We start from the raw sequence: 904286 nt of genomic DNA, 5'->3' as shown, positions 1-904286 counted from the left end.
TACCCTAAAGGCAGTGGAAGAATTTAGGCAAATAGGTTTGCCCACTTCTGCGCAAGCCATTTTACTTATTGAGGTAGATGGCCATCCAGAACAGGTAAAAGAAGAAAGCGAGCTTATTTTAAAGATTTGTCAGAAGCAACAGGGTGAGGTTTTTGTAGCCAGAGATGAAGAAGAAAAAAATAAACTCTGGCAGGCCAGAAGGGATGCCCTGCCTGCTCTGGCCAGGTTGAAACCCACCACTATTTTGGAAGATGCTACCGTTCCCAGAAGTAAGATAACAGAGATGGTTTTAAGCATAGAAAAGATAGCCCAAAAGTATGGACTGGACATTGGCACTTTTGGACATGCTGGTGATGGCAATCTCCATCCCACTATTTTAACGGATAAAAGAGATAAACGAGAGGCCCAAAAAGTGGAGAAGGCCATTGAAGAGATTTTTAACAAGGCCCTGGAACTGGAAGGCACCCTTTCTGGCGAGCATGGTATAGGTTTATCCAAGAAAAGATTTCTGGTGCAAGAAACAGGGCTTGCTACTTTAAATTACTTTCGGAGGATAAAAAAAGCTGCAGACCCTAAAAACATTTTAAATCCAGGCAAGGTGGTAGAATAAGGTGAAAAAGAGCAAACTTATTTTGCTGGCTAAAGAAATAAAGAAAATAGAAGAAGAATTGGTAAAATGCATGCAGTGTGGCCTGTGTCAGGCTGTATGCCCTTTGTTTAAAGAAACCAGGTTAGAAAGTGATGTAGCTAGGGGCAAAATATTTTTGCTTAAGCAGTTGGGAGAAAACCTACTCACTCAACCAGAACTGGTACAAAAATATCTGGATAGATGCTTACTTTGTGGTTCCTGTGGCTTTAACTGCCCCAGTGGGGTTTTGGGCGATAAGATTTTTTTAAGGGCCAGAACAATTTTAAAGGAGTTTTTAGGACTTAGCTTTATAGAAAAAGGGTCTTGGCTACTCTTTTAAGGGCTCCTAAGAATTTGGATTTTGCCTGTTTGTTGTTGAAAAAAAGCACTCCTTTGTGGAGTAGCCAGGAGCAAGACTTTTTAATTCCCAAAATGGGCTTAAAAAGACCTATTTTACCTTTGGCCAAGGAATTTTGGCAACATAAAGTGGGGAAAATAGATGAAACCAGAGGCCAGCTAAAGGTTGCCCTTTACCCTGGCTGTCTGGTGGATAAGGTTTTTCCAGAAGTAGGCTTTAATATGCTCAAGGTGCTTCGCTATCTGGGGGTGGGCATTTTTTACCCAGGAGTTTCTCTTTGTTGTGGCCTGCCTTTACTTACCTGTGGCAATGTAGATGGATTTAAAAAGGTGGTTTTAGAAAATTTAAAGTACTATCAACAGGTGTCTTTTGACTATTTACTGACTCCCTGTGCTTCTTGTACCTATACTCTTTCTTCCTTATGGAAAATTTATGCCCCTGATTTGTCTTTAGAAGATAGAGAAGTACTAACAGAAATAAGTTCCAAAACATTGGATATAGGAGTGTTTTTACATCAACACCTAGACAAAAAGGATTTTAAAAAAGATAGAGAAGAAAATCTATACACCTATCATGACCCCTGTCATTTAAGAAAAAGCCTTAAAGTTTATGTAGAGCCCAGAAGTATTTTAAAAAGCCTGACTAATTTTGTAGAAATGGAAGCAAGTGAGGAGTGCTGTGGATTTGCAGGTAGTTTTAATTTAAAATACTATGAGCTTTCACAAAAAATTGGCTTAAAAAAGGTGCAAAATATTTTGAATACCAAGGCTAAAGCAGTTGCTACCTCCTGTCCTGCCTGTATGTACCAGCTTAAACTCCTTTTAAAGGATAAGCCTGTAGAAGTGGTTCATCTGGTAGATGTAGTGGCCCAGAATATAGGTTAAATTTTACGGCGATTAAGGGCATAACTACAACCAGGTATTTTTTTGGCCAATTTTTTAGTGCCTGCAGCCAGGGTACTTATTTTTTCCAGATTAATATCTGGATAGCCATTTACAATGGCTAGGGATATGCTAGCTAAAGGGAATTCTCTTTCTTTTCCATCTCTTCCTTTGGCCTGGAGAAAACCCTGTTTTTGATGTTCCAGGTTATAAAAAGCTGGAATATGTTTTTGAAAACGCTGGCATAAATTACTTGCAATTTCTTCAGCCAGACTGGGTTTAGTAATTAACACAAAATCATCTCCACCTATATGGCCAATAAAAATATTTTCTGCTTTGTATTTTTGGCTGACTTCCTTTAACAATTTAGCCACCCCTTTAATCATTTCATCGCCCCTGGAAAATCCATAGATATCATTATACACTTTAAAATTGTCTATATCCAGATAGATTATGGATAAATTTTCAGGGTTGGTTTGTATTCTTTTTTCTATTTCTTGGTGAATGTGTTTATTGCCAGGAAGTCCAGTTAAGGGATTGGTGTCTTTGGCTAGTTCTATCTGTAATTTTGCCAGATAATTGGTGAGTTTTTGTACAGAGACAATGCCTTTTAATTTATTGTCTTTTACCACAATTATGTGGTCATATATCTTTGCTTGTTCTCTTTGCATAGCCAGTTTAGCTACTTTTTCCACAGGAGTGTCATGGGAAACAATTAAGGGATTTTTATCCATAAGATAAGAGGCATCCTTTTCATAATAAAGGGCAACTCCGTAATAGGTGCTTAACTCTCTGTCCAGGTGGTGGCTCATAATAAGGCCCAAAGGTCTTTGCTCTTCGTTTACAACCACAATACCACTAAAGGGAGACTGTTTGGTGATTATTTTTTTTATTTCTTTAATTTTCACTTGAGGAAGAATGCTTATGACCGGGCTGGTTATACTTTCAATGGTATTATTGGTTTTAAGTTCATGCTCTTTTTTATTTAATAAATTGGATAAGCTGGGATATTTTTTTTCTTTATTGGGCCTGGCTAAAAAATAACCCTGACCAAAGGGAACATTTAACTGGCAAAGAAAAAAAGTTGTTCTCTGGTTTCTATGCCTTCAACAATAATATTGATGTCCATTTTTTGGGCAAAGGAAAGAAAGGCCTCTAAAAGGGCCTGCTTGGTAGGATGGGTTTCAATGTCCTGGATTAAGTGGCAATCTATCTTGATAAAATCTGGTTGAATGTTGCCCACCAAGAAGAGGCCATTGTGTCCAGCCCCTAAGTCATCAATGGCTATTTTATAACCCTGCTCACGATAGTGTTCCAGGGTTTCAAAAAATAGCCTGAAATCTTTGGTAGAATGTCTTTCAGTAATTTCAAAAACAATTTGTTCTGGAGAAATGTTTAAACGGGTTAAGAGCTTTTTGGTCTCTCCACTGATAAACTTAGGGTCAGCCAGGGTTCTGGGATGGATATTTAAAAAGAGTAATTCTTCTTTTTTAAAAGGGGCAGCCTGTAAAATGGCCCTTTCTCTACAGACCTTTTCCAGGTCAAAAAGTAACCCAACTTCTTCTGCCAGTTTGAAAAGATTTAAAGGGCTTTCCAGAAAAGTGCCAGCAGGGCCTCTGCTCAGGGCTTCAAAACCAAGTACTTGATTGGTAGTTAGATTGACAATTGGTTGAAAAAGGGTGGTAATGTTCTTTTTTTCTAAAATCTCTTCTAAAAGTTTTAAAAAAGGTAGATTTTTTAAAGGTATTTTGTTTTTTAGGTGGAATTTTGCCTTTTGTAGAGATTTAGCTAGTTGTAAAGATATGTTTTCTTCTTGTTCTAATAGGGCATAACTCACTAAAAAGTCTAATTTATAACCGCTTAAGGAGAAGATAAGAGTGTTTATTTTTTCTTCAAAAATGGTTTTTATTTGATAACATAAGGTAGATAGTTCTTCTTCGTCTTTATAAAGAGATAAAAAGAAAAACTTTCCAGGTTCTAGAAAGAAAAAATCTTTTATTTTGCAAAATTTATCTTTTATTTCCTTATGGCAATCCTCTATTTCTTTGCTTATCTGCAAGATAAAATCAGCATCAAAAAGATTTTCTATTAAATAGAAGTTGTCTATTTCCAGGTAAATCAAACTGGAGTAATTGGATTTTGTAAAAGAAAATTCCTCTAATTTACGCAACTTTAATATCTCCTTTATTTTGTTGTTCCAGAAATAACTGAACTTGTTCATCTTTTCCCCTTAAGGACGGGCCAAGAGTAAAAATTTTTTGTGGAGAAAAGGTGACAAATAGGTTAAAGAAAAAAGACAGCATTTAAATGAGGGACTTGCCACTTTGCCGCTTGTCAAAAGGAGGCTAAAACACTAAGGAGGTCTTGGTTTAAATTAAGGAGGAAAAAATGGAGACCAAAATTTTAAAAGACAGATATAAACGAGAGCCAGTGGAAGTTGTTTGTCCTCTTTGTAAAGAGACCAAGATTGTTTACCTGCCTGAGGAAGAAATACCAAATTGCCCTGTATGTAAGGTAGAAATGGTCATCAGGGAAGTTTTGGTAGAAGGAAAATATTAAATTTAAGGAGGGGTGTTGATGAAAAGAATTTTACTTTTGTTCGTGGTGTTGTTCTTTGGTGCAGTTAATCTCTGGGCTGCAGACGCTGAGTTGGCCAAAAAGTCCACTTTGGAAGAGATTTTAAAAAGGGGTGAGCTTAGAGTGGGCTTTGATGCTGGTTATATGCCCTTTGAAATGACTGACAAAAAGGGAATTATGTTGGTTTTGATATTGACTTGGCTAAGGAAATGGCCAAGGCCATGGGAGTTAAATTTGTGCCTGTAAATACTGATTTTGACGGCATTATTCCTGCTCTTATGACTGGAAAGTTTGATATTATTATCAGTGGTATGACTGTGACTCAGCAGAGAAATCTACAGATAAACTTTGCAGATCCTTATATTGTAGTTGGTCAAACCATTCTTTTAAATAAAAAATTGGCAGGTAAAGTTAAGTCCTATAAAGACTTAAATAACCCCAAATATGTTGTAGCCTCCAGGATTGGCACTACAGGAGAAATGGCTGTAAAGAGATACATGCCCAAAGCAACTTATAAGTCCTTTGATAAAGAAGCAGACGGTGCTTTAGAGGTTTTAAATGGGAAGGCTGATGCCTTTGTCTATGATTTTCCCTTTAATGTGGTCTTTGTGGCTCAACACGGAAGTGACAAAGTTGTTCACCTGGATAAGCCTTTTACTTATGAACCTCTGGCCTTTGGCATAAGAAAGGGTGATCCTGACTTTTTGAACTGGTTAAACAACTTTTTACGCCAGATTAAAAACGATGGACGGTATGAGCGTATTTACAATAAATGGATGAGAAATACTGATTGGTTTAAAAAAGTTGCTGAATAATTGTATTTTTCCTTAGGAATAAGGAAGGGTAGTCTTTTAGGGTCTAAAAGACTACCCTAAATTTTTTAGGGAGTGAGCTAGAATGCAGCGTTTAAGTATGGAAAGGCCTCCAGGTTTGGGTTATAATTTGTTCTGGAAAGGAGTTTTTTTAGGCATAATTTTTCTTTTTTCCTATCTGGTTTATTTTGCCTCTCAGTCTGTAGAGTATACCTGGCGCTGGTATAGAGTGCCCCAATATTTTTATTATACAGCTAAAATAGATGTTACTTCTCCTTTAGAAGGAGAGATAAGAAGTATTACAGAGGACAAAGACGGTATAAAAGTTGTTATTAAGGGAGAAGAAGAGGAAACCATCTCTTTACCTGCTAAATCAGAATTGCTTTTGTCTGAAGGGGATTATGTATATCCAGGAGATAAGATAGGTTTTTATAAAAAGGGAAAGCCAGGTCTATTTTTAGTAGGCCTTTACATAACTTTAGAAGTTAGTGTTTTAGCTATTATTCTGGGCATAATTATTGGTTTATTAACTGGTCTTGCCCGTATTTCTAAAAATCCTGCCCTGCGTTATCTGGCTATCACCTATATTGAAATTATTCGAGGCTCACCTTTGTTGGTGCAGATTTTTCTCTGGTATTTTGTGGTGGGCACCCTGGTCAATGCCATCTTGAGTAAATATGGATTTCCTCCCATACCTTCTTTGTGGTATGGAGTAATTTCTCTGGCTATTTTTTCTGGAGCTTATATTGCAGAAATTGTCAGAGCAGGTATTCAATCTGTATCTAAAGGCCAGATGGAAGCTGCCAGATCCCTGGGTTTATCTTATGCCCAGGCCATGCGTAAAGTTATTTTACCTCAAGCTTTTCGCCGCATTTTACCTCCTTTGGCAGGACAATTTATTAGCTTGATCAAAGACTCTTCTTTATTAGGAGTTATTGCCATAAGAGAATTAACAAAAGCCACTAGAGAGATTGTTACTACCAGTTTGCAGCCTTTTGAAATGTGGATTGTGTGTGCTCTTCTTTACTTGGTTTTGACTTTTACTCTGTCCATGTTTGTTCAATACCTGGAAAGAAAGGCTATTTTGTAGGAGTTTAAATATGATAAAAGTTCGTAAAGTAAATAAATATTTTTATGTTCCTCATACTTTACATGCTTTAAAAGATATTAGTTGTGATATTCAAAAAGGAGAGGTCGTAGTTATTATTGGGCCTTCTGGTTCAGGTAAAAGTACTTTTTTACGCTGTTTAAATAGACTGGAATTTCCTGACAGTGGAGAAATAATTATAAATGGTCAGGATATATTAAAAGCTAAAAAGGAGATAAACCAAATTAGAGCAGAAGTGGGAATGGTTTTTCAAAACTTTAATTTATTTCCCCATATGAATGTGCTGGAAAATATTACCATGGCTCAGATGGTGGTAAGAAAGCGTAAAAAAAAGGAAGCAGAAGAAAAGGCTTTGTTTTTATTGAGCAAGGTAGGATTAAAGGACAAAGCCCTGGCTTATCCCGGTCAACTCTCAGGTGGACAGCAGCAAAGAGTGGCCATTGCCAGGTCTCTGGCTATGGATCCCAAAGTAATGCTCTTTGATGAACCCACCTCAGCCTTGGACCCAGAGATGATTGGAGAAGTTTTGGCTGTAATGAAAAATTTGGCCAGAGAAGGTATGACCATGGTGGTGGTTACGCATGAAATGGGCTTTGCCCGAGAAGTAGCAGATAGGGTGATTTTTATGGATGAAGGTAAAATTATTGAACAGGGCATTCCAGAGCAAATTTTTACCAATCCCCAGGAAGAACGGCTAAAACTTTTTCTTAACCAGATTTTGAGTGGAAAATAAAATGGTTTAGTTGTAAGTAGGTTAAGTTTAAAAGGTTAATTTTTAGTGCATACCTGGTTAAGGTTTAAAATTTTTTAGTTGCCTTTATCCCCACCTGCCTTTTTTTGTCCTTTTAACTCTTAAATTAAAATATTTTTCCAGAAATATATAGTGGTTATAATCGTTTTATTTTTTTTCATCTATTTCTTTTGGTTTCTATCCTTTTTAAACTACCTGCTTTAATTCCTTTTATTCCAAAGTTAAAAATTCCCTTAGTTGTTTTAAAAATATTTAACTTCTTGCTAAAAAAACAATTTTAAAATAGGAAAAGTTAATTTTAAATTATAAGGGGAGGGAGCTATGAAAATAATTAGGATGTTGGCAATTAGCTTTTTATTTTGTTTAAGTGGAACGCTAGCTTTTGCTTTTACCCATGAGGACTTATATCCTTTTTTAGAAGTTCAGCTTCCAGGTTATACAGCCGATGAACTGGATGGATTTGAGGCTGGAGGTAGTATTATAGCTGCTAGGGATTATTTTAAGGGAGGAAACGAGGATATTATTTTTGGCGTTTCCATTGTCCTGGGACAAGCGCTTAATGTTTCTCCAGCTTTACTTTCCAACCAAGGCCTTAAGGGGAAGGAGCATCTTTATAAGACCAGCATTCAAGGGTTTAAAGCTGATGTGACCAAGGGCGGGGAAGATTGTACCTTATGTGGAGGAATTTTGGTTCATTTGGAAGGTAAAAATCGTTATTTTGTTTGTAATTATCAAAATATAACGGATAAGGAAGCTATTTCTTTAATAAACAGGTTTGATCTAAAAGCTATCAGTAAAGCAATTAAAAATGTGCAGCTTCCTGAAGGTGGTATGATGAAAATCCCTGGTATGGGTGGTGAGAGTAAAGAAGAAGCAGGAGAGCTTGGTTATTAAAATTTTTTTAGTTTAAGCAGGAAGCTTAAGCTTCCCGCTTAAGGCAAAATTATCTTTTACCTTTCTTTTAACTATCTTTTACCCTCCTGTGTCCAATTTCTTTTTTCTATTGAACTAAACTATAGAGATTTAAATTTTAAATTAAGATCTCTATAGTTTTTATTTATTCTTCATATATAAAATCTATTGATTGTCTTTTTATTATTTAAAAAAGTAATTTGACTTTTTTAAAGAACAAGTCTGTTTATTACTTATCAAAGTGTCTTTTTAGCCAAATTTTAATTTATTTAAGGAGGTAGTTATGGCTAAAGTCGGAGTTTATGTTTGTCATTGTGGGACAAATATAGCTGGAGTAATAGATGTAGAAGAAGTTAGAAAGTTTGCTGAGGGCTTGCCGGATGTGGTTGTAGCTAGAAAAGATCTTTTTATGTGTTCCAATGCAGGGCAAGAGATTGTAAAACAGGACATTCAGGCTGGTTTAGTGGATAGGGTTGTGGTTGCTTCTTGTACTCCCAGGACGCATGAGCCCATCTTTAGAAGCGTATTGGAATCTGCCGGCTTAAATAAATACCTTTTGGAAATGGCCAATATCAGAGATCAGGGTAGCTGGGTTCATCCTCATGATAAAGAAGGAGCTACAGAAAAGGCCAAGCAATTGGTTGCTTCTGCTGTGGCCAAGGCCGTACATCTGGAGGCTTTAGAGGACAAATTTATAGATGTAACCAAGGCTGCCATGGTTATTGGTGGAGGAATTGCAGGCATTTCTGCTGCCTTGGAATTGGCCAAAATGGGTTATAAGACCTATTTGGTGGAAAAAGAGCCTTCTATTGGTGGAGTGATGGCACAGCTGGATAAGACCTTTCCCACCAATGACTGTTCTGCCTGTATTTTAACCCCTAAGATGGTAGAAGTGGCTAATCATCCCAATGTGGAACTGCTTACTTACAGTGAAGTGGTTGGATTAGAAGGTTTTGTGGGCAATTTTAGAGTAAAGGTAAAAAGAAAACAGACTTATGTGGACTGGGATAAGTGTACTGGTTGTGGTGATTGTGCCGAGGTCTGTCCAGCTAAGGTAACTGATACTTATAATGCTGGCCTTAGTACCAGGGGAGCAGCCTATATTATGTTTCCTCAGGCAGTGCCCAAGAAGGCTGTAATAGATATGGATAACTGCCGTAACTGTGATGGCCGCAAGCAAGGAGAAGAGCCCAGGATAAGCAAGAAGACAGGTAAGCCCATTTTAGCTCCCTGTGAGAAGGCCTGTCCTGCTGGAGCCATCGATAGGGGCTTGAAGTTAAATCCTGAGGGAGAGATTTTGGAAGTGGAAGTTGGCTCTATTGTAGTGGCCACTGGTTTTAAGGTAATGGAAAAGGATTGGTTCAAGGAATTTGCACCCAAATCTCCCAATGTAATTACTGCCTTGCAACTGGAAAGGCTTATTTCTGCTACTGGACCTACTGGTGGAAAGCTGCTTCGTCCCTCTGATAATGAAAAGCCTCATACTCTTACTTTTATTTCCTGCGTTGGTTCCAGAGATGAAAAGTATCATACCTATTGCTCTGGAATTTGTTGTATGTATATGCTTAAACAGGCCAGATTACTTAAAGAAAAGTATCCAGATTTAAACATCAATATGCATTTTATTGATGTGCGTACTCCTGGTAAGGATTATGATGAATACTATGTTGGTGCTCGCAAGATGGGTATCAATATTTTTAAAGGCAAGGTAGGAGGTTTGGAGATTTTGCCTGGGGATAGACTGAGAGTACTTGCCTATGATATGGAGCAAAACACACCTATAGAATATGAATCTGATTTGGTGGTTTTGGCCACAGCTGTAGAAACTCCTGAAAGTACTCAAAAGCTGGCCCAGACTCTGGGCTTACAGTTCTGTGGTTCTAAATTCCTTAAAGAACTCCATCCCAAATTAGGTCCGGTGGAAACCTCTGTAGAAGGAATTTTTATTGCTGGTTGTGCCCAGGGACCAAAGGACATTCCTTACTCTGTTGCCCAGGGTAAGGCTGCTGCTGCAGTTGCTGCTGTACCTCTGGCTGAAGGCAAGGTAAAAATAGATCCTATGATTTCTGAGGTAAATACAGAAAAGTGTAGTGGTTGTGGTATTTGTGTTCCTCTTTGTCCTTATGGAGCCATCTCTCTCAAAGAAATGGGAGGTAATTTTAGGGCGAGTATTGAACCCAGTAGTTGTAAGGGCTGCGGGGTTTGTGCTTCTGCCTGTCCTTCCCAAGCTATTCTTTTGCATGGTTTTGATGATGAAGCTATTTTTAGTCAAATAGAGGCATTGTGCACATATTAAATGAAGTTTGTGCTTTGGGATTAGATTTTAAAAAGGGGCTCTAAAGAGCCCCTTTTTTGTTTTAGCAGGTTGAGATTACCTCTTAATTGGGGACGGGTTAAAAAAGTTATAAACTTAGAACAAAAGAGGAAAAGAAGAATAGTCCTTGTCTATTTAAAGAAAAATAGGTAGAAGTAGATTAAAAAACTTTTAAGGAGTAGGCTATGCAGGAAAAAAGGCGTAGACTCAGGATAGAGCTTGCTTTGCCAGCCTGGATATATGTAGAAGGAAAAAGGATTAAGGCTCAGACTGAAAATATCAGTTTAAAAGGGGTATTGCTTAAGTTTGGAGAAGAAAGTTATCCCTTTAAAAAGGGTGAGAAGTACACTTTACTTCTTTCCCCAGGAGGAGGAGTGGAAATAAAGGTGCTTACGAAATTGGTTGCTTTGAATGAAAGAGGAGGAGCCTTTGACTTTTTAAAAATGGACGAAGTTTCCTTTAACCACCTTTATAATATTATTCGCCTTTATGCTCCTGATCCAGATGAAGTAAAGGCAGAGCTTCTCAATCCTGCTTTTAATATTGAAGAACTGGATTAATTATAGCTGTTTTTCTGTTGCTTTTGTAAGAGAAGTAACATTACTTTTTGTAAAAAAGCCTTTAAAGTCTCCAAATCTCTTAATGTATTCGTTTACTAAAAAAGTATAGGCTGAAGGGCAAGAGAAGGTTTGTTTTAATCCTTCTTCTTCAGAACCTACTAAATCGATTAAAAAACTTAATCCGTCTTGTTTTAAATTTTTAAATACTTCTTCTATATTTTCAGTATAAAAAGCCAGGTGATGCACTCTAGGCCCATAATAATGGATAAAACCTTCAGTAGGTCCAATTATTTCTTTGCTTTCCAGCTTTTGAATTCCAGAAGTAAAGACCAAGGCAAAATCCTTTTCTGATAATCTAGTTACAGAGGTGATGGAGTTTAATTGGTTTACATAAATGGCAAAATCAAAGTTATAATTGGTTAGACTCATAAATTCTAAAATAGCTTTATTGCGCCATATGGCTTTTACTCTTGTAGCTGCATGGTCCAGCTTGCCTATGTATTTAAGGTAACTACGCTGTGGTTTGGTAAGGTTTAGCTCCAAGTCTTGGTCTGTATCCAGGCGGTATGATTTTTTATTTTTCCACTCCATAAAGCCAAGAGAATTGTTGGTATAAGCAGAAGGATAGGTTTTAACATATTTGAAGTTATTATTTTTTATCCTTTCTTCAAACTTTATTCCTGCTTCTTCCTGAATAGTGGTGTACTTGTCTAAATCTTCTACTTTAAAAATAAAGGTTTCTAATCTAGTATTAGGTAAGGATTGGGTTTTGGGATATAGGTTTAAATTTTGGTTGGGTCTGGGAGTGTTATAAGCTGTAATTAAAATGTCTGCAGAGCCAGGTAAAGACAGTACAGAGCATTTTCTATGTTGATTGAAAAAACTGTCTTGAATATCATATCCTGTATAGTTTAGAAGCTCTTGTATTGCCTTAAAAAAGTTGTCTGGCTCTACATTTATGATAATGGCTTCCAGGCCTTTTACCAATCCATCTAATCCAAGTTTTTTCCTTTGTTCTTGTATTTTATTAGCCTGAGCTATTAATTCTTTCTCACTACTTTGAAATTCTTCTTGGGCCAGTTCAAAATTGTCCACCATGAATAACTCCTTGAGTTTAATTTTATAATAATTAGTAAATAAAAAATATTTTTTTTGTAAAGAAAAAGTTTGCTAAAAGGGGCAGAGCTTTTTTTTGACATTTGCTACTTAAGGGAATAAACTTTAAGTTTAAACTTTTGCTGGCAAGAGCTAAAGGAGGCTCTTAAAATGTTAAAAAGAATTCTGGGAGTTTGGCTGGTAGCTATTATTTTAAGTTTAGGTGGAGTTAGTATGGCTGCAGAATTAGTGGTTTTACCCAATGGCTTAAAGGTACTTGTTCAGGAAGATAATCGTTTTCCCCTGGTTTCTGTGCGTCTTTTTGTGCGTACGGGATCTGCCTATGAAGATCCTAAACAGGCAGGTATAAGTCATCTTTTAGAGCACATGGTGTTTAAGGGTACGGAAAAGAGAAAAACAGGCGAAATAGCAGAGGCCATTGAAAGTAAAGGTGGATATTTAAATGCTGCCACTAGTTTTGACTATACTGTGTATGTGATGGACATGCCTGCCAAACATTGGGAACTTGCCCTGGAAGTACTGGAGGATATGATTTTTCATTCCCGCTTTGATGAACAAGAACTGGAAAAGGAAAAAAATGTTGTCCTGGCAGAATTGGAGCGAGGTGAAGACAATCCTGGACAAAAATTATTTAAAACCATTCAAGCCAAGCTTTTTCAGGGTTCTCCTTATGCCAGGCCAATTATTGGGTTTGTTGATAGTGTAAAAAGCATTACTGCCAGGGATTTAAAAAACTATATTCAGGAGCATTATCAACCTTTAAACATGCTTCTGGTGGTATGTGGTAAGATTAAAAAGGATGAGGTTGTTAAGGCTGCGCAAAAATACTTTGGGAAGTTAGAAAATAGAAAATCAGAGGTTTTATTTTCTCCTCAACCTCTGGATCAGCCTGTAAAGCCAGTGGTAGAGGTGGTGCAGGGTCCCTGGAAAAAAGTTTATGTGGATATAGGTTTTCCTGCTCCTTCCATGCACAGTAAGGATGCCCTGGCTTTGGAAGTGCTGGCTTATTTGCTGGGAGGAGATAAGACTTCCTATTTTTATCGCCTGTTGAAGTACGAAAAAGGGCTGGTGGACGATGTTTCCAGCTCAAGCTTACTTTTGGACAAAAGAGGAGCTTTTTACTTTAGTGTTAGTTTGGATCCAGATAAGGTGGATAGTTTTTGGAGTACCTTTTTACAACATCTTCAGCATTTAGATTGGAGCCTCATAGATGAAGTAAGGTTAAAGCAGGCTAAATTAAACCTGGAAAACGACTTATTGCAGGCCAAAGAGACCCTGGGAGGCATTGCTTCCAAGCTGGGCTATTTTCAGTTTTTTGAAGGAAGCTTTCTGGCAGAAAACGCTTATCTGCAGGCCTTACAGGGTATTACTCTTGAGGATTTAAAGAAAGTTTATCAAACCTATTTGCAGCCAGAAAGGTTGGTGGCAGCCTTTCTTTTGCCTAAAGAAGTAAATTTAACTGCAGATTATTTTTTGAGTAAAATCAAGGTATCTCCTGCTGTAACTCCAAAAGCTGTTTCTGCCAGAGGCCGCAATCAAAGGGTTCTGGATTTGGGATTGGGGAGAATGCTGGTGGTGGAGCAGGACTCAACCTTGCCCTATACTGCCCTAAATATAAGCTGGAAAGGTGGGGACAGTTTGCTTACTCCAAAAGAAGCTGGATTGGCTGTTTTAACTGCCAAGGCTTTATTAAGAGGCACTTCCAAGCATTCTTTTCTAGAAATACAGGATTTTTTGGCCCTTAGAACCAGCGATTTAGAAGCAGAAGCAGGTCGCAAAAGTTTTTCCTTAAAGGCCAAATTCCCTTCTAAATATAGTGAGGATATTTATGCCCTGCTGGAAGAAATTATTTTGGAACCAAGTTTTCTGGCTGAAGAAGTAGAAAAGTCCAAATTGGAGCAGATTGCTGAAATAAAAGAAAAAAGGATAGTCCTGTAGGATTGTTGTTTAGAGAATTATTTCCTTTTCTCTTTAAATCTGGCCCCTATTCCTTTTATCACTTGGGTCAAGAAGATAGAGTAGCCAGGTTTTCAGTGGAACAGGTTAAAGAGTTTTGGGAAAAACAAAAACAATATCCTTTTATTATTTCTGTATGTGGAGATGTAAGCGAAAAGGAACTGGATAATTTTGTGCAAAAAATACGGGAAAAACTACGTCCTTCCCAAAAGATAGAGGATTCCTTTTTGTGGACCAGGGAAAAAGAACTGGTTTTGAACTTGCCAGAGAGGAATCAAAGTCATTTGCTCCTGGTATTTCCTGTACAGGGCTTAAAGTCTACAGACACTCCTGGCTTAACAGTTTTAAACCGTATGTTAAGCGGGCAGTCAGGTTTGCTTTTTCAAAGGTTAAGAGACGAACAAGGCCTTGGCTATAGCGTGACCTCTTTTCTCTGGCAGTCTTCTAAAACTGGCTTTTTGGCCTTTTATATTGGCACTTATCAGGGTGAAGAAGATAAGGCCCTGGAGGGTTTTAAAGAGGTGATTGCCCAGTTAAAGCAAGGTCAATTCAGAGAAGAAGAAGTTATTCGGGCTAAAAATGTGTATGAAGGAAGTTATTATCGCAACTTACAGTCTTTGGGGAGCAGGGCTAGAGAAAAGGCAGAGCTTTGGTTACAAGACCTTAATTTTGATTTTAGAGAAAAGATGATTCAAGAGGTCAACAAGATAAGCAAAGAGGATATTGTACAAACAGCTTCCACTTACCTGGACTTTAGTAAAGCGTATTTACTGGAAATAAAACCATAAGGGGAGAGATAGAATGCGTCATTTTCTTTCTATTCTGGATTTGAAGGTACAAGAGGCTCAGGATTTAGTAAAAAGAGCTTTAGAAATGAAAACAACAGATTATCGTTCTGATTTGCTGGCTGGCAAGGTCCTGGCTCTTATTTTTGAAAAGTCTTCTACTCGGACCAGAGTTTCTTTTGAGGTTGGAATAAGTCATTTAGGCGGTAAAACTATTTTTATGACACCTAGAGATTGTCAGCTGGGAAGAAGTGAACCTTTGCAGGATACAGCCAGGGTCCTTTCCCGTTATGTTCAAGGCCTGGTAGTACGCACCTTTGAACAGGAAAAGTTGGAACTTTTGGCTTCCTTTAGTTCCATCCCCATAATCAATGCCTTGACTGATCTTTATCATCCCTGCCAGGTCATGAGTGATTTATTGACCATTTATGAAAGAACTCCAGATTTTTCTCAACTGAAAATAGCCTGGATTGGAGATGGCAATAATATGGCTCATTCCTGGATAAATGCTGCCATTTATTTTCCCTTTCAGTTAAATATTGCCACTCCTAAAAAATATGCTCCAGATGGAGATATCCTGGCTAGAGCCTTGAGTATGGGGGCAAAAGTTTATTGTACAGATGATCCTAAAGAAGCAGTTGAAGATGTGGATTATGTTAATACAGATGTTTGGGCTTCTATGGGGCAGGAAGAAGAAGCAGAAATACGCAAAAAAATATTTGCTCCCTATCAGGTAAACAAAGAATTGCTTTCCAGAGCTAAAAAAGAAGTAAAGGTGATGCACTGTTTACCAGCGCATAGGGGAGAGGAAATTACAGAAGATGTACTGGAAAGTGAAATGTCTATAGTTTGGGATCAGGCAGAAAATAGATTACACATGCAAAAGGCTATTTTAGAACTTCTTTTTCTTAAAAAGTGAGGTGAAGAAAGTATGAGTAAAATAGAAAAAGTTGTTTTAGCATATTCTGGAGGTTTAGATACTTCAGTAATTTTAAAGTGGATAAAAAAAACTTATCAGTGTGAAGTAATTACCTTTACTGCTGATCTGGGGCAGGAAGAAGAGCTTAGTGGCCTGGAGGAAAAGGCTTTAAAGACAGGAGCAAGTAAGGTTTATATAGAAGACTTGCGTGAAGAGTTTGTAAAAGAATATGTTTTTCCCATGTTCAGGGCCAAAGCTATTTATGAAGGTCGCTATCTTTTGGGCACTTCCATTGCAAGGCCGCTTATTGCCAAGAAGCTGGTGGAAATAGCCAGAAAGGAAGGTGCCCAGGCCATTGCCCATGGAGCCACTGGCAAGGGTAATGACCAGGTACGTTTTGAACTTACAGCCATGGCCCTGGCCCCAGAGCTTAAAACCATTGCTCCCTGGCGAGAATGGGATTTGAATTCTAGAAAGGCTTTAATAAGTTTTGCCCAGGAAAATGGCATTCCAGTACCTGTGACCAAAGAAAAACCCTATAGTTGTGATCGCAATTTGTTACATATTTCCTTTGAAGGTGGGGAGTTGGAAGACCCCTGGCTGGAGCCTGGAGAAGGCACTTATGTTTTAACCGTACCTCCTGAAAAGGCTCCTGAACAGCCAGAAATTATTACCCTGGAATTTGAAGCAGGCAATCCTGTGGCTTTGAATGGAAAAAAACTATCTCCAGCTAATCTACTAAAAGAACTGAATGTATTGGGAGGAAAGCACGGTATAGGTCGTATTGATATGGTAGAAAATCGTTTTGTAGGGATGAAATCCAGAGGAGTTTATGAAACTCCAGGAGGCACTATTTTGTATGTAGCTCATCAGGATCTGGAGGGTATCTGTCTGGATCGAGAAGTATTACACTTAAGAGATAGCCTGGTGCCTAAATATGCAGAAATGGTGTATAATGGTTTCTGGTTTTCTCCAGAAAGAGAAGCTCTCCAGGCTTTTATGGATAAGACTCAGGAGAAGGTTACAGGAGAGGTGCGCTTAAAACTCTATAAGGGCAATGTTTATCCTTTGGGCAGGCGTTCTCCTTATAGCCTTTATAATCCAGAGTTTGCCACCTTTGAAGCAGACGAGGTTTATAATCAAAAAGATGCAGCAGGTTTTATTAGATTGCAGGGTTTAAGGTTATTAGCAAGAAAATAAGGGTAGAATATGAGTAAACAAACGAAGCTTTGGGGGGAAGATTCAAACAAGAAACCCTTCCTTTGGTGGAAGAATACACCCAGTCTGTAGAGTTTGATAAGGAACTATATTTAGAGGATATTAAGGGTTCAATGGCCCATGCCAAAATGTTGGGTAAGGTGGGCCTGCTTAGTGAAGAGGAAGTGCAAGCCATTTTAAATGGTTTGGAACAGATTAAAGCAGAGATTGAAAGTGGTAAGTTTGCCTGGTCCAAAAAGCTAGAAGATGTGCACATGAATATAGAGCAACGACTAACTGAAATCATTGGAGATGCAGGCAAAAAACTCCATACAGGTAGAAGTAGAAATGACCAGGTGGCTTTGGATTTCAGGCTTTTTGTGGATAAATGCTTAAGTCAGTGGCAGCAGGCTTTAACCTCACTTATTGCTACTTTAAATACCATGGCCAAAGAGCAACAGGAAACACTTTTGCCTGGCTATACCCACCTGCAACCTGCCCAACCTGTTTCTTTGGCTCAGCATCTTTTGGCTTATGCTCACATGTTTAAAAGGGATTACGAGCGTATCGTAGATGTAAAGCAAAGAGTGCGGGTGTCTCCTTTGGGTGCAGCTGCTCTGGCTGGCAGTACCTATTCTTTGAATCCCTTTTTAGTAGCTCAAGAAGTGGGATTTGAACAGGTATTTGCCAATAGTATGGATGCAGTTTCCGATCGAGACTTTGTGGCAGAGAGTTTGTTTGTGGCTACTTTGATTCAGATGCATCTAAGTAGATTGTGTGAAGAAATTATACTCTGGGCAAATCCCTGTTTTGGCTTTGTAAAACTTCCTGATGAATATGCTACAGGATCCTCTATTATGCCTCAAAAAAAGAATCCAGATGTAGCTGAAATAATGCGAGGTAAAACTGGAAGGGTGTATGGCAATTTAATTGCCCTTCTAACTATTTTAAAAGGATTGCCTCTTACTTATAATAGGGATTTACAAGAGGACAAAGAGCCCTTTTTGGATACGCATAAGACCATATATAATTCTTTAATTCTTATGAAAGGGATGCTGGCCAAGATAGAATTTAATGCTCAAAATATGTTTTTAGCCTTAAAGAAAGGCTATTTAAATGCTACAGAACTGGCAGACTATTTAGTTTTAAAGGGAATACCCTTTAGAGATGCTCATCATATTACTGGTAAATTGGTAGGCATAGCCGAAGAAAAGGGAGTGGGGTTGGAAGATCTGGAATTAAAGGAAATGCAGGCAGTGTGCCCTCAAATAGAGAGTGATGTTTTTCAAGTGCTTGATTATAAACAGGCTGTAAAAAGAAGAAATACCCCTGGAGGCACTGGTCCTCTTTCTGTGAGCAAGCAAATTGAAGAAATAGATAAGTGGTTAAAAGAAAATGGCGGAAGCGTATAGGAGTCGAACCTACCGACGACCTTTCGGCCGTCCACTGGATTTGAAGTCCAGGCGCCACACCGGTGACGATACGCTTCCACCGTCAAAACTCCTTTCTAACAAGATGGTTTTTTTTTGGCAAGTTTTAATTTTTTAGTTTTTTTAGTTAGATATGGGAAATTAAAGAAACTCTTTTCCCTTCATGGACAAGGACAAGTAAAGTGTTTATAGGACAATTTTTAATAAATTAATTGGATGGAGGTTAAATGAATAGCTTTTCCAAGAATTTAGTTCTCTGGATAGTTATCTCCTTGGTAATGGTGGTATTATTTAACTTGTTTAATCAACCCCAGGCTGGGCAGTTGAAACTAACCTATTCTGACTTTGTGCAAAAGGTAGAACATGGAGATGTTTTAGCAGTTAAAATCCAGGGTGATAAAATCAATGGTGTTCTTACTGATAATCAGCGTTTTTTTGTTTATAAAACAGACGATCCCGGTCTAATAAAGTTGTTATTAGCCAATAAGGTGCAGGTAGAAGCCCAACCTCAGGAAGAGACTCCCTGGTATGTGTCTGTTTTTGTTTCCTGGTTTCCCATGATCTTGTTAATAGGCGTATGGATCTTTTTTATGCGTCAGATGCAAGGAGGCGGAGGGAAAGCGCTTTCTTTTGGCAGGTCTAGAGCCAAGATGATTACTCAGGAAGAGATTAGGGTTACCTTTGCAGATGTGGCTGGAGTGGAAGAAGCCAAGGAAGAACTACAGGAAGTGGTGGATTTTTTGAGTAACCCTAAAAAATTTACCCGGTTAGGAGGCCGTATTCCCAAAGGTGTACTTTTAGTAGGCCCTCCAGGAACGGGTAAGACCTTGTTGGCCAAGGCTGTAGCTGGAGAAGCTGGAGTTCCTTTCTTTTCCATTTCTGGTTCAGAATTTGTGGAAATGTTTGTGGGTGTGGGTGCTGCTAGAGTAAGAGACCTTTTTATTCAGGCTAAGAAGCATGCCCCCTGTTTGATTTTTATTGATGAAATTGATGCTGTAGGTAGACAAAGAGGAGCAGGTCTGGGTGGTGGACATGATGAGCGAGAACAGACCTTGAACCAGTTGTTAGTAGAAATGGACGGTTTTGAATCCAATGAAGGTGTTATTTTGATTGCAGCTACCAATAGGCCAGATGTTTTAGACCCTGCTCTTTTGCGTCCAGGACGTTTTGATAGACAGGTGGTTGTGCCCAATCCTGACCTTAATGGCAGAAAAAAGATTTTAGAAGTGCATGTGCGACGCACTCCTATAGCTGAAGATGTGGACTTAGAAGTTATAGCCAGGGGAACCCCTGGGTTTTCTGGAGCAGACTTAGAAAATCTGGTCAATGAGGCTGCCTTACATGCAGCTAAGCTGGGTAAAGATAAAGTGGATATGGAAGACTTTGAACAGGCCAAAGATAAGGTGCTCATGGGTAAAGAAAGAAGAAGTGTGATTTTAAGTGAAGAAGAAAGAAAAGTTACAGCTTATCACGAGTCAGGACATACTCTGGTAGCCAAGTTTTCTCCCAAGGCAGACCCTGTGCATAAGGTTTCCATTATTCCTAGAGGAAGGGCTTTGGGCGTTACCATGCAACTACCCATTGATGATAGGCACACCTATTCCAAGACCTACCTGGAAAGCACCCTGGCCGTACTTTTGGGTGGTAGAGTGGCAGAAGAAATTGTTTTTGGAGAACTGACCACTGGAGCGGGAAATGACATTGAAAGGGCCAGCAAAATGGCCAGACGAATGGTTTGCGAATGGGGTATGAGTGAAACTCTAGGCCCACTTGCCTGGGGGGATAATTCCCAGGAGGTGTTTTTAGGTAGAGATTTAGTGCATCACAAGGATTATAGTGAGGAAACAGCCAAGCTAATTGATGCTGAAGTAAAGGCCATTGTGCAAAAGGCTTACCAGAGAGCCAGGACCATTTTGGAAGAAAATTTAGATACCTTGCATGCCCTGGCTAAAGCCCTTTTGGAAAGAGAAACTTTAAGTGGAGAAGAAGTGGATAAGATTTTAAAAGGAGAGTCTTTAGATAAGGTCAGTCTTGAAGATGACCCAAGCGAAGAGAATAAACAGGAACAAGACTCTTCAGGCAAGGAGGATTTTGAAATTTCCTAAAGAGGTAGGGAGAAGTGGAAGGTACAAAAAAGAAAAGTATCTGGAAAACTTTAAGGGGTAGCCTGAAGCCTACCCCTTTTTTAATTGTAGGCATCCTCAATGTAACTCCAGATTCCTTTTATGATGGAGGAAAGTATTTTGACCCTACGCAGGCTTTGGCCAGGGCTGGAGAAATTTTATCTCAAGGGGGAAATATAATAGATGTGGGCGGGGAAAGCACCAGGCCTTTTTCTCCCCGGGTATCCTTGGAAGAAGAGATAAAGCGAGTGATTCCTGTAGTGCAAGCTATTAAAGAGAATTTACCTCAGGCAGTGATTTCTGTGGATACCTATAAAGCTGAAGTAGCTAGAAGGGCTTTAGAAAAGGGTGCTGAAATTATCAACGATGTTTCTGCCTGTACTTTTGACCCTTCTTTATTAGAAGTTGTAGTGGAATATAAGCCTGGTTATGTTTTAATGCATAGCCTGGGACGGCCAGAAACCATGCAAGAAAATCCGCATTATGAAAATGTAGTAGAGGAAATATATGCTTTTTTCGAAGAAAAATTAAATTTATTGGTAAAAAAAGGTCTTCCTGAAGAAAACATCGTCCTGGATCCAGGGATTGGTTTTGGCAAACTCCTGGAGCATAATTTAGCTATTTTGGCCAATATAGAAAAGTTTTTTCCTTGGGCAGACCCCTTTATGTGGGGCTTTCCAATAAATCCATGTGGGAAAAGTTGCTAGGACTTAAAGTAGGAGAAAGACAAATAGCCACCCAGGTAGCTACAGCGCTTTTGGCTCAAAAAGGTGTTTACATTCACCGCGTTCATGAAGTAAAAGAAACCAAAGAAACCCTGACTATAGTTGAAGCTTTGAAAAATGCCAGTAATTGAATTCGGACACTTCACTGTTTCCTGGAGAGATATTGTAGATATTCTTATAGTTGGATATCTCTTTCACCTTATTATTCTCCTAGTTAAAGGTACAAGGGCTGTATCAGTAATTTATGGTTTGTTTGTTGTTATTTTATTTTATTATTTATCTGGAGAATTTGGATTTTATACTTTGCATTGGCTGTTGGGAAACTTCTTGGGTTCTATCTTTTTGGTTGTAATAATTCTATTCCAGAAAGATATACGAAGAGCATTGGCTGTTGTAGGGGCTAAAGGATTGTTTGCAAGGGAAAAATTAGAAGAGGAAGTATTAAATGAATTGGTTTTAGCTGTTGTAAAAATGGCAGATAAGAGAATAGGTGCGCTAATTGTTCTAGAAAAAAATATTCCTTTAGGAGATATTATAGAAAGAGGAGTAGAGATAAAAGCTAAAATAACCAAAGAATTACTTATGAGTATATTTTATCCTGGTTCACCTTTACATGATGGCGCTGTAATTATACGCCAGGGAAGGGTGGAGGCCGCTGGTTGTGTGTTGCCTTTGGCTGTAGGTATAAGTCCCAGAAGTGAACTGGGTACTAGGCATAGGGCTGCTATTGGAATAACTGAGGAAAGTGATGCCATTTCTATTGTGGTTTCAGAGGAACGAGGAGCTATTTCTGTAGCTATTGGGGGTAAACTTACCTCTGCCTTGGATGAAGTAAGGCTTAGAAGAGTAATTCAAAATGCATGGCAACGATAACAATGAAAGATTGGCAATATAGATTACTGGCTCTTATTTTAGCTGTTTTTGTCTGGTACTTGGTAAGTGGTAGAGAAAAGGTAGAATATTGGGTAGAAGTACCTTTGGAAGTAGTTTCTTTACCTTCTGATATGGTTATTATTGGAGGATTACCTTCTAAGATACAGGTAAGAGTTAGAGCAACTCGTACTGTACTAGAGAGATTACAACAGGAAAAATATAGTTATAGATTGAATTTATCTGATTTGTCTATAGGCTCTCAAGTAGTTATTTTAGAAAGTAAATATTTAAAGTTTCCACCTCCTGTTGAAGTAGTATCTATTCTTCCACCGCGTCTAGAATTGGACATAGATAAGATTATGAAGAAAAATGTTTCAGTGGAAGTTGTTTGGAAAACAAATTTTAAAAACTTTGCAGAATATTTTGATTTAAAAGAAATCTCTTATAATCCTCCAAAGGTTTTGATTTCTGGACCTAGCAGAATAATAAAAAATATAGATAAATTAAAAACAAAAGCTATTGAAATAGATCCTTTAAAAAATAAAATATATAGACAAAATGTTCCCTTAGATCTGGATGAACAAATAGAATCTGAAGTGGGTAGTGTAGACGTATATTTAGCAGTAGTTCCTAAAAGAAAGGAATTATGGCTGGTTAGAACCATTCATTTTTTAAATCCTGCTAAGAAGAAATTTAAACTCTTATCCTCAACTAAGAAATGCAAACTAAAGCTAGGCATACCTCTTTACTTATGGAAAAAAATAAGTGGAAAGAGAATTTTCAGGTGTTTGTGGAAATACCCAAAGAAAAAGGAGAATATGAGCTTCCTGTTCAACTAAAGGCTGCGCAAGATATAGTTGTTTTAGAAAAAAAGCCTTCTATGTTAAAGATTAAGGTGGAGTAAGAAAGATGGGAAAACTTTTTGGTACAGATGGAATTCGAGGACAGGCAAATATTTTCCCAATGCTTCCAGAAATTGCTTTAAGGGTTGGTTTGGCTGCAGGTCAGATTTTTAGAAATGGTGCCAGAAGGCATAGAGTGGTAATTGGCAAGGATACCCGTTTGTCTGGGTATGTGTTTGAAAGTGCTCTTACTTCTGGGTTTTGTGCCTCTGGTATGGATGTTTTTTTGGTGGGTCCCATGCCCACTCCAGCCATTGCTTTTCTGACCAGAAATATGCGCGCAGATGTGGGTGTGGTTATTTCTGCTTCCCATAACCCCTATATGGATAATGGGATTAAGTTTTTTGATAGCAGGGGATTTAAGCTTTCTGACGAAGTGGAAGAGGAAATAAGCAGGTTGGTTTTATCTCCAGATGTGGAGTGGGAAACTCCCAACTCAGATCTTTTGGGCAGAGCTTTTAAAATAGAAGACAGTCCAGGACGTTATATTGTGTATTTGAAAAATACCTTTCCCTGTGAACTTAGTTTAGATGGTTTAAAAATAGTTTTGGATTGTGCTCACGGAGCAACCTATAGAGTAGCTCCTTTAATTTTTGAGGAACTGGGGGCCAAGGTAATCAAGCTGGGTGTTGACCCCAATGGTTTAAATATAAATAAAAAATGTGGTTCTCTTTATCCTGAAGTAGCTGCTGAAAATGTTCTGGCTACAGGAGCAGATGTGGGCTTTGCCCTGGATGGAGATGGAGATAGGCTAATTGCCATTGACGAAAGGGGTGAGGTTCTGGATGGGGACCAGATTATGGCCATTTGTGCCAATTATTTGCTGACAAAAGATCTCTTACCCCAAAAAATTCTCGTAGCTACAGTGATGAGTAATGTGGCCCTGGAAATATTTATGCAGAACAAAGGTGGAAAGCTGGTCAGAACTCCGGTTGGAGATCGCTATGTGGTAGAGGAAATGGTAAAAGGAGGCTATGTCCTGGGGGGTGAACAGTCAGGCCACATGGTCTTTTTGGAGCACAGTACCACTGGGGATGGCTTGTTAACTGCTTTGCAGTTGCTTAAGATTATGCTGGAAACAGGGAAATCCCTTTTTGAATTGAAACAGATTTTACAACCCTATCCTCAAGAATTGCGTAATGTTCATGTAAAGGAAAAGGTGGATTACAGTCAAATTCCTGAGTTAAATAAGGCTTTGAAGGCTGCGGAAAAGGATTTAGCAGGAAAGGGAAGAGTGCTTTTGCGCTATTCTGGGACAGAGCCAGTGCTTAGAATAATGGTAGAAGCAGAGAGTCCAGATTTGGTTGAGAAGTGGCTTAACTATCTGGTAGAGGTAAGTGAAAAATATTTGGCTTAACCAAGAGGAGGAAAAATGAATATAACCAAAGTAGTTATCCCAGTAGCAGGGTGGGGAACAAGGTCTTTGCCTGCTACCAAAAATATTCCCAAAGAAATGCTTCCTGTATACAAAAAGCCAGCTGTCCAATATGTAGTGGAAGAGGCCATGCAAGCAGGTCTTACAGATGTAGTGTTTGTAAACAATCAAAATAAAAGGGCCTTGGAAGACCACTTTGATCGCAACCTTTCTCTGGAACTGGTCTTAAAAAGAGCAGGGAAAAAGATTTACTGGAAGAGGTGTTAAGAGTCTCCAATATGGTTAATATTATTTCTGTTCGTCAAAAAGAACAGTTGGGATTGGGACATGCAGTTGCCTGTGCTCAAGAAGTGGTAAAAAAGGAACATTTTGCTGTTTTGGTAGGAGATGATTTGATTTTTAGTGCTGAGCCTGCCATTGCCCAACTGGTAGAAGTGGCCAAGACTGAACAAATGCCAGTGGTAGGAGTAATGGAAGTACCTAAGGAAAAGGTTTCCAATTATGGTATTATTGGCGGAGAGGAAATTTCTCCAGGTCTTTTCGAGTAAAAAAGCTGCACGAAAAACCTAGACCAGAAGAAGCTCCTTCACGTCTGGCTGTGGTGGGAAGATATGTTTTGCCTCCAGATATCTTTAGTTATCTGGAAAAGGTGCAACCTGATTCCCAGGGAGAATATCAGCTAACAGATGCCTTACACTTTTTGGCCAGGGAAAACAGACTCTTGGCTGTAAAGGTAAGTGGCAGACGCTTTGATATTGGAGATTGGGTAGACTATCTTACAGCCAACATTTACTTTGGGCTAAAGGATGAAGAGTTAAAGCAAGAACTGACAAAAAGCCTGAAGGAGCTTTTGGCTTGCTCAAGTTAAAAAGGTTGTTTTTTATCCTGATATGTTTTTTTAGCTTGGTAATTACAGCTAACACTGCCAGGGCTTTTTTGCCTTCTTTAGAAACCATAGAGCAAGCCTGGCAGGAAAACTATTCCAGCCTTGAATCCTTTGCCTGTTTAATAACCTGGGAAAACTATCCAGACTTAACCACCAGAGTTTGGTTTAAAAAGGGAAATACCCTGGTTGAATGGGGAATAAAAAAGGAACAGGAGCAAATTTTTGGAGCAGTTTTATTTCAAAAGGAGCAGCAAGTTCTTTCTAGCTTTGACTTCACCTCTCCTTTACCCTTTGTGGTGTATTTTTTTTATTCCCCTGCCAAGTGGAAGCAACTTGGAGTGGATATTGAGAAAAGCAGATATGTTTTTTGGCAGGATAAACCTGGCTTGGAACTGGGAAAAGGTACACGAAGGGTTTATTACTTAAATGAATATTTTTATCCTTTGGGATTTAGTCTCGATGATGTTACTTTGATCTGGAAAAATTTTGTTTACCTGGGTAATTTCTATCTCCCAACCCAGGGCATTTTTATAACTCCCTGGGCTAAAGAAGAATTTTCTTTACAATGGGGAAGCTTAAATTCTTTGAACAATAATTTTTATTTTGAAACTAGCTATTTTCAAAAGAGATACTCTTCTTTGGGGTCACAAATTCCTGTTAAATATAATCCCTTATTTAAAAATATCCTGATTTTTCCCTTTTAATAGATGAATGTTGTTGATGTCTATATTTTACGAAACCCTTATGGTATTTTTAGGTACCAGGTTCCTGAAGTATTTAATTTTTCTCTGTTTAAAAAGGGTATTAGAGTATTAGTTCCTTTTGGAAAAAATAATACTTTAAGTTTAGGTCTGGTAAAAGATAAGTTAACCCTTGAAAAGAGTGATATTGAATTAAAGAATATTTTTTTTCCTCTAGATTACCATTTCTTTAATGAAGAACAAATTTTCTTAGCTGAAGATATTGCCAAACGCTACTTATGCTCTCCAGGGAAAGTTATTGCTTCCATAATTCCAGGTTCTTTAAAAAGAACTCCCCTTTCTATACAATGCATATTGTCTCGTTGCAATTTAAAATCCTTAACAAAAGATAGCTCCAGATATCTACAACTGGTAAACTTATGGAATTCTGGAAAACTTATAGATCTAGATCATAAGGATTTAATATTTTTAGAAAATAAAGAATATGCACTATCTTCATTTAAAAAGCAAGATAAGGATTTAATAAGTCTACTGCTTGAGGAAGAAAAAACATTAAGTTTTTTATTACAAAAGTTTAGTAAGAAAAAAATTATCTCTTTTTTACAAAATGATTTTGTAAAAATAAAAAAGAATGAAGATAATATTGGTTTTAAATTTGAAAAGTATACTTTGAACTCTACTCAAAATGAAATAGTAAATAAAATTAGCCAGGGTATTGAAAGTAAAAGCTTTAATTCACATTTAATCCATGGTATAACTGGTAGTGGTAAAACCTTTATTTATTTTGATCTTATTCGAAGGACACTGCAGCAAAAAAGAAGTGTTTTATTGCTTTGTCCTGAAATTGCTTTAGGCCTATCCATATTTAAGAGGGTTAAAGATATTGTTTCTTTTCCACATATTTACTTTTATACAGGAATCAAAAAAGATAAGGAAAAGAGAGAGATATTTTTGAAGGTCCTAAATAATATTAGTGTTGTAGTTGGAACTAGATCTAGTGTTTTTTTACCTTTTAAGAATCTTGGTTTAATTATAGTAGATGAAGAACATGTTGAGAGTTACAAGCAAGAACAGGGTGGATTTTTTTATCAAACCAAGGAGATTGTGCATTTTTTAGCCAAGAAAAATAAGGCTACATTGGTCTTAGGGAGTGCAACTCCAGATGTTAAAACCTATTATGCTGCTGAAAATAAAATTTTAGATTTACATATCCTGGATAAAAGATTTGGTAAAAGTGTTTCACCTGTAGTTAAAATATTAGATAAGAATAAAGAAAAAACAGTAGAAGGAATATTTACAATATATTCCTGGAATAAGCTAATTGAGTATATAAACTCTGATGAAAAAATAATAATTTTACATAATAAAAGAGGTTATGCTCATATTCTATATTGTACTCAATGTGGAGAGATAGTTAAATGTAGTAATTGTGATGTTACTCTTACCTATCATAAAAAAGAGGATAAACTTTTATGTCACTATTGTGGAAATGTGTTAAAAATGCCCGCAGTTTGTCCTAAATGCTTGTCTTCTTTTTTTAAATACTATCAAGAGGGTACTGAAAAAGTAGAGGAAATTATTCAAAGGAACTTTCCTCAGCTTGGAGTATTACGTTTGGATAGAGATGTTATAAAAAAGGAAGAGGATTTAAAACAGGTATTAAAAGAGTTTGAGCAAGGCGAGGCCAAAATTTTAGTTGGAACTCAGATGTTGAGTAAAGGGCATGACTTTTCTCAAGTAGGTTTGGGTATAGTACTGGATGGGGATTTTGGGTTATCTTTCCCTGATTATAGGGCCACTGAAAGGATGTTTCAGTTGTTGGTGCAACTTATAGGTCGAGTTGGGCGAAGGGATAAGCAGGGAGAAGTTTTGATTCAGACCAGAGACCCACAACATTTTTTTTGGGATTTAGTAAAAAAAGAGGACTATGAGGGGTTTTATAAACAGGAGATAGAGAAAAGGAAAATCTTTTCTTATCCTCCTTTTGTAAAATTGGGGTTAATTAAAGTTACTTTTCCCAAATCCTGGGCTCAAGAAGAGGAATTTTTAGGAGAACTAAAAAAATATTCTCAGTTGCTTGGTTTACAGTTTTCTGGCAAGGTGTTGGGACCTGTTCCGGCCATAATCGCTTATCTCAAAAAGCGGCAACGATATCATTTGTTATTAAAGGCAGATAACTGGTTGGCAATTAGAAAATTTTATTTTGATTTGGGGCAAAGATTAAACAAATTTCTTAAGCCTGGTAAGGTAAAACTGGACTTGGATTTAGATCCTTTAAGTATTTTGTAGGAGGGTGTTTATGCGCTTGAAGGTAAAAGAAGCCTTAAATGCTTTGGAAGAAAAACAGGGAATTGTCTTAAAAGGTTGGATAAGGACTAGAAGAGACTCCAAGGGATTTTCCTTTTTAGAGATAAATGATGGTTCTTGTTTGAAAAATATTCAGGTGGTTTTAAATTGGGAGAATATAGAAAAAGAATATCTTGCAAAGTTGACCACAGGTGCTTCTGTGGTGGTAGAGGGAGACTTGGTTGAATCTCCGGGCAAGGGACAAAAGTGGGAAGTTAGTGCCAGGACAGTGCTTTTGGTAGGAGAGGCTCCTGCTGATAGTTATCCTTTGCAAAAGAAGCGTCATAGTGACGAGTTCTTAAGGACCATTGCTCATCTTAGGCCCAGGACCAATAAGTATGGAGCTCTTAACCGGGTTAGGTCTGCTTTAGCCTTTGGGGTGCACAAATTTTTTCAAGAGAGAGGATTTTTTTATGTACATGCACCCATTATAACTGGTTCTGATTGTGAAGGGGCAGGGGAAATGTTTACTGTTACTGCCTTGGATTTAAAATCACTAAAAGGTAAGGTGGATTTTAAAGAAGATTTTTTTGGTCAAGAAGCCCATCTTACTGTTTCTGGACAGCTAGAAGCTGAAATTTTGGCCTGTGCCCTGGGAGATGTCTATACCTTTGGGCCTACTTTTAGGGCAGAAAATTCCAATACTCCCAGGCATGCTGCAGAATTCTGGATGATAGAACCAGAAATGGCTTTTGCTGACTTAAAGGATGACATGGACCTGGCTGAAGATATGCTCAAGTGGCTGGTTGGTTATATCCAGGAAGTGTGTAAGGATGAGATAGAGCTTTTTGGGCGTTTTTTAGATAAGGAGTTGTTTGCTCGTTTAGAAAGCGTACTCCAAGAGCCTTTTGCTCGCATCAGCTATACTGAGGCCATAGAATTACTTAAAAAGGCTAAAAAGGATTTTGAATATCCGGTGGAATACGGCCTGGATTTACAGACTGAGCATGAGCGTTATTTGAGCGAGGAGTATTTTAAAAAGCCTGTATTTGTTTTTGACTATCCCAAAGAAATAAAGGCCTTTTATATGCGTTTAAATGATGATGGTAAGACCGTGGCTGCCATGGACTTATTAGTGCCCAGAGTGGGAGAACTGGTGGGTGGTAGCCAAAGAGAAGAACGTCTGGATGTCCTTGTTGCCAGAATGAAGGAACTGGGACTTTCTGAAGAGGATTACTGGTGGTATCTGGACCTACGTCGTTTTGGCACTGTACCTCACGCAGGTTTTGGACTTGGTTTTGAGAGGCTCATTATGTTTATTACAGGAATTAGCAATATCCGAGATGTTATTCCCTTCCCCAGAACTCCTAGAAATCTGGAGTTTTAAAGAAGTTTTTAATTTTTATTTTTTTTTGCTTGACAAAGAGGCGGAAATATATAAAAAGCTTCCTCCTGCCGCGATGGCAAATTGTTCTTTAGACAAAAAAAGATTTAAAAAAAGATGAAAGAAAAAGTTGACAGAGAAGGTTAATCTGATTAAATAGATTCTTCTCTTGAGGCGAATAAGAAAATTCTTTGTTCTTTGTAAATTGAATAGCGAGAGTGATGGTGTGAGGTAAGGTTTAAGGAGTTTAGAATTATAACTGGAGGGTTTGATTCTGGCTCAGAATGAACGCTGGCGGCGTGCCTAACACATGCAAGTCGAGCGAGAAAGCCACCTTCGGGTGGTGAGTAAAGCGGCGCACGGGTGAGTAACGCGTGGGTTATCTACCTCTAGGACAGGGATAACACTGCGAAAGCGGTGCTAATACCTGATAAGCTAGTCAATTATTAAGTGGTTGGCTAGGAAAGGGTGGCCTCTCGGAGAAGCTACCGCCTAGGGATGAGCCTGCGTCCCATTAGCTAGTTGGTGGGGTAATGGCCTACCAAGGCTACGATGGGTAGCCGGCCTGAGAGGGTGACCGGCCACACTGGGACTGGAACACGGCCCAGACTCCTACGGGAGGCAGCAGTGGGGAATATTGGGCAATGGGGGAAACCCTGACCCAGCAACGCCGCGTGAGGGAAGAAGGCCTTCGGGTCGTAAACCTCTGTCAGGAGGGAAGAACCCTTGGTGGTCGAACAGGCTACCAAGCTGACGGTACCTCCAGAGGAAGCACCGGCTAACTCCGTGCCAGCAGCCGCGGTAATACGGAGGGTGCGAGCGTTATTCGGAATTACTGGGCGTAAAGCGCGCGTAGGCGGCATGGCAAGTCAGGTGTGAAAGGCCACGGCTTAACCGTGGGACTGCACTTGAGACTGCTGTGCTAGAGTTCGGTAGAGGGTAGTGGAATTCCCGGTGTAGGGGTGAAATCCGTAGATATCGGGAGGAACACCAGAGGCGAAGGCGACTACCTGGGCCGATACTGACGCTGAGGTGCGAAAGCGTGGGGAGCAAACAGGATTAGATACCCTGGTAGTCCACGCTGTAAACGATGGACACTAGACGTTGGGTGGTTAGATCCGCTCGGTGTCGAAGCAAACGCGATAAGTGTCCCGCCTGGGGAGTACGTCCGCAAGGATGAAACTCAAAGAAATTGACGGGGGCCCGCACAAGCGGTGGAGTATGTGGTTTAATTCGATGCAACGCGAAGAACCTTACCTGGGCTTGACATCCCGCGAACCTGCTGGAAACAGTGGGGTGCCCTTCGGGGAACGCGGAGACAGGTGCTGCATGGCTGTCGTCAGCTCGTGCCGTGAGGTGTTGGGTTAAGTCCCGCAACGAGCGCAACCCTTGCCCTTAGTTGCCATCGGGTAAAGCCGGGCACTCTAGGGGGACTGCCGAGGTTAACTCGGAGGAAGGTGGGGACGACGTCAAGTCATCATGGCCCTTACGCCCAGGGCTACACACGTACTACAATGGTGGGTACAAAGGGTTGCGAAGCCGCGAGGTGGAGCTAATCCCAAAAAACCCATCGTAGTTCGGATTGCAGTCTGCAACTCGACTGCATGAAGGCGGAATCGCTAGTAATCGCGGATCAGCATGCCGCGGTGAATACGTTCCCGGGCCTTGTACACACCGCCCGTCACACCACGAAAGCCGGTTCTACCCGAAGTCAGTGAGCCAACCCATAAGGGAGGCAGCTGCCGACGGTAGGGCTGGTGATTGGGGTGAAGTCGTAACAAGGTATCCGTACCGGAAGGTGCGGATGGATCACCTCCTTTATAGAGAAAGAACTCACCACACTCTCGCTATTTAATTATGAAGAGCAAGGAATAAGTTCTTTGAAAAGGAGTTAAGATAGGGTTTAGATGGGCCTATAGCTCAGTTTCGGTTAGAGCGCACGCCTGATAAGCGTGAGGTCGATGGTTCAAGTCCATCTAGGCCCACCATAAGTGGAGGAGTAGATGGGGGTGTAGCTCAGCTGGGAGAGCGCCTGCCTTGCACGCAGGAGGTCATCGGTTCGACTCCGTTCACCTCCACCAGGAAGAGAAGGGTTTAGAATGGAGTATCTAGGTGTAGACTTAGGTACTTCAGATAAGCCTAGAAAGGGTTCATTGAGAATTAAATAGGGGTAAAAAGGGAAGAGCGGGAAAATAGGTTAAGATATTAAGGGCAATCGGTGGATGCCTAGGCGCCAGGAGGCGATGAAGGACGTGGAAGGCTGCGAAAAGCCTCGGGGAGCCGCCAAACAGGCTTTGATCCGGGGATTTCCGAATGGGGGAACCCACCTGGAGTCATATCCAGGTATCCCGCACCTACTTTACTTGTGACCGTAGGGGTTGAGGTATGTAAGGTTGTCGCAAGTAAAGTAGGTGCGGGAGGCGAACCCGGGGAAGTGAAACATCTCAGTACCCGGAGGAGAAGAAATCAAAAGAGATTCCCTGAGTAGCGGCGAGCGAAAGGGGAGTAGCCCAAACCGTGTGGCTTGCCACGCGGGGTTGTGGGGCTGTCCACAAGCGATCCATGAGTAAGTAGCAGAAGCACCTGGGAAGGTGCCCCATAGAGGGTGAAAGGCCCGTATGCGAAACTGAAAGTGGCGCGGACAGTACCCGAGTACTGCGGGGCACGTGGAACCCTGTGGGAATCTGGGGGGACCATCCTCCAAGGCTAAATACTCCCTGGCGACCGATAGCGGATAGTACCGTGAGGGAAAGGTGAAAAGAACCCCGGGAGGGGAGTGAAATAGAACCTGAAACCGATTGCCTACAAGCAGTCCGAGTCCCGCACTCACTTTAAGTCGAGGTGAGTTGAGATGAACCTGAGAAGGGTTCGCGGCTTAAAGTGAGTGCGGGATGAGGGCGTGCCTTTTGCATAATGGGCCAGCGAGTTAATCTGCAGTGCGAGGTTAAGCCTTTAAGAGGTGGAGCCGTAGCGAAAGCGAGTCTGAAGAGGGCGATAAGTACTGCGGATTAGACCCGAAGCCGAGTGAGCTATCCATGGGCAGGGTGAAGGTAAGGTAACACTTACTGGAGGCCCGAACCGGTGTAGGTTGAAAACTGCTCGGATGACCTGTGGATAGGGGTGAAAGGCCAATCAAACTCGGTGATAGCTGGTTCTCCCCGAAATATATTGAGGTATAGCCTCAGGCGATGACTTGCGGAGGTAGAGCACTGGAAGGGCTAGGGGCCCCACCAGGTTACCAAACCCTACCAAACTCCGAATGCCGTAAGTTTAGCCTGGGAGTCAGACTGTGGGTGAGAAGGTCCATAGTCGAGAGGGAAACAGCCCAGACCGTCGGCTAAGGTCCCTAAATGTACACTAAGTGGGAAAGGAGGTGGAGCTACTGAGACAGCCAGGAGGTTGGCTTAGAAGCAGCCATCCTTTAAAGAAAGCGTAACAGCTCACTGGTCTAGTGGCTCTGCGCCGAAAATGTAACGGGGCTCAAGTGTACTACCGAAGCCACGGCTGAGTACTGTAAGGTACTCGGGGTAGGGGAGCGTTCTCTACGGGAAGAAGGTATACCGTGAGGTGTGCTGGACTGTAGAGAAGTGAATATGTTGGCATGAGTAACGATAAAGAGAGTGAGAAACTCTCTCGCCGTAAGCCCAAGGTTTCCTGGGTAAAGCTAATCTGCCCAGGGTTAGTCGGCCCCTAAGGCGAGGCCGAGAGGCGTAGCTGATGGGAAGCAGGTTAATATTCCTGCACCTGTTGGTTAGTCGTTTGAGCGAAGGGGGGACGCAGAAGGGTAGGTCAGCCGACTGTTGGAATAGTCGGTTCAAGCCTGTAGGCGGGGAGCTTAGGCAAATCCGGGCTCCTGTTAACGCTGAGGGGTGAGTACGAGTCTATAACGGACGAAGTGACTGAGCCCATGCTGCCGAGAAAAGCCTCTAAGCGAGACTAACTGGCAGACCGTACCGCAAACCGACACAGGTGGGCGAGGTGAGTAACCTAAGGCGCTCGAGCGAACTCTGGTTAAGGAACTCGGCAAAATGACCCTGTAACTTCGGGAGAAGGGGTGCTCTTGGTGGTGAAAGTAGAACTACTGGAGCTGCTGGGAGCCGCAGAGAAATGGTGGGGGCGACTGTTTACTAAAAACACAGGTCTCTGCGAAGTCGTAAGACGACGTATAGGGACTGACGCCTGCCCGGTGCCGGAAGGTTAAGGGGAGGAGTTAGGGGTAACCCGAAGCTCTGAACCGAAGCCCCGGTAAACGGCGGCCGTAACTATAACGGTCCTAAGGTAGCGAAATTCCTTGTCGGGTAAGTTCCGACCTGCACGAATGGCGTAACGATCCCCACACTGTCTCAACCAGAGGCTCGGTGAAATTGAACTCCCGGTGAAGATGCCGGGTACCCGCAGCAGGACGGAAAGACCCTGTGCACCTTTACTACAGCTTGACATTGGGTCTTGGATTATCATGTGTAGGATAGGTGGGAGACTGGGAAGCCTGGACGCCAGTTCAGGTGGAGTCGTCCTTGAAATACCACCCTTGGTAATCTAGGGCTCTAACCCAAGGCAGTAATCCTGCTTGGGGACAGTGTCTGGTGGGTAGTTTGACTGGGGCGGTCGCCTCCCAAAAGGTAACGGAGGCGCGCAAAGGTTCCCTCAGGCTGATTGGAAACCAGCCGTTGAGTGCAAAGGCATAAGGGAGCTTGACTGTGAGAGAGACATCTCGAGCAGGGACGAAAGTCGGCCTTAGTGATCCGGTGGTTCCGCATGGAAGGGCCATCGCTCATCGGATAAAAGGTACGCCGGGGATAACAGGCTGATCACGCCCAAGAGTTCACATCGACGGCGTGGTTTGGCACCTCGATGTCGGCTCATCACATCCTGGGGCTGGAGCAGGTCCCAAGGGTACGGCTGTTCGCCGTTTAAAGTGGTACGCGAGCTGGGTTTAGAACGTCGTGAGACAGTTCGGTCCTCATCCGCTGTGGGCGTAGGAGACTTGAGGGGGTCTGTCCCTAGTACGAGAGGACCGGGATGGACGATCCTCTAGTGGACCTGTTGTCGCGCCAGCGGCACAGCAGGGTAGCTATGATCGGACGGGATAACCGCTGAAGGCATCTAAGCGGGAAGCCCTCCCCAAGATAAGGTCTCCCTTCCCGCACCCACTTTAAGTCTTAAAGGAGTCAAGATGTACTATGTATATCTCTTGCAAAGTGAAGATAAAAAAAAGATATATGTTGGTATGACTGAAGACTTAAGAAGAAGGTTTAAGGAGCACAATAGTAAAGCAAATAGAGGATATACTAAAAATAAGAGATGGAGATTGGTATATTATGAAGCTTACTTAAGTAAAAAAGATGCTCTTTTAAGAGAGAAGAGGCTCAAGCAAGATGGTAGAGCCAAGAGAGCTCTTTTAAATAGGATAAAAGAAAGCCTTCTTGAGACTTAAAGTGGGTGCGGGACTAAAGGACCCTGGAAGACTACCAGGTAGATAGGCCGGAAGTGTAAGCGCAGCGATGCGTTCAGCTAACCGGTACTAATAGTCCGTGAGTCTTAACCTTAATTTTCCCAAAAACTCTTCCCTAAACCCCTGTTTAATAAAAATTTCGTCCTGGTGACCATAGCGGAGGGGAAACACCCGATCCCATTCCGAACTCGGAAGTTAAGCCCTCCAGCGCCGATGATACTGCCTTCCTAAAAGGTGGGAAAGTAGGCCGTCGCCAGGACTTTTTTTTTACCCAAACTCCTCTTCTTTAGTAAAACTTCTCCTTCTTAACTCCCCTTAATACCTTATCTCCCTATCCCCACGCCTCTAAAAATCCATCCAATCCCATAAAAAATTAAAGCAAATCTAAATAGACAGAAAAGAAAATAAATATTAAAAAGTCTACATCATTAAACATTATTAAGCTGCTTGCTTGGATAAAATATCTTTTTATAACCTTAAATTGGAGAGGAAAATGGAGTATATAAATACAGAAAAAGCACCAAAGGCAATTGGTCCCTATTCTCAAGCCGTGAAGATCGATAATATGTTGTTTGTATCTGGCCAAATTCCTATAGATCCTATTTCTAATGAAATTGTTAGAGAAAATATAAAAACAGAAGTGGAGCTGGTTTTAAAGAATTTACTAAGTATTGTTCACGAAGCTGGATTTTCTTTAGAAGATATTGCCAAGGTTACGATTTATCTTAAAAATATGAATAACTTTGAAGCAGTAAATGAAATTTATGAGAAATATTTTCATTCCCATAAACCTGCTAGAGCAGTGGTAGAAGTATCAAAATTGCCCAAAGATGTTAGTGTTGAAATAGAAGCAATTTGTATAAAGAAAAAATAGCAAAAGGTAGCTATTAGTTAAATTATATTATGCTTTTGGGAAAGTTTTTCAAAAATATACCTAAGGAAAAAATAAATCAAAATCGTCGCCTTCTTTTAGCCAATGAAAGGACTTTTTTATCCTGGATTAGGACCTCTATTGGAATTATGGCCTTTGGATTTGCTCTGGAAAGGCTAGAACATTTTTATTTTGTTTCTCAAAGCGGAGTAAAGGAAAATTACTTAGTGTATTTTTATGCAGGCCTTTTTTTGGTTTTCTAGGGGCCAGTATTGCTCTTTTATCTGCTTATAGATTCATCAAAGTTCAGATGGACATACTAAATGATAAGTTTACTCAATCTCTGATTTATGATGTACTACTTGCTATTCTTTTAAGTTCTATTGGTTTTTTGTTGGTTATTTATCTTATAAAATAATCTTTTCTTGCCAGGGGATGATTACTTACATCCCCTGGCTTTTTAATTTTAGTGTCAATGGCCAAAAAATTTAATCCATTTTCGGACAACAAAATTGACCCACCTGCCCACTCCCTAGTTTTCCAATTTTTCTCTCAAGCGGTAGCTCTCACCTCCTAGCATGAAAATGTGTGAGTGATGAATCAAGCGATCCACTATTGGGACTGCCACGTTCTCGTCGTGAAAAAATTCTCCCCATGCCGTAAACTCCTTGTTTGTCGTGATCATCACCGAACGATACTCGTATAAGCTATTGATCAGCTGAAACAGGTTGTAAACGCTCCTCTTGCTCATCGGCAGATATCCAAGCTCGTCTATGATCAAAAGATCAAATTTCAAAAGGCTTGCTATCTTCTTTTTCAACTCCCCTTTGAGTTCTGCCAGTTCCAAAGTCTCCACCAGCTCTAGCGCCGTCTGAAAAAGCACCTTGTACCCAGCACCCACTGCCTTTACTCCTATCCCTATGGCCAAATGAGTTTTCCCAACCCCAGGTGGTCCTATGAAGATCACGTTCTCCCGATTCTCGATAAACTCAAACGTGAGAAGCCGGTTCACCTGACGCTTCGTAATGGTCGTCTGGAACCTAAAGTCAAAACCCTCCAAATGTTTCTCCGTGGGGAAACTTGCTTTACGCTGGTTGAGCTCTATTCGCTTCCGGTTGCGCACCTTCTGCTCGTGTTCTACCAACATGTCCGCAAACTCAAGATAAGATACCTCGTTTTCTTCGGCTTGACGGAGAAGTTCTGCCAAAGCCTCGCCAATGCTGTTAAACCTCAAGCTCCGGTATTTATGGGCTACCTCTTCAATGGATCTCATGGCTCAACTCCTTACAGGTGACCCTGGCATACCGCCCAAGAGCTGAGTTCTTCTCTACTTCGGCGGGATTATCCAGCCATTCTTCGCAGAAATATTCCGGACGATGCTCCCAGGCCTCAAGATAGTCTTGGATCTGGCTGGTAGTAAGCCTCCGTCGCTCGCAAAGACACCTTAAAAGCTCCTCTGGCATCTCATAACGCCTAAGAAGCCTCACTAGGCCTGCCAGCTGATCCTTGTAAATCTTGGGAGAGGTCTCTTTAAGAAGCCCACATATCTTCCTACCTCCTTCCTCTCCCAGATGCCCCCTGATCTCGGTCTCGTAACCTGCAATCTGTTTCTCTCTGTCTCGGTAATGGTTGGTGTTCTTGATCACCTCACCTCGTCCACGGCTCAAAACATGCCGCGCCACCTCCTCTCCGGTCTCAAGGTTAGAGATTATCAGCCACTGGCCTTTCTCCTTCACCCCAACTCGCGCCCTTTGATAGGCCATGGGCACTGAATAGCGGTTGGACTTCCAGGCTATAAGCCCCGTCTTGTCCACCTTCCGCACCTCTTGACATGCCTCAGGTAGGTTCAGATACGTGGGCGTAAAGTAGGCACGCATATGAGAACGCTCACACTCCTCGTAGTGCTTACGCACTACCTTCCCCGTGGTGCCGTGCACACGCTTGTTGGCCTTTTCATTAAGCCACTCCAATAGATAAGACTCAAACTCCTGCCAGTTCCTAAAACTCTCTCCGTAAAGGGCGTTGCGCTTCACATACTTGACCCCGGCCTCTACCTTGCCTTTGCTCTCGGGGTCGTAACCCTCACAGGCCCTCACACGAAAACCTGCCGCTGTGGCGTAAGCGTGAAACCTCTCATTTAACCTTAGCTCCCGAAACCGTTCCTCTAGTACCACCAGCTTCGTTTGGTCATATACACACTCCTCAGGACACCCTCCAAAGTAACGAAAGGCCGCATCATGCATCTGTATAAACTTCTCCGTGTCCACAGGCTCCCTGCACACCGCCACATACATGAGTCTCGAATAGGAAAGCACAAACACCACAAAGTACACCCTCGTTTCCTCTCCGCCGATCATCAAACCGCGAAACTCCCCACCATCAACCTGGCACTGTACTCCAGGCTCCATGGCCAGAACTGGCTCGTAGTAACGCTTCTGTTTGAAACTGATAGTCTCCTTCACTCTCCTGACAAATCGCCTGACAGTTCGACTTGATACTGTAAGTTCCGGATGCTTGCGTAAAAGTCTATCCCTAATCTTGACCGCACTAAGCCCTGGATAGCTTTGAAGCAGATGGACGATGTAGTCCCGATGCTGATCAAGTATCTTAGCGCGCTCTCGTTGACTCTTTTGTGCTTGAATGGACTCTTCCGCCATGCCCAGATACTTTCTCACTGTGTTCCGAGATATGCCTAGTTCTCGGGCAATTGCTCGGATTGAAAGCCCGTTGCCATCGTCGTATAATGCCTTGATTTTGTGAATCACGATCCATTCCTTCAAGTTTTGATCCTCCTAATTGTCCTTTATAAGACAATTAGAAGGATATGGCCTTTTGCCATCTGTTGCACTCTAGAAGTGGCTCAAAATTATTGTCCGATTAGGGCTCATTTTAATTGGCCATTAACATTTAGAAAATATTTTTTATCCTCTGCATAGCTTCTTGGACATTTTCATAACTATTAAAGGCGCTTAAACGCACATAGCCCTGCCCACACTTACCAAAACCTACTCCAGGAGTACAAACCACTCCTGCTTTTTGGAGTAAGAGGTCAAAAAATTCCCAGGAGTCTCTTTTACATTCTATCCATATATAGGGAGAGTTTTCTCCTCCTACACAGTGAAGACCTAGGTCACTAATGGTTGTCCTGATCAACTGGGCATTTTTCAGGTAGTAATTGATATTATTTTTGATTTCTTGCTGGCCTTCAGGCGAATAAACAGCTTCTGCTGCCCTTTGAATGGGGTAGGCCACTCCGTTAAATTTGGTAGTTTGTCTGCGCAACCAGAGTTTGTGCAGTTCTATGGGATTTCCTTGTTCTGTATAAATAACACACTCTTTGGGAACTACAGTAAAGGCGCATCTGGTTCCAGTAAAGCCAGCAGTTTTGGAAAAGCTTCTAAACTCCACAGCCACCTTTTTCGCCTGAGGGATTTCAAATATGGAATGGGGTAAGTTTTCATCTTGGATAAAGGCCTCATAAGCAGCATCAAAAAGTATTAAGGCCTTATTTTCTAAAGCATAGTTTACCCACTTGGTAAGCTCTTCTTTCCCTATTGTAGCCCCTGTAGGATTATTGGGAAAACAAAGGTAAATTAAATCTACTTTTTGACTGGGAAGTTCAGGAAGGTAGTTATTTTCTTTGGTTGAAGCCAAATACACCAGGCCTTCATACCTCTCGTCTTTAAGTTCACCTGTTCTCCCTGCCATTACATTGGTATCAACGTAAACAGGATAAACAGGGTCAGGCACGGCTACTTTTATGTCCTGCGCAAAGAGTTCTTGGAAATTACCTGTATCGCATTTAGCACCATCGCTGACAAAGATTTCTTCTGGAGAGATGTCAACTCCTCTTGCTTGATAATCATGTTGGGCAATCTTTTCTCTTAAAAAATCATATCCCTGTTCTGGCCCATATCCTCTAAAGGTAGAAGTTCTGGACATTTCATCCACTGCTTGATGTAAGGCTTTGATACAAGCAGGAGGTAAAGGAAGGGTGACATCTCCAATGCCTAAACGAATAATAGATACATTGGGACTTTTTTCCTGGAAATCCCTTACCCTTCTGGCAATATCCGCAAAAAGGTAGGATGATTTTAGTTTTAAATAATGGGAGTTTACTTTAATCATTAAATATCTCCTTTTTTACTGGTTTTTCTTATTTTGAAAAAATAACCTTTCTCTGTCAAATTACAAATTTAGAAAAAACATAGACAAAAGAGAAAAAACAATGGTATAAGTTATTACAAAAAAGGAGGTGTAAGATGTTTAGGTTTTTTTTAGTTTTGGCTATGTTATTAATAGTAGCCTGTTCTTCTGGACCTAATTTAAAAGAAGGGAAGTGGAAAATAAGCACCAAAGTGGAAACTACAGGGATGCCTTTTAACTTCTCCATTCCTGCTTCTGACTATGTTACTTGTCTTACTGCAGATAATGCCATTCCTGTAGACGAAGAAAGCAAGAATAATGATAATTGTAAGGTGCTCAAGCAATCTATTTCAGGTGATACTGTAAAATGGACTGTTGAATGTATAGATGGCGGAGTAAAAAGCGTTAGTGAAGGAGAAGTTACTTATAAAGGTGAAGAAATGGAAGGAACTATGAAAATGAGTTATCAAGGAATGGTTATGACTACTCACTTAAAAGGAAAACGCATAGGAGAATGTGATTAGTTTTTTAGTAAAATTACTTAATTCTTACTTTTTAAAACTATATATTTTTCTGCCTGGTGTTTTGAATCCAGATCAAAACATATTTGTCTAGAATTTATAATTTTGGCCAGGACTTTACTTTGAGGAGAGGGAGAATTTTCTATAGTTAAGACAATTTCTTCATTGCCCATTTGTTCAATTATCTTTTTTAGTTCAAAAGTGGAAAGAGGAAACGTATTAGCTGGAACAGAAAAGGTTTGCTCCTGGTTAGAGTTGGCGTTTTGTATTTTATAAACCAATTGAGGGGAGAAGAATTTTGAGGCTATTTGGGCGGTTAGTTCATTTATTGCTTCATCTGTGGTTACAATAATAATTCTTCTATATCCTTCTAAAAGCGCATTTTCATATACACTGGCATCTAAAAGATAAGAACAGGTAGGAAGTTGTATATTTTTTTCCAGGTAAGAGCATATCTTAGGGTTGCTATCTAAAAAGGCTACTGGAACATAGGAAGATAATAATTCTCCTAGTTTTAGGCTGAAAGGATTTATTCCTGCAATAATAATTCCAGTACTTTCATAATTTATTAAAATATTACATTTTTGAGCTAAAAATTTTGTTCCCATACTCACCCAAAGAGAAGTTAGGACAATAAGAATAAATATGGTCTGTAAGATTATTTCTTGTTCCTTGTTCTGCACAATTAGTCCTAAATAGGAGACCATGGTCAGGCAGACAATTCCCTTGGGAGCTATAAGACCTATGAATATCTTTTCCTTTAATTTTCCCTTAAATCCCAAAAGGGTAGCCAGGGGGCGGATAAGAAAAATTACACTTAGACTAAATATTAAAATAGGAGCAAAATTTTCCAAGATGTGTTTGAAATCAACCAGGGAAGAGATTAAGACAAACAAAAAAGAGATGGTTAAAGTGCTAATTAAATCCTTAAAGCGATGTACTTGCGGCAGGTAAGAACCTTTTTGTTTGGCCAGAATAAAACCGGTTAAGGCAATACACAAGGGACCGGATTGAGGCATAAAGTGTTCGGTGAGAAAAAAAAGACCTAAAATAAACCCTAAACTGGTTAAAAGTATTACATTATCTTTTTTAAAGTGCTTTAAGAGAAACTGAAGAATAAAGTGGAGCAAGTATCCACTTCCTATTCCTAAAAAGGTACCAAGGGTAATGGGTAAAAGACTGTAAAAATTTTGACTTAGTTGTTGATTCCCAATAAATTGCAGAGAAACGCTGGCCAGTAAAATGCCAATGATATCTATCCAAATGGATTCCCAGTGGAGAAAAAGTTCCACGTCCCTTTTTAAAGGATAGGTTTTTAAAAGAGGGTTGATAACTGTAGGGCCTGTGATTAGGGTTAAAATGGCTAAGAAAGTTGCAAAGGGCCAGGACAAATGGAGCAGGAACTTGGCACTTAACCCAGAGAGAAAAAAAGTGATTAAACTGGTGAACAAAAAGTTGGGGATAAAAAAGGAAGGAGGAGAGGAAAGCCCATAGGAGACAAGGCTTAACCCCCCTTCAAACAGGATTATGGCTAAGCCTCCTTCCAGTAAAAAAGGTAGTACTTCTTTTAAGTGAAGAGGGGAGATAAGATGAAAACCTGCAGGCCCTAGCAAAAGTCCAAAACCCAGGTAAAGCAAGAGAGGAGGCTTTTTAAAAAATTCTCCCAGTAAATACCCTAAAATACCTAAAACAAGGACTAAGATTAAGCTTTCCATAAAAATTAGGTTGTTGTAAGATTATTATATAGGTAGATATGTTTTTAAACTAAAAAAGGAGTAAGTGCAATGGGTATGGAATGTACTTTACCAGATTATAGTCAAATACCTTTAGAAGCCAAAGAAATTGTACAAAATACACAGACAATTGCTTTAGTAGGAGCAAGCCCTAAGCCGGAAAGGACCAGCTATCAAGTGATGAATTATTTACTGCAAGAAGGATTTAAAGTGATTCCTGTCAATCCAGCTCAAAGTTATATTTTGGAACAAAAGTGTTATCCTTCTTTACTAAATATTCCCCAGGAAATAGATATAGATACAGTGATTATATTTCGCCACCCTGATTATGTTTTAGATATAGTTAAAGAAGCTATTTTGAGAAAAGTAAAATACATCTGGCTCCAAGAAAGAATTATACAAGAAGAAGCCCTAAATTTAGCCAAATCTAAAGGAATTAAGGGAGTGATGAATTTTTGTTTTAAAAAGGTTCACTTATTATTAAAAGAAAACACCTTATAGGAAAATAAAATGGTGCCAGTGCTGGAACTTAGAAAAGTAAATTTAAGTTATGAAAAAAAATTTTTCAGGATTTAAACCTAAAAATTTATCCAGGTGATAAAGTCGTTTTTATAGGTTCATCTGGCATAGGCAAGACTTCTCTTTTCAAGATTATTTTAGGATTTATAAATGATTACCAGGGAGAGATACTTTTTTCTGGAGAAAAAGTATCTAAACAAAATATCTGGAAGATAAGAAGTCAAATAGCTTATATAGACCAGGATGTATCCTTTCCAGAAGGAAAGGTTGCAAATTTTTGGGAATATGTCTTTTCTTTAAAAGCCAATCAAAAAATAAAGCCTTCACTTGAAGAAAGAGAAAATATTTTTACCTTTCTGGAGCTTCCTTTTTCAGTGTTGGGGAAAAAAGTGAAGAAGTTTCTGGTGGGGAAAGACAGCGTTTGGCTTTGGCCATTGCTTTGTTGCTGAAGAGAAAAATTTTTTTACTGGATGAAGCCACTTCTTCTCTGGATAGAAAACTTAAAAAAAAGGTTGTGGATTATTTTTTAAATCAAAAGAGTCTGACGGTATTAAGCATATCTCATGATAGTGAATGGCTGGATACTAATAAAGCCAAGGTTTTTAATCTGGAGCAAAATAAATGGCAAATATAACAATAAGTTACTTTAATTTAGCTCATTCTTTTTTACTCTTGCTAATTCCTATAGGCTTAAGTCTTTTTTTTAAACTTTTTTTAGTTAAAGATGTTTTATACTCTGTTGCTAGAATGTCTTTGCAGTTGATTTTGATTGGATTGTTTTTAAAATACTTATTTAAATTGAATAATACCTGGATAAATATATTATGGTTAGCAGTAATGATTGTTACTGCTGTGTTTTCTGCGATAAAAAATTCTCCTTTGAAATGGAAAAAGGTGTTTTTGCCAGTATTTTTTTCTTTTTTTGCTTCTGTTTTTCTAGTTGTAATTTATCTTAATAGTTTTGTTCTTGATTTAGAAAAAATATTTGATGCCAGGTATTTAATTGTTTTAGGAGGAATGATTTTAGGAAACTCGATGCGTGGAAATATTGTAGGCCTTTCTTCTGTTTATGAAAAGATAAGAGATAATCAAAAAAGATATTTTTATTTACTTAGCCTGGGAGCAAATGTAAAAGAAGCTATTTTTCCCTATGTGCAAAGTAGTGTTAAGCTTGCTTTAAAACCCACTTTGGCAGCTATGGCTACCATGGGAATAGTTTCTTTGCCTGGCATGATGACAGGAACCATTCTAGGTGGGGCCAGTCCAGAATTAGCTGTAAAATACCAGATTATGATTATGTTGGGCATTTTATCCAGTACTACTATGAGTGTGGTCTTATCTATTGTTCTTACTTTTCCCTTTTGTTTTGATAGTGGTGGATTGCTTAAAAGAGATATTTTTAAAGAGGAGTAAAGCCTTTGAAAATAGGTTTACTGGGTGGAACCTTTAATCCTGTACACATCGGGCATCTACGCTTGGCTATAGAAGCTTTAGAAGTATATTCTCTGGATAGGGTTTGGCTTGTTCCTGCCTATATCTCTCCTCATAAGAAGCAAGAGAATATTTTACCTTATCCTTATCGTTTGCAGATGTTAAATCTTGCCTTAGAAGGATTGGAAAAGATAGAGATTTCTACAGTAGAAGAAAAACTTGGAGGTATATCTTATACTGTTAAAACTCTTGACTATCTTAATAAAAATTATACTCAGGATGATTTTTATTTTATACTAGGTGATAGTGATTTTTTATCCTTACCTACCTGGTATAAGGGAAATACACTGCTTGATTATACAAGCTTAATTGTAATTAGAAGAAATAATATAGACTTACAAGAACTTTCTCAATTTGCCTTTTCCTTTTTACAGGTAGAGAAAGAAACTACTTGGGGTTGGAAAAAAGGTAAGAATGAGGTTTTGCTTCTAAATTCTTTAGATATAAACATTAGTTCTTCTTCTATTAGAAGAAAATTTTTAAATCATAGAAACCTTTCCTTTTTACTGCCCGCAAAAGTAGAATTTTTTTTAGAAGAAAATAGAAATTTAGTGGAAAAGTTTTGGAGAGAGAAGGAAAAATAAGAATAGTCCTATTTTAAAAAGGGGCAAAAACTTTTAGCTTCTAAAGTATATATATTTTGAGTAGGATGAGCATAGAGAATAAGAGGGGGTAAAACTTTTAGGCCAGGGTTACCGTTTTTGATGGCTTTGACCAGGACGATTTTAGGATAATGATTTACTCTAGGATAGATAAAGAGTAGCTCTTTTACTCTAAATCTATTTACAACCAGTACTTCCATTAAATAATCCAGTTGTTCGCTTAAATAACATAGAAGTAGTTCTTTTTTATTTTTTAGCAGAAATTTTGCTCCCTGTATAAAGTCATTTAGAGTTGTTTTTTGTTCGAACTTAGCCTGGTTTTTATTTTCATAGGGTGAAAGCTTTCCTGTATTTAACAATCTGTAAGGTGGGTTTAAAAGAATTTGGTCGAAAAATTCTCCCTTTTTAAAAATATTAATACAGTTTTTTATATCTCCAATAAAAGGGAAATAGTTTTTTACCTTTGTTTTTTGTAAATTTTGGCGTAAATGGACAAGCATATGTAAATCAATGTCCATTCCCCAGACCTTAAGAGAAAGTTGAATGTTTTTTAAAATCAAGGCCAAACCTATTACCCCGCATCCACAACCTAGGTCTAAAATTTTCCAGTTGTTTTTGGGTTGAGCAAAAGAAGCCAAGAGTAAGGAGTCCAGAGCAAAGCGAAACCCCTTTTTAGGTTGGCTTAAAGACTGGGGAAAAGTACTTAAATCCATGAGTAAAAAACAAGCCCTGAAGGTATTTTAGGATAAAAATAGGTTGATTTTCTGGGCATAAGTTGATTTTGTAAACACATTTCTTGAAAAGTAGTAAGCTCTACCTTTTGTACTAAAAAACCAGCTTGATAGTGACCGGTTAATACTTCAGTTTTTACCTCTTCGGCAAAAGGGGTATATTTTATGTATTTTCCTGTTAGTAGTTTTTCTTCAGAAATGTTAAATATTTTCTTTAAAATATATTCGTCCAGGATATAAGTGCTTATGTGGTGAAAGTTATCTTTTCTTTCTTTTTTGTATTTAAATCCAAGTGTTTTATTTTTACTTAAGAATATAAAATCAAAATCATTTTTTGTATTATCTATATCTAAATTGGTTATAAAAAAATCAGAACTTGCCTTTTCTATTTTATCCAGATGGAAATTTTCTTCCCAGCTTAACAGTCTGTGGTAGGGAAGGATATTTACTCCTGGAGAAGACATGTTGCTTAAATACATAAAAACATAATCCCAGGGTCCAGGTCTATTTTGTATTTTTTGATAATTTAAAGCTGTTTCGTAGCGGTGATGTCCATCTGCTATAAATATTTTTTTATCCTGGAAAAAGTTTATGATTTTTGAGTTAAATTTTTCAGAAATAAGCCAGGCCGAGTGTTTTAAGTTTTCAGTTTCTCTAAAGGTTAACCAGCAGGGTGAAGTGCTTATTTCTTCTGCCAGCCTGGTTAAAAACAGAGTGCTATCTGCATAGAGTCCAAAAATAGGGCTAAACTGGGAAGAGGTGCTTTGCATAAGCTTTAACCTATCTTCTTTTGCTTTGGGATAGGTTTTTTCATGGGGAAACACATATTCTTTGCCTAAAGGACTTAATTTTAAGCCTCCCAAGACTCCCCACCGCGTAAAAGATTTATTTTCAACTTCATATTCAGTTTTAAGCAAAATAAAGGATTCTTGAGAAAGTTTTCTGAGGATTTCTTTTTTTTGCCATTCTAAAATATTTTTTTGAGCTTGTTCATAACTTAAGGGCAAATCAAGGTGAGCAAAATTATAATTACTTTTTTTAAATAGTATTTCTCTATACTTGTTATCGTACACATCATAGGGAGGAGTACATATATTTTGAGGGTTTATGTCTTTTCCCCAGTTGTAAGTGGTAAACAAAAGTGGTTTAAACCTTGGCATTTCTACTCCTTTTTTATTTTTTTCATAATTCCTTTTATAATTAATATAGAAGATTTGCTTTGTAAAAAATAGCTGCTTAAAATATAAAAAAGAGTTAAAATGATTATAGTTAGCAGTAATCCTAAAATATTCAATTTTAGTTTAAAGGCTATTAAGTAAATAATGGCACTTAAGCTTAAACAAATTGTAATCTCTTTTTTATCCCAATTTATTTTGATTTTTTTCTTTAAAAAATAAATTAACAAGATAATATTTAACCAGGAAGAAAAAGATACTGCCAGAGCTAAGCCTGCGTGTTTAAGTGGCTTCATCAATAAAAATCCCAAGGTGAGATTGGTAAATAAACTTAGTATGGAGATAAACACAGGCCTTTTGGTATCTTCAAAGGCATAAAAACTGGACACCAGGGTTTTGGTTAAGGAAAAGGCTGGCAAACCCAGGGAGTAAGCAATAAGGGCATGGGCTGTGAGCTCTACATCGGCTTGGGTGAAAGAACCATGGCCAAAAAGGGTTTGGATAATGGGAGTGGATAGAGCCATAAGCCCTGCTGCAGCAGGTAAAGAAATAAATAGGTTTAGGTTAATGGCAGTGCTTAAGTTGTGCTCCAATTCTTTAATCTTTTTTTGAGCTAAAAGGGAACTAAAGGTAGGGAGAGCTACTGTTCCAATGGCAATGCCAAATACTCCCAGGGGAAACTGGACCAATCTATCAGCATAGTAGAGATAAGAAATAGAACCTACAGGTAAAAAAGAAGCCAACAAAGTGATAAGAAGAATGTTTATTTGATATACTGCAGAGCCTAAAATAGTGGGTAAGGTTAGTAGAAAAATTTTTTTTAGTTCTTGAGAAAAGAGTTCTATTTTTCCTTTAAAAGAAAAGCCTGTTTTTTTCAGAGCTGGAAATTGACTTAGTGCTTGCAAGATACCTGCTGCTAAAACTCCTATTGCCAGGGTTTTGCTTATATTCAGCTTAAAATAATGACCAAATAGGGCAAAGGAAATTAAAGTTAAATTTAAGATACAGGGAGCTAGAGCCGGGAATAAAAAGTGGTCCAGGGAATTTAAAATACCCATATAAAGAGCTACCGATGAGATAAAGATAATGTAAGGTAAGCAGATTTGGGTTAGAGTTACAGTTAATTCAAATAATTGAGGTTTGTCTTTAAAGCCTGGGGCAATAAGAGAAATAAGACTATTAGCTTCTATTATTCCTAAGAAAACAATTAGGGAAAGGAGAAATATTATCCATATCTGTAGAGATCTAGCTACAACAAAGGCCTTTTGAAGACTTTCTTCTTTTGTTTTAGCAAATACAGGAATAAAAGCCATGCTAAGAGAGCCTTCGGCAAATAATCTTCTTAAAAGATTGGGTAAGCGAAAGGCCACAAAAAAGGCATCAGCCTGCGGACCAGCGCCTAAGGTGATGGCTAAGGTCAGGTCTCGCATAAAGCCTAAAATACGACTTAGAAAGGTGGCTGAGGCTACAATAAAGGTATTTTTAGCTAGTTTTAATAAATTGTTGGAAGCAGTAGTACTCACCAAAATTTTTCCAGTGGTTTTAGAGATGAAAAGCCCAAAAGCAAAAGTATCTCTAAGGGATTATTCTATAGAATTCAAGTTTGAAATTAGGGGCTATTTTGGGGAGGACTTAGTTTTTCTTGCAAGCTTTTCTCAAGCATTTTTTGCGTAAAAAAATCTCTAAAGATTAAGGGCTTATCTGGAGCATGAGCAGTGAAAATAGCCACAAGGGGTATACTTTTACTGTTAAGGGAATTTAAAAACTCTTCTCCTGCTGGGTTTTCCTGGCTTAAATCCACTTTTATCAATAATAAATGGTATTTAGTTTTTATTCTGGATAAAAAAGTTTCAGTTAAAACTGTCTTTTCTAAAAATTTACAAGTAGGGCACCAATTGGCTGTAAAATCTACTAGGATATTTTTTTTACCTAATTGGCTCAAAAAATAGTTTGGTTCATAATTTATCCATATTTGGGGTTTGTCAGGTCTTAAATTGGTCCAAAAAAGAGCAAGGATAATTGAAAGTAAAATAAGAATATTAAAAAGTAGTTTTGACCAGGACTTAAGTAAGTCAAGTTCCTTTTTTAGCCAGAATAAAAAGAATACAATACTTAAGGAAATTAAAATTTTTAGATAGAGGTCTTCTGGAAGTAAACTTAAAAGATAAATGCAGGTCCCTAAAAGTAAAAAAGCTACTATTTTTTCCAGGATAAGGTTGGCTTTAGAGGTTTTGGGAAAAAACTGGATAGTTTTGGGGAAAAGGGCCACGAGAAAGTAAGGCAGGCTTAAACCCAGTCCTATACTTATAAACACCAGTAAAATTACGGTGGGAGAGTTTAGTAGACTCCAGGCAAGCACTCCGCCTAAAAAAGGTCCGCTACAGGGCGTAGCTAAAAGAGTAATCAATAGCCCTGTTAGAAAGGAGTCAAGATAAGGGTGTTTGACATTGGCCTTTAGGTTTAAAATAGGCAAGGTAAAGAAGCCAAAAAGAGAAAGGGCCAGGAGAAAAGGAGAAAAAGGGTAGCCAGGATAAATAGGGAATTTTGAAATATAGCCCCCCAGTTTAGTTTGGTATAAGCCAAAAAAATTCCCAGGGCAGAAAAGTAAATCAATACTCCCAGGATAAAGAAGATATTATGTAATCTAAATTCCTTACTTTTTTCTTTTTGTTCTTCTTTGGATAGATTTTGAAAAGACCTTAATTTTAAACCCAGTACAGGTAAGACGCAGGGCATAAAATTGAGTAAAAAACCTGCGATTAATCCTAAAAGCATGGCCTTACCTAAACTGCTTACTTCCAGTCCAGGCAGAGCAGAGTCAGCTTTAAAGTCTGGAGGTAACACTTGAGATTGTTCCCACAGGCTTTTCCAGGCAGGAGCAAGTTTACTGTTTGGATTTTGTAATAAGAAATTAAATTGAGCGTTTACAGGATAACAACTTGTAGGGGAACAGAGTAACATTCTTATTTTGATTTTCAGATTAGAATTAGTTGAGTATGAAGTAGGTAATTTAATAAAAAAAGGAGTTTTTTTAGTATAAACTTGTACTGTGGTAGCAGGATTAAAATAGTCCTTTTTGGCCTGGGTGGGGGGATAAAAGACTGGAAGTGGTTTATTTCCTAGCCAGGCTGTAATTGTGGTGGGCTGACCTATATTCCTTTTTTGCGGTCCGTAAAAATACCAATCTTTATGAGGAGTTATCCAGAGGATAAAAAGTTTATCTTTCTCTATTTGGACAAACCTGGCTTCCAGGTCATAGGGAGGAGCTTGAAGGGCCCGGGCAGTGTTTATTAGAGAAAAGCTTGTTACAGCCAATAAAATTAAAAAAAGTTTAATTTTTTCATTGACAAGGCTTAGCATAGACTATAAATACTCCTTCTCACGGGTTGGGCTACTAGCTCAATTGGTAGAGCAGCGGACTCTTAATCCGTTGGTTCAAGGTTCGAGTCCTTGGTAGCCCACCAATCCAAGAGTTTAAGCCACCTGAAATGTTTCAGGTGGCTTTTTTTATTTCTCTTTAACCTGTTTAATTCCACCATCATTCCCAGAGCTCAATATCAACCTAAACTAACCTACAACTAACAAATGCGCAACTCTTAAAGTTTTTTAATATCTTATGATAAATAAATTAAACTCGCTCCCTGGAAAAGGGCAAGGTAAAGACTTCGGGTATTTTTAACAGGATTAACTTTATTTCAATGCTCTTTTCCTATAGGATTTACTTGACTTTAGGGATTTAGTGCTCATTTATTTATTCTTTGGGAGGAAGAGATATGTTTAGCTATGAACTGGCGGATAGAAAGCTGTCTTTAGTTCAAGGTGATATAACTAAGGCTTTGGTAGAGGCAATTGTAAATGCTGCCAATTCAGGCCTGCGAGGAGGCGGTGGAGTGGATGGCGCAATTCACCGAGCAGCTGGCCCTAAACTTTTGCAAGCTGGACAGGAAATAGTTCGCCAGCAGGGTCCTTTGCCTCCAGGTGAAGCTGTAATTACTCCAGGTTTTGAACTTAAGGCCAAATATGTCATTCACACGGTGGGGCCTATTTGGCGGGGAGGAGGGTTTCAGGAAAAGGAGTTATTGGATAAAAGTTATAAGTCCTGCCTGCTTTTGGCTCAAAAGAATAAAATAAAAAGCATTGCCTTTCCAGCCATTAGTTGTGGAGCCTATGGTTTTCCTCTGGAATTAGCAGCACCTATTGCTTTAAAACGCTTAATCTGGGGAATAAAAGAGGGGTTGGTCCAGGAAATTTATTTTTATCTCTATGCCCAAGAGACTTATACCTTTTTTGTGCAGGAATTTCAGAAATTGTTGGAAAAGGAGAATTAGATGGAGTTAAAGGGTACTACTATTTTGGCTGTAAAGAGAAATGGCCAGGTGGCCATGGGTGGAGATGGTCAAGTGACCATGGGGCAAGCAGTGGTTTTAAAGCACAAGGCCAGAAAAGTAAGAAGACTTTATCAAGATAAGGTTTTGGCTGGGTTTGCTGGAGCTACTGCTGATGCCTTTACTCTTTTTGAAAAATTTGAAGGAAAACTGGAAGAATTTAATGGCAATATTCTAAGGGCCAGTGTGGAATTAGCCAAAGAATGGCGGATGGATAAGTATTTAAGAAGACTGGAAGCTATGCTCATAGTAGCAGATAGAGAGCATATTTTGGTTTTAAGTGGAACAGGAGATGTGATTGAGCCTGATGATGGAGTGGTGGCTATTGGCTCTGGAGGTCCTTATGCCTTGGCTGCTGCTAGGGCTTTACTAAAAAATAGTGAGCTTGAGGCCAAGAAAATTGTCCAGGTGGCCATGGAAATAGCTGCTGATATTTGCGTTTATACCAACAACAATCTAGTTTTGGAAGTGTTAGAGGAGGAATAATTTGATGGAAAGTGTGCTTACTCCCAGAGAGATTGTTTCTGAATTGGATAAGTTTATTATTGGTCAAAAAGAAGCCAAAAAGATGGTAGCTATTGCCTTGCGTAATAGGTGGCGTAGAAGAAAATTGCCACCAGAGTTAAGGGATGAAATAGCGCCTAAAAATATTCTCATGATAGGCCCTACAGGGGTAGGTAAAACCGAGATTGCCAGAAGACTGGCCAAACTGGCTGGTGCACCTTTTTATAAGGTTGAGGCCACCAAGTTTACAGAAGTGGGATATGTGGGCAGAGATGTGGAATCCATGGTCAGGGACTTGATGGAAATAGGTGTAAATCTGGTCAAAGAAGAAGAAAGCAAGAGAGTAAGGGTAAAGGCAGAAAGCAATGCTGAAGAGAGGCTTTTGGACATCTTACTTCCTGCTTCCAAAGGAGAGGAAAATTTAGAAACCAGAGAAAAGTTGCGTGAGCTTTGGAGACAGGGAAAACTGGATGATAGAATGGTGGAAGTGGAAGTAAAGGTGTCTTCTGGTCCGCGTATAGAAGTGATGACCATCCCTGGTATGGAAGATATGGAAATGCAATTCAGGGACATGTTTAGCAAGGTTTTTCCCAAGAGAAAAAAGACCAAGAAGATGAAGGTAAAAGACGCCTTTGAGATGCTGGTGCAAGAAGAAAGCGAGCGTTTGGTGGACATGGACAGGGTAGTGGAACTAGCCAAAGAAAGGGTGGAACAAGGCGGAATTATTTTTATTGATGAGATAGACAAAATTTGTGGAAGTTCTTCTGGAAGCAGGGCTGAAGTCTCTAGAGAAGGAGTCCAAAGGGACCTTTTACCTGTGGTAGAAGGTTGTGTGGTCAATACCAAATATGGAATGATTAAAACGGACCACATTTTATTTATTGCAGCTGGAGCTTTTCACCTTTCTAAACCCTCTGACCTGGTTCCAGAATTGCAGGGGCGTTTTCCTTTACGCGTGGAGCTTCGCTCTTTAACCAAAGAAGATTTTTATCGTATCCTGACCGAGCCCCAGAACGCCCTGACCAAACAATATGAAGCCCTTTTAAAGACAGAAGGCATAGAACTGGAATTTACAGAAGATGCTTTAAAAGAAATTGCCAGCTTTGCGCAAAAGATAAATGAAGAAACAGAAAATATTGGGGCAAGACGACTTTACACTATTATGGAAAAGATTTTAACTGACTTATCCTTTGAAGCTCCGGAAAGAAAGGGCGAAAAGGTGGTTATTGATGCTGGTTATGTTCAAGAAAAATTAGCAGATGTAAAAGCCAATAGAGATTTGTCCAGGTATATACTTTAAGTAAGAAATAAAAATGGGCCGTATTTTTACGGCCCATTTGCTAAGGAAAAGAATTTATAAAAAGTAGATGGTAATCGGGATTAATCCAGCTGCTTTAAGAGAGTTTCTTTAATTTCTTCTATTGTTCCTTCACCATTTAATTCAATGTACTTAAACCCAGCTTTGGGAGCTAATTCTTTGAAGTAGTAAGCAGCAGCCAAAGTGCCAGTTTCAGCATCGTAATAGATATCATGTCTTTTGTTGATAGCAGCTTCGTCCTGGTCGTCAGAGCGAGTTTTTAGCTCTCCACCACATACACGGCATTTGCCATCCACAGGCTTAATAGCATCAATATAGATATTGTTGGGATGGTTGGGATCGTTTACGCAGAGACGTCTGCCCATGATTCTGTTTTTAGCCACTTCTCTGGGTAAAAGGATTTCAATTACATAATCCAGTTTCATCCCGGCTTCTTGCAAGGCTTCCCATAATTTTTTGGCCTGATTGATATTGCGAGGAAAACCATCCAACAGCCAGCCATCCTTGCCTTTTTCCTGCAAGGTCTCCAAAACCATGGGAATAGTAATGTCATCAGGTACCAATTCTCCCCGGTCAATGTACTCTTTGGCTTTTTTGCCCAGGTCAGTACCTTGAGAGATGTGCTCTCTAAAAATAGCTCCAGATTCTATATGGGCTAAGTTGTATTTCTTTTTTACCAAAGAGCCCTGAGTACCTTTACCACTACCATTGGGTCCAAAAATTAAGATATTCAATTTTAACTCCTCCTTTTTAGGAATTTTTTCACAATCCCTAAACCTTTTGCCAGCTCTTGTCAATTCAAGTTTGAACCAGATTTTGAAGAGGAAAAAAATATTTCCTTAAAGTTAGTAGCAAGTATTTATGTGAAAATTATAACTTTTATCTGTTTTGGGGAGTTAATTTCTATTTTACACTAAATTCTATTTCTGCACTGGCAGATTGATTTTTGAGTTGATTGTAGAGGATGGCTTTAAATTTATATTTTCCTGGGGGCAACCCTTCAACATTCATACTGTTTTGAAAAAAGATATCAAAGAGGGGTGATTTACTTATTAAGTGAATATTTAGAGCATCTTTTTTATTAAATATAACATTTCCACTTTCATCTAAAACCTGCATATCTTCTGTAAGCCAGGTTTCATATTGTCCATCATTTTCTTTGGTAAAAAAGTTTTTAGGTTCCATGTAAATAAGAAACTCTCCACTTCCTTGTAATTCAATTTTGTCTATAGGTGTGTAAGAGCCATAGTGAAAAATCCTGGAGCAAGGTATAAATTTCCTAATGCCCAAAGGAGCCTCATTTTGCAGAGAAATAATTTCTCTTTTTAAATTTTCTATTTCTTGATCATAGTCTCTGGCCTGGGAAGGTAGAGAGAAGCTAAGTAAAATTAAGCATAAAAATAAAATTTTTTTTAACATAACTTCCTCCTTGTTTTTAGCTTTTTAGTTGGAGTAAAATAATAGGTTCGAAGAAATATAGCAAGGGTTTTTCGGTTAAAGGGGAAAAGTTAACCAGCTTATAAGGTTGATATGGATTGGTTTTATTCCCTTAAAAAAGAGGGGAAGAAATTCTTGGCAAGGTGGGTAGGATGGGTTAAGAAAAAATGCTTGGAAGAAAATAAGGATAAAAATTGAAAAGGAAGGGTTTTTAAAATGGAAAATAATTTTCCCCATAAGCTGAAAACCAAGTTTATTTTTATTACAGGCGGAGTTTTATCCTCTCTGGGTAAGGGATTGGCAGCTGCTTCTCTGGGTGCTTTACTAAAGGCCAGAGGGCTTAAAGTAACCATTCAAAAGCTGGATCCTTATATCAATGTAGATCCGGGCACCATGAATCCCTTTCAGCATGGAGAGGTTTTTGTGACTGAAGATGGAGCAGAGACTGATTTGGATTTGGGGCACTATGAGCGCTATTTAGATCAACACTTCAGTCAATTAAATAACTTTACTTCAGGCCGGATATATCATTCAGTTATTACCAAAGAAAGAAGAGGCGATTATTTAGGGGGAACAGTACAGGTCATTCCCCATATTACAGATGAAATAAAGCGAGCCATTTTAAGTGTAGCTCAAAAGGATGAAGATGTAGCAATTATTGAAATTGGGGGGACAGTTGGAGATATAGAAGGATTACCTTTTTTAGAGGCCATAAGACAGTTGCGCTCTGATTTAGGTAAAGACAATGTACTTTATATTCATTTGACCTTGGTACCCATTATTCGCGTTTCTGGAGAACTAAAAACCAAACCCACTCAACATAGTGTAAAGGAACTTCGAAGTATTGGTATTCAGCCAGATATTATTTTGTGTAGGTCTGAGGTGGACTTATCCGAAGATATAAAAGCAAAGATAGCTCTTTTTTGTAATGTGGATAGAGATGCGGTTTTTACTGCTAAGGATGTAGAAAATATTTATGAAGTTCCCTTGGCTCTTTATGAAGAAGGTATTGATCAAAAAGTAGCTATTTTGCTTAGATTGCCAGCTAGAAATCCCAATTTAGACAAATGGGAAGAGCTTGTATATAAGTTAAAAAATCCTAAGGGCAAAGTAACCATTGCTATTGTAGGTAAATATGTAGATTTAAAAGAGTCATATAAAAGTTTACACGAGGCCTTAGTCCATGGTGGAGTTGCTAATGAGGTAAAAGTAGAATTAAAATATATAAATTCTGAAGAGCTTACTCCTAAAAACTGCGAAGAAAGGTTGCAGGGCGTGGATGGTATTTTGGTTCCTGGTGGATTTGGCTCTAGAGGAGTAGAAGGCAAGATTTTGGCTATTTCTTATGCCAGAAAAAATAAGATACCCTTTTTTGGAATTTGTTTGGGGATGCAGTGTGCAGTGATTGAATATGCTCGCAATGTATTGAAGTTAGAAATGGCCAATTCTGAAGAATTTGACCCCACTACTCCTCATCCAGTCATTTATTTGATGAGGGAATGGTTTGATTATCGGACTCAAAAAGTACAGAAGCGAGATAAAGATAGTGAAAAGGGCGGCACCATGCGTTTGGGTGCTTATCCCTGCGTGTTAAAAAAAGGGACCAAAGCACACCAGGCTTATGCTCAAGAGGAAATTATGGAAAGGCATAGGCATCGCTATGAGTTTAATAAAAAATATGCAGAAGACTTTGAAAAGCAAGGTTTACTTATTAGCGGCACCTCTCCAGATGGAGAGTTGGTGGAAATTGTGGAATTAAAGGATCATCCCTGGTTTGTGGGATGTCAATTCCATCCAGAATTTAAGTCCAATCCCATGCGTCCCCATCCCTTGTTTAGGGATTTTATTGCCAGTGCCAAGAAATATAACCAAGGGGCTAAATAAAGGTATGTCTGACTTGTTTACCTCTTCAAAGGAAAAGATTTTTTTTATTGCTGGGCCTTGTGTGCTGGAAAGCCTGGAACTGGCGTTAAAAGTGGGAGTGGAACTGGCCCGGATTAGAGAAAAACTGGGTGTTACAATTGTTTTTAAGAGTTCCTTTGATAAGGCAAATCGCACTTCTCTAGACAGTTTTAGAGGCCCTGGGCTGGAAACAGGCCTTAAGTGGTTGGAAAAAATAAAAAAAGAAACAGGTCTTCCCCTTTTAACTGACTACCATACTCCAGAGCAGGCTGAGGTGGTGGCTGAGGTGGTAGATGTTTTACAGGTGCCTGCCTTTCTTTGCCGACAGACAGATTTACTTTTGGCTGGAGCCAGGACTGGCAAAGTTCTAAATATTAAAAAGGGGCAGTTTTTAGCTCCCTGGGATATGCAAAGTGTGGTTCAAAAGGTAGAAGGCTTTAATCAAAAGCTTTGGCTTACCGAGCGGGGTACTTCTTTTGGCTACAATAACTTAGTGGTGGATATGAGGAGTATTCCTATTTTAAGCAGCTTAGGTTATCCAGTGGTTTTTGATGCCACGCATTCTGTTCAGCTTCCTGGTGGACAGGGTCGTTGTTCTGGCGGTCAAAGGGAATTTGTGCCCTATTTGGCCAAATCAGCAGTAGTTTGTGGTGCTTCTGGCGTATTTATGGAAGTACATCCAGAACCAGAAAAGGCCCTTTGCGATGGGCCCAATTCCTGGCCTTTGGAAAAGGTTTTTCCTTTACTTAAGCAATTGTTGGAGTTTTGGAGACTAAACTGTGAATACCAAGAAAGCCATTGAGCTGGCTAAAAATATAAAAATGCTGGTCTTGGATGTGGATGGGGTTTTAACTGATGGAGGCCTTTATTATGACCTCCAGGGGCAGGTGATGAAACGCTTTAATGTCCAGGATGGCCTGGGGATTAAACTGGCCCAACAAGCAGGATTAAAGATTGCAGTGATTTCAGGGCTTAAATCCAAGGCGGTGGAAAAGAGACTGGATGAGTTGGGGATTTTTGATTATTTTACAGGTTATACTCAAAAAATTCCTAAACTTTTGGAACTGGTTGAAAAAAATGGCCTAACCCTGTCAGAAGTGGCTTATCTCGGGGATGATTGGGTAGATGCTGCTCCTATGTTAAAAGTTGGTTTACCTATGGCTGTAGTCAATGCGGTTCCAGAAATAAAAGAAATTGCCCTCTGGATTAGCTCCAGGCCAGGAGGGCAGGGAGCAGTGCGAGAGGCTGTTAGTTTTCTCTTAAAAGCTCAAAATAAACTGGAGAAACTCTGGCAAGAGTGGGTTGAGTAAGTTTGTTAAAAAAAGTATTTCCGTTGTTTTTAATTTTACTTTTGGTACTGGGGCTTGGATACTGGATGCAAAAAAAAGAATCCACCTATTCTCCAAGTCTTAAAAATATAAAAGGTAAGATGGAACTAGAAGATATAGAATATCTGGACGGAGAGGGTGGAAAACTAAACTGGAAGTTAAAGGCTAAACTGGCTACTCAAATAGGTGAGGATATAATTTTACAAAATGTACAATTTGTTTACTTAGATAAACAGGAAACAAAAATATTATCTCCTGAAGGAAAAATAAATAACAAAACATCTGTAATTACCTTATATCCAAAGGTGAAGATAAGCAGAGGAGATATGCTTGTCTTTTGTGATAAGTTAATCTTTGATAAAGAAAAAGATAGGATTGACTTCCTGGAGGGTTTTAAACTTACAAAGGGAAAATACTTGGCTATAGATGGAGAAAGGGCGTATTTGAATTTAAAGGATAACTCCTTTCATGTACTTGGAAAAGTGAGGTCTTTATGGTTTCCGTAATTAGAGTATGTGTCCTGTTGAGTTTGGTTTTATTTAATTTTTCTCCTGCTTGGTCTAGCGAAAAACAGCCTTTGAAGATTAATTCCAACAAACTTAGTTATTTGCAGGAAAATAAACTCATAGTCTTTGAAGGGGAAGTAAAGGCAGATAATGGAGAAATGGAACTTGAGGCCAATAGGTTAGAAGTTTATTTAAAGGATGCTCCTCAAAATGAGGATTTATCTCCAGAAGAACAAAAAATAGAAAAGATTATTGCTATAGGAGATGTGCTAATCACCAAAGAGGGGCGTAAGGCCAAGTGTGGGCGAGCTATTTATTATCCTGCGGAAGATAAGGTGAGGTTAGAGGATAACCCCAGCATTTGGCAGGATAAAAATGTTATTAAGGGAGAGACTATTTTATTTTTCTTAAAGAATAATGCAGTTCAAGTGCTGGGAAATTCCAAGAAAAGAGTAGAAGCTGTTTTTTATCCTAAAAAAGAGGCCAAAATAGGTGAGTAATTTAAAGGGAATAAATTTACGGAAACGTTATGGTCAAAGAGAGGTAGTTCGGGGGATTTCACTTGCAGTACACCAGAGGGAAGTTGTTGGTTTACTTGGTCCCAATGGAGCTGGAAAAACAACCACTTTTTATATGCTGGTAGGTATTATTGAGCCTACTGATGGACAGGTTTTTCTGGATGATAGAGAGATAACTCCCTATTCTTTATCCACAAGGGCCAGGTTAGGTCTTAGCTATCTCCCTCAAGAAAGCTCTATTTTTAAAAAATTAACGGTTTTGGAAAATTTACTCTTAATTTTAGAATATACAGATATTCCTAAGAAAAAGCAAAAACAACGGGCAGAAGAACTACTAGCAGAGCTTGGGATTTTAAAACTAGCTAAACAAAAGGCTGCTTTTCTTTCTGGAGGCGAAAGGCGGCGTCTGGAGATTGCCAGGTCTTTAATTTTAAATCCCAAATTTATCCTTTTAGATGAGCCCTTTGCAGGCATTGACCCCATTGCCATTGACGACATTCAAAAGATAATTCTTACCTTAAAAGAAAAAAATATTGGCGTGCTTATTTCTGATCATAATGTGCGCGAGACTTTGCGTATCTGTGACCGAGCCTATCTGGTTTATGATGGCCAGATTTTTTTGGAAGGCACTCCAGAAGAGATAAGTGCCAATGAAAAGGCAAAAGAGATATACTTGGGAAAAACTTTTTGTCTTTAACTATTTACAGAGGGATTAAAGGTAGTTATATTAAATTTAAACTGGAAAAAATAAACTCAATATGGCCTTACAACTAAAACAGCAACTCAAACTAAGCCAACAACTAGTGATGACTCCCCAGTTGCAACAGGCAATAAAGCTGTTGCAACTCTCGCGCATTGAACTGGTGGAACTGGTACAACAAGAACTTCTGGAAAATCCCTTACTGGAAGAGGGCGAAGGAGAAGTTTCTTCTTTAGAAGAAGAGGTTAAAAAGCCTGAAGATAGTTTTAAAGAGATAGATGTGGAAGAAAAAAATCTAGCTTCCACTGCAGAATGGGAAAATTATCTGGGCAATTTTTCAAGTGTTTCCAAAGACAGTAAAGAGTTTGAATTGCCAGAGGAAATGGTTTCCTGGGAAGCCCGTTATGCTCCTAAACCCAGTTTGGAAGGACACCTGCTCTGGCAACTTCAACTTTCCAATTTTTCTCCCAAGGAAATAGAGATAGGAAAGGAAATTATAGGTAATCTGGATAGTAAGGGATATTTTACTTCCTCTATAGAAAATATTGCTGAGAAATTATCAGTAAATCCTGAGATGGTGGAAGAAGTTTTAACAAGGATTCAATTTTTTGACCCTGTTGGAGTTGGTTCTAGAAATCTAAAAGAATGCCTTAAGGTACAGCTAAAATATTTTGGTTATAAAGATGATGTTTTATTTACTTTAGTAGACGAGCATTTAGAGAACATTGAGAATAGGAAAATAGATGTTGTTTTGAAAAAACTGAATATAGGAAAAGAAGATTTACTCTCTTACATAGAGATTTTAAAGTCTTTAGACCCCTATCCTGGATCTCAATATGCAACTGAAGATATTGTTTATATAAGTCCAGATGTATATGTATTTAAATATGATGATGAATTTGTCATTCTCTTAAATGATGATGGAATTCCCAATCTGCGTTTAAATCCTCTTTTTGAAGAAATAGAGATTAAGCGTGGCCGTAAAAAAAAGGATTTTACCGAGGAAACAGAGTATTTACAAGAAAAAATGCGTTCTGCTATTTGGCTAATTAAAAGTCTACAGCAAAGGCAGCGCACTTTATACAAAGTGGTTGAGAGTATTGTCTATTTTCAAAGAGATTTTTTTGAAAAAGGCGTTGGTTATTTAAAACCTTTGACTTTGAAGGATGTTGCTGAGTATATTGGAATGCACGAGTCCACTGTAAGTAGGGTAACCAGTAACAAGTATGTATCTACTCCTTTTGGACTATTTGAGTTAAAGTTCTTTTTCAATAGCGGGCTTAGTACAGATAGTGGAGAAAATGTAGGAGCGGAAAGTATTCGAGCCAAGATTAAGGAAATTATAGATAAAGAGGATAAAAAGAAGCCCTTAAGTGATGAAGGAATTGCCAAGATTTTATATGAAGAGATGGGAGTAAATATTGCCAGACGTACTGTAGCTAAATATAGAGCAGCTTTAAATATTCCTTCTTCTTCTAGAAGGAAGTGTATTTTTTAACCTTAACCGAGGGAGGTTTCTATGCAGATTAAGTTTAATTTTAAGAATTTTGAGCCTTCTGATCACTTAAGAGAATATGCGCATAGTCGTTTTGAAAAATTGTCTAAATATCTTACTGGTAAAGACAATCCTGAATTACAGGTTAATTTTGAAGTAGAAAAATACAGGCATATCATAGAAGCCATTTTAACTGCAAAAAACCTTCATCTTTCTGCTACTGAAGAAAGTGAGGATATGTATGCTAGTGTGGATATGGTGTTAGATAAATTGGAAGCCCAGGTTAAAAAGATTAGAGAAAAGGCTAAAGATAGATATAAAAATAAGAAATCTGTGCGTATGGATGTCATTAAACTTTCTCAAGAAGAAGGGAAAAGTCCTGTTCCGGTAATTGAAAAGACAGATCATTTTGAACCCAAGCCCATGAGTGTAGAAGAGGCTGCTTTGCAGCTAGATACCTTAAACTATGAGTTTTTGGTATTTTTAAACGCGGAAAATGAGCGGGTAAATGTAATCTACAAGCGTAAAGATGGCAATTTTGGGTTGATTGATCCAGGGATCTAGTTATGCGTTTAGAACATTATTTAAAACCAGAATTAATAATTACCGAACTTTCAGCCAGAACCAAGCCAGAGGTTCTGGCTGAAATTGTAGATAAATTACTCGAGGTCTATCCAGATTTAAATGGGGCAGAAATTCTTAACCTCTTGCTGGAAAGGGAACGCCTGGGCACTACAGGAATTGGGAGTGGTATTGCTATTCCTCATGGTAAGATGGAAGGTTTAAAGGAAGTCTTGCTGGTAGTAGCTAGGAGTACAAAAGGGGTTGATTTTGACTCTCTGGACCACAATCCCGTGCAGATTATCTTTTTACTTTTAGCCCCAGAAGAAAATTTAGGAGAGCATTTAAAAATTCTGGCTCATATCTCCAGAGTTTTGCGGGATCAAGAATTTAGAGAAAGTTTTTTGGCTGCTAAGAGCAAAGAGGATATTTATTCCTTGCTCAAAGGTGTTTAAAAGTGAATATTAACTTTCCTCTTATTTTAGTGGGTGGCCTTTCTGGAGCGGGCAAGAGTACTGCTCTTAGAGTTTTTGAGGATTTGGGTTTTTTTTGTATAGATGGTTTGCCTTTTAGTTTGGTTTCTTCTTTGTTGGAACTTTTTGTCCAAGATAAGCTGAAGCGTTATAGAGGAGTTGCTCTGGGACTGGATTTGAGGCAGCTTGATTTTGGGGTGAGTTGGGATGGCTTGGTCAGGGAGTTAAAGGAAAAAAATATAGTTTTTGAACTAATTTTTTTAGAAGCTCAAAAAGAGATTATTGTTAAAAGATACTCTACCACCAGAAGACCTCACCCTTTAACTGGAAGCTGTCTGGGGTTGGAAGAAGCCATTACCAAGGAGCAAGAGCTTTTCACTCCTTTGCGAGATATGGCTCATCTGGTTATTGACACTTCTTTTTTTCCATTCACGATCTTAGAAGGGTATTGCAGGAAAAGTGGTCTTGGGATACTGCTACCTGGGCTATAAGGGTGCATCTTATTTCCTTTGGGTTCAAATACGGAGTCCCTTTGGAAGCAGATATGGTTTTGGATTTACGTTTTTTGCCCAATCCTTATTTTCAGGAAGATCTTAGGCCTCTTTCTGGCCTGGATGAGGAAGTGCAGAATTTTATCTACCAGCGAGAGGAAGGCTTGAGTTTTAAAAAAAGATTAGAAGAATTTTTGGATTTTTTACTTCCTTTATATGTAAAAGAAGGTCGATATCGTTTGACTATTGGTTTTGGTTGTACTGGAGGAAGGCATCGCTCTGTGGCTACCACAGAATTAATAGCTGATTTTTTGCGTAAAAAAAAATATTTTGTTTCTGTGGAACATAGACATTTAGAATTGGGGTAAAGATGATAGGTTTGCTTGTTGTAACGCATGGAAAGTTTGGGGAAGAACTGATTAAGGCCGCTCAAATGATTCTGGGAGACTTTTCAGGGTGCAAGTGGGTGTGCGTGGACAACCAGAAAAGTATGGATAAAATTTTAGAAGAAATAGAGCAAAAGGCCACAGAAGTAAATGAGGGCAAGGGGGTCTTAATCTTAACAGATATGTTTGGCGGCACGCCGACCAATTTGAGTTTATCCCTTTTGGGTAAAAGAGAAGACATAGAAGTGGTAACTGGAGTTAATCTACCTATGCTTATTAAGGCAGTAAATGAGAGAGAAAAGGAGTTAAGAGAACTGGCCTTGACTTTAAAAAGTACAGCCAAGCAGAGCATTAAGGTAGCAGGAGAAATTTTAAAAAAGCCTTTAAATGGTTGATATGTGGGTTAGAATTGACAATAGACTTGTGCATGGGCAAGTAATTGAAACCTGGATTCCTTATATCAAAGCTAAATTTATTTTAGTGGTCAATGACAGCTTGGCCAACGATATTCTACAGCAGGAAATAATTAAGCTAGCAGTTCCTAGCAATATTGAGATTAAATTTGTCTCTCTGGCTCAAGTGCAAATGGGCCTGAAAGGGCAAAAAAAGGAAACATTGGTGCTATTTGCCAATTGTCAGGATGCAAGAGTAGCTTTTGAACAGGGCTTTAAATTTGAAGTATTAAATGTAGGCAATTTGCACTATTCTCCAGGAAAGGAGCAATTTTGCGACCATATTGCCTTGAGTAAAGAGGATATTTTTTGTTTAAAATATCTGTTAAAAAAAGGAGTAAATTTAGATTTTCGTTGTGTACCCCATAAACCAGTACAGATAGAATTATGAACTACCTAGAACATCCTTATCTCTTTTTTCTTTTAGTCAGTTTTTTTTTGCTCTTTTTCCTGCTTTCGTTTTAAAATCAATATAGGTTTTTTAGAACGTCCTTTAGTAGTTGCTTTTTTGTGGTCACTTTTTAGTGGCCAAAAGGATATCTCTCTTAATTTAGGTATATTTTTTGAACTTCTCTGGCTGGATTTATTTCCTGCTGGCACCTTTATTCCACCTCAAAGTGTTTATGCTGTATTACTTACTTTAAGTATAAGTTATATTTTTGCTTTAAAAAATATTTCTCAGCTTTGGGCTTTAATTATAATAACCAATTTATTCAGCTATATATGTGTTTTTATTGAAAGGCAAAGTAGATTGCAGGATAATTTAAGTTATAACAAACTTTTAAAAAGGATTAAATCTAAAGATGATTTAAAATTGAGCTCTATAATTAGAATGTCTATTTTTAGAAGTATAGTTTATAATTTTATATTTTTTTATTTATCCTTGATAGTTATCTTTAATTTTTACAAAACTATTCTACCTTTTATTCCTGAAATTAAATTTATAAATTGGAATGTACTTTGGATTGTAGCTGCTATTGGTAGTATTCTTAGTTTGCGAATTCAAAAATCCTATGTTTTATTTTTTCTTGGATTTACATTGTTGGGAATTGTCTATTTAGGTGCTGGATTCTAAAAATAAGTATATATAGCCAATACCTATTAGCATTGCTGTTTCTAAGCGTAGAGTAGAGCTGCCTAGAGAAACAGAGGTAAATCCTTTTTGTTTCAGGTAAGTAGACTCTTGTTCGGCAAAGCCACCTTCTGGTCCAATAACTATAAGTATGTTTTTCTCTAGAGAGATTTTTGTCAATAATCTCTTTTCCTCTTTTCCCAGAAAAATAGTTTTTGGTACTCTGAATTGGAATTGGTTAACTCTTCCAGTGAGTTTAGTATTTTGATTTGAGGTAGCCAGGGATTTTGGCACTGTTTTCCTGCATTGATAATTTTTTTTAACCAACTTTCTTTTATTTTTGGAGTAAAGGGAGGAGAGAACTTGGCAGGCCAAAAGAGGATTTCCCAGCATTTTAATTCCACGCACTTTTCCAGGATAAAATCCCTGTTTTTTGCCCTTTGCCAGGCTAGAGCTACTTTAATTTTATTTTCAGGTTCAGGATGTTGGGTTATGGATAAAGGCTCTAACAATACTCTTTTTTTACTTATATCTTGTACTTTAAATAATCCTTCTTTTCCATAGCCATCAAAAACTCTTATTACTTCTCCTTTTTTACCCCTTAATACTTTTATAAAATGTTTACTTTCTTCTTCATCTAGTTGGTAGGGACTTTGCCAATTTTTTTTATTTAAATAAAAAGAGTTTAATCTGGCCATATTTAAAAAATAGATAGACAAATTAGGGTTAATACAATTAATCCTATGCTAATAAAGGGAAGGGAATAGATATACATGTCTTTTAAATTTATCCTGGTACTGGTAGAAGTAACAAAAAGAGCAATACCAAAGGGAGGAGTTAGCATGCCCAGGACCAAGTTGTAAACTATTATTATACCTAGAGACAGAGGGTCTAGATGTAGAGCTAGAGCCAAGGGTAGTAAGGTGGGTACTGTAAGATAAATAGCAGCAACAGTTTCTAAAAAAGAGCCAACAAGAAGTAATATAAAGTTTATAGTGAGCAGGAAATATATTTTAGAAGTATTTATCCAGGATAGGGATAAGAGGTTAAGCAGACTTTGATCTATTGTTAAGAGATAGGAAAAGGCAGATGCTGTTGCAATAATGAAGAGAATCTGGGTTGTATTTATAGCGCTTTTAATCAGAATGTCTGTTATTTTTTTCTTTTTTTTATCTTTTTTGAAAAAGTATAGACCAAGTAGAGAAAAAGAAAAGAACCTTCGGTTACAGTTACAATTCCATATAAGAGAATAAAAATTATGGCAAAAGGAATGAGTAAGTAGGTTATAGTTTCTTGAATGGCTGCTAAGAAGGGTTTTTGAAGAGAAGAAAAGGAAGTCAGATTGTTCTTTTTTTCGTAAAAATGTACATACATTAAAAGACAAAAGGCTGTTAGCACACCTGGTAGCAAAGAGAGTTTAAACAGTTCGGTTATAGATACCTGGGCCACTACACCGTAAATAATTAAAGGAATGCTTGGTGGAATGATAGGTCCTAAAGTAGAGGCAGCAGCGATTAAAGAGGCAGAGAAGTTACGTGAGTATCCCTTTTTGGTGAGGACAGGGAAAAATACACTGGCCAGAGCTCCAGCTTCAGCTGCAGCAGCTCCTGTGAGTCCAGAAAGAAAAAAGGCCATAAGGACAGTAATTCCTCCCAACCTCAATCCTATCTTACTTCCCAGATAGCTGCTAATTTCTGCTAGTTTTTGGGGATAATTGCTATTTACCAAAAGTTCTCCCCCTAAAAGAAAAAGTAAAATTGCAGTTAGAGGATAGGAATAAAGGCTGGTAAACATTCTATACAAAATAAATTCTAGAGGTAAATTATAAACCCAAAGGGCACTACCTAGGGTAGCAAACAAAAGGCTAACTCCAATGGGTATTTCTAACAGGAGTAGGATAAAAAGGATACTTAAGCTAAGAATCATGGTTGGTTAGTGCATAGAAAATAAAGCCTATAGCAGTCCAAAGAAAGGCCAGGTAGCCCAGACCTAAAGGGATTTTAAGTAAAGGGGTTTTTTGCCACCAGTTTTGTATACCTAGTTTGCAGGAGCTAAATAAAAGCAATATCCCGGCTAGAAAAGTTAAAACTTTTAATAACAAGTTGGTATTTAAGTTAAAAATTTGTATTTTTAACAACTCTTGAGAAAAAGAACTAAAGGCAAAGTAAAAGCAACTAATAAGAGGAGGCAAAGTTGAATTATCTCTAAAGTAAAACTAAATTGAGTAAAATTAAATAATCTAACTATTATTTGTAAAAATATACTAAAACAAATAGCCACCAGAAAAAATAGAACTAATTTTCTGGTGGCTATAAGGTAGTATTTTATTAATCTGGACATTAACTTAGTTTTATTCTAGCTGTTCCTTGAGTATAAAAGGGAAGAGTTGTTTTTTGAGCAGTTAATTTCTTTTTCCCATCAGTAATAATAAATTCTTGTTCTTCACTATATTCTACTTTTACGTAAGCTAAAGCTATAGCATAACCTAGAGAGGGAGCAAAGGAGCCACTGGTTACTATTCCTGCTTTTTGGTTATTGCAATAAACCTCATCATTATGTCTGGGACTTCTTTTACTATCTACCTTTAGAGGAATAAGTTTTTCTTTAACCTGTCCTAAATTTTCCTTGCCAATGAAGTTTTTTTCAGAGGTAATAAGAAAGCCATAACCTGCTTCTACTGGAGTGTGCTCTTCATCCAGATCCTGGCCATAGAGGGGAAGACCAACTTCTAAGCGCAAGGTATCTCTGGCTCCCAATCCTCCTGGTTTGACCAGGGGGTGTGTTAGAAGCTCTTCCCAGACTTCCTCTGCCTTTTCCCAGGGCAAATACAACTCACAGCCCAGTTCTCCGGTATAGCCAGTCCTGCTTACTAATATATTGATATCTTTAAAGACTATTTTTTTAAAAGAGAAGTATTTCAAATCATTAAATTCTTGAGCAAAAACATCTTTTAAAACCTCAAAGGATTTAGGACCTTGTAAGTCTAGCTTGGCAGTTTGAAAAGAAATATCTTCTATGGTGCTAGAAGTTAGATGTTTTTTAAGCCAGTTAAAATCAGTTTCTATTCTGGCAGCATTGACCACAAGCATAAACTTATTTTCTTCTAAGCAGTAAACAATAAGGTCATCTATAACTCCACCTTTTTCATTTAACATAAAACCATATTTACATCTATTGGGAGGAAGCTTGGCAAAATCATGCGTCAAAATAGAGGCGAGTTCTTCTCTGGCTTTATCTCCTGTTACTATAAATTCTCCCATGTGACATATATCAAAAAGAGAAGCTTCTTTTCTACAATGTAGGTGCTCTTTAATAATTCCTTCATATTGCACAGGCATTTCCCAGCCACCAAATTCAACCATCTTGGCTCCATTTTTTTTATGCCAAGAATTTAAAGGTGTCTTAAATAGTTCCATATCCTAACTCCCTTGTTTTAGTTTTTTGAATGGCCTTTAGTTCATCTAAGAGACTTACCAGACGGCCATAAATTTTTTTTATTTCTTGTCCATAAGGTGTTAAGTTGTCTTCTTTTTGTTTTATGTATTTTTTTACTAGATAAGAATCACTTAACATCTTATCTAAAATAGCAATAGCTTTAGATATAATATCTTCAAAATAAGTTACTGCTTCAAAACGAAGATCATTTATTATTTTGTAAGTTAATTTAAGCATGGTGAGATAGTCAATTTTTTGATTGTTGTAAATTCTTTCTTTCAAGTCTTCTAGGATTTTTATTTTTCTAGCTTGCTGTATATAACTATACTTTTCCCATACTTCTCTATATAGATTGTTATGTTCATTAAATATGTCAAATAGTTCAGAGTTAAGTAAGTAGTTGTCTAAAACTTTGTTTACATTTGCATAAAATTCATCAGAATATCCGATTATCCTTCTTTGATGTTTTGATAACCAGGAGTATAGAAATTTTAATCTTTTTTCATGAGTATCAGTCCCTTCTACTATTTCTCTTTTATATTTTACTCTTCCTGTAAACTCGCCTTTGACAATATCGTTTAATTTTAAAACCAAGGTGTAAGTATCTTTTATTACGTTGATATGATCCATTTTTTGATAAGTTAAAGGATGGATTATTTCTTGTTTAAATATAGATAAAGCTCTATCTTCTCTTATGTTGTTGGGGTCATATTTGTGTTGTTTATAGGTTACTTTTAAAATTACCACTTTTCTTTTTCATCTAAGTAAAATCCCTTTTGGCTTAAGAAGTTGTGTATTTCTGGTTTGGGGTTATCCACACTAACCAGGGCTATTTTTTCCACGCGAGGATAAAATTTATTTTCGGGGTGAGAATAAAGAGTAGTAATGGTTCTATCGCTTTGCCCTAAAACTCTTATCAAAAAGTTTTCTCCCAGCTTAAAGAGTCTTCTGGAAAAGAGGGCTGCAGAAGTCCTCCTTTCTGAGACAATAGGAAATCCATACAGTTCCATTAAGAATTGATAAACAAAGCTTCTATTTAATTCATAGAGGCAATTGTCATTGGGTTTAAATTTTTTTATACGCAGGCCAAATCTTTTTAATTCTGTGTCCAGGTCAGAAGGAAAAGAGGCATATACCCCTGCCAGGTAAAAGTTGTCTTCTCCGTCCAGGGCTAAAACATGGGCTCTATCCATTTCCAAAATATAGGGAAGAAGGTCTGGATAGGTTGCCAGAGAAGTTAAATCCTGGTCTTTAAATTTTTGTTTAAAGTTATCCTGATAGGCTTTGGGTAATCTGGATAAGAAGGTATTCAGGTTGTTTTCAAAAATTATTTCAGGAAGAGGACAGATGGTATTTTCTTGATAAAATTTTTCTTTGCTGGTGTGTAAGATATCAAACTGAAAAATTTCATGAAAATAATCAATAGGTCTAGCTAAAGCTACCAGGCTAAAGCCAGGGAGGTTTTCATATTCATATAAATCTGCTTCAAAAGAAGGCAGCAGTTCTCTTGCTTCTACCAGAGGGTAATTCTTGTTTTCAAAATAGGGTTTTACCAGACAGAGTTTTATCTGGACTAAATTGAGGAAAAATTTTAGAGCGAATAAGTCGTTTATTTTTTTGGATAAAGAAGGAGTATTTTGATTTAGCCAGGTGACTTCAGGTGTTTCTGTGAAAAGTGTTGTCCAAGAGGTTAAGCTCATTTTTTACTCCTTCTCAAAACCCAATTTTCATAACTCAATTGGAAAAAATATTCAACAGTTAAATAGAGTTGACCTCTTAGATTTGCTTCCTTACACTAAAAATATTTAAAGCCACAGGAGGAGTAAACATGAACAAAAAAGATAAGTGTCCTCGGGCTCAAGTGAATGCAAAGTTTTGTACCTGTACTTATCCTGGATGTCCCAAACATGGCCTTTGTTGTGAATGCTTACACTATCACCGCCAAAGAGGCGAATTGCCAGCCTGTTATTTTACTGAGGAAGAGGAAAAGACCTACAATCGTTCCCTAGAATTTTATTGTCAGAGACATTTGAAGTAATCTATGGCTAAATCTCTTTGTCTGGATAATATCTTGAGTTTAATTTGCTCTGTATTTGATGCCTATTCAGCAGTGCTCTTTTTACGGCAGCAAGAAAATGAATATGTCTTAAGGTCGTTTTTTAGTCTGGGAGATAATATTCTTCCCCGATGTACTCTTAGTCCAGGCAAAGGATTGGTGGGTTGGATTTTAAAAAATGGGCAACCTTTGCGTTTAAGTAGCTTTAATAGGGAAAGTGCTTGTTTAGGCTATTATCAAGGCAATGAAGAGAATAAAATTAAGGCCTTTATGGGCTGGCCCTTATCTCACAATTTAGGTGCCCTATGTGTGGATAGTAAAAGGGCTCATTCCTTTAGTGAAAAAGACCTTAGAATCTTGAGTCAATTTGCCCAGTTAATAGAGCTTTTGGAACAGAATTTTTGTCAAATTGGTCTTGAAAATAAAAAATTAATTTTTTACAATTATCTAAAGCTTATTTGGTCTTTACCTAGGAGTTCCTTGAAGTGGAAGGTTTTTTTAGCCAAGCTCCTGAAATTGATGGAAGAAGCTTCTGGCTTTTCCTATGTTTTGTTCGTAGCCAGAGATGAAGTGGGAAAAGGCTTTTTTATTGAAGGGTGCAATAAAGAGTTATCTGCAGAACAAGAAAAGGTTAAATATCCCATTGATTATGGTTTGTTAGGTTGGATTTTTCGAGAAGGGCAACCTGTATTTAAGGATAAAAGCAAAGGAGAAAAAGAGTTAGATATTTTGGGAGAGGAAGGCTTGTCTTTTAAAAGCTTAGTTTGCTTGCCTTTAGTTATCAATAAAAAGACTCGCTCTATTTTGGTTTTTGCTGATGAAAAAGAATTGGAAATTGAAGAAGAACTAAAGGATTTTTTTTACTTACTAAGAGATTATCTTACTTTGTTTCTAGAAAATTTATATTTTAAGAATAGGGCAAAAATATAAGAGGACTTTATGTTTAAAAAATTATTTGGCTTTTTGGGTAAAAGTTTGGCTATGGATCTGGGTACAGCCAATACCCTGTTGTACACTCCCAAAGATGGTATAGTACTCAATCAACCCTCAGTGGTTGCTCTGGATGCTAGAAGTGAGCGAGTCCTGGCTGTAGGTAGTGAAGCCAAAGAGTTCTTGGGACGTACTCCTGATAAAATTAGGGCTATTCGTCCTTTAAAGGATGGAGTTATTGCTGATTTTGAAGTTACCCGTGCCATGATTACCTATTTTCTAAAGGAAGTCATTGGCGGATATAAACTTTTTAAACCCAAACTGGTTATTGGAGTGCCTTCAGGCATTACTGGAGTAGAAAAACGGGCAGTTATTGAATCTGGTCTTCAATCTGGAGCCAGAGAGGTCCTGTTAATAGAAGAGCCAATGGCTGCAGCTATTGGTGCAGGCCTGCCCATTACTGAGCCCAGGGGTAATATGGTGGTAGATATTGGAGGTGGCACTACAGAGGTGGCAGTTATTTCTTTATCTGCTGTGGCCTATGCTGAATCTGTTCGGGTGGCTGGAGATGAAATGAACGAGGCCATTCAAAGATATATGCAGGAAGAGTTTCAGCTTTTGATTGGAGAAAACATGGCTGAAGAAGTCAAAATAAAAGTAGGTGCTGCCTATCCTTTGGCTGAAAAGCTGGTTTGTAGGGTTTCTGGGAAAAATTTGCTAGATGGTACTCCCAAGTTTGTGGAAGTAAGTGATGGACATATTCGAGAAGCTATTGCTGAACCAGTAAGCATTATTGTCAAATCTGTAAAAAGGGCTTTGGAAAAAACTCCTCCTGAACTGGTTGGAGACATTGTGGACAATGGTTTACTTTTGGCTGGGGGAGGAGCTCTTTTGCGCGGCCTGAATCAACTCATTAGTAAAGAAGTTGGAGTAAAGGTAAATATAGATGATGAACCTCTTACTACAGTAGTAAGGGGAGCTGGTAGGACCTTGATTGAAGAAAAGGTCTTTAGTCAGGTTTTTATCAACTAAAGGGAAAGGTAAGCCAGCTTTTTTTTAAAAAACTTACCACTAAAGGAGTTAAACAACTTAAGTTAGCTGGAGACTTTAAATCCAGAGGAGAAAAACTCCAGAGATGCTTCCAGGAAGAAAGTTCTTTTTTATCCATATTTAAAAAACTTTGATAGACATAAATAAATTCCAGATTGGTATCTAAAGAAGCAGGAAAAGTAGTAAGATAATCAATTCGATTAGGTAATCTTAACCCAGAAGCAAGAATACAGTCCTTTATTTGGCCTAAGCGGCTTCTTTGAGGATATAAATGATTGTAAAAAAAATCAAAATGTCCTGCAAAAGGTTTATCTTTAGTCCTTTTTATTAAGACAATTTCTTTTTCCCTAGTAAATAAGAACAGCACAAAGGAGCGATGAAATAGTCCTTGTAAGTGGACTTCCTTTTCTGGAAGTAAAGCCAGAACTTCATTGTTTTCATCTACTACTTCTAAAAAACTATCTTGAGAAGAGGAAAATTTATTCATGAAATATGAATTTAGAAAACTTTCTCCTGAAAATCTAGAAGAAATTTTATTTCTAGAGCGAACATGCTTTCCCCACCCCTGGAATAAAAAACAACTGCAATTGGCCTTGCAAAATCCTTCTATTTTTATGTTTGGGGTGTTTAAAAATAGTTTAGTAGCTTATGTTTCTTGTTTCTTACTGTTAGAAGAAGCTGAAATTTTAAACCTGGCTGTGCTCCCCTCTTTTAGAAAGCAAGGGTTGGGCAGTTTTTTACTAGAAAACTTACTCCTGTTTTGTAAAGAACAAAAAGTAGAGAAAGTTTTTTTAGAAGTGAGAGAAAGTAATATCATTGCTCAAAAGCTATATTTTAAGTTTGGATTTAAACAGGTTGGTCTTAGAAAAAATTATTATCCTGACAATAAAGAACATGCTTTGCTTATGGTTTTGAATCTAAAAGAGTAACTTAAATATTTTTTGGTTACCCTCATCTATATATTTAAAACCCATTTTTTTAGCTAAGGTATAATATTTTTCCCATTCCTGGTAGGTAATGGTTTGATTTAATTCCTCGTAACTTGATGCCAAATAACAAGGCCTATACTGGTCCATGATATTTAGATACACATCATACATTTTATTTTCAGCCATAAATTGAAGCCACTTTTCCACTTCACCCAGGTTATTAGGCATAAGTAAATGCCTGAGCATAAGGCCTTGATAGGCTATGTTGTCTTTAAATTTTATGCCTCCTACCTGAGCATACATTTCCAGGAGATTTTCTTTAGCTCTTTGAGGGTAGTCCCTGGCTTGGCAGTATTTATGGGCAGAGGAAGAGGAAAAAAATTTTATATCAGCCAGATAAATGTCCACAATTCCTTTTAGCTTTTTTAAGCTGTCCAGACTATCATAACTACTGGTATTATACACTATGGGAATTTGTAATCCCTTATTTAAAGCTATTTCCAGGGAACTTACAATAGGGTATAGTACATGAGAAGGAGTAACCAGGTTGATATTTTCTGCGCCCTGTTTTTGTAATTCTAGCATAATATGGGCAATCTGGTTGGGATAGAGTTCAGGAAAGGTCTTTTCACTATGGCTAAGAGTGTAATTCTGGCAAAAGACACAGCCCAGATTGCACTGGGCAAAAAAAATGGTGCCTGAACCTCCTTTACCTACCAAAGGAGATTCTTCTCCAAAGTGCAGGTCATAGCCTGCTATTTGAGCCAGTAAGCCAGTTTTACACTTTCCTAGCTGGCTTTTTTCCCGGTTTACCTTACAGTTTCTAGGACAAAGGGTACAAGACTTTAGTTGCTCTTTGAACCAGGGAAGGACTTCTTGAACTTTAATTAGTTTGGCTTTTTGCATAAGGAAAAGCGCTCACTTACTTGCCAAGTTGTAAACTTTTTTTTAGTGGGATAGGGAGTTTTTGGCAATAATCTTTTTAAGAGGAGTTTAATGGAAAAGATTACCCTTTTAGATATAGTAGGAGCTAAAGCAAAAAAGAAAATAAGCATGGTTACGGCCTATGATTATCCTTCAGCTGCTTTAGTGGACAAAGCTGGTATAGATTTAATTTTAGTGGGCGATTCCCTGGCCATGGTGGTTTTGGGATATAAGGACACTTTGGCTGTGAGCATGGAAGAGATGCTCCATCATACCAGAGCTGTAAGTAGGGGAGTAAAACGGGCTTTTATTATTGGCGATATGCCCTTTTTATCCTATCAAACAGGGGTCAGGGAGGCTGTTTTTAATGCTGGCAGGTTTTTAAAAGAAGGTGGAGCCCAGGCAGTAAAACTAGAGGGAGGGATGGAAATTTTACCCCAAGTTAAAGCCATAGTAGAGGCAGGTATTCCTGTTCAGGGGCATATTGGGCTTACTCCTCAAAAGTATAATCTTTTGGGTGGTTTTAAAGTGCAGGGGAAAACTTCTGAGGCTGCTTTTAAGTTGTTAGAAACAGCTTTAGCCCTAGAAGAAGCTGGTTGTTTTAGTTTGGTTTTAGAAGCTATACCAGAAGAAGTAGCCAGGATGATTAGTGAGCAAGTTTCTATCCCCACCATTGGCATTGGTGCAGGCAGATATTGTGATGGCCAGGTTTTGGTTTTCCACGACTTGCTTGGGTTGTATTCTCAGTTTACACCTAAGTTTGTGAAAAGGTATATTAATTTGAGTGAATCTATAGAAAAGGCTTTAAAAAATTTTAAAGAAGAAGTAGAGCAGGGAGTGTTCCCTGCAGAAGAGCATGTTTATCATTTAGAACCAGAGGAAAGAGCAAAATTAAAAATAGAGTAAAGGAGTAGTTATGCTTTACTTAAAGGATGTTGAGGTTGCAGGTAAAAGAGTATTGGTAAGAGTTGATTATAATGTTCCTTTAGATGGAGATAGAGTTGTAGATGATACCAGAATAAGAGCTAGCTTGCCCACCCTTAAGTATTTGCGGGAAAAGGGAGCAAAAATTATTTTGTGCTCTCACTTGGGTAAACCTAAAGGAACAGTAAAACCTGAATTTTCTTTAAAACCAGTAGCAAAAAGACTTAGTGAGCTTATAGAACAAGAGGTACAATTTGTAGAGGACTGCATTGGAGATAAGGTCCTTGCCAGAGCCAATGAATTAAAGAAAGGGGAAATTTTACTTCTGGAAAACCTGCGTTTTTATGCAGGAGAGCAGGATAATGATGCTGATTTTGCTAGCAAACTGGCCCAAGTGGCTGAGGTATATGTAAATGATGCCTTTGGAGTAGCTCATCGTAAACATGCTTCTGTAGCTGCTATTTGTCAGTATGTGGCAGTGTGCTGTGCAGGTTTTTTGCTGGAAAAGGAACTTCAATATCTGGGAGAAAATTTAAAGCAGCCTGAACGCCCCTTTGTGGCAGTTTTGGGAGGAGCCAAGGTATCCACCAAGCTGGGGATTCTTAAGGCATTTATCAAGAAAGTTGATAAAATCATAGTGGGTGGAGCTATGGCCAATACTTTTTGGGCTGCGCAGGGGTTTAATATGGGCAATTCTTTAGTGGAGCCAGAGCTTTTTGAGGAAGCAAGAGAGATTTTGAACTTAGCCAGGGAAAAGGGAGTAAAACTTTATTTACCTGTGGATTTTATCACAGGGATTAGCCCTAAAGAAAAGATAGGTAAAGGAGTATGTCCTTATCAGGAAGTCCCAGAGGAAGAGATGGCTCTGGATATAGGTCCTGCTACTTCTACTCTTTACGCTGAAGTATTAAAGGACGCCAAAACAGTTATTTGGAACGGCCCTATGGGAGCTTTTGAAAATCCAGTTTTTGCGCAAGGGTCTTTAAATTTAACTGAAGATATTGCCAGAGTAGACGGATTAACCATTGTGGGCGGTGGCGATACCGATTCCCTTATTCATAAAGCTGGAGGCGTGGATAGGTTTAGTTTTATTTCCACAGGTGGAGGTTCTTTTCTAAAATTTTTAGAGGGTAAACCTCTACCTGCTTTGGTAGCTTTGGAAGAATGTACTGAAAACAAAAAGGGGAGTTAGGCTATGAAGACCTTGATTGCTGCAAATTGGAAGATGTTTAAAACCTGGGAAGAGGGGGTAATTACAGCTAGAGAAATTTTAGTGGGAACTCATAAAGATTTGCCTGAAGATAGAGAAGTCTTGATTATTCCTCCCTTTACTTTGTTAAAAGGAGTGGGAGAGATTTTACTCAGTCAGAAGAATTATTCTTTAGGTGGACAAAATTTTTATCCTGCCAAGGAAGGCGCTTTTACAGGAGAGATTAGTCCTGTACAACTCCTGGATTTAGGGTGTAGCTATGCCCTGGTGGGACATTCAGAGCGTAGGCATATTTTAGGTGAGAAAAGTGATTTTCTGGCCAGTAAGGTAAAGGCGGGGTTGGAAGCAGGTTTAAAGATTATTTTTTGTATAGGAGAGACCTTAGAAGAGCGTAAGGCTGGGAAAATCAAGGAAGTTTTAACTAGTCAGCTGGAAGAGGGGTTAAAAGAAGTGGAGAAAAATTTAGCCCCAGAACTGCTTACCATAGCCTATGAACCAGTGTGGGCCATTGGTACTGGAGAAGTGGCCGGAGAAGAAGATATTTTAGAAGCCCATGCATTGGTCCGTGATTGGTTAAAAAATAGATTCGCCAGTGGAGATAAGATGCGTATTCTTTATGGTGGTAGTGTAAAGCCTGATAATGCGGCTAAAATTCTAAGCCTTGACAATGTCAATGGAGTACTGGTAGGTGGTGCAAGTTTAAAGGCAGAAAGTTTTAATCAAATTATTTTGGCTTAAGGCCCATAAAGGAGGAAGGGGATTGGAAAGCTTAATTATCACCATTCACATAATTGCTTGTATTGCTTTGGTTATTTTAGTTCTCTTGCAGTCTGGAAAAGAAGGAATGGGTGTTATTTTTGGAGGTGGCAGCAGTAGTGTTTTTGGAAGTTCTGGCGCTGGAGGATTACTGGCTAAATTAACTGCTGGAGCTGCTATTATCTTTTTTATAACCTCACTTACTTTTACTTATATGTCTGCTAGAAAACATGTGCAGACCACTTCTTCCATTGTTCTGGACAATCCTGTGGAAGCACCTGTGGCTCCTGCCCAGGAAAAAGCTAAAGAAAATGCTGGACAAAAATAAAAGGAAGGTTTATAGACCTTTTCCTCTTGCTTGATGGTTCTTTGTAAGTTTTTAAATGAGGTAAAAGCCGAAGTGGTGGAACTGGTAAACACGCCATCTTGAGGGGGTGGTGGGCCACGCCCGTGGGGGTTCGAGTCCCCCCTTCGGCACCACAAAGTAAGTAAAGGTCCTTAAGCTTGGCTTAAGGACCTTTTTTTGTTTGAAATTGTCTGCGCTGATTTTAAAATTAGTCTTAAGACCCACCAAGAGAAGATGTCGACTAAAGCCTTTTTTTGTTGATAAAGTGTATTAGGTAAACTTAATATTTTTGACTATCTCTATGTTGTTCCTCATTTTTTCTTATTTCCTAATATTTCCACCTTCTGTTGAGGTATAAATCTCCTTAACTTCCTTTCTTTCTTTTGCTTTAGTTGAACTATCCAACATATCTCCACTTGATTCCTCTTATCATGTTTTCTTTAACGCCTTCAACTAACACCTCTTAATTTAAATCTTGTTTAGAATTAACTAAAAGGTATAAGAGGATATAATATTAAATTAATTTAATTGGAATTGGTTGTTGTTAATTTATGTTTTGATAATTCTAGATATCCAGGACTGTTTGGCAGTAAAATAAACAATTGAAAAATAAGTTGACAAGACTGTTAAAATTTATAAATTTTTTACAGAGGTAAATTTTTTAATAATAAGTTAAAATTAGTAAAGATACATATTAGCTATGGACCTGCAAAAAGCAAGGCACACTCTCAAAAAGTGTGCACTTAGTGATACTCCGTATAGAATAGTCCAAGACTGGAATTTGGGCAATCATAGAACTCCGCCTATCGTATTTGCATGGCTAGATTTATATCTCTTAATAAAAAATAGAGAAAAAATAAAGGGGAACTTATGATTAACACTACTAATGTTGCAATTGCTATTTTCTCCAGCTTGCTTCATTTTTGGTGGGTTTTCGCAATTATGATTATTTTTGGTCTCTTAAAACGATATTTAAATTCTGCAAAAGTTAAGGGTGTACTTGGAGAAACGGGAGCTTATTTAGGAATGCTAGCTAATCTTGATTCTAAGAAATATAAAATTTTTAATAATATTAAAATTGTTGACCAGAGGGGAAAAACTCAAATTGATCATGTCGTTATTTCAAAATACGGAATTTTTGTTATTGAAGTTAAAAATTACCAGGGCTGGATTTTTGGAAATGAAAAAGAAAAATACTGGACCCAAAACATATATGGCAAAAAAACTCGATTCTATAACCCCTTATGGCAAAATTTTAGACACATAAAAGCCCTTAGTGAATACCTTGGACTTGAATCAAAATACTTTTATAATATTGTTTTTTTTATCGGGGAAGCCACACTTAAAACTAAATTACCACCCAATGTAATGACTTACGGACTAACAGGATATATAAAAAAATTTGATAAAGAAGTATTAAGCGAACAGCAGTTAGACATAATAAAAGAAAAATTACACTTAGCCAAAAAGGTAAATTAAAAAACAATGACCAGAGGAAAATATTTTTCTTATAGTTATCCCTTGGATCCCTTTTTTAACCGATCAAAGGATAGTAGGATACGGATCGTAAACTTTTATCTACAAAGGAAACTTGGTAAGCTATTCGGGGTTTTAGAAAAGACAAAGATCACTGTATAACTCTAGAAGAGTTTAAGCAGGAGCAAAAACTGTTATAAAAAACTTTAAAAAACCGAATAACTAAAAAGAAAATAACCAGTAAGGATAAATTTTTATCCTTCCACTTTTCTTTTAATTGTTTCTAAATCCCTTACAATCTCCTTAAATACAACAAAGCCTTACTTAATAATATCTTCATCTGTTTTCTTATCTCCTTTAACTCCATTTTCCTTTTTCTCCTAAACTTTCACTATCAACCCTTATTGTTCGATTGTAACACTTTTAAACTCACTTGGATTTCTATAAATTTCCTATTATGTAGAAACTATTTTTCTCAAAATGCGTGCAAGTTTTTCTCATTTTTTGAGCCTGAGTACACGTGAAGCTGGTCTCTGTGATAGAAAAGAAGGGGGACACAGTCAGGACACAGAGAACAAAAAAGGCGGCCACAGATTGCCTCAAGCAATCTATAACCGCCTTAAATATAATCTCTTTTAATGGTGCGCCCGGCAGGATTCGAACCTGCGACCTACGGATTCGTAGTCCGGCACTCTATCCAGCTGAGCTACGGGCGCAAACGAAATGAGAAGACGACTACTAGCGGTAAACTTTACCTTAGTCAAGTTTTTATTTTTTTCTTCCAACTCTAAATCTAGGTCCAAATCTTCTAAGTCTTCTAAATCTTCAGTTAAAGGCTCTTCCAGATCTTCTTCCAGGGAAGCAGGTTCAAAAGAAAGGTCTAGTTCGGTATCATCTAAATCCAGGAGAGAATCCAGTTCTTCATCCAGGCTTTCTTCTTTTGTTTCAGGAGCAAGAGATATATCTTCTGAAGATGGTGTCTCTTCACCAAGCAGACTATCACTTTCCTGGACTTGTTCTAGAACAGGTTCATCCAAGTTGGCTTCCAGCACTGGTTCTATTTCTGGTTCTGGAGTAGAGGCTGCTTCTATTTCAGGAGTAATTTCTTCTAAATTTTCTGTTGCAGTGGATTCCAAGTTTTCAGAGTCAAAGCTAATTTCAGCTTCTATATCGCCTGAAGGCTCTTCTGTTTCCAGTAAGGAAGCAGAGGGAGATTTAAAGGTAAATTCTTCAGAAGATGGCTCTGTTTGATTATTTTCAAAGGCAAAACCTTCCTCTGACGCAAGTACACTTTCTGATTTTTCTTCGGATATACCTCCTAAAGGAGTATAAGCAAAGTTTAACCAGCCCAACCCCAGGCCGCTTTTTTCTTCCTGCCAATTGCGACCACACTTGGGACAATTGTCAAAGTGATCAAAGGTGGTGTACTTGCACTTGGAGCAATACATACTTTTAACTCCTTTTGGTCTTTTTTTGTTGTTGTTTTTTTATTTCTTCTTCTCTTAAGGCCCTGCGCAAAACCTTACCTACCATGGTTTTGGGGAGATCTTTTCTAAATTCCACTTGCTTAGGCACTTTGTAATTGGCCAGCTTTTGTTTACAAAAAGCGATAATTTCAGCCTTGGTCAGAGTTTCCCCGTCCTTGGGAACAATAAAGGCCTTTACTATTTCACCTCTGGTCTTGCTGGGTATCCCTACAGTAACAGCTTCTTTTACCTTGGGATGCTCGTATAATACTTCATCTATTTCCCTGGGATATATGTTATATCCTCCTGAAATGATTAAATCTTTTTTTCTGTCCACAATAAAAAAGTAACCTTCTTCATCCATATAGGCAATATCACCTGTATAAAGCCAGTTGTTCCGTAGGGTGCTAGCTGTTTCATCTGGACGATTCCAGTAACCTTTCATCACCTGAGGGCCTTTTATAACCAGTTCTCCCAGTTTTCCAGGAGGAAGGGGTATAGTCCCCACTTCCATGTCCACCACGCAGGCATCTGTATCTGGAAAAGGTACGCCTATAGAACCATATTTTTTCTTTCCTCGCAAGGGGTTTAGATGAGTGATAGGAGAAGCTTCTGTGAGTCCATAGCCTTCAATAATTTCTGCTCCAGTAAATTCTTTGAACCTTTCAATAATTTCTACTGGAATGGGAGCTGAACCAGAGATGCAGTATTTTATAGAAGAGAGGTCAAACTTAGAAATATCTTTTTGCTGGAGTAAAGCCATGAAAATAGAAGGAGCAGAGGGGAAAATAGTAGGTTTTGTCTTTTCAATGGTCTTTAATACATCCCTGGGAGAAAATCTGGGCATGGGCACCAGAGTAGCTCCAATGGCTGTGGGAAAGTTAACACAAACAGTAAGTCCATAGATGTGAAAATAGGGAAGAATACCCAGTAAAACCTGCTTTTTTCCTTTAACTCGTAGAGCATGGCAATACACTGCTGGACATTGGCCCCCAGGTTATAATGGGTAAGCATAACGCCCTTGGAAATGCCAGTAGTGCCACCTGTATATTGCAAAGCTGCTAAGTCGTGTTTGGGATTTATGGGCAGTTTGGGGCGATTTTGATTTTTTTTAAGCAGGCTCTTCCAGGGCAAGATTTTTTGTTGCTCAAAGGGTATGCTGGGTGCATTGCCTTCTTTTAATCTTTTTAGGTTATAAAGGAGATTTAAAGGAAATTTTAAACAGTCTGATATCTTGGTGATAAATATTTTTTGTAGAGGTAGCTTGGGCAAAAGAGAAGAAATCTTGGGCCAGAGTAAGTCCAAGGTGATTAAAAATTTGGCCCTGGAGTCGTTGAAATGATGGATGATTTCTTTTTCCATATAAAGGGGGTTGGTCATAACCACTATGCCACCAGCTTTTAATACTCCCCAGTAAGTAAGGATAGTTTGTGGAAGGTTGGGGAGCATAATAGCCACTCTATCACCAGGTTTTATGCCCAGTTGCTTTAGATTGCCTGCTATATAATCAGTGAGTTTTTTCAAGTTTTGATAGTTTATTTTCCAGTTGTTAAAAACAATGGCTGTGCGCCTGGGATACTTTTGGGCTGTGTTATCCAAAAAATCATAGAGAGGAATGCTTTTATAATTTAAAGTAGGGCTTACCACAGGGTCGTAGTTTTTTAGCCAGGGTCTCTGGATTTCATCTGCAAGCATGCTAAACTCCTCTGAAAATAGTGGAATCATTTAGCGCTTAGCTAAAAAGCCTTGTTCTCGCAAGCTTTCTTTGTTTCTTTTAGAAATTACTCAAAACTAGATTGACCCTATAAGATAAAGTGATTAGTTTTTTTATTCATGGTCTTAGAAGAAATTTAGGAGGTAGAGCAGGCAATGAAACAAAAAAGGTTTTTCTTAGGTCTGGTGCTCGTTTTTTCCTGGGTAACTTTGGCCTGGGCTAGTTTACCCGATTTTACCGAGTTGGCAGAAGAAGCAGGTAAGGCTGTAGTGAACATAGGTACAGTAAAAGTAGTTAAGGGACCCAATTTGCGGGGGCTTTTTAAGAATTTTCCCCATAGAGGTACTCCTTTTGAAGACTTTTTTGATCAGTTTGAAAAGTTTTTTGGGCAGGAGCTAAATAAACCTCGTAAACAAAAATCCCTGGGATCTGGATTTATTATCTCTCCAGATGGTTATATTGTCACCAACAATCACGTCATAGAAGGAGCTGATGAAATAACTGTAACTTTTCAGGGAAAGGATGGAGAAAAAAATTATCCTGCCAAGGTGGTGGGAACAGACCCGGAAACTGATTTGGCTTTGCTAAAAATAGATGCTTCTAACCTGCCAGTGCTCAGGTTTGGAAATTCTGATAAATTAAAAGTGGGACAATGGGTTATTGCCATAGGCAATCCCTTTGGCCTGGACCATACTGTGACTGCTGGTATTGTCAGTGCCAAGGGTAGAGTTATTGGTTCTGGTCCTTATGACAACTTTATTCAAACAGATGCCTCCATTAATCCAGGTAATAGTGGGGGACCGCTTTTAAATATGGATGGAGAGGTAATAGGTATTAATACGGCCATTATTGCTTCTGGACAGGGGATAGGTTTTGCCATTCCCAGTAATTTGGCCAGGAAAGTCATTGCCCAGCTAAAGGAACATAAAAAGGTACAACGTGGCTGGCTGGGAGTGACCATTCAAGATATAGACGAAAACATGGCCAAGGCTCTGGGCTTGCCCAAGAGCAAAGGTGCTTTGGTCGCTTCTGTAACTCCTGGTGATCCTGCGGATAAGGCTGGTATCAAAGCTGGAGATGTGATTATTGCTGTGGAAGGAGAAGAAGTTAAGGATGCCAATGACCTTACTCGCAAGATAGGTAGTCTTTTGCCCGGCACAAAGGTGAAGATCTCTGTCTGGAGGAAGGGAAAAATAAGAGAGTTTAGAGTGGTTTTGGGAGAAAGGAACTTAAGTAAGTTAGCCAGAAAAACTCCTCAAGGCGAAGAATATGCCCTGGCTGATTTGGGTTTTTCTTTGCGACCACTTACTGCAAGAGAGGCCAAAGCCCTTGGTTTAGACAGTACCACTGGACTTATTATTACTGCAGTGGAAGACGGCTCCTTGGCTGCCAGAAGCGATCTCTAGACCTGGAGATGTGATTTTAGAAGCCAATGGTCAAGAGGTGAAAAGTGTAAAAGAATTTGAAAAGATATTCCAGGAAGATGCCAAACCCAAAAAAGTACTTATGTTGTTACTCAAAAGAGATGGGGTAAATATCTTTAGAACGATTAGTCTGGAAGAATAGCCAAATGACCTTTACTTTGTATTCTGGTTGCAAGGTTAACTTATTTTTAGAAATTAAAGAGAGGTTAGAAAATGGTTATCATCTTCTAGCCTCTCTTTTTTATCCTTTACCCTATCCCAGAGATACCTTATACATAGAAGAACAAGAACCCCTGGAATTTCAGCTTGAATCCAATAAAAAAGAACTGGAACAAAATAATATTCTGGAAAAAATTTTTAACTGGTTTAAAGAACAAGGTCTTCTGGAAAGAGGATATAAGGTTTTTCTAGAAAAGCAGGTTCCTGTAGGTGCTGGACTGGGGGGTGGAAGTGCCAATGGAGCAGTATTTTTAAACTTTTTAAATTCCAGGATAAGCAGAAAGTTTTCTTTTCAAGAATTACGAGAAAAAATTGCCCCTTTATTTGGAGCAGATCTTCCTTTTTCTTATGGAATCAGGCTGCCTGGGTAGAAGGCATAGGAGAGAAAATTTACCCTTTAAATTTTCAGTTAAGAGATTTGAGGGGAATATTAATTTGTCCTGAGTGTTTTGTTTCCACTGCCTGGGCTTATAAAACTTTTGATAAATTTCAAAATAATGGAAAATCTTGCTTGACATTACTTCCTTACCCAAATAAAAAATCTGTCTCTCAGGGACGCCTTGTTCTTTTTAATAGTTTCGAACCCGTAGTATTTTCCACTTATCCTGAATTGAGAAATTTAAAGGAAGAAATGCTGGCTGTGGGAGCTAGTGGAGGAATAATGAGTGGTTCGGGTTCAGCCATGTTTTTTTTATTTCGGGAAAAACAAAAATGGGAGAAAGCTCTAAGTAGGTTAGAGCAAAAAAATATTCTCCATTATTCCTATATTTTTTAAATAATAATGCTGGGGCGTCGCCAAGTGGTAAGGCAACGGGTTTTGGTCCCGTCATTCGAGGGTTCGAGTCCTTCCGCCCCAGCCATTTTTTTTGGATAAGAAAATGCCCAGACAAGGTGAATTAAAAATCATAACCGGCACTGCCAATCCTAAGTTGGCCGAGGCTATTTGTGAACACTTGGGGATGGAGCTTACTCCTACCCTGGTCACTACTTTTAGTGATGGGGAAATCAGGGTTGAGATTGGTGATAATGTTCGAGGAGATGATGTTTTTGTAGTACAATCCACCTGTGCTCCTGTAAATCACAACTTGATGGAACTCTGTTTGATGCTGGATGCCTTAAAAAGGGCAAGTGTGGGTAGAGTTACTGCTGTTGTTCCCTATTATGGTTATGCCAGGCAGGATAGAAAGGTGGTTCCCAGGGTGCCCATCAGTGCTAAGTTGGTAGCAGATTTTATTACTGTTGCAGGGGTAAACAGAGTTTTAACCGTAGACTTGCATGCCGGTCAGATTCAGGGCTTTTTTAATATTCCTGTAGATAATTTATACGCTGCTGAAGTTTTGCTGGATTATATGCGCACTATTTCTGGAGAGTTGGTGGTTGTTTCTCCTGATGCTGGAGGTACAGAGCGGGCCAGGGCCTATGCCAAACGTTTAGGAGCTGAATTGGCTATTGTAGATAAGCGTAGAGATACGCCAAATAAAGCTCAAGCTATGCGGGTGATCGGGGATGTAAAAGAAAAAGTAGCTATTGTGCTTGACGATATGATAGATACTGCAGGTACCATGGTTGAAGCTGGTAGGGTGTTAAAAGAGAATGGAGCTAAAGAAGTATATGCCTGTGCTACCCATCCTGTCCTTTCTGGGCCTGCAATAGAAAGATTAACTAAATCTTGTTTTAAAGAAATTATTGTTACTGACACTATTCCTTTAAAAGCAGAAGCTCAAAAGTGTGGCAAGTTTAGGGTTATTTCAGTAGCTAGTTTAATAGCCAAGGCAATTCACAACATACATACAGAGTCTTCTGTAAGTGTGTTGTTTTCACGTATAAAGTAAATTTGAAGGAGTCAAAGATGGCTGAGATGATTACTCTTGAGGTAGAAAAAAGAGATGTAAAAGGAAAAGAAAAAAGTCGTAAACTGAGAAATCAAGGATATATCCCTGCTATTTATTATGATTATAAAGGGGAAAATATTTTATTACAGGTTAGAAAAGGGGCTTTTCTGAGAACCTGGCATGAGGCTGGCGCTACTAAAGTGGTGGAATTGAACATTACCAATGGAAAGGGCGAGGAAAAAAAACCAGCTCTTATCTGGATGGTGGAAAAACATCCTGTAAAAGACATGGTATTGCATGTAGATTTTTATGGGGTAGATCTGGAAAAAGAAGTTGATCTGATGGTTCCCATTAAAGTTGTGGGCAAAGCCAAGGGTGTGGAAAAAGGTGGAATTTTAGAGATTTTTAGAGAAGAGCTGGAGATAAAGTGCTTACCTTTGCATATTCCAGAAGTTATTGAAGTAGATGTTAGTGATTTGGATGTAAATGAGAATTTACACATTGAAGAATTAAAAATGCCTGAAGGAGTAAAGGCTGTTTTTGAAGAAAATTTTGCAGTAGTAGGTGTAGTTGAACCTGAAGCTGAAGAAAGTGAAGAAGAAGAGGAAAGTGAAGAAGAGGAATAGTCTTTAATTATTAGTTTGGTTATCTTACAAAAATAAAATAAAAGCCCCTTTCTCCACAGAAAGGGGCTTTTATTTTGAGGTAAAAGTAATGGTAAAATTGATAGTTGGGCTTGGAAATCCCGGGGAAAAATATACAGATACCAGGCATAATATTGGTTTTAAAATAGTAGATGGTTTTTTGTCTTTAAAAGAAGTGGAAATTTTAAAAAAACAAAATAACCTGGGAGAATTATTTCAAGTTGTATTTTTACAAAATAAATACTTTTTTTTAAAGCCCTTTACCTATATGAATAGAAGTGGAATAGCAGTACAAAAAGTAGCCCATTTTTTTTCTATTCCCAGTGAAGAAATTTTAGTTATCCACGATGAGCTAGACCTCCCCTTAGGAAGAATAAAATTTAAACAAGGAGGGGGGACTGCGGGTTATAATGGACTTAAATCCATTTGTGAATTTTTGGGAGCTAATAGTTTTTTGCGTTTAAGAATAGGTATTGGTAGGCCTCAGAGAGGAGAAGATATTGCTGACTATGTGTTATCTTCTTTTTATCCTGAGGAGCAAGAGTTGGTGGCTAAGGTAATAAATACCGGGATAGAAGGATTAAAAGTTTGCTTAGACCAAGGATTTGCTAAGGCTCAAGAAGGTTTTAATTCGCTGTGGCTTGAAGCTTAAAATCAGTTTCTGTCCAATTACTCTTCTAAAAAGCATAGACTTGTTTTTAATTTTAGGATAAAGTATTCTTAATTCGCAAGTAAAAGAGAAGAATTGGAGCTTTTAACAGGAGGCTTGAAAAGGTGTTTGCTGTTGGTGAATTGGTCGTTTACCCTGCTCAAGGAGTGGGAATGGTTGAAAGGATAGAAGAGCAGGAAATTGGGGGAGTTAAAACCCAGTTGTATATTGTTAGGATTTTAAGCAATAATGTTACCTTAATGGTGCCTGTAAGTAATGCTGAAAATGTGGGCTTGCGTCCTGTTTATAACCAAGAGCAAGGAAAGGCTATTTTAGAATTCTTGCAAGATCGTTCTGATTTTACTGGTTATACGGGACAAAACTGGAATAGACGCTATCGAGAATATTCAGAGAAGTTGAAAAGTAGCGATTTAAAAGATGTGGCTTATGTGTTAAAGGAACTCTATCTGATTAGTAAGGATAAAGAGCTCTCCTTTGGAGAAAGAAGACTTTTAGAACAGGCTATGTCTTTGATTTCTATGGAACTTTCTTATGCTTTAAATGTCACTCAAAGTGAAGCCAAAAAAATGATAGAAGGTTTTTTTGCGGATATTTTAAATAAAAAAGAGGATGAAAGCCCTTCTGAGGAAGAAAAAATAGACGAAAAATAGGTTGATTTTTGTTACTAAAGTCTCTAAGTGATTTTTTTGTGATTTTAATGCAAAATCCCTTCAAATAAATAGACCATCCAATTAAATCCAAAGTTATTGTTCTCTTGCAATTAATCTAGAATAAATAAAAAATAAATTTAAAGAGTTTTTAGATAAGAGGAGTGTTTGTATATGAATTTATCTGAGTTGAAGCAAAAGTCTATGGCCGAGTTAATGGATTTGGCTTCTGAGTTTAAAGTGGAAAACCCAAGTGGACTGACTAAGCAAGAACTTATTTTCTCCATTCTAAAGGCTTATGCTTCGCAAAATGGTTCTATTTATGGAGAAGGTGTTTTAGAAATTTTGCCTGATGGATTTGGTTTTTTACGCTCTCCCATGTATAGTTATATGCCTGGTCCTGATGATATTTATGTTTCTCCTTCTCAGATCAGGCGCTTTGGATTGCGCACAGGAGATGTGATTACTGGGCAGATACGTCCACCCAAAGAAGGGGAGAGATATTTTGCCTTATTGCGAATAAATGAAATTTGCTTTGCTCCACCTTCAGAACTAAGGAACATTATTTTATTTGACAATCTTACTCCTATTTATCCTGATGAACGATTCATAATTGAAAATGGAGCTGAAAATTATTCTTCCAGGATTATTGACTTGCTTACACCCATTGGCAAAGGCCAAAGAGGGCTTATTGTGGCTCCGCCCAGAACAGGTAAGACCATGCTTTTACAGACCATTGCCAACTCCATCAATGCCAATCATCCTGAGGTATATTTGATTGTTTTACTTATTGATGAACGACCAGAAGAAGTTACTGATATGGCCCGGACAGTAAAGGCTGAAGTTATCAGTTCCACCTTTGATGAACCACCCCAGAGACATGTGCAAGTAGCTGAAATGGTTATTGAAAAGGCCAAGCGTTTAGTAGAAAGAAAAATGGATGTGGTTATTTTACTGGACAGCATTACCAGGCTGGCTAGGGCTTACAATGCTGTTACTCCTTCTTCTGGTAGAGTACTTTCTGGTGGCCTGGATGCCAATGCCTTACAGCGTCCAAAACGTTTTTTTGGTGCAGCTAGAAATGTAGAAGAGGGTGGAAGTTTAACCATTATTGCCACAGCTTTGATTGATACTGGGTCCAGAATGGATGAAGTTATTTTTGAAGAATTTAAGGGTACTGGCAATATGGACCTTTATCTGGATAGACATTTAGCTGATAAGAGAGTGTTTCCTGCAATTGATATTAATCGTTCTGGCACCAGAAAAGAAGAATTGCTTTTACCGCCTGATGTGCTCAATAGGGTTTGGATTTTACGCAAGGTATTGGCTCCTATGAATCCCCTGGAAAGCATGGAATTTTTGCTGGATAAAATGCGAGGAACTAAGTCCAATAAAGAGTTTTTAGATATGATGAACAAATAAAAAACTAATGCGTCCCCTTAAGCTATTTATTTTTTTCTGGTTTTTTTGCTGGGGATTAATTTATCCCGGCCTTCAGCAGCTATTTTAGGAGAATTTAGTTTAAAAAAAGAAGCTGAATTAGGCCAAAAATTTAAAAAACTCCTTCGTTCTCGTTTGCCTTTGATTGAAGACCCAGAAATTACTTCCTATGTGCGAGGTATGGTAGCCAAACTGGCTAAGGAAGCTCCCTATTATCCTTTTAAAATAGAAGTAGATGTAGTGGAAAATAACTCTCTCAATGCCTTTGCTACCTTAGCTGGGTATATGGTGATCTATTCTGGGCTGATTATGAATGTTCAGAGTGACAGTGAACTGGCTGGAGTCTTGGCCCATGAGTTAGCCCACCTCACGCAAAGACACGTGGCTAAAAACATAGAACAATCTCAACTGGTTAGCCTGGGAAGCCTGGCCACCTTACTGGCTGGGGTATTTTTGGGCAAAGGGGAAATGGGAGAGGCTATGGTCATTGGTTCTGTGGCTGGAGCCCAGTCCCTTATGCTTAAATATACGAGGGAAAATGAGCGCGAAGCAGACCAGGTGGGTTTTAATTATTTAGTTAAGAGCGGTTATAACCCCTGGGGGATGGTTCAGGTATTTGAATTAATTAGAAAAAAAGGTGGTTGAGTGGTAGTAGTATCCCCTCTTATCTTTCTACGCATCCAGAGGTGAATGAGCGTATTGGTTATTTAGAAGATAGGCTAAAAAGGGCTAATATTCCTTTAAACCTGCAAAAAAGTGAACAATTAAAATTGGTACAAACCTTACTTTGGGCCAAATATACAGATCCTAACCTGGCCTTGTCCTTTTTTAAAGGAGAAGATTGTTATTCCTTGTTGGGTAAAGCTATTGCTTTAAGAAGGCTAAATAGGTTTAAAGAAGCTTTGACTTATTTTGAAAAATTAAAAAAATGCCCTAATAATAGTGTGTTTAAAAGAGAAATAGGTTTATTTTACTATCGTTTGGGAAAAATTGACCTGGCTTTGAACAATTTGCAGCAGGCAGTGTTGTTGAACCCCAAAGATACCCTGGCTCTTTTTTATTATGCCAGGGCTCTGGCTGAAAAGGGAGAGAAAACAGCTTTAAAATATTTTCAGGAAGCCCTGGAAAAAATGCCCTATAGTCCGGAAATTAGAGAAGAACTAGGTATCTTTTACGGTAAACAGGGAAATCTTTTTCAGGCCCACTTAAACCTGGCCTATGCCTATCTTTTAAAAAAAGAAGAAAGGAAGTTTAAGTTTCACTATCAAAAGGCCAGAGAGCTAGCCCTTAGTGAGCAAGAAAAAAAGCTCTGGGAACAGTTAAAAAAAGAATATCAGGAGAGAAAACAACTCTAACCTCTTAATTTGCGAGCAAGTTCAATGGCTTTGGCATGCCTTGGGTTTTGCTGAAAACAGAGGGACAGCATCTTTTGGGCCTCGATTACCTTATGGCTTCTATAAAAAATATAGGCTAGATTATAGGCAATATTTTCACCCTTTAAAGGTAGTTCTGGATCAAGATCTAAGGCTTTTTGAGCAAAGTCTAAGGCCTTGTATGGCTTGTTTCCTTCTAAGTAGGCCAGGGCAATGTTGTAGTGTAAATGGCTATCTGCAGGCGCAATTTTTAGAGCTTTTTGATAATACCTGGCTGCTTCTTCCCACTTACCCTGTTTTCTAAGTAAGATTCCCAATTCATTAAACATCCAGAGATCATTGATATTTAATAAATCTGCCTTAAAATTGATGGCTTCTTCTATATACTTAGAGCTTAGATGGGGAACTTTATCTTTGATTTTAAGAGCAATGTCCATAAGGGTACTGGCTAAAATTTCTTGAGAATATTTTTTTATTTGCTTGACCGCTTCATCTAAATATTCTTTACCCTCATCAACCTTATCTAAATCTATGTAAGTTTTTCCAATTTCTATTTTCCTGTTATAATTAAGGGGAGAAAGTTTATCCAGACGTTTTAAATAAGCTAATTTCTTCTCCAGGTCTCCTATTGCTTCATGCAGTTCTACCAGTTTTTTTAGTGGTTCAAGATATAACTTGCTCCTTTTAGATGCTTCTAAATAACATTCTTCTGCTTCTTTTATTTTATTTCTCTTCTTAAATATATCTCCCTTTAAAATATAAGCTATAGAACTATCTGGCTTTATCTTTAAAATTTTATTTACTATGCTTTCTGCTTCTTCAAGGTTATTATTTTCTATAAGTTCTTTACATTTATCAACAAGTTTACTTAGGCCACTTGATTTTACAGTAAAGGCTATTTTTTGGATGAGAGAATTTATGGATACGGGTTTTACAATAACATTATCAGCTCCATATTCAAGTATATGAGCTATCTTATCTCGATCTATCTCATTTGTCAGGCAAATAATTTTGATATTTTTAAAAATATTTTTTAATTCTTTTATTTTTTCTATATTATAATTTCCTTTTAAAAATAATTCTAAAATAACTAGGGGAAAGTTTCCATATTCTATATTTTCTTTTACTTTTAATATAAGCGTGTCTAAAGTGGCTAAAGTGAGACTATCCTCAGTTAAAGCCAGAGTCTTGAGCATGGCTAAAAAGGTCTTTTCAAAAAGGGCATCATCACTTACCAGGATAAAGTGCCCTTTTTTCTTCTGGACAAAGTTAACCACAATGGAGTCATAATTAGTCTGCATAAAAGATTCCCTTTATCGATTCTATCAGTTGTTCAAAATCATAGGGTTTACTTAAGAAAAGCTCTGCTCCAAATTGTTTGGGGTTCTTGGCAATGGGATGATGATGGTATCCAGAACAAACTATAACTCTGGTTTTGGGATGCAAGGTTTTTATCTTTTTTAGTACTTCTTCTCCACTTATTCCTGGTAGTCCTAAGTCAAGAATAACCAGGGAAATTTCCTGGCTGTATTTTTGAAAAACTTCTAAAGCTTCCTGGCCGTTTAAGGCCTTTAGAATGTTTACTTTAAAAGCAGAGGTTAAAAATTCTTCCAGGCCCTCTACAATCATTTCTTCATCATCTACTAAAAGTATGGTGTTTAGTTGGGGAAGTGAGCTTACTTGTTTTTGCTGCTCTGATCCTTTTTCTTCCCTTTCTTCTGTTATAGGCAACAGGACTTTGAAAGCGGTACCTTTAGTAGTTTCTTCCAGGGATATTTCTCCCTTATGCATTTTTACTATTTGATATACCAGGTAAAGCCCCAGGCCTGTACCTTCGCCTATGCCTTTGGTGGTAAAAAAGGGTTCAAACAACTTATCTCTTATTTCTGGAGCTATGCCAGGTCCGTTATCTGAGATGGTGATTTCTAACCAGTTTTGACCTGTTTCTTCTTGAACACTCTCTACTTTGAGAGTTATTTTTCCTGCAGGTTCATTTTTCAAGGCATCTTTAGCATTATTGGTGATATTTAAAATTGCTTGTTCCAGCAACCCTGGATTGCCTTTAATTTTGATTTCTGAAGGAGGAAGAATGGCTTCTATCTTGATATTCTTGGGATAAGAGTTTTTTATAACCTCTACTATATTGCCTATGAAATTTTTAAATTCAAAAACTTCCATTTCTTCTGGAGTTTTGTGACTTATATTAAGTAAGCTTTGCACAAATCCTTTGCCCTTTTTTACCTGTGTTTCTATTTTTTGAATAATTTCTTTGTTTTCTTCTTTGTTTTTGACTTTTTGAATGTAGAAAAGAATGGATTGCAAAAGATTGTTGAAATGATGAGCAATCCCACTAGCCAGGGTGCCAATTGTCTCCAGTTTTTGTACCTTTAAAAGCCTTTTTTCCAGTTCTTTTCTTTTTTGAGACTCTAAAAACACCTCTGTTTGATCCATTCCCACACAAATAACACTTTCTACTTTATTGGTATTTTCTTTAAAAATAGGGATTTTGGTAATGGCTATAAGTCGTTTTTCTCCTGTTTTGTTTTCATACCAACTTTGTTTTTGCCCTATAATTCCCTGGGCAAAAATTTTCTTATTTTCTTCTATATTTTCCTGAACCACTTCTTTTGAGGTTAATAATTTAGATTCAATATCTTGATAAGACAGGTCTTCTGGTTCGTAACCGAAAAAATGGGCCATATTTTTATTGACCAGACCAAAGGTGGTGGGAGATTTTAAATACCATAACCAGAGGGGTAGATTGTTAATCAGAAAACTTAGCTCTGTATTTTTTTGACTTAAAAATTTATTTTTTTTGTCTATTTCTTTTAAGTAATAAATAAGTTTGTTAATTACAACATTTAATTCTTGAAAATAATTTTTATTTTTTATGATCGATAGGTTGCTAATAATAATTTGTTCATCTTCAGGTCTAGAAAGGATGTTACTTAATTCTTTTAAGCGAGAAGCTATATTCTTTTTTACAAAAGTGTTGATAGAAAATATTAAATAAGTATTTAATATGCTTAAAACAATTATGACAAATATTATAAATCCAATAGCAGGAATTATAATTTTTTTAATTTTAGTTAATTGGGCAATAACAAAGTTATTTTCCTTTTTAGCAAAAATTACATAATAGGAACCAAGTATTTTTTCTATTCCAATAAAGGAATTTTTAGTCTTTAGTTGACTGAAAAAATTAAAATGATTTATATTTTCCTGGGTACGTATAAATTCCTCTTGATTGGAAGCAAATACATTTCCAAATCTATCAGTAACTAGAATAGAATCATCGACAGAAAAGTCTACTAATTTTTTTAAGGTATTGTCTAAAATTGCTAAATCCAATTCTACAAGATAGGAAAAATTAGCCGGAGATGTATCCAAAAGAGATATGCTTAGTTGCTTTAAATTTATTGAATAGTAAGGTACAGAATAGTTAATATCCTGTTTTATCCTATCGAATATATGTTCTAGACGAGGCAGTTTGTGATTTTTGGGATAGGATAAGACAAGTTCCTTTTCTTTATTTAAGACAAATATATTTCTGGCAAAAAAAGGTAGAGAAAGTTCGTTTAGAGTATAGCTATATAAGTTGTAATCTAAATAAGTTTCTATTTTTTTTAACTGTTTTTCATTTATATCCAGAAATATTTTAATGTGTTGAGAGATAAATTTACTATGTTCTTTACTTGTTTTTAGCCAGATAAAAAATTGAAAGTATATGGCTGAAAAAATAAGTACTATGACTATTAAAATAGAAGGGACAGTAATCTTTTTTACTGTAAATTTATTGCCTATTTCCAGAATACTTTTAGCGTCCATATTCTACTCGGCTAAAGTCTTCATTTTTTAGGGTATAGATGTGAACAGGTAAATTTAAGTCTCCAAAGCGATTAAAGGTAATTTTATATTGAAGGCCTGGAAAATTTTTTATTTTTAACAGTTCCTTTTTTAAGTCATCTCCTAAGCTTAAGGCCTTAGCCAGGACTTTAAGGCTGTCATAGCCCCGATAGGCAGCAAAATTGGGTAATCTGCCATAGTTATTTAGATATATTTGGTCAAACTGTTTTTCCTTTACTGTTTTTTTTAGATAACTGGTGGAAGCAAAAAAGATTTTTTTCTAAAAAGAATAGGGTAATTGATTTTGATAGTTTGGGTCATGGCCCAACCTGCAGAAAGAATAATCTGGGCAGGAGAAATAAGAAATTCTGCGCCTTTTAGTAAATCCTGGTCATTGGAAATAAAAAGCAGGCCGTCTTTAGGGGTTAGACTGGAAAAGTGGGAAAGAGAGGTACTACTTATATGTTGATAGTTGTCTTTATAACTTAAGTTAAAGGCGATTTTTCCACCCAATTGGGTAAACTCTTGAACAAAGGTTTTTTGATAGGGATAAGTATAGGCCTGGTTTTGGGCGTCCCAGAGGATACCCACTTTATTTAGCTTAAGGAAGTTTCTGGCAAATTGAGCCAGTTGTCTCGCTTCTTCAGTGGAAGGACTTTCCAGGCGAAAAAAATAGTCATCTTTTTCTGCTAAAAGAGGAGTGGAAACAGTGGGGCTTAAAAGGATTACTTGATGTTTATTGGCCAGGGGTACAATCTTTAGAGCAATATTGCTGGTAATGGGGCCAATAATGGCTTTTACTTTTTGTTGGATTAACTTGAGCATTAGCTTTTGGGCTAAAGCAGGATCCTGTTTATTGTCTTCTACCAGGAGTACTATTTTTTTCCCCTTAATCCCTCCTTGCTGGTTTATTTCTTTTATGGCTATTCTCACTCCATTTCTTACATTTACTCCCAATTCTGAGCCTGGGCCAGATAGCTGGACCAAAAGACCTATTTTTATAACCTCTGGTTCTGCTAAAAAGAATTTATAGCCTAAAAAGGTTAGAAGCAAAAGAAGAGTTGCCAGGGATAGGATAAGATATTTTTCATTTTTTAATTAGAGAAAATTTTTCTCAGGTTAAATTCCTTGAAACCCAGTCTAAACTAGCTTAAAGGTAATGGTCAAATTAAATTTTAGGAGGAAATATGTCTGCTTTGTTTACTCCAGAAGAAGCCCTGACTTATCATCAACAGGGGAGGAAGGGTAAACTGGAAGTGGTACCTACCAAGCCCTGTCTTACTCAAAAACACCTGTCCATGGCTTACACTCCAGGTGTTGCCCTGGCCTGTAAAGAAATAGAAAAAGATAAGCACAAAGTTTATGAATATACCAATAAGGGAAATCTAGTGGCAGTGGTTTCCAATGGTACAGCTGTCCTGGGGCTGGGTAATATTGGCCCGGAGGCAGGCAAGCCTGTAATGGAGGGTAAAGGAGTCTTATTTAAAATTTTTGCGGATATTGATGTTTATGACCTTAATTTGCGAGTTTCTGATCCTGATCAGTTAATTGAGATTGTCAAAGCTATGGAGCCCACTTTTGGAGGGATAAATTTAGAAGATATTAAAGCTCCTGAATGTTTTTATATAGAAAAAAGACTGATTGAGGAAATGGATATTCCTGTTTTTCATGATGACCAGCACGGTACAGCCATTATTTCTGGCGCAGGTCTGTTAAATGCCCTGGAGATCGTGGGAAAAGATATAGACAAGGTCAAAATGGTTGTTTCTGGGGCTGGAGCTGCTGCTATTGCCTGTTGTCGTTTTTATGTGAGTTTGGGAGTGAAAAAGGAAAATATCTTTATGTTTGACTCCAGAGGCCTTATTCACAAGGGGCGAGAAAACTTAAACGAGCAAAAACTGGAATTTGCCCAGGACAAAGACTATGGCTCTTTAGCTCAGGTAATGAAGGGAGCAGATGTCTTTGTAGGCCTTTCGGTAAAAGGTATTTTAACCCCAGAAATGGTTAAGTCCATGGCCAATAGCCCCATTATTTTTGCCATGGCCAACCCGGACCCAGAGATAGAATTTGAAGTGGCTAAAGAGGTAAGGCCTGATTGTATTATGGCCACAGGACGCTCTGATTATCCCAATCAAATCAATAATGTTTCTGGTTTTCCTTTTATCTTTAGGGGAGCTCTGGATGTATATGCTCGAAAAATAAATGAAGAGATGAAGCTGGCAGCAGCCAAATCTTTAGCTGCCCTGGCCAAAGAACCAGTACCAGCAGAAGTTCTAAAGGCCTATGGGCTTGAGCACTTGGATTTTGGTCCAGATTATATTATCCCCAAGCCCTTGGATTTGCGTATTTTAGAGTGGGAAGCTCCAGCAGTAGCAGAAGCAGCTCTGCAAACCAAAGTAGCCAGAAAAGAGATTGACCTGGATAAGTATAAGCAAGAGTTAAAATTAAAATTAGAAAAGTCCAGAGAAAGACTAAGTCAATTTGTTGCTACCTATAATTTAAGCTTTTAATTTAAGGAAAATAAAATGCATGAACTTTCTATTGCCCAGTCTCTTCTGGAAATTATTAAAGAGGAAATGGCCAAACATAATGTAAGCAAGTTATTAAAAGTAAAAATTAAATACGGAAGGATTACCAATATTGTTCCTGAAGCTTTGGATACTGCTTTTAAGGTGCTTACTGTGGATACTCCTTTGGCTGAAGCTAAAATTATCACTGAAGAGGTGCCCTTAAGAGCTAGATGCAGGAAATGCAAAAAGGAGTTTTCTCCTGATCCAGATGAAGTGCTTATTGTCTATTGTCCCTATTGTGAGGCAGAGTTTGGCCATGAAATAATTTCTGGAAAAGAGTTAATTATTGAAGAAATAGAGGCAGAATAATTTTAAGGAGAGAAAAATGCAGATTCAAGTCGTAAGAAATATTTTAGAAGCCAATGAAAGAATAGCTCAAGAACTAAAAAAAATGTTTTTGCAGCAAAAAATTTTGGTTTTAAACCTAATGAGTTCTCCTGGAGCAGGCAAGACAACTTTACTGGAGAGAACTCTAAGAGAGCTAAAAGATGAATTTAAAATGGCTGTAATTGAAGGAGACTTACAGACCAACAATGATGCTAGAAGAGTGGCTGCCACTGGTGCTCAAGCCATTCAAATCAATACTGATGGTGGTTGTCATCTGGATAGTAGCATGGTTTTAGAAGCTGTAAATAAGCTGGATTTAAAGGATGTGGATATTTTGTTTGTGGAAAATGTGGGTAATTTGGTTTGTCCAGCTGAATTTTCTGTGGGTGAGGATTATAAGGTAACCATTTTGAGTGTGGCAGAAGGAGATGATAAGCCAGAAAAATATCCCCTTATTTTTGCTGAGTCCAAGGTAATGATTTTAAATAAGGTAGATTTGTTGCCTTATGTGGACTTCAGTTTGGAAAAGGCATCTAATTTTGCCAAGAGCTTAAATGCCGAAATAGAGATTTTTCCCCTTTCAGCTAAAACTGGTGAAGGGGTGGATAAATGGTATGAGTGGCTTAGAAGGGAAGTGAAAGCCAAAAAAAACAAATAGGAGAAGACAATGGAAGAAAACAAAAAAAATATTTTAGAGCAAATAGAAGAAGAAGCTGATGAAACCATACACCCTTTTTTAGAATTTATTGTCAATAACCTTAAAACCATAGGTATTGTTTTAGGAGGAGTTATAATTTTAGTAGGTGCTTATTCTGGTTATAAATATTATAAGTATTCTAGTCTAAATAAGGCTAAAAAAGAATTGGGCATGCTTATTGTTTCTTCTAAAGACAGGGAAAAAGATTTATTAAGTTTTTTAACTAAAGCTCCTTCAGAATTAAAACCCTCTATATATGTGGAACTGGTTTCTTTGTATTTTGAAAATAACAATTTAGACAAAGCTTATGATGTGCTTGAAAATTTAAAAAAACTAGATGATGATATTTTTGCTGTTTGTGTTTTAAGTCAGGTAAATATTTTAATGGATAAGGGAGATTATAAAGAAGCTTATAATCTTGTTTCAACTATTGATTTGGATAAATACAAAAACTATAAGCGGGAAACTTTATTTAAAAAGGCTTTTTTAGCTGAGAAAATGAATGATTTTAAAAATGCTTATGCTTACTATGTGGAATTAAAAAAAGAGTTTAAGCAGGAAGATACTTCTTATTTAGATGCTAAAATAAGTAATCTAAAAGAAAAAATATAGGCTAAAAAAGGTGAGAAGATGAGTTTACTTTTAAAAGATGAGCCAGGGAAGAAGGTTTTACTGTTAGGCAATGAAGCTATTGTTAGAGGGGCGTTAGAAGCAGGAGTAAGTGTGGTTTCCTGTTATCCAGGCACTCCTTCTTCAGAAGCTCCAGATACTTTTTATCGTTTACAAAGAGAGCAAGAAGTTAATTATTATTTTGAATACTCTGTCAATGAAAAGGTAGCCATGGAAGTAGCTGGAGGAGCAGCCTTAGGTGGAGTGCCCAGTTTGGTGACCATGAAGCATGTGGGAGTAAATGTAGCTGCAGATCCACTTTTTACCCTGGCCTATATTGGTACTCCAGGAGGAATGGTTATTTTAAGCGCAGATGATCCCTTTTGTCATTCCAGCCAAAATGAGCAAGATAATCGCTATTATGCCAGGATGGCTGGGCTTCCCTGTTTTGAACCTTCTTCAGCCCAAGAGTGTAAAGACATGACCAGGGAAGCCTTTAGGCTTTCTAAAAAATATGAACAACCCTTTTTATTACGCACCACTACTAGAGTGAATCACTTGCGAGGAGAAGTGGTTTTTGACTCTTTAGCTGAAGTAAAGCAAAAGGGAAGTCTGGAAAAAAATCCTGGGCGTTTTGTACCCATTCCTGTTGTAGCTAGAGAAAGGCATAAAGTCCTACTGGAAAAACTGGAAGCTATAAAAAAGGAAGTCCAAAAATCTCCCTTTAATAAAATATGGGGAGAAGGAAATATAGGAATAGTGGTCTCTGGTATTAGCAGAGCTTATCTTAAGGATGTGCTTACCGACCATCCTCACTTTCAATTTAAGGTTCTGGAATTGGGATTTACCTATCCTTTAAGCGAAGAACTGATTTTGGAATTTTTACAAGGTGTGGACAGGGTTTTGGTCTTGGAAGAATTGGAACCTCTTGTGGAAAAAGAGATTAGAAATATAGTGCAGCAACAGGGACTTAAAGTAGAAGTCTGGGGTAAAAATATAGGGCTTCCTTTGTTTGGAGAATATTCTACTGTGTTAGTGGCACAGGCCTTGTTTAAGCTGACCAATGAAGAATATAAGGCTACAGAGCTTTGTGTTGAAGAAGATCTGGCCAAAAGGCCTCCCAATCTTTGTGCTGGCTGTCCTCATCGTTCAGTATATTATAGAGTGCGCAAAATTTTTGGTGATGATGCCTATTATTCTTCTGATATTGGTTGTTATACCCTGGGAATTTTGCCCCCATTAAAGATGGCAGATTTTCTTTTGTGTATGGGTTCTTCTGTTTCTGCTGGTTCTGGACTGGCTATAAGAAGTGATAAGCCCGTAATTGCCTTTATTGGGGATTTTACCTTTTTCATTCAGGTTTAACTGGTCTGGCCAATGCAGTATATAATCAACATGATATTTTACTTTTTATCTTAGACAATAAAACCACTGCTATGACCGGGCACCAGCCTCATCCTGGAGTAACAGCTAAACCCATGGCCACGCAGGTAACTCCAATAGAAATCGAGCCTGTGGTAAGAGCCCTGGGAGTAAATAAGGTAAAACGGGTTAAAGCCCTAAATCAAAAGGCCCTGGAAGAGGCTATCCTGGAATTTAAAGAGGAAAAAGGGGTCAGGGTTATTATTACTGAAGAGCCCTGTCCTCTTTTTGCTCGCAAGGTGCTGGGAGTAAAGAAAACCAAAAAGGCCTATATAAGTGCAGAATGTGATAATTGTCTTTCTTGTGTACAAGAATTAGCTTGTCCTGCCTTTTATATCCAGGATGGCCAGGTCAAAATAGATGAAGTGTTGTGTGCAGGTTGTATGGTTTGTTTACAGGTTTGTAAATCCATAAAGGCAAGGTAAGGGAGTTATTATGGCTTTAGCTAGGATATTTTTTGCAGGTGTGGGTGGTCAGGGCACTTTGACCGTGACCAATCTGTTGGCTCAACTGGCTTTAGATAAAGGTATAGAAGTAACTGCTGGAGAAATTCATGGTATGGCTCAAAGAGGTGGAGTGGTACATACCTTTGTACTTCTGGGCGGTTATAAAAGTCCTAAGATAGAAAAGGGAGAGGCTGATTTTTTACTGGGTTTTGAACCCCTGGAAACCTTAAGGGCCCTTCCTTACTTAAAGGCCAAAGAGGGAGTGGTTATTTCCAGTAAAAATCCCCTTTATCCCATTGGAGTGGCTTTAGGCAGGGAAAATTATCCTTCTTTGTCTGAGATAGAGGAAAAGTCCTTAGCTTGTGCTAAAAAGTCCTATTTTTTTGATGTATTAGAAGGAGCCAAAAAAATAGGAGTCCCTCAAACTGCCAATACCATTTTGCTGGCAGCTTTTCTGGCTTTGGGTTGCCTGGAGATAGGAATAGAGGACTTGATAGAGGGCATTAAGAAATATCTGAAACCTAAAATAGTAGATGTTAATTTAAAGGCTGTACAAATAGGAGTTGAGCTTAGCCAATGCACTACTTAAGGATTTTACGGGAGGCTATTTTTGACCTTTCGTTTTCCAAGCCGTTAAAAGAAGGTCTGACTCAGCTTTTAGCTGAAGTGCGTCGCAAAATGGGCTATAGGCATATGTCCTTAGCCATTTTTGACCCCATTTCCCAGGTGATAGAATTTGCTATCTATTCTGGTTATTCCAAGGTGCCGCAAAAAAGCTATTCTTTGGGAGAGGGAATTATTGGTAAAGCGGTTAAAGAAAAAAAGCCCATTATTGTCCCTATTATGGAAGAAGAGCCTCTGTTTTTAAATTTAGCCTTTAATAGGGACCAAAGAGAGCTCAGGCAACTGGCCTTTATTGCTGTGCCAGTACAGCTTATCAATAAAGATGGAATTGCGGAAGTCTTTGGAGTACTTACTTGTGATTTAGCCAGAAGAAGTCAGGTGGACCTAGAAGAGCAATGTGAATTTTTGCAACTTTTAGCGGTAGTTATTGCCAGACATACTTCTTACTTACAGGATGAATTGGCCAAGAAACATTTTTTACCAGATATGGGTCCCAATCCAGAAAAAGGTTTTCCCCAGGAAAAATGGTTTTTTATTCCAAGTCCATGTCCCAAATTATGACCCAAATTTCTCAAGTCGCTCCCTCCAAAGCTACGGTTTTACTGAGAGGAGAATCTGGCACAGGTAAGGAATTACTCGCTGAAGCTATTCACAACTTAAGTGAAGTTCGAGATGGGCCTTTGGTTAAGTTGAATTGCGCAGCCTTACCCTCTGAACTCATTGAATCTGAACTCTTTGGACATGAAAAGGGAGCTTTTACTGGAGCCTATCAGAGTAAAAAAGGTAAGTTTGAACTGGCTAATAAGGGTACTTTATTTTTAGATGAAATTGGAGAATTAAGCCTGGAAGCTCAGGCCAAATTACTAAGGGTAATTCAGGAAGGAGAGATTCAAAGGGTTGGAGGGGAAAAAGATATTAAAGTGGATGTGCGCATTATTTGTGCTACCCATCAGCCTTTAGAAGAGTTAATTAAGGAAGGTAAATTTAGAGAGGACTTGTATTTTCGTATCAATGTATTTCCCATTTTTATTCCTCCTCTAAGAGAAAGAAGAGAAGATATTTTACCTTTAGCTGAGAATTTTTTAGAACACTATGCTCGAGAGTATAATAAAAAGATTAAAAGAATATCGACTCCAGCTATAGATTTGTTAGTACAATATCATTGGCCAGGTAATGTTAGGGAGCTGAAAAATTGCATAGAAAGAGCTGTTTTAGTATGTAATGAGGAAGTTATAAGGACATATCATTTACCTCCTACATTGCAGACTGCAGAAAGTTCAGCTACAGACAATCAACTCCCTTTTGCTGAAGCAGTTGCTGAGTTTGAACAGGAAATTATAATTGAAGCTTTGAAAAAGGCTAAAGGAAATATGTTGCAAGCTGCTAGAGATTTAAAAGCCAGTTATAGGGTTATTAATTATAAGGTTAAGAAATACAACATAAATCCTAAAAAGTTTGTCCGTTAATGAATTATAAATTTAAAAATGTTCTTATAGCTATTAAATATGCGGATGAGTTGTCCTTGCGGGTGGCTAAGGAAATTCAGAGCTATTTAGCTACCTTAAGCGTAAAGGCTGAAATTCTCTCAAATCAAGTAAAAGGGACCTCTTTACCCGATAAGATAAAAGACAAAGATCTGATTATAGTGGCTGGTGGAGATGGAACTATTTTGAGTGTAGCCAGAAAGCTGGGCTTTCCTAAGATACCTTTTGTGGGCATCAATCTGGGTAGAGTGGGGTTTATGACTGAGGTTGAACTGGAAGAATGGCAGGAAGGTTTATTGGCGGTTTTAAGGGGAGAGTATGTTTTAAGTACTAGATTGGGCTTTGAATATGAACTGGTGGAAAGAAGGGAAAAGGGATGGGCTTTAAATGATCTGGTTTTACATAGAAGTGGGCTTGCGAGATTATTGGAAATAGAAGTGGGTTTTGCCGGGAATTTTTTTCGAGTCCGCGCTGATGGGGTAATATTTTCCACACCTACTGGAGCTACTGCTTATAATATTTCTGCGGGTGGTCCTGTGCTTCATCCTGATATTTCTGCCTTTAGTCTTACCTGGATTTGTCCTTTTTTAAATAAGGCCTATCCTTTGGTTTTACCTGCGCAAAGTGAACTAGAAGTGAGGATAGTATCTTCAGAAGCCCTGGCCATGCTTACTGTTGATGGGCAAAGGGGGATTGAATTTAGCTCTGAGGATACTTTAAGGGTAAGGAGTAAAGAAGGGTTATTTGGTTTACTTCAGAAGAGTAAAGAGAGCTATCTTGGTAAACTTAAAGAAAAAGGTTTTTATTTATGAAAGAAATTCCAGCTATAAATTCTCTGAAGGATCTCTACTATGGCAAAGATCCTGTCCTGGATGCCTGGATTTTAAATTTTATGACTGAAAATGATATAGATCCTTTAGCTAATCCAGAAGAAAATGCCTCTTATGAGCAACTACGTTTTATGGTGGATTTAGATGAAGACCAGGTTTTTGCTCCCTGTACTGATTGGTTGTTGTTGAATTTGCTTAAAGGCGAGTTAAGTAAAGATTTAAAAAAAGAATATTTAACTACCTGGAAGAGACTGGTTTTGCTTTTAAACTCATTACCCTTAGAAGATTATCTACGGAAAAAATTGGTCAATCTCTGGCGTTATAAATTTAGACATGCCTATAAGAACTTGATTTTAATCCCCTCTAGATTGACCAAGCGCTTGATAACAATTTTACTTTCTCAATGTGTTGTCCACGATCCCTATGAAGTAAGGAAACAATGGTTTAACCAGCAGGTTTATAACTATATTCACTCGACTGAATTTGAAAGCCTGGTCAATGTTTGTCCTCAAAGTAGTTTTCCCTGTACCAGCCTAAAGGACTTACGCTGGCAGCTAGATATGTTTGAGCTTTCTCAACTCTTTTCCCTCTCTCTACAGGAGGAGTTGTGGAATGGAGAAAAGGAGAAAAAACAAAATTTGACTTTTTATCAGCAGGAGTTCTCTAATTTTGAACAGGCTTTACTTCAAAATATGGGGCCAAAGCGAGATCTAAGCCTAAAAATACTCTATTTGCCAGATAGTGCTGGAGCTTTTGTCTTTGACTTATTGGTTGTCAAATTATTACTTAGATTAGGTCATAAAGTTGTTTTGGCTTTAAAAGATGGATTTTATTTTGATTATCCTACTATCTGGGATATAGATTCTGATATGATTTTGCAAAAAATGTTGAAAAGTGCTTATTTTATTACTAATAAAAGAATATCTAAAAAAGAACTTTTGCAAAAAATGAAAGAGCATGACTTGGTAGTTATATCTGATGGAACTAGAGAAAGATTAAATTTGTGTAGAACAAGCGTGACCTTCTCTAGAGCCTGGAAGGAAAGTGATTTAATCATTGCTAAAGGGTATGGTAATTATAGAAGACTATGTCTTACTTCTCATGTTTTTACTAGGGATATAGTTGTCTTTTATAGAGATAAAGTAGGAAATCATCGCTGTATATTTAAAGCCAAAAGTCCAAAAGTGCGTAAAATAACTGAAAGTGAAATTATAGCCAAAGCTGAACAAATTAAAAGTGAGATGAAGAAAGCCAAGGCTCAGGGTAAAAAGGTGATGTTTTACAGTGCTATTGTGGGTAGTATACCTGGCCAGACCAAGACAGCGATTAAAATTTTAAATGCTTTCGTTAATTATTTGCGTAGTAAATTGGATAGTATTTATATCATCAATCCTGCAGAACATTTTATTCCAGGCATGGATGGTGATGATTTGATGTATATGTGGGAGATGGTGCAGCGAAGTGGGCTTATAGATATCTGGCGTTTTCAGACTGTGGAAGACATAGAAAAGAGTTTTGAGCTTTTGGGAGAAAAGGTGCCTCCAGTTTGGGCTGGCAAAGATGCTACCTTTTCCACAGGTTGCACCAAGGAAATGCAGATAGCTTTGGATGTACAGAAGAAAAATCCAGAAATGCAAATAATAGGGCCTGCTCCTGACAAGTTCTTTAGAAGAAAAGAATATGGAGTGGGTAAATATTTTGATGCCAGTTTGGTAAAATTGGTCAATTCCTAATTATGCGTGCTATTTATTATTTGTTGGGAATATTTTTTTTCCTTTTTCCTGTGCTCCTAAGGTAGAACTGGGTTGGCAAAAACTTTCTCCTTCAGAAATAGAAAAATTAGCTACTAAATTACAAAGTGAAAGTTTATCTTTTACTCCAGCTATAAAAGTGGCCTTAGAGCGTCAGGAAGCTTTTTTAAAAAATAAAGACCCAGAAGCAGTAGCTTTAAATTTAGAACAACTAAAAGTTACCTATCAAGACTTACTCAATACTGTTGTTACCTTAAAGGAAAACCTGGAGCTTATTGAAGACAACCCTGAATATTTAGCAAAACTCTTTGATATTTATCTGCTTTCCAGTAATACCTTGCTTACTGGCTATTATGAACCATGGCTTGAAGCGAGTTATGAAAAAAAGGAGAGTATTTCTATCCCATTTATAGGCTTCCTGCTGATTTAAAGGTTTTGGATTTAGAGCAGTTTCATCCTCGTTTTAAAGGAGAAACAATCTATTATCGAATTGAAGGAAATGAGGTATTACCTTATTATTCCAGGAAAGAAATAGACAAGGGGGCCTTGGCAGGAAAAGGATTAGAAATAGCCTGGGTTAAGGATAAGATAAAGTTATTCTTTTTACACATTCAAGGGTCAGGGCGGCTTATTTTCCCCGATGGAAAGGTAAAGCATGTGCTTTATGCAGGCAAAAATGGATTACAATATGTTTCTATTGGCAGGTTGTTAGTGGAAAAAGGTCTATTAAAAAAAGATGAAGTGAGCATGCAAAGTATTTATAGAGTATTAAAGGATAATCCCTTGCTCGTAGATGAAATACTGCAGGCCAATCCCAGCTATGTCTTTTTTAAACTGGCTGAGGAAGGACCTTTTGGCTGTATAAACCAGCCGTTGACTCCCTGGGTGAGTGTAGCTAGTGATAATAGCTTCGTACCCTGGGGTGGTGTCCTTCTGGTAGAAGGAGTTTTGCCTGGATTAGTGGGCGATAAGTTTTTTACGTCTCTTTTGGCTGTGCAGGATACAGGGGGAGCAATTAAGGGAGAGCACTTGGATCTTTTTTGTGGTTCAGGCTGGGAAGCTGAGTTTGTTGCTGGACGACTACAACATAGAGCCAGGGTGTACTTGCTGTTGAGGAAAGGAGAAAATGACTAGAGAAGAATTTAAGGAAATTTTAACTCAAGCCATATCCAGACAAGAAGAATATACTTCTAAATGGCATGAAAAGGATATTGAACTTGATTTAAGCAGAAATGAAGAAGGTTTAGATTTTTTAGAAATAGTTTTAACTGAGCATGCCTGTAATTTTAAATTATGGCATGTGGAAGATAAGGCTAGAAGAAAGGATGTAGATGATAGTGTTATAGCTAATTGTAAACGAGAAATAGACAAATTAAACCAGCTTAGAAATGATTGGATGGAAAAGATTGATTTATGGATTGTCAACAATATTGTTCCCTATTTACCTAAAGTTAAAGAGAAAAAATATAACACAGAGACTATTGGTTCTATAATGGATAGACTATCTATCTTGAGTTTAAAAATATATCATATGCAAGAACAGACCTTAAGAGATGATGTTGGATTAGAACATATAGAAACTTGTAAGCATAAACTTTCTGTATTAAAAGAGCAGCATTTTGACCTTAAAAAATCTTTAATAGAGCTTGTAGAAGATTATTTTTCAGGTTTAAAAGTGCCTAAGGTGTATTTTCAATTTAAAATGTATAATGATCCAAATTTAAATCCAGAGCTTTATAGTGCTAAATAGGGGGAATAAATGGAATTTGAGAGTGTTATTGGTTTAGAAGTACATGCTCAGCTAAAGACCAGGAGCAAAATTTTTTGTTCCTGCTCCACTTCTTTTGGCCAGGAACCCAATAAGAATACCTGTCCTGTATGTACCGGGATGCCTGGGGTATTGCCAGTTTTAAATAAAAAAGTAGTAGAATATGCAGTAAAAATGGGGTTGGCTGTCAACTGTAAGATAAATAAATACTCTATTTTTGCCCGCAAAAATTATTTTTATCCTGATTTGCCCAAGGGATATCAGATTTCTCAATATGAACTACCCATTGCTGAAAAGGGCTATCTTGTGATTCAGACTCAAAAGGGAGAAAAAAGATAGGTATTACTAGAATTCATATGGAAGAGGATGCAGGAAAATCTATCCATGGAAGTGGGGATGGTCTTAGTTTTGTGGATTTAAATAGAACTGGAGTTCCCTTGCTGGAAATAGTTTCTGAGCCTGATTTGCGCTCTCCAGAAGAGGCAGTCGCCTATTTAAAGGCCTTGCGTTCCATTTTGCTTTATTTGGAAATCTGTGATGGCAATATGGAAGAAGGTAGTTTTAGATGCGATGCCAATATTTCCATCAGACCCAGGGGAGAGTCCAGGTTTGGCACCAGAACAGAAATAAAAAACATGAATTCCTTTAGACACGTGCAAAAGGCCTTGGAATACGAAATTGAAAGGCAAATAGATTTAGTCTTAGATGGTAAAGAGGTAGTTCAGGAAACCAGGCTCTATGACCCGCAAAAGAACATTACCAAATCCATGCGCAGTAAGGAAGAAGCCCATGACTACCGCTACTTTCCTGACCCAGATTTGGTTCCTCTGGACCTGGAGGACAGCTGGATAGAAGAAATAAGAGCTTCTCTGCCTGAACTTCCTCATGTGCGTTATAAACGCTTTTTAGCTGAATACGGTTTAAGTGAAGATGAGGCTTTGACCTTGACCAGTGAGAAAGAACTAGCTGATTTTTTTGAACAAAGTATTGCTTTGGGGGTGGAGCCTAAAAAGGCCTGTAATTGGATTTTATCAGAGGTTTTAAGGCTTTTAAATGAGAAAAAGATTGGCCTTTCTCAATCCAGGTTTACTCCAGAGTTGTTTTTTAAGCTGCTGGGATTAATTGAGAAAGGCGTTATTAGTGGTAAGATTGCCAAAAACATTTTTGAGCCAGTGTTTATGGAAGGTCTTGACCCTGAAAAATATGTAAAAGAAAAAGGCCTGATACAAATTTCCAATACTGGTGAACTGGAAGGTATTGTAGAGGCTATCCTGGCTAAATTCCCTCAAGAAGTGGAGCGTTTTCAACAGGGAGAAAAAAGCTTCTGGGCTTTTTTGTAGGCCAGGTAATGCGTGCTACTCAAGGAAAGGCCAATCCACAACTGGTGAATTCTCTTTTATTGAAAAAAATGGGGTAAAAAGATGGAGCATATTTTCTTTAAGCCAGAAGAGCCTGTTTTGCGTTTATTAGATCAGCGCTATTTACCCGAGCGAGAAGAGTGGTTTGAAGCCAGGAACCTGGAAGATGTCATTTATAGTTTACAGGAAATGGTGGTTAGGGGTGCTCCAGCTATAGGGATTACTGCGGCCTATGGCTGCTGCCTTTTGTTAAAGGAAGTAGAGGCTTATGCAGATTGGCAGGAAAAACTACTTAAGGGATTAAATCTATTAAAAGCTGCTAGACCCACAGCTGTAAATTTGACCTGGGCGGTGGATTTTATGTCTAAGAAATGGGAAGAGAAAAAAGAACTTTCTGCTTCAGAGCTTTATGGCCTTTGGGTCCAAGAAGCCCTGGCCCTTCACCGCTTGGATATAGAGATTAACCGAAAAATGGGTTCCTGGGGCGCCAAATTATTGGAAGATGGCGATGTGGTAATGACCCATTGTAATGCTGGAAGCCTGGCTACCGGAGGTTTTGGTACAGCCCTGGGCGTGATTCGAGCTGCCATTGAAGCAGGGAAAAAAATAACCGTAATTGCCAATGAAACCAGACCCTTTTTACAGGGAGCAAGGCTTACTGCCTATGAGCTACAAAAGGACAATATTGAGGTCATTGTGGCCTGTGATAATGCCTGTGGTTTTTTGATGCAGCGGGGAAAGGTAAGTAAAGTCATTGTAGGTGCAGATAGAATTACCAGTAAGGGAGATGTGGCCAATAAAATTGGCACCTATAGCGTGGCTGTTTTGGCTAAAAAACACAACATCCCCTTTTATGTTGCAGCACCCTTGTACACCATAGACCCTTATACGGTAAAAGGAGAAGACATTCCCATAGAGGAACGAAAGCAAGAAGAAGTAACCCATATCCAAGGTAAGAGAATAACTCCTGCAGGAGTAAAGGTCTTTAACTACGCCTTTGACGTTACTCCTGCTGAACTGGTCTCAGGTATAATTACTGAAGAAGGTGTGTTTTCCTATCCTTATGATTTTAGTTTTTTGAAAAATAGATAAAAAGGAGAAGAGGATGAGTTTAGACGAAAAGATTATTTCTGAAGCTATCATTAGTAAATATTTTGAAGATTTTAAGCGTTGCCTTAATCTGGATGTGGCCATTGTGGGTGGTGGTCCTTCTGGGCTTACTGCAGCTTATCATCTGGCCAAAGAGGGCTTTAATGTCGCTCTTTTTGAACGCAAACTCTCCATTGGCGGTGGCATGTGGGGAGGTGGAATGACCTTTAATTATATTGTGGTACAAGAGCAAGGAAAGCAGATTTTAGAAGAAATGGATATTATCTGTGAAGAATATAAGCCTGGTTATTATGTGGTGGATGCTGTACTGGCTACTACTACTTTAGCTTCCAAGGCCTGTAAGGCTGGAGCTAAAATCTTTAATTGTATGAGTGTGGAAGATGTGGTGATTAGAGAAGAGGGTAAGGTAAAAAGGGTGGCTGGCCTGGTGGTAAATTACAGCCCAGTGGAAATAGCCGGTCTACATGTAGATCCCTTGGTTTTGGAAACCAAATTCGTTATAGAAGCCACTGGCCATGATACAGAGGTTTTGAAGACTTTGGTGCGTAAAAATGATATTAAACTTTTTACTCCTTCTGGTGGTATTGAAGGAGAAAAGTCCATGTGGGCTGAAGTGGCTGAAGAAAATACCTTAAAAAATACCAGAGAGGCTTTTCCTGGTATTTATGTCTGTGGAATGGCAGCTAATGCCTGCTTTGGTTCCTATAGAATGGGTCCTATTTTTGGCGGAATGTTGCTTTCAGGAGTTAAGGTAGCTGAGGAAATTAGTACACGTTTAAAAGAGGGAAAATAGGAAAAGTATGCTACCTTTAGTTGTAATTTTAGGGCGTCCCAATGTGGGCAAGTCCACTTTGTTTAATCGGCTTATCAGGGAAAACAAGGCCCTAACTCACGACCGGCCAGGAGTGACCAGAGATAATATCTACGGAGAAGTGAAACATGAGCAGGGTGTGTTTTCCCTGGTAGATACAGGTGGTCTTATTCTGGAAGGAGAAGAAGAACTGGAAAAAGAGGTTCTGGCTCAAGCTGAAGATGCCCTGGCAGAAGCAGATCTGGTGCTTTTTGTGGTGGATGGAAAAGATGGTCTGACCCCAGCAGATAAGGATGTTGCTAATTTGTTAAGGCAAAGTGGCAAAAATACTTTGCTAGTAGTAAATAAGGTGGATGGATTAGAGCAGGAAGATGTATTACTGGCTGACTTTTATGGCCTTGGTTTTCCTTTGATAGCTGTTTCTGCTGCGCATAGGTATAATGTTTCTAATTTATTAGAAGAGATTATCCAAAGGTTACCTTTTTTAGGTGAGAGTGAAGAGAAAAGGAAGAAGAAGGCCTGAAGTTATGCGTTTTGGGGCGTCCTAATGTGGGGAAATCCTCTTTGATTAATTATTTTGTGGGAAGAAAAAAACAAATCGTTAGTTCTATTCCCGGAACTACTAGAGATTGTGTTGACATAAAAATAGAAAAAGATGAGCAGGTGTATATCTTTGTAGATACTCCAGGAGTAAGAAGGCGTACTAGTATAGAGGATAAGCTTGAGCGCTTTAGTGTCTTAAAAGCTCTAAAAACAATTAAAAGAGCAAATGTTGTTTTGCTATTAATAGATGCTTTAGAAGGTGTTTGTCATCAGGACAAAAAGCTTATTTCCTTTTTAGAAAGGGAAAGCATACCCTTTATAGTAGTAGTAAATAAAATAGATCTATTAGAGGAGTATGAGCTTAAGCAAAGAAAAGAAGAGATAGCTTATGAGCTCCGTTTTTGTAACTATGTGCCAGTAATATATACTTCTAATGTTACTAAAGCTGGCTTGGGTGGGCTTTTACCTTTAGTGCATAAACTCTGGTCTAAATGTGGAACCCGTATTCCCACTTCTCACTTAAACAAGTTGTTAAGGGAAGTGCACAGGCATCAGCCGCCTCTGGGAAAAGGAAGAAGGCTTAAATTTTATTATGTAACCCAGACTGGGACTAATCCTCCAGAGTTTGTCTTTTTTGTGAATGAACCTAAGGGGATAAAACCCAGTTATAAAAGGTTTCTGGAAAATAGATTGAGAAAATTATTTAATTTGGAGATGGTGCCCTTAAAGATTTATTTTAGGGCGAGGAGTTAATTTAAATAAATGGAGGCCTTATGATAAGCGCAGAAAAGATCTGGTTTGATGGGAAGTTAATTCCCTTTGCTGATGCCAAGGTGCATGTTTTAACCCATACCTTGCACTATGGAGTTGGGGTATTTGAAGGAATCAGGTGTTATAAGTGCGTGGATGGGAGTTTAGCTGTATTTAGGTTGGAAGAACATGTGGAAAGACTGTTTAATTCTGCTAAAGCTGTGGAGATGAAAATACCCTTTTCTCCTAAGGAGGTAGAAGAGGCTATTATTGAAACCCTAAAAGCCAATAAACTGGAAGAAGGTTATATTCGTCCTTTGGCCTTTATTGGTCAGGGTGGTATGGGAGTGTTTCCTGGGAAAAATCCTGTCCATTTAATCATTGCTGTGTGGCCCTGGGGAGCTTACCTGGGAGAAGAGGCCTTACAAAAGGGAATTAGAGTTAAAACCTCTTCTTTTACCAGGCATCATGTAAATATTATGATGACCAAGGCCAAAGTGTGTGGTAATTATGTCAATTCTGTGTTGGCCAAACAAGAAGCCATAGCTGATGGTTATGATGAGGCTTTAATGCTGGATCCTGAAGGGTATGTGGCTGAAGCTACTGGAGAAAATATTTTTATTGTAAAACACAGTAGGATAAAAACTCCTCCTTTGGATTCTATTTTACCTGGTATTACCAGAGATTCTTTAATTACTCTGGCCAAAGACATGGGGTATGAAGTGGTAGAGCAGCGTTTTACCAGAGATGAGCTGTATGCTGCTGATGAAGCCTTTTTCTGTGGAACTGCGGCAGAAGTTACTCCTATTCGGGAAGTGGATAGGAGGCAGATTGGACAGGGGCAAGCTGGACCTATCTCTTTGTTATTGCAAGCTGAATATTTTAAGATTGTTAAGGGAGACAATTTAAAATACGCTGGTTGGCTGACCAAATTTGAAATCTAATGGCTGAACAACTAACTGCTAAATATCGTCCCCAGTGCTTTGCTGAGGTTGTTGGACAAGACCCTATAAAAAAAGCGCTTTCAAGGGCTGCTCAAGAAGATAGAGTAGCCCCAGTTTATCTTTTTAGTGGCACCAGGGGAGTGGGTAAAACCACCTTGGCCAGAATTTTAGCCAAGGTGGTTAATTGCACCAAGGCACCTACACCTGAACCCTGTAATGAGTGTGCCAGTTGTATGGCCATTACCAAAGGTACTTCTCCTGATGTTTTGGAGATAGATGGAGCTTCTCATACTGGAGTAGACCATGTGCGCAAGTTAAGGGAAGATGTTTTTTTACCGCCCTTAAACTCTCGCTATAAAGTAATTATCATTGATGAAGCTCATATGCTTTCTAATTCTGCCTTTAATGCCTTATTAAAGACCCTGGAAGAGCCACCTAAACACTGTATTTTTATTTTTGCTACTACAGAAGTGGAAAAATTTCCCATCACTATTGTTAGCAGATGCCAGCATTATACCTTTAAGTCTCTTACCCAAAGAGAAATTGAAGAGCATTTAAAAAAAGTTTTAAAAAAAGAACAAATAGAGTTTGAACCAGAAGCTGTAGAACTTATTGCTAAAAAGGGAAATGGTTCTATTCGTGATGCCATGTCTCTTTTGGGGCAGGTGTTGGTTTTTTCTGAAAAGATTCTTCAAGCCAAGGAGGTAAGACTTCTCTTAGGCCTGGCTGGAGAAGAATTTTTTGAGCAGATATTTAAAAGTATTTTTAACAGTGATTTAGAAAGGTTGCATAATATAAGTGAAGAAATTAGAGAAAGTGGCCTGGACCTTTCCTTTTTTTTAAAAGAGTTTATTAATTACTGGCGTAATTTATTTCTTCTTTCTCAGTTAGGTAAAAAAGCTAGTTCTCTTGTTCCATGGAAGGGAGACTCTCTGGAGTTCTGGTTAAAAGTAGCCCAGGCTTTTGGAGAAAGCAGGATACATTTAAGCTGGCAGATGGTTTTAGAGGAGGCAAAAAGTATTTTAAAAGGGACAGATCCCATTCTTGCTTTAGAGCTGGTACTTTTTAATTTGGCTTATTTGCCCAAACTTGTACCTGTTAGGGAAGAAAACTTATCCTTAGAGGTTGAAGCAGAAAAAAAAATGAAATAAATAATAGAACTATAGATAGACAAATAGAGAATAGAGAAAATAATACAGAAAAAAATTTTCGAGAAAAGGTAAAGTCTCATCCCTTGGTCCACAAAATTTTAGAAGAATTTGATGCTAGAATAGTGGAAATAAGAAAATTAAATGGAGGAAGTAAATGAACGATTTAATACGTCAAGCTCAGATGTTACAGAAAAAAATGCTTCAAATGCAGGAAGAACTAAAGAATAAGGTGGTAGAGGCTTCAGCTGGCGGAGGTATGGTCCAGGTAAAGGTAAGTGGAGGGCAGGAAGTTTTAGAAATTAAAATTGATCCTACAGTAGTAGATCCCAATGATGTGCAGATGCTGGAAGATTTAGTCCTGGCAGCGGTTAATGATGGTTTGAAAAAGGCCAAGGAAATGGTTCAGAGTGAAATGTCCCAGCTTACTGGGGGACTGAATATCCCGGGATTGTTTTAGCAATGCTTAAACATTTACCTGCTCCTTTACAAGAGCTTTGGAAGGTCTTTACTGGTTTTCCCGGGATTGGCCCTAAGAGCGCTTTACGGATGGTTATGGAAATCTTAACCTGGCCAGAAGAAAAGGTGCAAAATATTGGCAAAATTATTCTTACTTTTAGAGAAAAATTAAAACCTTGTGTTCATTGTGGATTGTTAAGCGAAGAAGAGGAGTGCTCTATTTGTAGAGATCCCAGTAGAGATGCTAGTTTACTTTGTGTAGTAGCAGATTTAGATTCCTATTTAGTTTTAGAAGAGGCTGGTTTTTATAGGGGAAAGTATTTTATTTTGGGTGGTCTTTATAATCCTTTAGAAGATAAGGAGTTAAAGGGCATAAACCTAGAAGGCTTACGCAAACGGCTTGCTGATCCTGAGTTAAAAGAATTGATTTTGGCTTTGGGCGCCACCGTTGAAGCTGAAAATACAGCCTCTTACATAAAAAATATGGTCAGCAGAGACTTTTCTCATTTAATTTTAAGCAGGTTAGCCCAGGGTATTCCCCTGGGAGCGGAAGTCAAGTATATGGATCAAGAAACCTTGAAACAATCTTTAAATTTTAGGCAGAAAATTTAGGAGTAGAAATGATGTTGGAGATTAGAATTCATGGACGAGGTGGGCAAGGAGGAGTAACTTCAGCTGAGCTTTTGGCCAAGGCTGCCATTGATAAAGGCAAATATGCTCAAGCATTTCCCAGTTTTGGCCCAGAAAGAAGAGGTGCTCCTGTAGAAGCCTTTGTCAGGGTTTCAGATGAGCCCATAAAGATTAGAGAGAAGATTTACGAACCAGATGTGGTTTTGGTGCTGGATCCTACTTTATTGGATGTGGTTAAAGTAGATGCTGGACTTAAGGAAAAGGGGTTGGTGGTAGTTAATACTCCAGAACAAGCTGAAAGCGTGAAGAAAAAATATAGCTATCCCCGTTTAGCCCAAGTGGATGCTCTTAAAATTGCCTTAGAGACTTTGGGGGTACCCATTACTAATACTACCATGTTGGGAGCTTTGCTTAAGGCTACCAACTTACTTTCTCCTGCAGATATGGAAGGAGTTTTAATGGAAAGGTTTGGGGCTAAGTTGGGACCTAAAAATTTTGCTGCTCTGCAAAAAGCTTTTGAGAATACAGTTGTCCTTTAAGCCAGGAAGATCTTCTTCCTGGCTTTCTTTTCTATGTCTGAAGTTTCTCTTTTTCTGGTCCAATAATTTAAATCGTTATAGTATAAATGCTCTTTTAGGAGCACTGGAAACTTTTAAGCTACTTTCCTGGTGTAAGGTTCATTTTTTTAAAAATATAGAAGAGATAGAGTTATCTTTAGAAAAAGAAAAAATAATTTTTTGTTTCTCTTTTTCCTCTTTTAATCTTTTGACCGTAAAAAGTACAATAGATTATTTAAAGAAAAAGTTTCCCACTGCACTTTTTCTTGCTGGTGGACCTCATCCCACAGGAGATTATAAAGGTACTTTAGATTTAGGGTTTGATTATGTTTTTTTGGGTGAGGGAGAAAAAAGTTTTCCTCTTTTTATTAAAAATTTTATAGAAGATAAAGAGCTAAAAGATATTCCTGGTATAGCCTTTAAACAAAAGGGAAGATTGGTAAAAAACAAAAAGGAACTGATAGATTTTAATTCTTATTTACCCTTTAGTAAACAATTAAAACGCTTTGGTCCTCTGGAAATTACCAGGGGTTGTCCTTTTGCCTGTAAGTACTGTCAAACTTCTTATATTTTTGGTCCAAAGGTAAGACACAGGTCTTTAGAAGTCCTTTTGGAGTGGGTAAGGTTTTTTAAACAAAAAAAATTATTGGATTTTAGATTTATTACTCCCAATGCTTTAGCTTATGGCTCTAAGGACGGAAAGGAAGTTAATCTGGAAGCAATTGAAGAATTACTGGCTAAAGTAAAAGAAATAGCTCCTCAGGGTAGAATTTTTTTTGGTTCCTTTCCTTCTGAAGTCAGGCCTGAGCAGGTTAGTGTCAAGAGTTTAAAGGTGCTTTCCAGATGGGTGGACAATCAAAATCTGGTGATTGGGGCTCAATCTGGAAGTGATAAAATCCTGGAATTAAGTGGTAGAAAGCACACGGCTGGAGATGTGTTAGAGGCAGTTAAGCTGGCTAGAAAATTTAACTTTTTACCAGTGGTGGATTTTATTTTTGGCCTACCTCAAGAGTCCTGGGAAGATGAACAAAAAAGCATTTTGTTGATGCGTCAAATTGTGGAACTGGGAGGTAAGGTGCATGCCCATACCTTTATTCCTTTGCCAGGCACACCCTGGGCCCGCAAACCCGCAGGCAAAGTAAGTGCTCAGATGAGAAGGGAGATGACCAGTCTTATTGCCAAAGGTTTGGGCTTTGGTAATTGGGAAGCCCAGGAAAAGGAAGCCAGTAGGTTGGCTAAATATTTTCAAACCAGGAAGTTAGAATAAAATAAGGTTAAAAGGTAAATTTGGTCCAGAGGAGAAACTTGCTCTTCTAATGGTTTTAAGCTAACTTCTCTTCTCCATGCTAGACCTAATTTTAGCTTTCTTTTTGGCTGTCTTTGTTTCTGCTCTCTGCTCTGTGGCTGAAGCTGCCCTTTATTCCATTTCTTGGGGAGCTGTGGAGAAATTAAAGGATAGAAGCAAGAGAGCAGGCAGGATTTTAGAAGACCTTCGAGCTAATATAGAAGAGCCTATTAGTGCCATTTTGACTCTAAATACCATTGCCCATACTGCGGGTGCTGCTATTGCAGGTGCTGCTGCTGTAGAAGTATTTGGAGAAGGGAGTATTTTTTTATTTTCCCTGGTTTTTACCTTTGTAATTTTAGTCTTCTCTGAAATTATTCCCAAAACAGTAGGTGTAGTATATAATGATAAGATTATTCCTTATATAGTATATCCTCTTTATGGTCTTATTGTTGTGTTTAAACCTATCATTAAATTGTTCAATATTTTTGTATATTTTATTGAAAAGAATAAAGATAAATGTAAAGCTACAGAGGATGATTTAATCGCAATTTTAAACTTAGGTAGAAGGTCTGGAATTATAAAACCTTATGAAGAAACTTCTATTCAAAATATTTTAAACTTAGATAAAAAAAGAGTGAGTGATATTATGACTCCGCGTACAGTTATGTTTACTTTACCCGTAAATATAACTGTGCAGGAAGCTTTTGAAAAGAAAAAAATTATTCCACATAGTAGAATACCTGTGTATGATAAGGATCCTGAAGATATTGTTGGTATTGTTTTAAGAAGGGATCTTCTTTCTTCTTTGGCTAGTGATAAACATAATTTGACCCTGGATAAAATTATGAAACCTGTGCAGTTCATACCTGAAAGTGTAACTTTGGATAGGCTGCTGGTGAAACTTTTGGAAACCAGGACTCATCTTTTTATTGTTTTGGATGAGTATGGCGGAGTGGCCGGCTTAGTTACCCTGGAAGATGTGCTGGAAGAGATTTTGGGTAAAGAAATCATTGACGAAACAGATGAAGTGATAGATATGCGAGAGCTAGCTAGAGAGAGAAGAAAAAAAATTATTGGAACAAGGGAATAAGAATGAAAAAGAATTATATTTTGGCTTTTTTGCTGATTTTAGGTGCAATTATTTATCTGGGAGTAAGTGCTTTAAAAGAAGATAAGGTCTATTTTTTAAAAGTGTCTGAAGCCGTGGCCATGGGATTGGATAAGATTGACCAGGCCAGGCTCTTTGGCCTGGTAGAGGCAAAGGATTTTAAGCAGTCTAAGAGTAAGTTGGAAGTAAACTTTTTACTGGCAGATAAGGAAAATAAGGAAAAAGTTATTCCTGTTTATTATCAAGGGGCCTTACCTGATACCTTTAAGCCAGGAGTGGAAGTGATAGTAGAAGGAAAAATGAATCATCAAAGTAATATTTTTGATGCCACTTTGATTATGACCAAGTGTCCTTCTAAATATAAAAAGAAGAATAATTAAGCTTATAAGTCTGTTTTTGACTATTTCACTTGTTTAATTAAGTAAGGAGATATTTTATGCATTATGTAGCTTTTTTTCTTTACTTCTATCTTTATTGATAGGAATACTTGGAGGAGGTATAAGTATATATTTTTTGCTTGTTAATCAAGGTGAAGAAATAAAGTTAAGTTATCTAGAATTATGTCAAAAACTAATTACAGCTACTGTATTATTATCCTCATTTATTTTATTTTATGCCTTGGCAGTAAAAGACTTTTCTTTTTCTTATGTCCATGATTATACGGATAGCTTTTTACCGCTTTTTTATAGACTCAGTGCTTTTTGGGCTGGGCAAGATGGCTCTTTTTTGTTTTGGTTATTGTGTATTGCTTTACTGGGAGTTTTCTTTATTTTTACTCCCACCTATAGAGAAAATTTAAGGGATCGAGAAAAGATTTTATTCTGGGTATTTTACTTTTTGATTGAAGCTTTTTTTCTTTTGATGTTAACTGGTCCTAGTAATCCTTTTTTAAAATTGGATCCTGCTCCTGTAGAAGGAAGAGGTCTAAATCCACTCTTGCAAAATGTGGGAATAATTTTTCATCCTCCTTTGCTTTTTTTAGGTTATGCAGGGTTTACTTTACCTGCCTGTCTGGCCTTGGTCTTTTGGTTGGAGGGGAGGTATAAAGACTGGTTCAGGCCTATTCGTAATTTAACTGTTTTAGCCTGGGTCTTTTTGACCATTGGTATTTTGCTGGGTGGTTGGTGGTCTTATATGGAGTTGGGCTGGGGAGGGTATTGGGCCTGGGACCCTGTTGAGAATGCTTCTCTTATTCCCTGGCTTTTTGCCACTGCCTATCTACACTTATCTCTTATTAGTAGAAGGAAGAAGACCTTATATAAAACCAGTTATGCCCTGATACATTTAAGTTTTCTTAGCTGTATTTTTGCCACTTTTTTGGTTAGAAGTAATGTAGTGGAATCTTTGCATGCCTTTGGCAGTACAGGAGTGGGCACTCCTTTAGTGGTTTTTATGATGGTTTACTTAGGAATAGTTATTTTAAATCTGTTTGTTAAAGTTTCTTCTAAATCTCTAGATGAAGTGTGGTCCAAGTCTGGACTTTTATTTATTACTTCCTGGATACTTATATTTATAGGAATAATTATTATTATGGGAACTATGTGGCCTGTTATTTCTAAACTTTGGTCCAGTAGCCCCATTGGATTGGATGCAAAATTTTATAATAAGGTTTGTTTGCCTTTATTTGTCTTAATTAGTATCGTCCTTTTCTTTTGCTTTTTAATTAACTGGCAAGGAAGTTTAAAAAGTAAAACTTTATCTTTTGTTGCTATGCTTTTAGCCTTGGGCTCTATTGGTTTATTTTACTTTTTAGGTTATGCTAATCTTCTTTCTTTATTGGCTATAGGAGTTTCTATTGGCTTAATAGGTACAGTTTTGTTTAGCTTATTTAAAGAAAAGCTTTATAAAAATATTTCTTTTTTGGGAGTTTATGGTTTGCATTTAGGACTGGCTATTTTAGTAATAGGTGTAGCTTTATCTGGACCTTTTAAACAGGAGAAAGAATTAATTTTATCTCCCCAAAAAAAGGTGGCATTTAGTAATTATGAACTGCATTATGAGGATTTAGTGCAAAAAGAAGAGCCAGGGATAAAGATTTTTGAGGCCAAATTTAAACTTTATAAACAGAAGAAATATTTAGGAGAATTGCTGCCTCAAAAAAGACTATATGCTCATTTTGAACAGCCTTTTGTAGAAGTGGATACTTATCCTTCTTTAGGTCAGGAAGTGTATATTAGTTTACTGGGTTTTGATGAAGATAAAAATGTAAGTATTAAGGTAAGTCTAAATCCAGCTATTAACTGGGTATGGATTGGAGGAAGTATTTTATCTTTATTTGGGCTTTTGGCTGTATTTAGGAAGCAAAAAATATAAATTATGTTGCTAGAGCTTAACAATATTACGCATTTTTTTGGAGAGCGTTTAATTTTCAAGAATGTTTCTCTAGAGTTGTTTCCAGGTAAGATTTATATGCTAAGAGGTGCTAATGGCAGTGGAAAGTCTACTTTGCTTAAAATTATAGCAGGTATTTTAAAGCCTACAGAAGGGAAGGTAATATCTTCTACTCCCAAATATAAAGTAGGTTATTTGGCCCATCAGCCTTTTTTATATTCCTATTTGACAGCAGAAGAAAATCTGGATTTTTTCGCTACAATTTATGGTCTAAAACTTAGTAAACAAGCTTTATTGACTTATCTGGAGGAAGTTGGACTTAAGTTTTTTGCGCGAGAAAAGGTAAAGAATTTTTCCCGGGGTATGAAGCAACGTTTAAATTTAGCCAGATTGTTTCTATGTAAACCAGAGGTTATTTTGTTGGATGAACCAGAAACAGGTCTAGATAAAGAATTTCAAGCAAAATTGAGAGAAAAAATTACCTTTTTTAAAAAAGAGGGAAAATTGGTGATTTGGATTTCTCATTTAGAGAACTTTTCTGCTTATGATTTTGAGCTCTCTATTGAAAACAAAGAACTCAAAATAAAGGAGCATTGATTTGTCTTTTTGGGCTCTGGTTAAAAAAGATTGCCAGCTTATCTTTGGAAGGAGCAGTGTTTTTGTCCAGGCTATTTTATTGGGATTATTATTGATATTTATTTTTAGCCTAGCCAAACCAATAGGTGAGAGAATAACTCCTAATCAAGCAGCTTCCATCTTCTGGATATCTACTGTTTTTGCTTTGATTTTGATTTTTAATTTTATTTATTTTTTAGAAGAAGAAAGTAAAATGCAAGATGCCTTATTGCTTTCACCTTTAGCTAGCCAAAATATCTGGTTGGCCAAATCCTTAAGTGGTTTAACGGTTACTCTGGTTATTCAACTTATTTTTTCAATAGCCATTTTTGTGTTTTTAGAGCAAAGTGTTGTTCAGTTTTCTTTTTTAGCCCTGGCTATTTTTTTATCTATTGATTTAGGTTTAGTGCTGGTAGGTTCTTTACTGGGAGCTTTGTCTCAAGGACATGAATTAAGAGAGTCCTTTTTATCCATAATTATTTTTCCTTTATTGGTTCCCTTAGTGCTTGCTGGTGTAAAGACAGGTAGCTGGTTTCTGGGAGAAGTAAATATTAGTTTGTCCTCCTGGATGAAAATAGTGTTTTCTTTTGATTTAATTTACCTGGGAAGTGGATATATTTTATTTCCCTTTGTGTTTAGTGGAGAATAAATATGTGGTTATTAGTTGTTATATTCCTATTTTCTTTAATAATAAATCAGTGGATGATTTGGTTTTATGCTCCAGTGGAAGCAACTCTAGGTATAGTACAAAAAATATTTTACTTGCACTTACCCTTTGCCTGGTGGGGAATGTTTAGTTTTTTTCTAGTTTTTTGCTTTTCTTTACTGTTTTTGTTTAAAGCAAAAGAAAAATATAGTTTGCTTAGTGTGGCCAGTGCAGAAATTGGAGTGCTTTTTTCCGGACTGGCTCTGGTAAGTGGCTCTATTTGGGCCAAGGCTAGTTGGGGTGTTTGGTGGACCTGGGACCCCAGGCTTACCACTACTTTAGTAATGTGGTTTCTCTATTCAGCTTATTTGTTACTCCAAACTTTAGATTTACCTCTGGTTAGAAAAAGAAAACTATCTGCTGTGTTAGGTGTAGTTGCTTTTTTAGATGTACCTCTGGTCTTTTTTTCTGCTAGAATCTTTAGAAGTATTCACCCTGCTGTGTTTGCTTCTAGGGAAGGTGGTCTTCCTGAGGAAATGTTTTTTACTTTGCTCTTTAGTCTGTTTACTTTTTTCTTTCTTTGGATTTTTTTGTTTTCTTTTCGTTATAAGCAGTTAAAGTTAAAAAATAAACTAGATGGTCTCTTTTTAGAACTTATAAAGGAGTAAAAGATGAAATATATTTTTTTAGCTAATATTGTGGTTTGGATAGGTATAAGTGGGTATTTACTATTTCTTTTTAGAAAACATAAGAATATAGAAAATAGACTGTTTGAATTAAAAATGATTAAAGAGGAAGAATAATGTTTATAAAAAAGCAAACTTTAATAATTATTTTAGCAAGTTTTATTGTTATTTTTGGAGCTTCTTTAGCTTATAGAATAGCTAATCCTAGCTTGACCGTAAAGACTGTAGATGAAAGTATGCAAAACAGTCCTATGGGTATGGTTGTTGCTCTGATGCAAAAGGTCAGTAAAAATCCTAAGGATATAGAATCCTTAAGAAAACTAGCCCTTGTATTTATGGAACTTAAAAGCTGGGATAGAGCTATAACTTTTTGGACTAAGGTTTTAGAGATAGTTCCAGAGGATAAGATGGCTTTGAGCCAAATTGGTTTTTGTTATTTTCAAAAGAAAGAATATTCTAAAGCGGCTAATTATTATGAGCAAGTAATCAGCTTGGAGCCAACTAATTATATAGTAAACTATAATCTGGGGGTTATTTATAGGAATTTTCTTAATGAACCTGCTAAGGCCAAAGTGTACTTGGAAAATGTTCTTCAGAGTAAAGAGGCAGAAGAGGAGGTTAAGAAGGAAGCAACCAAGCTTTTGGAGGGTATTTCTAATTGACAGGGAAAAAGCTTTAAGGTTAAGAATGTTAGCTATCGTTTTAAAACTCTAATCGGGTAAAACAAGTAGGAGGGGGTATTATGGGTAAACTTTGGAAAGTGTTGTCTTTGGTAAGTGTGACTATTTTTTTAAGCGCATCTATGCTTTGGGCTGCTGAAACCCTTAAATTTGGGGTGGCTGGCGCTCACTCTGGAGACCTGGCTTCCTATGGTCTTCCATCTGTGAATGCAGCTGAATTGGTAGCGCAAAAGTATAATGCCAAAGGTGGTCTTTTGGGTAAAAAGATTGAGATTATTAAGGGCGATGATCAGTGTAAACCTGAGCTGGCTACTAATGTTGCCACCAAGATGGTTTCTGATGGAGCTGTAATTGTTCTGGGACACATTTGTAGTGGAGCTACAAAAGCTGCTTTACCTATTTATAAGGAAGCTAAAATTGTTGTTATGTCTCCTTCTGCCACCAATCCTCCTTTGACTCAAAGTGGCGATTATCCCAATTTTTTCAGGACTATTGCCTCTGATGATGCTCAGGGGAAATTAGCTGCAGAGTTTATTATTAAAAAACTCAAACTAAAAAAAGTAGCTATTATCCATGATAAGGGTGACTATGGAAAGGGTTATGCTACTTATGTAAAACAATTTATTGAACAAATGGGTGGAGCTAAAGTGGTTCTCTTTGAAGGAGTTACTCCTGGTGCTGTGGACTACTCTGCAGTAGTGCAAAAGGTTAGAAGGTCTGGAGCTGATGTGGTTGTTTTTGGTGGTTATCATCCTGAAGCTTCTAAGATTGTAACTACCATGCGTAAGAAAAGAATGAAAATTCCTTTTGTCTCTGATGATGGAGTAAAGGATGATACCTTTATTAAAGTAGCTGGTAAGTATGCTGAAGGTGTATATGCCACTGGTCCTAAGGATGTTTCTGCTAATCCTTTGTACAAACAGGCTGAAGAAGAGCATAGAAAGGCTTATGGCACTGCTCCTGGAGTCTTTTTCTTTAATGCTTATGCTGCAGCTCAATGTATGTTAAATGCCATTGAAAAAGCTGGCTCCACCAAATATGAAGATATTGTAAAAGTCTTGAGAACTGAATATGTAGACACTCCTTTGGGTAAAATTAGATTTGATGAAAAAGGTGATGCTGAAGGTGTGGGCTTTTCTGTTTATCAGGTTCAAAATGGTAAATTTGTAGAATTAGCCAAATAATTCGAGACTGTTATTTGATGCTTTAAAACAAAGGGTAGGTGTATGTGAACGCCTACCCTTTGGATTTTCATAAAATCCTTTTGTAAAGAGGCAGATTACCATGGATTATTTTTTGGAGTTATTTTTTGGCGGCTTAACTCGAGGAAGTATTTATGCTTTGATTGCGCTTGGTTATACCATGGTCTATGGAATTATCGAACTCATTAACTTTGCCCATGGTGAAATTTATATGATAGGAGCTTTTACAGCTCTTATTGTAGCTGGAGTATGTTCTTTGTTGGGGCTTAATCTAATTTCTATTTTAATTCTGGCTATTATCATCTCCATGTTTTATTCAGCAGCGTATGGTTATACAGTGGAAAAGATTGCCTATAAGCCATTACGTAATGCCCCAAGACTTTCTCCTTTGATTAGTGCTATTGGTATGTCCATATTTTTACAAAATTATGTTTTACTAGCACAAACTTCTGATTTTGTTCCTTTTCCCAGTTTGATTCCAGAATTTGAATTTATGGAGCCTGTGGCCCATATTATGGGTTCATCAGAATTGGTAATCATTGTAGTAACTGCTATTGCTATGGTTATTCTAAGCCTTTTTATTAAGTTTACTAAGATTGGAAAAGCCATGCGAGCTACTGCTCAAAATAGAAAAATGGCTCTATTGTGTGGCGTCAATGTGGATAGAGTCATTTCAGTTACCTTTATTATTGGTTCAGCTTTAGCTGCCTTAGGTGGAGTATTAATTGCCTCTCATATAGGGCAAATCAACTTTTATATTGGATTTATTGCTGGCATTAAGGCCTTTACTGCAGCTGTACTGGGGGGAATTGGTTCTATTCCTGGAGCTGTGTTGGGTGGTTTGGTTTTGGGCTGGACAGAAAGTTTTGCTACTGGTTATGTTTCCAGTGATTATGAAGATGTATTTGCCTTTTGTCTGTTGGTTATAATTCTTATTTTTAGGCCTGCAGGTATTTTAGGCAGAACCAATACTCAGAAAGTTTAAGGATAGATAAGCGATGAGAGAGATAATTAAGTCTTTACAGGTTTCCCTTTGGTTTATGTTTTTAACCTTTCCCATTATGGTGATTCGAGTTGATACCGTAGAAAAAACTGTCCAGTGGAGATGGGCAAATCTTTTATATGTAGGGTTAGCTTCTTTTTTCTTTCTTTTATCTGGAGATTTTTAATTAAAAGAAAAGAAGAAGGAAGTAAAAAAGAAGAAAGCAAAGAAGAAGGCTTGACCTTTGTACAAAAAATTATTGCTACTCCTAAGTATAGTAGACCAATTTATGCTTTAGTATTTTTATTTTTATTAATTTTTCCCTGGATAGTTTCCACTTATCAAACTAATATTATGATCTCAGCTCTTATTTACGTAGTGTTGGGGTTAGGGTTAAATATTGTAGTGGGTATAGCTGGTCTTTTGGATTTAGGATATGTAGCCTTTTATGCCGTGGGTGCTTATGCCTATGCCCTTTTAAATTATCACTATCACTTAGGCTTTTGGACCGTATTGCCTTTAGGTGGGCTTTTAGCTGCTATCTTTGGTATTCTTCTGGGTATTCCAGTTTTAAGGCTTAGAGGAGATTATTTGGCTATTGTTACTCTGGGATTTGGTGAGATTATCAGGTTGATTTTGGAAAACTGGAATGAATTTTCCTTTGGACCCAGTGGTATTGCCAATATTCCCCGCCCTGGGTTTTTTGGTATGAAGTTGGGAGTGGAAGAAGCCACCATTTATATTTATTATTTGATGATCTTAATGGCCATTATAACCATTTTTGTGGTAAACAGGTTGCAGAATTCTCGTCTGGGTAGAGCCTGGCTGGCCTTAAGGGAAGATGAAGTGGCCTGTGAAGCCATGGGCATAGATAGAATGAAAACCAAGCTGGCTGCCTTTGCTCTGGGAGCTACCTGGGCTGGTTTTGCAGGAGTAATTTTTGCGGCTAAAACCACTTTTATTAACCCTGCCAGTTTTACTTTTTTAGAGTCTGCCATTATTCTTTCCATAGTGGTTTTAGGAGGTATGGGCTCCATTGTAGGAGTTATTTTGGCTGCCTTTTTAATGATTTTGTTGCCTGAGTATTTACGAGCCTTTTCTGAATATAGAATGCTTCTTTTTGGAGCGGCAATGGTTTTGGTGATGGTGTTTAGACCTCAAGGACTTATTCCCAGTGTTAGGCGTAAGTATGTTTATGATTTAAAGGAGAGGTAGAAAGGAAGTTATGGCTGAAGCAATCTTAGAAGTAAGAGAACTATGTAAGGATTTTGGTGGGTTAAGAGCTTTGGACCATATTGATTTGGAAGTTTATCCAGAGCAAATTGTAGCTTTAATTGGTCCTAATGGTGCGGGTAAAACCACCTTTTTTAATTGCGTTACTGGTATTTATGAACCTACAGAGGGAGATGTTTTTATTTTAGACCGTAAAGGTAGAAAAAAAGAGTTAATGGTTATAAACCCAATAAAGTTACAGAGCTGGGATTGGCCAGGACTTTTCAAAATATAAGACTTTTCCCCAATATGACCGTTTTAGAAAATGTTATGATTGGGAGACACACCAGGACAAAATCCTGGATTTTTGGAGCACTTTTTCGGGACAGGCGAACTAAAGAAGAAGAAAAAGAAACTATAGAAGTTAGTTATGAGATTTTGAAAAAGATGCGTTTGGAAAAGTTTGTTAATGAGTTGGCTTCCAACTTGCCCTATGGTGCACAGCGAAGATTGGAAATTGCCAGAGCTCTGGCCTCAGAACCCAGTTTGTTACTCTTAGACGAACCTGCAGCAGGGATGAATCCTCAGGAGACAAAAGAACTAGAAGGATTGATTGAGCAGATTCGTGACCAAGAAAAGATAGCTATTTTGCTGATTGAACATGATATGAAACTGGTAATGAATATCTCAGATGTGGTTTATGTGATGGAGTACGGTAGGCTTTTGGCAAAGGGAACTCCTCAAGAGATTAAAGAAGATGAAAGAGTGATAAAAGCTTATTTAGGTGAGGATCATGATGCTTGAGCTTAAAGGTGTTTGCACTTTTTACGGAAAAATTCAGGCCTTACACGAGGTGTCTTTATCTGTACAAGAGGGAGAAATTGTAACTTTAATTGGAGCTAATGGAGCAGGTAAAACCACTACTCTTATGTCTATTTGTGGTATTGTTCCTGCTAAAAAGGGAGAAATCTGGTTTCAAGGAGAGCCTATTCACAAGCTGTCTCCAGATCAGATTGTGGCCAAAGGTATTATTCAAGTTCCAGAGGGAAGGCTTATTTTCCCACGCATGACAGTAATGGAAAACTTGGATATGGGAGCTTATTTGCGTAAGGATAAAGCAGAGATAAAAAGAGATTTGGATTATATTTTTGACCTTTTTCCCATTTTGGCAGAGAGAAAAAATCAACTGGGTGGGACTTTAAGTGGTGGAGAGCAGCAAATGCTGGCCATTTCCAGAGCGCTTATGGCAAGACCAAAAGTGCTTCTTTTGGATGAGCCTTCTTTGGGTTTGGCTCCTCTGGTGATTAAGCAAATATTTAAAATTATTGAAAAGATTAACAAGCAGGGAACGACCATTTTCCTGGTAGAGCAAAATGCCCACCAGGCTTTAAAGATTGCTCATAAAGGGTATGTGATGGAAAATGGACGGATTGTAATGGAAGATAGTGCAGCCAATTTATTAACCAATGAAGATGTAAAGAAAGCTTATCTGGGCTTATAATTTTTAGGAGGTAATATGGAAAAAATAGTGGGCACTGGTTTAACTTTTGATGATGTATTGCTTCTGCCTGCTTATTCTGAGGTCTTGCCAGACCAGGTTGATTTGAAGACTAGGCTTACTCCTGAGATAGAGCTTAATATTCCTCTTTTAAGCGCAGCTATGGATACAGTAACTGAGGCCAGGATGGCTATTTCCATGGCTAGAGCTGGAGGAGTGGGAGTTATTCATAAAAATATGACCATTGAGCGTCAGAGACTGGAAGTTGAAAAGGTAAAGAAATCAGAAAGTGGGATGATTTTGGACCCTGTGACTGTTAGTCCTGAAGATAGTGTGGCCTATGTTCTGGAATTAATGTCTGAATACAGAATTTCTGGACTTCCTGTTGTAGAAGGAGATACCTTAAAAGGGATTGTTACCAATAGGGATGTTCGTTTTGTAGAAGACTTGCGCACCAAAGTAAAAGAGGTAATGACTAAAGAAAATTTAATTACTGTTCCAGTGGGAACCACTTTGGAAGATGCTAAAAAGATATTGCAGAAGAAAAAAGTAGAAAAATTATTGGTAGTGGATAAAGAAAATAAGTTAAAAGGTCTTATTACTATAAAAGATATTGAAAAGGTAAGAAAGTATCCCAATGCCTGTAAAGATGTGTTTGGTAGGCTTAGAGTGGGCGCAGCTGTAGGAGTGGGTAAAGATAGAGAAGAAAGGGTAGAGGCTTTACTTAGAGCAGGAGTTGACTTTATTGTGGTGGATTCAGCTCATGGGCATTCCAAAAATGTACTGGATACAGTAAGAAGCATTAGGAGTGCTTTTCCCCATTGCCAGATTGTAGCTGGTAATATTGCCACCTATGAAGGTGCTAAAGCCTTAATTGAAGCTGGAGCTGATGCAGTAAAAGTGGGAATTGGGCCTGGTTCTATTTGTACTACCAGAGTAGTTACAGGGGTGGGGGTACCCCAAATTACAGCTATTATGGAAGCAGTAAAAGCTTGTAGAGAAAAGGATAAATGTCTTATTGCTGACGGTGGAATTAAGTTTTCTGGAGATATTGTTAAAGCCATTGCTGTTGGTGCTGATTCAGTAATGATGGGTAGTATGCTTGCTGGTACAGAAGAAAGCCCTGGAGAAACTGTACTATATCAGGGAAGGACATATAAAATTTATAGAGGTATGGGCTCTATAGATGCTATGAAAGCTGGTAGTTCAGACCGTTATTTTCAGGATAGTTCACATAAACTTGTCCCGGAAGGAATTGTAGGTCGCGTTCCTTTTAAAGGTCCTGTTAGTGAAACTATTTATCAATTGATTGGTGGTCTTCGTTCTGGTATGGGATATCTGGGATGTAAAAATATTAAAGAGTTGCAGACTAAGAGTAGAATGGTACAAATAACAAATTCTGGTTTAAAAGAAAGTCATGTGCACGATGTAATTATTACCAAAGAAGCTCCCAATTATAGAATAGAAAATTATTAGAGGTTTTTTATGTTTACAGGAGATAAAGTCCTTATTTTAGATTTTGGTTCTCAATATACCCAGTTAATTGCCAGAAGGGTACGAGAAGAAGGGGTGTATTCAGAAATACATCCATGTAATATTAGTTTGGAGGAGATAAAAGCCATAAATCCCCAGGCTATTATTTTGTCTGGAGGGCCTGCCAGTGTTGTTCAGGAAAATAGTCCCAAAATAGACCCTGCCATATTTGACTTGGGGTTGCCTATTCTGGGAATTTGCTATGGAATGCAGTTAATAAGCTATCTTTTAGGTGGTAAGGTAGAGCCTGCAAAGGTAAGAGAATATGGTAGGAGTTCTTTAGAACTTTTGACTTCTTCTCCTTTATGGGAGGGTATTTGGCCTGATCATAAAGAATTTACAGTTTGGATGTCCCATGGCGATACTGTTTTAGAAATTCCTCAAGGCTTTGAAGTACTGGCCAAAACCGAGAGCATAGAGTTTGCTGCTATTGGGGCTCGAGAAAAAAATATTTATGCCTTACAGTTTCATCCAGAAGTGGTGCATACGGATTTTGGTAAACAAATTATTGCCAATTTTCTGTTTCAAATTGCCAGGCTTGAACCTTCCTGGTCAATGAGTTCTTTTATTGATAATGTTTTGGAAGAAGTAAAAGTCCAGGTGGGAGAAGATAAAGTAGTTTGTGCTTTAAGTGGAGGAGTTGATTCTACTGTAGTAGCTGTTTTGCTCAACAAAGCTTTGGGTCATAAATTACATTGTATTTTTGTAGATAATGGACTTTTACGTTTGAATGAAGGTGAAGAAGTTGTATCTTATCTTAGAAAGCACTTTGATTTAAATTTACATTATGTTCAAGCACAGGATTTGTTTTTAAATCGTTTAAAAGGTGTTACTGATCCAGAGGAAAAAAGAAAAATTATTGGCCATACTTTTATAGAAGTTTTTGAGCAAGAAGCTAAAAAAATAGAAGGTGTAAAGTGGTTAGCTCAGGGCACCCTTTATCCAGATGTTATAGAAAGTATCTCCTATAAAGGTCCTTCTGCTGTAATTAAAAGCCATCACAATGTGGGTGGACTGCCAGAGAAAATGGACTTAAAGCTCATAGAGCCTTTAAGGGAATTATTTAAAGATGAAGTGAGAAAAGTGGGTATAGAGCTGGGATTACCTGATTTTATCATCTGGCGTCATCCTTTTCCTGGTCCTGGTTTGGCTATAAGGATTGTGGGAGAGATTACTCCAGAACGTTTAGAGATTTTAAGGCAGGCAGATAAAATCGTACAAAATGAACTTTTAGAAGCTGATTGGTACAGAAAGGTATGGCAGGGTTTTGCTGTTTTACTGCCTTTAAAAACCGTGGGTGTCATGGGTGATGAAAGAACTTATGAGCATGTAGTGGCTTTACGGGTTGTAGATAGTATAGATGCCATGACTGCAGATTGGTCTAGACTTCCTTCAGAATTATTGGCACGTATTTCCAATAGGATTATTAATGAAGTTAAGGGCGTAAATAGGGTAGTCTTTGATATTTCTTCTAAACCTCCTAGCACCATTGAATGGGAGTAATAAGGTGGCCTAAATGTTTGGAATAGGTTCAACTGAGCTTTTAGTCATTCTAGTAGTTGCTTTGATTGTTATTGGTCCTTCTAAATTGCCTGAAATTGCCAGGACCTTGGGTAAGGCTATGGCTGAGTTCAAAAAGGTTTCTACAGATGTAAAAAGAACAATTGAACAGGAAATAGAAAAGAAGAAGAAAAAAGGCAGCTGAAGAAGCAAAAAAAGGAACTGGAAAGTAAAACAATACAGGAAGAAAATCCAGAGAAAGAAGAGATTTCCAGTTCTAAGAGCACAAACGAGGAGTCAAAAGCCTAAATGAGTGAAGAATTAAAAAACGAGGGACAAGACGCCCAGGCAGAACAAGAGGTTCCTTCTTCTGAAGGGACAGAAATGACCTTTACTGAACATTTAGAAGAACTAAGGCAAAGGTTAGTTCGTTGTATTATTGCCATTGTGGTGGGATTTTTAGGTAGTTATGCCTTTTCTAAAGAGGTCTTTAATCTTTTAATGCAACCCTTGGTAAGAGTTCTTCCGCCCAATAGTACTTTGATTTTTACTTCTCTCCCAGAAGCCTTTTTTACTTATCTGAAAGTTTCTCTGGTTACAGGAATTTTTGCTGTTTCTCCTTATATTTTTTATCAACTATGGCAATTTATAGCTCCTGGTCTTTATGAAAATGAGCGCAAGTATCTTTTACCTATAGCCTTTTTTTCTGGCATCTTCTTTGTATTAGGGGCTCTTTTTGGCTATTTTATAGTATTTCCCTTTGGATTTCAGTTTTTTATGGGCTTTGCCACTGAACTCATCCGTCCCATGCCTACCTTGCGGGAGTATTTTAGTTTTTGTGTAAAATTGCTTTTTGCCTTTGGTCTTATCTTTGAACTACCTCTTTTTATTTTCTTTTTGGCCAGATTGGGAATGGTCACCAGTAGTGGGCTTAGAAAGAAGAGGAAATATGCCATTTTAATTGCTTTTGTAGTTTCTGCTATCTTGACTCCTCCAGATGTGGTGACCCAAACATTAATGGCAGGACCTTTGATTATTTTATATGAACTGGGAGTATGGATTGCTTATTTTTTTGGTAAAAAAGAAAAGCGAGCCAAAGAAGACTTACCTAGCAAAGCAGGAGAAAACTAATGCGTCAGGCAAGTTTTGAGCGTAATACCAAGGAAACCAGGGTAAAGGTTTTTTTAAACCTTGATGGACAAAGAGAGATAAGAGTTAGTACCGGACTTGGCTATTTGGACCACATGCTGGAACTTCTGGCTTTTTGGGCTTCGTGGGATTTAAAGGTAGAAGCCCAGGGTGATTTAGAAGTGGATGCACATCACACCATAGAAGATATTGGCTTATCTCTGGGAAGTTGTTTGGATAAGGCCTGGCAAGATAGAAAAGGGATACTTAGGGTAGGTCAGGCCAAGGTTCCTATGGACGAAGCTTTGGTAGAGAGTATCGTGGATATTTCTGGAAGACCTTTTTTGGTCTGTAAGGGGTTTTCCCAAGTTCCTGCTCTGGTTTTTGGGGAAGAAAAAGATGTGTTTAGAGAGTTTTTTAAAAGTCTTAGTTTTAGCGCCAGGTTTAATTTACACCTTATTTTTCACTATGGTTCCAATGGACATCATCTTTTAGAGGCTGCTTTTAAATCTTTAGGACTTGCTATGAGAGAAGCCTTAACTTTAGTGTCAAATCAAATTAGCAGTACTAAAGGGAGCTTAGATTGAGAATAAAAAAAATATTTATAATCTTTTTTCTTTTTTTATTAGGATGTACTTCTTCTAAACCTATTTATAAATTTGAAGAAAAAAATTTTTCTTTAGCTATTGCTCCTTTTCATCTGCCCAGTGGGTCCTGGGAAATGCTTGCTGGTTACTACCCAGTGGATAAAGATATTGATTCTAAGGTGTTAAATACTCTTAATAGCAATTTAGAATCCTTATTGGTTCAAAAAAAAGTTAACTTTATTTCTTTTAAACTGGTCTCACCTTGTTTAGAACTTATTAAAAGCAAAAAGACTTTGTCCATGTTTGAGTTCTGGGTGCAGGTGGGTAAATGCGTTCCCTGTGATTATTTGCTCATTCCTTATATTTATAAATATAAAGAGAGAGTGGGGGGAGAATATGGAGTAGAGGAGCCTGCTTCTGTAGAATTTGACCTCTTTTTACTTAATATCAAAGAAAAAAAGATTGTTTATCGCTATCATTTTGATGAGCGCCAGCTCTCTTTGAGTGAAAATTTACTTAATTTAAAAAAGTTTATTACCCGCAAAGGTAAATGGATTAAGGCTGAGGAGTTGGCAAGAGAAGGAATGGAATTGGGATTGGAGGAAATGGGATTATGATTATTTTTCCAGCTATTGATATTAAAGATGGACGCTGTGTTCGCTTGCGTCAGGGCAAAGCCAAGGAAGAAACAGTTTATTTTGATAATCCTGTAGAAGTTGCTTCTTTTTGGGAAAGTCAAGGCGCTCAATATTTACATCTGGTAGATCTGGATGGAGCTTTTGCTGGAGAGCCTAAAAACCTTTCTTTGATTCAAGAGATTGCTAAAAAGGTAAAGATACCTCTTCAATTGGGAGGGGGAATACGCAATATAGAGATTGCCTCTTATTATTTTGAGGCTGGAGTTACAAGGCTTATAATTGGCACCTTAGCTTTAGAAAATCCCGAAGAGTTTGCCCGGCTGACCGCTAAATTCCCTGGTAAAATTGGAGTTTCTTTGGATGCAGAAAAGGGAACTCTTAAGAGTAGAGGATGGGTTAAAGATACAGGGCTTAAAGTGGAACAAGTAATCCCTGAACTCATAGAGCAAGGAGCCTCTTTTTTAGTTTATACTGACATTTTAAGGGATGGGATGCAATCAGGAGCCAATATTTCGGCTTTAAAGAAAGTTTTGCAAATTTCTTCTATACCTGTGCTGGTGGCAGGAGGCATTCACAATTTAGAGGATATAAAGAAACTTTATCCTTTAAGCAAAGAAGGACTGGAAGGAGTAATTACTGGCCGGGCAATCTATGAAAAAACTCTTGACTTAAAAGAAGCTTTGTCTTGGCTGGAGCAACAAAAAATATCTTAGTGTTCTAGAATACAATTTTCTAAGGCCTTATCAATATAAATAGGATATTGTTTCATTTGTCCGTTTTTTATTTCGATACGCAACATTTTCCATTCTTCATAATCAATATAATCAATCTGACCTTTAGCCTGAGGACTTAAGTGTTGGCTGAGAGACTTAAGTAAATCTTCTAAATCAAAATAAAAATTATCCCAAGAGAAAAAGTCTAATCTGTTTTTGTTTATTTCTATTTCTTCAATGGAAAAATTTTCCAGGATTTCTTTTATTTTTTTTAAGTTAGCAGAATTATCTTCTATATAACCGTATTTTTTGTAAAATTTGTCTATAGCCATAGGTAGACCTTATAGCTATTTAATAGTAAAAAAGTGCTGATAAAGGGATTATTTTCTTCTATAATGCACACATTATTTGAAGACTTCCAGACATTAGCATATAGTTTTATATATGAATTTTTTTGTTGAAGAATAGTTAGACTTATTTTTTCTTTAGTTAGTATATTATTATTCTTTAAGTCGTCAAGAGAAATAGAAGTAGATAATTTTTTTTCTTTAATCCCTAAAATAGAAAATATATTTTCAGAGTTAACTGAAGGTGTATATAAATAGTTAGAGTTAAAATTGTTGGTGTTTATCTTGGTTATTTTTTTATTTTCTTTTTTTAGAAAAATAGCTTTTAAATTAAATTTTTTTAAAAAAGATTGCACCAGGTTAATATTGCTTGGTATTTTATCTTCTAAAATAAATATTGCATACAAATTGTCATTTATTTTAACTAACTTATTGGCTTTTATCTCCAAAGAATAATCAGTGTTATTTATAATAAAATTATCCTGGCTTTTCCAGATTTTTATTTGCTTTGGACTTTTCAGGGCAAGTATATCCAGGGCTTGAGAAATTTTAAAAGAAGGAAGCCTGATAATAGTATAGGGAAAATTATTGTTTTGGGATTTGTTTTTTTTGAGGGTTAGAAGGACTTTATCTCCCCAGGGGGTGTTAAGCAAAATGTTTTCTTTTAAATCAATATAAACCCATTCTCCATTTGTTCTGGGAAAATAGGCCTTTAAACCAGGAGTTATAATGAATCCCAGTTCTTTTAATATTAACTCTAGATTCTTTTTATCAGACTTTACAACACTAACTTTTTTTATTTTTGTTTTGGGAGGTTGAAGAGAGACCGGAATTGCACTTTTTGTTTTTAATGTTTTAGCTAAGTTTAGAGGTATGGGTAGATTTATTTTATCTCCTACTTCCAATTTGTTTGGGTCTATATTGGGGTTTATAGTCTTAAATATTGTTAGGTATTCGTTAAATATCAAATTATTAGGAATACCAACTTTGTCTCGTAAAATCTTTACAACATTATCTCCTTTTTTTACAATATAAAAAGACTTTTTATACTTATACTTTTTTAAATATGAATAATTTTTAGATTTTACATATATTTTAGGTATTAGCAAAATGTCATTTTCTTTTAGGTTTGAAAGGTCTTTTATGTGAGGATTTATTTTTTTAATAATTTTTACTACATGTGGTATTTTTCTTTCTGGTATACCTTGTTCTCTTAAAATTTTATATAACCACTCTCCCTTTTTAACCTTATATTTAATTAAGTGTTTTTGAGAAATGACCATTTTTTTGGTAAAGAAAAGTCTGGGCAGTTTTTTACTCTCCACAGGGAAAGAGCAAAAATTTAAGAAGAGTAAGAAGAGAATAAGGGAGAAAAATATCTTTTTTGCTTGCATGCCTCTTTCCTTAATAATTTTTTTCTTTATTTCAAGTAATTGTTTTCATATAATTTCAATTTATTTTAGTAGTAAAGAGTTAAACTCAATTTTGTCTAAAGCTAAAAATTGACAAAAACTAAAACAAACCTTAGTTAATAAGACTTCAATTTTTTCGGAGGTTTTTTATATGTTTAATTTGACTGAAAAGGCAAAGGTTCAGTTGGAGCGTTATTTTGCAGAGCAAGAAAAGGCTCCTATCAGAGTTTATATGGCTGCTGGCTGAGGTGGGCCAAGATTGGCACTTGCTCTGGATGAGCAAAGAGAAAATGATAGGGTGTTTGAGGTAGAAGGTTTTACCTTTTTAGTGGAAGAGAGTTTATTTAATAGCGCAGCTCCAATTACTGTTGATATGAATGAAATGGGTTTTGTGGTTAAATCCGCTTTACCTATGAATTCTTCTGGAGGTTGCAGTTCTTGCACTTCCTGTTAATAATTTTTGAGGAGGTGGAATTTATATGAAATGCACTACTGTTAGACCAGGTTTTGAATGTGCTTTTATGACAGATAAAGGGTGTTCCTATAAAGGTGGACAATGTTATCCTGTTGTAGAGCAATGCGAAGGTTGTGAAAGAATCAAGGAATTTGACGGAAATAAGTATTGTCTGAGTTATCCTGAACCTGCTGTTAAATGGGCCCATAAGGCTTGTAATTTTGCTACTCATGTAAAGGCTGTAGTAGATAATAGCGGGCAAGTAAAAGTTAACCCCTTAAAGGCTTCGAAGCGAGCTGCTAGGGGAAGATAAAAAAATAAAAAGGCCCTCTAGAGGGCCTTTTGTTTTTTACAGGAAAGCTATATGGATAAAGGTATCTTAGAATACAGAAATGAAGTAATTTATCTTCAACAGGAATTGGTGCAAAGAACTGCTTTGGGTCCAGAAAATGGTGGTCAGGGAGAAGAAGAAAAGGCTTATTTTTTAGTTGATTATTTAAAAAAGCTAGGTCTTAATCCCCAAATTTATTGGGCTACTGATACAAGGGTGGCAAGTGGAAAGCGTCCCAATGTTGTAGCCAGGTATGCTGGAAAAAGTTCTAAAACCCTCTGGATTCTTTCTCACCTGGATGTGGTTCCTCCAGGTGATTTATCTTTGTGGAAGAGTAATCCCTATGAGATTGTTGTAGATGGGGACTATATTTATGGAAGAGGAGTAGAAGACAATCATCAGGGGATTGTTTCTTCTCTTTTGGTTTTAAAACGATTGAGAGAACTAGATATAACTCCTGATTATTCTCTCGGCCTTTTATTTGTTGCTGATGAAGAAACAGGTAGTAAATATGGTTTACAATACCTGTTAAATCAGGATATTTTTCAGCCGGATGATTTATTCTTAGTTCCTGATCACGGTACTCCTGAAGGAGATAGTATTGAAATTGCTGAAAAGAGCATGTTTTGGTTGAAAATTATTGTGGAAGGTAAACAGTGCCATGCTTCTGTTCCAGATAAGGGTATCAACTCCTTGGTAGCCAGTGCAGATTTTATTTTGCGCTTAGAAGAGCTAAAAAGTATTTTTCCTCTAAAGAATCCTTTGTTTGATCCTGATTGCTCTACTTTTAGTCCCACCAAAAAAGAAGCCAATGTGGAAAATATAAATACGATTCCTGGTAAGGATATTTTTTATTTAGATTCCAGGGTATTACCTGAATATAAGCTAGACGATGTGTTAGAAGAAATAAGAAAAATTGGTCAAGAGGTGGAAAAAAGAGAAAGGTCAATATTAAGTATGAAATAGTGATGCAAGAGCAAGCTGCTCCCATTACTCCTGAAGAGAGTGAAGTTGTAACTTGTTTAAAAAAGGCTATTTTTTCTGTGTTAAAGAAAAAAGCCAGGTGTATTGGAGTTGGGGGAGGGACTGTAGCTGCCTTTTTGCGAAGAAAGGGCTTTGAGGCAGCTGTTTGGTCTACTTTGCTTGGTTTTGCCCATCAACCCAATGAGCGTTCTTCCATAACTAATACCCTAAATGATGCTAGAGTAATGTTTAAGATGCTTTTTAAGTAATAAAATATGTCTCCTTACAAAGAACCCTTTCCAGAAGTTTTTGACCTTATAGTAGTAGGTGGAGGTCATGCTGGATGTGAAGCAGCTATGGCTGCCAGTAAACTTGGGCTTAAGACCCTTTTGTTGACTTTAAATATTGACCGTATAGGTCATCTTTCCTGTAATCCTGCCATTGGTGGTTTGGCCAAGGGGCATATGGTAAGAGAAATTGATGCCCTGGGCGGCATGATGGGAATATGGGCAGATAAGGCTGCCATTCAGTTTCGTACTTTAAATACCAGGAAAGGACCTGCTGTTCGCTCCACTAGAACCCAAATTGATCGTAAAGTATATTTAAATGTGGTACAAAGGGATATCTTTTCCCAAAAAAATCTCTGGGTAAGAGAAGGGGTAGTGGAAGAGGTTTTGGTTGAAGGAGATGAAGTAAGAGGGGTTAGAACTTTACTGGAAGAAACTATCCTGGCTAGAAATGTTCTTCTTACCACAGGAACCTTTTTACAGGGTCTTATTCATGTTGGACTTAAAAATTATTCAGGTGGACGTTTTGGCGATCCTGCCAGTAAAGGTCTTTCCTTATCTCTGAAAAGGTTGGGAATTGAACTGGGAAGATTAAAAACAGGAACTGTTCCCAGATTATTAAAAGATAGTATTGATTTTGAGCAAATGGAGGTCCAGGAAGGAGATAAGGATATTAGACCCTTTAGCTGTTTTCTAAGGGACCTTATTTACCCCAGCTTCCTTGCTACATTACCTATACCAACTTAAACACGCATGCAGTTATAAAAAAGGGGTTTGAGCGCTCTCCCCTTTTCAGGGAATAATTAAAGGTGTAGGAGCTCGTTATTGCCCCTCTATAGAGGATAAGGTTGCCAGGTTTCCAGATAAAGAAAGGCATCAAATCTTTGTAGAGCCTGAAGGTCTGGATAGTCCTGAAGTTTATCCCAATGGTATTTCCACTAGCCTGCCTTTGGATATCCAGAAGGAGATGTTAAAGACCATTCCTGGACTGGAACAGGCTGTAATTGTGAGACCTGGCTATGGGATAGAATATGATTTTGTCTATCCCACTCAGTTAAAGCCCACTTTAGAAAGCAAAAAGGTTCGAGGACTTTTTTGTGCGGGTCAGATTAATGGAACTTCTGGCTATGAAGAAGCTGCCGTCCAAGGACTTTGGGCTGCCTTAAATGTCTTTTGTAAGTTAGAAAAATTAGAACCTTTTGTTTTAGAGCGCAGTCAGGCCTATATGGCTGTTTTAATAGATGACTTAGTTACCAAAGGTACTGAGGAGCCTTATCGGATGTTTACTTCCAGGGCTGAACATAGACTTCTTTTAAGAGAAGATAATGCAGACCAGCGCTTAACTCCTGTTGGCCGTAAGCTGGGATTGGTGGGAGATGAACAGTGGCAACTATACACAGATAAAATAAGTAAGTTAGAAGAATTAAAGGATGGACTGTTTGCTATAGAAATAAGACCGGATAAGACCACTTGTTTACAGTTAGAAGAGATTGGTGCTTCTTTACCCAAAAAAAAGGTAAGCCTGGCACACATTTTAAGGCAACCTCAGATAGAGATAGAAGATTTAAAAATTTTCTGGCCAAAAATTATGGATTTTGCTAAAGATATTCGCAAGGAAGTGGAAATTTTAGTTAAATACGAAGGCTACCTGCAAAGACAAGAGGAATTGGTGCGTTCTTTTAAAAATTTAGAAAAGATAAAATTGCCAGAAGGTCTAGACTATACCCAGGTTCCAGGACTTTCTAGAGAAGTAATGGAAAAATTAGATAAAATTAGACCTATAAATTTAGGGCAAGCAAGTCGGATCTCGGGGGTGACTCCAGCAGCTTTACAATGTTTGGAAATTTATTTAAAAAAGATATCAAAATAAATGTTTAACAGATTTATTCTTTTTTTAGGTAGAGTATTCTTAAATAAATTTTTTACCTATTTTCACGCCTTAAACATTCTATTTTCTATATTTACTTCTATTTTTAATTTTAAAATTTTTAATAAAGCTATTTTTAGAGTTTTTATCAGACAAATTTACTTTACTGCTGTGCAGAGTATTTTCCCGATGTTTGTTTCTGCTCTTATTCTCGGGGGGATAGTTGTAAATTATATTTTAAAAATACTTATAAATTTAAATAGCTATGATAGGATAGGTGAATTTATAGTAATTTCTGTTTTTTATGAACTTGCTCCTATTGTTGTGTCCTTGATTATCTTAATAAGGTCTTCAACAGCTGTAATATCTGAGATTTCTTTAATGAAACTTAATGGAGAACTGGATTCTTTAGCTATTTTGGGTATACCTATAAAGGAGTATATTTATTTGCCACGAGTCTTAGCTTTTTTAATTAGCTTTCCTTTTTTGAATTTTTTTTTCATATTTGTAAGTTTAATTGGTGGATATTTAATGTTAGGGTTTTTATATGGGATAAATTATGAAAATTATATAAATCTAATAATAGATTATCTCAGCTTAAAAGACTTTATTATTGTTTTTTCTAAATCAATCTTATTGAGCTTTCTATTATCTTTAGTTTCTATACAAAAAGGAGTTACTGTAAAGTCTTCAATTACTGAAGTACCAATAAATTTAATAGATGGGATGATGTCTATTTTGTTAGGAATTGTCATTATAGATATTTTATTTAATTTGATATGATAAATGAATTATACATATTATTAAAAAATAAAAAAAATACTTTAATAGTGTTGCAGGATGAGAAAAAGGAAGATATAGTTAGTAACTTTTTTTCCTTAAGTGGTGGCAATATTGGTATTGTTAGCTCTAAGTTTCCTTTACTTTCTAATCTGGAAACGGTTGAAAATGTTTTTTTACCTCTGATGTATAAGAGAAATCTTTCTTTAAGGCAGTGCTGTGAAAAATTTTATCCTTGGCTTAAGGGACTTGATTTGGAAAAAATAATGTGGTTAAGAAAAGAAAAACTTAGCTCTGAAGAAATTTTTCGGGCTATGTTTTTAAGGGCTCTTTGTGCGGAGTCAGAGATTATTTTTTTTCAATATCCAAAAGTATCAGAAATAGAGTTGGTGGTTAAATTTTTAAAAGAATTTGAAATAAATAGATTTATATGGATTTTGGTTACTGCTGAAAAAGTTTCACAATTTTATAAATTTAACTTTGAACAGGTAGAGTTATAGATGTTTTTCGATAAAAAAATGAAAGAATATGAATATAAAGTTGGCTTTTTTTTGTTTTTGTTTTTAATATTTTTGATTACTTTTCTGGTTTACTTTGGCATTAAAAAAGACATTTTTTCTAAAAGAGTTACTTATTATGTTATTAGTAAATCAGGAGATAGTATAGAAAGAGGAATGCCTGTTAAATTATCTGGGTTTAAAATTGGAGAAGTAGATAAATTATTTCTGGACAATATTGATTATGTTAAAATAAAAATCAAAATTTTAGATCGGTATAAAAAATGGTTTAGAGAGGATACAAAAATTATTTTAGATCAAGAAGGATTAATAGGTAATCCATATTTAAAAATTATTCCTGGAAGTGAAAATAGTCCTATTGTTCCTCCCGGATCTGTGATAAAATTAACAAAAGTTGCTGGATTTAAAGAACTTTTAATAGAAGCTCAACCTGTAGTAGAAGATTTAAAAGTGATTGTAGCTAATATTAGAAAAATAACAGATCAATTTTTAGATAAAAAAGGGAGCATGCAAAGAACTATTACTAATCTAGAACAACTTACAGATAAGATGTTACAAAATAGAGGTTTATTATACTATTTAACAGAAGATAAAAAACCTGTAGAAAAAATTGATAAATTACTTACTCATACTGATGAGCTCACTCTAAATTTAACCAGATTTATAACTAATGCTACTTCTCGTATTGAAGATTTAGAACCTATAGAAAAAGAATTTTTAAATATTACCAAGGATGTTAAGGGATTTGTCAATGATCTCAGGTCCATGAAGAAAGATATAGATCCAATTCTAAAAAATATTCAAGATGTAAGCAAGGAGTTAAAAAAAGCTACCCAGGATGTATATTTATTAAAGATGGAAGCGGAATATACTTTAAAGGTGGGTAATGATCTTTTAGAAAATCTTAAAGACAAATGGCCTTTTAAAGAACCTGAAAAATCTTCAAAAACTTTGGAAGTACCAAATCCATGAGAAAATTTATTATTTTTACTTTAAGTATTTTTTTACTTTCCTGTTCCTTGGGGAGCAAAAAAGACCCTTATCTGATTAAACCGGGAATTGATCTGGGTTATGACTACCAAGCTAAGTTTATTAAACATTTTTTAAAAGGAGAAAAGTGTAAAGCTAAATATTACTTTTATAAATCTAATAATATTTTTGCTAGATTTGATAAACTGGATGAGATTGGAAATAATTATTTTAATTTATACAAGTTAGAAAAATATTTGGGAAAAGAAATTAATTACTTGTATACTAAAGCCGTAGAGTTTAATCCTTTTATTCAAAATAAGTCTGAAAAGGATGCTTTATATTCTAAATTGTTGCATCAGAAAGATACTAGTTCTTTACTCAATTTACTAAAAAAAGAAAAAAATCCTCTTTATCGTTCTGTTTATGCGAGAAAGGCTATTACTGTTGCAGAGAATAAGAAGGTGAAGAAAAATTTTCTCAACCTGGCTTTTGCTGTGGATAAGCAATACGGTTGGGTATTGTTTTTGATCGAAGATTGGAAGTTAGCCAAGCACATACTTGATACTCCTGAAGCTGATTTACATATTAAAGTGCTTACCAGCGCGCTAGAGCATTGTGAGTTTGATGACAATTTATAGTTTATCCAATAATTTTATTTTAAGTCAGCTCAGAAAATCTTTTGCAGCTACTGGTGTTAGTGAAGAACTAATCCAATATATTTACTACTTTTTTTTATTTTTTCTATTCACAATACCTATCTTAATTTTAATTCATTTTACTGTTAATTATTTTCTAAAGAAGAAAGAAAATGATTATGGATCTGTTTATGATAAAGATATTTTAAAGGATGTATTTAATATGGCTCTTTTACAACGGAGCCGTTTTGATGTTCGAGTTGGAAAAACAAAGTCAACTTTTTATTGTACATTAATTGACTTTGATAATGGTTATTTATACTTAGAGTTGCCTAGTTACTTAAAAATAAGTAATATTTGGTTTAAAAGAAAAATAAATTGTTTTTTTAAAATAGGAAAAGATAAGCTTTCTTCTATATATTATAACTTTTCAACTCAAGTAGAAGATTTTTATTTAGATAGAGGAGTTTATATTCTTAAAGTTAAGTTTCCCTTAAAATTATATTTAGGACAGAAAAGAAAATTTTTACGCGTATCTTTGCCTTCTAAGTATATCAAAGAAATTAAAATTTGGACGGCTAAGTTAGATAAGTATTCTGGATTTTCTAAAGATCCTCTTACTTGGTCTAATCCTATTGGGATTTATAATGAAAAAGAAAAGGGGCTCTTGTTGAAAGATATATCTAGTGGTGGAGTTAAACTTGGTATTAGAAAAGATTTGATACATAATACTGTTGATTTTAAGCGAGAAAATGAATACCTTTTTTTTTATTTAAAGATAAATTATCCTAAAGAATTAAAAAAAGATTTTTTTTATTTTATTTGTAGATTGAAAAATTATTATTCAGAAGAAAGTAAAGATTATTACTTTTGGGGATTGCAATTTGTAGCGAGAGGTGATTTAGTTTGGGATAAAGAACAGCAAAATAATTTTTTAAACTGGAAAGATTTAGATAGTAATAGGGGCGATGAAATTTTGGGTAATTGGCTTTTTAAAGTCTATTTAGATATGTATAGAGAAAAAGGATTAGCTTAAAACTATAGGGAGGTTAAAGTGGAAGACTCTGGTGAGATTAAATTTTGGGATTGGATAAAAAATTTTTTCTCATCTAAAGATAATTCTTCTCTGCAAGAACTTTTAAGTGAAGCAAGAGAAAATGGTATTTTAAAGAATGATGAATATCAGATGCTTTTGAATGTATTAAAACTTGCAGAGATTCAAGTAGATGAAATTATGGTTCCTAGAACTGATATGGTTTGCGCAGATGTTGAAAGTGATATAGATGATGTTGTTAAATTAATAATAGAAAAAGGACATTCTAGGATTCCTGTCTTTAAAGATAATAAAGATCAAATTATAGGTATAATTCACGCTAAAGACTTATTAAAATGTTATTATTTAGATGATGAGGATAAAAAATTACAGTCTATAATGCGTAAACCTTACTTTGTTCCTGAAACTAAGAAAGTAAGAGAATTATTATTGGAGCTTAAGTCCAAAAAAATTCATATGGCAATTGTTTTGGATGAATATGGGGGCACTTCTGGTTTGGTTACTATGGAAGATATTTTAGAAGAAATTGTAGGTGAAATAGAAGATGAGTATGATCGTCCTCGTCCAAAAGAGATTGTCACCCTGGAGGATGGTGGTTATCTTCTCTCAGGGCGAGTGTATTTGGAAGAGATTGAGGAAGAGTTGGGGATAAAGTTAGTTTCTGAACAAGTAGATACATTAAGTGGGTATTTATGTGAAAAATTAGGTAGGGTTCCCCAAAAGGGAGAAGAGGTGGTGGAAGAAAATTTTAAAATGATTATTGAAGAAGCAGATTTAAAACATGTTCACTGGGTTAAACTTTATTTTTTACCCGAAAAATAAATTGGACTGGCTATTGCTTTTTAAATTGACAGTCCTTTTTTCTATCCTGTTTTACTTTGCCTATCCTAATAATTATTTTAACTTTCCTCCTTTTATAATTTTATTTTTTTTGTTTTTAAATTATTACGCCTTAAAAAAAAAAATATGTAATAAAGAAATATACTTATCTTTAGCTTTTGCTTATTCTACTTTATTATACTGGATATATTATCCTTGTTATGTTTATGGTAATATCCCTTTTTTAATTTCTTTAATTTTTCCTTTTTTTCTTGGTTTATACTTAGCCTTATATCCTTTCTTTTACTTTTTATTCTTAAAATTTTTTTTTAAAGAAATAAATATTTTGTTTTTAAGTCTAATAGCTCCCTTATTCTGGATGTCTTTAGAAATAATAAGGGAGTTTTTATTTTCTGGGTTTTCTTGGCCAGAATTAGCTTTATGCTTTTCTCCTTATCCTTTTTTTATTCAAATAATAAAATATACAGGAAGTAAAGGCATATCTTTTTTAATTATATTTTTATCTATTTTGTCTTTAAGTGATAAAATATATCATAAATTTATAGCTTGTTTATGTTTTTTAGCTTTTATTTTTGTAAATTTTTACTTGTTTAATTTGCCAAATAATTTTAAAAACACAAAATATATAAAAATGGTCCAAGGAAATATAGAACAAGATAAAAAATGGGATAAAAAATATCAATTAGAAACAATTGATAAATATGTTAAGCTGTCAAGAGATGATGATTTAAGAAAAATTGATTTAATTGTCTGGCCAGAAACAGCTTTACCCTTTTATTTGCAAGAAGTAAATGAGTTATCATCCAGGGTAAAGAGTTTTGTTAAACAAGAAAATGTGTTTTTAGTTGTAGGTGCTCCAGGGTATAGATTTGTAGATCTAAAAAAATACTATTTATATAACAGAGCTTATCTTTTATCCCCTAAGGGAACTATTTTGGATTATTATGAAAAACAAAAGCTTGTACCCTTTGGAGAGTACTTGCCCTTTACTTTTTTATCATCCTGGTTTAGTTTTTTTTATGACGGTGTGGGAGACTTTGCACCAGGAGAAAGAACAGCTCCTCTTGTTTTTCAAAATTCCCAAGTGGGTATTTTAATTTGTTATGAGATTATTTTTTCTTCTCTTGTAGAAGAAAGGATTGGAAAGGGAGCTGAAGTTATTGTTAATATTTCTAATGATGCCTGGTTTGGTAATACTTCTGGACCTTATCAACATCTTTATTTAAGTGTTTTAAGAGCTGTTGAACAAAACAGGGCTGTAGTTAGGTGTACTAATAGTGGCATAAGTGCTTTTATTTCTCCAAAAGGAAAAATAACTAAAAAGATTGGGCTTTTTACCAGTGGAGCTATTTCAGAAAAAGTCCCTTTTATAAAAGAAAAGACTTTTTTTAATAAATATTTTTACTACTTTTATAATTTACCTTTTGTTATTTTAATTGTTTTCTTTTGTTTATTTTTTGGGAGGAGAAGGTTTAATGCTTGATTTAAATGAAATAAAAACAAAATCTGCTGATATTATTGCTAGATTAAATAATTTATGGAGGCGTCTTTGAGTTAGAAAAAAAGAGAAGAACTTGCATCTATAGAAAAAAACTAAGCTCTCCTTCTATTTGGGAGGAGCACGAAACGCTTACTCCTATTTTAAAGCAAAAGAGAAGTTTGGAGAATTTGGTTCATAAGTGCAGGGATATTCAGAATAAAAAAGAAGATGTTTTAGTCTGGATAGAGTTATTTGAAGAAGAAGGGGTTTCAGAAGAAAACTTTAAGGAAATTGAAGAGCAGTTAAATTCGCTAAAAGCAGAATTAGACCTATTAGAAATGGAATTGCTCTTGGCAGAAGAGGAAGATAAGTCTTCTGCCATTTTAGAAATTCATCCAGGAGCAGGAGGAATAGACGCCCAGGATTGGGCAGGTATGCTCCTTAGAATGTATCTTCGGTGGGCAGAAAGACATTCCTTTCAAGTGGAGTACTTAGATTATTTAGGCAGTGATGAAGCTGGAATCAAAAGTGTTACCTTACTAATTAAAGGTCTTTATAGTTATGGTTTTTTAAAGGGAGAAAAAGGTACGCATCGCTTAATCAGAATTTCTCCTTTTGACTCTTCTGGAAGGAGGCATACTTCTTTTGCTTCTGTAGATGTTTATCCGCAAGAAAGTGAGGAGATAGAGATAGACCTTAGAGAAGAGGATTTAGAAATAGAAGCTTTCAGGGCTGGTGGGCCTGGAGGACAACATGTGAATAAAACCAGTTCAGCAATTAGAGTTGTACACAAACCTACAGGTATTGTAGTTCAATGTCAGAATGAAAGGTCTCAATTTAAAAATAAAGAAATTGCTTTAAAAATATTAAAGGCAAAGCTTTTACAGTTGGAGCTGGATAAGAAAAGAGAAAAAAACAAGTAGAGTATAATTCTAAGGGCCAAATATCTTTCGGGAATCAAATTAGAACCTATACTTTACATCCTTATAAACTGGTAAAAGACCATAGGACAGGATATGAACATACAAATGTTGAAGATGTTTTAGATGGTAACTTAGATAATTTTATAAAAGAATATTTAATTCATTTTAATATAAATGCATAAAGAATATTTAGATAAATTATATCAAGAAATTTATTCTCTGGAGAAGAGAATAATAAGAGAAGATAATTTAAACTCAGATAAGTATCTAGTTTATACTTTATTGGATAAAATAGAGGAAGTAGATAGCCTGTTAAAAAATTCCAATTTTAATAAATATAATTGGAAGTACTTGAAGTTAACAAAAAATAAATATAGTTTATCTCTAAGTATTTTTGAATTAATACAATCTTTATCTAAATCTAGAGATACTGATTATCTTACTACTCTTTATAATCGTTTGTTTTTTGAGAAAACTTTGAGTAGAGAATTGGATGATGCAATAAAATTTTCACTTCCTTTATCTTTACTTTTATTTGATATTGATAAATTTAAATTAATTAATGATAATTATGGGCATGATGTAGGAGATATAGCGTTAAAAGAAGTGGCTTTAGCTTTAAAGGAAAGTATAAGGTCAAATGATTATGCTTGTAGAATTGGTGGGGAAGAATTTGCTATTATTTTAAAAGGAAGTGGATATAAGCAAACAAGTATTATAGCTAAAAGAGTTTTAGATAATATTAGAGCTAAAAAAATATGTGTAAATGATAGATATATAAATATAACCTTGTCCTGTGGAGGAGCAGTTTATTTAGGAAGAGGTAAAGTCACTAAAGAAGAATTATTTAAAATTGCAGATAATAATTTATATAAGTCAAAAAGAGAAGGTAAAGATAGATTTTACATTTCTGTTTGGATTAAAAAACAAGAGTTGTCTTCTACTTTAGTTGGGGAAGAAGAAAAAAATTTTCTATATAAGAGCTAGTTATGAGTAAAAATATAGGGATTTCAATATTAAGTGGAAAAGGTGGCGTAGGTAAAACCAATATTGCCTTAAATTTAGGCTATGTTTTGCAAAGTTTGGAGCAAAAGGTAGTGATTTTGGATTGTGACCTGGGATTGGCTAACTTAAATATTCTTTTGGGATTAGAGCCAAGAAAAAATATTCAGGATGTACTGCTGGGAGATTCTAAACCAGAAGAAATTTTAATTCCTGTAGAAGAAAGGTTGGATATCATTGCTTCTACCTCTGGTGTTTTGGATATTTTGGATCTGGAAGAAGATATTCAGTTTATGGTAGAAGAAAAATTGCAACCCTTACTTAGTACCTATGATTTTATTCTCTTAGATTTGGGAGCAGGAATAGGTGCTAGTACTTTGGCTTTTGCTTCTTCTACTCCTTTACGTATAATAGTGATTACGCCTGAGCCCACTTCCCTTACGGATAGTTATGCTGTCATTAAAATCTTGAAAAATAATTATGGACTTAAAAATTTTTTCATCGTGGTAAATTCGGTCAATTCTGAGCAAGAGGCTAAACTATCTTTTCAGCGTTTAAATACTGCTTGTGAAAATTTTTTGGGTGTGTCTTTATTTTATCTTGGGTGTATTCATTATGATGAAAAGGTAAGTAAAGCTATTAGAGAGCAAAAACCTTTTCAAAAGCTTTACCCTGATAGCCAGGCTGCTTTAGATATTTTAAAGATAGGGAAAAAACTCCTGCGTCTAATAGAAAGTAGCAATTCCATAAAAAGAGGTTTAAGCCTGGTAGAAGGTCTAAATAAAAGAAAAGAGACTTGATTTTATTTTCACTTTTAGGTTAGAAAGGGTAATAATTTTCAAAAAGGAGAGAGTGGATGAATAAAAGTGATCTTATTCAAAAGCTGGCAGAGGAAAAAGATCTGTCTCCTGAAGAAGCCAGTGATATCGTTAATATTTTTTTTAACTCTATGAAAGAAGCCCTTAAAGAAGGACGGAGAGTAGAAATTAGGGGGTTTGGTAGTTTTAAAATTAAGGAGTACGAAGGTTATGTAGGAAGAAACCCCAAGACAGGAGAAAAAGTAGAAGTAAAACCTAAAAAACTTCCCTTTTTTAAAGTAGGAAAGGACTTAAAAGACTATTTAAATAGCTAAGATGCTTACCTGCTTTAAAAAGGGGGTTTTTTCCTATTTTTTTTAATTTTATTTTTGGGAGGAGAGAAAAATCTTTTTTCTTCTTCTCTAACTATTTATTATACGGCCAATAGTTATGGAGAAATAAAACCCTGTCCTTCCTGAGGAGGAAGAAGTTTTGGCGGTCTGGCCAGGAGAAAAACCTTTTCAAGCAAATTGCAAAAGAAAATAGCCTTTTTTTGTTTGGTCCTTTTGAATTTATAGATCCTCTAGATTCTTCTAACAGCAATCTTAATCACCTTGTAAATATTTATTCTAAGTTTCAGTATAACTTTGGAGTATTAAGTAAAAAAGAAAAACAGCTGTTTTTAGCTAAAGGAATAAGCATACCTTCTTTTTGGAAAACTGTGGATAATGAGATAGATTTTTATCTTTTAGATAATAAATTGGTAATCTTAGTTTTACCTTTTATTGAAGGTAAAAAAGATTTAGCTTACTTCTCTGAACAAGTAGAACAGGTTGTAAAGAAAATTGTAAATAAATATCCTTTTTTGCCACTAATAGCTATTTCTTCTTGGGGTGAATATTGGGAAGATTATTATTTACAATATTATAAACCTGATATCCCTGTTTTTTTGGGTAGTGGGCCAGGACGAGCTATAGAAGGTAAAGTAGTAAACCAAGGGCGCACCCTGTGGGTTCGTCCTTACTCAAAAGGTAAGGCTGTATTCCAGATTGATATTACTGATTACGAAAAATATAAACAACAAAATAAGTGGCTTTACAAGGAGAATTTTTTTTGGAAAACTCACTGGCTAGGAAATAAAATTTATCCTGATCCTGAAGTAAGCAATTTTATTGAAAAGGAGTTTAGATGATAGAAGAAAATCTTGTCTTTTATAAGATGCACGGAAGTGGCAATGATTTTGTTTTATTTGATTTGCGCCAGGTAAAAGTGGCAGAGCAGGAGATGGAAGCATGGGCTAAAAAACTTTGTGCTCGAGGGTTTGGAATAGGAGCGGATGGTCTTATTTTTTTAGAACCAGAAGAAGACACTGGGGCCAGTTATAAATGGCACTTTTTTAATGCTGATGGCTCCAGAGCAGAGATGTGCGGCAATGGTTCTAGGTGCGCAGCCTGGCTGGCAGTAAAGTTAGGTTTAGCTCCCAAAGAACACACATTTTTAACTGATGCAGGTTTAATTAAAGCCCAGGTAATTGGGGAAGATGAAGTTAAGGTCCAGTTGACTCCGCCTAAAGATTTACAATTAAATATTCTCTTAGATTTAGAAAATAAAGAGTGGAAAGTTCATTTTGTAAATACTGGAGTGCCACACTGTGTAGTTTTTAGAGAAGATGTGCAAACTACTGAAGTAGCTAATTTGGGGCGTACAATTCGTTTTCATTCTCATTTTCAACCTGCAGGTACTAATGTAAACTTTGCCCAGGTAGTGGATAGAAAAAAGATTTTACTTAGAACCTATGAAAGGGGCGTGGAAGTTGAAACTTATGCCTGTGGGACTGGAGCAGCAGCTACAGCGTATGTGGCTTTTAACTTGGGTTTGGTGGATTCTACAGTGGAATTAATCACCAGTGGTCAGGAAAAGTTGATCATTTCTATAGAAAGGGAAAATTTATTTTTACAGGGAAAGGCAGTTTTGGTTTATAAAGGGTATTTAAATAAGCAAATTTTGACTAGCTAAATAAGGAGGAAATAATGAATATTCAAGGAGCAATTACTGCACTGGTTACTCCCTTTAAAAATGGTCAAATAGATGAAGAAGCTTATAGGAAACATATTGAATGGCAAATAGAAGAAGGTATAGATGGAGTAGTTCCCTGCGGTACTACAGGAGAATCTGCTACCCTTAGCCATGAAGAACATAAACGAGTTATTAAAATTTGTGTAGAGCAAGTAAAAGGTAGAGTACCTGTTATTGCTGGAGCTGGATCAAACTCCACTAAAGAGGCTATTGAACTTACTCAATTTGCCAAAAGTGCAGGCGCTGATGCCGTATTACTTATCACACCTTATTACAACAAGCCAACTCCTGATGGTTTAGTTGCTCACTATAAAACCATTGCCAGGGAAGTGTCTATTCCGATAATAGTTTATAATGTACCTTCTAGAACTGGATTAAATGTGACTCCAGAGTTAGCTAAAAGATTATATACAGAAGTCGATGCAGTAATTGGGATTAAAGAAGCCAGTGGTAATTTGAGACAGGTAGCTGAGATTTACGAGCTTTGTGGAAAGGATTTTATTCTTTTGTCAGGAGATGATTTTACCATATTACCTTTACTTTCTGTTGGTGGAAGAGGAGTTATTTCTGTTATTTCCAATATTGTGCCCAAACTGACTCATGAACTTTGTACTGAGTTTTTTAAGGGTAACTTAGAAAAAGCAAAAGAGATTCAGATTAATCTTTTATCTATTGCTAGAGCCATGTTTATGGAAACCAATCCCATACCAGTAAAAACAGCCTTGAGTTTGATGGGACGAATTAATTTAGAATTACGTTTACCTCTAGTGGAAATGCAAACTCCAAATAAAGAAAAGCTTACTCAGATATTAAAAGCAAAAGGGTTGATTTAAGGCCAGAATATAAGGCCTTCTATTAAAGAAGGCCTTTATTAGCGTACAGTTACCCCTTCAGTCCAGGAGATATAAGTTAAAGAAGGAATGCTTAAGAGTTCGTCTATTAGATTTTTGGGTTTTATTTTTTTATGGGATGAGATAAATATTTTATAATTCATTATATTTTTCTCTTTTAAATAAGAATAGTTGATAAATTCTACTTCAAAAGGATAATTTTCTAATATTTCCTTGATAAGCTCAAAGCTTTCGTAACGGCAATTACATTGAATTTTTAATAAGGCAGAATATCTTTTGGGAATAGTGTTTCTAATTTGTCTTAAAAAATATAAGACAAAGAGACTTAAAAGGGTAGTTATGGTTGCTGGTAAGTAAAAACCTGCTCCTATGCTTAGGCCAATGGCAGTTACCAGCCACAACCCTGCAGCAGTGGTTAGGCCTTTAATGATATTTTTTCCTTTAATAATTGCTCCACCACCTAAGAAACCCATACTAGCTATGGTATAAGAAGCAATTCTACCTGGATCCATACGAATTACAGAATTGACATTTAAATGAGAAAAAATAGTAGGTAGTTCTAAAGACAGATTCATTAATAAACAAGAACCAATACAGACTAAAATATTAGTTCTAAAGCCTGCTTGCTCTCCTCTGTACTCTCTTTCAAATCCAATTAAACCTCCATAGATAAAGGAGAGCAATAATTCTATAACCCAATTATAGGTGTTTAACATTGTTTTTCCTCTAAAATTACTAAGTCTTTACCATCTTGTTCTTTAGTTAATACAGATACAGTTTCTTTCAAAGAGGTATTAATGGTTTTTCCTACAAAATCAGCATGAATAGGCAGCTCTCGATGTCCTCGATCAATAAGTACTAGTAATTTTATTTTGTTTGGCCTGCCAAAATCCAGCAAAGCTTCTAAAGCAGATCTTACTGTTCTACCAGTAAAAAGTACATCATCGACTAAGATTACTTCCCGTTGTTCCAAACTTACTGGAATGTTACTGGCATTAACAAAGGGCGCTGCTTCTAGACGAGTCCAGTCATCTCTATAAAGATTTATGTCCAAGGATCCTAAGGGAATAGAAATTTTTGTCTTTTCCTGTAAAATTTCTTTTATTCTTCTGGCAATGTCTACTCCTCTTCTCTGGATGCCAATAATGACTATATTATGAACATTTTCCACTTTTTCCAAAACTTCATAAGCCAAACGTTCTATTATTTTGGTTATTTCTTTGTCTGTTAAGATGATTTTGGGTGTGGACATAATCTTTCCCCTAGATTAAATTTTTATTTAATATATTTTATCTTTTTAAGTTAGTCAAAAAGATGCCTGTTATCACCAGAATTGCTCCTAGATAAGTACTGGAAGATAGAGTTTCATTTAAGAAAATATAGGCTAAAAGAAGGGAAAATACCGGGACCAAGTTGATAAATATGCCGGCTCTAAAAACACCTATTTTCTTTATTCCCTGATAATACCAGACAAAACCCAACCCAGTGCCCAAAACAGCCAGGTAAAGTAGGCTAAAACCTTGTTTTAAAGTAAGAAATTTTATATTTTGGAGCAACTGTTTTTGCCAGGCAAAGGGAAAAAGTAAAATTGTCCCTATCAAAGAAGCATAACTGGTTAAGATAAGTGGCTCATGTTTTTTTAGAGTGTTCTTACCAATCAAGGAGTAAGCTGTCCAACTTAAGACACAGAGCAAAATCAATATTTCTCCTGTACCTATTTTAAAATAAAGCAGCTCTTTTATCTCTCCTTTGCTTAAAACTAAAATTTCCCCTATGAAAGTGATAACTATCCCTAAGATATTTTTAAGGAAAACTTTTTCTTTAAAGAAAAAATAAGAAAAAATGGTAATTAAAGCTGGAGTTAGGCCAATAATCAGGGCAGCTCTTCCTGCTTCAATGTATTTTAAACCGTTAAAAAAGAATATATTATACAAAAATATGCCTGTTAGACCCAAAAAAAATACTTCTAGCCAGGTGGAAAGTGAGAAATGGGGTTTTCTTTTAGGTAAAATTAAAAATAAAAAGGTAGTAGCTAAAAAAAATCTAAAAAAAGCAGATAAATAGGGGTCTAGGTTTTGGCCTAAATATCTGCCAGCAATAAAGGTGCCTCCCCAAAAAAGGGTGGTTAAAATTAATTTTAAATAGGTTCTAAGCATTGCCAGGAGTTAGGTTGATGATAACCACTTCTGCAGGTGAAAACATTTTTAAGGGTGGGCCCCAGGTCCCTAAACCACTGCTTACAATCAAATTAGAGACGTTTTGTTGATAATGGCCATAGATATAAGGATATACCAGCTTTACCAGATGGTAAAAAGGATAAATTTGTCCTTTATGGGTATGTCCTGCCAACTGAAGATCCAGGTTATGTTTAACGCTAAATTCTTTAAAATACCATGGTCTATGAGTAAGTAGAATATTGTATTTTTGAGGATTAACCAGAGGAAGGATTTTTTTTAGATTCCTAAAAAAATCCATTTTTGCTCCTGCACTGTGCCCTGCAGGATCATCTACACCTAACAAATTAATATCCTCTAACTTATAATTGCTATTAAGAAGAACTTTTACCTTATATTTTTTGAGAATTTCCATGCTTTTTTCAAAATCAACATAGTGTTCATGATTTCCCATTATTGCTATAATTGGAGCTTTACAATTGGAGGTAAATTTAGCCAATTTTTTTTCAGCTATACTTAAGTGATCATTAAATATGTCTCCACCTAAAATTACTAAGTCTGGATTAATTTTATTTATGTTTTTATTTATAAATTCAAGTATATTATAAGAAGGAATAATCCCTAAATGGACATCAGAGATAAAGACAAGTTTATAATTTTTTCTTAATTTATTGGAAGTAAAGTTGTATTTAGTATATACTACCTTTTGAGCGTTTAGATAACCTAAAAAAGTAATAGAGAGACTAAAAAATATAACTGTATAGCTTAGATATTTTTTTATTTTATTGTTTTTTAAAATATAAATTGTGAAGAGTAAGATTATCGAAGACAAAAATAAATAAAATATAAATCCCAGCCAGAGATAAGAAAGTAGCCAAAAAAGATGTTTAAGCTGGGGGGGTAATTTATTCTCTATTATTTTGGTGATAAAAGGTAAGGATATTAGCAGGGTTATAATAAATGTAGATATCTTTTTTTCAAAAAAGTTAAATTACGAGATAATATTAAAAATGGTGTTAAGTTTAAAATTGAGTAAATTAAAGTAAAAATAATTATAAATTTTAACATATTAAATATAGTAAAATAAAACTATTAAGGCTAAAATAATTCTATAAATAGCAAAAGGCTTTAGGGTTATTTTGCCTAAAAGGTAAATAAAGGTTTTAATAGCTACAAGGGCAGAGAAAAAAGAGATGATAAAACCCAGGCCAAGAATTGTTAGGTCTTGAGGATTGAAAAGTTGAAAATTTTTTAAAAGGTCATAGCCTGTAGCTGCAAACATAATGGGCACTGCTGCCAGAAAAGAGTATTTAGCTGCTAACTTACGTTCTAAGCCCAGGAGCATTCCGCCAATAATGGTAGCAGCTGAACGAGAAAAACCTGGCCAAAGGGCCAGACATTGAAATAGACCAATGCCCAGAGCTAATTTAGGGTTAATTTGATCTAGTTTAAAATAGGTAGTATTGTTTTGTTTTTTGTTTTCTACCACGAGAATAAAAATGGCTCCAACTAAAAGAGATAAAGAGACAGTAAAGGGAGTAAAAAGGTACTTCTTTATATAAGAGTGGGTTAATAACCCTAAAATACTGGCTGGAAGAGTAGTTAAAAAGAGAAGATATATTCCTCTAATGCCTTTAAACTCTTTTTTGTTGGGAGTGAAGTCAAAAAAAAGATTTAAAAAAAAGTCCTTATATAAAACTACCACAGCTAAAATAGCTCCAAGCTGGATAACTATATCAAAGGTATTGGCCTTTTCTCCTGTAAATTGAAGTAAATGCCCACTTAAAATCAAGTGCCCAGTGGATGAAATGGGTAGAAACTCGGTTAAACCTTCAACTATACCTAAAATAGTAGCTTGCAAATAAGGATTCATCTTTTTAATCCAGTATTTTTTGTAAAAAACTTTTTATTCGAGGATTTTCTAAAGAAGAGGAAAAAAACTCTTTGGACTTGGCTTCCAGTAAAAAACGACCATGTTCCATAAAAATAACTCTATCTGCCATTTCTCTGGCAAACCCCATCTGGTGGGTGACTATAATCATGGTCATGCCTTCTTGGGCTAGTTTTTTTATGGCTTCAAAGACTTCTCCTACCAGTTCTGGATCCAGGGCAGAAGTAGGTTCGTCAAAAAGCATTAATTTGGGTTTCATAGCCAGGGCCCTGGCTATGGCTACTCTTTGCTTTTGACCACCTGAAAGACAGGCTGGATAGACATTTTTTTTATCTAGAAGACCCACTTTTTTAAGCATATCCAAAGCAATGCTTTTTGCTTCCTGTTTGTTTTTTTTCAAAACTGTTCTAGGTCCTTCCATAACATTTTCTATAACTGTCAAATGAGGGAAGAGGTGAAAATGTTGAAAAACCATGCCTATCTCAGAGCGTAGGGCACATATTTTTTTAGGCTTATCTAAAACTCTTTTATTTCTTTTAAAAACATAGCCTACTTCTTTACCTTCAAAGAAAATTTGACCTTCATCTATTTTTTCTAAAAAATTTATGGTTCTCAGTAGAGTTGATTTTCCAGAGCCAGAAGGTCCAATAATTGCTACCTTTTCTCCTTTATGGACCTTTAGATTAACTTTATCTATAGCAACAACTTCTCCAAAACGTTTGGTTATGTTTTTTAACTCTACTAATACCTGATTATCTTTGTTCATAAGCTCCAACTTTGCGCTCTATTTTTTCAAAAGTAAGGGTAAATACAGTTGTTAATAAGAGATAAATGATTCCTGCCAAGATTAATACAGTGACATCAAAGTAAGTATTAAAAAGCTGATCTGCTGAACGCATTAGTTCTACCATGGCAATGGTGGAAACCAAAGCTGTATCTTTAATAAGAGCTATAAATTCATTACCAATAGGTGGCATGATGCGTTTATAGGTTTGAGGAATAATTATTCTCCGCATGGCCTGTCCATAGGTCATCCCCAGGGCTTTTGCTGCTTCCATCTGGCCTGCATCTATACTTTGAATACCTGCTCTAATAATTTCTGCTAGATAGGCAGAATAATTTAGGCCTAAGCCCCAAAAAGCTGCAGTTAGAGGTTTTAAGGTAATACCTAGGGCAGGCAGGCCGTAGTAAATAAAAAAGAGTTGTAAGAGTAAAGGAGTACCCCTGAACATCCAGATAATAAACCAGCAAAAAAGAGAAAGGGGTAAGAAACGGCTTATTCTACCTAGAGCAATAACCAGCCCTCCCAAAGGAGAGACCAACATGGTAAAAAGAACCAGAGTAAGCGTCATAACAGTGCCTTTTAACAAGGCAGGAAGATACTTTTTACCGTTATCTAAAAAGCGTTGAAAAATCTTTTTTCTTCATTTTTTATGGCTTTTAGTAAATTTTGTGCTTCCAGGTTTTGAGGATAGTACTTAAGGATCTGTTCACATTGTTTTTTGGCTAATGTAAATTCGTGTTCATTAAAATAGAGTTTGGCTAAAATAAGTCTGGCCCTTAGAAAATCTAAGTCTTCATCTGTAAGGGGAGGTTTTACCTGGAGAAAGTACTGCTTGGCTTGCTCTAGATTTCCCAAGCTTAGTTCTTGCTCTCCTAATTTTAGATAATTGGTTTCTGCTCTCAGAGAGCTAACCAGACTTAAAAACACTAAGACCAGAAGGAAAATCCTTCTGGTCTTTTTTAAAATTGAAAAACTAATGTTGTTTACCATTTTGCTGGATTAGTGATGTCTTCGCCAAACCATTTTTTGGAAATTTTAGCCATGGTACCATCAGCAACCATTTTATCAATTTCCTTTTGAATTACTTCCAGGAGTTTTTTATCTTCCTTTCTAAATGCAACCCCAAAGGGTTCTTTAGTGATAAACCCAGGTAAAATTCTATATTTACCAGGTCTTACAGAAATATAATAGCGTCCAGAAACATTATCCACTACCATAGCGTCCAGGCGTCCTGCATCTAAATCTAAAAAGGCCTTGGGGTTATTGTCATATTCACGTACTTTTTTGGGCTGAACAGGAAGTTTTTTAACTGCCTCTAAGGCAGAAGAACCCTTTTGAACTCCAATAACTTTTCCTTTGAGGTCATTGAAACTTTTTATATTTTTTTCATTTAAGCGTACAACCACTACCTGCCCGTCCATGATGTAGGGCCTGGTAAAGTTAACTTGTTGAGCCCTTTCCTTGGTGATAGTCATGCCATTCCAGATACAATCGAATTTTTTGGCATAAAGAGAGTGAATAACTCCGTCCCAGGCAGTGGGTTGCCATTTGATTTTTATTCCCAATCTTTTTCCTACTTCTTCTGCTGCTTCAATATCAAAACCAGTGAGTGTACCATCCGCCTGACGAAAACCCATGGGAGGGAAAGCATCATCTAATCCTATTACCAGTTCTCCTTTACTTTTTACTCGCTCCCAAGAGTTATCTTCGGCAAAACAAGTGGAGATAATTGAAAAAAAAGCCATCAGAAATAAAATACTTGCCATTAAACGTTTCACTTACTAACCTCCTTTTTTGGGTTGAATTTTAACGGTATTAACCTTAGTAAAGGCCTATCTTTATTCTAAGCTCAAAAAACTTGCAAGAACAAATAGGAGTAAAAAATGAGTACTATCATGGATCAAAAGAGGGTAGAGCAAGCCATAAGATGGATTGATGGTGAACTACAGGAGAAAAAAGATTTAACTAAACTTTTAGAAGAGGTGGGGATGCGTTTTAATTTGAGTCCCCAAGAAATGGAATTTGTCTTGAGATTTTTTAAGGAAGAAAAGAATAATAAATAATGCGTATTTTAAATCGTTATCTGGCCAGAGAAATTTTTGTTGTTTTTTTTATTTGTCTTTTTTCTTTTCTCATTTTTATTTTAATAGGAAGGTTACTTCATTTTAAAGAGCTATTTTTAGGACAAAATGTACAGATAAAAGATATTGCCCTGGCATTTTTTTATTTATCTCCTTCCTTTTTAATTATTCTTATCCCCATATCCTGCATGCTAAGTATATTTTTAGTTTTTTTAAGGATGACTTCAGATAGAGAGATGATTGCTTTACGTTCTTGCTCTTTGAACTATACAAATTTTACTTACTTTCCTTTTTTATTTTCTGTAATCTGCTTTTTTATATCTTTATATATGGCAATAGTTTTATTGCCTAAAGGTATAGATAATTTTAGAGAAAAATGTATAGAAATTATACAGTCAAAGACAGAATTTTCACTGAGGCCAGGCATATTTTCTTCATCTTTCCCTGGTATAGTTATTTATCCAAAAAGTGTAGATTTAAAAACAAAAATTATGCAAGGAATATTTATTGAAGAAAATAGAAAAGAGCAAAATAGAGTGATTGTGGCTGATAAAGGATATATTTATTATGATAAAGATAATAATCGTATGGTTTTTGAATTGTTAGATGGAAATATTTATATCTTTTCCAATAAGAATAGTAATATCCTCAACTATAAAAGATACGATGTAATTCTGGATCTAAAAAATATTTTGGGTGGGTTTAAATTAGAAGATAAGAAGCCTAAAGAGATGTATTTAAGTGAGTTAAAAAAAGTTATTAATTCTGATTCAGAATTAAGTAGAATTGCCAAAATGGAGCTTAGTAGGAGATTGGCTTTACCGTTTTCCTGTTTGATTTTGTCCTTTTTTGTGCTTCCTCTTTCTTTAAGTCTTTCTGGTATGAAACAACAATATGGAATAATTATTTGTTTACTTTCCTTTTTAATTTATTATTCTCTTTATTCTCTATTTTATTCCCTTGGAGAAACAGGAAAAATGTATCCTTATATTTCTATGTGGATGCCTAACTTGATTTTTTTAGTTCTCGGCGGAATTAACTTTTATTTACTTAGTAAAGAAGTAACTCTTTATGGAGTTATTAAAAATAAGTTGTTAAAAAGATGAGAACATTATCTAAATATTTACTAAGAGAACTTGGATTTATTTTTTTAAATATATCTTTATCTGGGATATTGGTATATTTGTTGTTTGACTTTTTAGATAGAGTAGACGAGTTTATATCTTCTAAAGTTTCTTTAACAAGTATTTTACTCTATTTTACTTTTAAAATACCTATGATTTTATCTCAAATAATGCCAGGTATATTTTTTATTTCTATAATTATATTATTTTCCATTTTGTATAATAGAAATGAGATTATAGCGATATTGTCTGGTGGTATTTATTTTAGAAGATTAATTTTTTTTATATTGTCTATTTCTGTATTTATTTCTTTTTTACACTTTGCAGTTATTCAAGAAGCTGGTAGTTATGGTATGTTTAAATCAGCTGAAATGTGGAAAAAGTATGTGAGAAATAAGGAACTTATTAAAAATGATATTTATAATAAATGGCTTATAGATAAAGATAAGGTTATCCATTTTGAAAGGTTTAACTTATCTACTAATAAAGGAACCTCTATAAAAGTGTATGAGGTTGATTTTTCCAATAATAAGATATTAAGATATATTACTGGAGATAGCTTTGTCTATAATAAAGAAAGGATAATAATTGATAAGGCCTGGATATTTGCTCCCCATTCTTTTCTAAAGAACAGGTGAAGCAAGTAAATTTAAAGGCTCAAATAGACTTTAAATCCTTAGCTACACTTAGTTCGGACTTACCTCAAGAGGCCCTTTCTTTTACTCAGCTTACAAAGATTATAGAGGTATTTAGGAAAAATGGTATTAGTGTGGAAGAATTACTTGCTACCTGGTATGGTAAGTATGCTTATTCTTTTCTATTATTATTTTAAGTATATTGGGAGTAATAATCGTCTACTATTTAAAAAATGTATATAAATCTCTCTTGTTGGGGCTGGGACTTATATTTTCTTATTATACTCTGTTTGTTATTGGAAGTACTTTAGCTAAAAAGGGTGTTCTTTTTCCTTTTTTGGGTGGATGGTTAGCCAATATAATTTTTATGTTTTTAATTTTACCCTATTTATTTAAAATACTCAAAGAATAGCTACTTGGCTTTGTTAACTATAGCCTGCCAGAGTTTGTTTTTACCTTTTCCTGTCTTACTGGAAAACAGGATTATATCTTGGGCAGACTTATTTAACAGGACTTGCCAATTCTTCAGGCTTGCACTAATTTCTTTTTGTTTGCATTTATCTACCTTGGTAAGTACCGGTATTAGAGGTATCTGGTTGTTTTCCAGGAAAGAAATAAGCTCTAGGTCTAAACTTTGAGGTTTAAGCCGGGAATCAAGAAGCACGGCCATTGCCTTTAAATAGGCGTTATTGCTTAAATAAGAATTGATTAGTTGAGCCCATTTTTCTCTTTCTTGCTTGGAGCACTTGGCATAACCGTATCCAGGAAGGTCAACTAAATAAAAGTTGTCTGGTTCAACCAGATAAAAGTTGAGACTTCTAGTTTTACCAGGAGAAGAACTGATTTTAGCTAATTTTTTTTGTCCTGCCAGGCAATTTAATAAAGATGACTTGCCTACATTGGATCTTCCTGCTATGGCTACCTGCGAAATAGGTGGTATTGTAAGCTGTTCTAAGGTGTAAATAGTTTTTTCTAATTTTAATGTTCTTTTCATCATAAAATCTCTAGAAATTTTTTTTTAAAAGTTGTATAAAAACATTTAACAGTTTTAAGGTTTAGATTTAAATCCCAAAAGGAGTTTTTTATGAAGCAAAAATGGTTAATAATTATGGCTGCTTTGTTTTTGGTTGCTTGTGCTCAAAAAAAACAAGTAGTTAAGCCAGTTTTGATTTTTAATCCTCAAAACCAGCTAACTACTGAGGTTAAAACAATTAAGGTGAAAGTCAAGCTTTCTTCTGATGAGTATAAGGAGAAGGGCAAAAGTGCCTTTTGGAATGCTGCTTTAAAGGAAGCCATGCAGCAAATTAATAGGGAAATATTAAAAATGAGTATGATTGTTAGACCTAGTGCTCTAGGGATAAAAAGCGCTCAGTTCTTGGTCAATAAAGGAGAAATCAATCCCAAACAAAATCCTTATACCAAGGATTTGGAACAAGAATTTGAAGTTACTCTAACTTTAACTCCGAGCTATGCTGTGGCTGGTAAGGTAATTAGTTTAAAACAAAACACTTATGCCATTGGCACACATGATTTTTGTTATATTGCTGTTTTTGAAGATTATAATCCTGGTGAAGTGGAAAATAGGTATTTTGCCATTGGTAAATTTTCTAAAGAAGAGGGGATTATTCGTCTTACTGGCATGGGAAAAATTACTCAGGCCTTGACCGAAGATAAGTTTACCAAGGGGTATGGTTTGTTAGCGCAAGGGGAAATTTATGAGGTTAAAGAAGAGGTAGAGGTGGATGATATCATCTTCTTGCCAAAGGTAGAAGTTAAGGCTATAAGCCAGCCTCTTGCAGCTTCGGAAAATAGTTTAAAGCCAGAAGTGGTGGTGGAGCCTCGTTATCTGGAAGAATTAAAAGTACCTGCTGAAGCCAAGTAGTTTTTATGGATATTCTTATTTTAAATGGACCTAACTTAAAGTATATAGGTCAAAGAGAGCCCCATATTTATGGAGAAAAGGGACTGGATGCTCTTCCCTCTTTGGTTGCTCAGGAGGTTAGTCCTCGGTTGAATTTAACCCTTAAGCAGTCCAATTCAGAGGGTGAATTGATTAATTATTTAGAAGAAGCATGGGAGAAAAAGGTCTCTGGCATTGTTATTAATGCAGGAGCGTATACGCATACGAGTATAGCCATAGCTGATTGTCTATCCTGGATAAAAATACCTTATGTGGAAGTACATTTGAGTAATGTCTATGCCAGAGAAGAGTTTAGACATAAAAGTTATTTATCGGCCAAAGCTCTTGGAGTTATTTCTGGATTTGGAATCTATAGTTATGTTTTAGGCGTAAAAGCTCTTTATCATTATCTTTCTCAAGTTGAGAGTTAAAAAATAATTGCTGAAGGAGGTAAAATGCTTTCTACAACTGATTTTAGACGGGGATTAAAAATAGAAATTGAGGGAGTTCCCTATGAAGTATTGGATTTCTTGCATGTGAAACCAGGTAAAGGTGGTGCTTTTGTCCGGACCAAATTAAAAAATTTACTTACAGGTAGTATTGTAGATGAGACCTTTCGCGCTGGAGAAAAATTTGATCGTCCAGATTTGGAAACCAGGTCCTATCAGTATCTTTACAAAGAAGGCGATAGTTATGTGTTTATGGATATGACCACTTACGAACAGATCAATGTGGCTGCAGAGTCCTTTGCTGATAAGGGGCAGTTTTTAAAAGAAGGTGAAGAAGTAAAGGTTTTGGTGTATAGAAATCAGCCTATTGACTTGGATTTGCCTGCTTCTGTAGTTTTGGAAGTGGTGGAAACAGAGCCAGGAGTAAAAGGAGATACTGTTTCTGGCGCTACCAAGCCAGCTACTTTGGAAACTGGCCTGGTAGTTCAGGTGCCTCTGTTTATTAACGAAGGAGATAAAATCAAAATTGACACCAGAACTAAAGAATATATCGGTCGAGAATAAAGGAGTATTTTTTTTGACTGGGGAGGGCAAGTTAAAAAAAGAAATATTGCTATTGTTTTTGTGGGGTTTTCTTTTTTTTTATTTGCTTAGCTTGCTAACTTATTCGCCCTTAGACCCATCTTTTAATTCTTCTGGTATCGCTAGTGGAAAAGTAATTAATAAGGCTGGCTTGGTAGGAGCTTACCTGGCTGGCCTTTTTTTTGATCTTTTTGGTTTGGGCGCTTTTTTGTGGGCTTTAAGTGGATTTTTGGTTTCTCTTTTAATTATTAAAAATATTACTTTTCCCTGGTATAGATGGACTTTTTTCTTTCTACTTTTAATCCTTTTGCATATCTGGATTTCTTTTCCTTATTTTTCTTTTGTTTCTTTTCATAGTATAAGTGGTGGTGGTTTTTTAGGAAATAATTTATATCTTTTATGTATAAAATATTTTAAATTCTGGGGTAGTATAGTAATTTTGTCTATACTAACAATTTGTAGTATACAAATAGTATTTAATATATCATGGTATAGTTTGATTTATAAACTAAAATATGACTTTATAAAGAGAAAAGAAAGGATATCTAAAAATATAAAGAGAAATAATAAAAAAAAGAATGTAGATAAAGATATTAGTCCTGTAAAAGAAGGAAAAAAAGAAGTTAAAGAGTCAGGTGTTAAAAAAGATAGTAAAAATAACATTAATTATGTTCATTCTGGTGATGCTAAGTTTCCTCCTTTAGATATACTAAATGAAGTTGTGAAGAATAAGGTTAAAGTAAGTAAAGAAATATTAGAAGAAATAGGCTTAAAAGTAACAGATTGTTTAGCTAATTTTTCTATAGAAGGAAAGGTAGAAAGGGTAGTGCCAGGCCCAGTGGTGAGCATGGTGGAATTTAAACCAGCTCCTGGCATCAAGATTAGTAAGATCGCCAACTTGAGTGATGATTTGGCTTTAAGTTTAAAATCTTCTCGCGTACGCATTATTGCTCCTCTTCCAGGTAAGGATACTGTGGGCATAGAAATTCCTAATCCAGAAAGGGAAATGGTTTTTTTAAAGGAAGTTTTGGATACTCCTGGTTTTCAAAATAAAAAGCATATTCTCCCCCTGGCCCTGGGTAAAGATATTCAAGGAAATGCTGTAGTGGTAGACCTGGCCAAAATGCCTCATTTATTAGTGGCAGGGGCTACTGGTGCGGGTAAAAGTGTATGTTTAAATAGTTTTCTTTTAAGTTTACTTTTTGCTCATACTCCTGATTCTTTACGGTTATTGCTTATCGATCCCAAGAGAATAGAACTTTCAGTTTACAATGACCTTCCCCATCTGGTCCATCCTGTGGTCACAGAGCCTGGTATGGCCAAGGTAGCCTTAGAGTGGGCAGTAGCAGAAATGGAAAGACGGTATGAGCTTATGGCCCAGTTGGGAGTGCGCAATATTGAGGCCTATAATCAAAAAATAAGTAATTTAAAGAAAAGTGAAGATAATCAAGAAGAGTGGGAATCCCTTTTTTACTTGGTTATAATTATTGATGAAATGGCTGATTTGATGCTTACTGGGGCTAAAGAAGTGGAAACCAGTATTGTTAGATTGGCCCAACTGGCAAGGGCTGCTGGGATACATTTGATTTTAGCTACCCAGAGACCTTCAGTGGATGTGGTTACAGGTATTATTAAAGCCAATTTTCCAGCTAGAATAGCCTTTCAGGTGAGTTCCAAACATGACTCCAGAACTATTTTGGATGCCAATGGAGCAGAATATCTTTTGGGTAAAGGAGATATGTTGTTTAAGGCCAGTGGAGGAAGCTTGAAAAGGGTCCATGGTGCTTTTGTCAGTGAAGAAGAAATTGCTCAAGTCGTGGAGTTTTGGAAAGAGTCTTATCCTGGCTCCTTTGAGCTTGATTTTAAACAATGGAAAGAAGAAAAAGAAGAAAAAACTCAAAGTGAAGTAAATGAAGATATTGTAAATGATCCCAAATATCAAGAAGCTGTAGAATTTGCCATAGAAACAGGTAAGGTTTCCATCTCCTTAATTCAAAGGCGTTTTCGCATTGGTTTTAATAAAGCTGCTTTATTTATAGAGCAAATGGAAAGAGATGGCATTATTGGTCCTCCAGAAGGAAGTAAACCTCGAGAAGTTTTAATTAAAAAGCATTGACCCAGCTAAAGCTTTTTACCTGGCAAAAAACATTTCTCTTTTTCTAAGTGGTTTTATTTTTCCCAGATTTCCTGTCTATAGTCTTTTTATCTTTTTATTTCTTTTCTTTTTCTTTGAACCTAAAAAATACTTTTATGCCTTTTTTTATTGTTTGGGGATAGCTTATTTTTATCTTACTATTCCAGTTAGTTATTATCCCTTTGCTTTAGATTTTTTTAAAAAAAAGATTGAAGTTAAAGGAATAGTTAGTAGTATAGAGTTTTTACCAGAAAATAAAAAGAGAATACTTTTAGATGAGGTTTATTTTAATAATATAAAAATAAAAAATAAATTGATGATTACTTTAGAAGATAATAAAGGAAAAGATAAAGATATTTTGCCTGGAGATAAAATAGAAGAAAAATTAAAGGTAAAACCTGTTGCAGGCTTAAAAGATAAAGGGGTTTTTGGTTATTCCTTTTTTTGGACTAGTAAAAATATTTTTTATCGTTCTTACGCTAAGAGCTTAAGAATTTTAGATTATAAAAAAAGTAATTTGATTTATAAGTTTAAAAGGTATTTATATCAGAAAATATATTTTTTAAAAGCCAATGTTCTTAGTTATTTGAATGAAATAAGCGCTAGAGAAGAAACAAAAGCTGTAATCTTGGCCTTACTTTTAAATGATAAATCTCTTTTTACCTATAAATTTTTAAACTTTTTTAGAGAAACAGGCCTTGGCCATACTTTGGCGCTTTCAGGTTTACATTTAAGCATTGTTTTTGCTTTAGGTTTTTTCCTGGTTTATGGCTTATATTTTATATTCCCCTATGGTGCTCTGATTGTACCCCGTAAAAAGATGTCTATCTTTATTTCTTTTTTCTATCTCTTTTTTATCTGTTGTTAACTAGAGCTCCTTTATCCCTATTACGTTCAGAAATTATGTTTTTAAGCTGGGGAATACTTTACTTGTTGAATAAAGAGAGATTGTTTATAGATGGTTTTTTTATAGCTCTTTTTTTGTTGGTTCTTTTTTTACCTGCAAGTGTTTTTGATATATCTTTTCAATTTTCTTTTTTAGCAGTTTTAGGAGTCTATTTCTCAGTATATCTTTTAAAGAGCTTGAAAGTGAAGAACAAATTTTTTAGTTCTATCTTATTTATTTTTTTCTCAACTCTAATAATAAACCTTATTTTACTACCTTTACAAGTATATTATTTTAATCAAGTTTATACTTTATCTTTTATAAACATTATTTGGATCCCCATTTTATCTTTTATAACCTTGCCTTCTGGATTACTATTTCTTTTGTTTTTGAAATATCAAAGTATAGCTTTATTTTTTCTAAAAATTATGTCTACATCTTTAGATTTTTTATTTTCTATTTTGTCTTCTTTAGAAAGAATACTTACAACTATAACTGTACTTGTTCCTAGGCCAGACGGATGGATTATATTAAGCTTTTATCTGCTATTTCTTTTTGTTATTCTTAAAAATAAAAAGGTAATTTATTTTTTAATTTTTTCTTTGGTTTTATTTTTTATTCAAATTATTTATGAAGATAAAGGCAATATGGTTTCTGTTCTAGATATAGGGCAAGGACAATCTCTTTTTTTGAATATAGATAAAAATAGAATTCTTATTGATGGAGGTGGAAGTTTTAATTTTGATTATGATTTGGGTAAACTGGTTTTAAGTAAAATTTTAACCTATAAAAAATATCCTGGTTTAGATATGATTTTTTTAACTCATCCAGACATAGATCATTTAAGAGGTCTTTATTATATTTTAGATAGATTTAAATTTAAAAGATTTTATTTTAATGGAGACTTTCCTCTGGGTTTAAGAGATAGGTTGATTTTAGAGAAGATATTAAGTAAAAATAGGGATAAAGTAGGAATAGTAAAGAGAGGAGATAGGATTAATTTAAGTAAGGATAGTTATCTGGAAGTGTTACATCCTAAAATTAAGGGCAATAATTCTAATAATGACTCTCTGGTATTAAGGCTGGTAGATAGAGGTGTAAAGAGAGTGCTTATCTGTGGAGACATAGAAAAAGCAGGCTTAAATGATCTGGTGTCTTCTAACTTAGATCTTAGAGCTCAGGTTTTGATTTTACCTCATCACGGCAGTAAAAATAGTTTTAATGAGAAATTTTATACTCAAGTTAATCCCCAGTTAGTAATTGTAAGCTCTGGATTTTTAAATCCTTATAGGTTACCTTCTGGTAAAGTAGTAAATTATTTTCAACAAAGGAATATCCCTTTGTTAAATACAGCCCTGTTAGGAGAGATAGATATTTACTGGAAGGATAAAGAAAAATTTTACCTAACTACTCAGGAAAAGATAGTTAGTAAAAATAAAGGTTTTTGGGTAAAAAATTGAGTATAATAAGGAGGGACAAATGAAAAAAGTTGGTTTTATTGGCCTGGGTATTATGGGTATTCCCATGTCTTTAAATATTTTAAAAAAAGGCTTTGAGCTAACTGTATATAACAGAACTTTTGCCAAAACCATAGGCTTAACTCAAGCAGGGGCAAAAGCAGTAAAGACTCCTCTGGAAGTAGCGCAGGAGAGTGAAGTTATCATAACCATGTTAACTGGCCCAGAAGCCATTGATCAGGTTATCTTTGGCAAAGAGGGATTGTTTTCTGCTTTAACTGACCAGAAATACTTGATTAACATGAGCTCTGTTTCTCCCACTTATACCAAAGAATTAGCCCAAAAATTGGAACCTACAGGCGTTAAATTTATTGATGCTCCTGTTTCTGGTTCAAAAAAGCCTGCTGAAGATGGACAGCTGGTTATTCTGGCTGGAGGAAAAGAAGAAGAAGTAAAAGGTGTAGAAGATGTGTTGCTGGCAATGGGTAAAAAGGTGGTTTACTGCGGTCCTGTGGGACAGGGTTCTATGATGAAAATGGCCATTAATCTGCTTTTGGGTGTGATGATGGCTGGAATGGCAGAAATGATTCACTTTGGCCAGAAAGGTGGTTTAAGCAAAGAAACCATGCTGGAAGTACTCTATTCTGGAGCCTTGAATTGTCTTTTGTTTCAACTGAAAAAGGATTTATTTTTAGAAGAAAATTTTACTCCACAATTTCCTTTAAAACACATGAGTAAAGACTTGCGTTTTGTTTTTCAAACTGCCCAGGAAACAGGAGCGGTTATCCCAGAAGCAACTACAGCCTTGCAGTTTTTCAGGATAGGTGAAGAAAATGGTTGGGGTGATGAAGACTTTGCTGCTGTGTATAAGGTATTGCAAAAAATGATAAGCTAACTAAAAAAAAGGGAGTCCCAATTTATATTTTTTGGGTCTCCCTTTTTTTGGTCCTTTTTAGAACAATATCTTTTTGTTTTTGCTTGTCTTTGAAGGTTTTGGCTACCTTTATTTTCTGGCCAGTAAAGGGATTTTTTTCTGTAAAATACATAAGGGTAGAAAAGGTAGAAGGGGTTGGAGTAAATATTTGAATCTGTCTGGGATTGATTTTTAATTGGTCTAGGGCAAATTTTTTTAATAAATACATATGTTTTTCTGTACAGCCAGGATGGGCAGCAATGAAATAATAGGTCAAAAATTGCTTTTTTCCCTTTTTTTTTACTTAATTCATCAAATTTGCGCTTAAATTCTAACAGGTTTTGATTATCAGGCTTGCCCATGATTTCTAATACTTCTTTTGCCACGTGTTCAGGTGCTATTTTTAGCTGGCCAGAGACGTGCCAGCTTACCAGGTCTTGAAGATAAGTTTCACCAGCCCTTTTATCTGCTAAAATAAGGTCATAGCGCAGTCCACTATTAACAAAGACTTTTTTTACTCCAGGGATTTTTCGAACTTTTCTAAGAAGATTGATTTGAGGAGTGTGGTCTAGAGGTAAGTTGGGGCACGGTTGGGGAAAAAGGCAACGCTTGTTCGAGCAACTGCCTTTTTTTAGTTTTTTGTTACATTCAAATCCATACATATTGGCAGTGGGTCCACCCAGGTCTTGGATAATACCTTTAAAATCTGGATGCTTAATAAGGGATTTTACTTCTGCTAAAATGGATTTTTCACTTCTACTTTGAATTATTTTTCCCTGGTGCATGGAAATAGCACAAAAATGACACTCACCATAACAGCCACGGTGGGTGGTTATGGAGAACTGGATGGTCTCCAGGGCTTTAATTTTTCCTTGTTTTTGATGTAGGGGATGGGCCTTGTTTTCAAAGGAAAGGCTATAAATCTCATCCATCTGTTCCTGGGTGAGGGCAGGGTAAGGAGGGTTGTGCACTAAGTACCGGTCCTGGTGTTTTTGAATTAGCCTTTGTCCTTTAACTGGGTCCTGGTTTTGATAAAAGGTCAAAAACATTTGAGTAAATTTTTCTTTGTCTGCTTTTACTTCCTCATAACTGGGCAGTTCAATTCCAGAGGCTGGTTTTTCTTTGGCAATATAACAAAGTCCTCGAATAGAGGTAACTTCCTGCTTTTGTTCCAGGGCCCTTGTTAGTTCCAGTAAGGAGTATTCAGCCATGCCATAGAGTAAATAATCAGCCTTGGCGTCAAATAAAATAGAGCGTCTCAGGGAATCTGACCAAAAATCATAATGGGCAATGCGGCGTAAACTGGCTTCTATTCCTCCCAGGACAATAGGCTTGGTATTTTTAAAGTATCGACGGATGAGATTGGTATAAACTATAGAAGCCCTATCTGGCCTTTTATTGTTTATACCACCAGGTGTATAGTCATCAGTTTTGCGTTTTTTACCAATGGCAGTATAATTGGCTACCATGGAGTCTACTGACCCGGCAGTAACCCCCCAGAACAACCTGGGTTCTCCTAATCTGGTGATGTCTTTACCTGACTTCCAGTCTGGTTGAGGAATAAGGGCTACTTTATAACCGTGTTTGATAAGAAATTTACCCAAAAGGGCTACTCCAATAAAGGAGGAGTCAATATAAGCATCTCCTGTAACCAGGATTATATCTGGCTGGGGCCAGTTTAACTTTTTGAGTTCTTCTTTGCTAATAGGAATAAACATAACTGGTTTGCTATTTTGTTTAGGTAGTCAATAAGAGGGTTAAGAACGGTTGTAAAGTTTTTAAAAAGATTCTTTGTTTTTTTATTGTGAGAAGAGATAGGCTTTTTTTAGAGAATTAAAAAAGGGGAGCTAAAGCTCCCCTTTAAGGGTCTTAGCCTAAGATTTCTTTTAGATCTTCGTCTGGAGTGGAGATGGGTTTGATATTATAGTTTTCTACCAGGAAGTTTAAGACGTTAGGAGTAATAAAAGCAGGCAAACTAGGACCTATTTTGATGTTTTTAATACCCAAAGCCAGTAAGGTAAGTAAAATAGCCACGGCCTTTTGTTCATACCAGGAAAGCACTAAGGAAAGAGGTAAGTCATTGACATCACAGTTAAAGGCTTTGGCCAGAGCCAGAGCAATCTGGAGAGCAGAGTAGGCATCATTACATTGGCCAATATCCAAAAGTCTGGGAATGCCGTCAATATCTCCCAGTTGTTTGTCAAAGAAACGGAACTTACCACAGGCTAAGGTAAGAACAATACAATCCTGAGGCACTTTTTCCACGAATTCGGTGTAGTAGTTTCTGCCGGGCTTGGCTCCATCACACCCAGCTACCAGGAAGAAGTGTCTGATTTTACCAGCTTTTATCCCTTCAATAACCTTGTCTGCAACAGATAAGACACTATTTCGGGCAAAGCCTACCATAACTTCACCTTTTTCTTCATCTTCAGCAAACCCTGGCAAAGCAAGGGCTTTTTCGATTACTGGAGTAAAGTCCTTATCTTCTCCAATATGTTCCACTCCTGGCCAGCCTACTACTCCAGTGGTAAAAATGTTTTCCTGATAGGTCTTTTGGGGTTTTTGAATACAATTGGTGGTCATTAAGATAGCCCCGGGAAAAGCCGCAAATTCCTTTTGTTGATTTTGCCAGGCAGTTCCGTAGTGGCCATAAAAGTGGGGGTATTTTTTGAGTTCAGGATAGCCATGGGCAGGCAGCATCTCACCGTGAGTATAGATGTAAATCCCTTTATCCTTGGTCTGTTCTAACAAAAGTTTGAGGTCCAAAAGGTCATGCCCAGAGACCAAAATGGCTTTGCCTTTTTTGTGCCCCAGAGGCACCTTTGTAGGCACTGGATGTCCAAAGGTGGAAGTATTGCCAGCATCTAGGAATTCCATGGCCTTTAAGTTTACTTTACCACATTCCAGGACCAGATTTACCCATTCTTCCAGGGTTTTATCTTTAGTGGTTGTGGCTAACAGGGCCTGGTAACAAAAGTCAGCAATACTTGGGTCTTTTTGCCCCAGTAAATAGGCATGATCTGCATAAGCTGCTACGCCCTTAAGGCCATAGGTAAGGGTTTGTTTCAGGGATTCAATGTCTTCATTGGGATCTTTTTCAGCTAAAAGAGAATGCTCTTCTCCTTGTTTTACCAGTTCTTCCAAGCTGGTAGCAGGTTGGAAATTGGCTAATTCAGAAAATTTTACCTTTTCCCTGGCCAGGATTTCCTTTTTTAATTCTTCTCTTAATCTTACTGTTTCCTGAATAAACCTGGAAATATCCTGAGAGTCAAAGTTTACATTGGTGAGAGTGGCAAAAATGGCTTCAAATAGGAATTTGTCGTTTTTGCTGGTGTCTATCCCCAGTTCTTTAGCCTTGAGACTGACTTCACTTAAGCCTTTAAGAGCGTATATTAAAAGGTCTTGCAGAGCTGCGGTATCAGGTTGTTTTCCACATACGCCAATCTTGGTACAACCTTTACCCTGGGCAGTCTGTTCACATTGATAACAAAACATAGTTTCCTCCTTGTTGTTTTTGTTGAGTCTAGGTTTAGTGTTATTCATAATCTATTTCTTTGATTTAAGTCAAAAAAAGGTTATTTTTTGAATTTTTCAGGGTGTGAGAATGATTAATTTTCTAAATAAAAGGATAGTTGCTTTATTTTGCCTCTTTCTTAAGGGCAAGAGAGGGATTTAAGCTGGAAGGACTGCTGGTTGTATTTTATAAGGAGTTCGTAAAAGAGAGCAAATTATCTTGAGCTTTTGGGTAGATTGGCAAGAAAGGATGAGGGCTTAACAGCACTTTGAGGAGGATTGTTTTTTATTTTTAAAATACTTTTGGAGATTTTCTGGTAATTCTGCAAGGGGCAAAGGAACCATTGGTGGTTTGTCTATGTTTAGCATGGCCTTCATGATTGCTTCCAGTAACAGGGGCAGGGGAGCGGCAAAATAAACTCGTCCTTGATAATGCCACTCACGACAGTTAATTGGAATTTTGTTTTGGGTCAGCTCTGCGCATGATTCGCATTCAGATTCTCGAATATCCTGGGCAATATCCTGACCATTTATCCTTATGGTGGGAGAAGAAAGTAAAGCCAGTTTTTTGGCTTGTTCTGGAGTTTGTACCACAATCTCCTGGAGGTTTAGCTGAATTCCGAGTGCTTCTGCCACAGGAGTGAGAAGACGCACAGCTGTTTTTAAGTTTGCGCTGGTTGGGGCGCAGCGCTGACAGGTATTTAAGTCAATAGCCAGAAGTTCTATGTTCAAGGTCTTTTTGTTGCCCAGACTTTCTCTGGCCTTAACTCCCAGCTTAGCAGGCGTGGATAGGGATATGTCTTTAGAAGCTTCAGCACAGGATGAAGTCTGGCAACAACAACTTGTTTGTCCTGACTTAGTCTCAGTAAAGTCTTTTTGAACTTTGCTGGCATTTTGCTCCTTTTGGGGCTTGCTCATTTGATCTTCCCTATAGATTTTTATTAACTTTATCCTCCTAGATCGAGAATAGTAAAAAAGGTTATTAAATATGTTTTAGGAAAATAGCACTAGCTAAAGATTCTACAAACTGAATAGCACTATATGATTATTATATGTAAAGTATAGTTTGTTTAAAACAAGCTATCTTTAAATTTTTAACTAAATATAACTCTAGAAGATTAATAGAAAAAGGCCCAAGATTAACTTGGGCCAGGGAAGCTCATGGTTGTACAACTGTTGCCACCGCAATTCTTGCTGGTCATCGAGGCCTTTTGGCCAGAAGAAGTGGTTACAGAGTAGGAGACTTGACTAAGTACTCTGGTTAGTTCTTCGCCTCCACATTTTTCACATTTTAATTCCACTGTATCGTTTTGATTTTTGAGTAAAAACTCCTGGATGTGTCCACATTTTACACATTGGAATTCAAAAATGGGCATTTTCTTCCTCCTCTTATCTCCTCCGCTGGTGCGGATGACGGGAGTTATTTCTTGATCTGGGCTTAGGCTGGGAATAGTCTTTTAAATCTATTTCTTCCCCGTTTTCTTCCCTAAGCACAGCAACTTTACTTAATCTTATCTTGCCATGGTCATCTATTTCTACAACTTTTACCTTTACCGTATCTCCTACTTTAACAATATCTTCAACCTTGTTCACCTTATGTTCAGCTAGCTGAGAGATGTGTAAAAGTCCATCAACACCAGGTAAAATCTCCACTACTGCGCCAAAATCTAAAATCTTTTTGACTAATCCAGAGTAGTTTTTACCCAATTCTGGTTTCTGATTGAAGTAGAGAATCATTTCTACAGTTTTGTCCAGAGCTTCCTTATTGGGAGCAAAGATAGTGATTTTGCCACTTTCTTCTATATCCACAGTAGAACCAGTACTGGCAGTAATAGCCTTTATGGTTTTACCCATGGGACCGATGATATCTCTAATTCTATCTGGAGCTACTTCTAAAGTGGTTACCTTGGGTGCATAAGGAGACACTTCGGTTCTGGGAGCAGAAAGCACCTGGTTCATCTTTTCCAGGATGTGTAATCTAGCTTCTCTAGCTTGAAAAGAGCTTTTTTCATGACTTCACTGGGGATACCAGTTATTTTTATATCCATTTGAATGGCTGTAATACCGTCTTTGGTACCAGCTACTTTAAAATCCATATCACCCAGATGGTCTTCGTCTCCTAAAATATCAGTTAGAACATAATAATTATCACTCTCTTTTATGAGGCCCATGGCAATGCCAGCCACGTGCTCCTTTATGGGTACTCCAGCATCCATGAGAGCCAAAGAACCACCGCAAACAGTGGCCATGGAAGAGGAACCATTGCTTTCCATTACTTCTGAAACAATACGCAAAGTAAAGGGAAACTCTTCTTCTGAAGGCAAAACAGGTTCTAGAGCCCTTTCTGCTAATGCCCCGTGGCCTATTTCTCTTCTAGAAGGTCCACGCAAAGGTTTTACTTCTCCCACACAGTAGGGTGGAAAATTGTAGTGGAGCATGAAGCGCTTGCTGCTATCTCCAGCCAGGGTTTCCACTCTTTGTTCGTCAGAAGAACTTCCCAGAGTGGCAATACTTAAGACTTTGGTTTCTCCCCGGGCAAAAATAGCAGATCCGTGAGTTCTGGGCAAAAGACCCACCTCAATCTCAATAGGTCTTACTGTTGTTAAGTCTCGTCCGTCTATGCGAATATTTTGTTGAACTATTTTTTGGCGGACTATTTCTTTTTCTAGCTCTTCTAATATTTCTTTTAGCTGAGAAGAGAATTCAGGATTTTCTTTATATTTTTCAGCTAATTGTTCTTGAACCTTTTGGTGTACTTCTTTTTTAGCTGTTTTTCTCTTTAATTTTTCTCCAATACTCAAGGCGTGTTTTAAATCTTCATAAATTAAATTACGAACTTCAGCTTTAAGATCTTCAGGGATTTCTGGGAGAGTAAAAACTAATTTTTCCTGTCCACATTTTTGTCTGAGTTCTTCTTGAGCTTCGATAATAGGCTTAGCCTGTTCCTGTCCCCAGGCTATGGCTTCAGCTAACAAGTCTTCAGGAACAAACCTGGCCCCACCTTCTACCATTACCACGCCTTCTTGAGTGCAGGCTAAAACCAGGTTTAACTCACTTTGGGTGATTTGTTCGGTAGTGGGATTTAAGATAAAATTACCCTCTATATATCCCACTCTTACTCCTGCAATGGGACCTAAAAAGGGAATATTAGAAATGGTAAGAGCTGCAGAAGCTCCAGTCATGGCCAGAATATCAGGGTCGTGGATGGCATCAGCAGAGAGTACAGTGGCAATGACCTGTACTTCGTGATTTAGTCCTTTGGGGAAAAGTGGTCTTATGGGACGATCTATTAATCTGGAGACTAAAGTCTCTCTTTCACTGGGACGTCCTATTTCTCTTCGAAAATAGCCACCAGGGATTCTTCCTGCAGCATAGGACATTTCTTGATAGTTGACCGTAAGAGGCATAAAGTCTGGTTGTATTTCAATGGGTTGGGCTGTAGCAGTAACTAAAACTACAGTTTCTCCCCATTGAGCCCAGATTGCTCCGTTGGCTTGTAAAGCCAATCGGCCATATTCTAAGGTTATTTCTTGCTCCCCGTAAGGTGCACTTGTCTTAACTTGTAACATAAATACTCGTTCCTCTCTTTTGTAAATTGAGAATTAAAAGGGGCTTTTGAAGCCCCTTTTAAACTATTTTCTTAAGTTTAATTTTTCTAAAATTGCTCTGTAGCGTTCAATGTCTTTTTTCTTGAGATAATTTAAAAGACCTCTTCTTCTTCCTACCAGTTTTAATAAGCCCATACGAGAATGAACATCTTTTTTGTGGACTTTAAAATGCTCTGTTAGGTGCTTGATTCTGGCAGTTAAGAGAGCAATTTGAACCTCTGGAGAACCTGTGTCTCCATCATGCCTTTTGAATTCTTCAATGATTTTTGCCTTTTCTTCTGGTGTCATTACCACAGCAATATACCTCCTTTTTATTTTTTAGCTCCAGAGTCCCCTTAAAATTTTCCACCTTGGGTTTAACTCGTCCTGACACTCCAGGAGAGCCAGAGGCTCTTCTTTTTGATTAGAGATGAGAACCTTCAGGCCCTCTTTGGGTTGAAGAGGAAGTTCTAGAGGGCTTAGTATGGCCCCGTTTTTTATTTTTTCCTCTAAATAGGGATTAACTGTAAGATGAGGCCAGTTGGCTAAGGCTTCTTTAAAGCTCAGCACTTTTCCTTCCAGTCCCTCTTCTAAGACTTGCTCCAGGGAGTAAGCTTGCTCCAATTTAAAGGGCGTGCATTCTTCCCTGGTAAGCTCTGTAAGTATAGCTCCGCACCCCAATCGTTTCCCCAGGCTGTGGGCCAGGGAACGGATATAGGTGCCTGCACTACACCGAACCCAAAAGTGGACAAAGGGCAACTCTGTTTTTAATACCTTTACTTCAAAGATCTTTATTTTTTTCCTCTTTACAGGGATATCTTCGCCTTTTCTTACGCGAAAGTAAAGAGGTTTTCCTTTGTGTTTGGCAGCAGAAATGGGTGGCACTTCTTGTTCTTCAAGGTTGAGCCAGTTAAGTACTTCTTTTTTTACTTCTTCTGCGCTTAGATAAGACCAGTCTTTTTTTCTATTACTTCTGAATCTGCATCATAACTGGCACTTGTTTTACCCAGTTCTAAAACTCCCCTGTACACCTTTTCCCTTTGCATCAAAAAGGGAGAAAGCTTAGTAGCTTTACCCAGAAATACCAGCAAAAGTCCAGTAGCCAGAGGATCTAATGTCCCACCATGACCTATTTTTTTTAACTTAAACTTTCTTTTTAGTTTATTCAAACACGCAGTAGAAGTTATTCCTCTGGGTTTATTTAATAACAGCAAACCGTCTATGTTTTTCATATAGTTAAATTCTTTTTTATAGTAGTTAATAAAATTTCTTCTGCCTTTTCTAAAGGCCCAGGCAGAGTGCCACCAGCTGCATTCTTATGCCCCCCACCTTTTAATTCCTGGGCAATTTTTTGGACATTTATATCTCCATAGGAGCGAAGGCTAAATTTTATGGTCTGGTCTTTTTCTTCTCTTAAACTTGCAGCTATTTTTACTCCTTGTAAGTTACGAATATAGTTAATAAATCCTTCACAATCTTCTATAGAGGTGCTGGTTTCAGTAAACATTTTTTGAGTTATTTTAATTAGAGCAATTTGTCCTTTTTCCTTTAACTCAGTGGAGCCCAGTACCCTGGCCATTAATTTTAATTTATTTAAAGTTAGATTTTGATTCAAGAGAGCATTTATTTTACCTACATCCAGACCGTTGGCAATCATTTCTCCTGCCCAGTAGTGAGCCCTGGAAGTAGTGTTGCCATAAGAAAAAGAACCAGTATCACTTAAGATGGCTAAATAAAGAGCTTCTGCTAGCTTGTCTTCAAGTTTTATATTCAAGTCCGCACAGAGTTCAGCTATCATTTCCCCTACAGAAGAAGCTTGAGGATTGACCCAATTTAAAGTTCCAAAAAGAGGATTGCTTAAGTGATGGTCTATGTTTATGCTGGGAATATCTTTTAACCAGGGTTGAAGGTCTTCTCCTATGCGTAAACTATCTCCGCTGTCTAAAATAATTAACCAGTTGGGTTTATTGGAGGGTAATTCCTGAGACCAGGGAGAGGGCAGAGATAACCAGCTAAACTTTTGAGGAAAAGGAGATTGATTGTAAAATACAAAATTTTTATTTAATTTTTGTAGTAAAAAACCCACGGCACACATGGACCCAATTGCATCTCCGTCTGGATTGAGATGGGCAGTGATTAAAAAATTATCTTCTTTGAGCAGAACTTCTTTAATTTTATCCTTCATAAATCATCTGCTCCATAAAACTATCCCATTCAAATATAAGTTCTGGAATATATTTTGTCTTTAGTCTTTTAGCCAGGTTGGTTCTAAAAAATCCCTTGGCTTTATTCAGTGATACCAGAATATTTTCTTTATTCCCTTCTAAATGAGTATATAAAATAATTGCTTTTCTTAGGTCTTTACTTAATTTTACTCCTGTAATAGTTAGAGCTAAAAAAAGTTCATTATTGGATTCTTCTAGTAAGATAAGAGATAAATTCTCTTTTATAGCTTCTGCTAATTTTTCTTTTTTATAAGATTTTTTTTCCATATTTAATATCCAAAAAAGTCTGTATTTATTTCTACTATTTCTTCTGAAGTCATAGCTTCGATAGAGTCTTTTACTTTAGACAATATGCTTTCAGTTTGTCTCATCTCATTGGATAGAGTAGAGACACCTATGGTCAAGAAATCAGTGCTGTCTTGATTTTCTACTTCTGCAATGGCTATGTTATATTTGTTCCTTAATTTTTGTTTTAAACTAGAGGATATTTTTCTTTTTCTTTTAGAGAAAATATCCCATGGAGTCTAAAGGTTACCTTTAAAATACCTACAATCATTTTAACCTAGAGTTGCTTTTTCTTCAACTTCTTCAAAAGCTTCTATTATGTCTCCAACTTTAATATCATTGTAGTTTTCCAACCCAACTCCACATTCATACCCTTTTTGAACTTCTTTTACATCATCTTTAAAACGTTTTAAAGAGCTAAGCTTACCTGTATAGATTACAACTCCTTCTCTAAGTAGTCTTATTTTTGCATTACGCATAAGTTTTCCGTCTATAACCATACATCCAGCAACTCTACCAACTTTTGGAACGTTAAAAGTCTGTAATACTTCTGCTTGCCCGAGGTATTCTTCTTTTACAACAGGAGCAAGCATACCAGACATTGCGTCTTTTATTTCATTAGTTAAGTGATAGATAACATCATAGAAACGAATCTCTACATTTTCTCTTTCAGCAACTTGTTTTACTTTAGCTGTAGGTCTAACATTGAAACCAATAATAATGGCTGAAGAAGCAGCAGCAAGCATTACGTCACTTTCAGTGATAGCTCCTGTTCCACCGTGAATAATTTCTATTTTTACTTCTTCTGTAGACAATTTGCGTAAAGATTCACTTACAGCTTCGAGAGAACCTTGTACATCGGCCTTAACTACCAGGTTAAGGGTTTTGGCTTCCCCTTCTAGCTTGCCCTGGAGGAAGTTTTCCAGGGAAATTTTATTCTTTTTAGCCAGTTCTTTTTCCCTTTGTTTTATCTGTCTGTTTTCAGCTATTTTTCTGGCTACCTTTTCATTTTCTACAACGATGAACTCATCTCCTGCATTGGGTAGGCCGTCGAAACCTTGAATTTCTACAGGCATGGAGGGGCCAGCTTCTTTTATCTTTTTACCCTGGTCATTGAGCATAGCCCTAACTTTACCAGCCTGAAGCCCACATACAAAGGCATCACCTTGTTTTAGAGTACCTTCTTGAATAAGTAGGGTGCCTACAGGTCCTTTACCTTTGTCCAGCTTGGCTTCAATGATATAACCTCTAGCAGGTTTATTGGGATTGGCTTTTAGTTCCAGAACTTCTGCCTGCAATAAGAGCATTTCCAGAAGATCATCCAGGCCGATTTTCTTTTTGGCTGAGACTTCAGTAAAAATAGTATCTCCTCCCCAATCTTCAGGGATAAGGCCATGTTCTGCCAGTTCTCTTTTGACCTTTTCTGGATTGGCCCCTTCTTTATCAATTTTGTTTATAGCCACAATAATAGGTACATTAGCTGCTTTAGCGTGGTTTATAGCTTCTCTGGTCTGGTCCATAACTCCATCATCAGCAGCCACAACCAGGATGACAATATCGGTTACCTGAGCTCCTCTGGCCCGCATAGCAGTAAAAGCTTCGTGACCTGGAGTATCCAGGAAGACTACATCTCCTTTGCTAGTCTTTACATAATAGGCTCCAATGTGCTGGGTAATTCCTCCAGCTTCTTTGGCTGTAATATTAGAGGACCTAATGGCATCAAGCAGAGAGGTTTTTCCATGGTCTACATGTCCCATAATGGTTACCACTGGTGGACGGGGTTTAAGGTCTTCTGGTTTATCTTCCTGAGCTGTTTGGAGATATTCTTCTTCACTAAAGCCAGATTTCTCCACTTCAAACCCAAATTCAGCAGCTACTAAAGAAGCACTTTCTATATCAATAGACTGGTTGATAGTAGCCATAATTCCCAAAGAGAAAAGAAGCTTTATAATTTCCTGGGCCTTTACTCCCATTTTTTGGGCTAAATCTGCGACTCTAATGCCTTCTTCTATTTTTATTTTGCGTTTTGTACTCTTTAAGAGTTGAGTGGGAGTGGTGCTTTTTTTCTCTTCTTTTCCTTTTTCTTCTTACCCTTGGAAGGCTTAGTTTTTTGAGGAGCTTCTTCTATAATTGGCTCCAAGACTTCTTCTTTTTCTTCTTCGTAATAGTCGGAAAAATCTACAACTCTTTTGGTACTTTTTTCTCTAAGCGCTTTTTTCCCTTTTTTCTTTTTTTTGGTTTCAAAAAGTTTTTCTTCTTCCTCTTTTTCTTTCCAAAAGGCCTTTTTCCCTTTTTCTTTTTTCTTCAGCTTTGGATAGCACTTGAGGCTCTGACTGTACTTTAGGCGTTTGTTTTTGAGGGGCAAGAGCAGATTTTTCTTCCTGTTTGCTTTGAGTTTCTTCTTGAGTTTTTACAGGCGGAGTTGTCTTATCTACTTGGGTGGGTTCTGTTTTCTCCTTTTCTTCTGGCTTAGATATGATTTTTACCTGTACCTTTTCTTTTTGAAAGGAGGGTTTTCTTCTTTTTCTTGGCTTTCTTACTGGCTTGGATTCTTTAGGTTTTTCCTCTTTCTGTTTAGGAGATTCTTTTTTCTCTTCTATTTCCTTTTTAATTTGCTCTTTTTCTCTTGTTTCTTCTGTTTCTTTAGCTTTTATTTCTTTATCTGTTTTTTCCTTTGCTTCTGGCTGGCTTACTTTTTCCGGGGAAGGAGTGGATATTATCTTAGCTTTGGGGGTTGGCTTGGTTTCTGGTGTATCTTTTTTCTTCTTTTTGTTCTTTTTCCTTATCTTCTTTTGTTGGTTCTGTGCTTGTTTTTTTGACTCTAGTACGTTTACGTCTTCTAATAATTACACCGTCTTTCGCCTTTCTTTCTTCTACTTCTTTTTTACTTTCCTTTTGAGAAGAAATAATCCTGGTTAGGCTTTCTACCTGTTCTTCTGTCAGTCCAGTCATATGACTTTTTATGTGCAAATCTATTTCTTTTGCTGCTTGGATTACTTCTTTAGTAGTTACTCCTAATTCTTGAGCCAATTCTCGTACACGTTTTTTAGCCATTATTTTTTACCCCCTTACACTTCTTTGGCCAGCCTTTATATTTTGCTAATTTTTGTTTACATTCTTCACTACAAATATAAAATCCGCGACCCGGCTTTATCTGGTTTTCATCTATTACCAATGTATCATTTATTTTTACATAGCGAATAAGTTTAAACTTAGGTGCTTTTTTTTTACATATAATACAAGTTCTTATGGGAATATGACCTTTTTTCATTCCTCTACTTATTACTACTCAAAAGATTTATTGCTGCTTTAATATCAGCTATTTTTTCTTCAGAGACTCCTTCTACCTGTAAGAGTTCTTCTTCACTAGCATTAGACACATCCTCTAGACTTTCAAATCCTGCGTCTAAAAAGTTTTGCATTGGAACTTCTGCTACACTAGCTAATTGTTCTAAGATGCGCTTATCTTCATTTAATTGACTATATCTAGTTTCAGTATAGACATCTATTTTCCATCCCAGGAGCCTGGAAGCAAGTTTTACATTTTGTCCTCTTTGTCCAATAGCAGGTGTGAGTTGATCGTCTGGAACAATGATTTCCAAAATCTTTTCTTCTTCATCTACAAAGATTTTAGATATTCTGGCTGGAGCCAGGGCATTGGCTGCATAGGTGGCAATGTCAGGACTCCAGATAACTATATCGATTTTTTCTCCCTTTAGTTCAGAAACTATGTTGTGAATTCGAGAGCCCTTTACCCCTACGCAAGCTCCTACTGGATCAACATCTGAGTCTTGAGTCATAACTGCTACTTTTGCTCGCTTGCCCGGGTCTCTGGCTACAGCCATAATTTTTACTGTCCCGTCTGCCACTTCTGGTACTTCCCTGAAGAATAATGCCTTTACATAATCAGGATGAGAACGGGAAACAATGATTTGAGGTCCTCTTCCTTCTTTTTTTACTTCTATGATATATGCCTGAATACGATCGTTGCGCTGGTACCGCTCTGTTGGGATCATTTCATTTTTGGGAAGCAAAGCCTCTGTACGACCTAAATTAATAATTAGTCCTTGTTTGTCTCTGCGTTGAATAATACCATTTATAATCTCTCCAACTCTGTCTTTGTATTCTTCATAAATGATTTCTTGCTCGGCATCTCTCATCTTTTGGATGATGATTTGTTTTGCGGATTGAGCTGCTATTCTTCCTAGATCTTCTATTTTCAACTTGAAACCAAGTTCGTCGCCAACTTGAATGTTTCCATCATGAATTTTAGCTTCTTCTAAGGAAATCTCTAACTGAGGATTATTGACCTCTTCTACAACTACTTTAAATTGGTATACTTCTATTTCATTGGTTTCTTCATTAAAACTAACTTCTATGTCTATATCATCACCATATTTTTTATAAGCAGAAACTCTTACAGCTTCTTCTAAAGTATCAATTAGTAAATCTTTATCTATACCTTTGTCTTTAGATATTTGTTCAATTACTTTTTTTAATTCAGTACTCATATTTTTACTCCTATCTCTAGAACTTATATTCTAGATTTATCTTTTCTGTTTCAAAAAAATCTATTTCTATATTTTCTTTACCTGTATCAATTGTAAAAATATTTTCTTTTACTTCCTTTAAGTTGCCTTTGATTACTTTTCTTTTATTTAATGGAGTTTTTAATTTAACTTTTATTTCTTGTCCAAGATATTGAGTTAGTTGTTCTGGTTTAAAAAATTTTCTATTTAATCCTGGAGAAGATACTTCCAAAACATAAGAATTGGGAATCATTTCTTCTATATCCAGGACAACTTCAATGTCTCTGCTTAGTTTAGCCAGTTCATCTATGTTAATACCTTCTTTTTTATCTGCATAAACTCTAATAATACCTTTTTTCCTTTGGGTAGAGATATCTCTAGTCCCCATAATTCAACCTGGTTTATAAGGCATTGTTGTTGAATGATTTCTTTTAATTTTTCTTCAATATTCATTTTTTTGTTCCTTAAAAAAAAGTGGACCCGAAAAGGGGTCCACTCCATCTTTTACCTTTTTTGGGTGGAGTGGAGCGGGTGACGGGATTCGAACCCGCGACTCCAAGCTTGGGAAGCTTGCACTCTACCAACTGAGTTACACCCGCTCGAAGCAACTATTTATAATCAGTATAGTCTGGGTCTTGTCAAGAGAAAACAGCCTATTTTTGTATATTTTTTGGATTTTATTTTTGTTTTTAAGATTAATTTTAAAGGTATTGGTCTATTATTTGCTAGTTGAACCAACAAGGAGGTAAAAAATGCAGAAGGGAATGTATTCTGCCCTTTTTGGAGCCTTAAGCCAGGAATTTCGTTTGAATATAATTGCCAATAATTTGGCCAATGTAAACACAGTAGGTTTTAAAAGGGAAAAAACCGCTTTTGCAGATGTTTTTACCCGTTTTGCCTCTGATTATGTGGACCCCAATACTTCCTTAAAGCCAGTAGTGCCCTGGCCTGAGGCCAATCTCGTGTCAGAAACTCGTCTTACTGGAAATTATGTGGACTTTAATCAAGGAGCTTTAAAGCTTACTGGCAATTCTTTAGATGTAGCTATTGAAGGAGAAGGTTTTTTTAAAGTCCAGACTCCAGGAGGCATAAGGTATACTCGCAATGGTAGTTTTGCCAGAGACCCTGTAAGTGGCAATCTGGTTACTGCTCAAGGATATCCTGTTTTGGGAGAAGGTGGACCTATTGAACTTCCTGAAACCGGTCAAATTGTCATTAATGAAAAGGGACAAATAAGCGTGGATGGAGATATCATAGGTAATTTAGCTGTAGTTACCGTGACAGATTTAAGAAGTTTAAAAAAAGAAGGAGAGAATCTTTTATATATTGAAGGAAACAAAGCTCAAGAAGTCCCTCTGGAAAATGCTTTGGTCAAGCAGGGTTATTTAGAGGATTCCAATGTACAGGTAGTAGAGGAAATGGTGAGCATGATAGATACCTTAAGGACCTTTGAATCTTTACAAAAGGCCATGACTATCTCTCAGGAAGAGGATCAAAAGGCCATAAGAGATGTGGGAACAACAAGATAAGTTTTTATTAAAGAGGAGAAAGTAATATGATGAGATCCCTATGGACAGCAGCCACAGGAATGATTGCCCAGCAGCTAAATATTGATGTTACTGCCAATAACTTAGCCAATGTAAACACCATTGGTTTTAAGAAAAGTAGAGCAGAGTTTGAAGATTTAATGTACCAGAATCTAAAAATTGCTGGAGTGGAAAACCAGGGTTCTAGAATTCCTGTGGGTATGCAGATTGGAATGGGAGTCAGACCTGTGAGTGTGCACAAGCTCTTTTCTCAAGGTGATTATCAAAATACCGGTAATCCCTTGGATTTGGCCATAGAAGGAGATGGTTTTTTTCAGGTAATGGTAAATGGTGAGCCAGCTTATACCCGGGCTGGAGCTTTTAAACTGGATAGTGAAGGTAGAGTGGTTACAGCCAATGGCTATGTATTGCAGCCTGAATTTACTGTGCCTGCAGAGACTCAAAATATAGTGGTTACAGAAACCGGACATATTGCTGCCCTGGATAAAGAAGGCAATGAACTGGCTTCTGCAGATATTCCCCTATATACCTTTATTAACCCCAGTGGATTAAAAAGTATGGGGCGCAATTTGTTTTTACCCACTGAGGCTTCAGGGGAAGCCACAGAAGGTACTCCAGGAGAAAATAATGTGGGCACCATTGCCCAGGGTTTTTTAGAAATGTCCAATGTGGAGCTGGTAGAAGAAATGGTCAACATGATTGTTGGCCAGAGAGCTTTTGAAATAAATTCAAAGGCCATTACTACTTCTGACCAGATGCTCCAGATTGCCAATCAAATGAAGAGATAATGAGAAGGATTTTTTTTACTTTAGTTTTTTGCTTGGGTCTAGTTAGCTATAGTCAGGGAGAGGAATTTTTTAAGGTTAAAGAATATGCAGCTACTCCCAGTGGAGTGTTTTATTTTCAAGATTTGGTGTATAAAAATAATAAACTTGATAGCTTATGGTTAAAATTAAAGGATAAGATTATTTTTAAAGTTAAAGATAATAGGGTTTATTATCTTAATAAAGAGGAAGTAAATAAAGCTTTTGCTTTCCATATAGGCTCTCTTGCTAGTAAGCTTATATATCCTTCTCGTCTTGTTTTGAAAAAAGCAGATAAGGTTCTATCTCCTCAGGATATTTTTCATTTAGTTCAGAAAGAGTTATTGCCCATCTTTGTTGCTAAAGGAGAAAAAGTAAATTTCAGGGATTTCATGTTTTCTTCAGCTATATTTTTAAATAAAAAAGAGCATTTAAAAATAAAAATTGTCGGCCGACCCAAGGTGGGTAGAAATGGAGTGGTAGCAGAAGTAAGAGATGCTTTTAACCAAAAAAGGGGAAGTTATAGTGGCAGTGTTTTTGTTGATGTGTGGAAAAGTGTTCCGGTTTTGGGTGCTCCTTTGAATCGAGGTGAACCTTTGAATCCTGCTGTAATTACTTATAAATTAAAAAACTTGGCTTATATTTCTAAAGATATCTGGAATGGTAAAAATTTTAATTATCGGCTGCGAGTAAGTTTAGGAGTGGGAGAAGTACTTACCCTGGATAAGTTAGAGCCCATTCCAGTTGTAAGTAAAGGAGACAAGGTAACTATTGTTTACCAGGGTAATAGTGTGCTTTTAAAAGGAATAGGCATAGCTTTAGAAGATGGTTTTTTAGGGGAAAAGATTGTGGTGAAAAATATGGATAGTCAACGCAAAATAATAGGCAAGGTCATTAATTCTGGAGAAATCAGGGTATTTTAGGGAGAAGAGACAATGAAAAGATTAGCTCTTATTTTAGTTTTTTGTTTTATCTTGGGAGCTTGTGCTCCCAGTCAAAAAAAGGTTGCTCCTGTTCCTGCCTTATCTCCCTTGCCCCAGGAAGAGGTAGCCCAGCCAGAAGAAAACCCTGGCAGTTTGTTTAAAGAAGGGGAAGTTAATTTGCTTTTTGCTGATAGCAGGGCCAGACAGGTTGGAGATATTGTGGTGGTCAATATTGTGGAAACTGTTTCAGCTAAGAATAAAGCTTCTACCAAAGCAAACAAAGAGTCTACTTTAAACCTGGGAGTAACGAATTTTTTTGGCCAACAAAACATGCGAGCAGTTCCTGTAGGCTCTGTTCTGGGATTTGGTCCCAATCTGGGCCCAAGAGCAGCAGTGGGCTCTACTCCTTTAGTAAAAGCCAGTTCAGCTTCTACCTTTGATGGTTCTGGAGAAACCAAACGCGAATCAGATATTACTGCCAGTATTGCTGCTAGAGTGGTTAAAGTGTTATCCAATGGCCTGTTGCAGATTGAAGGAGCCAGAGAAATCAGGGTGAATGGAGAAACCCAAATTATTGTGGTTCGAGGTTTGGCCAGAACAAAAGATATTGCTGCTGATAATTCCATTTCTTCCAATTATTTGGCTGATGCCAAAATCGAAATATATGGTGAAGGGATTTTGGCAGACAAGCAAAAACCAGGTTGGTTGACCAGATTGTTGGATAATATCTGGCCTTTTTAGGAGTTTCGTATGTGGCAAAGAATATTGGTGTTTGTCTCTGTTTTCCTTTTCTCTTCTAGTTCCTGGGTGCTGGGAGTAAGGATAAAGGATATTGCCCAGGTCTCAGGCGTGCGCACCAACCAGCTTATTGGTTATGGTCTGGTGGTGGGACTTTCTGGTACAGGAGATAAGAGTAATACCCAATTTACCATTCAGTCTCTGGTCAATATGCTGGAAAATATGGGAGTAAGAGTGGATAGAAACTCCCTTAAGGTAAAAAACGTAGCTGCAGTGATGGTTACAGCTCAAATGCCTGTTTCTGCCAGACCTGGTAGTAAACTGGACGTAACAGTTTCTTCCATTGGAGATGCCAGTAGTTTGCTGGGTGGGGTGTTATTGCAAACTCCTTTAAGAGGTATAGATGGTAAAATTTATGCCCTGGCTCAGGGTTCCCTGGCAGTGGGAGGTTTTTCTGCTGGAGGAGAGGCAGCTACTGCTGCCAAAAATATTGCCACTGTGGCTAGAATTCCTGGTGGTGCTATTGTGGAACGAGGTATTCCCTTTGATTTTTCCAAGCAAGAAGAGATTACCTTAAATTTAGCAACCTTTGATTTTTCTACCACCAATCAAATTTTAAACCGAATAAATAGTAGTTTTAATGCTCCCTTGGCTTCTGCTCCCAATATTTCCACTGTAAAAGTAAAGATTCCTGAAAGGTTTAAAAACAACTTAATACCCTTTTTAGCTACCTTAGAAAATTTAGAAATAAATCCAGATACTCCAGCTAAGGTTGTAGTGGATGAAAAAACTGGCACAGTGGTGTTAGGAGAGCATGTAACCATTTCTCCAGTAGCCATTTCCCATGGCAATTTACACATAGTGGTGCAGGAATTGCCTCAGGTTTCTCAGCCAGAAAGTTTTTCTCAGGGAGAAACAACTGTAGTGCCTAGAACTCAACTGGGAGTAAAAGAAGAAAAAAGAATCTTGTTCTCTTAAAGGGAGCTACTATTCAAGAACTGGTAAAAGGTTTAAATGCCATGGGTGCTACACCTAGAGATTTAATCTCTATATTAAGGACCCTGAAAGCTGCAGGAGCTTTACACGCTAAGTTAGAGATAATCTAAAATGAAAACAGATTATTTTCTTAAATTAGGTAAAATAGCCTTAGAAAAGGCTACAGAAAAGAGTGTAAATATTGCTCATAAGCAGCAAAATCAAAGAGAACTAAAAAAATTAAAAGAAGTAGCTCAGGATTTTGAAGCTATTTTTTTGCAAAAAATCTGGGAACAAATGCGCAAAACTGTACCTAAAGAAGGTTATTTACATAGCAAAGAAGAGGATATGTATTTAAGCCTTTTTGATATAGAGTTGAGTAAAATTATGGCCAAAAGTGGAGGAATAGGTTTAAGCGAGCTTATTTTTGAACAACTAAAGGAACGAGTACAGCATTTAAATTCTCCTGCTGAAGTAGTAGACAAAGAAGCCCAAAATATAGATGAGCAAGTGGATAGATTGGCCAGGAAAATAGTTGAGCAAAAGCAAAGCCCTAAGGGAGGCATTGTTGCTTTTCCCCAGAGCCTTGCACCTGATAAAAGACCAGGGGAAAACTTTGTTTGGCCTGTAAAGGGAGAAATAAGCTCTTCCTTTGGATGGCGAATTGATCCGTTTACCGGTCAGAAGGCCTGGCATAGCGGGATAGATATTGCAGTGCCAAAAAATACTGAAGTTAAAGCCTGCTGGTCAGGAAAGGTAATTTTTGCAGGAGAAAAGGCAGGTTATGGCAAAACCGTTATCCTCAAGCATAAAAATGGACTTATTTCTCTTTATGCTCATAACTCCAAATTGTTGGTAGAAGAAGGTCAGTTTGTGCGTTTTGGCCAAAAAATTGCTTTATCTGGAAGTAGTGGCAGATCAACTGGTCCCCATCTACACTTTGAACTTAGAAAAGGTGAACTGGCCTTAGATCCTCTGGCCTGGCAAAACAAGGAAGATAACTCTTTAACTGCTTAAGATAATTAAAAAAGAGGAAAAAGATGTTTAAAGAAATTTTGCAAAGATTAAACAAGGCCATGGAGTTATTGCTAAATTTACTAGAGGAAGAATTTTCCGCTTTAAAGAGTAGAGAAGTGGAGAAAATTTCCTCTCTGGAAGCTTCTATTCAGCTTTTATTGGAACAACTGGAAAAAGAAAAATTTTTTCTTAAGGAAAGGATTCAAAGAGATAATTCTCTTGGTTTAAATGATTTTTTTGCCACTTATCCTCAAGGGGAAGAGGCTTTTTTGTGGAAAAGTCTGGAAGAAAAGCAACATAAAATACATTTGGCAAGCAAGCGCAATAGTGACCTGGCTTTTGCCTTAGCCAGACAAACAGTTGATTTACTTACTTTTTTACAAAAGAAAATTAAAGATAGTAATAGAGATAATGCCATTTATAATGCGGGAGGAAAGGTTCAAGGAATTGACAATGTGAGAAAACTCAGGAGTAGTTTTTAATGCCTGGAATAAATTCTATCCTGGACATTGCAAGGCAGGCCCTTTTTGCCAATCAATCAGCAATAGAAGTAATTGGCAATAACATAGCCAATGCCAATACTCCTGGCTATAGAAGACAAGAAGTACGTCTGGAAGAAGCTCTAGCCATTGACTATGCTCCAGGGCAGTTGGGCACTGGAGTTAGGGCTAAAGAAGTAATCAGGCATTTTGATCAGTTTGTAGAGGATCAATACAATACCAGAGCTTCTCAAAGGGAAATGTATTCCAAGTTATATGAAGCCTTAAAGAATGTGGAAATACTTTTTAAAGAGTCTGAAGATAGTGGTATAAACCAAGTTTTAGCTCAGTTTTTTGCTGATTGGCAGGAATTAAGCCAGCGCCCTGAAGATAGTAGCGTGCGTACTGCTCTTTTGGGTCATACCCAAAATCTTATTAATGCGCTTCACCTTACCTCTACAGATTTAAATAATTTTGAATTGCAGATGGATGACTTTATTGGGCAAGATGTGGATAGGGTTAATGAGATTTTAAAGGAGATAGCTAGCTTAAACACTGAGATTACCATTCACGAAGAGCCAGGAAAAAATAATGCCAATGAATTAAGAGATAAAAGAGATGCTCTGGTCAGAGAATTAGCAGAAAAGATAGATATTAATTATATTGATAATGGCCTGGGGAATGTTATTATAACCACAAAAGGTGGACATACCCTGGTGGATGGAGATTCTTATTTTGAACTTAAATTTGAAACTGCTAAAACTATTACTTCTTTAACCAGTGGTTCAGCCTTTACGGATAGTATTTATTATGAGGGTAGTTCCAATTATGAATATACTATTGTCATAACGACTGGTGGAGCGGCAGATGGTACAGCTCAGTTTAAAGTGTCTATTGATGGAGGAAAAACCTTTCTGAAAGATGAAGACGGCAATGATCTGGTTTTTGCTGCAGATGCCTACAATAATAGAATTACTTTGCCCAATGGAGATTTGAAAATCTGGTTTGGCAGTGCCAGTGATCCTCAAAGTGCTGCTACTACTAATTTGTCTGCAGGAGATAAATTTACCATTATCCCTAAAACAGGCCTATATTGGTATGAAAATGCTTCTAGTTTTATGAATATTACGCCCCAACAGCTTCCTGATGGTTCTTTAAACGAACGTAGACTTATTGGAGGAAGTATTGCTGGTTATTTTTTATTTCGAGATGCTTATGTGGGCAAGTATCAGGAAAAATTAGATGCTCTGGCCAAATCCCTGGCCTGGGAAGTAAATAGAATCCATTCTCAGGGAGCTGGATTGGAAAAATTTACTTATAATCAAGGAAGTTATGAAGTAACCAATACCAGTGTTGCCCTGGGTAGTGCTGCTTCTGGTTTAACCTTTGGCAGCAAATTACAAACAGGTAATTTTTCCCTCTTTATCTATGATAGTAGTGGCAATTTAGTAAATGATGGGCCTTTAGATTTTGACTCAGGCACTGCTGGAATCCAAAATTTTGATCCCAGTTCTCACAGTTTAGAGGATGTGCGGGATGCTATAAACAATACTTTTGGCACTTATGTTACAGCTTCTATTGTGGACAACAAGCTTTTTATTCAGAGAAGAGATAGTTATTCTTTTGCCTTTGGTGAGGATAGTTCTGGCCTTTTAGCTGCCTTAGGGCTTAACTCTTTTTTTGCTGGTGAGGATGCGAATTCCTTAAAAATAAATGATTTTGTTCATAGCAATATTAGCTATATAAATAGTGGACATGTGAATGGAGATGGAGAAGTAAACACAGGAGATAATTATATAGCTTTAAGTATTGCTGAACTTGGAAACAAAGATGTAAAAATATATACAACAATAGATGGAACAACTTCTCAGACCATTCAGGAATATTATAACAATTTGGTTGGGAATGTTGGTGCTGACACTGAAATGACAAATTATAACTATAACTACAATAAAGTATTGGCTGATGATTTAAATAGTAGACAGGAAGAGATATCTGGCGTAAATATGGATGAAGAGATGAGTAATTTGATTAAATTTCAAAACTCTTACACTGCTGCAGCTAAATTGATTCAAGCAGCCAATGAGATGGTACAGGTTTTGCTTAGTATGAAATAATTTTTTATAGAGAGGAAGGTATGCGAGTTTCTCAAAGAGATTTATATACAAACTTTATAAACCAGATGAATTATTCCACTTCAAAATTAATGGAGTTGAATAAAAAGGCTTCTTCTCAGAAAAAAATCAATGTACCTTCAGATGATCCTGTGGGAATGACAAGAGTTTTAAACTATCGAGATTCCATATCGGCTCTGGAGCAATATGCAAAGAATATTGATACTGCCAAGGGATGGTTAAACCTAGCTGATGAAACTTTGATGCAAGTAAATACCATTTTAACAAGACTAAAAGAGATTGCAGAGCAATCTGCCACAGGGACTTTGACTAAAGATCAAAGATTAGCCCTTTCCTATGAAGGAAGACAGCTTTTCAGCCAGCTATTGAATTTGTCCAATACTGAATATGAAGGCAAGACTATTTTTTCCGGGCATAAAACTACGACTAATGCCTTTCAAGAAGTATTATGGATTACTTCCAATCAGGATGATGATGTAGAAAATTATATAAATAATATTAATGGAAGCAATTCACAAACTGTTTTAGTTCAATTTTTAGATAGTGGAGTAGTAGGAACAGATACCTTAAACTATAGATACTCTACTGATGGGGGGGAAACCTGGAATACAGGGACTTTAACTGCAGGTAATACCACCCTTAATGTGGCTGGAGTACAAGTGGATTTTAGTGCTGGTTATACAGTAACAGCTAATTCTGCCACTGATTATAATGATACTTCTGGGACCTGGCTATGGATAAGGCCCAGCGCAGAGTATCTGGGAGATAGTGAAGAAGATATTGAACTGGATTTTTATACCCAAAATACTGCTTTAACTGCCAGTGTATTTGGAGAGTTTTCCAGAGATGTAATGGTTAGAATTGATGACATTAGTGGAAGCACTGTTACTTATTCCTATTCTACAGATGGAGGAGTTTCCTGGGATACTGGGCATACTACAGATAATACCACCTTGCTTTTACCTGAAGGAAGAATTGAAGTAAATGCTACCAGCAATTTAACTGCAGGTGATCAATTGTTAATCAGGCCTGCTCGGGCCAAAATAGAATTGGAAATCTCAGCCAGTGAAAAGGTACAAATCAATAATATAGGCAAGGATATCTTTGGAGGTATTTTTGAAGGCAGTGCTGTGTTTGATGGAGAAGGAAAAAATTTATTTGAAACAGTGGGTAAATTTATTGGTTTCTTAGAAACCAATAACCAGGATGGAATTCAGGAAAGTCTGGAAAATTTAAGTGCAAGTTTAAAACATATTTCTACCCAGCTGGCTTCTGTGGGAGCCAGGGAAAATCGTTTGGAAGTTGCAGACACTATTCTTTCTGGTCTTTCTTTGAATGAAAAAGAGAGGCTTAGTAATATAGAAGATGTGGATGTTGCAGAACTTATGACAGAGCTTAGCAATCAGCAAATAGTATATCAAGCTGTTTTGAAGTCTTCTGCTATGATAATGAGAATGAATCTGCTTAATTATATTTAATTGTTATGTTAATATTATCTAGAAAAAAAGTGAAAGTTTTTTTATTGGAGATAAGATAAAAGTCACTGTTTTAGAGTGTAAGGGTAAAACTGTGAAGTTGGGCATAGATGTGCCAGAAGAGATAACTGTTTTTAGAGAAGAGATATATTTAAAAATTAAAGAAGAAAATAAAAATTCTCTTTTAAATAACAAGGAAGACTTTTATAAGGTTTTAGATTTATGGAAAACAAAATAATTATATCTTCTAGAGTTGGTAAAGTAGCTCTCGAAAAGGATAAAATAATTACTTTTCCCAGAGGACTTATTGGTTTTGAAAACTATCAAGAGTTTGTTTTACTTCAAATAAAAGATGATTCACCTTTTTTCCTTTTGCAGAATATAAAAAATAGCCGTTTGGGATTAATTGTAACAGACCCTTTTTTATTTGATACTAACTTTAGTTTTAGTTTGAATTCTATCGAAGAAAAGATTTTAAAGATAAAGAAAAGGGAAGATATAGTAGTTTTGGTAACAGTTAATATCCCTCCTGGTGAACCAGAAGAAACAACTTTAAACTTTAGTGGTCCTATTATTATAAATAAAAAGGATCGCCTGGGTTTACAGATTGCTTTGGCTGACCCTAAGCTTTGTAGGTATTTAAAATTAAAAGACTTTACTTACAAAAAAACTTCTTTAGCTCCACAGATCTAATTCTTCTTTTACCAGTTTCTCAGCTATCTTTTGCGCATCAGGTTGGTAGGTGTTGTTGACTATCTGTTCTTTTAGGACAGCTATTTTTTCACTGCGTTCTTCTGGGCTTTGGCGAGCTACATTTAGGGCTTTGGCATAGAGTTTTGCTTCTTGGGAAAGGGAGACTTTATCTGCAGTAGAACTGGACTTTTTGGGAGATGAGGATTTTTTTTGTTTTTCTATTTGTTCTTGCTCAAAGGCTTTTACTTTATCTAAAACATTTTTTATTTCCATAACCTCTTCTCCTGGTTTAGAGCATGGTCTTGTTTACTTTATTGATGGTAATTTGCCATAATTTCTGCAAAATTTGTTCCTTCTCTTGAGGAGTTAATTCTTCTAAACCCTTAGCTGTCTTTTTTAAAATGTGCAAGTCATCTCCATTGGGTGGTGGGTATTTAAAAATTAAAGGCATACCCACTTCTTTTTCTAAATCGGCTTTTATTTCTAAAACTATAGGATTTTCGCTTTCTGAAGTTAAAAGATTTTCAATAATTTCTCTGGAGATTTTTTCCACCATTTGTCGACGTTTGGCTTCTGGCGAGATAGATATGGTATCTTCTCCCATTTGCCTGAGAATACGCTTTAGGCGTGCAATCCTCCTGCCCTGATTTAGCTCTTTGATATAAACCTTAATTAGATTTTTATTGTAAGGATTTATGGTCATATTTCTCCTCTTCTACCTTTTTATCGACAACTTTTTTTAAAACTTTAGTTTTTTTTAAAAAAAAATATTTTTGTCAAAAAAAGGTAACAAGGAGGGTGAATAAGCAAAGAAAGTTTTAATTAAACAGGAGGTTATAAAGATGTTTAGAACTTATTTAAAGTGGTGGTTGGTAGTGGCGTTATTTTCTGGAATGGTTTTTTATTCCACTTTAACTATGAGTAATTATCTGGCCCTGTCTGTAGTTTTTTAAAGCTCTTTACTACGCTTAAAACTGGCTAAAATGCCTTCTAAGATGGCAGTGCGCAGGCCTTTTTCCTCCATTTTGTTTAGCCCATAAATAGTAGTCCCTGCTGGAGAAGAAACCATTTCTTTGAGTTCACTTAAGGTAAGAGCTTCTTTTTGGGCTAACTCTACAGCCCCTTCAAAGAGGGCTAAGGCCATTTCTTTACTTTGCCTGGCAGTAAACCCAAGGGTAATTCCTGCCTGGACAAAGCTTTCCAGGATGAGAAAAACAAAGGCTGGGCCAGAACCAATCATAGCTGTAAAGCCATCAAATAACTTTTCTTCCAGCACATAGGTTTTGCCCAGGGAAGAAAAGATAGAGAGAACAGTTTCTTTTTGTTCAGAAGTGAGCTCTGGATGGTCAAAGCAGAGGGCAAAAACTCCTTTGCCTATAAGGGCTGGAGTATTGGGCATAACCCTTACCAGAGGACAGAGGTTTTGACTAAACTGGGCTAGAGATTCTAACTTTATTCCAGCAGCAATGGATATAAGGCATTTTCTACTTCCCAGTTGAGGAAGTATTTGATTTATAACTGAACTGATGTGTTGAGGCTTTACAGCCAGGATAATGTAATCTGAATTTTTACTGAGTTCTTGAACGCTTTCAGCAATAAGAAAATCTGCTTCTTGGCTTAAGTTTTCAATTTTTTGACTATCCAGCTCATAAACATTGAGGATAAATTGTTTTTGGGCAGAGAGCCCTTTAATTAGGGCTCCTCCCATATTTCCAGCACCAATAAAACCTATTTTGGTTTTCATTGTCTAACCTACTATTTCTAACTTATTGAAAAAATAGTTTATTTCTATTTCAGCATTTTCCTTGGAATCAGAGCCGTGCACAGAATTTTTTTCAATATCCAGGGCGAATTTTTTGCGGATAGTGCCTTCTTCTGCCTTGGCAGGGTTGGTTGCTCCCATGAGCTTTCTGTACTTTTCAATGGCGTTTTCACCTTCTAAGACAGAAACAACCACAGGGCCAGAGGTCATAAAATCAGTCAAACTGTCAAAAAAGGGTTTGTCCTTGTGCACTTGATAAAATCCTTCAGCTTGCTCTTTGGTTAATTTGATTTTTTTTAAAGCTACTATTTTGAGACCTGCTTCTTCAATCATTTTGAGAATTTCACCTGTAAGGTTGCGGGCAGTAGCATCAGGTTTGATAATGGATAAAGTCCTTTCAACCATTCTAAGTTAACCTCCCTAAAAATTTTTCTTCTTCTACAGTTTAAACTTTAAATAGGCAAGGATAAAAAAGAGTCTAAAGTAGCTCTTCTACCAGGATTGTTTTAACCTGGGGAGATTTTTCTTGAGACCATTTTTGCAGGGCTTTAAAGGTTTCTTCATAAGGATGGCCAATGGCAATAGCTGTTCCCTTTTTTAAAGCCAGAGCCTCAGCCTTTTTTAACTGGAAAAGAATACTTTTTTCATCCTGAACATTATCCAGAAAAATATCCCTTTTGAGTAGTTTTATTCCCATTTGTTGGGCCAGAAGTGTTGTAACACTTTTAGGCGTGGTAAGGCTATCTAAGAAAAATAGATTTTTCTTTTAAGTATGGAAAATACTTTTTTCATTCCAGGTTTATATTCCGTAAACCTTGATCCCATGTGATTGTTTACTCCTTTCACATAGGGCACTTTTGCTAAATCTTGTAAGCAGGTTTGTTCAATGCCCATTAAGTCCATAAAGGTAAAGAGAGCACCAGGCCCAGGGTTGGCTTTTTGGGGATAGCCTTGGGGCTCCATGGGCAGATGAAGCATCACTCCCTGGTTTTTTAAATGGGTTTTAGTGGCTATTTCTCTACTATGAGGAGCATAAGGTAAAAAAGAAAAGGTAAGTTTAAGAGGTAAAGACAGTAGTTTATTGGCTAAAGGCACACTTCTACCCATATCGTCGATAACAATAACTAATTTACCCTGGGTAACTGTTTTTGGTAGGTATTCTTCTAAATAAATAATATGGGTTAAAATGTTGTTAATTGTAAGATAATAGGTTTGAGGTTCAACTTTTCTTATACTAGCAAAAGGAGTTAGCTTTTTGATGTTTTTTTTAAGATTAGATATAAATTTTGCAGGATTCGAAACATAAAGAGAAAGTTCTTGTAGTTTAAAAGATATATTATCCAGATATCTATCTTTATAATTATGACTGGTTATTTTTACTTTTTGTCCATGATTTGTATACAAACTCTGTATAATAATTAAATCTACTTCTTTTAATTTTAAAATAAAATCATTTTTTACTTCTTCTTCATATTCCAGATGATTATTTTGAGGAGTATTTTTTATGTTAGTGGGAGTAGTATTTATTTTTTGTTTTTGGGAAAAACTATATTTTTTAGGAGGAAGGTCTAGGTATTGATATGCTTTATATAGAGATATAGCTAATACAAATAGAAGGAGAGAGAGTAGAATCAAGCTAAAAGAATGTTTTTTTCTTTGGGTTTTTTTGCGAGTTTTCTTTTTCTTGGCCATGAGGATAAAAAAAGCAGAGGGAATTATCCCTCTGCTTTATTCAGAGAAGCTTATTTTTTTTAGCAAAGGAAGTTTTTTTACCACTTCTAAGGCGATTTTTAGTTGATTGTCTTTGGAGAGCATTTTTTGGGCTTCCCCATTTATTTTCTTTTTTGAATTTTCTTCTGGGTGAGTTGGGTTTTTTAGATGCTGGCTAAGGTCTTTTTCTCTAAGCATTTTTTCTTCTTCTGGACTTAATTCCTGATAGGGTATCTCTAAATCTGGTTCAATACCATCGGCTTGAATGGAGACTCCAGAAGGTGTGTAATACAGGGCAATGGTGAGTTTTATGGCTGAGCCGTCAGAAAGGGGAATAATGGTTTGCACCGAGCCCTTGCCAAAAGTCTTTTCACCAAGGAGTAAAGCCCTTTTTTGGTCTTTAAGAGCGCCAGCTACGATTTCAGAGGCAGAAGCAGAACCAGCATTAACCAGCACTACCAAGGGAGCAGTCACATCTGTAGGGTCTTTATGGGCAAAGAACTCTGTTTTTTGTTCTTTGTGTCTTCCCTGAGTATAAACTATAAGTCCTTTGGATAGGAAGATATCAGAGACTTTAATGGCCTGATCTAAAAGTCCTCCAGGATTGTTGCGCAGGTCTAAAATCATGCCTTTTATATTTTTGTATTTTTTTAAAGAATTTAGAATTTCTTTAGAAGTAGTGGCTTTAAAATCTGTTATCCGTACATAGACATAACCTGGTTCCAGTTCCAGAGTTTTTACAGTATGAATGGGTATGGTATCTCGAACAATGGTAATTTTTTCTGGTTTTTCTGCGTCCTTATGCAAAATAGTAAGAGTAACTGGTTTGCCTTTAGGTCCTCTAATTTTTTTTACCGCATCCATAAGGCTTATGCCTTGAGTGGATTCTCCATCTATTTCCAAAATAATATCTCCAGCTTTTAAACCAGCTTTGTAGGCTGGAGTGTCTTCAATGGGAGCAATAACTACTAGTCTTTTATCTTTCATGCCAATTTGAATACCAATGCCACTAAATTTACCAGAAAAATCCTCTTGCATGGATTTGAGTTCATCTGCTTCAATATAGGAAGAATGGGGGTCTAGCTGTTCTAGCATGCCCTTTATAGCCCCCTTCAGGAGTTCTTGACGGGTTTTAGGCTCTACATAGTTTTGTTCCACCAGATTTAAGACCTGGCTAAACTGTTTTAAGGCCTCATAATCAGAATAAGTTTTTGCTAACAACTGGGATTGAGGAAGAAGAACCCACAAACCTATTATTGCTAGTAAGGAAATAAAACGAGACATGGATATCCTCCTAAAAAATATGCTTAAGCCACTTCAAAGGATTAACTGGTTTTTGTTTAAAACGCAATTCAAAGTAAAGGCCATAATTCTTTATTTGAGGGTAAAAACCGCAAAGTCCAATTATTTCTCCTTGCTCTACTTCCTGTCCCAGTCTAACTAAACTCTGAGATAAAAAGCTGTAAAGAGTATAATATCCTTTACCATGAGAAATAATAATAACCCTACCAAAACCTCTTAAAAGATCGTTATGCACTACTTTACCCCAGAACACTGCACGAACAGGCTCATCCTTTTTTAAAGCTATTCCTATGCCTCGTTGAGGTGGTTTTTTTCTTAGGTTAAAATTTATTTTTATTTTTCCTTGAGCAGGCCAAAGAAGTTTTCCTTTGGCTTTGGCAAAGTCTTTACTGGTGAGCATTAAAAATTTATAGTTCAGCTCTTCTACAATAGACAAAACTTCTTGAATGCGCTCTTCCTGTTTGAGTTTAAATAAGCGCATTTCTTCTATCTTTTTGAGGAATTCCAGTTTTTTAGCCAGAAGGGAGTCTTTTTCCTGGTTAATACGGGCAAGTTGTTTTTCTTTTTTAGAAATTGTATCCTGAATTTCTAGCAGTTTCAGGGTTAACTGTTCACTGTAATAAGAAAAAGTTTTATATTTTTCATTTATTTTACTTAAAATTATTTCTAACCATTTACTTTTTAACTTGTATTCCTCTTCATTTTTATAGTCAAGAATACTACTATCTTTTTGTTTTAAATATATAGGCCAAAAATTATTTAAAATATTTTCCAGTTCTTTTTTAACTTTTTCTTTGTTTTTAGCAACTATTTTATAGTCATTCATTAACTTTTTTTCTTTATTTTTTATTTTTTCAAGTATTTTTTCTTCTTCTTCTACTTTTTTTTCTATTTCTATAATTTGATTATCAATTTTAGTTATTTCTAGTACAGACTTTCTTTCTTCTTTACTAAGTAAATTTAATACTTTTTTTCTTCTCTTATTTTCTTTTTATAATTTTCTATCTTTTGTTTTATTTCACTTATAGAGCCAAAACCAAGAGAAAAGGTTAAGAAGATTGCTAGGGATAAGTATGATAAGATTAGAAGATATTTTTTAAAGGACATTGGTCGCACTTAGGATTTTTTTTATGGCACCATCTTTTTACTGCTCTAACGATAAGAGCATGATATTCGTTGTATAGTTCTACATTTGGCTCAAGATTAGTCATGAATAAGTCCTGTACTTCTTCATAAGAAGTTTCTTCTGGAACCAGTCCGTGTCTATTTAAAAGTCTTTTAGTATACGCATCCACTACAAAGATAGGTTTTTCCAGGGCATAGAGCAGGATACTATCTGCAGTTTCAGGCCCAATACCTTTGATGGATAAAAGTTTTGGTCTTAGTTCGGCAAGGTCTTTTTTCTTTAAAGCCATTAGGTTTAAGTTGGCTTCTTGGTTTAAGAAGTGTAGGAAGTTTTTAATCCTTTTGGTTTTTAGGCGGTAAAACCCAGCTGGTCTAATTAAGTTGGCCAATTTTTCTTCTGAAAGAAGAAAAAGTTTTTTTTCATCTAAAAGATTTTCCTTTTTAAGGTTGAGAATGGCCTTTTCCACATTGTTCCAGTTGGTATTTTGGGTCAGAATGGCCCCAAGAGCGATTTCAAAGGCACTGTTTCCAGGCCACCAATAACTTGGTCCCAGGGCAGAGTAGAGGGTGGAATAGATTTGAAGAAGTTTTTCTTGTTTAGTCATAGGAAAAGAGCAAGGCTACCCATTCCTTAGAATTAAACTCTTTTGTTAGTTTAAGTCCTGATTGTAAGTAAGCTTCTTTTACCTTGGAAGCTTGTTCTTTTAATATTCCAGAAAGAATCAATTTGCCTTGTGCTTGAAGGTGTTTAAGTATTTCTTCTCTCATTTTGATTAGAGGAGTAGCTAGGATATTGGCTAAAATTAAAGAAAATTTTTGAGGAATATTTAATTTTTTTAAGGAGCCCAGCTCTAGAGAAAAGGAATCTTGCACCTGGTTTAATTTTATATTGTGTCTGGCATTGTTAATGGCATGAGGGTCTATATCCAGGCCTATTCCGGTAAGGCCCAATTTAGCACAGGCTATACCCAAAATCCCAGAGCCAGTTCCTACATCTAAAAAGGTGTCTTTGGAAGTTAATAAGTTATTTTGATGTAGTTGAGCTATGACCTTTAGACAAAGATAGGTTGTGGGGTGATGTCCTGTACCAAAGGCCATTTCTGGATATATAAAAAGAGGCAAAAGATTGCTTTTTGATTTTTCCCAGGTAGGTAGAATTTCAAAGGTGTTTTCTATTTGAATGGGAGTAAAAAATTTTTTCCAGTTTTCTAACCAATCCTGTTTGGGAAGTAAAAAGGTTTCAGTTTTTATTTGAGGGAATTTGCTTTTAAGAAAAGAGACTGTTTCTTCCAATTCCTGAGGAGTGGTGAAAAAAATTTGAACTTTTTGCTCTTCCAGAGAAGTGGACTCCAGTTCTTCCCATCCCCATGGAACCAGTAGGTAGAGAAGTCCCTCTAAAGGCTCTAATAGGGACTTGGGAAAGGAGAGGATAAGTCCTAAAAATTTATCTTCCACGGGCCTGGTATCTGGCTAAGTGTTTTTCTAGACGTCTGCTAAAAGAGGTTAGAACATAACAGACAATAAAGTAAAGCACAGCAATGGTTAGAAAAATTTCTGTAGGTGCAATCAGGGTCCTGTTGTTTACCTGGGTTGCAGCCCTGGTTAATTCATTTACCCCAATAATATAAGCCAAAGAGGTGTCTTTGGTAAGGCTTACGAATTGATTGACAAAAGAAGGAATCATATTTCTTAAGGCCTGAGGTAAAATAATATAACGCATGGCCTGAAAATGGTTAAGCCCTGTACCTCTTGCAGCTTCCATTTGTCCTTTGGGTAAAGCCAGGATGCCAGCCCTTACGATTTCTGCAATATAAGCACTGGTAAAAACAATAAAACTGATGAGCGCACTTGTGGCCTCAGGCAAGGTGTGTCCCAGGAGTATGGGCGCTAAGAAGTAAAACCAGAATATAACCATTAAAAGAGGGGTTCCTCTAACTATTTCAATATAAACCATGGCTGGATATTTGAGCCAGGGTTTAGAGGAGATGCGCATTAGTCCAAAGAAAAGTCCCAGCCAAAAAGCACCAAAAATACCACCAATGGCCAGTAAAATTCCCATCGCCAGACCACCCAGAGGTCCTTCTGGGTAGGCTCCTATTAAAAAATAGTCCATGTTATTCCATACAACTTCCCAGTGCACTGTCTACCTCTCTTGAATCTAGTATTTTAAGTTACGTAAAAAGTGTTTGTTATATAAATTGACCAATAGAGAAATAGTTAAAGAAATGGCAATATAAATTACAGTAGCTGCAGTAAAGGCTTCAAATCCATGAAATGTATAAGACTCTATCTGTCTAGCCATGTAAGTAAGTTCCATTACACCAATGGTCATGACTAGAGAAGAGTTTTTAGTCAAATTTAAGAATTGTGAGATTAGGGGAGGAATGATTATTCTAAAGGCTTGAGGTAAAATTACATAAGACATAGCTTGAATAAAACTAAGCCCACAAGCCCTGGAAGCTTCTAATTGATTTTTGGGAATGGAGTTAATTCCAGAACGAATTTCCTCTGCAATAAAGGCAGAGGTATAAACTGTGAGGGCAATTACTCCCGCAGCAAATTCAAAGTCTTGCTGGTATAGCCATTCATTTACCGCTTTGGGTAAAACAGCATCTGAGCCAAAATACCAGAAAAATATTTGGACCAATAAGGGAGTATTTCTGAAAAATTCAGTATAAGCAAGACTAAACCATTCTAAGGGTTTTACTTTGGAGAGTCTAAACACAGCAATGATGGTCCCTACGATTAAGGAAAAGAATATAGATACTGCCGAGATCTTTAAGGTTACAATAAGACCATCTATCAACCACTGGCCATATTCACCTGTTAAAACCAACTTCCAATCAAACTGATAGTTCAAGTTCGCACCTCTTTACAGGATTTTTTAGAAAAAGGAGTTTGGGATTTACCCAAACTCCCTGTATAGTTAGCTTTTAATAAGGCCAAACTTCCATCTTCCAGGTTAGAGGAAGATAGTATTTAGTTTGAGGACCAAACCATTTGTTGTATATTTTTTGGTATTCACCACTGTTCCACATATCAACCAGGGCTCTGTTTACAAAGTCTCTAAAATCAGAGTCATTTTCAGGAAGACCAATGCCATAGGGTTCGGAAGAAATGTAATCGCCTACAATGACATAGTCATCAGGATTGGGAGCACTGTTTTTTAAACCAAGCAAGATAGTGGAATCTGTGGTTACAGCAGCCACTTTGCCCTGTTGAAGGGCCAAGAAAGCCTGAGGATAACCTTCAAAGGAAAGCACAATACACTTGGGCTGAGCTTCCTTGATGTTTTTTTCAGAGGTAGAACCTTTGGCTGTACCTACTTTTTTCCCAGCCAGATCAGCTACAGACTTGATCCCAGAATTTTTCTTTACCAGGATTTTTTGGCCATCCATAAAATAGGTAATGGAAAAATCAATGGTGTCATCTCTGGAGAACTTGTGGGTCATGGTAGCTGCAACTAGATCTACAGAGCCTTGGGTAAGCATGGGAATACGAGTAGCAGAGGTTACAGGCTTTAATTCCAGTTCCACTCCTAACTTATTGGCAATATACCTACAGATATCCACATCAAAACCCACCAGTTGATTGGTGTTTTCATCCACGAAACCAAAGGGTACAACAGCGTCCTTTACGCCAGCAATGAGTTTGCCTCTAGCTTTGATTTCTTCCAGTTTTCCCGCGAAAGCCAGGCTGGACAAAAGCATTACTGTGGCCAAAACAAACATTAGGCCGGTTAAAAATCTCTTCATAAAAAACCTCCTCCTTTTTTATTTATAATATTTCCTTTAAAAAGGCCTTTGTACGTTCATGAGTGGGATTGGTAAAGAAATGTTCTGGAGTACCTCTTTCCAAAATTTCTCCTTGATCCATGAAAATTACCCTGTCAGCCACTTCTCTGGCAAAGCCCATTTCATGGGTAACACAGAGCATGGTCATTCCATCTCTAGCCAGGTCTTTCATAACATTTAAAACTTCATTAATCATTTCTGGATCTAGAGCTGAAGTGGGTTCATCAAAGAGCATTACTTTAGGCTTCATGGCCAAAGCTCTGGCAATGGCTACCCTTTGCTGTTGACCGCCAGAAAGTTCTGCTGGATATTTATGGGCCTGGTCTTTAATACCTACCCTTTCCAGAAGCTCTAAGGCAATGCTTTCAGCCTGGTCTTTAGGCATTTTTCTTACCTTAATGGGAGCCAGGGTAATGTTTTTTAATACTGTTAAATGTGGGTAAAGGTTAAATTGCTGAAAAACTATTCCTATTTCAGCCCGTAAGTTGTTTATATCCACAGAAGGCTCATGAATGCTTTTTCCTTCAAAAAGGATTTCTCCCTTATCAATTTCCTCCAACCTGTTAACACAGCGAATCAAGGTGCTTTTCCCTGAACCACTAGGTCCACAAATAACCAAAACTTCACCTTTTTCCACTGTTTCATTGATGTTTTTGAGAACATGAAAGTTGCCAAACCATTTGTTTACATTACGTATTTCCAGATATGCCATGCTCCTTTCTACCCCTTTTAGTTGAGTTTTTGGTGAAAGTGTGAGACAGACCTTCATAAACCAGGCCCGTGTTTTTGTCAAATAGATGAATTTTTTTCAGCTAAGCTTTGCCTGGGCAAAGAGCTAAAAGATAATTCTTGGCAAATAGGGAGATTCTGGGTATATAAGAAAAATTGTAGCTAAAAATATCTCCTAAGTGGGAATTTATTAAATTTTTATGGTTAAAATTCACTACCTTCCGGCAAAAAACTGTGTCTTTTATCGGCTTGGTTTCTGTATCTACCCAGAAGTCTTAAATCCAGGATACAATCAGTCCTTTCAATGTACTATCTTGTTGAAATGGGAAGAAGAATATGACCAGCTTTTGGATAAGGCTGAAGTTTTTGGCTTGGAGCTAGAAAAGGTCGAAAAGATTTGGACCAAAAAAAGCAATACCCGTTATGAAGAAATCAAAAAATGTCCTCACTTTGTAGAAGGAGAGGAAAATTTTTGTCGTTATTTGTATGGTTATACCTGTTTATATGAATTACCTAAATGTAAGGGAAAGTGTAAGCATTATACCCTGGCTGAAGAAGGCTAGAAGGAGTTGGTATGGATAAGTGGTTGTTTTTTCCTTATTTGCATGAAGAGTATATTGACCCTCAATTAAGGGAAAGGGGGAAGATTTTAAATATTGGTTTTTTAGAACCAAAGACGCAGGTTTTTACTCCCTCTAATCTTTATTTTTCCCCTAAGGAGGCCAGAGCTTATTTGAATTTTTGTTTGGAATTTGGTGCACAGTTTAAAGATATAAAAGATATGAAAGCTTACTTATTACAACAAAACAGCCCCCTGGAGCCTGAAGGAGTGCTAAGTATAAAAAGTGAGCTCCTGGCCAGAGATAAGTCCAAGGAAAATACAAAATCGCTAGAAGAAAATCGTAAGTATCATATGTTGCTAATTTTATATTATGCCTATGAAGAAAGAATAATGGAAATAATAAATCTGGAAAAAAGTTTGGATGAAAAATTAGCATCTATTAGAGATATTATGGGAGTAGAAGAAGAACTTAACTTAAGTAAAAAATTATTTTTTAATGACCTTACTGGTAGATATGAGTTAAAAGCAGAACTAGTTTTTCCAGCTTTTAAGTTTTTTGCTCCACAAGCTGGTTTTATTGTTAGTGATGAGAGTGTATTTGAAGAGCTTAAAAGTAAAGGTGTGGAGTGGAGAAAAGAAAAAGAAGAAAATAACTATTTTGCATATTCTGGAGAATATAAAAACAGTAAATTTGTTTATTACAAAAAGTTAAAAGATAGAGAGGAGGCAGTGTAATGACAAAGGAAAAAATTGGACAGCGTATTAAGAAGTTTAGAGAGATGGAAGATATAACCCTTGCAGAACTCTCAACCAGAACTGGACTGGATGAAGATTTTTTAAGAGCTGTAGAAGAAGAGAATATATATCCTTCTCTAGGTCCTTTACTAAAGATTGCCAGAGCCTTGGGTACCAGATTGGGTACTTTTTTAGATGATACTATAAGTCAGGATCCTTTGATTATAAGGCTGGAAGAAAGAAGTGAAGAGCTTACCATTTTAAAGGGTAAGAATAAACCAACCAGTCTGCGTTTTTACTCTTTGGGTAAGGGAAAAAGCGACAGGCACATGGAACCTTTTTTTGTGGAAATATTGCCTGAATCTTCTACTGAGAAAAGCTTTCTTCCCATGAAGGAGAAGAATTTATTGTAGTTCATTCTGGAGAAATAGAGCTTATTTATGGCCAGGAGACCTATATTTTAAAGGAAGGTGATAGTGTTTATTATAACTCTATAGTTCCTCATTATTTGTCTTGTAAAGGAGATAAGCCAGCATCCATTTATGCAGTTCTTTATTTTCCAGAAAATTAAAGGAGGATTTTTACTAAATGTGGGATAAACCTTTGCGTGAGATTACCATTGGTCAGCTTTTGGATGAGACTACAGAAAAATATCCAGATAATGACTTTGTGGTTTATGTAGATAGAGATTTTAGGCTTACTTATAGGGAGTTTTCTGAACTGGTAGATAATTTAGCCAAGGGATTGATGGCCCTGGGAGTGCAAAAGGGAGAAAAGGTGGCTATTTGGGCTACCAATGTGCCTTATTGGGTGGCTTTACAATTTGCTACAGCTAAGATTGGAGCTATTTTGCTAACTGTAAATACCTATTACAAGAGAGATGAATTAGCCTATTTACTTAGGCAATCTGAAGCAGAAAACATCTTTTTAATTGATGGGTTTAGAGATACAGACTATGTGCAGACTATTTATGATTTGGTCCCAGAACTTAAAACCCAGGAGAGGGGATTTTTAAAGAGCAAGGATTTTCCTCATTTAAAACGCGTCTTCTTTTTAGGCCAGGAAAAGCATCGAGGCATGTACACATTACCCGAAGTGCTGTCCATGGGTAGGCTCATTAGTGAGGCAGATTATAAAGCCAGGCAAAAAAGCCTTTCTCCTCACGATGTGGTAAATATGCAGTATACTTCAGGGACCACAGGTTTTCCCAAGGGAGTTATGCTTACTCACTATAATATTGTGAATAATGGCTACTGGATAGGAGAAAACCAAAGGCTGGGGCCAGAGGACAAGATTTGTTTACCTGTTCCTTTGTTTCACTGTTTTGGTTGTGTTTTGGGAGTACTAGCTGCTTGCTCTCATGGTTCTACTCTGGTTATCCTGGAAACTTTTAATCCTTACCTGGTGATGGCCTCTATTGAAGCAGAAAAATGCACAGCCCTTTATGGCGTTTCCACCATGTTTATTGCTGTTTTGGAGCATAGAAGTTTTTCCAAGTTTGACTTTAGTTCTTTAAGAACCGGGATTATGGCTGGGTCTCCTTGTCCCATTAAAGTAATGCGTCAGGTTATGGAAAAGATGAATATGAAGGAGATTACCATCTGTTATGGTTTAACTGAGGCTTCACCCGTAATGACCCAGACCAGAGTGGATGACCCCATTGAAAAAGAGTGGAAACAGTGGGTAAGGCCATGCCTGAAATAGAGGTGAGAGTGGTGGACCCAGAAACCAATAAGCCAGTGCCTCCTGGAGTTCAGGGAGAAGTATGTTGTCGTGGTTATAATGTGATGAAAGGTTATTACAATATGCCTGAAGCTACCATGGCTGCTATTGATGAAGAAGGGTGGTTGCATTCTGGAGACCTGGGAGTGATGGACGAAGAGGGATACTTGAGTATTACTGGAAGATTAAAGGATATGATTATCAGAGGAGGAGAAAATATTTATCCTAGGGAAATAGAGGAATTTTTATATAATATGGAAGGGATTAAAGATGTTCAGGTGGTAGGAGTACCCAGCAAGAAATATGGAGAAGAAGTGGGAGCTTTTATTATACCCAAGGAAGGATATGAGCTCACTCCTGAAGATGTGCGAGATTTTTGTCGAGGGCGTATTGCCAGATATAAGATACCTAAATATATAGCTTTTGTAAAAGAATATCCTCTGACTGCTAGTGGTAAAATTCAAAAGTACAAATTACGGGAAATGGCAGCACAACTTTTTCCAGAAGCTTAAACAGGGAGGGCTATTTGTTTATTTGTAATCCATTGGCTAAGCTTAATGGAGAAATTAAGGGGATTATTTTTGATTGCGATGGAGTTTTGTTTGACTCTAAAGATGTAAATATAAAATATTATAATTGGGTCAAGGAAATGTTTGGTCTTCCTCCTCTAAGCTTAGAGGAGGAAGAATATGTGCACATGCACTCAGTGCATAATTCCTTTAAAAAAATACTTCCTCCAGAGTTTTGGCCTAGAATAGAAGAGATAAGGGAAAAAATAGATTACAGTAAGCTTTATCCTTATTTAAAAATGGAGCCAGGCCTGGTTGAGCTTTTAAGTGATTTAAGACAATGTGGATTTAAATTGGCCATAAATACCAATAGAACTAATACCATGCTTCCTATTTTAGAGGTCTTTGGGTTGAATCATTATTTTTTCCCGGTAATCACTGCAGACAAGTTGGCCTTTCCCAAACCCTATCCTGAAAGTTTGTTTCTTATTTTAAGTATCTGGAAATTGGAACCAAAAGAAGTGGCCTATATTGGAGATTCCAAGGTTGATGAAGAGTGCGCCAAAAGGGCAGGAGTGCCTTTTTGGAGTTATAAAAATCCTGGTCTGCAAGCTGAAATGTTAATTCCTGATTTTTATTCTCTGCGCCAATTTTTGCTTTTAAAAAGAAAAAAATTTGTTAAAAGGGAGTTAAAGATGTTTATCCTAAGTAATTTACTACAAGCTTTAGCTAGTGTTATTGATACCTTGTTGACCTTATATTTTTGGGTGGTGATTATTTCTGCGCTACTTTCCTGGGTAAATCCAGACCCTTATAACCCCATTGTGCGCATTTTGCATAGCTTGACTGAACCTGTTTTTTACAGGGTAAGAAAGTGGTTGCCCTTTACCTATATTGGAGGGCTAGACCTTTCCCCGGTTGTGGTTTTATTAGTAATTCAGTTTTTAAAGGTATTTCTGGTAAAATCTTTGTTTCAATTATCCATGTCTTTAACTTAGGAGTAGGTTATGTCTAAAAGTAAAGTAGATATACTCCATCATAAATTTAGTAAATCTATCTTTGGGTATAAAAAAGAAGAAGTAGATTTTTTATTACAAGAACTTGCTGAGCAAATAGGGAAATTAACAGAGGAAAATGCTGTATTAAAGTCTAAAATAGATGAATTAGAAAAAAGTGTATCTGATTATAAAGGAAGAGAAAAGATACTGCAAAATACTCTTATTACCACTCAAAAGATGGTAGAGGATGTTAAAGCCAATGCTCATAAACAGGCTAAAAATATTATAGAAGAAGCTCAAAATAAAGCTGAAGAGATATTAAACAAAGCTCATAAAAGATTATCCCAGATTCATGCCGATATTACAGAATTAAAGAGGCAAAAAAATAGATTTGAAGTAGAGCTAAGATCTCTTATTGAAGGGCACTTAAAACTTTTGGATAAACTTGGTGAAGATGATAGTTTTGATACTATAGAGGAAAAAGTAAAGTTTATAGTAAAATGATTCCTGAATTCGTACGCAAAGCTAGTAAGGGTGGCTGGTATTTAAGTGTTTGGGCGCAACCCAAGGCCAAGAAAACAGAAATTAGTGGAGTTGTAGAAGGAAAGTTAAAAATTCGAGTTAATGCTCCTCCTGTAGAGAACAAGGCCAATGAGTGTTTACTAGAATTTTTAAGTAAGTCTTTGGGAGTAAAAAAAAGTGCGTTAAAACTGGTGCAAGGAGAAACCAGTAGGGAAAAATTGATTTGGATAAAAGCAGAAGAAGTTAATTGGCAAAAACTATTAAATTTATTGTAGGAGGTAAACATGGAACAATATGAATTGGAATTAATTGCTAAATATAGTGAAGAAGATCCTGAATTAAAGGCTCTATGGGAAGATCATGTAGAGTATGAAAAAAGCTAGAAAAGTTTGAGAGCAAACCCTACTTGACTCCAGAAGAAGAACTGGAAGTCAAGGAATTGAAAAAGTTAAAGTTGGCAGGAAAAACCAAGTTACTTGCTTTGTTGAATAAGTATAAAGAAATGGAGGAGAAATAAGATGGAGCTCACCGGAGCTCAGATATTACTGGAGTGTTTAAAGAAAGAAGGAGTCTCCCATATTTTTGGTTTTCCAGGGGGGGCAGTTATTGATATTTATCACCATTTACCCAATTATCCTTTTAGGCATATATTGGTTCGCCATGAGCAGGGAGCAGTGCATGCAGCTGATGGCTATGCTCGCTCTACAGGAAAAGTTGGCGTATGCTTAGTTACTTCTGGTCCTGGAGCTACCAATACGGTTACTGGCATTGCCACTGCCTATATGGATTCTGTGCCTCTGGTGGTCTTTACTGGCCAGGTACCTACTGCGCTTATTGGCAATGATGCCTTTCAGGAAGTGGATATCGTAGGTATTACCAGACCCTGTACCAAGCATAATTTTTTGGTCAAGGATGTAAAGGACCTGGCTTTTATAGTAAAAAAGGCTTTTTATATAGCCAGTACAGGTAAACCTGGGCCTGTTGTGGTGGATTTGCCCAAGGATGTGATGCAAGCAAAGACAGCGTTTTCTTATCCAGAAAAAATTTCTTTGCGTAGTTACAATCCTCACTATGAGCCAAATAAAAAACAAATAAAAAAGGCTGCTCGTCTTATAGCCAAAGGTTCTAGGCCACTTATTTATGGTGGCGGTGGGATTATTTCTTCTGGGGCCCATGATATTTTAACTCTTTTGGCTCGCAAGTTTAAAATTCCTGTAACCACCACCTTGATGGGACTGGGTGCCTTTCCTGCTCCTGATGAACTCTGGTTGGGAATGCTGGGAATGCATGGAACCTATGCAGCCAATATGGCGGTCAATAATTCAGATGTGCTTATTTCTGTGGGCGCTCGTTTTGATGACCGGGTTACAGGCAAAGTCTCTACCTTTGCTCCCAGGGCTAAGATTATTCACATTGATATTGACCCCACTTCTATTCGAAAAAATGTCCAGGTGGATATTCCCATTGTAGCTGATTGTAAGCTGGCTTTAGAGGCTCTTCTGCAAGAATTGGAAGAAATGGATATCAATTGGGAACAGGAACATAGAGACTGGTTGGATAAGATTACAGAATGGAAAGAATCCCATCCCTTGCGCTATGAGCAAAGCGAGACAAAGGTAAAACCCCAATTTGTGGTGGAAACCTTGTATGAACTCACGCAGGGAGAAGCCATTATTACCACAGAAGTGGGGCAAAACCAGATGTGGGCAGCGCAATTTTATCACTATAAGTATCCTCGCTCCTTTATTTCTTCAGGGGGCTTAGGAACTATGGGGTATGGCTTTCCAGCAGCCATTGGTGCGCAGTTAGCCCATCCAGAGAGATTGGTAGTGGATATTGCTGGTGATGGCTCCATTCAAATGAATATCCAGGAACTGGCTACAGCTGTAAGTTATGATTTGCCAGTTAAGATTTTGATTTTAAATAATGGTTATTTGGGGATGGTAAGACAGTGGCAAGAGCTTTTTTATGATAAAAACTATTGTGCCACCTGTTTGCATAAGAACCCTGATTTTGTGGCTCTGGCTAAGGCTTATGGGGCAGAAGGTTTTCGTATTATCAAGCCCCAGGAAGTAAGGCCAGTTTTGGAAGAGGCCCTTAAAATAAAGAAACCCACAGTTATTGATGTTTGGGTTGAACCAGAGGAAAATGTTTATCCTATGGTACCAGCAGGAGCATCTTTAACCGAAATGTTATTGGTATAAGAGGAGGGCCTTAAGGTGCGACATGTATTATCTGTACTAGTGGAAAACGAACCAGGAGTACTTTCCAGAGTAGCAGGGCTTTTTAGTGGTAGAGGCTTTAATATTGAGTCTTTAAATGTGGGGCCTACTCTGGAACCAGACATTTCTTTGATGACCATTACCACCAGAGGTGATGAACAGATTGTAGAGCAAATAGTAAAACAGTTACGCAAGTTGATTACTGTTATTAAGGTGGTGGACTTGACCTATGAACAGGCTGTAGAGCGAGAAATGGTTCTGATTAAGGTGAATGCAGAAGATGAAAAAAGAGCGGAAGTTCTAAGGATTGCTGATATTTTTCGGTGTAAGGTGGTAGATGTTAGTCCAAGTGATTTGACATTGGAGATTACTGGAGATCAAAATAAGATTAAAGCCATAATTAATCTTTTACAGCGGTTTGGTATAAAAGAGTTTGCTCGTTCTGGAACAGTAGCCTTGCGCCGTTCCATGCAAATAGATTAAATAAAGAGGGAGATGAGATGAAGATTTATTATGAACAGGATGCAGATTTGAGTCTTTTAGCAGACAAGGTTGTTGCCATTATAGGGTATGGTAGCCAGGGGCATGCCCATGCTCAAAACTTGCGAGATTCTGGAGTCAATGTCATTGTGGGGCAAAGGCCTGGCGGTGCTAACTATCTCAAAGCCAAGGAAGATGGTTTTGAACCTATTAGTGCCAGTGAAGCTGCAGCCAAAGCTGATGTTATTCAAATTCTGGTTCAGGACCAGTATCAACCTTTGGTTTATGAAGAAGAGGTTTTGCCCAATCTAACAGCTGGCAAGGTATTGGTTTTTAGTCATGGTTTTAATATTCATTACAACCAGATTGTTCCTCCCAAAGATGTGGATGTGGTTATGGTTGCCCCCAAAGGTCCTGGGCATCTGGTAAGAAGAGAATATGTTAAGGGAGGAGGAGTTCCTGCTTTGGTCGCTGTACACCAGGACTATAGTGGCTCTGCTCTCAAGTATGCTCTGGCTTATGCCAAGGGCATTGGAGCTACCAGGTCTGGAGTAATTGAGACTACTTTTGCTGAAGAAACTGAGACTGATCTTTTTGGTGAACAAGCTGTGCTCTGTGGAGGAGTAAGTGCTCTTATTCGGGCTGGTTTTGAAACCCTGGTAGAAGCGGGTTATCAGCCTGAGATTGCCTTTTTTGAATGTATGCATGAATTAAAATTAATTGTAGACCTTTTGTACGAAGGTGGGTTTAAAAAGATGCACTACTCCATCTCTGATACTGCTGAGTATGGAGATTATACCAGAGGCCCCAGGGTAATTAACGAGCAGGTAAAAGCAGAAATGAAGAAAATTTTAGCTGAAATTCAAAATGGAGAGTTTGCTAGAGAGTGGATTTTAGAAAATAAAGCTGGTACTCCTGCGTTTATGGCTCTGAGGAGAAAAATGCATGAGCATCAAATTGAACAGGTAGGAGATACCTTAAGAAGTATGATGGCCTGGTTAAAAAATAAATAACTGGGTGAGATAATTGTATGATTTAAAAAGCGGATAGAACATTCTATCCGCTTTTTTCTTTTACAACTAGTTTTTACTGTCAGCAATCTTTTTAGTGTTTTCGTAGATTTTAAAGATGACAATGATGAGTTCGCACCAGATTCTAACTCCTACAGCCCCCAGCACTATGGTAAGCAGGCCCATAAGAAACTTGCCAAAAGTAAATCCACCATATCCGGCAAACATAGAACCTATCCCTCCAATAACAACTATAACCAACAATATCCAGTAGATAATAGTGATGAGTTTGGGTACCAACATTTCTTCAAAAAACAAATAATTTTTCATCTTCTCCTCCTTAAGTTTTGGGTTTGAGTTTTTAAAATATTTGCCCATACTTTTTTATAAACATATTAAATAGCTATAAGTTATAAAAGCTATTTTTTAAAATTATGCTTAGGTAAAAAAAAATAGTTTGTAAACAGGTTATTTTGTTTTTTTAAGAAAAATATTGCGAGAAAGTAAGGTATAAGGGGAAGTGATAAAGCAGAAAGGGCTTAGAATATTTTTAGTTTTCTGTATCTGTTGATTGCGCCCATTACTTCTTGCAGCCTGGGAAGAGCCAGGCTCCCTGGATGCCTGGGAAAATAGGGAGATAGGCTGTCTAATCCCTTTTTTTCTAAGTCTTTAAATATTTCTTCCACTGCTTGCAGAAGTGTCATTTCTTTTTTTACAGAAGAACTTAAGCGTTTTAAGATTAAAGCTATTACTTGAGTTTGTTCTTGACAGGCAAGTTGTTCTAAAAAACTTAGGTCTAATAATTCTCTATCTACTAAAATATGGTACTTGTCTTTTACTTTTATTTTTTTTATTAAAGGAAAAGAAAATTTGTTTATTTTTCTTAACTTCAATTGAGTAAAGTCTTTTATAGTTTCTTTTTCTCGAGTTAAAGGTATTTCTTTAATTATTTTTTTGGCGGGCAAAGTAACATCTAAGGGTTTATAATTTTTCATCATTATTACTGTATCAGCTACCTCTAGATAATCTCCACACCCTCCCAGGACCAGGATAGTGGATACTCCAAAACTAGTGTATAATTCCTTAACCCTATCTATAAAGGGGGTTATGGGTTCATCTTCTTTGTGAATTAGAGTTTGCATGCGTTTATCTCTAATCATAAAATTGGTAGCACAGGTATCTTCGTCTAGGAGCAAAAGCTTACTTTTACTTTCCAGGGCTTCAATAATATTTGCTGCTTGAGAAGTACTGCCACTGGCATTGGGGGTGGAAAATTTTTGGGTATCTAGGTTAAAAGGAAGGTTGGAGATAAAAGGGGAGATATCAGTACTGGCAATGAAGCGCCCATCTTCAGCCCGTATCTTTACCGCACTTTCTAATGTTACTACTCCTTCTCTGCCATCTCCTGGGATATGATTATATATTCCTCTTTCCAGGGCCTTGAGAAGGGTACTTTTACCATGAAATCCTCCACCTGTAATTAAAGTGATGCCCTTTTTTATTCCTAACCCTTTTATTTTGCCCTGGTTGGGAAGCTCAACTTCTATTTCCAAAGAAGGTGGAGCAAGAAAGGGAAGGGCACCTTGGGTTAAAGGCTTTTCACTGACCCCACTTTCTCTGGGTAAAATAGCGCCATTGGCAATAAAAGCGACCAAGCCCAATTTATCTAAATTGTTGCGTAACCACTCTTGATCTTCTATGCATTCAATATGGTGTTGAATTTTTTTGGAATCCAGGTTTTTAAAAATTAGGGTGTTATTTACTAATCTGGGAATAAGTTCAAAAAATATTTCTATAGCTTTAGCTGCAAGTATTGTTCTTCCTTTGGCTGGAAGACCTACATATATTCTGGCTTCTACAAACTTTTCCTCTACTTTTATTACGCTTCTGGGTAAAACTTCCTGACAGCATTTATCTACTAAAATAATACCACTTTTTCCACTTCCACTTTTAGTGGATAATTTTAAACTTGAATTGTAAAGTTTTCGGTGTAGATAGTCTTCTAAGGCAATTTTACGAATTGGATTGGAAAATAAATGATAAGGTAAGCTGGATACTTCTTGATTTACTTTTATTCTTATTTTAGAAGGTGGAGCAAAAGGGTCGCTTTGTGCCTGGTCAATATAAAGATAAAAATTGGAAAATTTATATTCACCTTCTATTTCTTTGTAGGCTTTATAGCCTTTGTTGTTTATTTTTAAGAGTTTGTTTTTTAGATTTTCTGAGTTTAACATTTTAGGGTTTACTCTTGAAAGCAAGCAAGTTAAGTAACTTTTATGGATAATTTAGTGGCAGACAAGATAAAAAAACTTTCTACCGGGCAAAGGATTTATGTTTTTCAAGAGTGTTCGTCAACCATGGAAGTGGGCTGGCATCTTTTAGGCAAAGGCGAGTTAAAAGAACTGGATTCTGTTTTGGCCTTAAGACAATTTGCTGGACGAGGGCAGTGGAGACGGAAGTGGGTTTCCCCTCCAGGCAATCTCTATGTTTCTATTCTCTTTTCTGCACTGAGAAAATGGGAGCAGCTGAGTTCCTTATTTTTGGGTTTTTTAGTCCAGCAAAGTTTGGCTAATATGGGCTTTTTCCTAAGCTTAAAGTGGCCCAATGATTTGATTTATAAAGAGAAAAAGGTTGGTGGAATTTTATTAGAAGAAAGAAAGGATAAGTTATTAGCAGGAATTGGTTTAAATCTTAAGCAGGCTCCCCAACTGGAAGAGAGGATTTTTCCAGCAGGGAGCTTGGAATTGCCAGAGGTGGATGTGCTGGAATTCTGGCTGAAATTAAAACAACATTTGCTTAACTTGGCTTCAACCTATTTTTTTGAAGATTCTCAGGTGTTAATAGATAGGATTAATCAGGTTTTGGCCTTTCAAGGCAGGAAAGTGGTGATTGAGGATGGAGAAACCAGAGCAGAAGGTATTTTGACTGGACTGGGTCCAAAGGGTGAACTCCTAGTGTTAGAAAAGGGAAGAATTAAGACTTTTTTTAATGGTAGTGTTGTGGCTTTTAAAAGTTGATTAGAATTTCTTGAGGTTTTGGTAGCTATTATTTAGAATATTCTTTTATGTTAACAACCACATTAAAGATGAGGATAGGTAAACATGTTAGAAAAAAAGAGCAATTTCATTAAGCAAATCATTGAGAAAGATCTGGCTGATGGTAAGCACAAAACGATTATTACTCGTTTTCCTCCAGAACCCAATGGTTATTTACATATTGGGCATGCCAAGTCCATTTGTCTTAATTTTGGTCTGGCTGAAGAATATCAAGGAAGGTGTCATTTGCGTTTTGATGATACCAATCCTGAAAAAGAAAGTCCTGAGTATGTAGAATCCATTAAAGAAGATGTAAAATGGCTGGGTTTTGATTGGGGAGGGCATCTATATTTTGCTTCAGACTATTTTGAAAAATTTTATAACTATGCTCTGGAATTAATTAAAAAAGGAAAAGCCTATGTTTGCCAGCTTTCTCCAGAGGAAATTAGAGAATATAGAGGTACTTTGACTGAACCAGGAAAAGAAAGCCCCTATCGTAATAGAAGTGTAGAAGAGAACCTTGAGCTTTTTGAAAAAATGAAAAATGGAGAATTTGAAGAGGGTGAATGTGTTTTAAGGGCAAAAATAGATATGTCTTCTCCCAATCTAAATATGCGTGATCCTGTTATTTATAGAATTAAAAAGATTAGACATCATCGAACTGGAGATAAATGGTGTATTTATCCCACTTATGACTTTGCTCATTGCCTTTCTGATGCCATAGAAGGAATCACGCATTCCCTTTGTACTCTGGAATTTGAAGATCATAGACCTCTTTATGATTGGTTTTTAGATGAGTTGAATACTCCCTGTCATCCCCAACAAATTGAATTTGCCAGGCTTAACCTTTCCTATACAGTGATGAGTAAACGCAAGTTAAATCTTCTGGTACAGGAGGGTTATGTTTCTGGCTGGGATGACCCCAGAATGCCTACTATTTCTGGAATGCGCAGAAGGGGTTATACTCCAGAAGCGATTAAGGACTTTTGTGAGCGTATAGGCATTGCCAAGAGTGACAATCTGGTAGATTATTCCCTTTTGGAGCATTGCGTGCGTGAGGATTTAAATAAAAGGGCCTTAAGGTTTATGGGAGTTTTAGAGCCTTTAAAAGTGGTGATTGTCAATTATCCAGAGGAGCAGGAAGAAGAGCTGGAGGCCATCAACAACCCAGAAGATCCCAGTGCAGGTAAGCGCAAAATTCCTTTTAGTAGAGAAATTTATATAGAAAAAAGCGATTTTCGAGAAGATCCTCCCAGAAAGTTTTTCCGTTTAGCTCCTGGTAAGGAAGTGCGGTTGCGTTATGCTTATTATATTACTTGTGAAGAAGTGGTTAAAGATGAGCAGGGGAATATTGTAGAGCTTAGGTGTACTTATGACCCAGAGAGTAGAGGGGGGTATACTCCTGATGGTAGAAAGGTAAAAGGCACTTTACACTGGGTAGATGCCAGAAAGGCCAAAAAGGCAAAAGTAAGGCTTTATGACAGGTTATTTTTAGTAGAAAATCCTGCTTTAGAAGAAAAAAAGGAAAAAGTTTTAAAGAACTTTTAAATCCAGAAAGTTTAAAAGAAGTGGAGGCCTTGGTAGAGCCTGCTCTTTATGGCTTAAAGCCTGGGGATGTTTTTCAGCTTGAGCGTGTGGGTTATTTTTGTGTGGACAGGGACTCTACTTCTGAGTCTCTGGTTTTAAACCGCACAGTTACTTTAAAAGATTCCTGGGCTAAAATAGAAGCTAAATTAAGCGAAAAATAGGAGATGAAAGTTTTGTTGGACAATACCTACAGACCAGAAATCCCGGTGGTGTTAACCATAGCTGGCTCTGACTCGAGCGGAGGAGCAGGGATTCAGGCAGATTTAAAAACCATTACGCTTTTGGGTGGATATGGTGCTTCTGTGATTACTGCACTCACTGCTCAAAATACCTGTGGAGTTTTTGCCATTGAAGCTCCTCCAGCCAGTTTTGTAGCCAAACAATTGGAAGTGGTAAGAGAAGATCTGGAAGTTCAGGCTGTTAAAACAGGGATGCTTTTTAATGCAGAGATTATCCTTAAGCTAGCTCCCCTTTTAAAAAAAATGTCAGTTCCTCTGGTGGTAGATCCTGTTTGTGTGAGTCAAAGTGGACATAAATTGCTTCAAGATAAGGCAATAGAGGTATTGAAAAAAGAAATCTTGCCTTTGGCCACCCTGCTAACGCCCAATATCCCTGAGGCAGAGCTTTTAAGTGGAGTAAAGCTTGAAAGTAGAAAGGATATTCCAGCCTGCTTAAAATCTCTGTTTGCCCTGGGTTGTCAGGCTATTTTGTTAAAGGGTGGGCACTTTTTTCCAGAGGATGGACAGGAAGTGGTGGATATTTTGGCCTTTCCTGAGGGCAAAACCATAGAATTTAAAAGCCCAAAGGTTTTTACTTCTAACAATCATGGTACAGGCTGTACCCTTTCTGCAGCTATAGCTACTTTTTTAGCTAAAGGGATGGATATTCCCCTTAGTGTGGCTAAGGCCAGGGAGTTTTTACTTTTTTCCCTTAAAAATGCCTATGCTCTAGGAAAAGGTGCAGGTCCAGTAAATCATTTGGCTAAAACCTATCAAGAGGTTAACCGCTATAGAGCCTTGGAAGATCTATGGTGGCTAAAGAAAAAGCTTTTGACTGAAAAGCTTGGTTTTCTGGTTCCAGAAGTGAGAATGAACATGGTAAGGCTCATTCCTTATGCCCAGGATAAAGAGGATGTGGCTGGTTTTGAGGGAAGAATCAGTGTAGATAAAGAAGGCAGGTTGCTCTGGGGTGAAGTCTTATTTGGGGTATCTTCTCATATGGCCAGAGTGGTTCTTACTGCTGCCCAATACGATCCCAGGATAGTTTTGGCTGCCAATATTCGCTATTCTCCCAGGATTTTAGAGGCTATTAGAAAAATTGGATATCCTGTTTTTACTTTTAATCGTGAGGATGAGCCCAAAGAAGTAAAGGAAAAAGAAGGCTCTACCCTGGAGTGGGGAGTAGCCAAGGTATTTGCTGAAAATAAGGGGCAAAAAATTGAATTTATTGCTGACCCGGGAGAAAAGGGCAAAGAACCTATGATCAGGGTACTAGCTTATAGTAAAGAAGACTTGCTTGGCAAATTAAAGCAGATTGGTGAGGCTTATTAGTGAAAGTACAGGTTTTTCAACATGTGTCCTTTGAGGACATAGGGCTAATTGAGAAGTGGTTATACATCAAAAAGATAAGCTCTCTTAGTTATACCAGGTTTTACCAGGGAGAAGTGCCTCCTTCAGATTTGGATTTTGATTTCCTTATTCTTATGGGTGGTCCCATGGGAGTATATGATAGCCTGCAATATCCCTGGTTAAGTACAGAAATAGATTTTGTGGCCAGGGCCTTAAAAGAGGGGAGAAAGGTCTTAGGTATTTGTCTGGGCGCCCAAATAATAGCAGCAAGCCTTAAGGCTAAAGTATATCCCAATAAATATAAAGAAATAGGCTGGTGGCCTATAGAAGTCCTTAACTGTCCTTTAACTGTTGATTTTCCTCAAAAGTTAAAAGTATTTCAATGGCATGGAGATACCTTTGATTTACCTAAGGGTTCTTTGAGGCTGGCCAAAAGTGAAGCTTGTCTTAATCAGGCTTTTTTCTTCCCTCCCAATGGACTGGGCCTGCAGTTTCACCTGGAAGTAGGAAGAAAAGAGGTGGAAAATCTAGTTGCTAATTGTGGAGAAGATTTACAGCTAAGTGGAACTTATGTGCAAGATACAGAAAGTATGCTTGCTGAAAGTGAGGAAAATGCTAAAATCTTAGAAAAATATCTTTTTCTTTATTAGATAAGTTTTGGGATTTTAGATAAATTGATTATTTTTTTAATTTTACTAAGTAAATTTTTTTAGTAAAAATAACTCCTCCCACTAAAGCGGTAAAGGGAGCTACCAGCACCAATCCTATGCTTCCCAATATGGTTTTAAAAAACTCTGAACTTACATAAACCAAGTTAAAGATATTTATCCAGGGAGTTTTTTGAGCCATAAAGGTCATAAGTAAGGTAATATATCCTCCAGAATAGGCTAAAAGTAAAGTAGTAGTCATTGTACCTACTACTGATTTACCAACATTTATTCCAGACAAAATAAGCTCCTTACAGGAAAGTAAAGGATTTTTGTTTTTTAACTCCTGTAGGCTGGCTGCAATATCCATGGCCAAATCCATAGCAGCTCCAGAACAGGAAAGAAAAATGGCCCCAATAAAAATCTGGCTTAGATTAAGGTGGGCAAATCCAGAATAAAGAAGAGTTTCTGCAAAGGGAAGGACAGCTCCGTTTAAGTGGGCTTTTTGGGTAAGATAAATGGATAAAAGAGCTGTAATTCCTATTCCAAACATACTACCTAAAAAGGCTGTAAGCCCTTTTTTATTAAAGCCTGCCACAAGAAAAATAATGATTGCGGTAAGAAAACTGGTAATAAAAAAGGTAATTAGAATGGGGTTTACTCCTTTTAAGAGTCCTGGGATAAGTATTTTCCAGATGCAAAGAGCAGAAAATATAAAAGATAAGAGGGCCTTTATCCCTGTAAAACCAGCAAATAAGATAAGTATTAAACTGAAAACAACCAAAAACAAAAGCTCCAGGTCTAATCTATAATAATCTTGAGGATTGGCATAAACTATTTCTCCTGTGGGATTTAAACTAAGCACCAGGAGAACATTGTCGTTTTTCTCAAAAATTTTATCTTTATCTAAATGCCCTAAAAGAATATTATTACTTTTAATAATTTTACCTTTAAATTTTCCATTTAGTATTTTTAAAGTTAATAATTGTTCTCCTGTTTTTATTAAACCAAAATTTTGAATTAAAGAATTATCCACTGCTAGCACCTGAGCTTTACAGCGTAAACTTTGACCGGGAGCAAAGGTAAATGAATTGGGAAGAAAAACTAAAATAAAAGAAAATAGAGTAAGAATAAAAATAAAGATGAGTTCTTTTTTTAGGGAGCCGTTAAGGACACGGCTCCCTAAAAGGAGGGGGATAGGGTTAGTTAGCATAACTAAATATCTGTTTAGTAGAAGGGGTTGCAAAATTTTCCAACCCCATGGCTTGAGCTATTTTTTTAGCAATATGAGTATTGTCATAGCTGCCATTAAAAAGATGGGCAGAAACACCAATAGCTGCTGTAGATACAGGCACTCCTGTATGCTTGTAGGAGGTCCAGCCTATGCCTGCTTTTTGATTTAACAGGTGAGTTATACTTACGGTAAGAGGATCATAGTTTCCGTAGAGAATGTATTCTTTTTTACTTTTAGAAGTTTCAGGATTTAGAGTTTTAAGATAGGCTTGTTTCAAAAAGTTGACTTCTTCTGGTAATAGTACCAGCAAATCCTGTTGGGGATTGCCCTTAAATTTTAGACCAAAATATTCAGTAATAAAAGGTTTTATCTGCTCAAAAGAATAGTTTTTTTCTTTAAATAGAGGCACTATCTGGTCTGAAAATTTTTTAAAAGAGATTTTTTGTCTTCCCAGTAGTTGAAAATAGGTCTCATACTTGGTTCCTGCAAAACCCAGGGTCATTCCTCCGCATTCGTGATCTCCAGTGACTACGATTAGGGTTTCTTGAGGATGTTGTTCATAAAAGGCAAAGGCCTTGCTTATAGCCCGGTCAAAAGCGAGAGTATCTTTTATGGCTGTGGTGGCATCATTGGCATGGCAGGCCCAGTCTATTTTCCCGCCTTCCACCATGATAAAAAATCCTCTGGGATTATCCAGAAGTTCAATAGCCTTTTCTGTAAATTCAGCCAGAGAAATATCCTCCTGAGTGCGATCAATGGCATAGGGAAGGGCTTTGCTATCAGGCAAATTGGGATTTATTGCTAAAATTTTAGGGTTATTTTTGGGTGTTAAAGCTAAAAACTCTTTTTTGCTCTTAACTATTTTATATCCTTGTTTTTGAGCGTAAGTATAAGCATTGCCCACATATCTGGGACCATTCTTCTTTTTATGTTCTGGATCCTTAAATCCTCCGCCCCCAAAAAAATCAAATCCACTCTCTGCCAATTGGAGTTCAATTTCATAATACATGCTTCTTTGAGGTACATGGGCATAAAAACCTGCTGGAGTAGCGTGGTCTATGGATACAGAAGAGATTATTCCTACTTTTTGTCCGCGTTTTTTGGCCAGCTCAGCTAAAGTGGGAACTTTGTTTCCATCAGGTAGGAGACCTATAAACCCAATATTGGTTTTATAGCCGCTAGCTATGGCTGTAGCCGCTGCTGCTGAACCTGTGATAAAGCGATTAGCCGCAGAGGTAGTGGTAATACCCTGGGCTGGAAACCTGTCCACCATCAACTTGCCCTGGGCAAATTCCCTGGCAGCCATTCTCTGAGGAATACCCATTCCATCTCCAATGAACAAAAATACATATTTAGCTGAATTGGCAGCCATAGCCGTTCCTAAGCAAAGAAAAATAAACACAGGTAGGAGAAATAGGTTTACTTTTCGCATCTGTTTTTCACCTCCTTAAAAAAGTTATAAAGGAGTTAAAGGTCAAACATGAAAAATAAGTTACAATTGGTTGAACTTTGGGTATATTTTTTTTAGCAAAGTTTTAATATTGTCAGTTAAAAGTAACAAAAATGTAACATTTCTTTTCTAGTAAAGGCAGAACTTGTTTGAGGAAAAGGGGTTATGGAAAAGGGAAAAATTTTGATTGTGGAAGATGAGCCTGATATTGCCAATCTCATTGGACTTAATTTAGAGATTGAAAATTTTAAGCCACTATATGCCTTAGATGGTCTGGAGGGGTATGAAAAGGCAGAAAGAGAACAGCCTTTGCTTATCATTCTAGACCTTATGCTGCCCAAGATGGGTGGGCTGGAAGTTTGTAAAAAATTAAAGCAGAATTCCAAAACCAAGCATATTCCCATTTTGATGCTTACGGCCAAGGGAGAAGAAGTGGATAAAGTGGTGGGATTTGAACTGGGTGCAGATGATTATGTGGTAAAACCCTTTAGTGTACGAGAGCTTATTTTGCGGATTAAAGCTATTTTGAGAAGATATGCAGATAAACAAGAGATAACAGAGGTATGGACCTATAAGGATATGTCTTTAGATTTAAAGGCCATGACTCTTATTATTCAAAATAAGGAAATAAATTTAACTTCTACTGAATTCAAATTATTAAAGGAGTTCATACAAAATAAAAATACAGTTTTATCCAGAGAATATCTTTTGGATAAAGTGTGGGGATATGAATTTGATGGCTATGCCAGAACTGTAGATACGCATATTAGAAGGCTTAGGGTTAAACTTGGTGCTTATTCCAGCATAATTGAGACCGTAAGAGGTACTGGGTATAGATTAAGGATAAAAGATGAATAGTTTGAAGAGAATTATTTTTTTAGTTTTATTTTTGGTTTCTTTATTATCTTCTTTAATACCATTGGCTTATTTTTCTTATAAAGTAGAATCAAAATTAAAAGAAGAAAGCATAGCTGATATAAAAAAGGAATATTTGATTAGTATAGAGTTTTTAAGATCTAGTAATATTTTAGACATTTCTAGCCTGGATTCAGTTTTGAAAAAACTCAGTAAACTTTTTTCTTCCAGGTTTACCTTTATAGATGAAAAGGGAGTGGTGATAAGTGATTCTTATCTTGATTTAAGTAAAATTAAATATTTAGACAATCATTACAATAGACCGGAGTTAATTGAAGCTAGAAAAAGTAAGTATGGAGTTTCCATACGCTATAGTGATACCATTGATACCTATTTTATTTATATTGCATCCAGGCAATCCATTGGGCCTTTCAAAGGATATTTACGTATGGCCAGGCCTTATTCACAATTACAAAGAGTTGTTCAATCCATTGAACAAGTGGCCTGGTTTTTAATCTGTATTTCTTTCTTGCTTTCCTTAGTTATTTCCATATTATTTTCCAGAAAAATTTCTAAAAGGATTTATTCCCTTTCTTTGGCAGCTAAGGATTTTAGTGAAGGGAAAAGGTCTAAGTTTGTTAGTGATATAAGTGAATTTTCTTATCTGGTGCAAGCTTTAAACAATATGGCTAATAATCTTTCAGAAAAGATTGAATTGATAGAAAGTCAAAAAAGAGAGCTGGAAAATGTTTTAAACAACATTCAGGAAGGAGTTGTAGTTATAGATAAACATATGAATTTAGTAAGGTCCAATAAGTCCTTTAGAGAAATGGTAAAGAGAGAAGAGGTTGAAGGAAAGAGTTTCCTGGAGGTTGTTTTAAATAAGAGTTTACAAAATAAGGTAGAAGATATTCTTTCTAAAGACTGTATAGAGGTGGTATCTTTTCGTACGGAAATGGAAAAGGAGTTTTTTGAGGTCAAGATTATTCCTTTTGAATTTAGAAGAGATAAGTTTTATATTCTTGTTTTTTATAATATAAGTGAAATACTCAAACTGGAAAAGATAAAAAGAGATTTTTTTACCAATGCTTCTCATGAAATGAGAACTCCTTTAACCAGTATTAAAGGTTATATAGAGACATTACTTAATAATGAGGATATCTTAAAAAATAGAGGAAAGGAGATTCTAGAGGTAGTAAAGCGTAATAGTGAGCAAATGAGTAATTTACTAGATGATATTTTACAATTATCTAAGCTGGAAACAGAAAAAGAAATAATAGATATGGAACCTGTAGATGTACATTCTTTGATTGATAGACTATTGCAGGAATTTAAGGTAAGAATTGAAGCTAAAAAAGTTAAGTTTAAAAAAGAAATAGCCCAGAATTTCCCCCTGGTTCTGGCTAATAATAAGGCAATATATCATGTACTTCAAAATCTCATAGATAATGCCTTGAAGTATGGTTTAGAAACAAAAGGGGAATTAAAAATTGTAGCAGAGGAAACTCCTCTGGAATTTAAAATTGGCGTGATTGATGATGGCCCTGGCATTCCTCCAGATGAACAAAAGCGGATATTTGAAAGGTTTTATCGAGGAGAAAAGGTGGAAGTAAAACCCAAAGGCAGTGGTTTGGGGCTGGCTATTTGTAAACATATTATAAATAAATTGGGAGGAAGGATTTGGCTGGAAAGTCCTGTAAAAAATAATAGAGGATGTGCTTTTTGGTTTACTTTACCTAAAAGGAGAGAAGAAGATAAAAATGGAGAAAGTAAAAATTAAGGCTCAGAATTTAAATTTTTATTATGGCGAATTTCAAGCTTTAAAAAATATTTCCCTGGATATGCTGGAAAATAAGGTTACAGCCTTAATAGGCCCTTCAGGTTGTGGGAAAAGTACCTTTTTACGCTGTTTAAATAGAATGAATGATTTAATTGAAGGAAGCAGGGTAGAAGGCAAATTGACCCTGGATGGGGAAGATATTTATGCGCCTGGAGTGGATGTGGTGGAGCTTAGGCGAAGAGTGGGCATGGTTTTTCAAAAACCCAATCCTTTTCCCAAGTCTATTTTTGAAAATGTAGCCTTTGGTTTAAAGGTAAATGGAGTTAAGGACAAAGAATTTATTGCCCATAGAGTAGAAGAAAGTCTTAAAATGGCTGCCTTATGGAACGAGGTAAAGGATAGGTTAAAGGATTCAGCCATGGGTTTATCTGGAGGGCAACAGCAAAGATTGTGTATTGCTAGAGCCATTGCTGTAGAGCCAGAAGTTTTATTGATGGACGAACCTGCTTCAGCCCTGGACCCCATTGCTACCCAAAAGATAGAAGATCTTGTCTTTGAATTAAAAGACAAGTTTACCATTGTCATTGTTACTCACAACATGCAACAGGCAGCAAGAGTTTCTGACTATACAGCCTTTTTTTATATGGGTAAGCTTATAGAAGTAAATACTACGGATAAGATTTTTACTAGGCCGGATAAAAAACAAACCGAGGAATATATCACAGGAAGATTTGGCTAAAAGGAGTAAAAAATGTCTAAGATTTTGGTTAAAGAAATAGAAGAATTGAAATTAAAAATGTTGAATATGTTTTCTCAGGTTATTGAAGCAGTAGATAAAGCTATCTTGGGCTTAAAAAATATGGATGCTGATTTATGTCAGGAAGTTATAGATAATGACATAATTGTAAATAAACAAGAAGTGGAAATTGATGAACTTGCTTTAAAACTTTTGGCCCTGGAGGGGCCTGTAGCCAAGGATTTGCGCTTTATTTTAGGTTGTATGCGCAGTTGCTCGGATTTAGAAAGAGTAGGAGATGAGGCTGTAAATATAGCTCAGTCTGTTATTTTTTTGAGTACCAGGCCGCCTCTTTCTTTTTACGATAATATTTATCAACTGGGAACCAAAGCTAGAGAGATGTTAAAAGAGAGCTATTTGGCTTTTACCAATCTTAATTCAGAGCTTTCTCTTTATATTTGTCGTATGGATAATGAGGTTGATGAATTAAATTCTTATATTTTTAAGACCATTATTAACTTAATGTTAAAAGAGTCTCCAGCTATAGAAAGGTCTGTTGAGTGCATGAACATATCCAGGAGATTTGAAAGGATTGCTGACTTATCTACAAATATAGCAGAGAATGTCGTTTTTATAGAAAAAGGAGTAAATATAAAACACTCCTGTCAATTTGATAATAGAAAGTAAATTCAAGTGTAATTTAGATAAAGCTTATTCTAGTTTTAAGTTTATTGGGTTGGAACCTCCTCTCCTAAAGTGAAGTAGATAGCATTTATTACTGCAGCAGCAGAAGTGGTCTTAGCTTTTTTAAGGATTAAAATGTGTTGTCCTTTGCTTAAATAAAGGGAAGTAAGCTTATGCCATCCCCAGATTTTTTTCTGAGGATTTGAATTTTCAGGAAAAGTACCTATTATTTCTCCATCCATAGAAAGGAGAAGACTTCTGGCCCCATAGGGATGTTTGTGGTCATTTAGATCTTTGAGCCATAGTTTGTAGTTTCCTGGAGAAGGTATGTTCACGAGATAAGCTACCCAATCATTTTTTCTAGAAAGATACCAGTAACCATCTCCTGAATGAGGAAGGTTTTTTAGTTTTCTAGAGCGCCAGGCTTGTTCTTGTGGAGAAGTGGGATGAAAGAGATTTTTGGCAAACTCTTTTTCTGCTTCTATTCTTATGCCTTGAGAGGTGAGGACGTTAAAATTATTTTCTATTTTTTCCTTTGGGTTTCCTATGTTGTCCTGTGGAAGAGTTGTATTTGTCTTTGTAACTTTAAAAGGGGTTCTAGCTTTTATGGTGTATTTGCCTTCAGGTCAGTTTAAATAAGCTCTTACTTCATAATCTCCAGCAGGCAATCCTTTAAAACTTATGGTACCTTGAGTCCTTCCCTGCGTGTATTGCCACTGTAAACTTTGATTGGGTTGGTAATAAGGATAGGCAATACTTATCCAGTCTTGCTTATTCCCTGGAAATCCAGAAAAGTTAACTTTTATGGGTTCTCCAGGAGAGTAGCTTGCTTTATCAGTTTTTAAGAGGATAGAGTTAGAAGGGGTAGGGCTGGTACTTTGAAGAAGCAAGAGGTTTTTGATAACATCTCCCCAAAATATGCTTACCTGAGGACAATAATAAAGAGGAGTTTTTCTTTTTAACAAACTATCTGGATCTGTAGGGTATTTGAGATTGAGAATAATTGGTAAGTTTGGCTGGTAGCTAGATAAGGCAATATAGGCTGGAAGAAGTGCTTTTGGGAGAAAAAGACAAATTGTAGCGCTGGCTAACAAGTCTGCAGGGATAATTGGAAGCGCCTAAAGAAATAGCATAAGCATTTCTGGGATTGGAAGTAGTAAGTGGATTTTGCTGGTATATGTTAAAAAAGTGTCAATGGCCAAAAAATTTAATCCATTTTCGGACAACAAAATTGACCCACCTGCCCACTCCCTAGTTTTCCAATTTTTCTCTCAAGCGGTAGCTCTCACCTCCTAGCATGAAAATGTGTGAGTGATGAATCAAGCGATCCACTATTGGGACTGCCACGTTCTCGTCGTGAAAAAATTCTCCCCATGCCGTAAACTCCTTGTTTGTCGTGATCATCACCGAACGATACTCGTATAAGCTATTGATCAGCTGAAACAGGTTGTAAACGCTCCTCTTGCTCATCGGCAGATATCCAAGCTCGTCTATGATCAAAAGATCAAATTTCAAAAGGCTTGCTATCTTCTTTTTCAACTCCCCTTTGAGTTCTGCCAGTTCCAAAGTCTCCACCAGCTCTAGCGCCGTCTGAAAAAGCACCTTGTACCCAGCACCCACTGCCTTTACTCCTATCCCTATGGCCAAATGAGTTTTCCCAACCCCAGGTGGTCCTATGAAGATCACGTTCTCCCGATTCTCGATAAACTCAAACGTGAGAAGCCGGTTCACCTGACGCTTCGTAATGGTCGTCTGGAACCTAAAGTCAAAACCCTCCAAATGTTTCTCCGTGGGGAAACTTGCTTTACGCTGGTTGAGCTCTATTCGCTTCCGGTTGCGCACCTTCTGCTCGTGTTCTACCAACATGTCCGCAAACTCAAGATAAGATACCTCGTTTTCTTCGGCTTGACGGAGAAGTTCTGCCAAAGCCTCGCCAATGCTGTTAAACCTCAAGCTCCGGTATTTATGGGCTACCTCTTCAATGGATCTCATGGCTCAACTCCTTACAGGTGACCCTGGCATACCGCCCAAGAGCTGAGTTCTTCTCTACTTCGGCGGGATTATCCAGCCATTCTTCGCAGAAATATTCCGGACGATGCTCCCAGGCCTCAAGATAGTCTTGGATCTGGCTGGTAGTAAGCCTCCGTCGCTCGCAAAGACACCTTAAAAGCTCCTCTGGCATCTCATAACGCCTAAGAAGCCTCACTAGGCCTGCCAGCTGATCCTTGTAAATCTTGGGAGAGGTCTCTTTAAGAAGCCCACATATCTTCCTACCTCCTTCCTCTCCCAGATGCCCCCTGATCTCGGTCTCGTAACCTGCAATCTGTTTCTCTCTGTCTCGGTAATGGTTGGTGTTCTTGATCACCTCACCTCGTCCACGGCTCAAAACATGCCGCGCCACCTCCTCTCCGGTCTCAAGGTTAGAGATTATCAGCCACTGGCCTTTCTCCTTCACCCCAACTCGCGCCCTTTGATAGGCCATGGGCACTGAATAGCGGTTGGACTTCCAGGCTATAAGCCCCGTCTTGTCCACCTTCCGCACCTCTTGACATGCCTCAGGTAGGTTCAGATACGTGGGCGTAAAGTAGGCACGCATATGAGAACGCTCACACTCCTCGTAGTGCTTACGCACTACCTTCCCCGTGGTGCCGTGCACACGCTTGTTGGCCTTTTCATTAAGCCACTCCAATAGATAAGACTCAAACTCCTGCCAGTTCCTAAAACTCTCTCCGTAAAGGGCGTTGCGCTTCACATACTTGACCCCGGCCTCTACCTTGCCTTTGCTCTCGGGGTCGTAACCCTCACAGGCCCTCACACGAAAACCTGCCGCTGTGGCGTAAGCGTGAAACCTCTCATTTAACCTTAGCTCCCGAAACCGTTCCTCTAGTACCACCAGCTTCGTTTGGTCATATACACACTCCTCAGGACACCCTCCAAAGTAACGAAAGGCCGCATCATGCATCTGTATAAACTTCTCCGTGTCCACAGGCTCCCTGCACACCGCCACATACATGAGTCTCGAATAGGAAAGCACAAACACCACAAAGTACACCCTCGTTTCCTCTCCGCCGATCATCAAACCGCGAAACTCCCCACCATCAACCTGGCACTGTACTCCAGGCTCCATGGCCAGAACTGGCTCGTAGTAACGCTTCTGTTTGAAACTGATAGTCTCCTTCACTCTCCTGACAAATCGCCTGACAGTTCGACTTGATACTGTAAGTTCCGGATGCTTGCGTAAAAGTCTATCCCTAATCTTGACCGCACTAAGCCCTGGATAGCTTTGAAGCAGATGGACGATGTAGTCCCGATGCTGATCAAGTATCTTAGCGCGCTCTCGTTGACTCTTTTGTGCTTGAATGGACTCTTCCGCCATGCCCAGATACTTTCTCACTGTGTTCCGAGATATGCCTAGTTCTCGGGCAATTGCTCGGATTGAAAGCCCGTTGCCATCGTCGTATAATGCCTTGATTTTGTGAATCACGATCCATTCCTTCAAGTTTTGATCCTCCTAATTGTCCTTTATAAGACAATTAGAAGGATATGGCCTTTTGCCATCTGTTGCACTCTAGAAGTGGCTCAAAATTATTGTCCGATTAGGGCTCATTTTAATTGGCCATTAACAAAAAAGATATTTTTGTGAGGTGGATAATGTAAGTATAGGGTATAAGAAGAATTTTTATCTATCTTAAACTCGATAATGGTTGAATATATTGGTTTGTATTTTGGCATATACCTGTATATAGAATCTTCAGGAACTAACGGAGTAGATGGAGTAGAGATATTAATATTTTTATTTATACTCCCTTTTATAAAATTTACCCTGGCTAGACTATTGGTTGAATAAAAAAATATAACTATTCCTATTAAAATAATTATTTTTTTAGCATTTTAATTTACCTATTTTTTATCGTTTCTTTTTTATTTCACAATTAGGACATTCCACAGTTATACTGGTGGTAGCATAACTTTGATATTTTCCAACAGAAGGTAAGATAGTATATTCTCCTTCTGGTAAAACTTTTCCCACTAAGTCAGAAGTTTTTTTGCTGCAAAGATAAGCAGGCCACTTACCTACAAGCCAGATACAATACTTGCCATTTCCTGTGACTTTAATAATTTTAGCTTCTTTTTTTACAATTAAAGTGTCAGAGCTTACCTTAGCATTGTTTAGAGGTCCTGTTCCTTTTACCTGTTTTCCTGAAAAGGTAACTTTTTTATTCTGGGCCAGGCTTAAAGAAGGAATAATAAGGATTAATACCAGGCATAGAAAAAATGTTTTTTTCATGAATTCCCCCCTTTTTCTTTTTTAGTTTTGCTTAAAAAAAATATATTTTTTTGTCCAGGCAGGATAAGAAAAAAACTTTTAGTTTTGTCAACAAAATGTAACATTTTTTACCTTATTCTGTAAACAGACCTACCTACAAAGGTGAGCAAACGATATTTATAGGAGGTAGGTTTATTTATGAGTAAGGTAAAATTGACTTTTTTAACAATTTGTCTGTTGGTTTTAGGGCTGGTGGGTTTTGCTCAGGCCAGAGATCAAATCCGTATTGTAGGTTCTAGTACGGTTTATCCTTTTGCCAGTTATGTGGCTGAAGAGTTTGGGGCAACCACCAAGTATCCCACTCCAGTTATTGAATCCACTGGTTCTGGAGGCGGACATAAGCTTTTTGGGGCTGGAGTAGGGGAAAACACTCCAGATATTACCAATTCTTCCAGAAGAATTAAGTTAAGTGAATTTAAAAGGGCTCAGGAAAATGGAGTTAAGGAAATTGTAGAAGCTAAGATTGGTTTTGATGGTATTACTCTGGCGCAAAATATCAACAATCCTTCTCTTAAGTTGACTCGTAAGGAAATTTTACTGGCTGTAGCAGCTGAAGTCCCTCAAAAGGGTAAGCTGGTTCCCAATCCCTATAAGTACTGGGATGAAATTAATCCCCAATTGCCTCACCGCAAAATTAAATTTTATGGGCCTCCTACTACTTCTGGTACAAGAGATGCCTTTGAAGAGTTGGCCATGGAAAAGATTGCGAAAAAAATTCCAGAGTATGGCGGGAAGTATTCTAAAATTAGACAGGATGGAGTGTATATTCCTTCTGGAGAAAATGACAATTTAATCGTGCAAAAGCTTACTGAGGATAAAGAAGCCATAGGTATTTTTGGCTATAGCTTTTTGGAAGAAAACAGTGATCGTATTCAGGCAGTTGTGGTAGATGGCGTAAGTCCAACTCCTGATAGTATTTCCAGCGGCAAATATCCTCTTTCCAGGTCTCTTTATTTTTACATTAAAAAGGCCCATGTTGGTAAAATTCCAGGTCTTATGGATTATGTTAAACTCTTTTTAAGTGAAAAAATGATTGGGGATAGAGGGATGTTAAAGAGAATAGGGCTTATTCCTCTACCTAAAAAAGAAAGAGAAGAGGTAAGGAATCGCGTATTTTCCTTAACTCCTCTTACTCTCAAGGATTTACAAAAGAAGTAAGCCCTGTTGGGATTTGAAAAATTAAAGGGTGATGCCTTTATTTTTAAGGCATCACCCTGTTTTTAGGGGGAAAGGGTGAGTGTAAATTTTAAGCTTTTTTTCTGGTTGGTTTTGGGCATTTTTGGTTTTCTGGCCTTTTATTTAGGCAGGAAAAAATTGAGAAAGTTTTGCCTCAAAAGGGACTTTTTTTTGAAGCCAATATTTATGGCTGGTTTACCCTTTTGGTTTATTTGATCCCTGTTTTGCTGGTTAATGTAATAGTAGTGGTGCTTAGTTGGTTTAAGCTTATTCAAGTCCCCTGGAGTTTGCTTTTTAGTTTTATTTTGATTGTGGGTGCAGTTTCTCTTTGGCTTGGCCTTAAATTTATTACACCTGCTCTAAAACCCAGGTATTTTGTTGAAAAGTGTATTGTTGCCCTTTTGATTCTAGCTTCTCTTATTTCTATTTTTACGACTATAGGAATTGTTTTATCCATACTTTTTGAAGCCATTCATTTTTTTAGTAAAGTAAGTCTTTGGGAGTTCTTAACCGGCACGGTGTGGGAGCCAGATACAGCCTTTTTAGGTGCTGCTGGTAGGACCGGAGAACTGGTAGCTAAACCCAAGTTTGGAGCAGTACCTTTATTTACCGGTACTCTGGTTATTACTTCCATTGCCTTAATGGTGGCTTTACCAGTGGGTCTGTTTTCAGCCATTTATCTCGTAGAATATGCCAGACCAAAGGTGAGAAAAATTTTAAAACCAGCCCTGGAGATTCTGGCAGGCATTCCCACAGTAGTATATGGTTTTTTTGCTGCTATTACAGTCAGTCCTTTGGTGGTAGATATTGCTACTAAGCTGGGGCTGGAAGCAGAGTATACCAATGCCTTAAGTCCTGGGCTAGTTATGGGCATAATGATTATTCCTTTAATTTCTTCTTTATCTGATGATGTGATTAATGCCATCCCCCAAAATATGCGCGAAGGTTCTTTAGCTTTGGGAGCTACTCAAAGTGAGACTATCTTAAAGATAATCCTGCCTGCTGCTTTGCCCGGAATTGTTTCTGCTTTTTTACTGGCTGTTTCCAGGGCAGTAGGAGAGACCATGATTGTGGTCATGGCTGCTGGTTTGCAAGCCAATCTCACCCTCAATCCTTTAAAGGGTATGACCACTGTGACTGTAAGAATTGTAGATGCCTTAACCGGGGATCAGGCCTTTGACAGCCTGGAAACTTTATCAGCTTTTGGCCTGGGGCTGGCTTTAACTGTTTTTACTTTAATTTTAAATGTTATTTCTTTGATTGTAATTAAAAAATTTAAACAACAATATGAGGTTTAAGTAATGTTAGAAAAATATATAAGTCCTAACTTACTTACTAAAAGACATAGAAAAGAAAAAATTTTTAAATCTGTGTGTAGATTATCTTTATGTGCAGCTATTTTATTTTTAATTCTTTTTTTTGCTGATTTGATTTATAAAGGACATACTGCCTTTAAACAGGCTTATGTTTTAACTGAGATAAGTTATAGTGAAGAAGCCAGGGAAATACCTTTTCTGGCAGTTAGTGAAGAAATGGAAAACATTGTAAGTAGAGGGGTGTTAAGATTGATACCTCGTCAAATGGAAGAAAACCCTGATCTTATAGGGAAACAAATAAAAGAGTGGGTTCTGGCAGATGCAGAAGTAGATCAGTATCTTAAAGGAAAACCCAACAGGTTGAAACCTAGAGATAAAAAAGTTGTGGATAGGTTAAAAAAGGAAGGAAAAATTAAGTTAAAATTTAACAAAGGCTTTTTTATCTATGGAGATTCCAAATTGCCTGAAATGGCAGGAATCTTTTCTGCTTTTATGGGAACTTTATATGTATTACTCATTACCCTGTCCATAAGTTTTCCCCTGGGAGTTATGGCTGCTGTATATCTGGAAGAGTTTGCGCCAGATAATTATTTTACTCAACTTATAGAAGTAAATATTAATAATTTAGCAGCAATTCCTTCTATTTTATTTGGACTTTTGGGATTGGCTATTTTTATTAACTTTATGCACATTCCCAGGTCTTCTGCCCTGGTGGGAGGAATGACTTTAGCTCTGATGAGTTTGCCTGTTATTATTATTAGCACCAGAGCAGCCCTTAGGTCTATTCCTGATTCCATACGCGAAGCAGCTTACGGTCTGGGGGCTTCCAGATGGCAGATGGTCTGGTATCAGGTTTTACCAGCAGCTTTGCCAGGGATTTTAACAGGGACCATTATCAGCCTGGCTAGAGCTATTGGTGAGACTGCCCCCTTGTTAATAATTGGCATGATAGCTTATATTCCGGATCCACCTAAATCTATTTTTCAGGCAGCTACAGTTTTACCTGCTCAGATTTATACCTGGGCTTCTGCTTCTCTCAGGGCATATGAAGAAAGGACTGCTGCTGCGATTTTGATTTTATTGGCAGCCTTGTTGCTTTTAAATGGCATAGCTATTTATTTTCGAAATAAATATGAGCAGAAATGGTAGAATTAGATTAGCAGACTGTAGCGACAAAATTCTATAGCTGTTTCTTCGTAGGGGATATTTTCCTCTTGCTCAAATAGCTTTTTTCTAAAAAGCCCGTTGATAAAAGCAATGAGCACTAAAGCTGTTTGTAAGACAGGTACTTCCTTGAATTCTTTTTTGTTTATACCTTTGACCAGGCAGGATGTTATATATTCAATAAGAATGTTTTTTTGTTCTTCTACAATATTAGAACAAAGGTGATTATTGTTTTTTAACTTAGCTGGGCAGTGGGCTAAGATCAATCTCCCTTCTAAGGGTCTATTTTCAGCTATATTAAAGTGAAGCTTAATTATATTTTCTATTTTGTCAAACTCATATCTAGTATTTTTAGGAAGCTTGAATATCATTTCTTTATATTCAGAAAAAATTTTTTCCAAAATACAGGTAAAAATTTCTTCTTTGTTTTTAAAATGATAATATAGTAACGGCTCTGTTACTTTTGCTTCAGTAGCAATTTGTAAAGTTGTAGTTTCATCATAACCTTGTAAGGCAAATAGCTTGAGTGCTGTGTCTAAGATTTGAGTTTTTTTATTTCTGGCCATTGGCAAATCCTAAGAGTGCGTTTGCAAAGTCCTGTCCGTTAAAAGGGCGTAAATCTTCCATTTTTTCTCCCAAGCCTACAAAGGTAATGGGTATATTGTATTCACTGGCAATAGCCACCACTACGCCACCTTTGGCAGTGCCATCTAGCTTGGTTAGAACGATTTCGTCAATGGGTACTGCTTTGGAAAAAAGTTCTACTTGGGAGAGGGCGTTTTGTCCTGTGGTAGCATCAAGGACCAGAATGGTTCTATGGGGAGAGCCAGGATGTTTTTTGTTTAAGACTCGTTTAATTTTAGCCAATTCTTCCATGAGGTTGACTTTGGTATGGAGTCGACCAGCAGTATCTACTAAAACCAGGTCGTAGTTATCCCTAAGGGCAATGTCCATGGCTTCAAAGGCTACTGCTGCTGGATCTGCACCGTGCTCTTTAGCGTAAAAGCCCACACCTACTCTTTGAGACCAGATTTTTAACTGCTCAATGGCTGCTGCCCTAAAGGTATCTCCAGCTACCAGGAGCACTTTTTTGCCTTGCATTTGCGCGCGATAGGCTAGTTTGGCAATGGTGGTGGTTTTTCCCACTCCATTGACTCCAATCATCAAGACCACTTCTGGTTTTAGGGCAATTAATTTTTTACTGGGGGCAGGAAAAGGGAGAAGATTTCTTCAGCAAAGATTTTTTTAAACCCTTCCTGGTCCCCTGGACTTAAGTCTTTGGCTTTTTGTTTGAGATTGTCGATGAGTTTTAAGGTGGTGTTAAACCCCACATCAGACATGATTAAAATTTCTTCCAATTCTTCCCAAAAAGCAGAGTCAAAATTTTTGGAAGTACTAAGGAGGTTGTCTAACTGACGAGAAAGTTGGGCCTTGGTTTTGGCCAATCCTTCAGAGAGTTTTAAAAACAAACGGCTGCGTTCATCTTCTTCATCTTCTAAATCTAGAGCTAGAGCAAGGCGATATTGAAGCTCAAACCTAAATTCTTCTAAATATTCATATTCCATGTTATCCAGCCAGTTTTTAAACTTGGCAATAAAATCTTCAGCTTCTTCTTCAGGCACTTCCAGTTTGGCCAATAAAAATTTTAGCCTGGCCCAGAGCTCTTCCCCTTTTTCTCAAGGCCTTGAAGCAAAATGTTTAACCATACACTTAATTTGGGCTCAGCTGAAGCCAAAGCTTTGGAAATCTCTTCAGCTATGGCTTTATCAGTAATAGTGGGTAGAGATTTTTTATCTTTAACAGCTTCCTTTTCCGGAGTGATTTCTGAGGTTTTAAGCGGCTCTGCAGCGGCAGGTTGTTCTTTGTCTTTTTTCCATAACTTTTTGATTTTACTAAAAAATCCCATAGTTACCTCTTTTTTTAATTTATTCTGGCTACGATATATTTAGCTATATCCACCAAAAAATCTTTTTCTTCTCCCTGATAACTTGCCAGGGCTAAAAGCGCCCTGTCTATACTTTTATAGGCTAATTCATAACTTTTTTCCAGCCCAATTAAACTGGGATAGGTACTTTTTCCCTGTTTGAGATCGCTACCTACTGGTTTGCCCAGAGTTTTTTCATCGCCTACAAGATCTAAAATATCGTCTACAATTTGAAAAGCCAGTCCAAAATTTTCTCCATAGGTCTTTGCCCGCTCTAAGGCTTTGGCATCCTCTTTTTTGCTTTGGGCTAAAAGGGCTCCGCTTAAGCAGGATACAGTCAATAAAGCCCCTGTTTTTAAAGTGTGCATTTCTTGAATCTGGTTTAGCTGAATATCCTCTTGATTTTCTAGACTTAAATCCAGGACCTGTCCTCCCACCATACCCTTTGGACCTGCAGCCTTACTTACCTCTAGAGTGGCTGCCAAAACATAAGAAGGAGGTAAGGGAGTGGAGAGCATTAATTCAAAACTCTGGGTGAGCAGGGCATCTCCAGCCAGAATGGCCATTCCTTCGCCATATATTTTGTGATTGGTTGGTTTGCCCCTTCGAAGGTCGTCATTATCCATGGCCGGGAGGTCATCATGAATAAGGGAGTAAGTGTGAATAAATTCTAGACCACAGGCAAAGGGAAGAATTTTTTCTTCTTCCAGGCCTAACATCTTACCCCAGCTTAGACACAATATGGGCCTTATTCTTTTTCCTCCTGCCAGTAAACTATATTGCATACTTTCTTTAAGCTGGGGAGGACAACTGGTAGTACTTATAATTTCTTTTAAAGTCGTATTTATCTTTTCAGCAAGTTGGGTTAACCTGGTTTTAAATTGAGGATTAAAAGTTTTTTTTTGCATACTTAATTTTCGTCTTTGTTGTTATTTTTAGTATTTTCTAAATAAATTTTAACTTCATCCTTGGCTTTATTTAATTGTTCCTTACATTTTTCCAGTATTTCCATTCCCTGTTTAAATAATTGAACACCTTCTTCTAGAGGAAGGTCTTCTTGATTAAGCTTTTCTACTATGTTTTCCAGGTCTTTTAAATTTTGGTCAAAGGATACTTTTTTTCTTCCGCCCATTTTCTCCTCCAGTTTCAGAGGATTTAAGGAAAAAAAGGTTTTTCTCAAGTTTTTTTTAGTGAAACCTAGAGATTACAGGCTTGTGGTATTTTTTTTGCATTTTTCTCCCTGAGGAGGAAAATATGCCAGAGCTAGGATTTGTTTTTGTTGGTAAGCAAAGAAAATTATTTGAAGATATAGATAAGTTATTGCCTGAAAGACCCAGGAGATGGTTTACCCCGGATAGGTTTAGTGGGGAGGAAACTTTTTCTTTTTGGCCTCTTTACTTTATAGATTTGGAATCTGCACCTTTGAATTTTCCTAAAGAACAGGGACAGGTAATTTTTGTTAGTAAAAACAGACAGTTATTTGGTGAGTTGGAAAACCTACCTGAAAATTTCTTAGGTTTCTTATCCTTGCCTGTAGAGAAAAACAACCTCTTTTCTCTTTTCCATAAAGCCCAGGAACTTTTTGCTACTTATTTGGATATATTGAATATGACCAGAGAAATTAGTCTGGAACGAGAGATTTTGGCTCGCAAAAATGCTTTACTTAGTTTTTTAAATAGAATTTTAACCAGATCTACAGAAACCTTAGAACTGGAAAAGATTTTTAAGATTGCCAGAGAAGAGTTAAAACAGGTTCTGGAGGTAAAGGAGATAGGCGGTGTTTTTGGGTGGCAGGAAGATTTAAGCAGTATTCAGTGTTTTATTCCTCAGGGAAATGCAGAAAAGGTATTTTCCTGGCAAGAATATTTACTGGAAGTGGTCAAAAGATTTACTAAAAAAGAAGTTCGGGAGTTTCAATTAAATTGGCTGGCCAGTGAAGAAGAACAAGAAAAATTACAGAGAGAAAATATTATTTTGGTACCTTTAAAACACGCCCAAAAGGTCTATGGGTGTATGGCCATTTTAACTTTAGCTGGAGAAAGCCTGGGTAAAGATCAATTTCAGGTTTTACAAAGTGCCTGTACTCACTTGGGGCTGGCTATTCGCAATGCCCTGCGTTTTGAAGAAGTAAAGTTGCGAGCAGATCACGATGGGCTTACTGGCCTTTATAATCGTCGACATTTTGACCAGGCTTTGCGTCTGGAGTTAAAAAGGCATCAAAGAAGTGGCAGAAATCTGGGATTGCTCCTGCTGGATGTGGACTTTTTTAAATCTATAAATGACACCTATGGGCATTTAGTAGGAGATATGGTCCTGAAAAAGATTGCTCAAATAGTCCAGCAGAGTGTCAGAGAAACTGACCTGGTAGCCAGATATGGGGGAGAAGAGTTTGTTATTTTGCTTCCAGAAACTCCAGAAGAACGAGCCTGGATTTTAGCCCAGAGAATCAGGAAAAAAATTGAAAAGAGTTATTTTAGTTCTGGTAAGAAAAAAATAAGAGTTACAGTGAGCATAGGAGTAACCAGCTTGCGCCCAGAGCCCTTTACTCCAGCTGAAGAGCTTATTGCCAGAGCTGATCAAGCTCTGTACCTGGCCAAGAATAGTGGCAGGAATATGGTCTGTACTTCTTCAGAAATAGAGTGTAGAAAATTGCCCAATTAAAGCTCAGGCAGGAAAAAATGTCAGAAGAACTTATTTGTTATTGCTTTGGTTATTCTCGCAAGGATATAGAGAAAGATTTTAAAAAACATGGGAAATCTTTAATTCTGGAGAGAATAAAGGCAGAAAAGCAAAAGGTAATTGTGATTGTGCGCAGAAAAATCCCAAAGGCAGGTGATGTCTGGGTGATGTTTACCAGGTGGTAAAAGAACTCACCTCTCCAGGTTTTAAACCTCTTTAATCCTTTTAAATTTTTTCTTTTCTTTTCTTCCACTCTTTTTTAAACTCCTACTTAAATATTAATTCTACTTTCAAGACAGGAGTTTTTTTTGCCTTATATTTTTACTGTTTCCGAACTAACCCAGGGACTTAAGGACCTTTTGGAAAGTAATTTCCCCTTTGTGTGGGTAAGGGGTCAAATTTCCAACTATTCTAAGGCCACTTCTGGTCATATTTACTTTACCTTAAAGGATGAACAGGCCTGTTTGCAGGTGGTTTGGTTTAAAGGAAGCCAGGTGGGGAGAGATAGAGAGGGAAGAAAATTAAGTGAATTGCTTGGAGATGGGCAGGAGATTATTGTTGCAGGTAAAATCAATGTTTATCCCCAAAGAGGAGTGTATCAATTAATTGCCGAATTTGTCCAGGAAGTAGGCCTGGGGAGCCTTTTTTTAGCCTTTGAGGCCTTAAAGCAAAAACTGGAAAAAGAAGGACTTTTTGCTCTAGAAAATAAAAAAACAACACCCTTTAATCCTTATAAAGTAGGGGTAATTACTGCACCTAATTCTGCTGCTTTGCAGGATTTTTTAAAGATTGCCAGAGATTATGGTCTGAGCAAAGAGATTATTGTTTATCCCACCAGTGTTCAGGGAAAAGAAAGTGTGGAGCAGTTGGTCAGGGCCATAGAGCTTGCCAACTTAAAAGAAGAAGTTGAAGTTTTAGTATTAATTAGAGGTGGCGGTTCCTTGGAAGATCTGTGGTCCTTTAATACCGAAGAGGTGGCCAGGGCTATTTTTTCCTCCAAATTACCTGTAATTACAGGAATAGGGCATGAGGTGGATTTTACTATTGCAGATTTTGTAGCAGATAAGAGGGCCTCTACTCCCAGTCATGTGCCTCAACTGCTTTGGCCTTTAAAAGAAAACCTGGTGCGACAGGTAGATGAATTGCAAATGGACCTGGAACAGGGCTTTTTTGCTTTTTTAAAACAAAAAGAAGAAAGTTTTTTGCACTTAAAGCAAAAGCTGTTTTATTTAAGTCCCAGAGAAAAGATTAATTCTTTAATAAATAAGTTTAACTACTTAAAACAAGAATTACTTCATTTGTGGCAAGAATTTATCCTTAAGAAAGAAAATATTTTGTCTTCTAAGCAGTCTATATTGTTTGATAAACTAAATAATTTTAAACTTGACGAAAAAGAATATAGACTAAGCCTTATAAGGCAAGAACTTTTAAACTGGATTGAGTTTTTTTTACAAAATAAAGATTATAAACTAGATTTACTTGCCAATAACCTTGAACAAAGTAGCCCTTTAAAACCTCTGGAAAAAGGTTATATTCTGATTAGTAAAAAAAGAAATAATAAGTTGGTAAAAAGGGCAAAAGAACTTAAGTCTCAAGAGGAAGTGGAGTTGAGATTTTATGATGGTAAGAAGGATGCTAAGATTATTTAGTGTAGGAATAATATTTTTTTCCTTTTTTCCACTTCTCTTTATGCTTCTATAAAAGTCTCTTATCCTAGAAAAGTTTATCAGGGAAATTGTTTTTGGTTAGAAGTTAAATATTCGTCAGAAGTAAATGGAATTTTATTAAAATACAACAGTAAAACTATGGTAGTTCCCTTAAATAAACAGAAAAAAAGTAGAGTTATACTTGGAGTTTCTGCTAAAGAAAAAAAGATAGGCTCTTTTGGATTTATTATCAAGAAAAGGGAAAATTTTTTAAAGAAAAGTATAAAATTAAAATTTTGAAAAAAAACTTTTCTAAGCAATATTTAAAATTGCCTAAAAAATTTGTTTATTTTTCTAAAAAAGATTTAAAAAGAATAAAAAAAGAAAAATATATTGTTAACAGAATTTTAAATACAGTTACTCCCTATAGCTTTTTGAGAGAAATACAGCTTCCTGTAAGGAGCAAAGTATTATCCCCTTTTGGTGTAAAGAGAATTTTAAATGGAGAGGAGCGAAGTTATCATCGAGGTGTGGATTTTCGGGCTCCTTTAAACACACCCATACGAGCTTTTGCTAGAGGTAAAGTGGTCCTGGCTAAAAGTCTTTTTTTTGGCGGTAATACTTTGATTTTGGATCATGGCTTGGGGATTTATTCCCTTTATATGCATTTAAACCAATTTAAAACTAGTTTGGGCAAAGTGGTAGAAAAAGGAGAGGTTATAGGTCTGGCTGGAAGTAGTGGGAGAGCCACTGGCCCGCATTTACATTTTGGCCTTTTTGTGTTGGGAGAAGCTGTAAATCCTTTAAGCTTATTTTAAATAAAAACAGGAGAGAACATATGCCTATTGTAATGGGAACAGCAGGGCACATTGACCACGGAAAAACTACCCTGGTAAGAGCGCTTACAGGTATAGACTGCGACCGTCTGGCAGAAGAGAAAAAGAGGGATTACTATAGAACTGGGCTTTGCTTACCTGGATCTGGGAAATACCCGAATTGGAATTGTAGATGTTCCCGGGCATGAAAAGTTTGTCAAGAATATGGTTTCTGGAGCTGTGGGCATAGATTTTGTTTTGCTGGTAATTGCTGCTGATGAAGGAGTAATGCCCCAGACCAAAGAGCACGTGGAAATTTGTTCCCTGTTGGGAATAAGTAAAGGCATAGTTGCCTTGACCAAAGTGGATATGGTGGAAGAAGAATGGCTGGAATTGGTACAAGAAGACATTAAGGAATTTTTGGCTTCTACTTTTTTAAAAGATGCGCCTATTGTTCCTGTTTCCTCTACTACTGGGCAGGGCCTGGAAGAACTAAAAGCAACCATTGAAAAGATGGTGGCAACTATAAAGCAAGAAAAGCCTCTGGATGTATTTCGCTTACCCATAGATAGAGTCTTTACCCTGCATGGTCATGGTACTGTAATTACTGGCACTACCCTTTCTGGAAGGATAAAAGTAGGAGAAGAAGTTCAAATCTATCCAGGGGAGCTTTTGGCTAAGATTAGAAATATTCAGGTGCATTCAGAAAGCAAGGAAGAGGCCCTGGCTGGACAGCGTACTGCCGTTAACCTGCAGGGTGTGGAAAAAGATAAGATTGAACGGGGAGATATCCTGGCCAGGCCTGGAAGCCTTTTTCCTTCTACAACCTGGACAGTGAAAATAGATTACCTTAGTTCTGCTCCCAGGCCTTTAAAACATAGGAGCGAGATTCACTTTCACCACGGCTGTAAAGAAGTCATGGCCAGGGTATATTTACTGGAAAAGGATGAGCTTTCTCCAGGAGAAAGTGCTCTGGCTCAGATTCGCTTTGCTCAACCCATGGTAGCCCTGTTTGGAGATAGGTTTGTTTTGCGTTCTTTTTCTCCCTTACAAACAGTTGGGGGAGGAAGGGTGTTGGATCCACTGGCTACCCACCTGAAGCGAAAATCCAAAGAAATATTGTTTTTTAAAGAAATAGAGCAGTTGAATCCTGAGGAGGTTGTTGCTGGCCAGATAAAAAGAAGTGGATTTAAAGGAATAGATATAAATAAACTTTTAGTTTTAACTAATTTTAGAATTAAAGAGCTGGAAAAGTATTTGCAAAAGCTGTGCTCTGAAAAAGTTGTTTTCTTAGTCTCTAAAGATAAAAAGCTTTATATGCATCTGGAGATTGTAAAAGAAATAAAAAGTAATATATTAAACTATTTAAAAGAATTTCACAAGAGTAATCCATTAGAAGAAGGAGTTAGCAGGAATGAAGTTTATTCTAGTTTGGATATAAAAATTGATGAACATGTTTTTAGTTATATATTGAATAATCTTAAAAAAGATAAACAAATAGAAATTGTAGATAAGTACATTAAAATTTATGGATATGAAGTAAAAGTTCATTCTGATAGTGAAAAAATATACAATATGGTTTTAAACTTGATCTCTAAAGGAAAACTTACTCCTCCCACTTATAAAGAATTAAAAGAAAAGGTATCTTGCTCTCCTAAAGAATTGAACGATATTTTGCGCTTGTTAGAAAAAGAAGGCAAAGTGGTTCGCCTTAATGAAAATATTGTCTATGCTAAACAAGTAGTAGAGGAATTACTGGATAAGTTAACTGCTTACTTTGAGCAACAGCAAGAGCTTACTCCTGCTGATTTTAAGGCCTTGACCGGACTTTCCAGAAAATATTCCATTCCTTTGTTGGAATATTTTGATAAAGAGAAAATCACCATGCGCATTGGGGATAAGCGGGTTCTTAGAAAAAAAGCATAGACACTTTTACCACTTATGGAGAAAACTAGGCGTTAACCTATATTTTTTTTACCACTAATTGACAGATATTGCTCCTTTGTTTTATCCTTCTTCCTAAATTAAGAATTGTTTAACTGGGAGGAGAGATGAGCATTTATTATCTTTTTCATGATCGCTCTAGGTGTATAGGTTGTCTTAGTTGTCAAATTCATTGTAAACAAAACAAAAATCTAACTAATCCTGCTCCAAAACCCTGTCAGATATTTACCTTTGGGCCAAAATTAATTCAAGGAAAAGTAAAAGTAGCCAATATTTTTGTCTCCTGTTTTCAATGCGATAATCCCTGGTGTGTAAAAGCCTGTCCTACTGGAGCTTTATATAAAAGAGAAAAGGACGGCATTGTAGCTATGGATCGTTCTTTGTGTATTGGCTGTAAAAGTTGTATAGTGGCCTGTCCCTTTGGAGCACCTCAGTGGGATCCTTCCTCGCATACTGTAGTAAAATGTGACTTTTGTGTGAATAGATTGGAGCAAGGGTTAAAACCTGCTTGTGTGGAAAATTGTACTACTGGCTGTTTATATTTTGGAACTTTAGATGAAATTAATACTAAATTACAAGAATTAAAAGTAATAGAAGAACCTTTAAGCATGGTGGAAAGGGGATAAATAGAAATGAGTGAGTGTAAATGTAAACAACTAGAAGCTCAAGTGGATTATAACCTTTTGGATAAAATTATTGATGAAGAGTATGGAGGAGATAAAGAAAATTTAATAATGATTTTACAGGCTATCCAGAAGGAGTACAACTATTTACCTAAAGATGCTTTAGTTTATTTGGCAGAAAAGCTCAGTCTTCCTATTTCTCATATATATGAAGTGGTTACCTTTTATGCTTCTTTTAGTTTAAAACCAAGAGGCAAGCATATTATTCAGATTTGTACTGGCACAGCCTGTCATTTAAAAGGTAGTGATAAAGTAGTAAAGGAATTATGTTCAAGACTTAAAGTTGAGCCTGGAGAAACAACAGAGGATGGTCTTTTTACTATTGAGACTGTGAACTGTGTTGGTGCTTGTGCTCTGGCCATGGTTTCAGTAGTAGATGGAAAATATCATCCCAGTACTAATCAAAGTGAAATGAATAAAATAATTGAAGAGTTATCCCAAGGGGAATAATTATGTTAAGTAATTCTAAACTTAAATCTATAGATGATTTTTATAAATACCATAATCAAGTTAAGGAAAAAATAAAAGAAACTGAAAATGTTATTACTGTTTGTTGTGGAACAGGATGTCAGGCTAGTGGGAGTGTAGAAGTTTTAGAAGCTTTAAAAGAAAAGATTAAAACAGAAAATATAGGAGTTAAGGTAAAGCCTATAGTTAAATCTACAGGTTGTCATGGTTTTTGTTCCCGTGGTCCTTTGGTTATTTTGTATCCCGAAGGGATTTATTATCAGCAGGTAAAGTTAAAAGATGTAGAAGAGATTGTGGAAAAAACTGTAAAACAAGGCGAGTTGATTAATAATCTTTTGTATAAGGATCCTTTACAGAAGGAGAAGGTTTCTAAAGCAGAAGAAATTCCCTTTTATGCCAGACAAACTCGTCGGGTTTTGCAGAACATTGGAGAGATTGATCCCTTTGAAATTGATGAAGCTATTGCCCATGGTTCTTATCAGGCCTTGGTCAAGGCTTTAACCTCCATGAGTCCACAGGAAGTTATTGAAGAGGTAAAAAAGTCAGGTTTAAGAGGATTGGGCGGGGCTGGTTTTCCCACAGGACTTAAGTGGCAGTATTGTTCGTCTTATCCTGGTGAAAAATATGTAATTTGTAATGCAGATGAAGGAGACCCCGGTGCCTTTATGGATAGATCCCTTCTGGAAGGGGATCCTCACCGAGTTCTGGAAGGTATGCTTCTGGCTGCTTATGCTATTGGAGCTAAAGAAGGATATATTTATATTCGTTTTGAATATCCTCTGGCTGTAAAAACCTTGCATACAGCCATTGCGCAGGCCAGGAGCTTGGGGCTTTTAGGTGATAATATTCTGGGTACAGATTTTTCTTTTGATATAAAAATTTCCACTGGAGCAGGAGCTTTTGTCTGTGGTGAGTCCACTGCTTTAATGGCTTCTTTAGAAGGAAAGGTGGGGCGTCCTAGAGCAAAGTACATTCGTTCTGTAGAAAAGGGTTTTCGCAATTCTCCTTCCAATTTAAACAATGTGGAAACCTATGCCAATGTACCCAGTATTATTTTAAAAGGCTGGGAGTGGTTTGCAGAACTTGGTACAGAAAAGTCCAAGGGAACTAAAATTTTTGCACTCACAGGCTCAGTAAATAATGTAGGCCTGGTAGAAGTACCTATGGGAACTTCTTTGCGAACAATTATTTATGATATTGGAGGAGGAACACCTAAAAATAGAGAGTTTAAAGCAGTACAAACCGGAGGTCCTTCTGGAGGTTGTATTCCCAAAGAATATCTTGATGAACCTGTTGATTTTGAAAGACTTACTTCTTTGGGCTCTATTATGGGCTCAGGTGGCATGATTGTTATGGATCAGACCAACTGTATGGTAGATGTTGCCCGCTATTTTGTGCATTTTTTAGTAGAAGAATCCTGTGGGCAGTGTACGCCTTGTAGGGAAGGCCTGGTGCAGATGGAAGAAATTTTAAATCGCATAACTCAGGGTGAGGGTAGGTTAGAAGATATTGATAAATTAAAGGACCTGGGAGAAGTTGTGGGAGGATTTTCCTTGTGTGGTCTGGGTAAATCTGCTCCCAATCCTGTCCTTAGTACTCTTAAGTATTTTAAACATGAATATTTAGAGCATATAGAAGAAGGCTTTTGCCGGGCTGGAGTATGTAAAAAACTATTTAACTTTGAGATAGATCCAGATAAGTGTACTGGTTGTGGACTTTGTAAACGCAAATGTCCGGCTGAAGCTATTAGTGGTGAAAAAAAATCTCCTCATAAGATTGATCAAAATTTATGCATAAAATGTGGTGAATGTTATAGAAATTGTAATTTTGATAGTATAAAGCCTGTTCCTATAAAAAAATAAAGCATGAGAGGTTAAGCTGGTATGATAGAGTTTTCTATTGATGGGAAAAAGGTAAGTGGAGAAAAGGGAGAATATATTTTAGATGTAGCTAAAAGAAATGGTATTCATATTCCTACCTTGTGTGCTCATCCTGCAGTAGAGCCAAAGGGTATGTGTAGATTTTGTACTGTGGAAGTAAAGGACCGAGGAAGGAGTAAACTGGTTACTGCTTGTAATTTTCCTATTAAAGAAGGAATAGAAGTAGATACCAATAGTGAAAAGGTTCGCCAGGGAAGACGAGTAATTTTGGAATTACTTTTAACTCGTTGTCCGGATTCTCCTTTGCTCAATAGTTTGGCCAAGGAATATGGAACCAAAAGTAAATATGCTTGCTTATATCCAGATAACTGTATTCGCTGTGGTCTTTGTGCCCGGGTATGTTCCACTCATGTGGTAAGTGCCCTTTGTATGGCTGATAGAAGCCATGAGTTTCATATTACTACTCCTTTTAATGAGCTTTCCTCTGTATGTGTTGGGTGTGGTGCTTGCTTTATGGTTTGTCCCACTGGCTATGTAAAACTGGAGGATAAGGAAGGTAAAAGAAAAATTATATTTGGAAACCAGATAGTTGCGGAGCATAAGTTAGTCATATGTGAACAATGCGGTAGCGTAGTAACTACAGAAAAAAATATTGAATTTAGTAGAAAAAAATTAGGTGAAGATACTTTACTTGTATATCCTAATCTCTGCTTTAAATGCAGAAGAAGTAATGTAGCTAGAGAAGCAGAAGATTTAGCTGAGGATGCTGTGTTTGAGTTTAATATTGACTGGTAATAATTTTTATAAAACTTATTAATAAAAAAGCCTCCCACAAAGGGAGGCTTTTTTTATATACCCAACACATAATATCTAAGATAGATATAAAGCATTGCTAAGGCTACAGTAAGTATGGTTACAGGCACGCCGTATTTTAAGAAACGGACAAAGGTAATGGGATAACCTGCCTTTTCACTCATACCCACTACAATTACGTTGGCAGAGGCTCCAATGGGAGAGCCATTTCCACCCAGACAGGCTCCTAAGGCCAGAGACCACCACACAGGCATCATGGCTCCATGTTGAATGTGTTCCATGGTAGCAGGATCTGTTAGATTATAAACCTTATGCACCATTTCAATTAACAAGGGGTTCATGGTGGCTACAAAGGGAATATTATCCACTATGGCTGAGGCTATAGCAGAAAACCAGACCATAACCATGGATAAAGTGAGCATGTTGTCTGGCTGAGGGTTGGTGATGTCAATCATTTTCACAGACATAAGTTCAATAAGCCCAACTTTTACTGTACCACCTATGATGATAAACAGGCCTATGAAAAAGAAAATAGTTGGCCACTCCACTTCAGCCAGAATTTCATGGGGATGTTCACCAGAAATTAAAAGCAAGGTAGCTGCGCCCATTAAAGCTACTGTGGCTGGCTCATAGTGGAAAATTCCATGTAAAATAAAACCCAGAATGGTCAGACTTAAAACTACCAGAGATTTTTTTAGCAATAAAGGATTGGTGATGAGTTCATTTTCATTCATAGCCATTATTTTGGCCTTATTTTCTTCTGTAACGTGAAGTCTCTTGCCAAAAATAAACTTCCAGATAGCAAGCCAAATAAGAAAAATAACAATAATAGCCGGGGTAAGGTGAACAATAAAATCCATAAAATTTAGGCCAGCTTTAGAAGCAATCATAATGTTGGGTGGGTCACCTATCAAAGTAGCAGTACCGCCTATATTGGAAGCCAGAGCCTCAGTGATTAAGTAGGGCACAGGGTCCACTTCTAACTGCTCAGCAATAAGCAAGGTTACTGGGGCTAAAAGCAATACAGTGGTTACATTGTCCAAAAAGGCTGAACCTATGGCCGTAATTACCGCAAATATGGCCATTATCTTAAAGGGCTCTCCCTTGGCCATCTTGGCGGACTTAATGGCTACATACTGGAAAACTCCGGTCTTGGTCATGACATTAATGATTATCATCATGGAAATGAGCAAAAAGATAACGTTCCAGTCCACTCCCAGCTCTATATCGTGAAAAGCTTCGTGCTGGAGTAAAATCTTGCAAATCAAAACCAGAGCTGCACCAAACATGGCTACCTTGGTCTTGTGTACCTTTTCAGATACAATTACCGCATACGAAATGAGAAATATCAGAGTCGCTGTCCAAAACATCTATCTATCCTCCTTTATTCGTCTTCCTCTAGTAATTTATAAAAACAACTTTGATAATCTTCTTCAGCTCGTATCTCTTCTAAATTTACAATCCCAAATTCTTTCTGGCTACATATATCACATACTCCTGCCATGTACTCAAGAATATCCCTTCTATTTACTTCTCCCAGTAAACGACCATTTTCATCCAGTACTGGCAAGGCATTTATGCCCTTTTCCACAATCAAAGACTCTGCTTCCATAACATGGTCGGTTGGCTTTAGAAAAACAAATTCAGTAATCATAATCTCTCCAGCTTTTTTATCTGCCACTTTGTTGATACATTTACGCAAATAATCATCAATCTCTGGTTCTTGAATGGATTTTAAAAGATTGGAATCCATGTATTTTGGCAGCACTACTTTTAACAGGTCATAACCAGTAATGATTCCCTTTAATTTTAAATCATCTTCCACCACATAGATTTGCCGTGGTGCCAATTTACCCATTTTACACAATAGAGTTTTAAAACCGCATTCTGGAGTCGCCAAGACTAAACGCCTCCTCATCAATCTGGATACTAACATAAATCCTCCCTGATAAGTTTTAGTATTCTAAATTATATTTTTTTAATTTTCTCCACAAAGACACCCTATCTATTCCTATCAGTTTAGCTGCTTTGGTTTTATTGAAATTGCATTGTTCCAAAACCCAATAAATATACTTTTTTTCCACTTCTTCCAGCGATGGAATATCAGAGGAATCTTTGTTGTAAATAATTATGTCCATTCCCTTTAAATAACCGGGTAAATCATCAGGAGCTAAAATTTCATTTTGACTTAAAGCTACCATTCTTTCTATTACATTTTCCAGTTCTCTAATGTTGCCAGGCCAGGTGTAAGTTTTAAGGAACTTTATGGTTTCTGGGTCAAAGCCTTTTATGTTTTTTTGTTGTTCTTGAGTTTTTTCACCAAAAAATAATTCGCCAGGATGGGTATATCCTCTTTGCGCTCTCTTAAGGGTGGAAGAGTTATGGAAATTACATTTAGCCTGAAAAAAGATCTTGTCTGAAGTTGCCTTCTTCTATTTCTTCTTGAAGGTTTCTGTGGGTAGCAGCTATAAAGCGTACATCTATTTTAACAGGTTTAGTAGCTCCAACCCTTAAGAGTTCTTTTTCCTGGATAACCCGAAGTAATTTTACCTGTTGAGATAGAGGCATGTCCCCAATTTCATCCAAAAATAAAGTTCCTTTATTGGCTTCTTCAATTAACCCTTTTTTAAAACTATAGGCTCCAGTAAAAGCTCCCTTTTCATGTCCAAAAAGTTCATTGGCAATTAACTCTTCAGTAAAAGCTCCACAATTAAAGGCAATAAAAGGATAATTTTTTCTTGGGCTTAATTCGTGGATAGCTCTGGCTATAAGTTCTTTACCTGTACCACTTTCGCCAGTAATAAGAATATTGGTATTGGTTGGAGCAACTTGTTCTATAGTTTTTAGAACACTTTTAATTTGTGGGCTTTCTCCCTTTATTTTACTCAAGATATTTTCTTTAGAAAGTTCATTTTTTAATTTTATATTTTCTAAAATTAAATTCCTTTTAGTTATAGCTTCTTTGACTATACTTCTAATTTTATCTATGTTGTAAGGCTTTTCTACATAATTATAAGCACCAATTTTCATTGCTTTTACAGCAGTATCTACAGTAGCATAACCAGTTAAAAGAATTACTTCTGTGTTAGGATATAATTCTTTAACCTTTCTTAAAATTGATATTCCATCTATTTCTGGCATTTTTAAGTCTGTTATAACTATATCAGGTTCTGATTTCTCTAGAAACTGCAAAGCTTTTTTAGGATTATCTATAGCTATAACCTTATAGCTATCTTTATTTAAAATATGCTCTAAATTTTTTAAAGCAATTTTTTCGTCATCTATAATGAGTATAGTATTTGTCATAATCTTAAACAATTATAGCTTTAGGGATAGTAATGGTAAATTTAGTTCCTTTATTTAGTTCACTTTCTACTTCTATTTTACCCCCGTGTTGTTCTATAATCCCTTGTGAAACAGCTAGACCCAGGCCTGAACCTGCTCCTACATCTTTTGTAGTAAAAAAAGGATCAAATATTTTTGAAAGGTTTTCTTTGGGGATTCCTGGGCCAGTATCCTCTATATAAAAGCGTAAATCCTGATCATTGTTTACAGTTTCTGCTCCTATAATGATTTTTCCAGGGTTGTTATCTATGGCCTGAATGGCATTTAAAATGAGATTTAAAAGGACCTGTTGAATTCTCCTGGAGTCAAGTTTGACTATCAGGTTTTCCGGCACTTTTATTTCAATTTGTAAATGAGTTGGAATTTCTCCCTGGATCAACTTTAGAGTTTTTTGAATAAGAGTCTTAAAATTAACCTCCTTAGGATTAAAGGAAGATTCTCTGGAGAATTCTAAGAGACTTTTGACAATGTCTTTGGCTCTGTCTACCTGTCTTAGGGCCTCTTCTAAAAGCTCTTGGTGCAGCTTAATGTCTCCTCCCTCTAATTCTTCCAGGATAATTTGTAGAGAAGTAGAGATGTTGTTTAGCGGGTTATTTATTTCATGAGCTACTCCAGAGGTTAAAGTACCTAGAGCAGCCATTTTTTCCTTTTGTAAAAGTTGTCTGTTTCGCAGGCGCATTTCTTTAAGGAGGTTGTTTATGTTTTCTGCCAGATTTTCAAATTCGTCTCCAGTTTTTATCTTGGGAATAGATTCGTAATCTCCAGATACGATTTTTTGAATGGCTTTTTCTATATTTTTTAAGGGCTTATTTACATTCTTTACTAAAAATAGAAAGGTTATAATAGCCAATAAAACAAAAGAGGATATACTTATTAATAAGAATATTCTTGAGCTTTGTATTATTTTTTTTATTTCACTTCTTTTCTCGTTTATTGCTTTTTCTAGTTCTATAGTGGCAAGTCTTCCTTTTTCTTGTATACTTGTCATGTTTATATTTTCTAGAGAAAGAGAAGAATTATATTTTGTTATAAAATTTTTTATTTCTTTTTCATAATTTTCAATTAAAACTAATTCTTTTTTTAAGAAATCACTATTTTCTTCTTTAAGAAGTTCATTAATCTGAATTTTTCCTTTGTTTAAAAATTCAATTGCAATTTTTAAATTACTTATATCTTTAGTTATAAAAAAATTTTTCTCATATCTTCTTGACTCTAATATATTATTTAGAAGAGATTCTTTTTTTCTAATATATGAATAGTTGTATTTAATCTATTATAGTTTAAAAATCCTAAAATTGATACTAGTATAACTATACTAAATAAAATAAAAAAAGTTATAACAATTTTTTGTCTCAAGCTTAGTTTATACTTCATAGCTTTTTCTAAAGGAATTCAGATCATACAAGACCTGAATTCCTTTTTACTATTTTTTGAGATATTATTGAATACCGTAGAAAAAGTAAAGCATACCTAGCTCTACCACCAAGAAAAGGATGGTCATAATTGTCCCTGCTTTGGCATAATCTACAGTTCTATATCCTCCAGGTCTCATAACCAGCGCATTTACTTGGTGTGTGGGTAAAACAAAGGTATTGGAAGCAGATAAGCCTACCACCAGGGCAGCCATTCTGGGATCACCTCCTGCCATGACTGCCATGTTCATACACAACGGCACCAGGAGTACCGTAGCACCTACATTGGAGATAACTAGAGTGAAAAAGGAAGTCATTAATCCTATTACTGTTAGAAGAATAATGGGAGTGGGTTGACCTATTAAGCTTAATACCTTGTGGGCAATAAAAGAGGCAGTGCCTGTTTTTTCAAAAGCAATACCCAGAGGAATTAAACCTGCTAACAAAAATACTGTCATCCAGTCCACAGAACGATAAGCTTCATCTACAGTAAGCACTCCGGTGATAATCATGCCCAAAGCGCCAGACATTAAGGCTACGGAAAGTTTTACTTTGAAGAAAATAATTTGAGCCAGGGCTAAAGCCAGCCAAAAGGCAGCCCACTTGGCTTTATGGGGTTTTAAAATTTCACCTTCTAAAGGACTGGCAAAGGCAATGGGCCTAGGTTGAGGTCTTCCTTTTAAAATATGAAACTTTTCCCAGGGACCAAATAAAAGTAAAGTATCTCCCAATCCAAGTTTCATTTGAGTTAAGCCAGAATAATATATTCTATTGTTTTTGATTAGAGCAATGGGAGTAACTCCATACATTTCTTTAAACTTAGTTTCATACAAAGTTTTACCAATCAATTCTGATCTTGGAGTGATAATGGCTTCGGCAAGTCCTGCGTTGGTTTTGGCAAGTTCTTCGGAAAATACTTCTAATCCATTTTTTAAAATAAAATTTAATTCCTTGGCCATAATTTCTACATTTTTCTTTTTACCAACTACAGCAATCGTATCGTTTGGTTCTAAGATATCTTCACTTTTGGGAACTAAAATTTTTTCTTTCTTTTTCTCTTTAGCAATAGCTACAATGGTAACCAGATATTTTTCTTTTAGCTGGAGTTGAAGTAAACTCTGGGGAGAAAAATTGGCTGGAACTTGTAATTCAAAAATACTTTCCAGTCCTGTATAAGCCTCTAACAATAAATCTGAAATACCTTTTTCCGATGTACCTTTACCTGCAGGTAAAACATATTTGCCAAAAAAAGCAAAATAAATAATTGCCGAGGCTAAGAGGGCTATACCTATAGGAGTTTGAGTAAAAAGCCCAAAGGGGGTTAATTTTTCTCCATTTAAGACCATTAAATCATTTAAAAGAATAGTGGGGCTTGCACCTACTAAAGTGATTGTGCCACCAATAATGGCACAAAATCCCATGGGCATAAGGATTCTGGAGATGGGAACGCCTGTGCGTTTGGCTATTCTTTCGGCTGCAGGCAAAAACAGGGCAGCCGCACCAATGTTTTGCATCATACTGGAAATAATACCCACTGTTCCAGCAATAAAGGTAATAATTCTTTTTTCACTTTTTCCTGCCAGTTTAATTATTGGTTTGGCTACTTTGTTCATTATGCCAGTTTTATCCAGTCCAGCTCCAATGATAATGACAGCAATAATGGAAACAACAGCATTTGAGCTTAGACCCACAAAGGCTTCTTGGGGTGTTACCAGGCCAATTAGAGGCAAGATTACCATCATCATGATTCCAACAACATCTACTCTTACCCACTCAGAAACAAAAAGAAAAATAACAAATCCTAAAACAATCATAGTAAGCAGCATCTCTGGTGTCATAATCCCTCCCGAATCAATTCATTTATTATAATGCTTATTTTTTGTTTTCTTTTCTAAATAAGAAACAGAGAATAAAGGTTACTACGATAATAAAAATTCCAAAATAGAATTGACTTCCCATACTTTCCTCCTAACAAAGTGAATATACACACAGCCTTTCTTCAGCTTGTTCTGCATTGGTAGTGTATTCTCTATCAATATCAGAGATAACAAATTCAATGGGATTTTCTTGAGATAAAATTTCCAAAGCCTTTTCTTTGGCTAAAAGAAATACTTTGTGTTCTATTTCTATTCCCAATTCTTTGGCCTTTTCTTGAAATCTAGCAAAGGAGCGTTTGCTTTCTTCTAAAAAGGATTTCTCTAAATTTTGTTTTAATTCTTGGTTAAAGGGGGTGTCATTTTTGATAGGTGCAGAATTACAAGCCAGAATTTTATATCCCATTCTTTTAGCCATATCTAAACTGTAGTCCATCATTTTTTCACTAAAGTTGGAACTTTCACTTAAAACCAGAAGTTTTGGAGAGATTGTATTGGAAGAAGATTTTTCTTGCAGAAGTTGACTTGCTCCTTTAATGTCTCCTTCTTCTGCAAAAGTTACTGCTTCCTGATATTTTTCTAATTTTTCTCTCGCTTTTTTGCTAAATAATTTTTTAAAAAACATAAAATCCTCCTATATTATTTTTTTTAATTATTTTACAACTACTAAAGGGGTGTTTATATCCTTTCTTAAAGTGAACACTTGCTTAGAGTTTAGACCAAGAGAATAGACTGGTAATATAGTCATTACTATATTTCTATGCTTTATAATAAATTCTTTTATTTCTTTTACAATATCACCTTGTTTTATGTATATATCTGGTATTTTTGCTTTATCTATGGGTTTATATTTATTTATAATTTCTAACTCTTTTTGGATATTTTTTTTGTATTCATCTAAGGTAAGTGCTTCTGCATAAGTTATACTTACCATGCTATCTTCTAAAAACCATCTAATTTTTTTAAATTTATCTTTAATTTTATCTAAATAATTCTTTTCTGCTGAAAGAGACATTACTTCCAAGATAGAGAATTTACTATTTAGTTCTTCACTTAATTCCCAAGCATACTTTAATGCTTTGGGGTTTAAGTTAAAATTACTACTAGCAAGTAGGATGCAACTCATAAACTTCTCCTAACATCTAGGTCTAGATGTTGGTCTGGAACAAACTTTTTTTCAGGCCTTAAATTGTTTTGTTTTTTAGATTCCTGTAAAAAAAACTTAGCCTCTTTAGGGCAATTGGCTTCAGCAAAACTAATTGCTACCATTAATTTTTCTAATTTTTCTCTGAGTTTCATTTTTCTACCCTCCTTTGTTTAGGGAATGAGCATAAAGCATGCCATAATTAACATTTTGAAATTATTGAATATATTTTTTAGTTCTATTTAGTTGTTGTTACAAAAAGAAATAGTCTTTTAAAGATAAGTAGGATGGTTTTAGATAAAAAATAAAATATTATAAGTAGTTATGATGTAAATATTGTTTTGTTGCAAATGGCAATATCCAGCTGAAGGGCTATTTCTTGCTTTTTTCTTTTTTTTAAGTTATAGCAAAATAGTCATTTGAGGAGGATAGATTATGTTTTTTCGCAAGGATAAAGAAAATCAAGAAAAAGAAGAAGTTAAAACTAGTGAAGAACAATATTCAGGAGAATTAAAAGTTTTAGAAACCAGAATTATAGACTCTTCTTTACCTGAAGAAGTAAAAAAAGTTTTATTAAAAGAACTGGAAAAAATAAAATATATTAGTACTTCTTCTGCAGAGTACACTATAGGATTAAACTACATAAACTATGTTTTAGAATTACCCTGGGATATTATAACACAGGATAATTTAGATTTAAAGCATGCTAAAGAAATATTAGATGAAGATCATTATGGGTTAGATGATGTTAAAGAGAGGATTTTAGAGTTTTTAGCCATAAGACAACTTAGAAGTAGGAAAAAAGTAAAAATTTTAGTCGTAGACGACGAAAAAATAACCTGTTTAAACTTAAAGCATGTCCTGGAAAAAGAAGGTTATGAAGTTGAATATTCCTTGAATGGAGCTGAAGCTATACATAAAATAGATAATAACAAATATGACTTGGTTATTACTGATCTTAAGATGCAAGATGTAGATGGTTTTGAACTTTTAGATTATGTAAAGAAAAAGGATAAAAATATAGAAGTTATTATCATTACTGGTTATGCCACGGTTTCTAGTGCAGTTTCTGCTTTAAAAAAAGGTTCTTATCATTTTTTATCCAAGCCCTTGGAGCTGACAGAAGTTCGCAATACCGTAAAAAATGCCCTCAATAAAAGGATGGTTCGCCTGGATCCTAGAGGACCTATTCTTTGTTTTGTTGGTCCTCCTGGCACAGGTAAAACTTCTTTGGGCCTTTCTATTGCCAGAAGCCTGGGTCGCAAATTTGTCCGCATATCCCTGGCAGGAGTAAAGGATGAGGCTCAGATAAGGGGGCATCGCCGTAGTTATGTGGGAGCTTTACCTGGTCGTATTATTCAGGAGATAAAAAATTGTGGCAGTAAAAATCCTGTTTTTATGTTAGATGAACTGGATAAAGTCAGTCAGGATTTTAAAGGAGATCCTTCAGCTCCTTTACTGGAAGTTTTAGATCCAGAACAAAACAAAGCTTTTGTTGATCATTATCTGGAAATTCCCTTTGACCTTTCCAAGGTGATGTTTATTGCAACAGCTAATACCTTAGAGACCATTCCTGGTCCTTTGCTGGATAGGTTAGAGGTAATTCATCTTTCTGGCTATACTCAGGAAGAGAAATTACAAATTGCCAAAAATTATCTTATTCCCAAAGCCGTTGAAAAATCTGCTTTAGGCGATTTTGAACTGGAGTTCCCTGAACAAGGAATTCGCTATCTTATTGCGCATTATACCAAGGAAGCCGGGCTTAGGGGGTTGCAAAGGCAGATAGATGCTGTTTGTCGGAAACTGGCCAAGGAGTTTTTACTTTCAGATAAAAGACAAGCCAGGGTAGATGAACAAAAGATTGTGGAGTTACTTGGTCCGCCTAAATATATGCCTCTGGTTTTAGATGCCCAGGATAGAGTAGGGGTTAGTACTGCTTTGGCCTGGACTCCTACAGGTGGAGAAATTTTGTTTATAGAAGTGTCTAAGATGAAAGGAAATAATAAACTGATTTTAACAGGCTCCTTAGGAGAAGTGTTAAAGGAATCTGCTCAAGCTGCGGTTAGTTTTTTTAAGAGCAGGGCCAGTGAGTTTGGCATTCCAGACAGTTTTTTTGCTACTCATGACTTACATATCCATGTACCTGCAGGTGCCATTGCCAAGGATGGTCCTTCGGCTGGCTTGGCCATTGCTGTGGCCCTTTATTCGCTTTTGCTGGATGTGCCTTGTAAAAGAAAAATAGCCATGACTGGAGAAATTACCCTCACAGGTAGAGTTTTACCCGTTGGCGGCATAAAAGAAAAACTACTGGCTGCTTCTTTGGCTGGCGTAGAAAAGGTTATTTTACCTGAAAAAAATAAAGGGGATTTGAGTGAAGTCTCAGAAGATATTAAAAAGGATTTAGAGATCACTTTGGTCAGGGATTTACAGGAGGCTTTAAAGTTAGTGGTTTAAATTTAGTTTACTTATTAATTTATCTGTTATTTTTTTAAGCTCTGGTTTAAAAATCCTTTTTATCTGTTTTGCCTGGAGACTTTTTGAGATAAGGTCGTCTATCTAGAAGGATTGGAAACTTTTCCTGGTTTTCTTTAGTCTTTATAAGTCGGATCAATTTTTCAGGCAGTTATTTTTACATTGCTAAGTAGAAACTATTTTGTTATTTTTTTAAAAGAGTTAACTATATTAAATTAAAGGATTTTTTAGAGATGAACCTGTTAAAAAAGGTGTTAGAAAAAGAAGTTTTTTTGGCTTTGGGGTGTACTGAGCCCATTGCTGTGGCCTATGCCTGTAGTATTGCTTCTTTTTATCTCAATTCTCCCTGGGAGAGATTGGAGATTGTTTTGGATTCTGGGGTGTATAAAAATGGTTTTTCTGTGCACATTCCCAATACTAATGGAGAAAAGGGCAATCTTTTAGCTGGAGTTTTAGGTGCACTTATTGCTAAACCTGAGTTAAAAATGGAGATTTTAAAAGAAGTCGAACCTGATAAGTTAAAGAAGGCCAAAGAAATTGTTAATTCTCAAAAAGCTAAGTTAATTTTAGATCATAGCAAAAAAAATTTATACATTGAGGTTAGAATCTTTTCCAGTGCAGAATATGTAAGGGTTGTAGTGCAACATTCTCATACCAATCTGGAATTGGTAAAAAGAATAAAGAAATAATTTTTTCTGCTCACAATAGTAAAGAGACAGAGAAAGAAAAAGATGATTATAAAAAGAAACTTCAAACAAAACATATCTCTGATTTTATAGAATTGGTGGAAGCTATAGATAAGGAAGATTACCAGTATATTTTAAAAGGAGTTTTTACTAATCTAAAAATAGCTGAAGAGGGGCTTAAATTAAAAAAAGTAGGGTATTATTTGCAGAGGCTAGAAGATAAGGGATTTATTAGTAAAAACATTTTCTCTCAGGTAAAAATTTTAACTGCTGCTGCTACTGATGCCAGAATGGCTGGAGTAAACTTGCCGGTGATGGCCAGTGGTGGCAGTGGAAACCAGGGAATTGTTGCCATTTTAGTACCCTATTTGGTGGGTAAGGAATTTGGAATAAAAGAAGAAACCATAGTAAAAAGTATAGGCTTTTCTCATTTATTAAACAGTTATGTTAAAGCTTTTACTGGGAGCCTTTCTTCTCTTTGTGGTTGTGCCATTGCTGCTGGCGTGGGAGCAGCAGCTGCTATAGTTTATCAGCAACAAAAGGATAACCTGAGCAATATTTCTCTGGCTATAAATAATATTATCAGTGATATTGGAGGCATGCTTTGTGATGGAGCAAAGGGTGGATGTGCTTTAAAGGTTGCCACTTCTGCAGATTCAGCTCTAAGATCTGCTTATATGGCTTTAAATGGATATGGAATAGGTTATGAAGATGGTTTTATGGGTAAAAGCGGGGAAGAGACTATTCAAAATTTAAGCAAAATTATTGCCCTGGGCATGCCCAAAGCCAATGATGTGATGCTGGATATTATGAGTTATAAAGTTTAATAGATTACTTTTTGCGCTTGCTTATAGGTTTTTAGTACTGCACCAGCTTGTTCGGCTAAAAAGGGGCCTTGAACTTCTATTCCCTTGTTCTTTAAGTATTCCCAGGATTGAGGGAAAATTGGCCCTTCATCAAAGCCAATTTCTCTGGCCATAGAAGCTGGAGCGCCAAAAACTACTTTATCTATTCCTGCCCAAAGACAAGCTCCTAAACACATGGCACAGGGCTCAGAAGAAGAATATAGCTCTACAGAGGTAATCTTATTTAAATGAAAATGTCCTAGTTTTTTATGAGCCAGTAAAAAGGCAACAATTTCTGCATGTAAGGGAGAACAATTGGTAGAAGTTACCAGGTTTACTCCCAGGGAGATAAGTTGGCCAGTACTGGCATCAAAAATAGCAGCTCCAAAGGGGCCGCCTGTATCCTGTACAAGGTTTTCTCTGGCCAGAGTAATAGCCAGTTCCATTTTTTCTTCTGGTGTGGAAAAGGTAGTATTTGTAAAATACTTATCCAACCAGGAAGGAAGAGTTATTTCTATTGTTAACATGCTAAAAGTTCTTTGATTCTGCAAACTCCGCATATTTCTCCAGAAGTGGGATATCCACACCTGGAGCAAGCATTAAGAGGAGAATTTTTTCTGGAAGCTGCTAATTTAAAGGGTTTTTGTCCTTGCTTTAAAAAAGTTTCGTAAAAATTTAATTTTCTACCAGGTTGTTCCTGTTCGAGACTGGCAATAAGTTTTTTATAAAAAGTAAAACTGGCTCCTTTGCTAAAGGGGCAGGGTTTATAGCTATAATTTATACCCTTTAAAAAGGCGTAGTTGGCTGTTTCAAATTCAGTAAGACGATAGAGAGGCTTTACCTTTTTTACAAAGCCTTGCTCTTCTTTTAAAACTGGTCCCTGGTCGCTTAAATAATCTATATCCCAGCGCAAGGTATTGGCAAAAAGCCTGGCCACTTCATCGTCCAAATTGTGTCCAGTAGCTAGCACTGTAAAACCTTTTTCTTTGGCAAAGAGATTAAAATGGTAGCGTTTTATTTGTCCACAGGCAGAGCAAATGGGACGGGAAAGGCGCTTTTTTACCTCTGGAATGGAAAGTCCTTCTTTTTCATTTCCAAGACATAGAGGGGAATGGAATGCAGGGTGCAAAAATCTTCCACGGTTTTTCTTACTTCAGCAGAAGACTCAGGTATATTTAAGTCAATATGTAAGCCAGAAACATTATAGCCCAGTTCTTTTAATTGCAGAGTAAGGGCCAGGGAATCCTTGCCTCCACTTATGGCCACCAGAATTTTATCTTCAAAGCTAAACATATTTTGGGCTTTGATGGCCTTTTCCACCTGGCGTTTAAAGTATTCTAAATAGCAGCTGGGACAAAAACCAGCATTATGACTGGGTAGAGCTACTACAGCCTTTTGTTTACAACGCGTACATTTCATTTATAGTTTAACCTCTGGAAGTAATTTGACGTACAATAATGGTGTCTTTAGGATAAATTTTTTCATCAGGAGTTAATAATTCTCCATCTCTAATAATCAGGGCTTGGGTTGGGTAAAGATTTAACTTGTTTAATAAGGCCCTGACAGATTTAATTTTAGGTAAAATTATTTCTTTTTCTTCTGGTTGCAGGATGACTTTCATGGTTTTTACCTTATATTCTTTTTTCTTCTACTCCGTGACAGGCCACTTGGGTTTGGTTGTCCAGGGTAATGAGTTCAGGGATTTCCTTTTTACAGCGTTCATTGGCATGGGGACATCTCAGGTGAAATACACAGCCAGAAGGCAGATGAATAGGGGTGGGCACCTCTCCCTTTAGTTTAATGTGCTTTAAGCCAGTTTCCCCTAGTTTGGGAATGGCTGAAAGTAGGGCTTGAGTATAAGGATGTCTGGGAGAATCAAAGAGATTTTCAGTGGGGCCCATTTCACATATTCTGCCTAAATACATAACTGCCACTCTAGAGCTTATGTGTTCTACCACAGAAAGGTCATGAGTAATAAAAAGATAAGAGAGATTTCTTTTTTCCTGGGCTTCCATAAGTAGGTTTAAAATCTGGGCTTGAATGGAAACATCTAAAGCAGAGATAGGTTCATCAGCTACAATAAACTCTGGATCTACCATAAGGGCTCTGGCAATGCTGATACGTTGACGTTGCCCTCCTGAAAATTCGTGAGGATAACGGTCTGCCCAGCCTGGATCCACACCTACTTGGGCCATTATTTCTTCTACTTTTTCTTTGATTTCTTTTTTACTTAAAGAGGGTTGATGAAAGCGAATAGGCTCTTCTAAAGTAGTTCTTACTGTTTTTCTGGGATTAAGAGAAGCATAGGGATCCTGGAAAATCATTTGCATTTTGGTTCTAAAGGGCAACATCTTTTTAGGAGATAAATTATCTATGCGATTTCCTTTAAAGAAAATTTGTCCTTTATTGGGTGGATACAAACCTAAAACAGTCCTGCCCAGGGTGGATTTCCCGCAACCACTTTCTCCTACCACTGAAAAGGTTTCACCTTTATTTATAGTTAAACTTACCCCATTTAAGGCTTTTACTGTTTTCTTTTCCAGATATATTTTGCCCTTATTAAAACGCAATTGATCTAAAATTCCACCTGAAATGTCAAAGTGTTTGACCACATTTTGTACTTCTAAGATTTGCTCCCTTTGCATGATTAATTTGCTCCTAAAATTTTCTCCAAAATTCTAAGCATAAAGATGGCAGGCCACTTCTCCCTTATCTACGCTTTTTAGAGATGGTTCTATTTGACTGCAAATGTCTTTTTTAAAGGTACATCTGGGATGAAAAGGGCAGCCTGAGGGAATTTGATTTAAATTGGGCATTATGCCTGGAATCTGGTAGAGTTTTCCCCTTTTTTGTGGGTTTGAGGTAAGGCCTTGATTAAACCCTGGGTGTAGGGATGTTTGGGGTTAGTGATAATATCCAGAGTTTTTCCCTTTTCCACTATTCGGCCTGCATACATTACAGCTATTTTTTGAGTAGTCTGGGATACTACTCCCAGGTCATGGGTAATCAGAATCAACCCCATTTTTTCTTTAATACAAAGTTCTAAGAGTAGGTCCATTATTTCAGCCTGAATGGTAACATCCAGAGCTGTGGTAGGTTCATCTGCAATAATAAGTTTAGGAGTAGTTAAAAGGGAAATGGCAATGACAATTCTTTGCCGCATTCCCCCTGAAAACTCATGCGGGTATTGTTTGAGTCTGGTTTCTGGAGAAGGAATATAAACCTTTTTGAGACATTCTATAGCAATTTCTGTGGCTTCTTCTTTGGATATCTGTTTGTGGGCTAGCAGGGTTTCTGTCATCTGAGTGCCAATGGTCAATACTGGATTTAAGGTCATCATGGGGTCCTGGAAAATCATGGAAATCTTATTCCCTCTGATAGACCGCATTTGTTCAAAATTGTATTTACTTATATCTTCTCCTTCAAAAATAATTTCTCCTCCAGCAATAAACCCGGGTTTGCTGATAAGATTGATGATGGAAAATCCAGCTACAGACTTTCCAGCACCACTTTCACCCACCAATCCCATGCGTTCGCCAGGAAGAAGAGAAAAGTTTATTCCATTAAGTGCAGTAAGTGTTCCTGTACGCAGAGCGAATTTAACTACCAAATCTTTTACTTCTAACAATTTATCCATTGTTTCTTAACCCTTATATAATTTAGGATTGAGTACGTCTCTTAGCCAATCTCCAAGCAGGTTTATTACCAAAATTAAAATCACCAATAAAATTCCCGGGAAAATAGTAATCCACCAGGAACCACTAAATATATATTCAAAACCTGAATTAATGAGAGAGCCTAAAGAAGGTTTGGTTACAGGCATACCCAATCCCAAAAAGGACAAAGCAGCTTCACTCATAATGGCATTGGCTACCTGGATAGTGGATATGACCAGGATGGGAGAAAGGGTATTGGGTAGAATGTGTTTCCACATAATCCTGCCAGAACCAAAACCAATAACCTTAGCTGCTTCTACATATTCTTTCTTTTTCTGCCAATACAGAAGCCCTAACAGTTCTGGCATATTGAGGCCATTCAGCCAGGCCAATAACTATAATAAGAAAGGGTACAGCCAGTTCTTCGTATTTATTTATCCCAAAAAAGGCCTGAAAAATAGCTGAGATAAAGATAGCTACCATTAAGGTGGAGAAAGATAACTGTACATCAGCAAGACGCATGAGCAGAGAATCCAGTTTACCGCCAAAATATCCTGCTATCAGACCAATAACCACACCTAAAAAAGCTTGTAAAAAAACTGCCCCTAAGCCAATAAGTAAAGACACTCTCATTCCATAGAGCATGGTGGAGAGAATGTCTCTTCCCTGGGCATCTGTGCCTAGAAGAAAGTTAGGATTTCCTCCTTCCATCCAGATGGGTGGAGTTTCTGCATCTAGAACATCAATGGTAGTGGTGTCATAAGGGTCATGGGGTGCTATTATAGGTGCAGAAAAACTGCAGACAACCAGCATTACCAGCACGACGAAACTGACAATGGCCACCTTATCGTGAATAAAACTGTGAAAAAAGTAAGAATTTTTAAATTGTTGCCATTTAGTACTCATTTTTTCCCCGTTATTCTTACCATTGGATTTACTAAACCATAAATAATATCTACCAGCGTATTTATCAGTACAAAAACAAAACCTACAAAAATTAGATAGGAAACCAGAAGAGTGGTATCAGCTCTTTCCACTGCTTCTACAAAGAGAAATCCCAGCCCCTGCCATTGAAAAACACTTTCAGTTAAAATGGTAAAAGCAATCAGAGTTCCAAGCTGTACTCCGCCTACTGTGATTACTGGCAATAAAGTGTTTTTAAAGGCATGCACGAACCAAATTCTTTTGGGTTTAAGTCCTTTAGCCCAGGCAAAGCGAATATACTCTGATTCCAGTACTTCCATCATTTCCGCTCTAATGAGTCTTACGAAAAGAGGAAGCATAATTGAGGTCAGGGCAATAGAGGGCATTACCAAGTGTTTTAATCCATCCCAGGTAAAAAGCCCTGAATACCAATATCCCCCTATATGAACTAGCTCTCCTCGTCCAAAGGAAGGCATTACTCCCAGTTTTACGGAAAATATGTAAATAAGCATTATTGCCGTTAAAAAGACTGGTATGGAAACTCCCACCACACTAGCTCCCATAATCAGTCGAGATAAGAATTTTTTAGGAAAAATAGCGCAATAGATTCCCAGAGGAATCGAAAAGACAATGACTAAAATAGAGGTTACAAAAACCAATTCCAGAGTGGCAGGTGCTTTGGATAAAATAACATCTACAGCTGGTTTCTTATAAAAAAAAGACCTGCCCAGATCACCATGGAGTGCTTTTTTTAAAAATCTTCCATATTGGATGAAAAAGGGATCATTTAGTCCCAGTTTTTCTCTTAAGGCCTCTCTTTCTTTTTTGGATACTGAGATACCTACTAAGTCTCTTACTGGGTCTCCAATTTGATGCTGAATAGAAAAACCAATAAGACTTATCACTAACATAACAAAGACAGCTTGTAAAAATCGACGTACAATAAAAGCAAACATAGTTCTTCTCTTCCACTCTCAATTTTTTTATAAAGAAGAGGGGAGAGTTATCTCCCCTCTTTTAATGGAATTATTATTCCATAATTAGGTTCCCAAAGTAGGGGAAGTTTTGTTTATTTACAATATCCTTGGCATTTTTAAGCTTTTTGGAAGCAGCCCAAGAAAGGTGTTGCCAGTGCAAAGGTACAAAAGCAGCGTCTTCGTAGAGAATACGCTCTACCTTTTGTAAGATAGCTTTTCTCTTTTCTACATTGGTCTCAGTTTGAGCTTGTAAAATAAGTTTATCTACTTCTGGGTTACAGTAGTTTCCACTATTGTATTGGCCATAGCCAGTCTTTTCATCAGGACACATAAGTAAGAACTCAGTATAGTTGGCAGAATCTTCAGTATCAGGATGCCAACCAATCATTTGAATATCAGCAGCCCTAGCATCAAACTGATCCCAGTATTGAGCCTTGGGCATGGTTTTTAAGTTAACTTTGATGTTAATTTTAGAAAGCATACTAGCTACAGCTTCAGCAATTTTTTCGTCATTTACATAACGGTTGTTAGGAGCAATCATAGAGCACTCAAAACCATTGGGATAGCCAGCTTCTTTCATAAGTTGCTTGGCTTTTGCCAGATCATAACGAGGGGTTAACTCTGGTACATGACCTAAGAAACCTTCAGGAGATTGCTGACCTGCTGGAGTAGCTTTGCCTTTCATGATTTTTTCTACAATACCTACATTATTTACAGCATAAACAATAGCCTGACGAACCTTTTTGTTGGCAAATTCAGGACGTCTCTTTTGGTTGAGTTGGAAAGTAATGATTCTCGCTCCAGGCATAGTAATAAGCTGCAAGTTGGGATTTTTTTCAATTCTGGAATAGTCTTGAGGTGGAACAGGCATAATGAAGTCCACGTCTCCAGAAAGCAAAGCGGCAACTCTGGTAGCGTCATTTTTAATGGGTGTCAAAATAATTTCATCTACATTACCAGAGTTTTTGTCCCAGTAGTCCTTAAAAGCCTTTAAAATCCATTTTACTCCCTGTTCTCTGTAAGCTACAACATACTTTCCTGTGCCAGATTCGTGAGAATTGGCAAAAGAAGGACCAGTCTTGACAATAGCATCTTTAGGCTGACCATTCTCGTCTTTGCCAGTATAAAATTTGCTGTCCATGGGGAAAATATAGGTAGCCATGTTTAAGAGCAAAGGATATGGCCCCTTAGTGATGATATCAATGGTATAATCATCTACAATTTTGGGCTCAGCAAAGGGCTCAAAGAGGCCTTTAAAGTCTGGACTTTTTTTCAAACGAGCCATGGTCCAGGCTACATCTTTGGCAGTAAAAGGATTGCCCGAATGAAATTTTACCCCTTTACGCAAATAAAAACGCACAGTTGTGGGATTTAAGCGTTCCCATTTTACTGCCAGACGAGGTTCAAATTTCATATCCTGAGTCCAGCGAACCAAGGGATCAAAGACCAGTTGGGAGTACTGCAACATCCCACCAGAAAGTTGAACATGCGGATCCATGGATACAGGATCTGCGTCCATGGCCAATCTTAAAGTTTTAGCATTGGCCAAACCAAACAAGCACAGACTAAGAAGAATTCCTAGTCCAAGAGAAAAAGTTTGCGCATACAAAACCTCCCAGTTAAAGGGTTTTTTTAAAGGTTTAACAAAAAAACAAAACACCCCCTCCAACCATTATCGCCTCCCCTTTAACTGAAATTTTAAAACTGCGCTAGTATGTTTTTTTAGAGTTTCGCTAAAAAAATGGGAACCATCTCCTTTAGCTACAAAGTATAAATAAGAATGTTTTTTAGGCTGTAAGGCTGCCTTGAGAGAGTCAAGGCCTGGAGAACAAATAGGTCCAGGTGGTAATCCCTTATATACATAGGTATTGTAGGGATTAGTTTTATCTTTAAGATGAGATTTTTTCAAGTTTCCATCAAAATCTAACCCTAGTCCATAGATTACTGTGGGATCACATTGAAGGAGCATGTTTTTTTTCAATCTATTAAGAAAAACTCCAGCAATAAGAGGTTTTTCCTCTGGTAAAGAGGTTTCTTTTTCTATTAAAGAAGCCAAAATTACGGTTTTTTGAATTTGATCTGGAGAGAAGTCTGGAAATAGGTGGGCAGTTTTTTGTTTAAAGGCGTTGAGAAGTAAAAGGACTAATTCTTTAGCAGTGTATTGTTTGGTTTTGGACAGAAAGTAAGTACTGGGAAATAAATATCCTTCCAGAGAGGGGCCTGGAATATGGAATTTGTTTTTTAACTCTGCATCAAAGACGGCCCTTTTAAATTCTTCAAAGGAGACAAACCCCTTTTTTCCAGAATATGGGCTGTTTGCCACCAGGTTAAACCTTCTGGTATGGTTACAGGAAAAAGAACCTCTTTCCCTGAACATAAAAGGTTATAGATTTCTTCTAAGGATAGGTTGGGATTAAATTCATATATTCCTGCTTTTATAGATTTAGAAGGGGAAAAAATTTTTTTAGCTAGTTTAAATAAAAAGATATCTCCAATAATTTTTTTTTGTTTTAATACTTTTAATACTTCATTAGTAGGAGTCTGGGGATTTATTTCTAAAGTTATACTATTAGTATTTAGTCTTTTTTGAGGTTGTTTCCAAAAAATATACAGATAGTAATAACTACCTATAACTAAAAGAAGTAAGGTTATAAAAAAATAGATAAAAACTTTTTTCATGATGTAGTTTGAAAATAGGAGTCTAAAATAATGACAGCTGCGAGTTGGTCTATATTTTTTTTATCTTTTAATTTTTTTTTACTAGCAGAAGATTTTAATATTTTTTCTGCTTCAAAAGAAGTCAGGGCCTCATCTACACTCAAGACAGGTAAGCCTAACTTGGAATTTAAGCGTTTAATAAAATTTTTTACCTGTCTGGTAGTTAAAGATTCCTCTCCATTTAAATACCTGGGTATACCTATTACTATTTTTTTTATGTCTTCTTTTTTTACTATTTCCTTTAGTTCTATAAATAGGCTCTCATTATCTTTTTTTCTAATGTCTTATAAGGAAAAGACATTTTAAACTCTTCATATCCTAAGGCCAAACCTATTCTTTTTAAACCAAAGTCTATTCCCAATACTTTACTCATTATATATCTAGTATAATTTTATTATTTTCTTTTTTGCTTTTTTTGATCTTTTTAATAAAATCATTTTTCCACTTTGGTCCGCCTATGCACATGCTAAGATATTCTACGGTATGCAAAACTGAATATTTGTATTTTAAAATATTCAGAGCTCTTTTAATACCAATCTTACAAGAGGGACAGCCTACAATTATGGGTAGATGAGTAGGGTAGTCTTTTAAATCTTTTTTTAAGTTTTCTAATTTTCTTTCTCTTATTTTATTATATATTTCTGGAGAAGTTAAGGCTCCAAGTCCGCTTTCTCCACAACAACCAGGAGTTATTTGAACTGGGGTTTTGAGATAGCTAGATATGTTTTTAGCGTATACTTCAGGACTTTTTACTGGATTTACTCCTACCCACTCACTATGACAGGCAGGATGATAAATTATTTTATCTTGAGGAATAGAGCAAAGCTCAGGTAGATGGTTTAAAATAAATTGAACTACATCCAGATGCGTAATTGATTGATTATTTATTTTTAAGTTATAATTTTGCGTTGCTTCTCTACAGGTACCACAGGAAGTTAAAAAGAAGTTTAGGTCTTGATTTTCTTTTTGAGAAATAATCTTTTCTATGAGGGTTATATTGGACTCTCTTATTTTGGAGTAAGCATTTTGAGCTCCGGATACCAATAAAGGATAACCGCAGCACAGATGTTTTGGTGGTATTACTACTTTTACTTTGCTTTTTAAGAGTAAGTAGATACTGGCCAGGCCAATACTTCTATAAAATACACTGGCCCCACATCCTGGAAAGTAGAAAACAGTTGTGCTATATTCCTTAGGAGTAAAAATAAAATATTTAGAGGTATCAATTGTTTCATAAAGATTGAGAAACTCAGTTTCTGGACCTTTTTCTTTAAAAAGGGGATTGTTTATTTTTTTACGCCAGACTTCAGGTACAAAAGGAATTATTTTATTTTGTATTCTCTGTCCAATGCTAACAAATTTGGCGCTTTTGGGTATATATTCTTCAGGATTTTGCGATATTAAATTGAGTATTTTGTGTTTGATGGGATGGCCTGAAGACTCTCTACCTTCTAAAAAGTTTCTTAGCATCAAAGCTACTTCTGCATTTTTTATTTTTACAGGACAGACAAAGGTACATTTACCACAAGCTGTACAGTGTTCCATTATTTTTCTTAATCTATGCAGCAATTCCTGGTCAGGCTCTCCTGTTAGCAGCTGGGTATAATAAATTGCTTCTATAAGGGCACCAAGGGTGATATTTTTGTTTCGAGGATGAAAAAGAAGCCCTTTTTCTGGTAGATACATAGGGCAGACTTGTTTGCATTTACCACAACGAGAACATATTTGAATGTTTTTTAAGAGAGTGATTAATTCTTGTTTTTCGCTTTCCTTTAAAGCACTTCCTTTTATATCCTGGATTAAGTGGTTAAAGGAAAAGGTATAGGGTTCTACTGGTAATTCTTTTTGGATCAATTTCTTAGGATTAAAGATGTCATTGGGATCAACTATACTTTTATATTCTCTAAGGGCTTTTATCTTTTCCGTTTCTAAAAAGTTTATTTTAGTTACTCCAATTCCATGTTCACCAGAAATTTGACCTCCCAATTCTAATACCTTGGCAAATATTTTTTCTGTTGCCTCTTCTGCTTGGGCCAGCATTTCTAGGTCATTGGAGTTTACAGGAATATTTACATGGCAATTGCCATCGCCTGCATGCATGTGATTGGCAATTTCAATACGAGTAAGAAAAAGTTCATTTAAAATATTATCCAGATCTACTTTTAAAGCTGAATATCTTGACTTCAAATCTTGAAAGAAAAAGCCTATTTGTACCTGTAACTCCTGTTCAGATAACTGGTCCTTATTTATTTTATTTTTTAAGATTTTTGAAGCTATATCTAGTTCCATGTGAATAAATTCATCTTCTATGTCTATACCAGGAAGATTTTGTACTTTTTGTAAAGCTTTTCTATAGGCTTTAGCTAAATAATATAAATTTAAATTTTCCAAAAAATCAGAAAAGGCAGGTACTGCTTCTAAGGGAATAACCACATCTTCATTTATTTTGAATCCACTGGTTCTTTTAGTAATGGCCGAAAGTTTATGTCTATCTTCCCAGAAAATTTCTGCTTCTTTTTCATCTCTAGCTACAAAAATATCTACTCCTTCATAAGGAGAGGTTAGTTCTACTATTTTGTGTACAGCATCTTCTAAAGCTTCTAGGTCATCTGAATCTAACTGGAGAAGTAATACAGATATGGGTTCACCTTCGTAGCGGGTTGATTTTTTTTGATACTCGATAGCCTGGACATATTTAATTCCAAATTCTTCTAAAGCTGAGATTTTAACCAGATCTCCCTGGGTTCTTATGGTATCTCTTAATTTTACAATATCATTGATGACCAGAGCTGCATTGCGCATGGATTTGCCATAAAATTCTAAACAAAGAGTCCTGGACAGGGCAGGTTTGGGATGGAGTATAAAGCAAATTTCAGTGATAATGCCATCAACACCTTCTTTTTGAATACCAGGAAGTCCTCCTAAATATTTATTGGTTACATCTTTGCCCAGTCCTGCTTTTCTTATTTCTTCTCCTTTTAAGCGAATTACCTCTTTTAATTTTCCTTGCTCGTTATAAATTTCAAAAGTAGCTGTTTCTTGAGGTAATATTTTATGACGAGGGTGATTTTTTCTCTTTACCTCTATTAATTCTCCAGTGGGCAAGATCATTTTGTAGCTTAAGATATTGTCCAGAGTGGTTCCATATTCAAAAGCATAAGGACCACCAGCATTTTCAGCTACATTTCCGCCCAGAGAAGAAGCAGCCTTGGAAGCAGGATCTACGGTCAAAAGTAAGTTATATCTGGCAGCAGCCTTTATGGCATCTAAGGTAATAACTCCGGCCTGGACGCAGAGATAGAGATTATCCGGGTCAATTTTAAGTATTTTTTTTAGCCTGCTTAGACTTAAAATTACAGATCTTCTTCCTGCAGGTACTGCTCCACCAGTAAGGCCAGAGCCACCTCCACGGGGAATAAGGGAAAAGTGAAGTTCGTTGGCTAATTCAATGATTTTTCTAATTTGAGTGGTACTTTCAGGAAAAAGGACCATAAGGGGAAGTTCCATGCGCAGGTCTGTGGCATCAGTAGAACATTCAGCAATGGCATTGGGTTCTAAAGATATTTGCTCTTCTTCCATAAATTGTTTTAGTCTTTTAACTACTTTTTGCTTAAAAGCTTCATCCTGCTCAAATTCTTTCCAGTAATTTTCTAAACAGGTGGAAATTATTTCATAATATTCTTCAGAAAGAGAGGTCCTTTCACCTTTCAGGCGGGAAAAAACACTTTGCCTTACCAACTGGGGCTTGATAAAAGGATTATAACGAATAATAAAAATTTCTGCTGCCAAACTGAGCGCCAGGTTTTGAACACTTTCTGGCCAAGCACGAAACTGGTTGAGATTTAATTTTAAAACGCGCTTGATTAGTCGCTCAGAGGCCAGAGAAATATGAGGTTTTCTTTGACTCATTTTTTGTTCCTATTGCTTAAACTTGTAAAAAGTAAAAGTGAAGTGTAAACTATTTTTATTAGTTTTTATTGTTTTAAAAAGCAAGAGAGAAAATTGTCTGTTATTTTAGGCTATTATAAGGAGAAGAAGGTTTGGAAAAATTAGAAAAAAGTATTTTAGAAAAAATAACCAATCCTCAGCTAGTAAAAGAATTAAGTTTAGAAGAGCTCACTTTTTTGGCTCAAGAGATACGGGATTTGATTATTAAGGTTGTGGCCCGCAATGGAGGACATCTAGCTCCTTCTTTGGGCGTAGTGGAGTTAACTTTGGCTTTATTGCATGTTTTTGATCCCAGAGAAGATAAATTTATCTGGGATGTGGGGCATCAGGCCTATGCCTATAAAATCCTTACTGGCAGAAAAGATAGTTTTCCCACTTTAAGACAGATGGGAGGAATTAGTGGTTTTCCCAAACCAGAAGAAAGTCCTTTTGATCATTTTGCAGTAGGGCACTCCAGTACTTCTATTTCTGCTGGGTTGGGAATGGCAGTGGCCAGAGATTTATTGGGGAAGAAAAATAAAGTACTGGCAATTATTGGTGATGGCTCCATGACTGCTGGGCTGGCTTATGAAGGGTTAAATCAGGCTGGGGGGTTGGATAAGGATCTGGTGGTGATTTTAAATGACAATGAAATGTCCATATCCAAGAATGTAGGAGCCTTGTCTTCTTTTTTAAGTCGTAAACTTTCCTCTCGCTGGATGATAAAATTTAAACGGGATTTTGAAAGTTTCATAAAACAAATTCCCAGGATTGGAGAAGATATTTTAACCTATGCTAAGAGAAGTGAAGAGGCCTTAAAGAGTTTTTTTACTCCTGGGATTTTGTTTGAAGCCTTTAAATTTAATTATATTGGGCCTGTAGATGGGCACAATCTAAAGAAATTAATTACTGTTTTTGAAGAGGTAAAGGAATTAAACATTCCTGTTCTGGTGCATGTCCTGACCAAAAAAGGTAAGGGATATGCACCTGCAGAAAAAAATCCAACCTATTTTCATGGCGTTGGCTGTTTTGAACCAGAAACAGGCAAGGCGAAAAAAATAGCTGCCTGTAGTTTACCCACTTATACCGAAGTTTTTGGCAGGACTTTATGTCAATTGGCCAAAGAAGACTCCAGGATTGTAGCCATAACTGCTGCTATGCCCGAGGGTACAGGGCTTTCTTTTTTTGCTGAACAATTTCCAGAGCGTTTTTTTGATGTGGGAATATGTGAACAACACGCAGTTACTTTTGCTGCTGGTTTGGCCAAAGAAGGGTTTAAGCCAGTGGTAGCCATTTATTCTACTTTTTTACAAAGGGCTTATGACCAGATAGTGCATGATGTTTGTTTGCAAAATCTACCAGTTGTTTTTTGTTTGGATCGGGGTGGCTTGGTAGGAGAAGATGGGCCTACTCATCATGGGGCTTTTGACTTTTCTTATTTGAGGCATATCCCCAACCTGGTAGTTAGTGCTCCCAAGGATGAAGCAGAATTGCAATTGCTTTTGTACACTGCTTTACAAGCTAATAAGCCCTTTGCTTTACGTTATCCCAGAGGAGTGGGAAGTGGAGTTGCTTTGTTAAAAGAATTTAGAACCCTTCCCCTTGGTCAAGGAGAACTCTTACGGGCAGGGCAGGATGCGCTAGTACTGGCTATTGGAAGTAGGGTGTATCCTGCTTTAGAAGCTATAGAAGAAATTAAAGAGTTTTCAATAGGTTTATATAACTTAATTTTTGTAAAACCCTTAAGTAAATCTTTATTAGATATGATTAAAAATTATGATAAAATTATTATAGTTGAAGAAAATACATTGCAAGGTGGATGTGGAAGCGCTATCTTAGAATTTTTAGAGGAAAATGATTGTTTAGATAAGATAAAAGTAAAAAGAATTGGACTTCCAGATATGTTTATTGAACATGGTAATGTTAATAAATTAAGAGAAAAATATGGAATAGATAAATCGTCTATAAAAGAAAAAATTTTAGCTTTTTTAAGGAGATAAAATGGATATTTTGCAAAAAAACACTTTATTAAAAAATATTTTAGAAGAAAATTTAGATTTTTTAGCTCAGACCGAAGATTTAGCTAAGGATTTGATTGTTAAAAAGCTAAGTCAAGGACAGATGGTACTATTAGCCAATCCTAAACATAAAATTAAACCCTTGTTGATTGGTCAACCTAGTAGTATTAAAGTAAATGCCAATATTGGAACTTCTCCGTTTGTCAATGACTTAAAACTTGAATTAGAAAAGGTAGAATATGCTAAGCATTTTGGCGCTCATACTTTGATGGATTTATCCACAGCTGGTAATTTAGATGAAATAAGAAAAGCGATTTTAGAGAAATCTTCTTTGCCAGTTGGTACTGTTCCCATTTATGCTGTAGCCCAAAAATATATAGCCAAAGGCGAGGATCCATCTCAGTTTAGCTGGAGCGAACTTTTGGAAGAGATTGAAAAACAGGCAGAACAAGGTGTTTCCTTTATGACTTTACACTGTGGAGTGAGTGAGCGAGCCGTATTGCTGGCTGAAAAGGAAGATAGAGTCCTGGGGATTGTGAGTAGGGGAGGGTCTATTCTGGCCAGATGGATTTTAAAAAATAAAAAAGAGAATCCCTTATTGGAAAACTATGGTGATATTTTAAAGTTGGCTAAAAAATACAATTTAACTTTAAGTTTAGGAGATGGTATGCGTCCGGGAGCTGGAGATGATGCCGGAGATAGTGCGCAATGGGAAGAGGTAATTACTCTATCTGAGCTTACCCTAGAGGCCTGGAAAGAGGGCGTGCAGGTGATGATTGAAGGACCTGGGCATGTTCCTTTAAACTATATTGCAGAGCAGGTAAAAGTAATGAAGCGCCTTTGTCATCATGCACCTTTATATGTGTTAGGGCCTTTACCCACTGATATTGCTCCTGGTTATGACCATATTGCCGGAGCAATAGGAGGGGCATTGGCTGCCTTAAATGGGGCAGATTTTCTTTGTTATTTGACTCCAGCAGAACACTTAACCTTACCCTCTTTAGATGATGTGCGTGAAGGAATTATAGCTTCTTTGATTGCAGCTAGTAGTGCAGAAATTGCCCTGGGTAGAAGACCAGCTCAAAAAAGAAATTATGCCATATCTAAGGCTAGAAAAGAACTTGATTGGGAGAAGATAAAAGACCTTGCCTTGGATAGAGAAATGGTATGTTTCCGAAGATCTAATTTTGAGGATAAGGAAGAATGTGCTATGTGCGGAGAGTTTTGCGCTGTAAAGATGCTTAGATAGTGAGATGAGTAATAGATATTTAGAACGAGAAGTAAAATTTAAACTTAATAATTTTGAAGAGTTAGAAAAAATATTACAACTTCTTAGAAAACAGGGGCAAGAAATAGTATCTTGGTTTTTTGAAAAAAATTTGGTTTTAGATGATTTTAAGGGCAGCCTTCAAAAAAAAGGAGTACTTTTGAGGTTAAGGCAGGATAAAAAAGCCAGGATTACGTTAAAATTGCCTGTTCAAAACAGTTCTTCTGAATTTAAAGAGAAATGGGAGTTAGAGGTTGAAGTAAGTGATTTTGTTTCCATGCAGGATATTTTTAAAGAGCTTGGGTTTAGAGTTAGCTTTAGTTATGAAAAGTTTCGTACAATCTGGAAGATACAAGAAGTCCTTGTGTGTTTAGATATACTTCCCTTTGGCTTTTTTTTAGAATTAGAAGGTAAAAATCTAAAGACAGTGGCAAAAAATCTGGGCTTTTCCTGGGAAAACGCTATTATTGACAATTATTTTACACTTTCTAAAAAATCCAAAGAGCAACGACTTGTTTTTAATTCTCAGGAAAAGGCGTATTTTCAACAAAAATTTTTTGATTTTTAGGAGATTTTGCATTTGTTTCTTTACATAGGAAGGAGAAATAGGTAAAAGAGTTCCTAATTTTTTAATAGTCATATTTTTGAGAGGAGGGTGGGATGGATTTGATTTTAAAAAAAGAAGATGTGGAAGAACTGGAGACCATTTTAGATAAGCTAATAGAAGAAGGTGGAGCCACCTATGCTTTGCTCACAGATTTAGCTGGAAATCTTATTTGTAGTTCTGGAAAGGCAAAGGTTGATGCTACCTCCCTGGCTGTTTTATCCGCTGCCAATTTTGCTGCTACTAGAGAAATTGCAAAGCTTATAGGTGAAAAAGAATTTTCTTTACTTTTTCATCGAGGAGAAAATGAAAATATTCATTTTACCCATATTACTTCAGATGTACTCCTCATTGTTTTGTTTAAACCTTATGTTTCTTTAGGGTTGCTGAGACTGAAAACTGATGCTATAAAAAAAGAGATTCAAAATTTTCTAAAAGGGTAGAAAGATGGCCCTTATAAATTTTAAAGAAAAGATTATTCAGGTAAAACTTGTCTATTATGGACCAGGGAGAAGTGGGAAAACGACTAATTTAGTCTATATTTATAATAGATTAAACGAAAAGATGGGTAACTCTTTAACCAGTAAGCTTATTTCCATTGATACTAAAGGTGAAAGAACTTTGTATTTCGATTTTTTCCCTTTGGAGTTGGGAAAGGTTCAAGGTTTGGATTTAAAAATCCAGCTTTATACAACTCCAGGTCAAGTTGTTTATAATTCTACTCGAAAGTTGGTATTAAAAGGAGTCGATGGAATAGTTTTTGTGGCTGACTCTTTGTCTAGCAGAAAAGAAGCTAACATAGAATCTTTGCAAAATTTAGAAGAAAATTTACAGGAATATAACTTAAAATTAGAAGACATTCCTTTAGTATTTCAATGGAATAAAAGAGATTTAGAGACTGATGTGCCTTTGTTGAGTATAGAAGAGATGCAGGATGATTTAAATAAAAAATATAATGCCCCTGCTTTTCCCGCCAGTGCCCTTAAGGGATATAATGTTTTTGAAACCTTAAGAGTGGCCTCTCGACTTACTTTAAAGTACGCGTTACATAAAATAAGTGCTAATAATTTGGCTGTTGGGGGATAAGATGTCCAAGAGCATGGAAGAATTTGAAATAGATTTAGAAGGATTGGAAGCTGAATTGTCTAATCTGGACAATTTTTTAGAGGACACACAAGAAGATAACTTTTTACAGAGAGAAAGTCTTTTTAAAAAGGTTTGTCTTTTTTTGGAAAAAGGAGAATTTTCTGATCTTAACAATTTGATTCAAGATTTAGGCAAGCTTCAATTTGAAGATAAAAAATTAGAGAATTTTAGAAAAGTAATTAAAAACTCTTTGGTCTTGATATCTATTCATAGAAATATTTTTGAACTTTTTTACTTTTTAAAAAATAATACTGATAAATTTTTAAATACTAAAGATGAAAATATTTTAAAAAGAATGGTTTCTTTTTATAAAAAAGCTAAACAAAATAATACAGGTAAGGCTGAAAGCAGTGAACTGATAAAAACCATTGAAGAGGTTATATCTTCTAAATTACATGAAATAAATATAAAAATTGAAGAAAACCAAAGAATACTACATAGAATTATAAGTAAAGAAGCTGAGGTAATTGAAAAAGAGAGGAAGAAATAGAAGAATATTTTAGTGGAAAAGGTCTTTATGCTAAAGTTAAAATAGATAACTATTATGTTCTAGATAATGAATATATTTTGAATCAATTTAAAATCAATAAAAACAAAGCTAAAAAACTTACCAAGAAAAGTTTTATTAAGCTAAAACAGCTTTTGTCTCCTTTTTCTTCTCCAGTAAAAGATGCTAGAGGAGAGTTACGTAAATATTCAGCTAAGCAGGCAAAAGAGTTAAATATTTATCCCCTTCATATTTCTAAAATGTGCAAAAATCCCAAATGGGCCTTGGTGGTTGACTTGGGAGAAGAAAAAATGGGAGTAATTTTTGCAGAAGAAATAGATAATAATTTAATAGAAGGGGAGGTAGAAAGGGATATATTAAGAAGTGGGTCTTCTACTTTTAAAATTTTGAATCCTAAAGAAATGTGGCAAAAACAACAGGAAGAATGGGAAGGTTTTTAATAGATGCTGAAAGGTAAGCTGGGATCAGTATCTTTAATTAGTGTGGTCCAGATGTTTCATCAAGATGGTAAATCTGGAATGCTTACCATTTATCAGGATAATTATGTTATTGGAAAAATATTTTTTTGGAAAGGAGATATTGTTTGGTCTAAAAAGGGGAATTTAAGTGGCGAAAAGGCCTTTTATCAATTGATGAATATAGAAGAAGGAGATTTTACTTTTGATCCCAATGTACAGGAAAGTGAAAGAAATATTGAGGTTCCCTGTGAATATCTCTTGTTAGAAGCTGTAAGAAAAAAGGATGAACTTAAAGAAAAACAACAGCAAATAATTAATTTAATTAAAACTCGTATTAAGGGAGTAAAGAGTATAAATTTTTCTTTTTTATATAGAGAAATCTTTAAGATATTTAATACCATTTCTGGCCTTGTGGATTCTGGTGAAGTAAAATATATGTGGCTGGAAAACGAGAAAGGGTTTATTTTTATTTTGCCTGTAGAAGGAACTATTTTAGAAATAAAATTTTTTGAAAAAGCTTACCCTCAAGAGGTTTATTCTCTGGTTAAGCAAATATTGGAGGAGGTTTAATTAGTGCTGAGACTACCAATTTTTCCTTATTATTATGTTAATCTCCATTCTTCCTTTATTTTATTAGATGAATTTTTATCTTTTTTAAAAAAAGAAGAATTTAATGGTTTTTTAGAATTTATTTTTCCAAATAAAAAGAATTTTATATTTTTAGAAATGGGCAATTTTTATCAGGGAGTTAGTGTAAATAAAGAGATTAATTCTTGTACTTTGCAAGATATTCAAAACGATTTTGTTTTAAATGTATGTAAGTTGCCTGAAGATGAATTAATTTATTGGTCAAATTTATATTATAGTAAAATATTCTACGAAAATTTAAGCACTGATTTTACTGATACTGTTAAATTAATTAATAAGTTGAAAGCAGAAGGTTTAAATGGAGTTTTAAACATAAAATACAATAAAAACCATCTAAACATTTATTTTTTTAATGGAAATATTTTGGGGATATCTTCTAATGAAAACAATCGGTTTATTAGGGGTACTTCCCAGTTGTCAAATTTAATACCAACAATAAATGAAGCTGTTTTTAATGTATATAAAATTGTCTTTAATGAACAAACTAGTTTGGCTTCGGAATTAGAGCAAATCAAAAAAATCAAAAAAATGTTAACTGATTTATTTAACTATCTTAATTCTATTGATAAAAAATTTACTCTTAATTTAAAGAAGATGTGTTTAGCAGGAGCTAATAGGTATCCTTTTATTGACCCTTTTTCAGGAGAGTTTGAATATTCAAATGGAAAAGTTTATATTGACGATACTATTAATAGGCAAGAAGTAAAAGAAGGAGTTGCTTTTATATTAAATTCTATTGCTAATAATTATAAATTTTCTGAACAACAGGTAAGAGATTTACAGAAAATAATTGAAGATAATGGTTTAAAGGAATTTAATTTTTTAAAATAGTTTATAGATATGAATAAGATATTGAAAAAAATAATGGAGATTGAAGGAGTAAAAGGGGTTTGGTTAGTTTTAGATGGAAAATATTCTAGTGAAATAGCTCTAGATTTAAATGAAGAGATTAAAGACAAACTGGATCAAGTAGTTAGCTATTGTCAAGAAATAGTGAAAAGTGAAAAACTGTTTTTAGGATGTAAAGCAGAATTTGATTTGTTTATGATTGAAGTTTTAAATAATAGACAATATATAGTTATTTGGGCTAGTGATAAAGTTGATACTTCTATTCTAAAAATGGAATTAGATATAATCATAGAAGAAAATTTAAAAAATAATGATAGTTTTATAAAAAAATTTAAGTTTTGGTAATTAATTAATTAATGAAAAGTATAGTTGAGATATTAAATATATTTTTTAATGCTAAACATACTGGTTGTTTGTTTATAAGTGATGGAGATGATTTTAAAAAAAATTGTCGAGTTTATTTTTATAAGGGAAATATTTATGCTGCTGAATATCTAAATAAAGTAGGCTTTGATGCTTTGTTAGAAATTATAGCCTTTAAAGATATAAAATATAAGTTTTTTAATAATAAAAATATTAATAGAGAAGATTTTTCAATAGATACTTTAACTGTCATAAACAAATTAAAAGAGGCTAGTATGCTGGAACTAAACAAAAAAATTCGCTTTATAGCTGAAGAAAGAGAGGTTTCTTTTAGTGCAAAAGAATGGAAAATACTTGCCTTATCTCAGCATAAAATAAATTTAGATAACTTAATTAAGCTTTCTGCTTATTCTAAAGAAGAAGTGTTAAAAATAGTTAGTGGATTAAAAGACAAAGGTATAATAGAGTTGGTAGACACTTGGGAAGAAAAAGAAGAAAATAAGGTCAATAGTCGCAAGTATACTCCACGTGTTTTTTGGTCTACTTTAAGTGCTGAGCTTAGTAAAACCTTAGGCCCTGTGACTAAGGAGATTATTTTAGATGAAATATATAATTTAGAAGAGGATGTAGATAAATTTCCCATTAATAAACTTCCTCTTTTAATTGAAAAATTAGCCTCGGAAATAGATAATCCTAAAGTTAGACTGGACTTTCAAAAGAAAATGTTAGCAACAATAAAGAAATTGTAAGGAGGATTTCATGAGTATTAGGTGGAAATTTATTTTAATTTTTTTACTTACTTCTTTATTTCCTTTGATTTTAGCTGGAGGAGCTGGTTTTTATCATATTGAAGAAATTAGTAAAGTTGCCATTTCAGAAAGTAGTAAAAGTATAGAAAAGGCCTATGAACAATTAGTAGAACAAAAGACTTTGGATATAAAAAAGAGTTTAGAGCATTTTATTTCTATGAATATGATGACTCAAGAGAATTTTGATCTTCAATTGTTGCAGTTTGATCCTTCTTTTACTTCTTTTGGTGTTCAAACTTTTGGAAAAACAGGCTTTACTTATCTTGTTTATGGCGATAAAGATAAATACAAATATTTTTTGCATCCTAATCCTAAACTTATTGATCAAGATATAACTTCAGAAATAAGTAAAAATTTTAAATTAAAACAAATTTTAAGTTTGGCTGATAAACAGGGGGTTATGGGAGGATATGTTGAAGAGAAAGGAGAAAAATATTACTATGTAATAGCTAAAATCGCTTCTTCTCCTCTTTTTGTTTTTAGTAGAGTGGACTATAAAGAAATAGAATCTCCTATAAATAATTTAAAGTATGCTTTTAATGAGGAGAAAAATAAATTCTTGCTTCAATATCATATAGGTGGAATTGCTACAGGTTTAATAGTAATTTTAGTGGCTTTACTTTTTAGTATAAGACTTTCCAGGCCCATAACTTACTTAACAGAAGTAGCTGAGAGAATTAGTTTGGGAGAATTGGAAACTCCCATTGATATTACCTCTACAGATGAGATTGGAGATTTAGCTGATGCCTTGAGGAGGATGCAGGTAAGCTTAAGAAAGGCTATTCAACGCCTCCAGCGTCGCTCTCAAAGGAGGTAATAATATGTTTAAAAAAATAATTATTTTTTTAAGTCTTTTGCTCTTATTAGGAGTTGGCTTTGTACAGGCGCAACCAGTTAGCTTAATCCCCATAGAAGATAGCTATTATAAGAGTAAATTTGGACAGTATACTTATCCTACAGTTTATTTTTCCCATGAAGTTCATGCCAATGAGTATCAGATAAGTTGTAAATCCTGTCATCATATTTATAAAAATGGAAAAAATGTTTGGACTCCAGATGAACACAGTAAAACTTGTGCTGAATGTCACAATAAAACTAAAGTAGAAGCTGTGAATGCTTATCATATGAAATGTTGGGGATGTCATAAAAGGATAAAAGAGTTATATGAAAGTGCTGATACGCCTACTAGTCAGTGTAATAGATGTCATATTAAAGAGAAAGATTTAATCAAAGAGAAAAAAAGAATTCAGGTGAAACTAGAAAAAAAGGACAATAAGCTGTTTGAAATTATTCATAATTTAAAAGTAGAAGGTTTTTATTAAAAGGGGAAAAAATATGTCTGAATTAGATGTAAAAAAGATAGAAGAAGCAGCTTTTGCGGCAATTGATGATATTTTTTCAGAAAATAAAGGAAGTGATGATTTAATTTTAAATTTAAAATCTAAAATACTGGCCTTAGATTGGGAGTATTCAGACAAGGATATAAAAGAATTATTAGAGATTTTTCAAAACTTAAAGTCAAGATATACAGATAAAATAAATTCAGTCATTATTTTAATGATGTCTAATGTGGCTAAGTTTTTATTGCTGGCTAAAGAAAAATCTCCTGCAGATACCTTAAGTGTATTAGCTTATATAGTAGATTTTTTTGTTAAATATAATTCATCAGAAATAGATGAGAGTGAAAAAAAGAAATATATTCAGGAAATAAAAAGAAAGTACGCTAGATTAAAAGAAGCTATAAGTAAGGTAACTCAAGCTCAAAAGGATGATTTATCCGAGAAAAATAAAGAAGAAGTTGTAGTTATTGATAGTAAAGTTGAAACAGAAGAGGTAAAAGAAAAAATTCCTGAAGTCTCTAATGTATCTGTAGATAAGCAGGTTACTCCTGAAGATTTAACTAAAGTGATTACTCCTATAGTAAAAAAAGTAGTATCTCAAGTAGAGTATAATTTATCTACGATAATTGAAGAAAATTTTAAATATATAACAGAAAAGCTTCGTAAATTTGAAGATGCTATTGATAAATTAGAGCAAAAATTAGATAGCTTGTCAGAATTAAATATTTCTAAAAATGAAAGCACTTTTGCAAAGGAGTTTATTTCAGATAAAACATTAGACGCTAAGCCTTCTCCGAAAACTAGAGAATTTGACTTTTTACAAGAGGATAGTGAAATTAGTTTTGCTCCAGAAATAGAAGAAGAAAAAGCTGAAATTGAAGAAGTAAGTGAAAAAGAAGAGCTAGTAAAAGATGAAAGTAAAGATGTTTTTGATTTAGATAAGGAGCCAGAAAGTGCAATAGAAGAAGATGGTTTTGATATTGAAGAAAAGGTATTGGAAGCTCCTAAAGATATTTATCCTTATGTGCGTTTGTTTGAGTTAAAAGATAAAATTATAGCTTTAGATGATGAACTAATTTTAAACATGTATAAGGTATCTCCTTCAAAAGCAAAAAAGCTTTATAGTAAAGAAAGTTTTAATTTAAAAGAATTGGGTGGTTTGTTTTCTAAACTTTCTAAGAAAATGCGAGGCAGTTTAAGCGATAAAAAAGATAAAGAATTAAAGAAGTTAGAAGTTCAAGTATATAAATATCCAGATGAGCTGGTAGATAAATTTAAATATGCTATTTTAGTAGAAGGAGATCCCTATAAAGTTTTATTTGTAAAAGATATATATAAAAATATGCTTTTCTTGCCAGAAGATAAGCAAGATAATGATGAGGATAATGTTTTTGACTATAAGTATAAGATAGATAAAATTGGATATGCTTATTCTTCTAATTTATTATAGGAAGGTGAGTTGTCTTTATGACTCCTAATAAAAGTTTCCAGGTGCGCTTAAAGGAAGCAAAGATTTGTATAGAGCAAGGAATTTTAGACAATGCAAAGGATATTTTATTAGATTTACAAAAAAGATTAGAAAATGATGATAGTGAAGATAAGTCTTTAATCAGTTTAAAAAAGGAGGTAGAAAGGTTATTAAAAAAAATTGAAGAAAAAGATGAAGATTCTCCGAAGATAAAAAAAATAATTAAAGAAGGCAATCTTAATGAAATCTATGAAAGAGCATTAGTTTTTACTGAACTTGGAATTTATGAAGATGCTTTAAAGGACTATAAATATCTTATTTTATCTAATTTTAAAACTGTAGAATTAATTCCTAAAGTTATCAATTGTTTTCAAAGATTAGGGAAAAAAGTAGAAGTAGTTAAATTTTTTGATGAGATACTTAAAAATGATGAAGTTAAAGATGTATATAAAGATATTATAAGATTAGAAGTAGCTAAAATATTAGAAAAAATAGGTATATATTCAAAAGCATATGATTATTATAAAAATATTAAAAATCAAAAAGTTTTAGAAACTATTCAAGATAAATTAAGACTATTAGCGTCTAAGATTAAAGGGGGGTCTAAATATAGCTACATTCTAGAAACTTTTATTTCTAAGGATGATCTTCAGGAAGCTATTAAGAAGGCAAATAAAGAAGGTAAAAGTGTAGAATATATATTAATCCATGATTTTAAAATTCCTAAAGAAGAGGTAGGTAAATCTTTAGCTTTATTTTATGATTGTGATTTTTTTGAATTTAAAAAGAGTTATGCTCCTCCTTTAGAATTAATACATAACTTAAAAAAAGATTATCTATTAAATAATGTTTGGTTTCCGTTATTAAAAAAGAAGAACAAAATAATTGTGCTTATAGATGAACCAGATGACTTTTCTAGAACAGATACCATAAAAGCTATATTAAATAGCTATGATGAGTCCTTTATTTTAGAATTTGCTGTATCTATAAAAGAAGATATCTTGGATTTTATTAATTTTTATTTAGGAGATAAGATTGAACACTTAAGGATTGAGCTTAAAGAATCTGAAATGGATTTAGATGAATTAGTGGATGGAGTTGAAGATGATGTAGAACCTATAGAAGAAAAAGAAGATGTATTTTTATCAGAAAGTGATAGTAAGGTTGTTCGTTTTGTAAATAGGATTATTTTAGATGCTCATAAAAGAAAAGCTTCAGATATTCATATTGAACCTTCTCCAGGTAAAAAAAAGACTATAATTCGTTTTAGAATTGATGGTGTTTGTCAAAAATATTCAGAAGTTCCCAATAGCTTTGCTAAGCCTGTTGTTTCTCGTATTAAAATAATGTCCAATTTAGATATTGCAGAAAGGCGTTTGCCTCAAGATGGAAAAATAAAGTTTAAACAAAAAGGAAAAACTATACTGGAGCTTCGTGTTGCTACCTTACCAACTGTAGGTGGATATGAAGATGTGGTTCTGCGATTGTTGCATGCAGGTAAACCTCTTGCTCTTCCTGAACTGGGGATGACTGAAGAAAACATGGAAAATTTTAAGAAACTTATTGTTCAACCTTATGGCCTTATTTTAGTGGTTGGACCTACGGGTTCTGGTAAAACTACTACTTTACACTCAGCTTTAAGCTATATTAACACTCCGGAGAGAAAAATTTGGACTGCTGAAGATCCTGTAGAAATTACGCAAGAAGGATTAAGACAGGTAGAAGTTAAACCCAAGATAGGCTTAACATTTGCTAGAGTTTTAAGAGCGTTTCTGCGTGCTGACCCGGATGTAATTATGATTGGTGAAATGCGAGATGAAGAAACTGCCTCTACTGGTATAGAGGCATCTCTTACTGGTCACTTAGTATTTTCTACTTTACATACCAACAGTGCGCCTGAAACAGTTACTCGCTTACTGGAAATGGGATTAGATCCACATAACTTTGCAGACTCTCTCTTAGGGGTATTAGCTCAAAGACTTCTGAGAAGATTGTGTCCTAAATGTAAAGAAGGGTATCATCCGTCTCAAGAAGAATTTGAAGAGTTTGTGGATGAATACGGACGAGAACAGTTTTTAAAACTTGGGATTAATTATGATGAAGATCTTATTTTTTATCGGCCTGTAGGGTGTGATGACTGTGGAAATACCGGTTATAAAGGACGAGTTGGTATTCACGAATTATTAGTTAATAATAATAAAATCCAAGAGCTTATTAAGAAGAAAGCTCCTACTGAGGATATTCGTAAAATAGCACTGGAAGAAGGTATGAACACTTTAAAACAAGATGGCATGTTAAAATGTTTACAAGGTATAACAGATATTAAAGAGGTTAGAAGAGTTTGTATTAAATAGTTTATTGAATATTACTTTCTTTTTTGTTTATAAAAAAAAGAGGTCAATATTTTAAATATACATTTTGCTGCTACAGATTGAGATAGTACACTAAAGGGTTGAGGTGCTAATTCACAAAAGTCCATCCCCACTAAATTTAAAGGCCAAAGTTCGCTTATAAAAGTTTTAAACCATTCATAACTTATTCCACCTGGTTCTGGGGTTCCAACTCCAGGCATGATACTTGGATCCAGGCCATCAGCGTCAAAAGTTAGATAGAGAGGTCTTTTGCTGATAATTGCTTTACATTTTTCAGCCACTTGAGAAGGAGATAGATTTTCCCAAGGGAAAAAAGTTGTAATGCGGGGGGAGTTTTTTATCAGGTTCCACTCTTCTTTACATACACTTCTTATACCGATTTGTATAATTTCACAGCCCAATTCTAAACATCTATTCATAACACAGGCATGAGAGTATTTACTGCCTTCATACTCATTTCTTAAATCCGCATGTGCATCTATTTGTAATACTACTAAGTCTTTATAAGCTTGTTTATAGAATTTTACTAAAGGAAAAGTTATAGAATGTTCTCCTCCTAAAGTGCAAATAAAATCATTTTGAGGAACAAAGTTGTTTCGTAAAAAAGTTTCTATATCTTTTAAAAAAAATTCAACTCCGTGAACATTTCTATTTATTTCTGGTAACAGTTTAAAATAACAATATTCTTCTAAACTTATTGCAAGTTCTGGATCAAAACTCTCTATTTGAGTGCTTGCCTCAATAATGGCTTCTGGTCCCTTTTTAGTTCCAGTCCCATAACTTACAGTTCCTTCAAAAGGAACAGGAAGTACCCAGATTTTTTTCTTATTCTCTAAAGATGCAAAATCTGGCAAGTCAAAGAACTTACTTTGCATATAAATCCCTCTATTCGTTAGGGTATAAAGACTACAGCTGAAATTGTAGTAGTCCACATCCCACCTATTCCAGTAGTGACGCAGGGAGCAGACCAGGATCTAACAATTTTTCCACTCATAAGATAAATTTCTCTTCGTTCATCATAGTCTTTATTAACATCAAACTCAATACCTAAAGTTGTAGCCAGCATAGTAGAAGCTAAATCTTCCGCAAAATCACCTATTTCTTTTTCGTCTGCTCCAAAAGCAGTATGTTCAGAGATATAGCCATATTGATTTTTATCAGCAGGTAAAGCAATACCAACAGCAGATCCTACCAACCTCCCTTTTTCATTGGTAGAGTTTCTAGACATAACACAAAAAGTTATTTGTCCAGGAGAAAGTAGTTTAACTCCTTCTTCTAAAGGGATTAATTCACAATTAGGTGGAAAAATACTGGAAACATATACTAGATTTTGTTTTTCTATTTGAGCATCTCTTAAAGCTAATTCAAAAGATTGTAATTTGTTTTTGTGTCTTCCTATTCCGGTTGTAAAAAATGCTTTCGTTGGTACAAACATTTAAGGTCCTCCTATAATTTAGAATATTTCTTTATGAAAAAAGTTATGTTATTTTTTTGTAAAGTGTCTTGTATAGATTCATTTTCTTGTTTAGTTGAAATTATTTTCATCATAACGCGTGTCCATTTTTCTTTTTTTATATTTACTTCTTCTAAATATATTTCATGTTTATATTTTAGTGATAATTTTTCTAGTTTTAACTTTAAACTTTCTGCATCTTTTTTATTTTTAAAAGATCCACATTGATATATATACACAAATTTATCTTCTTCTTTTTCTATACTGTTTGTTGTTGGAAAAGAATTTGATTTATCTTGTTTTAAATTATCTTTTTTCTTAAGGCGTCTAAAAAGGTTAACTCTTCAGAGGGAATTATGTTTTCATCTTGTTTTATTTCTTTTTTATTTTCTATTTCAAGAAATGGAGGTTTATAACCTCTGCCTACAAAAATACCTAAAATAAAGCTCCAACACATCCCAATAAAAAAAATTAATACTATACAAGTTATACGTATTGGAGTAAGTTGCCAGGAAAATAAGTTTTTAGTCTTTTTTTTGTCCATTTTACATTCTGTTAGGGGCTTCTACTCCTAATAAGGATAATCCAGTATGAAGGATTTGTTTTACTCCAAGAAAAAGATTTATTCTTGTTCTAGTTAATTCTAAGTTATTATTATCCAAAATTGTATGTTCATTATAATATCTATGTAAAAGGCTTGCTAATTCTTGGAGATAAAAGCTTAAATGATGAGGAGAAAGGTTTTCAGCGCATATAGATATGGTTTCTGGGAATTTTGCCAGGCATTTAAGTAAATCTAAGTCTTCTTTTGTATCTAAAAGATGAAGATGGTTTTCTAATTCTTCCAGAGAATAGGATATATTTTTTTCTTTAGCTTTTTCCAAAAGAGAGCATATCCTGGCATGTGCATATTGTACATAATAAACTGGATTTTCTAAAGATTTCTTCTTAACCAGTTCTAAATCAAAGTCTAAATGACTATCACTTTTTCTAGTAAGGAAAATAAATCTGGCAGCATCTACGCCTACTTCAGAATATACTTCTCTTAAAGTTACAAATTCACCTGCTCTGGTGGACATGGCTACAGGCTTACCTTCTCTAAGTAAATTTACTAGTTGTACTAAAATAACTTGTAATTGTTCTGGAGATTTACCTAAAGCTTGAATAGCTGCTTTCATTCTGGGAATATATCCGTGATGATCTGCTCCCCAGATATCTACTACCAGGTCAAAACCACGTGCAAATTTGTCTGCATGATAGGCAATATCTGAGGCAAAGTAGGTAAGATCTCCACTGGACTTTTTAAGTACTCGATCTTTATCATCACCCCAAAGAGAAGTTTTTAACCATAAAGCTCCATCTTTTTCATAGGAAAATCCTTTTTCCTGGAGATAGGTTAAAGTTTTCTCAACTTCACCTCTTTGGACTAAAGATTTTTCAGAAAACCAAATCTGATGTTCCACTCTAAAATTTTTTAAATCATCCTTTATGTCTTCTAAAATTTTATCTTTTGCGTATTCTGTACAATATCTTAACCCTTCTTCTTCATTATTGAGTAAATTTTTTCCCTTTAACTCAATTATTTCTCTGGCTATATCATAAATATAAGTTCCTTTATAGCCGTCTTCTGGAAAATTAACTTTTTCTCCTAATAGTTCTTTATATCTGGACCAAACAGAACGGCCTAAAAGGTTTATTTGCCTGCCAGCATCATTTATGTAGTATTCAGTAGTTACCTCAAAACCAGCAAAACGCATTATTCTGGCCAGGCTATCACCTAAAGCTGCTCCTCTTCCATGACCGATGTGCAGGGGGCCGGTTGGATTAGCAGATACATATTCAATTTGAACCTTTTTGCCTTTTCCAAGGCTTAAACGGCCAAAGTTTTCTTTTTCTTGAAATATATTTAAAAGAATTTTTTGCCATACTTGAGGAGTAAAGGTGAAGTTAATAAAACCAGGCCCTGCTACTTCAATATTTTGAATAAATTCAATTTGAGAAAGCTCTTTTTGAATTTCTTCAGCCCATTTTCTGGGAGGCAAGTTGACCTCTTTAGCGGTAACTAAAGCCAGGTTAGTGCTTAAGTCTCCAAATTTAGGATCTGTAGGAGGATTAAGCACTCCTTTAGCTGGCCAGGATATATTGTATTTTTGTAAGATAGTCTCCAGTTGTTCTTTGAGATACTTTTTTAAATCCATTAGTTTTCTTCTCCTAAGATTTTAGTTTCTTCAAGAGTGCTTATTTTTTGGACTTTTAACTCAGGATGAGAAATAATTTGAGAAATCATTTTGGATAAAACACCTTTTGGCCCTAATTCCAGATAGGAAGTTATATTTTCCTTAAACATATTTTCTATGCTTTGGTACCACAATACAGAGGATACCATTTGTTTTTTTAAGTTGTCTTTTATATTTAGGGAGTTTATTTCCTTTAGGGAAGATACATTACAAAATATTGGATATTCAGGAGTTCTAAATTCTATTTTGTCTATCTCTTTTTCTAACTCCCTTGCTGCTTCTTGCATAAGTGGAGAGTGGAAAGCTCCATTTACATTTAGTTTTATAGCTCTACATTTAAAATTTTTAGATTCCTCTATAAGTTCTTCTATAAGGCTTTCTTCTCCGCTTACTACATATTGAAGAGGAGTATTGTAGTTGGCTATTAAAATAATACCTTTATTTTGTAATTTTTTCACTATTTCTTCTAATTGTTCTAAGGGTAGCTTCAAAATTGCCACCATGGAACCAGGAGTGTCTGAAGTGGCTTCTTGCATGAGACGCCCTCTAATGCTAACCAGTTTTAAAGTATCTTCTATTGAGATTACTTTACTGGCTGCCAGAGCAGAAAATTCACCCAAACTATGGCCAGCTAGAGCTACAGGAGAAAGTTTATTTTTTAAAAAATAAAAAAAGGATAAATTTACAATGGTAAGAGCAGGTTGAACATATAAGGTTTGAGATTGTTCTTGTTCATTTCCATCCCAATAGACTTCTCTTAAGGGAAGGTTAGATATCTTTTCTCCCAATTTCCAGAGTTCCATGGCCTCTGGCCAATATTCAGCCAGATCCCTACCCATATTTTTTTCTTGAGAACCCTGACCTGGAAATAAAATAGCTCCGCTAAAAGTCATAAGCACTCCTTTGCTACAAAAATCAAGCTTGCTAGAATAATCTTTTTGTCTTAGAAAGTCGAGAAAAATATAGGGTGGGGAAAAAGTGCTTACAGAAAAAAATATTAATATCAATATATCTTTGGATAAAGAAGAAGAAAATAAACTTAATGATTATCTAAATTTACTTGAATTTTGGAATAAAAAGATAAATCTGGTTGGATTTAAGAATGTAAAAGATATATATGACAATTTAATAGTCGATAGTTTTTATTTGTATGATTTTATTAAAGAAAAATTTAAAGAGAAAGATTTGATTTTTTTTGATTTAGGATCAGGAGCTGGTATCCCAGGAATACCTTTTAAAATCTTGTATAAAGAAGGAATATATTATTTAATTGAAATTAGAAAAAAAGAGTTGTTTTTTTAAAGAACTGTATACTAAAATTAAAATTAGAAAATACTTTTATTATTGATAGATATGCTCAAGAAGTTAATTCTTTATTGGGTAGAGCACATATAGTTATAGCCAGGGCCTTTAAACCCTATTTAGAAGTTTTAGCCCTGGCTAAAGACCTTCTTTTGCCTAAAGGAAAAGTTATAATTTTAGCCAATGAACAAACACCTAAAATAACGCCTTCTTCCTGGATCTTAAAAACGACTTATAAATACCAGGTAAAGAAAAAAAATCGTTACTTTTGGTTGTTTGAATTAAACATTTGACCTAAAGCAGAGTTTTTAAAAATTAATCTGGTAGCAACTTCATCTGCAACTTCTGCTAAGTCCATCAGTCTCTCTAAATAATCTAAAATTTCCATTCTTCTTTCTTCAGAGGAGTATTTGAAGTCTTCTTCTAATTGTCCAGATTTTAAGTAATTTTCTAAGTCAGTTAAAAACTTTTCATTTAGCATATTGGCCTCTAATCTAAATAAAATTGATTTTTGACCTTACAATTTTCATTGTTTCTTCAGCACTTTCTCTAGCCAATTTATTTCCTTTTTCTAAAATACTATCCACTAATTGGCTATCTTTATCTATGATTTTTCTTTTATCATGGATTGGTTCTAAAAATTTAATTAAATTATTTAACAATATTTTTTTACAATCTACACATCCCCATTTGGCTTGGGTACAATTGGTAATTATTTCTTCTTGCACTTCTGCAGGGGTCATTAATTTATGATAAGGGAAAAGATTGCATATATTTGGATTGCCTGGGTCATTTTTTCTTTTTCTATTGGTATCAGTTAGCATAGCTCTTATTTTCTTTTCAATAGACTTTATATCTTCATTTAAATAAATGGAATTACCATAGCTTTTACTCATTTTTCTACCATCTAATCCAGGCAGTCTGGCAGCTTCAGTAAGTTTGGCTTGAGGTTCAGGAAAGGTCTCACCGTATAAATAATTAAATCTGCGGGCTATTTCTCTGGTTAATTCCAGGTGAGGCAATTGGTCTTCTCCTACTGGCACTAATTGAGGTCTATATACAAGTATATCAGAAGCCATAAGTACCGGATAGCCCAGGAACCCATAGGTATTTAAATCTTTGGCAATAAGTTCTTGTTTAACCTCTTTGTAGGTGGGATTTCTTTCTAACCATCCCAGAGGGGTTAACATGGAAAGTAGAAGATGAAGCTCTGCATGTTGTTTTACCTGAGATTGTAAAAAAATGATGCATTTTTCAGGATTAAGCCCCACAGAAAACCAATCTTTTACCAATTCATAGATAAAATTACGAATTTTTTGAGGTTCACTGTACTCACTAGTTAAAGCATGCCAATCAGCTACAAAAAAATAACACTCATATTCTTCCTGGAAGTTTATCCAGTTTTTTAAAACTCCAAAATAGTGCCCCAAATGTAAAGGACCTGTAGGTCGCATGCCTGAAACTATTCTCTTTTTTCCATACTTTCTCCTTATCCTAAGATATAAAAGTAAATGAAGTTGAGAACAATATTTAAAAACTTATTAAATAGTCCAGTAAATAAGAATAAAATAAGAACAATAAAACCATATTTTTCCCAGGAAAGATAGGTGTAGGTCCATTTTTCTGGTAAAAAATAAGCCAGTATTTTGCTTCCATCTAGAGGTGGAATGGGGATAAGATTAAATACTCCTAAAATAATATTTACAATAACTCCTGCTGAAGAGATAAGATATAAAGGCTTGAAGAAATAAATGGTTAACCAACTATAAGGGTTGGGATTAAGCCAGGTAACTAACTTTAAAAGCAACCAAAAGCATATTGCTAAAATAAAATTAGCACCTGGACCAGCTATGGACACCAATAGGAGCCCCTTTTTTAGGTTTTTGAAATAAGCAGGGTTTATGGGAACAGGTTTGGCCCAACCTATTTTACGAGTAATTAAAAGCACCATAAGCCCCAGAGGATCTAGATGTTTTAAAGGATTTAAAGTTAACCGTCCTGCCTTTTTAGCAGTAGGATCTCCTAACAGATAGGCCACATAACCATGAGCTACTTCATGTAAAGTAATACCTAGTAAAAGAGGTAAGAGGAAAATGGATAGTTCTTGAATTATTTGACCAAAATGCATGGAGCTTTGGTTAGCAGCAAGTCCAAAAAGGCGCAAGCAATAAATTTATAACCGATCACAGGGAATAGATTCTAAGAGATTTTCTAGATAATCTGTAAGAGAGTTTTTTAGGTCTTTTAAATCAAAGTGTTTATTGCAGACACGGCAATAAAGGTTTACTTTTTGTCAGGAAGGTTTTAGCTTAAGAGTATGTTGACAATGTGGACAATTGGGTAATTTATTTTCATCTTTTCTCTTTAACATAAATGTAATTATCGCTTATTTTGAGGTGTTTGGCAAGAAAAATGAGTGGCAAAGACTATTTAGGAGAAGAACTCCTTTACAATCTCTTGAAAGAAAGTGCGGATAACTTTTTTGGCCGTAGAGTAAGGGTGGAAAAGGATATAGAATTCTTAAAAGAGAAGATAGAAGAATTAAAAAAAAGAAAAAATAGAATTGAAAATTTAAAAAAAATTTTGGCCTGGCTTTTAGTAACTCCTGACAATTGGAAAAAATTTTGGGAGTTATTAAAAGTAGATATTAGTTATCCAGAAAATTTAGATTTTAACAATTTTAATTCTTGTAAAATATCTATTTTCTTTTGGTGGAGATATAAAAATATTTTTTTAAGATATTATAATATTTTACACAAGGAAATAGAATATTATCTTTATGGAGAAGAAATATATGATTCTAAAAATAAGATGAAAAAAATAACTTTTAACTATAACTTGCTTTTTAAATTGATTGAGGAAATAAATAGAAAAATAAAAGATATAAACACCTTTTATACTCCAACTAAATTTTTACAATTTTCCAAAAAAATGACTATGAATGTAGATAATTCAGATATAACAGGTTCTATGTTTGTATATAATATAGATGATAATTTTAAAATCAAATCTTTAGAGCTGGAGAAAATGGGTATTCCTGCTTATCAGGAGATTCCCTTTGGTAAAAACACAGAAAAGAAGATTTCTAACTTTTTAAAAAAAATCTATAAAAGAAATAAAAAAGAAATAAAAAATAGACTTAAAAATATATGTTAAACTTAAATTCTATACCTAAATTACCTGGGGTATATATTTTTAAAGACAAAGATGATAATATTTTATATATTGGAAAGGCTAAAAACTTAAAAAAAAGAGTAAATTCTTATTTTCAAAATAATCTCAAGTCCATCAAAACTCTTAAATTGTCTTCTCAAATAGAAAATATAGAATATTTGGTTACCCATAGTGAAAAGGAAGCACTAATCCTTGAAGCAAACTTGATAAAAAAATATAAACCAAGATATAATATTTATTTTAGAGATGACAAGCAATATATTTATTTAATACTGAATAATAAAACTGAGTATCCATATTTAAAACTAACTAGAAAGAAAAATAATTTTAATGAGATATATGGTCCTTATACGTCAGCTAATCTTGCTAGAGATACGTTAAAAGTTATAAATAGATACTTTAAACTACGTAAGTGTGGTGGAAATTTAAAAAAAAAGAAAAGTCCTTGTTTACAATATCATATAAATAGATGTTTTGCTCCTTGTTTTTTTGAAATAAGCAAATCACTTTATTTATCTGAATTAAATAAGGTTAGATTGTTTTTAAAAGGCAAAAAAGAAGAACTTGTTAGTTGTTTAAAAAGTGAAATGTTTTCTTATTCTGAAAAATTAAATTTTGAAAAAGCTGCTGAGATAAGAGATAAATTGATTGCCATAGAAAAAACCTTAGAGCAACAATATGTAGAATTTAAAGAAGATAATTCTTTAGATGTTATAGATTTTTATATGGATGATTGGCTTATAAAAATGAGCGTTCTCTGCGTGCGTGAAGGAAAGGTTTTTGATAATTTTGTCTATTCTTTTGAAAATATCTACTTTGAAGACAAAGAAGATATTTTTCTCAAAATAATTATTCAATTTTACTTAACTAAAGATTATATTCCTGATAAGATAGTAACTTCCTTGAATATAAAAAACAATGATTTAAGTGCTTTTTTTCTGAATTTTTTAAAAAAAATATTATAATTGTTAATAACAGAAGAAAATATGCCAAACTTTTAGAGTTAGCCCGTTTAAATTTAATAAACAAAGAAAATAGTGATTCTGAAGATTTTATTTTTTTAAGAGACAACAATATTTATAGTATAGAAGTTCTGGATGTATCTCATTTTTATGGCCAAGATACTTTTTTGGGTTTAGTTCGTTTTGAAAAGGGAAGATTAGCTAAAGACAAGTATAGATTGTATAAATTTGAAAATTTAAATAATGATATTCTGGTATTTAAAGAATTTTTAAAAAGAAGAATAGGTAATAATGATTTACCTGATTTGTTTTTAATTGATGGTGGAAAAACACATTTAAAAAACTTTGTTCAAGAGCTAAAAAAATATGGCCTGCAAAATATAAAAGTGATAGCCATTGCCAAAGGGGATAAACGAAGTAAAAATTATCTTGAAGATAAAATATATTTTTCTTCTGCTAAAATGAAATTAGAGTTAGCTCCAGGAGATAAGTTTTCTTTATTTATTCAAAAGCTTAGGGATGAAGCTCATAGATTTGTTTTACAAGCTCAAAAAAGAGCTAGATCCAGGCGTTATACAAAAGACCTATTGTCAGAAATAAAAGGTATTGGCCCCAAGACAGCAAGACTTATCTGGCAAAAGTTTAATACCTTAGAGAGAATAAAAAAAGCTTCTGTAGAAGAATTAAGTCATATTGAAGGAATTGGTCTGAAAAAGGCCAGGATAATAAAAAAAGAATTGGAAAAATTATAACTACTAGCTACCAATAATTCTTAACAAAAAGACTAAAAACATGCCTAATCCTAAAGATACAATATAATTTACTCCCTTTTTAGCCAAAAAATAAGCTAAAATACATCCTAAAAGATAGGGAAGGTTAATGGTTGGATTATGGTTTTTAAAAGTTAATATTTCTTTTACAATTAGAGAGGAAAGTATCGAAGCTGGAATTAGTTTTAACCATTTTAAAAAATCTTGAGGTAAATTTATTTTGGAGAAAATAATTCCAGGAAGAGCCCTGGGAAGATAGGTTACTAAGCCCATAAAAATAATTGTGATTATTATTTGTTTTTCCATTTACTTATTCCTAGTCCAATTGTAGCTGCCAATATAGAAGATAAAATAACGCTTAAGTTATTCAAATTGATAAAGTTGAAGAATAGAGTAAACATACTGGAGATAAGCACCACCAGGATATGAATAGGCTTATTAATCTGCCAGGCAATAAGTACTGCAAACATACCAACTAGAGAAAAATCAAGACCGAATTTAGAAATATCTGTTATTAAATTGCCAAAAATTATTCCTAAAAATGTTCCGGTTATCCAGGATAAATGAGATATTATATTTATAAGTATTGATTTGTATATAGAATTGTTGTTTTTACTAAAATTAAGATAATGAAGAGAAAAGGTTTCATCTGTAAGTTCAAAAAAGAAAAGGGAAGAAGCTTTTTGGGCCATTTTTTCAAATATGGAGTTAAGGCCAAGGACATGAGAAGATGTCTTAAATTAACAATAAATGTAGTTATAATAATTACTAAGGGTGAAACTTTTTGAGCAAAAAGAGACACTGCAATAAGCTGAGCAGAACCTGCATAAACTATTATGGACATAAGCAAAGAGGCTAGGGGAGATAGACCTATTTTAATGGCCATAACTCCAAAGGTAAATCCTATCGTTATATAACCTAAGGCTATGGGAAGAGTTATTTTTAAAACCTGTAAAGTTTCTTGTTTCAAGTTGTCCATGCTCAATTTATAGCTTGTTTTTTGTATGGATAACAGATACAATTTTTCTTAAAAAAGGGCATAACAGATGGGCTTTAAATATACAGAAGTTGAATCAACCATTATTTCCTATCTGGAAAAGGGCTTACTTAAACCTGGAGATAGGCTTCCTTCCCTTAGAAAATTGAGTGTTACTCTGGGGGTTTCCTTAAGTACAGTTAATCAGGCCTATCTAAACTTGGAAAAACAAGGTTTAATTGAAGCCAGGCCCAGATCAGGTTACTATGTCCTTTCTTATCCTAATCATCAGTTAGATTATCCCAAGTCTCCCCAGACGGATTTTACCCCCAGAACTTTTAAAAGAAAGGACCTTATTTTAGAAGTTTTAAATGTGTTGGGTAATGAACAGCTTTTACCCCTGGGTATTATTGCTCCTCATCCTAGCTTGTTGCCATTAAAGGAATTAAACAGGGCTATGCGTTCTGTTTTGCAGGAAAATAGAGCAGAAATATTAAATTATGAAAAAGTAGAAGGCAATTTTTTGCTTAGAAAACAAATTTCTTTTGAATATCTGGATATTATTCCCAGTCTAAATCCAGAAGATATGCTAATTACCAATGGAGCTATGGAGGCTTTAAGTTTAGCTGTTAGAACCTTAACCAGACCTGGAGATAATGTTCTTATTCAATCTCCTACTTATTTTTGTTTCTTACAGTTTTTGGAAAATTATGGCCTGAGAGCCATTGAAATTCCTTCTAATCCTAAAAGGGGAATAAATCCCAAAGATGTAAGAGAAGCTTTAGATAGGTTTGAAGTCAAGGCCTGTATTTTTTCTGCTAACTTTAATAATCCTGATGGTAGTTTAACCACAGAAGAACAAAAAAAAGAAATAGTTGCTTTGCTTGCTCAAAAGGAAGTTCCTCTTATCGAAGATGATGTTTCTGGCGATATTTATTTTGGAGTTCATAGACCCAAAGCCTTTAAAACTTATGATCAAAAAGGTTTAGTTGTTTATTGTTCTTCTTTTCTAAAACCCTTTGTCCTGGATATAGAGTAGGGTGGATTCTTCCTGGACGCTTTTATAAAAAGGTATATGAATTAAAAGCAACAACCAGTGTATCCTCTACTACTCTTTGTCAATTAGCTTTAGCAGAATATTTTAAAAATAATTCCTATACAAAAAATTTAAAAAAATTAAATAAGCTAATAGAGTTACAAATGAAAAACATTCTAGTTGCCATAAACAAATATTTTCCTAAAGGTACTAAAGCAACTTCTCCTCAAGGTGGATCTGTCTTGTGGTTGGAATTACCTTTGCAAATAGATAGTATTTTATTTTTTCAAAAGGCCCTGGAATTAGGTATCAGTATAGTTCCTGGAAATATCTTTTCTACTCAAGATAGATTTAAAAATTTTATTCGCATAAGCTGTAATGGACTCTGGAATAAAGAAGTAGAGAATGGCATTGCCAGGTTAGGCCAGTTGGCCTATGAGTTAATTAACTAAATATTTTTAAACATTGTGATAAGGATGTCCATTTATAATAGTGAAAGCTCTATATATTTGTTCTAATAAGACCACCTGAGCCAACTCATGTGGTAGAGTCATCTTAGATAGGGAAAGAATTAAGTCGGCCTTTTCTTTTAAAAGAGGGCCATGTCCATAAGGCCCTCCAATGATAAAAACTGGATTTTTCTGCTGGTAAATAATGGTTTCTTCCAATTTTTTAGCCAGTTCTTTACTGGAGAATTGTTTACCTTGTTCATCCATTAAAAATAAATAGTCTCTATCTTCAACTTTTTTTATAATTTCTTCCCCTTCTTTTGTTTTTATTTTTTCTATATTTTTATCCTTTACATCTTTTATTTCTATTCTATTAAGATTAGCATATTTAGATATTATTTTGTTATAATAAAGAATAGCTTTTTGATTAAAGTCTTTTTTTACCTTTCCAACATATATTAACTTTATCCTGGAATTAAATTTCATTATATCATATATTGTTTCTTATCGTTTCACTAATGTTGTTCAAATCAGAGCAAAAAATAAATCCATTTTGTTTTAAAGTATTTATTTTATCTTCTAAGCTATTTTTGCCTTTTTCCAAAATAGCGCCTGCATGTCCCAAACGTTTACCTGGAGGGGCTGTTTGACCGGCAATAAAAGCAAAACAGGGTTTGGAAAAGTTCCTTTCTTTTAAATAATAGCTTAAATCTTCTTCTGCTGTGCCACCAATTTCTCCTAAGATAAGCAAGGCTTTGGTTTGAGGATCCTTTTCAATAAACTTGATTAGGTCTTTAAATTCGCTACCAATAAAAGGATCACCGCCAATACCCACACATAGAGATTGTCCCATACCAGATTTGCTTAATTGGTTGACACATTCATAAGTCAGAGTCCCAGAACGAGAAAAAATAGCCACTTGGCCAGGTCTAAAGATATCAGCAGGCATAATTCCTACTTTTAGTTTGCCCGGGACAATTAGCCCTGGCGTATTGGGACCAATAAGCACACTAGAAGAGGATTTTATTTTGGGTAAAATGCCAAGCATATCCTGCTGGGGAATGTTTTCAGTAATACAAATGATAAAGGGAATTTTTTCTTCTACTGCTTCTAAAATTGCATCTACTGCAAAAGCTGCTGGAACAAAAATAATACTGGCATCTATTTTAAAATTGGCACAAGCTCTTTTTACTGAGTTAAATACAGGTATTCCCTGGACAGTTTCTCCTTCTTTAAAAGGAGTTACACCTGCTACTATCTTGGTTCCATATTTCAACATTTGCTCTGTATGCAAAGAACCTTCTTTGCCAGTTATGCCTTGCACTAAAATTTGAGAGTTTTCATTTAAAGGAAAGGTTGTATCATTGTTTTGAGGGGTTAAAATAACATCTTCCTGATTAGTTGTTTTTTGATAGTTAAAATCTTTTTCTATTTTCAGACGATATTTTAAAAGCTTAATAGCTTCTTCCAGGTCATCTGCCAAAAATAACTGGGGATAATTTAAGTTTTTTATGATTTCTTTGGCTTCTTTATTTTTGAAACCAGAAAATCTAATGACGATTTCCTTGGGTGGAGGAGAGGTAAGTACTTTACTCAAGGCACTAGCAACTCTATCACAGGACAGAATGCCTCCAAAGATATTGATAAAGATAATTTGAACCTTGGGATCAGCAAACAAAATACTAAAGGCCTGTTTTATTCTTTCCGGGGTAGCGCCACCGCCTAAATCTAAAAAATTGGCAGGCTTTAACCCTGCAAAATTGAGCAAGTCCATGGTGGCCATGGCCAGACCTGCTCCATTAACTATCATACCCACAAAACCATCTAATTGATGAAAGCTAAGTCCATATTTTCTAGCCAAGTTTTCTAGTTCGCTTTTATGTTCAGGAGTATAGTATTCTTCCAAACTAGAGTTAATAGAAACAAAACTGTCATCCAGCTCTACCTTTCCATCTAAGGCTATAAATTCCTTATCCTTGGTTAGTACTAAAGGGTTTATCTCCAGTAAAAGAGCTTTATTATCTTTAAAGGCTAGAAAAATATTTTTTAGAAGTTGATAGTATTTTTTATATAAGGATTTATCCAGTTGAAGATGAAAAAAACTGTTTTTTATATGATAATCTTGTAATCCATAGTTGTCTAAATGTTGAATAAGCAAATTATCTTTTGAGGATTCTTCAATATTTATTCCACCTTCTCTCCCTGTACTAAATACTATGCTCTTGCTTTTTCTATGCACAGTAAAGGATAAATAAATTTCTCTCTGGATATTTACTCCTCTTTCTATTCTCAAAAAAGGTGGTTTTTCACTTTTTATTTCCAGATTTAAAATTCTTTTACTTTCTTGGATAAACTCGTCTCGACTGTTAACTACTTTAATTCCACCAGCCTTACCCCTTCCGCCAGTAAGCACCTGAGCTTTTATAACCCAGGGAAAGGCAAATTCTGGAGAAAAGTTTTCTACTTCAGCAGGTAAGACCAGATAGCCTTCTGGGACAGGAATGTTATATCTAGAGAAAAGGATTTTACTTTTATGTTCATTTAACTTCATACCAAGCTCCTTAAATTAAAGGCAATTGTCTTCCAGGGCAATTAAGTCTAAATATACTTCCCTTCTTCTAGCAACAGTTACTTTATCTCCATCAATTAGTAGTTCAGCTGCCCTTGGCCTGGAGTTGTATTGGGAAGACATGGTAAAACCATAAGCCCCTGCAGAAAAGACTGCCAAAAGATCATCTTTAGTAGGGGCTGGTATTTCTCTGTCTTGGGCTAAAAAATCTCCAGATTCACAAATAGGACCTACAATGTCTGCAGTTATTATTTCTCCCTTATTTTCCACCACAGGACTGATTTTATGATAAGAACCATAAAGAGAAGGTCGTATAAGGTCATTCATAGCTGCATCTACAATGATAAAATTTTTCTTTTTTGTTTTCTTGGTATACAAAACCCTGGTTACCAAGATTCCTGCATTGCCAGCTATAACTCTGCCAGGTTCCAAAATGAGAGTGAGGTCAAGTCCTTTTAATTTTTCTTTCAGGGCTTTTCCAAATTCTAAGGGGTGGGGTGGCTCTTCCTGGTTATAAGTTATTCCCAGGCCTCCACCCAGATCTAAGTACTGAATGTTTATATTCTGTTTTTCAATTCCTCATAGAAATCCAGGATTTTATCCAGAGCATCTAAAAAAGGAGAAATACTGGTCAATTGAGAACCAATATGACAGTCTATACCAATGGGTTCGATGTGAGAGAGTTCCTTAGCCAGTTTATAGCCCTGCAGGGCAAATTCTCTGGCTAGACCAAATTTATTTTTTTCCATGCCTGTGGAGATGTAAGGGTGGGTTTGGGGATCTACTTCTGGATTGATGCGCAAACTTATTCTAGCCTTTTTATTTAAGTCCTGAGCTACTTCGTTTATTTTTCTAATTCTTCCAGGGATTCCACATTAAACATTAAGATATCTGCTAGTAAAGCTTCTCTTATCTCGTGTTCTCTTTTCCCCACACCAGAGTAAACTATTTTTTGAGGGGAGATGCCTGCCTTTAAAGCTCTAAACAATTCTCCTCCAGACACAATATCCATACCAGCTCCAAGCTTACCTAGTAGTTTTAAGATACACAAGTTGGAATTGGCTTTTACAGAATAACAAGTAAGATGTTTTAAGTCTTCAAAAGCTGAATCAAAAGCTTCAAAATGCCTTTTAAAAGTCTTTGCAGAATAGATATAAAGAGGTGTGTCATATTCTTCTACCAATTTTCTTACAGGTATGTCTTCTGCAAATAATTCTCCATTTTTGTACTCAAAGTAGTGCATGTTAATTTTCCTCCATTTTATAAACATTGGAATAAAAATCATTTATAGCTTTATATACATTTTTTACCACCAACCTTATTCTAGAAAGAGACATATCTGGGCAATAGGTGACATGAAACTGTCCCTTTTCCTCTTCTAAAAATACAGATTGTTCTGTATTGGCTTCAAAAGGGCAGGTAGGACAAGATGTATCCTTATTTTCACCCTGGACCAGAATGGTTCTAATATTGTTTTTATCTCCTTTTATTTGGAGATATACTTTGTAACATTTATCTTTTTTTCTGCTTTTATTATGCTTACTTCCACTTTATCTTCCTGTTCTTGAGGGTTAGGCCAAACTTTTTTTCCACAAGCACTCAACAATAAACTAATAAAACAGAGCAATAATAAAATTTTAATTCTCATTTTTTCACCCATTTTTTTTGTAGTTTGTATAATATATTCATTGCTTCCAGAGGTGTTAAGCGATTTAAATCTATCTTTTCCAGCTCTTGGACAATAGGGTGGGGTTCTTTTGGAGTTGAAGGTAAGGAAGTTGCAAAGAGAGTTTTCTGGGTTACCCTTCTTTTTATTTCTTCTTCTTTTTTCTAAGTTATTCAAAATTTCCTTAGCCCTTTGCACTACATTTAAAGGAATGCCAGCTAATTTAGCTACTTCTATACCATAACTTTTATCTGCAGGTCCTGGCAGGAGTTTACGTAAGAAAATAATTTCTCCTTTCCATTCTTTTACAGCAATGTTGAAGTTTTTTAAATTGGCGTATTCCTTTTCCAACTTAGTTAGTTCGTGATAATGAGTAGCAAAAAGAGTTCTTATTCCCCCATATTTTTTACACAATTCTTCTGCTACAGCCCAGGCTAGAGCCAAACCATCAAAAGTACTTGTACCTCGCCCAATTTCATCTAAGATGATTAAACTTCTTTTAGTAGCTTGCCTTAAAATCCTTGCTGTTTCAGTCATTTCCACCATAAAGGTAGATTGGCCTTGAGCAAGATTATCAGAAGCTCCTACCCGGGAAAAAATTCTATCCACCAAGCCTATTTTGGCTTTTTTGGCCGGGACAAAAGAGCCAATCTGGGCTAAAATACAAATAAGAGCAGTTTTTCTTAACACCGTGGATTTCCCAGCCATGTTGGGACCAGTGATGATGAGAACCTGCGTAGACTTATCCAGATGAACGTCTGTAGGAATATAGTTGTTTTTACCTATAACCCCTTCAATGCTGGGATGTCTGCCTTGAATTATACTTAATTCCATATCTTCACTGATTTCAGGCTGAGTCCATTCCCACTTTCGAGCAGTCTCGGCCAGGCTTTGCCAATAATCCAACCAGGCTACATTTTTGGCAATTGTCTTAAAGCGCTCTTTTTCTAAACTAAGCTCTTCTCTTAAAGTCTGAAAAAGTTCATATTCTTTTAATTTTCTTTTTTCACTAGCATTTAAGATACTTATTTCTAATTCCTTTAATTCTGGAGTTATAAAACGCTCACTATTGACCAAAGTCTGTTTACGCTCAAAATGAGCAGGGATATCGCCTTTATAGGCCTTGCTTAGTTCAAAATAATACCCAAAAACCTTATTATATCCCAATTTTAACTTGGGTAGGTTATAATTAGTTTGCTCTTTCTCCAATAAATCTTTCAACTTTTGTTCTGCGTGTTCAGTAAGATCTATAAGTGAGTCCAGTTCCTGGTCATAACCTGTTTTAAAAATATTTCCCTCTGTAATTAGGGGAGAGGGGTTATCTAAAATTGCCTTTTCCAGTTTTTCCTGTACCTCTTTTAAATTATCCCAGGAAGTATAAATGTTTTCAAGTAATTTTGGTTTAGGATTGATTAAAGATAACTGGTCTTGTATATAAGGTAAAATTTTTAAACTTTCTCTTAAAGCTACCAGATCCTTTGGATTGGCTTTGCCTAAAAATATACGTACACTTAATCTTTCCAAATCATACACTTTAGCCAGTAGATTTCTTAAGTTTTGTCTTAACTCATCCTGATCAAAAAGAAACTTTACACTTTCTTGCTGTTTTAAAACAACTTGTTTATCTTTAAAAGGTTTACTTAAAATTTCTTTTAATAACCTTCCTCCCATGGAGGTTAAAGTATTATCTAAAACATAAATTAAAGTTCCAGGTCCTTTTTTCCCGTCCAGGAGTTTAAATAATTCTAAATTTTTTTCAGTTACTTCATCTAAAATAAGGTAATTATTACTACGAAATAGAGTAAAAGTATCTAGATGAAAAGTACTTTTTTTCTGAGTTTGTAAATAGTATTGTAAAATTGCTCCACAAGACCTAATTACACTATTTCTTCCTGATAAATCAATTAAGCTTAAATCTGGAATGTTTTGAGCTTTTAAAATAAGATTAATGGAATTTTGCAAAGAGAAAAAAGTAATGGAATTTACAACTCTAATTTTATCTGGAAAAGTATTTTTAATTTCCGTAGGGATGGTTAAAGTATCTGGAAAGAGTATTTCCTTGGGATCTATTTTAATTAACCATTGCCATAGCTCTTCTATTTTTTTTACTTCCAGACCTGTCCAAAAGCCTGTAGAAAAATCTGCCCAAACTAAAGAACCTTCTTTTTTGTTTTCATCCCAATAGATGGAAGCCAAAAAATTATTGTTTTTTGCTTCTAAATTAAGATCCTCTACAATTGTTCCAGGAGTAAGTACTCTGGTAACTTCTCTTCGTACAATCCCTTTTGCTTCTTTAGGATCTTCTATCTGGTCACAGATGGCAACTTTGTATCCCTTTTCCAGGAGTTGTTTTAAATATTCATTTACAGCATGATGGGGAACTCCACACATGGGAACTTTTAATTCTGCGTTAGGACTTCTGGAAGTTAAAGCAATTTGTAATTCTTTGGCAGCTATTTCAGCATCTTCAAAAAAAAGTTCATAAAAATCGCCCATGCGGAAAAATAAAAGACAGTCCTGGTAATTTTCTTTAATGCCCAGATATTGCTCCAGCATGGGCGTTAGTTTTATTTGAGAAGAAAGAGTTGTCTTAGTCATTTAATTGTTTGCGAAAGGCAATAGAATGCCAGGAAGAACAACGAGGACAAATAAAAAATATAACTTCTCTTTTTAATCCACACCGTCTACAATTAAATTTTTTTACAAAAGACGCCTTTTCAATAAAAAAATCTAAATGTAATCTGAAATTTTCTGGTAAACTCTGTTTGTCTTTATCCAGTTTTAAAAGCACTAAGCGTGCAGGCCAAAAATTTGTATTTAGTAAAAGAGTTTTTTCTAGCCATATTCTAGCTTTATCTTCTTCTCCAATTAATAATAAAAACAGAGCATTGTAATATGTTAAAAGTATATCTGGATTTATTGTAGAAATAACATTATGTATCTCCCAGATAAAAGCATTTAATTTAGAATCACTACTTTTTTTAAATTCTTGATAAATACCTTCAAGAATTGTAAAATTAATATCTTTTTCTATATTAGATAAAGCCTGTTCTAAATTATTCTTAAATTCTTTTATTTTATTGTCCTTCCAGTTGGTTAGTAAAAGCTCTAACCAGGCCTCAGGACTCCCAATATAAATATGAAGCGCTCTTTTTAAAAGGTGTAATTTTTCCTTATCCTGTTTTTGCTTGGACCACTTGGCCAGGTAATGAGCCTGAGCAATGGGATCTCCTAATTTTTCATAATATTCTACAGCTTGTTTAAAGTCATTACTCTGGGCATAAATAGTTGCTAACACTCTTAAGATATTGGGATCATTACCCAATATTTTTTTAGATTGTTTTAAAGCATAAATAGCTCTATCAATAAGACCAGCTCGTTTGTAATCTATGCCCAATTCATACCAGGCCCTGGCTTTAAATTTGGGATCTAAATTGGGGCGGGCAATAATGGTTTGTCTTAAATGAATGGCTCTTTCTAAATCACTTTGAGAACGAAAAAGATTACCCAGAGCTAGGTACAACTCTATGGAATCTGGATTATTTTTTACAACTTCACTTAACTGTTTAATAACCACCAGGGTATCTTTGGTAGTAGGTGGATACCCTTGATATTTATTGATATCTAGCTCTGGAAATCTCTTTTTTTTGTTAGAAAAAAAATTTAAAAAACTAATTTTAAATCTCCTTATAGGTTTTCAGAGCTTTGATAATCTGTTTCATCATTAAGAGGCATATTACGTAAGGAGGTTAATTCTTTTTCAAGCTCTGCAATTTTTTGTCTGTATTCTCTTATCTGCTTTCCAGCTTTTAGTTTGTCAATTATTAGATAAATTACAGATAAGAAGGAACCAACCACAAAGGCTATTAAGACCAATAAGTATATAGGTATGGGTTGAGATTCCATCACCTTGCCTAATAAATTCATTTTTAAGGATAGGGTGGTGTTAATTAAGTCTGGGTTTTGTATAAAGAATAACATAGAGAAAAAGAATAACAATACTATAAAAATTACTTTAAAATAGCGCATACTCATTCTCCTTTTGGTTTGTGTTTATCAAAAAATGGTTTTAATTTGTCATAAGTTATTTTTAAATGCTCTGGAATAACAGTTGTTTCATTTAAGACAGCCATAAAAGAGTGATCTCCTACCCAACGTGGAAGTAAATGAAAATGAAGATGCTCTTCTATCCCAGCTCCTGCTGCTTCACCTATATTAAGACCTATATTTATTCCCTCAGGCTTAAAAACTTCTTTTAAAATTTTGGTACTAATTTGAAGATAATTCATTATTTCTTCAAGTTCAAGAGAGTTTAACTGGGTAAGACAAGATACATGCCTGTAAGGAGTAACCATAATATGGCCACTCATATAGGGATATTTGTTCATTACCACAAAACAGTGTTTGGCTCTAAGTAAAATAAGCCTTTCTTCATCTTCATCCTGATGTTGGGGGAGACAGAATACGCAACTATCTGGTTTTGGTCCCAGGATATATTCAATTCTCCAGGGTGCCCACAGCGTCTTCATTTATCCTCCTTAGAGAATTTGGCTTAAGAACTTTTTGGTTCTGGGATGTTCTGGACTGGTAAAGAAATGCTCAGGCGTGCCTTGTTCTAAAATTTCTCCACCATCCATAAAAACTACCCGATCAGCCACTTCTCTGGCAAAGCCCATTTCATGGGTTACTACTACCATGGTCATACCTTCTCTGGCCAGGTTAATCATTACATCTAAAACTTCTCCAATCATTTCTGGATCTAAAGCTGAAGTAGGCTCGTCAAAAAGCATCACCTTGGGTTTCATGGCCAAAGCTCTGGCAATAGCTACTCTTTGCTGTTGTCCACCAGATAACTGCGCAGGGTAAACATTGGCCTTATCTTCAATTCCTACCTTTTTTAAAAGACTGTAAGCAATTTCCTCAGCTTCTTTAGGTGGAATTTTTTTCAGCTTGATAGGGGCCATGGTTATGTTTTGTAGTACTGTCTTGTGGGGAAATAGATTAAAATTTTGAAAAACCATCCCCACTTCCATTCTTATTTTATTGATGTCACATTTTTTGTCTGTAATATCCTGGCCATCTACAATAATCCTGCCTTTATCTATTTTTTCCAGTCTATTAATGGTTCGAAGTAAAGTGGACTTACCAGAACCACTAGGGCCAATAATAACTACTTTCTCTTGTGGCTTAATATTTAAAGAGACATTTTTTAAAGCAGTAATGTTGTGAAAAAACTTATAAATATTTTCTATCTGTATGATATAATTATTATTTTTCATAGGGCCTCATCTTTTCTTCTGATATGCTTACTATTTTAGAAAGTATTAAGGTTATTAACAGATAAATTAATGCTACCATAGTATAGGTTTCAAAATAAGCAAAAGTTTCAGTAGCAAACTCCCTTCCTCTTCTAAGCAAGTCTCCTACAGCCAAAATGGAGACCAGAGAAGTATCTTTTAATAAGGCAATAAATTCATTACCAACTGGTGGCAAAATAGTACGCATAGCTTGAGGAATAATTACATAAAACATGGTTTGCCTGCCATTAAAACCTAAAGATCTGGCAGCTTCTGTTTGACCATGATCAATGGATTCTATCCCAGCTCTAAAAACTTCTCCCATGTAAGCACCATAGCAAACAGTCATAGCTGTAATGGCTGCTACAAAAGGAGGAACTGTAAAAAAACTACCCAGGGCATAGTAAATATAAAACAATTGCACTAAAAGAGGAATACCTCTTATTACTTCTACATAAACAGAAGCAATAAGATTTATTACTCTATTTTTGGAAATTCTACCTAGTCCGGTAATCAATCCTACAATTAAAGAAAAGAAAATGGAAGCAAAAGTAACCTGAAAGGTTACTACTATTCCATCACTTACAAATTTTAACACTCTTAAGTAAGGATCAGGATAAAATGTAATAAGATAAAAAAGTAAAACAAGAGCGCCTATTAGCGTACACCACCAGGCAGTAAAAAGTCCTTTATCCTTTTTAGTGGGTATAGCAGCTCCATCAGTTACATCTATTTTAAGCTCTTTTTCTTTGTCCATGTTGTTATGTCCTTAAGAAAAATTTACCAGGGGTAGCGATCGCTACCCCTGGTATTATTGTCTTATTTACCAAACCATTTTTTCTTTAACTGTTCTTCAATACCTTTTTCCTTCACTGCTTTTATACCTTTGTTAATTAAATCTAATACTTCTTTATTTCCTTTCTTTATAGCTATACCATAATACTCATCTCCGGCTTCGATAATAGTAGCTATTTTCAACTTAGAAGCAAAATCTTTTTCTCTGGTAGCATAGTTAGCTGCAACAGGGTCGTCACATACCACGCCATCAATACGTCCATTTACCAAATCTTGCATAGCAAGACCTATTTCATCATAAGATTTTGGAATTACTCCTTCTACTTTTTTAATAGAAAAATAACCAGTAGTTCCAATTTGAGCCCCAACCTTCTTACCTTTTAAATCTTCTAAAGATTTAGCAGTACTATCAATAGGAACCACCAGGGCCTGATTAACTTTGAAATAAGGAATACTAAAATCCATTGCCTTTTTTCTTTCTTCAGTAATACTTACAGAAGAGCAGATAGCATCATAGCTACCACCAGCAAGACCAGCAAAGATACCATCCCAGGCTGTATTTTTAAATACAGGGGTAAAACCTGCTTCTTTGGCAGCAGCCTTCATATAGTCAATAGAATAACCAACAATTTCCTTATTTTCATCCACAAACTCCATGGGGGGCCAGGTGGCATCTACAGCAAAGGTTATGGTCCTGGCAAAGACACTTTGACTGACAAAAATCAGACCAATTAAAAATAATAAACCCTTTTTCCACATACTCCCTTCCTCCTTAAAATTTTATTGGAATAACCAAGAATAAACTTTTTAGTTAATTGTTTGTCTTTGGTCAAGAAAGGATAGCTTCCATTCTGGGTTAAAAGAAAAAATTATTTCCCTAAAATTCCTTTAGGGCGAATTAAAAGTATAAGAATAAGGATAGTAAAGGCAAAACCATCTTTAAAGCCCGAAGAAATATAAGCTGCCCCCAAGTTTTCAGCTATTCCTAAAACCAAGCCACCAACCACGGCTCCAAACACCGAGCCAGTACCTCCTAAAACAGCAGCGCAAAAACCTTTAAGACCAGGCAATATCCCCATATAAGGATAGGTAGCATTATAATAAGCAGCCATTAAGATACCTCCCAGGCCACTTAACAATCCACTTAAAAGAAAGGCTTGAGAAACACAAAAATTAGGTGTTATGCCAATAATAAGAGCAGCTTCTTTGTCCATGGATACAGCCTGTAATCCTTTTCCCCATTTGGAAAAGTTGAGATACCACCATAAAAAAAAGACCATTAGTAAAGCAGAACAGATAACTATGCCCTGCAGGGCAGAAAGTTTTATAAACCCCAATTGAAAAATTTTTTGAGGTAGTGAAAAGGGAAAAGGTTTAGTTTCTGGTCCAAAAAAAAGTAGGGCCGAGGTTTGTAAAAATATGGATAAACCAATAGCTGCAAGCATGGGAATAAGAGGATTTTTTTCAGATAGGGGCCTGAAAACAAACTTTTCCATAGATAAAGAAATTAATCCAGCCAGGAGCATTCCCAGTAGGACTGCTCCTGGCCAGGATAAATGCAATAAAGTAGCGCCAATCCATAACCCAAAAGCTCCGGCCATGAAAAGTTCACCTTGAGCTAAATTGATTAAGCCCAGGACTCCATAAATCAGAGCATAACCCAGAGCTACTAGAGCATAGGCTGAGCCACTAACCAAACCATTAACTACCTGTTGCCAAAACATGGTGTTAATTAATTTTTACGTATTTACCGTTTTTGACCTGAAAAAGATATATTCCACCTTTTTGTACGTCTCCGTTGGTATCAAAACTTAAATTTCCTGTAACTCCAGGAAAGTTTTTCAAATTAGTCAGAAAATTTTTTATTTGAGTACCTGTTGTAGCTCCTTGCTTAAAAGCTTCTAAAAGCATATTAGTGGCATCATAGGTTAGAGCTGCAAACATGATATTATTGGGGGCATCTGGATTGTTTTTAAGCATTTGAGTATAGACCTGCACAAACTTTTTATTATCTTCAGTAGAGTAGTCTTGATTATATTCTCCTGCTACCAAATGTCCTTCAGCAGCATCCTTAGCCAGTTCTATATACTGAGGCGCTATATCTCCAAAGCCACCTACGCTAAGACCAGTAAGTCCCATTTGTCTGGCTTGAGCAATAAGAGGTGCTGTTTCTTGAAGGTATCCAGGAATGAATAAAATATCGGGATTTAAAGGTACTAACTTGGTAAGTTGAGCCTGAAAATCCTTATCTCCTCTTTGAAAAGCTTCTATGGCTACAGGTTTAATCCCTTTTTCTTCTAAATATTTGAGAAAAAGATTCTTAGAACCTTTACCATAAGGTTCATTGCTGTAAATGATAGCTATACTTGGGTTGGGCTTGTTTACCAATTCCAAAGCCTTATTTACCAGGGCCTTGGCTTGTAAATCTATTCTACTACAAACCCTAAAAACATACTCTCCAGCAGAGCTTATTTTAGGAGAAGTTCCTGTAGGAGTTAAAAGTACTACTTTATTCCTTTCACAAATAGGTGCTACTGCCAGTACATTACCACTCATCATAGGTCCAATTATAGCCTGGACTTTGTCTACAGAGATTAGTTTCTGGGCTGCATTTACTGCAGTGGTAGAATCATCTTTACTGTCATAGTAAATAACTTCTAATTTTTTACCATTTATTCCACCATTTTCATTTATCTTTTTTACAGCTATTTCTATACCATACTTGGCAGGTATACCATCAGAAGCACCTTTAGATAGCCTTAAAATAGCTCCTATTTTATAATTGTTATTTTCTTGCTTTGATTTTTCTGAACAGGAAATCACAAAAAAAGATAACATTAAAATAAAAATAAGATATTTTCTCATTGTAAACACCTCCCCTCTTAAAAAAATTATAATTTATACAACTCTTCTCCACTTAAAATCTTGATATTATTTTTCTGTAAAATCTCTATGGCTTCATCTGTTCTATCAAATCTAAAAATAAGCACTGCATTTTTACCACTTTGCTGTACAAAAGCATACATATATTCTACATTCACCCCTGCATCTCCCAAAATAGTTAAAATGCGATTTAAACCTCCTGGCTTATCATCTACTTCTACTGCTACTACATTGGTTTTCCCTACAGTAAACCCATTTTCCTTTAGAGCTTTTTTGGCTTTATCCTGGTCGGTAACAATAAGCCTTAAAATTCCAAAGTCAGAAGTATCAGCTAAAGATAGAGCTCTAATATTGATATTTGCCTCAGCCAAAATTCTGGTAACTTCTTTTAAGCGTCCAGCTCTATTTTCTAAAAATACAGAAATTTGTTCCACTTTCATAATTCTCCTCCTAGTTTTGTTTGCGTAGGTCAATAACCCTTTTGGCCTTACCTTCAGACCTGGCTATACTTCTGGGTTCTACCAGTTTTACTTTGGCACTTACTCCTAAAAATTCTTTAATGTTTCGCATTAATTTATTTTCCAGTCTTTGCAAGTGTTTAATTTCATCAGAAAAGAGCTTCTCATCTATTTCCACCTGAACTTCTAAGATATCCAGGGCGTTTTCTCGCTTAACTATAATTTGATAGTGAGGAGCAAGACCTTCTGTTTCCAATAAAATTGCTTCAATTTGAGAGGGGAACACATTTACTCCACGGATAATGAGCATATCATCACTTCTACCTTTTAGCCTTTCGATACGGTAATGGGTTCGCCCACACTTACAAGGAATGGGAATGATAGAGGTGATGTCCCTAGTCCTATAGCGAATCAAAGGTTGGGCGTCTTTGGTCAAAGTGGTTATGACCAATTCTCCTGTTTCTCCTAAAGGCAGTTGCTCTCCAGTACTGGGGTCAATAATTTCTACCAAAAAGTGGTCTTCCCAGATATGAAGCCCCTGTTGAGCAGTTTCACACTCTATGGCCACTCCTGGACCTAAAATTTCAGATAAGCCGTAGATATCCAGGGCTTTGATATTGAATTTTTTCTGGATGTCTAAACGCATTTCTTCTGTCCAGGGCTCTGCTCCAAAAATCCCCAACCGTAATTTTAATTCTTTTACCTCAATACCCTGGGCAATGGCGGTTTCATAAAGATAAAGGCTATAAGATGGAGTACAACAAAGAACAGTGGAGCCAAAGTCTTTCATGAGCATAACCTGTCTTTTAGTTGCTCCACCAGATACAGGAACAATGGTTGCTCCCAACATTTCCGCTCCATAATGAACTCCCAAGCCACCAGTAAAAAGACCATAACCATAGGCATTATGGACTACATCTCTTCTGGTAACTCCTGCAGCTACAAAGGATCTGGCCATAAGTTCAGACCAGATCTGAATATCTCTTTTAGTGTAACCCACCACAGTAGCCTTACCTGTAGTCCCGGAAGAAGCGTGAACTCTAACCACATTTTCTTTAGGTACAGCAAAAAGTCCAAAAGGATAGTTATTGCGCAGGTCCTGTTTTTCAGTGAAAGGTAAGTACTTGAGGTCTTTTAAGGATTTTATGTGTTCAGGCTTTACTCCCAGTTCTTTAAACTTCTGGGAATAAAAGGGGACATTATAATATACTTTTTCTACCAGATATTTAAGTTTTCTAAGCTGGAGTTCCTCCAGCTCATCCCTGGGCATGGTTTCCCTTTCCACATCATACAACATTTTAGCCTCCCTCTTTTTAAAATTTAAAAAAAAAGCCACAGGCTTTTAGGGCCTGTGGCTTAAACTCCTCCCTTAAGGTGGTATTAGCCACCAGACCCTAACTTTACACAAAAATAAAAAAAGTAGTAAAAGGAAAAAAGAAAGGGAAAATTTCTTGATTGCATAAACTCTAAATGCCCTATATAGCTCCTCAAAGTCAAGAGAAATATTCATTTTTGAGGTAGAAATTATGGACAAACTGGTAATAGAAGGCGGATATCCTTTAAAAGGTGAAATCACCATAAGTGGTGCTAAAAATGCGGCTTTACCCATTTTAATGGCTTCATTAATGGTGGAAAAGGGGTGTACTTTTTTTAATGTACCTCAATTAAGAGATATTAGGACCACTCTAAATCTCCTTGAACATCTGGGATGTGAAGTAGAAAAAAAGGAAAAAAGTATAAGAATAACTCCTCACGCCTTAAAGCCTGAAGCTCCTTATGATCTGGTGCGCACCATGCGAGCCTCTATTTTGTGTTTGGGTCCTCTTTTAGCTGTCTTAGGCGAGGCAAAGGTGGCTTTGCCTGGAGGATGTGCCATTGGAGCCAGACCAGTGGATTTACACTTAAAAGGCTTAGAAAAAATGGGAGCTTCTTTTACCCTGGAAGAAGGTTATATCCTGGGAAGATGTAAAAAATTGCAAGGCGCCCATATTTACTTTGATTTTCCCACAGTAGGAGGAACTGAAAATTTACTCATGGCTGCTGTTTTAGCAGAAGGTGAAACTATTTTAGAAAATGCAGCCAGAGAGCCAGAGGTAGTAGATCTGGCTAATTTTTTGATTCATTGCGGAGCTGATATTAAAGGGCATGGAACAAGTATTATTAAGGTTAGAGGCGTTAAAAATTTAAAGGCCAAAGAATATAAAATAATGTCTGATCGCATAGAAGCTGGCACCTATATGGTAGCTGCAGCCATTACTCAAGGAGAATTAATCTTAAATCAATGTCCTATTCACAGCTTAGATGCAGTAATGAGTAAATTAACAGATATGGGAGTAGGATTTGAAATTTTAGACCAGGACAAAGTAAAGGTGAAACCTTTTCAAGAAATTAAAAGCGTGGATGTCATTACTGCCCCTTATCCTGGCTTTCCTACAGACATGCAGGCTCAAATCATGGCCTTGATGTGTTTGGCCCAGGGTGCTGGTACTATTAAAGAAACTATTTTTGAAAATAGATTTATGCATGTTTTGGAGTTGGTACGCCTGGGAGCAGATATCAGATTAAGCAAGGATACAGCTTTTATTAGAGGGGTAAAAGCCCTAAAAGGAGCTCCAGTAATGGCTTCAGACCTTAGGGCTAGCGCTTCTTTGGTACTGGCAGGTTTAGCAGCAAAGGGAAAAACAGAAGTAAGGCGAGTTTACCATTTAGATCGGGGATATGAAAATATGGAAGTTAAATTAAATCAGGTAGGTGCAAAAATAAAACGAATTAAAGAATAATTTTTTAAAAAAAATGAAAAAATAACTTGCCAGGATAAATAAAAAATGTAAGTAAATAAATCTGCTTTCGTTGATGTTTTTTAGAATTCAGTAGGTGAGTTCCCAACGGAAGGTATTAACATTTTATTTTTTGGAGTTTTTATGTTTACGAATTTGTATGTAGGAAATTTACCTTGGGGAACCACAGAGCAAGAACTTATGAATCTTTTTTCTCAGTACGGAGAAGTATCTTCTGTAAAAATTATTACAGATAGAGAAACTGGAAGATCTAGAGGTTTTGGTTTTGTGGAAATGGAAAGTGGTGCAGAAGATGCTTTAAAGCTTGACGGTACAGAACTGGAAGGTCGAGGTTTAAAAGTAAATCACGCCCGTCCTAAAAAATATTAGAAAATAATTAAAACTGGACGATAAAAAAACCCGCTTTCTAGCGGGTTTTTTATTTTTTTCATTTCTATGAAATTAGACATTTTTGTAATATCTAACCTTAAAAATAATCTAAAAAAAAGCTTGCCAGGATTTTTAAAAAGTGTAAGGAGAAAATTACCTTTCGTTGAGGTTTTTTAAACTCAGTGGGTGAGTTTGCGGCGAAAGGCGGGTTAACTTTTTAGTTTTTTTGGAGTTTTGTTTTATGTCTGCTAATTTGTATGTTGGGAATTTACCTTGGAGGACCACAGAGCAAGAACTTATGGATCTTTTTTCTCAGTACGGAGAGGTTTCTTCTGTCAAGATTATTACAGATAGAGAAACCGGAAGATCCAGAGGTTTTGGTTTTGTGGAAATGGAAAGTGGTGCAGAAGATGCTTTAAAGCTTGACGGCACAGAACTGGGTGGCCGTAATTTAAAGGTAAACCACGCTCGTCCTAAGAAATACTAGGCTAAATAAGAACCTACTAAAAATCAAAAGCCCGCTTTTTAGCGGGCTTTTTTATTTCTCTATGCTTTTGCCAGCTAGCAGCTATTTGTCTAAAATACGCTTGCAGCTTCTAATCTTCAATTCTTTTAGAATAAGAACTTCATAGTTTACTTTTGTAAGTAAGCGCTCTTCTTCACCTTCTAAAGTTTTGTTAAAAAAATGAGTTTCTTCCCAAAAGTCTAAAAGTTCTTCATCTCCTAAGGCTTTGATTTGTTCTTCCAGGGTAAATTCTTGCTCTTCAGGTAAAAAACTACCCATTTAGCATCTCCTCCTTCAAATTTCTTCCTTTATACAGATGGAGGAAAGGTTTGACAACTCTTTATTTTCGGTTAAAAAATTAGGAAAAAAGTTAACAGGTCTAAAAGGCCAAGGAGAGAATGAAAATGAGTTCAAAAGAACAGCAGCAAGAAAAAGAAATATTGCAGCTAGTTACTTTTCATTTAGGAGAAGAAGAATTTGGAATTGATATCTTGAAAGTTCAGGAAATTATCAGGATGTTAACCATCACCAAAGTACCCAATGCTCCTAATTTTGTAGAAGGAGTAATTAATTTAAGGGGTAGAGTTATTCCTGTTCTTGATTTACGCAAAAGGTTTAATTTACCTATAAAAGATAAGGATAAGCACACTAGAATAATTGTAATTGAAATAAATGATATGACAGTAGGTTTTATTGTAGATTCAGTATCTGAAGTCTTGAGAATATCTAAAGATACAGTAGAAGCTCCTCCTCCTGTTGTAGCTGGAGTAGAATCAGAATATATAAAAGGTGTGGGAAAACTTAACGATAGATTATTGATACTTTTAGATTTAGATAAGTTGTTAAGTAAGCAAGAAAAAGAAGAATTATCTCAGGTATAAGAAAACCATAAAAGTATATTTATTAAAGCCGCTCTTTAAAGGGCGGCTTTAATATTTTATAATTTTTTTCTATGAATATAAAAGAAATTTTATCTAAAAAAGACACTATCATAGCTTCAACAGGTAAAGCATCCCAGATAAGAATAGCAAGTGAATTTATCCTTAAAAAAAAGAAAGATGTTTTTTTCATTATAGATGATACAGATAATTATAGTGAGTATTTTGAATTAAGCCAATTATTTTTAGACAAAGAAAAAATTTTTTGTTTTCCTAGCTTTTTAACTCAAAAAGAGGATACAAATTTTTTCTCTGAATGTATAAAAGGTCTATATTTTTTACTAAATAATTATCCCAAGCTTGTTTTTATCCCTTTATCCACTTTTTTACTAAGATTTCCTCCTCTGGAGTCTTTAAATAATTATATTTTTGACATTCAAGTGGGGGATGAACTGGATTTAGATTTTTTTCTTCAATGGCTGATTGATAAAGGATATACTAGAGTAAAGCAAGTAACTGCTAAGGGAGAATTTGCCTTAAAGGGAGATATTCTGGATATTTATAGTCAGAATTATGTTTATCCGCTGCGTATAGAATTATTTGGCGATAATGTGGAACAAATTCGCTTTTTTGAACCCTTAATGCAAACTTCCATAAAATTTTCTTCATCAGCTGAAATTATTCCCTTTGCCCGATTTTCTTCTCAAGCAAATTCTAAATTAGTGCATTTAAAGAAAACAGGTGAATTAACTTCCCTGGAAGAAGGAAAAGGTTTTTGGGGGTTATGTTTTGAAAATTCTCAATCTCTTCTGTCTTATTCTCAGAACAAAATTTTATTTATCCCCCAATCAGAATCCTTTTCTTTTAATTTAAAAGAAAAACAGGAAGAGGTTAATAGTTTTTGTCAGAATAAAAAATTGCCATATATTTATATTTTTTTTCAATCTGCAGAATTAAAGAATGTTTTAACAAATGAAAATAAATTATTTTTTCCTTATCTTCATACAGAAAAGAAATATGACTTTAAATTAAGAGAAGAAAAATTTTCCACTTATGAAGATATCTTTTGGAAACCAGAAGAAAAAATCAGACCTATAAAAGCCTTAAAGGAAAAAATTCTTCAGTGGTCTAATGAATATAGACAAATTATATTTTCCTTTAAAAGTGAATCTGCAATAAAAAAGTTTTTAAAAATTTTTAGCTCAGAACAAATAAAAATAAAAGATAAATACAATTTGGATGAAAAAGGAATATTTGTAGTTAAATCTAATATAAAATCAGGGTATGCTTTATCCTGGGATAATTTATTAATTTTAAGCGAAAACATATTACTGCCAAGCAAAAGTGTAAAAATTAAAAATTTTAAAGGCCTTAAAAATTACGATAAGTTAGAAGAAAATGATTTAATTGTACATAGAGACTATGGGTTAGGTCTTTTTAAAGGATTACAAACTTTAAAAATAGATAACCGTATAAAAGAATTTTTACTTCTTATTTATGCCAATGAAGATAAACTTTATCTGCCTGTTGAAAAGATAAATTTAATTCAAAAATATAAAGGTCCAGAAGGCTCTAGTCCTGCTTTAGATAAGCTGGGTAGCAGTAACTGGCAAAAAAGTAAAAACAGAGTGCAGAAGGAAGTTGCCAAGATAGCAAAAGATCTGGTTGAAATGTATGCTTATAGAAAAGTTATAAAAAAATTTAGATATGCTCCTTTAGATGCGGATTATTATGAATTTGAAGCTAGCTTTGGATTTGAAGAAACCCCGGATCAAGCCAGAGCCATAGAAGAAGTTTTAAAGGATATGGATAAAGATACTCCTATGGATAGATTAGTTTGTGGAGATGTGGGATTTGGGAAAACAGAAGTAGCCATGCGAGCAGCTTTTAGAGCCGTTCAAAATGGATATCAAGTTTGTTTACTTTGTCCTACTACTGTTTTAGCTGAGCAACATTATCAAAATTTTAAAAAAAGAATGGAACCCTTTGGGGTTTCCGTGGAGATGCTAAGTCGCTTTGTCAAGCCAAGTAAACAGAAAAAAATATTGGAACAAACAAAAGTTGGCAAAGTGGATATTCTTATTGGAACGCATCGTTTACTTTCCAAGGATGTGATAATCCCCAGATTGTCTTTATTGATTTTAGATGAAGAGCAGCGTTTTGGAGTTCGGCATAAGGATAAATTAAAACAGATAAAAAAAGAAATAGATGTATTAACTCTAACTGCCACTCCCATACCTAGAACCTTACAACTTTCTTTATCTGGAATTAGAGAGCTAAGCGTAATTGAAACTCCTCCACCAGAAAGAAAACCAGTTAAAACTCAACTTTTAGAGCGCAATAAGAAAGTCTTAAAAAATATTCTTGAATTTGAACTTACCAGACAAGGCCAGATTTTCTGGGTTTATAACCGGGTACGTGGTCTTAGTAGAGTAGCTGAAGAAATAAAAAAGTTGGTTCCTCAAGCAAGGGTAGAGATAGCCCATGGACAAATGTCAGAGAAAAAACTGGAAGAAGTAATGCACAGATTTTGGCAAAAGGACGTGGATATCCTGGTTTGTACTTCCATTATTGAGTCTGGTTTGGACTTTCCCAATGCCAATACCTTAGTGGTAGACAACGCTCACCTTTTTGGATTAGGACAGCTTTACCAGTTGAGAGGGAGAGTAGGGCGGTCAGAAAAACAGGCTTTTGCCTATTTTTTAGTTCCCAATTTACAAGTACTGCCTGCTAAAAGTAAAAAAAGATTGCAGGTTATTCTGGCCTTAGATTATTTGGGAGCAGGATTCCACTTGGCCATGGAGGATTTACGCCTTAGAGGAGCAGGTAATATTTTAGGAGAAGCCCAGAGTGGTAATATAGGCAAAGTGGGATTGGATTTATTTTTAGAAATGTTAAATGATGAAGTAAAGCGTCTAAAAGGAGAAAAGATAACCGAGAAAGTAGATCCAGAGATAGAAGTAAATGTACCTGCTTACATACCTAACAATTATATAGAAGATGAAAAAGAAAGGTTACATTATTATCAACGACTAGTTAGCAATAACATGGTAAAAGATGATGTGTTAACAGAAATCAAAGATAAATTTGGAGATTTTCCTGAAGAATTTTCTAACTTTATCACTCTTATAAACCTAAAGAATACTGCAAGAAAATTAAAGATAAAAAAGATAAATATCAAAAATACAGAATGCTTGATCAAGTGGGATGAAAACAGCCTATCTTTTGATGTAAGTAAAATAATTGAATGGTTAAACAAAAATAGTCAATTTCAATTTTTACCTACAGGAGAAGTAAAAATTTTAAAAAATAAAGATATTACATCCTTAGAGTTTTTCTCTAAAAAAATAAAGGAGTTAGAAAAATATCTATTATGCTAAAAATAGTATTTACTTTGTTAATATTCATTGTTTCCTGTTCTTCTTCTTTTGAACCAGGCGTAGTTGCTATTATAAATGGCAATAAGATTTATTTGGAGGATTTAGAAAAAAAGTATGATTTTACCCATTTAGAATATGCAGATAACTTTTCAACTTTAAATAAAATCAAAGACGAGTATAAAAAAGAGCTATTAAATTTATTTTTTTATGAGCTAGTAAAAGAAGAATTAAAAAATAAAAACATGTTAGTTACAAAAGAAGAAGTAAAAAAAGAAGAAGAAAAAATAAGATCTGATTATCCACCAGGAGAATTTGAAAAAATATTAGTAGAAGAATACATTGATATAGATAGCTGGAGAGATTTTTTAAGAATGAAATTAACTATTGATAAATTTATAAATATTATTGTAAAACCTAAAATAAAAATAGATATAAAAGAGCTAGAAGCATATTATAAAAAAAATATTGAAGATTTTTATATCGGAGAAATGGTAAAATTTGTTTCCTTTTATTCTTTAGATAAAGATAAGTTAATAAATATTAAAAATAAAAAAATATCTATAGAAGAAGTAAAAAAAGTTTATCCAGGCGTGATAGTTAAAGAATATAATTTACCTTTGAACCAAATACCTCAATTTTGGCTTGATCTGATTAAGCCTACTTCAGAAGATAGTTTTAGTAATATAAAAAACGATAAAAAGGGATTTTATTTACTATTCATTGAGAAAAAAGAAAGTCCAAGATATTTAAAGCCAATTGAGGCTTACCCAATTATAGAAAGAAATATAATTCAACAAAAAATAAATAACTTTTTACAAGATTGGTTTATAGATAAGTTGAAAGAATCTGATATTAAAATAAGTTCTGTATTAATAAAGGAGAAATAAATAATGAAAAAACAGTTTGTTCTGTGCCTGTTAATCTTTACAATTTTCTCTTCTTATTCTTTTGCTATGGAGACAGTTGATAGGATAGTAGCAACTGTGGATGGAGAAATAATAACTTTATTTGATTTAAATAATAGGATTAAGCCTTTTTTAGAAAATTTTAAAGGCAAGCAGCTAACAGATAAAGATAAAATAGCTATTTATGAGTTAAAGAAGAAAATTTTGAATGATATGATTAACGACATTTTAATAAAAAAATTTGCATCTAAGTATGAAATAGAAATTTCTAAACTAGAAGTAGAAAATTATATTAACGAGTTGAGAAAAAAAGTGGATTATCCATGGAAGAATTTAAAAAGGAACTTAAAAAAGAAGGTATTACCTATGAGCAATTTTATAAAAAAGTAGAATTTAATATGCTAAAACATAGAGTTTTGGGAGCTATGGTTAAAAGAAAAGTAGTTGTTACTGACAAAGAAATAGAAGACTACTATAATAAGCATAAAAATAAGTATAAAGAAGAAGAAACAGTACATTTAAGAGCTTTAGTATCTGCTACAGAAAAAGAGGCTAAAGAAGTATATGAAAAGATTTTAAATAATCAAATCTCTTTTCTTGAAGCTGTGCAAAAATATTCTGTTGGTCCAAACATAACTGAAGGAGGAGATCTGGGAGAAGTAGCTTGGAGCAACTTAAACGAGGACTGGAAAGAATTTGTAGTTAATTTAAAAGAGGGAGAAATAAGTAGACCTTTTTATTTTAATAAAAAGTGGATTATTTTACAGTTAGTAAGTAAAAAAAGCGGAAGTACTAAAAGTTTAGAAAAAGTAAAAGCAGAGATTAGAGAAAAAATATATGAAAAGAAATTTGAAGAAATATATTCTTCTTTTATAAATGACCTTAGGAAAAAGGCTGTAATAGAAGTAAACCTTTAACAGGAAGGCTTGGGGATATGACTTTAAAAGAAATAGGTCAAATACTACAAGAAGCAAGACAAAGTAAAAATTTGGACTTAAAGGATATCCATGATAATATTAAAGTAAGTATTTATATTTTAAAGGCTATAGAAGAAGGAAATGAAAATATTTTACCTCACCCTGTATATACAAAAAGCTTTATCCAGTCCTATGCCAGATTTTTAGGCCTAGATTGGAAAAAAATAGGTGAGGAGTATGCCTCTATTTATGAACTAAATAATAAAATAGAAGATATTGATAGTCTGCCCACTACAGTAAAACAGGAACGTAAAAATTTTTGGCTAATAGCAATTATTGTTTTAATTTTATTATTCATTTTAGTATTGGGAATAAAAAGTTTGATAAAGAATAGTTCAGATAAAGAAATAGAACAATCATCTTTATCACAACAAGAAACTTTGAGTCAAAACACTAATGTAGTTAAAGGAAGTAATATTGTTAGCAAAAATAATTCCATACAAGAATTAAAAAGGGAAGATAATAAAGATAATAATGAAAAAGAAGAAAAAAATATTATAGCTCAAAATAAAAATAATACTTCAGTTAATTCTTCTATTGTACTTCCTAAATTAGAAGATAATAATAGTTCTCTTATTTCTCCCAAACATTCTTTAGAGATAATTTCTACAGACAAATGCTGGGTATTGGCAAAAGTGGATGATGAAAACAGAGAAGTATTTTTATATCCAGGTGAAAAGATAGTTTTAAATTATAATTCCTTTTTAGAAGTAAAATTAGGTAATGCTGGTGGAGTAAAATTAATCTTGGATGGGAAAGAGTATCCCTTAGAGGCAGAAGCAGGGCAAGTTAAAACTTTAAAATTTACTGCTGAATAGCACCACTTTATGGATTATATAGAAAATTTTATTATTTTAAAAAAGGGAAAGTTTAGAGAATATGATTTATGGTTAAAAGTATTTTCACCTAATAAAGGTTTGCAGACATACTTTGCTTTTGGAGGATTGAAAAGCAAACGTAGATTTTGTGGTTGCTTGGATATTTTAAATATACTTTGTGGTAAAATAGAAAACAAAAAAAAAGGGTATTATATATTACAAGAAGCTAGCTTAATAGAAAATTTTTCTTTAATTAAACAAGATAAAAAAAAAATAGGGGTTGTTGTTAATAGTTTAAATTTTTTAGAAAAAATAAGAATTTCTCAAGAAGAGTTTAAGCAAGTATATCTGTTTTTAAAAGATTTTTTATATTCTATTGAAGAAACAGAAGATATAAGTTTTTTTCCTTTACTTTTCAAAACTTGTTTAATATTTAATCTTGGCTATTTGCCTCTCTTTGATAGTTGTCTTAAATGCAAAAGAAATATTATGTGGGAAAAAGAGACTTTTTTTTCTTTTAAAGATGGTGGATTTTTTTGTATGTATTGTAAAAAAGATAATTTTATTAGAGTGCCCATTGCAACCTTAAAAACACTTAAAACTATAGCTTTTTCTACTCCTAAAGACTGGATAAAGTGGAATTTAGATGTAAATTTAAAACATACCTGTTATGAAATAGTAAATAATTTTTCCCAATATCATTTACAACTAGCAATTTAACTTAGTAGGAGAGTTAGTATGAATTTTCAGAAAGTTATTTTGACTTTACAAAAATACTGGTCTGATACAGGGTGTTTAATTCAACAACCCTATGATGTGGAAGTTGGAGCAGGTACTTTTAATCCAGCTACTTTTTTACGCGTTATAGGTCCAGAGCCCTGGAGAGTAGCTTATGTGGAGCCTTCTAGAAGGCCTACTGATGGTCGCTATGGTGAAAATCCCAATAGACTCCAGCATTATTATCAATTTCAGGTTATTTTAAAACCCTCTCCCAAAGATGTGATAGATTTATATTTAAACAGCCTCAAAGCTTTAGGAATAGATCCCAGCGAACATGACATTCGTTTTGTAGAAGATGACTGGGAATCTCCCACTTTAGGAGCCTGGGGGCTAGGCTGGGAAGTATGGCTAGACGGCATGGAAATAACCCAGTTTACCTATTTTCAGCAGGTAGGAGGAATAGATTTAGATCCCATTAGTGTGGAAATCACCTATGGCCTGGAAAGAATATCTATGTATTTACAAGAAAAAGAATCAGTATATGAGCTTAAATGGAATGATAAAGTTACTTATGGCGATGTACATTTACAGGGAGAGATAGAACATTCTCGCTACAATTTTGAATATAGTAATGTAGATATGCTTTTTAGTTTTTTTGATGCCTGTGAAAAAGAGTGTTTAAATTTATGTGAGAATAATTTACTTTGGCCAGCTTATGATTATTGCTTAAAATGTTCCCATTTGTTTAACCTATTAGAAGCCAGAGGAGCTATTTCTATTACAGAAAGAACTACCTTTATTGCTAGAGTAAGAAAACTGGCTTCTAAAATAGCTAGATTATATGCCAAACAAAGAGAAGATTTGGGTTATCCTTTGTTAAATAAGTAGGAGGTTATAATGGCTCATTTTATTTTAGAAATTGGAATAGAAGAAATGCCTGCTCGTTTTTTAAATTCATTACAGCAGGAAATAATAGATTTGTTTAATAAAAATTTAAAAGAAAAAAGATAAATTTCTCTTCTGTACAGTCTTATGCTTCTCCCAGACGTATAATTGTAGAAATTGAGGATTTAGCCCTTGTTCAAGACAAGGAAGTGGTGGAAATTATTGGTCCTCCTCTAAAAATTGCCAAAACCACAGAAGGAGGACTAACCAAGGCTGGAGAAGGTTTTGCAAAATCTCAAGGAGTTAGACCTGAAGATTTGTATGAAGTGGATACGCCCAGAGGGAAATATATTGCTGTAAAAAAAGAAACAGGGGGAGAAAAGACCTCTCAAATTTTAAGCCAGATCTGTCCTCAAATTATCTCTTCCCTTTCTTTTCCTAAAAAAATGCGCTGGGCAGACAGTTTTGCCTTTGGCCGTCCTATTCGCTGGTTGTTGGCCCTATTAGAAAAGGAAATAATTTCTTTTGAGTTAGCAGATTTACAAAGTAGTAACCTTACTTTTGGACACAGGGTAATGGGCAGTGGACCTTTTACAGTGGAAAGCTCCAGAAAATTTAAAGAAATCTTACAACAACAGGGAAAAGTAATTTTTGATGCTCAGGAACGAGTTAAAATTATCCAAGAGCAAGCCAACAAATTGGCTGCTCAGGTAGGTGGCTCTATTGTCTGGAAAGATAGCTTACTGGAAGAGGTGAGTTTTTTAACTGAATATCCCAAACCTGTCTTGGGAAAATTTGAAGATAAGTTTTTGGACTTACCTGAAGAAGTACTATTAACCAGTATGGAAACCCATCAAAAAAGCTTTGGAGTAAAAGATAAAAAAGGGAAATTATTACCTTATTTTTTGACAGTAATAAACCTGGAACCTAAAAATCTATCCATAGTACAAAAGGGCTGGGAAAGGGTTCTCAAAGCCAGATTAGAAGATGCCAAGTTTTTTTGGCAGGTAGATTTAAAGAGTTCTTTTTCTATTTGGCTAGAAAAATTAAATAAAGTTACCTTCTTAGAACCATTGGGGTATATGGGAGATAAAGTTAAAAGATTGGAAAGGTTAGCTAGCTGGATAGGAGAAAAGCTTATCCCTGAAAATAAAGAAGATTTGAAAAGAGCAGCCCTTTTATGCAAATGTGATTTGGTTTCAGAAATGGTAGGGGAGTTTCCTGAATTAGAAGGCATTATGGGAGGTATATATGCTCGTAAAAAAGGAGAAAAGGAATTTGTAGCAACATCCATTTATGAACATTACCTACCCAAAGGACAAAAAGGACTACCTTCAAGTAAAGGCGGAGCCCTTTTAAGCCTTATAGACAAAATGGATAATTTGGTAGGATGTTTTGGATTAAAGATTATACCTACAGGTGCCTCTGACCCCTATGGACTTAGAAGGGCAGCTCTGGGAATAATCCAGTTGATTTTACATTTTCAGTTAAGGATTTCTCTTACAGAGTTAATGGAAGAAGTCTATAGACAATATCAGGAGCAAGGCATAAAGTTCAAAGTTTCCCAAAAAGAACTTTTTGCTTCCTTGGAAGAATTTCTAGGGCAAAGGTTAAAATATTTCTGGCAGGATAAGGGCTATGCCACCAGAATAGTAGAAGCTACCTTAGGTGCTGGTTTTGATGATATTTATAATGCTTTTTTACGACTTGAGGCCTTAAAAGAATTTTCCCAGGAAGAATATTTTGAACCAGCAGTGCTTACCTTTAAAAGAGTGGCCAACATCATTCAAAAACAGGCAGGTACAGATGAATTCTTCTCTGAAATAAAAGAAGAATTTTTACAGGAAAAAGAGGAAAAAGAACTATTTTCCAAAATCAAAACCATAGGGACTGACTTAGACGAGGCTTTAAGTAAGGAAAATTATAAGTATATCTTTGGTTTATTGTTAGAAATTAAACCTTTTATTGATAGTTTTTTTGATAAGGTTATGGTAATGGTAGAAGACGAAAATCTACGAAAAAATCGCTTGACCCTTTTGCAATATCTTACTAATAGGCTGAGGGTTGTGGCTGATTTTGCAGCCCTGCAGGTATAATTTATTGGTTAAGCCAGCAAAAAAGGTTAATAAAAATTTAATAAAACTAGAGAAAATTTAAGGAGGGTGTAAACTTGGCTAATCACAAGTCTGCAATCAAGAGGCACAGACAGAGTCTTAAAAGAAGAGCTAGAAACAAGGCTGTGAAGACTAGGGTAAAAAATGTTATAAAAGAAGTTCGCTTAGTTGTTGCTGAAAATAACAAAGAGCAGGCAGAGCAGATCTTACGCACTGCAACTTCTGTAATTGATAAAGCTGCCAAAAAAGGGGTTCTTCATTGGAAGAATGCTGCTCGCAAGGTTTCTAAGCTACGCAAATTAGTGAATAGCTTGGGCTAAGCTCAAATTTTAATAAATTGTTTTTAAGCCTATCCTTAAGCAAAATAAGGATAGGCTTTTTTATTTGCTTTTAACTGTAGAAAAGGTTAAGAATTAGCAACAGAAGATTAAACCAGCCCATCTAAAAATATTGAAATTAAAGATGAAAAAAAAGTTTTTTCTCCCTTTGCCTTACCTGTTTACTTCTTTGCCTTAACCATTTTGCTGGGTACAGTCTTACTTCATCAGCCCTTTAGCCTAAAGGGTACATCCATATCCTGGCTGGATGCTTTATTTACAGCTACCTCTGCTACCTGTGTAACAGGTCTAATTGTAGTGGATACAGGGTCTTTTTTTTCTCCCATTGGTCAAAGTATTATTCTGGTACTTATCCAGCTTGGCGGTTTAGGTATTATGAGTTATACCAGTTTGGTATTTTATCTCTGGAGAAAAAAAATTTCTATTACTGATAGAATTGCTGTAGGACAGTCTCTCTTACACGATCCCACTTTCCACTTAGGCTCTTTTTTAATAAAAATGTTAAATTTTACTTTAGCTATTGAATTTAGTGGGGCTTTTATTTTGTATCTTTTAGAACCTACAAAGTTTACTCCTTTTTCTGCCTTATTTCATTCAATTTCTGCTTTTTGTAATGCTGGATTTTCTTTATTTTCTTCTAGTTTGATGGAATATAGTTCCAATATACCTATAAATTTAGTGTTTATGATTTTAATTATTTTGGGTGGATTGGGTTTTGCTGTAATTTTAGAACTATACGAAAAGAGAATAAAAAAAGTAAATTTAAAAAAAGATAAGCTAAGCTGGCATACTAATACAGTCTTAGAAACAACATTTTGGTTAATAGTAGTTGGTTCAATTCTAATTTTTATAGCTGAGTTCTTTGCCCACTCAGACTCTAATTTTGATTTTACGAAAGGAATAATTAGCTCTATTTTTCAATCCATTACGTGTAGAACCGCTGGATTTAATAGCGTTGATATCAGTAAAATGACCAATTTATCTTTATTTATTATGATTTTTCTTATGTTTATTGGTGGTTCTCCTGGATCTTGTGCTGGGGGTATTAAAACCACGACTTTTCGTACTTTAATTGCTTTTGGTTGGTCTAATCTTATTGGCAGAAAACAATGTGTAATTGGCAAATACGCCCTGGAAGAAAAAAGTTTAAATAAGGCTTTAACCTTAATTATTTTTGCTTTATCTATTGTTTTTTTAGCTACTGCTATTTTACTTGCCACTGAAGGGGGAGATATGCCCCATCACTTAAGTAAGGGAAGGTTTATAGAAATTCTCTTTGAAGTGGTTTCAGCTTTTGGTACTGTAGGACTCTCCACCGGACTTACGCCTAATTTAACTCCTTTTGGAAAAAGTATAATCATTTTACTTATGTTTATAGGTAGGTTAGGTCCTATTTTGTTTTTAACTCTTTTGCAAAGCTGGCAAACCCAGGAGAGGTTTAAATGGCCAGAAAATAGTTTACTCATAGGTTAGGAGGAAAATAAGTGGCCAAGTTTGAAATAGGTGTTATTGGATTGGGAAAGTTTGGTTTTTATTTAGCCAAAGCCCTGGTAGGACTGGGGCATAATGTCGTAGGTCTGGACAATCGACCAGAACGTATCAAACGTGCTCAAGATGTATTAACTCAAGTTTATGAGGCTGATGCAACAGATAAAGACGCTCTTGCTCAACTTGGATTTGCTGAACTCAATCATGTTATTATTAGTGTTGGTCATTCTATGGAAGCAAGTATTTTAATCGCTTTATACTTAAAAGAATTGGGAGCGCCTGATATCTGGTGTAAAGCCATTAGTGATGACCATGAAAAGTTATTACTAAAAATAGGGGTAGACCATGTCATTTTCCCTGAACGCTTTGCTGCAGAGCAACTGGCTAGAAGTCTAGTAGTACCCGGGCTGATTGACTACTTACCCATGGGCAAGGCTATTTTACTTAAGGAAATAGTTATTGAAAACTGGGAAGGAAAAACTCTTAGAGATTTGGATTTAACCAATCAGTATGGCCTACAGGTTATTGCTATAAAACATAAAGGTGGAAAAGAATATACCTTTGTCCCTAGAGCTGATCAAAAGCTTAAAAAGGGAGATGTTTTAGCTATTGTAGGAAAAGAAGAAAATTTTGAAAAATTGAAACCCTAAATAAATTTTAAACCAGGTATCCCTGGTATTAAATTTAATTTCCAAAGATAGTGAGCATAAAGTAAAATACTTGCTTTATGCTCAGCAGTTAAATCGTAATCCATAGTCTGCCAATAATTAGCTATTTCTTGAGTAGAAAATCTAGAATTTATTTTTTTACTTAACTCTAAATAATTCTTTTTTATTTTTTGTTTATAAGAGATAAGCTTTTCCTTTAAGTCAAGAATGGTTTCTAATTTTTCTAAAGCCCTTTTACTCACTATCCAGAGGGCAAAAATAAAAGGCAAGCCAGTAAAAGAGTGCCATTCCTGGGCCAAGTCATAGATAAATAAATTTTTAGGAGAGTGTAAGTACAATTCAAAAGCCAGATCTCCTATTTCTAAAAAAGGACAATCTCCTTGCCAATCTTTCCCAGGTTCTTTAAATCTAAAATCTACTTCTGGTAATTGCCAATAAAAATTCCATAAAATTTTTAATAAATTTATGGAACTAGCAGAAGCTGAAGTTAACAATACTGTTTTTTGATTTTTATTTAAGTATTCTGACAAATTATCCAAAGGCACAGGAGAACAAAAAAGTACGCTTTTAACTTTTTCCAGGGCGCTGATACTTAAGTCCGGAAGTAAAAAATACTCTTCACTGTGTAATAAGTATTCAAAAGAAGAGGCTGGAGCCAGATCTATCTCTTGTTTTAAGAGTAGATCATTTAATTTAGCTGGATGATCTTCTATAAAATTAATATGATAAGGATGATTTTCTTTTTTTAAAAAATAAAAAAAAGGCCAGACATTAAGATAAGATATCTGGCCAATATTAATAGTATTCATATAGTAATAACCTTATCTGCTATTTCTAAACTAGTGATAATATCTAACATATTAGTGGTATCACCAACTTCTTTTTCTTCCAATAAGTTATAATAGTTTAAACATGTTCCACAAACTAAAATTGAAACTCCTTTTTCTTCTAATTCCTTTAGTTGAGAAAGAACTGGACTATCTTTTGTAGCTAATTTTACTCCACTATTTACCATAACTATACGCCATAGATTGCTCATTTCCTTTAAAGTGGAGATAAAATTTTTTATCAGTCCCTTTCCCAATTCTTCACTACCTTCTCCCAATCTATTCTTGGTTATAAAAATCAAAGTATTATCTGTATTTTGGGATACATCTAAAACATTCTTGCTTTCTTTTGCTTGTTTTACTCTTAATTTAATTTCATTATCCTGAACAGTTGTATCAATTACTTCATATCCTTGCTGGGCTAAAAAACGAGAAACGTTTTCCTGAGCTGCTTTATTGTCCACTATTACTATAAATTCCTTTTCCTGGCTTTGATTCAAAAACTCTTTTACTTTAAGCACTGGTTTAGGACAAGGTAAGCCTTGACATTCAATGGTTTTTATCTCCATAACTTACTCCTGTTTTTATGAGATAATAATATGAATAAACTAGACCTAATAACTTCCCTTTTACCCCCTCTGGTCAAAGTCTGGGGGAAGAGCCTTCGCTATCAACGAGTAGAGTATGATAATTACCTTTCCCTAAAAAAACAAGGGCAAAAAGTATTATTTTCCATTTGGCATGGGGAAATTTTCCCCCTTATCTATCTCCATCAGAAACAAAATATCATTGCCCTGGCCAGTCCAAGTAGAGATGGAGAGCTTATTGCCAGGGTGTTGAAAAAATTTGGTTTTTTATTAGCTCGAGGCTCCAGTAGTAAAACTGGAGTAAAAGCTTTAGTGTCTTTACTAAAGGAGTTTAAAAAAAATCCCAATGATATAGTCTTGACTGTAGATGGACCGAGAGGTCCTAGACATAAGATAAAAGAAGGAATATTTTATTTAGCTTATAAATTAAAATTACCCATAATACCTGTAAGAACAAGGTGTTCTTTAAAATATACTTTTAATTCCTGGGATAAATTTGAATTGCCACTTCCTTTTAGTTCTTGTATTGTGAAATATGGAAAACCCTTTTGGATAAGTTCTTTGTCTGATAAAGATATTTCAAATTATAAAAAAGAGTTAGAAGAATACATGGAAAATAAGATATGGAAAACCTAAGTGTAAATTTTATAAAATACATAGCTAAAAAAATAAGTACGGACTCTTATCAAATTTATGGGGAAAAAATAGGAATTTTGCTCTGGAACTTACTTTCTTCAAGAAGAAAATACGCTATAGAATCCATTATTAAGCATTTAAATTTTAACTATAATAAAGCCTTAAGTATAGCTAAAAAAAGTTTTATCCATACGGGAATCTCCTATTTTGAATCCTTAATGCTAGAAAATGTAGATTATAGATTTATAAAAGAAAAAGTAAAAATCAAAAATGAGGAAAACTTAGAAAAAATAAGTAAATCAAAGCGTCCTGCAGTAGTAGTAACAGGTCATTTAGGATCCTGGGAACTATTGTTAAAGGTGCTCAGATATTATTTACCAGAAAAAAAATCTCAAATAGTGGTAAAGTTTCCCAAAAATAAATTTTTAGCTAATCTAATTGGCGAGTTAAGAGAAAGTAAAAATATTGAAATTGTAGGACATAGATTGGTAACTCATAAAATCTTTCCTCAATTGAAAAGAGGAGGGCTTGCTGCTTTTTTAGTAGATCACAATTGTTTAAGAAAAGAAGCAATTTTTTTACCTTTCTTAAATGAAATTGCTGCAGTAAATATGGGACCTGCTTTAATTGCTTTGCGAACCAGAGCTTTGGTCTGGCCTACTTTTTTAGTTAGAAATAGAGAAGGATTTGAGTTTTACTTAGAAAATCCTCTGGATACTCAAAATCTTCAAGGAACTTTAAAAGATAAAGTAAAAGATATTGCCTCTTTTTATACTCAAGCAGTGGAGAAAAAGGTATATTCCTTTCCAGAACAGTGGTACTGGCTCCATCGAAGATGGAAAACCAGACCCTAGCTTTCTTCTGAAAACAAAGAGGCTATTAATTGGGCATCTTCAGCTTGAGCAGCAACCCCCAGTTCCTTGGCTTTATCAAAGCAAACAAATTTACCCTCTTTAAAAAGTATTTTACCAGCAGAAAGAACTTTGCTATAGGGTATTTGTTCTCTTAACTCGAGGTAATTAATTTTTTCCGGGAAAATAATAGGAGTAGGTTTTCCAGAAAAATCTTCAAAAATAATATATTTCATTTAAATCCTCCTTAAAGGGGAGTAAGTTATGCAGTTAAAAGAATATGGTAAATTTTTAGAGGTGGCAAGAGGAGAAAGGGAAGCTGATCTTATTTTAAGTAAGGCTAAAATAGTCAATGTTTTTACAGAAGAAATTTACTTAGAAGATGTAGTTATCTATAAGGATACTATCGTTGGCTTAGGAAAAGGCTATAAAGCCAAAGAGGTCCTAAATTTAGAAGGAAGATACTTACTTCCTGGCTTTCTGGAAAGTCATATCCATATAGAATCAACTTTTTTAAATCCTGCAGAGTTTGCAAAAGTGGTGGCCAGGTGGGGAACCTGTTGTGTGGTGTGCGATCCACATGAAATAGCCAATGTCCTGGGCAGAAAAGGGATTGAACTCTTTTTACAACTGACAGAAGATTTGCCTGTAGATATATTTTTTATGGCCCCTTCTTGCGTTCCAGCCAGTAATTTTGAAACTTCTGGCGCAGTACTTACCTCTGAAGATATAGACTACTTGTTTTCTCACCATGCGCACCGTTTTTTAGGCTTAGCCGAGGTAATGAATTATCCAGGAGCTTACTTAGGAGATTTGGAGTTGTTAAAAAAAATTGAACTAGCTCAAAAAAGACATTTAGCGGTTGATGGACATGCTCCCTTACTCTCTGGAAAATTATTAAATGCTTATATCTTGGCTGGGGCTAAAAGCGATCATGAGTGTAGCTTATTGGAGGAAGCTAAAGAAAAATTAGGTAAAGGAATGCACATTTTTATCCGAGAAGGAAGTTCAGAAAAAAACCTGGAAAGCTTAATACCTCTTATAAAAACTAATTCTGAACGCATCTCTTTAGTTACTGACGATAGACATGCAGATGAATTATATTATCATGGACATTTAAATTATAACTTAAAAAAATGCATTCAACTGGGAATAGATCCAGTTAAAGCTATCAAACTTGTTACCATAAATCCTGCCAGTTATTTTAAGCTGAATAAATATGGAGCAATTGCGCCTGGTTATAAAGCCAACCTGGTGGTAGTAAATGACTTACAGGAATTAGAAATAGAAAAGGTATTTTTAAAAGGAAAATCTCTAGATAAACATAAATTCGATAAAAAAATAGATTTTCCGATTAAAAAATTAAACTTTTCTCCAATAACAGAAAAAGATTTTCATATTCCCCAAAAAGGAGATAAAATAAGAATAATTGAAATTATACCCAATCAAATAATTACCAATAGTAAGGAGGTATTACCTACAATAATTGATGATAGGGTGGTTTCTGATATAACTAGAGATATAGTAAAGATAGCAGTCATAGAAAGACACAAAAACACAGGAAATATTGGTCTGGGTTTTGTGCAAGGATTGCAACTGGAAAAGGGAAGTTTAGCCAGCACTGTTGCCCATGACTCTCACAATTTAATTGTAGCTGGGGTAGATGATAAAGATATGGTTGTTGCTACTAATTTTTTAAGAGAGCAGGGAGGGGGACTGGCGGTAGTAGTCAATCAAAAAGTTTGTGCCTATCTAGCCTTACCTTTAGCTGGCCTTATGAGTTTAGATAGAGCAGAAGAGGTAGTAAAGAAATTAAAAGAAATAGATGCTGAAGTAAAAAAGATAAGTAGGTTAGGTAGCTTAGCTTTTATGTATCTTTCTTTTTTAGCCCTGCCTGTTATTCCTAAACTAAAAATAACAGATAGAGGACTTTTTGACGGAGAAAAGTTTTCTTTTACTTCTCTTTTTAACTCATAAGCAGGCAATTAAAAAAGAAACAGGGTATTGGCTGAGGAACTTATCCTATCTTCTAAAAATTTGAGTCGTTCCTTAGCTGCTTCTTTTTGACTCTTACGCTCTGCCTTTTTTAGCACTAGAGAATAAAGAGTTTTAGCCAGAGAATAGTTTTTATTCTTTTCACACAATTGCCCAGCTCGATAAAGAGCTGTAACTGCCCAAATATTTTCTTTTGGGTAACTATAAGCTAGCTCCAGATATTTCTTTAAAGCTTCCTGTTCCAAACCCTGCATTTGATAAGTTTCTGCCAACCAAAACAGGGTTTCAGCTTGCAAGGAAGTAGTAAGAGATTCTTTTTGGGCCAAAAGATTTATAAAAATATTTTCTGCTAAAGAAAGCTTGTTTAGTCTTTGGGCCAGTAATCCAAGTTTTAATTTTTTTTCCACTGAAAGCTGATTTGGAGCAAAGGATAAAAGTTTTAAATAGGTACTTAAGGCTTCTTCAGTTTGATTAAGCTCCATGAGTAAACCTGCTTTGGCTTTTAATAACTCCACTTTTGAATTCCAGTCCAGTTTATCAGGATCGATTTGTTGTAAATATTTCCAGGCAAGTGAATTATTTTTTTCAGAATGCACCTTTTTGGCTAAGAACAAAAAAGATTTTTGCCCCAAATAACTTTTGGGAAAAAGAAAGGAAAAATGATAACTGGTGGAAAAATCAAGAGATTTTTTTGCTGCTAATTGTTTATAAAAACCAATAGGTTCAAAGGGTAAAAATTGTTCTGCCCAGGGATAGGTTAAATTGGAAAAAGGGTAGTTCATTATCTTTAACAAATAAATAATAAAATAAGGAGAATATTTATTATAATTGGTTAATTTTAAATCGCTAATTAAACCTAGTTTAAACGCTATACTGTCAAGTTTTAAGTTGTTTTTATCTTTAAAGTAAGTTGTATATATTTGAGCTGCTTCATTAAATCTTGAATTAAAAATAAGATAACAAAAATATATTTCATAGAGATTAACCTTAATTTTTTCATTTAAAAAGAAAGATTCCAATTGTTTTTTTATAAATTCCAGTCCTTCAGTTAAATTTTTAGTTTTAAGTTCTTTAATAAATATATTTAAATTTTCATTATCAAAATAATCTAGTTTTTTAGTATTAAAGGTATTTAAATCCTGGGAAAAAATATTTCTCAATAAATTCGTAGATACCTGCTTTGTTTCTTCTGGATTAAAACTTTCCCTTAAAAAAGTTCTTAATTTATTATTCTCTATGCTATTTAAAAAATGATTTTCTAGGTCATTAAAGCCTAAGTAATTTGCTAAAATATAGTTTATGACCATTAATTCATCATTTTTACTTATATCTTGAGTAGCGTAAGCTTTATTATTAGTACTAGCTTCTTGCAATTTTTTAAACAGATAATTTTTAGGCCATATTTTCAATCCAAACTCAAGAAGATGAAAAAAATCTTTTTCTTTATCCTTATCTAAATTTGATTTCCATAAAGTATCTAGCAATACTACTTCAAATAATACTTCTAAATTTTTTTCTGTTGATAATATTTTTATAGCTTCTTTTAAAGGAAGAATTTTTATTAACTTAAGATAGGCGTTAATGGAATCTAAATAATTATTTTGCGTTCTTAAAACCCTAGCCAGAACTAAATATATATAGGCTTTATTTTCAGGTGAAAATTGTTCAATAATATTTTGATTGGTTGCAATTTCTTCTTTTATTTTTTCATATTCTTTTACCTTAAATAAGGAGTTTAAATAATATATGAAATAATTTTCGTTGTTTAAATCTTTATTATCTAAAGAATCCAAAAATAAATCATAAGCTCCAACTTCATAAAGCCAGACAGAAAAATCAGACTTTTTTGTTTTTACAGTTGAAGCCAAGACCATATTACTAGTAATAGAGAAAATAATTAAAAACAAAAATATTTTTTGTTTCACTCAGAAATCTCCTTTTATTTAAATATCTTGCTAAAAATAGTCCATAAAGTATCTTTAGCTTGATGTTTTGGCTTGTATTTTTCTAAATCAATTTTTCTCTCTTCAAAGACCTTTTTTATGTTTTGAACAAAATTAAAATTGTGTGCTAATAAAGTAGAAAAGCATTCTTTATCAATTACCAGGCAGAGAGTATCTTCTACAGCCAAAACATCAGCACTTCTGGGCTCTTCAGTTAGTAAGGCCATTTCTCCAAAAAAATCCCCTTGCCCTAAAACAGCAATAGTTTGCTTTTTATCAGTTTTTATTTCTACTTTTCCTTTAAGAATAAAATAAAGTTCAGTGCTTCTATCTCCTTGTTGAAAAATAAAAGTATTCTGTGGATAAGTTCTTTGATCAGAAAGCAAAAGTAAATTTTCTATTTCCTGGCTGGAAAAATTGTTAAATAGGGTAGAGGAAGTAAGAATATTTATTATTTTAGAATCAATAGGATAAGTTTTTTCTTTTTTCTATCAAAAATAAGGTTTTGTTTAGGTAGGGGAAAAGAAATATTTTTTTGTTTAAAAGCATACCAGAGAGAAGAAAGAATTTTATCTTGAACCTGCCGATGTTTTTCAAAACGATCTATATAATAACCTATTCTATAGATCATTCTAAAATTATCATAATCTATTAAAAGCACTCTGGGCAGGGGATTTTTAGCTATTTCCGGGATTTGTGTTAAGATTTCTAAAATTGTGTTTTTTATCCTGACAGGTGAAATAGAAAAATTTATTCCCACATCTATATATCTATATATTCTAGAGATAGGTCTACTATAGTTTATTAGAGTATCTCTAGAGATACTATTGTTGGGAATGAAAATATAATCAAAGTTTATAGTTTGTATCTTAGTATATCTCCAGTTTATCTCTACAACCCTACCTTCTAAATTATTTACTTTAATCCATTCACCAATACTAAATGGTTTTTCTATTTGAATTAAAAGCCCAGAAATTAAACTGCCAATAGTATCTTGCATGGATAGTCCAACAACACCAGTGATAATAGCAGAAGAAGTTAAGATAGAAGATAGATTTATATTGAGTACTTCACGTAAAAAAATTATAAAAAATATAATAAAAGTAGATATAATTATTAAGTCAAAATATATAAAGTTGATATTTTTATTTTTTATTTTAGGTAAGTAATAATTTTGATAAAATCCTTTTAGAAAATGTTTTAAAAGCATCCATAAAGAAATGAGATTAAGGGTAAGGGCAACTTTATTTTGAAAAATGGCCTTTAGATTATTTATTCCTAAAATAAGGTTAAAAACAAGAAGAAACAAAAGCCATTTTAAAAGGAAAAGGTATTGCCTTGTTGGCGAGATCTAAAAATAAGTCTCCAAATCAGGCTTAGAACCAGATAAATAAGGAAACTTAAAATTAAAAGTTCACCTGATTTAGAAAAAGAAATATTTATACCTTTTAAAAATTCCTTCATCCTGAGATTTGTCTTTAAACTCAAAGAAAACTAAGCGTCAAGACAAGTTTACCTTTTCAGATAAAATTCCTTTCTTTGGCAGCTTATTTTTATTAAAGTTTACATAATTTACATTATGAGACAAAAATTTATATCAAAATAACCTCTTGAAATATAAGGCAATTGCTTGAGGGATGTTTGCGAGGTATTATTTAAGGAATTAAATCTTCTAAAAAATAAAAATTATTTAAAGATATTGTATAAATTTATTTATATTTTAGTTAAACAATTGTTCTTAACAGTTTGAATATTTTAAATATAATAAAATTTTTTAGTAAGAAAAAATCGTGAGGCCTCATGAGACCTCATTGGGTATTTGCTCATTGGGTGTTTGTCTGATGAATAAAAGGAAGAAGTATTTTTGAAATATTTTTATGTTGTGATTCTTTTCAATCCTCTAGATAACTTAAAGGAAAAACAGATGGCTTTTCAGTTTTAGAAAATTTTAGAAAATTAAAACCGAACCTTAAAATACAAAAGCCACCTCTAAACAAGCTAGAGGCTAAGTTTAGGATCAGGGCTTAACTTGTTGCTGGTTAAGCCCTTACTTTTTATACAAGGAAAAATTGGGAAGACGGAAAAAAAGAAAATAATATGAAAATTAAAAGCTGGTTTGAAAAATTACTCCTTTCCCTTTAATTGTTTTAAATACTGATCTCTACAATCATAGCTACAAAAACATTCAACCCTATCCCCTACTTTCACCCGAATATCACTGTTTTTAGCCACATAAGCCCCGCAAATAGGGTCTTTTACCATTTCATCACTTATTTGCGAAGGTTGTCCTGCTGCTGCTTTTTCCTGGGCTTTTTTCTTTTTTCTATCATTACTAATGAGTTTGAATAAAATATAAATAGCTGCAATAGTTAAAAGAATTTTAAACATTTTTCCTCCTTAGTTAAACTTTTACTTTAATTTTTTTATTGGTAAATTTTATCTCCAATTAACCTATAACTTAGTTTGTTGAGATAGGCGTGAATGCTTTGGTTATTGATTTTAAGTTGAGGTGCTATCTCTTTTAAGGGAATTAAGACAAAAGCCCTTTTGAGCATTTGGGGATGAGGTATGGTTAATTTCGGGGAGTTAATTTTTTTACCCTCCCAGATTAAAATATCAATATCAATTATCCTTGGACCATACCTCTCCATTCGTTTTCTTCCCATCTGTTTTTCTATAGCTAAAAGTTGGTTTAAAAAAAATATTGGCTTTACACTGGAAAGAGAGTAAAATTTGATTATTTGATTGGCAAACCAGGGCTGGTCTTTTTTTTCTTGAGGCTCTGTATAATAAATGGAAGAAGTTTGAGCTTCTATTAAGTAGGGTAACGAATTGAGGTTATTACGAGCAAGTTTTAAGTTGTGGATTAAATCACCTAAATTACTACCCAGACTAAGATACACAGCTTCATAACTAGCACACATGAAACTTAGTTTATAGCTTAACTTCAATAAGGGCAAGGATTTTCCAATGGACTTAAAAGCTTATTTAGAGGAATTTTTACACTATCTTTTGGCCGTAAAGGGACTTTCCAAACAAACAGTGGACTCCTATTGTTTGGATTTAGAAGATTTTTTATTTTTTTTAAAAAAAAATAAGCAAGGCTTTGCAGAAGAAGATTCTCTTTTTTTATACCTGCTTTATCTTCGGCAAAAAGGTTTAAAAAGTAAAAGCATAGCCAGACACTTATCTGCTTTAAGGGGGTTTTTTAATTTTTTAGAAGAAAAACAAGTGGTTAAAAACAACCCCACTTCTTCTTTGGAAAATCCCAAAATTCCCAAATCACTTCCCAAAATTCTATCTCTAAAAGAAGTACAACAAATACTCCAGGCCCCTAATCCCTCTACTTTACTTGGATTTAGAGATAAAACCATGTTAGAAATAATGTACGCTGCAGGCCTTAGGGTTTCTGAGCTTATAAACCTTAAACCCCTTGACTTTGATCCTATGCAGGGAATTTTAAAAATTTTTGGTAAGGGCTCAAAAGAAAGATTGGTCCCTCTTTATTCCAAGGCTCAAGAATTACTAAATACCTATCTTCAGGAAAAGCGAAAACTCTTTAAACCCAAAGAAGATTACATTTTTTTAAATAGAAGTGGTAAGAGATTGACCAGACAAGGAATCTGGAAAATTATTAAAAAATATGCTCAGCAAGCTAATATAATTAAAGACATATCTCCCCATGTATTAAGACATTCCTTTGCTACCCATTTATTAGAAGGTGGAGCTGATTTGCGTACTGTGCAAATCTTACTTGGACACTCTGACATTACAGCTACAGAAATCTATACCCATGTAAATTCCAACCGAATAAAAAGTATTTACGAAAAATTACATCTAAGGAACAGTTAAGTGAATAAAAAAATAGTAGCTGAAACAATAATCACTTGCCATGCCAATGCTGATTTTGATGCCATAGCCTCTATGGTGGCTGCTAAAAAACTCTATCCCGAAGGAGTTTTAATTTTTCCTGGAAGTCAAGAAAAAAACATAAAAGATTTTTTCTCGAATCTACAAGCTATTTGTATAACTTCAAACATGCTAATGATGTAGATATTGAAAAAGTAAAAAAAGTTGTTTTGGTTGATACCAAACAGTACTCTAGAGTTCCTCATATACACAAAATATTAAAAAATAAAAATATATCCATCCACATTTACGACCATCACCCAGACACAGAAGATGATTTGCCTGCAGATAAAATTATATATAAAAAATGGGGCTCTACCACCACTATAATTATAGATATTTTGAAAAAGCAAAATATAGACATAACTCCAGATGAAGCTACTTTATTGGGTTTGGGCATTTACGAAGATACTGGCTCCTTTACTTTTAACTCCACTACAGAGCATGACTTTTTAGCTGCTGCCTGGCTTAAAAGCAAAGGAATGGACTTAAATGTTATTGCAGAGTTTATTAATAGAGATTTCACTTCTTCTCAGATAGAGATATTAAATACCCTTATTAAAAACTCATTTACTAAAAATATAAACTCTATTGACATAACTATAACTTACATATCTTTAGATGAATATTTAGGTGATTTTGCTTTTATAGTTCATAAATTCATGGAAATTGAAAATCTAAAAGTAGTTTTTGCCATAGCAAGAATGAATGATAGAATTCACTTAGTTGCCAGAAGTAGAATTCCAGAGGTAAATGTAGGTAAAGTATGCTCCTATTTTGGTGGAGGAGGTCATGCCTATGCAGCCTCAGCTTCAATAAAAGATAGAACTTTAAATCAAGTAAAAGAAGAACTTTTAGCCATTTTATTTTCAATTATAAATAGCGAGTTAAAAGTAAAAAAATTAATGACTTCTCCAGCTATTGTTATAGAAAACAGAAAAAATTTAAGACAAGCTGCTGAACTTATGACTAAACTGGGATTAAAAGCCATTCCTGTAGTTAATGAAAAAAATGAATGTATAGGAATACTTGAACATCAGATAGCTGAAAAGGCAATTTTACATGGATTGGGAGAGTTAAATTTAGAAGACTATATGCAAAAAGATATATCTTGTGTAGATAAGGAAACCTCTTTATACACAGTTATAGACATTATTTTACGCCAAAGACAGAGATTAGTTCCTGTGGTAGATAAAAATAAAGAAGTTGTTGGGGTTTTTACTAGAACAGATTTAATCAACTTTCTGGTACAAGAGCCCTTAAAACTTCCGGAAAACCTTTTAAATAACCATCCCAAAGAAAAAAATATCCAGCGACTGTTAAAAGAAAAGCTGGATAAAAAGAGTTTAGAATTGGTAATGCTAGCTGGCAAGGTGGCCAAGCAACTCAACTTCCAGGTATATCTAGTAGGAGGTGTGGTTAGAGACCTTTTATTAAATGTTCCTGTAAAAGATTTAGATTTTGTGGTGGAAGGAGATGGAATAGCTTTTGCCCAGCATTTTGCCCAGATTATTGGAGGAAGGGTTAGAAGCCATAAAAAGTTTAAAACTGCTGTCATTATTTTAAATAATGAACAGAAAATAGATGTAGCTACGGCCAGGCTGGAATATTATGAATATCCTGCTGCCCTGCCCATTGTAGAACTTTCTTCTTTAAAAATGGACCTCTTTAGAAGAGACTTTACCATCAATACCCTGGCCATTCATCTTAATCCAGAAAATTTTGGAAAGCTCATTGATTTTTTTGGAGGACAAAGAGATTTAAAGGAAAAAACTATTCGAGTTATCCATTCTTTAAGTTTTGTTGAAGACCCTACCAGAATTTTAAGGGCTATTCGCTTTGAGCAAAGATTCAACTTTAGAATAGGTAAACAAACAGAAAAATTAATAAAAAGTGCCTTAAAAATAAAAATATTTGATAAGTTATCAGGGACTAGAATCTTACACGAATTAAAACTTATTTTTCAAGAAGAAAAAGTAGTTCAATGTTTAAAAAGATTAAAGGAGTTAGAGATACTTACTGCTATTCATCCTAAATTGGATTTAAACCTAAAAAATATAAAAATAATTGAAGAGATAGAAAAGGTGCTACACTGGTACACTCTACTCTATTTAAAAGAAAAGGTTAGAAAAGATATATTATATCTTTTAGCTTTATTGTCAGATCTAAATTATGAAGATTGTAAATTGGTTATAAATAGATTAAAATTATCTAAAAAAGAAACCAGGGTATTTTTTGAAATAAGAGAAAAATCAAAAAATTCCTATATAAATATAATTAGAAGTAGAGAAAAGTTTTTAAAAATAAGTGAAATTTATTTTTTATTAGAAGATATTCCTTTGGAAGGTATAATTTATCTATTAGCTATCTTAAAAGATGAAAAGATAAGAGAAAACATCTCCTTATATATTTCCCAATATAGAAAACTAAAACTTTTTATCTCAGGAAAAGACTTAATAAATCTTGGTTTAAAACCAGGACCTAAATTTAATTTTATTTTTCAAAAGATTAAAAAGGCTTTTCTTGAAGGCAAAGCCAAAGATAGAGAAAGTCAATTAAAATTGGCTAAAGAAATTATAGCTACCTGGAAGTAAAAAAATGGTGGGCAATGCAGGATTTGAACCTGCGGCCTTCAGCTCCGGAGGCTGACGCTCTATCCACCTGAGCTAATTGCCCACCCAACCCAAAGACAGTTTTCTATGGACTTAAGAAAAGCTCTTGACAAGGTTTAAAGAATCCCTTAGGCTAATAAACATGCTGAAAAAAGAATTATTGTTGCTATCACTGGAGCCAGTGGGGTTATTTATGGTATCAGACTCCTGGAAGAACTTTTCCTAAGAGATAAGGAAATAGAAGTGCATGCTATTATCTCTGAAGTGGGAAAACAGGTCCTGGATTTAGAGGTCCCTAATTGGTCAGAGAGACTTCCCTCTTCTTTAAACATTTATGGAGAAAAGGAATTTACTGCTCCCATGGCTAGCGGGTCCTGGAAGCACGCAGGATTGGTTGTTGTCCCTTGCACCATGGCTACCTTGGGAGCCATTGCTAATGGAGTTGGGCACAACCTTATTCATAGGGCTGCGGATGTATGTTTAAAAGAAAAGCGCACCCTGATTCTGGTCCCCAGGGAAACGCCTTTAAATACCATTCACTTAGAAAATATGTTGAAATTAAAAAGGGCTGGAGCAATCATTTTACCACCCTGCCCTGGCTTTTATCATCAACCCCAACACTTAGAGGATTTAATCAACCAAATTGTAGGAAGAATTCTGGATCAATTGGGAATAGAACATAAACTTTTTCTTCCGTGGGGAGAAACTAAAAAGGAGGTTTAAGGTATGAGCAATAAACTTATCTGGCATGGACACGCAAATTTTGAAATTATAACCCCTAACTTAAACATTTTAATTGACCCCTGGTTTGACGGTAATCCCAGTGCTAAAATCAGTTTTAAAGATTTAAAAAAGGTAGATTTGGTCTTGGTTACGCACGACCATGCAGACCATTTGGGGCAGGCAGTGGAAATCTGTAAACACTTTAACGCTTCTTTAGGAGCTATTGTAGAAGTAGCTGAAAAATGTCAACAAAAGGGAGTAAAACCAGAACAAATTTTAAATGGCATAGGTTTTAATATTGGAGGTACAGTAGAGTTTAAAGGGATAAAAATTACTATGACTCAAGCCTTTCATTCTGGAAGCAATACTTTACCTGTAGGCTTTATTTTAAGCTTAGAAAATGGTTACACCCTTTATCATGCAGGTGACACTGGTATTTTTAACTCCATGGAAGTGTGGGGAGAGCTCTATTCTTTGGACCTGGCCTTACTTCCCATAGGAGGAGTTTTTACCATGGACCCCAAACAAGCTGCCTATGCCTGTAAATTACTTAAGTGTAAAAAAGTAATTCCTATGCACTGGGGCTCTTTTCCTGTACTGGAGCAAAATATTGATAATTTTAAGCGATTTTTAAATGAATATGCTCCCTCTACTGCTTTAGTAGAGGCCAAAATAGAAGAAGAAGTAATTTTAGATTAAAAGTAAAAGCCCCTTTTAAAAGGGGCTTTTTTTAAGCAAAACAAATTTCTACAATTACTGGACCAAAAGCACTTTCAAAGGGTATGACCAAAATAGCCTTACTGGAAACATGGCTAATGGAATGATTTTTTCCAGTCACCACAGAAGGAATGCCTGCTTCAAAGGTCATACCTATTTCATCCATTCCCCTTCTGGCCTGGCCAGAAATCATGTTGGTAAACTCTCCTACTGCATCTACTACATCCTTGCTTATAGTGGAAAATTCTTCTCCCAGCATCTGACTAACAATACCTAAAACACTCTGCTCAGTAAAAGTTACAGACATACTTCCCTTGGACTTACCATCTGGGCTGGAAAAACCAATTATTCCACTCACGTCCCCGGAAGAAGTAGTATCCTTTTTTACATAGGGTTTTCCAGGCTTAACTTCTACCATAGCCATGGTAGAAAAGACATTACTTACTGCGTCTACTACCTTTTTAACTACCTGTTTGATTTTCTCTTCCATACTTAACTCCCTATTTACTGCTAAGACCAGACTCTCATAATAAAAAGGAGGTCAAAAATCTAGTTTATTTTTGGGAGGGCAATTTATTTATTTTAACTAGAAATTTAGAATTTCAAATGGTCCAATTGGGTATAAAAAGTTTCGGATGCTCAACGCCTTTCGGCATCAGAGATCAAATCAGCCAGGTAAAAATGGTTTTTTTGACCTAGACCTATGTGCTCAACGCCTTTCGGCATCAGAGATCAAATCAGGCGCAACCCGGCGGCAGAACCCCCGAAGTCCCGCGTGCTCAACGCCTTTCGGCATCAGAGATCAAATCAGGAAGATTATAAAAATGTAGAAATACCGAAAATGACGTGCTCAACGCCTTTCGGCATCAGAGATCAAATCAGAGTTATCGTCCCTTAAAATATTAAAACATATAAAAAGTGCTCAACGCCTTTCGGCATCAGAGATCAAATCAGTTTTCCCTCCTTTTAGTTTTTTATTTTATTAAAGTGTGCTCAACGCCTTTCGGCATCAGAGATCAAATCAGTAGATAACAATCGAGATATATCTATTACTGACTTAGTGCTCAACGCCTTTCGGCATCAGAGATCAAATCAGTGGCCATTTATTTTATAAGATTTACACCCTCTAAGTGCTCAACGCCTTTCGGCATCAGAGATCAAATCAGTCTATCTGTTTTAGCAGTTGTATTTCCTTATATTCAAAAAATACTTTTCAAGTACCTGCTTAACGCTTTTCAACTACTCAATACCTCCCGCCACCATAGATTAACCAAATTAAATAATATCAATTACTTTTGCTTTTCAAGCACCTCTAAAAAGCGTATTTACTTATAACCATATAAATATATTAACTAAATCTGGAAATTCCTTACTTTACAAAAGTCAATCTCTTAATTACTTGAACACCTTATGTTCAATGTTTTTATATCACAGAATAACAAACAATATATTCTCAATAAAATATCACCTGATTTATTTAAAAAATTTCAAAATTTGGGGCTGGTTCTTTCCATTTTTCCTCCTCCCTACTGTCAATAACTCTTTTAGCACAGGCAGGACACAGACGTACAATCATTAAATCATCCTCTTCATTAAGTATTTCAGATAGTTGCCAGCGCAATTTTTCCAGCTGGGTTTTATTCATTCGCACCCGAAAAATAGAATATTGTAAATGTTCACCAAATCCTTTGAGAATTTTAAAAACCTTTGCCCATCGTTTCTGATCCCTAATATCATAACAAACCAGATGCCAATGCTTATCTGTACTCACTTTTTATCTCCATTTAACTTTTCTGTTGTAAGGTTTAAAATAAAACAAAATCTTCTGTGTTAACGCACTCGTAAACGGGCAAATAAACCTGCTTGACCAGTCCACTCCTTTTCCAACAGCCTTACTTCAAGCTCTATTGTGCGGGAGTAACTTAAAGAATACTTTAAAACTGGATGCTTCCATTTTTCCCTTTTGCGATTTTCATACAAAGAAATAACCTTTCTCCGACCTTCTTTGTTTAACCAGACCTGCTTACTTGTAATTTCAAAATCCTCTTTACGCCACTGCTTGCGGTTGACAGAAGCTACAAGTGGCATGTCCCATAAGATTACTCTAAATAATTCCATTAAATCCAGAGCCAAAGGATAGGCAGAAGAACGTGGAGTATGAAAAAATCCAAAACAGGGATCAAGCCCTACAGCCTGAATAGCAGCTACACAATCTTTATAAAGCAAGGCATAACCAAAAGACAGCAGGGCATTAAAAGGATCTTTAGGCGGACGTCGATTACGGCCAGCAAAATATAAAAAACCTTCTTCTTTCAAATTTAATATACAGGACAGGGCATTGAAATATTCTTTCCCCGCCCTGCCCTCATGCCCACGCATCTCTTTAATTAACCTGTCATATTGAATAAGGTCTACATTATTAATTTTACTTAAGGATTCTTCTATTTTAGCCAGGGATTTTATTTCATAGCGAATTCTATTTATATTTGCCTGCAATTCTTCCTGGCCTTGTGTTTCATTTGAACGCTTTGACCTTGTTGCTCGGAGGATATATTTTAACTGATTTTCTACTTTGGCCCTGCAAAGTCTAGATACAAGCAAAATTTTAAAAAATGGATCGCGAAATGCTTCATATTGTCGATGACGGCGTTGCACATATCCAGCACCTTTTTGCAACGCCCCTACATAATGACCTCCATAAGAAAGCCAATGTACACCTATATCATTTGCAGCGCAAAAATGAATGGCTTGAGTGGATATTTGAATATTGCCGTGTAAAACAAAAGAAGCAACGTTTGACCCTGGAATAGATTTCTTATTTCCATCAGGTAAACTAATTATAAACTGATATCCATCCTTATGAATCGTAGTTCCCTGTTCAAGGAGATGAACCACTCTTTTTCATCCTCAGCAGGAAATAAACGCAATGGCTTTTCTTTTTCTTCTGCTGCAAAACGCTCTTCCTCTGGCAAACATACTGGCGCAAGGGAACAGGTGCGACAGAGCTTTTCAGACACATTAACAGGAGGTCTTTGAACTGATGAACGTAGTTCCCTGGCTCTTTTTACTGCTTTTAAAACTTCTTCTTTTGCCTTAGCCAGATCAAAAGGAATAATAATAGTTTTGTTATCTGCGTGATAACGAATACGCAACTCTTTTACCGGACGATTAAAGTGTTCAGAAACAAGAAGGCCATAAGCAATTGCCTGGATGTGATCACTGGGCCAGGCTTGATTGCCTTTGTTTGAATGACCTTTCTTATGCTCATAAATGATAAGTTCCCCGGCATCTGTGCGTACATAGTCAACTTTGCCACGAATACCTAACTCCTGACTGGCAAGCTCTAACGTATATTTTTTACATCCTTTCTCTAATTCTTCATGCAGTCTGCGACCAGCATAGACATTGGCATTTGCAACTCTTATTTCTTCCACTTCTTCCATATAAAAGAGCCGCTCACAATAGGTCAGAGCATGTAAAGCCATCACTCGAATGAGCGGCTCATCTGTTGTTTTTTCTGCCAGAAAGTAAGATTGGAAAACGCTTTTGTCTTCTATGGTGCTGGACATAACAATTTACTTTAATATTTGACTGTTACCCATGCCTTTGGTGGTATGTCTTTTACTGGCCTTTTTGTTGGCACAAACAGAGCTGATCTGGTTTTACTCATTTCAGACCGATCAATGGTGATAGTTAGTCTATCAATCTGTTCATTATACTCAACTTCATCATCTTCCTTTAAAGGAATGTACCAGTGAGCAGGTTTTGGTTCAGTGATTATTTCCAGCTTGTCTATTAAAAAGTTATTGTCTCCTAAAAAAGGCAGGCCATACTTTCTTTCTGTTTTTCCTGCTAGCCCTTTTCTTACTTTTTCCTCCAACTCATCATTACCTTTTAAAGCTATAAAAGCCTTAATACCTGACAAAAAAGCACGCCTGGCAGGAAAAATATTGTATTTACTCCCCTTAGCCATATCTTTTCGCTCTTTACCGCTACTACCTACAGGATAATTATGAATTTGTTGATATAAACTATGGATTCCGGGAAATTCCAGAGCTGCCAGAGCAAGAGAACATTCAGGCAATCCAGAATCAATTTTCGTCATTACAGATTTGCCATCATCGTAACGCATTTCAATACCAGCTATATTTAAGAGTAATCCATAAGCAGCAGAGGGAGTGATAAATCTGGCAGTTGGCCTAAAACTTCCAGCAGTAAAAGTGCGAAATGTGGCAAAGGGAGCCTGTAAATATAAGATAAGCATGTCTATTCTCCTGCTGCGAACATCTTTTCCGCAACAATATCAATCAACCTTTGAGGATTTCTTTCAAGGGTGGCTCCTTTTTCTTTGAGCTGATTTACTTGTGTCTCATCCATATCTTTGACAATTTTGCCCCCAATATAAAATTCAGAACCAGGATAATCATCATGTAAAATTCCATCTATGACCTCTGGGAAAAGATGTTTATCATCTTTAATCTTAAAGCCATAAGTGGAATAACCAGCTACAAGCAACTTGGTTAAGCGAATAACTATACTGGCAGGCGCCATTTCAAAATAACTACGGGCATGATTGCCAGCAACACCATTTAATTGGCCAATGGCCTTAAGCAAGGTTTTTGTCCAATCTATTTTCTGTTTACACTCATTTAAATTGAGGGCAAAAGGATATTGAAAAGGAGTATAGGTTACTTCCCGATGAAGAAGCTGAGAATTCTCTGCATTTTTACAGGACTTTATTTCTTTTGGAGTTACATCCTGGGGAGACTGGGTAAAAATAGAATCATAACGATATGGCTCTAAAGCTACAGCCAGATTCATCCGTAAAAGAGAATCTCTTTTAAAAGTAAATTTTTCTGGATCACGCCCTCTTTCTTCTAATTCTTTTAAAATTTTTTTCCTATCATTGCTTCCAGCAGCAATAAGCCAGCCCATAAAAAAATCATCTGCAAATCTGTCTGGATCAGGATAATCCTGAAATTTCACTGCCAGTTGTTCTTCATCGTTTAATCTCTCTCGATTACAGGGAAGCCCAAGCTCTCTTAAAGTGTCTCTTAAAGCGTTTCTCATAGCTTCTGGAGAAATAACAGGATATTCAAACCTGCCCAGGGTTATTTTTTGAAGTACGCTTCTATTTTCAGCAGACTCGCCCCGATAGTTTGCACTTGGGGCAGCATAGGTTAATACTGTTCCAAAAATGTTCATTTATTCGTCCTCCTTGTGTTGAATATTTTTAGCCAGATAAGATGCAGCAGAAATTGCCAGCAGGGATAAGGATTTGACCTTTTCCCACCCGCCCTGCACCAGGGCCTCAGAAAGGAGAAGGTATTCTTCTTGAGGCAAAAATTGAGGTACAGAACAAATAGTGCCAGTAAAATATTCCACAAAATCCTCTTCCTTTCGCCCCCGCATAGCCAAAAAAGCATCCATACTTACCTTTTCAATGGCTTCCCTGTATTCTTTATTTTCAAAAGGATAAATGGCCTGGCCTTTTTCATCAGTTATAGTGGATAATCCAGATTTGTTTAATGCCTTAAGCAAAATATAATGCTTGACCATCTTATAAATAATTTTTGCCAGAAACATTTCTTTACTTTCTTCATTCACCTCTTTGACCTCCTTTATTGTTAAAGATTCTATTATTTGTTCAAACATTTTTTTACAATCATGGCCAAAAAATTTAAAAGCTGTTCGTTCTGGAGTTTTTCCAGTTTTCCAGATAAATATTTCAGCAGGAAATATATTGATATATTTTTCGCTCCCTGAATACCACGGGTTTTGGGTAAGAATATTTTGTAAATAAAACCTTTTAAAAATAGGATTCATATTTGCCTGTCGCATGCGTTCATATTTTTCAAAAATTCTTCTCTCAGGAATTATTTTTGATGCTTCCAGCATACGCACATTGTTGCCCTGCTTCTGCACATGATAAACTTCCAGGCCAGAAATAGAGTCAAAGAACCCACCCATTTTACGACTTTTATTAACCACAAGAAAATGCAAGTATTCTAAGGCTCCTTCTTCAAAAAGATTAACCTTTCCTGAGGCTGGTGTATAACTTTCTCCTTCAACTGGTAAATTGGAGAGCATCTCAATTACATCTTCTTTAAAAGCACAATTATTAGCAGGTTCAGGAATGACTATAGCATAAGCAGGAGTTTTCCACTTAATCTCTGTTTTTCTTTCCTGGTTTCTTTTGATTTCCACAAATCGCACTTCAAAAACAAGGCTGACAATATACCAGAAGTGAAGCAAAAAATTTTCCTGGGGAAGTCCCTTAAAGGGCACCAGCTCTGCATTCTTATCCTGTGCGCCAATAAATACAGAGCCAGCAAAACTTTCCTCTTTCTGTTTTTTGGCCTTTATGGCTTTGTTTAAAGAGTCCCAAACCTTTGAAGCTTCAGAAGAAGGTTTTCCTTCTGCCCTTTCTTCATAAACTCCATGAGTTTTTGGCTGGGCCCGCAAGACATTCCAGAGCATCTGTCTCCATAAGGTTAACCAATTCTCACAACCATCTGGATAAAAGGTAGTAAAAAAAGTTCCTTTTGGCTTTTTATCTTTCCATTTACTTTTTGATTTTACCTCTACAAATTCAGCATCATACAAATCATCAAACAACACCTGTATACTCTCTTTAGTAAAAGAAATAACCACCCGCGATGGAGTCATTTCTTCCACTTCTGGTAAGGGAGATACATTTCTCCTTTTCAGAGATTCAATCAGTACCAGCAATCCTGCCAGGCCTGCCTTATGCTGGGCAGTGGGCAAATCAAATAAATTATAGCTTAAAGTAATTTTATCTTGTTTCTTCATATAATCATCTCCCAGGGTGTTTTTGCTAAACCAAATTGTTCACAATAGTAATCTGAAGAAACTATTAAAGGGAATCTACCTATTTTAGAAACTTGCCTTACAGGCACTTTTCTGGGTACAGGAACAATAAGACCATCAAAAGGTTCTTTTTTATTTTTCAAATCAAAAAACCTTTCAATATCACTATCCAGTATGGCCTGGACACATTGGTTGTTATAATCTGCAATGTCTCGTGTTAAAGCCCAGGGGCCATTCCCAAAAAAAGCATTGTATTTTTCTATTTCTATCATATTGGCAGTCAGATCTTCCAGCAGGCCTTCTAATTCAAGTTGACTTAGTTTTTTCTGATTTATTTTATATACAAATTTTTCTACTCCTTGCAGTTCACCGTCTTTATAAGGTGTATTATCTTCTGGAAAATATAAATAAACCTCACCACACTCATATTTTAAATGTCGATTACATCTTCCCATTCTCTGGATGAGGCTGGTAATAGGTGCGGTTTCAGTAATTAAAACATGGGCATCTAGATCAAGACTCATTTCACACACCTGCGTGGTTATAGCCAGCACTGGTTTATCCTTTTTAAAATTTTCAATTACTTTTTGGTGAATTTTAAGTCTGTCTTCCAGTTTAAAGCGGCTATGATAACACAAGACATCTTTATAACTATTTAGTTCTTGAGCCAATTGCTGGCAGCGATCTACAGTATTGACCACCCAGAGCACTTTTTTGCCCTGTTCCAGAGCATCCAAGGCTATATCTTTTGCTTTTTCTGTATCTTCAATGAGGTTTGCCTGATAACGGGGGATCTTTATCTTTTGGTATAGGTCCTTCAACTTTTCAGGATCATCAGGAAAAATTTTAAGGCCACACTCCTCTAATTTCTCTTGTCTAAATGGTGTTAGGGTGGCACTCATGCACAATACTGGTAGATCAAATTCCTCTAAAAATTTTTTTAAAGCTGAAAACAAAGCACTATCCAGGCTGTGAACTTCATCTATAACCACTATACTATCTACCAACAAAGGCAAAAGGCATACAGAACGATATGAATATTGCATCACTCCTAAAAATTGATGAATGGTTGCACTAAAAATACGCCTCTGCCAGTAAGCAAGGGCAAATAATCTATCTTCTACTTCAAAATCAACGTGAGAACGTTCATCAAAATCCTCAAACATGTTTTGCAGGTCAAAAGGAGCAGAAGAGTGAAGCAGAATTCCTTCAGGCGCCCAGGACACATAGTCTCTAAAACCCTCACTGGCTGTTGCTCTGGTGGGGTACAAAAACATCACTCTGGCAGTGGGTTTCTTCCTTAACTGCGCCCTTATCCATCTCCACGCAGCCAGAGTCTTACCACTGCCACAGGCTGAAACAAGAACTGCCCTTTGTGGCAATTTATCAGCAAGAAGCTGAAAGTCTTGCCATTGAAATGGCTTTTTACTATTTGCTTCTATCTCTTTTTCTTGGAGTTATTATTTTTGCAGTGATGGTTTGGTCTGTAAGCAATTCATCCTCATCAAAGGCCATTTTCAACCAGGAGAACAAATCTTTATTTTCCCTGCTAAGTCCAGATCCAGCACTGTCAGCCACAATCAAAGCTGTTTTTACAGCTAATAAAATTTTTTGAAATATTTTATTATTTTTACATCTGCGATTTATCCCATTAAAAATTTTTTCTAACTGTTCTTTATACTCATATTCCGTATTATCTAAATCACAAATTTCAGGCAATGACAGGCTGACTATACAAGGAAAATTTATATATTTACATAAAGAATTTATAATTTCTAAAATTTGTTTAATATAGATACGAAAGACTATAAATCTCTGCCCTTTTTGTCCATTGAGTAAATTTTTGTTACCTGGCTCCAGCTTTAAATGATGGCAGGCTACAGCACTAATTATAAGGTCAAAATCCGCATCTGTTATGTTTTCAATCCAGCCCTTTATTTTCGGACATAATAAAAACATTGCACTTAATTGTTCATGGCGTATTTTCTGTTCACCTTGTCTGCGAATCATTTTTTGAAATCCGCTATTTGCTTTGCCAAGATCATGTAAAATACATGCTATTAAAGTATTTACAAAAAAAACAGGATAATCTTTTATATTAAGACGGAAAAACTTTAACCACCTCTTTGCCAGCCTGGTAGGAGCACTGGCAGTTCCAAAAAGGTTTATAAAAACATCCACCACTGCCTTTGTATGTCCTAAAAGTGTGGCCTGTCCAGGTGGATTGTCAGGATCAGGGCAGGCTTTAGCCAGCATATATTTAAATTCCATCCTTTGGCCTCCAGGGTTCAAAAAAACCACATCCCATTTTACGTCTTCCTCCAAGCCCGTGTTCCTGCAAGACAATGGACTCTTCAGCAGTTAATTCGGAAACAAGCAAAGAATATCCCACCACCTGTTTCCCATGTACCTTAAAAGTACGTCTTTTACCCAAGGTAAATTTTCCTTTTATCTTAAGCTGGTGCAATTGCCTGGTGATTTCCTGCTTAAATCGTTCCTCATTATGGCCATTTTTTGTTGTCACCAGATGGGCATAAAGCACCGTTGCAGGGATGAGATGGTGAGTCGTAGGAACACCAACAATTACTTTATGTCCTGAAATATCCAGATTTTTTCCTGACAATGATAAATATTCTGGGATAAGTAACCCTGGCATTCTGAATATTAATTCCGCTACAGGTTTAATGGAAAGAAGACCATTGCCCACATATCGACCTCTAATAAGCCTTAAGCCAACACGTGATTCTGAATGAAAATGAGGCAAGATTTTACTTATACTACTAAATAAAGCAAAACCATGATCAACTGGCAAGGTGTCTCCTTTCACTTTGTAACAAAGATTAATTATGTGTTCTTGATTCATTCTTCATCTCCCTATTTTTTGATGCCTCTGCAAAAACATACAGCAACAAAATTTTGGCTAGATATACCCTTATAAAAATTAATGTTTATATATCTTCTCTACTCAAAGCCTGCTAAGATAGAAAAAAACTCTATATATTTAATAAAATACAGTTAGTTTAATATATAAACAAAATAAATGTCAATAAACTTTAAAATTAAAACAAATACCAGTAGTGGCAATTTCTTCAGGCACTTTTTCTTTTGCTTGTTCTTCTAAAATCATATCCAGAAGACCTGAGTTTGTTGCCTGGAACACAAATCGCTTAAATCCTGGGATAAAAATTTCAAATTGCATAACACGCCTCCTAGATTTTTACCTTCTTATCTTCCTGATTTTTTTGACGCGTAAGCCTTGAGTACTATTATTCTATTTCTTGACGCTGATAAATTTTCCCTGCTATCTAACACTTAGCCCTTATCATATAATGATTACCCTCTGTTTTTTGGGAAAAATAAAAAAGAAAAAATAAGAAGAAATTGTAGGTAAAGTCCAATGAGTAAACTGGAAAGGATTTATTATTTTCACAAGCAGATAAAAGCGGGGCTTTTTCCAAATGCTACAGACCTGGCAGCTAAGTTTGAAGTCTCAAAAATTACTGCCCGCCGGGACATTGAATATTTGCGCGATAGACTACTCGCTCCTTTAGATTTCAATCGTAATCAAAATGGTTATTTTTATAAAGAAGAGTTTTCTTTGCCCTTTGAAAATAGCCCTCAGATTATTTTTTTCCTGGCTATGGTACATAGGCTTGCAGAAGAATCAGGACTATCAGGTCTAAAAGAAATTGAAATCTTAAAACAAGAACTGGCAAAACTCTTATCTACTGATTATAAGAAGATTCTTGATTGCCTCTGGTGTGAAAGAATAGAAGTACAAAATGTAGAGCCGGAAATTCTGAAAACCATTATTGAGGCTTTTCACCTCCAGCGACAGTTACAAATTGATTACAACAAGCCAGACGGACAATCATCTACCCGCACTATTGATCCTATACGCCTTATTAATTATCAAAGCAGCTGGTATATACTTGCTTACTGCCATTTAAGGCAAGAACTCCGCACATTCCTTGTAGCGCGTATTCAAAAAGCAAAGTTGCTGGGCAGTAGAAGCAAATCAGCAAAAGAACTGGGCGTTGATCCTGAAAAAATTCTAGATTCACCTTTTGGAATTTTTAAGGGAGAACAGATCGCACAGGTGAAAATTTTGTTTAAAGGCAAGGCAGCAAATATAATCAAAAAACAAAAATGGCATAGAGATCAAATTCTTGAAACAACTGAAAATGGCGTAATTTTAACTCTTCCTGTTGCTGATTTTACAGAGATAAAAATGAAGGTTCTACAATTTGGGGCAAATGCCAAAGTTCTTGAACCAGTTTCATTAAAACAAGACCTGGCAGAGGAGATCGCAAAAATGTATGAGGAAAATAAAAGATAAAATTTTATTTACCCACTATATCAGGAAAAATTCCACCTGATACTGCTAGCTATCCATAAGGTAGTTATCCAATTTTTACTAAGGAAACTCTAAATTCTAGAGTCTATTTGCTTGAAAAATAAATACCCCAATAAAAAAAGTAAACCAACCCAAAGAACAGCTGGCCTTTGGCTCTTAAAGATATAAGAAACCAGCCCAAATCCTAAGGGGCCTAAAATGGCAGAAGATTTACCCACCAAACCATAAAAACCAAAATAACTTCCCTCCTGCCCTGAGGGAATGAGAGCACTAAAAAAAGCCCTTGAGCCTGCCTGGATACTTCCTAAACCCAGACCAGCCAAAGTAGCCACAACCCAAAAAAGTGTTTTGGCATAAGTAAAAAAAGTAAGTAAGGAAATACAAAACCAAAATAAAATCAAAAAACTTATTATTTTTTTTAAATTAAACTTATCAAAGGGTTTGGCCAAAATAAAACAGCCTAATAAAGAAGTAAATTGCACCAGCAAATAAAGATATACCAGTTCTTTAAAATTAAATCCTAAGGTCTTATAGGCAAAAAGACTGGAAAAAATAATAACTGTATTTACTCCATCTAAATAAAAAAAATAAGATAAAAAGAAAAATCTTAAATTTTTATTTTTAAAAACTTCTTTTAAGGTAAAAAAAGTCTTTTTATAGGCTTTTTTTAATAAATTAACCTCAAATTTACCCTTTATATCAGCTGGAAAAGAAAATAAAAGTGGTAAAGAAAATAATATCCAAAATAAACTTACTGTTAGCCAGATAAAAGAAAACTGTTTTTGGTTTAAAAAATATAAAGCTATAATTAAACTGAAAATAGAACCAAGATATCCCAGTCCAAAACCCCAGGCAGATACTCTTCCCCAATAAGAAACTGGAATTACTTCTGGTAAATAGGCATTATAGATGACCAGACTGGTTTCCAGAGAAAAATTAGCCAAAACTACTAACCAAAAGCCCAAATAAATATCCAGAGGCTTTAGAAAAGCAAAACCACTTACACTCAAACTGCCCAGGAAAACAAGTGCAAAAATAGTTTTCTTTTTATATCCAGTTATATCCCTACTACTTCCCAAAAAAGGAGACATCAGGGCAGCCAAAAACATACTAAGGGAAATAGCCCTTCCCCAGAGCAAATCTCCCAAACTCTTTTCTCCCACAATATAGGTAGAATAGTAAACAGGAAAAATAACTGCCCCAATAACTGCAGAATAGCTGGAATTGGCAAAATCAAAAAGAGCCCAGCTCCAGATTAATTTCCTGGTATTAGAATTTAACAAGGATATTTTACTTACTCTCTTTATTTGGTGTTTGTTCACTTTGAGCTTTCAGGCGTTTTTCTATTAGAAATTTAGGCGGCATTAAAACTTGAATGGGTTGTTTTACACCATAGGTCTTGTCTAAAAAACGAATCTTTTCAGCAATACTTTTACTAACCTCATGGCCTTTTTTTAGTAAGACCATGCCATTTAAACTATACACATCTTCCATTACTACCATATAAGGTATAATTTCATCTACTTTCACTTTTTTAAGCCTGTATTCATCATCTACACTCAATACTTCTAAAAAGGCCTTAAATACTTTCGGGTCATATCTTTCTTTATGTTCTAAAATCTTTTTTAAAGCATTTATTTTATTCTTTTCTCTTAAAAAGTGTAAATCAAAGTCTAAAGCAAAGCGTAAAATTCTAGCACCCAAGGGAATTTGGTTGCCTTTTACTGAATCTATAGGAAAGCCACTTCCATCATAGTTTTTTTGTTGATAGGCAATAATATTGGCTATTTCTTCCATCTTGGGAATTTTGCGCAAAAGGTCAGAAGCAATAAAAGGATGTTGCATATAAAGTTGATATTCCTCTCCTTCCAATCTTTCGCCAGTTTTGACCTTTTGAATTACTTCTGGAGGCAAAATAAGGCAGCCAAGCTGAGAAAGTAAAGCTGCTGTTTCATACTTCCAGATATCCATTTCTCCCAGAATAATAGCAGTATCCCGCACATACCTTTTAATCCTTAAAGCCCTGCCCAGGGCTTCTTCATTGGTGATACTTAATATTTCTACTAAAACATCAATAGTACTTTTTAAGGTTTTTTCCAATAATTCTTTCTCACCTTGTTGCAGTAAATAATATTGTAAAGCATCGAGTAAGGATTTTTCCAGGTCTTTAGGTTGTACAGGCTTAACCAAAAAACGAAACACTTCTCCACTATTTATAGCTGAAATTGCGTCCTGAAGGTCTCCATGCCCAGTTAGCATTATCCTTACGGTTTGAGGAAAAAGTGTTTTTACCCTAGATAAAAATTCCAGACCATCCATCTGAGGCATTTTTAAATCTGAAACTACTACGGCAAAAGGACCTTTTTCATTGAGCATTTTTAGGCCTTGCATTCCACTGGCAGCAGTTTCTACTAAAAATTTTTTTCTTAAGGTTCTTCTAAATCCATCTAATATTTTTACATCATCATCAACAAAAAGAATCTTTTCCATAATGTCTCCCTTATAAATTTTCCAATAAGTTCTGGCTATCCATAAATTCAGCCAAATGGATTAAAAATACTTCTTGTATCTTATCTAAAGCCTGTAAAGGTTTATGATGATAAAAAACCATGGTCACTATGTCTTCAGAAATACCCCAAAGATTTAAAAGATAAGCTCCAATTTCTGCATGAGTAAGGTTAAAAACTTTTTTTTCAGCCTGCTCCAGTTCCTGTCCTTCTGCTATTAGCCTGGCTACTTCCTGATATTGCGAAGGAAAGTTTTGAGCCAAAATCACAATACCACAATCATGTATCAAACCAGCTAAAAAAAGCTCATCTCCCCTTTCTGGTTCCAGGCCTTCCTTTATCCCCAGTTTTTTTAAAGTCTGGGCAATCTTTAGGGAATGACCACTTAAGTATTCTAAAGAAAAGTTGGGAAGAGTGATTTTATTGCCTTCTTCTAAAACACTTATCCCCAGCACCAGGGATTTAATGGTATTTATGCCCAGAAAAACAATAGCTTCTTCTATCCTGGTAATTTTTCTGGCCAGGCTAAAAAAGGCAGAGTTTACCAGTTGTAAGATTTTAGTAGTAAGTCCCATATCCTGAATAATTATTTCAGCTAGTTCTTGCGGAGAAACATTTTTTTTAGCCAGAGCCTGGTTTAACTGTTGATAAATTTTGGGCAAAGTGGGTAAAGTGGTTATTTTCCCCAGGAGTTGTAAAATTCTTTTATCTTCAAAGAGATTTCTTAAACTAAGGCCTCTTTGAATAACCTCTTTTAACTTTTTTGCCTCTACTGGCTTACTTAAAAATTGATGGGCTATCCCTAAGGTTTGCAACAATAAATCTGTTTCCAAATATCCAGAAAGAACTATGCGTAAGGCCTGGGGCTGATATTTATAAGCTGCCTTTAATAACTCCAAACCATCAGCTAGGTCAGGTTTTACTTCTGTAACCACCACCTCAAAGTTGTCCTTTGTGAGCAAAGTTAAAGCCCTGGAAAAATCAGATTCAAAGACCAGGATAAATTCCTTGCGCAAAGGAAAAAGTGTGCGTTTAAGACCTTCTAAAACCCTTTTCTCTTCGTCCACAAAAAGAATTTTTTTACTCATTTTCTCCATCCACTGGCAATTCAATAATAAAAGTAGTCCCTTTTCCTACCTCGCTTTCTACAGCAATAAACCCCTTATGTTTGTTCACAATTATGGAATGGGCCAGGCTAAGCCCCTGGCCTGTACCCTTTCCCACGGCTTTAGTGGTAAAAAAGGGTTCAAAAATCTTTTCCCTTAACTCTTCTGGAATGCCTGTTCCTGTATCCTCAATGTATATTTTCACTTTATTGCCAAAGGACCTGGTAGTAATAATGATTTTACCTTTTTCACCCTTTTTACCTTTTTCTCCTATTTTTTCCTTTATAGCATCAGCTGCATTTACAATCATATTTAGTAGAACCTGATTAATTTCAGAAGGATAACACTTTACTAAAGGTAAATTGGGATCCAGATTTAACTCCAGGTCAGCAACATATTTCCAGCTATTTCTGGTAACCACTTTAGCGTTTTCAATGGCCTTGTTTAAATCAGTATAAACCTTTTCTCTGGTTCCAGGATGAGCAAACTGTTTCATGGACTGCACAATCTCTGTTATTCTTTTTATACCATCCAGGGCCTGCTCTATAGCCAAAGGAAATTCTTGCAAATAAAATTCCACATCTTCTTCTTCAATTTTAGAAAGCAGGGCTTTTAATTTTAGATTAGGTATTGTTTTTAGAGTGGATATAATTTCTGAATATAGAGATTTAAGCTGTGGAAAATTTTCCTGTAAAAAATAAAGATTATCACTTACATATTGAGCCGGAGTATTTATTTCATGCGCTATTCCTGTAGCCAACTGCCCTATAGCTTCTAGTTTTTGGGCCTGGGCCAATTGACCCTGCATAATTTTAAATTCAGTAATATCCTGGGCAATAATTAAAAGCATTTCTTCTTCTGTTGCTTCACTTGTCCGCAAATCTATCATTCTAACATCCAAAAACCCCACTCTTCCATCAGAACGCTTATATCTGAGCTCCTTTTGCTCTACTCCTAAACTTATCTTTAAATCTAAAATTTCTTTAAATTCTATCTTGTGTTTGATTTCTTCAAGCTTTTTGTTCAGGACATCTGCTTTTCTAAGACCCAGAAAAATTTCAGCCATAGGATTCCATTCTACAATTTTATCTTCTAAATCAATGTCAATTAAAATAAAAGGTAAACTATCAAACAAAGTTTGTATTTTTTTATTTGTTTGAACCAGTTTATCTTCTATTAACTTTAAATCAGTTATATCTGTTATTGATTCTAAGACATATTTTTTATTTTCTATTTTAATAACATTTACTTTTTTATATAAATAAATATCTTTACCTTCTTTATTTTTAGTTACCAGATTGTAATTCAATTCTTTAGTATTTCCAGAAGGACAGAGGGAATAATCTCCTGCGCAAAGATATTGAAAACATTCTTTACCAACTATTTGCTCTTTGGATAAAGATAAAATTTCTTCCAATTCTGGATTTATCTCTATAATTTTTCTACTTTCAAAATCAACAATAGCCAGTCCAGTTTGAATATTACTTAGAATTGCTCTATACCATTCTTCCTGGGATTTTAACTTCTGGTTAAAGCGATAAATCAGGCTATTGTTTTGAAAAATGATTAATTTATATTCTTCAGATATAGGTACGACAGTTATTTTAAATATCTTATCTGGATAATTATTAAACACCAATTCATTTAAAAATATCTTATTGCTAATTTTACTTTTTAAAATAGCTTCCAGCTCTTTGCTCTTTAACAAAGAAAATAAGTTTTTGCCTAAAATATCTTCTTTTTTAAATCCAAAAAAAGACCTAAATTTACTATTTCCTCTTTTAATATTAAAATTGTTATCTACAATAATTAATCCATCATTGATATTTTTAAATATAACTTTTAATTCTTGTAATGTATTTTCAAGCTTACTTTTCTCTTCTTTTTCCTGGGCATAAAGTTTAGCCAGGTCTTTAGCATATTTATCCAGCAATTGCTGTTCTAAAATTTTATCAGTAGAAGACATTTTATTCTCCAGCTAATTCATTTAAAAAATCTTCCATGGTTTGAATAAGGCTTAAGGGACTAAAGGGTTTGGGTAAATAAGCATCAGCTCCTACCTTATAACACTTTTCTTTTTCTTGCTCTGGAATAGCTCCACTTAAAATAAGAATTTTGCTTTTTGAAGCTTTACTTTTGATTTCTTTAACCACCTCTAACCCTGAGACAGAATCTGCCAGATTCACATCCACAATCAAAACCTCTGGCTTTTCTCTGGTATATATTTCCAGAGCTTCCTTTCCCTTATCTGTTTCCAAAAAGATAAAGTTATTAAAGGATAAGGTTTCTTTAATCAAATTGCGTATGTGCTCATCATCTTCCACTAAAAGTATTTTAACCATTTACTTCCCCCCTAAGAGTAACAATATATTTTTTTCCAGTTCTTCTAACTTAATGGGTTTTTGTAAAAATAAAGCCTGTAGTTCTTTGGCTTCTTGTTCATCCAGTAAATCAGTATAACCAGTAAGAAAAATAATGGGTAATTGAGGCTTTATCCCTCTAAGCTTTAGAGCCAGTTCCTTACCGTTTATCCCTGGCATGCTTAAATCTAAAATAGCCAGATCTATCTGGTCATAATTTTTTTCAAAAAAATCAAGAGCTTCCCTGGGATATTGAAATGGATTAACAGTTAAGCCCAGTTCTTGCAGAGAATAAGTGGTTACTTCCAAAACCTCTTTAATATCATCTACCAGCAAAACATTTAATCCGGGCAATTCCTTGGGAAGTTTTTTAAAAGAAGTCTGCTCCTCTGTTTTAATCCCAGTGCCAACTTCTTCAAAAACAGGTAGATAAATTTTAAAAATAGCTCCTCCTTCTTTTTTGTTATTGGCCCAAAAATATCCTCCAATACCTTTCACAATACTGACTACAATGGCCAAGCCCATGCCTGTTCCCTGTTTTTTGGTCGTAAAAAAAGGCTCAAAAATATGAGGAAGGTATTCTGAAGGTATGCCTGGCCCATTATCTTCCACTACCAAACAGACATAGTTTCCAGAAGGCAGATAAAAATCTTCTTCTCTAAGGCCCTGTTCTGCTTTTACATCCACAAGAGAAACTTCTATAATACCTCCTGTTTTTTGAAGGGCCTGATAGGCGTTGGTAACCAGGTTTAACAAAATTTGCTGCAGTTCTGTAGGATTGGTACGCACCAGAGCCTGGCTACTTATACTTTCCCTTAAGTCTATAATGGAAGGAAGAGTATCACGCAGTAATTTCAACTGTTCTTTTATTACCGGACTTACTTCTAAAGGATATCTATCTTCACCCATTTTTTGACGACTAAAGGTAAGAAGTTGTTGAATTAACTTTTTGCTTCTATCTCCTGTGGTTAAAATATTTTCCAGGTATTTTTTTACCCTACTACTATCCTGAAGATGCTTTAACCCCAGTTCAGCAAATCCCAAAATAATAGTTAAAATATTGTTAAAATCATGAGCTATGCCACCCGCAAGTAGTCCCAAAGATTCCATCTTTTGAGCCTGCCCCAACATATTTTGCAAAGCCTTAAATTCAGAAATATCCCTAATCAAAATAAGCAGGTATTCACTTCCTTCCCAAAATACTTTTTTTACAGATAAAAGGCCAGTAAATACTCTACCTTTGTAGCTTCGCATAAGCATTTCATAATTGTTTATTTCCTGATCTTGATTTATTTTTTCCAGAATAAAGTCTCTATCTCTAAAATCATAAAAAACTTTTCTATCTATTCTTTGATTTAAAACTTCTAAATATCCAACTTCAAATTTTAAAGGAAAAATATATATTTTTTTAATTTCTACATTTAATATATCTTTTAAAAAGTCTATTTCAGGAATTAAATTTGTAAGAGTAAATTCAAGAAAATTATTGTCTTGAAAATATTTTTCTATAGGACATCCATTTTTTTCCAATTTTTCCTTGTTTTCCTTAAACCACAAACCAAGTTTGTGTTCTGTTTCCTTATCCGAACACACATAAAAAAAAGATTTTTCTGCAACTAATATTAGAGATACAAGTTTGTATTCTGGCCTTTTCCCTATTTCCTGGCACAACTTCGCACAGGCTTTATCCAGACTATTTTCCTGAAAAATAATTTTATGGGCTTTAAGAAAAAAAGTTAGATTTTCGTTTAATTCCTTAAAATCAACAATCTGCATTTAAACTGCTCCTCAATTTCAAAGTTTTCGCACTATTCTGGCCGTTTTTTGGGAAAAAAGTCAAGGATTTTGCTTTATTTTAAGAAGGTTAGAAGGAAAAACTTGCTTTTTGTTTTTACTTTCGTTTACTTAAAGGTAAAACTTTTTAAAATTTTAGTTTTTTAGAATCCAAAGAATTAATCTGGCCGATAACAGAAAAAAAACAGCCACTGACGAAAAAACTTTTAATAAGACTAAAAAAAACTTTTAAAGGAGGCTTTTATGTATGTTGGCTTAAAAATGATTACCCAATTTCCCACCCTTTCTCCTCAGGATTTAGTGGTTGATGCAGACAAGATTATGGAAGAAAATAAACTGTGGATGCTTTTAATTACTGATGAGAAAGGAAAACTTCTGGGATATTTGCGCAAGGAAGATGTGCGTCAGGCCCTTCCTTCTCTAGCTACTTCTTTGAGTAAACATGAAATTAACTACATTCTGGCCAAATTAACTGTAGAAAAGCTGATTCGCAAAGACATTGTAAGTGTACACCCTTCTACAGAAATAGAAGTTGCAGCTCAAATAATGTACGAAAAGGACTTACCAGGATTGGCAGTGGTTAATAGAAAAAATAAACTCATAGGTTATATAAATAGGTCAGTTATGCTAGAAGTGTTAGTAGAAGAAATGGGACTTAGACAGGGAGGAGCCAGAATTACTTTTGAAGTAGAAGATAGGACTGGAGTAATTGCTGAAGTTTCCTCTTTTATTGCAGAGCTTGGCTTTAGTATAATATCTACAGGTACTTTTTTCCATCAAAATAAAAGAATTGTTGTCTTAAGAGTACAAACAGATGACCCAACTCCAATAGTTAAAGAGCTTATTAACCGTAACTACACCATTATAGGACCAGAGGATTTTGCAGATCAATGGGAAAATTAATCTTAGAAGTAGATAAGGTTACTCTTACTTTTAAAGGTATTGCCGCCTTAGTTAGTGTCAGTTTTAACATTCCTGCTGGAAAAATAGTCTCTCTCATTGGCCCCAATGGAGCAGGCAAAACCAGTATGCTTAATTGTATCAGTGGTAGGTACACACCTGATCGGGGAAGTATTCGTTTCCTGGGAGAAAACATTTTGCACTTGCCTCCCTACAAACGAGCCAGGCTGGGTATTGCCAGGACCTTTCAAAACATTGCCCTTTTTAAGGGCTTAAGCGTACTGGATAATCTCATGGTGGGACGACACAGCCATCTCCAGTATGGCTTGTTTTCCTCTTTTTCTATTTTGGCAAGACCAAAAGAGAAGAAGAAACACATCGCTTGCGCGTGGAAGAAATTATAGATTTTCTCAATCTCTCTCCTTACCGACACAAAATTGTAGGCTCTCTTCCCTATGGCGTGCAAAAGCGAGTGGAATTGGGAAGGGCTTTGGCCCTGGAACCTAAACTATTACTTTTAGATGAACCCATGGCCGGGATGAACCTGGAAGAGACCGAAGACATGGCCAGATATATCCTGGACATCAATGAAGACTGGAAAACAAGTATTTTGTTGGTAGAGCACGACATGGGAGTGGTAATGGATATTTCTGATGAAGTTGTGGTTCTGGACTTTGGGCAGGTATTAGCCACTGGCACGCCTGAAGAAATTCAAAAAAATCCCCAAGTTATTGCTGCTTACCTGGGACAAGAAGATAGTTTATTTTTAGGACGCTAAGTTATGGAAAAGAAAAAACCTTACGCCACCACTCTACCTCATTTGCTCTGGCAAAATAAGGAAAAATGGCCTAAAAAAACAGCCCTGCGGGAAAAATATCTGGGCATCTGGCAAAAGTTTTCCTGGCTAGACTTTTACGAACACACTGCAGCTTTTGCTGGAGGATTAAAAAAAACTGGGCCTGGGCCAAAAAGATATCCTCATTTTAATCGGAGATAACAGGCCAGAATGGCTCTTTGCAGAGCTGGCAATCCAGGCTTTAGGGGGAATTGCTTTAGGTCTTTACCAAGATGCTCCAGCTTCAGAAATAGATTATGTATTTGAACTTACAGAAGCCAAAATAGTTGTGGCTGAAGACCAGGAACAGGTGGATAAAATACTCACCCTAAGAGAAAAGCTTCCCCACCTCAAGTACATCGTCTATCACGACCCCAAAGGTCTCAGTAATTATCGAGTCCCAGGGCTTATGGATTTCAGGGATGTGGAAAAACTGGGCAAAGAGGAAAAGCAGAATTTTCCTCATTGGCTAAAGTCTTTAAACCCTGAAGATACCTGTCTTATTGCTACTACTTCGGGTACCACAGGCAAACCCAAGCTGGCCATGCTTTCGCACCAAAATCTTCTGTCCATGGCCTGGAACCTGGGGTTGGTAGACCCCAAGTATCCCAGTGATGAATTTGTCTCTTTTTTGCCTCTGGCCTGGATGGGTGAACAGATGATGTCTGTGGCCTCTGCCCTTTTATTTGGTTTTTGCGTTAATTTTCCAGAAGAGCCAGATACAGTGCAGGAAAACATTCGGGAAATAGGACCTCATTTAATCTTTTCTCCTCCTAGAGTATGGGAAAATCTGGCAGCCAGAGTCCAGGTCAAGATTATGGAAACCACTCCTGTTAAAAGGTTTCTCTACAACCTTTTTTATCCCCTGGGCTTAAAATATGCGAATAAGGTCTTAAACCAGGAAAAGGTTTCCTGGTGGATTAAATTTCAATACTTTTTAGCCAATGTATTTTTATTTCGAGCTGTAAGAGATAGGTTGGGCTTTTCCAGAATTCGCTCTGCCTCTACTGGAGGAGCTGCCCTAGGACCTGATACTTTTCGTTTTTTCATGCCCTGGGAGTAAATTTAAAACAAATTTACGGCCAGACTGAAATAGCTGGCATTTCCTGTATTCACCGAGATGGGGAAATAGACTTTGATACCGTGGGCAAACCTATTCCAGAAACTGAAATAAAAATCTCAGAACAAGGAGAAATTCTATCCAAAAGCCCTGCGGTTTTTCAGGGCTACTTTAAAAATCCCCAGGCTACAGAAGAAACCATTGTCCAGGGCTGGCTTAAGTCTGGAGATGCAGGTTATTTTAAAGAGAATGGACAGTTGGTTGTAATTGACCGTTTAAAAGATGTTATGCACTTAAAAGATGGTACCAAGTTTTCTCCTCAATTTCTGGAAAACAAACTCAAATTTTCTCCTTATATCAAAGAGGCAATGGTAGTGGGAGAAAACAGAGATTATATTGTAGCTATTGTCTGTATAGACCAGGATATTGTGGGTAGATGGGCAGAACAAAACCTGCTTACCTATACCACCTATCAAGACCTGGCCAGTAAAGAAGAAGTATATGCCCTTATTCAACAAGAAATAAAAGATATAAATACAACTTTGCCTGAAAAAAACAAAATAAAATATTTTGCTATTTTGTTTAAGGAACTGGATGCAGATGATGGAGAGCTTACCCGTACCAGAAAAATACGCCGTAAATTTGTACAGGAAAGGTATCAAGATTTAATAGAAGCCATGTATGCAGAAGAAAAGGAAGTAAACTTAAAAACAGAAATCATTTATCAAGATGGGCGTAAAAAAATACTAACTGGAAAAATAAAAATTCAAGGGACCAATTAACATGGAATACTATCTTCAACTGATTATAAACGGCTTGGTAGTGGGAAGTATTTATTCCCTGGTGGCTTTGGGCTTTGTAATTATTTACAAGGCCACCAAGGTGGTCAACTTTGCTCAGGGCGAGTTAGTTATGGTAGGGGCCTATGTCTGCTTTGCCCTTACAGTTCAGGCAGGTTTACCCTTTTTAGCCTCCTTTGTCCTGACCCTGCTCTTTTCCCTTATCCTAGGGCTAAGCATTGAGCGTTTGATTCTAAGGCCACTTATTGGCGAACCCATAATTAGTGTAATTATGGTTACCATTGGGCTTTCCTCTGTTTTAAAGGCCCTGGTACAGCTTATCTGGGGCACTCAAATAAAAGTCTATCCTCAGGTTTTACCCCATGAACCCATTTTTCTCTTAGGGCTTCCCATTTCCCCTGTGTACATAGCAGCTTTTATTTTAGCTGTAATTTTGTTTACCATCTTTTCCCTCTTCTTTAAATACTCTTCCATAGGGATTGCCATGCGAGCCACTGCTTTTGACCAGCAGGCAGCCCAGTCCATGGGTATTGGCATCAAAAACATCTTTGCCCTTTCCTGGTGTATTGCCTGTGTGGTTTCCTCTATTGGAGGAGTAATTTTGGGCAATATTAATGGCATAAATTCTCAATTGGGAGCCATGGGGTTAAAGGTATTTCCAGCAGTTATCTTGGGGGGATTAGACAGTTTATTGGGCGCAGCCCTGGGCGGCCTTATCATTGGAGTGCTGGAAAACTTATGTGATGGACTGGCTAAGGAACTTTTCAATCTAGGGGGCTTTAAGGAAGTAGCTGCCTTTATCATTTTGGTATTTATTTTAATGCTTAAACCCTATGGCCTTTTTGGCAGTCACGAGGTGGAAAGGATATGAAGGCAGATAAGTGCGGTCTTTTTTTTGAAAGCTATGGCCAGGAAAATCAAATTTTTCCCAGTCCTGTTCAGAAAACCTGTTTAGGAGCATTTTTACTTTTTCTTTTAATTGTTCCTTTTATTTTAGATAGTTACTACTTATCACTCTTTAACCTCATCTTTATTGCTGTAATTGGAGCAGTATCTCTCAATCTCATTACTGGCATCTGTGGCCAAATCTCTTTAGGCCATGGCGCCTTTATGGGAGTTGGGGCCTATGCCACAGGTTATTTTATGAATCTGGGAATTAACTTCTTTGAGGCTTTATTGCTGGGAGGCCTGGTAGCTTCTTTAGTAGGTATTGTTTTTGGCCTGCCTTCTTTGCGTTTAAAAGGCATTTATCTGGCCATTGCCACTTTGGCTGCCCAGCTGATTTTAGAATATGTATTTTTGCACTGGGACAGCGTAACTGGTGGCTCCAATGGCCTGGCTTTAGATGCTCCAGCTATCTTTAACTTTTACTTTGATAATGATTTAAAAATGTTTTATTTACTTTTCTTTTTTGCCCTTATTTCCACTTTGGCCATAAGTAATCTAATGCGCAGTAAATATGGACGGGCCTTTGTGTCCATAAGAGATTTTTACTTATCTGCAGAAGTAATTGGTATAAATCTATTTCAATACAAACTTTACGCCTTTGGAATAAGTTCTTTTTTTGCAGGTATTGCTGGAGGGCTTGCTGCTGTTTATGCCATGTACATTACTCCAGAACAATTTGGCATTCACCTTTCCATTTCCTACCTGGCAATGATTATAATTGGCGGTATGGGTAAAATAATTGGCAGTGTATTTGGTGCAGTATTTATCACTCTACTGCCTGAATTTCTTTCTATAGTTTCTCAACATTTAAGTGCTTTTTTCCCGGATATAAGCACCTATCTCCTGGGTCTAAAAGAAGGAATTTTTGGTTTAATCTTAATCTTATTTCTTATTTTTGAGCCAGAAGGACTGGCTCACCGCTGGCATTTAATTAAGGCTTATTTTAAATTATATCCCTTTGCTCATTAAAAAGGGATAACTTATTTAAGGGGAGGGTTTTATGCGTAAGATTTGGTTGAGTTTTTTAATGGTTTTACTCTTTGTCTCTTTGGCTACAGCCAAGGAGATAAAAATTGGAGTGCTTTCTGACTTAAGTGGTCCTACCTCAGCAGTAGGCAGACCTTATGCAAAAGGAATTTTGGACTGTGTGAAGTATTTAAACTCTCAAGGGGGCATAGCTGGATACAAGATCAAAGCCATTCAAGTAGATTATGCCTACAACGCCCAGCAAGCCATTAGTGCTTATAAGCGTTTTGTAAACAAAGAAAAGATTGTAGCCCTTCAGGGCTGGGGAACTCAAGATACAGAGGCTTTAACTCGTTTTGTAGCTAAAGACAAAATACCTACCTTTTCTGCTTCTTATTCTGCCCATTTAACAGATCCCAAAAAAGCACCTTATAACTTCTTTATTGCAGCTGATTATTCTACTCAAATTCGAGCAGCCTTAAAGTTCTTCAAAGAAAACTGGAAAGAACCTAGAGCGCCTAGACTGGCCTTTATTTATCCAGATCACCCCTATGGTCTTGCCCCCATTCCTGCTGCTAAAGAATACGCCCAGGAAATAGGTTATGAAATCGTGGGAGAAGAAAATGTAAGTCTTAAGGCCATTGATGCAACTACCCAATTACTTAGTTTAAAAAAGAAAAATCCAGATTATGTCTGGATAGGGGGCACTACTCCTTCTACAGCTGTTATTTTAAAGGACGCTAAAAAATTAAACTTTTCTCCTGTATTCTTTGTAAACATCTGGGGTTCTGATGAAAACATCCTGAAGTTAGCTCCTGGAGCCTGTGAAGGAATTTATTCTTTACAAGCTGCAGCCATTTATGGACAACAGGTGCCAGGGATGAAAATTATTGAATCCCTTACCCAGGGCCAGGTCCAAATGACTCACTATATCAGAGGCTTTGCTTCCATGCTGGTAATGGCCAAGGGAATTGAACTGGCTGCTCAAAAGGGTCAAATAAGTGGTCCTGCTATTAAACAAGCTTTAGAGACTTTACGCAATTATGACCCCTTGGGACTTACTCCACCTATAAGTTATTTTCCTGATGACCATCGCCCCAACATGTCTGTATTTATTTATCAGATAAAAAATGGTAAGTTTAATTTTGTAAAACAAGTTGATCTGGAAAGAAAAAAGAATGGCTGGGTAAATAGTTTATGGCTTATATCCTTGAATTAGCAAATGTAGAAGTAGTCTATGACAAGATAATTTTGGTGTTAAAGGGACTGTCTTTAAAAGTCAGGGAGGGCCAAATTACAGCCCTCCTTGGCGCCAATGGAGCAGGAAAATCCACCACTCTCAAGGCTATTTCTGGCTTGCTTTTAAGTGAAAATGGTGAGGTCACAGAAGGAAAGATTCTTTATCAAAACACCCCCATTCACAATGAACCTCCGGAAAAAATAGTACGCAAGGGCATTTTTCAGGTAATGGAAGGTAGAAGGGTATTTGAAGAATTGAGTGTGGAAGAAAACCTAAGGTGCGGAGCTTATACCAACCCCAAAAAATTCAAAGAAAACCTGGAAAAGGTCTATCATTATTTCCCCCGCTTAAAAGAAAGAAGAAAGCAATGGGCAGGATACCTTTCTGGGGGAGAACAACAAATGCTAGCCATTGGCAGGGCCCTTATGGCTGAGCCCAAACTTTTGCTTTTAGATGAGCCCTCTTTAGGGCTTGCTCCTCTTTTAGTAGAAGAAATTTTTAATATTATCACCCAAATCAATAGGGAAGAAAAGGCCTCTGTACTTTTAGTAGAGCAAAACGCCAGAGCTGCTCTAACTATTTCATCCTTTGGTTATATTCTGGAAAATGGACGCATTGTAATGGAAGGAGAAGCCCAAGAACTTTTAAATAATCCTGATGTACAGGAATTTTATCTGGGCATGGGACATGCAGGAGAAAAGAAAAGTTATAGAGAAGTAAAGCACTATCGCCGAAGAAAACGCTGGCTGTAAAGGAGTTTTTATGCCAGATGTATACAATCCCTGGGAAATTTTACCAAGAGAAGAATTAAGAAAAAAAAAGTTTCAAAAATTACTTAAAACAGTAAGACTAGCCTTTGAAAAGGTTAAAGAATTTCAAAATAGAGTAAATAAACTGGAAATTTCCACAGAAAAGACTTTGAACAAATTCCCATTTTACCCAAAAAAAAGCTCATATCCTTACAGGAAAATAATTTTCAGGACTTATTAGCAGTTTCTATCCAAGATTTAGCCCATATTTACAGTTCTCCAGGCCCCCTATTTGACCCTGAAGGAAGGGAGAAGGATTATTGGGGCTGGACAGAGGCTTTTTATGCCATGGGTTTTAGGCCTGGAGATATAGTACAAAACACCTTTAGTTACCACCTGACTCCAGCAGGCTTGATGATGGAAGAGCCTTTAAGGACTTTGGGCTGCGCCATTATTCCAGCAGGACCAGGAAACACAGATCTTCAAATAGAACTGATGACCAAATTAAAGGCTACAGGCTTTGTGGGCATGGCCTCTTACTTAAAAACCATTGGAGAAAGGGCTCAGGCCAAAGGACTGGATCTGCATAAGGATTTTCACTTACGGGTAGCCTTTAGTGCAGCTGAAATTTTGACTCCCTCTTTACGCCAGACAGTGGAAAAAAGTTTTAACCTTACCCTAAGGCAAGGTTATGGCACAGCTGATGTAGGTTGTATTGCTTATGAGTGTGAATGTGGTCAGGGCATGCACCTTTCCACCAGGTGCTGGGTAGAAATCTGCGATCCCCAAAGCGGTGAAGTCCTCCCTCCTGGTATGATAGGAGAAGTGGTGGTCACGCCCTTTTCTTCAACCTATCCCTTGATTCGCTTAGGCACTGGAGATCTGGCCATTTTAGATGACAGTTATTGTGCCTGTGGCCGCACCAGTCCCAGGATAAAGGCCATTGTGGGCAGAGTGGATAACACAGTAAAAGTAAAGGGACAGTTTGTTTATGAACATCAGGTGCAAGAGGTTATAAGTAATTTTCCAGAGATAAAAAACTGGCAATTGGTCATAGAAAATCCCCAGGGTAAAGAAAAACTTACTCTGTATATTCAAGGACAAACCAATACAAAGGCCTTATTTTCCCAATTAAAAGAAAAGATAAAACTTTCTGTTTTTATTGAGGAATGCCCCGTGATTGAAGATAGTAAAAAAATCCTAGATAAGAGAATATGGGAAAAGTAAATTATATCCTGCAAACCAATCTTCAACATTGTTATAATCAAAAAGGAGAAATAATAGATTGCCAAAACACAGGACAGGATGCTGAATTTAAAATTGGATTAAGCCTGGAAAATAGATTTGCAAGTTATAAAGAAGAAGGAGTACTGGACAAGTTAACCAATTTAATATTTCCTCGAAAATTTAATTTTTTTGATTTTCCACAAACCTGGGCAGAAGCCTTCTCTTTAATCAATCAGTTAAATAAAGAAAATTTTTTAGGTAAAAATAACTGGCGCTTACCCAACCGTAGAGAGCTAAGAAGTATTTTTCTCCAGGCCATAAAAAGCCTGCTTTACCCTCTCCTCATCCTTTTAAAAACACTACCTTAGGCTGGTACTGGACTTCCACAACTGTAGCCAGTGATAACAATTATGCCTGGGCTATTCACTTAGAAGGGAGTAGAATGTTTTACGGAAGAAAGGATCAATACTATCTAGTTTGTCCTGTAGCTGGAGAAAGCAAAAACATTTTATCTACAGGTCAAAAAAAGAGTTTTATTGATTTTGACGATGGATTTTATAAATTTGGGAAAAGTATGGATAAACGTTTTAAGAAAGTAGAAGATGGAATATTGGACACAAACACCAACTTGATTTGGTTAGAAAAGGGTTATCTAGAAGAAAATCTAAGCTGGGAAGAAGCTTTTACTTGTTTAAAAGAGTTTAACTCTGCCTCTAAATATACCTGGAGAATTCCCAACATTAATGAACTGGAAAGCTTGGTCAATTGTGCTTACATGTATCCAGCCCTGGAAAAGGAGCAGGGATTTAAGGACTTGAAAAATCTTTATTTATCTTCTACCACCAGCTACTTTGAACCCACCTATGCCTTTGTGCTTTACTTAGACAAGGGAGCTGTGGGAGTGGGGAGAAAAGAACAGCCCCTTTATTCTTTATTGCCAGTAAGAACTTATGTACAAAACCCGATTTAAAGTAAAAATCTTTGAAGTAGATAAAAATAAAAAACTTTCTTTGTTATCTTTGCTTAACTCTATCCAGCAAGCTGCCTATGAAGATAGCAGTCAAAAATTTTTTCCAGTCATCTATTATGGGAAAAAGGACTTTCCTGGGTACTTACCAGGCTTTATCTGGAAATATATAATCTTCCCTCTTTAAATGAATTTTATAATATATCTACCTGTTCAGTAAATTTAAATAAATTTTTTGCTAAAAGAGATTTTTTAATAGAAAAGGAAAATAGTATTCTGGCCAAATGCACCACTTTGTGGTCTCTTTTAGATGTAAACAGGAGAAAAATTGCTTCTATACCCAAAGAATGGCTGGAAAAACACGAAAATAAAAAGGACATTCTTACCTTTCCCAAACCTAAACCTGAAAAGCAAAATAGTGGATATACCTGGAAAGAAGAATATATTTCCCGCAAATTGGATTTTGACTTAAATCAGCATGTAAACAATGCCATCCTTATCGCCCTTGCTCTAGAGAGTCTGCCCCAAGAGATGGAAGACTCTTACCTGCACTCCCTGGATGTACTCTTTTTTAAAGAAGTTGCTAAGCCTAAAGAAAAAATTATTTGCAAAGGGAAAAGAGAAAAGGGCTTAATTCAACTTAACTTAGAGGACCAAGCCTCTACCCCTCTTTTGGCTATTAATTTGAACTTAAAGTTCTAGCCTTGCCTGTAAAGGCAATAAAACACCATTAAAAACTTGACTTTTAACCCTAAGTGAGAATAAAGTCCTTCTTCCTATTAAAATTTGAAGTGTACTTTATATAATGGATATTTATATTTTAACTCTCCTCTCTATTCCTTTACTGGCAGCCTTATTAGTATATATTGTTCCCTTTTCTAAAGCAAAATACATTCCTATTTTAGCGCTCATAACAACTTCAATTATCTCCATAAAGATATTTAATCTCAACAACTTTGATTCACAACTTAACTTAAAGTTTAATTACTCTCACCTAATTACTGTTCTTGATTTTATACTTTTACTTTTTTTTATAAAAAAAGGATGGGAAAATAAAGACAAACCAATACTATTTTTTAACATTTCATCATTACTACTCTTACTTTTTTTAGAATTAAAAATTGATAACAGTCCTAACTTTTTAATCAATATAGATAACATCTCTCAAATTATGCTTCTTTTTGTAAATATTATCTCTCTTTTTATCTTTATTCATGCCATTCCTTACATGCAAAAACATAGAGAACACTTTTCCTTAAAAACTACTTCCAATAATAACTTTTTTTGCATTTTGCTTCTTTTTGTAGCTGGCATGAATGGACTTATTATAACCAATCATTTACTTCACTTTTATTTCTTTTTTGAGATAACTACGCTTTGTTCTTATCTTCTTATTGGGCATGACAGGACTCAAGAAGCAGTGGCCAACTCCCTTTTGGCTTTGCGTTTAAATAGTTTGGGAGGGCTTTTTTTCCTAATAGGAAGTACAGGGTTATACTTTATTTTTCCCTCGGTCAGATATCCTTAAAATTGTCCAAAAGGCGCCAGTAAACAGCTTGTTTTTACTCTTTTTGGCCTACATCTGCCTGGCCGGTATGGTCAAATCTGCCCAGCTTCCTTTTCAAAAGTGGCTTTTAGGTGCCATGGTAGCTCCTACTCCCACTTCTGCTCTTTTACACTCTTCTACTATGGTAAAAGCTGGTATTTATTTACTTTTAAGGTTTTCTCCCCTCTTTGCTAACACCTTTTTTTCTACCACCCTGGCACTTTGCGGGGGCTTTACTTTTCTAGCCACTGCCCTTTTGGCCATTGGTCAGGATAATGCCAAAAAAGTGCTGGCTTATTCTACCATTAGTAATTTAGGTTTAATTATAGCCTGTATAGGTATCAACACTCCAGCCAGTATCACAGCTGCTTTAATTTTGACCTTTTTCCACGCCTTTAACAAGGCCCTGCTCTTCTTATGCATTGGCACCATTGAACAAAAAATTGCCAGTCGCAACTTAGAAGACATGCGCAATCTCTATACCCTTATGCCCTTAACTGCCATTATTACTGTATTTGGGGCAATTGCCATGATTTTACCACCCTTTGGTATGCTTTTAGGCAAGTGGATGGCTATAGAAAGCTCTGCTCAAAACATCCTGCTGGTACTTATGCTGGCCTTAGGCAGTGCTGTTACTGTGCTTTACTGGGCTAGATGGGCAGGTTTATTTATGGGCTATAAGTTAAGAGAAAAAATAAAGCTGGAATCCCAATCCCTGTTAACCAGAATCCCCCTTCTTATTCTTTTGCTAGCTGTTTTTTTACTTCCAGCTTATTCTCCCTGGTTATACCAGGAAAAAATTTATCCCTTTATCCTAACCTACTCTCATATATGGAAAAATAACCTTTATTTACTGCTGGGAGGAAGCTTCCAAAATAGTTTTGGTTCCTTTCCTCTTTTTCCCTTATTTTCCCTGGCTATTTTAGGATTTTTTATTGCTCATTATTTTCTCCTTAAGGCCAAAAGAAAACCTCTGGAAATTCCCTATTTTTCGGGATTAAGCATTGATAAGTCCTCTTTTGGTTATGTAAATCCTCTGGGACAAAGGGTAATCCCTAAAACCAGCAACTATTACTTATTGCAAGTTATAGAAAACAGTAAACTAGCTCTCTGGATAGATAGATTGTCCTTAATCTTTATTTTACTCTTTTTGGGTGGAGGGCTGCGTTAGTGCCAATGTTTCTTAAACTTTTTCTTTTTCTCTTAAGCCCCTTTGCTATTGGAGTTATTCTGGGGATAGATAGAAAACTGACAGCCTACTTACAATCCAGAATTGGACCGCCTATTTTCCAGCCCTTTTATGATTTATTTAAATTATTAGGCAAAGAAAGTAAAACTTCCAATTACTGGCTTTCCTTTTGTGCCTATGTATATTTATGTGGAGCAATAACCTGTGCCTTTTTATTCTTTTTACAAGCTGATTTACTTTTAATCTTTTTTGTTCAGGCTGTAGGCTCTATCTTTTTAGTTTTAGGGGCCTTTTCTGTATCTTCTCCCTTTAGTCAAATAGGAGGACAAAGAGAGCTTTTTCAAATCATAGCTTATGAACCTTTACTTATTGCAGTAATTGTAGGAATCTATTTAGTTACCGGAAGTTTTGAAATAAGCTCCATCTATAAACTAAATTATCCTCTTTTAGCCAAACTTCCCTTACTCTTTTTAATCCTTACCTTTGCCCTGACTATCAAGTTAAGAAAATCACCCTTTGACATTTCAGCCTCTCATCACGCCCATCAAGAAATTGTACGAGGTGTTTTTACAGAATATTCAGGTAGTTATCTGGCTATAGTAGAACTAGCTCACTGGTTTGAGCTGGTATTTATTTTAGGCCTTATATCTTTATTTTGGGCTAATAGTTTTTTTATGAGCACAATTTTGGTTTTCCTGACCTATTTTCTGGAAATTATTGTAGATAACATTACTAGCCGTTTAACCTGGCGTTTTATGCTAAAAAATGCCTGGTCTGTGGGAATTATTTTGGCTTTAATTAATCTAATCTGGTTATATAAAGGATAAAATGAAATTTATCAAAAGACTTCTCTTAACTGGAATAAAAAAATCACCCTGGTTGCTTCACTTTGACTGTGGTAGTTGCAATGGCTGTGATATAGAAACTCTAGCAGTCCTGACTCCTGTATATGATGCAGAACGCTTTGGCGTAATCAATGTGGGCAATCCCAAGCATGCTGATATCTTTTTAGTAACTGGAACTGTAAATAGAAAAAATCAAGAAATATTAAACAATTTATATTTACAAATACCAGAGCCTAAAGTTATTCTAGCAGTAGGCACCTGTGCCCTTAGTGGAGGAATATTTGCAGAAGCTCCCAATGTAATTGGTGGAGTGGATAAAATTATTCCTGTGGATATTTATATCCCGGGTTGTCCTCCTAAGCCAGAGGCGATTTTAGAAGGAGTCTTAAAAAGCGTAGAACTTTTAGAAGATAAGGTAAAAAATGGAAAAATTTAGTTATAAAATAATCAATTTACAGGACTTACTTACTCAGGTAAAAGAACTAAGAGAAAAAAAATACCGTCTGGTAAGTATAAGCTGCACCCAGGTAGAAGAAAAGTTTGAACTTCTGTATACCTTTGACCTAAATTTAAGCTTGAAACATCTTAAAATTATAGTTGCAAAGGACACTCCTATTCCCTCTCTTACTTGTATTTATGAGGGAGCTTTTTTACTGGAAAACGAAATTCAAGACCAGTTTGGATTAAGTTTTGCTAAATTAAATATAGATTACAAGGGACAGTTATTTTATCCAGAAAAAAATCCTCTTTTTTTAAAAAATAATAAATAGGAAAAATCATGCCCAAGACAATTATACCCTTTGGACCGCAACATCCTGTTTTGCCAGAGCCCTTACACTTTTCTCTAACTGTAGAAGATGAAATTGTTCAAGAAGCTATTCCTGGTTTTGGTTATGTACATCGAGGGTTAGAAAAGCTTTGCGAAATAAAAGACATTCACAAAATGATTCAAGTTGTAGAAAGGGTATGTGGGATTTGTTCTAAAATTCATGCCCTTTGTTATTGTGAAGGAATTGAACAAATGATGGGAGTGGAGGTACCTCCCAGGGCAAAATACTTACGCACCATCTGGTCTGAACTTCATCGCATGCATTCACATTTACTGTGGTTAGGATTATTTGCAGATAGTTTTGGCTTTGAAAGTCTTTTTTATCACTTCTGGCGTATTAGAGAAAAGATTCTGGATATAAATGAAAAAACTGCAGGAAACAGAATTATAGTTTCTGTCAATATTTTGGGTGGAGTTAAAAGAGATTTAAGTACAGAAGACCAAAAGTGGATTTTAGCTGAATTAAAAGAAATAGAAAATAAACTGGAAGAAGTAAAAGATACTCTCTTCAAAGATTACACTATATCCAAAAGAACCAAAGGAAAAGGAATATTATCTGCAGAAGAAGCTCTTTATCTGGGAGCAGTTGGACCGGTGTTAAGGGCCAGTGGCGTAGCGCAAGACTGTAGGCAACTCCAATATGCTGCCTTTTCAGAATTGGACTTTGAACCTGTAATCGCCCAGGAAGGAGATTCCTTTGCCAGAATGCAAGTTCGCTATTTTGAACTGTTTCAATCTATAGATTTAATAAGACAGGCCCTAAGCAAAATACCTGAAGGACCTATAAGTGTAAAAGTAAAAGGATATCCTGAAGGGGAAAATGTATTTAGAGTGGAACAGCCAAGAGGAGAAGTATTTTATTACTTTAAAGCAAATGGCAGTAAATTTTTAGATAGGCTTAGAATTAGAACTCCTACTTTTGCCAATGTACCTGCTCTAGCTAAAATGTTGACAGGTATAGAACTGGCAGATGTCCCTGTTGTAATTTTATCTATTGACCCCTGTATTAGTTGTACGGAGAGATAATAGATGGAGTATAAATTTCCTCCTTTTTTAACTACAGTTTTAACTAACTTGCTAAAAAGGAAAAGTACCAGGCCCTATCCCTATCAAAAAAGAGCTCCCTATCCTGAGGTTAGAGGGATTTTAAAAAATCAAGTAGAAAAGTGTATTTTTTGTGGTTCTTGTTCTTTAAAGTGCCCTGCCAATTGTATTGAAATAAATAAACAAGAAGGTACCTGGCAGTATAAACCTTATCTATGTATTTTATGTGGCAACTGCGAAGCAGCCTGCCCTGTAAAATGTCTTACTCATACAACAGACTTTCCCTTACCCTGTTTAGAAAAAAAGATATTCTCTTAAAAGGAACTCCTCCTAAAAGAAAACAAGACAAGAAATAATTTTTAAAAATTCCTTGTATCTAAAATTTTTTTTGCTTAAAAAAGAAGGAAATCAAGACTTGACTTTGTCTGGTTTTCTTGGTTTCCCTCGCCTGTCGGCTGTTTTTTTAATGTTTAACCTCTCAAACCTAAAAGAAAGATTAAAGAAAATGGAAAACTTAGATGTAAAAAGTGTTAATGTTATCAAAGGATTAATTATTGATGCCACACGCAAGGCCAACTCGGGCCATCCTGGTGGTGCCATGTCCTCTGCAGATTTTGCCTATGTGTTGTTTAAGGATTTTCTCCAATTTAATCCTGATGACTCCAAGTGGTTTAATCGAGACCGTTTTGTCCTTTCTGCAGGGCATGAATCCATGCTTCTTTATAGCTTACTTACTTTGTGCGGCTTTTTATCTATAGAAGATCTAAAAAACTTTCGCCAATGGGGAAGCAGAACCCCAGGCCATCCAGAACACGACCTCACTCCTGGAGTGGAAGCGACCACCGGCCCCTTAGGGCAAGGTTTTGCTATGGCTGGAGGAATGGCTGTAGCTGAAAGCTTTTTGCGGGCCAAGTTGGGGGAAGAGATTTGCAATCATTATACCTATGTCCTGGCTTCAGACGGTGATATGCAGGAGCCTGTGGTTTTAGGAAGTGCTTCTCTTTTTGGAAAGTGGAAACTGGGAAAACTTATTGTCTATTATGATAGCAATAAAATTCAACTGGCAGGGCCTACTGCCCGTTGTGATAGTACTGATTACAAGCAACTTTTTTCCAGTTTTGGCTGGCAGGTATTGGAAATAGACGGTCACAATCACCAAGAGATAAGAGAGGCTTTAACTCAAGCTAAAGCAGAAACAAGCAGGCCCACTTTAATTATTGGGCACACTACCATGGCCAAGGGATGTGCCACTTTGGAAGGCAGTGAAAAAACTCACGGCTCTCCTCTCTCTGTAGAAGAAATTAAGGCTACCAAAGAAAAATTAGGCCTTCCTTTAGAAGACTTTTACCTGCCTGAAGATGTGATTGAGCATTTTCAGGCTCGTTTTAGTACCTTACGAGAAGAGGCTAAAAAATGGCAAAGTCAGGTTGCCCGGCTTCAGGGAAGCAAAAAGGAATTTTTTGACTTTATTTTTAGCGCTCCAGAAAAAAGGGTTTTTAACTGGCCCAACTTTTCTCCAGAAACTCCCTTAGCTACCCGTAAGGCCTTTGGAGCTTGCCTGGAAAGTCTTATTGATACCCTGCCCAATTTAATGGGAGGCTCTGCTGACCTGGATCCTTCCAACCAGACAGTTAAATTTAGAGAAAGTGTAGGATTATTTGATAACCTGGAAAACCCCCAGGGACGTTATTTGGCCTTTGGAGTGCGAGAATTTCCCATGGGAGCCATTTTAAATGGCTTGACCCTACATGGCGGCCTGGTGGGTTTTGGAGCCACCTTTTTGGTCTTTTCTGATTATGAACGAAATGCCTTGAGAATGGCTGCTCTGCAAAAACTGCCTGTAGTACATATTTTTACCCATGATTCTTTTTATGTGGGAGAAGATGGACCTACCCATCAACCAGTAGAGCACGCCAGTTCCTTAAGGCTTATTCCCAATTCTCTGGTCTTTAGACCTGCTGATGCCAATGAAAGTAAGTATTGTTTAGAAATTGCCCTAAAACAAAAGGATAGACCAAGCTTTCTATTGTTTACCCGCCAAAGCTTGCCTGTTTTAGATGAAAATAATTATCCTCAGCTTCCAGAAGGAGTTTTCAGAGGTGGATATATCTTAAAAGAGGCTGAGACTGGAAAGCCAGAGGTAATTATCATAGCCACTGGTTCTGAAGTTCATCTGGCTCTGGCTGTGGCTAAATCCTTAGATGTTCCCACCAGAGTGGTAAGCATGCCTTGCGTAGAGCTCTTTAAAGAGCAACCTCTGGAATACCAACAACAGGTCCTGCCTTCAGCAGTGGAAAAGCGCTTTGCCTTTGAGGCAGGTAGTCCGGATATCTGGTATCAATTTGTAGGATTAAAGGGAAAAGTTTTAGGAATTGACCATTTTGGAGCTTCAGCTCCAGCTAAGGTTCTGGAAGAAAAATATGGTTTTACCTTAGAAAAGGCTTTGGCTTTTGTAAAAGAAAACCTTTAATTTGAAGGGGAGGTGGCTATGAAGCAGGCCAATCGCAATTTGGCTTTAGACCTGGTGCGAGTTACAGAAGCAGCAGCTATGGCTTCTGGTCGCTGGCTGGGTAAAGGACAAAGAAAGGCTGGGGACAAAGCTGCAGTGGATGCCATGCGCTTTTCCTTTAATAGCCTGGATATAGATGGAACCATTATCATTGGAGAGGGAGAAAAAGACAAAGCTCCCATGCTCTATAATGGCGAAAAGGTGGGCACAGGCAAAGGCCCCAAAGTGGATGTGGCCGTAGACCCGGTAGAAGGGACCAATCTTTTGGCCCTGGGCAGACCCAATGCCCTTTCTGTGGTAGGTCTTGCCCCTCAGGGTAGCATGTATGATCCAGGCCCCAGCTATTATATGCAAAAATTAGTAGTGCCTGAAGAAGCCAAAGAAGTAATTGACCTGGATGCTCCTGTAGCTGACAATTTAAAAAAAATCGCCAGGGCTTTAGGCAAGGATGTAGACGATTTAGTGGTTTTTGTCTTGGACAAACCAAGACATGCGCAACTTATCGAAAAAATTAGAAAGGCAGGAGCCAGGATTCAACTCCATACGGATGGAGATGTGGCTGGCTCTCTTATGGCAGTAGACCCAACTTCTGAAGTGGATGTGATGATGGGTACAGGAGGAACTCCAGAAGGGGTTCTTTCTGCCTGTGCTATCAAGGCTCTGGGTGGAGAAATGCTTTGCCGTCTTGACCCTCAAAAAGAAGAAGAAAAAAAGGCCCTGGCTGAAGGTGGATATGATTTAAAACGCATCTTTACTGTTGATGACCTGATTAAAAGTGATGATGTCTTTTTTGCTGCCACAGGTATTTCTGGAGGGACCTTTTTAAGAGGAGTAAAATATACTGGCAAGGGTGCCATTACCCACTCCTTAGTTATTAGAGGAAAAACTGGCACCATAAGAAGGATAGAAGCTGAACACAATTGGGAAAAATTAATGAAAATAAGTCCCATTAAGTATGACTAGCAAACCGAAAAGGAGTCTTTAACATGAAAAAAACAAACATTCTGGCTCTAAGCATTTTTCTGTTGGTCTTTTTAGTAAGCGCTCCTGCCTGGGCCCAAAAGAAAAAAGTAAAGGTAGCCTTTGCTTTGCTCTGGACCATTGACGATATGGGCTGGACCACTGCTGCCTACAATGGAATTAAATACCTGCAAGAAAAAATGGGAGATGAAGTAGAAGTCAGTTATACTGAAAAGGTGTTGGCTGCTGATGCAGAAAGGGTATTTCGCAACTATGCTCGCAAAGGTTATGATATTATTTTTGGTACTACCTTTGAACATATGGATCCCATGCTCATGGTGGCCCAAGACTTTCCTGACCGGGTTTTTGAACACTGTTCTGGCTATAAGACTGCAGCCAATATGGGCAACTATTTTGCCAGGATGTATCAGGCAGAATATTTAGCTGGCTATATGGCTGGACTTATGGGCTTTAAAAATGTGGGAACTGTGGCCACCAATCCTATTCCAGAGCCCATTCGGGGCATCAATGCCTTTACCTTAGGCTTGCTTAAAGGATTAAAGGAAGGCGGACACAAGTATAATCCAGAAAAGGTAAACACAGTGGTCTGGCTCAAAGCCTGGAGAGACCCTATCAATGAAACTACCCTGGCTGAAACCCTTATTTCTAGAGGCCATGATTTAATTAGACAAATGGCTGATACTCCTGATAGTAGCCTGGCTGCTTGTAAAAAGGGAGTTCCGGCCATTGGCTATGGAACAGATGCTGCTCAATATGGAGCAAAATGTGTTTTGCTTTCTACTATCTGGAACTGGGGGCCTTATTTCGTAAAAGTTGTAAAGGAAGTTCAGGCAGGTACCTGGAAACCAGAAGCTTACTGGGCTGGGTTTGAAGAAAATATGCTAACTTTAAGTCCTTTTCACCCTTCTGTACCTAAAGAAGTTCAAAACAAGGTTCTAGCCCTGCTGGAAAAATTCAAACAAGGACAAGATGAAGTCTTTGTAGGTCCTATTTATGATCAAAAAGGCAACTTAAAGGTAAAACCAGGAGAAAAACTTACTGATCACGACCTGTTAACCATGCGCTGGCTGGTTAAGGGCGTACAGGGCACCATTCCTGATTAGAGATAAAGGGGGAAATTTTCCCCCTTATTTAAGGGTCTAAAAGATGAGTTATTCTTTAAATAACTTTGAACTGGGAGAAAAATATTCCTTAACTATAAAAGGGTTAGATTATTCCCTAGAACTTCCCTGGGTAGTTTTAGAGGGGTCACCCAGGTTAAAAATTGTATCTTTAAATCTCCTGGGACAAACTAAGGTAAACCAGGACCTGGGAAGACTTCTGGCCCAGCAAATCAAAATAGACTTCCCTGATTTAAAAGACATTGCTCTACTTACTCCTGTGGAAAAATCTCTACAACTTGCTCAGGTAGTGGCCAATGAACTGGGCCTGGAAGTCATAGCCATTGCTTACAATCGTGTAAAACCACATATGGAACCAAAGACCAGGCCTGTTATTCAATTGGGCTCCAGCTCTATTACCAGTGGAGAAAAGTTTTTAGCCCTTTATGAAAGGGATTTAAATTTTTTAAAAAAACACAAGAAAGTTATCATCTTAGATGATGTGGTAAGTACTGGAAGTACCCTTTATGCCTTAAAAGACCTCATTGAAGAGGTAAATAATTTTTTTAAACTATCTCCTCCTCTATCCATAGTGGCTGGGTATTTTGTAGCCAAAGAAGGAGATACTAAATTTAATTTTGACTTTCCTGTCAATTACCTTGCTTCCTTACCTAACCCTCAAGTTTTATAAATATGCAAGAACCTATTTTGCGTTTGTCAAACATTGGTAAATCTTTTGGTGATTTTTGGGCAAATGAAAATATAAATCTGGATATTTTCCCAGGAGAAATCCATGCCCTTTTGGGAGAAAATGGAGCTGGAAAATCCACCCTTATGTCCATAATCTCTGGGAATTATTTACCAGACAAGGGAAAAATTTATCTAAAGGGTAAAGAAGTTTTTTTTAGAAACCCCAAAATTGCCCAGGATTATGGCATTGGCATGGTTCATCAAAAATTTATGCTCATTGACAACCTAAGCGTATGGGAAAATATTGCTTTAGGCACTATTTCTAAATTTACTATACCTAAAGAGGAAATCTTAAATAAAATCCAAAAAATAAGTAAAGAAAGTAAATTAGAGGTAGATTTACATAAAAAAGTAATAAATTTGAGTGAAGGAGAAAAACAAAAGGTTGAAATTTTAAAATTACTCTATAAACAGGCCAAAATATTAATATTTGATGAGCCTACTTCTATTTTAACTCCCCAAGAAATAGATTCCTTTTTTGAGATTCTTTTGTTTTTAAAAAAGAGAAAACATACCATTATTTTTATTACTCATAAATTAGAAGAAGTATTTAAACTTGCTGACAGAATAAGTATATTAAGAAAAGGTCACCTTATAGCTACTTTTTTACCTCAGGAAATAAGAAGTAAAAAAGAGCTAGCCAGACTTATGGTGGGAAGAGATATTGTATTTAAGGTTGATAAAGAAGAAATACAACCTCAAGAAACTATTTTAAAACTAGAAAACATAAGTTGTACTAAAGAAAAACAAAAAAAGTTAAAAAACATCAACCTGGAAATTAAAAAAGGAGAAATAGTAGCTATTTTAGGGGTTTCTGGAAATGGACAAGAAAATCTGGCCAGAGTTTTAGGAGGCATAGAAGATTTTGAAGGACGCCTCTATTTTCAAAACCAAACCTATACTGGCCATACCTGGACAAAAAATTTTCCCTCTTCTGTAAGCTACATTCCGGAAGACAGGCACAATTTAGGCAGTGTAAGTGAATTAGACTTAGAACACAATCTTATCCTTACCAGATTATTTCAATTTTCTTCCAAATGGTTTATTTTCTGGGATAAAATAAAAGAAAAGACTAAAATCCTGTTAAGTAATTTCCAGGTCAAAGCCCCCAAGGGCAATAAAACTCTGGCCCGTCACCTTTCTGGCGGCAACCTGCAAAAATTTATTCTAGCCAGAGAATTAGACAAAAATCCCCAATTAATTATTGCCGAACAACCCACTCAGGGTTTAGATATCCAGGCCACAGAAGAGGTCTGGCATAGACTTTTAGCTGCCAGAAAAAAGGCAGCTATTCTGTTAATTACAGGGGATATAAAAGAAGCTCTAAGCTTAGCTGACAAAATTGCTATTATTTTCCAGGGAGAAATAAAAAAACTCTTCTCTTCTCAGGACAGGGAAGAAATAAGTAAAATAGGGTTATATCTAACAGGAGCTATATAAAATTGCTGATTTTACGACCCAGAAACATATCTTTAACTAAAAAGATATCAATATTTTTCTTCTTAGTTTTATCTTCCTTTTTAATCTTTGCCTTAATACTCTTTTTTCTAAAAAAAAACCCTCTTTTAATATATAAGACAATCTTTTTTACTCCCTTTTATGACTTTTATTCCTTTTCAGAAGTAATAGTAAAATCAACTCCTCTAATGTTAACTGGATTTTCTGTACTTATAGCCATAAGAATAGGTCTTTGGAATATAGGAGCAGAAGGACAATTGGTCCTGGGAGCCATATTTAGCAGTATCTTTTCCCTTTATTTTACTAAATATTTTCCGTCTTCTACTCACCTGTTTTTTGCCCTGTTTTTTAGTCTTGTAGGTGGAGCTCTTTGGTCTTTTTTCCCTGTAATCTTAAAGCTAAAATGGAAGATAAATGAAATTATCTCCTCTTTACTTTTAAACTATGTAGCCATTATCTTGATGGAGCATCTTTACTTTGGACCTTTAAGAGATCCTATGGGGTTTGGATTTCCTGGCACTGCTATTTTCCCCCAAAGTGTGTGGCTGCCACGACTCTGGCATACCAGGATTTCTATAGCCTTGTTTATAGTTTTAGCTTTAATCCTGTTATTTTATTTCTTTTTAAAAAAGACACCCACAGGGTATAAAATAAAGGTAATTGGGGAAAATCCTAAAGCTGCCCAATATGCCCATTTTGAACAAAAAAAACTCCTGCTCGCAATGTTTCTTTTAAGCGGAGCTATGGCTGGCCTGGCAGGAGGAGAAGAGGTCCTGGGAATACACCGAAGATTACAACAGGGTTTAGCCATAGGCTATGGCTATGACGGGATTATTGCAGCTTTTTTAGCGCAAAAAAATCCCCTCTTACTCCCCTTGGTAAGTATATTTTTAAGTATTTTAAAGGTAGGAGCAGAAGAAGTACAGAGTGTATTTCACCTTTCAGCTTCCTTTACCCAGGTTTTAGAAGGATTTATCCTTCTGGCTTTTCTAATGGCTAAAACTTTTAGTGAATTTAAATTAACCAGAGTTAAAACTGTAAAAAATTAAGATGGAAGATTTTTTATTTATTTTAGGTATTACTTTACAATCCAGTGTAGCAGTATTGCTGGCCTCTCTGGGTGAGATTATTACAGAAAAAAGCGGGATTTTAAATTTGGGTTTAGAAGGAATAATGTTATTTTCTGCTTTTATAGGATTTATTTGTACCTGGTACACCCACTCTTTAATTCTAGGTTTTATGGGAGCAATGCTTGCAGGTGGCTTACTTGCCTGTATACATGCTTTTTTCTGTATTCATCTGGGAAGTGATCAAATCTTAAGTGGACTGGCTCTTACCATTTTAGGAACAGGACTGGCCAATTTTTTAGGAAGAAGTTTTATTGGCCTCCAAACCCTATCCCTGGCTTCCTTTAGTCTAAAAAGCTACTACTTTAATATTTTGCTCAGGCAATTAAATGTATTGGTAATTCTAGCTTTTATTTTAACTTATCTAATTCACTTTATTTTAAAAAAGACTACCCTGGGACTAAATCTAAGCAGTGTGGGAGAAAACCCTCAGGTAGCTTCCAGTGTAGGCTTAAATGTCTATAAATATCGCTATCTAGCCACTATTCTGGGAGGAATGTTAACAGGCCTAGGTGGGGCCTATCTATCTCTTGCTTATACCCCGGGCTGGAAAGAAAACATGACCGGAGGACAAGGCTGGATTGCCATTGCTATGGTGATTTTCTCCTGTTTAAAGCCAATAAGAGCACTTGTAGGGGCATTTTTATTCGGCGCTTTTATGGCCCTACAATTTTATTTTCAGGCCATTGGTAAAGAACTTATTCCTGCCTATATTTTAAAAATGCTCCCCTTTTTACTTCCCCTGGTTATTTTAATCTTAATAAACAGAAAAAATAGCAAATATTCCTTTCCTCAAGGTTTAGGAAAACCTTTTTTACGAACCTAAATTAAGCTTTTTTTACCCAATCCAGCATCTCTTCCAACCTGGATATAGACCTGATAATCTCTTTTGGGGCAAAATTTACATTTTGCAAATTTAAAAGAACATAGCTAGTAAATATTCTAAAAAAGGGAACACTCCTTTTCCAATATTCTTCATCAATATCTTTTTTTAATATTTTTAAAAATTTTGCAATTTCTTGAATCCATACTTTTCGCAAACTACTCCTTAAAGTAAAAATATGATTTAAACACCTTTTAGCTCTATCTTCTGGCCACAAACCAAACAAGTATCCAAAATAAAAAAACCAAAAACTCCTAAATTCTTCCTTAAAAGATAAATAAGGCAAATTATGCTCAAGATAAAAAAGCCCTCTTCTTCTACTTACTATACCTATATGCTTATTTAAAAGTGGATAATGCTCTAAAAAAGAAAGTATATCCCTGGGTTCAACCTTTTGCTTACAGGATAAGTTTTTATTGCATTCCCAACAGGGATAACAACTAATTAAAGGTCTTAGAACAAAATTTCCAGGCAAATAAGGGCCTGTATCCCAGGCACTAACATTGCCTAAAGATAAATTTAAAACCCTCTGTCCCATAAAAACAGCAATATGCATAGGTCCTGTATCTGGAGTGATTAGCAAATCAAAATAACTGAGACTTTTACTAAATTCTTTTAAGGCAAACCTGGCTGTAAGATTGGCCTGGCTGGGTAGTAAACACTCCTGCTCAATTTGTTGAGCCAGAGCCTTTTCCTTTTCTCCTCCCAGTAAAAAAGGAGTATAACCCTTAAACAATAATTTTTGGGCCAATTCTATCCAAAACCTTGCCCCTGGAGTCTTATCCTTACTACTTGCCCCTAAAAAAAGTCCTATTTTTTTAGGAGAAGTGGCAGGTAATTTTTTCCATTTTGTATTTTTTAGAAGGGAGTAAGGAATAACATCTAAACTATTTAATTCAGCCCAGTGAAAACTATTGTGCCTATTGTTATGAACCAAACTGTTTTTATAGAGTTGCCACTTACCCAAGACATAAAATTCATTATTCTTGGTAGCAATTAAACCTATTTTTTTTTCTGCTTGTAAATCCCTCGTTAAAAAAGCACTTTCCTTTCTATGGCTTAAGTTTATAATTAAAGAAAATTTTTGTTTAGTTAAAAAGGATAAATTTTCCCAAGAAAAAGCTTACGCCTAAAAACACATCCTTTAAATCCTGCCAAAAAGCTTTTTCTCCTAAAATAAAAATGGGATTATGGGGATAAACTTGCTTTAACCATAAAAACAAGGGATAAGTTAAAACTATATCCCCTATTCTATGTAATTGGATAATAAGAATTGGCTTCATTTAATTAAAAAGTTTAGACATTGTAGAGTACAAATTTTTTAATCTATTTTCATAAGTGTGTTCAGAAATAATTCTCTTTCTAGCTTTTTCTATGATTTTATTTCGTTCACTATCTTTATTTAAATAAAATTTTACTAGCTCTTTTATTTCTGATTTATCTTTATAATAAATTACTTCCTTTCCAGCTTCAAATAAGTGTTCTATTTGATACCTATAATCTGTAAGTAAAAAGTTTCCACTAGCAGGCACATCAAAAACCCTTTGATTAACAGCTCCCTTCATTTGAGCACTGGTAGCGTTAAAATTAATCTTACTCTGCCCATAAAAATAAGGAAGCTCTGTATAATAATTTAGTTCTTGATGATAGCTCCATAAGTCATTTGCTTTTAATAACTTAAACCAGCCTCTATCTCCTACAATTACAGGTTTAAAACTTAAAATCTCTTTAATATTTTCCAAACGATATTCCAGAGTAGATTGCCAGGTTATTAAGGTTTCCAGATCCAATTTGCTTTCAATACTAGGTAAATCACGCCATAATTGATATAAATCTGGATAATGGTCCCTTAAAAAGTCACTCACTACCAAGTAATCACTATCTTTAAATTCAAAGGCTACCTGCTTATAATGTTGAAGAATAGTTTCAAATGATAGCAACTTTTCTTCTCTGGCTTTTACCTTGTAATACATGGAATTGCCAACAAAAGAGATAGGAATAGATAATCTATTTTCTATCTTTAAATTATTTTTAGGATTAAAACGAGTTGTATCTGTAGCCAAAGGCAGATAATAAACTCTAGAAAATCCTCTTTCTTTAAGGAGAGAAATATTGTCTATATCCCAGGTAAAAATAACACTATAATTGCTTTTTACTTTGTGATACATGTAAAGAATTAAATGAGGATTATCTACAAACCAGGAGGCTAAAGGCAATTCCAGCTTTTCCAGAAGATCCATTAAAATGCCTTCTTTATCCACACCTAAATGATTTATAGTTAAAATAAAATCTGGCTTAAATTCTAAGATTGCTTTTAACAAGAGCTTAATAAACTCTTCGGAACCTATTTCTTGATTTTCTAGATGCAAAAGATAGTATTGATAATCTAACTTTTTACAAGCAGTAATTATTTCTCCAATTAAAAAATACTTGCTGGTTATTAATAAAATTTTGGGTTCAGCAGTAAATTTTTTATATTTTGCTTTTTCCCAAAAATTAAATTTATAATTGGCATTTAATATCTTGAAAATAGGCTGATAAAAACTGGAATATTTTTTCCAGAAATAAGGTATAGTTATGGGTAAAAAGGGCTTGCCCTGTAAATGTTCCTTTTGCCAGAAAGTTAATTTTTTAATGATGTTTTGTTCCCTTTCATCCTGAAGAACATGTCTGTTTTTAAGGTTAATATGTTCTTTAAGATTACCGGGCAAAATAAATAAAAAGTCCTTTGTTAAAGATGATAATTTTTCTTCAACTATTTTAGAATAGCCTAAAATAATGGGAATATGATTGGGATTTGCTTTTACTTTAGCTAAAAGATTATTTAAGAATTTATCAGGATAATTTCCTAGAAAATCATTATTTTCTTCAGGCATAATTCCAGTTATTACCAGCCTTCAACTTGCGGACGATGAAAATAAAACTCTACTCTTCTATTTAAAGCTCTATTACTGGGAGAAGTATTGGGGACCAAAGGTCTGGTATCTGCATAACCTACAGCTTTAAGCCTGGAAGGATTTATTCCTCCCTTTTCCACAATATAACGCAAAGCTGCTGCAGCTCTGGCTGCTGAAAGTTCCCAGTTGGAAGGGAAGTTAGCTCCAGCAGGGGTATCATCTGTATGTCCTCTAACAATAACATCAAAGTTATTTTCCTTTAACAGCTTAATAACTTCATTTAAAACAGGATAGGCTTCTGGCTTCAAGACTGCAGAGCCTGGTTTAAACATAACTCCACTGCTTACCCTAATAAGTACTCCATTATCATCAGAAGTGACATCAACATTTTTTTTAAGCAATTCATTTTCTTCTAACACTGCTTTTAATTTTAAAACCATTCCCAGAAGCATACGCGTATCTTGGTCTATTTTAATATCCTTACGTTCAAATTGCGAAGGAGAAAAGGCAATATAATCAGCCTGTTTTCTTTGAACCTGAACTCCAAAGGCATCCTTAATAGAACCCATCATATCTCTAAATTTTTGCACATCTTGATTGGAAAAGAGAGTAAAAGCACAAAAAAAGTAAGCAACAAGGACATCAAGTCTGCAAAGGTAGCTAACCAACCAGGTAAGCCTTCTTCACATCTGCATTCTTCTTGCTTGGCCATCTCCCTTATCCTTCAGAACCTTCTCTTAAGGCTGGAGCCAAGAAAGCTTCCAGTTTATCCTGGGTAATTCTTGGGTTTTCTCCATTTAAAATGGAGATAATCCCCTCCACAGCAATTTCCATAAACAAGACTTCTTCTACACTCTTTTGTTCCAATTTTTTGGCTATAGGTAAAAAGACTACATTGGCCAACACAGCGCCATAAAAGGTAGTCAACAAAGCTACGGCCATAGCAGGACCAATGGAAGAAGGATTGTCTAAAGTCTGTAACATTTGCACCAAACCAATCAAGGTTCCAATCATGCCAAAGGCAGGAGCCATGGTGCCCATGGATTTAAAAATTTCTTGCCCAATCAAATGTCTTTGCTTCATAAAAGCTATTTCTGTTTCTAATACTGAACGCACCAAATCCTCTGCAGTTCCATCAGCTACTAAAAGGACTCCCTTTTTCAAAAAGGGATCGTCCACATTGGCTTTTTCTAAAGCTACCAAGCTTTCTTTTCTGGCCAAATTGGCCAGATCCACTATGTTTTTAATCAAGGCCTTAGGGTCTGGGGGAGCACCAAAAAAGGCCTTGAGCATAACCTTTATTGCCCCTAAAACCCTGCCCATGGGAAACATTACAAAGGTAACAGCTAAAGTTCCACCAACTACTATCAAAATAGAAGGAATATCAATAAAAGCTCCAAAATTACCACCCAGGACAATAGAGCTAACAATCAATCCAAAAGCCAGGACTATACCAATAATAGTACCTATATCCATACCTTAGAACCTCGCTAAACTCATTTAACTATAGCAGGAGATTTAAGTTTAATTTCTTCCTTTTCCAATTCAAAACGCTTATTTTCCATATCTTCATCCACTTTATAATAAGCAGGACCAATACTCACTTCCACCCCAGAACGTATTTTGCCTGGAGCTATCAGCTTGGCTTGAGCATTAAAGTTGTGATTTATTTTTTCATTATTTTTAGCCATAAGTTTTTTTAATTTAGCTAATTTTATTTCTAAAGATTGTAACTTATCTTGATATTCTTCCTTATAAATATCATTTTTATTTATTTTCAATTTTAAATTTTCTATTTCCTTAATTAAATCCTTAATTTTTGTTTCTAATTCCATATACTTTTTTATAAAAGAAGCTTTATACCCAAGGATAATTTCTGTTTTTACTCCCATGCCACCGCCCAATTGGTTTTGAGCAAAAAACAGCTTAGTAGAAACTCCTAGTCCTCCCTGCATTCTATCTTTTACAATAATATATTCATCAGCAAACAACTTACTATGCAGAGAAGATCCTTCTATAATCAATTTTTTACCAGAAAATAAAAATGCTTTTTCACAAAAAGAAGTTTTTAAATTTTCTTGAGCTATAACTTCGGCTTCTCCCCCGCCTTTTATCCCCCCTTCAATTAAAATAGACCCTCCAGCATAAACTTTGGCTGCTTCAACTTTTCCTTTTATTCTAACATTATGTCCTTTTACTTCAAAACCGCTACGCACTGTACCATGCACAATCAAATCACCTACAAAATAAACATTTCCTGTATGAAAATCGACATCTCTTCTTACATTTAAAACAGTTTTAACAGCTATTTTTCCTTCAAAATAAAACACATAGCCATTGGCAGTGGCAATGATTTGATTTTTATTTTGAGGATTAATAGCCACATTAGGCCCTAAAGGCCAGTGTTTTTTTTCACTCACAAAGCGACTGTCCAGATTATCAACTTCTGTTAAATCTACCTCTTTCCATTCTGCCAATACCTGTCCGGCGATAACATTTTGTACATAATCTAAGTTGTAATGATCTACTTTTCCATCTTCCCTTATCTTGGGCTTTAAACGCTGATAGTCGAAATCTGGATCAAAATAATGATGTAGAAAGTAGGGCATAATTTATCTTTTATACTTCTTATATATCTAAAATTAAATCATCTATATCTTCTACTACTTCAAAAAAGTGATATATATTAACTAACTTTAAAGTTTTAACAACTTGTTTAGAGGGGTTTACTAAAACAAATTTTCTGCCCATTTGTTTTATTCTATTACTTAAAGCAACTAAAAAACCTATTCCGCTACTATCCATAAACTCTATTTCTGCTAAATCAACAGCAAATATTTTCCACTCTTCAGAAAGAGAGTTTTCTAACTTGGGTTTTATATCTTCAACATTTTCTAAAACCAGTTCTCCGGATAGTTTAACTAAATAAATATCATCCTTTTTTTCCACTAAAATTTCTTCCATAAATTTTCCTCCAATTTTTTGACCATTATCACTTCATTTCTATCCCCAACCCTTTTATAAATAAAATCGTTCATTATTTTGCGAATAATATATATTCCTCGACCTGAAGTAGAACTATCGTGAGGCAAGCTCTTAGGAGGTTTAAATTCTATTCCCCAATCTATCACCTTAAAAATAAGTCTATCCTGGAAAATTATTTCTAGAATAAATTTTATCTTTTTATTTTTCTCTTCTTGAGGATAGGCATGAGTAAGAACATTGGTGCAAGCCTCAGTTAAAGCTAATTCCAGGTCATAAATAACATCCTCTTTAATTATTTTTTTTAGAATTGCGACTATGGATACAACTAACAATCTTACACTCTTAGGAGTAACTATAGTTTCAAATATAAACTGCATAACTTACTCTTTTTTATTATACACCAATAAGGCTGTTAAATCATCTCTATACATGGGAGAAAAGTCACCCAGCTTATCTAAACCAAAAATTATCTCCTCCAAATATATTTTTTCTCCTTTAAAATGTTTGGTTACAAAATCTAAAAATCTCTCCAGACCAAGCTGATCTCCATCTTCAAAATCCCATTCATAAAAACCATCAGTATAAAGAAAAATAGCAAAATCATTTTTATAACCAACTGTAATTTGTTCAGGATCAATAGGAAAAAATCCTAAAACAGGATAATCAGGCTTAAGATAATTAATTTCTTTATCAATCCTTATCACTGCTGGACAATGCCCGGCATTAATATAAGAAAAAGTTTTATCCTTTAAATTAAGTTCTCCAATAAAAAAAGTAACAAAGTCAGATTCATCTCCTACAATTTCAATTAAACTTTTATTTATTAAATCCACAAGTCTTGATAAAGAATACTGTTCATTCTTCTCCAGACGAAAAATAGTCCTTACAATAGCCATAATAAAGGCCGCCCTGGCTCCATGCCCAGAAACATCGGCCACACAAAATCGTAATATATCCTCAGATACTTTTATGTAATCATAATAGTCTCCGCTAGCTTGGCCAGAAGGTCGATAGTAAGACTGCAGACCTATCTTAGGGAAATGAAAACTTTCTTTGGGTAAAAGCTTACTTTGTAAAGAAGAAACCAGATCCATTTCTCTATTAATACGTTTATAAGCTCTTCTTAAGTTTTCCAAAAGTACTATCTGCCTCTTAGCAACCTGTATTCTGGCTTTTAACTCATCTTTAGTAAAAGGCTTTGAAAGTATATCATTGGCTCCTACACTTAAAACTTTTACCTTTAGTTTATCATTATCATCAGCAACAAAAGTAATAATATAAGTATCTTGGTCATTAACGCTATTACGTAAATAATCAACCACACTTATTCCATTCATTTTAGGTAAATTTATATCTAAAAGAATTAAATCTGGTTTTAACTCGTAATATTTTTCAATTACTTGCTCTCCATCATATACAAAATGGACCTCAAAATCCTTATTTAAAAAAGAAGCAAGCACCTTTAGGTTAGCTTTGGAAGTATCAGCCATTAATACTTTATATTTACTCATTTTTTATCCTATCCCCAATTCTTTACTATCTAACCATATAGTTACCGGACCATGATTAATCAAGCTTATATCCATCTCTGCTCCAAAAACTCCAGTTTTTACCTCAGGATATTCGCATTTAAAATACTGAATTAAACGCGCAAAGAGTTCCTGAGCCTGCTCTCCTCCTAAGGCTTTAGAAAAGCTAGGACGCCTACCTTTCCTGCAATCAGCATATAAAGTAAACTGTGAAACCAGTAATATTTCGCCCCCTATTTCCTGCACATTAAGGTTTAGCTTATTTTGTTTATCTGAAAATATACGTAAATATAAAGTTTTTTCAATCATTTTTTTGAATTGACTTTCTGTCCAGGAAAAGTCTTTCTCTTCCAATCCCACAAATATAAGTAATCCCTTACCTATTTTGGCAACTGTTTGTTCTTGAATAGTTACTTCAGCTTTTTTTACCCTTTGAATTAAAAAACGCACCTATACCTCCTCATAAAAGGCCTGGGAATTATCACTTTCTGAGACCATTACATAGGATAAGCTTATGTTTTGAGGCAAAGTTTCCTTTAGTTTAAAAAAGATAAACTTAGCAATATTTTCAGAAGAAGGATTATTTACTCTAAAAAAATCTAATTCATTTAAAAACTTATGATCTAAATCCATTAATATATTTTTTAATTTTCTTTTTAACACTTTAAAATCTATAAGTATTTCTGTATCCTTTTCTAAACTATATCCATAAACTTCTATCTCAACTCCAAAATTATGACCATGAACATTTTCACAACTACCTTCATAATTTCTTAAACTATGAGCAGCACTAAATTTGTCCTTAATCCTAAGCCTATACCTCTTATCCATAGATAACTCCTTAATTAATTATAGACTTTACTTCTTTCCAAAAATTTTCATTTGGATTTATCTTCCATTTTGGACTCAAACACATCAAGCAACTAAAGTCATCATTTATAATATTTACTTTCACCTCTACCTTTCCAGGATACTTATTAAAAGTAGCTTTCAATTTATCTACAAGAGATAAATCTTCTATATATCTTATTTCTAAAACCACAGGGTCAGAACTATCGCCTATTTTCTCTCTTAGCAATTCTATTGTATTTACTATTATTTTTAGCTCTCTATTTTCCCTTTCTTCTTCACTAGTTTCTGAGTCATTCCTGCCTTCATAACTACTAACCCTACCTTCTACATATAAAGGTTCCTCTTCATCTAAGAATCTAGCATATTGTAAATAAGTATCCCTAAACAAACTCATTTCTGCTCTGCCGCTAAAGTCTTCTATTTCGCAAAAAGCCATTTTATTGCCATTTTTATCCACTTTTACTTTTTTTTGTACACAGATTACTGCTAATTTGACTTCGCTTCCAGGACTAAATTCTTTACATTGCTCTATATTAAAAAGGTTTAATCTTTTTAGATTTTCTCTATAAGGATTTAAAGGATGACCAGTTAAGTATAATCCTAAGGCTTCTTTTTCCAAACTAAGCTTTTCTTTTTCTGTAAATTCCTGTATTTTATTCTCCTTTGCCTCTATACCAAGTCCAGGTAAGTTACATTCATCCTCAATATTAGCTTCTGAAAAAAGACTCTTCTGCTGACAGGTTTTATTCTTATTTCTTTTTTGAGCCAGACCAGCAACTTTTTCCATTCCCAGAAGCAAAGCCTGCCTACTTATTTGAAAGCAGTCCATAGCTCCACTTTTTATAAGCATTTCTATTACTCTTTTGGTTACTTTGCGTAAATTTACGCGAGAACAAAAGTCTAACAAAGATTTATAAGGACCATTTTTTTCTCTTTCTTCAATAATATTATCTATGGCGCTTTTACCTACATTTTTAATGGCTCCCAGGCCAAAACGCAATTTCTCTTCTTCTACACTAAAATGAAAATAACTATGATTTACATCAGGAGGCAGAATTTCTATTCCCATTTCCTTACAAGCATTTAAATGTTTAACGACCTTGTCAGTGTGTTGTACTTCTGAAGTTATAAGAGCAGCCATAAATTCTACAGAAAAGTGAGCTTTTAAATAAGCAGTTTGATAAGAAATAAGCGCATAAGCAGCACTATGGGATTTATTAAATCCATATCCAGCAAACTTTTCCATTAAATCAAAGATATATTCAGCTATTTCTTCTTTAATATTTTTCTTTCTAGCTCCTTCCAGGAATCTATCCCTTTGCTTAGCCATAATAGCAGGGTCTTTTTTACCCATGGCTCTACGCAAAATATCACCTTCTCCCAGGGAATAATCTGCAAGTACAGAAGCTATTTGCATTACTTGTTCTTGATATAAAATTACTCCATAGGTTTCTTTTAAAATAGGTTCCAGTTGAGGAAGAGGATATTTAACCTCTTTTCTGCCATGTTTACCATCAATAAAATCCTGCACCATACCACTTTGCAAAGGACCAGGACGATAAAGAGCCAACAAAGCAATAATATCTTCAAAACAACTGGGTTTTAGATCTCTCAGTACATTGCGCATTCCAGAACTTTCCAATTGAAAAACTCCGTCAGTTTCTCCCTGACAAAGCAGCTCAAAGGTTTTTTGATCATCTAAAGGCAGGTTATCCAAATCCGGCACTTCTTTTCCATTTTGTCTGGCAAAATTAAGGGTATTTTGAATCACCGTAAGGGTTTTAAGGCCCAAAAAGTCAAATTTAATCAGGCCAGCCTTTTCCACTCTTTTCATATCAAATTGAGTAACTACTTCTCCCTTTTTCCCTAAATACAAAGGTAAATATTCCCACATGGGCTTATCTGAAATAACAATTCCAGCAGCATGAGTGGAAGCATGCCTGGCCAGACCTTCTAACTTACTTGCGATTTCCAGCAATTTGGCTATTTTTTCATCTTCTTCCTTTAATTTGGCCAGCTCTGGTTCCTGCTCCAAGGCCTTTTTAATGGTCATTTTGGGTTCATCTGGGACAAGTTTGGCAATCTTGTCCACCAGAGAAAGCTTAATACCCAAAGCTCTACCCACATCCCTTACTGCAGCCTTGGCCTTCATGGTACCAAAAGTGGTAATCTGGGCTACATTGTCTTTACCATACTTCTTAGAAACATACTCAATTACTTCTTCTCGCCTTTCATAACAAAAATCCACATCAATATCAGGCAGGCTAATTCTCTCCACATTTAAAAAGCGTTCAAAAAGCAAATTATAGCGAATGGGATCTAAATTGGTAATTCCAAGAGAATAAGCTACCAAACTTCCCGCAGCTGACCCCCTTCCTGGACCTACAGGAATACCCTGTTTCTTAGCCCAGTTAATGAAATCCTGAACGATCAAAAAATAGGCAGGAAAACCTTTTTCACAAATTACATCTAATTCTTTATGTAAGCGTTGCCAGTAAATATTTTCATCTTGCACATAATTTAACTTAGCTAGCCTTTTCTTTAAACCATCTTCAGCCAGTCTTCTAAATTCTTCTTCTAAAGATACACCTTCAGGTAGTTCGTAATGAGGAAAATAGTGATTACCAAGAGATAACTCTAAATTACACTGCTCAATAATATTTTCTATATTATCCAGAGCTTCAGGACAAAAAGAAAAATAATCCTGCATTTCCTCATAGGATTTGTAATAAAGCTCACTAGTATTAAAACGCATTCTATTAACATCATCTACCTTGGCATTTGTCTGAATGCACAAAAGTATATCGTGCGCTTCTACATCTTCTTTATTTAAATAATGACAGTCATTAGTGGCTACTATAGGTAGTTTTGTCTTTTTGGATAACTCATATAAAAATTCATTTACCTTGTCCTGTTCTGGCAAACCATTGGCCTGAACTTCCAGGTAAAATCTCTGAGGAAAAATACTTGCATACTCTTGAGCTCTTCTTAAAGCCTCTTCTGCTCCAAATTTTTGATAGGCAAAAGGAATCTCTCCCTGCAAACAGGCAGAAAGAGCAATAAGCCCTTCACTATATTTTTTTAAGAGCTTTTTATCTGCTCTAGGTTTATAATAAAAACCTTTTAACCAGGATTTAGAAACAATTTTTAAAAGATTTTTATAGCCAATCTCATTTTGAGCTAACAGTACTAAGTGAAAACGCTCCTGGCTTTTTTCCTGCATATCAGGAGCCACATAAATCTCACAACCAATAATTGGCTTTAAGCCATAATCCTTGGCCTTTTGATAAAAGGTAAGAGCACCAAAAAGATTTCCATGATCCGTAATAGCTACAGCAGAAGAACCAAAATCCTTGGCCTTTTTACATAGATCATCCAGTCTAATAGCTCCATCTAAAAGACTATATTCTGTATGACAGTGTAAATGAGTAAAATCCATAATTAATCTCCTACGTATAAATACCTTTTTATTTTTTGGGTAGGAGTTTTTTCAAAAGGCTCTACTTGCTCTATGATTTTGTTTATCCTGGAGTACGCTGGCAAAACCTTATTTACCTCTTCTTTTATTTCTTCTAATATTTTTTCTTTTTTACTTCTAAACTCACTTTCCGTAAAATTTTTCCAGGAAAAAAATCATCCAAGTATTGTTGATCAAAATAAATTCTGGCTATTAATTGATTTCCTTTAGAGTATACCAGAGATTCTAAGACAAATTCATTATCATTTAAAACAGATTCTATTTCTTCAGGATAAATATTTTTACCGTCAGCTCCGATAATAACACTTTTACTTCTGCCCTTAATAAATAGATAGCCATCTTTATCTAAATAACCCAGGTCTCCAGTTTTCAACCAACCATCAGAAGTAAAGGTTTCCCTGGTTAAGGTAGGAGCCAAAAAATAGCCTTTCATTACATTTTCACCTTTTACCAGAATCTCTCCTTCCTTTCCCTTACCTTTTCTAGCTATCCTCACTTCAATTCCTGGTAAAGGCAAACCACAAGAGCCAAGTCTAGTCTCTTTAGGTCCAGTACCTGCTATCAAAGGAGAGGTTTCTGTCAAACCATACCCTATACAATAGGGGAATTTAGCTTCTCTTAAAAACTTTTCCACCTCTAAAGACAAAGAAGCTCCGCCAATACAAAAAGCCTTTAAATTTCCACCAAAAGTTTCTTTTAATTTAGCACCTATTTTCTTATTTATTTTTTTTCTTAAAAAAGGGAACCTTATAAATAAGATTTAAAAGAAAATTCTTTTTTATTGTCTTTAAAACTCTATTTTTATATATCTTTTCTATAATCAAAGGAACGCTTAACATTATATCTGGCTTTACTTTTCCTAAAGCCTTTATAAGCAACTTAGGAGATGGCTTACCTTTAAAGTAAAATATTTCTGCTCCATGTAATATGGGAGCTATCATTCCCAGGCTAAATTCATAGGTATGAGCAAGAGGTAAAATAGATAAAAACTTATCTCCATCTTTAATATCTACCAGCTTAGCAGCTTCTTTAGCCACTTTATAAATACCTTGAGGGGTCAACATTACACCTTTAGAATTTCCTGTAGTTCCAGAGGTATAAACAATAGAAACACATCCTTCCAATTCTTTTAAAGCTTCAGTAAAAAGAAATTTACTTTTCCAGCGTAATAATTCCTCTTTACCGCGTTTAAATATTTTTTGAAAATAATCTGTACTTTCCTCTTCTAATAAACAAAGATTTTCAATATCAATAAAACATACTCCATCTAAAGAAGAATCAGCAAACTTTTGATAATTTTTTTTATCTATAAAAACATAACTAGATTTAGAATGCTTTATTAAGTGTTCTAAAGAGCTTGTTGGAAAATCTACCAATAAAGGTACACATATTCCTTCATTCAGAACTATGCTCCAAAAAGCTATCACCCAATAAGGAGAGTTTTCACTTATTATTGTTACCCTACCTCCTTTTTGAAAACCATGCTCTTTAAGAAAGGAAGCATATCGTAATGCTTCCTCTCTTAAATCATTGTAAGTAAGTTTTTTTTCTCCTACAAAAGATAAGCAATTATTGTTTTTATATTTTTCTACTGTTTCATAAAATTTGCTTTTTAAGTCCACCAGCTTTCCTCTCTTTAAAGTCCCAGGTCTTTATTAATCAAAATTACTGTAATTCTTTTTTCTGGAAAACATTTTTCGTGAATAGTCCACACATTACAGATTCTATCTGGACTGTTACAATCGTGGCACTCACCAGTGGTAAGACAAGGAGTTTTTTTATTTAAGCGCATAGTATTAGCTGGAGCACTTAACTGTTTTACTCTCAGCATTGCTTCATCCAGGTCAGAGACAATCTTATTTCTTCCCACAAGCACAATGACCTTTTTAGGACCAAAGGCTAAAGCCCCTACTCTATTGCCAATCATGTCCAGATTTACCAACCAGCCGTCTTCAGTAAGGGCATTGGTCCCGGTAAAAAAGAGATCCACCAAAAGCGCCCTTCTTCTGTTTTCCAAAGCCTCTTCTGGAGAAATGTCTTTACGATAAGTATCAATAACTTCTATATCTTCTCTTTTTCTCAGCAAATCATAAAGCCCACTTTGCACAAAGGTCATGGAGCCTCCCCAGGAAAGGCTAGAAGGATTAATAGCTGGCAATAACTTTTCTAAAACCAGTTTTCTAGCTTCCTCTTCAGAAGGTACCACATACGCTGAAAACTTATTCTTTTCCAACTTTTCCTTAACCTTATTTAACCTCATTTCCCAAAATTTTTCTAAAAATTCACTCATCTTAAAACCTCCACTAAGCCGAAGTAAAAAACCCCTTTTGTTTACCTTTATCTAACTAAAAAAAAAAGTTTTTTTTTGCCTGGTTTTTTCTGTTATTTAAGGCAATTAAAGGAAAACCAGCAGATTAGGCCTTAAAACTGGCAAAAAGGGTTTTTTTCAGAAAAATAATCAAATAACCCTAAATCCATTAGGTATTTTAAAAGTCAAAACAAACATCTTATCTTATGACAATTATTGACTAAAATATTTTTTTATGCAAAACTAAAAAATAAAATAAAAGGAGGTGAAAAATGAGTGAAGAGGTCAAAGGCTCTGTAGAGAGTTTAAAGAAAACTGCTAAAATAATTTATTTTTTAAATTTAGCTTCTTTAATTTTTGGTGTAACCAGTATCATTGCAGTAATAATGGCTTATATTTACCAGAGTTCAGAAAATCCCGAATGGATTAACACCCACTTTCGCTGGCAAATAAGAACTTTCTGGATAAGTTTTGTAACTGGAATAATAGGTGTAATTTTATCTTTTATCCTGATTGGTTATTTAGTTTTTATATTTCTCTTAATCTGGTGGATTGTACGCAATATCAAAGGTCTCAAGTGGTTAAATGAAGATAAACCAGTAGAAAACCCAACTACTTACTTTTTCTAAAAATATAGGGATAAACCTGGGCAATAATAGCTCCACTAAACATTAACACACACCCCCAAAAAGAACGGGAGGAAAGGGTTTCTCCAAGCAAGAACCAACCAGTTAAAGCTGCAAACACAGATTCTAAGCTCAAAAGAATAGAAGCATGGGCTGGGGGAGCATCTCTTTGGGCCACCACCTGAAGAGTATAAGCAACCCCAGCAGACATAAAGCCACCATAGAGCAAAGGGATTAGGCCATCATAAATATTTTGAAGAGTAATACTTTCTAAAACTAAAGCTACGAATAAACTAATAAGTGAATTTACCACAAATTGAATAGCAGAAAGCAAAATACAATCTCGTTTAGGAGCAAAATAGGCAATAGCTAAAACATGAAAGGAAAACATAAGGGAACAAATTAAAACCAAAAAATCTCCATAATCCATAGAAAAGTCTTCTTTTATGGAAAGTAAATAAAGTCCAACTACAGAAAATAAAACCCCTATAATAATCTCTATTCTAATTTTTTGTTTGAAAAATATTCCAAGCAAAGGGACAATAACTACATAAAGTCCGGTAATAAAACCAGCTTTGCCTGCAGTGGTATAAACCATTCCAACCTGCTGAAAGGAGCTTCCTAAAAACAAAAGAACTCCCAAAATAAAGCCTGCTTTTAAAGAAGGTTTCAATTCTTTAAAAAAAGATTGAGGTTCTTTATCTTTATAAGTAAAGTAAATTAAAGGTAAGAGACTAAGAGAACCAAGGGCAAAACGAATAGCATTAAAATAAAAAGGGGTAAGACTGTCCATGCCTACCCTCTGAGCTACAAAAGCAGCTCCCCAGATAAAAGCAGTAAGCAAAAGAAGTAAATCAGCCTTAATTACCTGCCAATCTAAACGCATTCCAGAACTCCTTAAAAAATTAAAGGGGAGAACTTATTACAAGATTTTTTTTTGTCAACAGATAAAATAGGAAAAATAGAAAATTGTGTCTTTTGAAGAAAAGATTAATCTATTTTTTTTACCTGTTTAAAAATATTTTCTATATCTTTCAAATCAAAGGGTTTGGTTAAAAAGAAATTAACTCCCAGTTGAAAGGCTTTTTCTTTTATTTCTTCCAGCACATGACCAGTAATAATTACAATTGGAACCTTTACTCCTAAATCCCTTATCTTTTTTGTGCACTCAAGACCATTTAATTTAGGCATTTCTATATCTAAAAAGATTAAGTCAAAGTGATTATCCCTTTGCAATAAATTTAAGACTTCTTCTCCATTTTCTACAACAATAAAGTTGTCCTGCCCTAAAATCTTAAATACTTCTGTCATTAAAATTCTATTATCCAGACTATCATCAGCTAACAATATTTTATAATTTTCTTTTGTTGTCCTTTTTAAACTTAACTTCTCTTCTTCCTTTTGCTTGGGAACATCCAGGGTAAAAGGCAAGATAAAAGAAAACTCTGTTCCCTGATCAGGAACACTCTTACACTCTATTCCTTCTCCTCCCATTTTTTTTACCAATTCCCAGGCAATAGCTAATCCCAAACCTGTACCACTATATTCTCGGTTCAACCCTGTACTTACCTGGATAAAGGGTTTAAATATATCCTTTTGTTTTTCTAGAGGAATACCTATTCCTGTATCCTTTATTAAAAATTTAACCCAAGCAATATCCTTTTCTTCTTTTATTACAGTTGAAGAGAAAATAATTTTACCTTCAGAGGTAAATTTTAAAGCATTGGATAATAAATTGTTTAAAACTTGTTCTAAACGAAGCTTATCACAATATACCCAAAAAGAATCTGCTAGATTACAATCAAATATAAATTCTAGATTTTTATTCTCACATTGAATCTGATAAGTATGGGCAATATTTTTTAGAATAAAACTTAAATTATTGGTTTTATTTTTTAATTCTAAAGAACCTGCTTTTAATTTAGAAAAATCTAAAAGATCGTTTAGTATTAATACCAGGTTGTTAGCAGAATTTTTTATTAAAGATAAATATTTTTGATTTTCAGGTATTTTTAATTTTGTTTCCAATACCTGAGTTAGGCCTAAAATTACATTTAAAGGTGTTCTAATTTCATGACTAATGGTAGCTAAAAAGTTATCCTTTAATTTATTGGCCTTTTCAGCCCTTTGAGTTTCTTCTTTTAAAGCCAAAACCATTTTTTTTACCTGTTGGTAAAGATAGCCAAACTCATCTAAATGAAACTTTTCATTTTCTTTTTGCCAATCTATATCTTCATTTAATTCTATTCTTTTAGCAAGAAGGGTAAGTTTAGATAAAGGACTTATTACATTTTTATGCAGAAAAAAAACAGCTAAAAAGAAAATAAAACCCAAAAGGATTAAGCTTATTAAAGAAATATAAGCATAGTTTTTAAATCTTTGAATGAACTCATCTAGTCTTTTAATTACAAATAAATCCAGATTTGCCCCGGAAAATTTAAAAGATAATGGTTTTAAATAAAATCCCTTTTCCCAAGAGCGATACTCATCTACTCCTGAGACCTTAAGAGAGTTTAACTTATCTAAATCCAGCCAGGAAGAGCCTACAACAAATTTCCCCCCCCACTTTACAGCTAAGCCCAGCTGATTTTTCTGAGAAAGCTCCTTTAAAAAACTATCTCCAGGAAGAGGAGAAAAACTAACCAAGTACCCTATTCTTTTCATACTTTCATGTAAAATTGGAACTTTAACTGACAAATATATTTTGGAATTTAGAAAAGCAAATTCTACATCTTTTTTTAATTTATATTTTTTAAAATTTTCATTCTCAGAAGTAGAAAACACCAAATTGTCATTTATATCTAAAATATTTATATGCTCAATACTACTACTTTTAAGTAATTCTTTAAGTCTTTTTTCTCCATAAAATGGTAAATCTAAAGATAAAACAACCCCTAAAACATTATCTTTAGATATTTGATAAGTTTTTTCAAGTATATTTTGAGCTTCATTATTCAATATTTTATCTATATAAAAAGTAGAAGAGTCTATATTCTCTTTTATATATTCGTTATACAAGTCATTATATAAATATAGTGAAATCGAAAGAAGCAAAACAAAGGAAAAGAAAAAAATAAAAAATATTGATAAGAACTTAACCTGTAAAGATTTTGGTTTATTTTTCATACTCAAATACCTTAATATCCTTATATATTCTATGAGCAGCAAAAAGAATATTTTTCGGTATATTTAAACCTAGCATCTTAGCCCTTTGAATATTAAAGGCCAAAGCATAAGCTCTGGCATCATCTATAGGGATATTTCCTGCAGCTACTCCTTGCAAAATTTTTATAGCTTTTTCTCCTGCCTGCTTACCCATTTCCTTAAAATCCACTGTAGCTCCACCTAAAAGGCCTAACTGACAAAAATAATAATTAACAGCAATATCTGGAATCCTAGAATTCTTTATAGTCCAGGCTAATATTTCATTAGGTCCTACTATCTGCTTACCTTGCCTAAGAGATAAGGCCAAAGGATAAATAGCATCTACCTGCTTTTTTTTATTTATTTCTAAAATTATCTTCTTGTATTCTTCAAAATTTTCAACAACTATGTTTTTTATTTCAATATCTGTTAAGTCTTTGGTTTCTAAAAATATTTGCTTGCTCAAGGCTTTTCCAGTAGTAGTATTATCTGTAATAACCAATACGGTCTTTAGATTAGGCAAGATATGTTTAAATACATTTATACTTTTCTGAACATAAAGTTTTTCATATACTCCAGTTACATTATATCCAGGCTTTTCTCTGCTTATCATAAAATTAAAAATTTTGTTATAATCTTCTGGTAATCCATTCAATCCAGTAAACACAATAATCTTGTTCTTATCTTTTAAAAAATTCATCCCAACGTATAAAAAGGAGTTGTCATCAAAACATATAATTATTTCAGGATTTATTTTCTTTATAAACTCTATGGCCTCTTTTGCTACTTTTATAATTGATTTATGCTCCACATTTTTATTTTTTGTATCCATGTAAAAATCAAAAAACTCAACCTTTCCAGCCAAAGGAGAACTATTAAAGGCTTCTAACACTCCCTCCCTTTGAGGTCCTCCGCAAGCATCATCACAGTCATAACTGTGCACTAATACTATACGCTTGTTTTCAGCCCAGGAAAACGTAGAAAAATAAAGAATAAAACTTACAAGAACCAAAAAGACCAGGTAAAAGCGAGAAAGCATAAGGTAAACTCCTAATTTTTTTAGGATGAGAAAATAATTTTTTTTTAAAAAGAGGTCAATTCCAAGGAAGAAAAAATAAAAAACCCAGGATGCCGTGGGTTAATTGAGGTTGGGACTCGTCTCTTTAATGGGACCAGCCCTTTCTTTTTACTTGGTGTTAGTCCCCCAACAACTAACCTTCACTAACATCCCAGGCTTAGTATTTATATAAACACTTTTTCCTTTTAGTCTAGTAGATTCTATCCTCGCTTGTTAAGATATTGGCCATAAATACTTTTAACTTTGCTGGCTTCTTTATAACCCAAAAACCTTTTATTTTCCTGGCTAACCTTTTTTAACTCTTCCTTAATCTTTTTTTGTAATTCTTTAGCCAGGGCAATCAACTTTTTATTTTCTTCTCTCAGATGAATTATCTTCTCTAGCTGGCCTCTATCACTTTGTAAAACCTCTCTTATTGCTTCTTCTCTTTTTTGAGCCAAAGCAAACGCCTGCTCTATATCTTCACTTTGAAGGGCTTTTTTTTCCTGGGCATAGATATCATAAATAGTTTTCATGGCTCTAATTTTTGGCAACCTTTTTTACTTCTTCTCTTAAATCACTTACTATCTTCTTCCACTCCTCTAAATGAGGTAGCAATTCATACTCAATTAAATCAGCCAGCAAAATCCAGTCTTCATTTTTTTGAACATCCAGTATTTCGGTAAAAAGATCTGATAAAATTTCCAGATTTTCTTCTAAATGTGGCACTGCTATCAAATTAAGTTCCTGCCTTATAGCCCCAATCATACCCATAAAGTCCCTAAGTACCTGTAGAAAATCTTGATACATATCCAGGGCTTCAAAGTCATTAGTTTCCCGAAAAAGCTCGCTAACTTCTTTGCCTCCCTTAAGTAGTAAATTTATCACCTTATAAAGCTCTCTGGTAATATCTATTGCCAGCTTATCCACACTAACTGTTTTAATCTCTATTTTCTCTATTTCTTCAGTTTCAATATCTTCAGCTTGATGAGGATAGATCTCTGAAAAGGCTTCGTCATTAACATAGACATCTGTTACAACCCTGTTTTTTAAAGGCTCTTCAGCCATTACTTTTACCAACAACTCTTCTAAATTATTAAATTTTTTTACTTCTAAATCGAGCTTTTGCCCATCGATAACTATCATTATTGGCCTCCTCCAAAAGTTCTTTTTAAAAAAGAATTCAAAAAATATACCAATTTAAAAAAATTTTTCTTTAACTTTTCTTAAAAAGGAGTGATATTGGTGGGCTAATTGGTAAAAATCATCTACTGAGGAAAACCCTTGCTGAGATTGAGCTAACCAGAGATGGGTTAAGGGATAAAAATACCTGGTCTGCTCCAGTTTGGAAGTTAATTTTAAGTGAAATAAAGAAATTTTTTGTTTTCTTTTGGCAAGGGGATAGGCACTTATGCTTCTTAGTTGTTCTTTAAAAAGAAAAAAATAACTTTCTATTTCTGCAAGTTCTTGTTTTAGCTTATCATCTAGATTTAATGCTACAAAATTATGCTTATTACTAAAATCTAAATTATTAACTAAAAAATTAAAATAAAAAAAGTGAAAAAAAGACATATTTGAATATCTTTTATCCTTATTATGATTTAAATTTTCTAAAAAATAAGTATTATTTAAAAATGTTGTTTTATAAATTCTACTATTTAAGGATAAGGATTTATATTCTTTATCCAGGACAAGTTTAATTGCTAAAATAACATCTTCTGGTTGTATAGCATATCTACACTTATAATCATTACATACTTGATCAAAATTACAGGGATGGCAATCTAAATTAGGCTCTAAGCAAATACAATCTTCTAAATAAGGTCCTGTATCCCAGGCCTGGGCAGTAGCCAAAAAAAGAGCTACTATTTTTAAATTAGTTCCTGCAGCAAGATGCATGGTGCCTGTATCATTGGTAAGTAAAAGAGTAAGCTGGCTTAAAATAGCTTGCAGGTCCTTAAGCTCTGTCTTGCCCACAAGGTTAAAATGGGAATAATCTGCCAATTGTTCAAACCTGTTAGCCAGCTCTATTTCGCTCTCAGTACCCAGCAAAACTGGAATAAGTTTAAATTTTTGGAGGCAAATTTTTCCCACCCTGACAAAATAAGCCACAGGCCATCTTCTTTTATTGTCACTTGCTCCCAGTTGAAAGCCTATTAGCCCATATCCTGTGGGTAAGTGGAAAAATTTCTTCCATTTTCTAATACTGTCCTCAGAGGTAGCTCTTAGCTCTAGTCTTACTTTTGCTTGTTTTTGGGGATCTACAATCCCTAAATAAAGGTCTATTAAGTTTATAGGAGAAGCCTCTCTAAATTTAGAAGAAGCTTGTAAAAAAGCTGCCCAGCTATTGTTGTAGGTACTAAATCCCCATTTATCCAGCGCAAAGCCCAGAGTCTCCTTTCCCAACACCAGAGTCAAAATTTTAGCAGACAAAGAAGGAGTTAAATTGATAATCTGTTCAGGCTGAAAATCTCTTTTTATTCGCTCTAAAGAAGCAAAAAGCTGTTCAAGGCCTTTCCACCACTTATCTTTACTCAAAGAAGCTAAAATCTCTCCTCCAGGAAAGGTATAAATTTTATCCACATACTGCAAAAGCCTGGCTGCCGCTTGAAAATTTTCCAGACACAATAAAGCAACCTCTTTTCCCTGCTGGTGTAGATAAGAAAAAGAGGCTGGCTCTGGATAATATCTCCAAACCTCGTCAAATTTATGACCAAAATTCTTTTAGACATGTTCCAATTTCAAACGGCCAAAATAGGCCTGTCCCAAAGAAATACAACCATCATTGGGTGGAAGTTGTTGGTGGAGCAATAACTTTACCTGTTTTTGGGTAAGGTTGCTGATTAAAAGTTTATTTAGAGAAATATTTTGCATCACTCCCCCACTAAATCCTAAAAACTCCACTCCCATTTTTTTAGCAAAATGGACGCCAAGTTCAGTAAGAATTTGAGCAATGGTTAAATGAAAACGCCTGCTTATTTGAGCAGGACTAACCTGGTCTTTGATATCCCTGATAATTTGTTGAAATAGAAAAAGGGTATCCACTACAAGAAGGTCTTCTTTTTCTATGGTCTTCCAGGTATAGATTTTCTTTTCCTGAACATCTTGAATCTTTTCCAGCCTAATAGCTGCCTGTCCTTCGTAGGAAATGTGCTTAACAAGCCCAAGAAGCGCTGCCACCCCATCAAAAATCCGCCCCAGACTAGAAGACCAGGGAGTGTTTATTTGCTTTTCCAGCATAGAAAAGAGTAGTTGCAGGTTGTTTAAATTGTACTTCTTCCAGGGCCAGTTATAATCCATATCTTCCTGTAACAACCAAAGTACTCCCAAGGCTATGCGCCAGGGCTCTAAAACAGCCTTTTCTCCCCCTGGCAAAGGCAAAGGGCTAAAGGAAACAAGCCTTTTCCTCTCCAGGTTTTCTGCTTCTACATAAAGCAATTCTCCGCCCCAGATATTTCCATCTTCTCCCAAACCAGTACCATCTACAGCCCAACCCAGAAGAGGAGTTTGGAGCTTATGCTCTGCCAATAAAGCATAAAGGTGGGCATAATGATGCTGCAAACTAAAAAGAGGGATATTTTTTTCTTTAGCATATTCCTGGGCAAAAGAGCTACTAAGATAATCTGGATGTAAATCTCTCACTACTGCTTTGGGAGATACTTCCAGGATATTTTCCATATGTTTTACAATTTCTAAAAAAAACTCATAGGTTTCCAAATTTTTTAAGTCTCCTATATGTTGAGAGACAAAAGCCTGGTTGTCCTTTAAAAAGCAAATGGTATTTTTTAACTCCGGTCCAACTCCTAAAATACTTTCACCTTTTTTAGAAAGAAAAATAGGAGTAGGTACATATCCTCTAGCTTTTCTAAAAAACAATCTTCTCTCTTTATCCATTCTAACTACACTATCATCACACCTAATAAGAATATCTCGATTGTGAAATAAAAAGTAATCAGCTATTAAACTTAACCTGGAAAAGGCTTCTCTATTTCCAAGACTTATGGGTTCAGAAGAGCTATTACCAGAAGTCATAACCAAAACAGGAAAATTATCTTTAAAATCATATTGTCTTAAAAAATAAAAAAGTAACATATGCAAAGGAGTATAAGGAAGCATTATGCCCAAGGTATTGGTATCTTCTGAAATATTATCAGGCAAAAAAGAAGATTCTTTTTTATCCAGAACCACTATAGGATGAGCCAGGCCAAGCAATTCTTTTTCTTCCCAGGCATTGACCAGACACAGGGACTTTATTTGCTCCAGATTCTCCACCATTAAAGCCAAAGACTTATGCGGCCTTTTTTTACGCTTTCTAAGTAAATCCACTACCTTTTCCTCTCTGGCTTCACAGGCCAGGTGAAAGCCTCCCAGTCCTTTTAGGGCTAAAATTTTCCCTTTTAAAATTAGTTGTGCAGTAAGCTCCAAAGCTTCTCTTCCCCTTGCCAACTCTTTGCCCTCTCTATCTACTAACCATACCTCTGGGCCACACTCGGGACAGGCATTTGGCTGGGCATGAAATCTTCAATCCAAAGGATTTTCATATTCTTCTTGGCACCTGGCACAAAGGGGGAAACAGGCCATAGAAGTTTGGGGCCTATCATAAGGTATGGAACGCGTAATGGTGTACCTTGGGCCACAATTAGTACAGTTGGTAAAAGGATATAAAAACCTTCTATTCTCAGGATTAAAAATATCTTTTCTGCAATCAGCACAAGTAGCCACATCTGGACTAATAAGCACATTGTGTCCCTGGCCCTTTTCACTGGCAACAATCCTAAAATCTGTTTCTTCTGCAACCAGACCTATATTTCTGCTCTTTAAATCTACAATTTCAGCTAAAGGTGGTAATTCCTGAACTAATTTTTGCTGAAAACATTCTACCTTTCTCTTTTCTCCTTGCACTTCAATCACTACACCCAGAGAAGAATTCTTTACCCACCCAGTAAGATCTAGTTCTTTGGCTAATTTATAAATAAAAGGTCTAAATCCAACTCCCTGCACTCTTCCATTGACAATAAACTCTTTTCTGGTCACAAATAAGTCTCCTGGTATTTTTTGTTTGGTAAACTAAAAATAAAAAAACAAAAGGAAAAGCAAGTGAATACCACAAAAAACTATAGCTTAAAAGAAATCCAAGCTATTTATCAGCAAATAACCCAAAACCAGGAGGTGGTAAACCTATTAAATGCCGTTTTCCACCCTTTGGTTCTCACCCTGCCTAATAGACAGGTCGTATTTGCCAATAAAAGTTTTGAAAACTATCTCCAGGTTAAACATCAGGATATCCTGGGCCAATACCTGGGAAAAATCCTGGGCTGCGTAAATCCTCAAGAACTGGATGCATGCTGTGGAGAAACTCTATACTGTGCTTATTGTGGGGCCAACAAAACATTTCAGGCTTTAGAACAAGAAGATCAATACTCCACTGAGTGTCATATATTAAGTAAAAGAGATAGTACCATAGATAGTTTTGACTTAAAAATAGACGGTAAAAAAATATATATAAAAGGAATAAGTTTATATTTATTAAACATAACTGATATAAAAAATAAACTTAGAAGATTAGCTTTAAGAAATTATATCCTATATAAATCAATAGATTCTATATCTGCAATCAACCTGTCAATAGATTTTGCTAAGGAAAAATGTAAGAACAAATATTTAGATAATGCTAACTTAGAGATAAAAAAAATAGTAAACAATCTAAAAAAATATAGAATAATATCTGAAGCTGAAGAAAATAAAATAACTCCTAATCTATCTTTTTCTCTTCTCTTGGTATATTAAATAAAACCATAAACAAGCTAGGTAAATTATTAGAAGAAGATATTGAAAGAATAGTTGTAACAGATGAAAGTGAAGATGTTGAATTCTGGTTTGATTTTGATTTACTTGAAATGATCCTAGAAAGTATGCTGATAAATGCTTTACACTACAGCAAAGAAAAGGTACTATGTGGAACTAAAGAAGTAGAAGAAAGAATAATTTTTTGGGTTGAAAACAAAGGAAGACTAGAAGAAGAAGTAGAAGCCAGGATTTTTAAACCCTTTATCAGCGAGCAAGGATTAGTAACTGGAGTAGGAACTTACTTAATCAAACTCTTAGGAGAAGGGATTTTAAAAGGAAAGGCCTGGCTGGAAACAGATAAAAAACAGGAAAAAATAGTTTTTTACTTTAGTCTTCCCAAATTACAATAAGATGAGTAAATTTATTAAGATAATAGAAGCCAGGCAAAATAATTTAAAAAATATAAACTTATCTATTCCCAGAAATAAATTAGTGGTTATTTGTGGACCTTCTGGCTCTGGAAAATCTACCTTAGCCTTTGACATTGTCTATGCTGAAGGACAAAGAAGATACATAGAATCCATTTCAGCTTATGCCAGGCAATTTTTACCCAAATTAGATAAACCCAAGGTAAAGAAAATAGAAGGTCTGTCTCCGTCTATTGCTATAGAACAACACTCTTTAAGTAAAAATCCTCGTTCAACCATTGGCACAACTACAGAAATCTACGATTTTTTAAGGGTTTTTTTTGCCCGTCTGGGTATACCTCATTGTCCCCAGTGTGGAAAACCCATTGTGCCTCAAAGCAGTGACCAGATCCTAGACCAAATTCTTAAACTCCCGGAAGGTACTAAATTTTTTCTCTTAACTCCCTTAAAAGAAAATCAAAAAGGCAGTTTTAAGGACCTTTTTATCCGTTTAAAAAAGCAAGGATTTGTAAGAATAAGGTTGGATAATAATGTTTATACCCTGGATAATCCCCCTGTTTTAGATAAAAACAAAAAACACACCCTGGAACTGATTGTCGACAGATTGATAAAAAAGAAAAGCATTGCCAAAAGACTGGCAGATTCCCTTGAGTTAGCCTTAAAAATGGGAGAAGGTAGAGTAAAACTCTTTTTAGTAGATGAAAATAAATCCATTTATTTTTCCACTCAATCCCATTGTCCAGAGTGTAAAATATCCTTACCCAACATTACACCTCAACTTTTTTCCTTTAATAGTCCTCAGGGAGCATGTCCCAGATGTTCAGGGCTGGGAAGTGTAGATTATTTTGAACCTCATCTTATAATACCCAATGAAAATTTAAGTTTAAAACAAGGAGCTATTCTTGCCTGGAGAAAAAGCAAACTTTTAACTAAATACAAAGACATTATCTTAAGCATAGGAAAAAAATATAAATTTGACCTGGACACTCCTTTAAATCAATTTTCCCCTCAAGCAAAACAGGTGCTTTTATATGGAGATAGCAATTGGCCAGGAGTGATTAATATTGTAGAACAGTTGTACCAAAAGGATTTTTATTGGCATCAACAATTAAAAATCTTTTTAAATTCTCATACCTGTCCAGAATGCAAGGGCAGTCGCTTAAAAAAAGAAGCCTTGAGCGTAAAAATAAATGATTTAAATATTTTTGACCTCACCAACCTTTCCATAGAAAACCTTTTTTCTTTTCTCCAGAATCTAAACTTTTCCCAGGAACAAGAAAAAATAGCCCTTCCTCTTTTAGAAGAAATTTTATCCAGATTGTCCTTTTTAAAGAATGTGGGACTCAACTATTTAAGTTTAGCCAGAACAATGTCCTCCTTATCCGGAGGGGAAGCCCAAAGAATTAGACTGGCCTCCCAGCTGGGCACCGGGCTGGTTGGAGTAACCTATGTCCTGGATGAACCTACCATAGGCCTTCATCCTCAAGACAATCAAAAACTCATTCAAACCTTAAAGGAACTTCAAAAAAAGGGGAATAGTGTGCTGGTAGTAGAGCACGATCAGGAGACCATTTTAACTGCAGACCATATAATAGAACTAGGGCCAGGTTCTGGAGAGCACGGAGGAGAAGTTGTTTTTCAGGGCAATCCTCAAGAACTACTGCAAAGCAATACCCTTACAGCCAGATACCTAAAAAAAGAACTCTCCATTGAAACCTATTACTCTAAAAGAAAACCCCAAAACTTTATTACCCTGAAAAATGTTTCTACCAACAACCTAAAAAATATTAACTGCTCTTTTCCTCTGGGTTTGCTCACTGTAGTTACAGGAGTTTCAGGCTCAGGAAAAAGCTCCCTGGTGGTAGATACCCTTTATAAGCACCTGGCTATCTTAAAGGGAGAAAAGGTTAACAATCCTGGAAAAGTAGAAAAAATAATAGGTGCTGAGCAAGTAGATAAGGTATTGGTTATTGACCAAACGCCTATAGGCAGGACCCCTCGTTCCAACCCTGCAACCTATACCCAAGTCTTTGATGAAATAAGAAAAATATTTGCCAATACTCTGGAAGCCAAGAAAAAGGATATACTCCTGCTCGCTTTAGCTTTAATTTAAAAGGTGGTAGATGTGAAGCCTGTGCAGGAGAAGGACAAATCAAGGTAGAAATGCATTTTTTACCCGATGTTTATATTACCTGTGAAGTTTGTAAAGGGAAGAGATACAATAGAGAAACTTTAGACATATTTTATAAAGGCTTAAATATACACAATGTCTTAAACCTGACAGTTGAAGAAGCCAAAAAAATATTTTCAAATCATCAAAGTTTAGTTAACAAATTGAACTTACTGGAGGAAGTTGGTTTAGACTATTTAAGGCTTGGTCAGCCAGCTACTACTTTAAGTGGTGGAGAAGCTCAAAGAATTAAGCTGGCCAGAGAATTAAGTAAAAAAACCCTTCCCAGGACACTTTACATTCTGGATGAACCAACCACAGGATTACATATTCATGAAGTAGGTAAATTGATAAAAGTATTGCATAAATTGGTGGAAAAAGGAGCAACAGTTATTTTAATAGAACATAACCTGGATGTAATAAAGTGTGCAGACTACATCATTGACCTAGGACCAGGAGGAGGAGAATTTGGAGGAGAAATTATGGCCACAGGCTCTCCAGCAGAAATTAAGAGCAACCCCAACTCTCTTACAGCCAGATTTTTATAACTATTTTTCTTTTTTTTATCTGCAATTACCTTGGTCAAACCGGCAAAAAAACCACTTAAAATGCCCAGGGCCAGAGCTCTGGCAGGGTCAAAACCAAACCAGCTGGCAATAAGCCCAATAGAGCCTCCGACAATAACAGCTCTAAACAAAACTTCACTTTTAGACATAGGTACTTCTCCATGGATAAAATAAAAAAAGATTTACGCACCCTTTTGCTCGCCAAGAGAAACCAGCTACTTCCTTCTCAAGTAGCAGAAAAAAGCAAATCCATTACCAACTTAGTTTTAAAATATTTCCCTCTTTCTTCTTCAGAAAGAGTTTTTCTTTATCTTCCAATAAGAAAGGAAGTCAATACCTGGTATTTAATTGAAAATTATTGGAAAAATAAGATTGAAGTTTTTTTACCCTGTTGTAAAGAAGAATTTGGACTAATGCATTTTTATAAACTGGAAGATAAAAAACAACTTCAAACTGGTAAATTCAATATACCAGAACCCCGTACAGATATATGCACTCCCTATTTAGGTACTCCTCCCAGGATTATATTTTTACCAGGAGTAGGTTTTGACTGGAATAGGTATAGGCTTGGATATGGAGGAGGATACTATGATAGACTTTTAGCTAAAGATGATTTTAAATCAACTCTCAAAATAGGTCTTGCCTATCACTTTCAAATTGTAAATAAACTACCTAAAGATAAATGGGATAGGCCTGTAGATGTAATTATTACTGAAAAAGGAATTTTTTAAAATGAAAAATCCAGTTTTTTTAAGCTTTCAATTTCCTAATTTAAACAAAGTAAAAGTTTACTTTGGCACCAGAATAGGAGGCCAAAGTAAAAACAATTATTCCTCGCTCAACCTATCCTTAGAAGTAGGAGATGACTCCCAGGATGTCCTGTCCAATCGCAGGTCAGTAAAAAATACTCTTCAGTTAAAATACTGGCTGGAGTTAAAACAGGTACATGGAGATAAAATTCACCTTTTTACCCAACAAAGGGAAGACTTTTTTCTGGCCCTGAGCTAGAGGGAGACGGCCTTTTTACTACTCAACCCAAAACAGGTTTATTAATTAAAACTGCTGATTGTCAGCCCCTCTTTTTTACAGATAAAAAGCAAAAATTTATTGGAGCCTTACACTGTGGTTGGCGAGGAAATGCACTAAATTTTCCCCAAAAAGGCCTAAAATTTTTTATTCAAAATTTTAAACTCTCTCCCCAAGATGTTCTGGTGGTAAGAGGACCAAGTCTGGGGCCCTGTTGTGCAGAATTTAAAAACTATAAAGATTACTGGCCACAGGAGTTCTGGCCATATTTTAGTCCTGAAGAAAAAATAAATCTCTGGCAACTTACCCAAGAACAAATAAAAAGCACAGGCATTCCTGAAGAAAATATTTTTTCCCTGGACATATGCACCAGATGTAATAGCCACTTATTTTTTTCTTATAGACGAAATAAAAATTGTGGGAGACTGGGAAACTTTATAGTATTAGTCGATTAAATTATAATTCTTTAGCTTTCTATACAAATAAGTTCTTTCCAGACCTATATTTCTGGACATCTCAGAAATATTGCCTTTAAATTTTTGTAAACTTTTCTCTAAAAATAACCTTTCAAAATTACTTCTCGCTTCTTTAAAATCAGCAGGAAATGCTTCCCAAAAATCCTGCTCCTGAAAAGAACTACCTCCTCTTATTTCTCCAGGCAAATCTTCTGAACCAACTATTTTTCCAGCATATAAAATATACATTCTTTCAATAAAATTTTTAAGCTCTCTTACATTTCCAGGCCAGGAATATTCCTGCAACAGAGACAGGGCTTCACTAGAAAACTTCAGGGGCTTAAAATTATGCTCTTGACTGAGAAAATTTACAAACTCTTCTATTAAAAGCGGAATATCTTCTTTTCTTTCTCGTAAAGGAGGAACTTCCAGGGGAAACACCTTTAAGCGAAAATATAAATCCTGCCTAAAATTCCCCTTTTTTATTTCTTCTTCCAGATCTTTGTTGGTAGCAGCAATAACCCTGACATCCACTTGAATGGTCTTACTCCCTCCCACTCTTTCAAAACACTGTTCCTGTAAAATGCGTAAGATTTTGGCCTGGGTCTTAAGGCTCATATCTCCTATTTCATCTAAAAACAAAGTTCCTTTGTGCGCCAGTTCAAACTTACCTTTCTTAGCTTCTAAAGCACCGGTAAAGGCACCTTTTTCGTGTCCAAAAAGTTCTGATTCTATGAGTTCTTCTGGAATAGCTGCACAATTGACCGCTATCAAAGGATAATTGGCTCTTTTACTTTGATTATGAATGGACCTGGCCACGATCTCTTTTCCTGTGCCATTCTCACCAGTAATCAAAACCCAGGTATCAGTAGGGGCTACCTGGGCAATCAATTTTTTGAGTTGACGAATTTTAGGGGATTTTCCAGTAATTTCCTGGACCCTGGAAGCACTGATTTTAGCCCTTAGTTCCCTATTTTCCTTTCTAAGCCTCCCTATCTCCAGCCCCTTTTGCACGACCAAAAGCACCTTTTCCAGAGATAAAGGCTTTTCAATAAAATCATAAGCACCCAGCTTTATGGCTTTTACTGCTGTTTCAATGGTTCCATGTCCAGAAATCATTACCACAGGTAAGTCTGAATTAAACTTTAAAATCTCCTGTAAAATCTCCAGGCCATCTTTACCCGGCAACCAGATATCCAAAAAAACAAAATCACAATCTTTTAATTTGGTTAACCCTTCTTCGCCACTTTCTGCCTCCAGAACTTCATATCCTTCGTCTTCTAAAATACCTCTTAGAGAAAAGCGAATGTCTTCTTCATCATCTATAATCAATATCCTATACATCTTTTCCTCACTATACAGGAAGCTCTAGGACAAAAATACTTCCCTTAGGAGTATTTTCTCTGACCCTTATATAACCATGATGGTCATTAATAATTGTCTTTACAATAGCCAGTCCCAAGCCTGTACCACCTTTTTTCTTGGAAAAATAAGGTTCAAAAATTCTACTTCTTTCTTCCACAGACATGCCAGGACCTGTATCCTTTATTTCTATGAACACCTTATCCAGGGCCTGTTCAAAAAAGACTTCTGTACTAATCATCTTTTCTTTGCTTTCACTTAAAGCTTCTACAGCATTTAAATAAATATTTATAAATACCCTTTTAAGGGCTTCTCTATCAAACCTAAAAGGAGGAATTTCTGTTTTACAAGAAAATTCCCAATTTATATCTCTATAAGTATTTTTAAAGTCTTCCAGAATTTCTTCCAGCAAGGGAACGAGATAGTCTTTGCGTAAATTTACTTCTGGAAGCTTCGCAAAACTGGAAAAGTCTTTAACCAGTTCCTGTAAGTGATCTACCTGCCGAATAATCAAGCTGGTACACTCATAAAAGGCCTTATCTTCTATTTGAGTTAAAAATTTCTTCTGCAACCTCTGGGCAGAAAGTTTAATAGGAGTAAGGGGATTTTTAATCTCATGGGCAATTCTTCTGGCAACTTCTTTCCAGGCAGCAAGCCTTTGCATCTTTTCCAGTTCAGAAATATCTTCAAACACAACCACAATACCACCCATTTCCCCAACTTCTTTTAACTTAACTGCACTAACCAGAAGTTTAACAACTCTATTATTTATTTCCAGATCCATCTGTCTTTGCCATTGAGAAGAAGGGAAATTGTTCAATTGCTCCCAGACTTCAGCAAACAACTCTCTATAATCAGCACTTAACAATTCCCAGGGTCTTTTGCCTATAACCTGCTCCTTGGATAGGTCTAAAATATTTTCTGCAGCTTTATTTACTGTACTAATTTCTCCTCTTGAATTTAAAGAAATTACCCCTGCGGTAATATTATTTAAAACTGCCTGAATATAACTATTTTGACTAGCCAGTTCTAAATTTTTTTGAGCCAAACGCCTGTTCACTTCATTGAGATTTTCCTGGCTTTTACGCAAATCCCTGGCCATGGAGTTAAAGGAACGCACCAATAAGCCAAGTTCATCATCTGCACTGTCCTCTAAAAAGACATCCAGGTCCCCCCTAGCTATGCGTTGAGTACCAATGGCCAGAGCCTGAACAGGCGCTGAAATCTCTCTGGAAAGCTTAAAACCAAACCAGGTAGAGCCAAAAATAATCACCAGAGTCATAATCCCCAAAGTAGTATAAAGACCAGCCTTAATGGGCTGCTTTAGGCTCTTTAAATTCTTATATTCTTCCAAACCCTTAGCTATATAGTCTAGTTTTAACCACAAACCCTGCTCCAGGGTCTCGCCTACCACTAAATATCCTGTTTTACCCTTATCGACAGGCCAGATACCCACCATCAAATCCCCATCTTCAGCAGGATAAATGGCTGTAAAATAAGTAGGTTCTAAATCCTTTTTTCGCTCAAATACTTCTGCTTTGATTTTAGGCCAAAACTTATCCCAGGATGCGTTAGCATGCCAATTTTGCTCTCTTCCTTGAGGAGTAAGCACCCCAACCAAACTCAATCCATATTCTTTTTGCTTTAATACTAAAAAGCGGTCCATTCCTTTACCGCCCCATAAAAATTCTTGTTCCCGTATTTGATCTACAAGTAAGCCGGCAATTTTTTGTAATCTTTTTTGAGAAGAACTATAAAAAGTCTGGGCTACTTCTAAAGATTTATCTAAAGAGGTCTCTATTTGGGTTTGAAACCAGAAATCTACAGAAGTTTGCACCAAACGCACAGCAATAAAAAACATTAGCAGGGTAGGAATAACAGAAAGAGAAAAAAAGACTAGAACTAACCTGGTTCTTAGTTTAGAACCTAAAACCTTTCTTCGTCTTTCTATAAGTAATCTAAATACATTACGAATAACTAAAAAAAGTACTACTAACAGTAAAATTAAATTAAGATTAAACAGAGCTAAGAAAAGATAGGAGTTTACTCCAAAAAACTTTAATTCTACCCAGGTAAGACCTAGAATTAAAAAAACACCTCCAACAGCAGCAAATAACTCCCTCTGTCTTCGCTTTCTTTCTTTAGTATCTTTAGGATTTACTTCTATCTTTTTTAACATAGATTAATAATTAATTTCCATTTCATAGTAATAAGGACCACTTAAATTAAAATTCCAGAAAAATAAAATCTTTTTTAACCAGTTAGGTATTTTTCTAGCGGTTATTTCTGTTTCCACTATTACTTTGTAGGTAAACCCTTTATCTATTTTATACCAGGGACCTAGACTTAGTTTAAAAACTTTAATTGAATTAACTAAAGTAGTAAAATTAGAATAATTTCTTTTTATTCCATCTTTTATTAAAACATATTCATTTTTTATCATGTCTTTTTTTATAACTATATTTACTTTTTTTTCTGAAATTTTTGAATCAAAAAATAATATTTTACTTTTAACTACTTCAACTTTAATATCAATAAAAATACTATCTCCCAAATCTACATATTTATTTAAAATATCCTGTTCATTTAAATTAATCTGAAAATCTAAATTTATATTTCCATTTAAATTGTCAATACTTAAATTATATATTTCAAAAGCTAAACTATTACCAATAAAAACAAAGTACATTAATAAAAATAGAAAATATTTTTCATATTTTACCCTCAACTTTAATTATTAAATAACTTTTGCAAAATAAACCTGAGGTTAGTATATCGCTTATCCAGACCTTTTTTATTTAATCCAATAAATAAGGCTTTTTTAGACCCTATTAAAACAGCTAGTTTACGCGCTCTGGTTAAGCCAGTATAAATCAAATTCCTTTGTAAAAGCACAAAGTGCTGGGTTGCCAAGACCATTACGATTACAGGAAATTCACTTCCTTGAGATTTGTGAATACTTACAGCATAGGCCAGACTAAGTTCCTCCAGGTCTTCTCTAGAGTAGAGTACTTTTTGTCCATCAAAATCCACTTCCAGACTACCTTCTTCTGGCCAAACCCGGGTAATAAATCCCAAATCCCCATTAAAAACCTGTTTTTCGTAATTATTGGCTAGCTGAATAACCCTATCCCCTTCAGAAAAATAAATTTGCCCTCTTTTTATTCTTTTGTTTTTACCAGAATTTAACCTGGCTTGCAAAGCCTGATTTAAACTTATGGTCCCCAATTCGCCTTTATGCATAGGAGTTAAAACCTGTACCTCTTTTTTGGGATCAAAACCATAGATTTTAGGAATCCTTTCACTGACCATTTTAAGGACTAACTCTTTGCTGGCCACAGGATCTTCTTTTTCTATCCAAAAAAAATCAGAATAAGGAGCCTCGAGTTTACTTTTAAGGGGTAATTTGCCTTCATTAATGCGGTGGGCATTGAGCACAATAAAACTTTCTTTAGCTTGTCTGAAAATCGAAGTTAGTCTTTTGCTGGCAATGGTTTCACTTTCTAAAAGGTCACTTAATACATTGCCCGGCCCAATAGCAGGCAACTGATTGATATCCCCAATTAAAATCAATCGACAGGTAAGAGGCAAAGCCCTGAGTAAAGCCAAAAATAACGGCGCATCAAGCATGGAAACCTCGTCCACAATAACCACTTCAGCCTTTAGTTTGTTTTCTTCTCCCAGCTCAAATCCACCTTCAGGTTTAGCCTTAAGTAAACGATGAATGGTGCTGGCCGGGAAATAAGTGGACTCTTCCAGCCTCTTAGCAGCTCTGCCAGTAGGTGCACAAAGTTTAATTTTATAATCCTGGGTTTGAAAAAGCTTTACTATAATTTTAGTAATAGTGGTTTTACCTGTACCAGGGCCTCCGGTGAGAATGAATACTTTGTTTTCCAAGGCTAACCTTACAGCTTCTCTTTGTTCTGGAGTCAAATTTATCTTTTGTTCCTGTTCTACTTTTTTTATCTTTTCTTCCAAATTCTTTAACTGAATGTTCGGTAAAGGAAAGGTAGCCAAATGATAGATTCTAGAAGCAAGTTCTTGTTCCAGGGAATAAAAATAACTTAAATAAACAGCCTTTTTTAGTCCCTGCTCCTTTAAATCCAGGATAAAAATTTTCTTTTGAGCTGCCATTTCTTCCAAAGCAGATAAAATTACTTCTTCTTCTACTTCTAAAAGATCCTTTAGTAATTCTACTAATTCTTCCTGAGGGTAAAAAAGATTTCCCTTTTCAGCCAACTCTTTTAGTAAATAAAAAACTCCTGCTTCCAGACGAAAAAGAGTCTTTACTAAGCCCTAATTTCAGGGCCATACTATCAGCTCGTTTAAAACCAATTCCCCGAATATCTTTGGCCAGGGTGTAGGGATTTTGCTTAATTTTAGCAATGGCTTCTTGACCATACTTATTGATAATTTTTTGCACATAGCCTGTAGAAATCCCATGTGACTGGAGAAAAAGTACCAGATTACGAAGATTTTGCTGGCTCTTCCAGGAACTTACAATTTGCTCTAGCTTTTTAGGACCAATTCCCTCTATTTGCAAAAGTTCTTCTGGTGAATCATCAAGCACCTCTAAAACCCTACTACCAAAGGCTTCTATTAACTTTTCTCCTGTTTTTTCCCCAATTCCTTTAATTAAATTGGAGGTTAAAAATCCCTTGATTCCTTCCAAACTTACAAGTTCTTTGCGCACTGCTTCTTCTACCCAAAACTGCCGTCCATACTTAGGATGATTTTTCCACTTCCCCTTTAGTTCCAGCTCTTCTCCAGGATACAACTCCCCCAAATACCCACAAGCAGTAATATTCTCTTCTTTTAAATGAAAAAGAAAGGCAGTATATCCATTGTCCTGAGAATAAAAAAATATTTTTTACTTCTCCCTTTAAAACTTCCATGAACCACCTATTGTTATTTTTCTATAAGTCTTGTATTTTACCTTTAACTATGCTTAAAAACAAGATTAAAAAGAGGGAAAATTTTCACCTTCAAGGAGTGCAATATGCATGAAGTTATTATCATAGGCTCTGGTCCAGCAGGCTTGTCTGCAGCCATTTATACCAGTAGAGGCGGAGCCAAAACTTTGGTTTTAGGCTGTAATCCCAAAGTAGCAGGAGAATATGTCATTGACAATTATTTTGGCTTTCCTGAGCCCATTCTGGGCAAAGACCTAATTGCCCGTGGAATAAGACAGGCAGAAAAATTTGGAGCAACTATAAAGTGTGAAAAGGTTGTAGCCATTCATCAGCAAGAAAAGTTTTTTGAAGTAAAAACAACCGCTAACCTCTACTCAAGTCAGACTATCATTCTAGCTACAGGAGTAAGCAGAATAAGGCCTGGCATCAAAAATCTAAAGGAATATGAAGGCAAAGGAGTCTCCTATTGCGTAAGTTGTGATGGATATTTTTTTAAAAATCAAAAGGTAATGGTTGTAGGTGAAGGGGCCTTTGCGGCTAACCAGGCCCTTGAGCTTCTGGAATATACTCCCTTTGTAAGTCTTTGCACCCAGGGAAAAGACTTAAACATCCCTGAAAATTTTCTGGAAAAACTAAAAAAACACAACATTGAAATCTTACAAGAAAAAATAGAATCTCTGGAGGGTAAAGAAACTCTGGAAAAGGTCAATTTCTCCAATGGACAAAGTCAGGAAGTAGCAGGCTTATTTATAGCTATGGGTGAAGCCAGTTCCCTTGATTTTGCCTATTCTCTGGGGTTAATTACTAAGGGTAACTTTATTGAAGCAGATTGCGAACAAAAAACCAATATTCCAGGAGTATTTGCGGCTGGAGATTGTGTGGGTAGATTTTTACAAATAAGCGTGGCTGTAGGAGAAGGGGCTATTGCTGGCAAATCAGCCCTAACTTATTTGAAAAATAAAAAATAACTATTTTAAGGAGATTAACCCCTTAATAGTCTAAAATAAACTGATTTAATTCTTGTTTATACAATCTCCACTGGGGTAAAAATAAGTCCAGAAGGGATTTAAAACGCTTATTATGGCTTTTTTCCAGAAAATGAACTAACTCATGAACTATTACATATTCTAAATGTTCGAGAGGCCTTTTTATTAACTCTAAATTAATCCAGATCCTTCTGGCATAAAAATTACAACTTCCCCACCTGGTTTTCATCTTTTTTATCCTTACTTCTCTTGCTTTTACTCCAATTATCTTTTCCCATTTTGGGACTAACCTTTCTAATTCTTTTTTTAATTCCTTTCTTAACCAATTTTCATAATATTTTTGTTTTTGCTCCAGAGTATAATTTGAAGGAACATAAAAATATATGTGTTTTTTATCAACTATCTCTATTCTACTTCTTTTAGCATCTTTTAGCTTTAAAATATATTTTTTACCTTTAAAATAATGAACTTCGTTAGAAACATATTCTTTTGTTTTTATTTCTTGATGTTTGATTTTTTCTATATTCTTTTTTATCCACTTATATTTACTAAGCACAAAATACTTTATAAAATCCTCAGAAACATTTTTAGGAGCTGATACTCTTACCTTTCCATCTGGAGGTAAAATACTTAAATAAATGTTTTTTATATTCTTTTTTAAAATTAAAACTTTTATATCTTTAATTATCAAGTTCACTTTAAAAAATCCTTGCTTTATATCTTATCTTGTAAATAAAAAACTAACAATCTAACCTTTTAACCCATATATTTTTTAGCCATTTTTCTATTTCCTGATTTTTAATCAACCCAACAAACAAATACCTACTTACTTTACATAAAAAATTCAATTTATTTTAACTTAGAACCTTTTGACTTTTAACCTCATTCTTTTTAAATTCTTCCCATGCAAAAACTTGGCTTCATCTTTTTTGCTGGCGGTTTAGGAGCTCTTAGTCGGTATTTCCTGTCAGGAGTAGTTTATCGCTTTCTCCAGCCCCCCTTTCCCTATGGAACTTTTATAGTAAATATTCTGGGTTGCTTTCTTTTTGGTTTTATTTTTGAACTGGCAGATAAAAAAGTATTTATTTCTTCAGAATTAAAAACCATACTCTTAGTTGGTTTTATGGGTGCCTTTACCACCTTTTCTTCGTTTATTTTTGAGTGTTTCCAGCTAACCAAAAATCAGGAATGGTTATTCTTAACCTTAAACTTTTTAGGGCAAACCATTTTAGGATTTATTTTCCTTTTTTTAGGAATTATCCTAGCCAGACTAATTTAAGGGGATAACAATGTCTTCTTTTAAAATGCTCCGTATCTATCTTGGAGAATCAGACAAGTATAAAAACAAAAATTTATATGAATATATCCTTAATTTAGCTAAAGAACATAACCTAAAAGGAGCTACTGTCATTAGGGGTATAGCTGGATTTGGCTCCAATTCTTACATTCATACCAGTAATATACTGCGTTTATCAGAAGACTTACCTATAATCATTGAAATTATAGATGAAGAAAATAAAATATTTTCTTTTTTAGAAATAATAAAAACTTTTTTTAAAGAAGGGACAATTGTGCTTCTGGATATAGAAAAATCTTATCATTTTCCTATACTAGCAAAAGACATAATGATTAAAAAAGTAATAAGTGTAGAAGAAAATGAAAATTTAAATAGCATTCTTAATCTTATCCTAAAAAATAAAGTAAAATTTTTGCCAGTAATAAAAGATAAAACCTTACAAGGAGTTATCACTGGAAAGGATATTTTAGAAAAAATAGATTTAAAGCTAAAAATAAACTTAACTTATGAAGATTTAAACAAAGAAATACAATACATGGTAGAAAAGCAAAAACTATCCTTAACAGCCAAAGACCTGATGCAAAGAAAAGTAAAAGTAGGTTATCCTCAATGGAAGCTGGATAAAATTTTACACTTTATGTTTGAGAATAAAATAAAAAGATTACCCATTGTTAATTCCAATTTTGAACTTCTAGGTCTAATAACCAGGACTGATATCTTGAGCTACCTGGCCCACTACACTTCTCCTAAAAGCAGTTTAAACCTGTCCTTAAAAAGTGGTACAACTGCCAAAGAACTGGCTACCTTGGACCTACCTACTTTCAGTCCAGAGGAAAAAATAGAAAAGGCTATTGCTGACATCCTTAAATCTCCCCTTAAAATGGGTGTATGTCTAAATGAGAAAAAAGAAATAAAAGGAGTTGTTTTTGATTCTGACCTTATAAAATACTTCATAGATGACAGCTCCAATTTGTTAAATAGGTTAAAAAATATTTTTGGCTCCCTGGATAAAGAAAAATATTTAAAAGATATAATGCGCACAGATTTTATATCTGTCTTGCCAGAAGAAAATTTGGGGACAATTATTCATATTTTTAAAGATAAGGAAATAAAGAGACTTATTGTTATGGATGAAGAAAAAAAATTTCAAGGAGTTGTAGAAAGAGATAGCATCTTAAGTAAATTGCTCTAAAAAACCAACTTACCTATTTAAGATAAAAAAAGCGCTGCTAACAAAGCAGCGCTTTTTATTTTTCTTATTTTTTAACAAATTCTAACTATCCAGTTCCAAAGCTCTGGTTAACAGGTTTTCCAAAGCTTTTGCTGCTTCACTTTCAGGTTTGGTCTTGATGTACACATAACCTTCCTCCCCTGCCCTTACAATCTCTGGGTCCAGAGGGATTTTGGTTATAAAAGGCACTTTCATTTCCTGAGCCAATTTTTCTCCTCCACCTTCACTAAAAATATCCACTTTTTCTCCACATTTGGGGCAAACAAAGCCACTCATGTTTTCCACAATCCCCAAAATGGGATTGCCCAGTTGCCCACAAAAGGTAATAGACCTGCGTACATCATCTATGGCTACGCCCTGGGGAGTGGTTACAATCACAGCATAGGAGTCATTTCCCAAAAGCTGCATTACACTTAAAGGCTCGTCCCCTGTCCCTGGAGGGCAATCCACAATCAAGTAATCCAAATCACCCCAGGTAACATCCTCTAAAAACTGACGAATAAGCCCAATTTTTACTGGCCCACGCCAAATAACTGCCTCATATTGAGAAGGTAGTAAAAAGCCCAGAGACATCACCCACAAATTCTTGCCCCAGGGCACAGGCTCCATAAATCCCTTTTCCACATGTGGTTGAGTGCCCTGCAAACTAAGCAACCTGGGTACAGAGGGACCATGTACATCTACATCCAATAACCCAACTTTTTTACCCTTTAAGGCCAATCCTACTGCCAGATTTACGGCAACAGTACTTTTACCAACTCCACCTTTACCTGAAAGCACTACTATTTTATGTTTAATTCTACATAATACCTTTTTAATTTTATCTTCTTTTTCCTGACCAGAAAGGCACTTATCCTTTTTAGCACAGCTAGAACACTTTTCTTCAGCCATTATTTCCTCCCTTCATAACTCTTTTCTAGTTTTCTATAAATAGCTTCTATTTCTTCACTGGCTTTAGCAATGGGTACTTCTATTTTTTCTCCTGTATTTCTAAGTTTTACTTCTACAATACCTCGCTCAATACCTTTTGCCCCCACAATTACTTGCAAAGGAATCCCTATTAAATCCCCATCTTTAAACTTAAATCCAGGCCTTTCATCTCTATCATCCAGCAAACAATCCAGTTTTTTACCTTTTAAATCCCTGTAAATATCTTCAGCCAAAGCCAGAACTCTGCTTTCCTTTGGATTTAAAGCAATAATCAAACAATCAAAGGGAGCAATGGGAGTTGGGAAAATAATTCCATTTTCATCATGGTTTTGTTCTATACAGGCAGCCAGAACTCTACTTACCCCTATACCATAACAACCCATAATCATTGGTTTTTCTTTACCATTTTCATCCAAAAAGGTCGCCCGCAGCGCTTCACTATACTTGGTGCCCAGTTTAAAGATATGTCCTACTTCTATTCCTTTGGTAAGGCTAAGGTTTCCACCACAACGAGGGCACTTATCACCCTCAACTACATTTCTAAGATCTAGGTATTCCTTAATTCTGGCATCCCGTTGAGGGTCAAAATGTTTAAAATGGGTATCTTTTTTATTGGCTCCAATTACATAATCACTATCCAAAGCCACTTCCAGATCAGCATAAAGTTCATCCACTTCTAAACCTACAGGTCCAGCAAATCCCACAGGTGCTTTGGACCATTCTTCCACTTCTGCAGGAGTGGCCAGACGAATTTCCTGGGCTTTTAATTTGTTTTTTAATTTTACTTCATTTAACTCCCTATCGCCCCGAATTAAAACAGCCACTTTTCTATCATCTACCCTATAAAGCAAAGTCTTTAAAATCTTTTGAGCTGGCACCTTTAAAAACTTGGCCACCTCTTCTACGGTATGTTGGTTGGGAGTGAGCACCTCTTCCAGTTCTGCCACCTTGCCCTGTTTATTTTCTTGCTTTTCTAACTTTACTTCTGCCTTTTCCAGATTGGCTGCATAGGAACAATCAGAGCAAATAGCGATGGTATCTTCTCCTGTATTGGCCAAAACCATAAACTCATGGGAAAAGTTTCCCCCAATCTGGCCCGTATCTGCTTCCACTGCTCTAAACTTTAATCCCAGTCTAGAAAATATACTGGAATAAGCCTCATACATGTTTTCGTAGCTCTTGTTAGCTCCTTCGTCGTCTTTGTCAAAGGAATAGCCATCCTTCATGATAAATTCTCTGCCTCGCATAAGTCCAAAACGAGGCCTAATTTCATCTCTAAACTTGGTCTGAATCTGATAGAGATTTAAAGGAAGTTGCCTATAGGATTTTACCTCGCCTCGAATCAAATCTGTAACCACTTCTTCATGAGTAGGGCCAAGGCAATAGTCTCTCTCGTGCCTGTCCTTAAATCGAAGCAGTTCCTTGCCATAAGCATTCCAGCGTCCAGATTCCTGCCAGAGTTCTCCAGGTTGTACACTAGGCATTAAGATTTCAATAGCTCCAAAGCGCTCCATTTCCTCTCGAATAATCTGAGAAATCTTCTGTAAAGAACGCAAGCCCAAAGGCAAATAAGTATAAATTCCAGAAGTAAGTTTTCTAATCATTCCTGCTCTAAGCAAAAGCTTATGACTTATAACTTCTGCTTCTGCAGGGTCTTCCTTTAAAGTGGGAATATAATATCTAGACCAATACATTATTCATCCTCCAGCTAAATTTAACAAATACGGGGCAACTGCTCCCCTTCCAGCATATCCAGAAGTCTATTGCCACCAAGGCCTGTCTTTAAGACCACCTTGCCTGCATACTCTTCTTTTACTTCTCCAATAACAGTAGCATCCTGTCCCAAAGTATCAGCCTTTAAAATTTCCAGAGCCTGTTCTTGATATTTTTGAGGTAAAATCAAAATAAGTTTGCCTTCATTGGCCAAATAAAGAGGATCCAATCCCAAAAAGGAGCACCCTCCTTTTACCTCTTCTCTTATGGGAATACTGTCTTCTTCTATAAAAATACCTACCTGGGACTGACCAGCAATCTCATTTAAAGTAGTAGCTAATCCTCCCCGGGTGGGATCTCTTAATACATGCACTTCTGGAATATTTTTGACCAATTTTTCAATAAGCAAGTTAAGTGGGGCAGAATCACTTTTAATCTCGGTTTCAAAGGAAATACCCTGCCTTTTAGAAAGAATGGTCAAGCCATGATCACCTATAGTTCCACTCACAATCACCACATCCCCAGGTCTAGCCCTACTACCTGCAGGAGCAGGCTCCACCAATACTTCTCCAATACCAGTGGTATTGATAAAAATCTTATCCACAGCCCCTTTGGGCACTACTTTGGTGTCTCCTGTTACTAAAAAGACTTCAGCCTTTTTGGCAGCTTCAGCCATGGACTTCACAATGGTCTCCAGAAGGTCCAATTCCAGACCTTCTTCTAAAATAAAGGCACAGCTTAAAAACTTAGGTTTAGCCCCTAGCATGGCCACATCATTAACCGTGCCATGCACAGCCAGAGAACCAATATCTCCTCCAGGAAAAATAATGGGATCTACAGTATAAGAATCAGTACTCATGGCTAGTGGTGGCTTTATCTCCTGCAAAAAAGCAGCATCATCTAACTTATCCAGATAAGGATTGCTAAAGTATTTGACAAAAATATCCTTGATTAAACGCTGGGAAGCCTTACCTCCACTTCCATAATCCAAAAGCAATTTTGACATAACCTATCTCCTAGAATTAGAGAGAATATTTATAATAAGCAGCACAGGAGCCTTCAGTGGAAACCATACAAGGTCCTACTGGATGCTGCGGAGTGCAGACCTTTTTAAACAAAGGACATTCATCAGGACGAATAAGCCCTTTTAAAACCTCCCCACACTTACACCCTTTAAGGGGAGGAACCTCAGGAAACTGCAAATCAAAGACCTGAAAGGCATCAAAGTCTGCATATTTTTCCCTTAATTGAAGGCCACTTTCTGGAATCTCGCCAATACCTCGCCAGAGTGCAGCACAGGGCTGAAACACCTCTGCTAACACCTCTTGAGCCTTTACATTTCCTTCTGTTTTTACCACTCGCTTATAACTATTTATTATCTCAGCCTTACCTTCATTTTTCATCTTAACCAAAAGATAAAGGGCCTGAAGAATATCCAGAGGCTCAAAGCCTCCAATCACTGCTGGTATGGAATATTCCTTAGCCAAAAAAAGATAGGGTTTTACGCCAATAATGGCAGAAACATGCCCAGGTAATAAAAAGCCTTCTACCTTTAACTGGGGATCTACCACCAGCGCCCTTAAGGCCGGGGGGACCAGCTTGTGTAAACAGAGGACAAAAAAGTTTTTCACCTTTTCCTTTTTGGCTATTTTTAAAGTGGCTGCAATAGTAGGTGCTGTGGTTTCAAACCCCACCCCGATAAAAACCACTTTGGCCAGAGGGTTTTCCCTGGCCAGAGTCAAGGCATCAAAGGGCGAATAAACCACTTTTATCTTAGCTCCTTCTGCCTGCAGGTCCTTTAAACTCTTTTTATCCGGGCCTGGCACACGCATTAAATCCCCAAAAGTAGCCAGAATGACATCTTTTTTAGCCAATTCAAAAAACAGAGCCACTTCTTTTTCATGGGTTACACACACCGGGCAACCTGGCCCAGAAACGTGAATGAGGTTTTCTGGAAACAAAGAACGCAATCCAGACTGAAAAATAGCTACAGTGTGCGTGCCACACACTTCCATAAACCTGAAAGGCGCTTTTAGTTCAGCTGTTAGCTCAGCCAAAACTTGCTTACACAGCTTGGCATCCTTAAACTGATTAAGTAAGTTCAATGTTTAACCCCTTTTCAAAAAGTTTTAAGGTTTCCAAAGCTTCTTCTCTATCCAGGCGTCTTATGGCAAAACCCGCATGGACAATGACAAAATCCCCCACTTCTGGCCTTTCATCTATAATATCCAAACGAACCTTATTTTTTACTCCACCCACTTCTACTTCTGCTTCGTCTCCCACTATGGACTTAACCTCCATAGGCACAGCTAAACACATGCTGCCCTCCTCTGAAAAATTTTCCCTTCTTGTTAAAGGGTTCGATTATTGGTGTCAATCTAGAAAACAATTTCTCATCCCCACTTAGTACCCAATATCCTAAATTCCTTGGCTTTTCAAAGGAAAAGTATTTTCAGAGTTTACAGCCAAAAGAAAAAAGTTTAAAGAATAGAAGATTTAATGAGCAAATCAAAAAAAATGCAAACAAAACTTACAGCCTTTACTTACAATCCTCTCTGGCCCATACCCTGCTTTAAGGAATGTGTTTCTCTTTGGAAAGAATATTTAATGCCCAAACACATCCAAAAACACTCCCTCTGGGTGGGAAGTATTGCAGAACAAATCGCCTTTTTGCTCCAAAAAAAAGGCTGGAAACTTAAGCCAGAGCTTTTTTTAGCTGCAGGTCTTTTACATGACCTGGGAAAACACTATACCATTGTCCATGGAGGGGCTCACAGCCAGCTTGGGGCAAGTCTGGTTCTAAACCACTATTTTAATCCAGCTTTGGCCCAGGGCGTGATTCACCATGTGTTCTGGCCAGGAGAAGTGGACTTACAAAAATTTCCCTTACCTTTAATCATTATTTACAGTGATAAAAGGGTAAAACACACCCAAGTGGTCTCCATTGAAACTCGTTTTCAGGATCTTTTTAAGCGTTATGGCACTTCTAAGGAAAAAAGAGCCATGATTCAAAGGTCCAAAGAACAGGCTCTAGCTATTGAAAACCAACTAAACCAAATCTTAGGAGTAGATCTCAATGCGTATCCTTTTAGTTGCCGGCGGTTGGTCTAGCGAAAGAGAAGTCTCCTTGACTGGTGCCCAAAAGATAAAAGAAGCCATGGAAAAACTGGGTTATGAGGCGACTTTATGGGATCTTACTCCAGATTATGATCACTTTCTAAAGCTAGCCAAAGGTCACGATTTTGTATTTTTAAATTTACATGGCCTTCCAGGAGAAGATGGCAGTTTACAGGCCCTACTGGATCACTTTCACATCCCCTACCAGGGATCTGGTCCCTTAGGTTCTTACCTGGCCTTAAACAAGGCCTTAAGCAAGCAAATCTTTAAAAGCCACAATCTCCTAACTCCCCCATGGACCCTGTACAAAACCAGTATGAGTTCTTGCTCCTATCCTGGCCCATTTCCCCTGGTAATAAAGCCCAACCTGGGTGGCTCTAGCATTGACCTGACCATTATTCAGGAGGAAAAAGACTTAAAACAGCTCTCTCTAAATCCAGAAGTGGAGTATTTAATAGAAGAATATGTAGAAGGTATAGAGCTTACCTGTGGAGTATTGGATAAAGAGGCCCTGCCTCCAGTACTCATACGGCCAAAAAAATCATTTTTCTTTGATTACAAGAGCAAATACGAGCAAAATGGAGCTGAAGAAATCTGCCCAGCGCCCATAGAGCCAGAACTAACCCAAAAACTTCAAGAAACAGCCCTGCAGGTTCACAAGCTTTTGGGATTAAAAGATTATAGCCGCACAGACTTTATTTATACTAAAGACAAAAAACTATACATTCTGGAGGTAAATACCTTACCTGGTATGACTCCTACAAGTTTGCTACCCCAGGAAGCCCTGGCCATAGGGCTTGATTTTCCTGACCTGATAAAAAAATTAATAGAATTGGGTTTAAAAAAGAAAAACTAGATTTTATGCCAATAAAAACTACTCCTTTACTGTCCACCTATTTTTTTTTGAGCAACTACCTCTATCCCCTAGCCTTTATTTCTCCCAGAGTGCGTACAGGCTGGAAAGAAAAGTGTCTACAAAAAAAACCCCTGCCTACAGACATCTTAATTCAGGCAGCTTCTGTAGGAGAAAGCAAATTAGCCCTGTTAGTAGCAGAAAAACTTCTCGACCAGTATCCAGGCCTTAAAATCACCATTTCCACCAATACCAAACAGGGAAAAGACATTCTCTCCCAGGCTAACAACTTGCACCAAATAGTCTATTTTCCTTTAGATAGTTCAAAGTGGCAAAAAAAGTTCCTGAAAGCCCTTAAACCCAAATTGGTACTTATTTTGGAAACAGAAATATGGCCCAGCTTTTTTTATCAACTAAAAAAACAAAAAATTCCCTTTGCCATTATCAATGGGCGCATGCGCTCCAAAACCTTTAGTCACTATCTTTTTGCCCAAAAATCCCTGGCTCCCCTTTTTCCAGATCTTATTCTGGCTATTTCTCCTAAAGACAGTTTGCGTTTTAAAACCCTTTTCCCCCAGAGCCAAATTACCACCATACCCAACCTTAAATTTGAGCTTCTGGATTTAAACACAGAGCCTCTGGATTATGTAAAAAATCCCTTATCCCGCTATTTTCCTCCCCAGAAAAATATTTTGGTTTTGGGCTCTGTACGCAAAGAAGAAGAGGAACAAATTTTCTGGCTCATTCAAAACTATCTGCAAGCTGCACCCCAGGCCATAATTGCCCTTTTTCCCAGACACATGGAAAGAATCCCTTACTGGCAAAATAAACTAAAAGACTTTAAATACATCCTTCGCAGCCAACTCACCCGGCAGGTAAAAACAGGAGAAATAATTCTCTGGGATAAAATTGGCGAGCTTGGCTTTGCTTACGCTCTGGCCAAAAGGGCTTTTGTAGGCGGGAGTTTGCAGCCTCTAGGTGGACAAAATTTCCTGGAACCCCTGGCCCAGGGTATAATACCCTTTGTTGGGCCCTATCTGGACAATTTTCTCTGGGTAGGAGAAGAGCTTTTTGCTGCCCAATTAGTTATCAGGGTCAAAGATGAAAAAGAACTTTTGCAGGCCTTATTAAGGCCTCAAAAAGAAAATAGAAAAAAAATTTATCTTCAAGCCAAAGAAATCCTGGCTTTGCAAAAAGGAGGTCTTAATCTTGTCCTTAAACAACTTGCCCCCCTGTTACGCTTTTATTCCAGCTAGGTACGGCTCTACCCGTTTTCCTGGAAAAGCTTTAGCTGATATCCTGGGCAAGCCCATGTTTTTTCATGTCTACAAGCAGGCTAAAAAATGCCCTCTATTTCAAAATATCATTCTGGCTACCGACCATGAACTCATTGCCCAAAAGGCTCAGGAATTAAATGTTCCTGTAGTTATGACTGCTAACACCCACAAAAGCGGTACAGATAGGATATTAGAAGCAGCTCAGAAGTTAAATATAGATTCTAAATCCATAGTGGTAAATATTCAAGGTGATGAGCCTCTCTTACATCCTGCCATGTTAGAGGAACTGTTGACTCCCTTTAAGAATCCAGAAGTAAATATAACCACTTTGGCCAGAAATATTACCTTGGAAGAAGCCAAAAATCCCAATGTGGTAAAAGTAGTAATAGATAAAAACAACAATGCCCTTTATTTTTCCAGGTCTTTAATTCCCTATCCCAGGGAAGAAAATAAACTTTATCTTGGTCATATAGGACTTTATGCCTATAGATTTGCGTATTTAAAAATTTTTACAAGCTTAAAGCAAAGCTTTCTGGAAAAGGTAGAAGGTTTAGAGCAATTAAGACTATTAGAAAATGGTTATAAAATCTTTGTTCACTTGACCCAGCACTCTTCTTTTGGAGTGGATACTCCAGAAGACTTGCAAAAGGTTATAACCTTAATGAAAACTAACCAAGAAAAGGAGAATAAACTATGAAGGCCTTATTGGTTCTAGAAGATGGAACTGTTTTTGAAGGAAAATCCTTTACAGGCCAGGGCGAAATAGGAGGAGAAGTAATCTTTAATACTGGCATGACTGGTTATCAGGAGGTACTCACAGATCCCTCCTATCTGGGACAGATCGTCTGTATGACCTATCCCCACATAGGGAACTATGGCGTAAATGAAGAAGATGTGGAATCAGAAAAAATTCAGGTAAATGCCTTTGTAGTTAAAGAATGTGTAAAAAAACCTTCTAACTGGCGTGCAAGTAAAAGTTTACCTCAATACCTAAAAGAACAAAAAGTATTGGGCCTTGAAGGCATAGATACCAGAGCCTTAACCAGACATATTCGAATACATGGTGCTATGCGGGCAATGATTTCTACTGAAGACTTAAATCCCAAAAGCCTCCAGGAAAAGGCGCAAAAACTTCCTCCCATGCAGGGTCAGGCCTTAGCCTATAAGGTCAGTTGTAAACAACCCTACCTCTTTGAAAATAAACCCGTACCTGTTAGCTTTACCCAGTTTAAATGGCAAAACAAGGGCTTACCCTTGGTGGTTTTTGATTTTGGAGTAAAATGGAGCATTTTGCGTTTACTGCAAACCTATGGCTTTGAAGTTCTGGTAGTACCTGCCACCACTACCTTTGAACAGGTTAAACAACTAAATCCCAAAGCGGTCTTCTTATCCAATGGGCCTGGAGATCCAGAACCACTTACAGATATAATTGCTACCACTCAAAAAATAATAGAACACTATCCTACAGCAGGTATCTGTCTTGGTCATCAAATTTTAGGCTTAGCTTTAGGAGGAAAGTGTTATAAATTAAAGTTTGGACATCACGCCTTAAATCATCCAGTAAAAGAATTAGCTACCGGTCATATTGAAATCTCTTCCCAAAACCATGGTTTTTGTGTAGATATAAGTAAATTGGACTTTTTAGAAGTAACCCACATAAATTTAAATGATAACACCTTGGAAGGATTTAAACACAAAAGTAAGCCCATTATGGCAGTACAACATCATCCAGAAGCAGGGCCAGGTCCTCATGACTGCCAGACCTTTTTTGCTCGTTTTTATGATTTAGTAGCAAACCATTAAACAAAGGAAAGAAAAAATGAGTGCCAATTTAACCCAGGCCAGGCGAAAATTAAATTCCATCCACTCTCTTTTAAAACAAAATAAAGTCCTGGCAGCCACCCAGGCCTTTTACGAGGGAGTTTTAACCTTTCTTAAAGAGCCTTTAATGAATAACGAAAAAAAGAATTGGCAGAACTCATTGAAAAAAATCTTTATTATTTAAACCAAAACCCCAAACTAAGAGAAGTCTATCCTCTTTTAGTGGAATACAAGCCAGGAGAGGAAAAACAACTCCTGGAAAAGTTTAAAGAGATTTTAGAACTACTGCAGGAAGGCATAACAGAAGTAGCCCAAGAACAACTAGCTGCTCTGGAAAGAAAGAAAAAGAAGAACTGAGCAAAGCTAAAAATTACTTAAAGGAAAAAAAAGTAAAGGAAGCAGAAGGGGTTTATGATGAGTTAATAAAGCAGTTCCAGGAAGATACTCAACTCAAGATAGAAATAAGCGACCAGCTCCTGGAAGCAGAAGCCTATGATTCTTCTTTAAAATATTTAAAAATGGCTTATAGAGAAGACCCCACCTCCATTCATGTCTTTAACCGACTGGGCATTGCTCTGAGAAAACTAAAGCGTTTTGAGGAGGCCAAAAAGGCTTACCACCACGCCTTAAAGCTCAATCCCCAAGATGAATATCTCTACTTTAATCTGGCTAGAGTTTATTTAGATGAAAAGGACCTGGCCAAAGCCAAAGAAATTGTAGAAAAGGCCCTGCAAATCAACCCCAATTTTGATGCTGCAGCTAAGATGCTAAAATTTATCAATAAAAAAATTAAATAAGGAGGAAATAAATGCGCATACTCTTAGTGGGTTCTGGAGGAAGAGAACACGCCCTTGCCTGGAAAATTGCTAAGAGTCCCTTAGTAAAAGAACTATACATTACCCCAGGAAACGGAGGTACAGAAAAACACGGAAAAAATGTACCCATAGAAGCAGATAACATCCCTGAGCTAGTTAAGTTCGCCCAGGAAAAGAAAATTAATTTAGTGGTTGTAGGACCAGAACTACCTTTAGTTCTGGGTCTTAAAAACGCCCTAGAAGAAGTGGGTATAGACTGTTTTGGCCCAGGGGCCTTTGCTGCTCAACTGGAAGGAAGCAAGGCCTTTGCCAAAAAAATTATGCACAAAACCAGTGTACCTACTGCTGCTTTTGAAGTGTTTGAAGACTACCAAGAAGCTCTTGCTTATATAAAAAACAAATCTTTTCCAGTAGTTATAAAAGCAGATGGCCTGGCTGCAGGTAAAGGAGTGGTTATTGCCCAAAACCTGGAAGAGGCAAACACTACCCTTCAACAAATAATGGAAGAAAAGATTTTTGGAGCTGCTGGTAAAAGAGTAGTTATAGAAGAAGCCCTGCAAGGAGAAGAAGCTTCCTTTTTGGCCTTTTGTGATGGACAAAGGGTTAAGTACCTGCCCTCTTCTCAGGACCATAAGCGCATAGGAGAAAAGGATACTGGCCCCAATACTGGAGGAATGGGTGCCTACTCACCTGCTCCTATTTTACCGGATAAGGACATGCAAAAAGTAGGAGATATGGTGATTAAACCTATTATAGAGCACCTGGCGGAAATGGGTCATCCCTTTAAGGGAATTCTTTATGCAGGACTTATGCTAACTGCTGAAGGTCCCAAAGTCTTAGAATACAATGTACGCTTTGGAGACCCTGAATGCCAGCCTTTATTGATGCGCCTGGAAAACGACCTGGTAGAAGTAATGCTTGCCTGCGTTAAGGGAGAGCTGGATAAAGTAGAACTAAAAATAAATCCCAAAAGCACTCTTTGTGTGGTAATGGCAGCCCAGGGTTATCCTGGAAAGTATCCCAAGGGTATGGAGATAAAGGGCCTGGAAGAAGTGGAAAAAGACCCAGAAGTTATGGTTTTTCACGCTGGAACGACTCAAAAAGATGGTAAATACTACACCTCTGGGGGAAGGGTCTTAGGCGTAACAGCCCTGGGTAAAACCCTGATGGAAGCAAAGGAAAAGGCTTACCAGGCAGTGGATAAAATCTATTTTGACAATATGTATTATCGCCGAGATATTGGAGATAAAGGAATAGCCAAGCTTTAAGACAAGGCCAAAAGTCTGGGAAAGGCCAGAGCCAAAATGGCCATTCCCAGACTAAGTTTTACCAACAAACCTAAAAACTTACCTAAAACCGCACCCTTGGCAGCCAGCAAGGATTCATCCCAAGATTTACCACTCAACCTTTCAGTAAACAAGCCTCCCAGATAAGCTCCCAGCAAACCACCTATAATGGCACCTAAGCCCAGGAAAAAGGGGCTCCCAGAATAGCTCCTCCAATGGCCCCAATAATAGCTCCCACATTACCCTTGCCACTAAGGCCGTACTTTTTACCTCCCCAGTACTGTCCCAACCACTCCAGAATTTCTCCGCTTAAGGCCAGAAAAACAAGTCCTAACCACCACATTAAAGAAGCGGAAAAGGAGGCGTTAAAGTAATCAAAAATCCCCAGACTAATTAAAACAAGCCAGTTACCAGGCAGGCTAAAAAAATTAAGAGCCCAAAAAACAATAAGTAAAAACAAAAAAAGATAAATCATTTTAACAGGATTCTACCTCTTTGAAAGAAGAACAAACTTTCACCAACAGATAGACCAAAGGAGTATCCAATAAAGCTATGCCCCATTTAATGATTAACTGCCCAGCAATAATGGGTAAAATGGGCATACTACCGTAAAAAGCTATGCCTATAAACAAAACTGTATCAATTACCTGAGAGACAATGGTGGAAAGATTATTTCTAAGCCAGAGATGTCTTCCCTGAAACCTATCCTTCCAGAAATGAAAGGCCCAAACATCGTGAGCCTGACTTACCAAATAGGCAATAAAAGAAGCTAAAATAATCCTGGGAGTTGAACTCAAAATGGTATTAAAGGCCTGTTCATGTGGCCAAAAGGGTGCTGCAGGTAAAAGCAAAGCGCCTTTTATCAAAAGTAAGCTAATTAATACAGAAATAAAACCACCCCAAACCACTCGCTTGGCCACATCCTTCCCCCAGATTTCACTAATCACATCTGTAGCTACAAAGGTAATGGAATAGGCCAGCACACCTGCAGGAACTACCAATCCTCCCAAAAGTACAATCTTGGAGGCCAAAACCTGGGAAATAACCAGACTACCGGTAAAAGCTGAGATGAGTAAGATAAGGGCAAAATTTTTGTTCTCCATCTTTTATTTTACCTCCACTTCCTTACTTGCTTCTTCTACTTCTTGGACAAATTTTTCTCTAGCTTCTCTTAACCTTTGAGCTAGATTGGCGTCTTTTAAAGCCAGAATTTGGGCAGCCAGCCAGGCTGCATTTTTGGCTCCAGCCTTATCAATGGCCACAGTGGCTACAGGAAACCCAGGAGGCATCTGCACAGTGGACAAAAGGGCATCCAGCCCACCTAAGCTGGCATTTATGGGAATACCGATTACAGGTTTTAAAGTCTTGGAAGCCACCACCCCTGCCAGATGGGCAGCCATGCCTGCAGCACAGATAAAAACTTCACATCCCTTTTCTTCCATTTCTTTAATCAAGGTTGCTGTCCTTTCAGGGGTTCTATGGGCAGAAGTAATGGTCATAAAATAATCAATACCCAATTCCTCCAGTACCTGACTACAGGGCTTAACCTTATCCAGGTCTGACTTACTACCCATAAAAATAGCTACCTTTGGCATTAATTCCTCCTTATTTTTACTTGTCTCTCAAATCTATTACCCGCACAGCCTTACCCTGGGATTTGGGCAAGGAATTGTGCTCTACCAACTCTACCCGGGGAGTGATTAAAATTTCTTCTCGCAAACTCTTGGCAATACTTTGTTGTAACTGTTTTAAGACACGCATGTCTTCTACAAAATATTCATCCTTTATCTCCACCTTAATTCGCATCTGGTCCAAATGCCCCTCTTTATAGAGTTCAATTACATAATTTTGTCCCACTTCTTTTCTGGCCATCAAAACCTTTTCTATTTGCATGGGATAAATGTTAACACCCTTTAGGATAATCATATCATCAGCACGGCCAGTAATTCTATCGATTCTTCTATGCTCACGGCCACACAAACACCTGCCAGGCAAGAACCTGGTCAAATCCTTGGTCCTATAACGAATAAGGGGCATACCTTCTCTGGTCAAAGTGGTCATGACCAATTCTCCCACTTCTCCTTCTACCACTGGCTCCAGGGTAGTGGGATTTAGAATTTCAGCCAGATAAGCATCTTCCCAAAGGTGCATACCCTCCTGATATACACACTCAAAGGCCACTCCAGGACCATTCATCTCTGAAAGTCCATAGGAATTATAGGCCTTTACTCCGTAAATTTCTTCGATTCTCTTTCTGGCCTCTTCTGTATGTGGCTCTGCTCCAATGAGAAAAATTCGCAAGTTTAACGACCTGGGGTCAATTCCCAATTCTGCAAACACAGTGCTTAAATGCAGGGCATAAGAAGGAATAATGTGCACCACACTTACTTTAAAATCCTGCAACAATTTTATCTGGCGTTTACTATTACCAGCTCCAGCTGGAATGGTTAAACACTTTAACCGTTCTGCTCCGTAATGAATGCCCAGGCCACCTGTAAAAAGGCCATAACCACTCATATTTTGAAATACATCTTCCTTACTTACCCCTACCATATAAAGACACCTGGCCATAAGCTCTGCCCAGGTGTTTAAATCATTTTCTGTATATAAAATGGCAGTAGGAGCACCTGTAGTGCCAGAAGAAGCATGCAAGCGAACCATTTCTGAAACAGGCCTGGTTAGGAAACCCAGAGGGTAATGTTCTCGCAAATCTTCTTTAGTGGTAAAGGGAAGCTTGCTTACCTCACTTAATTCTTTAATATCCTCTGGTTCAATTCCCTTTAGTTTCCTGGAATAAAAAGGAGATTTTTTGGCTTCCTCTATGACCTTGCGAAGCCTGATTAGCTGTAAGGACTCTATCTCCTCCCTAGACAAACGCTCCTCTGGATGCAAAAAATCCATTTTCCCTCCCCCTTATATCTATTTGGAAAATGAAAAAGTTCTTTTAACCTTCAGAAGGTGCTGGGATATCTGATAGGTTTTCAAAAGCAGTATAACGCCCCAAATAGGCCAGCTCTACCACGCCAATGGGACCGTTTCTCTGCTTGCCAATAATAATCTCAGCAATGCCTTTTTTAGGATTGTCTTCTTTTTTGTTGTAAACCTCATCTCTATACAAAAAAATAATCAGGTCTGCATCCTGCTCTATAGCTCCAGATTCTCGCAAATCCGACAATTTAGGCCTTTTGTCTGTACGCTCTTCCACCTTGCGGTTAAGCTGGGATAAAGCTACCACTGGCACTTCCAATTCCTTGGCCAGGGCCTTTAAAGACCTGGAAATCTCTGAAATCTCCTGCTCTCTGGAATCAATGGTCCTACTGGCCTTCATCAGTTGCAAGTAGTCCACTATCACCAGGCCTAAGCCCTGCTCAGCCTTTAGTCTTCTACTTCTAGCCCTGATTTCAATGGTACTAAGGGCTGGAGTATCGTCTATAAAAATAGGGGCCTGGGATAAGGCCAAAGCAGCATCTGTAAGTTTAATAAAATCCTCATCACTGACAAAACCAGTGCGTAAATTTTTCAAGTCCACCTTTCCCCAAGAACAAAGCATTCTCATCATCAATTGTTCTTTGGACATTTCCAGGGAAAATATGGCCACAGGAGTTTCGGTCTGGACTGCAGCTCGCATGGCCACATTTAAGGCAAAGGCAGTTTTCCCCATACTGGGCCTACCAGCAATAATAATCAGGTCTGTGGGCTGAAACCCTGCTGTCAGCTCATCCAGTTTATAATAACCAGTGGGAACGCCTGTAACTATTTCTTTTCTTTCAATTCGCTGTTGAAGTTCTTCAAAAACCTTGGAGCTTAACTCCTTACTGGAAACAAAAACAGGTTTTATGGAGCTTTCAGCCAGACTAAAAATTTTTCGCTCTGAATCATCTACAATTTCTTTAATATCCCTGCTTTCCTCAAACCCATCTGTGATAAGCTCTGTACCTGTTTCAATAAGCCTTCTTCTGGTGGACTTTTCCTTTACAATTTCCGCATAATATAAGGCATTGGCACTGGTGGCCACTGCTTCGGGCAAACTGGCCAGATAAAGAGGCCCACCCACTTCTTCCAATTTATTCTGTTTTTCCAGTTCGCTGGTAACAGTAAGCAAATCTATGGGCTTATTTTGACGATGCAGTTCCAAAAAAGTGGAAAAGATAAGTTTATGCTGGGGATAATAAAAATCTTCCGGGACCAGTAAATCTACAATGGAAAAAAAAGACTGGCAGATAAAAAAACCCCCCCCAGGACTGCTTTTTCCGCTTCTAAACTGTGGGGGGGACTCTTCCTAATACTTCCTGGGGGAAGCAAGATCTCCCCCCTTTTTTTTACTTTTAGCCCTGTTCCTGGGCTTCTTCGCTTCCATGCTTAATAACTTTTACCTTTAAGGTAGCGCGCACATCTGGATGTAATTTTACTTCCAGTTCGTACTCACCCAAAGCTCGAATAGGCTCAGGAATAACTATCTTGCGCTTGTCAATTTCATAACCCAACTCTTGAACCTTATCCGCAATATTGGCAGCAGTAACAGCACCGTAAAGTTTGTCTCCTTCACCCACTCTTACTTCCAATACCACTTCCAGCTCTTCCAATTTTTCCTTTAATTCCTGAGCAGCAAAACGGATAGCATCCATTTTTTCCTGCAATTTTTTCTTTTCTCTTTCAAAAAGCTTCAAGTTCTTTTCTGTGGCCAGCATGGCCAAACCCTTGGGAAGAAGATAATTCCTGGCATACCCAGGCTTTACCTCTACTACATCTCCCAAACGTCCCAAATTTTCTATATCTGCACGAAGTACAACTTGCATGGTTCCTCTCCTTAAATACTCATGGTCTTCTTTTTCACTTCAGTGCTGTGAACAGTAGTGTAATACATCAAAGCCATCTGCCTAGCTCTTTTAATTGCTCTGGTTAAAGCTCTTTGGTGTTTGGCGCAGGTACCAGTAATTCTGCGGCCAATAATCTTGCCTCTTTCAGTTACAAATTGTTGCAAAATATCAGGACGCTTATAATCCAGGACCAAAGTCTCATCTGCACAAAAACGGCAGTATTTCTTACGGGGGATAAATTTACGCACTCTATTATTACTCATTTACTTCCTCCTTCTTGGCCTCAAAAACATCCTCCAATTTAACAGTTACAAACCTGAAAACATCTTCCATTAAACGCAAGTTCCTTTCCAGCTCTGCAACATGTTGAGGGGGAAGACCATATTCCAAACGTACATAATATCCTCTGGTTTGCTTTTTTACAGGATAAGCAAGCTCTCTCATCCCCCAATCATCTACCAAAGCCAATTCTCCACCATCTCTTTTGATGATTTCAGCGATTTTGTCCACCAACCCCTGCTTTTCTTCTGCAGAAAGCTCTGGACTGAGCAAAATCAAAGTCTCATACTTTCTCAACATACAACCTCCTTTTGGACTTTTGGCCCCTGCCTGCTCTAAAAACAGGTGGAGCAAGGAAACAAAACTACTTAGAAAGAAAATTTTGCTCTGTCAAGCAACTCCTTTTCCCTTAATTTTTCCTTAAAAGACAAAAAAGATTTTTTTGAGTGAAGGTAGCTAACTTTCCTATCATTAGTATCCTCTTGACCTATTTTTGAAATTTTTTAGTTAATGGAAAAATGCCTATCTTTTAGCTCTGATACCTCCAAGCATTTACCTGGCTTTAAATTTATATTCTTCACCGCCAATCACCTCTTTGGTGTATTTTACTTTTCTTCTATTTTTTCTTTTAACTACTTAATTACAAAAATTTAGAGATAACTTGTCAGTACCTTCTTAAAAATAAAACTTACCACAAAGAAGATAACATCTTTTGTTTTCTTTAAACTTTATTTTTCACAATCTCTTTCCAGTTTTCTATCAAATGTCAAAATTATTCCCTTCTTTTGCTTAGACTTCAAGCACAAAACCCAATCAAGCAAGCTTACCCCAGAATTATTTAAAACATAATCAATTGCATTTAACAATATTTCCTTTTCTTTACCAATAAACCCCTTATACAGTAATAATTTCTTTAAGCTAATCAATGCTTCTTTTTTGGGTACCTTGTAAAAATTAACCAATACATAGTAAGCTTCCAGCAAAACTTCTGACAAAATGTATCCACTAACCTTTCCTGTTTTTAATAACGAAAAAGTTTCTTTAAGCTTATGGAATTGTTCAGGTTTATCTTTTAGTAAATACCTTAAAATAACATTGGTATCAAGAAAAACAACTTTGCTCATATATACTTTTCTCCTCTTTTTCCCAGGAAATTTGTCTTTCCTGTTCAAAAGATACCCCCTTTTTAGCATATTTAGAAAGTGACCCCGCCACATCCTCGATAGGTTCAATCTTGATTACATTATCTTCAACTTTAAACTTTATAATATCAGTGCCAAGTAAGTCCCTTATTTTTTTAGGAATTGTTACTTGACCTTTACTACTTATTTTACCAATTACTTCTATGTTCATACCAAGCCTCCATTACTATGCTTTACTTAAAAACATAAACTTTACTTAGCAAAGAGTCAATATTAGCATAATTCATCCTGAAAACCTCTATAACCTCTATCACCTTTCTTATTACCTTACCGTTCTTTAAAAAAATAGGGCAAAAAAAATACTAAAAATAGCTTAAACACTTGCCAACCAGGACAACTAGTTAAAAATGAAGCAAGCAATTAAAATCCTTTGCTTGACCAGGTCTTGGGCTAGGTGTATACATCCAGTTCTAAATGGCTTACAATCCAAGGAGGAAAATATGTTTGGTATAGGCATCCCAGAACTTATTATTATTTTGGTCATCGTGCTCATTATCTTTGGAGCGAATAAACTACCTGAAATAGGCGCGGGTATGGGTAAGGCTATCAAAAACTTTAAAAAGGCCACTTCTGAGCCAGATGAAATTGAAGTTTCTCCAGAAAAAGAAAAAGTAAGCCCTAGTGAAAGCAAAGAAAAAGAAAGTAGTAAATAATATATCCCTCTTATTGACCAATTAGGGTTTCTCTATCTATTTTAGAGAAACCCTTTTCTTTACTTTTTCCTGACTTTTCTATTAACCTAAAACACATGGTTTTAAAATTTAATCATAAAAACAAAGGAAATCTATTTTTAAAACCTATAGAGCTGGTCAAACTCTTTTTATTTTTAGGTTTATTTTTTTTATTAGCTTACTTTAGTTTAAACAATCTCACTTATCACTGGCAGTGGTATAGAATTCCTCAGTTCTTTGGAACTTTTGAAGCTGGCGATTTTATTCCCGGCCCTTTTCTAAAGGGGCTGGTAGTCACTTTAAAGATTACCTTGCTCAGTATTATTTTTACCCTTTTCTTTGGTTTTTGTACTGCTTTTTTACGCCTTTCTTCCTCCTTTACAGCCAATTTTATTGCCAAAGTGTACCTGGAGAGTATTCGCAATACTCCTTTACTTATTCAAATACTTTTTAATTACTTTGTCCTGGCTCCTATTTTTGAACTTTCAGCCTTTACAGTAGCAGTGCTTTCTTTAAGCCTTTTTGAAGGAGCTTATGCCTCAGAAATTATTAGGGCTGCCATTTTGTCTGTCCCCAAAGAACAATGGGAAGCCGCCTTAAGCACCGGGCTCAATACCAGGCAAGCCTATCTTTATGTTATTTTTCCCCAAAGTCTTTTGCTTCTAATCCCACCTCTTACCAGTCAAATAGTTTCCCTTTTAAAGGATTCTTCCTTGGTAAGCGTGATTGCCCTTTATGATTTAACCATGCAGGGGCAGGTAGTTGTTTCCAACACCTTTTTGACCTTTGAAGTCTGGTTTACTATAGCCGGGATATATTTAACTTTGGCCCTGGCTATTGTTTTTGTAGTGCACATCCTGGAAAAAAACAAACTAAATTTAAACTTAGCTTAGACAGGAGGTAAAGATGTTTAAGAAAATTTTAGTTCTCTTTTTAAGTATGTTTTTGCTTTTTTCCTCTCTTACCTGGGCCAAGGAAGTAAGGGAAAAGCTGGTGGAAGAAAGTACTCTGGAAACCATTTTAAAAAGAGGCGTGCTTAAAGTGGGTATGTCCACCTTTGTGCCCTGGGCCATGAAAGACAAAGAGGGTCAATTAATTGGCTTTGAAATAGATGTGGCCAAGCGCCTGGCCAGGGACATGGGAGTAAAGGTACAGTTTGTGCCTACCAAATGGTCAGGCATTATCCCGGCCTTACTTACAGGTAAGTTTGACATTATTATTGGAGGGATGAGCATAAGGCCTGACCGCAACCTGAAGGTAAACTTTTCTATTCCCTATGATTATTCAGGTATGTCTCTGGTGGCCAACAAAAAACTGGCCCAAGGCTTTTCCCGGCTAGAAGATTTTAATAAACCAGAAGTACTTATTGCAGCCAGATTGGGCACTACTGCAGCCAAGGCAGCAGAAAAGTATTTTCCCCGGGCCCAATTAAAGCTTTTTGACGACGAAGCCCAGGCCATTCAAGAACTTTTAAATGGAAGAGTGCACGCAGTAGTAGCCTCTGCTCCCCTGCCTGCCTTTAAGGCCCTGGAATATCCAGAGCAGTTGTTTTTGCCCATCTCTGGCACTTTTACTAAAGAACCCATTGGCTTTGCCATTCGTAAAGGAGACCCTGACTTTTTAAACTATTTAAACAGCTGGATTAGGGTGGTAGAAGCAGAAGGCTGGCTCCAAGAAAAACACCACTACTGGTTTGAAACCAAAAACTGGGAACACCTTTTAAAGTAGTTTAAAGTTATCTCAACCTTAAGAGATGCTAAAGAAAAAAATAAAATTTACCCTTTCAGACCTTTTCCTGCTTACAGGACTTGGCCTTTTAGGGGTATATGTTTTTTTAAAAGTAAAAAACAACCTCAACTACAACTGGGATTGGCAGTTCATTTTTCATTACTTATTCTTTATTGACCCTGCTACAGGCAAAATCCAGAGCAACTACCTCTTACAGGGCTTTTTTACCACCATTAAGTTAAGCCTGTTTACCACTTTGCTGGCTACTCTTATGGGAAGCGTGCTGGGGCTTATGCGCATAAGCCCCAGTTTTTTAAAAAAAAGCCTCTCTACTTTTTATGTCCAAAGTATTCGCAACCTTCCGCCCTTGGTGGTGCTGTTTATTTTTTACTTTTTTATTGGAGACCAGATTTTCCCCCTCTTTTCCCTGGAAAACACCATCTTAAAACTTTCTCCCAGCACCCAAAAAATACTTAACTTTCTATTCGTACCTCCAGAACAAATCACCTCTTTTTTATCTGCCCTTTTAGCCATGTCCATTTACGAAGGGGCTTATATTGCCGAGATAGTCAAAGGTGGTTTAAATTCCATACCCAAAGGGCAGTGGGAAGCTGCAGCCAGCCTGGGCTTTTCCTATAGCCAGCAATTAAGACTGGTCATTTTTCCCCAGGCCTTTTCCAAAATCTTGCCTCCTTTAGCTGGCCAATTTATCTCCATAATCAAGGACTCTTCCATAGTCTCAGTTATTTCCATTCAGGAACTTACCTTTCAGGGCATGGAACTTATGAGCTCCACCTACAAGACCTTTGAAATCTGGATTACCATTACCCTGCTTTACTTTTTGCTCACCTATTCCCTTTCCTGGATACTAGGCAAGCTGGAACTAAGGCAAAACCCGTCTTCATTTTTTGTAGAATAGATTTTTTAATCTCAATTTTTTGCAGAAAACCCTGGTAACAAGTTCAAAGTTTTCTGCCAGAACCTAAAGATTAAGCCCCCTTTTATCCATCTTGTCATCTGGAATAAAATTTGCTAGAAGTTTTTAGAAAAATTTTAATTTAGGAGGTTTTTATAATGTCTCAAGTTCAAAACAACAGGCAAAAGGGTTTTACCCTCATTGAAATCATTGCTGTACTGGTAATCCTGGGAATCCTGGCTGCAGTGGCTGTACCCAAGTTTGTAAACCTACAAGAAGAAGCCAGAAAAAAGCTGCAAGTAGTTTAATCGCCTCTATCCAATCCGCCTTAAGCATGAAATATGCAGAAGAGTTATTGAAAAACAATGGAGATACAAATGCAAGCTGGAATGCCATAGTGAGTAGTGTTAGTAATTGTGAAAATTTAATCAGTAAAGATGGCTATACTGATTATACAATAACATGTCAGGATGGAACTAATATTATAAATATTACAGTAACTCTTCCAGATGAAACTACTACTGTCACCGGCAACTTTACCAATCCAAATCCCTAACCAACTTTTATGGCCTCTAAAGCTGGCTTTAGTTTGCTAGAGATTCTGGCTGTTTTGGTTATAATGGGTGTTTTAATGGGCATAGTCCTTTCCAGGGTAACCTTTTCTCCAGAACAAGAGGTTACCCTGGAAGAAATAAAAAACCACCTGCGCTACGCTCAATTAAAAAGTCTCAACTCAGACTATCTTTGCGGGATAAGGTTTGAAAATAAAAAATACTTCTTTTTTTGTGACTTTAATGCCAATCAAAAAATAGACCCTGAGGACCAATTACTGCTGCCTGGCGAAAACAATAAGGAAGTAGAAGTTTCCTTTTTGCAACAAAACTTACAAATAGTATATGACAACTGGGGAAGGCCCTTTCAAGACCTTTTACTCAGTACTCCTTTAGAGGGAAACCTAAACTTAGGGCAGGGACAAACTCTCTATGTTACCAGAGAAACAGGTTTTATTCCCTAAAAAGCAGGGATTCTCCCTTTTAGAACTCATCATTACCCTGGTAGTAGGAGGTATTTTAGTAGCCACCATTTACACCCTGACCCGTACTCATCCTTTGAATAGCGTCGAACCATTACTTTTCTTACAAAAAAATTCCAGGTTGGTACAGGCAATGGAAGAAATAAATGGTTATTATCGCTGGCTTATCCAGGAAAACGCCTTAACCGACTTAGCGAGCTTTGCCCAGGAAATTCCTGCCAGAGTAAAGGCCATTGACCCCAACCTGAAAGTACAAACAGAATTTATTGATTTTAATGCTGAACATAAAGAAATTTCTGATACGCAAAATAAAAAAAGGTTTTTAAAAGTTAGTTTAAGTAATGATAAAATAACCATTTTTAACTTGTTTACCAGATGAACAAAAGACAGGGCTTTACTCTTTTAGAACTGGTTTTAGTGCTTATTATTGTGGGTATAATTACCCTTTTTCTACCTTTGGCCTGATGGAAGCAGTAAATAGCTATCTTACCAGCAAGCAATATAGCGAATACAATCTCAAAATAAGCGTGGCTCTTTCCAGAATATCCAGAGAATTAAAAGAACTCCACAGTGTAAGTAAATATACCAGCCAGTCCATTACCTATAAAAGAGATAATCAAGATTATACCTTAAATCTGGTAGGAGATGAATTAAAGATAAATGGCTATACCCTTTTAGATAAAGTGAGTGCTTTTAAGCTCCAGCTGGAAAAGGTAGATGGAAATAGCTGGCAACTTTCTGATTCGATAGAAGAGTTAAGCAACATACTTATTTCTTTAACCGTCAATACCTCTCCACCAATAAGTATTAACTTTGGGCTTAACCCCTGGTTTAACGATACCTATAATGGACCAAGGAAAAAATGAGAAAAAAGCAAAAAAGTTTAAAATCAGAACAAGGATCTGTGCTTCTTTTTATAACCATTGTCCTTTTAATAGCCCTGCTTTTTGCAGCTGGCTTATATGTACTTTCTTCCACTTCTCTTTTTAGCCAGCCTCTAACCACCTTAGGAGAAAGAGCTACCTATCTGGCAGAAGCAGGCTATCGTTATGCCGCCAGTGAATTTTTAAATGAAGAAGACATCGTAAGTAAATTTAATCGCCTGGAGGAGCTGGACAAATCTAGCTTTCAATTTCAGGATGGCTCCAGTTTTACTTTGCACATCTATCCTTATTTTTTGCGAGTTTCTTCAGACTACAATGAAGCTACCACCATAATCTTAAAAGCTCCTGGCACTCTGCCCACTCACTTAAACTTCCCAGCAGAAGGTAATCTAAAAATAAACTCTGAAACCTATAGCTATACCCAGGGAACAAAAATTGATAGTTCTCAAGTAAAAGTCACTTTAAACCAACCCATTACAGTAAGTGCCAATGCTCATGCCTACTTTGTCTTTTACCCCAAATACTCGCAAACTTTAACTACTGGCTCCTCTTTAGTCCTGGCAGGTAATGATACTCTTTTTTCCATATTACCTCCACGCAATGGATATATTGAAATAAATGGAGAAAACTATTTTTACCACTTCAAGGAAGAGGGCTCTATTGTTTTAACTGAACTAAGAAAAGAAGATGGGACTAATTTTAATATTTCTATTGATGAAGATACTGAAGTACTACTTAAAACCAGTGCTATTATTGAATCTGAAGGAATAGTGGGGCAAAGTCCTTTAAAGGTAAGTAGAAAAGTAGCTTACTACATTCCCATTACTGATGAACTAAAAATCCCTGGAGGTGGAGAAGAAACTGTACCTCTAAGTAATGAACCAGGCGGACAAGATACCTTTGAAAACCTTAACAACTGGGATACAGGAAATAATCATGCCAACCAATATGTAGATACTAACTCCAACATAGGGAGCAACCATGGATATTTTAAAAATAGAATGGCTAATTTTCACGACCTGCCTTTAGTTTTAGACTTAAACCCTGTACTTATGGAGTCTGGTACTCAGGCCAATTTAAGGGCTATCTGGGGAAATAGCTTTGACAATGTTTATGTAGTAGGAGATGGGGGAATTATTTTGCACTATGATGGAAGTTCCTGGAATAAGATGACCTCTCCTGTAGAGAAAAATTTAAGAGATATCTATGGGTTTGGCAGTAAGGGAGAAGAAAAAATCATCGCTGTAGGGGATGAGGGAACAATCCTGAAGTGGGAAGGAAATAACTGGGAAAAAGTTTTAATGGAAGATGGTAGAACCTTTAGTGTCTCTGACCTTTATGCAGTGTGGGGTACTAGCTGGAATCACATTACCACTTATGGAGATTACGGCACCAGTCCCTTTAAGTGGTATAGAGAGGCAGGAAAGTGGCCCAGAAAAATCTGGAAAAAAAATAAGTGGAAATACATAGATGAATATAAAAATAAAGATTTTCCTGCAGGAAGTATATGGAGACCTTACGATATAAGAAGCTGGGAAGATAGACATTTTAGAAAAAGCTGGGAAATAGAAGCAAATGGAAATACTTCCATTTTTATTTGCGGGCAAACTACCCAGGGTAAGGCCTTTATTTTTCGAGAAAAGCCAGATTGGAAAAGTTATTTTGCTTCCTTCAACAACATAAAATCCTTTAATAGTATCTGGGGAAGTAATTTAAATGATATATATGTAGTTGGAAGTAAAGGAAATATATATCACAATAACAAGCAGGGAGAGGAAAATAGTTGGAAATCCCAAAAGTCTCCTACTAAAAAGAACCTAAACGGCATCTGGGGACAAAATTGTGGTAATCTAGTCTATAGTGTGGGAGATAAAGGTACTTTAATTTATAAAGTAAAAGATAGCTCCTGGCAGAGCTTGAGCTTAAAAAATATTACCAAGGAAAATCTAAATGAAGTCTGGTCAGATGAAAATGTGGGTATTTATGCAGTAGGAGATAAAGGGACTATTCTCTTCTTGGGTTATGTGGAAAATCCCTATAAATACTTCATTTTACCCTTAAAAAAGTTGCAGGAATTATCCAATTTCTGGCAAAATAACAACAAACTTCTCACCTATACAGCTCAGGTCAAAATAGGTTGGGGTTATAAACTAAAATATGCAGCTACTGGCATAAACTTCAGGTGGGCAGAAACAGAAAACCTGGAATACAAAGACAAATATGAAGGTTATGGTGTGTCTTTTATGTTTTACCGACCCAGTAGTGAAGAATGCACCAATGACTATATCCCCAATTCTATAAAGCCCTTTTATAAAACCGATAAAGAAGTAGCCAATAAGTTACTTCTGGTTCTCTGGAAACAAGAGGTAAAACAAGGACAGATAAAAAGGACCTGGATTGCCTATAAAGATTTAACTGAGGATGTTAAAATTTTAGGAGACAGCTGGCAATATAGTGGACGGCTGGAAGATTTAACTTCCCTAATCTTAAGAATAGAAGAAAAGAAAATAAATGGTCAAAAGGTAAATGAGGTAAAAATCTTTTATGGTGATGCTTCCACCAATCCCAGAGAAAGCCACATTGCAGACAATCTGTACGACAATACCAACAGAAAAGCCTATAACCCAACTTATTCTAATACATCACCTGTGCCCATTACCTGGCCTCTCTGGGATTTAAGTGCCTGGCAAGAATCCTCAGATTTTTTTACCCTAATTAGAGATGTGTCTGTGGCTGCAAATCCTCAACCAGCTACTTCTGCCATTCACTATTGGATTTTAAATCCAGAAGTAAGTGAGGCAACTTTGCTGGAAGATGAAGCTACCATCCGTCTAACTCAATTTACCTCTCCAGAAGGAGATAAATTTTATAATGACACAGGACAAAATGCCCATTCCAGACCAGAAATAGGACTGCATGCTTTTGGAGATATACAGAGTATAGATAGCAATACCTTTGTTAGCTTTAGTGAATTTGCCCTTTCTCTGGGCAAAAGTGAGGCAGGTATAGACCAGGATGCAGCCTTTGGAACTTTATATTAATAAGAGGCCTTAGCCATGAAAAACAAAACCTTTTTTTTGACCCTTATTTTTCTTTTTAGCCTTTGTGCTCAGGGGTTTTCTTTAGTTTACCTTCCAGACAAAAAAGAAAAAATACAAAAAGAAAGTTTAAAAGAAGAAAATAAAACCATGCTAGAAGTCAAAAAAGAAAAGAAAAGAGAAATAGAAGTAAAAACCAAAGAAGGTAAAACCATCAAAATACAACAACGCTAATCATCTAAGTACAATTCTTTTATCTGTCCATAGAAGCTAGCAAATTCTCCTCTTAAAATAGATTCTCTGGCCTTTTTAGCTAAATTTACAAAGTAATATACATTGTGAATGGTATTTAAACGATAGCTTAAAAGTTCTCTAGAAACATAAAGATGCCTTAAATAAGCTCTGGAAAAGTTTTTGCAAGTATAGCAGGAACAATTGCTATCTAAAGGTCTTAAATCCCTTTTATACTCTTCTCTTTTGATGTTAATTTTGCCCTGGGAGGTATAAAGGGTTCCATTACGGGCATTTCTGGTGGGCAAAACACAGTCAAACATGTCAATACCTGCCCTTATTCCTTCCACAATATCCAAGGGCTTGCCTACTCCCATAAGATAACGAGGCTTATGCTCTGGAAGCAAAGGAGCTGTAAAATACATAAATTTTAGCATCTCTTCCTTACTTTCTCCCACACTAAGGCCCCCAATGGCATAGCCAGAAAAGGATATGGCTGTAATCTGCCTGGCACTTTCCACTCGTAAATCTTCAAAAAAACCTCCCTGCACTATGCCAAAAAGTAGTTGCTTTCCTTCAGGATAATACTCCCTACACCTTCTGGCCCAATAAGTAGTAAGTCCCACTGAAGCCCTGGTATAGTCATAATCAGCTCCATAGGGCACGCATTCATCCAGGACCATCATGATGTCTGAGCCCAGATTTTTTTGAATTTCAATGGCCTTTTCTGGAGAGAAAAAGTGCTTGGAACCATCCAGGTGAGAAGAAAATTCCACTCCTTCTTGCGTTATTTTACGCAACTTGGCCAAACTAAACACCTGAAATCCACCCGAGTCAGTTAAAATGGGATAGGGCCAGTTCATAAACTCATGTAACCCACCCAAATCTCTAATTAATTCATCTCCAGGCCTTAAATAAAGGTGATAGGTATTGCCCAGAATAATCTGCGCACCTGCTTCCTTTAAATCCTCAGGGCTCAAACTTTTCACACTGGCCTGCGTACCTACTGGCATAAAAACAGGAGTTTTAATAAGGCCATGGGCTGTCTGCAAAAGCCCTGCTCTAGCCTGGCCTTCTTGTTTTTCTAGTTTAAACTCTCCAATTGCTAACTTTTCTTTGTGCATTAACTTTACCCTTGAAATGAAATTCAAACTCTTTTTTACAAAAAAATATCCCCTTTTAAAATAAAGGGGATAGGAAAACACTTTTTTAAATAAATTTAATTAATTCCAAGTTTGGGACAAATATCTGCTAAGGGACACTTCTGACAATCTGGTTTCCTGGCCTTACAAATCTCTCTGCCCAGGTAAACCAGCAAATGGTTTACCTTTCCCCACTCTTGGCGAGGGAAAATAGCCATTAAGTCCTTTTCAATCTTGTCAGGGCTTTTCTCCCTACTAAGTCCCAGCCTAAAACTCAACCTTTTTACATGGGTATCTACAGCAATGCCTGCATTGACTCCAAAGCAATTGCTAAGAATGATATTGGCAGTTTTTCTAGCCACACCAGGAAGTTCCAACAGTTCTTCCATAGTGGAAGGCACTTTTCCACCATGTTTGGAACTTAAAATTTTAGCAGTATTCACGAGATTTTTGGCCTTATTGCGATAAAAACCTGTGGAACGAATAACTTCCTCCACCTCGGTTAAAGAGGCCTGAGCCAATGTTTCCGCATCTGGCCACTTTTTAAAAAACAAAGGGGTTACCTTGTTGACCCTTTCATCAGTACACTGGGCAGATAAAATGGTAGCTACCAAAAGCTCATAGGGATTTTGCCAGTTTAAAGCAGTTTTTAGAGGGTATAGCTTTTCCAGGCGTTTTAAAATAGTTAGGGCTAACTCTTTTGAATTCATTCCTTAATACCACTTAACTTCCAGTTCCAGGGTCTTTCTAATGCCCTTTTCCTTTTCCTTTTGACTGACTTCTATTTCTAGCTTAACCATTTCAGGCAGTTCCAGAATCACCTCTTCCTCTTCACTTTTTAACAATAAATTTCCCTTTTCTAAATTATCAGCAAAATCCCGCAAAAAAGAAGCCAGTTCCCTTTTGTTTACTTTTTGCTCAAACTTAAAAATCTTGTTCTTACTCATAAAACACCTCATTTAAAAATGGCATTCAGCCTGTTTAAGTCCAATCCTATAATAATATTACCATTGTAAATAAAGGCAGGAGTAGAGGTAAAACCAAATTTATCTGCCAATTCCTTTTGTTCTAAAATCTTATTCTTAATCTCTTTAGAATTTACCAGTTTTTTAAACTTATCTTCTTTTCCACTTAATTTAGCAAAATAATTTACTATCTCCTCATCTTTTTTCTTACTCCAGTCCTTACTAAAAATCTCTGAAGAAAAGTCTTTGTCTAGCTGCAAACCTGCTTCAAAAATCTTTGCCAATAAAAAAGACTTTTTATGAGTTTCCAAAGGATAATTTAAAAAATAAACATCTAAATCTTTGGCTTTAGCAAGTTTAGATTCCAGAAAAGCATTGGCTTTTTTGCAAAAAGGACACTGAAAATCAGATATTTCTACTAAATAATTTTTTTCTTTTCCACTTCCCTTTAAATGCGTAAGTTTTTTAAAATCAAAATTATCTTTAAAATAAAGAGTCATGTATTTATTCAAAATATTTGTGCCTGTAGCCAGTTGAATAAAGTTTTGCGCCACCACTTCTCCATTGGTAAGGAAAAATTGGCTAAGTTTTTTGTTGGGTAGAGTTATCTCTGCCCTGACCAGGATAAATCCTTTAATTTCCTTAACATCGCTAATCTTTTCTACTTTAATTTGCTCTTTCTTTATATTTTTTCTGGCTAAATTAAGGGCCAGGTTATCTTTAAAATCCTTTAATACATCCTGGGCATAAACTGTCTGACCTAAAAGCAACAGAAACATTTCTAAAATAAGCAGTGTTTTTTTCATCTAACTTTCTCCTCAAAAGTAAATTTAACTTAGTTTTTGTCCACAATTGGGACAAAATCTGGCCTCTTCCAGAGCCACTTCCTCTCTACAGGTAGGACAGGACTTACCTACTGGCATTAATTCTACAATAAGTTCCCCTTCTTTTACAGGGACCATTTTCTTATCTTCCTGATAATTGGCAAACTTTAAGACCCTTTTTACCACTCCACTTACAGGAGATAGAACTGCCTTTTCCTGTTTCATCACAGAAATGTTAAAAAGTTCTTCTCCTTCTTTTACCCTATCTCCTGGCTTTACATGCATCACCCACAAATCACCATTGCAGGGCGCAGCCACTTGATAGGGATTTTTCGGATCAGCCATTTCCACTTCACCCTTCTCACTCCTGGTCCCTTCAGCCACCTTTACCTGATAAGTAAAAAATTCTGAATCCAGACTATATCGCACCACACTATTACCATTTTGGTCAGGCTGAGAAATATCTAAAATCACCAGAGTATGAGGTTTTCCTCTAGAATCAGTAAAATTAAGCTCCTGCTCTGGTTCCAGGCCTTCAAACCACACATCCAGGGGCAAATTATTGGAATCTCCAAACTGAGTCCTTAGATTGATGGTTTTCAGGGCATCTCCTGGATGATTTAAGTAATTGACCAATTCTTCCTCTGTAGGTTCCCTTTCAATAAGAGTAGCCAGTTTGCGACGCTCTGCTTCAATGTCAATGTCCACCAAATCTTCTAGGGGTGATTTTTCTGTCCTTTGTTGCAAAGCTTCCAGATACTTATCTCCAAAGGCACTTTCGTAAACCCAATCCGGTGGAAAGCCCAGGGGCAATTTTCCAAATTTACCCAGAAGTAAATTGCGAAAGGCATCATTACTATCTCTATAAATCAAAAGCCTATCCTTTTTGGTCTGTTCATCCAGCTTATCCTCAGGAAGAGTTACCACCTTTTCCAGTACTTCCAGAAGCCTTCTGACCTCTTTTTCTCCTCCTCTCTTGTAAGCCCCAGTAACAGCTAAAAAGGCTGTGTTCCAGGTAATCTGTGAACCTGGAGTTACATCGTGATAACGCACAACTTTGCGGATTCCAGCCAAGAAACGCAACATATAGGGAAGCAGGTGAATATAGCCTTGTTTCATGGCTCCTTCTTGAGAAGAAGAGGTAGCTCCGCCAGGCATGCCATGCTCTACCACATCATAATCAATTCCCTGAAAGTAAGGAGCAGTATAACGGTCATAATAGGGCATAATCTGTTTTAAGACAAAATTACACTTTCTAATCATTTCTTTATTTAAATTGGTCTTTAAACCAAGCTCTTCTAAGTAAGCAGCAGTAGAAAGCACTTCTCCCTGACCATACCAGCGCACTGCAGCCCCAATAGCTGTATCTACTATTTTAGCTCCTGCTTTAGCAGCTTCAGCTACAGCAGGCACAAAAAGGCCATCAGTATAGTGTCTATGGTAGTGAATAATCAGGTCTGGATATGCCTTTTTAATCGCTGTTACCAGCTCACGCATAAACTTAGGCGGACAAACTCCAGCCATATCCTTAAGGCCTAAAATAATGAGCTTTTGGGCTTGTTTTAAAGAAACTCCAGCAACCTTTTTCACCATTTCTAAAATTTCTTCCACAACTCCCAGATAGTGGGCCACATCAAATCCTTTAGCATAAGAAAGAGAAATGGCTGGTTCAAAAATATTGCTGGAAGAATTTAAAACCACTTCAGCCAGAGGATACATATTTTCTATGTGGTTTAAGAAGTCAAAACAGCGCACCACATCATAATGTTCACAAATCATTTCACCAGTAAGGCGCATTAAATTTTTAGGCTGGGGTTTATAACCCAGGAGATTGGTAGAGCGTACTAAAATTTGTTTTAGGGTTTTAGGAGCAAACTGATTCCATTCTTTAGCTTCTGTAAAAGGATAGGTCATATTGGCCAACATGGCCACATGATAATGAGCACCTCCGCCATTTTCTATGGAAAAGAAACCACAATTATCCAGGTAAGGGCCAATAAGCCTATCTTCAGCCAATCTAAATCTATTGCCACTATTGGATTGAGTTATATCCCTGGGAGTAGTGTCCATAAAATGCACATAGTCACTATCCCTGACCATATCCAAAATGGCCTTTCTATCTCCCCGGGGATAAGGATAAGTATAAGACTTGGGATCAATTTCAGGTAAAATGGGATTAAACCTGCCTATCCGTTTGTCAAAACGCCCTCTATACTCACCCAGTTCCAGGTAAGGGTTATATCCTTTGGCTGAAATCTCTGCCACCAGATGAGAAAGCCGAACACTTTCTGGTTCAGTATCTCTATAAACCATTACCTCAGGATGAGTAGCAATAAAATTGGTATCAAAGTCTCCAGTTTGAAAATCAGGATGATTGATAATTTTGCGATGAAAAGGAATAGTACTCTTTACTCCTCCAATCACATATTCTCGCAAAGCCCTATCCATGGTTTTTAAAATCTTGGGCCAGCTTTTACCATAAACTATAAGCAAAGAAGCAGCAGAATCATATTGAGAGGGAAAGTTATATCCTCCACCTACACAGGAATCCACCCTAATACCCTGACCACCTGAAGAAATATAGCGAGTAATAACTCCAGAATTGGGAGTAAAATTATTTTGTGGATCTTCTAAGTTTATTCTAGCCTGCATGGCCCAGTTGGTAGGGATAGTGTTTTCTTCGTTAAAACGAAGTTTAGAACCAAAAGCAATGGCAATTTGCTCTTCTACCAGATCTATTCCGTAGCGACACTCGGTAATTCCATGCTCTACCTGTAGTCTTGTATTTACTTCTATAAGATAAGGAATACCCTCTGCATCAACTAAAAACTCCACTGTAGCCAAAGAATAATATCCCACTTCTTTAATAAGTTTAACAGCATATTCTTTTAGTTTTTTCCTCAACTCCTCAGTCATTTTGGACCAGGGAGAAGGAGTAATTTCAATGAGTTTTTGATGGTTGCGCTGAACAGTACAATCCCTTTCATCAAAGGCAAATACATTGCCATATTTATCTGCTACTACTTGAATCTCTATATGCCTTACTGAAGGCAAAAACTTTTCCACATAGAGCCTGGGATTGCCAAAGGCTGCCTGAGCCTGGGTAGAAGCCTTGATATAAGCACTTTCCAGTTCACTTTCCCTATAAACCTCATAGATTCCTCTACCTCCACCACCGCCTTCAGCCTTGAGCATTACCGGGTAGCCAATTTCCCTCGCTAAAACTTTGGCTTCTTCTAGACTTACAGCTTCTTCTGACCCGGCAACTACTGGTATGCCCAGTTTTTTGGCCAGCTTACGCACTTCCACTTTATTCCCCAAAAGGCGCATGGCTTCTTGTTCTGGACCGATAAAAACTATCCCAGCTTCTGCACATTTTTGAGGGAATAAATCATTTTCCGAGGCAAACCCCCAACCAGGATGAATGGCTACTATACCTTTGGCTTTAGCCTTGCTAATAATAAGGTCCATATCCAGATATGCTCTGGGATCGCTCCCCAAAAGAAGTAAATCCACAGCCCCAGAGGTAAAAGGAGCAGTTTTATCTATATCCGTAACTGTCATCACAGGTATAGCTTCCAACTCATAGATGGAACGCACAATTCTTCTGGCTGGAATACCTCTATTGGCCACCAAAATTTTTTTACCCTTAAGTTCTTTTTTTACCTCTTCAAAACTCTTCATCTAGCTCTCCCCTAAAAATCTATTTACCTGAAAAAGATAAAACAAACCCTTTGACTTCTTTTTTTCTAAAAGCTTTAAAGAAGTCAAACAAATCCTTTTCCTGTTTAACCTGTAAAACTTTTTAATTGATAAAAAATTGCTCGCAAATATCGCTTGGGAACAAAAAGGTCTGTAACTCCTGCCAGAGACTCAGTTGCGCCAATAATTAAATAACCATCTGGCTGGAGCACCTGAGCCAATCTTTCAAAAAGCTTTTTCTTATCTTGAGGAGTAAAATAAATGGCTACATTTCTACAAAAAATAATATCAAATTTGCCCAACACCGAAAAAGGTTGCATTAAATTTATTTTTCTAAAATTGGCCATAAATCTGATTTCGTCTTTTACCCGCCAGTTGCCATCTGGAGTAGGGTCAAAATAACGCCTGAGCTTATCTGCAGGAAGACCTCTCTCAATTTCAAATTTATTATATTTACCATAACTTGCCTTGGCTATGGCTTCATCTGAAATATCTGTACCCAAAATGGTAATATTGTATTTATCCAGGTCAGGAATAGTTTCTTTTAAGGCTATGGCAATACTATAGACTTCCTGACCAGTAGAGCAAGCTGCACTCCAGATTTTTATCTTTAGGGGCAAAAACTTGGAAGTAGTTTTAGACCGACGGTCAATTAAGTCAGGTAAAATTTTAAATTTAAGCAGGTCAAAAGGGCCTTTATCCCGAAAAAAAGAGTTTCCTTGGTAGTTATGGCATCAATAATGGCCTTTTCTATTCTTTTGGTCGCATCAGCTTTGGCTTTACGATAAAGATCAGCATAGGAACCAACCTTCTCCTGTTCCAGAAGAGGTTTTAACCTGGTCTCCAAAAGATAGGTCTTGGAAGCATCTAAGTGAATACCCGATATATTGTAAATATACTGGGTTAAAATCTTAAATTCGTCTGGTTTTATTTTCATACAAAACGAACGGTTTTTACGATTTCTTCAGCGATTTTATCCAGAGGAGCAATGATATCCACTACTCCTGCCTCAATAGCAATCTTGGGCATCCCATAGACCACGCAAGTCTCAGCATCCTGGGCAATGGTAACTGCCCCAAAAGACTTCATTACCTTTAAACCCAGGGTGCCGTCATTGCCCATACCAGTCATAATCACTCCTGTAGCTTTGGACTTATACTCTTTGGCTACAGAACGAAAAAGATAGTCCACTGAAGGTTTACAGTTGTTTTCTGGAGGGTCATCTGTGATTTTTATCACCCTATTTTCCCCTGCCCCTTTTACAATCTTCATCTGCTTACCCCCAGGGGCAATATACACCACATTGGGCTCTATAACTTCTCCCTCTTCTGCCTCTTTGACTTTAAGCTTACACTTGGCATCCAGGCTTTCAGCCAAAGACTTGGTAAAGACCGGAGGCATATGCTGTACCAAAACAACAGGTACCCCCAAATTCCCAGGAAGCATGGGAAGCATGGTGGCCAGGGCATTGGGTCCGCCTGTAGAAACTCCTATGGCTACTATTTGAGATTTTTCTATTCTTCTAATAACCTCTGGTTTGCGATAGATTTTATCTTTGGACTCAAAAGCATCCAACTGACCAGAAACAGAAGTTTTATCTCCTTTTTTTAAGGCTTTTTTAATCTCTATCCTTCTTAAATAGGCCTTGATTTTAGGAGTTAAAGTTCTGGTCAATTCCTGGAAGTTATCTTCCTGCTTTTCATGTTCAGGTTTAGTGATAAAGTCAAAAGCACCTAGTTCCAGAGCTCGCATGGTAACCTGGCTTCCCCTTTTGGTCAGGGTACTGACCATGATTACTCCAATATCCAGGTTGCGTTTTTTTATTTCCTCCAAAGTGCTCAACCCATCCATAATGGGCATTTCCACATCCAAGGTAACCAAATCCGGCTTTAAACTCTCAATTCTGGTTAAAGCAATCTTACCATTGTTGGCAGTACCTACAACTTCTACATCCGGGATATTTCCAAGCACATCTGTGAGAATTTTGCGATAAACAATAGTATCATCCACTACCAAAACCCTTAAAGCCATCCCTCCTCCTTTTGACCTCTTACTCTACTCTTCTAAATCAAACCAAAAAAGCAACTTATTTCCTGGCGGGAAAAATTTATACCCTGAAGTATAATTGGCCAGCAAAAATATCCCCCAACCACTAGGCGTTAGTTCGTTGGGTTTTTGGCCATATCTGAGATAATTAAATCCGCTTCCAGGGTCACGCACAAAAAAACAGAGCCTATTTTTTTCCTTTTTCAGCCAGAATAAAATTAACTTTTCTTCATCCTCTCCGGCACCATGGACAATAGCATTATTCAGGGCTTCTCGCAAGCAAAGATCCAGTCCAAATTTAGAACCAACTGTTTTATATTTATGTAAAAAAACATTTACTTCCTTTAATAAAGCATCTACAGCCTTGAGAGTGGCTTTAAAAATAACCTTTAAAAACTGATTTCTTTTTACAACTTTCACAATCATTAATCTAAATTTCTATACACATCAAAGAAACATCATCTTTTAATCTATCCCCTCTTCCCCAAAAATCACTAAATATCTTTTTACATATTCCTTTTAAATCTTCTCCTTTATGCTTTAAAATGATATTTTTCAATCTATCTAAATACTTTCTAAAATTTTTATCATTGGGAACCAGGCCATCAGTAAATAAAAATATTCTATCCTTCCTATCAACTTCTATAATAGTTTCTTCAATAAAAAATTCTTCAAAAGCCCCTAAAACATCGCCTTGGCCGTAAATTTCCTTCACTTCCCCCTCTCTAAACAACAGAATAGGAAAATGAGCACAATTATAAAATTGTAAAATATTATTATTTTTATTTAGCAAAATCACATTAGCAGTAAAATATTGATCTTCTTTAAAAATACTTTTACAAATCTTATTTATCATTTGCAGGCTATCTTTTACTGAAGTATAAAGGGCAAAATTTTGCTGGCATAAAGCCTTTAAAGCTGAAAGATAATAAGCAATACTAATATCATGCCCGCTAATATCTCCTAAAAGATACAAAAAATGTTTCTCACCCAATTCCATCACCTCTAAAAAATCTCCTCCAGCTTCTTCCAAGGGATAATAGACAAAGTCAAATTGAGCTTGAGGTAAATCCTTAGGAGAAATTAAAAGAGAAGTTTGCATCTCTTTTACCCGATTCAACTTATCACTTTGGGCTTCTACTAGTTGTTCTCTGGCAAATTTAAGACCCAGATGAACCTTAATGCGAGCTAAAATTTCTGGATGGGAAAAGGGTTTGACAATATAGTCCACTCCTCCCATCTCTAAGGCCTGAACCACATAGCTACTTTCATTTAGAGCAGAAACAAAGATAATGGGAATGTCTTGAGTAAGAGGATGACTTTTGAGTTTTAGACAGGTAGTCAACCCATCCTCTTCTGGCATCATAATATCCAGTAAAATAAGATCAGGTTTTAACTTAAGGGCCAACTCCCTTGCTTCTAGCCCAGAGTTGGCCTCTATTGTATGATAACCTGCATCTTTTAATAAAGAAGCTAATATGGCCCTATTTAAAACAGAGTCATCAGCAATCAAAATTAATGGGGTCTGTTTTTTGCCCATTAATTCCCCTCATCAGCCAATGCTTCCTCCACATTTAATAAGGCTACCAATTTCCTATCCTTGGACTTACACACTCCCAAAAAGTATCTACCCTGAATACCTTTTATATTGGCTGGTGGAGGGGACACTTCTTCCCACTTACCTGTAATCACATCTGTAATCTTATCTACCATCAAGCCAATTTGTTCTTCTTGTGAATTAACAATAATAATCCTGGTTGAATCTGTAACTTTTGTACTTCCCAAACCAAGTTTTTTCCCAAAATCAATAATAGTAACAATTCTTCCTCTTAAATTCATAATACCCAGAACATAATCTGGAGCATGAGGAACAGCTGTATAATTTATTTGTTTGTTAATCTCCTGAATAAGATTAATATCAATTCCACAAAGAGCTTCTCCCAGATAAAAACAAGATGCCTGAAAAGAGCCACTTCTTTTTACGATCTCTGCCATAGCAACTAAACCCCTTTTTATTTACTTTAAACCTTAAAACTATCAGTTATATGCTTTAACTTTTTAGATAATTCAATAAGCTCCTCTGCACTTTGTTTGAGTTGAGAACTACTATTGGCCATTTCATTAACTTCTACATTAACTTCTGCAATATCCTTAGCAATATCCTGGGCAACTTCAGAACTTTGATTTACATTTTCTCCAGCTTCAGCAATATTTTGAGAAATATTGCCTATATTTTGAGCAATATCTCTAGTGGTTACAGATTGTTCCTCTACTGCAGCTGCTATGGTAGAAATAATAGAATCTATATCATTAATAACTTCTGTTATGGACTTAATATCCTCTACTGTTACATCTGTAGCCTTTTGAATATCTGCAATTTTCCCCTTAATCTCTTCTGTGGCCTTGGCTGTTTGTTGAGCAAGTTCTTTAATCTCATTGGCCACTACTGCAAACCCTTTACCTGCCTCTCCAGCCCTGGCAGCTTCTATGGTGGCATTTAAAGCCAGCAAGTTGGTTTGAGAAGATATAGCTGTAATGGTTTCGGTTACCTTGGTAATTTCAGCAGCAGCTAAACCCAACTGGTGCACTCTTTCTGAGGTCTGAGAGCCCTTTTCCACTGCCTGGTTAGTAATCTCTTTGGCCTTTTCTGAATTTTGAGCTATCTCTGAAATAGTAGCACTCATTTCTTCAGCTGCAGTGGCTACAGTATTGGCAGCTTCTTGCACTCCTTCCATAGCCTGGGCCACATTACTCATGTTTACACTCATTTCTTCAGCTGCAGTAGCTACAGTATTGGCCCTGCCAGCCATACCTTCAGCCCTGGCAGTAAACTCATTAGACATACTATCCATTTGAGAAGAAGCCCGAGCCAGGACATCTCCTAACTGTCTAAGCTCGTCTATTCTAAACAATTCTTTTAACTTATCTCCCATTCCATTTAAGGCTGCAGCCAGAATACCAATCTCATCCCTGGATTTTAAATCAAGCTTTACGGTTAAGTTGCCGGAACTAAGTTCCTGGGCAAAAGCAATTGCTCTTTGCAAGGGTTTGGTGATGCTAAATTGAGTAAAGAGAAATCCCAAAATCAAGCCCAAAACAACAACTCCTACTCCTACTCCAGAGATTATCATAACCAAGCTATCTATCTTATCACTTATATTAGAATACATGCTTTGACTTTCTTTAGCTGTTTTTTCCTGGACCTCTTTTCCTGGGCAACAACCATTTTGGCTACTTCAGTTATCTTTTCCTGAATATCATCAATATAAACACCCGTACCTACAATCCAGCCTAGCTCAGGGATAAGATAGACATAGGAAAGCTTGAGTTGAGGCTCATCCTTGCCTGGCTTGGGCCAATAGTATTTTACAAAGCCTGAACCTTTTTCCTTACACACCCGAACAAATTCCCTAAAAATAAAAGTCCCCTTTTTATCCTTTAAATCAGAAAGGTCTTTGCCATTCAAAGAAGGTTTTACAGGATGAACCACAATCACTGCCTTTAAGTCATTTACCCAAAAATATCCGTCCTTATTTTCTCCATAACGCACATGATTGATAAAAATCTTTACCAATTCTTCAATTTCTGTCTGGGATCTACCCTCTTCTTTGGCCTGAGCAACTATAGCTCTTATGCCTGAAACAATAGAATCCACTTCACTTTTTAAAAAAGTCTCTTTTTCTTTGTAAAAAATTTCTTCAAATTTATTTTCAATGTCATTTCCGTTTTCATTAACCATTTTAACAATAGAGTCACCAAATAAATTTACCTTTTCTTGAGTAAAGGTACCAATGGAGCGCATGTTGTATATAACTACAGCCAGGACAATTCCCACTATCATAACCAGCAAAAAAGTAGTAAGGCTCATCACCTTATAGCCTATCTTCATCTTGCACCCCCTTTACCTGTTAGGCAGCCTTTTTGGTTAAAAAATTATATATGCTTTGTAATAATTTTTCCTTATCCAGCTTAATTTGATAGTCATCAATACCTACCTGCCTACCCTTTTCCACATCCTCTTCTCCAGCTAAAGAGGTAAGGGCAATAACGGGTAAGTGAGAAAAGTTAGGACTTTCCTTAATAAGCTTGGTCAATTCAAAACCATCCATATTGGGCATTTCAATATCTGTTACTACAACACTTATCTCGTCAGGATGCTCATTAAGATAATCCCAGGCCACCTGACCATCTTCTGCAGCCACCACTTTATAACCTTCAGCTTCGATAAATTTTTTCACCTGATTTCTAAAGAAGTCAGAATCCTCTACCAAAAGCACCTTGCGTTCACCTTCTTTTTTAATCTCTTCTACAGCCTCTTTACGCTCTTTAAACCACTCAGGATTTAAGGTTTCAAAAAATTCAAAGATATCCACCACCAAAGTGGTTCGGTCATTTATAATGGTAGAGCCGGCAATTCCTGGTTGTTTGAGGGCAAAATCATCTATTTTTACGTTGGTTTCCATGGCATCCACAGGGGGATTGGCCAACAAGCCCACTTCGTGTCCACTCATCACAAAAACAATAACCACCAGATCTCCTTCCAGTTCCAGATGCCCCACATTGGCCACCTCTTCCAGGGCAAAAATGGGCAAACTCCCACCTCTATACTGAATTACTTTCTTACCACCCACTACTTCAATATCACTGGCCTTAATAAGCTCAACCCTGGCCACCAGATCCAGAGGCACAGCACAATATTCCCCTGGGGCATTGTTGAATAAAAACAGGGTATGATATTCTTCTCCTGTTTGTTCCACTTTATCTCTATCCTCTACCTTGTCTTCCACATTTATTGCTGAAAGCTCTGCCAATCTGGCCAAACCAACCACATCTAAAATAAGGGCTACCTTTCCATCACCCATAATGGTAGCCCCAGCATAACCCTGACAATTTTTAAAATGCCTGCCCAGAGGTTTTACTACAATTTCTACTGAATCATGTAATTGGTCTACCACCAATCCATACTTAAATGAGCCAGCTTGAGCGATAACTACTTTTACTGAACCACCTTTGGACTTATACTTATCAGCAAAACTGCTTTCTTCTTTATATTCTTTTAACCCCAGAATTTCAGCCAAGCTAAGTAAGGGAATAAGCTCACCTCTTAAAATCAAGACATCGGCATCACCTACCTTTTCAATGCGCTCTTCTACTTGACTGGCAGGCACTTCTATCAGTTCATCCACATTTACCTGCGGAATGGCAAAACGCTCTTCGCCCACAGAAACCAGTAAACTGGGAATAATAGCCAGAGTAAGGGGCAACTTGATTCTAATAGTGGTCCCCTTATCCTTTGCAGTCTCAATATCCACCTGACCGCCCAGTTTATCCAGGTTGCTTTTGACCACATCCATGCCCACTCCCCGACCAGAAACATCAGAAATCTTTTCGGCTGTGGAAAGACCGGGCAAAAAGATGAGGTTCAACTTTTCTTTTTCATTCATACCCTTGGCTTGCTCTTCAGTAATAAGCCCTTTTTCTATGGCCTTATTTACTATCTTCTCTGCATCTATTCCTCTACCGTCATCTTTGATTTCAATGTTTACCTGTCCAGCCGCATGATAGGCTTTTAAAATAATTTTACCTGTGGGATTTTTGCCCTTGGCAATACGCTCTTCTGGACTTTCTATGCCATGGTCAGCAGAATTCCGAACCAAATGGGTTAAGGGGTCAGAAAGTCCTTCAATAATGGTTTTGTCCAGTTCAACCTCTTTTCCTTCTAAGATTAATTCTATTTCCTTACCTAAATCCCTGGCCAGATCCCTAACTACCCTTGGAAATTTATTAAAAATATTGCCCACAGGTTGCATTCTGGTAAGCATAATGGCTTCTTGCAACTCAGAGGTTACCAGATCTATTCTCTGTCCAGCATTTAAAATCTCATGTTCATCTCCCTGACTAATGGCCTGCATAAGCTGGTTACGACTTAGTACCAGCTCTCCAGCTAAATTCATTAAATTTTCCAGCAAACTTACATGTACACGTAAAGTTTCTGCATGCATTGAAGCTGCAGGTTGGGCATCTGTATGAACCGTAGACTTAGAAGGAGAAACTTTTTTAGCCAGGGAAGCAGGTTTAACTTTAGGGGAAGAAGCAACCGGCCTGGTTGCTTGAACTTGCTCTTTAGGCCCAGACTCTACAGCCTGTTCTCTTACTCGTGACTCAATTTCTTCTTCTATTAAATGCCCTTGCTCTTCCTCCTCTATATCCATTACTTCTTCTGTTTCCCCAGTGTCTTCCCTTTGCCCAAAATCTGCTTCTTTACTTTCTACTATAGATTTAGATTCATCTATTTCAATAAGTTTTATTTGCTCTTCAGGTAGGTTTAAAAGGGTATTAATAATATCTGGTTCAATAATAGAAGCATAAAGCACATATAGAGGTATCTTATTACTAAATTTACCGTCTTCTAGTGTACCTACCGCATCTAAATCAAGCTTAATGTCAACAATTTCTCCAGTAGATTGAATATCTTTAATCACCTCATAGAGCTGCTTGTCTTTCTTATGAATGTCATGTATTAAATCAAACTCTAAAAGATAGATAAACTTTCCACCTTTTTTAGCTTGATTTAAATCAAATTCTTTAACCGTAAAAACAACTCTATCTTGCCTATCTTTTATTTCTACCTCATTAATTACACTTTCTTTTTCTAGCTCAGGAAGGCTTCCAGAAGTTATGCTCATAAGTGCAGTAACATGCTCAGAGATATCCATCTCATTGCTTTCCTGAATATTATCAATAAGCTCTGCCAGACGGTCAAAGGCCAAAAGTAAAATATTTACAATTTCAGGATTGGGCACCAGCTCTCTATTGCGAATCATGTCCAGAACATTTTCTATTTTATGAGCCAGTTCTTTAATCGTATTAAGCCCTAGAAAGCCAGCACCACCTTTCATGGAATGAGCAGCCCTGAAGACCTTATTTACCAGTTCTTCATCAATGTCTTCTCCCATTTGCTCAATAGCCAAAAGATCTGCTTCTATACTTTCTAAATGCTCTCTAGATTCTTCCACATACATTTGTAAGGTTTCATCATCTAACATAGTCATCTTAAACCCCTTTTAATTGTTTTAACTTTTAATTAAAAGTTAGGAGATATCTATATGTTTATCCAGCCTCATGGTCTTAAACAAATTTTGAATATCTTCAGAGGCATTAATAATTTTCAACTTTCCTCCACTAGATTTTAATGAATTATGAGTAGCAATAATAATACCTATTCCTATAGAATCAACATAAGAAACATTGCTTAAATCTAAAGTCAAATCAACTCCTTCTGCTATCTTCTCTGCAATCAAATCTTTTACTTCCTGTGCTCTAGAAGCCACTATATCACCGTCCATAACCAAAGTTATTTCTTGTTCTGCCATTGCTGCCTCCTGGTTAAAATTTTCCCCTAATTTCTAGTACCTATAAAAATTTTTAGCTTAAAACACAAGCTATTCCTAGCAAAGATAAGACCTTTTATCTAAAACTAACAATTTCTCAAAATTTTGACAATCATAAATTTATTTTTCACTCAAATCTTAGCTTCGTCTACTTGTTGCTTTTCCTTTAGAAATTTTCTAAAAAAATCCCATCTTAATTCAGAAAAGGAAAAAAAATGGCTAAAGTAAAAGTTTTGGTAATTACTGGTTTTGGAACCAATTGTGAAAGAGAAAGTGCTTATGCTGCCAGGCAAGCTGGAGCAGACAAAGTAGATATTTGCTTTTTCTCTGATTTAATCCAGGAAAAGGTCTTTTTAAAGGACTACAACTTTCTCGTGTTCCCGGGTGGCTTTTTAGATGGAGACGACTTAGGAGGCGCTCAGGCCGCAGCTATTCGCTGGAAATATGCCAAAACCATATCAGGCACTTCCCTGCGCCAGGAATTAGAAAACTTTTTAAAGGAAAATAAAATCATTTTAGGCATCTGTAATGGTTTTCAACTCCTTACCAAACTGGGTTTACTCCCGGCTTTAGAAAACAACTATTTTGAAAGACAGGTAAGTCTGAGTTATAATGACTCTGCCAGGTTTGAAGACCGCTGGGTCTGGTTAAAAATCAATACCAGCAGTCCCTGTATCTTTACTAAAAATTTAGATTACCTATACCTGCCCGTAAGACATGGAGAAGGCAAGGTCATTCCTTTTAGCTCCCAGATTCTAACTCAATTAGAAGAAAATAACCTCATTGCTTTGCAGTATATCTCGCCTCAAAACAAACAGCCAACCCTTGAATATCCCTATAACCCCAATGGTTCACCCCTGGGCATTGCAGGTCTAACAGACCCCAGTGGCAGGATTCTAGGGCTTATGCCCCATCCAGAGGCCTATAATCACCCCACCAATCACCCTAAATGGACCAGAGGAGTCACCTCTCCTTTAGGTACTCTTATTTTTGCCAACGGGGTAGAATATCTAAGGCAATAATGGATTTTCCCTTAGAAAAAGCCAGATATCTCATGAACCTGGCGCTAAAAGAAGCTGGTTTGGGAGCGAAAAAAGGAGAAGTGCCCATAGGGGCTGTGCTCTGGGATTTAAAACACCATCAAATTTTAGCTAAAGCCCATAACCAAAGCATTGCCTTAAATGACCCTTCAGCTCATGCAGAAATACTTGCTTTGCGCCAGGCTGGAGAAAAAATAAACAACTATCGGCTGTTAAACAGTGTAATGGTGGTGACCCTGGAACCCTGTATCATGTGCTTGGGTGCTTTGGTGCAAGCTAGAGTAAGCGGACTTATTTTTGGGGCCAGAGACCCCAAAGCAGGGGCTATTTATTCTCGCCTTGACTACCCAAGCCTTAAGTGGCTAAATCATAAATTCTGGGTTATAGAAGGAGTACTATCCCAAGAAGCAGGTGGACTGCTTAAGGCTTTTTTCCTGCGCAAACGCAAAGGAGAGGTACCGAAGTGGTCGTAACGGGGGCGACTCGAAATCGCCTTGTCCTGTGCAGAGCAGGGCACGTGGGTTCGAATCCCACCCTCTCCGCCAATTGTAAAAAATACATTTCCTCCCTAAGTCCTAGCTAGATATCTCTCTTCTCCCTCACCCTCTCCTTGTCAAAGCCCTTTAAAGGGAATATAATTTTTAGGTTATGAAAAGTTTGATTGGCACAGAAAGTATTTTAGAAAGCATTTCAGATGGTGTATTTACCATAGATTTAGAGTGGCGCATCACTTATTTTAACCGGGCTGCTGAAGAAATAACCGGTATAAAAAGAAGCCAGGCCCTGGGGAAAAGGTGCGCTGAAGTGTTTCGTTCCAATATGTGCGAACAGGAATGTGCCCTAAAAAAAACCCTGCGCACTGGTAAGCCCATTATAGGAAAAACAGGCTATATTATAAACTCTGAAGGCCAGAAAATCCCCATTAGCATCTCCACTGCGGTACTCAAAGATAAACAAGGGAAAATTATTGGAGGAGCAGAAACCTTTAGAGACTTAAGTGAAGTGGAAGAGTTACGCCAGGAGTTGCAAAAACGCTACCAGCTGGGAAAACTCATCAGTCGCTCCCCCAAAATGCAACAAATTTTTGGCATTTTACCCACTATTGCAGAAAGTTCCAGCACTGTACTCATCTTAGGAGAAACAGGCACAGGCAAAGAACTTATTGCCCAAACCATTCATCAACTAAGTGCTCGCAAGGACAAGCCTTTTATAGCCCTAAATTGTGGGGCCTTACCTGAAAATCTTCTGGAGTCTGAGCTTTTTGGCTACAAAAAAGGAGCCTTTACTGGCGCTTACAAGGACAAACCAGGAAAATTTTTACTGGCCAATAAGGGTACTTTATTTTTGGATGAAATAGGAGAAATGCCCCTTTCTCTGCAAATAAAACTTTTACGCGTACTCCAGGAAAAATGCTTTGAACCTCTGGGTGCCACCACTTCTCAAAAAGTAGATGTGCGCATTCTAGCAGCCACCAATCGCAATCTAAAAGAAATGCTTAAAAAAGGTCGTTTTCGAGAAGACCTTTATTATCGCTTAAATGTACTGCGCCTGGAACTTCCGCCCTTAAGGGAAAGAAAAGAAGACATTCCTCTTTTGGCAAACTACTTTTTAAAAAAACTAAAAAAAATAGAACCCAAACCCATTACTGGTCTTAATGCTGAAGCCCTTTCCCTGCTTATGAGCTATAACTGGCCAGGAAATGTTCGAGAATTGGAAAACACTATAGAAAGGTCTTATATCCTCTGTTCCCAGGGAGAAATCACCCCTGCTCACCTACCTGAGGAAATCTTTTCCCTAAAACCTACCCTCTCACCTACCAACTTCAAACAAAACAAAGCAGAACTGGAAAAAGAAATAATCCTTAAGGCCCTGGCCAAAAACAATTATAACAAAACAGCCACAGCCAAAGATTTAGGCATCCATAAAACCACCCTCTTTCGCAAATTAAAAAAACTGGGAATCAACCACCAGTAGCCAAAAGGCTACTCCCTTCCCTTAAATAAGTAGCAGTTTTGCTACTAAATCCCTTTAATGCCCACCATCTTACAAGATAACCTTCTTAAATAATTAACAAATTTTATTTGGCATCTTCAATGCATTATGGCCAGCATGAAAATTGGAATTGTAAGCTGGCAAAAAAGAGTTGCTCCAGTTTTAGATGTAGCCACCACTTTAGAAATCTTTCAATTAAAAGAGGGAGCAATTTTAAAACAAGAAGAAATCAAGCTAAAAGCAACGTTACTCTGGTCTAAGGCCAGAGAAGTAAAAAGAACAGGGATTTCAATTCTTATTTGTGGAGCCTTATCTAAAGAACTATGGAATTACTTACTCCAAGAAAATATAGAAGTAGTTCCCTTTGTTGCTGGTGAAATAAAAGAAGTTTTAACTGCTTTTTTAAATAAAAAACTTTATCAACAAAAGTTTGTAATGCCAGGTTGCTGCTTACAAAAAAGGAGAAAACTTATGTTTGGTCAAGGGAACAACCCTAAAAACTCAGGAAGAAAAGGTTGCGGACAAGGACAGGGAGGAGGACGCCAGGGCGGAAGAGGCCAGGGTGGTGGAAAAGGACCGGGAATATGTGTTTGTCCTGAGTGTAATTATCAAGAAGTGCATGAAAGAGGTGTTCCTTGTTTTGAAAAAAGATGCCCCAGGTGTAATACCCCTTTAACCAGGGGATAAAAATAAAGGAGGTGGATTATGCCTAGAGGAGACAGAACTGGACCTTTGGGAGAAGGACCAAGAACGGGCAGAGGTCTGGGCCTTTGTTCAGGATACAATACTCCTGGTTTTTACAAAAGCCCAGGAGGATTTTTGGGGTCGGGAAATTTTGGCTTTGGCCGTGGAGGTCGAAGACGAGGAGGAAGATGTGGCTTTTTTGGATTTAGAGGATTTAGAAATTGGCAATATCCCAATTTTCAAGGAGAAAATTTAGCACAAGAAAAAGAACTTTTAGAAGACAGGCTGGCTTATCTAGAAAAAGAATCTGAGGCTATTAAAAAACGTCTAGAAGAGCTTCAAGCCAAGTAAAATCCCTTCTTCCATTTGCTTTAAGTTTAAGGGAAGTTCTATCAAGACTTCCCTTAAACTTAAAAAAATATTTTAAAAAGGAGAAAAAAATGAAAATCGCTATACCTACCCAGGGAGAAAATTTAGAAGCAGGTTTTGACCCTAGATTTGGAAGAGCAGCTAAGTTTATTATTTATGATACAGAAAAAAAGAATACAAAGTTATTAATAATACTCAAAATTTAAATGCCCTTCAAGGAGCAGGTATACAAACAGCTCAAAATATTGCTAAAGAAAAAGTCAGATGCACTTCTAACTTCCAACTGTGGTCCCAAGGCCTTTACTGCCCTATCTCATGCCAAAATAAAAGTATATAAAGTTGAGGCCAAAACAGTTCAAGAAGCAATAGATAAATTTTTATCCAATCAAGTAGAAATACTTAATCAAGCAAATGTAGAAGGACATTGGGCATGATTATAGCTATTGGTTCAGGAAAAGGTGGTACAGGTAAAACCACTATAGCTGTAAATTTAGCTAAATCCCTAGAAGAAAAAATAACTTTACTGGATTGTGATGTAGAAGAACCCAATGCGCAAATATTTATTCAGGGTAAAAAAATAAAAGAGGAAGAAGTTAGTGTCCCTATTCCCTGGGTTCAAGAAGAACTTTGCTCTGAATGCGCTAAGTGTTCTCATATCTGTCAGTTTAACGCTATAGTGTCCTTTAACACTATTCCCTTAATTTTTCCTGAGTTGTGCCATAGTTGTGGTGGCTGTATAAAAATCTGTCCCACTCAGGCCCTGCAGGAAAAAGAGTATCCTCTAGGCGTTATAACTACTTATCAAAAAGAACATATTACTTTGCTAGAAGGAAAACTAAATATAGGCCACCCCATGGCCCCACCTTTAATTAAAAGACTAAAAAAGAATATTTCCAGTTCAATATTAACTCTTATAGATGCTCCTCCAGGTACTTCCTGTCCTTTTATTACTACTGTAAAAAAAGCAGACTTTGTACTTTTAGTCACTGAACCAACTCCTTTTGGCTTAAATGACCTACAATTAGCAGTAGAAACCATAAGAGAATTACAAATACCTTATGGAGTAATAATCAATAAGGATTTAGCTGAAAGCAATTTGATAACTAATTACTGTGAACAAGAATCTATTCCTGTTCTCTTAAGAATACCCAATAATCAAGAAATAGCTAAGATTTATTCTCAAGGAAAAATCTTAATAGAAGAAATTCCCCTTTTTAAACAAAAATTTGTAGATCTGATAAATGAGATAAAAAAGCTCACAGGAGGTAAATAATGGCTGAAAAAGAATGTTCCAGTTGTGATCAAAAAAATAGTTGTAACCAGGATAGTTGTAAACTTGAAGAAGAAAAAAAGTTAGAAAAAAATATTAATAAGATAAAACATAAATTGGTAATTTTATCTGGAAAAGGTGGGGTTGGAAAAAGTACTTTAGCCGTAAATCTTGCTGTAGGTTTGGCTTTAGAGGGTAAAAAAGTTGGGCTCCTGGATGTAGATGTACATGGCCCCTCTGTCCCCAGATTACTTAGCCTAAAAAATACTCTTCCTCATGTGGAAAAGGACTATATGGAGCCCGTATTTTGGAGCAAGAACCTGGCAGTTATGTCCCTAGGTTTTCTACTTCCTTCAGAAAAAGAAGCGGTTATCTGGAGAGGTCCTGTAAAAATGGGGCTAATCAAACAATTTTTAAGAGATGTAGCCTGGGGAGAACTGGATTACCTGGTAGTAGATTGTCCTCCAGGAACAGGAGATGAACCTTTAAGTGTTATGCAGCTTCTAGGTAAAAAAGCCTATGGAATTATAGTCACCACTCCTCAGGAAGTGGCTATAGATGATGTACGTAGATCTATTACTTTTTGTAAAGAGCTGGAAAATCCCATTTTAGGAATTGTGGAAAATATGAGTGGGTTTATTTGTCCCAAGTGTAAAGAGAGAACAGACATCTTCCTAAGTGGAGGAGGAGAAAAACTGGCAAAAGAATTTAATCTCCCCTTACTGGCTAAAGTGCCTTTAGACCCAGAAATAGTAAGAGCAGGAGAAGAAGGATATATTTATATAAAAACCCATCCAGAAAGTGAACCAGCTAAGGAAGTAAACAACATTGTAAAGGAAGCTTTAAAATTAGATGCATAATGCATAAATTTGAGGTAAATAATGTCTAAGCCTAAAATTAAAGAAATTGTTGTTTTAAGTGGTAAAGGCGGTACTGGTAAAACCAGCCTGGTGGCTTCTTTAGCTTCTTTACTAAAAGGAAAATTAGTCCTGGCTGACTGTGATGTGGATGCAGCCAATTTACATCTACTTTTAAAACCCAAAATAAAAGAAAGTCATCCTTTTATTGCAGGAAAACTAGCTCAAATTATACCTGATAAATGCTCAAAATGCGGATTATGCCTGGAAGATTGTAGGTTTGAGGCTATCTACAAACAAAAAACCAACAACCATTTTTTTTACCAGGTAGACCCCATTGAATGTGAAGGATGCGGAGTGTGCGCCTATTTTTGCCCAGAACAAGCCATTGCGTTTAAAGAACAGGAATGCGGACTTTGGATGCGTTCTACCACTAAATATGGTCCCATGATCCATGCTAAACTGCATATAGGAGCAGAAAATTCAGGGAAACTGGTGTCTCTGGTAAGAAAAGAGGCTTACGAACTGGCTGAAAAGAAAAATTTAGAATATGTATTGGTAGATGGACCTCCAGGACTTGGTTGCCCGGTAATAGCATCTCTTACTGGTAGTTCTTTTGCTCTAATAATCACAGAGCCAACCTTATCAGGACAACATGATTTTGAACGGATATTAAAACTTACTAAGCATTTTAAAACTCCTTCTGCCCTTATTATCAATAAATGGGATTTAAATCCCCAGATAGCAGCCAGTATAGAAGAAATGGCGCATCTAAATGATTGTTCTATCATAGGTACTATTCCTTATGATGAAAGTTTTACTAAGGCTCAGCTAAAAACTCAACCTGTAATAGAAGTTAACAAAGCTTTAAAAGATAAAATGGAAATTATCTGGGAAAACATAAATAAAGTAATAAAAAAGTATAATTAAGAACAAGGAGGTATTATGAAAATTGCAATTCCCATGGCCCAAGGACAACTTTGCCCTCATTTTGGCCACTGCGAACAATTCGCTATGTTAGAGGTAAATGAACAAACCAAAGAAATTTTAAGCATTGAATATGTGGAAGCTCCACCCCATCAACCTGGTTTTTTACCCCCCTGGATGAAAGAAAGGAATGTGGATTTAATTATTGCTGGTGGAATGGGAGCTAGAGCCATTGGGCTTTTTGAACAACTGGGCATAAAGGTAATAGTAGGTGCTTCTCCAGATAAGCCAGAAAATATTGTCCAAAAGTATTTAAACAACACCCTGACTACAGGACAAAACCTATGCGATCACTAGTAACAAACACCCTGAAATCTTCAGGGTGTTTACCCAACACTTCTCCAGTACAGCTTACCTTTCTTATTGAGAATACTGCGTCCAATAATTTTTTGTCTGAGCATGGTTTGAGTATCTATGTGGAAGTAGAAGAGAAAAAAATACTTTTTGATACAGGAAGTTCAGCTAATTTTAGCTTGAATGCCAACCAACTCAAAGTAGATTTAAGTCAAACCACTCATATAATTTTAAGTCATGGCCATTATGACCATACAGGAGGTCTAGCCAGGGCTTTGAATATTGCCCCTAAAGCCAAAATAATCCTTCACCCCAATGCTGTAATTCCTAGATATAGTGTAGATGGGAAAAAGGAAGTCAAATTTATAGGAATTAATATAAATAGTAAAAAAGCCTTGCTAAATATAGATGATGAACAAATCATCTGGAATTCAAGCCCTCTTTTCTTGTCTCCTTACCTGGGTATAACCGGATTTATACCCAGAGAGTATGAATCCACAGCCAACAAGAATTTTTTTGAAGATTTAGAATTAAAGAGAAAAGATATTATTCCTGATGAGCAATCCCTGTTTATTCACAAAGAAGATACATTGATTATCCTTACTGGATGTTGCCATGCAGGGATTATCAACACCCTGGAATATATACAATCCTTAACTAAGGCCCAGAAAAAAGAAATAATTTTAATTGGTGGACTTCACCTCTATGGTCATAATGAAGAAGAATTAAAAACTCTTTCAGAAAAATTAAAGAAATATAATTTTAAACTTCTAGTTCCCTGCCATTGTACGGGCAAGCAAGCTATCTCTTACTTAAAGGAAGTGTTTCCCCATAAAGTTTATCCAGGACAAACTGGCCTAAAACTTACCCTTTAACCTCTTTTCCCCGGGTTTAGCAATTTATCCTTGCCAGAAGTATTTTTTTTACTCTAAAATACTTTTCATCACCTTAACCAGGTGGATAAAATATGAAAAAAATCTGGGGAACTTTAGATCCTTTTTTTGAACCTGGGCCCATCCTAGGTAGAAAAGTAGCTAATGGCAATTTTTTAAAATTCTTACTTCTCCACGACTATTTTGATGAATATCATTTTTTCCTACCCTCTCCTAATATCAAAGATTATGTACAGAACTTTTTAGAAGAAAATTTTCCTCTTTCCATTGTAAAAAAAGTAAAGTTATTTTTAAAAACCCAATTACACCACCAAATAAAAACTAATTCTTATTTTTGTTTTCACCTTTCTGACTGTATAAATTACCCTCAATACCTATCTTCTTTTAGAAATTTCTGGCAAAAGGACTTTCCCATAACCTCTATAACCCATAGCCTAAATTATAATAACTTTATTTACAGCTATCTTTCCCATCTAACATCCTCCTGGTCTCCTCAAGATGTCATTATCTCCACCTCTTATTCTGGCAAAAAAGTCTTAAAAAACTTTTACCGTCATCTACAGCAACATTTAGGAATAAAGCCAGAGCTATCTCCTCCTAAAATCAAAGTCATTCCTCTGGGAGTGGAAGAAAAATTTTTTACCTATAAGGAAAATAAACTGAACATACGCCAGAAGTTAGGTCTTCCTCTTACTTCTACCTTACTGCTTTACTTAGGAAGACTATCCCATTCTTCTAAAATGGATATAATACCCCTGCTTAGGGCTTTAAAACAAGCTCAAGACAAATTAAAAGAAAAAATACCTTTAGTTCTGGCTGGACAGGTAAATTTTGAAGAAAAGGTTTTAGAAACCTATCAAAAAATAGCTAATTTTTTAAACTTAGATATTTACATATTTACCAATATATCTGAAGAAGAAAAAATAAATCTATTAAATGCTGCTGACATATTTTTATCTTTAGTAGATAACTACCAGGAGACCTTTGGCTTAAGCATTCTGGAAGCAAAAGCTTCTTCTCTATGTGTGCTAGCCTCTGATTTTGATGGCTATAAAGAATTAATAAAAAATGAAGAAGATGGTTTTTTGATTTCCACCTATGCACCTGAAAACAATCTATTTTTACAATCCTATTCCCATCTTTTATCTGACAATCAAAATGATCTCCTATTATCTCAAAATGTGGGTTTTGATTATAAAAATTTCATGGATACCCTACTTTTAGTCATAAAAAACAAAGAACTTAGAAGAACAATAGGTAATAAGGCCCAAAAAAATGCCCAAAAATATTTATGGTCTAAGATAATTCTAAAGTATATTAAACTTTGGGAAGAGCTAAATGAACAAAAAGTTATAAACAAGGAAGTTCATCCTTTAAGCTTTTCTACCTTTAAGCTTTTTGACCACTATCCCACTACTACTTTAAAACCTGAACAAATTTTGCGGCTATCTAGCTTTGGGCATAAGGTTCTGGCTCAAGAAGATACTCCTTCCCTTTATTTGTTTTTAGAAGACTTTATAAGCCTGGAACAGGTAAATTTCCTTTTACAGAATTTAAGCAAACCCAAAAGTTTGCACCATCTTATTCAGATTTTAAAAAGCCAGTTTGCCCTGCACCAGGAAGAGGGTGCTTTTTTGATCTTTTGGTGTTTAAAACAGGGACTTATAGAGAAAATTTATTAAGCTTTGATAAATGGGCCTATTTTTTTCTGGATTAAGAAGACTTTTTTGTTTAAGGAAGGCCAGGTTTTGAACTTATCCTAACCTTTCCTTTAGGGGACTAAAATGGATTTTAAACTTTTTCTGTCCACTTTTGCCACTTTATTCCTGGCTGAGCTGGGAGATAAAACTCAGCTAGCTTGCGTTTTACTCACAGCCCAAAGCAGAAAGCCCTGGACTGTTTTTTTGGGCTCATCCCTGGCCCTGGTTTCAGTAAGTCTTTTAGGGGTGCTTTTGGCTGATTTTATTTGTAATTTTTTACCCACAGCCACAATCAAAAAAGTGGCTTCACTTGGCTTTATAGTAGTGGGTCTTCTTATGTTTTTTGAAAAAATCTAGAAAAGAGGTAAGTGTAACCCATGAATGTTTTTGATGTGTTTTTTTATTTATCAATGGTGGCAGGCTTTTTAATGGCCTTTAACCTTGGAGCCAATGACGTAGCCAACTCCATGGCTTCAGCAGTGGGAGCCAGGGCTATTACTGTGAAACAGGCCCTGTTTATTGCTGGTATTTTAAATGTAGTAGGAGCGGTTTTTTTTGGCGCTCAGGTAACAGCTACCATAAGTAAAGGTATTATCAATCCTAGTAATATTAGCGATCCCAAGCTCATCATGCTGGGCATGTTTGCTGCGCTTATTTCTGCAGGTTTTTGGGTCCTAGTTTCCACTTTAAGTGGGTTGCCGGTTTCTTCCACTCACTCCATTGTAGGTGGCATTTTTGGCTTTGGACTGGTAGTAGGCGGTCCCAATGTAGTCAACTGGGGAAAAATGGGAGGAGTGGTTTTATCCTGGATTATTTCTCCTTTTTTTGCTGCTCTAATTGGATTTTTTGTCTTTTCTCACATTCGAAAATACATACTTTTTCAAAAAGACTACTTAGAAAAAGCCAAGATATGGGCACCACGCTGGATAGGTATAACCTTTGCCCTTATCTGTGGTTCCTTTTTGTACAAAACACCTGCAGGAAAAAACCTACATCTTGTCTGGTACCAATCTCTTTTAGTTATTATTTTTACAGGACTTATCTTCTGGATAATAGGTAGGTTTATAATCAGAAAACTTTTTGCTGAAACCATAAAAAGTGCAGAAAGTGTAGAAGAAATATTTAGACGCCTCCAAATCCTAACTTCCTGTTATATGGCCCTATCTCACGGAGCCAATGATGTAGCCAATGCTGTTGGACCAGTAGCAGCAGTATATCTCATAGCCAAACTCCACACCTTTTCTCCAACTGCCCAGGTTCCAATATCCTTTTTACTTTTAGGAGGGGTAGGTATTGCCACAGGTATTTATTTATTGGGGCGTAAAGTAATTGCTACTGTGGGTAAAAAAATAACCACTTTAACCAATACCAGAGGTTTTGCCGTGGATTTTGGGGCAGCCACTACCGTTCTTCTGGCTTCCAACCTGGGCCTTCCTGTCTCCACTACCCACTCAGCAGTGGGTTCAGTAATTGGAGTAGGTTTGGCCAGAGGATTTTCAGCGGTAAACTTTAAAATACTCTGGAAAATTTTCTTATACTGGATTTTAACAGTACCTTTTGCAGCCTTAACCACTATTATATTTTTTCAAATTTTAAAATGGATAGTATATTAATCAGGAGGTATATATTATGAAACTATTAAAACTTCCCCTATTTGGTCTTTTGGCTCCCAAGTCTCCTATGGAAAAGTTAATAGAACACTACGATAAAATAGCAGGTTGTATAAAAATTATTAAAGAATCTTTAGAGTGCTATGTATCTGGTGGAGGAGCTTGTCGAGAATTTGTTGAACTTACTAAAGAAATAGATGAAATTGAAAATCATGCTGATAAAATAAAACGTAATATTCGCAATCATTTGCCCAGAAGTATGTTTATGGCTGTAGATAAAACTCTATTTTTAAACTATACAAAATCTCAAGACAATATTTTAGACTCTGCTCAAGATGCCTTACAATGGCTTGGAATGCGTCAGGTAAAAATAAGTGAAGAATTTCAAAAAGACCTTATCTTTTTAATTGATGAAGTAGCAACCATTACTGAACTTTTAGGACCAGCTTTAAAGGCAACTATTGATTTAGTTCATGGAGAAAATTTGGATAGAGAAGGGACAAAAGAGCACTATCGTAAAGTAAGAAGGGAGCGCCACAATATTCAAAGGACCAAAAGAGAACTGACCATGAAAATTTACAACTCTGATTTGGATTTTAAAGATATTTACCAGCTCATTCACTTTGTTCAATGTATAGATGACATGGCTCATAACTGTGAAAATTGTGCAGATATTCTAAGGGCAATGATTGCTAGATAATGTTTAGACGTTGTCTTGGCCTTTTACTTTTAATTTTTTTTAGTTACCTGGCTACAGCCAATGGAGAAGAACTTCCCTGGCATTTAGAAGCAGACAAACTCTATGCCAGCGAAAAAGGAGGTTATATAGAAGGTTTTGGGCAGGTAATGCTCACCAGAGGAAAAGACTATCTTTTTGCAGACTATATCCGCTATTACAAAGACACCAACTGGGCCTATTTAAAGGGTAAAATAAAAATCAAATGGCAAGATGATTATCTGGAAGGAGAAGAGGCAGAGTTTAATCTAAAAGATAAAGTGGGCTGGGTAAAAAAGGGGAAAATTTTTATCTCTCCTGAACATATTTATATCTATGGAGATTATTTAGAAAAAAAGGTCAAAATATTTATAAGTTTGAAGAAGCTACGCTTACCAGTTGTGATGGCACACACCCTGCCTGGTCTTTAAGCACCAAGTCTGGAGAAATTACCTTAGAAGGTTATGCCAAACTCTGGCATCCAAAGTTCAGGGTTAAAAACACACCAGTACTTTACTCTCCCTTTTTACTAGTTCCAGCCAAGACCAAAAGACAAAGCGGCCTACTCATCCCTGAAATAGGCTCTTCTTCCAAAAAGGGATTTAATTATAACCAGCCCTATTACCAAGTCATCAATGCTGAGCAAGACCTAACCCTTTTTGAAAACTACTATTCCCTGAAGGGAATCATGCACGGCCTGGAATACAGGTTTACCCCCAATGTCCAAACCAAGGGTTTGCTTAGAGGAGATTATTTGTACGACTCCAAAATAGCTACCACTGAAAACGACGAAGAATCTGAATTTCAAGACGATGGCCTTATCAGGCCTAACCACGACCGTTATTGGTTGCGGGGTAAAATAGATTCTTTTCTCTTTGATCCAGAGTGGAAACTCAAACTGGATCTGGATTATGTCTCAGATCAAAATTATTTAAGGGAATTTAAAACAGGACTTTCTGGTTTCAATCAAAGCAGGACTAATTTTTTAAATGAATTTGGACGCGATATAGAAGAAACAGATGATTTGACCAGGACCAATACCTTAAGCTTATTCCATTCTTTTGAAAATTTTTCTCTTACAGGTAAAGTTGTTTATATCGAAAACTTAAACTACAAAAATCACAACCTCCCGGCCAGTAAAGACCCCACAGTACAGCGCCTGCCAGAGCTGGATTTAAGTTTTTACAAAACTCCTCTTCCCTATTTAGGTCTGGATGTAGAAGGAAATTTGGATACGGTTTATTTCTGGCGGGAATATGGAACCAAAGGAGAAAGGATAGATATCTATCCCAAAATAAGTAAGACTTTTAAACTCTGGCACACTACTATTATCCCCAAACTGGGTTTTAGAGAAACCCTTTATCTCATCGATAGATTTGAAAATGAAAGTACTCTCATAGATCAAAACAGTCATATTCAAGCCAGAAACATCTATGACTTTAATCTTGATACCTACACAGAACTCTTTAAAGTCTACGACCTGCAGGACTCGCCTTTAACCGAAGGAGAAAGCCATTATAGCAAACTCAAACACAATTTAAAGCCAGAAATTATCTATAGTTTTAGACCAGAAAAAGACCAGAGAGAACTCCCCTATTTTGACTCTGTGGATAGGCTGGGGCCAGAAGAAGAACTTACCTATTCCCTGACCAATCTTTTTACCCTGCGTAAAGACACCTTGAGTAATGGCACCTTGCAAAAAGAATATCTTGATTTTTTGCGCTTAAAGCTGGAGCAAAGCTATAACTTTAGAGAAGCCAGAAGAAATAATGACCTTGAGGAGTATCCCAGGCGTCCTTTTTCTGACCTTCTCCTGGAAGCCAATCTAAATTTTAACTCTTACTTTAGTTATACAGGTAACACCTATTATTCCTTTTATTTAAAAAAAATCACTGAACACGAACATACCCTAAGACTTACTTATCCAGAAAAATTAAGTGGCTTTTTTAGTCTGGATTTTGAAAGGGAAATAGATGAATATACCCGTAAACGCACTGAAGAAGTAAAAATTCTTAAATGGGGAGGAGATATTCTCTTTATTCCTCGCTGGAAAATCTCCCTCCTCTTTAGACACGATTTGGTAGCAGATAGAGACCTGGAAAAAACCTTAATCCTTACTTACCTGCATCAATGCTTTAGTCTGGAGTTCACTTTCTCCAGAACCGATTATGAAGACCGTTTCCAGGTTATGGTCAATCTGCTCAATCTTGGCTCCTTTGGGGGAAAATAATGCTCCGTCCCTCCATAAAAGTCCTGCCTCCAGAAGTACAAAACCAAATTGCAGCAGGAGAAGTAGTAGAAAGACCAGCTAGTGTCTTAAAAGAACTCCTGGAAAACAGTTTGGACGCCCTGGCCACTTCCATAAAAGTCTATCTCCAAAGAGGTGGGTTAGAGCTCATCCAGGTAGAAGATAATGGAGTGGGCATCCCGGAGGAAGAACTGGAATTAGCCCTTACCAGACATGCTACCAGCAAAATCTCCTTTTTCCCCGACCTGCTTTCCATCTCTACCTATGGTTTTAGAGGGGAAGCCCTTCCTTCCATTGCCTCAGTATCTCAGCTCAGTTTAAGCTCTAAAACTCTAGAGCAGGAAAGTGGCATGGCTGTAGAGGTCCATTTTGGACAGCTTTTAAAAAAATACCCCTTAAGCCATCCCCCTGGAACCAGAGTCAAAGTGGAAAACCTTTTTTTAAATGTACCTGCCAGGCTAAAATTCTTAAAAACTCCTGCTACTGAGAAAAATAAATGTATCCAGGCCTTTATTCGGGAAGCCTTGCCGCACACCCAGGTGGAATTTCTTTTATTTGTTGAGGGAAAAGAGCATTTACACTTTTACAAGCAGGAAAAGCCCTTATTGCGCCTTCAAAAAATCTGGCCTGAATCCATAACCCAAAATCTCTTAGACTTTAATCTGAAAAAGAAGATATAACCATTTCTGGATATACCAGTAAGCCAGAATCCATCCAGGCTAGAGCAAATAGAATATTTGTATATGTCAACAATAGGCCTGTGCAGGATAAAATTATTTTAAAAGCCATTAGAGAAGCTTATGCAGGAAAAATTTTACGCAATGAATTTCCCCAAACCCTTCTATTTATCCACATTCCTCCAGAATTGGTGGATGTAAATGTACACCCAGCAAAAACAGAAGTGCGTTTTACAGAAGAAGGTCTAATTTTTAGCCTGGTCAAAAAAGCTTTAGAACAGGTTTTAAGTCCTAAAATAACCTATTCTTTTGAAGTAAAAGAAGAGATAAAGCCAGCTCTAATGGATAAAAAAGAATTTTCTTTACCTTTAACAGAAAAAGATATTTCTGAAGTAAAAGAAGTTGCTGAAAATAAAGCTCCCTACACTCCAACCAGTTTGGAAGAAAAATACTCTGAACCTGCCCAAAAAGATAATTTAATTTATCTGGGACAAATAGATTCCACCTATTTACTCTTAAAAGATAGGGAAAATTTTTTACTTTTAGATCAACATGCTGTACATGAACGCATTTTGTTTGAAGAGTTAAAAAACAAAAAAATTGAAAAAAAACATTTGCTTTTACCTCTAACTATAAAACTCTCTCTATCTGAGCAGGAATGCTTTCAAGAACTTTTTGGCTATTTAAGTGAACTTGGATTTAGTGGCGAATTAAAAGAAAATATCCTGCACTTAAAAACCATACCAGGCTTGCTTACCCCAGAACAAAGCACCTCTTTTCTCAAAGAAATATTGGTGAAAAAAATAGATAAATACGAAGAGCTATTAAAGATTATGGCCTGTAAAGGAAGTATAAAGGCCAAAGCCACTTTAACTACAGATGAAGCCCTGGGTCTTATTTTAAAATGGCAAAGATGCCCCAACAACTCCTTTTGCCCCCACGGAAGACCTACCTCTCTCCCCCTTAGGGCAGAAATGTTTCATGCCCTTTTTAAGAGAACTTAAGTTTATAAAATGTAGTTATTTTTAATATCAAAAAACATTAATAGATATAAAGCAAATTTTTTCTAATCAAGAGTTTAAAAGTAAAAAAAATGATGCCAAATAAACTTAATGATGGAAAAATCAATTTCTTTATTTTGTAGCTAGGGCCTTTTCAGATTCTAAAACTTTTGCGATCTATTTTTTGAAGGAAAGAATATTATTTTTTAGGGTATCCCAGATAGATTCTATATCAATACCAAAATAATCATAGATCAAAACATCTTGAAAACCTGCAGCTTCTTTCCATTCCACATCTGAATATTTTATTTTTATTTATAAAGGAATTCTTTTTACTACTTCACCAATTACTTCAAAATTTCTTATGACTGCATCAACCACCATCTCATTTTTGCAAAACTCATCAAAAGAAATGTTGTTTGTATACCTTTCTATCTTTTCAATGCAAATTAAAATATCTTCTATAAAAAATATATACTCCCTTTATTTAGACATACTCAACCTCACTAAGAATCATTTTCCGCAGTCTAGATTTAAGCGCATTTTTTATAACAATATCTACTTTCCTCTCCAAAAGTTTTTCAAGATAGCATTTTAGTTCAATATAATTAAAAAAATCTTTATGACCTTTTTAAATTCCACAAGAATATCTACATAACTATTTGAAGACTACTCTCCTCTAACAAATAACCCGAGTATCCCTATTTCTTTAACATAAAAAACTTTTTTTATATATTCTTTATTCTCTCTTAATTTTGTCTCTATTATGTTTACATCTATTCTATTATTCATATTTTAATCTAACCCTTTAAAGAGTATTAAATATATTTATAACCAAATTTTTTAAAATTTGTTAACATATTATTATAACTTACTTTACAATTTTTTTATATCTAATTATAAAATTAATTTTAGCTCAAAAAAATAAATATAACATTGTGGTATTAGAGATATATACTTTACAACATCTATCATTAAACAATCAAAAAACTATATACAGTTTTAAACTACTAATTCACTATTCACGGTTTACAGCTAAGAATTCAAAGAGATTAATTGCTATTTCAGATTGGTAAAAACTTAAGGCAACAAAGCTGGCTAATATTTCTTATAACCTCATTTTAATTTTATTATCTAAGTTTATTATTTTGATAACAAAAACTTGTCAATAAAAATTTCGCCAAAGGCTATGTCATTTTATCCAGCAAGCAACCAGTTTGTAGTGGTGGTCATCAACTAAATTAAAGTCTACTGTAAAGACTGGATCTGGATTGCAAACATTTTCAAACCAACACTCTGGATATTTTAAGGATACAAAAAACTGGTTAAATACACTTTTTTAATATTACCAGAAGAGTAAACCATAAAAAAATCTCTTACCGGCCAGATTGAAATTTTCCCTTTCCCCGAGGAGTCAGTTTAACAAGATAATAGGAATAATACACCCCTCATCTCAGCCAGACTAGGTGACATCTTTTCTGATATATTGGGCCTTGGAAATTTGACTATTTTAGAAAAAAGTTTAAATAGTTCTGCAAGAGATAAAACGCCAATGGACAAAACATCTATTTTTGATAGAAGTATTTTTAAAATGAGTAATGAGGTATCGTCTCAAATTAGCAGAAGAGGATCTTTTACTAAGACCGACATTGACAATAGGACTAATATATTAGCTAATTTTATAAAAAGTATATGTCCATTTTAAAAACGCAACAATCGGGTGCACGTAGGCTCCCAATCAGCTAAGGTATTTGGTTTTGTTTCATAATGGCAAGTGAATAATGAGGTTAAGTGAAAAACAGAGAGATGATTAAAACTTGCTATATCATAGCTGGACCAAACGGAGCTGGTAAAACTACGTTTGCAGAAGAATTTTTGCCAAAGGATGCTAAATGTTTAAATTTTATAAATGCCGATTTGATAGCAACAGGATTATCTCCATTTCGACCTGAAGTAGCAGCAATAAGGGCTGGCAAATTGATGCTTGAACTGATAGACCGATGCATTCAAAAAGGAGAATCATTTGCTTTTGAAACCACATTATCTGGAAGAACTTATACCAAGAAAATCAAATATATGAAGGCGAAAGGTTACAGGGTATTCATTTATTTTTTAAAATTGGCTTCGGTGGATCTGGCAATAGAGCGTGTGAAATTACGTGTAGCTGAAGGGGGCCATGATGTGCCCGTAGAAGACATCAGGCGTCGTTTTCACCGAAGTTGGAAGAATTTTCAGGAGATTTACAAACCTTTGTGTGATGGTTGGGTAGTGTATGATACATCTGGACCTAAACCAATTATTGTTGATAAATCGGGGGGATATAATGGAAAATAAATTTGATGACCATGTCTTGTTAGGACTAAAGGCATTAAAGAGAGCCGCATTTAAGGCTATAGAAGAAGCAAAAAAGAGAAATTTAAAAGTGCCAATTTGGAAAGACGGTAAAATTGAATACATAAGTCCTGAAATAGACACCACACAAAATGCTCCAGTTGACCATCAATCTGCTGCGCTCCATAGCGACAGGTGAACTTGGGGCGGAATTTGTGACCCTGTAACATTATTTGTGTAAATCCGTATTTTGGTTTAAATTAGGATTTAAAGCAAGATTAATTCTATCCTCAAAATAGATATAGAGCTGAGGATAGATTTTTGACCAATTCTTTATAGTACCAGTCCATTTTTTAGATATGTCCTCTATAGCTAGATAGAGGATCTTAAACAGGGAGTCTTGAGTGGGAAAGACTCCCTTATTTTTTGTTACTCTTTTTAGTTTACTATTAAAGCTCTCTATGGGATTTGTGGTGTATATCAGTCTCCTTATTTCTGGAGGATACTTAAATAACGTACTTAATTCATCCCAGTTTCTCCTCCAGGATTTTATTACATGGGGATATTTATGGCCCCATTTTTCCTCAAAATGATTTAGCTTTACCCTTCCCATTTCCTCAGTAGGAGCTGAGTAAATTTGCTTTAAATCCTTGGCTAATTCTTTTCTGTCTTTATATGATACAAATCTTAGAGAATTTCTTACCTGATGGACAATGCATCTTTGAATCTCTGAATGTGGAAATACTGCTTTTATGGCCTCACTAAGGCCTGGTAAACCATCTATGCTAAAAATCAAAACATCTTTAACCCCTCTGTTTCTTAGCTCATTTAAAACATTTAGCCAGAATTTAGCTGATTCCTTTTCCTGTATCCATAAACCTAAACATTCCTTCTTCCCTTCCATATTTATGCCTATCATGGCATACACACATACCTCTTTTACTATCCCTTCTATACGCAATTTATAAAACAAACCATCTAAAAATACTATGGCATACAAAGAATTAAGAGGCCTATTTTGCCATTCTACTGCCCTTTCTAAAACCTTTTCTGTTATCCTGCTTATACTCTCTGCTGAAAATTCCACTCCATAAATAGATCCTAAATGCTCTTGTATATCTCTAGTACTCATCCCCTTAGCATACATAGAAATAACCTTTGATTCTAATCCTGTTATATCTGTTTGCCTCTTCTTTACTACTTGAGGATCATATTCCCCTTTCCTATCCCTGGGAACTTTTAATTCTATCTCACCAAATGAAGACTTTACCCTTTTAGAATTATAACTATTTCTTGAGTTTTCTGTAGCTTTCTTTGATTTGTCGTATCTTGGATATCCCAAAGTCTCTGTTAGCTCAGCTTGATATATAGTCTCTATAATCTCTTTAACTACTGAATTTAAAACCTCACCTAAGTCCTTCTGATCCCTGAACATCCCCTGTTCATACATCTTCAGTATTGCTTCTTTATTAATAAACATCAGATCCTCCTTTCTAAGGCCTCAAACTCCAATCTCCCCTAGGGAAGCTCGCATATCCTACTTCTAACCTTCTCTCAATACCTCTTACTAACTCATCCCTCATTGCCTTAAAAAGGATTTACACAGTTTATGTTACATAGCCTTAAATGTTTTAATGTCTAAACCTACTAAATGTCACACACTGCGTATATTTTTTTATTGTACACCGTTTTTATTTGTTTTTCATAATCTTCTCTACATATTTTCTATGATTCTCATATCCATTTTTCTCAGGATTATTCAGATCTATCATTTCACCTAGTCCTGTATCAAATATTTGCCAATCATACTTTTTCGCTATTTCAATCAATTCAAAAAATCCATTCTCTCCGTAAATACTAATCATTTTATTGCTTACAGGTTCTTCATCAGCAAAAAAGGTAATAGAATAGTCCTTTCCTTTTATTTCTCTATAAGTTCCATCCTTAACTATCTCGCTGAATGAGCTTTCCAGAATTTGAGTAAAATCAATTGGCTCAAGCTGATTTTCATCAATTTCCTGAATCGAGTCAATTTTTTGTTTTGTATTGAAAAGTATAATATCCCAACTCATTACTGCGCTCCATAATCATTGAATTTTTTAAACTCAGAAAAAGAATCAAACGACTTTTTTCTAATTTTAATGATTAAGATATTTTTTGATGTCTTCATTTTCTATTTCTCCTGGCTTCTTGCCTGTGAATATGAGAAAATTTCGATTATATCTCATATACGACTTGATAGATTTTCTGGAATATTTTCATATAAAAAGTTTTGTATGTAAAGGGATAAAATAGAAATAAGGGTCAATAAAAACAATTTCTCCCAAAAGAACTTGCAGTCTTGATATTAAATTTTCATCATAGAAAACTTCCCAATATTTTCCCGTAGCTCTTCGGCCTGAAATAATTTAACTTTATGTATCACTTCCTGATTGTAAGGAAACCAGATTATAGCTTTATTATTCTTCCTGGGTTCAACCCTAACAGCACGGATTTTTCCTTGCCTTGTCATCTTATAAGGAGTAGATTTTTCTATTTTTAAATATGTTGTGATCTCCTCAAGAAAGCACCATTTCTCCAAAACCTCTCCTCATCGGCTACTCCCCTTTTTAAGCGAAATTTGTCAATAAAGATGTCGCCAAAAGCCATACGATTTTTTCTATCATGCAGCTTTTTTATAATATTACTCATTAACTGGATGATTAAGGTCTACTGTAAGGAGTGAATTTCAATTCCGAATATTTCCAGACCAGCGCTCGAGATGTTTGGAACGAGCCCTTTTGTAAACCTCTTTCCGCTTCTAAAATTTCATTGTCTAAACATGAATATCTTTGAGCAGAAGTCACAACAATTTCAGCCCATTAGTTTCATCTGACAGTGCTGTAAAATAGGCTAATATATCTCTTTAGCTTGAAAAAATTAAAAAATTTTATTTTTTACGATTAAATACTTCTTTTGCCTCTACTTATCTCCTAAATTCTACTTATCCTATAATCTAATGGTCAGTACTACAGCCACTAAAATCAATACAGCTCCCATATACCCCGTAAAGCTTAATACCTCTCCCCAGAAGAAAAATGCCAGTAAAGAAGCTACTACGGGCTCTATAGTGGCTACCATGGAAGCTTTAGAGGCTTCTAGATATTTAAGCCCCTGATAATAACTTAAATAAGCCAGATAAGTAGTAGCAAATCCCAACCCAAATAAAGTAAGTAAGGCTTGATTAGAAGGAAGTGTGCTAGGAAGGAAAAAGAATAAAGGCAAGCAGCCTAAAGGCAAAATATAGGTAAAAATAGTAAAAGAGTTATAGTGGGTTAATATTTTTTTGCCCAAAATATAATATAAAGCATAGGTAAATCCAGAAAGAAGCCCAAAAAAAATTCCTAAGTAGTTAATTTTAACCTGAACATCTTTTCCCGAAAAGGAAATCAGATATACTCCTACCAAAGTTAAAGCCAGAGCGATTAATTTTAAAGGACTAATTTTTTCACCTAAAAAAACTCTGGCTAACACAATTACCCAGGCTGGCGCAGTATAAAGCAACACAGAAGCAAGACTTGCTCCTACCCTGGCTACAGCCAGTTGATAAGAAAGGAAAAACAGGGTTACACAAAAAAAACTAAAAACAAAAAATAAAGGTAGTTCTCTAAGTTCAATCTTAATACTTCTCTTAACCAAAGCATGGACAAAGAAAAAACACCAGCCAAACATGGCCCGATAAAAAGCAGCTTCTAAGGGGGTAACTCCTTGGGCAAAGGCCAGTTTAGCCAGAGGTCCAATGCTTCCCCACAAAGTAGCAGCTAATAAAATAAAAAAATAACCCTGAAATTTACTAAAAGTTTTGCTTGCAATCATATTTTATTTATAAAAAAAGTCTCCCCATTCTGAATGAGGAGACTTTTTAAAATTCATCTATATCTTTTCTTCATTACTCTTTAAAGGCCAATAAAACGGGGCTGGCCACATAAATAGAAGAATAGGTACCAACCAGAATACCAATAAACAGAGCAAAAGCAAAATCATGAATTACTCCACCACCAAAAATAAGCAAACTTAAAACAGCAACTAAAGTGGTACCAGAGGTTAAAATAGTTCTGCTTAAGGTCTGGTTAATACTTTTGTTGATAGTTTCTGCAAAAGATGAAACTTTTTTATCTTTTAAATTTTCTCTAATCCTATCAAAAACAATTATAGTATCATTTAAAGAATAACCAACAATTGTAAGCAAGGCAGCTACAATAGTTAAATCAAATTCCTTGCCCAGTAAAGAAAATATTCCTACAGTAATAGTTATATCGTGAATTAGAGCTACTACTGCTCCTAATGCGTATTTTAGTTTTAAATACCAGCATAAAAACAAGGTTATAAGCATGGCAGCCACAATAAGCCAGCTTATGGGGACAGATAATAATTTTAAAATATAAACCCCCAATCCCAAAGCTCCAGCCATAAGGACAGCAATTGCCCACTTATGCTCAAAACGGCCAGAAATATAAATGGCAATTAGCAAAACAGCAAAGAACAAAGCTTCCAGAGCCTTGTTGCGCAAATCAGAGCCCACCTTTGGTCCAACCATTTCCAAACGCTGAATCTCAAAGGATACATCCTGAGGAAGATTTTTTTGTAAAGCTGCACTTACTTCTTTTCTTATCTCTTCACCACTTTGTTTGCCCAGAGAAAGCCTTAGCAAGTATTCATTGTCAGCTTCTGAACCAAAACGCTGCACCACAAGTCCTGGCAGTTTGGCCTGGGCTAAAGCCTTTTTGACTTCTTTTACTTCTATGTTCTTAGAAAATTTTACCTGAACAATTACTCCACCGGCAAAATCTATTCCATACTTGGGTCCACCCTGAACCAGCAGGGAAATAATACCAATCAAGATTAAAATTCCTGAAAGTAAAAAGGCAATTTTTCTGAGCCCTATAAAATCAAAGTTAGTATTTGGCTTAATAATTTGTAACCCCATTTCTGCCCCCTTAGATATTTAGAGTCTTAACTTCTTCTTTGCTGGAGAGCCACCAATCAAAAATAGCCCTGGACACAAAAATTGCAGTAAACATGGATGCCAAAATACCCAGAGTAAGAGTTACAGCAAAACCTCTAATGGGTCCTGTTCCAAACTGGTAAAGAATAATAGCTGCAATTACAGTGGTAACATTGGCATCTAAAATAGTCAGAGTTGCTCTGGAAAACCCTTCTGCTATGGCCTTGCGGGGAGTAAGCCCCTGCCTTAATTCTTCCCTAATCCTCTCAAAAATCAAAACATTGGCATCTACAGCCATACCAATGGTTAAAATAATACCAGCGATACCAGGCAGGGTTAAGGTAGCACCAAAAGCAGCCAGACCAGCCAAAATCAAGATCAGGTTAAAAATGAGAGCAGTATCTGCAATCAATCCTGCAAAGCCATAATAAATCAACATAAAAATTACCACCAGAGCACCACCCAGCAAGGCAGAAAAGACACCTTTTTGAATGGATTCCTGTCCCAAAGAAGGCCCAACACTTCTTTCTTCTAAAATCTTGACTGGAGCAGGCAAAGAGCCAGCTCTTAAGACAATGGCCAGGTCGTGAGCTTCATCAGTGCTAAAATTACCTGTAATGCTCGCCCTACCCCCAATAATTTTTTCTTGAATTACAGGAGCAGAATAAACCTTGCCATCTAAAACAATAGCCAATCTCTTGTTTACATTTTCACCTGTAATGCGTTCAAAGATTTTAGCTCCTCTAGCATTAAAGGAAAGGGAAACATAAGGACGTCCAAAAGAATCAAAAGCCACATTGGCAGTGGTAATGTATTCTCCTGTTAGCAAAGGAGTATCTATCAAAACAATGGGTTGCTTACTTTCCTCTCCAGAGGGTAAGGTTTTATATAAGTAATAAATTTTTCTGCCTGGAGGTAAAATGTTTTGCTTGACCTGTTCTAAGCCCACGCTGTCATCTACCAGCATGAATTCCAAATGAGCAGTCTTGCCTATCACCCTGATAGCTCTATCTGGATCTTCTAAACCAGGAAGTTGAATCTGAATTCTATTGTCAGCTTGTTTTCTAATATCAGGCTCAGCAACGCCAAATTGATCTATACGGTTACGAATGGTCTTTACTGCCTGATCCAGAATCATTTTGCTTTGTTGTTCTTTATACTTTTCTTTAAAGGCCAGAACATAAACCAATTGCTCCCCTGACCTTTCCTTTTTAATTACTCGCACCATGGGAAAGTATTTTTGCAATAAATCATCTAACTTTTCCTGGTCAGAGCTCTTAAGTAGAGAGAAACTTAAAAACCCTTCCTTGGTTAAAAGAGGTTTTAAAATAAAAATTTCTTTATCTCTTGCCTCTTCTCGAATATCTTCTCCCAGTTGAATCAAAGAATTTTTCAGGGCAGTTTCCACATCCACGCCCAGAGTAAGATGGATGCCACCTTTTAAATCCAGTCCCAGGTTTATCTGGTTGGAAGGTAAAAATTGGGCCAAAGAAGAATTTTTTACTCCAGGAAGAGAAGGAAGAGTATAAATAATACCAAATAAAAGTACTACTAAAATCAACAAAAAACGCCATCTAATCCCCATGCTCATAGACTTCTACCCCTTTTAACGTTTTTAAACAAAAAAAGCCTGGCTTTAAAACCAGGCTTTCTTAACCAAAAAACTTTATTTTGGCTACTTTTTCTCTTTGCCTTTTTTTTGCGCTTTTTCTTCCTTTCTTTCCGGATTGGCCAGGCCTGCGATATATCCTCTATTTACCTGCAATTCCACTCCATCTGCCACCTGAATCGTAATAACATCTCCATCAATATCCACAATCCTACCATACAGGCCACCACCAGTCATCACTCTGTCACCCTTGCGCAAACTAGCCAGCATCTCTCTATGTTGTTTGGCCTTTTTTTGTTGAGGACGAATAAGCAAAAAGTAAAAAATAGCAAACATTAAGATTAAGGGCAAAAAGGCCCCTAAAGGACTACCCTGTTGACCTTGAGCCCCACTTTGGCCCATGGCATAAGCAATACTTACCAAATCCATAACTCCTCCTAAATTTTTTCCTAAGTTAAAGTCTTTTTACTTAGGGTTATTAAAAGCAGAAAGTCAACTCCTTTTCAGTTAAAAATTTAGAGAGGAGTAGGTCCGAGTTTTTTTCAAGGGGAGTTTGTACTTCTTTGCCTGTTCTGGAAATAATTTTTACTTCTATCTCCACCTCTTTATTTTCTCTTTTTAAGGCTTCCTTTAATAAGGCAAGTAAGCCAGCACAACAGGGAACTTCCATCTGGAAAAGGGTAATTTTGCGTAATTCATTGTGCCTTATAATCTCCTGAAACTTTTCCAGATACTGAACTGTATTGCTAAGCTTAGGGCACCCCAAAAGCACTGCCTTATTTTTTAAATTTAATTTAAAAAAATCTGGCCAGGCCGGGGGAACACAATCAGCAAAAATATAAACTTCTCCAGATTTAAAAAAAGGAGCCTGGCTGGGAACCAGGGGGATTTGAATGGGCCAATGGGGAAGAAAGGACTCTTCACTACTGACAGATACCTGTTTGGTAGAAGGACAGGACTTAGTTGCAAGCCTTTTCTTTACTTCCTCTTCGGAAAAGGGTTCAGCTTCCCTTTCTATTAGTTTTAACGCCCCTGTGGGACAATGCCCTAGACAAGCACCCAGGCCATCGCACAGGCGATCGGCAATAACCTTTGCCTTACCATTTATTATTTGCAAAGCTCCTTCTGCACAGGAAGGGATACATTCCCCACAACCTGTACATAGCTCTTCGTCAATAAAAATAATTTTTCTCTTCATTTTAAGGCCTCCTCCTTTTGGGTTGGCCTCTTTTTAAGTAAAAAAATATAACTTAGCTTTGACCTAAATCAAAAAAAAAATAAAAAAGGGCAAAGTAATAATACTTTGCCCTCATCAAACTAGCTTATAGGCTAATTTTTTTAATCGTCATAATCTCCATCACCCGCATGGGTGCGCAGATTCTCCATTGTCTTTATTTTTTCTACGGTCCAATCTGCTGGATTTTCAATTTGAGTAGCTTTGGGGCCTAAATTGGCACTTCCAGCCTCTAAAAGAAGCTCCTTGGCAATATCTGCTGTATCCTGGGCATTAAATACATTCACCAGAAGGTCATAGGTAAACTCTTCCACTGCTTTGGTCATACGCTCCCTTATCTCTCTGGGTTCGCTTAAAAACTTCATTTCAAAGGGTAAATTCAACCACTTGTAATTTTTAGGAGCCCAGCCCTTTTCTTTGGCATAAGCCACCATTTCCTGCCAAAGCTCCTCGCTTAAACCTTTACCTTCTTCCTTAATCAATTCCTTGTTTTCGTCCAGCACGGCATTGCCATATTCATCCACTTTAACTCCCCAGGCTAGCATCTGTAAGGCTGTAGCTACATTGGCTTTGGTGGTAGCAGTTTTGGCTGCAATCTCCCTTAACCTATCAGAATTGTTTCCAGAAGTACCGTGTTGGGCCCCAGAAATTTTATAAGGCTCCAGGGCCTTATGTATCCTGGCAGTTAAATCCACCTGAATTCCAGCATCACTATCCTGAATACCATGGGTGGTACCATTGTTTAAAGCAATCCAATCAGGAAAAATACCATGGGCATTTAAACCCTTGATTAAAAATAGGGCTTCCTCAGGAGTGGAAAGGCCTTCTTTACCTTTAATTTCACCTACTTCTGTTTCATAACCTGCCCATTCTGGTACATATTTGGCCAATTCTATGTTGGCCAAAAGATTTTCTGTATCAGGCAAATGTGAAGCATCAATGGCAATAGAAGTGATGCCAAAATCAAAAAGAGAAGGAATTTGTTTTCTGGCCAATTCTATGTCTTTGTCATTTTTGATGGTAAAATGATCAGCATGGATAGCTATAGGTATGGTAACTCCCAGTTCATTGGCCACAGTATCTACAAACCTGGCCAGATTCCACATATTGATGTGGCAATAATTGCTTTCAGACTTGGCAATTTCCACAATAATAGCTGCATTGGCCCTTTGGGCAGCCAATAAAACCCCTCTTAAAACAAAGTAATTACGGCAATTAGCCGCAATGGTCATGGCCTTACCTTTTTTTAACATGGCCCTATCAATGACCTTGCCACTTACCAAAAGGGCTTTGCTATGGGGAAAAAGCTTTTTTATATTTTCAGGTCTACCAATTTCCAAAAGTCTGGCATAGCTATCACTCATATGACTACCTCCTTGGTTTGCTGGTTCTTTATTTTTTGTCCCTTAAACCCTACTTTTCTGCCTGAAAAAAAGCTTTTGGCAAGGTTTAGAAGACTTGCCAAAGACCTAAAACTTGGGCAAGTTAAAGCTCATTGTTTATTATTTAAAGGACTACATATGCTTAAACTGCAAGAGGTAAGTAAACACTTTGGCGGAGTAAAAGCCATTCAAAAAGTATCCTTTGAATTACAAGCCAATACTATCTTTGGGCTTATTGGCCCCAATGGTGCAGGCAAAACCACTTTATTTAACCTCATTTCAGGCACCTTAAAAGTCAGTAAAGGAAAAATCTATTTTCAAAACCAGGATATAACCCACCTCCCTGCCTATAAACGCAGCCGTTTGGGTATAACCAGGACCTTTCAAAACTTAAGCCTGTATCCAGACCTTACCTGCCTGGAAAATGTACTTCTGGGTGCTGCTTCCTGGATAAGGCCCAAGCTAAAAGATTTATTTGTTTTTAATTCCAGGGAATATAAACAACTCCAAAAACAAGCCAGGGAATTTCTGGATTTGGTTGGCTTGAAAGAAAAAGAAAAGCTTTCTCCCAGTCAACTGTCTTATGGCCATCAGAGGAAACTGGAAATTGCCAGATGTTTGATGAGCAAACCCCGGCTCCTTCTGTTAGATGAACCAGCAGCAGGCCTTAACAACCAGGAATCTCACGAACTGGCCAATTTACTTGCTTTTCTCAAAAAAGAACTTAACCTGACTCTACTTATAATAGAGCACGATATGGATATAATCATGTCCATATCAGATGAGATACTGGTACTTATAGAAGGCAAACCCTTTATCCAGGATACACCCAAAAATGTTCAAAAAAATCCAGAAGTAATTAAGGCATACCTGGGTGAGGAAGATATCTTTGCAGATATTGCTTAAAAACAAAAGAGGTAAAAGATGCAACGAGTAGTTATTATTGGAGGAGTGGCCTTAGGGCCCAAAGCAGCCTGCCGTTTTAAAAGGCTGGAACCTGAAAGTGAAGTGATTATCCTGGAAAAGGACAGGTTCATCTCCTATGGAGGATGTGGAATTCCCTTTTATCTCTCTGGTGAAGTAAGTGATATTAAGGAACTCCAAAGCACTTCCTATCATGTACTAAGAGATGAAAACTTTTTTGAACAGGCCAAAGGAGTCAAGGTCCTAACCCAGGTAGAAGCTCAAAAAATAGACCGCAACTCCAAAAAAGTTTTGGCCTTTGACCATAAAAACCAAGAGGAAAAGATATTTCCCTATGATAAGCTGGTCCTGGCCACTGGAGCCTTTCCCAGAAAATTGAATTTACCTGGAATAGACTTAGAAAACATTTACGCAGTAAAAAGTTTAGGCCAGGCCCTTAAAATCAGGGAAAAAATAACCCAGGGCGTGGAAAAGGCCGTGGTTATTGGTGCTGGTTTTATTGGCCTGGAAATCGCCTATGCTTTAACTGACCTCTGGGGAATTGAAACTTCTATTGTAGAAATAAGCCAACAAATTCTACCTGGTTTTATCAGCCCAGAACTGGCCCAGGTAGCTCAAAAACATCTGCAAGATCAAGGGGTAAACCTCTATTTATCTGAACAGGTACTTGAATTTAAAGGAGAAAATTCAGTAAAAGAAGTTATAACCAACAAAAGGACCCTGTCTGCAGACCTGGTTATTTTAGCTACAGGAGTAATTCCAGATTCCAGACTGGCCAAAGAAGCAGGCCTGAAAACTACTTCCTGGGGTGGAGTGATAGTAAATGAATATCTGCAAACCTCTGACCCCAATATTTATGCGGGTGGAGATGTTGTTGCCTTAAAACATCTGATTACTCAAGAATACGCCCACTTTCCCTTAGGCTCTCTGGCCAATCGCCAGGGAAGGGTTATAGGAAGCAATTTAGCTGGCTACCAACAGACCTTTGCTGGAGCCTGTGGAACCTTTATTTTAAAACTCTTTGACCTGACCATTGCTGGAAGTGGTTTAAGCCTGGAAAGGGCGAAAAAAGTGGCTTTAAGGCCCAAAGCGGTCTGGCTCTGCAGTTTGACAAGGCTCATTTTTATCCAGAAAAAGACCTTATCCTTTTGGAACTGGTAGTTGAAGAAAAGAACGAAAGGGTTTTGGGCATTCAGGGCATAAGCTCCAATGGTGATAGCCTCAAAGCACGCATAGATGCGGTAGCCAGTCTTTTGCCTTTTTACCCCACCCTAAAGCACATAAGCAACTTAGAAGTGGCCTATTCTCCCCCCTATGCTGCTGCCATGGATATAGTCAATGTGGTAGCTAATGTCACAGAAAATATTCTGGAAAACAGAAACAGGGGAGCCTTACCAGAAGAAGTAAAAGCCTTTTTAGAAAAATCCTTACAGGATAAGCAAGGAATAGTGCTTGACTGTAGAGGAGAAGACAACGCCAAACCCTGGATAGAAAAGTACGGAGACCTCTGGCTTAATATTCCAGCTGAAAACTTAAGGGCCAATCTGGATAAAATTCCCAGAGATAAGGAAATTTTGCTTGTATGTAATACTGGGGCAAGGTCTTATGAAGCCCAACTAATTTTAAACAAAGCTGGTTTTAAGCAAACCAAAAATGTCCTGGGAGGAATGGGGTTCTTACTCAAATATGGCCTTAACCTTTAACCTTAAGGATGAATCATTATGCTCTGCACCTATGAAAATCAATTCTTAGAGGAAGCAGAATTAAGACAAATTCAACTGGAAAGGCTGCAAAGCACCTTACAAAGGATTCAAAGAAATGTGGCCTTTTACCAGAGAAGGTTTAAAGAAATAAACTTTGACCCAGATGAATTTTCTTCTCTTAAGGACCTGGAAAAACTTCCCTTTACCACAGAAGAAGACCTATCCAGAGCCTATCCCTATGATATGTTTGCCATTAACCTGCGACACATTGTGCGCATCCATTCCACCACAGGTAAAGACAAGGATCCCATTGTTATTGGCTTTACAGAAAACGACCTGAAAGCAATCGCCAGCCTGGTCTTAAGGACCTATCAGAACTTTAATTTAAGTAGCGAAGATGTTTTCCAAATAACCTTAAACTATGGTCTGGGTACAGCTGCCTTTTCCTTTCACGAAGGAGCCCACTTACTCAAAGCTTCTACCATTCCAGCTTCAGCAGGGCGCACTGAAAAACAAATCAAAATGATGCTTGATTTTGGCACCACCTGCCTTATTGCCACTCCCAGTTATCTCAAAATTCTAAAAAATAGACTGAGCCAGAATATCTATCCCTTGGCCAAACTGCGCCTAAAAACCATTTTAAGCACTGGAGAGCCTCTGGAAGATTCTTTAAAAAAAGACATTGAGGAGTTTTTTCAAGCCCAGGTCTATGATATTTACGGGCTTAGTGCAGTCTTAGGGCCAGGTATTGCCTATCAATGTCCTCAAAACAGACACTTACACCTAGCAGAAGACGTAATTTTAGCAGAAATCATTGACCCCAACACCTTAAAACCTCTTCCTCCTGGGGAGTATGGAGAATTGGTACTTACCACTTTGGTCAGTGAAGGCTTTCCCCTTTTACGCTACCGTACCGGGGATAAAACCATAATTATACCCAAGAAGTGTTCCTGTGGCAGGACTTTTAAAATCATAGAGCCCATAAAAGAACGGGTAGATGATGTACTCATAGTAAAAGGAATAAACATCTCTCCCAAGCGCATAGCCAGTATCCTGGATTCTATTTTGCAAACCCAGGTTGCCTGGAAAATGGAAGTAATAAGGACTGAGGAAAAAGATGAACTGGTCCTAAAAATAGGGATTACAGAAGAACTCTTTTATGACCAGATGAAAAGGCAAAGAGGTCTGGTAGATAACTTGAGACACTCCATTTCTCTCTGGCTAGGAGTGACTCCCAGAGTAGTCTTAGTGGAGCCAGAAAGCTTAAAAAAAGAATAAAATAATTTTCAATTCTTAATCTGAAAACTATTTATTCTAATCACCCCTTAGGAAACCACCTCCCAGACCGGGCCTGCAGGAGTGTCTTTTACTTCTATACCCAAAGCAACCAACTGCTCCCTTAAGGAATCAGCCAGGGCAAAATCTTTATTTTTTCTAGCGTCTTGCCTTTTGGCAATTAGGGCTTCTACTTCTTCCCTGGCAATATTCTTTCTTTTCAGCTGAATGTCTTTTAATTCTTCTAAAAATACTGCTGGAGCTAAATTGAGTACACCCAAAATCTTGCCTGCTCTGCTCAAAAACTCTCTAATTTCAACCAGAATATCTTTCATTGTCTCAGCCTTACGTAAATTTTTATCCGTAGCTATACGATTTACAATTCTAACTGTATTAAAAAGATAACCAATAGCTTTAGCAGTATTTAAATCATCTTCTAAAGAAAGAAAAAATTTATCTTGTTGTTCTTTTATCTCTTCTATTAAACTACTATCAACTTTTACCTTTTTCCACTTCTTATTGCTTAAAATAGCTTCCAGTTCTTCTACTGCTTGATAAATTCGCTTTAATCCCTTTTCAGCTTCTTCTACACTTTCCAAATTGTAATCTAAGGGGCTACGATAATGTTTGGTTAAGAGAAAAAACCTCAGCACCTCTGGATGGTAATTGTTTAAAATATCCCTTATGGTAACAAAATTGCCCAGGGATTTGGACATCTTTTCTGAATTTACCTGCACAAAACCATTATGCACCCAATAACGCACAAAGGAAGTAGAATAAGCTGCTTCACTTTGGGCCTTTTCATTTTCATGATGTGGAAAAATCAGGTCCTGCCCTCCCCCATGGATATCAAAGGGAAGTCCTAAATATTTTTCACTCATGGCAGAACATTCCAGATGCCAACCAGGACGACCCTCTCCCCAGGGACTTGGCCACTTAGGTTCACCAGGTTTGGCACTTTTCCACAAGGCAAAATCCAGAGGGTCCTCTTTTCCTCTCCAGGTTCTATTCTGGCGCCTGCTTGCAGTTCTTCTATATTTCTACCTGAAAGCTCTCCATAGGTTTTAAATTTACGCACTCGAAAGTACACATCTCCCCTGGAAGTGACATAAGCAAAACCCATATCTATTAGCTTTTGAGTCAGCTCTATCATTTCCTCAATATGCTCTGTAGCCTTTGGTTCAATATCTGCCCGCAAGATATTTAACCTATCCATGTCTTCATAAAAAGCCTCAATATATTTTCTGGCTACTTCATCCCAGGGTAAATTTTCCTTATGGGCTCTATTGATTATTTTGTCATCTATATCTGTAAAATTACGTACAAAAATGACTTTATAACCTTTATCCCTTAGATACCTAACTAAAACATCAAAAACAACAGCAGAGCGAGCATGCCCAATGTGACAGTAATCATAAGCAGTAATACCACAAACATACATTCTAACTTCATTATCTCTAAGAGGAACAAACTTCTCTTTTTCCCTCTTTAATGAATTATAAATCTTCATTTTCCACCTCTTCTTCTTTTTCACTGTCACCAGAGCGTAAACCTTAATACCTTCTTTAGCTCCAGTAAATCCCAGCCCTTCTTCTGTAGTAGCCTTAAGGGCAATATCTTCTTCTCCAAGTCCTGTAAGCCCCATTAAATTCTTCTTAATCTGCCTTTTAAAAGGAGCAATTTTAGGTATCTGAGCCACAATAGTCAAATCCAGGTGGACCAGTTGAAAATTCTTTTTCAGGGCCAGAAGCAAAGCTTCCCGAAAAAAAATACTACTGGGCATATTGGCATAAGTGTCTTCTGTATCTGGGAAAAAGGTGCCAATATCCTCTTCTCCCAGGGCACCTAAAAGGGCATCTGTCAGGGCGTGAAATAACACATCTCCATCCGAATGAGCTGTCACTTTAATCTTTTCAGAAATGGGAATTCCCCCTAAAATAAGGGGCTTATCGCCTCCATAACGATGCACATCATAGCCAAAGCCATTTTTATAAATTACTTTTTTTCTTTTTTTAACATTTTCAAATCATCTTGGGTGGTTATCTTTAAATTTTCCTCTTCCCCTTCCACTACTCCCACTTCCCTGCCCAAAGCCTCAACCAGAGCAGAATCGTCTGTGCCCACTAGTCCCTGTTCCCTGGCCTTTAAATGAGCTTGTTTTAAAATAGAAAAAGAAAATAGTTGCGGAGTTTGAATGCGTAATATTTTATCTCTATCCAGAGTCTTTTTTACCTTGTTGGCTTCCACTTCTTTTAAGGTATCTTTGCTTTTAAGCGCAGGAATAACTCCAGCTAACTCAGGCTGACTTTCTGCCCGATCAAAAAGCCTGGAAACCAGCTGAAGAGAAAAAAAAGGCCTGGCGCCATCATGTACTAAAACCCAATCACACTCTTCAGGCAATTGTTGCAAGCCATTAAATACTGAATCCTGCCGCAACCTGCCTCCTGCAGCAAAGCGCAAAGCAAGATTAAGTCCCTGCTCAAAAGCCAAGTTCAAAGCTCTTTCCTGCCAAAGAGAAAGTTCACTTTCAGGAAAAACCAGAACAACTCCCCTTATCTTAGGAAAATTAGCTAGTTTTACCAGGGAGTGAAAAAATAAAGGCAATCCCTTCCAGGTGAGAAATTGTTTCTTGGTCTTTAAACCCTGCTCTTGAAGACGGGAACTTTGACCTGCTGCTAAAATTATGGCCCAATAATTTTTCATAGTAATAAAAGGGAGTTGGGCTATAAGCCGGGTTCTGTACCTCTAAAAAGAGGTGACTGCCATTAATCTAGGATCAAGGTTACCCTTGACCTCCAGCGGCCTACCCGAAGGCTTCAGCCGGGCCAGCCTCAAACGCCTTCCTATTTGGCCTTGCTCCGAGCGGGGTTTACCTAGCCTACCATGTCACCATGGTAGCTGGTGGGCTCTTACCCCACCGTTTCACCCTTACCCAGCACCCACTTTGAAGGCGGTAAATAGTAGTTTAAAAATTCAAAACTTACCATCTTCAAAGTGGGTGCTGGGCGGTCTGTTTTCTGTGGCACTTTCCTGGAGTCGCCTCCACTGGGTGTTACCCAGCGCTCTGCCCTGTGGAGCCCGGACTTTCCTCTTCTTAAAAAACTTAAGAAGCGGCAGTCCGCCCAACTCCCCTGTTTTATATTTTAAAACAACAAATTATTTTGACAAGTAATTACTTGGAATAGTGTTCTTCCCAGTAAATCAAGCGTTGACAATTGGGACAATTTAAAATTTGCTCTCCTTTTTGGAGCTCTACATAAGTTTGCGGTGGAACACTAATATAACAGCCCGTACATACACCATTGCTCACAGCCACTACCACAGGCTGACTGAGCCTTTCCCTGATAAAATTATACCTGGCAAGAATAGGAGGAGGTATTAAAGCACAAGATTCTTCTCTTTTTTTTCCAGTTTTTCTATTTCCTGTTTTACTTCATCCAGAGCAGTAATATTCTCTTCTTCCAGGGCCTCTATTTTAGTTTTTAACTCTTCTTCTTTGCTTTCCAGTTCATCCAATTCTTTTTTATGTAAACTTATATCTTCTAAAATAGTAGTCAATTCTTCTTCTTTGGTCCTATTTAATCGCTCAAAATTATCAAGCTCTCTCATCATTGCTTGATATTCTTTTGAATTAGAAATAAGCATCAATTTATTTTTAACTTTTTTAATTTTATTATTATTATCTTCTATCTCGGTTTGCATTTTCATTTTTTGCTCATTCAAAGCATCAAATCTTTCTTGAAGCTCTGCTTTCTTTTTCAACTTCTTCCAGTTCTTCTTTCAAGCTATTTAAGGCTTGGGGAATAGATTCTATCTTTTCCCTATAAGCTATTAGTTTGTTGTCAATATCTTGAAGGACAACTAGCTTTTTAATCTGTTCAATATACATTATACCTCCTCCTAAATTTATATAAACCCAAAAGGATCTTCTCCTTCTATAAAAAAGACTTCAACTTCATCTAAATTTTGTTTAAGATATTTATAGAAAGAGAACATCATTTTTTCTTCCAGAATAAAATGCCCAACATCCAAAACCCAGCCACGCTCAGCCAGTTCCTGGGCCTGATGGTATTTAACATCTCCAGTAATATAGACATCAGCCCCCTGTTTAAAGGCAGAAAACCCCAGATCTGCTCCAGAACCAGGACAATAAGCCACCCTTTCTACTACCCTGGGAAGGCCTCCCACCTCTCTTAAACTGGTTATTTCTAAAATATCCTTGAGCCTATTTAGAAATTCAGCAGGTGAAAAGGGAAGGGGTAAATCCCCTATAAGTCCAAGCCCACCTTTCTCCCTTGAAGAAAGAGGATATAAACTTACAAGACCTTTAAAATCTTCCCAGAGATTAATTTGCTCCAGGACAAAATCCCTGGCTGGAGCATAAATATCTAAATAATGAACTCCCCTTTCGTCTTCAGAACTTGCCAAAACTCCTTTTAATTCCTTTAAAAAACCAGCCCTTTTAAGAGGTAAAGGAGGAGAAAAGTGTATTCTCCATATCTGCTCTGATTTTCCAGGTTGCAAAGAAGAAATATTAGTCAAACCCAAAGACCTGGCCAACCAACCAGCAGGCCCTTTAATATTGGCGTCCAGAGAAGTATGCGCAGCATACAACCACATTTTGGCTTCCAGTAATCCCTGTAATAGGTGATAGTACCCATCAATTTTATTGGGAAACCTGGGTTTTAAAGCTAGAGGATGGTGGGTTAAAAGAAAATCCACCCCCAGTTCTAAGGCCTTATTTAAAGTCTTAAAGGTAGGGTCTAAGGCCAAGGCAATTTTTTTGATTTCTCGAAGAGGACTGGCAACCAGGACTCCACTTTGATCCCAACCAAGAGCCAGGTCAAGAGGGGCAACTTCTTCAATAATTTCAATTAGTTCATCTACTAGCATAAAGCATAAAAAAAGGGTGCTTCCCTCTTACGCTTAAGGAAGCACCCTTTTCCTTTACCTTTAATTGTTTGCTTATTTTATCTACTTTAGAACTGCTATCCAAGGTTTCTCCTCAAATGGTGGGCCTACCAGGATTCGAACCTGGGACCATCCGGTTATGAGCCGGGAGCTCTGCCAACTGAGCTATAGGCCCAAAAGGTAAACAAAGGCATTTACTCTCAAATAAAGGGATTGTCAACTCTTTGCAAACAGAGAAATTTTTCTTTTCTAAAGAAAAAGAAGTTCCTGAATCATTTTCTTTAGTTCTTCCAAAGAGTAGGGTTTGGATAAAACCCCTTTAAATCCATACTCCTTATACCTGGCCATAACCGGGTCTTGAGAATACCCACTGGACACTACAGCCACCACCTCTGGATTTATTTTTAACAACTCCTTGATAGTTTCCTTTCCTCCCATCTTACCCGGGACAGTTAAGTCCAAAACAACCAGGTCGTATTTGTTATTTTGCAAAGATTGTTTATACTTTTCCAAAGCCTCTTCTCCACTTCTTACACAGGTACAGTCAAAGCCAAACAGGGAAAAGACATCTCTGGATATCTCCAGGATTTCCTCTTCATCATCCATAATCAAAACCCTCTTATTTACAGAAAACACTTCCAGGGTATGCGCATCTTGCTTTTCTTTTTTAGCCAAAACATTATTGGTTTTACTTACAGGTAAAATCAAAATAAATTCTGCCCCTTGAGAATAAGTGGCATTATATACTATTCTTCCTCCATGTCTTTTTAAAATAGAATAACAAGAAGCTAAGCCCAGCCCAGAACCTTTGGCTTTAGTAGTGAAATAGGGTTCGAAAATTTTAGCTTCAACTTCCTTGGGCACGCCAGGCCCTGTATCTTGAAAATAAATCAACACATACTTGCCAGCTTTAAGCTCCCAGAAGTTGTCTTCCTCCAGGACTTCTACTCGCATACCTATCTGAATACGACCTTTGCCCTCCATGGCCTGTAAAGAGTTGATAACCAGATTTTCTATTACCTGGGCAAATTGACTGGCATCCACATTTACAGGTGGCACTTCCTTGGGAAAATCAAAGCTCACTTTTACCGCACTACCTTTAAGTAAAAAATGGGCTGTTTCCTTTATTATCTTATCCACTTTTACAGCTTCTTTTACTGGCTCTCCACCCTTAGCAAAAGTGAGGAACTGGGAAGTAAGCTGCTTGGCTCTTAAAATAATCTTTTCCACTTTTTCTATTTGCTCAACAAGCTTTTCCTTTTCCTCTGGCCTGGTCAGGCGCAAAAAATTAAGATGATTTAAAATTATGGTAAGTAAATTGTTAAAGTCATGGGCAATGCCACCAGCTACTACGCCCAGAGCTTCTAGCTTTTCTTTACGCAACCTTTCCTGCTCTAACTGAATTTTCTCAGAAATATCTTTAATTACTACTACTGTCCCCACCATTTCAGCAGAAAATCCCCTTACAGGAAAAACTTTCACTTCCACAGGAATCTTTTTATCTTTGTGATTTACTAAATACAATTTATCACTTTCCCAGTTCTTTTCTTTAGTTAAAACCTGTTTAACCGGACAGAGTAAATTTTCTTCCTGCTCATAAAGATAAATATAATCAGTAAAAAAAGAATTCTTTACCTTTTCCAGCTCAATACCAATCATCTCTTCCCCTGTCTTATTCATAAACAAAATGTTTCCCTTGATATCTGTGGTAATAACAGCATCTCCTATCCCAGCTAAGGTCAACTGGAAAAGGTCCTTTTCTGCTTTTAAATCCTTTTCTATCCTGGATTTAGCTTCTATTTCTTGATTTAATCTTAGATTTATTTCCTGTAACCTCTTGGTTCTTTCCAGTATCAAATGCTCTAAGTTCTGGTTTAAAAGTTGCAAATCTTCCTCTGCCCTTTTTCTTTCCGTTATATCCCTAAAAATAAAAACCAGACTGTTTTCACACTTTAATTCAACAGAAGTTAAAATACACTCTATATACTTATCCTCTTTCTCAACATTATAACCAAATTCTATCATAGACTGTTCTTTTAAACTCTCTAAATCCAGGTTTTGAATTAAATCAAACCCAAGTATATCCTTTAAATTTTTAGCTATAAGATTTTTTTCTTTAATCTTAAATATTTCTTTAAAAGAATTGTTGTATTGAGATATATTTAGACTATAATCAGTTACAACCAAACCATCAGCCATAGTATCCATAATAACAGTTAAATAATTTATAACATCTTCTAGTTCTTCTGTTGCATTGCTAATACTTATCTTTAATTTGTCAAAAAATCTTCCCAATTCCTGGGCCATATCTTCAAAAACTATAGCTAGATATCCTATCTCATCATCACTTTTCTTGGAGAAGATTGCGTTAAATTCTCCTTTTTTTACTTTATAAGCAAAATCTGTAAGTTCTTTGAGAGGATAAATAATTTTTCTCATAAAGAAAATTGTAATTAAAATAATAATCACCAGGCCTAAAAGGTTAAAAATATTTATCTTAAAAATAAAATTCATTATTTCTTTCTGAATCTCTGCATATTTTATTCCAATTACAATATATCCAGCTTCACCTAAAAGTACGCTTTTCTTTATTTGAATATATTTTTTTCCGTCTATCTGAATATATATGGGCTCAACTTTGTTTTTTTCTATTTTACTTTGAGTAATAACAGTTAAAGGAGGAGCTGGGACAAAAGTATGAGCTATAACCTCCCCTTGTTTATCCATAACCAGGACATAACCTATACCCTGTACCTGTAAAAATTGATTTACAAGTGCCTGAATCCTGGATAAATCTCCAGAAGATAAAATTTCAGGTAAAGAATAGGAAATAGAGGATATAATAGAGTCTGCTTTTTGTAAGTAATTATTGATGAACTTTTCTCTAATAAAAAAGGAAAGGTAAAAAGTAACAACTATAGCATAAATAGAAAAAAATAACAGAATAATACCTATAACTTTTCTAAGCAATCTGGATTTAAACATATCTAATAAAATAATGTCCTGAAGTCTTTTAAAGGATGAAGCATGCCATCTTTTATGGTAGCAAAGTAAACCTCTTTCAAAGCTCCCTGGTTATCTCTAGTAAAAACTACTGGATCTTCAAGGCCAATTTCAAAGCCCTTAGGATTATAAATAACTTCTTCCAGTTTACTTCTATCCAGAGAAGGACCCAATCTTTTTAAAATTTCCACTATCAACTTAGCATTTAAAAAACCCTCAAAGGAAATAGGTCCATAAAAGGGATGATTGTAGTCTGCAGTGGCATATTTTTTTATATCAGCTTTATATTTAAGAAGAGTAGCCAGATATTCTTCATATATTTTATAATGTTTCAATTCAAAAAAAGGAACCACTACACTATTTACAAGCCCAAAGGAATAGGAACGATTATTTTTGTTTTCCAGCTTGCTTAAATTTAAAAACATTGCCTGAGCATCTACAAAAGATAAGTTGGCTACAGGAACTTTTATTTGAGCATCTCTTAAATCCCGAATAAAGCCAGTAGCTGCACTTGTGCTGGCTATAGAGAGAATAACATCTACTTTATTTCTTTTAAAAACCTCCACCTGTTGTCTATAACTATCTTTTAATCCACAGCCTCGTATATAACTGGCATCAGCAACTATTTCTAACCCTTTTTGTTTTAAAAAATCCCTTGCACTTTGCCAGCCACTTCTACCAAAGGCATCTAATTGATAAAAAATACCTATGCGTCTTTTCCCTATCTCCAAAAACCTGGTTAACAAAGCCTGTATTTCCTTCGCATAAGGGGGTCTAAGATTGAGTACATACCTTTTATAGGGCTCTTTTCTTAGGCTAAGCCCTCCAGTTAAAGGAAAAAATAAAAAAGCTCCATGCTGGTTATCAATGCTTAAATAGGGAAGAATCCTATTTACTGTAGGAGTGCCCACATAATCAAAAAGCCAGATAATTTTTTTCTCGTCCACCAATTCAAAGGTATTTTGCAGGGTAAGTTCGGGCTCGTACTTATCGTCATAGGTTAAGATTTTTATCTTTTTACCATAAAGTCCCTTTTGTTCTTGATTTATCTTTTCCAGATAAGCAAAGGAACCACGGTAAAGTTCTATTCCCAACACTGCATTGGGTCCAGTAAAAGCAGCTGACATTCCTAAGTAAATGGTATCTTTCTGAGAAGCAGCCCAGGAAGGTAAAGTTAAACCTAAAAATATAAAGAGAAAAAGTATCCTTTTTAACATCATTAGATTTCTTTGGAAAATTTTTGGGCAATTACTCGCATGTGTACTTTTTCCTGCTCAGCTAAAATTAAAAACAAACTTTTACTGTCTTCTTCAAAACTTTGAAAAACCAGATTTTTATACAAATCATAAGCCATTATTTCAATCTGCAGAGCTACTTCTAATAAATAATTTCTATCCACCTGTTTCTTTACTTCCTCTAACCAGTCTTCTAAACTTTTTCCACCTTCTAAAATTTCTCCTGAAGCCTTTTCAAATAAAAGTTCAAAACCTTCTAAGGAAACTTGCTTTCCTTTTGCCCACTTATAAATCACATGGGCATGTTTTTTTCCAATTCTTCAAAGCTGGCAAACTCCCTGCCTATAACATGGGCAAATTCTTCATTTATCCGCTTGTAAAAAAGATAGGCTCCTTTTTCCAGTTCAATGGCCTGTTTTACCACTTCTTCTAGCTTATTTAAATGGGCAAAAACTCTAAAATTGGGCCAATTGGAAAGAGTTTCTCCTTCATAGGCCAGAATCCCACCTTTTAAGTTATAAATTTCCTTTTCAAACATTCCACTGTCTCTGGCCAATCTAGCAGCTGCCCGGGAACGATTGCCACTACGACAATAAAAAATATAATTTTTTCTGGCATCAAAACTAAATAATTTACTCTCCAGATCTGGCAAAGGGGCAAGTAAGGCTCCTGGAAGGTGTTTTTCTGTATATTCCTCTGGTTGTCTTACATCCACTAACACATAACTATCTTCTTTTTCCTCAGCCTGAATTTTTTTTAATTCCTGAGCATCAATATCCTTTATTGGTTTTTCTAAATAAGACATATAAGTAACTCCATTCTTACTTTGAAAGGCATTATCTCCTTTCTTGACCTTGATGTCAATTGAGGATAGAGAAAATTACTCTAAAAATAAAAAAAATGGGAGTTTTTTCTTTATGCCCAAATTATGTGTAAATGTAGATCATGTAGCTACAGTAAGACAAGCTCGCCTGGGTTTAGAGCCAGATCCTTTAACTGCTGCTCAATTAGCTATCCTGGCAGGAGCCAGGGGGATTATCGTTCACCTAAGAGAAGACCGAAGACATATTCAGGATAAAGATGTATTTAATCTAAAAACCCATTTAAAGGCCAATTTGCACCTGGAAATGGCTGCTACGGCTGAAATGCAAAAAATAGCTTTGCAGGTAAAGCCACATATGATTTGCCTGGTTCCAGAAAAAAGACAGGAATTAACCACTGAAGGTGGGCTTATTTGCAAAGGCAGAGAACAGGAGTTAAGGGAATTTATCGCTCCCTTTAAAGAAAAAAAGATTTTGACTAGCTTATTTATAGATGCTGATTTAGAACAAATTAAAGCAGCCCAGGAAATCGGTGCAGAATTTATTGAAATTCACACTGGTCATTATGCAGATGCTAAAAATGAACAGGAAAAAGAACAGGAACTAAAAAAAATTTTAAAAGCCATTGAATATGCTCAAAAAATAGGTTTACAGGTAAATCTGGGGCATGGTTTGGATTATCAAAACATTTGGGCCTTTGCTAAAGTGCCTGGCATTAAAGAATACTCTATTGGACACAGCATTATCTCCAGAGCTATTTATGTGGGCATAAGTAAAGCTGTAGAGCAAATGGTTAATATCATAAACACCTTTGTAGATTAAGTTATGGTTTTAGGGGTAGGTCTGGACTTAGTAGAGCTGGAAAGAATAAAAAAAATTTACCAGCGCTATGGAAATAGATTTGCCCAGAAAATATTAGGCACCAAAGAGCTTGCTCATTTTCAGGAAAAAAAAATAAAATTGAGTTTTTAGCTTCTCGTTTTGCCGTAAAAGAAGCCACTGTAAAGGCTCTGGGCACTGGTTTTACTCAAGGCATAAACTTTAAAGACATTGAGACTCTAAACACTCCGCAAGGAAAACCCTATCTCTCTCTTTCGGGTGAAGCTAAAATCTGGTTTCAAAAATTAGGAGCCAAACACAGCTGGCTATCTCTTACGCATAACACTTTAGTAGCAGGAGCAGTGGTCATCTTAGAAGGATAAACTAAAAAGGGGAGAAAAATGTTTCAACCTTTACCAACGCCACAGGAAATGGCTAGGTGGGACGAGCTTACCATTGAAAAATTCGGCTTGCTTCCAGAGGTACTTATGGAAAATGCCAGCCGGGAAGCTCTTTATGTATTAAAAGAAAGGTTTTCTTCTTTAAAAGGCAAAAGCGCCCTTATCTTTGCTGGCTCAGGGAATAATGGTGGAGATGCCTTTTCTCTGGCCAGGCACTTAGCCAACCAGGAAGTAAAAGTAATGGTCTTACACTCCAAATGGCAAAAGGAATACCTCAATACCACTGCTGGCTATTACCTCAACCTGGCTAAAAAAATGGATATTCCCCTTATGCATCTACCTGAGTACAATATGGACTTTCTACCTCAGGTGGACATTGTGGTGGATGGCCTTTTGGGTACTGGTTTTAAAGGAACTCTGCGCAAAGAGTATATTTCCTGGATAAAAAAGATAAACAAACTGGGCAAACAGGCCTTTGTGCTTGCCCTGGATATTCCCTCAGGCCTGGATGGTGAAACCGGAAGGCCCTCTCCCATTGCAGTGGTCGCAGATGTAACCATTACCTTTGAAGAGGCCAAACTGGGACTGTTTTTACCTCCAGCCAAGCCCTATATTGGGCAGTTAAAGGTGGGAAAAATTGGTATTCCTAAAAAAATAAAACAGGAAAATCCCTGTACCCACTATGCCCTTACCTCCAAAATTTTAAACCTCATTTCTCCTCCTCCTGCTACCTTACACAAAGGTCAAGCTGGACATGTCTTGGTTGTAGGAGGTTCCACAGGACTTACCGGCGCACCCCAATTAGCTGCCCTTGGAGCCCTGCGCATAGGAGCAGGATTGGTCACAATAGCCTGTCCCAAACCACTGGCTTCTCAGATAAAAGGAATTTTCCCTGAAATAATGCTCTTACCCTTGCAAGGTGAAGAAGAGTTTTTAACCTCCAAGGATTTTGAGCTTCTGGAAAAACACCTTTCTCGCTTTAAAGCTGTAGTTTTTGGTCCGGGCATGGGTAGAGATTCCAGGACCTTAGAATTGCTAAAAAAATACTTGCAACTAGAACATCCGCCAACTGTTTTTGATGCTGACTCCCTCTATTTTTTTGCCACAGACCCTTCCTTAATAAACTTAAGTAAACAAAAGGATAAAATCTTATTTACTCCTCATCCCGGAGAAATGGCTCGTTTTTTTAACACTACAGCAGAAGAAATAAACCAGGCCAGAGCCCAGTTTGCCAGCCAATTTGTGAATAAATACCAGGTAAGCCTGATTTTAAAAGGAGCAGCCACTATCATAGCTCATCCCAATCGTCCCCTTTATATCTCTCCCTTTGCCACACCCAATCTGGCGCTGGGAGGCTCAGGAGATATTTTAGCCGGTATTATAGGTGGCCTTTTAGCTCAAAACTATTCCTTAGTGGAAGCCTCTTGTTTGGGGGTTTTTGTTCATGGACTTACAGGCGAAAAACTGGCTCAAATTTATCCTTATCGTGGAAACCTGGCTCAAGAAATTGCCCATCATTTACCTTTAGTTATAGGAGAATACAAGCATGCTAAAAGCTAAAGACATCATGCAGACCAAGGTAATCACCATTGAACCCCAAGAAACCATTATTCAGGCAGCCAAACTAATGCTAGGCAATCAAATAAATGGCCTTCCAGTAGTGAATAAGGAAAATAAAGTAATAGGAATTATTACCCAAAGCGACCTTATTCTGACCCAAAAAAAAGTGGACCTGCCTTCTTTTTTTACCCTGTTAGATGGTTTTTTGCCCCTATCTTCTTTAAACAAACTGGAAGAAGAAATAAAAAAAATGAGTGCAGTTAGAGTAAAAGAGGCCATGACTCCCAATCCTCTTTGTCTATCACCAGAGCATACCCTGGAAGAAATCGCACAGATTATGGCTGAGAAAAAATATCACACCTTACCTGTGGTAGATGAAGAACAAAAACTCATAGGTATCATTGGCAAAGCAGACATTTTAAAGGCCCTGGTAAATGAAAGTAGTAGTTAGAGAACTAGAGGAAACTCAAAATTTAGCTATCACTTTAGCAAATCTTCTTTTAGAACAACAACAAAAACCTCTTATTCTCTTTGAAGGCAATTTAGGTGCAGGGAAAACCACTTTTATTCGTTTTTTTGTACACGCCTTTCCCCAGGGTAAACAGGCAGAAGTAAGTAGCCCGAGTTTTAATCTGCTCAATATTTACCCTACCCAACCAGAGATTGCCCATTTTGACCTTTATAGACTGCAAGGGGAAGAACTGGATACTGATTTAGAGGAGGTTTTACTTTCTTCTAAGTTTATTCGTTTGGTAGAATGGAGCGAACACCTTCCTGCTTATTTAAATTTTGCAGACTGGCTCAAGATAAGTTTTCACTTGCAAGAAAAAGAGCGCATTTTGGAGTTTACAGCCAAAGGAAGTATGACTAATATCTTGTCTTCTTTTAAAAAGCTAATTTCAGGGAAAGAGGTGAAGTGAAAAATGAAAATTATTGTTCAGAAGTTTGGAGGTACTTCTGTTGCCAACCTTGAGTGTATGCAAAGGGTAAAGGAAAAGGTTTTAAGAGCCCTCAATCAAGGAAGTAAAGTGGCAGTTGTACTCTCGGCCATGGCTGGAGAAACCAATCGTTTAATTGAGTTAGCTAAAACCTGGTCTTCCAGACCTGACCCAGCAGAGATGGATGTACTTATGGCTACAGGAGAGCAAACCTCTGTGGCCCTATTTAGCATGCTTCTAAAAGATGCAGGAATCAAGGCCAGGTCTCTTTTGGGGTACCAAATCCCCATTCGTACGGACAAAGAATTTGGAAGAGCCAGGATTTTAGATATAGATGAAGACCGACTTCGTTCCTATTTCAAAAACTATGATGTACTGGTTGTAGCTGGCTTTCAAGGTTGTGATTGTGAAGGCAGGATTACCACTTTAGGAAGAGGAGGTTCTGATACCAGTGCAGTGGCTTTAGCTGCTGCCCTAAAAGCAGACCTCTGTGAGATTTATACGGATGTGGATGGAGTATATACCACTGACCCCAATATCTGCCCTTCGGCCAGACGCATTGAACGCATTGCCTATGAAGAAATGCTGGAAATGGCCAGTATGGGAGCCAAGGTTTTACAAATAAGATCAGTAGAATTTGCCAAAAAATACAATGTCCCAGTGTATGTGCGTTCCACTTTTACTGATGGACCTGGGACATTGGTAACTCAGGAGGATGAAAGTATGGAAGCTGCTATGGTTTCAGGCATTGCCTATGACAAGGACCAGGCCAGAGTTACTTTAGTGGATGTATATGATGAGCCAGGCATTGCAGCCAAAATCTTTGAGCCCATTGCTGCTGCCGGTATTGTAGTGGATATGATTGTCCAAAACCCCAGTAGAGAAGGTCGCACAGACATGACCTTTACTGTACCCAAAGGAGATATAGACAAGACCGTGGAAATTATCTCCAAAATCAAAGGAGAAATTGGAGCCAAAGAAGTACTCACTGATAGAAATGTTTCCAAGGTCTCAGTAATTGGTGTTGGCATGCGCAATCACTCTGGAGTAGCTGCCATTGCCTTTTCTGCCCTAAAAAATGAAAACATAAATATCCTTATCATTAGTACTTCAGAAATTAAAATTAGCTGCCTTATTGAAGAAAAATACACAGAACTGGCAGTAAGGACCTTACATGAAGCCTTTGGTTTAGACAAAGAACCAGAAAAAACCTGTTAAGAGCTATGAAAAAAATAAAAATATATGACACCACCTTACGAGATGGTACTCAGGCCGAAGATGTCCACTTTTCCCTAGAAGATAAAATAAGGGTAGCCCAAAAGCTAGATGAACTGGGAATAGACTATATTGAAGGAGGCTGGCCTGCCTCCAATCCCACAGACCAGCGCTTTTTTCAGGAAATACAAAACTATCACTTTAAAAGAGCCAAAATCACAGCCTTTGGCAGCACCCATGGCGTAAATAAAACCCCAGATACTGATGAAAATCTGGCTAGCCTGATTAACTCTGGGGTAAAGGTCATTACCATCTTTGGCAAAACCTGGGATATCCATGTGAGGGAAGCCTTAAAAACCACTCTGGAGCACAATTTAGAGCTTATAGCCGGTAGTTTGGCCAAATTAAAACCAGAAGTAGAAGAGCTCTTTTTTGACGCAGAGCACTTTTTTGATGGCTTTAAGGAAAACAAGGACTATGCCCTGGCTTGTTTACAAAAGGCCCTGGAAGGCGGGGCAGATGTTTTAGTCCTCTGTGATACCAATGGTGGCACCACTCCTTTAGAAATCAAAAGCATTGTGGAAGAAGTAAAAAAACGCTTTCCTCAAGCCACCTTGGGAATCCACACGCACAATGATTCAGAACTTGCTGTGGCCAACTCTTTAATTGCTGTAGAAGCTGGCGTAGAGCAAGTACAGGGAACCATAAATGGCTATGGAGAGCGCTGTGGCAATGCCAATCTCTGCTCCATTATCCCCAATTTGCAGTTAAAAATGGGTTATGAGTGTATCCCGGCAGAAAACTTGCGTCTTTTAACCTCTGTATCTCTCTTTGTCTCAGAAGTGGCCAATTTACCTTCCTTTCACCGCCAACCCTTTGTGGGGAAATCTGCTTTTGCTCACAAGGGCGGTATTCACGTAAGTGCAGTGCGCAAAAACCCCAGAACCTATGAACACATTCCACCTGAAAGTGTGGGGAATAAACAGCGTATCTTGCTTTCTGATTTAGCAGGACAATCCAATATCTTATTTAAAGCCAAACAATATGGCTTTTATCTGGACAAAAATGACCCCTTTGTCCTGGAACTTCTGGCCAAACTAAAACACCTGGAAAGTGAAGGCTACGAATACACAGCAGCTGAAGCCTCCTTTGAACTTTTGTTAAACAGGGTCTTGGGTAGAACCAGAACCTATTTTTCCCTGGAAAATTATAGGGTCTTAGAAAGCAAACGCAAAGACGAAGACCCTCTTTCTGAAGCTACCGTTATGGTCAGAGTGGGTGGTATGCTGGAGCATACTGCTGCCAGTGGAAAAGGGCCAGTAAATGCCCTGGACAACGCCCTTCGCAAGGCTCTGGAAAAGTTTTATCCCTGCCTAAAAGAAATGCACCTTATTGATTTTAAAGTAAGAGTCTTTTCCTCTTTTAAAAAGGACCTATCAGGCACTGCCTCCAGGGTAAGGGTCTTGATTGAATCTGGAGATGCCAAACAAAGATGGGTAACCGTGGGCGTTTCCTATAATATTATTGAGGCCAGCAGGCAGGCTTTGGAAGATTCTTTAAATTACAAGTTATTTAAAGAAGATCAGGAAAAACTAACTAAAGCTTTGCAAGAAGTTACTAAAGATATGTAAATGAGCGTTCCCATTCCCTTAGCGGAAAAGCTAAGACCCAATTCCTTAGATGAGTTTATTGGACAAAGCCATTTAAAAAGCCGATTAAGAGCGCTTATCAAAAGTAAAAGGCCGCAAAGTTTACTCTTTTTTGGTCCTCCTGGCTGTGGTAAATCCACGCTTGCTCTGCTTTTAGCCAAAGCCTGGAATAAAAAGTATATCAGGCTTAGTGCGCCAGAAATAGGTTTAGCTGGTTTGCGCAAAAAAATAGAAGGAATAGATGTTCTGATTCTGGATGAAATCCATCGTTTTTCCAAGGCCCAGCAGGACTTTTTTCTACCTCTCCTAGAAGTGGGTGAAATAACCCTTCTGGCAACTACTACAGAAAATCCTTCCTTTAGCGTAACCAGACAACTACTTTCCAGACTGCATGTACTAAAACTGGCCAGTTTAACCCTGGAAGAATTATTAACCCTGGCCCAAAAAGGCGCTAAATATCTCAATCTAAAAATTTCTCCAGATAGTTTAGAACTTTTGGTTTCCCTGAGTAATGGCGATGCCAGGACCCTTCTAAATCTTCTGGAATACATCTCCAATTTGGAAGAAGAAGAGTTAAGGCCAGAAAATCTCAAAACCCACCTACCAGAGATAGTAATTCGCGGGGATAGACAGGGAGATGCTCATTACGAACTTATCTCTGCCCTCATTAAATCCATCAGAGGAAGTGACCCTGATGCTGCCCTTTATTATTTAGCCTGCTTGCTAGAAGGTGGAGAAGACCCCAGATTTATTTGCCGCAGGCTTATCCTTTCTGCTTCAGAAGATGTGGGACTTGCTGATCCCATGGCCCTGCCCCTGGCTGTGTCCTGTCAACACGCAGTTGAGTTTGTGGGTATGCCTGAAGGATTTATCCCTCTGGCAGAAACAGTGGTTTATCTAGCCCTTGCTCCCAAATCCAACTCCACTTATGCTGCCTATTTAAACGCCCAAAAGGAAGTAAGGCTAAACGGCCCCAAGCCTGTACCTTTACACCTGCGCAATCCTTCCACCAAGCTGCAAAAACAATGGGGCTATGGTCATGGCTATAAATATCCCCACGCCTATCCAGGCTCTTATATAGAGCAAGAATATTTACCCCAAGAACTTAAAAACAAACAATTCTATTTTCCCAAAACAGAAGGTATGGAAAACCGCCTCAACTTATGGTTAAAAAGCAAGAAAAAGACATCTCCAAAAGTTAAAAAATAGTTACTTTTTCCCAAGGCCAAAGTTATATTATACCTTTTTATTCTTACTTACCTTGCGTTAAAAAGAGACACTCTCTCATCATCTGCTCACCTGGAATCTTTTAGTTTAAAACTTTAATTGTTCACACACATCCTCTAAAGAAACCAATTTCTCTTGCGGAGCAAAAATATTAGTATAGCCTAGTTTCCTGGCCTGTTTCAATCTCAAATCATGCCCCAGCACCCTTCGAATCTGGCCATTTAAGTCCACTTCCCCCCAAAAAATACTATTTTCCGGTAAGGGCTGGTCATAAAAAGAGGAAAGCAAGGCTACACAAATGGCTAAATCCAGAGCCGGGTCTTTTAAGCTAAGCCCTCCTCCTATTTTTAAGTAAATATCCTTATCTTTTAAACTTATTTTTAATCTTTTCTCTAAAACTGCTACCAATAAATTCAACCTATTTTGATCTATACCTTGTGCTACTCTTCTAGGCACAGCCAAAAAGGAAGAACTGACCAGGGCTTGAATTTCTACAGCCAAAGCCTTGTGCCCTTCTAAAGTCAAAGTAAGGGCCTGGCCACTTAAATTGTTACTTCCTTCCAGAAAAAAGTAGAAGGGTCAGCTACCACCCTTAATCCTTGCTCTAACATTTCTAAAACCAGAACCTCATTACTGGGGCCAAAACGGTTTTTATTTACTCGAAGCAAGCGAAAAAAGTGCTCTCTATCCCCTTCTAGGTACAAAACACAATCCACCATGTGCTCTAAAAGTTTGGGTCCAGCAATAAGCCCTTCTTTGGTCACATGGCCCACCAAAAACAAAGTAATTTCCCTGGCTTTAGCCAGGCCAATAAGCTCCAGGGCGACCTCTCTTATCTGGGAAGGAGTTCCTGCCACTCCTTCCAGTTTACTGGAAGTTAAGGTTTGCACTGAATCTATAACTGCTATTTGAAACCCTGTTTCTAATACTTCCAGAGCTTCTTCTAACTTTGTGCTATAAAAAAGATAGAGATTATCAGAAGCAAGCCCCAAACGTTTTCCCCTGCTTTGCACCTGTAGCAAAGACTCTTCTCCGCTTAAATAAAGGGTCTTTAACCCTCTGGAGGCAAGCAAGCCTGCCAGTTGTAACAGCCAGGTGGACTTGCCTATGCCAGGCTCTCCTCCCAAAAGATATACCCCGCCCTTGACCAGTCCTCCACCTAAAAACAAATCTGACCTCTTTTTCTCCACAGGAAAAATACACCTCTTGCTGGGAAAAGGACTGAGTAATGGGTATAGGAGAAAACAGTTGCTCTTGCTTGGAGGAAGAAGTGGTTTTAGTAGAAATTGATTTTAACTCTAGGGTGTTCCACTCCCCGCATTGAGGACACTTTCCAAACCAGGTCGCAAAATTGCTTCCACACTTATTACAGATATAAAGCTGTTTTTGTTTAGCCAAAACTATTTCTTTTCAGGTGGATTTTTCACATCAATAACTTCTAAAGCAAACTCCTGTACGTTTTCAGGAGGATTATAAAAAACAACCATAAAAGGCACTCTACCCTGGGGCTTTACAAAGGTGTTGTTGGTTAAAATACCTATCTTAGAGTTTAAAACTCCTTCCAGTTCTTCTTGAGTTAAAACCTGTAGTTGAAACAAAGACGCAGTATTACCAGCTAAAAATTCCTTTTCAGCTACCACCTTACCGCTATCATCAAAAATCCTGGCCTTTATTTTTATCAATTCTTTGGTCTCTTCAAATTTATTAACTGCCTCTCCTTCAATAACAAAAATCTCTCCTATTTTGGAGTTGTTTACAAAGTATTGCTTTACATTTTCCAGAGAAATATTTTTTACCTTTTCTTCTATTTGTTTTTGGCTGAGTCCAACCTCACCCTTTTTTCTGGGAAAAATTTGGCTTTTATTTGAGGAAAGAAAATATAACCGGCAGAACCCAGACCCAACAACAATAATAAAACTATCAGCCAGATAATCAGCTTCTTTTTGCTTTTTTTCTTTTAGGAGCTTTTTCTTCCTCCTCCAGATCCACTTTGATTTTTTTATCTGACTTTACACTGACTCCTGCCTGCTCTTCCACTTCAGGAATGGCAATATCTTCGGGACTATCTAAATCCAGCTTATCTTCTTCCAATTCTAAAGGGAAAATGTGAGAACATTTAGTGCATTTTAGCTTAACTCCAGGTTTAACCTTTTCCTCGGGAAGATTATACTTTACCTTACACTCGGGGCATTGTACCAGCATCCTAAATTCCCCCTTTTAGCCTCACTCTTTAAGTTCAAACACTCCGCTCAAATTTCTATATTTTTCCGCATAATCCAGACCATAACCCACAATAAAACCTTTTTCCAGAACAAAGCCAGCATAATCCACTTCTACATCTACTTCTCTACGCTCTTTTTTATCAATAAGCGCACAAATCTTTACACTTTCAGCCTTTCTGGCTTCCAGGACTTTTTTTAAATAAGCCATGGAATGGCCTGTATCCACAATATCTTCCACCAGAAGTAAATGTTTCCCCTCTATGGGCAATTCCATGTCCTTGGAAAAAATCACCTTGCCTGTACGGGATTTTTGATTGGCATAAGAAGATAAGCGGACAAAATCAACCTCTAAATTCAAATCAATGGCTCTAACCAAATCAGCAAAAAACAAAAAGGCACCTTTTAAGACACACACTGCTACCAGTTCTTTGCCAGCATAGTCTCTGCTTATTTCCTTTCCCAATTCCTGCACTCTTCTGGCAATCATCTCAGGGGAAAATACCACTTCCAATCCCATTTAATCCTCCTAAATTTTAATCAATACTCTAAATTTACTTACATTTCAATAAGCATGGCTATTTCATCGCACTCCGGGAACTTGGGGCATTTTAGACAATCTGCCCATACCTTTTGGGGTAAAACATCTTTTTCCACCACCTTAAATCCCAGGCGCTCAAAAAATCTGTCCTGATAAGTTAGGACAAAAACTTTGTAAACATCTAAAGTAATGGCTTCACTCAAACAGGCCTCCACCAACCTTCTCCCCCAATTTTGGCCCTGTTTTTCCTTAGCCACAGCCAGGGACTTAATCTCAGCTAAATCTTCCCAGATAATACTCAAGGCGCAACACCCAAAGACTTCCTGGGTCTGGCGGTGAGCCAAAACAAAAAAATCCCTAAGATGAGTATAGAGTTCACTAAAGGAACGGGGCAAGAGAAGTCCTTCTTTAGCATAATACATAAGTAAGTGGTGGATGCTCTTTACATCTGAAATTTTTGCCTTGCGCAAGTATAACTCACTCACCTAAAAGCTCCTCTATCTTTATTTTTAACTCTTCCAGGCCCATATACCCTTCATGAGTGAAGACCTTTTCTCCAGAAGAGCGATAAATTTCCAATTTGGGTAAATTTACCACCTGAAAAAAATCACCAACGCTTTCCTTGCCCAGCCAGACAGGGTAGTTAAAGTTGGTTTCCTTATAAAAGGCAAAAAACATTTCTGGGTCATAATCCACAGACACTCCCAGTATACTTAGTTTCTGCCTGGGAAAAATGGTTCTTAGCTTAATTAAAGAAGGTATTTCCATCCTGCAGGGAGGACACCAGCTAGCCCAAAAATTGACCAGTACCAATTCACTCTGGCTATTGGCAATAAAGGAAATAATATCCCTGGGTTTGGCAACCTTTATGTCCTTGGCCAGGGTTAAATCAGTTCCCCCAAAAACAGCTAAAAAAAGAAAAATAATAATTAATCTGCGCATTTCTTTTCCTCCGGACTGGCCAATAATTTTTTGGCCAGTTTTACAGCAGCTACTGCGTTTTCTGAATAACCATCTGCCCCAATCCTATCGGCAAAGGCCTGAGTTACCACAGCCCCACCTATCATTACCTTGCACTTCAATTTTTCCTTTTGAACCAGTTTTATGGTTTCTTCCATTTTAACCATGGTAGTGGTCATCAAGGCAGAAAGGCCTATTAAAGGAGCCTGCTCCTTTTTGGCTACTTCTACAATTTTTTTAGCTGGAACATCCTTACCCAGGTCAATCACTTCAAAACCATGGTTTCTAAGCATCAAACAGACAATATTCTTGCCTATATCATGAATATCACCCTCTACAGTAGCCATTACTATCTTGGGACCTTTTCCAGACTTATCTTTCTTTAGCCAGGGTTCTAAAAACTTAACTCCCTCCTGCATGGCCTCAGCACTAAGTAAAAGCTGAGGTAAATAATATTCCCTACGCTCATATTTATCTCCCACTGCAGTTATACCCGGAATAAGCTCCTCATTTAGCAGGTCAAAGGCCTTTTTCCCCTCTTTTATTTCTTTCTCTAAAAGTTCAATTAACCTTTCTTTATCCCCTAAAACAACTGCTTCTTTAGGTGTAGAAGCTAGAGACTTACTTTTAGTTTGCAGGGTAATTTTTTGCTCTCCAGCCTGCCAATGGGAAAAATGAGCAATAAACTCTTCTGCCTGGGGGTCTTTATTTAAAAGTACCTGGCCGGCATAAAAAACTTCTTTTATTTTCCAGGAATTGGGATTTACAATGCAACTACTTAAACCTTTAGCCATGGCCATGGCCAAGAAAGTGGAATTGATAAGCTCTCTAGCAGGCAACCCAAAGGAAATATTGGAAAGCCCCAGAGTAGTGGGCAAACCTAACTTTGTACAATAATCAATGACTTCCAAACAGGCTTTGGCTGCTTCTGGCTTAGAAGATACAGTAAGGGCCAGAGCATCTACTAAAATCAACCTCCTGGGAATGGAAAGCTCTGCGCACTTTTTCAGCATTTCCTCTATAATGGCAATGCGTTCCCTGGCACTTACAGGCAGCTTTTTTCCCTTTAAAGGTAGTAAAATAAAAGGAGCGCCATAATCCCTACACAAGGGACCCAGCACTTCCAACTTGCCTTCTTCTCCACTTATGGAGTTAATTAAAGCAGAACCAGGATAAATCTGTAAACTCCTCTCAATGGCACTAACCTTACTGGAATCAAAACAAAGCACGGGATCAAATCTTTTCACCAGTTCCAATCCCAGCCTGGGCAAAACCTTTTCCTCTTCTACCAGAGGAGCACCCACATTAACATCCAAAACCCTAGCTCCTGCCTGGAGTTGCTCCTGAGCTAGGTTTAAAGCTTTATTCAATTTACCCTCTTGCAACTCCTGGGTAAGGTCTTTTTTTCCTGTGGGATTGATTCTTTCTCCAATTAAAACAGTCTTTTCCTCTTTCCCCAGAAGCACGTATTTAGAACGGGAAGTAAGGGCAAGGGAAGGAGATGCAGGAGAAGGAGAGACAAATTGTTCTTGAGTTAGTTTCTGGGCCAGAGCCTGGATATGCTCAGGCGTAGTTCCACAACAGCCACCCAAACACTTTACTCCCTTTCTGGCAAAGGTAAGCATATTTTTAGCAAAGGGCTCTGGCTCCAGTTTAAATACAGTCTTGCCCTCTTCTAAAACAGGTAAACCAGCATTGGGTTGTACCAAAAGAGGTAAAGAAGAATATTGAAGCAACTTTTCCACCAGAGGCAAAAGCTCCACAGGTCCTAAACTACAATTTACTGCCAGCAGATCTATCCCCATATTGAACATGGTAAGCGCAAATACTTCTGGAGAAGTACCTGTAAGAGACACCCCACCTTCAAAGGTCATGGATACTCCTATGGGGATTTGCCTATTTATTTTTCTGGCCGCAAGTACCACAGCCCTGGCTTCAGCCAGGTCAAAGTGAGTTTCCGCCAGAATCAAATCCACTCCACCATCTATTAAACCCTGAATTTGCTCGCTAAAACTATCTACCAGGTCTAAAAAGTCTATATCCCCTAAAGGCCTTACCATCTTGCCACTGGGACCAACACTACCTGCTACCAGGGCCTTGTTTTCTGCTGCCCTTTTAGCCACCAGAGCCATTTTTTTATTTACTTCATAAGCACTTATCCCTGCGGGCAATTTAAATCTGTTGGCTCCAAAGGTATTGGTAGTAATTACCCTTGCGCCAGCCTGAACATAAGCCCTATGACAGTTAAGTAGCGTGTCCTCCTCTTTTAGGGCAAAAATTTCTGGCATTTCACCGGCAGGTAAACCTTTGGCTTGCAATAAGGTGCCCAATCCACCATCAAAAAGGATAAACTCATTTTCTTTTAGTAGCGTCAAAAAATTCATTTATTGCCTTCCTCCCCATCTGGACCTTAACCTTGAGTTAAAGCCATAGTTTAAAACCTTGCAAAGGACAAATAAAAAATATAGGAATAAAAGGATTAAAGGAGTTCTATAGCATGCCAGAAAAAAAACAGTCTCCTGAAAGTAAAGAATTGGTTCTTATTGAACCAACCAATACTTATCCCCAAATAAAAGACAATCTCAGCTTATATTTACAAGAAGTAAATAAATTTCCAGTTTTGAGTCCAGAAGAAGAAATAGAGCTGGCCAGACGTTATAAAGAATACCAGGACCAAGATGCAGCCTTTAAACTCATAACTTCCAATCTAAGACTGGTTGTTAAGATAGCTATGGATTTTCAGCGTCGCTGGATGCAAAATGTTTTAGACCTTATCCAGGAAGGAAATATTGGCCTGATGAAGGCTGTACAAAAGTTTGATCCAGACAAGGGAATAAAATTTTCCTATTATGCTTCCTTTTGGATTAAGGCCTATATTTTAAAATTTATCATGGACAACTGGCGTATGGTCAAGATAGGCACCACTCAGGCCCAAAGAAAACTATTTTACAATCTCAATAAAGAAAAACAACGTCTGGAAGCCATGGGTATAAATCCAGATACAGAAACCATTTCCAACAACTTACAAGTCTCAGAAGCAGATGTTATTGAAATGGGCAAACGCATGGGCCAGCAGGACCTTTCTCTGGATATGCCTTTAAATGATGATGAGGAATTTACGCCTTTAAATGTCTTGCCTGCCTTAGAAGGCAGTGTGGAAGATAAAATTTTTCAGGAAGAAACAGTAAATCTGTTAAGAGAAAAGTTAAAAACAATTCTTCCCCAATTAAACGACAAGGAAAAAGATATTCTGGAACTCAGATTGCTCAGTGATTCTCCTCTTACCTTAAGAGAGATAGGGGAAAAATATGGTATTACCAGAGAAAGAGTAAGACAAATCGAAGCTAGATTACTGCAAAAGATAAAAAAACTTTTAGAAGAAGAAATCACAGATTTTTCCAGGGATTGGATTTTAGATGAATAAAGTCTTTAACCTCCTCAAAGCAGAAGCCAAAAAAATAGCTCAACAAAACCTTCCTTCTTTTTATACTATTTTTTCACGGGAACAAAACCAGGCCAAAAACTTCTTTTTTGACCACCCTCTTATTTATCGTTTACGCGAAGATGTCCTACCCTTTATCCTGGACTCCTTTGGGCATGGCATAGAGCACGCCAAAAAGGTAGCCCTAGATGCCAGTACCATTGTCTTAATTGAAGGAAAACACCTGCCCAGTCCTTTACTTAAAAAAGCTTTTCTTTTAAGCCAGATAGCGGGCTTGCTGCACGATACTTGTCGCACAGAAGAAGACCATGCTTTAAAAGGAGCTGAACTAAGCCAGGAAATCCTAGAAGACTATCCTCTTAGCCAGGAGGAAAAAGAAATTATTTACCTGGCCATAAAAAACCACGAAGCCTTTGGACCCAGGATAGAAATCAAAGACGACCTGGCCCAACTGGTAAGTGCTGCTCTTTATGATGGAGACAAATTTCGCTGGGGGCCAGATAATTTTACCACTACCCTTTGGTCCATTTGTAGTTATAACCAATGGGGAATAGAAGAACTGAAAAAAGAATGCCCCAGGCTTTAGAGTTTATGCAAAAAATCAAAGATACCTTTAGGACTTCTACAGGCATTAACTTTGGCCCAGAAATTGTGGATTGTGGTCTGCTTATAGGCAAACATCTCTACCAAACCTTACAACAAATAGAAAATTATGCGTAATTTAATTTGTTTTACTTTAATCCTTTTGGCCTTACTTAGTTGTTCTCCCTTACACAAACCCCGACCTGTTAGTATTCCCCTTTCGCCTGAAGCCAAGAAAATTTATACCTTTCTTCGTTTTCTGGATCTGGAAAACCAAAAGAAAATTGAAGAAGCCAAGCTGGAAGCCCAACAACTACTTCAATTAAATCCAGAACCCTATATTTATCTGGAAGTAGCCAACTTTTACTGGCGCAACCTGGATTTTAATCAAGCCAGAAACATTTTAAAGCAGGGTTTAAAAAAATTTCCAGAAAACAAGAACCTCTATCTTTCCCTAGCCAAATCCTATCTGGCTGAAAAAAGACTCAAGGACGCAGCAACAACCCTGGAAGAGTATCTGGCCATTAAACCAGAAGACTTTTCTGTGTACCAGGAACTGGCAGCAATTTATCTGGAAAATAAAGAATACAGTAAAACCATAGATTTACTCAAAAAACTACCTCCTGAAAAGCAAAATAAAATAACCTATTATTATTTAGCCAGGGCTAATTTTGAACTAGGTCTTACCCAAAAAGCAGAAGCTTTGCTTCAAAAAACTTTAAAACTGGATCCAGAGTTCTTTGAAGCCTGGGCAGAATTAGCTTATATCTATGAAATGAATAAAAAATATGCTGAAGCAGAAGAGATCTACACTAAATTATTAGAGCAAGAAGAAAATAACGAAGACCTGGTTTTGAGAATAATTGAATTAAACCTAAAATTAAACAACCCTAAAAAGGCTAAAACTTTTTTAGAAGATAAAGATATAGATTTTAAACTAAAAGTATTCTTAAAATTTTTAGAAAATAAATATTATGAATATGCTGAAAACATATTAGAAGATGTAAAAAAAGAAGAAAAAGGTACAGACAGGGTAAATTTTTATTCTGCTCTTCTCTACTATGAGAAATACCAAAATTACAATAAGGCTCTTCAATATTTAAATAAAATAACACCCAAAAGCAGTTTTTACCTTCAATCACTAGAATTTAAAATTCAAATTTTGCTTTTACAAAAAAATTACGCCTTGGCTCAAAAAACTCTAGATGAAGTTAAACAAGCCTATCCCAATCACAAAGAATTTTATATTTTACAGATATACGCTTTTGAACAACAAAAAAAATACACCCAGGCCTTATCCTGGATAGAACAGGCCCTACAAAAATGGCCCAAAGACAAAGAAATACTTTATCGCAAAGCCATTATCCTGGAAAACCAAAACCAGCGCCAGAAATCTTTAGAACTTATGGAAAAAATAATTTCCCTGTATCCTGATTATGATCCTGCCTTAAATTTTGTAGGTTATGTCTTGGCTGAAGAGGGAAAAGACCTAAATAGAGCCAAGCTCTTAATTGAAACTGCCTTAAAAATGAGCCCCAACAACGGCTATTACCTTGATTCTCTAGCCTGGGTTTACTTTAAATTAAAAGAGCTAGATAAGGCCTGGGAATATATTCAAAAAGCTGTAAGTTTTACTGCCGATGACCCTACTATTTGGCAACATTATGGAGACATTGCCAGGAGTCTAAACCTGAAAAAGAAGCCATCAGGGGCTATAAGCAGTCCTTAAAGTTAAATCCCCATAATTTGGAACTAAAAAAACTACTCCAGAAATTAAGTGAAAACTAAATTTATCACTCTCTTGTTGGGGCTAATTGTTCTAGCCAGTTGTGCTCCCCCAAAGCTTCCTTCTCCAGAACAAAAGCTGGAACAATTCTGGCAACAGCAACAAAAATATAAGCAAATCAACACCTACTACTTACAGGGCAGCCTTAGTTTTAAAGACCAAAAACAGGCTTCCCGCTTGCTCTACACCTGTTTTGGCCAAAAGAATAAGCTCACCAGAGTGGATTTTTCCTCTTCTTTGGGTCAAAAGATTTCCCTCTGGCAAGAAAGTCAAAACAACCTCCTGGTCTTTTTTCCCTATGAAAGAAGAGCTTATCAAAGCAACCACCCCAGGACTGCTATTACTACCTTAGACTTTCCCCTTCCCTTTACCTTGACTCAAAGTGTCAAACTGCTCCTGGGAGAAGTCCAGTTTCTCCTACCCTTGTCTTCTTCAGAAAATTTTTCTAAAAACCTCTTGACTCAACTAGAAATTTATCCTTTAGGTCAAATAAAAAGAATAAACTATCAAGGATACACCATATCCTACTTTAACTATGTAAAGACTAACATAAACCTTTCCATACCTAAAAAAATAATTATTGAAAAAGAAGGCTTAAAAATAACTATTTATCAAAAAAAGATAAAATTAAATTTAAACTTAAATAATTTAGAGCTAAAATTGCCAGAAGATGTAAATTTATTTAATCTCTTGGAGCAAGAGTAAAATGAGAACCTTTATTCACACAGTTTTAAGTGGAATATATACAGCTTATACGGAATTGTTATTTTCTCTTACTCTAATCTTAAAAATTGCAGAAATAAAACAAATTCAGCAAAAAATAAAAGAAGAACAATGTTTTTTAGGACAGCTAATTTGCGAAAAAAAGATATTGATTCTGAAGAAGTAAAGACAACTCTCAAACAAATAGAATTTTTACAAGAAGAAGTAGAATATCTAAAAGAAAAGCTTGAAAATTTTAAGAACCTCTTTTTACACAAACGCCAACAAAGATTAAAATCTTTTAAAGGAGTTTTTTAAATGGAAGAAAAAAGGCTCTAATCTTTGGTTCAGACCACGCAGGCATTAACCTCAAAAGAATACTAATGGATTTTTTTCATCCCCAATTTGAAATAATAGATGTGGGCACAAGGGATACCAATAGCTGCGATTATCCCCTTTATGCCCGCAATCTTTGCGTAAAGGTACTGGAATTAAAAACTCTGGGTATTCTTATCTGTGGCACAGGCATAGGCATGTCTATCACTGCCAACCGCTTTAAGGGCATACGTGCTGCCCTTTGTACCAACGAATACATGGCCAGAATGTCTAGAGAGCACAATGACGCCAATGTACTCTGCCTAGGTGAGAGGGTAATTGGAGTGGACCTGGCTAAAAGTATTGCCAGCACTTTTGTAAACACTTCTTTTGCTGGAGAAAGACACCTGAAAAGAATCGAGTTAATAGAAAAGCTGGTTTAAACTTTGTTAACAATTTAATTTTCAAAAACAAAACAGGTTAAATTTGGTTTACAGAGTAAAATATCAGGTCAGGTAAGAGGAAAAAGAATTAAAGATTTATAACCTGATTTTTGTCTTCTATTCCTGCTTTTATTTTTCTGGTCTAAGTCTACTCACTCAATCAAACAAACAACCTCTTTAGCAGATATAAAAAAGCATGCGAATTTGGGATATCCATCCAGCTTATTTAAATCGCCAAAGTCTATTAGGCGAACACAGAGAATTACACGGAATCCTCTCGATTCTAATTCATGGGAAAAAGGGATATTCTAAACATCCTGAAACCAAGCGCTGGGCAGGTTTTCTTTGGGCCTTAAAGATAAGACATGAATTTTTAGTAGCAGAAATGCGCTTAAGAAATTTTAACCATAAGTCTTATGTTAAGGTAAATTCTGCTTTTAAAAAATGGCCAGAAATTTATATTGATTCTCCCAGCGCCCAATTTAACTTACTTAAGCAAAAATATCAAAATAAAGAAGAGGGAAGAATACCTCTTCCTAAAAATGAACAAGAACTCTGGAGTCAGCACAAGTATTCAATTTTAGCTAGAAATCCCAATTTATACAAAGAAATAGGTCCCTTAGTAGCTAAAAAAGAAATAGGCTTTGAGCAATTAGCGTTAATTTTAGTGGAAAATCTTAGAATCATACCAGATGAAAAAAATATAAAAAATGCACTTCAACACATGTGGGGACATATAGCCAAATACTCTTCAATAGATAAACACCTGGTAAATAAAATGCCTTTAGACCAGCTACTTAGAGAAATACAGAAGTGTACGCTTAAATTTAAAGAACCTTATTTACTTTTATCTACAGCTTTGAGTGAATTAAGCGTGTGGATAGAAAATAAGGACTTAAATTGAAATAACAAATTAAAAAGAAACAAACTTTTAAGTTTTCAAGCCCTCTCTTTTAAAAAATAATCCAATTTAATTCAAAGAGTTAGAGAAAAAATAGATTTAGTTTTAGAAACTATCTTGACCAAACAATTCTTTTCTTATTAAGCAAAGGCGATTTGGCCAAATTGAGAAAAAGCATCAAAGTAGCTGGAGGAGAAAAATATGTCTGTAACCCTGGTAGACCACCCTCTCATTCGACATAAATTGGGTATCATGCGCAAACATGATATCAGCACCAAAAATTTTAGAGAACTGGCTTCGGAAATAGCCAGACTACTTACCTATGAAGCCACCAAGGACCTGGAAACTGAAAAAAGCACTATTCAGGGATGGGCAGGTCCTGTGGAAATAGAGACCATCAAAGGGAAAAAAATTACGGTAGTGCCCATACTTAGAGCTGGACTGGGCATGCTAGATGGAGTCCTGGACCTTATTCCCGGGGCTAAGGTAAGCATTGTTGGTTTGTATCGCAATGAAGAAACCCTGGAACCTGTTCGCTATTATGTAAAACTGGCCAAAAACATAGAAGATCGCATTGCCCTAATTTTAGATCCCATGCTGGCTACTGGAGGTACTTTAATTGCTACCATTGACCTGTTAAAGGAAGCAGGTTGTACTAAAATCAAAGGATTATTTTTAGTAGCTGCTCCAGAAGGATTAAAAAAAGTTACAGAAAAGCATCCAGATGTGGAAATATACGTAGCCTCCATTGATAAGAGGTTAAACGATAAAGGCTACATCCTGCCAGGCCTAGGGGATGCAGGAGATAAAATCTTTGGAACTAAATAGGCACCACCTGGTGCCTATTTTTTTGTCTTTTTTGTTCTTTAAAAACACCAGTGCACGGTAAAGGAGGTTCTATGCAACAAGATCCAACCAAGTATGATTTTCGTTTAAGAGACTCCCTCCTGGGAGCGCAAATGCTCTTTGTGGCTTTTGGGGCTTTGGTTTTAGTACCCATTTTAACCGGGCTTGACCCCAATGTGGCTCTTTTTACTGCTGGCTGTGGCACGCTACTTTTTCAAGTTATCACCAAAGGAAAAGTTCCTGTTTTTTTGGCTTCTTCTTTTGCCTTTATTGCACCTATTATCTATGGAGTAAAAACCTGGGGCATTCCCGGTACCCTATGTGGCCTGGCTGCAGCAGGTGTTATCTATATTCTCTTAAGCCTGCTCATTTCCTTAAGAGGAGTAAAAGTCCTGGAAAATTTGCTTCCTCCTATTGTTACCGGCCCAGTTATCATGGTAATTGGTCTTATTCTAGCTCCTGTAGCAGTAAATATGGCTATGGGTAAAACCGGTGATGGCAGTGCAATTTTGGTTCCAGAAAAAACTGCTCTAATTATAGCCATGATTTCTTTAGCAGTTACTATTATAGTCTCTCTTTTTGGGAAAGGACTATTAAAGCTTATTCCCATTCTCTGTGGCATCGTTATTGGATATATTATTTCTATACCAGCAGGTCTAGTAAACTTTGCTCCTGTAATTAAAGCACCCTGGTTTGCTATTCCTAACTTTACTTTTCCAGAATGGAACTGGCAGGCTATTTTATTTATTGTACCTGTAGCAATTGCTCCAGCTATAGAACACTTTGGCGATATTCTGGCTATAAGCTCAGTTACAGGAAAAGATTATTTAAAAGACCCTGGGGTACATAAAACTCTCTTAGGCGATGGCCTGGCCACTTCTCTGGCTTCCTTTTTAGGTGGTCCTCCTAACACCACCTATTCAGAAGTAACCGGGGCTGTAGCTCTGATTAAGGTCTTCAACCCTGCTATTATGACCTGGGCTTCCATCTGTGCCATTTTGCTTTCCTTTGTGGGCAAACTAGGCGCTTTTTTACAAACTATTCCTACTCCTGTTATGGGTGGAATTCTCATTCTCCTCTTTGGTGCTATCATGGTCGTGGGCATCAACACTTTAGTTAGAGCTGGCCAGGACCTGATGGAGGCCAGAAATATGGCTATTGTGGCCATAATTGTTATCTTTGGAGTGGGAGGAATGTCCTTTTCTGCTGGAGAATTTACCTTAAAAGGTATCGGGCTAGCAGGTATAACCGGAGTGGTATTAAATATTCTCTTACCTGGTAAAAAATAAAAAAGGGGCTTAAAGCCCCTTTTTTATTAACCTATAAGCAAAACCTTATTTTTCTTCCCAGCCAGTAACCTTGTATCCTTTTTCTTCTACCTTGGATTTTATCAACTCAAAATCCACCCCTTTATCAGCCTCAAAATAGGCAGCTTTATCTTCTAAACTTACCTTTATATTTTTAAGATTACCCATACTCTCCAAAATCTTGGTAACAGTATTTACACAATGCTGACAACTCATACCTTCAATATTTAATTTAAACATAAAACCTCCTGGATAGTTAATAGATTCAAATTAATTATATCAAAATATTAACCAATTTAAAAATATTTCCATTTATTTAAAATAATTAAATTTAATAAAAAAATAAATTTAAAGATAAATCTAAGCTATAGTAAATTAAGGATTTAATTTTATTTGGTACAATACATTAATCCAAGCCATTTCACTTGTACTGTTATTTGTACCTACAATTTCAACATTGTATAAATAACCATCAAGGTATCCCTTAGTATCTACTATCTTTCCATACACTATATAGTCTCCATAAATTTCTTCCCAATCAGGATTATTAATGATATCTGATGGCTCTGAATTAGAGGTACATGCATTCGTTGAATTACAAAAATCACATACCGTGGTCCAGTTATCTGTATCTCTTTTTAATTTACAGGCATGCCCAGGTATCCAACCTGATGAATTAGAATCCCAAGTAGAATCTCTAATATCAATCAAAAATTCTTCCACCCCCCCCTTTGCAGCTTCTAATGCTGATGTATACCTTTTTACAATACCTGACTGTTTGGTACTCGATACCACTAAAATCATTATAGCTGATGCAAGCACTATAGCAATTAAGCTCAAAATTAGAGAAGTTATAAGGGCTATACCCCTCTCATCTTGCTTTTTGAAAATCACCGAATTTCCCTCTTAAGATTCATGGGTTTTACTGAAAATTGAAATAGCTTCCATCTATAATGTATATCATCCCCTGTCGGAGTAAATTGTTCAATGGTCCCATTAGAAGTATTTAGATAAATTGTGCCTCCAGAATAATTAAAGGCTGGGTCTTTTCTACCTTCGTGGTAAACAATAAATACTTTTACCTGTTTTAGCTGAGACCTTAAAACCTTCGGATCTGAGGGCAATGTAGTTGACCATGTATCAACAATGTCATCATCGTCAGTATCAAGACCAAATGCCACTTTAAATCTTTCTACACAGTCCAGTATTGGTTGCGCACCACCAGTACTTGCATCTTCTCTTCTTAATACTTTGGTATTTTGCGCACATCTTAATGGCTTATCTTCTGAATTGTAGTCGTCTAATTCATAGGTTATTTTATTATCCGTAGAATTAGAACTAAGACCAAATAAAAGCAGTAGCTTTGATGGATCAGATGAATCAACTTTATAACAATTAAATTTTTGGGTATAATCTAAATCAAGTGCTAAATAACAAATATTTGTATCATTACAATCTTCGGCAGAAATTTCTGCATCATCAAGGGTAAAAAATCTCTTTCCATTAAAATCTGCATAACCATAACACTTCGTATAATCATTTCTAGAAGATACTGTTGAACTTATTGTAAGAGTATTGTTTGCCTCATCATATTCTAGGGGCAATTTATCATTGGGTATTCCAAAACCAGCCAGCTCAATATCTCTTCTAATTATTTCAGCCCCTATTAGCCTATCTATATTGGATACAGCAGTAGTAGTCTGCTGTGTGTATGCTTTCAATACATTTAAATATGATTGATATACAGCACCTAGAACCACTGATAAAATTACTAACACCACCAACAATTCTATTAAGGTTACACCTTTATTTTTCATGGCTCATGCACTACTGTATTTATGGTATAAGTTTTTGTCGAATTACTGTTAGGTGGATATTTATAAGTAACTATAACTTGGACTTGACTGTTACCACTATCTAGAGGAGTAGAATTAGAATCTATCGCAAAAGTTAAAGAAAAATTTCTAAATTTTTTAGTTGCATTATCTTCACATTCAATACCACTTCTTATATTTTCTATACAATCTTGAGCTATTTTTACAGCTTCATCCCTAACTAAATTATTTACATTACTACGAATATAAGTAGCAAGACTCTGCACTAGCGTAAGAAGAACCAAAGTCAATATCAACATGCTAACAAGGACCTCTATTAAAGTAAATCCTTTTTTTCTTTAATTACAATTAGTTCCATTCCACGATCCTATTTTTGCTCTTGTTACTGAAACTGCTACACAATTATTGATTTCTTCCTCGTTTAGGTCTGTAAGATAAATACTATCAAAATTAACAACCACACCTCTAGAAAATTTTATATATGTATAAATTGAGTTAGATGATTTAAATTTCGATTTTAAATTTAAAATTGTTATATCAACATACCCACCACTATCATTAATCTCACCATCATAATCTGTATCACACCTTTCATATATCTTCTTAAATTCTGATGTAGTTCCCCAATATAATCCACAAACTTTTTTTTCAACAAAGCTTTTCATTCTGGCATCTTGAATTAGGGTATAAATATTTTTTATATCGTATTGAACATCATATTTTTTCTTCCATTTTGTAAATTGTGGAATTGCAATGGATAAAACTATTGCTATAATAGATAAAATTACCAAGAGTTCGATTAAAGTAAAGCCTTTTACTTTTCTATCCATAATAAAATATTGCCCTTAGGACTTTTTGCAGGATTTACATAAGGGGTAGCTGATTCTGGAGGTACTCCTGTATACCATGGAGTAGTAGCATCATTAAATGTTGATGTCTCATCTGTACCAACAATTATTTCTTCTATATTACCACGGGATAGTTGTAAAAATAGTTTTCCTCCTGGGTTGCTTGCGTGATATCCTGGACAGTTTTGATTTTTGAGATCTTCACCTGTTGCGCAATTTAGCTGCCATACCCTGGATCTTCCACCAAAACTACAAAAATCAGAAGAAGGCTCTGTTGTAGTAAAATAAATTATATTGGAATCAGTAACAGTTGGGTCTGATATCACTCTTTCTTTAAAATAAATTCCTTCTCTCTCATTTAGTCCTTGTTTCCAAGAAAATAGTTTATTTGGGTTACCTTGAGTGAGTTCATTACAAGGATCATTAGATGAATGTGCTGCATTAATATTACAATTTCCATCATCAAGACAATCATCTATTCTTACAGCATAGAGGTTATTAAATTCATTATTTTTACCTGGATCGTCTCCAGGATAAAAATATCTACCAGTACCAAAAAATATATAATTCATATCAAAGCATTTTGCATATTCTACTTTTGCAGTTACTGGCTCCAGGGAGCTATTAAATACATTTACTATCTCCCAATCAGAAGGGATATTTCCTGTAATATGAATTCCCCACACATCTCCCTGTAAAGTGTTACCTGCTCCCCTGGTTGATCCAATAAAGACCCAATCAGTATCACCATCTTTATCTACATCTATACCCTCAGTAAAAAGCCTTCCACCAAAGGCATTTTTCATTTCTGATGAAACTGAGAGTTTTGTCACTTGTTTAATGGTAAAAAATGCTGATGGTTGAGCATTCCATGTACTCTCAAGTTTGAGAACAAAAAATTTCAAATCCTGTTTGGACTCTCCCCTATAATTAGTTGGACCTGATGCAAACATAATAAAGTAGCTATAGGTGCTGTCATCATTTTTTACCTTGATAAAGGCAGGTCCTGTATAGGTAAAACCTAAATCTTTATCAGTAAATTCCCATAAAAACTTTGGACTGGTTGCATTGGTTATATCAAGGGCAAAATAAGAAGACAATCCCACACAATTACTAGTAGCAGAATTATATTGTGAGGGATCAGCACAAGTATCAGCAGGAGGATTAATGCACTCTGAATCTGTGCATCCAACTGCTCCCCCAAACCTCATACCACCAATTAATATTCGTTTTTCAATATCTGAATCATCATCTAAATTGAGTTCAATTATATAAGGCATGAGATCCACATAATAAAGGTGATTATTACCACCATATTTGGGATCTGTAAGTGCCCTTAGATAAGGAAGGCTATTTTTAGGGATATATGCCCACATTTCTTCACCTAGTTTATCTTTGTAACAATATTTAGAAGAGTCATTACAAAGCCTTACATCTTGATATGGTCCCAATCCGTCATAGCGAGGTTTACCTAATCTAAATGCATGGAGCATTCCATCATTTGCTCCTACATAAACCACTGAATAATCATCATATATCACTATTTTGGGTGTAGAATAAATTATGTCACCTAATTTCCAGGTGGAAATACCATCATAGGATCTATTTCTATAACCATCTATATCATTTCCTAAAATATAATCTTTAAGATCCTGGATCGAAATTGATTTTGTTATTAATCTTGTTGTTTCATCTGTTTCATCTACTATTCCATCATTGTCTTCATCTCCAAATAGTTTATTTTCTGTCACATTCTGAAAACTAGTTAAATCTTGATGTATGGTTGGATGAAGATATCCTGTATATGTGTAAATATTTCTTTGTGTTGCATTCGTATTCTTTAACTTCTCTCCTGCCTCCCACACTGGATGTATATCATCTAAAGTTGAATACAAGGTATAATCAGAAGAATTAGTACCACTACATGTACTTTTATAGGCCTTTACATTCATAATTCCTGTAGAATTATTTAGTAAGAAATTAACAATGTAGTCTCCTCCTGTCTCTCCATTAGTACATACATCTAATGCTTTATTTTCAATAGTATCCTCTCTTATGTTTGAAGCAGTAGGAGAATAGTAAAACCAGTATGTATAAAGATAGCCAATCCAATCCAACTCTATCTGATCAAATTGTTTTTTTGGATAAAAAAGTGCCTGAACAAGATTTTTCCAATCTTTGTCTCACTAATGGGAAGTGATGCAGAGGTACCTGAAGCAGTTCTTTTTAAAATATCAACAAAAATCACCCTTAATGCCTCTTCAAGTTCTGCTCCATTTTCTGCTGCAAAATATCCGTCTGGTACACCGTTGTTATCCTCATCCCATTCCTTACAACATTGTTCATTACTACTACCACCTGGGCAACTGGAACGAGGCCAGGCAACCTCTAAAGAATCATCTGGCACCTCAGAAAAAGTATATGGATAACTATTATTACAACCACTAATATCAGTAAATCCTCCAAAAGCACTTATGGTCTTCATAGAACTTTTACCATCATTAGAATCATCAAAAGCATATAAGCTATATACCCTTGCTGTTTGTTTATTGGATAAGTCAAACCTCAAATCATCAGTTCTTAAATGATAAGCAGAAATAACAGGGTCTACATTGCCATTCCACTCGCCATCAGATATGAGTACAACATTGGACTGCCTGCACCAGGCTGAAACCAAACTCCCATCTTCCAACACCTGATAATATGGATCTACCTCGCTGTCATCGTTGATATAATTAGAATTACTCTCATAATTATGACCATTTCTTTGTTTTAGATAATCATAGGCCTCCCACAAGGCTTCACCACTTGGAGTACCGCCATATGGAACTTCACTCTGTAATTTATTCAATAATGAGTCTAAATTATTTTCATTAAACCCATACCTTATTTCACCTTCCCTTGTACCACCAAACACCATAAAGGTAATTCTAACACTATCAAATATGGATTGAAGTAAACCACCCCTATCCTCTTTTGAGATTCTTAATTTTACCCTTGCACTTGACAATCCTTTTACTGGGCATGTACCATCATAATCATATACACTTAGTAAAATTTCTTTATCTGCATAGTTACCACTTGAATAATCTTCGGGCCTTACATAAAAATCACAGTCTATATTACTGGATCTTACTCTTCTCCTACTACCCTGAGCCTTTATATAACAATAATTATCACCACAATCAGCCTTTCCGCCAATTAGTGCTTTCAAGGCTGCATCTATTCTGGTTGTAGTTACAAAATTAAGTAGATTTCCAGAAACACAATCTGGTGCTGAACCTATTTTGTTGGAATAAGAACAATTGTCTGTATTATCAACAAAATATCCATTATGAGAATCATATTTATAATATTTATTTGAATCAAATATTCCATAATAATCATAGGATGTGTTATAGTTTTCATATGCATAATCTCCATAATAACATTCTGCAACCTGTGATTCATAATATCCGCTCCAATTGGCACAGGCATAATAGGCTGGAAATTGCATACTGCCTGAATAATCCATTACTAACACAACATTTGGATCTATACTCTGAGTAAGAAATGGGGGAGAAGCACAATATTGTTCCATTCCAGCAATTACAGGTATCGCCCAAAATATAAACAAAAGAGCTAAAAAAACTCTTTTAATAGTCATCTTTCACCCCTTTTTTAAGTTTTAACAAAACAATTTCTTTATCTTTTTTTAACAAATAAACTTTATCATCTTTAGAAATTAATATAGTTTTTTCTTTTTCATTTATCTGTTTTGAACTAAACAAGTCTATACTAACATGCTCACCTGAAAATACATACAGATAAGCCTTTCCACTTACAATTTTATCTACCTTATACGGACCGTATATTTTATATCCATTTTTTAAATACTTCTCAACTACCAATTTTAATGGTTCTTCTAACGTTTTAAAACTACTGAATTTATTTTTCACATCTCTAGTAAAACCAGTCGTTGAAAACACTACTATTAATAATACACAACATATCTGGATGATTACCCTTTTCTGTTTCATAGTTTACTTTTCCTATTTTATTTATATCTTTACTGGTTAATTTACTAAAAAACTTAAGTTACCCAAAAGTTATCTTTATTATATTTAGAAAATTTAGCCAAAAAAACTAAAGCCTAAAAAAACTAAATATATCTTATTCTTTTTAGCCAATTGCCTCATCTTGCACCATAAAACCAACTCTAAAAACATTATTTTTTAGGTTTATTTAAACCAATAAATAAATATTGGCAACCCTTAATTACATACTTTTAGTTTCCTAAGTCTCAACCACAAGCATTCTTTAAAACTTAACATATTGTTTTTATTATATATATTTTACAAATAACAACTTTCTTAAAGTAAAAACAAGTAAATTCAAATAATTACATCAACACTTAAGTTTTAATTTGTTTATATCATATTTTTGAAAAAATCAAGAAAAAATAGGAATTTTTACCTATTTTTTTAAGAAAAAAGTAAAGACTAAAAAAAGATAAGGGATTCTGGGAAATTATTCTTCCAAACTTTCGGGCAAGGATAAAACAAATTCTTTTATTTTATCCCTTACTTCCCGGTAAAAATTTAAGGCTTCTTCTTCGCTTTTGGCCTTTACAGCCATACTGGGTGGGTCAGGAAAACCTCGGTGAATCACCTTGCCCGGAAAGTAAGGGCAAGTTTCATGGGCATGGCCACAAAGGGTCACTACATAATCAAATTTTATACCCTTTAGCTCGTCAATGGTCTTGGAATACTGTTTGGAAATATCTATTCCTATTTCTTGCATTACCCTGACTGCCCTTGGGTCCAGGGTATGTTTGAGTATGCCAGCAGAATAGGGTTCAATTGTCTCAGATTTTAAGGCTCTGGCCAGACCTTCTGCCATCTGGCTCCGACAAGAATTTCCTGTACACAAAAATAAAATCTTTTTTTTAGACATAAATATTACCTCTCTTTATACCTTTAAAAAAAGCGTAAGAGCATTTTAATGGCCAGTAAAATAACTAAAATACCCAAAAACTTTTTAACTGTACTGGCTTTCAGCCTGGCTTGCATAAATTGGGTCCCTAGATATCCTCCCAGATAAGCACTAATACCCACAGGAAGCATAAGCCCCAAATTAAAGCTACCCAAAAGCACATAAGCAATAAAACCTGTTAAAGAGGAAAAAGGTACTACAAAAGCAGTAATAGTAGTAACTTTTTTGGGATCATATCCAAAAAGGATTAAAAGAGGAGAAATAATAAGCCCGCCTCCAATACCCAAAAGGCCAGAAAAAAAGCCAGCCACTCCTCCCACAAAGCTCATATACAGCCAATTTTTATCTTCTTTGTATTTATCCTTGCCTTTATACTTACTTCCTTTAAAAAACAACAAAATGCTGGCAGCAAAAAATAAAAAAAGGGTAAAAATAAACAAAACTATTTTTTGGGAAATAAGGCTAGAAATATAGGCTCCAATAGGAGATAAAATAATAGAGCTGAGAATAATGGGAATACCCAAGCCAAAATCCAGGCGCTTGTTTTTGATATTGTCATAGGTAGCACCCACCATACTGATGGTGTTAACAAAAAGTCCTGTAGGCTTGGCCTCTCCCAAAGGTATTCCCAGCCAGGCCAAAACTGGAACCAGGACCAGGGCAGAACCCACTCCACCCAAAGCAAAAAGAAAACTAAGACCAAAAGAAATTAAAGAAATAGTAAAAATTTCCACTTTATTTTTCTCCTATCAGAGCCCTATTTTGCATTTAACAAACTTTATTTTCTAGCATAAATGGGTTTGGGCTTTAATAAAGTAACCAGTTGTTCTGTAGAAGCCAATAAAATCTTTAATTCATCATATCCCTTTTCCAGTAAATAGGCATAGACCATTGCAGCCCTAACCAGAGAAGAACAAAAAATAATCACCAGTTTGTTTTTAGGAATTTCTTCCAAACGCTTAGGAATTTCATTTACTGGAATATTCACGGCAAAAGGAAACTGTAAAAGCTCATTTTCTTCCCTGGTCCTTACATCTAAAAAAAAGATGTTTTCCTTTCCTATAAGTTTTACAGCTGAATCTACTCCTATCCCATGTTGTCCACTACCAAAAAATTCCAGATCCATTTCTAAAAATAATTCGTCTAATCTCATTTTTTCTCCTTATTTTTCACAACTAAAATGACATACTCCTGTAGGTGTTTTTACTGCAGCAATACAGCGAGCCAGCCCAATCACATAATTAAGCCAACCATATACTCTTGATAGCCAGAAAGAAAAGCAATGGCCAATAAAAACATCAAAATAGGTCCAACTATCCAGTTTTGAACCAGGGACAAAAATAAGACCTTCGTGTTTTTAAATACCTCGCCTAATTGTTCGTATTTTACTTTGGCCAGAGGGGGATACATCATCAAAATAAGTCCTATAGCAATGGGCACATTGGTGGTACCTACCTGAAAATAATTTAGGACATCTTTAATTTGGGGGAACCAATAGCCCCCCAACACCCCCACAAACATGGCCAAAAAAATCCATAGAGTGAGAAAACGGTCCAGAAAAGAAAGTTTTTTAATTACCTCAGACATACTACTCTCCCTTTAGCCAGGAAATTACCTCTTCCTTGGTGGGCACCTTACCAGCACACTTTACCTGACCATCCACCACCACCCCGGGAGTGGAAAGCACGCCCATCTTAGCAATTTCTGCATAGTCAGTTACTTTAGTGACATTGGCCATAATGCCAGACTCTCTAATGGCATCCATCACCACATTCATGGTCTTTTCACAATTGGGACAACCAGGGCCTAAAACTTTTACTTCCATAACCAAACCTCCTTTTTTAAATTACCAGATTAAAAATATATCCAACCAGCAAAATACCCATAGCCACAATAGAAGCAAAAACAATTATAAGTCTCTTTTTTAAGACCTTGCGCAAAATAAGCATTTCAGGCAAAGACAGGGCAATAACACTCATCATAAAAGCTAAAACCGTACCCAGAGCAGCTCCTTTACCCAAAAGAGCTTCTACCACAGGAACAATCCCAGCAGCATTAGAATACATAGGTACACCAATAATTACCGCTAAAGGCACAGACCACCAGGAAGACTTACCCATAATAGAAGCCATAAAATCTTCTGGCACATAACCATGAATGCCAGCTCCTACAGCAATACCAATAACAATATAAATCCAGACTTTTCCCACAATATCTTTTACTGACTGCAAGGCATACTCTATCCTCTGCTCAAAACTTTTCTTATCTTCTGTTACCACATTGGCATCTGTTCTAATTTTTAAGACCCAATCTTCAATATAATGCTCCAGATTAAGCCTGCCTATAACAAATCCAGCTACTATAGCCACAAAAAGGCCCGTAAAAAGATATAGCGCTGCAATTTTCCAGCCCAGTAAACCATACAATAAGACTAAAGCTATTTCATTAACCATAGGAGCAGATATTAAGAAAGAAAAGGTAACTCCTAAAGGAATGCCAGCAGTAACAAAACCAATAAAAAGAGGAACAGCTGAGCAAGAACAAAAGGGAGTTACAATTCCTAAAAGAGCAGCCAGCACATTACCCACGCTTTCCCTTTTACCAGCTAAGATTTTTCTCGTCCTTTCTGGTGAAAAATAAGAACGCACAATACCCACTAAAAAAACCACCAGAGTAAGCAATAAAATAACCTTGGGAGTATCATAAACAAAAAACTGTACTGCTTCTCCCAGATGAGAGCCTGGTTTTAAAGCAAGCAAAGAAAAGGCAAACCACTGGGAAAAGGGAAGCAAACTTTTATAAAGTAAAGTCCATATACCCAGCAGCACCAACCCCCAAAACCAATAAAAAAACTTACTTTTGGGATTTTCTCTTTTTAGCTTTTGCTCACTCGCACAAGCGCACTCTAGATTTTCCATCTCTATTTTCCTCCTATTCCTTTTCTCTTAAATTGGGCAAAAGTTTAGCCAGGTCCTGAATTTCTTTTTCTTCTTCCAGCCACCTGGCAAGCAAATCAACAAGTTGCTTGTTCTTTGCTTCCATCTCTAAAGGCAAAAAATAAATCATCCAGGAACCCTGCCTTCTGCTTTCTATAAATCCTGCTTCTTCCAGTATCTTCAAATGCTTGGATACAGTGGGCTGTGCCACTTCCAGCACCTGCTGAAATTCACACACGCACACTTCTTTCTTTTCAGCAATAAACCCAGGATTTTTAACCTGTTGGCATCAGATACGGCTTTAAATATTTTAACAATTTTCTTCATTACTCCCTCCCGTTTTTAGCTATATAGTTATTTGGCTATATGAAGTCAAGGAGTTTTTACTTCCAAAACTAAAAATCCCCTTTTAAAAGGGGATTTTTTAGTACAACAACTTTTCCCTAGTAAGGTTTTAAATCGCCACCATTTCTTCTATGATTCTACGCAGTTCCTGAGCCAGTTTGGCCAGTTCACTTACAGCAGCGGAAGCTTCTCGCATGGCCTGAGAAGTCTCTTCAGAAATGCGGTTAATCTCTTCGGTACTTCTGGTGATTTGTTCAGAAGCAGAAGACTGTTCTTCTGAAGCTGTGGCAATGGCCTCTACTTGAGCCAGGGTATTTTGAGACATTTCTACGATACGCTTTAAAGCCTTGCCTGCCTCTTCTGCCTTCTGGCTACAGGCTAAAACAGTTTCATCCATTTTACCCATGGCCAATACATTATCCTTGGATACATTTTGAATAGAACTGACACTAGTTTCCACCTCTTTAGTGGCATTCATGGTCTTTTCTGCCAACTTTCTCACTTCATCAGCAACCACAGCAAAGCCTCTTCCGGCCTCACCTGCCCTGGCAGCTTCTATGGCAGCATTTAAAGCCAGCAAGTTGGTCTGGTCAGCAATATCTGTAATTACTCCCACTACTTTACCAATTCCCTCAGCCTGTTTTTCCAAATTACGCATATTTTTTACCAAAAATCGGGCTTGCTCTTTTACTTCTAAAATACTGGTAATGGTCTCTTCTACTACTTTTGCCCCTTCTTGAGCCACTTCTCTGGCCCTATTGGCATTTTCTGCTGCTACTGAAGCATTTTTAGCCACTTCTAAAACTGTAGAATTCATTTGCTCCATGGCTGTAGCAGTTTCTCTGGCTCTATCTTTCTGAACCTCACTACCCTGGCTGGCCTGCTCCACCTGAGCAGAAAGTTCTTCTGCAGCTGAAGACAAACGACTGCTTACCACTTCGCCATCCTGGGCTAGCTTAGCTAGTTTTAGTTGAGCCCTCTTCAAATTACTTATGTCCAAAATATATTCAAAGGCTCCAACAATATCTCCTTTTTCATCAACAATAGGATTACCATAGTACTGAATGTAAATATCTTCTCCTGTTGGCCTGGCAATGGTTTCTTCCACTGCACTTTTCCCCTTGGTCATTGCCTGTTTACAGGCGCATTTATCGCTTTGACAATCTTCAGTATGGAAAAAATTATAACATTTTTGCATCTTTACCTCTGCCAGGTCTTTCCCCAGTAAACCTAACCCCACTTTATTCAGGAAAAGAATATTAAAATTTTTATCCATACACATCACAGGTACAGGAGCATTGTCTAAATGCCCCACCAAAACCTCTACCACCTTATTAACTCCAACAATAATATTTTTAAAATCCCCTTCCAGATCTTCACCATTCATTTTAAACAAAATATTACCCTTGGCCACTTCCTCCTTTTGTTTGAGTATTAAATCCTCGATAAAAATAAGCTTGCTCTTTAAGTCTTTTATCTTTTCTACCAGATCAACTATCTCATCACTGCCTTTTAAGTCTATCTCTGCCTTAAAATTACCCTTTTCTATTTCCTGGACAAAACTAAGACCAGCTTTTAATCTTCTGGTTTCAAACCAGGAAAGCAAAACTCCAATCCCTAAAGCAAAAACAATCCCTCCACTCAATCCATACCAGGATAATGTTTTAACCTTTTCTTCTTGCTCCAGCAAAAAAACATATTCTTTAGTCTTTGTCTTTTCCAATTCTAAAATATTTTTAGTGATTAAGTTCTCTAACTTTTCTTTAGAATTGGTAAACCTAGTTTTTGCCCGAATAAAATCTATTCCTCATCTTCTTTCTATAGAAGCAATTTCTTGCATGGAGGCAAAAAAATCAGCTAAACTTTGACTTACGGCTTTATTATCAGAGACTAAAATATTTTTCTCTTGCTCTTTTATCTTCTTAAATTGGTCTAATAACTGGTTAAAATCTTCTTTTTTAAAGTAAATATTACTTATGACCTTTTCCGCTTCTGTTAAATAACCATCTATATTTTTAAAATAATCTATTTCCTTTTGCAGGGAAATAAACTTATCCATGCCCAATTTTAACCTGTTCATGTTATTTAAAACATAAATGGCTACAAAACTAAAAATCAAAGTAGCACCTAAAAAGGCCAAAACCATTTTGTGTAGCATTCTTATTTTCATGACCAATGCTCCCAAATATTTTTTAAAGCTTCTTCTAATTTATTATATTTAAAGGAAAAACCTTCCTTTTGCAACCTAGAAGGAACGACTTTTGCCCCCTGGGTAAGAACCATCTCTCCTTCACCCAGAGCAAGTTTTAAAATAAATCTGGGTACCGGGAAAAAAGCAGGACGCTTTAAAACCCTGGCTAAAGTCCTGGTAAAATCCTTATTGGTGGTAAGCTGAGGGGCACACAAGTTGTAAATCCCCCGGGCATCTTTTTTATTCAAAGCCCAATAAAAGGCCCTGGCTAAATCTTCTAAATGAACCCAGGGAAAACCCTGGTTTCCAGAGGCAATTTTTCCACCTATCCCCCATCTAAAAAAGGGTAGCAGTTTGGCCAGAGCTCCTCCTTTGCCCAAAACCACTCCAAAGCGAAATATAACTACTCGAAGATTAAAGTTTGTAAACTGTAAGGCTTCTTTTTCCCAGTCCTGGCAAATTTTACTTAAAAAATTTTCACCATAAACAAAATTTTCTTCATCCTGCACCCTATCCTCTAAAGGAGCGTAAATGCCTACAGCTGAAGCAGAAAAATAATTACAAGGCCTATTTTGGGTCTTTAAAATGGCCTGGGCCAATATCTTAGTACTTTCTATCCTGCTGGAGTAAAGTACCTTTTTATATTCTTCTGTCCATCTTTTGGAAATGGGAGCACCAGCTAAATTAATCAAGGTATCCACCTTATCTAGTTTCAAAGCCAACTCATCCAGATTAGTCAAATCCTTTCTACCTAAAGGAACAATCTCCAGCCCTTTTTGCTGAAAATAAGCAGCTAAAAAACTACCTACAAAACCACTGGCTCCCAAAATAGCTACTTGCATACTTTACCACTCCTAAAATTATTATTAAACATTATTAAAAAGAAAAAAGGAAAAAAGCAAGTTAAAAATATTAAAGAGTTCTTGTTTAGAACATTTTAACCTTGTAGCCAGGTCTAAAAAATCTTGACTTAACCTGTTTTCTTCTCTTAATACACATAACATGTTTCCCTTAAAAGATTCCATACCCCACAGAACCACTCCTTTTGTGAATTATTTCCTCATTATCTTAAATGTGCTTATCTTTTTCTATGAAGCCTCTCTTCCGCCCTTAGCTCTGGAACACCTTTTCTTTGAGTATGGCCTGGTGCCTGCCAGATATACCTATCCCTTTTGGGCGGTTTATATGGGTTTATCGCCGCACAATTATCTACCCTTTCTAACCAACATGTTTCTCCATGGAGGCTGGTTGCACCTTATTTTCAACATGTGGGCCCTTTATATTTTTGGCGATAATGTGGAAGATAGAATGGGGCATCTAAGATACCTTATTTTTTATCTTCTGTGCGGACTGGGAGCCAATTTATGTCACTTTTATCTCAACTACAATTCCACCATACCTACAGTAGGAGCCTCTGGAGCCATTGCAGGAGTTATGGGAGCTTATTTAATTCTTTTTCCCCATTCCAGGATAATAACTCTTATTCCTCTCTTTTTCATTCCGTATTTTATTGAAATACCTGCTATTTTCTATTTAACTGGCTGGTTTATTTCTCAGCTATTTTCTGGAGTGTTTTCCCTCACTTCTGAACAATTTAGTTCTAATATAGCTTTTTTTGCCCATATTGGAGGTTTTGTGGTGGGAATCTTACTTCTGCCACTATTTAAAAATAAAAACTATCGTCCCTGGTATGCAGATGAATATTATTTTAGCAATTTTTTTAAGGAGTAAACTATGGGATACCTGGATTTAATCTGGTTACTTTTTATCCTTTCTGCCTTGCAACCTGTTTTAAAGCAAAAAATGTTAGAATCAGCCAGACAAAAGTTAATTGCCAGGATAGAAAAAAAAGAAATTCTCGGCTTATTTTATTGATACATCGCCAGGAAACCATGAGTTTTTTAGGATTTCCTGTATTTCGTTATATTGACATTCATGACTCAGAAGAAGTCTTAAGGGCTATTCACCTAACTGACCCAGAAATTCCCTTGGATATAGTTTTACATACCCCAGGAGGATTGGTGCTGGCTTCCCTGCAAATTGCCAGGGCTTTAAAAAAACACAAAGGCAAAGTTACTGTGTTTGTGCCTCATTATGCCATGAGCGGAGGTACTCTCATTGCCCTGGCCGCAGATGAAATAGTCATGACCGAATCCTCTGTCCTGGGACCAATTGACCCCCAGCTAGGAGAATACCCGGCAGCTTCTCTTTTAAGGACTATTGCCCAGAAACCCATTGACAAGTTGGAAGATAAAACCCTTATTCTGGGAGATATGGCCAAAATGGCTATCAAACAGGTAGAAGAAGCTGCTTATGAACTGCTCCAGGGCAATTATGAGGAAGAAAAGGCCAGGGAACTAGCTAAAATACTTTCTGAAGGAAGGTGGACCCATGATTATCCTCTGACCTTTTCTGAAGCCAGTAAGCTGGGACTAAAGGTAAGTAAAGAAATGCCAGCAGAGATTTTACAACTTCTAAGCCTATACCCTCAACCAGTAAGAAAAACCCCCTCAGTAGAGTACTTGCCTATTCCCAGGAAAAACACTTCTAAATGAAGCTGGTCTTTTTAAAGCCTCCTATTGAAGACTTTTACCAGACCAAAATCAGGCTTCAACCCCTGGGACTGGCCTATCTTAAGGCCATAGTAAAAAAATATTTTCCTCAAATAAAAACCAAAATCTTGGACTTTCAGCAGGGCTACCCGGCCAAAACCATACCCTATCCAAAGGAAGTGGCCTATTTAAAGAACTACTACTTTCCCACCGATAAAAGTCCCTTTTCTACTTTTCATCACTACTATCACTTTGGAGCAGATTATGAAGAAATAGTAAGCAAGGTAAAGGAAGAAAGGCCAGATTTAGTTTTAGTTTCTATTTTATTTTCTCCTTACTATAGAGAAGCTTTGCTCTGTGCCCAAAAAATAAAAGAAATTTTAAAAGTGCCCATTTTAGCTGGAGGCACTCATCTTTCTTGTGCTCCTTTAAGTGTTTTAAAAGAAGAATATATTGACTTTGTCATTTATGGAGAAGGGGAAAGGCCTTTAACCAGGTTTTTAGAAGCTTATCTTGGAGATAAAAATTTTACCCAGGTCCCCAACCTGGGTTTTAAAGAACAAGGCAAACCCATTCTAACCCCACCTGAACCCAACTTTCCCCTTCAAGACCTGCCCTGGCCAGATTTCAGTGATTTTTCTCCTGCCAATTACACCTTAAGGAAAAACCTATTGCTTTTATTACCTGCAGTAGAGGCTGTGTTTATAAATGCAAATTCTGTTCAGTAAAAAACACCTTTCCCCATTACAATCTAAGACCAGTTGAAGATGTGATTGCTGAACTAAAAACAAGATACCAGCAAGGATATAGAATCTTTGATTTTGAAGACGATAATTTAAGCTTTAACGCAAAATATTTTTCCCATTTACTTTCAGCCCTAGCAAAAACCTTTTCCGGGCAGGATATAGAATGCGTAGCTATGAATGGCCTGGCCTACTTTAATTTAGACCTGAAAATGCTTTCTTTAATGCAACAAGCTAAATTTAAAGAGCTAAATCTCTCCCTGGTAACCCTAAATAAAAATCTGGCCAAAGACCTATCCAGGCCCCTGGACTTAAAAAAGCTTCAAGAAGTCATAACCACAGCATTTAAACTGGGATTTAAGCTCATTGTCTATCAAATTCTGGGTTTACCTAAGGAAAGTCTGGAATCCATAGTAAAAACCATGTCCTTTATTGCCAGAGAGCCAGTACTGCTAGGTCCTTCTCTTTACTATGCTGCACCTGGCTCTGCCCTCTTTAACCCCAGGCGTAAAGATAAAGACCATTTTTTTATGGCCAGGTCTACCTTTTTAGATACAGAAGATGCTCTTATTAGTAGAGATGAACTCTATTCTTTGTTTATCCTGGCCAGAATCATAAACTTTTTAAAAGGCTTTAAACTTGTCCAGCATATACACCTTAAGGAGCTTTTAAACTATCCAGGTCAAAATCCACGCCAGAATTTAGGCTTAACTATTTTGAGTAAATTGGAAAAAGAAAACCTTCTTTCTGGTTATGACGGCAAAAACTACTTTCCCATTCCTCATTTTTCCTCTAACCTGTGGACTTTTTTTAAAAAAGAGTCTAGTTATCTTACTACCTTAAACAACAAAAAAATTTTTTTAGGAGAAAAGAATGTATAAAAAGACTAAAGAGGGAGTAATCATAGGTAGAATAGGCTATGGAAAAGACCTATTAAGTGAATTAAATGAGATAGTTAAACAAGAAAAGATAAATTTGGGCAAAGTGGAAGCCATAGGCGCCTTACAAAAAGCCACCATAGCCTACTACCATCAAGACTCTCAAAATTATGAACTCATCACCTTTAATCAACACTTAGAAATAGTGTCTCTTATAGGCAATGTATCTTTAAAGGATAATACTCCCTTTGTGCACGCCCACATCACTCTGGGAGACAACAAGGGCAATCTTTTGGGAGGACACCTTTCCTCTGAAAATATTGTTTTTGCCTGTGAATTTCTAATTATTCCTTTTACTGGCCCAAGTTTAGAAAGAAAACTGGACCAACAAACCGGACTTCCTCTCTGGGATATCTAATTAAAAGTGCTTTCCCAGTTGAGCAAAGGCCTTTAGGGATTCTGGGTCCAGGATTTCAATATCTTTACCTCTAGTTAAAAGCAACCCCTGTTCTTTTAAGCTTTTAAAGGCTCGAGATAAGGTTTCTGGAATAGTTCCCAAAAGATAAGCAAGCTCGCTTTTAGTGGTTTCCAGCCTCACTACTTTCTTCTGCTTATCCAGAGCCAGAGAGTAAAGATAAAGGGCTAACCTTTGAGGCACCTCTTTTAAGCTCAAATCCTCCACTTTCTGAACCAGTTCTTTCAGGCGCAAACTAAAAAGCCAAATCATTTTTAGGGCTAAATCTGGCTCTGCTTGAAAAAGCTTTTTAAACTTTTCCTTGGGGATAAAGACCAGAGTACTGTCTTCCAGGCACAAACTATTGGCAGGATAATTAAAATCTCCTCCTAAAACCACTTCTGCAAAAATATCTCCCGGTCCCAATAGGTGTAAAATCTGTTCCTTTCCTTCAAAATTGTTTTTATATATTTTTACTCTTCCTGAAATAATTCCAAAAAATCCTTTTCCAGGCTCTCCCTCCCTAAAAACATGCTCACCAGAAATATAATTTTTTAAAATAGAAATTGATTTTAACTTTTCTAGAACTTCTGTATCCAAAAAAGAAAATAAAGAAATTTCCTTTAATTTATCGATCGTATTCATTTTTAGAATTGTTGTTTATTAAAGAAAGGTAATTTATTCCCTGGAAAACATAGTTTATCCCAGATAAAAGGGTAAACAGTCCAACCAAAGCGTAAAAATAACCAAGTTCTATCTTTAAAACCCAAAAACTACTTTTTGCACCTAAAATTAAAACTACCAGTAATATTTGAAGTAAAGTATTTACTTTACTCACAAAAGAAGGGCGAATATTGTCTTTAATGGCAAAACCCAAAAAGCTAAGTAAGCCAACTCCTCCTAAAATAAGCAAATCCCTACTTACCACCAGGACAGCAAGCCAGCCTGGTACCCACCTGGCAATACCCAAACACACATAAGTGGTTATTAAAAGTACCTTATCTGCCAGAGGGTCCAGCAAGGCACCCAGTTTGGATTTTTGTCTAAAAAACCTAGCAATAAATCCATCTAAGCCATCAGTAAAACCTGCTAAGAAAAATACTCCTAAAGACCAGGCATATTCTTTATCCAAAAAGAAAATCACAAACACAGGAGTAAGTAAGATTCTAAAGACAGTAAGGATATTGGGAATGGTCAGGTTTTTGTTCATTAAAAGCCTAGCAATTTATCCCTTTCTTTATTCCAGCGCACCCAGGGATTTTGTTCATCTTCTTCTAAGGCAAATTTTTTAGGAGGAGCAAAGCGTCCATCTGGATAAAGCACAAATTCATATCCTGCCCCCACAATAACTAACCACTCCTGCAAACTAACTCTTTTAGGTCCTTCTACCTTCTTGGGTCCACTTACCCTCTGAGCCATTAAGGATTTTCCAGGTTTATATTCTTCTGAAACTGGCCTATAACCCACCTGAATTTTACCATCATAGACCAAAAATCTATTATATTCAGCAGCAACTACTGCTCTATATTTGGTGCCAGCAACTCCAGCAACAGCTGTAGGGGTTTCTAATTCAAATTTATTATCCTTGGCCATGAGCTTTTTTACAGAAGCCCAGCATTCTCCTAACATCAATTGAGTTTTCATCTCCCGTTTACTATTTTTCTCATCATACAGGGCCTTAACCAGGGTCAAAGTGGTATTTTCATTAAAGCGTAAAACACTTCCATCTGGCAATACAAGCTCCAACTTGCTCTTCTCTTTTACCTTTATTTCAACAGGAGGAGTGAGAAACTGGCCTATTTGCAATTCCTTATCCTGTACAAAGGCCTTACCTTCTAAATAGTTTACTTTTACTTTACCTTCTACTTCTATTTCTGCAGCCAGGACAAAAGAAGAAAAGAAAAAAAATATTCCCCATAAAAAAATAAATTTTTTCATAATTACTCCTCCAGGTTAAAAACTATATTTTGGGGATGTAAAACTTTTTTAAGCTCTAAGGCAAGCTCTTCTTTGTTTAAGCTCCAAACTTTCCAGCTAGCTTTTATGGAAGGACCACTTAGTTCCACTGTTAGCAAATTCTTCTTCAATACAAATCTTGACCAGGTGCCCAGGTCTTTATCAAATTCCTTTAAACTATCTATGGTGACCCAGCCACTACTAACTAAAGTAAAACTTTCTACCAGTTCATTCATTACCTCTGGTAAATCAAAATAACCTGCCCAGAGTTTTATCCATAAATTTTCCAAGTCATCTGCCTGAATTTCCAATTTGTGCTCTTTTACCACTAACTCTCCAAACCACTTTTCCTGTCCCTTTAAAATAGTTACTTTTAAAGGGGCGTCCACTTTTACTTCTACCCCGGTTAAAGTTTGCAAGCGACTCAGGGTCAAAAATTCTTCTGGACTAACTCCCTTTAAGGTCAGGTCATAGGCCAGTTTTTTATTGGCAGTAAATAGAAGTCCATATTTTTTTAACTCTTGCCGTAAAAGGCTTTTATTTACTTCACAGTCCAGCTTTAACTCTAAAGTCTCTTCCTGCTCCACCCAGGAAAGCTCTCTATAACCATAAATAAACTTATCTATCCTGGGTAATAAAAACTCCCCTAAAATCTCCAGTCTCTGCTTGGATAATTTTTGGTCCAACAAGTTATTGGCTTCTTTTAAAACAGCCTGTAAAAAGGCCTGCTCGTATATTTTGGGTTTTATATCTTTCAAAGTTTCTGCACTATCTTTAGGCCAGATAACTTCTACTTCCACTCCAGCGTAAGCACTTTGCACCCCACATAAAAAAAGCAATATCACAAACAATTTAATTATTTTCAGCATATTTTCATTTCCTTCCCTCAACCTTTGTGGTCAAATCTGCAAAAAAAAGCCTTTAACTGTCAATCTCTTCTTTTAGGTTTAAGTAGTTATCTTCTAGCTTTGCCACTAATTTCTTTGATTTTTATCTTAAATACTCTGGTTTTATCCAGATAAGAAGCAATATATTTCTGGCTCTTATCCTCGTATTCTGAAGCGTATTTCTTTATTAATCCCTTTAACGCCCTTATTTTTTCTTCTGCAAAAACCTCTTCAACTTCTCCACAAACAATAACACTTTCGTATTTGGTACTAAATTTTTCTGGGATAAGACAGGTATGCCCAACTACACAAAAAGAAACAACAGGTTGAAACTGAATATTATCTATTTTTTTCCCTTCTAAAGCACAGTGAAAATAAATACTATCATCTAAAAGACAATAATTTATTGGAACTCCATAAGGCCTATTTTCTCCATCTACAGTGGAAAGAACTCCAAATTCACCCTTTTCCAAAAGAGTAAGAGCTTCGCTTTGACTAATCTGCCTATCTTTTCTACGCATAGTACTTTCCTTTAAAATTAAAAAAATGCACTGGATGAATTTCATCCAGTGCATTTAAAACTCTACTCAAAACCATTTACTAGAATAATCTAAGCATATCTTTTAATTTTTTTATAGCTAAAACCGCATCTACACCAGAAATAGTTTGGTCTGGATAAAACTCTCCACTTCGAATATCTGTACTCAAAAGCCCTCTAGTGGTACAAAGCATAACTGCATTAAAGGCATAATGAGTGGTTGGAATATCAGGAATATTGCTCTCCTGACCAATAAATTCTGTGGCCAGTTTGTTATTTCCAGTGGCTCTAATTAAAATATCTTCAAAAAGTAAAGCCATTTCCACCTTAGATACTGGTTCATTGGGTCTAAAGGTGTGATCTGGATAGGGTTGCAAGCCTCTAACTCCTAAACCCACAACCATAAGAATGTCGTTTTTCAAAGGATGATCGGCAATGTCCTTGACCTTGTTCTCAGTGTAAATATCTTCAAACTTCATCTGCACGCCTTGAGGGGCTTCAAAGGTCTTTTTCTCTGCTTCTTGAGTTTTAGTATAAAAACGCTTTACATTTAACTCTTCAATCAAAAGGCCAGCCAGATCACCTCTGGTTAGTTTATCCACCAGCACAATTTCCTTGCCCAGCTGACTCTCAGGGGCTGCTCTATTGGCCTTTTGAGCTAACTGCCAGCGCAAGTCAGCCCTTTCTTCCCAATCCTTATCTCCCAGGGACTTTACCCTGGCATACATTTCTTCTGCCTTATAAAAATCTAAACCATAAAGATAAGCTTCTCCTAAGTAAAAATAAAGCTCAGGAGAATTGGGTTTAATTACATTGCCCCTGCTAAAGGCTTCCTTGGCTTTGGTTATAAGCTGATAGTCAGAAAGTTTTTTCTGTTTTTCAAAGCAATATAAGCCCTTATCTCAGAGACAAGGGTCCAGATTTTTTCTTCCTTACCTTTAGCCTTTTGTTGGCCTTTGGTTATAAGTTTTAAACCATCCCTATCCCCTTTTATAACCTGAATAAGTCCCTTTCCAGCCAGAGCAGGCCCATAGTCTGGATCCAGACTCAAGGCCTGTTCAAACTCCTCTTCAGCCAGGTCCAGCTTATCTTCATCTAAATAGGCCACTCCCTGCTTATAGTGATGCAGTGGATTATCCATCATTCCCTGGGGAGCCCTTCCTTTGGGTGTACAACTGACCACCAGTAAAAAGAGTACCACCAGGACAAAACTCAATCTTTTATATACTTTCATCCTTCTATCTCCTTTTTAAGCTAATCCAGGATAATCATAACTTTACATTTTTCCAAGAAACTCTGTTTTTGACTTAAAGCTCTTAACTGGTTGGCACTGGCATTGTCTATAACCAAATCAGCCTTGCCTTTACCCTTCACCTGAACAGCTTTAGCTACAAAAGGCATATTCGCCACTCTGGGATTGGATTTGGCTTTCTCCAAATCCTTGGCATAGCCAGCCATTCCCTGCTGAATGGCGTATTCACGGCTGACAAAAGCAGAGCCATAAACTTCCTGGCCATTTTCGTCATAAATTTTGGGACTCATAGCTGGTCTGGCTCCAAGGCCTCTGGCATCTACAATAAGACCGGTATAAACCATTTCAGGCTGAGGAGCAGGCATGGCAGGTGTAGGTTCTGGCTGAACTTGAGGAGGCTGCGGAGCAACAACTGGGGGCTGAGGTACATTTACTTGAGGTTGGCTGGGTGCTACCGGAGGTGTAGGAGGAGTTAAGCGCTCTGGCTTTTGAATTTTTGTCCCAAAGGGGATAGTAGGAGGTAAAAGTACATCAGCCAGGCCTCCTCTCAAACTAACTCCCACGGTCACTTCTACTGAACCATCAGACATGTAAGCAATGTCCAGGACCTGGGAATTTTGTAAAAAACCCTGTACTCTAGAGATAATTATGTCGTTGGTGACCATATAATTTTGAACCGTGGTAGTAGAATCAATCTGTACCCCTTTTAAAACTTCCAATAAATTTCTTCTAGCCACTACAGTAGCAGCCCTTACAGCCATTGCTCTGGCTTGAGCCATATTCACTGCTGTAGCCGGTGGAGCACCTATGCCTGTCGCAGTAACCAAACCTGTCTGCCAATTCACCTTTCCGTTTTCAAAAGTCTGGACATAAGCATAGTCCATTATTGGTTGTTGCGCTAAAGCCATTCCATAAAACCCAAGGCCAAAAGCCAAAAAACAAACTAAAAATAAAAATCTTCGCATATGCTCCTCCTATTTTTTTTCTATTTTTCCCAAATAATATAAAGCTGACTTATTTCTTGGCTCATAAGTTAAAGTTTTTTGCCAATAAAATCCAGCTTTTTTAAAATTTTTCTCTTGATAAAACTTTAAAGCTAATTCATTATAAACTTTAGCCAAATTATATCTGGCTTCGTTGTTTTTAGCATTTATCTTTAAAGATTTATCCCAGGTCTTAATGGCTCTATCTACTTCACCTCGGTTATAATAAACCCAGCCCAGTTCATTTAAGGCCTTTACATATTTGGGATTTAACTCCAGGGCTTTTTTTAGCTCCAACTCAGCGTTATAGACCATGTCCAAACCCAAAAAAGCCAGGGCCAGGCGATAATGAGTCTCTGGGTCGTCAGAACCTACCTCCTGGGCTTTACGCAAATATAAAATACTCTGTTTTAAATTGTGCTCCACTGCATAAACCACTCCCAAAAAATAATAGGCATTGGCATTATAGGGGTCTAACTTTAAAACTTCTTCAAATTGAGAGGTAGCTTCTTTGATTTTGTTATCTTTTAGCAAAAGCACTCCCAGCCAGATTCTGGCAAAGGTATTGTCTTTAGAAATAGCTACCACTTTACTAAAATACTTATAAGCCCTGGCAAAATCTTCTTGCTTGGCACTTAAAAGCCCTAGTTGATTTAGGGCAAATTCATTGTTGGGGTCTAGCCTAATTACCTTTTCAAACAAGGCCTTAGCTTCTTTTAACTTTCCCTGGTAGTGAAGGTCTGAAGCCTGAAAAATAAGGTCATTAATATCTTCTGCATAAGCAACTACACTGAATAATAAAAAAAAGATTGTAACTAACCCTATCTTTTTTAACATTTTTCATATCCTGCTCTTTTTTAAACTGACAATAGAAGAGGCAATGGATAAGGCCAGCTTGTGTCTAAAATCACTTTGAGCTAACAGCTTCTCTTCCTCTGGATTGGAAATAAAACCCATCTCCAGCAAAATAGAAGGCATCTTGGCTCTACGCAAAACATAAAAATTGGCTGAATGCACTCCCCTGTTTTTTAGAGGTAGACGATTTTTTAAATTATTCTGAATAAGGGAAGCAACCTCTCCCCCTGCCTCCCAGTAGCGCTTTCTTTCAAATAAAAACAAAATCTCTTCAATATTTACATACCCCTTTTGAATAAGTTCGTTTTTTTCCAGCTTAAGCACAGAATTTTCAAACTCTGCCACCCTGGCTGCTTCCTTACTGGAAGCTCGCTCTGAGCAAAAATAAGTTTCCATTCCTCTGGGCTTTCTGTTCTCATTGGCATTGACATGAAAGGAAACAAATAAATCTGCACTATACTGATTGGCTGTAGTAGTTCTGGCACTTAAAGGCACAAAATAGTCTTCTGTACGAGTAAAAAATACCTTTAAGTCCTTATCCATCTGGGCCAGTATTTGCGAAGTCCTTTTGACCAGGTCCAGATTGACCTCTTTTCCTGCAAGCCCTTAAGCCCCACTGCTCCAGAATCAAAGCCCCCATGCCCAGGATCCAAAACTATCCTCTGGATACGATAGCCAAGAGTGTTTTCCACCTGCAGGCGATCTAAAATTTGCTTTTCTTCTTCCAGGGCCTTTTTTCCAAAGGAGTTAAAGGCTTAATAGGTTCAATCTTTGGAGGCAAAGGCTTTTGGGAAATAATATCTACCATCATTCTGGAATAGGTGTCCTCAGGATTTAAACGCAAAACCTGCCTGAAACTATCCAAAGACTTTCTTAGTTCTTTTTTTTGAAAATAGGCCCTTCCCAGAAGCCCCCAAAGCCACTCATTATCAGGCTCTAGCTTCACTCCTGCTTGCAAAACTTCTATGGCCTGGTCATATTTTCCTTGCGCTAAAAGCTCCTGTCCCTTTAAACCCAGGTCAAAACCACTTTCAGCCCATAAAAACCTGGAATTTAAAGAAACTAGACCTGTAGCCAAAGCTACCAATGCCTTTCTTCTATTAATTTTTGCCATAATGCTAATACACAACCTTTAACCTGGTTTGCGGATAATAAAAAGCCAGAATATCCCTATAACTTTTACCTTCTTTGGCCAAAGCATAGGCTCCCCACTGGCTTAAGCCCACTCCATGGCCATATCCTCTACCTCTTATCCAGAGTCCATCGCCCTGCCACTTTATCTCAGCCAGAGTGGATTTAATATCCCTAGGGCCTAACCAGAGACGAAAACTATTACTAGCTAACACTACTTTAGCCTTTGAGGCAACTATTTTTAAATTTATAATCCTGCCAGAAGGTGAAATATCACCCACTTGAATTTCTTGAATAGAGCCCAAAGCAAACCCTTTGGACCGCAACACCTTTTCAATATTCTCTTTTTGTATCTTTAGCTGCCATTCTTCCCTTTTAATTTCAGGAGAAAAAGGGTCCTTTTTAATCAAAAAATAGGGAAAATCCACTTTCCAGACATTACTGGATTTTTCCAGCATGCCCCCACTATGAGCATGAAAATAGGCTAAAATAGGCTTATTCTCATAGGTTAAAATTTCTCCCCTGGTACTTTTTACGGCTTTTTCTACCTGATTATTTTTGCTTTTTCCTCCATAAACTTGAGAAGCAGTAGTAGAACTGAGGTCATAATCTCTATCTTCAGATTTAAGATAAAGATAATAGGCATAGGTCCTGGCAGCTACTGCCTGGGATTGAAGAGCAGCTAAAGGCCAGGAAGGGGACATCTCTTTAGACACCACACCCTCTAAATAAGTTTCTAAAGGCAAGACATTAATTAACCAAAGTTTACCCTCTTTGGCTAAAACCGTTATTTCTCCTGTATACTCCTTACCTTGCCAGACAAAGCCACCTAAACCTTTTGTGCTGAACACCTTACTTTCTTTGTTACCATCCACCCAGAGGGCATGATTTTTAAACTCAAAAACATGCCTGCCCCGGGCCAGCTTGCCCTGGAAAAGCTGAATTTCTTGCTTAAAATCTAATTCCAAATTTTCTTCTTTTGCCAACAACACCCTGATTACAGGTTCTTGTTGCTGCGCCACCAAGGCAGGCGCACTGGATTTTTTTCTTCAGGCAATTGCTCTTTTTCTCTCTATCAATCCTTTCCAGCATATATTTAGCTGTATAAACTCTAATATCCTGGGGAAAAAGCTGGATAAAAAGTTTAAAGTGTTTTTCTGCGTTTTCCAGGTCAAAGTCTTCATAGGAAAGCATGGCCAGGTTAAAATAGGCATTTTTAAGCTCTAAAGACTTAGGAAACTCGTAAATGGCTTGCCTATAAAGCTGCTTAGCCTCTTGTTTGCGCTCTAAAAAAAGGGCATAAATATCACCCTGCCTAACCAGAGCCCTAGCTCTTATGTCCCTATCTTTACTATAACTATAAATAAGTTCATAATTATCCAGGGCTTCCAGAAAATTACCCTGTTCTAAAGCCAAAGAAGCTTGTTTTAAAAGGGGTTCAGGATTAAAAAAGGAATTTTGAGCAAAAACCGGTAAACTTGCAAGGCAGTAAAGAAAAATAAAAAAAACTACCTTAACCAGTCTATTAAATAGGACAAAATATCTTCTTTGTTTAAAGGAGGTAGCCATAAAACATCTTTTTCCTTTTTAAACCAGGTTACCTGCCTTTTAGCATAGGCTCTGGTATTTTTCAACCATTCTTGCTGCATTTCTGCAAAACTAATTTTATTTTCCAGGTAGGCAACAATTTCTTTTACGCCAATACCTGTAAAGCCTGGCAAAGTGGTATCTTTATACTTTTCTATGGCTTTTCTTACTTCTTCTATAGCGCCCAGTTCAATCATCTTTTCAATTCTGCTAGCCAATATAGGAGTTAATTCCTCTAAATCCCTTCTTAGACCAATCTTTATACATTCATAAATACTTTCTTTAGGAGTAAGTTGGTGCCAGGCTGAAAAAGGTTTCTGGGTCTGGTAAAAGACTTCCAGGGCTCTGGTAATTCTCTGCTTATCCTTAGGATGAATCTTGGCTGCATAAGTGGGGTCTATTTCTCTTAGTTCCCTATACAGTTCACTGAGTCCTTCTTTTTCAACTTTTCTGCTATTTGTTCTTTTATCTTTTCTGTTATTTTGGGAATGGGTGAAAGGCCAAACAATAGTGCCCGCAAGTAAAGCCCTGTGCCCCCAACCAGAACAGGTATTCTTTCTTTTTTGCTCTCTTCTTCTATCCTTTCCCTGGCCCAGGCCACAAAATCTCCAGCTGTAACCTTCTTATTTAAAGGTAAAAAGCCAAAAAGATAATGAGGAGCTTTACTTTTTTCTTCCACACTAGGCTGGGCAGTAACTATGGGTAAGTCCTCATACACCTGTCTGGAATCAAAATTAATAATGGAAATGGGAAAATGTTGGCTTAAAAAAAGAGATAGGGCTGTTTTGCCTGTACCCGTTTGCCCCAAGATGGAGATAAGTTTAATCTTTCTTCCCATATTTTTTATACAGTGCTTTTTCTACTACCTCTGGAACGAGTCCGTGCACATCTCCACCCAGACTGGCTACTTCTTTAATGATGGTAGAACTAATATACAACCACTTGTAATCTGTCATAAGAAAAACCGTCTGAATCTCTCGGCTAAGCTTTCTATTCATAAGGGCCATCTGAAATTCATATTCAAAATCTGAGACTGCCCTAAGGCCGCGCAAAATAGCTACAGCCTTTCTCTTCCGTACATAATCCACCAGAAGTCCAGAAAATCCTTCCACTTTTACCCTTGGACAGGAAGCAAAGACTTCCTGGGCCAGAGCAATCCTTTCTTCCAAGGAAAACAAAGTTTTTTTGGGTGAGTGCAGGGCCACAGCCACAATAATCTGATCAAAAATCTTTAACCCCCTTTTTACCAAACTTACATGTCCATTGGTCAAAGGGTCAAAGGTACCTGGATAAATAGCTATTTTTTCCATATATACACCCTGGTTTGTCCAAACTGTTTTTCTCTCACCAAGTATAATTTATCTGTTTGGGGAGATAAATTTTTTTCCACTTCAGCCACTAAAAATCCCTCTTCTGCTAACAAATCTTTAGTTAAAACCAGTTCCAACATAGGCGCAAAATAGTTAAAACCATAGGGAGGGTCCACAAAAATCAAATTGAATTTATTTGCAAACTCATACTCTTTTAAGAGTTTAAACCCATCACCTTTTAAAATCTTAAAACTATCCTTGCTCAGTTTAAGTTCCAGGGCAGTTCGATAAATATTCTGGCAGGCCTTAAAGGATTTTTCCACAAAATAAGCTTTTTTACCCCCTCTACTTAAAACCTCAAACCCCAAAACTCCACTTCCAGCAAAGATATCCAGACAGTTTACTTCTGTCCAAACCACTCCTAAAGAGCCCAGAATGGAAAAGAGAGACTCTCTTACTCTAGAAGTGGCAGGTCTGTAGCCAGGAGCTTTAATGGTATATACAGACCTGCCCTTAAATTTACCTGCAGTTATTTTAAGCATTATCAGAAGGTAAACTGGAGTGAATCTTGCTCAGAAGCCTAATAGCTTCCAAGACTTCTTCTCTTAAATCCACCTGGTCTGTCCAATCCAAAAGTTGAATGCTTTTTTCTTTTTCTTCCAGACTGGATACCTTTTCTTTGAGCTCACTAAAGAGATAGTTCCAGTTAATCTTGGGCAAAGCTTCTTTAGGCTTTACGCTGGCCAGAGTCTTTTCCAGGGAAATCTCACATTCCTCTAAATAATCCGGGATATGTACAGAAAAACCAAAGCGCTCTTGAATAAGTTGGGCAAGTACCTTTTGCTTTTCTTCTTCCCCATGGACCAAGAAAACACGCATATTTTTATCTTTAAAGTGACTCAACCAGTCCAAAATCTGACTTTGCCCTGCATGCGAAGAAAAGCCGTTGATGGTATAGACCTTAGCCTTCACAGCTACTTCTTCGCCCAAAATTTTAATGGTTTTAGCTCCATCTACTATTTTACGACCAGTGGTACCTTTGGCCTGAAAGCCCACAAAAACCACTGCGGCCCCTTCTTTCCACAAATTATGCCTTAAATGATGTTTTATTCTACCTGCATGGGCCATTCCACTGGCTGAAATAATAATAGCCGTACCTTCCAGGGTATTTAGACGCATGGAGTCCTGGGTAGAGAGAGAATACTTTAACATGGGTAAGGAAAGAGGGTCTTCTCCCTGAGCCAACAGCTTTTGACTTTGGGTATCAAAATACTGATAATTTTTCTTAAAAATTTCTGTTGCCCTGATGGCCAAAGGGCTATCTAAAAAAATGGGCATATCCTGAGGAAGCTTGCCTTCTCTATAAAGCATATAAAGGACAAAAAGAATCTCTTGAGTACGCTCCAAAGCAAAGGCAGGAATAATTACCTTTTCTCCATTGTTATAGGCATAAAGTATGGCCTCTAAGAGTTCCTCTTTACTTCTTTGTTCATCTTTATGGTCTCTATCTCCATAAGTGGATTCCAAAAATAAACAATCGGCATGGGTAAAATAAGTCGGGTCGTTTACTATCAGCTGATTGGGTCGTCCCAGATCTCCAGAAAAGACAAAATCATAACTGCCATCCTGCAGCTCTATTTTCAGTTTAATGGAAGCAGAGCCTAAAATATGGCCGGCATCACAAAAAACAAACTTTACTCCAGGAAGAGGAGAAAATTCCTGACCATAATCTACAGGGTTAAATAAAGGCAGGGTATTGTCCACATCTTCTTGAGTATAAAGAGGCTCTACTTTAACTTTTTTCTGACCTTGCCTTGCTTTTTTGCGACTCTTCCACTCTGCTTCCATTTCCTGAACATGAGCACTATCACTTAACATAATTTCTAAAAGCTCAGCAGTAGGTGGTGTAAGGTAAATCTTGCCTTTAAATCCTTCTTTGACCAACTTGGGCAAAAGCCCTGAATGGTCTATATGCGCATGAGTAATTAAAATAAATTCCAGATTAGCCGGGTCGTATTCTTCTATTGCCAGATTTCTCTTCTCGATTTCCTTGTTTCCCTGATGTAAGCCACAATCCACTGCAAATCGCACTCCATTATAAGACAGGATATAACAGGAGCCTGTAACTGTTTTGGCTGCTCCAAGAAACTTAATTTTCATGTTTACCTCTTTTAATTTTGCTAGGTTACTTGTATTTTTCCTGGTCCTTAGCCCTAATTTCTGCCATTTTTATTTTGCCACTAATGGTTTTAGGCAACTCTTTCACATATTCCACAATCCTGGGATACTTGTAAGGAGCAGTTACCTTTTTAACATGGTTTTGAATGTCTTTGGTAAGTTCTTCTGAAGGTTCGTAACCAGGAGCCAGGACAATAGTAGCCTTTACTGCCTGTCCACGCACAGGGTCAGGCACGCCTGTAACAGCTGCTTCCACTACTGCGGGATGAGTAATCAAAGCACTTTCCACTTCAAAGGGGCCAATCCTATAGCCAGAACTCTTTATAAGGTCATCCACCCTGCCTAAAAACCAGAAATAACCGTCTTCGTCCATCCAGGCCTTGTCTCCTGTGTGATAAAAACCGTTTTTCACCACCTTGGCTGTCTTTTCTGGTTCATCCAGATAACCTCGAAACAATCCCAGAGGATAGCCTTTGTCCAAACGTACGCAAATCTCTCCTTCTTCCCCTGGCAAAACCTCTTCTCCCTCTTCATTTAAAAGCACAATATCCCAGCCAGGAGAAGGCTTGCCAATGGAACCAGGCTTGGCTTCCATAAAGGGAAAGGTGGCTATCTGCAAAGTGGTTTCAGTCTGACCATAGCCTTCATAAATGGGTAGTCCCAAAACTTCTTTCCAGGTGTGAAAAACACTGTCGTTTAACAGTTCGCCAGCAGTAGTACAGTGTCGTAAACTGGAAAGGTCATATTTACTTAAATCTTCCCGCACCAAAAAACGATATACCGTAGGCGGAGCACAAAAGGTGCTTACTTTATGTTCACTTATGACCTCTAGCAAATCACTGGGACTAAATTTACCCCGATAGTCATAGACAAAAACTACGGCCCTGGCCATCCACTGGCCATAAAACTTTCCCCAAACAGCCTTGCCCCAACCAGTATCTGCAACAGTTAAGTGAATATCTCCTGGTTCCAGGTCATGCCAATAAAAGGCTGTGGTAATATGTCCCAAGGGATAGGTGTGGTCGTGCTCAACCATTTTAGGAAGCCCGGTAGTTCCAGAAGAAAAGAAAATAAGTAAGGTATCTTTTCCACCTGGCTTCTGGGTGGGATTAAAGTTTTCACTTTCAGTAGCACTTATCTCTGCCAGACTGGTCCAGGCCCCAGAAGGTTTTTCCCCAGCTACAACAAACATTTCCAGGCTGGGACATTCGCCCTTGGCCTCCTCAATCTTGGGTACAATACTTTCATCCACAATTACGCCCTTAATGCGGGCAAAGTTTACCCGAAAAATAATATCCTTGGGAGTTAACAAAGAAGGAGAGGGTACAGCCACTGCTCCCAGTTTGTGCAAGGCCAGCATGGTAATCCAGAATTCCACCTTGCGATAGAGGATAACCATTACCCTATCGCCTTTTTTTAATCCCAGTTTTTTTAAACCATTGGCCAGTTTAGCTGATTCCCGGGCAAAAAAAGCAAAGCTATAATCTCTGCGCTTTTTGTCATCATCAATGTGAATCATGGCCAAATCATCAGGAGTTTCCTTGGCCAGCCTGTCCATCACATCAAAGGCAAAATTAAAATTCTCTGGTACTTCTACTTTAAATCCTTTTACAAATTCCTCATAACTATTGTACTTTTCCTTTTTAAACATTATTCCTTTCCTCCCCTAGATAATCACATCTAAAAATTCAGCTTCTCCTTCCAACGCCCTTAAGGCATGAGGAATGCGTGAAGAGAAATAAAAACTATCTCCTGGTTCTAAAACAATCTTCTTATCTTCCAGACTTATCTCCAGTTTTCCCTTTAACATGTAAATAAATTCCTGGCCTGGATGGGAGTTAAAACTAAGTTCTTCTTCCTTTTTAGGCCTTACCTTAATCAAAAAAGGCTCCATTCTGCGGCCAATAAATTTATAAGCCAGACTTTTATAGTCATAATCCTTTCTTCTTTCGACACTTAAACCTTTTCCTTTTTTGACCAGAGAATAATTCTGTAAATGGGCTTCTGCTCCAGAAATAAGCACAGTCAAATCCACGCCGCAGGCTTTGGCCACTTCATGTAAAAAACTAACCGGTATTTCCCTATCCCCGCGCTCGTAGTTTTCAATTTCTTCCACTGTAAACCCTGTCTTCGCAGCCAAATCCTGCACACTTAAATCCAGAGCATCCCGCAGCCCTCTTAGCCTTTTGGCAATCTCTACATAAATCTTTTCCTTCACCTTACCTCTCCTTTTTACTCTTAGATTGAATTAATCTAGACCTAGTTTTAACTGGAGTGCCAGATTAAAAGCCTCCTTTAAACTAGTCAATTTAGCTTTTCCTGTGCCCACGAGGTCATAGCCAGTTCCATGATCTACTGAAAGCCTTAAAATAGGCAGCCCCAGGGTTATATTCACACATTCTCCAAAATGCAAAAGCTTTAAAGGAGCCAGCCCCTGGTCATGATACATGGCTAAAATCACCTTAAACTCTCCCTTTAAAGCCCGATGAAACAGGGTATCTGCAGGAAAAGGTCCCTGACAATTTATACCCAGGCCCAGGGCCTTTTCCAGGGCTGGAGCAATAATCTCTACCTCTTCCTCTCCAATTTTACCCTCTTCTCCAGCATGAGGATTTAATCCACACACGCCAATGGATTCTTCTGTAAGACCCCTCTTTTGCATAAAATCCCAGGTAAGCTGCAAGGCATTTAAAATTCTCTTTTCTGTAATCAGACCAGCTACTTCTTTCAAGGGTGGATGTGTGGTAACCAGGCTCAAGCTAAAGCTCTTACTCCAAAAATGCATACATACTTCATCTTCAGCCTTGTCCCAGAAATTGGCCAAAAATTCCGTATGCCCGGGAAATAAAAAACCAGCCTCCTGCAACCTGGCCTTATTTAAGGGGCCTGTAATTAAAATATGGCTGGGGTCTTCCTTTAACAACCTGCAGGCAAGAGTAAGGCTTTCTCCTGCTATTAAGCCAGATTCCAGAGTTCCCCGGCCAGGAATAAAGTTGGGCTCTAAAGAAAATTGGGGCTCCAACAAAAAAATCCCCTTTTCTTTTACTTCTTTTAAAGAGGTAATTTTTCGCCAGAACTTGGGAACAGCAAAATGTTGGGCATGAAACCAGAGAGCTTCTTCCAGGCCCACCATAACCAGGGGCAAAGGGATTTCTTTTGCCCTTTCCTGGTAAAAACGCACCACCAGTTCTGGACCCAGGCCAGCAGGATCGCCCAGGGTATAAAAAAAAGCCATGTCCTTACTCCTCAGGGTTAAAGGTTTTAGTTAACAAATAGGCCATTCCCCAGAGACCACTTTGCTCTGGATTTTCACTTAAAACCAACCTCCTGGGTTTTAATTCCACTCTAGATTTTAACCTATTTTCTAAAGTTTCCTGGACAAAAGGCAAAAAATACTTGCCCAGATAACTAATACCACCACTTAAAGCTATGTCTTCAAAACCAAATAACTGAACCATCTCAGCTAAAAAAGTTCCCAGGGTTTGCCCATAACCTTTCATTACCCTCCAGGCCCTGGGTTCCTTTTTCTCCAGTAAGGGAGTCAAATCTTTCACCTGAGCAAGGTTTAATCCCTCTTTGCTGGCAAGGTTTAAAAGTGCCCTGGCCTGAAGTAAGGTTTCAATACAACCTCTTTTCCCACAACCACACCTATCTAAGCCACCCCAAAAAAGATGCCCCAGTTCTGGCCCGGTTTCCAGGTTTGCCCTAAATAACTTTCCCTTAAGTACAATTCCACTTCCCAGGCCTGTACCCAGAGTGAGTACCAAGGCATTTTGAGCGCCTTTAAGACAGCCAAAATGCACTTCTCCTAAAGCTGCTGCCTGGGCATCATTTTCTAAAAGCAAAGGAAAATGAAAATGTTCTGCTAAAAATTTACCCACAGCAAAACCTTGAAGATAGGGAAGATTGGGAGGGGTTAAAAACACCCTGGCTTTGCGTAAAAAAGGCCCTGCACTAGCAATACCCAGGGCCTTTATTTCCTTTCCTCTAGCCAGAGTCTCAATCATTTCCAGCAAGGCCTGTTTTAGACCAGAAAGGCTTTGCCCGTGCTCTGTTAGAAGTACTGGCCCCAGTTTTCCCTGGCTAAAACAAGCTCCACGCAAATGGGTTCCACCTAAATCCAGACAGATAAACATGGATTAAAGTTTAAGGGTTGCTTTAAAATCAGCGATGATTTTGGCGTGGTCAAAGGCCAAAGGAGGCAAGTTGTCCAGCGAAAAGATTTTGGCCTTGCCTGCATCATCTCCTGCCTGCAACATGGAAATATCTTTGGCTATACCTACAAAAACCGTGCTTAAGGTATGAAAGCGAGGGTCCCTCGTAGGCTCAGAATAAACCCCCAGCAAAGAGAGCAAACTCACTTCCAGGCCTGTTTCTTCCTTTACTTCTCGCCTGGCTGCAGCTTCCACTCTTTCTCCATAATCCACAAAGCCTCCAGGCAAGGCCCACCCTAAAGGTGGATTCTTGCGTTCAATAAGCACAATGCTATAGGGAGGGACAAAGACGATGACATTTACAGTGGGGAAGGGGTTGCGATATTTTATTACTTCTTCTCCACACTTAGGACATTTGACTTTAAATTGCATAGGAAAACCCTTTTAAAAAAATGTTTTCATCCTATTCTGAAATTATAATCATTCACCAGGGAGCACTGGGAGATTTTCTTCTCTCCTTGCCCGCAATCATCAGTATCCAGCAACATTTTAGGCCAAGTTCAATCTATTGGTGGGGAAAAAGTCAACATACTTTTTGGTTTAAAAAGTTAAATATACCCTCTTTACCTTCTGCGAAAGCCAGGCTTTTACTGGAACTCTTTAAAGACAACTACCCAGAAGAACTGGAAAAAAGTCTTATATTCTGGTTTAAAATAAGTACCAGGTCCAGGATAACCTTTTCTCATCCCAATATCTTTTATCTTTACCTGGTAGATGAAAACCATCCCAAACCAGTAAGGTCCTTTTTAAAAGAACAATTGCAAAAATTAAACCTCCCCTGGTCAAAAAACTGGAAGGCTCCCTTAAAAAGGAATTTGTACCCCCCAAAAAAGAAAAAATTCTCCTCTTTCCAGGCTCAGGCCATAGAGCCAAAAATTGGCCCTTGGAAAACTATGTAAAATTAAGCGAAAAACTCAAAACCTATTTGCCCACTTTTCTCATCTTTGGCCCTGTAGAGCAAGAACTTTACGGCCCTGCTTCTCTTTCCAATATTTTAACCCTTAACTCCCTGGAAGATTTAATCAACACCCTGCAGCAAGCACTTCTGGTTATTGGCAATGATGCTGGCCCCTTACATCTGGCCGGACTATTGGAGATTCCAACTCTTACTCTTTTTGGACCAACTAACTCCTTAATCTGGAAGCCAGAACAAAGCGAGGTTTTAAAGTCTCCTCTCTCCTGTGCGCCCTGTTCAGCAACAGCCCAGATAACTTGTTCTAAACCCAGGTGTTTAAAAGCAATCAAAGTAGAGGAAGTTTTTCAAAAAACTTTAACTTTACTCAAAAAAACTAGTAAATTTAGTTAGAAATAAAGACAAAAAAATAGGTTAACCCAGCCTGAATAAATATTCTCTGGGTTCAAAAGTAATCACTTTTATTCCCAAATTTTCCAAATTTTCTAAAGACAAAAAGGAAGTTTTTAGCACTAATTTTCTTTGAAAACGAGTGCGAAAAGAATACCACAAAGGCTCAAAATAGTCCTGTTTACATCTTCCCACTGCCCAAAAATCCACCCAATCTGACCAGTGTTGAAGGGTAATTTTTGTCTTTTCTAAAGAAAAATACACCAGGTTTATCAATTCCACAGCCACGCTTTTTCCCTGAAAAAAAGATTAAACTCCACCTGCTTTAAGCTTTCTTGAGTTTTTTTATCTGGTTTTAAGCAATCCATTTTAGTTTGTAAAAATATCTTTTTTCTTCCAGAAAAAAGTCATTTTTTTGAAAAAACTAACCAGAGTTAAAACCTGGGGACAATTTTGACCTGTCTTTTGGTCTTTTTTAGAACAAAAATCTGTTATTTTAGAGTTATTTTCTTTAACTAAACCTGCCTTTTTCTCTTGCTTTTTAACAATTTTTAACAGAGAAAAGTTGCTCTTTTCTATACCCAGCAAGCGTTTTCTACACACATGTATAGGCCATTTACCACAATCGCAACCAATCCATTTTCTCTCTAGTTTCTGGGCCACTGCCAGAGTAGTGCCTGAGCCACAAAAAAAGTCTGCAACCACATCTTTAGGCTTACTTGAAGCCAGAATTATCCTCTTTAAGAGTTCTTCTGGTTTCTGGGTTGCATATTCCAGACGCTCAGGCTGGTTGCCTCTAAGGGCTGGAATATCAAAGACATCCCTACAATAAACCCAGGTATATTTTCCCTGTTCATCTTCTTCTATGGAAATATTGGAAAAGCCGTATTTATGTTTTAAATAAGACTTTTCCTTTTGAGGTGACCAATAGGTCTTTTTTTTATCCCTGGCATAGAAAAAGATTGTATCGTGTTTTTTACTAAACCCTATTTTTTCTGGCACCCCCCCAGTCTTGTAAAACCAGATTATTTCATTGATAAAGTTTTCCTCTCCAAAAATTTCGTCTAACAATAGGCGAACATAAGCACTTACTCTAAAATCCACATGCACATAAATGCTACCACTTTCCCTTAGGATTTGGTGCATATATTTCAAGCGCTCGTAGAGCATGGAAAGGTAAGAACCAAGGCCTTCTTGCCAGATATCTTCATAACAGGGGAACTTAAAAACCCCCTTTTTATGATTATAGCCAGCTTCACCAATACTTCTTTTTAAGAAAAACCTGGAGTTAGTTGCAAAGGGAGGGTCAATGTAAATTAAATCTACTTTTTGCTTATTTTCCAAAAGATATTTGAGTAGAACCAGATTATCTCCCAGATAAAGTTTGTTATCTCCTGGACCATATTTTTCCACAGGAACAAAGTCATATTGGTTTAAATCCAGAAAGGTTTCTTTTCCCTTATCTAGCCAGACAAGCTGAGGTTTATTCATGAATTTTTAAACTACAAAGGGAGGTATTTGCACTGATTCTTTTTTTAATTGTCTAAACTTTTTCGCAGCTAAAACAAAATTTTCTGCCCACAAAGGATGTCCCAGGGCATGAATATGGGTATAGGCAGCAAAGACATTTTTATACACCAGGCCATCCAATCCCTTACAAATTCCAACTCCCCTATTCAGACGCAAAGCATACCTGGCTTCTCTAACTTTTGGACAATGGGAATAGTGAAACTCATGTCCACTTAAACGATATCCTACAGGAAAATAGGGATTGGGAAGAATAATCTCTCCTTCTACATACCCATGACCCTTGGGTTTTTTTTCTACCCTTATCTCCAGAGGAAAAACATTACTCAAAGGATAGGTCTTTTCAGCAAAATTAAGCTCTTTCCCCAGGAGCATAAGCCCACCACATTCTGCATAAATGGGAAGGCCCTTTTCAGCCATTTCTTTTACCAAAGCTAGCTTTTCTTTATTTTTGGCAATTTGAAAGGCCAGAGTTTCTGGAAAACCTCCTCCAAGGTATAATCCATCTAGTTCAGGCCAGTTCTCTGGCTCCACAATGCTTAAATAATGTAGTTTAGCACCGTGTTTTTCCAGAAGTCGCAAATTTTCTTCATAATAAAACCAAAAGGCCTTATCCAACATTACCCCAATATCTACTATTTTTATAGAGCTAGGAGTAAAATCCAAAGGCTCTACAGCCAAAACAGAATCAACATCATCTCCAGTATTGGCTATTTCTAAAACCCTTTCCACATCCACATTTTCAGCTATTATCCTGGCCAAGTTGCTAAAAACTTCTTCTATTTCTAAGTCATATTCCTGGTCGGAAACTAATCCCATGTGCCTTTCTGGAATGGGATTTTTTTTAAGTTTAGGTAATGCTCCCAGTACTGGAACATCAGTGTAATATTCAATACTTTCTCTTAAAATCTGCCTGTGCCTTGGTCCTGCTGTTTGGTTTAAAATTATGCCAGCCAGATTTAAACCTGGCTCAAAGGACTTGAGACCCAGAACAATGGCAGCCATGGTCCTAGTGACTTTGGTGCAATCAGCTACCACAATTACCGGTAAATTAAGCAACCTGGACAGCTCAGCAGTGGAGAAGCTACCCTGAATATCCTTGCCGTCAAATAAGCCCCGATTGCCTTCCACTAAAGCCAGGTCAAAGTGAGAGGCAAAGCTGAAAAATAAGCTCTTGACCTTTTCCCTGGGAAACAAAAAAGGGTCCAGATTAAATGCCTTTTCACCAACAGCTAAACTCAGCCACTTGGCATCTATATAATCTGGACCCTTTTTAAAGGCCTTAACCTTATAACCTTTTTCTCTTAAAAGCTTGCCAATCCCCAGGCTTACCAGGGTTTTCCCTGAGCCACCTTTAAGGCCAGCAAGCAAAAAACGCGGAAAACCCATTTATCCTCTACCTGCCCTTAAACTTCTACCTTCAAGCAGGTAGAGAAAAAATTATTCTCCCTCTTCAGTAGCATGCTGCTTACCAGCACCAGCCAAACCATACATGGTAGTGCTGCCACTGGACCAGAATTCCAACTTACCTTCGTTCACCAGTTCAGTTAAAAGTTTTTTAACTTCCCTGCTCTTCATATCAGGTAAAAGTTTGGTAAAATCATTAAAATAAAACTTGGTCTTGCTACCTTTTTTAGATTCTAAAAAATCTAAAATAGCTTGTTTAGCTTCAGCTTTCTCCATAACCAAACCCCTTTATGGTTTAGGCGCCCTTTTTAAAGGGCGCCTGATGAATAATCAATTAAAACTTGAACTGAGTAGTATGTCTCCAAGTATAGTAAGCAGGATCACGGAAGTCATCAATCAAGTGGTGAGTAAACTCTAGTTCGCAAAGTTCAAAGAATCTTTCCCAACCAATTCTCTCAGCCCAATCACCAAAACGCTCATACTTTTTAGCATGTTTGGCATAGGTATCAACCAACTTGCGCATGGTCTGAGCAAGTTCAGGCCAACGAGGAGTATTATTGGGGATAAAAGCCACAACTACTTTGGAGAACTTGGGAGCAGAAATACAGTTGGAAAGCTTACCACCAGCCATAATAACTAAACCGTCGCCTTCCTTGTCAGAAAGAGGCAAGCAAGGACACATGGTGTAGCAGTTACCACAGAACATACATCTTTCTTGCTTAATGGCAACAGTCTTTACTTCCTTTTCTTCTCCAGCTGCTGTGGTGATTTTGGTCTTGGTAGGACGAATAGCACCAGTAGGACAAGCTGCTACAGCCAAAGGAATCTCACACAAGTTTTCCAACCATTCATGGTCAATGATAGGTGGCTTTCTGTGATAACCCAAAATAGCAATGTCAGAACAGTGTACAGCACCGCACATGTTAAGACAACATGCCATGGAGATACGGAGCTGAGCAGGAAGTCTCATTCTCTGGAATTCTTCAAAAAGTTCGTCCATTACTACCTTTACAGTACCAGAAGCATCAGAAGCAGGAGTATGACAGTGAATCCAACCCTGGGTATGAACGATGTTGGTAATACCAGCACCGGTTCCACCAACAGGGAACTTATAACTTCCACCAGGATGCTTGCGAGAATTTAATTCTTCTTTGAGTTTTCTGGCTTGTTCCAGGCTTTCCACCATAAACTCAACATTGTTTCTGGTGGTAAAACGAAGATAGCCACCACAATATTGGTCAGCTATATCACAAAGCTCTCTAATGGTCTCCACACTAAGTAAACGAGGAGAACCACAGCGAACAGTGTAAACTTCATCACCACTTTCAGCCTTGTGCATTAAAATGCCTGGCTCAATAATTTCATGCCACAACCATTTACCCTTATTTTTCTTAATAACTGGAGGCAGAAAATCGGCATAATATCTGGGACCGATATCAGTAATTCTGCCTTCCATGGGCTTATCAGGATTGTAATATCCAGAAGGAACAAAGGTCATTTTAAACCTCCTATTATTTTCTCTTTAAATTAACCAACCAACCCGAAACAATATCTATTATCTGGGATGGAGTTTTCTATATTCGTTAATATCACGCTGCCAACCGCCAGGTACTTCTTCTTCTTTCCAGAAGATGTAAGGATTGTGTCTTGGCTCCTGAACGTGCTGAGGCATGGGCTTGATACCAGTAACTTCCAGGAGTTTCTGCAAGCCCTGTCTCTTCATCAATTCACCAAGACGCTCACGGTTCTTACCTTCTTCCATCCACCAATCCCAAACATTTTCAATAACTTCTTTGATTTCATCATAAGGAGGCTCTACCTTGATAAAAGGTACCAATAAGGAGCCCATCTGAGCACCATCCAAGATAGGAGCTTTAGCACCGCAGAAAATAGCAAGTCCTCTATCATCACCAATTCTAAGAGCTCTGGGCATTACCCTGATACAATGCATACAACGATTACATTCTTTGTTGTCAATCATGAGCTTGCCATCTTCAATCCACATACACTGAGTAGGACAAAGATCAATAACTTCCTTTTGAATATCAAAAGGAGCGCTATCTTCATGAGCGCCAGCATTGGGCTTTAATTCACCACCAATATAGGCAGCAACTGCTTCTTGATCAATCTTGATAGCATCTCTCCAAATACCAATAAAAGACATATCAGCACGAGCAATAGAAGCTACGCAACCCATGGGGCAACCATCGAATTTAAACTTAAACTTGTAGGGGAAAGCAGGTCTGTGCAGCTCGTCCTGATACTCCATGGTGAGCTGATAGCAAAGCTCTTGAGTGTCATAACAAGCCCATTCACAGCGAGATTCACCCAGACAACAAGCAGGTGTCCTCAAGTTAGAACCAGAACCACCTAAGTCCTGATTCAGTTCGTGAGTCAAAGTACCAAAAATTTCTTCCAATTGCTCAGTTCTGGTACCCAGCAAAACAATATCACCAGTGGAACCGTGCATATTGGTAAGACCGGATCCTCTAAAATCCCACAAATCACAAATTTGTCTCAAGTATTCAGTAGTATAGTACTTACCTGCAGGCTGGTTCACACGAATGGTATGGAAGTGAGCAACACCAGGAAACTTTTCTGGCTGGTCGCAATAACGACCAATAACACCACCACCGTAACCAAATACACCTACGATACCACCATGCTTCCAGTGAGTGGTACCATCTTCATAAGACATTTCCAATACGCCCAACAGATCATCACAAACATCTACAGGAATCTGATAGGGCTTACCTGCCTTTTCCATTGCTTCGGCATTTTTGTGCCTGAACTCAGATTGTCTCTTAATCTCAGAGACAAAGCTTGGCCATGGACCGCTTTCCAGCTGATCCAACAATGGGGTTTCATGTTTAGGCATTTCAATCCTCCTTAAAATAGTGGTTAATACCTTTTTTAAATTCCCACCTATAACCTAAATCCCTTTGTTTATAAAATCAAAAGGGACACATCCACAAATCTAGATTCACTTTGTGATTTTTCCCACAATAATTTTTATTTGTCAATCTAAAATAAAAGGTTAGACTTTATTTTTTAAAGCTTCTTCTAAGTCAGCCAAGACCTCTGGAGCCACTTCATAACCTGTTTCCTGGGCCTTTGTAAAATACTCTTTAGCCTTTTCATATTCTTGTTTTTCCATATAAGCTAACCCCAGGTTATTGTAAGCAGGGCCAAACATGGGTTGTAATTCTATAGCCTTGGTAGCATGTTCAATACATCTTTCTACATCTCCATCTATCAGATAGGCACTAGAAAGCGTTGTATAAGCTTGCACAAACTTTGGATCCAAAGAAATAGCTCGTTTCAAAATTTTTATAGCCTTATCTATTTCTCCCTTTTGTAAATAAATAAACCCCATATTACCATAAGGTACAGCAAAGCGTGGTCTAATCTCACTTGCTTTTTTATTATACATATAACAACTATCCAAATCACCTTCATGCATGGCAATACCACCTAACTGTACATAGGCTTCTGCCATTTCTGAACTACACATAATAGCATTTTTAAAAGCATCTTTAGCCCGTTCGAATTCCCTTTTACTTAAATAAGCAACTCCGAGGTTGTAATGATGAATAGCACAATCAGGGCTCTTGGCTATCTTTAGCTGTAAATCCTCAATATATTCATCAATATTCATTTTTAGCTCCTTTTACATTATTAAAATTCGTCATCATCTAAACTTTTTCCTTCTTTTTCAACAATTCACAATACCAAATACAAAAGGAATACATTCCCTTTATCTTTTCGTCTCTATTTACTAAGCCTCTACATATTTCCAAAACACCTTGCTTAAAGGCATTACTTTCCTCTTCTGTATTTGTTTCCATTAAAAACTCATCAAAAAGCTGCTTAACGGTTCTTCTGGTAACATCTCTTTTTACTTTTCTGGGATCCTTTGGTTCTTGAAAAGGATTCCATTTATCATAACCAATGCGGTCTATAAAACGCTTTCTTCTTTCAGACAAAGAATTATAAATAGCTCTCTTTTGTTCTTCTTGTTCAGGAGTAAGTTCAACATAATCTATCATTTTTCTTCCTGCTCCCCTAAAGTCCAAACTCCTGGAGTAATCTTTTTTCCGTTTCAGACTCTAAATGTTTATCTTTAGACCTGATAATCCCAAGATAATTAGCATCATATTCTGTCAATAAAGCCATGGATACCGGTACTAAAACAGTATGTAAAGCTGTGTATTTGGTATTTAAATTTTGCACAATTTCTTGGCTTAACAAAAACAAACTTTGATAAATTTTTTCCATATGTACAGTAGGATATTGCTTTCCACCTTCAAATCCAGATAGAGAACAGGAGTGAGCCTTCCCATATATATTCAAAGGAATACCATATACCCTGCAAGTGGCAGGTCTATATGCATAAAGTTCACATTTATTTTCTTCGTTTAATAAAGGACATTTTACCTTTTGCTTTCCAACTTCTGCAAAAATTTCTTCCTCAGAAGCACCACCTTTTTGCATTTTAAAAGCCATTCTTTTAATTTTATGTATTTTTCGATCCGCTTTATCTGCTTCTATTAAAATTTTATTTCTTTTTTCTGTGGTTAATTGCTTAAAATGATGATTTAAGTATAATGCTTCTACAAGGTGTAAATCAAACAAGGCATAACAGCAATCACAACATCCTTCAGCGCATTTAACTTCCTGCGAATACTCTTCTTTTACCTTAACAAAAATCTTATCCAACCCCTTTAATATTTCTTCATAACGAGAAAAATAAGGGGTAAAATCAAAATCCATCACCAACTCCCAACTTTTATTTAAAAAAGATTTTTCCAGACAGAGAAAAGGAAGGGCTTCCCTAAAATCCTTTTAGGGAAGCCCTAAAAGAAGTATTAGTCAATCTCTTCTACAGTAATAGCACCAGATTCACAAACTTCTACGCAAGACTCACAACCAAGGCATTCCTCTTCATTTACAGGAACGGCCTTGCCATCTTGAAGTTCGTAAACTTCAACAGGGCAAACATCTACGCATTCGCCATCGCCTACACACTTATCAACGTCTACAGTTACCTTCCATGCCATTGTAAAAACCTCCAAAAATAGTTTTTGTTTAGTTAAAGAAACTTACTACTTTTAAAGTAGAAAGTTTCTTTGTGTCAATGAAAACTTTAGGCATCAACCTCTTTTTTTACACCCACAGCCACTTTATAAAGAATGGTCAAAATAAGGAAACCAGCAGCATAAACTCCCAAAGTAATTAACAATTCCAACTTAGTAGGAATGTACTCTACTACTTCTTCTAAAGGATTGGGAACAAAACCGCCAGAAATCATGCCCATTCCCTTATCAATCCAGGTGCTCAAAAATACCAGGACACAGGCCATAGCCAAGACATTGTCGGACTTTCTGTTTTGAGGAAAAAGCAAAATCAAGACAGCCAGCAAGCCTGCAACCACAGAAACCCACATCCAGGGGGCATAGGTAGCATGACCTTCTAAACCAAAGAAGAGATACTTAAAGTGAAGCAAGTGACCGGGAATCTGGCTATAACCTACAGTAAAAACTTCTAAAGAAAGGAAGAAAAGGTTAGTAATAATAGCATAGGTAACAATCTTGGCCAGACTTTGAATAGCTTCTTTGCCTGGATCCCAGTTGGCAAAAATCTTTACAATATAGCAAAGTAAAATCAAAAAGGCAGGACCAGAAGCAAAAGCAGAAGCCAAAAATCTAGGAGCTAAAATAGCAGTAAGCCAGAAACCTCTGCCAGGAAGACCACAGTAAAGAAAGGCTGTCACGGTATGGATACTAACAGCCCAGGGAATGGACAGGTAAATAAAAGGTTTAATCCATTTGGGAGGCTCAACTCCTTTTCTTTCAGCCTGCAAGGTAACCCAACCAATTAAAATATTTAAGAAAAGATAACCATTTAAAACAATCATATCCCAAAACAGGATAGACCTGGGAGTGGGATGCAAAAGAACATTGAGCATTCTTTGGGGTTGACCCAAGTCCACCACAATAAAAAGTAAACACATGGAAACCGCTGCTACAGCTAAAAATTCTCCCAGAATCAACACCCTGCCAAAGGTCTGATAGTGGTGCAAATACTTGGGAATAACCATCATTACTGCTGAAGCAGCTACACCAACCAGAAAGGTAAACTGGGCAATATAAAAGCCCCAGGAAACATCCCTGCTCATTCCAGTAATGCTCAAACCTTCTTTCATCTGAAAGGTGTAGGCAAAAAAGCCAGTGGCTACACCCAGTAAAAGAAGGCCAATCCAACCCCAATAAAGCTTACTTCCTTTAATTGCTTTTTCTAACATGACCTCTCCCCTCTTATATTAAGTAATACACACTAGGAAATGTCCCCAACTCAGGTTTACGTTTAATAGCATACCTTTCAGCTAGAACTTTTCTAATCTCAGACTCAGGGTCATTTAGATTACCAAAATAAATAACTCCCTCTGCTGCCTCTACACAATAAGGTTTTTTACCTTCATCCAATCGCTCATAACAAAGCAAGCATTTTTCTACCACACCCTTAGTTCGAGTAGGAAATTGAGTAGTGATTTCTTCGGATTTTAAAAACTTTTTAGGATCATAAAAGTTAAAACTACGGGCTCCAAAAGGACAAGCTGCCATACAATAACGACAACCAATACAACGATGAAAATCCATCATAGTGATGCCATCTGCACGCTTAAAGGTGGCCTTAGTGGGGCAGACTCGAACACAAGGAGGATTATCACAGTGATTGCAAAGTACCAAAGTTTCTTTTTCTGCATACTCACTAATATGCATATTGTCTAACATCTGCCCAGGGAAGGCTTTATGAAAGGTAGTCTTCCAAAGCCACTTAATTTCTCTTTTATCTGGGATATGAGGAACATTGTGGTTTTTATGACAAGCCACAATAGCTTTTTCCATCACTTCGTCATTTAATTTTTTCGTATCAATAGCTAGCCCCCATCTAACGTGGCCTGCTCCTTCTCCTCCTTCAGAAGCTCTAAGAAGGTTAGGAAAAACACTCCATCCCAGAGTAGCTAATCCTGCTATCTTTAGGAATTTTCTTCTATTTGCTCTCATTATTTCTCCCCCTTTGGTGCCACATGGCAGTCCCAACAATAGGGAGATACTGCCAAGGAGTTATGACACTGATCACAAAACTTAGCCTTATTGTCATGGCACTTCATACAAGTCTTAGTTAAACTCATTACTACTTCTTTACCAGTTAACTTACTCTTATAGTCTTTTATATGTTCTCTAACTACCATATCACGCCATTCATTTAAAAGTTGCATATGCTCAGTACGCATAAACTCTTTGCTTTCTACGCATTCTTTTACATCTTTTGGCAGTTCTAATTTGGGCTGTTTATAAGCAGCACTTCCAATATTATACCAAAAGGGAAAGGTAAATAAGACCACAAAAATAATTAAACCAGTTATAATTTTACCACCATCGTACATTTTCTACTCCTCCTTCCCAGGAAGGGGCTCTCCCCTCAAATTGGTTTCTCTTTCTTGCTCGCCTGGTAAAATCAAAGCATTTCCAACCAGTTCATGCACGCCAGTGACATCCACTTCAGGCACCCAGTAATTCATAAGAGGAGGCAAAGCCGCTCTGTCTATAGCACAAATACAGGCAAGCATGTTGACCCCATATTTTTCATGTACGTGTTTTACTGCATTGGCCCTGGGAAGACCTCCTAAAAACCTAAGCTCTTCAATCTCACCTGCATTTAAACCAGCACCACTTCCACAACAGAAGGTCTGCTCCCGAATAGTATTTTCAGGCATGTCATAAAAGTTATTACATACACTCTTAATTACATAACGAGGCTCTTCAAAAAGTCCCATACCTCTAGAAGGATTACAGGAATCATGGAAGGTTACGATAAGATTGTCATTGCGACTCTTATCCAGTTTTAATTTACCGTGTTTAATCAAATCAGCAGTAAATTCAGTAATATGAACCATCTTGGTGGACTTGGCATTTTCAAACTTAGTGCCAGTAATGGGATTTACTGGCTCCTCCAGAAAATCAGCAGGACCATTCATGGTATCCATGTACTGGTGAATTACTCTCCACATGTGTCCACATTCACCACCCAAAATCCATTTTACCCCCAAACGCTTGGCCTCCATATACATCTTGGCATTTAAGCGTTTCATCATCTCATGGGAGGTAAAGAAACCAAAGTTTCCACCTTCAGAAGCATAAGTACTCCAGGTTACTTCTAAGCCATATTCTTCCTTTAGGTAATGGAAGAGCATCAAATACCCCATACAGGTATAGGTACCTGGGTCAGCAAAAACATCTCCAGAAGGAGTGATAAAAAGGATATCTGCTCCCTTTTTATTAAAACTGGGCTCAGGCCTGATACCAGTAATCTCTTCTATGTCATCACAGAAGAATTCCAGCATTTCCTTAAAGGCATGGGGCTGAATACCCAGATGGTTACCAGTACGGTAACAATTGGCAGCAGGAGTGGCAATCCAGTCTGTATTCAAGCCTAAAAGATTGGTAAGCTCACGGCCAATAATGGTTATTTCTGCCTGGTCAATACCATAGGGGCAGAACAGAGAACAGCGGCGACATTCAGAACATTGATACAAATAATACCACCACTCTTTAATAACTTCTTCAGTAAGCTTTCTTGCCCCAGCAAAACGGCCTAAAATCTTACCTGCCTTGGTAAATTCACCTCTATAAATGGAGCGGAAAAGCTCAGCCCTGAGTACAGGCATGTTTTTGGGATCGCCTGTACCAATAAAATAGTGACACTTGTCAGCACATGCGCCACAGCGCACACAAATATCCATAAAGACCTTGAAGGAACGAAACTTTTCCAAACGCTCCTTCATGCCCTGTCTTACAATTTCCATCCAGTTTTCAGGCAGTTTCCAATCCTCATCCAGAGGACTCCACTGCCTGGCATGGGGCATGCCCACAGTTTCAAGGCTTTTGGGGTTAGCAGGATAACAATAACGACCTGGTTTAATTTCCACAGGAATGTCCATCCATTCTCTTTTGGGCATCCTGTGGGAAATTTGAGAAAATAATTTTCTTGCATTTGGTAGAGCCATAGGTACTACTCCTTACTTTCAGATGGCTGTTCTTCTAAAGGTTTTTCTACAGGTAACCCAGCCTCAACCATTTTTTCTCTAAATTCATCTTCATAAGCTTCATAAGTATGAACCTTAACAGGATAATTCCAGGGATTAATATGCCTTTTCATTCTACTGTTGTTGGCCAGATTACGAGTAGGACTTAAAAATACCCCGCCCATGTGCATTAACTTACTTATTGGAAAGTAAATTAGCAAGATAGAGACCAAAAATACATGAATATAAAAAATAGTGCCTACACTTTCAGGTATCGTGGGATGAAAGGTAACCAATCCCATGGTAAGCTCTTTAATAGCTACAACATCTGTCTTTACAAAATAGCGCATCATAATACCAGAAACAGCAATACCTAAAATCAAGAAAAGAGGAAAATAATCTGCGGGCAAAGAAATATATCTAATCTTGGCCACACAAATACGCCTTAAAAGTAGATACATAAGGGCAACTAAAATCACCACATCAGTCATATAAAGTGTGGGTGCTCCAATTTGAAGTAATCCATCTACCTTGTCTACCCACTGAAACAAGGCAGGCACAGGTTCAGTAAAGAAACGCATGTGTCTTACAAAAATAGTCAAGAAAGAATAATGAAAAAGCAAGGCAAAAAGCCAAAGCCACTTGGAAGAAGCATAGGCCAACTTGGGCCCGTCATGAAGTTCTACCTTGGTGTTTCTAAAAAGTGATCTAAACAACACCACTTCAAAAAACATTCTCAAAACAACACCCAAGGTAGTAGAAGGGTTGTCTATTTTGTTTTGTTTAATCCAGGGCAAAGAAAACTCCTGCCCAGCAGTTGTGGGAATCCTAAAGGGAACAGGAGACTTACCCCAACGCACAACCCTTAAAATAAAACCTACCACAAAAAAGAGCACGGCCACATAAGGGACAATCACCCCAAAAAAATAATGCAGGCCGAGCCCTCCTGCCCCAATTAGGGCAATGAGAACCAAAGCAAAGACCAGGAAGAGTGAATAAATCGCTTTCATTTACCAATACCCCTCTTACGTTTTAATTTTTTTACAACTCCCCAACCTCTTTTATAAGACCAGCTCTTTCCAAGAGCTTATGCACCCTAGAGTTCATATAATTAGACTTTTGACTCCAAACTTGCTCTCTGCACTGCATATAAAGGTCAAAGGCCAAGCCTATTAGTTCATCTAATTTATTTACAAAGGTGTAATATTCTTCATAAAGATTATGTTTTTTTATCTCTGACCTTAAATTTTGCCAAACCACTTTTTTTAAGGAAAAAACAAAAATCAAGGCCATAGAAGGCGCAAAACTCTGTAAAGACCTAATGCGTACAATAGCATCTACATATTCAGGAAGTTTTTCTGAACACTTCTCACAGAGTAATTCATCAAAAATTTTTTCTAAATTTAGACGAAAGGTATTGCCTACAGGATTGGTAAACTGATTGGGATTGGAACGAAAAAACTGGGCAGACTCTTCAGGATAACTACTTAACAGGTCGTCAAACCATTCATTTAAAATGCTTTTTTCTTTTCTTTCAGCAAAGAATAAAATTTCATCTAATTGATACTCCCAAGGTTTTAATGGCGCCAGATTGGAAAGGGTTAATAAACTAGCCTGGCTTCATCGTCAAGACAATTTGAGAAAAACTTAACAAAAGAAAAAAGCCAGAGGAAACTTGTTTCCCCTGGCCTTTAATCTGCCCATATCTAAAAAAAGCATTTAAATTCTCAAACGCACATAATAGGCCCTATCCCCCCGCAAAACCAAAAGCAAAACTGTATTTTTTAAACGCAACCTGCTGAAAAGCAAAGCCAATTCTTCCTGAGTTTTAATTCTAACTCCACTTATTTTTAATAATACATCCCCAGGCTGTAAGCCTAACCTACTAGCAGGAGACCTTGGGAAAACCTGCTCTACCACCAGACTTTTATCCCCACTTTCCCTCACTCCAAATCCCCATCTTTTAGCTAAAAGTTCCAGGGCTTCTTTTTGACTAAAAGGAGCCAGGGAAGTAGATAGAGAAAATGTCTTACCCTTGCGCCATACCTTTAACTTCACTTTCTCCAGGGAAGTAAAGTTACGCAGCAGGTCAATATACTGGTCTTTATCTTCGATTAGGTAGGAATTTATTTGCAACAGCACATCTCCAGGCTTAAGACCAGCCAGGTCTGCTGGCTTTTGAGGATAAACTTCTGTAAGCAAAAGCCCCCTTACCTCTTTTAAGCCCAGATAAGCAGCAATTTGAGGGGTTAAATTTTGGCCACTTACTCCAAGCCAAACAGGTTGCACATAACCTCTTTGCAAAAGCTCCTGAATAGCCCTTTTGGCCTTGTTGATGGGAATAGCAAAGCCAATCCCCTGGGCATTTTTATAAATAGCCGTGTTTATTCCTATTACTTCACCTAAAATATTGATTAAGGGACCACCACTATTACCAGGATTTATGGGTGCATCAGTTTGAATAAAGTCAGTAAAAATACCTTCCTGGGTACGAATACTGCGCTTTAAAGCTGAAACCACTCCTGTAGTTACAGTATGCCCAAAGCCATAGGGATTGCCAATGGCAATAACTGTTTCCCCAATGAGAATATCCTCAGAATTACCCAGGGTTACCTGAGGTATCTCTCCCTTTCCCTTTAAGCGTAAAATAGCTAGGTCAAAGTCAGGGTCAGAACCCACCAGATCTGCTTCAAACTCTCTTCCGTCCAAAAGTCGAACTTTAATACTGGTCCCACCTTCTATTACATGCGCATTGGTTAACACATATCTATTTTTAGCATCCACAATAAACCCAGAGCCCAGGCTCTGGGTTTGAACCCTCTGCTTAAACTCTGGCCACAGTTCCTCCCAGAAAGGGTTGCCCAAGAAGGAGTCAAAGGGATTAAAACTCCTTTCCTCTATTTTTTGCGTATAGACATTCACTACTCCAGGAGCAGTTTTTTCAATGGCTTTTACCACTGGAGTAAGGCGAGGATTTTCCCTAGCTAAGACCAGAGTACTAAACTGCAAAATCCCCAGAAAAACAATTAACCCCAATCTAAGTTTAAACATAACGCATTTCCCTGAGTCTTCTTACTCTCTCTGCAATGGGTGGATGAGTGCTAAACAGGTTCAGCAAGCTACTTCCGCTTAAGGGATTGACGATAAACATATGGGCTGTAGCTGGATTGATATCTCCTGCCACCATGCCCCTGGAATAAGCATCCAGCTTTTCCAAAGCTCTGGCCAGGTACTCTGGATTGCCACTTAATTTAGCACCTGTTTCATCTGCCAGATACTCTCTGGAACGAGAAATAGCCAGTTGAATCAAAGTAGCTGCAATGGGAGCAATTATGGCCAGGACCAAAGCTACTATGGGATTACTTCCTTCTTCTTCATCCCTTCCACCAAAACCCAAAAAAGCAGCCCATTTCACCATATTGGCCACAAACATAATAACTCCAGCAATGGTAGCAGCAATGGTCTGAATCAAGATATCTCTATTTTTAATATGACCTATTTCATGGGCCAAAACTCCCTTTAACTCTTCTGGAGAAAGCAAGCGTAAAATGCCCTCAGTTACAGCCACCACTCCATTTTGGGGATTTCTACCTGTGGCAAAGGCATTGGGTATTTCTTGAGGGGTAATATAAATGCGGGGCTTGGGAATACCTGCATTTCTGGCCAATTCTTCTACTATCTGGTGTAAAAAAGGAGCATCCTCATAAGCCACTTCTTTAGCCCCATACATGGCCAGCACCAGTTTATCACTAAACCAATAACTTCCCACATTCATAAGTAAAGAAAAGATAAAGGCAATAATTAAACCCTGTCTTCCTCCTATAAGTTGACCAAACAGAAGTAAAAGACCAGTAAGTAAAGAAAGAAAAATAAGAGTTTTTAGTTGATTACGCATTTTTCTTTTGCACCTCCTATTTTACTTCTATCTTAATATTGCGCTGTAAGTCTTTTTTCTTGGGTAAAGTAATAACCAGGACTCCATCTTTTAGCCTGGCGCTTATTTTATCCTTTTCCACATAGTCAGGCAGGGTAAACTTACGGACAAAAGGTCCATAGGAGCGTTCCAGCAGGTGATACTCACTACCACTCACATCCTTTTCCAGACGCCTTTCTCCGTAAATCCTAAGTTCACTGCCCTTTAATTCCAGGTTAATCTTATCCTCACTGATTCCTGGCACTTCTATTTCAATTACAAAACCATCTTCTACTTCGTAAACATCAGCTACAGGCTTCCACACTCCATAAATATCCCTTTCCTTTTGTTTGGAGGGAACATCCTCTATGGCTTCCATGAGTTTTAAAATCTCATCTCGCATATCCTGTAGCTCTAACCAGGGGTTTAAAATAAGTTTGGCCATTATCAACCTCTCCTCTTAACTTACTTTAAAAATTAAACAAAAAACTTTATAAAACTTTAAACACCTGGCTAGAGGTGTCAATAGAAAAGACTCTTTCTTTGTTTAGTCCTTGCTATTTTTTTTTAATCCCTTTATTTAAATAACTTAGATTTTAACCCCTGGGAGGAAAAACATGGCTCAAAAAAAGAGATTAAATGCCCTGGTAGAAGTTTTGGGACCAGCTAAAATACCTTCACCTCTGGCTAGTTGTAGATTTATTCCTGAAGATAAAAAACTAACCCTGCCCATTCCCAGAGAACTGTTAGACGAAAAGGGAGAAGGGCCAGAGGAAATCGTCTGTGAAGAAGCAGGGCCAAGGGAAAAAATCTACTTTGATGCTCCCAAAACCAAGTGTGCCATTGTAACCTGTGGCGGACTGTGTCCAGGCATAAACGATGTAATTCGCTCCATTGTGATGACCTGTTATCATAATTACAAAGTAGCCTCGGTAGTGGGCATAAAATACGGACTCCAGGGGCTTATTCCCCAGTATGGACACGAGCTTGTGGAGCTAACTCCTGATGTAGTCAGTGAAATCCACGAGTTTGGGGGGACCATTTTGGGCTCTTCTCGTGGCCATCAGCCAGTAGAAGAAATTGTAGATAGCCTGGAAAGGTTAAATATAAACATTTTATTTATGATTGGTGGTGATGGCACCATGAAAGCAGCCAGAGCCATTTTCCAGGAAATAAAAAAGAGAAATTTAAAAATAAGCGTAATTGGTGTACCTAAAACCATTGATAACGACATTCACCTGGTCTCTAAAACCTTTGGTTTTGACACAGCAGTGGAAAAGGCCACTGAAGCCATTCGCTGCGCCCATACAGAAGCCATGGGTGCTCCCAACGGCATTGGCATAGTCAAGCTCATGGGTAGAGAATCTGGTTTTATTGCTGCCCAGGCAACTCTAGCCCTAAAGGAAGTAAACTTTGTCCTCATCCCAGAAGTACCCTTTAGCCTGCATGGAGAAAATGGCCTTCTGGTAAATTTAGAAAAAAGATTAAAAAAGCGCGGACATGCTGTAATTGTAGTTGCTGAAGGCGCAGGCCAAGAACTTTTTCAGGACCTGGGAACAGATCCTTCTGGCAATAAAATCCTGGGAGATATCTGCCAGGTTATAAAGGAAGAAATAAAAAAATATTTTGCCAGTAAAAACATTCCCTATACCTTAAAATACATCGACCCCAGCTATATCATTCGCTCTATTCCGGCCAATGCCAATGACCGGGTATATTGCGGGTTTTTAGGCCAGCACGCTGTACATGCAGGCATGAGCGGACGCACCAACATGCTGGTAAGCAAACTCCAAGACCGCTACATCTACCTGCCCATTTCTTTAGTTACCCAAAAAAGAAGGAAACTCAATCCAGATTCCAACTATTGGAGTGCTGTACTATCTTCTACAGGACAACCAGCTAAAATGCTCTAAAAGGAGAAAGAAATGACTTCAATGGACTGTATTACTGACCCCAGAACAGAACTGGCCACCTATTTCAAACCCTTTGCCCTTAAGATGGAAGCGCACAATCTACCGCCCATTGTCATTAATCTTTTCAAGTGTTATTTTTCCCAATTGCTCTATGGAAGCCAGGGTAAACTTACCAAAAAAGAAATCCTTCCCATTAAAGAAAGTGAACTTAAAACCCTTTCCCAGATAAAAAAGTACCGCTCTCTAGGTGAAAAAAAATTAAAAAAACTGGTGATTTTTAAATTAAACGGGGGCCTGGGTACGAGTATGGGCTTAAAAATTCCTAAAGGTCTGGTTAAAGCTAAAAACAACAAAAACTTTATAGAAATAATTCTGGAACAAGTAGAAAATTTGCGTTCTCACTACAACATAAAATTGCCCCTAATTTTTATGAACAGTTTTTACACTCATCAAGAAAGCAGTAAATATTTGCCTGATGACTTAAATCCAGCTGAGCTTCCCCCAAGCTTTGTTCAGCACAAATATCCTAGAATTCTGAAAAGGACTTAACGCCTGTAAAATATCCAGCCAATCCCAATCTGGAGTGGAATCCACCAGGGCATGGAGATTTTTACACGGCCCTGGTTACCACCAAACTCCTGGATACCCTGCTAGAAAAAGGCTATAAATACGCCTTTGTTTCCAATTGCGACAACCTGGGAGCAACCATTGCTCCAGAAATTTTAGGCTATTTGGTGGAAGAAAAGCTCTCCTTTCTTATGGAAGTAACCAAGAGGACTGCTTTGGATAAAAAAGGAGGGCATCTTTGCAGGCTTCTAAAAAATTACCGCCTGGCTCTACGGGAGGTTGCCCAGTGTCCCAGCAATGAAAAAGAAGAATTCCAGGATATCAACCTCTACTCCTTTTTTAATACCAATTCCCTGTGGCTCAACCTGAAAAAAATACGGGAAGTGTTTATCAGGCACAAACTCATGCCCCTGGACCTTATTATCAATGAAAAGACTTTAGACCCTGAAGACCAGAACACTCCCAGAGTGATTCAACTGGAAACAGCCATTGGCTCAGCCATCTCTGCCTTTGATGGGGCAGAAGCTTTAGTAGTACCCAGAACCAGATTTTCTCCTGTTAAAACCACCAGTGATTTACTTTTAATCCGTTCCAACTGTTATTTGGTAGACGAGCAGGCCAATATTGTAGTTAATCAAAAACAAAAATGCGTGCCTCTTATTGAACTGGACCCACAGTTTTACGCCAATTTCAAAGACTTTGAGCAGCGTTTTACTTCTCCTGTAAAAATAGAAAATTGCAGTCAAATCAAGGTTGAAGGAGATTTTAAGTTTGGAGAAAATATCACATTTAAAGGAAAGGTAAACCTAAAAAATACCACTCAACAACAAGTATTCTTGGAAAATAAGATACTGGAAGGAGAAATAATATTTTAAAATAAAATTTTAAATCTTATTTAGATAACTTAGAAAGAATATTTTTTTCCTTTTTGAGCCAGGACTGAGCGTTTTTCTTACCTATGGAAATGGCTTCCTTTCCCTTATGAAAGTCCATAAATTTTATTTTTTCCAGAGGAGGCCTAAACAACACATCTGGAGCGTATAATTTTAGCAAGGTATCTGTTAATTTTTCCTCTAAAATAGTAATAGAAGTCTGCATAATCTCAAAAATATGGGGAGTTTCTTCCACCTTTAAAATCCAACTTTTAACCTCTTCTAAAAGAGGAAAGTCAAATTTAGGCAAGTTCTTTTTTAGTTTATCACTGATTCTATTCCAGAGTTCATTTTTAAAACCATTTGGTTCTTTTTTTTCCTTGTATTCTTCCAGGTCAAACCTTTTGGTACGATAGTTTAAGTCCACGGCAAAAACAAACTCTGCGCCCATTTCCCTTACCACGCTTACAGGTAAAGGGTTAACCAGACCTCCATCCACCAAACACATCTTATCTTTTACCACTGGAGTAAAAATAGCAGGCACAGCAATGCTTGCCCTCACCGCTTCAATGAGATTTCCTCTGGTAAAGACTATTTCCTTGCCTGTGTAAATGTCAGTACTTACAGCAGCAAAGGGCACGGGTAAATCCTCAATATTTTCCTGGGGTAAGTATTTTTTTAAAAAGGAAATCACCTTTTTGCCGTCAAGTAAGCCATTGCGGGGAAAAACCAAATCCAGCATAAAAAGGACCTTTTTCCAGTCCATCTCCAGAATGTCTTGCTTAAATTCCTTTAAGGCCCCAGCAGCATAAACTGCGCCCACCAGGGCTCCAATACTGGTCCCAGCTACATAGTCAAAAGAAATACCTGCTTCTTCCAGGGTCTCCAAAATTCCAATATGGGCCCAACCTTTGGCAGCGCCAGCACCCAGGGCTATTCCCGTTTTCATAAACTCTCCCTTTTCAGGGGCAAAGGTGTCTTTTCCCCTTTTCATTTACATGTACAAAAGTGACTCTGGTTTCAAAGACAAACTCTTCCTCTTTCGCTCCTGGAGCATCAGCAAAAACCTTTACCTCGTAGGTAACAGAAGTTCTGCCCTGCTTAAGCTTTTCAATAACAAAACGCAAAATAGAGCCACTTGCCACCCTTTTTTTAAATCGAATTTCATCCATGCCTACAGTCACCAAGGGACAACCAGCATACTCCCGGGAAGCAGCCAGCCAGGCCAGCTCATCTACCCACTTGAGCATTACGCCCCCAAAAAGATAACCGTAGTGGTTTAAGTGTTCTGGACGAACCAGAGTATATGTTTCCATTATCTTCTTCCCTTTAGCTTAATTCTTCTCTTTTTTTAAAATAAGCCTTGAGCAAACCAAAGCAACCAGCAAGCATCATATCCCCACCTGGAGCCAAAAACTCTACCGGAAAACTGGCCAGCAAACTCCTTTTAGGCCCAAGCACATATACAGGTGGATTTTTTATCCTTTCTCCCAAATGCACACAACCATGCCCCTCATCAGCAAAAACTTCTTCATTGGAAAGCTCGCCCCAACTAAAGCTGGTAAGCTGCTTCCAGAACTTTTCGGGTGTAAGCAATCCAGTATGATGCTCATAAATCCCCAGAACCTTATTTTGAAACAATAAAAAGGCCAAAATATGACTATTGCCCACATTGACCAGACAAATGGGCTCCTTTTCCTGTTTTTTCTCCACTTCCGGCACAAACAGGGCACCTAACAGGGCCACTGCGCCTGTATCTGCCACCAGGCCACTGCCCACTGCATCCTTTAGGGCTTTAAGCCTGGTAAACTCTTTGGGTGGAGTCTGGTAAAGTAAATCATAGATATTACCACCTGCCTTTAAAAACTTCATCCAGAGTTCAAACCTGCCTTTTCTATTGCTATAGTTGGGGAAAAATCCATGGTCCTGCACTGCTGCCAAAATCAAGTCTGGATACTCCAGGTCCACCACTTTTAAAAAAGCCTGCCAGAAATCATAGGCAAAATCGCTTAAAAATACAGGTACATATCCTAAAGGCGCCCTTTCTACCATATCTACGCCCAAAGCTTTGACCTTTTCCAGGTCATCACCCAGGGCAAAATAGGAGTTTTTTTCTACTGCTACTTTTAGACCTGCCTGTAAATGTTTTTTTAAAGCAAACTTAAATCCTCCTCCCATATTTTGCCCGTAAAGATAGATATTTTTTTTCTGTTGGGTTAGTTTTTCTATTCGCCTGGCCAGATTCAGAGCTGGTGAAGGTAAAATAAATTTGGGACAATTCTCTATCTCTCTATCTGGAAAATAATAAAGCACATCTTGAGTACCACTGCCAATGTCCAAACAAAGTATGTTCATTTTTCCCTCTTTTAATAAAAAATAAAGAACCGATAGATAAGCTATCGGTTCCTTATTTGCCTGTAAACACCTTTACTATTTAATCTATCTTAAACCTGCTCACCAATTCCTTTAATTTCGCAGATAAAGAAGCAAGGTCTTTGGCACTTTGTTCTAAACTGCCACTGTTTCTACTCAAATCATCAGAAGTTGTGGCCACGCCTTCCACTTCTGCCTGTACTTCCCTGGTTTGCTCAACCACCCTGGATAAGCTCTCATTGGATTCTCCCACAGCCATGGAAACCTGTCCTACATTATCAGCAATGTCCCTGGTAGTAACTGATTGCTCTTCAATGGCAGCAGCAATGGTGGAAACTATCTGGTCCATCTCGGCAATAATAGTGGTTATCTCTTCTATTTCCTTGACTGTAATATCAGTGGCTCCCTGAATCCCCTGGACCTTTTCCTTAATATCTTCTGTGGCCTTGGCGGTTTGCTGGGCCAGTTCTTTGATTTCATTGGCCACCACTGCAAAGCCCTTGCCTGCTTCTCCTGCCCTGGCTGCTTCTATGGTCGCATTTAAGGCCAGTAAATTGGTCTGCGAAGAAATAGCGGCAATGGTTTCAGTCACAGAACTAATCTCTGCAGCAGCACCTCCCAGTTCATTCACCTTGCTGGAAACCACTCCAGCTTTACTTACCGCCGAAGAAGTAATTTCCTTGGCCTTTTCTGTATTGGAAGCTATTTCCGTAATAGTTGCGCTCATTTCCTCGGCAGCAGAGGCAATGGTATTGGCATTGGTTGCCAGTTGTTCCATGGCTGCAGAAACAGAATTGAGATTGTCCACATTTTCAGCCGTAGCTTCTGTTACCTTATTGGCCTTTTGTTTCATCTCTTTTGAACTGTCAGCAACTTCCCTGGCCACCTGATTTACTTCTGAAGAAGCCAAAGAGACCTGTTCAGTACCCTCAATTATCTCCCTTAACATATCTTTAGTATGCTTTACCAGGGTGTTAAAGGAATTGACCAAAATACCAATAGCATCATTGGCTGCATAACTAAAACTAACTCTATAATCTCCTTGAGCTACCTTTTCACTAAGAGAAGCTACCTCCATTAATTGCTTATTTACAAAACGAATAATAATAAAAACAATTAAAATACTAAGTCCAAGTAAAATTAAGCCTGCTATAAAATTCTGGGTTAAAAGTTCTACATCTAAACCTTTAATCATCTGCTCTTCAGTTAAACCCACTTCAAAATACCAGTCCCAAGGCTCAAAATAACGGATATAGGAAACCTTTTTTTCTCCCTGCCAGGTATATTCTACAAAGTCTTTATCCTTGGCCTGTTTAAAAGCTTCTCCCACCCCTCCGGGTAAATCAAAAATATTTTTATCCAATAAACTCTCATTGGGATGATAAATGTACTTACCTGCACTATTGTAAACTACAAAATATCCCTTTTTAGCTGCCTTGGTCTCAGCTAAAAAGTGCTTAAACTCAGGAGAAGCAATCTTCACCCCCACACAAATCACAGCTACAATCTCACCCAAAGCATTTTTCATAGGTTTATAAGCAGTCAAATACCAGTCATTTACCACAAAGGCTTTTCCATAAAAAGTTTTGCCCTGCATAACACTTTTATAAACAGGACTGTCTGCAGGGATATAAGTACCAACTGCCCTAGTTCCATCTAGTTTTAAGACATTAGTAGAAACTCGAAGCAACTTTCCTGGTAATACTTGAAAAATAGTAGCAGTACCGCCCACCATTGATTTTACTTGATCTACCAACTCAAAATTATTAAATATAATTTTATCACCCAACACCAAAGCAGGAATTTCCACTTCTTCTTTTTCTTTTGTCACTTGATTAACAATAGTAGTGGTTATCTTATTGTTATTATCTAAATAAAAACTACCAATATGTTCTATCTCCACTTCCATTATAGTTAAATCTTCCTTTAACTTTTTAAATAAAAGATCATGCATTAAACTAGCTGTATTATAAACAGCATCTCCTGTACCAGCTACTGATTCTTTACCTAAAATAATGAGACTCTTTTTTGCTTTATAAACAGAAAACAGGGTTAGTATCAAAATGCTTAAAAAAATACAGATAGCAACAGAAACATAAAGCTTGGTAGTAAATTTTATTCTGCTAAACATTTATCCCTCCTTTTTCTTGTATCCCTCCTTTTCTTGTTTTAAGAAAATTATCGACCTCTTCTAAAAAATACTTTAACAAATTTTGCTTTCCCTTTACCTTTTTTTCACTTTACCCTTTACAAAAATTATCCCCAAGTCTTTTCCTCCTGCCAAACCAATATCAGCTTCTCTTGCCTCTCCAGGACCATTAACTACACATCCCATTACAGCCACGGTAAAAACCTCTTTTACCCCTTTTAAAGCCTCTTCTACTTCTTTAGTTAAAGCAATTAAATCAATTTCTGTACGACCACAAGTAGGACAAGAGATAATTTCAGGTCCTCTAGTCCTTAATTCCAGAGCTCTTAGAATCTCCCAGGCAACTTGTACTTCTTTTACAGGGTGTTCAGTTAAAGAAACTCTAAGAGTATCTCCTAATCCCTTATAAAGTAAAATACCCAATCCCAAAGCTGACTTTACACTTCCCCTTAAAAAAGTTCCTGCTTCCGTAATCCCAATATGCAAAGGATAATCTACTTTCTGGCCCAAAAGTTCATAAGCTCTAATAGTTTTTAACACTGAAGAGGCCTTTAAGGAAACCTTTATTTCCCTGAAATCCCTTGCCTCCAGCAGTCTAATATGTCTTAGGGCACTTTGCACCATTGCTTCAGGAGTAGAACCATATTTTTTCAATAAATCTTTTTCCAAAGAGCCTGCATTCACTCCAATTCTAATGGGCACTTTGTAAGCTTTGGCCTTAGCTACCACTTTATCAACCTTGTCCTCATCTCCAATATTACCAGGATTTAGCCTGAGACCGTCTACTCCTTCTTCTATAGCTCCTAAGGCCAATCTGTAATCAAAATGAATATCAGCAATTAAGGGGATATTAATTTGTCTTTTAATTAAAGAAAGTTTTTTAACAGCCTCTTTATCTACTACTGCCACCCTAACTAGCTCGCACCCTACTTCCTCTAATTCTTTTATTTGCCTAACTGTGGCTTCCACATCCTTGGTATCTGTGTTGGTCATGGATTGCACCCGAACTGGGCTATCTCCTCCAACACTTACCCAACCTACCCAGATTTTTTTAGTGCGCTTGGACATGCCTAGGGGTTTAGCAAAATTTTCCTAAGAACAAAAGAGATAGTTTTAAGGCCAAAGGGCTTGCTTAGAAAATAAATTTTTTCCTTTAGTTCAGGGTCTTTTATTTCTGGCGAGGCATAGCCAGAGATAAGTAGGGTCTTTAAGTCTGGTTTAAGCAAAAGAACTTTGGACAAAAAATCAAGCCCGCTTTGGTCCGGTAAAACCAAGTCGCTTATCACCAGGCTAATCTGCTTTTGATAGCGCAAAAACTTGTCCATAGCTTCGGTAGCATCCTGAGCTGTAATGGTTTCAAAATTGAGGTCTTTTAAAAGCAAGGCTAAAAAATCCAAAAAATCCGGGTCATCATCCACCACCAAAACCAGTTCACCCTGCCCCTGAATAATGGCTTCTTCTTTTAATTCCTCTGACCTGGGCTCTTTTTTTCATACAAAGGAAGATATATGGTCATTACTGTGCCCTGCCCCTCTTTGCTGCGGGCAAAAATAAAACCATCGTGTTGCTTAATCACTCCATAGGCCTGAGCCAGTCCCAGTCCTGTACCCTGCCCCACTTCTTTGGTGGTAAAAAAGGGTTCAAAGATGTGGGGTAACACCTCTTGAGGGATACCTTTACCTGTATCCATTATCTCTATCTTAGCCCACTTACCCCCAGGCATAATATAATGTAATCTCTCCTGGTCAGTAGTTTCTACTCTGTCTAAAGTAATGGTAATTGTTCCCCCTTCAGGCATGGCGTCCCGAGAGTTAATCACAATATTGTTAATCACCTGTTGCAAAGAAGCCAGATCTGCCTTGACAATCAGGTTTTCTTCCAGGATTTGCAGCTTAAACTGAATATTAGCTGGAAAAATGCGTTGGAAAAATTTGACCTGTTCTTTGATAAAAGAAACCAAAGAAAGCAAAGACCTGTTTAACATACTCTTGCGGCTAAAATCTAAAATCTGGCGAATAAGAGCAGCAGCCCTTTCACTTTGCTCTACTAAAACATTTAAGCGTTCATAAGATTTGGAGGAAAGGTTGCTATCCCTTTTTACCAACTCAGCATAACCCATGATAATATTTAAAATATTGTTAAAATCATGGGCAATTCCAGCTGCAAGTTTACCCACGGCAGCCAGCCTTTCCTGGCCTATCATCTGCTTTTCCACTTCCTTGGCCCTGGAGATATCTTCCAGAACCACCAGATAGGCTTTTTTTTGACGATAGATAACCTCTTTACACTTTATCCTGACAAAAACCTTTTCTTCTGCTTCCAGCTCTACTCCCTGCTCTCCCCTGGACAGCAAAAAATCCCAGGAATAGGGGCCAATGGACTGATAACACTTTTCCATGTCCCTTTTGCAAAAAAGGGTTAAAAGCTTTTCCCCCAATTCATTGTTCACGATTATCTTGCCTCCCTCTTCAAATAAAACCACTCCATAGGGAAGCTCGCTAAAGATTACCTTTAACCTCTTGCTTTCTTCATCCAAAAGGTCCTTTAGTAAACTCAGGGCAAAGGAAATATACTCAGCCAGGGCATAATAAAACTGGATATCCTCAGGGTCAAAGGCATTTTTTTCCTGCGCCCCAAAATAAATAAGTCCTATAATTTCCCCTTTTTCCTTTCCAAAAAGAGGAAGGAAAAAATTACTTTCTATCTTTTCAATTTTACTACCTGTAAGGTGTAAAATATCCTTTTTTAGCTCTACGCTTATTTTTTTATTTTTTAACTTAAAGTAAAGGGACTTTATTTTGGTAAGTATTTCTTGTTCTACCCTTTTATCTATATCACCTCTAGAAGAAAAATAAAGATAATCCTGCTTCTCTTCTAAAAAAGCAACAACTACATCTCCTTTTCCTTCTTTTAATACAAACTTTATCAACTGAAGCAGAAAATTTTCATAGTCTAAGGAAGCAATGAGCTTGCGGGTTAAAGCATGTAAACCAAAAATAAGTTTGCTAAAACTTTCTGGATACTCCACCATACAACTAACTACTAAGCTCCAGGGTTTCTTCTCTATCCAAATTTTTCAATATTAAATTTTCGGTTCTTTTCTTTACAGACAACACCAAATCAGCAAGCCCGGGCCAAAGGGCCAGTTTTTGCTCAGACAAAAAGTTTATCCACAACACCACTCCTTTACTTTGCAAAAAGGGATTTAACCACTTAAGCCAGGCCCTGGAAAGAGAAAACATCTCTGGAAGCAAGGGGATAAAAACCCTGGCAGGTTTATTTTGTTCGTTTAAGCATTTCAACAGTTCAAAACACAGGACCTCTGGGTCTTGATTAAATCTATACAGGGGGCCTAAAAACTTTAGTTGAGCTGAATCCGGCAAACCAAAGGAAGACAAATCCTGCTTTACCCTGTCTTCTTCTTCAAAAAAGCCCAAAAGATAAATATCTTCTCCGTTTTCCAGGCCTTCAGCCAAAAACTTTGCCCCTACCTGCAGGCCAAGTAGTTTGGATTCTATTTTGGCCACGATAAGCCTGGGATAGGAGATAGTCCACTGGGAAAGGAAAAATTTGTTTTGAGGAGGTGCAGGCAGCCTCAAGGGCACTGTAAAATCAAAAATCCTGAGCCCTTTGTTCTCAGCCAAGGTCCAGCGAAAAATACCCTTTTTGGCATAACCGCCCCGATACTTGTAAACTTCCAGAAAGTGCTTTCTTAATCCCGAACCATTGGACAAACTCAGATGGATTACCACATCAAAGATGGTCTCTTCCACTCCACTCCGGGATAAATCATTGCGCCCAAAATGAATATCACTGGTAAAAAAGCCCAATTTTCCCTGCTCATAAAGACATTTTTGCAAATAATAACAAAAGGTCCTGATTTCTGAAGAGTCTTTCACTGAATGTAAGAGCATGGATAAGGAATCCACAAAAAGCACATCCACTTCCTTACCCGTTAAAATCTCCTGTAAGTTAAGCATTTCTTCTTCTAAAACCAGTTGACTCAAGTACCTGTGCTTAAAAACAAGGTTGTCCTTTACCTGCCCATAATCCAGCCCCACCTGGGCTAAAAAGCCTTCAAACACTTCTGGAGCTTCTTCAAAGGAATAATAAACCACTTTTTTCCCCTGCAGGGCGTAGTGATAGGCCAGATTTAAACTAAAAGAGGTCTTGCCACTTCCAGAAGTGCCTGAAATAAGCACTCCTTGCCCTTTTCTAAACCCACCTTCCAGGATTTTATCCAGACCAGAAATGTTCGTCTTTTCCTTTTTACCCAGTCCCAGGGGTTGTTTTTCCTCTGCTTCCAGATTATAGCCCCAGCCCAGAATCCGAATCCCTTCACTGGAGATAGTATAGGGCAAAGGAGCAAGAGAGACCTTTTGGCCTCTTAACTTATGCACTTCCAGGTTTCTGATTACCTTGTCTGTACTGCGGTCCAAATAGAAGATGCCGTCTGCCACGGCAAATTCAGAATCCTGCTCCATATCCCTTCTGGAGTATTCACCTACCAAAAAGCTAGTACACCTGGAAGTAGCCAAACGCATGGACAGGTTATAACAAAAGAGTCTAAAGGCAGGTTCATTGCGCACCATATCGCTAATGGCCTTAAAGGAATCTATCACCAAGAGGGAAGGCTCCTTTTCCTCTACTTTTTTCCAGATAAAATCAGAAACTGCATTTAAAGTGTGCTTGACCACATATTCATGTAAATCAAAGTAAAACACCCTTTCTCCAAAAATATCTGCGTCAAAAAAGCTAAAGGTAGATAAGTAGCGCACTATTTTTAAGGTGGGCTCAGAAATGGTGGAGAAGTAAAGGGCAGTGGCCCCAGGATGTTTTTTAAGGTAATTAAAAACCAAATTCTGGACAAAAATGGTTTTTCCAGCCCCTGGCAATCCTGCTACTACATTTAAAGAATAAGCAGGAATTCCTCCTTGTAAAAAGTGGTCCAAAAGAGGAATACAAGTAGGATTTAACTTAAGCTCAGACATCTTTACTTTTCCTCTTTACACTTCAAAAGTACTTCTTCTAATTTTTGGGTTAAAATTCCTCCTACCAGGTCAGAAAACAACTCCAGCACCGTATTTAAAAACTCCTGTAGTCCTTTTTCCAGCTCTTCAGAAGCAACCTCTGTAGTTTTAAACACCCCTAAGTCCAGAGAAGAAGGATTAAGATGGGCTAAAAAGGGGTATTCCTTTTTTACCAGTCGCCAGGAAGCTCGAAGCACAGAAATGGAAGCACTTTCGCCAATCAAGACCTCCATTTTTTCCCCTAGGGCCTTAAATATCTTGCCATAAATAACCAACACATCCCCATCCATGACTTTACCTCGAAAATATACTAAAAAGTTATATCTTTTTTTAACTAAAAAAAAATCTTTTAGCAACCACTTTTTTGTTTTTTTCACCTTCTAAAATAGTAGTATCCTGACTATTTTTAAACTTAAGGTATAAAAAAAATTAACCTACCAGGGCCAAAATAAAAAAAATACTATTCAACTTCTCATTTTTCTTTGACAAATTTTTCCCTTTTGGTTTATTCTAAAGACCAAAATAAATTAAAGGAGGAGGTTTATGCAAAAACTCTCTTCAGGTATTGAAGGTCTGGATAAAATTTTAAAGGGCGGATTTATTGCAAAAAGGGCCTATCTTATCGCTGGAGGGCCTGGAAGTGGCAAGACCACCCTGGGGCTGCACTTTTTAGAAGAAGGCAGCAAACACAAGGAAAATTGCCTTTTTATCAGTCTGGGAGAAAAGAGGAACAAATTCGGGAAAATGCCCAAAATCTGGGCCTGCAGCTAAAAAAGGTAGATTTTCTGGACTTAAGCCCTGAGTCTTCCTATTTTACGCAAATGGAAAGCTATGACATCTTTTCCCCGGCAGAAGTGGAAAGGGAACCCACCACTAAGGCCATTCAAGAAAGGGTGGAAAAGCTAAAACCCACCAGAGTGGTTATAGACTCCATGACCCAGTTTAGATATCTGGCTCCAGATGTTTTTCAGTTTAGAAAACAGGTTTTGTCCTTTTTGCGTTTTTTAGCTGAAAGCGGGGCTACTGTACTCTTTACCTCTGAAGCCAGCCCAGATGCTCCAGATGATGACTTGCGTTTTTTAAGTGATGGCATTCTGGAAATCCTGGTGCAAGACCAGGACCGCTATCTTTTGGTAAGCAAGTTCAGGGGCTCGGACTTTATAGCAGGTAAACACTCCATGGACATAAAGGAAAACCAGGGCGTACTCATCTATCCCAGAATCACTTTAGAAGAAAGCTACCTAACCCCACCCACCTTTGACACTCTGTCCTTTGGAGTCCCAGAAATAGACGAATTGTTAATGGGTGGCATTGAAAGAGGCACCGTAACCCTTTTAAGCGGACCTTCTGGAGTGGGTAAGACCACTTTGGGCATGCAGTTTATCAAGGAAACTGCAGGTAGGGGAGAAAGGTCTGTGGTCTATACCTTTGAGGAAACCAAAGAAAAGATTATCCGTCGGTGTGAACAGGTAAACATAGCAGCAAGTTATATGATGGAAAAAGGCACCCTGGAAATTAAAAAGATAGAGCCTCAAATTTACACTCCAGACGCCTTTGCAGATATGCTCCGTAAGGATGTGGAAAAGAACAAGACCAAAGTGGTAATGATTGACTCCACCTCTGGTTATAGCCAGTCCATTCGTGGCAAAGAGCTTATCTCTGAGTTGCATGCTGTGTGCAAGTACCTCACCCAGATGGGAGTTACAGTATTACTGCCCAGTGAAGTGAAAAACATCACTGGAGACTTTACCATTTCCAGTTTTGACATCAGCTATCTGGCAGATAATGTTATCTTCTTGCGCTACCTGGAAATAGAAGGAGCCATGAGAAAAGCCATTGGTGTACTCAAAAAACGCCTGGGGGATTTTGAAAAGACCCTGCGCGAATTTGTAATTACCCGCTATGGCATTAAAGTAGGCGAGCCACTAAACAACCTCCAGAATATTTTAAGTGGCACTCCAGTGTTCAGGAAGGAGGAGAAGTAATGAAAAAGGTGCTCATCCTCAACAAAAACCAAAAAAACCTGGAACTTATGTCTCAATTTTTCCACCAGCACGGGATAACTTCCTGCCTGGCAGCTAACTACAAAGACCTGGAAAGCTTCCTCCAGGATGAGGACCTGGGAGTAGCCTTGCTGGACATAAGTGGTTTTGACAACAACATCTGGTCCTACTGCCAGGAATTAAGGTCCAGGGACATCCCCTTTGTGCTCATTTCTGCTACCCGCACTGACAAGCTAGATGCCACCAGCATAAAAGAAGGAGCCAGAGGGGTACTGATAAAACCCCTTTCTCCTAAACAACTCTTAACTCTGGTACAAACTATTCTGGGACAATAAGGTAGCTTATGGAAAAAATCCTTTTAATGTTAAAAAACGAGCAAAACAAAAAACTTTTGCGAGAGTATCTATCCCAGCACTACCAGGTGTTTCTCCTAAACGACCACTTCCCTCCAGAACAGGACTTGCTTATAGTAGATGGACCTGGGTTTCGAGCTTACCAGGAAGAAATTCGCAAACTAAAAAACCAGGTCCACCCCCTATTCTTACCCTCTTTACTCCTTACCACCAAAAAAAACCTTCGCTCTTATCAAAACCATCTTTTCCACGAAATAGACGAACTCCTCACCACGCCCATAGAGCACCTGGAACTTTTAGCCAGGGTAAAAACCCTTTTAAAGACCAGGACCCTGTCCTTACTTTTGGAAAAAGAAGCCATTACTGACCCCCTAACCGGACTTTTTAACCGCCGTTATTTTTTAAAACAGGGCCAAAGGGAACTACTTCGCTCCAGAAGACACAGATGGCCTCTTAGTCTACTCATGCTGGATCTGGATTATTTCAAAAAAGTCAACGATGTCTATGGCCACTCCATTGGAGACCAGGTGCTCATTCGCACCGCCCGCAGAATCCTGGACTCCATTCGAGATGTGGACATTGCTGCCCGTTATGGTGGAGAAGAGTTCGTAATCTTGCTCCCAGAAACAGATGCCAAAGGAGCCATGCTCGTGGCTGAGCGCATACGGGAAAACATCGCCAACCAGCCTTTTCACTTAAGTCCCAGCCTGGCTTTAAGCATTACGGTAAGTGTGGGGGTAGCTACCCTAAAACACAGTTTTACAGATTTACACGAACTCATTGACCTAGCAGACAAAGCCCTTTATGAAGCTAAAAAAAAGGGACGGAACATAAGCTTTAACCTTAACCTTTAAGACCAAAAATATGCTGGGAAATCTGGAAAAAGAAAAACAAAAACTCTACTCTGTCCTAAAGAGAATCACTCCTGGCGATAGAATTTTAATTGAAATACCCACCAAAGGCACTATCAAGACCCTTTACCTGGGCTGGTATCCAGATAATTTCTTACTCACCACTTTGCCCCCTTTTGCGGGCATAAAAAGAATCTTACAGGCTGAACCAGACCTTACTTTGCGCCTGCTGGTAGATGGAGAAATCTATTCCTGTATTACCACTCCCTTTTATTTTACCTTTAAACCCACGGGAATGCTCTTTTTAAGAGAGCCCTTTAAAATAGATGCCCTCAATCTTCGCAAGGTGCCCAGGGTAAATTGTTTTTTTCCTGCCAGCTTAAAAAAGAAAAGGAAATAGAAGGCGTTTTGCTCAACTTAAGCAGAGGTGGAGCAGCTTTTCTTTTAAAGGAAGAAGGGGATAAAAATAAGTTAAGCCCAGAAGATGAAGTAGAGCTCAAATTTTCCCTGCCCAATAAAGAAGATATTGCGATTAAAGGCCAGATAAAAAGGTTTTTTCTGGAAGACAATAAACCTACCCTGGCTATTGTTTTTTTGGCCAATAGTGCAGAGGATAAGGCCAATATAGATAAAATAGACAAATACATCAAAAATATCCTTACTTACCTAAAATCATGAAAAGCGAAATTATTGCCTGGAACCAGGAACTCATCCCCAGCCAAACTCCCAAGCTCAAGCAGGCGAGTTTGGTCCTAATTTTTGGCGAGCGGGAACTTCTGGCCCAAAAGGGAGTGGAATTTTTAATCCAGCACTATCCTCAGGCCAGAATCATGGGCTGCTCTACTGCTGGAGAAATCTATAAGACCCAGGTCAAAGAATCTTCTCTGGTGAGTGCAGCCATTTCTTTTGAAAAGACTGAGTTTAAACTGGTCAAGGTCAATTTAGACGACTTTAATTCCAGCTATGAGGCTGGGCTAGCCCTTCAAAAAAAACTGCTTAACTCCCAGCTTAAACACATTTTTCTCTTAAGCAAGGGCCTAAATATTAACGCCAGTCAACTTTTAGAAGGGTTAAAAGAAGATTTGCCCCCTTCTATCAACATAAGCGGAGGCCTTGCTGGAGATTGTACCCGCTTTGAGCAAACCCTCCTGGTCTATGACCAGAAAATCCAAGACAACTTTATTTTGGGTCTGGGTCTATATGGAAATAACCTTTCTATCACCTGCGGCTCTGCAGGTGGATTTATTCCCTTTGGCCCGGTACGACTAGTTACTAAAAGTAAAGACAATATTTTATATACCCTGGATAATACTGTGGCCCTGGACCTTTATAGTACTTATTTAGGAAAATACGCCCAGGAGCTACCATCTTCTGCCCTTTATTTTCCCCTGGCACTCATTAAAGGAGAGCAAAAAATACTGGTGCGCTCCATTATAGGAATAGATAAAAAGGAAAAGAGTCTAATATTTGCAGGTGACATTCCTGAAGGAAGTTATGTGCAACTAATGCGAGCCAGTCATGATAACCTTTTAGAAGGGGCAAGTATGGCTGCTACTGGAGCTAAACAAAAAAATTCAGAATTGGCCATTTTAATCAGTTGTATTGGAAGAAAACTTGTTTTAAAAGAAAGGATTGAGGAAAAGCTGGAAGCAGTAGAGGAGGTTTTAGGACATAAGAATTTTATTGGTTTTTATTCCTATGGAGAAATTGCTCCGCTCAAGACTCAATCCTGTTGTGAATTACACAACGAAACCATGACCATTACTGTATTAAGAGAAAAATAAATGGAAACTAAACCCTGGCACCCTCTACTTTTAAGACAGATAAAAAAAATTTTAAAAGAAGTACCAGAACAAAGCCCCTGTTTAGACTTGCTTAAACGCATCAATGAAACCTATTATCAATTTGAAGAAGATAGGTATCTTATAGAAAATGCCCTGGCTCTAAGCTCCAAAGAACTCCAGGAAGCCAACACCAATCTCATGGCCATTTTTCAATCCTTTCCAGATATTATTTTTCGCCTGGATTTTACAGGCACAATCCTGGATATAAAGGGCAGTGTTTCTGCCCATTTTCTGCTGCCACCCCATAAACTTTTAGGGAAAAAAATTCAAACCATTCCAGTGCAAGGGGTGAATAAACTTTTTGAAAATGCCTTAGAAGAAGTAAAAAAACACTCTCCCTATAGCTTTGAATACCAAATCAAGCAGACCAAGCAGAACAAATTCTTTGAAGCCAGGCTGGTTAGGATAAGCAATAAAGAAGTTATTGCCATTGTGCGGGATATCACTTCCCAAAAACAAACCGAACAACAACTCTTACAGGCTCAAAAACTCCAGGTTATAGACAGTCTCACCAGTGGCCTGGCCCATGATTTCAATAATATTTTAACTGCCCTGAAAACCAATCTGGAAATATGCCTGCAAAAACTCGTAAACCCTGAGAACATTAAATACCTGGAAAGAAGTCTCAAGGCCATAGATAGAGCCTCCCTGCTTACCCGCCAGCTTTTAAACTTTTCCCGCCCAGAAGAACTGGAACCCAAAACCAGTATCAACCTGAACCAGCTGTGTACCAATGTCTTAAACATGGTGCAAAACCTCCTGGGCGAAAATATCACTTTTAAAACTGACTTTCAGCCTGGACTCTGGTCTATCTGGGGCAATAGCAACCAGCTGGAACAGGTGGTTATGAACCTGCTCATCAATGCCAGAGATGCCATGCCCCAAGGAGGAGAAATCACCTTAATTACCCGCAACATCCACTTAAGCACGGAAAACAATTCTCCTCTTCAAGACCAGGTATTGCTCATGGTCAAGGATACAGGCCAGGGCATTCCAGAAGAGATTAAAGAGCGCATTTTTGAACCCTTTTTTACCACCAAGAAAAAAGGCAAGGGCACAGGCCTGGGCCTGGCTATGGTTTCCAAAATAGTCTATCAACACCAAGGCCTTATTGAAGTGGAAAGCAGGCCCAATCAAGGAACCACTTTTAAACTTTACTTTAAAGCTGACCCCACAAGCGTTTCTACTGCTTCCCAGGACAAGGAAGAAGAAGTATTAGCTTTGCGAGAATGTCCCCTGCTACTTTTAGAAGATGAAGATATTATTCGGGAAGCTACCGCAGAAGCCTTAAGGGAGAAAAACTTTTCCGTTTACACTGCTTCTTCTATCAGCGAAGCCAAAAGAATTTTTAAAGAAAAGGAAAAGGAACTGGGGCTTATTATCAGCGACATTATGCTTAAAGACGGCAATGCCTTGGAATTCATTGCCTGGGCCCTAAAGAGAAGACGCATAAAAACTATTTTTACCAGTGGCTATCCAGAAAAAGAAGAACTCATTCAGGAGTTAAATCCAAGAGAATTCATTTACCTCCAGAAGCCTTTTTCCCTGCGCAAACTCTTTACTGCTATTGATGCGCTTCTCAATTCTTAAATTTTTTAAACCGTGGCCTTAACCTTCTGCTAGAAGATAGGTATAGAGTTGGAAGTATTTTGCTTCCATTTTATCCACCTGAAAGTTCAAAACCTCTTTAAAACCCGTTTGGGTCAAACGAAAGTACAGGTCGTCGTCTTCAATTAACTTTACCAGTTCTTCAACCAAAGTCTCAGGCTGGCTCAGTTTAAAAATAAGGCCATTTACCCCTGGCTCAATGAGTTCCAGGTTGGCTCTTAAGTCAGAGGCAATCACTGGTACCTTGCTAGCCCAGGCCTCCTTTATGGTGCCACTACTTCCTTCTCCATCTTTAGAGGGGACCAAAAGCACATCCAGTTTGGGCAAAATCTTATTGCTCTCCCTAAACCCCAGGAAGCGAACCTGCTCCTCTAACCCCAAAAGACGCACCTGGGCTTCCAGTCTGGGGCGCAACTCTCCCTCTCCTACTATTAGCAAGCGATAAGCAAAGGGAAGGTGCTTTAAATAGGGCAAAACAAGTTCATGTCCCTTTTGGGAAGACAAAGCGCCAATAATACCCAGTATTACAGGTGAGGACAGTTCTTTCTGGCGCAGAGGATATCTCTTTAACTCCAGGGCACTGGGAATGGAAAAGATTCTGGAAGCAGGTAAACCCTGTTGTTTTAAGTAGGCACAGATTTCCTTACTTACGCCTACCCAGGCTTCAGCCAGGGTGTACTTTTTTTTGCTCCACCAATTTCGAAAGGGATAGGAAACTCTACGGGTGTGTATGAGGCGAATTTGAGGATAAAGTTTTTTTACCCAAAAACTCAAACCCACGGCCCTGGCTTCATGGGTGTGTAAAAAAGTACAGTTGTTTTTTTTTATCCAGGAAGCAAGTTTGAATGCGCTCAACCAGTTGAACTCTCCTCCACCCAGGGCAAGTACAGGCACCTGGGGAAGTTCTTCCTGGACTTTTAGCAACAAGAAAGAATTCTTACGGGCAGCTAAAGCAACCTTTATCCCTCTTTCTAGCTGACTACTCAAGAGATAAAAGACCTGGCGCTGCCCTCCTCTGTATTCTTTACCTAAATCCAGGTGAACTACAGAAAAATCCATTAAAAGGGAACTCCATAACTTTCCTGGTCTGCCAGTAAAAGCTGGCGAATCTTTTTGCTCAAAGGACCAGGTCGTACATCAAAAACAGGTTTGTCATTAAAACGCACCACACTTACTGCATCCAGAGTGGTACCCAAAAGGATAATCTCTCTGGCTGCATAAAGCTCTTCTTCCCGAATGGGCCGAAAAATAATGGGATGCTCTGCCTTTAAAAGCTCTAAGGCCCGCATCATAGTGGTGCCAGCCAGGGCATTACTGAGCTCTGGCACTACGATTTCTCCCTGCTCACTGACCATAATCACATTTTCAGTAGAGCCCTCAGCTAAAAAGCCCTTTTCATCAAAACATAAGGGAAAATCATAACCCTTTAAAATAGCTTCCCGTTTCATCAATACATTGGGAAGATAGTCCACGGTCTTTACCCTGGCCAGATAACACTGCTTGGCTGGAGTCTCAGCCCGAAAAGCAGTTACACCCTTTTCCCAGAAACTTTCAGGTTTATAAGGGTATCTGCGTACCACTATATACAAACTGGACTCAGGACATTCCCTAAAATCAGTAGTAAAACCTCCTGGGCCCCGCCCCATAAAAAGAGAAACTATGCCATCTTTTTCCCTGGTGGTAGCAGCCACCTCTAAAATCAATTCCCCTATCCTTTCCCAGGCACAGGGAGGATCTAAATAAATGGAGCTGGCCGACCTTTTGAGCCTTTCTAGGTGTTCTTTTAATAAATAGAGTTTTCTGTTTTTAAACTTCATGGTTTCAAAAACACCATCTCCTCTGTGCACCAGGTGGTCATCTAGGGGAATGAGCATAAGCCTTGGGTTTTTTACTACAAAACCAAGTCTATGCTCGTAAAAGGCCAGGATATTTTCTTCTCCTGGCCTTTTATAACTTAGCCACTTATCCAGTACTTCCTTATCTGTAGCAATTTTCAATTTTTACTCCTTTTAAGGAACTCTAATTAATTCTTTGATTAAAAGTAGCTCTGCAATCTGCACAGCATTTAAGGCAGCTCCTTTGCGTAAGTTATCAGCTACTATCCACATATTTAATCCATGCTCTACAGTATCGTCTTCCCTAATCCTGCCCACAAAGGTGTCATCCTCGCCAGCAGCATAGATAGCCAGAGGATAAATATTTTCCCTGGGGTTATCCAGGACCTTTACGCCAGGAGCCTGACTTAAAATGGCTCTGGCCTCTTTAGCGGTAATTTTGTTGAAAAATTCCACATTTACAGATTCGCTGTGGCCATAGAATACTGGTACCCGTACAGTAGTTGCAGTGACCTTAATCTCTGGGGCGTGCATTATCTTTTGAGTCTCCAAAACCATTTTCATTTCTTCTTTGGTGTAATCGTTTTCCAAAAATACATCTATGTGCGGAAGACAATTAAAGGCTATCTGATGGGGATAAACCTTTTTCTCCACTTCCTGCATATTAAAGATTTGTCGCACCTGGTTTTCCAGTTCTTGAATGGCCTTCTGGCCTGTACCTGAAACTGCCTGATAGGTGGAAACCACTACCCTCTTTATCTTGGCCACATCGTGCAAGGGCTTTAAAACCACCACCATCTGAATGGTAGAGCAGTTGGGATTGGCAATAATGCCCTTATGCCAGTGCAAGTCTTCTGGATTTACCTCTGGCACCACCAGAGGAATGTCCTTTTCCATTCTCCAGGCACTGGAATTGTCCACTACCACACAACCTTGCTGGGCAGCCAAAGGAGCAAACTTTTTGGAAGTAGAGCCACCTGCAGAAAACAAGGCCAAATCTATACCCTTAAAGGAATCTTCCTTTAATTCTTCCACCACCAGTTCTGTATCTTTAAAGGGTAGCCTGGTCCCTTTGGACCTGGCAGACGCAAAAGCACGCACTTCCTTGGCTGGAAAATCCCTTTGCTCCAAAGTCTTGAGCATCTCCCTGCCCACAGCTCCTGTGGCTCCTACTACAGCCACTACTGGATACTTTGCCATGTTTTCCTCCCCTTTTATAAATTATAAAATATTTTTAACAATCTCCAAACAAGCCTGAGACTTATTTAAGGTATAAAGGTGTACTCCTGGAGCACCACCTTCTAACAACCCCTGCACCTGTTTTTGAGCCTGCTTAATACCCACTTCTATTACTCCAGCACTTCCCTTTTTTTCTCTGCCTCTTCCAGTTCAGTCAAAAGTTCCTGAGGGATACTGGCTCCACAGAGGTTTACAATCCGCTTAATGCCCTTAAGGCTCATAATGGGTAAAACCCCTGGAATAATAGGCTTGTCTATGCCTATTTTTCTCGCCCTACTTACAAAATCAAAGTAGAGGTTGTTGTCAAAAAACAATTGCGTAATTACAAAATCTCCACCCAGGTCCAATTTTAATTTAAGATAGTTTAAATCCTCTTCCAAACTCTTAGCTTCCACATGTCCTTCAGGATAACCAGCTACTCCCAGAGAAAATCCCTGTCCTTCTTTTTCCCGAATAAACTGGACCAAATCTGAGGCGTGCTTAAACCTCTCACTATCAGGCACAAATTTTTCTTCCCCTCTGGGTGGGTCTCCTCGTAAGGCCAGAATGTTTTCCACTTGAGCTGCTTTTAAACTTTCTAAAAAGAAAGTAATATTTTCTTCCTTAGCTCCCACACAGGTAAGATGGGCCATGGGCTCCAAGGCAAAGTCTTGTTTTAAAATCTTTACTATCTCCAGGGTATAATCCTGGGTACTTCCGCCAGCTCCATAAGTTACAGAAACAAAAAGAGGATTTATCTGTTTTAAATTTTCCACTTCTGCAAAAAAATCTGACCACTTTTCCTTTTCTTTAGGTGGAAAAAACTCCAGAGAAATAAAAAAATCCCTTTGAGTTAAAAGCTCTCTTATTTGCAAAATTCAACTCCTTGCTCTAAAAGTAAATTGACTTCAAAAAGATAAACTTTATAGATATTCCTTTAGTCCCAAAAATTCAAGGAGATTATTATGTATCCCAAAATAAAAGGAGTAAATCACCTTGCCCTGATCACCCAGGACATGGAAAAAACTGTGCGCTATTGGCGAGACCTTTTGGGATTTGAACTCATTATGACTCTGGGAAGCCCCAGTTATCGCCAATATTTTTCAAAATTTCCCCTAAAGAATTGGTGGTTTTCTTTGAATGGCCAGGTGCAGAAAAACTGCCAGAAAAAGAACACGGCTATCCTACCAATACGCCTTTAGGTTTTGACCACCTGGCTTTTAGTGTGGAAAGCAAAGAAGACCTTTTTGTGCTTAAAGACAAGCTGGAATACAATCAATTCTGGGTGTCAGAGATTCTAAATCACGGTTATATCTATTCTCTTTATACCTTTGACCCCAACAACATTCCTCTGGAATTTTCCTGGCCCTTGCCTGACATAGACTTATCCATCTTAGAGCAACATCTGGATAGAGAACCTGTAGCTGCCCTTAAAGAAGGAAAATTTCCCAACCCCCACTTTTGGCCAACCCCGGCTAAGTATAAGCAATCTCCTGTTTATCCAGGAGCTGGAAGCGAACTTTTTCATGGCCACAAAAAAGCTTGATTAACTTGCCTGAATCATTTTTTTCTTTTTCTAAACTAAAAACGAAAAAATAAAAAAATCCCCTCTAGTTCTTCCAGGCTAAAGGGGATTTTTTATAAATAAAATTATTTCAAAAAGTTAGATACTCTATCCATCAGGCGTAAGAGTTGATTGGTAAATCCTGCTTCATTGTCGTACCAAATCAAAGTTTTTACCAGGGTGGAGTCCATTACTGTGGTGCACAGCCCATCCACTACTCCGCCATAAGTGGAACCGTTGAAGTCTATGGAGACCAGAGGTTCTTCTGTATAGCCCAGGGTGTCTTTAAGATAGGTCCTGGAAGCTTCTTGCAAGGCCTTATTTACTTCTTCTTTAGAAGTAGGCTTTTCCACCTCGCAAACAAAATCCACCAAAGAAACATTGGGGGTAGGAACGCGCACAGCCATGCCATCCAGTTTGCCCTTTAACTCAGGAATAACCTGGGTAACAGCCTTGGCAGCACCAGTGGTAGTGGGTATCATGGACATGGCAGCTGCCCTGGCCCTTCTCAAGTCCTTATGAGAGCCATCCAAAATCCTCTGACTCATGGTATAGGAGTGGATGGTGGTCATAATACCGTGTTTTATCTGAAAATTTTCCTGAATAACCTTGGCTGCAGGAGCAAGGCAGTTGGTAGTACAGGAAGCATTGGAAATAATCTTATGTTCTGGCTTTAAATCTTTATCATTTACTCCTACCACAATAGTTACATCTGGCTCTTTTCCAGGTGCACTAATCAAGACTCTTCTGGCTCCACAGGCAAGATGCTTTTCGCAGGACTCTCTGTCTCTAAACTTGCCCGTGCTTTCAATCAGCAAATCCACTTCATATTTTCCCCACTCCCACTCGCCAGGAGCCTTTCTGGTCACATACACCTGTTTGCCTTCGTAGATAAAACCCTCTTCATTGGGAGTTATTTCTGCCTCAAAAGTGCCGTGCACAGAGTCATAGCGCAGCAAATGCGCCAGAGAGGCATTATCAGCTCTGGCATTTATCACCACCAATTCATACTCTGGTCTATTTTTAAGTAATCTGGTTAAGTACCTCCCAATTCTCCCAAAGCCATTTAAACCAACTTTTATAGCCATTTTAACCTCCTAAACTCTCTTAAAGTTAAGGTTTTACTTATTCTTAAACCACTTATCTTTATCTCTTAACAACTGATAATTGGTAAGGTCCAGTTGCAAAGGAGTTAAAGTAATATACCCCTGGGAAAGCAAATAGCGGTCTGTATCAGGTCTAACCTTTTTTAAGGGAATAACTCCTGTCAGCCAAAAGTATTCCCTTCCCCTGGGGTCCAGACGTTTTTCATACCTGTCCTCATAAATTACATCTGTATGGGGACAGATTTTTAACCCCTTACTCTTTTCCACCCCTATTCCAGGAAAATTTAAGTTTAAAACCGTACGCTTGGGAAGTGCTGGCCAATCTACCTCAAAAATAAATCTGCTTACCCATCTGGCCTCTTGTTCCAGGTCTGCAGGCCTAAAGTCATCAATGGAAACAGCTAAAGAAGGAATATTGGCCAGTGCCCCTTCTGTAGCTGCTGACACTGTCCCTGAATAAAGGATATCAATGCCCACATTGGCTCCATTGTTTATCCCTGAGATTACCAGATCTGGTTTTTTCTCCTGAAAGTAAAAATTTAAGGCCCACTTCACGCAATCCACTGGAGTACCAGAAATCCCTATACCTTGAAAACCATCTTCTTTGATTTGCTTGCTCCTCAAAGGAGAAAAGATGGTCACAGCGTGTCCCACTGCACTTTGCTCAGTAAGGGGCGCTACTACCACCACTTCTATGCCTGCTCCAAGCAAGGCCCTATACAGGGCACGCAAGCCTAGGGCTTGAATACCATCATCATTGGTTAGGAGAACGACCATTTTTTAGGTATATCCGGATAGAGTTGTTTGGCTTTGCTATAACCTAAATTTAAGGCCTTTATATTTTTATCTATTATTTTGGCTGGAAAAACTTCCTTTAAAGTTTTAGCCGCTGCATTTTTATTTAAAAAGGGAAGTAAATAACACAAAGCTCCCAGAGTAAGTACATTGGTAGCCTGAACCACTTTTAACTTTTCCTTGGCCAGTTGAGTAAAGGGTATGCCCACATAGTTATTAGTAGGCAATTGCTCTACCATAAAGGTATCCACCACCAATAGCCCATCTGCCTTTAGATTGCGAAAATAAAGATTACAAGCCTCCTGACTCAAGGCCACCAGGACATCTAAGTTTTCTGGCTTGGGATAGCTGATGGGCGAAGAACTAATAACCAAATCCGACCTGCTAGCCCCACCCCTGGCTTCAGGACCATAACTCTGGGTTTGAGTTACATAAAAACCATGCTCCAGGGCCAGGGCCTGTCCCATAATCTTGCCCAGAGTTAAGATACCCTGTCCTCCCAGGCCTGAAAGGCGTATTTCAAAGCGGTTGAGATAAAATTCTTTAGCTGACATCTTATTTTTTACTCCTAAGCTTTTCCCTTAATTGACCATATTTTTCTTCAAAACCAGGCTCTTGTTTGTCTGAGAATACTCCAATGGGAATCTTGCCTGCTCTTTTTCTTCAGGCAGCTCTTTATACTTTTCTACTTTAATAGTGTTTTTTCTATACCAGGAATACATTTCCACAACATTTTTAAATTTATTTTTACGCCCATATTGAGTAAAACAGGGAGTTAAGACCTCTACTACATTAAATCCTGGATTTTCAATAGCTTTAGTTAAAAGCTTATCCATCAACTGCGCATGTAAAGCCGTAGTTCTAGAAACAAAATTGGCTCCACAACCAAGGGCCAGGTTGACCACATCAAAGTCCCTTTCCAGATGACCATAGGGAGTGGTGGTGGAATAGGAATTTTCTGGTGTGGTGGAAGAGCTCTGTCCACCAGTCATGCCATAAATGTTGTTATTTAAAACCAAAGCAGTCACCCCAATATTTCTCCTGGCAGCGTGGATAAAGTGATTACCGCCAATGGACAGGGCATCTCCGTCTCCCATTACCACTATGACTTTTAGCTTAGGGTTGGCCAGCTTAACCCCAGTAGCAAAAGTTAAAGCCCGACCGTGGGTGGTGTGAATGGTGTTAAAGTCCACATACACAGCCATTCTGCCTGAACAGCCAATACCAGCAATTAACACCACCTCATCTTTACTCAACCCCAGATGGTGTACGCTTCTAATAATAGAACCAAGCACAATACCATGCCCACAACCAGGACAATAAACATGAGGAAACTTTTTAGAATGTCGTAAATATTCATGAATAAGTTTTGTGGTTTCAACCATAAGCCTAATCCTTATAAATTTTTTTCAAGATTTCTCCAGGAGTAATTATCTGTCCGTCCACTCTATTGATAGTTACCACCCTGGAAAGGCCATTATTTACCCTTTTTACTTCTCTGGAAATCTGTCCCATGTTCATTTCCGGGACTATTACCTTTTTACACTGTCTAGCCAGCTTTTCTACATAGGTCCTGGGAAAAGGAAAAGGGTCTTTAGGACAAGTAGTCCTGCCTTACAACCACTCTCTCTGGCCTGGGTAATGGCGAGCTTGGCAGACCTGGCTACACAACCATAGGCCACCACTACCACCTCTGCATCCTCTGTTTCCACTTCTTCTACCAACTGGATGTCATAGAAAAACTGGTCTATTTTTCTAAACAACCTATGCATAAGGGCACTTATTTCATTAGCTTTACTCGTAGGGTAGCCATGCTCATCATGGGTAAGACCAGTTACATGATAACGATACCCAGAGCCCAAAGGTGGCATGGGAGGAACTCCCCGCATGGTCTCTTCATAAGGCACATACCACTCTGGTGGCATGGTGGGAATGGTGCGATTAATAATGGTAAGTTCTTCAGGTCTGGGAAGCACAATCTTTTCTCTGGTGTGTGCTGTGACTTCGTCTAAAAGCAAAATAACAGGAGTCCTGTATTTTTCAGCAAAATTAAAAGCTGCAATGGTCATGTGTAGACACTCTTGCACATCACTGGCCGAAAGGACAATAATGGGATGGTCTCCATGCGTACCCCACCTGGCCTGCTGCACATCTCCCTGGGCAGGATTGGTGGGTAAGCCGGTAGAAGGGCCTCCCCGCATAACATTGACAATAACCAAAGGCACTTCAGCCATACAGGCATAGCCAATATGTTCTTGCATCAAAGAAAATCCAGGTCCAGAAGTGGCAGTCATAGCCTTTCTGCCAGCCAGAGAAGCGCCTATCACTGCTCCTAAGCTGGCAATTTCATCTTCCATCTGCACAAAAACGCCCTCTTCCAGTTGAGGAAGTTTTGCAGCCATGCCTTCAGCTATTTCGGTAGAAGGAGTAATGGGATAGCCTGCAAAAAAACTACATCCAGCTAAAAGGGCTCCTTCCACCACAGCCTCATTGCCCAAAGCAAAAAGTTCTTTTCTCTTAGGTTTTCTAGCCATAACTTAATTTTTTCCCTCGTTTTTATGCTCAGAATTATTCCTTTTATTATCCTTTTTATCCTTAGCAACCACAGAAATGGCAAAGTCCGGGCAGTGTAGTTCACAAAATCCACAGCCTATACACTCTTCCATCCTGGCCACATAGGCCTTGCCATGTTCATCAAATTCCAGCACCTTGCCCGGACAGAAATTTACACAAATACCACAGCCTTTACACCAGGCAGGATAAACAGTAACAATGGTTTCACCTTTCTTTTTAGCCATTTTACCCCCAAAAATAAGATAAAACTTGCGCTTTTATACTTCCTTGTTTAAATCCCAAGGAACAAGAGTGGTTAATTTCTTAGTCCAAATAAATAAGATAGGCAACAGTGAAAGAGAAAAAAAAATACCTGACAGACCTAAAAGAACAGGAAAAAGTAGAGGACATCTTCCTGGTCTTATCAGCCCAAAAACTCATGGCCAAAAATGGTCCTTACTGGCAACTTGTACTCCAGGACAAAAGCGGGCAAATGCAAGCCAGAATCTGGAGTCCTTTGAGCTTGCAACTGGAAGAAATTGCCCCTGAAAGTTTTTTTTGGATTAGAGGAACAGTGCAAGCCTTTGGACAGGAGCTACAGTTAAAAATAGAAGAATTAACTCCTTTAAGTCAGGAAGAAATAGACTTAAGCCAGTTTTTACCAGCTACTGAAAAGCCGCCAGAGGAAATTTTTCAGGAACTAAAGGAATTACTCTGGCCTAATATCCACTATCCCCTATGGAAAAATCTCTTAACTTCTGTTTTTAAAAACCAGGAATTAAAAAAGGCCTTTTTACAGGCCCCTGGAGGCAAATCCATCCACCATGCCTACCTGGGAGGACTGGTGGAGCATACTTTAGCTGTGTGTAAAATCTGTTTGCAGTTAAGTGCTCTCTACCCTTTTATAGACAGGGACATTTTACTTACTGCTGCTTGTTTACACGACCTGGGCAAGGCCTTTGAACTGGAATCCAGTTTTAGTCGCAATTACACAGATGAAGGAAAACTTTTGGGGCATATATTTTTAGGTCTGGAAAAGCTCCAGCCCTTTTTAACTCCTCTGGAAGAAAAAGAACCTGAGTTAATCCTGCACTTAAAGCACCTCATCCTTTCTCATCATGGGGAGCTGGAATTTGGCTCACCTAAAAGGCCCAAAACGCCTGAGGCTATCTTGCTCCACTTTGCAGACAATCTGGACGCTAAACTCAATCTCCTGCAACAGAGCTTAAATATCGAACCAGACTCAGAAACAGAACCCTTTTGGTCTGAGTATAACCGAGTACTCTCCAGACCACTTTTCTGGCCCAAAAGAACCCCTAGGCCTAAGGATAATTCTGAAGAAACTTCCCAAGCCAAACTTGCGAGGATAAACCAATGTTTATTACCTTTGAAGGAATAGAAGGCTGTGGAAAAACCACTCAAGCCAAAAAACTAAAACACTACCTAGAAGAACAAAATAAGGAAGTAGTTTTAACCCGTGAACCAGGTGGAAGCAAACTGGGAATAGAGCTTAGAAAATCCTGCTCTCCCTGGAAAATCAAGGTATAAGCAAGGAATGTGAGCTTTTTTTATATCTGGCCGACCGGGTAGAGCATGTACAACAGGTAATAAAACCAGCCCTGGCTCAAGGCAAAGTGGTGATTTCTGACCGCTATGTGGACTCCACCCTGGTCTATCAGGGCTATGGAAGGGGTATTGAACTGGACTTGCTCTACCAATTAAATGCCCTGGCTACCAACAACTTGGAGCCCAATATTACTATACTTTTGGACCTGCCAGTAGAGACTGGTCTAAAAAGAGCTCTAGAGCGCAATTTAGAGAATAAACAATCCAGACAGGAAGGAAGGTTTGAAGCAGAAAGTTTGGATTTTCACCAGAAAATAAGAGAAGGTTATCTTACCCTGGCTTCCTTACATCCTGAACGCTTTATTGTCCTGGATGGCTCTCCTGCTCCAGAAAAGGTTTTTGCCCAGTTACTGGAAAAGATAAAAAACAAACTAAAATTCTAGGTTTAAAAAGGAAACTTCCCATGCAACCCATTCGTTCTAAAGAAGAATTCCTGGTTTTTGGTTCTCCTCTCATTGAAGAAGAAGAAATTCAAGAAGTGGTACACAGTTTAAAAACCTGCTGGTTAGGTACAGGTCCCAAGGTAGCTAGATTTGAGAAAGACTTTAAACAATATAAAAATATTCCCTATGCCATAGCTGTTAATTCCTGCACTGCTGCCCTGCACTTAAGCCTTATTGCAGCAGACATTGGTCCTGGAGATGAAGTAATCACCACTCCTCTTACCTTCTGTGCCACTGTAAATGCCATTATTCATGCTGGAGCCACTCCTGTTTTAGTGGATGTGGAAGAGGATACCTTTAATATCAATCCTGAACTCATTGAAAAAAAATAACGCCCAGGACCAAGGCTATCTTGCCCGTACACTTTGCAGGCAGGCCCTGTGAAATGGACCCCATTTTAGAAATAGCTCAAAAATATGGACTCAAAATCATTGAAGACTGTGCCCATGCTATAGAGGCCAAGTATAAGGATAAACCCTGCGGAACCTTTGGAGATTTTGGCTGTTTTAGCTTTTATGTTACCAAAAACATTATTACTGGTGAGGGAGGTATGGTTATTACTCCTCACCAGGAACTGGCTAAACGCATAAAAATTTTAGCCCTGCACGGAATGAGTGCTGATGCCTGGCGCAGGTTTTCAGATGAGGGATATAAGCACTATTTAGTGGTTGAGGCTGGCTTTAAATACAATATGATGGACTTACAAGCTGCAATTGGCATTCATCAATTAAAAAGAGTGGAAACGTATTGGGAAAAAGAAAAGAGGTCTGGGAAAAATACCTGGAAGCCTTTCAGGATTTGCCTTTAACCTTACCTGCTCCTTTTCCCTCTTATCTGAAACCCTCTTATCATCTCTTTACTATTTTGGTGGATGAACAAAAGACCCATATTTCTAGAGATGCCTTTTTAGAACAGATGACCTTTCACAATATAGGGGTTGGAGTACACTATTTAAGCCTGCCAGAACATCCTTACTATCAAAAGACCTTTGGCTGGAGGCCAGAAGACTATCCTGTGGCAGCTAAAATAGGCAGGCAAACCCTAAGCCTTCCCCTTTCCGCCAAACTCACTGCAAGGGATATTGAAGATGTCATTTTAGCTGTAAAGACCATCTTGGAGCAAGCCAAGTGTCAGTAAAAGCAACTGGACTGGTCCTTACCTTTAATGGTGAAAAATACCTGGAAAAGTGTTTGCAAAGTTTGAGTTTTTGCCAAGAAATCCTAGTGGTGGACTCAGAAAGCACTGACGCTACCAGAGAAATTGCCCAAAGCTTAGGAGCCAGAGTTTTAGTCAATCCCTGGCCAGGACCGGGCAAACAGTTTGAATATGCCTTTAAACACATAAAAACCCAGTGGGTAGTCTCCCTGGACCAGGACGAGATACTTTCCCCGGAATTACAAAAAGAAATCATAACACACCTGCAAAATCCCCGGGACTATGTGGGCTTTTACTGCCCCAGAAGGTCCTTTTACTTTGACAGGTTTTTAAAGCATTCTGGCTGGTATCCAGACTATCTGCTCAGGGTCTTTTCTTTACCTCAGACTAACCTTCATATTTCTGAGCCTCACTATGGCTTTAAGCCTCAGGGTAAAACCAAAAAACTAAAAGGAGACATTATCCACTTTCCTTACGCCAATTTGAGCGAACATCTAAACAAAATAAACTACTATACCCAGGAAGCAGCTAAGGATTTAGCCAGTAAAGGTGTTTCCAGTGGGCTCTTCAAGGCTCTGGGCCATGGGCTGGCTCGCTTTTTAAAAATCTACCTTTTCAAACAGGGCTTTCGTGACGGTCAGGCTGGATTTATTTTGGCTCTAAATTCTTTTTCTATGGTTTTCTTAAATATATCAAAATATTAGAGATAAAAGAAAAAAAATCTCAAAAAAATGTTGACAACTCGCAAGCTAATATATAAAAAGCTGTCTCCTACGGAGGGCGGGTAGCTCAGTTGGGAGAGCATCGGCCTTACAAGCCGGGGGTCACAGGTTCGAGCCCTGTTCCGCCCACCACTTTGACAAGGGGTCGTAGTTAAGATGGTAATAACGCCGGCCTGTCACGCCGGAGGCCGCGGGTTCAAGTCCCGTCGACCCCGCCATCAAGAAAAAAGCCACTATCCAAGGATAGTGGCTTTTTGTTTTTTTCTTTTATTTCAATAGTTTAGCTTCTATATTTCAGGTTTCTCATCTACCATAAACAAACCTTAATCTATCTTACCTAGACTTTCTCTTTTACTTATCCCAAGAGTTCTAAACTCCCAGCCAAAAAGCTTTCTAGCACCTCCCTGTATTTTTCTTTTACACTTGTAAAATTTTTTTACACCTCCATTCAAAGTAAAGCTAATAAAATCAATAAGTTAAGCAGGCACAGTTATTGATAACCAAAAGATAAAACCAATCAAACCAATCAAACAAGGAGCAAAAAACTGTGAAAACCACTCAATCCACTGGCTATCATTCAGAGCACTATTATAAAAAATTAACCAGACAAGTGTGGATTTTGATTGTACTTGTTTCGCTCATTCCTCTTTTACTGGTCAATGGTTTTATTGCTCTTAAATTTAACACTTCCTATAAGGAAAAAACTTTAGAAAATATCAAACTAATATTTTTAAAACATAAAATCTACATTGAAAATTTTTTAAATGAAAAAATATCTAATATTTTGCTTATATCTGACATTTATAGTTTTGAAGAATTAAAAAGTGAAGATACCCTAAAAAAAATATTTGACAATTTAAAAAGTAATTATGGAAATGTATTTGTAGACATAGGAGTTATAGACAATGAAGGAAATCAAATTTCCTATGTCGGACCTTTTAAACTTAAAGGAATAAATTATAAAAAAGAAAAATGGTATAACGAGGCTAAAAACAACATATTTTATATAAGCGATGTATTCTTAGGATTTAGAAAACTACCTCATTTTATAATATCTGTAAAAAAAACAGCTAATCAAAAAACTTATTTAATCAGAGCAACTATAGATTTTTTCTATTTCAATAAAATAGTAGAAAATATAAAAATAGGACATTCTGGTGTAGCCTATATTGTAAATGAAGACGGCAAACTACAGACCAGTGAAAATCCTATTTTAGAGTCTCAATCTAACATAATAAAAGATATTTTACAAAAAAATGATAGTAGGCAAGGTATAAACTATTTTGAAAAGAAAAATGAACTACAAGAGTTAAATATCTATCTAATATCAAAGTTAGAAAATAAAAATTGGTATTTAATTTTCCAACAACCTAAAAAACTAGCTTTTGGAGATTTATATTTTACTCAAAAAATTGGAATAATTTCTCTAGTTTTAAGTACTATATTTATAGTAGCTCTATCTTATCTAATAACCAGAAATTTAGTCAGACATATAAAAAAGATAGATAAAGAAAAAGAAATTATGAATGAACAAATAATAGAAGCTGGCAAACTAGCTTCTTTAGGTGAGTTAGCTGCAGGTATTGCCCATGAAATCAATAACCCTGTGGCAATCATGGTGGAAGAAGCAGGATGGCTGGAAGATATTCTGGAAGAAAGCATTCAAGATAGGGGAAAAATAGAAGAATTTTCTCGCTCTTTACGACAGATAAAAACCCAGGGCAAAAGATGTAAGGAAATAACCCACAAACTCCTAAGTTTTGCCAGGCGCATTGACAGTCGAGTATCCAAAATCCAAATCAATGAATTTATAAATGAAGTTATCTCTCTTTCTGCCAGAAGGGCCAAGTTTAGTAATATAAAAATTAAATCTATCTTAAGTCCTGGATTGCCAGAAATATATGCTTCTCCTTCAGAGCTACAGCAAGTCTTCCTCAACTTAATCAATAATTCCATTGATGCTATCGATGAAAAAAAGGTGGACTTATTACCATTTCTACCAAAAGAGCAAAAAATCAAATAATCTGTGAAATAACAGATACAGGATGTGGTATTCCCAAAGCCAATTTATCCAGAATTTTTGACCCATTCTTTACCACTAAGCCAGTGGGTAAAGGAACAGGTCTGGGACTTTCTATCTGCTACGGAATAATCAAAAAGATGGGAGGAGATATTAAAGTAGAAAGTGAAATTGGTAAAGGAACAACCTTTACTATCTATTTACCAATAAATAAACAAGGAGGAGAAAATGAAAGTTAATTTATTATTAGTAGATGATGAAAAAGATTTTGTGGAAACTTTAAGCAAAAGATTAAGAAAAAAGGCATTGAAAACTTATACGCTGTTTACTCTGGAGAAGAATGTATGGATTTTTTGAATCAAAACAAAAATATCGATGTAGTCATCCTGGATGTTAAAATGCCTGGTATGGATGGTATAGAAACTTTAAGAGAAATAAAAATCAAATACCCTTTAATTGAAGTTATTATGCTTACAGGACATGGTACAGTGGAGTCAGCCATTGAAGGCATGAAATTGGGAGCTTTTGATTATCTTATGAAACCCTGTGAGTTAGAAGAGCTCTTGGATAAAATCGAACAAGCCAAGAATAAGAAAGAAGAACACGAACAAAAAATTTTAGAAGCTCAGATGAAAGAAAAAACTTCACATTTATCTTGGGATTAAAAAATGAAAGCCAAAATCTTATTAGTAGATGATGAAAAGGCCTTTGTGGAAATTTTAACCAAAAGGCTTACCAAAAGAGGATTTAGTGTAAGCAGAGCTTACAGTGGAGAGGAAGCTATTCGTCTGCTTAGAAAAGAAGATTTTGATTTAGTAATTTTGGACCTCAAAATGGAAGATATGGATGGCTTAGAAGTTTTGAACATTATAAAAAAAATGGTGCCCAACCTTTCTGTGGTCATGCTGTCAGGTCATGGTTCTGAAGATGCTGCCAGAAAAGGTCTGGCTTTGGGTGCCTGTGATTACCTTTTAAAACCCTGTGAACTGGAAGAACTACTTGAGTGTATAGAAAAAAATATACCTAAAAAAGGAGGAAAGGATGCGTAAACTTTATAACCTATTACTAATGGCTTCCACTTATCAAGCTAGGTGGGAACTAAGAATGGCTAAAAACATCCTGTCTAGCAAAAAACGGCTCTTCATTTTAGGACTACTTTTAATTCCCATTATTATTGGTGGAATTGCCTTTGCAGATGACTTACCTTTAATTTTGGGTGGTAAAAAAGCCTATGCTCCTGCTTTTTATTCTTTGAATATCTTCTTGGTCTCCATAGCCATAGGCCTTTGTGCAGGTCTAATTACTGGTTGTATTGGCGCTGGTGGAGGTTTTGTTATCACCCCGGCCCTTATGAGTGCTGGCATAAAGGGAATTCTGGCAGTAGGGACAGACTTATTTCACATCTTTGCTAAAGCCATTATGGGCACTGTAGTCCACAAAAAACTAGGAAATGTTTCTGTCAAACTAGCCATTGCCTTTTTGGTTGGTTCCTTTGGCGGAGTAATTGTGGGTGGAGTCTTAAATCGGGTTATTTACGAGTTTAGTCCTGTTATGAGTGATGCTTTTATCAGCCTTATCTATGTATTTTTACTGGGATTTCTAGGTATTTATGCCCTAATGGATTTTATGAAAAGTAAAAAGGCTCCGGTAGAAGTTTCTAGTTCTTCTAGTGAGCAAGAAGGGAAAGAAGGTCTTCCCCATAAACTGCAAAAATTTAACTTACCACCCATGATTACCTTTGACGAAGATTTAGTGCCTGGAGGCAAGAAAATATCCTTTTGGTTTGTAGCTATCTGCGGTGCTATTGTAGGTTTTGTCGCTGCTATTATGGGTGTAGGTGGTGGCTTTTTAACCTTTCCCATGTTTGTCTATGTACTTGGCGTCTCTTCTTTCACCACAGTGGGTACAGATATCTTACAAATAATCTTTACAGCTGGTTTTGCTTCCATTTCCCAATACGCCATTTACGGTTATATCTTCTATACCTTGGCCATGGGTATGCTTTTGGGCTCTTTATTGGGAATTCAAATTGGAGCCCTTACCACCAAAGTAGTAAAAGGTATTTATATCAGAGGCTTTTATGCCACTGCTATCTTAGCTGGTTTTGCCAACCGCCTAATGGCTCTACCTGGAAAGTTAGGCGACATGAAGGTTATCAGTATAAATCCTCAAACAGCTAAACTTCTGGCAGAAATAGGAAATTATCTCTTTTTTGTTATTCTAGGTATCTTTGCCTTTTGGGTTATAGGTAAGTTTGTAGGCAATTTAAATCAGTTAAGAGAGGAGGCTTAAGATGCTAATTAAAGATAAAAAGCACTTCTGGCTAGGTTTAATTACGCTAGTCGCCTTTTTTATAGTTCTTTATGTCATGTTTTTACCAAAATTTGGAGGTAAAAGCGCCCTGGACAAGGCAGATGACTTATTCAATTCTCTGGCTAAAGGTTCTTCTTACTATTTCGACGATTTAAAGAAGAAAAATATTACTTTAAATTTTAATACAAACTATCAATTTACTTTGAATCTAGAAGAAAACATCATTAATGATACTACTAAAATACTATCTTTTCATACAGAAAACATCCGTCAAAATGGAAATGAGCTTACTTTTAGTGTAAATCTCTATAAATTTTTAGATAGAATAATTGAGGAAGGAAAACTTCTTTACAACAACGAAACCACCAGCTTAGAACAAACCTATGGGGTTCCAGCCAAAAAGCTTTTCTTTGTTTACTGGTCCTTACTCAAAGGTATAAATACTGAGCTAAAACTGGACAAAAAGGTTAAAGAAGCAGACTTGGTAGACTCAGTGCAAAAAAGAGGAGTGGAATTGGCCTACAACTTTTTGGGAATTGTTCCTGAAAAAGTGGCCAACAAAGCAGGTATACTTACCTTTGCTCTTGTCTTTTATGTGATTTATACCTTATGGTTTGGATTAGGAATATTCTATCTCTTTGAAGGATTTGGTTTAGTAATGAAAAAAGGTGCAAAAGTAGAACATTAACCTCTTCTCTTCCCACTCTCTTTGGCTTGGGGTAAAGAAAGTCTCTTTGCCCCAAGCCAACTTTTTACTTGAGAAGGAAATGAAACATGAATGAATTAAAATTTATTCTTTTAGGCATCCTGGTGGGAATTGCTGCCAGTTTTACCGGGCTTGGGGGTGGTTTTTTAATGGTGCCTTTGCTAATTTACCTGGGCTATCAAGCCCAACAAGCTGTGGGGACTTCTTTTTTAGCCATTTTGGTTATTTCCATCTCTGCCTTACTAGCTCACCAAAAATTAAGTAATGTAAATTACAAACTGGGCTTCCTGCTGGGCATAGGCGGCATAATTGGAGCTCAAGTGGGGGCAAGGCTTCTGGAAAACGTGGATACGCAAATGTTTAAAAAAATATTTGCCTTTGTCCTGTTAGGACTCGCAATTTATTTATTTTTTAAAAAGTAAAACACTAACATATGTTAAAATTTATTAAAAATTTATTTTTTAAAGAAAAAAAGAAAAAGTTGTAGATGAAAACTTTGCTTACCAAAACTACAAAATATTCAAATCCATTCTAACTTATAACAATCAGGCTCTCCAAATAATGTCCGAACTAGAGAGAGCTTTATCTGAAAACATTCCTATAAGCCTAAATTATATTCGTTCTCGCTGCATATCTTTAGTAACTACAATATATAAAATGATAGAAAGTTTAAATATTCTTTCTAATAACAAATATAAAGATTTATACATCTATTTTGAAGAAATAGTTAAAAATATTGAAACTCATATTTCCTTTGATGAGCATCCAGCAAAAGGTGAACAAATAATTTTTTTGGAAGATATAGATATAGATTTACAAGACAAAGTAGGTTCAAAGGTAGCTAATCTTGGAGAACTGTATAAAAAACTTAACATAAAAGTACCTTACGGTTTTGCCATTACTAAATATGCTTATCAGCTCTTTATGGAGCAAGCTAGTCTAAAGGATAGAATAAGGATTTTATTAACAGAAATAGACCCCAATGACCTGGAGTCTATTTTTCACCAGGCAAGCAAAATAAAAGAGCTAATTATATCTACTTCCTTGCCTTCTGAACTGGAGCAAAATATTTTAACTGCTTTTGAGACCATGCAACAAAAACTAAATAAAAAAGATTTAAAGGTCTCTGTAAGAAGCAGTGCCCTGGGAGAAGATTTAGCTCATCTTTCCTTTGCTGGACAATACACCAGCAAGTTAAATGTATCTAAGGAAGAAATCATTCAGGCCTATAAGGAAGTAGTTGCCAGTAAGTACAACCCTCACGCCATTATTTATAGACTGAAGATGGGATTAAAAGATGAAGATGTAATGATGTGTGTTGGAGTTTTGGAAATGATTGCCGGAGAGGTCTCTGGAGTTGTTTACTCTGCTAATCCCATCAATTTAAGCGATGAAATCATTATAAGCAGTTGCTATGGCTTGGCCAAGGCAATTGTAGAAGGAATAATTGAAAACGATGTTTTTAAAGTAAAAAAAGATAAAGAACGCTTTGTAATTATAGAAAAAAAATTGGCAGTAAAACAAGGGGTTATTTTTTAAAGGAAAGGGGAATTGAAAAAAGTAAAATTTCCCCTTCTCTACAAAACCAGCCTTCTCTTTCTGCTCAACAAGTTATTTTCTTAGCTCAAGAATCCAAAAAAATAGAAAGTTATTACCACTACCCTCAAGACATTGAGTGGACGCTTTCCCAAAATCAACTTTATATTTTACAAAGCCGTCCCCTTTCTACCAGCAATACTTCCTTTACTGAAGAAGAGTTGGAAAAAATTAAAACCAGCAAGTTACAGGTGCTTTTGGAAGGAGGAGAAGTGGCCAGCCCAGGAGTAGCCATGGGCAAAGTTTACAAAGCCCAAAAAGATGCAGATCTTTGGACCTTTCCTCCCCAGGCCATTTTAGTGGTCAAAGAAGCCTCTCCCAAGTGGGCTTTGGTTTTACCTCAAGCAGCTGGGCTTATTGCTGAATTTGGAAGTGTCAATGGACACTTGGCCAATGTGGCCAGAGAGTTTAATCTTCCTGCCCTAGTAGGAGTTAAAAAAGCCTTTTCATCTCTGGAAAGTGGACAGGAAATAACCTTAATAGCCCAGCTCAAAAGTATTCTGGCTGGAATAAACCCAGAAATTGCCCAAAAATACCAATGGAAGCCGCCTCAAGTTAATTTGGAAGGCCCTGTTTTTAAAACTCTAAAAAAAATCAATACCTTTATAACTCCTCTAAATTTACTTTCTCCCCAAAAAAGCAACTTTAAACCTTCTGGTTGCAAGACCTTGCATGATCTTACTCGTTTTATTCATGAAAAGGCCGTGCAAGAAATGTTTTCCACTTCCCAGGCCAAAGACTTTACTGGCACTCTGGCCAAACAATTAAAGACCAGTGTGCCCATGCAGTGGTGGGTTTTAAATCTGGGAGATGGATTTAAAAAACCTGTAAAAGGAAAATATGTGACTCTGGACAACATCAGATCTATCCCCATGCTGGCCATATGGCATGGCATTACAGCCATTCCTTGGGAAGGCCCCCCTGTACCTGATGGCAAGGGATTGGCTAGCCTTATTTTTCAATCTACCCTTAACCCTGATTTAGAACCCCTGGTTGCTTCCAGTTATTCTCAAAAAAATTACTTTATGATTAGTAAAGATTTCTGTCATTTACAGTCTAGATTTGGTTTTCACTTCACAGGCATAGAAACTTTGGCTGGAGAAAGGACTAAAGATAATTTTATTCGTTTCCAATTTAAAGGAGGAGCTACTGACCTAGAACGCAGGAAAAAAGGGCTATCTTTATTGGAAAAATATTAAAGGAATATAACTTTGAGGTAGAAATTATAGAAGATAAATTAGATGCAAGATTAGATAGGTATGAAGTAAAGCCTATAGTAAAAAGATTAAAAATCTTAGGTTATCTTATAATCCATACCAGACAATTAGATATAATTATGAACAACTCAAAACAGGTAGATTACTATAGAAAAAAAATAAAAAAGGACATTTCTCTGATCTTAAAAAACTAAAATGAAAAACTTCAATTGGTAGTCTTATTCTTTTCCAAAAAAGAATGTAATTGTTCTAAATTTTTCAATTTATTTAAAATGGTGGGTCTGGTAATCCCCAAACACCTAGCTACCTGTGACTTATTGCCTTGAAACTTTTCCAAGCAGTATTTAAGCACAGATACTTGAAAACAATCAGTCAAAACCTGCCACTTATTTACTATTTCTGGATTTTCTAAAATAGCTAAGGCCCAAGCTGGAAGCTCTTCTGGCTTGGCTAAGCAAGATGGTCTCTCGGTGAAAAGAACCTTCTCTACTTCTTCTCTTCCTATTACTCTAGAACTGCTCTGGATAAGAAGTTTAGTAACGGTATTTCTAAGCTCTCGCACATTTCCTGGCCAACTATAATTTTCTAAAACATCCAAAGCCTCTTTGCTTAAAGAAGGTTTTTCTATCTTTAGTTCTTCACTACATTTCTGGAGATAATGACCAAGTAAAAGGGGAATATCCCCTTTGCGCTCTCTTAGAGGAGGTAGATAAAGAGTTAAGACCTGCAAGCGATAATAGAGATCTTCCCTAAAATCTCCTGTTTTCACCCTTTCTTGTAGGTCCCTGTTTGTAGCAGCTATTATCCGCACATCTACAGAAAAGGTAGTACTAGAGCCCAACCGTTCTATACTTTTGGCTTCCAATAAACGTAAAAGTTTACTTTGAATGGCAAGGGGCATATCTCCTATTTCATCTAAAAACAAAGTACCTCCTTGAGCTAACTCTACCTTGCCTTTCTTTACTTTATTAGCTCCAGTAAAAGCTCCTTTTTCATAGCCAAAAAGTTCACTTTCTAAAAGGGTCTCTGGTATAGCTACACAATTGACAACAACAAAAGGTTTGCTTGCTCTCTCACTATATTGATGGATAGCTTTAGCTACCAACTCCTTACCTGTTCCTGTCTCTCCTAAAATAAGCACATTGGCCTGGGTAAAGAAATCTTACCAATGCTTTTATAGACCTCTTGCATGGCCCTAGATTTGCCAATTAGGATTTCTCCCTTAGACACAGGAAGAGAATCAACTGTATTTATTTTTTCTTTAGCAGCAATATTTTTTAACGCTCTTTTAATTAAAAACAAAAACTCATCTACTTCAAAAGGTTTTAATACATAATCTAAAGCCCCTATTTTCATAGCCTCAATGGCAGTATGACTGGTGCCATAGGCAGTCATAATAATAACAGGCAGCTCAGGATAAAGTCTTTTAAGTGTCTTAAGACAACTTAGACCATCCATTTTCGGTAATTTGTAATCCAAAACCACCAAATCCACTTCTGTATTAGCCAAATAATCAAGAGCTTCTTCTGCACTACCCAAACTCTCTACCTCATATCCTTCCAAAGATAACAGGCGGGAAAACTTTTTCTAAGTTGCTTATCATCATCAACAATAAGAATCTTGGAACTCATGACAATAATATCCTAAGCTGGTAAAATTATGGTAAAAATTGTTCCCACACCCACTGTGCTCTTTACAGTCAACCAACCTCCATGCTCCTCTATTATTCGCTTACTTATACTAAGACCTAATCCTGTACCCTGGTCTTTGGTAGTAAAAAAAGGTTCAAAAATTTTATTTAACAAGTTTATAGGTATACCAGGTCCATTATCTTGAATTTCAATCTTTACCACTTTGCCTACCGGTTCAATAACTCCCTTTTCTACTATAACCTCTATATTTCCACCTTTTTCTTCTAAAGCTTCACAACAGTTATTTAAAATATTAGTTAAACACTCCTGTATTTGTTCCTTATCTAGGTTGAGCAAAGGTAAATTTTCTTCAATGTCTACATTTACCTTTATTTGATACAAATTAAAACGATAAGAAAGAGTCTTTATTGCAGAGGAAACAACTTCTTCAATCTTAAGAGGCTCTAATCTTGGCTTGGGTCTTCTAGAGAATTCTAGAAAATTACTTACTATGTTGTCTATATGTCTTATCTCTTCCGTAATAACTTCAAAATCTTCTTCTTGCTCTTTTTCTAAAGTCAAAGATTTTTTCAAAGCAAATATTCTCATCTTTACTGAAGTTAAAGGAGTCCTAATAGAGTGGGCAATACCTGCAGCTAATTTACCCAATAAAACCAAATTCTTGGTCTCTTGTAGTTGTTCCTTACTTTCTTCCAACTTACTGCGAGCAAGGTCAAACTTTTTCACCAAGGTGTTCATCCTCTCCGAAAGAATTTTGATTTCATCCTCAAATCTGTGATTGGCAGGATAAACCTCAGTATTCCACACTAAAGAGCGTAAAGGAACTAAAATCTTGTAAAAAACATAATAAGCAATCAACAAAGAAAGGAAAACACACAAAGATAAAGAAGAAATTATGGAAATTTTAGCATAAAAGGCTTTTCTATGAATATTTTTAAAATATAAGTCCAACTCTTGCTTGGTTGCTTGCTTATACTTTTCACACAAGTTAGCAAGCTCATCAAACTTTTTTCTTGCTTCTGAGTGTAAAATCTTACCCTCTTCTAAGTTGTTATTTTTATAAAGAATTATTATTCTATTTCTTAAAAAATTATATTCGCTATATTTTCTTTCTATTAAAGATACATAATTAATATGCAAATCATTTTTAGACTTAATTCTAATTTGGTGTAAAAGTTCAAAGAATTTATTATTGTAGTTATCTAGGTCTTCTAGCCATTTTTTATCTTTAGTAGTCAAAAAATAAGTAACTAGACCTTTTTGTAGAAACAATTGATTTTCCAGCTCACTGGCAAAAATAGCTTCATCAACTGCCCTATCTCGCAACTCCTCAACAGACTTGTTTATATTGTATACAAGAAATATAGAAATTATAGAAAACAAAAGAGAAGTAAAAACAATCGATAAAATAACAATCAAAATTTTGGTTCTAAGAGCAATATGTTCCATAAATATATAAATTTTAGGGGTAAAAGGTTAAATCCTTTTACCCCTAAGTTAAAATTACTTTATATACCTAACACATAATATCTAAGATAGATATAAAGCATTGCTAGGGCTACAGTAAGTATGGTTACAGGCACGCCGTATTTTAAGAAACGGACAAAGGTAATGGGATAACCTGCCTTTTCACTCATACCCACTACAATTACGTTGGCAGAAGCTCCAATGGGAGAGCCATTTCCCCCCAGACAGGCTCCTAAGGCCAAAGACCACCACACAGGCATCATGGCTCCATGTTGAATGTGTTCCATGGTAGCAGGATCTGTTAGATTATAAACCTTATGCACCATTTCAATTAACAAGGGGTTCATGGTGGCTACAAAGGGAATATTATCCACTATGGCTGAGGCTATAGCAGAAAACCAGACCATAACCATGGATAAAGTGAACATGTTATCTGGTTGGGGATTGGTGATGTCAATCATTTTCACAGACATAAGTTCAATAAGACCGACCTTTACTGTACCACCTATGATGATAAACAGGCCTATGAAAAAGAAAATAGTTGGCCATTCCACTTCAGCCAGAATTTCATGGGGATGTTCACCAGAAATTAAAAGCAAGGCAGCTGCGCCCATTAAAGCTACTGTGGCTGGCTCATAGTGAAAAACCCCATGCAACATAAAACCCAGAATGGTCAGACTTAAAACTACCAGAGATTTTTTTAGCAATAAAGGATTGGTGATGAGTTCATTTTCATTCATAGCCATTATTTTGGCCTTATTTTCTTCTGTAACGTGAAGTCTCTTGCCAAAAATAAACTTCCAGATAGCAAGCCAAATAAGAAAAATAACAATAATAGCCGGGGTAAGATGAATAATAAAGTCCATAAAATTTAGGCCAGCTTTAGAAGCAATCATAATGTTGGGTGGGTCACCTATCAAAGTAGCAGTACCACCTATATTGGAAGCCAGGGCCTCAGTGATTAAGTAGGGCACAGGGTCCACTTCTAACTGCTCAGCAATAAGCAAGGTTACTGGGGCTAAAAGCAATACAGTGGTTACATTGTCCAAAAAGGCTGAACCTATGGCCGTAATTACCGCAAATATGGCCATTATCTTAAAGGGCTCTCCCTTGGCCATCTTGGCGGATTTAATGGCTACGTACTGAAAAACTCCAGTCTTGGTCATGACATTAATGATTATCATCATGGAAATGAGCAAAAAGATAACGTTCCAGTCCACTCCCAGTTCTATATCGTGAAAAGCTTCATGCTGGAGTAAAATCTTGCAAATCAAAACCAGAGCTGCACCAAACATGGCTACCTTGGTCTTGTGTACCTTTTCAGATACAATTACCGCATACGAAATGAGAAATATCAGAGTCGCTGTCCAAAACATCTATCTATCCTCCTTTATTCGTCTTCTCCTAGCAAACGCAAAAAACAACTATGGTAATCACCATTTTTTTGAATAACTTCCAGGTCAACTATTTCAAAGTGCTTTTGCTGGCAATAATCACAAATACTTGCCATATACTCTAAAATATCCCTTCTATTTACTTCTCCCAGTAAACGACCATTTTCATCCAGTACTGGCAAGGCATTTATGCCTTTTTCCACAATCAAAGACTCTGCTTCCATAACATGGTCGGTTGATTTCAAAAAAACAAACTCCGTAATCATCATATCCCTGGCTTTTTTATCTGCCACTTTGTTTATACATTTACGCAAATAATCATCAATCTCTGGTTCTTGAATGGATTTTAAAAGATTGGAGTCCATGTATTCTGGCAGCACTACTTTTAACAGGTCATAACCAGTAATGATTCCCTTTAATTTCAAATCATCTTCCACCACATAAATTTGCCGTGGTGAAAGTCTTCCCATCTTGCATAATAAGGTCTTAAAACTACATTCTGGCGTAGAAAGAACCAGATGTTTCCTCATCAAATTTGATACTAACATAATCCCTCCTATTATGATAAATTAATATCGCTCATAATTCCTTTGTAATCTCCTTTTGTATAGGAAGAAAGGAGATGAAAAGAAGTTTTTTGAGTATTTTGAGCATGCCCTCTACCTTTTTTCCATCAAAAAAAGCACCATTTGCTTCTAAGATATGTTCAATACGATGAGCAAAGGCAGAAATAAACCTTTCTCCATCACCTTCAAACTCCAAATTACCTAAAGAATATTTACCTTTTATCTTTTTGAATTCTTCTAGAGAAAGAGAATTTTCTGTTAAATCAGACTTTCCTCTAATTATTCCCCAAACTACAGTACCTGCTGGAATTTCCAGCTCTTTATCCACATCAATTATGGTATGAGGCATCACTACAGAGCCTTTACCAATTTTTAAACCATACTTATCTTTTGCTTTAAGGTATGAATTAAAACCTACAAAAACATTTTCTTCTAAGAAAGTATTGATAATCTTTGAGCCGTGTGCACTAACATTATATCCAGATAAGTAAGAATTTATAATATAACAATTTTCTTGAGCATTGGCTCCTTTGCCTAAGAACACATCTTCCAAATAGGCCTTTTGAGAAATTAACACATTTTCTCCAACCTCTACTTTACCTTTATACACAGCATAAGGAGAAGCAAAGCTACCTTGCGCTATACTTTTTTCTTCAGGTATAGTATTAAATACATTCTTAAAAGCTTCTCGTTTTCCTTCTAAGAAGTCTATAATTTCTCCTTTTAAAGAATTTTCAGCAAAACAAACATAATGTTTTAGATTATCACCATGCCTATACTTGAATAAAAACTCCGCTCCCTTAATTAAAATAGTCCCAGGTTCAACAATCTCTCCTTGCAAGTCCCCCTGCACATAGGAAAACTCACCCACTACACTTCTTGACACTATACTTAAATCCACAGTAGCCAAAGGTAAAATCAAAGAAAACCTGGTACTGGTACCATGAATATTCGCCCAATTTAAGGAAATAGTATTTTTAATTAAAAGCACTTCCAGATTTTCCAAATCATGCGAACAATTATGCACTAAAGTATCTACAAACAAGCTATCCTGTACCAGAAGTTTTTCATCCTGACAAAGGGGAACCTCTAGCTCACCTTTTTGGTATACATCTCCAGCTCTTTTTAATTCATCACCTCTTAAGTCAGAATTAATAATAATGGAATTTAGCACTTCAATTTTTCCCAAAAAATAACTTCCAGAAAGACAAGAATTCTTTGCTTGAAATCCTAAGTTTATCTCTGGAAAGGCAACACCATATACGGCATAATCAGAAATAAATTTTATCTTAGAAACATATTCCTCTAAAGAATGTAAAACCTCTCTTTTATCCAAAAGATATCCAATATTTTTAAATATAGCCTTTTTTAAATTTATATACTTTTTCATAACCAATCTCCCAACTATATTAATTTAAAGTTACAGACATCCCCATAATAGGCCAGATAAAATAAACAGCAATTCCAACTACTACCATAAGTAAAATACTAGCTGGTATTCCATATAAGAAAAATTCACCTGTAGTAAATTGCTTGGAATCATAAGCAATAGCATTGGGAGCAGCACCAACTAAAAACAAAAAGGGCATTCCTGCTGTCACCAGAGAAGAAAAGAGAATTACTTCACCTGCCACATTTAAATAAGGAGCAATAACCAAAGCTACAGGCAAAGAGATAGCAATCGCAGCAACATTCATAATAAAGTTGGTCATCATCATTACAAAGAAAGCAATGGCCATAACAAAAACAAACCAGTGAGAATCCTGAAAGAAACTAAGCCAATGAATAGCCAGCCACTTGGCTGCCCCTGTTTCCCACAAACAAAAACCTATACTCATAGCTCCAGCAAAAAGTAAAATAATATTCCAGGGAATTTCTTCTAAGTCTTTAAGGTCTAAGATTTTTAAGATAAAAAACATGATAGTGGAAAGCAAGATAATAGCTGTTTTGTCTATAGCCTTTAACTCAGGAATAAAAGAGCGCAAAGACATAACAATAATAACAGCTAGAACAGTAAGACCGGCAATGATTTCTTGGGTAGTGATTTTGCCCAGTTTGGAATTTAGCTCTTTTGCTTTTTCTCTTAAACCAGGAATTCTATCCTTTTCTGGTTTTAAAAACACCAAGAAAAATAACCACAGCAAGAAGGTCATAAGCCAGCCTATGGGAAACATATAGTAAGTAACTTCAAAAAAGGTAACATCCTTATTCATTATTTCCTTAAAAAATCCCAGAGCAACAGCTCCTCTAGCTGCACCAAGTAAAGTTACAATACTTCCTGCTCCTGCCACATAAGCCATACCCATAAATAGGGCTTTACCAAACTTAGTTGGCTTATTGCCTTCTCCATAGAGGGCATAAATGGCAATTAAAAGAGGATAAATAGTGGCTGCTACTGCAGTATGCGCCATCACATGAGTCATGGCAGAAGTCAAAATAAAAACTCCCAGTAGAATCATACTTGTTTTCTCACCGATTAGCATAAGCATTTTATAGGCAAGCCTTTTGGTAAGCCCGGTTTTGGTAAAAACCATACCAATAACCAAGGAAGCAAAGATAAAGAGTACTGAAGGATCCATAAAATCTTTAAAAGCTACTTTTGCCGGACGAATGAGAAACATGGCCTGAAGCACACCAATAGCCAAACTGGTTACGCCAATAGGTACAACCTCAAAGACCCACCAGGTACCTGCTAACAAGAAAATAGCTAAAGCACCCTTTCCTTCTCTAGATAAGACAAAATGCTTACCAAAGGGATCTACAGCATCAGGAAAAGGTGGAGCTAAGTAAACTATTGTAAACAAAAAAATACCCAAAAAAATAAAAAAGGCTCTTTTCATCTCTTCTTTGTATCTATTTGCTACAGAAGTTGTCATAGTTACCTCCCTTTATTTCAAATCACATTTTTCTACTTGTTCACAAATGAAGAAGAATAAATCAATAGATCTAAGAACACCAACAAAGCTTCCATCCTCTTCTACTAAAAGTAAGGTATAGTTATTCATAACCATCTTATGCACAGCTAGATCCAGGGAATCTTCTGTAGACACCGTTTCATTAGTATCTATATCTCTAGCCACCTCGCTAGCCAAAATATTGGGAATATTTTGACATAGATTTTCTAAAGGATGAGCCCATAAATCATAGTTTTTTAAAATAGAAAGAACAAAATCCTCACTATAACCAAATCTACTCAAATCCACATCTGAAACCTCCTTGTACTTGGGTTCAATTCCCCGCAAAATGTCTAAAATACTTATTTTTCCTATAAATTTTCCCCTATCATCAGTGATAAATACTGTGGAGTGAAAATTGGCATTTTTTTCTTTTTCTCTTTTAAGCTTAAAATCACTTCCAACAAGGAAGTATCCTTGTTCACAACTAAAAACTCATCTAAAGGCACAACTAGTTTTTTAACTTTTAGATTTTTCATTATCCCTCCTTTTTCAATAAATTACTTACAAATATTTTTAATTTAGAGCAATCCAAAGGATACTCTAGTTCTGCCAATTGTTTTTCTCTTACAAAATCTAAGTTAGACTGAATATAGTTTTCATCTCTTAACATTAAGATGGGCAAATGAGGAAAAGACCTGTGCACAAAGTTTACAAGCTTGGGACCTTCTGGAGCTATTGAAACAAAATCCACAATTAAAAGCCTTATTTCTAACCCGCTTTCTATTTTTTCCAGCAAATCCCACACTTCACTGAAAAACATTACTGGTCCATATCCGGCCAGTTTACTTTCCATAACTTTGAATAATTTTTTATTTTTACTAAAAAAACAAATACTCATCAGGATTACCAGTATACCTTGAGAAAATAATCACAAATCCCTAACAAAAGTCATGCCAAAACAATAAAAACACATAGTTTTCAATAATTTAATAGAAGTACCTCCCTATTCAGCAAAACCATAAGAAACAAAAAGAAACAACAAAATAAAACTTTTTGAAACAATTGAAACAAAAAGAACGTTTCAAAAACTTGACTTTTCAAACTGTATTTTTCATAAAGTGTAATTAAAAAAGGAGGTCAAACATGAAAAAGTGGCAAGTGTTTTTATTTATACTATTTTTACTTGGCAGCGTTAAGGTCGGCCTGGGAGAAGACTTCCCCTCACCTGAAGGAAAAGCTCTGTGGCAATACATAACCAGGGTCTCACCCTATAAAAATTGGAGCTTTTGGCCCAATCATCAAGGGCTTCAGCCTGGCAAAGCCCCGCATGGTCCTTTGCATAAGGTATTTGTAAACTCCAGGGGAATAGAGAGTAAAAAAGCTCTTGTTTTGGATAGGACCATTGTGGTTAAAGAAAATTATGGTAAAGATAAGCAACTCAAGGCAATTACAGTTATGTACAAAGTTAAAGGCTATGCGCCCAAAAGCGGGGATTGGTTTTGGGTAAAGTATTCACCTCAGGGTAAGATAGACAAAGAGGGCAAGGTAAAGGGATGTATTGGCTGTCACCAAGTACATAAGTATAACGATTACATATTCTTACATCAATTTAAATAAGGAAGAATTATGATTTACCTTCATCCTATTTTCCAGCTTTTGGCTATTTGTTTTGGGTTCTATGCCCTGTTTTTGGGTATAAACAGGATAAAAAGCCTGCACTTTCAAAAGCCTGTTCCCTTTTTATGGAAACGGCATGTATTAGTAGGGAGCATAGCCTTAATTGCTATGCTTTTAGGTACTTTTGGAGGAAGTATTATTTTGTTTCTACTCTGGGGAAAGGTATTTGTGGCTGGCACTCATGCCAAGGTGGGATTAGTGATTTTATTTCTTTTAATTGTAGGCCTTATTAGTGGTTATATTTTGCACTTTCACAAAAAGAAAAGAAAATTTTTACCTCTTTTACATGCTGCTAACAATTTACTTATTTTGTTGTTAGCTCTCTGGCAAATAAAGACAGGCTGGGACCTTTTAGCTATTTTTTAACCAAAGGGGCAAAAGCCCCTCTGGTTATTTTTTAACTATGACCAAATCACCTTGCTCTAAGCTGACCAGTACCTGGTCACCTTCCTGCACTCTACCTGCAATAATCTCTTTAGCCAGCTTGGTTTCCACATGATGAATAAGGTATCTTTTAAGAGGTCTGGCTCCGTAAACCGGGTCATAGGCCTCTCTAGCAATAAGCTCTTTGGCTTCAGGAGTGATTTCCAGGGTAATTTTCTTGTCTTTTAGCCTTTCTCTTAGCTCATCTAACAGGAGTTCAATAATCTGCTTGATTTCTTCCAAGAGTAAAGGTTTAAACAACACAATCTCATCAATCCGGTTTAAAAACTCAGGTCTAAAGTGGGACTTCACTACAGACATTACCTGCTCTTCCACTCCAGGTTTCAACTCTCCATTAGAAGTAATACCCTCTAAAAGATAATTGGCTCCCAGGTTAGAGGTCATAATAATAATCGTATTTTTAAAATCTACTATTCGACCATGACTATCAGTAAGGCGTCCATCGTCCATAATTTGTAATAAGATGTTAAAAACATCTGGATGGGCCTTTTCCACCTCATCAAAGAGCACCACAGAATAGGGTTTTCTGCGTACAGCTTCTGTGAGTTGTCCGCCTTCTTCATAACCCACATATCCAGGAGGAGCACCAATAAGCCTGGCTACAGTGTGTTTTTCCATATATTCTGACATATCAATACGAATCATGTTTTCTTCTGTATCAAAGAGGGTCCTGGCCAGAGTCTTACAAAGTTCTGTCTTACCCACTCCAGTAGGACCTAGGAAGAGAAAAGAACCAATGGGTCTTCTGGGGTCTTTTAAACCAGATCTGGCCCTTAAAACTGCATCTGCTACAGCCCGTACAGCTTCGTCCTGGCCTATTACCCTTTGATGCAAGACATCTGCTAATTTTAACAACTTTTCTCTTTCTGACTCAACAAGTTTGGTTACAGGAATACCTGTCCATTTAGAGACTATTTCTGCAATATCATCAGGCCCAACTTCTTCCTTGAGCAAGGTCTTGCCATCCTGACTTGCTAAAGCCTCTTCCTTTTCCTTTAACTCTTTTTCCAATTGAGTTAGTTTGCCATATCTAAGCTCAGCAGCTTTATTCAAATCATAGGCCCTTTCAGCTGCTTCTATTTCCAAACGAGTTTTTTCTATTTCTTCCTTTAGTTTTCTTAAGGAGTTAATGGCTTCTTTTTCTTTTTCCCATTGGGCCAGCAAACTCGCCTGTTTTTCCTTTAACTCAGCTAAATCCTTACCTATCTTTTCCAGGCGTTCTTTAGAGGCAGTATCCTTTTCTTTTTTCAAGGCCTCTTGCTCTATTTCCAGCTGCATAATTTTGCGATTGATTTCATCTAGTTCTGTAGGCAAGGAATCGATTTCCGTTCTAATTTTAGCTGCAGCTTCATCAATAAGGTCAATGGCCTTATCAGGTAAGTTACGGTCAGTAATATAACGATGGGAAAGGGTAGCAGCAGCAACCAAAGCACTATCACTTATTCTTACACCGTGGTGGACCTCAAATCTCTCCTTTAACCCTCGCAAGATAGAAATGGTATCCTCTACTGAAGGCTCGTCCACAAACACAGGTTGAAAACGCCTTTCTAAAGCAGGGTCTTTTTCTATGTACTTTCTGTATTCATCTATCGTGGTTGCGCCAATACAGTGTAATTCTCCTCTAGCCAGCATGGGCTTTAAAAGGTTGCCTGCATCCATGGCTCCTTCGGCTTTACCTGCACCCACAATGGTATGAATCTCATCAATAAACAAAATAATTCTACCCTTGGACTCTTCAATCTCTTTGAGTACTGCCTTTAACCTTTCTTCAAACTCTCCTCTAAACTTGGCTCCAGCAATAAGCGCTCCCATATCCAGGGCAAAAATGGTCTTATCCTTAAGGCCTTCTGGAACATCTTTTCTCAAAATCCTTTGGGCAATACCTTCTACAATAGCAGTCTTACCCACGCCAGCTTCACCAATGAGCACAGGATTATTTTTGGTCCTTCGGGATAGAATACGAATACAGCGCCTAATTTCGCTATCTCTTCCAATAACCGGGTCTAATTTACCTTTGCGTGCTTCTTCTACCAGGTCTCGACCATACTTTTTCAGGGCATCATAGGTGCTTTCTGGATTATCAGAAGTAACCCGTTGATGTCCTCTTATCTCTGTAAGCACACTTAATACTTTATCCTTATCCAATCGAAAGGTATTGCAAACCCTGCCCACTCCAGTACTTGGAGGCTCATCTAATAGGGCTAACAACAAGTGCTCCACACTCACATATTCGTCTTGCATTTTTTTGGCTAAATCTTGAGCAGCCAAAAGGATGTTGTTCACCCTGCCTGTAACATAAATCTGCCCGGGTTGGACTCCAGGGCCACTAACCCTTGGAAGTTTCTCCAGTTCAGACTTTAACGAGTTTTTTACAGCCTCCGGGTCATAGCCTGCCCTTTCCAGAATCCTGGGAACCAGGCCATCTTCTTGCCCAAGTAGAGCATAAAACAAGTGCTCTGCATCTATTTGCTGATGTCCAAAGCGAATTGCTTCCTTTTGGGCCTCAGCAATAGCTTCTTGTGATTTTTGAGTGAATTTGCTTATATCCATAATTTCCTCCTTGTTTTTCAATTTAAAATACTGAAAATTTTCTCAACCTCTCTTCCAGGTCTTCTATTCGCTCCAGCAAGTCCACAATAATCATTCCAGCCAGAGTGGAAATCTCCAGGTCTCGGCAGAGGCGAAGTAGTTTTTGCACTCTTAAAACTTCTCTTTCCGGGAACAGATAGTTATTCTCTCCCACGCATTCACAGCGAATCCAATCCATTTCTATAAGTTCTTCCAGGCGCAAGGGGTTGATGCCTGTCCTGGATACAAATTCTTGCCAGCTTAATTTTTTGCTTGGATAAGGTTGAGATATGGTCTTTATCTCTATGTTAACCATTAATGCTTCCTCCTAGGCTCTGGGATTAAAACTGGAAATACTGGCCAATTCTTTCCACAACCTCTCCTCTTGAGCACTAAGCTTTTTAGGGGTCTTAATGACAATTTCCACCAATTGATCCCCTTTATTTACTCCTTGCCCTAGCCCTTTGCCTCGCAATCTAAGCTTTTGGCCACTGCTAACTCCCTTAGGAACCTTTAACTCCACTTCTCCCGCCAAGGTAGGTACTTTAACCTTGGTGCCCAACACTGCTTCCCAGGGAGCAAGAGGTAAACGATAAAGAATATTGTTATCTTCTACTTTAAATAAGGGATGAGGCAATATTTTTACCTTTAAGTACAAATCTCCACTAGGCCCACCTCCAAGACCTGGCTCTCCCAATCCCTTTAGCCTGATTTTGCCACCATCTTTAATGCCTGCAGGAATATTTACCTTTACTGTTCTTTGCTCCAAACCTCGTCCCAGAGTAATGGTCTTCTCTCCACCCAGGAAAGCTTCCTCCAAAGAGAGTTCTAAAATAGCCTCCTGGTCCTGACCTCTGGCTGAATAAAAATTATCAAAGCCATAACTTCTCTGCCTGGAAGACCTGGAACGCCTACCCAAGCCACCAAAAAGGGTCTCAAAAAAATCACTAAAGCCACCCAGGTCTTCAAAACCAGAACCACCACTTCGAAACTCAAAATGAAAGTTTTCAAAACCTGGAGGTGGCTCAAAGTTTTGCCCATGTTGCCAGTTGGGCCCTAAAGAGTCATAGAGCTTTCTCTTTTCAGGGTCTTTTAAGACCTCATAAGCCTCATTTATCTCCTTAAACTTCTCTTCTGCTTCTTTATTATTGGGGTTTAAGTCTGGATGATACTTTTTTGCCAACTTTTTATAGGCCCTGGCAATTTCCTCTTGAGAAGCACCCTTGTCCACACCCAAAATTTTATAATAATCCTTATACTCCATACCCTCTTATTCTCCTGTAAAAATTCTTTATTTTAAAGAAGTTATAAACTGATAAAAAATAAGACCGGAGAAAAAGAGTCAAGATATTTGGCACGATTTTTGAGTGATTTTAAGAAAAGTCTTTTAGGGCCTTGGCCCGAAGAGAGTGCAAGATTGCCCCTGATCTGGAACCCAAGTTTTGATGGGCTGGAGGAAGTTTTACCCTTTGAATCACTTTTAAGTCCTGTAAGGCTTGCTCCAAATAATCTATCCCCTGATCCAAACGCACCAATTTAAAAAAAGGCTCAAAGATTTCCTGAGGTAAACTCAAAAGCAACTTTACCCTGGTTCCAGGTCTTAAGCTGGTATACTTTCCAGCTAGCATGTGATACCTGCAGGCAATAGCTCCATATTTAAGCATTTTTTTGGGCAAGGGTAATTTTTTAGCCAAATCTTTTAAAACTGTCCTTCCTTTTTCCTCGTGACCATAGTGATGGGGAAGAAGCTCAGCAGGAGTTAGAACTTTTCCCAGGTCATGACAAAAGGCCAGCCAGGCCCCCCAAAAATCAGGAGCTAAGGCATCCATAAGGTTCAGGGTATGTTCCAGCACGCTTTCTGGATGATATTGTTTAGGTCCTGCTGGAATAAAGGCACTTTCCTGAAGTTGTGCAAACCAGAAGTTAAAGCCACCTATAAGATTTAAAAAACGAAAAAAATTACCTGGTTTTTTAGCCTGCAAAGCCTTAAACAGCTCTCCCCATACCCTTTCAGCACTAAGAGTTTTTATCTTTTCACTTTTTAGCACAGACCAGGAAATATAAAGGAGAGTTGAGTGCAGTTTAAACTCCGGAAGTTCAGACCAAAACCTAGCACTTCTGTATACTCTAAGCGGGTCTTGAAAAAAATTCTTCTTCTCAATGGGTCTAAGAAGTTTATTTTCCAAATCTTTTAAGGCTAAAGGATGGGCATAAAGTTTATTCTTCTGGTCCAGGGCCAGGGCATTTATGGTCAAATCCCTTTTCCCAAGCTCCTCTTCAATGGAAGCACTGGCGCTTAAAGTGTATTCATCTCTTCCCAGCAAAAAAACAGCTTTGCCTTTTCCCACTTTTTTGGCCCGGGGAAACCTGGCTAAAAACTCCTCTTCTGTAGCCTGCAACACTACAAAATCCTTATCCTTTTCTGGTCTTTGTAAAAGCCTGTCTCGGACACTGCCACCGATTAAAAATACCTGCATTTCTTTTACCTTGCTTTTTACCCAGAGCTTCTTTAAAATTTCCTATAGAGGTAATTATGAAGAATCTCAATGTGTTAATCTTGGATAAAGACCCTTACTTTCTGGAGACTTTAAGTAAAAGACTGGCCCTAAGAAAGTTTCAACCTTTTTCCAGTCAATCCTTTTCCAGTGCCCTTAGTTTATTAAATTCTCAACAATTCGTTCTCTTGCTGCTAGATACTGAATTTTTAAGCTCCCAGGACGACTTTAATTCTCTCCAACAAATAGTAGTCACCCACCCCTATCTAAAAATAGCCCTTCTAACAGGCAAAAATAAAGAAAACTTCTCCAATCCTCTAAAACTCCCCACTTTTCCCAAAGAAGATTTGCGAGATTTCTGGGAATTTTTACGCTCCTTTCAGCCAATAAATATTGAAGAAAAGTCCACAGAAGCAGAAACTCCTTCTTCCAGAATTCCCTGGATTATTGGAGAAACGCCGCAAATTCAAGAATTGAAAAAAAGCTCAATAAAATAGCAGTGCTGGATTGTCCGGTTTTAATCATAGGTGAAACAGGAACAGGAAAAGAGCTTATCGCCAAAACCATTCATCGCCTAAGCTTTAGAAGTAAAGAAAAATTTATTGCTATTCACTGTAGCACCTTTAATCCAGAAATATTGTTTAGAGAAATCTTTGGAGAAGAATATCAATATTCCAATCAACAGACTAGAAAACGAAAGGGATTGCTGGAAGCTGTTAATAATGGAACTTTATTTTTACATGAAATAGAAGAATCTCCTTTAATGATTCAAAGCATGCTTCTAAAGTTCATAGAGCATAAAATCTTTATTCCCTATGGGGGAAATGAAGAAATAAAAGCAGATGCAAGAATAATTGCAGCAACCAACAGCAATCTTCAGGAAAAAATAAAAGCAGGAAAATTTAGAGAAGATTTATACTATCGCCTAAATGCTGTATCTCTGGAATTACCTCCTCTTAGAAAAAGAAAAGATGATATTCCTTTACTTGCCTATTACTTTTTAAATAAATACTCCAAGGAATTTAAAAAAAATATAACTAAAATTTCTGTCCAGGCCCTCTACAAATTAAAGGAATACGACTTTCCAGGCAATGTAAGGGAATTAGAATATCTAATAGAACGGGCAGTTATTTTAGCTGAAGGTGAGGAAATTGATACCATTCACTTTCCTTCTCGCTTTAAAAGCGCAATGACTTCTTTTAGGGTAGACAACTTTAAACCCCTGGCGGAAATAGAAAAGGAATATATTTTGCGAGTCTTAAACTATACCAAAGGAAATAAAGTAGAAGCAGCTAAAATACTTGGAATAAGCAGGACATCTTTGTGGAGAAAACTAAAAAACTATAATCTTCCAGAATAAGACCAAAGGGAGGTCTTGACCTCCCTTTGGTTATTCTTCACCTTTTTCTATTTTTTCAGCATCCTCTAAGTCGCCATGCGTGGCCAGCCCAGCAGCAGCCATGGAATCTTCTACCTTATGAGCTAGTTGTTTTAAATAATCCCAAAAACTAGGCATATCAGCCTTGTCAAAATATTCAGACTCTAAGGCATTGGTAGCTTCTTTAACTTTTTCATTACCAAAACCGGTAAGTAAAATGGTATGCAGTTTAGGATCAAATTCTCTCAATCTCTTAATGGTCTCAAGCCCATCTAAACCTGGCATTTTTAAATCCACTACTGCTGCATAAAAGTGTTCTTTTTTAGCCAGTTCTAAAGCTTCTTCTCCCGAAGTAGCTGTAACTGGTTCAAAACCTTTTAATTTCACTCTTTCGGCAATAGAGTTTAAAAATTCTTGCTCATCATCAACCAATAAAATCTTAATTTTCTTTTTTGGAGACATAACTATCCCTCATATTTTATAGGTTTAATGCCCACCACTTCCCAAAAGTCCAGAAGCAGCTAAAGCCAGCACCAAAATTTCTGCAATTACAATAGTAGCATAAATTTTATCTTTCTTTTCACATAACCAAAGAACAACACTATATAACATATTATAGTAAGTAAGGCCAAAAAGGCAATACCTAAAAAGTTGATAAAATCACCTTTATTTAGCAAAAAAAGCCAATTCCAGCCTTGGGGAGAATTGGTTATTTCTCTATACTCAGCAACCCCTTTATGCCAGTTTTGGACCACCAAATTTACATCCACATGCGGAGGCAAGATGTGGGCAAGATAGATTATGTAGGTAAGAGTCATAAGCAAAATGCCACCCCAAGCACCCCAAAACAAAATATTGGCATAGGTTATCTGCTGGGGCATAGGCTTAATCATTTCTTCTAATCTTTTATCCATTTTTTACTCCTTAAATCCATATTTTTCGATTATCCAATAATATTCCAGCCCATACCTTTGTCTATGGCTTTAAATCCAGCAAAGATTAAAACTCCAATAACCATATAACGAATAAACTTGGGTTTAGCTACAGCTAAAATTTTAACTCCCAAAAAGGAACCCAGCATAAGTCCAATAATGGAAGGAATGGCCATTAAGGGAATCACACAGCCTTTATTCAAATAAATCCAGGCTGCAGAAGTATCAGTAATAGAAAGTAAAAACTTACTGGTAGCTACAGAAATTTTCAAAGGTACACCCATAACCAGATTTAAAACTGGAACATTAGCCCAGCCAGCTCCAAGCCCAAACATACCAGCCATAACTCCAATAATAATAAATAAAAGAAAACCAACCAAGGTTCTATGGGTTTTCCATTCTACAATTTCTCCAGTACCCTCTTCTTTATAAGCACCCTGAAGTCCAAGGGCTAAACCCAAAGCATCTTGCTTTGTTACTACAGGTTTTTCTGTGTTTTTGGAACATAAAAGCAAAATGGCAATACCCATAATAGTAATACCTAAAGCCACTTGCACATAAGCAGGATTTAAATGAGATAAATAAAGTCCAAGTAGTGCTCCCGCAATAGAGCAAGCAGAAGCAATTAGAGCAATAGGCAAGGTTAAGCGCAAGCTGGCTAAGTTTCTACGCAACAAACCAGGACCTGCGGCTAAAGCTCCTGCTAAAGCCACCATAAGTCCAGCCCCTCTAACAAAATCAATATGAAAGGGGAAAAATCCACTTACTAAAGGAACATAAAGAACGCCTCCACCTACACCAGCTAAAACTGCAATCACTCCCAAAACCAAACAAAAAAAGAATAAAATCAAAGGCCAAAACCACCAGGGCTTCCCACCATTCACAGCACCCTCTGCTGCCAAAGCAAAAAGAGGACTAGCCAAAACCAGACTCAAGGCTAGCAACAATTTCTCAAAGATTTTCTTTACCATAGCCATCTCCTTAGCGTTAAATTATGCAACACGACCCAAACTTTATTCATTTGTGAATTTTATGTCAATAAGTTTAAGTATTACATTTTAAAACTAACCTCAAGCCATAAAGTTTCATCTTTCAACATAAGTTAAAAAGTGAAACTTAAAAATAATACTCTTGGCAGACTTTTTTTGCTTGTCAAAAAATATTTTTTATTTTTATTATTTTTAATAATTACCAACTATTATTAAAAGAGAGGTACCCCATGACTCCTAAGCCCAAAATTTTAATCATCGATGACGAAAAAGATTACTTAGAGACCTTAACGGAACGACTTAAGTTAAGGGGATTTGACTGTCTCATGGCCTTAGACGGAGAATCAGGATTAAAAGTGTTAGCTGCGGAAAAGCCTAAACTTGTTCTTCTGGACCTAAAAATGCCTGGACTAAGTGGACTAGAAGTGTTAAAAATAATCCGCGAACAATATCCTCAAACCAGGGTCATCATTATTACCGGACATGGCTCAGAAAAGAAAAAAAGCTTTGCCTGGAACTGGGGGCAGTAGAATGCTTTAACAAACCTGTGGATTTTAAGGTATTAATTAAAAAAATAAAAGAAATTTTATAAAATTAAAATGTTAAAAAAAATTATACAGCAAATATCTCCTCCTTTTTTGAAGGGAACTAATATCTATAAAGAAGAACAAGAACTTTTTAATTACCGCAATTTATGGATAGGCGTAATACTCCTAATCTCTTTTGTCTCTATACTCCCTCTTCTCATCCTAACCTTCCTGAATTTAAACATCTATGAAAAATATATCCAGGCAGAAGTCGAGTATCCTTTAGTTCGCCTTATATCCAATACTCAAAAGTCAATTAACTTCTTTATTACTCAAAAAAAATCAGCTTTAAAATTTATTGTACTAAATACCCCCTATGAAGAAATAAAAAAAACTTCTGTCTTAGGTAAAATATACTTAGATTTAAAAACTTCTTTTGGCAATATCGTAGATTTAGGTATAATAGATTCTCAAGGGATACAAATAAATTATGTTGGTCCTTATGAACTTAAGGGAAAAAACTACAAACAACAAGACTGGTATAAAGAAGTTTTGATTAAAGAAGAGTATATAAGTGATGTTTTTTTAGGTTATAGAAATACCCCCCACTTTACCATATCTATAAAACAAAATATTTCTAATGGAGATTTTTTTATCTTAAGAACAACAATTGATACTTCCCAATTAATTAATCTCCTGGGCAGTTTAGAACTGGATGAGAATAGCGATGCTTTTATTTTAAATCAAAATAATGTTTTTCAAACTCCTTCAAAATTCTTTGGAGATGTTTTAGAAATTTTTTCCCCTCAAAATATAAAATGTATTCCAGATAGTAAAATTTGTGAGTTTAGCGACTCTACGGGAAAAACTTGGATTTTTGGAAAAGAAAAGATAAAAGGGACACCTTTTAGTTTTGTTTTAGTAAAAAAGCCTACCATATTGAAAAGTGGACTAAGTATATTAAAAAAAGAGACCTTAGCTACTTTAGTCTTAGGAATAGCAATTGTCTTGGTAGTAGTTGTAATTATCTCTACCAAGCTGGTCACAAAAATTTATTATGCAGATCTTAGGAGAGCAGCCCTAATTCATAAGGTAGAGCATACCAATAAACTTGCCTCTATAGGACGTCTAGCTGCAGGTGTAGCCCATGAAATAAACAATCCTTTAGCCATTATCAATGAAACTGCAGGACTAATTAAGGATATTTTTACTTTTTCCGACCAATACAAAGAAGACAAAAAACTTCTCTCTTTAATTGACTCCATCTTGAAACAAGTGGATAGATGTAGAACTATTACCCATAGGCTTCTTGGCTTTGCCAGACATATTGATGTAAAAATAGAAGAAGTAGATTTACAGACACTATTGGAAGAAGTTTTAAGTTTTCTGGAAAAAGAAGCCCAATATAGAGATATTCACGTTAACATAACCAAAACTCAAGAAATACCTCTTATTCAAAGTGATCGCAGCAAACTTCAACAAATCTTTTTAAATATAATCAATAATGCCTTTGCTGCTGTTAAGAAAGGAGGGCATATAGACATCACTCTTGACTACCTGAAAGAAAAGGACATGGTCAAAGTAGCTATTAAAGATGATGGCATTGGCATCTCCCCTGAAAACCTGAAAAAAATCTTTGACCCCTTCTTTTCCACTAAAAAAGACCAGGGAGGTACTGGTCTGGGACTATCCATCACCTATGGCCTGGTTAAAAAGTTAAAAGGGGAGATTCAGGTAGAAAGCCAAGTAGGAAAAGGTACTACCTTTTTTATTTTTCTGCCTGTAAAAGCTAAGGAGGCATAAGGAGGATTATAAATTGCGAGTTTTACTTGTAGATGACGAACAAGAATTAGTAGAAGCTCTGGTGGAAAGGCTAAAGTTTAGGGGCATTGAAGCCGATTTTGCCACTACTAAAGAAAAAGCCCTGAAATTGATTCAAGAAAAAAAATATGATGTGGCTGTGTTGGATATGAAAATGCCCAAAATCAGCGGCCTGGAAATCATGGAAGAGTTAAAAAAAATTCAACCTAAATTAAAAATCGGTTTTTTAACTGGACATGGTTCTAAGGAAGACCTTAAAGAGTGCTCTTTAAAAGGCGGGTGTTTTTATCTGGTAAAACCAGTTGATTTTGAAGACTTTTTTAATAAACTAAAAGAACTAGAGGAAAAATAAATGGACCTATCCAATCCTTTATGGGACTTAATTCAAATCAAAGGACAAATAACGGCCAGTATTTCCCATGAGCTAAAAAACTGCCTAGCTATTATTCAGGAAAAAAGTGGACTTTTAGAAGACCTTATAGAGTTAAGTGAAGAAGATAATAATACTTTAAGCCTGGAAAAAATAAAAGAAATTACAACTTCTATCTTCAATCAAACAGTAAGAGCCAACAAGATTGTGCAAAACCTGAATAAATTAGCCCACACTCCAGACGACAAATGTCTCAATATAGACATAAGCGAATATTTAAGTTTAAGCCTTAGTGTCTATAAAAGAATAGCAGACATGAAAAATATAGAATTAACTTTAACTTCTCCAGAATCTTTCCAATACTCTACTCAACCCTTTATTTTTTTAGGTCTGATTATATCTATCTTAAACGATTTTACTCAACAAGAAGAAAATAAAGAAAAAAAACTTTCTTTTCTGGTCAAGAAAAACAAAATTTATATAGAACCACAAATTAAAGTAAGTTCCAAAAGTGAGCAAATAGCTAGCCTGTTAAACATTACACTGGAAGAAAAAAACAACACTCTTTGTATAAACTTAACTTAAATCTAAAAACTAAAAGGAGATTAACTTATGGAAAACACTAAAGTTTTAATCGTAGATGACGAAAAAGAGTTTTGTGAAACCTTGGCTGAAAGAATGAAAGCTAGGGGACTAGAGGTCTTAACCGCCACCTCAGGAGATGAAGCCTTAAAAAAACTTCAAGAAAAAAATGTGGATACTATCATTTTAGATTTGGTTATGCCTGGCATGGATGGCTTGGAAACTCTTCAAAAAATCAAGAGTACTATGCCAGAGCTACAAATTATTCTCCTGACAGGGCAGGCCACAGTAAAAAAGGGAATAGAAGCCATGAAACTGGGCGCTTTTGATTTTGTGGAAAAACCTGCAGACATTCAACAACTTTTATCTCTAATCAAAGAAGCCAAAAACAAGAAAATGATTTTAGTGGAAAAAAAGAATGAGGAAAAAATAAAATCCATTTTGCAAGAAAAAGGATGGTAACCCTTACTTGTTACTAATTTGTTCCTACTTTTTAGCAAAAATATTAGGAAAGAAAAATTTAGTTGCTATATTTATGGGGCTGGTTATAAAGTAAAGAAAAATATTCTTGCACAAGGAGAAAAGGGAGAATGAAATTTCTAAAAAAGTCCATTGGTCTAAAGGTGGGGGTAATTTCTAGCTTAATTTTAATTATTATCTTTTCCCTTCTCTTTATTACCAATTATTCCAGGCAAAAATCCTCTTCTATTGCTTCCATTAAGGAATCAGCCCTAAAATTATCTGACCTGCTTTTAAAAGCCATTGAAGAACCCATGACCACGGGTGATGACGAAGGCACAGAGAAAAAATTTCTCCAGCTGGGCAAACAATACCCAGATATTCACATCTATCTTACAGATTTTAGAGGCGATATCTGTTATGCCACCAAAAAGGAAGAAGAGCGTAAATCTTACTTAAAGGACCTTCCTAAAGACTCTAAAGTGCAAGAATTGGTAAAAGCCAGCCTAAAAACAGCAGGCACATACAATACCATAGCAGAAATGGAGGGCATACCCTATTTTGTAAACATTACTTCAATAAAAAATGAACCCTCCTGTTATCACTGCCATGGCAAAAGTGAGCCCATTTTGGGAAGCTTGATTGTAGAGCAAAGCATTGCCAAAGAAATAACCACCCTGAACACCAACCAGATCATTTCTGGAGGAATTACTGTTGGAGGGCTCATTTTCCTGGTAGTTGTTTTAAATATCTTTTTACGCAAAACAGTGGTGGAAAAAATAGTGTTGGTCTCTGACACTGCTCAAAAAGTAAGTCAGGGAGACCTTACTGCAGAAGTAAAAGCCAACTGGGAAGACGAACTGGGTATTTTAGCTAATTCTATCAATACCATGGTTAAAAACATGCGAGGCCTTATTGGAGAGGTGGTATCTGGAGTAAATATTCTGGCAGATTCCTCCAGTGAGCTCAATCAGGTGTCCAAAGAACTGGTGGATATAGCCGAGGAAAATGCTCAAAAAGCCAATTTGGTAGCCACAGCTTCAGAGGAAATGAGTGTGAACATGAACAATGTAGCTGATGCAACCAGGGAAACCACCAACAACATCAACACTGTGGCCAGTGCTGCTGAAGAAATGAGCGTTACCATCAATGAAATTGCTGCCAACACAGGAAAGGCCAAGGAAATTACCAATCATGCTGTAGGTATTGCCCAGGAAACTTCCACAGAAGTAAATGAACTGGGAGTGGTTGCCCACGAGATTAATACCGTGCTGGAAACCATAAACGCCATTTCTTCTCAAACCAACCTCCTGGCCTTGAATGCCACCATCGAAGCAGCCAGAGCAGGAGAAGCAGGTAAGGGCTTTGCTGTAGTAGCCAATGAAATTAAAGAATTGGCCCAGCAAACAGCCAAGGCAACTGAAGATATTAAAAATAAAATTCAAGGTATTCAAAGTGCTACAGATAAGACCGTAGGACAAATTGGTAAAATCCTGGAGGTAATCCAGGAAGTGGATGAAATTGTCACCACCATAGCTGCTGCCATTGAAGAACAATCCGTAGCCACCAAAGATATTGCAGAAAACATTGGAATAGCTTCCAGTTCCCTGGAAGAAATAAATAACAATGTGGATGAAGCCTCTAATGTTGCGCAAGATACAGCCAAAGATATTGCTGCCATTAACGAATCTGTAGGCGAAATGAGAGAAAACAGTAATACAGTAGCTTCCAGTGCTAAAGAGTTGCAAGATTTAGCTGCCAAGTTAAAAGAACTTATTGCTAAATTCAAGGTATAGACTTTATTAAAACTAAAAACAAAGAAAAAAGGACATCTAGTATACTAGATGTCCTTTTTCTTAAATAAAGAGTAAAAATAAAAATATTGTTTAAAATTATACGAAACAAATAATCTCAAAATATTTTTTTAATTTAAATTAAGCCCTTATAAAAAAATGGGTATAGCAACAGACATTATTCTTATCATCGTTACTGCTTTTTTTTGCGGTTTACTTTTACAAAAACTGGGACAACCACTCCTTTTAGGATATATTTTAGCAGGAGTTATTCTAGGACCCTATACTGGCGGATTAACCATTCTCAGGTATAAGGGAAATTGAACTATTAGCAGAAATTGGAGTAGCCCTACTCTTGTTTGCCTTGGGACTAGAATTTTCCTTTAAAAAGCTTCGAGCAGTGAAGTGGATTGCCTTGTTTGGAACTCCTCTTCAGATGTTGCTCACTATTGGACTTGGTTTTGGAGTGGGACAATTTTTTGGTTTAGATTGGAAATCATCCCTTTGGCTTGGTGCTTTGACTTCTCTTTCCAGCACCATGGTAACTCTTAAATCTTTAATGGCTCAAGGCTGGATGGGTACTCTTTCCAGCAAAGTTATGATAGCCATGTTAATTGTTCAGGACCTAGCAGTAATTCCCCTGATGATTATTCTCCCTCAGCTAAATAATCCCGTTATAGATTTATCTACCTTAGGCTTTGCTGTTTTAAAAGCCACTGTTTTTATTATAACTATGGTTTTATTGGGGACACGCATAATTCCTAAGTTTATCTCTTACATTGCCAAGCTTGGTTCCAGAGAATTATTTCTTTTAGCTATTACAGCTGTGGGGCTTGGAGTAGGTTATCTTACTCACTTAGTTGGACTTTCCTTTGCCTTTGGAGCCTTTGTAGCTGGTATGGTTTTAAGTGAATCAGATTATGGGCATCAGGCCTTAAGTGATATTATACCCTTACGAGACCTTTTTGGCCTTTTATTTTTTTCCTCAGTGGGAATGCTTTTTAATCCTAAGTTTTTACTCAGTCATATCCAGGAAGTTATCTTATTACTTTTAGTAGTTTGTATAGGAAAGGGCATAATCTTTTCCCTTATTTCCCATATTTTCAAATATCGGAATGTAATACCCTTGGCCCTTGGATTAGGGCTATTTCAGGTGGGGGAATTTTCTTTTGTCTTAGCTAGACTTGGAGTATCTACTGGCTCAATAAATAATGAGCTCTATTCTCTTATCTTAACTGTAGCTATTTTATCCATGGCCATAACTCCCTTTATCTCAAGCCAAACTGCCAGACTTTATGCCCTAAAAAAACGCTGGTTTAAACATGAACAACTGGAAACTTCAAATCTTTCTCCCAAAGAATACGCCAACCATATTGTAATTGCAGGAGGTGGCAGAGTAGGTTCTCAAATTGCCCAAATTTTACAACGCTTCAATATGGAGGTTATAATCATTGAGCTCAATCACAGACGCTTTGAACAGGCAAAAAAGGAAGGACTACCAGTCATCTATGGTGATGCAAGCCAAGATATAGTACTGGAAGCAGCCAAAATTCAAAAAGCCAACCTTCTTATCTTAACCATGTCTGATTTAGTAGCAATCAAAGCCATTATTGCCCAGGCTAAAAATTTAAATCCAAAAATTAAAATTATCAGCCGAGCTGCTGGACCTGACTACCTGGAAGTATTGAAAAATCTTGGAGTTTTGGAGGTGGTATTGCCTGAGTTCGAAGCCAGTCTAGAAATCACACGCCAGGCTCTACTAAATTTAAACATTCCTCCTACAGAAATTCAACGCCAGATTGAAAATACCCGCCAAGAACTCTATGCCAGCTTATTTAACTCGAATAAAAACTATCGTTTACTCTCTCAACTTAGGGGTGTAGAGCAACATTTTGACTTACAATGGATTAGATTATCTCCTGAAAGCCCCATAACCAATAAATCCATTGCAGAGGGTGAAATACGCAAAAATACAGGAGCATCTATTGTGGCTGTAATAAGAAAAGGAGAAATTTTTCCCAATCCTCAACCCAATTTTATTTTAAAGCCAGAAGACATAGTTGGCATCATTGGAGACGAAAAAAGCAGAGAATCCTTCTGTATTTGGGCTACAACTCCCAAAAACTAATTTTTTCTCCAAGCTTAACAACCCAAAAATCATTCCAGCCCAAAACTTACTTAAAAGCCCGCATAGAGTTTAACACAGCCAAGAGAGCCACTCCCACATCAGCAAAAATAGCCATCCACATAGTAGCTAAGCCCAGACTACCCAGAAATAAAACCAGTCCTTTAATCCCAAAGGCCAGGAAAATATTTTGCCAGATTATCTGCAAGGTCTTTTTGCTTCTACTTATGGCTTCTACCAATAAAAGTGGATTATCTTGCATTAAGACCACATCTGCAGATTCCATAGCCATATCCACGCCCTTTTCTCCCATGGCAATTCCAACATCAGCAAGCCTTAACATGGGAGCATCATTTATCCCATCTCCCACACAAGCAACAGCTTCTTTTTGGGATTTTTCTTGAAGTAATTTTTCCAGATGAAAAACCTTATCCTGAGGTAACAACCCTGCAAATACTTCCTTTATTCCCAAGTAATTGGCTATTTTTAAAGCTATCTCAGGCACATCTCCTGTAAGGAGCACATGCCTTTTTATTCCCATCTTTTGTAGTAGTTGCAAGGTCTTTTTAGATTCTGGTTTTAGTTCGTCTTCAATCACAATAGAACCTTTAAACTCCCCGGCATAAGCCAGGTAAACTTCAGTTCCAGCTTCCCCATTGCCTTTTACTGCTATCCTGTTTTCCTCTAAAAAGTCTTTACTGCCCAGAAGAACTGGTCTTCCCTTTACCTCCCCTCTTACACCCTTGCCTTCAACTACTTCCACTTTTTGTACCTCATCTTGCAAAAGAAGGCCCTTCTTCTGGGCCTCTTCTAAAATGGAGTTGGCAATGGGATGATTTACTTTGCTCTCCAATAAGGCAGCTAAAAATAATACTTCCTCTTCGCTACTAGAAGGGGCTGGTAAAATCTTTTTCACTTTAAAATTACCCTTAGTAAGGGTACCTGTCTTATCCCAAACTACAGTTTTCACCCTGCTAAGCAATTCCAGATAACTTGCTCCCTTGACCAAAATGCCCTTTTTAGAAGCTCCGCCAATACCAGCAAAAAACCCCAAAGGAATAGACAAAACCAGGGCACAGGGGCAGGAAATCACCAGAAAAACAAGTCCTCGATAAAGCCAGGTAGAAAAGGAAGCATCTCCTAAGCTTACAAGCCCCCACTTGACCAGAAGAGGAGGTAAAAAGGCAATAAGTAAAGCCAGGCCAACCACCACAGGCGTATAAACCTTAGCCAAACGCGTAATCATCTTTTCCACTCTGGCCTTTTTAGCACCTGATTTTTCCACCAATTCCAGCACCTTGGCCAAAGCTGACTCTCTGTAGGGATGGGTCACCCTTATCTTAAGGAGGCCACTGCCATTTACGCTACCACCCAGAACCTTTTTTCCTGGACGCACTCTTTTAGGCACACCCTCTCCAGTCAAGGCCGAGGTGTCCACAAAAGAAATTCCTTCTATAACTTCTCCATCCAAAGGAATCCTTTCTCCAGGCTGAACCTCTATTATTTCCCTTACCTTTACTTCTTCTGGTGGCAACAATACTTCTGTGCCCAATCTAAGCACTCTAGCGACCTCTGGTTTTAAGGCTAAAAGAGAAGAAATGGTTCTCCTGGACTTATCTAAGGCCTTTTCTTGCAAATGCTCTCCTACTTTGAAAAATAGCATTACTGCACAGGCTTCAGCATAGGCAGCAATAAAAAAGGCTCCCATACTAGCTATGGACATCAAAAACATTTCATCCAGGATAAGTCCTTTTAATATACTTTTAAAGGCAGAAAATAAGATATCATAACCTAAAAAGAGATAACTTAAGAGATAAAGATACACGCTAAAAGAAAAGTTAAAAAAATGCTCGCTTATTAAAGCAAGTCCAAAAAACAAACTCCCCAATCCTATGCTTAAGTAAAAAGCCCTGTTCTCACTTTTTACTTCTTCTTTAGAAAGGGGAAGAGTACAACTCCCAGAAGAACAACAACTACAACCATTGGCCATTTTACCTTTCCTCCAAAATATGCTCTAAAGCCTGAGCTAAAAGCAAATACACATGTTCATCATCCAAAGAATAAAAAATATTTTTACCCTCTCGCCTGAATTTGACCAGCTTGGCGCCCCTAAGTAAACGCAATTGATGGGACACAGCAGAAACACTCATTTTCACGCTTTCACTCAGACAACATACTGCCAATTCCTTTTGCTTGAGCAAAGTGAGCAAAATCTTGAGTCTGGTGGGGTCAGAAAGAATCTTAAAAATATCTGCTAGCTCTAAAATAAGCTCTTCCCTTTCCTCTTCTTCCCCAAAATCCAGAATTTCCAAATCTTCAGCCCTAAGCCCATGCTTACACTTACTCATTCTCTCACTCCAAAATAAAACATTTGAACATATATTCAAACGTTGAATAATTATTTTCCCTTTCAGGGTCAAGAAAAATATTTTCTAAAAAGACTATTTTTCAATTTTAAGTAAAAATAAGTTGTTGAATATTGCTTTTTTTTTTAATTAAACTAAAAAAATGAAAATCATTATTCATCGCAAGGCCTTAAAATACCTGGAAGAACGTCAGGCTGAAGATATTAGCATAACTTTAGCAGAAATAGATACCAACTGCCCCATTGGCACGGCCAAGGAGATTCGGGTGATTTTGGAAAAACCTCAAAATCTAAAATCATATCGCTGGAAAAAAGTGGATAATTACCACTTCTTTATAGATAGAAGACTTAGGGAAATCGGTCCCATTGTTTTAAAAAAACAGGGATTCTGGAAATTTAGCTCTCTATATGTAGAAGGATTGCAAGTGCCTCTATAAAATAGCCAATCACCTCTTTGTACAGGGGAGGTAAAATTAAAAGGAGGGAGGTTTTTTATTATGAACTCGTTACTGTTAGCTCTGTTGGTAGGTGTGGGCTATGTTGTAGCCTATAACACCTATGGAAGGTTTTTGGGTAAAAAAATCTTTCAACTAGCTGCAGACAAAGTCTGCCCATCTCATGAACTAAGGGATGATATTGACTTTGTCCCTACCAACAAACACGTTCTTTTTGGTCACCACTTTACTTCCATTGCTGGTTTAGGACCTATTGTAGGACCAGCAGTAGCCCTAATCTGGGGTTGGGTCCCAGCAATGATCTGGGTTTTTGTTGGTTCTATATTCTTAGGAGCAGTACATGATTTTGGAGCCTTAATTGTCTCCCTAAGACACAATGGCCGCTCCATTGGAGATATTTCTGGCGACCTTATTTCCCCTCGGGTACGCATTCTCTTTTTGCTTATTATTTTCTTTTTACTCCTTCTGGTAATTGCAGTTTTTGCCCTGGTTATTGCCATTCTCTTTGACATGTATCCCCAGGCTGTTATTCCTGTCTGGCTGGAAATACCCATTGCTGTTATTCTTGGTTATCAGGTCTATAAAAAAGGTGCCAGCCATACCTTCTGGGGAATTATTGCGGTTATTGTAATGTACATTACTGTAGTTATTGGTGCCTATGTTCCTGTAGATTTAAAGGCCTTGGGGCTTAGTCCCAGTGGAGCCATAATCACCTGGATGATTATTCTCTATATCTACGCTTATATTGCTTCTACTTTGCCTGTACAAACCCTTTTGCAGCCAAGAGATTACATTAACTCTCACCAGTTACTCATTGCTCTGGGATTATTAGCTTTGGGAGTTATTGTTGCCCATCCCCAAATTACAGCTCCTGCCATCAATCCCAATCCTCAGGGCGCTCCTTCCATGTGGCCCTTTCTCTTTGTAATTATTGCCTGTGGAGCTATTTCTGGTTTCCACTCTCTGGTCAGTTCTGGGACTTCTTCTAAACAATGTTATTCTGAAGAAGATGCCCGTTTTATTGGCTATGGCGCCATGCTCATGGAAGGAAGTTTATCCACCCTGGTTATCATTTCTGTAGCTGCAGGACTTGGACTTGGGCTCATAACCAAAGATGGCACCTTTTTTGGCACAGAAGCCTTTACTCATTACTACTCTTCCTGGGCAGCTGTTAGTGGTTTGGGAGCTAAGATAAATGCCTTTGTGCAAGGTGGAGCCAATTTAATTGAATCTTATGGTATTCCTAAAAATATCACGGTAACTATTATGGGTGTATTTCTGGTTTCTTTTGCTGCCACCACCCTGGACACTGCTACTAGGTTGCAACGCTACATTATTGGCGAGCTGGCTATTGCCTGTAAGGTACCTGCTTTGGCCAACAGACATCCTGCCACTATGATTGCTGTACTTACTGCCTTTATTCTGTCCTTTTACAATGGTTCTGGAAAGGGTGCTCTTACCCTCTGGCCTCTTTTTGGTACTGCCAACCAGCTCTTAGCTGGCCTTGCTTTGCTGGTAATCACTGTCTATCTGGTAAAGAAAAAAATACCCACTATTTATACAGTTATTCCCATGGTTTTCATGATTGCCATGACTGGTTGGGCCATGGTTTTAAACCTGAAAAAATTCTACGCTACCCAAAACTGGATTTTAGTAATTATTGGTGGAATTATTTTCTTACTGGAAATCTGGATGATTATAGAGGCTTTTCTCCTGGTGAAAAAGCCTTCTGCTCCAGAAAAGGCTGTGGCCTAAAAAAACTACTGCCCTTAAAACCAAAAGCCCCTCTTTAAGAGGGGCTTTTTTTATGGACGCAACATATTTACATGGTGCATCTCATCTTCCATATCTATTAAATGACACACCTTACAGTTCAAACCAGCGCCAATGGCCCTTCTATTCTTTTGATATTGCAGAGGCTGAATATTATCCAGGTCTTGCTCATAGATGTTTTTGGCTGGATAAATAGCATGGGGAGAGCCATGACACCCAATACAAGGCAAAACTCCACTCTCATCAAAGGAATGGCGATAGAGTGCCTGGGCATTTTTAGTCCAAGCATTAAAGCCTTCTTTTTTAACTGGCTTTTCATAGTTTTGGTGACAGGTAAAACAATCAGGCTCATTTAGCCAGGGCTCTCTGGGCTTTATTTTTTCCAGAGAGTCAACTTTTCGAGGCTTTAAATTAAGCATCAATTTTTCCACTGCTTTTCCCTTTGATTTTTCAAAGCGCAACAAACTTAAAGCATGGTCTTCCAGATAACCATGACAGGAAGTACAGTCTAACCCCCTGGCTGCATGTATTCCTCTAAGACACCCCGTGCTACCAGCTAAACTTGCTGGATGACATTGAAAACAGGCCTCCGAACCTCTTCCAGAAAGGTAATTGGCGTGCCAGCCATGAATGGCTGCGGGCAAATTGGGCAAATGGGGTTTGCCTTTGGCTTTTAGCACAGGGTCTGGATGGCAGGATTGACATAGGACAGGGCGACCTTCTTTGGCCTCTTTTAACAAAGTAGTGTTATTTATCCTATCATGTACCCTTAAAACATCCTGAGCAGTTTCTTCAGAAATACCAGCACCCTCTTTTTCCTCCAGGGACCTCCGTGACAGTTTTTGCACCCCATTTCTGTGGAAGTAGGCGCTATTACCTTGGTTGTAGCCAGAATCTTACCACTTTCTTTGTCCACAGCCTTAATGGTAAACTGAGGATAGGGGTTAAAACCTTTTTTAGAATAGGGCACTACAGGAATCAAATCCGCTCCAAAAATACCTGTTTCCTCTTCCAGCTTCATTTTACCCACAACCCTGTTGCCAGAAAGTCCTTCTCCTGGAGCAAGTTTTTTTCCAAAAAGTTTAGGAGCCACCTGCCAAAATTCAACCTCCTCTTCTGGATGCCTAAATCCTTCTTCCACCTCATAGACAACTTCAATCCCTTCTGTAACTACTTCTGGCAATTCTCCTCTTTTTATCACCAGGGCAAAAAGGTCATTGGCTGGGGGTAAAAGCACCCAATAGGGCCAGCTATCAGAAATGCAATGCATGCCCAGATTGTTCCAGGCCAAAAGCACATATTCGCTTTGGTCTTCAGCAAAAGGAGGTAGGCTTAGCTCCACAGGTTTAAGCTCTAATTTTTCCCCAATCTCTTTTTCTTTTTTCTGTAATCCATAAATAATATACTCGGCCAGCAGTTTTTTTCCCTTTCTGTACCTGAAAAAGGCGGCATGTACTTCAATATCTTACCCTGGCCAGTTAACTGACTAACCAATCCAAAGGGATTATCATACTTTTGGGTTAATTTTAAAATATCCCTTAAAGGTCCCCCTCTGGAATGACAGGAACTACATTCTAACTTAAATATTTCTTTTCCCAAATAAAGATTATTATTTGCTCTATCCTTATCCAACCAATAACTATTTAAAGCAAGTATTCCCGTTTTATTTACTTCTTCTAAATCCTGCACTTTTATTCCATTGGAATACATATAATCATAAATAATAAAAGGTTTTCTTGCTCCTTCTCTTAAAAACTCAAAACTTCCAATATAGATAATACCAAGAATAAGCATAATTAAAGATAAAGTCTTTTGAAAAGAGCCATTTAATCTGGAAAAATAAAAGCAAGAAACAATAATAATTAGCGGAGTTAGGTAAAAAAACCAATCTAAAATATTTTTATAATATGGTGTAAGCTTGAAGATATAATTTTTCAATCCTTGGTCCAATATGTTATAATACCAAACCCCAGCCAGAAAGGTAAGTATAGTAAAGAAAACTATATATTTGGCATAATACCTGGACATCCTTACTCTTTCTTCATTTTTCAACTTAAAACTAGCAGTAACCAGGCCAAAGATAGAGGCAATGCTTAAGGCCAAAAAGGTTCTAAAAAAAATAGAAGGCCAAAAGGAAGGATTAAAAAAACCATCCCACAAATTCTTACTTTGCAGCCACTTACCTGGAGTAAGCATAAAATCTATGATACCACTAATAAAAAACAAAGAAGCCCAGGCAAATAAAAAATAAAACCAGGCCAGTAAGATGTGTTTTTGAGAATCAAGTTTTTTAAAGCCATAGTAATAGAGCAGTAAAACTATAATTTCAGCCAGGAAAAATACCCATTCAGTAGCCCAAAAAAAGACAAAATGGTGAATTAAAAAGGAAGTAGCTGCAGGTTGAAGTAAAGAAATGGTAAACCAAATCCCCACTCCTGTAACTCCACCTGCTACCATGGTGAGTAATAAAAAAAACAAAGCATGCTTACGGGTATACTCCAGAAGAGAAGGAGAATTTAAAGCTATAGCTTTTTTTCAGTAAGAGCTAAAAACACCCCCCCACCCACAGCAAAATGGGCAATGTAGACATGAAAAATGCCTATTAAAGCTATAAGTAATCCTCCACCTGCAAAACCAAGCTCCCATACAGGATAAGTCATTTAACTTACTCCTCCAGCTTACTTTCTGTATAAACTTTAAAAATATAACCAAGTAAACCAGTAACCAGAACTAAAGTTATAAGGAAAAGTACAAAAGAAGAATAATCATTTTGTAAAATAAAATTATTTCCAGCTATCTTATCCTTTAGATAGAAAAATCTAACTTTACTTCTAAGCAAAACCATAGATAACACTAAAAAAAACACACTATAAATAAGCTGCATAAGTTTTTGTTTAAAGGCTAAAAACAAGCTAAGTAAAAGGAAAAATATAGCTGTAGATAAATAGACAAGACTAAGTTTATCTCTCATAATACTTAAGATTACCTCTTTAGGCAGAGAAAGTAAAAACCATACCCCTATTATTACTTGCAAGAAAGTTGCTCCAACAAACCACTTAAGCCCCACTTTTACCTGTAAATTACCCTTTTTACTACCCCAAAAGGCAAAGACCAGCCCTCCAATAGCTACAGACGCAACAATAAAATGAAAATACCTGGGCAATAAGCTAGGCTCACCACTAAAAAAAAGCTTTTCCTTGAAGTAAATAGATTGCCAATGACCAGGCCTAAGCATCAAGGACATATTGCTAACAAAAATAAAGGCTATATACAAAAAAGATAAAACAACTAAGGCCAGAATAGATATTCTTACAGCAGAGCTTAGAGAATAAAATTTAAAGTCATAGAGATACAAAAGATAATAGGCCAGAATAAGCACAAAAACCACACTTAGCCAAAAGGGAGCTATCAACACAGAAGAAGTATAGAAAAATTTTGACCATAAAACCTGTAAAAACAAAAGAGCAGCCACTCCCAAATTGATAGCAAAGGCAAGCAGGGTGGGTAATCTGGAAGAAGTAAATTTTGGAATAATATCCTTATTTTTTACCTCTTCCACTAAAGTTATTATACTCCAGCCAATGACAATATTTATTAAGATAAGATGAATAAAAAAAAGAGCATGTAGAAAAAAATCAAACCAGCCTGCAGGAATAAGTAAAATACTACCTGGCATATTTAAAGACATTTTTTGCTCCTACCATCCCTTTTGTTCAAACCACCTAAATAAAAGTACACCTGCCAGCCAGAAAAGTACAATCACAATCCAGGGGTTAATCCCCAAAACCTGGGGTAAGGTAATTTTACCATAATTCCCCACAAGCAATAAAGTTTTTTGCATCCAGGGATAGATTTGAGCAAAAAGTGCTGCTCCCACTAACATTCCCAGAATTCCACTAAGGGCATCCAATCTGCCTTCTCCTATTGCTCCCAGAGAAGTGCCAGGACAATAGCCTAAAATTCCCCAACCAAGCCCAAATAAAAGACCGCCTGTAATTACACTTCCCAAAATAGTGGGTTTTAAACTGAATTTAATCAACTCCATTCCCTCTAAAAGGTATAAACCCACCATAGCTACCAGAATAGCGCTAAGCATAAATTTTACAATAGTCATATCCAAAAAACGCAAAGCAGCAATTTGCTTGTCATAGCGAATGACCTGTCCCTTTTGTAATAAAAAGCCAAACACAACACCTGTAATAAAACCATAAAATAAACTCATGCCCTACCTCCTTTTCCTGTAGAAAAGATTGGCTGAAATAATTCCGCCCACAAAAAAGCATACCAAAGCAATTAAACTGCCTACAGAAAGTTGCGCCACGCCACTCAAGCCATGGCCTGAAGGACAACCACCAGCTAATCTGGCTCCAAACATGGCTATAATCCCGCCTAAAAAAGCCCAAAGGGCTCGTTTGAGCCTACCAGGACCAAATTTTTCTGCCCACATAGGAGGAACCCAGACAATTTGAAAGGTCTTAGAGCTCAAAGCAGCCACAAAAGAACCCACCATAATGCCCAACACAAACATAACCTGCCACTCTACCTTGGGTACCTTGGCCTGAAAATAACTTAAACTAGCTACATATTCTGGAGCAAAGACCTTTTCTATCAATCCAGCTACTCGCACAAAAGAAGTGGAGGCTCCAAAAAATTTGCCACTTATCCACACCGAAAGTACCAAGGCCAACCCAGACAAACCACCGGCTAGATAAGGAGACCAGTATTTTCCTTTCATTTTTTACCTCCTGAAAGTTATCACTTTTTAAGGATAAGTTTACTTTAAAAACCAAAAAAGGCAATACTTTTTTAAAAGCTGATACTTCAATTCAATAAATTGTTTTTCTATCTTACCTCCTTGCCCTGAGGTTAAAAAGGAATTAGACTGCTAAGTAAGGGAAAATAGGAGGCAATAGCATGCTAAAAAGGGTAGAACTAGCTATTACAGGTATGAGTTGCGCCATGTGCGCTAAAAATATTGACCAGAGTTTAAAGGATTTACCAGGGATAAAAGAAGCCCAGGTAAACCTGGCTACAGAAAAACTTTCTCTTCAATTTGACCCTTCAAAGTTATCTTTAAAGCAAATTATTTCCCGTATTGAAGAGCTGGGGTATGGAGTAAAAACAGAGAAAAGAGTGCTCCAAGTGGGTGGCATGAGTTGTGCCATGTGCGTAAAGGCAGTGGAAAAGGCCTTAAGCCAGGTAGAAGGGGTCAAAAAGGTCCGAGTCAATCTGGCCTCAGAAAAGGCCTATCTTGAATTATATACTAAGGCCTATTCCTTAAAAGAACTGGAAGAAGCCATTACCAGGGCAGGATATAAGTTTTTAGGCACAGAAGAAGCAGAACTAGACCCCAAGGAACAAGCCAGGCTCCTGCAAAGACAAAAATTTAAAATTGTTCTTGGATTCATAACTGGATTTATCTTACTTTTAATTATGCACTTAGATTTATCCTGGGATAAATCCTGGCTTATGTTTTTTATTACTACACCTGTATTTGTATTTATCAGTGGTCATATCTTTAAAGCTGCCTATCGCAGCCTGAAAAATAAAAGTCTAACCATGGAAGTAATGTATTCCATGGGTATGGGTACAGCTTATCTAGCCAGTATACTTTCTACTTTTAAAGTTTTGCCAGGTAATTTTATCTTTTATGAAGCAGCTATATTTTTGGCCACCTTTCTTATCCTGGGAAAATATTTAGAACAAAAGGCCAAGGGAAAAACCTCTGAAGCCATTGAAAAACTCTTAAAACTACGCCCTAAAAAGGCCTGGATTTATTTTGAAGGAAGAGAAGTAGAAGTGGATAGCGAGTCCTTAAAGCCAAAGGATGTTGTTATAGTTAAACCTGGAGAGATGATTCCTGTAGATGGAATAGTTGTAGAAGGTGAAAGTTATGTAAATGAATCCATGCTTACAGGTGAACCCTTACCAGTACTAAAGAAAGTAAAAGACAAGGTAGTAGGAGGAACCTTAAATGAAGATGGCTTATTAAAAATAGAAGCAACGCATACAGGAGAAGATACAGTTCTAGCCAAAATCATTAACATGGTAGAAGAAGCCCAGGGAAGTAGGCCACCTATTCAAAAGTTAGCAGATAAAATCGTCTCTTATTTTATCCCAGTGGTGTTGACCATTGCCCTTTTAAGTTTTCTTGTCTGGTATTTTATAGCTGGAGAAAGCCTTTTATTTGCTCTAACTTCCTTGATTTCCGTGCTGGTAGTTGCCTGTCCCTGTGCCTTAGGCTTGGCCACTCCCACAGCTATAACCGTAGGCTTAGGTAGAGGAGCAGAACTGGGTATTTTGATTAAAAATGGAGAGACTTTAGAGCGAAGTGAACATATAACCACAATTGTCTTTGATAAAACCGGCACTCTTACTTTGGGTAAACCACAGGTTCAAAAAACAATAGCCTTTTCGCCTTATTCGGAAAAAGAGGTCTTAACCTATGCTCTGAGTCTGGAAAAAACTCCACCCATCCTCTAGCTCAAGCTATTGTCAAAAAAGCCCAGGAAAAAAGCTATCTCCCTTACCTGTAGATGAATTTATTACTTTAAGAGGTAAGGGCATTAAAGCTAGATTAAAAGAGGAAAATCTTTTCATAGGCAACTTAAGATTGGTTCAAGATTTAAAGATATCCCTTGATAATAAACAAAAACAAACCCTAGAGGAACTGGAAAGCCAGGGGTTTACTGTCAGTCTGGTGGGAAAAGACCAGCAAGTTGTAGGTGTTATTGCTATTGCTGATTCTCTAAAGCCCAGTGCTCCCAGGGCTGTTTCCTGGTTAAAGGAAAGGGGTTATAAACTTATTTTACTTACAGGAGACAACCAAAGAACTGCCAAAGTTATTGCCCAAAAACTAGACCTGGACGAGGTCCTGGCTGAAGTATTGCCAGAAGATAAAGCCAGTAAGGTCAAATCCTTGCAAGACAGGGGCGAAAAGGTGGCCTTTGTGGGAGATGGAATCAACGACGCTCCGGCCCTGGCCCAAGCTGATGTGGGGATTGCCTTAGGTAGTGGAACAGATGTGGCCATGGAAAGCGGGGATATTGTGTTGGTAAAGGATAACCTTTTGGACGTACCTGCCAGTCTGGAGTTAAGTCAAAAGGTAATGCAGAGAATAAAACAAAATCTTTTCTGGGCCTTTGCCTACAATGTAATTTTAATACCTGTAGCTGCAGGAGTACTCTATCCAGCCTTTAAAATAAGTTTTAGACCAGAATTTGCAGGCCTGGCCATGGCTTTGAGCTCAGTAACAGTTGTTAGCTTATCTTTAATGTTGAAAAAATATACCCCTAAATCCAAAAAGCTAACTAGTTAGACCTGGGTTTAAAGCTTCCCCCTGCCCTTTTAATCTCAGCCAATACCTTTTCTATAAGTAAAGGGATGGCCTGTTCTATTTCTGGAGAGACTTCTAAACTCACGTCATCCATATTTTTGGGCTCAATGCCTATAACCACAGTATCTGGCCTGCTTCCTATAAGTTCACAATAAATCAAAGTGTCTGTAAGGTCAGTCTGGTGTAAAGAATTTTTAAAGGAAATGCTTTTTCTAAGGTCATCTCCCACCAAGCGATAAATTGTACCAGGCTCACCATCTCCCAACACAGCATCCACTATAATCAAGTTATCACAGCGAGTAAGATAGTCCATAAGCTTCATTCCCAGAGTGCCACCATCTAATAAATGCACATCTTCAGAAAATTCGTATCTTTTTTCCAGTTCCTGAATCACTTTTACGCCAATGCCTTCATCTGTAAACAAGATATTTCCTACGCCCAACACCAAGATGGGAAATCTCTCCTCCATACCAATATGCTCCTTAAGAAATTAGTTTAATAAAAAAGAGCCTGAAGAAAACTTCAGGCTCTTTTGAAGCAAAGAACTTTTAATTAAAGCACTCTAAACTTATAAGTTTCATTAGATTTAGGATCTATGACATGTACACCACAGGCAATACAAGGATCAAAGGAGTGTACAGTACGCAACAATTCTACTGGACGCTTGGGATCAGCCACAGGAGTATTTAAAAGGGCTTCTTCAATGGGACCTAATTTGCCATTGGCACACCTGGGTCCCAAACTCCAGGTAGAGGGAACTACTAATTGATAGTTTGCAATTTGTTTATTTTTAATTTTAATCCAGTGGCTAAGAGCACCTCTAGGAGCAGTAACAAAACCCACACCTTCAGCTTCATCAGGCATCTCATATTCTTGATAAAGCTTGGTATCACCAGCTTTTACATTGCTCTCCAGTTCATCCAGCCACTTTTCAATCCTGGCAGCAATAACTTTGGTTTCAATACCTCTAGCAGCGGTTCTACCCAGGGTGGAGAACAGAGCTTCAGGGCCTACTCCCAGGTAATTCAAGACATAATCTACAGTTTCCTTAAATTCAGGTACTCCCTTAGCATAAGCTACCAACACACTGGCCAAAGGACCTGTTTCACAGGGCTCTCCTTTGTAGCGAGGAGCTTTCATCCAGGAGTATTTATTCCTGTCTTCCAGGCTGGTATAGTAAGGTTTGGTCTCACCTTCATAAGGATGTCTGGCCTTGTCGCCCTCGTACCAGCTGTATTTTACGTGCTCGTAAATTTCTTTGGGATCAAAATCTTCTACCTTGCTCAAGTCACGATTAAAAATAACACCTTGAGGCATAAATCTGGAAGCCAAGTCATTGGCCTTTTCAGGGAATTCACCAAAGGTAATAAAGTTGGTGCAGCCACCATATTGAGCCCAATCCTTATAATAGGAAGCTACAGCCAAGAGGTCTGGAATGTAAACTTCATCTACAAACTTCTTGGTTTCTTGCCAGAGGTTTCTAAATTCACTTAATCTCTCTGGGCTCAAGGCCTCATAATTGGTTACTCCACCCACTACAGTAAACTGAGTATGGGGATTTTTGGCTCCAAACACAGCCATGGCTCTGGCAGCCTTTACCTGCAATCTCAAAGCTTCCAGATAATGGGCTGTGGCAATGAGGTTTACTTCTGGGGGCAGATAATAGGCATCATGTCCACCTAAGAAAAAGGCATTGGTAAAAATGCCCAACTGTCCACTATCTACAAAGGCTTTTAACTTTTCCTGGACAGCCTTTAAGTCTTCAGCCTTGGTGGGACGAGGAGAAATATTGTTGGCAATCTTGGCAGCCTTGTAAGGATCAGCCTTTAAGGCAGAAGTTACATCCACCCAATCCAGGGCATGTAAATGATAAAAATGCACTATATGGTCATGAAGATATTGGGCACCCATGACCAGATTGCGCATAATTCTAGCATTGGCTGGAATATCTACCTTTACGGCATCATCTACGCAGCGCACAGAAGCCAGAGCATGCACATAGGTACATACACCACAGGCTCTTTGAGTAAAGTGCTGCGCATCTCTAGGGTCTCTACCCTTTAAAATTATCTCCAAACCCCTAAAAAGTTGGGGTTTACTCCAGGCATTTTTTACTTTACCATTCTCAATTTCTACTTCTATTCTTAGATGCCCCTCTATTCTGGTTACTGGGTCCACCACAATGGGCCCAGAATAATTACTCTTGGGAGTAACTGGAATAGCAGGGGCCTTTTTTGCTCTACAACCGGACATATAACTCCTCCTTGAAAATTATTTTACATGGATTCATAAAAAGGTACCATCTCATCCCAGAAATTAGGCTCACTACAACCAATACAGGGATGTCCTGCTTCTACTGGCCAGTTGGTCTGATTGAATTTAATCTTGGGACAATTGTTGTAGGTATAAGGTCCTTTACAACCTAACTCATATAAGCACCAACCTTTTTTGGCTTCTTCTGAGTCAAAAGAAGGAGCAAATTCACTGTTGTCAAAATGCTTTTTGCGAGGACAAAGGTCATGCACGGTTTCTCCATAAAACATAACAGGACGATTGTTGTCATCCAGCTCTGGCATGCCTTTGGTAAGCAAGTGAACAACTGTACCCACAAAATTATAGGGATTGGGTGGGCAACCAGCAATGTTTATGGCCCTTACTCCCAGCTTACCCAGGGCATCATTTACCCCCTTAGCTCCAGTAGGATTGGGAGCAGCAGCCTGCACCCCACCAAAGGTAGCACAAGTTCCTATCGCAATGGTAGCAATGGCCTTGGGAGCAATTTCTGCACAAATCTCATACATGGTCTTGCCGGCAATTTTACCATAAATACCGCCATCTTTCATGGGGATAGCTCCCTCAATTACGCACACATAACCATTGGGAGAAGAAATGGCCTGATGTAAGGCTTCTTCTGCTGGTTCGCCGGCAGCAGCCATAATGGTTTCGTGGTAGTCCAGAGAAATGGTGTCCAGAATAAGCTCATCAATAAAAGGACTTACAGTCCTAAGCACAGCTTCGGAACAGCCCGTACACTCAGCATTGTGCAAATAGACAACACTGGGTCTTTTTTTGCTGGTCAAAGCTTCTGCTACCTTGGGAGCAAAACCAGGACCCATTCCCATCATCACTGCTACAGCAGTACAAAATTTCATAAAATCACGCCTGGATACCCCTCTCCTTTCCAAACGCTCTAAGGGGTCATCCTTACCTAGCCCGACAAAATACTTCATAGGGCACCTCCCTTTTGGGTTTAAGTATTAATTTTTATACCTAACTCTATGCAAAAAATACATAAAGTTGGCAAGTAAAATCTTATCTATTTTTATTTTTGTTCCTTCTTGAGAAAAATAATTACTTTTTTCAATAGTTTTTTTATCTTAATTCTGCCCTAATCCTCTTTTTAACTTCTTCCACAGCTTCTGCTACTGCAGGAGTAAAAGTCTTGGAGAACTCTTCAATGTTTTCCACTTCTATGAGATAAAGTTTTATTTCCTGGGGCATTTCTTCTTTAAATACAGTATAGCCAGTCTTTAGAGTAGTACCTACACTAATGGCATGGGAATTGATTAAGTTGGGAGAAGAAAAATCTCTTCTACTCCCACTTCCAAAATTGTCCCCACAGGATTTCCCAATTTACAGGCATCAACAATTAAAGCCCTTTTATAGCCCAGAACCTTATCAATCACTTCAAACCCCACGGTATAAAGCACTTCAAAGTGAGCCGGTAAATTTTCTTTTTCCAAATCTTCCACCACTACTATACCTGCCCTATCATCTGCTAAAAGAGGATTTCCTATACCTAAGACCACTGTATCCATAAGTTCTTTTACTCCTTTTTTCCTGTAAATAAAAAAAGCCAGGCATTTTTAAGCCTGGCTTTTTGGTAAAAAAACACTTTCTCTTTTTAGTAGTTTCTTAGTTTTTTATGCAGTTTTCCTTCGCTATCAAAGATTTCAATTTCAAAAGGAACTCCACCAGTAATGGTATGAGTAGCACAGGCCAGGCAAAGGTCATAAGGCCTGAAAGCCATTTCTACATAGTTTAAAAGACCTTCGCTTACATTACCATTTTTAATAAAGTGCTTAGCAGCATTCTTTACGGCCAGGTTAATGGGACCATTGTTGTGAGTTGTAGCTACGATTAAGTTGGCATTGGTAACAATGCCTTTATCATCAGTTACATAGTGGTGGATCAAAGTACCACGAGGAGCCTCAATAATACCCACACCTTCACCTACCACTTTTGTGGGCTTATTCCAGTTATCAGTGCCAGTAATATCTGGGTCATTGATAAGCTCTTTCATCCTTTCAGCCGCATTCAAGAGCTCAATAGCTCTAGCCCAGTGATAGGCCAAAACAAAGTGCACGGGTTTGGTCTTAAAGGTATCAAAGAACTTTTCATAGTGTTTTTGGGCCTCTGGAGTATCCATGCCACTGGCCACATTAAATCTGGGCAAAGGACCTACTGCATAAAGATTGGTCCCCTTACCTTCTTTAATGCCCTGCCAGGGACCAAGCTTTTCTGATAAGGGAACTTCAGGTAAGACCAGGGAAGTACCCTTTCCGCAATAAAGTCCAGATATTCTTTGCCCCTAAAGGTGCCAATAACATTTCCTTCAGTATCTACAATCTTTTGAGTACCGTCGTAGTAGGCAATGCGATCTTGTTCATCCACACTACCCTGGTAGTTGACCACTACCTTGTACATATCTCCAGTAACCAAGGAAAGATACTTTTCATTCTTAAGCACTACATCTTCAAAGATTTGCAAGGTCAACTTGCCCAGTTCAATGAGCTCGTCCACCCAGCCATCAACCATTTTCTCTCTTCTTCAGTGAGCTTTTTGGACCAGCCACCAGGAAGAGCACTAACTGGATGGTTGGGTTTACCGCCCAAGAGCTCAAAGATTTTCACGGCCAGTTTTCTTTTGGCCAACACTGCCTTACCAGTTTCTGCACCCACTGCATTAATCAATCCAATAACATTTCTGGTAGCAGGGTCAGCCTCTGGGCCTACTACAAAATCAGGAAAACCAAGGGCATAGAGAATTACGGCGTGGTCTTCCACATAGTGAGCCATGTAAAAAAGCTCTCTTAATTTCCTGGCAGTAGGGGTTGGCTCTACCCCATAAACGCCATCCAGAGCCTTCATGGATGCAGTAAAGTGAACTCCTCTACACACTCCACATACTGTGGATACAGTGCGAGGAACCTCTTCTATGGGTAAGCCTTGCAAAAATTTTTCATAACCGCGAAATTCCACGGTTTGAAAGAAGGCATCATCCACATTGCCATTATCATCAAGAAAAATGGCAATTTTTCCGTGGCCTTCTAATCTGGTTATAGGGTTTATTTCTATCTTTTTCACGTTTGTCCTCCCTGTTTGTTCTGTCTTTCCTCCTCCAAAAAACTTGGAGAAAACTTCTCGTATTTTCATGGGACCACTCCTTATAAGGGCCCCTTTAAAAAAAGGGGGTTAAGGTTAACCCTTTTTTATCGCTCTTTTCTTTCTCTCAATTAAAGAACTGGGTAGAGAGTAGCGATAGTAAAACTTAGCTAAAACTGGATATTTTTGCATTAACTGCTCTACAGCTTCTTCACTACCTAAAATAGAACCAATGGCACTCATGGCCCTGGCACCATAGTCTTTTACTCCAGGAATGGGGCCACCACAGCCACGGCAGGGAATACCTACCTTGGGGCAAGAGCAACCACAGTCTCCCTGAGTAAAAGGACCAAAACAAATAATACCTTGTTGAAGCAAACATACTCCATCTTCAGGAGCTTTTTCTGAGGTACGATATACTTCTTCTACTAAGAAACGATCTGTGCCCTGATTTCTGGGATTTCTCTCACACACATCACACACAGCTTTGCCACTGGTAAGCCAGGAACCAGCTGGTGGCAGGTTACCAGCAATAACTGCCTCCACAGCAGCAGCTACAAAATCAGGATGAGGAGGACAGCCACCTACATAGTATTCTACAGGTACTACCTCATCAATGACCTTAACTTCTGGCAAAAACTCTGGGATAGTTAAATCGTATTTGCCATCCAAAAGATATTCTGGAGTGGGATATACTCCATCGGGATTATCAGTGCTAAAGGTATCCTGATAGGCCTGTTTAAAAAGCTCTTCTTTGGTATGCATATTGGCCATACCAGCAATACTACCTAAAGTAGCACAAGCACCAAAGGCCACCAAAATCTTGGCTTTGTCTCGCAAGACCTTGACCATATGTTCATTTTCACTGTTGCGAATCATACCATCCACAAAGGCCAGGTCTATGGACTTGTCTGGCATGGCTTCTAAATCTTTATACTTTACGTCAGCAACAGTAGGTGCCCAAAAGACCACTTCCAGGTGTTCCAGGGCATCTACCAATTTTCGGAAATATCTACCAAACTCATCTCACAGCCAGCACATCCGCCAGCAAGTAAAAATGCAAATTTCAACTTATCTGCCATCTTAATTACCTCCCTTGAGAGGGTTAGGACCTAATTCTTTAAGAGTTTCTGTAAATTCGGTAACTACCTCAGCAAACTTTTGTCCCTCAGAACCAGAAATCCATTCCCAACGAAAACGTCCAGGTTCAACACCTAACTCCTTAATCATTTCTTCTACTTGTTTCATCCTGCGAGCAGTCTTGTAGTTACCATCTTTGTAGTGACAATCACCAAAATGGCATCCACCCACCAGTACTCCATCTGCTCCATTGGCCAAAGCTTGAATAATGTATTCTGGCTCTATTCTTCCAGAACAGGGTACCCTGATTAGTTTTATACTTGGAGGGTACTTTAAACGCAAACTTCCAGCTAAATCAGCACCTGCATAGGTACACCAGTGGCAGGCAAAACCAACTATATTGGGTTTAAATTCCATTTTACCCCTCCTTATTTCACTAAGCGTTTTTCACTTTGCATTTCTTTAACTATTTCATCTCTAGACACCTGACAAATACCAGCTACTAGCTTGGGATCAAAGCCCAAGGCAATAGCCAAGAACTGAGTTACATGAAATACAGGGATTTCAAAATCAATATCCCCTCTTTCTTTAAGCACTTTCTGAGAGCCATCAAATTGTAAATAACAGGAAGAACAACCAGTAACTACCACATCTGGATCTATTTCTTCTTTAATAGAAGAAATTTTTCTTTTAAAAGTTTGTAAAGATTTTTCCCTATCAGAAGAACTCATAGCACCCATACCACAACAATCTTCTATCCTACTATAGTGAGGTGCTTCTGCTCCTGTTGCCTCTACAATAGTCTTTAAATGAATGGGGAAGAAGGGATTTTCTTCTTTGACTTCATAAACATCACTGGGCCAGACAGAGTGACAACCTTGCTGCAAAGCAACTTTAATCCCTTCAAAATTGTATTTAATTTTCTCTTTAATCTTTTCAGGACCAATAATGGCATAAAGAAGGTGCATAATATGGTAAATTTTAGAAGTGCCTTTATATTCTCTTCCAATTAACTTTAACTTCTCATTTACTACATCAAACTTACCAGGTTTATGCTCAATCATGTGTTTGGCTTCACTCAAAACCCCAAAACAAGAGTTACAGCCAGTGGTAATATCCACACCCTTTTCTTCAGCCAAAGAAATATTCCTTCCAGATAAGCTAAGCCAGGTATCCAGATCAAAGGAAGGAGCTGTACCCCAGGCAGGGCAACAACTGGCTCCTTCTAAATCCACAGGCTCTATGCCAAATTCTGGCAATATAGACCGAAAAGCCTTTTCTATATCTGGAGCTCTAAAAGGAATATTACATCCTAAAAACAATCCTACTTTTTCCATTTTTTTCAACTCCTTAAAGGTTTAAAATATTCCCAATTCAGCCATTGGACTATTATCCAATAAAGTTTGGATTTCCTTTTGAGCTTGCTCGTTGTTTAAAGCAGTAGGCGGAGTTTCAGGTAAACCTGCTTTTTTCCTATTCTCAGCCACTGCCTCAGGGCTAATGGTGACAGCATGTCCCACATTATACAAACTCATTTGTGGACCAAAGGCAGAAGTGGAAAGGGCCAATTCAGAGGCCTGATAACGCCTAAAGGCAAAAACCACTTCCATGGGCCTTACTCCCTGAGGACAAACTTCTGTACATCTATTACAGGCCTGACATCCCCAGGTAGATACTTCTTCTAGGGTCTCTTCCAACTGACCGGTTAAAATCCTTTTAATAAGCATTCTACACAAGACATTGAAACCTACTCTTACTCCTGGACATATGCCAGAGCAGGCTCCACACTGCACACATTTTACCACAGCCTCACCACCATATTTACTGATGGTTTCAATGGCTTCTTTTATTTTGGCGTCATCTATTTTTAAGCCAGACATATTCATAAACCTCCTAGGATGTTAAAGCATCGATTTGTGCAAAAATCTCTTCGTCAGTAAAGCCATGTAAAGTTATGGCCTGAGATGGGCAGGCAGAAGTACATACGCCACAACCCTTACACAAACTATAATTAATCTCTGCCCTTAAAGTATCTCCCCAGGTCTTCATGGAAATAGCATTATAAGGACAAAGAGGAATACATACCCCACAGCCACTACACTTTTCTGGATTTACTTCAGAAAGTAGTGGTTCAATCTTAACCTTGCCCTGAGCTAAAGGCACAGCGGCAACTGCAGCAGCACCTTTGGCCTGAGCTACTGTGTCAGGAATATCCTTGGGACCCTGACAGCAACCAGCCAGAAATACTCCAGCCACAGAGGTTTCTACTGGACCAAGTTTGGGATGCAATTCTCTATAAAAATGACTTCCACAGAACTGTAAGCCCAATTTTTGAGCAAGCTTTTCTGCTGTATCAGGAAGCTCAATAGCAGTAGCTAGTACTACCAAATCAGACTCATATTCAATGGGAGTACATTGTTCCATATCATAGGCAAGCACTCTCAGCCTATCCCCAGGCAAAATCTCCAAACCTCCTACCTTGCCTTTAAAAATATTGATACCCATCTTGCGAGCACCAACATAGTATTCATCATAACCCTTACCTGGAGAACGAACATCAATAAAATGCATATTGATGTTGATGTCAGGATATTTTTCTTTAATCAAACGAGCTTGCTTAATCATGTACATACAACATACACGAGAACAATAGGTATGGTACTTTTCATCTCTGGAACCCACACAGGAAACAAAAGTAATGGTATGAGGCTTTTCATTATCAGAAGGACGAAGCAGTTTTCCACCAGTAGGACCAATACTGGAAATAAGCCTTTCCAGTTGCAAGGCAGTAATTACATTGGGAGATTTGGGTGCAAATTCCTTGAACCAATCCTTTTCCATTACCTTAAAACCAGTGGCCACTACAATAGAGCCAACTTCCACTTCCAAAATCTCTCCCTCAGGATTTAACTTCAAGCCCCTATCGATGGCTCCAGCAGGACAGGCCTTCTCACAGGGAGCTAAAATGGGCTTACCTGTCTTCTTGCTTATCCTGGGCTCTTCTCCTTGCTTGCGGCCATCACAGTTACGGCAGTTATCCATATCTATTACAGCCTTCTTGGGCACTGCCTGAGGAAACATAATATAGGCTGCTCCCCTGGTATTCAGACCACAGTTAAACTCATCTGGAACTTTGGCAGGACAAACCTCGGCGCAATCTCCACAACCAGTACACTTGTTCCAATCTACATAAGTTTGTTTCTTTCTAATCTTCACTCTAAAATTACCTATAAATCCATCCACATCTTCTACTTCAGAGTAAGTAAGAAGCTCGATATTTTTGTGCATCCCAACCTGGGACATCTTGGGTGTGAGTATTCACGCCGAGCAGTCATTGGTGGGAAAGGTCTTATCCAACTGTGCCATAACCCCACCAATGGAAGGTTTTTGTTCTACCAAATAAACTTTATAACCCATCTCTGCCAATTCCAGAGCAGAGGACATACCTGCAATACCACCGCCAATTACCAAGGCAGCTTGTTTTACATCTACATATTTATCTTCTAGAGGCTCTAATCTTGCTGCCTTGGCCACAGCAGAAGCCACTAATTTTTTGGCCTTTTCTGTAGCAGCTTCTGGCTCATGAGGGTGAACCCAACTACCCTGGTCACGAATATTAGCTAGCTCAAAGAGGTATCTATTGAGACCAGCAGATTCCAAAGCAGCCCTAAAAATGGGCTCATGAGTCCTGGGAGTACAGGCAGCTACTACTACTCTATCTACCAGGCCTTCACGAATGTCTTTTTTTATGACTTCTTGCCCAGCATCAGAGCACATAAATACATCAGTTCTTGCTATTGCAACATCTGGCAGACCTTCAGCAAATTCTCTTACGGCCTCAACATCAATAACGCCAGCGATGTTGGTGCCGCAGCGACATACATAAACTCCTACCTTTGCCATTGCTACCTCCTTAATTTTTTGGCAAACCTCAATTTTGTTTGCCCTTTCTCGGTAAAAGGGCTTAAAACCTTGATAAAAAACGATATTATTTTTTTCACTCTGGCTTATAATCGAAAAAAAATATCTTTGTCAAAGGATTATTAACAGAAACTTAAAAAAAAATAAAAAAACCTTTTACTATCTAAGTTAATAAGCAAACCACAAAAAATTATTGGACTAATTTGAAAATTGGTTTATAAAAAGAGAAAATTTCAACAAAAAGGAAAAGGAGAAATGAGCAAACATTTAAAAGCGCTCTTTTATCCGGAAAACATTACTATTATTGGAGCTTCTACCAATCCAGAAAAAATCGGACATATTGTATTAAATAACCTGCTTCAAATTGGTTTTCAGGGAAAAATCTATCCTGTAAATCCCAAAGCCAAGGAAATCCTTGGGCAAAAAGTATTTTCCAGTATCCAGGAGTTGCCCAACAATCTGGACTTGGCAGTTATTACTGTCCCCCGTACCCTTGCAGTCTCTTCCTTGGCTGAGCTGGGAGCTAAGGGGCTTAAGGCAGCTATTGTTATCTCAGCAGGTTTTAAAGAAATAGGCGGTAAAGGCTATCATTTAGAACAAGAGCTTATCGCTATAGCCAACCAATATAACATTGCCTTGCTTGGTCCCAACTGTTTAGGACTAATTAATACCCACGCCAACCTAAATGCCACCTTTGCTGCGGGCCTCCCTCAAAGGGGAAGCATTGGCTTTTTCTCCCAGTCAGGGGCCTTATGTGTAGCAATTTTAGATTGGGCTTTGGGAGAAAATATTGGCTTTTCCAAATTTATCAGCCTGGGCAACAAAGCAGTGTTAGATGAAGCTGATATGATAGAATATTTGGGTGAAGATGAGGAAACCAAAGTTATCCTGGGTTATATAGAAAATGTATGTGCTGGAGAAAAATTTATTCAAGCTGCCCAAAAGGTTACCCGCAAAAAACCTATTTTGCTTATAAAATCAGGCAGGACAGCTGCTGGTGCCAGGGCTGCCTCTTCCCATACTGGTGCTATTGCTGGCTCAGATCAGGCCTATTCCACAGCCTTTAAAAAGGCAGGTATAATTCGCATCCTGGATGTAGAATCCCTTTTTAACCTGGCCCTGGCCTTTTCCAATCAGCCTTTACCCCAGGGGCCCAACCTTACCATTATTACCAACTCTGGTGGACCAGGTATTATGGCTGCAGACATCTGTGAAAGTTCCAGGCTAAATATGACCAGGCTTGCACCTAAGACCATTGAAAACTTACAGAAAATCCTTCCTGGTTACGCAGCTCTGTATAATCCCATAGACATTATTGGAGATGCTGATGCCAAAAGGTATTTAGACACCCTGGAAGTTATCAAGGATGACCCCAATACTCACTCCATTTTAGTTCTTCTGACTCCCACTTCAGCAATTGTACCGCATCTGGAAGACCTGGCCTTGGGCATAGCTAATTTTAGTAAAACTATAGACAAACCTCTTTTTTGTGTCTTTATGGGCAGAAAACATGTACGGCCGGCCCAAAAAATACTTCTAGACCATAAAGTTCCCTGCTATTTTTTCCCTGAACCTGCCATCCATGCCTTAGAGTCCATGTTTGAACATGCTGAGTGGCGCAATAAACCTGTTTCTAAACCAGAAATCATGGATAGAGATCTTTCCAGAGCAAAAGAAGTTATTCTGCAGGCTCAAGCCAAACAACAAAGAGAAATAGTGGAATTTCAGGCCCTGGAAATTCTAGAGGCCTACAACCTTCCCCACCCCCCAACCGAGTTGGCTCGTTCCAGTGAAGAAGCAGTAGAAATAGCTAAGAATATGGGATTTCCTGTGGTGCTTAAAATTGCCTCTCCCAATATCTCCCATAAAACTGATGTTAGAGGTGTTCTGGTCAATCTTAACTCACCAGAAGAAGTAAAACAGGCCTTTTTAGAAATCACCAGCAGGGCGCAGCGGTTAAGGCCAGAAGCCCATATTACAGGTTGTCTGGTCCAGAAAATGGCACCCAAGGGCTGTAAGGAAGTTATTGTGGGTTTTAAGCGAGACGACCAATTTGGTCCTTTACTCATGTTTGGACTGGGAGGAATTTATGTAGAAGTCCTGAAGGACATTTCCTTTAGACTTGCTCCTTTGACCAGAGAAGATGCACAAAACATGATTAGGGAAATAAAATCCTATCTGCTCCTAAAAGGATTTCGCGGAGAGCCAGCCATTAACTTCCAGGCCCTAGAAGAAATTATTTTAAAGATGTCTCAGCTTTCTTTAGACCTTCCACAGATCTATGAAGCTGAGTTTAATCCCATTTTAGTCAACCATAAACAGGCCCTTGTGGCTGATGTTCGTTTAACCCTGGATTAACCAGGCAAGGGGAGGTAAAAGATGAAGGCCATATATATAGGTTCTACCACAGGCTTTGCTGGGAAAAATCTCATTACTTTAGCCTTGGGCAATTATTTTCAAAAACAAAATTACCAGCTTGGCTATTTTAAGCCAGTAGGAGCTATGCCCAAAGTAATCAAAGATAAACTTTGGGATGAAGACGCTTATTTAAGTCTGGATTTTTTTGGCCTTAAAGAAGAACCTGAAGTAGTCACACCAGTGCTTATTACTAGAGATTTTAAAATCAAGTCCTATCAAGGGGAATGTTATCACTACTTAGATACCATTAAAGAAAGTTTTACCAAAATAAGTAAAGATAAAGATATAGTTCTTATTGGTGGGTCTGGAAGTTTTCTCTACTCTGGCAAATATTGTGGACTGGATGGGATAAACATATCTTCTTTATTAAAAGCCAGGGTAATTTTGGTAGATCGTTTTAAAAACGAACTTAACTATGACTACCTTTTAGCAGCCAAAGAAGTTCTGGGGGATAATCTTTTGGGGGTAGTTTTAAACGACATTCCTGATTATTACTGGAAAGAAACAGAAGAATTTATCATCCCTCTTTTGGAGAGAAACGAAGTCAGGGTGTTAGGAGCTATCCCTTCTGACCCTCTTCTCAAATCCATTACCGTACAGGAATTGGCAGATAAACTGGGAGGGAAAATCATTTCCATGCGTTCCAAAGGGGACAGGGTGGTAAAAAACTTTTTAATTGGCACCATGCAACTGGAAAATTTTTTGACTCATTTTAGAAAAAATAGAGATGCAGCTATTATTGTAGGAGGAGACAGGTCAGATGTACAATTGGTAGCTCTGGAAGGAAATAGCCCCTGCTTGATTTTAACTGGAAATTTATATCCCAATGATATTATTTTGACTCGCTCGGAAGTTCTTGGTATCCCTATAATTGTGGTTAGAGACGATACCTTTACTGTAGCTAGAAAAGTGGAAACAATCCTTTTCCGTTCTAAACTAAGAGAACCCATAAAACTCAGTCAGGCCTGTAAATTGGTCCAGAGTTGTTTAGATTTAAAAAGCCTAGAATCCAGTCTAGGGCTAAAGGGTTAAAGAGCTAAAGGAGTCTGGTATGGTAGAAAAAAAGGATTGGGACTGGGAGATAGAAAGCAGGGTTATTGTAGAACTTCTGGACTGTCCTCTGCGTTATATCTGGCGAGAAGAACCCAAAGTAAGTCCTGATGGAGAAAAGATTGCTTTTATTATCAATGAAGGAGAAAATAAATTTAGTGTTTGTCAAAATAAAACTCACTGGGAAGAAGCCTATGATAAAGTCTGGAGCTTAAAATATGGACCAGATGGCAGATTATCTGTACTGGCGCTCACAGATGAAGGTCGCTGGACAGTAGTTACAGAGCAAGTGCCCTGGGAAAACAGTTTTGATTTTGCCTGGGAACTGCAATTCTCTACAGATGGAAGTCAAATAGGAGTAGCCATTCAAAATGAACAACAATACGGCATGGCTGTAAATGATGTTCTCTGGCCTACCCTATATCCCAATGCCAACCACTTTACCTTAAGCCCCAAAGGCAATCACAGTGCAGCCGTGGTTCAGACCCAAAACTTAAGTCAGGGAGATATCTTTAAGTACCAGGAAGGTGTATTTAGCGTAGCCATTGATGGACAGACCTGGGACACCAAACTGGTAAATATCTGGACTCCTATTTTTGACCACCAGGGCAAACACATCTGTGCCCAGTGCAGGACATCTCTTTACACCTACACCATTGTGGTAGATGGGAAGGTCTGGGACAAAGAGTTTTCCAGTGTGTGGAGACCTGCCTTTAACCCGGCTACCAGGTCCTGTATGGCGCCGGTGAGAATAGGCAAAAAATGGGGTTTAGCCCAGGACGGAGAAATTATTCTCACTCCCCGGTTTTACCAGATGTGGAATTTTATCTTCTCACCCTTGGGAGATTCCTGGGCAGCTATTGTGGCCACAGATTTAGGCAAATGGACTGTATGCATCAATGGCTCTACCTGGAAAACCCACTTTGAAACCCTGGTTTACGACATTACCTTTAGCCCAGATGGTCAGAGAATTGCTGCTGCCGGGAAAAATAAAGACAAGTGGTTTGTATTAGTGGACGACCAAGTCTGGAATGAAAGCTTTGATATGGTCTTTGAACCAGTTTTCAGCCCTGATAGCAAACATCTGGCCGTGAAAGTGGAAAAAAGGGCGCCTATACCTATGCCATTGATGGCAAAGTCTTACCTCACAGCTTTGACCAACTCTGGATGCCTGTATTCAGCCCGGATAGCAAAAAGATACTTTTAAGAGGCATTACTGAAAACCAATACTTACGAGCAGTAATTCCAGTGGAGGGATAAATGTTTTATTCCATTTACACCTTTTTAGTAGAAAAGGCCTTTTTTTATGTTTTTAGCTTTTTTTGTATAGCTATTATTTTTAGATTAGCCTACTTCACTCTTCACTCCTTGCAAAATGATCCTATTGTGCTTAAATTTTTTAACCTTAAATATGCCCTTCGTTCTCTTATCAACTGGACAATTCCCTTCAAGGCCAGGAATATGCGTTTAAATCCCATTACCTTTTTTGTTTCCTATCTATTTCACATCTGTATTATTCTGGTTCCTATTTTCTATTCAGGCCATATTTTTATTTTAGAAGAATATATAGACCTTCCCTTTGAACCGCCCATGCTTCCGGATATACTCTCAGATGTACTTACCTTTCTGGCTTTAGTTAGCGGTATATTTCTGCTCTTAAGAAGAATAATTTACCCTCCTGCCCGTTATGTCTCTTCCAGCAAGGACTTTGGCTTACTTTTACTGGTACTTATACCCTTTTTAACTGGATTTTTGGCTGTAAGAGGAATAGGGGGAGATTTTCTTTTATTTTTACATGTCTTAAGTGCAGAATTACTCCTGCTTATTCTTCCCTTTACTCGGATTATGCACATGTTTTTAGGGTTATTTTCCAGAAGTTATACTGGCTCTGAATTTGGGGCCATCAGACACGCCAAAGACTGGTAAAGAGGAAAGCCATGAAAAGAGAGTTAGCCCAAGATATAGGATTAAGAGAAGGCATAAAAAGGATTGACAGGGGAAAAATAAAAAAAGCCATAGACCTGCTTTTTACCAAAAAGGCTGAAACCAGATTAAAATTATACACTTCCACTTGCATTCACTGTGGTCTTTGTGCAGAGGCCTGTCATTTTTACATGTCCCATAAAGACCCTTCCTATATGCCCATTGCCAAAGTTCAAAATACCATCTGGAAGCTCTTAAAAGAAGGCGCAAACGTCAATAATCAGGACTTGGCCCTAATTGCCCAGATAGCCTATACTGAATGTAATTTGTGCAGGCGTTGCTCTATGTATTGCCCCTTTGGCATTGATATCGCCTATCAAATGGCTATGGTGAGAAGATTCTGCCATCTCATTGGAGTCACTCCCCAGTATATTCAAGATACAGCCCACAGTCATGCAGCTACCATGAATCAAATGTGGGTTAAGGAAGATGAATGGATAGATAGCGTACAATGGCAGGAAGAAGAAGCCAGAGAAGAACTTCCCTATCTGAGAATTCCTCTGGAAAAATATGGAGCTGATGTATTTTATTCTGTGATTGGACCTGAGCCCAAGTTTAGAAGCCAGCTTATCTATCAGGCAGCAGTGATTATGAATGTAGCAGGAGTAAACTGGACCATGCCAGCTACTCCTGGCTGGGACAATAGTGATATGGCCATGTATGTGGGCGATTACGAACTTATGGGACGCCTCAAAAAAATCCACTTTGAAACAGCCTTAAGGCTCAAATGTAAAAAAATCGTCATGGGTGAATGTGGGCATGCCTTTCGTTCTGTGTATGACACTGGCACCAGATGGCTGGGCTGGAAAGAGCCACCTTTACCCATAATCCATGCTGTCCAGTTTTATTATGAACTTTTTAAGGCGGGTAAAATTAAAGTGGGCAAAACCTATCCCAAAAAAGTTACCTTCCACGACCCCTGTAATATAGTAAGAGGCATGGGGTTACAGGAAATGGCCAGAACTGTGGTCAAGGCCTTTTGCCCTGATTTTGTAGAAATGCATCCCAATAGAGAGCACAACTATTGTTGCTCAGCTGGAGGCGGAGTCATCAATTGTGGACCTCCTTATAAAAAGACAAGAGTAAAGGGAAACAAGGTAAAGGCAGAACAATTAAAGCGTACTGAAGCAGAAGTAGTTATTGCGCCATGCCATAACTGTCACGGTGGATTGGAAGACATCATTCACCACTACGGACTAAACATGGAAATAAAATTCCTGGGAGACATTATTTACGAATGCATGGACAAAAGCACTCACCCAGAAGAATAGTTTAAAAATAGGTTACCAACAAAAAAGCCCCTCTTTAAGAGGGGCTTTTTTTATGTTTTTTTATTTAAGGTTTTTTAATTGGGCACATAAAGATTACCATAGGGACGATGGGATTTGGGACGAATGCGAATAAACTTTTCCTTTAAAATAGGCTCGGGGTCTTTATTTAACTCTTTACAAAAATTGTGCACATACTTGCTTATAAGTTCCATATCTTCTGCTGTTGCTTCTTCTACTAAAAGATTGGAAGAAAGCTGATATTCTGGGACTCCGCCTCTCACATAAATACTTCCGCCATGAATACCTGTGGCTAAACTACGACCTGTAATGGGAGCTTCTGGGTGTTTGCTAAAAAGGCCCAGAACAATAATGACTCCTCCGGCCATATATTCACCCAAAAAATCCCCTGCCTTGCCGCCAATTACAATTACAGGCAACTTGTCCTTATAGGCCTTCATATGAATCCCGACCCTATATCCCACATCTTCCAGGACATAGACTTCACCACCACGCATGGCATATCCCAAAACATCTCCAGCCATACCTTCCACTACTATTCTTCCCTCATCCATGGTATTGGCCAAGCCATCCTGGGCATTGCCTTTGACTCTAATGTAAGGTCCACGCATAAAAGCAGCTGTATCCTGGCCAGCCACACCCTTAATTAAAAACTTTAAATCACCTTCCAGGCCAGTAGCAATATAGCGCTGCCCACTCACATTGAGGAGTTCAAACTCCTTATAGCCTTCTCGTACAGCCTCTCTTATCTTGGCATTCAAGTCTCGATAGTAAATGCCTTTGGCATCAATTACTAACTTACTCATAGTAATTTACCCTTTGTTTAATTTTCAAGTTCTACAATAACAGGCTCTCCTGCTTTAGGAGCCCAAAGTTTTTCAGGATCAGGACAAACACTTCTAATGGAGCAATCCTCACTGGCCATAAAGACTTCATCACCTTTTTCAGCCACAATAAGGGGTCTTAACTTGATGCGGTCATTTAAGCCCACCAAACTCTTATGGTCAGCAAATAAAATGGCAAAAGGACCATTTAGTAACCCTGAACCATAGACCATTCTAAGCGCAGTATAAGCTTCTCTCTCTTCTGCTTCCATTCTATCTATTTCATCCCAAAAAGGAGGTGCAAAAACCTTGCAGGCCATTTTTTTGCTCAGTCCATGCTTACGAATCAAAAGGTCCAAAAGATAGGCCACCACCTCGGTATCTGTCATTAAAGTACATTCGTACTTGTGTTCGCAAAGATAACGCTTATTGATGCCATAAGAAGAAATTTCTCCATTATGGACAATGGACCAATCCAGAATGGTAAAGGGATGAGCCCCTCCCCACCAGCCTGGAGTATTGGTAGGAAAGCGGTTATGGGCAGTCCAGATATGTCCTTTGTATTCATCCAGGCGGTAAAACTCTCCTATATCTTCGGGAAAGCCCACACCCTTAAAAGCTCCCATGTTTTTACCACTGGAAAAGATGTAAGCCCCTGGAACCCTCTTATTGACCAGCATAACAACAGCTACCACATAATCTTCTTCACTTAAAAAATTCCAGCTGGGCCTATCCTTTTTTACCGTGAGAAAAAACGCCACAGTATTGGGGAATCCATTACATTTAAGGTCCTACGCGTTGGTATGGCTTCAGAAAGATGGATATCAAAATATTTTTTCAGCAAGCTTTCAGCCTGGTCCAGGGAATGCTGGTCATCACACATCAAATGAAAGGCATATTTGTCTGCCAAGTCTGGATAAATGCCATAGGCAGCAAAACCGCCGCCAAGACCATTTCCTCGATCATGCTGAATAGCAATGGCTTCTACAGGCACACAACCAGAAATGGGCTGGCCTTTTTTATTAATTACTCCAAAAAGACCACAACCAGAGATATCCTTTTCCCGCATATATTCTTTCTGGCTGAAAATCTTTTGTTTGTACTCACTTATAGAGTAAATACGCTCTTTTAACATTTATGTATCCCCTTTATCTTATTCTAGCCGCACTATTCCATTGGGCTTGAAACATTTCTTCTGGCCATTCCAGATAAGTGGGCTGATTATTTATCAGATGAGCTTTTACCTTGTCCTCAGTAATAGGCACCTTAAAGCGAATATAACCTGCATAACGACCAGCCATATCCACATCACCTACCAAAACACACCCCACCAGAAAGTTATCCTTAAACACCAGCTTACGGTAAATTTCTTCTTCTTCATCCACATAAGTACTTATTTCAAACCCCTGCCCTTCTGGTGGATTTACTAAACCAATGGAAATAGTAGAAAGGCCATAAAAACCAATGGAATTCATGGGAATTCCACCTGTATAATCTCTATTGGCTCCTGCCATATTTTGACCACTTATAAAGCCCTGCGAATAGGCATTGGGCCAGATGGGAACCACCCTATTTTCTCCCACCAGAAAGTCATAGGCTTCAGCTACATCTCCAGCAGCATAAACATCTACTTCACTGGTCTGAAGCTTTTTATCCACTAAAATACCTCTATTCACCTTAAGGCCTGCTTCTTTGGCCAAAGTAAGATTGGGGACAACTCCAATGGCAATGACCACAGCATCAGCTTCTAAAAATTCGCCACTTTGTAACAGGACGCCCTTTACTCTTCCTTCTTCAGTCCTTTTTATTTCCTTGGCTGTGGTATTACAGTAAATATTAAAGCCAAGTTCTTTCAATCTCTTGGCTACAATATTTCCAGCTGTATCATCAAAGGCAGCACTTAAAACTCTAGGAGCCAGCTCTACAATACTTACTTCTACTCCTCGGTCAAAAAGGCTTTCTGCTGCCTTCAAGCCAATCAAACCACCTCCAATTACAACCACCTTCTTTAAGTTAGCACAATTGGCATCCAGTTTTTTGGCATGGGCCAAAGTGGTAAAGAAATAAACATCTTCTCCTTGAGATCCTTCTATAGGTGGACAAAAGGGTGTACCCCCTGTAGCTATTAATAGCTTATCATATCTTTCCTCTTCGCCCCCCTGGAGTACCACCCTTTTCTCCGCAAGTTTAAGTGCAGTTACTTTTTGCTGGAGCTTTAAAGTAACCTTGTTTTTGCTATAAAAATCCTTTTTTCTAAGCCAGACCCTATCATCTCCTATTTTCCCTGCTAGGTAATAAGAAATCAAAGGGCGACCATAAGTGGGAAATTCTTCTTCACTAATCACCAGGATTTCACTTTCCTGGTCCAGCTTTCTAATTCCCTCTATGGCTCCTATGGAACTTACGCCATTACCAATAATTAAATATTTCATGACCTTATCCCCAAAATCTATTTTTCTTCAAAGGTTAAAGCTTGGTTAGGACATGCACTGACACAAGCAGGTATACTTCTCTCTGGACATAAATCACATTTGACAATTTTTTCTTTAATGGGATGTCGTTTAATAGCACCAAAGGGACAAGCCATCAAACAGGACCAGCAGCCTACACACTGCTCTTCTTCATAAACTACCCGTCCAGACTCTGCATCTTTGGTCAGGGCTCCAGAAATACAAGCTTGAATACAATAGGGTTCAGCACAATGTCGGCAATTCAAGGACGCGGTAATCCAGCCACTTTCTTCCACTGTATTGCGAGGTAAAAGACCTTGCATGCGTTCTTCCCGGTAAGCTATAATTAAATCCTTGCTCTGAGAGTGCTCAGTAAGACAAGCAAGCTCACAGAGTTTACAGCCTATACATACTTCTGGGTTTACATAAACTCTTTTCATTTTATTCTTACCTTCCTGCAGGTTTTACTCCAAAAATATCCAGTTCTACTTCATTTAAGCCTACAGCTCTTAATTTTTCTCTATTACCCCGTAAGCTTTCAATGGAATTTAAGCCCATACCTCCAAGCATTTCTTCTATCTCATGGGCCCAACCCCGCACCAGGTTCACCAACTTTTGCTTGGCAATTTCAGGATTTTGCCTTCTAGCCAAAGAAGGAACATTGGTGGCAATTCCCCAGGGGCATTTGCCTGTATAACAACGCTGACACATGGTACAACCCACAGCCACCAAAGCAGCTGAACCAATATAAACCGCATCAGCACCTAAGGCGATGGCCTTGACCACATCTGCACTACACCTAATACCTCCAGCAATGACCACTGAGGCTCTGTTGCGTATACCTTCATCTCTAAGTCTTTGGTCTATGGCTGCCAAAGCCAGCTCTGCAGGGATACCCACATTATCCCTAATCATGGTGGGAGCAGCTCCAGTGCCTCCCCTAAAACCATCTACAGCCACAATATCTGCCCCAGCCCTGACAATACCAGAAGCAATGGCTGCGGCATTGTGCACAGCTGCAATCTTTACAGACACAGGAACCCTATATTCTGTAGCTTCCTTTAAAGCGTAAATTAGTTGCCGTAAGTCTTCTATGGAATAAATGTCATGATGAGGTGCAGGAGAAAGCGCATCTGAACCTTCAGGTATCATTCTGGTAATGGAAACGCCATGATCTACCTTTTCTCCAGGTAAATGCCCACCAATTCCAGGCTTGGCTCCCTGACCAATTTTAATTTCAATTCCACAACCAGCATTCAAATAATCCCTATGTACACCAAAACGACCAGAAGCCACCTGCACAATGGTATTGGGGCCATATTGATATAAGTCTGGATGTAGACCACCTTCACCAGTGTTATAAACTATACCCAATTCTGTAGCTGCCCTGGCCATGGCAATATGTAAATTAAAGTTAATGGAGCCATAGGACATGGCAGAAAACATAATGGGATAATTTAACTTTATCTGCGGAGAAAGTTTGGTCTTTAAGCTGGGCTTGCCCTCTTTTCTTCAAATTCCAAACTATCTGGCTTAGAGCCCAGATAGGTCCTGAGTTCCATGGGCTCTCTCAAGGGGTCAATGGAAGGATTGGTCACCTGACTGGCATCCAAAAGCAACCTATCCCAATAAATGGGATAAGGCTGGGGATTACCCATAGCTCCCAGAAGCACTCCCCCCCCATCTGCCTGCTTGTATACATTTTTGATAAACCAGGGTTTCCAGTGAGAATTTTCTCTAAACTGGGAGGGATTATGCCTGATAACTATGGCTCCAGTAGGACACAGGGCTTCACAACGATGACACCCCACACACTTGGCATTGTCGTGCATTACTTGCTTTCTGTTCTCATCCCAATAATGCACCAGATAAGAACACTGTCGCTCACACACCCGACAGTTGATGCAAAGCTCTCTATCCCTTTGCACAATAAAATCATGATAGTTTTGATTAATAGGTCTGTACAGCAAGGCGCTTCTCCTAACTATTAAAAGTTTATTTTTACCTAAATAATTTACAATCTATCTAAGCTAAGCTATAGAGCAACCCTACTTAAAAAGGTTACTCTTAGCTTAGGTAACAAGCTAGAGGTATTGAGCCCAAATTGTCAACTCAAAAAAAGATTTTTTAACAAATTTGAAAAAATTTAACAATTTTAAAGAAGTAAATACTTTTTTAGAAGGTTTAGGCCTTTTCCACATGGATTTAAGTTTAAACAGGGTGGAAAAAGGTCTAAAGCTCCTAGGATTAGCTTCCCCTTCTTATTTGTCCATCCAGGTGGTGGGGACCAATGGTAAAGGCTCCACTTCTGCTTTTTTAGAAAGCCTGGCTTCTGCCCATAAACTAAAAACAGGCCTTTTTACCTCTCCTCATCTGGTAAGTGTACGTGAAAGAATAAGGATAAATAAGCAAGAACTACCTTCCCGGGAGTGGGTAGAAGGTTTTAATTATGTTTATCATTTTTGTAAAAACCTTCATCTTACCTATTTTGAATATATTTTTCTTCTGGCCTGTTATCTCTTTTCCAAACACCAGGTAGACCTGGCTATCTTTGAAGCAGGTTTGGGAGGACGTTTTGACGCCACCACTGTCCTACCTCACCCTGTTCTGGTATTTACTTCCATAGATCTGGATCACTCTCAAATTCTAGGCTCAACTCTAACGCAAATAGCCACAGACAAGGCAGGAGCAATCAAGTCAAAACAAATCTTAATTAGTGCTCCTCAAACCCAAGAGGTGGTAAAGGTTCTGACCAGGGAAGCCCAAAAAAAACAAGCTACTTTACTTTTTTGTAATTCTTTTTCAAAGAACAAAATAATAGCCTTATGTTAACCAATCCAGAGTTTAAAATTTCCCTTTCCCCTTATCTTGAACCACAAACTACCAATTTAAAACTGGCCCTAGCCACCTGGGAATTGATACGGAAAAAGCTAAATTTACCCTTTAATTCCGGGTTGCTTAGCCAGGGAATTTCTTCTTTTTCCTGCCTGGAAGGATTCAAAAAGTCAGTTCGCAACCAGAGATTTTCCTGGATGTAGCCCACAATCCTCACGGACTAAAACATTTAAAACAATCTTTGCAAAAATTAAATTTTTTTCCGCAAATGGTTATTTTTTCCTGTCTAAAAGACAAAGACTGGAAGCAAATGCTAAGCATCCTGCAAGAATTTAATGCTACTCTTTATTTTTACCCTTTAACCTCAAACCCAAGGGCGCTTAGCTGGGAGGAAGTAAAAAAGAGTTATCCTACAGTAAAACTTCTCCCGGATTTAGAGGAGTTAAATTCTTTAAATAAACCCACCCTTATTTGTGGGTCTTTTTATCTTCTGGCTTTAATCTATGCCCACCAACCAGAGTGGTTAAATAAAAATCTTTTAAACCCTTAAAAAATAGTTTAAATTAAGTAAAAAAATTAAGGAGGTCTTCTCTTGAACTCACATCTTTTCTCTCAAATACCCGCAACTGACAAACTTCTTACCTGGGCGCAAGAAAGGTTTCCTCAAGAACCCATTTTGCTTTTAAAAAAACACATCAATAACTTTTTAGACCAGCTAAGGACTCAGATAAAAGAAAACAAAATCCAGGCACAGGAATTAGAGCCCAATGCTCTGTTGCAAAAACTTTCTAAAATTCTAGAAAAAAATACCAGACCCCATCTTAAAAGAGTAATCAATGCTACTGGAATTGTGGTTCATACCAACCAGGGACGTTCTTTACTGGCCAGAGAAGCAGTAGAAGCGGTTGAAGACATCTGTTTGCATTATTCCAATCTGGAACTGGACTTAAAAACAGGGAAAAGGGGCTCTCGCTATTCTCATGTAGAGGAAATTCTATGTACCATAACCGGTAGTGAATCTGCTCTGGTGGTCAACAATAATGCAGCAGCTGTATTAATTACTCTAGAAACCCTGGCTCAAAATAAAGAGGTCATAGTTTCCAGAGGAGAACTGGTGGAAATAGGTGGCTCTTTCAGAATACCAGATGTAATGAAAAAAAGCGGTGCCATCTTAAAGGAAGTAGGGACTACCAACAGAACCCATCTCAGAGATTATGAGCAGGCCATTAGTGAAAATACAGGTGCCCTGCTCAAAGTGCACACTTCCAATTATAGAATTATAGGCTTCCATAAAGAAGTCAGTCTAAAAGAACTGGTAGCTCTGGGGAAAAAATACCATCTGCCAGTAATCAAGGACTTGGGTAGTGGCAATTTGATTTCCTTTAGCCAATATGGATTAACTCACTTTGACGAACCCACTGTCAAAGAAATTCTCAAAACAGGCGTGGATGTAGTCTCTTTTAGCGGGGATAAACTCCTGGGAGGTCCACAGGCAGGTATTATCGTGGGTAAAAAGGAATTTGTGGATAAAATCAAGAAAAATCCTCTAAACCGCGCTTTACGTATAGATAAAATGACCCTGGCTGCCTTAGAGGCAACTCTAAAATTATACCTGGATGAAGAAAAGGCGCTCCAAAATATCCCCACTTTAAAACTTATTTTTACTCCTCTAAGCACTTTAAATAACAGAGCAGCAACCCTTAGTAAAAAACTAAAGACCCTTTCCAATCTAGTGGTAAAAAAAGAAAGGTCTTCTTCCAAGGTGGGAGGAGGCTCTTTGCCCGAAAGAGAAATACCTACTTATGTAGTAAAATTAAAACCCAAAAACTTTAGTATAGAAGAATTGAGAAAAAAACTGCTGGAAACAGACCCACCCTTAATTGGCCGGGTGGAAGAAGACTGGTTTTGTCTAGATGTAAGAACTATTTTTCCTGCAGAAATAAATCTTATCTACCACATATTTAAACATTTAGAAGAATAAAGGACCAAAAATGTATCAGGGTGAATTAAAAGACCTTTTAAGCAAAAGAGTCCTGGTAACAGGAGGCTCTGGATTTATTGGCTCTCATCTCTGTGAAAGGTTAGTAAAAGAAGGAAAAGAAGTTATTTGCTGTGATAACTTTTATACTGGACAAAAAAGCAATATCTATCACCTTTTGGATTACAACAATTTTGAAGTGTTAAGACATGACATAACCTTTCCCCTGTACCTAGAAGTGGATGAAATTTATAATCTGGCTTGTCCGGCTTCACCCATTCACTATCAATTTGACCCGGTCCAAACCCTTAAAACCTGCGTACATGGCTCTATCAATATGCTGGGGCTGGCCAAACGAGTCAAAGCTACTATTTTTCAAGCTTCCACCTCTGAAGTTTACGGAGACCCCGAGGTGCATCCCCAACCAGAAAGCTATTGGGGAAAGGTAAACCCCATAGGTCCTCGTTCCTGTTATGATGAGGGAAAGCGCTGTGCAGAAACCCTTTTTTTTGATTATCATCGCCAACACAAAGTAAAAATAAAAGTGGGCAGGATTTTTAACACCTACGGCCCGAGAATGCATCCCAATGATGGCAGGGTTATAAGCAATTTTATCCTTCAGGCCCTTTTAAACAAACCTATAACCATCTATGGTCAGGGGGAGCAAACCCGCTCCTTTTGTTATGTAGACGATTTAGTAGAAGCCATATGTAAATTTATGCAAACCCCAGAAGAAATAACCGGGCCTTTAAACCTGGGTAATCCAGCAGAAATGACTATCTTGGAATTGGCTGAAAAAATTATTGAACTTACCAATTCCAAATCCAAGCTAGAGTTTAGACCTTTACCTCAAGATGATCCTAAGCAAAGACGACCTGATATTTCTTTAGCTAAAAAGACTTTAAACTGGGAACCTAAAACTTCTTTGGAAGAAGGATTAAAAAAGACCATTGCCTATTTTGAAGAGTGGTTAAGGAGGAAATAACCCCATGAACTTAGAGTTTGAAACCCAAAATTGCTGGGAAGTTTATAGTAAGCAAGAAAAAAGATAAACTCCCTGGCTCAAAAATATCTCAAATTCCTTTCTCAAAATAAAACTGAACGAGAGACCATAAATTATGTAAGGCAAATCCTGCAGGAAAAGGGATTTTCCGAAGATTTTTCCCAGGAAAAGGTCTATCGCATTTTACACCACAAAACCATTTTTATTGCTCGCAAAGGCAAAAGGCCCTTACAAGAGGGAATAAGGCTTATTGGCGCTCATGCAGATACTCCCAGATTGGACTTAAAACAACATCCCTTTTATGAAGAATGTGAAGTTGCCCTGGCCAAAACCCACTATTACGGTGGAATTAGAAAACATCAATGGCTGGCCAGGCCTCTGGCTTTACATGGAGTCATAGTAAAGACCAGTGGAGAAAAAGTGGAAATCAACCTTGGAGAGCACCCAGAAGACCCTGTTTTTACCATTGCAGACCTACTTCCACATCTAGCTTACAAACAAATAGAAAAAAAGGTAAGTGAAGCCTTTGAAGCAGAAAAGTTAAATGTAATTTTAGGGCACATTCCCTTAAAACAGGCCAAGGAAAAAAGATAAAAAACCATTTGTTAAAATTACTGCAAGAACGTTTTGGCCTAAAAGAAGAAGATTTTTTTAGTGCAGAGGTACAGGCAGTACCAGCAGGACCTGCCAGAGAAGTAGGTTTGGACAGAGGCCTTATTGGTGGTTATGGACAGGACGACCGCATCTGTGTTTTTCTGGCCCTGGAAGCCTTTTTAGCCAGTGAGATTCCAGAGCATACCCAGGTACTGGTCTTTTGGGACAAGGAAGAAATAGGCTCTGAAGGTTCCAGTGGAGCCAAGTCTTTGTTTCTGGAATATTGCTTAAAGGACTTACTCCTGGCCTGGGAAGAGAAAAATACTTCCTTTGCTCAAATGCTTTTAAACTCTAAAGCCATCTCTGCGGATGTGCACGCTGCCATGGACCCGGATTACCAGGAAGTACATGAAAAACTAAACGCCTCTTTGTTGGGCAAGGGACCGGTAATGTGTAAGTTTACAGGCCATAGAGGTAAGTATGGGGCCAATGATGCCCACGCTGAATATGTGGCCTGGCTTAGAAATCTTTTAAATCAACAACAAATTCCCTGGCAAATGGCTGAATTGGGCAAGGTGGATTTGGGCGGTGGAGGCACAGTAGCCAAATACCTGGCCATTTATGGTCTGGAAATAATTGACTTTGGCCCAGGAGTACTTAGTATGCATAGTCCCTTTGAACTGAGTAGCAAAGCTGACTTATACGCTACTTTTCTAGCCTATAAATACTTTTTAAACACTTAAAATGCAAAAGGAGGGGAAGAAATGGCTCAAAAAAGGATTCTAATGCTGGTAGGTGACTTTGTGGAAGACTATGAAGCTATGGTACCTTATCAAATGCTCCTTATGGTAGGTCACCAGGTAGATACAGTCTGTCCTGGCAAAAAACCAGGCGAAACAGTAAAAACCGCAGTGCACGACTTTGAAGGAGACCAGACCTATACCGAAAAACGGGGACACAACTTTGCCATTACTTCTGACTTTGAGAAAATCAATCCAGAAGATTACGATGGCCTGGTTATTCCTGGCGGAAGAGCTCCTGAATACTTGCGTTTAAACCCAAGACTCATTGAAATAGTTAAACACTTTGCTGCCAACAACAAACCCATTGCCTCCATCTGCCATGGCCAACAAATTCTGGTAGCTGCTGATGTTATTAAAGACAAACTCTGCACTGCCTATCCAGCAGTCATGCCAGATATTTTAAGAGCTGGCGCCAAATGGGGAGAAGTAAATGAAACCTTTAGCAATGCTTACGTAGATGGCAATATTGTCACAGCCCCAGCCTGGCCAGCCCATCCTGAATGGATGAGGAAATTCTTAGAACTTCTGGGAAGTAAGATAGAAGCCTAATTCCAATAGGTAAATCAGAGGGCAAGTTGCTTTACTTTTAAAGGTAATTTGCCCCAAAAGAAACAATAAAATATATCCAGTAAATTCAAATAATTTTAATTAGTTACATTCTGATTCTTTTAACAATTCCACTTCAAATAAATAAAAACGCCCCTGGTTTCTCCAGGGGCGTTAAAAGTAAGACCTTTAAAATCCAGAAGAAGATTAACCCACAACTTCTCCCATCTTGAATATGGGTAGATACATACTAACAACCAGGCCTCCCACCACCGTACCCAGGAAGACAATCATTACTGGCTCTAAAGGAGAAATAAGTACTATTCGCCAGATCTCCTTTCCCCTCTTGACTTTTTATAACCTTAGTATATACTTCTTGTAACAACAAATTCAACCTGAGGAACAAAAAATGATAACAAGAGTATTTAAAAGCGGCAACTCGCAAGCCGTTAGAATACCAAAAAAATACAGACTCAAAGGCACAAAGACCTTTATAAGAAAGGAGAAAAACAAAATAATAATAACGCCTGTTGAAAACCAATGGGATGAATTGTTTGAAGAACTTGAGAAATTAGATCAACAAGACTTCCTAAAAAACAGAAGCCAACCAGGACCTCAAGAAAGAGAGCTTTTCTAAGATGATTTACATGCTCGATACAATTATATGTAGTTATATCATTAGAAAACATCCAGTTCATATAAAGGAAAAACTAAAGCAGATATCCAGAGAAAACACAGTAACTCTATCCTCTATTGTTGTGTCAGAACTCTTTTATGGTGCCTACAAAAAAGACTCAAAAAAATTGATAAACCTTATTGAGCTATTTATTGACAGCTTTGAGATATACGAGTTTGGCATAGAAGCGGCTAAAGAATATGGCATACTAAGGTCAGAGCTTGAAACACAAGGCCTGCCAATTGGTGCATATGATATGCAAATAGCAGCCCATGCAATATCCTTAGAAGCTATTCTGGTGACAAACAACGAGAAAGAGTTAGAAGGCTATGTAACATAAACTGTGTAAATCCTTTTTAAGGCAATGAGGGATGAGTTAGTAAGAGGTATTGAGAGAAGGTTAGAAGTAGGATATGCGAGCTTCCCTAGGGGGGCTTGGGGTTTGAGGCCTTAGAAAGGAGGATCTGATGTTTATTAATAAAGAAGCAATACTGAAGATGTATGAACAGGGGATGTTCAGGGATCAGAAGGACCTAGGTGAGGTTTTAAATTCAGTAGTTAAAGAGATTATAGAGACTATATATCAAGCTGAGCTAACAGAGACTTTGGGGTATCCAAGATACGACAAATCAAAGAAAGCTACAGAAAACTCAAGAAATGGTTATAATTCTAAAAGGGTAAAGTCTTCATTTGGTGAGATAGAATTAAAAGTTCCCAGGGATAGGAAAGGGGAATATGAGCCTCAAGTAGTAAAGAAGAGGCAAACAGATATAACAGGATTAGAATCAAAGGTTATTTCTATGTATGCTAAGGGGATGAGTACTAGAGATATACAAGAGCATTTGGAATCTATTTATGGAGTGGAATTTTCAGCAGAGAGTATAAGCAGGATAACAGAAAAGGTTTTAGAAAGGGCAGTAGAATGGCAAAATAGGCCTCTTAATTCTTTGTATGGCATAGTAGTTTTAGATGGTTTGTTTTATAAATTGCGTATAGAAGGGGTAGTAAAAGAGGTATGCGTGTATGCCATGATAGGCATAAATATGGAAGGGAAGAAGGAATGTCTAGGTTTATGGATACAGGAAAAGGAATCCGCTAAATTCTGGCTAACTGTTTTAAATGAGCTAAGAAACAGAGGAGTCAAAGATGTTTTGATTTTTAGCATAGATGGTTTACCAGGCCTTAGTGAGGCCATAAAAACAGTATTTCCACATTCAGAGATTCAAAGATGCATTGTCCATCAGGTAAGAAATTCTCTAAGATTTGCATCATATAAAGACAGAAAAGAATTAGCCAGGGATTTAAAGCAAATTTACTCAGCCCCTACTGAGGAAATGGGAAGGGTAGAACTAAACCATTTTGAGGAAAAATGGGGCCATAAATATCCCCATGTAATAAAGTCCTGGAGGAGAAACTGGGATGAATTAAGTACGTTATTTAAGTATCCTCCAGAAATAAGGAGGCTGATATACACCACAAATCCCATAGAGAGCTTTAATAGTAAACTAAAAAGAGTAACAAAAAATAAGGGAGTTTTTCCCACTCAAGACTCCCTGTTTAAGATCCTCTATCTAGCTATAGAGGACATATCTAAAAAATGGACTGGTACTATAAAGAATTGGTCAAAAATCTATCCTCAGCTCTATATCTATTTTGAGGATAGAATTAATCTTGCTTTAAATCCTAATTTAAACCAAAATACGGATTTACACAAATAATGTTACAGACTCTTCCAGGCAGCACGTGCAAGAGCTAGAGGCTATCGTAATGTGGAGAACTTCATAACCATGATCTATCTCATTGCAGCCCCAATTCAGGCTCTGCTCCAAACAGAAATTCCACAGTAAACGTCGAAGAGCCAAAAAACATCCCCTGTATACAAGTAGGCAAGCAGGTTATATCCCAACTCCAGACATGATTTGGTCCTGTGGTTCTATAGTGTTTGGATATAGAATATGTCTTGGGCTTAAACTTGCCTCTATGGGTCAATTTCCTTGCTTCCCTAAGAACTTGGTAAAAGGTGCTCTCTGAATCCTATGTATATTTCTATATCAGCCAACATTGGAACTATCTTACAAGGGGGTAACTCTCTAAAATCCTTTGAATGACAAGTATCTAAAACCTTCTGCTTCTCTTGTTTAGATAAACTTATTAGCTGGACTTCTTAAAACATTCTCTATCATTGTCCTTATTCTTTCTGTTTAAACTCTATCTTTCGTCCTCTTGCTCCACAAGATATCCTCCATTTTTTTTAAGTACCAATAGAGACATGGTCTCTGCTATGGTCTTGTCTTTCTTTTTAAACTTATTATTTCCTGCAAAATACAGCTAACTCTATCTTATTCTCATTGAGTCACTTTGAAATTGAAAGAGAAGATTAATTTTTCCTCTGCTGTAATTTTTTTATTCATAGAATATCCTTTTTGAGCTTTCATTTTCCACTTTATCACTGTAGTATATGGAATTCCATTCTCCCTTGCAATATCAGCAATTGTCTTTGATGAGGCAAAAATTTGTTTAAGTACACTTTCTTTAATATTATCAGGATATACCATAAAAAAATCTCCTACCGCCCAGGTTGAAATTTCCCCTTCCCCCTAGGGAGAAGGATAACAAAACAAGAAAGCTAATTATACCCTTATCTTAAACTAGCCCAGGCGACATCTTTCCTGACATAGTGGGAGACGGATACTTAGAAAATACAAAATCTAAAATACAAAAAAATAATGAGTCTGATATATGGATAAAATGGTTGTGTGTACATATTTTTGTATAAAAATGGCTTGAAGTTATAAAAGAAAAGAGCTATAATTTCTTGGAAAGAAAAAAATAATCATGGCTCAAGAAAAAATGTACAATGAAGATAAGTTAAAAGTAAGGCTAAAGATGTGGCTCTACCACGTACCTTTTCTTCTTGAGGAAATGAATTTTTACAAAATTTTGAATTTACTTAATATTTTTCCGTACGAACAATTTTAATTTTGAATTTTTCAGAAAATTTTTTATTTTGGATTAAAATTATTTTGTAGAAGAAATAAATTATAATTTCAGCATAAAAACAAACCAAATATCAAAGGAGATGAAATGAGCATTACACCAAAGGGTTTAAGTATTCAATCACTTTATAAAGATTATCGAGATAACAAATTAATGGTAAACAGAAAATATCAAAGAAAACTTGTTTGGACATTAGAAGAAAAAGAGAAGTTAATTAATACTATTTTGCAAGGATATCCAATACCATTATTCCTTTTTGCTGAAAGAAAAAATCCGCACGGAAATATCTATTACGAAATAATTGATGGATTACAACGTCTTAATGCAATTTTTGAATTTATTGAGAATAATTTTTCCTATAAAAATAAATATTTTGATATTGAGCAACTCGCAAGAACTAAACAGCTGGCTAAAGAGGGTATGATTCAACCTATTAATGATTCTGAAAAAAAATTAAGTGGGGATCAATGTGCAGATTTTCTGGATTATCAATTAGCAGTAACTATCTTTCCTGCAATATCAGATAATGTGACATCTGAAGTATTTAATAGAATTAATTCAGGAGGAAAACAATTAAGTAATCAGGAAAGGAGACAAGCTGGAGTCTTAACACCTTTTGGAGATTTGGTTAGAAAGATAGCTTCTGAGATAAGAGGTGACGTTTCTCCGGAAATTTTGAGTTTGCAAGATATGCCTACGATAAGTATTGAATCTGCTAAACAAAAATTAAATTATGGCTTAGCAGCAGAAGATACTTTATGGTGTAAACAAGGAATTTTATGGGCAAGGGGATTGCGAGATAGTGAAGATGAAGAAATTATAGCTGATATTTTAGCTTCTATACTTCTTGAAAGGCCTTTTAATAGGAGTAGAGAAATGCTTGATGAATTATATTCTGATACTGAATTAAGTAGAACAATAAATTCTAGTTTATCCTCTTATGGGGCAGAAAAACTATTTAATGAAGTAAAAGAAATTTTTTCAATTTTTAATAATATATTTGAAAGTGAGTCTAAATACTTCTTTAGAGATACAGTTATGGGCGCAAATCGCAATCCTGCAAAAGCATCATTCTACACTGTGTTTATGGCATTATTTGAGTTAATAGTTAAAGAAGGAAAAAGTCCAGATAATTTTTCAGGCATTGTTAATGCCTTGCAAGGATTACAATCAAAGTTAACTACCACTGGCCATTATATAAAAGCAGATGATAGAATTAAAAATATTAATTTAACGAAGGGATTGATTTCAAACTTTTTTGTAAAAAAAGAACCACCAATACTTGGACAAGGTCCAAGTTTAACAATTGATCTAATTAATTCACTTCGTAGGTCTAAAATTGAGACTCCCCGCTATGAGTTTAAACAAGGTATTTTAAATCTCAATGACGATAAAAGTCAGAATAACGGAATGTTAGAAAAAATTGTTAATACAATTTGTGCTATTGCTAATTTAGGTAGAGATTCTGAAGGATTTATATACATAGGCATTGCTGATAGTGAAAGAGATGCATATCGTATTAAAGAAATTTATGGAATTGAACCTTATAAGGTAAGTGAAAAATTCATAGTAGGTATTGACAGGGAATGCAAAAAATTAAAAATATCAATTGATGAATACGTAAAAAAAATAGTTGATTTCATTAATAACTCTAAACTTTCTAATCATACAAAATTGAAAGTTTTATCTCAAATTGATACAATTCTTTATAAAGAGTATACTGTTATTCGAATACGAATTCCGTCACAAAGTGAGCCTACCTATGTAGGTGATAAAATTTTCATCAGGAAAGGAAATTCTACTATTGAAGTGACAAAACCAAAAGATATAGTTACAATAGTTTCTTTGTTTGGTAATTAATGTTTTCAAAACAATGAAGTGGTTGTATTAATGTGGATATAATCTCTGAATTATTAAAAAAGTTGTTTGAGTTGGCCTACAAACAAAATGAAGATAAATAAGTCTTCAATCGAATAGTACTTTCAAAGACAACAAAGATTATTGTGTTTGATGAATGTATTAGAGTTTAAATGCGAAGTTTAAACTACAGGTTTTGTAGACCGAATGATGTTCACGCAGATAAAATTTGTTAACAAAGAACGTTTTCCAATCATTCAAAAAAATTCTATTTTATATTTTTCAATATTTATAAAAATTAGGCATAAATAAAGTAGGTTATGGTTAAGCATCAGTTCCTATCTATACTTTTCTTGAAATCGACATTCATTCGGAGATTTATATTAAATTTTTTATTTTCGTTTTTTAAGATAAAGGCAGCACCAGCATACAGCGTCAGGAACGCTAAATCGATATGTCAAAAATAGATAGCTTAATATCTCCTCAAAAAATATCCATCATTCGCTTATCCGAATAGATCCGAAAACAGAACGAATCATTATCTGCAATATTCTGAGACAGAAAATTGCAGACATAGCCGGCCCGGACAAAAATCACTGAACAAACAAAAATTACAAGAACCATACGACAGGTATATACTTCATCAGCGCCATTGATGAAAGTGCATTATTTGCCTCTCCCCTTTTCACTTTTTCTAATCCAATAAATAAAAACGCCCCTGGGTTCTCCAGGGGCGTTAAAAGTAAGTCCTTTAAAATCCAGAAGATTAACCCACAACTTCTCCCATCTTGAATATGGGTAGATACATACTAACAACCAGGCCACCAACCACCGTACCCAGGAAGACAATCATTACCGGCTCTAAAAGAGAGGTAAGGGTTTCTACTGCCACATCTACTTCATCATCATAAAAATCAGCAATCTTTTCCAGCATAGTATCCAAAGAACCTGTGGACTCACCTACAGAAATCATATGTATTACCATGGAAGGAAATACTCCTGTTTCATCCAGAGGTTCAGCAATGGTATTACCGCCAGAGATACTGGATTTAGCTTTCATAATTCCTTCTTCTACTACCTTGTTGCCACTGGTTTTGGCCACTATATCCAGGGCTTCCAGGATAGGCACTCCACTTCTAATCATGGTGCTTAAGGTTCTACTAAACTTGGCCACAGCTACTTTACGCAGCAAGTCTCCAAAAATGGGTAAGTTTAAAAAGACCTGATCAAAAAATAGCTTACCTTTTTCTGTGCGATAAATAAACTTAAATAAAATATAGGCTCCAACTACCCCTCCCACCATATACATAAACTTGGCCTTTACAAAGCGGCTCAAGTTGATAACCAATTGGGTGGGCAAGGGCAAAGCTCCTCCCATATCGGCAAACATGGACTCAAAGGTGGGAATAACATAAATCAGGATAACTGCTACTACAGCAATAGCTACAGTTACAACTACTGCGGGGTAAGTAAGTGCTCCCTTGACTCTAGACTTAAGTTTGGCTGCTTTTTCAATATATTCTGCCAGTCTAAGTAAAACCTCATCCAGAACACCACCAGCCTCACCTGCCTGCACCATATTGAGATATAAATCATCAAATACGTCTTTGTGCTTGGATAAAGCCATATAAAGAGAAGAGCCTGCTTCTACTTCATTTCTTACCTGATAGAGCTTTCTTCTGAGCTTGTTATTTTGGGTTTGCTCACACATAACCTGCAGGGCCTGGAGCATAGGAACACCGGCATTAATCAAGGTGGCAAACTGACGGCTAAAGATAACCATATCTCTGGTGGTTACCTTGCCTTCTAAAAAAGTTCCTTCAAACAGGTCCTTGGGCTTGGGTTTAATTTTAATATCTGTAAGGCCTTTATTCTTCAGGGCCATAAGAGCCAGGTCTATATTGGGCGCATCAAAATCTCCCTTGACCCTTCTTCCAGCCCTGTTTTTGGCCTTGTAAATAAATATTGGCATCCACTTCCCTCCCTGAATTAATAAGATAATTAGAAACCTTTAGTTAAACTCCTCTTTTAACCAATAAATTACCTTTCTGTCTGCTGGTAAAAATATCTCTGGATTTAAATCAAGCACAAATTCCCACTTCACCACCTGACCTTCTTTTGCCTCTACTATTCCCTGCCATTTTTTAACTATGTAAAAATAAAGCTCTACTTCAAACTTAGAATATTTGTGCCTTAACACTTTCCAGAAGTAAAACTCAAGGGGATTTATCCCCAGTTCTTCCTGGAATTCTCTGGCCAAAGCTGCTTCTAAACCTTCCTGCTCCTGCACCTTACCCCCAGGGAATTCCCAAAAATGGGCAAACTCTTTACCTGCCTGCCTTTTGGCAATCAATACTTTATTATTTTGCAATAATATCCCGGCTACAACTTTCAACATAATTTCCCAAAACTAAAACAATCTAACTTGTGATTATAACTAAAATTTTAACCAGCCTCAAGATAAAAAGTTAAAAAATAAAAGCAACTTCGTATTTTTAGTTATTACTTTAAAAATAAGCCTCTTTTTTTATTTAACAACTTAAAAATGTTAAAATTTTTTTAGACAAAGAAACCTGGAAAAATTAAAATATTTATTGATGCACTAAAAAATATATGTAATTTTAAGATTAAAAAAAATATTTTATTTTTTTAATAATTAAAACCCAAAAAATAAAGGAGGTGAGAATGATGCGTAAATTATACGTATGGCTAGTAGTTTTGTTAATGTTTATTTTAAGTGGATGTATGGAAAAACTTGTAGAGCCAAGTGCTAAAACAGAAAACAAAATGGAGGAATTATTACCTCCCTATCACGGCCCTAAAGCCAAGGTTGCTGTGGCCAGGTTTGAGTGGGCAGTGGGGGAAAGCGGGGGCAAAACCACTACCATTAGTGGACCTATGGGAAGTTTTGCCATCAAAGAAACGCCTGAACAGTCTGGATATGGAAAGGCCCTAAGGGATATGCTCACCACTGCTATGGTCCAAAGTAAAAGATTTAAGGTCCTGGAAAGACAAAATCTAGATGTCCTGGCCAAGGAAATTCAATTGCAACAAAAGGGCTGGACCGATAAAAGCGGTATAAAAAAAGGAAAATTTAAAGGTGCTGATCTTATTATTGTAGCTGCTGTAACCGGCTGGGAGCCTGGCACCTCTGGTGGCGGAGGTAGCTTATTTGGTGATTATGGGAAATGGTTTCAAAGTGTAAAAGGAAGTTTCAAAAAATCTTCTATGGCTATGGATATTAGAATTATTGATGCTAACACTACAGAAATTTTGGCAGCTACAACTGTAAAAGGTGAATCAAAAGATGTTAATATTGGCAGTGCCTTAAATGTACTTACAGGTGGAGGCTCCATGGGATGAGAATTGGGTGCTTTTGCCAAAACTCCTATGGAAAAGGCCATTAGGACCTGTATTTACCAAGCAGTAAAATTTTTGGCTGAAGAGACCCCAAAAGAGTATTTTAAGTACTAAAATTAACCTTTAAAAAAGGCCTCAGCTTGCTGAGGCCTTTTTATTTGAGTCATCTCTAGTCCAAAACAATTTATTCAAAATTTCTAGTAAGCCAATAAACCACTTCTTCTTTAGCCTATCTATGGCTTGACATTCCCTATTTTTTTCCTCAATTAAACTGAAGTTTAAGGGATAATGTCCAATTCCCTGTTTATTTTTCAAGGGGATCTAAGTTTAACCATTAACCCAGGGGTTTTTATGAGTAGTGATGAACCGTTAATTAAAGAAAAGGTATTAGTGCCCGAAAGTATGGCACCTACTTAGCGTAACCTTTAACCATAAGGAGGGAAGACCATTGAAAAAAAGATCTGTGGAGTTCATCTTGTCTTAGAGGTAAAGGATTGTCCCTTTGACATCCTGGATAACGAAAAACTCATCCGCGAAGCCCTCACCCAAGCTTCCAAACAGTCCATGTCCACGCTTTTAAACCTAACCGGTCACAAATTTCATCCCATGGGAGTAACAGCTCTGGCCCTGTTAGCTGAATCCCATATTTCCATTCATACCTGGCCAGAATTAGGCTATGCAGCCATAGATATCTTCACCTGTGGGGAACATTCTGATCCCCATAAGGCCTGCGAATTCTTAGTACACTTTCTAAAAGCCAAAGATTATGATTTAATTACTATTCCTCGGGGGAACAAAGTAAAAAAAGATAATTACTTTCCAAACTTAGAACAAGAGGGTTGCTCAGCATGTCAGGCCAGAAGAAACTAGACTATTTTTCCGAGGTCATCACAGGTGGAGATATTTTTCTGCATGCAGCAGAAGATATACTCTGTCTAGAAAAAACCAGATATCAACAGCTGGCTCTAATCAAATCGCCTCTTTTAGGAAGGGTGCTGCTTTTAGACAATATCTGCCAAATAAGTGAAGCTGATGAGTTTATTTATCACGAACTACTGGTGCATCTACCCTGCCTTTATCACGCCAATCCCCAAAAAGTACTTATCCTGGGTGGAGGGGATGGATGTGCACTAAGGGAGGCTTTGCGCTGGCAAAGTGTAAAAGAAGTGGTTCTGGTGGATATTGATAAACAAGTGATAGAATGTGCTAAATCCTATTTAAGCGATTTAAACCAAAATTCTTTAGAACATCCCAAAGCCAAAATTATAATTCAAGATGCCTTTAAATTTATTAAAGAAAATCAAACTCTCTGGGATGTAATAATCTGTGACCTTTCAGATCCCATAGAAAAAGGGCCTTCGCTGGCTCTTTTTACAGTGGAATTTTTCTCTCAACTAAAACAGATACTTTCTCCTGAGGGAATTATCAGTGTTCAGTCAGGACCAGCAGCCCCTCCTGATCACTATTGCTTCACCCGGGTAGCCCATACCCTAAAACAGGTATTCCCTTATTTTAAGGCTTGTCTCTGTTTTTGCCAGAGTTATTTAACTCCTCTAGGATTTTCTCTAGTTTCCTTAAAGGAGTTTAAAGCGTTTTCAGCAAAACAAATAGATACCTTAATCAACGAACAAATAAAGGGCGAGTTAAAGTTTCTGGATTCAGAAACCTTTTTTAGCTCTACCATACTTCCCAAGTATCTTAAGCAAGCCTTAAAAGAAGAAAAAACCGTCTATTCCCTAAAAAATCAACCCAACTGGTTCTCTACTAACCCAACATAAAAAACCAATCTTAAAACAGGTAGGAAATTAAAAAATTTCCTACCTGTTTTTCCTAATGCTCGTATTTTAAGTTGGTATATTGTAATATTAAACAATCTTTTTAAACCTTTTTATAGGAAAAAGTGTATATCTAAGAGTTAAACACTTATTTAGAAAGGAATTATAAAACAAATATATAAATTCTTTTATTATATTTTTACATTGACCAGGTCTGGATATAGTTATGTCTTATTAAATTCTTATAAGAAATAGTTTTTTATGTTACTTGTATCACAATCACGTTAATCAACTAGTTCATTAGCTATAAGTTCAGCCTGTTTTAAAACTGTTTCTGTTGCAAGTTTCTGCATATCCGGCGGATAGCCATATTGTCTCAAAGTTCTCTTTACTATTACCCGTAATTTTGCCCGTGCACTCTCCCTTATTGTCCAATCTATCGATGTATTCTTCTTAACCCTATCATGCAAAACAGCTGCCAGTTCTTTAAGCTTTTCTTTACCCATAAGCTCCCTTGCACTTTCATTATCAGCAACTGCACAATAAAAAGCGTATTCATAATCTGTCAGCCCCATCTCTTTTGGCTCTTTATCACTTTCTTTTATTTCTTTTGCAAGCTCTATAAGCTCATTTATAACTTCAGCGGCTGTCAAAAGTTTGTTGTTGTACTTTTTGATTAACTCTTCCAATGTTTTCATCAGAGATTTGCTTTTCACCAGATTAATTTTCATTCGCCCCTTAATTTCATCATTTATAAGCTTTTTCAATGTTTCTATTGCCAGGTTTTTGTGTTTTAACTTCCTTATTTCTTCTAAAAATTCATCAGATAATATTGAAATTTCAGGCTTTTTCAACCCTGCTGCATCAAATATATCAATAACACCATTTACAACTATTGCTTTATCTACAATTTGCTTTATAGCTGTCTCAAAGCTACCACCCTTACTTTCTTTGTCCGTATCAAACTTTATAAGCCTTGATTTAACAGCCTGGAAAAATGCCACTTCCTCTTTTACATTCATTGCTTCAGGATGGGGCACAGCTATTGCAAAGGCTTTTGACAGTGCAGTAACAGCATCAATAAATCTGTTTCTGCCATTTTCAAGCCCAAGTACAAAATCTTCTGCTTCAAGGATAATATTTAGCTTTTGTGAAGTATCCGCATGAAAATATCTTTGATATTCAAAACCGTAGAACATATCTCTGACAACTTCCAATTTCTCGAGCATTACTTTTACGGCATCTTCCTGCAGTTTAGCCGGTTCACCTTTTCCACCACTTTCAGCATAAAAAGATAACGCTGCTTTTAAATCAGAAGCGATACCTATGTAGTCAACTATAAGCCCACCTGTTTTATCTTTGTAAACCCTGTTTACCCTTGCAATTGCCTGCATTAATGTATGACCTTTCATCGGCTTATCAATATACATGGTATGAAGACAAGGCACATCAAAGCCTGTTAGCCACATATCAACAACAATTACAAGCTTAAGTTCATCTTCCGGGTCTTTAAATCTATCTGCAAGAATCCTTCTTTCTTCTTTTGTCAGGTAAAATCTTGATATTTCCGGTTCATCTGATGAAGATGTTGTCATTACAACCTTTATTTGTCCTTTTTTTAGTTCTGGACTATGCCATCCCGGACGAAGTTGTACAATTTCATCATAAAGTTCGGTAGCAATCTTTCTGGTCATTGTCACAATCATCCCTTTACCGTCCAAGGTTTCAAGACGGCTTTCGAAATGATTGACTATATCTTTTGCCACCTCTTTTAATCTTGACCTGGCGCCTACCAATGCTTCAAGTTTTGCCCATTTTGCCCTTTCTTTTTCTACTTCTGATAAGCCTTCTTCATCTAATTCTTTTTCATACTCCTCAATCAGCTTTTTCCCTTCTTCAGTAAGATTGATTCTTACAAGCCTGCTTTCATAATAAATCGGAACAGTTGCTCCATCTTCCACAGCATTTGCAATATCGTAGATATCAATATAATTTCCAAAAACGGCAGGGGTATTTCTGTCAGTTTTTTCAATCGGTGTTCCTGTAAAGGCTATATAGGTTGCATTTGGTAAGGCATCTCTTAAATATTTTGCAAAACCGTATTTAATATCTCCTGTTTCTTTATCGACTTTTGCCTTAAATCCATACTGGGTTCTGTGTGCTTCATCAACAATGACAATAATATTGTCCCTATCCGAAAGGGTTTCATAGATATTACCCTCATCAGGCCAGAATTTGTGAATAGTTGTAAAAACCACGCCCCCGGCATCCACCTTTAAAAGCTCTTTTAAATGCTGTCTGCTGGTGGCTTGAACAGGCTCCTGCCTTAAAATTTGTGTAGCTGATGCAAAAGTGTCAAAGAGCTGGTCGTCAAGGTCGTTTCTATCGGTGATTACAACAATTGTTGGGTTATTGATGGTTTGTATGATTTTCCCGGCATAAAATAGCATTGACAGTGATTTACCAGAGCCCTGCGTATGCCAGACCACACCGGCCTTTTTGTCCCCTTTAGGTTGATTCTTTACATCAGGCAGCCCATAGGTAAGAGGTTCTTCTTTTACGACATTATTTTTTTTGCCTATCGCTCTGATTGTTGATTCTATAGCTTTATTTACTGCATAGTATTGATGATAGCCTGCTATTTTCTTTGTGGTTTGAACAATGGTTTGTCCACGCTCATCTTCTTTCTTTGCCTTTTCAAACAGAATGAAATATCTGATATAATCAACAAGTGTTTCTTTGTTTAAAAGTCCCTTTATCAAAGTTTCAAGCTGACTTACAAGGTGTGACGCTTCCTTTTTCCCATCTGCTGTTTTCCAGTACATAAACCGGTCGTATCCTGCTGACAGGCTGCCCATTTTTGCTTCAAGCCCATCGGATATGACTAAAATCTCATTCCAGGTAAAAAGAGATGGTATGGTTTGCTTATAGGTTTGAATCTGGTTGAAGGCAGATTTTATAGTGGCGTCTTCAAGGGCAGGATTTTTTAGCTCCATCACCACAAGAGGAAGCCCGTTGATAAAAATAACAATATCAGGCCTTTTATTTTTATGATTTTCTATAACTGTAAATTGATTAACTACCAAAAAATCGTTATTTTCAGGAATTTTAAAATCAACAAGCCATACAATATCGCCTCTTTCTGTTCCGTCTTTGCGGTAAGTTACTTTTATCCCTTCTGTTAGCATTCTGTGGAATATTTCGTTATTTGCTATTAAATCTGGTGTGTGGATTTGTGTTAGTTGTTTTATAGCATCATCTATTGCATTCTGAGGTATGTTTGTGTTTATCCTTTCTAAAGCAGCTTTTAACCTATCGAATAAAATCACATCTTCAAATGATTTTCTCAGTGGATTCTCCCCGTCTGGTGCAATGTCTCCACCAAAAAGATAATCGTAACCCTGGGATTTTAAAAGGTCTATTGTTAAGTTTTCAATTTCTGTTTCAGAAATTGAATTATGAAGGCTGAATTTTGAAGTATGAAAATTATTGTTTTTTTCCATTTTTTAGTCCTTTTTTTGTGTTAACAATAATTTTTGTAATTATGGATATAATTTCATTAGTTTCTTTTATAAGATATGATAAATCTTCATTATCTAAAATCTTAGAAGCTTTCAATAATTTAAGCCAATATAAACTCTCTCTGGCTTCTTTTTGTGCAATACTGTATTTATGTATAAAATCAGCTTTACTTTCTCCTGATTGGGCTTCTTGAATGTTTGCACCTATACTTGTTGCAGACCTTAAATACTGTTTTCCAATAATCCAGCCTGCACTATTTTTTTGAGACTGCAATTGATTATAAAGCTCAATTGCTTTAATCGCATACCTAAAAGACCTTTCACCTATATCAAAAACCTTCTCCCCCTTCATCCTTCACCCTTCATCCTTCATCCTTCATACTTCACCCTTCACCCTCACCTCCCCGCTCATAAGTTTTGGTAAGAGTGTATCTCTTAAATTTTCAAGGGTTTGGATTTGTTCTCTGTTTTGCTGATATTTATAAAATAATGGTTTTACAATTTCGTTAAATTTAAATAATGTTTGTTCATCTGGCTTTAAGATCATTATGTTTTTAATTCCATCGTTGGTTATATCTGGTTGAACTGAACCACTTACCAAAGAATCTTTTATTTCTTGAAATTCTTTAGTTAAGATAAAACACCAGATATAATAATGGCTTAATTCATTTGTTTTTAAGCCAGAAAATCCAGTTGAAAGAATATATCTATTTGTATCTGAATAATCATCAAACATTAAAAGTTTTCTAACTCCACCTTTTTTAGCAAACCAAACCGAAAATTTTACTGGTTGCATATTAGCTCTTGAAGGTCTATTTTCATAAGTTATTTTAGTTCCACCTGTAATATTTGTATCTTGGACATCTCCAGTCGCTAAATAAATTTTTTCACCTTCAAATCTTTTTATTCCACTACTTATTATTGTTGATAATTCACTATCTCCTAACTTAACCTCTTCCCAATCCTCTTTTGCGTCTTCTATAAACCATTTTCTAAAAAGGGTTTCAGCCATTTGTTCAAGGGTTTGATTCTGGCGATGGAGAAGGTCTATCTTATCATCAAGAGATGAAAGCACAGAGGCTATAGCTTTTTGCTCAGGAAGAGGTGGAAGAAGGATTTCTTGAGAATAAGCGGTGTTTCTATTTAAACCCGGAACGGCACTATCTTCATTTAGTTCATCTAATTTCAAATTTACGAGTGAATAATAAATAAAATCAAAATCATAGTTTTTGTCTGGAAGAATATAGTAGCAAGTATCTATAGGATAAAAAGGAATTTTTGATTTATATACTTTACCTATAGTTCCTTTTCTACCAACAATGATCCCTTTTGAATTTACTAAAGCCTCATTATGCCATCCTGTAATACCTGCAGAGCTATATACAGGAATATCTCCTCTTATTCGTTTTTTTTCAGGTAAGGATTTCCCATAATTAAAAACAGTCACTTCCCCCAACTTAACCCTTTTCCATCCTTCAGGTATTTTTTCACTCATAGCTTTTCCTCTTTTAAAACATAATATACACTTCTACCTTTCTTTTAGTAATTTTTTTATTATCTAATAAATACAACAATATTTTATTCTCTTCTGTAGGTAATCGGTCGTAATTGTTCGTAATCACCCGTAATCGTCCGTAATCTGACAAAATCGAACGTGATTTTAAGTTTAAGCTTTCTGTTTTCTGGTTGTTGTAAAACCTTTTCTAACTTCATCCTTCATCCTTCAAACGCTATGAAATTCATTATAAGTTTTATTAATTGCTCTTTTTGCCCTGGGGGGCTTGCTGCTACAAGATAGCATAAGGCAGTTAATGTGTTGCTGTTGAATTTTTTAAATAGTTCTTCTTTTGATAGATTTTCATATAAAAATTTTAAGAAGAGCAAAGCCCCAATTCTTTTATTTCCATCAACAAATGGGTGATTTTTAATAATTAAGTAAAGCAGATTTGCTGCTTTTTCTTCAAAGGATGGATAAAGTTCTTTGCCTGAAAAACTTTGATAAATGTTATTTAATGCACTTTCAAAAAGCCCTCTGTCTCTTTCTATTCCAAAAATTTCTGATGCTTCTTTTCGCTCAATGAGATATTTTTTTAATTCCAGTATTGCTTGTTTTGCCTCGTTATAGCTTATCTTTTTCTCTCTTTTCTCGTAATTTTTGCATCTATCTTTCCTGTGTCATATTCTTCAATCCACTTCCAGACAAGAGCATATTTTTCAATAATCTCAAGCAATCCCTTTGCCTCAGAAGCTGTAAGTGCAGGTGTGTTAATGTTTTCTTTTATAAATTTAATTGTATCTTCAAGTTCTTTGAGTTTTTCTTGTGTGAGTTTTTTTCATTTATCGCATAGCCTTTTATGAGGTAGTTTTTCAAAACATTTGTAGCCCAGATTCTAAACTGGGTAGCTTTTTTTGAGTTTACACGATAACCAACAGATATTATTACATCAAGATTAAAATATTCAATTGTCCTTTTAACTTTTCTTTTTCCCTCTGTTTGAACTGTTGCAAATTTTGCAACAGTTGACCCCCTATTTAATTCTCCGGATTCAAAAATATTTTTAATGTGTCTTGAAATAACAGATTTATCTTTGTCAAAAAGTGTTGAAATTTGATTAAGGTTTAACCATATTGTTTCCTTCTCTAATCTGACTTCAACTTTTTTATCTTTGTCTTCAAAAATGACAAGTTGATTTTCACTATTCATCCTTCATCCTTCATCTTTTATCCTTCACACTTCATACTTCATCCTTCATCCTTCATCTTTCCTCATTTCTATTTTTTTCAAATTTTCCAGTATTAACTTATTGAGCCTTTCTTCCTCTTTTAACTGCTCTAAAAACTCGGCTTTTAGCTTTGTAAACCTTTCTTCAAAATCAAAATCATCTTCTTCAGCAAGCCCCACATAGCGACCGGGTGTTAATACATAATCAAGCTCTCTGACTTCCTCTATGGTAGCAGATTTGCAAAATCCCTTTATATCTTCATAACTTTCATCTTCCTTTTGCCATTTGTGATAGATGTCTGCAATCTTTCTTATCTCTTCCTTTGTTTTGGGTTATTTTGCGCTATTTTTGACTCAATGTATATATAACTCTTTTTTATCTCTACAAAAAACCACTAAAATTCTCAATTAAAAATTAACAAATCTCTTCTTACTGTGAGTTTAAAAGCCTTCCTCTTACCTTTAATTTGAACTGTTTCCATTTTGGAAACGGTTGAATCTAATTCTAATTCACAAAAATCAAAAATATTTTTAATATAATTTTATATAGCTTCTTTTTGAACATCAAATAAATAAGCCATTTGATTTAAGCTAAGCCAAATTTCTCCTTCTGTTAGCTGAATCTCTATCTTCAAAAATTATAAGCTTATTTTCATCTTTCATTGCTTAATCTTCCGTCGTTATTTTAACTTTACCTGGGTTTCTAATCTCAAAATAATCTTCTCCTGCCAAGCCTATGTATCTTCTAAGTATCAAACCCCATATTTTTTATCCCTCCTTAGCCCCCTGAATAAACTTGAGCTAATGACCTCCATTGCTTAATCTACTACTTTTAGCTAAAATCGAATCACTAACTCAAGTTTATTTAAAAAGGATTTTTCTATGGAATATAAATTAGAATTGATAAATACCACTGAAACTACTGGTTTTTTTGCTGCCACTCCTATCAAAGAGCTTTCTTTGACAGAATGTCTAAATTATCTTCTAAAGCATCCTCTAGATACTTTTATGCGCAAGCATATAATTCACAAATTAGGTTCTTTAACAATAGAAGAGATAGAAAAAAAATTAGAGAGCTTTTCTCCCCTGCCTCTACCTTTACAATCTCTGGCTTATGAGCTTTCTTTATTATCTCCCAAATTTAAAAAACTGGAAAAATTCTTTCCATCTACTGACCTGAAAAGCCTTCAACAACATACTCCTTTGATTATCAGCCGGGTGTTAAGCAAGCCCGCACAAAGCTTACACCAGCAATGGCTAAAAATCTTTGAACAAAATTTAATCCACCACCAACCTTTGCCTTTAAGAGAAAAAATTAATCTTCCTTCTCCTATAAAACTCAACCCAATCAATCCCCAAGTATCTTCTTTGGCCAAAATTCATTCTCAAATTGCTGTTAAATCCTTTTCTCCCACACCACTACCTTCTAGTTATGAATTGGCTAAAAAAGCCTATAAAATCCTCCAGAGCAAAAACATCTTTGCTAGCATTGAAATGCGCCACCAAAGCTCCTTAAGCCCCATTGGGTTGCTTAGACAGTGGAAACTAATGCGTCAGGTTAATACTCCATCTCTAAACTATTCTCTTAATTCTTTGCAAACCAGCTATGGTAGAGGATTTAACCTGGATCAAGCCAGGGTAGGACTTTATATGGAGATAGTGGAAAGGTTTTCTTCTTTTGCCAGCATAAAGGATAATCAAGTCCTGGACTTAAAAGAACCTAAGCCAATCTATATTGGAACTTATTCTAACCTTAAAAAACAAGAGCTTAACTGTCTTTCACCTCAAAAACTAGGTCTGGATTTTACTTACCAGGAAGAACCTCTGCACTGGATTTATGGAGAGCAGGTCCTTAGGCCAGAGCAAAGAGAAAAGATTTTAGTTCCTTTTCAGGTGGTCTATCTCTTCAGTAACTTAGATGAAATAGACCTCTTTGATGGATTGGGCTCCACAGGTCTGGCAGCTGGAGCTACTCTAGCTCAGGCTAAACTGGCTGCCTTATTAGAAGTAATAGAAAGGGACTCTGAAGCCCTGGGCTTTTACCTTCCTCAAAAATGTTTTCGCCTGAATCCTCAAAAAAGTGCATCAACTCCTTTTACCAGGTTATTGAGCAAACTGGAGCAAGCGGGAATCCAGGAGACCTTTCAAGACTTAACCTCTGAACTGGGAATACCCTGTTACAAGGCCTTTGTAGAAACTTTAGAAGGTGAAATCTTTAAAGGTACAGGTGCCAATTTAGATGCCCAAAAAGCCCTTGTTGCTGCCCTTACAGAAGTACCTTACCCCTTTCCCCATGGTCCTAAAACCCAAAACTGGCCTGCAAATCTCAAGGAAAAGACCCTGGAAGAGTTTCCCAACTATTGCCTGGGCAATATAGAAGCCAATCTATATCAATTGGAATATCTACTTACTGCCAATGGTTATCATCCCATATATGTAAATCTGACCAGACAAGATATAGGTTTACCTGTAGTAAAAGCTATAATTCCTGGTTTTGAATCTTTGTTGAGTTTTGATGAAACCACTACAATTAAGCCCAGAATGTGGGAACAATATTTAAAATTAAGTAAAAAGGATTTAATAGAGTAAAAATATCTTTACCAGAGCTTTAAAACATCTCCAGCAACTCTACGAAACCAGATTCAATGGCCTTCTTATCCTGATACTCTGCTACAATCTTACCTTCTTTAAACAAAAACAAACAATCGGCCAATCTTCTGGCTTGAGATAGACTATGGGAAACTACTAACAAAGTATAATTTTGTTTTAACTCTAAAATAAGTTCTTCTATCCTTTTCGAAGATTGAAAATCCAGAGAAGCAGTTGGCTCGTCTAGTAAAAGTATTTCTGGTTTTAAAGCCAGAGTTCTGGCCAAGCAAAGTCTTTGTTGCTGCCCTCCAGAAAGAATACTCGCCTCCATATGTAGGCGGTCCTTTACTTCTTCTAATAAATGTACTTTTTTTAAAGAATCCAGTAGTTGCCTTTCTCTTGTCTCTTTATCATAAGGAAATAAAAGTTTTAAAGGCAACAAGATATTATCAGCAATAGAGCCTGGCAATAAATTGGGTACTTGAAAAACCATACCTATTTTTCTGCGCAACAAACTAACATCTGTTTTCAAATTGTATATATCTATTTTTTTATTCTTAAATTTTATTATCACCCTACCAGATGTTTTAGCTCCAAGTTCTTCATTTAACCTATTCAAACTCCTAAGAAAAGTGGTTTTGCCACTTCCAGATGCTCCTATAAATACATTTATCCTATTAGGATAAAGTTTGAGATTTATATTTTTAACTATCTGCTTTCTATTAAACTCTATAGATAAGTCTTTTACTGTTACAATAGGCTCAAGATTCATTTTTTTATCCAGCGTTGTAAAGTATTGGCCAGCAGAAACAACATGGAAGTTAAGATCAGTAAAATAATACAACTGGCAAAACCCTTTTGCAAATCTTCTGGGCTACGAAATTCAGCTGCTGTGTAATAAATATAAAAGGGAAGGGCTTCAAACTTATCGGTTAATCCTTGAAACATGCCAGCATTGGCCACTACTCCAGTTAAAAGTATGACTGCAGTATCTTCCGCAGTTCTGCCCATAGCCAAAATAATTCCGCTTAAAATTCCTTTGCTTGCCTGGGGCAGTAAAACAAACCAAAAATTTTGCCAATAAGAAAAGCCCAGGCTTGGTCCTATAAGCCTTTGTTCTTCGCTTAAGGACAAAAACGCATTTTGTGTAGTTCGAATAATATAAGGCAAAACCAGTAAAGCCAGACAAAACCCTGCCAATAAAAGAGAAGTATTGGCTCTGGGGAAAATAGTCCTGCGCAAAAATAAAATCAAAACAAAACCAAAAAGTCCCATTACAATAGAAGGAATGCCAGCTAAAAGATCCAGGCAAAAATTAAAGATAGCTTTTAATCTTCCTTTTAAAAAAAAGGTTAAGTAAATTCCACAACCAATTCCCAAAGGAACAGAGATTAAAGTAGAAATAAAAACAAGCATAAAAGTACCTACCATAGCTGGCCAGATACCATCCCAAACAGGATATTTACCCACAATTGCCAGATAAATGGGAGCATCTCCCCAAAAAAGTGATTTATTTAAGGCCAGGATTCCTTTAGTAGCTAAAAAATAACCCAAGATAGCCAAGCCAGACAAAAGATAGCCAAGGCCACACCAAGAAAGCGCAGTAAACAATATCTCTTTTAACTTAATTTTTTGTTTTTCCATGAAGATAATAAAGTATAAGATTAGTACTTAAAGAAACCAAAAATAAAATTAAACCTGCTGTAAACACAGAATTATAGGCAGCACTTTGACTATCTGTAGCCACTACCAGGGCAATGTGGGCAGTTAAGGTGCGAATGGAATCAAACCAAGAAGAAGGAATTTGAGGAGCATTGCCTGCTAACATAAGAGAAATTAAAGTATCTCCCAAAGCTCGTCCAAACCCCAGTATTCCTGCAGCTAAAAAACAACCTTTAGTAGAAGGTAAAACTATATGTAGCAAAGCCTGTTTGGTATTTAAGCCAAGTCCAAGGTAAGTAAGTCTTAACCTATCTTGTAAAGGTTTTAAGCCTGTAATTAAGACAAGAACAATGGTAGGAAGTAAAAGCAAGGCCAAAGTAAGAGAAGCAGCTAAGAGACAAAATCCAGTACCGTAGGGAAAGCTTTTGCGTAAAAAGGGTACTAAAGAAAAGGCAGCCACAAAACCATAGACCACTGTAGGAACTCCAGCCATAAACTGCACAAGCCTGGATATGGGTTTAGTTAAAAACCTCGGGCCCAAGCCACACACAAAAAGGCTTATGCCTATCCCCAAGGGATAGGCAATTAGCATGGACAAAAAGGCAAGACATAAAGAGCCAATAAACATAGGAATGATGCCAAATTGACCCTGATAGGGCTGCCAGTGCAGGGAAAAAACCGCAACTATTTCTCCTCTTTGAATAATGGGCCAGGTAAAGTAAAGCAGAAACCCCAAAATAGCCATTACTACCCCTGCACAAAAAATAGCGCACAACTTTAAGCAAAAAATAAATCTCTGGTCTGCCTTACTCCCTGGCATTTTTCTTACTCTTTTACCTTTTACTTACTTAAAGGAATAAAACCATACTTTTGGACAATCTCTGCTCCTTCTTTGGATAAAATATAGTCAATAAAGGTTTTAACCAGTTTATTGGGCTCACCCTTGGTATTCATGTAAAGTTTACGTACCACCTTATACACACCGTTCTTAGCATTTTCCTGAGAAGGATAAACTCCATCAATTTCAAGGGGTTTTACAGTATTATCAATATGCCCAATACTTAAATAGCCTATTGCATTTTCATCTCTGGATATGGCTATTTTCATAGCCCCATTGGAAGGAATAATATTGGCTTTTTGAGCAATAACTCCTTTTTGTAAAAGCTTTTTCCAAAACACAGCTCTAGTGCCACTGGCTTCATCTCTGGTGTAAAGATGGATAGGATTATCTTTGCCGCCAACCTCTTTCCAATTTTGAATTTTACCAGCAAATATTTCTTGAATCTGTTTGGAAGTAAGAGAAGTTACAGGATTATCAGGATGCACACACACGGCCACCCCATCTATGGCAAAGGGAAAAGACTTAAGTCCATATTTTTTTATCTCTTCAGCGCTTAGAGCCCTACCGGTATTGCCAATATCTACCAAGCCCTCTCCAACCTTTTGCACTCCAACTCCAGAACCACCTCCTGTTACTGAAATCCTAATCTCAGGATTATAACTCATAATCCTTTTAGCTGCCTCTTTCATTACCGGTATATGAGCAGTACCACCAGCAATATCAATTGTACCCTTAAGGCCTTTAAAAGGTTTTAAATAATCACTCTCAGCCAAAGCATAACTACTAAAAACAAAAAAACCCAGTACCAATACTAAACAAGACAAAATCCTTTTCATGACCAGTCCCCTCCTTAATAATAAATAGTTATAAAAAATATTTATTAGATATCCAAATAAAACCTAAACATCTAATTCTATTTAATAATACTTTTTGTTGTTTTTGATTATGTTTATCAATAAGAAGAGGTGAGGAAGGAAAACTGCTAAATAAGAAGGGAAAATTTTAAGGGTTAAGAAACAACTAGTTGTAAAAAACTATATTCTCAAAGTAGCTACCAATCTTAAGGGATTTAATAAAAGCTCTAAACCATCCAGTATATTGGATACAACTATTTTACTTGTAAATAAAAGAGACGAACAAAGACCTTCTTTTTGCAAAACTGCTATACCCAGAGCAGATTTTTCCAACATAAGACAATCATTTGCTCCATTCCCAAAACATACACATTTTTCACGCCCAATTTTTTCAATATACTTTAACTTTTCCAAGTCTTGATTTTTCTTATCAATAATATGAATTGTAAAATCCAGTCCTTTAAACTGGGAACTAACGTTGTTATGGGTATCTGCAGTAATAATATGTATCTTTAAATCCTTAGACAAAATTTTAAACAAATCAATAACACCTGGAATAACTTTTCCATCCAGGGCAATAGTTCCATTATAATCTGTTATTAAGTGCTCTAAAACCAGTTTCTCTCTTCCTGGAATATCTAAAACCAGCATATTTTCCTCTTTGTTATATAAATGCAACTAAGATAAAACCTCTATACAATCACCTACTTTAATTGTTCCACCGTTTAATACCTTGGCAAAAATTCCTTCCTTGGGCATGACACAAAAGCCAACTGCATAAAAAATATTACATTTTTGATGACACTTTTTCCCAATCTGAGTTACTTCCAGAAGCACTTCCCCAATTTTAAGCTTACTGCCCAGGGGTAGTGAAGTTAAATCCAATCCTAAGGTAGTTATATTTTCAGCAAAATCTCCAGGCTTTAACTGGGGTAATTTGCGATGCATTTTTTCAATACTTTCCAAAGCCAACAAGCTAACCTGTCTATGCCAGGGACCAGCGTGGGCATCTCCTACCAATCCATGCTCTTCTTTAAGCAAGGCTTCCTGCACATTTTCCTTTTTAACTCCCTTTTGAGAAGCTATAGAAATAGCCACTATTTTTCTCTTAAGCATAAAATCACTCCTTTTTTCAAGCAAACTGAACCCTAAATAAAATAAAAGAGGAGGAAAGACTTACCTCTTTCCTCCTCTTGAAAAGACTGCTTTATCCCTTCAACCCTACCAAACCTTCTGGCGTTGTTCTTCCAGGGCTTTTTTCTGTTCTTCAAAGGAACTAAAACCTGCCTGATGCAAGGCATCCAAGACTGTCCTGTTCCAGTCCCAATTGGCGTAAATAACTGGCTTATGAAAAGTCCTTCTAAACTTATCCAGCTCTTGCCGATAAAAGCCTTCTTTCTCATCACCCAGGTTGGAATGTACCTGCTCATGCAATCTGGCCAGCTCTCCTTCGTACCATTCCAAAAGGTCCTTGGCTTCCGGGCATTTTTTTACAATATGCTCATAGCCATTTTCTTTGAGTAAGCCTCTTAATCTGGCCAGATGCTGCTCTTTCAGCCAGTTACCCAGATTTTCCAGTTCAATATTTTCTTTTTCAACCTCAGCAATATCAAATTTGGTTTGAGCATAAGTATCAGGTACTACTGAAGCAGAAACAATACCTGCAATACAGACCAGGCCTCTAATAATTTTACTATTAGATACGCCCTGACCACAAAAACCAACTTTTTTGCCATATTTTTGCCCAGTAAAAATGGTCACTAAAATAGCCCATACCACTGCAGGATCTTCTTCATCATAAATATGTCTTAATCTGGCATTGTCTCTATCTGTGCCCAAAACCAACTGGGTCATGTCATTGGAACCAATGGAAAAGCCATCAAATTCCTGAATAAACTGTTTAGCCAAAATGGCATTACTGGGAATTTCAGACATTAAAATAAGTTTTAAGCCATCTTCTCCAGACTTTAGCTGATGCACATCAGCCAAATAGCGTTTCATACTTCTAGCTTCTTCTAAGGTGCGCACAAAGGGAAGCATAAGTTGAAGGTTCTTCCCGCCATAAGCACCTCTGGCCAGTTTAAAGGCCTCTAGTTCCCAGTCATGAATTCCTCTGGAAACTCCTCTATACCCCAACATGGGATTGTCTTCGTGCTCTTCAAAAAGACTTCCTCCCACCAGGTTGCGATATTCATTACTCTTATAGTCAGTGGTTCTGTAAACAATGGGTTTTCCATAAAAGGCCATGGCAAAAAGGGCCAATCCCTGAGCCAGGGTTTGCACGTATAGTTCCTTACCTGTCCTGTATCCTTTTGCCTTGAGTATGGATTTAATCTTAGAGGGAAGCTCCCGTATCTCATCCATTTCTTTTTTAAGACCACTTTTAAGTGCAATCTCCTCTCGCAAGGACCTGATTTTTTCCTGCACTTCCAGTACATAAGGATCGCTTTTTATTTTTTGATAAATCTCTTCTACTTCCTCTGTAATCTCCTGTTTTCTCTGCTCCATCTCAGGTTCTTTACCCACTAAAGTGACCAGTTCTTCCTTATATCCTAAAATAGCAACTATATGCTCTTTTAAGTCTATGGAAGTTTTTAAAAGGTCCAAGTAGTTGGTGGCCTTGTCCAGATATTGATCCCATTTGTGATCCAGTTCCCTAATTTGACGATGAATGGCCAGCACTTCTTCTGTGCCTTTGCCTCCTTCTATTTCATTTAGTTCTTTAACTTTTTGTTTAAGACCAGTAATTATGCCCACATACTTCCGCAATTTTAAATCCAGACTTACAATACCACTGGCTAACTGTTCTTTAATAATTTTAGTTAATCTGTTTTCTAATTCTTCTAATTTTTTCTGGACAATTCCATTAAGTCTTCCTTGATCATAGGCTTCCAGGGCCAGGGGATGAACTCCAATATTGCCCAGCATAAACTCTGCTCTTAAAAGGCCCACTTCAAAATCTTCCACTTCCCTTAACCTGGATAAGAACATGGCCTGGCCCACATCAGCCAGGATAAGACCTACTTTAGTCTTGGTCGCAGGCAGCTTGCTGGTATCAATCTCTCCACCCACTTCCACTAAGGGGATAAGACCTCTATACACCTTGCCTCTTGAAGCATCTACAGTAACTTCCTGGCCATCTAAAGAACGCAGAACCTCCAGACGCTGAATTCCAATAATAGCAGGTATGCCCAGTTCTCTAGAAGTGATAGCAGCATGACTGGTATCTCCACCAGCATCAGCCAAAATAGCGGAAGCTATTCGCATCCCTGGAACCATGTCCGGATCTGTTCGCTCTGCAGCCAATACATCGCCTTTGGCAATTTTATTGAGTTCTAAAGCAGAGCGTAAGAACTTCACCACGCCCTGACCAGCTCCTCTAGATGCGCCATTACCTTCTAAAATCACTTCCACATTATTTAAAAACTTGGGGTCCACTTCTAAACGACGCATAAAAATGGTATGAGGATGTTTTTCCAGTTCTTCATTCCAGCGAGTTTCTGGCCTGGCCTGTACAAACCACAATCTATCATATTCATCTATACAAAATTCAGTGTCCATAATCATGCCGCCATAGGCCTTGCTAATGGCTCTAACGCCTTTGGCCACCATCTCAGCCTGAGCCAAAGACAAAGCCCAACGGCAAGCCATATCTTCAGGCACTTTTACCACCTTGGTTCCACTGCCACTTTCATCATACACTATCTTTTTATCTTTAAATCCCATGAAGCGAATAACCACTTCTTCGCCATCATCTCGTTGAAAAACATAAAATTTGTCAGGAGTAACCATACCACTTACAACAGCTTCACCAAGGCCATAACTGGCATCAATGGAAACCAGATCCTTACGCTCAGTACCTCTACAACCAGTGGCAGTATCTGCACTAAAGGCAGTACCTGAGACCACCGGGTTAATCATTCGCATGATACATACAGAAAGAGAGGTATTTTCAATGGCCCATTCCTTTTTGGCTTCCAGGGCAAGATTTTCATCTCCTGTGGCTTCAGCTTTAGCCAGGGCATCCAGAATAGCTTCTCGCCTATAGGTCATGCTGCGCAGATTATAAGCAGAAGCACAATCCCAGTGATAGGCCTCAACAACCTCATTTTCCCCTACAATATTCAAATAAGTATCCTGAAGACCAGCAAAAGCCTTTTTACGACTATCCTCTCCTGCAGCAGAAGAACGCACAGCTACAGGCACATTTTCTTCTCCAGCTTCTTTGCAAATATCTCTATAAGCCTGTCGAACTTCCTCTTCTACCTCCTTGGGCAAATCTACGGATAAAATAGCTACCTGAACCATTACAGAGCGTTTACGCAGTTGATCTATTCCTTCGGGAGAAGTAGCAAAACCATCTACCACATTGTTAATAAAAGTACGCAGTTTAACCTGAGAAGCATTGCGCTCAGGATGTTCTTTTATCTTTTTGGCCAGGTTGCGGACAAACTTACGCAAAAACTCTGGGTCCTTGTTTACTTCACTGTCATTCCAATCTATAGCATCATATTCTTTATCCACAACCCTTCTAATCACAGAAGCATTGACTTTGGTCTCATCCAAGAGTTTATGAAAGGCAACAGAAGAAATAGCTCTAAACTGAGGAGCTCTTACATTTTCAATGGTGCTAATAATAGCAGTGTTATAATTTTTACCTCCAACCAGAAGTTCAGCTTCCACGCCAATCTTTTTAATTTCTTCACCTGTAAGCACCAACTTCTGCTTTAAAGCTTCTATTTCAGAAGTAGAGACCTCAACTTTCAAAGTAGATTGTTCTTTTACTTTTACCTCTTTGGCCTCTTTAACCTCCCCCTTATCTCCTTTTTTCCCATTTCCTCTCCCCTAAAATTGATTTAATTAAGTGCTAACTCTTTAGCATATTAAACTTAAAAGCTACACCTCGTCAACAAAGGAAAAAACGCTTTTTTCTTTAAGAAAACTTTAAAATTAACTAAAAAGATTACTTTTAGACCAGAACAAAACTCAAAAATTACCTTTAGAAAAATAAAACCAGGTCCCTGAAGTTATCCTCTCTTCAAGGACCTGGCTTTATCAAAAGGAGGAACTTCTTATTTTCCTAGCAATTAATGGGCCACTTACTCTTCAATAGAAATATATAATAATTATAGATAGTTAAAAAATAAAATTTAAACTGAAAAAAATATTTAGTTAAAATTTTTATACTCTAAAAAGTGAGAAAACTGAAAAATAAGAGTTTCAGGAAAAAAAAGTTTAAAGGAGGTTCAATTTTTTTAACTCTTCCCACCTGGCCCAAATTTCTTTTTCAGGTAAAGCTCCTTTGCGGACAAAGTGAATGTTTTTATCCTCAAGGCGAAGAATTGTAGAAGCTTTGCCTCCTGCAGGTAATAAAGGAGTATCTAAAATAAAATCCACTTTATTAAGTACACTCAAAGATATTTGCTGCCACCTAATTTGAGGCGGCTCTCCACTTAAATTGGCGCTGGTGGCAACTAAAGGTAAATTAACCAGAGAAGCAAGTTCTCTGGCTTGAGGATGGGAACTTACTCGAATGCAAATCTCTTTTTTTCATTTTTAACCTGAGGACAAGGAAAGTCCAAAGAACTTTTTAAAAGCAAGGATAAGGGACCTGGCCAAAAGTCCCTGGCCAGAGGCTCTATCTTTTTATCCAAAAAAGCAACTTCTTTTACCTGCTCTATACTAGAGGCCATAAGGGGCACGGTTTTGTTCAAGGGTCTTTTTTTTATGGCAAAAAGGCGCAAAACAGAATTTAAAATAAAAGGGTTGGTACTTAACCCCCAAAAGGTCTCTGTAGGAATAAGACCTATTTCCCCAGCCTTGAGCCTGCTAGCTGCTTCTTCTATTTTCTCTGGAGATAAAATTTTTGCTCTGGTAAGGTTATTGCTATTATTTGACATAGTAAATAAAAAAAGGAAAATTTTGCCTACCTACTTTAAGGAGTATTCGATGAAAATCAAAGGAGAATACCAAAATCACCTCATTGCCAATCAGGGAAAAAATAAACAGCAAAGTAAAACTGACTTTGCCCAGTTTTTAGAAAAGGAACTGGAGGAAAGCAGTTCTTCTGCGCAGGCCAAGCCAGTATCCTCTATTACCCCCCTCAACCTTAACTTAAATAATCTTAAGTTTAACTTTATGCAAGAAATGGATAACCTCTTAAATTTATGGGAAGATTATACCCAGAAACTCAATAGTGAACAAGCTAACCTCAAAGAAATCTATGGGCTTTTAAGCACCCTTAAAGAAAAGGTTCAGCACCTTAAAAACAGCGGAGATTACCTAAACCAGCCCTCACCTCTTAAGGACATCTTAAACGAGCTGGAAGTATTAACCACTACAGAAGAAATAAAAATCAACAGAGGTGATTACACTTAAAAGGCTTCTTTAGAAAATAAAGGTTTATACAAGGGGCCCTGTGGTCTTAAGAAAGATTGCCAGAGGACTACTTTCTCCACAGGATAAGGGGCCCAGCTCTTTTGTTCCAAATTTTTCTTAAAATTCGTCCAGGGGTCCTGGGGTTCAAATTTTTTAACTCTTCCCAAAGTCAAATGGGCAACAAACTTTCTCCTTTCTGGAGGAAAACCCAGGGCTAAAAACTCTTTTTCCAGCTTTTCTACCAACTCACTTAACACTGGATGAACTTTAAAGCCCAGCCACATCACCCTTACTTGTTTTTGCGCATAAAAAAATCCCAAACCTTCCCACTCAAGTTCAAACCTGGGAAAATTTAAAGCAGAAAGCACTTCTTTAATAGCTGCTATTTTTTCCTCTTCCACTTCCCCTAAAAACTTTAAAGTAATATGATGATTACCCGGTGCAGGCCAGGAAATTCTGGAACGAAACTTGTGTTTCCACTCAGCTTGAATCTTTTTTATTTCTTCCAGCCAGTAAGTATTTAGGGGCAAGCCTAAAAAAACTCGCATATTCTTTACTCCCAAAATCCAAGAAGTTCTTCCAGGGCCTTTTGCACGCTCTGGACTTTTATTTCATATCTTGAACCTGAAAACAAAAATTTTTTGGACCAAAGCTTATCTCCTACCAAGTAGGCTTGGAACACAGTGCCAACAGGCTTTTCAAGTGTGCCTCCAGTGGGTCCAGCTATTCCAGAAATGGCAACCGCCACCTCTACCTCTAAAAGATTTGCCACTCCTCTTACCATCTCCAGCACACACTCTGTACTTACTGCCCCAAATTTTTCTAAGGTATGGGCAGAGACCCCAAGTACCTTTTCTTTTACTGAGTTGGCATAGGCCACAACACCTCCCATAAACCATGAAGAGCTACCTGAGACATTTGTTAGGGTATGAGCAAGGAGTCCTCCAGTACAGGACTCTGCTACTCCCAGTTTTAAACCATTGCTCTGTAGATAGCTGGCTAACTTTAACACCTTTTCCTGGTCCATAGTTATATTTTGCTTATTCATCAGAAACCTTTAATCCCACTCTTTTAATTATTTTTTGCAAACTTACCCGTTCAATCCCGCTCAATCTAGCAGCCTGGGAAATATTCCCTCTGGTCTTTTCCAATACCTTTTGAAAGTAAGTTCTGGTAAAATCATCCAGTACCTTCTTTTTATAGGCCTTATAGGGAAGTATATCTTCCTTATCCAGTTTGGTATCCATCTCTACCAGATTAACCACCTCAGCAGAAATAAGTTTATTCTTAGAAAAAACCACCAGTCGCCGTACAAAGTTTTGCAGCTCTCTCACATTGCCTGGCCAATCTCTGTTGGTCAGGTAAGTGAGGACTTCTGGCGAAAGCTCCTTTTCTTCCAACTGTAATTCTGTGCAGGTCCTTTGCACAAAATAGGTAGCCAAAAGGGGAATATCCTCTCTTCTTTCCCTTAGGGCAGGAACTCTTATTTCCAGCACATTTAAACGATAAAAAAGGTCCTCTCTAAAAGTACCCTCTTTTATCTTTTCTTCTAAAGGCTGATTGGTAGAGGCCAAAATTCGCACATCTACTTGAAAACTTTTACTGCCTCCCACAGGTTTTATTTCCTTTTCCTGTAAAAATCTAAGCAATTTGGCCTGAACCTCCAGGCCAATATCTCCAATTTCATCTAAAAGCACTGTACTTCCGTCTGCTCTTTTAAGTAATCCTTCGTAATTTTGCTGGGCACCAGTAAAAGCTCCTTTTACATGACCAAAAAGTTCACTCTCTAAAAGGGTAGTTGGAATAGCCGGGCAGTTCACTGTAAATAAGTTTTCTTTTCCTCTTTTGCTTAATTCATGAATTTTTCTGGCCACCAATTCTTTTCCTGTGCCAGATTCTCCCCGAATGAGCACTGTAAAATCAGTCTCAGCAACAGCTAAAATCTGTTCTTTTAGAGTTTGAATGGCCTTACTCTCGCCTACAATCTCCCCACCTAAACAAGAAGCAAAAACTTTTTTCCTTAACCTTCTATTTTCCTCTAAAATCTTGCTTCTTTCTAAAACCTTGCCCAAAACCAGTTTTAATTGTTCAGGAGAAATGGGTTTGGTCAAAAAATCATAAGCACCTGCTCGCATGGCTTCCACTGCGCTTTCAATACTGCCATAGGCTGTGAGTACCAGACAGGTAATATCTTTATTTCTACTCTGAATTTTTTTAACTAAATCTAAGCCACTTAAACCAGGCATTCTAAGGTCTGTGAGCACAATATTTATATTGTTGTTATCTATAATTTCCAGGGCATCCTGAGCAGAATAGGCCTTAAAACACCTCACCTTAAAATAACGATTAATAATTCTAACCAAACCATCTACAAAATCTTTTTCATCATCCACTAACAGAACAGATATATTATTCATTTCCTTTAGTCCTCACTTGTATTTAAAGGAAGATAAATTACAAATACCGCTCCCTTATCATTAAAAAATTCTATCTTCCCCTTCAACTCTTCCACAAGCCCATAAACCACAGCTAAACCCAAGCCTGTTCCCTTGCCCACCTCTTTTGTAGTAAAAAATGGATCAAAGATAAAATTGGCAATTGTGTCTGGAATGCCAGGTCCATTGTCTCTCACCTCAATAACTACAAATTCTTCTTTAACATCCACAGAAATTTTTACCTTCCCTTGTTTTTCTTCTACTACATCAAAGGCATTAAGTATTAAATTAGTAAATATTTGCTCTAAAATAGAACTATCATATTTTAAAAGTGGTAATTTAGATTTTATCTCTACCTGAAAATCAATTTCTTTTTTCTTGGCCTGTACCTTAAAAACCTCACTTATATTTTTAAGTAATTCTTCTAAATTACACACACCAAAATAACTCTTGGGCCTGGCAAAATTAAGCAAATCCTTTAAGATCTTTTGAGCCTGTTTGGTATGTTTTTCTATGACTTCTAAATCCTTTTTACCCTGTTCATCTACAATGCTTTCACGAAGTAAATCAACATAACATAAAATTACTCCTAGAGGATTATTAATTTCATGGGCAAGACCTGCAGCTAACTTACCTACTGCTGATAATTTTTCTGTTCTTCTAATTTGTTCTTGCATCTTTACTTCTTTGCTTATATCTCTAATATAAATAATCATCCTTTTTAGTCCATGCTGATCTTCTATCAATGGATACATACTTACTTCAAAAAATAGGTTATCTACATTCCATCTTATAATAGATGAAGTTCCGTTAGTTAAGGATTTGTCCAATTCCTTTTTTATCTTTTCTGAATTCAAAAATAATTTCCAAAAATCTTTTTTTATTTTCTTATCCAGATTTAACGATGCAATGTTTTGAATAATAATATTTTTATTTTCATCTATTAAAAATAGAGGATCAGCAATACCATCAAATAAAGACTGAAGGGTTTTATATTGATAAATAAGTTCATTTACAGACTGAATACTTTCCAAAGCCATACCCATCTGTTTTCCAAGGGCAATTAAGACGTCTTTATTTTGAGTAGCATACTTGGTTTCTGGAATAACTAGAGTCCCCCATCTCCTGTCTTGAGAGTGGACTAAAATATAAATCCACCCATCTTCTAGAACTATAGTGTCTTCTTTTAAATTTTCTATAGGTAGTAAAGAGAATTTAATATCTTTATTTGTTTTAGACCATACCATTTTTTTATTAGAATAAAGCATACAAACATAAGCAGCTTCTTCAATTTGCATTCTATCAGCTATAGCTTTTAAAATATTGAAGATTAAATCTTCATTGGATCTACTTTTACTAAGTACATCCACAAACTTAATAAATAACTCTATATCTTTTTTCCTAGAAATTATCTCTTCTTCTAATTTTTTAGTTCTAATTTTTACCATATCCTCTAAAGTATTGGCATACTCCCTTAATTTTTCTCTTGCTTTATATATTTCAGTAGCCATAACTTCAATATTGTAAACCATTTCTTCTACTTCGTCTCTAAAATCTGTCTTTGTATTGTTCTGAATATTAGCCTCAACAAAAAGTTTCTTAAAAATAGAGGTTATCTTGTTAAAGTTAACAATAATTATTTGTCTAAAATAAATAGAAACTAAAAAAGCAAATATTAAAAAAATAGATGAATAAATAAATATATAGCCAATAGTTACATCTTTAATATTATTCATAATATCATCTATAGCCAAACCAACAACTACAGCTCCTCCAATCTCTCCTTCCTTTCTATAAAATCCACCCTTATCTCCATACTTTTTAATAAGTTCCAAAGGAGCTTTCGAAGGCAAGCCATGGCATTTAAGACAACTTTTTTCAAAAATAACAGGTCTAACTACAAGATAATAGCTAGAATGATCAATTTCTCTTATTCCTTCCCATTCCTTAAGTTTGTTTGTTTTAAATTCTGCGATTAATTTCCGCTCAAAATCATTGGCTTCGTATTTCTTATTTCTGGCATTTATAGATACTCTTCTATAAAAATATCCAGTTTGGGGATTAAAATTTTCTGCTATTTTTCTAGTTATATAAGAAGAAGACATAGCTTCTATAATAAATTGATTACTTCCTAGTATATTAAACATTTTAGGACGCAAAACTGACCTTACATATTTTTGTGTAGCTTCTACATAGCTAATAGTTAAATTAGCTTTATCCTTAACCTCTTCTAAAGCTATATTTTTCATATGAAAATATAAAGTTAAAATAAAAATGATAGACAGAAACAAACAGAAGGAAGCAACTCCTAAGAAAAATTTAGATTGCAAACTTAACTTCATTTAAATTAAAGTAGGAACTTCTATATTAAAATTAATATTTTTATTTCTCTTAGCTTTGTATCTAAGTTTAAAAAATTGTAAACTATATTCTTTAACATCAAAAACAAACACATCAGAAAATCCAATCTGAAACCCAGAACTACCACATTGAACTAAGTACTTATTTTTCTTATTTAAAAAGATTTTGCTTTCTGGCTGAATTTTTCCCAAAAATTTAATTTTATAGCCATATTTCTCCCATATTTTCACTTTATGGGTATGTCCAGTGAAAATTATTTTTTGCTTTGTTCTAAAAAGTTCATACCAAGCTCTTATATTGGTTTTAATATAAGGAAATTTTTTAGGATTTAAAAAAGAGGAGTGAACAAAGCCCATATCTTCATAAGTAAGAGTCAGAGGGAGTGAATTTAAAAATTTTTTATAGTAATCTTCTAGCACCTCTTGAGTCCATAACAAAGAATTAAAGGCAAAGGAAGAGTATCTATCTAAACCAATAAAATCTCCAGCAACTGCTCGGTCATGATTGCCTTGGATTAAATTAATATTTTTCCATTCTAAAGTAAAATCCAAACACTCCTTTGGCTCAGTGCCATATCCCACCAAATCTCCTAAAAAATAAACCCTATCAGGTTTCACTTCTTTATAAAAAGTAAAAACCTCTTTTAGGGCGGCAAAATTGGCGTGTAAGTCCCCAAAAATTAAAATTTTCATCAAATCACTAGTAAATTAGATGCAAACTCACTCTTACCTATTTTTTTATTCAACCCAGGCTTAAAAAAACTACTAATATTTCCTCGCTTAGATTTTCCCAGCAAAATTACTTTAGGTTCATATTTTCTTAAAACCTCCAAAGCAGCATTGGTATAAGTAGGAGTGCTCCAGAGCCTAATACCAAAGCAAAGCTTTTCTTGTCTTAAAAGAGGTAGAAAACCAGCTAATTTTCCAAAAAGTTTGGCTTTAAACTCTTCCTTTTCAAATTCAGTAAGGGTTTCTGGAATAAAGGAAATAAAAAGTACCCCATATCCTTCTTGAGCCAAAGCTTTTCCCTTTTCCAGCAATAAAGACAAACGGCTATCAGGTCGCACAAAGCAGCAAACCAGGGGCTTTCCTTCTAGATATCCTTTGCGCACTAACGGGTCACCCCCGGCCTGTAATTTACAAGTAAAAACTTCTTTATCTGCAAGCAGGTCATATGGGGAAAACTGAGAAAAAGCTTCTGCTACTTCCAGTATCTCGGGTCTTTGTTTATAATCTTCCTTTAAGCAACCCTCAACTACTTCTATTAGCTTGGGAGATAACTCTAAGTCATATTGAGAAAGAGGCTTAATTTTTTGCCACTTTCTTAAACTGGTTCCCAAAGTTGACTTGGCCTTAATAAAGGGAAGATTACCTGTTAAAAATTCATAGGCAAGCACTCCAAAGGAAAATACATCACTACTCTTTAAACCTCTTATGCCTTTCAAACATTCAGGAGCAATATAGTCGGGAGTGCCTTTAGGTAAGTTGGTATCCTTCCAAAAATCATCTCTTCCTTCTAGCCAAGCAAAACCAAAATCCAACAATTTAATTTCATTATTCTGGGGATTCCACAAAATATTTTCAGGCTTTAAATCATGATGGACTATACCTAAAGTATGTAGACAACTTATCAAATACAAAAAAGAAGCAAGAAATTTTAATTTCTGAGCTAAGCCTATATTTTTATCTTTAATCAACCATCTTAAATCTTTCAGTGGATAATATTTAAAGATAAGTCCTAGGTTATTTTCTTCTAAGGGAAATATAAATCTATTATCATCTTTAAAATTGATAAATCTGGCTTCATTTTGCCAAGCTAGAAAACCATCTATATCTAAATTATTTTGAGTTTTTAAAACATAAAACTTACCTTTTTTTCTAACAAATATAAATCAGAATTAACTCCTCTATAAATTTTATTTTTTACTAAATATTCTCCTAAAAAACTATTATTCTCTACCTTAATATCTGATGGAAATTTAATTTCCTTAAAGGGAACCCACATTTAAAATCCTGGTAAACTTTTTATCTTAGAGTCTGCATAAGGTCTAAAATTATTTAAATTGAACAAAGCATAAATAAAAGAAATCAAAAACAAAAATATCCAAAAAGATATAAATACTTGATGCTTAAAATTAATTTCTATCCACCACTGTCCCGTAGGTGTAGTTATTTTATGCAAAAACACTCCTGGAAGCTCAAAAAATAAACCAAAACATTGATATAAAAAAAATAAAGGAGAAAATCCATAAAACAATCCACCAAAACAGATAATAAAATGACGTAAGAAGTTATACAATCTACCTTTAGATAACATAATTACCTCCCAAAATAAAAATATCCTATAATAAGAGCTGCGATTAGAATAATTTCAACAAAAGTTGCTTTAATAATTAAATGACTAATTCTCCTCTGTTTTGGAGACATCTTTAACCAAATGCTTTTCATAAGCCAGAGCCAAACTTTATTAAATATATTTATTTGCGTAAACAATCTGTAATATTCTCTAATACTTAAAATCCAATAACTAAAATTCTTTAAAAAAAGTTCATCATCAACATAAGGGATGTATCTTATTTCCAATTTATTATTCTGTTTTTGACCTTCTATTTTAACCAAATTTTCCAATTCCAATTCAAACTTCTCTGGCCATAGACTTATATTTATCTTAGCTTCATATTCTTTTTCTGTAAGTAAATCTTTTACATAAAACAAATTCTTCTCTTTTTGCTCCAATTCCCAGTGTGGATTTAAACTGGCAAGCACAAAAGGAGAAAAACTAGAATAAATATTGGTAGTCCAAGTTAAATTAGTTTTATGCCAGATATGGGGAGATAAAAAGTCCATCTTAACTATACTCCCAACTATCCTGGAATTATGATTAAAGGACAGGGTAAATTGTCCTGGAGTTTTTTATAGTCCAGCCTAGCTTTAAAACCTGGGGATCTTTTTTTTTGCCTGCTGCCAATAACTATTGCTTCAACTTTATTTTCCAGAGCTGCTTCTTTAATTGCTTCTTCCAAACTGCCTACTTTTCTGGTATAATTAACCTTAAAAGATTTAAACTTATTTTTAAGTCTCTGCCAAAGAAGATCTATCTCTTCATTAATTTCTTGTTCTACATAGGAAGCAAATTTGTTCCTGGTTGCAGAAGTATTTAACCAATCATCTCCCATCATAAATTGCCAATCTTTGTTAATGATACTAAGAATTACTAATTCAACAGAATTATCTTCTTGTAAATATTTTAAAACAAAATCTTCTGCTTTTTGAGCTCCTAGAGTTCCATGAGTAGCTAATAAAATTCTGTTAAACATAACTTATCCTTTTTAAAAAGATATAGGCAGGGTGAGGCAACTCACCCTGCCTAAGGCGATTTAGGCCAACCACTTAGTAAAAATCAAGACCAAGAGAACAACTATTAAAACCAGGCCCAAAGCCACCAGATCTTCATTCCTTTCACTGGCAAAAACAGAAAGAGCTCTTTCCTCCATCTTTTTTTGCTCATCTACATGGTTTATATTCTCAGCCATATCTGTAACTCCTTTGGTTTATTAATTTAAAACTACATCCTTTACAAACCACATAACCACAATAAAGGAAAGTACAGCTTTAGCTGTACCAGAGATAGCTCCTATTACCAAGGGCCATCCACCTGCCTGACTTAAAGCTTTCTTAGTAATTTGCATACCAAGTCCAATTAAACCATAGGCAAAGAACCAAATCATGGCATCTGTAAGTACTACAATAGTTTTAGATTTTTTATGTACTTGTTTTACTGCGTGGGAAATAGCACTCTTTAGTTCCTTGGAAATAGCAACTTGACCAGCCTTAGCCTTAGCCAAAATAGACTCTAAGGCTTCCATTCTTTTTCTGGCCTGAGAGTCAAAAAGCTTTTTATTATCTCTAACTTCAAAGTCACCTGCAATTTGTCTTTGTTTGTATAAGTCTTGTAAAGCTGCTAACTCTTCAGCACTGAGCCCAGGAATGCCCTTGTTTAAAGCCTCTCCTACAACGGCTAATTCAGCAGGGGTTATCTCAGTTCTTTTATTGTAAGAAAAATCTAAATATTTTCCTTTATAGTGGCTTGGAGGACTAAAAAGGCCAATAGAAGACAAAAAGAACAACAACAAAAAGCCTAAAACAAAAATGGGGAATTTATCAATAACAACTTCTTTAAAAGAAAGTTTTGTTCCATTGGATTTTCCATACCAAGCAGCTAAAATAAGCACAATAATGGGCAAAAAGAGTACTCTGGTGATGTTAAAAATTTCAGCGACCTTAAGGGTATGAATATCCACTGCATTAAAGGCCAAAGCTGCAGCAGCTACCTGTGCAGAGTTTAAGATACCTGTTCCAGCCCAGGCACCAAATTGAGTAGGATTCATTCCAGCAATCTTACCAATGGTGGGAAAGGCGAACATACACAACACACCCCACCCTAAAATGGTTCCAATGGTATAAGCCATTTCAGAACTTTTTGCTCTTACTACAGGAGCACAAGCAACAGTGGCAGATACTCCACAAACCCCCATACCAGCAGAAAGTACACCAGTCATAGATTTGGGTTGTTTAAAAATACCACCCAACCAAAGTACCAAAAATACTGTTCCCAAAACAAAGAAGCCAATCATCCAAACAGAAACCATACCCAGCTTGGCCAATTCAGCAAAAGAATAACGGGCACCTAAAAGGATAACTCCCATTTTTAGGACAAACCTGGCTGTCTTTACTCCAGAAGCAGCAAAAACAGGAATGCCCCAGGTATTGGTAACAATAATACCAACCAAAATACCCAAAACTACATAGTTTAAATTTAAAATTTTATAGATACTAAAACCAATAACAGGTTCTATGTTTTTACTTAGAATAATAACTACTGGCTCTAGATACCAGCGAATAAACATGGCCAAAAGTAAAATAAATAAAATTCCAGGAATGGTTTCCAGGACAAACTTATCAAAATTGGTTTGGGGCTTGCCCATTCTAACTTGCCTTAAAAAGGCAGCTACGAAACCAACACCCCCAGCAATCAAGCTCAAAATAAACTGAAGGTCTAAGGACTTGTGGGTATGGAAAAGTTTGGCCACTCCATCAAAAACTCCAAGCTTAACCATACCAGCATAACACAACAAGATCACACTCAACACCCACAAGGGTGTATTGCTAGGTCTACTCACATCTCCACTAGCCATAAAAAACCTCCTTTTTAATTTTGTGAGCCACCCCTTTCAATATACATACCAACCTCGCTAACCACTTAACTATCTGATATAAATAAAAAAAATCAAAACACCCCTTTTTGGGTGCTAACTAAAGTTAACACCAGGAAAAGGATTTTTAGCAATTTTCTCAAAAAGGTTATAGTTAAAACCCCATTTAAATCACCTTACCCTTGACACTTCTCACTATTTTATGTTTAATAACACTTGTTGCTACAATATTAAAAAGGAGGTTATCTTTTATGCGCTTAGTAAAATTTTTTTTAACTTTAGTGGTACTCTTAATCCCTCTTTCTGCTTTTGCCCATTTTGGTCTGGTTATTCCTTCTGAAAACACAGCTGAAAGCAGTAAGGACAAGAACTTAAACTTACTTATTGGTTTTATTCATCCCATGGAAATGAAAGGCATGGACATGGAAAAGCCTCAAGAATTTGGAGTGGTTGTGGCAGGCCAAAAAGAAAATTTAACTGCCACCCTCAAACCCTTCACCTATTTAGGTCATAAGGCCTGGACCAGCAGCTATACTCTAAAAAGGCCTGGAGTATATCAATTTTTTAGCTCTCCAGTTCCCTATTTTGAACCAGCTGAAGACATCTATATCCTTCACTACACCAAAACTTATGTAGCTGCTTATGGAGCAGAAGAAGGCTGGGATGAAGCTATAGGTTTACCTACGGAAATCATTCCTTTAACCCGTCCCTTTGGTCTATATGCAGGCAATACTTTTCAGGGTCAGGTACTTTTAAAGGGTAAACCTGTAGCCAACTGTGAAGTAGAAGTAGAATTTTTTAACCAGAAACAAAAAGTAAAAGCCCCTGGAGAATACTACATCACCCAGGTGGTAAAAACAGATAAAAACGGTATTTTCACCTATACTCCCCCAGCACCTGGATGGTGGGGATTTTCTGCTTTAAATACAGCTGATTATAAGTTAAAGGGAAAGGATGTGGAATTGGGTGCTGTTTTGTGGCTCTATTTTGCCCCTTTTGGAAAATAATAATTAAACCTTAAGGAAGGGCTATGTCCCTTCCTTAAAAAACTCAGGAAAGAAATATGCATATTTCAGAAGGCATTTTGAGTTTTCCAGTGCTTTTAAGTGGTTGGGTATACACGGGTGGAGGGCTTTTTTGGACCCTTAAAAAACTTTCTGCCAATGATATCCCCAAAATGGCCCTTTTGGCAGCTGTCTTTTTTGTAGCCTCTCTTATTCATGTACCTCTAGGGCCATCTAGTGTGCACTTGCTTTTAAATGGTCTTATTGGAGTACTTTTGGGAAGTTTAGCCCTTCCTACACTTTTTATCAGCCTTTTTTTACAGGCAATTTTATTCCAATTTGGAGGGATTACTGTCCTGGGCATAAATACCTTACTTATGTCCCTGCCAGCTATTTTAGCTGGAGTCCTTTTTAAATTAAAACCCTCAAGCCTTTGGGGAGGGATTTTAAGCGGGTTTGCTGTTTTGGGAAGTGGAGTTATTGCAGCTTTAGTCTTGAGTTTTTCAGGAGAAGCTTTTTTGCAAGTAGCAAAGCTTATCTTAATAGCCCATCTACCTATAGCTATTATTGAAACCATTATAGGGTATTTTACCTTACTTTTTATTTTTAAAACCAAACCAGAACTTATTTTAAACAACTTGGGGAGTAAAAGCTAAAATGTTAAAGAAAGCTATTTTTACCATTATTTTAATCCTTGGTTTAACTGCACTGGCAAGTGCTCATAGAGTAAATATATTCTGCTTTGTGGAAGGCAAAAAAATATCTTGTGAGGCCAACTACCCTTCTGGAGACAAAGTAAAACATGGCACCATTAATCTAAAGGAAGCTGAGACGCAAAAAATTTTAGCCAGTAAAAAAACAGACCTAGAAGGAAAAGCGTCCTTTGAAATTACCCAGGATATTCTAGCCAGGAAAAAAGACTTAGAAGCAGAAGTTTTAGCTGGAATGGGACATAGAAATACCTGGACTATCCCTTATTCTGACCTAAACGCAGAGAGTTCAGAGATTTCAAGCAAAGAAAACACTGGCTCTAACACCTCTCTACCCTGGGAAAGCAATACCTTTACCCCTGCTTCTGCTACCAGTGTGGATAAACAAGAACTAGAAATGCTGATTTCCAAAATAATGGATAAAAAACTACATCCTGTATTGGAAAAACTCACTTTGCTCCAGGAAAGAAAAATTTCCCTTCCAGACATTCTGGCTGGACTTGGTTATATTTTAGGTTTAATGGGGATAAGTTTTTATTTTTTAGCTAAAAAAAATGAAAAATAACCTGGCCATCGCTCAACTTGACCCCAGGACTGTCATCCTCTGGAGTCTGGTGTATGCCTTTTTTCTAGCTGCTCAAAAAAGCTTTCTACCCCTTTTGGCCAGCTTGTTTATTGTTCTCTTTTATATTGTACTTACTCCCTTTTCCTGCAAAGAAATTTTAAAAAAATTAAAGCCTGTTAATTTTTTTCTCCTATTTTTTTGGTTAATTATCCCCTTTAGTCTTCAGGGCAAAGCTTTATTTTCCTTGGGGAAATACGCCTATACCCTTGCTGGGGTAAAGTTCTGCCTGCTAATTACCTTAAAAGCCAACCTGCTGATGCTCATTTTTATCTGCTTACTTTTAAGTTTGTCCCCTTCCCAACTAGCCTCTGGATTACAATCTCTAAAAATATCCGAAAAACTGGTCTATCTTTTTCTCCTGGCCTATCGCTATCTTTTTTTACTCAAAGAGGAAAAGGACAAACTCTTACGCAGTCTAAAAATAAGAGGCTTTAAACCCAAAACCAATCTCTTTACCTATAAAACCTATGCCTATCTCTTAGGGCTTATCTTGCTTAAGGCCTACGAACGAGGAGATAGGGTCCATAAGGCATTAGTGCTAAGAGGGTTCCAGGGAAAGTTTCCCTCTCTTTATTCCCCTAAATTCACGCAAAAAGACCTTTACTTTTCCCTTTTTCAGGGTTAAATTTTCTTTTACTTTTATATCTGCAGCTAACCTAGATGAAACCATTAGTCAGTCTAAAAAATATCTCCTTTGGCTACAAAAGGGAAAAGCCTCTTTTACAAGAGATAAACCTGCAACTTTTTCCTCAGGAAAAAATTGGCCTTATTGGCCCCAATGGAGCAGGTAAGACCACTTTGGCCTTTTTAATCACAGGCCTTATCCAGCCCTGGCAGGGAGAAATAGAAGTTTTGGGGCAGGTATGCAAAGAAGAAAAGGATTTTCAAAAAATAAGAAGCAAAATTGGTTTTGTGTTTCAAAATGCAGATGACCAACTCATATTTCCCACAGTCCTGGAAGACGTAGCCTTTGGTCCTCTAAACCAGGGACTCAAGCCAGAACAGGCCCTGGAAAAGGCAAAAAAGACATTAAAACAACTCAATATAGAAAGGTTAGCTTCCAGAAACACCTTTAATCTTTCTGGTGGAGAAAAAAAATCGTCTCTATTGCCACAGTGCTTTCTATGGAACCCCAGATGCTCATCTTAGATGAACCCACTGTAGGCCTGGATGAAAATTCCAGAGACAAGCTCATTGAAATCTTAAACAATCTGGAGTTAGCCTATTTAATTATTTCCCATGATTATGACTTTTTGGCCAGGACTACAGACAAGCAACTTATTTTAAAAGATAAAAAAATCATTTATGATCCTTCTGTGGTATTACACAAACACGAGCATGCTCATCCCTTGGGCTATGTCTATCATACCCACAAATAACCCCTAAAAGGAGTAAAAATGTACCCAGGTGGTCCTTCTTTTTTAAATATTTTAGATATTTTTTTAATAGGCTTGGCCATCTACTTTTTTATTAAACTCATAAAATCCCCTGAAAAAAATGACTCCTCTCCGCTAAGTACTCAAGAGGTAGAAGAACTCTGGGCAAGACTGCGCAGCACACCTGCCACTACTCCTACTTCCGCCCTTAGCAGGGAAGAGGAATTTTTAAAAGGAGCTAAACTGGCTTACCTGAAGATAAGCGAAAGCCTAAGCAGACAGGATTGGAATTTATTACAAGACCTGCTTACCCCAGAACTTTTTAATCAGCTTTATGCCCAATTATCCAAATACCCACCAAGTTCTCCACCCAAAATTTTAAAACTAGAAGCTTCTGTAAAAGAAATAAGAAACATAGGGGAAAAGGAAGTAGCCACTGTCCTTTTCAGGTACTCTTACAAGAAAACACAGACCCTCACCCCAAAACCCAAGAAGAACTCTGGAAATTCTCTCGTCACTCCAAGATAGCCAACTCTACCTGGAAACTTATGGAGTTGGAAGTATTAAAAAATTAATTAGCTAAAATAGAAGAAAACCTGAATACTCCCTTCTGCTTCTTCAGCAAAATAAAGTTTAAGAACCAAACCCTTGACTTCCTGTATTTAAAAACTTAACTAAAAGTTAGTTTAAGCTAATTTTACAAAAAAGAGGTGAGCTTGATGGAAAATATTATTTTAGCAGTGATTATTGGCTTGAGTGTGTTTTTTTTGGGTAAAAGATTCTGGCAAATTTTTAAGGGCCAAAAGGGATGTGGTTGTGCAGGCTGCAAGTGTGGAAAATCTTAAAATCAACCTACTACCACTCTATTTTTACCTTCTTTTTTGGCCAGGTACATAAGCCTATCTGCTCTCTCCACAATGCTTTCTGAAGTATCTTCTGGAGAAACCAGAGTGGCTCCTACTGAAATTGTAAAGCGAAGAACTTTATCCTGATAAAAAGCCTTGCTATGCTCCACGATTACCCTTAACCTATTGGCTACTAACTGCAATTCCTTAAGGCCTTTCACTATGACCAGGCCTAAAAACTCTTCCCCACCAAAGCGGCCAAAGACATCTCCTTTCCTGGCCAGATTTTGCAAGGTTTTTCCCAGCACTTTTAACACTTCATCGCCTGCTCCATGACCATAGGTGTCATTTATCAATTTAAAATTATCTATGTCTAGAAATATTACACCAAAAGAAAAATTATAGCGTTTAAACAAATTAATATTTTCTTCTAGCTTGGTTAATAAATAACGACGATTGGGAAGGCCAGTTAACGGGTCTAACAGGCTACTTTGAGCTAGCTTTTCAAAGTGATTGAGTACAAAATAATCATCATAACTTTCTTGAAATAATTCTAAAACATATTTTTTATCCTGAATATAAACAGGAAAAGTTTTTATTTTTACTCCTACTCTATAACCCTTTTTATGTTGTAAATAAGCCTTGTTCTGTTTAGTTACGCCTTTTCGTAAAGATATTAAAGCTGGACATATTTCTTTACAAAGCTCTCTCCCATCTTCTCCAATATGCACCAGAATATTATCCCGACAGTGCCTACCCACAACTTCTTTTTGTGTATAGCCTGTAATAATTTCTGCTCCCCTGTTCCAGTAAACAATGGTCCTGTCCTCATCTAAAAGATAGGCTCCTTCCCAGAGATTATCTAAAATTTTAGTGCACGCATCTTCTAAAAACATATCTTTTCCCTTTTAGTTAGCAGGGGGCTATCCCCTGCTAAACTTGCATGGCAATAAAATCGCCCATTTGAGAGCAACTTACTTTTTTAAGACCTGGTCTTAAAATGTCTTTGGTTCTATAACCAAAACCAAGGGTTTGTTCAACAGCTCTGTAAATAGCGCCGGCCTCTTCTGAAAGGTTAAAGGAATATTCCAGAAGCATGGCCACAGACATAATGGTGGCAATGGGATTAGCCATATCCTGCCCGGCAATATCTGGAGCAGAGCCATGAATGGGTTCATATAAGCCAAATTCCTTGCCCAAGGAAGCAGAGGGCAAAGTTCCTAAAGAACCAGTAATTACGCCAGCTTCATCAGATAAAATATCCCCAAAAAGATTCCCTGTAACCAGAACATCAAAACTATAAGGCCTGCTTACCAGTTGCATGGCTGCATTATCCACATATAAGTGCTCCACTTCCACTTCTGGATAGTCAACTTTGACTTTTTCCACTACCTGTCTCCAGAGCCTGGACACTTCTAAGACATTGGCCTTATCCACAGAAGTTAATTTTTTCTTCCTTTTTAAAGCCAGTTCAAAGGCAAGCCTAACTATCCTTTCCACTTCTGCTTCTGTATAACGCATGGTATTTATGCCTACTAACTGGCCCTGTTCTTCAAAAATCCCTTTGGGCGTGCCAAAATAAATACCTCCAGTAAGCTCCCTTACCACCAAAAGGTCAATTCCCTTTTCTACAATATCCTTTCTAAGCACACTGGATTCCTGAAGCTGGGGAATGAGTTTTACTGGCCTGAGGTTGGCAAAAAGGCCAAGCTCCTTGCGAATAGCCAAAAGTCCTTTTTCTGGCCTGAGTTCTGGAGGATTATTATCCCATTTAGGACCACCTACAGCACCCAGTAAAATCGCTTTACATTCCTTACACTTTTTAAGGGTTTCTGCTGGCAAGGGTTCACCATACTTGTCTATTGCTGCGCCCCCAATAAAAGCTTCTTCTAGCTTAAGAGTATGCCCAAATTTTTGGGCCACAGCCTTTAAAACCTTTACCCCTTCTCTTACCACTTCAGGGCCAATGCCATCTCCTGGCAATAAACAAATTTCCAATTCCATTTCTAAGCTCCTTTTATCCTGGCTTGAGCAAAATTAATAAGTCCACCTGCATTAATTATTTTTTGCATAAACTCTGGAACAGGGTTTACCTTTATTTTTAGTTGTTTATTTACTATTTCAATTTCCCCTCTTTGGGTATCGATTTTTAGTTCATCTCCCTCAGAAATTTTTTCCACTTCTTCGCCTACCTCTAAAAGCAATAAGCCCATATTAAAACCATTACGGTAAAAAATCCTGGCAAAACTATGGGCAATTACCACAGGAATACCTGCGCCCAAAATGGCCAAAGGTGCATGCTCCCTGGAAGAGCCACAACCAAAATTCTTGCCTCCAACCAGGATGTCTCCTTTAGCCACTTTCTGGATAAAGTTTTCTTCTAACCCAGACAAACAGTGTTTGCCCAATTCTTCTGGGTCTGTGGTTACTAAGAACCTAGCTGGAATAATGGCATCTGTATCTATGTGATCACCTACCTTGTGTGCTTTTCCCTGAAATATCATAACGCCTCCTTAAATATCTTTGGGATGGGTAATTACCCCTGTAAGAGCTGAAGCTGCAGCCACATAAGCACTGGAAAGATAAACTTCGCTTTCCAAACTGCCCATACGCCCCTTAAAATTGCGGTTGGTAGTAGCAAGGCACCTTTCTCCTCCAGCTAAAATGCCCATATGCCCTCCAAGACAGGGGCCACAGGTAGGAGGTCCAACCACTGCTCCTGCTTCCAGGAAAATCTCCAACAACCCTTCTTTTAAAGCCTGTTTAAAGATATTGGGAGTAGCAGGCAAAATAATCAAGCGCACGCCTTTGGCCACTTTTTTACCCCTTAAGACTTCAGCTGCCTGCCTTAAGTCACTAATCCTTCCATTGGTACAAGAACCTATGACTACCTGGTCAATTTTTATTCCCTTTACTTCTTCCACTTCTTTTACATTTTCCGGCAGGTGAGGACAGGCCACCACAGGCTGCAACCCATTGGCATCTATTTCCACTACCTGCTCATACCTAGCCTCTTTATCTGGGAAAAGGGGTTTATCTTCCCTTCCTTTTTCCCTGGTATAAGCCAAAGTCTTTTCATCAGCAGCAAATAGTCCTGCTTTGCCTCCTGCTTCTATGGCCATATTGGCAATGGTGAGACGACCTTCAATATCCAAGAGTTCAATGGCCTCACCCTGAAACTCCAGAGCTCGGTACAGGGCCCCATCTACGCCAATAAGTCCAATTAACTTTAAAATAATATCCTTGGCAGTAACAAAGGGATTTAACTTGCCCCTAACCTTTACCAAGATGGTCTCTGGCACCTTGAACCAGGTTTCTCCAAAGGCCATGGCATAAGCTATATCTGTAGAGCCCAAACCAGTGGCAAAGGCACCCAGCCCACCATAGGTGCAGGTATGACTATCTGCTCCCACCACTATTTCTCCTGGTCCCACCAGCCCCAGTTCTGGCAAAAGAGCATGCTCTACGCCGGCTTCTCCTCCTTCATAATAGTGAAGGATTTCCTGAGCTGCAGCAAATTCTCTAACTTTTTTTACCTGCTCAGCAAACTTAATATCCTTGTTGGGAGTAAAATGATCACAGACCAAAATCACCCTATCTTTAGCAAAGACCCTTGTGGCACCCATCTTTTTAAAAGATTCTATGGCCAAAGGAGCAGTAATGTCATTGGCCAATACCTTATCCACCTTTACCTGTACAATTTGCCCTGGGCCTGTTATCTCTTCCTGGGTATGGGCCTGCAAAATCTTTTCCGCCAGAGTCTTACCCATTTTTCTTTTCCTCCTCTTTTTTTACCAACCTGTTCAAAGCATTGATGTAGGCTTTAGCACTGGCTACAATAATGTCTGGATCTGAAGCTCTGCCCACAGAAGTAAGGTTGTTTTCTTCAATTTTTACTGTAACTTCTCCTTGAGCATCAGTTCCACCAGTAATGGCATTGACAGAGTAGCGTAAAAGTTTAGGCTTTCTACCTACAATTCGCCCAATGGTATTAAAAACCGCATCAATTGGTCCTACACCAAAGTGAGCAAGTTTTTTCTCTTCCCCATTTACATCCATTTTTAATACTGCTGTAGGAATGGCCATATTGCCAGAAATGGCACTTAAATAAATCAACTTATACTTGTCTGGCAATCTAAAAATCTCTTCCAAAACCACAGCTTCCACATCTTCTTCAAAAATCTGCTTCTTTTTATCCGCCAATTTTTTAATGGCCATAAACACCTGGTCCAATTGCTCTTCACTCAAACGATAGCCCAGTTCTTCCAGTTTTTTCTTTACTGCATGCCTGCCAGAATGTTTTCCCAACACAATATCTGAAGAAGTTTTGCCCACACTCTCTGGAGTCATGATTTCATAAGTGGCCTTATGCTTTAATACGCCATCCTGATGGATACCAGATTCGTGAGCAAAGGCATTGGCACCCACAATGGCCTTATAGGGTGGAATGGGTTGGCCAATAATCATGGAAAGTAAACGGCAGGAAGGATATATCTGCTCACTTTTTACATTGGTAAGAAGTTTATAGCGGTCCTCTCTGACCTTAAGGTTCATAATCACTTCTTCTAAAGCAGCATTGCCAGCCCTTTCTCCTATACCACTTAAAGTCACCTCAGCCTGCCTGGCTCCTGCTTTTAAAGCCGCCAGGGTATTGGCCACAGCCAATCCCAAATCATTATGGCAATGAACACTAAAAATAACTTCTGGACCTCTTTTTACATGCTCTATTAAATATTTAATCAGCTCTGCAAATTCATCAGGCTGGGTATAGCCAACTGTATCCGGTACATTTAAGACCTTGGCTCCAGCCTGAACTGCTACATTAAAGACTTGAACCAGATAGTCCCAATCTGAACGAGAGGCATCTTCTGCAGAAAATTCCACATTGGGGCACAAACTGCTGGCAAACCCAACAGCCTCTCTGGTCAGCTCCAAAACCTCTTCTCTACTTTTCCTGAGTTTGTGTTTTAAATGAATATCTGAAGTGGCAATAAAGGTATGAATCCTGGGATTACTGCTCTCCTTAACAGCCTCATAAGCCAGTTCAATGTCCCTTTTCACTGCCCGACAAAGGCCTGCAACCTGCACTTCCTTTACTGCCCTGGCTATTTCCCTCACGGCCTCAAAGTCTCCAGGACTGGCAGCAGGAAAACCTGCTTCAATAATATCCACGCCCAGACGCTCCAGTTGTCTGGCCAATCTCACCTTTTCCTGCAAATTCATGGTAGCGCCTGGAGACTGCTCTCCATCACGCAATGTGGTATCAAAAATATAGACCTTATCCATAAAAGGAATCCTCCTGTTTGTTTTAGTTAAACTTAAAAAAAGAGAAAAAATTTTTATGTGGGGGGTTAAGTGCCTTACGAGAGTTCCTGGGGGAACTCCCGTAGGTTGGCCTTTCTTAGGCGTAGGTAAAAAAGGGAATAAGCATAACCAGAAATAAGATATGCTAAAAAGAAAAGAAATCCCAAGAATTTGGGTTCAGAAGCAATAAGGGCAAAAAGGAAAATAACTATTACCGTACTGGTAAAGGGATGATTTTTAACCATTTCTATATCTTTAAAAGATGCATACTTAATGCTGCTGACCATAGTCAAAGCCAGAACAAAAGTCAAACCCAGAGTCAAGGCAGCCAGCCATCTGGGAGTTATAAAGGCGGGCAAATAACTGCTAAAAAAGACAAAAGTAGCCAAAGTACAGGCAGCTGCAGGTATGGGTAAACCTAAAAAGAACTTTTTAGAAAGGGATTTGGTCTGGATGTTAAAGCGGGCCAAACGCAAAGCACCACAGGCCAGAAACAAAAAGCTAATCACCAATCCAATTCGCCCAAAAATATGGGTCTGCCAGAGATAGACCAGCACCGCAGGCCCCACCCCAAAGGCCACTAAGTCTGCCAGGGAATCGTATTGAATACCAAAATCTGAACTGGCCTTGGCCAATCTGGCCACTTTTCCATCTATACCATCAAAAAAACAGCTAATCAAAATGGCCAAGGCAGCTTGCTCAAATTTTCCCTCCAGGGAAAAAAGTATTCCCCAAAACCCCACAAACAAACTGGCTGTGGTTAAAAGGTTGGGTAAAATGTACAGAGATTTATATTTGGGTTTATCCTTATCCATCTTTTTTTCTAGCCAAAATGGTAGCGCCAGCTAAAACCTTATCTCCTATCTTTACCTCTGGTTCATAAGAGGAAGGCAGGTAAAGGTCAACCCTGGAGCCAAATTTTATCAAGCCAAATCTCTCTCCTCTTTGCAGGGCTTCCTCTGGCTTGGCAAAGGAAACAATACGCCTGGCTATAAGTCCAGCAATCTGTACCACTGTCCACAATTTACCTTCTTCATCCTGCAAGAGGATTAAATTGCGTTCGTTATCCTTACTGGCCTTATCCAGAGAAGCATTAAAAAACTTGCCTGGAATGTAAACTTGTTTTTGCACCTGGCCTTTGATGGGAGAACGGTTGATATGCACATTGAAAACATTCATAAAGGTAGAGATTAAAAGCCTATCTTCACCTGTTAAAGGACACTTTGCTGGCTCGATTTTGATAATTTTCCCATCAGCAGGAGCTACAGCCACATTGGCTTCTGGAGGAATAACCCGATGAGGGTCGCGAAAAAAATTCAAAATCAAAACAAAAAGCACAAAGGCCAAAAAGCTTAAAAATTCACACTCCCAAAGGGCCAAAAGCAAGGCTAAAAAACCAGTTACAAGAAGATAGGGCACACCTTCAGGACAAATTCTTGTTTTAGGCTGATACATTTTTCTCCTTGGTTTTAATTTCTTCTCTTTTTTTAAGCACTTGTCAACCAGGTTGTAATCTGGACCTATTTTTTAGGGCCCAAGTACTGTTTTTTCCACTCTTCCAAAAACAAAAAAGCTGCCTCAATGGGAGTAAGCTCTTCTTGCCCCTGTTTAATAGTATGGATTATATCTGCAAGAGAACTATCCACTTTTAATCCCTTTTCCCGTAAAAAACGCTCTATTTCCAGCCTCACCTCTTCAGGTAAAGAAGAAGTCTCCAGTTTAAGCTCATCCAGAGGCTTTAAGCTCACCTTCTTTTCTAAAAAGGAAACCAGTGTCTGCATTCTGTGGGCATAAGTGTGTTCCCTTAAGGCCCTTGCCCTGGCCCTGGTTGCAATTTCATGCCTTTCCTCTTCCCGAGGTAAAAAATAGTTAATTTTCTCCTTTAAGTCTTCCAGAGACTCAAAGGTAATAACTTCTTCTTCACTAAACAAGGCAGGCAAAAGTTCTCTCCTGTCCACCAGTTGAAAACAACCACACCCTGCTATTTCAAAGGTCCTGGGATTAACAAAATCCCCTTTACTTACCAACTCCTGGTCCTGCAGGCTGGAATGCAGGTTTAAGTTTATTTTAGAGGCATTAAAAATCTTTACCACCTCTTCAGAACTGACCCTTCTTCCGCCTTCTTGCACAAAAGGTTCCAGTAAGGGCTCTCCTTCCCATTCTGTGCCCCAGATCTTTAAATCATACTCTACCAATTCCTTAAAGGCCTTTCTTCTATTGGGATAGCCTGCTCCCATAAAAGAAAGCTCACTGCCATAACGCTTCTTATCCACAATATTTAAGTCCAGAGGCCGATGAAAAGAAGGCAAACACGCCAGAGGGAGATAGAGGTGATTGCTTACGCCTATGTTATTCAAGGCAGAAAAAAAGGTTCTTGTTGAATCACCGCAAAAACATCATACAAAGGAGCAAAACTTCGCCAATAGGTAAAGAGACGAAAATCCTCCACAAACCACATTACAGAAGGGATATTTTCCTTTTCAGCCTGAGTAAGACCTGGCGGGTAAGAGGCGCCTGGGCTAAGGCCAGGACAAAACCTGGTTCAAATTCTTCTATTTTAGCCCAAATAGCTTCAGATACTACTTGAATGAACCCCTGTTCCAGTTGCTCCAACCTGGTGGAGTTGATTCTAAGTTGCTTTAAATTTTGCAAAGAAGAATAAAAAAGACCTGAATCAAAGACCTCCACCAGATGTCCCAGTTCCCTTAAACCTTCTGCAGCAAACTTACCTATGGGATAGGACCCTCCATAAAAGGGAAGGACCACCAGCACTTTGTATCTAGGCATTTATCTCCTGCACCAATTCTTCAGTTAAAAGATACATTTCTTCCCCATGCTCAAAACCAAGCAGGTGTAAAAAACCGTGAATGGCCAATCGCCAGAAGTGCTCCTCTGGCTCTTGAGCATAAAGAAAGGATTCTCTGACCACTGCCGGGATACTTATCACCAATTCTCCCAGATAATCTTCCCTTTCTGCTGGAAAACTAAGTACATTGGTAGGTCCAACGCACTGCAAAAACTTTTCATTTAGTTCTGCCAGCAAGGCATCTTCCGCCAGAATAACTTCCATGCCCTTGGAAGAACAGGCAAACTTATCCATCAAGAACAAAAATCCCTCTTTTATTTCCCTGGGACTTAAATGCACTAAAAAAAGAAGATTGGTCTTAAGACTTATTTCCATTGTCATTGGGAGCAAAATTTTCGTAAGCCTCTACTATTTTTCCCACCAAAGAATGCCTGATTACATCCTTTTGGTCAAAATAAATAAACCCTACTTCAGGTAAGTTTTTTAAAACTTGACTGGCCTGAATAAGCCCGGAGGTAACCTTTTCTGGCAGGTCCACCTGAGTAATATCTCCAGTAACTACCATTTTGGAATTAAAGCCCATGCGGGTCAAAAACATCTTCATCTGCTCAGAAGTAGTATTTTGAGCTTCGTCCAGAATAATAAAGGCATCATTGAGAGTGCGTCCACGCATAAAGGCCAAAGGAGCCACTTCTATCTGGCCACTATCTAACATTTCCTGTACTTTCTTAAAATCCAGCATATCATTTAAGGCATCATAAAGAGGTCTTAAGTAGGGATTTACCTTTTGCACCAGATCCCCGGGTAAAAATCCCAGTTTCTCCCCGGCTTCCACTGCTGGCCTGGTCAAAACAATCCTTTTGACCTTATTTTGTAAAAAATAGGCCACAGCTACAGCCACAGCCAAATAGGTTTTACCTGTGCCTGCAGGGCCAATGGCAAACACCAGATCCTTTTTCTTAATGGTTTCCAGGTATCTTTTCTGGGAAAGAGTCCTGGGCGAAATGACCTTTTTCCCAGCTACGGTTAAAACCTCTTCTTTAAAAAAACGATGTAAATCTGTTTTGTTATCTTTAGCCAGGACCTTTAAGGAAGCTTCTACATCAGCAGGATAAACTTTATATCCTTTTTTCAACAACTGGTACAACTCCAGAAGACACCTCTTGGCCCAACTAAGGTCCTCTTTATTTTCTGACCGCAAGATAAGTGTATTTCCCTTATTTTCCAGAAAAACCCCAGTTGTCTTATGGATTAGTTCCAAGTGCGAACCCAAAGGACCAAACAAGTCCACCAGGACTTTTTGGTCTTCAAATTCTAAAATTTCTTCTTTCATTCCTTTTCTTTATTCTTCCTCCCCATTGGTAATTTTATAGTTTTCTCTTTTAGCCTGTCTTACAATGGTACCTGGAGGCACATCATGGGTAATCCATACATTACCGCCAATAATAGAGCCTTTGCCAATGGTTACCCTGCCCAAAATGGTAGCACCAGCATAAATAATTACATCATCTTCCACAATAGGATGCCTGGGAAGACCTTTGATAAGAACATTTTTCTCATCTTTGGGAAAACTCTTGGCTCCCAAGGTAACTCCCTGATAGATTCGCACATTATTGCCAATAATACAAGTCTCTCCAATAACCGTGCCTGTACCGTGGTCAATAAAAAAACTTTTGCCAATGGTGGCGCCAGGATGAATATCAATACCAGTTTCTGAATGCGCCAATTCAGTAATAATCCTGGGAATTATTTTAACCCCCAGTTCATGTAAGGCATGGGAAATTCTATAATTGGTCAGAGCTCTCACTGAAGGATAACAAAAAATAGCCTCTCCTGGAGTTTTGGCCGCAGGGTCACCAATGTAGGCAGCCTGTACATCTGTTGCCAGTAAACTTCTAATCTCTGGTAACTTTTGAATAAAGGCTATGGCTACTTCCTCAGCTTCTTTTTCGCAACTAATACAGGTGGTGTCTTCATCGCCACAGACAAAACAGCCACCATAGAGGATTTGATTTTTTAAAGCTCGGTACACCCTGTCCAGAGTTGCGCCCAGATAATATTCCTTGGCTCTTTCGTCGATATGACAGGGACCAAAATAGCCAGGAAAAAGAACTGCTCGCAAATCTTCCACCACCTCCCTTAGCACTGCAATGGAAGGAAGAGGCTGGTTGCTTTCTATGGACAATTTACTCTTGGGAAAATACTCTTTTTCTACTAACTCCTTTACAACCCTTTGAAATACTTCTTTATCCATTTTATTCTTCTCCAAAAAGCGGTGTTGATAAGTAGCGTTCAGCAGTATCACAAGCTACAAAGACTATAAGTTTTCCTCTATTTTCTTCCAATCTGGCCAGTTTTAAAGCAGCGGCCAGATTAGCACCAGAAGATATGCCAGCTAAGATGCCTTCTTCGCCAATGAGCCTTCTGGCCATTAAAAAGGCTTCTTCATCTGCTATCTTTTCAATCTGGTCAACTACTTTTAAATCCAAAACCTTGGGGATAAATCCCGCACCTATGCCTTGAATTTTATGAGGTCCAGGATTACCACCAGAAAGCACCGGAGAGTTTAAGGGCTCTACTGCCACCACTTTTATGGCTGGATTTTTTTCCTTTAGCTTTCTTCCCACTCCCGTAAGGGTACCGCCAGTACCTACTCCAGCTACAAAAATATCCACTTTGCCCTCTGTATCCTGCCAGATTTCTTCTCCTGTGGTCAGGTAGTGAACCTCTGGATTAAAGACATTCTCAAATTGCATGGGCATAAAGGCCCTGGGCTCTCTTTCAACAATTTCTTTGGCCTTTTTCACTGCTCCAGCCATTCCTTCCTCAGCTGGGGTTAAAATCAATTCTGCTCCCATGGCCTTAAGCAACTTTCGTCGCTCTATACTCATACTCTCAGGCATGGTTAAAATTAACTTTAGACCCAGCACCTGACAGGCCAGAGCCAGCCCTATCCCTGTATTTCCACTGGTAGGCTCCACAATAACACTACCCTTCTCAATTAACCCCTGTTCCAGGGCCCGGGTCAACATATTTTTGGCAATCCTATCCTTCACTGAACTCGCTGGATTGTAATATTCCAGTTTGGCTGCTACCCTGGCTGGCAGACCCCGGGTCAATTTATTCAAATAAACCAGAGGGGTTTTACCCACTAACTCTAACACATTGGAATAAATCATTTTTTCACCCTAAAAGTTTTCTTCCCTAATGACAGGCACATTGGCCCCAGTTATCTTTTCCCTGTTTCAACTCCTTTTCCATTTCCTCAGGAGAAAAGGGAGAAATACTGCGTAGCTTTTCTATTATCCTGGGCATTTCTTTCAGCACAAGTTCTATTTCTTCTTCGCTATTATACCTGCTTAAACTAAAACGAATGGACCCATGGGCATAATTAAAAGGAACTCCCATAGCCCGTAAGACATGGGAAGGCTCTAGACTTCCTGAAGTACAGGCAGAGCCTGAACTGGCACAAATCCCCAACTCATTTAAAAGAAGCAAAATAGCCTCTCCTTCCACATAACCAAAGGAAACATTGCAGGTATTGGGAAGTCTTTTCTCTTTATGGCCATTTAAACGGGTATACGGAATTTTTAACAATCCCTGTTCCAGTTTGTCGCGCAAAGCCTTTACCCTGGTTCTTTCTTCCTCAAAATTATTTGCAGCCAGCTCACAGGCCTTACCCAGACCTATAATGCCAGTGGTGTTTTCTGTACCAGCCCTTCGGCCTCGTTCTTGATGGCCTCCAATCATAAAAGGCTGAAAAGGAGTTTTTTTACGAACAAAAAGGGCACCTACTCCCTTGGGAGCGTGCAGTTTGTGACCAGATAAAGAAAGCATGTCCACTGGAAGCTTACTCAAATCAATCTCCTCTTTACCCACTGCCTGGACTGCATCAGTGTGGAACAACACACCTTTTTCTTTGGCAATTTCAGCAATTTCTGCAATGGGGAAAACAACTCCTGTTTCATTGTTGGCCCACATAACGCTGATAATGGCAGTGTCTGGTCTAATACTTGCCTTTAATTCTTCCAGATCCAACTCACCCTGGGCATTAACTCCCAGATAGGTAACTTCGTAGCCCAATTTTTTTCCAGGTACTTACATAAACTCAATATGGCTGGATGCTCTACCTTGGTGGTAATTAAATGCCTTTTTTCTGGAAAACTGCGTAAAGCAGAAAAAATAGCAGTATTATCGCTTTCTGTACCACAGGCAGTAAAAATTATTTCTTCAGGAGAACAGTTTAAAATAGCCGCAACTTTTTCTCTGGCCTTTTTAATCTCCTTTCCCACTTCACCACCAAAAGAATGCATACTGGAAGGGTTGCCATACCTTTCGCTAAAAAGGGAAGTATCTCCTCCAGTACTTCCGGAGCTACCCTGGTGGTAGCATTATTATCCAGATAAACCACCTTATTCATTTGCTTCCTCCACTGTCAGTTGAGGTGAAACCTTCTCTTGTAAGCTCTTTTCCACAAAGTCCTTAAGAGTTAACTGGCTGGAAGGACACCTGGTACACTTTCCTCTTAAAGATACCAGCACCTTATCTCCTTCAATATCTATAAGTTCAATATCACCACCATCTCGCTGCAAAGCTGGTCTTATTTCTTCTTCCAGTACCTTAAGCACCTTTTGCATCTTCTGTACATTAGATAATTTTTTGGGCTTTTTCTCCTGAGCTTGTTCCAGTTCTTTACGCACTTCTGCTAAAATCTCTTCCAATTGAGGTAAACAATTTTCACATCCTCCACCAGCCTTGGTGTAATAGGTAATGTCTTCCACACTTTTTAAATCATTTTCCTTAATGGCCCTGCGAATCTCTTCATCTGTAACCCCAAAACACTCACAGACAATCTCTCCTTCCAGTTGCTTTTCTTCTACCTCTTCTCCTAGATAGTTCTTAATGGCTGCTTCTAAAGCCTGCTGCCCCATTACTGAACAGTGCATCTTGGCTTTGGGCAGCCCGCCTAAAAACTCGGCAATATCCTTATTGGTAATTTTTCTGGCTTCTTCAATGGTTTTTCCTTTGATAAGCTCAGTAAGAGCAGAACTAGAAGCAATGGCACTGGCACAACCAAAGGTCTTAAACTTGGCATCCACAATTTTCCCATCTTCTATTTTCAAATACAACTTAAGGGCATCTCCACAGGCAATGCTGCCCACTTCTCCCACTGCATCTGCATCCTCTATTTCTCCCACATTCTTGGGATTTAAGAAAAACTCTTTTACCTTATCTGTGTATTCCCACATAACCTTACTCCTTTGTTTACTTTGAACTTAAGTCTTAAAAAAGTTAATAAACTCTTTTAGCAAAAAGTAAAGAAAAAAGTTAGGAGAAACTAATATTTTTTAAAAAATACTCCCTTTACCTTTTTTCTTTTTTAGTCTACCTTAAAAGCTATGCCTAAAAAGCCTCAAATCAAGCTAGTTTTTTCCTTTTTACTCTGGTTAGCTCTACTTATAGGGATTTGTTTTAGCTTAGAAAATTTGCTTACCCAAAGAATCAAAAATAATTTTTTTCGTCAAAAGGGCCTGGAGTTTACTCAAAACATAAATTCCCGCTTTAAGCAAAACTACCTTCTTGCCACCAATAAGCCTGACCTTTTTTGGCCTAACCTGGCTACAAGCATAAGGGAATACTTAAAAGCAAAAGATGTTTTTATTATTGATGTAGACAGCTCTCTTCTAGCAAGTACCCAGATAAATCCAGACAACAAGTTATACCTGGAAGATAAAAATTATCACCTGGCTTTAAAAAAACAAACCTTTAGTTATACAGAAAAGGAGGATAGTATAATTTATTATCTTCCTTTTTATTTTGGAGATAAAGTTTTATACTTAAGAGTGGATTTAGATAAGACCTTTTACCTGCATAAACTAAAGCAGCTGGCACAGTTTCAAGACCTTTTACTTATAGCGATGCTGGCTATATTTATTATTTCTTCCCTGCTTTTTGCCTTTATTTTCTATAGGAATCACAAAGAAAAAAAGCAGATGATAGAAGAAGATACAGCCCTTATCGAAGCTCTAGCCTATCAGGCAGAAGGAAGGGATTTGGAGACAGGTAAACACCTGGAAAGGACCAAACTCTATGTTTATAATCTGGCTTTATACTTAAAAAAACATTCTCCTTATAAGAAAATTATTACTAATAGATACCTGGAAAACCTGATAAAAGCTTCAGTTATTCATGATATTGGTAAAGTAGCTGTGCCAGAAAATATTTTATTTAAACGAGGTAAGCTCTCTATTCAGGAATTTGATTTGATTAAAGAACACTGCCTTTATGGGGCTAAGATTATCAATAGAGCCAAGAGTAAGTTTCCCAACTCCCAATTTTTAACTCTGGCCATGGAAATAATTTTATATCACCATGAACGCTTTGATGGTACAGGTTATCCCAAGGGCTTAAAGGGAGAAAATATTCCCTTAAGTGCCAGAATTATGGCTATAGTAGATGTCTACGATGCTATGCGGAGTAAAAAGTGCTATAAAGAAGCTTTAGAGCATGAAAAATGTGTACGTTACATCCTCTCCCAAAAAGGCATGCATTTTGACCCTGTATTGGTGGATGCCTTTTATTCCCTGGAAAAAACCTTTTTAAAAATTTCTTTAGATTACGCAGATAATACCAATTATTTTTAACTTACTAAAGGAAAAAAGATGTTAGCTATTATTGATTACAAAGCAGGTAATTTAACTAGTGTCAAAAGGGCCCTGGATTATCTAGAAATTCCCAATAAAATAACTGCTTCTGCTCAAGATATTTTGCAAAGCAGGGGAATTATTTTTCCAGGCGTAGGAGCAGCAGGCTCTGCCATGCAACATTTACAGAAGACTCACTTGGACAAAGTACTAAAAGAAGCAGTGGCTAAAGATATCCCTCTTCTGGGTATCTGTCTGGGCTGTCAGATTATTTTAGATTTTAGTGAAGAAAATAAGACCCATACCCTGGGCCTTATTCCAGGAAAGTGCTTACGCTTTCAGGAAGATTTAACTGAAGAAGATGGCTCTCCCATCAACATTCCCCATATGGGTTGGAATCAGGTTACCTTAAAAAAAGATTGTCTGCTTTTTGAAGGTATTAAGCCAGAAGCTGAATTCTATTTTGTCCATTCCTATTATCCCGCTCCAGAAAAAGAGTTTATTCTAGGTACTTCCTTTTATGGTCTGGAATTTTGCTCTGTTTTGGGAAGAGAAAGCCTCTGGGCAGTGCAGTTCCATCCAGAAAAAAGCGGAAGACCTGGCTTAACCCTCTTAAAGAACTTCTACAATTATGTGAGGTCAAAATAATTATGCTTAGTAAAAGAATAATCCCCTGTCTGGATGTGAGAGATGGAAAACTCACCAAGGGAATAAAGTTTAAAGACAATGTGGACATTGGCGACCCTGTAGAAACTGCCAAAATCTATTATGAACAAGGAGCAGATGAAATAGTTTTTTACGATATAACTGCCTCCCATGAAGGCAGGTCCATCATGCTCAAGGTGGTGGAAAAGGTAGCTGCTCAAATTTTTATCCCCTTTTCGGTAGGAGGGGGAATCTCCTCTATAGAAGATATGCGAGCAGTTCTTCTGGCAGGAGCAGAAAAAATTTCCATTAACTCTGCAGCAGTGAAAAATCCTTCCCTCATTAGTGAAGGTGCTGAAGCCTTTGGCTCGCAGTGTATAGTGGTAGGCATGGATGTTTTAAAGGTCCCTGTATCTTCGCAAATACCTTCAGGGTATGAGGTGGTCATACACGGCGGCAGAAAGCCCATGGGGATTGATGCCCTCTGGTGGGCCCAGGAAGTGGAAAAACTGGGAGCAGGTGAAATCTGCCTTAATTCCATTGATGCTGACGGTACCAAAGAAGGATATGAACTGACCTTAACCAGGCTCATTGCTGAAAATGTCCGTATCCCAGTCATAGCCTCTGGAGGGGCAGGTCATCCTGAGCACATGGTAGAGGCAGTAAGTAAAGGAAAAGCTTCTGCAGCTCTCATTGCTTCTATTGTTCACTATGGAGAATGGTCTATTCCAGAGATTAAAAAATATATGCATAATCAAGGAGTAAAAGTAAGACTTGTCTGGTAAAGAGAATAAGAAAATAATTTTAGAAGTCATGACCCAATGCGAGGCAGAGGTAATCAGCAAAGAAATCACCATTAAAGAAGATTTAAAACAAGAACTTAAAGAAACTCTAGAAAAAATGCGCAAAAACAAGTTTCAAAGTGTGGCCTGGTTAGGAGATAAATACTTAGGTGGAACCTGGTTTGATCTAAAAAACTTTAAATGGAGTGCTGAACTGGAAGAAGAAGTATGGCAGGATTAAAAGTAAAAATTAATCTGCTTTAAAAATACCGCTCTTACCCCCCTCTTTGTATAAGAGCCTGCTCTTTTCTAAAATAATATCCTTTTGCACAGCCTTACACATATCGTAAATAGTAAGCATGGCTACATTGACAGCAACCAAGGCTTCCATTTCTACTCCAGTCTTATCTGTTGTTTCCACTTTACTTTCTATCCTAATTCTTTGCTCTTCTTCGAGTACTTCAAAACTCACATCCACAAAAGTAAGCTTTAAAGGATGACAAAGGGGAATAAGCTCTGCTGTTTTCTTGGCAGCCATAATCCCAGCTATCTTGGCGGTAGTAAGCACATCCCCCTTGGGCAGGGCCTTTTCTTTTAACAGCCTTAAGGTCTTAGCATTTAAGCGTATAAAACCTTCGGCAATGGCTATTCTTCTGGAGTCCTGTTTTTCTCCCACATTGACCATCTTTATCTGACCTTGCTCATCTAGATGGGAAAAGCCCATTTTATTCACCCATGACCTTGCGAAAAATATTTTTTACTCTACTTTTCTTTTTCTTTTTCTATGGCCTCAAATTCTTTTAACAACTCTACCTGTCTCTTGGTTAAATCAGTTGGCGTTTTTACAATGACTTCTACCAACAAGTCACCTCGATAGGCACTGTTTAAGGCGGGCAAGCCCATTCCTCTTATCTTCAGCACCTTACCAGACTGGGTTCCCTTGGGAATTTGCAACTCTATGGGGTCATCTAAAGTTGGGACTTCTATTTTACAACCCAACGCAGCTTGCACAAAACTGATTTCCTGCTGAATAATTAAGTCCTGTCCCTGCCTTCTAAAAACTTCGTCTTCTTCCACATAAATTACCACATAAAGGTCTCCTGGAGGGCCTCCAAATTCTCCAGGTTCGCCTTCTCCTCTAATCCTAAGTCTGGTCCCATTATCCACACCTGCAGGCACGCGCACCTGAATCTTTTTATTTACATGCACAACTCCCTGGCCTTTACAACGCTTACAGGGATTAGCAATAACCTCTCCTCGACCATTACACATGGGACAGGGCATGGATACCCTAAAAAAACCCTGGGAACGATAAACCTGTCCTCTACCTCCACACTGTCTACAGGTCTCCACAGAAGAACCAGGCTCTGCTCCACTGCCAGAACATCTATCACACCTATCCCGTTTGGGGATTTTGATTTCTACTTCTGTACCCTTGGCTGCTTCTCGAAAAGAAATCTTTAAATTATAACGCAAGTCAGCCCCAGGCCTTGCCCGAGAACCGCTTCCACCGCCAAATCCAAAAAACTCAGCAAAAATATCACTAAAGGTGCTAAAAATATCCTCTGCACTGCTAAACCCCTCAAAACCAGAGCCGTTTACTCCAGCATGCCCAAAGCGGTCATACTGGGCTCTCTTTTCAGGGTCTCGCAAAACCTCATAGGCTTCAGCAGCTTCCTTAAACTTGGCTTCAGCTTCAGGGTCGTCAGGGTTGCGATCTGGATGATATTTAAAAGCAAGTTTGCGATAGGCTCGTTTTATTTCTTCCTCTGTAGCATCTCTGGATACACCCAAAATTTCGTAATAATCTCTTTTACTCATAGCCAAAACTAGTTATCCTGATTTCCTTCTTCAGCAACCAAAACCTTTCCCGCAGCAATCTCTCTCAATGCTGTAACCACTTCTTTATTCTTACTTTCTACCAGAGGCTTATAACCTTCTTTATATTGCTTTATTCTCTTGATAGCCATATGAATAAGCAAAAAACGATTATTCACCTTTTTTAAACAATCATCTACAGTAATTCTAGCCATTTAAAACCTCTCCCTGTTAATTTTCTTTTAATTTAGAAGTTAAATTTTTCACCAAATCGGTCTGCACCAAATAATATCTATCTTCAGCAATTTTTACCCAAAACTTATCTTTATCTTTGGTGGAAAAGAATTCTACATCTACTAAGTCTTTGTTCATCTTGTTTTTAAGGGTAAGACTTAAAACAACAGATAAATCAGATGGAAGTTTACCAGTAATGTCTAAATATTCTAAATCCTGCAGTTCCCAAAGATAAAGACTGGCTCCACTAAATTCTTCTCCAGAACCAACCACCTTCCACACCTTTTCCCTGTCCTTATAAACAATATCCAAACTTTTTTCTGGAGAAGCAAGCTCTATTCTCTTCACGTCTTCTTGGACAAAATTCAAAAAGTGCCTATCCTTCAACAAAAAAGGTTTTTTATTTATCCCATTTAAGCCTGCCTGGTCAAGTAAATAATACCAGGGATTTTTATCTAATTTTAATAGATAGTTAGAATCCTCATAGGAATAGATTTGCAAAGAAAGAGAAGTTAAATTTTTTAATTCCAGGGTATAGGTATAAAGAGGTGGGCTCAAATTTTTTGGGTCCACATAAAGTAAGTCCTGGGCTTTTAGGGTAGCTAAATTAAAGAATAAACTAGTGGCTTCAGAGGAATTAACCTTTTCTTTTTTATACTCTTCAGGGTAAAGAAATTGAAAATCTTCCTTTTCTCCTTTTTCAAAACTAGATAGGGCTGACCCTTTTTTCTATTTGAACTTTTTTGAGGTCTTCATCAGCAAAGGAAAAAATAGCTAACTGATAAAAATCCTTAGGGTTCTTTTTCAATTCTTGCTCATAATCAAAGGGCAAAAGAAGCAAGGTATTGGGCAAAATATTACTCAGGGCATAGACTCCATCCTGGCTGGGATTTTCTCCTCCCAGGATAAGTTGGATTTGTTTTTCTTCAGCTTCAATTACCAAACTATTGTCCTTGTTTAAGCCAAATTGAGACCATTTATCGCTATTTATTTTATCCAAAACCCGCTTGGGTTTATTTTGGCTAATAAATCTAAGTAAACTCTCTACTTCCTCTTTATTGGCTGGAAAATCCTGCTCTTTTACCCTAACTTTCCACTTTCCAGTCTGATTAAGTAAAGAAAAATCTTTAAAAATAATACGGTTAATATTTAAAGAAACCAGATTAGGCCACTGAATCTGTTCTTCTTTAGAGCTATCTACGTGAGGCCATAAGTAAATCCCCAACCACAAGCCAAGAGCTATGCCTGATAACCACAAGATGCGTTTCATAACTCCTCCCTAAGAGCGTCTTCTTAGAGCAACCAATCCTGCCAAAAGCAAACACAATAGTGGTAAAACCAGCAAGGGCACCACAGTAATAGTTAACTTTTCCCCTTGACTTAAAAACAAAAAGGAATTGGCTACCTTAGGCTTAGACAAAGAAAGGAGCTTTTCTCTGGAACGTAACCAGCTTAACCCTTTGCTTAAAAGTTCTTTATTTCCTCCCAACTCCACATATTTATCAGTAAGCCAATCATCATCTCCAAAAACAAGGATGCGAGTTTCTTTTTTTCTATCCTTTTTATCCTTTTCCTCAAACCACACTGCCAGGTTTAAAGGACCTCGTACATCCTGCCCCTCATCAAACTGAGCTTCACCTTTTTTAAGGCGCTTTAAATCTGTTTCCAGCCAGGCGCCTTCACTGCTTTTAATCAAAGGAGAGGCCTTGCCCTTGCCTGCCTTTATTTCCAAAGCTAAAGCAGTGGGAAATACAGTCATAAAATTAAAATCCTCAGTAATGGGATGATAGGGATAATCCTGCCCCACTGCAGCCATAAAACTTCCTAAAACCAGCTTACCTACCGGGTCTAAAACAAATCCCTGTTTAAGTTGTACTCCCAGCTCACTTTCCAGCCAACCCCAGAGATTGTTTTTCTCTTCAGCCATAAGGGCTACCAGCAGTCTACCACCCTGATCCAGATACTCCTTAAGTATGGAAAGTTCTGATTCCAGAAAATCCTTTTTTGCTCCTACAATAAGCAAAGTTAAGGCATCTTCCGGTACCTTACCAGCCTTTACCAAACTTATTTCCTCTACCTTAAGTCCCTGCTCATTTAAAATCTTTTTAAGCTTGCTTAAACTTCTATCACCTCCAGCAAACAAGCTGGCTTCTCCATGTCCACTTACTATATATATCTTACCCTTTTCTTCACTACTTAATCGCATTAAAGCATTGCTTAGCTTTTCTTCATCGGGTAAAAATAACTTCTCCTTTTTATTTTTAAACTTTACAATTACCTCTCCAGATTGATGTATTTCATATTCTTTGGCCAGTCCAGGTGCTCTATCCGGGTCTATAAATTCATAATTAAAAAGTTTATTTTCTTTAGCATATAAACGCAAAAGATCTTCTAGTTGTTTTTTACCTCTCTCTCCTGGTCGATAAAAACAAAGTACATCCACCTTTTCTTTTATACTTTTTAGCAAATCTTGACTGGACTTACTTAAGGAATAGCGTTTATTTTTGGTTAAATCCATTTGCCAATCTATTTTTTTTACTAAAACATTGATACCTACCAATATAAAAAGTCCAAGCAAAACAGTTAATAGTAATTGACCTTTATTTTTCATCTTCATCTTAAGCTCTCCACCTCTGGTTTTCTATGCTTAGAAAAGTTAATCCCAGAAAGGCCACAATAAAAGAAAAAAAGTAAATCAAATCCACTCCAGTAAGAACTCCTTTGGCAAAGGACTCAAAATGGGAAAGCAAAGAAAGGCCTTCTATCCAGCTTTGATAGGTTTTAGGCAATACATCCTTAATCCAGGCCAAAAGCCATAAAATAAGTAAAGCTCCAAAACTCAAGGATGCAGCCACGATTTGATTCTCAGTTAAAGAAGATAAAAATAAGCCCAAAGCTACAAAGCTACAACTAAGTAAAAACAAGCCCAAATAACCACTCAAAGTACTTAAAACCTCTGGCTCAGAATAAATAAATAACAACAAAGGTCCACAAGCACTTAAAACTAGGGCCAGCAATAAAAACACTGCCACACTAAAGAACTTGGCCACAACCACTTCCCATTCCTTTACTGGATAACTTAAAAGCAACTCAAATGTACCTAACTTTTTCTCTTCACTAAAAGAACGCATGGTAATTAAAGGAATAAAGAAAAGTAAAATAATGCCTGAGTTTTGGAGATAAGGACGAATAATCCATTCCTGGGGAGTAAAATTTTCTATGCCTGAAAGTTGCATAGCCTGTAAACTAAAAAGCTGGTACTGACTGACCAAACTAACAAAAAAATAGCCACTTAAAAAAAGAAAAGAACTTAAAATAATATAAGCCAGTGGAGAACGAAACAAAATAATTAAATCCTTTTTCGCCAAAGTTAGTGCTCTCATTTCTGCTCTCCCTTATAAACAAGATTAACAAATATTTCTTCCAAGCTGGAACGTTTGGGCCTAAATTCTAAGACCTTACCTCCATAACTGGCCACCAAGTCAGCCACTACAAACCTTATATCTTCTTTATTTTGGGCCTTAAACTCCAAATGAACTTCCTTTTCTGTTCTATCTTCTGCAGTTATTCTTACGACCTTTTCTAAATCTGCCCTTAGTTCACTTTTATAAGAAGAACTCTCCAGACTTAAAAAGTACCTTTCTGTACCTTCTTTAATCAGGTCTTCTAAGCTAGCTTCAGTTAAAATCCTTCCCTGGTTAATGATAATGACCCGTTTGCAAATAAGTTCTACTTCAGACAAAATATGCGTACTTAATAAAATGGTCTTTTCTTTTCCCAGTTCTCGAATCAACTCTCTAATTTCTCTTACCTGGGTAGGGTCTAAACCTACTGTAGGTTCATCCAGGATAATCAACTTGGGATTTCCTATTAAAGCCTGGGCCAATCCTACTCGCTGGCGATAGCCTTTACTCAAGTGACGAATAAGTTTTTTCTCCACCTCTTTTAAGCCACAGCGTTCCATAACCCTATCCACTTCTTTTTGAGGCTCAGCCGCCTGTTTTAGCTCTGCTACCCATTTCAAGTACTCTCTAACGCGTAGCTCCAGATAAAGAGGATTGGTCTCTGGCAGATAACCCAGGTTTTCCCGTAAAAAAAGGGGAGACTTACTTACTTCTTTGCCCAGAAAACGTACACTTCCTGAAGAGGGAGTTAGATAACCTGTTAAAATCCGCATGGTGCTGGATTTACCAGCTCCATTAGGGCCTAAAAATCCCAAAATTTCTCCCTGTTCCAGTTTAAAATTTAAATCAAAAAGGACCTGGTATTTGTTGTAGAAAAGATTGACATTTCTCACTTCCAGCATGCATCTGCTCCTTGGAAAGTTGGAATTGGGGTTAAGAGGAACTGAAAATAAATATGATTAAAAAACAACTATAAATTCAGATTCTTACTTGTCAAGAAGATTACTTGACGGATAGATAACTCTTTTTTAGTTGTAACCTTTTAAGTAAGTACTATGAGCCGATTACGCAAACTTCACTATTCCCAAAAAAGGGTCCTGGGACTGTGTGGAAAGCTTATGCAAAGCCAGAAAATGCTTTTTCCCGGGGCCAAAATAGGTATAGCCCTGTCTGGTGGTGTAGATTCCTGGACCCTGGTTCAAACCCTTATCTTGCGCCAAAAAATCGTTCCCTTTTCCTTTGACCTGATGATTTTACATTTAAACCCTGGCTTTAATTCCAGGAGCCACGAGCCCCTTTTACAGTGGTTAAAAACCAATCCAGTCCCTGCCCATGTAGAAATAGGAGACTTTGGCCTGCAAGCTCATTCAGATAAAAACCAAAAAAAATCCCCCTGTTTTTTGTGTGCCTGGCAGAGAAGAAAGCGTTTATTTGAGCTCTGTGCTCAATATAATCTTACTCATCTGGCCTTTGGACATACTCTGGATGACTTAACCACCAATTTTTTCATGAACCTGATTCAAAATGGAAGAGTAGATGGACTTTCTCCCAAAGAACCCTTTTTTCAGGGAAAGTTAATAGTTATAAGACCCCTTTTAGCTGTGGACAAAAAAACCATTGTTGAAGCAGCTAAACGCTGGTCTCTTCCTGTATGGAAAAATGACTGTCCTTCAGCCAACAACACCAAACGGACTTATTACCAGGATTTAATCGCCCAAATTGCCCCTAATTCTAGACTTTACAAAAATATTGTCCAGGGTATAAGGCGGTGGCAAGTTGACTTTTAATAACTACTTGTCTATAAACTAAAAAATAAGGTCAAAGCCATGTTTAAATCCAAATATGAAATTCTAATTTTTAAAAGCTCTCAAGGTTTAAGTAAAAAAATCTGCATAAGTAAAAGAAGTGCTTTCTTTTTAAGTTTTCTTATTATTGCTGCCCTAAGCCTTAATGTCTATTTTGCCTATCGCTCCCTTAATTACTTTTACCTCCAAAAACGCTATGCTCAAACAGTGGCCAAACTGGAAAAACAAAATGTCCAGTTGCTTAATCTGGCTCAAAAAATAAAAAAATTAGAAGCAGATGTAATTCGCATGAGCGAACTGGATAGAAAACTAAGAGTAATGATGAATGTGGAAAATGACGGCAACATGATGCAAGCCATAGGAGGAACTCCAGAAAGTTCTTTTACCTTTGACCATATACCTGCCTATAGACAGGAAGCCCTGGCTCGTAAAATGCACAACTTCTTGGAGCAACTATCCACTCAAAGCAAACTGGAAAGCATTCGGCAAAAAGAACTTTTAGAATTGGTGCAGGATAAACAACAAATTTTGGCCAGCACTCCTTCTATCTGGCCCACTCAGGGCTGGATTTCTTCAGAATTTGGCTATCGTATTTCTCCTTTTACCGGGCAAAGAGAGTTCCACAAAGGTTTAGATATATCTGGACCAGAAGGTACGCCGATTATTGCTCCTGCTGAAGGTGTAGCCATTTTTACAGGTAAAAATGGTGCCTATGGATTGTCCTTAGTACTGGATCACGGCAATGGCATCACCACCCGTTATGCCCACTTATTAAAGATAGTTATAAAAAATGGAGAAAAGGTTAAACGAGGAGAGATTATAGCCTATATGGGTAATACTGGCCGTTCCACTGGTCCTCATCTTCACTACGAAGTACGCCTAAACGGAGTACCTGTAAATCCCTTGCGTTATATTTTAAATTAAAACCACTGGTCCACATTTTGCTAATTCCTAAATGTGGACCTTTTCAACTTTAATTCTCAAATTTTTTTCAGTTTCTTACTTACCCTTTTTAGGGTAAGTATTATCATCTTTTTTCTACCCTTTTTTGGTGCAGGGACCATTCCCGCTAGGGTCAAAGCCTTAATTGCCCTTATCTTAAGTTTTTTCCTCTGGCCCTACCTTAAATTCCCAGGCACTTACTTTCCTGCACATCCCTTTGATATTTTTCTAATTTTATTAGGTGAGAGCATTTTAGGACTCACCCTGGGGCTGGCTGTGCGTTTCCTATTTGCTGCCATTCAAACAGGAGGACAACTTATTGGCTTTCAAATGGGTTTTGCCATGATCAATGTGGTGGATCCAGTTACTGGCGTATCTGAAGCTGTAACTGCCCATTTCCTCTATATGGTTTCTATCCTCACCTTTTTAAGTTTAAATGGGCATCTTATGTTACTTAAAGGGCTTGCTGACAGTTTCAAACTGGTTCCTCCTGGAAGTATTTTTTTAGCACCTGAGTTAGTAGACAACATTCTCATCTTTTCCAGTCAAATTTTTGTCCTTGCCATCAAAATTGCGGCGCCGGTAATGGCTGCCCTTTTCCTGGTAGATCTGGCCCTGGCCCTTATTTCCAGAGCAGCTCCTCAAATGAACGTACTTTTTGTAGGCTTTCCCTTGAAAATCGCTGTTGGCTTTATCTTTTTAGCTTTTATCTTTGAATTTATGGTTCTCTACATGCAGGGATTTTTAAGTGATTTAGGTAAATATTTTTTCTACATTCTAAAGGGAATCTAAAATGCCTCAAAAAGATCCTTCTCGTACGGAAAAAGCAACCCCGAAACGCAGAAAAAAAGCCAGAGATGAAGGTAATGTCCCGCGCAGTACAGAATTGGGCAAAGCGGTATCCATTTTGGCTGGGGTGCTCATCTTAAGATTTTTAATTGAATTTCTAGATAAGAATATACGAGAAACCTACCTTTATTTTTTAAGGCAAAGTTTTTCTTTAGAATTAACCAGGGAAAACGTATATCACATCTTCCTATATTCCTCCAAACAAATTGGCCTTATGGTCTTACCCATAATGTTTTTTGTTTTTCTCATCTCTTTACTTGTAACCAGAGCCCAGGTGGGTTCACTCTGGACCACCAAGCCCCTTACTCCTAAATTTAAAAATTTTAATATTATTCAAGGATTAAAGAAAATTTTTGTCAACATCCAAACCTTAATCAATTTAACTAAAAGTGTTTTACAGGCCTTTTTTGTAGGTCTTGCTCCCTATCTGGTTTTAAAAAGCGAATTAACAGAAAATATTTTGCCTCTTTTTTACGCTTCAGTATCTGATATTGCTGCTTATATTTTAAACACAGGCTTTAAGGTCACTGGGTATGCCCTGGTCCCCATGCTCCTTATTGGAGTGGCTGACCTCATTTACACCCGCTGGGATTATGAGGAAAATCTAAAAATGACCAAGGAAGAAGTAAAAGATGAACGCAAACAGGCTGAAGGTGACCCACAGATAAAAAGCAAACAAAAACGAAAAATGCTTAAGGTCATGCAACAGCGCATGCTACAGGAAGTACCCAAAGCAGACGTGGTTATTACCAACCCCACCCATATTGCTGTGGCTTTGGCCTACAATCCCCTTAAAGCCCCTGCTCCCATTGTCCTGGCCAAAGGAGCAAACAAGGTGGCAGAAAAAATCAAGGAAGTGGCCCGTAAACATAATGTGCCCATCAAAGAAAATAAGCCTTTGGCATGGGCTTTGTATAAAAGTGTAGAAATTGGGGAGATGATCCCTGAAGAACTTTACCGAGCTGTAGCAGCTGTCTTGGCCCAGCTCTATAAATATCGCAAAAGGAAATAAAGCCTTAAGTCAAAAAAATGGCAATAAAAACACCTACCCTCAACATAGACTATTCTCGCTTTTCCAGACAAGGAGACTTCTTACTAGCTGCTGGAGTAGTAATAATTCTCTTTGTCATGCTTATTCCCCTGCCCACTATTTTTTTAGATGTAATGCTGGCCTTTAATATCTCCTTTTCCCTGGTGGTATTAGTTACCACCATGTTTATGAAAACTCCTCTGGAATTTTCCATTTTCCCTTCTCTACTTTTAATAACCACCCTCATGCGACTGGCCTTAAATGTTGCTTCTACCAGACTAATTTTACTTAATGGCGACCAGGGAACTGTGGCTGCAGGCAAGGTCATCCAGACCTTTGGCAACTTTGTAGTAGGTGGAAATTACGTTATTGGCATAGTTATTTTTCTCATCCTCTTTGCCTTAAATAAAATGGTTATTACCACAGGTACAACCCGTATTGCCGAGGTTGCTGCCAGATTCACCTTAGATGCCATGCCTGGTAAACAAATGGCCATTGAAGCTGACTTAAATGCAGGCATTATTGACGAAGAAGAAGCCAGACAACAAAGGGAAGCCATTCGGAAAGAGGCTGACTTTTACGGTGCCATGGATGGTGCAGGCAAGTTTGTCTCTGGAGATGTAAAAGCAGGAATGCTCATTACCCTTATCAACATCATAGGTGGTTTTTTTATTGGAGTTCTGCAAAAGGGAATGAACTGGATGGAAGCTGCCCAAACCTATACCCTTTTAACCATTGGAGATGGGTTGGTCTCCACGATTCCTTCTCTTATTATCTCCACTTCTGCAGGTATTATTGTCAGTAGAGCAGCAGCTGAAGCCCAGTTAGGTGAAGAATTCTTAGGCCAGCTCACCATGCATCCCAGGGCCTTAAAGCTGGTCAGTGGCATCTTGCTTCTCTTTGGTTTAGTTCCAGGCATGCCCACTTTTGCTTTTCTCCTTTTAGCTTCTGTTTTGTTTATGCTTTCCACCATAGCCAACAAGCAAAAGGCCCTTTTAGAAAGTCAAAGTAAAAAGAAAAGTAAAAGCCAGGCAACCTCTCTGGACACTCCAGAAGAGGTATCTGCTCTTTTACCTCTGGATACCTTGGCTTTAGAGGTAGGATATGGACTCATTCCTCTGGTAGATGAAGAGCAAAACGGGAACTTACTTACCCGCATCAGGGCCTTAAGGCGTCAATTTGCTCTGGATATGGGAGTGGTTATTCCTTCCATGCATCTAAAAGACAATTTAGAGTTAAAGCCAGGTGAATATAGAGTGCTCTTAAAAGGCAATGAAATTGGGCGAGGAGAAATCTTAATTGACCACTACTTGGCCATTGACCCTGGAGATATAAAACACCGCATTAAAGGCATAGAAACAGTGGAGCCTGCCTTTCAAATGCCAGCCCTATGGATACCCAAAAACAGAAAAGAAGAAGCACTCTTGGCTGGCTATACCGTAGTTGACCCTGCTACAGTTATAACCACTCATCTAACTCAACTTTTTAAGAGACATTTACATGAGTTCCTGGGACGCCAGGAAGTGCAAAACCTTCTGGATACCCTGGCTCAACGCGCTCCCAAAGCTGTGGAAGATTTGATACCCAATATCCTGTCCCTGGGTGTGGTGCAAAAAGTCCTGCAAAACCTGGTCAAAGAAGGCGTCTCCATAAGAGACATGCTGACCATAGTGGAAACCCTGGCTGACTATGGTCAACAAACCAAAGACCCGGTTCAGCTTACAGAATATGTGCGCCAACATATGGCCAGAAACATTGTCAGCCCCTACTTGGCCAAAGACAATACTCTACCCATTATCCTTCTGGATCAGGAAATAGAATCCCTGTTTCAAGAAAATATCAAACAAACCGATACTGGGGCCTTTTTAACCATGGACCCCCACCTGGCTCATCAAATTATTCAAAAGATTATCAAGACCCTGGAAAAGGCCATAGTTAAAGATGGTCAACCAGTGCTTTTGGTCTCTCCTCCTCTAAGACCCCATCTGGCACAAATTTGTGTGCGTTTTATTCCCAACTTGCCGGTAATTTCCCAGGCAGAAATTCCACCAGAAATTCAACTGGAAACCATAGCTCAAGTGAGATTGGACCATGCAAGTTAAAACCTTTCAAGGCAAAAATCTTTCCCAAATTATGGCCCAAATCAAAAAAGAAATGGGGCCGGAAGCAGTTATTTTAAGTAGTGAATGTATTGGACAAAATGGCTCCTCTCGTTATGAAGTGGTGGCTGCCCTAGAGACTCCTGCAGCCAGGACAGCCAGTAAAACTCCTGACTTAGACCTGCTTCAACAATTTTACTCAGAGTGGGAAAGCTTCAGGGACTCCTTACTTACGGTCTTAAAACCAGAAGAACAGTTAAAAGTTCCCTCCAAGTATCTACAAGCCTTAAACTACTTAGAAAAACAAGGCGTGAAAAAAAACATTCTTCTCCAATTAAGCCTGCAACTGAACCAGGGACATTCTCTTTTAACTCTCTTAAAAAACCACTTAAAGGTAAAACCCTGGCCAGAACACTTTCTGGATAAAAAATATCATCTCTTTTTAGGCCCCCCAGGCAGTGGCCAAACCTCTTCTTTACTTAAAAGCGTGCTGGCTTTAAAAAGAAAAAATAAAAAAATACTCCTTGCCTATCCACCTAACAGCTCTCTGGAAGGAAAACTACTTTTAGAACACTACGCCCAGTTAATTGACCTGGATTTTCAACCCTGTAGTTTAGAAGAACTGCCTTCTTCTAAACACGAGTCCTATGATTTTATCTTTTTAGACTTACCCCATAACTCTCTTGACTTAAAGAATTTTTTTGAAAAAATAAAAACTTTAGCCCACTTACATCTGGTGTTAAGCCCTGTCTATCAGGAAAATTATCTACGCTCTTTTTTGAATCAAGTAGGCAGTAAGCATATCTCCAGTATTATCTGGACAAGAGTAGATGAAGCCTGTAACTTGGGTAGCATGTTAAATTTTAGCTTTGACTACCCCATTCCCATCTCTCTGGTCAGTTATGGGGCTCATCTAAAAAACAGTTTTTTTAAAGCAGATGCAGGGAAAATTTTACGCTACTTATTCAAAAGGGAATTTTAAGGAAGGTAAAAAATGAGTTTTTCTCCTTTAGTCATATCTGTTACTTCAGGTAAAGGTGGAGTAGGCAAGACCAACATTTCTGTAAATCTGGCCTGTGCTCTGGCTGAACTAAACCAAAGAGTGCTTCTCCTGGATGGAGACCTGGGCTTAGGCAACGTAGATGTGCTTTTGGGACTAAATCCTCCCTTTAACCTGGCCCATCTTTTAAGTGGAGAAAAAGAAATAGAAGAAATAATTTATCCCACAGAGTTTGGCTTTTCCATTCTGCCTGCAGCCTCAGGGGTACCAGAAATCACCAAACTAAGCCAGGGACAAAAACTAGAACTTTTAGAAGCCTTTGACCCTTTAGAAAAAAAGTGGACTATCTTATTGTGGACACTGGAGCAGGACTTCACGACCATGTTATTTATTTTAACCTGGCAGTTGAAAAAAGAATCATTATTTTAACTCCAGAACCCACTTCTTTAACTGATGCCTATGCCTTAATTAAGGTGCTAAAAAATCATCACCAGGTAAATAGCTTTGAAGTAATTGTAAATATGGCCAAAAGTGAAAAAGATGGTAAAGAAGCCTTTAAAAAATTATACCTGGCCTGCGAAAAATTCTTAGGAAGTATTTCTCTAAATCTTTTGGGCATAATTCCTTTGGAAGCAAAGATAAAAAAACATGTACAAAATCAGGAGCCTTTTTATTTAAATAAAACCTTAAATAGCAGTCGGCAGTTAAAAAACATAGCTACTGCTATCTACAATTGGCCTAAAAAAAGAGTAATTGATGGAAACATTAAATTCTTCTGGAAAAAACTCCTCTTTCAGGAAGGCTAATCCCTGGCAAACCAGTGTAGCTCCACGAAAGTTTTCTCAACTCTCTTTAAGAGAGCAAGAATCTTTAGTCAAAAAATATGCTCCAAAAGTAAAAATAATAGCCCTGCGTCTTAAGAGCAAACTTCCCCATCATGTGGAATTAGAAGAATTGATCAGTGCTGGTACTCTAGGTTTATTAGAGGCCTTAAAAAATTTTGACCCTCATCAAGAAATTCTTTTTGAGACTTATGCAGAAAACCGTATTCGAGGAGCTATGCTAGATGAGTTAAGGAAAATGGACTGGCTTTCCCGCAATATGCGCTCTAAAATAAAAAAAATAGAACATATTCTACAAAATCAAAACAATCTCAATCTAAATTCAGAGGAAGCCAGAAAAAAAATAGAAGAAGAAACAGGCTTTAAACCAGATGAAATAGAACAACTGCTTGTAGCCTTGCAAAATCAGATTTTAATTAGCTTAGATGCTATTCAGCAAAACTTAAGCACCCCAGAGGAACTTACCTATCAACCTCAAGAAAAAGTCATTAACCAGGACCTGGTTGACAAAATTGCCAAACTCATCAAAGAATTGACTAAAAAAGAGCAACTGGTCCTTTCCCTCTACTATGTAGAAGAGTTGACTATGAAAGAAGTTGCCAATATTTTAGAAATCACAGAAGGAAGAGTTTCCCAATTGCACGCTCAGGCTTTACAAAAGCTAAAGAAAAAATTTAAAGAACGATTTGAACAACCTTGAGGAGGAAAACATGGCTGTTAACAAAAATATGCGGATTTTAATCGTAGATGACTTTTCTACCATGCGCAGAATCATAAAAAACATTCTTCGACAACTGGGCTTCAACAATATAGTAGAGGCAGATGACGGCACTACTGCCTGGGATATCCTTAATAAAGACAAAATTGATTTTGTTATTAGTGACTGGAATATGCCTAAAATGACTGGAATTGAGCTTTTAAGAAAGGTACGCGCCAGTGAAGAATTTGCTGATCTTCCCTTTTTAATGGTCACAGCAGAAGCTCAGCAGGAAAATATTATTGAAGCAGTTCAGGCCAAGGTTTCCAACTATATCGTAAAACCCTTTACCGCTGAAACCTTACAACAAAAAATAGATAAAATTTTTGAAAATAGATAAATATGCCTGATAACTTAGATGAAGAAATCTTAGAAAAAAAACAAGATTCGCCAGAAGAAAAAGTAGAGCTGGACCTAGATGAATTAGAAGACATAGACAGTAGTACTGAAACCCAAGGAGAGAAAGTAGAGTTAGATTTAGATGACGCTCCTTTTTTACAAGAAGAGAAAGAAGAGGAGAAAACAGAGGAAAAAAAACCTGAAAAAGAAGATAAGCCAGTTGAAGATGTAGAGCAGGCAGAAGAAAAGGCAAAGCCTTTTTGGAAAAATAAATGGTTTTTGATAGGAGGAATCCTTTTAATTTTAGGCATAGGAGGAGGAAGTTACTTCTTATTAAGTAAAGAAAAAGCAACACCTCCCCCGCCTCCGCCTAAAAAAGTAGAAAAAAAGAAGAAGCAAAGCCCAAAGCTCCGCCACCACCAGAAGAACAACTGGTAGAACTGGATGGTTTTATTGTAGAACTGACAGATAACCAAAAGAACCCTCATTTTCTGGAAATAAAACTCAGTTTTGCTTCCACTGATGGCAGATTGGTGTGGGAAGCCAAAAGGAAAAAAATAATCCTGAGAGATGCTATTTACTATTATTTAAACAATAAAGAACTTAGCTTTCTCCAGAATCCTAAAAACCTGGAAAAAGTAAAAAAAGATATTTTAAATGTAGTTAATCAATATTTAAACAACGGACAACTCCAAAAGGTTTTAATAGAAAAGTACATAGTGAGTTAAAGATGGTTACCCCTATTGATTTGCCTGTTCTATTTTCTCAGCTTCCCCATTTACAACACCTGCAACATCAGGCTCAAAATGGGCCCCAGGGCAGTCAAAACATCCTGGCTGATGTAGTTGTACAAAAACAAGAAGAAGCCAAAAATAAAATTTTTCAAACTGAAAAGGCTAAGGCCCAAAGCAAGGTATCTCCAGACAAGGAAAAAGACTCTGCCCATACTCCCAACTTTACCTCTTCCCAGAAAGAAAAAAAATCCAAGCTGCCTGAACTTAAAGACAAAGGACAGATCATAAATCTCCAGGTCTAGTTTATGAACAAATGGGAATTTATCTTGCTTATACTTTCCTTTCTGGAAGTAATTCTTTTAATTCTGGTCATATTTTTCTTTTTACGCCTTAAAAAATCAGAAAAATTTCTCAAAGAACTCCAGCAAAAACAGGAAGATTTTATTCAAAAGCTCTCCTTTAGCAGCCAGTTAGAAAAAGAACTGGTGGAAAGCTTTGCCTTACGCCAGGAAGAATTACTAAAGTTAGAGGAAAAGCTCTCTGCCCGCAGCGAGGAATTAAGAAGGTTGATTTTACAGGCAGAAAAGTTTACCAATTCTCCTCTTTTCTTAAGGCAAGTAATTATCATGGGCCATAAAGCTGGTGAAAGTATCGAAAGTTTAGCCAAAAATTTTGGTTTAACTCAAGAGGAGGTAGAATTAATCCTTGAACACCAAAAATAATGTCTATTTAAGCATAATCATCCCCATCAAAGATGAAGAAGATAATATCCCTATTTTAGCCAACGAAGTAAATGCAGCCCTCAAAGACTTTAGTCAGCCCTGGGAGTGCATCTGGATAAATGATGGCTCCACAGACAGAAGCAGGGAAAAGTTAATCCAGCTTACCCAGGAAAAGGCCAATCATTGGTTTGTGGATTTAGACCAAAATTATGGCCAATCTGCAGCCATGTACACTGGTTTTAAGGTAGCGCAGGGGCAAATTCTGGTTACTCTGGATGGAGATGGCCAAAATGACCCCAAAGATATACCTCGTTTGGTAAGTTTTCTGGAAGAGCACCAGGCCCATGTGGTAAATGGCTATAGAGCAAAACGACAGGATAGTATTTTACGAAAAATCGCCTCAAAAATAGCCAATGGCTTTCGCAACTTCATTACCAAAGACAAAATTAGAGATGTGGGGTGTTCCCTAAGGGCCATGCGCAAGGAATGTGTGCAGAACATTTTTTTGTTTAAGGGAATGCACCGTTTTCTCCCCACTTTAATTCGCTTACAAGGTTTTGAAAAAATTGTAGAAATACCTGTAAATCATCGTCCTCGCACCAAAGGACAAACCAAGTACACTATTAACAATCGTCTCTGGGTAGGTCTTTTTGACAGTTTTGGAGTTCTTTGGATGCGTAAAAGAAGGGTATTACCTCAAATAAAGGAAATAAAAAAATAATGGCTGAAAAGATTTGGTTAATTATTGGTTTTTTAGCCCAGGCTATGTTTTCTGCTCGTTTTATAGTTCAATGGATTGCCAGCGAGCGAGCTAAAAAAAGTATTATCCCGGTTTATTTCTGGTATTTTAGCCTTATAGGTGGCATTATGCTTCTGGCCTATTCTCTTTACCGCAAAGACCCGGTCTTTATTCTGGGGCAGGCTACAGGAGTGATTATCTACAGCCGCAATCTTTATCTTATCTATAAAGAGAAAAAAGGATATGCCTCTGCAAAAGAAGAGAGTGGCCAGGTTTAAGGAAAAACACCAGCCAGGCGAGGTAGTAAAGGGAAGAATAATTAGATATTATACTAAAGAAAAGGCCTTACTGGAAGTTGAAGGGTTAAAGTTAATAGCCAAGGTATTTACCTTTTATCCTGAAGGCACACTTATCGACCTGGTCATCCTATCCCTATCTCCCCAAATCCTTTTAAAAGAATTAAAACCTGGAAGAATAGAAAAAATTATTTAATTTTCCCATGAAGGACTCTCTGCCCACTAAATCTCCCTGGTTAGCACCTCTGGCAGGCTTTTCTGACCTGCCCTTTCGCCTGGTTTGTAGAGATATGGGGTGTAGTTTTGCCTTTACTGAAATGGTCAGTGCTACCGGGCTTATTTATAATACACCTGGCACCTATAAACTCCTGGCAACCAATCTAAAAGACACTCCTTTAGCTGTACAAATCTTTGGGGCAAAGCCCAAAAACATACTGCTGGCCACTAAAAAACTGCTAGAAATGGGTTTTACCTATTTTGACTTAAATTGTGGCTGCTCTGTAAAAAAAGTAACTAAAACCGGAGCAGGTGCAAGTTTACTCAAAGAACCCAAGCAAATTGTAGAATTAGTCAAAGTCATGGGCGAAGTAGTCCCCTTTTCCCGCTTAGGCGTAAAAACCCGTCTGGGTTATGAGCTAAATCAAGATGTCTATCTCTTGCTGGCTGAAGATTTAGCCAAACTAAATATAGGCTGGTTTACCCTGCATCCCCGCTATGCCAGACAAAAATTTTCCGGCCAGGCTGACTGGCAAAAATTAAAAATTTTAAAACAAACTATTCCAGAACTCACAGTAATTGGCAGTGGGGACCTCTTTACAGCCCAAGATGGACTGCGCTGTCTGGAAGAAACAGGTATTGATAATATCATGTTTGCCAGAGGAGCCCTGCGTAATCCCTATATTTTTACTGAATTTAAACTCTTAAAACAAAAAAAATCCCCTGGAGAAAAGAACAAAATTATCGCCCTTCTTTTAAGAAAGTTTGTCCACTATTACCAAACCCTTAAACCCGGGCTTTCTGCTTTAAAAATGCGAACCATCCTTCCCAAAATGGTCAAAGAGCTGCCTGCAGCTAAAAAAATTCGCCATAAATTAACTCAAATTTCCTCCTGGGAAGAAATAGAAGAAATAGCTTTTTTACTAGAACAAGGAGCCTACCATGACTAGAGAAATCCTTTTGGCCTCCAAAACTGGTTTTTGTCTGGGAGTAGATCTGGCCCTAAAAAAACTGGACCTGGCTCTAACCCAAAGTAAAAAGCTGGCTACTTTAGGGCCCATTATCCACAATCCTCAGGTACTGGATAAGTATGCTCAAAAAGGAGTAAAAATTATCTCTTCTCCCCAGGAGATAACCGATGAAGATACTGTGCTCATTAGAGCACATGGCTTACCTGCCTACTTAGAGGCAGAATTAAAAAACAAAAACATTAATATTGTGGATGCTACCTGCCCCAAGGTCAAAAAGGCTCAAATCCTTATTGCCAAAAACACCCAGACCAACCCCCTGCTCTTGTATGGAGAAAAAAACACCCTGAAGTAAAGGGACTAATTAGCTATGCCCAAAATGAAGTTTTGCTTTTTGAAAGTCTAGAAGAACTGAAAAGCTTAACCCTAAACACCAGCCTCACTTATACGCTGGCCTCCCAGACTACTCAAGATCAGCATGAATTTGAGGAAATCCAGTCCTATCTCAAAAACAAAAAAATCCAGTTTAAAACCTTAAATACCATCTGCAATGCCACGGAAGAAAGGCAACAAGAAGCCTTAAAAATCGCTAAAGAAGTGGAATTAATGATTGTGATAGGTGGAAAAATGAGTGGCAATACCCGCAGATTGGCCAAGCTGGTAAGTCAGGTGACCTCTCACATCCACATTGAAACCAAAGAGGAACTTCTAGAACAGGAAATAAAAAAGTATAAAAAAATTGGCATTACTGCAGGGGCTTCCACGCCTAAAGAAATAATTGAAGAAGTTATTGCCAAACTAAAAAGTATTAGCTAATTATCTGGTCTCTAAAATAAAATAGAGCCTAAAAATATGTTACAAGAAATAAATGCCTTTCTAACTTATCCTTTGCTCCAATTTAAAGATGGAGAAATTACCACCTTAAGCCTCTTAAAAGCCATTCTGCTTTTGGGCTTAGGGCTCTGGCTAATTCGTTTTAGCAGAAAAAAAATTTTGAATTGGCTTTTAGGTCATACCAAAATTTCTCCTGCCCTGGCCAATTCCATAACCACTCTTACCTATTATGTTTTACTGATTTTATTAATCTTGAGCACCATTTCAACCATTGGCATTGATATAAGCCAGTTAAACATTTTAATTGGAGCTTTGGGTGTTGGTGTAGGTTTTGGCTTACAAACCATTGCCAATAATTTTATTAGTGGCATAATTTTATTAGGTGAGCGTGCCATAAAAATTGGGGACCTGGTAGAACTAGAAGATAAGACCATAGGAGAAGTTAAAAAGATAAACATCCGCTCCACTGTAATTAGAACCTATGAAGGACAGGAAATTATTGTGCCCAATTCAGAATTTATTTCCAAAAGGGTCAACACCTGGACCCATAGTGATGACTGGCGCAGAGTCCACATACCCTTTGGGGTATCCTATAAAGAAGACCCGGAAAAAATAGCCAAAATAGCTGAAGAAGTGGGCAAAACCTGCCCTTTAACCGCTGAAGATGAAGACCACCCTGTACGAGTCAGATTTGAAAGTTTTGGCGATAATAGTCTAAACTTTACTCTAGTAATCTGGACCAGGGCAGAAAAGATTAGAAAAGCCCATTCAGGAATAGTTAGTGATTATTATTTTGCTCTATTTAAAAAATTCAAGGAGCACGGAGTGGAAATACCTTTTCCCCAAAGGGATTTACACCTGCGCTCTGTCTCTCCAGAAGTTATAGAAAAATTCAAACAAGCCCTAAAAGAAGAAAGTTAATCCCTTTTTAGCTTTTAATTTTACTCTGTACTCTTCAAAAATCCCCTCTTTTTTACAATTGCCCTTTATTTAAGAAAAGGATATACTTGGTAAATTCAAATTTTAAGGAGGATAAAATGATTCCTAAAGATTTACTCTATACCAAAACCCATGAATGGATAAAAATAGAAGGCGATACAGGCATCATAGGCATTACCCACTTTGCCCAGGAACAATTAGGAGATATCACCTTTGTAGAGCTTCCAGAAGTGGGAGCAAGCTTAACTCAAGGGGAAGAAATGGGCAGCATTGAATCTGTTAAGGCTGCCAGTGAACTTTACGCTCCAGTAGATGGCGAGGTACTGGAAGTAAATACTGCCTTAGAAGACGCTCCAGAAAAGATAAATGAAGACCCCTATGGTGAAGGCTGGCTGTGTAAAGTAAAAATCACTGGTGGAAAGGAAAACCTTTTGGATGCTGATGCTTATGCCCAGCTAGTAGCTGAAGAAGAACACTAAAAAACAAAGAAGGTAAAGAAAATGCCTTATATCCCTTATACTGAAGAACAGGTAAAAGAGATGCTGGCTACTATTGGGGCCAACAGTATTGAAGAACTTTTTGCTGATATTCCTCAAGAACTAAGGCCCAAAAGCTTTAATCTGCCAGCTGGAAAATCTGAACAGGAAGTAATCAACCACCTGGAAAACCTGGCTCAAAAAAATAACACTCACCTGACCACCTTTTTGGGAGCTGGCTTTTACGACCACTACATCCCGGCAGCTATAAAAGCCATCACCAGCCGCTCAGAATTTTATACTGCCTATACACCTTATCAGGCAGAAGCTTCCCAGGGCACTCTCCAGGCTATCTTTGAATATCAAACAGCCATGGCCAGGCTTATGGACATGGATTTTGCCAATGCCTCCCTATATGACGGAGGCACTGCCCTTTATGAAGCCATGATGATGGCCTTACGCCTGACCAAACGCCAAAAAATTGTTATTTCTGAAGGGGTAAATCCCATTTATCGCCAGATGCTAAAATGCTATACTCTCAACCTAAACTTAGAACTCATTACCGTACCTCAACAGCAGGGAAAAACCGACCTAAAGGCCCTGGCTGAAGCTCTGGATGAAGATACAGCCTGTGTCATTGTTCAAAACCCCAATTTCTTTGGGCAGATAAATGACTTCACTGAACTTTTTAATCTGGCCAGAGAAAAGAAAGTCCTGAACATCATCTCTGTATATGCGCTTATGCAAAGTGTGTTAAAAACTCCAGGAGAAATGGGAGCAGACATAGCAGTTGCTGAAGGGCAATCCCTGGGCTTACCCCTTTCCTTTGGAGGTCCTTATCTGGGCATTATGACCACCAGAAAGGAACACATTCGGCAGATGCCAGGAAGGGTGGTGGGAAAAACCACAGATACAGAAGGAAATCCTGGTTTTGTACTCACCCTGCAAGCCAGAGAACAACACATCCGCAGAGAAAAGGCGACTTCCAATATTTGTTCCAACCAGGCCCTTTGTGCCTTTCAGTCCCTGCTTTATGTCTCTTTGCTTGGACCTGAAGGCCTGAAAAGAACAGCAGAAGTATCCATTGAAAATGCCCATTATGCCGCCCAGAAACTCACTTCCATTCCAGGGGTAAGCTTACTGAACGACGCTCCCTTTGCCAATGAGTTTACCCTGCAATTACCAGTTCCTGCCTATGATTTAATAAACCATCTAACAGAAAAAGGTTTTGTGCCTGGCTTTCCTGTAGGCAGGTATTATCCTGGTTTGGAAAAGTGTTTGCTGGTGGCCTGTACAGAAAAACACACCAGAGAAGAAATTGGCATTTTAAAGGAAATGATGGCCAGCTATCTGGAAAATCTCTTCTAAAAGCATAAACCAAAGAGGTATAAGAAATGGAAACCATTTTTAGTAAGTCAAGACCAGGCCGAAGAGGAGTTTGGCCCAAACCAGCTCAAAAAGAAGCTAAAAGCTATCTCCCAGAAAACCTTCTCCGCTCCCAAAGACCTAAGCTGCCAGAAGTAAGTGAACTGGATGTGGTTAGACATTACACTTTACTTTCTCGCAAAAATTTTGGGGTAGATAGCAATTTTTATCCCCTGGGCTCCTGCACCATGAAATATAATCCCAAATTTTTGGAAGAAGTTGCCAGTTTACCAGGATTTACCAAGCTCCATCCTCTTCTTCCTCAGCTAAAAAGTGCAGGGCACCACACCCAGGGAGCTCTAGAAATTTTGTATGAAACAGAAAGGTTACTCTGTGAAATCACAGGTATGGACGCCTTTACCCTGCAGCCCCTTGCTGGTGCGCACGGAGAGCTCACAGGAGTTATGCTTATTGCTGCCTATCACCAACACAAAGGCAATAAAAAAACCAAAATCATAGTGCCTGACTCTGCCCATGGCACCAATCCTGCCTCAGCAGCCATTGCTGGCTATAAGGTAGTAAGCATTAAATCCAAAGATGGCATTATTGACCCCAGGGCCCTGGAAGAGGTCCTGGATGAAGAAGTGGCTGGTCTGATGATGACCTGTCCCAATACCCTGGGACTTTTTGAAAACATCTTCCAGAAATAGTAAAACTCATTCACTCTGTGGATGGTCTACTTTACTATGATGGAGCCAATTTGAATGCTATTTTGGGTAAAATGCGAGTGGGAGATGTGGGCTTTGATGTGGTGCATCTAAACTTACACAAAACCTTTGCCACTCCTCACGGAGGAGGAGGACCTGGAGCAGGGCCTGTAGGAGTAAGTAAAAAACTGGAACCCTTCTTGCCCATCTCCAGAGTGGTCAAGCTGGAAGATGGTCAGTTTTTCCTCAATTACAACTATCCTCTTTCCATTGGTTATGTTGCTCCCTTTTATGGCAACTTTGGGGTTATTCTAAAGGCCTATGCCTATATTTTGCGTTTGGGTAGAGAGGGATTAATTAGAGTTTCTGAACACGCAGTACTAGCAGCCAATTACCTGCGCAAAAAATTGGAAGATTACCTGGAAATTCCTTATAACCGCACCTGTATGCACGAATTTGTGGCTTCAGCCGTAAAACAGGCTAAAAAGGGAGTAAGGGCACTAGATATTGCCAAGGCCCTTTTGGACAAAGGACATCACGCTCCTACAATTTACTTCCCTTTAATTGTTAAAGAATGCCTGATGATTGAACCCACAGAAACAGAAAGCAAAGAGACCCTGGACCGTTTTGTAGACGACCTTATTGACATCCTAAACACTGCAGAAAAGTATCCAGAGTATCTCTTGCAAGCACCCAGCAAAACCCCGGTAAGGCGTTTAGACGAAGTAAAGGCAGCCAGAAACATGGAGTTGGTGGAAAATGTATGATGTAGTGATTATTGGAGGAGGACCTGGTGGTTATGCTGCAGCCAAAGAAGCTGGCCTGCTGGGTTTGAAGACTGCCCTGGTGGAAAAAAAATACCTGGGTGGGACCTGTCTTAACTGGGGATGCATTCCCACCAAGCTTTTTTTAGGAGCTACTGAACCCATTGAAGCTATCCAGCATCTTAGCAGGCTAAGACTGGGTACAGGAGAGTTTTCTCCAAACCTGCCCAACTTATTAAAGAGAAGGGACACGCTAGTAAAGGCGACCCAAAAGGCCATTGCTGAGACCTTAAAAAAGCTGGAAGTAGACATCTATGAAGATGAAGGTTCTTTAATTGATGCCCAGACCATAAGTTTAAAAAATAGCGCCTCCACCCTAAAGGGCAAAAACATTATTCTGGCCACAGGCACCAAAGAAAGTGCCCTCCCAGGCCTTCAATTTGATGGTAAATACATTCTATCTTCCACTCAAGCCCTGGACTTAGAGTCTGTACCTTCCACTTTGGCCATTATTGGCAGTGGCCCCATAGGTTTAGAAATGGGAAGGTTCTTTTCCAGGCTGGGCAGTAAAATCATTTTAATTGAGGCCTTAAACCAACTGGCTCCCCTGGAAGACGAAGATATAGGCAAAGAACTGTTGAAAACGCTCAAAAAAGAAAAATGGGAAATCCATTTGGGCGTAAGGGCTGAAAAGATAGAAGTCCAGGGAGAAAAGGTTCTGCTTACACTTCCCCAAAAATCCATAGAAGCAGATGCCTGCCTGGTGGCAGTAGGACGCATACCCAACACTGCCCATCTGGGTCTGGAAAATATCCCCCTTAAACTCACGGAAAGAAAATTCATCCAGGTCAATGCCAAGCTCCAGGCAGCAGAAAACATCTGGGCTATTGGCGATATCAACGGCCTTTATTTGCTGGCCCATGCAGCCAGCGACCAGGGCGAATATGTGGCTAGGCTTATTGCAGGTAAAGAAACTAAAGACTACTTACCTCGCCTCGTACCTTCTTGTATTTATGGTTATCCAGAAATCATCCAGGTAGGAAAACGCGAAAAGGACTTAAACCAGGACTATAAGATTAGCAAAGCTTCCCTTCTGGCCAATCCCATTGTTCAGGCCAAAGGCGGTGGTTTAGGGTTTATTAAGGTATTGTGGGAAAAGGATAAAATAGTGGGCATATCAGCTATTGGCCCTATGGTCTCCCACCTCATTACCCTGGCTACTATTATTGTGGCCAACCAGTGGACCAGAGAAGAAGCCAGGAAATACATTTTTGCCCATCCCACTCTGGATGAAAGTTTGAGAGAGGCAATCCTGGGTTAGATGTTTTTGCGTGGCCCTTTTAGAAATAAACAGGACCTGGTTTTGGCTTCCAAATCCCCAAGGCGTCAGAGCTTACTGGCTTCCTTGGGGATACATTTTTATGTCCAGCCCAGCAAAGTAAAAGAGCCAAATCCTGAAGACTTTTCTACCCCTAAAGAATATGCCCAGGCAACAGCCCTCCTCAAAGCCCAGGAAGTAAGTAAAAGCTTTCCCCACCAAGCCATCTTAAGCGCTGATACCATTGTGGTTAAAGATAAAGAAATTTTGGGCAAACCCAGAGACTTTAAGCAGGCACTTGCTTTTTTAGAAAAGCTAGCTGGCACTTCCCATGAAGTAATTACTGGCGTGTGTCTTTTGTTTCAAAGGGAACAACGCATTTTTAGTGTAGAAACAGAAGTGATTATGGAAAAGTTTTCGCCAGAAATTTTAAAGGCCTATGTCTTAACCCGGGAACCAATGGATAAGGCTGGAGCCTACGGTATTCAGGGCATAGGTGGATTTTTAGTTAAAGAAATAAAGGGCTCCTATAGCAATGTGGTAGGGCTTCCCTTAACTGAAACCGTAAAAAATCTTTTAGAACTAGAAATAATTGGCCTGGAAGAAAATGAATAAACTCTTTTACCATTTAAACTTGTTTCTGGCCTCAGGTTTTTATCTGGGATTTTTCCCCAAATTCCCGGGAACTGTAGGCTCTTTTTTTACTCTACTTCTACTTTTGTGGTTAAAACCAACAAAGTTTGTTCTTGTCTTTGGCGTAATAATCGTGTTTTTCCTGGGTACCTGGGTAAGTAGCCAAATAGAAAAACATCTCTGCCAAAAGGATCCTTCTTTTGTGGTCATAGATGAAATAGGTGGACAACTGCTTACCTTTATCTTTGTGCCTTTAACCTGGACCAACCTGGGTTTAGGTTTTCTTCTGTTTAGGTTGCTGGATATTTTCAAGCCCTGGCCAGTAAAAGAAGGGGAAAAGCTGGCTGGTGGCTTAGGAATAATGGCTGATGACTACCTGGCCGGCTTTTTAGCTGCCCTGATTTTAAAGGCCTTAAACTATCTCTTCTAATGCAAACCCTTATTTTTGTAAGTATTATTTTTAGTGCTGGCTTTATTCAAGGACTTACAGGTTTTGGCTCTGTACTTATTTCCCTGCCCCTGCTCTGTTTTTTTTATCCACTAAAAACAGTAATTCCCCTGGTAAGCCTCTTTGCCCTGATTATAAACTCTACTTTGATGTGGAATTTGCGTAAGTATTTTTCCTTTAAAGCTGTTTCTCCTCTACTCTTAACCACTTTGCTAGGGCTTCCACTAGGAGTCTATCTTTTAAAAAGTCTTCCTTCCTTTTACCTGGAAGTTGCCCTGGGACTTATTCTCTTCTTTTATTCTCTCTATGGACTTTTTATCCGCCTGCCAGAACTAAACCTGGCTCCGCACTGGGCCTATCTCACAGGATTTTTAGCTGGCATACTGGGAGGAAGTTTGGGCACCAATGGTCCTCCAGTTATTGTTTATAGTTCCCTTTTACCCCTGCACAAAAATAAAATAAAATTTATCTTAACAGGTTATTTTTTCTTTGCTGGATTTGGCATAAGTACTATTCACCTGGCAACAGGACTTATCACCAGGGAAGTCTTATCCTTGTTTGTAAAAGGCATCTTCTTTCTCCTCTTAGGAGTATTTTCAGGAATACTTTTATATCAAAGGATTTCAACCCAAAGTTATAAAAAACTGGTCTTTATTTTACTCTTAGTTTTAAGCCTAGTGTTCAACTATAGATCGCTTAGCAAAATAGGAGTTTTCTAGTGAAAAATTACAACCCTAAAATGCACACTGCAGAGCACATTTTAAACCAAACCATGGACAGAATGTTTCAATGTGGCCGTTCCTTTAGGGCCCATATTGAAAAGAAAAAATCCAAGTGTGATTATAAGTTTTCCAGAATGCTTACAGAAAAGGAAATAGAAGAAGTAGAAAAACAGGTAAATCTTATTATCTCTAAAGACCTGCCTGTAAAAACCTATTTTTTGGATTTAGAAGAAGCCAGGAAACAAGTAGATACCAGTAAACTACCCAGTACTGCTAAAGACAAAATTAGAATAGTAAAAATAGGCGATTATGATCAGGCAGCCTGCATTGGCGAACATGTTGGTTCCACCAGAGAAATAGGTAAGTTTAAAATTAGCTCTGTTAGTTTTGACGCAGGAATTTTACGCATTCGTTTTAAATTAGAGGAAGAATAATGCTTTACTTGGGTGCGCACATGTCCATCCAGGGTGGTCTTAACAGGGCTATTGAAAGAATACAAAAGGTAAAAGGCACAGCCCTTCAAATCTTTTCCAAAAATCAAAGACAGTGGAAAATTCCTCCCTTAAAAGAGGAAGAAATTGAAACCTTTTTAAAAAAGCGTAAACAATGGGGAAACTATCCCATTGCCATTCACACCTCTTATCTGGTCAATCTGGCTAGCCCAGAAGCTTCCTTGCGTAAAAAATCTGTGGAAAACCTGAAAGAAGAAATCAAAAGGGCAACCTTACTTAAAATAGAATATATCATCACTCATCCTGGAAGCCACAGGCAAAAGGGACTGGATAAGGGCCTAGTTTTTTTAAAAGACTCCCTGCAAGAACTACTGGATTTTGCCAGCAAACTTGCCTATTCAGGGAAAATTCTTTTGGAAAACACCTGTGGTTCTGGCAGTCTTCTGGGAGGAAACCTGGAAGAGCTGGGACAGGTCTTAGAGGAGTTAAACTTTCCTTCTAATCTGGGCTGCTGTTTAGATAGTGCCCACCTCTTAGCTGCAGGTTATGATTTAAGTGCCAACTACCTGCTTACCCGCAAAAAAATAGACACTTCTTTAGGACTGGAAAACATCTATTTCTGGCATTTAAATGATAGTGAATACCCCCTGGGCAGCAAAAGGGATAAACACACTCACATTGGTCAGGGTTATATAGGGCTGGAAGGTTTTAAAAATATTTTAAATGATTCTGCTTTTATTCACTTACCCAAGGTCATAGAAACGCCCAAGGGTAAAGATGAAAGTCTGGATAAAGAAAATTTGCAAAGATTAAAAGAGCTTATCTCCTGCAAGACAAATTAAAAAAGTCAAAAAAATTAACCACACATAGCTAAGCACCAACAACAGCAAACATTCTTGAATTTTGCTTTTATCTGGCTTTGCTCCTGCCACACCCAGTACAGGTTTGACCTTTTCCTGGCCAAAGTAAATGGCCTTTCCTCCAAGTTCTACTCCCAACAAGTGCGCTGCCATGGCCATGGGCCAGCCCGCATTGGGGCTTTCGCTTTTATGGGCATCCTGATAAAAATTTTTGAAAACAATCCTTTTTTTAAGCAAAGTAAAACCAGCTAGATAAAACAAAAGAGCACTTATCCTGGCTGGCAAATAGGCCAAAATATCATCCAGCTTAGCTCCCCAAAAGCCAAGTTTTTGATAATAACCCTGTTTATATCCCCACATGGAATCCACAGTAGAAACAGCTTTATACATCCAGGCCAAAACCGGCCCTCCCAAGGCCAGATAAAAAAAAGGAGCCACCACTCCATCATTAAAGTTTTCTGCCAGGGTCTCTATCAAGGCCTTGTGCATATCTTCTGGCTGCATCTTTTCTGTGTCTCTACTGACCAGAAAACCAAGTTTTTTTCTGGCCAAAAGCTCATCTTTGGTCAGTAAATTATAAATCTTCAGGCCTTCTGTAAAAAGGGAACCAAAGGCCAGTACAGCATAGCCAAAATATAAATCAAAGAACCAGCCCAGGCCGGTCTTACCTAAAAGATAAACAATGCTGCCACTAAAAAAAACAACTCCCCAGGTCCCCAATCCACCCCAGAGTCTTAAGGCAGACCTTTTTTGCACTCGCGCTTCCCACCAGGCTAAAAATCTTCCCTGCAACCTTACTGGATGCCAGAGGTATTCTGGGTCCTTAAACAAAAAGTCTAAAAATAAAACTAATAATAAATAGGTAAACTTTTCCATCACCACTTTGCCCACTCAACTTAATCCGTGTGGCTATTTTAAATTTTGCTCAAAGGCAAACAGATTTTGTCAAAAGAATAATCCCCAAGACCTATTGACTGAATCTAAATTACGAATAATTCCAGGGAAGTACTATGAGGGTTTTGCAGTTCATCCTCCCTGTATACGGGGAAAACGAAACAGGCTCGTAAAGCTCTATCAAACCACTCGGTTCACCCCCGTGTTTACGGGGAACACCTCTTTATCCCACCTTTCCCAATCTCACTCATAAAACCATTCTCTTAAGCGCGAAAATTCTTCTTAGGAGAGAGACTCAATTGATGACAATAATTTCTTCTACATTAGCCATTACTTTTTATCCTTTATCTTAAATGAATTAACCTCCAACCTCACCTGTCGCTATTAAGCGCAGTGTAATAGCGAATCGGTATAATTATTAGGCGCTTTATTCTGCACTTAGATTTTTCAATATTTTCTTTGTTAAAGGTTCTTTGATTTCTTTATGCCGAGGAACAGCTTCAATAACCCCGGTCTTTGGATTAATCCATAGTGAGTGCGACGCACCTTACCTTTTAAGATAACACCCTGCTATGCGCAATTTTCTTTCTAAATCCTTGCGTTTCATGCAATTACAATCTTTTCCTGGATTGCATCTTCAGGTAATCCACGCAGAATATCCTCTGTTCGATCTTTGAGAATGAGTTCAATAGCTTGACGTAAATTCTCTTTTGCTTCATCTATTGTCTCTCCCTGTCCATTGGCACCTGGCACTTCAGGACAAATAGCCCAATACCCACCTTCGGGTGCAGGCTCTATAATTGCTGTAAACTCACCTTTCATGCCAAACCTCCAATTTATATTGGCCTAATCTCTAAACCCATTTGTCGCTATTAAGAACAGCAAATCGACGCGGTGGAGCTAATTGTTAGCTAAATTACTTTTCTCTTGCTTCAATAAGTACCTTGATAACTTCTGGATGTAAATTTTCCCCGCATAAAATAAAGGCACAAATCTTTCATTGCCTCTTTGGTATACCTGTGCCCCCTTTTGCTCTTAGCGAACAAAAATGAGTTTCAAACATTCTTTCAAAAGCCCAATATGTCAGCATCAAGGATGATTTTTTATAGAACTGTTCATTAAATCAATTAAATCTATTATTTTGAGTATACTTTATTTAACATTACCTAAAATAAACCATAAAAAAATATTCTACCAACCCAGGTTGAATTTTTCTAATATATTTAAAAAATAAAAAGGTGTCTAAAAATCTTTAGACACCTTCCAAAAAAAAATCTTTTATATATTCTATTTTAAACGTAAATAAATTTAACTATTTTTTCTTTGTTGGGATTTAATTCAAGATAATGGGTAGAGCAAGAAATACAAGGGTCATATGCTCTAACCAGCATACTCAAAAGCAGTTCTATCTCTTCCTCAGACTTGCCATTTAAAGTAGGAGCAAAGACATTAAAGTCTTCTTGAATATTGGCATGGTTCTGGTTGGTGGGGATAACACAATCTGCTTTTACAATTCTTCCCTGCTCATTGTATTCATAAGAGTGGAATAAAATACCTCTGGGCACTTCTACTGCACCTACTCCCTTTCCCCATCTGGGAGTTATTTTTATAGGAGCTTCTTGCTTAAGCCCTTTGCTTAGCAAACTATCAATAAGATAAATGGAATCTTCAGTGGAATGTACACATTCCACTAACTGAGCCAGAGTAATGTAAAAAGGATTGTGGCAGGGAGCTACCAATCCCAATTTAGAAGCTGCACTCTTGGCCTGGGAAGAAAGCAATTCATAGTTTAAGTTAAACCTGGCCAAAGCGCCCACCATATAAGAATCTTTTACATTTCTGGTCCACTTGGCAGTGGACTGAGGAATACAGTACTCGTTGGTAATCTGGTTATAAAAATTATTGGGTTTTCTCTCATCCAAGGAAGAACCAATTTCTCCCTGGTATAAGGCATACTCTCCATTGCTTACCAGAGCTATATATTCTGTAGGACGATTAAAAACAGGATACTTATCTTTAAGCGCGGCAAAAAGCTCCACCATTCTGGAAAGATTATTTAAGGACTTCTGCAATTTAAGTTTTAGTTCTTTTAATTCCTGAACAGAAGGAATGGCTTCCATCCCACCTGGGCACAAGCGTTGAGGATGTGTAGTACGACCACAAATGGTAGCACTAAACTCATTGGCCAGTTTTCTACATTCAATTATATTTACCAGTTCTTCTTTATGGGTTTCAGCCAGAGGAAACACAGAGTCTACGCCCAAAAGGTCCGGCAAAACCAGATAGCCAATATGCAAGAGATGGCTTTGCAGGTTTTCAGCATGCAAAGCTAATTTGCGCAAAATAAGGGTCTGCTCTGAGACCTGAACATTAAAGGCCTCTTCTGTAGCCTGAATAGAAGCCAATTGATGCCCAATAGAACAGATTCCACATATTCTAGAGACAATGTGGTGAATATCCTGATAGGGCCTTCCCACTACCATGGCTTCAAAAAAACGAGGCGCTTCTGGCACTTCCCAGGAACAACTTTCAATTTTTCCCTGCTTATCAATTTTAACCACAATATTGCCGTGGCCTTCTACCCTGGTTAAATACTTTACCTTTAAAGTCTTGTCCTTGGATTTTGGAGACTCTTTTGCTTCTACTTTTACCTTTTCTTTAGCCATTTTTTCACCTTTATCTAATTAAACTTTAAAAAGTGGCCCAAATAAAGTCTTAATCTATCTTCTACTTCCACCCAGCTAAAGCCATGTTCATCCATAACTTCTCTGGCTGCATCCAGGTTGGCACTGGGTGCAGGACCTCTACAGCCCCAGCACACGCTACCTCTACTGACACACACTCCTCCACAACCTGCTCTGGTAATAATACCCAAACACAACCTACCCCGCTCAAACTGGCAAATATTCCCTGCCTTTTTACATTCCACGCAAACCGGATAATCTGGAGGTGTGTACTTCTTGCCCAAAAGTAAACTTTTTACCACTTCTACAAACTCTTCTTTATCAATGGGGCAGCCGTGAATTTCTCCATCCACAGGTACTACTGCAGAAACAGGCCTGGCAGCATAGGTGGAATAATACCTTGCCCAGGGTCCATAGACCATATTTTTATATTCCTGCTCATTTAAAAAATTCTTTAAACAGTTTATGCCTCCAATAGTGGCACAGGCTCCCAAAGCTATTAAAATCTTGGCCCTGGAACGAATTTCCTTAATCCTTTCTTCATCTTCATACCTGGTAATAGAGCCTTCTACAAAAGCTATTTCATAATCATCACTATGACCTGTCTTTACTTCTCTAAAACTTACAATTTCCACATGAGAAGCAATATCTAAAATTCTCTCTTCCAGATTGGCTATTTGTAATTGATCTCCTTCACAGCCAGCAAAATCAAAAAAAGCAACTTTTGGCTTAGACATTTTTATCCCCTTTAAATAGCCTCTTCTAAAGAGGCAATTTCAGTATAACAAAAAACAGGACCATCAACACAACAGTTAATGCCATTTATTTGGCAATGGCCACATTTACCTAAGCCACACTTCATTCTTCTTTCTAAAGACACATATATTCTCTTTTCATCTATGCCTATTTTTTTACATTCATTGATGACAAATTTATACATTACAGGTGGCCCAACCATGGCCACATAGGTGCTTTCTGGCTCTATTTTTACCTTGGGCAGCAAAGTGGTGATAACGCCCACATTGCCTTTCCAGGTTTCATCCGGGCTATCCACTGTCTCCAATACTTCCACATCTGTTCTTTTTTTCATCTCTTCGATTTGATCTATAAAGATACGCTCTTTGGGATTTCTAGTGCCCACCAAAACCATTATCCGCCCATATTCATCTCTGTGCCTGAGCATATAGTTAAGCAAACTTCTTAAGGGAATAAAGCCCAGTCCTCCAGCCACAAAAAGTACATCCTGCCCCACAAACTTATGCATGGGAAAATAAGAACCATAAGGGCCTCTTACTCCTACTTTGGCTCCCACCTCCAGGTTATGCAGGGCTGTAGTAACGGTACCAATCTTACGCACAGCTATTTCAAAATGGTGATGATCACTTCTTGGAGGAGAAGTAATGGAAAAAGGGGCCTCTCCTATCCCAAATAGGGAAAGTTGAATAAACTGACCAGGGCGGTGGGCCAAAGGTTTGCCATTGTCTTGAGCAAACTCAAAAAGAGTTACAAAATCAGAAAGTTTTTTCTTGGCTTTTAGGGTTGCCACCCTGGGAACATAAGGAGAAAATTTATCTTTCATAACTTAGAGCCTCCCACAAAACATTGAAAACTTCCAGAGGATTAGCAATGCGAGCTGTGCACACTCGCACACACCGCCCACAACCAACACACCCCAATTCACCTAACATATCATAAATGTATTTTCCCTTGCGAAAATAGCGATGCCTATAACGCTCTGCTGCTCTTCCCCTAAAGTTGTGCCCGCCAGCAATCTTAGCAAAACTTTCCAACATGCACCCATCCCAGGTACGATAGCGTTTGCCTTTATTTAGTTTGTCGTCTACTTCGTCCAATATATCAAAACAATAACAAGTGGGGCAAATGAGGTTACAACTTCCACAAGCCAAACACTTTCTGGACTTTTCTGCCCACAAAAAAGAATCAAAACTCTTTTCCAAGACCCTGGGTACTTCCTCCCAGGAATATTTTAACCTGTTTTGTTTTTGCACAAGGGACACTATTTCTTGCTTCTTTCTCCTGGCCACTTCCCTTTCTGCAGAAGTAGCCTTATCTACCCTTCCATTGACAAAAAGGAGCTCTTCTCCCTTTTTAGAACCCACCTCTACCAGGAAGGTAGCTGGCCCAATCTTGGTCCAGAAAAGGTCAAAGCCAAAATCTACATTAAAAGCATTTACACTGCCCCAAAAGGCTTCTGGACACACCCTTAAAGGAGTAAGGCCCATAATTATGGTATTATCCCGACGCTGCCTGTAATTGACATCCACACTTCCCATATCCATCACCTGATCCAACTGATTTAGGGCCTTGATATCGTAGGGGTGCAGACCAAATAAAATCTGAGAGCTAGCTGTCAAAAGAGGTTTAGATTTATAGGTTTTTAAGTCAAATTCAATTAAGTCTTCTCGTGGAGGAAAAATAAAGCTCTTAGGAGGATTATAAAGGAGGTCATAATCAAAAGAAATCTCAGCCTCAGGGCTATATTCTTCCAAAAAGTAAAAGCCCTCTTTTTCCTGGGGGACAAAAAGCTTATACTTTTCCTGCCAACCAGCAAAGAGACCCTCTAACTGCTCTAAATAAACGATATAGTTACTCATCTCCCTCCCCACCTCATACTTTTTTACACATTTTGACCTTTTTTTTATATTTTTTAGTGAGAGTCAAATAAAAGAATATTTTCACAATCCCTCACGCTACCGCTAATTCCTTCATCAAAAAAATACCTCCTTTTACCACTTCTTTAAATCCATTTATGGAATAGTATCTTTTTCTTTTTTCTTTTTAGGAAAATAATGAAAGGTTTAATCTGACTCTAACTCAAAAAAAGACATCTTTTTCTTGACGAAAACCCTCATCTTTGATTTAAGTTTAGGCCAAAAGTTTTATCCCAAAAACCAAAAAAAGGAGTGGGTATGTTTAAAAAATGGTTTATTAGCTTAGCGGCTATTTTAGGTCTTGTTTTGAGTTTTAATTTGCCTGTATCGGCCAAAACTTTTCTGTCCTTTGGAGGTGGTCCTGTAGGTGGAACCTTCCAATATTTTGCCAATGGTATCTCTGTTTTTGTCCAAAAAAAGTATGCAGACATTGAAATTTCTGCAGAGGGCACAGGAGGCTCTACTGCCAATTTAAAACTTTTGGACAAGGGGGACATTGACTTTGGAATCGTTTATTCTGGAGACGCTTACCTGGGCAGAGTGGGTAAACTTCCCAAAGATACCAACCAATATACTAATGTCAGAGCCGTAGCCTACCTTTATGGCGCCCCTGCTCAGCTGGTAGTAAGGGCGGATTCAGGCATCAATTCTGCTCTGGATTTAAAAGGAAAAAGAGTAGCTGTAGGTAATGCAGGTTCTGGTGCAGCTACTGCTGCTGAAAGGTTTTTCAGACACATTGGAGTATGGGACAACTTCTCTCCTCAATTCCTGGGATATAGTGCTGCTGCAGCAGCCTTTAATGATGGTAAGATTGACGCCTTCTGGGTCTTTGCTGGCTATCCCACAGCTGCCATTATTGAAGCTGCTACTAGAGATAAAATCAAACTCATTGATGTTCATAAAGACGCTGAAAAAACAGGTTTTTACAAGGTTTATCCCTTTTATACCCCTTTAGAAATTCCAGCCAATACCTATTCTAACCAGACCAAACCAGTACTTTCCTTCCAGGATGCTGCTTACTGGTGTGCCAACCAAAATGTCCCTGAAGATGTAGTTTACCGCAGTGTAAAGGCCATTTACTCTCCAGAAGGTCTAAAACACATGGTAAACATCAAAAAGACAGCCAAAGAAATGTCCATAGAAAATGGTTTAAGGGGCGTTTCCATTCCTGTTCATCCTGGGGCAGCTAAATTCTGGAAAGAAATGGGCGTGAAAGTGCCTGATTTAAAGTAATTTAGAAATTATATTTGCTATTTTCTGACCAGGCTTGTATCTAAGCCTGGTCTTTTTTATCTAAAAATTTTCTTTTGTGGAGTAGATATGAGCGAAGAAAAATTGTTAGAACAGGACATCCAATTAGCTGAAGAACAAAAACAAGAACTAAAAAAAATCATCTCCAAAGAATCCAGAAGCGGAAGAAAATTAAAGGGTATTTGGCACATTATTGCCTCTATCCTAGGACTAATCATGGTCCTTCTTTATTTTTATTCTTCTGGAATCAGGCCCATTTCTGCCCAGTATAATCGTGGAATTTATGTACTTATAACTTACGTGATGATTTTCCTTTACTTTCCTTTCTGGAGAAAATCTAACCAAGAACGACCCACTTTTTTTGATATTTGTCTGGCCTTATTAGCTGCTTTTTGTGTTGGTTATTGGATGCTGGAATTTGAAAACCTAAACTATCGGGCAGGAGTATATACTCAATTAGATTTTATAGTTTCTATTATTGGCATACTCTTATCTCTAGAGGTTTGCAGAAGGGTCTTGGGCTGGTCCATGACCTTATGTGGTATATTCTTTTTAATCTATGGTCTTTATGGCCGCTATTTCCCCTCCCTTTTTGCCCACAGGGGCTTTAGCCTGGAAAGGCTCTCCACAGTTCTCTTTTTGGAACAAAACGGTATTTTTGGGGTTATGGCCAATGTTCTGGTGACTTATGTAATTCTTTTTATTTTCTTTGGGTCCTTTTTACAAAAATCTGGAGTGGGGAAATTTTTCATTGAATGGCCCCTGGCCCTGGCCGGTAAAACTGTAGGCGGGCCAGCCAAGGTTTCGGTGATTGCCTCTGCTTTTTTTGGCTCTGTATCTGGCTCAGCCATTGCCAATACAGTTTCCACAGGCACCTTTACCATTCCCTTGATGAAAAAGGCAGGGTTTAGACCCCATGTAGCTGGGGCCATTGAACCTGCTGCCTCTATTGGTGGAATGTTTATGCCTCCTATTATGGGTGCAGGTGGCTTTTTGATGGCAGAGCTTACCAATACTCCCTATGTAGAAATAATGAAAATGGCCATTTTTCCAGCTGTTCTCTACTTCCTTTCTGTACTTACCATGATCCATTTTGAAGCCAAAAAACACAATATTAAAGGCTTGGAAGAGGGAGAGTTACCCAAACCTGGAAAAATATTTAAAAAACACTGGTACAAATCTGTACCTCTAATAATTATCGTTGTAATGATGTTACTAGGTTATTCGCCTGGTAATTCTGCTTTCTGGGCCACCCTTTCCTGTATTATAATCAGTCAGTTTGACAAAGAGCATAGAATGGGCCTTAAGGAAATCTGGGAGGCCATTATTACTGGAGCTAAAAGCACTCTGGTTATTGGTGCTACAGTAGGAGTAATTGGTATAATCGTAGGTACCATTGCTCTTTCAGGTATAGGCTTAAAATTTTCAGATATCATCATCTCTCTTTCCAAAGGAAGTTTGCCCATTGCTATTTTGCTTATTGGTTTGGCTTCTTTAATTCTGGGCATGGGCGTACCAGTAACAGCTTCTTACCTTATTACTGCAGTGTTAGCTGTACCTGCCCTTACTGAAATCATGCAACAGATGCCCATCTGGCAGGGACACGACGCAACCATGGCCATAGCTGCTCACATGATTGTCTATTGGTTTAGCCAGGATTCCAATATTACGCCTCCTGTATGTGTAGCTGCCTATGCTGGAGCAGCCATTGCTGGAGCTGACCCCTGGAAAACAGGCTGGACTTCCTTTAAATTTGCCAAGTTGTTATATGTAGTACCTTTTCTTTTCGCTTATGTGCCAGGCATTTTGCTTGCTGGAAGCTGGTCTGAAATAGGTATGGCTTTTTTTAGTGCCACTGTAGGCACAATAGCCTTTTCTGCCCTTACCATGGGTTATTTAGTAAGAAATACTACTATTTTCGAATGGATTATCTTTGCTGTTGGCACTTTTCTCTGTTATCATCCTCACTTAAGTAGCGATATAATTGGTATTACTATTATTTTCCTGGTTTATCTCTGGCAACGCTATAAAAACAAAAAAGAAGGATTGGCTTAAAAAATAAGGAAGGATAGGAAGAAAACAAAAATCTTCCTATCCTTCCTTTAGCACTCCTATCTGTCTGTAGGCTTCATAGAGAATAATTCCTGCTGCAGTGGAAAGGTTTAAACTCCGCACCTTTCCCCAGAGAGGAATTCTTATGCGAAAAGGACTTTGGGCTAAAATATATTCAGGAAGACCTCTACTCTCTGGCCCAAAAACCAGTACATCCTTCTCAGTAAAAGAAAACTCTGTGTAAATTTCCCCCTGCCTGGCACTGGTAAACACCAGCCTTTTATCTGGAGCCTGGTTTTGATAAAAATCACTCCAGCTTTTCCACACTCTTAAGTTTAGATATTGCCAATAATCCAGGCCAGCCCTTTTCAAATATTTATCTTCTAGCTTAAAACCCAAAGGCTCTATTAGGTGTAAAGGAGTAGTGGTGGCAGCACACAGACGGGCAATATTGCCGGTATTGGGTGGGATTTCTGGCTCAAAAAGTACAATTTCCAAGGATAACTCTCTAAGGACAGGTGGTGGGCGGTCGGGGATTTGAACCCCGGACTTCCACCGTGTGAAGATGGCACTCTAACCACTGAGTTAACCGCCCTGATTAAAAAAAATTATCTTCACTCACCAGGGTAGTCAAGAATGATTTTTCCTCTCAATTACCCTGGTGAAAATTTTTTATCAATGTAAAAATTCTTTTAAAGCCAAATAATTACTGCCCATTTGTTCTACAATCTCCCGTACTTCTGGATTGGCCAGTTCTTGAACATAGTTTTTGATTTTCTTATTCTTTTGCAAGTAAAGGCGTAAAAAACCATAAAGGTCCTCTAATTCTTTTATTCTTTTAGCCCAGGATAATCCCTCTTTATAAACCAATTTTGAAGCCAAATAAGCGCCTAACAAGGAAAACCTATACCTGGCAGGCGTATCGGTTAAAATCCTTTTTTTATACCTGGATACCAGGACAAAAGGACAATATTCCAAGACCTGTTCCTGCAACAGGTCATCTGCACTCAAATCTCCCACCTTCTCGGTTAACAGAGAGGAAATAATATCACTTAATTCATTTATCTCTCTGGAAACTTCCAGACTTATTTTAGTCAAAAATTCCTTTTTACTTCGCAACTTGTATTCCCACAAAAGAAGCCTGGCTTCATCTCTGGCCCTTTTTCCCAAAATCTCTAATACTTCTTTTATATACTCATCCTTTAATTCCAAAAACTCCTGCTCATTTAAAATCAATCCCGCCAAAATTTCATAGGAAGAAGAAATAACCCCAGCTTTATTGGCTGAAGAGCCGTGAATGATTAATACGCCCTTTTCCTGTAATTTCTCCCTGGCTTCTGGAGAGATAAACAAATTGGCTCCTTCTATAATGGCCTGGGCTGAAGGTTTACCTTCAGGAGTCAAAAATTTTGCCCAGTTCTTAAGGTTAATGGTATCAGGCCTGCCTCCACAGGGTAAAAATACATCTGCCACTACTTTGTTATGTAGTTCATTACGGATTTTTACGCCTTCTGGAGTATCTGCTTTGACCAAAAAGGCTTCTTTAGACTTAAGCCTAGCAGGAGAGAACTCAGAGGTAGGCTTTTCCTCCTTTACCAGACGAAGTAGTTCTTCATGATCCAGGCCAGATGGGTCATAAAGACAACCATGCCCATCACTTAAAGACAATATCCTGGCCTTGCTACCGTAATTCTGGATAATCAACTTCAAGGCATTACCTGCCACATCTCCAGCAGGACCACCTGTAAGTTTTACACTAAACTCCTGTTCATAAGGATTGAGGCCCAGAAACTTTAAAACCTCTTCCATATACACCACCACGCCCAGGCTGGTAACTCCATACTGCTTGTGGTTTATGCCAGCTACAGGCTTAGAGCTCATAATGGCCTGGGGCCAGGAATATCCCTTTTCCCTGGCTCTCTGAACAATCCAGTTGATGTGTTTAGGAGATATATTTTCATCCGGACCCAAGTAAATAAGCTCATGTCTTTTTAGATAATCAACAATATTTTCTTTACAGGGAGAGTCTTTACTGGAAACAATAAGATCCAAAAGAGAATCAGCCATGGCTTTTACCGCCAAATCTATATCCCCTAAAGGATGAAGTAAAATAACTGCCTTGGAACCACCCTCAGGAATATCTTTATTTTTATATTGCTGGGCCAAAGCCAGCCCTCTCGCTTCATCAAATACCCGATGTAGCTCCATTTTGTAGTGTTCCAGGTTTTTGGTACGCACTACCCTTACTCCACCTCTGGCCATATCTCTATAGCGAATGTGAAAACCAATAAAAAACCTTCCATAAAAATAATAAATACCAAAGGGGATTTCTTCATCTTTAATAAAAGAAGCAAAAACCTTTGGATCCAAACGAAAACTAAGCCCAAAAAGGTTTTCAAAAAAATAATTGGTACGCAAGATATTCTTATAAAAAAGAAAAATGCTTTCAAAAACATTCTTGGCAATCTCATCAGTAAGTTCAGCCAAGCTCTTTTTTAGATTCAGCTCTCTTACGGCCATTAAGTCTTCTCTGGATTCTTCTTGAGGAGAAAAACGAGCATAAAAATAATCTACAAGCTCTTCTGTAATTTCTGGATAGGCTATCAGCTTGGCCTTTATCCTGGCCTGGGTATAGGCATAGGGGTCTATTTTCAAAAGATATTGATGGGCAAATTCACTACTGGCCTGTAAAAGAAAAACCTTTTTTACAGAAAAGTTTTTTTCCTGAGCAAACCATTCCAGTTCATCAGGGAAAAACCATTTTACCAAACTCAAATCCTCTTGTAGATTTAACAGGCAACTATCCTTTTCTAGTTCTTTAGCCGTACATTTTAAGTAGCAGCTTATAATCAAAGAGGTAATATCTTCTTCTCTATTGTAAAAAGTATCCAGGTAAAGCCTGTTTATATTTAAATTATGTCTAAAAAATATTTTTATAATCTCTAAAAGCAGACCATAGCTAGGCGGATTGTTCATGGCAATAGTTATACGGCTTTCTTCAGCATATACTTCCGGTTCTATATGTAAATATACCTCTTCTTTTCCTCTTAAATTTTTTAATATTTTAAAGTGTCTGGCAACCCTTCCTCTTTCCAGCCTGGTCAAGTATTCACTATTGGCACAGGAAATAAAAGAAGAAAACTCTTCTTTCTCTTCAGGCTTGATAATCTTCTCTTTAAAAAAATTGTCCAGTTCAAGATTTAGCTCTTCTTTTATTTCTAAATCTTCTACTTGTTTATAGGTTTGAAAAGTACTAAGACAGATACTTCCATCCAAAGAAGTATACATCCTGACCGTCTGAATCTTTTTTTCCTTAAAATCTTCTAAAATTTTTATTAAAGCACTTTTATTTTCTCCAGGAGTAATAAAGGTAAATCTGGTCCCACAGGGGCTCTCTAAAGAAATAATACCCTTATCCGTAGTGAGTCGGCCGGAAATAATGGCCAAAATATGTTTTTTTATCTCTTCTTCAGGGTGAAAGCGAAAATAATAGGGATGCATATTGGCAAAAAACCAAGGACTTATCTCCTCAGCCATAGAGCCTAAAATTTCTTTAATCTGAGGAGTGAGTGCACTTACTTCTAAAGTCATAGGACCTCCCTTGTTTTTTCTTACCCTAGTAACTCAAATTTTTCTCTGAGGTAAAGAAAATTTTTCTTGCTTTAAACGTTTTTTTTGCTTAGCTTATAAAATATTTACATTTATTTCAGGGAGTTAGTAGTGAAAATCTTGGTAACTGGTGGAGCAGGATTTATTGGCAGTAATTTTTTATACTATCTTTTTGCAAAATATGAAAACCTGTTTGTGGTTAATCTGGACAAACTGACCTATGCTGGAAATTTAAAAAATCTAAGTGAACTGGAAAAAAAGCAGGAAAAAATTATGTATTTATCCGTGGCGGCATAGAAGAGGAAAAGCTGGTAACAGAAATACTTCACAAGTACGACATAGAGTATATAATCAATTTTGCTGCTGAATCGCATGTGGATAGGTCCATTGATAATCCCTACCCTTTTATTACCACCAATGTCCTGGGGACTCAAAATCTTTTGGAGTGTGCCAGAAAAAAGGAATCAAAAAATTCATTCATATTTCTACTGATGAAGTTTATGGCTCTCTGGGCAAAGAAGGCAAGTTTACTGAAAATACCCCTCTAGCTCCCAATAGTCCCTATTCTGCCTCCAAGGCTTCAGCTGACTTGATTTGCCGAAGCTATTACAAAACTTATAACTTTCCAGTGGTTATTACGCGCTGCTCCAACAATTATGGTCCCTATCAATTCCCGGAAAAACTTATTCCCCTTACCTTTTTAAAGGCTTCTAAAAACGAACCCATTCCAGTTTACGGCAAAGGAGAAAACATTCGGGACTGGATTTTTGTGGAAGACCACTGTCGGGGGATAGATCTGGCCTTACGTAAAGGAAAACCTGGAAAAATTTACAACTTTGGCGGTCAGGCAGAAAAAACCAATCTGGAAGTGGTCAAAGCCATCCTTGATTTTTTGGGCAAGCCCCACACTTTAATCAAGTTTGTCCAGGACCGACCAGGGCACGATTTTCGCTATGCCATGGATTTTAGCCTGGCTTCTAAAGAACTTGGCTTTTACCCCAGCTTGACTTTTGAGCAAGGATTGGAGAAGACTCTAACCTGGTACACACAAAACTTGTCCTGGATAGAAAGTATCCTCAGTGGAGAATACTTAGAATTTATGCGGAAATGGTATGCCAAAAGATAAAAGAGCCCTGGTTTTGGGCGGTAAAACAGGCCTTTTAGGACAAAAGTTAAGCCAAGTTCTCCAGGAAAGGGGATGGGAAGTAAAAGCTCCTTTTCGGGGAGAGCTGGATATCTTTTCTGAAGAAGCTGTAAGCTCTTATGTCCAGGAACATTCTATCTCGCACATCTTTAATACTGTTGCCTATACCCAGGTGGACCTGGCAGAAGAAGAGAAAGAACAAGCCAGATTACTAAACCGCAATCTCCCCAAAATCCTCGCTCAAGTGGCCAGTAAAAAAAATCTCTATTTCATTCATTACAGCACAGACTTTGTCTTTAATGGCAAACATACCCTTCCCTATGAGCCAGAAGATAAACCCCATCCCTTAAGTGTCTATGGACAAACCAAACTTGAAGGGGAAAGGGCCATTACTGACATACTTAAGCAAAATTTTCTTATCATTAGAACAGCCTGGCTCTTTGGAGAAGACAAGGAAAATTTTGTGAGTAAAATTTTAAGGCTAGCCAGAGAAAGGGAAAGTTTAAAAGTGGTCCACGACCAGATAGGCTCCCCCACCTATACCAAAGATCTGGCTATCTATACTTTAAACCTGCTGGAAAAACAAGGTACAGGTATTTTCCATCTGGTAAATTCAGGGCAAGCCTCCTGGTGCGAACTGGCTCAAGAAGCCATAAGTTGTGCTGGACTGCCCTGCAAAGTAATTCCCATCACTTCCAAGGAGTATCCCCAAAGGGCTTTGCGCCCTTCCTTTTCAGTCCTAAGCACTCGAAAGTTTACCCAACTAACGGGCATAACTCCCAGACCCTGGATTCAAGCCTTAAGAGAATACCTTTTCTCCTTTCATTTAGAAGGCTAAATCTTTCCAAATCTTGACACTCCAACACTCCATAATTACCACTAAAACACTTAAATCTGTTTTATATCTGTGGTAATCAAAAAAATTATGCTTAACCAACGAGAAATTCAAGTTTTAGCCACTCTGATAGGAATATTCTTACAAACAGGTCAGCCTGTGGGCTCGCGTATTGTCTCCAAAAAATCCCGCCTGGGATTAAGCTCTGCTTCCATCCGCAATATCATGGCTGACCTTACAGAAAAGGGTTATCTTCATCAGCCTCATACTTCAGCTGGAAGAATCCCCACTGCTAAAGGCTTAAAATTTTATCTAAGCAAAGTATATGCACCTGCTCCGCTCACTTCTGAGGAAAAAGACCAAATAATTTTAACCTTACGCCAAAACATGCCAGACCTGGAAAAAACCCTAAGCAGTGCCAGTAAGATACTCTCTTCTGTCTCCAGGCAAGTAAGTCTGGTACTTTCGCCACAAAAAAAACTTTCTCACTGGAAAAGCATAGAATTTATGTACATCAAACCTGGTCTGGTTCTCTCCATTTTAATTCTGGAAGAAAACCTCATTCAAAATAAACTTATCAAAGTAAATAAAGACATCACTAAAGAAGATTTAATCAAGTTTAGCAATTTTTTAAATGAAAAGTTTAAAGGACTTCCTCTATATATAGTTCGGCAAAAAATTATAGAAGAAATGAAAAGCGCTCAGGCAAAATTTGAAAATCTTTACCAACAGGCAATGAAAGTGGCCAAAGAAGCCTTTGAAGATTCTAACCGTCAACTTTATGTAGAAGGCACTACCCATATTTTAAGTAAAGACCAGATGAAAAATATTAATACCATGAAAGAACTTTTCCACTTTTTAGAAGAAAAATCCAGATTACTGGAAATTTTGGATAAAACCATAGAAGAAGGTCTAAATATTTTAATTGGTTCAGAAGATCTAGAAAATTTAGGAGACTATTCAGTCATCTCTTCTCCTTATGCTTTCAAGGAAGGGACTCAGGGAGTAGTTAGCGTCATCGGGCCTATGCATATGGATTATACCTATATAATTCCACGTGTTGACTTAATTTCCAAAGTGCTTACCAAAATATTTCAAGAATTTTACTAACTAGAAGGTGTGGAGGGAAAATGAAGGACGAAAAAGAAAAAAAAGCAAAGTAAAGGAAAAATCTTCTGAACATTCCGCTCAAGCTTCTGAAAAAAAGAAACCAATACCCAAACTTCAAGCGAAGAAAAACTTACTCTCCAAGAATTCAAAGAAAAAATCTGCCCGGAATGTGAACAATTAAAAGAAAAGGAAGAAAAAGTTTTAAGAACTCTGGCAGAAGCTGAAAACTTAAAAAAACGCTTGCAAAGAGAAAAAGAAGAATTTTGCAAATTTGCTACTTCTGCCTTTTTAGAAGAGCTCTTACCGGTTTTAGACAACCTGGAATTAGCTCTTACCCACAGTCAAAACCAAAAAGAATGTGCTGGGCTCCACCAGGGAGTGGAGATGACCCTGAAAATTTTCAGGGATATCCTGAAAAAACACGGCCTGGTACCTGTAGGTGAGGTGGGAGAAAAGTTTGATCCCAGCATTCACGAAGCCATGGCCCAGGAAGAAAGGGAAGACATGGAAGAAGGCTGTGTAGCCCAGATGTATCAAAGAGGTTATAAACTGCACGAACGCTTGCTCAGACCAGCAAAGGTTATTGTTAGCAAAAAGTGTGCACCGAAAGAGGAAAAAACAGAATAACGCTCTTTACAAAAAGGAAAAAAGACTTAGTTTTTGTCTAGTGAAAAAATAATTAGTTTCAAATAAATGAGGAGGCTTTAGAAATGGGAAAAATCATCGGCATAGACTTAGGAACCACTAACAGCTGTGTTTACTACATGGAAGGAAAAGATCCTAAGTGTATCACCAATCCAGAAGGTGGTAGAACCACTCCTTCAGTAGTTGCCTTTACTGATAAGGAAAGACTCATTGGAGAAATTGCCAAGCGTCAGGCCATCACCAACCCTGAAAGGACTATCTATGCAATAAAAAGATTAATGGGACGCAAATATGACGATCCTCTAATCCAAAAGTGGAAAGAACGTTGTCCTTATAAAATAGTTCCTGGCCCCAATGGAGATGCTTACGTCCAGATTGGCGATAAAAAGTACAGTCCTCCTGAAATCTCAGCAATGATTTTGCAAAAATTGAAAAAAGATGCTGAAGAATTCTTAGGAGAAAAGATTACAGAAGCAGTTATTACAGTGCCTGCCTATTTTAATGACAGTCAACGTCAGGCCACCAAAGACGCGGGAAGAATTGCAGGCCTGGAAGTAAAAAGAATCATCAACGAGCCTACGGCTGCTTCTCTGGCCTATGGCATGGATAAAAAGAAAAATGAAAAGATTGCTGTATATGACTTGGGTGGCGGTACCTTTGACATCTCTATCCTGGAAGTAGGCGATGGAGTGGTAGAAGTTAGGTCCACCAATGGAGATACCTTCTTGGGTGGCGAGGACTTTGACCAGAGAATTATCAATTATCTCGTCGATGAGTTTAAAAAAGAAAATGGTATTGACCTCTCCAAGGACACCATGGCCTTACAGCGCTTAAAAGAAGCTGCAGAAAAGGCCAAAAAAGAACTTTCTTCTTCCCTAGAGACTGACATCAACTTGCCCTTTATTACTGCAGACCAAACTGGCCCCAAACACTTAAATATCAAACTCACTCGCGCCAAGCTGGAAAAATTAGTCGAAGACCTGGTAGAAAGAAGCATTGAACCCTGTAAAAAGGCCTTGGCTGATGCAGGACTTAAGGCTTCTGATATTGATGAAGTAATTCTGGTGGGTGGAATGACCCGTATGCCCCTGGTCCAGAAGAAAGTTGCTGAATTCTTTGGCAAAGAACCACACAAGGGAGTAAACCCAGACGAAGTGGTAGCCATGGGTGCAGCCATTCAGGGCGGTATCTTGGCTGGGGATGTAAAAGACGTCTTACTCCTGGATGTAACACCTCTTTCTTTGGGCATTGAAACCTTAGGTGGCGTGTTTACCAAGCTCATAGAAAGGAACACCACCATTCCCACCAAAAAGAGTCAGGTCTTTACCACAGCTGCAGACAACCAGACTTCTGTAACCATTCATGTCCTGCAGGGTGAAAGGCCCATGGCTGCAGACAATATGTCCCTGGGTCGTTTTGAACTTACCGGTATTCCCCCTGCACCTAGAGGAGTACCTCAAATCGAAGTAACCTTTGATATTGATGCCAATGGTATTGTAAACGTTTCCGCCAAGGACTTAGGTACTGGAAAGGAACAATCCATTAGAATCACTCCTTCCAGTGGACTTTCTGAAGATGAGATACAAAAACTCATCAAAGAAGCAGAAGCTCATGCAGAAGAAGATAAGAAAAAACAAGCTCTTATTGAAGCTAGAAACCAGGCTGACACCCTTATTTACACTACGGAAAAATCCCTCCGTGATTTAGGAGATAAGGTAGAGCCTGAATTAAAAAGCGAGATTGAAAATAAGATTGAAGAATTAAAGAAAGTAATGAACCAAGATGATGCTGAGGCTATCAAGAAAGCTTCTGAAGAATTAGCGCAAGCTTCTCACAAACTGGCTGAAAAGCTCTATGCCCAGAAGACAGCTGGAGCCAATCCTGGAGCTGACGCTTCTGCTGGAGCAGATGCCAGCAATAAACCCAAAGACGATGATGACGTAGTAGATGCAGATTATACAGAAGTAAAATAACCTTTACTTGACAGTACTCCCTCCCCCTCCCTATAACCAGGGTCTGGAATTAATTTCCAGGCCCTTTTAATTTTCTATCAAGAAGGTAAAACAATGTTAAAAAAAATACCTTATCTTGTTTTCTTGCTAATCTTACTTAGCAGTTGTACTAAAAATATTTACCTTACTACACCTAAAAACTCAGTAAAAGAAGCTGACCAGGCTTACAAAGAGGAAAAATGGCTTAAGAGCAAAGTCCTCTATCAAAAACTTCTCGCTACTCCCAACCTGGACTTACAAAGCAAAACTCTATTTTTAAAAAGATTGGCTAAAAGTAGTCTGGAAGTAAAAGATTTTCAGTTAGCTCAAGATAGCCTGCTTCAATTATTTACTCTCAATCCAGAAGAAAAAAAGACTGGGAAAATCAAAAAATTCTGTCCCTCAGTCTAAAAGAGACTCAGGGAATAGATGAGTTTAAAGAATATTTATTAAGGCTGGGTCTGGATTCAGACCTTCCGTTTTCTTTAAAAAGAGAAATGGGCTTTTTTCTTCTCCAAGAACTACCAGAAAAAGACCTGGCAGATGCCTATAGCATTCTGGAAGAAGTATATAATTCTTTAACTATTGAAGAGAAAAAAACTTTGGAAGAAGATTTCTATTACTACCTAGCCAATAAGGATGGGAAAAGCCTGGAAAGCCTAAAAGCAAAAATCTGGAATGAAGAAAAATTCCCCCAAAACATTATTACCTTTGTCTATTTTTTTAACCTTGCCCAAAGCGAAAGCACAGACTGGAGCTTTTACTGGAGTAAGCTAAAGGTTCTCCTGAAAAAAGCCAATTTTAGCTCTCCCCTTTTCAAAATCTCTTTGCTGAAAAAGAAAATTCCCTGGGTATTCCAGAACAAAAAATAGCCCTGATTTTACCCCTGGAAGGTCCCTATGCCAGCTTTGGCTGGAAAATCTTAAAAGGAGCCAGTTTAGCTCAATGGAAACTGTTAGGAGAAGGGCAAAAAGTAGATTTAATTATCTTTAATTCCCTGGATTCCAGCTGGCCTGAACAAGTTCTACAAACCTCGGCTAAAGTCATAGGCGGCCCCCTTATTCCTGATAATATAGCCAGGGTATTGCAAAATAAACTCTATGAAAAAAAACTCTTTTTTACCTTTTCTCCCAGTGCTGAAAAAGAAGGAGAGGAAATCTGGCGATTTTTCCCCAGTGCAGAAGACCAGGTACGCATTTTAATTAAACAGACCCATGAACAATTGGGTATCAACAACTTTGCCATCTTATACCCGGAAGAAAACTATGGACAAAGAATGAGCAAGGTCTTTTATCAGGTATTAAACCAGCAGGGCGGAGAATTAAGAGGATTAACCAGTTATCCACCCAGTTCTCCTCCTAAATGGGGGAAAAAGGTCGCCCAACTCTTAAAGGTAGAAGAAAAAACCCAAGAAGAAGAAAAGCTAGAAACATTTCCAGAGCCAGATTTTGAAGCAGTTTTTATCCCGGACAATCTCTCCAGGGTAAAAGCCATTGCTTCTTATTTCTTTTTTTACAACGAACCACGTCTGTTTTTCCTTGGCCCCAGTTTATGGGCAAATCCAGATGAACTTTCTGATTTAGAAAAAATTTACTTAACCTTAGCCTTTTATCCCAGCCCCTGGTGGTCTGCTAATCCCAGTTTTGAAGTAAGTGAACTTAAACAGCTACTTAAGGAAAGCGTGCAAGGAGAGCCTGATTTCTGGGTGGGATTAGGTTTTGATTTTGTACGTTTCTTTGCCTCCCTTCCCATTTACCCCCACCTCCCAGCAGATAAGGTAAATGAGCTACTTAGTAATAAGTCCAGGGACTTTAACTGGACTATAGCTCCTCTTACCTGGAACGAAGAGGGAAAAGCCACTGAAGATCTTTTTCTCTTCAGTCTCTATCAAGGAGAAAATAAACTTGCGGATTTAAATTTACTCCAGAACATCAGGGCGAAAAGAATAGAAAACAGAAAAGTAAAAAAAATAGAGTATTATAAAAAACACAATCTTCCTCTTCCAGAAGAGGATACAAATTCTACTCTTGAGGAGAAAAGTAATGAAAATAACTAAAGAAGAAGTAAAACAAATAGCTACTCTGGCTAGATTAAAACTACCAGAAGAAAAAGTAGAAATTTATCAAAAACAGTTTTCAGCAATTTTAGATTATATGGAAAAATTAAAGGAAATAGACACAAAAGAGGTTAACCCCCTCTATTCTCCTGCAGAGTTAAAAAATGTTTTTAGAGAAGATGAAGTTAAAAAAGATCTAGATAGAGAAGAAATACTAAAAAATGCACCTAAAACAGATGGAGAATTCTTTATTGTACCTAAAATAATCTAAAGGAGAAAAAATGGAAATTTTAAATAAAACCCTTACAGAGATAAGAGAAAGTCTACAAAAAAAAGAAATAGGCGTTGAAGAGCTCATCAAGACTTGCTTACAGCACATTGCCAATACAGAGCCTAAAATAAACGCCTTTATCACCCTGCGCGAAGAAGAGGAGCTTTTAGAAGAAGCCCGCCAATTGGATAGACAAGGGCCTGACCCCAATCAGCCTTTGTGGGGGATACCCTTAGGGATAAAAGATGTCTTAACCACCAAAAACTTGCGCACTACCTGTGGCTCTAAAATTCTGGAAAACTTTGTGCCTGTATATGACGCCTTTGTGGTAGAGAAGTTAAAAGCAGCTGGCGCCATTATTCTGGGCAAGCAAAACATGGATGAATTTGCCATGGGCTCTTCCACTGAAAATTCTGCCTTTGGTCCCACCAAAAACCCCTGGGATTTGAGCAGAGTACCTGGTGGCTCCAGTGGAGGTTCAGCAGCCAGTGTGGCAGCCAGACAGTGTTTTGGAGCTATTGGCACTGATACAGGAGGATCCATTCGCCAGCCTGCTTCCTTTTGTGGATTGGTGGGTTTAAAACCAACCTATGGACGGGTCTCCCGTTATGGCCTGATAGCTTATGGCTCTTCTTTTGACCAGGCCGGGCCACTTACCCGCAGTGTTCAAGATGCAGCTTTACTTCTGGAAGTAATCGCTGGCCATGACCCCAAGGACTCCACTTCTTTAAATGCTCCTGTACCTAAATATAGTCAAAGCATAACTTCCCTTTCAGCAACAAAATTTACTTTTGGTTTACCCAAAGAATACCTTGGAGAAGGATTAGACCCTGAAGTAGAAAAGGTTTTTCAAAGCACCATTAAGTTAATTGAAAACCTAGGCGGAGAAATCAAAGAAATTTCCTTGCCTCACACTCAATACGCCATTGCTACCTATTATATCCTGGTTATGGCTGAAGCTTCTTCTAACCTGGCCCGCTTTGATGGGGTTAGGTATGGAGTACGCAATGCAGAAGCCAAAACACTAAAGGAACTCTATGAACTTTCACGCTCTCAAGGTTTTGGAGATGAGGTGCAAAGAAGAATCATGCTAGGCACCTATGTCCTGTCTGCAGGTTATTATGACGCTTATTACAAAAAAGCTGCCCAGGTAAGAAGGCTCTTAAGTGAAGACTTTGTTCAGGCCTGGAAAGAATGTGATTTTATTCTGGCGCCAGTCTCTCCTACTCCTGCCTTTAAACTGGGAAGCACCATTAATGACCCTTTAAAAATGTATCTCATGGACATTTATACCACTTCTCTAAATCTAGCTGGACTTCCTGGCCTAAGTTTACCCATAGGGCTTAGCTCTGACAATTTGCCCATAGGCGCACAAATAATAGGCCCCAAGTTAAGTGAAGAAAAACTTTTAGCTCTTGCTTCCAAACTGGAAGAGGCTTTGCCCAAACTTCCTCTTCCCCCTCTAAGCTAAATGCAGGTAGGAGTATTATTAAGCGGTGGCATAGACAGCCTTTATAGCCTGCTTTTATTAAAAGAAGCAGGCTATAAGGTAATGGGTATACACGGTCTTTTTTTTGATTCTCCTCAAGAAAAAAAGCAATTAGACCACTTGCGCACTTTAGCCAAGCAAATGGATTTTTCCCTGCAAATTTTGAATTTAAAAAAGGAATTTGAAACAAAAGTTATTCAACCCTTTATTCAAAGTTTTAAGCAGGGATTAACTCCCAATCCCTGCTCATTGTGTAATCCCAGCATCAAATTTGGCCTTTTACTGGAAAAGGCCAGAGCTTTGGGGTGTACTAAATTGGCTTCAGGCCATTATGTAAACCTCCAAGAAAAGGGACTTTCGCCCTTAAGCAGAGGAAAAGATAGGACCAAAGATCAAAGTTATTTTTTAGCCCTGGTACCTAGAAAAAATTTCAACTACCTGATTTTTCCTTTAGGCAGGCTGGAAAAAAACAGGTTTACGCAGAAATAAAAAAAAGAGAACTTCTTATTTTGACTGCCCAGGAGAGTAATGAAATTTGTTTTGTCCCAGCAGACTATCGTCAGTTTCTAACTTCTAGAAATATAAGCCTGGGAGAACCAGGTCCTATCAAACTTTTAGACGGCACCCTTCTGGGTACTCACAAGGGGTTGCTCAACTACACCATAGGACAGCGCCGGGGCCTAGGGATAGCCTATAAAGTACCTCTTTATGTCCTGGATAAGGATAAAGCTTCCAATACCCTTTTTGTGGGACCCAAAGAAGAACTCCAGGCCCAAGGGGTTATAGCCAGTAAGTTTAATTTTCTCTGTCCCCTGGAAAAATGGCCTCAAGAGATTTGGGTCCAAATCAGATACAGGCAAAAACCTAAAAGAACCCGATTTTTAAAGCAAGAAGGAAGTTATTTTTACTTTGAATTCCTGGAACCAGAAGAAAGGCCTTCTCCCGGGCAAACCCTGGTGGTCTATTTTCAAGAAGAGGTTCTTGGCGGAGGTATTATTCAAGGTGGATTTTAAAACCTTTCACATCAAAACCCTGGGCTGTAAAATCAATCAATATGAAACCCAGGCAATCAATGAATTATTGCAACAACAGGGGAAAACCCCTGTCCCCTTAGAAGAAGCAGAACTGGTTATTTTTAATAGTTGTGCTGTAACCCAAAGGGCAATTAGTGACTTAAAAAAACAAATCAAGGGAGTACTAAAACACCTTTCCCCTTCTACTCAAATTCTGGTTACTGGTTGTGCTGCGCAAGTCTTAAAAGAAAAAATAAGCAGGTGGAAAGGAGTGCAGCTAGTTATCCCGCAGGAGCAAAAACTGAGTTTTTTTGCCCAAGAAAAACAACCCTTCTCTTTCCCACCCATTAACAATTACTTTCGGGCCAGAGCCATTTTAAAGATACAGGATGGCTGTTCGCACAGATGTACCTATTGTATCGTACCTCTGACCAGAGGTAAGTCTAGAAGTAGAAATCCACGGGAAATCTTAGCTGAACTAAAAAGATTGGTAGAGGCTGGTTTTCAGGAAGTTATTCTAAGTGGAATAAACTTAAGACAATATGGACGAGACCTAACTGAAGTCAAAAACTTCTGGGAGTTAATTCTCTTTTTAAAGCAACACTTTGATTTTATAAAACATAAGGTTCGCCTGCGCATAAGTTCTCTGGAGCCAAAGGACCTGGACCAAAGGGCTTTAGATGTACTAGGGGAAAGCCCCTTTATCTGCCCTCACCTGCATATATCCTTGCAAAGTGGAAGTGATAAAATTCTAAAACTTATGGGCAGGGGCCATTATAAGGCTGAAGATCTGGAGCGTTTTATCGAACAAATTAAAACAATCTGGCCTGTTTTTGGGCTGGGTCTGGACCTGTTGGTGGGATTTCCAGGTGAAAAGAAGAAGATTTTTTAGCAACTTATAACCTGGTAAAAAGACTTCCCTTAAGCTATGCTCATGTTTTTCCCTATTCACCCAGGCCCAATACACCTGCAGCCACCTTTTCCCAGCAACTACCTCCTGCCATAAAAAAAGAACGAGCCAAAAAGTTAAGGGACCTGGTAGAAGAAAAAAAACAACTTTTTTTACATAAACTGCTTAAACTACCCTCTCTTCAGGTCATAAAAGAAAATGAATACTCAGGCACCAGTGAGTACTATCAACAGGTATTTTTTTCTACTTCCCTTTCCCTGGCCAACAAAAAACTCATCCAAGTAAGACCTTGGCAAGTTCAGGACAATAAGTTATTTGTTTTACCCTTATGAGCATTCCCAAAGAACCTCTGCCAGGAAAATTTTTTCTCTCTATTTTAAGTGCTAAGTGGGAACTTTTCTGGCCCGAACTATTAGAACTCCTGCGCCAAAAGTGGGGACAGGAAGATTATCTATCTGATCCCATACCCTTTACTCAAACCCATTATTATGATGCAGAATTGGGCACTCCCATTTATAGAAGAATAGTTTCCTTTCAAAGCCTGGTCCCCCTGGATAGCTTGCCTGACCTAAAGCTTTTTACCAACTCCCTCGAACAACAGTATCAAAGAGAAGAAAAAAGAATCTTTAACCTGGACCCAGGCCTAATCACCTTTGAACGGTTGGTATTAGCCACAGGTAAAAACTTTACCCATCGCATTTACTTAGGCAAAGGAATCTTTGCCGACCTCACTCTCATTTATTCCAGGGAAACCTGGCAGGATTTACCCTGGACCTTTCCTGATTACCGCACTTTAACCATAAAAAATCACTTAACTGCTATTCGCAATCTCTACCAACAACAAATCCAAAGTATGAGGAGTACATCTAAATGAAAAGTATGACCGGGTATGGAAAGTTTTCTTTAGAAAAGGAAGATTATTCCCTGGTTTGGGAAATAAAAAGCGTTAATACTAGATTTTTGGATATAAACTTTAAAACCCCCTACTTTCTTACAGCCGAACAGCCTAAGTGGGAGAAAATTATTAGAAAGGTAGCCAAAAGAGGACGAATTGAAGTCTATTTAAGTCTGGTTTTTAAAAATCCAGACCTTTTAAACCTTAGTTTTGACCACGCTCAAGCCAGGGCCATGCTCCAGACCTTAAAAAGCCTGGCTCAAAGTGAAGGTGTAAACTTTGTCCCTGAGATAAATACCTTTTTATCTTTACCTCATTTGTGGAAAAATAAAGAGCAGGAAATATCGCCAGAACTGCAAAAAGACCTCACAGACTCCCTGAAACAAACCCTGAGCCTCTGGGATCAGAGTAGGCAAGAAGAAGGTCAAAACTTACAACAAAAAATTACTGAATACTTAAAACAAATGATAGGGTTATTAGCAGATATTGAAGAAATTATTAAAGAAAACACTCAAAATCACTTTTGCAATTTACAAAACAGAGTAAAAGAACTATTAAAAGACCTGGATACTCAACCTCAGCAGGACAGGTTATTAACCGAACTGGCCCTTTTAGCTGACCGTTTAGATGTAAGTGAAGAAATAACCAGATTAAAAAGCCATCTCCAGGCCATAGAAAAACTGGAAAAAGAAGAAGAAGTGGGCAGAAAATTAGACTTTTATCTGCAAGAATGCTTTCGGGAAATTAATACTTGCTCCAATAAGGTCCAGAATATAGAAGTAAGTAAACGCAGTGTAGAAATTAAGGGAATTCTTGAAAAAATAAGAGAACAAGCCCAAAATCTGGAGTAAAAATGGCCAATAAAAATCAATTGGTAAATATTGGTTTTGGCAATAGTGTGGTTAAATCCAGAATAGTGGCAGTTTTTAACCCCAATTCTTCTCCCATGCGCAGATTAAAAGAAGAAGCCAAGGACAACTTCAAACTCATAGATGCCACTCAGGGGCGTAAAACCAGATCCATAATTGTTACTGACTCCAACCATGTTATTCTTTCTGCCATTCAAACGGAAACTCTAGTTCAGAGAATTCAGGAAGGAGAATAAATAAATGGCCAATAAAGGATTGCTTATAATTTTAAGTGCTCCTTCAGGAGCAGGCAAATCTACCCTTATTTCCCTTTTGAAACGAGACTTTCCCAGCTTAGAATTTTCCATTTCCTATACCACCAGAAAGCCTCGGCCTGGCGAAGTCCACGGAAGGGATTACTTTTTCGTCTCAGAAACAGAATTTCTCCAGTTGCGGGACAATGCTTTTTTTGCTGAATGGGCAAAAGTACATGCCCACTACTATGGAACCCCTAAAAATCAGGTGCTGGAATCCTTGCAAAAGGGAAAAGACATCATCTTTGACATTGATGTGCAAGGAGCCAAACAAGTCAGAGCAAACCTCAAAAAGGGAGTATTCATCTTTATTTTTCCACCCTCTTTAAAAGAACTAAAAAATCGTTTGCAAAAAAGGCAAACCGACGACCCTCAAACCATCGAACTGCGCCTAAAGAATGCTATAGAGGAAATAAAAGAGGCCCATTTTTTTGACTATTGGATAATCAATGACAAATTGGAACAGGCTTATTCTCAACTCAAGTCCATTATTATTGCCGAAAAGCTAAAGCCTTGTTACCAGCCTGAAAATTTAATAGAAGAGATTATAAAAGATGAGTAAAATTATAGTTGCCCTGGATTTTGACTCTCCTAAAAAGGCCCTGGATTTTCTAGCCACAACCAAAAAGGAAGTGGAATGGGTCAAGATAGGCCTGGAACTCTTTTCTGCAGCTGGTCCTGCTTTTATCCAGGAAGTTAAAAAACAGGGTTTTAAGGTATTTTTAGATTTAAAATTTTTTGATATACCCAACACAGTCTTAGGGGCAGTCAAAAGCGTACTTACTCTAAAAATAGATATGCTTACCCTGCATCTTTTGGGAGGCAAGGAAATGATCACTCAGGCCCTAAGGGCCAAAGAAATATACCCTCCATGTATCTTTCTGGGCGTAACCCTTTTAACCAGCCTGGATAAAAACAGTTTGGTTTGGCCAGAAAAAGAAACCTGGAAGAAGTAGTGTTAGACTTAGCGCAAAAAGGAAATAACTGGAAAATAGATGGAATAGTTTGCTCGCCCTGGGAAGTGGAAACTCTAAAAAAACACCTTCCCCACTTAGTTTTTGTTACTCCAGGAATTCGACTGGAAAAAACTTCCGATGACCAAAAAAGGGTTTTATCTCCTAAAGAAGCAAGTCAAAAAGGATCAGACTTTCTGGTCATAGGTAAACCCATCACCAGGAGCAAAGACCCTGTACAAGTACTTAAAAAAATAAAAAAAGAATTAGGTGAGGCTTAAAAAAGAATGAACAAACAGGAAAACAAAAAAAAAGAATTAATTAAGGGGGTTTTTTCCACCCAGACCTTGATGAAAGTGGGTACAGGCACTACCCAGCGCAAAACCATTCAAAAATCTTACTGGTTTGCAGAAGAAAAAGAAGATGGAACAATTACTATTCAACCCTTAAATGTAAACTATGTACCTTCAGGTCCCAAAAAAGAAATCCCCAAAGATGAGTTCCTGGATAAATTTTCGCCTGAACCTGAGTTTTACATTCAAACAGTATATCCCAAAATGCGCGAATTGACCAAAACCATTGCCCGAGCAGAAAGGCACAGGAAAAGAGGTGAAACCTATAGTGCTGAATTTGAATATAAAAATGCTCTTAAAGTAGATGAAGAAAACATTAGGGCCAATTTTGGCCTGGGTTTAACCTATCTGGAAAGAGGAGAGAAAGAAAAGGCCAATGATGTCTTTAAACGCCTGGTAAAACTGGATGCTGCTTTTGAAGAAGAGCACAAACACCTATTTAACGAATTTGGTATTAATCTGAGAAAACAGGATATGTATGACCAGGCCGTAGAATACTATAGCAGAGCCTTAGAATTGACCAAAAATGATGAGCACCTTCATTACAATATTGCTCGTGCCTATTTTGGTTTAAATAAAATAGAAAAGGTGGTAGAGCATTTAAAAGAAGCATTAAAATTAAACCCAGAATTTGCAGAAGCTAAAAAGTTTTTAAATTACCTGAAAGAAAAGGGGTTATACAAAGGCTAAATAAATATTCATGAAGTGGAAAATAAAAAACAATTCTATTCCTGAAGAAGTAAAAAAAAGATGGAAAGCACTTAATATCTCTCCTTTACTGGGACGTTTGCTTTTTAATCGTGGTATTGAAACAGAAAAAGATTTAGAGATTTTTTTAAGCCCAGGTCTAAGACACTTACCCCCCTTAGAAATATGGCCAGAACTGTTAAAAACAGCTGAGTTTATTGCCAGAGAAGTCAAGCTAAAAAAAAGGATAGCTATCTGGGGCGATTATGATGTTGATGGTATCACTGCTACTGCCCTCTTGGCTGACTTTTTTAGGCAAAAAAATATCTCCTGCCTTACTTATATACCCACCAGAGAGCAAGGATACGGCTTAAATAAAGAGGGGCTAAAGCGGTTAAAAGAACAAGGGGCTCACTTAATTATTACTGTAGACTGTGGTATTGCCCAGGCCCAGGAAGTAGAATTTGCCAGGGATCTGGGTTTAGAGGTTATTATCACTGACCATCACAATCCACCACTCACTCTTCCTCCAGCCAGGTTTATCTTAAATCCCAAACTTACTTCTACTCCCTACTTTGACTTGGCTGGAGTGGGAGTTGCCTTTTTACTGGCAGCTGGTCTAAACCGCACCTTGCCAGGACCAAGATTAGATCTACGTAATTTTCTGGATCTGGTTGCCCTAGGCACTATTGCCGATGTGGTGGATTTGTCTTTAATTAACAGAATCTTGGCCAAAAACGGACTGGTTATCTTAGGCGAAACCAAACGCCCAGGACTTATTGCCCTAAAAGAAAAAAGCGGGCTTACCAGTAAAAAAACTCTGGGAAGCGGAGATATTGGTTTTATCCTGGCTCCCAGGATAAATGCCTGTGGCCGCTTAAAAGATCCCAATCTGGGGCTAAAACTCTTGCTCACTTCTGAACTAACAGAAGCTAGAAAAATAGCTGAAGAACTAGAACAATTAAACAGCTTACGCAAAGAAATAGAAGAGAAAATCCTGGAAGAAGCCCTGCTTCAGGCTCAAGAGAACTTTCCCTCTCCTGGTCTGGTGGTGTTTTCCCCTCACTGGCATGAAGGAGTAATTGGCATAGTTGCCTCCAGAATAGTGCAGGAATTTTATCGCCCCTGTCTTATCCTTACTCAAGATGGAGAATATCTAAAGGGCTCTGGCCGTAGTATTCCAGAAGTAAATTTATACGCCATTCTGGACAGGATAAAACACTACCTAGAGGGATTTGGGGGGCACAAAATGGCCGCAGGTTTAAAATTAAGGCCTCAGAATCTAAAACCTTTTACCCGAGCCTTTACCCAGACCATTTGTGAGGAAGCAGGAGAAACCTTTACTCCCACTTTACATTTAGATGCAGAAGTCAATTTCAACGCTCTAACTCCTTCTTTTTTAAAAGAACTGGCCTTACTTCAACCCTTTGGCCCGAAAACCCCCGTCCTGTTTTTTTAAGCCCTCCTTTACAGGTAAGAGCACAAAATTTTTTTGGCAATGAAGAAAACCACTTAAGCCTTCTTTTGAGAGACAACACCAGTAATTTAAGTCTGGAAGGAAAAATCTGGCGTCAGGGAAGTAAATATCACGGCCAGGATTTTAAAGACAAAAAAATAAGAATAGCCTTTACTCCCTATCTTAGTGATTATAACGACCTTTTAAGCATTTCCCTAAAAATAGAACAAATCCTGGAAGTACATGGATAAAAAGGCCTGTCTACTTTTACATGGTTTTGGAGGAAGCACTTTTGAGTTAAAGGGGCTGCAAAGTGCTCTGGAAAAAGCCGGTTTTAAAACCAGGCTCCCCCTACTCCCTGGACACAACACTTCCCTTGAGGACTTTTCTCGCTCCAGGTATCAAGACTGGTATGCAGAAGCAGAAAAAAATCTACTGGAGCTAAAAAAAGACCATCAAAAAATCTTTGTCTTGGGCTTTTCCATGGGAGGCAGTTTAACCCTGGATCTGGCTTTGAAACATAACTTTATTGCCATGATTCTTATTGCTGCTCCAGTGTTTTTAACCAGAATTTTCCCTCCTTTGGCTTCAGATTACAGGCTTTTTTTTGTCCCTGTACTTAAATATCTAAAACCCCTTTACCCTACTGGAAATCCTCATCCCCAATCACGCCAGATTGCTCCCTGGCAAGGATATGAAGGCTATACTGCCCTAAAACCCTTACACAGTTTTTTAAAAAACTTAAAACGCATTAAAAAAAATCTAAAGCAGGTCAAAACTCCCTTTCTGGCTATTTATGCTCCCACAGATAAAACCGTACCTTTAGAAAATGCCTTTTACCTTCTAAAAAAAACCTCTTCTCCTCTAAAGGAACTCACCCTGCTTCAAATAACAGAAAATATTACCAGCAATCACTTACTTCCCACCCATCAGGAAACCAAAGCAAAGGTTGAAAAAAGGTCCTGGATTTTTTTTCCTCCTTTTAAAGAAAAAATTGACAGCTTCCAGAACAATTGGCTAAAAAATTTTAAGTTATTAACCTTTAATAAGCTGTTAAAATATGAACATTAAAGTTATAGAGCCAGACTTTCCACCCCCCACTTCAAGATGTTATGCTTTGAGCATGACCTTACACTCCTTTAAGGGCAGAAAGGACCTGGAGGTTTACCTTTATCGCTCCAGGTGGTCTCCAGAAGAAGAAAGCTCCTATCCCTGGGAAAATATTTTAGCCAGTGCCAACCCTGCAGATAAAAGTAAAGAAATTGTCCTGGAAGCCTTTACTTTAGAAGAGGTCAAAACCCTTTTAGATTATCTACAAAATCGTTATAGCTCCAGAATAAAAGAAATTCTGGCTGGCCCTCTTAATTTTCCTCTTCCAAGTGGCCTTATTCCCTTTAGGGACATGCCCGAAGATGAAAACTTTGGTAAAATTTATCTTGATAAGGCGCCTCACTATCCACTGTCCTTTGCCGTAAGAGGATTTTACGACTTAAGTTCAGCTTCACCTCTTATTGATGAAAAATAGTCTTGTCCCTTCCAATTTTTCACCCCGTAAAATTTTAATCTGTCAACTTCGCCAGATAGGAGACGTACTTTTAGCTACACCAGCCATAGAACTTTTGGCCAAACAATACCCCCAGGCCCAAATCTACTTTTATACAGAAAAAAAATGTGCCTCTCTTTTAGAACACAATCCTTACCTTACAGATATAATCACTCTGGATAAAAACAAGTTAAAAAACCCTTTCCAGGATTTTATTTTTTACTATAAAGTTGCTAAAAGAGGATTTGACTTAATTGTTGACTTCCAGCAACTTCCAAGGTCTAGATTTATCTGCTTATTCTCTAAAGCAAAAATAAAACTAACTTTTACTCCTCCCTGGTATAACAGGCTTTTTTATACTCATTTTTTAGACTCTTTTCCAGGTTATGCTGCTTATAGCAAATTGAGTATATTAAGAGCTTTAAACATAGAACCTAAAATAATTAAACCAAAGCTATACTTAAAAGATGAAGAATTAAAGTGGGCAGATGATTTTTTAAAACAAAATAAATTTGATTCTAAAAACATCTTAATTACTTTAGATCCTACGCATAGGCGTAAAACTAGAAGATGGCCAGCTAAATATTATGCTAAATTAAGTCAATACCTTTGCCAATACTTACCTCAAAGTAAAATCCTGCTTTTATACGGACCTGGAGAAAAGGAACTGGTGCAGGAAATTTATACCACCAATCCAAGGGCATTTATTTTCCCCTCCAGGTTACTCACTTTAAGGGAAATGGCCAGTTTGATTGCTAAAGCCAGGTTGCATATAGGCAATTGCTCTGCTCCCAGACACATAGCTGTGGCTGTAAATACACCTAGTTTTGTGATTTTAGGGGCAACAGGCAAAGCCTGGACCTTTCCTGAAGGTAATCACTTTGATCTTAGCCTGGGGCTATCCTGTCAGCCCTGTAATCAAAATGAGTGTGAACATTTAAGATGCTTAACAAAGCTTTCGCCAGAACAGGTCTGGCAGGAATTAAAAGAAAAGCTAAGTCAACTGGGACTTACCCAGGACTTAAGCGTGGGATGAGCAAGTGCCTTTTTTAGCCAAACAAAGTATTCCTTTCGCTCCACTTCCACTGCTCCAAAACGAACCACATGGGTGGTCTTTTGCTGGCAATCTATAAAGTAAAACTTATTTTTCGCCAAAAACCTGGCCAGGTGCACCATCCCAACCTTAGAGGCATTGGGCTCCAAGTAAAACATGGACTCGCCAAAAAAGGCCCTGCCCAGGCTTACTCCATATAAACCTCCCACCAATTTACCTTTTAACCACACTTCCACAGAATGAGCAAAGCCTAAGAGATGAAGTTTGTAATAGGCCTCTATCATTTCAGGCAGCAACCAGGTGCCACCATCTTTTTCTTTATGCACCTGCGCACAGGATAAAATCACTTGTTTAAAGTCCTGGTCAAAAGTAACCTTAAACTTGTTTTGCTTTAAAATTCGCCGCAAACTACGGGAAATATGTATCTGGGAAGGGAAAATTAAAGGTCTTGGGAAAGGAGCCCACCACAAAATAGGGGACTCCTCGTTATACCAGGGGAAAATACCTGAACCATAGGCCAGAAGCAGTCTGCTAGGAGATAAGTCCCCACCTATAGCCAATAATCCATCTTGATCTGCCCATTCTACAGGAGGAAAAGACCTTTCTGAGCCTAAAAAAAAGACTGCCACTGTTTATATTTAAACTACCTTGGTAGTTAATTTGAAGATGATTTTCTGCTTATCCTTATCTAAATCAGCTATTACCTTATCACCCTTATTTATCTCACCCAACAATATCTTCTCAGCCAGCAAGTCTTTTAACTCCTGCTCCATTACCCTGGCCAGGGGTCTGGCCCCAAAGTCGGGGTCATATCCCTTCTGGGCCAACCAGGACCTGGCTTGGGGAGTCAAGCTAACTACAACTTCCTTGTCCTTTATCTGCCCATTGAGTTCTCTTAGATACTTATCCACAATCCGTTCCATTATTCCCTGGTCAAGCCCCTTAAAAGGCACCACAGCATCCAATCTGTTTCTAAACTCTGGGCTAAAAAGTTTTTCTACTTCCTTAAGCCCCTTTTGCACCTTATCTTCCACTCGTTCAGACTTAAAGCCAATAGAACGAGTGCTCATTTCTCTGGCCCCAGCATTGGAAGTCATCAGTAAAATTACATGCCTAAAATCTGCCTGACGCCCGGTATTATCTGTAAGGGTGGCATGGTCCATAACTTGCAGTAAAATATTAAAAATATCAGGATGGGCCTTTTCTATTTCATCTAAAAGCAACACACTATAGGGATGCTTGCGAATGGCCTCAGTGAGTAATCCTCCCTGTTCAAAGCCCACATATCCTGGAGGCGAACCAATAAGTCTGGAAACAGCATGCTTTTCCATGTACTCACTCATATCAAAACGCAAGAAGTTAATGTTTAAAGTCTGGGCCAATTGACGGGCCAATTCTGTTTTGCCCACTCCTGTGGGGCCAATGAGCAAAAAAGAACCCACTGGCTTTTGAGGATCCCTAAGCCCGGCTCTTGCCCTTCGAATGGCTTTGGAGACAACATGAATTGCTTCATCTTGACCATAGAGTACTTTTTTCAAGTCTTCTTCTAAGTGTAAAAGCTTTTCTTTATCACTTAAACTCACTTCTTTGGAAGGAATTCTGGCTATACTGGCCACTACTTTTTCTATATCCCTGGGAGTAATAGTTTTCTTGGCTTTCTTAAATCTTATTTTCTCCAAAGTAAAAACAGCTCCAGCTTCGTCAATCACATCAATAGCCTTATCTGGAAGGTAGCGGTCATTAATATATCGTGCTGATAGCTCTACTGCAGCTAAAAGTGCCTTGGTTTGATATTTTACTCCATGATACTTTTCATAATAGGGCTGTAATCCCTTCAGAATCTTTACTGTATCTTCTATACTGGGCTCACTCAACTCAACCTTTTGAAATCTTCTGGATAAAGCCCTATCCTTTTCAAAATTATTTTTATACTCCTCATAAGTGGTAGAACCAATGCATCTAATCTCTCCTGAAGCTAATACAGGTTTTAAAATGTTAGAAGCATCCATGGAGCCGCCACTGGTAGCACCAGCTCCAACCACTGTATGAATCTCATCTATAAATAAAATAGCACCTTCTATCTTTTTTAATTCTTTAATAACGCCCTTTAAACGGGCTTCAAAATCTCCACGAAACTTGGTCCCAGCCAACAAAGCTCCCATATCCAGGGCAAAGATTTTTGTATTTTTAAACTGAGGAGGAACATCCCCTCTGGCAATCTTTAAAGCCAGCCCTTCAGCCATGGCAGTTTTTCCCACTCCTGGCTCGCCTACAAAAATGGGATTATTTTTGCGACGGCGAAGTAAAATCTGAATAGTCCGTCTTAGTTCTTTCTCTCTGCCAATCAAAGGATCTATTTCCCCAGACCGTGCCTTTTCCACCAGGTCTATTGTAAACTGCTCCAGATAACCTTCTCTACCTTCTTTTGTGGTCTTTGTCCTCTCTTCCTTCCCACAATCTGGACAGGAACTGCCTGGTAAGTCCCGCTCCATTTCATGTGCTACATAATCCAGCAACTCCAGGCGAGTAATTCCCTGGGTACGCAAAAAATAGGTTGCATGGGCTTCTGGCTCTTCAAAAAAGGCAACCAGGAGGTCCCCTGCCTGCACCATATGTTTACCTGCTGCTTGCACATGCATAATGGCGCGTTGAATTACCCGCTGTACACCTACAGTCTGAATAATCTCTCTTTCAGAAGCATAGGGCATGACTTCTAGATTTTCAGCAAAAAAACGCTCCAAAAGGTCCTTTAACTCTTCAATGTCTGCGCCCATATCCTCTAGAATGGTTTTACCTTTTTCATCCAAAGTATAAGCGTATAAAATATGTTCTAAGGTTAAAAACTCATGGTGACGTTTTTTTACCTCTTGAACTGCCAGACTAATGATTCTTTCTAATTCTTTGCTTAACATTTACACCTCTTCCATAGTACATTTTAAAGGAAATCCTCTGGCCCTGGCCATTTGTCTCACCAAAAACACCTTGGTTTCAGCAATCTGCCTGGGATATACTCCACACACCCCAATGCCTTTGGTGTGTACTGTCATCATAATATGATAGGCTTCTTTTTCAGTCTTGTGAAACACCTTTTTCAAAACTTCCACCACAAACTCCATGGTGGTATAGTCATCATTATGTAATAACACCTTGTATCTATGAGGCTCTCTAAGGTCGTCTCCAACTTCTCTTTCCACCAAAATCTGGGACAAGCTATTTTCACTCATGCTAAAAAATTTAATCCTTTAACCACAAAAGTCAACTCAGGGCATAATTATTGAAAAATTAAGAACTTCTAAAGAATAAAACCAGTTAAAGACCTAAAGCAGAATTTTAACTAGAGCCAGCACTAAATCTTTTCCCACTGAAATTCTTTGATATTCTTATCTTCTTTATCAAACTCAATACCTATTAAATAAAGGGGAAGGTTTTTGGACTTGTATTTATCAGCATAACCTCTGGCTTTTAGCTGGGCCAGAGCCTTACCTGGCTCCTTGTCCAGGACCTTAAACTCAAAGATAAAAATACCATCTTCCATAAGCACTGTCATATCCACCTTACCCTTGCTACTGCTATCTTCCACCACTATATCCAATCCCAGAGAGGCAAAATAACTGTAAAATACAGAAGCATAATATCCTTCATACTCATTTATCCTGTTTTTCCTGTACCAATCATAGGGTATGGAAGAAAAGTGAGATTGCATGATTTCTTTTATTTTTAGTAAATCCTTAGCTACCAGAGCTTGATATAAAGTGCTTTGATTTTGTTCCTTGAGCTTTAAATCAAAACTATAGGCCTTTAAAAGATAATCAGTTAAAGAGGCTTTTACTTCCAGATTGGGATATCTTAACCTGTAAAATAGTCTGTTACCCAGCCAGCGTTTACCAACTATGGTCAAATAACCTGCCTGAAATAAAATATTTTCTGGCTCAATAAAATCTAAATCAAAACTTCCGATTAAACTCTCTCCTACCTCCAGGTTTTCCAGATCAGGTATATAATAGTTACGCTCCTTAAGGAGTTTAATCAAAAAACCAGGCGTACCACTTTCAAACCAGTAGTTCCGAAATTCGCCCTTGGCAAAATAATTGAGCACACTAAAGGGATTGTATACCCTGCTTATTCCATCCCAGCTATAACCATCATACCACTTGCGAATGTCCTTTATATCCTTACCTGCAAGATAATCTTGAAAATAAGTTAAAATGTCCTCTTCCCTATAGCCACAAATAGCATTATACCTTTGATCTACGCTTATATCTTCCAAATTATTCAAACCAGAAAAAATCGACACCTTGCTAAACTTACTTACCCCGGTCATAAACACAAATTCTATATTGGCATCCTGACCCTTGATTACTGAATATAAATTCTTTAGCCCCTCTCTTAGTTCCTGGGCTAACTCTGGATCGGTTATATTATCCAAAATGGGCTTGTCATACTCATCTATCAATATAACTGCCCGGTTCTTATACTTAACTACACTTTTTTCTATAAGCTCACCAAAACATCCAGAAAAACTTTTATACTCACAGCTAATACCCAGTCTCTTTTGATTATTATCCAATATCTCATAAATCTTCTGATTTAACTCCTCTAAACTCCTCACCACTCCTTCAGCAAAACTAATGTGGATAACCGGATAACTCCTACTCCAATCCCACCTGCCATAGATATAAAGCCCCTTAAATAACTCCTTATTCCCCTCAAACACTTCCCTTAAGGTATCCACAAACAAAGTCTTACCAAACCTTCTGGGGCGGGATAAAAAATAATATTTCCCCAACTCCTTTAACTTACAAATAAATTCAGTTTTATCCACATATACATAGTTCTCAGTAATTATCTCCTTAAAACTGCTTATCCCTATGGGAAGTCTTTTCATTTTTAAACCTCTAGAGCTAAGTTTTTATTTATTTTTTAAAGTTAGTGATTTTTTCAGTAAAGGTAAAGGGAGAGTTGGCCTATAATCTCCAGCCTATCCCCATCCAGTCCAGCAATCAAATGTTTATCTTTTACAACAAACAAAAATTCACCTTTTTTAATTATTTTATACTGCCTATCTTCTCAATCTACAACCCCTACACCTTTTCAAAGCTTTTATAGGTCGCAACAAAACTCTCTTAAGAAATTCTGATTCCTCTATTTTTTACTTTATTTTTCTCCAATTGACATTTTAGAAATAGCTTTATAACCTTTTTCATAAACTGGTTAATTATCCTTAAAAAGGAGGAAAGGATGAAAAAAATTTTACTTTCTATTTTAATATGTTCCCTGTTTTTCTTAACCCAGGCCTGGGCCAAGCATTATATCCCAAAGGCAGATAATTTTATCTTTTTGGTAGACCATTCTGGCTCCATGTCCAAAAAGAATAATGAAGGTCAAAAAAAGGTCGCCTTAGCCAAAGAAGTCTTAACCCTTATCAACCAGAATCTTCCCCCTTTAGAGGCCAACTTTGCTTTATATACCTTTGCTCCCTTTCAGGAATATCTTCCCTTAAGCCCCTACAATCAGGCTCGTCTTCAGGAAAAAATCAATCAAATTTCAGAGGACATTCCTCTTTTTGGCCGCTTTACTCCCATAGGAGATGGGCTGGCTAAATTAGACGAAACAAAACTAAAAAATACTGCAGGCACCACCAGAGTAATCGTAATTACTGATGGTGGACAAAATTCTGGACAAGAACCTTTACCTGTACTCCAAAACATATACGATAACTATACCAATAGGGTTTGCTTTCATTTCATAGGCGTGGAAAAAAATAGCCCTCAGGTAAAAACACTCCAACAATTAACTGATCTTAATCCCTGTAGCACCTTAATTTTTGCGGATGAATTAACCAATCAAAATAATTTAAATAATTATCTGCAAAGAGTTTTTTATACCAGCCAGGAAACTAAACCTGCTCAACCTGCCCAAACCACTCCTCAAGTTTCGCCTAAACCTATTTCTAAACCAAAACCTGTTATTGCACCTGCGCCTAAAAAAGTAGAAAAAAAGCCAGTAAAGGTAGAGCAGGTAATTGTGTTTAGATCCGTAAACTTCGACTTTGACTCTGCCAAGATTAAACCTCAAGCCAAAGCCATTTTAGAAGAAGCAGCTATCATTTTACAAAAATATCCTGAACGCAAAATCATTGTAGAAGGCCATACCTGTAATATGGGTCCGGCCAAATACAACCAAAAGCTCTCAGAAAAAAGAGCTCAATCAGTAGCCAGCTTTTTAATTCAACAAGGAGTGAATAAAAATAGGATTAAAACCATTGGCTATGGAGAAAGCAAACCCAAATTTGACAACAAAACCCTACAGGGCAGAAGACTAAACAGAAGAGTGGAAATAAGACTGGCTGAATAGGAGAACAGAAATGTTTGGGGGAAGAAGAGTATTTTTAGTTTTCCTTTTCCTTCTTCTTCCCCTAAACTTACAGGCGCAGGACCAGGACTTTCTAGTCTGGAAAAAATTGGCTTTTTTTGTCATCTCCTGGGTTGAAAATATTAATAACAACTTTCAGTATTCCCCGCAACAACCTCAAATTGTCCAGGTAAACAATCTCTATGTGGCCAGTTTCTCCAAAATAAACCCGGAAAGTATCTCTTTTCACCTGAAAAAACTTCCAATTCCTACCTGGGAATCCTGGAATATGACGAAGTCATCTACCAGGCTCAAGCTTTGACTCTGGAAAGTCTAAGACAAACTTCTTTTGTCCCGGTAAAGGTTAGAAGACTTACAGAAATTTTTCGTTATAATGGTTCTTCCTGGGAATAGAAAAAAATATTGACCAGACTCAAAAACTACCCTAGGAGCGACCCAAAACAAATTAACCCCCCAAAAAGGAGGAAAAACTATGGCCAGAGTTTTAATCATTGGAGCTGGTGGAGTTGGCAATGTGGTCACCAAAAAATGTGCTCAAAACCAGGAAGTCTTTTCTGAAATTTGTCTGGCCAGTCGTACTCTAGCTAAATGCCAAAAAATTGCCCAGGAAGTTAAAAAACTCTACAATATAGAAATTTCCACAGCCAAGGTAGATGCAGATAGGGTTCCAGAACTGGTAGCTCTTATTAAAGATTTTAAACCAGAAATGGTTATCAATGTGGCTTTGCCCTACCAGGACTTGACCATTATGGATGCCTGTTTGGAGACAGGGGTCCATTATTTAGATACTGCCAATTACGAACCACCAGACAATCCCAAATTTGAATACAAGTACCAGTGGGCCTATCAAGAAAAGTTTGAACAGGCTGACCTTATGGCTATTTTGGGTTGTGGCTTTGACCCTGGTGTTACCAATGCCTTTTGCGCCTACGCCCAGAAACATCTCTTTGATGAAATTCACTTCATTGATATTTTAGATTGTAATGCAGGAGAGCATGGACATCCCTTTGCCACCAATTTTAACCCTGAAATAAATATTCGAGAAATCACTCAGGTAGTGAGACACTGGCAGGAAGGAAAATGGATTGAAACGCCACCTGTAATTGAAGAAAACTCTGTGCATTTTACCTTCAACTATCCTGAAGCAGGTCCCAGAGAAAGCTACCTTCTCTATCATGAAGAAATGGAATCCCTGGTCAAACACATTAAGGGACTAAAACGCATCCGTTTCTGGATGACCTTTTCTGATACCTATCTTACTCACCTAAGAGTACTAAAAAATGTGGGAATGACTAGAATTGATGAAGTGGAATTTGAAGGACAAAAAATTGTCCCCCTTAAATTCTTAAAAGCCCTTCTTCCAGATCCTGCTTCTCTAGCAACCAATTACAAGGGAAAAACCGTTATTGGTTGTATTTTTAGAGGAATAAAAGATGGCCAGCCAATATCCAAATACATTTACAATGTCTGTGACCATGCCAAGGCCTACCAGGAGGTTCAATCCCAGGCCATTTCTTATACCACAGGTGTTCCTGCCATGGCTGGAGCCATGATGGTCTTAAAAGGCCTCTGGAGTGGTAAAGGAGTGTTCAATATTGAACAACTAAATCCAAATCCCTTTTTAGAAACCATTGCCCAAAATGGTCTTCCCTGGCAGGTAGTAGACTTTGAAGGGGACTTGCCTGAATAATGCTCGAACTAGCCAAAAACTCTTTACTAAAGGCTAAAGAAGACTATCCAGAGTTTATTATTCAGCAGGTAAAAACTCCCTGCTACCTTATCAGTGAAGATGTTCTTGAGCGTAATTGTAAGACCTTAGATTGGGTGCAAAAAAAAACAGGGGCCAAAATCCTTTTGGCCCTAAAAGCTTATAGCCTGCCAGCTACTTTTCCTCTTCTCAGCAAGTATCTGGCAGGAGTGTGTGCTAGTGGACTTTTTGAAGCAAAACTTGGAAGAGAGTACTTTCAAAAAGAAGTACACACCTTTTCTCCAGCTTACAAAGAAGAAGAGTTAGAAGCAATAGCCAGAGTTTCAGATGTAATTATTTTTAATACCATTGAACAACTTGTAAAATTTCAGCCCAGAGTTAAAAAAATAAACCCCCAGATTCAAATAGGCCTTCGCATAAACCCTGAATATTCAGAAGTAGAAGTAGAGCTATACAACCCCTGTACTCCTAAATCCCGCTTTGGGGTGCTTTCTTCAGAGTTAAAAGAAGAGCATCTTAGCTTCCTGGATGGACTGCACTTTCATGCCCTATGCGAACAGGATAGCATTCACCTGGAAAAAGTTTTAAACGCAGTAAAAGAAAAGTTTTATCCTTATTTATCTAAAATAAAGTGGCTTAATCTAGGGGGAGGACATCACATTACCAGAGCAGGCTATAATATAGATTTGCTCATAAGACTTATTAAGGATTTAAAACAAGAGTTCCATTTAGATATTTATTTAGAACCTGGAGAAGCAGTTGTTTTAAATGCAGGGGTAGCAGTCACTTCAGTACTGGAAGTCATTACCAGAGAGCAAAATATAGCTATAGTGGACATATCAGCAGAAAATCATCTTCCCGATGTATTGGCCATGCCCTATAGACCACAGATAATAGGTGCAGACCTACCTCAAAGGAAAAAGTACACCTATATCCTGGGAGGCCCAACCTGTCTGGCTGGAGATATCATTGGAACTTACTCCTTTGATAATCCCTTAAAACCAGGAGATAAACTGGTTTTAACCGACATGGCCCTTTATACCTTTGTTAAAAATACCTTTTTTAATGGGATAAACCTGCCCTCTCTGGCTACTTTTAACCTCAAGGAAAAACAGGTTAAGCTAATTAGAGAATTTTCTTATGCAGATTATAAGAGTAAGTTTATGGAAAAATAAAAGACCCTTTATTTAAACAACAGGTTTTATAATTTTTGATTTTTCTAAATAACTTAATATTTTGAGGATACAGCTTTCTATATCTTTTTTATCTGTTTCTACGATGATTTCAGGGTTTTCTGGTTCTTCATAAGGTGCATTAAATCCTGTAAGGTTATTTATCTCTCCTTGTTTAGCCCTTTTATACAGCCCTTTGGGATCTCTTTGCATACACACTTCCAAAGAGCATTTCACATACACCTCAATAAATTCTTCTTTTTTAAATAAGCTTCTAACTAAATTTCTATCTTCAGCAAAAGGAGAAGCAAAAGCAGCAATGGTTACTATCCCAGCATCTACAAACAATTTAGCCACTTCTCCTATACGGCGTAAATTTTCTTTTCTATCTTCTTTAGAAAACCCCAAATCCTTACAAAGGCCATGTCTGATATTATCTCCATCCAAAAGATAAGTCTTTATACCTTTTTGATGAAGTTTATATTCCAACTCCTTAGATAAAGTGGACTTTCCTGCTCCAGGAAGGCCAGTAAACCAGATCAAGCCAGCCCTATGGCCATTTAACCTTTCCCTATCTTCTCGCTGCACCTTCCCCCTTTGCCAATATATATTGGACTTATTTACTCCCTTTGTTTTATCTAAATTGGTCAACAAATACATACCAGCTCAATCAAAAGGATAAAATTCTTTTAAAAATTTATACACAGATCTGGGAACCAGATCTTGAAAATCTTCTCCCTTTAGCAACCTTTTCCTTACTTCTGTGCCAGTAGTAAACCGCTCTTGCATGCTTCTTTTCCAAAGGACTTGCACTGCAAAACCAAGCTCTTGCAAAAGCTTAACCTTATACTCTCCCCATTTATCATAAATAGTGACAAAAATATTGGAGCTTTTGGGTATGTAGTACTTTATCAACCAGGGCTTATGAATGGGAAAGGGAACAATATCAAAAAAACTGGCTTTAATATTATGCTCCAATAAAGCCAGCTTAAGCATCTGCATTCTTTCAAAAAAGGTAAAAGGATAAATGGGATCTTCAAAGCTTCTAAAGGGCTTCATTTCTTTTTTATCCTGTTCTAAAATATCACTGTAATCAAAATAGGCACAAGAAGGATCCATATCCGAAATACCAATGAGTAAATAATCACATCTTTTACAACACTCCAATAAATATTCCATATGACCAAAATGAACTATATGAAACCTTCCCTGAGCAACACCTATTTTCATCTTAAATTTACCTGTAAACCAGTTAACTATTCTTTACATGCCAGTTATAGGCACTTTGTATAATTTGCTCAATATGAGTAAAACGTGGTTGCCACTTTAAAACTTTACTTATCTTCTCCTTGGAAGCAACCAGCATAGGAGGATCTCCTGGCCTTCTAGAACTATATTCATAGTTGACCTTTTTAGCAGTAACCTTATTTACTGCCTCTATAACCTCCTGGACTGAAAAACCAGTCCCTATGCCCACATTAAATACCTCAGAACTGCCTCCACCTAATAAATACTCTAAGGATTTTATATGCGCATCTGCTAAATCAAACACGTGAATATAATCCCTTATACAGGTACCGTCTTTTGTGGGATAATCTCTACCAAGGACCTGTAACCTATCAATTTTACCCAGGGCAGAATAAATAGCCAGAGGAATCAAGTGGGTTTCAGGGTGATGCAATTCTCCAACTTCTCCTTCCAGATCAGCTCCAGCAGCATTAAAATACCTTAAAATCACGTATTTTAAGCCAAAACTTTCAGCAAAATCTTTAATCATGTTTTCTGAAAACAATTTGCTTTTACCATAGGGGTTAATAGGTACTTGAGGTGTGTTTTCAGTAATAGGTATTTTTTGAGGAATACCATAGGTAGCACAAGAAGAAGAAAAAATTATATTCTGGACTTTATATTTTTTCATAACTTTAAGTAGATTTAAAGTTCCAAGGACATTATTTTCATAGTACATATCAGGATTTTCTACAGACTCTCCCACATAAGCATAAGCTGCAAAGTGAATAACTGCTTTAAAAGAATATTGCCTAAAAACTTCCTCTATATCTTCTATATTTCTCAAATCCCCCTTAAAAAACTCTCCCCATTTAACAAAATCCAAATGACCTCTTTCCAGGTTGTCAAATACAATAGTTTTATATCCCTTTTGACTTAACATCTTATTAGTATGACTACCAATATATCCAGCTCCACCAGTTATAAGTATCACTTTAATACCTCCAAAAGCTCTGCAGGAAGACTATTTCTATATTCCCAGTATAAATGGCGTAAAGGATGATAACTATTACTATGCCAGGGTTTTACAGAACGAGTATAGTGAACAATAACAGGATTTTCTTTAGCTTCTTTTATCTCTGGATTATCAGAGTTAGATTCCAAAACTTCCCAGATTACATTGTATTTTGGATGTAGTTTCTTCCATTTTTTATGAAAAAAAACATTTAACACATCCTGATCCCACCACAAAATATCATCAAACCTATCATAGGCAAAATCCATAAGCTTTTTAGAAATACCTTCCTCTCTCCACTTTTTTAAATCTATAAAAAGTACTCCTGCGTTAAAATACTCATCGTACTCATATAAACCAAAACGCCTCAGATGAAGCTTTTGTTCAGGCTTAAACAAATGATCACAAGCATAAAGATAAATATCACTATCAAAAGTTAAGTCAAAAATAGAGGAAATATCTCCATTGATTATGGTATCCGCATCTAAATACAAAAGTTTGTCCACACTATCAGGTAAGATATCAGGTAAAATAAAGCGATAATAGGTAGAATGATTAATGTGGTGGGAAATTTTACAATTAACAAATTTTTCTTTTTTTATCTCAATACAATTTATAGCTACGCTAAAATTCTTTACAAAAAATTCACCTATCAAATTTAACTTCAAACTATTTTTACAATCTGTTACCAAAAATAAATCTAGTTCTATACCACTACAATTTTTAAGAAGTGAGAACAAAGACACAAAAAAATATTGCAAATAGTTTTCATCACTACAGTAGGTTATGTTATTTTTCATTTAATTAAATTTAATATTCTAATTAATAATTACCATCTATTTAAATCCATATTTCTGTAATTATAGATATAAAATAAAGAAAAAACAATAAAAATCATAAGATAAAAATCTTATTCTCTTCTTACTAAACCTATTTTTCTTAATTCTCATCTTAATCAAAACATATGTACAGTTATAAAGTTTTTTTATAATCCCAAAAACCTCCTCAAATTGGTTTTATGAAAGAGATTTTTTAGGTTTGACTAGAATAACATTGTATTACTTAGTTTTATTTTTTTAACAAAGTTATACAATCTAAATCTTTTATCTCTCCCCAATCTATTATTTTTTGCTCGACAACTTCAAAACCACATTTTATAGATATATGCTTAAATAATTCTCTAGTCATAAAATTTCTCCAATGCGGACTATGCCTAAAATCGCCACCGAGATTACAACTACAATTAGAATGATGCAAAAGAACATACCCATCTTTTTTTAAGACTCTATAAAACTCAAATAAGTATGAAATTATAACAATAACATCAAAATGAACCATTGAATCAAAACTAAATATGAATGTAAATTTATCATCTTTAATTTCTTGTAAGTTATACCCACTACATATAAAGTATTCCAAACGATCTAAATCTTTAAATCTTTTCTTGCAAAAATCGATATTTTCTTTATTCACATCAATCAATGTTATTTGTTTAGAATATGATTTTAAAATATTTATCCACCTACCCCTTCCACAGGCAAAATCTGCTGTATATGAAAAGTCTATATTAAAGTTGTTAAAAAAGGTAAAATTACATCTCTAAATTGGTTGTTTATATACTCCTCAGATGAATTAAAATAATGTTCAGCATTGTTTCCCCAAAAAAAGCTCTCTTTTTTTACTAAGTTCTCTATTTTTTCCTTATTTACTTTTAAATTCATACATTTCCCCCTTTTTAAACTTATAAAATATTTTATTAAGAATCTTTTAACATATAACATAATTTTTTTAAACTATGCTTATTTTTTATTAATTATAATATCAAATAATAAAGAAAATACCTGACATCCTATTCTCCACTCTGAATAAAACTTTTCAACCTTATTCTTAGCTTTTTTGCCCAAAATATTAGAAAATTCTGCATTGTTAGTTAATTCAATAATATTATTTACAACATTTTTAGTGTTTTCAAATTCTACTAAAATACCTGTACCGTTATCCAAAAATTCTTCAGCACCTCCGCCACCCTTAAACGCAATTATAGGTAAATTATTTAGCCCTGCCTCTAACATTACTAGTGGGAAAGGATCTTCTCTCGATGACAAAAACATAATATCACTTGCCAAATAATAATCATTTACATTCATAGTAAACCCTGTAAACTCTATGTTATCCATGGTTTCAATTAATGAAACATAATCTTTCCAAAAGCCAAAATCTTTATTATAATAATTTTTATCAAACCCTCCAACCCAACAAAAATAAATATCATCATTAATTTCTCTCGTTTCTAGGGCAACTTTAATAAACAGGTCGGCCCCTTTCCTGAAAGGCATTCCAATTCCAACACCTAAGACTATTTTTTTATGGACAGGTAAGCCAAGTTTACTTCTTAATTCTTCTTTTTTTATATTTTTATATTGAGAGGTATCAATACATTCGTTAATTATTGACACTTTACTTTTATCTATACCATATTTTCTTTTTAAATTTTTATATACACTTTTCGAAACAGCAATGAAAAAATTAGTATACTTTACTAAGTTGTCAATATGGTCTTTAGCATATTCTTGAATAGAACTTTCTAACTCATGTATGTGTGAAACTATTGGGATATTCAATTTAGATAATTTGTCATAAATTTTAGCGGAAACAACTGTATTTCCATATATGATATCAGGGTAACCTGAAAACATATTTTTTATAATTCCTAATAATTCATCGGTTTTATTATGTTTATCTTCTATAACATAAGTTTCACAATATTTTTGAAACTCACCTAAAAATTCACCCCTATTTAAAAAAAGAACTTTACAGTTTAAGTGAAGATTTTGAGTTAAATATTTTATTATACTTAATAAAACCTTCTGAGCCCCTCCAAAACAAGCATCATGACTAATGAAGAGTATGTTTAACTTATTTAAATTATTTCTCTTTTCGAAAAAATCTAATACATCTTTTGTTGCTTCTAAATATTGCCTGCCAAATTTTTTATCTGGTTCAAGACAAGCGCCCTCTGCCCATTCATTCCATGCATTTATAAATACAAACCTTTTATCTTTTTCAGATATTTTTCTTAAAGTAAAATCAGATACAATACTTAGCCAGGCTTTATAATACAATGGCAAAGAGAAAAAGAATGTAGTACCCATTCCTCTACGTCTTGCTTCATTATCCCATGAAGGACAAATTCCCCTAAATTTTTCGAAATCAGGAGCTATATTATCATATTTTATTGCAAGATCAATATTAGATAAATAATCTAAAACTTTACCTTTAAAATTTCTTCTTTTCACTAATATATCTGTAATCTCACTGGCAGGAAATGTATTAGGTGCAAATTCCAATGCAGCGTCAAAACCAAAATCTCTTGGATCATAATGTTCAATAGCATGTGTTCCAATTAGATATATTTCTCCTATACCGTTTTTAAAACACCAATCTCTAATTAAATCTGTATGCTTATTAGGCTCATTAAAAAGATTTGGTCTGTATATAATTAATACGGGCTTACCCTCAACTCTAATATAATTTTTATGCATCATATAGTTCATTGCAACATACTCTATAAATCTAACAGTATCATCAAATGAGTGTTCCTGTTTTATCAAAATCTCATTTTCCCTCCCATCCCATCTTCTAGTCCAATTCTCATTAGCCCAATTAAGACAAAAAGGAAAATCAATATTTTCATTTTCAACAAACTGCTTAATGGGTAACTCTAAAAGTCTTTTGCCTTGAAACCAGTAAAAGTGGAAACAAAAACCATAAATACCGTAAGATTTAGCTAAATCAACTTGTTGTTCTTGTATAGTTTTTAAACGTAGATCGTAAAAGCCTAATTCACCAGGTAGCTTGGGTTGATAAAGGCCTTTAAACCTCGGTTTTCCTAATACCACATTTGTCCATTCTGTAAAACCTTTTCCCCAAAATTTGTCATTTTCTGGAATAGGATGAAATTGTGGCAAATAAAAAGCAATATATTTCATACATTAATAACCTTTATTTTTTACAAACAATAACTTCATTATATTCACCTTCTATACCTAAATATTTATTTTCTATCGAAAAAATAATAGTTACAAAACGCTCTTCCCATTTTCTGATTAAATGGGTTATATCATATCCAAAATGCCAAAAAACAGGGCTTCCTTTAGAATTAATTGGATTTCCATGATATTCCTCAGAATAATACCAGACAATATTTCCTTTCGCATCTATATCTGCCCACCTTAAAGTGTTGTTGAATTTATTAACAAGAGGAACAGTAAAAATATAATAACCTCCCTTTTTTAAAGTTCTATAAATTTCTTTTAAAGCTAATTCAGGATTAGGCAAATGCTCCATGACATCTTGTGTAATTACACAATCAAATTGTTCAGAGTCAAACCATTGATTCTGCAAATCAATATTATAAAAATCGCCATTTTTTTTATCTTTTTTATCAGGAAAAAAATGTGATTGGATATAACTTTTACACTCTTTTTTTAACTTCAAACTAGTCCCTCTGTCAATTGGCGAAGATTCATGAATAATAAGATTAGTGTAATTATATCCAAAGATCTGCTTCAATACATACATTAGAGCTCTCTCGCGTGGAATACTTCCACATATTTCACATAAGTAATTATCTCTTAACCATTTACGGTTGCTCTTAAATTGAACTTTCTTTTCACAAATCGGGCAATATCCTTTTACTATATATACAAATTCTTTTTCCATTATTAAATATCCTTTTATATAATGTTATCAAGTTTTAAATTTTGTGTCTTAAGATTGTATAATAACCTTGGGTTTAAGTTTTGGTATCTACCATACACAACCAAATCAACTTCATCTTGATATTTTTCCAAAAACTCATCCGTAGTAACAATTAGGATCCCTTCATAATTTCCTTTTACATTATCATCTATAAAATACCTTATTTTCTCAGGATAAAATTTAGAAAGAAAATTATATGTCATTTTACCTGACTTTCCTAAACCAAATATTGCTATACTTTTTGCCATTCTTAAAAACTCCAAATTATCTAAAGCAATGTTTTTCAACTTAATTTCTTGATTCAATGAACTATTTATCATATTTAAGGATTTTATTATTTTATGTAAATAAAAAATTAAATCCATATATTTATTATTTTTAGACATGTATTTTACTTCTTTATTGTATTGTTTTAATTGATCATATAAAATTTCTAAAATTTTATTCCTCACCAAAGACACCTCATGAGTATGATCAAACCTATTCCTACAAGTGTTAGAATGATTCCTGTGAAAATTTAAAACATCAGATAAAAAAGCAATTTTTCCTAAAGTTGAAAGCAGTACATAAACATACCAATCACCAGCTACATTAAACTTAAAAATTTCTTCTTTATTCTTATCAAAAACATACTTAAGCTTATCTTTTCTAAACACCACAGCACTAGCATTTGGAATAACATTTTTTACATAAAACGCTCCAAATAACAAATCTAAACCATCAACAATAAAATCTTTTTTCCACATAGATGAAATTTCTTCAGTATAAAACAGATAATTTTTATGCATTATCTTATCATTTTCATCTACTACAGCTGATTGACAGTAGGATAAAACCACTCTTTCATCATCAAAAGGCTTTATAACCTCTTCTAAAAAATTATTTTTACAACAATCATCTGATTCAGCTATCCAAATGTAATCACCTTCTGCTAAAGAAATACCTTTATACCATTGTTTAAAAACATTACCACTATTTTTTTTGTTAATAATAAACTTTACAGAGAAATTAATATTATTTATTATATTTTTAATAATTTTTACACTATTATCAGTTGAAGCATCATCAATTATTATAAGTTCATAAATTGGAAAAGATTGATTTAAAATACTCTTAATTCTTTTATATAAATATTTACCATGATTAAAATTTGGAACAATAACTGAAATCTTTTTCAAGCTTTAACCCCTTAAAAATTTTTACTTAAAAAAATAATTAAGTTTTTTTACAATCCAAGTATTTGCCTTTCATTTTAATTGTAACTCGTTTATCTGCTTATCAGTCATAAAAGCTTCAATTACAACTAAATTATCAGTTCTAGCTATTACTTTAACTAGCTGTCCAATTATTATTTAGTAAAACAAAACTCATCAATTATACAATAAATATCATCTAAAAAATTTACATCTATTTTTTTCTTTTACTATTTTTTAAAATTACGTCTAACCATACTTATAACAGCAAACATCTTAAAAAATAGTCTAATAACATTACTTTATAAAGTATAAATAAATATTAAACATTCACTTTTTAAACAAAAAACCACCATACTATTTATAAATATTAACAACTTAAAACAAAACTTTTATCTATCATAAACAAAATAAAAAATCAAAAAACCTTTTACTATCTTTTTAACAAATTTTCTAAATAATAATTTAAATTATCTTAAATTACAGACAATCACATCATCACAGGTCAGCATAATAACTTAAATACCTATTTAATATTTTCACTTTATCTTTACGATAATATATTTTCTCTATTTATCAAAAAACCTGATTCTTCTAAAAAGTCAGTGTACACTTGCACATTTATTTTCCTTCTAAATAAATATTTATTCACATTTTCTTCACGCCGTTTAATTAATAATTTCAATTGATTATAGTTAAAAATATTTAAAATTTCTCTTTCTTTTAAAACAGGTATTTCTGCAAACTTAGCTACCTCAGACGTCCTAGAATCATGACATATTAAAAAACCGCAAATACCAGAATTAAGTGCGACAATAGTTCCATGTAGCCTTGTACCAACAATATAGCTATATTTTTTTACAAAATCAGACCATTTATCCACATCAAAAAAAACATTACCTTTACTAATTAAATAGGTTATTAATTCAGATAGGCTACTCTTAGCATACAGCTTAAGTATTAAATCCAATTTATATTTATCTTTAAAAGTTTTATGCAATAGAAACTCTATTTATTCTGGTTCAGATTGATATATAATAGGACAAAAAAAACTTCCAGCAAAACTGTATATATACTTATTTACCTTAGAAATAATAGAATTTTCAGAGATATAACCATGCCTAGTTCCCTGTAGTAAAATATCACCTTCTTTTGTATAAGAAATAAATTTATTATTAAACTTCATATATAATGAAGGACAACCAGTAGTAACAACATTTTTTATCCCAATAGATTTTAACCAAGAACTCGTGAACTCTCCTCTAGTAGAAATATATTTCGATTTTTGAGATAATAAATTAATCAATTCTAAACATGTGTTATTAATAACCACTTTATCTAAATCTTCTTCAGTTGCCTGCAACCCTATTCCTAAAGGAACTATAGGTATTTCGACTTTCTTTAATAGAGCATTAAGACTACTCCAATTAAAATGTGAATGTAACCAATTAACAGCAGGAATAACTAGTACATCGTATTTCTTGTTAACCTCATGAGGATCAAACAAGTAACCAACTGATTCTAATTTTCCCATTATATGCCTATATACGGCATTAACAAATAATAAATTACCAGTATTAAGACCAACTCTCCTGTAAAGAATTTCAAAATCTACAGATTCTGGACAATCATGCTTTAAGGGAATATCTACCACTGCTATTTTTGAATACTTTTCTCCCATATTAATCCCTAAATAATGTTATCCAATCTCAAATATTTTATCTTTATATTAGATACCAACTTAGGATTCAAATGTTGATACCTACCAAATAAAACTACATCTACTTCATTCTGATGATTCTCTAAAAACTCATTTGTTGTCACAATTGGTATTCCATTAAATTCTCCCTTTACATTATCATCAATAAAATATTTTATCTTTTCTGGAAAATATTTTGATATAAATTCGTAAGTCATTTTGCCAGATTTACCTAGGCCAAATATACTTATTCTCTCATAATAAGTCAATTTTTCTATATTCTCTAATTTCAACTTTATATACTTATTTTCATTTGTTAAATACTTATTTTGATTTATTAAATGAGAATTATACTGGTTTAACTGTGAATATTTTCTTTTGTAGTAGCTTTTCTCAATTAAAAAAAATTTTTCACTGTTTATAATGCTCCTATATTGAGAAAGATAATTTTTAACAATATCCTTTTCAATGCTATTTTTTATTAATTTTTCGTATATTTCCATTCCTAAGCTTAATAAGTTTTTTTCAACTATTACATCGTCCTTTTTTCTGCTCCTATAAAGATTTTCATCTAAAAATGAACTAAGCTCTTTTTTATTTTTATCAAATTGAATTCCTAAAAGATTTGAAATTTTATTGAAATTATTATCAAAATCATATAAAAGATTACTGTACACAACATTAATCTTTTGATATTTATCACCTATAAAATACTCAGCCAATAGGTTATAGTTTATCCATAAAGCCAATGATTTGTTATAGTCAAAATCACCTACTGCTTTTAAAGAAACAGCTACTTCTAAAGGATCTCTTATCATTCTTATAATTTTTATATTTAACCCAAGTCTCTTTAATGCTTCTTCATATATTGGAAATAACAAACATAAACGAGGATCCTTTATGGCAAATAAATCCACACCATCAAATTCATTATCTATTATACCACAAAGATCATTAACATATTTATCATAATCATCAGATTCAATTATCCATCTATAATCAAATTCTATATCCTCAAAACATGTCCCTAAGCTATTTAAAAGGCTATCATTAAAAAATAATAATTTTTTGTTTTCAAAATAGCCTTTTGGATTTCCTTCATTTGCTTCTAATAATTCTTCTCCTAAATAAACCCCCATTTTATTCAATAGACCAGTAATCGCAGATGTACCACTTCTATGCATAGCTAATACTACAACACATTGCTTCTTACTTAGAAGTTTAAAACGCCTTCTAAATATAACCTTATCCTCTTTGTGAATAGAGTAATATGTTGTCTCCAGCATTTTTTCAACTTTTGCAATTCTATTATTTACTATTTGCTTTTCAATTTTTGGAAAAATTTTAGTAGAAGACACATAATTTCTGTCTTGATATCTAAACATAGAACAAGAACTAAAATTAAACTTCTTTAAAATATCTATTGTTTCTGCAAAATCCTCATCAGTCTCAGTAGGGAAACCAACTATTGCATGCAAATGATAGTTTATTTTATATTTATCTAACAACTCTAAGACTTTTAAAATATCTTTCTTACTATAATCTCTATTCATTATTTTTAAAATTCTATCACTACCTGACTGAAATGCTACTACTAAATTCTTTATTTTTTTACTGTCAAAAATTTTTTCAAAGTCTTTGAAATATTTCTTTACATATTTTAAATTTAATTCAAATAAATTTAAAGTTTCTATATCCTTATTAAAATTAGATATAATCAAATTCAACAATTCAACTATACTAGTTCCTTGATCTACTCCATAAGCGCCAACATCGTCTCCTATTAAATTTATATTTTTACAACCTTTAGCAACTGCACCATTAATTTCCTTCAATACATCATGTAAACTTTTACTTCTAATACTGCCAACTACTTTTTTATCTCCACAATAAGAACAATTACTGTCACAACCATAAGAAACCATTATAGAAAAAGTGTTTTTTCTTTTATAAAAATAATTTTGTTCAGGTATATTATTTATAGATATACATTTGTTATTAAACAATAAATAGTCTAACTTATTTATATCGTCAAAAGTTAGTATCTTTTGTTCTGAAACACCAAGCTTTAATATTTTATTCTTAGCTACAGAAGACAAGCATCCTATAACAAAAATTTTATTACCTACATTATCAATAAAATTTTTTAAAATTTGTAACCCATTTACCTCATTAAACTCATTAAATGCACATGAAAAATAAAATACTGCGTCAGACTCAGTTACATCATAAACAACACAAACATTATTAACATATAAGTATTTTTTTATTTTTTCTAATAGCAATTGCCTTCTATTACAAACATTATTAATTTTAAAGTATACCCTCTTAAACAATCTCTTTTCTCCATTTTTGATATTGAACATTAAATCTTTTTACCATAGCAATAAAGTTTTCATTAGATTCTAATCTCACTAAAAGTGTATTAAAATATGGAACAAGATAATCAACTTCTAAAATTTTTTGATTAATTCTACTGAAAAGGTTTGCCACCATATCACCGGTATAAATGTTAAAACAAGTTAACCCATCAAATATTTCTTTTCTATACCCATTATCATCTAAAACAGGGGTCACAACTTTCTTATAAAAGTATTTTTTTTCTGTCTCACTGAGCTTTATTAAATTAACTATTACAGAAAAGATTAAGGCTGTCAAAGACTCTACTCTTTCTCCATAATCTATGATAGTATCCATTACAGAAACTATCCATCTTAAATTTAAATTTTCTGCTAAATGAATATTTTCATTTTTAACTAAAAAGAAAAATTTTTCTAAATTATTGCCAAGTTCAACCTTTCTTCTTATACAGACTATTAACTTTGCAATTTCGTAACTTAACCTCGATTTCCCTAAAAAATCTTTTTTAATTATTTCAAAATGTTCTGACAGATCTTTACTATAAATAATTGTATATCTTTTATAGCTTGCTATTATCTCCTTTTCATTTTTTCTATAGCAACTTTATCTAATATTGTTGATTTGCTTATAACGTATTCCATACAGTATTTCCTCATAAATATTTGAAAAATTACTTTTCCAGGTGATAATAGCACAAGCCCAATCAGACTCACTATAAACCAAAAAAGACTTAGGAAAAACTCTTTTTATTTTTTCTAACCACCAGTTTGCATTTCTTACTGTGCAGTGGGCATTTTCTCCATTAGGTAAAATTTCTGCAGCTGTTCTTGTAGCAATAAAAAAGAATACATTTTCAGAATAATATTTGATATGTTTAACAACATCTTCTATGTCAGTTTCGGGTATATGCTCTAATACATCTGTATTAATAATCAAATCATATTTTTTTTTGGGAATACTGCTAATTTTGTCAATCGCTGGATCATATCTATCACATTGAAGATTTAATTTTTTTTGTATTAAACTGTAAAGATTGCTTTGCCCAGATCCATAGTCTAACAATATATTAGCATCAATTTCATAAGTTATTAATTGTATTAGATTAATAAATCTTATAGAATTATATCCATAATGTTTTATTTTGTGAATCTTGTTGTACTGTTCTATCAACTTAACATCTAATATAGGCATATCAACTCCTATTTGATTGTTTAACTCTTGACAGTCTCTTTAAAATTCTAATTTTATACATGAGTTTAGGATTATTTATTTCCAATAATATCCTTTTATAAAAATATTCTTCTTTGGTAGAACTTAAATAGTAAAATTCATTAAACTCTTCATAAGATGAAAAGCAATCTTTTATTAACAGCCACATTAAATCAACCATATTTTCTGGTTTATAATCAATTAGTTTACCAAATCTCTCATTAAAAATTTTACTTTTTACATTTTTTTCGTAGTTTTCAGCAGATATCAAATATTGCGGCTTTTCAGGAAAATCAATTTTTAGCCTAATGGGTCTTGAAAATGTAAAATTAAATACAAAATTAGATATAGATTTTTTATCTTCAAACAACACAAAAAAATCCGACCTATACGCCCTTTCATAAACATCATCATTAATGATTATTCTATTTTCAAAATTATTATCAATCATCAATTTATTATAATCACTACCTGATGCTATAATCTTTATATTATCAAATCTTCTTAAAATCTCAATAAGCAACTCTAAATTTTTCTCTTCCATTATTTTATCATAACTTAAAAATAACTCTTTATTATCTTTAAGCAAGCTAAAATTCCAAAAATCATCTCTGGTAAATGAAACTTTTGGATATTTTTGGGTAGCTTTGTAAAATGGAATCATATCCAGGGATTCGTTAATATAGAAATTGATAAGCTCATTATCATTGTATTTCTTATCAAACTGTACCTTAGGAAGCTCTGGCCTCAGAAACACAAAACTGTTTGACTCTATTAACTGCCTAAAAGCAGATATATTTTTACGAGTATAGTCAAAAGGGTTTAAATAAACATCAATTACAAAGTATCCAAAATGAGAATCTATTTCTTTTTTCACATAAAAACGGTCTTTAATGCCTACACCTTGAACTATCCTTTCCAGAGACTCTAAATCTTCCTTTTTATAACAAGGATTTACAAACCCCACATAAACAGCTTCTTCATATTCAGTTAATACTATTTTTAAAGCCCTTAAAAACTCTTCATCAGGTAAGTTTTCATCTAAAACTGACCCTAAAACAATTTTATTTTTAAAATACTTTTCTTTATATTCTTTGGCTTGTTTTTTTAATTCCTTAAATACTTCTGCTTTTGGATTTATACTAAGTACTTCATGGCTTTGAGGATTAACTTCTCTTTTAAACCTCTTATAATAATTATCTTTTCCTATTTTTCTAATTACACACAGATATGAATTAGCCTGATTAAGATAAGCTTTTATTTTACTTTTATCTATTTGCATTTTTAAAATAATCTTTTTTAAGCCAGACTCACAATAAAAGGATAATCATCTTTTGCCCAGAATTCTCCAATAACTGCTCCACTATGAAAAGGAAAAGTATTTAAATAAACATCTATTACGTATCTATAAACCTTCGGATCAACCCAGCCAGGAAAATAAAATCTCTTTTCATCTATACCTACTTCCCTTAATTTTCTTTTTATAGATTCCACATCTCCTATACCACAGGCTAAATAAATGGTATCCTGGTTATCTTGCATAATTTTAGCAACAGTTTGTAAATAATCATAGTTATCTACTTTGATCAACCTACCAATAGAGCCCAAAATAATTGCTCCTTTTGGGTATTTGGCCCTTATTTGAGCAGCTTCTTTTTTAAATTGTTCTTCATCTCCTTTCAAGAAAATGTCATCTAATTTTAGAGTAAATTGTTGAAAGTCGTCCTTAAACTTAGAATCTTCTGGAGGTGGGTAGTGAATAATTCTCTCATCTATCCCTTCATTATCAACCTCATGGTTCATATGACACCAATACACTTGATTGGGGGCAGCCCTGGTTAGGAGCAAAAACTCACCCACAGAGTACAAGTGATCAGAATAAACAAGAACATCAATCCCATCATCTATTAATTGTTTCCTGAAGGATAAAATCAACTTCACCCTATCTACAAATATACCTTGTTTTAAAAATCTCTCATCTGGTTTTCTAACTTCAACGCCTATATCCCTTAGCATCTCTATGCACTTGCTCTCATCTTGATGAGTTCCAAAATCAAGTAAAGAAATTGAATAAAAATACAGCTCACACCTAGAGGTAAAATCAGCATCTTGTAAAAGACTTTTAGCCAGAGAATATTCCAGCTTAAAAGGAGACCAAAAGGAAAAAGTAGGTCTAACTATAGCTACTTTTATCTTTTCATTGCTAGTTTTATTCTTGGGCTTGGGTGGAGACAGGTTTAAATGCTCTTTAATCCATTGTTTATAAAACTCTCTACACGGTCTGGATATTTCTGCTTCTATTTTCTGAAAGTCAGCAGTTAAATCTTGGACAATGCCAATTAAGACAGAATAAGCTATATTATGAAAGAATAAAAGGTCTTTAATTAGTTTATTTTTTATCAAAAAAGATATCACTTTTTTAAACAAAGGATAGATAACCTCTCTTTTTCTACTGGAGAGAGATTAAAAGAATAGTTATACAAAATTATAAACCAGGAAAAAAGCATTATTCTCTTTCTATATCCAACCTCAAGTAGGAATTCACCTTCTAATAAGTTAGATAAAAGTTCTAAAATCAACTTGTTATCAACTTTACTTAAAAAAAAGGAAATAAACTTATCATAACCATCAGAAACAAGGACATTATTATCAATAAAAGTAAATAACCTTTTACAATAGGTTAATAATCCATCTTTAAAGTTATTATTTAGAATATCTAATAAAAATATCGTATCATTTATATAAAGATATTCTTTTTTATTTCTATAAAAATTAAAATAGTTTTCTAACTTTTTCTTAATTAAATCTATTCTATCATCTTTATCTATAACTTTGTTTTGCATAAGAAAAAATACATATAAAAATCGCTTGGTAAATAAATGACCACTGGCAGTTTTTTGAATAAAATACTCCCTGATAGCTTCTGAGTCGATATGTTCAGGCTCCTTCCCTTCAAGATAGTCTTCTATAAGTTTTAAAATAAGTTTATCTGTGTACATTTTTTACACGGCCAAAATATTTTCCAAAATATAAGCAAAATTTATGCTCATTTTTCGAAAAAAATCAGAATTATTTCGTTTTCCTAAAATTTGCAGCGCAATTTCTACCAGTTCCTGGGTATTATCAGCCTTTTTCATCAAGCCCTTGTCTATCAAAACCTTGTCATAATGGCTTACAAAAGACCTGGTGGAAATAGTAGGAGTGCCAAAAAAACAACTCTCTGCATTAATAGTCCCACCACCGCCAATAAAAAGGTCACAAAAGGCTAATAAATGCTGTAGATAAATTTTTTCTTTTAAAATAGTGGCAAAAGGAAATTGTTGCTCTAGATAAGAACTTTCATAACGAGGAATAAAGATAAAATTTGCATCTAACTTTTTATTTAAAATCTCAACTCCCTTATAAAGAAAATTATTTTTCTTAGACACATAAGAAGACTTAAACTCTTCCTCTCTTACTAAAATAAGAGGTTTTCCATTATCAAGTCCATATTTGTTTAAGATATATTGAAAATATTTTTTATCTGGTTTAAAGTCATAAAGCCAGAGATATACATCGTAAAAATTATAGGTAATGATCTGATCCTCTTCCAGACCAAAACGTAAAAATATCTCTTTGGGAACTAAATAGGGATGAAAAAGTCTGGTGGACAGAGGTATGGTCAGCCTGGCCTGGGGCAAGGCCTTTTTAAAATTGGCTGAGCAATCAGATAAAGGGATGTCATAAAAATTAATAATAGGAATACCCAAACCAAAAGCAACTCTATTGGCATCTACAGAACATAAAGAAACCAGTTTGCTGATATTATAAAGAGAGATAAACTCCATAAGAGCCTTTTGCCTTTCAATAGATGCTCGAAGCTTATCTCTAAGATTCCCTCCGCCAAATTCTCCTCTATTTACAAAATCAATTTTATATAAATTTAAAAGAGCTACAACTTCACGATATCCAACGCCTTCCCTGGCTGTAACCAGAACCCTTTGCCCCTGTTTTTGCAAAGCTTCAATAATTTTTCTAAAAAAAAGCACTGACTTGGGTGTGACCAGATCAAACCAGATCATAAGTTAAATGATTCCCTTTTCTTTATATTCCTCATACCACCAAGGCCTGATGGGAATTACATCCAGGTCAGAAAAAATGAATCCATATTTCCCTTTATACTTTAAAAGACCAACAGATTTTATATTTGGCTCTATTAGTTCACATTTATTAGCACAGGTATATAAGCAATCAGGATGACATTCTTTATTTTCTATTTTAGTAAGTATATTTCGAGAATTTTCCAGGACTCTATCCAAACTCCTGGCTGTTCTAATATTCCCCATCTTAAGATAGGGCAACCAAAGCAAACAGGGATACACATTACCATAAGGGTCAATATCTATACTTCTGGCTCCCATATAACAATTGAAATCTATTCTTTTATTTTCAAAAATAGCTTTTTGCAAAAAATATTTACTTGCATATCTTCCTTTATGATACCCTATAGCTCTAAGCTGCCTGTCTATCTCTTCTAACTCTTGCCTGGAAAACAAAAAATCTTCTTTACTCAAAGTTTTCTGAGTTAAATTATCCACCTCATTTCTGAATCTAGAAGGATTATATCTGCCATATCCAATATATAAGCCTACACCTAACTTTTTAGCAAAATTATATACCCACTCTATAAGATGAAAATTTTCTTTATAAATTGTAAACTGAAGCCTAAGAACTACCCCTTTAATTTCTTTTAACCTTTCTATGGTTTTTAAAACCTTTTCATATCCCCTTTTATGCAATCTTATCTTAGAGTAAGTAGATTCATCTCCATCAAAGGAAATATCTAACCTATAAATTGGGACTTTACTTAAAACATACTTAGCAATTTCAACATGCCTTTCAGGAAACCAGCCTGTAATAGGAGAGTCAATTATAATGTCTTTATGAAACTTATAGATGGAATCTACAGCCTTTATGTAGGTATCAGAAAGATGGGGCTCTCCGCCTGTTATATGAACTTTTTTTAAATCTAAGTAGTTAGAACTAAAAATACTATCTAGTTCTTCTTCTGTAAGCTCTTCTTTTCTTTTATCTTCCAGTTTCCAGATAGAACAATACCTGCATGGCCCAGGACAATATTCAGTAACTGTATAGGAAATATCCTCTATTTTATAATCCACAATTACTCTCCCTAAAAATAATTAAATTTTGTAATCTACTGAAAACAGGAGTGCTTTTCAAGCCATTTTTGGAGCTTTTGGTCCAAAATTTCATGTCTACCCAGCAAGTTTTGGGCTACTTGAAAATACTTGCCCTTGCGAAACTCAGCTTCTCCCTGAGAAATCATTTCTTTATTCTTTTCAATAAAAAGATAAATTCTCCTGTCCTTAACATTATGAAACGCTTCTAAAAATTTTTCATAAACAACTTCAAAAGGAAAAAAATTTAAAGCAAGATCAGCTATCAATAAAAAAGAATCTACATCTTTTTTTCTAGAAAAAAATCCATAACTTTTAAATAACCCTTAAACCAGAATGGCTCTTCTTTTATTTTTTCTAAATAAAAACAAGGTTCTAATTTTTTATTTAGCCAATCTTTTTCTTTTTCCTTAGATATGTTAGGTAAAATTTTTAAAAATCTAGTAAGCTCAAAATCATAACCATCTTCTAAGTAATAAAGATATGAATCTTCTTTAAGTGAATTAATATGCCTATTGCTTAAAATTTTACTATTATAAAGATCATATTTATAACGATTAGGAGTCTGGCTACATAAATGATAGATAACACTCTTAGGCTCTACTAATAGCTTTTTCCCCTTATTTTTCAAACTCAAACATAGATCCACATCTTCAAAACCATTTTTATACCTGGGATAAAAACCATTGATCTCCCAGAATAAGTCCTTTTTAATCAACAAAGCAGCTCCAGTAATTACTTGAAAAGAACGTTTTTTTTTCACCACCTCATGTTCTCTAGGAAAATAAGAGTACAAATGAAATACTTTCCTATGCAAATTAGCTACCACTCCCAAATGTTGAACAGTATTATCTGGATATAAAAGCAAGGGACCAACTGCTCCTATATCTTCATCACTTGACCAGACTTCAAGCAGAGGTTCCAGCCAGTTTTCCGTCAAAATGGTGTCATTATTTAAAAAGAATAAAAACTTACCCTTAGCTATCTTTGCTCCCAGATTACAAGCAGGACCAAAGTTTATATTTTCAGGCAAAGGTACATACACAAATCTTTTCCCAAAAAGCTCTCGGCCAACCCCCTTAGCTAAAGTAGCTGTTTCGTCCTGAGAGCCATTATCTACCACAATAACTTCCACATCTTCTCTGGGTGTGTTTTTTTCAAACTTACCAAACAATTTCTGGTAAGCTCCCACTTATTAAAAACAGGGATAATAATTGATACTATGATGTTCATCTTTACAAATAAAGTTGTTAATTTTTTAGAAAATTCTAATTAGCACTTAATACTTCTACTATTTCATCCAGATCAATTTTATAAGATGGCTTATTAGATTTAGATGAGACAATATACTTATAATTTCCATATATATATTTCATAAAATTATTATTTATTTCTGATAATTTTTCATCATCTAACCCATATATATTTGCGAAACCAAGCATATCTACAGAGTGATGTAAAGAAAACACAAAAAGGCTTCTCCATATAATGTAATCTTTAGGAATTTCAAAATTAAATACCCACTCATAATCTATAACAAAAAATTTTCCATCTTTATCTAAAAATATATTCTCAAAAGAAATATCTACATTTGCTAATTCCATTATATCTTGCGGAGTTTCAATCTCCCATTTGCCAAATATTTTTTCAAACTCTAAAGAAGGTTTAAAAATAACTTTTCTTTTTGAAACCATGGAATCAACAAATCCTAAAAACCTTTCTAGATATTCCTGAAAAAGTTCTCTGTCATTATTTTTTATAGCCTTTAACATCAGCAAGTCTAAGGGATTACCATCAATAAACTCAAAAATAAGCCCCTGCTTTATTTTCTTGGGCTTAGCCAAGTTAAGCTTATAAGTAGTTTGAAGTAATTTATAATTTTTAAATATATTATTAAGATGCTGCCAAGCTTCTGGACACAAAGGCTCTTTGAGCGCATACCTCTTACCTTGGTTATCTTCTACAATCTTGGTAACTATCTGATACTCAGGTAATCTTTCTCTATTATATTTAGCAAAGATTGTTTTCACAGACGTGCCTCCACTAAAAAAGAATTAGCAAAAAAAGGAAACTGCTTATTTTCTATAATATTTTTAAAAACTTTTCGTTCATCAAAAAGCACGCACCTATCCCTATCCAAATTCGGACTATAAATATCAAAAAAATCGTTAATTTTAGGCAGGTAAGAATCACTATAAATAACTTTTGGCAATTTATAGTCTGGCATTGGATAGTAAAAATTGAGAGACTTAAATCCAACACTTCTTAAAAGCTCTTCCAATTCTATTTTTCCAAAAGTTCTAATTTGCGTATAAGGGGAATAACCTTCTATACTCTCAAAAAACTTTCCTGTATGATCTTCTCTAGCTCCAGCCCAATATTTAAGTCCAAATTTGTTTTCTATAGCAATAAACAATGTTCCATCATCTTTTAAATATTGTTTTAAATTATCTAAAAATATCTTAAAAGGTTCTTTTCCTGGAGTAAACCTAGCAGCATATTCTAAAACTCCAATTAGAGTTACATAATCAAATTTAGTATCTAACACTATATCATTAAGATTTCCAACTATTATCTCAATATTAAAAAAATCTTTATATCTATTATAAATTATTTCAGACCTTCTTTTAGATAACTCTATAGCAGTTACATTTTTAACTTTTCTAGCAAATAATCCAGTTAACGCACCACAACCAGCACCTATCTCTAAAAGAGAAGCTTTGTCATCAAAGTCATACCAATCTAAAATATTCTCCCTATTTGGCAAAAAATGATAAAGTATTGCCCAATTGCTAATATTATACACTATCTCCTGAAAATTTTTTTCCTTTTTTATAATATCTAAGATAATATTCTCAACATCTCCATCAGAATAACAATCCTGTCCCTTATAAAACTTTAGATTTAGCTTTGCCATAAGTTATCTTTTCCCTTACAACCACCTTTTTGCTAAAATAAAATTACCCCTACAAGCATCTAATATCATCCTGTTATCTTAGCAAATAACATGCCTATATTTTCCAATTATAAGCCATTGAGAAATTCCAAAAAAATTGTTAGTTATAGCCCATTATGCAAGCCTACCTCTATCATCTCTTTATCTTAGGCGGAATATACATCCTGCTTAGCAGTAGTCTAAATATTTTAGTTGGTCTGGGAGGATTGGTCTCCCTAGGGCATGCTGCTTTTTTTGGTTTAGGAGCCTATACTTCAGCCTTGCTTTCTTTGCACACTCAGCTTGGTTTTCCCCTTTTGCTCCTTTTATCTGGTTTAATAGCTTCTTTTGCCTCTATACTCGTAGGCATTCCAGCCCTAAAGTTAAAAGACGAATTTTTGGCAGTGGTAACACTGGGGCTAGGGATTATTTTTGAACTAATCTTAAAAAACCTAAATTTTACCGGTGGACCTGACGGGCTTTATGGTCTGCCCAATTTTAACCTTTCTTCCTTAAAACTGTTGTTATTAATCTGGGCAAATATTTCCCTTTGCCTTTTTCTTACCTTTCGCCTGAAAAAAAACCTCTGGGGCTTAAACCTTACTGCCATCAAAGAAAACGAGCTTACTGCTAAGGTTATGGGAATTCATCCCTTTCCTTTAAAAATTTTCCTTTTTGGACTCTCCAGTTTTTTTGCTGGCCTGGCAGGTTCTTTGTATGCTCACTATATTACCTTTATTGGACCCAATGTATTTGGTCTGCATACATCAGTTTTAATCCTTTGCATGGTTGTTTTGGGTGGAATGGGTACTATTTTTGGGCCTGTTCTGGGCAGTGTTGTGCTCTTTCTCTTACCAGAATTCTTACAATCTCTGGCAGACTATCAAGACCTCTTCTACGGCTCTCTTTTAATCCTCATACTTATCTTCAGGCCTCAAGGTTTATTAGGAAAAGGAAAAAAGGAATTAAAATGCTCTTTGTAAAAAGCCTCACCACTTATTATGGCCCTATAAAAATACTCAAATCTGTATCTCTGCACTTAAAAGAAGAAGAAATAGTTACTGTCATAGGAGCAAACGGAGCAGGTAAAACCACACTTTTAAAAACTATAGCAGGTATTTTGCCGCCTAAAAAAGGAGAGCTTGTTTTTCTTAATCAAAAAATAAATCATTTTTCTCCTCCTCAACGTCTAAAACTGGGCCTAAGCCTTTGTCCTGAAGGCAGAAAACTTTTTCCAGAGCTTTCGGTAAAGGATAATATCCTTTTAGGCGCTTTTTTAAATCAGGATAAAAAACAGGTAGAAGCCACTTTTCAACATTTACTAGCTTCTTTTCCCATTTTAGAAAAATTACTAAACCGAAAAGCCAAAAGCCTTTCTGGAGGAGAGCAGCAAATTGTAGCCCTGTGTCGGGCACTTATGTCAGACCCTAAACTCTTGCTTTTAGATGAACCTTCTCTGGGTCTGTCTCCACTTTTAACCAAAGAAATTTTAAAAACTATTTTGAAGTTAAACCGAGAGAAAAACTTAAGTGTCTTATTGGTAGAGCAAAATGCCAGAGCAGCCTTAAGGATTTGTCATCGGGCTTATGTGCTGGAAACAGGAAGAATTGTTCTGGAAGGTTCAGGACAAGACCTCTTAAATCACCCTGAAGTCAAAGAGGCTTATTTAGGCAAAGGCTATCAAGAAGTGTGGGAAAGAGAATAAATTTTAGTTTACAAACTCAAAGAGCATATAATCTACAAATTGCTCCCTTCTTGTAATATCCTCTGCTAGATTAAAATACCTGGTAGAAACAAAAATCTTACCTATTTCCTCTTCACTTTTTTTAGCTGCAAGTAGTTTAAGAGCTCCTTTTAAGGCACTATTGTCTAAAAAAGCTATCTTTTCTTCCCAGGTCAAAGGGAAAAAACCTAAGTTAACCAAAACATCAGCAGTTAAATTACTACCCAAAGCTCCAGAAACATAGATAGACTTTATATCCTTAAAAGCTATCCCGGCTTTAGTTAATAAAAAATTTATTCCCCAATTTAAAGCAGCTTTAACCTTTAAAATTTCTTCTATATCTTTTCCATCTAAATAAACTTCTTTATTTAAAAACAACTTATTATTTTTATATTGTAAATTCAGGTTTAATTTCCAATTTGAACCGGCTTGAAAATGACCTTTTCTATCCAATATATCCAAATTTAAAAGCAGGCTTAGTAAATATAAATAACCGGTCCCAGTTATTCTAAAATTATCCTGGGGTAATTTATTTTTTACTAAATCTAAAAGTTCTAGTTTGCTCACGCTATTCTCAGAAAAAATACCTCCAAAACTAAGGCCAACACCTTCCAAAGCAGGCCCCATGGCCACACTGGTACAAAATATTTCCCTTTCATTTTTAGCCAGAACCATTTCTCCATTGGTCCCAAAATCACAAAAAAGAAAAGGATACTCAGGGCCCTGCTCTAAAATAAAATAAAGTCCACTACTAATATCAGCGCCTACAAAAGGGCCTAACAAGGGCGGAATATATGCTTTTTTACCTAATATTTTCTCCCTGGTATTGCCTTTATAGGTGAGAAAAAAAGGACTTTTACTTAAGGAAGAGACATCTTTTCCCAGCAACAAATAAACCATTACCGAATTACCCGTAATGCACATAGGTTTATTATGATGCCCTATTATGGACTGCAAATCTTCTAAAAGTAGCTCCCTTAAGAAAAAAAGATTATTCTCCTTTAAGGCAAACTCCAATCTGCTTATAACTTCTGACCCTGCTCCCATTTGAGGATTTATTTTTTTACCCAGTAAAACAAATTTATTTTTCCTTATTCCTCCCCACTTTAAGGTGGTGGTTCCTATATCTATTCCCAGTAAATCCACTTCCTGAGCCAGACTAAGCCCCTTTTCCTTTTTAAAAAGAGGGATAGCTTCTTCACCCTTTTTAGGAATATGCTCACAGGCCAGTCTTATGCCCTCATTGATTTCTTTAGTTGTAAGGAGCTCTGCTTCTTTTAAAGTAGGTTTTGGTGCTTTATCCAAAAATTTGATTTTACATTTACCACACTTACCCAAGCCTGCGCAAACTGGAACATCTTTCAATTCTCCTAAAATCAGGAGATATTCCAGCCAGGAAGCATACTTTGCTGAACTTGAGAAAGTAATTGGCTTCATAGAATAGTTAAGTATTTTTCCTTTAAAGAGACAGCTTTGCCAATTACTGCTACCTGTTCCCTGTTCTGCTCAAAAAAAGCCAGAACCTGATCCAATAAAGAAGCATTAACTCCCAAAATCAGGCCGCCTGAGGTTTGGGCATCAAATAATAGATCCAATGTCAAATCATTGACCTTGCCCTTAATTTCCACCAATTGGGAACAAAAGTGTTTATTGGCATAACTTCCAGCAGGTATGAGTCCCATACCTGCCATTTCCAGAGCTGGCTCTAATAAAGGAACTTTATTGCTCCAGAGCTCTACTCCCACCCTGGAGGCTCTGGCCATTTCCAGTAGGTGCCCGCCCAGACCAAATCCAGTTACATCTGTAGCTGCCTTAAGACCAAAGCGCTTAATGGCTTCTCCACCTATCTTGTTTAATTTGCTACACAATTCAAACAGGAGCTTTTCAATAAACTCCTCTTCCCCTATTTCTCCTTTTAAGGCAGTAGCCAGCACACCAGTACCAATGGGTTTGGTTAAAAGCAAAAAGTCCCCAGGTTGAAGTCCCTTATTGCTGGCAAAATTATCAGGCTCCACCAGGCCAGTTACTGCTAGGCCGTATTTTATTTCTTCATCCTCTACACTATGCCCACCAGCTAGTGCTGCTCCTGCTTCTTCTATTTTAGCCAGGCCACCTCTTAAAATCTCTTTTAATACTTCTTTAGGCATGGTTTTTATGGGAAAACAAACCAGGTTCATTACTGCATAGGGCTCTCCACCCAGGGCATAGATATCAGAAAGGGAATTAGCAGCTGCAATCTGGCCAAACCAGTAAGGGTTATTCACTATGGGCGTAAAAAAATCCACACTTTGAACCAGGGCCTTACCTGCAGGTACTTTAATCACACTGGCATCTGCCCAGTCCAGAGGAGGAAGCAAAAAAACATCCTCTCTTGGCTTTGCTTCCAATTCCAAAAGTATTTCCTCCAGGTCCCCTGGAGAAATTTTAGAAGCTCAACCTGCAGCCTTGACAGTTTGCACCAATTTTTTACTCATACTACACCCTTGCCTTGCCTATATTGTTTTTAATAAACTCCCTTAGTTTGCAAAAAAGAGGAAAGGCTTCTCTTCTTGGATTCCAAACCAAATAAAAACTTCGGGAAAAATGTAAATCCTTTATTTTTACTTCCTTTAATAATCCCTTATCCAGATAATCTTTTACCACCATCCTGGAGGTAAACCCCAACCCAATGCCATTTAACACATATTGGACTAAAGCTTCTGTAGTTTTAACTTCCAGAACCACTGTTAACTCTGAAAAAGGCACATCTGCTTGATTTAAGGTCCTTTCCATGGCCTTTCTGGTGCCAGAGCCCTTTTCTCGCATGACCCAGGGCAAAGTCTTTAACTGGGAAAAGTTAAATACTTTAGTAAAATCCAGGTTTAATTCAGGACTGGCAATCACAATAAGGTCATCTTCCAAGACCTTTTCCACCTGTAAAAAATCATCTTCAAAAATTCCTCCCGTAAGACCAAAATCCACTTCTCCATTAATGGTTTTATTCCATATTTCCCAGGAATCACTCACTTCTAAGCTCACGCTAACTCGCGGATATTCCTTAAGAAAATTGGCCAAAACCGGAGGCAAAAGATAGGTGGCAGGAATGGTACTGGCTCCAATAATCACCTCTCCTTCCACCTGTTCTTTAAGCTCACTGATTTCTTGCTTGGTCTTTTTCAACAGGTCAAAGAGTTCACGCACCCTGGAAAAAAGCAACCTGCCTGCTGGAGTGGGCAAAGCATTCCTGCCGTTCCGATCAAAAAGCTTTACTCCCAGTTCTTTTTCTAAAGAAGAAATATGAGTACTTACAGTAGGCTGGGATAAAAAAATCTCCTCAGCAGCCCGGGAAAAAGAACCTGTTTTAAAGACATAATAAAAGGCTTCCAGTTTTCTCAAATCCATGAACTTTTCTCCTAATATTCAAATAAAAAATACTCTATATTCAAATTAACAATACTAGAAAATATAAAAAAAAGGAAGGTCTAAGACCTTCCTTTTTTTAATTTTTAAAAGTTAGGTTCAAAATCTACTTATTCTGCGCTTTCTGTATTTTCCTTGGCAGCAGTTTCTTCGGCTTTCTCCAGGTTCTCTTCTTTCTTTTCTCCGCTTACACTAAACTCAACAATTGCCATCTTGGCACAATCCCCTCTTCTAGGAAGGGCAAGCTTTACTACTCTAGTATAACCACCAGGAACATCTTTGAAACGAGGTCCAATTTCATCAAAAAGTTTTTTCACCAAACCGTGATTTTCCAGAATTTTAAAGGCCTGTCTTCTGGCAGGCAAATCATTACGCAAAGCCAGAGTGATAAGTTTATCAGCAACCCTTCTCAATTCTTTGGCCTTGGGTAAAGTGGTTTTAATACGACCATGGACTACCAAAGATTGAGCCATATTTTTAAACATGGCTTTTCTATGTTCCCAGGTTCTATTTAATTTGCGACCTTTTTTCTATGCCTCATCTTTATCCTTCCTCTTTAACCATTCTTTGTATTTTGCCTCAAAATTATCTATTTTCATGCCAAACTCTAACCCCAAACTATTCAGGACCCTCCAGATATCGTCCAAAGATTTACGGCCAAAGTTTTTAATCTTGAGCAACTCATTCTCTGTTTTTTGGACCAATTCACCCACCAAGGTAATGCCAACACTTTTCAAGCAATTGCTGGCCCTGGGTGGTAACTCTAAATCGTCAATATGTTTAAAGAGGTGTTCATTTAACTCCTCTTTTTCCTCTTTGCTTTCAGTATGAGAAGTGCTCTCCACTTCATCAAAATTAATAAAAATAGTGAGTTGCTCCTTTAAAATCTTGGCACTGTAAGCAACTGCGTCTTCTGGAGTTACAGAACCATCGGTCCAGACTTCCAGAATAAGCTTATCATAGTTGGTCATTTGCCCAACTCTAGCCTGCTCAACATTAAAAGCCACTTTTTTAACTGGAGAAAAGGAAGCATCTAGCTTAATAATCCCTATTTCATCATCCAAACCTTCATGCAACTCTGCCGGGACATAGCCCTTGCCCATTCTCACTTCCAGGTCAATTACAAAATCAATATCATCAGTCAGAGTAGCAATATGCAAATCAGGGTTTAGAACCTTTACCAAAGGACTTTCTTTAATCGCTCCAGCCTTTACTTCCCCCTTTTCATTGGCAATAAGCTGCAGGTGTTGGGGCTCTTCAGTACTCATGGCAAAACGAACTTGCTTTAGATTGAGGATGATATCTGTTACATCCTCTAATACTCCAGGAATAGTAGCAAATTCGTGTTGAACTCCTCTAATTTTAGCAGCAACAATAGCTGCTCCCTGTAAAGAAGATAAAAGCACTCTTCTCAGGGCATTGCCCAGAGTAGTACCATATCCTCTTTCCAAAGGCTCACAGATAAACTTGCCATAAGAATCTGTTGACTTCTCGTCACGGACAAGCTGTTTGGGCTTAACCAGTTCTGTCCAGTTGCGCGTATTAATAAGCTTGTCACCACTTCTAATCATATTATATCACCTACTTTTACTTGGAGTACAACTCAACAATGAGTTGTTCGTTAATTGGGAAGGTTACATCCTCACGGGTTGGCATAGCTTTAACTACACCTTTTAAATTACCTTCATCCACCTCTAACCAAGCTGGAATACCTTTTCTGGCCAAAGTTTCCAGGGCATTTTTAAAGATTAACTTTTCTTTACTTTTGGCCTTTACTTCTATGACATCATTTTCCTTAACTAAAAAAGAAGGAATATTCACCTTACGACCATTTACTAAAAAATGACCATGTCTAACTAACTGCCTGGCTTGAATTCTGGATTCAGCCATACCCAGTCTATAGACTACATTATCCAATCTTCTTTCTAATAAAATAAGCAAATTGGCACCAGTGGCACCTTTCTGGCGAGCTGCCTCTTTAAAGTAATTTTTAAACTGTTTTTCCAGAACTCCGTAAAGTCTTTTTACCTTTTGCTTTTCTCTTAACTGCAAAGCATAGTCAGTCAATTTTTTACGCATCCTTCCATGCATACCCGGAGCAAAAGGACGCCTTTCAAAAGCACATTTATCAGTAAAACATCGGTCGCCTTTTAAGAAGAGCTTGGTGCCCTCTCTGCGACACAAACGACATCTTGCTTCTCTATATCTAGCCAATTTATTCCTCCTTTACACTCTACGCCTTTTAGGTGGACGACAGCCATTATGGGGTACAGGAGTAATATCCCGAATAAAACGAACCTTAAAACCTGCTGCACCAATAGCACGCATGGCTGATTCTCGTCCTGCACCTGGGCCTTTTACTAAAATTCCTACAGTTCTCATTCCATGATCTTGAGCAGCTTTGGCTGCCATCTCTGCTGCCTTTTGAGCAGCAAAGGGGGTACTCTTTCTAGAGCCCTTAAAACCTGCTGTTCCAGAGCTAGCCCAGGCAATTACATTACCTTTCATATCAGTGAAAGTAACAATAGTATTATTAAAGGAAGAAGTGATATAGACCAATCCAGTAGGAATGTTCTTTTTCTCTTTCTTCTTACCGCCTCTTCTACGTTTTGCCATTTATGTTACTCCTAGCTTAATTACTTTTTCTTTTTCTTCATCAAAGACCTACGAGGACCTTTACGAGTACGGGCGTTGGTGTGAGTACGCTGTCCTCTTACTGGCAGTCCTCTTCTGTGTCTAAGACCACGATAACAACCAATATCCATAAGCCTCTTAATATTGGCTGTTACCTCTCTTCTTAAATCACCTTCCACCTTGTAGTTGTTTTCAATTTCATTTCTAATGGCATTTACTTCTTCTGGTGTCAGGTCATCAGATTTTCTAGTCCACTCAATTCCTGTAGCCTCTAAAATTTTCAAGGCTGTAGTTCTGCCAATCCCATAAATATAGGTCAAGGCAATATCAATACGTTTGTTTTTAGGCAGTTCTACTCCAGCTATTCTAGCCACATCTACCCCCTAACCTTGTCTTTGTTTGTGCCGTGGGTTTTCACAGATTACTCGCAAAATCCCTTTACGGCGAATTATCTTACACTTGGAACACATTTTCTTTACAGATGGTCTAACCTTCATAATTCCCCCACTAAACTTGGCTTAAAATCTCAGGACCTTCTGAAGTTATGGCTATGGTATGCTCAAAATGAGCAGCCAAACTTCCATCTTTGGTTACGGCGGTCCAGTTATCCTTTAAAATCTCAACTTCATCAGTACCCACTGCCACCATTGGTTCTATCGCCAGAGTCATGCCAACTTTGAGAGGGATCTTATTGGCATTGATTGGTACAAAATTTGGTACCTCCGGCTTTTCGTGTAAGCGGGTGCCAATTCCGTGCCCAACAAAACGTTTTACTATGTGAAAGCCCCTAGCCTCCACATAGCTTTGAATAGCCGCGGATATATCGTATAAATTATTACCTACTTTAGCCTGCTCAATTCCCTTATAAAGGGACTTTTCTGTAACCTGCATCAATTCTCGAGCCTGAGGGCTAATCTCTCCTACTGCAAAAGTCCTGGCTGCATCTCCGTAAAAGCCTTTATAAACAACTCCCATATCCACACTTAAAATATCGCCTGTCTGTAGCTCTCTACTTGAAGGAAAGCCGTGAACTATCTGCTCATTTACCGAACAACATAAAATATAGGGATAACCATGATATCCCTTAAAAGCAGGTTTAACTTTATATTTCTGGCAAAGGCTTTCTGCTTTACGCTCTAGGTCCAGGGTTGTCAATCCCGGAGCTATCTCCTTTTCCAGCTCTGCCAGGATTAAGGCCACTATTCGATTGGCCTCACGCATGAGGCCAATCTCTTCCTTATTTTTTAAAAATATCCCCTTATACTTTTTCAAACTAAAAACGACGCCCTTTTATTTTGGTTTTGCCCATAAGTCCTTCGTACTGACCACTAATGAAGTAGGACTGCACCTGAGACATGGTATCCATGGCCACACCCACAACAATCAACAAAGCAGTACCACCGTAATAAAAGGGAACATTAAACTGCTTAATCAAAATCATGGGCAAAATACAAACTACAGAAACATAAATGGCTCCCCAGAAGGTCAACCTGGACAACACCTTATCAATATATTCTTTGGTCTTTTCACCAGGTCTTATTCCAGGAATAAAGCCCCCATGATTTTTTAAATTTTCAGCAATATCCTTGGGGTCAAAAATAATTGCTGTGTAAAAATAACAGAAAAATACAATAAGCCCAATATAAATGACACTATACCAGATGGTACCAGGCAAAAAATAACTGGCTATCTGTTTTACCCAATCCACATTGGAAAAATTAGCCACAGTAGCTGGAAACATCAAAATAGAAGAAGCAAAAATAGGAGGAATAACTCCAGCAGTATTTAAACGCAAAGGCAAATGACTGGTCTGGCCTCCATATAACTTCCTTCCCACCATACGCTTGGCATATTGGATGGGAATCTTGCGTATTGCTCTTTCCACATAAACAATTCCAATTAAAACAGCTACCATAATGAGTAAAACAAAAAGAACTGTAAAAAGAGTGGCCTCACCAGTGCTAATCAAACGAAAAGAGTTTACAAGAGCACCAGGTAGACGGGCAATGATTCCAGCAAAAATAATCAGGGAAATACCATTACCAATCCCAAATTCAGTTATCTGTTCACCCAACCACATCAAAAAGACTGTACCCGCAGTAAGCGTAATCATGGTGGTCAGACGAAAGGCCCAGCCAGCCTGATACACAATAGGTGTTCCGGTAGGACTGGTCATGTTTTCCAGACCAATGGCAATACCTACACCCTGAATTAAGGTAATAACTACAGTTAAGTAACGAGTATACTGGGTTATCTTTTTTCTACCCGCAGCACCTTCTTCCTTGCTCAAGCGCTGGAGTTCAGGAATTACTGCAGTCAAAAGTTGTAAAATAATAGAGGCAGAAATGTAGGGCATAATACCCAAAGCAAAAATGGAGAGCCTGTTTAGCCCTCCACCAGAAAACATATCAAAAAGTCCAAACAGGGTATTTTTGGCCTGTCCAAAAAAAGCAGCTAAGGCGCTACCATCTACTCCAGGTACAGGAACATGAATTCCTATTCTGTAAACAGCCAAAAGTAAAAAAGTAATTAAAATTCTCTTTTTTAACTCACCTGCACCTGTACCAATACCAGCACCAATACCAGGAGTTTGTGCCCGTGCCATATTAACCTTCCAAAGGAGTTACGCTCCCACCCGCTTTTTCGATTTTTTCTTTAGCGGATTTGCTAAACTTGTGAGCTGTTATTTTTAAAGGACGATTTAGTTCACCCTCTCCCAAAACCTTTACAGGCAAATTCTTCTTTACCAAACCACTGGCATAAAAATCTTCTATGGAAATCTCTTCCTTATCCTGAAACTTCTCAGCCAATACACCTAAGTTCACTATAGCATATTCCACTCTAAAGGGATTTTTAAAGCCTCGCTTGGGCAATCTTCTTTGCAAAGGCATCTGCCCACCTTCAAACCAGCGAGCAACCTTGCCTCCACTTCTGGACTTCTGTCCCTTATGTCCTCTACAAGAAGTTCCACCGTGGCCACTTCCATCTCCGCGGCCCACACGTTTTCTTTCCTTACGTTCGTGCTCAAAAGGATATAATTCATGCAGCTTCATTATTCCACCACCTCAACAAAGTTTTCAACTTTTTTAATCATTCCCAAAACTGCATCATTTTTAGGAAGTTCTTTTACCTGATTTATTTTCCTCAGCCCTAAAGCCTGAATAGTCTTTTTTTGTTTAGGCTTTAAGCCAATAAGACTTCTTTTCAATTTTACCTTAATCATGGCCACTCCTACTTCACAAGCCTAACTTTTTTACCTCTCATTAAACTTACCTGTTCTGGAGTAACAAGCTCACTCAAGCCTTGAATAGTTGCTTTTAATACATTGTGAGGATTATTGCTTCCCAAAGACTTGGTGAGAATATCCTTTACCCCTAAAACCTCCAAAACAGCACGTACAGCACCACCTGCAATAATACCAGTACCCTGACTGGCGGGCTTTAGCAAAACTCTACTGGAACAATATTCACCAATCACTTGAAAAGGGATGGTGGTACCATGAAGAGGTACTTCTATCATATTTTTTCTAGCCTTTTCTGTAGCCTTTCTAATGGCATCAGGTACCTGATTGGCCTTACCCAAACCATAGCCAACCTTACCCTGACCATCTCCCACAACTACCAAGGCACTAAAGCTAAACCTTCTTCCACCTTTAACAACCTTAGCAACTCGATTGAGGTAAACTATTTTCTCTATCAGTTCAAACTCTTTCTTTTCCATGATCACCCTCTTAAAATTTTAGTCCACCTTCCCTGGCTCCATCAGCCAAAGCTTTTACTCTACCATGATATAAATAACCATTACGGTCAAAAACTACCTGCTCAATATTTTTGCCTTTGGCCAGTTCAGCCACCTTTTTCCCCACTTCTTTGGCCACCTCTTTGGTAACATTTTTCTTTCCCATTACCAAAGAGCTATAAGAAACCAAGGTTTTACCAGCCAAATCATCAATAACCTGGGCATAAATATATCTATTGGAACGAAATACTACCAAACGGGGACGCTCACTTGTACCCCTAATTTTTTTTCTAATTCTAATTTTTCTTTTCAGCCTAGCTTCTTGTCTGGTTTTTCTCATTGCTCTCACCTATTTCTTACCAGTTTTACCAGCTTTACGCCTAATCTGCTCGTCAATATACTTGATACCCTTACCCTTATAAGGCTCTGGTGGTCTCACTCTTCTAATGCGAGCTGCATACTCACCCACCATTTCTTTGTTAATACCAGAAATAGTAAGTTTGTTTCCTTCCACCTCAGCCTTAAGCTCTTTGGGCAATTCCATTTTTACTGGATGAGAATATCCAACATTGAGCTCTACAGTGTTGCCTTTAACCGCCACTTTATAACCCACACCAACTACTTCCAGAGTCTTTTTAAACCCTTCACTTACTCCAATAACAGCATTATTTAAAAGAGTTCTACGCAATCCATGTTGCTCTTTGGCTACTCTAGTATCATCGCTTCTTTCCACAAAAATTTCCTCGCCTTCCTGGCGATAAGAAATCTTTGGATGCGTACTTAAAGTAAGTTGGCCTTTGGGGCCTTTTACCAGAATCTGGTCTTTTTCAACTTTTACTTCTACCCCTTTGGGTAGTTTTACTGGCTTTTTCCCAATTCTTGACATGACAAAACTCCTACCAAACCTCACAGATTAATTCGCCACCAACATTTTCTTTACGGGCCTGCCTACCTTCCATAATTCCCTTAGGAGTTGATAAAATCGCTATGCCCAACCCATTCCGTACAATAGGTATTTCCTTTGCTTTTACATAAACTCGCCTGCTGGGCTTACTTATTTTTTGCAAACCCTTAATTACTGGCTGACCATTGTAATACTTCAGAAAAACCTTTAACTCTCTATCTTCAGCAATATAATCCTTGATAAAGCCCTCTTCCTTTAAGATTCGTAAAATTTCTTCTTTAAGACGACTCCTAGGAATGGATACCTCTTTGTGTCTGGCCAAATGGGCATTACGAATTCGGGTCAACAAATCTGCAATAGGATCTGTTAATTGCATTTTAATTCTCCTTACCAACTAGATTTTCTAACGCCCGGCAATTCTCCCGCCAAAGCCATGTTTCTAAAACAAATACGACAAATTCCAAAACGCCTCAAAAAAGCCCGAGGCCGACCACAGAGAGGACAGCGATTATACTTTCTAGTAGAAAATTTTGGTTTTCTCTTGGCCTTAACTATTAATGCTTTACGCGCCACTAGGTATCCTCCTTACTTCTTAAAAGGCAATCCCAGCATATCCAATAAGACCTTGCCTTCTTTATCTGTCTTTGCGCTGGTTACAATAGAAATGTTCATTCCTTTTACTCGATCTACTTTATCTAGATCGATCTCTGGGAATATGGTGTGCTCTCTAATTCCCAGAGTAAAATTGCCCCTTCCATCAAACCCTCTGTCAGGGATTCCTCTAAAGTCCCTCACCCTGGGCAAGGCAACATTAAATAACTTATCCAAAAATGCCCACATACGTTCCCTGCGCAAGGTAACCCTGACTCCTACTGGCTGTCCTTCTCTTAATTTAAACGCAGCTATAGATTTTTTTGCACGGGTAATTACAGCCTTTTGACCTGCAATCAAAGTTAACTCTTCTACAGCATCTTGAATAAGTTTGTTGTTTTGACTGCCTTCCCCTAACCCCATGTTAAGAGATACCTTTAATATTCTAGGTACCTCCATGGAGGAACTATACTTAAATTCTTCCATTAAATGAGGAACTATTTTCTCTTGGTATAACTTCTCTAACCTCATCATTATCGCACCTTACTAATTACTTCATTACATTTTTTACAGTAGCGTACTTTCTTACCCTCTTCTGTAAACTTAAAGCCGACACGAGTTGGCTTAGCACAAGACTCACACATTAAAGCTACATTAGAGATATCAATAGGAGCTTCTTTCTCCACAATCCCTCCAGATTCATTACGGTAGGGATTGGGTTTAACATGCCTTTTTACCTTGTTAACCCCTTCTACTATAACTTTATGCTTGTCTTTTAAAATTTTAATTACTTTGCCAACTTTATTCTTATCTTTGCCGGCAATCACCATCACTTTATCATTTACCAAAATCTTCTGTGCCATTTTACAGTACCTCAGGAGCTAAAGATACAATCTTCATAAAATTTTTACTTCTAAGCTCACGACCTACAGGACCAAAGATACGTGTCCCAATAGGCTCTAAGTTCTTGTTTAAAAGAACTGCTGCATTTTCGTCAAAACGAATATATGAGCCATCAGGACGACCTACTTCCTTCTTGGTCCTAACAATTACAGCCTTGTACACATCACCTTTTTTTACCTTGGAGTGAGGAATAGCTTCCTTTACTGAAACCACAATGATATCTCCAATGGAAGCATACCTCCTCTTGGAGCCGCCCAAAACTTTAATGCAGGCGACTTTCTTAGCCCCAGAATTATCAGCTACCTCTAATCTACTTTCCACCTGTATCATCGCCCACCTCGTTACTTAGCTTTTTCTATGATACGCACCAAATGCCAGCGTTTGCGGGCACTAAGAGGTCTGGATTCAATAATCTCCACTTTATCCCCAATCTTACATTCATTATTGGGGTCATGGGCCATAAACTTTTTTCTTCTTTTAATATACTTACCCAAAAGTGGATGTTTTACCAACCTATCTACTCGCACCACAATGGTCTTATCACTTTTATCACTTACAACAATACCAACTAATTTACGCCTATTTGTTCTCATTTTGAGACTCCAACTCTTTTTCACGTAATACTGTTAAAACCCTGGCTATATCTTTTTTTACCTGGGGAATACGCTGAGTATTTTCCAGTTGTGCTGTGGCATGCTGAAAACGTAAATTAAATAGTCCTCTTCTTAATTCCTGCAATTTTTTATGCAATTCACCAACAGCCAACTTACGCAGTTCTTTTGCCTTCACTTCTACATCTCCTTAACCACAATAGCGGTTTTTATAGGTAGCTTATAAGAGGCTCTGCGCAAGGCCTCTTTTGCCAATTCAATGCTTACCCCTTTAATTTCATACAAAATTTTACCAGGCTTAACAGGAGCACACCATCCTACAGGAGAGCCTTTTCCACTTCCCATTCTAGTTTCAGCAGGCTTGGCAGTAATGGGTTTATCAGGAAAAATTCTAATAAAAATTTTACCGCCTCTTCTAATATGTCTAATCATGGCTACACGAGCAGCCTCTATCTGCTGATTGGTAAGCTTACCGTGCTCCAAAGCCTTTAACCCCACATCACCAAAACTCACCTTATTTCCTCGATGAGCCTTTCCTTTTAGTCTTCCCTTTTGCTGCTTACGATATTTAATTCTTTTTGGACTAAGCATTTTAGTTTACCTCATCTAAAATATCGCCTTTGTAGACCAAGACTTTTACCCCAATTACACCGTAAGTAGTCTTGGCTATGGCAAAACCATAATCCACATCAGCACGCAAAGTTTGCAAAGGGACTCGTCCTTCTCGCTGCCATTCAGTTCTAGCTATTTCCGCTCCACCAAGTCTGCCAGCACAAGAAATCTTAATTCCTTTCACTCCAAACTTCATGGCCAAGCCAATAGCTCGCTTCATGGCCCTACGAAAGGCTACTCTTCTTTCCAGTTGCAAGGCGACATTTTCAGCAATAAGTTGGGCGTCTGTCTCAGGTCTTTTAACTTCTAAGACCTCAATATTAAATTCCCTTTTAAATTTCTTTTGCAATTCTTTGCGCAAATTTTCTATTTCCACGCCCTTACGACCAATCACAATGCCAGGCCTTGCAGTGTTAATAATAACCCTTACCTTATCTGCTGCCCGTTCAATTTCTATTTTAGAAACTCCAGCATGATAGAGCTTCTCTTTTACAAATTTACGAATATGCTTATCCTCATACACAAATTGAGGATAATCAGCCTTTGCATACCAACGGGACAGCCAATTTTTGGTATAACCTAAACGAAAACCGTATGGATGTACTTTCTGACCCAAAACACGCCCTCCTATGCTTCATCTACTATGACAGTTATGTGACTGGTCCTTTTTCTAATATAAAAGGCCCGGCCCATAGCATATGGTTTAATCCTCTTCATTGTAGGACCTTCATTCACAATAACCTGCTTGACGTATAGATTGTCTATATCCAGACTCATATTGTGCTCAGCATTAGCAATGGCAGAGCTAAGCACTTTCTCAATCAATCTAGCAGCTTTTTTGGGCGTAAACTTTAAAATGTTTAAGGCATCCTCTATAGGCTTATTCTTAATAAGTTCAGCCACTAACCTTGCCTTTCTTGGTGAAATTCTCACATATTTCGCAACTGCTTTCACTTCCATGGTTTTTACCCTTTCTTATTTTTTACCCTTACCTTTGCTCTTCTTATCAGCAGCATGGCCATAATAGGTACGGGTAGGAGCAAATTCACCCAATTTATGTCCTACCATATTTTCTGTTACAAACACAGGAATAAACTTACGCCCATTATGGACAGCAAAAGTAAGACCTACCATCTCTGGAATAATTGTGGACCTTCTGGACCAGGTTTTAATTACTTTCTTACTCTTTTCTTGCCGCGCCTTTTCCACTTTTTTCAGCAAGTGATCATCTACAAATGGACCTTTCTTCAGTGATCTAGGCATAACTCACCTCTTATTTGCGCCTTTTTACAATAAACTTACTAGACTGTTTCTTGGGATTTCTTGTTTTATATCCCTTGGTAGGCCAACCCCATGGAGAACAAGGATGCCTTCCACCAGAAGAACGACCTTCACCACCACCCAAGGGGTGATCAATTGGGTTCATGGCCACACCGCGAACCTTAGGTCTCCTTCCCAACCACCTGTTTCTACCAGCCTTTCCTATAGAAATGTTCTCATGGTCCAGGTTGCCTACCTGTCCAACAGTAGCTATGTTTTTACCCAAAACATAGCGAATCTCTCCAGAAGGTAAACGCAAAAGGACATACTTACCTTCTTTGGCCAAAATCTGGGCGTAAGTTCCAGCAGATCTAGCCAACTGCCCGCCTCTTCCGTGAGTCAACTCAATGTTATGTACAACTGTACCCACTGGAATATTTTCTAGAGGCAAAGCATTTCCAGGTTTAATGTCCACATCAGTACCGGCCACCACCTGGTCTCCCACACTCAACCCTACTGGAGCCAAGATATACCTCTTCTCGCCATCCAAATAGGTGAGCAGGGCAATACGGGCACTTCTATTGGGGTCATATTCAATAGCCGTAACTTTGGCTGGAACACCAAACTTATCTCTTTTAAAATCAATCACTCTGTACTTGCGCTTATTTCCGCCACCTCTTCTCCTGGAGGTAACTCTTCCATAATTATTGCGACCACTCTTTTTATTCAGCCCCTTGGTAAGAGACTTTTCTGGGGTTGTCTTGGTTATTTCTTCAAAAGTGGCTACTGTTTGAAAACGTCTTCCAGGAGAGGTGGGTTTCAACTTTCTAATACCCATGATTAAACCCCTTCAAAAAATTCAATTTTATCCCCAGGAGCTAAGGTAACATAAGCTTTCTTTCCACCAGACTTTTTACCTGCTACCCTTCCAAACCTTCTTATCAACCGGGGATGTTTCTTTACTATATTTACCTGCTCTACCCTCACTCCAAAGAGTTCTTCCACTGCAGCCTTGATTTGACACTTATTGGCTTTGGGATGAACCAGAAAAGTCACCTTGTTTTGAGTATCCTTCAAAATGGTGCTTTTTTCGGTTAAAATTGGTTTAATTAAAACATTCGTGATATCCATTTTATCCCAACCTTTCCTGAAGTTTAAGTATGGCTTCCTTTTCTATTACCAATTCAGAGTGCTTCAGAGCATCATAAGTATTTAAAAAATCCTGAGTAAGTACACTTACTCCTGGAACATTTCGAGCAGAAAGCTCAAGGTTGTTATACCTTTCCTGTAAAACAATCAAGGGTTTTTTCACACCCAGATTATTTTTAATCTCTACAAACTTTTTGGTCTTTATTTCTGGCAGTTCAAATTTATCTACTATTTTTAATCTATTCTCTGCCAGTAAAGAACTTAAAGCCATCTTCAGGGCTAATCTTTTAACTTTTTTATTCACCTTAAAGGAGTAATCCCTGGGCTGAGGTCCGTGAATAACAGCACCTCCTCTCCACAAAGGAGAACGGCTGCTGCCAGCCCTGGCTCGTCCTGTACCTTTTTGCCTCCAGGGTTTACGACCGCCACCAGTTATCTTGGCCCTATTTTTAGTGGCTACTGTTCCTTGTCTTTTAGCAGCTAGATGAGCTCTTACTACCAAATGTAAAAGCTCTGGACGCACCTTAACCCCAAAGATATCTTCTCTTAATTCAATTTCACCAACTTCTTGATTAGTCTGAGAATATACTTTTGCCTTAATCATCTCTTCCGCCTCTTAGCTCTGCTTTCGTAGAAATACTAAGCCATTTTTAGGTCCAGGAATATGACCCTTAATCAAAATTACATTTTCTTCTGGTCTTATTCCAACTACTTCTAAGTTACGATAAGTAACCTGTTTATTACCCATATGACCAGCCATTTTCTTACCTTTAAACACCTTGCCAGGATAGGCACACTGGCCAATGGAACCTGGAGCTCTATGAACCTTCTCTGCACCGTGAGTTGCACGAGAGCCACCAAAGCCCCATCTTTTCATAACACCAGCAAACCCCTTACCTTTGGATTTGCCAGTTACACTAACCTTTTCACCAGGCTGAAAAATTTCCACTGTAATATCCTGACCCAACTCAAAATCCTGAACACTATCCAATCTAAACTCTTTAAGGTAGCGAAAAAATCCTCTATTAGCTTTTAAAAAATGTCCTTTTAAAGGTTTATTCACTTTTTTTTCTGGAATCTCTTCAAAAGCAAGCTGAATGGCTTCATAGCCATCTTCTTCTTTAGTCTTCAATTGGATAATAGGACATGGCCCTGCCTGGACAACTGTCACAGGAACTATCGAGCCATCTTCTCCAAAAATCCTAGTCATTCCTAACTTTTTTCCAATTATTCCAAGTCCCTTGTTCATCTTGTCCTCGCCTTATAGCTTTATTTCAACATCAACACCTGCTGGCAAATTAAGTTTGCCTAAGGCATCCACAGTCTGCTGGGTAGGCTCTAAAATATCCAGCAGTCTCTTATGGGTCCTCACTTCAAACTGCTCTCTTGATTTTTTATCCACATGCACAGAGCGATTGACTGTAACTTTATGAATCTTTGTAGGCAAAGGAATAGGGCCCACTACACTTGCCCCTGTATTTCTAGCAGATTCTATAATTTCTGCCACTGCCTTATCTAATATTCTATAATCATAAGCTCTTAGCTTTATTCTTATTCTATCACTAGTCATTGTAACCATAATCCTACTCCAAGATTTCAGTAACTACACCAGCACCTACTGTTCTTCCACCTTCTCTTATCGCAAACCTTAATCCCTTTTCCATCGCTACAGGTGCTATCAACTCTACCTCAAAAGTTGTATTGTCCCCTGGCATTACCATCTCTACTCCCTCTGCCAGAGTAACTACACCTGTAACGTCCGTTGTCCTAAAATAAAACTGAGGCCTGTATCCACTGAAAAATGGAGTATGCCTTCCCCCCTCTTCCTTGGTCAATACGTATACCTCAGCCTTAAACTTCCTATGAGGAGTAATACTTCCTGGCGCTGCCAATACCTGACCACGCTCTACTTCATCCCTCTTAATTCCTCTTAACAATACTCCTACATTATCTCCTGCCTGACCCTGGTCCAATACCTTCCTGAACATCTCCACGCCAGTACATACTGTCTTCTGGGTCTCCCTAAAACCTACTATCTCTACCTCATCTCCTACCTTGATGATCCCTCTCTCTACCCTTCCTGTTACTACTGTACCACGTCCAGAAATGCTAAATACATCCTCTATAGGCATCAAAAAGGGCTTGTCTATATCCCTCTGCGGCTCAGGTATATACTCATCACAGGCTGCCATAAGCTCCAATATGGGCTTCGCCGCCTCATCATCTGCACTCTCTACCTCCAAAGCCTTTAACGCACTTCCCTTAATCACTGGTACATCATCCCCAGGAAACCCATACTTGCTCAGCAATTCCCTTACCTCTAACTCTACCAACTCCAACAACTCAGGATCATCTACCATGTCTACCTTGTTCAAAAATACTACCAAATAAGGTACTCCTACCTGCCTGGCCAACAAAATATGCTCCCTCGTCTGTGGCATGGGACCATCTGTTGCTGCTACCACCAAAATGGCTCCGTCCATCTGCGCAGCACCTGTAATCATGTTCTTAATATAGTCAGCGTGACCAGGACAGTCCACATGCGCATAGTGCCTCTTATCTGTCTCATACTCCACATGCGCAGTCGCTATCGTAATTCCACGCTCCCTCTCCTCCGGTGCCTTGTCTATCTCATCAAAAGGAATATACTCTGCCTCTCCCTTCAATGCCAATACCTTCGTAATCGCCGCTGTCAACGTAGTCTTACCATGGTCAATATGACCTATCGTACCAATATTTACATGCGGCTTCTTCCGCTCAAATTTCGCCTTGCCCATTACCTATACCCCCTGTTTTGCCTTTAAAATTTCTTCTGCCAAATTAGTTGGCACTTTTTCATAGTGATCAAACTTCATTGTATAAGTAGCTCTTCCTTGGGTTTTGGAGCGCAAATCAGTAGCATAACCAAACATATTACTCAAGGGTACATAAGCCCTGATAATTTGAATGCCCATACGAGGCTCTAAACCTAACACTCTTCCTCTGCGGCTATTAAGATCCCCCATTACCTCACCCAGATATTCCTCTGGAGTAAGCACCTCTATGTACATAATAGGTTCTAAGAGAACTGCTCCAGCTTTTTTACAGGCATCCTTAATAGCCATAGAGCCTGCAATGTAGAAAGCCTGCTCTGAGGAATCCACTTCGTGGTAAGAACCAAAAACCAGGTTCACCTTCACATCTACAACTGGATAACCAGCCAACACACCAGCCTTTAAACCATCTACAATACCTTTTTCTACAGCTGGAATATATTCCTTGGGGATCACTCCACCCACAATAGAATTTACAAATTCAAATCCGCCACCTGGCTCTAAGGGTTCTACCTCAATTACCACATGACCATACTGACCACGACCACCACTTTGTTTGATATACTTACCTTCCTGTTTTACAGCCTTTGTAATGGTCTCTCTATAGGCCACTTGAGGTTTACCCACATTAGCTTCCACTTTAAATTCCCGAATAAGGCGGTCAACAATAATCTCTAAGTGCAACTCTCCCATTCCCGCAATCAGGGTTTGCCCCGTCTCTTCGTCTGTGTACACTCTAAAGGAAGGATCTTCCTTAGCCAGTTTTTGCAGGGCATTGCTCAAACTGTCGCGATCATTTTGAGTCTTAGGCTCAATAGCTACTTGGATAACTGGTTCTGGGAATTCAATAGATTCCAGCAATACTGGTCTTTCTGGAGCGCACAAAGTATCTCCTGTAGATGTATCTTTAAGACCTACAGCAGCTACAATATCACCAGCATAAGCTTCTTTGATCTCTTCTCTTTTATTGGCGTGCATCTTAAGAAGCCTTCCAATACGCTCCTTTTTCCCAGAAGTTGCATTCAATACTGTCATTCCAGATTGAATATAACCGGAATAAATACGCAAAAAAGTCAAATGACCAACATAAGGGTCTGTAAACAGCTTAAAGGCTAAAGCACTCAGAGGTTCTTCATCCCTAGCAGCACAAACAATTTCTTCTCCTGTATTAGGATCTACTCCTTTGATAGGAGGAATATCCACAGGAGAAGGCAAATAATCTACCACCGCATCCAAAAGAGGCTGCACCCCTTTATTCTTAAAGGCTGCTCCACAAAGTACAGGACAGATATTGAGATTGATAGTTGCCTTACGAACCGCCTGCCTAATCTCCTCTGGGTTTAACTCTTCTCCACCTAAATACTTTTCCAAAAGCTCTTCATCTTCTTCCGCAATAGCCTCTACCATCACCAAACGCCACTTTTCAGCTTCTTCTTTAAGATCTTCTGGGATCTCGGTGTATTCGTACTTTTTACCCAGAGTTTGATCATCAAAAATCATAGCCTTGCCTTCAATAAGGTCCACTACACCCTTAAAACTTTCTTCTTTCCCAATGGGAATTTGCAAAGGCACAGGCTTAGCTTTGAGGCGATTTTTTATCATATCTACAACTCGATAAAAATCAGCCCCCACTCTATCCATTTTGTTTACAAAGGCGATTCTAGGCACACGATAACGATCTGCCTGTCTCCACACAGTTTCTGACTGAGGCTCTACACCGCCTACAGCACAAAAAACAGCAATGGCTCCATCCAAAACCCGAAGAGCTCTTTCTACTTCTATAGTAAAATCCACATGTCCAGGAGTATCAATAATATTGATACGATGGTTTTTCCAAAAACAGGTAGTAGCAGCAGAGGTAATGGTAATACCTCGCTCTTGCTCCTGCACCATCCAGTCCATGACTGCTTCACCATCATGAACTTCACCTATTTTATGAGATACTCCTGTATAAAATAAAATTCTCTCTGTAGTGGTAGTTTTGCCCGCATCAATGTGGGCCATAATACCAATATTTCTCTGTTTTTCTATACTAACCTGTCTTCCCACCTTCTCACCTACCAACGATAATGAGCAAAAGCCTTATTAGCTTCAGCCATCTTATGAGTATCTTCTTTCTTCTTTATAGCGCCGCCGCGATTATTATAGGCATCGTAAAGCTCTGCAGCCAGTTTTTTTACCATACCCTTTTCACCCCTAGCTCTCGCATACTGCACCAACCAACGAATAGCCAAAGCCTGCTGCCTATCAGGACGAACCTCTACAGGAACCTGATAATTGGCACCACCAACTCTTCTACTCTTTACCTCCAACTGAGGCTTAACATTTTCTAAAGCTTGCTCAAAAGCCTTTAAGGGTTCTTCCCCTACTTTTTCAGCAAACTCCTGCACTGCTTGATAAAAAATCTTTTCAGCAACGCTCTTCTTTCCATCTTTCATCAAAGAATTGATAAACTTGGTTACCAACTTGCTCCCATACAAGGGATCTGGTAACACTTCTCTTTTTGGAACTGGTCCTTTGCGTGGCATCAGCAACTCCCTCTTCTATTATTTAGGTCTTTTTGCACCATAACGTGACCTACTCTTTCTCCTACTATCTACCCCAGCAGTATCCAACGCACCCCTAATAATACGATAACGAATACCAGGTAAGTCCTTTACACGACCACCCTGCACTAAAACAACAGAGTGTTCCTGCAAATTGTGCCCTTCACCCGGGATATAGGTGGTAACTTCAATACCATTGGTCAACCTAACCCTGGCTACCTTTCTCAAAGCAGAGTTAGGCTTTTTGGGGGTAGTAGTGTAAACCCTTACACATACACCTCTTTTCTGAGGACACCCTTGCAAAGCTGGAGTCTTTTTTCTCTTTTCTACCTTTTGTCTTGCTTTACGCACTAACTGATTAATAGTGGGCATAATCCCTCTCTCCTTTTGTAATTCACAGAAACCTAGGATAGGTATTTAAAACTCAACCTCTTGTCAAGCTTTACTCCTTATTCCTGATAAAAAGGTTCATCTTCCAATTCTTTCAGGAATTTATCCGGATCTTCTTCTTGCTCTGGGACCACAATCTCAGACCTAAGATATTTTCTATAGCCAGAGCCTGCAGGAATAAGTCTTCCCACAATAACATTTTCCTTTAATCCTCTTAACCAGTCAACTTTACCCTGCATGGCAGCTTCAGTTAAAACCTTTGTAGTTTCCTGGAAAGAAGCTGCAGAAATAAAGGACTCTGTAGTTAAAGAAGCCTGGGTAATGCCTAAAACAGTGGGCTCAGCATAGGCTGGCTTAAGGCCTTTTTTAATACAACGAGCATTTACTTCCATGAAACGGTGCTTTTCCACCTGTTCCCCTAAAAGGAACCCGGTATCACCTGGATCTGTAATTGTTACTCTCTTTAACATCTGGCGGACGATAATCTCGATATGTTTATCGTTTATATAAACACCCTGACAACGATAAACATCCTGAATTTCCTCTACTAAATACTTGGCCAGATATTTTTCACCTTTAATTTTAAGAATATCATGTAAATCAGGATTACCTTCTGTAATCTTCTCCCCAGCCTCAACAAAATCTCCTTCCTGCACAGTAATATGTTTTCCCTTGGGAATAATATACTCTTTGGGGTCACCAGCCTCTGGGGTAATAATAACTTTTCTCTTACCCTTTTGATCTGGCCCAAAGGAAACATATCCATCTACTTCAGAAATAATTGCCAAATCTTTGGGTTTTCTTACCTCAAAAAGTTCAGCAACTCGAGGTAAACCACCTACAATATCTTTGGTCTTGGAACTTTCTCTAGGCTTACGAGCAATAACATCACCAGGCTGAACTTCATCACCCTCTCTTACCATCAAAATAGAACCCACCGGCAGGACAAATACAGCCTCCATACTGGAACCTGGACGTTTTTTGGGATTACCCTCTTCATCACATACTGAGATACTAGGTTTGTAGTTAGTGGAACGATACTCAATAATGGTCTGAGTGGCTTTTTTGGTGGTTTCATCCACTTTTTCCTGATAAGTTTTACCTTCTATAATATCAGAAAGTCTTACAAAACCACCCACATCAGTAATAAAGGGCTCATTAAAGGGATCCCACTCGGCCAAGATCTGGCCTTTTTTGACCTCTTCACCCTCTTTGACCAGAAGTTTAGCACCTGTGGGTAAGAAATATTTCTCCCTTTCTCTTCCCTGCTCATCCACAATCTTTAATTGTCCACTTTTACCCAAGACCATGAGTTCTCCATTACGATTAGCCACCGTACGCACTCGAGAAAAGACTACCTTACCCTTATTTTGAGCAGATATACTGGATTGCTCAATTTCCTTAGAGGCAGTTCCACCAATATGGAAGGTTCTCATGGTAAGCTGAGTACCAGGCTCACCAATAGACTGGGCAGCAATGAAACCCACAGCTTCTCCCACATTTACCAGATGTCCTCTAGCTAAATCTCGTCCATAACAAAGAGCACAGACACCAAATCTCGTTTTACAGGTGAGGGCTGAACGAATGGTCACAGAATTAATCCCAGCTTCATCAATGAGTTTAGCCTTTTCTTCATCAATAAGACCATTGGCTGGAACAATTACTTCTCCAGTCTCTGGATGCAACACATCATACATGGCAATACGGCCTAAAATGCGCTCACTCAAACGCTCACTAATCTCACCACCTTTTACCAGATGAGTAATCTCCAGCCCATCCACAGTTCCACAGTCATGCTCTGTGACTACTACATCCTGCACTACATCCACCAACCTACGAGTAAGATAACCAGAGTTGGCAGTCTTTAGCGCTGTATCAGCCAGACCTTTTCTAGCACCGTGGGTAGAAGTAAAGTACTGCAACACCGTAAGACCTTCTCTAAAACAAGCGGTAATAGGAGTCTCAATAATTTCACCAGAAGGCTTGGCCATAAGACCACGCATACTGGCTAACTGTCTCATCTGGTCCTTATTACCTCTAGCTCCAGAGTTGGCCATCATAAAAATGGGGTTAAGGCTGATGTTTTCTTCTTCCCTTCCCGTCTTAGGATCTCTTCTAATTTCAGTAGATAACCCTCTCATCATTTCATTAGCTACATCCTGAGTAGCCTTTGTCCAAACATCAACCACCTTGTTGTACTTCTCCGTACGGGTAATAATACCATCTCTGTACTGGGCTTCAATCTCTTGCACAGCCTTTTGCGCTTCAGCCAAAATTTCTTCCTTTCTCTCTGGAATCTTTAAATCCTTGAGTCCAATAGTAACTCCAGCTCTGGTAGCATATTCAAAACCGAGATTTTTTAGTCTATCGCAAAGCAAGACTGTAGCTTTGGTCCCAGCAAGTCTATAGGTCTCACCAACTAAACGAGCAATATTCTTTTTACCCAGCAAACAATTAACCAGTTCAAAAGGAACCTTCTCGGGCAAAAGTTCATTGACAAGAATCCTGCCAGGAGTGGTATTAAAAAGCTTACCACCAATTCTTACCTTGATTCTGGCATGTAAACTAACACACCCAGCATCTAAAGCAGAAATCACTTCTTCTGGAGAAGAAAAGATTTTACCCTCTCCTTGCTCAAAGGAACGCTCCACAGTAAGATAGTAAAGACCCAAAACAATATCCTGAGTAGGTACAATAATAGGAGAACCATTGGCAGGAGAAAGAATATTATTGGTAGACATAATCAGGACACGACACTCTATCTGAGCTTCAATGGAAAGAGGTACGTGCACAGCCATCTGGTCTCCATCAAAGTCTGCATTATAAGCTGTACAAACCAGAGGATGAAGCTGAATGGCCTTACCTTCTACCAAAATGGGTTCAAAAGCCTGAATACCCAAACGGTGTAAGGTTGGAGCACGGTTTAGCAGTACAGGATATTCTTTAACCACTTCTTCTAAAACTTCCCACACCACCACATCCTGGCGCTCCACCATTTTCTTAGCACTCTTAATTGTTGTGGCATATCCCTTTTCTTCCAGCTTGGCATATACAAAGGGCTTAAAGAGCTCCAGGGCCATAATCTTGGGTAAACCACATTGATGTAATTTCAGTTTGGGGCCAACAACAATTACCGAACGACCAGAGTAATCTACACGCTTACCCAATAAGTTTTGTCTAAAACGCCCCTGTTTGCCCTTAATCATATCACTTAAAGACTTTAATGGCCTGCCATTGGTACCTGTAATAGCTCTTCCTCGACGGCCATTATCAAAAAGTGCATCCACTGCTTCCTGCAGCATTCTCTTCTCATTGCGAATAATAATATCTGGAGCACCCAATTCCAACAATCTACGCAAACGATTGTTACGATTAATTACCCTGCGATAAAGATCGTTTAAATCTGAAGTAGCAAACCTTCCACCCTCTAAAGGAACTAAAGGACGCAGTTCAGGAGGAATTACAGGCAAAACTTCTAAAATCATCCACTCTGGTCTATTGCCAGACTCTAAAAAGGCCTCTACGATCTTTAACTGTTTTGCAATTTTTTTCTTTTTAGTCTGTGAACCCGTATCACCTGCTTCTTGCCTTAATTCCTCACGCATCTTTTCCAAATCTAGCTCTTCCAGCAGATACTTAATAGCTTCTGCACCTATACCAACCTTAACTGCTTCATCTCCATAATGTTCCAATACCTGCCAGTACTGCTCTTCAGAAAGAAGTTGTTTTTTCTTTAAATTACTGGGACCTGGGTCTAAAACAATATAATTGTCAAAGTATATAACCTTTTCCAACTCAGCCATGGTCAAGTCTAAAAGTGTGCCAATCTTCGAAGGCAAACTTTTCACAAACCAGATGTGAGCAACAGGTGCAGCTAACTCTATGTGTCCCATCCTCTCTCGTCTAACCTTCGAGGCAATAACTTCTACACCACACTTCTCACAGACAATACCTCTGTGCTTCATGCGTTTATATTTTCCGCAATTACACTCATAGTCCTTTACAGGGCCAAAAATCTTAGCACAAAAAAGACCATCTCTTTCTGGTTTGAAAGTACGATAGTTGATAGTTTCTGGCTTTTTTACTTCACCATAAGACCATTCTCGAATCTTTTCTGGAGAAGCTATCTTTATTTTAATCCCCTTTAAATCCTGGCTGGCTATTGTGGTATCTTCTTCCAAACCAACTTGGGAAAAAAGATCATCTAATGTCATATGCTATCCCTCTTTGGGTGGTTTTAGTTATATTTCTTTTTACTTTTTTTCCTTTTTCATCCAAAATAAGCTGGATATCCAGCCCCAAAGCTCTAAGCTCTTTGACCAAAACATTAAAAGATTCTGGTAAGCCACTTTCCAAGAAATTGTCGTTCTTAACAATCTTTTCGTACATCTTTACTCTACCGGTCACATCATCAGATTTTACAGTCAGAAACTCCTGCAATAAATAAGCAGCACCATAAGCTTCTATGGCCCAGACTTCCATTTCTCCTAGTCTCTGGCCACCAAATTGAGCCTTACCACCTAGGGGTTGCTGAGTAACCAGAGAGTAGGGTCCTGTGGAACGGGCATGAATCTTTTCATCCACCAAGTGGTGAAGTTTTAACATATACATATACCCAACTGTAATTCTATTGGCAAAAGGTTCACCAGTTCTGCCATCGTAAAGCACAGCCTTTCCATCTTCGCTAAGCCCAGCTTTTTCAAACCAACCCCAGAGCTCGTCTTCTTTAGCCCCATCAAAAACCGGACACTTACAAACAATTCCGTCCTTTAAGTTTCGTACTGCTTCTACCAGTTCTTCATCCGAAAGCTCATCCACTAATTTGTCTATTTCCTCAGAAGCAAAAACTTCTTTTACCTCTTGCCTCAATACTTTTAAATCCACTCGCTCCTCAACCATTTTGGCCAGTTGCTCTCCTAACTCCTTAGCTGCCCAGCCCAAATGGGTTTCCATAATCTGTCCAATATTCATACGAGAAGGTACGCCTAGAGGATTCAAGACAATATCTACAGGTGTACCATCAGCAAAAAAAGGCATATCTTCCACTGGCAGGATACAGGAAACAACACCCTTGTTTCCGTGTTTACCAGCCATCTTGTCACCAACACTTAACTTTCTCTTTACAGCAATATAAACCTTTACCATTTTTAAAACACCAGGTGGCAAGTCATCACCTTCTGTAACCTTAGCTCGCTTCTGTTCGTAAATATTTTTAATAAAGCGCACCTGGTTGTCATAGGCATTTAAAAGATCTTTTACCTCTTCGTTAATCTCTTTACTGCTGAAAACTCCATTTAATTTTTTAAGAGGAATCTTTTCCAAAACTTCAAAACTAAGGGGTTTATTGGCTTCAGCTAAAACCTCATTTTTTCTGGTCCCCTTTATAGAAACAGCCAAGTTTTTGCCTTTAACAATCTCCCAGATTCTCTCTCTCATCTGGGCAGTCAAAGCTTTTATGTGCTTGGCTTCTCTGTCATCAAGCTTTCTTAGTTGTTCGGCTTCAATAATTTTGGAACGCTCGTCCTTTTCTCCAGAACGACGATTAAACACCCGAACATTAATAACCGTTCCCTCAATTCCTGGTGGAACCTTTAGAGAAGTATTTTTTACATCCCTGGCCTTGTCTCCAAAAATGGCTCTAAGTAACCTCTCTTCTGGTGTAAGTTGCGTTTCACCTTTAGGAGTAATCTTACCTACCAAGATGTCATCAGGTTTTACATAAGCTCCAATCCTGATAATTCCACTTTCGTCCAGGTTTTTAAGCATATCTTCGCTTACATTGGGGATATCTCGGGTAATCTCCTCAGGTCCCAACTTGGTATCTCGAGCAATCACCTCAAATTCTTCAATATGCACAGAAGTATAGACATCTTCTTTAACCACTCGTTCAGAAATCAAAATGGAGTCTTCGTAGTTATAGCCACACCAGGGCATAAAAGCTACTAACAGGTTTTTACCCAGAGCTAATTCTCCATCCAAAATAGCAGGCCCATCAGCCAAGACATCTCCCTTTTTCACCTTTTGCCCGGGTAAAACCCGTGGACGCTGAGTAAAACAACTATTCTGATTGGATTTATGGAATTTTTGTAGTTCATAATTAACAGTACCAGAGGTTTCAGGATATAAACTTAGGTCATTATAAGAAACCACTACTCTTTCCGCATCCACATATCTAACCACTCCATCACCTTCGGCCAACAAACACATCCCAGAATCTCTGGCCACAATGTCTTCCATTCCTGTGCCCACCAAGGGCAATTCTGGCTTTAACAAAGGTACAGCCTGGCGTTGCATGTTGGATCCCATCAAAGCACGGTTAGCGTCGTCGTGTTCCAAGAAAGGAATCAAAGAAGAAGATACGGAAACAATCTGACTGGGAGAGATGTCCATTAAGGTTACTTCCTCAGGCTTAACCATTGCAAATTCACCGTCCACACGCGCTGAAACCAAGTCATTAATAAAATAACCTTTTTCATCAGTAGGAGCATTGGCCTGAGCAATAACTTCACCTTTTTCTGCAAAGGCATCTAAATACTTAATCTCTTCCGTGACTCTTCCCTCCTTAACCACTTTATAAGGAGTTTCAATAAAACCAAATTCATTTACTCTGGCGTGAGTAGTTAAGGAAACAATAAGACCAATATTAGGACCTTCAGGTGTTTCAATGGGGCAAATACGACCGTAGTGACTGGGATGTACGTCACGCACCTCAAAACCTGCTCTATCCCTACTAAGACCACCAGGACCTAGAGCAGACAGCCTGCGCTTATGGGTAATTTCTGAAAGAGGATTGGTCTGATCCATAAACTGAGAAAGCTGAGAAGTGCCAAAAAACTCCTTTAATACTGCTGATACAGGTTTGGGATTAATGAGGTCATGGGGCATCAAGGTGGCTACTTCTTGCAAGCTCATTCTCTCTTTTATTGCCCTTTCCATGCGTACCAGTCCTATCCTGAACTGATTTTCCACCAGTTCTCCCACAGGTCTTACTCTTCTATTGCCCAGGTGATCTATATCATCTCCAGGAGCATGGGTATCTTTTAAAGTTAGAAGATGTTTAATTACCCTTAAAATGTCTTCATTGGAAAGGGTACGGTAATCCAAAGGTAAGTCCAGTCCCAATCTGGTATTTAATTTATATCTACCTACAGGAGAAAGGTCGTAATAATCAGGATTACGAAATAAATTGTCAAAAAAAGTAGCTGCTATTTCTGGAGTAGGAGGAGCACTGGGGCGCAATTTTTTGTATATCTCAATCTGGGCGTCCAGAGGGTCTTCCACTTTATCTAACATCAAGGTATCACGAATGGAAGAAGATACTTCTAATCCAGAAGTATAAAGAACTTTTACTTCCTTAATGCCAAGTTCAAAAATCTTTTCTACCAAATCATATTCTAAGGCATCTCCACAGGAAGCCAATACTTCTCCGGTTTCAGAATCTATTAAGTCACTGGCTAAATATTGATTATTTAAGAGGTTTAAATCCAGTTCTATTCTATCTATTCCACTGGCAATAATTTGTTTCCAAGCTCTTTTGGTAATGGGTCGTCCTTGCTGAACAATAACCTTTCCTTCTCTATCTACAATATCAGTAACAGCCAGTTCTTTTCTATATTTGTTTTTATCTAAGACTCTAAAGACCTTACCGTCTTCAAAAATAAGGGTTTCCTTGTCATAAAAATAATCTAAAATTTCCTGCCTAGAAAGCCCCAAGGCTTTAAGCAGTAAAGTGGCAGGCATTTTACGCCTACGGTCAATGCGCACATACAAAATATCCTTGTGGTCAAACTCAAAGTCCAGCCAAGAACCACGCATGGGAATAATTCTAGAGCTATAAAGCACTTTACCACTGGAATGTCCTTTACCACTATCGTGTTCAAAAATAACTCCAGGAGAACGTTGAAGTTGATTAACAATAACCCTTTCTGTACCATTAATAATAAAGGTAGCTCTGGGAGTCATTAAGGGCACTGTACCAAAATAAATATCTTGCTCTTTTATATCTCTAATGGTTCTGGCTTCTGTCTCTTCATCTACATCATAAACCACCAATCTTACCTTAATGCGTAAAGGCGCTTCATAGGTAAGACCTTTGGCAATGCATTCATCAACATCATATTTAGGCTTGCCCAATTCATAACTAATAAACTCTAAGGTAGCGGTTTTATTAAAATCCTCTATGGGAAAAACTGAGCGAAAAACAGCCTCTAGCCCCTTTTCTTCTCTGGCTTCTGGAGGAACATCTGCTTGTAAAAAATCCTTATAAGAGTTAAGCTGTAAGGAGAGAAGATGGGGTACAGGAAGATCACATTTAATTCTTCCAAACTTTTTTACCAATCGGACCATTTTTGCCTCGCATATATTTTTTATTTAGGAAGGTTAGTTAAAAAAGAAACTAAACAAAGATAAAAAAATAAAAAGGTTTAGAGAGCGCAAAACACCTCTTGCGCTCTCTAAACAAAAAATAAAAAAGTTAACAACTAATTATTTGTTTATTTAATTTCAACAACTGCACCAGCTTCTTCAAGCTGTTTCTTAGCTTCTTCTGCTTCTGCCTTGGATACACCCTCTTTAATTACAGAAGGAAGCTCATCTACTTTGGCCTTGGCTTCTTTTAATCCGAGATTGGTCAAGGCACGTACTACTTTAATAACACCAATCTTATTGCCCCCAGCTTCTTTTAAGATTACATCAAACTCAGTCTTTTCTTCAGCAGCTTCTTCTCCACCAGCAACAGCGCCAGGCATAGCAGCTACAGCAGCTACAGGAGCAGCAGCACTTACTCCAAACTTTTCTTCCAGTTCCTTGATAAATTCAGCCAATTCCAATACAGTCATATTGGAAATAAATTCAACAACTTGTTCTTTAGTAATTTCAGCCATTATTTATGTCCTCCTTAAGTTTTTTTTGGCTTTGGCTCTTAACCTTCCTGCTCCTTCTTGTCTTTAATGGCATTTAATGCATACAAGAAATTTCTGAGCAAGTTGGCAAAAAGCGAGACAAAATTTCCAGGCACAGCCTGCATTGTTCCAAGAAGTTTGGCCAGTAATTGTTCTTTGCTGGGAAGCTCTGAAAGGGCCTTTAAAGATTCTCCCTCCAAAAGCTTTCCTTCCAAAGAAGCAATCCTAGCTTCAAATTTCTTGTTCTTTTTGGCATAATCCATTATCACCTTAGCGGCCACCACTGGATCGTCAAAACCAAAGACTACAGCACAATTTTCCTTGAACTTAGGGGCCAATACTTTGTGCTGAGTCTGTTCAAAAGCAATGCGAGCTAAAGTATTTTTAACTACCTTATAGCCCACATTTTGCTCTCTTAACATGACTCTGAGTTGAGTCATTTCTTCCACAGTGAGGCCTTTAAAATCAGTGATAATGGCTATAGCACTCTTTTCCGCACGCTCTCGGATTTCTTCAATAATCTTTGCCTTTTCTTCTCTCTTCACTGCACCACCTCTTCCTTTTGAGCCAAAGCGGTCTCGACAGGATATTAAGGAGTATTTAACTCCACCTGTGGTCTTTGACTCTTATTTTTACTTAAGGATAGCTCCTTAAGCTTATTCCATAAAAGTTCTAATTGTAGCAGGATCCACTTTAATTCCAGGCCCCATGGTGGTGGAAACTGCCATCCCTCTAAAGTATACTCCCTTAGCTGAAGCAGGCTTAAGTCTAAGTAAGGTGTCTAAAAGGGCTTTAATGTTTTCAACAATCTTTTCCGCCCCAAAGGAGACTTTGCCCACTCCCACATGGACAATACCAGCTTTATCTACCTTAAATTCTACTCTACCAGCCTTCAGTTCCTTTACTGCCTGAGCAACATCAAAAGTAACTGTACCAGTCTTGGCATTGGGCATAAGCCCTCTTGGACCTAAAATACGACCAATTTTACCCACAACTCCCATCATATCAGGAGTGGCCACAACCTTCTCAAATTCTAACCACCCTTCTTTAATTTTCTCGACCAAATCTTCTCCACCAACATAATCTGCACCAGCTTCCTTGGCTTCCATTTCCTTTTCACCCTTACAAAAAACCAAAACTCTTACCTGCTTTCCTGTTCCGTGAGGTAAACTAACTGCACCTCTAACCATTTGATCAGAATATTTAGGGTTTACTCCTAAACGTACAGCTACATCTACGGTCTCATCGAAATTGGCATAAGCTGTTTCCAAAGCCAGTTTAACTGCTTCCTCAGGAGTATATCTTTTGGTCGTATCAACCTTTTTCTTTGCTTCTATGTATTTCTTTCCTCTCTTGGGCATGGCTTCTTCATCCTCTTAAAAATTTATTTTACAACTTCTATTCCCATACTTCTTGCGGTCCCCATAATAGTCCGCACAGCAGCATCCATATCTTTAGCAGTAAGATCTGGCATTTTTAGTTTGGCGATCTCCTCTACCTGAGCCATAGTAACCTTTCCTACTTTATTCTTATTGGGCTCGCCAGAACCTTTATCAATCTTAGCTGCCTTCATCAGTAAAACAGAAGCAGGAGGAGTTTTAGTAATAAAAGTAAAGGATCTATCCTGATAAACAGTGATAATAACAGGGATAATCATTCCCTTCTGATCTTGAGTCTTAGCATTAAAGGCTTTACAAAACTCCATTATGTTTACCCCGTGCTGACCCAAAGCAGGTCCAACAGGAGGAGATGGATTGGCAGCACCAGCAGGAATTTGAAGTTTAATTTTTGCCATTACTTTCTTGGCCATAGCTTCTTACCTCATTATCAACTTTTTGTAACTTGAACAAAATCCAACTCTACAGGAGTTGGTCTTCCAAAAATGGAAACTATTACTTTTAATTTTCCTTTGTCGTAGTTTACGTCTTCTACAACTCCATTAAAACTGGCAAAAGGCCCATCAATAACTCTAACCTCATCCCCCTTTTCAAAGTGGAACTTGGGTCTAGGCTGTTCTTGTCTCTGTTCTACGGTTTGAATGATACGCTTAGCTTCAGCATCACTTAAAGGAATAGGCCTTGTCTTGCTTCCTACAAATCCAGTTACTCTAGGAATAGACTGAACCATATACCAGGATTCATCATTAAATATCATCTTTACCAAGACATAGCCTGGAAAAAATTTACGAGTAGAGGTCTTTTTCTGACCTCTTACCAATTCAATCACCTTTTCTGTGGGCACAAGCACATCTTTGATATATCCCTTGTCCTGGCCAGTGCGCATCATCTCCTTAATAGTTTGCTCTACCCTTTGCTCATAGCCAGAATAAGTATGGACTATATACCATCTTGCTTTTGCTTCTTCCATGTGCCCTAATACATCCTTAAGATAAAATAAGTTCTACAACTTTTGCCAAGGTCACATCCACTAAACTTAAGAAAAGAGAGAGAACTACCACCAATATCACAACTGCTAAAGTTGTGACCATCGTTTCTTTTTGAGTAGGCCAAACTACTTTTTTTAACTCTCCCTGAGCCTGTTCCCAAAACTCTTTAACCTTGGCAACTGCAACCTGAACACTACCTTGTTCTTCTATTTTTTTTGCCTTTTTCTGGGCCATTTTCTTCTCTCAACAAAAAATGGCAGGCCAGGAGGGATTCGAACCCCCAACACCCGGATTTGGAGTCCGGTGCTCTAGCCGTTAGAGCTACTGGCCTGCACTTTTAAACACACCCTACTTGCTTTCCTTGTGCAGGGTGTGTTTTTTACAATGTGGACAAAACTTTTTTAACTCTAACTTACTAGGATTATTCTTTTTATTCTTTGTAGTAGAGTAATTCCGCCTTTTACAATCTGTGCAGGCTAACAATATATTTATACGCATGATGTTTATCCTACTCCAAGATTTCAGTAACTACACCAGCACCTACTGTTCTTCCACCTTCTCTTATCGCAAACCTTAATCCCTTTTCCATCGCTACAGGTGCTATCAACTCTACCTCAAAAGTTGTATTGTCCCCTGGCATTACCATCTCTACTCCCTCTGCCAAAGTAACTACACCTGTAACGTCCGTTGTCCTAAAATAAAACTGAGGCCTGTATCCACTGAAAAATGGAGTATGCCTTCCCCCCTCTTCCTTGGTCAATACGTATACCTCAGCCTTAAACTTCCTATGAGGAGTAATACTTCCTGGCGCTGCCAATACCTGACCACGCTCTACTTCATCCCTCTTAATTCCTCTTAACAATACTCCTACATTATCTCCTGCCTGACCCTGGTCCAATACCTTCCTGAACATCTCCACGCCAGTACATACTGTCTTCTGGGTCTCCCTAAAACCTACTATCTCTACCTCATCTCCTACCTTGATGATCCCTCTCTCTACCCTTCCTGTTACTACTGTACCACGTCCAGAAATGCTAAATACATCCTCTATAGGCATCAAAAAGGGCTTGTCTATATCCCTCTGCGGCTCAGGTATATACTCATCACAGGCTGCCATAAGCTCCAATATGGGCTTCGCCGCCTCATCATCTGCACTCTCTACCTCCAAAGCCTTTAACGCACTTCCCTTAATCACTGGTACATCATCCCCAGGAACCCCATACTTGCTCAGCAATTCCCTTACCTCTAACTCTACCAACTCCAACAACTCAGGATCATCTACCATGTCTACCTTGTTCAAAAATACTACCAAATAAGGTACTCCTACCTGCCTGGCCAACAAAATATGCTCCCTGGTCTGTGGCATGGGACCATCTGTTGCTGCTACCACCAAAATGGCTCCGTCCATCTGCGCAGCACCTGTAATCATGTTCTTAATATAGTCAGCGTGACCAGGACAGTCCACATGCGCATAGTGTCTCTTATCTGTCTCATACTCCACATGTGCTGTGGCTATCGTAATTCCACGCTCCCTCTCCTCCGGTGCCTTGTCTATCTCATCAAAAGGAATATACTCTGCCTCTCCCTTCAATGCCAACACCTTCGTAATCGCCGCTGTCAACGTAGTCTTACCATGGTCAATATGACCTATCGTACCAATATTTACATGCGGCTTCTTCCGCTCAAATTTCGCCTTGCCCATTACCTATACCCCCTGTTAAAAAATTTTAATTAATATATGAATAAACCCAAACTTGTAGGCAGGAAAACCTGGAGCCCACGACCGGACTTGAACCGGTGACCTCTTCCTTACCAAGGAAGTGCTCCACCGACTGAGCTACGTGGGCCTACTGGCTTGACTTTTTTTTTGGAGCGGGAAACGGGACTCGAACCCGCAACCCTCAGCTTGGAAGGCTGATGCTCTAGCCAATTGAGCTATTCCCGCTACTAAAAAATAGGAGTAGTCAAGCAACAGGATTCCCTGTCTCCTACTCTTAAAAATTAAAATTTCCTGGTGGAGGGGGGAGGATTCGAACCTCCGAAGGCTTACGCCGACAGATTTACAGTCTGTTCCCTTTGGCCACTCGGGAACCCCTCCACTTGAAAGAGCTAAATCTTAAGCCCTTTAATCAACATTGTCAACTGGAGCTGGCGATGGGACTCGAACCCGCAACCTGCTGATTACAAGTCAGCTGCTCTACCAATTGAGCTACGCCAGCTCAACGGAAGAAGGGTAATTAGCCCCTTCTAAAAAAAATGGCAAGTATTTTTTTTCTCTTTTTCAAATTCTTTTTAACCATGGCTAGAAGAAATGGTTTCCAGGCTATTTTGGGCCTTTTCTTCAACAATTTTAGCAAGTTCCAGCAGGGCCTTTTTGGCAAAAGAATCCTCTTCTAAAAGCACCACTGGCTTGCCCAAATCCCCGGCCACCACAGTGGTTGGATCCAGAGGTATGGCTCCTAAGAAATCCAGACCTAATTTTTGGGCCAATTCCCTACCCCCGCCTTTTTTAAATAAAGGCACTTCCTTCTGACAATGGGGACAGATAAGCCCACTCATATTTTCCACTATACCCAGGATATTGGCCTTGGCGTACTGCAAAAAGTTAATAGCCTTGCGCACGTCAGCCAGAGAAACTTCTTGAGGAGTAGTAACCACCACACACAAAGCATCAGGGATGGTTTTTAAAACAGTCATGGGCTCATCTCCAGTACCTGGAGGAGAATCAATCACCAAAAAATCCAGCTCTCCCCAATCCACATCAGAGACAAACTGTCTAATGGCTGAAGTTTTCATGGGGCCACGCCACAGCACAGCTTGATCAGGGTCCTTTAACAAGCATTCCATGGAAACCACAAAAAGATTGTCATTAAATTTCTTGGGCTTGATAATTTTTCCCTTTTCCACATCAAGCAAACCCTTAAGCCCTAAAAGATGAGGGACACTTGGGCCGTGTATGTCCACATCCAAAAGCCCCACTTTATGTCCTCTACTGGCCAGGGCTGCAGCCAGGTTGGTGGCAATGGAGCTTTTGCCCACTCCACCTTTGCCACTCATAACAAAAATCTTATACTTTATTTTAGCCAGGGTAGAAGAAATAAGCTCATCTTGAATGGATTTGCCAAGATTATCCTTTTTACTTCCACAACTGCTGCATCCAGACATTCTAAACTCCTTATTTTAAGAATTTTACTATTCCAAAACCTAAGATTATTAACAAAACTGTCAAGGTAAGGACCAAGTCCAGCCTTTTTCCAGAAAAACTCTAGCCTGTTCCCCTTTCCAATAAATAAGAGCAGCGATCAAATAAAAGCGTAATCCCCTGCTTAAGGTAGAGACCAATAAAAAAAGTCCCAGGTTTAATTTAAAAGTACCAGCCGTTAAGGTACATAACTTATAAGGTACAGGAGTAAGGCCAGCTATACCTACGGCCAGGACTTGATACTTCTGGTAAAGGGTCTGCAAGTAAATGTATTTGTCCTCCAGGGAATACAGGGAAATAAGCCACTGCCCCAGAGTATCCATAAAAAAATAACCTAAAAAATACCCAACCAACCCGCCTAAAACAGAAGTAAGGAGAGTAAGATGGGCCAAAGAAAACACCTTTTCTCTTTCAGCCAGCCCCATGGGAATTAAAAGCAAATCTGGAGGAAGGGGGAAAAAATCGCTTCTGTAAAAGAAACCAGAATTAAAGTTTTTTTTGCTCCCTTGCTTTCAGCAATATGCCAAAATCTTTGCCAAAATTTTTCTTTAAACATGCCTACCAACCATACTTTCCTACCAGGTCCACAAACATAACTTTGCCTAAATTCTCTTTTTTTAATGTTCCTTCTGTTTTGGTAATCTTTAGCAATTCTTGATTGCGCTTGTTTTCACCCACAGGAATAACCAAAATCCCGGGGTCAGCCAGTTGTTCCAGCAAAGGTTCAGGCACCAGGGGAGCTCCAGCAGTAACAATGATTCGCTCAAAGGGCGCATTTTCAGGCCAGCCCAAAGTACCATCATCTAGCTTTACCTTTACATTATAATAACCCAGTGTTCTTAAGCGCTTGCTCACCTGTAAATACAAATTTTTAATTCTTTCTACTGTATAAACCTTCATACCCATCTCAGCCAAAACTGCAGCTTGATAGCCAGAACCTGTGCCAATTTCAAGCACACTAAGGCCAGGTTCAGGCTCCAAAAGTTCAGACATTAAAGCTACAATATAAGGTTGAGAAATGGTTTGCCCATAGCCAATGGGTAAAGGATGGTCATTATAGGCCTGGACCTGCAGAGCTTCATCCACAAAAAGATGCCTGGGGACCTTGCGCATGGCTTGTAACACAAGGGGATTTTTTATTCCCCTGGCCTCTATTTGCTCTTTGACCATTTTTTCTCGCAAACGCCGAAAGTCACTAACTGCCATTAAACCTAGCTCCTTACAAAATCTAACTATCTTTTTGGTTTTAAAAAACAAAAAGAGCGTTTTCCTTGAATGGTTTCTTCTAAGTACCTGGCCCCTCTAAAAAAAGCCCATTTTAAAGGATAAAAATCCCTTACCCATAAAAGAGAAAAACCACCTTTCTCCAATACAGGGCAAACCGAAGTTCCTTTATTTCTTCTGCAAGTAATTGCAAGTAAATATCTCTTATGTTTCCCTTATTAGAGGCCAGAGAAAAGGCTGAAGCCAACAAAAAAGCACTTTGCTGGGCATAATAAATGCCTTCTCCCAAAAGGGGGTCAGCCAGTCCAGCCGCATCTCCTAGTAAAAAACAATTGTCATAGGCAGGACTTTTTTCAAAATCTCCATAAGGCAAAAAATGGGCATAAACCTTTTGGGCTTTGGTTTTGACAAAAGAGAGGCAAAACTCATCCAAAATCCCCTTTAACCTTTTCCCATCCTTAACCTTGTTGGAACCAATACCCAGACAAAAACCTTTGGCATGAGGAAAGGCCCAAATATAGCCAGAAGGAACATAGCCAAAAAAAATACTGGGGAAATGGGGCAAATTAACCTCTGAAGACTTAAAAAAGGTCTCTAAAGCCAGGGCTTGCTCTTTATTGTGCGGAGGTCTTACTATCTTTTTCTGGGCTAAAAAACGCCTGAGCACGCTATTTACTCCATCTGCTCCCACAATAAGGCCAGGAGAAAGTATCTCTCCATTGGTCAAATAAATTTTACCCTCTTTAACCTTTACTACTCTTTCCCTGAGAACCTTACCTCCTGCTTTTTGAAATTGCTCATACCAAAAAAAGTCATATTTTTTTCTATCTACAATGCGAAAGGGTCGCTCCAATTTTCCCTGCCAGAAAATTCCCTGCCTATTACCCACTCCATAGGAAGTAGATTTAAACACAATAACCTTTTTTTCTTCCAGATAGCTTACACTTCCAGGAAATATCCGTTCCAGAAGTTGCGCGGTTTTGTCTGTAATCAGGCCAGCACAGAGCTTTTCCCTGGGAAAAGCTTTATAATCAATGCCTAAAACTTTATAACCTTTTTGGGCCAAAAGATACCCCAGCGTACTTCCTGCTGGACCCAGACCAATAATTGCCACATCCAAATTTTTCATTTCCTTCCTCTTGTCTTTTTACTGTCTTTAATCTATCATCTTTAAGAAAGCAAAGGAGTAAATTATGTTAACTGTAGCAGAACTCATGACCAAAGAAGTTTTTACTTTAAAAAAAGAAGATACCCTGGCTGCAGCTAAATCTCTTATGCAACTGGCAAGAATTCGCCATATTCCCATAGTAGATGCAAAAAACAATTTTATAGGCCTGGTAACCCACAGGGACATCTTAGCTGCCACTATTTCCAAACTAGCTGAAATAGACGAAGAAACCCAACAAGAACTGGATGCCAGTATTCCGGTATGTGAAATTATGCGCACTGATGTGCTTACTGTTTCTACTAAAATCCCCCTAAAAGAAGCAGCATCCTTACTTCTAAAACACAAATACGGCTGTTTACCTGTAGTAGAAGGTGGCAAACTGGTGGGTATTTTAACTGAAGCAGACTTTCTTTCTCTGACCATAAGTCTCTTGGAAGCCCTGGAAAAGGAGACAGATTTTGCCTAGTTTACCTGTAGGGACCCTGGTAAATGGCCTTACAGTCATCCTGGGCAGTTTAATTGGAATTTTTCTGAAAAATAGAATTCCTCCCCAGGTTCAACGCACTGTTTTTCAAGCCATTGGTCTGTGCACCCTTCTTATAGGAATTCAGATGGCTTTAAAAGTAGAAAATGTGCTCCTCTTAATTTTTTCTCTTTTAGGCGGAGCCATAGTGGGAGAAAGTCTTAATCTGGAAGCAAAGTTGGTGGCTTTAAGTGAAAAGTTAAAGAAAAAAGTTAATTCTTCTTCCTCTACCTTTACTCAGGGACTTTTAACTGCTTTTTTGATTTTTTGTGTAGGCTCCCTTACCATTTTGGGAGCCTTTGATGAAGGTTTACGCCAGGACCCTACCCTTATGTTTACCAAAGCCACTCTGGATGGCTTTACTTCCATTGCCCTTAGTGCTTCTTATGGAATAGGTGTACTGTTTTCTGTAATTCCCCTTTTAATCTATCAGCTAAGTCTAACCTTTTTAGCCAACTCCTTACAGACTTATTTTACTCCCCTACTTATAAATCAACTAACCGGTGTAGGAGGAGTGCTTATTTTGGGGCTGGGCATTTCTCTTCTCGAACTAAAAAAACTTCCCATTACCAACTTACTTCCCTCTCTTCTCTTCGTACTCTTATTAAAATCCTTTCTGTAGATTACTTTTCCTTCAGGATTACTTCCTGCAAAGTTCTTTTGGGTACATGATGCACATCCTGTTCATCTCGAAAGTACTTTATATCCCCTCTAACCAGGCCTTCTTCCAGGACCACCTTTTCTTTAGGATAACCCAGGGCCAAAACTAAAAACAACCTATAACCAGGCTCTATTTCCAGAATTTCTTCCAGTTTCTTTTTGTTTAAAGAACCAATTAAACATCCGCCAATCCCCTTTTCCCTGGCTGCCAAAAGTATGGTCTGAGCTGCAATACCCACATCCACTAAAGAAAATTCTTTTATCATTTCCTCTTCTTTAAGTAAAAAAGCTATATAGGCAGTGGGCCTTTCTTCTGGCTTGGGTCCTTTAAATTCTGGCAAATAAGCAGCCCATCCCAAACAGGGAAAAATCTCCTCTCTTACCTTAGGGTCAGTTACTAAAATGTAACGCAAAGGCTGTTTATTACCTGCTGAAGCTGTCAGTCTGGCCAAGTTTACCAGTTCTCTTAACTCTTCCAGAGAGATGTCTTTTGGCTCAAAACGCCTAAAACTGCGTGTTGCTCTTACCAGTTCAAGCATGTTCATTTATCACTCCTCCTTTAAAATAGTTAATATTTCCAAATTGCTGGCCTCCCAGGCTGGATAAAGGCCTGCCACAAAACCCAGCATACAGGCTAAAAGAAAAGTCCCCCCCAGGCTCCAGGGAGCCAGGACCAGAGGATAAAACTTAAACGCCACGCCCAAAAGCACCAGCAAAACTACTAGTAAAATGCCCAAAAATCCTCCTACTGAACTTAAAAGAGAAGATTCCAGTAAAAATTGCACCAGAATATCTTTTTTCTGGCTCCACAAGCCCTTTTCAGGGCAATTTCTCGCTTTCTAGTCCTGACCAGAAGAATCATTATGGATAAAATTCCTATAGAGCCCACTCCAAAAGAAAGAAGGGAACTTATAAGCCCCAAAGTCTTCACCAGGTCTAGAGCTTGTTGTTGAAGCTTTTGTAAATCCTTGGCAGCCAGCAGGGAAAAGTCCTTTTCTTCCTGGGGCTGCAGTTTATGAAGCCTGGTTAATATCTTCTCCATTTCCTGTTTCACATAATCTTCAAAGGTAGAAGAGGAAAGGTTAAAATAAGCTCCAGAAATCCAATCCTGATTGCTAAGCCGACGCAAATAGGTACTAAGGGGCACAAAGACCTGCTCATCCTGGTCATTTCCAGCAATATCACTGCCCTTAGGGGCAAGCACTCCTACCACTTTTACAGGAGCTCTAAAAAAATACACCACCTTGCCCACAGGGTTTTGCTTTCCAAAGAGTCTGGAAGCAATTTTAGCTCCCAACACGCAAACCATTGCTTTTTCCTGCATATCCAGGTCAGTTAAAAATCTACCCTGAACTAAAGAAAGTTTTCGAACCTGCAAATAACCAGGCCATACCCCTAAAAGCTGGCAACTAACCTTATCTTTGGCATATTTAACAGGCATGGTCCTTCGGGCAAAAGGACTAAACCTAATCACCTGCGGGAAAAGAGAAGCTAAGTAAGTGACTTCTCTTAGTTTAAGGGTCTTTGCTTCTTTGCCCAACCTGGCTCCACCACTGGGTCTAAACCGTACCTGAGCATTGGTGAGTAACAAAAGGTTGTTCCCCAGCTTTTCCACTTCCTGCCTGGTCTTTTCCTGCATTATTAAGGTAGCCTGGTTTACCCCTGCCAGAGAAAAGCTGCCTAAAAAAATACCCAGCAAGGTCAATAAAGCCCTTAACTTAAACCTTCCCAGGGAATTCCACACTATTTTTAATAAAAAACCCAGTTCCACTATTTTAACTCCCAGAAATGAGCCTGTTTTTGAGCATAATTATACACATCCTTACGCCAGTGTTCGTATTCAGTAAGTAATTTAAGGGCAAAAGGCGTAAGTTGTAATTTCTTACTGCCTTTTTCTTTTATCAAAAGCTTTTCCCCCAAAGCCTCTTCACTGGCTTTAATTTTTCCCCAGGCTGCCCGATAAGACATCCCCAGTTCCTTGGCTGCCTTATGCAAGGAGCCCACTTCCTCAACTTTGGCCAACAATAAAGCCCTACCTGGCCCAAATACCACCTGCCCTTGTGCATTTTCCCACCACAGTCTCAGATGTAAAGTTGCTGATAGCATCCAAATTCTCCTCAAGTTGCCAAGTTTTCTTAAAAGGATTAAGTTCTATTTATTAAATTAAATCAAAATCCCAAGAAAAACAACCTGAAAATAGGAGAAAGGGAAATGCAAGCACTTTTACTGGTAGATATCCAAAATGATTTTTGCCCGGGCGGTGCCTTACCTGTACCCAGAGGAGATGAAGTTATACCTGTGGCCAATAAACTCCTGAATAAATTTTCTCTGGTCATAGCCACCCAGGACTGGCACCCGAAGGGGCATATAAGTTTTGCTTCTACCCATGGTAAAAAGATAGGAGAGATAATAGAAGTTGAGGGGATAAAGCAGATCCTCTGGCCAGATCACTGCGTACAAAATTCTTGGGGAGCAGATTTTCCAGCCAAACTAAACAGGGAAAAAATAGACTATATCGTCTATAAAGGCACTCATCCGAAGATAGACAGTTATAGTGGCTTTTTTGACAATGCCAGGCAGCAAAAGACCTCACTGGATAACTACCTGCAAGAAAAAAAGTCTCTGAGCTTTATGTCCTGGGATTGGCCACTGACTATTGTGTAAAGTTTACTGTTTTAGATGGTCTATCCCTGGGATATAAAGTTTATGTAGTGGTGGATGGTTGCAGAGGTGTAGACCTCAACCCAGGAGATGTACAAAAGGCCCTGGAAGAAATGCAAGGTAAGGGAGCCAGGCTAATTACAAGTGAGGAAATAAAATGAGCATCTTAAATCCAAGTACTTCTGGTTTTCTCTTTACAGACTTTTATCAACTCACCATGGCCCAAGTTTATTTTGAACATAATATCCAGGAAAAAAGAGCCCATTTTGACTATTTCTTCCGACACTATCCCCACTATGGTTCTCACCAGGCAGGCTATTGTGTTTTTGCCGGTTTAAAGACCTTTTTTGAATGGCTAAATAAGGCCAAACCCACCAGAGAAGATATTTCTTACCTGAAAAGTTTAAGGGGAAGAAATAAACAACCCTTATTTAGCTCTTCCTTTTTAAATTGGCTGGAAAAAGAGTGTGATTTTAGCAAATTACATATTGAGGCCATCCCTGAAGGAAGGGTAGTCCATCCCCAGGTACCTCTGGTCAGTATAAGCGGGCCTTTGGCCCTGGCTCAGATAGTAGAAACTCCTTTACTCAATCATTTAAACTACCAGACCCTCATTGCTACCAAGGCCTCCAGGATAAAAGAAGCAGCCAGAGGGCAAATGGTGATAGACTTTGGCATGCGCAGGGCCCATGGACTGGGAGCCAATGCGGGCACCAGAGGTGCTTTGATAGGAGGAGTGGATTTTAGCTCCAACATAGGCACTTCCAGGGCTTTAAACCTGCCTCCCAAAGGCACCCATGCCCACAGTCTGGTCCAGGCCTTTATGGCCATGGGTGGTTCAGAACTGGATGCCTTTCAGGCCTTTGCAGAAATTTTTCCCGATGACTGCGTACTCCTTATTGATACCATCAACACCCTAGAAAGTGGACTACCCAATGCCATTAAGGTTTTTCAGGACTTAAAGCAAAAAGGGCATACTCCTCTGGGCATCCGCATTGACTCTGGAGACCTGGCCTATTTGTCTGTCCAATGTTATCTGGAGTTAAAAAAAGCCGGGCTTCAAGAAGTATCCATCGTGCTTTCCAATCAGTTAGACGAACTGGTAATCCAGCAAATTTTAAATCAAATAGAACAAGAATGTAAGGAACATAGGCTGGATGCTGAAGAAGTTATATTTAAACTTGTCTTTGGCGTAGGCACGAGAATGCTCACCTCTGAAGGGCAACCCAGCCTGGATGGAGTGTACAAGCTCACTGGAATTTATCACCAGGAAAAATGGCAACCAGCCCTAAAAATATCCAACTCTCCAGCCAAAATTATCAATCCAGGACATAAAAAGACCTTCCGCCTTTACGATAAGAGAGATAAGGCCATGGTGGACCTCATCTGCCTGAAAGAGGAAGAACTATTTTCGCAAGAAGATATGCAAATCCATCATCCCACAGACCCCAATATCTCTAGAATAATTCACCAAAAAGAAGTGAAAAAAATCGAAGCCCTGCAAACCACCATTCAAACCCAGGGCAAAGTAGTCTATGAATTTCCAGAACTAAACACCATCAAACAAGTGCGTCAGCAGGACTTGCAAAACCTGGATAGTGGAGTAAAAAGGCTAATAAATCCACATATATATCATGTATCCTTAAGTCCCAAACTTTTTAAACTTAAAATGGATTTGTTAAAAAAATATCAACCTCCAAGACAAACCCTTGACAGAGAGCTGGGGTTTGAATAAAGAAGGTCTTCTCATTTGAGCGGGAGTAACTCAGTGGTAGAGTGCAACCTTGCCAAGGTTGAAGTCGCGGGTTCAAATCCCGTCTCCCGCTCCAAAAAAAGGCGGCATAGCCAAGTGGTAAGGCAGCGGTCTGCAAAACCGCCATTCTCCGGTTCAAATCCGGATGCCGCCTCCAGTTCTTTTAAAGGCCTGCCCATAAGCGGGAGTAACTCAGTGGTAGAGTGCAACCTTGCCAAGGTTGAAGTCGCGGGTTCAAATCCCGTCTCCCGCTCCATTCTTTATACTTTTTTATATTTCTCTTCCTCTCTCAAGGATAATCCGTATTTTTTACAATAAACAGTTAAGGATTTTAGCATGAAATATTCAGAAATGGATTTAGTTTCTTTACAATCTCTGGCTGAGCAAAAGTTTACTCTCTTTTTTGAACCTCTAAAGGTGGCTGATATAGAACTGCACATAGCTCAAATCAAAGATTTAGAGCAATACTTAGACAAGCTCGTAGAGAGTCAAGAGCAAATAAACCTACCCTATTGGGCCAAAATCTGGCCAGCTTCTTTACTTTTAAGCTACTTTTTACTTAAGTACTTGCCTGCAGAAGGCAAAGTTTTAGAAATAGGGGCAGGATTGGGTATATGTGGCCTTTTTTTAGCAGCCAAAGGCATGGAAGTAACCATTTCTGATGTGGAAGAAGATGCCCTTTTATTTGCTCAAATAAATATTCTCAAAAACAACCTGCAAAAAAAGGCCAGAGTTCAAAAGGTGGACTTTACCACTGCTGTTTTGCAGGAAAAATATGATTATATCATTGGTTCTGAGGTCTTGTACCTGGAAGACACCTACCGACCTTTGCTTAAATTTTTTCTAAAAAACTTAAAAAATAACTCTCAGAGTGAAGTAATTCTGGCCCAGAACTACACTCGCAAGGCCAAAAAATTCTTTTCTCTGGCCCAAAAGGAATTTCACATCCAGGAAAAGACCATTGGCTATAAAAGTCAGGATCCAGAAGACAAAGAAAAGTTTCTCTGTCAAATCTATAGAATGAGGGCTAAAAAACATGTTTAAACTAAATAGTTGTCCTAAAAAATACACTAAAGACTTAGACAAGGCCCTTTCTCCAGAGGAAACTGTAGCTAATATTAGCCAACTCCTCCAAAGACACGGGCAAGAAATCTTACTGGAACTAAAAAGAATTGATACAGGTAGGCTAGATATACCAGTATATTTAAGCCTCTGTGGAACCAAAGCCAGACAAATTATGCCCACCAGAAAACAGATGGGCAAGGGGGCTTCGCCTGTTCAAGCCCAGGCTTCTGCCCTAATGGAGCTGGTGGAACGCTTTAGTTATTTTAGCTTTGTCAACACTCCTGCTAATTTTCACCAGCTTACCTTTAGTGAGGCACAGAAAAAGTTCGGCTCTAAACTCATTCCCCTTAGAGAAATCCTATTCTCAGTCCAAGAAAACTTATCAGAAAAAGAAGGATTGGAAATTTTAGACCTGGTACGGTGGAAATTCTGCCTGGCCCTGGATGTACCTGAGGAAGAGGAAGTTTACCTACCCTTTGACTGGTTTAAAAAATTAAATGAATTTAACGGCTGTTCAGCTGGCAATACCTACGAAGAATCCCTGCTCCAAGGAGCCTGTGAACTCATAGAAAGACACGTCTGTGCTCTTATTGACCGTCAAAAACTAATTACTCCCACCATAGACCCTGCTTCCTTTAAGGACCCGGTTTTAAAAGAACTTTATGCCAAATTTCAAAGACAAAACATAAAAGTGTGGCTAAAGGACTTTTCTTTAGGTTTTCCTGCTCCTACTGTGGGAGCCCTGGCTTATGACCCTGTAACCTTTCCTCACTTAAGCGAAATTGTCTTTACTGCAGGAACTGCCTCCACACCCACCAAAGCTGCCATAAGAGCCCTTACGGAAATAGCTCAGCTGGCAGGTGATTTTGAAACCAACAGCAATTACGAGGCTTCTGGTCTTTCCAAGTTTAAGTCCCTGGAAGAAATAGACTGGATTATCCAGGGAGAAAAGGTAGACCTAAATAGTTTACCCACTTTGGAAGACCAGGATATCTATGTGGAATTAAAAAAGCTCTGTGAAAGGTTAAAGGAGCAGGGATATACTCTTTATAGCATAGATACTGCTCATCCAGACCTAAAAGTACCTACCAATTACAACATAATTCCTGGTTTTGAATTTCGCGAACGCACTCCTCACGCCAGCTTAGGACTTTTTGTGGGGCGCATTTTAGCAGAAGAAGAGCCTTTACAGGCAATAGAAAAAATAGAAACCCTGGCCGCCATTTATCCTCAAGGATATTTTATTCCCTTTTTTAAAGGCCTTATTCAACTCCGCTTGGAGAATTTAGAAAAGGCCCTCGAACTTTTTGAACAAAGCATTCCCTTACAACCAGACGCTGAAGAAAAGGCCCTGGCTCTTTTTTATCTCGCCTATACCTTGAGTTTAAAAGAAGAATGGGCAAAATTAGTACCCTACCTGGATGAAGCCATAGAGCTTTCTCCAGAAGTCAAAGAATATTATAATTTAAGAGGAGTGTCTTATTTTAAACAAGCAAAATATGACCTGGCCCTGCTGGACTTTCAAAGTGCCCTGGATCTGGACAGTGGCTCAGCTATAGATTTAGCTAACCTGGGAATTTGTTATAAACGTCTTGGCAATGAGAAAAATGCTGCTTATTTTTTAAAAGAAGCCCTTAAATTAGAACCCCATCTGGAGTTTGCCAGGAAAGAATTAGCTGACTTGGAATAATAGCTTATCTAAAAAAACGTTGACAAAAAACAATTTCTTATCTTAATAAACTTTAGCTTTAGTTAAAGCGGAAAATGGCCCTGACTTGGTCAGGGTCAAATAAAAAGATAATCTTTAAGGAGGTTAAAAATGGCTGTTGTTGAATTCAAAGGCAAAAAATTTGAAGTAGATGAAGACGGTTTCTTACAAAAGTTTGAAGACTGGTGTGAAGAATGGGTTGAGTATGTAAAAGAGCAAGAAGGTATCAAGGAAATCACTGAAGACCACAAAAAAGTTATTGAATTCTTGCAAGACTACTACAAGAAAAATGGTATTGCTCCTATGGTTCGTATTCTCTCCAAGGTTACTGGCTACAAGCTCAAACAAATTTACGAATTGTTCCCCTCTGGACCTGGTAAGGGAGCCTGTAAGATGGCTGGTCTTCCCAAGCCTACTGGTTGTGTATAATTTAAAAGATAACCTTAAAAGGCGGGTTTTTATCCCGCCTTTTTTATTTTTCAGGACCTAAAATGGATATAAGTAAAACCATTGCCCAGCTAAAAAAAGAACCTGATTTTGCTCAAAAAGTGGGTATGATTCTGGTTCATAATGGCGTAGTGAGGGCCTGGTCTAGACAGGACAGGGCTGAAGTCTGCCAACTAGAAGTAAAGCCAGATAAGGAGAAAATTGCCCAACTGGTAAAGGAATATGAGCAAAAACCTGGCATTTACAAAATCCTGGTAGAGGCCAAAGAGGGTATTTTTACTCCTGGAGATGATCTGCTTTTTATTTTAGTAGCCGGGGATATTAGAGAAAACGTAAAGCCTGTTTTAAGTGAACTTTTAGACCGCATCAAAAGCGAAGCCATTCGTAAAAAAGAAGTAAAGAACTAAAACTGCTCTCCCAGGGCTTTTACCCTGGCAGCTTCTTCCAGTTTACCTCTTTTTAAGCATCCCTGCACATAGATATCTATCTTTTCCTGGAGTATTTGAGTGAGCAGGCTTTTTTGCCTGGCTGTCAGAGAGCAGGTTTTAACTATCTTTAATAAGGCATTAATGCGAAAAAGGTCTAAGCCCTGGATAGAACGTGAAAGCTGGTCAAAATGCCCCCCTCTTTTTACCACCAAACCCTCTGGAACCAGGCCCACTGGGAATTTTAACAACAAACGCAACCAGAGCTCATAATCTTCACAGGCCAGGTAATGGGTATCAAAGCTTCCAATTTCCTCAAAAACCTCCCGGCGCAAAAGCACACAGGAAGGACCTATAAGGCAAAGTCTTAAAGCCTTTTCCCAAAACCAGCCAGCAGGCATCAAATGCTTAAAACAGGGATTTACCCTTTTACCCTTTCTTATCCACTGTTCTTTGCATTGGACCACCCAAAAGTTTCCCTCAAGTAAAAAGTGAACCTGTTTTTCTAGTTTATGCTTTAGCCACAAGTCATCAGAATCCAAAAAAGCTATTAACTCTCCCCGGGCCTGTTTAAACCCCAAATTCCTGGCTGCAGAAACCCCTTTATTTTCTTGATAAAAATAGCGAATCCTTTTATCTTTAAATTCCTGTACAATTTGGGAAGTTTGATCTGTGGAGCCGTCGTCCACTACAATTAACTCCAGATTTTTATAACTTTGGTCTAACACTGAAGTTATGGCTTCAGCTAAAAATTGGCTCCGATTATAAGTAGGAATAATGACTGAAACAAGCATCTCTTCTCCCTTAAGAATAATCCAGGTAATCAATGTGCGCTGGTTTAATGCCACAGCCTGGTATGGCCTGTTTCTGGGACAGCTCCTGGCCAGGCAAGGACATGAAGTCCTTATCCTCTGTCTTCCCGATACGCAAACATTAAACAGGGTCCAGAAATCTGGCCTGGCCTATCAAACTCTAGACTTAAATAGCAATAACCCCTTTGTCCTGGCCAGGACCTTAAGTCAACTGAAAAAAATTATTCAAGACTTTAAGCCTCATATTATCAACTGCCATAGAGGAGAAGCTTTTATTCTCTTTGGCTTGCTGGCTTTTAAATATGGCTATTCCCTGGTGCGCACTAGAGGAGATCAGCGCCTGCCTAAAAAAAACCTCTTTAATCTCTGGTTGCACAACCAGGTGGCTAGAGCTGTTATTACCACCAATTCCACCATGTTTAAACACTTTCAAAATGTATTTAAAACCCCTTCTTCCAAGCTACATTTAGTCATAGGGGGGGTGGATGAGAGCAAATTCTACTTTTCCCCTGCAGAAAGGGAACAAATTCGGCGTCAGTATAATTACTTGCAGGAAGACTTTGTCGTAGGATTGGTTGGTAGATTTGACCGGGTCAAAGGACAAAAGGAACTTATTGCTGCTATATCTCACCTTTACCATCAAGAAAACATCAAAAATATTAAATTACTGCTTATTGGTTTTGATACTGCTTTAAAGGAAGATACTATTAGGCAGTGGCTAAAAGAATACCAGATAGAATCTATAACCCAGATCACAGGCAAAGTGGACAACCCCAGGGCATACATCTGTAGTCTGGATTTGGGAGTAGTAGCTTCCCTTTATTCAGAAACCATTATTCGAGCAGGACTAGAAATCATGGGTTGTGGGGTACCCCTTATTGGTACCAAAGTGGGAGTACTTCCAGACATCCTTTCTCCTAAGGCCCTGGTAGAGCCAGGGAACCACCTTGAGCTGGCTCAAAAGATTCAACAATGCCTTTTGGACAAACCCTTCCTTACTACTCTTCACCAGGAGCAAAGAGAAAAGATTCAGACCCTCTACTCTCAAAACTTTTACGAACAAACCCTGAAGATATATCTGGGGACCTTGCAATAACTTCTTTTAGAAAAATCTGGACATTTTCTTCACTTTGATTGTATTTAACTTCCAAGATGTTAAGTAAAAGAAAATTTTTAAAGCTCCTCTTTTTTATCTTTATCTTTTCACCCCAAAAAATATGGAGTTTTGTTATGAAATTTTTTCCCACTCGTACCGTGGAAAAAAATACCTTCCGCTTTGATTCCACAACAGGCCAGATTATTTACCAGGATGGAAAAAAAGAACCTTACTATCTCTACCTTGATGGAGAAGTAGAGCAGCCTTTAAAAATAAGTTATTCAGAACTCTTAAAATTCCCCCAGGCCACCCAAACCTGTGATTTTCATTGTGTGGAAGGTTGGTCCCTTTACGACTTAAAATGGGAAGGTATCCCATTTTCTGTTTTAATAGACCTGGTTAAACCCACACCTAAAGCCAAGTATGTAGTTATCCACTCTCTGGGACAAACCAGTTCTAAACCTCAAGGATTAGACCATTATTTAGAATCTTTTCCTCTAGAAGACTTACTCAACCCAGAATTAAAGTATCTTCTGGCCTTAAAATTAAATGGAAAGTTTTTAAGCCTGGATAGAGGCGCACCTTTGCGCGTGGTTGCTCCCTTTGACCTGGCTTATAAAAGCGTCAAATTTGTTTCCAGGCTTACCTTTTCTCCTACTCTAAAACCAGGCTGGTGGACCCTGGCCAACCCCATTTATCCTTCTTTTGCTCCTGTACCTCAAAAGAGGTTGCGTCAAAAATCTCCCAAAAGAAAATCCTACTAGAGGTAAAACCATGTTCAACCTTTCCTCTTTACCCGAGCTTACTCCAGAAGATTTGCTAACTTACCAAGAAGCCATAAAAGAAGAACTACAAAAAATCATTCCTGCTCAAAAGTTTACTCTTTTTTCCCTGCTGCAAAACCAGACTACCTAAGCAAACAAGATATTTTTATAGAAAAAAATAAAATTCACCTGGCTATAAACTACTCTCAAAAATTTTTAGGCGTTATTACCCTGCATAATTACACCAAAAGAAGAGTTAGAGGGTTAAAAACTGCCCTTCCCACTATTTTACAATTAATTTTACAACATATTTCTATTTATAAAAAGTTTTTTTTTAACGAACAACTACACATATATACTTCCAACTATATAAATTTTTCCTGCAAGAAACCATTAGAGACATCCTGCTTGGCCTAAACCCAAAGGAAAATAACTTTTCTTCCAATTATTTTTCTGTTTCTCTTTTAGCTATCAACCCTTTGTTAAAAGAATATCCTCTCAAAACGCAAAAGTTTTTACTCCAGGAAATAATAGGATTAGTTCAAACTAACTTTTCTCCCTGGCCCCTTGCCCTGCTTTCAGGTCAAAAACTCTGTCTTTTACTTACCAACCTGAATTCTTCTAAAGGCTCATCTTTGCTTACTCACCTTTGGAGTAAACTCCATCAACATAATTTTTCCCATCCTGTGTTAAAAAACAAACTTAAACTTAACTTTGGGGTAAGTCTGGTCACCTTTCCCAAAGACTTTGACAGCCAGGAATTACTCTTAAACAACACAGAGATTATTCCTCTCTTTAAGGAAAAACTGGACTTAGCCCTGGAAAAAGTCTTCAGTTTAAGGAGCCCTTTAGCTTTGATAAAATCCTAAAGCTGGGAGGAAGAATAAAAGAAGTAAATTGTGAAGAAATAACTATTGATATAGGTAAGGAAAGTAAAGTTCAGGATGGATATATATTTACAGTACTAAACAAGGATAAAATAAATCCCAAAGAAAAAGGGAAAATAATAATCAAAGAAGTAGGACAAAAGCAAAGTAAAGCAAAGGTAATAGTAAATTTAGAACCAATCTATAAAATAAAAAAAGGAGATAGGTTAAAACTAACCAGTCAATCAGACTCTAAATTTTACCTGGATTACAAAAACACAATCCTGGAAGAAGCCAGGAAAATACTTGAAAGTTATGGTCAAGTAAAATTAGCTTTATTCCAGGTAAAATCGGAAAAGATTAGCCATAAAGACAGTCTAGATTTATTAGAAGAAGAAATCCAAAAAATAACTTCTCCTTTATTTATTACCTCTAATGAAACCCAGATCATTGCAGCTCTTTACCAGGAAAGTAATAAAGAATTAAAAGAAAAGCTTTTAAAACTGGAACAAGAATTTTATAAGCAGCACCAAATAACTTTTTATGTAGGAGTTGGGCATTTACCTCTGCCACCTTTCCACTTAAGCGATTTATACAGAAATGCGGAAAAGGCCCTGATTCACTCTCGCTACTATGAAGAGCGTCCTCACCTGGCTTTTTTTGACTCCATAAGTCTAACCATTAGCGGAGACCGAATGTTTTCCCTGGGTAATTACTTTGATGCCCTTAGTGAGTACCAGAAGGCGCTCTATTTAGATGCCAAAAACATTCTGGCCTTAAATTCCCTGGGCATAAGCTATGCCAAAACCGGCAATTTGCCCAGAGCCAAAGAGACCTTTTTAGAAGTCCTCAAAATAGAGCCAGGAAATGAACTGGCCAGATACAATCTGGGGCGTATTTTAGAACAACTGGGGCAGGAAAAAGAGGCTGAATTAGTTTTTCTACAGTGTAAAACTCCACTTTACAGGGGATTTAGTTTACTCAGGTTAGGAAAAAAGGCTGAAAACAAAAGGACTTCAAAAAGGCCAGGGAGTATTATCTGCAAGCCAAGGAATTGTTGCCCAGTTATTCCCAACCTCACACCTTGCTGGCCTCTTTGTATTTAAAAAAAGAAGAAGAGGAAAAGGCCAAAGAAGAACTCCACCAGGCCCTACTTAAAAACTCTTTAGACGCTCTGGCTCTAAACCTTTTGGCCACTATTTACTTAAAAAATAAAGAAAACTTGAGCCTGGCTGAAAGCCTGGCTCAAAAGAGTATTTCCTTAAAACCTGAAATTCCAGAGTTCTGGAAAACCTTAAGAGAAATCCTAGCCGCCCAACACAAAGAAAAGGAATTGGCCTTTTTAGTGAATTAGTTGCTAGAAAAAATAACAAGAGAGGAGAAGAAAGGACTGCTCCCTCTTAAAATTATTTTATAAGAAATTGTTGCAACTTATCTGAATTATAGACCAGAGGTGAGTATTTTCTTGCGCCTTTCATCCTGATAGTCAAGTTATAAAAGGTATTTTTGTCTCTCTTTAAATTTCTCTGTTTGCAGATACAATATCTCCTCTGCAGTAATGCCTAATTCTTTAACTATTACTGACAGTTCATACCAACTGCTATTTACAAACTATTTCCTTTCAGGTTTTAAAGATCCTTCATGGTTTACAACAACAAAAAATATTTTTTTCATTCCTGATAAATGCTTTAAAAAAGCTAAGAACTTTATTTTAATGGAAAAGGTATTTTTTTAAAGACTTAACAAAGAAAATAAAACTTAAATTATATTTTTCATACATTTTCCATATAAGAACATAAGAACTATAACAAAGAAAATAAAGACTAAAGATAATCTTTTTAGTTTATAATCACTGACTAAAAAATTAATTTACACTTTAATCATTAATATTTCATTAGAGATAAAGAAGTACTTAAAAACACCTCAAAAATAAGTCAAGATAATATTAATATGAAAGGTAATAAGGCAAATATACTCTATAATGAAAATAAATATTGCTATACCTATATTTATTCCATAGCAGCATATGGTTCTGTTACAGTTATTTTATCAAATTCAATGACAGCAAGTATCCCGTCCACGATCTTAATTGCTCTTTCATCAAGATTCTACACCTGACTGTTTGTAGGGTTTAAACGCTCCTGCGTCGTGCAAATAAGCAATCTTTATTAGCACTATATTCTCTAACTTAGCTAAATGTAATGACAACTCATAGATTTGCTTGGAATATAACATCCCCCAAGCAGGGTGTTTAAACCTCTTGGCAAATGATAGTAGCGTTTCCACACCTAGTATAACTCTTTTAGTTTACACAAAAATGTTATCATAAATGAAAACCGTACGGATTTACTGGATGCCTCTGAGGCTAAGTGACAACTTGTGCTCTTCTAACAAATGATCCAAACTCTAAACTCACCTACCTCTATGGAGCACAGCGGAATAGTGGTCAGTTGGAGTGGCTTATTAGAATTATTTTTACATAATATGATATTAACCAATAAATAAAACTACCATAACCAAATAGTATAATAATTGATATTTTCTTAATTAGCGATTCAATCTTTATCATCACATCTGAAAAAAACTTATTAATGTTCCTCCCAAAAGGGTCACCATATAGATAAAAAACAGAGAACCTAATACATAAACGTCAGTCCAGTTATTGATATCTCTGATAGAAATACCAATTGAAGATAACAAGAATGCTGCGATAGATATATATATTCCTTTGACTAAGGAAGAAAATTCAACAAAAAGATCTTGACAAAATTGATTAACGTGGCAAACAATCCAGAAAAACAACCATAGAAAAATTATTCCTATGAAAAAATAGTCAGAAACTAGAGAATATTTAACTAATTGAAGTATATTGTCTTTATCGAATTTTCCAAATACAAGTAATAAAAAAATAACAATATTCAATAGTAATGTAAAGATAATATTTAGTGTAATATTCCTTCTCATGACTTAAATAAATCTAATTTCTATGTTCTATGTACTATTATTCTAATTCTCTGAATTATAACGTACCAAATCTCTTTCCGACAAGACGTAAGTCCGAAGGGCGCAGCGGATTGGCGGTTAAGTGCAGCCTTTTACTAGGTATTATTCTTTAATTCCTTTAAAATCTCTTGATAACATTAATGAAGCTGATGATGTACTTACGCACCCAATACTTCTTATTTGTTTTGCTATTTTAAAACCATCTTCTCTATAGCTCTCAAGCATCTTTAACAATGATCCTAATCTATCAGTAGGCAAAACCATTTTTACGGCAGTACCATTAAAATAAGGCTTTAGATGATAATGTTTTTTCCCTCTTTCACTTAATGAAATGTCATGATCTCCATACAAATAAAAAATTATCCACCAGATCTACAAAGTCGACTGGTCATATACAATCCAAAGCCGGAATTATGTCAAGGATCATTTCTATTGATTTTGTTCCCTTTAAAAGCCTTGCCAGAAATGCTAGGCAGTAATGCTTGTTGAATTGCATCTGAGTGGGAAGTTATTTTTAGCTGAGGATTGCCAGATAATGCTTTTTTTTATTCCCTTTCCTGAATACTAATATGGCAATCTCAGCTTTTTGATATAGAAGCCAATATTGAGCACAATACCAAAGGTCATATGAGTCACTATGCTCTAAAATATTTCTTAAAATTTCTCTTAAAGAATAAGTAATTATTTCAACTAAATTGCCATCTTCTTGCTGAGTTAATTTTTTTGCCAACTTTTCAGATCTTTTCACTATAATTTGCTGTTCAGGATCCCAACTATCACAAGCCTCTTCTCTAATAATAAATTCCATGAAGTTACTGGAAGATATGTATTACTTTCAAAAGCTTCACCAGTTTTTTCCCGTAGTCAAGCCAAAATGCCTTGAAAAATATATGGGCTGCATATTACTTCTCTTCATAATTCTTACACCAAATATGTCCATTATTTATAATAGAATAATCACGTAAATTTTTTGCCACATATAGCATCGAAAAGGTTCTATGCGTCCCATCCGAAAAAATTAATCACAACATTGGACTCTGAAGGTTCAAGAAATACTTTATCACAGAAATCCAATACTGCGTCTAAGGACGGATTGTTAGGAAAAAGTATTGCTGTTCCCATAATAATTTAATTAACCTAAATCCAAGCATCAACTCTGCGTTTTTTGCGTCCGCTGAATGCGATTGTTATGAACTTTGCTGGCAATAACATATCTCTCCCAAAAAGGGAGCAAAACCCAATACCCAATCATAAATACGACACCAAAAATAATAACCGTTGGATAGGATAGAGTTGTTATAAACCCGATGGTTTTTTCTCCATTTGACAAGGAAATGTATCTTAACACCACGACCATTGCGCTATATACGACAAGAATGTATCTTATGGATTTGAAAGCATTCTCAATCATAAACCTCCAGAAATCCTTATCGAGATCAAGCTGAGAATAGCTTTCTATACACACGATTCCTATTGCAATTGCATATATGAACAACTGGAGAAAAAAATAAGACTTGAACTATTCTCATTTAGCTGCATTCCTATTGCTGCAATGAACCCAACAAATGCCCCGACAAACGCCTTTGTAGATGAAGTCCATTTTGTAAGTCTGAGCAAGATATAAATAACACTCGATATTGCAAGAAGCAGACATACCCAGACGGGGTGTGTACTTCTCGCAGAAAAGATCCCATTCCGGTGAATATAAATGATAAAGCTGATTTTCCATGTATTGCAACAAGCTCTTCCAGTATAATAATCAACATAAATAATAGGTTATCCATTATTGTTCTATTCAAGGTTAACTCTTTTTCAGTACATAACGACCAAGCTCACCTGACGCTATGGAGCGCAGCGGAATAGCGGTCAGGTGGAGCGTTTTGTTGGGCGTAACTTTCTTTATGGTTGCTTCGGCACATCAAATACTAAAACCGTTAAAAGCATTTCTCTGCTTGGATCATTCCTATGCGACATAACATAACGAAATCTCGTATCAGAAACTTGTGATATGCTCCTTTTATAGTTTGGATGTTTTTCTATTGTGTTAGGAATAGCATCCAATACTGCGCTAAAGTTCTTGTTTTTGTTAAAAATTATAATGGCAACCTTTGTGTCACGCCATGAACTATAAGAAAGAATTTGATCAATGGTTTCTGTCAGTTTTTTCGGACCTCCCCAAAACTTACATTCTGCTATAAAAATATTCTTCCCGTTAACTCTTATTAGAATATCTGTCTTCCCCATATAATTAAATGTTTCACCTGTAGCTGATCCTTCAAAATGACCATTAAGCTGAACTAGGAAATGGGTTCTCAATGACTCTTCATCCATATCGACAAAGGCAGAAGGACTGCGCTCCATGACTAAGGCCATATTCTCAATAACATTCAAAATATGTTCATAATGTTCCAAATCTAAAACGGGTTCAGGTTTGTATGGGTCGGAGCTTGCCACAGGTGGAGAAGGCATTATCTTACGGCGGACTTCAGGAGCGACATAGGTTTTAGTAGCATCCGCTCGTTCTTTCAAAGGGAAACCAAGTCCAGCCACTAAACTTTGGTCTTTTAATAATTTTTCTCGTCTTTGTTCAATAGCAGATCGAGCAATAGAATACAGACTGTCATTAAACTGCTCAACATCGCATCTGAGATTTTCAAGATAACTTTTTATATCAGATATCGTGCGATCAATCTGTGATTTGACATTTTCAGTTGTCAAATCTACTCCCTGAATTCTCACAATTATGGTATTTCCCTTAATCTCTGCATTAGGTGGAGACAGCGTAAATGTACTTAGTTGAATATTAAAAGCCTCCGCATCTCCTTCAAAAGGAATGATAATCTCAATTTCAGTGCCCTGAATATGAAATGGTTTGCTTCTATCTCTAATAAATCTCATAGGATCACGACTAACATCAACCTGAACCTCCCGTTGGTCAGCAACTATCTTATCTTCATGTAGAATAGGAACATCTATCCAGTATTTTTTCTTAAAATATTCAGCTAAGTCGTCTATTGGAGTATTGAGCAATTTGTTAGCGTTGTAATTTTTAATTTCTTCAAGCATCTCGTTCTTTTGATGCTCTTTAACTGAAAACCAGTCAACTTTAGAAAATAAATAATTGGGTTTATGTGTATACATATTTATCCTCCTTAATGATGCCAACATTATATTTATTAATATTCTTAACTTCTAGATTATCCCAAGAAAAATCACATATCAATAAATCCTTAAAAGTTATTCATACAAAATTTTTACTTTGCACCTAGCTTATTTTATAAATATTTAGTTAAAGATTGCTGTCCAGATTTCAACCTATTCATAATAATTATTTTTTTTGTTGACATATCTCAGTATATATATAATACGTTTTTATTTAACTGATAGATAAACCAAAATAAATATACTTTGAATAGCTATACAATTTAGATAAGTTATCATGCTTTAAGATCTAACTACAAAAAAATATATTTATTAACATCTACATAAAATTTATAAATATTAATAACTTATCATTAATACCAAGCAACTCACAATAGATGATGTAAAATTTAGTTTAAAAGTCATATTTTTCCTATAAAAAAACAAACTACCTTTGTTGAACGACATAAAAAAATTTAACAATTCGTCAGAAAACAAAACCTAATAAAGGAGATAAAGAAATTAACTCAAAACATCTTTAACTTTATTTACATTTTATAGTCATTAACATTTTTACAGTATATTAAATACAAACACTCTCTTTACCTTAACCCCCCGAAATTTATCTTCCATAACTTTATCTATTACATTTTAGTTTAATATATTTCCAAAAACTAAAAATATTTAAACTCCAAGTAAAATCAATTTAAAATAAAAAAATTACCCCTTTTGCAACCACTCTTTTAAAGAAGGGTGTTCACAAAAACAGCTGCCAGACCAAAAACACCTGGCAGTAAGTTCTACTCCATTTTGAATGACAGAAACGGGTCTATCTGCTGACACCACAATTAAAATTACCTTTTCTCGCCTGGCAGTAAAGCGAAGGGCTGAATTAAATCTGGCCCCTCTGGAACGGTCTTCACCACTTACTCTGGCTCCATCTAAAAGGCAGGCAAATTTTTTCAAAGTAGCATCCCTGGTTAGATGTAAAGCTCCATCTACCCTGGCTAAGGACTTGGCTAATCTCAAATGGGGTAAATAAAGTAAATTTAAAGGCCTTTCCAGGTTTTGCCCAGCAATGTCCTCCAGAGGCGGTTCATTTAAGTCTAGAATCAAAGAACACCCATGTTTATGGCTCTGAGATGCTTTGACCAGGCTGGTAACCACTTTCAACAAGTTGTTTCTCTGCTCTTCACTCAAATCTGTTTCCAGCAAAAGTTCTTCTAGGACTACCAAGTTGGGCTCTCTATTGGAGCCTCTAAACACTCCGTCCTGAAAACTACAAATCAATTCTTCATCTAAATACAAAAAACCATGACTTCCTCTAAAATCTGCCTTTAAACTAGATTTAGGAAGAGGACTCTTGGAGATACCCACAATCTTTTCCCCATCAGAAATCATCTTCATTTCTGTATGTTGAACAGCAGTAAGGAGTTTGCGTACATGTTTTATATTGTGCAAAGAAGGCTGTTCTTCCTGGGGAAAGCTAATTTCAAAGTCCAGGGTATTTAACAAAGAAGGCTCTACAAAAGCCAGTTTTCCTCTGGCCCAGGCCCCTTCTTCTTTGGTCTTGGAAAGTTCTAAAATACTTTTAAGTAAGGGATAAATCCGCAAATGAGTATCTAACCCCAGAAGTTCATTGCGTTTATCCACAATATAATCCCTGATGGCATGCAAACCAAGCCCTTCTAAGACCAGGGCAGTATTCCCCAGGGTAAGAGAACTTTCCAGAGCAAAATCTTGAGCCAAAAGCCTTGTAGCCTGCTCTAACCACCTCTCAATAGGTCCTGTGGAGCAGAGGTCAAAATGATGTTCTGTAAACCACTTTTGATAATAAAGAGAATTGGACCATCCTCCAAAAGAAATGAGTCCAGAGAGTTTTAAATTTTCAAATTTTACCAGTTCCCTTAAATGAGAAAGCTTTTGGGCCTCTGTTTGTAACCAAATCTTTTTTTCAAAAAAAGCTCTTCTAAAATGGGCTCATGCCCCCTTAACAAGTCATAAGGGTCATAAATTCTTAAATTCTCTTCTTCAGGAGTAAGGGCATAAATCAAGGCTACCCGCGAAGGATGAATATAATCACTTAAACCTTCCCTTAAACCCTCTAAAGCATGATAAATACAAAGTTGTCTGGAAAAATTACCCATCCTCTTTTCCCCTTAATTTGACTAAAAACAATTATCAAGTTATGTAAACTTTTCTTCTGCCCATTTAAAAAACTATCTTTTTAAGAAAATCAGAAAAAAGGAAAAAATCAATAAAGGAGGAGCAATTGCCCAGTAAAGGTTATTTGATGGACATAAACAAAATAAAGGGACTAAGTAGCAAAGAAAAAGAAGAGCTGGCTCCAGTAGTAGAACAGTTTAGTTTCAGGGCACATGAACACTATCTGTCCCTAATCAATTGGGAAGATCCCAAGGATCCCTTAAAAAGAGTCATCTTACCTCAAAAAGAGGAGCTTATTCCCTGGGGCAGGTTAGATGCCTCTTCAGAAAAAAATTTTCTATTTTTCCAGGTCTCCAGCATAAATATACCAGCACAGCAGTTTTACTTGTAAGCAATATCTGTGGAGGATTTTGTCGTTTTTGTTTTAGAAAAAGGCTCTTTTTACATCCAGATGTTAATGAATATATACATGATTTTGAGCCAGTATTCTCTTACCTGGAAAACCATCCTGAAATAAACAATGTACTTCTAACTGGGGGAGATGGGCTTTTGGTCTCTACCAACAAATTAAAAAAAATCATTTCTCGTTTGCGCGAGATAAAACATATAAAGATTATCCGCATAGGTACTAAACTTCTGGCTTTTAATCCTTATCGTATCTTAAAAGATCCAGAACTATTAGAACTAATAAAAAACTATAGTCTACCAGAAAAACGCATCTACATTATGACTCACTTTAACCATCCTCAAGAAATAAGCCCTCAAAGCATCAAAGCCGCTAATCTTTTAATCAAAGCAGGAGCAATTTTAGCCAATCAAACTCCCTTTTTAAAAGGTGTTAATGATGACCCATATACTTTAGCCTCTTTATTTAAAAAACTTTCTTATATAGGCATTCCCCCTTATTATGTCTTTATATGCAGACCAACTATTGGTAACTTTGTCTTTAGTGTCCCCATTGAAAAGGCCTTAGTAACCTTTCAAAAGGCACAAATGATGTGCTCAGGCTTAGCTAAAAGAGCAAGACTTACTATGTCCCACTCCACAGGTAAAATTGAACCCATAGCTTTAACTCAAGAACACATTATTTTTAGATACCATCGGGCAGCAGATTCCGAGCAAAGTGGAGAGGTGATGTTTTTTAAGCGCAATCCTCATGCTTATTGGTTTGACGATTATGAAGAAATAGTACACAACTATAGTTATAATAATCCCTATAGGTGTTTTGGCCCGGAATAAAACTTTACTTTAAACCTTAATAAGGTGACCAATAATGAAAACTATCTTAAAACTCTTTGTTTTCTTAAGCTGTCTTTTTTATTAGCTCCATTATGCAAGCTAAAGTAATTTTTATTAAGGAATCTCTAATTAATTACGCTAAAAAATCTCCATTTTTCTAGTGACAAGTTTACTAAGAAGATGTATATGCATCTATTATATTGAAATTACGAAATAAGTAAAAAAAAAGGATACCGAATTGATGCTACGAGGTTTATATCTTGCCCATGGAATTTATCTAATCCTAGATTAAAAAACGCGATAAATGATCGCTTATCATTTCAAAAGTTTTTGGAATTGGATCTTTTCTATGAACAGGTTACAGATGAGACTAAAAAAAAGACAGGCGAATAATGTTTCTTTAAAATTTTCTTCCATCTCTCCAGCATAAGAGAAAAACCTCTTCCCCACCCGATAAAAAAGATTTTTTTGAGCTTGATTATTTGTTTTCTTGTTGTAATTATATGTGTTATTAAAAAACGATAAAACAGGCAGGCACAAAAAGCCTATGGTCAAATCTCAGATAACTCAAGCCATCGATCAGGTCATTTCGGCCGGTATTCATCCTATTCTGAAGGAACAAGGTTTCAAAAAACAGGGCCGCGCTTTTTATAAACGAGTTGCTGACCTTTATCACGTTGTCCACGTTCAAGGAAGTCTCTGGAACGAGTTTGACACTGGACGGTTTACGATTAATTTAGGTCTATCCTCTCCCGAGATTGCTGCTGAATGGTTTGGTGGCAGGTTACCCAAGAGCCCTGCCAGCCATCGGAATAGGCTGTTCTATGAACGCATCGGCTCTCTTCTGCCGGTAAAGGCTGACCACTGGTGGTCCATCGGGCTTGACACCGACCTTGCTGAACTAGCGCAGGAGGTTGGCGATGCGCTGAGGAACTATGGTCTCAAATTCCTTGAGTGGCCTGCCTTTCGGTCCACACAAGACCTGTTAGGGGCATTAGAGAGAGATGAGTTGCCGTTAAGCTTATTCGGAGCGCCAACGATCCGAACGGAGTTACTTGGCGTGTTACTGCATAGAGCCGGGCGTGTTGATGAAGCCAAGACAGTCTTGACCAACTTGATCGCAGGGAAGGAACACACTTTGGGCTTAAAAGGTTATGTAAATCGCATTCGGGCTCTTGGCACCAGGCTTGGATTGGCTCTATAAGAATAAAAAAGGGGACAGGCGAATTATGTTTGATACGTTTTTGCGGAATTTATTTTAAAATATCCAATAATTTTGGGCAATAACATTTTACGGCGTTGTATAACGTTTCATCGTAGGGGCGATTCATGAATCGCCCTTACATGAATCGCCCCTACAAATTATAAATCCCCTTCAATTCTAATTCCCACCCGTGATTCAACTGCCTCTAAGATGGCTTTTAACATCTCAGCATACGAAAGCCCAAAAATCTTTGCCATTTTTGCAAGATGCCCATCCCAACACCAGCCAGGATTTGGATTTACTTCAAGAAGTTTTGGATTCCCTTCTCCGTCACATCTCCAATCAAACCTACAATAATCCCTGCACTCAAGCCTTTCAAACAATTTTAAACAACACTCTACAATAAATCTTTCTGTATCCTCTGAAAGATTTGCTGGAACCGACTTTAGATTCCAATAAGGAGAATCTGGTAACCACTTGG

Annotated in this window: 958 protein-coding genes, 22 tRNA genes, 3 rRNA genes, 1 other RNA gene, 67 pseudogenes and 1 CRISPR repeat array (2 of these 1052 cut by a window edge); of the genes and pseudogenes, 519 read left to right on the top strand and 532 right to left on the bottom strand. The window is 37.2% G+C overall.

What is annotated here, in order from left to right; translation table 11 throughout:
• The 3 genes in view from ACZ42F_RS05570 to ACZ42F_RS05560 are tightly spaced (at most 1 nt apart) and all read left to right on the top strand, a layout consistent with a single transcriptional unit that may run on beyond the window.
• Positions 1-610 carry the 3' portion of an FAD-binding oxidoreductase gene (locus tag ACZ42F_RS05570; RefSeq protein ID WP_029967856.1) on the top strand. The gene continues 767 nt to the left of window position 1, outside the view, so only the last 610 of its 1377 coding nucleotides appear in the window; its start codon lies beyond the left edge, outside the window; the stop codon is at positions 608-610.
• A gap of 1 nt (position 611) precedes the next feature.
• Entirely contained in the window at positions 612-968 is a 357-nt protein-coding gene (locus ACZ42F_RS05565) for a 4Fe-4S dicluster domain-containing protein (protein ID WP_464280043.1), read from the top strand.
• Positions 953-1870 carry a (Fe-S)-binding protein gene (locus tag ACZ42F_RS05560; protein ID WP_464280042.1) on the top strand — a complete coding sequence of 306 codons (918 nt, stop codon included), beginning with the start codon at positions 953-955 and terminating at the stop codon, positions 1868-1870. Before ACZ42F_RS05565 ends, ACZ42F_RS05560 begins: the two co-directional genes overlap by 16 nt.
• Here ACZ42F_RS05560 and ACZ42F_RS05555 read toward each other — a convergent pair.
• Together ACZ42F_RS05555 and ACZ42F_RS05550 are read right to left on the bottom strand one after the other, a co-directional pair.
• A complete protein-coding gene (locus tag ACZ42F_RS05555) occupies positions 1867-2808 on the bottom strand; it encodes a GGDEF domain-containing protein (RefSeq protein ID WP_464280205.1) in 942 nt (313 codons plus the stop codon). The genes ACZ42F_RS05560 and ACZ42F_RS05555 overlap by 4 nt on opposite strands.
• 122 nt (positions 2809-2930) lie before the next feature.
• The gene (locus tag ACZ42F_RS05550; protein WP_464280041.1) at positions 2931-4088 is read right to left on the bottom strand and encodes an EAL domain-containing protein; all 1158 of its coding nucleotides are present in this window, start codon (positions 4086-4088) and stop codon (positions 2931-2933) included.
• Positions 4089-4255: 167 nt separating this feature from the next.
• Between ACZ42F_RS05550 and ACZ42F_RS05545 the strand changes: the two genes are divergently transcribed.
• From ACZ42F_RS05545 to ACZ42F_RS05515, 7 genes and pseudogenes are all read left to right on the top strand, one after another.
• Positions 4256-4426, top strand: coding sequence for a hypothetical protein (locus ACZ42F_RS05545; protein ID WP_464280040.1), 171 nt, complete (start codon positions 4256-4258; stop codon positions 4424-4426).
• 18 nt (positions 4427-4444) lie between these two features.
• Positions 4445-5259, top strand: a pseudogene (locus tag ACZ42F_RS05540) (transporter substrate-binding domain-containing protein).
• A gap of 82 nt (positions 5260-5341) precedes the next feature.
• Positions 5342-6346, top strand: coding sequence for an amino acid ABC transporter permease (locus ACZ42F_RS05535; RefSeq protein ID WP_029966608.1), 1005 nt, complete (start codon positions 5342-5344; stop codon positions 6344-6346).
• A gap of 10 nt (positions 6347-6356) precedes the next feature.
• Entirely contained in the window at positions 6357-7097 is a 741-nt protein-coding gene (locus ACZ42F_RS05530; RefSeq protein ID WP_464280039.1) for an amino acid ABC transporter ATP-binding protein, read from the top strand.
• Positions 7098-7436: 339 nt separating this feature from the next.
• Entirely contained in the window at positions 7437-8009 is a 573-nt protein-coding gene (locus ACZ42F_RS05525) for a hypothetical protein (protein WP_464280038.1), read from the top strand.
• 301 nt (positions 8010-8310) lie between these two features.
• Complete coding sequence (locus ACZ42F_RS05520; protein WP_464280037.1) at positions 8311-10323, top strand: FAD-dependent oxidoreductase; 2013 nt, start codon at positions 8311-8313, stop codon at positions 10321-10323.
• Positions 10324-10526: 203 nt separating this feature from the next.
• Positions 10527-10901: a PilZ domain-containing protein gene (locus tag ACZ42F_RS05515; RefSeq protein WP_029966886.1), complete on the top strand. Its 375-nt coding sequence runs from the start codon at positions 10527-10529 to the stop codon at positions 10899-10901.
• On the opposite strand, the gene ACZ42F_RS05510 is transcribed toward ACZ42F_RS05515, so the two are convergent.
• Positions 10902-11999 (bottom strand): VOC family protein, encoded by a 1098-nt coding sequence (locus ACZ42F_RS05510; RefSeq protein WP_464280036.1) that lies wholly within the window; start codon positions 11997-11999, stop codon positions 10902-10904.
• A 168-nt stretch (positions 12000-12167) separates the two neighbouring features.
• Here ACZ42F_RS05510 and ACZ42F_RS05505 point away from each other — a divergent pair, with 168 nt between their 5' ends.
• The 5 genes from ACZ42F_RS05505 to argH are packed head-to-tail and all read left to right on the top strand — an operon-like array spanning position 12168 to position 18286.
• Positions 12168-13955 carry a M16 family metallopeptidase gene (locus ACZ42F_RS05505; RefSeq protein ID WP_464280035.1) on the top strand — a complete coding sequence of 596 codons (1788 nt, stop codon included), beginning with the start codon at positions 12168-12170 and terminating at the stop codon, positions 13953-13955.
• Between the two features lie 5 nt (positions 13956-13960).
• Entirely contained in the window at positions 13961-14761 is an 801-nt protein-coding gene (locus ACZ42F_RS05500) for a M16 family metallopeptidase (RefSeq protein WP_464280034.1), read from the top strand.
• Positions 14762-14774: 13 nt separating this feature from the next.
• Entirely contained in the window at positions 14775-15677 is a 903-nt protein-coding gene (argF, locus tag ACZ42F_RS05495; RefSeq protein WP_464280033.1) for an ornithine carbamoyltransferase, read from the top strand.
• Positions 15678-15689: 12 nt separating this feature from the next.
• Positions 15690-16877 (top strand): argininosuccinate synthase, encoded by a 1188-nt coding sequence (locus ACZ42F_RS05490; protein ID WP_464280032.1) that lies wholly within the window; start codon positions 15690-15692, stop codon positions 16875-16877.
• A 29-nt stretch (positions 16878-16906) separates the two neighbouring features.
• The gene (gene argH, locus ACZ42F_RS05485) at positions 16907-18286 is read left to right on the top strand and encodes an argininosuccinate lyase (protein ID WP_464280031.1); all 1380 of its coding nucleotides are present in this window, start codon (positions 16907-16909) and stop codon (positions 18284-18286) included.
• On the opposite strand, the gene ACZ42F_RS05480 is transcribed toward argH, so the two are convergent.
• Positions 18271-18364: transfer RNA gene (locus ACZ42F_RS05480), tRNA-Sec, on the bottom strand. The genes argH and ACZ42F_RS05480 overlap by 16 nt on opposite strands.
• Before the next feature lie 167 nt (positions 18365-18531).
• Between ACZ42F_RS05480 and ftsH the strand changes: the two genes are divergently transcribed.
• From ftsH to ACZ42F_RS05400, 16 genes and pseudogenes are all read left to right on the top strand, one after another.
• Entirely contained in the window at positions 18532-20409 is a 1878-nt protein-coding gene (gene ftsH, locus ACZ42F_RS05475) for an ATP-dependent zinc metalloprotease FtsH (RefSeq protein ID WP_464280030.1), read from the top strand.
• 14 nt (positions 20410-20423) lie between these two features.
• Positions 20424-21283: pseudogene (gene folP, locus ACZ42F_RS05470) on the top strand (dihydropteroate synthase).
• Complete coding sequence (gene cdaA, locus ACZ42F_RS05465; RefSeq protein WP_029966912.1) at positions 21270-22025, top strand: diadenylate cyclase CdaA; 756 nt, start codon at positions 21270-21272, stop codon at positions 22023-22025. The pseudogene folP and the gene cdaA overlap by 14 nt, the downstream one beginning before the upstream one ends.
• 2 nt (positions 22026-22027) lie before the next feature.
• Positions 22028-22864 carry a CdaR family protein gene (locus ACZ42F_RS05460; protein ID WP_464280029.1) on the top strand — a complete coding sequence of 279 codons (837 nt, stop codon included), beginning with the start codon at positions 22028-22030 and terminating at the stop codon, positions 22862-22864.
• A 70-nt stretch (positions 22865-22934) separates the two neighbouring features.
• Positions 22935-24284, top strand: coding sequence for a phosphoglucosamine mutase (glmM, locus tag ACZ42F_RS05455; RefSeq protein ID WP_464280028.1), 1350 nt, complete (start codon positions 22935-22937; stop codon positions 24282-24284).
• 15 nt (positions 24285-24299) lie between these two features.
• Positions 24300-25170 (top strand): annotated as a pseudogene (gene galU / locus ACZ42F_RS05450) (UTP--glucose-1-phosphate uridylyltransferase GalU).
• Positions 25158-25892, top strand: a complete 735-nt coding sequence (locus ACZ42F_RS05445) for a hypothetical protein (RefSeq protein WP_464280027.1) — start codon at positions 25158-25160, stop codon at positions 25890-25892. The pseudogene galU and the gene ACZ42F_RS05445 overlap by 13 nt, the downstream one beginning before the upstream one ends.
• Before the next feature lie 3 nt (positions 25893-25895).
• Entirely contained in the window at positions 25896-28178 is a 2283-nt protein-coding gene (gene priA, locus ACZ42F_RS05440; protein ID WP_464280026.1) for a replication restart helicase PriA, read from the top strand.
• 10 nt (positions 28179-28188) lie between these two features.
• A complete protein-coding gene (gene asnS / locus ACZ42F_RS05435) occupies positions 28189-29562 on the top strand; it encodes an asparagine--tRNA ligase (RefSeq protein ID WP_464280025.1) in 1374 nt (457 codons plus the stop codon).
• A gap of 253 nt (positions 29563-29815) precedes the next feature.
• Positions 29816-31379: ribosomal RNA gene (locus ACZ42F_RS05430) — 16S ribosomal RNA — on the top strand.
• 89 nt (positions 31380-31468) lie between these two features.
• Positions 31469-31547, top strand: a tRNA-Ile gene (locus tag ACZ42F_RS05425).
• 17 nt (positions 31548-31564) lie between these two features.
• A tRNA-Ala gene (locus tag ACZ42F_RS05420) sits at positions 31565-31640 on the top strand.
• Positions 31641-31754: 114 nt separating this feature from the next.
• Positions 31755-35105 (top strand): 23S ribosomal RNA (locus ACZ42F_RS05415).
• Positions 35106-35154: 49 nt separating this feature from the next.
• Positions 35155-35270, top strand: a 5S ribosomal RNA gene (gene rrf, locus ACZ42F_RS05410).
• Together the 16S, 23S and 5S rRNA genes with 2 tRNA genes alongside form the textbook arrangement of a ribosomal RNA operon.
• 234 nt (positions 35271-35504) lie before the next feature.
• A complete protein-coding gene (locus tag ACZ42F_RS05405) occupies positions 35505-35885 on the top strand; it encodes a RidA family protein (protein ID WP_029965817.1) in 381 nt (126 codons plus the stop codon).
• 29 nt (positions 35886-35914) lie between these two features.
• The gene (locus ACZ42F_RS05400; protein WP_464280024.1) at positions 35915-36145 is read left to right on the top strand and encodes a YidH family protein; all 231 of its coding nucleotides are present in this window, start codon (positions 35915-35917) and stop codon (positions 36143-36145) included.
• 269 nt (positions 36146-36414) lie between these two features.
• On the opposite strand, the gene istB (ACZ42F_RS05395) is transcribed toward ACZ42F_RS05400, so the two are convergent.
• From istB (ACZ42F_RS05395) to ACZ42F_RS05385, 3 genes are all read right to left on the bottom strand, one after another.
• Complete coding sequence (istB, locus tag ACZ42F_RS05395) at positions 36415-37155, bottom strand: IS21-like element helper ATPase IstB (RefSeq protein ID WP_464278703.1); 741 nt, start codon at positions 37153-37155, stop codon at positions 36415-36417.
• On the bottom strand, positions 37142-38647 hold the full coding sequence (gene istA / locus ACZ42F_RS05390) for an IS21 family transposase (RefSeq protein WP_464280195.1): 1506 nt from the start codon (positions 38645-38647) through the stop codon (positions 37142-37144). The genes istB (ACZ42F_RS05395) and istA (ACZ42F_RS05390) overlap by 14 nt, the downstream gene beginning before the upstream one ends.
• A gap of 142 nt (positions 38648-38789) precedes the next feature.
• Positions 38790-40010 (bottom strand): LL-diaminopimelate aminotransferase, encoded by a 1221-nt coding sequence (locus ACZ42F_RS05385; protein WP_464280023.1) that lies wholly within the window; start codon positions 40008-40010, stop codon positions 38790-38792.
• A 134-nt stretch (positions 40011-40144) separates the two neighbouring features.
• On the opposite strand from ACZ42F_RS05385, the gene ACZ42F_RS05380 reads away from it, so the two are divergent.
• A complete protein-coding gene (locus tag ACZ42F_RS05380) occupies positions 40145-40552 on the top strand; it encodes a DUF3617 domain-containing protein (protein WP_035259833.1) in 408 nt (135 codons plus the stop codon).
• Between the two features lie 17 nt (positions 40553-40569).
• Here the strand turns inward: ACZ42F_RS05380 and ACZ42F_RS05375 are convergent, their stop codons facing one another.
• Positions 40570-42264, bottom strand: coding sequence for a cation:proton antiporter domain-containing protein (locus ACZ42F_RS05375; protein ID WP_029965796.1), 1695 nt, complete (start codon positions 42262-42264; stop codon positions 40570-40572).
• A gap of 69 nt (positions 42265-42333) precedes the next feature.
• Between ACZ42F_RS05375 and ACZ42F_RS05370 the strand changes: the two genes are divergently transcribed.
• The 5 genes and pseudogenes from ACZ42F_RS05370 (at position 42334) to nadD (ending at position 44876) form a co-directional block, all read left to right on the top strand.
• Entirely contained in the window at positions 42334-42783 is a 450-nt protein-coding gene (locus tag ACZ42F_RS05370; RefSeq protein WP_464280022.1) for a CoA-binding protein, read from the top strand.
• 59 nt (positions 42784-42842) lie between these two features.
• On the top strand, positions 42843-43250 hold the full coding sequence (locus tag ACZ42F_RS05365; RefSeq protein WP_464280204.1) for an ATP-binding cassette domain-containing protein: 408 nt from the start codon (positions 42843-42845) through the stop codon (positions 43248-43250).
• Positions 43190-43435 (top strand): annotated as a pseudogene (locus ACZ42F_RS05360) (ATP-binding cassette domain-containing protein); the annotation flags it as partial. The gene ACZ42F_RS05365 and the pseudogene ACZ42F_RS05360, both read left to right, overlap by 61 nt.
• Positions 43423-44214, top strand: a complete 792-nt coding sequence (locus ACZ42F_RS05355; RefSeq protein ID WP_464280021.1) for an ABC transporter permease — start codon at positions 43423-43425, stop codon at positions 44212-44214. The pseudogene ACZ42F_RS05360 and the gene ACZ42F_RS05355, both read left to right, overlap by 13 nt.
• 5 nt (positions 44215-44219) lie before the next feature.
• Positions 44220-44876 carry a nicotinate (nicotinamide) nucleotide adenylyltransferase gene (gene nadD / locus ACZ42F_RS05350; protein WP_029965786.1) on the top strand — a complete coding sequence of 219 codons (657 nt, stop codon included), beginning with the start codon at positions 44220-44222 and terminating at the stop codon, positions 44874-44876.
• An 8-nt stretch (positions 44877-44884) separates the two neighbouring features.
• On the opposite strand, the gene ACZ42F_RS05345 is transcribed toward nadD, so the two are convergent.
• The 5 genes from ACZ42F_RS05345 to ACZ42F_RS05325 all read right to left on the bottom strand — a co-directional run bounded on the left by ACZ42F_RS05345 (position 44885) and on the right by ACZ42F_RS05325 (position 50160).
• Complete coding sequence (locus tag ACZ42F_RS05345) at positions 44885-45607, bottom strand: tRNA1(Val) (adenine(37)-N6)-methyltransferase (RefSeq protein ID WP_029965784.1); 723 nt, start codon at positions 45605-45607, stop codon at positions 44885-44887.
• Entirely contained in the window at positions 45598-46785 is a 1188-nt protein-coding gene (locus ACZ42F_RS05340) for a DUF1015 family protein (protein ID WP_464280020.1), read from the bottom strand. The genes ACZ42F_RS05345 and ACZ42F_RS05340 overlap by 10 nt, the downstream gene beginning before the upstream one ends.
• Positions 46786-46787: 2 nt before the next feature.
• A complete protein-coding gene (gene murJ / locus ACZ42F_RS05335) occupies positions 46788-48323 on the bottom strand; it encodes a murein biosynthesis integral membrane protein MurJ (protein WP_464280019.1) in 1536 nt (511 codons plus the stop codon).
• 86 nt (positions 48324-48409) lie between these two features.
• Positions 48410-49273, bottom strand: coding sequence for a thioredoxin family protein (locus tag ACZ42F_RS05330; RefSeq protein WP_464280018.1), 864 nt, complete (start codon positions 49271-49273; stop codon positions 48410-48412).
• Positions 49261-50160, bottom strand: coding sequence for a cytochrome c biogenesis protein CcdA (locus ACZ42F_RS05325; RefSeq protein ID WP_464280017.1), 900 nt, complete (start codon positions 50158-50160; stop codon positions 49261-49263). Before ACZ42F_RS05325 ends, ACZ42F_RS05330 begins: the two co-directional genes overlap by 13 nt.
• A gap of 28 nt (positions 50161-50188) precedes the next feature.
• On the opposite strand from ACZ42F_RS05325, the gene ACZ42F_RS05320 reads away from it, so the two are divergent.
• The 4 genes from ACZ42F_RS05320 to hslU all read left to right on the top strand — a co-directional run bounded on the left by ACZ42F_RS05320 (position 50189) and on the right by hslU (position 52989).
• A tRNA-Lys gene (locus ACZ42F_RS05320) sits at positions 50189-50264 on the top strand.
• A gap of 309 nt (positions 50265-50573) precedes the next feature.
• Complete coding sequence (locus ACZ42F_RS05315; protein ID WP_029965776.1) at positions 50574-51128, top strand: macro domain-containing protein; 555 nt, start codon at positions 50574-50576, stop codon at positions 51126-51128.
• Entirely contained in the window at positions 51129-51671 is a 543-nt protein-coding gene (hslV, locus tag ACZ42F_RS05310) for an ATP-dependent protease subunit HslV (RefSeq protein WP_029965774.1), read from the top strand. It abuts the gene before it with no gap.
• Positions 51672-51675: 4 nt separating this feature from the next.
• Positions 51676-52989, top strand: a complete 1314-nt coding sequence (gene hslU / locus ACZ42F_RS05305; RefSeq protein WP_029965772.1) for an ATP-dependent protease ATPase subunit HslU — start codon at positions 51676-51678, stop codon at positions 52987-52989.
• A gap of 80 nt (positions 52990-53069) precedes the next feature.
• Here the strand turns inward: hslU and ACZ42F_RS05300 are convergent, their stop codons facing one another.
• Together ACZ42F_RS05300 and ACZ42F_RS05295 are read right to left on the bottom strand one after the other, a co-directional pair.
• Entirely contained in the window at positions 53070-53741 is a 672-nt protein-coding gene (locus ACZ42F_RS05300; RefSeq protein WP_029965770.1) for an adenylate kinase, read from the bottom strand.
• Between the two features lie 169 nt (positions 53742-53910).
• Entirely contained in the window at positions 53911-54426 is a 516-nt protein-coding gene (locus tag ACZ42F_RS05295; RefSeq protein ID WP_464280016.1) for a hypothetical protein, read from the bottom strand.
• A 258-nt stretch (positions 54427-54684) separates the two neighbouring features.
• Here ACZ42F_RS05295 and ACZ42F_RS05290 point away from each other — a divergent pair, with 258 nt between their 5' ends.
• From ACZ42F_RS05290 to ACZ42F_RS05225, 14 genes are all read left to right on the top strand, one after another.
• Complete coding sequence (locus tag ACZ42F_RS05290) at positions 54685-56328, top strand: CTP synthase (protein ID WP_464280203.1); 1644 nt, start codon at positions 54685-54687, stop codon at positions 56326-56328.
• Positions 56329-56332: 4 nt separating this feature from the next.
• The gene (gene kdsA / locus ACZ42F_RS05285; protein WP_464280015.1) at positions 56333-57148 is read left to right on the top strand and encodes a 3-deoxy-8-phosphooctulonate synthase; all 816 of its coding nucleotides are present in this window, start codon (positions 56333-56335) and stop codon (positions 57146-57148) included.
• 19 nt (positions 57149-57167) lie between these two features.
• The gene (locus tag ACZ42F_RS05280) at positions 57168-57656 is read left to right on the top strand and encodes a KdsC family phosphatase (RefSeq protein ID WP_464280202.1); all 489 of its coding nucleotides are present in this window, start codon (positions 57168-57170) and stop codon (positions 57654-57656) included.
• Between the two features lie 2 nt (positions 57657-57658).
• Positions 57659-58180, top strand: coding sequence for an LPS export ABC transporter periplasmic protein LptC (lptC, locus tag ACZ42F_RS05275; RefSeq protein WP_464280014.1), 522 nt, complete (start codon positions 57659-57661; stop codon positions 58178-58180).
• Positions 58168-58680, top strand: a complete 513-nt coding sequence (gene lptA / locus ACZ42F_RS05270) for a lipopolysaccharide transport periplasmic protein LptA (RefSeq protein WP_464280013.1) — start codon at positions 58168-58170, stop codon at positions 58678-58680. The genes lptC and lptA overlap by 13 nt, the downstream gene beginning before the upstream one ends.
• Positions 58673-59395, top strand: coding sequence for an LPS export ABC transporter ATP-binding protein (lptB, locus tag ACZ42F_RS05265; RefSeq protein ID WP_029965756.1), 723 nt, complete (start codon positions 58673-58675; stop codon positions 59393-59395). Before lptA ends, lptB begins: the two co-directional genes overlap by 8 nt.
• Before the next feature lie 61 nt (positions 59396-59456).
• Positions 59457-60896 carry an RNA polymerase factor sigma-54 gene (gene rpoN / locus ACZ42F_RS05260; RefSeq protein ID WP_029965754.1) on the top strand — a complete coding sequence of 480 codons (1440 nt, stop codon included), beginning with the start codon at positions 59457-59459 and terminating at the stop codon, positions 60894-60896.
• A 21-nt stretch (positions 60897-60917) separates the two neighbouring features.
• Entirely contained in the window at positions 60918-61457 is a 540-nt protein-coding gene (gene hpf / locus ACZ42F_RS05255) for a ribosome hibernation-promoting factor, HPF/YfiA family (protein WP_464280012.1), read from the top strand.
• Positions 61458-61459: 2 nt separating this feature from the next.
• Complete coding sequence (locus tag ACZ42F_RS05250; RefSeq protein ID WP_464280011.1) at positions 61460-61909, top strand: PTS sugar transporter subunit IIA; 450 nt, start codon at positions 61460-61462, stop codon at positions 61907-61909.
• A gap of 2 nt (positions 61910-61911) precedes the next feature.
• Positions 61912-62418 (top strand): RNase adapter RapZ, encoded by a 507-nt coding sequence (locus tag ACZ42F_RS05245; RefSeq protein ID WP_464280010.1) that lies wholly within the window; start codon positions 61912-61914, stop codon positions 62416-62418.
• A 53-nt stretch (positions 62419-62471) separates the two neighbouring features.
• Complete coding sequence (locus ACZ42F_RS05240) at positions 62472-62786, top strand: RapZ C-terminal domain-containing protein (RefSeq protein ID WP_464280009.1); 315 nt, start codon at positions 62472-62474, stop codon at positions 62784-62786.
• Between the two features lie 2 nt (positions 62787-62788).
• Positions 62789-63199: a PTS sugar transporter subunit IIA gene (locus ACZ42F_RS05235; protein ID WP_029965745.1), complete on the top strand. Its 411-nt coding sequence runs from the start codon at positions 62789-62791 to the stop codon at positions 63197-63199.
• A 1-nt stretch (position 63200) separates the two neighbouring features.
• Positions 63201-63647, top strand: coding sequence for a PTS sugar transporter subunit IIB (locus tag ACZ42F_RS05230; RefSeq protein ID WP_464280008.1), 447 nt, complete (start codon positions 63201-63203; stop codon positions 63645-63647).
• Between the two features lie 117 nt (positions 63648-63764).
• Complete coding sequence (locus tag ACZ42F_RS05225; RefSeq protein ID WP_029965736.1) at positions 63765-64331, top strand: hypothetical protein; 567 nt, start codon at positions 63765-63767, stop codon at positions 64329-64331.
• Positions 64332-64385: 54 nt separating this feature from the next.
• Here ACZ42F_RS05225 and ACZ42F_RS05220 read toward each other — a convergent pair.
• From ACZ42F_RS05220 to ACZ42F_RS05200, 5 genes and pseudogenes are all read right to left on the bottom strand, one after another.
• Positions 64386-65026 (bottom strand): annotated as a pseudogene (locus tag ACZ42F_RS05220) (RsmE family RNA methyltransferase); the annotation flags it as partial.
• 2 nt (positions 65027-65028) lie between these two features.
• Positions 65029-65457 (bottom strand): TRAP transporter large permease subunit, encoded by a 429-nt coding sequence (locus tag ACZ42F_RS05215; protein WP_464280201.1) that lies wholly within the window; start codon positions 65455-65457, stop codon positions 65029-65031.
• 23 nt (positions 65458-65480) lie between these two features.
• Positions 65481-66254, bottom strand: a complete 774-nt coding sequence (locus ACZ42F_RS05210) for a TRAP transporter large permease subunit (RefSeq protein ID WP_464280007.1) — start codon at positions 66252-66254, stop codon at positions 65481-65483.
• 413 nt (positions 66255-66667) lie between these two features.
• Positions 66668-67744, bottom strand: coding sequence for a glycine cleavage system aminomethyltransferase GcvT (gcvT, locus tag ACZ42F_RS05205; RefSeq protein WP_029965725.1), 1077 nt, complete (start codon positions 67742-67744; stop codon positions 66668-66670).
• Positions 67731-69463 (bottom strand): annotated as a pseudogene (locus ACZ42F_RS05200) (hypothetical protein). The gene gcvT and the pseudogene ACZ42F_RS05200 overlap by 14 nt, the downstream one beginning before the upstream one ends.
• 128 nt (positions 69464-69591) lie before the next feature.
• On the opposite strand from ACZ42F_RS05200, the gene ACZ42F_RS05195 reads away from it, so the two are divergent.
• Genes ACZ42F_RS05195 through mreB form a run of 3 tightly spaced genes read left to right on the top strand, consistent with a single transcriptional unit; the run spans position 69592 to position 71781 of the window.
• Positions 69592-69801 carry a DUF6485 family protein gene (locus ACZ42F_RS05195; RefSeq protein WP_029965722.1) on the top strand — a complete coding sequence of 70 codons (210 nt, stop codon included), beginning with the start codon at positions 69592-69594 and terminating at the stop codon, positions 69799-69801.
• Positions 69802-69804: 3 nt separating this feature from the next.
• Entirely contained in the window at positions 69805-70749 is a 945-nt protein-coding gene (locus tag ACZ42F_RS05190) for a GAF domain-containing protein (RefSeq protein ID WP_029965720.1), read from the top strand.
• Positions 70750-70758: 9 nt separating this feature from the next.
• Complete coding sequence (gene mreB, locus ACZ42F_RS05185) at positions 70759-71781, top strand: rod shape-determining protein (RefSeq protein WP_029965718.1); 1023 nt, start codon at positions 70759-70761, stop codon at positions 71779-71781.
• On the opposite strand, the gene ACZ42F_RS05180 is transcribed toward mreB, so the two are convergent.
• Positions 71774-72286: an NUDIX hydrolase gene (locus tag ACZ42F_RS05180; RefSeq protein WP_464280006.1), complete on the bottom strand. Its 513-nt coding sequence runs from the start codon at positions 72284-72286 to the stop codon at positions 71774-71776. The two genes, mreB and ACZ42F_RS05180, sit on opposite strands and share 8 nt — an antisense overlap.
• On the opposite strand from ACZ42F_RS05180, the gene rimI reads away from it, so the two are divergent.
• Positions 72285-72728: a ribosomal protein S18-alanine N-acetyltransferase gene (gene rimI / locus ACZ42F_RS05175; protein WP_464280005.1), complete on the top strand. Its 444-nt coding sequence runs from the start codon at positions 72285-72287 to the stop codon at positions 72726-72728. The genes ACZ42F_RS05180 and rimI overlap by 2 nt on opposite strands.
• Here the strand turns inward: rimI and ACZ42F_RS05170 are convergent.
• Entirely contained in the window at positions 72717-73634 is a 918-nt protein-coding gene (locus ACZ42F_RS05170) for a radical SAM protein (RefSeq protein WP_464280004.1), read from the bottom strand. The two genes, rimI and ACZ42F_RS05170, sit on opposite strands and share 12 nt — an antisense overlap.
• A gap of 90 nt (positions 73635-73724) precedes the next feature.
• Between ACZ42F_RS05170 and panB the strand changes: the two genes are divergently transcribed.
• The 6 genes from panB (at position 73725) to ACZ42F_RS05140 (ending at position 78367) form a co-directional block, all read left to right on the top strand.
• Positions 73725-74558, top strand: coding sequence for a 3-methyl-2-oxobutanoate hydroxymethyltransferase (panB, locus tag ACZ42F_RS05165; protein WP_464280003.1), 834 nt, complete (start codon positions 73725-73727; stop codon positions 74556-74558).
• A 10-nt stretch (positions 74559-74568) separates the two neighbouring features.
• Positions 74569-75768, top strand: coding sequence for a phosphoglycerate kinase (locus ACZ42F_RS05160; protein ID WP_464280002.1), 1200 nt, complete (start codon positions 74569-74571; stop codon positions 75766-75768).
• A gap of 3 nt (positions 75769-75771) precedes the next feature.
• Positions 75772-76524: a triose-phosphate isomerase gene (gene tpiA, locus ACZ42F_RS05155; protein WP_464280001.1), complete on the top strand. Its 753-nt coding sequence runs from the start codon at positions 75772-75774 to the stop codon at positions 76522-76524.
• A 22-nt stretch (positions 76525-76546) separates the two neighbouring features.
• On the top strand, positions 76547-76870 hold the full coding sequence (secG, locus tag ACZ42F_RS05150; protein ID WP_029965698.1) for a preprotein translocase subunit SecG: 324 nt from the start codon (positions 76547-76549) through the stop codon (positions 76868-76870).
• Positions 76871-76936: 66 nt separating this feature from the next.
• Positions 76937-77022, top strand: a tRNA-Leu gene (locus ACZ42F_RS05145).
• 736 nt (positions 77023-77758) lie between these two features.
• Entirely contained in the window at positions 77759-78367 is a 609-nt protein-coding gene (locus tag ACZ42F_RS05140; protein WP_464280000.1) for a nuclease-related domain-containing protein, read from the top strand.
• A gap of 636 nt (positions 78368-79003) precedes the next feature.
• Here the strand turns inward: ACZ42F_RS05140 and ACZ42F_RS05135 are convergent.
• A tRNA-Arg gene (locus tag ACZ42F_RS05135) sits at positions 79004-79080 on the bottom strand.
• 322 nt (positions 79081-79402) lie between these two features.
• Here ACZ42F_RS05135 and ACZ42F_RS05130 point away from each other — a divergent pair.
• Positions 79403-79615 (top strand): hypothetical protein, encoded by a 213-nt coding sequence (locus ACZ42F_RS05130; protein ID WP_464279999.1) that lies wholly within the window; start codon positions 79403-79405, stop codon positions 79613-79615.
• Positions 79616-79816: 201 nt separating this feature from the next.
• Here the strand turns inward: ACZ42F_RS05130 and ACZ42F_RS05125 are convergent.
• Positions 79817-81525 (bottom strand): annotated as a pseudogene (locus ACZ42F_RS05125) (long-chain-fatty-acid--CoA ligase).
• A gap of 174 nt (positions 81526-81699) precedes the next feature.
• On the opposite strand from ACZ42F_RS05125, the pseudogene ACZ42F_RS05120 reads away from it, so the two are divergent.
• From ACZ42F_RS05120 to ACZ42F_RS05070, 11 genes and pseudogenes are all read left to right on the top strand, one after another.
• A pseudogene (locus ACZ42F_RS05120) lies at positions 81700-83110 on the top strand (DegQ family serine endoprotease).
• Between the two features lie 4 nt (positions 83111-83114).
• Positions 83115-83558 (top strand): GHMP family kinase ATP-binding protein, encoded by a 444-nt coding sequence (locus ACZ42F_RS05115; protein ID WP_464279998.1) that lies wholly within the window; start codon positions 83115-83117, stop codon positions 83556-83558.
• Positions 83559-83605: 47 nt separating this feature from the next.
• A complete protein-coding gene (locus tag ACZ42F_RS05110) occupies positions 83606-83962 on the top strand; it encodes a hypothetical protein (protein ID WP_464279997.1) in 357 nt (118 codons plus the stop codon).
• A gap of 10 nt (positions 83963-83972) precedes the next feature.
• Positions 83973-84047: transfer RNA gene (locus ACZ42F_RS05105), tRNA-Gln, on the top strand.
• 18 nt (positions 84048-84065) lie between these two features.
• A complete protein-coding gene (locus ACZ42F_RS05100) occupies positions 84066-85019 on the top strand; it encodes a ribose-phosphate diphosphokinase (protein WP_464279996.1) in 954 nt (317 codons plus the stop codon).
• A 17-nt stretch (positions 85020-85036) separates the two neighbouring features.
• Entirely contained in the window at positions 85037-85645 is a 609-nt protein-coding gene (locus tag ACZ42F_RS05095; protein ID WP_029965676.1) for a 50S ribosomal protein L25, read from the top strand.
• An 88-nt stretch (positions 85646-85733) separates the two neighbouring features.
• Positions 85734-86315 carry an aminoacyl-tRNA hydrolase gene (gene pth / locus ACZ42F_RS05090; RefSeq protein WP_464279995.1) on the top strand — a complete coding sequence of 194 codons (582 nt, stop codon included), beginning with the start codon at positions 85734-85736 and terminating at the stop codon, positions 86313-86315.
• Positions 86316-86437: 122 nt separating this feature from the next.
• Positions 86438-86983 carry a CarD family transcriptional regulator gene (locus ACZ42F_RS05085; RefSeq protein WP_029965672.1) on the top strand — a complete coding sequence of 182 codons (546 nt, stop codon included), beginning with the start codon at positions 86438-86440 and terminating at the stop codon, positions 86981-86983.
• Between the two features lie 171 nt (positions 86984-87154).
• Entirely contained in the window at positions 87155-88402 is a 1248-nt protein-coding gene (gene rho, locus ACZ42F_RS05080; RefSeq protein ID WP_029965670.1) for a transcription termination factor Rho, read from the top strand.
• Between the two features lie 45 nt (positions 88403-88447).
• Positions 88448-89065, top strand: coding sequence for a M48 family metallopeptidase (locus ACZ42F_RS05075; protein WP_464279994.1), 618 nt, complete (start codon positions 88448-88450; stop codon positions 89063-89065).
• Positions 89062-89775 (top strand): tetratricopeptide repeat protein, encoded by a 714-nt coding sequence (locus ACZ42F_RS05070; RefSeq protein WP_464279993.1) that lies wholly within the window; start codon positions 89062-89064, stop codon positions 89773-89775. Before ACZ42F_RS05075 ends, ACZ42F_RS05070 begins: the two co-directional genes overlap by 4 nt.
• On the opposite strand, the gene ACZ42F_RS05065 is transcribed toward ACZ42F_RS05070, so the two are convergent.
• From ACZ42F_RS05065 to ACZ42F_RS05055, 3 genes are all read right to left on the bottom strand, one after another.
• Positions 89772-91094 (bottom strand): tetratricopeptide repeat protein, encoded by a 1323-nt coding sequence (locus ACZ42F_RS05065; RefSeq protein WP_464279992.1) that lies wholly within the window; start codon positions 91092-91094, stop codon positions 89772-89774. The genes ACZ42F_RS05070 and ACZ42F_RS05065 overlap by 4 nt on opposite strands.
• Positions 91084-93621, bottom strand: coding sequence for a PAS domain-containing sensor histidine kinase (locus ACZ42F_RS05060; protein ID WP_464279991.1), 2538 nt, complete (start codon positions 93619-93621; stop codon positions 91084-91086). Before ACZ42F_RS05060 ends, ACZ42F_RS05065 begins: the two co-directional genes overlap by 11 nt.
• 264 nt (positions 93622-93885) lie before the next feature.
• Positions 93886-94692, bottom strand: a complete 807-nt coding sequence (locus ACZ42F_RS05055) for an ABC transporter substrate-binding protein (protein ID WP_464279990.1) — start codon at positions 94690-94692, stop codon at positions 93886-93888.
• 134 nt (positions 94693-94826) lie between these two features.
• On the opposite strand from ACZ42F_RS05055, the gene ACZ42F_RS05050 reads away from it, so the two are divergent.
• From ACZ42F_RS05050 to hisA, 44 genes and pseudogenes are all read left to right on the top strand, one after another.
• Positions 94827-96149, top strand: a complete 1323-nt coding sequence (locus tag ACZ42F_RS05050; protein WP_464279989.1) for a malic enzyme-like NAD(P)-binding protein — start codon at positions 94827-94829, stop codon at positions 96147-96149.
• Between the two features lie 15 nt (positions 96150-96164).
• Positions 96165-96518: a hydrogenase maturation nickel metallochaperone HypA/HybF gene (locus ACZ42F_RS05045; protein ID WP_464279988.1), complete on the top strand. Its 354-nt coding sequence runs from the start codon at positions 96165-96167 to the stop codon at positions 96516-96518.
• 16 nt (positions 96519-96534) lie between these two features.
• The gene (hypB, locus tag ACZ42F_RS05040; RefSeq protein WP_464279987.1) at positions 96535-97194 is read left to right on the top strand and encodes a hydrogenase nickel incorporation protein HypB; all 660 of its coding nucleotides are present in this window, start codon (positions 96535-96537) and stop codon (positions 97192-97194) included.
• Positions 97195-97203: 9 nt separating this feature from the next.
• Entirely contained in the window at positions 97204-97845 is a 642-nt protein-coding gene (locus ACZ42F_RS05035; RefSeq protein ID WP_464279986.1) for a hypothetical protein, read from the top strand.
• A gap of 18 nt (positions 97846-97863) precedes the next feature.
• Positions 97864-99689: pseudogene (iorA, locus tag ACZ42F_RS05030) on the top strand (indolepyruvate ferredoxin oxidoreductase subunit alpha).
• A gap of 10 nt (positions 99690-99699) precedes the next feature.
• Positions 99700-100299, top strand: a complete 600-nt coding sequence (locus tag ACZ42F_RS05025) for an indolepyruvate oxidoreductase subunit beta (protein WP_464279985.1) — start codon at positions 99700-99702, stop codon at positions 100297-100299.
• Positions 100287-100895 (top strand): GAF domain-containing protein, encoded by a 609-nt coding sequence (locus ACZ42F_RS05020; protein ID WP_464279984.1) that lies wholly within the window; start codon positions 100287-100289, stop codon positions 100893-100895. Before ACZ42F_RS05025 ends, ACZ42F_RS05020 begins: the two co-directional genes overlap by 13 nt.
• Complete coding sequence (locus tag ACZ42F_RS05015) at positions 100859-101800, top strand: sigma-54 interaction domain-containing protein (RefSeq protein WP_464279983.1); 942 nt, start codon at positions 100859-100861, stop codon at positions 101798-101800. The genes ACZ42F_RS05020 and ACZ42F_RS05015 overlap by 37 nt, the downstream gene beginning before the upstream one ends.
• Positions 101800-102630: an NAD(+)/NADH kinase gene (locus ACZ42F_RS05010; RefSeq protein ID WP_464279982.1), complete on the top strand. Its 831-nt coding sequence runs from the start codon at positions 101800-101802 to the stop codon at positions 102628-102630. The genes ACZ42F_RS05015 and ACZ42F_RS05010 overlap by 1 nt, the downstream gene beginning before the upstream one ends.
• Positions 102627-104381, top strand: a complete 1755-nt coding sequence (locus tag ACZ42F_RS05005; protein ID WP_464279981.1) for an ARMT1-like domain-containing protein — start codon at positions 102627-102629, stop codon at positions 104379-104381. Before ACZ42F_RS05010 ends, ACZ42F_RS05005 begins: the two co-directional genes overlap by 4 nt.
• A 157-nt stretch (positions 104382-104538) precedes the next feature.
• The gene (locus ACZ42F_RS05000; protein WP_464279980.1) at positions 104539-104829 is read left to right on the top strand and encodes a hypothetical protein; all 291 of its coding nucleotides are present in this window, start codon (positions 104539-104541) and stop codon (positions 104827-104829) included.
• 5 nt (positions 104830-104834) lie between these two features.
• On the top strand, positions 104835-105533 hold the full coding sequence (locus ACZ42F_RS04995; protein WP_464279979.1) for an MltA domain-containing protein: 699 nt from the start codon (positions 104835-104837) through the stop codon (positions 105531-105533).
• A complete protein-coding gene (locus tag ACZ42F_RS04990; protein ID WP_464279978.1) occupies positions 105526-106149 on the top strand; it encodes a DUF4254 domain-containing protein in 624 nt (207 codons plus the stop codon). The genes ACZ42F_RS04995 and ACZ42F_RS04990 overlap by 8 nt, the downstream gene beginning before the upstream one ends.
• A 9-nt stretch (positions 106150-106158) precedes the next feature.
• Positions 106159-107584, top strand: a pseudogene (gene gatB / locus ACZ42F_RS04985) (Asp-tRNA(Asn)/Glu-tRNA(Gln) amidotransferase subunit GatB).
• A 4-nt stretch (positions 107585-107588) separates the two neighbouring features.
• Entirely contained in the window at positions 107589-108617 is a 1029-nt protein-coding gene (mtnA, locus tag ACZ42F_RS04980; RefSeq protein WP_464279977.1) for an S-methyl-5-thioribose-1-phosphate isomerase, read from the top strand.
• Positions 108618-108630: 13 nt separating this feature from the next.
• Complete coding sequence (locus tag ACZ42F_RS04975; RefSeq protein ID WP_029966379.1) at positions 108631-109428, top strand: sulfide-dependent adenosine diphosphate thiazole synthase; 798 nt, start codon at positions 108631-108633, stop codon at positions 109426-109428.
• Positions 109429-109435: 7 nt separating this feature from the next.
• Positions 109436-109969, top strand: a complete 534-nt coding sequence (locus ACZ42F_RS04970) for a GTPase (RefSeq protein WP_464279976.1) — start codon at positions 109436-109438, stop codon at positions 109967-109969.
• Between the two features lie 11 nt (positions 109970-109980).
• Complete coding sequence (locus ACZ42F_RS04965; RefSeq protein ID WP_464279975.1) at positions 109981-110742, top strand: GTPase; 762 nt, start codon at positions 109981-109983, stop codon at positions 110740-110742.
• A gap of 20 nt (positions 110743-110762) precedes the next feature.
• Positions 110763-111683, top strand: a complete 921-nt coding sequence (locus tag ACZ42F_RS04960; protein ID WP_464279974.1) for a branched-chain amino acid transaminase — start codon at positions 110763-110765, stop codon at positions 111681-111683.
• Positions 111683-112834 (top strand): DNA polymerase III subunit gamma/tau, encoded by a 1152-nt coding sequence (gene dnaX / locus ACZ42F_RS04955; RefSeq protein ID WP_464279973.1) that lies wholly within the window; start codon positions 111683-111685, stop codon positions 112832-112834. The genes ACZ42F_RS04960 and dnaX overlap by 1 nt, the downstream gene beginning before the upstream one ends.
• A 154-nt stretch (positions 112835-112988) precedes the next feature.
• Positions 112989-113291 carry a YbaB/EbfC family nucleoid-associated protein gene (locus ACZ42F_RS04950; RefSeq protein WP_029966369.1) on the top strand — a complete coding sequence of 101 codons (303 nt, stop codon included), beginning with the start codon at positions 112989-112991 and terminating at the stop codon, positions 113289-113291.
• Positions 113292-113293: 2 nt separating this feature from the next.
• Positions 113294-113902 (top strand): recombination mediator RecR, encoded by a 609-nt coding sequence (recR, locus tag ACZ42F_RS04945; RefSeq protein ID WP_029966367.1) that lies wholly within the window; start codon positions 113294-113296, stop codon positions 113900-113902.
• Positions 113903-113913: 11 nt separating this feature from the next.
• Positions 113914-114459 carry a pyruvate ferredoxin oxidoreductase subunit gamma gene (locus tag ACZ42F_RS04940; protein WP_029966364.1) on the top strand — a complete coding sequence of 182 codons (546 nt, stop codon included), beginning with the start codon at positions 113914-113916 and terminating at the stop codon, positions 114457-114459.
• Positions 114437-115744, top strand: a complete 1308-nt coding sequence (locus ACZ42F_RS04935; RefSeq protein WP_464279972.1) for a TIGR04013 family B12-binding domain/radical SAM domain-containing protein — start codon at positions 114437-114439, stop codon at positions 115742-115744. Before ACZ42F_RS04940 ends, ACZ42F_RS04935 begins: the two co-directional genes overlap by 23 nt.
• A 76-nt stretch (positions 115745-115820) precedes the next feature.
• A complete protein-coding gene (locus tag ACZ42F_RS04930; RefSeq protein WP_029966353.1) occupies positions 115821-116855 on the top strand; it encodes a hemolysin family protein in 1035 nt (344 codons plus the stop codon).
• Between the two features lie 2 nt (positions 116856-116857).
• The gene (locus tag ACZ42F_RS04925; protein WP_029966351.1) at positions 116858-117253 is read left to right on the top strand and encodes a cytochrome c maturation protein CcmE; all 396 of its coding nucleotides are present in this window, start codon (positions 116858-116860) and stop codon (positions 117251-117253) included.
• Positions 117254-117386: 133 nt separating this feature from the next.
• Positions 117387-119186, top strand: a complete 1800-nt coding sequence (locus ACZ42F_RS04920) for a heme lyase CcmF/NrfE family subunit (RefSeq protein WP_464279971.1) — start codon at positions 117387-117389, stop codon at positions 119184-119186.
• A 3-nt stretch (positions 119187-119189) separates the two neighbouring features.
• Entirely contained in the window at positions 119190-119801 is a 612-nt protein-coding gene (locus ACZ42F_RS04915; RefSeq protein WP_464279970.1) for an ABC transporter ATP-binding protein, read from the top strand.
• 1 nt (position 119802) lies between these two features.
• Positions 119803-120468, top strand: a complete 666-nt coding sequence (locus tag ACZ42F_RS04910) for a heme exporter protein CcmB (RefSeq protein WP_464279969.1) — start codon at positions 119803-119805, stop codon at positions 120466-120468.
• 2 nt (positions 120469-120470) lie between these two features.
• On the top strand, positions 120471-121133 hold the full coding sequence (locus ACZ42F_RS04905) for a cytochrome c biogenesis protein (RefSeq protein WP_464279968.1): 663 nt from the start codon (positions 120471-120473) through the stop codon (positions 121131-121133).
• Positions 121134-121136: 3 nt separating this feature from the next.
• A complete protein-coding gene (locus tag ACZ42F_RS04900) occupies positions 121137-121268 on the top strand; it encodes a CcmD family protein (RefSeq protein ID WP_464279967.1) in 132 nt (43 codons plus the stop codon).
• Positions 121268-121813, top strand: coding sequence for a tetratricopeptide repeat protein (locus ACZ42F_RS04895; RefSeq protein ID WP_464279966.1), 546 nt, complete (start codon positions 121268-121270; stop codon positions 121811-121813). The genes ACZ42F_RS04900 and ACZ42F_RS04895 overlap by 1 nt, the downstream gene beginning before the upstream one ends.
• Positions 121814-121893: 80 nt before the next feature.
• Complete coding sequence (locus tag ACZ42F_RS04890; protein WP_464279965.1) at positions 121894-123015, top strand: branched-chain amino acid ABC transporter substrate-binding protein; 1122 nt, start codon at positions 121894-121896, stop codon at positions 123013-123015.
• 100 nt (positions 123016-123115) lie between these two features.
• Entirely contained in the window at positions 123116-124018 is a 903-nt protein-coding gene (locus ACZ42F_RS04885) for a branched-chain amino acid ABC transporter permease (protein ID WP_029966330.1), read from the top strand.
• Between the two features lie 13 nt (positions 124019-124031).
• Positions 124032-125230, top strand: a pseudogene (locus ACZ42F_RS04880) (ABC transporter permease subunit).
• 10 nt (positions 125231-125240) lie between these two features.
• Positions 125241-126031: pseudogene (locus ACZ42F_RS04875) on the top strand (ABC transporter ATP-binding protein).
• On the top strand, positions 126024-126728 hold the full coding sequence (locus ACZ42F_RS04870; RefSeq protein ID WP_029966317.1) for an ABC transporter ATP-binding protein: 705 nt from the start codon (positions 126024-126026) through the stop codon (positions 126726-126728). The pseudogene ACZ42F_RS04875 and the gene ACZ42F_RS04870 overlap by 8 nt, the downstream one beginning before the upstream one ends.
• Before the next feature lie 15 nt (positions 126729-126743).
• Positions 126744-128201 (top strand): IMP dehydrogenase, encoded by a 1458-nt coding sequence (gene guaB / locus ACZ42F_RS04865; RefSeq protein WP_029966313.1) that lies wholly within the window; start codon positions 126744-126746, stop codon positions 128199-128201.
• A gap of 9 nt (positions 128202-128210) precedes the next feature.
• On the top strand, positions 128211-129761 hold the full coding sequence (guaA, locus tag ACZ42F_RS04860) for a glutamine-hydrolyzing GMP synthase (RefSeq protein WP_464279964.1): 1551 nt from the start codon (positions 128211-128213) through the stop codon (positions 129759-129761).
• A gap of 13 nt (positions 129762-129774) precedes the next feature.
• Positions 129775-129963 carry a Sec-independent protein translocase protein TatB gene (gene tatB / locus ACZ42F_RS04855; RefSeq protein ID WP_464279963.1) on the top strand — a complete coding sequence of 63 codons (189 nt, stop codon included), beginning with the start codon at positions 129775-129777 and terminating at the stop codon, positions 129961-129963.
• Between the two features lie 179 nt (positions 129964-130142).
• Positions 130143-130889 carry a twin-arginine translocase subunit TatC gene (gene tatC / locus ACZ42F_RS04850; RefSeq protein WP_464280200.1) on the top strand — a complete coding sequence of 249 codons (747 nt, stop codon included), beginning with the start codon at positions 130143-130145 and terminating at the stop codon, positions 130887-130889.
• Positions 130889-131473 (top strand): imidazoleglycerol-phosphate dehydratase HisB, encoded by a 585-nt coding sequence (gene hisB, locus ACZ42F_RS04845; protein ID WP_464279962.1) that lies wholly within the window; start codon positions 130889-130891, stop codon positions 131471-131473. The genes tatC and hisB overlap by 1 nt, the downstream gene beginning before the upstream one ends.
• Complete coding sequence (locus tag ACZ42F_RS04840) at positions 131470-132090, top strand: hypothetical protein (protein WP_464279961.1); 621 nt, start codon at positions 131470-131472, stop codon at positions 132088-132090. The genes hisB and ACZ42F_RS04840 overlap by 4 nt, the downstream gene beginning before the upstream one ends.
• On the top strand, positions 132087-132824 hold the full coding sequence (gene hisA, locus ACZ42F_RS04835; protein ID WP_029968990.1) for a 1-(5-phosphoribosyl)-5-[(5-phosphoribosylamino)methylideneamino]imidazole-4-carboxamide isomerase: 738 nt from the start codon (positions 132087-132089) through the stop codon (positions 132822-132824). The genes ACZ42F_RS04840 and hisA overlap by 4 nt, the downstream gene beginning before the upstream one ends.
• Here the strand turns inward: hisA and ACZ42F_RS04830 are convergent.
• Together ACZ42F_RS04830 and ACZ42F_RS04825 are read right to left on the bottom strand one after the other, a co-directional pair.
• Entirely contained in the window at positions 132821-133156 is a 336-nt protein-coding gene (locus ACZ42F_RS04830) for a hypothetical protein (protein WP_029968993.1), read from the bottom strand. The two genes, hisA and ACZ42F_RS04830, sit on opposite strands and share 4 nt — an antisense overlap.
• Positions 133147-134565, bottom strand: coding sequence for a hypothetical protein (locus tag ACZ42F_RS04825; RefSeq protein ID WP_464279960.1), 1419 nt, complete (start codon positions 134563-134565; stop codon positions 133147-133149). Before ACZ42F_RS04825 ends, ACZ42F_RS04830 begins: the two co-directional genes overlap by 10 nt.
• 169 nt (positions 134566-134734) lie before the next feature.
• On the opposite strand from ACZ42F_RS04825, the gene ACZ42F_RS04820 reads away from it, so the two are divergent.
• From ACZ42F_RS04820 to dapA, 19 genes and pseudogenes are all read left to right on the top strand, one after another.
• A complete protein-coding gene (locus tag ACZ42F_RS04820) occupies positions 134735-135037 on the top strand; it encodes an IscA/HesB family protein (protein ID WP_464279959.1) in 303 nt (100 codons plus the stop codon).
• 25 nt (positions 135038-135062) lie between these two features.
• Positions 135063-135350 carry a PxxKW family cysteine-rich protein gene (locus ACZ42F_RS04815; protein ID WP_029968895.1) on the top strand — a complete coding sequence of 96 codons (288 nt, stop codon included), beginning with the start codon at positions 135063-135065 and terminating at the stop codon, positions 135348-135350.
• Positions 135351-135401: 51 nt separating this feature from the next.
• Entirely contained in the window at positions 135402-136334 is a 933-nt protein-coding gene (locus ACZ42F_RS04810; protein ID WP_464279958.1) for a M20 family metallo-hydrolase, read from the top strand.
• A gap of 2 nt (positions 136335-136336) precedes the next feature.
• Positions 136337-136600: a hypothetical protein gene (locus tag ACZ42F_RS04805; RefSeq protein WP_464279957.1), complete on the top strand. Its 264-nt coding sequence runs from the start codon at positions 136337-136339 to the stop codon at positions 136598-136600.
• Positions 136601-136606: 6 nt separating this feature from the next.
• Positions 136607-138488 (top strand): annotated as a pseudogene (gene mnmG, locus ACZ42F_RS04800) (tRNA uridine-5-carboxymethylaminomethyl(34) synthesis enzyme MnmG).
• On the top strand, positions 138489-139268 hold the full coding sequence (locus tag ACZ42F_RS04795) for an ABC transporter permease (protein WP_464279956.1): 780 nt from the start codon (positions 138489-138491) through the stop codon (positions 139266-139268).
• Complete coding sequence (locus ACZ42F_RS04790) at positions 139265-139765, top strand: P-loop NTPase family protein (RefSeq protein ID WP_464279955.1); 501 nt, start codon at positions 139265-139267, stop codon at positions 139763-139765. The genes ACZ42F_RS04795 and ACZ42F_RS04790 overlap by 4 nt, the downstream gene beginning before the upstream one ends.
• An 18-nt stretch (positions 139766-139783) precedes the next feature.
• Positions 139784-140755: an MlaD family protein gene (locus tag ACZ42F_RS04785; protein ID WP_464279954.1), complete on the top strand. Its 972-nt coding sequence runs from the start codon at positions 139784-139786 to the stop codon at positions 140753-140755.
• A 47-nt stretch (positions 140756-140802) separates the two neighbouring features.
• Positions 140803-141393 (top strand): hypothetical protein, encoded by a 591-nt coding sequence (locus ACZ42F_RS04780; protein WP_464279953.1) that lies wholly within the window; start codon positions 140803-140805, stop codon positions 141391-141393.
• Entirely contained in the window at positions 141380-142426 is a 1047-nt protein-coding gene (locus ACZ42F_RS04775) for a PilZ domain-containing protein (RefSeq protein WP_464279952.1), read from the top strand. Before ACZ42F_RS04780 ends, ACZ42F_RS04775 begins: the two co-directional genes overlap by 14 nt.
• Before the next feature lie 18 nt (positions 142427-142444).
• Positions 142445-143266, top strand: a complete 822-nt coding sequence (locus ACZ42F_RS04770) for a hemolysin family protein (RefSeq protein WP_464279951.1) — start codon at positions 142445-142447, stop codon at positions 143264-143266.
• Positions 143226-144767, top strand: a complete 1542-nt coding sequence (gene lnt / locus ACZ42F_RS04765; protein WP_464279950.1) for an apolipoprotein N-acyltransferase — start codon at positions 143226-143228, stop codon at positions 144765-144767. Before ACZ42F_RS04770 ends, lnt begins: the two co-directional genes overlap by 41 nt.
• A pseudogene (gene prfB / locus ACZ42F_RS04760) lies at positions 144760-145869 on the top strand (peptide chain release factor 2). Before lnt ends, prfB begins: the two are co-directional and overlap by 8 nt.
• The gene (locus ACZ42F_RS04755; RefSeq protein ID WP_464279949.1) at positions 145862-146674 is read left to right on the top strand and encodes a GGDEF domain-containing protein; all 813 of its coding nucleotides are present in this window, start codon (positions 145862-145864) and stop codon (positions 146672-146674) included. The pseudogene prfB and the gene ACZ42F_RS04755 overlap by 8 nt, the downstream one beginning before the upstream one ends.
• A 2-nt stretch (positions 146675-146676) precedes the next feature.
• A complete protein-coding gene (locus ACZ42F_RS04750) occupies positions 146677-147489 on the top strand; it encodes a MinD/ParA family protein (protein WP_464279948.1) in 813 nt (270 codons plus the stop codon).
• Positions 147490-147545: 56 nt separating this feature from the next.
• Positions 147546-147821 (top strand): HU family DNA-binding protein, encoded by a 276-nt coding sequence (locus ACZ42F_RS04745; protein WP_464279947.1) that lies wholly within the window; start codon positions 147546-147548, stop codon positions 147819-147821.
• Between the two features lies 1 nt (position 147822).
• Positions 147823-148678: pseudogene (locus tag ACZ42F_RS04740) on the top strand (UshA-like (seleno)protein family 2).
• Positions 148675-149502, top strand: a complete 828-nt coding sequence (dapF, locus tag ACZ42F_RS04735) for a diaminopimelate epimerase (protein ID WP_464279946.1) — start codon at positions 148675-148677, stop codon at positions 149500-149502. Before ACZ42F_RS04740 ends, dapF begins: the two are co-directional and overlap by 4 nt.
• A 14-nt stretch (positions 149503-149516) precedes the next feature.
• Positions 149517-150395 (top strand): 4-hydroxy-tetrahydrodipicolinate synthase, encoded by an 879-nt coding sequence (dapA, locus tag ACZ42F_RS04730; protein ID WP_029968970.1) that lies wholly within the window; start codon positions 149517-149519, stop codon positions 150393-150395.
• A 38-nt stretch (positions 150396-150433) separates the two neighbouring features.
• Here the strand turns inward: dapA and ACZ42F_RS04725 are convergent, their stop codons facing one another.
• From ACZ42F_RS04725 to ACZ42F_RS04685, 9 genes are all read right to left on the bottom strand, one after another.
• Positions 150434-151129 carry an MgtC/SapB family protein gene (locus ACZ42F_RS04725; RefSeq protein WP_464279945.1) on the bottom strand — a complete coding sequence of 232 codons (696 nt, stop codon included), beginning with the start codon at positions 151127-151129 and terminating at the stop codon, positions 150434-150436.
• Positions 151123-151665 carry a bifunctional pyr operon transcriptional regulator/uracil phosphoribosyltransferase PyrR gene (pyrR, locus tag ACZ42F_RS04720; RefSeq protein ID WP_464279944.1) on the bottom strand — a complete coding sequence of 181 codons (543 nt, stop codon included), beginning with the start codon at positions 151663-151665 and terminating at the stop codon, positions 151123-151125. Before pyrR ends, ACZ42F_RS04725 begins: the two co-directional genes overlap by 7 nt.
• Before the next feature lie 37 nt (positions 151666-151702).
• Positions 151703-152569, bottom strand: a complete 867-nt coding sequence (locus ACZ42F_RS04715) for a DMT family transporter (protein ID WP_464279943.1) — start codon at positions 152567-152569, stop codon at positions 151703-151705.
• A complete protein-coding gene (locus ACZ42F_RS04710; protein WP_464279942.1) occupies positions 152562-153419 on the bottom strand; it encodes a metallophosphoesterase in 858 nt (285 codons plus the stop codon). Before ACZ42F_RS04710 ends, ACZ42F_RS04715 begins: the two co-directional genes overlap by 8 nt.
• A gap of 237 nt (positions 153420-153656) precedes the next feature.
• Entirely contained in the window at positions 153657-154460 is an 804-nt protein-coding gene (locus ACZ42F_RS04705; RefSeq protein ID WP_464279941.1) for an undecaprenyl-diphosphate phosphatase, read from the bottom strand.
• Positions 154461-154464: 4 nt separating this feature from the next.
• Positions 154465-155244 (bottom strand): amino acid ABC transporter ATP-binding protein, encoded by a 780-nt coding sequence (locus ACZ42F_RS04700; protein ID WP_464279940.1) that lies wholly within the window; start codon positions 155242-155244, stop codon positions 154465-154467.
• The gene (locus tag ACZ42F_RS04695) at positions 155231-155848 is read right to left on the bottom strand and encodes an amino acid ABC transporter permease (protein WP_464279939.1); all 618 of its coding nucleotides are present in this window, start codon (positions 155846-155848) and stop codon (positions 155231-155233) included. Before ACZ42F_RS04695 ends, ACZ42F_RS04700 begins: the two co-directional genes overlap by 14 nt.
• 26 nt (positions 155849-155874) lie before the next feature.
• Positions 155875-156252, bottom strand: a complete 378-nt coding sequence (locus tag ACZ42F_RS04690; RefSeq protein WP_464279938.1) for a tetratricopeptide repeat protein — start codon at positions 156250-156252, stop codon at positions 155875-155877.
• Complete coding sequence (locus tag ACZ42F_RS04685; protein WP_464279937.1) at positions 156246-157040, bottom strand: amino acid ABC transporter substrate-binding protein; 795 nt, start codon at positions 157038-157040, stop codon at positions 156246-156248. The genes ACZ42F_RS04690 and ACZ42F_RS04685 overlap by 7 nt, the downstream gene beginning before the upstream one ends.
• Positions 157041-157145: 105 nt before the next feature.
• Here ACZ42F_RS04685 and ACZ42F_RS04680 point away from each other — a divergent pair, with 105 nt between their 5' ends.
• From ACZ42F_RS04680 to ACZ42F_RS04660, 5 genes are read left to right on the top strand one after another with little or no spacing between them, the layout of a single operon-like run.
• Positions 157146-157325 carry a hypothetical protein gene (locus ACZ42F_RS04680; protein WP_029969917.1) on the top strand — a complete coding sequence of 60 codons (180 nt, stop codon included), beginning with the start codon at positions 157146-157148 and terminating at the stop codon, positions 157323-157325.
• Positions 157325-158449: an LptF/LptG family permease gene (locus ACZ42F_RS04675; RefSeq protein WP_464279936.1), complete on the top strand. Its 1125-nt coding sequence runs from the start codon at positions 157325-157327 to the stop codon at positions 158447-158449. The genes ACZ42F_RS04680 and ACZ42F_RS04675 overlap by 1 nt, the downstream gene beginning before the upstream one ends.
• The gene (locus ACZ42F_RS04670; protein ID WP_464279935.1) at positions 158446-159105 is read left to right on the top strand and encodes an LptF/LptG family permease; all 660 of its coding nucleotides are present in this window, start codon (positions 158446-158448) and stop codon (positions 159103-159105) included. The genes ACZ42F_RS04675 and ACZ42F_RS04670 overlap by 4 nt, the downstream gene beginning before the upstream one ends.
• Positions 159102-159299, top strand: coding sequence for a hypothetical protein (locus ACZ42F_RS04665; RefSeq protein WP_464279934.1), 198 nt, complete (start codon positions 159102-159104; stop codon positions 159297-159299). Before ACZ42F_RS04670 ends, ACZ42F_RS04665 begins: the two co-directional genes overlap by 4 nt.
• Positions 159300-159304: 5 nt before the next feature.
• Complete coding sequence (locus tag ACZ42F_RS04660; RefSeq protein WP_464279933.1) at positions 159305-159514, top strand: LptF/LptG family permease; 210 nt, start codon at positions 159305-159307, stop codon at positions 159512-159514.
• Here the strand turns inward: ACZ42F_RS04660 and yihA are convergent, their stop codons facing one another.
• Entirely contained in the window at positions 159515-160099 is a 585-nt protein-coding gene (gene yihA / locus ACZ42F_RS04655) for a ribosome biogenesis GTP-binding protein YihA/YsxC (RefSeq protein ID WP_464279932.1), read from the bottom strand.
• A gap of 87 nt (positions 160100-160186) precedes the next feature.
• On the opposite strand from yihA, the gene ACZ42F_RS04650 reads away from it, so the two are divergent.
• The 7 genes from ACZ42F_RS04650 to ACZ42F_RS04620 are packed head-to-tail and all read left to right on the top strand — an operon-like array spanning position 160187 to position 167405.
• Complete coding sequence (locus ACZ42F_RS04650) at positions 160187-160984, top strand: hypothetical protein (protein WP_464279931.1); 798 nt, start codon at positions 160187-160189, stop codon at positions 160982-160984.
• Between the two features lie 5 nt (positions 160985-160989).
• Entirely contained in the window at positions 160990-161433 is a 444-nt protein-coding gene (locus ACZ42F_RS04645; RefSeq protein ID WP_464279930.1) for a type II 3-dehydroquinate dehydratase, read from the top strand.
• A 24-nt stretch (positions 161434-161457) separates the two neighbouring features.
• Positions 161458-162015, top strand: a complete 558-nt coding sequence (gene efp / locus ACZ42F_RS04640; protein WP_029969977.1) for an elongation factor P — start codon at positions 161458-161460, stop codon at positions 162013-162015.
• Between the two features lie 13 nt (positions 162016-162028).
• The gene (locus ACZ42F_RS04635; protein WP_464279929.1) at positions 162029-164149 is read left to right on the top strand and encodes a DNA translocase FtsK; all 2121 of its coding nucleotides are present in this window, start codon (positions 162029-162031) and stop codon (positions 164147-164149) included.
• The gene (locus ACZ42F_RS04630; protein WP_464280199.1) at positions 164145-165035 is read left to right on the top strand and encodes a ComEC/Rec2 family competence protein; all 891 of its coding nucleotides are present in this window, start codon (positions 164145-164147) and stop codon (positions 165033-165035) included. Before ACZ42F_RS04635 ends, ACZ42F_RS04630 begins: the two co-directional genes overlap by 5 nt.
• Positions 165029-166513 (top strand): DNA internalization-related competence protein ComEC/Rec2, encoded by a 1485-nt coding sequence (locus tag ACZ42F_RS04625; RefSeq protein ID WP_464279928.1) that lies wholly within the window; start codon positions 165029-165031, stop codon positions 166511-166513. Before ACZ42F_RS04630 ends, ACZ42F_RS04625 begins: the two co-directional genes overlap by 7 nt.
• 19 nt (positions 166514-166532) lie before the next feature.
• Positions 166533-167405: an NAD(P)-dependent oxidoreductase gene (locus tag ACZ42F_RS04620; protein WP_464279927.1), complete on the top strand. Its 873-nt coding sequence runs from the start codon at positions 166533-166535 to the stop codon at positions 167403-167405.
• Here the strand turns inward: ACZ42F_RS04620 and ACZ42F_RS04615 are convergent.
• The 18 genes and pseudogenes from ACZ42F_RS04615 to ACZ42F_RS04530 form a co-directional block, all read right to left on the bottom strand.
• On the bottom strand, positions 167402-169141 hold the full coding sequence (locus ACZ42F_RS04615) for a YgiQ family radical SAM protein (RefSeq protein WP_464279926.1): 1740 nt from the start codon (positions 169139-169141) through the stop codon (positions 167402-167404). The genes ACZ42F_RS04620 and ACZ42F_RS04615 overlap by 4 nt on opposite strands.
• A gap of 151 nt (positions 169142-169292) precedes the next feature.
• Entirely contained in the window at positions 169293-170918 is a 1626-nt protein-coding gene (hcp, locus tag ACZ42F_RS04610; RefSeq protein WP_464279925.1) for a hydroxylamine reductase, read from the bottom strand.
• Between the two features lie 276 nt (positions 170919-171194).
• Positions 171195-171854: a DUF2703 domain-containing protein gene (locus tag ACZ42F_RS04605; protein WP_464279924.1), complete on the bottom strand. Its 660-nt coding sequence runs from the start codon at positions 171852-171854 to the stop codon at positions 171195-171197.
• A 221-nt stretch (positions 171855-172075) separates the two neighbouring features.
• The gene (locus ACZ42F_RS04600; RefSeq protein ID WP_029965434.1) at positions 172076-172312 is read right to left on the bottom strand and encodes an FmdB family zinc ribbon protein; all 237 of its coding nucleotides are present in this window, start codon (positions 172310-172312) and stop codon (positions 172076-172078) included.
• 13 nt (positions 172313-172325) lie between these two features.
• Positions 172326-172895, bottom strand: coding sequence for a S1 RNA-binding domain-containing protein (locus ACZ42F_RS04595; protein ID WP_464279923.1), 570 nt, complete (start codon positions 172893-172895; stop codon positions 172326-172328).
• Positions 172892-174505, bottom strand: a complete 1614-nt coding sequence (gene pnp / locus ACZ42F_RS04590; protein ID WP_464279922.1) for a polyribonucleotide nucleotidyltransferase — start codon at positions 174503-174505, stop codon at positions 172892-172894. Before pnp ends, ACZ42F_RS04595 begins: the two co-directional genes overlap by 4 nt.
• A 63-nt stretch (positions 174506-174568) precedes the next feature.
• On the bottom strand, positions 174569-174838 hold the full coding sequence (gene rpsO, locus ACZ42F_RS04585) for a 30S ribosomal protein S15 (RefSeq protein WP_464279921.1): 270 nt from the start codon (positions 174836-174838) through the stop codon (positions 174569-174571).
• A gap of 24 nt (positions 174839-174862) precedes the next feature.
• Positions 174863-175204 carry a hypothetical protein gene (locus ACZ42F_RS04580; RefSeq protein ID WP_464280198.1) on the bottom strand — a complete coding sequence of 114 codons (342 nt, stop codon included), beginning with the start codon at positions 175202-175204 and terminating at the stop codon, positions 174863-174865.
• A gap of 90 nt (positions 175205-175294) precedes the next feature.
• A pseudogene (locus ACZ42F_RS04575) lies at positions 175295-175755 on the bottom strand (pseudouridine synthase family protein); the annotation flags it as partial.
• Positions 175752-176708, bottom strand: coding sequence for a DHH family phosphoesterase (locus tag ACZ42F_RS04570; RefSeq protein WP_464279920.1), 957 nt, complete (start codon positions 176706-176708; stop codon positions 175752-175754). The gene ACZ42F_RS04570 and the pseudogene ACZ42F_RS04575, both read right to left, overlap by 4 nt.
• A complete protein-coding gene (gene rbfA, locus ACZ42F_RS04565; protein WP_464279919.1) occupies positions 176698-177015 on the bottom strand; it encodes a 30S ribosome-binding factor RbfA in 318 nt (105 codons plus the stop codon). Before rbfA ends, ACZ42F_RS04570 begins: the two co-directional genes overlap by 11 nt.
• A 2-nt stretch (positions 177016-177017) precedes the next feature.
• Entirely contained in the window at positions 177018-177194 is a 177-nt protein-coding gene (locus ACZ42F_RS04560; RefSeq protein ID WP_464280197.1) for a DUF503 family protein, read from the bottom strand.
• 111 nt (positions 177195-177305) lie between these two features.
• Positions 177306-179114 (bottom strand): annotated as a pseudogene (infB, locus tag ACZ42F_RS04555) (translation initiation factor IF-2); the annotation flags it as partial.
• Between the two features lie 640 nt (positions 179115-179754).
• A complete protein-coding gene (locus tag ACZ42F_RS04550) occupies positions 179755-180087 on the bottom strand; it encodes a translation initiation factor IF-2 N-terminal domain-containing protein (RefSeq protein ID WP_464279918.1) in 333 nt (110 codons plus the stop codon).
• Complete coding sequence (locus ACZ42F_RS04545) at positions 180080-180304, bottom strand: YlxR family protein (RefSeq protein ID WP_464279917.1); 225 nt, start codon at positions 180302-180304, stop codon at positions 180080-180082. Before ACZ42F_RS04545 ends, ACZ42F_RS04550 begins: the two co-directional genes overlap by 8 nt.
• Positions 180305-180308: 4 nt before the next feature.
• On the bottom strand, positions 180309-181544 hold the full coding sequence (nusA, locus tag ACZ42F_RS04540) for a transcription termination factor NusA (protein ID WP_464279916.1): 1236 nt from the start codon (positions 181542-181544) through the stop codon (positions 180309-180311).
• A gap of 16 nt (positions 181545-181560) precedes the next feature.
• Positions 181561-181950 carry a ribosome maturation factor RimP gene (locus tag ACZ42F_RS04535; RefSeq protein WP_464279915.1) on the bottom strand — a complete coding sequence of 130 codons (390 nt, stop codon included), beginning with the start codon at positions 181948-181950 and terminating at the stop codon, positions 181561-181563.
• A 135-nt stretch (positions 181951-182085) separates the two neighbouring features.
• Positions 182086-182161 (bottom strand) — tRNA-Gly (locus ACZ42F_RS04530).
• A 153-nt stretch (positions 182162-182314) separates the two neighbouring features.
• On the opposite strand from ACZ42F_RS04530, the gene flgF reads away from it, so the two are divergent.
• From flgF to fliW, 11 genes and pseudogenes are all read left to right on the top strand, one after another.
• Complete coding sequence (gene flgF, locus ACZ42F_RS04525) at positions 182315-183091, top strand: flagellar basal-body rod protein FlgF (protein WP_464279914.1); 777 nt, start codon at positions 182315-182317, stop codon at positions 183089-183091.
• Positions 183092-183117: 26 nt separating this feature from the next.
• On the top strand, positions 183118-183897 hold the full coding sequence (gene flgG, locus ACZ42F_RS04520) for a flagellar basal-body rod protein FlgG (protein ID WP_029968953.1): 780 nt from the start codon (positions 183118-183120) through the stop codon (positions 183895-183897).
• Positions 183897-184835 carry a flagellar basal body P-ring formation chaperone FlgA gene (flgA, locus tag ACZ42F_RS04515; protein WP_464279913.1) on the top strand — a complete coding sequence of 313 codons (939 nt, stop codon included), beginning with the start codon at positions 183897-183899 and terminating at the stop codon, positions 184833-184835. Before flgG ends, flgA begins: the two co-directional genes overlap by 1 nt.
• Before the next feature lie 12 nt (positions 184836-184847).
• Positions 184848-185576, top strand: a complete 729-nt coding sequence (locus ACZ42F_RS04510) for a flagellar basal body L-ring protein FlgH (protein WP_464279912.1) — start codon at positions 184848-184850, stop codon at positions 185574-185576.
• A 9-nt stretch (positions 185577-185585) separates the two neighbouring features.
• Positions 185586-186679 (top strand): annotated as a pseudogene (locus ACZ42F_RS04505) (flagellar basal body P-ring protein FlgI).
• 1 nt (position 186680) lies between these two features.
• A complete protein-coding gene (locus ACZ42F_RS04500) occupies positions 186681-187565 on the top strand; it encodes a peptidoglycan DD-metalloendopeptidase family protein (RefSeq protein ID WP_464279911.1) in 885 nt (294 codons plus the stop codon).
• A 23-nt stretch (positions 187566-187588) separates the two neighbouring features.
• Positions 187589-188047, top strand: a complete 459-nt coding sequence (flgN, locus tag ACZ42F_RS04495) for a flagellar export chaperone FlgN (protein WP_464279910.1) — start codon at positions 187589-187591, stop codon at positions 188045-188047.
• Positions 188047-190161: a flagellar hook-associated protein FlgK gene (gene flgK / locus ACZ42F_RS04490; RefSeq protein ID WP_464279909.1), complete on the top strand. Its 2115-nt coding sequence runs from the start codon at positions 188047-188049 to the stop codon at positions 190159-190161. Before flgN ends, flgK begins: the two co-directional genes overlap by 1 nt.
• A 20-nt stretch (positions 190162-190181) precedes the next feature.
• Positions 190182-191657 carry a flagellar hook-associated protein FlgL gene (gene flgL, locus ACZ42F_RS04485; RefSeq protein WP_464279908.1) on the top strand — a complete coding sequence of 492 codons (1476 nt, stop codon included), beginning with the start codon at positions 190182-190184 and terminating at the stop codon, positions 191655-191657.
• A 43-nt stretch (positions 191658-191700) separates the two neighbouring features.
• A complete protein-coding gene (locus ACZ42F_RS04480; RefSeq protein ID WP_464280196.1) occupies positions 191701-191892 on the top strand; it encodes a carbon storage regulator in 192 nt (63 codons plus the stop codon).
• Positions 191877-192347: a flagellar assembly protein FliW gene (gene fliW, locus ACZ42F_RS04475; protein WP_464279907.1), complete on the top strand. Its 471-nt coding sequence runs from the start codon at positions 191877-191879 to the stop codon at positions 192345-192347. The genes ACZ42F_RS04480 and fliW overlap by 16 nt, the downstream gene beginning before the upstream one ends.
• Here the strand turns inward: fliW and flgM are convergent.
• The 13 genes and pseudogenes from flgM to ACZ42F_RS04410 form a co-directional block, all read right to left on the bottom strand.
• Positions 192330-192620, bottom strand: a complete 291-nt coding sequence (gene flgM, locus ACZ42F_RS04470; protein WP_464279906.1) for a flagellar biosynthesis anti-sigma factor FlgM — start codon at positions 192618-192620, stop codon at positions 192330-192332. The two genes, fliW and flgM, sit on opposite strands and share 18 nt — an antisense overlap.
• A 16-nt stretch (positions 192621-192636) precedes the next feature.
• Positions 192637-193050 (bottom strand): DVU0524 family FlgM-associated protein, encoded by a 414-nt coding sequence (locus tag ACZ42F_RS04465; protein ID WP_029968924.1) that lies wholly within the window; start codon positions 193048-193050, stop codon positions 192637-192639.
• A gap of 246 nt (positions 193051-193296) precedes the next feature.
• The gene (gene proC / locus ACZ42F_RS04460; RefSeq protein ID WP_464279905.1) at positions 193297-194091 is read right to left on the bottom strand and encodes a pyrroline-5-carboxylate reductase; all 795 of its coding nucleotides are present in this window, start codon (positions 194089-194091) and stop codon (positions 193297-193299) included.
• Between the two features lie 3 nt (positions 194092-194094).
• Positions 194095-194514 (bottom strand): nucleoside-diphosphate kinase, encoded by a 420-nt coding sequence (gene ndk, locus ACZ42F_RS04455; protein WP_464279904.1) that lies wholly within the window; start codon positions 194512-194514, stop codon positions 194095-194097.
• 73 nt (positions 194515-194587) lie between these two features.
• Positions 194588-195216 (bottom strand): annotated as a pseudogene (locus tag ACZ42F_RS04450) (divergent polysaccharide deacetylase family protein).
• A gap of 621 nt (positions 195217-195837) precedes the next feature.
• Positions 195838-197103 carry a S41 family peptidase gene (locus ACZ42F_RS04445; RefSeq protein ID WP_464279903.1) on the bottom strand — a complete coding sequence of 422 codons (1266 nt, stop codon included), beginning with the start codon at positions 197101-197103 and terminating at the stop codon, positions 195838-195840.
• Between the two features lie 10 nt (positions 197104-197113).
• Positions 197114-197947: a murein hydrolase activator EnvC family protein gene (locus ACZ42F_RS04440; RefSeq protein WP_464279902.1), complete on the bottom strand. Its 834-nt coding sequence runs from the start codon at positions 197945-197947 to the stop codon at positions 197114-197116.
• Between the two features lie 256 nt (positions 197948-198203).
• Entirely contained in the window at positions 198204-198851 is a 648-nt protein-coding gene (locus tag ACZ42F_RS04435; RefSeq protein WP_464279901.1) for an endonuclease III domain-containing protein, read from the bottom strand.
• The gene (gene prmA, locus ACZ42F_RS04430; RefSeq protein WP_464279900.1) at positions 198844-199701 is read right to left on the bottom strand and encodes a 50S ribosomal protein L11 methyltransferase; all 858 of its coding nucleotides are present in this window, start codon (positions 199699-199701) and stop codon (positions 198844-198846) included. Before prmA ends, ACZ42F_RS04435 begins: the two co-directional genes overlap by 8 nt.
• Positions 199691-200386: an amino acid ABC transporter permease gene (locus tag ACZ42F_RS04425; RefSeq protein WP_464279899.1), complete on the bottom strand. Its 696-nt coding sequence runs from the start codon at positions 200384-200386 to the stop codon at positions 199691-199693. The genes prmA and ACZ42F_RS04425 overlap by 11 nt, the downstream gene beginning before the upstream one ends.
• An 18-nt stretch (positions 200387-200404) precedes the next feature.
• Positions 200405-201106 carry an amino acid ABC transporter permease gene (locus ACZ42F_RS04420; protein WP_464279898.1) on the bottom strand — a complete coding sequence of 234 codons (702 nt, stop codon included), beginning with the start codon at positions 201104-201106 and terminating at the stop codon, positions 200405-200407.
• A 73-nt stretch (positions 201107-201179) separates the two neighbouring features.
• Positions 201180-202001 carry an ABC transporter substrate-binding protein gene (locus ACZ42F_RS04415; RefSeq protein WP_464279897.1) on the bottom strand — a complete coding sequence of 274 codons (822 nt, stop codon included), beginning with the start codon at positions 201999-202001 and terminating at the stop codon, positions 201180-201182.
• 22 nt (positions 202002-202023) lie between these two features.
• The gene (locus tag ACZ42F_RS04410) at positions 202024-202752 is read right to left on the bottom strand and encodes an amino acid ABC transporter ATP-binding protein (protein ID WP_464279896.1); all 729 of its coding nucleotides are present in this window, start codon (positions 202750-202752) and stop codon (positions 202024-202026) included.
• Between the two features lie 217 nt (positions 202753-202969).
• Between ACZ42F_RS04410 and ACZ42F_RS04405 the strand changes: the two genes are divergently transcribed.
• The 12 genes and pseudogenes from ACZ42F_RS04405 (at position 202970) to ilvC (ending at position 211532) form a co-directional block, all read left to right on the top strand.
• On the top strand, positions 202970-203332 hold the full coding sequence (locus ACZ42F_RS04405; protein ID WP_464279895.1) for a hypothetical protein: 363 nt from the start codon (positions 202970-202972) through the stop codon (positions 203330-203332).
• Between the two features lie 11 nt (positions 203333-203343).
• Positions 203344-204066: a hypothetical protein gene (locus tag ACZ42F_RS04400; RefSeq protein WP_464279894.1), complete on the top strand. Its 723-nt coding sequence runs from the start codon at positions 203344-203346 to the stop codon at positions 204064-204066.
• A pseudogene (locus tag ACZ42F_RS04395) lies at positions 204066-204637 on the top strand (helix-turn-helix domain-containing protein). Before ACZ42F_RS04400 ends, ACZ42F_RS04395 begins: the two are co-directional and overlap by 1 nt.
• 17 nt (positions 204638-204654) lie before the next feature.
• Positions 204655-206300: pseudogene (locus ACZ42F_RS04390) on the top strand (AMP-binding protein).
• Between the two features lie 14 nt (positions 206301-206314).
• Positions 206315-206869 (top strand): annotated as a pseudogene (locus ACZ42F_RS04385) (HAD family hydrolase); the annotation flags it as partial.
• Between the two features lie 123 nt (positions 206870-206992).
• A complete protein-coding gene (locus ACZ42F_RS04380) occupies positions 206993-207295 on the top strand; it encodes a YggT family protein (protein ID WP_029966288.1) in 303 nt (100 codons plus the stop codon).
• 9 nt (positions 207296-207304) lie between these two features.
• On the top strand, positions 207305-207799 hold the full coding sequence (locus ACZ42F_RS04375) for a DivIVA domain-containing protein (RefSeq protein ID WP_029966281.1): 495 nt from the start codon (positions 207305-207307) through the stop codon (positions 207797-207799).
• Complete coding sequence (locus ACZ42F_RS04370; RefSeq protein WP_029966279.1) at positions 207796-208092, top strand: DUF167 domain-containing protein; 297 nt, start codon at positions 207796-207798, stop codon at positions 208090-208092. The genes ACZ42F_RS04375 and ACZ42F_RS04370 overlap by 4 nt, the downstream gene beginning before the upstream one ends.
• Positions 208093-208101: 9 nt before the next feature.
• Positions 208102-208334: pseudogene (locus ACZ42F_RS04365) on the top strand (DUF465 domain-containing protein).
• A gap of 1 nt (position 208335) precedes the next feature.
• Positions 208336-210021: a biosynthetic-type acetolactate synthase large subunit gene (gene ilvB / locus ACZ42F_RS04360; protein WP_464279893.1), complete on the top strand. Its 1686-nt coding sequence runs from the start codon at positions 208336-208338 to the stop codon at positions 210019-210021.
• A gap of 15 nt (positions 210022-210036) precedes the next feature.
• Positions 210037-210522: an acetolactate synthase small subunit gene (ilvN, locus tag ACZ42F_RS04355; protein ID WP_029966267.1), complete on the top strand. Its 486-nt coding sequence runs from the start codon at positions 210037-210039 to the stop codon at positions 210520-210522.
• A gap of 17 nt (positions 210523-210539) precedes the next feature.
• Positions 210540-211532 carry a ketol-acid reductoisomerase gene (ilvC, locus tag ACZ42F_RS04350; protein WP_464279892.1) on the top strand — a complete coding sequence of 331 codons (993 nt, stop codon included), beginning with the start codon at positions 210540-210542 and terminating at the stop codon, positions 211530-211532.
• A gap of 66 nt (positions 211533-211598) precedes the next feature.
• Here ilvC and ACZ42F_RS04345 read toward each other — a convergent pair whose 3' ends face one another.
• Complete coding sequence (locus ACZ42F_RS04345) at positions 211599-211859, bottom strand: DUF4282 domain-containing protein (protein ID WP_464279891.1); 261 nt, start codon at positions 211857-211859, stop codon at positions 211599-211601.
• A gap of 209 nt (positions 211860-212068) precedes the next feature.
• Complete coding sequence (locus ACZ42F_RS04340) at positions 212069-213763, bottom strand: ABC-ATPase domain-containing protein (RefSeq protein ID WP_464279890.1); 1695 nt, start codon at positions 213761-213763, stop codon at positions 212069-212071.
• Between the two features lie 42 nt (positions 213764-213805).
• On the opposite strand from ACZ42F_RS04340, the gene ACZ42F_RS04335 reads away from it, so the two are divergent.
• The 4 genes and pseudogenes from ACZ42F_RS04335 (at position 213806) to ACZ42F_RS04320 (ending at position 218369) form a co-directional block, all read left to right on the top strand.
• The gene (locus tag ACZ42F_RS04335; protein WP_464279889.1) at positions 213806-214546 is read left to right on the top strand and encodes a biotin--[acetyl-CoA-carboxylase] ligase; all 741 of its coding nucleotides are present in this window, start codon (positions 213806-213808) and stop codon (positions 214544-214546) included.
• A gap of 84 nt (positions 214547-214630) precedes the next feature.
• Positions 214631-216312 (top strand): annotated as a pseudogene (locus tag ACZ42F_RS04330) (glutamine--tRNA ligase/YqeY domain fusion protein).
• Positions 216313-216315: 3 nt separating this feature from the next.
• Entirely contained in the window at positions 216316-217701 is a 1386-nt protein-coding gene (thiD, locus tag ACZ42F_RS04325; protein WP_464279888.1) for a bifunctional hydroxymethylpyrimidine kinase/phosphomethylpyrimidine kinase, read from the top strand.
• Positions 217701-218369 carry a type 1 glutamine amidotransferase gene (locus ACZ42F_RS04320; RefSeq protein WP_464279887.1) on the top strand — a complete coding sequence of 223 codons (669 nt, stop codon included), beginning with the start codon at positions 217701-217703 and terminating at the stop codon, positions 218367-218369. The genes thiD and ACZ42F_RS04320 overlap by 1 nt, the downstream gene beginning before the upstream one ends.
• Before the next feature lie 28 nt (positions 218370-218397).
• On the opposite strand, the gene ACZ42F_RS04315 is transcribed toward ACZ42F_RS04320, so the two are convergent.
• Positions 218398-219402, bottom strand: a complete 1005-nt coding sequence (locus tag ACZ42F_RS04315) for a YibE/F family protein (protein WP_464279886.1) — start codon at positions 219400-219402, stop codon at positions 218398-218400.
• Between the two features lie 166 nt (positions 219403-219568).
• On the bottom strand, positions 219569-221032 hold the full coding sequence (locus ACZ42F_RS04310; protein WP_464279885.1) for an alkaline phosphatase: 1464 nt from the start codon (positions 221030-221032) through the stop codon (positions 219569-219571).
• 183 nt (positions 221033-221215) lie between these two features.
• On the opposite strand from ACZ42F_RS04310, the gene ACZ42F_RS04305 reads away from it, so the two are divergent.
• From ACZ42F_RS04305 to phoU, 4 genes are read left to right on the top strand one after another with little or no spacing between them, the layout of a single operon-like run.
• Positions 221216-221908 carry a winged helix-turn-helix domain-containing protein gene (locus ACZ42F_RS04305; RefSeq protein WP_464279884.1) on the top strand — a complete coding sequence of 231 codons (693 nt, stop codon included), beginning with the start codon at positions 221216-221218 and terminating at the stop codon, positions 221906-221908.
• Complete coding sequence (locus tag ACZ42F_RS04300; RefSeq protein WP_464279883.1) at positions 221901-223685, top strand: sensor histidine kinase; 1785 nt, start codon at positions 221901-221903, stop codon at positions 223683-223685. The genes ACZ42F_RS04305 and ACZ42F_RS04300 overlap by 8 nt, the downstream gene beginning before the upstream one ends.
• On the top strand, positions 223666-224424 hold the full coding sequence (gene pstB / locus ACZ42F_RS04295; protein WP_464279882.1) for a phosphate ABC transporter ATP-binding protein PstB: 759 nt from the start codon (positions 223666-223668) through the stop codon (positions 224422-224424). Before ACZ42F_RS04300 ends, pstB begins: the two co-directional genes overlap by 20 nt.
• A 12-nt stretch (positions 224425-224436) precedes the next feature.
• Positions 224437-225108, top strand: a complete 672-nt coding sequence (gene phoU, locus ACZ42F_RS04290; protein WP_029969309.1) for a phosphate signaling complex protein PhoU — start codon at positions 224437-224439, stop codon at positions 225106-225108.
• Positions 225109-225149: 41 nt separating this feature from the next.
• Here the strand turns inward: phoU and ACZ42F_RS04285 are convergent, their stop codons facing one another.
• From ACZ42F_RS04285 to ACZ42F_RS04265, 5 genes are all read right to left on the bottom strand, one after another.
• The gene (locus tag ACZ42F_RS04285; protein WP_464279881.1) at positions 225150-225440 is read right to left on the bottom strand and encodes a hypothetical protein; all 291 of its coding nucleotides are present in this window, start codon (positions 225438-225440) and stop codon (positions 225150-225152) included.
• A 291-nt stretch (positions 225441-225731) separates the two neighbouring features.
• Entirely contained in the window at positions 225732-226070 is a 339-nt protein-coding gene (locus ACZ42F_RS04280; protein WP_464279880.1) for a hypothetical protein, read from the bottom strand.
• Between the two features lie 286 nt (positions 226071-226356).
• Complete coding sequence (istB, locus tag ACZ42F_RS04275) at positions 226357-227097, bottom strand: IS21-like element helper ATPase IstB (RefSeq protein WP_464278703.1); 741 nt, start codon at positions 227095-227097, stop codon at positions 226357-226359.
• Positions 227084-228589 (bottom strand): IS21 family transposase, encoded by a 1506-nt coding sequence (gene istA / locus ACZ42F_RS04270; protein WP_464280195.1) that lies wholly within the window; start codon positions 228587-228589, stop codon positions 227084-227086. Before istA (ACZ42F_RS04270) ends, istB (ACZ42F_RS04275) begins: the two co-directional genes overlap by 14 nt.
• A 423-nt stretch (positions 228590-229012) precedes the next feature.
• Positions 229013-229393 (bottom strand): hypothetical protein, encoded by a 381-nt coding sequence (locus tag ACZ42F_RS04265; protein WP_464279879.1) that lies wholly within the window; start codon positions 229391-229393, stop codon positions 229013-229015.
• A 177-nt stretch (positions 229394-229570) separates the two neighbouring features.
• Here ACZ42F_RS04265 and ACZ42F_RS04260 point away from each other — a divergent pair, with 177 nt between their 5' ends.
• From ACZ42F_RS04260 to pstA, 3 genes are all read left to right on the top strand, one after another.
• Positions 229571-230590, top strand: coding sequence for a PstS family phosphate ABC transporter substrate-binding protein (locus ACZ42F_RS04260; RefSeq protein ID WP_464279878.1), 1020 nt, complete (start codon positions 229571-229573; stop codon positions 230588-230590).
• A 167-nt stretch (positions 230591-230757) separates the two neighbouring features.
• Positions 230758-231906 carry a phosphate ABC transporter permease subunit PstC gene (gene pstC, locus ACZ42F_RS04255; protein ID WP_464279877.1) on the top strand — a complete coding sequence of 383 codons (1149 nt, stop codon included), beginning with the start codon at positions 230758-230760 and terminating at the stop codon, positions 231904-231906.
• A 3-nt stretch (positions 231907-231909) separates the two neighbouring features.
• Positions 231910-233073, top strand: coding sequence for a phosphate ABC transporter permease PstA (pstA, locus tag ACZ42F_RS04250; protein WP_464279876.1), 1164 nt, complete (start codon positions 231910-231912; stop codon positions 233071-233073).
• Between the two features lie 2 nt (positions 233074-233075).
• On the opposite strand, the gene ACZ42F_RS04245 is transcribed toward pstA, so the two are convergent.
• The 4 genes and pseudogenes from ACZ42F_RS04245 to xseB all read right to left on the bottom strand — a co-directional run bounded on the left by ACZ42F_RS04245 (position 233076) and on the right by xseB (position 236144).
• Positions 233076-233654 (bottom strand): TetR/AcrR family transcriptional regulator, encoded by a 579-nt coding sequence (locus ACZ42F_RS04245; RefSeq protein ID WP_464279875.1) that lies wholly within the window; start codon positions 233652-233654, stop codon positions 233076-233078.
• Positions 233641-234994: pseudogene (gene ftsY, locus ACZ42F_RS04240) on the bottom strand (signal recognition particle-docking protein FtsY). Before ftsY ends, ACZ42F_RS04245 begins: the two are co-directional and overlap by 14 nt.
• Positions 234995-235008: 14 nt before the next feature.
• Entirely contained in the window at positions 235009-235920 is a 912-nt protein-coding gene (locus ACZ42F_RS04235) for a polyprenyl synthetase family protein (protein WP_464279874.1), read from the bottom strand.
• 2 nt (positions 235921-235922) lie between these two features.
• Positions 235923-236144 carry an exodeoxyribonuclease VII small subunit gene (xseB, locus tag ACZ42F_RS04230; protein ID WP_464279873.1) on the bottom strand — a complete coding sequence of 74 codons (222 nt, stop codon included), beginning with the start codon at positions 236142-236144 and terminating at the stop codon, positions 235923-235925.
• Positions 236145-236266: 122 nt separating this feature from the next.
• Between xseB and ACZ42F_RS04225 the strand changes: the two genes are divergently transcribed.
• The 10 genes from ACZ42F_RS04225 to ACZ42F_RS04180 all read left to right on the top strand — a co-directional run bounded on the left by ACZ42F_RS04225 (position 236267) and on the right by ACZ42F_RS04180 (position 245922).
• A complete protein-coding gene (locus tag ACZ42F_RS04225; RefSeq protein ID WP_464279872.1) occupies positions 236267-237673 on the top strand; it encodes a sensor domain-containing diguanylate cyclase in 1407 nt (468 codons plus the stop codon).
• Positions 237674-237690: 17 nt separating this feature from the next.
• Complete coding sequence (locus ACZ42F_RS04220; RefSeq protein ID WP_464279871.1) at positions 237691-237876, top strand: bacterioferritin-associated ferredoxin; 186 nt, start codon at positions 237691-237693, stop codon at positions 237874-237876.
• A gap of 123 nt (positions 237877-237999) precedes the next feature.
• Positions 238000-239340: an exodeoxyribonuclease VII large subunit gene (gene xseA / locus ACZ42F_RS04215; protein ID WP_464279870.1), complete on the top strand. Its 1341-nt coding sequence runs from the start codon at positions 238000-238002 to the stop codon at positions 239338-239340.
• A 326-nt stretch (positions 239341-239666) separates the two neighbouring features.
• Complete coding sequence (locus ACZ42F_RS04210) at positions 239667-240155, top strand: M23 family metallopeptidase (RefSeq protein WP_464279869.1); 489 nt, start codon at positions 239667-239669, stop codon at positions 240153-240155.
• A gap of 20 nt (positions 240156-240175) precedes the next feature.
• Complete coding sequence (locus ACZ42F_RS04205) at positions 240176-240361, top strand: hypothetical protein (RefSeq protein WP_464279868.1); 186 nt, start codon at positions 240176-240178, stop codon at positions 240359-240361.
• Entirely contained in the window at positions 240285-242078 is a 1794-nt protein-coding gene (selB, locus tag ACZ42F_RS04200) for a selenocysteine-specific translation elongation factor (RefSeq protein ID WP_464280194.1), read from the top strand. Before ACZ42F_RS04205 ends, selB begins: the two co-directional genes overlap by 77 nt.
• A 125-nt stretch (positions 242079-242203) precedes the next feature.
• Positions 242204-242722, top strand: a complete 519-nt coding sequence (locus ACZ42F_RS04195) for a 4Fe-4S dicluster domain-containing protein (RefSeq protein ID WP_464279867.1) — start codon at positions 242204-242206, stop codon at positions 242720-242722.
• A gap of 6 nt (positions 242723-242728) precedes the next feature.
• The gene (locus ACZ42F_RS04190) at positions 242729-243229 is read left to right on the top strand and encodes an NADH-quinone oxidoreductase subunit NuoE family protein (RefSeq protein ID WP_464279866.1); all 501 of its coding nucleotides are present in this window, start codon (positions 242729-242731) and stop codon (positions 243227-243229) included.
• A gap of 2 nt (positions 243230-243231) precedes the next feature.
• Positions 243232-245109, top strand: a complete 1878-nt coding sequence (locus ACZ42F_RS04185) for an NADH-ubiquinone oxidoreductase-F iron-sulfur binding region domain-containing protein (protein WP_464279865.1) — start codon at positions 243232-243234, stop codon at positions 245107-245109.
• A 21-nt stretch (positions 245110-245130) separates the two neighbouring features.
• The gene (locus ACZ42F_RS04180; RefSeq protein WP_464279864.1) at positions 245131-245922 is read left to right on the top strand and encodes a 2Fe-2S iron-sulfur cluster-binding protein; all 792 of its coding nucleotides are present in this window, start codon (positions 245131-245133) and stop codon (positions 245920-245922) included.
• A 53-nt stretch (positions 245923-245975) separates the two neighbouring features.
• Here ACZ42F_RS04180 and ACZ42F_RS04175 read toward each other — a convergent pair whose 3' ends face one another.
• The 9 genes from ACZ42F_RS04175 to ACZ42F_RS04135 form a co-directional block, all read right to left on the bottom strand.
• Positions 245976-247310: an ArsB/NhaD family transporter gene (locus ACZ42F_RS04175; RefSeq protein ID WP_464279863.1), complete on the bottom strand. Its 1335-nt coding sequence runs from the start codon at positions 247308-247310 to the stop codon at positions 245976-245978.
• Positions 247311-247324: 14 nt separating this feature from the next.
• Positions 247325-247876, bottom strand: coding sequence for a CBS domain-containing protein (locus tag ACZ42F_RS04170; RefSeq protein WP_464279862.1), 552 nt, complete (start codon positions 247874-247876; stop codon positions 247325-247327).
• A 19-nt stretch (positions 247877-247895) separates the two neighbouring features.
• Complete coding sequence (locus ACZ42F_RS04165; RefSeq protein ID WP_464280193.1) at positions 247896-248351, bottom strand: AAA-type ATPase lid domain-containing protein; 456 nt, start codon at positions 248349-248351, stop codon at positions 247896-247898.
• The gene (locus ACZ42F_RS04160) at positions 248335-249246 is read right to left on the bottom strand and encodes a sigma-54-dependent transcriptional regulator (protein WP_464279861.1); all 912 of its coding nucleotides are present in this window, start codon (positions 249244-249246) and stop codon (positions 248335-248337) included. The genes ACZ42F_RS04165 and ACZ42F_RS04160 overlap by 17 nt, the downstream gene beginning before the upstream one ends.
• Before the next feature lie 4 nt (positions 249247-249250).
• Positions 249251-250273: a sensor histidine kinase gene (locus tag ACZ42F_RS04155; RefSeq protein WP_464279860.1), complete on the bottom strand. Its 1023-nt coding sequence runs from the start codon at positions 250271-250273 to the stop codon at positions 249251-249253.
• Between the two features lie 450 nt (positions 250274-250723).
• A complete protein-coding gene (locus tag ACZ42F_RS04150) occupies positions 250724-252535 on the bottom strand; it encodes an SLC13 family permease (protein ID WP_464279859.1) in 1812 nt (603 codons plus the stop codon).
• Between the two features lie 130 nt (positions 252536-252665).
• Positions 252666-253196, bottom strand: coding sequence for a hypothetical protein (locus ACZ42F_RS04145; protein ID WP_464279858.1), 531 nt, complete (start codon positions 253194-253196; stop codon positions 252666-252668).
• A 27-nt stretch (positions 253197-253223) separates the two neighbouring features.
• Positions 253224-253697: a hypothetical protein gene (locus ACZ42F_RS04140; RefSeq protein ID WP_464279857.1), complete on the bottom strand. Its 474-nt coding sequence runs from the start codon at positions 253695-253697 to the stop codon at positions 253224-253226.
• A complete protein-coding gene (locus tag ACZ42F_RS04135; protein ID WP_464279856.1) occupies positions 253694-253870 on the bottom strand; it encodes a hypothetical protein in 177 nt (58 codons plus the stop codon). The genes ACZ42F_RS04140 and ACZ42F_RS04135 overlap by 4 nt, the downstream gene beginning before the upstream one ends.
• Positions 253871-254150: 280 nt before the next feature.
• On the opposite strand from ACZ42F_RS04135, the gene lon reads away from it, so the two are divergent.
• The 3 genes from lon (at position 254151) to ACZ42F_RS04120 (ending at position 257700) form a co-directional block, all read left to right on the top strand.
• Positions 254151-256169, top strand: a complete 2019-nt coding sequence (gene lon / locus ACZ42F_RS04130) for an endopeptidase La (RefSeq protein ID WP_464279855.1) — start codon at positions 254151-254153, stop codon at positions 256167-256169.
• Between the two features lie 251 nt (positions 256170-256420).
• Positions 256421-256876 (top strand): hypothetical protein, encoded by a 456-nt coding sequence (locus ACZ42F_RS04125; RefSeq protein ID WP_464279854.1) that lies wholly within the window; start codon positions 256421-256423, stop codon positions 256874-256876.
• A gap of 95 nt (positions 256877-256971) precedes the next feature.
• On the top strand, positions 256972-257700 hold the full coding sequence (locus tag ACZ42F_RS04120) for an L-serine ammonia-lyase, iron-sulfur-dependent, subunit alpha (protein ID WP_464279853.1): 729 nt from the start codon (positions 256972-256974) through the stop codon (positions 257698-257700).
• On the opposite strand, the gene ACZ42F_RS04115 is transcribed toward ACZ42F_RS04120, so the two are convergent.
• The 13 genes and pseudogenes from ACZ42F_RS04115 to ACZ42F_RS04055 form a co-directional block, all read right to left on the bottom strand.
• Positions 257697-258245 carry a nucleoside deaminase gene (locus tag ACZ42F_RS04115; RefSeq protein WP_464279852.1) on the bottom strand — a complete coding sequence of 183 codons (549 nt, stop codon included), beginning with the start codon at positions 258243-258245 and terminating at the stop codon, positions 257697-257699. The two genes, ACZ42F_RS04120 and ACZ42F_RS04115, sit on opposite strands and share 4 nt — an antisense overlap.
• Positions 258239-259137 (bottom strand): annotated as a pseudogene (locus ACZ42F_RS04110) (TIGR00269 family protein). Before ACZ42F_RS04110 ends, ACZ42F_RS04115 begins: the two are co-directional and overlap by 7 nt.
• Before the next feature lie 7 nt (positions 259138-259144).
• On the bottom strand, positions 259145-259339 hold the full coding sequence (locus ACZ42F_RS04105) for a ubiquitin family protein (protein WP_029968290.1): 195 nt from the start codon (positions 259337-259339) through the stop codon (positions 259145-259147).
• A gap of 10 nt (positions 259340-259349) precedes the next feature.
• Positions 259350-260363 (bottom strand): ABC transporter ATP-binding protein, encoded by a 1014-nt coding sequence (locus ACZ42F_RS04100; RefSeq protein WP_029968288.1) that lies wholly within the window; start codon positions 260361-260363, stop codon positions 259350-259352.
• Between the two features lie 33 nt (positions 260364-260396).
• Positions 260397-261355: pseudogene (locus ACZ42F_RS04095) on the bottom strand (ABC transporter ATP-binding protein).
• Positions 261356-261361: 6 nt separating this feature from the next.
• Positions 261362-262280, bottom strand: a pseudogene (locus ACZ42F_RS04090) (ABC transporter permease).
• Positions 262277-263254, bottom strand: coding sequence for an ABC transporter permease (locus ACZ42F_RS04085; protein WP_464279851.1), 978 nt, complete (start codon positions 263252-263254; stop codon positions 262277-262279). Before ACZ42F_RS04085 ends, ACZ42F_RS04090 begins: the two are co-directional and overlap by 4 nt.
• 73 nt (positions 263255-263327) lie before the next feature.
• Positions 263328-264794, bottom strand: a complete 1467-nt coding sequence (locus ACZ42F_RS04080; protein ID WP_464280192.1) for an ABC transporter substrate-binding protein — start codon at positions 264792-264794, stop codon at positions 263328-263330.
• Between the two features lie 153 nt (positions 264795-264947).
• Positions 264948-265598, bottom strand: coding sequence for an endolytic transglycosylase MltG (gene mltG, locus ACZ42F_RS04075; RefSeq protein ID WP_464279850.1), 651 nt, complete (start codon positions 265596-265598; stop codon positions 264948-264950).
• Positions 265517-265954: an endolytic transglycosylase MltG gene (locus ACZ42F_RS04070; RefSeq protein WP_464279849.1), complete on the bottom strand. Its 438-nt coding sequence runs from the start codon at positions 265952-265954 to the stop codon at positions 265517-265519. The genes mltG and ACZ42F_RS04070 overlap by 82 nt, the downstream gene beginning before the upstream one ends.
• Positions 265951-266229, bottom strand: a complete 279-nt coding sequence (ruvX, locus tag ACZ42F_RS04065) for a Holliday junction resolvase RuvX (protein ID WP_464280191.1) — start codon at positions 266227-266229, stop codon at positions 265951-265953. The genes ACZ42F_RS04070 and ruvX overlap by 4 nt, the downstream gene beginning before the upstream one ends.
• 11 nt (positions 266230-266240) lie before the next feature.
• A complete protein-coding gene (locus tag ACZ42F_RS04060) occupies positions 266241-266366 on the bottom strand; it encodes a hypothetical protein (RefSeq protein WP_464279848.1) in 126 nt (41 codons plus the stop codon).
• Positions 266366-269902: an FAD-binding and (Fe-S)-binding domain-containing protein gene (locus ACZ42F_RS04055; protein ID WP_464279847.1), complete on the bottom strand. Its 3537-nt coding sequence runs from the start codon at positions 269900-269902 to the stop codon at positions 266366-266368. The genes ACZ42F_RS04060 and ACZ42F_RS04055 overlap by 1 nt, the downstream gene beginning before the upstream one ends.
• A 131-nt stretch (positions 269903-270033) precedes the next feature.
• On the opposite strand from ACZ42F_RS04055, the gene dxs reads away from it, so the two are divergent.
• The 15 genes from dxs to ACZ42F_RS03980 all read left to right on the top strand — a co-directional run bounded on the left by dxs (position 270034) and on the right by ACZ42F_RS03980 (position 283752).
• Positions 270034-271920, top strand: a complete 1887-nt coding sequence (gene dxs, locus ACZ42F_RS04050) for a 1-deoxy-D-xylulose-5-phosphate synthase (protein ID WP_464279846.1) — start codon at positions 270034-270036, stop codon at positions 271918-271920.
• Between the two features lies 1 nt (position 271921).
• A complete protein-coding gene (gene thiC, locus ACZ42F_RS04045) occupies positions 271922-273187 on the top strand; it encodes a phosphomethylpyrimidine synthase ThiC (protein WP_464279845.1) in 1266 nt (421 codons plus the stop codon).
• A 4-nt stretch (positions 273188-273191) separates the two neighbouring features.
• The gene (locus tag ACZ42F_RS04040; RefSeq protein ID WP_464279844.1) at positions 273192-273773 is read left to right on the top strand and encodes a class IV adenylate cyclase; all 582 of its coding nucleotides are present in this window, start codon (positions 273192-273194) and stop codon (positions 273771-273773) included.
• 92 nt (positions 273774-273865) lie between these two features.
• Positions 273866-274252 (top strand): roadblock/LC7 domain-containing protein, encoded by a 387-nt coding sequence (locus tag ACZ42F_RS04035; RefSeq protein ID WP_464279843.1) that lies wholly within the window; start codon positions 273866-273868, stop codon positions 274250-274252.
• A gap of 4 nt (positions 274253-274256) precedes the next feature.
• On the top strand, positions 274257-274895 hold the full coding sequence (locus ACZ42F_RS04030) for a GTP-binding protein (protein WP_464279842.1): 639 nt from the start codon (positions 274257-274259) through the stop codon (positions 274893-274895).
• Between the two features lies 1 nt (position 274896).
• Positions 274897-275445: a hypothetical protein gene (locus tag ACZ42F_RS04025; RefSeq protein WP_464279841.1), complete on the top strand. Its 549-nt coding sequence runs from the start codon at positions 274897-274899 to the stop codon at positions 275443-275445.
• A 77-nt stretch (positions 275446-275522) separates the two neighbouring features.
• Complete coding sequence (locus ACZ42F_RS04020; protein WP_464279840.1) at positions 275523-275903, top strand: hypothetical protein; 381 nt, start codon at positions 275523-275525, stop codon at positions 275901-275903.
• A 3-nt stretch (positions 275904-275906) separates the two neighbouring features.
• A complete protein-coding gene (locus ACZ42F_RS04015; protein WP_464279839.1) occupies positions 275907-276491 on the top strand; it encodes a DUF4388 domain-containing protein in 585 nt (194 codons plus the stop codon).
• A 3-nt stretch (positions 276492-276494) separates the two neighbouring features.
• Positions 276495-277400 carry a hypothetical protein gene (locus ACZ42F_RS04010; RefSeq protein ID WP_464279838.1) on the top strand — a complete coding sequence of 302 codons (906 nt, stop codon included), beginning with the start codon at positions 276495-276497 and terminating at the stop codon, positions 277398-277400.
• Between the two features lie 33 nt (positions 277401-277433).
• Positions 277434-277763 carry a hypothetical protein gene (locus ACZ42F_RS04005; RefSeq protein WP_464279837.1) on the top strand — a complete coding sequence of 110 codons (330 nt, stop codon included), beginning with the start codon at positions 277434-277436 and terminating at the stop codon, positions 277761-277763.
• Positions 277764-277774: 11 nt separating this feature from the next.
• Positions 277775-278530, top strand: a complete 756-nt coding sequence (locus tag ACZ42F_RS04000; protein WP_464279836.1) for a DUF4388 domain-containing protein — start codon at positions 277775-277777, stop codon at positions 278528-278530.
• Between the two features lie 10 nt (positions 278531-278540).
• The gene (locus tag ACZ42F_RS03995; protein WP_464279835.1) at positions 278541-279407 is read left to right on the top strand and encodes a HAMP domain-containing protein; all 867 of its coding nucleotides are present in this window, start codon (positions 278541-278543) and stop codon (positions 279405-279407) included.
• A gap of 4 nt (positions 279408-279411) precedes the next feature.
• Positions 279412-279912 carry a cytochrome c3 family protein gene (locus ACZ42F_RS03990; RefSeq protein WP_464279834.1) on the top strand — a complete coding sequence of 167 codons (501 nt, stop codon included), beginning with the start codon at positions 279412-279414 and terminating at the stop codon, positions 279910-279912.
• A gap of 13 nt (positions 279913-279925) precedes the next feature.
• Positions 279926-281380, top strand: a complete 1455-nt coding sequence (locus ACZ42F_RS03985; RefSeq protein ID WP_464279833.1) for a hypothetical protein — start codon at positions 279926-279928, stop codon at positions 281378-281380.
• A 17-nt stretch (positions 281381-281397) separates the two neighbouring features.
• On the top strand, positions 281398-283752 hold the full coding sequence (locus ACZ42F_RS03980; RefSeq protein WP_464279832.1) for an ATPase, T2SS/T4P/T4SS family: 2355 nt from the start codon (positions 281398-281400) through the stop codon (positions 283750-283752).
• Positions 283753-283763: 11 nt separating this feature from the next.
• Here ACZ42F_RS03980 and speB read toward each other — a convergent pair whose 3' ends face one another.
• The 6 genes from speB to ACZ42F_RS03950 form a co-directional block, all read right to left on the bottom strand.
• On the bottom strand, positions 283764-284624 hold the full coding sequence (speB, locus tag ACZ42F_RS03975; protein ID WP_464279831.1) for an agmatinase: 861 nt from the start codon (positions 284622-284624) through the stop codon (positions 283764-283766).
• A gap of 38 nt (positions 284625-284662) precedes the next feature.
• Positions 284663-285205, bottom strand: coding sequence for a pyruvoyl-dependent arginine decarboxylase (locus tag ACZ42F_RS03970; protein ID WP_464279830.1), 543 nt, complete (start codon positions 285203-285205; stop codon positions 284663-284665).
• 11 nt (positions 285206-285216) lie between these two features.
• The gene (locus tag ACZ42F_RS03965; RefSeq protein WP_464279829.1) at positions 285217-285462 is read right to left on the bottom strand and encodes an SPOR domain-containing protein; all 246 of its coding nucleotides are present in this window, start codon (positions 285460-285462) and stop codon (positions 285217-285219) included.
• Between the two features lie 62 nt (positions 285463-285524).
• Positions 285525-285767: a hypothetical protein gene (locus tag ACZ42F_RS03960; protein ID WP_464279828.1), complete on the bottom strand. Its 243-nt coding sequence runs from the start codon at positions 285765-285767 to the stop codon at positions 285525-285527.
• 1 nt (position 285768) lies between these two features.
• Positions 285769-287421 carry an arginine--tRNA ligase gene (gene argS, locus ACZ42F_RS03955; RefSeq protein ID WP_464279827.1) on the bottom strand — a complete coding sequence of 551 codons (1653 nt, stop codon included), beginning with the start codon at positions 287419-287421 and terminating at the stop codon, positions 285769-285771.
• Positions 287421-288353, bottom strand: a complete 933-nt coding sequence (locus tag ACZ42F_RS03950; RefSeq protein ID WP_464279826.1) for an ACP S-malonyltransferase — start codon at positions 288351-288353, stop codon at positions 287421-287423. Before ACZ42F_RS03950 ends, argS begins: the two co-directional genes overlap by 1 nt.
• Positions 288354-288438: 85 nt before the next feature.
• On the opposite strand from ACZ42F_RS03950, the pseudogene ACZ42F_RS03945 reads away from it, so the two are divergent.
• A pseudogene (locus ACZ42F_RS03945) lies at positions 288439-289055 on the top strand (16S rRNA (guanine(527)-N(7))-methyltransferase RsmG).
• On the opposite strand, the gene ACZ42F_RS03940 reads toward ACZ42F_RS03945, so the two are convergent.
• The 4 genes and pseudogenes from ACZ42F_RS03940 to ACZ42F_RS03925 all read right to left on the bottom strand — a co-directional run.
• A complete protein-coding gene (locus ACZ42F_RS03940) occupies positions 289025-289243 on the bottom strand; it encodes a hypothetical protein (protein WP_029966630.1) in 219 nt (72 codons plus the stop codon). The pseudogene ACZ42F_RS03945 and the gene ACZ42F_RS03940 sit on opposite strands and share 31 nt — an antisense overlap.
• A gap of 13 nt (positions 289244-289256) precedes the next feature.
• A complete protein-coding gene (gene trpS, locus ACZ42F_RS03935; RefSeq protein ID WP_464280190.1) occupies positions 289257-290255 on the bottom strand; it encodes a tryptophan--tRNA ligase in 999 nt (332 codons plus the stop codon).
• A complete protein-coding gene (locus ACZ42F_RS03930; protein ID WP_464279825.1) occupies positions 290252-290890 on the bottom strand; it encodes a site-2 protease family protein in 639 nt (212 codons plus the stop codon). The genes trpS and ACZ42F_RS03930 overlap by 4 nt, the downstream gene beginning before the upstream one ends.
• A gap of 45 nt (positions 290891-290935) precedes the next feature.
• A pseudogene (locus tag ACZ42F_RS03925) lies at positions 290936-291040 on the bottom strand (dual CXXC motif small (seleno)protein); the annotation flags it as partial.
• A 134-nt stretch (positions 291041-291174) separates the two neighbouring features.
• Here ACZ42F_RS03925 and ACZ42F_RS03920 point away from each other — a divergent pair.
• Genes ACZ42F_RS03920 through ACZ42F_RS03910 form a run of 3 tightly spaced genes read left to right on the top strand, consistent with a single transcriptional unit; the run spans position 291175 to position 293650 of the window.
• The gene (locus ACZ42F_RS03920; protein WP_464279824.1) at positions 291175-291918 is read left to right on the top strand and encodes a hypothetical protein; all 744 of its coding nucleotides are present in this window, start codon (positions 291175-291177) and stop codon (positions 291916-291918) included.
• A complete protein-coding gene (gene uvrC / locus ACZ42F_RS03915; RefSeq protein ID WP_464279823.1) occupies positions 291912-292901 on the top strand; it encodes an excinuclease ABC subunit UvrC in 990 nt (329 codons plus the stop codon). Before ACZ42F_RS03920 ends, uvrC begins: the two co-directional genes overlap by 7 nt.
• On the top strand, positions 292895-293650 hold the full coding sequence (locus ACZ42F_RS03910; protein ID WP_464280189.1) for a helix-hairpin-helix domain-containing protein: 756 nt from the start codon (positions 292895-292897) through the stop codon (positions 293648-293650). Before uvrC ends, ACZ42F_RS03910 begins: the two co-directional genes overlap by 7 nt.
• 3 nt (positions 293651-293653) lie before the next feature.
• Here the strand turns inward: ACZ42F_RS03910 and ACZ42F_RS03905 are convergent, their stop codons facing one another.
• From ACZ42F_RS03905 to ACZ42F_RS03895, 3 genes are read right to left on the bottom strand one after another with little or no spacing between them, the layout of a single operon-like run.
• Entirely contained in the window at positions 293654-293941 is a 288-nt protein-coding gene (locus ACZ42F_RS03905) for an AzlD domain-containing protein (protein ID WP_464279822.1), read from the bottom strand.
• Positions 293942-293958: 17 nt separating this feature from the next.
• Entirely contained in the window at positions 293959-294360 is a 402-nt protein-coding gene (locus ACZ42F_RS03900) for an AzlC family ABC transporter permease (RefSeq protein ID WP_464279821.1), read from the bottom strand.
• Positions 294246-294647 carry an AzlC family ABC transporter permease gene (locus ACZ42F_RS03895; protein ID WP_464279820.1) on the bottom strand — a complete coding sequence of 134 codons (402 nt, stop codon included), beginning with the start codon at positions 294645-294647 and terminating at the stop codon, positions 294246-294248. Before ACZ42F_RS03895 ends, ACZ42F_RS03900 begins: the two co-directional genes overlap by 115 nt.
• A gap of 67 nt (positions 294648-294714) precedes the next feature.
• On the opposite strand from ACZ42F_RS03895, the pseudogene ACZ42F_RS03890 reads away from it, so the two are divergent.
• Positions 294715-296132, top strand: a pseudogene (locus tag ACZ42F_RS03890) (aminotransferase-like domain-containing protein).
• A 6-nt stretch (positions 296133-296138) separates the two neighbouring features.
• Here the strand turns inward: ACZ42F_RS03890 and ACZ42F_RS03885 are convergent.
• From ACZ42F_RS03885 to ACZ42F_RS03820, 14 genes and pseudogenes are all read right to left on the bottom strand, one after another.
• Positions 296139-296615, bottom strand: coding sequence for a 23S rRNA (pseudouridine(1915)-N(3))-methyltransferase RlmH (locus ACZ42F_RS03885; RefSeq protein ID WP_464279819.1), 477 nt, complete (start codon positions 296613-296615; stop codon positions 296139-296141).
• A 4-nt stretch (positions 296616-296619) separates the two neighbouring features.
• Entirely contained in the window at positions 296620-298680 is a 2061-nt protein-coding gene (gene sucD, locus ACZ42F_RS03880) for a succinate--CoA ligase subunit alpha (RefSeq protein WP_029969726.1), read from the bottom strand.
• A gap of 15 nt (positions 298681-298695) precedes the next feature.
• Positions 298696-299941, bottom strand: a pseudogene (lysA, locus tag ACZ42F_RS03875) (diaminopimelate decarboxylase).
• 243 nt (positions 299942-300184) lie between these two features.
• Positions 300185-302962: a DNA mismatch repair protein MutS gene (gene mutS / locus ACZ42F_RS03870; protein ID WP_464279818.1), complete on the bottom strand. Its 2778-nt coding sequence runs from the start codon at positions 302960-302962 to the stop codon at positions 300185-300187.
• Complete coding sequence (locus ACZ42F_RS03865) at positions 302955-303941, bottom strand: tetratricopeptide repeat protein (protein ID WP_464279817.1); 987 nt, start codon at positions 303939-303941, stop codon at positions 302955-302957. Before ACZ42F_RS03865 ends, mutS begins: the two co-directional genes overlap by 8 nt.
• A gap of 110 nt (positions 303942-304051) precedes the next feature.
• On the bottom strand, positions 304052-304393 hold the full coding sequence (locus ACZ42F_RS03860; protein WP_029969716.1) for a lipopolysaccharide assembly protein LapA domain-containing protein: 342 nt from the start codon (positions 304391-304393) through the stop codon (positions 304052-304054).
• 2 nt (positions 304394-304395) lie between these two features.
• Entirely contained in the window at positions 304396-304893 is a 498-nt protein-coding gene (locus tag ACZ42F_RS03855; protein ID WP_464279816.1) for an HIT family protein, read from the bottom strand.
• Between the two features lie 9 nt (positions 304894-304902).
• On the bottom strand, positions 304903-305643 hold the full coding sequence (locus ACZ42F_RS03850; RefSeq protein WP_464279815.1) for an amino acid ABC transporter ATP-binding protein: 741 nt from the start codon (positions 305641-305643) through the stop codon (positions 304903-304905).
• A complete protein-coding gene (locus tag ACZ42F_RS03845) occupies positions 305633-306418 on the bottom strand; it encodes an amino acid ABC transporter permease (protein WP_464279814.1) in 786 nt (261 codons plus the stop codon). The genes ACZ42F_RS03850 and ACZ42F_RS03845 overlap by 11 nt, the downstream gene beginning before the upstream one ends.
• Before the next feature lie 62 nt (positions 306419-306480).
• Positions 306481-307215 carry a basic amino acid ABC transporter substrate-binding protein gene (locus ACZ42F_RS03840; RefSeq protein ID WP_464279813.1) on the bottom strand — a complete coding sequence of 245 codons (735 nt, stop codon included), beginning with the start codon at positions 307213-307215 and terminating at the stop codon, positions 306481-306483.
• Between the two features lie 110 nt (positions 307216-307325).
• Positions 307326-308180: a branched-chain amino acid ABC transporter permease gene (locus ACZ42F_RS03835; RefSeq protein WP_464279812.1), complete on the bottom strand. Its 855-nt coding sequence runs from the start codon at positions 308178-308180 to the stop codon at positions 307326-307328.
• A gap of 4 nt (positions 308181-308184) precedes the next feature.
• Entirely contained in the window at positions 308185-309321 is a 1137-nt protein-coding gene (locus ACZ42F_RS03830; protein WP_464279811.1) for an ABC transporter substrate-binding protein, read from the bottom strand.
• A gap of 26 nt (positions 309322-309347) precedes the next feature.
• Positions 309348-309779 carry an ACT domain-containing protein gene (locus ACZ42F_RS03825; RefSeq protein WP_029969701.1) on the bottom strand — a complete coding sequence of 144 codons (432 nt, stop codon included), beginning with the start codon at positions 309777-309779 and terminating at the stop codon, positions 309348-309350.
• Positions 309780-309789: 10 nt separating this feature from the next.
• Complete coding sequence (locus tag ACZ42F_RS03820; RefSeq protein ID WP_029969700.1) at positions 309790-311094, bottom strand: phenylacetate--CoA ligase family protein; 1305 nt, start codon at positions 311092-311094, stop codon at positions 309790-309792.
• A 229-nt stretch (positions 311095-311323) separates the two neighbouring features.
• Here ACZ42F_RS03820 and murA point away from each other — a divergent pair, with 229 nt between their 5' ends.
• From murA to ACZ42F_RS03805, 3 genes are all read left to right on the top strand, one after another.
• On the top strand, positions 311324-312577 hold the full coding sequence (murA, locus tag ACZ42F_RS03815; protein WP_029969697.1) for a UDP-N-acetylglucosamine 1-carboxyvinyltransferase: 1254 nt from the start codon (positions 311324-311326) through the stop codon (positions 312575-312577).
• Between the two features lie 141 nt (positions 312578-312718).
• A complete protein-coding gene (locus ACZ42F_RS03810; RefSeq protein ID WP_464279810.1) occupies positions 312719-312964 on the top strand; it encodes an RNA recognition motif domain-containing protein in 246 nt (81 codons plus the stop codon).
• A 241-nt stretch (positions 312965-313205) separates the two neighbouring features.
• Entirely contained in the window at positions 313206-313451 is a 246-nt protein-coding gene (locus ACZ42F_RS03805) for an RNA recognition motif domain-containing protein (RefSeq protein ID WP_464279809.1), read from the top strand.
• A gap of 81 nt (positions 313452-313532) precedes the next feature.
• On the opposite strand, the gene ACZ42F_RS03800 is transcribed toward ACZ42F_RS03805, so the two are convergent.
• Positions 313533-313748, bottom strand: a complete 216-nt coding sequence (locus ACZ42F_RS03800) for a hypothetical protein (protein WP_029969371.1) — start codon at positions 313746-313748, stop codon at positions 313533-313535.
• A 125-nt stretch (positions 313749-313873) separates the two neighbouring features.
• On the opposite strand from ACZ42F_RS03800, the gene ACZ42F_RS03795 reads away from it, so the two are divergent.
• From ACZ42F_RS03795 to ACZ42F_RS03740, 12 genes are all read left to right on the top strand, one after another.
• Positions 313874-314350: a chemotaxis protein CheW gene (locus tag ACZ42F_RS03795; protein ID WP_029969373.1), complete on the top strand. Its 477-nt coding sequence runs from the start codon at positions 313874-313876 to the stop codon at positions 314348-314350.
• Positions 314351-314421: 71 nt separating this feature from the next.
• Positions 314422-317727, top strand: coding sequence for a transcription-repair coupling factor (gene mfd / locus ACZ42F_RS03790; protein WP_464279808.1), 3306 nt, complete (start codon positions 314422-314424; stop codon positions 317725-317727).
• On the top strand, positions 317721-318614 hold the full coding sequence (locus ACZ42F_RS03785; protein WP_464279807.1) for a hypothetical protein: 894 nt from the start codon (positions 317721-317723) through the stop codon (positions 318612-318614). The genes mfd and ACZ42F_RS03785 overlap by 7 nt, the downstream gene beginning before the upstream one ends.
• Positions 318615-318617: 3 nt before the next feature.
• Positions 318618-319022, top strand: a complete 405-nt coding sequence (locus ACZ42F_RS03780; RefSeq protein WP_464279806.1) for a SurA N-terminal domain-containing protein — start codon at positions 318618-318620, stop codon at positions 319020-319022.
• Entirely contained in the window at positions 318956-319549 is a 594-nt protein-coding gene (locus tag ACZ42F_RS03775; RefSeq protein ID WP_464279805.1) for a peptidylprolyl isomerase, read from the top strand. Before ACZ42F_RS03780 ends, ACZ42F_RS03775 begins: the two co-directional genes overlap by 67 nt.
• A gap of 17 nt (positions 319550-319566) precedes the next feature.
• Positions 319567-320427, top strand: a complete 861-nt coding sequence (locus ACZ42F_RS03770) for a helix-turn-helix domain-containing protein (protein ID WP_029969381.1) — start codon at positions 319567-319569, stop codon at positions 320425-320427.
• 9 nt (positions 320428-320436) lie between these two features.
• Complete coding sequence (gene recO, locus ACZ42F_RS03765; RefSeq protein WP_464279804.1) at positions 320437-321147, top strand: DNA repair protein RecO; 711 nt, start codon at positions 320437-320439, stop codon at positions 321145-321147.
• An 18-nt stretch (positions 321148-321165) separates the two neighbouring features.
• Positions 321166-322035, top strand: a complete 870-nt coding sequence (gene glyQ / locus ACZ42F_RS03760; RefSeq protein WP_464279803.1) for a glycine--tRNA ligase subunit alpha — start codon at positions 321166-321168, stop codon at positions 322033-322035.
• A gap of 119 nt (positions 322036-322154) precedes the next feature.
• Positions 322155-324128 (top strand): glycine--tRNA ligase subunit beta, encoded by a 1974-nt coding sequence (gene glyS, locus ACZ42F_RS03755; protein ID WP_464280188.1) that lies wholly within the window; start codon positions 322155-322157, stop codon positions 324126-324128.
• Between the two features lie 74 nt (positions 324129-324202).
• Positions 324203-324466, top strand: coding sequence for a 30S ribosomal protein S20 (gene rpsT, locus ACZ42F_RS03750; protein WP_029969391.1), 264 nt, complete (start codon positions 324203-324205; stop codon positions 324464-324466).
• A 201-nt stretch (positions 324467-324667) separates the two neighbouring features.
• Positions 324668-325957: a TrkH family potassium uptake protein gene (locus tag ACZ42F_RS03745; protein WP_464279802.1), complete on the top strand. Its 1290-nt coding sequence runs from the start codon at positions 324668-324670 to the stop codon at positions 325955-325957.
• Between the two features lie 11 nt (positions 325958-325968).
• A complete protein-coding gene (locus tag ACZ42F_RS03740; protein WP_029969395.1) occupies positions 325969-326622 on the top strand; it encodes a potassium channel family protein in 654 nt (217 codons plus the stop codon).
• On the opposite strand, the gene ACZ42F_RS03735 is transcribed toward ACZ42F_RS03740, so the two are convergent.
• Complete coding sequence (locus ACZ42F_RS03735; RefSeq protein ID WP_464279801.1) at positions 326619-327449, bottom strand: menaquinone biosynthesis protein; 831 nt, start codon at positions 327447-327449, stop codon at positions 326619-326621. The two genes, ACZ42F_RS03740 and ACZ42F_RS03735, sit on opposite strands and share 4 nt — an antisense overlap.
• Positions 327446-328036 (bottom strand): sulfurtransferase-like selenium metabolism protein YedF, encoded by a 591-nt coding sequence (yedF, locus tag ACZ42F_RS03730; protein WP_029969399.1) that lies wholly within the window; start codon positions 328034-328036, stop codon positions 327446-327448. The genes ACZ42F_RS03735 and yedF overlap by 4 nt, the downstream gene beginning before the upstream one ends.
• Before the next feature lie 30 nt (positions 328037-328066).
• Between yedF and ACZ42F_RS03725 the strand changes: the two genes are divergently transcribed.
• The gene (locus ACZ42F_RS03725) at positions 328067-328690 is read left to right on the top strand and encodes a lysophospholipid acyltransferase family protein (protein WP_464279800.1); all 624 of its coding nucleotides are present in this window, start codon (positions 328067-328069) and stop codon (positions 328688-328690) included.
• A complete protein-coding gene (locus ACZ42F_RS03720) occupies positions 328678-329544 on the top strand; it encodes a lysophospholipid acyltransferase family protein (RefSeq protein WP_464279799.1) in 867 nt (288 codons plus the stop codon). Before ACZ42F_RS03725 ends, ACZ42F_RS03720 begins: the two co-directional genes overlap by 13 nt.
• Here ACZ42F_RS03720 and ACZ42F_RS03715 read toward each other — a convergent pair.
• Positions 329541-329777: a hypothetical protein gene (locus tag ACZ42F_RS03715; RefSeq protein WP_029969405.1), complete on the bottom strand. Its 237-nt coding sequence runs from the start codon at positions 329775-329777 to the stop codon at positions 329541-329543. The two genes, ACZ42F_RS03720 and ACZ42F_RS03715, sit on opposite strands and share 4 nt — an antisense overlap.
• 28 nt (positions 329778-329805) lie before the next feature.
• On the opposite strand from ACZ42F_RS03715, the gene ade reads away from it, so the two are divergent.
• Complete coding sequence (ade, locus tag ACZ42F_RS03710) at positions 329806-331518, top strand: adenine deaminase (protein WP_464279798.1); 1713 nt, start codon at positions 329806-329808, stop codon at positions 331516-331518.
• Positions 331519-331526: 8 nt separating this feature from the next.
• Here ade and ACZ42F_RS03705 read toward each other — a convergent pair whose 3' ends face one another.
• The 5 genes from ACZ42F_RS03705 to folK form a co-directional block, all read right to left on the bottom strand.
• Positions 331527-333461, bottom strand: a complete 1935-nt coding sequence (locus ACZ42F_RS03705; protein WP_464279797.1) for a tetratricopeptide repeat protein — start codon at positions 333459-333461, stop codon at positions 331527-331529.
• 14 nt (positions 333462-333475) lie between these two features.
• Positions 333476-333865: a cyclic nucleotide-binding domain-containing protein gene (locus ACZ42F_RS03700; protein ID WP_464279796.1), complete on the bottom strand. Its 390-nt coding sequence runs from the start codon at positions 333863-333865 to the stop codon at positions 333476-333478.
• A gap of 65 nt (positions 333866-333930) precedes the next feature.
• On the bottom strand, positions 333931-334788 hold the full coding sequence (locus tag ACZ42F_RS03695; protein ID WP_464279795.1) for a mechanosensitive ion channel family protein: 858 nt from the start codon (positions 334786-334788) through the stop codon (positions 333931-333933).
• Positions 334789-335603: 815 nt separating this feature from the next.
• Entirely contained in the window at positions 335604-335867 is a 264-nt protein-coding gene (locus ACZ42F_RS03690; RefSeq protein WP_029969410.1) for a transcriptional regulator, read from the bottom strand.
• 35 nt (positions 335868-335902) lie between these two features.
• Positions 335903-336403: a 2-amino-4-hydroxy-6-hydroxymethyldihydropteridine diphosphokinase gene (gene folK, locus ACZ42F_RS03685; protein ID WP_464279794.1), complete on the bottom strand. Its 501-nt coding sequence runs from the start codon at positions 336401-336403 to the stop codon at positions 335903-335905.
• Between the two features lie 46 nt (positions 336404-336449).
• Between folK and xerD the strand changes: the two genes are divergently transcribed.
• From xerD to ACZ42F_RS03670, 3 genes are read left to right on the top strand one after another with little or no spacing between them, the layout of a single operon-like run.
• Entirely contained in the window at positions 336450-337331 is an 882-nt protein-coding gene (xerD, locus tag ACZ42F_RS03680; RefSeq protein ID WP_029969413.1) for a site-specific tyrosine recombinase XerD, read from the top strand.
• Entirely contained in the window at positions 337332-337532 is a 201-nt protein-coding gene (locus ACZ42F_RS03675) for a hypothetical protein (protein WP_464279793.1), read from the top strand. It begins immediately after the preceding gene.
• Positions 337502-339982 (top strand): CBS domain-containing protein, encoded by a 2481-nt coding sequence (locus tag ACZ42F_RS03670; protein ID WP_464279792.1) that lies wholly within the window; start codon positions 337502-337504, stop codon positions 339980-339982. The genes ACZ42F_RS03675 and ACZ42F_RS03670 overlap by 31 nt, the downstream gene beginning before the upstream one ends.
• Before the next feature lie 5 nt (positions 339983-339987).
• Here ACZ42F_RS03670 and ACZ42F_RS03665 read toward each other — a convergent pair.
• Positions 339988-340064: transfer RNA gene (locus ACZ42F_RS03665), tRNA-Arg, on the bottom strand.
• A 92-nt stretch (positions 340065-340156) separates the two neighbouring features.
• On the opposite strand from ACZ42F_RS03665, the gene ACZ42F_RS03660 reads away from it, so the two are divergent.
• Both ACZ42F_RS03660 and ACZ42F_RS03655 read left to right on the top strand, forming a co-directional pair.
• Complete coding sequence (locus tag ACZ42F_RS03660; RefSeq protein ID WP_464280187.1) at positions 340157-340723, top strand: UbiX family flavin prenyltransferase; 567 nt, start codon at positions 340157-340159, stop codon at positions 340721-340723.
• 3 nt (positions 340724-340726) lie between these two features.
• On the top strand, positions 340727-341422 hold the full coding sequence (locus ACZ42F_RS03655) for a metal-dependent hydrolase (RefSeq protein WP_464279791.1): 696 nt from the start codon (positions 340727-340729) through the stop codon (positions 341420-341422).
• A 31-nt stretch (positions 341423-341453) separates the two neighbouring features.
• Here the strand turns inward: ACZ42F_RS03655 and ACZ42F_RS03650 are convergent, their stop codons facing one another.
• The 11 genes from ACZ42F_RS03650 to ACZ42F_RS03600 form a co-directional block, all read right to left on the bottom strand.
• A complete protein-coding gene (locus tag ACZ42F_RS03650) occupies positions 341454-341930 on the bottom strand; it encodes a chemotaxis protein CheX (protein WP_464279790.1) in 477 nt (158 codons plus the stop codon).
• Positions 341931-342075: 145 nt separating this feature from the next.
• Positions 342076-342607: direct repeats of the CRISPR family, unit length 37 nt; unit sequence GTGCTCAACGCCTTTCGGCATCAGAGATCAAATCAGT.
• A gap of 310 nt (positions 342608-342917) precedes the next feature.
• Entirely contained in the window at positions 342918-343211 is a 294-nt protein-coding gene (cas2, locus tag ACZ42F_RS03645; RefSeq protein WP_464279789.1) for a CRISPR-associated endonuclease Cas2, read from the bottom strand.
• A 59-nt stretch (positions 343212-343270) separates the two neighbouring features.
• Complete coding sequence (gene cas1 / locus ACZ42F_RS03640) at positions 343271-344335, bottom strand: type I-MYXAN CRISPR-associated endonuclease Cas1 (RefSeq protein WP_464279788.1); 1065 nt, start codon at positions 344333-344335, stop codon at positions 343271-343273.
• Entirely contained in the window at positions 344278-345009 is a 732-nt protein-coding gene (cas4, locus tag ACZ42F_RS03635) for a CRISPR-associated protein Cas4 (protein ID WP_464279787.1), read from the bottom strand. The genes cas1 and cas4 overlap by 58 nt, the downstream gene beginning before the upstream one ends.
• A gap of 11 nt (positions 345010-345020) precedes the next feature.
• Positions 345021-345704, bottom strand: coding sequence for a type I-MYXAN CRISPR-associated protein Cas5/Cmx5/DevS (gene cas5 / locus ACZ42F_RS03630; RefSeq protein WP_464279786.1), 684 nt, complete (start codon positions 345702-345704; stop codon positions 345021-345023).
• Between the two features lie 2 nt (positions 345705-345706).
• Entirely contained in the window at positions 345707-346645 is a 939-nt protein-coding gene (locus tag ACZ42F_RS03625) for a hypothetical protein (RefSeq protein WP_464279785.1), read from the bottom strand.
• Entirely contained in the window at positions 346646-348253 is a 1608-nt protein-coding gene (gene cmx8, locus ACZ42F_RS03620) for a type I-MYXAN CRISPR-associated protein Cmx8 (protein ID WP_464279784.1), read from the bottom strand.
• Complete coding sequence (cas3, locus tag ACZ42F_RS03615; RefSeq protein WP_464279783.1) at positions 348250-349653, bottom strand: CRISPR-associated helicase Cas3'; 1404 nt, start codon at positions 349651-349653, stop codon at positions 348250-348252. The genes cmx8 and cas3 overlap by 4 nt, the downstream gene beginning before the upstream one ends.
• 46 nt (positions 349654-349699) lie before the next feature.
• On the bottom strand, positions 349700-350527 hold the full coding sequence (locus tag ACZ42F_RS03610) for a CRISPR-associated endonuclease Cas3'' (RefSeq protein ID WP_464280186.1): 828 nt from the start codon (positions 350525-350527) through the stop codon (positions 349700-349702).
• Positions 350528-350531: 4 nt separating this feature from the next.
• Positions 350532-351134, bottom strand: a complete 603-nt coding sequence (gene cas6, locus ACZ42F_RS03605) for a type I-MYXAN CRISPR-associated protein Cas6/Cmx6 (protein ID WP_029967435.1) — start codon at positions 351132-351134, stop codon at positions 350532-350534.
• A gap of 180 nt (positions 351135-351314) precedes the next feature.
• Positions 351315-351470, bottom strand: a complete 156-nt coding sequence (locus ACZ42F_RS03600; protein ID WP_464279782.1) for a hypothetical protein — start codon at positions 351468-351470, stop codon at positions 351315-351317.
• Between the two features lie 198 nt (positions 351471-351668).
• On the opposite strand from ACZ42F_RS03600, the gene ACZ42F_RS03595 reads away from it, so the two are divergent.
• Entirely contained in the window at positions 351669-352610 is a 942-nt protein-coding gene (locus ACZ42F_RS03595; protein ID WP_029967433.1) for a helix-turn-helix transcriptional regulator, read from the top strand.
• Between the two features lie 89 nt (positions 352611-352699).
• Here ACZ42F_RS03595 and ACZ42F_RS03590 read toward each other — a convergent pair whose 3' ends face one another.
• Genes ACZ42F_RS03590 through ACZ42F_RS03565 form a run of 6 tightly spaced genes read right to left on the bottom strand, consistent with a single transcriptional unit; the run spans position 352700 to position 360377 of the window.
• Positions 352700-353911, bottom strand: coding sequence for an MFS transporter (locus tag ACZ42F_RS03590; protein ID WP_029967431.1), 1212 nt, complete (start codon positions 353909-353911; stop codon positions 352700-352702).
• A gap of 7 nt (positions 353912-353918) precedes the next feature.
• The gene (locus ACZ42F_RS03585; RefSeq protein WP_464279781.1) at positions 353919-355118 is read right to left on the bottom strand and encodes an HD domain-containing phosphohydrolase; all 1200 of its coding nucleotides are present in this window, start codon (positions 355116-355118) and stop codon (positions 353919-353921) included.
• A gap of 10 nt (positions 355119-355128) precedes the next feature.
• Positions 355129-356223 carry an HDOD domain-containing protein gene (locus tag ACZ42F_RS03580; RefSeq protein WP_464279780.1) on the bottom strand — a complete coding sequence of 365 codons (1095 nt, stop codon included), beginning with the start codon at positions 356221-356223 and terminating at the stop codon, positions 355129-355131.
• Entirely contained in the window at positions 356216-358207 is a 1992-nt protein-coding gene (locus ACZ42F_RS03575; RefSeq protein ID WP_464279779.1) for a PAS domain-containing sensor histidine kinase, read from the bottom strand. The genes ACZ42F_RS03580 and ACZ42F_RS03575 overlap by 8 nt, the downstream gene beginning before the upstream one ends.
• Position 358208: 1 nt before the next feature.
• Positions 358209-358583 (bottom strand): response regulator transcription factor, encoded by a 375-nt coding sequence (locus ACZ42F_RS03570; RefSeq protein WP_029967423.1) that lies wholly within the window; start codon positions 358581-358583, stop codon positions 358209-358211.
• Positions 358584-360377: a hybrid sensor histidine kinase/response regulator gene (locus ACZ42F_RS03565; protein ID WP_464279778.1), complete on the bottom strand. Its 1794-nt coding sequence runs from the start codon at positions 360375-360377 to the stop codon at positions 358584-358586.
• 261 nt (positions 360378-360638) lie between these two features.
• On the opposite strand from ACZ42F_RS03565, the gene ACZ42F_RS03560 reads away from it, so the two are divergent.
• The 29 genes and pseudogenes from ACZ42F_RS03560 (at position 360639) to ACZ42F_RS03420 (ending at position 384291) form a co-directional block, all read left to right on the top strand.
• A complete protein-coding gene (locus ACZ42F_RS03560; RefSeq protein WP_464279777.1) occupies positions 360639-361298 on the top strand; it encodes a CBS domain-containing protein in 660 nt (219 codons plus the stop codon).
• Entirely contained in the window at positions 361286-361699 is a 414-nt protein-coding gene (locus ACZ42F_RS03555; RefSeq protein WP_464279776.1) for an ATP-binding cassette domain-containing protein, read from the top strand. Before ACZ42F_RS03560 ends, ACZ42F_RS03555 begins: the two co-directional genes overlap by 13 nt.
• Complete coding sequence (locus ACZ42F_RS03550) at positions 361684-362073, top strand: ABC transporter ATP-binding protein C-terminal domain-containing protein (RefSeq protein WP_464279775.1); 390 nt, start codon at positions 361684-361686, stop codon at positions 362071-362073. Before ACZ42F_RS03555 ends, ACZ42F_RS03550 begins: the two co-directional genes overlap by 16 nt.
• Positions 362074-362076: 3 nt before the next feature.
• Entirely contained in the window at positions 362077-362292 is a 216-nt protein-coding gene (locus tag ACZ42F_RS03545) for a hypothetical protein (RefSeq protein WP_464279774.1), read from the top strand.
• Positions 362249-363303 (top strand): annotated as a pseudogene (locus tag ACZ42F_RS03540) (AMP-binding protein); the annotation flags it as partial. The gene ACZ42F_RS03545 and the pseudogene ACZ42F_RS03540, both read left to right, overlap by 44 nt.
• 174 nt (positions 363304-363477) lie before the next feature.
• Complete coding sequence (locus tag ACZ42F_RS03535; protein WP_464280185.1) at positions 363478-363972, top strand: hypothetical protein; 495 nt, start codon at positions 363478-363480, stop codon at positions 363970-363972.
• A 1-nt stretch (position 363973) separates the two neighbouring features.
• Complete coding sequence (locus tag ACZ42F_RS03530) at positions 363974-364861, top strand: branched-chain amino acid ABC transporter permease (RefSeq protein WP_029967152.1); 888 nt, start codon at positions 363974-363976, stop codon at positions 364859-364861.
• On the top strand, positions 364858-365907 hold the full coding sequence (locus ACZ42F_RS03525; RefSeq protein ID WP_029967150.1) for a branched-chain amino acid ABC transporter permease: 1050 nt from the start codon (positions 364858-364860) through the stop codon (positions 365905-365907). The genes ACZ42F_RS03530 and ACZ42F_RS03525 overlap by 4 nt, the downstream gene beginning before the upstream one ends.
• A gap of 31 nt (positions 365908-365938) precedes the next feature.
• Complete coding sequence (locus ACZ42F_RS03520; RefSeq protein WP_464279773.1) at positions 365939-367123, top strand: ABC transporter substrate-binding protein; 1185 nt, start codon at positions 365939-365941, stop codon at positions 367121-367123.
• On the top strand, positions 367102-367896 hold the full coding sequence (locus ACZ42F_RS03515) for an ABC transporter ATP-binding protein (protein WP_464279772.1): 795 nt from the start codon (positions 367102-367104) through the stop codon (positions 367894-367896). The genes ACZ42F_RS03520 and ACZ42F_RS03515 overlap by 22 nt, the downstream gene beginning before the upstream one ends.
• Before the next feature lie 345 nt (positions 367897-368241).
• Complete coding sequence (locus tag ACZ42F_RS03510) at positions 368242-369120, top strand: phenylacetate--CoA ligase family protein (RefSeq protein ID WP_464279771.1); 879 nt, start codon at positions 368242-368244, stop codon at positions 369118-369120.
• Complete coding sequence (locus ACZ42F_RS03505; protein ID WP_464279770.1) at positions 369108-369488, top strand: Lcl C-terminal domain-containing protein; 381 nt, start codon at positions 369108-369110, stop codon at positions 369486-369488. Before ACZ42F_RS03510 ends, ACZ42F_RS03505 begins: the two co-directional genes overlap by 13 nt.
• Positions 369489-369562: 74 nt before the next feature.
• Positions 369563-370090, top strand: coding sequence for an Lcl C-terminal domain-containing protein (locus ACZ42F_RS03500; protein WP_464279769.1), 528 nt, complete (start codon positions 369563-369565; stop codon positions 370088-370090).
• The gene (locus ACZ42F_RS03495) at positions 370071-370274 is read left to right on the top strand and encodes a hypothetical protein (RefSeq protein ID WP_464279768.1); all 204 of its coding nucleotides are present in this window, start codon (positions 370071-370073) and stop codon (positions 370272-370274) included. Before ACZ42F_RS03500 ends, ACZ42F_RS03495 begins: the two co-directional genes overlap by 20 nt.
• A complete protein-coding gene (locus tag ACZ42F_RS03490) occupies positions 370187-370789 on the top strand; it encodes an acyl-ACP thioesterase domain-containing protein (RefSeq protein ID WP_464280184.1) in 603 nt (200 codons plus the stop codon). Before ACZ42F_RS03495 ends, ACZ42F_RS03490 begins: the two co-directional genes overlap by 88 nt.
• 103 nt (positions 370790-370892) lie before the next feature.
• Positions 370893-371615 carry a proton-conducting transporter transmembrane domain-containing protein gene (locus tag ACZ42F_RS03485; RefSeq protein ID WP_464279767.1) on the top strand — a complete coding sequence of 241 codons (723 nt, stop codon included), beginning with the start codon at positions 370893-370895 and terminating at the stop codon, positions 371613-371615.
• Between the two features lie 28 nt (positions 371616-371643).
• Complete coding sequence (locus ACZ42F_RS03480; protein ID WP_464279766.1) at positions 371644-372804, top strand: proton-conducting transporter transmembrane domain-containing protein; 1161 nt, start codon at positions 371644-371646, stop codon at positions 372802-372804.
• Positions 372805-372809: 5 nt separating this feature from the next.
• Positions 372810-373649, top strand: a complete 840-nt coding sequence (locus ACZ42F_RS03475) for an NADH-quinone oxidoreductase subunit H (RefSeq protein ID WP_029967130.1) — start codon at positions 372810-372812, stop codon at positions 373647-373649.
• Position 373650: 1 nt separating this feature from the next.
• On the top strand, positions 373651-374103 hold the full coding sequence (locus tag ACZ42F_RS03470; protein ID WP_464279765.1) for an NADH-quinone oxidoreductase subunit B family protein: 453 nt from the start codon (positions 373651-373653) through the stop codon (positions 374101-374103).
• Positions 374090-374437 carry an NADH-quinone oxidoreductase subunit C gene (locus ACZ42F_RS03465; protein ID WP_464279764.1) on the top strand — a complete coding sequence of 116 codons (348 nt, stop codon included), beginning with the start codon at positions 374090-374092 and terminating at the stop codon, positions 374435-374437. The genes ACZ42F_RS03470 and ACZ42F_RS03465 overlap by 14 nt, the downstream gene beginning before the upstream one ends.
• Before the next feature lie 8 nt (positions 374438-374445).
• Complete coding sequence (locus tag ACZ42F_RS03460) at positions 374446-375522, top strand: hydrogenase large subunit (RefSeq protein WP_464279763.1); 1077 nt, start codon at positions 374446-374448, stop codon at positions 375520-375522.
• 3 nt (positions 375523-375525) lie between these two features.
• Positions 375526-375858 carry a 4Fe-4S binding protein gene (locus ACZ42F_RS03455; protein ID WP_464279762.1) on the top strand — a complete coding sequence of 111 codons (333 nt, stop codon included), beginning with the start codon at positions 375526-375528 and terminating at the stop codon, positions 375856-375858.
• Positions 375859-376045: 187 nt separating this feature from the next.
• The gene (gene tkt / locus ACZ42F_RS03450; protein ID WP_029967119.1) at positions 376046-378010 is read left to right on the top strand and encodes a transketolase; all 1965 of its coding nucleotides are present in this window, start codon (positions 376046-376048) and stop codon (positions 378008-378010) included.
• Between the two features lie 18 nt (positions 378011-378028).
• Positions 378029-379012: a class II fructose-bisphosphatase gene (glpX, locus tag ACZ42F_RS03445; protein WP_464279761.1), complete on the top strand. Its 984-nt coding sequence runs from the start codon at positions 378029-378031 to the stop codon at positions 379010-379012.
• Positions 379013-379035: 23 nt separating this feature from the next.
• Positions 379036-380133 (top strand): BMP family ABC transporter substrate-binding protein, encoded by a 1098-nt coding sequence (locus tag ACZ42F_RS03440; protein ID WP_464279760.1) that lies wholly within the window; start codon positions 379036-379038, stop codon positions 380131-380133.
• 43 nt (positions 380134-380176) lie between these two features.
• Entirely contained in the window at positions 380177-380821 is a 645-nt protein-coding gene (locus ACZ42F_RS03435) for a phosphoribosyltransferase family protein (RefSeq protein ID WP_029967112.1), read from the top strand.
• 2 nt (positions 380822-380823) lie between these two features.
• A complete protein-coding gene (locus tag ACZ42F_RS03430; RefSeq protein ID WP_464279759.1) occupies positions 380824-382320 on the top strand; it encodes an ABC transporter ATP-binding protein in 1497 nt (498 codons plus the stop codon).
• Positions 382321-382322: 2 nt separating this feature from the next.
• Positions 382323-383387 (top strand): ABC transporter permease, encoded by a 1065-nt coding sequence (locus ACZ42F_RS03425; RefSeq protein WP_464279758.1) that lies wholly within the window; start codon positions 382323-382325, stop codon positions 383385-383387.
• A gap of 1 nt (position 383388) precedes the next feature.
• On the top strand, positions 383389-384291 hold the full coding sequence (locus tag ACZ42F_RS03420; RefSeq protein WP_464279757.1) for an ABC transporter permease: 903 nt from the start codon (positions 383389-383391) through the stop codon (positions 384289-384291).
• Between the two features lies 1 nt (position 384292).
• Here ACZ42F_RS03420 and ACZ42F_RS03415 read toward each other — a convergent pair whose 3' ends face one another.
• The 16 genes from ACZ42F_RS03415 to ACZ42F_RS03340 all read right to left on the bottom strand — a co-directional run bounded on the left by ACZ42F_RS03415 (position 384293) and on the right by ACZ42F_RS03340 (position 398379).
• A complete protein-coding gene (locus ACZ42F_RS03415) occupies positions 384293-385417 on the bottom strand; it encodes a glycosyltransferase family 9 protein (protein WP_464280183.1) in 1125 nt (374 codons plus the stop codon).
• Positions 385418-385436: 19 nt separating this feature from the next.
• Entirely contained in the window at positions 385437-385631 is a 195-nt protein-coding gene (locus tag ACZ42F_RS03410; protein ID WP_464279756.1) for a hypothetical protein, read from the bottom strand.
• On the bottom strand, positions 385632-387224 hold the full coding sequence (locus tag ACZ42F_RS03405) for a CgeB family protein (protein ID WP_464279755.1): 1593 nt from the start codon (positions 387222-387224) through the stop codon (positions 385632-385634).
• A gap of 11 nt (positions 387225-387235) precedes the next feature.
• Positions 387236-387817, bottom strand: a complete 582-nt coding sequence (locus tag ACZ42F_RS03400; RefSeq protein WP_464279754.1) for an OmpA/MotB family protein — start codon at positions 387815-387817, stop codon at positions 387236-387238.
• Positions 387814-387957: a flagellar motor protein MotB gene (locus tag ACZ42F_RS03395; protein ID WP_464279753.1), complete on the bottom strand. Its 144-nt coding sequence runs from the start codon at positions 387955-387957 to the stop codon at positions 387814-387816. Before ACZ42F_RS03395 ends, ACZ42F_RS03400 begins: the two co-directional genes overlap by 4 nt.
• A 5-nt stretch (positions 387958-387962) precedes the next feature.
• On the bottom strand, positions 387963-388721 hold the full coding sequence (locus tag ACZ42F_RS03390; protein ID WP_464279752.1) for a motility protein A: 759 nt from the start codon (positions 388719-388721) through the stop codon (positions 387963-387965).
• 20 nt (positions 388722-388741) lie between these two features.
• Entirely contained in the window at positions 388742-389854 is a 1113-nt protein-coding gene (locus ACZ42F_RS03385; RefSeq protein ID WP_464279751.1) for a FapA family protein, read from the bottom strand.
• Between the two features lie 19 nt (positions 389855-389873).
• Positions 389874-390209: an STAS domain-containing protein gene (locus tag ACZ42F_RS03380; protein ID WP_464279750.1), complete on the bottom strand. Its 336-nt coding sequence runs from the start codon at positions 390207-390209 to the stop codon at positions 389874-389876.
• Complete coding sequence (locus ACZ42F_RS03375) at positions 390194-390607, bottom strand: ATP-binding protein (RefSeq protein ID WP_464279749.1); 414 nt, start codon at positions 390605-390607, stop codon at positions 390194-390196. Before ACZ42F_RS03375 ends, ACZ42F_RS03380 begins: the two co-directional genes overlap by 16 nt.
• 3 nt (positions 390608-390610) lie before the next feature.
• Positions 390611-391741, bottom strand: a complete 1131-nt coding sequence (locus ACZ42F_RS03370) for a SpoIIE family protein phosphatase (RefSeq protein WP_464279748.1) — start codon at positions 391739-391741, stop codon at positions 390611-390613.
• 3 nt (positions 391742-391744) lie between these two features.
• Complete coding sequence (gene dtd, locus ACZ42F_RS03365; RefSeq protein ID WP_464279747.1) at positions 391745-392209, bottom strand: D-aminoacyl-tRNA deacylase; 465 nt, start codon at positions 392207-392209, stop codon at positions 391745-391747.
• Positions 392210-392590: a 6-carboxytetrahydropterin synthase QueD gene (queD, locus tag ACZ42F_RS03360; protein WP_029967088.1), complete on the bottom strand. Its 381-nt coding sequence runs from the start codon at positions 392588-392590 to the stop codon at positions 392210-392212.
• 10 nt (positions 392591-392600) lie between these two features.
• Entirely contained in the window at positions 392601-396050 is a 3450-nt protein-coding gene (gene dnaE / locus ACZ42F_RS03355; protein ID WP_464279746.1) for a DNA polymerase III subunit alpha, read from the bottom strand.
• A gap of 133 nt (positions 396051-396183) precedes the next feature.
• Positions 396184-396801 (bottom strand): AMP-binding protein, encoded by a 618-nt coding sequence (locus ACZ42F_RS03350; protein WP_464280182.1) that lies wholly within the window; start codon positions 396799-396801, stop codon positions 396184-396186.
• Between the two features lie 4 nt (positions 396802-396805).
• The gene (locus ACZ42F_RS03345; RefSeq protein WP_464279745.1) at positions 396806-397711 is read right to left on the bottom strand and encodes an AMP-binding protein; all 906 of its coding nucleotides are present in this window, start codon (positions 397709-397711) and stop codon (positions 396806-396808) included.
• Between the two features lie 14 nt (positions 397712-397725).
• Complete coding sequence (locus ACZ42F_RS03340) at positions 397726-398379, bottom strand: lactate utilization protein (RefSeq protein WP_464279744.1); 654 nt, start codon at positions 398377-398379, stop codon at positions 397726-397728.
• A 290-nt stretch (positions 398380-398669) separates the two neighbouring features.
• On the opposite strand from ACZ42F_RS03340, the gene ACZ42F_RS03335 reads away from it, so the two are divergent.
• On the top strand, positions 398670-399026 hold the full coding sequence (locus ACZ42F_RS03335) for a DUF4870 family protein (protein ID WP_029967074.1): 357 nt from the start codon (positions 398670-398672) through the stop codon (positions 399024-399026).
• Here the strand turns inward: ACZ42F_RS03335 and ACZ42F_RS03330 are convergent.
• The 8 genes and pseudogenes from ACZ42F_RS03330 to ACZ42F_RS03295 form a co-directional block, all read right to left on the bottom strand.
• Positions 399010-399909 (bottom strand): DMT family transporter, encoded by a 900-nt coding sequence (locus tag ACZ42F_RS03330; protein WP_029967072.1) that lies wholly within the window; start codon positions 399907-399909, stop codon positions 399010-399012. The genes ACZ42F_RS03335 and ACZ42F_RS03330 overlap by 17 nt on opposite strands.
• 104 nt (positions 399910-400013) lie before the next feature.
• Positions 400014-401981, bottom strand: a complete 1968-nt coding sequence (locus tag ACZ42F_RS03325; RefSeq protein WP_464279743.1) for an ATP-binding response regulator — start codon at positions 401979-401981, stop codon at positions 400014-400016.
• Positions 401982-402138: 157 nt separating this feature from the next.
• A complete protein-coding gene (locus ACZ42F_RS03320; protein ID WP_464279742.1) occupies positions 402139-403206 on the bottom strand; it encodes an ABC transporter substrate-binding protein in 1068 nt (355 codons plus the stop codon).
• Positions 403207-403445: 239 nt separating this feature from the next.
• Entirely contained in the window at positions 403446-403760 is a 315-nt protein-coding gene (locus ACZ42F_RS03315; RefSeq protein ID WP_464279741.1) for a hypothetical protein, read from the bottom strand.
• Positions 403761-403764: 4 nt separating this feature from the next.
• Positions 403765-404370, bottom strand: a complete 606-nt coding sequence (locus ACZ42F_RS03310) for a hypothetical protein (RefSeq protein ID WP_029967053.1) — start codon at positions 404368-404370, stop codon at positions 403765-403767.
• 54 nt (positions 404371-404424) lie between these two features.
• A complete protein-coding gene (locus tag ACZ42F_RS03305; RefSeq protein ID WP_464279740.1) occupies positions 404425-405852 on the bottom strand; it encodes a glycosyltransferase family 9 protein in 1428 nt (475 codons plus the stop codon).
• Between the two features lie 96 nt (positions 405853-405948).
• Positions 405949-407745, bottom strand: a pseudogene (hypF, locus tag ACZ42F_RS03300) (carbamoyltransferase HypF); the annotation flags it as partial.
• A complete protein-coding gene (locus ACZ42F_RS03295; RefSeq protein ID WP_464279739.1) occupies positions 407746-408258 on the bottom strand; it encodes an acylphosphatase in 513 nt (170 codons plus the stop codon).
• Positions 408259-408321: 63 nt separating this feature from the next.
• On the opposite strand from ACZ42F_RS03295, the gene ACZ42F_RS03290 reads away from it, so the two are divergent.
• The 3 genes and pseudogenes from ACZ42F_RS03290 (at position 408322) to uvrA (ending at position 412157) form a co-directional block, all read left to right on the top strand.
• Positions 408322-409011 (top strand): hypothetical protein, encoded by a 690-nt coding sequence (locus ACZ42F_RS03290; protein ID WP_464279738.1) that lies wholly within the window; start codon positions 408322-408324, stop codon positions 409009-409011.
• Positions 409012-409121: 110 nt separating this feature from the next.
• Positions 409122-409421 carry an ATP-binding protein gene (locus ACZ42F_RS03285; protein WP_464279737.1) on the top strand — a complete coding sequence of 100 codons (300 nt, stop codon included), beginning with the start codon at positions 409122-409124 and terminating at the stop codon, positions 409419-409421.
• Between the two features lies 1 nt (position 409422).
• Positions 409423-412157: pseudogene (gene uvrA, locus ACZ42F_RS03280) on the top strand (excinuclease ABC subunit UvrA).
• Here uvrA and ACZ42F_RS03275 read toward each other — a convergent pair.
• On the bottom strand, positions 412043-412324 hold the full coding sequence (locus tag ACZ42F_RS03275) for a hypothetical protein (protein WP_464279736.1): 282 nt from the start codon (positions 412322-412324) through the stop codon (positions 412043-412045). The pseudogene uvrA and the gene ACZ42F_RS03275 overlap by 115 nt on opposite strands.
• Positions 412325-412336: 12 nt before the next feature.
• Between ACZ42F_RS03275 and ACZ42F_RS03270 the strand changes: the two genes are divergently transcribed.
• From ACZ42F_RS03270 to ACZ42F_RS03260, 3 genes are read left to right on the top strand one after another with little or no spacing between them, the layout of a single operon-like run.
• Positions 412337-412906 (top strand): 5-formyltetrahydrofolate cyclo-ligase, encoded by a 570-nt coding sequence (locus ACZ42F_RS03270; protein WP_464279735.1) that lies wholly within the window; start codon positions 412337-412339, stop codon positions 412904-412906.
• A gap of 1 nt (position 412907) precedes the next feature.
• Complete coding sequence (locus tag ACZ42F_RS03265) at positions 412908-413183, top strand: laccase domain-containing protein (RefSeq protein WP_464279734.1); 276 nt, start codon at positions 412908-412910, stop codon at positions 413181-413183.
• Positions 413184-413227: 44 nt separating this feature from the next.
• Entirely contained in the window at positions 413228-413656 is a 429-nt protein-coding gene (locus ACZ42F_RS03260; protein ID WP_464280181.1) for a purine nucleoside phosphorylase YfiH/LACC1 family protein, read from the top strand.
• Here the strand turns inward: ACZ42F_RS03260 and ACZ42F_RS03255 are convergent.
• Genes ACZ42F_RS03255 through ACZ42F_RS03235 form a run of 5 tightly spaced genes read right to left on the bottom strand, consistent with a single transcriptional unit; the run spans position 413645 to position 419885 of the window.
• On the bottom strand, positions 413645-415000 hold the full coding sequence (locus tag ACZ42F_RS03255; protein ID WP_464279733.1) for a sigma-54-dependent transcriptional regulator: 1356 nt from the start codon (positions 414998-415000) through the stop codon (positions 413645-413647). The genes ACZ42F_RS03260 and ACZ42F_RS03255 overlap by 12 nt on opposite strands.
• A gap of 10 nt (positions 415001-415010) precedes the next feature.
• Positions 415011-417197, bottom strand: a complete 2187-nt coding sequence (locus tag ACZ42F_RS03250; protein ID WP_464279732.1) for a sensor histidine kinase — start codon at positions 417195-417197, stop codon at positions 415011-415013.
• A 3-nt stretch (positions 417198-417200) separates the two neighbouring features.
• A complete protein-coding gene (locus tag ACZ42F_RS03245) occupies positions 417201-417746 on the bottom strand; it encodes a DUF4390 domain-containing protein (protein WP_464279731.1) in 546 nt (181 codons plus the stop codon).
• Positions 417747-417748: 2 nt separating this feature from the next.
• A complete protein-coding gene (gene recD2 / locus ACZ42F_RS03240; RefSeq protein WP_464279730.1) occupies positions 417749-419257 on the bottom strand; it encodes an SF1B family DNA helicase RecD2 in 1509 nt (502 codons plus the stop codon).
• Positions 419250-419885: a helix-hairpin-helix domain-containing protein gene (locus tag ACZ42F_RS03235; protein WP_464280180.1), complete on the bottom strand. Its 636-nt coding sequence runs from the start codon at positions 419883-419885 to the stop codon at positions 419250-419252. Before ACZ42F_RS03235 ends, recD2 begins: the two co-directional genes overlap by 8 nt.
• Before the next feature lie 132 nt (positions 419886-420017).
• Between ACZ42F_RS03235 and ACZ42F_RS03230 the strand changes: the two genes are divergently transcribed.
• Positions 420018-420899, top strand: coding sequence for an NAD(P)/FAD-dependent oxidoreductase (locus ACZ42F_RS03230; RefSeq protein ID WP_464279729.1), 882 nt, complete (start codon positions 420018-420020; stop codon positions 420897-420899).
• Between the two features lie 22 nt (positions 420900-420921).
• Here ACZ42F_RS03230 and ACZ42F_RS03225 read toward each other — a convergent pair whose 3' ends face one another.
• Positions 420922-421614, bottom strand: coding sequence for a M48 family metallopeptidase (locus ACZ42F_RS03225; RefSeq protein WP_029967019.1), 693 nt, complete (start codon positions 421612-421614; stop codon positions 420922-420924).
• A 207-nt stretch (positions 421615-421821) separates the two neighbouring features.
• On the opposite strand from ACZ42F_RS03225, the gene crcB reads away from it, so the two are divergent.
• Both crcB and ACZ42F_RS03215 read left to right on the top strand, forming a co-directional pair.
• Entirely contained in the window at positions 421822-422196 is a 375-nt protein-coding gene (gene crcB, locus ACZ42F_RS03220; RefSeq protein ID WP_029967017.1) for a fluoride efflux transporter CrcB, read from the top strand.
• 10 nt (positions 422197-422206) lie between these two features.
• Entirely contained in the window at positions 422207-423406 is a 1200-nt protein-coding gene (locus ACZ42F_RS03215; protein WP_464279728.1) for a DUF190 domain-containing protein, read from the top strand.
• Between the two features lie 81 nt (positions 423407-423487).
• Here ACZ42F_RS03215 and ACZ42F_RS03210 read toward each other — a convergent pair whose 3' ends face one another.
• The 5 genes from ACZ42F_RS03210 to ACZ42F_RS03190 are packed head-to-tail and all read right to left on the bottom strand — an operon-like array spanning position 423488 to position 428407.
• Positions 423488-424336 carry a P-loop NTPase gene (locus ACZ42F_RS03210; protein WP_464279727.1) on the bottom strand — a complete coding sequence of 283 codons (849 nt, stop codon included), beginning with the start codon at positions 424334-424336 and terminating at the stop codon, positions 423488-423490.
• On the bottom strand, positions 424336-426069 hold the full coding sequence (locus tag ACZ42F_RS03205; RefSeq protein ID WP_464279726.1) for a proline--tRNA ligase: 1734 nt from the start codon (positions 426067-426069) through the stop codon (positions 424336-424338). The genes ACZ42F_RS03210 and ACZ42F_RS03205 overlap by 1 nt, the downstream gene beginning before the upstream one ends.
• A 20-nt stretch (positions 426070-426089) precedes the next feature.
• Positions 426090-427094, bottom strand: a complete 1005-nt coding sequence (hypE, locus tag ACZ42F_RS03200) for a hydrogenase expression/formation protein HypE (RefSeq protein ID WP_464279725.1) — start codon at positions 427092-427094, stop codon at positions 426090-426092.
• A 16-nt stretch (positions 427095-427110) separates the two neighbouring features.
• Positions 427111-428193, bottom strand: coding sequence for a hydrogenase formation protein HypD (gene hypD, locus ACZ42F_RS03195; RefSeq protein WP_464279724.1), 1083 nt, complete (start codon positions 428191-428193; stop codon positions 427111-427113).
• Positions 428180-428407 (bottom strand): HypC/HybG/HupF family hydrogenase formation chaperone, encoded by a 228-nt coding sequence (locus ACZ42F_RS03190; RefSeq protein ID WP_029967007.1) that lies wholly within the window; start codon positions 428405-428407, stop codon positions 428180-428182. Before ACZ42F_RS03190 ends, hypD begins: the two co-directional genes overlap by 14 nt.
• A 198-nt stretch (positions 428408-428605) precedes the next feature.
• Here ACZ42F_RS03190 and ACZ42F_RS03185 point away from each other — a divergent pair, with 198 nt between their 5' ends.
• Genes ACZ42F_RS03185 through purD form a run of 9 tightly spaced genes read left to right on the top strand, consistent with a single transcriptional unit; the run spans position 428606 to position 435239 of the window.
• Positions 428606-429199, top strand: coding sequence for an HD domain-containing protein (locus tag ACZ42F_RS03185; protein WP_035260129.1), 594 nt, complete (start codon positions 428606-428608; stop codon positions 429197-429199).
• The gene (locus ACZ42F_RS03180) at positions 429165-430061 is read left to right on the top strand and encodes a D-alanine--D-alanine ligase family protein (RefSeq protein ID WP_464279723.1); all 897 of its coding nucleotides are present in this window, start codon (positions 429165-429167) and stop codon (positions 430059-430061) included. Before ACZ42F_RS03185 ends, ACZ42F_RS03180 begins: the two co-directional genes overlap by 35 nt.
• A 5-nt stretch (positions 430062-430066) precedes the next feature.
• Positions 430067-431314: a 3-deoxy-D-manno-octulosonic acid transferase gene (locus ACZ42F_RS03175; protein WP_464279722.1), complete on the top strand. Its 1248-nt coding sequence runs from the start codon at positions 430067-430069 to the stop codon at positions 431312-431314.
• The gene (gene kdsB / locus ACZ42F_RS03170; protein WP_464279721.1) at positions 431268-432032 is read left to right on the top strand and encodes a 3-deoxy-manno-octulosonate cytidylyltransferase; all 765 of its coding nucleotides are present in this window, start codon (positions 431268-431270) and stop codon (positions 432030-432032) included. Before ACZ42F_RS03175 ends, kdsB begins: the two co-directional genes overlap by 47 nt.
• Positions 432029-433138, top strand: a complete 1110-nt coding sequence (gene carA / locus ACZ42F_RS03165; RefSeq protein ID WP_464279720.1) for a glutamine-hydrolyzing carbamoyl-phosphate synthase small subunit — start codon at positions 432029-432031, stop codon at positions 433136-433138. Before kdsB ends, carA begins: the two co-directional genes overlap by 4 nt.
• Before the next feature lie 16 nt (positions 433139-433154).
• On the top strand, positions 433155-433340 hold the full coding sequence (locus tag ACZ42F_RS03160; RefSeq protein WP_464279719.1) for a hypothetical protein: 186 nt from the start codon (positions 433155-433157) through the stop codon (positions 433338-433340).
• Positions 433304-433513, top strand: coding sequence for a hypothetical protein (locus tag ACZ42F_RS03155; protein WP_464279718.1), 210 nt, complete (start codon positions 433304-433306; stop codon positions 433511-433513). The genes ACZ42F_RS03160 and ACZ42F_RS03155 overlap by 37 nt, the downstream gene beginning before the upstream one ends.
• Positions 433510-433953 (top strand): tetratricopeptide repeat protein, encoded by a 444-nt coding sequence (locus tag ACZ42F_RS03150; protein ID WP_464280179.1) that lies wholly within the window; start codon positions 433510-433512, stop codon positions 433951-433953. The genes ACZ42F_RS03155 and ACZ42F_RS03150 overlap by 4 nt, the downstream gene beginning before the upstream one ends.
• Before the next feature lie 11 nt (positions 433954-433964).
• Positions 433965-435239: a phosphoribosylamine--glycine ligase gene (gene purD / locus ACZ42F_RS03145; RefSeq protein WP_464279717.1), complete on the top strand. Its 1275-nt coding sequence runs from the start codon at positions 433965-433967 to the stop codon at positions 435237-435239.
• Here purD and ACZ42F_RS03140 read toward each other — a convergent pair.
• From ACZ42F_RS03140 to ACZ42F_RS03090, 11 genes and pseudogenes are all read right to left on the bottom strand, one after another.
• Positions 435236-435415, bottom strand: a complete 180-nt coding sequence (locus ACZ42F_RS03140) for a DUF456 family protein (protein WP_464279716.1) — start codon at positions 435413-435415, stop codon at positions 435236-435238. The genes purD and ACZ42F_RS03140 overlap by 4 nt on opposite strands.
• Positions 435416-435432: 17 nt before the next feature.
• Positions 435433-435732 (bottom strand): DUF456 family protein, encoded by a 300-nt coding sequence (locus ACZ42F_RS03135; RefSeq protein ID WP_464279715.1) that lies wholly within the window; start codon positions 435730-435732, stop codon positions 435433-435435.
• A gap of 1 nt (position 435733) precedes the next feature.
• The gene (locus tag ACZ42F_RS03130) at positions 435734-436360 is read right to left on the bottom strand and encodes a queuosine precursor transporter (RefSeq protein ID WP_029966991.1); all 627 of its coding nucleotides are present in this window, start codon (positions 436358-436360) and stop codon (positions 435734-435736) included.
• Between the two features lie 3 nt (positions 436361-436363).
• The gene (gene purE, locus ACZ42F_RS03125; protein WP_464279714.1) at positions 436364-436852 is read right to left on the bottom strand and encodes a 5-(carboxyamino)imidazole ribonucleotide mutase; all 489 of its coding nucleotides are present in this window, start codon (positions 436850-436852) and stop codon (positions 436364-436366) included.
• 16 nt (positions 436853-436868) lie between these two features.
• Complete coding sequence (locus tag ACZ42F_RS03120; protein WP_464279713.1) at positions 436869-438158, bottom strand: phenylacetate--CoA ligase family protein; 1290 nt, start codon at positions 438156-438158, stop codon at positions 436869-436871.
• A gap of 43 nt (positions 438159-438201) precedes the next feature.
• Positions 438202-439541 (bottom strand): annotated as a pseudogene (gene dnaB / locus ACZ42F_RS03115) (replicative DNA helicase).
• A 41-nt stretch (positions 439542-439582) separates the two neighbouring features.
• Positions 439583-440053 (bottom strand): 50S ribosomal protein L9, encoded by a 471-nt coding sequence (rplI, locus tag ACZ42F_RS03110; RefSeq protein ID WP_035260109.1) that lies wholly within the window; start codon positions 440051-440053, stop codon positions 439583-439585.
• Positions 440054-440064: 11 nt separating this feature from the next.
• Positions 440065-440337, bottom strand: a complete 273-nt coding sequence (gene rpsR / locus ACZ42F_RS03105) for a 30S ribosomal protein S18 (protein ID WP_464279712.1) — start codon at positions 440335-440337, stop codon at positions 440065-440067.
• Positions 440330-440653, bottom strand: a complete 324-nt coding sequence (gene rpsF, locus ACZ42F_RS03100; protein ID WP_035260106.1) for a 30S ribosomal protein S6 — start codon at positions 440651-440653, stop codon at positions 440330-440332. Before rpsF ends, rpsR begins: the two co-directional genes overlap by 8 nt.
• A gap of 428 nt (positions 440654-441081) precedes the next feature.
• Positions 441082-441477 (bottom strand): PIN domain-containing protein, encoded by a 396-nt coding sequence (locus ACZ42F_RS03095; RefSeq protein WP_464279711.1) that lies wholly within the window; start codon positions 441475-441477, stop codon positions 441082-441084.
• Positions 441455-441706, bottom strand: a complete 252-nt coding sequence (locus ACZ42F_RS03090; RefSeq protein WP_464279710.1) for an AbrB/MazE/SpoVT family DNA-binding domain-containing protein — start codon at positions 441704-441706, stop codon at positions 441455-441457. Before ACZ42F_RS03090 ends, ACZ42F_RS03095 begins: the two co-directional genes overlap by 23 nt.
• A gap of 289 nt (positions 441707-441995) precedes the next feature.
• Here ACZ42F_RS03090 and ACZ42F_RS03085 point away from each other — a divergent pair, with 289 nt between their 5' ends.
• The 12 genes from ACZ42F_RS03085 to ACZ42F_RS03030 all read left to right on the top strand — a co-directional run bounded on the left by ACZ42F_RS03085 (position 441996) and on the right by ACZ42F_RS03030 (position 450059).
• Positions 441996-442208 carry a twin-arginine translocase TatA/TatE family subunit gene (locus ACZ42F_RS03085; RefSeq protein ID WP_464279709.1) on the top strand — a complete coding sequence of 71 codons (213 nt, stop codon included), beginning with the start codon at positions 441996-441998 and terminating at the stop codon, positions 442206-442208.
• Positions 442209-442303: 95 nt separating this feature from the next.
• On the top strand, positions 442304-443119 hold the full coding sequence (locus ACZ42F_RS03080; RefSeq protein ID WP_464279708.1) for an amino acid ABC transporter permease: 816 nt from the start codon (positions 442304-442306) through the stop codon (positions 443117-443119).
• A gap of 13 nt (positions 443120-443132) precedes the next feature.
• Positions 443133-443954 (top strand): transporter substrate-binding domain-containing protein, encoded by an 822-nt coding sequence (locus ACZ42F_RS03075; RefSeq protein WP_029966964.1) that lies wholly within the window; start codon positions 443133-443135, stop codon positions 443952-443954.
• Positions 443955-443979: 25 nt separating this feature from the next.
• On the top strand, positions 443980-444873 hold the full coding sequence (locus tag ACZ42F_RS03070; protein WP_464279707.1) for an amino acid ABC transporter permease: 894 nt from the start codon (positions 443980-443982) through the stop codon (positions 444871-444873).
• Positions 444874-445028: 155 nt separating this feature from the next.
• Complete coding sequence (locus tag ACZ42F_RS03065) at positions 445029-445178, top strand: type IV pilin protein (protein ID WP_464279706.1); 150 nt, start codon at positions 445029-445031, stop codon at positions 445176-445178.
• Positions 445179-445204: 26 nt separating this feature from the next.
• Positions 445205-445426, top strand: coding sequence for a hypothetical protein (locus tag ACZ42F_RS03060; protein ID WP_464279705.1), 222 nt, complete (start codon positions 445205-445207; stop codon positions 445424-445426).
• A 9-nt stretch (positions 445427-445435) separates the two neighbouring features.
• Positions 445436-445885, top strand: coding sequence for a type II secretion system protein (locus ACZ42F_RS03055; protein ID WP_464279704.1), 450 nt, complete (start codon positions 445436-445438; stop codon positions 445883-445885).
• Positions 445854-446282 carry a PilW family protein gene (locus tag ACZ42F_RS03050; RefSeq protein ID WP_464279703.1) on the top strand — a complete coding sequence of 143 codons (429 nt, stop codon included), beginning with the start codon at positions 445854-445856 and terminating at the stop codon, positions 446280-446282. Before ACZ42F_RS03055 ends, ACZ42F_RS03050 begins: the two co-directional genes overlap by 32 nt.
• Complete coding sequence (locus ACZ42F_RS03045; RefSeq protein WP_464279702.1) at positions 446279-446368, top strand: prepilin-type N-terminal cleavage/methylation domain-containing protein; 90 nt, start codon at positions 446279-446281, stop codon at positions 446366-446368. The genes ACZ42F_RS03050 and ACZ42F_RS03045 overlap by 4 nt, the downstream gene beginning before the upstream one ends.
• The gene (locus ACZ42F_RS03040) at positions 446368-446769 is read left to right on the top strand and encodes a hypothetical protein (protein WP_464279701.1); all 402 of its coding nucleotides are present in this window, start codon (positions 446368-446370) and stop codon (positions 446767-446769) included. Before ACZ42F_RS03045 ends, ACZ42F_RS03040 begins: the two co-directional genes overlap by 1 nt.
• A complete protein-coding gene (locus tag ACZ42F_RS03035; protein ID WP_464279700.1) occupies positions 446766-449828 on the top strand; it encodes a beta propeller repeat protein in 3063 nt (1020 codons plus the stop codon). The genes ACZ42F_RS03040 and ACZ42F_RS03035 overlap by 4 nt, the downstream gene beginning before the upstream one ends.
• Before the next feature lie 15 nt (positions 449829-449843).
• Positions 449844-450059: a hypothetical protein gene (locus ACZ42F_RS03030; RefSeq protein WP_464279699.1), complete on the top strand. Its 216-nt coding sequence runs from the start codon at positions 449844-449846 to the stop codon at positions 450057-450059.
• On the opposite strand, the gene tgt is transcribed toward ACZ42F_RS03030, so the two are convergent.
• The 15 genes and pseudogenes from tgt to ACZ42F_RS02955 form a co-directional block, all read right to left on the bottom strand.
• Positions 450056-451180 (bottom strand): tRNA guanosine(34) transglycosylase Tgt, encoded by a 1125-nt coding sequence (gene tgt, locus ACZ42F_RS03025; RefSeq protein ID WP_464279698.1) that lies wholly within the window; start codon positions 451178-451180, stop codon positions 450056-450058. The genes ACZ42F_RS03030 and tgt overlap by 4 nt on opposite strands.
• 95 nt (positions 451181-451275) lie before the next feature.
• Complete coding sequence (nth, locus tag ACZ42F_RS03020) at positions 451276-451908, bottom strand: endonuclease III (RefSeq protein WP_464279697.1); 633 nt, start codon at positions 451906-451908, stop codon at positions 451276-451278.
• A gap of 3 nt (positions 451909-451911) precedes the next feature.
• Positions 451912-452145, bottom strand: a complete 234-nt coding sequence (locus tag ACZ42F_RS03015; RefSeq protein ID WP_464279696.1) for an amphi-Trp domain-containing protein — start codon at positions 452143-452145, stop codon at positions 451912-451914.
• 8 nt (positions 452146-452153) lie between these two features.
• On the bottom strand, positions 452154-452969 hold the full coding sequence (locus tag ACZ42F_RS03010) for a DsbA family protein (protein WP_464279695.1): 816 nt from the start codon (positions 452967-452969) through the stop codon (positions 452154-452156).
• Positions 452970-452993: 24 nt separating this feature from the next.
• Positions 452994-456671, bottom strand: a complete 3678-nt coding sequence (locus ACZ42F_RS03005) for a pyruvate carboxylase (RefSeq protein ID WP_464279694.1) — start codon at positions 456669-456671, stop codon at positions 452994-452996.
• A gap of 104 nt (positions 456672-456775) precedes the next feature.
• Positions 456776-457342 carry a CheR family methyltransferase gene (locus ACZ42F_RS03000; protein WP_464280178.1) on the bottom strand — a complete coding sequence of 189 codons (567 nt, stop codon included), beginning with the start codon at positions 457340-457342 and terminating at the stop codon, positions 456776-456778.
• The gene (locus ACZ42F_RS02995; protein WP_464279693.1) at positions 457342-457626 is read right to left on the bottom strand and encodes a hypothetical protein; all 285 of its coding nucleotides are present in this window, start codon (positions 457624-457626) and stop codon (positions 457342-457344) included. The genes ACZ42F_RS03000 and ACZ42F_RS02995 overlap by 1 nt, the downstream gene beginning before the upstream one ends.
• A complete protein-coding gene (locus tag ACZ42F_RS02990) occupies positions 457623-458720 on the bottom strand; it encodes a protein-glutamate methylesterase/protein-glutamine glutaminase (RefSeq protein WP_029966252.1) in 1098 nt (365 codons plus the stop codon). The genes ACZ42F_RS02995 and ACZ42F_RS02990 overlap by 4 nt, the downstream gene beginning before the upstream one ends.
• Before the next feature lie 24 nt (positions 458721-458744).
• A complete protein-coding gene (locus ACZ42F_RS02985; RefSeq protein ID WP_464279692.1) occupies positions 458745-459155 on the bottom strand; it encodes an ATP-binding protein in 411 nt (136 codons plus the stop codon).
• A 10-nt stretch (positions 459156-459165) separates the two neighbouring features.
• On the bottom strand, positions 459166-460275 hold the full coding sequence (locus tag ACZ42F_RS02980) for a response regulator (protein WP_464279691.1): 1110 nt from the start codon (positions 460273-460275) through the stop codon (positions 459166-459168).
• Positions 460275-460730: a chemotaxis protein CheW gene (locus ACZ42F_RS02975; protein WP_029966246.1), complete on the bottom strand. Its 456-nt coding sequence runs from the start codon at positions 460728-460730 to the stop codon at positions 460275-460277. The genes ACZ42F_RS02980 and ACZ42F_RS02975 overlap by 1 nt, the downstream gene beginning before the upstream one ends.
• A 26-nt stretch (positions 460731-460756) precedes the next feature.
• Positions 460757-461905, bottom strand: a complete 1149-nt coding sequence (locus ACZ42F_RS02970) for a methyl-accepting chemotaxis protein (protein ID WP_464279690.1) — start codon at positions 461903-461905, stop codon at positions 460757-460759.
• A complete protein-coding gene (locus tag ACZ42F_RS02965) occupies positions 461890-462624 on the bottom strand; it encodes a cache domain-containing protein (RefSeq protein WP_464279689.1) in 735 nt (244 codons plus the stop codon). The genes ACZ42F_RS02970 and ACZ42F_RS02965 overlap by 16 nt, the downstream gene beginning before the upstream one ends.
• Positions 462625-462643: 19 nt before the next feature.
• The gene (locus tag ACZ42F_RS02960) at positions 462644-465787 is read right to left on the bottom strand and encodes a hybrid sensor histidine kinase/response regulator (RefSeq protein ID WP_464279688.1); all 3144 of its coding nucleotides are present in this window, start codon (positions 465785-465787) and stop codon (positions 462644-462646) included.
• Between the two features lie 39 nt (positions 465788-465826).
• A pseudogene (locus ACZ42F_RS02955) lies at positions 465827-466114 on the bottom strand (STAS domain-containing protein); the annotation flags it as partial.
• A 227-nt stretch (positions 466115-466341) separates the two neighbouring features.
• Between ACZ42F_RS02955 and ACZ42F_RS02950 the strand changes: the two are divergent.
• The 21 genes from ACZ42F_RS02950 (at position 466342) to ACZ42F_RS02850 (ending at position 482466) form a co-directional block, all read left to right on the top strand.
• Positions 466342-467148, top strand: a complete 807-nt coding sequence (locus ACZ42F_RS02950) for a phosphoribosylformylglycinamidine synthase subunit PurQ (RefSeq protein WP_464279687.1) — start codon at positions 466342-466344, stop codon at positions 467146-467148.
• Positions 467148-467639 (top strand): tRNA adenosine(34) deaminase TadA, encoded by a 492-nt coding sequence (gene tadA / locus ACZ42F_RS02945; protein ID WP_464279686.1) that lies wholly within the window; start codon positions 467148-467150, stop codon positions 467637-467639. Before ACZ42F_RS02950 ends, tadA begins: the two co-directional genes overlap by 1 nt.
• Positions 467616-467711: transfer RNA gene (locus tag ACZ42F_RS02940), tRNA-Ser, on the top strand. Before tadA ends, ACZ42F_RS02940 begins: the two co-directional genes overlap by 24 nt.
• A 103-nt stretch (positions 467712-467814) precedes the next feature.
• Complete coding sequence (locus ACZ42F_RS02935) at positions 467815-469140, top strand: sigma-54 interaction domain-containing protein (protein ID WP_464279685.1); 1326 nt, start codon at positions 467815-467817, stop codon at positions 469138-469140.
• Positions 469141-469275: 135 nt separating this feature from the next.
• Positions 469276-469845 carry a NifB/NifX family molybdenum-iron cluster-binding protein gene (locus tag ACZ42F_RS02930; RefSeq protein ID WP_464279684.1) on the top strand — a complete coding sequence of 190 codons (570 nt, stop codon included), beginning with the start codon at positions 469276-469278 and terminating at the stop codon, positions 469843-469845.
• 18 nt (positions 469846-469863) lie between these two features.
• Positions 469864-470193: a DUF5320 domain-containing protein gene (locus ACZ42F_RS02925; protein WP_464279683.1), complete on the top strand. Its 330-nt coding sequence runs from the start codon at positions 469864-469866 to the stop codon at positions 470191-470193.
• An 89-nt stretch (positions 470194-470282) separates the two neighbouring features.
• The gene (locus ACZ42F_RS02920) at positions 470283-470417 is read left to right on the top strand and encodes a NifB/NifX family molybdenum-iron cluster-binding protein (protein WP_464279682.1); all 135 of its coding nucleotides are present in this window, start codon (positions 470283-470285) and stop codon (positions 470415-470417) included.
• Complete coding sequence (locus tag ACZ42F_RS02915; RefSeq protein ID WP_464279681.1) at positions 470418-470645, top strand: NifB/NifX family molybdenum-iron cluster-binding protein; 228 nt, start codon at positions 470418-470420, stop codon at positions 470643-470645. It begins immediately after the preceding gene.
• Positions 470642-471484: a nucleotide-binding protein gene (locus tag ACZ42F_RS02910; protein ID WP_464279680.1), complete on the top strand. Its 843-nt coding sequence runs from the start codon at positions 470642-470644 to the stop codon at positions 471482-471484. Before ACZ42F_RS02915 ends, ACZ42F_RS02910 begins: the two co-directional genes overlap by 4 nt.
• Positions 471484-472341, top strand: a complete 858-nt coding sequence (locus ACZ42F_RS02905; RefSeq protein WP_464279679.1) for a P-loop NTPase — start codon at positions 471484-471486, stop codon at positions 472339-472341. The genes ACZ42F_RS02910 and ACZ42F_RS02905 overlap by 1 nt, the downstream gene beginning before the upstream one ends.
• A 21-nt stretch (positions 472342-472362) precedes the next feature.
• Positions 472363-473268: an ATP-binding protein gene (locus tag ACZ42F_RS02900; RefSeq protein ID WP_464279678.1), complete on the top strand. Its 906-nt coding sequence runs from the start codon at positions 472363-472365 to the stop codon at positions 473266-473268.
• Positions 473269-473283: 15 nt separating this feature from the next.
• Positions 473284-473622 carry a NifB/NifX family molybdenum-iron cluster-binding protein gene (locus ACZ42F_RS02895; protein WP_464279677.1) on the top strand — a complete coding sequence of 113 codons (339 nt, stop codon included), beginning with the start codon at positions 473284-473286 and terminating at the stop codon, positions 473620-473622.
• A complete protein-coding gene (locus tag ACZ42F_RS02890; RefSeq protein ID WP_464279676.1) occupies positions 473610-474494 on the top strand; it encodes an MBL fold metallo-hydrolase in 885 nt (294 codons plus the stop codon). Before ACZ42F_RS02895 ends, ACZ42F_RS02890 begins: the two co-directional genes overlap by 13 nt.
• 92 nt (positions 474495-474586) lie before the next feature.
• Positions 474587-476194 (top strand): glycosyltransferase family 4 protein, encoded by a 1608-nt coding sequence (locus ACZ42F_RS02885; protein WP_464279675.1) that lies wholly within the window; start codon positions 474587-474589, stop codon positions 476192-476194.
• Positions 476195-476296: 102 nt separating this feature from the next.
• Positions 476297-476569, top strand: a complete 273-nt coding sequence (locus tag ACZ42F_RS02880) for a TMEM165/GDT1 family protein (RefSeq protein WP_029966219.1) — start codon at positions 476297-476299, stop codon at positions 476567-476569.
• A gap of 20 nt (positions 476570-476589) precedes the next feature.
• Positions 476590-477825 carry an inorganic phosphate transporter gene (locus ACZ42F_RS02875; protein ID WP_029966217.1) on the top strand — a complete coding sequence of 412 codons (1236 nt, stop codon included), beginning with the start codon at positions 476590-476592 and terminating at the stop codon, positions 477823-477825.
• A gap of 16 nt (positions 477826-477841) precedes the next feature.
• Positions 477842-478522, top strand: a complete 681-nt coding sequence (locus ACZ42F_RS02870; protein ID WP_029966216.1) for a DUF47 domain-containing protein — start codon at positions 477842-477844, stop codon at positions 478520-478522.
• A complete protein-coding gene (locus ACZ42F_RS02865; RefSeq protein ID WP_464279674.1) occupies positions 478522-478968 on the top strand; it encodes a hypothetical protein in 447 nt (148 codons plus the stop codon). Before ACZ42F_RS02870 ends, ACZ42F_RS02865 begins: the two co-directional genes overlap by 1 nt.
• 257 nt (positions 478969-479225) lie before the next feature.
• On the top strand, positions 479226-480767 hold the full coding sequence (locus ACZ42F_RS02860; RefSeq protein ID WP_464279673.1) for an LPS-assembly protein LptD: 1542 nt from the start codon (positions 479226-479228) through the stop codon (positions 480765-480767).
• The gene (mutL, locus tag ACZ42F_RS02855) at positions 480767-481465 is read left to right on the top strand and encodes a DNA mismatch repair endonuclease MutL (RefSeq protein ID WP_464279672.1); all 699 of its coding nucleotides are present in this window, start codon (positions 480767-480769) and stop codon (positions 481463-481465) included. Before ACZ42F_RS02860 ends, mutL begins: the two co-directional genes overlap by 1 nt.
• The gene (locus tag ACZ42F_RS02850; RefSeq protein ID WP_464280177.1) at positions 481462-482466 is read left to right on the top strand and encodes a DNA mismatch repair MutL family protein; all 1005 of its coding nucleotides are present in this window, start codon (positions 481462-481464) and stop codon (positions 482464-482466) included. The genes mutL and ACZ42F_RS02850 overlap by 4 nt, the downstream gene beginning before the upstream one ends.
• 174 nt (positions 482467-482640) lie before the next feature.
• On the opposite strand, the pseudogene ACZ42F_RS02845 reads toward ACZ42F_RS02850, so the two are convergent.
• Positions 482641-482907: pseudogene (locus ACZ42F_RS02845) on the bottom strand (HepT-like ribonuclease domain-containing protein).
• Positions 482908-483949: 1042 nt separating this feature from the next.
• On the opposite strand from ACZ42F_RS02845, the gene ACZ42F_RS02840 reads away from it, so the two are divergent.
• The 3 genes from ACZ42F_RS02840 to ACZ42F_RS02830 all read left to right on the top strand — a co-directional run bounded on the left by ACZ42F_RS02840 (position 483950) and on the right by ACZ42F_RS02830 (position 484993).
• Positions 483950-484168 (top strand): GmrSD restriction endonuclease domain-containing protein, encoded by a 219-nt coding sequence (locus ACZ42F_RS02840; RefSeq protein WP_464279671.1) that lies wholly within the window; start codon positions 483950-483952, stop codon positions 484166-484168.
• 86 nt (positions 484169-484254) lie between these two features.
• On the top strand, positions 484255-484797 hold the full coding sequence (locus ACZ42F_RS02835) for a zeta toxin family protein (RefSeq protein ID WP_464279670.1): 543 nt from the start codon (positions 484255-484257) through the stop codon (positions 484795-484797).
• A complete protein-coding gene (locus tag ACZ42F_RS02830) occupies positions 484787-484993 on the top strand; it encodes a hypothetical protein (RefSeq protein WP_464279669.1) in 207 nt (68 codons plus the stop codon). Before ACZ42F_RS02835 ends, ACZ42F_RS02830 begins: the two co-directional genes overlap by 11 nt.
• 30 nt (positions 484994-485023) lie before the next feature.
• On the opposite strand, the gene ACZ42F_RS02825 is transcribed toward ACZ42F_RS02830, so the two are convergent.
• The 10 genes and pseudogenes from ACZ42F_RS02825 to ACZ42F_RS02780 all read right to left on the bottom strand — a co-directional run bounded on the left by ACZ42F_RS02825 (position 485024) and on the right by ACZ42F_RS02780 (position 493985).
• Positions 485024-486274 carry an IS256 family transposase gene (locus tag ACZ42F_RS02825; RefSeq protein WP_464279668.1) on the bottom strand — a complete coding sequence of 417 codons (1251 nt, stop codon included), beginning with the start codon at positions 486272-486274 and terminating at the stop codon, positions 485024-485026.
• Positions 486275-486485: 211 nt separating this feature from the next.
• The gene (locus tag ACZ42F_RS02820; RefSeq protein WP_464279667.1) at positions 486486-486866 is read right to left on the bottom strand and encodes a hypothetical protein; all 381 of its coding nucleotides are present in this window, start codon (positions 486864-486866) and stop codon (positions 486486-486488) included.
• 66 nt (positions 486867-486932) lie between these two features.
• Positions 486933-487040, bottom strand: a pseudogene (locus tag ACZ42F_RS02815) (hypothetical protein); the annotation flags it as partial.
• Positions 487041-487141: 101 nt separating this feature from the next.
• The gene (locus ACZ42F_RS02810; RefSeq protein WP_464279666.1) at positions 487142-487375 is read right to left on the bottom strand and encodes a MerR family transcriptional regulator; all 234 of its coding nucleotides are present in this window, start codon (positions 487373-487375) and stop codon (positions 487142-487144) included.
• 407 nt (positions 487376-487782) lie between these two features.
• Positions 487783-488649: a DMT family transporter gene (locus ACZ42F_RS02805; protein ID WP_464279665.1), complete on the bottom strand. Its 867-nt coding sequence runs from the start codon at positions 488647-488649 to the stop codon at positions 487783-487785.
• 73 nt (positions 488650-488722) lie between these two features.
• Positions 488723-489760 carry a protein translocase subunit SecF gene (gene secF, locus ACZ42F_RS02800; RefSeq protein ID WP_464279664.1) on the bottom strand — a complete coding sequence of 346 codons (1038 nt, stop codon included), beginning with the start codon at positions 489758-489760 and terminating at the stop codon, positions 488723-488725.
• Between the two features lie 10 nt (positions 489761-489770).
• The gene (gene secD, locus ACZ42F_RS02795; protein WP_464279663.1) at positions 489771-491369 is read right to left on the bottom strand and encodes a protein translocase subunit SecD; all 1599 of its coding nucleotides are present in this window, start codon (positions 491367-491369) and stop codon (positions 489771-489773) included.
• An 84-nt stretch (positions 491370-491453) separates the two neighbouring features.
• Complete coding sequence (yajC, locus tag ACZ42F_RS02790) at positions 491454-491816, bottom strand: preprotein translocase subunit YajC (protein WP_029965418.1); 363 nt, start codon at positions 491814-491816, stop codon at positions 491454-491456.
• Between the two features lie 49 nt (positions 491817-491865).
• On the bottom strand, positions 491866-492585 hold the full coding sequence (locus ACZ42F_RS02785) for an ATP-binding protein (protein WP_464279662.1): 720 nt from the start codon (positions 492583-492585) through the stop codon (positions 491866-491868).
• Positions 492586-492725: 140 nt separating this feature from the next.
• Positions 492726-493985: a class II fructose-bisphosphate aldolase gene (locus ACZ42F_RS02780; RefSeq protein ID WP_464279661.1), complete on the bottom strand. Its 1260-nt coding sequence runs from the start codon at positions 493983-493985 to the stop codon at positions 492726-492728.
• 156 nt (positions 493986-494141) lie between these two features.
• Here ACZ42F_RS02780 and ACZ42F_RS02775 point away from each other — a divergent pair, with 156 nt between their 5' ends.
• Genes ACZ42F_RS02775 through ACZ42F_RS02760 form a run of 4 tightly spaced genes read left to right on the top strand, consistent with a single transcriptional unit; the run spans position 494142 to position 497908 of the window.
• Entirely contained in the window at positions 494142-494909 is a 768-nt protein-coding gene (locus ACZ42F_RS02775; protein ID WP_029965414.1) for an ABC transporter ATP-binding protein, read from the top strand.
• 18 nt (positions 494910-494927) lie between these two features.
• The gene (locus ACZ42F_RS02770) at positions 494928-496088 is read left to right on the top strand and encodes an NAD(P)/FAD-dependent oxidoreductase (RefSeq protein WP_464279660.1); all 1161 of its coding nucleotides are present in this window, start codon (positions 494928-494930) and stop codon (positions 496086-496088) included.
• Positions 496076-496630, top strand: coding sequence for a rhodanese-like domain-containing protein (locus tag ACZ42F_RS02765; RefSeq protein WP_464279659.1), 555 nt, complete (start codon positions 496076-496078; stop codon positions 496628-496630). Before ACZ42F_RS02770 ends, ACZ42F_RS02765 begins: the two co-directional genes overlap by 13 nt.
• Before the next feature lie 18 nt (positions 496631-496648).
• Positions 496649-497908 (top strand): phenylacetate--CoA ligase family protein, encoded by a 1260-nt coding sequence (locus tag ACZ42F_RS02760; RefSeq protein ID WP_464279658.1) that lies wholly within the window; start codon positions 496649-496651, stop codon positions 497906-497908.
• A 47-nt stretch (positions 497909-497955) separates the two neighbouring features.
• Here the strand turns inward: ACZ42F_RS02760 and ACZ42F_RS02755 are convergent, their stop codons facing one another.
• The 13 genes and pseudogenes from ACZ42F_RS02755 to ACZ42F_RS02695 form a co-directional block, all read right to left on the bottom strand.
• Positions 497956-498240, bottom strand: coding sequence for a CysS/YqeB C-terminal domain-containing protein (locus ACZ42F_RS02755; protein ID WP_464280176.1), 285 nt, complete (start codon positions 498238-498240; stop codon positions 497956-497958).
• Positions 498235-499874: pseudogene (cysS, locus tag ACZ42F_RS02750) on the bottom strand (cysteine--tRNA ligase); the annotation flags it as partial. The gene ACZ42F_RS02755 and the pseudogene cysS, both read right to left, overlap by 6 nt.
• Before the next feature lie 26 nt (positions 499875-499900).
• A complete protein-coding gene (gene ispD, locus ACZ42F_RS02745; RefSeq protein WP_464279657.1) occupies positions 499901-500608 on the bottom strand; it encodes a 2-C-methyl-D-erythritol 4-phosphate cytidylyltransferase in 708 nt (235 codons plus the stop codon).
• A gap of 7 nt (positions 500609-500615) precedes the next feature.
• Positions 500616-501035, bottom strand: an RNA gene (rnpB, locus tag ACZ42F_RS02740) — RNase P RNA component class A.
• Between the two features lie 42 nt (positions 501036-501077).
• Positions 501078-501227: a zinc ribbon domain-containing protein gene (locus tag ACZ42F_RS02735; protein ID WP_464279656.1), complete on the bottom strand. Its 150-nt coding sequence runs from the start codon at positions 501225-501227 to the stop codon at positions 501078-501080.
• 56 nt (positions 501228-501283) lie between these two features.
• Positions 501284-501613, bottom strand: coding sequence for a zinc ribbon domain-containing protein (locus tag ACZ42F_RS02730; protein ID WP_464279655.1), 330 nt, complete (start codon positions 501611-501613; stop codon positions 501284-501286).
• A gap of 19 nt (positions 501614-501632) precedes the next feature.
• The gene (locus tag ACZ42F_RS02725; protein ID WP_464279654.1) at positions 501633-501794 is read right to left on the bottom strand and encodes a hypothetical protein; all 162 of its coding nucleotides are present in this window, start codon (positions 501792-501794) and stop codon (positions 501633-501635) included.
• 17 nt (positions 501795-501811) lie between these two features.
• On the bottom strand, positions 501812-502798 hold the full coding sequence (locus ACZ42F_RS02720; RefSeq protein WP_464279653.1) for a Nif3-like dinuclear metal center hexameric protein: 987 nt from the start codon (positions 502796-502798) through the stop codon (positions 501812-501814).
• A 117-nt stretch (positions 502799-502915) separates the two neighbouring features.
• Positions 502916-502991: transfer RNA gene (locus tag ACZ42F_RS02715), tRNA-Ile, on the bottom strand.
• Positions 502992-503065: 74 nt separating this feature from the next.
• Entirely contained in the window at positions 503066-505801 is a 2736-nt protein-coding gene (locus ACZ42F_RS02710) for a hybrid sensor histidine kinase/response regulator (protein ID WP_464279652.1), read from the bottom strand.
• Between the two features lie 2 nt (positions 505802-505803).
• Positions 505804-507036 (bottom strand): ABC transporter substrate-binding protein, encoded by a 1233-nt coding sequence (locus tag ACZ42F_RS02705; protein WP_464279651.1) that lies wholly within the window; start codon positions 507034-507036, stop codon positions 505804-505806.
• A 2-nt stretch (positions 507037-507038) separates the two neighbouring features.
• Positions 507039-507350: a hypothetical protein gene (locus ACZ42F_RS02700; protein ID WP_464279650.1), complete on the bottom strand. Its 312-nt coding sequence runs from the start codon at positions 507348-507350 to the stop codon at positions 507039-507041.
• Positions 507347-507859, bottom strand: coding sequence for a rhodanese-like domain-containing protein (locus tag ACZ42F_RS02695; RefSeq protein WP_464279649.1), 513 nt, complete (start codon positions 507857-507859; stop codon positions 507347-507349). Before ACZ42F_RS02695 ends, ACZ42F_RS02700 begins: the two co-directional genes overlap by 4 nt.
• A 112-nt stretch (positions 507860-507971) precedes the next feature.
• Between ACZ42F_RS02695 and ACZ42F_RS02690 the strand changes: the two genes are divergently transcribed.
• Genes ACZ42F_RS02690 through ACZ42F_RS02650 form a run of 9 tightly spaced genes read left to right on the top strand, consistent with a single transcriptional unit; the run spans position 507972 to position 515666 of the window.
• Positions 507972-508697, top strand: a complete 726-nt coding sequence (locus tag ACZ42F_RS02690) for a pyridoxine 5'-phosphate synthase (RefSeq protein ID WP_464279648.1) — start codon at positions 507972-507974, stop codon at positions 508695-508697.
• A 3-nt stretch (positions 508698-508700) separates the two neighbouring features.
• On the top strand, positions 508701-508847 hold the full coding sequence (locus tag ACZ42F_RS02685; protein ID WP_464279647.1) for a holo-ACP synthase: 147 nt from the start codon (positions 508701-508703) through the stop codon (positions 508845-508847).
• Positions 508790-509077 carry a holo-ACP synthase gene (acpS, locus tag ACZ42F_RS02680; protein WP_464280301.1) on the top strand — a complete coding sequence of 96 codons (288 nt, stop codon included), beginning with the start codon at positions 508790-508792 and terminating at the stop codon, positions 509075-509077. Before ACZ42F_RS02685 ends, acpS begins: the two co-directional genes overlap by 58 nt.
• 18 nt (positions 509078-509095) lie before the next feature.
• The gene (locus ACZ42F_RS02675) at positions 509096-510655 is read left to right on the top strand and encodes an NAD(P)H-hydrate dehydratase (RefSeq protein WP_464279646.1); all 1560 of its coding nucleotides are present in this window, start codon (positions 509096-509098) and stop codon (positions 510653-510655) included.
• A complete protein-coding gene (locus tag ACZ42F_RS02670; protein WP_464279645.1) occupies positions 510642-511106 on the top strand; it encodes a CBS domain-containing protein in 465 nt (154 codons plus the stop codon). The genes ACZ42F_RS02675 and ACZ42F_RS02670 overlap by 14 nt, the downstream gene beginning before the upstream one ends.
• Entirely contained in the window at positions 511090-511575 is a 486-nt protein-coding gene (gene tsaE / locus ACZ42F_RS02665) for a tRNA (adenosine(37)-N6)-threonylcarbamoyltransferase complex ATPase subunit type 1 TsaE (protein ID WP_029965392.1), read from the top strand. Before ACZ42F_RS02670 ends, tsaE begins: the two co-directional genes overlap by 17 nt.
• A gap of 3 nt (positions 511576-511578) precedes the next feature.
• Positions 511579-512811 carry an aspartate kinase gene (locus ACZ42F_RS02660; protein ID WP_464279644.1) on the top strand — a complete coding sequence of 411 codons (1233 nt, stop codon included), beginning with the start codon at positions 511579-511581 and terminating at the stop codon, positions 512809-512811.
• A 5-nt stretch (positions 512812-512816) separates the two neighbouring features.
• Complete coding sequence (gene cimA, locus ACZ42F_RS02655; protein ID WP_464279643.1) at positions 512817-514439, top strand: citramalate synthase; 1623 nt, start codon at positions 512817-512819, stop codon at positions 514437-514439.
• Positions 514440-515666: a replication-associated recombination protein A gene (locus ACZ42F_RS02650; protein ID WP_464279642.1), complete on the top strand. Its 1227-nt coding sequence runs from the start codon at positions 514440-514442 to the stop codon at positions 515664-515666.
• A 105-nt stretch (positions 515667-515771) separates the two neighbouring features.
• Here the strand turns inward: ACZ42F_RS02650 and ACZ42F_RS02645 are convergent, their stop codons facing one another.
• The 9 genes and pseudogenes from ACZ42F_RS02645 to ACZ42F_RS02605 all read right to left on the bottom strand — a co-directional run bounded on the left by ACZ42F_RS02645 (position 515772) and on the right by ACZ42F_RS02605 (position 521788).
• A complete protein-coding gene (locus ACZ42F_RS02645) occupies positions 515772-516209 on the bottom strand; it encodes a magnesium chelatase domain-containing protein (protein ID WP_464279641.1) in 438 nt (145 codons plus the stop codon).
• Positions 516210-516226: 17 nt separating this feature from the next.
• The gene (locus ACZ42F_RS02640) at positions 516227-516853 is read right to left on the bottom strand and encodes an ATPase domain-containing protein (RefSeq protein ID WP_464279640.1); all 627 of its coding nucleotides are present in this window, start codon (positions 516851-516853) and stop codon (positions 516227-516229) included.
• 139 nt (positions 516854-516992) lie between these two features.
• Positions 516993-517082, bottom strand: a pseudogene (locus tag ACZ42F_RS02635) (hypothetical protein); the annotation flags it as partial.
• A gap of 2 nt (positions 517083-517084) precedes the next feature.
• The gene (locus ACZ42F_RS02630) at positions 517085-517471 is read right to left on the bottom strand and encodes a DUF3426 domain-containing protein (protein WP_464280300.1); all 387 of its coding nucleotides are present in this window, start codon (positions 517469-517471) and stop codon (positions 517085-517087) included.
• Between the two features lie 145 nt (positions 517472-517616).
• Positions 517617-517886 carry a zinc-ribbon domain-containing protein gene (locus tag ACZ42F_RS02625; RefSeq protein ID WP_464279639.1) on the bottom strand — a complete coding sequence of 90 codons (270 nt, stop codon included), beginning with the start codon at positions 517884-517886 and terminating at the stop codon, positions 517617-517619.
• Between the two features lie 21 nt (positions 517887-517907).
• Positions 517908-518423 (bottom strand): hypoxanthine phosphoribosyltransferase, encoded by a 516-nt coding sequence (gene hpt, locus ACZ42F_RS02620; RefSeq protein WP_029965385.1) that lies wholly within the window; start codon positions 518421-518423, stop codon positions 517908-517910.
• A gap of 38 nt (positions 518424-518461) precedes the next feature.
• Positions 518462-518929, bottom strand: a complete 468-nt coding sequence (locus tag ACZ42F_RS02615; RefSeq protein ID WP_464279638.1) for an N-acetyltransferase — start codon at positions 518927-518929, stop codon at positions 518462-518464.
• Positions 518922-519386, bottom strand: a complete 465-nt coding sequence (locus ACZ42F_RS02610) for a TlpA family protein disulfide reductase (RefSeq protein ID WP_464279637.1) — start codon at positions 519384-519386, stop codon at positions 518922-518924. Before ACZ42F_RS02610 ends, ACZ42F_RS02615 begins: the two co-directional genes overlap by 8 nt.
• Positions 519374-521788 (bottom strand): homocysteine S-methyltransferase family protein, encoded by a 2415-nt coding sequence (locus tag ACZ42F_RS02605; RefSeq protein ID WP_464279636.1) that lies wholly within the window; start codon positions 521786-521788, stop codon positions 519374-519376. Before ACZ42F_RS02605 ends, ACZ42F_RS02610 begins: the two co-directional genes overlap by 13 nt.
• A 113-nt stretch (positions 521789-521901) precedes the next feature.
• On the opposite strand from ACZ42F_RS02605, the gene ACZ42F_RS02600 reads away from it, so the two are divergent.
• The 10 genes from ACZ42F_RS02600 to ACZ42F_RS02555 all read left to right on the top strand — a co-directional run bounded on the left by ACZ42F_RS02600 (position 521902) and on the right by ACZ42F_RS02555 (position 529710).
• The gene (locus ACZ42F_RS02600; protein ID WP_464279635.1) at positions 521902-522828 is read left to right on the top strand and encodes a sigma-70 family RNA polymerase sigma factor; all 927 of its coding nucleotides are present in this window, start codon (positions 521902-521904) and stop codon (positions 522826-522828) included.
• Positions 522821-523432, top strand: a complete 612-nt coding sequence (locus tag ACZ42F_RS02595; RefSeq protein WP_464279634.1) for an HD domain-containing protein — start codon at positions 522821-522823, stop codon at positions 523430-523432. The genes ACZ42F_RS02600 and ACZ42F_RS02595 overlap by 8 nt, the downstream gene beginning before the upstream one ends.
• A gap of 5 nt (positions 523433-523437) precedes the next feature.
• Positions 523438-523566 (top strand): hypothetical protein, encoded by a 129-nt coding sequence (locus tag ACZ42F_RS02590; protein ID WP_464279633.1) that lies wholly within the window; start codon positions 523438-523440, stop codon positions 523564-523566.
• Complete coding sequence (locus ACZ42F_RS02585) at positions 523559-525157, top strand: tetratricopeptide repeat protein (RefSeq protein ID WP_464279632.1); 1599 nt, start codon at positions 523559-523561, stop codon at positions 525155-525157. Before ACZ42F_RS02590 ends, ACZ42F_RS02585 begins: the two co-directional genes overlap by 8 nt.
• Positions 525158-525205: 48 nt before the next feature.
• Complete coding sequence (locus ACZ42F_RS02580) at positions 525206-525919, top strand: lipoprotein insertase outer membrane protein LolB (protein ID WP_464279631.1); 714 nt, start codon at positions 525206-525208, stop codon at positions 525917-525919.
• Between the two features lie 129 nt (positions 525920-526048).
• On the top strand, positions 526049-526234 hold the full coding sequence (locus ACZ42F_RS02575; RefSeq protein ID WP_464279630.1) for a hypothetical protein: 186 nt from the start codon (positions 526049-526051) through the stop codon (positions 526232-526234).
• A gap of 20 nt (positions 526235-526254) precedes the next feature.
• The gene (gene rpiB, locus ACZ42F_RS02570; RefSeq protein ID WP_464280299.1) at positions 526255-526674 is read left to right on the top strand and encodes a ribose 5-phosphate isomerase B; all 420 of its coding nucleotides are present in this window, start codon (positions 526255-526257) and stop codon (positions 526672-526674) included.
• 196 nt (positions 526675-526870) lie between these two features.
• Entirely contained in the window at positions 526871-527578 is a 708-nt protein-coding gene (locus tag ACZ42F_RS02565) for a DUF1722 domain-containing protein (RefSeq protein WP_464279629.1), read from the top strand.
• Positions 527579-527776: 198 nt separating this feature from the next.
• Positions 527777-528403, top strand: a complete 627-nt coding sequence (upp, locus tag ACZ42F_RS02560; protein WP_029965371.1) for a uracil phosphoribosyltransferase — start codon at positions 527777-527779, stop codon at positions 528401-528403.
• Between the two features lie 71 nt (positions 528404-528474).
• Positions 528475-529710, top strand: coding sequence for a uracil-xanthine permease family protein (locus ACZ42F_RS02555; protein WP_464279628.1), 1236 nt, complete (start codon positions 528475-528477; stop codon positions 529708-529710).
• A 45-nt stretch (positions 529711-529755) separates the two neighbouring features.
• Here ACZ42F_RS02555 and ACZ42F_RS02550 read toward each other — a convergent pair whose 3' ends face one another.
• The 18 genes and pseudogenes from ACZ42F_RS02550 to ACZ42F_RS02465 form a co-directional block, all read right to left on the bottom strand.
• Positions 529756-529968, bottom strand: coding sequence for a heavy-metal-associated domain-containing protein (locus ACZ42F_RS02550; protein WP_464279627.1), 213 nt, complete (start codon positions 529966-529968; stop codon positions 529756-529758).
• 135 nt (positions 529969-530103) lie between these two features.
• Positions 530104-530622, bottom strand: coding sequence for a pilus assembly PilX N-terminal domain-containing protein (locus ACZ42F_RS02545; protein WP_464279626.1), 519 nt, complete (start codon positions 530620-530622; stop codon positions 530104-530106).
• A complete protein-coding gene (locus tag ACZ42F_RS02540) occupies positions 530619-531545 on the bottom strand; it encodes a PilW family protein (RefSeq protein ID WP_464279625.1) in 927 nt (308 codons plus the stop codon). Before ACZ42F_RS02540 ends, ACZ42F_RS02545 begins: the two co-directional genes overlap by 4 nt.
• Positions 531542-531892: pseudogene (locus tag ACZ42F_RS02535) on the bottom strand (type IV pilus modification PilV family protein); the annotation flags it as partial. The pseudogene ACZ42F_RS02535 and the gene ACZ42F_RS02540, both read right to left, overlap by 4 nt.
• A gap of 9 nt (positions 531893-531901) precedes the next feature.
• Positions 531902-532393 carry a pilus assembly FimT family protein gene (locus ACZ42F_RS02530; protein ID WP_464279624.1) on the bottom strand — a complete coding sequence of 164 codons (492 nt, stop codon included), beginning with the start codon at positions 532391-532393 and terminating at the stop codon, positions 531902-531904.
• Entirely contained in the window at positions 532378-534528 is a 2151-nt protein-coding gene (locus tag ACZ42F_RS02525; RefSeq protein ID WP_464279623.1) for a pilus assembly protein, read from the bottom strand. Before ACZ42F_RS02525 ends, ACZ42F_RS02530 begins: the two co-directional genes overlap by 16 nt.
• Before the next feature lie 2 nt (positions 534529-534530).
• Positions 534531-536057, bottom strand: coding sequence for a hypothetical protein (locus tag ACZ42F_RS02520; protein WP_464279622.1), 1527 nt, complete (start codon positions 536055-536057; stop codon positions 534531-534533).
• A complete protein-coding gene (locus tag ACZ42F_RS02515; protein ID WP_464279621.1) occupies positions 536047-536430 on the bottom strand; it encodes a hypothetical protein in 384 nt (127 codons plus the stop codon). Before ACZ42F_RS02515 ends, ACZ42F_RS02520 begins: the two co-directional genes overlap by 11 nt.
• Before the next feature lie 490 nt (positions 536431-536920).
• Positions 536921-537346 carry an arsenate reductase ArsC gene (locus ACZ42F_RS02510; protein ID WP_029970065.1) on the bottom strand — a complete coding sequence of 142 codons (426 nt, stop codon included), beginning with the start codon at positions 537344-537346 and terminating at the stop codon, positions 536921-536923.
• A 23-nt stretch (positions 537347-537369) separates the two neighbouring features.
• On the bottom strand, positions 537370-538119 hold the full coding sequence (locus ACZ42F_RS02505; RefSeq protein ID WP_464279620.1) for a sulfite exporter TauE/SafE family protein: 750 nt from the start codon (positions 538117-538119) through the stop codon (positions 537370-537372).
• 44 nt (positions 538120-538163) lie between these two features.
• Complete coding sequence (locus ACZ42F_RS02500) at positions 538164-538538, bottom strand: rhodanese-like domain-containing protein (protein WP_464279619.1); 375 nt, start codon at positions 538536-538538, stop codon at positions 538164-538166.
• 51 nt (positions 538539-538589) lie between these two features.
• Positions 538590-538972 (bottom strand): annotated as a pseudogene (locus ACZ42F_RS02495) (arsenic resistance protein); the annotation flags it as partial.
• 1 nt (position 538973) lies between these two features.
• A complete protein-coding gene (locus tag ACZ42F_RS02490) occupies positions 538974-539210 on the bottom strand; it encodes a thioredoxin family protein (protein WP_029970070.1) in 237 nt (78 codons plus the stop codon).
• A gap of 16 nt (positions 539211-539226) precedes the next feature.
• Positions 539227-540303, bottom strand: coding sequence for a permease (locus tag ACZ42F_RS02485; protein ID WP_029970071.1), 1077 nt, complete (start codon positions 540301-540303; stop codon positions 539227-539229).
• Between the two features lie 13 nt (positions 540304-540316).
• Positions 540317-540583, bottom strand: a complete 267-nt coding sequence (locus ACZ42F_RS02480; RefSeq protein ID WP_464280298.1) for an ArsR/SmtB family transcription factor — start codon at positions 540581-540583, stop codon at positions 540317-540319.
• A gap of 192 nt (positions 540584-540775) precedes the next feature.
• Positions 540776-542389, bottom strand: a complete 1614-nt coding sequence (locus ACZ42F_RS02475) for a methyl-accepting chemotaxis protein (protein ID WP_464279618.1) — start codon at positions 542387-542389, stop codon at positions 540776-540778.
• Between the two features lie 84 nt (positions 542390-542473).
• Entirely contained in the window at positions 542474-542836 is a 363-nt protein-coding gene (locus ACZ42F_RS02470; RefSeq protein ID WP_464279617.1) for a hypothetical protein, read from the bottom strand.
• Positions 542833-543699, bottom strand: coding sequence for a TIGR01777 family oxidoreductase (locus ACZ42F_RS02465; protein WP_464279616.1), 867 nt, complete (start codon positions 543697-543699; stop codon positions 542833-542835). The genes ACZ42F_RS02470 and ACZ42F_RS02465 overlap by 4 nt, the downstream gene beginning before the upstream one ends.
• A gap of 160 nt (positions 543700-543859) precedes the next feature.
• Between ACZ42F_RS02465 and ACZ42F_RS02460 the strand changes: the two genes are divergently transcribed.
• Genes ACZ42F_RS02460 through ACZ42F_RS02435 form a run of 6 tightly spaced genes read left to right on the top strand, consistent with a single transcriptional unit; the run spans position 543860 to position 547448 of the window.
• A complete protein-coding gene (locus tag ACZ42F_RS02460; RefSeq protein WP_464279615.1) occupies positions 543860-544588 on the top strand; it encodes a rhomboid family intramembrane serine protease in 729 nt (242 codons plus the stop codon).
• A 3-nt stretch (positions 544589-544591) separates the two neighbouring features.
• Entirely contained in the window at positions 544592-544732 is a 141-nt protein-coding gene (locus ACZ42F_RS02455; RefSeq protein ID WP_464279614.1) for a hypothetical protein, read from the top strand.
• A complete protein-coding gene (locus ACZ42F_RS02450) occupies positions 544669-545412 on the top strand; it encodes an SDH family Clp fold serine proteinase (RefSeq protein ID WP_464280297.1) in 744 nt (247 codons plus the stop codon). Before ACZ42F_RS02455 ends, ACZ42F_RS02450 begins: the two co-directional genes overlap by 64 nt.
• Positions 545409-546137: a B12-binding domain-containing radical SAM protein gene (locus tag ACZ42F_RS02445; RefSeq protein ID WP_464279613.1), complete on the top strand. Its 729-nt coding sequence runs from the start codon at positions 545409-545411 to the stop codon at positions 546135-546137. Before ACZ42F_RS02450 ends, ACZ42F_RS02445 begins: the two co-directional genes overlap by 4 nt.
• Positions 546080-547033 (top strand): B12-binding domain-containing radical SAM protein, encoded by a 954-nt coding sequence (locus ACZ42F_RS02440; protein ID WP_464280296.1) that lies wholly within the window; start codon positions 546080-546082, stop codon positions 547031-547033. Before ACZ42F_RS02445 ends, ACZ42F_RS02440 begins: the two co-directional genes overlap by 58 nt.
• Positions 547026-547448: a PPC domain-containing DNA-binding protein gene (locus tag ACZ42F_RS02435; protein ID WP_464279612.1), complete on the top strand. Its 423-nt coding sequence runs from the start codon at positions 547026-547028 to the stop codon at positions 547446-547448. The genes ACZ42F_RS02440 and ACZ42F_RS02435 overlap by 8 nt, the downstream gene beginning before the upstream one ends.
• On the opposite strand, the gene ACZ42F_RS02430 is transcribed toward ACZ42F_RS02435, so the two are convergent.
• The 22 genes and pseudogenes from ACZ42F_RS02430 to ACZ42F_RS02325 all read right to left on the bottom strand — a co-directional run bounded on the left by ACZ42F_RS02430 (position 547449) and on the right by ACZ42F_RS02325 (position 564747).
• Complete coding sequence (locus tag ACZ42F_RS02430; protein ID WP_464279611.1) at positions 547449-548129, bottom strand: Crp/Fnr family transcriptional regulator; 681 nt, start codon at positions 548127-548129, stop codon at positions 547449-547451.
• Entirely contained in the window at positions 548113-548694 is a 582-nt protein-coding gene (locus tag ACZ42F_RS02425) for a CDP-alcohol phosphatidyltransferase family protein (protein ID WP_464279610.1), read from the bottom strand. The genes ACZ42F_RS02430 and ACZ42F_RS02425 overlap by 17 nt, the downstream gene beginning before the upstream one ends.
• Positions 548694-549422 (bottom strand): FecR family protein, encoded by a 729-nt coding sequence (locus ACZ42F_RS02420; protein WP_464279609.1) that lies wholly within the window; start codon positions 549420-549422, stop codon positions 548694-548696. The genes ACZ42F_RS02425 and ACZ42F_RS02420 overlap by 1 nt, the downstream gene beginning before the upstream one ends.
• 2 nt (positions 549423-549424) lie before the next feature.
• The gene (locus tag ACZ42F_RS02415; RefSeq protein WP_464279608.1) at positions 549425-550309 is read right to left on the bottom strand and encodes a hypothetical protein; all 885 of its coding nucleotides are present in this window, start codon (positions 550307-550309) and stop codon (positions 549425-549427) included.
• An 86-nt stretch (positions 550310-550395) separates the two neighbouring features.
• Positions 550396-550848: a pyridoxamine 5'-phosphate oxidase family protein gene (locus ACZ42F_RS02410; RefSeq protein WP_464279607.1), complete on the bottom strand. Its 453-nt coding sequence runs from the start codon at positions 550846-550848 to the stop codon at positions 550396-550398.
• Between the two features lie 79 nt (positions 550849-550927).
• Entirely contained in the window at positions 550928-551593 is a 666-nt protein-coding gene (locus ACZ42F_RS02405) for an S-layer homology domain-containing protein (RefSeq protein ID WP_464279606.1), read from the bottom strand.
• 116 nt (positions 551594-551709) lie between these two features.
• A complete protein-coding gene (locus ACZ42F_RS02400) occupies positions 551710-552099 on the bottom strand; it encodes a hypothetical protein (protein WP_464279605.1) in 390 nt (129 codons plus the stop codon).
• Positions 552100-552119: 20 nt separating this feature from the next.
• The gene (locus ACZ42F_RS02395; protein WP_464279604.1) at positions 552120-553082 is read right to left on the bottom strand and encodes an LPP20 family lipoprotein; all 963 of its coding nucleotides are present in this window, start codon (positions 553080-553082) and stop codon (positions 552120-552122) included.
• Positions 553083-553091: 9 nt separating this feature from the next.
• A complete protein-coding gene (locus ACZ42F_RS02390; protein ID WP_464279603.1) occupies positions 553092-553937 on the bottom strand; it encodes a tetratricopeptide repeat protein in 846 nt (281 codons plus the stop codon).
• Between the two features lie 3 nt (positions 553938-553940).
• A pseudogene (locus tag ACZ42F_RS02385) lies at positions 553941-554572 on the bottom strand (N-acetylmuramoyl-L-alanine amidase family protein).
• An 86-nt stretch (positions 554573-554658) separates the two neighbouring features.
• Positions 554659-555069, bottom strand: coding sequence for a tetratricopeptide repeat protein (locus ACZ42F_RS02380; RefSeq protein ID WP_464279602.1), 411 nt, complete (start codon positions 555067-555069; stop codon positions 554659-554661).
• 4 nt (positions 555070-555073) lie between these two features.
• Positions 555074-556108, bottom strand: a complete 1035-nt coding sequence (locus ACZ42F_RS02375) for a SpoIID/LytB domain-containing protein (RefSeq protein WP_464280295.1) — start codon at positions 556106-556108, stop codon at positions 555074-555076.
• Positions 556038-556655: a tetratricopeptide repeat protein gene (locus tag ACZ42F_RS02370; protein ID WP_464279601.1), complete on the bottom strand. Its 618-nt coding sequence runs from the start codon at positions 556653-556655 to the stop codon at positions 556038-556040. Before ACZ42F_RS02370 ends, ACZ42F_RS02375 begins: the two co-directional genes overlap by 71 nt.
• Positions 556595-557511: pseudogene (gene miaA, locus ACZ42F_RS02365) on the bottom strand (tRNA (adenosine(37)-N6)-dimethylallyltransferase MiaA). Before miaA ends, ACZ42F_RS02370 begins: the two are co-directional and overlap by 61 nt.
• Positions 557495-557983 (bottom strand): pantetheine-phosphate adenylyltransferase, encoded by a 489-nt coding sequence (gene coaD / locus ACZ42F_RS02360; RefSeq protein ID WP_464279600.1) that lies wholly within the window; start codon positions 557981-557983, stop codon positions 557495-557497. The pseudogene miaA and the gene coaD overlap by 17 nt, the downstream one beginning before the upstream one ends.
• The gene (gene rsmD, locus ACZ42F_RS02355) at positions 557971-558525 is read right to left on the bottom strand and encodes a 16S rRNA (guanine(966)-N(2))-methyltransferase RsmD (RefSeq protein ID WP_464279599.1); all 555 of its coding nucleotides are present in this window, start codon (positions 558523-558525) and stop codon (positions 557971-557973) included. Before rsmD ends, coaD begins: the two co-directional genes overlap by 13 nt.
• Complete coding sequence (locus ACZ42F_RS02350) at positions 558518-560143, bottom strand: MBL fold metallo-hydrolase RNA specificity domain-containing protein (RefSeq protein ID WP_464279598.1); 1626 nt, start codon at positions 560141-560143, stop codon at positions 558518-558520. Before ACZ42F_RS02350 ends, rsmD begins: the two co-directional genes overlap by 8 nt.
• Before the next feature lie 25 nt (positions 560144-560168).
• Entirely contained in the window at positions 560169-561812 is a 1644-nt protein-coding gene (locus ACZ42F_RS02345; protein ID WP_464279597.1) for an AMP-binding protein, read from the bottom strand.
• Positions 561813-561827: 15 nt separating this feature from the next.
• Entirely contained in the window at positions 561828-562379 is a 552-nt protein-coding gene (locus ACZ42F_RS02340) for a helix-turn-helix domain-containing protein (protein ID WP_464279596.1), read from the bottom strand.
• A gap of 30 nt (positions 562380-562409) precedes the next feature.
• Complete coding sequence (gene pdxA, locus ACZ42F_RS02335) at positions 562410-563396, bottom strand: 4-hydroxythreonine-4-phosphate dehydrogenase PdxA (RefSeq protein ID WP_464279595.1); 987 nt, start codon at positions 563394-563396, stop codon at positions 562410-562412.
• A 4-nt stretch (positions 563397-563400) separates the two neighbouring features.
• Positions 563401-564297: an ROK family protein gene (locus ACZ42F_RS02330; protein ID WP_464279594.1), complete on the bottom strand. Its 897-nt coding sequence runs from the start codon at positions 564295-564297 to the stop codon at positions 563401-563403.
• Positions 564298-564300: 3 nt separating this feature from the next.
• The gene (locus tag ACZ42F_RS02325; RefSeq protein ID WP_464279593.1) at positions 564301-564747 is read right to left on the bottom strand and encodes an NUDIX domain-containing protein; all 447 of its coding nucleotides are present in this window, start codon (positions 564745-564747) and stop codon (positions 564301-564303) included.
• Between the two features lie 20 nt (positions 564748-564767).
• Here ACZ42F_RS02325 and ACZ42F_RS02320 point away from each other — a divergent pair, with 20 nt between their 5' ends.
• Both ACZ42F_RS02320 and ACZ42F_RS02315 read left to right on the top strand, forming a co-directional pair.
• Complete coding sequence (locus ACZ42F_RS02320) at positions 564768-565274, top strand: glycosyltransferase family protein (protein ID WP_464279592.1); 507 nt, start codon at positions 564768-564770, stop codon at positions 565272-565274.
• Positions 565166-565681 (top strand): glycosyltransferase family 9 protein, encoded by a 516-nt coding sequence (locus ACZ42F_RS02315; RefSeq protein WP_464280294.1) that lies wholly within the window; start codon positions 565166-565168, stop codon positions 565679-565681. Before ACZ42F_RS02320 ends, ACZ42F_RS02315 begins: the two co-directional genes overlap by 109 nt.
• A 21-nt stretch (positions 565682-565702) precedes the next feature.
• Here ACZ42F_RS02315 and ACZ42F_RS02310 read toward each other — a convergent pair whose 3' ends face one another.
• From ACZ42F_RS02310 to ACZ42F_RS02220, 19 genes are all read right to left on the bottom strand, one after another.
• Positions 565703-565966 (bottom strand): hypothetical protein, encoded by a 264-nt coding sequence (locus ACZ42F_RS02310; RefSeq protein WP_464279591.1) that lies wholly within the window; start codon positions 565964-565966, stop codon positions 565703-565705.
• A gap of 81 nt (positions 565967-566047) precedes the next feature.
• Complete coding sequence (locus tag ACZ42F_RS02305) at positions 566048-567169, bottom strand: DNA methyltransferase (RefSeq protein ID WP_464279590.1); 1122 nt, start codon at positions 567167-567169, stop codon at positions 566048-566050.
• 6 nt (positions 567170-567175) lie between these two features.
• Complete coding sequence (locus tag ACZ42F_RS02300; protein WP_464279589.1) at positions 567176-568594, bottom strand: cobyrinate a,c-diamide synthase; 1419 nt, start codon at positions 568592-568594, stop codon at positions 567176-567178.
• Between the two features lie 51 nt (positions 568595-568645).
• The gene (locus ACZ42F_RS02295; RefSeq protein ID WP_464279588.1) at positions 568646-568888 is read right to left on the bottom strand and encodes a dissimilatory sulfite reductase D family protein; all 243 of its coding nucleotides are present in this window, start codon (positions 568886-568888) and stop codon (positions 568646-568648) included.
• A 58-nt stretch (positions 568889-568946) separates the two neighbouring features.
• Positions 568947-570110 (bottom strand): dissimilatory-type sulfite reductase subunit beta, encoded by a 1164-nt coding sequence (gene dsrB / locus ACZ42F_RS02290; RefSeq protein WP_464279587.1) that lies wholly within the window; start codon positions 570108-570110, stop codon positions 568947-568949.
• A 57-nt stretch (positions 570111-570167) separates the two neighbouring features.
• The gene (dsrA, locus tag ACZ42F_RS02285) at positions 570168-571490 is read right to left on the bottom strand and encodes a dissimilatory-type sulfite reductase subunit alpha (protein ID WP_464279586.1); all 1323 of its coding nucleotides are present in this window, start codon (positions 571488-571490) and stop codon (positions 570168-570170) included.
• Between the two features lie 159 nt (positions 571491-571649).
• Entirely contained in the window at positions 571650-572270 is a 621-nt protein-coding gene (locus ACZ42F_RS02280) for a tetratricopeptide repeat protein (protein WP_464279585.1), read from the bottom strand.
• Between the two features lie 37 nt (positions 572271-572307).
• Positions 572308-572661, bottom strand: coding sequence for a hypothetical protein (locus ACZ42F_RS02275; RefSeq protein WP_464279584.1), 354 nt, complete (start codon positions 572659-572661; stop codon positions 572308-572310).
• Positions 572662-572677: 16 nt separating this feature from the next.
• Positions 572678-573385 (bottom strand): YkgJ family cysteine cluster protein, encoded by a 708-nt coding sequence (locus ACZ42F_RS02270; RefSeq protein WP_464279583.1) that lies wholly within the window; start codon positions 573383-573385, stop codon positions 572678-572680.
• Between the two features lie 95 nt (positions 573386-573480).
• On the bottom strand, positions 573481-573672 hold the full coding sequence (locus tag ACZ42F_RS02265; RefSeq protein ID WP_464279582.1) for a ferredoxin: 192 nt from the start codon (positions 573670-573672) through the stop codon (positions 573481-573483).
• An 86-nt stretch (positions 573673-573758) separates the two neighbouring features.
• On the bottom strand, positions 573759-574916 hold the full coding sequence (dsrP, locus tag ACZ42F_RS02260; protein WP_464279581.1) for a sulfate reduction electron transfer complex DsrMKJOP subunit DsrP: 1158 nt from the start codon (positions 574914-574916) through the stop codon (positions 573759-573761).
• 13 nt (positions 574917-574929) lie between these two features.
• Positions 574930-575679: a sulfate reduction electron transfer complex DsrMKJOP subunit DsrO gene (gene dsrO / locus ACZ42F_RS02255; protein ID WP_464279580.1), complete on the bottom strand. Its 750-nt coding sequence runs from the start codon at positions 575677-575679 to the stop codon at positions 574930-574932.
• Positions 575679-576062, bottom strand: coding sequence for a sulfate reduction electron transfer complex DsrMKJOP subunit DsrJ (dsrJ, locus tag ACZ42F_RS02250; protein WP_464279579.1), 384 nt, complete (start codon positions 576060-576062; stop codon positions 575679-575681). Before dsrJ ends, dsrO begins: the two co-directional genes overlap by 1 nt.
• 3 nt (positions 576063-576065) lie before the next feature.
• Positions 576066-577682: a sulfate reduction electron transfer complex DsrMKJOP subunit DsrK gene (dsrK, locus tag ACZ42F_RS02245; protein ID WP_029965612.1), complete on the bottom strand. Its 1617-nt coding sequence runs from the start codon at positions 577680-577682 to the stop codon at positions 576066-576068.
• Positions 577683-577687: 5 nt separating this feature from the next.
• Positions 577688-578710, bottom strand: coding sequence for a sulfate reduction electron transfer complex DsrMKJOP subunit DsrM (gene dsrM / locus ACZ42F_RS02240; RefSeq protein ID WP_035259785.1), 1023 nt, complete (start codon positions 578708-578710; stop codon positions 577688-577690).
• Between the two features lie 31 nt (positions 578711-578741).
• Complete coding sequence (locus tag ACZ42F_RS02235; RefSeq protein ID WP_464280293.1) at positions 578742-579218, bottom strand: RsbRD N-terminal domain-containing protein; 477 nt, start codon at positions 579216-579218, stop codon at positions 578742-578744.
• A 201-nt stretch (positions 579219-579419) separates the two neighbouring features.
• The gene (locus tag ACZ42F_RS02230) at positions 579420-580751 is read right to left on the bottom strand and encodes a trypsin-like peptidase domain-containing protein (protein WP_029965615.1); all 1332 of its coding nucleotides are present in this window, start codon (positions 580749-580751) and stop codon (positions 579420-579422) included.
• Positions 580744-581595: a zinc metalloprotease HtpX gene (gene htpX, locus ACZ42F_RS02225; protein WP_029965616.1), complete on the bottom strand. Its 852-nt coding sequence runs from the start codon at positions 581593-581595 to the stop codon at positions 580744-580746. The genes ACZ42F_RS02230 and htpX overlap by 8 nt, the downstream gene beginning before the upstream one ends.
• Positions 581596-581611: 16 nt before the next feature.
• Positions 581612-582058 carry an Hsp20/alpha crystallin family protein gene (locus tag ACZ42F_RS02220; RefSeq protein ID WP_029965617.1) on the bottom strand — a complete coding sequence of 149 codons (447 nt, stop codon included), beginning with the start codon at positions 582056-582058 and terminating at the stop codon, positions 581612-581614.
• A gap of 172 nt (positions 582059-582230) precedes the next feature.
• Here ACZ42F_RS02220 and ACZ42F_RS02215 point away from each other — a divergent pair, with 172 nt between their 5' ends.
• Both ACZ42F_RS02215 and ACZ42F_RS02210 read left to right on the top strand, forming a co-directional pair.
• A complete protein-coding gene (locus tag ACZ42F_RS02215; protein ID WP_029965618.1) occupies positions 582231-583526 on the top strand; it encodes an ATP-dependent 6-phosphofructokinase in 1296 nt (431 codons plus the stop codon).
• 12 nt (positions 583527-583538) lie between these two features.
• Positions 583539-584968, top strand: a pseudogene (locus ACZ42F_RS02210) (UTP--glucose-1-phosphate uridylyltransferase).
• Positions 584969-584984: 16 nt separating this feature from the next.
• Here ACZ42F_RS02210 and ACZ42F_RS02205 read toward each other — a convergent pair.
• The 9 genes and pseudogenes from ACZ42F_RS02205 to ACZ42F_RS02165 all read right to left on the bottom strand — a co-directional run bounded on the left by ACZ42F_RS02205 (position 584985) and on the right by ACZ42F_RS02165 (position 594894).
• Positions 584985-585914, bottom strand: a complete 930-nt coding sequence (locus ACZ42F_RS02205) for a patatin-like phospholipase family protein (RefSeq protein ID WP_464279578.1) — start codon at positions 585912-585914, stop codon at positions 584985-584987.
• Positions 585915-585927: 13 nt separating this feature from the next.
• Positions 585928-586281, bottom strand: a complete 354-nt coding sequence (locus ACZ42F_RS02200) for an acyl-CoA thioesterase (protein ID WP_464279577.1) — start codon at positions 586279-586281, stop codon at positions 585928-585930.
• Between the two features lie 13 nt (positions 586282-586294).
• Positions 586295-587320 carry a DUF1786 domain-containing protein gene (locus tag ACZ42F_RS02195; RefSeq protein ID WP_464279576.1) on the bottom strand — a complete coding sequence of 342 codons (1026 nt, stop codon included), beginning with the start codon at positions 587318-587320 and terminating at the stop codon, positions 586295-586297.
• 79 nt (positions 587321-587399) lie between these two features.
• Positions 587400-589469 carry a methyl-accepting chemotaxis protein gene (locus tag ACZ42F_RS02190; protein WP_464279575.1) on the bottom strand — a complete coding sequence of 690 codons (2070 nt, stop codon included), beginning with the start codon at positions 589467-589469 and terminating at the stop codon, positions 587400-587402.
• Positions 589462-590555 (bottom strand): annotated as a pseudogene (gene ispG / locus ACZ42F_RS02185) (flavodoxin-dependent (E)-4-hydroxy-3-methylbut-2-enyl-diphosphate synthase). The gene ACZ42F_RS02190 and the pseudogene ispG overlap by 8 nt, the downstream one beginning before the upstream one ends.
• Before the next feature lie 2 nt (positions 590556-590557).
• Positions 590558-590908 (bottom strand): response regulator, encoded by a 351-nt coding sequence (locus ACZ42F_RS02180; protein WP_464280292.1) that lies wholly within the window; start codon positions 590906-590908, stop codon positions 590558-590560.
• 41 nt (positions 590909-590949) lie between these two features.
• On the bottom strand, positions 590950-592518 hold the full coding sequence (locus tag ACZ42F_RS02175) for an ATP-binding protein (RefSeq protein ID WP_464279574.1): 1569 nt from the start codon (positions 592516-592518) through the stop codon (positions 590950-590952).
• A 4-nt stretch (positions 592519-592522) separates the two neighbouring features.
• Complete coding sequence (locus tag ACZ42F_RS02170) at positions 592523-594478, bottom strand: ATPase domain-containing protein (RefSeq protein WP_464279573.1); 1956 nt, start codon at positions 594476-594478, stop codon at positions 592523-592525.
• A 2-nt stretch (positions 594479-594480) separates the two neighbouring features.
• A complete protein-coding gene (locus ACZ42F_RS02165; protein ID WP_464279572.1) occupies positions 594481-594894 on the bottom strand; it encodes a hypothetical protein in 414 nt (137 codons plus the stop codon).
• A gap of 166 nt (positions 594895-595060) precedes the next feature.
• On the opposite strand from ACZ42F_RS02165, the pseudogene ACZ42F_RS02160 reads away from it, so the two are divergent.
• The 8 genes and pseudogenes from ACZ42F_RS02160 to ACZ42F_RS02125 form a co-directional block, all read left to right on the top strand.
• Positions 595061-595677, top strand: a pseudogene (locus ACZ42F_RS02160) (ATPase domain-containing protein); the annotation flags it as partial.
• A gap of 18 nt (positions 595678-595695) precedes the next feature.
• Positions 595696-596502, top strand: coding sequence for an ATPase domain-containing protein (locus ACZ42F_RS02155; protein WP_464280291.1), 807 nt, complete (start codon positions 595696-595698; stop codon positions 596500-596502).
• Positions 596502-596855 (top strand): response regulator, encoded by a 354-nt coding sequence (locus ACZ42F_RS02150; protein ID WP_029965629.1) that lies wholly within the window; start codon positions 596502-596504, stop codon positions 596853-596855. The genes ACZ42F_RS02155 and ACZ42F_RS02150 overlap by 1 nt, the downstream gene beginning before the upstream one ends.
• 8 nt (positions 596856-596863) lie before the next feature.
• The gene (locus ACZ42F_RS02145) at positions 596864-597727 is read left to right on the top strand and encodes a GGDEF domain-containing protein (RefSeq protein WP_464279571.1); all 864 of its coding nucleotides are present in this window, start codon (positions 596864-596866) and stop codon (positions 597725-597727) included.
• A 10-nt stretch (positions 597728-597737) separates the two neighbouring features.
• The gene (locus tag ACZ42F_RS02140) at positions 597738-598124 is read left to right on the top strand and encodes a flagellar brake domain-containing protein (protein WP_464279570.1); all 387 of its coding nucleotides are present in this window, start codon (positions 597738-597740) and stop codon (positions 598122-598124) included.
• A complete protein-coding gene (locus tag ACZ42F_RS02135) occupies positions 598085-598402 on the top strand; it encodes a PilZ domain-containing protein (protein ID WP_464279569.1) in 318 nt (105 codons plus the stop codon). Before ACZ42F_RS02140 ends, ACZ42F_RS02135 begins: the two co-directional genes overlap by 40 nt.
• Positions 598399-599508: an FIST signal transduction protein gene (locus ACZ42F_RS02130; RefSeq protein ID WP_464279568.1), complete on the top strand. Its 1110-nt coding sequence runs from the start codon at positions 598399-598401 to the stop codon at positions 599506-599508. The genes ACZ42F_RS02135 and ACZ42F_RS02130 overlap by 4 nt, the downstream gene beginning before the upstream one ends.
• The gene (locus ACZ42F_RS02125) at positions 599509-601158 is read left to right on the top strand and encodes a two-component system sensor histidine kinase NtrB (protein ID WP_464279567.1); all 1650 of its coding nucleotides are present in this window, start codon (positions 599509-599511) and stop codon (positions 601156-601158) included. It begins immediately after the preceding gene.
• An 18-nt stretch (positions 601159-601176) separates the two neighbouring features.
• On the opposite strand, the gene ACZ42F_RS02120 is transcribed toward ACZ42F_RS02125, so the two are convergent.
• The 4 genes and pseudogenes from ACZ42F_RS02120 to metF form a co-directional block, all read right to left on the bottom strand.
• Positions 601177-602235, bottom strand: coding sequence for a glycosyltransferase family 4 protein (locus ACZ42F_RS02120; protein WP_029965635.1), 1059 nt, complete (start codon positions 602233-602235; stop codon positions 601177-601179).
• A complete protein-coding gene (locus tag ACZ42F_RS02115) occupies positions 602235-603173 on the bottom strand; it encodes an aminotransferase class IV (protein ID WP_029965636.1) in 939 nt (312 codons plus the stop codon). Before ACZ42F_RS02115 ends, ACZ42F_RS02120 begins: the two co-directional genes overlap by 1 nt.
• Before the next feature lie 12 nt (positions 603174-603185).
• A complete protein-coding gene (locus ACZ42F_RS02110) occupies positions 603186-604211 on the bottom strand; it encodes an aspartate-semialdehyde dehydrogenase (RefSeq protein WP_029965637.1) in 1026 nt (341 codons plus the stop codon).
• 21 nt (positions 604212-604232) lie between these two features.
• A pseudogene (gene metF, locus ACZ42F_RS02105) lies at positions 604233-605104 on the bottom strand (methylenetetrahydrofolate reductase [NAD(P)H]).
• Positions 605105-605194: 90 nt separating this feature from the next.
• On the opposite strand from metF, the gene ACZ42F_RS02100 reads away from it, so the two are divergent.
• Complete coding sequence (locus tag ACZ42F_RS02100) at positions 605195-605431, top strand: VOC family protein (protein ID WP_464279566.1); 237 nt, start codon at positions 605195-605197, stop codon at positions 605429-605431.
• Positions 605356-605775: a VOC family protein gene (locus tag ACZ42F_RS02095; RefSeq protein WP_464279565.1), complete on the top strand. Its 420-nt coding sequence runs from the start codon at positions 605356-605358 to the stop codon at positions 605773-605775. The genes ACZ42F_RS02100 and ACZ42F_RS02095 overlap by 76 nt, the downstream gene beginning before the upstream one ends.
• Before the next feature lie 104 nt (positions 605776-605879).
• On the opposite strand, the gene gap is transcribed toward ACZ42F_RS02095, so the two are convergent.
• From gap to ACZ42F_RS02065, 6 genes and pseudogenes are all read right to left on the bottom strand, one after another.
• The gene (gene gap, locus ACZ42F_RS02090) at positions 605880-606881 is read right to left on the bottom strand and encodes a type I glyceraldehyde-3-phosphate dehydrogenase (RefSeq protein ID WP_029965641.1); all 1002 of its coding nucleotides are present in this window, start codon (positions 606879-606881) and stop codon (positions 605880-605882) included.
• Positions 606882-606914: 33 nt separating this feature from the next.
• Positions 606915-607676, bottom strand: a complete 762-nt coding sequence (gene surE / locus ACZ42F_RS02085; protein ID WP_029965643.1) for a 5'/3'-nucleotidase SurE — start codon at positions 607674-607676, stop codon at positions 606915-606917.
• Positions 607661-608248: a 2-oxoacid:acceptor oxidoreductase family protein gene (locus tag ACZ42F_RS02080; protein ID WP_464279564.1), complete on the bottom strand. Its 588-nt coding sequence runs from the start codon at positions 608246-608248 to the stop codon at positions 607661-607663. Before ACZ42F_RS02080 ends, surE begins: the two co-directional genes overlap by 16 nt.
• Position 608249: 1 nt before the next feature.
• Positions 608250-609079: pseudogene (locus ACZ42F_RS02075) on the bottom strand (2-oxoacid:ferredoxin oxidoreductase subunit beta).
• 4 nt (positions 609080-609083) lie between these two features.
• Positions 609084-610228, bottom strand: a pseudogene (locus tag ACZ42F_RS02070) (2-oxoacid:acceptor oxidoreductase subunit alpha).
• Positions 610229-610231: 3 nt separating this feature from the next.
• Complete coding sequence (locus tag ACZ42F_RS02065; RefSeq protein WP_029965648.1) at positions 610232-610492, bottom strand: 4Fe-4S dicluster domain-containing protein; 261 nt, start codon at positions 610490-610492, stop codon at positions 610232-610234.
• A gap of 107 nt (positions 610493-610599) precedes the next feature.
• Between ACZ42F_RS02065 and ACZ42F_RS02060 the strand changes: the two genes are divergently transcribed.
• From ACZ42F_RS02060 to ACZ42F_RS01980, 17 genes and pseudogenes are all read left to right on the top strand, one after another.
• On the top strand, positions 610600-611646 hold the full coding sequence (locus ACZ42F_RS02060) for a 3'-5' exoribonuclease YhaM family protein (protein WP_464279563.1): 1047 nt from the start codon (positions 610600-610602) through the stop codon (positions 611644-611646).
• Entirely contained in the window at positions 611622-611795 is a 174-nt protein-coding gene (locus tag ACZ42F_RS02055; RefSeq protein WP_464279562.1) for a dTMP kinase, read from the top strand. Before ACZ42F_RS02060 ends, ACZ42F_RS02055 begins: the two co-directional genes overlap by 25 nt.
• A complete protein-coding gene (gene tmk, locus ACZ42F_RS02050) occupies positions 611765-612256 on the top strand; it encodes a dTMP kinase (RefSeq protein WP_464280290.1) in 492 nt (163 codons plus the stop codon). Before ACZ42F_RS02055 ends, tmk begins: the two co-directional genes overlap by 31 nt.
• 20 nt (positions 612257-612276) lie before the next feature.
• Positions 612277-613453: pseudogene (locus ACZ42F_RS02045) on the top strand (DegT/DnrJ/EryC1/StrS family aminotransferase).
• Positions 613444-614175 carry a glycosyltransferase family 2 protein gene (locus tag ACZ42F_RS02040; RefSeq protein WP_464279561.1) on the top strand — a complete coding sequence of 244 codons (732 nt, stop codon included), beginning with the start codon at positions 613444-613446 and terminating at the stop codon, positions 614173-614175. The pseudogene ACZ42F_RS02045 and the gene ACZ42F_RS02040 overlap by 10 nt, the downstream one beginning before the upstream one ends.
• A gap of 74 nt (positions 614176-614249) precedes the next feature.
• Positions 614250-614325: transfer RNA gene (locus ACZ42F_RS02035), tRNA-Val, on the top strand.
• A 9-nt stretch (positions 614326-614334) separates the two neighbouring features.
• Positions 614335-614411, top strand: a tRNA-Asp gene (locus ACZ42F_RS02030).
• Positions 614412-614740: 329 nt separating this feature from the next.
• Positions 614741-616216: a sensor histidine kinase gene (locus ACZ42F_RS02025; protein WP_464279560.1), complete on the top strand. Its 1476-nt coding sequence runs from the start codon at positions 614741-614743 to the stop codon at positions 616214-616216.
• The gene (locus ACZ42F_RS02020; protein WP_464280289.1) at positions 616180-616452 is read left to right on the top strand and encodes a sensor histidine kinase; all 273 of its coding nucleotides are present in this window, start codon (positions 616180-616182) and stop codon (positions 616450-616452) included. The genes ACZ42F_RS02025 and ACZ42F_RS02020 overlap by 37 nt, the downstream gene beginning before the upstream one ends.
• Entirely contained in the window at positions 616442-616570 is a 129-nt protein-coding gene (locus tag ACZ42F_RS02015) for a hypothetical protein (protein ID WP_464279559.1), read from the top strand. The genes ACZ42F_RS02020 and ACZ42F_RS02015 overlap by 11 nt, the downstream gene beginning before the upstream one ends.
• Positions 616519-616878: a response regulator gene (locus ACZ42F_RS02010; RefSeq protein WP_464280288.1), complete on the top strand. Its 360-nt coding sequence runs from the start codon at positions 616519-616521 to the stop codon at positions 616876-616878. Before ACZ42F_RS02015 ends, ACZ42F_RS02010 begins: the two co-directional genes overlap by 52 nt.
• Positions 616879-616881: 3 nt before the next feature.
• Positions 616882-617262, top strand: a complete 381-nt coding sequence (locus ACZ42F_RS02005) for a response regulator (RefSeq protein WP_029965655.1) — start codon at positions 616882-616884, stop codon at positions 617260-617262.
• The gene (locus tag ACZ42F_RS02000) at positions 617255-618505 is read left to right on the top strand and encodes a sulfite exporter TauE/SafE family protein (RefSeq protein WP_464279558.1); all 1251 of its coding nucleotides are present in this window, start codon (positions 617255-617257) and stop codon (positions 618503-618505) included. Before ACZ42F_RS02005 ends, ACZ42F_RS02000 begins: the two co-directional genes overlap by 8 nt.
• Before the next feature lies 1 nt (position 618506).
• Positions 618507-619214: a hypothetical protein gene (locus ACZ42F_RS01995; RefSeq protein WP_464279557.1), complete on the top strand. Its 708-nt coding sequence runs from the start codon at positions 618507-618509 to the stop codon at positions 619212-619214.
• A gap of 86 nt (positions 619215-619300) precedes the next feature.
• Positions 619301-619654, top strand: a complete 354-nt coding sequence (locus ACZ42F_RS01990; RefSeq protein ID WP_029965658.1) for a sulfite exporter TauE/SafE family protein — start codon at positions 619301-619303, stop codon at positions 619652-619654.
• Positions 619655-619793: 139 nt separating this feature from the next.
• Positions 619794-620944: pseudogene (locus ACZ42F_RS01985) on the top strand (PEP/pyruvate-binding domain-containing protein); the annotation flags it as partial.
• Positions 620945-620989: 45 nt separating this feature from the next.
• On the top strand, positions 620990-622027 hold the full coding sequence (locus ACZ42F_RS01980) for a PEP-utilizing enzyme (protein WP_464280287.1): 1038 nt from the start codon (positions 620990-620992) through the stop codon (positions 622025-622027).
• Between the two features lie 223 nt (positions 622028-622250).
• Here ACZ42F_RS01980 and ACZ42F_RS01975 read toward each other — a convergent pair whose 3' ends face one another.
• From ACZ42F_RS01975 to ACZ42F_RS01930, 10 genes are all read right to left on the bottom strand, one after another.
• Positions 622251-623186 (bottom strand): sigma-54 interaction domain-containing protein, encoded by a 936-nt coding sequence (locus ACZ42F_RS01975; RefSeq protein WP_464279556.1) that lies wholly within the window; start codon positions 623184-623186, stop codon positions 622251-622253.
• Positions 623174-623608, bottom strand: a complete 435-nt coding sequence (locus ACZ42F_RS01970) for a response regulator (RefSeq protein ID WP_464279555.1) — start codon at positions 623606-623608, stop codon at positions 623174-623176. The genes ACZ42F_RS01975 and ACZ42F_RS01970 overlap by 13 nt, the downstream gene beginning before the upstream one ends.
• Before the next feature lie 80 nt (positions 623609-623688).
• Entirely contained in the window at positions 623689-625146 is a 1458-nt protein-coding gene (locus tag ACZ42F_RS01965) for an ATP-binding protein (protein WP_464279554.1), read from the bottom strand.
• 59 nt (positions 625147-625205) lie between these two features.
• On the bottom strand, positions 625206-626540 hold the full coding sequence (locus ACZ42F_RS01960) for an ArsB/NhaD family transporter (protein ID WP_464279553.1): 1335 nt from the start codon (positions 626538-626540) through the stop codon (positions 625206-625208).
• Between the two features lie 14 nt (positions 626541-626554).
• Positions 626555-627106, bottom strand: a complete 552-nt coding sequence (locus ACZ42F_RS01955) for a CBS domain-containing protein (RefSeq protein WP_464279552.1) — start codon at positions 627104-627106, stop codon at positions 626555-626557.
• Positions 627107-627137: 31 nt separating this feature from the next.
• A complete protein-coding gene (locus ACZ42F_RS01950) occupies positions 627138-628514 on the bottom strand; it encodes an LbetaH domain-containing protein (RefSeq protein WP_464279551.1) in 1377 nt (458 codons plus the stop codon).
• Between the two features lie 19 nt (positions 628515-628533).
• Positions 628534-630000, bottom strand: a complete 1467-nt coding sequence (locus ACZ42F_RS01945) for an SLC13 family permease (protein ID WP_464279550.1) — start codon at positions 629998-630000, stop codon at positions 628534-628536.
• A 12-nt stretch (positions 630001-630012) separates the two neighbouring features.
• Positions 630013-630327 carry a hypothetical protein gene (locus tag ACZ42F_RS01940; RefSeq protein WP_464279549.1) on the bottom strand — a complete coding sequence of 105 codons (315 nt, stop codon included), beginning with the start codon at positions 630325-630327 and terminating at the stop codon, positions 630013-630015.
• 62 nt (positions 630328-630389) lie between these two features.
• Complete coding sequence (locus ACZ42F_RS01935) at positions 630390-630557, bottom strand: hypothetical protein (protein ID WP_464279548.1); 168 nt, start codon at positions 630555-630557, stop codon at positions 630390-630392.
• Complete coding sequence (locus tag ACZ42F_RS01930; protein WP_464279547.1) at positions 630557-630874, bottom strand: hypothetical protein; 318 nt, start codon at positions 630872-630874, stop codon at positions 630557-630559. Before ACZ42F_RS01930 ends, ACZ42F_RS01935 begins: the two co-directional genes overlap by 1 nt.
• Before the next feature lie 290 nt (positions 630875-631164).
• Between ACZ42F_RS01930 and ACZ42F_RS01925 the strand changes: the two genes are divergently transcribed.
• Together ACZ42F_RS01925 and ACZ42F_RS01920 are read left to right on the top strand one after the other, a co-directional pair.
• A complete protein-coding gene (locus ACZ42F_RS01925) occupies positions 631165-631638 on the top strand; it encodes a cytochrome P460 family protein (protein WP_464279546.1) in 474 nt (157 codons plus the stop codon).
• A 9-nt stretch (positions 631639-631647) separates the two neighbouring features.
• Positions 631648-632064 carry a DUF4079 family protein gene (locus ACZ42F_RS01920; protein ID WP_029966126.1) on the top strand — a complete coding sequence of 139 codons (417 nt, stop codon included), beginning with the start codon at positions 631648-631650 and terminating at the stop codon, positions 632062-632064.
• A gap of 24 nt (positions 632065-632088) precedes the next feature.
• Here ACZ42F_RS01920 and clpB read toward each other — a convergent pair whose 3' ends face one another.
• The 4 genes from clpB to ACZ42F_RS01900 form a co-directional block, all read right to left on the bottom strand.
• Complete coding sequence (gene clpB / locus ACZ42F_RS01915) at positions 632089-634692, bottom strand: ATP-dependent chaperone ClpB (RefSeq protein ID WP_464279545.1); 2604 nt, start codon at positions 634690-634692, stop codon at positions 632089-632091.
• Positions 634693-634714: 22 nt separating this feature from the next.
• Entirely contained in the window at positions 634715-635026 is a 312-nt protein-coding gene (locus ACZ42F_RS01910; protein WP_029966113.1) for a chaperone modulator CbpM, read from the bottom strand.
• Between the two features lie 12 nt (positions 635027-635038).
• The gene (locus ACZ42F_RS01905) at positions 635039-635974 is read right to left on the bottom strand and encodes a DnaJ C-terminal domain-containing protein (protein ID WP_029966110.1); all 936 of its coding nucleotides are present in this window, start codon (positions 635972-635974) and stop codon (positions 635039-635041) included.
• A gap of 109 nt (positions 635975-636083) precedes the next feature.
• Positions 636084-637187, bottom strand: a complete 1104-nt coding sequence (locus ACZ42F_RS01900) for an HD domain-containing protein (protein ID WP_464279544.1) — start codon at positions 637185-637187, stop codon at positions 636084-636086.
• Between the two features lie 56 nt (positions 637188-637243).
• On the opposite strand from ACZ42F_RS01900, the gene ACZ42F_RS01895 reads away from it, so the two are divergent.
• Positions 637244-637702, top strand: coding sequence for a hypothetical protein (locus ACZ42F_RS01895; RefSeq protein WP_464279543.1), 459 nt, complete (start codon positions 637244-637246; stop codon positions 637700-637702).
• A gap of 2 nt (positions 637703-637704) precedes the next feature.
• Positions 637705-638565 (top strand): sigma 54-interacting transcriptional regulator, encoded by an 861-nt coding sequence (locus ACZ42F_RS01890; RefSeq protein WP_464279542.1) that lies wholly within the window; start codon positions 637705-637707, stop codon positions 638563-638565.
• A gap of 30 nt (positions 638566-638595) precedes the next feature.
• Here ACZ42F_RS01890 and ACZ42F_RS01885 read toward each other — a convergent pair whose 3' ends face one another.
• The 3 genes from ACZ42F_RS01885 to ACZ42F_RS01875 form a co-directional block, all read right to left on the bottom strand.
• Positions 638596-639045, bottom strand: coding sequence for a response regulator (locus tag ACZ42F_RS01885; RefSeq protein ID WP_464279541.1), 450 nt, complete (start codon positions 639043-639045; stop codon positions 638596-638598).
• 86 nt (positions 639046-639131) lie between these two features.
• Positions 639132-639497 carry a DUF1634 domain-containing protein gene (locus ACZ42F_RS01880; protein ID WP_464279540.1) on the bottom strand — a complete coding sequence of 122 codons (366 nt, stop codon included), beginning with the start codon at positions 639495-639497 and terminating at the stop codon, positions 639132-639134.
• 29 nt (positions 639498-639526) lie between these two features.
• Entirely contained in the window at positions 639527-640486 is a 960-nt protein-coding gene (locus tag ACZ42F_RS01875; protein WP_464279539.1) for a sulfite exporter TauE/SafE family protein, read from the bottom strand.
• Between the two features lie 248 nt (positions 640487-640734).
• Between ACZ42F_RS01875 and ACZ42F_RS01870 the strand changes: the two genes are divergently transcribed.
• The 8 genes from ACZ42F_RS01870 (at position 640735) to ACZ42F_RS01835 (ending at position 648184) form a co-directional block, all read left to right on the top strand.
• Positions 640735-641034 carry a response regulator gene (locus ACZ42F_RS01870; RefSeq protein ID WP_464279538.1) on the top strand — a complete coding sequence of 100 codons (300 nt, stop codon included), beginning with the start codon at positions 640735-640737 and terminating at the stop codon, positions 641032-641034.
• 69 nt (positions 641035-641103) lie between these two features.
• Positions 641104-642834, top strand: coding sequence for a sensor histidine kinase (locus ACZ42F_RS01865; RefSeq protein ID WP_464279537.1), 1731 nt, complete (start codon positions 641104-641106; stop codon positions 642832-642834).
• A 13-nt stretch (positions 642835-642847) separates the two neighbouring features.
• On the top strand, positions 642848-643204 hold the full coding sequence (locus ACZ42F_RS01860; RefSeq protein WP_464279536.1) for a response regulator: 357 nt from the start codon (positions 642848-642850) through the stop codon (positions 643202-643204).
• A complete protein-coding gene (locus ACZ42F_RS01855; protein ID WP_029966080.1) occupies positions 643205-643807 on the top strand; it encodes an ATP-binding protein in 603 nt (200 codons plus the stop codon).
• Between the two features lie 27 nt (positions 643808-643834).
• Positions 643835-644266 carry a response regulator gene (locus ACZ42F_RS01850; RefSeq protein WP_029966078.1) on the top strand — a complete coding sequence of 144 codons (432 nt, stop codon included), beginning with the start codon at positions 643835-643837 and terminating at the stop codon, positions 644264-644266.
• Positions 644267-644394: 128 nt separating this feature from the next.
• Positions 644395-646059, top strand: a complete 1665-nt coding sequence (locus ACZ42F_RS01845) for a methyl-accepting chemotaxis protein (RefSeq protein WP_464279535.1) — start codon at positions 644395-644397, stop codon at positions 646057-646059.
• Positions 646060-646215: 156 nt separating this feature from the next.
• Positions 646216-646380, top strand: coding sequence for a hypothetical protein (locus ACZ42F_RS01840; protein ID WP_464279534.1), 165 nt, complete (start codon positions 646216-646218; stop codon positions 646378-646380).
• 40 nt (positions 646381-646420) lie between these two features.
• Entirely contained in the window at positions 646421-648184 is a 1764-nt protein-coding gene (locus ACZ42F_RS01835) for a monovalent cation:proton antiporter family protein (protein ID WP_464279533.1), read from the top strand.
• A 46-nt stretch (positions 648185-648230) separates the two neighbouring features.
• Here the strand turns inward: ACZ42F_RS01835 and ACZ42F_RS01830 are convergent, their stop codons facing one another.
• Complete coding sequence (locus ACZ42F_RS01830; RefSeq protein WP_464279532.1) at positions 648231-650171, bottom strand: heavy metal translocating P-type ATPase; 1941 nt, start codon at positions 650169-650171, stop codon at positions 648231-648233.
• Position 650172: 1 nt separating this feature from the next.
• Complete coding sequence (locus ACZ42F_RS01825; protein WP_029966069.1) at positions 650173-650529, bottom strand: ArsR/SmtB family transcription factor; 357 nt, start codon at positions 650527-650529, stop codon at positions 650173-650175.
• Between the two features lie 160 nt (positions 650530-650689).
• On the opposite strand from ACZ42F_RS01825, the gene ACZ42F_RS01820 reads away from it, so the two are divergent.
• Entirely contained in the window at positions 650690-650983 is a 294-nt protein-coding gene (locus ACZ42F_RS01820) for a hypothetical protein (RefSeq protein WP_029966067.1), read from the top strand.
• 60 nt (positions 650984-651043) lie between these two features.
• Positions 651044-652756, top strand: coding sequence for a carbon starvation CstA family protein (locus ACZ42F_RS01815; RefSeq protein ID WP_464279531.1), 1713 nt, complete (start codon positions 651044-651046; stop codon positions 652754-652756).
• 50 nt (positions 652757-652806) lie between these two features.
• Here the strand turns inward: ACZ42F_RS01815 and ACZ42F_RS01810 are convergent, their stop codons facing one another.
• The 7 genes from ACZ42F_RS01810 to ACZ42F_RS01780 are packed head-to-tail and all read right to left on the bottom strand — an operon-like array spanning position 652807 to position 657509.
• A complete protein-coding gene (locus tag ACZ42F_RS01810) occupies positions 652807-653622 on the bottom strand; it encodes a hypothetical protein (RefSeq protein ID WP_464279530.1) in 816 nt (271 codons plus the stop codon).
• Positions 653544-654116, bottom strand: coding sequence for a hypothetical protein (locus ACZ42F_RS01805; protein ID WP_464279529.1), 573 nt, complete (start codon positions 654114-654116; stop codon positions 653544-653546). Before ACZ42F_RS01805 ends, ACZ42F_RS01810 begins: the two co-directional genes overlap by 79 nt.
• Positions 654117-654127: 11 nt before the next feature.
• Positions 654128-655252, bottom strand: a complete 1125-nt coding sequence (locus ACZ42F_RS01800) for a cytochrome C (protein WP_464279528.1) — start codon at positions 655250-655252, stop codon at positions 654128-654130.
• Between the two features lie 44 nt (positions 655253-655296).
• The gene (locus ACZ42F_RS01795) at positions 655297-655434 is read right to left on the bottom strand and encodes a hypothetical protein (protein ID WP_464279527.1); all 138 of its coding nucleotides are present in this window, start codon (positions 655432-655434) and stop codon (positions 655297-655299) included.
• Positions 655435-655439: 5 nt separating this feature from the next.
• A complete protein-coding gene (locus ACZ42F_RS01790) occupies positions 655440-656462 on the bottom strand; it encodes a hypothetical protein (RefSeq protein WP_464279526.1) in 1023 nt (340 codons plus the stop codon).
• A 9-nt stretch (positions 656463-656471) separates the two neighbouring features.
• Positions 656472-656996 (bottom strand): DUF6691 family protein, encoded by a 525-nt coding sequence (locus tag ACZ42F_RS01785; RefSeq protein ID WP_029966058.1) that lies wholly within the window; start codon positions 656994-656996, stop codon positions 656472-656474.
• A 3-nt stretch (positions 656997-656999) separates the two neighbouring features.
• Complete coding sequence (locus tag ACZ42F_RS01780) at positions 657000-657509, bottom strand: YeeE/YedE thiosulfate transporter family protein (RefSeq protein ID WP_029966056.1); 510 nt, start codon at positions 657507-657509, stop codon at positions 657000-657002.
• Between the two features lie 179 nt (positions 657510-657688).
• Here ACZ42F_RS01780 and ACZ42F_RS01775 point away from each other — a divergent pair, with 179 nt between their 5' ends.
• Both ACZ42F_RS01775 and ACZ42F_RS01770 read left to right on the top strand, forming a co-directional pair.
• Entirely contained in the window at positions 657689-659257 is a 1569-nt protein-coding gene (locus tag ACZ42F_RS01775) for a heavy metal translocating P-type ATPase (RefSeq protein WP_464279525.1), read from the top strand.
• Between the two features lie 55 nt (positions 659258-659312).
• A pseudogene (locus ACZ42F_RS01770) lies at positions 659313-660092 on the top strand (HAD-IC family P-type ATPase); the annotation flags it as partial.
• Here ACZ42F_RS01770 and ACZ42F_RS01765 read toward each other — a convergent pair.
• The 14 genes from ACZ42F_RS01765 to ACZ42F_RS01700 all read right to left on the bottom strand — a co-directional run bounded on the left by ACZ42F_RS01765 (position 660085) and on the right by ACZ42F_RS01700 (position 670477).
• The gene (locus ACZ42F_RS01765; RefSeq protein WP_464279524.1) at positions 660085-660579 is read right to left on the bottom strand and encodes a HyaD/HybD family hydrogenase maturation endopeptidase; all 495 of its coding nucleotides are present in this window, start codon (positions 660577-660579) and stop codon (positions 660085-660087) included. The pseudogene ACZ42F_RS01770 and the gene ACZ42F_RS01765 sit on opposite strands and share 8 nt — an antisense overlap.
• Positions 660580-660662: 83 nt before the next feature.
• The gene (locus ACZ42F_RS01760) at positions 660663-662363 is read right to left on the bottom strand and encodes a nickel-dependent hydrogenase large subunit (RefSeq protein WP_464279523.1); all 1701 of its coding nucleotides are present in this window, start codon (positions 662361-662363) and stop codon (positions 660663-660665) included.
• 23 nt (positions 662364-662386) lie between these two features.
• Complete coding sequence (locus ACZ42F_RS01755) at positions 662387-663340, bottom strand: hydrogenase small subunit (protein ID WP_464279522.1); 954 nt, start codon at positions 663338-663340, stop codon at positions 662387-662389.
• Positions 663341-663482: 142 nt separating this feature from the next.
• Positions 663483-663611 (bottom strand): hypothetical protein, encoded by a 129-nt coding sequence (locus ACZ42F_RS01750; protein WP_464279521.1) that lies wholly within the window; start codon positions 663609-663611, stop codon positions 663483-663485.
• A 65-nt stretch (positions 663612-663676) separates the two neighbouring features.
• A complete protein-coding gene (locus ACZ42F_RS01745; protein WP_464279520.1) occupies positions 663677-663928 on the bottom strand; it encodes a hydrogenase maturation protease in 252 nt (83 codons plus the stop codon).
• A gap of 86 nt (positions 663929-664014) precedes the next feature.
• The gene (locus tag ACZ42F_RS01740) at positions 664015-664566 is read right to left on the bottom strand and encodes a nickel-dependent hydrogenase large subunit (protein ID WP_464279519.1); all 552 of its coding nucleotides are present in this window, start codon (positions 664564-664566) and stop codon (positions 664015-664017) included.
• A 5-nt stretch (positions 664567-664571) separates the two neighbouring features.
• Positions 664572-664928, bottom strand: coding sequence for a hypothetical protein (locus tag ACZ42F_RS01735; protein WP_464279518.1), 357 nt, complete (start codon positions 664926-664928; stop codon positions 664572-664574).
• Positions 664883-665476, bottom strand: coding sequence for a nickel-dependent hydrogenase large subunit (locus tag ACZ42F_RS01730; protein ID WP_464279517.1), 594 nt, complete (start codon positions 665474-665476; stop codon positions 664883-664885). Before ACZ42F_RS01730 ends, ACZ42F_RS01735 begins: the two co-directional genes overlap by 46 nt.
• 114 nt (positions 665477-665590) lie before the next feature.
• Entirely contained in the window at positions 665591-666493 is a 903-nt protein-coding gene (locus ACZ42F_RS01725) for an NADH-quinone oxidoreductase subunit B family protein (RefSeq protein ID WP_464279516.1), read from the bottom strand.
• Between the two features lie 84 nt (positions 666494-666577).
• A complete protein-coding gene (locus ACZ42F_RS01720; protein WP_029966036.1) occupies positions 666578-666991 on the bottom strand; it encodes a hydrogenase iron-sulfur subunit in 414 nt (137 codons plus the stop codon).
• Positions 666992-667002: 11 nt separating this feature from the next.
• Entirely contained in the window at positions 667003-667911 is a 909-nt protein-coding gene (locus tag ACZ42F_RS01715; protein WP_464279515.1) for a CoB--CoM heterodisulfide reductase iron-sulfur subunit B family protein, read from the bottom strand.
• A 21-nt stretch (positions 667912-667932) separates the two neighbouring features.
• The gene (locus ACZ42F_RS01710) at positions 667933-668454 is read right to left on the bottom strand and encodes a 4Fe-4S dicluster domain-containing protein (protein WP_464279514.1); all 522 of its coding nucleotides are present in this window, start codon (positions 668452-668454) and stop codon (positions 667933-667935) included.
• Positions 668455-668467: 13 nt separating this feature from the next.
• Entirely contained in the window at positions 668468-669862 is a 1395-nt protein-coding gene (locus tag ACZ42F_RS01705; protein ID WP_464279513.1) for a 4Fe-4S binding protein, read from the bottom strand.
• A gap of 30 nt (positions 669863-669892) precedes the next feature.
• On the bottom strand, positions 669893-670477 hold the full coding sequence (locus ACZ42F_RS01700) for an FAD-dependent oxidoreductase (RefSeq protein ID WP_464279512.1): 585 nt from the start codon (positions 670475-670477) through the stop codon (positions 669893-669895).
• Positions 670478-670750: 273 nt separating this feature from the next.
• On the opposite strand from ACZ42F_RS01700, the gene acs reads away from it, so the two are divergent.
• Genes acs through tmcB form a run of 5 tightly spaced genes read left to right on the top strand, consistent with a single transcriptional unit; the run spans position 670751 to position 677217 of the window.
• A complete protein-coding gene (acs, locus tag ACZ42F_RS01695) occupies positions 670751-672853 on the top strand; it encodes an acetate--CoA ligase alpha subunit (RefSeq protein ID WP_464279511.1) in 2103 nt (700 codons plus the stop codon).
• A 21-nt stretch (positions 672854-672874) separates the two neighbouring features.
• Complete coding sequence (locus ACZ42F_RS01690; protein WP_029969559.1) at positions 672875-673945, top strand: phosphotransacetylase family protein; 1071 nt, start codon at positions 672875-672877, stop codon at positions 673943-673945.
• Between the two features lie 19 nt (positions 673946-673964).
• Positions 673965-675170, top strand: a complete 1206-nt coding sequence (gene tmcD, locus ACZ42F_RS01685) for an electron transfer complex subunit TmcD (RefSeq protein WP_464279510.1) — start codon at positions 673965-673967, stop codon at positions 675168-675170.
• A 53-nt stretch (positions 675171-675223) separates the two neighbouring features.
• Positions 675224-675889: a hypothetical protein gene (locus ACZ42F_RS01680; RefSeq protein ID WP_464279509.1), complete on the top strand. Its 666-nt coding sequence runs from the start codon at positions 675224-675226 to the stop codon at positions 675887-675889.
• 11 nt (positions 675890-675900) lie between these two features.
• Entirely contained in the window at positions 675901-677217 is a 1317-nt protein-coding gene (tmcB, locus tag ACZ42F_RS01675; RefSeq protein ID WP_029969575.1) for an electron transfer complex ferredoxin TmcB, read from the top strand.
• A 74-nt stretch (positions 677218-677291) separates the two neighbouring features.
• Here tmcB and ACZ42F_RS01670 read toward each other — a convergent pair whose 3' ends face one another.
• The 5 genes and pseudogenes from ACZ42F_RS01670 to ACZ42F_RS01650 all read right to left on the bottom strand — a co-directional run bounded on the left by ACZ42F_RS01670 (position 677292) and on the right by ACZ42F_RS01650 (position 682479).
• Positions 677292-678041 carry a GltB/FmdC/FwdC-like GXGXG domain-containing protein gene (locus ACZ42F_RS01670; RefSeq protein ID WP_029969585.1) on the bottom strand — a complete coding sequence of 250 codons (750 nt, stop codon included), beginning with the start codon at positions 678039-678041 and terminating at the stop codon, positions 677292-677294.
• Between the two features lie 17 nt (positions 678042-678058).
• Positions 678059-679128, bottom strand: a pseudogene (locus tag ACZ42F_RS01665) (class II glutamine amidotransferase).
• A gap of 79 nt (positions 679129-679207) precedes the next feature.
• The gene (locus ACZ42F_RS01660) at positions 679208-680491 is read right to left on the bottom strand and encodes an NAD(P)/FAD-dependent oxidoreductase (RefSeq protein ID WP_029969589.1); all 1284 of its coding nucleotides are present in this window, start codon (positions 680489-680491) and stop codon (positions 679208-679210) included.
• 17 nt (positions 680492-680508) lie between these two features.
• Positions 680509-680949 (bottom strand): 4Fe-4S dicluster domain-containing protein, encoded by a 441-nt coding sequence (locus ACZ42F_RS01655; protein ID WP_029969592.1) that lies wholly within the window; start codon positions 680947-680949, stop codon positions 680509-680511.
• Between the two features lie 7 nt (positions 680950-680956).
• Positions 680957-682479: pseudogene (locus ACZ42F_RS01650) on the bottom strand (glutamate synthase-related protein).
• A gap of 166 nt (positions 682480-682645) precedes the next feature.
• Here ACZ42F_RS01650 and ACZ42F_RS01645 point away from each other — a divergent pair.
• Positions 682646-683341, top strand: a complete 696-nt coding sequence (locus tag ACZ42F_RS01645) for a bifunctional folylpolyglutamate synthase/dihydrofolate synthase (RefSeq protein WP_464279508.1) — start codon at positions 682646-682648, stop codon at positions 683339-683341.
• A gap of 31 nt (positions 683342-683372) precedes the next feature.
• On the opposite strand, the gene ACZ42F_RS01640 is transcribed toward ACZ42F_RS01645, so the two are convergent.
• Entirely contained in the window at positions 683373-683552 is a 180-nt protein-coding gene (locus ACZ42F_RS01640) for a hypothetical protein (protein ID WP_464279507.1), read from the bottom strand.
• Here ACZ42F_RS01640 and ACZ42F_RS01635 point away from each other — a divergent pair.
• The 9 genes and pseudogenes from ACZ42F_RS01635 (at position 683493) to ACZ42F_RS01595 (ending at position 690662) form a co-directional block, all read left to right on the top strand.
• Positions 683493-683894 (top strand): glutamate ligase domain-containing protein, encoded by a 402-nt coding sequence (locus tag ACZ42F_RS01635; protein WP_464280286.1) that lies wholly within the window; start codon positions 683493-683495, stop codon positions 683892-683894. The genes ACZ42F_RS01640 and ACZ42F_RS01635 overlap by 60 nt on opposite strands.
• Before the next feature lie 42 nt (positions 683895-683936).
• Positions 683937-685325, top strand: coding sequence for an L-seryl-tRNA(Sec) selenium transferase (gene selA / locus ACZ42F_RS01630; RefSeq protein WP_464279506.1), 1389 nt, complete (start codon positions 683937-683939; stop codon positions 685323-685325).
• A gap of 10 nt (positions 685326-685335) precedes the next feature.
• Complete coding sequence (locus tag ACZ42F_RS01625; protein WP_029969602.1) at positions 685336-686307, top strand: UDP-glucuronic acid decarboxylase family protein; 972 nt, start codon at positions 685336-685338, stop codon at positions 686305-686307.
• A gap of 4 nt (positions 686308-686311) precedes the next feature.
• A pseudogene (locus ACZ42F_RS01620) lies at positions 686312-687662 on the top strand (aminopeptidase).
• A gap of 21 nt (positions 687663-687683) precedes the next feature.
• Entirely contained in the window at positions 687684-688271 is a 588-nt protein-coding gene (locus ACZ42F_RS01615; RefSeq protein ID WP_464279505.1) for a DJ-1/PfpI family protein, read from the top strand.
• 232 nt (positions 688272-688503) lie between these two features.
• Positions 688504-688650, top strand: a complete 147-nt coding sequence (locus ACZ42F_RS01610) for a hypothetical protein (RefSeq protein WP_464279504.1) — start codon at positions 688504-688506, stop codon at positions 688648-688650.
• A 27-nt stretch (positions 688651-688677) separates the two neighbouring features.
• Entirely contained in the window at positions 688678-688905 is a 228-nt protein-coding gene (locus tag ACZ42F_RS01605; RefSeq protein WP_029970142.1) for an antitoxin, read from the top strand.
• Positions 688906-688915: 10 nt separating this feature from the next.
• A complete protein-coding gene (locus ACZ42F_RS01600) occupies positions 688916-689284 on the top strand; it encodes a type II toxin-antitoxin system VapC family toxin (protein ID WP_464279503.1) in 369 nt (122 codons plus the stop codon).
• 127 nt (positions 689285-689411) lie between these two features.
• Complete coding sequence (locus ACZ42F_RS01595; RefSeq protein ID WP_464279502.1) at positions 689412-690662, top strand: IS256 family transposase; 1251 nt, start codon at positions 689412-689414, stop codon at positions 690660-690662.
• A 627-nt stretch (positions 690663-691289) separates the two neighbouring features.
• Here ACZ42F_RS01595 and ACZ42F_RS01590 read toward each other — a convergent pair.
• Positions 691290-691499, bottom strand: coding sequence for a transposase (locus tag ACZ42F_RS01590; RefSeq protein ID WP_464279501.1), 210 nt, complete (start codon positions 691497-691499; stop codon positions 691290-691292).
• Between the two features lie 280 nt (positions 691500-691779).
• On the opposite strand from ACZ42F_RS01590, the gene ACZ42F_RS01585 reads away from it, so the two are divergent.
• Both ACZ42F_RS01585 and ACZ42F_RS01580 read left to right on the top strand, forming a co-directional pair.
• Entirely contained in the window at positions 691780-691923 is a 144-nt protein-coding gene (locus tag ACZ42F_RS01585) for a hypothetical protein (protein ID WP_464279500.1), read from the top strand.
• 105 nt (positions 691924-692028) lie between these two features.
• Entirely contained in the window at positions 692029-693801 is a 1773-nt protein-coding gene (locus tag ACZ42F_RS01580; RefSeq protein WP_464279499.1) for a GmrSD restriction endonuclease domain-containing protein, read from the top strand.
• A gap of 763 nt (positions 693802-694564) precedes the next feature.
• On the opposite strand, the gene ACZ42F_RS01575 is transcribed toward ACZ42F_RS01580, so the two are convergent.
• Positions 694565-695770 (bottom strand): type II secretion system F family protein, encoded by a 1206-nt coding sequence (locus ACZ42F_RS01575; RefSeq protein WP_464279498.1) that lies wholly within the window; start codon positions 695768-695770, stop codon positions 694565-694567.
• A 39-nt stretch (positions 695771-695809) separates the two neighbouring features.
• Positions 695810-696196 carry an 8-oxo-dGTP diphosphatase MutT gene (mutT, locus tag ACZ42F_RS01570; RefSeq protein WP_464279497.1) on the bottom strand — a complete coding sequence of 129 codons (387 nt, stop codon included), beginning with the start codon at positions 696194-696196 and terminating at the stop codon, positions 695810-695812.
• 287 nt (positions 696197-696483) lie between these two features.
• Between mutT and ACZ42F_RS01565 the strand changes: the two genes are divergently transcribed.
• The 3 genes from ACZ42F_RS01565 (at position 696484) to ACZ42F_RS01555 (ending at position 698936) form a co-directional block, all read left to right on the top strand.
• Positions 696484-697161 (top strand): CsgG/HfaB family protein, encoded by a 678-nt coding sequence (locus ACZ42F_RS01565; protein WP_464279496.1) that lies wholly within the window; start codon positions 696484-696486, stop codon positions 697159-697161.
• 444 nt (positions 697162-697605) lie between these two features.
• The gene (gene speD, locus ACZ42F_RS01560; RefSeq protein ID WP_464280285.1) at positions 697606-698028 is read left to right on the top strand and encodes an adenosylmethionine decarboxylase; all 423 of its coding nucleotides are present in this window, start codon (positions 697606-697608) and stop codon (positions 698026-698028) included.
• Positions 698007-698936, top strand: coding sequence for a spermine/spermidine synthase domain-containing protein (locus ACZ42F_RS01555; protein ID WP_464279495.1), 930 nt, complete (start codon positions 698007-698009; stop codon positions 698934-698936). Before speD ends, ACZ42F_RS01555 begins: the two co-directional genes overlap by 22 nt.
• A 281-nt stretch (positions 698937-699217) precedes the next feature.
• Here ACZ42F_RS01555 and ACZ42F_RS01550 read toward each other — a convergent pair whose 3' ends face one another.
• From ACZ42F_RS01550 to ACZ42F_RS01525, 6 genes are all read right to left on the bottom strand, one after another.
• The gene (locus tag ACZ42F_RS01550) at positions 699218-702436 is read right to left on the bottom strand and encodes a type I restriction endonuclease subunit R (protein WP_464279494.1); all 3219 of its coding nucleotides are present in this window, start codon (positions 702434-702436) and stop codon (positions 699218-699220) included.
• Positions 702420-702806 carry a four helix bundle protein gene (locus ACZ42F_RS01545; protein ID WP_464279493.1) on the bottom strand — a complete coding sequence of 129 codons (387 nt, stop codon included), beginning with the start codon at positions 702804-702806 and terminating at the stop codon, positions 702420-702422. Before ACZ42F_RS01545 ends, ACZ42F_RS01550 begins: the two co-directional genes overlap by 17 nt.
• A 24-nt stretch (positions 702807-702830) precedes the next feature.
• Positions 702831-703949 (bottom strand): restriction endonuclease subunit S, encoded by a 1119-nt coding sequence (locus tag ACZ42F_RS01540; protein ID WP_464279492.1) that lies wholly within the window; start codon positions 703947-703949, stop codon positions 702831-702833.
• Between the two features lie 221 nt (positions 703950-704170).
• Positions 704171-704554, bottom strand: coding sequence for a type II toxin-antitoxin system death-on-curing family toxin (locus ACZ42F_RS01535; protein WP_464280284.1), 384 nt, complete (start codon positions 704552-704554; stop codon positions 704171-704173).
• 178 nt (positions 704555-704732) lie between these two features.
• Positions 704733-705158: a virulence RhuM family protein gene (locus ACZ42F_RS01530; RefSeq protein WP_464279491.1), complete on the bottom strand. Its 426-nt coding sequence runs from the start codon at positions 705156-705158 to the stop codon at positions 704733-704735.
• Between the two features lie 45 nt (positions 705159-705203).
• Positions 705204-705491 carry an N-6 DNA methylase gene (locus ACZ42F_RS01525; protein ID WP_464280283.1) on the bottom strand — a complete coding sequence of 96 codons (288 nt, stop codon included), beginning with the start codon at positions 705489-705491 and terminating at the stop codon, positions 705204-705206.
• 567 nt (positions 705492-706058) lie between these two features.
• Between ACZ42F_RS01525 and ACZ42F_RS01520 the strand changes: the two genes are divergently transcribed.
• Positions 706059-707765, top strand: a complete 1707-nt coding sequence (locus ACZ42F_RS01520) for a YcaO-like family protein (protein WP_464279490.1) — start codon at positions 706059-706061, stop codon at positions 707763-707765.
• Between the two features lie 19 nt (positions 707766-707784).
• Here the strand turns inward: ACZ42F_RS01520 and ACZ42F_RS01515 are convergent, their stop codons facing one another.
• The 9 genes from ACZ42F_RS01515 to ACZ42F_RS01475 all read right to left on the bottom strand — a co-directional run bounded on the left by ACZ42F_RS01515 (position 707785) and on the right by ACZ42F_RS01475 (position 717022).
• On the bottom strand, positions 707785-708537 hold the full coding sequence (locus ACZ42F_RS01515; RefSeq protein WP_464279489.1) for a phosphate ABC transporter ATP-binding protein: 753 nt from the start codon (positions 708535-708537) through the stop codon (positions 707785-707787).
• On the bottom strand, positions 708534-709376 hold the full coding sequence (locus tag ACZ42F_RS01510) for a PstA family ABC transporter permease (RefSeq protein WP_464279488.1): 843 nt from the start codon (positions 709374-709376) through the stop codon (positions 708534-708536). The genes ACZ42F_RS01515 and ACZ42F_RS01510 overlap by 4 nt, the downstream gene beginning before the upstream one ends.
• Before the next feature lie 13 nt (positions 709377-709389).
• Positions 709390-710247, bottom strand: a complete 858-nt coding sequence (locus ACZ42F_RS01505) for a PstC family ABC transporter permease (RefSeq protein WP_464279487.1) — start codon at positions 710245-710247, stop codon at positions 709390-709392.
• A 20-nt stretch (positions 710248-710267) separates the two neighbouring features.
• Positions 710268-711104, bottom strand: coding sequence for a phosphate ABC transporter substrate-binding protein (locus ACZ42F_RS01500; protein ID WP_464279486.1), 837 nt, complete (start codon positions 711102-711104; stop codon positions 710268-710270).
• 198 nt (positions 711105-711302) lie between these two features.
• Positions 711303-711773, bottom strand: a complete 471-nt coding sequence (locus tag ACZ42F_RS01495; protein WP_029968701.1) for an HAD family hydrolase — start codon at positions 711771-711773, stop codon at positions 711303-711305.
• 27 nt (positions 711774-711800) lie between these two features.
• Positions 711801-712238, bottom strand: coding sequence for an MOSC domain-containing protein (locus tag ACZ42F_RS01490; protein ID WP_464279485.1), 438 nt, complete (start codon positions 712236-712238; stop codon positions 711801-711803).
• A gap of 105 nt (positions 712239-712343) precedes the next feature.
• Positions 712344-715889, bottom strand: a complete 3546-nt coding sequence (locus ACZ42F_RS01485) for a PEP/pyruvate-binding domain-containing protein (RefSeq protein WP_464279484.1) — start codon at positions 715887-715889, stop codon at positions 712344-712346.
• 468 nt (positions 715890-716357) lie between these two features.
• Complete coding sequence (locus ACZ42F_RS01480; RefSeq protein ID WP_464280282.1) at positions 716358-716615, bottom strand: L-threonylcarbamoyladenylate synthase; 258 nt, start codon at positions 716613-716615, stop codon at positions 716358-716360.
• A gap of 32 nt (positions 716616-716647) precedes the next feature.
• Entirely contained in the window at positions 716648-717022 is a 375-nt protein-coding gene (locus ACZ42F_RS01475; protein ID WP_464279483.1) for an L-threonylcarbamoyladenylate synthase, read from the bottom strand.
• Between the two features lie 49 nt (positions 717023-717071).
• On the opposite strand from ACZ42F_RS01475, the gene ACZ42F_RS01470 reads away from it, so the two are divergent.
• Positions 717072-717500 (top strand): hypothetical protein, encoded by a 429-nt coding sequence (locus ACZ42F_RS01470; protein ID WP_464279482.1) that lies wholly within the window; start codon positions 717072-717074, stop codon positions 717498-717500.
• Here ACZ42F_RS01470 and thpR read toward each other — a convergent pair.
• The 11 genes from thpR to ACZ42F_RS01415 all read right to left on the bottom strand — a co-directional run bounded on the left by thpR (position 717497) and on the right by ACZ42F_RS01415 (position 727490).
• Entirely contained in the window at positions 717497-718048 is a 552-nt protein-coding gene (gene thpR, locus ACZ42F_RS01465; protein WP_029968685.1) for an RNA 2',3'-cyclic phosphodiesterase, read from the bottom strand. The genes ACZ42F_RS01470 and thpR overlap by 4 nt on opposite strands.
• Before the next feature lie 5 nt (positions 718049-718053).
• On the bottom strand, positions 718054-718548 hold the full coding sequence (locus ACZ42F_RS01460) for a CinA family protein (RefSeq protein ID WP_464279481.1): 495 nt from the start codon (positions 718546-718548) through the stop codon (positions 718054-718056).
• Positions 718541-719917, bottom strand: coding sequence for a sigma-54-dependent transcriptional regulator (locus tag ACZ42F_RS01455; protein ID WP_029968680.1), 1377 nt, complete (start codon positions 719915-719917; stop codon positions 718541-718543). The genes ACZ42F_RS01460 and ACZ42F_RS01455 overlap by 8 nt, the downstream gene beginning before the upstream one ends.
• Positions 719918-719922: 5 nt before the next feature.
• A complete protein-coding gene (locus ACZ42F_RS01450; protein WP_464279480.1) occupies positions 719923-722226 on the bottom strand; it encodes a c-type heme family protein in 2304 nt (767 codons plus the stop codon).
• A 51-nt stretch (positions 722227-722277) separates the two neighbouring features.
• A complete protein-coding gene (locus ACZ42F_RS01445) occupies positions 722278-722988 on the bottom strand; it encodes a metallophosphoesterase family protein (protein ID WP_464279479.1) in 711 nt (236 codons plus the stop codon).
• Positions 722988-724061, bottom strand: coding sequence for a protein kinase domain-containing protein (locus ACZ42F_RS01440; protein WP_464280281.1), 1074 nt, complete (start codon positions 724059-724061; stop codon positions 722988-722990). Before ACZ42F_RS01440 ends, ACZ42F_RS01445 begins: the two co-directional genes overlap by 1 nt.
• 239 nt (positions 724062-724300) lie before the next feature.
• Positions 724301-724612 (bottom strand): hypothetical protein, encoded by a 312-nt coding sequence (locus tag ACZ42F_RS01435; RefSeq protein WP_029968212.1) that lies wholly within the window; start codon positions 724610-724612, stop codon positions 724301-724303.
• Between the two features lie 2 nt (positions 724613-724614).
• Positions 724615-725142, bottom strand: coding sequence for a hypothetical protein (locus ACZ42F_RS01430; RefSeq protein ID WP_464279478.1), 528 nt, complete (start codon positions 725140-725142; stop codon positions 724615-724617).
• Positions 725143-725159: 17 nt separating this feature from the next.
• A complete protein-coding gene (locus ACZ42F_RS01425; RefSeq protein WP_464279477.1) occupies positions 725160-725612 on the bottom strand; it encodes a universal stress protein in 453 nt (150 codons plus the stop codon).
• A 60-nt stretch (positions 725613-725672) separates the two neighbouring features.
• Positions 725673-725828 carry a hypothetical protein gene (locus ACZ42F_RS01420; protein WP_464279476.1) on the bottom strand — a complete coding sequence of 52 codons (156 nt, stop codon included), beginning with the start codon at positions 725826-725828 and terminating at the stop codon, positions 725673-725675.
• A 21-nt stretch (positions 725829-725849) separates the two neighbouring features.
• Positions 725850-727490 (bottom strand): YeiH family protein, encoded by a 1641-nt coding sequence (locus ACZ42F_RS01415; RefSeq protein ID WP_464279475.1) that lies wholly within the window; start codon positions 727488-727490, stop codon positions 725850-725852.
• Positions 727491-727759: 269 nt separating this feature from the next.
• On the opposite strand from ACZ42F_RS01415, the gene ACZ42F_RS01410 reads away from it, so the two are divergent.
• The 8 genes from ACZ42F_RS01410 (at position 727760) to ACZ42F_RS01375 (ending at position 732068) form a co-directional block, all read left to right on the top strand.
• Complete coding sequence (locus ACZ42F_RS01410; RefSeq protein ID WP_464279474.1) at positions 727760-728515, top strand: DUF4198 domain-containing protein; 756 nt, start codon at positions 727760-727762, stop codon at positions 728513-728515.
• Positions 728516-728571: 56 nt separating this feature from the next.
• Positions 728572-729168 (top strand): cobalt transporter CbiM, encoded by a 597-nt coding sequence (gene cbiM, locus ACZ42F_RS01405; protein WP_464279473.1) that lies wholly within the window; start codon positions 728572-728574, stop codon positions 729166-729168.
• Between the two features lies 1 nt (position 729169).
• The gene (locus ACZ42F_RS01400) at positions 729170-729787 is read left to right on the top strand and encodes a hypothetical protein (RefSeq protein WP_464279472.1); all 618 of its coding nucleotides are present in this window, start codon (positions 729170-729172) and stop codon (positions 729785-729787) included.
• Positions 729777-730472 (top strand): energy-coupling factor transporter transmembrane component T family protein, encoded by a 696-nt coding sequence (locus ACZ42F_RS01395; RefSeq protein WP_464279471.1) that lies wholly within the window; start codon positions 729777-729779, stop codon positions 730470-730472. Before ACZ42F_RS01400 ends, ACZ42F_RS01395 begins: the two co-directional genes overlap by 11 nt.
• A 35-nt stretch (positions 730473-730507) precedes the next feature.
• The gene (locus ACZ42F_RS01390; protein WP_464279470.1) at positions 730508-730996 is read left to right on the top strand and encodes an energy-coupling factor ABC transporter ATP-binding protein; all 489 of its coding nucleotides are present in this window, start codon (positions 730508-730510) and stop codon (positions 730994-730996) included.
• On the top strand, positions 730972-731226 hold the full coding sequence (locus ACZ42F_RS01385) for a hypothetical protein (protein ID WP_464279469.1): 255 nt from the start codon (positions 730972-730974) through the stop codon (positions 731224-731226). Before ACZ42F_RS01390 ends, ACZ42F_RS01385 begins: the two co-directional genes overlap by 25 nt.
• 18 nt (positions 731227-731244) lie before the next feature.
• Positions 731245-731751, top strand: coding sequence for a hypothetical protein (locus ACZ42F_RS01380; protein WP_464279468.1), 507 nt, complete (start codon positions 731245-731247; stop codon positions 731749-731751).
• Positions 731752-731942: 191 nt separating this feature from the next.
• Positions 731943-732068: a FeoB-associated Cys-rich membrane protein gene (locus ACZ42F_RS01375; protein ID WP_464279467.1), complete on the top strand. Its 126-nt coding sequence runs from the start codon at positions 731943-731945 to the stop codon at positions 732066-732068.
• 2 nt (positions 732069-732070) lie between these two features.
• Here the strand turns inward: ACZ42F_RS01375 and ACZ42F_RS01370 are convergent, their stop codons facing one another.
• The 15 genes and pseudogenes from ACZ42F_RS01370 to nifU all read right to left on the bottom strand — a co-directional run bounded on the left by ACZ42F_RS01370 (position 732071) and on the right by nifU (position 745427).
• Positions 732071-732964, bottom strand: coding sequence for a GGDEF domain-containing protein (locus tag ACZ42F_RS01370; RefSeq protein ID WP_464279466.1), 894 nt, complete (start codon positions 732962-732964; stop codon positions 732071-732073).
• 37 nt (positions 732965-733001) lie between these two features.
• Positions 733002-734072 carry a 3-isopropylmalate dehydrogenase gene (gene leuB, locus ACZ42F_RS01365; protein ID WP_464279465.1) on the bottom strand — a complete coding sequence of 357 codons (1071 nt, stop codon included), beginning with the start codon at positions 734070-734072 and terminating at the stop codon, positions 733002-733004.
• A gap of 2 nt (positions 734073-734074) precedes the next feature.
• Positions 734075-734572 carry a 3-isopropylmalate dehydratase small subunit gene (locus tag ACZ42F_RS01360; RefSeq protein ID WP_029970080.1) on the bottom strand — a complete coding sequence of 166 codons (498 nt, stop codon included), beginning with the start codon at positions 734570-734572 and terminating at the stop codon, positions 734075-734077.
• A gap of 9 nt (positions 734573-734581) precedes the next feature.
• Positions 734582-735838: a 3-isopropylmalate dehydratase large subunit gene (gene leuC / locus ACZ42F_RS01355; RefSeq protein ID WP_464279464.1), complete on the bottom strand. Its 1257-nt coding sequence runs from the start codon at positions 735836-735838 to the stop codon at positions 734582-734584.
• On the bottom strand, positions 735831-737363 hold the full coding sequence (locus ACZ42F_RS01350) for a 2-isopropylmalate synthase (RefSeq protein ID WP_464280280.1): 1533 nt from the start codon (positions 737361-737363) through the stop codon (positions 735831-735833). The genes leuC and ACZ42F_RS01350 overlap by 8 nt, the downstream gene beginning before the upstream one ends.
• A 65-nt stretch (positions 737364-737428) precedes the next feature.
• Complete coding sequence (gene pssA, locus ACZ42F_RS01345; RefSeq protein ID WP_464279463.1) at positions 737429-738187, bottom strand: CDP-diacylglycerol--serine O-phosphatidyltransferase; 759 nt, start codon at positions 738185-738187, stop codon at positions 737429-737431.
• The gene (locus ACZ42F_RS01340; RefSeq protein WP_029969343.1) at positions 738180-738827 is read right to left on the bottom strand and encodes a phosphatidylserine decarboxylase family protein; all 648 of its coding nucleotides are present in this window, start codon (positions 738825-738827) and stop codon (positions 738180-738182) included. Before ACZ42F_RS01340 ends, pssA begins: the two co-directional genes overlap by 8 nt.
• A gap of 65 nt (positions 738828-738892) precedes the next feature.
• On the bottom strand, positions 738893-739729 hold the full coding sequence (locus tag ACZ42F_RS01335; protein ID WP_464279462.1) for a CgeB family protein: 837 nt from the start codon (positions 739727-739729) through the stop codon (positions 738893-738895).
• A 100-nt stretch (positions 739730-739829) separates the two neighbouring features.
• Positions 739830-740159 carry a hypothetical protein gene (locus ACZ42F_RS01330; RefSeq protein WP_464279461.1) on the bottom strand — a complete coding sequence of 110 codons (330 nt, stop codon included), beginning with the start codon at positions 740157-740159 and terminating at the stop codon, positions 739830-739832.
• On the bottom strand, positions 740152-740553 hold the full coding sequence (gene ybeY, locus ACZ42F_RS01325) for an rRNA maturation RNase YbeY (protein WP_464279460.1): 402 nt from the start codon (positions 740551-740553) through the stop codon (positions 740152-740154). Before ybeY ends, ACZ42F_RS01330 begins: the two co-directional genes overlap by 8 nt.
• Entirely contained in the window at positions 740537-741511 is a 975-nt protein-coding gene (locus ACZ42F_RS01320; protein ID WP_029969351.1) for a PhoH family protein, read from the bottom strand. Before ACZ42F_RS01320 ends, ybeY begins: the two co-directional genes overlap by 17 nt.
• Before the next feature lie 9 nt (positions 741512-741520).
• On the bottom strand, positions 741521-742432 hold the full coding sequence (epsC, locus tag ACZ42F_RS01315) for a serine O-acetyltransferase EpsC (RefSeq protein WP_464279459.1): 912 nt from the start codon (positions 742430-742432) through the stop codon (positions 741521-741523).
• Between the two features lies 1 nt (position 742433).
• Positions 742434-743357, bottom strand: a complete 924-nt coding sequence (cysK, locus tag ACZ42F_RS01310) for a cysteine synthase A (RefSeq protein WP_464279458.1) — start codon at positions 743355-743357, stop codon at positions 742434-742436.
• Between the two features lie 25 nt (positions 743358-743382).
• Positions 743383-744598: pseudogene (gene nifS / locus ACZ42F_RS01305) on the bottom strand (cysteine desulfurase NifS).
• Entirely contained in the window at positions 744591-745427 is an 837-nt protein-coding gene (nifU, locus tag ACZ42F_RS01300; protein WP_464279457.1) for a Fe-S cluster assembly protein NifU, read from the bottom strand. The pseudogene nifS and the gene nifU overlap by 8 nt, the downstream one beginning before the upstream one ends.
• A gap of 150 nt (positions 745428-745577) precedes the next feature.
• Between nifU and ACZ42F_RS01295 the strand changes: the two genes are divergently transcribed.
• From ACZ42F_RS01295 to ACZ42F_RS01280, 4 genes are read left to right on the top strand one after another with little or no spacing between them, the layout of a single operon-like run.
• Positions 745578-746822 carry an HD-GYP domain-containing protein gene (locus ACZ42F_RS01295; protein WP_464279456.1) on the top strand — a complete coding sequence of 415 codons (1245 nt, stop codon included), beginning with the start codon at positions 745578-745580 and terminating at the stop codon, positions 746820-746822.
• 18 nt (positions 746823-746840) lie between these two features.
• On the top strand, positions 746841-747470 hold the full coding sequence (gene hisH / locus ACZ42F_RS01290; RefSeq protein ID WP_464279455.1) for an imidazole glycerol phosphate synthase subunit HisH: 630 nt from the start codon (positions 746841-746843) through the stop codon (positions 747468-747470).
• Positions 747471-747472: 2 nt separating this feature from the next.
• Positions 747473-748252 (top strand): imidazole glycerol phosphate synthase subunit HisF, encoded by a 780-nt coding sequence (hisF, locus tag ACZ42F_RS01285; RefSeq protein WP_464279454.1) that lies wholly within the window; start codon positions 747473-747475, stop codon positions 748250-748252.
• Positions 748242-748490: a hypothetical protein gene (locus tag ACZ42F_RS01280; protein ID WP_029968433.1), complete on the top strand. Its 249-nt coding sequence runs from the start codon at positions 748242-748244 to the stop codon at positions 748488-748490. Before hisF ends, ACZ42F_RS01280 begins: the two co-directional genes overlap by 11 nt.
• 9 nt (positions 748491-748499) lie before the next feature.
• Here ACZ42F_RS01280 and moaC read toward each other — a convergent pair whose 3' ends face one another.
• The 8 genes and pseudogenes from moaC to ACZ42F_RS01240 form a co-directional block, all read right to left on the bottom strand.
• Positions 748500-748973 carry a cyclic pyranopterin monophosphate synthase MoaC gene (gene moaC, locus ACZ42F_RS01275; protein WP_464279453.1) on the bottom strand — a complete coding sequence of 158 codons (474 nt, stop codon included), beginning with the start codon at positions 748971-748973 and terminating at the stop codon, positions 748500-748502.
• A gap of 1 nt (position 748974) precedes the next feature.
• Positions 748975-750070, bottom strand: a pseudogene (dnaJ, locus tag ACZ42F_RS01270) (molecular chaperone DnaJ).
• A gap of 8 nt (positions 750071-750078) precedes the next feature.
• Entirely contained in the window at positions 750079-750282 is a 204-nt protein-coding gene (rpoZ, locus tag ACZ42F_RS01265) for a DNA-directed RNA polymerase subunit omega (protein WP_029968427.1), read from the bottom strand.
• 16 nt (positions 750283-750298) lie between these two features.
• Positions 750299-750874 (bottom strand): hypothetical protein, encoded by a 576-nt coding sequence (locus ACZ42F_RS01260; RefSeq protein ID WP_464279452.1) that lies wholly within the window; start codon positions 750872-750874, stop codon positions 750299-750301.
• A 133-nt stretch (positions 750875-751007) separates the two neighbouring features.
• On the bottom strand, positions 751008-751571 hold the full coding sequence (locus ACZ42F_RS01255) for a DUF4340 domain-containing protein (RefSeq protein WP_464279451.1): 564 nt from the start codon (positions 751569-751571) through the stop codon (positions 751008-751010).
• 9 nt (positions 751572-751580) lie between these two features.
• Positions 751581-752918 carry a GldG family protein gene (locus ACZ42F_RS01250; RefSeq protein WP_464279450.1) on the bottom strand — a complete coding sequence of 446 codons (1338 nt, stop codon included), beginning with the start codon at positions 752916-752918 and terminating at the stop codon, positions 751581-751583.
• Between the two features lies 1 nt (position 752919).
• Complete coding sequence (locus ACZ42F_RS01245) at positions 752920-753684, bottom strand: ABC transporter permease subunit (RefSeq protein ID WP_464279449.1); 765 nt, start codon at positions 753682-753684, stop codon at positions 752920-752922.
• Positions 753681-754607, bottom strand: a complete 927-nt coding sequence (locus ACZ42F_RS01240; protein ID WP_464279448.1) for an ABC transporter ATP-binding protein — start codon at positions 754605-754607, stop codon at positions 753681-753683. The genes ACZ42F_RS01245 and ACZ42F_RS01240 overlap by 4 nt, the downstream gene beginning before the upstream one ends.
• A 153-nt stretch (positions 754608-754760) precedes the next feature.
• Between ACZ42F_RS01240 and ACZ42F_RS01235 the strand changes: the two genes are divergently transcribed.
• From ACZ42F_RS01235 to ACZ42F_RS01100, 28 genes and pseudogenes are all read left to right on the top strand, one after another.
• A complete protein-coding gene (locus tag ACZ42F_RS01235) occupies positions 754761-755492 on the top strand; it encodes a tRNA lysidine(34) synthetase (protein ID WP_464279447.1) in 732 nt (243 codons plus the stop codon).
• A gap of 39 nt (positions 755493-755531) precedes the next feature.
• On the top strand, positions 755532-756434 hold the full coding sequence (locus ACZ42F_RS01230; protein ID WP_464279446.1) for a M23 family metallopeptidase: 903 nt from the start codon (positions 755532-755534) through the stop codon (positions 756432-756434).
• Between the two features lie 33 nt (positions 756435-756467).
• Positions 756468-757244: a flagellar biosynthetic protein FliR gene (gene fliR / locus ACZ42F_RS01225; RefSeq protein WP_464279445.1), complete on the top strand. Its 777-nt coding sequence runs from the start codon at positions 756468-756470 to the stop codon at positions 757242-757244.
• A 1-nt stretch (position 757245) separates the two neighbouring features.
• Positions 757246-758313 (top strand): flagellar biosynthesis protein FlhB, encoded by a 1068-nt coding sequence (gene flhB / locus ACZ42F_RS01220; protein WP_464279444.1) that lies wholly within the window; start codon positions 757246-757248, stop codon positions 758311-758313.
• A 17-nt stretch (positions 758314-758330) separates the two neighbouring features.
• On the top strand, positions 758331-760433 hold the full coding sequence (flhA, locus tag ACZ42F_RS01215) for a flagellar biosynthesis protein FlhA (protein WP_464279443.1): 2103 nt from the start codon (positions 758331-758333) through the stop codon (positions 760431-760433).
• Positions 760434-760464: 31 nt separating this feature from the next.
• Positions 760465-761412: a flagellar biosynthesis protein FlhF gene (locus ACZ42F_RS01210; protein WP_464279442.1), complete on the top strand. Its 948-nt coding sequence runs from the start codon at positions 760465-760467 to the stop codon at positions 761410-761412.
• 12 nt (positions 761413-761424) lie between these two features.
• Positions 761425-762236 (top strand): annotated as a pseudogene (locus ACZ42F_RS01205) (MinD/ParA family protein).
• Complete coding sequence (locus ACZ42F_RS01200; RefSeq protein WP_464279441.1) at positions 762187-762972, top strand: FliA/WhiG family RNA polymerase sigma factor; 786 nt, start codon at positions 762187-762189, stop codon at positions 762970-762972. Before ACZ42F_RS01205 ends, ACZ42F_RS01200 begins: the two are co-directional and overlap by 50 nt.
• A gap of 10 nt (positions 762973-762982) precedes the next feature.
• Complete coding sequence (locus ACZ42F_RS01195) at positions 762983-763369, top strand: chemotaxis response regulator CheY (RefSeq protein ID WP_464279440.1); 387 nt, start codon at positions 762983-762985, stop codon at positions 763367-763369.
• 2 nt (positions 763370-763371) lie between these two features.
• The gene (locus ACZ42F_RS01190) at positions 763372-763806 is read left to right on the top strand and encodes a hypothetical protein (protein ID WP_464279439.1); all 435 of its coding nucleotides are present in this window, start codon (positions 763372-763374) and stop codon (positions 763804-763806) included.
• Positions 763800-764096, top strand: a complete 297-nt coding sequence (locus ACZ42F_RS01185) for a flagellar basal body-associated FliL family protein (protein WP_464280279.1) — start codon at positions 763800-763802, stop codon at positions 764094-764096. The genes ACZ42F_RS01190 and ACZ42F_RS01185 overlap by 7 nt, the downstream gene beginning before the upstream one ends.
• Positions 764097-764098: 2 nt before the next feature.
• Positions 764099-764404: a hypothetical protein gene (locus tag ACZ42F_RS01180; protein WP_464279438.1), complete on the top strand. Its 306-nt coding sequence runs from the start codon at positions 764099-764101 to the stop codon at positions 764402-764404.
• A gap of 3 nt (positions 764405-764407) precedes the next feature.
• On the top strand, positions 764408-764824 hold the full coding sequence (locus tag ACZ42F_RS01175) for a hypothetical protein (RefSeq protein ID WP_029968382.1): 417 nt from the start codon (positions 764408-764410) through the stop codon (positions 764822-764824).
• A complete protein-coding gene (locus ACZ42F_RS01170; RefSeq protein WP_464279437.1) occupies positions 764808-765545 on the top strand; it encodes a glycosyltransferase family 2 protein in 738 nt (245 codons plus the stop codon). Before ACZ42F_RS01175 ends, ACZ42F_RS01170 begins: the two co-directional genes overlap by 17 nt.
• Positions 765545-765841, top strand: a complete 297-nt coding sequence (locus tag ACZ42F_RS01165; RefSeq protein ID WP_464279436.1) for a lipid-A-disaccharide synthase N-terminal domain-containing protein — start codon at positions 765545-765547, stop codon at positions 765839-765841. The genes ACZ42F_RS01170 and ACZ42F_RS01165 overlap by 1 nt, the downstream gene beginning before the upstream one ends.
• Positions 765828-766055, top strand: a complete 228-nt coding sequence (locus ACZ42F_RS01160) for a hypothetical protein (protein ID WP_464279435.1) — start codon at positions 765828-765830, stop codon at positions 766053-766055. The genes ACZ42F_RS01165 and ACZ42F_RS01160 overlap by 14 nt, the downstream gene beginning before the upstream one ends.
• A 7-nt stretch (positions 766056-766062) precedes the next feature.
• On the top strand, positions 766063-767025 hold the full coding sequence (locus ACZ42F_RS01155; RefSeq protein WP_464279434.1) for a tRNA dihydrouridine synthase: 963 nt from the start codon (positions 766063-766065) through the stop codon (positions 767023-767025).
• Positions 767018-767859, top strand: a pseudogene (gene ispH / locus ACZ42F_RS01150) (4-hydroxy-3-methylbut-2-enyl diphosphate reductase). Before ACZ42F_RS01155 ends, ispH begins: the two are co-directional and overlap by 8 nt.
• Positions 767860-767895: 36 nt before the next feature.
• Entirely contained in the window at positions 767896-768798 is a 903-nt protein-coding gene (locus tag ACZ42F_RS01145; protein WP_464279433.1) for a mechanosensitive ion channel family protein, read from the top strand.
• Positions 768799-768914: 116 nt separating this feature from the next.
• Positions 768915-769295 carry a glycine cleavage system protein GcvH gene (gcvH, locus tag ACZ42F_RS01140; RefSeq protein ID WP_464279432.1) on the top strand — a complete coding sequence of 127 codons (381 nt, stop codon included), beginning with the start codon at positions 768915-768917 and terminating at the stop codon, positions 769293-769295.
• 21 nt (positions 769296-769316) lie between these two features.
• Positions 769317-770660 carry an aminomethyl-transferring glycine dehydrogenase subunit GcvPA gene (gene gcvPA / locus ACZ42F_RS01135; RefSeq protein WP_464279431.1) on the top strand — a complete coding sequence of 448 codons (1344 nt, stop codon included), beginning with the start codon at positions 769317-769319 and terminating at the stop codon, positions 770658-770660.
• 26 nt (positions 770661-770686) lie between these two features.
• Positions 770687-772131, top strand: a pseudogene (gene gcvPB / locus ACZ42F_RS01130) (aminomethyl-transferring glycine dehydrogenase subunit GcvPB).
• Positions 772124-773449 carry a dihydrolipoyl dehydrogenase family protein gene (locus tag ACZ42F_RS01125; RefSeq protein WP_029969444.1) on the top strand — a complete coding sequence of 442 codons (1326 nt, stop codon included), beginning with the start codon at positions 772124-772126 and terminating at the stop codon, positions 773447-773449. The pseudogene gcvPB and the gene ACZ42F_RS01125 overlap by 8 nt, the downstream one beginning before the upstream one ends.
• Entirely contained in the window at positions 773450-774061 is a 612-nt protein-coding gene (locus ACZ42F_RS01120; RefSeq protein ID WP_029969447.1) for a Maf family protein, read from the top strand.
• Positions 774054-774509, top strand: a complete 456-nt coding sequence (locus tag ACZ42F_RS01115) for a phosphatidylglycerophosphatase A family protein (RefSeq protein ID WP_029969451.1) — start codon at positions 774054-774056, stop codon at positions 774507-774509. The genes ACZ42F_RS01120 and ACZ42F_RS01115 overlap by 8 nt, the downstream gene beginning before the upstream one ends.
• On the top strand, positions 774509-775246 hold the full coding sequence (locus ACZ42F_RS01110) for a sulfite exporter TauE/SafE family protein (protein WP_029969454.1): 738 nt from the start codon (positions 774509-774511) through the stop codon (positions 775244-775246). Before ACZ42F_RS01115 ends, ACZ42F_RS01110 begins: the two co-directional genes overlap by 1 nt.
• Positions 775246-775683 (top strand): alanyl-tRNA editing protein, encoded by a 438-nt coding sequence (locus ACZ42F_RS01105; protein WP_464279430.1) that lies wholly within the window; start codon positions 775246-775248, stop codon positions 775681-775683. The genes ACZ42F_RS01110 and ACZ42F_RS01105 overlap by 1 nt, the downstream gene beginning before the upstream one ends.
• Positions 775683-776543 carry a deoxyribonuclease IV gene (locus ACZ42F_RS01100; protein ID WP_464279429.1) on the top strand — a complete coding sequence of 287 codons (861 nt, stop codon included), beginning with the start codon at positions 775683-775685 and terminating at the stop codon, positions 776541-776543. Before ACZ42F_RS01105 ends, ACZ42F_RS01100 begins: the two co-directional genes overlap by 1 nt.
• Here the strand turns inward: ACZ42F_RS01100 and cbiB are convergent.
• The 6 genes from cbiB to ACZ42F_RS01070 all read right to left on the bottom strand — a co-directional run bounded on the left by cbiB (position 776511) and on the right by ACZ42F_RS01070 (position 782754).
• A complete protein-coding gene (gene cbiB / locus ACZ42F_RS01095; protein WP_464279428.1) occupies positions 776511-777452 on the bottom strand; it encodes an adenosylcobinamide-phosphate synthase CbiB in 942 nt (313 codons plus the stop codon). The genes ACZ42F_RS01100 and cbiB overlap by 33 nt on opposite strands.
• A 606-nt stretch (positions 777453-778058) precedes the next feature.
• Positions 778059-778277 carry a type II toxin-antitoxin system HicB family antitoxin gene (locus tag ACZ42F_RS01090; RefSeq protein WP_029967204.1) on the bottom strand — a complete coding sequence of 73 codons (219 nt, stop codon included), beginning with the start codon at positions 778275-778277 and terminating at the stop codon, positions 778059-778061.
• A gap of 470 nt (positions 778278-778747) precedes the next feature.
• Positions 778748-780121 (bottom strand): Ni/Fe hydrogenase subunit alpha, encoded by a 1374-nt coding sequence (locus tag ACZ42F_RS01085; RefSeq protein ID WP_464279427.1) that lies wholly within the window; start codon positions 780119-780121, stop codon positions 778748-778750.
• A 14-nt stretch (positions 780122-780135) separates the two neighbouring features.
• On the bottom strand, positions 780136-780876 hold the full coding sequence (locus ACZ42F_RS01080; RefSeq protein WP_029967209.1) for an NADH-quinone oxidoreductase subunit B family protein: 741 nt from the start codon (positions 780874-780876) through the stop codon (positions 780136-780138).
• 11 nt (positions 780877-780887) lie between these two features.
• The gene (locus tag ACZ42F_RS01075; RefSeq protein WP_464279426.1) at positions 780888-781718 is read right to left on the bottom strand and encodes an FAD/NAD(P)-binding protein; all 831 of its coding nucleotides are present in this window, start codon (positions 781716-781718) and stop codon (positions 780888-780890) included.
• On the bottom strand, positions 781708-782754 hold the full coding sequence (locus tag ACZ42F_RS01070) for a 4Fe-4S dicluster domain-containing protein (protein ID WP_464279425.1): 1047 nt from the start codon (positions 782752-782754) through the stop codon (positions 781708-781710). Before ACZ42F_RS01070 ends, ACZ42F_RS01075 begins: the two co-directional genes overlap by 11 nt.
• A 315-nt stretch (positions 782755-783069) precedes the next feature.
• Between ACZ42F_RS01070 and ACZ42F_RS01065 the strand changes: the two genes are divergently transcribed.
• Together ACZ42F_RS01065 and ACZ42F_RS01060 are read left to right on the top strand one after the other, a co-directional pair.
• On the top strand, positions 783070-784044 hold the full coding sequence (locus tag ACZ42F_RS01065; RefSeq protein ID WP_464279424.1) for a TAXI family TRAP transporter solute-binding subunit: 975 nt from the start codon (positions 783070-783072) through the stop codon (positions 784042-784044).
• An 87-nt stretch (positions 784045-784131) separates the two neighbouring features.
• The gene (locus tag ACZ42F_RS01060; RefSeq protein ID WP_464279423.1) at positions 784132-786117 is read left to right on the top strand and encodes a TRAP transporter permease; all 1986 of its coding nucleotides are present in this window, start codon (positions 784132-784134) and stop codon (positions 786115-786117) included.
• A gap of 36 nt (positions 786118-786153) precedes the next feature.
• Here the strand turns inward: ACZ42F_RS01060 and ACZ42F_RS01055 are convergent, their stop codons facing one another.
• The 3 genes from ACZ42F_RS01055 to ACZ42F_RS01045 all read right to left on the bottom strand — a co-directional run bounded on the left by ACZ42F_RS01055 (position 786154) and on the right by ACZ42F_RS01045 (position 789705).
• The gene (locus tag ACZ42F_RS01055; RefSeq protein WP_029967221.1) at positions 786154-786612 is read right to left on the bottom strand and encodes a tRNA (cytidine(34)-2'-O)-methyltransferase; all 459 of its coding nucleotides are present in this window, start codon (positions 786610-786612) and stop codon (positions 786154-786156) included.
• A 21-nt stretch (positions 786613-786633) separates the two neighbouring features.
• Positions 786634-786709: transfer RNA gene (locus ACZ42F_RS01050), tRNA-Val, on the bottom strand.
• 80 nt (positions 786710-786789) lie between these two features.
• Positions 786790-789705, bottom strand: a complete 2916-nt coding sequence (locus tag ACZ42F_RS01045) for an NAD-glutamate dehydrogenase domain-containing protein (protein ID WP_464279422.1) — start codon at positions 789703-789705, stop codon at positions 786790-786792.
• Positions 789706-789834: 129 nt separating this feature from the next.
• Here ACZ42F_RS01045 and ACZ42F_RS01040 point away from each other — a divergent pair, with 129 nt between their 5' ends.
• The 26 genes and pseudogenes from ACZ42F_RS01040 (at position 789835) to ACZ42F_RS00915 (ending at position 809272) form a co-directional block, all read left to right on the top strand.
• Positions 789835-790020, top strand: coding sequence for a GDP-mannose 4,6-dehydratase (locus ACZ42F_RS01040; protein WP_464279421.1), 186 nt, complete (start codon positions 789835-789837; stop codon positions 790018-790020).
• Positions 790005-790849, top strand: a pseudogene (rfbB, locus tag ACZ42F_RS01035) (dTDP-glucose 4,6-dehydratase). Before ACZ42F_RS01040 ends, rfbB begins: the two are co-directional and overlap by 16 nt.
• On the top strand, positions 790836-791705 hold the full coding sequence (gene rfbD / locus ACZ42F_RS01030) for a dTDP-4-dehydrorhamnose reductase (RefSeq protein ID WP_464279420.1): 870 nt from the start codon (positions 790836-790838) through the stop codon (positions 791703-791705). Before rfbB ends, rfbD begins: the two are co-directional and overlap by 14 nt.
• 69 nt (positions 791706-791774) lie before the next feature.
• Complete coding sequence (gene hrcA / locus ACZ42F_RS01025) at positions 791775-792812, top strand: heat-inducible transcriptional repressor HrcA (RefSeq protein ID WP_464279419.1); 1038 nt, start codon at positions 791775-791777, stop codon at positions 792810-792812.
• Between the two features lie 111 nt (positions 792813-792923).
• Positions 792924-793439: pseudogene (gene grpE / locus ACZ42F_RS01020) on the top strand (nucleotide exchange factor GrpE); the annotation flags it as partial.
• A gap of 83 nt (positions 793440-793522) precedes the next feature.
• Positions 793523-795430, top strand: a complete 1908-nt coding sequence (dnaK, locus tag ACZ42F_RS01015) for a molecular chaperone DnaK (protein WP_029967237.1) — start codon at positions 793523-793525, stop codon at positions 795428-795430.
• A gap of 93 nt (positions 795431-795523) precedes the next feature.
• Positions 795524-795859, top strand: a complete 336-nt coding sequence (locus ACZ42F_RS01010; RefSeq protein ID WP_464279418.1) for an outer membrane protein assembly factor BamD — start codon at positions 795524-795526, stop codon at positions 795857-795859.
• Positions 795860-795945: 86 nt separating this feature from the next.
• Positions 795946-796320 carry a hypothetical protein gene (locus ACZ42F_RS01005; protein ID WP_464279417.1) on the top strand — a complete coding sequence of 125 codons (375 nt, stop codon included), beginning with the start codon at positions 795946-795948 and terminating at the stop codon, positions 796318-796320.
• Entirely contained in the window at positions 796296-797504 is a 1209-nt protein-coding gene (locus tag ACZ42F_RS01000; RefSeq protein ID WP_464280278.1) for a penicillin-binding protein activator, read from the top strand. The genes ACZ42F_RS01005 and ACZ42F_RS01000 overlap by 25 nt, the downstream gene beginning before the upstream one ends.
• The gene (gatC, locus tag ACZ42F_RS00995; protein WP_464279416.1) at positions 797491-797775 is read left to right on the top strand and encodes an Asp-tRNA(Asn)/Glu-tRNA(Gln) amidotransferase subunit GatC; all 285 of its coding nucleotides are present in this window, start codon (positions 797491-797493) and stop codon (positions 797773-797775) included. Before ACZ42F_RS01000 ends, gatC begins: the two co-directional genes overlap by 14 nt.
• 10 nt (positions 797776-797785) lie before the next feature.
• Positions 797786-799246 carry an Asp-tRNA(Asn)/Glu-tRNA(Gln) amidotransferase subunit GatA gene (gene gatA / locus ACZ42F_RS00990; protein WP_464279415.1) on the top strand — a complete coding sequence of 487 codons (1461 nt, stop codon included), beginning with the start codon at positions 797786-797788 and terminating at the stop codon, positions 799244-799246.
• Positions 799247-799753 (top strand): adenine nucleotide alpha hydrolase family protein, encoded by a 507-nt coding sequence (locus ACZ42F_RS00985; protein WP_464279414.1) that lies wholly within the window; start codon positions 799247-799249, stop codon positions 799751-799753.
• A 20-nt stretch (positions 799754-799773) separates the two neighbouring features.
• Entirely contained in the window at positions 799774-800277 is a 504-nt protein-coding gene (locus tag ACZ42F_RS00980; RefSeq protein ID WP_464279413.1) for a tRNA methyl transferase PRC-barrel domain-containing protein, read from the top strand.
• Positions 800267-801169, top strand: coding sequence for a MiaB/RimO family radical SAM methylthiotransferase (locus ACZ42F_RS00975; RefSeq protein ID WP_464279412.1), 903 nt, complete (start codon positions 800267-800269; stop codon positions 801167-801169). Before ACZ42F_RS00980 ends, ACZ42F_RS00975 begins: the two co-directional genes overlap by 11 nt.
• A 346-nt stretch (positions 801170-801515) precedes the next feature.
• Positions 801516-802061, top strand: a complete 546-nt coding sequence (locus ACZ42F_RS00970; protein WP_464279411.1) for a DUF4416 family protein — start codon at positions 801516-801518, stop codon at positions 802059-802061.
• Positions 802058-802933, top strand: a complete 876-nt coding sequence (locus ACZ42F_RS00965; protein ID WP_464279410.1) for a YicC/YloC family endoribonuclease — start codon at positions 802058-802060, stop codon at positions 802931-802933. Before ACZ42F_RS00970 ends, ACZ42F_RS00965 begins: the two co-directional genes overlap by 4 nt.
• A gap of 2 nt (positions 802934-802935) precedes the next feature.
• Positions 802936-803187: a DUF370 domain-containing protein gene (locus ACZ42F_RS00960; protein WP_029969118.1), complete on the top strand. Its 252-nt coding sequence runs from the start codon at positions 802936-802938 to the stop codon at positions 803185-803187.
• A gap of 4 nt (positions 803188-803191) precedes the next feature.
• Positions 803192-803806 (top strand): guanylate kinase, encoded by a 615-nt coding sequence (gmk, locus tag ACZ42F_RS00955; protein WP_029969120.1) that lies wholly within the window; start codon positions 803192-803194, stop codon positions 803804-803806.
• Complete coding sequence (pyrF, locus tag ACZ42F_RS00950) at positions 803799-804200, top strand: orotidine-5'-phosphate decarboxylase (protein WP_464279409.1); 402 nt, start codon at positions 803799-803801, stop codon at positions 804198-804200. Before gmk ends, pyrF begins: the two co-directional genes overlap by 8 nt.
• A complete protein-coding gene (locus ACZ42F_RS00945) occupies positions 804170-804478 on the top strand; it encodes an orotidine 5'-phosphate decarboxylase / HUMPS family protein (protein ID WP_464279408.1) in 309 nt (102 codons plus the stop codon). The genes pyrF and ACZ42F_RS00945 overlap by 31 nt, the downstream gene beginning before the upstream one ends.
• A 6-nt stretch (positions 804479-804484) precedes the next feature.
• Positions 804485-805240: a tetratricopeptide repeat protein gene (locus ACZ42F_RS00940; RefSeq protein ID WP_035260624.1), complete on the top strand. Its 756-nt coding sequence runs from the start codon at positions 804485-804487 to the stop codon at positions 805238-805240.
• A 10-nt stretch (positions 805241-805250) separates the two neighbouring features.
• On the top strand, positions 805251-806696 hold the full coding sequence (recJ, locus tag ACZ42F_RS00935) for a single-stranded-DNA-specific exonuclease RecJ (RefSeq protein WP_464279407.1): 1446 nt from the start codon (positions 805251-805253) through the stop codon (positions 806694-806696).
• Positions 806697-806731: 35 nt separating this feature from the next.
• Positions 806732-806944: pseudogene (locus tag ACZ42F_RS00930) on the top strand (hypothetical protein); the annotation flags it as partial.
• Positions 806937-807764, top strand: a complete 828-nt coding sequence (locus ACZ42F_RS00925) for an alpha/beta hydrolase (protein WP_464279406.1) — start codon at positions 806937-806939, stop codon at positions 807762-807764. The pseudogene ACZ42F_RS00930 and the gene ACZ42F_RS00925, both read left to right, overlap by 8 nt.
• A complete protein-coding gene (locus tag ACZ42F_RS00920) occupies positions 807754-808218 on the top strand; it encodes a hypothetical protein (protein ID WP_464279405.1) in 465 nt (154 codons plus the stop codon). The genes ACZ42F_RS00925 and ACZ42F_RS00920 overlap by 11 nt, the downstream gene beginning before the upstream one ends.
• Positions 808208-809272, top strand: coding sequence for a glycosyltransferase family 9 protein (locus ACZ42F_RS00915; RefSeq protein WP_464279404.1), 1065 nt, complete (start codon positions 808208-808210; stop codon positions 809270-809272). Before ACZ42F_RS00920 ends, ACZ42F_RS00915 begins: the two co-directional genes overlap by 11 nt.
• On the opposite strand, the gene aat is transcribed toward ACZ42F_RS00915, so the two are convergent.
• The 4 genes from aat to ACZ42F_RS00895 form a co-directional block, all read right to left on the bottom strand.
• Positions 809236-809919, bottom strand: a complete 684-nt coding sequence (gene aat / locus ACZ42F_RS00910; protein ID WP_464279403.1) for a leucyl/phenylalanyl-tRNA--protein transferase — start codon at positions 809917-809919, stop codon at positions 809236-809238. The two genes, ACZ42F_RS00915 and aat, sit on opposite strands and share 37 nt — an antisense overlap.
• 9 nt (positions 809920-809928) lie before the next feature.
• Positions 809929-812202, bottom strand: a complete 2274-nt coding sequence (gene clpA, locus ACZ42F_RS00905) for an ATP-dependent Clp protease ATP-binding subunit ClpA (RefSeq protein ID WP_464279402.1) — start codon at positions 812200-812202, stop codon at positions 809929-809931.
• Positions 812203-812514 (bottom strand): ATP-dependent Clp protease adapter ClpS, encoded by a 312-nt coding sequence (clpS, locus tag ACZ42F_RS00900; RefSeq protein WP_464279401.1) that lies wholly within the window; start codon positions 812512-812514, stop codon positions 812203-812205. It abuts the gene before it with no gap.
• Between the two features lie 122 nt (positions 812515-812636).
• A complete protein-coding gene (locus ACZ42F_RS00895; protein ID WP_464279400.1) occupies positions 812637-814175 on the bottom strand; it encodes an ATP-binding protein in 1539 nt (512 codons plus the stop codon).
• A 353-nt stretch (positions 814176-814528) separates the two neighbouring features.
• Between ACZ42F_RS00895 and ACZ42F_RS00890 the strand changes: the two genes are divergently transcribed.
• The 4 genes from ACZ42F_RS00890 to nspC all read left to right on the top strand — a co-directional run bounded on the left by ACZ42F_RS00890 (position 814529) and on the right by nspC (position 818545).
• Positions 814529-815644 (top strand): OmpA family protein, encoded by a 1116-nt coding sequence (locus ACZ42F_RS00890; protein WP_464279399.1) that lies wholly within the window; start codon positions 814529-814531, stop codon positions 815642-815644.
• Positions 815645-815654: 10 nt separating this feature from the next.
• The gene (locus tag ACZ42F_RS00885) at positions 815655-815963 is read left to right on the top strand and encodes a hypothetical protein (RefSeq protein ID WP_464279398.1); all 309 of its coding nucleotides are present in this window, start codon (positions 815655-815657) and stop codon (positions 815961-815963) included.
• A gap of 171 nt (positions 815964-816134) precedes the next feature.
• A complete protein-coding gene (locus tag ACZ42F_RS00880) occupies positions 816135-817352 on the top strand; it encodes a saccharopine dehydrogenase family protein (RefSeq protein WP_464279397.1) in 1218 nt (405 codons plus the stop codon).
• The gene (gene nspC, locus ACZ42F_RS00875) at positions 817352-818545 is read left to right on the top strand and encodes a carboxynorspermidine decarboxylase (RefSeq protein WP_464279396.1); all 1194 of its coding nucleotides are present in this window, start codon (positions 817352-817354) and stop codon (positions 818543-818545) included. Before ACZ42F_RS00880 ends, nspC begins: the two co-directional genes overlap by 1 nt.
• 12 nt (positions 818546-818557) lie before the next feature.
• Here nspC and cysC read toward each other — a convergent pair whose 3' ends face one another.
• From cysC to ACZ42F_RS00760, 23 genes are all read right to left on the bottom strand, one after another.
• Entirely contained in the window at positions 818558-819202 is a 645-nt protein-coding gene (cysC, locus tag ACZ42F_RS00870) for an adenylyl-sulfate kinase (RefSeq protein ID WP_464279395.1), read from the bottom strand.
• Positions 819203-819208: 6 nt separating this feature from the next.
• Positions 819209-819772: a hypothetical protein gene (locus ACZ42F_RS00865; RefSeq protein WP_464279394.1), complete on the bottom strand. Its 564-nt coding sequence runs from the start codon at positions 819770-819772 to the stop codon at positions 819209-819211.
• 22 nt (positions 819773-819794) lie between these two features.
• Entirely contained in the window at positions 819795-820763 is a 969-nt protein-coding gene (gene galE / locus ACZ42F_RS00860; RefSeq protein WP_464279393.1) for a UDP-glucose 4-epimerase GalE, read from the bottom strand.
• Positions 820760-821584 carry a glycosyltransferase family 8 protein gene (locus ACZ42F_RS00855; protein WP_464279392.1) on the bottom strand — a complete coding sequence of 275 codons (825 nt, stop codon included), beginning with the start codon at positions 821582-821584 and terminating at the stop codon, positions 820760-820762. The genes galE and ACZ42F_RS00855 overlap by 4 nt, the downstream gene beginning before the upstream one ends.
• 268 nt (positions 821585-821852) lie before the next feature.
• Entirely contained in the window at positions 821853-822350 is a 498-nt protein-coding gene (locus tag ACZ42F_RS00850; RefSeq protein WP_464280277.1) for a class I SAM-dependent methyltransferase, read from the bottom strand.
• Positions 822347-822505 (bottom strand): hypothetical protein, encoded by a 159-nt coding sequence (locus ACZ42F_RS00845; protein WP_464279391.1) that lies wholly within the window; start codon positions 822503-822505, stop codon positions 822347-822349. Before ACZ42F_RS00845 ends, ACZ42F_RS00850 begins: the two co-directional genes overlap by 4 nt.
• Positions 822506-822583: 78 nt before the next feature.
• A complete protein-coding gene (locus ACZ42F_RS00840) occupies positions 822584-824773 on the bottom strand; it encodes a glycoside hydrolase family 99-like domain-containing protein (RefSeq protein ID WP_464279390.1) in 2190 nt (729 codons plus the stop codon).
• A 13-nt stretch (positions 824774-824786) separates the two neighbouring features.
• Entirely contained in the window at positions 824787-825506 is a 720-nt protein-coding gene (locus ACZ42F_RS00835) for a class I SAM-dependent methyltransferase (RefSeq protein WP_464279389.1), read from the bottom strand.
• Between the two features lie 14 nt (positions 825507-825520).
• Positions 825521-826723, bottom strand: a complete 1203-nt coding sequence (locus tag ACZ42F_RS00830; RefSeq protein ID WP_464279388.1) for a glycosyltransferase — start codon at positions 826721-826723, stop codon at positions 825521-825523.
• Between the two features lie 565 nt (positions 826724-827288).
• The gene (locus tag ACZ42F_RS00825) at positions 827289-827708 is read right to left on the bottom strand and encodes a polysaccharide pyruvyl transferase family protein (protein WP_464279387.1); all 420 of its coding nucleotides are present in this window, start codon (positions 827706-827708) and stop codon (positions 827289-827291) included.
• Between the two features lie 42 nt (positions 827709-827750).
• Entirely contained in the window at positions 827751-828419 is a 669-nt protein-coding gene (locus ACZ42F_RS00820) for a polysaccharide pyruvyl transferase family protein (protein ID WP_464279386.1), read from the bottom strand.
• An 8-nt stretch (positions 828420-828427) separates the two neighbouring features.
• Positions 828428-830773, bottom strand: a complete 2346-nt coding sequence (locus ACZ42F_RS00815; RefSeq protein WP_464279385.1) for a radical SAM protein — start codon at positions 830771-830773, stop codon at positions 828428-828430.
• Entirely contained in the window at positions 830766-831134 is a 369-nt protein-coding gene (locus ACZ42F_RS00810; RefSeq protein WP_464279384.1) for a hypothetical protein, read from the bottom strand. Before ACZ42F_RS00810 ends, ACZ42F_RS00815 begins: the two co-directional genes overlap by 8 nt.
• Positions 831135-831401: 267 nt before the next feature.
• Positions 831402-831989, bottom strand: a complete 588-nt coding sequence (locus tag ACZ42F_RS00805) for a methyltransferase domain-containing protein (protein ID WP_464279383.1) — start codon at positions 831987-831989, stop codon at positions 831402-831404.
• Between the two features lies 1 nt (position 831990).
• Positions 831991-833289 (bottom strand): hypothetical protein, encoded by a 1299-nt coding sequence (locus ACZ42F_RS00800; protein ID WP_464279382.1) that lies wholly within the window; start codon positions 833287-833289, stop codon positions 831991-831993.
• A 17-nt stretch (positions 833290-833306) separates the two neighbouring features.
• Complete coding sequence (locus tag ACZ42F_RS00795; RefSeq protein WP_464279381.1) at positions 833307-834434, bottom strand: hypothetical protein; 1128 nt, start codon at positions 834432-834434, stop codon at positions 833307-833309.
• Complete coding sequence (locus ACZ42F_RS00790; protein WP_464279380.1) at positions 834419-835006, bottom strand: hypothetical protein; 588 nt, start codon at positions 835004-835006, stop codon at positions 834419-834421. Before ACZ42F_RS00790 ends, ACZ42F_RS00795 begins: the two co-directional genes overlap by 16 nt.
• A 3-nt stretch (positions 835007-835009) precedes the next feature.
• Positions 835010-836068: a DUF354 domain-containing protein gene (locus tag ACZ42F_RS00785; RefSeq protein WP_464279379.1), complete on the bottom strand. Its 1059-nt coding sequence runs from the start codon at positions 836066-836068 to the stop codon at positions 835010-835012.
• A 3-nt stretch (positions 836069-836071) separates the two neighbouring features.
• Positions 836072-837166, bottom strand: coding sequence for a radical SAM protein (locus tag ACZ42F_RS00780; protein ID WP_029965558.1), 1095 nt, complete (start codon positions 837164-837166; stop codon positions 836072-836074).
• 35 nt (positions 837167-837201) lie between these two features.
• Positions 837202-837453, bottom strand: a complete 252-nt coding sequence (locus ACZ42F_RS00775; protein ID WP_464279378.1) for a hypothetical protein — start codon at positions 837451-837453, stop codon at positions 837202-837204.
• Between the two features lie 11 nt (positions 837454-837464).
• Positions 837465-838358 (bottom strand): glycosyltransferase family 2 protein, encoded by an 894-nt coding sequence (locus ACZ42F_RS00770; protein WP_464279377.1) that lies wholly within the window; start codon positions 838356-838358, stop codon positions 837465-837467.
• A 94-nt stretch (positions 838359-838452) separates the two neighbouring features.
• On the bottom strand, positions 838453-839214 hold the full coding sequence (locus tag ACZ42F_RS00765) for a hypothetical protein (RefSeq protein WP_464279376.1): 762 nt from the start codon (positions 839212-839214) through the stop codon (positions 838453-838455).
• Positions 839211-840101, bottom strand: coding sequence for a class I SAM-dependent methyltransferase (locus ACZ42F_RS00760; protein WP_464279375.1), 891 nt, complete (start codon positions 840099-840101; stop codon positions 839211-839213). The genes ACZ42F_RS00765 and ACZ42F_RS00760 overlap by 4 nt, the downstream gene beginning before the upstream one ends.
• A gap of 155 nt (positions 840102-840256) precedes the next feature.
• Between ACZ42F_RS00760 and ACZ42F_RS00755 the strand changes: the two genes are divergently transcribed.
• Entirely contained in the window at positions 840257-841102 is an 846-nt protein-coding gene (locus tag ACZ42F_RS00755; RefSeq protein WP_464279374.1) for a branched-chain amino acid ABC transporter permease, read from the top strand.
• Positions 841090-841824: an ABC transporter ATP-binding protein gene (locus ACZ42F_RS00750; RefSeq protein ID WP_464279373.1), complete on the top strand. Its 735-nt coding sequence runs from the start codon at positions 841090-841092 to the stop codon at positions 841822-841824. The genes ACZ42F_RS00755 and ACZ42F_RS00750 overlap by 13 nt, the downstream gene beginning before the upstream one ends.
• 3 nt (positions 841825-841827) lie before the next feature.
• On the opposite strand, the gene ACZ42F_RS00745 is transcribed toward ACZ42F_RS00750, so the two are convergent.
• The 55 genes from ACZ42F_RS00745 to ACZ42F_RS00475 all read right to left on the bottom strand — a co-directional run bounded on the left by ACZ42F_RS00745 (position 841828) and on the right by ACZ42F_RS00475 (position 880233).
• Positions 841828-843279 carry an ASKHA domain-containing protein gene (locus tag ACZ42F_RS00745; protein WP_464279372.1) on the bottom strand — a complete coding sequence of 484 codons (1452 nt, stop codon included), beginning with the start codon at positions 843277-843279 and terminating at the stop codon, positions 841828-841830.
• Entirely contained in the window at positions 843276-844316 is a 1041-nt protein-coding gene (gene selD / locus ACZ42F_RS00740; RefSeq protein ID WP_464279371.1) for a selenide, water dikinase SelD, read from the bottom strand. Before selD ends, ACZ42F_RS00745 begins: the two co-directional genes overlap by 4 nt.
• 1 nt (position 844317) lies before the next feature.
• Positions 844318-845223 (bottom strand): selenium metabolism-associated LysR family transcriptional regulator, encoded by a 906-nt coding sequence (locus tag ACZ42F_RS00735; RefSeq protein WP_029965549.1) that lies wholly within the window; start codon positions 845221-845223, stop codon positions 844318-844320.
• A 128-nt stretch (positions 845224-845351) separates the two neighbouring features.
• The gene (rplQ, locus tag ACZ42F_RS00730) at positions 845352-845726 is read right to left on the bottom strand and encodes a 50S ribosomal protein L17 (RefSeq protein ID WP_464279370.1); all 375 of its coding nucleotides are present in this window, start codon (positions 845724-845726) and stop codon (positions 845352-845354) included.
• Positions 845727-845771: 45 nt separating this feature from the next.
• On the bottom strand, positions 845772-846812 hold the full coding sequence (locus tag ACZ42F_RS00725) for a DNA-directed RNA polymerase subunit alpha (protein WP_029965546.1): 1041 nt from the start codon (positions 846810-846812) through the stop codon (positions 845772-845774).
• Positions 846813-846828: 16 nt separating this feature from the next.
• Entirely contained in the window at positions 846829-847455 is a 627-nt protein-coding gene (rpsD, locus tag ACZ42F_RS00720) for a 30S ribosomal protein S4 (protein ID WP_029965545.1), read from the bottom strand.
• Positions 847456-847467: 12 nt separating this feature from the next.
• Positions 847468-847857, bottom strand: coding sequence for a 30S ribosomal protein S11 (gene rpsK / locus ACZ42F_RS00715; protein WP_029965544.1), 390 nt, complete (start codon positions 847855-847857; stop codon positions 847468-847470).
• A 20-nt stretch (positions 847858-847877) separates the two neighbouring features.
• A complete protein-coding gene (gene rpsM, locus ACZ42F_RS00710; protein WP_029965543.1) occupies positions 847878-848249 on the bottom strand; it encodes a 30S ribosomal protein S13 in 372 nt (123 codons plus the stop codon).
• A gap of 9 nt (positions 848250-848258) precedes the next feature.
• On the bottom strand, positions 848259-848372 hold the full coding sequence (rpmJ, locus tag ACZ42F_RS00705) for a 50S ribosomal protein L36 (RefSeq protein ID WP_464279369.1): 114 nt from the start codon (positions 848370-848372) through the stop codon (positions 848259-848261).
• 10 nt (positions 848373-848382) lie between these two features.
• On the bottom strand, positions 848383-849147 hold the full coding sequence (gene map / locus ACZ42F_RS00700) for a type I methionyl aminopeptidase (RefSeq protein WP_029965542.1): 765 nt from the start codon (positions 849145-849147) through the stop codon (positions 848383-848385).
• A 1-nt stretch (position 849148) separates the two neighbouring features.
• Positions 849149-850480 (bottom strand): preprotein translocase subunit SecY, encoded by a 1332-nt coding sequence (secY, locus tag ACZ42F_RS00695; RefSeq protein ID WP_464279368.1) that lies wholly within the window; start codon positions 850478-850480, stop codon positions 849149-849151.
• 1 nt (position 850481) lies between these two features.
• On the bottom strand, positions 850482-850928 hold the full coding sequence (gene rplO, locus ACZ42F_RS00690; protein ID WP_029965540.1) for a 50S ribosomal protein L15: 447 nt from the start codon (positions 850926-850928) through the stop codon (positions 850482-850484).
• Complete coding sequence (gene rpmD, locus ACZ42F_RS00685; RefSeq protein ID WP_029965539.1) at positions 850928-851098, bottom strand: 50S ribosomal protein L30; 171 nt, start codon at positions 851096-851098, stop codon at positions 850928-850930. Before rpmD ends, rplO begins: the two co-directional genes overlap by 1 nt.
• An 8-nt stretch (positions 851099-851106) precedes the next feature.
• Entirely contained in the window at positions 851107-851595 is a 489-nt protein-coding gene (gene rpsE / locus ACZ42F_RS00680; protein WP_029965537.1) for a 30S ribosomal protein S5, read from the bottom strand.
• A 10-nt stretch (positions 851596-851605) separates the two neighbouring features.
• Positions 851606-851953, bottom strand: coding sequence for a 50S ribosomal protein L18 (rplR, locus tag ACZ42F_RS00675; RefSeq protein ID WP_029965536.1), 348 nt, complete (start codon positions 851951-851953; stop codon positions 851606-851608).
• Positions 851954-851962: 9 nt separating this feature from the next.
• Positions 851963-852499, bottom strand: a complete 537-nt coding sequence (rplF, locus tag ACZ42F_RS00670) for a 50S ribosomal protein L6 (protein ID WP_029965534.1) — start codon at positions 852497-852499, stop codon at positions 851963-851965.
• A gap of 10 nt (positions 852500-852509) precedes the next feature.
• Positions 852510-852893: a 30S ribosomal protein S8 gene (gene rpsH / locus ACZ42F_RS00665; RefSeq protein WP_029965532.1), complete on the bottom strand. Its 384-nt coding sequence runs from the start codon at positions 852891-852893 to the stop codon at positions 852510-852512.
• Between the two features lie 11 nt (positions 852894-852904).
• On the bottom strand, positions 852905-853090 hold the full coding sequence (locus tag ACZ42F_RS00660; protein WP_092066485.1) for a type Z 30S ribosomal protein S14: 186 nt from the start codon (positions 853088-853090) through the stop codon (positions 852905-852907).
• A gap of 12 nt (positions 853091-853102) precedes the next feature.
• Complete coding sequence (rplE, locus tag ACZ42F_RS00655; RefSeq protein WP_029965531.1) at positions 853103-853642, bottom strand: 50S ribosomal protein L5; 540 nt, start codon at positions 853640-853642, stop codon at positions 853103-853105.
• The gene (gene rplX / locus ACZ42F_RS00650) at positions 853642-853971 is read right to left on the bottom strand and encodes a 50S ribosomal protein L24 (RefSeq protein WP_029965530.1); all 330 of its coding nucleotides are present in this window, start codon (positions 853969-853971) and stop codon (positions 853642-853644) included. The genes rplE and rplX overlap by 1 nt, the downstream gene beginning before the upstream one ends.
• 1 nt (position 853972) lies before the next feature.
• Entirely contained in the window at positions 853973-854341 is a 369-nt protein-coding gene (gene rplN, locus ACZ42F_RS00645) for a 50S ribosomal protein L14 (RefSeq protein ID WP_029965529.1), read from the bottom strand.
• Between the two features lie 11 nt (positions 854342-854352).
• Positions 854353-854604 carry a 30S ribosomal protein S17 gene (gene rpsQ, locus ACZ42F_RS00640; RefSeq protein ID WP_029965527.1) on the bottom strand — a complete coding sequence of 84 codons (252 nt, stop codon included), beginning with the start codon at positions 854602-854604 and terminating at the stop codon, positions 854353-854355.
• Positions 854591-854800: a 50S ribosomal protein L29 gene (rpmC, locus tag ACZ42F_RS00635; protein WP_464279367.1), complete on the bottom strand. Its 210-nt coding sequence runs from the start codon at positions 854798-854800 to the stop codon at positions 854591-854593. The genes rpsQ and rpmC overlap by 14 nt, the downstream gene beginning before the upstream one ends.
• Positions 854801-854802: 2 nt before the next feature.
• Positions 854803-855213, bottom strand: coding sequence for a 50S ribosomal protein L16 (gene rplP, locus ACZ42F_RS00630; RefSeq protein ID WP_029965525.1), 411 nt, complete (start codon positions 855211-855213; stop codon positions 854803-854805).
• 1 nt (position 855214) lies between these two features.
• Positions 855215-855850: a 30S ribosomal protein S3 gene (gene rpsC / locus ACZ42F_RS00625; RefSeq protein WP_464279366.1), complete on the bottom strand. Its 636-nt coding sequence runs from the start codon at positions 855848-855850 to the stop codon at positions 855215-855217.
• 11 nt (positions 855851-855861) lie between these two features.
• Positions 855862-856194 carry a 50S ribosomal protein L22 gene (gene rplV / locus ACZ42F_RS00620; RefSeq protein ID WP_029965523.1) on the bottom strand — a complete coding sequence of 111 codons (333 nt, stop codon included), beginning with the start codon at positions 856192-856194 and terminating at the stop codon, positions 855862-855864.
• Positions 856195-856209: 15 nt separating this feature from the next.
• Positions 856210-856497 (bottom strand): 30S ribosomal protein S19, encoded by a 288-nt coding sequence (rpsS, locus tag ACZ42F_RS00615; RefSeq protein ID WP_029965522.1) that lies wholly within the window; start codon positions 856495-856497, stop codon positions 856210-856212.
• Between the two features lie 10 nt (positions 856498-856507).
• The gene (gene rplB / locus ACZ42F_RS00610) at positions 856508-857332 is read right to left on the bottom strand and encodes a 50S ribosomal protein L2 (RefSeq protein WP_029965521.1); all 825 of its coding nucleotides are present in this window, start codon (positions 857330-857332) and stop codon (positions 856508-856510) included.
• Positions 857333-857334: 2 nt separating this feature from the next.
• Positions 857335-857625, bottom strand: a complete 291-nt coding sequence (gene rplW / locus ACZ42F_RS00605) for a 50S ribosomal protein L23 (RefSeq protein ID WP_464279365.1) — start codon at positions 857623-857625, stop codon at positions 857335-857337.
• A gap of 1 nt (position 857626) precedes the next feature.
• Entirely contained in the window at positions 857627-858247 is a 621-nt protein-coding gene (gene rplD / locus ACZ42F_RS00600; protein WP_464279364.1) for a 50S ribosomal protein L4, read from the bottom strand.
• Between the two features lie 12 nt (positions 858248-858259).
• A complete protein-coding gene (gene rplC, locus ACZ42F_RS00595; RefSeq protein WP_464279363.1) occupies positions 858260-858892 on the bottom strand; it encodes a 50S ribosomal protein L3 in 633 nt (210 codons plus the stop codon).
• A gap of 12 nt (positions 858893-858904) precedes the next feature.
• Positions 858905-859222: a 30S ribosomal protein S10 gene (gene rpsJ, locus ACZ42F_RS00590; protein WP_464279362.1), complete on the bottom strand. Its 318-nt coding sequence runs from the start codon at positions 859220-859222 to the stop codon at positions 858905-858907.
• A gap of 4 nt (positions 859223-859226) precedes the next feature.
• Positions 859227-860420 carry an elongation factor Tu gene (gene tuf / locus ACZ42F_RS00585; protein ID WP_464279361.1) on the bottom strand — a complete coding sequence of 398 codons (1194 nt, stop codon included), beginning with the start codon at positions 860418-860420 and terminating at the stop codon, positions 859227-859229.
• A gap of 3 nt (positions 860421-860423) precedes the next feature.
• The gene (gene fusA / locus ACZ42F_RS00580; RefSeq protein WP_464279360.1) at positions 860424-862505 is read right to left on the bottom strand and encodes an elongation factor G; all 2082 of its coding nucleotides are present in this window, start codon (positions 862503-862505) and stop codon (positions 860424-860426) included.
• 8 nt (positions 862506-862513) lie between these two features.
• Complete coding sequence (rpsG, locus tag ACZ42F_RS00575) at positions 862514-862984, bottom strand: 30S ribosomal protein S7 (RefSeq protein WP_464279359.1); 471 nt, start codon at positions 862982-862984, stop codon at positions 862514-862516.
• Between the two features lie 18 nt (positions 862985-863002).
• On the bottom strand, positions 863003-863374 hold the full coding sequence (gene rpsL, locus ACZ42F_RS00570) for a 30S ribosomal protein S12 (RefSeq protein ID WP_464279358.1): 372 nt from the start codon (positions 863372-863374) through the stop codon (positions 863003-863005).
• 77 nt (positions 863375-863451) lie between these two features.
• On the bottom strand, positions 863452-867606 hold the full coding sequence (gene rpoC, locus ACZ42F_RS00565; protein ID WP_464279357.1) for a DNA-directed RNA polymerase subunit beta': 4155 nt from the start codon (positions 867604-867606) through the stop codon (positions 863452-863454).
• Positions 867593-871738, bottom strand: coding sequence for a DNA-directed RNA polymerase subunit beta (gene rpoB, locus ACZ42F_RS00560; protein WP_464279356.1), 4146 nt, complete (start codon positions 871736-871738; stop codon positions 867593-867595). Before rpoB ends, rpoC begins: the two co-directional genes overlap by 14 nt.
• A 146-nt stretch (positions 871739-871884) precedes the next feature.
• Entirely contained in the window at positions 871885-872274 is a 390-nt protein-coding gene (gene rplL / locus ACZ42F_RS00555) for a 50S ribosomal protein L7/L12 (RefSeq protein WP_464279355.1), read from the bottom strand.
• Positions 872275-872312: 38 nt separating this feature from the next.
• Positions 872313-872837 carry a 50S ribosomal protein L10 gene (gene rplJ / locus ACZ42F_RS00550; protein ID WP_464279354.1) on the bottom strand — a complete coding sequence of 175 codons (525 nt, stop codon included), beginning with the start codon at positions 872835-872837 and terminating at the stop codon, positions 872313-872315.
• Between the two features lie 111 nt (positions 872838-872948).
• Positions 872949-873653, bottom strand: coding sequence for a 50S ribosomal protein L1 (gene rplA, locus ACZ42F_RS00545; RefSeq protein WP_464279353.1), 705 nt, complete (start codon positions 873651-873653; stop codon positions 872949-872951).
• A 23-nt stretch (positions 873654-873676) separates the two neighbouring features.
• Positions 873677-874102, bottom strand: coding sequence for a 50S ribosomal protein L11 (gene rplK, locus ACZ42F_RS00540; RefSeq protein ID WP_464279352.1), 426 nt, complete (start codon positions 874100-874102; stop codon positions 873677-873679).
• A gap of 17 nt (positions 874103-874119) precedes the next feature.
• A complete protein-coding gene (nusG, locus tag ACZ42F_RS00535) occupies positions 874120-874659 on the bottom strand; it encodes a transcription termination/antitermination protein NusG (protein ID WP_464279351.1) in 540 nt (179 codons plus the stop codon).
• Positions 874660-874675: 16 nt separating this feature from the next.
• Entirely contained in the window at positions 874676-874912 is a 237-nt protein-coding gene (gene secE / locus ACZ42F_RS00530) for a preprotein translocase subunit SecE (RefSeq protein ID WP_464279350.1), read from the bottom strand.
• 20 nt (positions 874913-874932) lie between these two features.
• Positions 874933-875009: transfer RNA gene (locus ACZ42F_RS00525), tRNA-Trp, on the bottom strand.
• Positions 875010-875026: 17 nt separating this feature from the next.
• Positions 875027-875176, bottom strand: a complete 150-nt coding sequence (gene rpmG / locus ACZ42F_RS00520) for a 50S ribosomal protein L33 (protein ID WP_464279349.1) — start codon at positions 875174-875176, stop codon at positions 875027-875029.
• Positions 875177-875186: 10 nt separating this feature from the next.
• Entirely contained in the window at positions 875187-876380 is a 1194-nt protein-coding gene (tuf, locus tag ACZ42F_RS00515) for an elongation factor Tu (protein WP_464279348.1), read from the bottom strand.
• A 69-nt stretch (positions 876381-876449) separates the two neighbouring features.
• Positions 876450-876525 (bottom strand) — tRNA-Thr (locus ACZ42F_RS00510).
• A gap of 21 nt (positions 876526-876546) precedes the next feature.
• A tRNA-Gly gene (locus tag ACZ42F_RS00505) sits at positions 876547-876623 on the bottom strand.
• 67 nt (positions 876624-876690) lie between these two features.
• Positions 876691-876776, bottom strand: a tRNA-Tyr gene (locus tag ACZ42F_RS00500).
• Positions 876777-876821: 45 nt separating this feature from the next.
• Positions 876822-876897: transfer RNA gene (locus ACZ42F_RS00495), tRNA-Thr, on the bottom strand.
• 73 nt (positions 876898-876970) lie between these two features.
• Positions 876971-877843 carry a P-loop NTPase gene (locus tag ACZ42F_RS00490; protein WP_464279347.1) on the bottom strand — a complete coding sequence of 291 codons (873 nt, stop codon included), beginning with the start codon at positions 877841-877843 and terminating at the stop codon, positions 876971-876973.
• Positions 877844-877903: 60 nt separating this feature from the next.
• Entirely contained in the window at positions 877904-878320 is a 417-nt protein-coding gene (locus tag ACZ42F_RS00485) for a YqaA family protein (protein ID WP_464279346.1), read from the bottom strand.
• 118 nt (positions 878321-878438) lie between these two features.
• Positions 878439-879086 (bottom strand): protein-L-isoaspartate(D-aspartate) O-methyltransferase, encoded by a 648-nt coding sequence (locus tag ACZ42F_RS00480; protein WP_029967166.1) that lies wholly within the window; start codon positions 879084-879086, stop codon positions 878439-878441.
• Between the two features lie 130 nt (positions 879087-879216).
• Positions 879217-880233, bottom strand: a complete 1017-nt coding sequence (locus ACZ42F_RS00475) for a geranylgeranyl reductase family protein (protein ID WP_464279345.1) — start codon at positions 880231-880233, stop codon at positions 879217-879219.
• A gap of 64 nt (positions 880234-880297) precedes the next feature.
• Here ACZ42F_RS00475 and ACZ42F_RS00470 point away from each other — a divergent pair, with 64 nt between their 5' ends.
• Both ACZ42F_RS00470 and ACZ42F_RS00465 read left to right on the top strand, forming a co-directional pair.
• The gene (locus ACZ42F_RS00470; protein WP_029967176.1) at positions 880298-880738 is read left to right on the top strand and encodes a CBS domain-containing protein; all 441 of its coding nucleotides are present in this window, start codon (positions 880298-880300) and stop codon (positions 880736-880738) included.
• Positions 880731-881417 carry a DUF554 domain-containing protein gene (locus tag ACZ42F_RS00465; protein ID WP_464279344.1) on the top strand — a complete coding sequence of 229 codons (687 nt, stop codon included), beginning with the start codon at positions 880731-880733 and terminating at the stop codon, positions 881415-881417. The genes ACZ42F_RS00470 and ACZ42F_RS00465 overlap by 8 nt, the downstream gene beginning before the upstream one ends.
• A gap of 1 nt (position 881418) precedes the next feature.
• Here ACZ42F_RS00465 and ACZ42F_RS00460 read toward each other — a convergent pair whose 3' ends face one another.
• From ACZ42F_RS00460 to ACZ42F_RS00445, 4 genes are read right to left on the bottom strand one after another with little or no spacing between them, the layout of a single operon-like run.
• Positions 881419-882000 carry a nitroreductase family protein gene (locus tag ACZ42F_RS00460; RefSeq protein ID WP_464279343.1) on the bottom strand — a complete coding sequence of 194 codons (582 nt, stop codon included), beginning with the start codon at positions 881998-882000 and terminating at the stop codon, positions 881419-881421.
• Between the two features lie 3 nt (positions 882001-882003).
• Positions 882004-882240, bottom strand: a complete 237-nt coding sequence (locus ACZ42F_RS00455; RefSeq protein WP_464279342.1) for a hypothetical protein — start codon at positions 882238-882240, stop codon at positions 882004-882006.
• Complete coding sequence (locus ACZ42F_RS00450) at positions 882210-883226, bottom strand: ABC transporter permease (RefSeq protein WP_464279341.1); 1017 nt, start codon at positions 883224-883226, stop codon at positions 882210-882212. Before ACZ42F_RS00450 ends, ACZ42F_RS00455 begins: the two co-directional genes overlap by 31 nt.
• A complete protein-coding gene (locus tag ACZ42F_RS00445; RefSeq protein WP_035260149.1) occupies positions 883226-883561 on the bottom strand; it encodes a winged helix-turn-helix domain-containing protein in 336 nt (111 codons plus the stop codon). The genes ACZ42F_RS00450 and ACZ42F_RS00445 overlap by 1 nt, the downstream gene beginning before the upstream one ends.
• 105 nt (positions 883562-883666) lie before the next feature.
• Between ACZ42F_RS00445 and pncA the strand changes: the two are divergent.
• The 9 genes and pseudogenes from pncA to ACZ42F_RS00400 all read left to right on the top strand — a co-directional run bounded on the left by pncA (position 883667) and on the right by ACZ42F_RS00400 (position 889496).
• Positions 883667-884277, top strand: a pseudogene (gene pncA / locus ACZ42F_RS00440) (bifunctional nicotinamidase/pyrazinamidase).
• On the top strand, positions 884274-885851 hold the full coding sequence (locus ACZ42F_RS00435; protein WP_464279340.1) for a nicotinate phosphoribosyltransferase: 1578 nt from the start codon (positions 884274-884276) through the stop codon (positions 885849-885851). Before pncA ends, ACZ42F_RS00435 begins: the two are co-directional and overlap by 4 nt.
• Positions 885852-885870: 19 nt before the next feature.
• A tRNA-Gly gene (locus ACZ42F_RS00430) sits at positions 885871-885945 on the top strand.
• 6 nt (positions 885946-885951) lie between these two features.
• Positions 885952-886026 (top strand) — tRNA-Cys (locus ACZ42F_RS00425).
• Between the two features lie 24 nt (positions 886027-886050).
• Positions 886051-886125, top strand: a tRNA-Gly gene (locus tag ACZ42F_RS00420).
• Between the two features lie 80 nt (positions 886126-886205).
• Positions 886206-886913, top strand: coding sequence for a class I SAM-dependent methyltransferase (locus ACZ42F_RS00415; protein ID WP_464279339.1), 708 nt, complete (start codon positions 886206-886208; stop codon positions 886911-886913).
• Positions 886906-888624 carry a tetratricopeptide repeat protein gene (locus ACZ42F_RS00410; RefSeq protein ID WP_464279338.1) on the top strand — a complete coding sequence of 573 codons (1719 nt, stop codon included), beginning with the start codon at positions 886906-886908 and terminating at the stop codon, positions 888622-888624. The genes ACZ42F_RS00415 and ACZ42F_RS00410 overlap by 8 nt, the downstream gene beginning before the upstream one ends.
• A 129-nt stretch (positions 888625-888753) precedes the next feature.
• A complete protein-coding gene (locus ACZ42F_RS00405; protein ID WP_029969476.1) occupies positions 888754-889071 on the top strand; it encodes a TusE/DsrC/DsvC family sulfur relay protein in 318 nt (105 codons plus the stop codon).
• 62 nt (positions 889072-889133) lie between these two features.
• Positions 889134-889496, top strand: a complete 363-nt coding sequence (locus ACZ42F_RS00400) for a molybdenum cofactor biosynthesis protein MoaE (protein WP_464279337.1) — start codon at positions 889134-889136, stop codon at positions 889494-889496.
• Here ACZ42F_RS00400 and ACZ42F_RS00395 read toward each other — a convergent pair.
• Complete coding sequence (locus ACZ42F_RS00395; protein ID WP_464279336.1) at positions 889493-890308, bottom strand: glycosyltransferase family 2 protein; 816 nt, start codon at positions 890306-890308, stop codon at positions 889493-889495. The genes ACZ42F_RS00400 and ACZ42F_RS00395 overlap by 4 nt on opposite strands.
• On the opposite strand from ACZ42F_RS00395, the gene ACZ42F_RS00390 reads away from it, so the two are divergent.
• The 6 genes from ACZ42F_RS00390 to ACZ42F_RS00365 all read left to right on the top strand — a co-directional run bounded on the left by ACZ42F_RS00390 (position 890292) and on the right by ACZ42F_RS00365 (position 894406).
• Complete coding sequence (locus tag ACZ42F_RS00390; protein ID WP_464279335.1) at positions 890292-891422, top strand: glycosyltransferase family 4 protein; 1131 nt, start codon at positions 890292-890294, stop codon at positions 891420-891422. The two genes, ACZ42F_RS00395 and ACZ42F_RS00390, sit on opposite strands and share 17 nt — an antisense overlap.
• Positions 891423-891556: 134 nt before the next feature.
• Positions 891557-892186: a molybdopterin-dependent oxidoreductase gene (locus tag ACZ42F_RS00385; protein ID WP_464279334.1), complete on the top strand. Its 630-nt coding sequence runs from the start codon at positions 891557-891559 to the stop codon at positions 892184-892186.
• Positions 892187-892196: 10 nt separating this feature from the next.
• A complete protein-coding gene (locus ACZ42F_RS00380) occupies positions 892197-892337 on the top strand; it encodes a hypothetical protein (protein ID WP_464279333.1) in 141 nt (46 codons plus the stop codon).
• A gap of 328 nt (positions 892338-892665) precedes the next feature.
• A complete protein-coding gene (locus tag ACZ42F_RS00375) occupies positions 892666-893055 on the top strand; it encodes a hypothetical protein (protein ID WP_464279332.1) in 390 nt (129 codons plus the stop codon).
• Positions 893056-893747: 692 nt separating this feature from the next.
• On the top strand, positions 893748-894158 hold the full coding sequence (locus ACZ42F_RS00370) for a tetratricopeptide repeat protein (RefSeq protein ID WP_464279331.1): 411 nt from the start codon (positions 893748-893750) through the stop codon (positions 894156-894158).
• Positions 894149-894406 carry a hypothetical protein gene (locus tag ACZ42F_RS00365; protein WP_464279330.1) on the top strand — a complete coding sequence of 86 codons (258 nt, stop codon included), beginning with the start codon at positions 894149-894151 and terminating at the stop codon, positions 894404-894406. Before ACZ42F_RS00370 ends, ACZ42F_RS00365 begins: the two co-directional genes overlap by 10 nt.
• A gap of 1751 nt (positions 894407-896157) precedes the next feature.
• Here the strand turns inward: ACZ42F_RS00365 and ACZ42F_RS00360 are convergent.
• From ACZ42F_RS00360 to ACZ42F_RS00340, 5 genes and pseudogenes are all read right to left on the bottom strand, one after another.
• Positions 896158-896406 (bottom strand): hypothetical protein, encoded by a 249-nt coding sequence (locus ACZ42F_RS00360; protein ID WP_464279329.1) that lies wholly within the window; start codon positions 896404-896406, stop codon positions 896158-896160.
• A gap of 163 nt (positions 896407-896569) precedes the next feature.
• A complete protein-coding gene (locus ACZ42F_RS00355) occupies positions 896570-896863 on the bottom strand; it encodes a hypothetical protein (RefSeq protein WP_464279328.1) in 294 nt (97 codons plus the stop codon).
• A gap of 1091 nt (positions 896864-897954) precedes the next feature.
• Positions 897955-899196, bottom strand: coding sequence for a hypothetical protein (locus tag ACZ42F_RS00350; protein WP_464279327.1), 1242 nt, complete (start codon positions 899194-899196; stop codon positions 897955-897957).
• A gap of 720 nt (positions 899197-899916) precedes the next feature.
• Positions 899917-900849, bottom strand: a complete 933-nt coding sequence (locus tag ACZ42F_RS00345) for a DNA integrity scanning protein DisA nucleotide-binding domain protein (protein WP_464280276.1) — start codon at positions 900847-900849, stop codon at positions 899917-899919.
• Positions 900850-900879: 30 nt separating this feature from the next.
• Positions 900880-901343 (bottom strand): annotated as a pseudogene (locus tag ACZ42F_RS00340) (DNA-binding protein); the annotation flags it as partial.
• Between the two features lie 125 nt (positions 901344-901468).
• Between ACZ42F_RS00340 and ACZ42F_RS00335 the strand changes: the two are divergent.
• From ACZ42F_RS00335 to ACZ42F_RS00325, 3 genes are all read left to right on the top strand, one after another.
• Positions 901469-901753 (top strand): hypothetical protein, encoded by a 285-nt coding sequence (locus ACZ42F_RS00335; protein ID WP_464279326.1) that lies wholly within the window; start codon positions 901469-901471, stop codon positions 901751-901753.
• 158 nt (positions 901754-901911) lie between these two features.
• Entirely contained in the window at positions 901912-902601 is a 690-nt protein-coding gene (locus ACZ42F_RS00330) for a hypothetical protein (protein ID WP_464279325.1), read from the top strand.
• Between the two features lie 547 nt (positions 902602-903148).
• A complete protein-coding gene (locus ACZ42F_RS00325) occupies positions 903149-903805 on the top strand; it encodes a DUF4304 domain-containing protein (RefSeq protein WP_464279324.1) in 657 nt (218 codons plus the stop codon).
• Positions 903806-903963: 158 nt separating this feature from the next.
• Here ACZ42F_RS00325 and ACZ42F_RS00320 read toward each other — a convergent pair whose 3' ends face one another.
• On the bottom strand, positions 903964-904286 hold the end of the coding sequence (locus ACZ42F_RS00320; RefSeq protein WP_464279323.1) for a D-alanine--D-alanine ligase family protein. It continues 346 nt past the right edge of the window; the window shows 323 of its 669 coding nt (coding positions 347-669); its start codon lies beyond the right edge, outside the window — the gene reads right to left on this strand; it ends in the stop codon at positions 903964-903966.

It is taken from the genome of Desulfonauticus autotrophicus, assembly GCF_055381725.1.
The sequence above is the reverse complement of the archived record's forward strand: the minus strand, read 5'-3'. Positions and strand labels throughout refer to the sequence as shown.

What these genes read in the sequence shown, in the direction of transcription:
- dsrB (WP_464279587.1), bottom strand. Translation starts at nt 570,110, where the DNA reads ATGACCTTTGTTCCTTCTGGATATTACAATCCTGATAAGCCCATGGAA.
- ACZ42F_RS03990 (WP_464279834.1), top strand. Translation starts at nt 279,412, where the DNA reads ATGTTTAAAAAAATAATTATTTTTTTAAGTCTTTTGCTCTTATTAGGA.
- ACZ42F_RS01330 (WP_464279461.1), bottom strand. Translation starts at nt 740,159, where the DNA reads ATGCCTAGATACAAAGTGCTGGTGGTCCTTCCCTTTTATGGAGGGTCC.
- ACZ42F_RS03905 (WP_464279822.1), bottom strand. Translation starts at nt 293,941, where the DNA reads ATGGGCTTAGTAACCTATCTTCCCAGGGCTCTTCCTGGAATTATTTTC.
- ACZ42F_RS03770 (WP_029969381.1), top strand. Translation starts at nt 319,567, where the DNA reads ATGACTTTAAAAGAAATAGGTCAAATACTACAAGAAGCAAGACAAAGT.
- guaB (WP_029966313.1), top strand. Translation starts at nt 126,744, where the DNA reads ATGGAAAAAATAGTGGGCACTGGTTTAACTTTTGATGATGTATTGCTT.
- ACZ42F_RS01180 (WP_464279438.1), top strand. Translation starts at nt 764,099, where the DNA reads ATGGTTACCCCTATTGATTTGCCTGTTCTATTTTCTCAGCTTCCCCAT.
- phoU (WP_029969309.1), top strand. Translation starts at nt 224,437, where the DNA reads ATGTCTAAGATTTTGGTTAAAGAAATAGAAGAATTGAAATTAAAAATG.
- ACZ42F_RS05325 (WP_464280017.1), bottom strand. Translation starts at nt 50,160, where the DNA reads ATGCTAAGCCTTGTCAATGAAAAAATTAAACTTTTTTTAATTTTATTG.
- ACZ42F_RS04930 (WP_029966353.1), top strand. Translation starts at nt 115,821, where the DNA reads ATGCTAGACCTAATTTTAGCTTTCTTTTTGGCTGTCTTTGTTTCTGCT.
- rplP (WP_029965525.1), bottom strand. Translation starts at nt 855,213, where the DNA reads ATGCTTAGTCCAAAAAGAATTAAATATCGTAAGCAGCAAAAGGGAAGA.
- ACZ42F_RS02380 (WP_464279602.1), bottom strand. Translation starts at nt 555,069, where the DNA reads ATGGCAAAAATTAATAGAAGAAAGGCATTGGTAGCTTTGGCTACAGGT.
- ACZ42F_RS05180 (WP_464280006.1), bottom strand. Translation starts at nt 72,286, where the DNA reads ATGAATAAATTTTCCTCTTCTCAAGATAGTTTTTTAGAAGTAGTAGAT.
- ACZ42F_RS00735 (WP_029965549.1), bottom strand. Translation starts at nt 845,223, where the DNA reads ATGGATTTGAGAAAACTGGAAGCCTTTTATTATGTCTTTAAAACAGGT.
- ACZ42F_RS01415 (WP_464279475.1), bottom strand. Translation starts at nt 727,490, where the DNA reads ATGGCTAGTGGAGATGTGAGTAGACCTAGCAATACACCCTTGTGGGTG.
- ACZ42F_RS02670 (WP_464279645.1), top strand. Translation starts at nt 510,642, where the DNA reads ATGCTAAAAGCTAAAGACATCATGCAGACCAAGGTAATCACCATTGAA.
- ACZ42F_RS02515 (WP_464279621.1), bottom strand. Translation starts at nt 536,430, where the DNA reads ATGAAACAGAAAAGGGTAATCATCCAGATATGTTGTGTATTATTAATA.
- ACZ42F_RS01865 (WP_464279537.1), top strand. Translation starts at nt 641,104, where the DNA reads ATGTTAAAAAAAATTATACAGCAAATATCTCCTCCTTTTTTGAAGGGA.
- ACZ42F_RS01075 (WP_464279426.1), bottom strand. Translation starts at nt 781,718, where the DNA reads ATGAAAGATAAATTTTCTCCTTATGTTCCCAGGGTGGCAACCCTAAAA.
- ACZ42F_RS04670 (WP_464279935.1), top strand. Translation starts at nt 158,446, where the DNA reads ATGAGAACATTATCTAAATATTTACTAAGAGAACTTGGATTTATTTTT.
- ACZ42F_RS01165 (WP_464279436.1), top strand. Translation starts at nt 765,545, where the DNA reads ATGGCTGAAAAGATTTGGTTAATTATTGGTTTTTTAGCCCAGGCTATG.
- panB (WP_464280003.1), top strand. Translation starts at nt 73,725, where the DNA reads ATGGAAAAGATTACCCTTTTAGATATAGTAGGAGCTAAAGCAAAAAAG.
- ACZ42F_RS01920 (WP_029966126.1), top strand. Translation starts at nt 631,648, where the DNA reads ATGATTTACCTTCATCCTATTTTCCAGCTTTTGGCTATTTGTTTTGGG.
- ACZ42F_RS02055 (WP_464279562.1), top strand. Translation starts at nt 611,622, where the DNA reads ATGTTTATTACCTTTGAAGGAATAGAAGGCTGTGGAAAAACCACTCAA.
- ACZ42F_RS05490 (WP_464280032.1), top strand. Translation starts at nt 15,690, where the DNA reads ATGAGTAAAATAGAAAAAGTTGTTTTAGCATATTCTGGAGGTTTAGAT.
- acs (WP_464279511.1), top strand. Translation starts at nt 670,751, where the DNA reads ATGAGCAAACATTTAAAAGCGCTCTTTTATCCGGAAAACATTACTATT.
- ACZ42F_RS02585 (WP_464279632.1), top strand. Translation starts at nt 523,559, where the DNA reads ATGCGTAATTTAATTTGTTTTACTTTAATCCTTTTGGCCTTACTTAGT.
- ACZ42F_RS01660 (WP_029969589.1), bottom strand. Translation starts at nt 680,491, where the DNA reads ATGAAATATTTAATTATTGGTAATGGCGTAAGTTCCATAGGAGCCATA.
- ACZ42F_RS01680 (WP_464279509.1), top strand. Translation starts at nt 675,224, where the DNA reads ATGTTTTATTCCATTTACACCTTTTTAGTAGAAAAGGCCTTTTTTTAT.
- ACZ42F_RS03055 (WP_464279704.1), top strand. Translation starts at nt 445,436, where the DNA reads ATGGCCTCTAAAGCTGGCTTTAGTTTGCTAGAGATTCTGGCTGTTTTG.
- ACZ42F_RS02410 (WP_464279607.1), bottom strand. Translation starts at nt 550,848, where the DNA reads ATGCGTAGAAAAGATAGGCAGATTAGTCAAAGCGAAGCTCTTACTCTT.
- ACZ42F_RS03830 (WP_464279811.1), bottom strand. Translation starts at nt 309,321, where the DNA reads ATGAGAAAATATCTTATTTTTATTTTAATGTTATCTTTTTTTGTGATT.
- ACZ42F_RS02490 (WP_029970070.1), bottom strand. Translation starts at nt 539,210, where the DNA reads ATGGAAGTAAAAGTTTTAGGCCCTGGTTGTCCCAATTGTGAAAAGACC.
- ACZ42F_RS01370 (WP_464279466.1), bottom strand. Translation starts at nt 732,964, where the DNA reads ATGTTTTTAGAAGATGCGTGCACTAAAATTTTAGATAATCTCTGGGAA.
- ACZ42F_RS01475 (WP_464279483.1), bottom strand. Translation starts at nt 717,022, where the DNA reads ATGTCAAATAATAGCAATAACCTTACCAGAGCAAAAATTTTATCTCCA.
- ACZ42F_RS04445 (WP_464279903.1), bottom strand. Translation starts at nt 197,103, where the DNA reads ATGTCTCGTTTTATTTCCTTACTAGCAATAATAGGTTTGTGGGTTCTT.
- ACZ42F_RS01385 (WP_464279469.1), top strand. Translation starts at nt 730,972, where the DNA reads ATGGAACCCCAGATGCTCATCTTAGATGAACCCACTGTAGGCCTGGAT.
- ACZ42F_RS04345 (WP_464279891.1), bottom strand. Translation starts at nt 211,859, where the DNA reads ATGAAAAATTATTTGTTTTTTGAAGAAATGTTGGTACCCAAACTCATC.
- ACZ42F_RS03390 (WP_464279752.1), bottom strand. Translation starts at nt 388,721, where the DNA reads ATGGATATAGGTACTATTATTGGTATAGTCCTGGCTTTTGGATTGATT.
- ACZ42F_RS01410 (WP_464279474.1), top strand. Translation starts at nt 727,760, where the DNA reads ATGCGCTTAGTAAAATTTTTTTTAACTTTAGTGGTACTCTTAATCCCT.
- rpsG (WP_464279359.1), bottom strand. Translation starts at nt 862,984, where the DNA reads ATGCCACGCAAAGGACCAGTTCCAAAAAGAGAAGTGTTACCAGATCCC.
- ACZ42F_RS03370 (WP_464279748.1), bottom strand. Translation starts at nt 391,741, where the DNA reads ATGAGTAAATATAAAGTATTAATGGCTGATACTTCCAAAGCTAACCTA.
- rplQ (WP_464279370.1), bottom strand. Translation starts at nt 845,726, where the DNA reads ATGTTTAAAAATATGGCTCAATCTTTGGTAGTCCATGGTCGTATTAAA.
- ACZ42F_RS04500 (WP_464279911.1), top strand. Translation starts at nt 186,681, where the DNA reads ATGAAAACAGATTATTTTCTTAAATTAGGTAAAATAGCCTTAGAAAAG.
- moaC (WP_464279453.1), bottom strand. Translation starts at nt 748,973, where the DNA reads ATGGGCTTTTCCCATCTAGATGAGCAAGGTCAGATAAAGATGGTCAAT.
- ACZ42F_RS03005 (WP_464279694.1), bottom strand. Translation starts at nt 456,671, where the DNA reads ATGAAGAGTTTTGAAGAGGTAAAAAAAGAACTTAAGGGTAAAAAAATT.
- ACZ42F_RS02320 (WP_464279592.1), top strand. Translation starts at nt 564,768, where the DNA reads ATGTTTTCATCCTATTCTGAAATTATAATCATTCACCAGGGAGCACTG.
- ACZ42F_RS02500 (WP_464279619.1), bottom strand. Translation starts at nt 538,538, where the DNA reads ATGAGATTAGACGAATTATTTTTAGAAATGGATCTGGAATTTTTTGGT.
- mtnA (WP_464279977.1), top strand. Translation starts at nt 107,589, where the DNA reads ATGGAGCATATTTTCTTTAAGCCAGAAGAGCCTGTTTTGCGTTTATTA.
- ACZ42F_RS04790 (WP_464279955.1), top strand. Translation starts at nt 139,265, where the DNA reads ATGATAAATGAATTATACATATTATTAAAAAATAAAAAAAATACTTTA.
- uvrC (WP_464279823.1), top strand. Translation starts at nt 291,912, where the DNA reads ATGTTAAACTTAAATTCTATACCTAAATTACCTGGGGTATATATTTTT.
- ACZ42F_RS01240 (WP_464279448.1), bottom strand. Translation starts at nt 754,607, where the DNA reads ATGCTGGAAGTGAGAAATGTCAATCTTTTCTACAACAAATACCAGGTC.
- hisA (WP_029968990.1), top strand. Translation starts at nt 132,087, where the DNA reads ATGATTATTTTTCCAGCTATTGATATTAAAGATGGACGCTGTGTTCGC.
- ACZ42F_RS02415 (WP_464279608.1), bottom strand. Translation starts at nt 550,309, where the DNA reads ATGCTGAAAATAATTAAATTGTTTGTGATATTGCTTTTTTTATGTGGG.
- ACZ42F_RS02430 (WP_464279611.1), bottom strand. Translation starts at nt 548,129, where the DNA reads ATGAATACGATCGATAAATTAAAGGAAATTTCTTTATTTTCTTTTTTG.
- nspC (WP_464279396.1), top strand. Translation starts at nt 817,352, where the DNA reads ATGCTCGAACTAGCCAAAAACTCTTTACTAAAGGCTAAAGAAGACTAT.
- ACZ42F_RS02920 (WP_464279682.1), top strand. Translation starts at nt 470,283, where the DNA reads ATGAAAATCGCTATACCTACCCAGGGAGAAAATTTAGAAGCAGGTTTT.
- ACZ42F_RS00725 (WP_029965546.1), bottom strand. Translation starts at nt 846,812, where the DNA reads ATGATTAGAAGTGGTGACAAGCTTATTAATACGCGCAACTGGACAGAA.
- ACZ42F_RS03205 (WP_464279726.1), bottom strand. Translation starts at nt 426,069, where the DNA reads ATGTATTGGTCTAGATATTATATTCCCACTTTAAAGGAAGACCCTGCA.
- hpf (WP_464280012.1), top strand. Translation starts at nt 60,918, where the DNA reads ATGCAGATTAAGTTTAATTTTAAGAATTTTGAGCCTTCTGATCACTTA.
- ACZ42F_RS01230 (WP_464279446.1), top strand. Translation starts at nt 755,532, where the DNA reads ATGTTTAAATCCAAATATGAAATTCTAATTTTTAAAAGCTCTCAAGGT.
- ACZ42F_RS03185 (WP_035260129.1), top strand. Translation starts at nt 428,606, where the DNA reads ATGCAAACAAAACTTACAGCCTTTACTTACAATCCTCTCTGGCCCATA.
- rplW (WP_464279365.1), bottom strand. Translation starts at nt 857,625, where the DNA reads ATGGATATCACGAATGTTTTAATTAAACCAATTTTAACCGAAAAAAGC.
- ACZ42F_RS02605 (WP_464279636.1), bottom strand. Translation starts at nt 521,788, where the DNA reads ATGAATTTTTTGACGCTACTAAAAGAAAATGAGTTTATCCTTTTTGAT.
- ACZ42F_RS01500 (WP_464279486.1), bottom strand. Translation starts at nt 711,104, where the DNA reads ATGAAAAGGATTTTGTCTTGTTTAGTATTGGTACTGGGTTTTTTTGTT.
- ACZ42F_RS02100 (WP_464279566.1), top strand. Translation starts at nt 605,195, where the DNA reads ATGTATCCCAAAATAAAAGGAGTAAATCACCTTGCCCTGATCACCCAG.
- rpmD (WP_029965539.1), bottom strand. Translation starts at nt 851,098, where the DNA reads ATGATTAAGGTAAAATTGAAAAGAAGTCTTATTGGCTTAAAGCCTAAA.
- ACZ42F_RS01375 (WP_464279467.1), top strand. Translation starts at nt 731,943, where the DNA reads ATGGAAAATATTATTTTAGCAGTGATTATTGGCTTGAGTGTGTTTTTT.
- ACZ42F_RS02900 (WP_464279678.1), top strand. Translation starts at nt 472,363, where the DNA reads ATGTCTAAGCCTAAAATTAAAGAAATTGTTGTTTTAAGTGGTAAAGGC.
- ACZ42F_RS01910 (WP_029966113.1), bottom strand. Translation starts at nt 635,026, where the DNA reads ATGGTTAACATAGAGATAAAGACCATATCTCAACCTTATCCAAGCAAA.
- rplN (WP_029965529.1), bottom strand. Translation starts at nt 854,341, where the DNA reads ATGATACAGGTGGAAAGTAGATTAGAGGTAGCTGATAATTCTGGGGCT.
- ACZ42F_RS00805 (WP_464279383.1), bottom strand. Translation starts at nt 831,989, where the DNA reads ATGCCTATATTAGATGTTAAGTTGATAGAACAGTACAACAAGATTCAC.
- ACZ42F_RS03035 (WP_464279700.1), top strand. Translation starts at nt 446,766, where the DNA reads ATGAGAAAAAAGCAAAAAAGTTTAAAATCAGAACAAGGATCTGTGCTT.
- hslU (WP_029965772.1), top strand. Translation starts at nt 51,676, where the DNA reads ATGGAAAGTGTGCTTACTCCCAGAGAGATTGTTTCTGAATTGGATAAG.
- ACZ42F_RS02930 (WP_464279684.1), top strand. Translation starts at nt 469,276, where the DNA reads ATGAAAATTGGAATTGTAAGCTGGCAAAAAAGAGTTGCTCCAGTTTTA.
- ACZ42F_RS02960 (WP_464279688.1), bottom strand. Translation starts at nt 465,787, where the DNA reads ATGACTATGTTAGATGATGAAACCTTACAAATGTATGTGGAAGAATCT.
- nusA (WP_464279916.1), bottom strand. Translation starts at nt 181,544, where the DNA reads ATGAGTACTGAATTAAAAAAAGTAATTGAACAAATATCTAAAGACAAA.
- ACZ42F_RS02420 (WP_464279609.1), bottom strand. Translation starts at nt 549,422, where the DNA reads ATGAAAAAATTTATTTTTTTATGGGGAATATTTTTTTTCTTTTCTTCT.
- ACZ42F_RS04510 (WP_464279912.1), top strand. Translation starts at nt 184,848, where the DNA reads ATGAAAAGATTAGCTCTTATTTTAGTTTTTTGTTTTATCTTGGGAGCT.
- ACZ42F_RS03285 (WP_464279737.1), top strand. Translation starts at nt 409,122, where the DNA reads ATGATCCTAGAAAGTATGCTGATAAATGCTTTACACTACAGCAAAGAA.
- ACZ42F_RS01550 (WP_464279494.1), bottom strand. Translation starts at nt 702,436, where the DNA reads ATGGAAAAAAACAATAATTTTCATACTTCAAAATTCAGCCTTCATAAT.
- dnaX (WP_464279973.1), top strand. Translation starts at nt 111,683, where the DNA reads ATGGCTGAACAACTAACTGCTAAATATCGTCCCCAGTGCTTTGCTGAG.
- ACZ42F_RS03040 (WP_464279701.1), top strand. Translation starts at nt 446,368, where the DNA reads ATGGAAGCAGTAAATAGCTATCTTACCAGCAAGCAATATAGCGAATAC.
- ACZ42F_RS04805 (WP_464279957.1), top strand. Translation starts at nt 136,337, where the DNA reads ATGCAAGAGCAAGCTGCTCCCATTACTCCTGAAGAGAGTGAAGTTGTA.
- cas5 (WP_464279786.1), bottom strand. Translation starts at nt 345,704, where the DNA reads ATGCTTATCTTATATTTACAGGCTCCCTTTGCCACATTTCGCACTTTT.
- ACZ42F_RS01005 (WP_464279417.1), top strand. Translation starts at nt 795,946, where the DNA reads ATGGGCTTTTTTCTTCTCCAAGAACTACCAGAAAAAGACCTGGCAGAT.
- ACZ42F_RS01760 (WP_464279523.1), bottom strand. Translation starts at nt 662,363, where the DNA reads ATGTCCGGTTGTAGAGCAAAAAAGGCCCCTGCTATTCCAGTTACTCCC.
- ACZ42F_RS05295 (WP_464280016.1), bottom strand. Translation starts at nt 54,426, where the DNA reads ATGTTAAAAAAAATTTTATTTTTATGCTTAATTTTACTTAGCTTCTCT.
- crcB (WP_029967017.1), top strand. Translation starts at nt 421,822, where the DNA reads ATGCAAAAACTTGGCTTCATCTTTTTTGCTGGCGGTTTAGGAGCTCTT.
- ACZ42F_RS01575 (WP_464279498.1), bottom strand. Translation starts at nt 695,770, where the DNA reads ATGCCAATATTTATTTACAAGGCCAAAAACAGGGCTGGAAGAAGGGTC.
- argF (WP_464280033.1), top strand. Translation starts at nt 14,775, where the DNA reads ATGCGTCATTTTCTTTCTATTCTGGATTTGAAGGTACAAGAGGCTCAG.
- ACZ42F_RS01790 (WP_464279526.1), bottom strand. Translation starts at nt 656,462, where the DNA reads ATGTCTTTAAATATGCCAGGTAGTATTTTACTTATTCCTGCAGGCTGG.
- leuB (WP_464279465.1), bottom strand. Translation starts at nt 734,072, where the DNA reads ATGGAATTGGAAATTTGTTTATTGCCAGGAGATGGCATTGGCCCTGAA.
- ACZ42F_RS04190 (WP_464279866.1), top strand. Translation starts at nt 242,729, where the DNA reads ATGAGTGAGTGTAAATGTAAACAACTAGAAGCTCAAGTGGATTATAAC.
- ACZ42F_RS03050 (WP_464279703.1), top strand. Translation starts at nt 445,854, where the DNA reads ATGTTACCAGAGAAACAGGTTTTATTCCCTAAAAAGCAGGGATTCTCC.
- proC (WP_464279905.1), bottom strand. Translation starts at nt 194,091, where the DNA reads ATGAAAACCAAAATAGGTTTTATTGGTGCTGGAAATATGGGAGGAGCC.
- ACZ42F_RS02325 (WP_464279593.1), bottom strand. Translation starts at nt 564,747, where the DNA reads ATGCAATTTAAAGTCAAATGTCCTAAGTGTGGAGAAGAAGTAATAAAA.
- tuf (WP_464279361.1), bottom strand. Translation starts at nt 860,420, where the DNA reads ATGGGCAAGGCGAAATTTGAGCGGAAGAAGCCGCATGTAAATATTGGT.
- ACZ42F_RS00350 (WP_464279327.1), bottom strand. Translation starts at nt 899,196, where the DNA reads ATGTATACACATAAACCCAATTATTTATTTTCTAAAGTTGACTGGTTT.
- ACZ42F_RS00385 (WP_464279334.1), top strand. Translation starts at nt 891,557, where the DNA reads ATGAAATTTTTTCCCACTCGTACCGTGGAAAAAAATACCTTCCGCTTT.
- ACZ42F_RS02685 (WP_464279647.1), top strand. Translation starts at nt 508,701, where the DNA reads ATGGTTTTAGGGGTAGGTCTGGACTTAGTAGAGCTGGAAAGAATAAAA.
- ACZ42F_RS04375 (WP_029966281.1), top strand. Translation starts at nt 207,305, where the DNA reads ATGTCTAAAAGTAAAGTAGATATACTCCATCATAAATTTAGTAAATCT.
- asnS (WP_464280025.1), top strand. Translation starts at nt 28,189, where the DNA reads ATGCGCTTGAAGGTAAAAGAAGCCTTAAATGCTTTGGAAGAAAAACAG.
- ACZ42F_RS01245 (WP_464279449.1), bottom strand. Translation starts at nt 753,684, where the DNA reads ATGAGAGCACTAACTTTGGCGAAAAAGGATTTAATTATTTTGTTTCGT.
- ACZ42F_RS01670 (WP_029969585.1), bottom strand. Translation starts at nt 678,041, where the DNA reads ATGAGTAAGTTAGTAATTGATGCCAAAGGCATTTACTATCGAGACTTG.
- ACZ42F_RS01900 (WP_464279544.1), bottom strand. Translation starts at nt 637,187, where the DNA reads ATGCAGGTATTTTTAATCGGTGGCAGTGTCCGAGACAGGCTTTTACAA.
- ACZ42F_RS03130 (WP_029966991.1), bottom strand. Translation starts at nt 436,360, where the DNA reads ATGGAGAACAAAAATTTTGCCCTTATCTTACTCATCTCAGCTTTTACC.
- ACZ42F_RS04960 (WP_464279974.1), top strand. Translation starts at nt 110,763, where the DNA reads ATGATAAGCGCAGAAAAGATCTGGTTTGATGGGAAGTTAATTCCCTTT.
- ACZ42F_RS03530 (WP_029967152.1), top strand. Translation starts at nt 363,974, where the DNA reads ATGGAATACTATCTTCAACTGATTATAAACGGCTTGGTAGTGGGAAGT.
- ACZ42F_RS04795 (WP_464279956.1), top strand. Translation starts at nt 138,489, where the DNA reads ATGTTTAACAGATTTATTCTTTTTTTAGGTAGAGTATTCTTAAATAAA.
- ACZ42F_RS02915 (WP_464279681.1), top strand. Translation starts at nt 470,418, where the DNA reads ATGCCCTTCAAGGAGCAGGTATACAAACAGCTCAAAATATTGCTAAAG.
- ACZ42F_RS00410 (WP_464279338.1), top strand. Translation starts at nt 886,906, where the DNA reads ATGTTTAAACTAAATAGTTGTCCTAAAAAATACACTAAAGACTTAGAC.
- ACZ42F_RS03720 (WP_464279799.1), top strand. Translation starts at nt 328,678, where the DNA reads ATGGAAAACCTAAGTGTAAATTTTATAAAATACATAGCTAAAAAAATA.
- ACZ42F_RS04620 (WP_464279927.1), top strand. Translation starts at nt 166,533, where the DNA reads ATGAAAAAAGTTGGTTTTATTGGCCTGGGTATTATGGGTATTCCCATG.
- rfbD (WP_464279420.1), top strand. Translation starts at nt 790,836, where the DNA reads ATGCCAAAAGATAAAAGAGCCCTGGTTTTGGGCGGTAAAACAGGCCTT.
- tsaE (WP_029965392.1), top strand. Translation starts at nt 511,090, where the DNA reads ATGAAAGTAGTAGTTAGAGAACTAGAGGAAACTCAAAATTTAGCTATC.
- ACZ42F_RS02370 (WP_464279601.1), bottom strand. Translation starts at nt 556,655, where the DNA reads ATGGCTACCTCCTTTAAACAAAGAAGATATTTTGTCCTATTTAATAGA.
- ACZ42F_RS02820 (WP_464279667.1), bottom strand. Translation starts at nt 486,866, where the DNA reads ATGAGTTGGGATATTATACTTTTCAATACAAAACAAAAAATTGACTCG.
- pdxA (WP_464279595.1), bottom strand. Translation starts at nt 563,396, where the DNA reads ATGGCTTTTTTTTATACCCTGGGCGATCCTGCTGGCCTGGGTCCAGAA.
- ACZ42F_RS02695 (WP_464279649.1), bottom strand. Translation starts at nt 507,859, where the DNA reads ATGTCTTATTTAGAAAAACCAATAAAGGATATTGATGCTCAGGAATTA.
- tatB (WP_464279963.1), top strand. Translation starts at nt 129,775, where the DNA reads ATGTTTGGAATAGGTTCAACTGAGCTTTTAGTCATTCTAGTAGTTGCT.
- ACZ42F_RS05345 (WP_029965784.1), bottom strand. Translation starts at nt 45,607, where the DNA reads ATGGATTTAAGTACTTTTCCCCAGTCTTTAAGCCAACCTAAAAAGGGG.
- ACZ42F_RS03405 (WP_464279755.1), bottom strand. Translation starts at nt 387,224, where the DNA reads ATGCCTGAAGAAAATAATGATTTTCTAGGAAATTATCCTGATAAATTC.
- ACZ42F_RS04170 (WP_464279862.1), bottom strand. Translation starts at nt 247,876, where the DNA reads ATGTTAGTATCCAGATTGATGAGGAGGCGTTTAGTCTTGGCGACTCCA.
- ACZ42F_RS01250 (WP_464279450.1), bottom strand. Translation starts at nt 752,918, where the DNA reads ATGAAGATGAAAAATAAAGGTCAATTACTATTAACTGTTTTGCTTGGA.
- ACZ42F_RS00985 (WP_464279414.1), top strand. Translation starts at nt 799,247, where the DNA reads ATGCAGGTAGGAGTATTATTAAGCGGTGGCATAGACAGCCTTTATAGC.
- ACZ42F_RS03995 (WP_464279835.1), top strand. Translation starts at nt 278,541, where the DNA reads ATGAGTATTAGGTGGAAATTTATTTTAATTTTTTTACTTACTTCTTTA.
- ACZ42F_RS05050 (WP_464279989.1), top strand. Translation starts at nt 94,827, where the DNA reads ATGTCTGCTTTGTTTACTCCAGAAGAAGCCCTGACTTATCATCAACAG.
- ACZ42F_RS02555 (WP_464279628.1), top strand. Translation starts at nt 528,475, where the DNA reads ATGCAACAAGATCCAACCAAGTATGATTTTCGTTTAAGAGACTCCCTC.
- ACZ42F_RS02910 (WP_464279680.1), top strand. Translation starts at nt 470,642, where the DNA reads ATGATTATAGCTATTGGTTCAGGAAAAGGTGGTACAGGTAAAACCACT.
- ACZ42F_RS05015 (WP_464279983.1), top strand. Translation starts at nt 100,859, where the DNA reads ATGGTTTTTTATTCCAAGTCCATGTCCCAAATTATGACCCAAATTTCT.
- ACZ42F_RS04415 (WP_464279897.1), bottom strand. Translation starts at nt 202,001, where the DNA reads ATGAAGAGATTTTTAACCGGCCTAATGTTTGTTTTGGCCACAGTAATG.
- ACZ42F_RS00895 (WP_464279400.1), bottom strand. Translation starts at nt 814,175, where the DNA reads ATGAAAAGACTTCCCATAGGGATAAGCAGTTTTAAGGAGATAATTACT.
- rpsE (WP_029965537.1), bottom strand. Translation starts at nt 851,595, where the DNA reads ATGGAAAAGAAAGAGTTTGAACTGATAGAGAAAATAGTTTACCTCAAT.
- ACZ42F_RS01545 (WP_464279493.1), bottom strand. Translation starts at nt 702,806, where the DNA reads ATGAAGGGGGAGAAGGTTTTTGATATAGGTGAAAGGTCTTTTAGGTAT.
- ACZ42F_RS01705 (WP_464279513.1), bottom strand. Translation starts at nt 669,862, where the DNA reads ATGCACAAAAATATCGAGCTTCTTACTTACTCTGAAGTAGAAGATGTG.
- ACZ42F_RS00840 (WP_464279390.1), bottom strand. Translation starts at nt 824,773, where the DNA reads ATGAAATATATTGCTTTTTATTTGCCACAATTTCATCCTATTCCAGAA.
- flhA (WP_464279443.1), top strand. Translation starts at nt 758,331, where the DNA reads ATGGCAATAAAAACACCTACCCTCAACATAGACTATTCTCGCTTTTCC.
- ACZ42F_RS00865 (WP_464279394.1), bottom strand. Translation starts at nt 819,772, where the DNA reads ATGAAAATAGGTGTTGCTCAGGGAAGGTTTCATATAGTTCATTTTGGT.
- ACZ42F_RS03460 (WP_464279763.1), top strand. Translation starts at nt 374,446, where the DNA reads ATGCCCAAGACAATTATACCCTTTGGACCGCAACATCCTGTTTTGCCA.
- mutS (WP_464279818.1), bottom strand. Translation starts at nt 302,962, where the DNA reads ATGACTAAGACAACTCTTTCTTCTCAAATAAAACTAACGCCCATGCTG.
- ACZ42F_RS03970 (WP_464279830.1), bottom strand. Translation starts at nt 285,205, where the DNA reads ATGTTTGTACCAACGAAAGCATTTTTTACAACCGGAATAGGAAGACAC.
- ACZ42F_RS04205 (WP_464279868.1), top strand. Translation starts at nt 240,176, where the DNA reads ATGCCTATTGTAATGGGAACAGCAGGGCACATTGACCACGGAAAAACT.
- ACZ42F_RS00960 (WP_029969118.1), top strand. Translation starts at nt 802,936, where the DNA reads ATGGCCAATAAAAATCAATTGGTAAATATTGGTTTTGGCAATAGTGTG.
- ACZ42F_RS02275 (WP_464279584.1), bottom strand. Translation starts at nt 572,661, where the DNA reads ATGATAGATTATGTTGAACTTACTCCTGAACAAGAAGAACAAAAGAGA.
- pth (WP_464279995.1), top strand. Translation starts at nt 85,734, where the DNA reads ATGGTAAAATTGATAGTTGGGCTTGGAAATCCCGGGGAAAAATATACA.
- mfd (WP_464279808.1), top strand. Translation starts at nt 314,422, where the DNA reads ATGAATATAAAAGAAATTTTATCTAAAAAAGACACTATCATAGCTTCA.
- queD (WP_029967088.1), bottom strand. Translation starts at nt 392,590, where the DNA reads ATGGATAAGAGGTATAGGCTTAGGATTAAGGACAAATTTAGTGCTGCT.
- ACZ42F_RS03775 (WP_464279805.1), top strand. Translation starts at nt 318,956, where the DNA reads ATGGAAGAATTTAAAAAGGAACTTAAAAAAGAAGGTATTACCTATGAG.
- ACZ42F_RS01615 (WP_464279505.1), top strand. Translation starts at nt 687,684, where the DNA reads ATGGCTCAAAAAAGGATTCTAATGCTGGTAGGTGACTTTGTGGAAGAC.
- pssA (WP_464279463.1), bottom strand. Translation starts at nt 738,187, where the DNA reads ATGGATAAGGATAAACCCAAATATAAATCTCTGTACATTTTACCCAAC.
- ACZ42F_RS02080 (WP_464279564.1), bottom strand. Translation starts at nt 608,248, where the DNA reads ATGTCAGCTAAAGAATTTTATCTCAACCGCTTTGAAATACGCCTTTCA.
- lnt (WP_464279950.1), top strand. Translation starts at nt 143,226, where the DNA reads ATGTTCACTGGGTTAAACTTTATTTTTTACCCGAAAAATAAATTGGAC.
- ACZ42F_RS03255 (WP_464279733.1), bottom strand. Translation starts at nt 415,000, where the DNA reads ATGTATAGGATATTGATTATAGATGATGAAGAAGACATTCGCTTTTCT.
- nifU (WP_464279457.1), bottom strand. Translation starts at nt 745,427, where the DNA reads ATGTGGGAATACACAGATAAGGTAAAAGAGTTTTTCTTAAATCCCAAG.
- ACZ42F_RS02775 (WP_029965414.1), top strand. Translation starts at nt 494,142, where the DNA reads ATGCTTAAACTGCAAGAGGTAAGTAAACACTTTGGCGGAGTAAAAGCC.
- ACZ42F_RS05100 (WP_464279996.1), top strand. Translation starts at nt 84,066, where the DNA reads ATGCCCAGACAAGGTGAATTAAAAATCATAACCGGCACTGCCAATCCT.
- ilvC (WP_464279892.1), top strand. Translation starts at nt 210,540, where the DNA reads ATGAAGATTTATTATGAACAGGATGCAGATTTGAGTCTTTTAGCAGAC.
- flgK (WP_464279909.1), top strand. Translation starts at nt 188,047, where the DNA reads ATGCCTGGAATAAATTCTATCCTGGACATTGCAAGGCAGGCCCTTTTT.
- ACZ42F_RS03250 (WP_464279732.1), bottom strand. Translation starts at nt 417,197, where the DNA reads ATGTTAAAAAAGATAGAAGTAAATCCTAAAGATACTAAAGAAAGAAAG.
- ACZ42F_RS03330 (WP_029967072.1), bottom strand. Translation starts at nt 399,909, where the DNA reads ATGCGTTTAGATTGGCAGGTAATTAAGGCTGATTTACTTCTTTTGCTT.
- ACZ42F_RS01840 (WP_464279534.1), top strand. Translation starts at nt 646,216, where the DNA reads ATGGGTATAGCAACAGACATTATTCTTATCATCGTTACTGCTTTTTTT.
- ACZ42F_RS03780 (WP_464279806.1), top strand. Translation starts at nt 318,618, where the DNA reads ATGAAAAAACAGTTTGTTCTGTGCCTGTTAATCTTTACAATTTTCTCT.
- ACZ42F_RS05530 (WP_464280039.1), top strand. Translation starts at nt 6,357, where the DNA reads ATGATAAAAGTTCGTAAAGTAAATAAATATTTTTATGTTCCTCATACT.
- ACZ42F_RS00755 (WP_464279374.1), top strand. Translation starts at nt 840,257, where the DNA reads ATGCAAGCCTACCTCTATCATCTCTTTATCTTAGGCGGAATATACATC.
- dnaE (WP_464279746.1), bottom strand. Translation starts at nt 396,050, where the DNA reads ATGGATTTTACTCATTTACACTGTCATACAGAATATAGTCTTTTAGAT.
- hcp (WP_464279925.1), bottom strand. Translation starts at nt 170,918, where the DNA reads ATGTTTTGTTATCAATGTGAACAGACTGCCCAGGGTAAAGGTTGTACC.
- ACZ42F_RS03335 (WP_029967074.1), top strand. Translation starts at nt 398,670, where the DNA reads ATGAGTGAAGAGGTCAAAGGCTCTGTAGAGAGTTTAAAGAAAACTGCT.
- rpsR (WP_464279712.1), bottom strand. Translation starts at nt 440,337, where the DNA reads ATGAGTAATAATAGAGTGCGTAAATTTATCCCCCGTAAGAAATACTGC.
- ACZ42F_RS03090 (WP_464279710.1), bottom strand. Translation starts at nt 441,706, where the DNA reads ATGAACATAGAAGTAATTGGTAAAATAAGTAGTAAAGGTCAAGTAACA.
- ACZ42F_RS00800 (WP_464279382.1), bottom strand. Translation starts at nt 833,289, where the DNA reads ATGCAAATAGATAAAAGTAAAATAAAAGCTTATCTTAATCAGGCTAAT.
- ACZ42F_RS01155 (WP_464279434.1), top strand. Translation starts at nt 766,063, where the DNA reads ATGAAGGACTCTCTGCCCACTAAATCTCCCTGGTTAGCACCTCTGGCA.
- ACZ42F_RS01125 (WP_029969444.1), top strand. Translation starts at nt 772,124, where the DNA reads ATGTATGATGTAGTGATTATTGGAGGAGGACCTGGTGGTTATGCTGCA.
- ACZ42F_RS05355 (WP_464280021.1), top strand. Translation starts at nt 43,423, where the DNA reads ATGGCAAATATAACAATAAGTTACTTTAATTTAGCTCATTCTTTTTTA.
- ACZ42F_RS05020 (WP_464279984.1), top strand. Translation starts at nt 100,287, where the DNA reads ATGCACTACTTAAGGATTTTACGGGAGGCTATTTTTGACCTTTCGTTT.
- ACZ42F_RS02965 (WP_464279689.1), bottom strand. Translation starts at nt 462,624, where the DNA reads ATGAAGATAGGCTATAAGGTGATGAGCCTTACTACTTTTTTGCTGGTT.
- rplO (WP_029965540.1), bottom strand. Translation starts at nt 850,928, where the DNA reads ATGAAGCTGCATGAATTATATCCTTTTGAGCACGAACGTAAGGAAAGA.
- ACZ42F_RS03500 (WP_464279769.1), top strand. Translation starts at nt 369,563, where the DNA reads ATGTTTTACGGAAGAAAGGATCAATACTATCTAGTTTGTCCTGTAGCT.
- ACZ42F_RS01885 (WP_464279541.1), bottom strand. Translation starts at nt 639,045, where the DNA reads ATGTCTCCAAAAAAGAAAATTAAGATTTTATTGGTTGATGATGAGCAA.
- rplA (WP_464279353.1), bottom strand. Translation starts at nt 873,653, where the DNA reads ATGCCCAAGAGAGGAAAGAAATACATAGAAGCAAAGAAAAAGGTTGAT.
- ACZ42F_RS02565 (WP_464279629.1), top strand. Translation starts at nt 526,871, where the DNA reads ATGCGAATTTGGGATATCCATCCAGCTTATTTAAATCGCCAAAGTCTA.
- ACZ42F_RS03075 (WP_029966964.1), top strand. Translation starts at nt 443,133, where the DNA reads ATGTTTAAGAAAATTTTAGTTCTCTTTTTAAGTATGTTTTTGCTTTTT.
- pyrF (WP_464279409.1), top strand. Translation starts at nt 803,799, where the DNA reads ATGAGTAAAATTATAGTTGCCCTGGATTTTGACTCTCCTAAAAAGGCC.
- ACZ42F_RS03960 (WP_464279828.1), bottom strand. Translation starts at nt 285,767, where the DNA reads ATGGACAAAAAAAAGACTAAAAACTTATTTTCCTGGCAACTTACTCCA.
- ACZ42F_RS01190 (WP_464279439.1), top strand. Translation starts at nt 763,372, where the DNA reads ATGCCTGATAACTTAGATGAAGAAATCTTAGAAAAAAAACAAGATTCG.
- nth (WP_464279697.1), bottom strand. Translation starts at nt 451,908, where the DNA reads ATGAATTCAAAAGAGTTAGCCCTAACTATTTTAAAACGCCTGGAAAAG.
- flgN (WP_464279910.1), top strand. Translation starts at nt 187,589, where the DNA reads ATGTTTAAAGAAATTTTGCAAAGATTAAACAAGGCCATGGAGTTATTG.
- kdsA (WP_464280015.1), top strand. Translation starts at nt 56,333, where the DNA reads ATGTCTGACTTGTTTACCTCTTCAAAGGAAAAGATTTTTTTTATTGCT.
- ACZ42F_RS03805 (WP_464279809.1), top strand. Translation starts at nt 313,206, where the DNA reads ATGTCTGCTAATTTGTATGTTGGGAATTTACCTTGGAGGACCACAGAG.
- ACZ42F_RS03215 (WP_464279728.1), top strand. Translation starts at nt 422,207, where the DNA reads ATGTCTTCTTTTAAAATGCTCCGTATCTATCTTGGAGAATCAGACAAG.
- ACZ42F_RS03795 (WP_029969373.1), top strand. Translation starts at nt 313,874, where the DNA reads ATGAGTTCAAAAGAACAGCAGCAAGAAAAAGAAATATTGCAGCTAGTT.
- flgM (WP_464279906.1), bottom strand. Translation starts at nt 192,620, where the DNA reads ATGGAAATAAAAAATGTTTTAGATAAAGTAAAAGCCTTTGAGCAAGAA.
- ACZ42F_RS04410 (WP_464279896.1), bottom strand. Translation starts at nt 202,752, where the DNA reads ATGGCATATCTGGAAATACGTAATGTAAACAAATGGTTTGGCAACTTT.
- ACZ42F_RS01175 (WP_029968382.1), top strand. Translation starts at nt 764,408, where the DNA reads ATGAACAAATGGGAATTTATCTTGCTTATACTTTCCTTTCTGGAAGTA.
- ACZ42F_RS05520 (WP_464280037.1), top strand. Translation starts at nt 8,311, where the DNA reads ATGGCTAAAGTCGGAGTTTATGTTTGTCATTGTGGGACAAATATAGCT.
- rbfA (WP_464279919.1), bottom strand. Translation starts at nt 177,015, where the DNA reads ATGGAAAAAAAATCTTATAAAAAAGAAAAATTAGCAGAAGCTATAAAA.
- ACZ42F_RS03190 (WP_029967007.1), bottom strand. Translation starts at nt 428,407, where the DNA reads ATGTGTTTAGCTGTGCCTATGGAGGTTAAGTCCATAGTGGGAGACGAA.
- ACZ42F_RS04025 (WP_464279841.1), top strand. Translation starts at nt 274,897, where the DNA reads ATGTCCAAGAGCATGGAAGAATTTGAAATAGATTTAGAAGGATTGGAA.
- ACZ42F_RS04600 (WP_029965434.1), bottom strand. Translation starts at nt 172,312, where the DNA reads ATGCCCATTTTTGAATTCCAATGTGTAAAATGTGGACACATCCAGGAG.
- ACZ42F_RS03940 (WP_029966630.1), bottom strand. Translation starts at nt 289,243, where the DNA reads ATGCTAAATGAAAAGTTTTTAACTGACTTAGAAAATTACTTAAAATCT.
- ACZ42F_RS00750 (WP_464279373.1), top strand. Translation starts at nt 841,090, where the DNA reads ATGCTCTTTGTAAAAAGCCTCACCACTTATTATGGCCCTATAAAAATA.
- ACZ42F_RS04160 (WP_464279861.1), bottom strand. Translation starts at nt 249,246, where the DNA reads ATGACAAATACTATACTCATTATAGATGACGAAAAAATTGCTTTAAAA.
- ACZ42F_RS04645 (WP_464279930.1), top strand. Translation starts at nt 160,990, where the DNA reads ATGGATATTCTTATTTTAAATGGACCTAACTTAAAGTATATAGGTCAA.
- cysC (WP_464279395.1), bottom strand. Translation starts at nt 819,202, where the DNA reads ATGTATTTGTTGACCAATTTAGATAAAACAAAGGGAGTAAATAAGTCC.
- ACZ42F_RS05385 (WP_464280023.1), bottom strand. Translation starts at nt 40,010, where the DNA reads ATGATTAAAGTAAACTCCCATTATTTAAAACTAAAATCATCCTACCTT.
- thiC (WP_464279845.1), top strand. Translation starts at nt 271,922, where the DNA reads ATGGATATTTTGCAAAAAAACACTTTATTAAAAAATATTTTAGAAGAA.
- ACZ42F_RS02195 (WP_464279576.1), bottom strand. Translation starts at nt 587,320, where the DNA reads ATGAACATACTTTGTTTGGACATTGGCAGTGGTACTCAAGATGTGCTT.
- ACZ42F_RS00835 (WP_464279389.1), bottom strand. Translation starts at nt 825,506, where the DNA reads ATGGAAAAAGAATTTGTATATATAGTAAAAGGATATTGCCCGATTTGT.
- ACZ42F_RS03580 (WP_464279780.1), bottom strand. Translation starts at nt 356,223, where the DNA reads ATGAGTAAAAAAATTCTTTTTGTGGACGAAGAGAAAAGGGTTTTAGAA.
- ACZ42F_RS04925 (WP_029966351.1), top strand. Translation starts at nt 116,858, where the DNA reads ATGAAAAAGAATTATATTTTGGCTTTTTTGCTGATTTTAGGTGCAATT.
- ACZ42F_RS04150 (WP_464279859.1), bottom strand. Translation starts at nt 252,535, where the DNA reads ATGACACCAGAGATGCTGCTTACTATGATTGTTTTAGGATTTGTTATT.
- ACZ42F_RS04155 (WP_464279860.1), bottom strand. Translation starts at nt 250,273, where the DNA reads ATGACAAGTATACAAGAAAAAGGAAGACTTGCCACTATAGAACTAGAA.
- ACZ42F_RS04060 (WP_464279848.1), bottom strand. Translation starts at nt 266,366, where the DNA reads ATGAGTAAAGTATTGGGAATAGACTTTGGTTTAAAAAGAATAGGTTTG.
- ACZ42F_RS01295 (WP_464279456.1), top strand. Translation starts at nt 745,578, where the DNA reads ATGCCTAAAAAGCCTCAAATCAAGCTAGTTTTTTCCTTTTTACTCTGG.
- ACZ42F_RS01495 (WP_029968701.1), bottom strand. Translation starts at nt 711,773, where the DNA reads ATGCTGGTTTTAGATATTCCAGGAAGAGAGAAACTGGTTTTAGAGCAC.
- ACZ42F_RS02690 (WP_464279648.1), top strand. Translation starts at nt 507,972, where the DNA reads ATGCCCAAATTATGTGTAAATGTAGATCATGTAGCTACAGTAAGACAA.
- ACZ42F_RS01470 (WP_464279482.1), top strand. Translation starts at nt 717,072, where the DNA reads ATGAAAATCAAAGGAGAATACCAAAATCACCTCATTGCCAATCAGGGA.
- ACZ42F_RS02445 (WP_464279613.1), top strand. Translation starts at nt 545,409, where the DNA reads ATGAAGCTGGTCTTTTTAAAGCCTCCTATTGAAGACTTTTACCAGACC.
- ACZ42F_RS03380 (WP_464279750.1), bottom strand. Translation starts at nt 390,209, where the DNA reads ATGGAAGAAATTTTAGTGGAAAAAAAGGATGATATTTATTTAGTTAAA.
- ACZ42F_RS02265 (WP_464279582.1), bottom strand. Translation starts at nt 573,672, where the DNA reads ATGGCATGGAAGGTAACTGTAGACGTTGATAAGTGTGTAGGCGATGGC.
- ACZ42F_RS04705 (WP_464279941.1), bottom strand. Translation starts at nt 154,460, where the DNA reads ATGAATCCTTATTTGCAAGCTACTATTTTAGGTATAGTTGAAGGTTTA.
- ACZ42F_RS04180 (WP_464279864.1), top strand. Translation starts at nt 245,131, where the DNA reads ATGATAGAGTTTTCTATTGATGGGAAAAAGGTAAGTGGAGAAAAGGGA.
- rpoC (WP_464279357.1), bottom strand. Translation starts at nt 867,606, where the DNA reads ATGACATTAGATGATCTTTTTTCCCAAGTTGGTTTGGAAGAAGATACC.
- lptA (WP_464280013.1), top strand. Translation starts at nt 58,168, where the DNA reads ATGGTTTCCGTAATTAGAGTATGTGTCCTGTTGAGTTTGGTTTTATTT.
- ACZ42F_RS04775 (WP_464279952.1), top strand. Translation starts at nt 141,380, where the DNA reads ATGACAATTTATAGTTTATCCAATAATTTTATTTTAAGTCAGCTCAGA.
- ACZ42F_RS03610 (WP_464280186.1), bottom strand. Translation starts at nt 350,527, where the DNA reads ATGCTGGCTAAAGCCTGCCCTGATCCTGACAATCCACCTGGACAGGCC.
- ACZ42F_RS02650 (WP_464279642.1), top strand. Translation starts at nt 514,440, where the DNA reads ATGAGCGTTCCCATTCCCTTAGCGGAAAAGCTAAGACCCAATTCCTTA.
- ACZ42F_RS04550 (WP_464279918.1), bottom strand. Translation starts at nt 180,087, where the DNA reads ATGGCTAAAAAACGTGTACGAGAATTGGCTCAAGAATTAGGAGTAACT.
- ACZ42F_RS03840 (WP_464279813.1), bottom strand. Translation starts at nt 307,215, where the DNA reads ATGTGGAAAAAGGGTTTATTATTTTTAATTGGTCTGATTTTTGTCAGT.
- ACZ42F_RS03120 (WP_464279713.1), bottom strand. Translation starts at nt 438,158, where the DNA reads ATGGATTTTTTGCATCCAGAGGAGCGTTTGTCTAGGGAGGAGATAGAG.
- ACZ42F_RS00405 (WP_029969476.1), top strand. Translation starts at nt 888,754, where the DNA reads ATGGCTGTTGTTGAATTCAAAGGCAAAAAATTTGAAGTAGATGAAGAC.
- ACZ42F_RS02595 (WP_464279634.1), top strand. Translation starts at nt 522,821, where the DNA reads ATGAATAAAGTCTTTAACCTCCTCAAAGCAGAAGCCAAAAAAATAGCT.
- ACZ42F_RS01090 (WP_029967204.1), bottom strand. Translation starts at nt 778,277, where the DNA reads ATGAAAGGTGAGTTTACAGCAATTATAGAGCCTGCACCCGAAGGTGGG.
- dapF (WP_464279946.1), top strand. Translation starts at nt 148,675, where the DNA reads ATGATAGAAGAAAATCTTGTCTTTTATAAGATGCACGGAAGTGGCAAT.
- pyrR (WP_464279944.1), bottom strand. Translation starts at nt 151,665, where the DNA reads ATGTCCACACCCAAAATCATCTTAACAGACAAAGAAATAACCAAAATA.
- ACZ42F_RS01845 (WP_464279535.1), top strand. Translation starts at nt 644,395, where the DNA reads ATGAAATTTCTAAAAAAGTCCATTGGTCTAAAGGTGGGGGTAATTTCT.
- ACZ42F_RS03485 (WP_464279767.1), top strand. Translation starts at nt 370,893, where the DNA reads ATGGATATTTATATTTTAACTCTCCTCTCTATTCCTTTACTGGCAGCC.
- epsC (WP_464279459.1), bottom strand. Translation starts at nt 742,432, where the DNA reads ATGGATAAAGAAGTATTTCAAAGGGTTGTAAAGGAGTTAGTAGAAAAA.
- ACZ42F_RS00415 (WP_464279339.1), top strand. Translation starts at nt 886,206, where the DNA reads ATGAAATATTCAGAAATGGATTTAGTTTCTTTACAATCTCTGGCTGAG.
- ACZ42F_RS01955 (WP_464279552.1), bottom strand. Translation starts at nt 627,106, where the DNA reads ATGTTAGTATCAAATTTGATGAGGAAACATCTGGTTCTTTCTACGCCA.
- ACZ42F_RS03395 (WP_464279753.1), bottom strand. Translation starts at nt 387,957, where the DNA reads ATGGCCAAGCAAGAAGAATGCAGATGTGAAGAAGGCTTACCTGGTTGG.
- ACZ42F_RS02190 (WP_464279575.1), bottom strand. Translation starts at nt 589,469, where the DNA reads ATGTTTAGCAGAATAAAATTTACTACCAAGCTTTATGTTTCTGTTGCT.
- ACZ42F_RS03785 (WP_464279807.1), top strand. Translation starts at nt 317,721, where the DNA reads ATGCTAAAAATAGTATTTACTTTGTTAATATTCATTGTTTCCTGTTCT.
- ACZ42F_RS04310 (WP_464279885.1), bottom strand. Translation starts at nt 221,032, where the DNA reads ATGCGAAAAGTAAACCTATTTCTCCTACCTGTGTTTATTTTTCTTTGC.
- dsrM (WP_035259785.1), bottom strand. Translation starts at nt 578,710, where the DNA reads ATGAAAGCGATTTATTCACTCTTCCTGGTCTTTGCTTTGGTTCTCATT.
- ACZ42F_RS04650 (WP_464279931.1), top strand. Translation starts at nt 160,187, where the DNA reads ATGAAGCAAAAATGGTTAATAATTATGGCTGCTTTGTTTTTGGTTGCT.
- ACZ42F_RS00400 (WP_464279337.1), top strand. Translation starts at nt 889,134, where the DNA reads ATGGATATAAGTAAAACCATTGCCCAGCTAAAAAAAGAACCTGATTTT.
- ACZ42F_RS02230 (WP_029965615.1), bottom strand. Translation starts at nt 580,751, where the DNA reads ATGTTTAAACTTAGATTGGGGTTAATTGTTTTTCTGGGGATTTTGCAG.
- ndk (WP_464279904.1), bottom strand. Translation starts at nt 194,514, where the DNA reads ATGGTTGAAAGGACTTTATCCATTATCAAACCTGATGCTACTGCCCGC.
- ACZ42F_RS02880 (WP_029966219.1), top strand. Translation starts at nt 476,297, where the DNA reads ATGGATTTTAAACTTTTTCTGTCCACTTTTGCCACTTTATTCCTGGCT.
- ACZ42F_RS01145 (WP_464279433.1), top strand. Translation starts at nt 767,896, where the DNA reads ATGTTACAAGAAATAAATGCCTTTCTAACTTATCCTTTGCTCCAATTT.
- flgF (WP_464279914.1), top strand. Translation starts at nt 182,315, where the DNA reads ATGCAGAAGGGAATGTATTCTGCCCTTTTTGGAGCCTTAAGCCAGGAA.
- ACZ42F_RS02455 (WP_464279614.1), top strand. Translation starts at nt 544,592, where the DNA reads ATGGGATACCTGGATTTAATCTGGTTACTTTTTATCCTTTCTGCCTTG.
- ACZ42F_RS01520 (WP_464279490.1), top strand. Translation starts at nt 706,059, where the DNA reads ATGGAATATAAATTAGAATTGATAAATACCACTGAAACTACTGGTTTT.
- ACZ42F_RS03725 (WP_464279800.1), top strand. Translation starts at nt 328,067, where the DNA reads ATGAATAAACTAGACCTAATAACTTCCCTTTTACCCCCTCTGGTCAAA.
- ACZ42F_RS03030 (WP_464279699.1), top strand. Translation starts at nt 449,844, where the DNA reads ATGAAAAACAAAACCTTTTTTTTGACCCTTATTTTTCTTTTTAGCCTT.
- mutT (WP_464279497.1), bottom strand. Translation starts at nt 696,196, where the DNA reads ATGTTGAAAGTTGTAGCCGGGATATTATTGCAAAATAATAAAGTATTG.
- ACZ42F_RS02345 (WP_464279597.1), bottom strand. Translation starts at nt 561,812, where the DNA reads ATGTTTAAAAAGGAAAAGTACAATAGTTATGAGGAATTTGTAAAAGGA.
- ACZ42F_RS02520 (WP_464279622.1), bottom strand. Translation starts at nt 536,057, where the DNA reads ATGACTATTAAAAGAGTTTTTTTAGCTCTTTTGTTTATATTTTGGGCG.
- ACZ42F_RS01745 (WP_464279520.1), bottom strand. Translation starts at nt 663,928, where the DNA reads ATGGATACAGTGGTCTTAGGTATAGGAAATCCTCTTTTAGCAGATGAT.
- ACZ42F_RS00925 (WP_464279406.1), top strand. Translation starts at nt 806,937, where the DNA reads ATGGATAAAAAGGCCTGTCTACTTTTACATGGTTTTGGAGGAAGCACT.
- ACZ42F_RS02395 (WP_464279604.1), bottom strand. Translation starts at nt 553,082, where the DNA reads ATGCGAAGATTTTTATTTTTAGTTTGTTTTTTGGCTTTTGGCCTTGGG.
- ACZ42F_RS02470 (WP_464279617.1), bottom strand. Translation starts at nt 542,836, where the DNA reads ATGAAAATAAGAATGCTACACAAAATGGTTTTGGCCTTTTTAGGTGCT.
- ACZ42F_RS05380 (WP_035259833.1), top strand. Translation starts at nt 40,145, where the DNA reads ATGTTTAGGTTTTTTTTAGTTTTGGCTATGTTATTAATAGTAGCCTGT.
- recR (WP_029966367.1), top strand. Translation starts at nt 113,294, where the DNA reads ATGCTTAAACATTTACCTGCTCCTTTACAAGAGCTTTGGAAGGTCTTT.
- mutL (WP_464279672.1), top strand. Translation starts at nt 480,767, where the DNA reads ATGCTCCGTCCCTCCATAAAAGTCCTGCCTCCAGAAGTACAAAACCAA.
- xerD (WP_029969413.1), top strand. Translation starts at nt 336,450, where the DNA reads ATGGACTTAAAAGCTTATTTAGAGGAATTTTTACACTATCTTTTGGCC.
- ACZ42F_RS01820 (WP_029966067.1), top strand. Translation starts at nt 650,690, where the DNA reads ATGAAAATCATTATTCATCGCAAGGCCTTAAAATACCTGGAAGAACGT.
- ACZ42F_RS03080 (WP_464279708.1), top strand. Translation starts at nt 442,304, where the DNA reads ATGGTTTTAAAATTTAATCATAAAAACAAAGGAAATCTATTTTTAAAA.
- secD (WP_464279663.1), bottom strand. Translation starts at nt 491,369, where the DNA reads ATGAGCATGGGGATTAGATGGCGTTTTTTGTTGATTTTAGTAGTACTT.
- ACZ42F_RS00435 (WP_464279340.1), top strand. Translation starts at nt 884,274, where the DNA reads ATGAGCATCTTAAATCCAAGTACTTCTGGTTTTCTCTTTACAGACTTT.
- ACZ42F_RS02830 (WP_464279669.1), top strand. Translation starts at nt 484,787, where the DNA reads ATGGAAAATAAATTTGATGACCATGTCTTGTTAGGACTAAAGGCATTA.
- ACZ42F_RS01905 (WP_029966110.1), bottom strand. Translation starts at nt 635,974, where the DNA reads ATGGAGTATAAGGATTATTATAAAATTTTGGGTGTGGACAAGGGTGCT.
- ACZ42F_RS04055 (WP_464279847.1), bottom strand. Translation starts at nt 269,902, where the DNA reads ATGAGTCAAAGAAAACCTCATATTTCTCTGGCCTCTGAGCGACTAATC.
- ACZ42F_RS02600 (WP_464279635.1), top strand. Translation starts at nt 521,902, where the DNA reads ATGCCAGAAAAAAAACAGTCTCCTGAAAGTAAAGAATTGGTTCTTATT.
- pnp (WP_464279922.1), bottom strand. Translation starts at nt 174,505, where the DNA reads ATGTTACAAGTTAAGACAAGTGCACCTTACGGGGAGCAAGAAATAACC.
- leuC (WP_464279464.1), bottom strand. Translation starts at nt 735,838, where the DNA reads ATGGGTAAGACTCTGGCGGAAAAGATTTTGCAGGCCCATACCCAGGAA.
- ACZ42F_RS04755 (WP_464279949.1), top strand. Translation starts at nt 145,862, where the DNA reads ATGCATAAAGAATATTTAGATAAATTATATCAAGAAATTTATTCTCTG.
- ade (WP_464279798.1), top strand. Translation starts at nt 329,806, where the DNA reads ATGCAGTTAAAAGAATATGGTAAATTTTTAGAGGTGGCAAGAGGAGAA.
- ACZ42F_RS05065 (WP_464279992.1), bottom strand. Translation starts at nt 91,094, where the DNA reads ATGCAGACTAATTATGACTCCATTGTGGTTAACTTTGTCCAGAAGAAA.
- sucD (WP_029969726.1), bottom strand. Translation starts at nt 298,680, where the DNA reads ATGAAGTTAAATGAACATAAAAGTAAAATCCTTTTCTCTAGATATAAC.
- glyQ (WP_464279803.1), top strand. Translation starts at nt 321,166, where the DNA reads ATGAATTTTCAGAAAGTTATTTTGACTTTACAAAAATACTGGTCTGAT.
- dsrO (WP_464279580.1), bottom strand. Translation starts at nt 575,679, where the DNA reads ATGAGAGCAAATAGAAGAAAATTCCTAAAGATAGCAGGATTAGCTACT.
- ACZ42F_RS01785 (WP_029966058.1), bottom strand. Translation starts at nt 656,996, where the DNA reads ATGAGTTTATTTTATGGTTTTATTACAGGTGTTGTGTTTGGCTTTTTA.
- ACZ42F_RS04970 (WP_464279976.1), top strand. Translation starts at nt 109,436, where the DNA reads ATGCTACCTTTAGTTGTAATTTTAGGGCGTCCCAATGTGGGCAAGTCC.
- fliW (WP_464279907.1), top strand. Translation starts at nt 191,877, where the DNA reads ATGGAAAACAAAATAATTATATCTTCTAGAGTTGGTAAAGTAGCTCTC.
- ACZ42F_RS00745 (WP_464279372.1), bottom strand. Translation starts at nt 843,279, where the DNA reads ATGAAGCCAATTACTTTCTCAAGTTCAGCAAAGTATGCTTCCTGGCTG.
- ACZ42F_RS04000 (WP_464279836.1), top strand. Translation starts at nt 277,775, where the DNA reads ATGAAAAGTATAGTTGAGATATTAAATATATTTTTTAATGCTAAACAT.
- ACZ42F_RS03835 (WP_464279812.1), bottom strand. Translation starts at nt 308,180, where the DNA reads ATGTTTTGGCAACAGGTAGTTAATGGTTTGGTTAGTGGCTCAGCCTAT.
- ACZ42F_RS02540 (WP_464279625.1), bottom strand. Translation starts at nt 531,545, where the DNA reads ATGAAAAATAAAGGTGTAACCTTAATAGAATTGTTGGTGGTGTTAGTA.
- ACZ42F_RS01850 (WP_029966078.1), top strand. Translation starts at nt 643,835, where the DNA reads ATGGAAAACACTAAAGTTTTAATCGTAGATGACGAAAAAGAGTTTTGT.
- ACZ42F_RS03845 (WP_464279814.1), bottom strand. Translation starts at nt 306,418, where the DNA reads ATGGACAAAGAAAAAGAGCTTAAAATAGATGTAACTGATGGAGCTGCT.
- ACZ42F_RS02390 (WP_464279603.1), bottom strand. Translation starts at nt 553,937, where the DNA reads ATGTTAAAAAAGATAGGGTTAGTTACAATCTTTTTTTTATTATTCAGT.
- ACZ42F_RS01715 (WP_464279515.1), bottom strand. Translation starts at nt 667,911, where the DNA reads ATGGAAAAAGTAGGATTGTTTTTAGGATGTAATATTCCTTTTAGAGCT.
- ACZ42F_RS01460 (WP_464279481.1), bottom strand. Translation starts at nt 718,548, where the DNA reads ATGAATAAGCAAAATATAACTATGGACCAGGAAAAGGTGTTAAAGTTA.
- yedF (WP_029969399.1), bottom strand. Translation starts at nt 328,036, where the DNA reads ATGGAGATAAAAACCATTGAATGTCAAGGCTTACCTTGTCCTAAACCA.
- ACZ42F_RS02435 (WP_464279612.1), top strand. Translation starts at nt 547,026, where the DNA reads ATGTATAAAAAGACTAAAGAGGGAGTAATCATAGGTAGAATAGGCTAT.
- dsrA (WP_464279586.1), bottom strand. Translation starts at nt 571,490, where the DNA reads ATGCCTAAACATGAAACCCCATTGTTGGATCAGCTGGAAAGCGGTCCA.
- ACZ42F_RS03375 (WP_464279749.1), bottom strand. Translation starts at nt 390,607, where the DNA reads ATGCAGTTTATATTTGAAACTATAGTTACTCCTAAGAGTGTAAGATTG.
- ACZ42F_RS02125 (WP_464279567.1), top strand. Translation starts at nt 599,509, where the DNA reads ATGGAAACTAAACCCTGGCACCCTCTACTTTTAAGACAGATAAAAAAA.
- ACZ42F_RS05190 (WP_029965720.1), top strand. Translation starts at nt 69,805, where the DNA reads ATGGCTAAATCTCTTTGTCTGGATAATATCTTGAGTTTAATTTGCTCT.
- cimA (WP_464279643.1), top strand. Translation starts at nt 512,817, where the DNA reads ATGAAAAAAATAAAAATATATGACACCACCTTACGAGATGGTACTCAG.
- ACZ42F_RS01965 (WP_464279554.1), bottom strand. Translation starts at nt 625,146, where the DNA reads ATGGAACATATTGCTCTTAGAACCAAAATTTTGATTGTTATTTTATCG.
- xseB (WP_464279873.1), bottom strand. Translation starts at nt 236,144, where the DNA reads ATGGGCGGAAGAAAAAAAGTATCCTTTGACCAAAATTTAAAAGACCTG.
- ACZ42F_RS03315 (WP_464279741.1), bottom strand. Translation starts at nt 403,760, where the DNA reads ATGAAAACTATTTATGATATCTATGCCCAGGAAAAAAAAGCCCTTCAA.
- ACZ42F_RS02905 (WP_464279679.1), top strand. Translation starts at nt 471,484, where the DNA reads ATGGCTGAAAAAGAATGTTCCAGTTGTGATCAAAAAAATAGTTGTAAC.
- ACZ42F_RS04380 (WP_029966288.1), top strand. Translation starts at nt 206,993, where the DNA reads ATGTTTATCCTAAGTAATTTACTACAAGCTTTAGCTAGTGTTATTGAT.
- ACZ42F_RS02460 (WP_464279615.1), top strand. Translation starts at nt 543,860, where the DNA reads ATGTTTCCCTTAAAAGATTCCATACCCCACAGAACCACTCCTTTTGTG.
- pstA (WP_464279876.1), top strand. Translation starts at nt 231,910, where the DNA reads ATGTTAGAAAAATATATAAGTCCTAACTTACTTACTAAAAGACATAGA.
- ACZ42F_RS02980 (WP_464279691.1), bottom strand. Translation starts at nt 460,275, where the DNA reads ATGGGCAAAAAACAGACCCCATTAATTTTGATTGCTGATGACTCTGTT.
- ACZ42F_RS04900 (WP_464279967.1), top strand. Translation starts at nt 121,137, where the DNA reads ATGAAATATATTTTTTTAGCTAATATTGTGGTTTGGATAGGTATAAGT.
- ACZ42F_RS04115 (WP_464279852.1), bottom strand. Translation starts at nt 258,245, where the DNA reads ATGTTAACAATAGAAATAACTCTTCCTTCCTGGTTGGATAAGTATTTT.
- ACZ42F_RS02590 (WP_464279633.1), top strand. Translation starts at nt 523,438, where the DNA reads ATGCAAAAAATCAAAGATACCTTTAGGACTTCTACAGGCATTAACTTT.
- rplF (WP_029965534.1), bottom strand. Translation starts at nt 852,499, where the DNA reads ATGTCAAGAATTGGGAAAAAGCCAGTAAAACTACCCAAAGGGGTAGAA.
- rplB (WP_029965521.1), bottom strand. Translation starts at nt 857,332, where the DNA reads ATGGGTATTAGAAAGTTGAAACCCACCTCTCCTGGAAGACGTTTTCAA.
- ACZ42F_RS00915 (WP_464279404.1), top strand. Translation starts at nt 808,208, where the DNA reads ATGAAAAATAGTCTTGTCCCTTCCAATTTTTCACCCCGTAAAATTTTA.
- dsrK (WP_029965612.1), bottom strand. Translation starts at nt 577,682, where the DNA reads ATGGCTCTACCAAATGCAAGAAAATTATTTTCTCAAATTTCCCACAGG.
- ACZ42F_RS04615 (WP_464279926.1), bottom strand. Translation starts at nt 169,141, where the DNA reads ATGTTTATTCCTATTAGCAAAGAAGAACTCAAAAAGTTAAACTGGCCC.
- ACZ42F_RS00445 (WP_035260149.1), bottom strand. Translation starts at nt 883,561, where the DNA reads ATGCTATCAGCAACTTTACATCTGAGACTGTGGTGGGAAAATGCACAA.
- htpX (WP_029965616.1), bottom strand. Translation starts at nt 581,595, where the DNA reads ATGCGTAATCAACTAAAAACTCTTATTTTTCTTTCTTTACTTACTGGT.
- ACZ42F_RS04905 (WP_464279968.1), top strand. Translation starts at nt 120,471, where the DNA reads ATGTGGTTATTAGTTGTTATATTCCTATTTTCTTTAATAATAAATCAG.
- ACZ42F_RS00760 (WP_464279375.1), bottom strand. Translation starts at nt 840,101, where the DNA reads ATGGCAAAGCTAAATCTAAAGTTTTATAAGGGACAGGATTGTTATTCT.
- tuf (WP_464279348.1), bottom strand. Translation starts at nt 876,380, where the DNA reads ATGGGCAAGGCGAAATTTGAGCGGAAGAAGCCGCATGTAAATATTGGT.
- clpA (WP_464279402.1), bottom strand. Translation starts at nt 812,202, where the DNA reads ATGTTAAGCAAAGAATTAGAAAGAATCATTAGTCTGGCAGTTCAAGAG.
- ACZ42F_RS04895 (WP_464279966.1), top strand. Translation starts at nt 121,268, where the DNA reads ATGTTTATAAAAAAGCAAACTTTAATAATTATTTTAGCAAGTTTTATT.
- ACZ42F_RS00325 (WP_464279324.1), top strand. Translation starts at nt 903,149, where the DNA reads ATGGTCAAATCTCAGATAACTCAAGCCATCGATCAGGTCATTTCGGCC.
- ACZ42F_RS02950 (WP_464279687.1), top strand. Translation starts at nt 466,342, where the DNA reads ATGGCTAAAGTAAAAGTTTTGGTAATTACTGGTTTTGGAACCAATTGT.
- ACZ42F_RS05460 (WP_464280029.1), top strand. Translation starts at nt 22,028, where the DNA reads ATGAAAGATTGGCAATATAGATTACTGGCTCTTATTTTAGCTGTTTTT.
- ACZ42F_RS02710 (WP_464279652.1), bottom strand. Translation starts at nt 505,801, where the DNA reads ATGTTTAAATCCAGATTGCTTAGAAAAGTTATAGGTATTATTCTGTTA.
- ACZ42F_RS00355 (WP_464279328.1), bottom strand. Translation starts at nt 896,863, where the DNA reads ATGGAATTTATTATTAGAGAAGAGGCTTGTGATAGTTGGGATCCTGAA.
- ACZ42F_RS04125 (WP_464279854.1), top strand. Translation starts at nt 256,421, where the DNA reads ATGAACCTGTTAAAAAAGGTGTTAGAAAAAGAAGTTTTTTTGGCTTTG.
- rpsJ (WP_464279362.1), bottom strand. Translation starts at nt 859,222, where the DNA reads ATGGTTACAATGACTAGTGATAGAATAAGAATAAAGCTAAGAGCTTAT.
- ACZ42F_RS02970 (WP_464279690.1), bottom strand. Translation starts at nt 461,905, where the DNA reads ATGTATTCTAATATAAGTGATAAGATAGATAGCTTGGTTATGATAATC.
- ACZ42F_RS01390 (WP_464279470.1), top strand. Translation starts at nt 730,508, where the DNA reads ATGAAACCATTAGTCAGTCTAAAAAATATCTCCTTTGGCTACAAAAGG.
- ACZ42F_RS02975 (WP_029966246.1), bottom strand. Translation starts at nt 460,730, where the DNA reads ATGGCAGAGATCGTAAAAAGAAGTGGCTCTTTTCAGGCATCTTGTTTT.
- ACZ42F_RS01925 (WP_464279546.1), top strand. Translation starts at nt 631,165, where the DNA reads ATGAAAAAGTGGCAAGTGTTTTTATTTATACTATTTTTACTTGGCAGC.
- ACZ42F_RS02145 (WP_464279571.1), top strand. Translation starts at nt 596,864, where the DNA reads ATGGAAAAAATCCTTTTAATGTTAAAAAACGAGCAAAACAAAAAACTT.
- ACZ42F_RS04140 (WP_464279857.1), bottom strand. Translation starts at nt 253,697, where the DNA reads ATGAGTTGCATCCTACTTGCTAGTAGTAATTTTAACTTAAACCCCAAA.
- ACZ42F_RS01340 (WP_029969343.1), bottom strand. Translation starts at nt 738,827, where the DNA reads ATGTATCAGCCTAAAACAAGAATTTGTCCTGAAGGTGTGCCCTATCTT.
- murA (WP_029969697.1), top strand. Translation starts at nt 311,324, where the DNA reads ATGGACAAACTGGTAATAGAAGGCGGATATCCTTTAAAAGGTGAAATC.
- hisB (WP_464279962.1), top strand. Translation starts at nt 130,889, where the DNA reads ATGCGTCAGGCAAGTTTTGAGCGTAATACCAAGGAAACCAGGGTAAAG.
- ACZ42F_RS04815 (WP_029968895.1), top strand. Translation starts at nt 135,063, where the DNA reads ATGAAATGCACTACTGTTAGACCAGGTTTTGAATGTGCTTTTATGACA.
- ACZ42F_RS05035 (WP_464279986.1), top strand. Translation starts at nt 97,204, where the DNA reads ATGGAAGAAAACAAAAAAAATATTTTAGAGCAAATAGAAGAAGAAGCT.
- ACZ42F_RS00370 (WP_464279331.1), top strand. Translation starts at nt 893,748, where the DNA reads ATGTTTTCCCTGGGTAATTACTTTGATGCCCTTAGTGAGTACCAGAAG.
- ACZ42F_RS01235 (WP_464279447.1), top strand. Translation starts at nt 754,761, where the DNA reads ATGAGCCGATTACGCAAACTTCACTATTCCCAAAAAAGGGTCCTGGGA.
- ACZ42F_RS04015 (WP_464279839.1), top strand. Translation starts at nt 275,907, where the DNA reads ATGCTGAAAGGTAAGCTGGGATCAGTATCTTTAATTAGTGTGGTCCAG.
- ACZ42F_RS03045 (WP_464279702.1), top strand. Translation starts at nt 446,279, where the DNA reads ATGAACAAAAGACAGGGCTTTACTCTTTTAGAACTGGTTTTAGTGCTT.
- ACZ42F_RS00475 (WP_464279345.1), bottom strand. Translation starts at nt 880,233, where the DNA reads ATGAAAAATTTGGATGTGGCAATTATTGGTCTGGGTCCAGCAGGAAGT.
- ACZ42F_RS03160 (WP_464279719.1), top strand. Translation starts at nt 433,155, where the DNA reads ATGAGTGCCAATTTAACCCAGGCCAGGCGAAAATTAAATTCCATCCAC.
- flgL (WP_464279908.1), top strand. Translation starts at nt 190,182, where the DNA reads ATGCGAGTTTCTCAAAGAGATTTATATACAAACTTTATAAACCAGATG.
- ACZ42F_RS01115 (WP_029969451.1), top strand. Translation starts at nt 774,054, where the DNA reads ATGAATAAACTCTTTTACCATTTAAACTTGTTTCTGGCCTCAGGTTTT.
- rpoZ (WP_029968427.1), bottom strand. Translation starts at nt 750,282, where the DNA reads ATGGCTAGAATTACTGTAGATGATTGTTTAAAAAAGGTGAATAATCGT.
- rplD (WP_464279364.1), bottom strand. Translation starts at nt 858,247, where the DNA reads ATGATTAAGGCAAAAGTATATTCTCAGACTAATCAAGAAGTTGGTGAA.
- efp (WP_029969977.1), top strand. Translation starts at nt 161,458, where the DNA reads ATGCTTTCTACAACTGATTTTAGACGGGGATTAAAAATAGAAATTGAG.
- ACZ42F_RS01990 (WP_029965658.1), top strand. Translation starts at nt 619,301, where the DNA reads ATGAATGAATTAAAATTTATTCTTTTAGGCATCCTGGTGGGAATTGCT.
- ACZ42F_RS05195 (WP_029965722.1), top strand. Translation starts at nt 69,592, where the DNA reads ATGAACAAAAAAGATAAGTGTCCTCGGGCTCAAGTGAATGCAAAGTTT.
- ACZ42F_RS03135 (WP_464279715.1), bottom strand. Translation starts at nt 435,732, where the DNA reads ATGATTTATCTTTTTTTGTTTTTACTTATTGTTTTTTGGGCTCTTAAT.
- ACZ42F_RS01780 (WP_029966056.1), bottom strand. Translation starts at nt 657,509, where the DNA reads ATGAAAGGAAAATACTGGTCTCCTTATCTAGCCGGTGGTTTGTCTGGG.
- ACZ42F_RS04305 (WP_464279884.1), top strand. Translation starts at nt 221,216, where the DNA reads ATGGAAAAGGGAAAAATTTTGATTGTGGAAGATGAGCCTGATATTGCC.
- ACZ42F_RS04440 (WP_464279902.1), bottom strand. Translation starts at nt 197,947, where the DNA reads ATGAATGACTATAAAATAGTTGCTAAAAACAAAGAAAAAGTTAAAAAA.
- ACZ42F_RS04030 (WP_464279842.1), top strand. Translation starts at nt 274,257, where the DNA reads ATGGCCCTTATAAATTTTAAAGAAAAGATTATTCAGGTAAAACTTGTC.
- ACZ42F_RS02300 (WP_464279589.1), bottom strand. Translation starts at nt 568,594, where the DNA reads ATGGGTTTTCCGCGTTTTTTGCTTGCTGGCCTTAAAGGTGGCTCAGGG.
- ACZ42F_RS03600 (WP_464279782.1), bottom strand. Translation starts at nt 351,470, where the DNA reads ATGCAATTTGAAATTTTTATCCCAGGATTTAAGCGATTTGTGTTCCAG.
- ACZ42F_RS01710 (WP_464279514.1), bottom strand. Translation starts at nt 668,454, where the DNA reads ATGTCTGGCTTAAAAATAGATGACGCCAAAATAAAAGAAGCCATTGAA.
- ACZ42F_RS01555 (WP_464279495.1), top strand. Translation starts at nt 698,007, where the DNA reads ATGTCAGGCCAGAAGAAACTAGACTATTTTTCCGAGGTCATCACAGGT.
- ACZ42F_RS01425 (WP_464279477.1), bottom strand. Translation starts at nt 725,612, where the DNA reads ATGTTTAACAGAATTTTATTAGCTACTCATGGAACTCTAGGAGCTCAA.
- ACZ42F_RS01010 (WP_464279418.1), top strand. Translation starts at nt 795,524, where the DNA reads ATGTTAAAAAAAATACCTTATCTTGTTTTCTTGCTAATCTTACTTAGC.
- ACZ42F_RS04070 (WP_464279849.1), bottom strand. Translation starts at nt 265,954, where the DNA reads ATGAAAAAAGTTTTTATCTATTTTTTTATAACCTTACTTCTTTTAGTT.
- ACZ42F_RS02705 (WP_464279651.1), bottom strand. Translation starts at nt 507,036, where the DNA reads ATGTTAAAAAGGATACTTTTTCTCTTTATATTTTTAGGTTTAACTTTA.
- ACZ42F_RS00890 (WP_464279399.1), top strand. Translation starts at nt 814,529, where the DNA reads ATGAAAAAAATTTTACTTTCTATTTTAATATGTTCCCTGTTTTTCTTA.
- clpB (WP_464279545.1), bottom strand. Translation starts at nt 634,692, where the DNA reads ATGGATATAAGCAAATTCACTCAAAAATCACAAGAAGCTATTGCTGAG.
- ACZ42F_RS05340 (WP_464280020.1), bottom strand. Translation starts at nt 46,785, where the DNA reads ATGCCAAGGTTTAAACCACTTTTGTTTACCACTTACAACTGGGGAAAA.
- ACZ42F_RS05235 (WP_029965745.1), top strand. Translation starts at nt 62,789, where the DNA reads ATGATAGGTTTGCTTGTTGTAACGCATGGAAAGTTTGGGGAAGAACTG.
- thpR (WP_029968685.1), bottom strand. Translation starts at nt 718,048, where the DNA reads ATGCGAGTTTTTTTAGGCTTGCCCCTAAATACTTACTGGCTGGAAGAA.
- ACZ42F_RS05010 (WP_464279982.1), top strand. Translation starts at nt 101,800, where the DNA reads ATGAATTATAAATTTAAAAATGTTCTTATAGCTATTAAATATGCGGAT.
- ACZ42F_RS03625 (WP_464279785.1), bottom strand. Translation starts at nt 346,645, where the DNA reads ATGAACATTTTTGGAACAGTATTAACCTATGCTGCCCCAAGTGCAAAC.
- ACZ42F_RS04870 (WP_029966317.1), top strand. Translation starts at nt 126,024, where the DNA reads ATGCTTGAGCTTAAAGGTGTTTGCACTTTTTACGGAAAAATTCAGGCC.
- ACZ42F_RS03455 (WP_464279762.1), top strand. Translation starts at nt 375,526, where the DNA reads ATGGAGTATAAATTTCCTCCTTTTTTAACTACAGTTTTAACTAACTTG.
- ACZ42F_RS00390 (WP_464279335.1), top strand. Translation starts at nt 890,292, where the DNA reads ATGACTGAAACAAGCATCTCTTCTCCCTTAAGAATAATCCAGGTAATC.
- ACZ42F_RS01735 (WP_464279518.1), bottom strand. Translation starts at nt 664,928, where the DNA reads ATGGTTGATGGCTGGGTGGACGAGCTCATTGAACTGGGCAAGTTGACC.
- ACZ42F_RS02675 (WP_464279646.1), top strand. Translation starts at nt 509,096, where the DNA reads ATGTTTCAACCTTTACCAACGCCACAGGAAATGGCTAGGTGGGACGAG.
- ACZ42F_RS02895 (WP_464279677.1), top strand. Translation starts at nt 473,284, where the DNA reads ATGAAAATTGCAATTCCCATGGCCCAAGGACAACTTTGCCCTCATTTT.
- rplK (WP_464279352.1), bottom strand. Translation starts at nt 874,102, where the DNA reads ATGGCCAAGAAAGTAATGGCAAAAATTAAACTTCAAATTCCTGCTGGT.
- ACZ42F_RS00380 (WP_464279333.1), top strand. Translation starts at nt 892,197, where the DNA reads ATGTTCAACCTTTCCTCTTTACCCGAGCTTACTCCAGAAGATTTGCTA.
- ACZ42F_RS01700 (WP_464279512.1), bottom strand. Translation starts at nt 670,477, where the DNA reads ATGGCAAAGGTAGGAGTTTATGTATGTCGCTGCGGCACCAACATCGCT.
- cas6 (WP_029967435.1), bottom strand. Translation starts at nt 351,134, where the DNA reads ATGAATCAAGAACACATAATTAATCTTTGTTACAAAGTGAAAGGAGAC.
- ACZ42F_RS02280 (WP_464279585.1), bottom strand. Translation starts at nt 572,270, where the DNA reads ATGAATATTGATGAATATATTGAGGATTTACAGCTAAAGATAGCCAAG.
- ACZ42F_RS05525 (WP_464280038.1), top strand. Translation starts at nt 7,437, where the DNA reads ATGAAAATAATTAGGATGTTGGCAATTAGCTTTTTATTTTGTTTAAGT.
- ACZ42F_RS04235 (WP_464279874.1), bottom strand. Translation starts at nt 235,920, where the DNA reads ATGCAAAAAAAAACTTTTAATCCTCAATTTAAAACCAGGTTAACCCAA.
- ACZ42F_RS04145 (WP_464279858.1), bottom strand. Translation starts at nt 253,196, where the DNA reads ATGTTTTTTAAAAAATTATTTAGCAAAAAAGCGAGAGAAAAATTAGAA.
- ACZ42F_RS02755 (WP_464280176.1), bottom strand. Translation starts at nt 498,240, where the DNA reads ATGAAAGATATTCTGGTTGAAATTAGAGAGTTTTTGAGCAGAGCAGGC.
- ACZ42F_RS02215 (WP_029965618.1), top strand. Translation starts at nt 582,231, where the DNA reads ATGGCTCAAAAAAAGAGATTAAATGCCCTGGTAGAAGTTTTGGGACCA.
- ACZ42F_RS01625 (WP_029969602.1), top strand. Translation starts at nt 685,336, where the DNA reads ATGTATCAGGGTGAATTAAAAGACCTTTTAAGCAAAAGAGTCCTGGTA.
- surE (WP_029965643.1), bottom strand. Translation starts at nt 607,676, where the DNA reads ATGGTCGTTCTCCTAACCAATGATGATGGTATTCAAGCCCTAGGCTTG.
- ACZ42F_RS00470 (WP_029967176.1), top strand. Translation starts at nt 880,298, where the DNA reads ATGTTAACTGTAGCAGAACTCATGACCAAAGAAGTTTTTACTTTAAAA.
- ACZ42F_RS01060 (WP_464279423.1), top strand. Translation starts at nt 784,132, where the DNA reads ATGAGCGAAGAAAAATTGTTAGAACAGGACATCCAATTAGCTGAAGAA.
- ACZ42F_RS01605 (WP_029970142.1), top strand. Translation starts at nt 688,678, where the DNA reads ATGATAACAAGAGTATTTAAAAGCGGCAACTCGCAAGCCGTTAGAATA.
- ACZ42F_RS01195 (WP_464279440.1), top strand. Translation starts at nt 762,983, where the DNA reads ATGGCTGTTAACAAAAATATGCGGATTTTAATCGTAGATGACTTTTCT.
- cbiM (WP_464279473.1), top strand. Translation starts at nt 728,572, where the DNA reads ATGCATATTTCAGAAGGCATTTTGAGTTTTCCAGTGCTTTTAAGTGGT.
- ACZ42F_RS02005 (WP_029965655.1), top strand. Translation starts at nt 616,882, where the DNA reads ATGAAAGCCAAAATCTTATTAGTAGATGATGAAAAGGCCTTTGTGGAA.
- ACZ42F_RS05505 (WP_464280035.1), top strand. Translation starts at nt 12,168, where the DNA reads ATGTTAAAAAGAATTCTGGGAGTTTGGCTGGTAGCTATTATTTTAAGT.
- ACZ42F_RS00885 (WP_464279398.1), top strand. Translation starts at nt 815,655, where the DNA reads ATGTTTGGGGGAAGAAGAGTATTTTTAGTTTTCCTTTTCCTTCTTCTT.
- rplE (WP_029965531.1), bottom strand. Translation starts at nt 853,642, where the DNA reads ATGATGAGGTTAGAGAAGTTATACCAAGAGAAAATAGTTCCTCATTTA.
- ACZ42F_RS04005 (WP_464279837.1), top strand. Translation starts at nt 277,434, where the DNA reads ATGGAGATTGAAGGAGTAAAAGGGGTTTGGTTAGTTTTAGATGGAAAA.
- ACZ42F_RS03060 (WP_464279705.1), top strand. Translation starts at nt 445,205, where the DNA reads ATGAAATATGCAGAAGAGTTATTGAAAAACAATGGAGATACAAATGCA.
- rpoB (WP_464279356.1), bottom strand. Translation starts at nt 871,738, where the DNA reads ATGGTCCGATTGGTAAAAAAGTTTGGAAGAATTAAATGTGATCTTCCT.
- ACZ42F_RS02730 (WP_464279655.1), bottom strand. Translation starts at nt 501,613, where the DNA reads ATGAAAATGCAAACCGAGATAGAAGATAATAATAATAAAATTAAAAAA.
- dsrJ (WP_464279579.1), bottom strand. Translation starts at nt 576,062, where the DNA reads ATGTACGATGGTGGTAAAATTATAACTGGTTTAATTATTTTTGTGGTC.
- ACZ42F_RS00965 (WP_464279410.1), top strand. Translation starts at nt 802,058, where the DNA reads ATGAAAAGTATGACCGGGTATGGAAAGTTTTCTTTAGAAAAGGAAGAT.
- ACZ42F_RS05005 (WP_464279981.1), top strand. Translation starts at nt 102,627, where the DNA reads ATGAAAGAAATTCCAGCTATAAATTCTCTGAAGGATCTCTACTATGGC.
- ACZ42F_RS01795 (WP_464279527.1), bottom strand. Translation starts at nt 655,434, where the DNA reads ATGACTTATCCTGTATGGGAGCTTGGTTTTGCAGGTGGAGGATTACTT.
- ACZ42F_RS04725 (WP_464279945.1), bottom strand. Translation starts at nt 151,129, where the DNA reads ATGTTAAACACCTATAATTGGGTTATAGAATTATTGCTCTCCTTTATC.
- ACZ42F_RS04535 (WP_464279915.1), bottom strand. Translation starts at nt 181,950, where the DNA reads ATGGGGACTAGAGATATCTCTACCCAAAGGAAAAAAGGTATTATTAGA.
- ACZ42F_RS02890 (WP_464279676.1), top strand. Translation starts at nt 473,610, where the DNA reads ATGCGATCACTAGTAACAAACACCCTGAAATCTTCAGGGTGTTTACCC.
- ACZ42F_RS02550 (WP_464279627.1), bottom strand. Translation starts at nt 529,968, where the DNA reads ATGTTTAAATTAAATATTGAAGGTATGAGTTGTCAGCATTGTGTAAAT.
- ACZ42F_RS02120 (WP_029965635.1), bottom strand. Translation starts at nt 602,235, where the DNA reads ATGGATTTTTCTGTAGTTCACCTGGATTTAGGTAAAGAATACAGAGGA.
- ACZ42F_RS03650 (WP_464279790.1), bottom strand. Translation starts at nt 341,930, where the DNA reads ATGGAAGAGAAAATCAAACAGGTAGTTAAAAAGGTAGTAGACGCAGTA.
- ACZ42F_RS03585 (WP_464279781.1), bottom strand. Translation starts at nt 355,118, where the DNA reads ATGGAAAAGATTCTTTTTGTTGATGATGATGTAAAAATATTAGATGGA.
- rplR (WP_029965536.1), bottom strand. Translation starts at nt 851,953, where the DNA reads ATGAGAAAAACCAGACAAGAAGCTAGGCTGAAAAGAAAAATTAGAATT.
- nusG (WP_464279351.1), bottom strand. Translation starts at nt 874,659, where the DNA reads ATGGAAGAAGCAAAAGCAAGATGGTATATAGTCCATACTTATTCTGGC.
- ACZ42F_RS04785 (WP_464279954.1), top strand. Translation starts at nt 139,784, where the DNA reads ATGAAAGAATATGAATATAAAGTTGGCTTTTTTTTGTTTTTGTTTTTA.
- ACZ42F_RS02660 (WP_464279644.1), top strand. Translation starts at nt 511,579, where the DNA reads ATGAAAATTATTGTTCAGAAGTTTGGAGGTACTTCTGTTGCCAACCTT.
- ACZ42F_RS04595 (WP_464279923.1), bottom strand. Translation starts at nt 172,895, where the DNA reads ATGAACCAGGTGCTTTCTGCTCCCAGAACCGAAGTGTCTCCTTATGCA.
- ACZ42F_RS03420 (WP_464279757.1), top strand. Translation starts at nt 383,389, where the DNA reads ATGGAAGATTTTTTATTTATTTTAGGTATTACTTTACAATCCAGTGTA.
- istB (WP_464278703.1), bottom strand. Translation starts at nt 227,097, where the DNA reads ATGAGATCCATTGAAGAGGTAGCCCATAAATACCGGAGCTTGAGGTTT.
- ACZ42F_RS01100 (WP_464279429.1), top strand. Translation starts at nt 775,683, where the DNA reads ATGCTTTACTTGGGTGCGCACATGTCCATCCAGGGTGGTCTTAACAGG.
- ACZ42F_RS01870 (WP_464279538.1), top strand. Translation starts at nt 640,735, where the DNA reads ATGACTCCTAAGCCCAAAATTTTAATCATCGATGACGAAAAAGATTAC.
- rpmG (WP_464279349.1), bottom strand. Translation starts at nt 875,176, where the DNA reads ATGCGTATAAATATATTGTTAGCCTGCACAGATTGTAAAAGGCGGAAT.
- ACZ42F_RS04975 (WP_029966379.1), top strand. Translation starts at nt 108,631, where the DNA reads ATGAGTTTAGACGAAAAGATTATTTCTGAAGCTATCATTAGTAAATAT.
- ACZ42F_RS00820 (WP_464279386.1), bottom strand. Translation starts at nt 828,419, where the DNA reads ATGGGAGAAAAGTATTCAAAAATAGCAGTGGTAGATATTCCCTTAAAG.
- ACZ42F_RS02875 (WP_029966217.1), top strand. Translation starts at nt 476,590, where the DNA reads ATGAATGTTTTTGATGTGTTTTTTTATTTATCAATGGTGGCAGGCTTT.
- ACZ42F_RS04605 (WP_464279924.1), bottom strand. Translation starts at nt 171,854, where the DNA reads ATGAGCAAGCCCCAAAAGGAGCAAAATGCCAGCAAAGTTCAAAAAGAC.
- ACZ42F_RS03850 (WP_464279815.1), bottom strand. Translation starts at nt 305,643, where the DNA reads ATGAAAAATAATAATTATATCATACAGATAGAAAATATTTATAAGTTT.
- ACZ42F_RS03810 (WP_464279810.1), top strand. Translation starts at nt 312,719, where the DNA reads ATGTTTACGAATTTGTATGTAGGAAATTTACCTTGGGGAACCACAGAG.
- gcvPA (WP_464279431.1), top strand. Translation starts at nt 769,317, where the DNA reads ATGCCTTATATCCCTTATACTGAAGAACAGGTAAAAGAGATGCTGGCT.
- ACZ42F_RS01430 (WP_464279478.1), bottom strand. Translation starts at nt 725,142, where the DNA reads ATGGACTTTTTATCTCCCCATATCTGGCATAAAACTAATTTAACTTGG.
- ACZ42F_RS01420 (WP_464279476.1), bottom strand. Translation starts at nt 725,828, where the DNA reads ATGGCTGAGAATATAAACCATGTAGATGAGCAAAAAAAGATGGAGGAA.
- gcvT (WP_029965725.1), bottom strand. Translation starts at nt 67,744, where the DNA reads ATGGAACTATTTAAGACACCTTTAAATTCTTGGCATAAAAAAAATGGA.
- ACZ42F_RS02575 (WP_464279630.1), top strand. Translation starts at nt 526,049, where the DNA reads ATGTTTTTTAGGACAGCTAATTTGCGAAAAAAAGATATTGATTCTGAA.
- ACZ42F_RS03895 (WP_464279820.1), bottom strand. Translation starts at nt 294,647, where the DNA reads ATGGACAACTTGAAACAAGAAACTTTACAGGTTTTAAAAATAACTCTT.
- recJ (WP_464279407.1), top strand. Translation starts at nt 805,251, where the DNA reads ATGAAGTGGAAAATAAAAAACAATTCTATTCCTGAAGAAGTAAAAAAA.
- glmM (WP_464280028.1), top strand. Translation starts at nt 22,935, where the DNA reads ATGGGAAAACTTTTTGGTACAGATGGAATTCGAGGACAGGCAAATATT.
- ACZ42F_RS05370 (WP_464280022.1), top strand. Translation starts at nt 42,334, where the DNA reads ATGGGTATGGAATGTACTTTACCAGATTATAGTCAAATACCTTTAGAA.
- ACZ42F_RS04105 (WP_029968290.1), bottom strand. Translation starts at nt 259,339, where the DNA reads ATGAAAGTCATCCTGCAACCAGAAGAAAAAGAAATAATTTTACCTAAA.
- ACZ42F_RS03950 (WP_464279826.1), bottom strand. Translation starts at nt 288,353, where the DNA reads ATGACTTTTAGCGGAGCTATTTTATTTCCAGGTCAGGGTTCTCAAGAA.
- hisH (WP_464279455.1), top strand. Translation starts at nt 746,841, where the DNA reads ATGTTAGCTATTATTGATTACAAAGCAGGTAATTTAACTAGTGTCAAA.
- rpsQ (WP_029965527.1), bottom strand. Translation starts at nt 854,604, where the DNA reads ATGAGAACAAATAGGCGTAAATTAGTTGGTATTGTTGTAAGTGATAAA.
- ACZ42F_RS02140 (WP_464279570.1), top strand. Translation starts at nt 597,738, where the DNA reads ATGCTGGGAAATCTGGAAAAAGAAAAACAAAAACTCTACTCTGTCCTA.
- hpt (WP_029965385.1), bottom strand. Translation starts at nt 518,423, where the DNA reads ATGGGATTGGAAGTGGTATTTTCCCCTGAGATGATTGCCAGAAGAGTG.
- ACZ42F_RS05280 (WP_464280202.1), top strand. Translation starts at nt 57,168, where the DNA reads ATGCTGGTCTTGGATGTGGATGGGGTTTTAACTGATGGAGGCCTTTAT.
- ispD (WP_464279657.1), bottom strand. Translation starts at nt 500,608, where the DNA reads ATGAAAAATTATTGGGCCATAATTTTAGCAGCAGGTCAAAGTTCCCGT.
- ACZ42F_RS02530 (WP_464279624.1), bottom strand. Translation starts at nt 532,393, where the DNA reads ATGGATAGAAAAGTAAAAGGCTTTACTTTAATCGAACTCTTGGTAATT.
- ACZ42F_RS03560 (WP_464279777.1), top strand. Translation starts at nt 360,639, where the DNA reads ATGTATGTTGGCTTAAAAATGATTACCCAATTTCCCACCCTTTCTCCT.
- ACZ42F_RS03825 (WP_029969701.1), bottom strand. Translation starts at nt 309,779, where the DNA reads ATGAAAGTGGAACAAATTTCTGTATTTTTAGAAAATAGAGCTGGACGC.
- ACZ42F_RS04435 (WP_464279901.1), bottom strand. Translation starts at nt 198,851, where the DNA reads ATGACTAAACAAGAAAAACTTCTTCAAATCTATTCCACCCTCTACTCT.
- ACZ42F_RS00880 (WP_464279397.1), top strand. Translation starts at nt 816,135, where the DNA reads ATGGCCAGAGTTTTAATCATTGGAGCTGGTGGAGTTGGCAATGTGGTC.
- ACZ42F_RS01690 (WP_029969559.1), top strand. Translation starts at nt 672,875, where the DNA reads ATGAAGGCCATATATATAGGTTCTACCACAGGCTTTGCTGGGAAAAAT.
- ACZ42F_RS03180 (WP_464279723.1), top strand. Translation starts at nt 429,165, where the DNA reads ATGCGTATCCTTTTAGTTGCCGGCGGTTGGTCTAGCGAAAGAGAAGTC.
- ACZ42F_RS05515 (WP_029966886.1), top strand. Translation starts at nt 10,527, where the DNA reads ATGCAGGAAAAAAGGCGTAGACTCAGGATAGAGCTTGCTTTGCCAGCC.
- ACZ42F_RS03510 (WP_464279771.1), top strand. Translation starts at nt 368,242, where the DNA reads ATGGGTTTTAGGCCTGGAGATATAGTACAAAACACCTTTAGTTACCAC.
- glpX (WP_464279761.1), top strand. Translation starts at nt 378,029, where the DNA reads ATGAAGCAGGCCAATCGCAATTTGGCTTTAGACCTGGTGCGAGTTACA.
- ACZ42F_RS03535 (WP_464280185.1), top strand. Translation starts at nt 363,478, where the DNA reads ATGCACTTAAAAGATGGTACCAAGTTTTCTCCTCAATTTCTGGAAAAC.
- ACZ42F_RS03525 (WP_029967150.1), top strand. Translation starts at nt 364,858, where the DNA reads ATGAAGGCAGATAAGTGCGGTCTTTTTTTTGAAAGCTATGGCCAGGAA.
- priA (WP_464280026.1), top strand. Translation starts at nt 25,896, where the DNA reads ATGAATGTTGTTGATGTCTATATTTTACGAAACCCTTATGGTATTTTT.
- ACZ42F_RS03495 (WP_464279768.1), top strand. Translation starts at nt 370,071, where the DNA reads ATGTACAAAACCCGATTTAAAGTAAAAATCTTTGAAGTAGATAAAAAT.
- tpiA (WP_464280001.1), top strand. Translation starts at nt 75,772, where the DNA reads ATGAAGACCTTGATTGCTGCAAATTGGAAGATGTTTAAAACCTGGGAA.
- ACZ42F_RS01530 (WP_464279491.1), bottom strand. Translation starts at nt 705,158, where the DNA reads ATGAATAGTGAAAATCAACTTGTCATTTTTGAAGACAAAGATAAAAAA.
- ACZ42F_RS03575 (WP_464279779.1), bottom strand. Translation starts at nt 358,207, where the DNA reads ATGTCTTCTACTGATAAAATTTTAGAACAGCAATTGCTGGATAAATAT.
- ACZ42F_RS02780 (WP_464279661.1), bottom strand. Translation starts at nt 493,985, where the DNA reads ATGAGTGATAGCTATGCCAGACTTTTGGAAATTGGTAGACCTGAAAAT.
- ACZ42F_RS00970 (WP_464279411.1), top strand. Translation starts at nt 801,516, where the DNA reads ATGAGCATTCCCAAAGAACCTCTGCCAGGAAAATTTTTTCTCTCTATT.
- coaD (WP_464279600.1), bottom strand. Translation starts at nt 557,983, where the DNA reads ATGGAAAAAATAGCTATTTATCCAGGTACCTTTGACCCTTTGACCAAT.
- ACZ42F_RS00490 (WP_464279347.1), bottom strand. Translation starts at nt 877,843, where the DNA reads ATGTCTGGATGCAGCAGTTGTGGAAGTAAAAAGGATAATCTTGGCAAA.
- ACZ42F_RS03555 (WP_464279776.1), top strand. Translation starts at nt 361,286, where the DNA reads ATGGGAAAATTAATCTTAGAAGTAGATAAGGTTACTCTTACTTTTAAA.
- ACZ42F_RS02935 (WP_464279685.1), top strand. Translation starts at nt 467,815, where the DNA reads ATGAAAAGTTTGATTGGCACAGAAAGTATTTTAGAAAGCATTTCAGAT.
- ACZ42F_RS03400 (WP_464279754.1), bottom strand. Translation starts at nt 387,817, where the DNA reads ATGATGGGTTCTATTAAGGATGCCTTTGGAGTTCAGGTTCAAAGAAAA.
- ACZ42F_RS02175 (WP_464279574.1), bottom strand. Translation starts at nt 592,518, where the DNA reads ATGGTGGAGTATCCAGAAAGTTTTAGCAAACTTATTTTTGGTTTACAT.
- ACZ42F_RS01750 (WP_464279521.1), bottom strand. Translation starts at nt 663,611, where the DNA reads ATGCCCCAGGAAATAAAACTTTATCTCATAGAAGTGGAAAACATTGAA.
- dsrP (WP_464279581.1), bottom strand. Translation starts at nt 574,916, where the DNA reads ATGTTAGAAAAAGCAATTAAAGGAAGTAAGCTTTATTGGGGTTGGATT.
- ACZ42F_RS01380 (WP_464279468.1), top strand. Translation starts at nt 731,245, where the DNA reads ATGTACCCAGGTGGTCCTTCTTTTTTAAATATTTTAGATATTTTTTTA.
- ACZ42F_RS00480 (WP_029967166.1), bottom strand. Translation starts at nt 879,086, where the DNA reads ATGGCAGTTAGTGACTTTCGGCGTTTGCGAGAAAAAATGGTCAAAGAG.
- ACZ42F_RS03265 (WP_464279734.1), top strand. Translation starts at nt 412,908, where the DNA reads ATGAAAAATCCAGTTTTTTTAAGCTTTCAATTTCCTAATTTAAACAAA.
- rsmD (WP_464279599.1), bottom strand. Translation starts at nt 558,525, where the DNA reads ATGCTTAAAATAACTGCAGGTAAATTTAAGGGCAGGTCTGTATATACC.
- ACZ42F_RS01085 (WP_464279427.1), bottom strand. Translation starts at nt 780,121, where the DNA reads ATGGCTAAAGAAAAGGTAAAAGTAGAAGCAAAAGAGTCTCCAAAATCC.
- ACZ42F_RS04400 (WP_464279894.1), top strand. Translation starts at nt 203,344, where the DNA reads ATGGATAAGTGGTTGTTTTTTCCTTATTTGCATGAAGAGTATATTGAC.
- ACZ42F_RS01455 (WP_029968680.1), bottom strand. Translation starts at nt 719,917, where the DNA reads ATGAATAATATATCTGTTCTGTTAGTGGATGATGAAAAAGATTTTGTA.
- ACZ42F_RS03440 (WP_464279760.1), top strand. Translation starts at nt 379,036, where the DNA reads ATGAAAAAAACAAACATTCTGGCTCTAAGCATTTTTCTGTTGGTCTTT.
- ACZ42F_RS02770 (WP_464279660.1), top strand. Translation starts at nt 494,928, where the DNA reads ATGCAACGAGTAGTTATTATTGGAGGAGTGGCCTTAGGGCCCAAAGCA.
- ACZ42F_RS04195 (WP_464279867.1), top strand. Translation starts at nt 242,204, where the DNA reads ATGAGCATTTATTATCTTTTTCATGATCGCTCTAGGTGTATAGGTTGT.
- rplL (WP_464279355.1), bottom strand. Translation starts at nt 872,274, where the DNA reads ATGGCTGAAATTACTAAAGAACAAGTTGTTGAATTTATTTCCAATATG.
- ACZ42F_RS03465 (WP_464279764.1), top strand. Translation starts at nt 374,090, where the DNA reads ATGGAAAAATTTAGTTATAAAATAATCAATTTACAGGACTTACTTACT.
- tadA (WP_464279686.1), top strand. Translation starts at nt 467,148, where the DNA reads ATGGATTTTCCCTTAGAAAAAGCCAGATATCTCATGAACCTGGCGCTA.
- cas4 (WP_464279787.1), bottom strand. Translation starts at nt 345,009, where the DNA reads ATGTCCAGCACCATAGAAGACAAAAGCGTTTTCCAATCTTACTTTCTG.
- ACZ42F_RS01445 (WP_464279479.1), bottom strand. Translation starts at nt 722,988, where the DNA reads ATGAAAATTTTAATTTTTGGGGACTTACACGCCAATTTTGCCGCCCTA.
- ACZ42F_RS01120 (WP_029969447.1), top strand. Translation starts at nt 773,450, where the DNA reads ATGTTTTTGCGTGGCCCTTTTAGAAATAAACAGGACCTGGTTTTGGCT.
- ACZ42F_RS01320 (WP_029969351.1), bottom strand. Translation starts at nt 741,511, where the DNA reads ATGAAAGAAGAAATTTTAGAATTTGAAGACCAAAAAGTCCTGGTGGAC.
- ACZ42F_RS04300 (WP_464279883.1), top strand. Translation starts at nt 221,901, where the DNA reads ATGAATAGTTTGAAGAGAATTATTTTTTTAGTTTTATTTTTGGTTTCT.
- ACZ42F_RS02130 (WP_464279568.1), top strand. Translation starts at nt 598,399, where the DNA reads ATGAAAAGCGAAATTATTGCCTGGAACCAGGAACTCATCCCCAGCCAA.
- pstB (WP_464279882.1), top strand. Translation starts at nt 223,666, where the DNA reads ATGGAGAAAGTAAAAATTAAGGCTCAGAATTTAAATTTTTATTATGGC.
- ACZ42F_RS02760 (WP_464279658.1), top strand. Translation starts at nt 496,649, where the DNA reads ATGCTCTGCACCTATGAAAATCAATTCTTAGAGGAAGCAGAATTAAGA.
- ACZ42F_RS00395 (WP_464279336.1), bottom strand. Translation starts at nt 890,308, where the DNA reads ATGCTTGTTTCAGTCATTATTCCTACTTATAATCGGAGCCAATTTTTA.
- ACZ42F_RS03900 (WP_464279821.1), bottom strand. Translation starts at nt 294,360, where the DNA reads ATGGCCCAAAAAGCTTCTTCCCTTTTCTTTTTTGAACTTACAGATGAA.
- ACZ42F_RS01825 (WP_029966069.1), bottom strand. Translation starts at nt 650,529, where the DNA reads ATGAGTAAGTGTAAGCATGGGCTTAGGGCTGAAGATTTGGAAATTCTG.
- secY (WP_464279368.1), bottom strand. Translation starts at nt 850,480, where the DNA reads ATGGCACGGGCACAAACTCCTGGTATTGGTGCTGGTATTGGTACAGGT.
- ACZ42F_RS04225 (WP_464279872.1), top strand. Translation starts at nt 236,267, where the DNA reads ATGCCAGAGCTAGGATTTGTTTTTGTTGGTAAGCAAAGAAAATTATTT.
- ACZ42F_RS02015 (WP_464279559.1), top strand. Translation starts at nt 616,442, where the DNA reads ATGAAAGTTAATTTATTATTAGTAGATGATGAAAAAGATTTTGTGGAA.
- gatA (WP_464279415.1), top strand. Translation starts at nt 797,786, where the DNA reads ATGGAAATTTTAAATAAAACCCTTACAGAGATAAGAGAAAGTCTACAA.
- ACZ42F_RS04675 (WP_464279936.1), top strand. Translation starts at nt 157,325, where the DNA reads ATGCGTATTTTAAATCGTTATCTGGCCAGAGAAATTTTTGTTGTTTTT.
- ACZ42F_RS02720 (WP_464279653.1), bottom strand. Translation starts at nt 502,798, where the DNA reads ATGCTAGTAGATGAACTAATTGAAATTATTGAAGAAGTTGCCCCTCTT.
- ACZ42F_RS02625 (WP_464279639.1), bottom strand. Translation starts at nt 517,886, where the DNA reads ATGCTGGTACAATGCCCCGAGTGTAAGGTAAAGTATAATCTTCCCGAG.
- ACZ42F_RS02865 (WP_464279674.1), top strand. Translation starts at nt 478,522, where the DNA reads ATGTTTAGACGTTGTCTTGGCCTTTTACTTTTAATTTTTTTTAGTTAC.
- ACZ42F_RS01490 (WP_464279485.1), bottom strand. Translation starts at nt 712,238, where the DNA reads ATGCTTAAGAGAAAAATAGTGGCTATTTCTATAGCTTCTCAAAAGGGA.
- ACZ42F_RS05140 (WP_464280000.1), top strand. Translation starts at nt 77,759, where the DNA reads ATGATTAACACTACTAATGTTGCAATTGCTATTTTCTCCAGCTTGCTT.
- rpmJ (WP_464279369.1), bottom strand. Translation starts at nt 848,372, where the DNA reads ATGAAGGTTAGACCATCTGTAAAGAAAATGTGTTCCAAGTGTAAGATA.
- ACZ42F_RS04700 (WP_464279940.1), bottom strand. Translation starts at nt 155,244, where the DNA reads ATGAACAAAGATAATCAGGTATTAGTAGAGTTAAAAAACATAACCAAA.
- yajC (WP_029965418.1), bottom strand. Translation starts at nt 491,816, where the DNA reads ATGGATTTGGTAAGTATTGCTTATGCCATGGGCCAAAGTGGGGCTCAA.
- ACZ42F_RS03385 (WP_464279751.1), bottom strand. Translation starts at nt 389,854, where the DNA reads ATGCCCTACTTTCTACATCATTATTTTGATCCAGATTTCGACTATCAG.
- ACZ42F_RS03570 (WP_029967423.1), bottom strand. Translation starts at nt 358,583, where the DNA reads ATGGTTAAAATACTTTTAGTGGAAGATGATGAGCACATACGCAATTTG.
- ACZ42F_RS03520 (WP_464279773.1), top strand. Translation starts at nt 365,939, where the DNA reads ATGCGTAAGATTTGGTTGAGTTTTTTAATGGTTTTACTCTTTGTCTCT.
- ACZ42F_RS02465 (WP_464279616.1), bottom strand. Translation starts at nt 543,699, where the DNA reads ATGCAAGTAGCTATTTTGGGAGCCAGTGGTTTTGTAGGTAGTTTTTTA.
- ACZ42F_RS05060 (WP_464279991.1), bottom strand. Translation starts at nt 93,621, where the DNA reads ATGGACGCTAAAAGTATTCTGGAAATAGGCAATAAATTTACAGTAAAA.
- ACZ42F_RS04570 (WP_464279920.1), bottom strand. Translation starts at nt 176,708, where the DNA reads ATGAAGGATAAAATTAAAGAAGTTCTGCTCAAAGAAGATAATTTTTTA.
- ACZ42F_RS05315 (WP_029965776.1), top strand. Translation starts at nt 50,574, where the DNA reads ATGTTTAGCTATGAACTGGCGGATAGAAAGCTGTCTTTAGTTCAAGGT.
- ACZ42F_RS03690 (WP_029969410.1), bottom strand. Translation starts at nt 335,867, where the DNA reads ATGTTTAAAATTCTTTTAACTATTGCAGCTATTTATATTTTATTCAAA.
- ACZ42F_RS01110 (WP_029969454.1), top strand. Translation starts at nt 774,509, where the DNA reads ATGCAAACCCTTATTTTTGTAAGTATTATTTTTAGTGCTGGCTTTATT.
- hypB (WP_464279987.1), top strand. Translation starts at nt 96,535, where the DNA reads ATGCAGATTCAAGTCGTAAGAAATATTTTAGAAGCCAATGAAAGAATA.
- ACZ42F_RS02400 (WP_464279605.1), bottom strand. Translation starts at nt 552,099, where the DNA reads ATGAAAGTATATAAAAGATTGAGTTTTGTCCTGGTGGTACTCTTTTTA.
- guaA (WP_464279964.1), top strand. Translation starts at nt 128,211, where the DNA reads ATGTTTACAGGAGATAAAGTCCTTATTTTAGATTTTGGTTCTCAATAT.
- ACZ42F_RS01580 (WP_464279499.1), top strand. Translation starts at nt 692,029, where the DNA reads ATGAGCATTACACCAAAGGGTTTAAGTATTCAATCACTTTATAAAGAT.
- rplV (WP_029965523.1), bottom strand. Translation starts at nt 856,194, where the DNA reads ATGGAAGTGAAAGCAGTTGCGAAATATGTGAGAATTTCACCAAGAAAG.
- ACZ42F_RS05250 (WP_464280011.1), top strand. Translation starts at nt 61,460, where the DNA reads ATGCGTTTAGAACATTATTTAAAACCAGAATTAATAATTACCGAACTT.
- rpsL (WP_464279358.1), bottom strand. Translation starts at nt 863,374, where the DNA reads ATGCCCACTATTAATCAGTTAGTGCGTAAAGCAAGACAAAAGGTAGAA.
- ACZ42F_RS05170 (WP_464280004.1), bottom strand. Translation starts at nt 73,634, where the DNA reads ATGCAAAAAGCCAAACTAATTAAAGTTCAAGAAGTCCTTCCCTGGTTC.
- carA (WP_464279720.1), top strand. Translation starts at nt 432,029, where the DNA reads ATGAAGGCCTTATTGGTTCTAGAAGATGGAACTGTTTTTGAAGGAAAA.
- ACZ42F_RS03985 (WP_464279833.1), top strand. Translation starts at nt 279,926, where the DNA reads ATGTCTGAATTAGATGTAAAAAAGATAGAAGAAGCAGCTTTTGCGGCA.
- ACZ42F_RS01210 (WP_464279442.1), top strand. Translation starts at nt 760,465, where the DNA reads ATGGCCCAAATCAAAAAAGAAATGGGGCCGGAAGCAGTTATTTTAAGT.
- ACZ42F_RS01610 (WP_464279504.1), top strand. Translation starts at nt 688,504, where the DNA reads ATGGGTAGATACATACTAACAACCAGGCCTCCCACCACCGTACCCAGG.
- ACZ42F_RS04715 (WP_464279943.1), bottom strand. Translation starts at nt 152,569, where the DNA reads ATGCTTAGAACCTATTTAAAATTAATTTTAACCACCCTTTTTTGGGGA.
- ACZ42F_RS01565 (WP_464279496.1), top strand. Translation starts at nt 696,484, where the DNA reads ATGATGCGTAAATTATACGTATGGCTAGTAGTTTTGTTAATGTTTATT.
- ACZ42F_RS01875 (WP_464279539.1), bottom strand. Translation starts at nt 640,486, where the DNA reads ATGGTAAAGAAAATCTTTGAGAAATTGTTGCTAGCCTTGAGTCTGGTT.
- ACZ42F_RS01600 (WP_464279503.1), top strand. Translation starts at nt 688,916, where the DNA reads ATGCTCGATACAATTATATGTAGTTATATCATTAGAAAACATCCAGTT.
- ACZ42F_RS04040 (WP_464279844.1), top strand. Translation starts at nt 273,192, where the DNA reads ATGAGTAATAGATATTTAGAACGAGAAGTAAAATTTAAACTTAATAAT.
- purE (WP_464279714.1), bottom strand. Translation starts at nt 436,852, where the DNA reads ATGCCAAAGGTAGCTATTTTTATGGGTAGTAAGTCAGACCTGGATAAG.
- ACZ42F_RS04680 (WP_029969917.1), top strand. Translation starts at nt 157,146, where the DNA reads ATGAGTACTATCATGGATCAAAAGAGGGTAGAGCAAGCCATAAGATGG.
- ACZ42F_RS01895 (WP_464279543.1), top strand. Translation starts at nt 637,244, where the DNA reads ATGAAGAATCTCAATGTGTTAATCTTGGATAAAGACCCTTACTTTCTG.
- ACZ42F_RS03435 (WP_029967112.1), top strand. Translation starts at nt 380,177, where the DNA reads ATGAGTTATTCTTTAAATAACTTTGAACTGGGAGAAAAATATTCCTTA.
- clpS (WP_464279401.1), bottom strand. Translation starts at nt 812,514, where the DNA reads ATGAGTGAAAATAGCTTGTCCCAGATTTTGGTGGAAAGAGAAGTTGGA.
- secE (WP_464279350.1), bottom strand. Translation starts at nt 874,912, where the DNA reads ATGGCCCAGAAAAAGGCAAAAAAAATAGAAGAACAAGGTAGTGTTCAG.
- tatC (WP_464280200.1), top strand. Translation starts at nt 130,143, where the DNA reads ATGACCTTTACTGAACATTTAGAAGAACTAAGGCAAAGGTTAGTTCGT.
- ACZ42F_RS03505 (WP_464279770.1), top strand. Translation starts at nt 369,108, where the DNA reads ATGGGAAAAGTAAATTATATCCTGCAAACCAATCTTCAACATTGTTAT.
- ACZ42F_RS02155 (WP_464280291.1), top strand. Translation starts at nt 595,696, where the DNA reads ATGGACATAAAGGAAAACCAGGGCGTACTCATCTATCCCAGAATCACT.
- ACZ42F_RS01755 (WP_464279522.1), bottom strand. Translation starts at nt 663,340, where the DNA reads ATGAAGTATTTTGTCGGGCTAGGTAAGGATGACCCCTTAGAGCGTTTG.
- yihA (WP_464279932.1), bottom strand. Translation starts at nt 160,099, where the DNA reads ATGATGAAAAGAACATTAAAATTAGAAAAAACTATTTACACCTTAGAA.
- ACZ42F_RS03310 (WP_029967053.1), bottom strand. Translation starts at nt 404,370, where the DNA reads ATGATAGTTATCGATGGGCAAAAGCTCGATTTAGAAGTAAAAAAATTT.
- ACZ42F_RS04175 (WP_464279863.1), bottom strand. Translation starts at nt 247,310, where the DNA reads ATGTTTTGGACAGCGACTCTGATATTTCTCATTTCGTATGCGGTAATT.
- ACZ42F_RS05210 (WP_464280007.1), bottom strand. Translation starts at nt 66,254, where the DNA reads ATGATTCTTAGCTTAAGTATCCTTTTTATCCTACTCCTGTTAGAAATA.
- dapA (WP_029968970.1), top strand. Translation starts at nt 149,517, where the DNA reads ATGAATATTCAAGGAGCAATTACTGCACTGGTTACTCCCTTTAAAAAT.
- rho (WP_029965670.1), top strand. Translation starts at nt 87,155, where the DNA reads ATGAATTTATCTGAGTTGAAGCAAAAGTCTATGGCCGAGTTAATGGAT.
- ACZ42F_RS01435 (WP_029968212.1), bottom strand. Translation starts at nt 724,612, where the DNA reads ATGTTATCTAAAGGTAGATTGTATAACTTCTTACGTCATTTTATTATC.
- mreB (WP_029965718.1), top strand. Translation starts at nt 70,759, where the DNA reads ATGTTTAAAAAATTATTTGGCTTTTTGGGTAAAAGTTTGGCTATGGAT.
- ACZ42F_RS01070 (WP_464279425.1), bottom strand. Translation starts at nt 782,754, where the DNA reads ATGAGTAACTATATCGTTTATTTAGAGCAGTTAGAGGGTCTCTTTGCT.
- ACZ42F_RS03070 (WP_464279707.1), top strand. Translation starts at nt 443,980, where the DNA reads ATGCTAAAGAAAAAAATAAAATTTACCCTTTCAGACCTTTTCCTGCTT.
- ACZ42F_RS02995 (WP_464279693.1), bottom strand. Translation starts at nt 457,626, where the DNA reads ATGAAAATAAAACCAGACGAATTTAAGATTTTAACCCAGTATATTTAC.
- ACZ42F_RS01590 (WP_464279501.1), bottom strand. Translation starts at nt 691,499, where the DNA reads ATGGTATATCCTGATAATATTAAAGAAAGTGTACTTAAACAAATTTTT.
- ACZ42F_RS03470 (WP_464279765.1), top strand. Translation starts at nt 373,651, where the DNA reads ATGAAATTTATCAAAAGACTTCTCTTAACTGGAATAAAAAAATCACCC.
- ACZ42F_RS01855 (WP_029966080.1), top strand. Translation starts at nt 643,205, where the DNA reads ATGGACCTATCCAATCCTTTATGGGACTTAATTCAAATCAAAGGACAA.
- ACZ42F_RS02610 (WP_464279637.1), bottom strand. Translation starts at nt 519,386, where the DNA reads ATGCGCAGATTAATTATTATTTTTCTTTTTTTAGCTGTTTTTGGGGGA.
- ACZ42F_RS03270 (WP_464279735.1), top strand. Translation starts at nt 412,337, where the DNA reads ATGGATAAAATAAAAAAAGATTTACGCACCCTTTTGCTCGCCAAGAGA.
- ACZ42F_RS04940 (WP_029966364.1), top strand. Translation starts at nt 113,914, where the DNA reads ATGTTGGAGATTAGAATTCATGGACGAGGTGGGCAAGGAGGAGTAACT.
- ACZ42F_RS01540 (WP_464279492.1), bottom strand. Translation starts at nt 703,949, where the DNA reads ATGAGTGAAAAAATACCTGAAGGATGGAAAAGGGTTAAGTTGGGGGAA.
- ACZ42F_RS04825 (WP_464279960.1), bottom strand. Translation starts at nt 134,565, where the DNA reads ATGCAAGCAAAAAAGATATTTTTCTCCCTTATTCTCTTCTTACTCTTC.
- ACZ42F_RS00940 (WP_035260624.1), top strand. Translation starts at nt 804,485, where the DNA reads ATGAACAAACAGGAAAACAAAAAAAAAGAATTAATTAAGGGGGTTTTT.
- rpsS (WP_029965522.1), bottom strand. Translation starts at nt 856,497, where the DNA reads ATGCCTAGATCACTGAAGAAAGGTCCATTTGTAGATGATCACTTGCTG.
- ACZ42F_RS05160 (WP_464280002.1), top strand. Translation starts at nt 74,569, where the DNA reads ATGCTTTACTTAAAGGATGTTGAGGTTGCAGGTAAAAGAGTATTGGTA.
- ACZ42F_RS02785 (WP_464279662.1), bottom strand. Translation starts at nt 492,585, where the DNA reads ATGAAGAGAAAAATTATTTTTATTGACGAAGAGCTATGTACAGGTTGT.
- ACZ42F_RS00790 (WP_464279380.1), bottom strand. Translation starts at nt 835,006, where the DNA reads ATGTACACAGATAAACTTATTTTAAAACTTATAGAAGACTATCTTGAA.
- ACZ42F_RS05545 (WP_464280040.1), top strand. Translation starts at nt 4,256, where the DNA reads ATGGAGACCAAAATTTTAAAAGACAGATATAAACGAGAGCCAGTGGAA.
- ACZ42F_RS05510 (WP_464280036.1), bottom strand. Translation starts at nt 11,999, where the DNA reads ATGGTGGACAATTTTGAACTGGCCCAAGAAGAATTTCAAAGTAGTGAG.
- ACZ42F_RS04185 (WP_464279865.1), top strand. Translation starts at nt 243,232, where the DNA reads ATGTTAAGTAATTCTAAACTTAAATCTATAGATGATTTTTATAAATAC.
- ACZ42F_RS03430 (WP_464279759.1), top strand. Translation starts at nt 380,824, where the DNA reads ATGCAAGAACCTATTTTGCGTTTGTCAAACATTGGTAAATCTTTTGGT.
- ACZ42F_RS05535 (WP_029966608.1), top strand. Translation starts at nt 5,342, where the DNA reads ATGCAGCGTTTAAGTATGGAAAGGCCTCCAGGTTTGGGTTATAATTTG.
- hslV (WP_029965774.1), top strand. Translation starts at nt 51,129, where the DNA reads ATGGAGTTAAAGGGTACTACTATTTTGGCTGTAAAGAGAAATGGCCAG.
- ACZ42F_RS04915 (WP_464279970.1), top strand. Translation starts at nt 119,190, where the DNA reads ATGTTGCTAGAGCTTAACAATATTACGCATTTTTTTGGAGAGCGTTTA.
- ACZ42F_RS04545 (WP_464279917.1), bottom strand. Translation starts at nt 180,304, where the DNA reads ATGAAAAAAGGTCATATTCCCATAAGAACTTGTATTATATGTAAAAAA.
- ACZ42F_RS04465 (WP_029968924.1), bottom strand. Translation starts at nt 193,050, where the DNA reads ATGACCATAAATCCTTACAATAAAAATCTAATTAAGGTTTATATCAAA.
- ACZ42F_RS00460 (WP_464279343.1), bottom strand. Translation starts at nt 882,000, where the DNA reads ATGAACATGCTTGAACTGGTAAGAGCAACACGCAGTTTTAGGCGTTTT.
- ACZ42F_RS03980 (WP_464279832.1), top strand. Translation starts at nt 281,398, where the DNA reads ATGACTCCTAATAAAAGTTTCCAGGTGCGCTTAAAGGAAGCAAAGATT.
- ACZ42F_RS04690 (WP_464279938.1), bottom strand. Translation starts at nt 156,252, where the DNA reads ATGGTAAACAACATTAGTTTTTCAATTTTAAAAAAGACCAGAAGGATT.
- ACZ42F_RS01080 (WP_029967209.1), bottom strand. Translation starts at nt 780,876, where the DNA reads ATGTCTAAGCCAAAAGTTGCTTTTTTTGATTTTGCTGGCTGTGAAGGA.
- ACZ42F_RS02805 (WP_464279665.1), bottom strand. Translation starts at nt 488,649, where the DNA reads ATGATTGCAAGCAAAACTTTTAGTAAATTTCAGGGTTATTTTTTTATT.
- ACZ42F_RS03065 (WP_464279706.1), top strand. Translation starts at nt 445,029, where the DNA reads ATGTCTCAAGTTCAAAACAACAGGCAAAAGGGTTTTACCCTCATTGAA.
- upp (WP_029965371.1), top strand. Translation starts at nt 527,777, where the DNA reads ATGTCTGTAACCCTGGTAGACCACCCTCTCATTCGACATAAATTGGGT.
- ACZ42F_RS02220 (WP_029965617.1), bottom strand. Translation starts at nt 582,058, where the DNA reads ATGGCCAAACTTATTTTAAACCCCTGGTTAGAGCTACAGGATATGCGA.
- ACZ42F_RS01945 (WP_464279550.1), bottom strand. Translation starts at nt 630,000, where the DNA reads ATGACAACTTCTGTAGCAAATAGATACAAAGAAGAGATGAAAAGAGCC.
- ACZ42F_RS04890 (WP_464279965.1), top strand. Translation starts at nt 121,894, where the DNA reads ATGGGTAAACTTTGGAAAGTGTTGTCTTTGGTAAGTGTGACTATTTTT.
- ACZ42F_RS01065 (WP_464279424.1), top strand. Translation starts at nt 783,070, where the DNA reads ATGTTTAAAAAATGGTTTATTAGCTTAGCGGCTATTTTAGGTCTTGTT.
- ACZ42F_RS04035 (WP_464279843.1), top strand. Translation starts at nt 273,866, where the DNA reads ATGGATTTGATTTTAAAAAAAGAAGATGTGGAAGAACTGGAGACCATT.
- ACZ42F_RS04080 (WP_464280192.1), bottom strand. Translation starts at nt 264,794, where the DNA reads ATGGACGCAGATCCTGTATCCATGGATCCGCATGTTCAACTTTCTGGT.
- ACZ42F_RS01200 (WP_464279441.1), top strand. Translation starts at nt 762,187, where the DNA reads ATGGAAACATTAAATTCTTCTGGAAAAAACTCCTCTTTCAGGAAGGCT.
- ACZ42F_RS00855 (WP_464279392.1), bottom strand. Translation starts at nt 821,584, where the DNA reads ATGAAAAATAACATAACCTACTGTAGTGATGAAAACTATTTGCAATAT.
- ACZ42F_RS01360 (WP_029970080.1), bottom strand. Translation starts at nt 734,572, where the DNA reads ATGATATTTCAGGGAAAAGCACACAAGGTAGGTGATCACATAGATACA.
- ACZ42F_RS02270 (WP_464279583.1), bottom strand. Translation starts at nt 573,385, where the DNA reads ATGGATTTTGATTTTACCCCTTATTTTTCTCGTTATGAAGAAATATTA.
- ACZ42F_RS03515 (WP_464279772.1), top strand. Translation starts at nt 367,102, where the DNA reads ATGGCTTATATCCTTGAATTAGCAAATGTAGAAGTAGTCTATGACAAG.
- ACZ42F_RS03545 (WP_464279774.1), top strand. Translation starts at nt 362,077, where the DNA reads ATGGAAAAGAAAAAACCTTACGCCACCACTCTACCTCATTTGCTCTGG.
- ACZ42F_RS01400 (WP_464279472.1), top strand. Translation starts at nt 729,170, where the DNA reads ATGTTAAAGAAAGCTATTTTTACCATTATTTTAATCCTTGGTTTAACT.
- gatC (WP_464279416.1), top strand. Translation starts at nt 797,491, where the DNA reads ATGAAAATAACTAAAGAAGAAGTAAAACAAATAGCTACTCTGGCTAGA.
- ACZ42F_RS01815 (WP_464279531.1), top strand. Translation starts at nt 651,044, where the DNA reads ATGAACTCGTTACTGTTAGCTCTGTTGGTAGGTGTGGGCTATGTTGTA.
- gmk (WP_029969120.1), top strand. Translation starts at nt 803,192, where the DNA reads ATGGCCAATAAAGGATTGCTTATAATTTTAAGTGCTCCTTCAGGAGCA.
- recO (WP_464279804.1), top strand. Translation starts at nt 320,437, where the DNA reads ATGGATTATATAGAAAATTTTATTATTTTAAAAAAGGGAAAGTTTAGA.
- tmcB (WP_029969575.1), top strand. Translation starts at nt 675,901, where the DNA reads ATGAAAAGAGAGTTAGCCCAAGATATAGGATTAAGAGAAGGCATAAAA.
- ACZ42F_RS04220 (WP_464279871.1), top strand. Translation starts at nt 237,691, where the DNA reads ATGTCAGAAGAACTTATTTGTTATTGCTTTGGTTATTCTCGCAAGGAT.
- ACZ42F_RS05240 (WP_464280009.1), top strand. Translation starts at nt 62,472, where the DNA reads ATGGTTTTGGATTTACGTTTTTTGCCCAATCCTTATTTTCAGGAAGAT.
- flgG (WP_029968953.1), top strand. Translation starts at nt 183,118, where the DNA reads ATGATGAGATCCCTATGGACAGCAGCCACAGGAATGATTGCCCAGCAG.
- ACZ42F_RS01505 (WP_464279487.1), bottom strand. Translation starts at nt 710,247, where the DNA reads ATGCCAGGGAGTAAGGCAGACCAGAGATTTATTTTTTGCTTAAAGTTG.
- ACZ42F_RS03920 (WP_464279824.1), top strand. Translation starts at nt 291,175, where the DNA reads ATGAGTGGCAAAGACTATTTAGGAGAAGAACTCCTTTACAATCTCTTG.
- ACZ42F_RS01655 (WP_029969592.1), bottom strand. Translation starts at nt 680,949, where the DNA reads ATGAAAAGAGTTTATGTAAACCCAGAAGTATGTATAGGCTGTAAACTC.
- ACZ42F_RS02200 (WP_464279577.1), bottom strand. Translation starts at nt 586,281, where the DNA reads ATGGAAACATATACTCTGGTTCGTCCAGAACACTTAAACCACTACGGT.
- ACZ42F_RS05375 (WP_029965796.1), bottom strand. Translation starts at nt 42,264, where the DNA reads ATGGAAAGCTTAATCTTAGTCCTTGTTTTAGGTATTTTAGGGTATTTA.
- ACZ42F_RS02725 (WP_464279654.1), bottom strand. Translation starts at nt 501,794, where the DNA reads ATGTATATTGAACAGATTAAAAAGCTAGTTGTCCTTCAAGATATTGAC.
- ACZ42F_RS03820 (WP_029969700.1), bottom strand. Translation starts at nt 311,094, where the DNA reads ATGTTGTATGATGTGGAAAGGGAAACCATGCCCAGGGATGAGCTGGAG.
- rplC (WP_464279363.1), bottom strand. Translation starts at nt 858,892, where the DNA reads ATGAACAAGGGACTTGGAATAATTGGAAAAAAGTTAGGAATGACTAGG.
- ACZ42F_RS03860 (WP_029969716.1), bottom strand. Translation starts at nt 304,393, where the DNA reads ATGCGCTATTTTAAAGTAATTTTTATAGTATTGTTATTCTTTTTCTCT.
- ACZ42F_RS02330 (WP_464279594.1), bottom strand. Translation starts at nt 564,297, where the DNA reads ATGTTTATCTGTCTGGATTTAGGTGGAACCCATTTGCGTGGAGCTTGT.
- ACZ42F_RS03010 (WP_464279695.1), bottom strand. Translation starts at nt 452,969, where the DNA reads ATGAAAAAAACACTGCTTATTTTAGAAATGTTTCTGTTGCTTTTAGGT.
- ACZ42F_RS03230 (WP_464279729.1), top strand. Translation starts at nt 420,018, where the DNA reads ATGCATGAAGTTATTATCATAGGCTCTGGTCCAGCAGGCTTGTCTGCA.
- tmcD (WP_464279510.1), top strand. Translation starts at nt 673,965, where the DNA reads ATGGTAGAAAAAAAGGATTGGGACTGGGAGATAGAAAGCAGGGTTATT.
- ACZ42F_RS03340 (WP_464279744.1), bottom strand. Translation starts at nt 398,379, where the DNA reads ATGAGTGAATTTTTAGAAAAATTTTGGGAAATGAGGTTAAATAAGGTT.
- rpoN (WP_029965754.1), top strand. Translation starts at nt 59,457, where the DNA reads ATGGCCTTACAACTAAAACAGCAACTCAAACTAAGCCAACAACTAGTG.
- ACZ42F_RS02885 (WP_464279675.1), top strand. Translation starts at nt 474,587, where the DNA reads ATGAAAAAAATCTGGGGAACTTTAGATCCTTTTTTTGAACCTGGGCCC.
- ACZ42F_RS02000 (WP_464279558.1), top strand. Translation starts at nt 617,255, where the DNA reads ATGCGTAAACTTTATAACCTATTACTAATGGCTTCCACTTATCAAGCT.
- ACZ42F_RS04885 (WP_029966330.1), top strand. Translation starts at nt 123,116, where the DNA reads ATGGATTATTTTTTGGAGTTATTTTTTGGCGGCTTAACTCGAGGAAGT.
- ACZ42F_RS03565 (WP_464279778.1), bottom strand. Translation starts at nt 360,377, where the DNA reads ATGCAGATTGTTGATTTTAAGGAATTAAACGAAAATCTAACTTTTTTT.
- ACZ42F_RS02425 (WP_464279610.1), bottom strand. Translation starts at nt 548,694, where the DNA reads ATGAACAAAAACCTGACCATTCCCAATATCCTTACTGTCTTTAGAATC.
- ACZ42F_RS03930 (WP_464279825.1), bottom strand. Translation starts at nt 290,890, where the DNA reads ATGCATTTTGGTCAAATAATTCAAGAACTATCCATTTTCCTCTTACCT.
- ACZ42F_RS00920 (WP_464279405.1), top strand. Translation starts at nt 807,754, where the DNA reads ATGAACATTAAAGTTATAGAGCCAGACTTTCCACCCCCCACTTCAAGA.
- ACZ42F_RS05230 (WP_464280008.1), top strand. Translation starts at nt 63,201, where the DNA reads ATGTGGGTTAGAATTGACAATAGACTTGTGCATGGGCAAGTAATTGAA.
- purD (WP_464279717.1), top strand. Translation starts at nt 433,965, where the DNA reads ATGCGCATACTCTTAGTGGGTTCTGGAGGAAGAGAACACGCCCTTGCC.
- ACZ42F_RS02860 (WP_464279673.1), top strand. Translation starts at nt 479,226, where the DNA reads ATGCACGGCCTGGAATACAGGTTTACCCCCAATGTCCAAACCAAGGGT.
- secF (WP_464279664.1), bottom strand. Translation starts at nt 489,760, where the DNA reads ATGGGGTTACAAATTATTAAGCCAAATACTAACTTTGATTTTATAGGG.
- ACZ42F_RS03735 (WP_464279801.1), bottom strand. Translation starts at nt 327,449, where the DNA reads ATGAATACTATTAATATTGGCCAGATATCTTATCTTAATGTCTGGCCT.
- ACZ42F_RS01830 (WP_464279532.1), bottom strand. Translation starts at nt 650,171, where the DNA reads ATGGCCAATGGTTGTAGTTGTTGTTCTTCTGGGAGTTGTACTCTTCCC.
- ACZ42F_RS03275 (WP_464279736.1), bottom strand. Translation starts at nt 412,324, where the DNA reads ATGTCTAAAAGTGAAGTTTTGTTTAGAGCTGTTATTGTCGGAGGCTCT.
- ftsH (WP_464280030.1), top strand. Translation starts at nt 18,532, where the DNA reads ATGAATAGCTTTTCCAAGAATTTAGTTCTCTGGATAGTTATCTCCTTG.
- ACZ42F_RS02295 (WP_464279588.1), bottom strand. Translation starts at nt 568,888, where the DNA reads ATGGAGAAAGCTGAAGCTAAACAAGCTATTTTAGATTTTTTAGAATCT.
- ACZ42F_RS04100 (WP_029968288.1), bottom strand. Translation starts at nt 260,363, where the DNA reads ATGCAAAGGGAGCAAATCTTAGAAGTACAAAATGTGGTCAAACACTTT.
- argS (WP_464279827.1), bottom strand. Translation starts at nt 287,421, where the DNA reads ATGGATTTAAAAAAGTATCTCAAAGAACAACTGGAGACTATCTTACAA.
- ACZ42F_RS02870 (WP_029966216.1), top strand. Translation starts at nt 477,842, where the DNA reads ATGAAACTATTAAAACTTCCCCTATTTGGTCTTTTGGCTCCCAAGTCT.
- tkt (WP_029967119.1), top strand. Translation starts at nt 376,046, where the DNA reads ATGGAAAACTTAGATGTAAAAAGTGTTAATGTTATCAAAGGATTAATT.
- ACZ42F_RS02825 (WP_464279668.1), bottom strand. Translation starts at nt 486,274, where the DNA reads ATGTTTATTAATAAAGAAGCAATACTGAAGATGTATGAACAGGGGATG.
- cdaA (WP_029966912.1), top strand. Translation starts at nt 21,270, where the DNA reads ATGCCAGTAATTGAATTCGGACACTTCACTGTTTCCTGGAGAGATATT.
- ilvB (WP_464279893.1), top strand. Translation starts at nt 208,336, where the DNA reads ATGGAGCTCACCGGAGCTCAGATATTACTGGAGTGTTTAAAGAAAGAA.
- ACZ42F_RS01045 (WP_464279422.1), bottom strand. Translation starts at nt 789,705, where the DNA reads ATGACTTTAGAAGTAAGTGCACTCACTCCTCAGATTAAAGAAATTTTA.
- ACZ42F_RS03175 (WP_464279722.1), top strand. Translation starts at nt 430,067, where the DNA reads ATGCCAATAAAAACTACTCCTTTACTGTCCACCTATTTTTTTTTGAGC.
- ACZ42F_RS04750 (WP_464279948.1), top strand. Translation starts at nt 146,677, where the DNA reads ATGAGTAAAAATATAGGGATTTCAATATTAAGTGGAAAAGGTGGCGTA.
- folK (WP_464279794.1), bottom strand. Translation starts at nt 336,403, where the DNA reads ATGTGTGCTAGTTATGAAGCTGTGTATCTTAGTCTGGGTAGTAATTTA.
- ACZ42F_RS02170 (WP_464279573.1), bottom strand. Translation starts at nt 594,478, where the DNA reads ATGTCTGAGCTTAAGTTAAATCCTACTTGTATTCCTCTTTTGGACCAC.
- ACZ42F_RS01515 (WP_464279489.1), bottom strand. Translation starts at nt 708,537, where the DNA reads ATGAATCTTGAGCCTATTGTAACAGTAAAAGACTTATCTATAGAGTTT.
- ACZ42F_RS02205 (WP_464279578.1), bottom strand. Translation starts at nt 585,914, where the DNA reads ATGAAAACGGGAATAGCCCTGGGTGCTGGCGCTGCCAAAGGTTGGGCC.
- ACZ42F_RS01935 (WP_464279548.1), bottom strand. Translation starts at nt 630,557, where the DNA reads ATGAAAAATCTAAAAGTTAAAAAACTAGTTGTGCCTTTAGATGAGTTT.
- dnaK (WP_029967237.1), top strand. Translation starts at nt 793,523, where the DNA reads ATGGGAAAAATCATCGGCATAGACTTAGGAACCACTAACAGCTGTGTT.
- hypE (WP_464279725.1), bottom strand. Translation starts at nt 427,094, where the DNA reads ATGTCAAAATTGCTTTTGGATTATGGAAGTGGAGGTAAGGCTTCCCAG.
- ACZ42F_RS03800 (WP_029969371.1), bottom strand. Translation starts at nt 313,748, where the DNA reads ATGGGTAGTTTTTTACCTGAAGAGCAAGAATTTACCCTGGAAGAACAA.
- ACZ42F_RS01930 (WP_464279547.1), bottom strand. Translation starts at nt 630,874, where the DNA reads ATGGAAAGTAAACTGGCCGGATATGGACCAGTAATGTTTTTCAGTGAA.
- ACZ42F_RS01775 (WP_464279525.1), top strand. Translation starts at nt 657,689, where the DNA reads ATGCTAAAAAGGGTAGAACTAGCTATTACAGGTATGAGTTGCGCCATG.
- ACZ42F_RS02990 (WP_029966252.1), bottom strand. Translation starts at nt 458,720, where the DNA reads ATGGCTTTAAGGGTTTTGGTAGTGGATGATACTATTGTTTATCGCAAA.
- ACZ42F_RS04265 (WP_464279879.1), bottom strand. Translation starts at nt 229,393, where the DNA reads ATGAAAAAAACATTTTTTCTATGCCTGGTATTAATCCTTATTATTCCT.
- ACZ42F_RS00785 (WP_464279379.1), bottom strand. Translation starts at nt 836,068, where the DNA reads ATGATCTGGTTTGATCTGGTCACACCCAAGTCAGTGCTTTTTTTTAGA.
- ACZ42F_RS00845 (WP_464279391.1), bottom strand. Translation starts at nt 822,505, where the DNA reads ATGAATTTAAAAGTAAATAAGGAAAAAATAGAGAACTTAGTAAAAAAA.
- ACZ42F_RS02305 (WP_464279590.1), bottom strand. Translation starts at nt 567,169, where the DNA reads ATGAATAAACCTCAGCTTGTCTGGCTAGATAAGGGAAAAGAAACCTTT.
- ACZ42F_RS02485 (WP_029970071.1), bottom strand. Translation starts at nt 540,303, where the DNA reads ATGGAAAATCTAGAGTGCGCTTGTGCGAGTGAGCAAAAGCTAAAAAGA.
- ACZ42F_RS04340 (WP_464279890.1), bottom strand. Translation starts at nt 213,763, where the DNA reads ATGTTAAACTCAGAAAATCTAAAAAACAAACTCTTAAAAATAAACAAC.
- ACZ42F_RS01765 (WP_464279524.1), bottom strand. Translation starts at nt 660,579, where the DNA reads ATGGAGGAGAGATTTCCCATCTTGGTGTTGGGCGTAGGAAATATCTTG.
- ACZ42F_RS01585 (WP_464279500.1), top strand. Translation starts at nt 691,780, where the DNA reads ATGGCTCAAGAAAAAATGTACAATGAAGATAAGTTAAAAGTAAGGCTA.
- ACZ42F_RS03595 (WP_029967433.1), top strand. Translation starts at nt 351,669, where the DNA reads ATGAGTAAACTGGAAAGGATTTATTATTTTCACAAGCAGATAAAAGCG.
- ACZ42F_RS03655 (WP_464279791.1), top strand. Translation starts at nt 340,727, where the DNA reads ATGAGCAATAAACTTATCTGGCATGGACACGCAAATTTTGAAATTATA.
- lon (WP_464279855.1), top strand. Translation starts at nt 254,151, where the DNA reads ATGTTTTTTCGCAAGGATAAAGAAAATCAAGAAAAAGAAGAAGTTAAA.
- rimI (WP_464280005.1), top strand. Translation starts at nt 72,285, where the DNA reads ATGAAATATGAATTTAGAAAACTTTCTCCTGAAAATCTAGAAGAAATT.
- ACZ42F_RS01950 (WP_464279551.1), bottom strand. Translation starts at nt 628,514, where the DNA reads ATGAAAAAGTATATAAATTTAAAAAAGGCTATATTTAAAAATATTGGA.
- ACZ42F_RS04990 (WP_464279978.1), top strand. Translation starts at nt 105,526, where the DNA reads ATGACTAGAGAAGAATTTAAGGAAATTTTAACTCAAGCCATATCCAGA.
- ACZ42F_RS03410 (WP_464279756.1), bottom strand. Translation starts at nt 385,631, where the DNA reads ATGAAGCCAATTCTTATTATCCAATTACATAGAATAGGGGATATAGTT.
- istB (WP_464278703.1), bottom strand. Translation starts at nt 37,155, where the DNA reads ATGAGATCCATTGAAGAGGTAGCCCATAAATACCGGAGCTTGAGGTTT.
- tgt (WP_464279698.1), bottom strand. Translation starts at nt 451,180, where the DNA reads ATGCACAAAGAAAAGTTAGCAATTGGAGAGTTTAAACTAGAAAAACAA.
- ACZ42F_RS00810 (WP_464279384.1), bottom strand. Translation starts at nt 831,134, where the DNA reads ATGGATACTATCATAGATTATGGAGAAAGAGTAGAGTCTTTGACAGCC.
- gcvH (WP_464279432.1), top strand. Translation starts at nt 768,915, where the DNA reads ATGATTCCTAAAGATTTACTCTATACCAAAACCCATGAATGGATAAAA.
- ACZ42F_RS02350 (WP_464279598.1), bottom strand. Translation starts at nt 560,143, where the DNA reads ATGAAAATTAAGTTTCTTGGAGCAGCCAAAACAGTTACAGGCTCCTGT.
- ACZ42F_RS02405 (WP_464279606.1), bottom strand. Translation starts at nt 551,593, where the DNA reads ATGTATGCCAGGGTAAAGTCCCTGGGAGATAAGGATTGGGAAGAAAGG.
- ACZ42F_RS04370 (WP_029966279.1), top strand. Translation starts at nt 207,796, where the DNA reads ATGATTCCTGAATTCGTACGCAAAGCTAGTAAGGGTGGCTGGTATTTA.
- rplI (WP_035260109.1), bottom strand. Translation starts at nt 440,053, where the DNA reads ATGCAAGTTGTACTTCGTGCAGATATAGAAAATTTGGGACGTTTGGGA.
- ACZ42F_RS05405 (WP_029965817.1), top strand. Translation starts at nt 35,505, where the DNA reads ATGGAGTATATAAATACAGAAAAAGCACCAAAGGCAATTGGTCCCTAT.
- ACZ42F_RS04085 (WP_464279851.1), bottom strand. Translation starts at nt 263,254, where the DNA reads ATGTTTGCTTTTATTGTACGTCGATTTTTACAAGCTGTCTTTGTTATG.
- ACZ42F_RS04745 (WP_464279947.1), top strand. Translation starts at nt 147,546, where the DNA reads ATGAATAAAAGTGATCTTATTCAAAAGCTGGCAGAGGAAAAAGATCTG.
- ACZ42F_RS02150 (WP_029965629.1), top strand. Translation starts at nt 596,502, where the DNA reads ATGAAAAAGGTGCTCATCCTCAACAAAAACCAAAAAAACCTGGAACTT.
- ACZ42F_RS02110 (WP_029965637.1), bottom strand. Translation starts at nt 604,211, where the DNA reads ATGGCAAAGTATCCAGTAGTGGCTGTAGTAGGAGCCACAGGAGCTGTG.
- rpsK (WP_029965544.1), bottom strand. Translation starts at nt 847,857, where the DNA reads ATGGCAAAACGTAGAAGAGGCGGTAAGAAGAAAGAGAAAAAGAACATT.
- ACZ42F_RS03015 (WP_464279696.1), bottom strand. Translation starts at nt 452,145, where the DNA reads ATGAGTAAGAACAAGATTTTTAAGTTTGAGCAAAAAGTAAACAAAAGG.
- ACZ42F_RS03885 (WP_464279819.1), bottom strand. Translation starts at nt 296,615, where the DNA reads ATGAAATTTAATTCCAGGATAAAGTTAATATATGTTGGAAAGGTAAAA.
- rpsH (WP_029965532.1), bottom strand. Translation starts at nt 852,893, where the DNA reads ATGCAATTAACAGATCCTATTGCAGATTTGTTGACCCGAATTCGTAAT.
- ACZ42F_RS03320 (WP_464279742.1), bottom strand. Translation starts at nt 403,206, where the DNA reads ATGCTTTCTCGCTTTTACCTGGTCTTTTTGGTTCTTGTAAGTTTTATT.
- ACZ42F_RS02510 (WP_029970065.1), bottom strand. Translation starts at nt 537,346, where the DNA reads ATGTCTAAAAAAAAGATTTTATTTTTGTGTACAGGAAATTCTTGTCGG.
- gap (WP_029965641.1), bottom strand. Translation starts at nt 606,881, where the DNA reads ATGGCTATAAAAGTTGGTTTAAATGGCTTTGGGAGAATTGGGAGGTAC.
- ACZ42F_RS03715 (WP_029969405.1), bottom strand. Translation starts at nt 329,777, where the DNA reads ATGAAATATATTATTTTTGAAGATTTTTCTGGAAAACCTACTCCTATT.
- ACZ42F_RS01960 (WP_464279553.1), bottom strand. Translation starts at nt 626,540, where the DNA reads ATGTTTTGGACAGCGACTCTGATATTTCTCATTTCGTATGCGGTAATT.
- hisF (WP_464279454.1), top strand. Translation starts at nt 747,473, where the DNA reads ATGCTTAGTAAAAGAATAATCCCCTGTCTGGATGTGAGAGATGGAAAA.
- ACZ42F_RS04405 (WP_464279895.1), top strand. Translation starts at nt 202,970, where the DNA reads ATGGTTAAAATTCACTACCTTCCGGCAAAAAACTGTGTCTTTTATCGG.
- thiD (WP_464279888.1), top strand. Translation starts at nt 216,316, where the DNA reads ATGAAAGTTTTGTTGGACAATACCTACAGACCAGAAATCCCGGTGGTG.
- ACZ42F_RS01995 (WP_464279557.1), top strand. Translation starts at nt 618,507, where the DNA reads ATGCTAATTAAAGATAAAAAGCACTTCTGGCTAGGTTTAATTACGCTA.
- ACZ42F_RS03085 (WP_464279709.1), top strand. Translation starts at nt 441,996, where the DNA reads ATGTTTGGTATAGGCATCCCAGAACTTATTATTATTTTGGTCATCGTG.
- flgA (WP_464279913.1), top strand. Translation starts at nt 183,897, where the DNA reads ATGAGAAGGATTTTTTTTACTTTAGTTTTTTGCTTGGGTCTAGTTAGC.
- ACZ42F_RS04950 (WP_029966369.1), top strand. Translation starts at nt 112,989, where the DNA reads ATGAACGATTTAATACGTCAAGCTCAGATGTTACAGAAAAAAATGCTT.
- ACZ42F_RS04260 (WP_464279878.1), top strand. Translation starts at nt 229,571, where the DNA reads ATGAGTAAGGTAAAATTGACTTTTTTAACAATTTGTCTGTTGGTTTTA.
- ACZ42F_RS05115 (WP_464279998.1), top strand. Translation starts at nt 83,115, where the DNA reads ATGACCTTTACTTTGTATTCTGGTTGCAAGGTTAACTTATTTTTAGAA.
- ACZ42F_RS01595 (WP_464279502.1), top strand. Translation starts at nt 689,412, where the DNA reads ATGTTTATTAATAAAGAAGCAATACTGAAGATGTATGAACAGGGGATG.
- ACZ42F_RS03210 (WP_464279727.1), bottom strand. Translation starts at nt 424,336, where the DNA reads ATGGCTGAAGAAAAGTGTTCTAGCTGTGCTAAAAAGGATAAGTGCCTT.
- ACZ42F_RS04135 (WP_464279856.1), bottom strand. Translation starts at nt 253,870, where the DNA reads ATGAAACTCAGAGAAAAATTAGAAAAATTAATGGTAGCAATTAGTTTT.
- cmx8 (WP_464279784.1), bottom strand. Translation starts at nt 348,253, where the DNA reads ATGAAGAAACAAGATAAAATTACTTTAAGCTATAATTTATTTGATTTG.
- ACZ42F_RS05045 (WP_464279988.1), top strand. Translation starts at nt 96,165, where the DNA reads ATGCATGAACTTTCTATTGCCCAGTCTCTTCTGGAAATTATTAAAGAG.
- rpsF (WP_035260106.1), bottom strand. Translation starts at nt 440,653, where the DNA reads ATGTTGAGAAAGTATGAGACTTTGATTTTGCTCAGTCCAGAGCTTTCT.
- ACZ42F_RS02065 (WP_029965648.1), bottom strand. Translation starts at nt 610,492, where the DNA reads ATGGCTAAAAAGAAAGGTGAAACCATTGTTACTGTTTATCCTGCCTGG.
- cysK (WP_464279458.1), bottom strand. Translation starts at nt 743,357, where the DNA reads ATGATTTATTCCAATGTGTTAGAGTTAGTGGGTAAAACCCCTCTGGTT.
- ACZ42F_RS03855 (WP_464279816.1), bottom strand. Translation starts at nt 304,893, where the DNA reads ATGAAGACGCTGTGGGCACCCTGGAGAATTGAATATATCCTGGGACCA.
- ACZ42F_RS04830 (WP_029968993.1), bottom strand. Translation starts at nt 133,156, where the DNA reads ATGGCTATAGACAAATTTTACAAAAAATACGGTTATATAGAAGATAAT.
- ACZ42F_RS05095 (WP_029965676.1), top strand. Translation starts at nt 85,037, where the DNA reads ATGGCTGAGATGATTACTCTTGAGGTAGAAAAAAGAGATGTAAAAGGA.
- ACZ42F_RS04335 (WP_464279889.1), top strand. Translation starts at nt 213,806, where the DNA reads ATGGATAATTTAGTGGCAGACAAGATAAAAAAACTTTCTACCGGGCAA.
- ACZ42F_RS01720 (WP_029966036.1), bottom strand. Translation starts at nt 666,991, where the DNA reads ATGGAATTTAAACCCAATATAGTTGGTTTTGCCTGCCACTGGTGTACC.
- ACZ42F_RS04810 (WP_464279958.1), top strand. Translation starts at nt 135,402, where the DNA reads ATGGATAAAGGTATCTTAGAATACAGAAATGAAGTAATTTATCTTCAA.
- ACZ42F_RS05400 (WP_464280024.1), top strand. Translation starts at nt 35,915, where the DNA reads ATGCTTTTGGGAAAGTTTTTCAAAAATATACCTAAGGAAAAAATAAAT.
- ACZ42F_RS01255 (WP_464279451.1), bottom strand. Translation starts at nt 751,571, where the DNA reads ATGAAACGCATCTTGTGGTTATCAGGCATAGCTCTTGGCTTGTGGTTG.
- ACZ42F_RS05550 (WP_464280041.1), bottom strand. Translation starts at nt 4,088, where the DNA reads ATGAACAAGTTCAGTTATTTCTGGAACAACAAAATAAAGGAGATATTA.
- ACZ42F_RS01395 (WP_464279471.1), top strand. Translation starts at nt 729,777, where the DNA reads ATGAAAAATAACCTGGCCATCGCTCAACTTGACCCCAGGACTGTCATC.
- ACZ42F_RS05025 (WP_464279985.1), top strand. Translation starts at nt 99,700, where the DNA reads ATGGCTTTAGCTAGGATATTTTTTGCAGGTGTGGGTGGTCAGGGCACT.
- flhB (WP_464279444.1), top strand. Translation starts at nt 757,246, where the DNA reads ATGCCTCAAAAAGATCCTTCTCGTACGGAAAAAGCAACCCCGAAACGC.
- rplX (WP_029965530.1), bottom strand. Translation starts at nt 853,971, where the DNA reads ATGGCACAGAAGATTTTGGTAAATGATAAAGTGATGGTGATTGCCGGC.
- ACZ42F_RS04245 (WP_464279875.1), bottom strand. Translation starts at nt 233,654, where the DNA reads ATGGCCAGAAATAAAAAAACTCAAATCTTAGACACAGCACTCAAGCTA.
- ACZ42F_RS03095 (WP_464279711.1), bottom strand. Translation starts at nt 441,477, where the DNA reads ATGAGCAAAGTTGTTTTTCTTGATACCAATGTTATTTTAAGGTATTTA.
- ACZ42F_RS02925 (WP_464279683.1), top strand. Translation starts at nt 469,864, where the DNA reads ATGCCTAGAGGAGACAGAACTGGACCTTTGGGAGAAGGACCAAGAACG.
- ACZ42F_RS03475 (WP_029967130.1), top strand. Translation starts at nt 372,810, where the DNA reads ATGTTTCTTAAACTTTTTCTTTTTCTCTTAAGCCCCTTTGCTATTGGA.
- ACZ42F_RS01880 (WP_464279540.1), bottom strand. Translation starts at nt 639,497, where the DNA reads ATGGATAAAAGATTAGAAGAAATGATTAAGCCTATGCCCCAGCAGATA.
- ybeY (WP_464279460.1), bottom strand. Translation starts at nt 740,553, where the DNA reads ATGGAAATAAGTCTTAAGACCAATCTTCTTTTTTTAGTGCATTTAAGT.